Below are 910,932 nucleotides of genomic sequence, written 5' to 3'. Positions count from 1 at the left end.
CAAGGCGGACGTGCTGCTGCGGGTATGGCGCCGTCGCCAGCTGGAGCTGAGCTGGCTGCCGCTCCGGGCCGGCGTGTCGGCCGATTTCTGGCGGGTGACCGACGAAGCCCTGGATTTCGCCATGGAAACCTTGAAGCTGGAGGATAACGGCCTGCGGCACCGGCTGATGGAAGGATGGCTGAAGCCGGACCTTTATCCCGAGGTGGTCGAATCCCTGGCCCGCCTGCGGGAAATGGGCTACCGCTCGGCCATTCTGTCCAACGGGACGGTTCGCATGCTCGAGGCGGGGACGGCCGGGTTGAGGACTCATCTCGACGCGGTGCTGTCGGCCCAGTCGGTCCAGCGCTTCAAACCGGATCCGCTGGTCTATCAACTGGCGGCGACCCATTTCGGCGTGACGCCGGAAAGCGTATGCTTCGTATCGGCCAATGCCTGGGACGTCAGCGGCGCCGCCGCTTTCGGCTTTCAGGTGGTGTGGATCAACCGCGACAACGTTCCGCCGGAGAAATTGCCGTTGGGAACCAAGGCGACGGTGGCCGATCTGACCGAGCTGCCGGCAATTCTGGGAGACTGAGCCATGGACGAACTGGAAGAGCTGCGGGCCGAGAACGAGGCCCTGCGCGCCGAGCTCGAGGAATTGCGCGCCGAAATCGAGGAACTGAACGGCGACGCGGACATCGATTCCTGCCACATCGCCGGGCTGACCGCCCAGATCAAGGCGCTGATCGCCGAGGGCGATGCCTGCCCCAACAAGGACGCGCATCCGCTGCTGGTGCGCGAGACCTTTACCCATGCGCGGACCGGCGAGGCGGTGACCAAGACCCGGGCCTTCCCGCTGTACCGCGAAGCTTTCGATGCCGAGGCCGAGCGCCTGGGCATCAGCAACCCCGAGAAGATCCGGGGCTGACACCATCTTAGCGTTTCCGTCATACGAAGGTTGACACCCATGCCCGCTTATCGCTCCCGTACCTCCACCCACGGCCGCAACATGTCCGGTGCCCGCGGCCTTTGGCGCGCCACCGGCATGACCGACGCCGATTTCGGCAAGCCGATCATCGCCATCGCCAATTCCTTCACCCAGTTCGTGCCCGGCCACGTGCATCTCAAGGATCTGGGGCAGATGGTGGCCCGCGAGATCGAGAAGGCGGGGGGCGTCGCCAAGGAATTCGACACCATCGCCATCGACGACGGCATCGCCATGGGCCATGCCGGCATGCTGTATTCGCTCCCGTCGCGCGAGCTGATCGCCGATTCGGTGGAGTACATGGTCAACGCCCATTGCGCCGACGCCATGGTCTGCATCTCCAATTGCGACAAGATCACGCCCGGCATGCTGATGGCGTCGTTGCGCCTCAACATTCCCACCATCTTCATCTCGGGCGGCCCCATGGAGGCCGGCAAGGTCACCTACAAGGGCGAGACCCACGCCGTCGATCTGATCGACGCCATGATCAAGGGCGCCGACCAGAACGTCTCCGACGAGGAGGCGCTGGCCTTCGAAAAGGAAAGCTGCCCCACCTGCGGCTCGTGCTCGGGCATGTTCACCGCCAATTCCATGAACTGCCTGATCGAGGCCCTGGGCCTCGGCCTGCCGGGCAACGGCACGGTGGTGGCTACCCATTCCGACCGCAAGGAGCTGTTCCTCGAGGCCGGGCGGCGCATCGTGGAACTGGCCAAGCGGGCCTACGAGGGCGACGATTCTTCCGTGCTGCCGCGCTCCATCGCCACCTTCAAGGCCTTCGAGAACGCCATGACGCTGGACATCGCCATGGGCGGCTCCACCAATACCGTGCTGCATCTGCTGGCGGCGGCGCAGGAGGCGGGCGTCGCCTTCGGCATGAGCGACATCGACCGGCTGTCGCGCCGAGTGCCCTGCCTGTGCAAGGTGGCCCCCAATGTCCCCGACGTCCATATCGAGGATGTCCACCGGGCCGGCGGCATCATGGGCATCCTAGGGCAACTGGACCGGGGCGGGCTGATCAACCGCGACTGCGGCACCGTCCATTCCCGCACCCTGGCCGAGGCCCTGGACAAGTGGGACATCTCGCGTTCCGACGATCCCAAGGTGCATGAATTCTACAAGGCGGCGCCCGGCGGCGTGCGCACCACCCAGGCCTTCGGACAGTCCAAGCGCTGGGCCGAGGTGGACAAGGACCGTGCCGAGGGCGTCACCCGTTCGGTGGACAACGCCTTTTCCAAGGATGGCGGCCTGGCGGTGCTGTTCGGCAACCTGGCTCTCGACGGCTGCATCGTCAAGACCGCCGGCGTGGACGACAAGAACCTGACCTTCTCGGGCCCGGCGGTGATCTGTGAAAGCCAGGACGAGGCGGTGGCCAAGATCCTGGGCGGGCAGGTCAAGGCCGGCGACGTGGTGGTCGTGCGCTACGAAGGTCCGCGCGGCGGGCCGGGCATGCAGGAGATGCTCTATCCCACCAGCTACCTGAAGAGCATGGGCCTGGGCAAGGAATGCGCCCTGATCACCGACGGCCGCTTCTCGGGCGGCACCTCGGGCCTGTCCATCGGCCACGTCTCGCCCGAAGCCGCCGAAGGCGGCGCCATCGGCCTGATCGAAGCCGGGGACATCATTGATATAGATATTCCAAATCGCGGTATTGCAATCCGGGTATCCGATGCCGAACTGGAAAAGCGTCGCCAGGCCATGCTGGCCAAGGGGCCCAAGGCCTGGAAGCCGGTGGACCGCGACCGTCAGGTGTCGGCGGCCCTGAAGGCCTATGCCGCCATGACCACCAGCGCAGCGCGCGGCGCGGTGCGCGACGTTTCGCAGTTGGACCGTTAGGAAAGAGGAAACAGCCGATGGGGGTGACGTGGAGCGAGAGGATGAGCGTCGGCGTGCCGTTGCTCGATTCCGACCACAAGACCCTCATCGGCCTGATCAATCACCTGCAGCGCTCCATCGGCGACGACGAGGAATACGCGTCGGTGGGCAGCGTGCTGCAGGCGCTTGACGAATACGCCGCCCATCACTTCGCCCGCGAGGAAAAGATGATGGAGGCCTGCCGCTATCCGCTGCTGTCCCAGCATCACGGCACCCACGACAATTTCACCGCCAAGGTCGCCGGCTTCAAGGCGCGCTACACCGAGGACAAGACCTCGGTCAGGGCCCGCGACTGCCTGACATTCCTGAATTCCTGGCTGATCGACCACATCTGCACCACCGACATGAACTACCGCTCGTGGATGATCGGCCATCCGGGCGCCGAGGCGGCCGCCCAGCGGGTGACGCTGACCGGCGGCGGAACGGCCAGGGCCGCCCAGGTGGATTGGTCGAAGCTGCGCGTGCTGCTGGTGGACGACAACGTCAATTTCTGCGAGATCCTGCGCACCATCCTGGGCAGCGTCGGGGTGGCCACCATCTCCGCCGTCCATGACCTGGCCTCCGCCAAGGCGGTGATCGGCCAGGAGCGCCTGGACATCGTGGTGTCCGACTGGCATGTGGGCGAGGAGAGCGGACTGGATCTGGTCAAATGGGTGCGGCGCGGCCCGCCCGATCAGGCGCGGCTGCCGGTGCTGATCCTGTCGGGCCATGAACGCATGGCCAACCGGGACCTGGCCCTGCTGGCCGGGGCCGACGAATTCATGGAAAAGCCCATCTCGGCCCGCAACCTGCTGCTGGGCGTGGCCCGGCTGGTCGGCAAGGCTGCCTAAATAAACCTAATCCAGCTCGATCCACACCGGCGTGTGGTCCGAGGCCTTTTCCCTGGCCCTCGGTCCCTTGTCGATGTCACAGGCCCGCAGGCGGTCGGCGGCCTGGGGCGACAGCAGGAAATGGTCGATGCGCAAGCCTTCGTCCCGCTGCCAGGCGCCGGCCTGATAATCCCAGAAGGAATAGCGGCCCTTCTCATCGGGATGCAGGGCGCGGAACGCCTCTGTCAGCCCAAGGTTGACGATGGAGCGGAAGGCGGCGCGGCTGTCGGGGCGGCACAGCGCGTCACCCCGCCAGTTGGGCGGGTCGTAGACGTCGTCGTCATTGGGGCAGATGTTGAAGTCGCCGCCCAGGGCGAAGGGCGTTCCCGCCGCCAGCAGGGTTTCTGCATGGCGCTTCAACCGCGCCATCCACGCCAGCTTGTAGTCGAACTTGTCACCCGGAGCGGGATTGCCGTTGGGGAGATAAAGGGAGGCCAGACGCCAGCCGGCGATGGTCGCCTCGATGTAGCGGGCCTGTTCGTCGGCCTCGTCGCCGGGCAGGCGGCAGACGACGTCGCTCATGGGCAGCCGCGACAGGATGGCGACGCCGTTATAGCTCTTCTGGCCGTGAACGGCGGCGCGATAGCCGGCGGCTTCGATCTCCAGGCGGGGAAAGTCGTGGTCCTGGCACTTGATCTCTTGCAGCAGCACCACGTCGGGGGCGAAGGCGTTCAGCCATTCGAGCACGTTGCCCAGGCGGGCCCGCACTGAATTGACGTTCCAGGTGGCGATGCGCAGGCCCATGTTCGATCCGCTCCGGCGATGTGTCGCAGGCCCCAGAGGATACAGGACCCGGCGGTTTCGGCAAGGCAGGCCAGCGTTATTGAGATTGTATGTATAAATACCGAAAGCGCATACTCATACGGGCCATGCAGGTTCGGGGGAATTGGTGGCAGACGGCAAACGCGTCAACTCCAGGTTCAAGCTGCTGCGCTACTATTCCATGGCCAGCGCGGTGGCGCTGACCATCACGGCCTCGGTACTGGTCGCCCTTTACCGCAGCGATCAGGTAGACGAGTTCCTGTTGTCGACGGAAGCGGACAACACCCGCTTGACCACCTCCTTCGCCAACACGTTCTGGCGCCAGTTTCAGCCATTTTTCGTGTCTGCATCCAATATTCCGGCCGAGCCGCTGAGGCGTCGCGGCGAGCTGCGCGCGCTCGACATCGCCTTCGAAAGCCTGTCTGCCGGTCTGCCCATCCTGAAGATCCGCGTCTATGACGGCCGGGGCCGCGCCATCTATTCCTCCATCCGCGCCGAAGTGGGCGAGGATTTTTCGATCAACCCTGGGGTGCGTAAGGCGGTGGAGCAGGGCGCGTCCTGGACGGTCATGACCTTCAGGCCGCAAATGCCCGCCCTGGACGGGCAATCGGCCGACCGCTGGGTGGTGGAGACCGGCATTCCGGTGACCGGCGAACTGGGGCAGGTGGTCGGAGCGCTGGAGCTCTATTCCGACGCCACCCCGTCCATGGATCGGCTGCGGTTGAACGTCTGGCGCTTAGGGGGGCTGGTGGCGGCCATCCTGGCGGGACTCTACCTGATCCTGTTTCTCATCGTGCGGCGCGCCGACCGCATCATCCGGATGCAGCACCAGGAGGTGGAAGGAGCCCGCGAGGCGCTGCGGGCCAAGGAAGAGCGCTTCCGCGCCATCGCCGACTACACCTTCGACTGGGAATCCTGGCTGGACCAGGACGGCAGGCTGCGTTGGGTCAATCCGGCGGTGGAGCGTCTGGCCGGCTATTCCATCGAGCAATGCCTGGCCATGGAAGACTACCCGCTGCCCATGATCTACGAGGGCGACCGGGCCGAGATCCGGCGTCTGCGGCAATCGGCGCTGACCGGCAATTTCGAGAGCGGCGTGGAGTTCCGGCTGGTCTGCCGCAACGGTCTGGTCAAATGGGTGATGGCCAGCTTCCAGCCCATTTTCGACGACAGCGGGGCGATCATGGGCACCCGCTGGAGCATCCATGACATCACCGACCGCAAGCGGGCCGAGCAGCGCTTAAGGGAATCCGAGGTGCGCTTCCGTTCGGTGACCCAGACGGCCGCCGACGCCATCATCTCGGTGAACGGGCAGGGCGACATCGTGTCGTGGAACGTGGGGGCCGAGCGCATCTTCGGCTACGCCGAGGCCGAGGTGCTGGGCTCCAACGTCACCATGATCCTGCCCGAGGCCTACCGGCAGAGGCACGAGGACGGGTTGCGCCGCGCCGTTGCCACGGGCGACGCGCCGATCCTCGGCGTTCCCTCGCTGTTCGAAGGGTTGCGGCGCGACGGACAAGTGTTTCCGGTGGAGCTGACCCTGTCGCGCTGGGACATGGATAACGGCGCCTTCTTCACCGCCATCCTGCGCGACGTCACCGAGCGCAAGATGGCCGAGCAGGAACTGGCCGAGCGCACCGCCGAACTGGAACGCTCCAACGCCGAATTGCAGCAATTCGCCTATGTCGCCTCCCACGACCTGCAAGAGCCCCTGCGCACGGTGACCAGCTTCCTGCAATTGCTGCGGCGGCGCTACGACGGGGCGCTCGACGACAATGCCCGCGAATACATCCACTTCGCCGCCGACGGCGCGGCGCGCATGCACCGGCTGATCACCGATCTTCTGGTCTATTCCCGCGTCTCCACCCACGGACGAACCTTCGAGAAGGTCAAGATGGAGGCGGTGCTGGACCTGGTCCTGACCAATCTGGGCGCCGCCATCGAGGAAGCCGGCGCCGAGATCACCCGCGACCCGATGCCCGACGTGGACGCGGACCAGATCCAGATGGTCAGTCTGTTGCAGAACCTGGTGGGGAACGCCATAAAGTACAGGGCGCCCGGGACGGTTCCGCGCGTTCATGTCGGGGCGGTGCGGGATGGGGAAAACTGGACGTTTTCGGTGCAGGACAATGGAATCGGCATCGATCCCAAGTATTTCGACCGCGTCTTCGTCATCTTCCAGCGCCTGCATGCCAGGGGCGAGTACGAAGGTACCGGCATCGGCCTGGCGGTGGCCAAGAAGATCGTCGAGCGCCACGGCGGGCGGATCTGGCTGGAATCCGAGCCGGGGCGGGGAAGCACCTTCCATTTCACCCTGCCGGTTTGTCACCCGCGCAAGGGCTAGCCTGCTGGCCTGCGCGCTGTCCGCCGCGGCGTCTTCCCCGGTTTTCGCCCAGGCCTGCCCGCCGGGCGGGGCCTATGTGCCGCAGCGTACCGTGACCTTTTCCACCTGGATGGCCGAGCCGGTCTACAGCGGCGAGGAGAGCCGGGCCCGCATCACCGCCCTGTCGGGCAAGACCCGGGCCGAGTCCAACGAGTTCACCACCGGGCTGACGCGGACCACCACCAATCTGGAACTGCGGGTCCAGGGCTGGCAGATCGACCTGGGGCAGGGCAGGCGCTGCATGGGCCTCGCCCGCGTCGAGGCCGTCTGGAAGATCACCGAGATCAAGGTGGACGTCGCGCGGGAATATCCCCCCGGCGGCTGCCAGTACCGGGTGATCCGCACCCACGAGGACGAGCACGTGGCCATCAGCCGCGATACCTTCCGCCACTGGACGCCCCAGGCGGAATCGGTGCTGCGCAACGCGGCGGCGCGGATCAACCCGCGCATCAGCACCGCGTCCGCCGACGCGGTGACGGCCGAGTTCAAGGATCAGCTGACCGCCGCCATGAGGCCCACCTTCGAGGCCTTCGCCAACGAGCTGCGGGTCCGCAACGCCGCCATCGACACGCCGGGCAATTACCGCCGTGTCAACGGCCAGTGCCCCAGCTGGTAATGCCGGACGGCAATGAGAGCCCAACTCATTGCCGTTCGGCTAGGCCCAAGGGGCCGCGCGCCTTATGGCGCGGGAGCCAAGCGGGCGGAGGCCCGCGCCGGCTTGTATGGACTTTACACCGAGAACGAACTGCCGCAGCCGCAGGTCGAGGTGGCGTTGGGGTTCTTGATCTGGAAGGACGAGCCGGCCAGATCCTCGACGTAATCCACCACCGAGCCGTCCAGCATGTCCAGCGAGGTCTGGTCGATCACCACGGTGATGCCGAATTCGCTGAACAGGCGGTCTTCGTCGCCGATCTGGTCGTCGAGCGAAATGCCGTAGGAAAAGCCCGAGCAGCCGCCGCCGGAAACGCCCAGGCGCAGCATCATGTTGGGCTTGCCTTCCATCTTGATCAGGGTCTGGACGCGCTCGGCGGCACTTTCGGTGACGCTGATGCGGGCGGCGTAATTGTGTTCGACCTCGGCCATCGTGTCCTCTGCGGCAAGGATTGGAATTGTTCGAAGGGTAGCACTTCGCCCACCCCCGATGGAAGCATCGTTCCCGCAATTTAGGTATTCCGATACCGAATTCAAGTCATGGTTCGTAGGTTGCGCATATGAGCCGTGGCTTATAACCTCGTCCATTGAGGGATTCTAATCTGGCGAGGGGACCCTGTTTTGGTGCTTGATCTGCACACCATGCTGGTGGCGGTCGCGGTGGCGACCTCGTGCTGCGCCCTGGCCCGAATCGTCCTCTACTTCCTGCATCCCGGCATGGCCGGGCTGGGCCATTGGGCCTGGGCCAGCGTGATCGGAGCGCTGAGCTTCGCCGTGGCCGGGACGGGGGCGGGCATGTCCGAAGGCTGGTCCCTGACCCTGGCCCACGGGCTGGTGGTGGCGGGCTTTTGCCTGGTCTGGGACGGTTTTCGCCGTTTCCTGGGGCGAAGCGGCCTGCCGGTCCGGTTCTATCTCGGTCTCGGCGCCCTGGCCGTCGTGCTGATCGTCTCCTCCCATTCGGCCGGGTCGCTGTACCTGCGCGCCGGCTTCAATTCGGCCCTGGTGGCGGTCATCTCCCTGGCCATCGCCCGGGAATTGCTGTGGTGCGCGCCGCCCCATCGCCTCGCCATGCGCCTGGCGGGCTGGGTCTATCTGGCCAACGCCCTGTTCTTTTCGGTCCGCGGCGCCTCCATCGCCTTCGACCTGGGATTCATGGCCGGCACCATGTCCTATGGCCTGACCGTGGTCGCTTCCATGTGGTGGTTGTGCGTCACCATCTCGGTCACCCTGTGCATGGTGCTGATGGCCGGCGAGCGGCTGCAGGAAGAGCTGAACCACCAGGCCAGCCGCGACCCCTTGACCGGCGCCTTGAACCGCCGGGCCTTCGGTGCCCTGGCCGAAAGGGAGGTGGTCCGCGCGCGGCGCACCGGCGCGCCCTTGTCGCTGCTGATGATCGACATGGACCATTTCAAGCAGATCAACGACCGGCTGGGCCATGCCGGCGGCGACGAGGCCCTGATGATGTTCGTTTCCCTGGCGGGGCGCATGCTGCGGGCCGAGGACCTGCTTTGCCGCTTCGGCGGCGAGGAATTCCTGGCCCTGCTGCCGGGCAGTTCGACCACTGAGGCCATGGGGGTGGCCGAGCGTCTGCGCACCGCCTTCACCGAGCAGGCCAAGGGGCTGGACGGAGCGGGCCAGCTGCCCTTCGGGATCACCTTGAGCGCCGGCATCGCCGCCCTGGCCGGGGACGAGGGGTTGGAGGCGGCCATCCGCCGCGCCGATACCGCGCTGTACCGCGCCAAGACCGTGGGGCGCGACCGCTGCGAATTGGCCTGAGTTTCGAGCCCCCGGTGGTTGCGTTCCCCGGGCTTGGGCGGTAGTGTCCCGGTCATGACCGAGTCCCGCTTTCATACCCTGGCGTCCTACGCCTGCCGGCCCGAGGAATCGCGTGGCCGCCTGCATGCGGAGGCGGACAGCCCGACCCGCTCGCCGTTCCAGCGCGACCGCGACCGCATCATCCATTCCGCCGCCTTCCGCCGCCTGCAATACAAGACCCAGGTGTTCGTCTATCACGAGGGCGACAATTTCAGGACGCGGCTGACCCATTCGCTGGAGGTGTCGCAGATCGCGCGCTCCATCGCGCGTGTCCTGGCCCTGGACGAGGATCTGGCCGAGGCGCTGGCGCTGGCCCACGATCTGGGCCACACCCCCTTCGGCCATGCCGGCGAGGACGCGCTGCAGGAGGTGCTGGCCGAATACGGCGGCTTCGACCACAACGCCCAGTCCTTGCGCATCGTCACCAAGCTGGAACGCCGCTACGTGGAGTTCGAGGGCCTCAACCTCACCTGGGAGACCCTGGAAGGCCTGGTCAAGCACAACGGCCCGCTGACCGGCCCGCTGGCGGTCAAGCCCGGCCGGGTGCTGCCCGGGGCCATCGCCGAATACGCCCAGCTGCACGACCTGCGCCTGGACAGTTTCGCCGGCGTGGAGGCCCAGGTGGCGGCGCTGTCCGACGACATCGCCTACAACAACCACGACATCGACGACGGCCTGCGCGCCGGTCTGTTCACCATCAAGGACTTGGCCGACGTTCCGCTGGTGGGGCCGCTGTTCCATCAGGTGGCCAGGGAATATCCCGATGCCGACCCCTCGCTCCATATTCACGAGGTGGTGCGCCGGATGATCGGCATCATGATCCTCGACCTGATCGAGGAGACCCGGCGCCGCATCGCCGAGTTCAAGCCGCAAAGCGCCGACGAGGTGCGCGGCCTGGGCCGGCCGCTGGCCGCCTTTTCCGACTCGATGCGCGCCAACGACGCGGCGCTGCGCCAGTTCCTGTTCACCAACATGTACCGCCACTTCAGCGTCAACCGCATGACCAGCAAGGGACGGCGCGTGGTGAAGGACCTGTTCCGCCTGCTGTTCGCCGAACCCGAATGCCTGCCGCCCGAATGGCGGCGTCTTGCCGATGGCAAGGGCACCGCCAAGACCGCCCGCGTGGTGGCCGATTATATCGCCGGCATGACCGACCGCTTTGCGCTCGACGAGCATCGCCGGCTGTTCGACCTGCAAGAGAAGCCCTGAGAAAAATGAACCTGTTCAGATACTTCCGCGAAGAAATTATCAAGTCGGTCGAGGCTATCGTTCCCGGCCTCGACACCTCCAAGGTCACCGCCGAGCCGCCGCGCGAGACCAGCCACGGCGATGTCGCCACCAACGCCGCCATGGTGCTGACCAAGGCGGCGGGCATGAAGCCCCGCGACCTGGCGGAAAAGATCGCGGCGGCCTTGCGCGCCCATCCGGCGGTGTCCGAGGTGGAGGTGGCCGGTCCCGGCTTCATCAACCTGCGCCTGGCCGATTCCTTCTGGTTCGAGCGTCTGGCCGAGGTGCTGGCCGCCGGGGTGTCCTATGGCCAGTCGGAGATGGGCAGGCGCGCCAAGGTCAACGTGGAATACGTTTCCGCCAATCCCACCGGCCCCATGCATATCGGCCACGCCCGCGGCGCGGTGTTCGGCGACGCCCTGGCGCTGCTGCTGGCCAAGGCCGGTTACGACGTGACGCGGGAATACTACGTCAACGACGCCGGCTCCCAGGTGGACGTGCTGGCCCGTTCGGCCCATCTGCGCTACCGCGAGGCCCTGGGCGAGGTGATCGGCGAGATCCCCGAGGGCCTTTATCCCGGCGAGTATCTCAAGCCCACCGGCGCGGCGCTTGCCGCCAAGTACGGCGCGTCGCTGAAGGACAAGCCGGAGGAGGAGTGGCTGCCCCTGCTGCGCGGCTTCGCGGTGGACTCCATGCTGGACATGATCAAGGACGATCTGGCCGGCCTGGGGGTCAAGCACGACGTCTTCGTCTCCGAGCGCGGGCTGGTCGACGCCGGCAAGGTCCAGGACGCCCTGGACACCCTGTCGGCCAAGGGCCTGATCTACGAAGGCGTGCTGGAGCCCCCCAAGGGCAAGCTGCCCGACGATTGGGAGGCCCGGCCGCAAACCCTGTTCAAGGCCACCGAATTCGGCGACGACGTGGACCGTCCCTTGAAGAAGTCGGATGGCTCGTGGACCTATTTCGCCTCCGACATCGCCTATCACCTGGACAAGTACCGGCGCGGCTTCGGCTCCATGATCGACGTGTGGGGCGCCGATCACGGCGGCTACGTCAAGCGCATGCAGGCCGCCGTCAAGGCGGTGAGCGAGGGCGGCGGCGAGCTCGATGTCAAGCTGTGCCAGATGGTCAACCTGCTGAAGGGCGGCCAGCCCTACAAGATGAGCAAGCGGGCCGGCACCTTCGTCACGCTCCGCGATCTGGTCGAGGCGGTGGGCAAGGACGTGGTCCGCTTCATCATGCTGACCCGCAAGAACGACGCCCATCTGGACTTCGACCTGGACAAGGTGCTGGAGCAAAGCCGCGACAATCCGGTGTTCTACGTCCAGTACGCCCATGCCCGCTGCCACTCGGTGATGCGCCACGCGGCGCAGATGTGGCCGGAGACCGTGGGCCATACTCCGGGCGTGGACGTGCTGGCGCGCTTGACCGACCCGGCCGAGCTTGGTTTGATCAGGCTGCTGGCCGGCTGGCCGCGCCTGGTGGAAAGCGCGGCCGAGGCCCACGAACCGCATCGCGTCGCGTTCTATCTCTACGACCTGGCCGCCGCCTTCCACGGGCTGTGGAACAAGGGCAAGGACGAGACGAGGCTGCGGTTCCTGATCGAGGACGACCGCGAATTGTCGCTGGCCCGCCTGGGCCTGCTGCGCGCGGTGGTGGGGGTGATCGCCTCGGGGCTCGGCATCTTCGGTGTCACGCCCGTGGAAGAGATGCGGTAACAAGGGGAAACCTGCGACATGGCCAAACGTCCCGGCGACGATTACGAACGCGACCTGCTGGACATCATCCCGGAGCGCTATGACGCCGACGCCGATTCCCATCAGGCCCGGGCCGGTCATCGCCTGCGCAGCTGGGTGCTGATCGGCGGCGCGGTGATCGCGGTGGGAGCCATCGTCGCCGCCGGCCTGCATTTCGTGGGCGGGCGCAAGGGCGGCGGTCTGGGCGTGCCGGTGATCAAGGCCGACGACCGCCCCATCAAGACCCGTCCCGACGATCGCGGCGGCATGCAGGTGCCCAACCAGGACAAGCTGGTCTACGAGCGCATGGATTCCGCCGGCGAGAGCGAGCCCAAGGTCGAGCGCCTGTTGCCTCAGCCCGAGGCCGCCAAGGCCCCGCCCAAGACCATTTCCGTGCCGCCGCTGTCGGCCGAGCCGCCGCCCGCCAACATTCCGCCCGCCGTGGCGCAGCGTCCGGCCCCCATTCCGCCCAAGGCGGGCGAGCCGCCGGCGCCTAAGACCGCTCCGGCGGCCAAGGTGGCGGCCCAGCCCATGGAATCCTCGCCCATTCCGCCCGCCGCCGCTCCGGTGCCGCCCGCCTACCAGCCGGTGCAGGAGCGCGCCCCGGCCCCGGCCCAGCCCGAACACATGGCGCCCGCCGTGGTGGCCCAGGCGCCCCGCGCCGTGCCGCCGCCGCCCGCTCCGCCGCCCGCCGTCTCGGCCAAGGCTCCGGCCTCCGGCGAATTCGTGGTGCAGCTGGGCGCGGTGCGCGCCGCCGATCAGGCCGACAAGGAATGGCTGCGCATCCAGAAGGCCAATGCCGACCTGCTGGGCGCGCTGAAGCCCGACATCGTCCGCGTCGAGCTGGAAGGCAAGGGGACGTTCTGGCGGGTGCGCGCCGCGCCCCTGTCGGAACAGGCTGCCCGCCAGCTTTGCGCCGAACTCACCGCCAGGTCCCAGGGGTGCATCGTTGCCCGCCGTTAACGCCGCCATCTTCGGCTGTTCCGGCCTGGTCCTGACCCAGGCGGAGCGCGACTTCTTCCGGCGCGTCAACCCGCTGGGCTTCATCCTGTTCGCCCGCAACGTGGCGGATCCGGCCCAGGTCAAGGCGCTGGTGGAGTCCTTGCGCGATTGCGTGGGCCGCGCCGACGCGCCGGTGCTGATCGACCAGGAGGGGGGCAGGGTGCAGCGCCTGAAGCCGCCCCATTGGCGCAAAGCGCCGCCCGGCGAGCCCTTCGCCGCTCTGGCCGCCCGCGATCTTGCCGCCGCCCAGGAGGCTCTTCGCCTTAATTTCCGCCTGATCGGGGCGGAACTGGCCGATCTGGGCATCGACGTGGATTGCGCCCCGGTCCTCGATGTTCCCATTGCCGGCGCCCATGACGTCATCGGCGACCGCGCCTATGGCCGCACCGCCCAGTCGGTGATCGATCTGGCCGGCGCGGTGATCGACGGCTTGCTGGACGAGGGCGTGCTGCCGGTGATCAAGCACATTCCCGGCCACGGCCGCGCCATGGTGGACAGCCATCTCGACCTGCCGGTGGTCGATACTCCGCTGGCCGAGCTGGAGACCCAGGACTTTCCGCCCTTCCACGCCTATCGCCACGCGCCCTGGGCCATGACCGCCCATGTGGTCTACACCGCCCTTGACGCCGCCCATCCCGCCACCACCTCAAGAATGGTGATCGACAAGGTGATCCGTGGCGCCATCGGCTTCGACGGCCTGCTGATCTCCGACGATCTGTCCATGAAGGCGCTGGGCGGTACGTTCGAGGACCGCACCCGCGCCAGTCTGGAGGCGGGCTGCGACGTGGTGCTTCACTGCAACGGCGACATGGAAGAGATGACCGCCATCGCGTCCGAACTGCGCCCGTTGAGCGCGGCGGCCGAGGTGCGGGTGGCCCATGGCCTGGCGCAAAAGCGCAAGCGGGTTCCCTTCGACCGCAAGGCCGCCGAGGAGCGGGTCGCCTCGCTGCTTGGCCTGTCCCCATGATGGGCGATCTGGGTGGGCTGCTGTTCGGCATCACCATCTGGGCGATTCCGCTGATCTTCGCCGTGACCCTGCACGAGGCGGCGCACGGCTATGCCGCCAAGGCCTGCGGCGACGACACCGCCGACCGCCTGGGCCGCATCTCGCTCAACCCGCTGAAGCATATCGACCCGTTCGGCACCATCATCCTGCCCGGCATGCTGCTGGCCTTAGGCGGCGTGATGTTCGGCTGGGCCAAGCCGGTGCCGGTCAATTTCAACCGCCTGCGCAATCCCCGCCGCGACATGGTGATCGTCGCGGCGGCCGGACCGGCCATGAACCTGGCCCTGGCGGTGATCGCCGTGCTGGCGGTGCGTCTGGTGCCGGTGATGCCCGATCCGGTGCGCGGCTGGTACTTCCTCAATCTCGACAACGCCATCTATTTCAACCTGCTGCTGGCGGTGTTCAACATGATCCCCATTCCGCCGCTGGACGGCGGGCGGGTGGCGGTGGGTATCCTGCCGGCCCCGCTGGCCTGGCGGCTGGCGCGCCTGGAAAAGGCGGGAATGCTGATCCTGATCGCCGCCCTGTTCCTGTTCCCCATGCTGGGCAACCAGATCGGCATGGATTTGGACGTGTTCCGCTGGCTGGTCCAGGGTCCGGTGGACGCCATCGGCCGCTTCCTGGTGAGGGCCCTGGGGCCGTGAGTCGCGCGCCGAGCTTCGCCTTCGAGGAGGACCGGCCCGAGCGCGCCCCGGCCGAGCGGCTGCTGCTGGACCTCGACGGCTGGGAAGGCCCGCTGGACGTCCTGCTGCAGCTGGCCCGCGACCAGAAGGTAGACCTGGCCAAGATCTCCATCCTGAAGCTGGCCGACCAATACCTTGAATTCGTTCAGAAGGTCGGGCGCGAGCAGATCGACCTGGCCGCCGAATACCTGGTGATGGCCGCCTGGCTGGCCTATCTCAAGAGCCGCCTGCTGCTGCCCGAGCCGGAGCCCGAGCCGGGCGAGGAACTGAGCCCGGCCGAGATGGCCGCCGCGCTGGCCTTCCGCCTGCAACGCCTGGAAGCCATGCAGAAGGCGGGCGCATCGCTGTTCACCCGGCGCCTGCTGGGCCGCGACGTCTTCGCCCGCGGCGCGCCCGAGGACATCGAGGTGAAAAGCCGCTCCATCTTCGATCTCGACCTCTACGACCTGCTGAAAGCCTATGCCGACCATGTGGTGCGCAATTCGGTGCGCACCCTGACGGTGGAGGCCCCCGATCTGTGGTCGGTGGAGCACGCTTTGGCCCGCCTGGAAGCCATGCTGGGCATCGGCAGCCTGCCCGACTGGTCGGTGCTGATGGCCTATCTTCCCGCCATCGAGGGCGACGAACTGAAGATGAAGTCGGCGGTGGCCTCGACCTTCGTCGCCGCCCTGGAGCTGGCCAAGCAGGGCAAGCTGGTGCTGCGCCAGGACGGCGCCGCCTATTCGCCCATCTACATCCGCGCCGGGCAGGGCGAGGGGAGGGAGGAATGACCATCGACCCGCAACACCTGCGCATCGTCGAGGCGCTGATCTTCGCCTCGGCCGAGCCGGTCCCGGAACGGGCCATGGCCGAGCGCCTGCCGGACGGCGTCGACATTCCTCAACTACTGGCGGAGTTGGAAGCCCATTACGCCGCGCGCGGCTTCACCCTGGCGCGGCGGGGCGACGGCTGGGCCTTCCGTACCGCCGACGATCTGGCCGAATCCCTGAAGGTGGAGCGCACCCAGGAGCGCAAGCTGTCGCGCGCCGCGGTGGAAACCCTGGCGATCATCGCCTACCACCAGCCGGTGACCCGGGCCGAGATCGAGGAAATTCGCGGCGTGGCGCTATCCAAGGGCACCATCGACATCCTGTTCGCCGCCGGCTGGATCCGCCCCAAGGGCCGCCGCCGCACGCCCGGCCGCCCGCTGACCTGGGCCACCAGCGACGGCTTTCTCGACCATTTCGGCCTGGAATCGCTGTCCGACCTGCCGGGCGTCAAGGAGTTGGAGGCCGCCGGCCTGTTGGATGCCAGGGCCGCCGCCGGCGCCTATGGCAACCGGGCGGTGGAGGACTCGCGGCTGGTGGACACGGCGGAAGAGGACGAGACCCAGCTGGACCTGCTGGACGACGAGACGCTGTTGGGCATCGGAGAGTAATCCTTGGAAACGGGCCGCAAGATCGCGCTGATGATCATCGGCTGGGCCTTCGTCGGCCTAGGCATTGTCGGCGCCTTCCTGCCGGTGATGCCGACCACGCCGTTCATGCTGGTGGCGCTGTGGTGCTTCGCCAAGTCGTCGGACCGCTTCCACGCCTGGCTGTTCTATCACAAGGTGTTCGGCCCGCCCTTGCGCGACTGGGAGATCAACCGGGTGATTCCCCTTTACGCCAAGGTCATCGCGCTTTCCAGCATGGCGGTCAGCATCGTCTACGTGGTGGGGTTCACCCAGGCTCCCTGGTGGGCTATGGCGACCATGGGGGCCACCTGCACGGCGGGCGCGGTGTTCATCCTTTCCAAACCAAGCCGCAAGCCCCTTTAAGGAGCAAAGCCGCCATTGCGGTGTTGCTTTTCTTTTGCGATGATCCGCCGCCGGCCGGTTTGCACGGCAGTGACGTACGAGGAGTGTTGTGGCATGGGTAGCATGAGTATCGGTCATTGGCTCATCGTTCTGGTCATCGTGCTGCTGCTGTTCGGCGCCAACAAGATTCCGAAGCTGATGGGCGACATGGCCAAGGGCGTGAAGGCCTTCAAGCACGGCCTGAAGGACGAGGAGGAGGGCGCCGCCCAGGCCGCGCCTCAGCCGCAGCCCCAGGTGACGGAAGCCCAGGCCGCCAAGCCGGCCGCCGCCCCCGAATCCGCTCCCAAGCCCTAGTCCGGGACCCGCCGGATGTTCGACATCGGCTGGGACGAGATGGCGCTGATCGCCGTGGTCAGCCTGATCGTCATCGGACCCAAGGATCTGCCCGTGGTCCTGCGCCAGATGGGGCGCTGGACTCGCAAGGCCCGCGAGATGGCGGCCGAGTTCCACCGTGGCATGGACGACATGGTCCGCGAATCCGAACTGGACGAGCTGAAGAAGCAGGTGTCCAAGGTGTCGGATGTCAACCTGCTGCGCCAGGAAGTTGACAAGGCCATCGATCCCACCGGCGAGATGGCCAAGGCCATGGAGCTTCCCGCGCTCGACGCCAATTCCGCCGCCGAGGTGGCGCCGCCCATGCTGGCCTCGGTGACCGAGCCCGCCCCGCAAGAGATCAAGCCTGCCGAGGCGCCCGCCCGCCCGCCGGAACCCTAGAGGACGAATTTTGAGCCAGTCCCACGACGACAAGACCATGCCGTTGCTCGAGCACCTGATCGAGCTGCGCCGGCGGCTGATCTGGTCGGCCATCGCCTTCATCGTGGCGTTCGGGATCTGCTACTACTTCTCCAACGACATCTACGAGTTCCTGCTGGAGCCCTATTCCAAGGCGGCCCTGGCCAAGGGCGGCAACCGCCGCCTGATCTACACCGCGCCCACCGAGGCGTTCTTCACCTTCATGAAGGTGTCGGCCTTCGCCGGCGCCGCGCTGTGCTTTCCCGTCTGGGCGGGGCAGTTGTGGGCCTTCGTGGCGCCGGGCTTGTACAAGCACGAGAAGCAGGCCTTCCTGCCCTTCCTGGCGGCGACCCCCATCCTGTTCGCGCTGGGCGCCGCCATGGTCTATTACCTGGTGCTGCCCAACCTCTACACCTATCTGCTCGGCTTCGAGAACCTGATCGGCGGGCCCAGCACGCTGCCCATCCAGATGGAAGCCAAGGTCAACGAATCGCTGTCGTTGATCATGACCCTGATCTTCGCCTTCGGGCTGGCCTTCCAGATGCCGGTGCTGCTGACCCTGCTGGCCCGGGTCGGGCTGGTCACTGCCGAAGGACTGGCCGACAAGCGCCGCTTCGCCATCGTCGGCAATTTCGTCTTCGCCGCCGTGGTCACGCCGCCCGATGTGGTCAGCCAGCTGTCGTTGGCCATTCCCATGGTCGGCCTCTACGAGATTTCCATCATCTCCGCCCGCTGGGCCGAGAAGAAGCGGGACGAGGCCCTGGCCGACGATGGGGCCGACGACGATACGCCCCACGACGAGACCGATTTCAACGCGTAACCGGAAATTCTGCCATGCATGACCTGAAGTCCATCCGCGACAACCCCGAGGGATTCGATGCGGGCCTGAAGCGCCGGGGGCTGGAACCGCGTTCGGCCGAGCTTCTCGACCTCGATACCCGCCGACGGGCCGCCCAGACCGCCTTTCAGGAAATGCAGGCCAGGCGCAACGAGGCGTCCAAGCAGATCGGCGCCCTGAAGAAGAGCGGCGGCGACGCTCAAAGCCTGATGGACGAGGTGGCGAGCCTGAAGGAGCGCATGCCGGCCGCCGAGGAAGAGGACAAGGCGCTGGGCGCCGAGATCGAGTCCATCCTGGCCTCCATTCCCAACCTGCCGGCCGCCGACGTGCCCGACGGCCCCGACGAGGAGCACAATGTCGAGCTGCGCAAGTGGGGGACGCCCAAGAGCTTCTCCTTCACCGCCCTCGACCATGACGCCATCGGCGCCAAGCTGGGACTGATGGATTTCGACGGCGCCGCCAAGCTGTCGGGCGCCCGTTTCGTGGTGCTGAAGGGCAATCTGGCCCGGCTGCAGCGCGCCATCGGCCAGTTCATGCTCGATCTCCAGACCACCGGGCACGGCTATACCGAGATGGACCCGCCCCTGATGGTCAAGGACGGCGCGGCCTTCGGCACCGGCCAGCTCCCTAAGTTCGGCGAGGACCTGTTCAAGACCAATACCGGCCACTGGCTGATCCCCACCGCCGAGGTGCCGCTGACCAATCTGGTGGCCGACGAGATCCTCGACGACAAGGCGCTTCCCATCCGCATGACGGCGCTCACGCCCTGTTTCCGCTCAGAAGCCGGGGCGGCGGGCAAGGATACGCGCGGCATGATCCGCCAGCACCAGTTCCACAAGGTGGAAATGGTCTCCATCGCCCATCCCGACCGGTCGGACGAGGAGCACGAGCGCATGACCAAGTGCGCCGAGACCGTGCTGCAGCGTTTAGGCCTGGCCTATCGCACCATCGTGCTGTGCACCGGCGACATGGGATTCTCCGCCCAGAAGACCTACGATATCGAGGTCTGGCTGCCCGGCCAGCAGCGCTATCGCGAGATTTCGTCGTGCTCGAACTGCGGCGACTTCCAGGCACGGCGCATGAAGGCCCGCTTCCGTCCCGAGGGCGAGAAGGGCACCCGCTTCGTCCATACCCTGAACGGCTCGGGCCTCGCCGTGGGCCGTACCTTGATCGCCGTGATGGAGAACTACCAGCGCGAAGATGGCTCCATCGAGGTGCCGGAGGCGCTCCGCCCCTATATGGGCGGGCTGGAGGTCATATCTTAAGATGTTCGAGCCGGTCGCCGATCCCTCAGGCTTGCGCATCCTGATCTCCAACGATGACGGCATCAACGCGCCGGGCATCAAGGTACTGGAGCGCATCGCCCGGACCCTGTCCAAGGACGTCTGGGTGGTGGCGCCGGAAACCGAGCAGAGCGCGGCGGGCCATTCGCTGACCATCCGCCGCCCCTTGCGGGTCCGGAAGGTGTCGAGCCGCCGCTACGCCGTGGACGGCACGCCCACCGACGCGGTGCTGCTGGGCGTCAACCACGTGCTGAAGGGCAAGAAGCCCCATCTGGTGCTCTCGGGCGTCAACCGGGGCTCGAACCTGGGCGAGGACGTCACCTATTCCGGCACGGTGGCGGCGGCCATGGAAGGCACCATCTTAGGGATTCCGGCCATCGCGCTCTCCCAGTTCATCAACCATCCCCATCCGGTGAAGTGGGGGACGGCCGAGCATTGGGCGCCCCAGGTCATCCGCCGCCTGCTGGCCAAGGGGTGGAGCCGCAACGTGCTGATCAACGTCAACTTTCCCGACGTGATCGCCGCCTCGGTGACCGGCATCGAGATCACCCGCCAGGGCAAGCGCAAGATCGGCGACGAGATCATGGAGCGCAAGGACCCGCGCGGCGAGCCCTATGTCTGGATCGGCGCGCAGCGGGCCGAAGACCGCTCGACGCCGGGCACCGACATCGAGGCGGTGTGCCGGGGCGCCATCTCGATTACGCCGCTGTGCTTCGATCTGACCCACCGGGGCGACATGAAGGCGCTGGAGACGGCCTTTTGATGAAGAAGGCCGAGCCCCGCGTCATCCGCCTGCTGATGGAATTGCGGCGGATGGGGGTGACGGATACCCGCGTGCTGTCGGCCATCGAGCGCATCCCCCGCGATCTCTTCGTCGCGGAGCCCTTCCTCGACCAGGCCTACGAGAACACGGCGCTGCCCATCGCCTGCGCCCAGACCATCAGCCAGCCTTTGGTGGTCGGCCTGATGAGCCAGGCGCTGGAGGTGGGCGAGCGCATGAAGGTGCTGGAGGTCGGCACCGGGTCGGGCTATCAGGCGGCGATCCTGGCCAAGCTGTGCCGCCGGCTCTATTCGGTGGAGCGCCACAAGCCGCTGCTGGCCGAGGCGGAGGCGCGCTTCAAGCATCTTCGCCTGCACAACATCACCTGTCGGGCCGGCGACGGCTCGCGCGGCTGGCCGGAGCAGGCGCCCTTCGACCGCATCATGGTCACCGCCGCCGCTCCCGACATTCCCCCCGCTTTGGTCGACCAGCTGAAGCCCGACGGCATCATGGTGCTGCCCTTGGGCGACGTGGGCGGCATCGACCAGGAACTGGTGCGCATCACCAGGACCGATCGCGGCATCGACATCCAGCCCTTCCTGCCGGTGCGCTTCGTGCCGCTGGTCGAGGGCATGCCCGAGGAATGAGGGGGGATGCGGGCGGGACGCCCGCGCTCCGAGCCGATGCCCTTCGTGGAGCGCGGGCGTCCCGCCCGCATCCCTACGGCATGATTGCCGGTCGCGCTTGGCGTGCTTATAGTGCGGTTATGAGGCAAGCGCCACATCATCTGGTTTCGGTCATGATCCTCGCCGCCCTGTTGGCGGCGTGCTCGCCCAGCTATGATTCGAAGGTGCCGGTATCGCGCGGCCCCGATGGCCCGCTGCAGGTGCAGCGGCCGGCGGCCGTCACCGTCTATGCGGGCGACACCGTCTATTCCATCGCCCGGCGTTATTCCCTGACGGTCCGCGACCTGATCGAGGCCAACAACCTGCAGCCGCCCTACCAGTTGCAGCCCGGCACGGTGCTGCGCCTGCCCGGCGGCGGTTCCGATTACGTGGTGCAGCGGGGCGACACCCTGTCGGTGCTGGCCCGGCGCTTCAAGGTGGATTTCAATTCGCTCGCCGCCACCAACGGCAAGCGGGCTCCCTATGTCCTGCATGTGGGCGAGCGGCTGACCATCCCCGGGGCCAAGGGCAGCGCGCCCGCCGCGCCGCAGCCTCCGGCCCAGGGCGGCAACATCGTGGTGGCCTCGCCCCATGCGCCGGGGGGAGGAGGGGGCAAGCCTTCCGCCGCCACCGCCACCGCCCGGCCCGAGGACCATCCCCCCGCCTATGCCCGCGCCCCGTCCCAGCCTGCGCCGTCCGTCGCCTCGCTGCCGGCGGCGCCACCGGCCCGCGCCGGGTCCAGCTTCCTGTGGCCGGTCAAGGGCGAGGTGGTGGCCGAGTTCGGCCCGCTGCCCGGCAAGGGACAGCACAATGACGGCATCAACATCGTCGCCGCCAAGGGCACGGCGGTGCGCGCCGCCGAGAACGGCGTGGTGGCTTATGTGGGCAACGAGCTGAAGGGCTTCGGCAACCTGTTGCTGATCAAGCACGCCGACAATTGGATGACCGCCTACGCCCATAACGAAAAACTGCTGGTCAAGCGCGGCGACCAGGTCAAGCGTGGCCAGACCATCGCGACACTAGGGGCCAGCGGATCGGTCACCTCGCCGCAATTGCATTTCGAGATCCGCCGGGGAACCGAGGCGGTCAATCCCGTCGATTATCTGCAAGATAAGGTCGCATCGGCGCCAAAAGTGTATCACGTTGCTATGAATGCGTATTGACCCCGCCCCGTGAACGGACCACCCTGATTCCATAAATGAATGACCGTTCGTATAGGGCGGCGTGAGGGTGGCTTCCAAGGAGGGACGCATGGCGAGCGACAGCGATGCGGCGTCGAAGAATCGTGACCGGCTGAGGTTCCTGCGCCTGGACGACAAGGCTGTTTCGGCCATCAAGGCGGTCCGCCCCCTGGTCGAGGGCAGCCTGCCCGCCATCGCCGATTCCTTCTATTCCCATCTGATGGAATGGCCGAACCTGCAGTCGCTGTTGGGCGGCGGCGCCAGGATCGGGCATCTGAAACAGACGCAGCAGGCCCATTGGAGCGCCCTGTTTTCCGGGCGTTTCGACGAGGATTACTTCCTGCGCGCCGTGGCCATCGGCGCCACCCATGAACGCATCGGCCTGGAGATCAACTGGTACCTGGGCGGTTATTGCTTCGTGCTGGAGAAGCTGATCGCCGAACTGCACGGCAAGTGCGACAAGGCCCGCTTCCCCGAGGCGGTCGGAGCCGTGCTGCGCGCCGCCTTCCTGGACATGGACCTAGCCATCTCGACCTATATCGAGCATGGCGAGGCCGGCAAGATGAAGCGCGAGATGCTGGCGCTCTCCGATACGGTCGACCGCGAGGTGGCGCTGACCGTCGGCGACATCGAGAAGCAGGTGAAGCGGCTGATCGAAGGGGCCCGGGAACTGACCGGGGTGGCCACCGAGCTCAAATCCATGGCCGAGGCGGTGGCCGAGGCGGTCAGCGTGACCAGCGACAATGTCCAGTCGGTAGCCGGCGCCACCGAGGCGCTGGAGGAGACTTCGCGGCAGATTTCCGCCAAGGTTCACGGCACTTCGCGCCTGACCGACGCCGCCCAGCACAAGATGGAAACCGCCGCCGCCACCGTGGACGGATTAAAGGACGCCACGGGCCGCATCCGCGACGTGGTGCGCCTGATCCAGTCCATCGCCGGCCAGACCCGCATGCTGGCCTTGAACGCCACCATCGAGGCGGCCAGGGCCGGCGAGATGGGCAAGGGCTTCGCCGTGGTGGCCGACGAGGTCAAGCGGCTGGCCAAGCTGACCGAGGACGGCATCCGCGGCGTCAACGCCCAGGCTCACGCCATCGGCCAGGCCACCGACGAGACGGTGGCCATGGTCGAGGAGGTGACGGCGTCCATCCAGGACATCAACACCATCGCCCAGGAAGTGAACCACGCCAGCGAGATGCAGCTCTCAGCCACCGCCGACATCAAGGGCAATGCCGGCCAGGCCGCCGACCATACCGGCACCGTCCACGGCCATGCCCAGTCGGTGCTGATGCAGGCGGAACGTACCGGCATCACCGCCCAGCGGGTCAACGAACTGTCCATGGTGGTCAACCGCGACGTCGGCGACCTGCAGCGCCGCCTCGGCATCATCTTGCGCTCGTCGGCGGCGGGCGACCGTCGCGCCGTGCCGCGCGTCGCCCTGGGTCTGGCCTTCTCGGGGCGGATCGGGCCGCGGGAGATCAAGGGCCATACCGGCGATCTCGCCAGCAAGGGCGTGGTGCTGGCCGGACTCAACGATCCGTCATTGGTGGGCCAAGGCGGAACCCTGGACCTGGAAGGGATCGGCTCGCTCGGCTGCGACGCGGTGGGGGCCAGCGTGCTGGGCCTGCACGTGCGCTTCCGCGAGGTTCCTCCGGAAGCCCTGGCCGCCATCGCCGCCGCCCAAGCGAAGGCGCGGGCCGAGGAACGCCTCTATATCGAACTGGTCCAGGGCGTCGCCAGTGGCGTCATCGGGGCGTTCGAGGCCGCGCTGAAATCGGGCGAGATCACCGAGGCCGACATGTTCGACACCCATTACGAACCCATCCCCGACACTTCGCCGCAGCAGTTCATGGCGTGTCATACGGGGCTGACCGACCGGGTGGTCCATCAGTTCACCGAGACGGTGCTGGACAAGGACCCGCGCATCGTCATCTGCTGCGTCGCCGACCGCAACGGCTATATCGGCACCCACAACAAGAAGTACTCCCAGCCGCAAAAGCCGGGGGAAACCGTCTGGAACGCCGGCAATTCCCGCAACCGCCGCATCTTCGACGACCGCGCCGGCCTGGTGGCGGCGCGCAACGTCCAGCCCTATTTCGTCCAGACCTATCCCCGCGACATGGGCGGCGGCAATTTCGTGGTGCTGAAGGAATTCGACAGCCCCATCGCCATCCGGGGCAAGCACTGGGGCGCGGTGCGTCTCGCCATCAAGCCGTAGGCGGGATGCGGGCGTCCCGCCCGCACCTACACGCTCTTCCCCAGTCGCCCCGCCAGATCCTGGATGAACTGCCACGCCACGCGGCCCGAGCGCGAGCCGCGCGTCACCGACCATTCGTTGGCCTGGGCGTGCAGTTCCTCGGTGGAGATGGGCAGGCCGTAATGGGCGACATAGCCCTCGACGATGGCGAAGAAGGTGTCCTGGCCCACGTGGTGGAAGCCCAGCCACAGGCCGAAGCGGTCGGACAGCGACACCTTTTCTTCCACCGCCTCGCCGGGATTGATGGCCGTCGAACGCTCGTTGTCGATCATGTCGCGGGCCATCAGGTGGCGGCGGTTGGAGGTGGCGTAGAACACCACGTTGGAAGGCCGGCCCTCTATGCCGCCGTCCAGGACCGCCTTCAGCGACTTGTAGGCGTCGTCCTGCTGGTCGAAGGACAGGTCGTCGCAGAACAGCACGGCGCGCCGCCTGCTGTCCTTCAACAGGCGCAGGCAGCGGGGCAGGGACGGGATGTCCTCGCGGTGGATTTCCACCAGCAGCAGGGTGCCGGGCCTCTCGGCATTGATGGTTGCGTGCACCGCCTTGACCAGTGAGCTCTTGCCGGTGCCGCGCGCTCCCCACAGCAGGGCGTTGTTGGCCGAATACCCTTCCGCGAAGCGCCTTGTGTTGTCCATCAGCTGCTCGCGCTGGCGCTCGATGCCCTGCAACAGCTCGATGTCAACCCGATTGACATTGGGCACCGGCTCCAGCCGGTCGGGGTCGGCATGCCAGACATAGGCGTCGGCGGCCGACAGGTCCGGCGTGGCGAAAGGCGGGGGCGAGAGGCGCTCCAGGGCCTCGGCGATACGGTTCAGGGCCTTGACGGCGTCGGCGTAGGGCATGGCGGCGATCCCTTGAGGATGAAGGCGCGGATGGTAGCAGCTTCGCCCTTTGGGGCAAGCAAATCGGCTTATCGGCCACTTGGCGTTTGCATCCCGGCGATAGGCGGCTATATTCCCGCTGCATTCAACGCTGCATTGGACAATGCGCGACTTCCCGAGGAGACAGTGATGTTCGTGTCGCCCGCTTATGCCCAAGCCGCCGCCGGTGGCGGTTCCATGGGAGCCCTGGAACAGTTTCTGCCTCTGATTCTGATCTTCGTGGTGTTCTATTTCCTGCTGATCCGTCCGCAGCAGAAGAAGATGAAGCAGCACAAGGAGATGCTGGGCCAGCTTCGCCGTGGCGACCGCGTCGTCACCGCCGGCGGCATTCTCGGCACCGTCAACAAGCTGATCAACGACACCGAAGTGTCGGTGGAGATCGCCGAGGGCGTGCGGGTCCGCTGCCTGCGCTCGACCATCACCGAGGTGGTGTCCAAGACCGAGCCGGTCGCCGGCGACAAGGCCAAGGACGAGAAGCCCGAAGCCGAGCCGGCCGCCGAAAAGGCCGACAAGTAGACCTTCGTCTCCCTTCCAAGCAGCACAGGCCGGGACATGCTCCACTATCCTCGTTGGAAGCTCGCAATGGTGGCGGTGATCGCCATCCTGGGCATCGTCTTCGTCTTCCCCAACCTGCTGACGCGTGAGCAGGCCGACCGGCTGCCCCATTGGCTGCAGCCGGTCAGCCTGGGTCTCGACCTGCAGGGCGGCTCGTACCTGCTGCTGGAGGTGGACACCGGCTACGTGGTCCGCGAACAGCTGACCTCGCTGGTGGAAACCGTGCGCACCACGCTGCGCAAGGAAAAGATCAAGTACTCGGACCTGGGCGCCAAGGGCGACCTGGTCAACGTGCGGATCATCGACGCCGAGGACCGCGCCAGGGCGCGTGAACTGCTGCGCAAGCTCGACCCCGACGCCGCGCTCGACGCCAAGGACGACGGCTCCATGGTGCTGAAGTACTCGGAGCAGGCGGTCAAGGCGCGCAAGCTGTCGGCGGTGGACCAGTCGCTGGAGATCGTGCGCCGCCGCATCGACGAACTGGGCACCCGCGAGCCCTCGATCCAGCGCCAGGGCGAGGACCGCATCGTCGTCCAGCTGCCCGGCGTCAAGGATCCCGACCGCATCAAGGCCCTGCTGGGCAAGACCGCCAAGCTGACCTTCCACCTGCTCGACGATTCCACCTCCGCCGAGGAAGCGGGACGGGGCAGGGTGCCGCCCGGCTCCATGCTGCTGCCGTCCGCCGAGAAGGAGCGGGGCATGCCGGAATCCTACGTGGTCAGGAAGCGCGTCGAGGTGGGCGGCGACATGCTGACCGATTCCAAGGCCACCTACTCCGAGGGCCGCCCGGTGGTCAGCTTCCGCTTCAACGCCGCCGGCGGCAAGAAATTCGGCGACGCCACGCGTGAAAACGCCGGCAAGTTCCTGGCCATCGTCCTCGACGAGAAGGTGATCAGCGCGCCGCGCATCAACGAGCCCATCCTGGGCGGTTCGGGCATCATCTCGGGCAGCTTCACCGTGCAGCAGGCGCAGGATCTGTCGCTGCTGCTGCGTGCTGGCGCCCTGCCGGCGCCGCTGCAGGTTCTCGAGGAGCGCACCGTCGGCCCCGATCTGGGCGCCGATTCCATCCAGGCCGGCACCGTCGCCAGCGGCGTCGGCCTGCTGGCGGTGGCTTTCTTCATGGTGGTGATCTACGGCGTCCTGGGCGTGCTGGCCAACGTGGCCCTGGTGTTCAATCTGATCCTGCTGATGGCGCTGCTGTCGGCCCTGGGCGCGACGCTGACGCTTCCCGGTATCGCCGGCATCGTGCTGACCATGGGCATGGCGGTGGACGCCAACGTCCTGATCTACGAGCGCACGCGCGAGGAGCAGCGCCGCGGCCGCTCCATCCTGTCGGCGGTGCAGCACGGTTTCGACCGGGCGCATGCCACCATCTTCGACGCCAACTTCACCCACATGATCGCGGCCCTGCTGCTGTACATCTTCGGTACCGGCCCCATTCGCGGTTTCGCCGTGACGCTGGGCATCGGTATCATGACGTCGCAGTTCACCGCCGTGAACATTACCCGGTTGATGGTCGCCATCTGGATCGCCGTCCGGCGTCCCAAGGCCCTGCCGCTCTAGAGGAATCGAGGATAATCGAGCGATGAACTTCTATTCCCGCTGGGTCGCCACCAAGAAGCCGAATTACGACTTCATCCGTCTGCGCTTCTTCGCCTTCGGCATCACCGCCCTGCTGATCCTGGGCTCGTTCGCGTCCATCCTCGTCAAGGGGTTCAATTACGGCATCGACTTCGCCGGCGGCATCCTGATCGAGGCCCACACCACCGGGGGCGAGGCGGACCTGCACCACATGCGCGGCACGCTGGAAGCCCTGAGGCTGGGCGAGGTGTCGCTGCAGGGCTTCGGCAACACCGGCCGCGACGTGATGATCCGCGTGCAGAAGCAGGCGGGCGACGAGAAGGCCCAGATGGCGGCGCTCGGCAAGGTCAAGGAGGCGCTGGGCGCCGGCTACGAGTACAAGCGGGTCGAGATCGTCGGCCCCAAGGTCGGCGAGGAACTGAAGCGCGACGGCGTGCTGGCCGTGGCCCTGGCGGTGCTGGCCATCGCCGCCTATGTCTGGTTCCGCTTCGAGTGGCAGTTCGGCGTCGGTGCGCTGATCGCCATCTTCCACGACGTGATCACCACCTTCGGCCTATTCTCCATTTCGGGCCTGGAATTCAACCTGACCTCGGTGGCGGCCATCCTCACCATCGCCGGCTATTCCATCAACGAGACGGTGGTGGAATACGACCGCGTGCGCGAAAACCTGCGCAAGTACAAGACCATGCCGCTCTACGACCTGTTGAACCTGTCGGTCAACGAGACCCTGGCGCGCACCATCCTGACGGTGTCCACCGTTTCCATCAGCGTGCTGGCCCTCTTGATCCTGGGCGGCGAGGTGCTGCGCGGCTTCTCCATCGCCATGCTGTGGGGCCTGATCATCGGCACCTTCTCGTCCATCTACGTTTCCATGCCGGTGCTGGTCTACTTCAACCTGCGCACCGGCAAGGAGACCGAGGAAGCCGAGACGGCCGAGGGCGGACCGGCCGCCGCGCCGTAAGTCCCTTCCATGGACATCACGCCCCTCATTCCGTCCGGCCGGCAGATCGTCAAGGGATACGGCGATGGTGGCTTCACCATCTCCGGCATCCGCTGGGAGGGTTCGGTCCTGGTGCTGCCCGACCGCACCCAATCCTGGGGGGTGACCGAGCTGTCCCAGGTCACCGAGGAAAGCCTGTCGCCGATCTTGAACTTGGCCGAGCGGCCGAGGCTGCTGCTGCTGGGCTGCGGCCAGCGCATGGCGCTGGTTCCCGCCGCCCTGCGCATGGCCTTGCGCCAGGCGGGGATCACCCTGGAACTGATGGATACCGGCGGGGCGTGCCGCACCTACAACGTGCTGGTGTCCGAGGAACGCTCGGTGGCCGCCGCGCTGATCGCGGTCTAGCGATTACTCCCCGGGGGGAATGGTCGGCAGGGTGAAGCGGAAGGTGGCTCCTCCGCCGGGCGAGGGCTCGACCCAGATCCGGCCGCCGTGACGCTCGACGATACGCTTGCAGATGGCCAGGCCGATGCCGGTGCCTTCGTCTTCCTCCCGGCCGTGAAGCTTCTGGAAGATGGTGAAGATGCGCTCGGCGTATTGTGGCTCGATGCCGATGCCGTCATCCCTGACCCAGAAGGTCCATCCTCCCGAGACCTCGTCGATTTCGGCCCCCACGTCCACGGCGGAGGGGTGGTCGGGACGGTGATACTTCACCGCGTTGGCGATCAGGTTCTCGAACAGGGTGACCATCTGTTCCCGATCGGCGGTCAGGGTCGGCAGATCCCCCACGTGGAGGGTGGCGCCGTAGCGCCCGATTTCCCCCGCCAGCAGGTTTCCCGCCTCGGCCGCCACGGAATTCATGTCCACCGGGACGAAGATGTTGCCGCGGCTGCGGATTTGCGAATAGGCCAAGAGGTCCAGCAATTGCTGCTGCATGCGCTTGGTGCCGGCCACGGTGTAGTCGATGAACTCGTTGGCCTCGACGTCGAGCCGGTTGCGATAGCGGTGCTGAAGCAGCTGGACGAAGCTGGTGATGCTGCGCAGCGGCTCCTGCAGGTCGTGGGCGGCCACGTGGGTGAACTGTTCCAGGTCGGCGTTGGCGACGGCCAGCTGGCGCGCCTTTTCCTCGGCAGCGGCCTGGGTGATCCGCAGATGGCGGGTCCGTTCCGCCACTTGCTCCTCCAGGACATGGCTTTGCCGTTCCAGGCTGGCGGCCAGCAGCCGGCGCGAATATTCCCGCCGGTCCGATAATGTGGCCAGCCAGAACAGCGCCGCCGACAAGGTGATCACCACGGCGGCGACCCAGGCCGCCTCGCGATGGAACTCGGCAAAGGCGGTTGCCTGGGTCACGCCGATGGTGGCGACCACCGGATAGCGCTCCAGGGTTCCATAGCTGACGATCTTGGCGTTGCCGTCGGTGACCGATACGAAGCGCACGACGCCGGACGGCGCCTGTGGCAGATATTTCTGGAACAGGGGGCTCATGGCGGTGGAGCGTCCAAGGGACGTCTCCGGCTCGGGCAGCCTTGCCAGGAAGATGCCGTCCCGCCGGATGACCGAGATGCCCCCCGGTTCCTCGATCAGCAACTTTTCCAGGACCTCGACCAGAAACATGGGATCGAAGGCGGCGGACACCACGCCCTTGAACCGTCCTTCGGTATCGACGATGGCGCGCGACAGCGGGATGGTGGGGTGGTTGTCGATGCGGCTGAGGACCGGAACGCCGATATTAAGCGTGTTGCTCCGGGGATTGCCGACATGGTCCTGGAAGTGCTCGCGATCCGAGATATCCACGGGAAAGTTCAGAATTCCGTTCGCCTGGAGGATGATGCCGGAATTCTTGCCGTCCTGGCCGAAAACCACCATTTGCCGGATTTCGGGAAAGGCGCCGAGCCGGCTTTGGAACCACTGGACGAGGCTGGGGTCCGGCCACCGTGCCGGGTCGACGCGCTGGCTGGCTTCCAGCAGCAGATTGTCGATGCTGCGCAGGCTGGTGTCGACCTGATGCTCCAGGGTCCGGGTCAGGGCGGTCAGCAGGCGTTCGGCATTGCTGTTGGCCCGGTTCCAGGCGGCCTTGAGGTGGATGGCGGCGATCACCACCAGCACGGTGATCAGCGCCAGGGCCCAGCGCCGGGCAATGGTGCTCGGCCGCAACGACGGAGTTGCGGAAGCCTCGGTTCCGGTAACCATGCCAGGCCGTTCACTGCCCAAGATGAGAGATGCCCCCTGTTTCGGACCGAATGTCCGATTGCATATCCCAACCCCGAATTTCGTCTAGCACCTTTCCGGCCGGGAAAGTAGTGGGGAAATGAAAAACCCCCCTCCCGAAGGGGAGGGGGGCTTCAAAATCCAGTCTCAGCCCAGATTGGCTTCGACGAAGTCCCAGTTCACCAGATTGTCCAGGAAGCACTGGACGAAGTCGGGGCGGCGGTTCTGCCAGTCCAGGTAATAGGCGTGCTCCCACACGTCGACGGTCAGCAGCGCCTTCTGGCCGTGGGCCATGGGCAGGTCGGCGTTGGCGGTCTTGGTGATTTTCAGCTTGCCGCCATCCAGAACCAGCCAGGCCCAGCCCGAACCGAACTGGCCCACGGCGGCGGCCTTGAAGTCTTCCTTGAACTTGTCGAAGCCGCCCAGATCGGACTCGATCCTGGCCAGCAGCTTCGCACCCGGCTTGCCGCCGCCGCCCTTCTTCATGCAGTTCCAGAAGAAGGTGTGGTTCCACACCTGGGCGGCATTGTTGAAGATGCCCTGCTTGGCCGGCAGATCGGCGGCGGCCACCTTGATCACCTCTTCCAGGGACTTGGACGCCAGATCGGTGTCCTTGGTCAGGTTGTTGAGGTTGGTCACATAGGCGGCGTGATGCTTGCCGTGATGGAACTCGAAGGTGCGGGCGGAAATGTGGGGCTCCAGCGCGTCGATGGCGAAGGGGAGCGGCGGAAGCTCAAAAGCCATAATTCACCTCTATGTCGTCAAAGGGTTCCGAACCGAATTGGAAATCGTCTAAACGATGAGCCAAAGATAGGAACTCCGGGGATGATTGTGAAGCACCTTTGTCGGCTATTGCCGATTCAAAAGGTCAGGCCCGGACGCGCCAGCGCCAACCGCGCGGCGGCAAGGCCGCTGCAGATGGCGGCCTCTATGGTACAGGGCCAGGGCGAGGCAATCCAGTCGCCGGCGAGAAAAACCCGATCAAGGCCGGTGACCGGACCGGGGCGGGCGACGATGGTCAACGGGTCGTGGGCCAGGGTGGCCCGCTTTTCCTTCATGATGCGGTAGGGCGGCGGCGCGATGGGCGGCATTCCCAGCGCCCGGCGGATTTCGTCCCACAGGCGGTCGGCGATGGATTCGTTGTCGAGGTCCACCAGCGCGCCGGCCACCGACACCGTCACCGACAAGACGTCGCCACGGGCGAACAGCCAGTGGCCGGAGGCATGCACCAGGCCGAGGAAATGGCTGCCATGGGGCAGTTCCACCGGCTGGGCGCAGCGGAAATGGGCGTTGACGATGGGGCGCGTCGGCATGGCGGCGGGGGTCGAACCGGGCAGCAGGGTCTCCACCGCCCAGGGCGGCAGGGCCAGGACCACACGGTCGGCGGCGTTCAGGCGCACCTCGGCGTCGTCGAAGACCAGGGCGTCGGGCCGAAGCGCCTTTAATCGGCGGCGGAAATGGGTCTCGGCCCCGAACAGCGCCAGCGTCGCCAGGGCCGGCGCCACCAGGGCGGCGGACAGGCCGGCGGGAAAGGTCCAGGGGACCAGGGCGTCCGAGCCGCCCAGCAGCGCCTTGCGCATGGTCCAGGCGAACATGCGGGCCGACGCCTCGTCGGGCGCGGTGTTCATGATCGCCTCGCACATGGGCAGCCACAGGCGGGTAAAGGAGGGAGTCCGCCCCAGGCGGCTGGCCACCGTCTCGGCCTTGCCGGTCCAGGGCAGGCCGAGCGCCTTGAAGATCTCGCCTAGCCCGGCGGGCAGGCGCTTGGGGCTGACCGTCCACGACTTGCCGGTGAGCAGGTCGACGAAGGGAAAGGCCGGCGGCGCCGCCACCATGGCCTCGATGCCGCCGGTGGCCCGCGCATAGGCCAGCGCGGTGCGGTTGGCGCCCAGGACCAGATGGCTGCCGTTGTCGATCACCCGGCCCAGCCGCTCGTCCAGGAACGAGCGGCAGCGCCCGCCGGCATGGCCCGCCGCCTCGTGCAGCACCACGCGCGTGCCGGCCTTGGCGGCGGCTACTCCTGCGGCGAGCCCGGCGAGGCCGGCGCCCACCACATGCAGGGTGCCTTGCGACGTCACGCCGTCAACCCGCGCCAAAGCCCGACCAGGAACACCCCGGCATAGTCGAGCTTGCTGAGCTTGACCCGTTCGGCCAGGGGATCGCCCCGGCGAAGCTTGGCCGACAATTGCTCGGCCACCCGCACGGTGACGGCGCATTGCAGCCGCATGCGCAGATCCTTGACCATGCCGGGCAGCGGCCGGGCCAGTTCGATCAGCCCGTCGGTGGCGTCCAGCATGCGGTCGAGCACCTGGCGCAGCTCACGCGGGCTGAAGCCGCCTTCCAGCACCTGGATGGTCAGCCCCTGGGCCTGCAGCCAGTCGCGGGGAATGTAGACGCGGCGCAATTCGCGGTAATCCTTGCCGCAATCCTGCAGGTGGTTCAGCACCTGCAGCGCCGCGCAGAGCGCGTCGGACGGCGCGAAGGTGTCGTGGGATTCGCCGTGCAGATCCAGCAGGAAGCGACCGACCGGCGCAGCCGAATAGCGGCAATAGCTCATCAGGTCGGCCCAATCCTCGCAGTAATCGCGCACGGAATCGCGGCGGAAGGCGTGGAGGAGCTGCGAGGCGTGCTCGATCATCGCGCTCTCGCCGTTGACCGCCCGGCGGTAATCCTCGGCCAGCGCCAGGGCCGGGCCGGTCTCGGTTCCGTGCAGGCCGCGGTCGAGCGCGTCGAGCCCGGCCACCTTCTCCTCGGGCGTGAGACTGGGCGAATCCGCCACGTCGTCCGCATGCCGGGCAAAATGGTAATAGGCCATGATGGTGGCCCGCTTGTGCTTGGGCAGCAGCAGCGAGGCCACCGGGAAATTTTCCTGGCCGGCGGTCTTGCTGGCGGCGGGGAGGGGGGCGGCGGCGGCGCGGGACAAGGGAGTTCGGCCTTCCAATTGGAGCGCGGGGCGGGACGGGCTATATATGCCACGCCCCATGAGCCGGCTCCAGTTGAAACGAGGTCCCATGTCCGCCCCGATCCCTCCGTCCTCAGGCCTGTCCCATGCCGCCTCGCTCGTCTCCAGGTTCGATCGCGACCGCTTCGCCACCGCGCTGTTCGCGCCCCTGGAGCAGCGGGAAGCGCTGATGCTGCTCTACGCCTTCAACGTGGAAATCGCCCTGGTTCTGGAAAGCGTGCGCGAGCCCATGGCCGGCATGATCCGGTTGCAATGGTGGCAGGACACCCTGATCGCCGGATTGGATGGCGGAACCTGCGACAATCATCCCGTGGCCCGGCCCTTGTGCGCGCTGATCCGGGACCGGAACCTGCCGCTCGAGGCGTTCGACGATTTGATCTCGGCGCGGCGCGACGATCTGGAAGGGATGGCGCCTGCCGATCTGGCGGCGGCCGAACGTCAGGCCGAGCGCAGTTCGGCGGCGCTCACCGCTCTGGCGCTGGCGGTCCTGGGGGACAAAACCGAGGATTCCCGCCGGCTTGGGCGCCATGTGGGCATCGCCTGGGGGCTGGTCGGCAACCTGCGGGCCTTGGGTCATCATCTGTCAATCGGCAAGTTGACGCTACCCGAGGACCTGCTGTGCGCCGCCGGCACCAGCGGTGAGGCGGTGAGGGAAGGTGCGGCGTCAACCGACTCGTTGACGCAGGTCGCCCGCATCCTCGGCGGCCAGGCCCGCCATCATCTGTCCGAGGCCCGCCGTCTCCGTGCGACGCGCAGCGGCCTGCCGGCGGTTCTTCCGGCGATCCTCGCCGACGGCTATCTGCAAGTCATTGAAAAGGCAGGGTGGAATCCCTTCGACAGCCGGGTGTCCCAGTCCCGGCCGCGCCCGATCCGCCTGATGCTGGCCCATTTGACGGGGCGTATCTGAGTATTATTGCGAAATGGCAATGATAACATTGCGGAAGCGCAACTTTAAAATTGCCTTAACGCAATGAAATCCATCAGATGGCTAGGATTGGGCAAATATAGTGCGGATCGCCGGCGGTATCTACTCTATTTCGTCGTGCCCCGCTGCGGCCCGGCCATCAGGGCCGCATCGCCGCCGGCGGCGGCGGTATTGACCGACAGGCAGCGTTCCACCCCATAGCGGATCAGGGTATTGGGACCGCCGGCCTTGGACCCGGTGCCCGACAGACCCAAGCCGCCGAAGGGCTGCGAGCCCACCACCGCGCCGATCATGGTGCGGTTGACGTAGATGTTGCCGATGCGGGCGCGGGCCACCACCTGGGCGATGGTGGCGTCGATGCGCGAATGGATGCCGAGCGTCAGGCCGTAAGACGTGGCCGCCACCGCGTCGAGCACCTTGTCCAGGTGCCCGGCCTCCCAGGGGATGACGTGCAGGATGGGGCCGAACACCTCGTCCTTCAGCAGGTCCAGGGATTCCAGCTCGTAGGCCATGGGAGCGAAGAAGGTGCCGTTGTGGCAGGCGGCGGGAAGCTGCGCCGTGGCGATGGCCCGCCCCGAGTGGCGCAGGCGTCCGCCATGGGCCATCAGCCGCTGGCGGGCGGCCTCGTCGATCACCGGGCCGACATCGGTGGCGAGCAAAGCGGGATCACCCAGGGACAGCTCGGCCATGGCGCCCTTCAGCAGCGGCTCGATGCGGCTCCAGGCCTCGCGCTGGATGAAGGCGACGCGCAGCGCCGAGCAGCGCTGTCCCGCCGAGCGGAAGGCGCTTTCCAGGCAATCGGCCACTACCTGCTCGGACAGGGCCGAGGAATCGACGATCATGGCGTTGAGCCCGCCGGTCTCGGCGATCAGGGGGGCCAGCGGCCCGTCCAGGGCGGCGCGCAGGCGGTTGATGTGGCGCGCCGTGGCGGTGGACCCGGTAAAGCTGATGCCGTCCACCAGGGGGCTGGAGACCAGCGCCTCGCCGATGGCGGGGCCGCCCGGGACCAGATGCAGCGCCTGGGGCGGCACGCCGGCGGCGTGGAGCAGGCGCACCATTGCCGCCGCCATCAGCGGGGTCTGCGGCGCCGGCTTGGCCACCACGGCGTTGCCGGCGGCCAAAGCGGCCGCCACCTGTCCCGTGAAGATGGCCAGCGGGAAGTTCCAGGGCGAGACGCAGGCGAACACGCCGCGCCCGCCCAGCATCAGCTCGTTGCTTTCCCCCACCGGGCCGGGCAGCCGCAGGGGCTGGCCGAAGCGCGAACGGGCCTCGGCGGCGTAGAAGCGCAGAAAATCCACCGCCTCGCGCACCTCGGACAGGGCGTCCGGGATGGTCTTGCCCGCCTCGCGGATGGCCAGCGCCATGAAATGCGGCCTCTCCGCCTCGAGACGGTCGGCGGCGTTTTCCAGCACGGCGGCGCGGCGCTCGCCGCCCAGGTCGTCCCAGGCGGGGAAGGCGGCGCGGGCAGCGATCAGCGCCGCCTCGACCTCGGCCGGATTGGCGTCCACCACCTCGCCGACCACGCGGCGATGGTCGGAGGGGTCGAGCACCGGCCGGGCGTTGCCCGAATCCGTCTCGGTTCCGCCGATGATGGGAGAAGCCCGCTCGGTGGTCGAGGCGGCGGCCAGGGCGACGTTCAACTCGGCCAGCACCGCGGCGGACGACAGGTCCAGGCCGCCGGAATTGCGCCGCTGGGGCGCGAACAGGGCGGCGGGCTCGGCCACGTTTTGCGGATTGAGGCGCCCCAGGGCCGCCAGCGGGTCGGCGGCGACCACATGGGCGGGAATCTCCTCGTCGGCCAGACGGCTGACGAAGGAGGAATTGGCGCCGTTTTCCAAGAGGCGGCGGACCAGATAAGGCAGCAGTTCCTGGTGCGAGCCCACGGGTGCATAGGTGCGGCAGGCGAAGTCCGGGGCCAGCTGGGCGTAGAGCGCCTCGCCCATGCCGTGCAGGCGCTGGAACTCCCAGTCCCCGGCCCCGCCGGTCATCTCGACGATGGCGGCGGCGGTGTGCGCGTTGTGGGTGGCGAATTGCGGGTAGAACAGTTCGGGCCGCGCCAGCAGGTCGGCGGCGCAGGCGAGGTACGAGACGTCGGTGGCCTCCTTGGCGGTGAACACCGGAAAGCCGTCCAGGCCGCGCTCCTGGGCGCGCTTGATCTCTCCGTCCCAATAGGCGCCCTTGACCAGCCGGATCATCAGCCGCCGTCCGCGTCGCTCGGCCAGGGCGCCGGCCCAGGCGATCACCGGCCGCGCCCGCTTCTGATAGGCCTGGATCGCCATGCCGAAGCCGTTCCAGCCGTCCAGGGTGGCATCGGCCAGCACCGCCTCGATCACGTCCAGCGAGATCTCCAGCCGGTCGGCCTCCTCGGCGTCGACGGTCAGCCCGATGCCGGCGTCGCGCGCCCGGTGGCAAAGCCCGGCGAGACGGGGGACCAGTTCCTCCATCACCCGGCGGCGCTGGGCCATCTCGAAGCGGGGATGCAGCGCCGAAAGCTTGACCGAGATGCCCGGCCCGGCCAGGGGGCCGGTGCCCCTGGCGGCGCGGCCCAGGGCGTCGATGGCCTCGCCGTAGGCACGAACGTAGTTGAGCGCCGTCTCGTCGGAACGCGCCGCCTCGCCCAGCATGTCGAAGGAATGGCGGTAGCCCTTGGCCTCCCACGGGCGGGCGTGGTCCAGGGCCTCGGCGATGGTGCGCCCCATGACGAACTGGCGGCCCATCAGCCCCATGGCGCGTCGCAGCGCCTGGCGCACCACCGCTTCGCCCAGACGCCCGGCGACCCTGCCCAGGACGACCTTGCCGTCCTCCTCCAGATGCAGCAGGCGGTCGCCCAGCATCAGCGCCCAGGTCGACGCGTTGACGAACAGCGACGGCGAACGCCCGAGATGGCCGTCCCAATCGGCCGAGCCGATCTTGTCCTTGATCAGCAGATCCGCCGTCAGGTCGTCGGGAATGCGCAGCAGCGCCTCGGCCAGGCACATCAGCACCACGCCTTCGCGGGTGGACAGCCGGTATTCGTTGAGAAAGCCGTCCAGGCCCAGGGAATGCCGGGCGCCGCGCGCGCCCTCAACCAGCTTGACGGCGCGGTTGACGATACGGCGGCGCGCCTCGTCCTCCAGGGGAATGGCGGCGGCCAGTCCCGACACCAGGTCGGCCTCGCTCCGCCCGGCGGCCAGATGGATGGCCTGGCGCTGGGCATCCGGGGCGGGAAGGGGCTGGTCGAGGATCATGATGGCGGCTAGTCGTCGCGGGTCGACAGGCCGACCGCCATGTAGACCGGGCACCAGCCCAAGGCCGCCGAGACCAGCGGCACGATGCCGATCCAGCCCCACGGCCCGATCAGGTCGGCCATGGCCATCCCGATCATGGCCAGTCCGACCGCGACGCGGATCAGGCGGTCCTTGCCTCCCATGTTGGCGTCCATCACACGGCCTCGACGGCGCAGGCCAGATTCATCTCGCCGGCGGTGTTGGCGACGGTGGTGAGGCAGGCCTCGGCGCGGGTGGGAATGCAGACCGAGAAGCGGGTGACGTAGATTCCCTGTTCCGGCAGCCTTTGGGCGTCCATGCGCACGATATTGGCCTGGAACTCGCCGAACACCTCGGACAGGCGGGCCACCAGGCCGGGGCGGTCGCCGCCCGACACCACCACGCGGTGGGTGATGGTCCCGGCCGGGCCGTGGGCGGCGTCCAGCTCGAAGGAGCGGACGGAGATGCGTGCGCCGGCCAGCAGGGGCAGGCGGGAAAGGTCGCTTTCCACCTCCTCGGCCGACACCGAGGCCGGCAGGTCGCAGACCGAGGTGAACTCGGCGCCGCTGCCCAGCATGGCGAAGCTGGTGTCTCCCAGATCGGCGCCCAGGTCGAAAAGCCGCCCGGTGATGGCGGCCACCAGCCCGGTGCGGTCGGAACAGAATACGGAAACGAGCACGGTTGCCATGGGAGCCTCTCGCAAGGGTCGCAAACGCCTGAATTCCCTATCATGCGTCAGGTTCTGACATTTGTTAACCCCGAGACATGGGGTTATAATCGACGTGTAAATCGCGGGGGACGCATGCGCGGGTTGGTGTTGGCCTTGTTGGTGGGATCGGTGACCGGCGTCGCGGCCTGGGTCTGGTGGCCCCGCGGCTATGGCATCAATCCCCAGGACGCACGGCAGGTGGCTCTCGGCTACGACCTGTACAACCTGCATTGCGCCTCGTGCCACGGCCACGACCTCAAGGGCGAGGCCGAGTGGCAGACCAGGAAGCCCACCGGCGAGCTTCCCGCTCCGCCCCACGACGCTTCCGGCCATACCTGGCACCATCCCGAGGACCAGCTGTTCGCCATCATCAAGCATGGCATGGCCCGTTTCGCGCCGCCCGGCTACAAGACGGCCATGCCCAGCTTCGTCGGCACCCTGTCGGACACCGAGATCAAGGCGGTGCTGTCCTACATCGAATCCACCTGGCCCGCCGACATCCAGGAACGCCGCGCCGCCATGCTGAAGCGTTGATAGCGGCTACCGGCGGGGGCGGCTTGATGGTATCAGAAGGCGCGCTGATATCGCCGGGGAAGGGAATTTAAGTGACCGCCAAGATCAAGATCGGCAATTACGGCTATACCTGCCAGCCGCGCTGGGGCTTTGGCCGGCCGACCCATCCCCGCCTGTCCGAGATCATCGGCCGGCAAAAGGCAGAATACGTCCGGCGCATCGACCATCTGCTGGGCCTGGCCGAGCACTTCGCCGCCATTCCGCTGGAAGAGCCCGACGAGGCCCCCGGTCCCCGCTGGATGAATCCCTGGTTCAGCGCGCTGGACGGCATGATGCTGACCGGCATGCTGGCCCGGCACGATCCGCGCCTGCTGATCGAGATCGGCTCGGGCAATTCCACCAAGTTCGCCCGTCACGCCATTACGGCGCGGCGCCTGCGCACCAAGATCGTCTCCATCGATCCCGAGCCCCGTGCCGAGGTGGATTCGCTGTGCGACGAGGTGATCCGGGCGCCGGCCGAGTTCATCGACCCGTCGGTGTTCTCGCGGCTCAAGCCGGGCGACATCCTGTTCATCGATTCGTCGCACCGCTCGCTCGAGAATTCCGACGTCACCGCCCTGTTCCTGGAAGTGCTGCCCGAATTGCCGCCCGGCGTCATCGTCCATGTCCACGACGTCTACCTGCCCTACGACTACCCGCCGGCCGCCGAGGGGCTGATGTACAACGAGCAGTACATCCTGGCCGCCCTGCTGCTGGGCGAGGCCAAGTGGCTGGAGCCGGCCTTTCCCAATTACGCCGTGGTGCAGGACCCGCAATTGTCGGCCCGCCTGGGCCCGCTGTGGCAGGCCATCGGCACCAACGCCTTCCCGGCGCCCAGCACGTCATTCTGGCTGAACATCAAGAAGCGTCGTTAGTGTGTTGATTTAACACATGTGAGCGATAAGGCGCCGCAGGAAATCCTCGCACTTGGCGACCTGCTCGACGGTGATGAATTCGTCGGGGCGATGGGCCTGGGTGATGCTGCCGGGGCCGCAGACCACCGCCGGAATGCCGGCCTGCTGGAACAGCCCGGCCTCGGTGGTGAAGGCCACCTTGCTGGTCTGGTTGGAGCCCGACAGGGCGCAGACCAGACGGACGGCGGCGTCCATCTCGTCCATGCCGAGACCCGGCGTCGAATTGTGCTCGTCCAAGGTGATGCCGCTGGCTTCGCTGACACCCAGCATCTCGGGCACCAGATCCTGGGCCCAGCCGCGCACCTCGGCCATCAGTTCCTCCGGGTCGTGATCGGGCAGGTTGCGGATCTCGAACTCAAACGAGCAGGATTTGGGAACAATGTTGAGTGCCGTGCCGCCCTGCATGGTGCCGGTATGAACGGTGGTGTAGGGCGGCTGGTAGCCATGGTCGAAGGGGCCGCTTTCACGGATGCGCCGCTGCATGGCCCGCAGTTTGACCACCATTTCGGCGGCGATCTCGACGGCGTTGACGCCTTGGTGGTTCAGGGCCGAATGGCATTCGTGCCCTTCCACGTGGCAGCGCACGCTTTTCTTGCCCTTGTGGCCGATCACCGCCTTCATCTCGGTGGGCTCGCCGACGATGCACAGCCGGGGCTGGACCGGCAGGTGCGCCAGATCGTCGATCAGCCGGCGGACGCCGACGCAGCCCACCTCCTCGTCGTAGGAAAAGGCGAAATGAATCGGCATCTTCAGCGGCGCGGCGGCGAATTCGGGGGCGAGCGCCAGGCAGGCGGCGATGAAGCTTTTCATGTCGGCGGTGCCGCGGCCGTACAATTTACCGTCGGCCCGGCGCAGGCGGAACGGGTCGGCCGACCAGTTCTGGCCATCCACGGGGACCACGTCGGTATGACCCGATAGAACTATTCCAGGAATATCATCGGGGCCAATCGTGGCAAAGATATTCGCCTTGTTTCGAGACTTGTCAAAAGTCCTGCGCACAGAAGCCCTAAGACCGGAAAGGATTTCCTCCGCCAGATCGATTAACTGTAAATTAGTCTTGTAACTTGTAGTATCGATCGCGATTAATTTCTCGATCGTTTCGATGCTGGCCGGCAGGGGCGTTTCGGCATGTTCGCTCAAGGACCCGTTCTCGCTCTGGGAGGCTTTGCGCAGTGCCGCCATCATACGGCCCCTTGTAGCCGGAAGGCCAGTCCCGTACGTCGAGGTATATCCAATATCTTGTGGTTATTACGCATGCGGAGCGCTATTCTCCCGCATGCCGACGGGGCAGGGGGCGGCTGGTTTTGTTGGTGGCGAGGGAGCGCGAGCTTGCAGCCCGTGATGCTTACGCATGAGTGACCCCGTGGCCGGGCAGACCGCGGGTGCGGCCGCGCCCGATGAGGGCGCCAAGAAAGCTGAGCAGCCCGCTTTCAGCATCGCCTCGCTTTCCACCCTGAAGAGCAATCTGTTCGACCTTGCGGTGGCGTCGCTGTTTCTCAACGTCCTCGGCCTGGCGCTGCCCATGGCCCTGCTGCAGGTCTACGACCGTATCCTGCCCAACAAGTCGGTGGGCACCATGGTCTTCCTGATGGGGGCGGTGTTTGCCGCCCTGCTGCTGGAATCGTCGCTGAATTTCTGCCGTTCGTGGATCACCGGCTGGGTGGGGGCGAAGTTCGAGCACAATGCCGGCTGCACCGCGCTGACCCATCTGGTGATGGCCGGCGTGGACGAGTTCGAGAAGGACGGGTCCGGCGCCCATCTCGAGCGCATGAACTCCCTGTCCACGGTCCGCGAGTTCTATGCGGGCCAGGCCATGCTGACCTTGCTCGATCTGCCGTTCGCCGTGCTCTATCTCAGCCTGGTGGGCATGATGGGCGGCATTCTGGTCCTGGTCCCCATCACCATCCTGGTGCTGTTCTGCATCACCGCCGTCATCTTAGGCGGCAAGCTGCGCGCCGCTTTGCAAAAGCGCATGACCGCCGACGACCGCCGTTTCAACTTCATCATCGAGGTGCTGGGCGGCATTCACAGCGTCAAGGCCTTCGCCATGGAGGCCCAGATGGTGCGCCGCTACGAGCGGCTGCAGGAGACCTGCGCCGAAGGGGCCTATCAGGTGGCGCTCAATTCCTCGACCGCCATGGGCATTTCCTCGTTCTTCTCGCAGGCGACCACCGTCTGCGTCGCCATGTTCGGCGCCCTGGTGGTGCTGAACGGCGAGATGACCACCGGCGGCCTGGCCGCCTGTTCCATGCTGGCCGGCCGCGCCATGGCGCCCATCCAGAAGGCCCTGGGGGTGTGGACCCGCTTCCAGTCGTTCATGCTGGCCCGCCACCGTCTGACCGAGCTGTTCAAGCTGAAGCCGGAATCCGAGAAGAACCTGCCCAAGATGACCGCCTGCAAGGGCGGGCTGGAACTGATCGATTGCAGCTTCCGCTACGGCGAGAAGCTGCCGATCATTATCCGCGACGCTTCCATCAAGATCGCCGAGGGCGAGTGCATCGCCATCTCGGGCGGTAACGGCAGCGGCAAGACCACCCTGCTGACCCTGATGCAGGGCGCCATCAAGCCGACCACCGGGCAGGTGCTGGTGGACGGCCAGCCCATGACCATGTTCGAGCCGCAGAGCGTGCGCGACCATATCGCCTTCCTGCCGCAGATGGGCGTGCTGTTCCAGGGCACGATCTTGCAGAACATCACCATGTACCGTAAGGAGTTCGACGACGTGGCGGTCGAGACCGCCGCGCTGCTCGGCCTGGACGAGGTGGTGGCGACCATGGCCCTCGGCTACGACACGCCGGTGGGCGACGGCGCCTATGATTCCCTGCCGCGCGGCATCAAGCAGCGCATCGCCATCGCCCGCGCCCTGGTCAACAATCCCCGAGTCGTGCTGTTCGACGAGGCCAATACCGCCGTTGACACCACCGGCGACAATTTCCTGCGCGTCTGGCTGGAACGGGCCAAGGGCAAGCGCACGCTGGTTCTGGTCACGCCGCGCCCGTCGCTGGTCAAGCTGGCGGACCGGGTGTTCGACCTGAAGGACGGAACGTTGGTGGCCAAGCCGCCGCGCGAGGAGCGGCCCCCCATGCCCGAGGCTCCTCCCGGCCTGCTGCCCCAGGGAGGGCCGGCATGACCGCGGCCCACAACAGCCTTTCGGCGCGCAAGCCCAACCAGCAGGCCATCGAGCAGTACGAGCAGCAGCTGGCCCAGAACGCGCTGGGCGGTTTTTCCGCCACCTCGGATCTGGCGGCCTGCCTGTTGCCCCTGCTCAAGTCGCTGGGGTGGAAGGGCGATCCGCGCCATGTGGCGGAATCCCTGCCGCACTTCGCCAACGACCTGGACTTGACCGGCCTGCGCAACGTGATGGCGACGCTGAACTATTCCAGCCGGCCCGAGCGTCTGGACCTGGAGATCATCGACGCCCGCCTGTTGCCCTGCCTGTTCCTGCCCGACGAGAGCCACGCCCTGGTGGTGAAGAAAATCGACGACGAGGGCGAGGCCGAGGTTTTCGACAGCGCCCAGGGGCTGACCGTCAAGTTCGACACCAGGGGCGTCAAGGGCACGGCCTATTTCTTCACCAACCTGGGCGGCGATGCGGCGGCCGCCAAGCCCGCCAGCTGGTTCCAGAGCGTGCTCGAGCGGTTTCGCCCCCTGTACTGGCAGGCGTTCTTCGTCACCTTCGTGCTCAACGTCTTCTCGCTGGGCACCCCGCTGTTCACCATGTCGGTCTACGACAAGGTGATCGGCGCCGAATCCTATTCCATGCTGGTGTCGCTCTCCATCGGAGTGACCATGGCGCTGGCCGCCGACGCGGTGCTGCGCGAGGTCCGGGCCCGCATCCTGGCCTTTGTCGGCGCGCGGCTCGACAACATCATGGGCAACAACATCTTCCAGCACATCCTCGCGCTGCCGCCGGGCTTCACCGAGCGGGCCACCATCGGCGCGCAGGTGGCCCGCATCAAGGACTTCGAATCGGTGCGCGAGTTCTTCACCGGGCCACTGGCCACGGTGTTCATGGAACTGCCCTTCGCCATCTTCTATTTCACCGTGATCGCCCTGCTGGGCGGCGTGATCGCCCTGGTGCCGGTGATCGGCACCATTCTGTTCATCGTCGGCGGCTGGGCCGTCATGCCGGTGGTGCGCAAGAACGTGGGCATCGCGTCGCGCGCCGGATCGCGGCGCCAGGAATTCCTGGTGGAGGCGCTGGGCAAGATGCGCGCCGTCAAGCTGGCCGCCGCCGAGCACACCTGGGTCAAGCGCTACCGCGAAATGTCGGCCCGCGCCGCCATGGGCGGATTCAAGAACGGCATGTTCTCGGTGGCCATCAGCACCGGGTCGAACATCCTGATCATCTCGTCGGGCCTGGCCACCATCATCGTCGGCGTGCTGGGCGTCATCGACGGGGCGCTGTCCATCGGCGGCCTGATCGCCGCCATGATGCTGGTGTGGCGGGTGCTGTCGCCGCTGCAGACCGGCTTCACCATGCTGCAGCGGGTGGAGCAGGTGAGGGGATCGATCCGCCAGATCGACGGCCTGATGGGCATCAAGCCCGAGCGCGATCCCAAGGCCATCGTGGCGCCGTTGAAGAACATCAAGGGCCGCGTGGTGTTCTCGCGGGTCTCGTTGCGCTACAACAACGAATCCGACCCCGCCCTGGTCGGCGTCTCCTTCGAGGTGGAGCCGGGCGAGGTGGTGTGCGTGACGGGGCGCAACGGTTCGGGCAAGTCCACCATTCTCAAGGTCCTGCTCGGCCTTTACACGCCCCAGGCCGGCGCGGTGAAGATCGACGCCACCGACATCCGCCAGATCGATCCCATCGAGATGCGGCACATGATTTCCTATACGCCGCAGACCTGTAACCTGTTCTTCGGAACGGTGGCACAGAACCTGCGGCTGGCCCATCCCACCGCCACCGACGCCGACATTCGCTGGGCCTGCGACCAGGCGGATGTGTGGGAGGAGATCATGGCCCTGCCGCGCGGGCTGGAAACCCGCATCGGCGAGGGCGCCTCGGAGCATCTGCCGACCAGCTTCGTCCAGAAGATCTCGCTGGCGCGCGGTTATCTCAAGCGCAGCCCCATCATGCTGTTCGACGAGCCGGTCAACGGCCTTGATTTCGAGGGCGACCGCACCTTCATGCAATCCATCGAGAATTTCCGCGGCCAGTCCACCATCTTCATGGTCACCCACCGCCCCAGCCATCTGCGGGTCGCCGACCGTATCCTGGTGTTCGATGGCGGCTATCTGCGTCTCGCCGGCCCGGCCGAGGAAGTCCGGGCCAAAATTCCGCCGGATCTGATCTGACATGAGCACGAACCCGACCCCGAATCCGGGCCAGAACCTGGTCAACGTCCCCCAGCCCGACAAGGTGCCCCAGGCGGCAGCTTCGTCGAAGTCGGTGATCAAGCTGTCCAACCGGCAGTCGCGGCACCTGGCCCAGGCCCTGGTGCTGGAGGAGAGCGGCACCTCGGGCATGGTCCGCTTCACCATGATGCTGGCCAGCGCCACCACCGCCGCCTTCGTGGTGTGGGCGGCGCTGACCGACGTGCCGGAAATCGCCACCGCCGAGGGGCAGGTCATTCCCTCGGGGCAGGTTCAGGCGGTTCAGCATCTGGAAGGCGGCATCGTCCAGGATATCCTGGCCCGCGACGGCGATCTGGTGGAGGCGGGAGCCACCATCGTCCGGCTCAATCCCGCCCAGGCCATCTCCGATCTGGAGCAGACCAGGGCGCGCGAAGCCACCCTGCTGATCAAGGCCGAGCGCCTGCGCGCCTTGGCCGAGGAGCGTCAGCCCGATTTCTCCCATATGCCCCAGGGCTATGACCGCCTCATCTCGGACAATCTGGCCATCTTCAACAGCCAGTCCCAGGCCCGCGACACCTCGCGCTCGGTGATCCTGTCGCAGATGGAGCAGAAGCGCTCGGACCTGCGCCTGCTGGAATCCCAGGAGCGCTCGCTGCGCGAGCAGATCGGGCCGCTGCAGGAAGAGATGAACATGCGCCAGGAACTGGTCGCCAAGGGTCTGGTGTCCCGGGTGGTCTACCTGGACACCAAGCGCGAGCTGTCACGCGTCCAGGGCGAACTGGCCCGCCTGATCGGCCAGGAAGTGACGGCGCGCGAGGCCCTGGGCGAGGTGGAAAACCGCCTGATGGACAACAAGTCGTCGCTGCAGAAGGCGACCATGGACGATTTGGGCACCACCATCAACGAACTGGCCCAGGTGCAGGAAAGCATCGGCCGTCTCGAGGATCGGGTGAAGCGCCTGGAGATCGTCGCCCCGGTGCGCGGCCTGGTCAAGGGATTGGCGGTCAAGAACCAGGGCGCCGTCATTCAGGCCGGCGGCAATGTCTGCGAGGTGGTCCCCGTCGAAAACCAGATGAAGGTGGACGCCAAGATCAACACCAAGGATGTCGGCCATCTGAAGATCGGCCAGCCGGTGCGGGTCAAGGTCACCACCTACGACTTCGCCCGCTACGGCGCGGTGGACGGGACGCTGACCAAGATTTCCGCCTCCAGCTTCGCCGACGAGAAGGGCAACCCCTTCTTCAAGGGCGTGATCGACCTCAAGCACAATTACGTCGGCCTGACGCCCGGCCGCTACGGCATTCAGCCCGGCATGTCGGTGACGGCGGAAATCATCACCGGCGACAAGACCTTGCTGCAATACATGCTCAAGCCGATCTTCACCCAGATCCAGCAGTCGTTCCACGAGCGCTGATCGGGGGCCACGAACGCTGATCGGGCCGAAAAACGGGTGTCAGCCGGTGGGCTGACACCCGGCCTGTTCCAGCAGCTTCCGCTTGACCTCCATATCCTGTTCGGAATCGGCGAAGCGGTCGGCAATGGCCTTGAACTGGTCCTGAAGGGCCATGAAGGTGTCGACGATGTCGGGATCGAAGTGGGACCCCGAACCTTCGGCGATGATGGCCACCGCCTTTTCGTGCGGCATGCCTTCCTTGTAGACGCGGCGGCTGATCAGGGCGTCGTAGACGTCGGCTACCGCCATCAGGCGGGCCGAGACGGGAATGTCGTCGCCGCCGATGCCGAGCGGATAGCCGCTTCCGTCCCATTTCTCCTGGTGGCCGTAGGCGATTTCCTTGGCCATGGCCAGGAACTGCACCGGCGTGCCCAGCGACCGCTCGGCGTGCTCGATGGCGTCGCGGCCCAAGGTGGTGTGGGTTTTCATGATCTCGAATTCATGCGGCTCGAAGCGTCCGGGCTTCAACAAGATGCGGTCGGGAATGCCGACCTTGCCGATGTCGTGCAGCGGCGCCGACTTGAACAGCATGTCGATGGTCGTTTCGTCGAGGGTGGCGACGAAGCGGGGATGGTCCTTCAGGTTCTCCGCCAGGAGGCGGACGTAATACTGGGTGCGGCGAATGTGGTTGCCGGTGTCGGAATCCCGCGTTTCCGCCAGGGAGGCCATGGCCAGGATGGTCACGTCCTGGATGGCGGCCAGTTCGCGGGTGCGCCGCGCCACTTCCGCCTCCAGGTAATCGGCCTTGTCGCGCAGGAAGTCGGCGCTGGCCTTGAGCTTCAGCTGGGTCTCGACCCGGGCCAGCACCACGGCCGGATTGATGGGCTTGGTCACGTAGTCCACGGCGCCCAGTTTGAGGCCGGCCTCCTCGTCCTCGGCAGCGCTCATGGCGGTGAGGAAGATGACCGGAATATCGCGGGTGGCGCGGTCGGCCTTGAGACGGCGGCAGACCTCGTAGCCGTCGAGGCCCGGCATCATGATGTCCAGCAAGATGAGGTCGGGCGGCGCCTCGCCGGACGCGATGGCCAGGGCCTTCTCACCGCTGTTGGCGATCTTGACCCGGTAGAGGTCCTTGAGCAGGCCGCTCATCAGCTTCAGATTGTCGGCGGTGTCGTCGACCACCAGGATGGTCGGGCGGAGATCGTCGGTCATGGCAGGCTAACCTTGAGGGCGCGTTCGATGGACTTCTTGACGGAAGCGATGGACACCGGCTTGACCAGATAGCCCGACACGTGCAGGCCCTTGGCGGTCATCACCGCCTCTTCGCCCGAATCCGAGGTCAGCATCACCACCGGCGTGGCCGCGACTTCAGGAAGCGGGGCCTTCTGCAGGGTCGCCACATAGGCGAAGCCGTCGTCGCCCGGCATGTGGATGTCGCACAGCACCACGGAAGGGCGGATGCGCAGGGTCTCCGAAATGGCGGCCTTGACGTCGCCGGCCTCGTAGAGGTTGGACGGCGGAATGCCGATCTGTATCAGAATCTGGCGCAGCGTCAGCCGGATGAACGGCTCGTCGTCCACCAACAACACCTTGATGCGGCGAAGTTCCGTTTCATTCATGAGGCACCTTTTTCGGCGTTGCCATTTTCGGCGTTGAAGGAGGCGAGGGCGTCACGCAGTTCGTCCAGGGTCACCGGCAGCAGAGGCGCCAGCATGGCGACCCCTTCGGCATTGCCGGCCTTGGCGGCGTCCTCGATATCGGCGGCCAGGCGGCCGAGACGGACGGCCCCGGCAGTATTGGCCGTCCCTTTGAGGCCGTGGGCGGCCTCGCGCAGGGCGGCAAGGTCGCTTTCCGCCGTGATGCGCCCGACCTTGGCGGCGGCATCGTCGAGGAAGGCGGCCAGGATGGGACGAAGCCGTCCCATGTCCCATTTGTACACCGGCCCCATGCGTTCGAAGTCGAAGACGTCGGGGTCGATTTCGGGAAGGGCGGGGGGCGCGGCGGCGGGCTTGTCGTCCAGCAGGCCCAAGGCCCGGTCGAAATCGAAATCAACCACATGGCGGGCGATGGAATCGGCCCGGCTGCCCAAGGCCGAGCGCAGGAGGGGCAGGTTGTTCACCACCAGCTCTTCCGCCTCGGCGTCGCTGTCGGCCAGCAGGGCGCGCAGCCGTTGGATCAGCCCGGCGGCATCGCCCCCGGGCCCCGGAGCTTCCTCGGGCGGTGCCAGCGCCGCCGCCACCCGCCCCGTCAACTCGGACAGGACCGGCGCCAGGGCCGCCAGCGGAGCAGAGGAATCCTTGCCCGCCTTGATCGCGGCCTCCACATCGGCGGCCAGGGATTGCAGGGCGGCGGCGCCCACATTGCCGGCGATGCCTTTCAGGGTGTGGGCGATTCGCTCGGCGGTGGCTAAATCGCCGGCCGCCAGGGCTGCGCCGATGTCGCCGACCGCATTCTTCTGGCCCGTCGCGAACTTGCGCAGCATGTCGAGATAAAGCGGCCGCTTGCCCCGCACCCGCTTCAACCCGGCATTGGTGTCCAGGCCGGGAATGTCGGTCGGAATATCGCCGGCCGCCGGCTGCGACGGGGGCGCGGCCGGCGACGGAGCGGGGGAGGGCGCCGCCGCCCGACGCCATTTCAGCAAGGTGGCGAACATCTCGTCGGGATCGATGGGCTTGGCCAGATGGTCGTTCATTCCCGCTTCCAGGCAGCGGTCCCGGTCGGCCTGCATGGCGTTGGCGGTCATGGCGATGATGGGAAGATCCGCGTGGCCCATCTTGCGGATCTCGCGGGTGGCGGTGATGCCGTCCATCACCGGCATCTGCATGTCCATCAGCACCATGTCGTAGACACCGGCCCGGACCTTGTCCACGGCCACTGCGCCGTTCTCGGCAATCTCCACCACGACGCCGCCATCGGCCAGCAATTCGGTCGCCACCTGCTGGTTGAAGTCGTTGTCCTCCACCAGGAGCACCTTCAACCCCTTGAGCCCGGCCAGATCGGCAGCGGAAACGCCTGCGGCGTCGGGGACCGAATCCGGTTCGTCCTCCAGGACGGCGCCCAGACTGCGCATGGCGGAATCGAACAGCAGCGAGGGATTGACCGGCTTGATCAGCACTTCCTCAATTCCGGCGGTTTCCGCGCCCTTCATGACCTCCTCGCGGCCATGGGCGGTCACCATGATCAGGTGCGGGGTCACGGGCAGGCCCAGGCCCTTGATGGCGTAGGCCGTCTCGATGCCGTCCATTCCCGGCATCTGCCAGTCGAGGAAGACGATCTCGTAGGGCGCGCCGCCGGCGGTATTGCGGATGGCGTCCACCGCAGCAGGCCCCGAATCCACGTCGTCCACCTTGAACGACATGGAGGACAGCATGTCGACCAGCACGGCCCGGGCGTTCTCGTTGTCGTCGACCACCAGCATGCGCCGCCCGCGCAGATCGGGCTTGGGCAACAGCTTGCGCCGCGGCTTGCCCTTGCCCAGCGTGGCGGTGAACCAGAAGGTCGATCCCTTGTCGGGCACCGATTCCACTCCGACGCTGCCGCCCATCAGTTCGGCCAGCTTCTTGGAAATGGCCAGGCCCAGGCCGGTGCCGCCGTATTTGCGGGTGGTGGAGGAATCCGCCTGCTGGAAGCTCTGGAACAGCCGTCCCTTCTGCTCCTCGGTCAGGCCGATCCCGGTGTCCCTGACCTCGAAGCGCAGCACCACCTCGCCGCCCAGGTCCTGGCCCAGGCGGACCCGGATGGTGATCTCGCCCTTCTCGGTGAACTTGATGGCGTTGTTGGCGTAGTTGATGAGGATCTGGCCCAGGCGGAGCGGGTCTCCCTCCAGGTCGTTGGGCACGTCGGCGCCTACGTCGAACACCAGTTCCAGGCCCTTGGCCGTGGCCTTGTCGGTGATCAGGTTGGCGACGTTGTCCAGCACCTTGTCCAGGTGGACCTCGGTCCGCTCCACCGCCAGCTTGCCGGCCTCGATCTTCGAGAAGTCCAGGATGTCGTTGATGATGCCCAGCAGGTGTTGGCCCGATTGCTGGATCTTCCTGACATAATCCTTCTGGCGCGGATTGAGCTCGGTCTTCAGCGCCAGATGGCTCATGCCGATGATGGCGTTCATGGGCGTGCGGATTTCATGGCTCATATTGGCCAGGAAGTCGGCCTTGGCCTGGGAGGCGGCCTCGGCCTTCTCCTTGGCGATGGCCAGTTCGGCGGTCCGCTCCTCCACCAGATCCTCGAGATGCTCCTTGTACTCCACCACCTCGGCGCGGGCGTGCTCGGCATCCTCGGCCAGGCTGATGGCGGCGACGCGCTCGCGGCTGGCCTCGACGACATGGGTGCGGATGGCCGCCTCGGCCTGGCGCGCCTTCCACTGCTCGACCGCGAACGAGCCGACCAGTTTGGCGAAGCGGGCCAGAAAGCCCAGGATGAACGGCAGCCGCACCTCGTCGATGACCGGCGCCTCGCGCACTGCCGCCAGGTATTCGGCCCGGTCGAAGCCAAGCTCGTCGGCCTGGGCGGCGAAGAAGGCTTCATCCAGGGACCCTGTGTGGAACTGGCCGATGAAGACGTTGGCCACGTGGTGGCCGGCGATGACGATCGGCGAGGCGCAATCGGTCATGCCGTTCCTGCACCGGTACATGGCGTAGTCCTTGCCCTCCTGGAGGTTGAGGGCAAGCTCGGTGTCGCTTTCGATGCAGCGGGCGCAGCTCTGCGGGTTGACCCGATGGAAGTCGGTGCAGGCTCGCTGCCAGCGGGCGGCGGCCAGGATGTCGCCCTGGGGATCGATGATGGCGGCGGCGATGCCGACCGCCTCGCAGAAATCCGCGAACAGGCTCTGCAGTTCATTTTCGCGCAGCAAGGCGACAAAGGCCCCGCGAATGGCCTCGCCGTCCAGAACCTGGGGAACGACGACGTCGCTGGTCGTGTCGTCGGCCTCCTCGGCCTGCTCGGGCGACAGGAAGGCGGGCGGCAGCCCCAATCGCAAGGCCAGCTCGTTGATCCGGCGCTTGAGGTCGATGATCCTCTGTTCACGGCCAAGCGCCAGCCGGTTGAAGCGTTCGATCTCTTCCACCTTCTTGCGGTCGGAGACATCGACGAATGTCCCGACCAGACCGCCCGCCGTTCCATCGACCTTGCGGAAGCCCGAGACGTAATAGAGCGTGTCGTGAACCTTGCCGTCGGCGAAGGGGATGGGCATCTCCTTTTGAACCACCGACGCGTTGGCGATGACCGCTTCATCCTCGGCCTGATAGGTGATGCGGTCGGATTCGGGCAGATAGTCGAGATCGAGAACCCGTTTGCCGATGAGTTTTTGCCGCGCCACGCCGAACGTCTGTTCGTAGGCGCGGTTGAAGCCGAGGAAACGGCCGTCCGGCCCCTTGTAGAACAGGGGATAGGGGATGGTGTCCACCAGGGCTTCCTGGAAGGCGGCCTGATCGCGGATGGCGTTTTCCGCCGCCTTGCGCTCGGTGATGTCCATCAGCCAGGACAGAATGCCGGTCCGGCCGTTGAAAGGAATCGGCAGGTAGGTGACCAGCATGTCGAGCGGCGTCTTGTCGACGCTCCACATCTGGACTTCCCTGTTTCGGACGATGCCGTCCCTGTGCAGGCTTTCCAGCAGCGCATCCCGATCCGATTGGCGGACATAGACGTTGGGGGCGTAGTCGCCCACGCGGAAGCCGAATTTCTCCATGACGATGGGATTGGCGAACTGGATTTCGCCATCGACCGTGATGGCGATGCTGATGGGGCTCTTGTCCAGGATGTTCTGGAGCCTTTCGCGCTCGGCGATCAGGGCCTCGGCGGCTGCCTTGCGCTCGGTGATGTCGCGGAACGACACCACGGTGCCGACAACTTGACCGTCCTTCATTACCGGCGTCGTGGCGTATTCCACCGGGAAGCTGGTTCCGTCGCCGCGCCAGAGCACCTCGTCGGCCACGGTGCGCGGGGCCCCATCCACGCTGGTCAGGTGCATGGGGCAGCATTCCCTGGGAAAGGCCTTCCCGTCGGGATAGGAGTGGTGAACAAGGGCGTGCATGCCCTTGCCCACCAGGTCGGCGATCTCGTAGCCCAGCATTTGGGCGCCGGCCGGATTGATGAAGGTTATCCGGCCATCGGGAGCAAGCCCGGCGATGCCCTCGCTGACGGAACCGAGGATCAGGCGCGAACGCTCCTCCGCCTCGGCCAGCGCCAGCTCGGCGCTCTTGCGCTGGGTGATGTCGCGGGCGATGCCGATCAGGCCCAGCAAGGTGCCGTCCGGGCTGTGCAGCGGCACCTTGGTGGCTTCGAAATGGGCCACCCGGCCGTCGGGATAGGTGCCGCTCTCCTCGCAGGTCAGGGTCTTGCCCTCGGCGACCATGGTGACGTCGTTCTGGCGGTACTGGTCGGCTTTCTCGGGCGGGAAGAGGTCGAAATCGGTCTTGCCGACGATGGCGTCGAGCGGCTTGCCGATCATCTCCGCGAAGGCCTGGTTGCCGACCAGATAGACCCCCAGCATGTCCTTGACGAAGATGACGTCGGGGATGGAATCGATCAGCGAGCGCAGCAGCGAGCGTTCGCGCCCCAGTTCCCCGGCCTGTTCCTCCACCAGCCGGCCCTGTTCGGCCAGTTGGTCGTTGATGACCTCCAGCTCCTGCTTGCGGGCGGCGATCTGGCGTTCCGAGGCGGCCAGGGTCGCCGCCTGGATTTGCGTCTCGGCCAGCAATTGCTGGGTCTTGTTGGTGCGCTCGATGATCTCGAGGCTCATGGCCAGGACCGGCATGATGCCGTCCAGCAGCGCCTGATCGCGCGGGCCGAAGCCCTCGATGGTGGCGAATTCCACCACGGCCAGCAGGTTGTCGCCGCGCAGGACCGGAACAACCGCGATGGATTTCGGCGCCATGTCCCCGGTGGCGCCGCCGATGCGGATGTAATCGGCGGGCGGCTGGGTGATGACGATGGGGGAGCGTTCCAGCGCGCATTGGCCGACCAGGCCCTCGCCGACGGCGAAGCCCTGTTCCAGGCTCTTGCGCTCGCGGTGGGCGTAGCCGCCCTGCAGGCTGAGGTGCTTGCCGCTTTCATCCATGACGTAGAAGGCCGCCTGGCCCAGCTTGAGCAGCGGCGCCAGCATGGAGAACAGCTTGCGCGCCAGTTCGCCGGGATTGGCCGAGGTCTGGAGTTCGGCGGAAATGGCGGCCAGATGGGTCTTGACCCAGCGCTGCTCCTCCATCTGGCGGGAATCGGCCCTAAGCACGTCGATGGCGCGGGCCAGGGCGCCCACCTCGTTGGGCAGGTCGGTTCCCGGAACGTCCAGATCCAGCTTGCCGGTGGCCAGTTCCGTCACCACGGCGCTGAGGCGGTCGATGGGGCGGCGAACCGACAGGGTGACCGCCAGGGCGGCGAGCAGGCTGATGGCGACGGCGCCGGCCAGCAAGGACAAGGTCAGCAGGATGGCGCCCTCGGCCGCGGCCGAAGCATTGGCGACCTCGATGCGGGCCTGTTCCTCCTTGTAGTCGGATAAAAGGGCGAGGGCCGCATCCGCATTGACGCCCAGATGCTGGAACTCGGGGCTGGCGACGGCGATGGCGGCTTCCGCGCTGTTCTTGCGCAGCAGGGCCAGGGTCTGGTCGACGCTCGCCTTATAGGACCGGTATTGCTCCTCGAAGCTGGCCAGGTTCTTCTTGTTCTCGTCGCGAATGACGTGGGCTTGGGCGTCCTTGATCTCCAGGCCGAGCCTGGCCTCGGATTCGTTCAGAAGGACGATGGCCCGTTCGCGTTCTCCCGCGTCCGGGGCGAGAATGGCCTGGCGTAGTGCCCGGCCCATCTTGGCCAGTTCGACCCGGGCGTCCTTGAGGTGGGAAATACCCTTCAGGTCGATCTCGTAGAGCCGGTGGGAGCCTTTGTTGAGGACGTTCTGATTGTAAAGCCCAACCGCGCCCAGCAGGACGGTCAGGGCCAGAAGGATGGCAAAGCCCGACAACAGCTTGGTTCGCAGCGACACGCGTTCCAGGGTATTCAGCAGACGGTTCATGGGCTTGCCTCGGTCAGGACCGGCGCGGCGCTTGCCTGGCGGCGTTGGATTTCCAGATTGAGAGCCAGCAGATCCGCAAGCTCCCTGAACTGCTGGATATCGGCCGTGTTCGGCCGGTGAAGAATGGCGATTTCCACGGCGCCCAGCGGCGTGTCGTCGAGCATGAGCGGCTCCATCAGGATGCCGGCAGGCCGGGCGTTGCCGAGGCCCGAGCGGATGGACCACGCTTCCATCTCGTCGCCCGCCAGAACCCGGCCGCTCCGGTCGACGACGCACTGGCCCAGAAGCCCGGCTCCGGCGGCCATTTCGCCCGGAAGCCCGGCAGGAGCGGCGTAGGACGCGGCCAGGGTCATGGACGGCGCGCCGTCGCGCTCGTAGACGTAGACCGCCCCTTGCAGCGCTCCCAGGATGTCGTGGGCCTCGGCCAGGAAGACACGGGCCAGATCGGAAACCCCTCTGGCCCGCTGCAGCTTCATGGCCGCCTCGGCCCTGCGGTTCTTGCGCTCGGCGCTTTGGGACTGTTCGCGGGCGTATTGCTCGATGCGCCGGCTGGCCATGACCTGGGCGTGCTGGCCGCGGAGCAGCTTGAGCAGCAGGCCGACGATCACCAGCATGGCCGCCGCCACCGCCCCGCCCGTCCACAGGCCGTCGCTGGCCGCCTTGGAAACGGTCAGATCCTCGGCCAGCACCACCTGCCATGAGCCATAGGGATCGTTCCACTGAACGTCGGCGACGGCCAGGGCGTGGCTGCGCCCGCCGATGCGCACGATGCCCGGCGCGATGGAGAAGGGCAGGACCGGCGGGTCGGTCTTGTCGAACATGGCGCCGAACTGCTTGAGGGCGCGGATGGCGGTCAGGCGTTCGAAGGTGGCTTGACCCGCCAGGTGGCCGACCCATTCGGGCCTGTTGCTGGCGAACACCACGCCCTGCGGCGACAGCAGGAGGGCGATGCCGACATGGTTCTGCAAAAGGCCGTCGACCCGGTCCAGCCCGGTGCGGGCCACCACGGCGCCGATGGGGCCGCTGGAGCGCTGGACCGAAGCCAGGACCGGTGCCGTGAAGTACAGGGCCCGGTCTCCCCGCGCCAGGCTGACGGCGGCATAGACATTGTCGCGTCCGGACATGGCCATCTTGTAGTAGGGGCGGAAGGTGACGTTCAGTCCGGTGGACGGGCGTCCGCTGCTGTCCCACGAGGAATGGACGATGCCGTCTCCCCCCACCACGAACACCCCCTGGGCGTCGTGAGAGCGTCCGACATCCTCGAGCAATCCGGCGATGCGGGGAAGGTTGGGCGGAACCTCGCCCCGGGCGTCGAACTTGATGTCCTGGGCCACCGCCCCCAGCAGGGACAGCGCCCCCATCACGTTGCCGTTCAAGGTCTGGGACATGATCTCGACGCTGCGTCGCTCGGCGTCGATGACCAGGCGCGACAGATGCTCGTCATGGCGGGCGGAAACGGCCAGCAACCCGGCCAGGATGCCGCACAGCACCGCGACGAGCAGGGCCGCCAGCCATCCAAGGCCGGGGCTCCTGATCAGCAGCGCCATCCCGTACCGCATTCGCCTTATCCCAAACAGCATGCCGTCAGGATTTCCCCCCCTGACGGAAGCAGGATAGACCAGCAACCGGGAAACGAAAATTTCTTTTCGCCGGCCATCCCAAAGGATTGCTCATGAAAAAACGGCCTGAACCAAGGGTCCAGGCCGTTCATTTGCCGAAATTCGCTTCAGAAGGGGATTTCGTCGTCCAGGTCGGCCGGGGGCTCCCAGGACTGGCCGCCGCCCTGCTGGCGCGAGCCGCCGGCACCGCCGCCGCCCTGGCGCGGGCCGTCGTCGTAGCCGCCGCCACCACCACCGCCATAGCCGCCACCGCCGCCGCCGTCACGGCCGCCCAGCAGGGTCAGCTCGCCCTTGAAGCGGCCGATCACCACCTCGGTGGAGTACTTCTCCTGGCCCGACTGGTCGGTCCACTTGCGGGTCTGGAGCGCGCCCTCGACATAGACGCTGGAGCCCTTCTTCAGGTAGCGCTCGGCGATGTCGGCCAGGTTGGGATTGAAGATCACCACCCGGTGCCACTCGGTCTTTTCCTTGCGCTCGCCGGTGCCGCGATCCTTCCAGGTCTCGGAGGTGGCGATGTTCAGGTTGACGATCTTCGAGCCGTCCTGCGAGGTCCGGACCTCGGGGTCGCGGCCCAGATTGCCGACCAGAATGACCTTGTTGACGCTGCCAGCCATGGCGTTCGTGGCTCCTGTGGGGAAAGTTGGCGCGGATCATATTGCAAGGAACCGGCCTGCGGAAGGGGCAAGAGCACCGCGCCTCAAATATGAGGCGCGGTGCTCTTGCCTTATCATTATCCCTCGCCGGGCGCGGCCTTCCGGCCGCTTGGCCGCCGCCTCAATGGCGGCTGACCGCGGTATGAGTCAAATATGACGCACACCGCTAATGCTTGGCCTTGGTGGGCGGCGCCGGCAGCAGGCGGCCCAGCATGGAGGTCAGCGCCTTGGCGTAGGCGGCGACGCCGCTCCGGTGCATGCGCAGGCTCATTTCGGCGCCCTTGGCCAGCTTGAAGCCCAGCACGATGTGTTCGTCGTCGGCCTCGGGCTGGATGGTCCAGCGTTCCACCGACTGGGCGGGGATGGCGGCGGCGGGGGCGGAAGAGGTGGAGGGTGGGGAGGAGGCGTCCTCGGCCGGAATCCCGCCCGCCTGCTCCAGCCAGGCCGACAGCAGCGTCATCTGGTCCAGCGGCAGGATCACCACGTGTTCCTCGCCCGACTCGTCGGCCAGCACGACGCGGATGGCGTCGCCGGTATCCGAGGCCCGGGCCGAAACCACCTGGGCGGCTGAGATTTCGTGCTTCATGCTCCATCCCGAGGCAAGCAGCGCCGGTTCCCATTATGCCAGAGCCGGGCGGCGAGTTCACTTCAATACCCGCAGGCCATACCCTCGGGTTGTCGGGTCACACGATATCTGGTAGCGTGCGGCCGCGTGGATATGTGTCCACCCCAAGTTCTGGTTCCTTTTTTGAAACCGATGGGAAAATTTCGTTGACCACGCCTCCCGCGTCGCCGCAATTCGATATCACTCCGGTCACCATCGAAGACGAGATGAAGCGCTCTTATCTCGATTACGCCATGAGCGTGATCGTGAGCCGCGCGCTTCCCGACGTCCGCGACGGGCTGAAGCCGGTCCACCGCCGCATCCTGTTCGCCATGAACGAGGCGGGCTACCACTACAACAAGCCCTTCCGCAAATCGGCGCGCATCGTCGGCGACGTCATGGGTAAGTATCACCCCCATGGCGATTCGGCCATTTACGACGCCATGGTGCGCATGGCGCAGAACTTCTCCATGCGCCTGCCGCTGGTGGACGGGCAGGGCAATTTCGGCTCCATGGACGGCGACCCGCCGGCAGCCATGCGCTACACCGAGGCCCGCCTGGCCCGCTCGGCCCATTCCCTGCTTGAGGACATCGACAAGGAAACCGTCGACTTCCAGGCCAATTACGACGAATCCACCCACGAACCCACGGTCCTGCCGGCCCGCTATCCCAATCTGCTGGTCAACGGCGCCGGCGGCATCGCGGTGGGTATGGCCACCAACATTCCGCCCCACAACCTGGGCGAGGTGATCGACGCCTGCTGCGCCTATATCGACGACCCCGAGGTGACGGTCGAGCGGCTGATGGAGCTGGTGCCCGGCCCCGATTTCCCCACGGGCGGCACCATTCTCGGCCGTTCCGGCATCCGCGCCGCCCAGCAGACGGGCAGGGGATCTGTGGTGATGCGCGGCCGCGTCCACGTGGAGGAGATCCGCAAGGACCGCGAGGCCATCGTCGTCACCGAGATTCCCTATCAGGTGAACAAGGCCCGCATGCTCGAGCAGATCGCCGAGCTGGTGCGCGACAAGAAGCTCGAGGGCATCTCGGACCTCAGAGACGAATCCGACCGCGACGGCGTGCGGGTGGTGATCGAGATCAAGCGCGACGCCATCGCCGAGGTGGTGCTGGCCCAGCTCTACCGCTTCACGCCCTTGCAGACCAGCTTCGGCGTCAACTCGCTGGCCTTGAACGGCGGCCGGCCGCAGATGATGACGCTGAGGGACATCATCAAGGCCTTCATCGCCTTCCGCGAGGAGGTGATCACCCGGCGCACCATCTTCGAGCTGGGCAAGGCCCGTGACCGCGCCCACGTCTTGGCCGGCCTGGCCATCGCCGTGGCCAATATCGACGAGGTCATCCGCCTGATCCGCGCCGCCCCCGATCCTTCCGAGGCGCGCGAGAAGCTGATGACCCGGGCCTGGCCGGTGGGCGACGTGGCGCCGCTGATCGAGCTGATCGACGAGCCCGGCCGCACCATCGAGGACGGCTGCTACCGCCTGTCCGAGACCCAGGCCAAGGCCATCCTGGACCTGCGCCTGCACCGCCTGACGGGCCTTGAGCGCGACAAGATCGGCGACGAGCTGCGCGAGATCGGCCACCAGATCGAGGCCTACCTGCTGATCCTGTCGTCCAGGCCCCGCCTGTTCGAGGTGATGAAGGGCGAATTGCTGGAAATCCGCGAGCAGTTCGCCACGCCGCGCCGCACCACCATCGAGGAAAACGAGTTCGAGGCCGATATCGAGGACCTCATCGCCCGCGAGGACATGGTGGTGACGGTGACCAACACCGGCTACATCAAGCGGGTGCCGGTCTCGGCCTATCGCGCCCAGAAGCGCGGCGGCAAGGGCCGTTCGGGCATGAACATCAAGGACGAGGATTTCCTCTCCGAGGTGTTCGTGGCCAACACCCACACCCCGGTGCTGTTCTTCTCGTCCACCGGCATCGCCTACAAGCTGAAGGTCTACCGCCTGCCGCTGGGCAATCCCCAGGCGCGCGGCAAGGCCATGGTCAACCTGCTGCCGCTGGACGAGGGCGAGACCATCTCCACCGTCATGCCGCTGCCCGAGGACGAGACCACCTGGGGCGACCTGCACGTCATGTTCGTCACCTCCAAGGGCGACGTGCGGCGCAATCCGCTGTCCGACTTCACCGAGGTGCGCGCCAACGGCAAGATCGCCATGAAGCTGGGCGAGGGCGAGCGGCTGATCTCGGTGCAGACCTGTTCCGCCGAGACCGACGACGTGCTGCTGGCCACCCATCTGGGCAAGGCCATCCGCTTCCCGGTCCAGGACGTGCGCGAGTTCAAGAGCCGCGATTCGACCGGCGTGCGCGGCATCCGGCTGGACGGAGAGGACGAGGTCATCTCCATGTCCATCCTGCGCCACACCGACTATGATTCCGAGACCCGCGACGCCTTCCTCAAGGGCGACCTGCCGGCCGAGCAGATGGAGAAGATGGCCGCCGAGCAGCAATTCGTGCTCACCGTCACCGAAAACGGCTTCGGCAAGCGCACCTCGGCCTTCGAATACCGCATCACCGGCCGTGGCGGCTCCGGCATCGCCAACCTGGACATGACCGCCAAGACCGGCACCGTGGTGGCGTCGTTCCCCGTCAACCACGAGGATGACATCATGCTGGTGAGCGACGGCGGCAAGCTGATCCGCATGCCGGTGGACGACATCCGCATCGCCGGGCGCAAGACCCAGGGCGTCACCCTGCTACGAACGGCAGAGAACGAACGGGTGGTATCCGCCGCCAGACTGTGCGATATCGGAGGCAATGGCGAGGAGCCGGACGAATCCGACGAGGGAGCCGGGGATGCAGCCGAGGATATGGCGGGAGGCGAGGATGCCTAAGCGCGTCGGTCTCTATCCCGGGACCTTCGACCCGATCACCAACGGGCACATGGACATCGTGGCCCGCGCCACCCGCATGGTCGATCATCTGATCGTCGCCGTGGCGGTCAACGCCGGCAAGGGGCCGCTGTTCACCCTGGAGGAGCGGGTCGCCATGGCCGAGGCCGAAATGGCCGAGCTGTCCCAGTCCGTGGGCGTCAGTATCGAGGTGCGGCCCTTCGACACCCTGCTGGTGGATTTCACCGCCAAGTGCGGCGCCAACCTGATCGTGCGGGGCCTGCGCGCCGTTTCCGACTTCGAGTATGAATTCCAGATGGCCGGCATGAACGCCCGTCTGACGTCCGATATCGAGACCATCTTCCTGATGGCCTCGGAACGCTGCCAGTTCATCTCGTCGCGCTTCGTCAAGGAAATCGGCCGCCTGGGCGGCGACATTTCCCAATTCGTCAGCCCCCGCGTCAAGGCGCGGCTGGACGAAAAATTCGGCTTCTCGGCTTAAGGAAGACCAAAGTGGACCTTGAGAACACCCTGTATCTCGACCTGAAGGACGGTCGCGTCGTCATCGAACTGCGCCCCGACCTCGCCCCCAACCATGTGGCCCGCATCAAGGAACTGGCCCGCGCCAAGTTCTATGACGGCATCAAGTTCCACCGGGTGATCGACGGCTTCATGGCCCAGACCGGCTGCCCGCTGGGTACCGGCACCGGCGGTTCCGGCACCAAGCTGAAGGCGGAGTTCAACGCCGGCAAGCACGTGCGCGGCACCTGCTCCATGGCCCGTTCCCAGTCGCCCGACAGCGCTGATTCGCAGTTCTTCATCTGCTTCGACACCCAGTCCTACCTGGATCGCCAGTACACCATCTGGGGCCAGGTGGTCGAGGGCATGGAGTTCGTGGACAACATCAAGAAGGGCGCGCCGCGCACCGGGGCGGTCACCGATCCCGACTGCATCGTGTCCTTGCGCGTCGCCGCCGATTCCGAGGGTTGAGACCATGCTGAAGCGTCTGTTTTTCGCCGTCGCCGCCTTGATCCTGGCCGTGGCCCAGCCCGCCTTGGCCGCCGACCCCGAGAACACCCTGGTGATGGAGCTGGCCACCGGCAAGGTGACCATCGAGCTGCGCCCCGATCTGGCGCCCAAGCACGTGGCCCGCATCAAGGAACTGGTCCGCAAGGGCTTCTATGACGGCACGGTGTTCCATCGCGTCATCCCCGGCTTCATGGCCCAGGGCGGCGATCCCACCGGCACCGGCACCGGCGGCTCGGGCGTCAAGCTGCGCGCCGAGTTCACCGGCGAGCCCTTCGTGCGCGGCGTGGTGGGCATGGCCCGTTCGGCCAACCCGGACTCGGCCGATTCCCAGTTCTTCATCATGTTCGGCTCGTCTCCCAGCCTGGACGGCCGCTATACCGCCGTCGGCCGGGTGGTCGAGGGCATGGAGAGCGTGGACCGCATCAAGGCCGGCGATCCGGCCGATAACGGCATCGTCTCCAAGCCCGACAAGCTGGTCCGCCTGCAGGTGCTGGCCGACGTCAAGAAGTAGAGCCTTTCCAGGCGTTGACGAGCGGCGCTCATCTGCCTATGGTGAGCGCCCTTCGTTTCTGGGTCCGTAGCTCAGTCGGTAGAGCAAGCGACTTTTAATCGAGAGGTCCCGGGTTCGAGTCCCGGCGGACCCACCAAGACCTCGAAAGCCCGCCGGTTCCGCCGGCGGGCTTTTTACATGTCGGCGCGGGTCCAGTCGATGCCCTCGGCCACCTGATCGGGGGGGCCTTCTATGGCGCTGTGGCTGACGTTTCGGCGATCGATTCCGGTGCGGCGGTCAACGAAGGCGCTGTGGCCGCAGGCCTTGCAGATCAGCAAGGCGCCGTTCTCGGCGGCATGGCGCTCGACGTCCGAACCGCAGACCGGGCAGGAGGTGACAGATATCCGCCTTTCGTCCAGAACCTCGCCCAGGGAATCCGCGACAACCTCGAGTTCCGCCTCGATGCCGGCTTCGGTGCTCTCCACCTGCCGGATCTCGGCGAACAATTCACGCAGGGCGGTCAGGGCGGCGTGGGTTTCCTGATGAAGGGCGGTCATCTCGTCCCGCAGGCCGCGAAGCTCGGCCAGGATCATCTGCGCTTCGAGCGAGATGGGCTGGAGGGTGGTCACCGTATCCTCCTTTTGACGTCGGTTCCAATCATACGCCGCAGTCACGAAATTCGTCATTGGGGAGACTGCTTACAGCTGGTGGCGGTTTACCGAATATTCATGTGTCGGACACTATGATGATTGTCGGACAGTTCTTTCCGTCATCTTGACGGAGGTTGCGATGATACCTCGTGCGCTTCTTGCCGCCGTGACCGCCCGCCTTGCCGGCGAGGGGTATTCGGTGCTGACCGCGCCGCCCAGCCTGATCAAGGCGGTGGTGGCGAGGCTTTCCGCCGAGCATCCCGACAAGGTTTCCGGCAATTCCTGATCATCGCCCGTCTTGACAGGCAGCAAGGGCCGTAGCACCGTCAACCCGTGCGTTGACGAGGGGGCGATGGATCTTTTCGACTTGATGAGCCAGGGGCGCGAGGACAAGGCCCTCGACCGCCTGGAAGGCATGCTGACGCTTTACGAATCCGAGAGCGAGACCGAGCAGGACGAGGCGCTGGAGCGCGCCCGGGCGTTCTGCGACCTGGAATGGGGCAGCTATCCCGCCGGCCTGGAGGTGTTGGCCAAGCGCTGCGCCAGCCGCAAGGGCGACGGCGCCGAGGCCGCCATGCAGGCGCTTCGTCTGCATGAGGAGGGAACCAGGCCGGGCAGCATCATCCGCGCCGTGCGCCTGTCGCGGCTGCGCGAGATGAGCCGTATCGACGAGCGCGCCGCGGTGATCGAGCGCTATGGCAGCGTCGAGGCGGTCTTGGCTCCGACCGAATTGGAAGCCGCGTTCATGGCGGCCGCCTCTTCTTGCGAAAACGTCGCCGAAATGGAGGCGGCGGCGGCCGCCGCCCAGCCCATGCCGGCCGGGATCGAGGCCGCCCGCATGGAAGCCCTGCGCTGGGAGACGCGGCTTCGCCATATGGAACTGGTGGCGGAGCCCGATTCCCAGCCGCCCGTGCTGCCGCCCGCCTGCGCCGCCCGCCACCGTCTGGTGGAAGCGGCCTGGCGCCGGGACCTGCCGGTGGCCTCCATCGCCGATTTCTCGGCCCGCCTCGACTATTGGAGCGGGCGGGGGGGAGAGGACGGCAGCGGCTATGCCGTGCTCGCCGCCGATTTCGAGACCCTGGCCCAGGGGCTGACCGCCCGAGGGGCGGCGCCGTCCACCAAGGACCGGGCCCGCGCCCTCAAGGAAGCCAATCCCGAATGGTCGCTGGCCCGTATCGGCAAGGAACTGGGCATTTCGCGCCAGGCGGTGCACAAGCATCTCAAGGGGGGCACCCGTTAGCGTCGGGCGTCAAATCTGACACGCGACGCGACCAGCGGTCATTGAGGCCCCGGCCAAATAGCCGATTGGCGTCCTTGGTCTTGGCCTGTATGGTTGCTGGTCACACCATTGCCCTGGACCCTTGCCATGCGCCGTCTCGCCCTTGCCGCCATAGCAGGCCTTGCCCTGGCCGCTCCCGCCCAAGCCCAGCTGATGGACGTGCTGACCGCGCCCAAAACCCTGATCGACCGGGCCATCGAGGCGCGTTCGGCCGCCGACATCGCCAAGGACAACGTCATCGTCGCCAAGGTCAACGGCTACATGGGCAAGAACGCCACCATCAAGGCCTCGACCGAAATCTACGAGCAGCGCCTGCTGGTCACCGGCCTGTTCGACGACAAGGCCACCTATGACCAGTTCCAGAAGGACGTGAGGAGCGTCGAGGGCGTGAAAAAGCTCTACTGGCACGTGACCTACCTGGCCAAGGACGATTCCAGGCGCAAGTCGCTGCCCAGCTGGGCCGACACGGTAGAGATGGGTATCAAGGCGCAAGGGCGCCTGATCGGCACCAAGGGGGTGGCCGACGTCAACTTCCGCACCACCGTGGATTCCTACGGTAATCTCTACGTCATCGGCCGCGCCCGCTCCCAGGAGGAGGCCAACAAGGCCGTTTCCCGCCTCCGGGAAGGCGAGGGGATCAAGAAAGTGGTCAACTATATCGATGTCAGGCCCTGAGAATCATGAATGACACCCCAAGGAAGAAGGGCTTGCCGCGCCACGTGATCGGCGCCGTCTGGACCCTGTTCGGCTTCGTCGGCGGCATCACCTTGCTGCTGGTCCTGCCTAAGTATTTCGGCGTGCCGCCCAAGCTGGCCGGCTTCATCTCCATGGTGTTCTGGCTCGGCTCCACCTGGGTGTTCTGGACCGGCGGCGAGGAGCCGCCCAAGCGGACGGAACAGCCCGGCGAACTTCCCAAGGCAGAGAACTGATCGCCATGCGGGAGCACGCCTGGACCAAGGCCATGCCGGGCGTCTTCGTGCTGCTGTGGAGCACGGGCTTCATCGGCGGCAAGTACGGTCTGCCCTATGCCGAGCCCTTCACCTTCCTGGTGCTGCGCTTCGTCATCGTCATCGCACTCCTGGGCGCGGTGGTGGCGGCCAGCCGCGCCAAGTTTCCCACCGATCCCAGGCTGTGGCTGCATCTGGCGGTTTCCGGGCTGCTGGTCCACGCCATCTATCTGGGCGGCGTGTTCAGCGCCATCCATCACGGCGTGCCATCGGGCATGGTCGCCCTGGTGGCCGGGCTGCAGCCGCTGCTGACCGCCGCCGTGGTCGGTCCCTTGCTTGGCGAGACGGTGGGGCCGCGCCAATGGCTGGGCCTTGGCCTCGGTCTGGTGGGCGTCGCCATGGTGCTGTCGACCCGCCTGACGGGGGTGAATTTCGACGGCTTCGGCTGGGACGGCATGGCCTTCGCCATCGCCGCCCTGCTGGCCATCACCGGCGGCACCCTCTACCAGAAGCGCTTTTGCACCGGCATGGACCTGCGGACCGGCACCCTGATCCAGTATCTGGCCGCCCTGGCGGCGCTGGCGCCGCTGGCCGTGGGGTTCGAGACCATGGTCATCCAGTGGACGGCTCACTTCGTCCTGGCGCTGGGCTGGCTGGTGCTGGTGCTGTCGCTGGGCGCCATCAGTCTGCTGATGACCCTGATCCGCCTGGGCGAAGCGGCCAAGGTGGCCAGCTTCTTCTATCTGGTGCCGCCGGTGACCGCCCTGCTGGCCTGGCTGCTGTTCGACGAGGTGCTGACGCCGCTCGCCCTGGCCGGCATGGCCGCCACCGCCATCGGCGTGGCGTTGGTGGTGCGGAAGTAGGGTTTCAGCCGACGATGATGTCGTCCGGCTTCCTGCCCGCCGCATGACGCGCCCACGCTGAGTGATAACCGCTTTCCAGATGGCGGGCGAAGCGGGCGGGGTCGAAGGCGGGGGAATTGGGCAGCAAGTCCATCAATCGGGCGCGCAAGGCGGAGAGGCGCGGGCGGTCACGGCCCAAGGCCACGGCCAACGCCTTCATCTCCTCCGGGCTCTCGGTCGCCAGTTCCGGCAATCCCACCGCATGCAGCAGCGAGGCGGCGACCCTCGAGCCTAAGCGCGGTCCGGCCATGGTGACCAGCGGCACGCCCGAACGCAGGCAATCGGCGGCGGTGGTATGGGCGCCGCAGACCAGGGCGTCGATGAACAGATCGGCGGCGGGCAGCCGGGCCAGATGGCCGGCGCGGGGCAGGGACGGGGCCCAGATCAGCCGGGCGGGGTCGATGCCGGCCTTGGCCGTCGCCTCTTCCAACCGCCGGCGGGCGGCGTCCGGAGGGGCCAGCTGCCATAGCACCGCGTCGGGCAGCTCGGCCAGGATCTCCAGCCACAGGGAGAAGCTGGCGCGGTCCAGCTTGCGGTGACCGTTGAACGAGCACAGCACCAGCCGGTCCTCAGGCAGTCCCAATGCCGGCCGGGACGGCGGCGCGGCCGGCGGCGACCAGGTGAGGTTCGCCTGATAAGTATCTGGCAGAAAAATAAGTTTCTCGGCGAAGTGTCCGCGATGGGCGGGCGGCACCAGCACCGGATCGACGATGGCGTAATCCAGCCAGGGGGCGGCGGAACTGGCGGCCAGGCCCAGCCACACCGCCTGGACCGGGGCGGGACGCAGCGCGGCGATGCCGGGACGGGCATGGCGGGTGAACACCGACAGATCCACCAGGATGTGAACGCCGTCGGCGGCGATGCGCTCGGCGGCGGCGCGGTCGCTCAAGGCGGCGAGATCCACGAAGGAATCGCAGTCGCGCCCTATGCGGGCCCGCCAATCCGACCCGTCGTCCGGCCCCACCGAATAGGCGATGGGCCGCACCCGGTCGCGATCATGGGCGGCGAAGATGTCGCCGGCCAGATGCATGGTGGCGTGCTCGCGGTAATCGGGAGACAGGTAGCCTACCACCAAGGGCGGCTGCGATTTTGCGGCGGGGCGGACCACCGGCCGGACCTGGCCCGGCACGCGGAAGGCGGCCTCGAATCCGGCGACGCGGCGCAGTTCCTCGCCGGTGAAGGGGTAGAACAGGGCGTCCTGGGTGGACAGCGGCAACTGCCCCTTGACCTCGCCCCTGGCGATGACGGCGCGGATTTCGGCGAACAGCCGCTCCTCGTTGTCCCAGTCGGCGGTCTCGCGGTAGGCGCGCATCAGGTGGCCCTTGGCCGGGGCCAGGGCGGGATTGACCTCCAGCGCCTTGGCGAGAGCGGCGATGGCCTCGGCATGGCGGCCCAGACGCAGCAGCACCTGGCCGCGCATGGCGTGCAGTTCGGCGATGCCGGGATGCAGCCGCGTTCCCTCGTCCAGGGCGGCCAGCGCCGCGTCGTTGTCGGGCGACGACACCAGCAGGATGGCAAGATTCATATGCCCGCCGGGGAAGGCGGGGGCGACCCGGGTCAGGCGGTGGAAGGCCCCCGCAGCCTCGGCCATGCGGTTCAGCACCCGCAGCGCGTTGCCCAGCGCCAGCAGGCTTTCCGGGTCGTTGCCGGCGGCGAGGCGTTCGAGGATGGGCAGGGCCTCGGCGGCGCGGTCCAGCGCCAGCAGCCCCTTGGCCTTGCTGAACAACGAGGGCGGATGGCCGGGCTGGGCGGCCAGGATGCGGTCGAGATGGGGCAAAGCCTCGGCATGGCGTCCCGCCATCAGCAGGAACAGCGCCAGATTGTAGCGCGCCGGCACCGCCGACGGCGCCGAGCGGACCAGGCCCTCGAGGATGGCGATGGCCGGCTTCAGCTTGCCCGCCTGGGCCAGCTTAACCGCCTTCGCCATGTCTTGATCCATATTCATCACCCTTCCATGCCCGCAAATGCCGGAGGCATCAAGCCGGAAAGACGTGGTGGGGGCGGGGAACCGTGCGCCAGGTGCCCGCCCGCTTCTCGAACCAGTGATGGCGGACGGTATGGAACACGTCGCCGGTCCAGCCCCGGATCGCCACTTCCATATGGTCGGAATCGAAGCGCAGCAGGCAATAACCGTTGGAATCCTCGCGCAGCCGGGTGGAGCAGGCGGTGGTGGCCTGGACCAGCACCAGGGACCGGCCGTGCTGGCCGTTGATCAGTTCCACATGGGCGTGGTGGACATGCCCCGTGAGCACCGCGTCGATGCCGTGCTCGACCAGAACCTCGTAGGGGTGGCCGCCGGATGCGGTGGAGGGGGGATGGTGAAGGAACACCAGCCGCACCGCCCCGGGGGCCGCGCCGTCCAGGGTGGCTTCCAGGTGGTCGAGGTGGGCGCCCTTCAGCGCGCCGGACTTCCAGCGCCGCGAGCGGGTGCTGTCCAGGCCGATGGCCACCAGGGATTCGTCTTGCCAGACCGGCATGGAATCATGGCCGGGCAGGTGCTTGTGGAACTTGGCGCGCGGCCGGAAGATGCGGTTCCACGGGCGGTAGAGGGGCTCCAGATCGTGGTTGCCGGGCACCACCAAAGCGGGGGCGGGGCAGTGCGAGAGGAAGGCGCGGGCCTCGGCGAACTGGTGCGAGCGGGCCCGCTGGGTGAGGTCGCCCGACACGATGACCAGATCGGGCCGCTGGTGCTGCAGATCGTGCAGCAGGGCCGCCACCACCTTGGAATCGGTGCGGCCGAAATGCAGGTCGGAGAGGTGGGCGACGGTTTTCACGCCGGTTCCCCCCGCTCCGGCATCAGCACTTTGAGCGCCTTGGGCCGGGCGCGGAACACCAGCGGCGCGCTCATCACCGTCACCTCGCCGTCCAGCGACACCATCATGCGGCGCTTGCGGCTGGTGACGCGGACCTGCTCGGTGGTGAAGGTCTTGAGGCGTGGGCTGGCCCGCCAGTGGCCGATCACCGCCTCGGCGAACAGCCACAGCAGCGACAGGCGGCCGGAGCAGGCGGCCACGTGGATCACCAGCTTGCCGGTGTCGAGCGCCTCGCGCGACAGGGGCAGGGGCTCTTCGCGCCAGGGATTGTTGGTGATGAACAGCATGGGGGTCGAGACGGTGACGCTGCCCTCGGGCAGCGCCAGCGTCACGTCGATCAGGGGAAAGCGGCGAAAGGCCCTGAGCGCCGCCAGCAGCATGGCGCGGCCCTTGGCGATGCCGCCCCGCTGCATGTGGTCGCGGCGGCGCACCACCCAGGGATGCATGCCCATGGAGGCCCAGATGGCGAAGGGCAGGCCGTTGACCTCGGCCAGATCGATGTCGCGGGCCGTGGCCCCGGCCAGGATGGCGGCGGCCTCCACCGGATCGAGCGGCAGGCCCAGGTCGCGGGCGAACAGGTTGAGCGTGCCCAGGGGCAGGATGCCCAGCGGCTTGTCGCGGCCCAGCCCGGCGACGATCGCGGTCAGGATGGTGCCGTCGCCGCCGCCCACCACCACGCAATCCACGTCCCGGCTCTCCGCCAGGGCCGACAGGGTGCGGGCCAGTTCGCGCCGCCCGACGATCTCGGTGCGGACCACGTGCCCGGCTTGGCCCAGGGCGGCGGCGATGGCCGCCACCGTGGATTCGAGGGGCAGGCGCCGGAAGGTTCCGGCGGAGCGGTTGATGACGAGGGCCAGTCTCATGTCTTGACAGCACTCCGGACGGACGCTGCTGTCAAGGCTCGATGAGTCGAGCCTTGACTAGGCCCAAGGGGCCGCGCGGCTTATGCCGCGGAAAGCCAAGCGAAGCGCCCGGCGTCTGAGGGCTTTTAGAAGATGGGCTTGTCGCCGAACACCAGGGTCTGGCCCGCGGGCAGCACGGCGCGGTCGCGGCCCGAGCGTTTTGCTTCGTACATGCGCTGGTCGGCCAGCTCGATCAGGCGCGGCCAGTCCGCCGCGCTGTCGGCTTGGCGTTCGGCCACGCCGATGGAGGCGGTCATGGGATTGCCGTCGGGGCGCGGTCCGAAGCCGCTGGTGCGCAGGCGCTCCATCAGGATGCGCGCGCCCTCGGCATTGGTGTCGGTCAGAATGGCGACGAATTCCTCGCCGCCCCAGCGCACCAGCACGTCGCCGCGCCGCAATCCCTGGCGCAGGTTGTCGGCCAGGGTCCGCAAGGCCTTGTCGCCTTCCTCGTGGCCGTAGGTGTCGTTGATGGACTTGAACTTGTCGAGATCGAAGAAGGCGATGGACAAGGGCGTGTTGCGCATGGCCGACAGCCGGAACTGCAGGTCCAGCGCCTCGCCACCCGACCGCCGGGTGTAGGCGCCGGTCAGCGGGTCGATCATGGCGCGGTTGACCAGGGCGGTGATGTAGTGAAGCTGGCTCATGCCCGAGAACATGGCCACGCCCATCACCAGCACCATCAGCCAGAACATGGGGCCGTGCACGTCCATGGAGAGCGTCTGGCCGCCCATCAAGAGGCCGAGCACCGCGAAGACGAAGGCCGGGGCGGAGAACAGCGCCACCTCGAAGGCGGTCAGCGGAAAGATCGCCAGGCCGGCCAGGACGATGTTGGGCATCAGGGCGTAGAGCTTGGTGACCAGCAGGGCGACGCCGGTGACGGCCAAGTCCTCGGTCACCTTGATGGAGATCAAGTAGAACACCGGCGGGACCAGCAGCATGGCCATCAGCATGGAATCGGCCTGCAGCCGGGTCTTGGTGATGTCCCACGGCCAGGCCAGCAGCAGGAAGATCAGGCCCGAGCCCAGGCGCAGCGTGGTCATCATCGCCCATTGCGGCCAGGGGAAGACGAACCAGTCGATGACCGACCACAGCGGCACCATCACCGCGAAGATGGCGGCCACCAGCTGAATGCGCGAGATGATCACCGACGCGGCGTGGCGGCGGATGTGGGGAGAGTGGCGCAGCGGCACCAGCAGGTCAAAGAACTGGCCCCAGGTGATCTTGATGGGGGCGAACAGGTGGGCGGCGAAGGAGCGCCAGCCCTTTTGGCCGTCGCCGTTGGCATCGATCAGGTCGCTCTGCATCTGTCCGGATCCGTCCACCGCCCATCTCCCGCACTACGTGAGTTCCCGTCCTCACACCGGGCCGGAGGGTATTGGAAAAACCCCATTTTGACAATGGTCAAGCATGGCAAATCCCGGTTGAAAAGCATTCATTCCAGCCGCATGCTCCTGGGGCAACGATGCGCCGCAAAGGCCTGAAACGGACGACAATCGGGAGACGCAGATGTCCGCAGCCAATCCCTACAACACCCATCTCGACAAGAATCCGGCCAATTACGTGCCGCTGAGCCCGCTGGGCTTTCTCGAGCGCGCGGCCTTCGTCTATCCGAACCGCGTTTCGGTGATTCACGGTGATCTGCGCTATACCTGGAAGCAGACCTACGACCGGTGCCGGCGGCTGGGCTCGGCCCTGGCGGCGCGGGGCATCGGGGTGGGCGACACCGTGGCGGTGATGGCGGCCAACACGCCCGCCGCCTACGAGGCGGCCTTCGGCGTGCCCATGACCGGCGGCGTGATCTGCGCGCTGAACATCCGCCTGGACGCAGAAGCCATCGCCTTCATGCTTCAGCATGGCGAGGCCAAGGTGCTGCTCACCGACCGGGAATTCTCGCCGACCATCAAGAAGGCGCTGTCGCTCCTGGACAAGAAGCCCATCGTCATCGACATCGACGACGCGGCGGTGACCACCGGCGAATTGCTGGGCGAGATGGAGTACGAGGCGTTCATCGCCGGCGGCGATCCCGAATACGCCTGGGTCTGGCCGTCCGACGAATGGGACGCCATCGCTCTCAACTACACCTCGGGCACCACCGGCAATCCCAAGGGCGTGGTCTACCACCACCGTGGCGCCTACATCAACGCGCTGGGCAATGTCGTCAACTGGGGGATGACAGGGCATCCGGTCTATCTGTGGACCCTGCCCATGTTCCACTGCAACGGCTGGTGCTTCCCCTGGACCCTGGCGGCCCTGGCCGGCACCAACGTCTGCCTGCGCCGGGTGGACGGCGGCCATATGTTCGCGGCCATCGAGACGCACAAGGTCACCCACATGTGCGGCGCGCCCATCGTCATGGGCATGCTGATCAATGCGCCCGAGAAGGATCGCCGGCCGCTGCCCCATCCGGTGGAGTTCATGACCGCCGCCGCGCCGCCGCCCGCCGCGGTGATCGGCCGGCTGGAATCCCAGGGCTTCAAGATCACCCACGTCTACGGCCTGACCGAGGTCTATGGCCCGGCCACCGTCTGCGCCTGGAAGGAGGAGTGGGACGAACTGCCGCTGGACGAGCGGGCCAAGATGAAGTCGCGCCAGGGCGTGCGCTACGTCAACGAGGAGGCGATGATGGTCGCCGATCCGGTATCCCTGGTTCCGGTGCCCAAGGACGGCGCCACCATGGGCGAGGTGTTCTACCGCGGCAACGTAGTGATGAAGGGCTACCTCAAGAATCCCTCGGCCACCCAGGAGGCCTTTGCGGGCGGCTGGTTCCACACCGGCGACCTGGGCGTCTGGCACGCCGACGGCTATATCGAGCTGAAGGACCGTTCCAAGGACATCATCATCTCGGGCGGCGAGAACATCTCGACCATTGAGGTGGAAGGCGTGCTCTACCAGCATCCGGCGGTGGGCGAGGCCGCCGTGGTGGCCCGGCCCGACGAGAAGTGGGGCGAGACGCCCTGCGCCTTCATCGGCCTGAAGGAAGGGGCGACGGTCACCTCGGACGAGATCATCGCCTTCTGCCGCCAGCGTCTGGCCCACTACAAATGCCCGCGCACCGTGGTCTTCACCAATTTGCCGAAGACCTCCACCGGCAAGGTACAGAAATTCGTCCTGCGGGAAATGGCCAAGAAAATCGCCGACTGAAGCGTCGGGGCGTGTGGCCGGGCCGATAGGGTTGGGCTGCACGCCCCGGTATACGCCGGGAAACACCGATCTTCTTTCGGTGTATATGCCACTCGTTGGTTTGACTGGTCGGACCAGTCGCGGATATAGTCCATCCGTGATGAACATCAAGATCAGTGACGATCAGACAAGACCGGCGAAGACTAGCGTCCTGGCGGCGATGCCAACGACGGCGACTCATCGTGGTCTGGCCGAGCGGTTGATTTGTCTTCACGACGAGATCAAGGGCGACGATTCCCTGGGCGGCCTCAGCCGCATCGCCATCGCGCTTTACGACGAGTCGTCGGACATCCTCAAGACCTTCATCCATTCCAGCGACGGCGAGAGCCCGCTGGACCATTCCACCGCCAAGCTGTCGGAAATGCCGGGCCTGAAGCGGCTGGTCACCATGGGCGGGCGGCGGACGCTGAACGATCTGGCCAAGGTGGCCGCCGCCGGACAGGACCACGCCGCGCGTCTGGTGGCCGCCGGCTACCTGTCCAGCTACACCATGCCCATCCAGTCCAAGGGGGTGTTTTACGGCTTCCTGTTCCTCAATTCGTTCGAGGCGGGATTCTTCACCCCCCAGGTGCTCCACCGCCTGCGGCCCTATGCCGAGCTGATCGCCCAGATCATCATGCGCGAGCTCGACACCGTGCGGATGATGCAGGCGGCGGTGAAGGTGATCCGCCAGGTCTCGACCGTGCGCGACGAGGAGACCGGCGCCCATCTGGCGCGCATGGCCCGCTATACTCGGGCGATCGCCCTGAAGCTGGCGCCCGGCGTCGGCCTGACCGACGAATACGTGGAATATCTGTTCCAGTTCGCACCGCTGCATGACCTGGGCAAGATTTCGGTGCCCGACCACATCTTGCTCAAGCCGGGGCGGCTGACGCCCGAGGAATACAACGTCATGAAGGGCCACGTGGCCCGGGGCGTGGAAATCGTCGACCTGATGGTCGGCGACATGGGGCTGCAGTCCTTGCCGCATTTCCACATGCTGCGCAACGTCATCGCCTATCATCACGAGGCCATGGACGGCAGCGGCTATCCCTACGGCCTGAAGGGGACCGAGATTCCGCTCGAGGCCCGCATCGCCGCCGTGGCCGACGTGTTCGACGCGCTGACCTCGGCCAGGCCCTACAAGGAGCCGTGGACCAACGACGCCGCCTTCGACCTGCTGCAAAGCCAGGCCGGGGTGAAGTTCGATCCCGATTGCGTCGCCGCCCTTATCGACAGCGTCGCCACGATCGGCGATATTCAGGCCCGGTTCGACGAGACGGTATTCGACTGATGCATGTTCTGGCCCGCTTGCTGACGCTGTCCGCCCTGGTGCTGGGGACGGGGGCGGCGGCAGCCGAATCCGGACGCGGCGACTGGTCCAAGGTGGGGGCGCCGGCCTCGGGCCCCGCCTCGGTGATCGGCTCGCCCGCCGCCGGCTGCCTCAAGGGCGCCGTGGCCCTGGCCGAGGACGAGCATGCCTTCCAGGTACTGCGCCCGCAGCGCAACCGCAACTGGGGCCATCCCGCCACCATCCGTTTCATCAAGGAGCTGGCCCAGGTCGCCAAGGGCGACGGGATCGCCGGACCGCTGCTGATCGGCGATCTGGCGCAGCCGCGCGGCGGCCCCATGCCGGTCGGCCACGGCAGCCACCAGAACGGCCTGGACGTGGACATCTGGTTCCGCCTGCCGTCCAAGCCGCTGAGCCGTGCCGAGATCGAGGCGCCCAAGCCGGTCTCCATGGTCTACGGCACCGAGATCGACGAGGACCAGTGGACCCCGGCCCAGGCCCGGCTGCTGGAACTGGCGGCCCGGGCGCCCCAGGTGGACCGCATCTTCGTCAATCCGGCCATCAAGCAGGCCATGTGCCGCGCCGTTCCGGCCGGCGGCGACCGGGACTGGCTGCGCAAGCTGCGGCCCTGGTGGGGGCATGACGAGCACTTCCACGTGCGGCTGTCGTGTCCCGCCGACAGCCCCGATTGCGAACGCCAGAAGCCCATGCCCGAGGGCGACGGCTGCGGCGACGAACTGGCCTCGTGGTCGGCCAGGCCCACCTGGCCGGCGCCGTCGCCCAAGCCCCATCACCAGTCCCGTCCGCTCCCCGACGCCTGCGCCGGGTTGTTCCGCAAGGGGTGAGACATTACTTCTCTTGCAAATGGTTGGCGAAGGGCGTAGAACCCCGCCACCAATCCGCACGCGGGATCGCGGCGGCGGCATGTCTTTGCCGTCCGTTCGCTCCGGTGCCGGGAGTTTTCCTGGCCACACCCGCGGAGGTTCAACCGGAGAAGCAAAGGACTTATCCAATGGCTCTGCCCACGTTCACCATGCGTCAGCTCGTCGAAGCCGGCGTCCATTTCGGTCACAACACCCGTCGCTGGAACCCGAAGATGGCTTCGTACCTCTTCGGCGTGCGCAACGGCATCCACATCATCGACCTGCAGCAGTCGGTGCCCATGCTGCACCGCGCCATGCAGGCGGTGCGCGACGTGACCGCCGGCGGCGGCCGCGTCCTGTTCGTCGGCACCAAGCACCAGGCCTCCGAAGTGGTCGCCGAGTCGGCCAAGCGTTGCGGCCAGTACTTCGTGAACCACCGCTGGCTCGGCGGCATGCTGACCAACTGGAAGACCATTTCCAACTCCATCAAGCGCCTGCGCGAGCTGGACGAGCAGCTGGCCTCCGGCGCCCTGTCGGCGCTGACCAAGAAGGAACAGCTGGTCCTGTCGCGCGAGAAGGAGAAGCTGGATCGCGCGCTGGGCGGCATCAAGGATATGGGCGGCCTGCCCGACATCCTGTTCATCATCGACACCAACAAGGAAGCCCTGGCCGTTCAGGAAGCCAACAAGCTGGGCATTCCGGTGGTGGCGATCATCGATTCCAACTGCGATCCGGCCGGCATCACCTATCCGATCCCCGGCAATGACGACGCCATCCGCGCCATCCAGACCTATTGCGATCTGATGTCGGGCGCCGTGCTGGACGGCATCCAGGCCGAGATCACCCGTGGCGGCGGCGACGTCGGCGCCTCGGCCGAAGCTCCGGTCGAGCAGATTCCGGAAGTGGTCGCCGAGGCGGCCGCCGAGGAAGCTGCCGCCCAGGCCTAAGCCTGCGGGACAGAAATAAGGATGGCGGCGGTTCAAGACCGCCGCCATTCGCTTGAGAACCAAACATCACATTCGTCGAGAGGGGAATACCCATGGCCGAGATTACCGCTTCGCTGGTCAAGGAACTGCGCGAGAAGACCGGCGCCGGCATGATGGACTGCAAGAAGGCGCTGGGCGAGACCGCCGGCGACGTCGAAGCCGCCATCGACTGGCTGCGCAAGAAGGGCCTGGCCGCCGCCGCCAAGAAGGCTGGCCGCGTCGCCGCCGAGGGTCTGGTCGGCATCGCCGCCGCCGGCAACAAGGGCGTGGCCGTCGAAGTCAACGCCGAGACCGACTTCGTCGCCCGCAACGACCAGTTCCAGGGCTTCGTGTCGGCCGTCGCCGCCGTGGCGCTGGACAAGGGCGCCGACATCGAGGCCATCAAGACCGCCGCTTGCCCCGGCACCGACAAGAACGTCGCCGACCAGCTGACCCATCTGATCGCCACCATCGGCGAGAACATGTCGCTGCGCCGCGCCGTGCGTCTGGAAGTGTCGGCCGGCGTGGTCGCCTCCTATGTCCACACCTCCATCGCTCCCGGCCTGGGCAAGATCGGTTGCCTGGTGGCGCTGGAGTCCACCGGCAACGCCGACCGTCTGGCCGAGGTGGGCAAGCAGATCGCCATGCACGTGGCGGCCGCCAACCCGCAGTTCCTGGATCCGTCGGTGGTCGACACCTCGGCTCTCGACCGCGAGAAGGCCGTGCTGACCGAGCAGGCCCAGGCTTCGGGCAAGCCCGCCGCCGTCATCGAGAAGATGGTCGAAGGCCGCATCCGCAAGTACTACGAGGAAGTCTGCCTGACCGAGCAGGTCTACGTCATCGACCAGGAGAACAAGATCTCCAAGGTCGTCGAGAACCTGGCCAAGGAGCTGGGCACCCCGGTCAAGCTGACCGGCTTTGCCCGCTTCGCGCTGGGCGAGGGCATCGAGAAGGAAGTCTCCGACTTCGCCGCCGAGGTGGCCGCCCAGGCCGGCACCAAGTCGGCCGGCTGATCGGCCGGATCTCCGAAGGGCCGCTCCTTCCGAAAGGGGGGAGCGGCCTTTTTTCTCCCCACAAGGGGGGAGACAGGCGGGTGGAATGGTGTATGATCGCCGCCGCCCGCGCCAAGCAGATTGGCAAGACATTCCAGCCCGAGGATTCCATGGCCAGCGACGCCAAATTCCGCCGCGTTCTCCTCAAGATTTCGGGCGAAGGCCTGATGGGAACGCGGGAGTACGGACTTGATCCCGAGACCGTCGACCGCATCGCCCGCGAGGTGAAGTCCGTCCGGGACCTCGGCGTCGAGGTCTGCGTCGTCATCGGCGGCGGCAACATCTTCCGCGGCGTGTCGGGCGCCTCCACCGGCATGGAGCGCGCCGCGGCCGACAACATGGGCATGCTGGCCACGGTCATCAACGCGCTTTCGGTGCAGAACGCCCTGGAAAAGGTCGGCGTCGAGACCCGCGTGCAGTCGGCCATCGTCATGCCGACCGTGTGCGAGGCCTTCATCCGCCGCCGCGCCATCCGTCACCTGGAAAAGGGCAGGGTGGTGATTTTCGCCGCCGGCACCGGCAACCCGTTCTTCACCACCGACACTGCGGCCGCGCTACGCGCCGTCGAGATGGGCTGCGACGCGCTGCTGAAGGCCACCCAGGTGGACGGCGTCTATTCCGCCGATCCCAAGAAGGTCAAGGACGCTACCCGTTACGACCGTCTGACCTTCAACGAAGTCCTGGCCCGCGACCTGGCGGTCATGGACACTTCGGCCATCGCGCTGTGCCGCGAAAACAAGGTTCCCATCGTGGTGTTCGACCTGCACCGGCCCGGCGCATTCGCCGAAACGGTCTCGGGACGCGGCCTGTTCACCATCATCGCCAACGACTAGAGCCTATAAGGGGAGACAAACGTGTCCGCTCCGACCAACTGGAATGACCTCAAGAAGGACGTCACCCGGCGCATGGACAGTGCCGTCGAGGTGTTGAAGAAGGAATTCTCCGGCCTGCGTTCCGGCCGCGCCTCCACCAACCTGCTGGACCCGGTGGTGGTCGAGGCCTATGGCCAGACCATGCCGCTGTCCCAGTGCGGCACCGTCGGCGTTCCCGAGCCGCGCATGCTGACCGTGCAGGTGTGGGACAAGGGCCAGGTCAAGGCGGTCGAGAAGGCCATCCGCGACGCCGGCCTCGGCCTCAATCCCCAGACCGACGGCCAGATGATCCGCGTGCCGATTCCGCCGCTGAACGAGGAGCGCCGCAAGGAGCTGCAGAAGGTCGCCGGCAAGTATGCCGAGCAGGCCCGCGTCTCGGTGCGCAACGTGCGCCGCGATGGCATGGACAGCTTGAAGAAGATGGAAAAGGACGGCCACATCTCCGAGGACGAGATCAAGAAGCACGAAAAGGAAATCCAGACCATCACCGACAACACGGTGAAGTCCATCGACGAGCACCTGGCTCATAAGGAAAAGGAAATCATGCAGGTTTAAGGGGCGAGGACCCGGTATGGAGCCCATGCTTTCCCCTGCCGACCAGCCGCCGCCGCCGGTCCACGTCGCCATCATCATGGATGGCAACGGGCGCTGGGCGAAGGCGCGCGGCTTGCCGCGCACCGCCGGCCACAAGCGGGGCGCCGAGGCCGTGCGCCGTACGGTCGAGGCCGCGCGGGAGATGGGCGTTTCCTACCTGACGCTGTACGCCTTTTCCTCCGAGAACTGGAAGCGCCCGGCCGGCGAGATCACCGACCTGATGGGTCTGCTGCGCCTCTACCTGCGCAACGAGGTCAACAACCTCCACAAGAACGGCATCCGCCTCAAGGTGATCGGCGACCGCAATCGCCTGGGCGCCGACATCGTCCGCCTGATCGAGGATTCCGAGGCCAAGACCGCCGGCAATACGGCGCTCACCCTGCTGCTGGCCCTGTCCTACGGCGGGCGCCAAGAGATCGTCGAGGCGGCGCGCGCCCTGGCCCGCGAGGTGGCCGAGGGGCGCATCTCTCCCGATGCCGTGGACGAGGATGCCATTACCGCCCGCCTGACCACCGCCGGCGTGCCCGATCCCGACCTGATCATCCGCACCAGCGGCGAGCAGCGTATCAGCAACTTCCTGCTGTGGCAGGGCGCTTACGCCGAACTGGTGTTCCTGGACACCCTGTGGCCCGATTTCGGACGGACCGATCTGGAAGCCGCCATTCGCGACTTCCACGGCCGCGACCGCCGTTTCGGAACGGCCAGGTAACGCCTTCCGTGCTGAAGACACGCGTCCTTTCCGCCCTGGTGATGGCCCCTCCCGCCCTGCTGGCCGCCTGGGCCGGCGGATATGCCTTCGCCGCACTGATCGCCTTGGCCGCCGCGCTGATGTGCTGGGAATGGCACCGCATGCTCAACGGCGCCTACGCCCTGTCCGGGCGGGTGGCGTCCGTCGGCTGCGCCCTGGCCTCGCTGCTGGCGGTGGCGCGGCCCGACATCGGGCTGGCCATGGTGGCCCTGTCCGTGCTGGCGAGCGCCGGCCTGGCCGCCTCCGACCGCGCGGGGCGGGTCTGGGCGGCGTTCGGGGCCGTCTATGCCGGCCTGCCGTCGGTGACCCTGGTCTGGCTGCGCGACGATCCCAACGCCGGCAATGCGGTGATCTGGTGGCTGTTGCTGGTGGTGTGGTCCACCGATATCGGCGCCTATGCCTTCGGCCGGCTGATCGGCGGGCCGAAGCTGCTGCCCGCGGTCAGTCCCAAGAAGACCTGGGCCGGGCTGGTCGGCGGCATGATTTCGGCGGGATTGGCGGCCGTGCTGGTGGCCGTAATGGTCGGAGCCGCTGCGGGAGTAACGGTTTTCGCCGCCGGCGCGGCGGTGGCCGTGGTCGCCCAGGCGGGCGATCTGTTCGAGTCCTGGATCAAGCGACGTTGCAACGTCAAGGATTCAAGCAATATCATCCCAGGCCACGGCGGCGTTCTCGACCGCGTCGATGGCTTGCTGACCGCCGCCTTGGCCGTGGCGGCACTCACTCTGGCGACCGGTCGCACGGTCCTGGACTGGTAATGAAGGAAATGCGATGAGCGGGCGCAAGAGTGTCACCATTCTGGGCTCGACGGGGTCCATCGGCTGCAACACGGTGGATCTGGTCGAGCGCCGTCCCGACCTGTACCGGGTCGAGGCGCTGGTTGCCAACTCGCGGGTTGACATCCTGGCCGAGCAGGCCAGGAAGCTGAAGGCCAAGTTGGCCGTGGTCGCCGACGAGGGGGCCTATGGCGCGCTCAAGGCGGCGCTGGCCGGAACCGGCATCGAAGCCGCCGCCGGGCCAAAGGCCGTGGTCGCCGCCGCCGAGATGCCCGCCGAATGGGTGATGGCCGCCATCGTCGGCGCCGCCGGCCTGGCGCCCACCCTGGCCGCCGTCCGCCGCGGCGCGGTGGTCGGCCTGGCCAACAAGGAATGCCTCGTCTGCGCCGGCCAGCTGATGATGGCCGAGGTCTTAAAGCATGGTGCCACCCTGCTGCCGGTGGATTCCGAGCATTCGGCCATCTTCCAGGTGTTCGAGGCCGACCAGCACGACAAGATCGAGAAGATCATCCTGACCGCCTCGGGCGGGCCGTTCCGCACCAAGACCCGCGAATTCATGGCCGACGTCACGCCGGAACAGGCGGTGGCGCATCCCAACTGGTCCATGGGCGCCAAGATCTCGGTGGATTCCGCCTCCATGTTCAACAAGGGCCTCGAGCTGATCGAGGCCCACCACCTGTTCGACATGCCCGAGGAGAAGATCGACATCGTCGTCCATCCCCAGTCGGTGATCCATTCGCTGGTGGCCTATGTGGACGGCTCGGTTCTGGCCCAGCTGGGCTCGCCCGACATGCGCACCCCCATCGCCTATGCCCTGGGATGGCCCAACCGCATCGAGGCGCCGGCCCCCAAGCTCAATCTGGCCGAGATCGCCACGCTCACCTTCGAGGCTCCCGATCCGGTGCGCTTCCCGTCGCTGCGCCTGGCGCGCGAGGCTCTGCGCGCCGGAGGCTCCGCCGCCGCCGTGATGAACGCCGCCAACGAGATGGCCGTGGCCGCCTTCCTGGGGCGGCGCATCGGCTTCCTCGACATCGCCTCCATCGTCGAGCGCACCGTGGCCGGCGTGACGCATTGCGAACTGGGCAGCATCGACGACGTTCTGGCCCAGGACGCCGCGGCGCGCCGCTTCGCCTCCAACCTGATCGACGGCGGCCGCTAGGCCATGGATCTTTCCAGCCTGTTCAACAGCGTGCTCCACGGCGTCTGGTATTACGTGGTGATCTTCCTGGTCATCCTGACCGTGGTGGTGTTCGTCCACGAGTTGGGGCATTTCCTGGTGGCCCGCTGGAACGGCGTCAAGGTGGAGGTGTTCTCCATCGGCTTCGGGCCCGAGGTCTGGGGGCGCACCGCCGCCGACGGAACCCGCTGGCGCATCGGCCTGCTGCCGCTGGGCGGCTACGTCAAGATGTTCGGCGACGCCGACGCGGCCTCGGCCACCGCTTCCGACCAGCCCATGAGCGAGGAGGAGAGGGCGCAGGCCTTCTGCCACAAGCGGGTGGGCCAGCGCGCCGCCATCGTGGTGGCCGGTCCGGCCGCCAATTTCCTGTTCGCGATCCTGGGCCTGATGGGCATGTTCATGGTGCTGGGCCAGCCGGTGACCCAGCCTGTTATCGGCATGGTCCACCCCGGCACCGCCGCCGAAGCCGCCGGCTTGAAGGGCGGCGACCGCATCACCGCCATCAACGGCCGCGCCGTCGAGCGTTTCCAGGACATCCAGCGGATCGTCCGTCTGGAGGTCGAGCAGGATCTGAGCCTGTCGATCCGGCGCGGCGACAAGGAATTCGAGGTGTCGGCACGGCCGCGCGTCATTCAGCGCAAGGGCGTGTTCGGCGACATGGAAAAGGTGCCGGTTCTGGGCATTTCCGCCGATCCGGCCAGCACCGTGGTGATGCGGCACGGTCCCATCTCGGCCCTGGGCGAGGCCCTGGCCGAAACCGAGACCATGGTGCGCTCCACCTTCATCGGCATCGGCCAGATGATCAACGGCACGCGGGACACCGACGAACTGGGCGGTCCGATCCGAATCGCCAAGGGAGCAGGGGAAGCGGCGCAGCTCGGCCTGGCCAGCGTAGTCTTCTACACCATTCTCCTGTCGCTCAATCTTGGCCTGATCAATCTTTTCCCTATTCCGGTTCTCGACGGCGGCCATCTAATGTTTTACGCCTTCGAGGCCATTCTTGGCCGTCCGTTGGGAGAGAAGGCCCAAGAATATGGTTTCCGAATCGGGTTGTTTCTGGTATTGGCCTTGATGGTCTTTGCCACCCGCAACGACCTTGTGTCGCTGCCGGTCTGGGATATGGTGAAGCGGTTGTTTTCGTGAGCCGGAACCGAACCGACGGTATCGCGAAGTCAAGGGGGGCCTGGATGCGTTTCGTGCTGTGGACCGCTGTATTGCTGGGCTTTCTCGCCGGCACGATGCCGGCATACGCCCAGGACGGTGGACGAATCCGCTCCATCTCCATTCTAGGCACCCAGCGTATCGAGCTGGAGACGGTCAAGTCGTACATGACCGTCGCGGAGGGCGACCCCTATGACGCCGACCGCGTCAACCGCTCGCTGAAGGCGCTGTTCAACACCGGGCTGTTCGCCGACGTCGCCATCCGCCGCGAGGGAGACCAGCTGGTGGTCCGCGTGGTCGAGAACCCGATCATCAACCGGATCGCCTTCGAGGGAAACAACCGCATCAAGGACGAGCAGCTGAACTCGGAAGTCCAGCTGCGTCCGCGCACCGTCTACACCCGTTCCAAGGTTCAGGCCGACGTCAAGCGTCTGCTCGAGCTTTACCGCCGTTCGGGCCGCTTCGCCGCCACGGTGGAGCCCAAGATCATCCAGCTGGAACAGAACCGCGTCGACCTGGTCTACGAGATCAGCGAAGGCCAGCCCACCTATGTGCGGCGTATCGCCTTCGTGGGCAACAAGCGCTACGACCAGGACAAGCTGCGCGAGGTGCTGCAGACCAAGGAAGAGCGCTGGTACCGTTTCCTGACCTCCGACGACACCTACGATCCCGATCGCGTGACCTATGACCGCGAATTGCTGCGCCGCTTCTACCTGAAGCGCGGCTTCGCCGATTTCCGGGTCAGCTCGGCCATTGCCGAACTGACGCCGTCGCGCGAAGGATTCTTCATCACCTATACGATCGACGAGGGCGAGCGCTACAAGTTCGGAACCTCGACCATCGACGCCAATCTGCGCGATCTGAAGCCGGAAGACCTCCAGCCGCTGCTGATCAGCGAGCCGGGCGAATGGTACAACGCCGATCAGGTGGAAGACATCGTCCAGAAGCTGACCGACGCGGTGGGCACCAAGGGTTACGCCTTCGTGGACGTCAAGCCCCAGGTGCAGCGCAACCGCGAAACCCAGACCATCGACATCACCTACAACATCCAGGAAGGCCCGCGGGTCTTTGTCGAGCGCATCGACATTTCCGGCAACGTCCGGACCCTGGACCAGGTGATTCGCCGCGAGTTCCGGCTGGTCGAGGGTGACGCCTTCAACTCCGCCAAGCTGCGGCGTTCGCGTCAGCGCCTCAAGGATCTCAACTTCTTCGAGAAGGCCGAGGTCACCAATATTCCGTCGGATACGGCGCCTGACCGCACCGTCATCAAGGTGGACGTACAGGAGAAGTCGACGGGTGAACTGACCTTCGGCGTCGGCTGGGCGTCCTCGGCCGGTCCGATCGTCGAGGCGTCCTTGCGCGAACGCAATCTGCTGGGCCGGGGCCAGGACTTGCGCCTGAGCGGCGGCTTGGGCACCAAGCGCAGCAGCCTCGATCTGTCCTTCACCGAGCCTTATTTCATGGATCGTGAAGTGGCGGCCGGCTTCGACCTCTTCGTCGTCGATCGCAAGCTCCAGAAGGAAAGCTCGTACGACGCCTCGTCCATCGGCGGCGATCTCCGGGCGGGCTATCGTCTGTCCGAGGATCTGCGCCAGGACTGGTCGTACACCTTGAAGCAGGACACGGTGAAGGGCATCAACAGCACCTCTGCCTACGTTCTGGAACAGATCGGGTCGAGGGTCAGTTCAATCATCGGTCAGACGTTGCTTTACGATCGCCGCGATTCCCGTCTCGAACCCACGGAAGGTTATTTTATCCGCTTCGGAACGGAAGGGGCCGGTGCCGGGGGTGACGTTCGCTACTTGCGTGGAACACTGAGCGGTGGCCAATACTATACCATCACCGACAAGTGGGTCCTCGGTGTCACCTCGACGGTCGGCATGATTCACGGCCTTGATCAGCGGGTTCGCATCACCGATCGGTTCTATGTCGGCGGCGACAACCTGCGTGGCTTCGCCAGTGGCGGTATCAGTCCCCGCGACAGCGGCACGGGTGATGCCCTTGGTGGTCTGTGGCAGGCGGTGGGCTCGGCGCAGGTCAAGTTCCCGCTGGGTCTGCCGGAAGAGTTTGGCGTGAATGGCCAGATCTTTACCGATGCGGGTGCCATCGGTGAAACGGATACCGCCGATACGACGCATGTGAACCAGTCGTCTTCCATTCGCGTCGCCTCCGGCATGGGTCTCGGCTGGAAGTCCCCCATGGGCCCGGTTTCGGTCGATCTGGCCTATCCGATCGTGCGGGAAAAGTTCGACAAGAAGGAATACTTCCGGTTCAACTTCGGAACCAAGTTCTGACCGTGTTCGCGGATGCGTCACGGGGCCCGAGTGGAAGAGATGTCGTGAAGAACAGCGTGTCGCGCCGCCTTGTCCTGGCCGCTCGTCTGGCGTCGCTGTTGCCGATGGCGATGTTGGCGTTGTTCCTGTCCGGTATGCCCGCGCAGGCCCAGCGCGCCACGGGCCTGCCCACGGGCCTGATCATCGTCGACATTCAGCAGGCCCAGCGCGAATCCCTGCCGGGCAAGGCTCTGGCCGCCCAGCGCGACAAGTATCAGCAGAACTTCCAGACCGAGTTCAACGCGGCCCGTCAGTCCCTTCAGCGCAGCGACCAGGATCTCGCCAAGCAGAAGGGAACCATGCCGCAGGAAGTCTACGACCAGAAGGTCAAGGCGCTGGAAATGCAGGTGGTGGCCTTCCAGAACCGGACGCAGATGGCGGTTCGCGCCTTGGAGAAGTCAACGGATTCCGCCATGGCGGAGCTGATGAACGCCATTCTGACCGTCACCGGCGAGATTGCGTCCGAGATGGGGGCCAATCTGGTCCTTCCCAAGCAGCAGGTGGTCCTGCACGAGCCGCGCATGGACGTCACCGCCCAGGTAATCGAACGGCTGAACAAGCGCCTGCCGGCCGTGAACTTTCCCGTTCCCGAGGTGGATGCCCCTCCGCCGTCCGAACCTTCGCCCAACAAATCCGGTAAGAAGTGACACCATGGCCGATCCCCGTTTCTTCAGCAAAGCCGGTCCCTTCACCCTCGCCCAGTTGGCGGAGCTGTCGAGCGCCGCTCCGGCCGAGGGGTGCGACCCGAAGGCGGTCTTCGTCGACGTGGCGTCGCTGGAGCAGGCGGGGGGAGACTGCGTCTCCTTCCTCGACAACCGGAAATACGTGGCGGCGTTCCAGGCCAGCAAGGCCGGATTGTGCGTCGTGGCGCCCGAGATGGCGGAAAAGGCCCCCGCCGGCATGGCGCTGCTGCTGTCTGCCGATCCCTACCGGGCCTATGCCCGCATCGCCCAGGCCTTCTACCCCGTTCCCGCCCCGGAGCCGTGGGTGGCGCCCACCGCCTACGTCGATTCTTCCGCCAAGGTGGGGCAGGGGTGCCGCATCGAACCCGGCGCGGTGATCGGGGCCGGCGCCGAGATCGGCGCCCGCTGCCGCATCGGCGCCAACGTGGTGATCGGCCAGGGCGTGGTGCTGGGCGACGACTGCACCGTCGGCGCCAACGCCACCATTTCCCATGCCCTGGCGGGAAGTCGCGTCAACATCTATCCCGGCGCCCGCATCGGCCAGGACGGATTCGGCTTCGCCATGGGGCCGCAGGGCCATCTGAAGGTGCCGCAGCTGGGCCGCGTGGTCATCGGCAACAATGTGGAGATCGGCGCCAACACCACCATCGACCGCGGTGCCGGTCCCGATACGGTGATCGGCGACGGCTGCATGATAGACAACCTCGTCCAGATTGGGCACAACGTGCAGCTGGGACGCGGCTGCGTCATCGTGGCGCAGGTCGGCATCTCGGGCTCGACCCACATGGGCGATTTCGTCGCGGCGGGCGGCCAGGCCGGCATCACCGGCCATTTGAAGATCGGATCGGGCGCGCGCATCGCCGCCCAGGCCGGCGTGATGCGGGACATCAAGCCGGGAGAGACCGTCGGCGGCGCGCCCGCCGTGCCCATGGCGGACTGGCTGCGCCAGTCGGCCATCCTGGGCAAGATGGCGCGAAAGAAGGGTTAAGGCCAAAGGCAGGACGTGCGTTATGGATACCGCTAACAACGACCAGGCTACCGACCTGGGCAAGGTCATCGACATCAACCGGATCATCCAGATGATTCCGCATCGCTATCCGTTCCTGATGGTGGACCGGGTGGTACAGGTGGTGGCCAATGAAAGCGCCGTGGGCATCAAGAACGTCACCATCAACGAGCCGTTCTTCCAGGGCCATTTCCCGTCGCGCCCGGTGTTCCCCGGCGTCCTGATCATCGAGTCCATGGCCCAGACGGCGGCCGTGCTGGTGGTCGAGACCCTGGGCGAATCCGCCGAGGGCAAGCTGGTCTACTTCATGAGCGTCGAGAATTGCCGCTTCAGGAAGCCGGTCGGCCCCGGCGACCAGCTGATGATCCATGTCTTCAAGGAGCGTTCGCGCGGCAACGTCTGGAAGTTCCGGGGCGAAGCCAAGGTCGACGGCGTCCTTGTCGCCGAAGCCACCTATGCCGCCATGATCCTGGACGAGAAATGACCAATATTCATCCTTCGGCCGTTGTCGATTCCAAGGCGGAGATCGCCTCCTCGGCCATCATCGGCCCGTTCTGCGTGGTCGGCCCCGACGTCAAGCTGGGCGATTCGGTTGAGCTGGTGTCCCATGTGGCGGTGGCGGGGCGCACCACCATCGGCGCCGGCACCCGCATCTTTCCCTTCGCGTCCATCGGCCACCGCCCCCAGGATCTCAAGTACAAGGGCGAGCCCTCGACCCTGGAGATCGGGGCCAACAACCAGATCCGCGAGCATGTCACCATGAATCCCGGCACCGAGGGTGGCGGCATGGTGACCAAGGTCGGCGACAACTGCCTGTTCATGGCCAGCGCCCACGTGGCCCACGACTGCATCCTGGGCGACAACGTCATCATGGCCAACAACGCCACCCTGGCCGGACATGTGACGGTGGGCGAATACGCCTTCCTGGGCGGGCTGTCGGCGGTCCACCAGTTCGTGCGCATCGGCCGCCACGCCATGATCGGCGGCATGTCGGGCGTCGAGGCCGACGTGATCCCCTTCGGCATGGTGATCGGCAACCGCGCCTATCTCAATGGCCTGAACATCGTGGGGCTGAAGCGCCGCGGCTTCTCGCGCGACGACATCCATACGCTCCGGAACGCCTATCGCCTGATGTTTGCGCCGGAAGGCACGCTGGCCGAGCGACTTTCCGACGTGGAAGAGCAGTTCAAGGACCATCCGGTGGTGATGGAGATCGTCGCCTTCATCCGCTCGGATTCGTCGCGCTCGCTCAGCACGCCGAATGGCTCCTAAGCTCGGGATTATCGCTGGCGGCGGCGACCTGCCCGGGCTGGTCGCCGCCGCTTGCCGCGCCCAGGGACGCCCGTTTCATTTCCTCGCCCTTACCGGGCATGCCGATCCCAAGGTGATCGGCGACGATTCCCCCCAGGACTGGGTCCGCCTGGGCGAGGCGGGAACCGGATTTGAACGCCTGCGCCAGGCCGGGGTCGCCGAAGTGGTGATGATCGGCCCGGTTCGCCGGCCGTCCTTGCTGGAACTGGCCCCGGATTTCCGCACCGCCCGCTTTTTCGCTCGGGTCGGGCTGAAGGCCCTGGGCGATGACGGCCTGCTGCGCGCCGTCGTCGCCGAACTGGAAGGGGAGGGCTTCAAGGTGGTGGGCATCGACGAGGTGCTGTCCGACTGCCTCGCCGTTGCCGGTCCCTATGGCTCGCTTGCCCCCGACGAGCAGGCGAGCGCCGACATCACCCGCGGCATTCAGGTGGCGCGGGGCCTGGGCGCGCTGGACGTGGGGCAGGCGGCGGTGGTGCAGCAAGGCATCGTGCTGGGCGTCGAGGCCATCGAGGGCACCGACAACCTGCTGAAGCGCTGCGGCCCCCTGGCCCGCGAGGGACTGGGCGGCGTGCTGGTCAAGGTGAAGAAGCCGGGCCAGGACCGCCGTATGGATCTTCCCACCATCGGGATGACGACGTTGCGCGAAGCCGCCGCCAGCGGCCTGCGCGGCATCGCGGTGGAGGCGGGGGGCGCCCTGGTGCTGGGCCGCGAGGCCGTGGCCGCCGAGGCCGACCGCCTGGGCCTCTTCGTGGTTGGCGTCGCGCCATGAGCGCCGGATCGCTGCTGCTCTACCTCATCGCCGGCGAGCCGTCGGGCGACCTGCTGGGCGCGCGCCTGATGGCGGCCCTGAAGGAGCGCCTCGGCGATGGCGTGGTCTTCGCCGGCATCGGCGGCGAGGGCATGCGGGCAGAGGGGCTGCAATCGCTGTTTCCCATGACCGAGTTGTCGGTGATGGGCCTCGTCGAGGTTCTGCCCCGAATTCCTAAGATCCTGCGCCGGGTGGGCGAGACCCTTTCCGACATCGAAACGAAGCGGCCCGACGCCCTGATCACCATCGATTCCTGGGGATTCAACGGCCGCATTCATACGGGACTGAAGAAGCGCGGCTCGTCCGTTCCGCGCATCCACTACGTGGCGCCCATGGTCTGGGCCTGGAAGTCGGGGCGGACCAAGACCCTGGCCCGCGTTCTCGACCTGCTGTTGACCTTGCTGCCCAACGAGCCGGCCTGGTTCGAGAAGGAGGGGCTTCGCACCCTGCATGTGGGCCATCCGGTGATCGAGGGCGCGGCGGCCAAGGGCGACGGAGCCGCCTTCCGGCTGCGCCACGCCATCGCCCCTGACCGTCAGTTGCTCTGCGTTCTGCCCGGTTCTCGCCATTCCGAGACCGCCAAGCTGCTGGGACCGTTCGGCGAAACCATGGCCTTGCTCGCCAAGCGTCTGCCCAACCTTGCCGTGGTGGTGCCGACGGTGGAAACCGTGGCCGACGAAGTCACGCGTGCGGTCAAGTCCTGGCCGCTGCCCACCATCGTGGTGCGTGGACCGGAGAAATACGACGCCTTCGCCGCCTGCGACGCCGCCCTGGCGGCTTCGGGAACGGTGGCGCTGGAACTGGCCATGGCGCGGCTGCCGGCGGTGATCACCTACAAGGTTTCGCCGCTATCCGCCTTCATCGCCACGCGCTTCCTGGGGCTCAGCCTCAAATTCGTCACCCTCGTCAACATCCTGGCTGACGAGGCGGTGATGCCCGAACTGCTGCAAGACGATTGCCGCCCCGACAAGCTGGCCCAAGCGGTGGAACATCTGCTGACCGACGAGGCGGCCCGGGCCCTGCAGGCGGCGGGCGCGCGGCGCGCCCTGGAAAAGCTGGGCCTGGGGGGCGAAAGTCCGGGGCGCCGCGCCGCCGACGCGGTGATAGACTTCATCCGGCAACGCAAGGAGCAAAGTCATGGCTGACTGGCGCTTTCTCCACACCATGATCCGGGTGGGCGACCTGGACCGTTCCATCGACTTCTACACGCGGCTGCTGGGCATGACGCTGCTGCGCCGCACCGATTATCCCGAGGGACGCTTCACCCTGGCCTTCGTCGGCTATGGCGAGGAATCGTCCAATACGGTGATCGAGCTGACCCACAACTGGGACACCCCGTCCTACGAGCTGGGCGGCGGGTTCGGCCACCTGGCGCTGGGCGTGCCCGACATCTACAAGGCCTGCGCCGGATTGGAGGCGGCGGGCGCCAAGATCGTGCGCGCGCCGGGCCCCATGAAGCACGGCTCGACGGTCATCGCCTTCGTCGAGGACCCGGACGGCTACAAGATCGAGCTGATCCAGGCCCGCGCCTGATTTTCTAGCTGAACGCCGCTTCCGGCTGGCTTTCGCGCACGATGTCGATGAGGCGCAGCAGGATGTCGGGTTCCTGTGCCCCGGCCAGGGCGTAGGCCCCGTCGAGGATCAGGCAGGGTACGCCGTTGACGCCGAGGCGGTGGGCGCGGGCATTGTCGTTGAGGACGGCGATGCCGTCCGCGTCCGAAGCCAGATAGGTCAGCAGCGGGGCGCGTTCCAACCCGAACGAGGCGCCGATATCGGCCAGAACCTCGACATCGCCGATATCCATGCCCTGGCAGAAATAGGCCTTGTACAGGGCCTCGACCACCTCGGCCTCATGCCCCGACGAACCGGCGTAGCGGATCAGCCGGTGGGACCCCAGCGAATTGGGCATGCGGGTGATGGCGTCGAAGTCGAACTCGATGCCCTCGCTCTTGCCGGCGGCGGCCACGGCGCCGTGAACCCGCTGGACGCGGGCGGTGCCGCCGAACTTGCGGTCGAGATAGACCTTGCGGTCGATGCCTTCCGGCGGCAGGTCGGGATTGAGCAGGAAGGGACGCCAGATGATCCGCACACGGGTTTCGGGGCGCTGGGCCAGGGCGCGTTCCAGCCGGCGCTTGCCCACATAGCACCAGGGGCAGACCGTATCGAAGACGTACTCGATCCTCACCTTCGGTCCCTCAATCCAGCTTGGCCTGCACCCGGGCCAGCAGCGTCTCCAGCGTATCGGTGGTCTTGGCGTCGGTGCAAGCCACCTGAACCCAGACCTTGACCGGCTGATAGACCTCGCGCACCGCGAAATCCGTATAGGCCAGGACGCCGGCGATGCGATGCATCACCACCTCGGCCTCGACGGTGGGAGTGTCGGGCAGCACCACGCAGAACTGGTTCTTGGCGTAAAGCGCGGTCAGATCCTCGGCGCGGAGCAATCCGGTGATCCACTGGCCCAGCTGCTGGGCCAGATGCTCGGCGGCGTCGTCGCCGAAATGGCTGCGCACCCCTTCGATATTGGGGATGTAGAAGAACACCACGGCCAGATGGCGGTCATGGGTCTTGGCGATTTCCAGGCGTTCGCCCAGATACGAATCCAGATAGGCCCGGCTGTAGACCCCGGTCAGCGGGTCACGGGTCTTTTCCTTCAGGCTTTCGAACAGGGCGCCGCGGATGGACCAGCGCAATTGCTGGCGGCGCACCATGCTCAGCACCGAGGCCCGCAGGATTCCCGGGTCAAGCGGACGCGGCAGCACGCGGCTGGCGCCCCGGCGGTAGATTTCCGCCGCCGCCACGCCCTTGTCGGCCACCACCACCATGGGCAGGTTGAACAGCCGGGGATTGTTGCGGACCTGGGAGGCGAAGGCCAGGTAGCCTTCCAGCTCGCCGTCCGTGGTGACCACGGCGGCGTCGAAATTGCGGTGCTCCAGCAGGCTTTCCGCGTCATAGAGGTTGGCGCTGCTGATCACCTCGGCCGAAGCGCCGAGGATGGCGCCGACCCCGTCGCGGTCATGGCCGACCACCAGAATGCAGGGGCGGGTCCCCTCCTGGACGGTGGCCCTTTCGCTGGCGCTCACCCCGAACGCCTGGGCGGCGCAGGCGCGATGGCGCAGTTCGGCGTGCATGGTGGCGAGGCGGACCAGCGGACGCAGGCGCGACAGCAGCTCCACGTCGTCGTCCTGCATGGAAATGGTGTCGTCCAGGCCGGCGGCATAGGCCTTTTCCGCCGAATCGGCCGTCACCTTGTCCACCATCAGGACCATGGGGATGTCGGCCAGCAACGCTTCATGCTTGAGAAAGGCGCCGAGGCCGATGGGGTCTTCGCCCGCCTCGCCGACCAGGATCAGGTCCGGATGCTCGTAGCGGGCCAGTTGCAGCACCTGCTCGCGGCTGGTCGCGTGCATGGCGTGATAGCCGTTATGCGACAGACGCGCCAGAATGGCTTCCGCGCCCCCCATATCGGCATGGGCTACGATGACGTTGGCCAGACGGATCATGAAGCGTGAACCTTCGATTGCAGAACAAGGGATCAGCATAATACGGATCGTCGTCCGCCATAAGGGGGTATGACCTCATTGCCGCGACGGCGACGAACGGATAATCTTGCGCCCTTCGTTTTTTGCAAGGAGCAAGACATGTCCGGGCATTCCTCGCCGATGGTCAACCGCCGTGGTTTCCTCGCCGCCGGCGCCGCCGGTGCCGCCGCCCTGGGGCTGGGCGGCCGGGTCGGTCCGCTGCACGCCGCCGAGCCGCTGAAGGTCGGCCTGCTGCTGCCCATGTCCGGCGGTCTCGCCCGCGAGGGCCAGAGCTGCAAGCGCGGCGCCGACGTCACGCCGGCCCTGCTGGCCGACATGGGCATGCCGGTCCAGCTGATGATCGCCGACACCGAGACCAATATCGACACCGCCCGGACCCGCGCCGAGAAGCTGATCGCCGACGGCGCCCAGGTGCTGATCGGCGCCTTCGATTCCGCCCATACCCTGGCTGTGGCCCAGGTCTGCGAGCAGCGCGGCGTGCCGCTGGTGATCAACATCGCCGCCGCGCCCAACATCACCGAGCAGGGCTTCAAGACGGTGTTCCGCAACTTCCCCACGGCACCCAAGCTGGTGACCGAGGGCCTGGCCCTGATGAAGGACGTGTTCAAGACCACCGGCACCACGCCCACCAAGGCGGTGTTCCTGCACAACAACGACACCTTCGGCACCGCCATGGCCGGGGCGGTGAACAAGCTGTTCCCCACGCTGGACATGCCGTTCCCGCTGGTGGAAACCATCGCCTATGACGGCGCCGCCCGCGATCTGGCGGTGGAAGTGGGCAAGGCCAAGGCCACCGGCGCCGATCTGGTGCTGCTGGTGCCGCACGGCGACGACTGCATCCGCGTCATCCGCGAGATGGTCAAGCAGCGCTTCGAGCCCAAGGCGGTGGTGTCGCCCGGCAGCCCCGGCATGTACGAGGCCCAGTTCTATAAGACGCTGGGCAAGTACTCCGACTACTGCATGACCAACCTGCCGTGGATCAACCCCAAGACCGCCATGAGCCAGGCCCTGCTCAAGGCCTTCACCAAGGCTTATCCGGACGCCCTGTTCGAGATGAACATCGGCTACACCTTCGAGGCGATCCTGATCGCCGCCGACGCCGCCAAGCGGGCCGGGTCCAACGATCCCAAGGCCATCCTGGCGGCGCTGCCCGCCACCAGCATCGCCGAGCACGTGATGATCGGCGGCCCCATCGTGTTCGACGCCAAGGGCCAGAACACCAACACCCGTTCGGCCACCATCCAGAACTTCGGCGGCAAGCCGTTGGTGGTACTGCCCAGCGAAGTGGCCGAGGCAAAGCCGGTATTCCCCGCTCCGGGCTGGCAACAGCGCGGCTGATAGGGTACAAGCCGACGGCCGTCGCTCAGGACGGCCGTCGGATTTGCCTTTCTCCATGACCATCGACCTTGCCAACCAGATCGTAACGGGCCTCTTGACCGGGCTGGTCTACAGCCTGATGGCGCTGGGCCTGTCGGTCATCTTCGGCGTGGTGCGCGTCGTCAACTTCGCCCATGGCGAGATGACCGCCATCGCCATGTACGCCGCCTGGGCGCTCTTCAACTGGCTCGAACTCGACCCGCTGGTCGGCCTGCCGCTGATCGCCCTGCTGCTGTTCGCCCTGGGCTACGTCATGCAGCGCGGCCTGATCGACGCCTTCGTCGCCAAGCCCGAGCACATGCAGTTCATCCTGCTGGTGGCCGTCGCCATCATCATGGTCAACGGCTCGCTGCTGGTGTTCGGCCCCGACGCCCACGGCGTCCAGGTTCCCTACGGCTTCGACACCTACGAGGTGGGGCCGCTGCTGGTGGACAAGGTCCGCCTGCTGGCGGCGGGCGCCGCGCTTTGCATCTCGGGCCTGCTGATGCTGTTCTTCCGCCGCACCATGACCGGCAAGGCCATCCGCGCCTGCGCCGACAACCTGGTGGGCGCCAAGGTGATCGGGCTCAACGTCAAGCAGCTCTACGCCGTCACCTTCGGCATCGGCGCGGCCTGCGTCGGCGCCGCCGGAGCGCTCCTTTCCATGCTGATCGACGTGATGCCGTCCAGCGGGCCGGAACTGACCATGCTGGCCTTCATCATCGTCATCGTCGGCGGCCTGGGCAGCATGGGCGGCGCCTTGTTGGGCGGCATCCTGATCGGCGTGTCCGAGGTGCTGGCGGGCTATTTCCTCATGCCCTCCATGAAGGGCATGTTCAGCTTCGCCATCCTGATCCTGATCCTGGTTCTGAGGCCGCAAGGGCTGATGGGGGCGCGCAAATGAGCCGTCAGGCCATCCTGCTTTGCCTGCTGCTGGCCGCCTTCGCCCTGGCGCCCCTGGTGGCCGGGCCCTACCTGCTGTCGGTGCTGGTGGTGGTGATGTACTTCGCCTATGTGGGCCAGGCGTGGAACATCATGATGGGCTTCGCCGGCCAGCTGTCGCTGGGCCACACCCTCTATGTGGGCCTGGGGGCCTATACGGCGGCCGCACTGTTCGTCCATCTGGGCGTGCCCGCGGTATTCGGCCTGTTCGCCTCGGTGGCGGTGGCGGCGCTGGCGGGCGGCATCATCGGCTCGCTGGGCTTCCGCTTCGGGGTCAAGGGCGTCTACTTCGCCCTGCTGACCATCGCGTTCGCCGAGTTCACCCGCATCTCGTTCGAGCATATCCCCGGCCTGGGCGGCCCGGCCGGGCTGTTCCTGCCGGTGGGCGACCGCAGCGGAATCGACCTGATCCACCTGCGCGGCCATCCGCTGATGTTCTATTACCTGATCCTGGCCATGACCGTGGGCATCTTCCTGCTGTGCCGCCGGCTGGTGCATTCGCGCCTGGGCTATACCTGGCTGGCGGTGAGGGAGGACCAGGAGGCGGCCGCCGCCCTTGGCATCAACGTCTTTCGCGCCAAGCTCTACGCCGTGATGCTGTCGGCCGGGCTGACCGCGCTGGGCGGCGTGTTCTTCGCCTTCTACTACAACAACCTGTTCCCCAATCAGGCCTTCGGCATGAACCGGTCCATCGAGATCATCCTGGCGCCCATCGTCGGCGGGTTGGGAACCCTGTTCGGGCCGATCCTGGGGGCGCTGATCCTGACGCCTTTGGGTGAGCTGATCACCGCCGTGACCGAAGCCATGGGCTTCAAGGCGGCGGGCATCAAGCAGCTGTGCTACGGCCTTGCCTTGCTCGCCATCGTCAAGTTCCTGCCCGACGGCGTCTGGCCCTGGATCCGCGACCGGCTGGGCCTGAACCAGGACCTGGACGGGGAGGAGGGGCAATGAGCGCCGCTCCGCTGCTCCTGGTCGAAGGCATCTCCAAGAACTTCCGGGGCCTGCGCGCCGTGGACGGCGTCTCGTTCAGCGTCAATGCCGGCGAAGTGGTGGCGCTGATCGGCCCTAACGGGGCGGGAAAGACCACTGTTTTCAACATGATCGCCGGCGTCTTTGAACCCGACGGCGGGCGGATCGAGCTTGAAGGCGCCTCGCTGGTGGGCCTGCGTCCCGATCAGGTCTGCCGGGCCGGAGTGGGCCGCACCTTCCAGCTGGTCAAGCCGTTTGGCAACATCTCGGTGGAGGAGAACGTGCTGGTCGGCGCGCTGCGCTGGACCCACGACATCGCCCAGGCGCGCCGCCGCGCCCGCGAGGTCCTCGAATTGCTGGGCCTGGCCGACAAGCGCCGCCAGATGGCGCGCGGACTGACGCTGCCCGACCGCAAATGCCTGGAGGTGGCCCGCGCCTTGGCCACCGGGCCGAAGCTGCTGCTGCTCGACGAGGTGATGGCCGGCCTGCGTCCCGCCGAGACCGACCGCATGGTCGAGGTCTTCCGCAACCTCAACCGCGACACCGGCCTGACCATCGTGCTGATCGAGCACGTCATGCGCGCCGTGATGGCCCTGTCCCAGCGGGTGGTGGTGATCAACAGCGGCAAGCCGGTCTGCGAGGGCGCCCCCGACGAGGTGGTGCGCGACCCCAGGGTGCTGGAGTGCTATCTGGGGCAGGAGAAGCTCTGATGCTCGACGTGCGGGACCTCGACCTGTTCTACGGCGACGCCCAGGCCCTGGCCGGCGTCGGCTTCACCGTGCCCGACGGCTCCATCACCGCCATCGTGGGCGCCAACGGGGCGGGCAAGACCTCCTTGATCCGCGCCATCGCCGGTATGGAAAAGCCGCGTGCAGGCACCATCTCCTTCGACGGCCACGACATCACGGGCAAGGAAAGCTACGAGATCTGCGATCTCGGCCTGGGCCAGGTGGCCGAGGGCCGCCAGGTGTTTCCCACCATGAGCGTCGAGGACAACCTGGAACTGGGCGCCATGGTGCCGCGTGCCCGCAAGGACGCCGCCCAAAGCCTGGAGCGCGTGTGGGGCATGTTTCCCCGCCTGCTGGAGCGCCGCAAGCAGATGGCCGGAACGCTGTCGGGCGGCGAGCAGCAGATGCTGGCCATCGGCCGCTGCCTGATGGGCCTGCCTAAGATGATCATGTTCGACGAGCCGTCGCTGGGCCTGTCGCCCGCCATGGTCCACGAGGTCTTCGCCATCATCCGCCGCCTGCACGAGGACGGCATGACCATCGTGCTGGTCGAGCAGAACGTGGCGGTGTCGCTGCACATGGCCGACCACGCCTGCGTGCTGGAGAACGGCCACGTGGTGATGGAGGGCAGGGGGACCGACCTGCTGGGCGACGACCGGGTCCGGGCAGCCTATCTCGGCCTGTGATTGAAATTCATGGGCGAGCGGCTATTCTCGCCCCATGTCTACACAGCCATCCCCCCTTTTCCTCGACGCCGTTCGCCACCATGAGGCCGGTAACCTCGGGACAGCCGAGCGCCTTTACCGCAAGCTGGTGGAGAAGGAGCCGCGCAATCCCGACGCCTGGTATCTGGCCGGCTATCTCTTCATCCAGCGCCGCCAGATGACCCGGGCCCTGGCCCATCTCGACAAGGCGGTGCAGCTCCGCCCCGGTTATCCCGAGGCTCAGCTCAACCGGGCCAACGTCCTGATGGAACTGGGGCGGCCCGAGGACGCGGCCGCGGGCTATCGCGCCGCCGCCCAATGCCCGCAGCCCCATCCCGAAGCCTTCGCCGGATTGGGCCAGGCCCTGGCCCGCCTGGGACGCCCCGCCGAGGCGGCCGAGGCCTTCGGCGCGGCCCTGCGGCTCGCCCCCAGCCATGCCGCCGCCAATGCCGGTCTGGCCAACGCCTTGCGCCTCCTGGGCCGTGACGCCGAGGCGCTGCCCCACGTCCTGGCCTATGCCGTGGGGGCAAAGGATGTTCAGGTTCTGGTGGACCTCAGCCGTGAGGCCATGGCCCGCAACCTCTTGCCCGTCGCCCACGCCGCCCTGCAGGCCGTCACCGGGATTCGGCCCGCCGATGCGGATTCCCTGGCCTTGCTGGCCAATCTCAGCCAGATGGGCAGCCGCTACGCCGAAGCGGAGGCCACGGCCCGCCGTGCCCTGGCCCTGAAGGCCGATCTGGCCTTGGCCCATTCGGTCCTCGGCCGCGCCCTGTTCCGCCTGGAACGGACCGAAGAAGCCGCCTCCGCCCTCAAGGAGGCTTGCCGGCTCGATCCCGAGGATGCCGAGGCCCGCCACTTCCTCTCGCTCCTGACCGGCGAGGCCGATGCCTCGGCGCAGTTGAAGTACACCCGCGACCTGTTCGACGGCTGCGCCGCCACCTTCGATCAGGTTCTGGTGGACCAGTTGGAGTATTCGGCCCCCTGGGTTTTGGCCGAGGAACTGAAGGCGGCCGGCGTGCTTGACCGGCCCCAGGCCATCGTCGATCTGGGCTGCGGCACGGGATTGTGCGGCACGATCCTCAAACCCAACGCCTCCCGCCTCGACGGTATCGATCTGGCGCCCGGCATGGTCGAGGCCACCCGCAAGCGCGGCCTCTACGACGAGGTCATCGAGGGCGAGATCACCGATGTCCTGAACGGACGAAACGCCGAATACGACCTGGCCGTCGCCGCCGACGTATTGATCTATATCGGTGAATCGTCACAGGTCTTCGCCGCGACCCGAAAGGCCTTGCGCACCGGTGGTTGTTTCGCCTTTTCTGTCGAGATAGAAGACGGCTCGGGCGTCACGGGCCGCAGCAGCGGTCGGTTCGCCCATTCCGCCGCCTATATCCGGGACCTTGCCGGCCGGTTCGGCTTCGCGGTAATCGCCGAGCGGGCCTTTCCGCTGCGAAAGGAGCTTGGTCACCACATCGAGGGCCGCACCTACGTGCTGCGCGCCATCTAGCGTGGAATAGGAAATAGGAGGCGTGCCATGACCTGGGCCGTAACCTCTCGACAAGGCGTTGGAATGCCGCCGATCCTCTACGGCACCGCCTGGAAGAAGGAGCGGACCGCCGGTCTGGTGGAATTGGCCCTGGCCCAGGGATTTCGCGGTATCGACACCGCCTGCCAGCCCAAGCACTACCACGAGCCGGGGGTGGGCGAGGGACTGGCCGCCGCCCTGGCCAAGGGCTTGCGCCGCGATGAAATCTATCTGCAGACCAAGTTCACCCCCCTGGCCGGGCAGGATCCCCAGCGCGTCCCCTACGATCCCTCCGCCAGCCTCGCCCGGCAGGTGGCGCAATCCTTCGAACGCTCGCGGGCCAACCTGGGAACGGACATCCTGGACGGCCTCGTCCTCCACTCGCCCCTGGCTGATCCCGCCGATTTCCGCGAGGTCTGGACTGCCATGGAGGCCATGTTCGACGCCGGCGGGGTTCGCCAGCTGGGGATCAGCAATTGCTATGACCCCGAGGTCCTGCGCCACCTCTGCGATTCCGCCCGCATCAAGCCGGCCATCGTCCAGAACCGCTTCTACGCCGCCACCGGCCATGACCGCATCCTGCGGGAATATTGCCGCCGCGAGGGCATCCTCTACCAGAGCTTCTGGACGCTGACCGCCAATCCCGACATCCTGGCCCACGATACGGTCAAGGCATTGATGTCCAAGCACCACCGCACCGCCGCCCAGGTCTTCTTCCGCTATCTCAGCCAGATGGGAATCATCCCGCTGACCGGGACAAGCTCGGCCGAACACATGCGGGAAGACCTGCAGATCACCGATTTCGCCCTGGCGGACGAGGAATGCGGAGCGCTGGAGACGTTGCTGAGGTAAGTGGCGGAAGGGGAGGGATTGCCGCCTTCGGCGTCGTTCGGGCGCGCGCTTCGTATGAGCGCGCCCTCACCGAACCCTGGGGGGGCGTCCACCGCTCGCCATTCCCCTATGAACGCCGAAGGCCCCGGGCGGGGCCTTTGGCGTTCCTGGCGGAAGGGGAGGGATTCGAACCCCCGGACCCCTTGCGAGGCCTGCGGTTTTCAAGACCGCTGCAATAGACCACTCTGCCACCCTTCCGCGACCGGGCAGATTTAGCGCACCGGGGGCGGTGGCGCAATGGGGCAGCGGCGAGTCCCCTTAAACGAACAGATATTCGTTTCTTTGCCGGCCCCGGCTGTGTTTTGATGAAGGCAACGAGGGGCGAAGCCCCCGCCGGACTTCACAAACGGGGAACGCTCTCATGATCAGGAACGCGAGGATTCCGGCCCTGGCCGGCGCCATGGCCCTTTCTCTGGCCGCCCTGCCGGCCCTGGCCGAGCAGACGGTCAAGGTCGGCATTCTGTCGGATATGTCGGGTCCCTATTCGGACATGGGCGGCCCCGGTTCGGTGGCGGCGGCCCAATTGGCCATCGACGATTGCCTGGCCAAGGAATGCAAGGGCATGAAGATCGAGCTTCTGTCCATCGACCACCAGAACAAGGCCGACATCGGCGTGCAGAAGGCCCGCGAATGGGCCGAGGTCAACAAGGTCAACGCCATCGCCGACCTGACCAATTCGGCGGTGGCGCTGGGCGTGCAGAAGCTGACGGTGGAGCACAATTTCATCGCCATGTATTCCGGCCCGGCCACCACCAAGCTGACCAACGAGGATTGCTCGCCCAACGGCTTCCACTGGATGTTCGACACCTATGCCCTGGCGGCGGGCTCGGCCCAGGCCATCACCAAGATGGGCGGCAAGAGCTGGTATTTCCTGACCGTCGACTACGCCTTCGGCCATTCGCTCGAGGCCGATTCCATGGCCATGGTCAAGCAGCTGGGCGGCACGGTGGCGGGGGCGGTCCGCCATCCGCTCAACACCGCCGACATGTCGTCCTTCCTGCTGTCGGCGCAAAGCTCCAAGGCCCAGGTGATCGCCCTGGCCAACGGCGCCGCCGACACCATCAACGCCATCAAGACGGCGCGCGAGTTCGGTATCGTCCAGGGCGGGCAGCAGGTGGTGCCGCTGCTGATCTTCCTGACCGACATCCGCAGCCTGGGCCTCGAGATCGCCCAGGGGCTGACCTTCACCGAAGGCTTCTACTGGGACCAGGACGACCAGGCCCGCGCCTTCGCCACCCGCTTCCAGAAGGCGTTCAAGGACCGCAAGCCGACCATGGTCCAGGCCGGCACCTATTCCAGCGTGCTGCACTACCTGCGCGCCGTGGCGGCGGCCAAGACCACCGAGGCCAAGGCGGTGGCCGCCAAGATGCGTGAAATGCCCATCTCCGACGCGGTGATGCGCAACGCCGCCATCCGTCCCGACGGCCGGGTGATCCACGACATGCTGCTGGTCAAGGTCAAGACCCCCGCCGAGTCCAAGGGGGACTGGGACTTCTATTCCGTCCAGGCGACCATCCCGGCCGCCGAGGCGTTCAAGCCCCTGTCCGCCTCGGCCTGCCCGGCGGTCAAGAAATAGGCCATAGGCCGGGAGGAGGGGGCGTCTCGCCGTCTCCTCCCGCCATATGGGCCGTGACAGCCTGGGCGCGGCGTGTCATCAAGGTCCCATGTTCCTGCTGTCCAAGCTCCTCGGTTTCGTCACCGATCCGCCCACGATCTTCCTGCTGCTGCTGCTGGCCGGATGGTTGCTGAGCCTGTCGCGGCGTTGGTTGCGTCTGGGCCGCACGGTGCTTGGCGTCACGCTGCTGTCCATTCTGACCCTGTCCGTGGTGCCGGCCGAGCAGTGGGTCATGACCTGGATGGAGGACCGGTTCAGAGCGCCCGATCCCCTGCCGGACAAGGTGGACGGCATCATCGTGCTGGGCGGCGCCATCAATCCCGCCTTGAGCGCGGCGCGGGGACAGGTTTCCACCGGAAGCGCGGTCACCCGCATGACCGAACTGATTCCCCTGGCGCGGCGCTATCCCGAAGCCAGGGTGATATTCTCCGGCGGCTCGGGCAGCGCGTTCGACCAGACGCACCGCGAGGCCGATTACGCCGAGATCTTCTACCGCGACATCGGCATCGACACCGGCCGGATCGTGTTCGAGCGGGAATCGCGCAACACCCGCGAGAACGCCACCTTGTCCAAGCAGGCCATGGACCCCAAGCCGGGCCAGACCTGGCTGCTGATCACTTCGGCCGGACACATGCCGCGTGCCGTGGGCTGCTTCCGCGCCGTGGGCTGGCCAGTGGTGCCCTTTCCCGTCGATTACCATACCAGCGGCCTTTCCCAGCCCTGGTGGGCGGAGCTGAGATTCAGCCCCTATTCCGGCATCACCGGCCTGGGACCGCTGATTCACGAGGGGCTGGGGCTGGTGATGTACCGCCTGATGGGCTGGACCGACGCGTTGCTGCCCAAGCCTTGAGATTGCAGACCACGGTCAAAGTGTGGCACAACACCTGATGCTTACCAGATTTGGGGTTGGTCGCATGGCTTGGACGACGAAATCTTGGATGGCGGCTGGATTGGCCGTGGCGTCCCTGGCGTTGGGCGGCTGCGCCGCCTCGGCGGAGGAGCCGGCCGCCCAGAGCGAGACCCAGGTGGCGGTGGCCGATAGCGGTTTCTCCGGATTTCTGACCGGCGTACGGGCCGAAGCCCTGGAAAAGGGCATCAAGCCCCAGACCCTGGACCTGGCGCTCGCCAACGTCACCCATATCGACCGGGTGATCGAGCTGGACCGCAAGCAGCCGGAATTCACGCTGTCCTTCAACGAGTATCTGGGCCGCATCGTCACGCCGGCCCGGGTGGAGGAGGGGCGCAGGAAGCTGGCCGAAAACAAGGCGCTGCTCACCGAGATCGAGCGCCGCTACGGCGTGCAGCCGCGCTTCGTGGTCGCCCTGTGGGGCATCGAGACCAATTTCGGCAAGAACACCGGCGGCATGTCGGTGGTCTCGTCGCTGGCGACCCTGGCCTATGACGGGCGGCGGTCCAAGTATTTCCGCACCGAGCTGATGAACGCGCTCACCATCCTCGACCAGGGGCACATCCAGCCCGCCAACATGATCGGGTCGTGGGCCGGCGCCATGGGCCAGTGCCAGTTCATGCCGTCCACCTTCCTGAAATTCGCAGTGGACTGGGACGGCGACGGCAAGCGCAACATCTGGACCAACCGGTCGGACGCCCTGGCCTCGGCCGCCAACTACCTGTCGCAGGAAGGCTGGAAGGGCGACCAGACCTGGGGCCGGGCGGTGAAGCTGCCCGCCGACTTCCCCCGCAACCTGCTGGGCGCCGACACCCGCAAGAGCGTCAAGGACTGGGCGGCGCTGGGGGTCAAGGGGAGCGACGGCAAGGCGCTGCCCGCCCGCGACATCACGGCCTCCATCGTGCTGGCGGAAGGGACCAAGGGACCGGCCTTCCTGGTCTACGACAATTTCCGCACCATCATGAAGTGGAACCGCTCCACCTTCTTCGCCCTGGCGGCAGGGCATCTTGCGGACCGCATCGGCGGCAAGTAGACTACCACATCTTTGGCCGGACCCACGGGGAGGGGACTAGATGTCGCGAAAGACGCGCTTGGCGGCGCTGCTCCTGTCCGGAACCGTACTTTCCGGCTGCGCCGAGATGAATCTGTTCGGCCACATGGCCAAGTCGGTGGGCGGGGACAATCCGCCGCCGCCCTCGGCCTCGGCCGCCACCAACTACAAGGTGGGCAAGCCCTATCAGGTGGCGGGCGTCTGGTACTATCCCCAGGAAGACTTCGCCTATGACGAGACCGGTATCGCGTCCTGGTATGGCCCCGATTTCCACGCCAAGCTGACCGCCAACGGCGAGACCTTCGACCAGAACGCCGTCACCGCCGCCCACAAGACGCTGCAGATGCCGTCCATCGCCCGGGTCACCAACCTGGAGAACGGCCGCTCGATCATCGTCCGCATCAACGACCGCGGCCCCTTCGTCAACGGCCGCATTCTGGACCTGTCCCGGCGCTCGGCCCAGCTTCTGGGGATGGAAGGCAAGGGCACCGCCAAGGTCCGCGTCCAGATCCTGTCCGAGGAAAGCCGGGTCCTGGCCGGCAAGCTGAAGCCCGATTCCACCGGCAACGAGCCCAAGGTGGCCAGCGCCGCGCCGCGCGGCTCGGTGCAGGCCGAATCCCTGCCGCCGCCTCCCGGCGTCAGGAACGGCGACAACGGCCAGGTGGTGGTCGCCTCGTCGGCCCAGCCCCAGCAGCGCGGCATGACGCCTGAGGCGGTGGAACGCGAAGTCGCCGCCCAGGAGGTGAAATCGGTGCCGGTGCGCCCCACCTCCATCTATGTCCAGGCCGGCTCCTACAGCCGCCACGACAACGCCAACCGCATGGTGGCGCGCCTGTCCAAGGTGGGCAAGGCCCAGCTGCAGCAGGTCCATCTCCAGGGCAAGACCCTGTTCCGGGTCCGGCTGGGGCCGGTGGCCAATGTCGAGGAGGCCGACCGCATCCTCGATTCCGTGGTTGCCGCGGGGGCGCAGGACGCCCGCGTGATCGTCGATTAACATTGAAAAGGCCGATGTGATGCTCGATTTCTTCCGCCGTTCGCTGGCCGCGGCCGTCGCCGCCCTTCCCCTGGCGGCCGCCTCGTCGCTTCCGGCCCAGTCCCAGGCCATCGAGACCGCCGCCAAGCAGGCCATCGTCGTCGATTACGCCAGCGGCCAGGTGCTGATGGAGAAGAACGCCGACGAGCTGATGGTGCCCAGCTCCATGAGCAAGCTGATGACCGTCTACATGGTCTTCGACAAGCTGAAGAGCGGGGCGTGGAAGCCCTCGGACCGCCTGCCGGTCAGCGAAACCGCCTGGAAGCGGCACTACAAGTCGGAAGGCTCGCTGATGTTCCTGCCCGTCAATTCCACGGCCAGTGTCGAGGAATTGCTGAAGGGCGTGGTGATCCAGTCGGGCAACGACGCCTGTTCGGTGCTGGCCGAGGCCTATTCCGGCTCGGAGGAAGCCTTCGCCGAGGAGGAAACCCGCAAGTCCCGGCAGATCGGCCTGACCAAGAGCACCTTCAAGAACGCCAGCGGCTGGCCCGAGCCCGGCCACCTGATGACGGCCCGCGACCTGTCGGTGCTGGCCCGCCACCTGATCGGCGACTTTCCCGAATACTATCCGCTGTTCAGCCAGATGGAATTCGTCTTCAACGGCATCAAGCAGGGCAACCGCAACCCGCTGCTCTACAACACGCCCGGCGCCGACGGCCTGAAGACCGGCCATACCGAGGCCGCCGGCTACGGCCTGACCGCTTCCATCAAGCGGGGCAACCGCCGCATCATCATGGTGCTGAACGGCATGGCCTCCATGAAGGAGCGGGCCGAGGAATCGCGCCGCCTGACCGAATGGGCCTTCCGCGAATGGGAGACCTACGCCCTGTTCAAGGCCGGCGAGGAGGTGATCCCCGACGCCGAGGTCTGGCTGGGCCAGGCGGAGACCGTGCCGCTGCTGATCAAGTCCGGCGTCGAGGTCACCATGCAGCGGCGCAACCGCGCCGAGATGAAGGTCACCACGGTCTATAACGGCCCCATCGCCGCCCCCATCAAGGCCGGGCAGGAAGTGGGCAAGGTGGTGGTCACCGCCCCGGGCATGGTTCCGGTCGAGGTGCCCATGGTGGCCGGGGCCGACGTGGAAAAGCTGGGCTTTGCCGGCCGCATGTCCACCGCCTTCAAGCGCATCGTCTGGGGCAAGAAGGGATAAGCGCCATGGAGACCGCCCGCGGGCGCTTCATCACCCTCGAAGGAGGAGAGGGGGCGGGCAAGTCCACCCAGGTGCGGCTGCTGGCCGAATCCTTGCGCGACGAGGGCCTGATGGTGGTCACCACCCGCGAACCCGGCGGCTCGGCGGGCGCCGAGGCCATCCGCGCCCTGCTGGTGGAAGGCGACACCAATCGCTGGGACGGGGTGACCGAGGCGCTGCTCCATTTCGCGGCGCGGCGCGATCATCTGGTCAAGACGGTGTGGCCGGCGCTCGAGCGCGGCGCCTGGGTCATCTCGGACCGCTTCGCCGATTCGACGCTGGCCTATCAGGGCTTCGGCCACGGCCTCGATCCCGAGATCATCGCCAGCCTGTACCGCGTCGCCGTGGGCCATTTCGCCCCCGACCTTACCCTGGTCCTTGATCTGCCGGTGGAAAAGGGGCTGGAGCGGGCCGGCGCGCGGGGCGGGGCCGAGGACCGCTACGAGCGCATGGGCCTAGGCTTTCACCAGCGCCTGCGCCAGGGATTCCTAGGCATCGCCGCTTCCAATCCCATGCGCTGCGCCGTCATCGACGCCACCCACTCACCCGACGAGGTCCACGGCGACATCATGGCGACGGTGCGGGCGCGGCTGCCGGTGCCATGACCGACTCTCCCCATCCCAGGGAAACCTCCGATCTGTTCGGCCACGGGGCGGCCGAGACGGCGCTGCTGGACGCCTGGAACTCGGGACGGCTGGCCCATGCCTGGCTGCTGTGCGGCCCCAAGGGCATCGGCAAGGCGACGCTGGCCTATCGCTTCGCCCGCTTCGTGCTGGCCGGCGGCGGCGAGGGCGGCGGGCTGTTCGGCGACGCGCCCGGCGACCTGGAGATTCGTCCCGACCATCCGGTGTTCCGCCGCATCGCGTCGCAGGGCCACGCCGACCTCGAATCTGTGGAGCGCGGCTGGGCCGACGACAAGAAGAGCAAGCTCAGGTCCGAGATCGTGGTCGAGGACGTGCGCGGCATCGGCCACTTCATGTCGCTGACTCCGGCGGAGGGCGGTTGGCGGGTGGTGATCATCGATTCCGCCGACGAAATGAACCGTAACGCCGCCAACGCGGTGCTCAAGGTTCTGGAAGAGCCGCCGCGCAACGCCTTGATGTTGCTGGTGTCCCACTCTCCCGGCCGCTTGCTGCCCACCATCCGGTCGCGTTGCCGCCGCCTGATGCTCCAGCCGCTCGGCGAGGAGGTGGTGGCCGACCTGCTGACCCGCCAGCGGCCCGAACTGGGCCCCACCGAGGTGGCCGCCCTGGCCAAGCTGGGCGAGGGCAGCATCGGCAAGGCCCTGGCTCTGGCCGACGAAGGCGGCCTCGACCTTTACCGTGAGTTGCTGGAACTGCTGCACGGCCTGCCGCGCCTGGACGTGCCGGCGCTCCACGCCTTTGGCGACAAGGTGGCGCGACCCGAGAACGACGGGTCGTTCCGCACCGTCACCGAATTGCTGGGCTGGTGGCTGGCCCGCCTGATCCGCGCCGGCGGCCGCCGGGGCGCCGGCATGGCCGAGGTGGTGGCGGGCGAGGGCGCCCTGATGGAGCGCCTGCTGGCGGCGGCCAGCCTTGAACATTGGCTGGAGGTGTGGGAAAAGATCACCACCCTGTTCGCCCGCACCGAAGCGGTCCATCTCGACCGCAAGCAGGCCGTTCTCGGCGCCTTCATGGCGGTCGAGCGCCTCGCCCGCCAGGGTTCGCGATAGCTGGCAACACATTGATTTAGCGGAGCACTCCCATGACCGGGGCCGGGACCTTCTACGTCACCACGCCGATCTACTACGTCAACGACAAGCCCCATATCGGCCACGCCTACACCACGCTGGCCTGCGACGTGCTGGCGCGCTTCAAGCGCCTCGACGGCTTCGACGTCAAGTTCCTGACCGGCACCGACGAACACGGCCAGAAGGTGGAAAAGTCGGCCGAGACCTTCGGCATGAGTCCCCAAGCCCTGGCCGACCAGAATTCCGCCAATTTCCGCGAGCTGGCCAAGATTCTGGGCTGCACCAACGACGATTTCATCCGCACCACCGAGGAACGCCACAAGGCCGCCTGCCAGGCCCTGTGGGACAAGCTGGTGACCAAGGGCGACATCTATCTCGGCGCCTACGAGGGCTGGTACTCGGTGCGCGACGAGGCCTTCTACGCCGAGGACGAACTGGTCAAGGGCGAGGGCGGGGCCAAGCTGGCGCCCACCGGCGCGCCGGTGGAATGGGTGAAGGAGCCCAGCTACTTCTTCCGCCTGTCGGCCTTCCAGGACCGCCTGCTCAAGTGGTACGAGGACAACCCCGATTGCGTGGCGCCCCAGTCGCGGCGCAACGAGGTGATGAGCTTCGTGAAGGGCGGGCTGCAGGACCTTTCGGTGTCGCGCACCAGCTTCAAGTGGGGCGTCCCGGTGCCGGGCGACGATTCCCACATCATGTATGTCTGGCTGGACGCTCTCACCAACTACATCACCGCGCTGGGCTACCCCGACACCTCGGGCGATTTCGCCAAGTATTGGCCCAGCGTCATCCACATGGTGGGCAAGGACATCGTCCGCTTCCACGCCGTCTACTGGCCGGCCTTCCTGATGGCCGCCGACCTGGCTCCGCCCCGGCGCGTCTTCGCCCACGGCTGGTGGACCAACGAGGGGCAGAAGATCTCCAAGTCCCTGGGCAACGTCATCGATCCCTTGGAACTGATCGCGACCTACGGCCTGGACCAGGTGCGCTACTTCCTGCTGCGCGAGGTGCCGTTCGGCAATGACGGCGATTTCTCCAAGCGCGCCATGATGGGACGCATGAACAGCGAGCTGGCCAACGATTACGGCAATCTGGTCCAGCGCTCGCTGTCCATGATCGGCAAGAATTGCGCCGGCGTCACGCCCGCCCACACTCCCGACACCGACGACGACAAGGCCATGCTGGGCGCGGCTTACGCCATGCTGGACAAGGTCCGGGACGCCATCGACCGCCAGATGTACCACGAGGCCATCGAGGCCATCTGGGTTGTCATCCGCGCCGGCAATGGCTATGTGGACAAGCAGGCGCCCTGGGCGCTGAAGAAGACCGATCCCGCCCGCATGGGCACGGTGCTGTGGGTGTTGGCCGAGACCATCCGCTCGGTGGCCCTGTTGACCCAGCCGTTCATGCCGGCGGCGTCGGGGCGCATCCTCGACCAGCTCGCCGTGTCCGAGGATGAGCGCAGCTTCGCCTTCTTCGGCCCCGGCCATGCCCTCAAGGAAGGGATCGCCCTGCCGGCGCCCCAGGGCGTGTTCCCGCGCCATGTGGAAGAGGCTTCTGCCTGACATGCTGGTCGACAGCCATTGCCATCTGGATTTCCCCGACTTCGCCGACGATCTCGACGGCGTGGTCGGCCGCGCGAGCGCCGCCGGGGTAGGGGTGCTGCTGACTATCGGCACCCACATCACCCGGTACGAGCAGGTGGTCCGGGTGGCCGAGCGCTTCGACAACGTCTGGGCCAGCGTCGGCATCCACCCGCACGAGGCGGGCGTGGCGCCCTATGCCGACCTCGACACCTTGCTGCGCCTGGCCCAGCATCCCAAGGTGGTGGCGCTGGGCGAGACCGGCCTGGATTACTACTACGACAAAAGCCCGCGTGAACGGCAGCGGGACTCGTTCCGCATCCATATCGAGGCTGCGCGGCGCACAGGTTTGCCGGTGATCGTCCATACCCGCGACGCCGACGACGATACCGGGGCGATCCTGGCCGAGGAGATGGAGAAGGGGCCCTTCACCGGACTGGTCCATTGCTTCAGCTCCGGCCCCGACTTCGCTGAAAAGGCTGTCAAATTGGGCCTTTTCATCTCGGCGTCGGGGATCATGACCTTCAAGACCGCCGACATCTTGCGCGACACCCTGGCGGACGTGCCGCTGGACCGTTTGCTGGTGGAGACCGACGCCCCCTATCTGGCGCCGATCCCCTATCGCGGCAAGCGCAACGAACCGGCCTACGTGGCCCACACCGCCGCCAAGCTGGCCGAGGTCAAGGGCGTGACCATGGCCGAGATCGAGGCAGCCACCACCGACAATTTCCACCGCTTGTTCACCAAGGTGGCGCGGCCATGAAGGTCACCATCCTGGGCTGTGGCGGCGCCGCCGGCGTGCCGACCATCTCCGGGGGATGGGGGGCCTGCGATCCGGCCAATCCGCGCAACCGCCGCCTGCGGTCCTCCATCCTGGTGGAGGAGGGAGAAACCCGTATTCTGGTGGACACCTCGCCCGATTTGCGCCAACAGCTGCTGGCCGCAAACGTGCGCAGCGTCGACGCGCTGATCTATACCCATGACCACGCCGACCATCTGCACGGCATCGACGATCTGCGCGAGATCAACCGCGTCACCCGCAAATGGCTGCCGGTCTGGGGCGACGTCGCCACGCTGCGAACGGCGCAGGAGCGTTTTTCGTATGCCTTCGCGCCGTTGGAAAAGATGGACGATTGCATCTACCGGCCGCTGCTGGAAGCCCATGCGGTCAACGGGCCATTCACCATCGGCGGGATCGAGGTGATTCCCTTCGACCAGGATCACGGTTATTGCCGCACGCTGGGGCTGCGTTTCGGCTCGTTTGCCTACAGCACCGACGTGGTCAGCCTGCCTGAAGCCTCGTTTGCCGCGCTGAAAGGCGTCGAGAGCTGGGTCATCGGCTGTCTGGTGGATTACGATCATCCGACCCATGCCCATATCGCCAAGGCCGTCGAGTGGATCGAACGCGTTGGACCGAAGCGCGCCTTCATCACCCATATGGGGTCGCGTCTCGATTACGAGGCGGTGCGCCGCGCCGTTCCGGCCCACGTGATTCCGGCCCATGACGGGCTGGTGATCGAGGTTTCCTGACCTAGCCCATTCGTCGTCATAATATACATTATGCGACATGAGCCTACGCAACATTATTACCGTGCGCTAGATTCAATGGCTTAGCAGATGTAGCTGTTAGCCTCTGTGAAGCCCTCCCCACCAGCTTCATGTCTATCTATAGACACGACACGCCAATACCGGGAGTCAAGGCAATTGAGCGCAGCACCGAAAAAGCTTCCTGTCGAAGACACCGCGATCTACGAGATCCTGCTTGAGTGCGCGGCCAACAACAGCATATGCCCGTCTAACGCCGAATTGATGGCTGGAACCGGCCTGACCAACGACAGCGCCATCAACAGACGCCTACGCCGCCTCAAGGAGATGGGCTTAATCAAGGTCGCCAGCAAAGGCGGCTTCCCCTGTTCCACTCGTCACGCCAGAAGCGGTGGGCCAGGACATAGCCGATACCGAAGGGGCCGTATTTCAGCAGAACGTCTCGGTCGTCGGTGAACTTGCCGCCGGGATACAGGCTGACCACGAAGAACAGCAGGCAGAGGGCGGTGCTGCCAATTCCCGCAATGACGCTATAGGGCCAATATACCCCCCACGGAAGAGCAAGCCATATCGGCAGTGTCAGCGGGGCCATGAGCGCGTAGCAGATGGACCGGGGCAGGCCGGTCCAGCCGCCGAACATGCGCCTCCAGAGACCGCCGAGAACTGCCCAGAGGATGACGAGAGCAGTAGCCATCACACCAGGGTCCAGTCGTCGGCCAGCACATCGGTCTGCGAGGCCAGCCAGGGCACAATCTTGTCGTCGGCGGTCTTCATGTCGATATGGGGGCAATAGTTGATTTCGGTCCCTTCTGGATAGATGCCGAGCAACGGGGCGCGGTTGACCTTGAAGGTGCTACCGGGAACAAGAAACACGAACATACCCTTTCCGTTCCAGCCGGATCGGGCGACCTTCTTGCCGGATTTGAGGTGGTTCAGGGCGTCAGAAAACGAAAACATGGGAACCTCCTTGCTACAGCCCCGCACGGATATTGGCGATGGCCGAGTTGACGTAGGCGATGTACTGCGTGGCCGTCTTGCCAGTGCGGGGGTCGTCGGTGTCCACCACCCAATCGCCGTTCTCGTCCTGCTTCTTGATTTCCATCAGCGCAGTGGAGCCAACAGCATCCTCACGCCACATGCGGTCGGTGATGGAGCGCTCCAGCCGGTCGATCTCGGCCAGGGCGGCTGCCCTCGCATTAGCACGTTTGAGCACCAACACTTCATCCGGGCTGCGCGGGGTGCCAACCCAGCCAATCACAGGGCCATTGCGATGTTCCGTGATGAGGTATTCGGTTCCATCGAACGGGCACACCTCGAAAGTGCAGCGGGTCGTTCCATCAAGCTCTGAGCGGTCAAGGTAGTATCGGGGATACTGGATTTCGTTGAGGACAAAGCCCTCGGACGAGTCGATGTAATCAGCGGGAGTGCCATCAGGGAAGCTCGCGCCGGGAATGTAGTAGAGAGCCATTACGGGTTCCCCTGTGCATTGTTGATGGAGGTGGCGGAATAGACGAACCGCTTGCCAGCCGTAGCCGTCCAAGTGTTTGAGCCGCTCGTGTTGTAGCTGGCCGAGGACGAGCGCAGCTTGAAGCCGCCAGCCGTCTTGTCAGCATGTGTGCCGAACGTCACAGCGTTTCCGTTAATGGTCAGCGTTGCTGGGTTCCCGTTCGTCCAGACAAAGGGGCCGTCAGCCGAAGCGTTGCCGGTGAAGGTTCCGCTGGTGGTTACAGCCGCGCTGGTCATGTTGGCGGTGCAGAGGGCCAGGAAGCCGCTAGGCGGGGTGTAGGCGAAGGCAGTCGCGCCGAAGTTAAACGTAGCCCCAGCGTATGTCCCTTGCTCGTTGAACATGGGGAAATACGTAACTCCTGAGTTTATTGTTTTTGCGCCCTGGCTGACATTGTTCTTGTAAAATGTTAGTGTCGGCGGAGATGCGTCTAGGTCAAGAGCACACCCGATTGTGTGTGTATTGTCGTAAGTCGCACCATAAGCAGACGACGACCCGTTATTGTACACGACTCCGGTGTGCCCGTAGTATGAGTACCCGTTCGGAGCCGCCGTAGGGTCTGTGTCCTGCAAACGAGATGCGTCAATAACGCCACAGCATAGGTATGTCGTAGAGCCGTCCCCCTTGTACTCCCAATACCACTTGCCCACGGAAACACCGATGGTCCCGCGTGCTAATTGTGTGTACGTGCTTACGTCAGCAGCCGTATTACCCTTTGAGAGAGTGACTGACCCACTGGAAAGAGGGTTGAAGGTGCAGTAGTTGTTCGTCGGCGTATCGGTGGTCTGTACCGGCGACCCGTTGACAGTAAACGAGTTCCCATTGCCCGAGGTATCAGTGCCGAGAGCGCCGGACGAGCCGAAGGCCAGGAACGAATAACCGGCAGACGGACGACGGGGCACCCACACTCCATTCGCATCAGCCGCGCCGCCCTGGAGGCTGGCCGAGGAGCCGTTCCAGAACGCGAAGTCCGACAGATGACCCGAGAAGTAATTGGTCCCGTCATACCCTAGGCGGGGATTGGTGACGGACGCAGCGGTGTAGCTTCCGGTGCCAGTGACCAGCGTGCCGTTGACGTAGACGCCCGTGCCATTCCAGAAGATGTGCATCCACGCAGACGGGTCGCGGTAGAGAGCCGTGCTGGTCAGGCCGAAGGCGTACAGCGCGTCTCCGCTCGTGAAGTACACCTTGTTGTCGAAGATCGGCGACGTTGCGCCCAGCTTGGACCGCTTGACCCAGATTGACCCGGAGGTGGTCGCGCTGGTGGTCAGGGTCTTGCTGAGATAGTCGCTGGTGCCGTTGAACCGGGCGCTGTTGGTGATGCTGTAGCTGTCGTCACCGGCGAGGAGGAGTGCCGCGCCCAGCATCACTTAACGTCCGTCAGGAGCTTGGCGGTAATGCGGGTCGCGCTCTCCACGTAGTAGACCAGCACATCCACCGCGCTATTGGTCGCCGTGACGGACGGCACCGTGCCACCGGAGAACTTCCAGTACGAGCCATAGGCCAAGGTCTTGGGGCTGCTGGCGTGCTGGGTGAACACGATCACGCCTTCCTGACCAGCCGCCAGATTGGACGGGTTAGCCAGGGTGGTGTTCTCGGTGAATGTGTGGGTGAAGTAATTGGAGGCGGAGGCATCCGTGGCGATGGAGGCCGAGGAACTGGTCAGCGATACCGGGGTGCCGCGAAGGGCCTTGGTCATCGTCTGGACCGCGCCGGTCTTCATGGTCGTGGCGTCGTAGCCCTGGACCGTGGAGCCGATAGCAGCTGACTTGAGGGTGGTTGCATCGTAGCCCTGGACCGTGGAGCCGATGTCGGCGGAAACCAGCGCAGTAACGCCAGTCCAAGTCGTGCCGTTCGACTGAGGGACTTTGCCAGAACCGATGGCAGATGCGTTCGGCAGGGCAGCGGCGGATGCGGCGGCAGCGGACGCGCTGTTTGCAGCATTGGTCGCCTGAGTGGTCGCGAGAGCAACCTGGGCAGCAGCTAGGGTGACTTGGGCCGCGCCATTGGTCGTGGCATTCGTAGCTGACGTAGCGGCATTGGAAGCCGATGTGCTGGCCGCTGAAGCAGACGCAGACGCGGCAGAAGCCGATGCGGACGCGGCGGCGGCAGAGGCTGCGGCGGTATTAATCGCATCGTCAGGGTCAACGGCAGTCACAGTCACATTGCCAGACGAGTCGAACTTAAGCCCCTTCCCCGCTCGCCCCGCGACATTAGGCAGAACGGTCGTCGGAGCCGCAGAATAGTCATCGACAGGAATATGGATCGCATTGTCCGCAGCAGTCTTGTTCTGCTGGGCAATGGCATACGACACATTCAGGTCTTGGTTCAGTTGGTCGATGTTGAACTTGCCAGACACCGGAAGCTGGGTAACGCGCTGGATCGGAACGCTGCGGGTGATAACGACCCAAGTGTTCGACACGCCAGCAGTCAGAGTGACAGACCCGCCATCGGGATAGCCACCGCCGGTCAGAGTGCCGGACACAGTATAATCAGTGCCAATGGTCTTCGGAGTATAAGACCCGACATAGACGATAAGGTCAGAAGTCGAGAAGAAAGCAAACGGGACCGCGAAAGGTCCAGTGCTGGGAGAAGACCCGACCGAATAAGAGATGGTCGTCGGGATATTCGTGACGGGTGTGGACATGGGGCGTCCCCCTAGTGGATTCTAGGGGGAGCATGGTTGTTAGGTGCTTACACCATCAATGCACTTGATTGAATGTTGGTTGGGCATCCAGACCCATGCCGTAGGACGCCGGATTGTACATCCCATGTGATGGGCCATCGACCATCGTCGCCATCCCATTCAAGGCATGAATACCAGGCTGGAAATACCACAGGCCAGCCAGTGGAGCGAGGCGGCGGAAGTTGGAGCCAGCTTCGCCAAACTCGCCTCGACCAAGATCGCCAACCATCGCAAACGCCCTGGCAATCTGCTGGGGGGCAGGGCCGAGGGCACCCCACTTTGATACGGAACTCGTATGCTTGCGGCTGTCATCGCCAAGCAGAGCATTGAGGCTCACTTGGTTCTCACTAAGGCGCTCAACGAGGTTGTTGATGTCTCCAAAAGACCCAAGCAGACCAGAACGGTCCATGCCGTCAACAAGCTTGTCCTGCCAAGGACGATCAAACCAGTTCTCGTTGCGCTGAATGGCATCCTTGATAGCGTTGGCAAACATGCCAGCGGCAGTCATCGCAGCCATACCACCCCAGAACTTAGCGTCACGATCTTGAAGGCCAGCCATCATAATGCGCTGAGTAGACGACATGCCAAATGCCTTGAACTGCCCGAGAATGCCGCCGAGTTCAGTGGACACCCAGAGCGGGCGATCCGCAATATGAGGCGTCACAACAGCGCGATTCGTGTCTTCATACAGGGCGGACCTGAAGGCCATGCGAGCCTCGGCATCGGTCCACTTGTCAGTATTAGCCAGAAGGCTGCCGCCCTTCTCTCTCATATGCTCAACAGCGGACCAGATCGACACATGCGACCCATCAGAGAACCAGCCCTTATTGGTCAGAACGTCGGCGTGTTCCTCGGTCATCTTCGCAATGGCCTTAGCCTGCTTGACGCCAATGCCACCACGAGCCAGGTCTTCAGTAGCCTTAGCAGACAGCTTGCCTTCAGCAAGAAGCAGGCAGTCATCGAGGATGCGGTTCCCGATAACGGTGCCCGCGACTGTCTTGGCAATGTCAGTCCACTGAGACAGGCCGGACGCCATGGAAAAGACGTTGCCGATCTTCTCGATGCCCCGCTCAAGCTTGGTGCCGCCGTACCAGATTTCATTCCAGTTGGAGAAGCTTGCAGCGCGGGTGTGTGTCCAAAGCTCGTTGGCAATGCCAGCAGCATGAAGCTCGTTAGCTGAAAGCTTGTAGAGCGCCTTATCCATCATGAAAGCGTCGATGCCATAGCGCATGGTCTTAGTCAGGCCCTCCGTCATAACGGGGCGCGCAACGTCAGACAGCGACGACAGAACAACGCCGCCAAGCATGGATGCGGCATTCAGCACCTTCATGGACCGGAATGCCCTGGTGTGGAATGCGTCGGGATCAGCCGGGATATTATGCGTTCCAAAGATCATATCGCGCATGGCAAGGATGGCTTCCTTGTCCTGAACATACTCTTTGTTCAGGCGCTCAAGCGCAGACACCTCGCCGCCAGCCTCACGAAGCGCCGCGTCGTAGTCGAGCTTGACCTTATCCAGCATCGGCTTCAGATCGAGGTGCCCCTCGAACGCACGAGACACCTCAATGGCCGCGCCCATCTGAGACACATAGCGGTGGAGAATGCGTTCCACATCGGTATCGATGTAGTTCATCACCATGCTGGCAGGGATTTCCCACTCGCGAGCCTTGGCCGAGCGAGGGGAGTTAACCGGATCGTCGAAGAAATCCACATACCCAGTGCGCTTCGTTACCTTATCGAAATGAGATTTGACGGCAGCCTCAAGCTCATCGCCAACAATCCCGATGCTCTTGAAGTATGAACGGACGATACCCTTGTAATCCTCGGCGTTGCGCATGATGGTCTGACGGTCAAGCAACTTGGGGAACCAAGACTCACCCTTGACCTTAGCGTCTTCGCGCCACCCGCCTCCGTCGATATGCTCAATCTCGGCCTTAAGCGCCGCGATCTGCTCAGTGAGCTTCTGGGCATGAGGCGTCATGGTGTGGTCAGTCAGCGTAACGGTACGGTCTTCAGTAAGGCCGAATGATTCAGTCCTCTTGAGGCCAAGCTCCTTGTCGAGATCGGCGTTAAGCTCGCGCAGCAAGCGGCGCTGTTGCCATGAGAAGACGCCTTCCTTGGCAGCAGTCTCGCCAATCTCATCGAAGATTGGGCGAAGCTTGGCGGCGGCAGCCTGGACATGCGGATCGGCATGTTGATCGAAGGAGAACATGGCGCGGGCCACCTCCCCCTTGAACTCATCAAAGCTCAGCCCTGGCTTAGGTGAGCCAGTGACCTTAGCGGCGAGGTCCTTAGCCCCAAGCTTCAGCGATTCAAAGTTCGGGTTGGCAAGCCCAGCGCCACGCTGCTCAAGCCATGACTCGCGCAAAGCCTGGAGGCCATTGGAAAGCTTCGGCCTCCAATTCACGTTGATGGAAGTTTCAACCGAACGAACCATGGGCTGCGGAGCCTGAACATTGCCATGCGCATCCAAGCTCATGTTCTTCGTGAGCTTCAGGCCGGGAGTAGCTACAAGCCGTTCCGCGATATTCCGAACATTCTCAGACACCGATCCCATAGCCCAATGCCAGGGCGACCAGTTCCACTTTTCAAGCCCGATGCCAGTCGGAGCGATTGAAGTCTCTTTTCTAATAAGCTTATCTGAGTCGAGGAAGTTGTCGGCGGATTGAACGATGGATGAAACCCGCATTTCGGGTTCCGCTCCAAGCTGTCTGGTGGCCTGAATGTAGGCTTCGGCAGACAAGCCCTGTAGAGCGCCACTTGCATCCAGCAGCAGATTGATCGCCATCTCGCGGCCATGCGCTTCAAAAGCACCGTAGATTGCCTCTCTCATGTCAGCATTCGGCAGCATAGCGCCATCTTGGCGAATGCGCTGCATGAATTGATCCATGAACCTGTTGGCAACCGCGCGCTGGCTCTCTTTTGGGGCAAGGCCAATAACCTGCTTTGCCCTCCTGAACATATCGTCGAGATAACCGTAGACACCAGTCTTCGCGGACCCAGGCTGGTATCGCCCGGTAACGACATCATCAAGAAAGCGCATCCCTGAATTGGCAAACGCCTCATTCGGGCTCAAGCGGTAACTGAGATCGTCGAACATCTTCACGGCTGAGATGGCGGGATTAGCGACCATCTCGGAAGCCATATCCATAGCTGAGCGACCGATCCCCGTAGGGTCAGCCCTCCAAATCGAAAGCCACTTGGACCGCTCCACATCAAGCGTGAAGTTCAGGGCCCTGTGAAAGACCTCATGCGTAAACGCCTTGGCAAATCCATCAGGGCTTCCATCGCTTCCAAGGCGAGCATTCTCAATAGAGACATTGATCCAGTCATTGGCGATGCTGTAACGCCCCTGCGATCCAGCCGCCGAGTCCATATCCTTATCGAAAATTCGGAGGATAGACCCTTCGGTAATCTCAGGCGGTAAATGCTGGAGGCGCTCGGACACCGCAGCATATTCAGCCTCGGAGATGTGGCCCTGAAGTAGACCGTATCCGCAACAACCGCAACAGACTGGATCAAGCCGTTCGGCGTATCCCACGGAACCCATCCCGCAAGCTTCTCTGACCTGACAGAGTGATAAACCGCCACGGAGCCATCCTGCTGGACGATGAAGGCATACTGCTCCGGCCTGTCTGTCGTGCCATACAGCACATCCAAATCTACAGGTGCGGTTAGAAGATGCGTGGACATCAGGCTAACGGCATGGCTGTCGTAGTTCTGCTGGAAGTAGTCATACAGGAACTCACGGCAAACACGGCCAGTGCGCTGGATGAAGATCGTCGCGCCATCCAGCACAGCAGGGTGAATGCTGCTGGCACCATACGGCGTCTGCTTCTTGATGTTCACGTTCTTCGGCGTGGTCGGAGAGCTATCCAACGGCACGGGAATGAAGAACTCGCCACGATCCGTATAAATCTGGAGATGACGGAAGCTCACCAAGTGGCTGATGGTGACTAACTCATTGGAGAACAAGGACAGCGCAATCGCCTCGGAGTCGAGAGCGGTGCCGGTGTCCATGTTGTAGAAGTCGCCAGATTTACTACCCCACAGGCCATTCGGGATGCTGGTAGACCCGCCAAGCCAAAGCCGCTGCTCATGGAAGCAGACAGCCTGGGGGTAGCCGCGAGCGGACGAGAACGCAGGCTCATCCCAATTCGCGGAAGTGGATAGATCGGGCAAGGCATACTGGGCAGTCGCGGTAACGACGGTGCCGCTGGTGTAGCCCGTGATAAGGCACTGCACGCCCTTGAAGCGGACAGTCTTGCCAACATCGCCAGCGACCCAATACGACGACGACAGGGTGAGCGTGATCGAGCCGGACAGGGCGCTCGGCGTCATGGTGATGTTGCCGTCTCGCAGCCACCTTGATAGCTCTTCACATCGGTACGAGCGACCATCAGCGGGTCGATCTCACCGAAGCTGAAGCTCGTCTGAACCTGCCGGGTGCGTGCCATTACAGCGAACTCGATCCAAAGCGGTTCTGGATAATCATGCTGGTCGGGATGTCGGTATTGGCCTGGCTCTGGCTTTCCTGGCTGCGAGCCACCGCATAAGCCTTCTGAGCGCGGGCCATAATCGACTGCGACAAATCCTGCCTGCCAGCAACAGCCTCGGCAAACAAGCTGGCGAGATCGAACAGAACGCCCTGCTTGAAGTGAGGCAGCCACTGGTCTTCAGACACGCGGCGGATATAGGTTAGCACAACATCGGTGCCGCCAGAATTATCGGAGTTGCAGACAATGGTCTGACCAACCCGGTCATAGGTGACGAGGTTGCCGCCCCAGGTGCAGCGCACCGGCAGGACAAGATCGCTGGGCTGCTGGTAGGCGTAGCTGTAGCTCACGTCAACAGGAGCCGCAGACAGCTTCATCAGAGCGACCTGGGTGGTGGCAAACCGCCAGGGATAAGACGCCAAAGCCGCCTCTACGGTCGTGTCGTAGATCGCGGCAGCAACAAGCGCCTCAGTCGTACCTTCGGTGAAGGACGTGATGGGATTGCAGCCAACCAGAATCGAAGCCTGATTGCAGATGTCAATCGCCAGAGGACCGGGATTGGAGGACATGGCCCCCTCCCTTATTCAGAGATGCGGTAATTGATCGTGCCGCTGGTGTAGGCCGAGCAACGAACGCGAACCAGCACGCCAAGTTCATGCTCATGAACCTCGACGCTGGCCGGAGCGGTGAAGCTGATGGCCGTGCCCGAGTAGTCGTAGCTGCGCTGAATCCAAGTGGTGCCGCTGTCGAAGCTGCGCTCCAGAACCACGGTCCCAACAAAGGTGCCCCAGATGGAGACATTGTAGTGACCCGGCTGAACCTGGGCCGAACTGCCATTGCCGGTCGCGGTAAACGTGCCGGTAAGGTTCATGTTGGAAGCAATGATACCGGCCATGTCGTCTACGAGAACGGCGCGATGATGGAACTGGAGATCATGCTGACCGACCGTCAGTTTGATGTCGGCACTACCCCAGGCTACAGCCCCAATCAGCCTGCCTACTACAACACCAGCGCTCGCGTGGGCGATACCGTGGCTCAGGTGCTGCGGTTCCGTAACAGCTACAACGGTGCCTGGAGCTTCGAAACCTCGTTCGGCGGCAAGCGCCTGCGTTGCCTGAACGGTGTTTGGGTGCTGGACTCCATCGCCAGCCATCGCCGCAAGCACACAATCAATCTGTCGGTCACGGCCAGCGTCGAGAAGATCGTCTCGGGCATCACCATGTTCGACACCATGCGCGATGAACTGATGCAGATGACCTACACCAGGGTCACGAGCAGCCAGGTCGAGAAGATGTTCCGCAACACTCTGGCCTATCTGCCGCGTACCGGCCAGGACATGCCGCCCTATTCCGACCGCACCCTGACGCACCTGATGAACCTCTGGAGCTACAACGCCGATGAGGTAGGTGCCAACAAGTGGGCGGCCTACAACGCCGCTACGGAATGGGCCACACACGTCGAAGACACCATGCGCAAGACCAGCCAGCCGCATCGTGTCCGCAGCCAGCGCGAGGCTAAGATCGCCTCCATGCTGAAGTCCAATGAGTGGAAGCATTTGGAACAGCTTCCCATCGCAGCTTAGGGCGGGGACTTCTGAACTGGCGGTGACGCGCCAGCGAAGCTCGCCCTCCCTAACCTGAACGCGGCCCGTAGGTTGAGTATGCGCGGCAGGCATGGGCAAACCCTGTCCCCTTAATGTTTATTGGGGTAAGGGCGGGAATAGTCGAACTCGGGGGAGGTGTTGCAGCGCCTCCCCCACCCTTCGATTGGAGATCACAGTGGTTCAGTTACCGGCACATCTGGAGGAAGCGATCATGGGCAAGAAGGCCAAGATCGAGGAGAAGCCGCTATCACAATCCCATAGAGACGTTATCGGCTGCCCGGTACGGATCGAGATACCGCTGACCAGCTTGGTCGAGGCCAGAAACCATATCAGAACCATCATGCAGGCGTTGCAGGAAGCAGACTTCATCCTAACGCATCAGATTCAGAACCCGCCTGCCCCTCCCCTGCGCGGCAAACTACTGGATCACCACGCCCTAATGGGGGTAAAGTCTATCATTCGCTCGGCACAGATGACACTGCCGACACGCAAGCGTAGAGTTAAAGACGACTGACATTTTGATTGACACTGTATCTTGGGTTTTTCTGTGAGGCTAACCGAAATATACATTATGCGACAAATGGGTATGGGGATATGGAGGATGTCATGGCCGACACCGACCGCCTGACCCGTACGTTGAGCCTCTCCCTCTCCGGCCGCGCCGATCCTTCCGCCATTGCCGCCCTGTCGCGTCCCGAGGGGCTTCTCGACCTTCATGCCACCGACGACGGTCGGGCAGTCCGCGTCAGCTATGATCTGCGCCACGTCACGCTGGCCGCCCTCGAACAATGGATGGCCGCCAACGGCCTGGTCCTGTCGGATGGCCTGTGGGCCCGCCTCCGCCGCCGCTGGCTGGCGTTCAAGGACGATAATCGCCGCGATCAGGCGGCCATCGTTCATCAATGCTGCAGCGTTCCTCCCGACAACCGCTGAAACCTTTACTAGCATTTTAATCTATACACCAATACCATTGGCGTCAGATTGAAGCCGGGACAAGGCTCGAGGGGGACTGCCAATGACATCACTGCAATCCATCACCATCGCCATCGCCCCCAACGCCCGGGCCGAATGCAAGACGGCCTTCGCCGACAAGGACGGCGCATTGGCCCGGTATGGCGTCACCACCCGGCTGCGCCTCTGCCATTTCATCGCCCAGATCATGCACGAGACCAATGGCGGCACCCTGCTGGTGGAGAATCTGACCTACACCACCCAAGATCAGCTCCTGAAGATATACGGCGTGGGCAGGCATTCCGCCAAGATTACGCCCGACGAGGCGCCTAGCCTGCTGCGCAACGCCAAGGCCCTGGCCGAGAGGGTCTATGGCCAGGGCAACCCGGCCAAAGCGGCCGAGCTGGGCAACACGCAGGCGGGCGACGGCTATCTGTTCCGTGGCCGCGGCGTGCTCCAGACCACCGGCCGCTCCAACTACGCCAAGGTGGCCAGGGAGACCGGTCTCGATTGCGTCGCCGATCCCGACCTGATCATTCAGGCGGAGAATCTGCTTTCGCCCGCCCTTTGCCATTGGCAGGCCGCCAACATCAACCCACAGGCCGACGCCGACGACATCGTGGCGGTCACCAAGGCGGTCAATGGCGGAACCAACGGCCTCGACGACCGTAAGCTCTGGTACGCCAAGGCGTGGGCCGCCTCCGCCGAGGGGCCGGGGCCGACCGCCAACAACGCCGCCCTGCCCGACCTCGCCCGCCTCCAGACCGCCCTCAACAAGGCCGGGGCAGATCCCAGGCTGGTGGTGGACGGCGCCGACGGCCCCCGTACAAGGCGCGCCGTCAAGGCGTTCCAGGCGGCGCACGGGCTGGCCGCGGACGGTGTCGTCGGCCCCAAGACCAGGGCCGCGCTGGAGACTTTCATGGATTAGGCGTCGGCAGGGTTTGCCCGACGGCCCCGCTTCCGCCTATGCTGGCGGCGAAAGCCAATCCGAGGTCAGCCCCCATGAGCATCGATCCCCGCGCCCTTCAGCCCGGCCGGTTCATCCAAAGTGACAATCCCGCCATCGTCGCCTTCGCCCAAAAGGCCGCCCAGGGCGCTTCCAACCGGCTGGACGCCGCCATCCGCCTCTATTACGCGGTGCGCGATTCCGTCCTTTACGATCCCTATGTCCGCTTCAACGCGCCGGAGACCTATTCGGCCGCCGACGTGCTGGCCAAGGGCAGCGGCTTTTGCATTCCCAAGGCCGCCCTGCTGACCGCCTGCGCCCGCGCAGTGGGCATTCCCGCCCGCATCGGCTTCGCCGACGTCCGCAACCACCTGGCCACGCCCAAGCTGCTGGACAAGAACGGCAGCGACGTCTTCCGCTGGCACGCCTTCGCCGAGATCATGGCGGAAGACCGGTGGGTCAAGGCCACGCCCGCCTTCAATCTGGCTCTGTGCGAGAAGTTCGGCGTCCATCCCCTTGAATGGGATGGGAAAACCGATTCGGTGTTCCATCCTTTCGACAAGCAGGATCGCCGCCACATGGAATATGTGGACCAGCACGGCAGCTTCTGGGACGTGCCCTTCGAGGAGATCACCGCGACCTATCGCCAGTACTGTCCGCTGATGATGGTGGACGATCCCTGGGGGACGGGCTCCGACTTCGCCGCCGAGGCCAAGGCCCAGTGATGACGGAAAAGGCGATGACGGAAAAGCCCATCGACCGCCTGCTGGCGATCATGGCCCGGCTGCGCTCGCCCGACGGCGGCTGTCCCTGGGACCTGGAGCAAAGCTTCGCCACCATCGCGCCCTACACCATCGAGGAAGCCTACGAGGTGGCCGAGGCCATCGAGCACGGCGACATGGCCCAGTTGAAGGACGAGTTGGGCGACCTGCTGTTCCAGGTGGTGTTCTACGCCCAGATGGCCAGGGAGAACGGCGACTTCGACTTCGACGCCATCGCCGCCGCCATCGCCGACAAGATGGTCCGCCGCCATCCCCACGTCTTCGTCGAGAACGACGGCCGGGATTCCGCCGGACAGGTGGAAGCCTGGGAGGAAACCAAGGCGCGTGAACGCGCCGCCAAGGCCGACGGCGCGGCCGAGCCCGGCATCCTGGACGGGGTGGCCCGCACCCTGCCCCCCATGACCCGCGCGCTCAAGCTGCAAAGGCGCGCCGCCCGGGTGGGCTTCGACTGGGACCGGCCCGAGACCATCCTCGACAAGCTGGCCGAAGAGGCCCAGGAGATCGCCGAGGAAATCCGCTCCGACGCCCCCTTCGACCGGCTGGAGGACGAGATGGGCGACGTGCTGTTCGTCTGCGTCAACCTGGCGCGCAAGCTGAACGTCGACCCCGAGCGCGCCCTGAAGCGGGCCAACACCAAGTTCGAGCGCCGTTTCCGCCACATCGAGACGGAATTGAAGGCTTCCGGGCGCACGGCCGAGGCCGCCACCCTCGACGAGATGGAGGCGCTGTGGCAGGCTGCCAAGACCTTGGAAAAGTCCGGAGGGCACGGTGGCGGGTGACTGGCTGAAGCGGATCGGCGTCCTGGCGGCTGTGCTGCTGCTGTCGTCGTGCTACATCCCCGACAAGTTCAGGAGCGAACTGCGCCTGTCCAAGTACGGCGATTATTCGCTGACCTACAAGGGCGACCTGATGTTCGCCCCCATCCTGGACGATTACCGCAAGAATAAGATCAAGCCCGAGGACGAGGCCGAGCGGCAGGAGAATATCCGCCGCGACCTCGCCCGCGACATCGCCTTCCGCAAGATCGAGGCCAAGGGCAAGGGCCGCTTCGCCGTGGAATACGAGCGGGTCGGCCGCCTGGGCAAGGTGCAGCTGACCTCGCTGATCCGCCGCGACGCCCGCCTGATCTCGCTGCGCTCCATGGAGAACGGCGCCATCGTCATCCGGGCCAACGCCATGAAGCCCTCGGACGCCCAGATCCTGGCCGAGCTGGGCCTCAACATGGAGGGCGAGTTCCGCATCACCACCGACGGCAACGTGGTCAAGCACAACGCCACCCAGGTCAAGCCCTTCGGCACCTCCAAGGTCTATATCTGGAAGATCGAGAATCCCCTGGCCGTGATGCCGGAACTGGTGATGATCCGTGACGTGGACCCCGCCCGTCCCCTCGCCCCCCGCCCCTCGGAGATCAACGAATAGCATGTGGAAGAACCGCACCGTCCTGGTCACCGGCGCCACCGCCGGTTTCGGCGCCGCCATCGCCCGGCGCTTCGCCGCCAATGGCGCCAATCTGGTGATCTGCGGCCGGCGGACCGAGCGGCTGGACGCATTGAAGGCCGAACTGGGCGCCGCCGCGCCGGTGCATGCGGCCGCCCTGGACGTGCGTGATGGCGCCGCCGTGGCCGCCTTCGCCGCCGCCGTGGCCTGGCCGGTGGATGTCCTGGTCAACAATGCCGGTCTGGCCCTGGGGCTGGAGCCCGCCCAGGCCGCTGACCTGGACGACTGGGAGACCATGATCGACACCAATCTCAAGGGCCTGATGTACATGACGCGGGCCATCCTGCCCGGCATGGTCGAGCGCGACCGCGGCCATGTGATCAACATCAGCTCGGTGGCCGGCACCTATCCCTATCCCGGCGGCAACATGTACGGAGCCACCAAGGCGGCGGTAACCCAGTTCTCGCTGAACCTCATCGCCGATCTGGTCAAGACCAGGGTGCGGGTCAGCAATATCGAGCCGGGACTGTGCGGCGGCAGCGAGTTCTCCCAGGTGCGCTTCCACGGCGACGCGGACAAGGCGGCCAAGGTCTATGAGGGCACCACGCCGCTCACCTCCGAGGACATCGCCGAGGCGGTGTTCTGGGCGGCGTCGCTTCCCGCCCACGTCAACATCAACCGCATCGAGATGATGCCGGTCTGCCAGGCCTCGGCGCCGTTTGCCATTCACCGGTCGTAGGGCGAGCTACCCCATCACCGCCTTGCCCAGATCGGTCAGCGCCAGCACGCCCAAAATGGCGAACAGGGCGGCGGCGACCATGCGCACCAGCTTCAGGGGCAGCTTCTCGGCCATGGCGTTGCCCACGAACACGGCGGGCACGTCGGCGATCAGCATGCCCAGCGTGGTGCCGGTGGTCACCATCAGCAGATCGCCGAACCGCGCCCCCAGGGCCACTGTGGCGATTTGCGTCTTGTCGCCGATCTCCACCAGGAAGAAGGCGATGGTGGTGGCGACGAAGGCGCCGGCCTTCTCCCACGTCTTGGGCTGGTCGTCCTCGTCCATCTTGTCGGGAACCAGGGTCCAGGCGGCCATGGCGATAAAAGAAAGGCCAACGATCCAGCGCATCGTTTCGGGACCGATCCAGCGCGCCACCTCGACGCCCGCCCACGCCGCCAGTCCATGATTGGCGATGGTGGCGACGAAAATGCCGGCCACCACCGCCCAGGGCTTCCTGAACTTGGCGGCGAGCAAAAGGGCCAGAAGCTGGGTCTTGTCGCCGATCTCGGCGGCGGTGACCACGGCGAGCGATACGAGCAGGGAATCCATCGAGGCACCATACGGGGGATTGGGCGAAACATGACCGATGGCCCGGAATCCCGCCCAATCCCTGGACGCAAGAATTCCGAAGCCAAAGGTCTCGCCAAGCTTTTGGGCCGGACGCGCCAAGGGCCGAAAGGCCCTAGTCTGTTGACGCGCCCCCTTCTGATGACCGAAGGCGGCTACTCCCCAATGACGGGGCGGACCATACCCATGCCAGCCATGCCGGGCAAGCCCTTTATCCGCCGCTCGAATCTCTCTAACATCCCGCCCCTGTTTTGGTGGAAGCGGATCGACCTCACATGAGCGGCTTCATCCGGGTGCGCGGCGCCCGCGAGCATAATCTGAAGAACATCGACGTGGACCTGCCCCGCGACAAGCTGGTGGTGATCACCGGGCTGTCGGGCTCGGGCAAGTCGTCGCTGGCTTTCGACACCATCTACGCCGAGGGGCAGCGCCGCTACGTGGAATCGCTGTCGGCCTATGCGCGGCAGTTCCTGGAACTGATGCAAAAGCCCGACGTGGAGAGCATCGAGGGCTTGAGCCCCGCCATTTCCATCGAGCAGAAGACCACCTCGAAGAACCCCCGCTCCACCGTGGGCACGGTGACCGAGATCTACGACTACATGCGCCTGCTGTGGGCCCGCGTCGGCGTCCCCCACTCGCCCGCCACCGGGCTTCCCATCGAAAGCCAGACGGTCAGCCAGATGGTCGACCGGGTCGAGATGATGGCGGAGGGCACGCGGCTCTACCTGCTGGCGCCTTATGTGCGCGGCCGCAAGGGCGAGTACCGCAAGGACCTGCAGGAACTACAGAAGAAGGGCTTCCAGCGGGTCAAGGTGGACGGCACGCTCTACGAGATCGACGACGTCCCCCAACTCGACAAGAAGAAGAAGCACGACATCGAGGTGGTGGTCGACCGCCTGGTAGTAAGGCCGGGCTTAGGCAACCGGCTGGCCGATTCCATCGAGACGGCGCTGTCCCTGGCCGATGGCCTGGCCATCGCCGAGAACGCCGAATCGGGCGAGCGCACCACCTTTTCCGCCAAGTTCGCCTGTCCGGTGTCGGGCTTCACCATTGAGGAGATCGAGCCCCGCCTGTTCTCCTTCAACAACCCCTTCGGCGCCTGCCCGTCCTGCGACGGCTTGGGGGTGAAGCTTTATTTCGATCCCGAACTGGTCGTTCCAAATCCTGGGGTTTCCTTGCGCGACGGCGCCCTCGCGCCCTGGGCGAACTCCACCTCGCAATACTACCTCCAGACCCTGCAGGGACTGGCCGAGCATTACCGCTTCAGCCTGGAAACGCCCTGGGAGAAGCTGCCCGAACGGATCCGCGAGGTTATCCTCCACGGCTCGGGTAACGAGGAAATCCGCATCGCCTACGAGGACGGATTCCGCGGCTATCACACCGAGAAATCGTTCGAGGGCGTCATCCCCAACATGGCGCGCCGCTACCGGGAGACGGATTCGTCCTATGTGCGCGAGGAATTGTCGCGCTTCCAGGGCACCGCACCGTGCGAAGCCTGCGGCGGGGCACGCCTCAAGCCGGAAGCCCTGGCGGTCAAGGTCAACAGCCTGCACATCTCCGAGGCCACCGAGTTCTCCATCCTGGCGGCGCGCGACTGGTTCGCCGACCTACACAACCACCTGCGGCCCAAGGACCAGGAGATCGCCCGGCGCATCCTGCGCGAGATCAACGACCGCCTGGGCTTCCTGGTGGACGTGGGGCTGGAATACCTGACGCTGGGGCGTGGCTCGGGCTCGCTGTCGGGCGGCGAAAGCCAGCGCATCCGTCTGGCCAGCCAGATCGGCTCGGGACTGACCGGCGTGCTCTACGTGCTGGACGAGCCCTCCATCGGCCTGCACCAGCGGGACAACGACCGTCTGCTGGCGACGCTGAAGCGCCTTCGGGACATCGGCAACACCGTCATCGTGGTCGAGCATGACGAGGACGCCATCCGCGCCGCCGATTATCTGGTCGACATGGGCCCCGGCGCCGGCATCCACGGCGGCCAGGTGGTGTCGGAAGGCACCCCCGAACAGGTGATGGCCGATTCCAACTCCATGACCGGGCGCTACCTCACCGGCCTTGACCACATTCCGCTGCCCCTCAACCGGCGCAAGGGCAACGGCAAGACGCTGTCGCTGATCGGCGCGCGCGGCAACAACCTCAAGGATGTGGACGTCCATGTCCCGCTGGGAACGCTTACCTGCATCACCGGCGTGTCGGGCGGCGGCAAGTCCACCCTGGTGATCGAGACCCTGTACAAGGCCCTGGCCCGCCGTCTGATGGGCGCGCGCGAGCAGCCCTCGCCCTTCGACCGCATCGACGGCATCGAGCATCTGGACAAGATCATCGACATCGACCAGAGCCCCATCGGCCGCACGCCGCGGTCCAACCCGGCCACCTATACCGGCGCCTTCTCGCCCATCCGCGACTGGTTCACCGAACTGCCCGATTCCAAGGTGCGCGGCTACAAGCCGGGGCGCTTCTCGTTCAACGTCAAGGGCGGCCGCTGCGAGGCCTGCCAGGGCGACGGCGTGATCAAGATCGAGATGCACTTCCTGCCCGACGTCTACGTCCAGTGCGACGTCTGCAAGGGCAAGCGCTACAACCGCGAAACCCTGGAAATTACCTTCCGGGGAAAAAGCATCGCCGACGTGCTGGACATGACCGTCGAGGAGGCCGCCGACTTCTTCAAGGCGGTGCCCGCCATCCGCGACAAGATGGTGACCTTGCAGCGGGTGGGCCTGGACTACATCCATCTTGGCCAGCAGGCCACCACGCTCTCGGGCGGCGAGGCCCAGCGGGTGAAACTGGCCAAGGAACTGTCCAAGCGCTCCACCGGCCGCACGCTCTACATCCTGGACGAGCCCACCACCGGCCTGCATTTCGAGGACGTGCGCAAGCTGCTGGAAGTGATCCAGGCCCTGGTGGACGCCGGCAACACGGTTCTGGTCATCGAACATAACCTGGAAGTCATCAAGACCGCCGACTGGATCGTCGATCTGGGGCCGGAAGGCGGCGACGGCGGCGGCCGTATCGTGGCCGCCGGGACTCCCGAAGACGTGGCGGCCTGCGCCCAAAGTTACACCGGCCAATACCTTGGTCCGATTCTGGGCCGGAAACCGAGAAAGGCGTCATAACCCATTGGTGTGGGCCGATTTTTCGCCCTCACTGAATCCTGCGTCGTAAAGACGTTACTTTAAGAAAAAACGCCCTTTCTCAGTTCAGTTCAGTGATGCAACGATTTCTGGACTGGAGTCCTCTCCGCCCATTACTTAGAAAGCGCTGGACAGCCGATTCTTTTCTTGCAACATTGGATTCCTGGATCGCAAGAAGAGTCCGTCCCATGAGGTTCATCCGCATCATCACAGCCCTTTCCGCCCTGGCGGCGGTGTCGGCCTGTGCCATGCCCGAACCCGTGGCCCCGACCACGACTGCGAATCCGGCCACTGCCTCAACCCCGACGGTAACAGCGCCTCCTCCGCCCGCCGCCTCCATGGTGACGGACGACGTGGCTCTGCCGCCCTCGCCGGTGGTGGTTCATTTCAATCATGGCAAGGCCGATATCACCGGCTCGACCATGCAGGTGCTGTGGGGCTTGGCGCCGTCGCTGAAAGCGGCGCCCCCCACGGTGATCCGGGTCCAGGGCTTCACCGATGCCTCGGGCAAGGCCGCCTACAACAAGATCCTGTCCGAGAAGCGGGCCCAGGCCGTGGCCGACCAGCTGCGCAAGCTGGGCATCGCCGCGCGGGTCGAAGTCGTCGGCCAGGGTGTGGTCAAGGGTGGCAAGAAGGGGTCCAAGGACGCCGCCGCCCGTCGTGTGGAGATCAGCTGGGAGCCGGCTTCTCCGGCCAAGACCTCCGCCGCCTCCCCCGTCCCGTCCGACACCGTCAAGAGCCAGGCTGACCGCCAGGATCTGGGCGCCACCGGCATCGCCGGCGCCGCTCCGGCCACGGGTGCGGCCGAAGCGGTATCCTACGCCGGATTTGCGCCGGCGGCCTCTGGGTCGCCCCTGATCGCGGATTGGGCCGCGACCAATGAGGCGACCGGGCCTCCGGCCACTCTTTCCTAGATATACGCGGCGATCTGAGCCCGCCGGCGGCGAAGCGCCTCCGCGTCCTCTGCCTTGGCCTTGGCCTGAGTGGAAGCGGGTTGCGTCTCGGCGGTCTTGCTGCTTTTCATGATGGTTCCGTCCTTGGGGTGGAAGGCCGATCGCCTTCGAGTCCGGATACTGAGCGTCGATCGTGGCGGCAAACGGGACGGAATCTGGGCATTTTCAAGGCAGCCTTTCCAAAGCGGCCCGATCCCCCTCACATGATTCAATACAGAACCGCGATGATATCTCATCGTGGTTCTGCTAGGCCCAAGGGGCCGCGCGCCTTTTGGCGCGGGAGCCAAGCCGCCACGGGCGGCGCCCGGCGCCTGAGGGCGATGCGGTGAGCGGTATCGATCATCGCATCTTGGCAAGAGAGAGCCAGGAGGGCGTCATGAATCGTCGCTGCACGATCATCGCCGTCGGAATTGGAGAAGGCGCCCGCGACCCGGGATGCGCCAAGGGGCCGGAAATACTGAAAAAATCTGGCGTCTTCGACCGTCTGGCAGCCCGCTCGCCGGGGCTTTGCTGGCAGGAGGTGCCAGTTTCGGCCTCGGCCGCCGCCTCGCCCGCCACGGTGGTTGCCCGGGCCTGCGACGCCCTGGCCCAAGCCGTGGCCGCAGTCAGGAGCGAGGGCCGCTTCCCCATCGTCATCGGCGGCGACCATTCCATCGCCATGGGCACCTGGAGCGGGCTCAGCCGGGCGCTTGCCCCGCCGGGCCGCTTCGATCTCCTGTGGATCGACGCCCACATGGATTGCCACGATCCCTCCACCAGCCCGTCGGGAGCGCTGCACGGCATGCCGTTGGCCTGCCTGTTGGGGCGCTGCCACCCGCAACTGGCCGGCGTGGCCTGCCCCGCCCCGCCGCTCAAGCCCGGCGACGTCACCCTGGTGGGCGTGCGCAGCTTCGAGCGGGAAGAGGATTCCTTCGCCCACCAATCGGGCCTGCGGGTGATCCGCATGGAGGAGGTCACGGCCAAGGGCCTTGCCGCAATCCTGCCCCGGCCCACTGGGCCGTTCGGCATCACGCTCGACCTGGACGCCATCGATCCTGGGGACGCCCCGGCGGTGGGCTCGCCCGTGCCGGGCGGCATTGCGGCCTCCGAACTGCTGGAATCCTTGCGGCCGCTGCTGGCCTCGCCCCATTGCCTCGCGCTGGAAATCGCCGAATACAGCCCGCCCCACGACGTGGCGGACAAGACCGCCATCCTGATGGAAACCATTCTGGCCATGGCGGCGCAACCGGGAGAACCGCCATGACCGCCACCATCGCCCTCGAGGATACATGGTGCGCCCACAACTACCATCCGCTGCCGGTGGTGCTGGTCCGGGGCGAAGGCGCCCTGGTCTGGGACGAGAACGGGCAACGCTACATCGACATGATGGGAGCCTATTCCGCCGTCAGCCATGGCCATAGCCATCCCCGGCTGGTCCGGGCGCTGACCGAGCAGGCGGGCAAGCTGGCGGTGATTTCGCGGGCCTTCCACACCGCGCCGCTGGGCCCCTTCGCCGAGTTGGCCTGCACGTTGACCGGCATGGACCGGGCGCTGCCCATGAACACCGGGGCCGAGGCGGTGGAGACGGCGCTGAAAGCGGCGCGCAAATGGGCCTATACGGTGAAGGGCGTGCCGGAAGGCCAAGCCCGCATCATCGCGGCGAAGGGCAATTTCCACGGCCGGACCATCGCCATCATCGGCATGTCCACGGTGGAGCAGTACCGCGACAGCTTCGGCCCCTTCCCCGGCGGCTTCGACCTGATCCCCTTCGGCGACGCCGACGCCCTGGAAAAGGCCATAACGCGGGACACCGCCGCCTTCCTGGTGGAGCCCATCCAGGGCGAAGGCGGCATCATCGTGCCGCCCGAGGGCTATCTCGCCCGCTGCCGCCAGATCTGCGACCGCCGCCGGGTGCTGCTGATCGCCGACGAGATCCAGACCGGGCTGGGCCGCACCGGCCGCCTGCTGGCCTGCGAGCATGAAGGCGTCAAACCCGACGCGGTGACGCTCGGCAAGGCGCTGGGCGGCGGCATGCTGCCGGTGTCGCTGCTGCTGGGCAAGGCGGAACTGATGGACGTGTTCCGGCCCGGTGACCACGGTTCCACGTTCGGCGGCAATCCCCTAGCCGCGGCGGTGGGGCGGGAAGCCTTGCAGGTGCTGCTGGACGAAGGACTGATCGAGCGCGCCGCCGAGCTTGGGCCCTGGCTGATGGAGCGCCTGCGCGCCCTGGACAGCCCGCTGATCAAGGACATCCGGGGGCGCGGCCTGTTCATCGGCATCGAGTTCGACGCCGACCGCATCCAGGCCCGCGAGGTCTGCGACCGGCTGGCGGCCAGGGGCATCCTCACCAAGGACACCCACCGCAACACCATCCGCTTCGCGCCGCCCCTGGTGATCAGCCGCGAGCTTTTGGACGAGGCCGTGTGGAGCCTGGGCGCGGTGCTGGCGGAGGCTTGATTTCGCGCCATTCCCCTGGCGCCAGCCCATCCAGCGTCCACTCGCCCACCGCCCAGCGGATCAGGCGCAGGGTGGGAAAGCCGATGGCAGCGGTCATGCGGCGGACTTGGCGGTTGCGCCCCTCGCGGATGGTCAGCTCGATCCACGCGGTGGGAATGGCGGCGCGGTAGCGGATGGGCGGATCGCGCGGCCACAGGTTGTCCGGCTCGACCATGGCCCGCGCCTCGGCCGGCAGGGTCGGCCCGTCGTTGAGCACCACGCCCCGGCGCAGCTTGTCCAGATCGGCCTCGGAGGGAATGCCCTCCACCTGCGCCCAGTAGGTCTTGGCCAGCTTGTGCTTGGGCTCGCTGATGCGCGCCGCCAGCGTCCCGGAATCGGTCAGCACCAGCAATCCTTCCGAATCCCGGTCAAGGCGTCCGGCGGCATAGACGCCCGGCACGTCGATGTAATCCTTGAGCGTCGCCCTCCCCCCCTCCCGGTCGGTGAACTGGGTCAGCACGTCATAAGGCTTGTTGAAGACGATCAGCCGAGTCACAACACCCGTTCCACTCTTCCCGAAAGGCCCAGCAATGGCACGAGCGCCGTTTCCGCACAAGAAGCAGCCGCCGAGGCGTCCCGATCCCATCAGCCCGGAAGCCGAGAAGGTGGCGGGGCTGCCGGCGGTCAAAGCGCTGTTCGCCCATGATCCGGGCCGGGTCGAACGGCTGTTCTATGACGAGCGCATGAAGGACGCGGCGGCCGAGATGTGCAAGGCCATGGCGGCGGCGCGCAAGCCCTACCGCCTGGCGCCCACCGAGGAACTGACCAAGATCCTCGGCTCGCCGCTGCACGGCGGCATCATCGCGGTGACCCGGCCGAAGGCCCTCCGCCTCTTCGACCCCGCCGAGGCACATGTGTGGGCCAAGGAGGGCAAGCCGCTGCTGGTTCTGGACGGCGTCGGCAATCCCCACAACCTGGGGGCCATCGCCCGGACCATGGCCTTCTTCGGCCTGGAGCGCCTGGTGATCTCCGACCATCCCGGCCAGGCCGGACCGTCCGAGGCGGCGCTGCGCGTCTCCGAGGGCGGGCTGGAATGGGTGGAGGTGATTCGCACCCGGAATTTCGTTGCGGCCCTGAAACGGCTTAGAGATTCCCACCGCATCGTCGGCACCGCCCTCGGCTCGGGCAAGCCGGTGGCCGAGGTGCTGAACCGTCCGGGCAAGCCGGTGGCGCTGATCCTCGGCAATGAGGAGGACGGCCTTCCTCCCGCCACGCTGGCGGCCTGCGACGACATCGTCACCCTGCCCGGCTCGGGCCGTATCCAGTCGCTCAACGTGGCCGCCACCGCCGCCATCCTGATCCATGAACTGGCGAAGCCGCGCCGTTGATACTACATTACCGTCTTCCCTATATCGGAGAGTTCAATGTCTTCCACCGTCCGCGCCTCCCACATCCTGCTGATGTACAAGGGCTCGTCCCGTTCCCAGGCCACCCGCTCCAAGGACGAGGCCCTGGCCGAGATCAACAACATCAAGGACGAGATCGCCCAGGGCGCTGATTTCGGCCAGATGGCGCGGCAGTATTCCGACTGTCCCTCGGGCGAGGACGGCGGCGATCTGGGCGAGTTCCCCAAGGGCGCCATGGTGCCGGAATTCGAGGTGGCCGCTTTCGCGCTGAAGTCGGGCGAGGTGTCCGATGTGGTGGAGACCCCGTTCGGCTTCCACCTGATCCAGCGTACCGACTGATCCCGTTCATTGCGGTCCCGCGTCGGCCATGGCCCGCGCCCCTAAGACCGCCCCTTCGGGAAAACCGTGGCCTGACAACCGTAAAGGGCTTAGGATTTTCCGAGGATGGGCTATTTCACGGGGAGAAGACATGGCCGACGATGGGAACGATATCAAAGCCGAGAGCGTAACGGTCGCGGTCGCCGCCACGGAGCCCGCCGCACACCCGGCCCGCCCGGCCCGCAAGAAGCCGGCGGCGGCCAAGCCGCTCAGCCCGGCCGCCCAGGCCAGGCATGATCTGGCGGAAATGCGCCACGATCCCGAAGCGGTACGCCACGCCTTCGAGACCGGCGAATATCCCTACAAGAGCCGCCTGGGCCGCGCCGAATACGAGACCAAGAAGGCTGCGCTCCAGGCCGAACTGCTGAAGGTCCAGCTTTGGGCCCGCGACACCGGGCAGAAATTCGTTCTGCTGTTCGAAGGCCGCGACGCCGCCGGCAAGGGCGGCACCATCAAGCGCTTCATGGAGCACCTGAACCCGCGCGCCGCCCGGGTGGTCGCGCTGGAAAAGCCCAGCGAGGTCGAGCGCGGCCAGTGGTTCTTCCAGCGCTATATCCAGCACCTGCCCACCTCGGGCGAAATGGTGTTCTTCGACCGCTCCTGGTACAACCGGGCCGGCGTCGAGCGGGTGATGGGCTTTTGCACCCCGGCCGAATACCTGGAATTCATGCGCCAGACGCCCGAGGTGGAGCGCATGCTGGTCCGTTCCGGCATCAAGCTCTACAAGTACTGGTTCTCGGTGACCCAGGACGAGCAGCTGCGCCGCTTCAAGTCCCGCGAACGCGACCCCTTGAAGCAGTGGAAGCTGTCGCCCATCGACAAGGCGTCGCTGGGCAAGTGGGCGGACTACACCGAGGCCAAGGAGGCGATGTTCTTCTACACCGACACCGCCGACGCGCCGTGGACCATCGTCAAGTCCGACGACAAGAAGCGGGCGCGGCTCAACTGCATGCTCCACTTCCTGAATTCGCTCGACTATCCCGGCAAGGACCACAGCCTGGTCCACCTGCCCGACCCGCTGATCGTCGGCAAGGGTGCCCACGTGGTCCACAAGAGCGAGCATATCCTGGGAGCGTCGCTCGCCCCGTGACGGATTTGACAGGAGGCGCCGGCGCAACCATCTAGAGCCGGCGCCCCTGTCCCCTATCGAGGCCCCCATTCCATGGAACATTTTCTCGAGAAGCTGATCTTCCGCAGCCGCTGGATCATGGCCCCGTTCTATCTGGGCCTCGTGGTCTCTCTGGTGATGCTGTTGGTCAAATTCTGCCAGGAACTGATCCATCTGGTGCCCCATGTGCTGGAGATGAACGAGAATCAGACCATCCTGATGGTGCTGTCGCTGATCGACATGTCCCTGGCGGGCAACCTGCTGCTGATGGTGATCTTCGCCGGTTACGAAAACTTCGTCTCCAAGATCGATACCGGCGACCACGAGGACCGGCCCGACTGGATGGGCAAGGTGGATTTCGGCGGATTGAAGCTGAAGCTGATCGCCTCCATCGTCGCCATCTCGGGCATCCATCTGCTCAAAGCCTTCATGAACGTCGAGAGCCAGAACAAGGAGAACCTGGCCTGGATGGTCGGCATCCACATGGCCTTCGTGGTCTCGGGCGTCTTGCTGGCCCTCATGGACCGCATCGTTGAAGGCCCCGGGCACGGAAAACATTAAGACCATGCCCCGCGACGCGCCCTCTTATGACATTCGGGCCGCGTCCTGGGAGAAGGACATCGAGTATTTCTGCGCCCGCTGCGGCGCGCCGGTGACCAAGGGTCGCTGGGAAATGGCCATGAACGGCGGGTTCGAGCACGTCTTCTTCAATCCCGCCGGCATGGTGTTCCGGGTTCTGTGCTTCAAGGAGGCGCCGGGCGCCATCGCCCTGGGGGCCGCCAGCGGCCAGTTCACCTGGTTCCGGGGCTATCTCTGGCGTTTGAGCGCCTGCCGCGCCTGCGACCTGCACCTGGGCTGGCGCTACGAAGGCTCGGACGAGCCCCGCATCTTCTTCGGCCTGATCAAGGACAGCCTTACGACCCAAGCACCTGGGCGATCTCGCCCGGAGTAAGCAACCGCCACTGCCCCTCGGGCAGGTCGCCCAGGGCGAGGCCGCCGATGGCGGCGCGGTGCAGGCGCTCCACATGGTTGCCGACTGCCGCGAACATACGCTTGACCTGATGGTAGCGGCCCTCGGTGATGGTGATGCGGGCCGTCTGGGGGCCGGTCGCCACCAGTTCGGCCGGGGCCAGCGGCGTGGTCTCGGAGCGCAGCATCAAGGTGCCGGAGGCGAACACGTCGCCCTCCTCGCCCGACAGCGGTCGGGCCAGGGTGACCTCGTAGGTCTTGGGCACGTGGCGCTTGGGCGAACTGATACGGTGCGCCAGCGGGCCGTCGTCGGTCAGCAGCAGCAGGCCGGTGCTGTCGCGGTCGAGGCGTCCCACCGGCGCGACGATGGGGTTGCGATGCATGAAGCGCTCGGGCAGCAATTCATAGACGATGCGCCCGGGATCCGAGGTCGAGCAGGTGTAATCCTCGGGCTTGTTGAGCATCAGGACGATCCCGGCCGGCGGGTCCAGGGGCTCGCCGTCCACCCGGATATCCTCGTGCGCGACCTTGGCGCCCTCGTCCAGGGGGGTGCCGTCGGCCAGGGTGATACGCCCGGCCTTGATCATAGCCTTGACGTCGCGCTGACTGCCGTAGCCGAGATTGGCGATCAACCGTATCAGTCTCATGCCGGTTCCCTCATGGTCCCGTCACCCCCGGGCATGACGGTATGGGGATGGCTCTACTTGTCATGGCGGTTGCTGGCCAGATAGACCTTGAAGCCGTCGGCTTCCCGCAGCAGGGTCACCTCGCGGAAGCGGCGGCGCAGTTCCGCCTCGTAGGGCAGGTTGCGGTTGGCCACCAGCACGAACTTGCCGCGCCGCCGGATGGCCTTCCAGGCCGCCGTGATGAAGCCCTGGCCGATGGCGGGATCGGCCTTGCGCCCCTCGTGGAAGGGCGGATTGCTGACGATCCAGTCGTAGGGCTCGCATTTGGGCAGTCCGGCGCCCACGTCCAGCCAGTGGAACGCCGCCCGCTCGTCCCCGGCCAGATTGGTGCGTGCGTCCTCCAGCGCCAGGGCTTCCGCCTCGAACAGGTCGATGGCGGTGATGTCGGGGAAGCGGCGCAGGATCTCGGCGGACAGGTATCCCCACCCCGCCCCCAGATCGGCCCCCCTTCCGGCCAAGCCTTCGGGCAGGCAATGGAGCAGCAGGGCCGAACCCTTGTCCACATGCTCTGCGCTGAAGCAGCCGGCGCGGGCGACGAGGTCGCAGCCCTCCACCGGCTTCGGCGCGGCCGCCTCCAACCATTCGGCCGGCGCATCCTGGTTGCCGCGCACCATCCAGAAGGTGCGGGCCTGATGCTTGGACAGCGATCCGGCCAGACCGAACACCTTTTCCGCCTCGCGCTCGTGGCTGGCCGCGCCCAGGGCGTTGGCGCCGCAGCAGACCAGCACGCCGCCGGGCTCGAGCAAGTCCCAGGCCCGCGCAATGTTGGCCCGGTTCTCGGCCTTGTGCTTGGTCAGCAGCACCAGCCCGGCGGGAAACCGGCCTTCCAGCCGCGCCACGGTCTGGAATCCGGCCTGGACCAGACGATCAAAGGCGGGCTTGAAGCCCTGCTCGCAGACCAGACGCCGCCGCCACTCGCCGGCCAAGGCCTCGTGCGGCTCGGCGCGCATCAGGAAGGCGCGCTCCGGCAGGTCCAGCAGGTCACGCTCGAAGGGCAGCACTAAGGCGTCGATGATCTTGGAATCGGTCATGCCGGGCGGTTTAGCATGCCGGACATGTGGCCGTCGAGGCATGCCGAGCGTTGACTCGAGGTCAGAGGCGGCCCAAGGTGCGCCCCATGGCCCGCCAAGACACCATCGACGACGAGGACAAGGTCCGCCTGCTGCGCGCCCTGGCCTTCCAGATTCACCGCAAGACCCCCGCCGACGAGGCGCTGGGCGAATTGCTGGAGCACGAATCCAAGGGCGGACGCCGCCGCGCCTTCCGCGCCGGGGTGGACGCCCTGGCCGCCGACGGCTTCACCGCCGCCATGGCCGCGCTGGGCCTGTTCAGCGACGATGCCATGGTGCTGCTGGGCTTGCTGGCCGATTCGGGCGATCACCGCCTGCTGTCCAGCGGGCTGGGCAAGATCGCCGACCTCATCGAAGAAAAAAACCCCTGACCTTTCGGATCAGGGGTTTTTGCCAAGCCTTTGAAACCGCCTACGCTTTCGACGGCGTGACGATCAGGCGCTCGACCGGCTTGTCGTTGGCGAAATGCGACGAGACGATCTCGTCGATGTCTTCCACCGTCTCGGCCTTGTACCAGATGCCCTGGGGGTAGACCACCATCAGGGGGCCGAACTTGCAAAAGCCCAGGCAGCTGGACGAGGCGACGCTGACGCCCTTTTCCCACAGGTTCATCTCGGTCACCTTCTCCGCCAGGCGCTGGAAAAGGGGCTGACCGCCGCCCTTGCTGGTGCAGCAGCCGCGCGGATGCCCGTCGGGGCGGCGCTGGGTGCAGATGAAGGCGTGGTACTTGTTGGGGTAATGGGACACGTGCGACCTCCCTCTCATTCTTGAATTCGGTAATGAGATACCGCTTTCTCAGGTTTATGACCAGAGGCTAATCCGCGTCAGACCTTGACGTTGCGGCGCTTCAGTTCTTCGCCGGTGAACAGGTCATAGCGGGTGAGGCAGGAATCCACCGACTTGCCGGTCAGCTCGCGCCACTTGTCCAGCGCTTCCTTGCGCGTGAACGGACCGTGGACCTCAAGGGTGCGGCCTTCGGTCACCTCCTGGAAGGTGGTGTCGGCGTATTCGCCGCCCAGCACGTACCACTGGTCGGCGGCGCTGTCCTCGGTGCTGCGGATGAAGTAGCGGACCATGGCGTTGTCCACCGACTTGCCGGTCAGCGCCCGCCAGCAGATATGGGCCTCCTGCTCCTCGAAGGGGCCGAAGCGCTCCTCGGTGTGGCCGGGGGCGATGACGGTAAAGGAAGTGTCGGCATATTCGCCGCCGACGACGTAATAGGTCTTGGCCATGGGTATCTCTTTCCCACTCGAAGGGGTGGCTTCGGGCACGCTTATACCCCATCCCCGGCTGGGAAGGAATGTCCTTTCGCCGCATGCGTTCCGGCAGATTTTGCCGACCCTATTTTTGAGAAATGGCGGAAAAGCTTGGGTTTGCTGTTGGCACGCGGGGTGCAAAGGAAGTAGCGAACACTCTCCTCGGAGAACGAACATGATCAGCCTGAACTCTGCCGCCTCCCATATCCTGCTCAACAAGAAGGAAGGGGCCGGCAGCCATTCCATCGAGAAATCGGGCTCGTCCTCGGCCCTGTCCACCTACGGCTACGGCCCGCTGGACCTGCCCGACGCCGAAAAGGAAGCCACCGCCGACGGCAGCGGCGCCAAGCCGGTGTCCGGCACCTCGTCCATCTCGGCCATTTCCGGGGCCGGCGGCGCCCAGTTCCTGGCCCACATGGTGGCGTCCATGAATCCCATCCGGTAAAGCATCTGGACAAGAGACGTCTTAGTCTCTATCTCCGTCGGCATGACCCGCACCGTTCACGTGATCGGCGGCGGGCTTGCCGGGTCGGAAGCCGCCTGGCAGCTCGCTCAGGCCGACATCCCCGTCATCCTCCACGAAATGCGCCCGGTGCGCACCACGCCTGCCCATCAGACCGATGGCCTGGCCGAGCTGGTGTGCTCCAACTCGTTGCGCTCGGACGATGCCGATTACAACGCCGTCGGCCTGCTGCACGAAGAGATGCGCCGGGCCGGCTCGCTGATCCTGCGCGAAGCCGACGCCCACAAGGTGCCGGCGGGCGGAGCCCTGGCGGTGGACCGCGACGGCTTTTCCCAGGGCGTCCAGGCGGCGCTGTCCTCCCATCCCCGCATCACCATTGTCCGCGAGGAAGTGGCCGGCTTGCCGCCCGAGGAATGGGAACAGGTGGTCGTCGCCACCGGCCCGCTGACCTCGCCCGCCATGGCCGAGGCGCTCCGGGGCGTGACGGGAGAGGACTCGCTGGCCTTCTTCGACGCCATCGCCCCCATCGTCACCAAGGACAGCATCGATTTCACCAAGGCATGGTTCCAGTCGCGCTACGACAAGGGCACCGGCTCGGACTACATCAACTGCCCGCTGGACAAGGAGCAGTACTACGCCTTCATCGACGCCCTGATCACCGGCGAGAAGGTGGCGTTCCACGAGTGGGAGAAGGACACGCCTTATTTCGAGGGCTGCCTGCCCATCGAGGTGATGGCCGAGCGGGGCAAGGACACCCTGGCCTACGGCCCCATGAAACCGGTGGGCCTGACCAATCCCAATGGGCCGAAGCCCTTCGCCGTGGTGCAGCTGCGCCAGGACAACGCGCTCGGCACGCTCTACAATCTGGTGGGCTTCCAGACCAAACTGCGCCATGGCGAGCAGGCCCGCATCTTCCGCGCCATTCCCGGCCTGGAGAATGCCGAGTTCGCCCGCCTGGGCGGCCTGCACCGCAACACCTTCGTCAACGGCCCCAGGGTTCTGGACAAGACACTGCGGCTGAAGGCCCAGCCCCGGCTGCGTCTGGCCGGACAGGTCACCGGGTGCGAGGGCTATGTGGAAAGCTCGGCCATCGGCTTGCTCGCCGGCCTGTTCGCGGCGGCTGAAGCCCAAGGCCGCGAGATGCTCCGCCCGCCGGCCACCACCGCGCTGGGCGCCCTGCTCGCCCACGTCACCGGCGGCGCCGACGCCGAGACCTACCAGCCCATGAACATCAATTTCGGCCTGTTCCCCCCGCCGCCCGAGCGCGACGAGAAGGGCCGCCGGGTCAAGGGCCGCGACCGCAAGAAGCTCTACGCCGAGCGGGCGCGACAGGCGCTGACGCCCTGGTTGGGGGCGTTGGGGAAGTAACCCCCTCAACGTCACCCCCGGACTTGTTCCGGGGGTCCATGGACACGGATGGACACGGATGCCGCTTCGCGGCCACGGATAAGTAACCCGCCCGCTCGCCCCCGGGCCAATGGAGGGCAGAACAGTGCCCAGTGGATACGGTTTTCCCTTGGAACGTGGGGATGAACCACAGAGGCACAGAGACACAGAGAAGGCACAGAGAAAAAGAGCTGTCATGGCTTGACCGGATCGAAGCATCTTTCATGCCTGAGGCGGCCGCCGCGGATGCCTGAAAGACCCTTCGCTACGCTCAGGGTGACAGATTTCTTGTTTTATTCCTCTGTGCCTTCTCTGTGTCTCTGTGCCTCTGTGGTTCTCTCACCGCCCGCCGAATTCCCGACCGGCACCGATAAGCGCTCCCACGCCGATCTTCCAGGTATCAGAGAACATCTGGATCAGAGTGGCGGCATGGGGCGACAGGCCCAGGTCCGGGATCAGGGCAAGGGTTACCGACGCCGCGCCCGAAGCGAGCGTGATCACCCCCACCAGAACCATGAAACCAAGTTTGGGCATGGACGGAGTCCCCAACAAAAAATCCCTTCAGCGGCGAACCACTGAAGGGATTTTATACTGAACTCAGGGTGCTTTAATGGCTTATCCACCTGAAATTCAGGTGGATAAAGAGGATATCGGGGAAAACCTACGCCCTCACCTCGGACGCCAGGCTGCGCTCCAGTTCGGCCATGCCGCCGGGCATGTCGACCTTGCCGCCGGCGGCGCGCATGGCCGAGCCCAGCGCGTGCAGGGTGCGGAACAGGTTGGGGGCGCGGGACTGCTCGCCCATCTGGCCGATGCGGACGATGGGCAGGCCGAAGGCGCCGGAGATTTCCACCTTGTGGACCTGGCTCATGATGTGGCGGACCTGATCGGCCGACACATGGGCAGGCAGTTCGATGCCGACCACCGAGTTGAGGCGCGAGCCCTCCTCGATCAGCAGTTTGAGGCCCATGGCCTCGACACCGTTCTGCAGCGCCTTGGAGCACTGGGAATGGCGGCGGAAGCGGCCCGGCAGGGTCTCGTCGCCGATCAGGCGCAGCGCCTCGTGCAGCGCCAGGATGCCCGACACCGGAGCGGTGTAGTGGTAGGAGTGGTTGTGCCAGAACTGATGCGCCAGACGGGCGTCCAGGCACCAATGGGCCATGGGGCTGTTGCGCTTCTCGATGCGGGCAAAGGCCTCTTCCGAGAAGGCGATCAGCGACACGCCGGGGATGGAGGACAGGCCCTTCTGGCCGCCGGTGATAATGGCGTCCACCCGCCACTCATCCATTTCCATGGGCATGGTGGACAGCGTGCAGACGGCGTCAACGATGTTGAGGCAGCCATACTGCTTGCCCAGGCGGCAGATCTCGATGAGGTCACGGTTCCACACCGTGTTGGAGGTCTCGCCCTGCACCACGGTCAGAATCTGGAACTTGCCGGTCTTCAGGGCCTTTTCCACATCCTCGGCGGCGATGGCGCGCTTGTCGGGGGCGTCAAGACGGGTGACGTCGCCCCCCACCCGCTCGGCCATCTCGGCCAGACGGCGGGAAAACAGGCCGTTGCAGATGGACAGGACCTTGGTGCCCGGCTCCACCAGATTGGCGATGGCCATCTCCATGGCGGCCGAGGCCGGACCGGCCACGCCCATCACATGGGGCGAATCGGTCTGGAAGACGTAGCGGCCCATGGTCTTCACCTGTTCGATCACCGCGTTCATGGTGTCGCCCAGGTGGTTGATGATCAGTGAGTTGGCCATGGCCACCTTGGGCGGAATCGGCACGGGGCCGGCGCCCATCATCAGCAGGGGCTCGTCGGGGAGGATGTTGTCCAGGGGAATGACGGTGGGGGGCGTAGGGTATTTCATGTCGGTTCCTAAAGGCGGGATTCGCCTATACTCCATTTTCAGGCGGAAGCCAATTCCGCCAATTTGCCGATCACCTTGCGCAGGCCGACAATCCGGTCCTTGGGATCCTCCCAGGCGCGCAGGAAGACGATCTTGTGGTCGGGACGGATCTTGCAGGTTCCCGCCGAGCGCGAGATGAACTGCACCAGGGCGCCCGGATTGGCGAAGACGTTGCCGCGCAAGGAAACCACGGCGCCCTTGGGCCCGGAATCCACCTTGTCGATGCCGGCCAGCTTGCACAAGGCCTTGATGGCGACCACTTCCAGCAGGTTCTCCACTTCCGGAGGCAGCTTACCGAAGCGGTCGATCAGCTCGGCGGCCAGGGCCTCGATCTCCGCCTGGTCGGCAAGCGAGCCGATGCGGCGATACAGCGACAGGCGCACCGACAGATCGGCCACATAGGTCTCGGGGATCAGCACCGGGGTGCCGACGGCGATCTGCGGCGACCATTCCTCGGCCGCCTCGCCGCCCTGCCCGCCCTTGGCGGCGGCCACGGCCTCTTCCAGCAATTGCTGGTAAAGCTCGATGCCCACCTCGCGGATATGGCCCGATTGCTCCTCGCCCAGCAGGTTGCCGGCGCCCCTTATGTCGAGGTCATGGCTGGCCAATTGGAAGCCGGCCCCCAATGTGTCGAGCGCCTGCATGACCTGCAGGCGCTTTTCCGCCGCCTTGGACAGCACCTTGTCGTTGGGGAGCGTAAAGTAGGCGTAGCCGCGGGTCTTGGAGCGGCCCACCCGGCCGCGCAGCTGGTAAAGCTGGCCCAGGCCGAACATGTCGGCCCGGTGGATGATCAGCGTATTCACGCTTGGCATGTCGATGCCGGATTCGATGATGTTGGTGGACAGCAGCACGTCGTACTGCTTGTCGCCGAAGGCCACCATCACCTCTTCCAGGTCGGCGGGGGCCAGCCGGCCATGGGCCACGGCGGTCTTGACCTCGGGCACCAGTTTGGCCAGGCGTTCGGCCACCCGGTCGATATCGGCTAGGCGCGGGCAGACATAGAACACCTGCCCGCCCCGGTACCGCTCGCGCAGGATGGCTTCGCGCAGCACGACGGGATCGTAGGGCAGCACGAAGGTGCGCACCGCCAGGCGATCCACCGGCGGGGTGGCGATGACGCTCATCTCCTTCACCCCCGACAGCGCCATCTGCAGCGTGCGGGGAATGGGCGTGGCGGTGAGCGTCAGCACATGGACGTCGGATTTCAGCTGCTTCAGCCGCTCCTTGTGGGCGACGCCGAAATGCTGCTCCTCGTCGATGATGAGAAGCCCCAGGCGCTTGAAGCCGATGCCCTTGGCCAGCAGCGCATGGGTGCCGACCACGATGTCCACCGAGCCGTCGGTCACGCCGGCCTTGACCTCGGACGCCTTCTTGGCGGTCACCAGCCGGGACAGATGCTCGACGCGCACCGGCAGGCCGGCGAAGCGCTCCTTGAAGGTGCGGTAATGCTGGCGGGCCAGCAGCGTGGTGGGCACCACCACGGCAACCTGCAACCCCTGCAACGCCGCCACGAAGGCGACGCGCAAGGCCACCTCGGTCTTGCCGAAGCCCACGTCGCCGCAGATCAGGCGGTCCATGGGCTTTCCGCTCGCCAGATCAGCGATGGAATCCTCGATGGCGCGCAGCTGGTCGTCGGTCTCGGCGAAGGGGAAGCGGGCGCAGAACTCGTCGTACAGCCCCTCGGCCGGGGTCAGCGCCTCGCCCTGGCGCATCTTGCGCTGGGCGGCGATGCCGATCAGCTGGTCGGCGATGTCGCGGATGCGCTTCTTGAGCTTGGCCTTCCTGGCCTGCCACGCCGTGCCACCCAGCTTGTCCAGCGACACGCCCGCCTGCTCCGAGCCGAAGCGGGTCAGGACGTCGATGTTTTCCACCGGCACGAACAGCTTGTCGCCGCCGTCGTAGATCACCCGCAGGCAATCGTGGGGGGCACCCGACACCTCGACGGCCACCAGCCCATCATAGCGGCCGATGCCGTGCTCCACATGCACCACCAGATCGCCTTCGGCCAGGGCCGAGGCCTCGGCGATGAACTGGGCGCCCTTCTTCTTCTTGCGGGCGGGCCGGGCCAGACGGTCGCCCAGGATGTCCTGCTCGGTGACCACGGCAAGGGTCGCAGTGGTAAAGCCGTGGTCGAGGCCGAGAACGGCCGCCGCCACCTTCCCCTTGTCCAGCCCTTGAGCCTCGGCCCAGCTGTCCACCGCCTCGATGCCCTTGATGCCGTGGTCCTTCAGAACCCCGGCGAGGCGATCGCGCGAGCCCTGGGTCCAGGCGGCGATCACCAGCCGGCGGCCGGCCTTGGCCTGCTCCTCGGCGTGTTCGCGCACGCAGTCGTAGACGTTGATTCCCGGCCGGGCCCGCTGATCTGCGAAGTCGCGGCCCAGCCGCCCGCCGGCATCGGCCTCGGCCTCGGCCTCGTCCACCGGGTCGAAGGGCGACAGGTGGAGAACGGGACGCATGCCCAACAGCCGGTCCCATTCGGCGCGCTCGAGATAAAGCCGCTCGGGCGGGATGGGGTGATAGACCATGCCCGATTCGCTCAGGCCCGATCCCGCCAGCCCGGCGCGGGCGTCGAAATATTCCAGCACCAGGGCGTGACGGGCGGAAAGCGCCTCGTCCGACTGGTGGTCGAGAACCACCGCCGCATCCGGCACATAGGCGAACAGCGTATCGAGTCCGTCATGGAACAGCGGCAGCCAATGCTCCATGCCGTTGAACTTGATGCCCTCGGAAATGGCCTCGTACAGCGGGTCGGCGCCTTGCACCACCCCGAACATCTCGCGGTAGGCGGCGCGGAAGCGGGCGATGGAGGCCTCGTCCAGGCCCAATTCGGCCACCGGGCGGCAGACGAAGCCCTCCACGGTTCCGGTGGTGCGCTGGCTCATGGGATCGAAAGCGCGCACCGAATCGATCTCGTCGCCGAAGAAGTCGAGGCGCAAGGGCTCGGCCGAACCCGGCGGGAACAGGTCGATGATGCCGCCCCGCACCGCGTATTCGCCGGGCTCCATCACCGTGTCGGCGCGCACATAGCCGTTCTTCGACAGAAAGGCCGTCAGCCTGTCCATGGACAGCCGCGAGCCCTTGCGGGCGTCGAGCGTCGCCTGGGCCAGGGCTTCCCGGGGCGGCACCCTTTGGGCCAGGGCGGGAACGGTGGTCAGCACCACGAAGGCGCCCTGCACCCCGTCGGCGAGCCGGGCCAGGGTGTCGATGCGCCGCGCCACCACGTCCACGTTGGGCGAGACCCGGTCATAGGGCACGCAATCCCAGGCGGGAAATTCCAGGACGCAAAGATCGGGGGCGAAGAAGGACAACGCCTCGGCCACCCGGGCCATGCGGCCTTCGTCGCGGGCCACGTGCAGGATTCCGCCGGTCGCCTCAGGCGACGCCGCCAATTCGGCCAGCAGCAGGGCGTCGCGCCCTTCCGGCGCGCCGGCGACCTTGCGGCGGCCGGGCCCGGCGATAAGTTTATCCAGGTTTTTCAAATCGGTGCGGCTTCGCTCTTAACGAACTTCTTCATCATCGCCATGACGTCGTGGTCGAGATGGGCGGGCACCTCTTCCTTGCCGGTGACCCAGTTGAACAGGTCGGAATCGTTCTCGGCGATCAGGGATTCGAAACGCTCGGCCTGTTCGGAGGTCAGCGTTTCCAGATACTTGACGGCGAAACCGCCGAACAGGATGTCGTTCTCGTTGGAGCCCATGTGGTGGGCACGGAACATCTGGCGCTTCAGTCGATCTTGATCCATTGCATCCGGCATTGCGTCGGTTTCGGAGCCGACTAGGATATAGCCCCTCGAGACCGGAATGTCAGCCCGCCATGCGCCCCCAGGTTCTGTTTCCCCTCTTCGCCCCGGTGACCAGCCTGCCCGGCATCGGTCCGCGCCTGGCGCCGCTCTATCAGCGGCTGGTGGGCGACAAGGTGCTGGACCTGCTGTGGCACCTGCCCACCGGGGTGATCGACCGCCGCTTCGCCCCCAAGGTGATGGACGCCCCCCACGGCAAGGTCGCCACCCTGACGCTCAGGGTGGACGCCCACTTCCCCTCCTCGTCCCCGAAGCGCCCCTACCGGGTGCGCATGAGCGACGAGACGGGTTTCCTGCATCTGGTGTTCTTCCACGGGCGCGAGGACTGGCTGCGCAAGCAATTGCCCGAGGGCGAGATCCGCGTGGTCAGCGGTCAGGTCGAGCATTTCAACAACGAGATCCAGATCAGCCACCCGGACCACATCGTGCCGCTGGACCAGATCGCCCAGGTGATGGCGGTCGAGCCGGTCTATGGGCTGACCGCCGGATTGACGGGCCGTGCCGTGGCCAAGACGGTGGCGGCGGCCGTCGCCAAGGCCCCGGATTTGCCCGAATGGCAGGAGCCCCACTGGCTGGCCCGCCAGGGATGGCCGGACTGGCGCACGGCGCTTGACCGGCTCCACCATCCTGAAGACGAGCAGAGCGCCACCGGCAATACTCCGGCGCGCCAGCGTCTGGCCTTCGACGAATTGCTGGCCAACCAGCTGGCGCTGGCCATGGTCCGCGCCCAGATGCGCAAGCTCAAGGGCCGCGCCCTGGTGGGCGGCGGGTCCTTGCGGGCCAAGGTGATGGCGGCGCTGCCCTATACCCTGACCGGCGCGCAAAGCCGCTCGCTGGCCGAGATCGATGCCGACATGGCCGAACCGCTGCGCATGCTCCGCCTGCTTCAGGGCGATGTCGGCAGCGGCAAGACGGTGGTGGCCCTGCTCGCCATGCTCACCGCCGTCGAGGCCGGGGCTCAGGCCGCCATGATGGCGCCCACCGAGATCCTGGCCCGCCAGCATTACGCCGGCATCGCGCCCCTGGCCGAGGCGGCGGGCCTCAAGGTCGCTTTGCTCACCGGGCGCGACAAGGGCAAGGCGCGCCAGGGGGTTCTGGATGGCCTCGCCTCGGGCGAGATCCACATCCTGCTCGGCACCCACGCCTTGTTCCAGGAGGACGTCGCCTTCAAGGACCTCGCCCTGGCGGTGATCGACGAGCAGCACCGCTTCGGGGTGCATCAGCGCCTGGAACTGGCGGCCAAGGGGCTGGCGGTAGACATGCTGGTGATGACCGCCACCCCCATTCCCCGCACCCTGCTGCTCACCGCCTATGGCGACATGGACGCCTCGCGCCTGGACGAGAAGCCGCCGGGCCGCAAACCCATCGACACCCGCGTGGTGCCGCTTTCCCGAATGGACGAGATGGTGGCGGGGATCGGCCGGGCGGTGGCCTCGGGTGCAAGGGCCTATTGGGTCTGCCCGCTGGTGGAGGAATCCGAGACCAGCGACCTTGCGGCGGCAGAGGACCGCCACCGGCACCTCACCCATGTGTTCGGCGACCGCGTCGGCCTTGTCCACGGCCGCATGAAGGGCCCGGCCAAGGACAAGGTGATGGCCGAATTCGCCGCAGGCCACCTGGACATCCTGGTGGCCACCACGGTGATCGAGGTGGGCGTCGACGTGCCCGACGCCAACATCATGGTCATCGAGCATGCCGAGCGCTTCGGCCTTGCCCAGCTGCACCAGCTGCGCGGCCGGGTGGGACGCGGCACCAAGGAATCCCGCTGCCTGCTGCTCTACGGCCATCCCTTGGGCGAGATCGCCAAGGCGCGGCTGGAAATCATGCGCGCCACCGAGGACGGCTTCAGGATCGCCGAGGAAGACCTGCGCCTGCGTGGCGGCGGCGAGATGCTGGGCACCCGGCAAAGCGGCCTGCCCGAATTCCGCCTGGCCGATCTGGCCATCCACGGCGACTTGCTGGCCGCCGCCCGCGACGATGCGCGGCTTATCCTCGAGCGCGACCCGGACCTGTCCAGCCCGCGCGGCGAGGCGCTGCGCGTCCTGCTCTACCTGTTCGAACGCGACGCGGCGGTGCGGACCCTTCGGTCGGGGTAGGAGCAGACTCACTCCAATGACCGTCATGGCCGGGCTTGACCCGGCCATCCATGGACCCTCGGGTCAAGCCCGAGGGTGACGAAATGGAAAAGCGATCACACCAAGCTCAGACAGCCCCTACTCGATCACCGCCTGCAGCGAGGTCCAGGTGCCGGCGGTGGGGGCCAGCAGCAGGCAGCCCTCTTGCGCCCTGGGGCGATAAGGCATCCCGCTGGTCAGCGCCGCATGCCCGCCGGATTCGGCGTGGATCAGCACCCCGGCGGCGTGGTCCCAGGGCATCAGGCGGTTGTAATGGGCGAAGTGCAGCTTGCCCGTTACCAGATCGATATAATCGTGGGCGGCGCTGCCCTTGCGGGTGCATTTGGCCACCATTGAGGCGAGCCGCCCCGAACGCTTCACCGATCCGGTGAGATCGGCCAGCGGCGCGGTGGGCAGCACGGCCAAACGCTCCGTTCCCAGCCAGGCCCCGGCCCCAAGCTCGGCGGTGATCATGCGCTGGCCCAGGGGATCGAGAATCCAGCCGGCCACGGTCACGCCGTCGCGCACCAGGGCGACGATGACGGCGAAACGGGGATTGCCCTTGGCGAAATTGGCGGTGCCGTCCACCGGATCGATGATCCAGACGGCTCCCTCGCCTTCCAGCAGCCGCAGCAGGGCGGGGTCGGCGGCCACCGCCTCCTCGCCCACCACGCCCGCACCGGGAATCAGCTCGCGCAGCCGGCGGGTCATCACCCGCTCGGCCTCGGTATCGGCCTCGGTGACCAGCTCGCCCGGCCGCTTCTCGCGAATCTGGCCGGCCGACAGGTGGTTGAAGCGGGGCAGGATCTCCTCGGCCGCCGTTTCGGTGATGATGGAGGCCACCTTGTCGAAATCCATCATGCCCCCCTGCCCCCGGCCTTGCGCTGGTGAAAGCGCTTGACGTCGGCGGGGTCGAGCCTGACCCGCATGAAGGCCTGCGCCTCGTCGTCGCGCCGGGCCACCACCTCGCCATGGCTGTAGAGCCAGGCGATGGAAGCGCCGTCGGACAGCGGCAGTGCCACGTCCAGGGTTTCGCGCGCCGCGCCCAGGCGGCGGTCCAGCTCGGCCAGCAGGTCGTCGACGCCCTCGCCGGTCACCGCCGACAGCGCCATGGCGCCGTCGCGGCGCTTGGCCTGGTTCAGCACTTCCTCGCGGCCCTGCTCGTCCAGCAGATCGATCTTGTTCAGCGCCTCGACCAGCCCGCGGTCCACCACCTCGGACAGCCCCAGCTCGCGGAGCACGGTATCCACGTCGGCGGCCTGGGCCTCGGTGTCGGGGTGGGAGACGTCGCGCACATGCACCACCACGTCGGCCTCCAGCACCTCCTCCAGGGTGGCGCGGAAGGCGGCGACCAGTTCGTGCGGCAGGTCGGAGATGAAGCCCACCGTGTCCGACAGGATGATCTTGCGCCCCGACGGCAGCACCAGGGTGCGCATGGTGGGGTCCAGCGTGGCGAACAGCATATCCTTGGCCATCACCTCGGCCCGGGTCAGCTGGTTGAACAGCGTCGACTTGCCGGCATTGGTGTAGCCCACCAGGGCGACGATGGGATAGGGCACCTTGCGCCGCGCCTTGCGGTGCAGCTCGCGGGTGCGCTTGACGTCTTCCAGCTCGCGCTCCAGCTTGACGATGCGCTCGCCGATCATGCGGCGGTCAGCCTCGATCTGGGTCTCGCCGGGGCCGCCCAGAAAGCCGAAGCCGCCCCGCTGGCGTTCCAGGTGGGTCCAGGACCGCACCAGCCGCGAGCGCTGGTACGAAAGTGCCGCCAGTTCCACCTGCAGCGTGCCCTCGCGGGTCCGCGCCCTTGCGCCGAAAATTTCGAGAATCAGGCCGGTGCGGTCGATGACCTTGCAGCCCCAGGCCTTTTCCAGATTGCGCTGCTGCACCGGCGACAGATGGCCGTCCACCACCGCCAGATCGACCTCGCATTCCTTGACCAGTTCGGCCAGACGCTCCACCGCGCCCTTGCCCATCAGGGTGGCCGGGCGGACCTTGGCGACGTTGACCGCCTCGGCGGCGACGATGTCGAGATCGATGGCTCCGGCCAGCCCGACCGCCTCGGCGAGGCGGGCTTCAGGCAGACGGGAACCATCCCCGCCCTTGAAGGCGGGGTGGATCACCATGGCGCGGCTGGGCGCCGCCTGTGTGGAACCGGTTTCTCCCACCTATTCTTCGCCGTTTTCCTTGATCGGAGGCTCGAACAGAGAGATGGGGGTCGACGGCATCACCGTCGAGATGGCGTGCTTGTACACCAGTTGGGTATGACCGTCGCGGCGCAGCAGCACCGAGAAGTTGTCGAACCAGGTGACGATACCCTGAAGCTTCACGCCGTTGACCAGGAAGATGGTGACGGGCGTCTTGTTCTTGCGGATGTAGTTGAGGAACACATCCTGCACATTTTGCGATTTTTCGGCGGACATGATTGGAATCCGTTCTTATTGGCCGATCTTGATTATTGGAGTGCGGCTGGGCACCTACCCCGTTGAACCCTTGTCGTTACCACCATTTCCAACAGATGGGAACCTATAGTTCTCGGACAAGATGGACGAGGTCCATGCAGGCCCGCAGGAAGCGGGCGGGCGGATGGGCGAACTCGCCTTCGGCCGGGGATTGGGGCCGCATCAGGATGGGGGTGCAACCGGCGTTGACGGCGCAGTGGGTGTCGATGGGCGAATCGCCCACGAACCACACATGGCGTCCGGCCTCGATGCCGGTTCCGGACAGGGCGAGATGGACGGGTGCTGCGGCCGGCTTGTCGGCCTCGGCGTCGTCGGCGCCCACCAGACGGACGAAATGGCCGCTCCAGCCCATGATCTCGGCTTCCTTGCGCAAAAAGCCGCCGCGCTTGTTGCTGACCACCGCCAGCACCACTCCCTCGGCCCGAAGCGCGCCCAGCATCTCGGACGCGCCGGGCAGCGGGTTGAGATAGTCGAGGTGAATGGACTCGAAGCTTTTGGTGAAGACGTCGCGGGCCTCGGGCCAGCGCTCGCCGAACATGGCGGGGAAGGAATCGCGCATGGAGGCGGCGACCCTTTCGCGGGTCTCGTCCAGACTCCATTCCGGCATGCCGAAATGGCGGAAGGTCATGTTGTAGGATTCCTGGATGCACACCCAGGAATCCACCAGGGTGTTGTCCCAGTCGAAAATCACCGCCGAGGGGCGGGGCAGCGGCAATCCGGGCATCAGAAATATTCCAGCCGGACCGAGAACATCTTTTCCACCTTCTTCACCGCGTCGGCGGTGGCGAACAGGATGACGCGGTCGCCGGGATGGATCACCGTGCTGCCGCGCGGGCTGACCACCTTGCCGTCATGGACCACCGCGCCCAGCAGCACGCCCGACGGCAGCTTGACGTCCCTGAGCGGCTTGCCCACCAGGGACGAGGTTTCCAGCGCGTCGGCCTCGATCAGCTCGCCGAAGCCCTCGTGCAGGGAGTGGACGGCGTGGATGCGGCCCCGGCGCACATGCTGGAGGATGTTGGATACGGTGATGGCGCGGGGATTGACCGCGACGTCGATGCCCAGCGGCGCCACCAGCGAGTTGTAGGTGGTCTTGTTGATCAGCGCCATGGTGCGGCGACAGCCGTAGCGCTTGGCCAACAGGCCCGACAGGATGTTGGTCTCGTCGTCGTTGGTGACGGCCACCACCGCCTCGGCGGCGCCCACCGAGGCTTCCTCAAGGATTTCCGGGTCGAGCGCGTCGCCGTGGATCACCACGGTGTGGCCCACCGCCTTGGCGACGAACTCGGCGCGCTCCTTGTTGGACTCGATGATCTTGATGGAGGTGCCGGGCCGGGCCGCTTCCAGCTGCTGGGCCAGGAACAGGCCGATATTGCCGCCGCCGAAGATGACGATGCGCCGCGCTTCCTGGTCCTCGCGGCCGAAAGCGGTCAGCGCCCGGTCCACATGGGCCGTATCGACGACGAAATAGACCTCGTCGCCCTCCAGCATCTGGTCCTCGGAGGTGGGCACGATGGCCTTGCCGTCGCGCACGATGCCGATGATGACGATGGCGAGGTCCGGGAACAGCACGGTGAGCTGGCGCAAAGGCGTGTTGATCAGCGGGCAGTTCTCGGTGCAGCGCACCCCGATCAGGCGGACCTTGTCGCCCACCAGCGGAATGACGTCGATGGCGCCCGGCACCTGCAGCCGCTTGGTGATGGCGCGGGCCACCTCGATCTCGGGGCTGATGATGACGTCGATGGGCAGATGCTCGCGCGAGAACAGGTTGGCCCAGATGGGGGCCAGATAGCTCTGGCTGCGCACGCGGGCGATCTTGGTCGGCACGTTGAACAGCGAGTGCGCCACCTGGCAGGCGACCATGTTGACCTCGTCGGCGGCGGTCACCGCGATGATCATGTCGGCGTCGCCGGCGCCCGCCTGTTCCAGCACCGCCGGATGGGAGGCGAAGCCCAGCACCACCTGGACGTCGAGCGTGTCGCTGACCTTGCGGATCAGCTCGGGCCGCTGGTCGATGATGGTGACGTCGTTGTTCTCGCCCGCCAGATAGTGGGCGATGTTGAAGCCGACCTGACCGGCGCCGCAGACTATGACCTTCATTTCTTTTCGTCCGTGTTGACGCCAAGCAGCTTGAGCTTGCGGTGAAGGGCGGAACGTTCCATGCCGACGAAGGCCGAGGTGCGCGAGATGTTGCCGGCGAACCGGTTGACCTGGGCCAGCAGGTATTCCCGCTCGAACAGCTCGCGCGCCTCGCGCAGCGGCAGGGTCATGATCTCGCTCGATTTGTCCCAGCGCAGAACCGCCGGCGTGATGGCGCCGATCTCGCCGGGCAGCATGTCGGCGCGGATGGGCTCACGCGCGTCGCCCGGCGCCATGATCAGCAGCCAGTCCATGACGTTTCTGAGCTGGCGCACGTTGCCCGGCCAGTCATAGGCCTGCAGCGCCGCCAGGGCGTCCTCGCCCACCACCCGGGGCTGCACGCCGGCGGCGGCTGCGGCAAGCGCCATGAAGTGGCGCGCCAGGGCGGGAATGTCCTCGCGCCGGTCGCGAAGGGCCGGCATCTTCACCGGCACCACGTTGAGGCGGTAGTACAGATCCTCGCGGAAATGCCCGGCATTCATCTCGGCTTGCAGGTCGCGGTTGGTGGACGCGATGACGCGCACGTCCACCTCGACCCTCTTGCCGCCCCCTACCCGCTCGAACATCTGGTCTTGGAGGACGCGGACGATCTTGCCCTGGGTTTCCAGCGGCATGTCGGCCACTTCGTCCAGCAGCAGGGTGCCGCCATGGGCCTGTTCGAAGGTGCCGATCTTGCGCGGGGAATCGGGACCGTCCAGCCCGTGCTCGGTGCCGAACAGCTCCATCTCCATGCGGTCGGGGTGCATGGCGGCGCAGTTCAGGACCACGAACGGCCCCTCGGCCCGGCGCGAGCGGGCGTGAATTTGCCGCGCCACGATTTCCTTGCCCGAACCGGCCGGACCGGTGATCAGCACGCGGGAATTGGTGGGCGCCACCTTCTCGATGGCCTGGCGCACCTGCATGACGCCGAGCGCGCCACCGACCAGTTCGCCGGCGGAACCGGAACGGAGCTTCAGCTCCTCGTTCTCGCGCCGCAGCCGGGCGGCCTCGATGGCGCGCTCCACCACCAGGAGCAGGCGGTCGGCCTTGAACGGCTTCTCGATGAAGTCGTAGGCGCCCTGCTTGATGGCCTGCACGGCGGTCTCGATGTTGCCGTGCCCCGAGATCATCACCACCGGCACTTCCGGATGGTCGTGCTTGACGGCGTCCAGCACCTCCAGGCCGTCCAGGCGCGAGCCCTGCAGCCAGATGTCCTGGATCACCAGATTGGGCCGCCGGGCGCGTATCCCCTCCAGGGCCTCGTCCGAATTGGCGGCCTCGCGGGTGTTGTGCCCCTCGTCCTCGAGGATGCCGGCGATCAAGGCGCGGATATCGGCCTCGTCGTCGACGATCAGGATGTCATGCGCCATGGGTTACCGTGGTGTCGCCGTTTGCCTGAAACTGTTGCGGCTGTTCGGAGAGCGGGAAGACCAGCCCGATCCGCGCGCCTCCCCCTGGCGCATCCTCAAGATACAGATCACCGCCGTGGTCTTCCATGATCTTCTTGACGATGGCCAGCCCCAGGCCGGTGCCTTTGCTGCGCGTGGTGACGTAGGGTTCGGTCAGCCGCTCCCGGTTCTCGGTGGGCAGGCCCTTGCCGTTGTCCTCCACCGTCACCACCAGCCGTTCGTCCTGGGCGACGAGGCTGAGCGCCACCCGGCCGCGGGGCGCCTCGGGGTCGTCGCGGCCGTGGATGGCCTCCACCGCGTTCTTCAACAGGTTGGTCAGCGCCTGGCCGATCAGGCGGCCGTCGCACATCAACGGCACCTTGCCCTCGGGCAATTGGTGGACGAACTCCACGTCGGGATTGCCGGTCTTTTGCAGGAACACCGCCTGGCGGCAGATGTCGTTCAGGTCGTCCGGCTTGATCTGCGGCGCCGGCATGCGGGCGAAGGACGAGAACTCGTCCACCATGCGGCCGATGTCGCCCACCTGGCGGACGATGGTTTCCACCAGATTGACGTAGGTCTCAGGATCGTTCTGTATCTCTTTGAGATACTTGCGTTTCAGCCGCTCGGCCGAGAGCAGGATCGGGGTCAGTGGGTTCTTGATCTCGTGGGCGATGCGCCGCGCCACGTCGGACCAGGCCGCCTTGCGCTGGGCCGAGACCAGCTCGGTGATGTCGTCGAAGGTCACCACATAGCCGATGATTTCGGCTTCGAGCCGCTCGGCGGCGACGCGCACCAGCAGCATGCGGGCGCGGCCTCCCGGCGTGGACAGCCGCACCTCGCGCTGGATCAGCTTGTCGGGACGGCGGACCGCCTCGTCCAAAGGCTCGGCCAGATCGGGAATGACGTCCCGGATATCCCGGCCGACCTGTTCCTCGAGATTGATGCCGATCAGTTCGCCGGCCGAACGGTTGGGAAGATGGATGCGCCCGTCGGAATCCAGGCCGATGACCCCCGAGGTCACGCCGGCCAGCACCGTTTCGGTGAAGCGGCGACGCTCGTCCAGCTCGCGGTTGGCGTCCACCAGATCCTGGCGCTGGCTGGACAGCTGATGGGTCATGCGGTTGAAGGCGCGGGAGAGTACGCCGATCTCGTCGGCGGCATCCTCGGCGACGCGGGCGTCGAGATCGCCCGAGCGCACCTTCTCGGCGGCGTCGATCAGCCGGCCGATGGGAGTGGCGAGCTTCACCGCCATGGACAATCCGACCCAGATGGCGGTCAGCACGAGGAGCAGCGCCACCAGGGCGAAAATCAGCGAGAAGGCCTGTTCCAGGCCCGACAGGCGGCCTTCCAGGCGTTCGTACTGGGCCACCGCCTCGGAGGTCTTGGCCATGTGGCCGATCACCTTGGGATCGACGAAGCGGCCCACATAGAGGAAGGTGTCGCCGAACAGGCCCTGCAACTGCACCAGCGCCTTGACCCGGTCCTCACCCGACCCCGACAGCACCACCACGTCGCCGCCGCGCGCCTTGTCCAGCGCCCAGGCGGGAATCTGGTCGATGCTGGCTTCCACCGCGAAGATCAGGCCCGAGCGCGCCAGGATATTGCCGCGGGTGTCGAACACGATGGCCTCGGTCAGGCCGCGAATGGCCGCCTGGGTGCCGACGAACTGGCTGAAATGCTGAGGCGAACGCGACAGCAGCGGGCCTTCGCGGTTGATGTCGTTGGCCATGGCCAGGGCGTCGCCGCCGATGATGCGCTTGTGTTCCTCGAGATAGGCGTGTGCCACCTCCAGCGAGGCATGCAGCGCCGTGCGCACCCGGTCCGAGAACCAGCTTTCCACCCCGTACTTGAAGAAGGCGGTGGACCCCACGCTCATCAGCACCGAGGGCGTCACCGCCACCAGGGCGAACAGCATGATGAAGCGCAGATGCAGGCGCGAGCCGGAAGCGCCCCGCCGGCGGGCCTTCAGCACGTCCAGCACGCGGTAGCCCACCACGCCGCCCAGGGCGGCCAGCAGCACCCCGTCGGTAGCCAGCAGCGTCAGCACGATGCGGGGATCGGGACCGGTGGGACCGGCGCCGCCGCCGCCCATCACCCAGACGGTGGCGACGATGGCGGGAATCGAGGCGAAAGTCAGCCCATAGGCCAGGCGGCGGGCCAGATCGACCCGGCGCGCCCAGTGACGTATGCGGCGACCGAAGGCCATCTATTTCAGGCCGCGGCTGATCTGGATGTCCAGGTCCTTGATCTTCTTGCGGAGCGTATTGCGGTTGACGCCCAGCAGATGGGCGGCCTTGATCTGGTTGCCCCGCGTCGCTTCCAGCGCGATGGTCACCAGCGGGCGCTCCACCTCGCGGAGCACCCGGTCATAGACCCCGGCGGGCGGCAGGTTGTCGCCGTGATTGCCGAAATACTCGCGCAGATGCCGTTCCACCGTGGCCGACAGCCCCTCGCCCTCCACGCCGCCACTGATGGCATCGGCGTGGGGCGTGCCGCCCACCAGTTCCTGCTCGATGACCTCGATGCCGATCACTTCCTGGGAATAAAGCGCGGCCAGGCGGCGAACCAGATTCTCCAGCTCGCGTACGTTGCCGGGCCAGCGGTGCTTGCGCAGCCGGTCCATGGCCTGGCCATCGATGGTCTTGGCCGGCAGGCCTTCCGAGCCAGCCTGGGCCAGGAAGTGGCGGATCAGCTCGGGGATGTCCTCGGAGCGCTCGCGCAGCGGCGGCAGGCGGATGGGCACCACGTTCAGGCGGTAGAACAGATCCTCGCGGAACAGGCCCTGGCGGATCAGCTGGGTCAGGTCGCGATGGGTGGCGGCGACGATGCGCACATTGGCGCGGATGGGGGTGCGGCCGCCCACCGTGGTGTACTCGCCCTCCTGCAGCACGCGCAGCAGCCGGGTTTGGGCCTCGGGCGGCATGTCGCCGATCTCGTCCAGGAACAAGGTGCCGCCCTCGGCCTGTTCGAAGCGGCCGGCGGCCCGCTGGGTAGCGCCGGTGAAGGCGCCCTTCTCGTGGCCGAACAGCTCGCTCTCGATCAGCTCGCGCGGGATGGCCGCCATGTTGATGGCGACGAAGGGACCGTTGCGGCGCTTGCCGTAATCGTGCAGCGCGCGGGCCACCAGTTCCTTGCCGGTGCCCGATTCGCCGGTGATCATCACCGAGAGGTCCGTGCTCATCAGCCGGGCCAGGGTGCGGTAGATCTCCTGCATGGCCGGCGAGCGGCCGATGAGGGGCAGCTTCTCCTCGTCCTCGGCCCCCGCCGCCTCGGTCGGCGCGGCGCGCGGCGTCGAAAGCGCCCGGCCCACCACGTTGACCAGCTCCTTCAGGTCGAAGGGCTTGGGCAGGTATTCGAAGGCGCCGCGCTGGGTGGCCTTGACGGCGGTCAGCAGGGTGTTCTGGGCGCTCATGACGATGATGCGCAGCTCGGGCCGGATCTTCTTGATGCGCGGCAGCAGGTCCAGACCGCTTTCGTCGGGCATCACCACGTCGGTGATCACCAGATCGCCCTCGCCTTCCGACACCCAGCGCCACAGGGTCGAGGCATTGCCGGTGGTGCGCACCTCGTAGCCGGCGCGGCCCAGGGCCTGGGACAGCACCGTGCGGATGCCCCGGTCGTCGTCGGCCACCAGAATGGTGGCGGTGGTGGTGGTGGTCATGGTGTTCACTTGCCGTCCCCATCCTGGACCATGGGCAGCATCACCCGGAAGATGGTCCGCCTTGGCACGCTGTCGAATTCGATCACGCCGCCGTGGTCGCCGATGATCTTGGCCACCAGGGCGAGGCCCAGGCCGCTGCCCGACGTCTTGGTGGTGACGAAGGCGTCGAACAGGTTGGGCTTCAGGTCCTCGGCGATGCCGGAACCGTTGTCCTGGATGCTGACCACCAGCGGCAGGTGGCGCCGGGTCTCGCTGCCCGGCAGGGCCAGACGCACGCCGTGCTGGTAGCCGGTGGAGACGATGATCTCGCCCCCTTCCTCCGGCACCGCCTCGGCGGCGTTCTTCACCAGATTGAGGAACACCTGCACCAGCTGGTCGCGGTCGCCCAGCACCGGCGGCAGCGACGGGTCGTAATTCTCGATGACCCGCACATTGCGGGCGAATCCGGCCTCGGCGATGCGCCGCACGTGTTCCAGCACCCGGTGGATGTTGACGGCGCCGCGCTCCACGGTGGGATTGTCGGAGAAGGCCTCCATGCGGTCCACCAGGGCGACGATGCGGTCGGCCTCGTCGCAGATCAGCCGGGTCAGCACCCGGTCCTCTTCCCCGGCGTTCTGCTCCAGCAGCTGGGCGGCGCCGCGGATGCCCGACAACGGGTTCTTGACCTCGTGGGCCAGGATGGCCGCCATGGCGGACACCGAGCGCGCCGCGTTGCGGCTGGTCAGCTGCGCCCCGATCTTCAGCGCGATGGATTGCTCGTGCAGGCTGATCACCACGGCGCCGGCGGTCTCGATGATGGGCGAGACCTGCACGGTGACGGTGCGATGCCCGGTGCGCGGCGTGTCCAGGGTCACGCCATGCTCGGCCACCGAGATGTTGCCGTCGCGGGCCTGGGTCACCAGGGACAGGATGGGCGAATCGGGCGGCAGGAAATCGGTGGCCGGGTGACCGATCAGGTAGGCGGCGCCACAGGCGAACAGCTGCTCGGCCGAGCCGTTGGCGTAATGGATGCGGTTCTCGGAATCCAGCGCCAGCACGGCGGCGCCCAGCGCGCTCAGCACGGTGGCCGGGTCGAAGGTGGAACTGGACAGGCCGCGCTTCAGGGCCGCAACGATGGGGATCGGCATCAGGCGGCGGCCTTTTCCAGCAGGGGAGCGTAGAAGTCGGCGATGACCCGGCGCATGACCTCCGGGTCGTTGGTGCGGTTGATTTCGGCGCGGAACTCGGCCGAGCCCGGCAAGCCCTTGGAATACCAGCCCATATGCTTGCGCGCGATGCGCACGCCCGGTTCGGTGCCGTAATGGACCAGCATGGCATCCAGATGGCCCAGGATGATCTCCATCTGCTCGGGCAGCGTCGGGTCGGGGCGCCGCTCGCCGGTGGCCAAGTAATGGGCCACCTGCCCCGGCAGCCAGGGACGGCCATAAGTGCCGCGTCCGATCATCACGCCGTCGGCGCCCGACATTTCCAGCATGCGCACGGCGTCGTCGATGCTTTCCACGTCGCCGTTGCCGATCACCGGAATGGAGACGGTGCGCTTGACCTCGCCGATGAAGGCCCAGTCGGCCTGGCCGGTATACATCTGGTTGCGGGTGCGGCCGTGCACCGTGACCATGCGGATGCCGCATTCCTCGGCCACCCGGGCCAGGCTGGGAGCGTTGCGGCTGTTCATGTCCCAGCCGGTGCGCATCTTCAAGGTGACGGGAATGTCCACCGCCTTGACCACGGCGCTCATGATGCGGGCCGCCAGATTCTCGTTGCGCATCAGGGCCGAGCCGGCCTCGCCCTTCAGGGCCACCTTCTTCACCGGGCAGCCCATGTTGATGTCGATGATGGCGGCGCCCAGATCCTGGTTCAGCTTGGCGGCCTCGGCCATCACCTTGGGCTCGCAGCCGGCCAGTTGCACCGACATGGGGAATTCTTCCGCCGTGTGTTGGGCCATCTGCATGGTCTGGCGGTTCTGGCGGATCATGGCCTGGCTGGCGATCATCTCGGAGACGACCAGACCGGCCCCCAGGCGCTTGACCAGCCTGCGGTTGGGCATGTCGGTGACGCCGGCCATGGGCGCCAGGATGACCGGATTGTCCAGGGTCACCGAACCGATGGAGATAGACTTGCGCGTGATCTGTGCCATGGCTGCGTATTTATTATGCAGACGCGGCACAATGCAACGGCAAAAGCTGCCTGGAAAAAAAGCAGTTCAGTGCGTGACGAGGACCTGTGTCACGAACTTGACCCCGGGATAGGCCAGGGTGAGCAGCAGATAGGCCAGCAGCACCACGCGGGCGGCCACCCTGCCCCGCACGCCGCATACCCGGTGGCCGACCAGCAGCAGGCCGATCAGGGCGAAGGCCAGCAGCGACAACAGAGTCTTGTGCGACAGGACCAGCACCGCCCCGGTCTCGAAATACTGGGTGGCCATGCCGGTGGCGAGGCCCAGGCCCAGCACCGCTTCCGAGGCCAGCAGCAGGCGCCCGGCCAGGGTCTCGCCATCGGCGACGCTGGGCAGCATGCGGGTGAGCGTGGTGGGCGCCTTGTGCTTCAGGGCGCGTTCCTGCAGGAAGGTGGCGAGCGAGGCCACCGCCGCCAGGGTCAGCAGGGCATAGGTCAGAACCGAAACGACGATGTGCAGGTCCAGCCAGGCGGCGGGCACCTGCCCGCTGAGTGGCGGAGCGGCCTCCACCCACTGCACCAGCGAGGCCAGCAGGCCCAGCGCCGCCAGGAACGGCATCAGCAGCGGCGCCAGCCGCCAGCCTTGGGCGGTGGCGTGGGCCAGCACGGCGAACAGCGCGGCGGTGGCGGCGATGGACACCCACAGCGCCGCCGACAGGCTGGTCAGCCACTGGGCGCTCATCTGGGAATAGCCCCACAGCGCCGGCCCGGCGACCGCCAGGGCCAGGCACAGGCGGAACTGGGCGCTCCGCCCCTCGCCGGCGCGAAGGGCCACCAGCGCGGCGGGCAGCAGCGCCAACAGGGCGACGATGTTGAGGACCAGGGACGACATGGGCGGACTATATCATCCTTTGCGGCGGTGCAAAGGGGTGACAGCGAGCATCCTCGATCATGAAAAGCCCTCAATCGCCGGGCGCCGCCGGTGGCGGCTTGGCTCCCGCGCCATAAGGCGCGCGGCCCCTTGGGCCTAGCCGGCGCACAATGCGTGCGCCGGTATCAAGCCTTGGCAAGGAGGCATCCTCTCGCATAGTCTGTCGCCCCTATTTCCCAGGAGAGCGACGATGGCCAAGACGGTTGTGCTGGTGGTGGCGGCGGGGCGCGGGCGGCGGTTCGGCGGCGACCTGCCCAAGCAATACCACGACCTGGCCGGGCGCATGGTGCTGCGCCACACCCTGGCGGCCTTCGCCACCAATCCCGAAATCGGCGCGGTGCGTGCCGTCATCCATCCCGACGACCGCCAGCTCTACGACATGGCCGCCGCCGGCCTCAACCTGCTGGAACCCGTGCATGGCGGCGAGACCCGCCAGGACAGCGTGCGCCTCGGCCTGGACAGCCTGAAGGACCTCAACCCGGCCAAGGTGCTGATCCATGACGGCGCGCGCCCCTTCGTCGATCACGGTACCATCGGCCGGGTGATCCGGGCGCTGGACCGCCATCCCGGCGCCCTGCCGGTGATGCCGGTGGTCGATACCCTGAAGAAGGGCCTGGACGGCTTCGTCGCCGACACCGTCGACCGCTCGGCCCTGTTCCGCGCCCAGACCCCCCAGGGCTTCCGCTATGCCGAGATCCTTGCCGCCCATCACGCGGTCATCGGCAATGAGCTCACCGACGACGCCGCCGTGGCGGAAATGGCTGGGCTGGCGGTGGAACTGGTGGCGGGTTCGGAGGACAACGTCAAGATCACCTCGGCCGCCGACCTGGAGCGGGCGCGGCGCCTGTTCGACGGCGCCGGCGAGGTGCGCTCGGCCTCGGGCTACGACGTCCACCGTTTCGACCCGGCCAAGAAGTCCGTCTGGCTGTGCGGCATCGAGGTGCCCCACGAAGCCGGCCTGGAAGGCCATTCCGACGCCGACGTGGCGCTGCACGCGCTCACCGACGCGGTGCTGGGCGCCATCGCCGCCGGCGACATCGGCCACCACTTCCCGCCCACCGATCCCAAGTGGAAGGGCGCCGCCTCGGACCAGTTCCTGGCCCATGCCGGCTCGCTGGTCACCGCCAAGGGCGGGCGCATCGTCAACGTGGACATCACCATCATCTGCGAGCGCCCCAAGGTGGGGCCGCATCGGGCCGCCATGGTAGCGAAAGTGGCGGAAATTCTGGGCATCTCCCAGGACCGGGTCAGCGTCAAGGCCACCACCACCGAAGGCCTGGGCTTCACCGGCCGCAAGGAGGGAATCGCCGCCCAGGCCATGGCCTCGGTCTGGCTGCCACGCTAGCTCAGCCGCCCGTCTCGGTCCGGATCCAGTCCAGGTAGGCGGGATTGCCCGCCTCGATGGGCAGGGCCACCACGCAGGGACAGGCGTAGGAGTGCAATTCCCGCACCCGGGCGATGAGTGTGTCCACCAGTTCGCCGCGGGTCTTGCAGACCAGCACCGCTTCGGCCTCCTCGCAGACCTTGCCCTCCCACCAATAGACCGAGGTGGCGCCATCCAGCACGTTGGCGCAGGCGACCAGCCGCTCGCCCACCAGGGCGCGGGCCAGGGCGACAGCCGCCTCCCGGTCGGGGGCGGTGATGTAAATCATCTTTGTGGTCAAGGACTTGTCCCCCAAATGCCAGAAAAGCGGGGCGCGCCCTTTGGCCGGACGGGCGCGCCCCACGAGTCTGTGCAGGTCATCCCGGAAGAGGAGATCGAACCGGGAGCCCTCACCGGTCCGGTACCACGGCACCGCCAACCGATGTCACGCATATGTGAATTGGGTAAACGGATTTCGATACCCCCACGTGACAAATCTGCCCCCATTCAACTTCTTTCGCAGATGCCGGTCCCGGCAGATAGCATGCTTTCGATGAATTCGGCGGCCTGCTCGTTGCCCTCGGCCACACCAACCCGCTGTTCTGGAAGAGAAAACAACCTTTGAAGTTGCGTTTCCAGGTCGCTGAGCAAGTCCTCCAACGATACCGCCAGCGCCTTGGTGTGCGCCATCAGCCAGTCGTCCATGGCCGGAGATTCCGGCCAGTCGGGACGGGCCACGTACAGCACGGGCGTTCCCGACAGCCCGGCCTCGGAAAAGGTGCCGTAGCCCGGCTTGGTGACGATGACGTCGACCGAAGCCGCCAGATCGGAAAACGGCAGCCCCGCGACCGCCAGGGGCCGGATGTCGTCCCGGCCGGGCGGGCAATCCTGGGCGCTGATCCAGACCCAGCCCTCCAGCCGCGGCCATTTCGCCATGTCCAAATCGTGGTCGATGCCGCCGAAGGCCACCAGCCCGACCCTGCCCTGCCCCGCCATTTTCGCCAATTCCTCCCGGCGATTGCGGCCCCGCCGCGCCACCGTGCCGATGTCGACCACGTTGTCCAGGCTGGGCATGTCCATGGCCGGCGTGACCCGCAGGAAGGCTTGGGCCGAATTGTAGGACTCCCGCATCATGGACCACACGGAATCCGCTTCCGGCCGGTCGCCCAGGTAACGGCGGTAGATGTCGGCCCAGTTGAGCGAACTGAGCGCTACGGCCGGAATGCCGGCGCGGGCGGCGGCGGCCAGGGTGACGAAGGGCACGTTGGCCAGCACCGCGTCGGGCCGGGCATGGCGCAGCCGCTCCGCCTCGGCCTCGACCATCCGGTCGAAATCCGCAAGTACGTCACGATAGGCCGCCGCCGAGGCGTCGAGGTCCACCCTGGTGGCCGACAGCATCTTCAGCCCGAAATCGGGAATTTCGGCCACATAGTCGAAATCGGGGCCGTAGCGTTCCTCCAGGAACGTCCTCGGGACGGCGGTCTGGATGGTCAGGCGCAGATCGGGCCGCCGGCGGCGAAGGGCCGCGATCACCGGCGCGGTCATGGCGGCGTGGCCGTAGCCGTGAGGCGACAGGGCCAGCCAAAGATGTTTGGATGCGGATGGATGCGGCATGACCTGGAATGATCTGGAAGAGCGTTATGGCCACGCACCATATCCGTTTCCGTCTTGCCGCGCGAGCCCGGCCGGGTCTACCCTTTCACTCGCGCAACATTCGCTCCGACGTAAGGACAGCCGCCATGAATCTCGCCACCCGCTATCTCGGCCTCGACCTGAAGAATCCCCTGGTGGTGTCGGCATCGCCGTTGGCTCTGGACATCGGCAACTCACGCCGGCTCGAGGATTGCGGCGCGGCGGCCATCGTGCTGCCCTCCATCTTCCAAGAAGACATGGAGAACGAGATCGACGAGATCGAGCGCTTGGTCTGCGAGGGCAATTCCGAGGCGTTCTCGTACTTCCCCGCCAATATCAGCGCCAATGTGGGCCCTAAGAACTATCTCGACCTGATCCGCCGCACCAAGGAGGCGGTGGACATTCCGGTGATCGCCAGCCTGAACGGCACCACGCGGACCGGCTGGACCGATTACGCCACCCAGATTCAGCAGGCGGGCGCCAGCGCCATCGAGCTGAACGTCTACATGCTGCCCACCGACATGGACATGAGCGGCACCGAGGTGGAATCCCGCTACCTGGAAATTCTGGAAGACGTGAAGGCGGCGGTGTCGCTGCCCGTCTCCATGAAGCTCAGCCCCTATTTCAGCTCGGTGGGCAACATGGTGAAGGTGCTGGACCAGCACGGCGTCGACGGCGTGGTGCTGTTCAACCGCTTCTACCAGCCCGACATCGACTTGGAAGAGCTGAAGCTGGTTCGCGACCTCAAGCTCAGCCACAAGGGCGAGATCCGCCTGCCGCTGCTGTGGATCGCCACCCTGGCCGGCAAGATCAAGGCCTCCATCGCCGCCAGCTCCGGCGTGCAGACCGCCGCCGAGGTGGTGAAGTACCTGTTCGTCGGCGCCGACGTGGTGATGACCACCTCGGCCCTGATGCGCCACGGCGTCGATTACATGAAGACCCTGCACGACGGTCTGGTCGCCGAGCTTAAGGAGCGTGAAGCCGAATCCGTCGCCGACATCCGCGGCCGCATGAGCCGCGGCGCCACCAAGGATCTGGCCGCCTTCGACCGCGTCAACTATATCCGCATCCTCAGGGGCGGCGCCTACAACGCTTGATTTTATTGGATTACCGACGAAAAAGGCCCGGTCGTTTCGACCGGGCCTTTTGCATGGCGGCTATTCGGAATCAGATAAATTCAAAATATTGAATGTGACATTGGTCAATTATATAACGATGAGCACATGACCAATGACAGAGGATCCCCATGGCCGCCAATCTGACCTGCAAGACCGAATGCCGTATTCCCCGCATGGTCGGCTATGCCGCCATCGTGGTGGCCGGCGCGGTAATCGGCTCGACCGTTTTCGGCTGGGCGATCATCGCGCTCACCACCATTCTGCGCGACTGAGCGGTCACACCGAGAAGGCTTCGGGCGGCAATCCCGCCCGCGCCCGCTCGATCATGCGCTCGTAAGCCCGCTCCAGATCGCGGGTAAAGCTTTCATTGTCGAACAGGGGGAGCCGCCCACGCCCCTCCTCCAGGTGCCGGCGCAAATCGGCCAGACGTCCCGGATCATTGGCCAACGCCACCGCCATCTCGACGAAGGACGCCGGAGAACGGGTCACCAGATCCGGCAACCCGGCGGCCTGCAGCACGCTCGACGCCACCCGGCCGGGAAAGCTGCTTCCCTCGCAGGTCAGCAACGGCAATCCCATCCACAACGCATCCACGGCCGAGCCATGGGCGTTATAGGGCAGCGCGTCGAGGAACAGGTCAGCCAGACGATGACGGGCCAGATGGGCCTCGAACTCGACCCGGGGGGCAAAGACCAGACGGTCGGGATCGATCCCCGCCTTCCCCGCATGGCCGCGCAGCCGGTCACGGGTCGAATCGGCGCCATCGAGAAGCCACAGAACGCTCCCCGGAACCTTGGCCAGCACCTCCATCCACAGGGCGAAGGTGGACGGGGTGATCTTTTGATGGCCATGGAAGGCGCAGAACACCATGCCGTCTTCGGGCAGCCCCGCTTCGCTGCGGCCAGGGGCGGCCGGCGGCAGGGCGCGCGAGGAATCCGAGGGCAGATAGCAATGCGGCATCGAGACGATCCGCTCGGCGTAATATGGCTGCTCGGACGGCGGCAACACCACCGGATCGGCCACCAGGTAATCGGCGAAATCCGCCCCCAGGGTGCCGACATAGCCCAGGTAGCTGACCTGAACCGGCGCGGGACGCAGGGCCAGAAGGCCGGTGCGGTTGTACTGGGTATAGCCCGACAGGTTGATCAGGATGTCGATGCCGTCGGCCCGGATGCGGGAGGCCGCCTCGGCCAGGTCAAGCTCGGCGATGTCGGTGAAATGATCGACGGCGGCCATGGCCCGCCGGCGTTCGTCGCTGTCGTCGTCGGGACCGCAGGAATAGGCGTGCACGCTAAAGCGGCCGCGATCGTGACGCTCCAGCAGGTCGGTGACGATCTGGGCGCCCGGATGGCGACGGAAATCCGCTGACAGGTACCCCAGGCGGATCGGCCCGGCGGCGGCCGGAGCCGCCGGAGCCAGCCGCTCCGCCTTGGACAGCGTCTCGCGTTCCATTTCCGCCGCCCACAGCCGGGCGCAGGCCAGCTGTTCGGCCGGCGGCGTATCGAGCGACATGAAGACAAACGGGTCGACGCCTTCGACTCCGGCCTGGACCAGAGCACGCAGTTCCGCCTCATCCGCCGCCAGGTCGTCCCAATCGCACATCTGCCGGCGCAGATGCACCAATTCGCAGCGGGAATCGCCATCGTTCGGCAGCAACGCCACCGCCCGGCGGTAATCAGGCAGCGCGTCATCGAAACGACTGGCCGCAGTCAGCAGCTTGCCGCGATTGAGATGGGCCGCACCGTTGTCGGGCTGCAGTTCGATGGCCCGGGCGTACTTCTCCAGGGCCAGATCCACGTTGCCCATCCGCCGCAGGACGACGCCCATGTTGAGATAGGCCGAAACGTATTCGGGGTCGCGGGCAGTGGCCCGGTCATAGGCCTCGGCGGCTTCGGGAAGGCAGCCCAGGTCCTGCAGCGCCCGGCCGAGATTATAGGGGTAGAGCGCGTTATTGGCGTCCAGGTCCTCGGCCCGGCGGAAACAGTCCGCCGCGTCTTGGGTCCGGCCGAGCTGGGCCAGGGCCACGCCCTTGTCGGCATACACATCGGCGATGGCGGGTTCCAGGGCGATCAGCCGGTCCCAGGCCTCCAGTGCCTCCTCCCAGCGGCCGAGAGCCATGAGCAAGGCCCCCCGGTTGCCGTGGGCCTTGACCATGGCGGGAGAAACGGCCACCGCCCTGGCAAAGGCCTCCAGGGCGTCCTGGTCCTCACCGGCAGCCCGGTGGGCCAGGCCGAGATTGCACCATGCATCGGCATTGTCGGGCGCCAGGGCCAGCCCCTTGCGGAACTGTTCGATGGACTCCTGGTGGCGCCCCTGGGCGGAGTACAGCAATGCGAGACCGAAACGATGGTCGCCCACCGCCGGCTCCATCTCGCACAGCCGAACGAATTCGGCCTCGGCCTCCTTGGGACGCCCGGCGGCCTGCAGCACCAGGGCCAGGTTGCGGGCGATGCGGGTATCTTCCGGCACCAGACAGGAAGCCCGCTTCAGCAGATCCATGGATTCGCTGACGCGCCGGCTCTGGGCCATCAGCACGCCCAGCGCGTACATGGCTTCGGTGTGGTCGGGCCGGGCCGCCAGGACGCGACGATAGGAGGATTCCGCGTCGGCGAGCTTCCCCGCCCGGTGAGCCGCCTGGCCTTGGGCCAGAATATCCTCGATCATCGTATTTCCTCCCCTGGCGGAAAAACGGCCCGGCTCATCATCGTGAGCCGGGCCGTCGAACTTTGGTCGGAGCGACAGGATTCGAACCTGCGACCCCCAGTCCCCCAGACTGATGCGCTACCGGGCTGCGCTACGCTCCGACCACGGCGGCCGAGGCCACCGAAACCTGTGATCCCAGGCGGAAAACCGCCCCGGGAGGGGGAAGAACCGGCGGGGTGTGCCGGGAGAGGGGCGCACTATAGTCAGGCCGCCCGGCCAACGCAACCCAGTTCTTCAAGGATTTTAACGCGCCCGCAACAAGGCCCGCAATTGCTCCAGCTCGGCCAGGATATCCTCCAATTCGTGGCGCAGGCTGGAGCCGAGAGCCCCCTGCGCCACCGGAAGATTCCCGTCGCCGCCGACGATGGCGCGGATGACGTCATGGCGGACCTCGTCCTCCTCGACATGCATGTCGTCGATCTCGTCGTCCTCGTCATGCTCCTCGGGATGGTCGAGGCCGAGCGACAGCTCGGGCTCGGCGGCGCGGGCCGGCGCCGGGGCGTGGGCTTCCTTGGCCCCGCCCTCCTTCAACAGCTTCTGCACGCCCTTGATGGTGTAGCCTTCGCTGTAGAGCAGGTCGCGGATGCGGCGCAGCAGCGCCACGTCGTCGGGACGGTAATAGCGCCGCCCGCCGCCGCGCTTCAACGGCTTGACCTGGGGAAACTTGCCTTCCCAGAAGCGGAGGACGTGCTGGGGAACGTCGAGGTCGTCGGCGACCTCGCTGATGGTACGGAACGCCGCCTCGGACTTGCCGTTGCGCCGGGCCGCATTCTCTTCCCCGTCGTCGCCGGTCATTTGGTCCCGCTACGCTTGGCGGACATGCCGTCGTTGATCTTCTTCTTCAAAAGCTGCGAAGGCCGGAACACCAGCACGCGGCGCGGCGTGATGGGCACTTCCTCGCCGGTCTTGGGATTGCGGCCGATACGCTGGCCCTTGGAACGGACAGAGAAGCTGCCGAACGACGAAATCTTCACCGCGTCGCCCTTGGCCAGCGCGCCGGCGATCTCGTCCAGCACCGCTTCCAGCAGATCGGCGGATTCATTGCGCGACAGTCCCACCTCCTGGTAGACGGCCTCGCTCAGTTGCGCCCGCGTAATGGTCTTGTCTGTCATGACGCCCCAGCCGATGTAGGAATCCGAAAAGCTGGTGCGACCCTAGCCCCTTACGAGAAATCAGTCAATATCAGAGGGATGCGCGATGGCGTTGCAGCGGCCATGCAAGAGTATAGCAGGGCTTTATCGACAGAGCCTGGTCCCGATTCCGGGACTAGGCGGCTAGATGCGCACCAGGGCGGAACCCCAGGTGAATCCGCCGCCCATGGCTTCCAGCAGGACCAGCTGGCCGGGCTTGATCCGCCCGTCGCCCACCGCCTCGGTGAGGGCCAGGGGAATGGAGGCCGCCGAGGTGTTGGCGTGCTTTTCCACGGTCATCACCATCTTGTCGAGCGGGAAGCCCAGCTTCTTGGCGGTGCCTTCGATGATCCGGCGGTTGGCCTGGTGCGGCACCACCCAGTCGATGTCCGAGGCCTTGAGGTCGTTGGCGGACAGGGCTTCTCCCACCACCGAGGCGAGGTTGATCACCGCGTGGCGGAAGACCTCCTTGCCCTCCATGTGGACATGGCCCACGGTCTGGGTGCTGGACGGGCCGCCATCGACGTAGAGCAGGTCGTAATGGCTGCCGTCGGAATGGAGGTGGGTGGACAGGATGCCGCGATCGGCACTGCTGCCCTTGCCGCGATTGGCACGCAGCACCACGGCGCCGGCGCCGTCGCCGAACAGCACGCAGGTGGTGCGGTCGTTCCAGTCGAGAATGCGCGAGAAGGTTTCCGCCCCGATCACCAGGGCGGTCTGCACCTGGCCGGACTTGATGAAGTTGTCGGCCACCGACAAGGCGTAGACGAAGCCCGAGCACACCGCCTGGATGTCGAAGGCGGCGCCATGCTTCATGCCGATGCGCTGCTGAACCTTGGTGGCGGTGGCGGGAAAGGTGTTGTCGGGGGTGGCGGTGGCCAGCACGATCAGGTCCACGGCCGAGCCGGAAATGCCGGCGGCCTCAAGGGCGCGGATGGCGGCGTTGGTGGCCAGGTCCGAGGTGGTCTCGCCTTCGGCGGCGATGTGGCGCTGGCGGATGCCAGAACGCTCGACGATCCATTCGTCCGAGGTGTCCACCTGGGCGGCCAATTCGGCGTTGGTGACGCAACGGGCCGGCAGGTAGGAACCGCAGCCGACGATCTGGGAACGCACGATCATGATAAATCAGTTCCTCGTCACCGGGAGCCGGCGGCCAGTTGCGACAACGACGCCTCGGTCGGCTTCAGGCGGTCGAATTCCTTACGGATACGGTCATTGAAGCCATGGGTCACCAGTTCCACCGCCACGCCCACCGCATTGGCGAAGCCGAAGGCATCGGTGCCGCCGTGGCTCTTCACGGCGATGCCGTTCAGGCCCAGGAACATGGCGCCGTTGTAGCGGCGGGGATCGGTGCGGACCTTGACCTTGTTGATGGCGTGTCCGGCCAGGAGATAGCCGATCTTGGCCAGCAGCGAGCTCTTGAACGCTTCCTTGAGGAAGGTGGAATAGAGCTTCACCGTGCCTTCGGCGGTCTTGAGTGCGATGTTGCCGGTGAATCCGTCGGTCACCACCACGTCCACCGCGCCGCCGCAGATGTCGTTGCCCTCGACGAAGCCCCGGAAATCGATGGGAAGGTGATATTCCCGCAAGGTGGCGGCGGCGGCCTTGACCGCGTCGTTGCCCTTCATGTCCTCGGCGCCGACGTTCAGCAGGCCGATGGAGGGCTTCTCCAGCCCCAGCACATGGCGGGCGTAGACCTCGCCCATCACGGCGAACTCCACCAGATTGTTGGAGTTGCAGTCCACGTTGGCGCCCAGGTCGAGCATCAGGGTCTCGCCGCGGATGGTCGGGAACATGCCGGCGATGGCAGGGCGGTCGATACCCGGCAGTGTCCGCAGCACGAACTTGGACACCGCCATCAACGCGCCGGTATTGCCGGCCGAGACGATTCCCGCCGCCTCGCCCTTCTGCACGGCATCCACGGCCAGCCACATGCTGGACTTGCGCCCGGTGCGCAGCACCTGACTGGGCTTGGCCTCCATGGAGACCGCCTCGTCGGTGTGGTGGATGGTGCAGACGCCCCTGATCTCGGGGAAACGCGCCAGCAACGGCTCGAGCCGCGCCGAATCCCCGAACATCAGATAGCGAACATGGGGGAGGCGCTCGTGAGCCATGCGCACCCCTTCCACGACCATGTCGGGGGCGGCATCGCCCCCCATGGCGTCAATGGAAATGGTGACAGCAGCGCTCACCGACCCGCACTCCCCTGCCTGGCCAATAGAGGGTCGGCTTAGGCTTCCGCCTGGGCGACAACCTCACGGCCGTCATAGTGGCCGCACGAACCACAGACGTGGTGGGGCAGCTTCACTTCGCCGCAGTTCGGGCACTCGGCGCCGGTCACGTTGACCAGGGCGTGGTGAGCGCGACGCATGTCGCGGCGGGACTTGGAGGTCTTCTTCTTCGGAACGGCCATAATATCTACTCGCTTCAACCCGGAATGGGAAAGGGTGGTTTATTAGCCAAAAAGGCGACGGGTAGCAAGGGGATGCTGAACCCCCTCACCTTTTTTGTTTGAGCGAGGCCAGAACGGCGAAGGGATTCGCCTTGGGTTCCGGGGCCTCAGCCTTGTCCTCAGGCGCCTCGAACTCTGCCCCCGCCGCCCGCGGGAACGGATCGACGCCCAGCGAAAGATGCTCGACCATCACGGCCCCCAGGTCAATGGCGCCGTCGATGATGGGGTCGGGCGGATCGGCCTCGTGGAAGTCGATCTCGATCTCGTCGCCCTCCTCCTCGTCCTCGTCGCCGGGCGGGCCGAAGGTCATGGAGATCTCCTCGTCCACCAGGGTCTCCACCGGAGCCAGAGTAACACCGCAGGACTGCGTCACCTTGGCCGTCAACCGGCCGTTGACACGCACCATCCCCGTCTTTCCCAAGGGGGTGAGCTGAAATTCAGCGGACATTTCAGACACTTCGCGCAGATCGAGCCAGCGGGCGACCGCCTCTCTCTCGGCGGGGCCGGGCTCCACATGCAGGCGGCTGCCCCGGGCGGGAATCTTGTCCACCGCCACCGTGTGGCTGAACGGCATGCTTTCGTCGCTGGTCATGAGCCGCCCTCCGGGGCCTGAAACGCCACCTGCCCGGCCATCAGCGCGGCCGCCGTCTGTCCGGCCAGGAATTTGGACTGGGCGAGCAGATAGCCCGCCACACCTTCGACCGCCTCGGCGGCCACCTCGCCCTCCACGGTGCCATAGAGATTGCGGCGCAGGGCCTCGGCCAACCCGGCGCCGCCGGAATCCAGGGCGTCGTCATAGGCGGCGGCGCGGCCGTAGAAGGCGCGGGCCATCTGCTTGACCCTTTTGCCCACCGACATGTCGCTGACCCCCAGTTCGCGCAGATTCTGGTCCATATCGGCGAACATCAGGTCGAACAGCGTCTGGGCCACCTCGCGGGCCTCTTCTCCGCCCTCCTCGGCGGCCACCTGACGCAGGCGGCGCATGACCAGAAAGGCATGCAGCACGATCAGGTCGAACCGCCCGTCCAGGGTGTCGGGCACGGCGAAACGCAGGTAGAAATCGGCCAGGCGCGCCTGGTTGATCACAGCCACGTAAAGGTCGTGGGCGATCTGTTCGCGGCGCCGGCGCTCTTTGAATTTGCGAAAAGGCATTTCTGGGTTCCGAAGCCTCGCCCCGAATGGGGAGACGGCGTTGACAAGGCGGCGATGGGGGGTGCAATGTGCCCCCACATTGGCCAATCGGGCCGCCTGTCGTCAATGCCTCGGCGTCGTAGAGAATGAAAAAGACATCGTCTCCCCATCGTTCCCTCCTTGCCGCTTGCCTGATCGTGACGGCGACAGCCTGCTCGCCCATCATCGAGGTGCGCGGCAACAACCCTCAGCCCGAGCAACTGGCCCAGATCAAGGTCGGCACCAGCACGCGCGAGGATGTCCAGGCCCTGCTGGGAACACCGTCCAACATCACCCCGTTCGGCGAGGAAAGCTGGCACTACATCTCCGCCATCACCGAGCGCGAGGCGTTTTTCGAGCCTGAGGTCAAGGAACGCAAGGTGGTTACCGTGGTGTTCGACCGCGCCGGAACCGTGCGGGCCATCGACAATCGCGGCCTGGAGGACGGCAAGGACGTCGTCCCCGCCACCCGGGAAACCCCCACCGCCGGCAAGGAGCTGACCATCCTGCAGCAGCTGATGGGCAATGTGGGCCGCTTCTCCAAGTCGCCCGGCGACAAGAAGTAGCCTGAACCTTTCCAATCCATTGGATCTGTTGGGCTATCGCCCAAACCCATCCGGGGCCAATGCCCCGGACCCCGGGTCGCGCCAAGCGCTGTCCGGTTTAAATTTCCATGAGAGCGCCGAATGGCGGAGCCAATGCGGGTTTCATCTGGTCATGGAACACGGATGGACACGGATGCCGCTTCGCGGCCACGGATTATGGAAATTCCATATGGTCATTCTGGGGCAGGGTTGGGGAGGTAGCCGGAAACGAGAGCATTTCCGTGTTTATCCGTGAGCGGTGCGAAGCACCGCATCCGTGACATCCGTGTCTCATGACTCCACGTCTGCCGCCTTGAATCACAAAAAACCCCGGTCGTTTCCGACCGGGGTTTTCCGTTTGTCAGCCTGTTGCCGGCTGGTTGTCGGTCTTAGTGACCGGCGACCATGGCCAGCAGCAGGATGGCGACGATGTTGATGATCTTGATCATCGGGTTGACGGCGGGGCCGGCGGTGTCCTTGTAGGGATCGCCGACGGTGTCGCCGGTCACCGCCGCCTTGTGGGCGTCGGAACCCTTGCCACCATGATGGCCGTCTTCGATGTACTTCTTGGCGTTATCCCAAGCGCCGCCGCCCGAGGTCATCGAGATGGCGACGAACAGGCCGGTCACGATGGTGCCCAGCAGCATGGCGCCCATGGCGGTGAAGGCGGACTTCTGGTCGGCCACGGCCATGATCACGAAGTACAGGACAACCGGCGACAGTACGGGCAGCATCGAGGGGATGATCATCTCCTTGATGGCGGCCTTGGTCAGCATGTCCACGGCGCGACCGTAGTCGGGCTTGGCCTTGCCTTCCATGATGCCGGGGATTTCCTTGAACTGGCGACGGACTTCCACCACCACCGAACCGGCGGCGCGACCCACCGCCTGCATGCCCATGGCACCGAACAGGTAGGGCAGCAGACCGCCGAGGAACAGGCCGACGACCACGAAGGGATCTTCCAGGCTGAACGTGATGTTCAGCTTGGGGAAGTAGTGCTTCAGGTCCTCGGTGTAGGCGGCGAACAGCACCAGCGAGGCCAGACCGGCCGAGCCGATGGCGTAGCCCTTGGTGACGGCCTTGGTGGTGTTGCCGACGGCGTCGAGAGCGTCGGTGGTCTTGCGGACCTCCTTGGGCAGCTCGGCCATTTCGGCGATGCCGCCGGCGTTGTCGGTCACCGGACCATAGGCGTCCAGCGCGACGATCATGCCGGCCAGGGCCAGCATGGTGGTGGCGGCGATCGAGATGCCGAACAGGCCGGCGATCTTGTAGGTCACGATGATGGCGATGGAGATCACGATCACCGGCAGGGCGCAGGCTTCCATGGAAACCGCCAGACCCTGGATGACGTTGGTGCCGTGGCCGGTGGTCGAGGCCTGGGCCACCGACTTGACCGGACGGTAATCGGTACCGGTGTAGTACTCGGTGATCCACACCAGCAGGCCGGTGACGACCAGACCGATCATGGCGCAGATGAACAGGCCCATGCCGGTGATGGTCAGGCTGCCCGCCTGGAACTTGGCATCGAAGCCGCCCAGGGTGGTGTTGATGATCACGGCGATCAGCACGGCGGACAGGATGCCGGTGACGATCAGGCCCTTGTACAGAGCCTTCATGATGTTCATGCCGGCGTCCAGCTTCACGAAGAAGGTGCCGACGATGGAGGCGAAGATGCACACGCCGCAGATGACCAGCGGCAGCAGCATCATCTGCTCCTGGGCGACGCCCGTGAAGAAGATGGAGCCCAGCAGCATGGTGCCGACGACGGTCACGGCGTAGGTCTCGAACAGGTCGGCGGCCATGCCGGCGCAGTCGCCGACGTTGTCGCCCACGTTGTCGGCGATCACGGCCGGGTTGCGGGGGTCATCCTCGGGGATACCCGCTTCGACCTTGCCCACCAGATCGGCGCCCACGTCGGCGCCCTTGGTGAAGATGCCGCCGCCCAGACGGGCGAAGATGGAGATCAGCGAGGCGCCGAACGACAGGGCCACCAGGGCCTCGAGCAGGCCGCGCGGATCGATGCCGACGCTCTTCAGGATCATGTAGTAGCCGGCGACGCCGATCAGGCCGAGACCGACCACCAGCAGACCGGTGATGGCGCCCGACTTGAAGGCCACGTCCAGGGCCTGCTGCATGCCACCCGAACGGGCGGCCTCGGCGGTGCGGACGTTGGCGCGAACGGAAACGTTCATGCCCACGTAGCCGGCGACGCCCGAGAGCACCGAGCCGATGACGAAGCCGACGGCCTGATAGATGCCCAGGCGGGCGGCCAGGATGATGGCGACGACGACGCCGACCATGGCGATGGTGGTGTACTGCCGGTTCAGGTAGGCGGCGGCGCCTTCCTGCACGGCAGCGGCAATTTCCTGCATCCGGGCGGTGCCGGCCGAGGTCGCCATCACCGACTTGATGGCGTAGACCCCGTACAGCAGCGCCAGGACGCCGCATGCGATCACGAAGAGAGTGGTCATTGTGGTTCGAGTCCCCTGATGAATCTTCTTAACGCCGCGAGACCGCTTGAAGCCCAGCCACGGGGGCCAGGTCGAGAGGGGGCGACGGAAGCGTGGAGAAACTGCCAGAAGAACCTTGCGGATGCAATAAAATGCTCGCATCACGGTGATATTCTGGAATTATTGCGATGAAATTTCATCGTCCGGGGCAATTTCGGCACCGGCCATCCATCTTTACCCGGGTTCTCCCGCACCAATGGGCAGGGGCCGTTCGCCCTTGGGACTAGCCGAAGGGGTGGAAATTATTTCAGGTTGGGATTCTCGATGGCCACGTCCTTGACGTAGACTCCGCCCAGCGTCTTTTCCGCCGTCATGGTCAGCCGGCGGCGGATGGCGGGAACGTCCAGCGGCTGGCCTTCCTTCACCGTCAGCCCCAGATAGGTGATCATCTCGGCGAGATAGGCGTTCTGCAGGCGCGGCAAATTCTTGGCGACGATTTCCTTGTCCTTGGGATCGACCTGGAGGCGGACGATCATTTCGGCCTGCTTCTTGACCTCGCGATCCTGGATCACCGGCACGATCAGCAGGCCGAAATCCACGAAAACCGGCGGCGGCGGCGGCGGCGCGGCCGGCTCCTTGTTCATCATGGGTGCGGTGATGCCCAGCTTGGCCAACGGATCGATGCCCCAGAAGTACAGGCCGCCGATGACCGCGCCGATCAGCATCAGCAAGCCCACCACCATGAAGATCAACCGGACCAAAGACTATTCCCCCGCATGGAAGTGGCGCCAGCCACCCCGGCCAACGGCGATTTCCCCGCCATTCGCACCGATTACAGCGACCTTGCCCGCCTCGCCCTGGACCATGGTGCCGATGGGCGCGAGCGCGATGCCCAATTCGGCCGACAGACCGGCGACGGCCTGTTCCGCCCCGGACGGCGCGGTGAACAGCACCTCGTAATCATCGCCTCCCGCCAGCACCGAGGCAAGCAGGGACTCGTCGCGCGCCAAGACCCCGGCGGCGGCGGCCGACAGCGGCACCCTCGACGCCTCAATCCGCGCCGCCAGGCCCGACGCCCGGCACAGATGGCCTAAGTCCTGAACCAGGCCGTCGGACACGTCCATGGCGCCACGGGCCAGCCCCACCAGCCTGGGCCCGAGAGCGACCCGGGGCTGGGGCAGGCGATAGCGCCCGGCGAGAAACTCCAGATGGGGCACCGAAAGGCCGGGCAGTTCCCCGCGGATGGCCTTCAGCCCCAGGGCGCCGTCGCCGATGGAGCCCGAGACCCAGATGGTGTCGCCCTCCCCGGCCCCTGACCGTTTCAGCCCCCGCCCCGCCTCCACCCGCCCCAGGGCGGTGAGCGTCAGCGTCAGCGGCCCCGGCGTGGACACGGTGTCGCCCCCGATCAGGTGGACGCCGAACGCCCGGACGTCTTCGGCCAGCCCGGCGCCGAACCGGCGCAGCCAGTCCTGCTCCACGGTGCGGGGAAAGGCGGCGGACAGCATCAACAGCCGGGGCTCGGCGCCCTTGGCGGCCAAGTCGGACAGGTTCACCCGGATCAGCTTGCGCGCGACCAGATCGGGCGGGTCGTCGGGCAGGAAATGCACGCCCGCCACCATGGAATCCATGGTGGCGACGGTGTCGTAGCCGGGCTCGGCGGCAATGAAGGCGGCGTCGTCCTTGAGCCCCAGGGCTCCGGGATAACCGGCGGCCAGCGGAGCGAACAACTCGGCGATCAGGCCGAACTCGTCGGGCGCCCCGCCGCTCACCGTAGACCTCGGTCTCGGTGGGGGCGTTCCGCCCCGCGACGGATGAAGCCCGCTGGCTTCATCCTAGGCGCCCTTGTTCATCTCGCCGCCCCGAAGCGTCTGGGCGAGACGGTCGAGAACCGCGTTGACCAGTCCCGGTTCGGGACCGGAATAAAAGGCGTGGGCCACGTCCACCCATTCCGAGATGCAGACACGGGCCGGGGTCTGGGGCCGGGCCGACAATTCCCAGGCGCCGGCGCGGATGATGGCGCGCAGCACGGCTTCCAGCCGGTCGACGGTCCAGTCGGAAGACAGCGCCCGGCCCACATGGCCGTCGATGTCCTCCATCTGGGCGGACACGCCGCGCACCACCTGATTGAGCAGCGAGGAATCGGGATCGGCCATGCGGCCCTTGGGCTCGTTGGCGCGGCGGTCCTTGGCGTCCTGCAGGGCGCGCTCGGTATCGGTCCCGGTCATCTCCATCTGGTAGAGGACCTGGACGGCGGCCAGCCGGGCGGCGCTGCGCTTGGCAACCGAGGGGTTATTCGGCGCGGTATTCAAAGGCCCAGCTCCTTCTTGACCGCCATCATGCGCAGGCAGGCCCGGGCCGCCTGGCCGCCCAGGTTCTTGCGCGCCGGATCGGACCGCGCCAGGGCCTGGGCCTCGTTGTGGACGGTCAGCACGCCGTTGCCCAGGGCCAGGTCGTAGGCCATGGACAGATCGGCGATACCGCGCATGCACTCGGTGCCCACGTGGTGGTAATGGTCGGACTCGCCCCGGATGGCGCAGCCCAGGGTGACGAAACCGTCGTAGCGGGCGCCTTCGTTGCCCTGCTCGGCGGCGGTCAGCACCAGCTTCAGCGCGGCAGGCAACTCGAAGATGCCCGGCACCACCAGCAGGTCGTGCTCGATTCCGGCCTTGTCGAACTCGGCGCGCGCCCCGGCCAGCAGGCCGTCGGCGATATGATCGTAGAAGCGGGCCTCGATGATGAGAACCTTCGCCATTTTGGGACTCTCCTTACATAGCCCTCAGGCGCCGGGCGCTTCGCTTGGCTTTCGCGGCATAAGCCGCGGCGCCCCTTGGGCTTGCCTCCTCACTCTGTCCCCGCTTCGCGGAGCCAGCCTTCGTCGGGTACTGTTCAGCCGACCGGAATCGACCGCTGCTCCACCACCTTCATGCCATAGCCTTCCAGGCCGACGATGGAGCGCTTGGTATTGGACAGCAGAATCATTTCATGCACGCCGAGATCCAGCAGGATCTGGGCGCCGACGCCGTAATCGCGCAGCGCCGGAGCCGGCGGGCGGCGCTCGAGATGGGCGCGCACCATGTCGGACAGGCTGGTGGGGCGCGGCTCGCGGATCAGCACGATGACGCCGGAACCGTGGGCGGCGATCATTTCCATGGCGGAATGGAGCTCGCCGGCCTTGCCCGAACCCTGGTCGCCCAGCACGTCGTCCAGCACGTTGACGGCATGGACGCGGACCATCACCGGCCCCTCGGCGTTGAGGTCGCCCTTCACCAGGGCGATGTGCTCGGCATAGGCCACCGTGTTGGTGTAGACCATCATCTTCCAGTCGCCGCCCCACTTGGAATGGAACGGCGCCTCGACCTCGCGCGCCACGATCTTGTCGTTGCGGCGGCGATAGGCGATCAGGTCGGCGATGGTGGCGATCTTCAGGCCGTGATGCTGGGCGAACTTCACCAGATCGGGCATGCGGGCCATGGTGCCGTCGTCGTTCATGATCTCGCAGATCACGCCCGAGGGATTGAGACCGGCCAGACGCGAGATGTCCACGGCGGCCTCGGTATGGCCGGCGCGCACCAGCACGCCGCCGTCGCGGGCCATCAGCGGAAAGACGTGACCCGGCGTGACGATGTCGTAGCGGTTCTTCTCGGTGTCGATGGCCACCGCCACGGTGCGCGCCCGGTCGGCCGCCGAAATGCCGGTGGTGACGCCTTCGCGGGCCTCGATGGAGACGGTGAACGCGGTCTCCATGCGGGTGCCGTTGTCGGCGCTCATGGGCTTCAGGCCCAGATGCTCGCAGCGGCCCCGCGTCAGCGACAGGCAGATCAGGCCGCGCCCGAAGCGGGCCATGAAATTGATGGCGTCGGCGTTGGCCATCTCGGCCGGGATGACCAGATCGCCCTCGTTCTCGCGGTCCTCGTCGTCCACCAGGATGAACATGCGGCCCTGACGGGCCTCTTCGATGATGTCCTCGATGGACGAAAGGTAGGCGTGATATTCGGAAACCAAGGCGCTAGTCCTTTTGCAGAAGGCGCGCAACATAGCGCGCCAGCATGTCGATTTCCATATTCACCTCGTCGCCGGGACGATAGGTGCCAAAGGTGGTCACCGCCTGAGTATGGGGAATGACGTTGATGCCGAACCGGCGGCCGTCAACCTCGTTGACGGTGAGCGACACGCCGTCCAGCGCCACCGAGCCCTTGGGAGCGACGAAACAGGCCAGATCGGCCGGACTCTCGAAGACATAACGCTTGGATTCGTTCTCGGGGGTGATGCTCACCACCTTGGCGACGCCGTCCACGTGGCCCGATACGATGTGGCCGCCCAGTTCGTCGCCCACCTTCAACGCCCGCTCCAGATTGACCTTGGAGCCTTCGCGCCACGAGCCGAGCGTGGTCTTGGACAGGGTCTCGGCCGAGGCCTCCACCGCATGCCAGTCCGGCCCCACCTCGATGATGGTGAGACACACGCCGTTATGGGCGATGCTGGCGCCGATGGCGATGGTGCTGGTGTCGTAGCCGCTGGCGATCTCGAAGCGGGCCTCCCGCCCCTCGCCGCGAACGACACGGCGCACCACGCCGAGATCGGTGACGATGCCGGTGAACATGGATGACCTCTCTAGAGTCGAATATAGGTTTCCATCACGTCGTCGCCCATGGTGCGGACCTCGACGCGTTCGAAATGCGGGGTCTGGGCCAGGTGGTCGACGCCGAACGACACGGCGGCCGGCAGACCGTCGCCGCCCATCAGGCGGGGAGCGCGGAACCACACCAGGCGGTCCACCAGCCCGGCGCGCAGCAGGGCGGCCGAAAGATGGGCGCCGCCCTCCACCAGAACGCGGGTGACGCCGCTTTCGCCCAGCGCCTGCAGCGCCAGTTCCAGGTCGATGGCGCCGTCGGGACCGGACGAGACCTCGACCACGTCCACCCCGGCATCCTCAAAGGCCTCGCGGCGGTCGCTGTCGCAATCCTCGAGCGTCAGCAGCCAGGTGGGAACGTCGTTGGCGGTGGAGACCAGCCGGCTGGTCAGCGGCAGGCGCAGGCGCCCGTCCACCACCACGCGGACCGGCGAACGCTCCACCAGTCCGGGCAGGCGGCAGGTCAGGTCGGGATCGTCATGCAGCGCGGTGCCGCTGCCTACCATGATGGCGTCGGTCTCGGCGCGCAGCAGATGGGCCGCGGCCCGGGCCTGCTCGCCGGTGATCCAGCGGCTTTCGCCGCTGTGGGTGGCGATGCGGCCGTCAAGGGTCGTGGCCAGCTTCAGGGTGACCAGCGGCCGCCCGGTATTGATGCGCAGAAAGAAGCCGGCGTTCAGCTCGGCGGCCTCGGCGTGCAGCACGCCCTCGGTCACCGGTATGCCGGCGACCCGCAGGCGGTCGACGCCCTTGCCCGCCACCCGCGAATCGGGGTCCTGGACCGCCACCACCACCCTCGACACCCCGGCGGCGACCAGGGCGTCGGCGCAAGGAGCGGTCTTGCCGTGATGGGCGCAGGGTTCCAGGGTGACGTAGACCGTGGCGCCCTGGGCCGCCTTTCCGGCCATGGCCAGGGCCTCGGTCTCGGCATGGGGGCGTCCGCCGGGCTGGGTCCAGCCCCGGCCGACCACCCGGCCATCCTTCACGATGACGCAGCCCACCGCCGGATTGGGCCATACGGTGCCCAGGCCACGGCGGGCCAGCGCCAGGGCGGCCCGCATGTGCCCCAGGTCGATCTCTGCTTGAGTGCGATCAATCGTGGCGGCTGACAACCATCTTCCCCAGGAAATCCTCGAAGTCCTTGGCTTCGCGGAAGTTGCGGTACACCGAGGCGTAGCGGACATAGGCGACCTTGTCGAGGTCCATCAGCACCTCCATCACCAGTTCGCCGATGAACTTGGACGGAACCTCGTTCTCACCCATGCTTTCCAGGCGGCGATGGATGCCGTTGACGATGCGCTCGATCTGCTCGTCGTCCACCGGGCGCTTCCTGAGCGCGATGCGCAGCGACTTCAGCACCTTGTCGCGATCGAAGGGCGAGCGACCGCCGTCCTTCTTGATGACCACCAGGTCACGGATCTGCACCCGCTCGAAGGTGGTAAAGCGCGAACCGCATTCCGGGCACGAGCGCCGCCGCCGGATGGCCGAGTTATCCTCGGTCGGCCGCGAATCCTTCACCTGGGTATCGTCGTGACCGCAAAAGGGACACCGCATGATCTTTCCCCCCGGAATACGGCGGAGGCGGTCCTTGCCGCCTCCGTCCCTTGCTTGATTACTGGTAGATCGGGAAGCGCTTGCACAGCTCCGCCACCTCGGCCCGCGCCCGGGCCTCGGCCGCCGAGTTGTCCTCGGGGTTGGCGGCCAAACCGTCGAGGACGTCGCCGATCAGCTCGCCCACCTTCTTGAACTCCTCGACGCCGAAGCCGCGGGTCGTCGCCGCCGGAGTGCCCAGGCGCACGCCCGAGGTGATGGTCGGCTTCTCGGGATCGAAGGGAATGCCGTTCTTGTTGCAGGTCATGCCGGCATGCTCAAGGCTGGCCTCGGCGGCCTTGCCGGTCAGCTTCTTGGGCCGCAGGTCCACCAGCATCAGATGCGAATCGGTGCCGCCCGACACGATGTCCAGGCCGCGACGCACCAGGGTGTCGGCCAGGGCGCGGGCGTTGTCGACCACCTGCTTGGCGTAGAGCTTGAACTCGGGCTTCAGCGCCTCGCCGAAGGCCACCGCCTTGCCGGCGATGACATGCATCAGCGGACCGCCCTGGATGCCCGGGAAGATGGCCGAGTTGATCTTCTTGCCGATCTCGGCATCGTTGGACAGGATCATGCCGCCACGGGGCCCGCGCAGGGTCTTGTGGGTGGTGGTGGTCACCACATGGGCATGGGGCAGCGGATTGGGATACACGCCGCCCGCCACCAGGCCGGCGAAGTGCGCCATGTCCACCATGAAAAAGGCCCCGACCTCGTCGGCGATCTTGCGGAAGCGGGCGAAGTCGATGGTGCGCGGATAGGCCGAGCCGCCGGCGATGATCAGCTTCGGCTTGTGGGTGCGGGCCAGTTCCTCCACCTCGGCGAAGTCGATCTGGGCATCCTGCTTGCGCACGCCGTACTGCACGGCCTTGAACCACTTGCCCGACTGGTTGGGAGCGGCGCCGTGGGTCAGATGGCCGCCGGCGGCGAGGCTCATGCCCATGATGGTGTCGCCGGGCTGCAACAGCGCCATGAACACGCCCTGATTGGCCTGCGAGCCCGAGCTGGGCTGGACGTTGGCGTAGGTGCAGCCGAAGATCTGGCAGGCGCGCGAGATGGCCAGGCTTTCGGCGATGTCCACGAACTCGCAGCCGCCGTAATAGCGCTTGCCGGGATAGCCCTCGGCATACTTGTTGGTCATCACCGAGCCCTGGGCCTCGAGGACAGCGCGCGAGACGATGTTCTCGGAGGCGATCAGCTCGATCTGGTCCTGCTGGCGCTTCAGTTCCTTGGTGATGGCCGCGAAGACTTCGGGGTCACGCTCGGAAAGCGGGGTGCGGAAAAAGGCATCGGTGGGGGCGCTGGACATCGGGTCTCTTTCAGATGGCAACGGGTTGGTCAGGACATCTTGGCGACGCGCTTGGCGTGGCGGCCGCCCTCGAATTCGGTTTCGAGGAAAATCTTCAGGCAGTCGCGGGCCACCTCGGGGCCGGTGGTGCGCCCGCCCATCACCAGGACGTTGGCGTCATTGTGCTGGCGGCACATGCGCGCCCCGAAGGCGTCGTGGACCAGGGCGGCGCGGACATGGACGAAGCGGTTGGCGGCGATGGAAATGCCGATGCCGGTGCCGCACAGCAGCACGCCGCGCTCAACCCGGCCATCCTTCAGCGCCTCGGCCATCTTCACCGCGAAATCGGGATAGTCCACCGAATCGGGCCCGTCGGTTCCGAGATCAAGCACCGTCCACCCAGCCGAGGACAAGTCCTTGACCAGCAATTCCTTCATCTCGATGGCACCGTGATCACAGGCAACGGCAATGGTTTTCGCGCTCATCAACACCCTACCTCGGCGATCCTGGTTCGAAAGGGCTAGATACCATATGTCGGACCGTCTTGCCAATGCGCCACAAGCTTATGGGGCACGCCCGATAGCGACACAGCGCGGTGGCGAGGATTATCCCAATCGGATCATGTTTGGGCATAGCGGCAATAGAAACCCTGCCCTCTATACAGACTATGGGCGTAAACCCCCGTCCATCGGGATGATGATTATTGAAACTCATACCAACTCCAAGAACTCATTATTCACGAGATTCAATTTCCAATTGACAGTGAAATGCAGCCATGCGTTCATTGATTCAATTATGCCAACAAACTACGGTCGGACAGACAGATGAGCGACATCAACTCGGACAAGGCCAATCGTGACGACCTGCTGCGCATGGCCGTCGATGTAGTCGCCGCCTATGTGGGAAAGAATCCGGTGCCGGCTGGACAATTGCCGGAACTGATCAATACGGTCTACGGCTCGCTTTCATCCCTTGAAGGCGGCCAGCCGGAAGCAAAGTCCGAGGCGCCGAAGCCCGCCATCGCCGTCAAGAAGTCGGTCACCCCCGACTACATCATCTGTCTCGAGGACGGCAAGAAGTTGAAGATGCTGAAGCGGCATCTGCGCACCACCTACAACATGACCCCGGACGAGTACCGGATGAAGTGGGGCCTGCCGCCCGACTACCCCATGGTCGCCCCCAACTACGCCGCCCAGCGTTCGGACTTCGCCAAGAAGATCGGCCTGGGCCGCAAGGCCGGCGAAACCACCGACAAGCCGACCCGGCGCGGCCGCCGCTAGGCGTCATTGCCGCAGACATGCAAACGGCGCGGGCCCCAGGGCACCGCGCCGTTTTTGTTTCCACGCCCGCCGGCGATGGATGGTACGGGGCTCAGGCCTCGCCGATGGCGGCGAGGTAGAGGTCGAGGATCTGCTGCTCCTCTTCCCGCTCCTGGCGGTCGCGCTTCCGGAGCGCCACGATCTTGCGGATGATCTTGGTGTCGAAGCCCTGGCTCTTGCACTGGGCGTAGACATCCTTGATGTCGGCGGCCAGCGCCTTCTTTTCCTCTTCCAGCCGCTCGATGCGGTCGATGAACTGCCGCAGCGCCTCGGCCGCGATGCCGCCGATCTGGCTGGTGTTCTGGTCGTCGCTCATGGACAGGCTCCCTGCTGGAAATCGGCCCGAACCATAGCCAAGCGCGGATGCCGGTTCAAGCGGGGTGTTGCGACATGCTAATCTCAAACCGCGATGAGCCAGACTCATTGCGGTTTGAATAGGCCCAAGGGGTCGCGCCGCTTATGCGGCGGGAGCCAAGCCGCCACCGGCGGCGCCCGGCGATTGAGGGCGAAGATGCGCGGATCGATTTCGATCAGCGCATCTTGGTAAAAGGTAGGGCCATGCGATATCTGATGACCGCCATGCTTTTGTGCCTGTCGCTGGCCGCCTGCGGCAATTGCGAAATCAAGGGCAACAACGACCGCACCCGGGGCGGCTGTTCCGTCTTCAATACCGGATTCTAATAGATTTCGGCGCGGTACAGTCCGTCGTCGGCCAGGACGCCGCCCAGCACCCCGGCCAGGATGGCGGCCCAGCGGATGCAGCCGGCTTCGTCGGCCACCAGATCCTGGCGGATTTCGAACGAGACGTTGGGCAGTCCCGCCGCGCCGGCATGGGTATCGAGCGTGTAGTTGATCTCGCGGCCCGAATAGGGCTGGTTGTCGCCCACCACCAGATCGCCGCGCGCCCTCAAGGCCGCCAGCACCGGCGCCGCCATGCGCGGATCGCGGTTCCACAGCACGCCCACATGCCAACGGCGCGGCATCTGGCCCTTGATGCAAGGCGTGAAGCTGTGAATCGCCACCACCGCCGGCGGGCGGCCATGGCGCCACAGATGGGCGATGCGGTCGCCGATCTCGGTATGATAGGGCCAGAACCACGACCGGGCGCGATTGTCGGCCTCGGCTTCGTCCACGGCCTCGTTGCCCGGCACCCTCACCCCGCAGGTCCGGGCGGGAATGGAGGACGGGTCGCCGGGCTGCCGGTTGCAGTCGATGACCAGACGGCTGATTCCGGCCAGCACCGCCGGACAGCCCAGGGCCTCGGCCACCAGGGCGGCGACGCGGGCGGCGCCGATGTCCCAGGCCACATGGCTGATCCGTTCGGCCTTGCCCACGCCCAGATCGCCGAGACTGGCGGGAATGGCCGCCGAGGCATGGTCGCAGACCACCAGCGCCCGAGCGTCGGCGCGCCCATCGACGGTATGGAAGGCGACAGGGGTTCCGTGGGGGTCGGGAATGAACTTCAGCATGGCCAGGAGTATAACTTCAGAAATTCGAAAAAAAACGTTTCACGAGCTGTTGACAGCCCGCCCTGGTTTCCGTATTTTCCCGGCCTCGCGCTTGCGAACCCAAGTGACGTCGTTTCGGCGACAATTACGCTTTAGGAAGTCGGACCATGAAGATTCGTAACTCGCTGAAGTCGGCCAAGCTGCGCGACAAGAATTGCCGCATCGTTCGCCGCAAGGGCCGGGTCTACGTCATCAACAAGACGAACCCCCGCTTCAAGGCTCGCCAGGGCTAACGTCCGGCAGCCGGTCGGCGCCCTTACAGGCTCGGATCGAAGCAAACCGCGCTCCCCCACCGGGAGCGCGGTTTTCTTTTTACCATGTCGGCAGAACCTGTTGGCGGTCCTGCACCGTCTGGCCTTCGTCATGGCCGGGCTTGACCCGGCCATCCACGTCTTTCCGGCGGCATAGTGCCGGACGGCCCCGCGTGGATGCGCGGATGAAGTCCGCGCATGACGTCCATACCAGACGGCAAAACCTTGTAATCCTCCGCTGTTGGCGAGCCATATGGACCACCAACAGCCGGCGCAGACATGACCTTTTTTATTCTTCCTTCGTCATCCCGGCCTTGAGCCGGGACCCAGGGGGGAACGGCTCCCGCATCCCGAATAGCGCCTCGCACTTCCGGGATGACGACAAAGGAAAACGGCTATACCGCGGCCACCGCCTCGGCGGCTTCGTCGAAGGCGGCTTCCAGGGCGGGAAACACGGCCATCGCCCGGCCGAGGTCGGCGGCGGCGGCGGCGGCTTCGGCCTCGGCGCACAGCTTGGCGAAACGGAAAGCGCCGGCGCTGTTGCCCGCCCCCTTGGCCGAATGGGCCGCCTCGCGCGCCGCCAGGCAATCGCCGGCCTCGAGGGCGTCGCCCAGATCGGCCACCAGCGGCCGGGTGGTGTCCACGAACAGGGCCAGCAGATCGCGCACCTCGTCACCGATATCGCCGAAGATCTGGCGCATGGGTGTGAGGTCGAGGACCGGCGGCAGGTTCGGATCGTCGGCGATGACCAGCGGGGCGATCCCGCCGGAGAGCGAGGCGGGCCGCGGCCCCTCCGAACGCCGCTGGCGCAATCCGACCGCCACGGGCAGCAGGCGGCGGATGGTGGCGTCCAGCTGGGCCAGGTCGATGGGCTTGGCCAGGAAGGCGTTCATGCCGCAATCCAGGCAACGCCGCGCCGTGCCGGCCAGGGCGTCAGCGGTCAGCGCCACGATGGGCAATTGGTGTCCGGTCTCCATCTCCCATTCGCGGATACGCTGGGTCAGCTCGTAGCCGTCCATCTCGGGCATGTGGCAATCGGTCAGCAGCAGGCCGTAATCGCGGATCTGCATGCGCTCCCACGCCTCGGCGCCATTGCCCACCACCTCGATGGCATAGCCCAGACGCTCCATCAGGTGGCGGATCACCACCTTGTTGGTGGGGTTGTCCTCGGCGACCAGGATCAGGGCGCCGGCGCTCGCGGCCTCCTCCATGGACGGCGGCAGCCATCCCTCCTCGATCCCCTCGCTTTCCGCGGAATCGTCCTCGGCCGAGGCGCGGCCCACCGCCGCCGCGACGCTCCGCCACAACTGGCGGCGACGCACCGGCTTGGGCAGGGCGGCGAACAGGCCGGCGGCCTTGACCTCGGCGGCGACGCTGGCAAAGGTGTCCTGGGCCACCAGCATGATCACCTTCAGATCCAGGTCCGACCCGGCGGCGGTCATCAGGGCGCCGGCCACGCCCATGCGCAGGCGGAAGTCCTGGCCGCCGTCCAGAACGGCGACGTCGTAGGTCCAGCCGGCCAGGGCGGCGGCGCGCACGGCGGCCACCGCGCTCTCGACCCCGACCACGACCGCCACCTGGGCGCCGAGATGGCCGAGATACTGGCGCAGGCATTCCGCCGCCACCGGTCCTTCGGCCATGACCAGGACGGCGATGCCCGACAGGTCCGGCCCGATCTCCATGGCGGCTTCGGCCAGGGCGGGCTGCAGCGGCACCTGGAACCAGAAGGTGGAGCCCTGGCCGATATTGCTGCGCACCCCGATGTCGCCCTCCATCATGGCCACCAGACGGCGGCAGATGGACAGGCCCAGCCCGGTGCCGCCATAGCGCCGGGAAATGGTGATGTCGGCCTGCATGAAAGGTTCGAACAGACGGGCCTGCTGCTCGGAATCCAGGCCGATGCCGGTGTCGGCGATGGAGAATTCCAGGCGCAGCGGGCGTTCGCGCGGATCGACCGCCCGCACCGAGATGCGCACATACCCCTTGTCGGTGAACTTGATGGCGTTGCCGGCCAGATTGGTGATGATCTGGCGCAAACGCACCGGGTCGCCCACCATCCGGTCGGTGAGGGTGGGATCGACGAAGGTGATCAGGCTGATGCCCTTTTCCTGGGCGCGGATGGTCAGCAGGTCGGCCACCCCTTCCACCAGATCGGCCACCGACAGCTCCACCAGCTCCAACTGCAGCTTGCCGGCCTCGATCTTGGAGAAGTCCAGGATGTCGTTGATGATGGTGAGCAGCGCGGTGGCGGAATCGCGGATGACCCGGGCCATTTCCCGCTGTTCGGCGGGCAGCGGCATGTCTTCCAGCAGATGGGCCATGGTCAGCACCCCGTTCATGGGGGTACGGATTTCATGGCTCATGGTGGCGAGGAACAGGGACTTGGCCTGACTGGCCTCCTCGGCCACCTTCTTGGCCTCGGCCAGGGCGGCTTCCTCCTCCTTGTGCCGGGTGATGTCGGTGGACGAGGCGATCACCGCTGGCTCGCCGTCCATCTCGATCTCGGCGGCCGACAGCATGGCCCAGAACTCGTGGCCGTCGCTGGCCCGCATGCGGCATTCGAAACCGCCGACGAAGCCGCGCTTCCTCACCAGTTCCACCAGCCGGTTCCGGTTTTCCGGATCGGCGTAGCACGACGTCACCGTGGTGCCCAGGGCGCGGGACTTGGGCACCCGGTACAGCTCGGACCAGCGAGGATTGACCAGCAAGATGGCGTTGTCCGACACCCGCGAGATGGCGAGAGCCAGCGGCGAGGTGTCGAGGATGCGGCGCAGGCGGCGCTCGCTTTCGATCAGCGCCTCGGACGATTCCTGCAGCTTGGCCATGGCGTCGCGGAACACCGCCAGTTCGGCGGCCATGTCGGTGATCTCGTCGTTGCCCTCGCCGGGAATGGGGGCCTGGAAATCCCCCTCTGCGATAGCGTGCATGGAGGACGCCAGACCGGCCAGACGCGCCACCACGCTGCGCCCCAGATAGAGCCAGATGAACAGCAGCGGCCCGAAGAAGGTCAGCATGGCCACCACCAGCATGGTGGTCCGGCCGCTGGACACCGCGGCTTCGGTGCGGCGCTCGTTCTCGGCGGCCTCGGCCTCGGCCGCCGAGACGAGGCGGCCCACCGAGGACGAGGTGCGGGCCACCAGATCCCTGCCCTCGTCGTTGGCGGCGGCAAGACGCACGATGGTCAGCATCTGAAGCGTGCGCAGCTCGAAGACGTTTTCCGGCCCCGTCCCCAAAGCGAGGACGCGCCGCGTCAACTCGCGGGTCCGCTGGGCCCTGGCGCCCGAGCCGTCCACCAACTCGGCCAGGGAGCGCACCTGCTCCTCATAGGCGCCGCGCAGGTCGCCGACCTTTTCCAGGGTGCCGGCCACCACCGCCTCGCGCAGGAAGTTGGAGGCCAGCACCACGGTGGCCAGGGCCGGGTCGCCGGCCAGACCGCCCATGGCGCGGTGAACCTCCACGTCGAGCTGGCTGATGATCTCGGCCTGGGCCCGGCTGCGCTCGGCCAGCTGCAGCCGCTTATCCACTAAGATGTTGCGGTCCACCACGTTGTCGGCGAAGGCGGCGATCATGGAGCGCAGTTCCTCGACCCGGCCGGTGTCGCCGATGGAGCCCGCCAGATGATCGACCAGGGCCAGCAGACGCTCGGTCTGCTGCTGCAGGGCGACGAAATTGCTCTGGCGCTGGAACTGGGATTGCGAGCCGTCCAACGCCGGAGCCGCCGCCGCCAGCCGCGCCGTGGCCTCGGACAGCTTCAGCGCGTTGGACAGCGACGGCAGGTTGGTGCGCGTCACCGCCGCCAGCAGGCGCTCGATCTCGGAATAGCTGAACCAGGTGAGCAGGCTGGCGACCATGATCATGCCGGCCACGGTGCCGACGGCCACCACCAGCTTAGCCCGGATGCCGAATCGCCAGCGGCCGCCGGACCACTTGTCCTGCGCCGTGTCCCTGTCGTCGGCTGACACCCCCGGCACGCGCCGCTCTCCCCCTTGAAACCCGGCGAACATCATGCCCCAGACAACACCGGCATGGAAAGCCGCTAGGCGGCAATGCTAGTCTGCCGCGTCATGAAAGCGCCGAAGAAGAAGACCAAGCCCGCCGATCCCGCCCTCCTCCTGGCCGAGGCCCTGCGTCTGGCCCAAGGCCAATTGCTGGAAGAGGCCACCGCAATCCTGGAACAGGCCGACGGCCATCCCGAATGCGACTACCGCCGCGCCGGGTTGCTGCTGGCCCGTGGGCGCGCCGCCGAGGCCGAGGCGCTGTTCCGCCGGGTGCTGACGGCGGTGCCCGGCCATCTCGACACCATGGTGGGGCTGGCCGGCGCCCTGGTCGAACAGGGCCGCGCCGCCGAGGCCGTGCCGCTGCTGGAACCCGCCGCCGCCATCCAGCCGCAATCGGGCCGCATCCAATACCTGATGGGCATCGCACTGGACGAGGCCGGACGGGCCGAGGCCGCCCTCCCCCATCTGGCCAAGGCCCGCGCCCTGGTCATCGCCCCGGCCGAGCGGCGCCAGCTGGTGCCCTACGAGCTGTACGTCCAGCTAAGCCGCCGCTGCAACCTGCGCTGCACCATGTGCGGCTGGGAGATCTGGAAGGACAATTCCGGCTTCATGGAGGACGAGGTCTTCGAGCGGGTCATCGCCGAAGGCAAGGCGTGCGGCATCACCACCATGCACATCCTGGCCGGCCAGGGCGAGCCGTTCCTTCATCCCCGGGTGTTCGAGATGCTGGAACGCGCCGTGGCCGAGGGGTTCCAGGTGGGCATCGTCACCAACGGCACGCCCTTCACCCCCGACAAGATCGCCCGGCTGGCCAAGGTTGGACTGGCCTATCTGCAATTCTCGTTCGCCGGCTGGGACGCCGAAAGCTACGAGGGCGTCTATGTGGGCTCGAAGTTCGAACGCACGCTCGCCAATCTCAAGGCCATCCACAAGGCGCTGAAGGGCACGCCCACCCGCTTCGCCGTCAAGGCGGTGGCGCTGGGCGAGTGGGAAGAGAACCTGCGCAAGACCAAGGCCTTCCTCGCCTCGCACGGCATCACCGACGTGTGGACGGTGCCGGCCAACAATTTCGGCGGCACGGTCCAGTGCGGCACCTTCAACGAGCGCCACGGCATCTGGTCGCTCAAGGAGATCGGGCACCACCGGCTGATGCCGTGTCGCCTGTTCCTCAAGGCGGTGGGCGTGTTCTGCGACGGCACCGTCACCGCCTGCGGCTGCTATGATTCCAACGCCCAGCTGAAGATCGGCAACATCATGGAGCAGGGCCTGGGCGCCATCCGCCGGGGCCCGGCCTATGGCGCCATCCTGAACGCCTTCCGCAAAGGCGACGTCAGCCAGATTCCCATGTGCGGCAAGTGCGACGATCCCTTCGGCTGATCTGGCCGAAGGGCAGACCCCCGTGCGGACTCAGACCACGCCGCTGGGCGGCATGGGCAGGGTGAAGCAGAAGGTCGAGCCGCTGGTGCCGTCGGATTCCACCCAGATGCGCCCGCCCGCCGCCTCGACGATCTTGCGGGCGATGGCCAGCCCGATGCCGGTACCGGCGTAGGACGTGCCGGAATGCAGGCGCTCCAGCGCCACGAACACCCGCTCGTGATAGCTGGAATCGATGCCGATGCCGTTGTCCTCGACCCGGAACAGCCATCCATCCACATGAGATTGGGCGCCGACCGACAGGCGCAGCGGCCGCTCGCCATGACGGAAGCGAACCGCGTTCTCGATCAGGATCTCGAACAGGTCGTCGAGGTATTTCTGGGGAACGCCGACCCGGGGCAGCATGCCCCTCGCCACCTCCACCGGACCGACCACCTCAACGTTGACGAAGCGGTTGACCGCCGCGGCCAGGGCCGATTCCGAAGACGCCGTGCCGCCGGCCACCGGCTGGCGCTCGATGGCGAGATAGGCCTGGACGTCGCGCAGCATCTCCACCAGCCGCTTGGCGGCGTTGATGATGAGTTCGGCCGGCTGCTGGGCGCCGGATTCGGGGATGTCCTCGATCCTTTGCAGCAGCACCTGGGCCTGCAGCCGCATCTGGCGGGCCGGCTCCTGCAGATGGTGGGCCAGGACGAAGGAGAACCGCTCCAGGTCCTCGCTGTAATGGGCCACGTCGTCATAGGCCTTGGCGAGCGCGGCGCGCGCCTCCTCCTGCTGGGTGATGTCGCGCTGCACGCCCACCCAATGGGTCACCACGCCTTGGGCGCCCCGCACCGGCGACAGCGACAGCTGATTCCAGAAGAAAGTCCCATCCGCCCGCTGGTTGCGCAGGACCACCGACACCGGTTCGCCCTCGGCCAGGGCGGCGCGGATGTCGTCCAGTCCCTCCTGGGTCGGGTCGAATTCATGCAGGAAGCGGGCGTTCTGGCCTAGCGCGGTCTGGGCGGAATAGCCGGTAATCCGCTCGAAGGCGGGATTGACGTAGATGAGCGGCAAGTCCCTGGCGCCGGCATCAGCGATGGTCACCCCGTTGGACACGTTGGACAGCACCATGTCCGACAGCCGCAGCCGGGCCTCGTCGCGGCCACGGTTGCGCAGCACGATGGCCATGGCCGCCGTCAGCCCCAGGACGATCAGCGTGACGGTCGCCACCGGCCAGGCGATGGTCTCGACGCTGTGCCTCCAGCTCTGCAGGGCGGTATCCAGGGAAATCCCCACGCTGATCACCAGCGGCCAGGACAAGGTGGTGCGGTAGCTGGTGATCCAGGTGACGCCGTCACCGCCCGGCCCCGTGAAGGTCCCCATCTCCGAGTCCTTGAGGTGACGGGTGAACAGTGGATTGTCCCGGCCGATCTCCTGGTGAACGTCGTTGCCCCCCCCTGCTCCGGCCAGCATCAGGCCGTCGAAGCGCCACAGATGGGTATGGGCCCCCGATTCGGCCTCGATCCCCTGAAAGCTGGCGATGAAATACTCGGGATTAAGCGCGCCGATCACCAACCCCAACACCGAGCCGTCCGCCGCCCGGATGGCGCGGCTGACCGGTATGCTCTTGAGCCCCGACGCCCGGCCGCCTCCACCGATGAAGCGTCCGTCGATGGGCACGCCGACCACCAGGGGACGCGGCAGGCGGGCATGCTCGGCCAGCAGGGCGGCCACGTCGAGCGTGCGGCCGTCGGCCTGGCCGGCCGAATCAAACAGAACGGCGCCATCCACCCGCACCACCAGAATCTGGCGCAGATAAGGAATGAAGGTCAGGCGCTGGACGACCGCCGCCCCCAGATCGGGACGAGGCCCCGCCAACCCTTGCTCGGAGGCCAGTTCGGCGACCGAAGCCAAAGTGACGTCCACCGAATTGATGGAACGCTCCACCGATTCCGTCAGGCTGCGCGCCAGATTGCGCGTCACCGCCTCGGCACCGCTGATGGCCTCCTGCCGCCCGGCCCAGAGGCCGAGCGTGGTGGCGACGGCCACCAGAAGCGCCATGCCGATGCCGAAAATCACCACGGCGGCGATCAGCCGGCGCGAGAACACCGGCTGTACCTGCACGCTGCCCAGCACCACCGGAGCACGCTGGGATGGGGACAAAACCTCGGATTCTTTCGGGCTGGCTTGCATGACTTAGGTGAAATAGCATAATACGTCCGTATCTGGAGGACAAAAATGCATAGCCTGATCCGTCTTTTCGCCATTCTTTCCGCGTTCTTCCTGGCAAGTCAGGTCATCGCGGCTCCGGCCGGCGGCAGGCTTGCAAAGATCCGTCAGAGCGGCGAGGTCAGGGTCTGCATCTGGCCCGACTACTATTCCATCTCGTACCGCAACACCCGCACCGGCAAGCTGGAGGGCATCGACATCGACATGGCCGGGGAACTGGCGAAGGACCTGGGGGTACAGGTGCGCTTCGTGGATTCCTCGTTCAAGACCCTGATCGACGACCTGCTGTCGGACAAGTGCGACATTTCCATGCATGCGGTGGCCATCACTCCGCCGCGCCAGGAGAAGCTGGCCTTCACCCGCCCCCATCTGCGCAGCGGCATCGTCGCCATCACCACCAAGACCCATCCGGTGATCAAGGAATGGAGCGACATCGACCGCGACGGCATCGTCGTGGCGGCGGCCACCGGTACCTTCATGGTGGACGTGATGAAGTCCGAGTTGAAGCAGGCCCGCCTGCTCGAGGTCGCCACCCCCGAAGCCCGCGAGCAGGAAGTGATGAGCGGCCGCGCCGACCTGTTCGTCACCGACTACCCCTTCAGCCGCAAGATGCTGGCCCGCCACGACTGGGCCAAGCTGCTGACGCCGCCCAAGCCGCTGGCACCCAGCCCCTACGCCTACGCCATGGCGCCGGGCGACGCCGAATGGCTGGACACGGTGGATTCCTTCGTGGCCCGCACCAAGGCCGACGGCCGCCTGATGGCCGCCGCCCGCGCCAACGGCCTGGAAGCCATTGTCGAACTCAAATAGCGACAGCGCCTAAAGAACGATATTGGCCTTCCCCAGGCGCTCGACCAGCTCGATCTCGGCCTCGGGCGGCAAGGCCGTCAGCGGCGGGCGCGTCCGCCGCCAGCCGTAATCGCCGGTCCGCCGCGCCGTCAGCGCTTTCAGCGCGGCGATCAGCGGCATTCCCTCCATGATGGCGCGGAAGTTGTCCATGTCCTTCTGCAGCGCCTCGGCCTCGGGCTCGCGCCAGCGCCGCCACAGATCCAGCATGGCCGGGCCGTGGATATTGGCGTTGGCGCTGATGCAGCCCGCGCCGCCGGCCCGCATCACGGGCAAGATCAGCCGTTCGGTTCCGGCGAACACCTTGAAGCCCGGATACGCCCGGCACATGCTCTCCATATTGGCGAAATCGCCGGATGAATCCTTGATGCCCGCCACGATGCCGGGATAGGCGGCCAGCAGCCGCTCGATCAGGGCATGGGTGATGGGGACCTGGCTCTGCTGGGGAAAATGGTAGAGATAGACCTTAAGACGCGGGTCGCCCACCCGCTGGATCACCTCGGAGAAGGCCGCGAACAGCCCATCCTCGCTGGGGTTCTTGTAGTAGAAGGGCGGCAGCATCAGCACCCCGCCGCAACCGGCCTCGACGGCATAGCGGGTCAGCGCGACCGAGTCCGACAGGGCGCAGCACCCGGTTCCCGGCATCATGCGCCCCATCTCCAGCCCGGCGGCGCCCAGGGCGTCCAGCAGTTCGGCCTTTTCCGGCACGCTGAGCGAGTTGCCTTCGCTGGTGGTGCCGAACGGCGCCAATCCCAGACCTTGCTCCATCAGGTGCCCGGCCAGTTGGACGAAGCGCTCGGAATCGGGCACCAGTTCGGCGTCGTAGGGCGTCAGAATGGGGGCGAGAACGCCGCCAAGCGCGTCGGGATTGCTCATGGTCGCCTTCCGCTGTCTACTGGTGTGACCATTGAGCCCGGAAAGGGAAAGAGAGTCCAGTGAGCAGCATCCTGCGACGCATGTTCGAAGCGGCGGTCGAAGCGGCCCGGCCCTCGGTCTGCCTGCCGCCCTTCCTGCCCGCCCCGCCCGCCGGAAGAACCCTGGTGATCGGCGCCGGCAAGGCCGCCGCCGCCATGGCGCGTACCGTCGAGGACCATTGGCCGGGCCCGCTGTCCGGGCTGGTGGTCACCCGCTACGGCCATCTGGTGCCCACCCGGCGCATCGAGGTGGCCGAGGCCGCCCACCCGGTGCCCGACGCGGCCGGCGAGAACGCGGCGGGACGCATGATCAAACTGCTGAAGGGTCTCGGCCCCGACGATCTGGTGCTGTGCCTGATCTCGGGCGGCGGTTCGGCCCTGCTGGCCCGCCCGGCCCCGGGAATCCCCCTGGCGGAGAAGCAGGCCCTGACCGGCGCTCTGTTGCGCTCGGGCGCCGCCATCGGCGAGATCAACTGCGTGCGCAAGCATCTCTCGGCGGTCAAGGGTGGGCGCCTCGCCGCCCTGGCCGCCCCGGCCCGGCTGGTGACGCTGGCCATTTCCGACGTGCCCGGCGACGATCCTTCGGTGATCGCGTCGGGCCCTACCGTGGCCGATCCCACCACCCTGGCCGAGGCGCGCTCCGTGCTCGCCAAGTACGGCATCACCCCCTCGCCCGCCATCGCGGCGCGGCTGAACGATCCGGCCGCCGAGACACCCAAGGAGTTGCCGGGCAGTGAATACCGCCTGGTCGCCACGCCGCAGCGATCGCTGGAGGCCGCCGCCCTGGTGGCGGCGCGCGCCGGCCTTTATCCGCTGCTGCTGGGCGATTGCCTGGAGGGCGAGGCCCGCGAGATGGCCAAGGTGATGGCCGGCATGGTCAAATCCATCCGCGCCCACCAGCAGCCGGCCCCCGGCCCGGCGGTGATCCTGTCAGGCGGCGAGGCCACCGTCACCCTGCGCGGCCCAGGCAAGGGCGGCCCCAACGCCGAATTCGCCCTGGCCCTGGCTTTGGCGCTCAAGGATTGCCCCGGCGTGGACGCCATCGCCTGCGACACCGACGGCATTGACGGCTCCGAGGACAATGCCGGCGCCACCATCGCCCCCGATACGCTAGAGCGCGCCAGAGCCTTGGGAATCAACCCGGAAGCATATCTGACCAACAACGATTCATACGGATTTTTCAAGGCGTTGGGAGATCTTGTTGAGATCGGCCCGACGCTCACCAACGTCAACGATTTTCGGGCGATTTTGGTGCGATGACCCTGCCCTTCGACACCTCCCTGGCCATGAAGCTGGTACCGCTATACCTGCTGGTGGGGATCGGCTTCGCGCTGGGCCGCTTCGGCGGGGTCAAGGGCCAGGATCTGGGCCGCCTCGCCTTGTTCGTGCTGTCGCCCGCCGTGGTGTTCAAGGGCTTCGTCACCGCCGATTTGAAGGGTGCCCTGCTGGTGCTGCCCTTCGCGGTGTTCGGCCTGTGCTCGACCGTGGCGCTTTTCACCGCGCCGGTGGCGGGGCGTTTCTGGCGCGACGGGCGCGAGCGCATGGCCGCCTTCACGGGGGGCACCGGCAATACCGGCTTCTTCGGCATTCCCGCCTGCCTGGCCCTGGTAGGGCCTGATTCCCTGCCCTATGTGGTCATGGTGTCGTTCGGCGCCACCGCCTACGAGAACTCGGTGGGGTTCTACACCGTGGCCAGGGCCGAGGCCTCGGTGGGCGGCGCCATCCTCAGGGTGCTGAAATATCCCGGCCTGCACGCCTGCTGGCTGGGGGCCGCGCTCAATCTCAGCGGCACCAAGGTACCGGTTGCGGCGATGCAGGCGGTGGACCTGCTGTCGGGCGGCTTCGTGCCGGTGGGCATGATGATCGTCGGGCTGGGGCTGGCCCAGGTCAGAAGCCTGCGCCTCGACCTGGGCTTCACCGCCTTCACCTTCGCGGTCAAGTTCGCCGTGTGGCCAGCCCTGGCCCTGGCCTTCATCTGGGCCGACCGGGCCTGGCTGCACGTTTTCGGCCGGGTCGGGCATCAGGTGCTGCTGATCGAATCCCTGGTGCCGCTGGCCGCCGTCACCGTGGTGCACGCCACCCTTCGCAACATCCATCCCGACCGCGCCGCCATCGCCGTGGCGGCCAGCACCCTGTTCGCCCTGGTCTGGCTGCCGGTGGTCTTTTCCCGGGTGTTCTAAAGCTTCTGGACGATCACCCCGTACCAGCCCAATCCGTCATAGGTCTCGTAGCCGGGCGTGCGGGCGTAGCCGACCATCACGCCGGTGGGATCGACATAGTGCCCCCGCTCGCCCCGTTCGGTGCGCAGGGGAAAGACCTCGCACAGCACGCCGGTACGGTCCGAAGACGCGATCACCCGGTGCTGCGAATCGAGCAGCAGGCAGCGCGAGCGGGCCTTGTCCTCGGGGGCGAGGCGCACCCCGTCGACGATGCCCTGGGCCTGGGCCTCCCAGTCGAAGAAGATGCCCAGCGCCCCGATGGGCTTGCCGTCGGCCTCGCCGCCGTCGCGGATGGCGGTGGCGTAGGTGGCGGTCATGGCGTTGCCCAGGCCGGGATTGCGCGCCACGTCCGCCACCGCGAAGGCCCCGCCGTCATTGGTGGCCATGGCGTCCCGGAACCAGGCCTCGCCCGAGACGTCGGTTCCCACTGCACCCGCATAGCGTCCGCGCCGCCCGTTGGCCACCACCCGCCCCTGGGCGTCGGCCACCCACAGGTCGAGATAGACGGTGTAGGAATCCAGAATGACGCCCAGGCGGCGGCAGGTGTGCTCGGTCACCGCCGGCTCGTCGGCGCGCCCGGCGCAGGCCACTATCGCCGCGTCGGTGGCCCACCAGCGCACGTCGCACGAGCGCTCGTAAAGATTGCGATCCATCACCTCGATGGTGTTGTGGGCGAGGTCGGCAAGGCGCTCGCCCCGCACCTGGCGCACCTGCGAGGCCAGGCTTTCGCCGAATTGCGACAGTTCGCTGAGGCGCCCGCGCAATTCGCCCTGCAACGAATCGGTCAGCAGGGCGATCTCGTTGGAGATGGCCTTGACCTCGTCGGCCACCACCGCGAAGCCCCGCCCGGCCGAGCCCACCCGGTGGGCCTCGATGGTGGCGTTGAGCGCCAGCATCTTCGAACGCCGGGTGATGCCGTTGATCCGCATGATCTTGTCGTCGGCCACCGAGGCCACGCCGCCCGTCAACTGAAGCAATTGCTCGATCATCAATGTCTCCCGGATTTACACCTTCCGGGACAGATCATCGCAACCCCCATGCCAGTCGCAGGGCACCGCCAAACCTTGATATTCATCAAAGTTGCTCAGGAAATTTGCACCAAACTGGTCCGACCACCGCCTAAGATTCGGGCAAATAGGGGAAGTTACCGAGGCTCGATCACCATCTTGCGGCCATGGTCCGGCCGGCGATAGACGCCCCGCACCTCCTTGACCTTCAGCGAGGCTTCGAACATGCGGGGATCGCAGGAATTGTCGGCGAACATGTCCCAGTGGCAGGGAATGGCCTGGGCCGGTCCCACCCGGCGCACCAGTTCCGCCGCCTCCCAATGGGACAGGTTGGCGTAGCCGCCGTTGATGGGTAGGCAAACGGCGTCGGGCTTGTGCTTGGAACCGGCCTCGGCCAGCAGGTCGCACCAGGCGGTGTCGCCGGTAATCCACAGGCTCGGCCCACCGTCACCCCGGATGACAAAGCCCATATGGGTCAAGTCGCCGGCATCGGTGGGCAGGGCGAAGGTGCCGGTCACCCGCAGATCGCCCAGGCCGATCTCGTCATTGGGCCAGGTCAGGCGCCGCTGGCTTTCCGCCACCTGGGCGGCGGCGAACACCGCCTGGGTGTCGCCCGGCCCGGCGAAGGCCTTGACCCGGCCGCTGGCGGCGCAGGAACACAGGGTCTCGGGGTCGGCATGGTCCCGGTGCGAATGGGTGCAAAGCAGCAGGTCGGCCTGCAAATCATCGGGCGTCACCAGGATCGGAACCCGGCGGTCGACGTCGAGGCCGCGCCGCGACGGATGGCAGGAATTGGAGAGATAGGGATCGACGGCCAGCACGTGGCCGGCCGGCGACTTGACCATCCAGCCATTCTGGCCGAGGAACCACAGGGCGAGCGTACCCTTGTCCACCTTGGCCGCCGCGACTTCCGCCATCAAACCGGTCATCATCCATCCATTCTGGTAATTGGTTGACCACTGGTGGTCCCAGGCTCAAGAATACCGCTCCGTCCCGTCGAAGGCCACAGGAGCAAGCCCGGACATGACCACCTTGCCGATCATCCTGGTGGTGGACGACGAGAAGCAGTCCCAGGAAGCGCTGCGGCGCGTCCTGTCCGACGAATTCCGGGTGCTGACCGCGTCCACCGCCGAGGAGGCGGAGGACCTGCTGGAGCAGGAGATGGTCCACGCCATCTTGTGCGACCAGCGCATGCCGGGCATCCAGGGGGTGGAATTCCTGAAGACGGTGCGCGAGCGCTGGCCCGATCCGGTGCGCATGATCATCTCGGGCTATTCCGAGGCCGAGGACATCATCGCCGGCGTCAACGAGGCGGGCATCTACCAGTACATCACCAAGCCGTGGGAGCCGGACGAGTTGGTCCAGACCCTGCACGGCGCGCTGAAACTCTACGACCTGCAGCTGGAAAGCGCCCAGGCCAGCCTCGACCTCAAGGTGCCCCAGGCGGCCTTGCAGAAATCCATCGCCAGCAAGACCGGCACGCTCAAGCGCCAGCACCATTTCGACGGCATCATCCACGCTCCCGATTCGCCGCTGGCCCAGGTGATCGAGATGGCGCGCAAGGTGTCGTCCTTCGACATCTCGGTGCTGATCACCGGCGAATCCGGCACCGGCAAGGAATTGCTGGCCCGCGCCATCCACTACAACAGCCCCCGCGGCAACAAGCCCTTCGTGGTGGAGAATTGCGGCGCCCTGCCTGACCAGTTGCTGGAATCCGAGCTTTTCGGCTGCAAGAAGGGCGCCTTCACCGGCGCCTACGAGGACCGCATCGGCCTGTTCGAGCAGGCGTCGGGCGGCACCATCTTCCTCGACGAGATCGGCGAGACCTCGCCCGCCTTCCAGGTCAAGCTGCTGCGCGTGCTCCAGGAAGGCGAGATCCGGCCGCTGGGCGCGCGCCTCACCCGCAAGGTGGACGTCCGCGTCATCGCCGCCACCAACCGCAACCTGGAGGAGGAAGTGCGGGGCGGTCACTTCCGCCGCGACCTGTTCTACCGCCTGGCCGCCTTCCCCATCCACCTGCCGCCCTTGCGCGAACGGCCCATGGACGTGCCCATGCTGGCCGAACGGCTGCTGGGCGACACCGCCAAGGGCTTCGGACGGCCCAACCTGCGCTTCGGCCCCGATTCCATGGCCCAGATGCAAGGCTACGACTGGCCGGGCAACGTGCGTGAACTGCAAAACGAGATTCAGCGCATGGTGGCCCTGGCCGAAGGCGGCGTGATGGGGCCCGACCTGCTGAGCCCGCGCCTCAAGGCCCGCGCCTGCCCCGCCGGCCGCGCCCTGGCCGATCACGGCGAACCCGGCACGCTGAAAGAGCAGGTGGAGGCGCTGGAAGCCCGCCTGCTGGCAGAATCCCTGACCCGGCACCGCTGGAACATCACCCGGGTGGCCGAGGAGACCGGGCTGTCCCGCGTCGGCCTGCGCGCCAAGCTGCGCCGCTACGGCCTGGAGCGCGACGGCTGATGGCCAATTACAGCGACCCCCGCCCCTCCTCGGCCTACGATTTCGCCGGCGGCTACGACCCCGACATGGCGGCCGCCCAGGAAACCGCCTGGATCGAGGTCATCCGCAAGATGGAGGAGGTCTATTCCGACCTCATCTCCTACGAGGTGGAGCTGGAGGAGAAGAACACCGCTCTGGAAGAAGCCCAGCGCTTCATCAATTCCGTACTGTCGGCGGTATCCGATATCCTGATCGTCTGCGACCAGTCGGGACGTATCCAGCAGGTCAACTTGGCCTTCCTCCAGCTGACCGGCATCGCCGAGATGGATCTGTACGAGCGCCCCCTGGACGAATTGCTGGCCGAGGGCACCGGCAACCTGCGCCTGTTCAGCTGGATCGATTCGGTGGAAAGCCGCGACCGCGAAGTGCGCTTCCGCTCGTCGGACGGCGGCCTCACCGAGCCGGTGGCCCTTTCCTGCGCCACCCGCCTCGACCATCGCGGCCTGCCGGCCGGCATCGTGCTGACGGGCCGCCCGGTGGGCGAGCTGCGCCGCGCCTACGAGGCGCTGAAGACCGCCCAGGCCCAGCTGATCCAACAGGAGAAGATGGCCTCGCTGGGCCGCCTGATCGCCGGCGTGGCGCACGAGCTGAACAATCCCATCAGCTTCGTCTACGGCAATGTCCACGCGCTGTCCAAATACTCGACCCGCATCTCCTCCTACCTGGACGCCATCCATGGCGGCTGCGGCGAGGCCGAGCGGGAGGCATTGCGCCAGACCTTGCGCATCGACGCCACCCTGGCCGACCTGCCGGGCCTGATGGAAGGCACCGCCGAGGGCGCCCAGCGGGTGGCCGACATCGTGCGCAGCCTGAAGCGCCTGTCGTTCTCGGCCGGGGGCAAGGCGGAAGTCTTCGATCTGGCCGAGATCGTCGCCAAGGCGGTGCAGTGGTCGGCCTCGGGCAAGAAGGGATTGGCCGCCATCGATCTCGACCTGCCGGAAAGCCTGAACGTGCGCGGCAATCCCGGCCAGTTGCATCAGGTCATCGTCAACCTGATCGAGAACGCCCAGGATGCGGTCGCTCCCCGCGCCGACGGACGCATCCGGGTGACGGCCAAGGCCGAAGCCGGCGGCGTCACCCTGGTCATCGAGGACAACGGCCCCGGCATTTCCCCCGACATCGCCTCCAAGGTGTTCGACCCGTTCTTCACCACCAAGCCGGTGGGCAAGGGAACGGGCTTGGGTTTATGGATTTCCTACGGCATCATCCGCGACCACGGCGGAACGCTGGATGCGGGCACCTCACCCCTGGGCGGCGCCCAATTCATCATCGGCCTGCCTTCAGCCGTTTGAACAGGAGATCGGGCTTGCCCACACGGCGACGTACCAAGAGCGGCGGCATTCTTGCCAATACCCTACTCACCCTCGTTTCGGTCGCGCTCTTCCTGGCCCTGGCCGAAGGCGTGGCCTGGATCGTCAGCCCACCGCCGAAGCCGGGCCTTCCCAAGGGCATGTTCGACGTGGGCCCCGACGGCTATTGGCGGATGACGCCCGATTTCCGTGGGACCATGGACAACCGCGTCGATTTCACCAATGCCGTCGCCACCGCCGATTCCGAGGGAAAGCGAATCGTGCCCGCCGCCCCGAAGACGGCGGAACGGCGCCTTCTGGTCATGGGCGACAGCCAGGCCTTCGGCCATGGCCTGTCCGACGAGGATTCCTGGCCCAATCGCCTGCAGGAAGAACTGAACCGCCGGGGGATCGACGTGGCGGTGAACAATCTGGCCATTCCGGCCATCAACATCGATCAGTATCTCGCCCGCCTGCGGGTCATCGCCCCCACGCTGGGGCCGAGCGACACCCTGTTGGTGGCGCTCAGCTGGAATGACGTGATCACCCCGCCCTCGGACCAGGACTCCAACCGCATCGTCGAGGGATACCTGGTCAGCAATTCGGGAGGAGCCGATGATTCGAGCGCCAAGGCGCGGGTCAGGCTTTACGATTTTACCGGCGTCCTGGTTCCCCAGTTCCAGGATATCAAGACCTTTCTCGACACGCTGAGCCAGTCCTCGGCCCTGACCGGGCTGCTGTATCCCCGGGCCAAGGCGATCTATTACCGCCTGCGCTCCCACTCCCCGGTCGCCAATCTGGTCACCGCCGGAGTGCCCGAGGCCAATTTCCTGATGGTCCGCCAGATGTCGGAGATCGCGGCCTCACGCGGGAGCCGCATGGTGGTGGTCCTGCTGCCCGAACGGATGTTCTTCGAGGACGAGGCCTTCGCCACCTATTCCGTGAATGGCCGCGACTTCCCCACCGCCGACTACCAGGACGCGCTGGTCCGCCCCCATTGCCAGGCGCATGCCATCCAATGCCTCAACGCCTTTTCCCTGTTGCATGACCATTACCGCGAAGGCCTGGTCTTCCCGGTGGACGGTCATTACAACCCGAGGGGCGCGGGGCTGATCGGCACATGGCTGGCCGGCGAGCTGTACTGATTGCGCGTCGACGCCGGCCTCTCTATCCTGCCGCCATGCCACGCGACAAAGCCGCCATCACCCTTTGCGCCGACGATTACGGGCTGGCCCCGGGCCTGGGGCTCGCCATCCGCGCCCTGATCGGCCAAGGCCGCCTGCAGGCCACCGGCTGCATGACCGGCTCGGCCTTCTGGCCGGACGAAGCCGTTCTGCTGAAGTCCCTGGAAGGACGGGCGGAGTTCGGCGTCCACCTGACGCTGACCGATCACCGGCCGCTGGGGGCCATGCCCTCCCTGGCGCCCGAAGGCCGGCTGCCTCCCATCGGCGCCATGGTCAAGCGCGCCGTCCTGCACCGCCTGGACAAGGCCGAGATCGCCGCCGAGCTGGAGCGCCAGGTCGATTCCTTCGAGGCCCATATGGGCCGCCCGCCCGACTTCCTCGACGGCCATCACCATGTCCACCAATTGCCCATCGTCCGCGACGTGGTGGTGGATTTGTGGCGCCGCCGCCTGAAGCCCACCGGCGGCTGGGTGCGGTCGTGCTGGGAGAACCCGCTGGCCATCGCCCGGCGCCGAATCGATCCCGTCCGCGCCACCATCATCGCCTTGCTGGGCATCGGCCTGAGGATGCGCATGCGGGCCGAGGGCATTCCGCACAACCGCAGCTTCCGGGGGGTCTACGACTTTTCCGGCAAGGTTCCCTATGCCCGGCTGTTTGGCATCTTCACCGAGTCCCCCGGACCGGGAACCCTGGTGATGTGCCATCCCGGCCAGGTGGACGAGCCTTTGCGCGCCTGCGAGTGGCTGACCGACCAGCGCGAGGTGGAGTGGCGGTTCCTCGAATCCGACGCCTGCGCCCTGTCGCTCGCCGATCGCGGCATCACCCTGGCGGCCCGGCCGGACCGTCAATGATGCCGGTGGCGGGAATGCGGCCGGGACGGCCGCGCTCCAGGAAACATCTCCCTCTTCGGAGCGCGGGCATCTTGCCCGCCCGGCCGGGCGGAACCACGGCATGAGCCCCTCCTCCGCCAGCTTCAGGCTGGGCGCCTATTACGCCGCCCTGTTCGTGGCGGTCGGCATTCATCTCCCCTTCTGGCCGCTGTGGCTGCAGGATCGGGGCCTGTCGGCTTCGGATATCGGCTGGGTGGCCGCCGCCGGCTATCTCACCCGCATCCTGGCCAGCCCGGTGATCGGCCACCTGGCCGACCATGGCGGCGAGCGTCGGCGGCTGATGATCCGTCTGGCAATGAGCGCCGGGCTGGTCTGGCTGCTGTTCCCCCTGGCCGACGGCTTCTGGCCCGTCCTAGCCTTAAGCGTGATCGCCACCTTTCCCTTCGCCGGCCTGCTGCCGCTGGGCGACACCCTGGCCATGGCGGTGGTGGGACGCCACGGCCTGGATTACGGCCGTGCACGGCTTTGGGGATCACTGGCCTTCATCGCCGCCGCCACCCTGTTGGGCAAGGCCCTGGGGTCCTGGCCGATAACGGCGCTGCCCTGGCTGATGAGCGCGGCGCTGCTGCTGACCACCGCCTCGTGCCTCGGCCTGCCCGACCTCAAGGTACCCCGCCACGAGGGCAGGCCGCCATCGCTGCGCCCGGTGCTGCTGAACCGGCTGTTCCTGCTTTTCGTGGGAAGCGCGGCGCTCAACCAGATGGCCCACACCGTCTATTACGCCTTCGCCAGCATCCACTGGAAGGCGGCCGGTCTCTCGGACATGACCATCGGCCTGTTGTGGTCGGAAGGCGTGGTGGCCGAGATCGTCCTGTTCGCCGTCAGCAACCGGGTGGTGGCCCGTTTCGGCCCGGCCGCCTTGCTTGTGCTGGCCGCCGTGGGCGGCGTGGCGCGCTGGCTGGTTCTGGGCTCGACCGTCTCCCTGCCCCTGGTGGCCCTGGCCCAATTGCTGCACGCGGCGACCTTCGGCTGCGCCCATCTGGGTGCCATCCACTTCATCTCCCGCGCCGTGCCCCAAGGCCTGTCGGCCCGCACCCAGGGCATCTTCGCCGCCATCGCCGTGGGATTGGCCCCGGGCCTGATCACGCCGTTCAGCGGCCGGCTTTACGAAATCCTGGGCGGCGGCTCCTTCCTGGCCATGGCCGGGCTGTCGGCCTTGTCCGCCGTTCTGGCCTGGCTCCTGATGCGCCGCTGGAAGCCGGCGGAACAAATCGTCACCTGAAACGCTTTCCTCGCGGCGAACCCCTGCGGTAGGATCGGTACGGGGAAGTATCAGTGGCGAGTCATTGGGGATGAGCGGAAAAGATAAGACCGTCGCGCAGATGTCGCGATCGGAACTCATGGACCTGTTGAAGCGTTTCGCCGGCCTGCCGCCGCCTTCGGGCTACGACCAGGACGACTGGGACGACTGGCTTGTCGCGTCGGTGCTGCAGCGCTGCCGCCGCGACGCCGGCGACGAAAGCGTCGACGGGGCCGGTACCGCCAACGCCATCAAGCTGCTGGCGCCGCTCAAGTTCTTTCCGCAGCTCCTGCCCCATCTGGAAGACCAGCTGGGACGCGGCCTGACCGCCGAGGAACTGGAACCGGCCGTCGCCCTACGGAAAAAGAAGTAGCTTCCACGCGATGCCGGACAATCCGGCCGCCAGCAGGGTCGGCATCATGCCGATGCCGAGGCGGAGCATGGCGATGGCGGCGGCCAGGGCCAGGCCCAGCGCCGCCGGGTCCAGGCTGTTGGGATCAGGGGCGAACAGGCGCAGCGGCCCCACATGCCGTTCCTCGACGGTGGCGAACAGCACGTGCAGGGCGAACCACAGGCCGAGATTGAAGATCACCCCCACCACGGCGGCGGTGATGGCCGCCAGGGCGCCGGACAACGCCTGATAGCCGCGCAGAACCTCCACATAGGGGGCGCCGCCCAGAATCCACAGGAAACAGGGCATGAAGGTGACCCAGACGGTCAAGCTCGCCCCCAGAACTCCCCCCAGCCAGGGATCGAGACCGCCGGGATTACGGTAACCGGCCAGGAAGCCGACGAACTGGTTGACCAGGATCAGCGGCCCCGGCGTGGTCTCGGCCAGCCCCAGCCCGTCCAGCATCTCGGGCGCCGCCAGCCAGCCATGCACCTCGACGGCCTGCTGCGCCACATAGGCCAGCACGGCATAGGCGCCGCCGAAGGTCACCACCGCCATCTTGGAGAAGAACAGGCCGACGGCTCCGAACGCGCCGCCGCCCCAGGCCATGGCCGCCGCCACCGGGGCCAGCCACAGGACCAGGCAGACGGCCGCCGTCAGGATGGCGCGGCGGCGGTCGGGCCGGGTGTGCAGAGCCCCCTGGTCGAGAATCCGGTCGGCGACCCCCTTGGACTCTGCCTGGGCCGCGGCCCCGCCGGGCAGGAAAGCCGCCCGCCCCGTCCGCGCCGCAAAAAAGCCCCAGAGCCCGGCCGCCAGCACGATCAGCGGAAACGGCAGGTCACCGAAGAAAATGCCGGCAAAAGCCGCCGCCGCGATGACGATTTTCTCGACCGAGCGCAGCGCCCGGCGGCCGATGCGCAGCACCGCCTCGATCACCACGGCCAGCACCGCCGGCTTGATGCCGTAGAACAGGCCCTCCACCAGCGGAACCTGATGGAAGCCGGCATACAGAGCCGCCAGCCCCATCATCACCAGGAAACCGGGCAGCACGAACAGGGTTCCGGCCACCACGCCGCCCCAGGTCCGGTGCAGCAGCCAGCCGATATATGTGGCGAGTTGCTGCGCCTCGGGCCCCGGCAACAGCATGCAGAAGTTCAGCGCGTGGAGGAAGCGGGCCTCTCCCACCCACTTCTTCTCCTCCACCAGGATGCGGTGCATGGTGGCGATCTGCCCGGCCGGGCCGCCGAAGCTGAGCAGGCCGACGCGCAGCCAGACCCGCAGGGCCTCGTCGAACCGGGGATGGGCGGGATCAGCCGGAGATGACGGCATGGCTGGCGGGTGCTCCGGTCATGAAGATGCCCGCCAGTTCGGCGCTCATGGGCTTGGCGATGAAATATCCCTGAATCTCGTCGCATTCCTGGGTTTCGAGGATGCTCATCTGCTCCGAGTCCTCGATGCCCTCGGCCACCACCTTCAGGCCCAGGGAATGGGCGATGCCGATGATGGAGGACACCAGCATCATGTCGCGCGAATCCCGCGCGATGTCGCGCACGAACGAGCGGTCGATCTTCAAGGTGTTGACCGGCAGGCGCTTCAGGTAGCTGAGAGAGGAATAGCCGGTGCCGAAATCGTCGATGGCCAGCATCACGCCCAAGGCGCGCAGCCGCTGCATCACCTCGCGCTGGTCCACCTCCAGGTCGATGACGAAGCTTTCGGTGATCTCCAGCTCCAGGTGGTCGGCGGGAAATCCGGTCTCGTCCAGGACCCGGCGAACCTGATCCGGGAGGTCGTCAACCGAGAAGTTGACGCCGGAAAGGTTGACGGCCATGGTCACGTCGTGCCCCTGGTCCAGCCAGATCCGCCCTTGCCGGCAGGCCTGGCGCATCACCAGCAGGTCGATCCGGTCGACCAGATGCATTTCCTCGGCCAAGGGGATGAAATCGAGGGGCGCAATCATGCCCAGGCTGGGATGCTGCCAGCGGACCAGAGCCTCGAAACCGGACACCCGGCCGGCGGCGAGGTTCTTCTTCGGCTGGTAATGGACGTGGAACTGCTCCTCGTCCACTGCCTGGCGGAGCGCCATCTCCAGTTCGAGGCGATGCTCCTCGCGCTTGGTCATTTCGGCGGAGTAGAAGTTGAAGCGTCCCTTGCCCGCCGCCTTGGCCTGATACATGGCGGTATCGGCCTGCTTCAGCAATTCGTCGCCGCTCTGCCCGTCGGCGGGGAACAGGCTGATGCCGATGCTGGTGCCGATGAACACCTCGCGCCCGTCGATGGCGATGGGAGCGCGCAAAGCCGCCAGAATCTTCTCGGCGACCACGGCGGCGTCCCCGGCCGAGGAAATCTCGTCCAGGATGACCGTGAATTCGTCGCCGCCCAGCCGGGCGATGGTGTCGGTCATGCGCACGCAGCCGCGCAGGCGAACGGCCACTTCCTTGAGCAGCTCGTTACCGGCCCGATGGCCCATGGTGTCGTTGACCTTCTTGAAGCCGTCCAGATCAAGGAACAGCAGCGCGGCCAGCCGGTCATGGCGCAGCGCGTGGACCACGGCGCGCTCCAGACGATCCTGGAACAGCACCCGGTTGGGCAAATCGGTCAGCACGTCGTAATGGGCAAGACGCAGGATATGGCGCTGCGCCTCCACCTGCTCGGTGATGTCGCTGAAGCTGCCGATGAAGTAACGGATGGCGCCGGCCGCGTCATAGACGGCGACGATGCTTTCCCAGGCGACGAAGACCCGGCCGTCCTTGCGGCGGTTCCAGATTTCACCCTGCCAGCGGCCGTCGCGGTAGATGGCCTGCCACATCTCCTTGTAGAAATCGGCATCGTGATGGTCGGAGCGGATGATGCGGGGATTGCCGCCGACCACCTCCGCCTCGCCATAGCCCGTCAACTCGGTGAACATAGGATTGATCCGCAGAATCCGCCCGCGGGGATCGGTAATGATGGTGGCTTCCAGGGCGTTGCGGAACACATGGGCCGCCAGACGGGTCTCCTCGTCGGCCAGGGCCTTCTCCTTCAGCCGCCGGGCGCTCCGCCGGCCGATCAGGCCGATGCCGAGCACGCCCACCAGCCAAAAGCCGCCATGGGACACCGCCAGGGCGCGGATGGCCTGACTTTCCACCTCGAGATAGGGTTCCATGGGGACGGAAACGCCGACGGCGCCCCGGACCGAGCCGTTGGGAAAGCCTAGGTGGCCATGGCACTTCTGGCAGCTCTCCTCCATCATGAACGGCTTGATCAGGCGCAGGTAAGGCTTGCCCTCCAGCGCCGAGATCTCCAGCTTCTCGGTGATGGTGCCGGCCGAGAACTGCCGGATGGCCTCGGCCTCCCAGGAATCGGCCTCGTTGTTGGGATTGAGATAGACGATGCCGACGATCCGGCCCTTGATGCCGTAATCGTCGCCGTAATCGGCCATCATCTCGCGCAGCATGTAGGCCGGGTTCATCAGGGTCAGCAGCCGCCCGTCATTGGCGATGATGTCGCGGTCAGGCAGATGGGACATCCAAGGACTGGGCGGCGTCTTCTCGGACGGCTCCACGTACACGCCGCCATGCCCCGAGGCCCAGCGCCGGTAGGCGAGATCCTTGTTGAAGGCGGATCGGGCGGTATTCAGGGCGAGTTCGAAGGTGGTGTCCTTCTGGTGGCCGATGGTCCACCACAAGGACAGGCCCAGCAGAACGGTCCAAAGCAGCACCGCGCCGGCGCCATAGCGAATTACCAGATCGAAAATCCGCCGTCCTTCGGTCGCCGGAAGCGCGCCGATGCTATCGTCCGAGCTTTTGGCATCGGAGCGCGCTGGACGCATTCAGCCGCCCCCTCCGCGTCCCTCAAGCCCCTTCGGCAACGACAGCATGCTCACCCTCATCGTCTTCCCGTCCCGCATCATTGTTCAATGACGCCCAGGCAATCACAAGGCCGAAGGCTGCATAACGACTGAATATTCTTATTTTCGGCCTATCCAGCAAGGCTGGTGTCGCGATCCCTTACAATATGATACATCTGATAAGGGAAAAGATCGGGAGTCCGGGAATCCTCATGGCCGAAGACCCTATCGAAATTCCGCCGAAAGTCGGCGTGATCGTCCGATCGCCGGAGGCCGGATCTCCGGATTCCATGGAAGGATTCGCCCGCATCCTCCAGGGCCAGGGGTATCACGTCCGTGGACTGATCCAGCGCAATTCCCCGTCGCCGGCGTCGTGCGCCTGCACCATGACCCTGGTGGACCTGGAGAACGGCGAGGAATTCCGCATCAGCCAGGATTTGGGTACCGGCTCCACCTGCTGCCGGGTCGACACCCAGGCGGTGGCCGAGGCCACTTCGGTCCTTCGCCGGGCCATGGCGGGCGAAACCGACCTGCTGATCGTCAACAAGTTCGGCAAGCTGGAATCCCAGGGCCGGGGCATGATCGACGAGATGCTGGCCGCCGTCAGCTGCGGCATCCCACTGCTGACCTCGGTGGAATCGCCGCTGCTGGCGCACTGGCGGGAACTGACCGGCGGCTTGGCCGAGGAACTGAGTCCGGGCTGCGGCGCGCTGATGCGCTGGTGGGACACGGTCCGGCCACGCGGCGTGCCGCGCTCGTCACGGATGCTGCGCTCCGCCCAGACGGCCGACGCCTAGTGTCCTGCCCCCGAAATTCATATCATGATTTTCGGGGATAAGCAGGCCACTAGCCAATTGAATTGTGTGGTGATTCTGAAACTCGCAGAATGCTGCGAATTTCAGAATCACCACACTAGCCGTTCCAGCGAATGGCGCCGATTCCCGAAATATCGTAGCCCCCCAGGGTTTCCGCCCGACGGGCGAATTCCACGGTGCGGGTGAAGGCCAGCAACGTCTGGATGGGCGGCTCGAAATAGGCGCGGCGATCCACCGCCAGGTCGAAACGCTCGCGGTGCAACGGCACGAAGTCCAGTTTCAGGCTCTTGGCCACCGAGGCGACGGCCAAGCCGGCATCGGCGGCGCCTTCCAGAATGGCCAGGCCGACATCGGTCTCGCTGCGCACCGGAACCTTGGCGGTAACCAGGGCGTCCGGAGCGATTCCGGCCTCGGCCAGCAGGCGATCCAGCAACAGCCTGCTGCCCGCCCCCTCCTGGCGCAGCACCACGCGGGCCTTGGCCGTCGCCAGATCGGCCAGCGAGGCGATGCCCAGCGGATTGCCCGACGCCACCACCAGTCCTTGCTGGCGCCAGGCCCATTCGATCAGCACCACGTTGCGCTCGGCCAGCACGTCCTGAACCTGGGGCAGATTGTAGGCGCCGCTCTCCGGATCAAGGAGATGGATGCCGGCCACCGCCGCCTCGCCGGCGGCCAGCTGGCGCAAGCCATCCATGGACGATCCCGGCAGGACGGCCAGTCCCCCGCCCATTTCCCGCAGGCACCATTCCAGCAAGGGATCGTGGCTGCCGGCCACCACCATGGGCGCCGGTCCCTGGCGGGGAGCGTCCGACGGCGAGGCGCTGTTGCGCTTCAGCCAGGCGTCGATCTCACCCTTGGGAAACAGCCACTTGCCGGTCACCCTGGTACAGGGAATCCGCCGCTCCTTCAGCAGCTCGTAGACCTTGCGCTCCTTGATGCGCAGGTAGCGGGCCACCTGATGGGTGTCCATCATCTCGGGAAAATCTTGGACTTCATCCATGGGGCGGAGGCTTGCACTGCGGGAAGGGAACGGCGCGATCCGTCGAGAATGGCTCGGGCGGCGGCAATTGACAAGAACCCACTCGGCCGGTTCCTCGCCGACGCTCCCAAACGAATACGGCCGGGGCATGCCCCGGCCGCATTTCTCACTCGTACCGACGGACTCTATTCGGTGCCGGCAACGGCAGCCAGAGCCTTGGCCAATTCGTAGACCCGCTTGCGGACCTGAGGATCGGTGATGTTGTAGTAGGCGCGGACCAGTTCCAGCGTCTCGCGCTTGGTCATGGGGTCGGCCTCGAAGGTGGCAGGCTCTTCCGACAGCCCGACCGAACCCTTGATGATGTTCACGGGGCTCTGCGCCTGGACCTGATCGGCCATGTCGTCGAAGAAGTAGGACACCGGCACGTCGAGAACGCGCGACAGGTCGAAAAGGCGCGAAGCGCCGATACGGTTGGCGCCGCGCTCGTACTTCTGAACCTGCTGGAAGGTCAGGCCGATGGCCTCGCCCAGCTTTTCCTGGCTCATGCCCAACAGCGTGCGGCGCAGACGCATGCGGCCACCGACGTGAACGTCCACCGGATTGGGAGCTCCGCTCTCCAGCCGCCCCCTGGTCGATACATTTCGCTTCGCCAAAACAATACCCCTAATTGAGTGAGAAACATGGTTGCATTCTAACCGACACGGGGGCAAACGCAACCGTTTTTAGTATGCAGCTGAATACCTGGGTATGCATTTACCGCATTGCAGCAAATCCGGATTCACTTTTCCCGGTACCACGCCGATGTGGTGAACATGCCGGCCAGCAGGTCGTACAGATCGCGAACCGACGGCTCGCGCAGGGTATCTTCGTGCGAGACCAGCCACAGCGACACCGCCAGAGACGGGGTTTTGACGTCGACGGCTTCCAACTGATGCTCGTAGAGCGTCGAATAGTCCGGAAGAAGCGAGATGCCTTCGCCTCCCAGCAAGGGGCGCTGGACCTTGGGCGTATTGGCGGCCACGCTGACCCCCTCCCCCTGCTTGCTGGCCACCAGGCCGTTCCAGGCGTCCAGGCCGCGAATGGCGCGGTAGATTCCGATGTCGAGCAGCGGCAGCTGCGCCAGATCATCGAAGCTGGAGACTCCCCGCAATTCGTGCAGGAAACCCCGACTGGCCACGGGGACGAAATTCATGGTTCCGACCCGCCGCACATGGACGGAGCCGCCGACCTTGGGCAGATCTCCCGGCGAGGTCGCCATGACGGAGATGTCGGCCTTGGCCGGCGCGGTGGTGAACGCCAGCTTGGGCAGTTCGTTTCTCACCAGGCTGCGGTCGAGCGGCAGCTCATGCTTGTCCTGGCCCATCAGGGCGGGAATCAGGGTGTAGGTCAGCAATCCCTCGCTGGCTGCCACCGTCACCTTGGGGCTTTGAAAGCTGGTCAGGCCCTGCATGGCGCCTTCGAAGTCGTCGGCCAGCGCCGCCATGGCCCGCGCCCGCTCCAGCAGGGCCTCGCCCGCCGGCGTCGGTGCCGCCCCCGACTTGCGCCGGGTGAACAGCGGCCGCCCTATGGCGGCCTCCATGTTGCCGATCCGGCGGCTGACCGTGGTCTGATCCACGCCCATGGCCGCGGCGGCCGCGGCGAAGCTCTTATGCTCGGCGCAGGCGATGATCAGCCGGACGTCGTTCCAGTCGTGCAGGCGAAACTGACCCATGCCCTCTTGCGACACCCCTCGGTATTCACATTTCACGGCATACCGTAACACCGCGCATCCCTGCAAGATAGCCCCCAACGAGTTTCTTGCATGGAGGCGCACCGATGACGACAGAGATCCGCAACGGTAGCAAGGTCCCCAGCGCGTCTGTTACCGTGAAGATCGCCCGCACTCCGGACGAATTCGCCATGGCCATGGCCATTCGCGCTGCGGTTTTCCTCGCTGAAGAGGACAACATCACCTATTTCGACGAGTTCAACGGCAACGATTACGTGGCCACCCACCTGATCGCCTTCGTGGATGGAGATCCGGCCGGGGTCATCCGGGTGCGCTGGTTCGCCGATTTCGCCCTTCTCGAGCGGGTCGGCATCCGCAAGCGCTACCGTTCCTATCAGGTCCTGGCCTCGCTGGCCCGGGCCGCCCTGGATCTGGCCCGCCAGAAGGGATACCGCATCGCCGCCGGGCGCGCCCGGCTGGAGACGGTGAATTTCTGGAAGCGCTTCGGCGGCCGTCAGTCGGGCGAGGCCATCACCATGTACCGCGGCACCCTGGTTCCCATCGTCCACGACATTCCGCGCCGCCCCGACCTGGGCAGCATTCAGGCCGGCCCGTTCGGCGACCCGGAGTTCGAATCCCTGATCGTCCAGCAGGAAGGCAACTGGGATTTCAGCAAGCTCAAGGCTCCCGTCCACCTTTCGGCCGCGGAGTAGCCCGCCATGAATTGGCAAGACCGTCAGGGCATGATCGCCGACCTCAACCTGCGCATCGAGTTGAAGCGTCTGGCCGACAAGGCGTTCGACCGTGACGACGGCCCGCTGATGGCGATCCTCGAGGTCGCCATCAACACCCTGGACGAGCGCCTGGCCGACCCGGAAGCCTATGCGCGGGAAGAAATCCCGCGCAAGCGGCCGGTGACGCTGATCTGCCGCAACGTCCGGATCAAGGGCAAGCGCACCAGCGTCAAGCTGGAGAACGAGTTCTGGCAGGCCCTGGAAGTGATGGCCGGCGAGGCGCACTGCACCATCGACGATCTGTGCGAGGCCGCGCGGCGCAGGTTCGAAGCCAGCAGCCTGACCTCGGCGATCCGCGTCTTCGTGCTGAACAGCAATATGGCCAGCCAGCCCAACCAGCCGGTTCCGGCCTGATCCGACAAAGGGAGACCCGTCCCATGATCATCACCGGCAAAGGTCCCTCGGACCAGCCCACCGCCGCCGCCGCCCTCCACATTGCCCGGCTGCTGGAAGATCTCGCCCAGGAAGCACGCCTGATGGGCTTTGGCGGACTGGCGGAATCCATCGCCTCGGTCGGCATCGAAGCCAGCGAGGAAGCCCGCCACGCCAGCCGCCTGAAAATGTGATTCGCCGCCGTTTGCATCGAAGATTGCGGACGGCTATCCTCTGGCTCCCGGTGGCAAGCCGGGAACCAGAGGATGAAAAGCATGAGACTCGTCGCGGTTGTGTCGTTGCTGCTGTTCCTGGGCGCCTGCGCCGAGGTCACAACCTTCCGCCGCCCCGACGGCTCCACTTACCATCACGTCAATTGCGGCAGCACCCTGAAGCTGGAATCCTGCCACGCCGCCGCCGCGCGGACCTGCCCCAAAGGCTATGCCCGCATGAATATCGGCACCTCCGGCGACATTTCCCCCGCGCAACGCTGCGCAGCGGACAACGAGGAACGCCGCAACGACGGCGAGCCGCAACAGCCCTGCCCGGCAGAGATCCAGACCAACAACTTCTTCGTCTGCCGCTAAGGTCAGATCACCCGGACGTTCTTGAACTGCCAGGGATCGGAAGTGTCCAGATCCTCGGCGAACAATGCGCCGCGGCCGTCCAGCGGCGTCCAGTCGGTGTAGACCCCGACCACCGGGCCGAGATAAGGCCGGGCGATTTCCAGGATGCGCTGGAAATCGATCTCGTCGGGTTCGACGATGCCCCGCATGGGGTTTTCCAGCGCCCAGACCATGCCGGCCAGCACCGTGGCGGTGACCTGCAGGCTGGTGGCGCTGTTGTGCGGCGCCAGTTCGCGGGCCTCGGCGATGGACAGCTGCGAGCCGTACCAATAGGCGCCCTTGGCGTGGCCGGCGATCAGCACGCCCAGTTCGTCGATGCCGCTGACCAGTTCCTTGACCATCAGACGCTGCTTGGACGGCATCGCCCAGTTCTTGCCCGCCAGTTCGTGCAGCGACAGCACGGCGGCGTCGCAAGGGTGATAGGCGTAATGCACGGTGGGGCGATAGGCGATCCGCTCCCCATCCCTCACCGTGAAGTAATCGGCGATGGAGATGGATTCGTTGTGGGTGATGAGGAAACCATGGAAGGCCCCTTCCACCGGCGTCCAGGTCCGCACCTTCTGGCTGGCGCCCGGCTTCAGCAGGTAGATGGCCGCGTCGCCGCCGAATTCGTGCCGGCGGCCATCGGCGGGCATCTCCTTCTCGTGGGTGCCCCAGCCCAGTTCGGCCGGCTGGCATCCCTCGCCGACGAAACCGTCGATGGACCAGGTGTTGACGAATTCGTCCGGTCCCTTGGGGACGGTGCCCTGCTGGGTATCGCGCTCGGCGATGTGGATGACCTTGACGCCCAGGCGTGACGCCAGTTCGCCCCAGCCCTGCCGGTCCTTGGGAACGTCGCTCCCCAGGCCGGTATCGGCGGCGATGTCGAGCAGCGCCTGCTTGACGAAGTGGGAGACCAGACCGGGATTGGCGCCGTGGGTGACCAGCGCCGTGGGCGCCGGGCCCTTGACCCGAAGGCGCAGCATCTCCTCGCGCAGCGCGTAATTGGTGCGCAAGCTGGGCGACAGGCTGGGATCGGTATAGCCGCCGGCCCAGGGTTCGATGCAGGTGTCCTGATAAAGCACGCCGAGATCGCGGCACAGCTCGACCAGCGCGGTCGACGACACATCCACCGAAAGATTCAGCAGGAAGTCGCCCTTGCGCAGCATGGGAGTCAGACGGTCGCGGAAATCATCCTTGGTCAGCGGCTTGTTGATGAATTGGATGCCGTATTCGGCGGCGACCTCGCGGCCGCGTTCGCAAGCGGTGATGATGGTGATTTGGGCCGGTTCGATCTCGATATGGCGCAGGATGAGGGGCAGAATGCCCTGGCCGATGCTGCCGCAGCCGATGATGACCAAACGGCCCCTGAAGACAATGGTGCGCATAGCGGTACTCCCCTTACCTCGGCTTGGCCCGGCTTCGCCCCCGGGACCTGATTACATCAACAACGCTCCTGCCCACGGGCTCCGCTAAGGAGTCCGCGTTCGAAAGCAACGGCGGCAAGCGACCTCAACGGGCCACGGCCGCCGTCACATACTGTGAGGAATTTCCAGGGTAACGCCCATCTTGTGGGTCACGAACATGTCCACCTCCCTTTCGGGCGCCGCCAAAGAACCCGGCGGCTCTTCCAAAAAGGACGCGTCCGTCGTTGCATAACCGACGAGGGCCATAGGCACGTACGTGTGCGTCACTGTGGGGCTATATACCCCCCCTGTTACCGCGATGCAATACCCGTTGGATCAAGGAGGTAACGGATAATCCCTACTCGGCGGCCTGCGCCTGGGCCAGCCCATGGCGGACATGGTCGAGAAAAGCCGACTGGGCGCTGGATACGAAGGAATCCCGGCGCCGGACGAACACCGTGTCCACCATGGCCTCGTCGGGCGGTAGGGTATGGACGCCCACCTTCCGACCGCGCCACACCCGCTCCACCATGCGCCGGGGCAGCAAGGTGATCCCCATGCCGGCGGCGACGCAGCCGAAAATGGCCTCCAGCGTGCCGAATTCCAGCAGCCGCAAGCCCACCACGCCGCGCCGGGCCAGGATGTCCTCGAGCCGCTGGCGGTAGGAACAGCCCGAGCGCAGAACCACGATGCGCAAGCCGGCCAGCCCCGCCGACCAGTCCAGACGCCCGATGGACGGCGCGGTCAGCACCACCAGTTCCTCGCGGAACACCGTTTCCTCCACCAGATCGGGATGGTTGACCGGACCGGCGACGAAGGCGCCCTCCAGCCGGCGTTCCAGCACCTGCTCGACGGTTTCGCGGGTGGTGCCGCCGCGGATGGACAGGTCCACCCCGGGCCAGCGCTCGACGAAGGTGGTGAGCAAGGGCGCCAGATGCATGGAAAGGGTGGTTTCCAGCGAACCGATCACCAGGTCGCCCGACGGCTCGCCCATGTCGCCCACCGCCCGGCGGGCGTCTTTCAGCAGGCTGATCACCTGAAGCGCATAGGGCATCAGGCGGCGCCCGGCGGCGGTCGGGATCACGCCGCGCGAATGGCGCTCGAACAATTCCGCGCCCAGCTCCTCCTCCAGCAAGCGGATGCGGGCGGTGACGTTGGACTGCACGGTGTTCAGTTCGGCCGCCGCCCGGCTCATGCCGCCCAGACGGGCCACTGCCTCGAATACCCGAAGATCGCCGGCATCCATGACGCCCCCAAAGCCATCTTGATGAAAGATGGATCGTATCACATCAAATCGTTTCCAATGAATACGGCGGAGGCATAGGGTTGTCTCGGTTTCAAAGGAGCGCACCATGCCCCGTCCCGGTCCCTGGCGATCCACCGTCTCGGCCCTGCTCGCCAATCTGGTGGGAATCGGCCTGGCCCGCTTCGCCTATTCGCCGCTGATCCCCGCTTTGGTGGCGGAGGGCTGGTTTTCCGCCTCGGCCGCCGCCTATCTGGGGGCCGCCAATCTGGCCGGCTATCTGGCCGGGGCGCTTTCGGCCCGCGCGCTGGGCCGCCGCCTGGGCCCCGCCGGGGCTCTCAAGGCCATGATGGCCGTCATCGCGCTCTCCTTCCTGCTGTGCGCCCAGCCCTTGCCCTTCGCCTGGTTCTTCGTCTGGCGCTTCGCCTCAGGGCTGGCTGGCGGCGTGATCATGGTGCTGGCCGCCACCCTGGCGCTGCCCCATGTGCCGGAATCGCGGCGCGGACTGGCCGGCGGGCTGATCTTCGCCGGCGTCGGCCTGGGCGCCGTCGCCTCGTCGATCCTGCTGCCGCCCCTGCTGGCCCAGGGCATGGCCGCCACCTGGATCGTGCTTGGCCTGCTGTGTCTGGTCTTTACCCTGGCGGCGTGGCGCGGCTGGCCCGAGGATTCCGTGCCGCCCGCCGGCAATCAGGTTCCCCTGCCCCGCGATCCCCGCCTGCGCGCCCTGATGGGCGTCTACGCGCTGAACGCCTTCGGGCTGGTGCCGCACATGGTGTTCCTGGTGGATCTGGTGGCGCGCGGCCTGGGCCAGGGAATCGAGCGCGGCGCGGCCATCTGGCTGCTGTTCGGACTGGGGGCCTCGGTGGGGCCGGTGGTCCTGGGCCGCCTCGGCGACCGTTTCGGCTTCGGCGTGGTGCTGCGGGCGGCGCTGGTCACCCAGGCCCTGGTGGTCGCGGCGACCGCGACGACCCGCGAAATCGGCTGGCTGGGCGTTTCCGGCTTCATCATGGGCGGCTTCACCCCCGGCGTGGTGCCGGTCGTCCTCGGCCGGGTGCGGGAATTGCTGCCCGGAGATTTCGGCGCGCAACGCGCCGCCTGGAGCCGCACCACCGCCGCCTTCGCCCTGGGGCAGGCGGCGGGCGCCTACGGCCTGGCCTGGGTCTTCACCACCAGCGGCGGCGCTTATGGAATGCTGTTCGCCCTGGGAGGAGCCGCCCTGGTCCTGGCCCTGGGGCTCGAACTGGCGGTCAGGCCCCGGCGGATTTCAGTGCCCGCTTGAAGGCCTGGTCGCGCTTGATCTCCGCCTCGCGCCGGAGCGCGTCGCCATGGGGCAGCGGACCTTCCACATGGATCAGCCGCCAGGGGCCGCGCCCCCGGGTGAACTTGGCCCCCTCGCCGGCGTTGTGGCGGGCCAGACGGTCGTCCACGTCCAGCGCGATGCCGGTATAGGCGATATCGGCCCCGTTCAGCAGGACGTAGACGAACCAGTCCTTCATCGGTCGAGGATCAGCTTGGCCCCCAGGGCCACGAACACGCCGCCGGCCAGCCGGTCGAGCCACAGCCCGGCGCTGCCGTGGCGGCCCAGCCAGCCGCCCAGCGAGCCGGCGAACCAGCCGATCAGGCCGAACAGCACGCAGGCCTGGAATGTGAACAGCACGCCCAGCTGCGCCGTCTGCCATCCCGCGCCCCCCTTGTCGGCATCGACGAACTGGGGCAGGAAGGCCAGGAAAAACAGGATCACCTTGGGATTGATGGCGTTGGCCAGCAGACCGCGCCGAAACAGCAGGCCCAGGGATTCGTCGCCCCCCACCTTGCCGTCGATGCGCATGGCGCCAGAGGAGCGCAGCGCCCCGATGCCCAGCCACACCAGATAGGCCCCGCCCGCCAGCTTCAGTCCGGTGAACAGCATGGGCGAGGCGGCGATGGCGGCGCTGATGCCCAACGCCGCCAGGGCGGTGTGGCTGAGACAGCCCAGCGCGCAGCCCAGGCCGAAGGCCATGCCGGAGCGCCGGCCCCGCGACAGGCCGAGCGACAGGATCATCAGATTGTCGGGCCCCGGCGACAGCGTGACCAGCATGGCCGCCGCCAGGAAGCCCAGTATCTGGATGGAATCGATCATGGCGCCAAGACTGCCCTACAAATCCCTAAGGCGGAAGCGTTGGATCTTGCCGGTCTGGGTCTTGGGCAGGAACTCCACGAACTTGACGTCGCGGGGATACTTGTAGGGCGCGATGGAGGCCTTGACGAAGTTCTGGATCTCCTCGGCCAGCATCTCGCTGGCCTGGGAGGGGTTGTCCAGCACGATGCAGGCCCTGACGATGGTGCCGCGCGTCTCGTCGGGCACACCGACCACGGCGCATTCCGACACCTTGGGATGTTCGAGAATGGCGCGCTCCACCTCCTGGGCCGAGATGTTGTAACCCGACGACACGATCATGTCGTCCGAGCGGTCCACGTACCAGAACCAGCCGTCCTCGTCCTGCTCCATGATGTCGCCGGTGACGTTCCAGCCGTTCCGCACGAAGGCCGCCTGGCGCGCCTGGTCGTCGAGATAGCGGCAGCCGGTGGGGCCGCGCACCGCCAGGCGGCCCTTGGAGCCCGCCGGCAGCGGATTGAAGTCGTCGTCCAGGATGCAGGCGCTGTAGCCGTCGGCGGGAAAGCCGGTGGCGCCCGGCTTGGCCACATCCGCCGACTGACAGATGAAATGGGTCAGCATCTCGGTCATGCCAATGCCGTTGACCAGCTTGACCCCGGTGCGGTCCAGCCAGTCGTCGTACAGCTTCTGGCGCAGGTGCTCGCCCGCCGAGGAGGCCTTTCTCAGCGACGAGATGTCGTACTTGTCCACCATCCCCAGCATGGCGTGGAAGGCGGTGGGCACGGCGTAGAGACTGGTGGCGCGATGGCGCTGGATGCCTTCGAGGATCAGCTCGGGCAAGGGCTTGGGCACCAGCACGGCGGTGGCGCGATAGCGCAGCGGGTACATCATGAACGCCGCCTTGCCGTAGGTGAAGGCGATGGAGGGCGAGCCGATGACGATCTCGTCCGCGTCCACGGAGTGACGGCGCGGCCAGCAATCGCACGACGCCAGGATGTCGCGGTGGAAGTGCATGGCGCCCTTGGGATTGCCGGTGGTTCCCGAGGTGAAGGTGATCAGCGCCACGTCGTCGGCCGCCGTGTCCACGTTGGCGAAACCGGCGGGCTTTGCCCCCGCCCGGCGGTCGAGATCGGCGTCGGAAACCTTCCCCTCCCCCAGCGGCGTGAAATAGGAGACGTGGCGAAGCTCAGGCACCTTGGCCCTCGTCAGCTCCATCTCCTCGGCCAAATCCAGCTCACACAGCGCGATGTTGATGCGGGCCTTTTCGACGATGAAACTCAGCTCCTTGGCGCGCAGCAGCGGCATGGTGGTGACGCAGATGCCCCCCGCCTTCAGCACCGCCAGCCAGCAGGCCACCAGCATGGGCGTGTTGGCCGAACGCAGCAGCACCCTATTGCCCGGCACCAGCCCGAAATCCTCGGTCAACACGCGGGCGATGCGCTCGGCCCGGTCCTTGAGGTGGGCGTAGCTCCACGTGCCCTCGGCGTAATGGAACACCGGCTTAGGGCCGAACCCGGCGGCTACGGCGGTGTCGATCAGCGCGGCCGCCGCGTTGATGCGATCGGGATAATGCGACAGATGCGCCGCAGAGTAGTCGAACACCGGCCACAGGTCAGGGGGCGGCAGCAACTCGCGGGCAAAGCGGTCCACATGGGCACTGGGCACGCCCCCGGGAGCACCATTGGACAAGCTCATTCGATCCTCCGCTGACTGAACACTCATTCAGATGAATGATTATTCATTCATCACAGCAAGGTCAAGGGGGATGCGACATCCGCATGACGATGCGGCCGGGACGGCCGCGCTCCGACAGCCCCTTGGAGCGCGGGCATCCTGCCCGCATCTATTCCAGCTTGCTGATCATCCTCCCTCGCGCCGCCGGCAATTCGGCGTGGCGCGGCGCCAGGACGTGGCGCTGCAGGAAGAAGCCGGTCATCTCCAGCCCTTGGCGGATGGCGGTGGAATCCCCTTCCCCGCCGTCGATCAGAAAGGCGGGCAGAGCGAACAGCTTGTCGCGATAGGGCTCGCCCGCCGCCCGCGACACGGCGCGCCCGGTCTTAGGGCTGACCCAGGCCAGATCGTCGGTCTGGCCCGTGGCGGCGCAGGCGGTGAGGTCGAGGCCGAAGCCCAGGTCGCGCAGCAGCGCCAGCTCGAAATGGACATAGACGCTGGGCCAGGATTCGGCTTCCAGGGCATGCAGCAGCGCCGCCAGGGCGGCGTGGCAGGCGGGATGGGGCTGGCGCTCGGGCAAGGCCGCCTCCACCAGGGCGCAGGCCGAGCCGAGGGCGGCGAGACGGGCCGCGTCGTCAAGGAAGGCGGCGGCATAAGCGTGCAGCAATTCAAGTTTGAAATTGCCCAATTGCTCGGGCAGGCGGGCATTCCATTTGGCCCGCACCGCGTTGCCGGGCTGGAGGATGGGGCGGTTGGCCTTGCCCTGTCCGCCATGGACCAGCCCGGCATGGCGGCCGTGGGCGCGGGTCAGCAGGGAGGCGACGGCGCCCGTCTCGCCATGGCGGCGCACCGCCAGGACGATGGAATCGTCATCCCATTCCATTCCAGCTCCACACGAACAGCGCCACCCCGGCGGCGGTGAGGCCGAGCGCCAGGGCGGCCAGCAGCTTCTGGCCGGTCGAGATGACGGGGATGTCGTCGTCCTCGAGGCTCCAGGCGCCCCGGGTGAAGCGGTGAACCATCAGCCCCAGCAGCGCCACGACCCCCACCCACATCAGGGCAATGGCGATGGCGCGGAGGCTCATGGTTCAGTCCTCACGAATCGAAGTCCAGGCCAAGCTCGGAGTAATGGCCGCGCTTTTCCGACCAGTCCTCGCGCACCTTGATGTGGATGAACAGGTGGACGCGGCGCTCCAGCAGCTCTTCCAGTTCCTGGCGGGCGGAAGCGCCGATGGCCTTGATCTGGCGGCCGCCCTTGCCCAGCACGATGGGCTTCTGGCTTTCGCGCTCCACATAGATCACCTGATCGATGCGGGCCGAGCCGTCCTCCTTCTCCTCCCACTTCTCCGTCTCGACATAGAGGGAGTACGGCAGTTCCTGGTAGAGGGCCAGGAAGGCCTTCTCGCGGGTGATCTCGGCGGCCAGCAGGCGCTGCGGCAGGTCGGAGACCTGATCCTCGGGGAACATCCACGGCCCCGGCGCCACCATCTTGCCCAGATGGGCCAGCAGGTCGCCGATGCCGTCGCCCTTCAAGGCGCTGATCATGAAGACGTTGGTGAAGATGCCCTCGGCATCCAGCTGGGCGGTGAGGCCCAGCAGCTTCTCGCGCTTGACCAGATCCACCTTGTTCAGCACCAGGATGGCCTGGCGGTTGGCCTCCTTCAGCTTCTCGACGATGGCCCTGGTCTCGTCGTCATAGCCGCGTGAGGCGTCCACCAGCAGGCAGACGTGGTCGGCATCGGCGGCGCCGTTCCAGGCGGCGGCCACCATGGCGCGCTCCAGGCGCTTCTTCGGGCTGAAGATGCCGGGGGTGTCCACCAGCACCACCTGGGCGTCGTCGACCATGGCGATGCCCATCACCCGGAAGCGGGTGGTCTGCACCTTGGGCGAGACGATGGACACCTTGGTGCCCACCAGGGCGTTGACCAGGGTGGACTTGCCGGCATTGGGAGCGCCCACCACCGCCACGAAGCCGCAGCGCTGATCGGTTTCAGGAACTTCGTTCATTTCATCACCTGTTGCAGCAGCAGGCCGGCTGCCGCCTGCTCCGCCACCCGTTTCGAGGCACCGCGGCCCACGGCCGAGCCTACACCCTCGACACTGACCTCCATCAGGAAAATCGGCTCATGCGGCGGACCTTCCTGACCCAAAATCTTGTAAAGCGGCAGCGGCAATCCCCGCCCCTGGGCCCATTCCTGCAGCCCGGTCTTGGCATCCTTGGGCGGCGCCAGGGCTTCCTCCATCAGGGGCTCCCAGCGATTGCGCACGAAGGACGCGGCCACCGCGAAGCCGGCATCGGCATAGAGCGCCCCGATCACCGCCTCGCAGGCGTCGGCCAGGATGCCGGGATTGGTCCGCCCGCCGGCCTCGTCCTCGCCCCTGGCCAGCACCAGATGGCGGCCCAGATTGATCTGGTTGGCGATGCGCGCCACCGCTTCGCGCCGCACCAGGGCGGCATGACGGCGCGCCAGGGCGCCCTCGGCCTCGTTGGGAAAGCGGTCGAACAGCATCTCGGCCACCACCAGGCCCAGGACGCGGTCGCCCAGGAATTCCAGGCGCTCGTACGGGTCCGAGGTCTTGGTGCGCCGCCCCTGCTGCATGCTGGGATGGGTCAGCGCCTGGGAAAGCAATTCGGGCCGCGTGAAGGCGTGGCCCAGCACCGCATGAAGGTCGGCGGCGGCGGCGGAGCCGGCCATCGCCTACTCGATCCCCTGCAGCAGGCGGGAATAGCGGATGGCCCAGGGCCAACGCCAGACTTCCCACAACGCCGCGCTGCCGTCGCCCGAGAAGAACAGGATTTCCGCCCGGCCGACGAAATTCTCGGCCGGAACGTAGCCCACCTCGGACAGGAAGCGGGAATCCGCCGAATTGTCGCGGTTGTCGCCCATCATGAAGTAATGGCCGGGCGGCACCACGTATTCCATGGTGTTGTCGGCGGGGCCGTTGTCGCCCAGGAATTCGATGATCTTGTGCTTGCGCCCGTTGGGAAGCGTCTCGACGTATTGCGGCGCGCGCAGGATGTTGCCGTCCTTGTCCCGCTCGACGAAATCCTCGATCCGCTTCCTCTCCACGGCGGTGCCGTTGATGAAGAGGATACCACCCTTCACCTGGATGCGGTCGCCGGGCAGGCCCACCACCCGCTTGATGTAGTCGATCTTGTTCTCGGGCGGCTTCTTGAAGACGATCACGTCGCCGCGCTCGGGCGCCCGGTCCATGATCCGGCCGCCGCCCGGCCCGATGCCGAACGGCATGGAATAGCGGGAATAGCCGTAGGCGTATTTGGAGACGAACAGGTAGTCGCCGATCAGCAGGCTGGGGATCATGGATCCCGATGGAATGTTGAAGGGCTCGAAGGCCAGGGTGCGAACACCTCCGGCGATCAGCATGGCGTAGACGATGGTGCGGATCGTCTCGCCCATTCCGCCCGACTTGCCTTTAGACATGAATTGAGCCGCTTATCCCATTGAAATTCATGGCACCCGCCTTCGACAAGGCCGAGGGCGCCGCCGAGATCAAGCCAGCCAATGGCCCGGCTGTCAAGCCGGCACGGCTTCGATGATCACCACGGCCTGGGCCAGGGGATATTCGTCGGTGAGCGTAAGGTGCAGCCGGGCCTGCATCCCTTCGGGAATCCGCCGGGCCAGAAGCGCCGCGGCGCCACCGCTCAAGCGAAGGCAGGGACGCCCCTCGCCGTCGTTTCTCACCTCGATGTCGCGCCAGCCGACGCCTTGCTTTCCCAGCGCCTTGACCAGCGCCTCCTTGGCGGCGAAACGCTTGGCGTAGGCCCCGGAACGCGCCGCCCCCACCCGCCGTTCGGCGGTGGCCTTTTCTTCTTCAGTGAAGACCTTGGCGACGAAGCGCTCGCCGAACCGCTCGAGGCTGTCTTCGATGCGGCGGATGTCCACCAGGTCGTTGCCCAGGCCGATGATCATTGGCGCTTCACTCCCGTGGCGGCGATCCTAGAATCCGGCTACCCTGCCCGCAACAACACAAATCACCGCAGGGAAAACGGACATGGACATCAACGGCTTCATGCAAGGATACAAGACGGCCTGGGAAGGCCGCGACCCGGCCAGGTTCGCCGCGCTTTTCCACGCCGACGGGCGCTACCACAACACCCCGTTCCAGGTTCAGACCGGCACCGCCGAACTGGCCGAGTACTGGAAGCGGGTGCAGCTCCAGGAAGACGTCCATGTCGCCTACCAGATCCTGGCCAGCCAGGACGGCGGCGGCATCGCCCATTGGCACGTCACCTATCAGGTGGCTTCCGAGGAACTGTTCCAGATCTGGGCCAAGTCCACGGGAACCGGCCTGCCCAACCGCAAGCCCGGCGATCCGCTGCCCCGCATGGTGCTGGACGGCATGCTGCAGGCCAGCTTCGCCGGCGGCCTGTGCCGCGAGGCGCGCATCTGGTGGCACAGCATGCCGCAGCCTTAGAGAGGACGAAATGGTCGACATCAACTGGCAGCGCAAATACGAGATCGGTCACCCGAGGATCGACTTCGAGCACCGCATCTTCCTCGATCTCATCGAGCAGTTCGCCCGGCAGGCGGAATCCGGGGCGACGGCCAAGCGGCTGCTCAGGACCTGCGCCGAGCTCTACAAATACGCCGATTTCCACTTCTTCAGCGAGGAAGGGCTGATGGAGGAGATCGAGTGGCCGGAGACCGCCGCCCACAAGGCGCTTCACCGCGACCTGCTGAAGCAGCTCCACGATTACATCGATTCCGTCTCGGTGGATCAGATCCGCACCAGCGAGATGGTCGCCTTCCTGATGCAGTGGTTCGTCAGCCACACCGGAAGCGAGGACCGCAAGCTGGCCCACCTTCTGCCGTCCGCCTCGCCGTACAAGGCGACGGGCTGAGAAACGAAAGGGGGGCCTTAAGCCCCCCTCGCCTCGTCCATCAGGCGGCGCATGTGGCGGATGGAGGCGTCGAGGCCGACGAAGATGGCCTCCCCCACCAGGAAGTGGCCGATATTCAGCTCCATGATGGAGGCAATGGCCGCCACCGGCTTGACCGTGTCGTAGCTGAGGCCGTGGCCGGCATGGCATTCCAGGCCGATGGAAGCGGCATGGGCGGCCGCCGCCTTGATGCGGGCGAATTCGCGGTCGCGCTCGGCCCCCTCGGCGTCGCAATAGGCGCCGGTATGCAGCTCGATCACCGGCGCGCCCAGGGCCTTGGAGGCGTCCAGCTGCGCCGGATTCGCCTCGATGAACATGGAGACGCGGATACCGGCGTCCACCAGGCGGCCGACCAGCGGCTTCAAGGACTCGAACTGTCCCACCACGTCGAGGCCGCCCTCGGTGGTGCGCTCCTCGCGCCGCTCGGGCACGATGCAGGCGGCGTGCGGACGGTGCCGCAGCGCGATGGCCACCATCTCCTCGGTGGCCGCCATCTCGAAATTGAGCGGCAGCGTGATCTCGTTGGCCAGACGCTCCATGTCGCGGTCGGAGATGTGGCGCCGGTCCTCGCGCAGATGGGCCGTGATGCCGTCGGCACCGGCCGCCGCCGCCATGTGGGCGGCCCGGACCGGATCGGGATGACGCCCGCCGCGGGCGTTCCGGATGGTGGCGACGTGGTCGATGTTGACGCCGAGGCGCAGGCGGCCGGTCATATCCTCATAACTCCATTGAATTGGGCTATCGCCCGAACCCATCCGGGGCCGATGCCCCGGACCCCATTTTATTTCATGAATGGGGTTTGGGGCCCTTGGCCCCAAGCAGGTATGGGCGGCAGCCCATGAATGACTTCAGTTACGCGCCCGGTCCACCGAGTTGATGGCGGGCGTGGCGCGAAGCGCGGCGATGACGTTGGTCAGGTGCTTCACGTCCCTCACCTCGATATCGATGATCATCTCGAAGAAGTCGGTGGTGCGGTTGGTGATCTTGAGATTGGTGATGTTGCCCATGTTCTTGGCGATCACCGTGGAAATGGCCCCGAAAGCGCCGGGCTCGTTGGTCACCACCAGGTCGATGCGGCCCACATGGGCATTGCTGTCGGCCTCGTCCCAGGCGAGGTCCAGCCAGCGCTCGGGCTGGTCGGCGAACTGCTCCAGGTTCTCGCAGTCGATGGTGTGGATGGTGACGCCCTTGCCGGTGCTGACGATGCCGACGATGCGATCGCCGGGCAGCGGGTGGCAGCAGCCGGCGAAATGCATGGCCATGCCGGGGATCAGCCCCTTGATGGGCACCGCGCCGGCCTTGTCCTTCTTGTTGGTGGTCGGCTTGTCGCCGCCGCGCGCCTTCAGCGCCACCACGTTGTCGTTGCGGTTGGCCTGGGCCTTCAGCTCGGGGAAGACGGTGGAGACCACCTCGCGGGCGGTCAGCGTGCCTTCGCCCACCAGGGCCAGCAGATCCTCGGACGACGGCGCCTTGAAGATGCGCAGCACGCCGTCCAGGGCTTTTTCCGTGAATTCGTAGCCTTCCTGGCGGAAGCTGCGCACCAGGATGGCGCGGCCCAGCTCGGTGTACTGGGCGCGCTGCTGGGTGCGGATGAAGCGGCGGATCCGCGCCCTGGCCTTGCCGGTGACGACGAAGCGTTCCCAGGTGGGGTTCGGCGTCTGGGCCTTGGACGTGATGATGTCGACCTGATCGCCGTTGTTCAGCTGGGTCCTGAGCGGCATGATCCGGCCGTTGACCTTGGCGCCGACGCAGGTGTCGCCCACCTGGGAGTGGACGGCATAGGCGAAGTCCACCGGGCAGGCGCCCCGGGGCAGATTGATCAGGTCGCCCTTGGGCGTGAAGCAGAACACCTGGTCGGAGAACATCTCCAGCTTGGTGTGCTCCAGGAATTCCTCGGGGTTGGAGGCGTGCTCCAGGATGTCGAGCAGTTCGCGCAGCCAGCGGTACTGGCGGCCGTCGGTCATATTGCCGCCGTCGCCGCCGCCGCCCTTGTACTTCCAATGGGCAGCGACGCCCAATTCGGCCACCTCGTGCATCTCGCTGGTGCGGATCTGCACCTCGATGCGGTGACGCTCGGGCCCGAACACGCCGGTATGCAGCGAGCGGTAGCCGTTGGGCTTGGGCGTCGAGATGTAGTCCTTGAAGCGGTTGGGAACCATCGGATACTTGGAGTGGATCACACCCAGCGCCCGGTAGCAGTCCTCGATGTTTCCCACGGCGACGCGGAAGGCCATGATGTCGGACAGTTGCTCGAAGCCGACATTCTTCCTCTGCATCTTCTGCCAGATGGAATAGGGCGTCTTCTCGCGGCCCGAGACCACGGCCTTGATCCCCGCCTCGTCCAGGATGGCGCGAAGCTCGTCCAGGATGCGGCCGATCAGGTCGCCGCCCTGCTCGCGCAGGAAGGACAGGCGCGCCACGATGGAGCCCCGCGCATCCGGATGCAACTCGGCGAAGGCCAGGTCCTCCAGTTCCATCTTGATGCCCTGCATGCCGATGCGTTCGGCCAGCGGCGCGTAGATCTCCATGGTCTCCATGGCGATGCGGCGGCGCTTGTCGGGATTCTTGATGTAGTGAAGGGTGCGCATGTTGTGCATGCGGTCGGCCAATTTCACCAGCAGGACGCGGATGTCCTCACTCATGGCCAGCACCAGCTTGCGCAGGTTCTCGGCCTGCTTGGCGTGGTCCGACTGCAGTTCGATGCGGTTCAGCTTGGTGACGCCGTCCACCAGACGGCCGATCTCGCGGCCGAACAGCTTCTCGATGTCGTCGAGCGTGGCCGGCGTGTCCTCGATGGTGTCGTGCAGCAGCGCGGTGATGATCGACGAGGAATCCAGCCGGTACTTGGTCAGGATGCCCGCCACCTCGATAGGGTGGGAGAAATAGGGATCGCCCGAGGCCCGAAGCTGCGAGCCGTGCATCTTCATGGCGAAGACGTAGGCGCGGTTGATGGCGTCCTCGTCCGCGCCGGGATCGTAGGATTTGACGCGCTCCACCAACTCGAACTGACGCATCATCGCCTTAGGTCACCTCAACCTTTCTGCCCAAGTGTGTACCGACCAAAGGCCGGCGGCAAAGAGGAAAAAGAATAAAAAAGCCGCCCGCCCCCACCAAAGATGGGAACGGGCGGCCTTTTGGGAAAGACTTACTCGTCGCCGGAATCCACGTCGAAATCGGCGCCGGTGTCGTTGATGGACATGCCGTCCTCGATCATCTCGTCCTCGTTGGCGACGGTCTCGAAGGCCATGTCGCGGTCGGGGATGAAGCCCTCCATCTCGTCCTCTTCCGGCTCGTCCACTTCGACGTGCTTCTGGAGGCCCAGGATCAGGGCGTTCTGCAGGCCGTCCAGCCCGACAGTCTCGTCGGCGATCTCGCGCAGCGCCACAACCGGGTTCTTGTCGTTGTCGCGCTCCACCGTCAGCTTGGCACCGGCGGAAATGTCCCGGGCCCGCTGGCCGGCCATCAGCACCAGCTCGAAGCGGTTCGGAACCTTCAGTACACAGTCTTCAACCGTAACGCGCGCCATCGAAGATCCTTGCTTTAGGCAATCTCGGAAAGAGACAGCTTATATCGTCGCTTGGGCCCCGAAAGCAAGCCCCCATCCCTTCGCCCCCTTGCGGCAGGCCCCGCGGCCCCCTACGTTGAGGTCATTCTTCCCCGCTTTGGCGGGCCAAGCCATTTCGACCAAGCGAGTTCACCATGCAGTTTTATTCCGCCGAGCGACTCGGCCTGTTCATCGACGGTTCCAACCTTTATTCGGCGGCCCGCGCGCTGGGCTTCGACATCGACTACAAGAAGCTGCTGAACCTGTTCGCCGGCAAGGGGCGGCTGATCCGCGCCTTCTATTACACCGCCCTGATGGAGGATCAGGAATACTCCCCCATCCGCCCGCTGGTGGATTGGCTGGACTACAACGGCTACACCATGGTCACCAAGCCGACCAAGGAATTCACCGACGCCATGGGCCGGCGCAAGATCAAGGGCAACATGGACATCGAGCTGGCCATCGACGTGATGGAGATGTGCCAGTACCTGGACCATGTGGTGCTGTTCTCCGGCGACGGCGATTTCCGCCGGCTGGTGGAAGCGGTCCAAAGAAAGGGCGTGCGCGTCTCGGTGGTCAGCACCATCCGCTCGCAGCCGCCCATGGTGGCCGACGAACTGCGCCGCCAGGCCGACGTCTTCATCGAGTTGCAGGACCTGGAAAGCCAGATCGCCCGCGCCCAGCAATCGCACCGCGACGACCGCGCCTATCCGGCGGATTGATCATCGTCTCATGCGGGCGGGACGCCCGCGCTCCAAGAAGAGGCGCGCCACCCCGGAGCGCGGGCGTCCCGCCCGCATCCTCGCACAAGGGTATGACATGACCTTCTCCCCGCCTGCGGCCGATTGCGGCCTGTGCCCGCGTCTGGCCGAGTTCCGCCACGCCAACCGCGCCCAGTACCCCGGCTGGCATCACGATCCGGTGCCGTCCTTCGGCGACCTGGACGCCCGCCTGCTGGTGGTGGGCCTCGCCCCCGGCCTCAAGGGCGCCAACCGCACGGGCCGCCCGTTCACCGGCGATTACGCCGGCGACCTGCTCTACGCCACCTTGATCAAGTACGGGCTGGCGCGGGGCGAATACCGGCAATCGGCCGATGACGGGCTGGAACTGGTGGATTGCCGCATCACCAACGCGGCGCGCTGCGTGCCGCCCGCCAACAAGCCCCTGCCCGCCGAGTTCGCCGCCTGCCGCCCCTTCTTGGCCGCCGAGATCAAGGCCATGCCCAACCTCAAGGGCATCTTCTGCCTGGGCCGGGAATCGCACCAGCAGGTGCTGTCCACCCTGTCCTTGCGCCAGGCCGCCCATCCCTTCGGCCATGCCCGCCTCCACGCCCTGCCCGGCGGGCTGGTGCTGGGCGACAGCTACCACTGCTCGCGCTACAACACCAATACCGGTCGCCTGACCGAGGCCATGTTCCACCAGGCGCTGGAAACCCTGCTGGCGGCGCTGGGTTAATATCGTATCCCGATGATCGCAGCCGATCACCGGGATCGCCCTCAATCGGCGGGCGCCGCCGGTGGCGGCTTGGCTCCCGCGCCATAAGGCGTGCGGCGCCTCGCGCCTAACCAAACCGCGATGAGCTGGGCTCGTCGCGGTTTGGCATTAATACTCCATTGAATTGGGAGTGCTATACTTCCGGCTGTATATGCGGCGGGAGCATGCGGCATGACCGTCATCGAGTGGACCAACGAGCTGAAGCTGGGCGTGCCGGCCATGGATGCCGAGCACCACCAGCTCCTGCGCCTGACCAACGACTTCCTGGCCGCCGCCAAGGAACACGCGCCGTTTTCCCGGCTGACCCGGATCATGGGTGAACTGATCGCCCGCACCCGCATCCATTTCCAGGCGGAGGAAACCCTGCTGGACCATGCCGGTTATCCCGGCCTGGCGGGGCACAGGTCCGCGCATGCCCGCCTGCTGGTGGACGCCCAGCGGCTTTACGAGCGCTTCACCACCCTGGAAGCCGACGCCGGAGCGGACGAAGGCGCATCCCGCGACCTCACCTTGGAGGCGGCCCGGTTCCTGCAGCGCTGGCTGGTGGACCACATCATCGCCGAGGACCGTCCCTACCGTCCCTACGTCATGAAGCTGACCTGAGGCTCCAGAAGGTTAAAGCTCTTTGCCTCGTCGTCCCGGACTTGATCCGGGACCCAGGAGTCGCAGACGATGGCATTTAGGCTTTCCCCCCTGGCCCCCGGCTCAAGGCCACGGCTGTCCGGTTTGATTCGAGCCGGCAGGCGTGGAGTCATGAGACACGGATGTCACGGATGCGGCGCTTCGCACCGCTCACGGATAAACACGGAAATGCTCTGGTTTCCGGCTACCTCCCCGACCCAGCCCCAGAATGACCATATGGGATTTCCATAATCCGTGATCATCCGTGACCGCGAAGCGGCATCCGTGTCCATCCGTGTTCCATGACCAGATGAAACCCGCATTGGCTCCGCCATTCGGCGCTCTCATGGAAATTTAAACCGGACAGCAGTGGCTCAAGGCCGGGGTGACGGGCGAGGAGGCGGCATCGATTCAACTAAGCTCGGACAAACTCTAATCCCCGGACGGCAGGTCGGCGGAGAACAGGAAGTTGTTCTTCCCCATCCGCTTGACGGCATACATGGCGGCATCGGCGCGACGGATCAGGCTTGCCCCGTCCTCGGCGTCATCGGGATAAAGCGCCACGCCAATGGAGCCCCGCACATGGGCGGTCCCGGCCTCCAGCGCATAGGGCTCGGCCAGGAGCCTCAGAATCTTGCCTGCCACCAGGGCGGGATCGTCGCGGCCGTGGACTCCGTCCAGAATCAGCACGAACTCGTCGCCGGCCAGCCGGGCCAGGGTGTCGGCGGCCCGCACGCATTCCGACATGCGCGACGCGGTCTGCTGCAGCAAGACGTCGCCGGCGGCATGGCCCAGCGTGTCGTTGACCGCCTTGAAGCCGTCCAGGTCGAGAAACAACAGGGCGAAGCGCTTCTTTTCCCGCTTGGACTGGCGCACGGTCTGATTGAGGCGATCGAGGAACAGCGAGCGGTTGGGCAGGCCGGTCAGCGCATCGTAATTGGCCTGGCGCCAGATGCGCTCCTCGTCCTCCTTGCGGTGGGTAATGTCCGAGAACACCGCCACGAAATGGGTGATGGCCCCGCCGACATCGCGAAGCGCATTGATGGACAGCCACTCGGCATAGAAGGCGCCCGACTTGCGCCGGTTCCAGATCTCGCCCTCCCAATGGCCGGTTTCCGAGAGCCTCCGCCACAGCTCGGCATAGAATTCCGGTTCATGCCGGCCCGAACGCAGGAAGCTGGGATTTTGTCCCCGCACCTCGTCCTTGGAATATTCGGTGATGGTGGTGAAGGCGGGATTGACGAAGATGATGCGGTTGTCGGCATCGGTGATGACCACCGCCTCGGTCACCGTCTCCAGCACCTTGGAGGCCAGCATGATCTGCTGTTCCGCCGCCTTGCGCTCGGTGATGTCGTAGATCCAGGCCAGATTGACCGGCTCGTCCGCGAAACCCAGGGAACGGATGGTCAGCAGGCTCCAGAACGGGGCGCCGTTCTTGCGGCGGAACTCCACCTCGACGTCGTCGAGGTGTCCGTCGCGGCGCAGAAGGGCCAGCACCACCTGCCGCTGGGCGTCGTCCACATAGTGATCGCGGGCCTTCGAGCCCAGGAATTCCTCCTTGCTCATACCGATGATGTCGGTGAAGCGGGAATTGGCGAACACCACCCGGCCGTCGCGGCGCCGCGACACCGAAACGCCCACCGGGCTTTCCTCCAGGATGCGCCACAGCCGCTCCTCGCTTTCCTTGAGCCGCGCCGCATTGGCCGAGCGCTCGGCGATGTCGGCCTGCAGCCGCTCGACCATGGGGCGGAAGACCCCCAACGCCGACAGCACCAGCAGGCCGACGGCCACCGCCACCGTCACCGCCTGCAGCTTCATCAGCTCTTCCATCTGGGATTCGCTGTCCCGCTGGAAGCGGATGGTCAGTTCGTCGAGCGAGCGCAGCAACGACCCCACCGCCCCCGCCGAAATGGCGGCCAGATCGGGATTGGTGGCGGATGGCCGGCCTTCCTCGGCCAGAATGGCGCGGCCACGGGCGATGAACCCCTGAAGATCACGGTCGAGATTCCAGGGGGGACCGGAGAACACCTCCATCACCGAAGCCGGCGGCGGAGACTTGTCGCCGCGCATCAGCCGGTCATGCCGTTCCTCGATCTGGTCCAGGGTCTCGCCCAGCAGACGCGCCGTGGCCGCGCGCTCCGCGTCGTCGACGATGACCAGACGGTTGGCGGCGAAGGCCACCCGCTGCACCAGCATGCGCTGGCGTCCCGCCAGATTGACCAACTCGGCGCTGCCTTCGGCATCGACGATCATGCGGGTCAGGGCGACGAACGACATCAGGGCAAGCGCGCCGAGCACCACCAGAACGGCGACATACCGTGTGGTCAGTTCCCGCGTGATCCGCTCACCCAGATCAGACATCCCCAGACTTCCCGCATAACCCGCCATTGATCATAGCGGCAAAGCGAAGGCCTGTCTCGGCGAGCGGCGCGCGCCGAGACAGGCCTCTATTCAAGGGACGGCAAAAAGCCGCTTCAGGCCCCCGAGAGGCGTTCCAGGGCTTCGCGCAGCTTGGCCACCGCCTGCGCCCAGTCGTTGCGGCGCTCGCGCTGCTCGGCCACCACCTCTTCCGGCGCCCGCGCCATGAAGTCGGCGTTGGAGAGCTTCTTGTCCACCTTGGCGACCTCGCCCTCCAGGCGGGCGATCTCCTTGTCCAGGCGGGCGCGCTCCTTGTCCACGTCGATGACGCCCGACAGCGGCATCACCAGGGTGGCTTCGTCCACCACCATCTGGGCGGCGCCGTGGGACGAGGCCTGGGCCACCCGCTCGGCCGAGGCCTGGGCCTCGAAGGCGGTCAGGCGCGCCAAACGGGTGATCAGGTCGGCGTGGGTCTTGGCCCAGCCGCGCTTGGCATCGGCCAGACCGGACACCAGCAGGTCCACCTGGGCCGAGGGCGGCACGTTCATCTCGGAGCGCACGCCGCGCACCGTCGAGATCATGCGCACCACCCAATCCATCTCCTCTTCCGCCGCGGGCGCGGCCAGGCCGTCCAGGGCGGGCCAGGAGCGCAGCATCAGATCGCCGTCGCGCGTCGCGATCTGGCTCCACAGCTCCTCGGTGATGAACGGCATCAGGGGGTGCAGTACGTGCAGGATCTGGTCCAGCACCCAGGCGGCGGTGGCGCGGGTCTCGGCCTTGGCCGCCTCGTCTCCACCGTTGAAGATGGGCTTGGCGAATTCCAGGTACCAGTCGCAGAAGGTGCCCCAGACGAACTGGTAGCAGCCGCCGGCCGCCGCGTCGTAGCGGTAGTTCTCGATGGCGCTGCCCACCTTGGCGGCCAGTTCGGCGGTCTTGGCGGCGATCCAGCGGTTGACGGTCTCCTTGACCGCCTTGGGATCGAAGCCTTCCACCGGACGGCACTCGTTCATCTGGCAGAAGCGCGCCGCGTTCCACAGCTTGGTGGCGAAGTTGCGGTAGCCTTCCACCCGGCTCTCGGCCAGCTTGACGTCGCGTCCCTGCGCCGCCAGCGCCGACAGCGTGAAGCGCAGCGCGTCGCAGCCGTATTTGTCGATCAGGTCCAGGGGATCGATGATGTTGCCCTTGGACTTGGACATCTTCTGGCCCTTCTCGTCGCGGACCAGGGCGTGGATGTAGATGTCCTTGAAGGGCACGTCGCCCATGAAGTGGATACCCATCATCATCATGCGGGCGACCCAGAAGAAGATGATGTCGAAGCCGGTGACCAGCACGTCGCCGGGATAGTAGCGGGCCAGTTCCGGAGTCTGCTCCGGCCAGCCCAAGGTCGAGAACGGCCACAGCGCCGAGCTGAACCAGGTGTCCAGCACGTCGGAATCGCGGGTCAGTTCCACCGCCTTGCCATAGTGCTTGGCGGCGGCGGCCTGAGCCTCGCCTTCCGTCTCCTCGACGAAGAACGCCCCGTCGGGGCCGTACCACGCCGGCACCTGATGGCCCCACCAGATCTGGCGCGAGATGCACCACGGCTGGATGTTGCGCATCCATTCGTAATAGGTGTTCTCCCAGTGCTTCGGGACGAAGCGGGTCTTGCCGGTCTCCACCGCCTCGATGGCGGGCTTGGCCAGCGTCGCGGCGTCCACGAACCACTGGTCGGTCAGCCACGGCTCGATCACCACGCCCGAGCGGTCGCCATAGGGGACCATGTGGGTGTGGGGCTCGATCTTGTCCAGCAGGCCCAGGGCCTCGAACTCGGCGACCACCTTCTTGCGGGCGTCGTAGCGGTCCAGGCCGCGATAGCCCTCGGGCACCTCGTCGTTGGTGCGCGCATCGCGGTCGAAGATGTTGATTTGCGGAAGATTATTCCGCACGCCCACCTGGAAGTCGTTGAAATCGTGGGCCGGGGTGATCTTCACCGCGCCGGTGCCCTTGGTGGGGTCGGAATACTCGTCGGCGACGATGGGAATCAAGCGATTACAAATGGGTAGCCGCACCATCTTACCCACCAGGGCGGTAAAGCGCTCATCTTCAGGATGAACGGCAACCGCCGCATCGCCCAGCATGGTCTCGGGGCGGGTGGTGGCCACGGTAATGTAAGTATTTTCAATACCATCCACGGGATACCTGAGGTGCCACATGTGGCCCTTCACTTCCCGCTGCTCAACCTCCAGATCAGAAATGGCGGTGTGCAGCTTGGGGTCCCAGTTGACCAGACGCTTGGCGCGGTAGATCAGGCCCTGGCGATGCAGGGTGACGAAGACCTTGCGGACGGCGGCCGACAGGCCCTCGTCCATGGTGAAGCGTTCCTTGGCCCAGTCGGGCGAGGCGCCCAGCCGGCGCAGCTGGCGCGTGATGGTGCCGCCCGATTCCGCCTTCCACTCCCAGACCCGCTTGATGAAGTCGTCGCGGCCCAAATCGTGGCGGGTGATCTTCTGCGCTTCCAGCTGGCGCTCCACCACCATCTGGGTGGCGATGCCGGCATGGTCGGTACCGGGCTGCCACAGGGCGTCCTTGCCGGTCATGCGGCGATAGCGGATCAGTACGTCCTGGAGCGTGAAGGTCAGCGCGTGGCCCATGTGCAGGCTGCCCGTCACGTTGGGCGGCGGCATCATGATGGTGTAGGGCTGGGCGTTGGACTCGGTATGGGCGGCAAAGGCGCCCTGGGCCTCCCAGCGCTCGTAATGCTTCGGCTCCACCTGGGCGGGGCTATACGTCTTATCCAGCATGGCCATCGGACTGTCACTTCACCTAAAGGGGGGACAAACAAGAAGGGCGGCCCGATCGCGCCGGGCCGCCCCATGGCTTCGAACCGGCGGAGATTAGTACTCTCCGGTGCGGTTTACCATCCTCTCGATCTCTTTCTTGACGATGCGCTCGATCATGTAGGGCAGGTTCTGGTCCAGCCATTCCGACAGGATCGGCTTCAACAGCTCGCGCACCAGATCTTCCAGGGTGACGGCGCTGTTGCCCAGGCCGAAAGACTTCTGCCGCACGATCTCGCGCGCCAGATTGGTCAGCAGCGAGGCGCCATGGTCAATGCTGGGCGGGCTCATCAGCCCTTCATCGTCGGGCGGCGGAGCGCGGCGCGGCGGCGGCTCATAATCGTCCATGACCCGGCTGGCGGCGGCCATCACGGGGGCCGGCTCGAAATCGCCGAGATCGGCCTTGAAATCGTTGATGTCGAAAGCGGGCTCCGGCTCCTCGGGCGCTTCCTCCATCACCATGTCGTCGGTCAGTTCAAGGACGTCGTCCTCGATCTCCGGCTCGGGCTCGGGGATGGGCAGCGGCTCGGGTTCGGGCTCGGGCTCCGGCTCGGGGGCCGGCGCCGGCGTATCGAACAAGGAGTCGATATCGTCCTGGGCGAAGGTGGGGGTCGGTTCGGGCTCGGGCTCAGGCTCGGGCTCGGGTTCCGGCGGAGGCATGGGCTCCGGCTCCGGCTCGGGAGCGACCGGTTCGGGGGCCTTGGGCTTATCCTCGGCTTCATCTTCCGACAGGATGCGTCGGATAGAGGCGAGGATATCCTCCATTGATGGTTCTTGCTGGGCCTTGTCGTCGCTCATGTCACGGCTATTCTGTCTGCCTGCGCCCAAGAAAGGGACCTGCCGTAATAGTGACTTACGGCTGGTAACAAATGGTTAAAATTCCACGAGTCCCCAAGAGAAACCCGGATCAGCCACTCGACGCCGATCCGAGCCCCACTATTTCTACTCGTATCCTTTGTCCTTGTCGATGCCATTGCCGAACCATTGGCCACGGACATCGTCATAGTGCTTGGTCGGATCATAGACCTCGACGGGAAGATTGAGCCCCTGGGCGGTCATTTGCCCCAGGGCCGACTTGACCTGATAGGAGGCCGCCAGCACGTCGCGGCTGGCCTTGACCAGGTTGACGCGGGCGTCGAACAGCTCCTGCTCGGCGTTCAGCACGTCCAGGATGGTGCGCGAGCCCACCTTGGATTCCTCGCGCACGCCGGCCAGGGCCAGCTCCGAGGCCTTGATCTGCGCCTGATAGGAATTGGCCTGGGCGCGGGCAGCCTGCAGGCTTTCCCACGCCTTGGTGCCGGTCTCGATGGCGTCGCGCCGCGCCTGATCGGCCTCGATGCGGCGCTGGCCGGCAGTGTGCTTGGAGGCGCGCACCCGGGAATAGACGCTGCCCGATTCGTACAGCGGCACGCTGAGGTTCAGCAGGACCTGCCGGTTGGTGTACGAGGAATCCATGGTCGAGTTCTGCAGCCCGCGGGTGATGTCGGCGGACAGCGACACGGTGGGCATCAGCTCGCCCCAGATCAGGTCGGTGTTGTCCTTGGCGGCGGCATGGGTGAAATCGGCGGAGACCACGTTGGGATTGGCGGCCAGCGCCTGATTGGTGACCTCGTCCAGGCTGGCGGGCAGAGCCGGCGGCGTAGCGGGAGCGGCCAGCGCCTCGGGCGGGCGACCGACATTATTCACGTAATTGGCCCGCGAGCTCTGCAGGTTGCCTTCGGCGGCGACGCGGTCGGCGGTGGCCTTGGCCAGACGCGCCTCGGACTGGCTGACGTCGGTGCGGGTCAGCTCGCCGACCTTGAAGCGCTCCTGGGTCGCCTCGTACTGCTTGCGCAGCACCTGCTCGTTGTTGATGGACAGCTTCAGCACCGCCTCGTCGCGGACCACGTTGAGATAGGCGGTGGCGGCGGCCAGCAGGATGGTCTGCTCGGTGGAGGCCAGCAGGGCCCGCTCGCTCAGCACGGTGTTCTCGGCCTGGGCGGTGGCGGCCAGGGTGCGGCCGCCGCGGAACAGCGGCTGGCTGAGGGTCAGCGCCTCGGTCCGCGGCGTGCGGGTCATGGAATACTTGGCAAGGGTGTTGTTGTCATAACTGCCCCGGCCGACGGAACCGGTCAGCGATACCGTGGGCCGCCAGTTGGACAGCGCCTGGGGCACGCCCTCGTCGGTGGAGCGCAGCTTGGCGCGGCGCGCCAGCAGCGTCGGATTGGACGAATAGGTGGAGGCCAGCACCTCCTCCAGCGTCTCGGCGGCAACGGGAGTGGAAGCGGCCACGACGATGCACGCTGCGCCGATCAGCCCACAGCTTACCTTCCTCATTCAACACCTGTATTCAGCAATGCGGGTCCCCATCCCCGGAACGACCTAATATCGCCCGAGAACATTAGACCTTGGACGGGGAAGATCAAGGACAAATCCAGCCCCCTACCCTTGTCCGGGTGAGCGGATCCACCGTCACCCGGAACGAGATAGGCCAGAACGAGATAGGCCGGAACGAGATAGGGCGGAGTCTCAGAATACGAAGCCGGGCTTCGGCGCCATGCCGGGCAGATAGGGGGTGGAGCCGTCGAACAGCGCGCGGCGGCCGAAGGTGTCGCCGACGCGCACCACCTGCACTACCTTGCCGGCGCCCCTGGTCCCGGAATCGACCACGGCCACCAGACGGCCGCCGTCGCTCAGCTGGCGGCACAACGCGGCGGGAATATCCGCCACCGCGCCCACATAGACGATGACGTCGTAAGGCGCCTGGGCGGAATAGCCGGCGGCCGGATCGCCGTTCACATAGGCCACGTTGTCGATGCCCTGATCGGACAGGGCCTGGGTGGCGCGGGCGGTGAGATCAGCGTCGCCTTCCAGCGCCACGACGGTGCTGGACAGCTTGGCGAGCACGGCCGAGGCCCAGCCGGTGGCGTCGCCGATGGCCAGCACCACGTCGGTGGGCTGCACGGCGGCGGCCTGGAGCAGACGGGCCAGCACCAGCGGCTCGATCAGATAGCGTCCGCCGCCGATGGACACGTCCTCGTCAACATAGGCGAAGCCGCGCATGGATTTGGGCAGAAACGCCTCGCGCGGTGTGGAGGAAATGGCCCCCGCCACCAGCAGATCATGCACCTTGTTGGTGCGGATCTGGTTCTCGACCATATTGAATCTGGCGCCGGCGTAATCCATGGCCCTCGGGCTCCCATTTTGATCGTCGAAGTCTTTGACGGGCCCGCCCCCCTGTTTTGCACGGGCAGAGCCACGGGTGGAATTTATAGGCCCGACCGCCCGCGAAAACAATGCTGCGAAAAGGCTGAAACAGCCGCTTGACCCGGTATCGAACAGCGCGTATAAGCAGCGTCCTCACGTCGGCACCCGCCGGCTGGGCCGGTTGGCCGGGTGGCAGAGTGGCTATGCAGCGGACTGCAAATCCGCGTACGTCGGTTCAATTCCGGCCTCGGCCTCCACCGTCCCCAGGTCCGGGTACGAACGTGAGAAACAGAATTCCTCGGCTTGCCGCTACCGCTTTGGCAGGCCGTTGATCCGGAGTAGCTCAGCGGTAGAGCAGCCGGCTGTTAACCGGCTGGTCGGGGGTTCGAATCCCTCCTCCGGAGCCAATGAAGGGCCTGGAAAACGCGGCAAGCCGCTGTTTTCCAGGCCTTTTGCTTTCCAGCTTTTCCTTGATGCCCCTTGCGCTTGGGGGCATACAAATCCGGAAGAACTGGAAAACGGGATTCTCCATGACACGCACAGGCAACCGGGTCTTAAGCGTCCTCGCTCCGCGGCAGCTGTATGACTTCATCATGGAGACCGGATTCATCCGCGACGTCCTGCTGAGCAAGGTCGATGTTCCCGTCCGCATGGTGCTGGGCGAGCAGGACCGGCAGATGCAGGCCATGGACGACGTTCTGGTCATCGATTTCGAGAACAGGCTGAGCCCGGTGGTCAACGCCTTCGCCGCAGCGCCGTTCCGCAACGTGGGCGTCCTGCACATGGCCGACGAGACGCTGTCGGCCGATTGCTCGTACTACCCCAAGGTCGATTACGTGCTCCGCAATTACTGGCGCCCCGACGTGCTGGAGATTCCGGCGGGCAGCCGCTGCAAAGGCGCCATCTGGGTGCCCAACGGCTATCGCACCGGCGTCGGCCCCTGCCCCGCCCCGGGTCTACTGCCCTACGAACTGCGCACCACCCCCATGACCTTCATCGGCCGCACCCCGCCCGAACTGGCCGAACGCCACCGCATGATGGAGGTGATCCGGGCCAACGACCTGCCGGCCCGGCTGGAGACCACCTTGGTCTTCGGCGGCGAGTTCAGCGCCCACAGCTATCGGGCGGTGATGGAAGACACCCGCTTCGCCCTGGTGCCCGGCGGCAACTCGGTCGAGACCATCCGCCTCTACGACGCCCTGGAGACGGGGGCCATCCCGGTCTGCCTGGACGCCCCCTTCCTTAAGGACGAGCGGACCGCCGGCGGCATTCCCGCCGTGATCCTGTCGTCGTGGGACGAATTGCCCGGGTGGTGGCAAAGCGTGGAGGCCGATCCCGGACGCTATGCCGACCTTCAGCGCCAGGTCATCGCCTGGTGGGGCGCCTTCAAGGAGCGTCAGGCCGGCCGGGTGGCGGAGCTGATCAACAACGCCTTCGCCCGAAGCGCGGGATAGTCACTCCCCCGTGAAGCAGGGCGGGCGCTTTTCGCGAAAGGCCCTGACCCCTTCCTGGTAGTCGTGGCTGTCGTAGACCTGGCGGCGCAGGCCCTGTACCCGCTCGAAGCTGCGCGGCGAGATGGAATGGGCCGAGGCCAGCACCCGCATCTCCTCCTTCATCACCGCGATGGCCAAGGGCGCCAGCTTGGCGATGTCGCCCGCCATGTCGGTGCAAAATCCGGTGATGGCATCGGGCTCGACCAGATGGTTGACGATGCCCAGCGCCTGGGCGCGGGCCGCGCCCACCGGCCGGGCGGTGAACGCCATCTCGCGCACCACGTGGATGCCGGTGACGTTCATGAAGGTCAGCAGGCCCGACACGTTGTAGGGGATGCCCAGCTTGGCCGGGGTCAGCGCGAAGGTGGAATCGGGCGTCGCCACCACCATGTCGCAGGCCAGGGCCATCTCACAGGCTCCGCCCCACACGCCGCCCTCGATCAGGGCGATGACCGGAGCCGGGAACTCCTCGATGGCGCGGATCACCACGCGGAGCGGATCGCTCCAGCCCAGGGGATCGCGGTGAGTGCTGGGCAGTTCCGACACGTCATGGCCCGCCGACCACACCTTGCAGCCCGGCTCGGCCCGCAGGATCACCGTCCGCGCCTTGGCCCGCGACGCCTGGGCCAGCCCGTCGATGATGCCGTCGATCATGGCTTCGGACAGCACGTTGCGCTTGGCCTGGTTGGTCATGGTGATGACGGCCAGATGGCCGTCCAGCTCGATCAGCGTACCCGTCATGATTGCCCTTCTTTCACACCCCAGCCGTCGGCACAATGGCACGAAAGCGGCGACCTCCCAAGTCATGAACGATTTCGCAAGCGGGCGATTGCCCCCCGGCCGGTCCGCCCGTACACTGCGTCAAACACTCTTGCGGGAAGCGACATCATGTCTGATCAGGAACGCATCATCGAATTGACCGCCACCCTCGCCGACGTGGTCTCCCGCAAGGTGGAAGAGATCAAGAAGGTGACCGGCACGACCCGCATCCTGGCGCTCAACGCCCTGATCGAGGCGGCCCGCGCCGGCGAGGCCGGCAAGGGCTTCGCCGTGGTGGCCGGCGAGGTGAAGAACGTGTCGGAAAGCATCGACGGCATCACCCAGTCGCTGGAAGCCGAAATGGGCGCCGCCGTGGACGAACTGGGCAAGCTTGCCAGCCGCCTGCGGGCCGACGCCGCCGAATAGCCCGATGTTCCCGCCCCCCAGGATCAGCCGCCCCCTCGCCTCTTTCGGCCTCGCCCTGTTGCTGGGCCTGGGGTCCGGTCCGGCCATGGCCGGCTACGACGAGGGGCTGGCCGCCTATCAGAAGCGGGACTGGCCCACCGCCTTGCGGGAATTCAAGCCGCTGGCCGCCCAGGGCAACGCCGCCGCCCAGGCCCGGCTCGGCCACATGCTGTTCGAGGGACTGGGCGGGACCAAGGACGACGTCGAGGCGCTGCGCCTGCTCAACGCCGCCGCCGCGTCCGGCGATTCCCTGGCGCAGCACTTGCTGGGCAACGCCTATTTCAACGGCCGTGCTGTCCCTAAGGACATTTCCCAGGCCCTGGTGTGGTTCGGCCGCGCCGCCGACAAGGGCCAGCCGGAATCCCTCCACGCCATGGGCGAGATCCATTTCAACGGCTTAGGGATCAACAAGGACGAAGGCAAGGGCGTCGAATACTTCAAGCGCGCCGCCGAGAAGGGCTGGGCCGCGTCGCACGAGCGCCTCGCCACCCTCAGCTGGGATGGCCGCGCCATGCCCACCGACAAGGTCAAGGCCCTGGAGCATGCCCGCATCGCCGCCGATGCCGGTCGCCCCATCGCCCAGTTCGTCCTGGGACTGGGCTATCTGCTCGGCCAGGGCGGCGTCGAGAAGGACATGGCCAAGGCCGCCCAGTGGTTCCGCAAGGCCGCCGACCAGGGCCACCCCCAGTCCCAGCACAATCTCGGCGTCATGTACGCCAACGGCCATGGCGTCCAGAAATCGCCGGCCGACGCCTATTTCTGGATGGCGCTCGGCGCCCAGCGGGCGCCGGCCAACCTGAAGGCCAATTACGAAAAGGAACGTGATGCCGCCGCCGGCCGCCTGGCCCCGGCGGAATTGGAGGCCGCCCGCGGCCGGGTCGCCCAGTGGAAGCCCGGCAACGCCGTCGGCCCCCAGGTGGCCAGCGCCGCCCCGCCCCCTGCCGCCGCCACCCCGGCGGCGCCCTCGGCCCAGCAACCGGCCACCGCCCCGCCGCGCCCCACCGGCGGCAAGATGACCACCGGCTCGGGCTTCGTGGTGTCCACCGACGGCGTGATCATGACCAACGCCCATGTGGTGGAGCAGTGCCGCACCATCACCGTCAAGCCGCAGGAAGGCCCCGCCGAGATTGCCTCGCTGAAGGCCAAGGACGGCGCCAACGACCTGGCCCTGCTGAAAACCTCGCTACGGCTGCCGGAAATCGCCCGCTTCCGCCAGGACCGGCCGCTGCGCTCGGGCGACGAGGTGGTGGTGGTCGGCTATCCCCTGTCCTCGCTGCTGTCGCGCGAACCCAACGTCACAGCCGGCGTGGTCAGCGCGCTCAACGGCATGCGCGGCGACCCGCGCCACTACCAGATCACTGCCCCGGTGCAGAAGGGCAATTCCGGCGGGCCGCTGATCGACATGGGCGGCAACATCGTCGGCGTCGTCACCTCCAAGCTGAACGCCATGAAGATCGCCGACAAAACCGGCGACCTGCCCCAGAACATCAATTTCGCCATCAAGGCCGATCTGGCGCGCAGCTATCTCGACAGCAACGGCGTCAACTACCAGACGGCGGCGTCCTCGGCCCAATTGTCGGTGGCCGACGTGGGCGAGCGTATCAAGCGCGTCACCGTCTTCATCGAGTGCCGGGTCGAATAGGGTTCGACCAAGGAGCCCCTCGCCACCCTTCGTCATGCCTGGACCTGTTCCGGGCATCCACGCCCCACCGCCAACCTGGTGATTCCACACAGGATTCCAGCGCAACAGCATGGATGGCCGGGACGAGCCCGGCCATGACGATAAAGAGAGGAAAAGGCGGCGCCCTACGCCCGTTTGCGCACCCAGGGCAGGATGCGGCCGCGCATCTTGCGGTCGGTCTTCATGATGTGCTCCTGCAGCCAGATGGCCAGGAAGCTGCGCATGTTCTCGGTGGCCACCTTGAGGTCGCCCCAATCCCCCGCCCGGTGCTTGACCAGGAACTTCTCCAGCGTGGCGCGCAATTCGTCGTGCTGGCGCTTGTTCTCGGCGTAGCCCTCGTAGCCGGCCTCCTGCTGGGCCGTCTCTTCCCGCTCGAAATGGTCGTGAACATAGGCCTGGAGACGTTCGAGGATGTGGCCGATCTCGGCCGGGTCGACCTGCCCTGACGCGGTCTTGCTGGCCTCCTCGAACTGACGGACCAGAGCGAACAGTTCCTGATGGTCGTCATCGACCACGTCGATTCCGACCCGCATGTGCTCCTGCCAGGTTGCCATGCGTACCTCCTTGCCTTCCCTACCCACCGAAAGGATGCTCCCAACGGTATTGGCTGGCAAGGAACGGATTATGGCGTCCTGAGATCGAGAGATGGCCCGCCGTTGCGTTGTGTGGCGCGCAGCCGCCGCGCCGCCTCGACGTCCAGGTCCATGTTGAAGTCCTTGCGGTAGCTGGTGGTGGCGCCCACCGCCTCGTCGACCACCAGTCCCAGGACGGCGGCGCCGCCGGTGAAGACGATGAAGGCGGTATTGCCCCACAGCCAGCCGTTGGCTCCGGAATTCAAGGTGTTGACGGTGCGCCGGTAGCCCGGAGCCTCGCAGGTGACGGTGATGGGGGCCGCCTTGTGCGGCAATTGCACCGTCGCCGGGGTGACCAATTCGGCGGAAAAGCCGTCGCCGCCGCCCAGATGACAGCGGGCCCCGGCGGGCTGGGTGGCGATGTTGACCTCCGACGACGGGCCGTTGACCATGGAGGCGCATCCGGCCGCTAACAGGGCGGCCGACACCACGAGCGCATGTCTCACGACGGGACTCCCGCGTCCTGCCGCAGGGACGAGAAGATGCGCTGGCGGCGTTGGTAGAGTTCCAGCAGCTTCCACCGCGCCACCGGGATGTCGCGCACCATGGAGCCCGGAACCAGCAGCAATTCGCTGCGCATGGCCGCCATCAGACGCCCCTGCCCGGCCTGGGAGAACAGGACCTCGGACTCGTTCAAGGGCTCGCCGATGCCGCAATATTCCACCACGGTGCCGTCGAAATAGCGGTCGAGGCGGCCGTCCCTGACCATGAAGACGAAGTCCTGGCCGGTCATGTCGATCTCCTCGCCGGTGGCGAGGTAATAGGGCTGACAGGCCTCGGCGATGCGCACCTCGGTCAGGTTGGACAGGCTTTCGCCGAACAGCCAGGTGTGATTGAAGAAATTCCTGAGATCCGCCAGCCGCGAGATGCGCTCGCTCATCTCGTTGCGCTCGACGAAGCTGCGGTACAGCCCCGACGGAATCTTGAGCGCGCGCACGAAGCTGAGCGCCCGGTAGGTCTCGAACGACGGCTCGCCCGACAGGGCATAGGACTCGCCGATCATGGCGCCGGCCGAAAGCATGGCGGTCTGGTCGGAATCCGGCTCGATGGTCTCCACCAGTCCCGTCAGGATCAGATGGACGTCGTCGCAGTAGCTGCCTTCGCGCAGCAGGATGGTTTCCGGGTTGAAGGTCACCACCGGGTGGTTGAGCAGGATGCGGATCTGGTGCTCGGGCACGCCCAGGAAGTACTCGGCCAGATAGCCGTGGGCGGCGCGCAGCCGGTATTCCTGGTAGGACGGGATCAGGGCGTCCACGGTGCCGAACGGCGCGCCCGAGCCGATGCTCTTCTGCGCCTTGGTAAGCTGAAGGGCGGTGTGGGAGAGGATGATCTTCTCGGATTTGTCCTCGCGGAAATCCTCGGCGCAGCCGTGGATCAGACCGCCGCCGATATCCAGCTTCTTGACGTTGGCAGGGACCAGATAGTCGTCGCGCACCTGGACCATCAACTCGCTGCTGATGCCGTGGCGGGTCTCGTCGTCGTCCACCATCTGCCCCAGCACGTCCAGCGACACGATGTCGGCCATGTGGGCGTAGGAGCGGAACCCGTCCTCCCACGGCGTGCGGAAATGAAAGACAGTGGTCTCCACCGGATGGGGCGAGAAGATGGGCCGCACCTCCAGCCCGTCGATGTCGTTCCACACGCCGAGCTGCAGGTCGCAAATCTCGAAATACTCGCCGAAGGAATCCTCGCCGATATTGGTGAGCGCCGCCAGCTTCTTGGCCACCGACGAGCGCACCGCCGGCAGGGCGTAGTACTTGATCCGGTGGTCGGCGCGGAACAAGGTGGTCAGGCCGCAGAAATGGTCGTCGTGGCAATGGGTGTGGAAGATGCCCTCCACCTCCTGCACGCCGATGCCCAGCGCCTGCAGCGCCGAATGGATGTTGGGGCCGGCGTCGATCAGATAGATCTTGCCCTGGAACATCAGGATCGAGGACATGGCGGCCCGTTCCGGGTCCCAGCCGTCGCCCTCGCCCGAATGGACCACCGAGAAGTACTCGCGCTCCAGATCGTGATAGCCCAGGTGATAGGGCGTCTCGTAGGTGTGGCCGGCCGGCAGGTTGAGGTCCACCAGGGCCGTCTCGCCTGCGTATGCAAATTCGAAGACGTTGACCTCGAGGCGGCGCACCGTCACGCCGCCGGGCAGGATGGCCGAGCCGTCGCCGATGAAGCAGGTGTCGAGCAGGTCGCCCGGCGGGCGGATGGCGCCGAAGGCGAAGCGCAGCTTCATGCGCATCCACTCGGCCGCCATGTCGGCGGGAACGCCGGCGGCCAGCATCTCCTCTTCCGACAGCAGGCCGTAATTGCCGCGCATGACGTATTCCATCTGCGCCTCGACCTGCTGGGCGAGGCCCATCAGCAGCGGCTTGCGCCCCGAGCAGTTGGGATGGCCGGGAATGATCATCCCCTGGCGGTAGAGCATCTGCAGGATGGGAAATTCCGACAGATTGGAGAAGGCGCCGTTCTGCAGCGGCACGTCGGACAGCAGAATGGCGTTGGGGCCGGTCTCGAACGTCACCCCCGCCCGCTCGGTGGGAACGATCAGGCCGCGTTTGATCAGGTGCTTGACGCTGTCGGCGGGACAGCCGCACAGGACGCGCAGGTCCGCTTCCGGGACCTCGACCCAGCTGATTCCAGACGATACAGCAACAACCCGCATGCGGCTTCCCCCCACAGGACCGCGTTCCGGTTTCGGCTGAGAATGGCGCCCGACTTTCGCCATCAACCACCAACCATGAAGAATGCCGACCAGATATACGGCATGCTCCACTGGCTGTTGCGCAACATTTCCAGCTGAGCCTCCCGCAGGGCATCGTGGGGAGTCTTGCCCGCCAGAAGCCTTTTGTAAAGGGCCGCCATCAAAGTCTGGGTTCCGGCGTCGCTGACCTCCCACAGGGAGGAGACCACGGATTGGGCCCCGGCCTCCTGGAACGAGCGCCTCAGGCCATAGACGCCCTCGCCCTCGTGGACCTCGCCCAGGCCGGTTTCGCAGGCCGAAAGGATGGCCAGCCTGGTGCCGGTCAGATCGAGGCCCAGCACCTCCAGCGCGGTCAGCACGCCGTCGTTGTCGGTATCGATGTCGCCCAGCACCTGGGCGTTGGAGTTGATTCCGGCAAAGGCCAGACCGGCGCGCAGCAGCGGATTGTCGCCGGGCGGCGGGAACTGGAAGTCGCTGGAGCGCTGCAGCTTCAACAGGCGCTTTCTCAGCGTGTCGTCGGCCTTGAGGAAGAAGCCGTGGGTGGCGATGTGCAGCACCTCGGGCGGCTCGTTCATCTCGCGCAGCACCTTCTCCTGGGCGGCGGCCTTGGAGTAGATGTTGGTGGGCTTGCCCTGGCTTTCCACCGTCTTGACGATCAGCTGGCCTTCCTTCTCGGCGCCGGGCAGCGGGTCGAATTTCAGGCCGCGCATGCCGCTCATGCCGCGCACCGCCGACTGGACGTCGTTGCCGGCCGAGCGCGAGCGGGCCTTTTCCAGGGTCGCCTTGCCGGTCACTTCCTCGGTGTTGTAGTCGGGACCGGCATTGATCAGATAGCCGCCCTTGGCCGCCGGGATGGATGACGGCAGCAGGTCGCGGCTGGAATTCAGGACATGCAGGTCGATGCGCTCGATCAGGTACTTGCGGTTGGGCTCCACCAAGGCGCTGATGGGAGCGATGTTCAGCATGCCGTCGGGAATGACGTAGACCTTCTTGCGTCCGCCCAGCGCCCGCTCCAAGGGCTGCCAGACCAGCTTATGCACCTGCTGGCCCACATCCAGCAGGTCGTCCATCTCGATCTCTTCGTTCTGGATGTCAGTGCGGTACTTGACGATGGCGTCGTCGATGGTCTTGAGCGAATCGTACTTCACCAGACCATAGACCGGATTGTCGCCCTCCTTGCGCAGCGTGGCGGCCACCAGCTTCTGGCTTCCGTCCTCGCCGTAGATGAAGAAGTCGACCACCACCGATTCGGCCGGCAGCGCCTTGACCAGGTCGTCGAGCGCGATGGCCGCCACCGAGTGCTGGAAGCGGGTGGAGGAGCGGCCCAGCGCCCCTTGCAGGTCGTTGATCTTCTCTTCCAGGCCGTTGATGACCTCGACGTGGTTGTCCTTGGTCTCCTCGGTGGGACCCGACAGCGTCAGCGCCGCCAGGCGCTTTCTGACCTCGGCCAGTTCCTCGGTCAGCTTGCTCAGCTCGGGATCGCGCGACAGCCGCGTCACCTGCTGGATTTCCGACGCCACCTTGAGCAGCAGCCCCTTGCGGTTGAGGCTGATCTCCATCAGCGCCTTGCCGGCGGTGGGCTCGTCCAGCTTGGCGAGCAGCGCCACGTAGGCGGCCAGTTCGGGGGCGTGCAGGCGCACATAGCCTTCGCGGGCGTTGTCGCCGGTGACGTAGAGCACCCGGTTCAAGAATTCGGTGCGGCGCTTGAAGGTGGTCTGGCGGGTGGCGAAGGCCGACTTCAGGTCGCCCATGTCCTCTTGCACCGCCGCCAGGGTGTTCAGCGTCTCGAAGGTATAGGGATGGCTCGGCCCCAGCGACGCCTCGTCGCCGGCCAGGGTCTTGGTCAGGAGAGCCGCCGCCTCCTTCAACTTCTTCTGGGTGCGGTACAGCGCCGCCAGATCGTGCATGGAGCGCAGAGTGTCCAGATGCTTCTCGCCCAGCACCGAGCGGCGCCCGGCCAGGGCGGTGTCGAAGGCCTTCTCCGCCTCGCCCAGCTTGCCCTGGCGGTGAAGCGCCCGGGCCAGATTGTTCAGCGCCTTCAGGGTATTCTGGTGCTTCGGCCCATAGGCCTTGACCCACGCCTCGTGCACCGTCTTGAACATGGGCGCCGCGCGGTCGTACTCGCCCTTCAGCATGTAGAGATAGGCGAGGTTGTTGGTGGCGGCGATGGTGTCGGGATGCTTCGGCCCGATGGTCTTGCCGAACACGGTGATGACGCTCTGGTACAGCGGTTCGGCCTTGTCGAACACGCCCTGGCTTTCATAGAGCAGCGCCAGGTTGTTCATGGTGGTCAGCGTGGCCGGGTGGGTCTCGCCGAAGGCCTTGCGGCCGCCGTCCAGCGCGCCGCGCAGGAAGGGTTCGGCCCGCTCGTAGATGCCCTCCTTCTCGAGGATCTCGCCCACGTTGTTGGCGGCGATCACCGTCGAGCGGTGCTCGGTCCCCAGCACCTTGCGGTAGCGTTCCCACGCCTCCATGAAGGTCTTTTCCGCCTCCAGCAGGCGGCCCTGCTTGCGGTAGATGGAGGCCAGCGAGGAGAGCGCCGCCACGGTGTTGGGATGGGCGGCGCCCAGCGCCTGGGTCTGGGCGTCCAGCACCTCCTTGGCCATCTTCTCGGCGGCGTCGTACTCGCCGCGATCGTCCAGCACGTCGGCCAGATCGCCCTTGGCCGACAGCAGGTTCTGCTGGTCGCCCGCCGCCTGGGCGTCGCGCACGGCGGATTCGAGGAGCGCCTGCGATTCCGGCAGGCGTCCCTGGCGATGATAGAGCCCGCCCGCCTCGATGCGGGTGGTCAGGCTTAAGGGATCGGCGGGCGCCAGGGCCAGCTTCTGGATGGCGACCGCCTGATCCAGCAGGGTGGCGGCGGCGTTGTAGTCGCCCTGGACGCGCTTGAAGGCGCCCTGTTGCGCCAGACAGCGCGAGAATTCGCCGTGGGCCTCGCCATAGACCTTGCGGCTGGCCGAACAGGTGGAATCCAGCAGCTTGTCGGCGTCCTTGGTCTTCGACGCGTTGACCTGGGCGCGGGCCAGGGCCAGCTGCAGGCTGATGGTCTGGGGATGGGCGGCGCCCAATCCGGTGGCCGACGCCTTGGCCGCGGCCTCATAGACCTTGGCCGCCTCGGCGAACTTGGCCTGGGAGGAATAGAGCCCGGCCAGGGCCTGTTGCACCTTGACCGTCTCGGGATGGGCATCACCCAGGGACGCCTGCGACAGCTTCACCGCCAGCTGGTAACTGGCCTCGGAGTCCTCGATTTTGCCGGCCAGTTGCTGCAGGGCGGCCAGGTCGGTGGCGCTGATGATGGTGGCCAGATGGCCCTCGCCCAGATTGTCCTTGGCGATGGACAGCGCCTGGGCCGCCTCCTCTATGGCCTTGGGCAGGTCGCCGCCCCCGGCCGAGGCGATGGCGGCCTGATGGGCGCGGTTCCACAGCATGGCGGCGCGCTGCTTCGGCTGGGGCACGCCCGAGGCGGCCTGCTGCTTCTCGGCCACCCAGGCGGGCAGCGTCGAGCGGGCCTTGGTGATCTCGTCATCCAGCCGGCGCACGTCCTCGGCCTTGCCGGCGGCCATGGCCTGTCTGGCCTGTCCGATCAGGTCGTCGGCGGATTGGGCCAAAGCCGGAGAGGCGGCGATCAGCACCGCCAGGGCGGCGCCACTCAGCAACGTCAAGGCACGCGAAGCCATCATCGAACCCTCTCCCATGTGCCGCCGGTCATTCCCCAATGTTCAACGGCGGAATCTAGCTCTTTTCCTTGTGCGTATAGACGCCATCCCAATCGGAACCCGGCGGCTCCTCGATGAAATGCTCGATGCGGGCGAGATAGATCTTGTAGATCACCCGCTCGGGATCGGCATTGTGCAATTCCTGGAAGGCCATGCGGGCGGCGTCCCACTTCTGCTCGCGGAACATGACCAGCGCGGCCAGGTGCTTGGACAGGGCCGCAACGGCCTCGGCGTCCACCTCGCCCTCGAAGCCCAGGGGCTCGTACAGACGGACCGGGGTGTCCTTGCCCTTCACCCGCACCAGATCGATCTCGCGGCTGATCAGGCCGGGAACCGCCGCCTGGGTGTATTCGGTGACCATCATGTTGACGCCGTACTGCTTGGTCAGGCTTTCGACGCGCGACCCCAGGTTGACGGCGTCGCCCAGCACCGTATAGGCCATGCGGAAGTCGGACCCCATGTTGCCGACGTTCATGACGCCGGTGTTGAGCCCGATGCCCACCTTGATGGGCTTCCAGCCCCGCGCGATGAAGTCGTCCTTCAGCTCGTCCATCTTCTTGACCATGCCCAGCGCCGCCTGGACGGCGTGCCGCGCGTGGTCGGTATCGTGGAGCGGCGCACCCCAGAAGGCCATGATGGCGTCGCCCATGTACTTGTCGATGGTGCCGCGGTGATCGTGGATCACATGGGTCATGGGGCTGAGGAAGGCGTTCATCAGCACGGTCAGTTCCTGCGGCGCCAGGCCTTCGGAAATGGTGGTGAAGCCGCGCACGTCCGAGAACAGCACCGTCATCTCGCGGGATTCGCCGCCCACCGTCACCTGCTGGCCGGTCTTGTTCATCTCGGCCACCAGTTCCGGCGGAATGTACTGGCCGAAGGTCTTGGCGATCTGCTGCTTCTGATTGCGCTCGATCATGTACTGGCGGAACTCCACCAGCAGATAGGACAGGACCAGCGCCAGGACGGCGTAGGACATGGAGACCACCACGCCCAGGTTCACGTAGAGCGCGCTGCCCGCCAGGATGAAGCCCAGGCCCAGGGCCACCACGAACATGCCGCGCAGCAGCGGACGGGTGAGATAGAGCGACAGCAGGATCATGGCCAGCATCAACGCCAGGGGCGGCACGGCGTCCATTACCGGGCTGGCGGCGCGCAGCGGCGCGCCCTTGAGGATGGAGCTGATGGAATCGGCGATGATCTCCACCCCGTAGACCATGCCCACGGGGGTGTCGAACCAGTCGTGCGACACTTCCGAGGTGTCGCCGAGAACGACGATCTTGTCCTTGACCCAGAATTCCAGCTCGGCCAGCTCGCGCTCGTCCAGCCCGGAGATATCCAGGAACTCCAGCGCCGAAAGGCCCGCCGACTGGCTGAGGAACCGCGTGCCGGTCGGCAGCGGCGGGAAGTCGATGTAAAGCTTGTTCTCGTGGTCCAGCGGCACCTTCAGATCGCCCAGGACCAGCGTGTTGCCGTCCAGCTTGGGCTCGACGCCCAGGAACATGGCGGCCGCCTTGACCGCGAAGGGCCAGCCGCCCTTCTCGCCCACCGTCTCGGGGAAGACCTTGAGACGCGACAGGGTGGTGACGATCTTGGAATTGGACTGGATGTTCGTGTAGGCGCTGGCCGAGGCCTGGTCCAGCAGCGTGGTCGGATAGTTGATCTTGACGAACTTGCCGTCCCGGAACTCGCCCTGGGCCACCAGCAGGGTGTTGCCGGAATCGCCCAGCGCCTTGGCCAGGGCCGGGTCCTCGTTGTACGAGGAGGGGAAGTCCATCAGCATGTCGACGGCGATGACCTTGGCGCCCAGTGTCTTCAGATTGGTCACCATGGCGCCGATGTCGGTGCGCCTGAGCGGAAAGCTCTTATAGGCCTTGAAGAACGCCTCGTCGGTGTTGACCACCACCACTTCGGGCGAGACGGCCAGCTTCTTGGCATCGCCATAGGCCAGCCGCAACTGGTGCCGGAAGGACAGTGTCTGGTCCTCCAACAGGGCGAACCATTCGAAATGCTGCGCGGGGATGGCGACCAGGAACAGGATGAGGGTGAAGAGAATGTCGTATCGCTTGGTCATTCCGCTCATGGCGCTCCCCGGAATCAAGAAGGGCGCCCTCCTCGCGGAAGAGGGCGCCCTGTAAAGGTCAGTTGGCGTTGAGCTTGTCGTTGTAGACCAGCGCTTCCTTCTGCTTCAGCTCGACCAGCTTCAGCTCGTTGTAGGCGCGGATCAGCAACGGACGCATCTCGTTGTCGTCCTTGTTCTCGTCGAAATACTTGCGATACAGGTCCATGGCCGCCACGGTGGCGCCCTTCTCGTCCAGCAGGTTGGCCACCGAGAAGTCGTCCTTGGGGTTGATGGCGCGGATCTTGGCGATGTTGTCGGCCAGCGCCTTATCCTCGGCCGCCGACAGCCACATGATGGCGCCTTCCTTGTCGGCCTCGGCCACCTTCTGGCCGTTCTCCAACACCGCCACGGTGAAGCTGTGCTTGCCGGGCGAGAGTTCCGGCACCTTGAAGCGGACCAGATCGCCGTCGGCGCCCGGCACCTGATGGGCGGTGCCGTCGATGGTCAGCACAAAGGAGTGCTGCTTGCCGAAGCTCTGCCAGGCCAGCTCGGGATAGGTGGCCGACAGGGTGACCTGCTGCACCACGCGCAGCTTGATGGCGGTGTCCTTGGCGACGCCGCGGCGCACGGTGGTATAGCGCTGGGCCTCGGCGAAGCGGTTGCCCAGGCCGGCCACCAGGTCGCCGGACGCGGCTTCGGGGGCGGACAGCTTGCCGCTCACCACCTTCAGCGCGTTGCCGGCCACTTCGATCTGGCTGCCCGACGCGATGGTCTGGGCCATGTTGGTAGCCTGATCGACCAGCTTGCCGGAGCCGTCGGCGCCGGTGCGGATCATGTCGCCGGCGAACAGGTACTTGTTGCGGTTGACGGGCTTCCAGGCGGTGCCGTCCCGGCTATGCTCGACAGTGCCGCTGACCTGCATCAGCAGCGAAACCGGCGGATCGGCGGCCAAAGCCCCGCCAGGGACCTGCGAAACCAGCAGCCCAACCGCGAAAATCAAGGCAGCGAACAGTTTGCTCTTCATCTTGGCCTCCTTAGCCGATTCTTCGGAGTCTAGCATAGAAGCGGTCCCTCCATAATCGGGCGGGCACACTACTCCGTCAAACTTCGTTACGAACATTCGCTCCGGCTCAAACCGACCACCCCCCTCCCGGAACCGACCGCCCTTTTTCCCCAGGGGTCGATGACTTCCCGAATTGCTTATACCTAGAGTATACGATGTTTGCCTCAATGAGCCGAGATCATTTTGAACCGCCGCTCGTCCTCCACGGCGCCCGCCAGCATGGTCGGCGTCATCACCAGACAGCGCTCCTCGCCCACCCGCGCCCGCTCGGCCAGGCAGGTATCGACGGCCCGGCGCTCGGCCAGCCCGACGATCAGCCCGCGATAGCGCAGCATTCCGTCCCGGGGCCGGATCACCACCATGGCGGAACCGCCGCCCAGCCGCCCGCGCAATTCGCGATGCGCCTTGTCCAGGTCGCGGCGGACCTTGCCCAGGTCGCGGCCGAAAGCCACCTCCAGCCCCCAGCCGGCCGGGGCGACGCGGCGCTGGCCCAGGGCGCTTTCCGGCCCGCCGCTTTTTCCACCCCGGGCGATGCCGCAGGATTCCAGCGACCGGTCCGGCGGCGCTCCCCCGCCATTGGCCAATCCGGACAGGGGACGGCCGGCGGCGGGTTGCGCGCCAAGCGCCTGGTCCATCAGGCGGCGGATGGCGCCCAGGCGCTCCGCCGAGGACCCCGCCCCCATCACCACCGCCAGGGCGCGCCGGCCGCCCCGGTGGGCGATGGCCACCAGATTGTAGCCGGCCGAGCAGGTGAAGCCGGTCTTCATGCCCTCGGCCCCGGCATAGGCGCCGAGGAAGCCGTTGACGGTGGGCAGCACGCGGCCTTTCCAGGTGGTGTCGCGGCTGGAGAACAGCGGCCGGAAGGCGGGAAAGTCCCGCTCGATGGCCATGGCCAGCATCGCCATGTCGCGCGGCGAACTGAGATGTCCGGCGGCGGTCATGCCGGTGGCGTTACGAAAGGACGACGAGGTCATGCCCAGCCTTGCCGCCTCCTCGGTCATGCGGGCGGCGAAGGCGGATTCGCTGCCTGCCACGTGCTCGGCCACCGCCACCGCCGCGTCGTTGGCCGAACGCACGATCATCGCCTTCAACGCCGCGCCCAGGGTGATGCGTTCGCCCTTGCGCAGATCGAGCGTCGCCCCGCCCTGGGACGCCGCCCGGTCGGACACGGTGATCACGTCGTCGACCGAGACCTTGCCGGCCTTGATGGCGGCGAAGGCCACATAGGCGGTCATCATCTTGGTCAGCGAGGCCGGATGATGGGCGGCGCCGCCCCGGCTTTCGGCGATCACCGCGCCGCTGCCCAGATCGACCGCCAGAAAGGCCGAGGGCTCGGCCCACGCCGCCGCGGTGGGCAGCACAAGGCCCAGGATCGCTCCCGCCAGGTATCGCACGTATCGGCCCTGTCCCTTCGCCATGCCCCAAACATCGCGCCCCGCCGCCCAACTTGCAAGAGTGCGGGAATTAACCGCTGCGAAACGTTGAAATGTCAGTATGAATGCGGTGCGGGCTTCACTCGGCCGGCATTTCCGGGTTAAGTGATACCGGGGGAGCAAAAGGCTCCGCCGCGCAAGCGGGATGGGAAGCGACGTGAACAACAGGGCCGCAATAGGCGACGGCCAGGATTTCGATCGGCAGTCGCCCGGTTTCATCAGGCAGTTCATCCGCCTGGCCGGTCCCTATTGGCAATCGGGCGAGAAGTGGAAGGTGCGCGGCCTGGTCGCCCTGCTGCTGGGCCTGACCGTGGCCCAGGTGGTCATTCCCATCATGATCAACCTGTGGAGCGCCGAGCTGTTCGACGCGCTCGAACAGAAATCCATGGAGAAGTTCTTCGGCCAGATCGTCGAGATCGGCCTGATTCTGCTGGCCTCCATGACGGTCACCGCCACCCACCTCAAGGTCAAGCGCGCCATCCAGCTGGGCTGGCGCCGCTGGCTGACCCGGCGGCTGCAGGACAATTGGATGGCCATGGGCCACCATTACCAGCTGATGCATATGCCGGGCGACCACGACAACCCGGACGGGCGCATCGCCGAGGACATCCGGCTGACCACCGAAACGGCCATCGACCTCATCCACTCGCTGTTCTACTGCGTCCTGCTGCTGGCCAGCTTCGTGCAGATCCTGTGGTCCCTGTCGGGGGACCTAGTCCTTACCATCGGCGAGTTCGACATTCCCGTCCCCGGCCACATGGTCTGGGTGGCGCTGATCTACGCCTCGGCGGCATCGTCGCTGGCCCTGTGGGTGGGACGTCCGCTGATCGGCGCCACCGACCGCCGCCAGACGGCCGAGGCCAATTTCCGCTTCGGCCTGGTGCGTGCGCGCGAGAATTCCGAGGCCATCGCCCTGCTCCATGGCGAGGTCGGCGAGCGCCGCCGCTTCTCCGAGCTGTTCCGCGGCATCGAGGGCGCCTGGAACCGCCAGACCGCCGGCCTGACCCGGCTGTTCCTGTTCACCTCGGCCTATTCGGTGTTCTCCACCGCCTTCCCCATCCTGATCGCGGCGCCCCGCTACATCGCCGGCATCATCTCGCTGGGCCATCTGATGCAGACCGCCCAGGCCTTCCAGCAGCTGTCCCAGGCCCTGTCCTGGCCGGTGGACAACCTGCAGAAGGTGGCCGAGTGGCGCGCCTCGGTGGAACGCGTGCTGTCGCTCCACGACGCCCTGCAGGCGCTGAGGGACGATTCCTCGCGGCCCGACGCCCACACGGTCATCGTCCAGAAGGCCGCCATTCCCACGCTGTGCTTCCACGACCTGACCATCGCCAACGCCGATGGCGGCGTGGTGATCGAAGGCTTCAGCGCCGAGATCATCGGCGGCGAGCACGTGCTGATCGGCGGCGACCCCGGCGCGGCGGTCAAGCTGTTCAAGGTGGTGGCCGGCCTGTGGCCGTGGGGACGCGGCACCGTCGACCTGCCCTGCGACGCCCACATCTTCTTCATGCCGCAACGGCCCTACATGCCCATCGGCACGCTGCGCGGCGTGCTGACCTACCCTTCCGCCATGGAATGCTTCCCCGAGGATCAGCTGGAGGGCGCGCTGGACCGGGTCGGGCTCGGCCACCTGATGCCCCGCATCGACGACACCGCCATCTGGGAGCAGAGCCTCACCGCCGGCGAACAGCAGCGCCTGGGCTTTGCCCGCCTCCTGCTGCATCGGCCCAAATGGGTGTTCCTGCAGGAAGCCACCGACGCGCTGGACCCCGATGGCGAGCGCAAGCTGATGCAGCTGCTGATCGACGAGTTCCCCGCCGCCACCATCCTCACCGTCGGCTTCCACGCCGAGCTGGAGCAGTACCACCAGCGCAAGCTGACCCTGACCCCCTCGCCCGACGGCACCATCCTGGTGCGCGAAAGCCGCAAGGACTGGGACCAGCCCAAGCGCGGCATGAACTGGGGCGGACGGCTGTTCGGCAACCTGCTGCGCCGCGGCGAGCGCCGGGCGCTGTCCGACGGCTTGACCAAGCGCGGCGACAAGCGGCGCTGAGGCAAGCGAGGGCTCCCGCCCACACCCCATTCATGAAATCAAAGGGGGTCCGGGGCCTTGCCCCGGATGGGCCTGGGCGATAGCCCAGTCTTACCCCTTGCGCCAGCCCTTGATCATGTCCCGGTACCACTTGCCGGAATTCTTGATGGTGCGCTTCTGGCTGTCGAAATCCACGTGGTAGAGGCCGAAGCGCGGGCCGTAGCCCGAGCCCCACTCGAAATTGTCCAAGAGCGCCCAGACAAAATAGCCGCGCACGTCGGCGCCCTCGGCCACCGCGTCCAGCATGGCCTGCTGGTACTCGCGGAAATAAGCCAGGCGATGGGTGTCGTTGACCACGCCGTTCTCGTCGGGGGTATCGCTGCCCGCGCCGCCGCCGCAGCCGTTCTCGGTGACGTAGACCGGCAGCTTGTACCGCCGGGTCAGGGTCAGCAGCTCATCCTTGAACACCTCGGGAAAGATGGGCCAGCCCACTTCCGGATGGTTGGCCGATTCCGGCGGCGCGCCCCAGCCGTAGCCCCAGGTGGTGGCGGGGTCCGCCTTGGCGTAGATGGGACCGTAATGATTGAGACCCATCCAGTCGGTGGGGCGGCAGATGCGCGCCAGATCGCCGGCCTGGACATAGGGCTCCACGTCGCGGGCCATGATCTCGGGGTAGTGCCCCAGATGCTGCGGATCGCAGAACACGCCGTTCCAGTGGGCGTCCAGCAGGTCGGCCGCCGCCTGGTTCTCGGCCAGCCCGCCCTCGGGCCGCACGATCTGGCGGTTATGGATGGCGCCGATGGAAACGCCCGGAACATGATCGCGCAGCACGTCGACGCCCATGCCGTGGGCCAGATTGACGTGGTGGATGGCCTTCATGTGGGCGGCGCGGTCGGTCACGCCCGGCGCCGCCCAGTCGATGGCGTAGCCGAACATGGTGAAGACCGAGAACTCGTTGAAGGTGGCGAAGTGCTTGACCCGGTCGCCGTACCGCTTGGCCGCCAGCACGGCGTAATCGGCGAACCAGCCGGCGCAGTCGCGGTTGGTCCAGCCGCCCAGATCGTCCAGCGCCTGGGGCAAATCCCAGTGGTAGAGGCAGACCCAGGGCGTGATTCCGGCTTCCAGCACGCCATCGATCAGGCGGTCGTAGAAATCGAGGCCCTTCCGGTTGACCTGTCCCTTGCCCTTGGGCAGCAGGCGCGGCCAGGCGATGGAGAAGCGATAGGCGTCAACGCCCAAATCCTTGATCAGCCCCACATCCTCGGGCCAGCGGTGGTAATGGTCGCAGGCCACGTCGGCGTTGGCGCCGGTCCACACGCCGCCCTGCAGCCGGCAGCGGGTGTCCCAGATGCTGGGGCCGCGCCCGTCCTCCTTGGTGGCGCCCTCCACCTGGAAGGCCGAGGTGGAAACCCCCCAGACGAAGTCGGGCCGCAGGCTGGTCTGCTTCTTTTTACCGGCGCCCATGATCCCCTCCCGGATGGCTGATTTCCGGAAAATCTTCCCACCCTAGCGGAACGGCGTCAAGGAAGCGTCCCGCCCCGCCGTCACGGCGACGCCCCCCACCACGGCCAATTGCAGCAGCAGGACCAGGAGGCCGGCATCCACCGGATGGGCAAAACTGAGCGCGGCGTTGGACAGCGCCGCCGCCGCCAGCCCGCCCAGCAGCAGTTCCATCCGCCGCCGCAGGCCGGCGCCCCGCAGCACCATCACCACCATGGCGATGGTCGGCAGCCCCATCATCAGGGCGATGTCGGGCAGGCAATGCAGATGGGGGGCGGCCAGCAGCTCGGTCTGGACGTGCCCCCCCCATTCCAGCAGGCATTGCCGCCCCAGGCTGGCCAGCCACAGGCCGAGGGGAACAAGGGGCGCCAGCCCCCAGGCCCGCGAGCGGCCGGGAACGCCCAGCGCCAGACCGGCCAAAGCGGCGGCGGCGGCGGTGGCCAGACTGGCGGAAATGCGCAGCAGGAACACCGGCTCGGCCAGACGCTGGGAAAGATCGTCGCGCAGCCCCATGGACAGCGCGACCAGCACCACCGCCGGCAAAGCCAGGGCGAACCACGTCGCCAGCCGCCGGACGGGGGCCTTCAGGGGGTGCACCGGGGCGGCCTGGGCGGCAAGGCGGGCGATCAGCTCCTCGGTCTTCATGCCTCCCCCCTCCCGGTCAGCTTGGCCCGCAGCGCCTTGATGCCGCGATGGACCGCCACCTTCAGCGCGCCCACCGACATGCCGGTGGCCTCGGCCGCTTCCTTGAGCGAACGCTCCTCCAGCTTGAGCAGACGGACGGCGCGCCGCTGACCTTCGGGCAGGTCCGCCAGGGCGCGGGCCAGCAGATGCGGGTCGCCCGGCCCCTCCTCCGCCGCCGGGGCCGCCACGTCGGGCAAGCCGCGCTCGAAGCCGCATTCGGGGGCCTCGCGCGCCGCCCGGCGGGCGTGGCGCCGTGCCGCGTCGGCGACCCGGTATTGCACGATGGCCAGCAGCCAGGGCAGGAAGGGACGGCCGGGATCGTAGGTATGGCGCACCGCATGCAGCGACAGCAGCGCCTCCTGCACGATGTCCTCGGCATCGGGGCCACGCCAGCGCTTGCCCACCACGCGGCGGATGATGGGAGCCACCTGGGCCAGCAGGGCGCCGTAGGCCCGCCCGTCGCCGGCCTGGGCCGCCCGCATCAGCTCTTGCAGATGGGTATCGTCGTCGGTCCGCACGCGCCGCTCCCGTGTCTCGGCGCAGGATGCGCCCGACGGACGGGATGGGCAACAGGCGGTGAGCGTGGCGGCGTTCATGACGGGAACTTCGCCGCCACAGGCGGAAAGGTTACGGAGCCTTGGCCACCACCTCGATGGAGCCGATCATCTTGGTATGGCTGAGACCGCAATACTCGGCGCATTGCAGGCGCACCCGGCCCGACGCTGGCGCGGTCAGGCTGACCACCCGGGCCTGGCCGGGGGTCAGCAGCACCTCGGCCTCGCCGATGGCCGCCGAGTGGACGGTGTCTTCGGCCAGCAGATGCAGGCGGTAGGTCTTGCCCGGCTCCAGCTCCAAGGCGGGGCTGAACTCCCAGCGCTTGGCCAGCATGGGAATGTCGGACCCGGCGGGCGGGCGCACCACCGGAATGCCGTCCACGCTCTGGCCGGTGCCATGGGCGGCCAGCAGGGCCAGATGGCGGCCGTGGAACTCGGCCAGATCGGCCTTGTAGCTTTCCGACGGCAGCACGTCGAGGCCGCCGGTGCGGCCCATCAGCCAGCCCAGAGCCAGGATCAGCGTGGCGGCCAGCAGAGCGAGCGGCGCAAAACCCTTAAGCATTGCCGTCCTCCTCGCCCCGCTTGAGCAGACGGGAAAGCGCCATCCACACGAAAATGACGCCGCCCAGCACCGCCAGGCCGGTTCCCATGCCCACCACGCCCATGGAAACCTTCTTCCACAGGGTGTTGAGGCCCTGGTCCACGCCGGTGGTCTTGCGCGGCACGCCGGCGGCCCCGGCCAGGAAGAATCCCAGCGCATGGACCAGCTGGCCCCAGCCGTAGAGGTGGAACTGCAGGCGCACGCCCCTGCCCGTGCCGATATTGCGGCCCAGAGCGGGCAGCAGATGGACCAGCACCACGCCCATCAACCCCAGTTGCACGCCGCCGATCACCGCATGGTAATGGGACGGCGTCCGGGTATCGGCCACGCCGAGGAAGAAACCGGCGAAACCGCCGATGGCGAAGACGAACAGCGACAGCGCCAGGGACAGGAAGGCGGGCGATCGCCAGTCGCGCGGTCCCTGGACGATCCTCCAGGCCAGCCCCATGCCCATCACCAGGGGCGGCAGCGGCAGCCCCACCCACAGCAGCCGGGTGAAGACCTGCCGGTGCTCGAGCCCCAGCACGTCGCCGCCCACGGCGTAGATCAGCGGCGAGACCACCGCGAACAGGGCAAGCGCCGCGAAGGAGGCGCGGCCCAGCCCGGCGGGAACCGGGCCGGCGCCGAAATGCTTTTCCGACAGCGCCTGCCAGGCGATCATCAGGATCATGGTGTTGACCAGCTGCAGCACGTGGCCGCCGCCCCAGAACACCCGCTCGTTGAACAGGTCGGCGTCGGTGCCGGCCGGAATCAGCGCCCAGGCGATCAGGAAGCAGGCCAGGGCGGCCAGATAGGCCAGACCGGCGCAAGCGATGCCGAACGGCACCACCCTATGATTGCGCAGCACCGGCAACAGCCGCAGGCAGGCCAGCGCCACGCCGGCGGCATGCACCCCGAGGCCGATATAGAACAGCTTGTGCCCGACCACCGGGACATAATTGTTGAGCGAAGGCTCGCCCTGGTCCGCCAGGGCGGGAATCAGCAGCAGCGCCACGCCCAGCGAACCGAGGATCAGCGCGACGCGGCCCAGGGCGTCACCCTTGGGACAAGGCGGCGCGGCCATGGCCGACAGTGCCCCCAGGGCGGCCAGGAACCAGACCTCGAAGGACAGCACCACATGGGTGACCAGGGCGCGGTAGAAGAAATGCGGCCCCCAGGGCAGGAGCTCCTGCACCTTGGGCGTGCGCGACAGCCCCAGCGCCAGGGCCAGCAGCCCGGCGATGGCCAGCGAACCGATGGCCAGCAGCGCCCAGCCGCGCAACTCGGCCCGGCGCGCCGCCGACAAGCCGTCCATTCTCCAGGAATGATCCATACCGCCCCTATCCGTCTCAAGCCGCGCCACCCCGGCCGAAGCCGGGGTGGCGGTTCTTGTCACTTGAACTCGAACTTGCCGTTCTCTTCGTCGAAATCGACCACGAAAACCTGCCGGGGCGCAAGCTCGACGGTGACCTCGGCCACCTGGTCGAAGACGTTGGGGTCGTTGCCGTCGCGCATGCGCGCCGTGATGACGTGCTTGCCCGCACTGATCTCACGCGAATCGTAGAACCGGGAACGACCGTCGCCCGACAGACCGGCCGGCTTGGCGGTCTGGGCGAACACCTTCACGCCGTCGATATCCATCTCGAGCGTCACGGCATTGCGTTCGCGGCCGCACGAGGTCTTGGCCCGCATGTTGGGAGGCAGCTTGGCCAGTTCCTCGGCCGAGCGCTCCTTGCATTCGCCCACCTTCTGACCGGCATGGGTCAGCGACAGCTTCAGCAGGGCCTTGGCCGGATCGTGATTCCGGTAAACCGGATTGGACGCGAAATAGGCGATCATGAGGGCGAAGGCGGTATAGGCCACGGCTTGGCCCGCGATGTAACGGGGCTTGATCATTCCGCCACCCTCCTTTTGGTGGATTCGGGACGTTCAACGGGCGGCAATTCCTCCAGCGCCACCCGGAAGGCCGCCAATTCAGCCATCAGGGCCTTGGTTTCGGTGCTGGCGGCCCAGAACAGGCGGACCCGGTCACGCGACACGGCGCCGCGCAGCTTGGGCACACGCTGGCCGTTCATGCGCAGCTCGGTCCATTCCGGACCCAGGCGGTAGAAACACTCGCCGGGGCGGCAGGCGGTGACCAGCACGCCGTCGGCCAGGTCCTTGTTCAGCACGTAGTCGATCAGCGACGGCGGCATCATGCCGGTGCAATGCAGCGGCAGCACGCCCACCGACGGGCCCTTGAGATGGTCCAAGACCGCCCCGTGCTCGCAGCCGATGATCAGGACGCGGTTCTTGCCCACCAGGCCATGGGTGCGGGCCGACACCCGCTTGACCATCACGTCGAAGGTGAAGTCGGGAATGTCGATGGCGGTCGGCCGGGCCTCGCCCTTATGGGGCAGGAAGGGGTTGGTCTTGTTGCACGACGCCATGCACATGCCGCAGCTGGTGCACAGGTCGGGCTGGACCACCGCCACCTTGGCCTGGCCGGTGGCGTCGGGGGCACGCGGACGCAGCACCACGGCACCGAACGGGCAGTCGGCGGCGCAATTGCCGCAGGCGTTGCAGATGTCGGGAGTGACCACGGCGGCGGCGCGGCGCTTGCGGCGGAAGGCCATCCACGGCATCAGCGACAGGAACATGGAGGCGCCGATGGACACCGCCCAGGTCACCAGCGGCCCCTTGGCGTCGTACAGCGGGTACAGCGCCATGAAGTACCAGTCGGGATTGAGATCGCCGATGGCCTTGCCCAGGTCGGCGGCCGGATGGCTCTGGGCGGGATGAAGCAGCGACAGCGCCACCAGCATGATCGACGAGCCGATGACCAGCGGCTTGGGCGGATTGGTGTTGGCGTGGTTGATGCGCAGGATATGCACCCACATGGCCATCAGCAGGAACAGCGGCACGGCGATGTGGATGAAGATCAGCAGGGTGAAGAAGCGGTCGGTCAGCGCGCCGGGATTGAGGAAGTTGCGCGCGATGCTCTGGCCGAAGATGCCCAGGAAGTCCATCCACTCGGCGGTGCCGATGGCCAGGTACTGGGCCAGTTCGTCCCACACCAGCCAATAGCCGGTGACGCCCGAGCTGAACACCATCCAAATCAGCGGCACGCCGGTGAACCAGGCGAACCAGCGGGCGCCGTGATAACGGTCCAGGCACCATTCGCGCAGCAGATGCAGCATCATGGTGAGCACCATGGCGTCCGAGCCGTAGCGGTGCAGCGAGCGGATCAGACCGCCCCAGTACCATTGCTCGCGCGAGATGTACTCGATGGAGCTCCAGGCGCGCACCGCGCTGGTGTCGTAGGGCACGAACAGGTACAGCCCCGACGCGCCGACGATCCAGAAGAAGTACCACGACATGGCGCCCAGGCAGTACATGGGGTTGGACTCGCGCCCAACCAGCATGTCCCAGCCGCTTTCAAGGCGGAAGAGGCCCGCTCTGACGGCGGATTTGATTGGATTAGACAAGGCGAAATTTCCTTTTCGTTTCCATTTTCTTGCCCCCTCGACGGGCGCGGGCGGGATTCATCAAGATGTCCGGCGCGAGTCGCGCCACATGCGGATGGTCATCCAGATGATGGTCAGCACGGCCAGGAACCCCGAGCCGATGCTGAAAAAAATACCGTAATCAAAGCGGTAGGCGTCCGAGTGCGGATCATAGACGGTGCAGAAGAACCGGACCCGGTCGCTGATGGATTGCAGCGAGGTCAGCGCCGCCGTGCGGCCCAGCACCAGATCCTTCAGCGGCTCGACCAGCAGCGGCAGCTCGAAATTCTCGCCGTAGACCTGGCGGTAGATGCGGCCGTCCTTGTCCAGAACGGTGGTCTGGGCGATGTGGTCGAACCCGCGCGAGGTCACGTACCAGGTAAAGCCGAGATCGGCCGACAGGGCCTCCATGGTGGCCTGGTTGCCCGCCAGGAAGGTCCAGTTCTTGAGGTCGATGCCCTGCTGGCGGGCATAGGTCTTCAGAGCGGCCGGCGTGTCGCGCACCGTGTCGAAGCCGATGGACAGAACCTGGAAGCTGTCGTCGCCCAGCGCCTTGCGGGTGCCGGAAACCGCCCTGGCCACGTTCTGGGTGGTCACCGGACAGGTGTGGTCGCAGGCGGTGTAGATCATGCTGATCACCACCGGCTTGCCGCGAAACTGGGTGAGGTCGACCGGCTGGCCGTCCTGATCGGTCAGCTGGTGGGAGCCCACCACATTGCCCTCGGCGGCGCGCGAACGCTTCAGCGCCTCCTCCGCGGTGGCGGAAACGGTTGGCGCCGCTTGGGCCTGGAGGCTGGCTGAAACCAAAGCCCCCAAAATTATTAGGACTTTTGCATGTATCATGCGCAGTTCTACCCCGCCAGCAGCGGCTCAACCATGACGGCGGTCAAGAGTAGGACCAGCTGGATCAGCGAAGCGAAGAAATTGCCCATGGCGGCCTTGCGCCCCGGGCGCATGACCAGCAGGACGCTCTTGTAGATGAACCACACGCCGCCCAGGATCGCCGCGCCCATGTAGAGCGGTCCGGCGCCGAAGAAGAAGGGCAGCAGCGACGACGCCACCAGGGCGATGGTATTGGCCAGGATGATCCAGTTGGTCTCGGATTCCGGCTTGACCACCGGCAGCATGGGAATGCCGGCGGCGGCGTAGTCGTCCTTGAGTGCGGTCGCCAGGCTCCAGAAATGGGGCGGCGTCCACAGGAACAGGATCAGGGCCAGGACCAGCGATTGGGGGCTCAAGGTCGGCACCGCCACGGCGGCACCGGCCAGCACGGCGAAGCTGCCGGACAGACCGCCGATGACGATGTTCCAGGCGGTGCGGCGCTTCAGCCAGACGGTGTAGACGATGCCATAGACGAAGGCACCGAGGAATACGTGCAGCGCCGCCCAGGCATTGGCGGCGAAGGCGGCCAGGGCCACCGCGGCGACGGTCAACGCCAGCAGCCCCAGGGGCCACAGCGGACCGGCGGCGAACTGGCCGGAGGCGAAAGGACGGTTGCGGGTGCGGTTCATCATCGGATCGATGTCGCGCTCCCAGTAATGATTGAAGGCCCCGGCGGCGGCGGCCGACAGCAGCACGGCCATGGCCACGGCCACGACCTGGGAGGTCTGGGGAACGGCACTCGGGGTGACCAGGGCTCCAGCAATGGCCGCCAGGGCGCAGAACACGCCGATGCGCAGCTTGAACACCGATGCCAGGACTTTGAGGTTCGCCGTCATCACCCTCTCCCACCCTTTCGAAAACATACCCTTGGAGGAGAACGGGCGGGACCCGAGGGTCCCGCCCGCCTTTAACCCTAGACTGGATCAGCTCATGATCCAGGTGCTGGCCAGATACTTCCAGTTGACGAAGTAGTAGAGCACAAACATCGTCAGGAAGAGCAGCGCCAGGGCGAAGGTGCCCGGAACGGCCACGTGCTCGGCATTGCCGTACGAAGCCACCGGCGAAGGAGCCGGAGCGGCCGCGGCCGGAGCATGCACCACCGGCTTGCCGAACAGCACCGAGCCCACGATGATCAGGACGAACAGAGCGCCGCCGATCACCGCGATCACGCCAGCCACGCCAACGATGCCCATCATGAGGAAGGCAGCGGGAGCGTGAGCGAAAGCGTGCGGAGCGTCCGAGAAGGCCATGTCCCAGTGACGACGGGACACGCCCAGCGTACCGGCACCCATCATGAACAGGGAGAACACGCCCATGCCCAGGCCGAACAGGTACGGCTGGAGCTTGGCCAGGCCCGGCATGACCAGTTCGCGACCGAACAGGACCGGGACCAGGAAGTACGTGATCGCCATGAACGCCAGCGTCGTACCGGCCGCCACAGTCGCGTGGAAGTGGCCGGGCACGTAGATGGTGTTGTGGATCATGATGTTGATCTGTTCCACGCCCATGGTGACACCGGAGATGCCGCCGAGGAAGCCGAACAGGATCAGGGACAGGAACATGCCCGAGAACACCGGATTGCCCCAGGGGGCCTTACGGAGCCATTCGAACATGCCGTTGTTGAAGCCCTTGCGACGCTGAGCCGCCTCGATGCAACCCGGGACGGTCAGACCGTGGATCATCGAACCCAGCACGGCGAGGTACATGCCGTACGAGGTGTTGAAGATCTTATAGGCGGACGACAGGCCGGGCTCCACCAGCAGGTGGTGGGCCGAAGCGATCTGCAGGAAGAAGATGTAGGTCAGGTAAGCGCAGCGGCTGACCTTCTCGGACAGCGGCTTGGCGCCGAACAGGATCGCGGCGATGGCGTACCACACGGCGATGTGGGCGGCCACGTTGATCTGCTGCGACGAGTGACCCATGCCCCACCACACGACCTTGTACATCAGCGGGTCGATGTGGCTGATCAGCCCGATCGACCACAGGAAGGTCGGGATCAGGATGATGGCGCCGGACGCGATGGTGTAGATGGCGATGATGCAAGCCACCAGCGCACCGAAGGTGACCAGCGGAATGGAACCCTCGTAGGTCTTCTCCGCCTTGGCGACCACCAGGGTGCCCAGGAAGATGAAGCAGGCGATCAGGGCACCCACGGCGAACAGGATCAGGCCCACGTAGAACAGCGGGTCAGCCTGCATCGGCACGTAGGAGGTCATCATCACGCTGGAATTGCCCTCGAGGACCTTCCAGTTGGTGATGGCGGCGCCCAGGACCATCAGGGCATACGCAACCCAGCCCATCTTGGGCGTGGCGATGCGGGTCTGCAGCAGGATGGACGAAGCGAAGTACATCAGGGCAACTTCGAAGAAGATGCACCAGACGATCAGGATGTCGATACCGTGCGCGGTCAGCGCCAGGTAGAACAGGTCGGCCGGCAGCAGGTGCACGGTCGGCCAACGGGTCAGGACGACGAGAAGGCCGAACAGACCACCGAGGGCCAGCACCACGATGGCGGTGACCGCGTTGATCTTGATCAGCTTCTCTGCGTCATCATGGATCTTCAGACCCGTGAAGCCGCAGGTTCGAAATACGGGCTTGGCAACCATTTGCGCTCCCCCTCGATTACTTGCCAGCCACGACTCGGATTTTTCCGAGCATGGTGTGGTGGCCGATACCGCAGTATTCGTTGCAGATGATGCCGAAATCGCCGGAATCGGTCGGGGTGATGGTCACCACCTCGTCGATGCCAGGATGGACCTGCAGATTGATGTTGGCGGGCTGCACGGAGAAACCATGCTGCCAATCCAACGACGAGAGGTGCAGGCGGTAGGACTTGCCCTTCTCGAGTTCGAGAACCGGGTACCACTCCCACAGGCGGGCCATCATGTACACGTCAGAACCGGCCGGGGGACGAACCACCGGGGTCTTGGCGTGGCCTTCTTCGCCCACCTTGTACTTCTCGACGAAAGCGTCCACGCGGGCCTGATACACATCCGGCTGGATGCGATAGGCTTCGTTGGACATGTTCTGGGTGCCCTTGAGGTGCCACAGCGGCATCATGGCGAACATGATCAGCGCCCAGGTCAGGGCAATGATCACCCAGATGACCTCGGTCTTCTCAACGGGCTCGTTGAACCAGACTTTTTGCTCCGGAGGAGTAATAGACATTTATTATCCCTCCCTTACTTGGCGATCGGCAGCTGGGCGACTTCCATGATCCCCCAGATCGTGTAGGAAACCGTCGGCACTACCACACCGATAAAAAGCAGCAGGAACGGATTGTCCAGGATGCGCTGCATCGCCGGAATCCGCTCCTCCTCCTTGCTTTCGATTGAATTGGACATCGATCGAACTCCCTTGGCATTTCCGAAAAAAACTCCGGACGACCGGACCATGAACCTCTCATTACGGAAAGTTCATCTCCTTGACTTTGGTAAAGTCCCTCCCAAGCAATTCACTCGGGCATATACATTTTTTACGAGATTTTAACGACCCAGGCGCCGACTTCAGATGCGGCGGCGCAGGTCGTGGATGGCCCACAGGCATAGGGTGAGCAGGGCCATCGCCCCCATCTGATGAGCCGAAGCCAGCGAGATGGGCACCACCAGGACCAGGGTCCCGATTCCCAGCCCGACCTGGACCAGGGCCATGATCGCGACCGCATGGATGGCGGCGGGAACCTGGGCGCCGAGGCGGGCGCGGGCGCGATACCAGCCGACCAGGGCCACCGCGATGGTGATCTCGGCCAGGGTGCGGTGGCCGAACTGGACGGTCTTGATGTCCTCGAACAGGGAATGGAAACCGTCGGGGAACAGATCCTTGGGGATGATCGCGCCATCCATCAGCGGCCAGGTATTGTAGATCAGCCCGGCCTTCAGGCCGGCCACCAGGCCGCCGAACAGCAAGGTGACCACCACCAGGACGGTCAGCCAGCGCAGCCAGGACAAGATCCCGCCGGCCTCGCCATGCAGGCGGCGCGGCGCCGGCCGGTGGTCGGCCAGGATGTCCAGCGCCAGCCAGAACATCCAGGCGTGAATCAGGAAGGCCAGGGCCAGATGGGCGGTCAGCCGGTAATGGGAGACGTGCGGATTGTCCACCAGGCCGCTCTTGACCATGAACCAGCCCATGCCGCCCTGGGCGGCGCCCAGCAGGAACACGCCGATCAGACGGGGAACCATCGCCTTGCCGATGCGGCCCGAGAAGACCAGCCACAGCAGGGGCAGGCCGAAGACCATGCCGATCAGGCGGCCCCACACGCGGTGGATGTACTCAAGCCAGAAAATTCCCTTGAAGTCCGCCAGACTCATGCCGGCGTTGACCTTGATGTATTCGGGGGTCTGCTTGTACTTCGCGAAGAACAGCTGCCAATCGGCCTCGTTGAGGGGGGGGATGATGCCGACGATGGGCTCCCACTCGACCATGGACAGGCCGGAATGGGTAAGCCGGGTCAAACCGCCCAGCAGCACCATCACCGCCACCATGAAGCAACAGGCCAGCAGCCAGATCGCCACGTCGCGATGAGCGCCGTTGGTGAGATCGGAGCGGCCGAAGGATCGCGACATGGTGGTCATCTTCTCCCCCATTCTTTAGATGCTACTTGGCCAACACGGGATGGGACGGCAGGGCCAGCAGCTCGCGGACCACATCGATGACGCCCTGCCCCGCCCAGTCGGCCTCGCCTTCCATGCGGGCGGTTTCCTCGCCCTTGGCGTTGACCAGCAGGGCGGTGGGCATGCCGCGCACCTTCAGCGCCTTTGACACCGAACCGTCGGGATCGAGAATCACCGGCATGTCGGTGATGCCGTGCTCCTCCAGGAACTTCTTGGCGACCGGGGCGCCTTCCTTGTCGACGTTGACGGTCAGCACCTGGATGCCCGCCGCCTCGGCAACGGGCTTGAACTTGGCGAACAGCGGCAGCTCACGCACGCAGGGAATGCACCAGGTGGCCCAGAAGTTCACCACGGTGGGCTTGTTGACGCGCTCGTGGAAGGGCTTGGTCACGCCGGCCATGTCGGTGGTCATGGGGTTTTCCAGGGCGATGGCGTAGTCCGGCCGCCGCATGGATTCCTTGACCAGGATGGGCGTGGGCTGCGGCTTGCGGATCTGGATCGCCGTGCCGGCCACCATGGCGAGGATCAGTGACAGGGCCACCAGGATGAGAATGCGGTCGGACATGCTTTACCTTCCAAAATACGGCCCGGAGTAGACCATGGAGACGGTGAGGAGGAACTTGCTTTTGGTCAAGCCTCCCCGCCCTATGGGTCAATCCGCCAGGATGGGATCGGGAATGGTGCCGACCATGGAGCGGCGATAGGCCATCTGGGCCGGCGCAGCCAGGGCGGACAGCGGGTTGTCCTCGTCGGTCAGCACGGGGGCGCCGGCCAGCAGCGGCGAGGCCCGATCGACGAAGCGCAGCGAAGCCAGCGACGCGGTCATCTGCTCGGCCATGCGGGGCGACACCGATCCGGACTCGATCCGCAGATCAGCCAGACGGTCGAGGCGGTCGGGCTGGCGCGCCGCGAACAAAAAGCCGTTGGTGACCGGACGCGACGGCGGGCGGTCCTGTTCCACCATGGCGACGCGCCCGAACACCCGGGTCAGGGTGGCCAGGACGGCGGCGATGGGCTCCATATGGCGCGAATCGAGGAAGCTGTTGATGGCCACCACGCCCCCCTCGCCCAAACAGCGCCGGATGTCGGCGAAGAACTCGCTGGTCAGCAGATGCTCGGGGATGCCGTCGCCCGAGAACAGGTCGATGAAGACGATGTCGTGGTCGGGGGCGCAGCCGCGCACCTGGGTGCGGGCGTCGGCGAACACCAGCCGGGTGGCCGGGCCGGGCCGATAGCCGAAATGGTCGCCGGCCGCGTCATAGGCGCGGCGGTTGATCTCCACCACCTCGACGGCGGCCCCCCTTGCCTCGAAGGCGGCCGGAATCACCCCGGCCCCCAGGCCGAGAACCAGAACCTTGCGGGCCCCGGGCGCCAGATGGGCGGCGCCGGCCTCGAGGAAATGGGTGAATTGCAGCGCCGGGCGGCCCTCGGCGTCGAAACCGTTCTGGGCCAGGCCGTCGTTGAACAGGATGCGAAGCATCCCCGGCCCCTCGCCCAGTTCCACCACCTTCAGCACCCCGAAGGCGGAAGGATAGGCGGCGATGGTGCGCCAGGGCCTGTCCTCGCCGTCGCGGGCGTCGCGCCCCTTTCGCCCGGCGGGATCGAGGATGGCCAGGGCCAGGGCGGCGGCCAGACCGGCCAGGGCCAGCCCCCGGCCCCGCTTGCCGCCCACGCCTCCCAGCAGGCACAGGGCGGCGGCGATGGCGAGAATGGAATGACGGCCGGACAGATGGGGGATCAGCCCGAAAGCGGCCACCAGAACGCCCCCCACCGAGCCGATGGTGCTGATGAAGAACACCCAGCCGGCCCCGGAATCCGCCTCGCCGTGCAAGGGCCGCTCCAGGGCCACCAGCAGGGGATTGAGCGCCGACAGCAGGACCAGCGGCACGGCCAGCAGCAGGACCGAGGCCAGGAAGGCTCCGCCCACCAGGCTCAGCTGGGCCAGCGGCCCGAGGCAGACCGGATAGAGCAGGACGGCGGCCACCAGCCAGCCCCCCGACAGGGTGGGCGCCAGGTAATAGGCGGCCCGGATCTGGTCGGAAGAACGCTCACGGCAGAAAACGCCGCCATAATAATAGCCAAGCGCCAGACACAGCAGGGTGACCGACAGGATGCCGGTCCAGATCAGCAGGCTGACGCCGAAGAACGGCGTCATCACCCGGGACGCGATCAGCTGCAGGCACAGGATCGCCGCCCCCGTGATCACGATGGTCGCCCGCGCCATTTTCCCTCCCTCTCGCCCCGCCCGAACCGGCGGCGACTATGGCAAATCGCCGGTGAACAAACCACCCTTGCAGACCCGCAAAGCCATCCTAAATCATTTTCGCCGGATGCCTATGAAGGGTCCGGTCGGGTCCAACGGGACGGACCAAAGCGTGACATTGCTTCGCAAAGGAGAATGTAACCATGTTGAGCTACGATTTTTCCCCCCTGCTCCGCACCGCCATCGGCTTCGAGCGCCTGGCCCGCCAGGCGGAGGCGGCCGCCCGCTCCGACGCCGACGCCGCCTACCCTCCTTACAATATCGAGACCGCCGGCGAGGACCATTACCGCATCACCCTGGCCGTGGCCGGCTTCTCGTCCAAGGAACTGGACATCGAGACCCAGGACAACGTCCTTGCGGTCACCGGCAAGAAATCGGAGGAGGAAGGAAGCTCCAACTATCTGCACAAGGGCATCGCGTCGCGCGGGTTCACCCGCCGCTTCTCCCTGGCCGACCATGTCCGGGTGACGGGAGCCAATCTGGCCGACGGCCTGCTGACCATCGACCTGGTGCGCGAGATCCCCGAGGCCATGAAGCCCCGCCGGATCGAAATCGCCGGCGAAGCGCCCACCAGCCTGTTGGCCAAGGCCAAGAAGCTGATCGAGGGCCCCGGCAAGAAGGAAGCGGCCTGAGCTTGTCTGTGGAATCGGATCGGGCGCTCCGGCGCCCGGTCTACCAGTTGATGTCCTTGTCCCCCGCCAGGGCCCCGATGGCCGGGCGGGCGAACAGGAAGCCCTGGAACAGGCGAATCCCCAGGGCGCGCAGATAGTCCACCTCCTCGCGCCGCTCCACCCCCTCGGCCACCACGGACAGGCCCAGCATTTCCGCCGTCTTCACCAGGCCGCAGACGATGGCTTGGCGCGGAAGGTCGCCGTCGATGCCCGTCACCAGACAGCGGTCGATCTTGATGCAATCGGGCTGGAAATCGGCAAGCAGCGCCAATCCGGCAAATCCCGCGCCGAAATCGTCGAGCGCCGTCATGAAGCCATGGCGGCGATAGGTCTCGATGATGGATTTAAGGTGGTCGCGGTCGATGATCCGCTCGTCCTCGGTGAACTCGAAGGTGATCAGATGGTGGGGAAAGCCATGCTGGTCCGCCGCCGCCAGGGTCAGGCGCAGGCAAGCTTCGGGATGGTAGACGGCGTTGGGCAGAAAGTTGATGTTGAGCCGCCGATCCAGACCCAGGCGGGCAGCGGTCTCGATGGCCCTGACCCGACAGGCCTGGTCGAAGGCGTACCGGTTGTCCTCGTTGATTCCGGCCAGGACGGAGGCCGCCCCTTCGCCGTTCGGGCCGCGCACCAGGGCTTCGTAGCCGTAGATATTCCTGGCCTCCACGTCCACAACCGGCTGAAATGCCATGACGAATGAGAACTGCGAGCCATCGCCGCAGGCGCCACCACATCCGCCGTCTCTGTCCGATCGCGCCATGCCTCAACCTCCTGATACACTCAAGGCCATTACATCTTCGAACATGCCAAGACGCCACAGACTTATGATATAGTCCAAGGAATCTGAGAGGGGGACGTGTTGACACGTTTTACCGAAGGCATTGGGCGAGCCGCAATGGCGGTCTTGATCGCGACGGGGCTGGCGCTTGCCCCATCGGCGCGGGCCGACGACGCCTTGCGCTTCTCCACCGGCATGATCGCGCCCTGGACCAACGCGGCCGGCACGGGTTTCCACCAGCGCCTCATCCGCGATGTGGCCGGTGAGTTGGGCCGCTCGGCCGAACTAGAGGTCATCGCGGCCTCGTCGCGGGCGCTCAAGCTGGCCGATGACGGGATCATCGACGGGCTGGCGGGACGGGTGGCGGGACTGGACAAGGAATATTCCAACCTGGTCGCCGTTCCCGAACGGATGTTCGTCAACGATTTCGTGGCCTGCACGTCGCCCGGCGGCAGGCCTCCCGCCGATTGGGCCGCCGTGGCGCCGTTTTCCGTCGCCTATGTCATCGGCTGGCAGATTTTCGAACACAACCTGCCGCGGGTGCGCGAACTGACCACCGTCAAGGATTCCGCCCAGTTGCTCGGCCTGCTCAAGGCCGGACGGGTGGAGTTGATCCTGCACGAACGCTGGCAGATCCTGTGGCTGGCCCGCGAGGCCGGCATCCCGCTGGTCTGCGCCGAGCCGCCGCTGGCCAGGGTGCCCATGTTCATCTACCTGCACCGGCGCCATGCCGGCTTGGCCCCGGCCGTCGCCGATATTCTGCGCCGGATGAAGAAGGACGGATCATACGACGCCATCGCGCGCCAGGCTTTCGGCGGCCTGGGCCCCTCGGTGACGGAGGTCAAATGACCTTCATATCCTCCCTCGCCAGGAAAAACAGCGTCGCCCACCGGCTGATCATCCGCCTGGGCGGCGTGGGATTGGCCCTGGCCATCGCCATGGCCACGGGCCTGGTCGCCGCCGACTACCACATCACCACCCACCGGACGGAAGAGCGCTTCCAGCAGATCGAGGCGGGCTATCTGGCCAGCGTGGCGGAGAACGTCTGGCTGCAGGACGGCGAACGGCTGGCGCAGCTGGTGGCCGGCATCGGCCAGTTTCCCTATGTCCAGCAGGTCCGTGTCACCGACGAGGCCGGAATCGTCCTGGCACAGAGCGGCAGCCGCGAGGATGCCGACGAAATCGTGAAATCCTTTCCCCTCGCCCGTTTCTATTCGGGGCGCGAACTGAATATCGGCCGCCTGGACGTCTCGGTGAGCAAGCCCAGGATGCTCACCCCGGTGTATCACCGGGCCGGATTGCTGTTTCTGGCCAACCTCGCCCTGATGGCCGGCATCCTGGCCACCCTGTACTGGCAGGTCTACCGGCTGATCGCCCAGCCCCTGGCCCATATGGTCGCCCATGTGCGCCACACCAATCTCGACGAGACCGACTGGGAGGCGCCCCCGGACAATCTCCATGACGAGCTGAACGACCTGGCGACAGCCTATGCCGAGATGCGCCGCGCCCTCGAGCGGGGCTACCACACGCTTCAGGCGCGCGAGGAGCATCTGCGGCTCCTGTTCGACAATTCCCCGGTCTCGCTGTGGGAAGAGGACTTCTCCGAGGTGAAGAAGGCGATCGAGTCCCTCCACGGCGTGATCGGCGGCGGGCTGGACGGCCATCTCGCGCACCATCCGGATTTCGTCGACCGCTGCGCCGCCCTGGTCAAGGTGATCAACGTCAACGCCGCCACCCTGGCCCTGCACAACGCGCCAAGCACGGCCGCCCTGCTCGGCAATCTGGAGAAGACCTTCACCCTGGCGTCGCGCCAGGCCTTCGCCCGCCAGCTCGTGGCGATCTGGAACGGCGAGACGCAGCTCTCGGTGGAAGGCGAGGTCAAGACCCTGGACGGCAAGCCAAGGGTGGTGGTGGTCCATTGGCGCGTCACCCCCGGTCACGAAGAGCGCCTGGACCGGGTCCTGGTGGCCCTGGAGAACGTCACCGAACGCAAGGCGGCCGAGCAGGCCCTGGCGGCCTCCCTGGAAAAGCTGATCAGCACCAATCACGATCTGGAACGGATGACCGAGATCGCCGCCCACGACCTGCAGGAACCGGTGCGCGGCATCGTCAGCTTCAGCCAGTTGCTGGAGCGCCGCATCGGCTCCACCCTGGACGGAGAAACCCGCGACCTGCTCGCCTATCTCAGGGCGGCGGGGCACAGGATGCAGGATCAGGTCCGCGGCCTGCTGGCCTACGCCCAGACGGCCCCGCTGGGCATGACCGTCGAGCCGGTCGGCCTGGAGGACGGCCTGTGCCGGGCGCTGGAGGAATTGCAGGGCGAGATCGGACGCCGTTCCGCCTCGGTCAAGGCCGGACCGCTGCCCCGGGTCTTGGCGAACACCCACCTGCTGGGCGATCTGTTCACCCGGCTGATCGACAACGGCCTGAAATTCACCCGCAGCGAATCCAACCCCAGGATCGAAATCGCCGCCAGCGTCGATGGCGACATGGTCACCGTGGCGGTGGCCGACCACGGCATCGGCATCCTGCCGTCCTATGCCGACGACGTGTTCCAGGTGTTCCGCCGTCTCCACGGCCCGGAGCAATATCCCGGCATCGGCATCGGACTGGCCATCTGCCGCAAGATCGTCGAGCGCCTGGGCGGACGCATCTGGATCGACACCACGGTCACCGAGGGCTGCACCATCCGCTTCACCCTGCCGAAGGCGCCATAGGAAAAGGGCGCCGCCCTTAAAGGCGACGCCCTTTGTCCGTTCCCGGAAAGAAAGGCTTACAGCCCCCAGCCGTTGGCCTGTTCGCGGGCCGAGAGCGAGAAGGCGTTCTCGATGTAGCGCAGCAGGTCGGCCACGCTTTCGTCCACGCTCTTGCCCTCGGTGGCAAGGGTCAGCTCCGGCAGGGCCGGCGCCTCGTAGGCCGAGCCGATGCCGGTGAAGTAGCTGATCTCGCCGGCGCGGGCCTTCTTGTACAGGCCCTTGGGATCGCGGCGCTCGCACTCGTCGAGGCCGGTGGCGACATGGATCTCGTGGAAGGCGTCGGGATTGATGGCGCGCACCTTCTCGCGGTCGGCGCGGAAGGGCGAGATGAACGAGGTCACCACCACCATGCCGGCCTCGGCGAACAGGTTGGCGGTCTCGCCCACCCGGCGGATGTTCTCGGCGCGGTCGGCGTCCGAAAAGCCCAGATCGCCGCACAGCCCGGTGCGGACGTTGTCGCCGTCCAGCACGGTGACCTGCCAGCCCTTGAGGAACAGCTGGCGCTCCACCTCCATGGCGATGGTCGACTTGCCGGCACCCGACAGGCCGGTCAGCCAAACCACGCCGCCGCGATGGCCGTTGGCGATGGCGCGGGTCTCGGCATCCACCTTGTGGGGCACCTCGGTGACGTGGGTCGAGCGCGACCGCGCCTCGCCCGCCGGGGTCTCGGCGATGACGCCGCCGCCGACGATGTCGTAGCCCTCGACCAGCACGAAGCGGCCCAGGCGGGGATTGTCGATGAACGAGTCATGGGCGATGGGCGACTTGGCGCGGAACACCACCTCGGCGACGGCGTTGCGCGCCACCTCGGTGCCCTGGTGGTTGGCCAGGTCTTCCACGTCGATGACCCGCTCGATGGCCACCACGTCCACCACGTGCTCGGCGGTGGCCAGCTTCAGCTTGTAGCGCGATCCCACCTTGAGCGGTCCTTTGCCCAGCCAGAAGACGCGGGCCTTGAGATCGTGGGACTGGTAGGGGGTGTGATGCTCCAGGCTGGCGACGTTGCCGCGCTCGACGAAGATCTGCTCGTCCAGGGTGATGCCCACCGACTGGCCGGCCCCGGCGGACACCGCCGCCAGGGTATTGCCCCAGGTCTCGATGGTGGCGATCTTGGCCATCTTGCCCGAGGGCGAGAACACCAGGGTGTCGCCCACCTTGAGACGGCCAGATTCGATGCGCCCGGCGATGATGCGGCGCTCGTCGAACTTGTAGACGTCCTGCACCGGCAGGCGCAGCGGCAGATCGGTCAGCGGCTTGGCCGGCTCGAACAGGTCGAGCGCGCCCAGCACGCTGGGGCCGGTGTACCAAGGAGTCTCGGCGGCCGTCTCGGCGATGTTGGCGCCCGAGCGGGCCGCCACCGGGACGACGTAGGTGGGTTCGACGCCGATGGAGTTGAGATAGGCGACGATCTCGGCCTTGACCTCCTCGAAGCGGCTTTCCGAGAAATCCACCAGATCCATCTTGTTGACCGCCACGGCGATCTGGCGCAGGCCCAAGAGGTGCAGCAGGTAGCCGTGGCGGCGCGACTGCTCCTGCACGCCCTCGTGGGCGTCGATGACCAGCACGGCGGCCTCGGCCGAGGCCGCGCCCGACACCATGTTCTTCAGGAATTCCTTGTGGCCGGGGGCGTCGATGATGACGTAGGGCCGGTGCGCGGTCTTGAAGCGGATCTGGGCGGTGTCGATGGTGATACCCTGGTCGCGCTCGGCCTGCAGCGCGTCCATGACGAAGGCCCATTCGAAGGGCATGCCGCGCTTGTCGCAGACTTCGCGGAGATACTCGACCTTGCCCTCGGGGAGCGCGCCGGTCTCGTTGAGGATACGGCCCACCAGGGTGGACTTGCCGTGGTCCACGTGGCCGACCACGACGATCTTCATGGGGGAAGCGCTGTGGGACACGGAGACCTCGGGGCTGACCTTAAGGGCGGTTGCGGTGTTGCTCATGATTATGCTGTCCCCTCGCTCACATATAGCCGCCGGCGCGCAGACGCTCGAAGGCGTCCTCGGATTCCTTGTCCTGGGCGCGGCCCGAACGCTCGGAAATCTTGGTGGTCTCCAGTTCCTCGATGATCTCGGCCACGGTGGTGGCGGTGGACGCCACCGAACCGGTGCAGGGCGCGCAGCCCAAGGACCGGTAACGTCGCCCGCCCTTGGCGAAGTAGAGATCGACCATGGGGATGTCCTCGCGCTCGATATAGCGCCACACGTCCAGCTCGGACCACGCCAGCAGCGGATGGATGCGCAGATGGGTGCCCGGCGCGAAATCGGTCTTGAACTGGTCCCAGAACTCGGGCGGCTGGTCCTTGAAGTCCCACTCGGCCGACTGGTTGCGCGGAGAGAAGACGCGTTCCTTGGCCCGGGTGCCTTCCTCGTCGCGGCGGATGCCGGCGATGACGCCGGTGAAGCCGTGCTTGGCCAGCAGGGCCTTCAGCCCCTCGGTCTTCAAGGCGGTGCAACACTCGACGCGGCCCTTGTGGGGGCCCATGCCGGCGGCGAGAGCCTCGGTGTTCTCGCCGACGATCAGCGGCAGGTTCCATTCCTTGGCCACCCGGTCGCGGAACTCGATCATCTCGGGGATCTTGTTGTGGGTGTCCACGTGCAGCACGGGAAACGGCACGTGGCCGAAGAAGGCCTTGCGGGCCAGCCACAGCATGACGTTGGAATCCTTGCCGATCGACCACAGCATGGCGATCTTGTCGAGGCGGTTGAAGGCCTCGCGCAGGATGTAGATGGATTGGCTCTCCAAGGCGTCGAGATCGTTCATGATCATCTCTTGTTTGTCTTTCCGCGTTCAGGTCACCGGGCCCTAACGGCCCAATGGCTTGGTATGAATGCCGCACTCGCTCTTGCCCTTGCCGGCCCAGCGCCCGGCGCGGGGCGACTGGCCGGGCTCCACCGGTCGGGTGCAGGGCCAGCAGCCGATGGAGCGGTAGTTCTGCGCCACCAGGGGATGGCGCGGCAGGTTATGCGTGATGAAATGAGCCTCGATGGCCTCGGCGCTCCAGGTGGCCAGCGGGCTGACTTTCAGCACGCCGCCGCCGTCCGACAGGGTGGCGAGGTTTTCCCGCTCTGCGCCGTGGGCCCTTTTGCGGCCGTCCACCAGGGCGTCGTAGCCGGTCACGGCGCGGGCCAGGGGCCGCACCTTGCGCAGTTCGCAGCAGCGGTCCTCGTCGGTCCGCCACAGATCGGCCGCTTCCTTCAGTTCTTCGTCGCGGGGACGCACCACCACCACATTGGAAAGGCCCAGGCGGCGCTCCAGCTGATAGCGGTACTCGATGGTCTCGTCGAACAGCTCGTCGGTATCGAGGAAGATCACCGGGGTCGCGGGGTCCACCCCTGCCACCAGATCGAGCAGCACCGCCGATTCCGCCCCGAAGGACGAGGTCACGGCGACGCGCCCGGCCAGTTCGCCCCCGATCAGGGCGGCAAGCAGATCCTTGCCGTCCAGATGGCCGTACGTGGCGATCAGATGGGCGACGTCCAGCGACATCAGGCGACCACCGCCAGGATCGAGGCCAGGTCGCCCACCTCGGCCACCACCGGCGCCTTGGGCTTGGTGATCAGCACGCCGACGGTGTCGATGAAGTAGGCCACCGCCTCGCGATAGGTGTCGGCCTCGCCGGTGACCAGGGCGGAAGTACGCTCGGCCAGCACCGATTCGAAGGCGTTGACGGCTTCGATGGTCGCCGCCGGCGACGAGCGGAACAGGGCGAACACGCCTTCCGCGTCCTGGTCGTCCTCGGTGGTCACGCCGTGGCCGGCCAGCAGCAGGCGCAGCGCGTAGACGGTGGCTTCCTCGCCCGCCTTCAGGGCCTCGGGCCAGCGGCCGGTGGCCAAGAAGCGGTCCAGGTTGATCAGCCCGTCATCGGCCAAGTCGGTGTAGTAGGTGGTGCTGACCTGGGGCGCGGCGCACTCGCCCTTGGCCTTGGGCGGGCCGACGAAGACGTCGGCATCGCCCCAATCGGTGAACAGGTCGTCGCCCTCGCCCGCCGCCAGCGGGGCCAGGATGGCGTTGATTCCGTCCTTGCCCAGGCGCTCGGCCCAGGCCCGCACAGTCTCGCCCCTGGCGCGGGCGGCCCTGATCTCCGGACGCAGCAGGGCCACCGCCTGGTTGGCGAGGCGGGCCGGAACGATGGGGCCTTCCAGACCCACTTGGCCGGCATAGGCGTCGCCGCCGAAATGCAGCTGATAATGGGGAGCGGGCTTGCCGTCGATCTTCTTGCCCATGCCGTGCAGGCCGATATCGGCCACGTGGTGCAGGCCGCAGGAATTCTGGCAGCCCGACACATGCACCGAAACGCCCTTGGCATCGGCGACGCCCGAGTTCAGGGAAAGCTGCGCTTCCTTCTCCACCTGGATGCCGAAGCTCTGGGAATTGGTGATGCCGATGCGGCAGGTGGTGGTGCCGGGGCACGACACCACGTCGGGCACGTCCTCGGCCGCCTCGGGGATGTCGAAGCCGAGCGCGCGGACCCGGGCGGTCACCTCGGCGACCTTGTCGGGGGCCACGTCGATGAAGGCCAGCTTCTGGTCGCGGGTGGTGGACAGGCGGCTGATTCCGGCCGAGACGGCGATGTCGTAAAGGGCGTCCAGCTGGTCCGAGTCGACGATGCCGAGCGGAATGTAGACCACCAGCGCCACCTTGCCGTCATGGCCGGGCACCACGCCGGCCGGCGTGCGGGCCACCGGGGCCTCGACCGGCTTGCGCCAGGCCAGCGGCTGCCAGGGGCGCTGCGGCAGGTTCTTCAGACGCTCGAACTCTTCCCTAAACAGGGTGGTGAACTTCTCGGCCCCGAAGCGCTTCAGCACGAATTTGAGGCGGGCCATGGCGCGGTCGCGGCGGTTGGAATAGCGCTGGTGCAGGCGGGCGGTGGCTTCGATGACCGTGGGCAGGTCCTCCTCGGACACGAAGGACAGGACCTCGACCGCCATGATCGGCTGGCCGCCCAGGCCGCCGCCGGCCAGGACCTTGAAGCCCTTCTTGCCCCCCTGCTCCACCGCGATGAAGCCCAGGTCGTGGATGGGCGAAGCGCCGCAATCGGTGGCGCAGCCCGACACGGTGAACTTCATCTTGCGCGGCATGTGCTGGACCAGGGGGTGGCGCAGCCAGGTGCGCGCCAGCTGGTCGGCCACCTTGCCGGCGTCCACCAGTTCGCGGCCGCAGGCGCCGGCCAGGGCGCACGAGGTCATGTTGCGCAGCGTGTTGCCGCAGGCCTCGCGGGTGGTGATGCCGCCGGCGTTGAGCACGTCCAGCATGTCGGCGGTGCGCTCCAGCGGCACGTAGTACAGCTGGAAGTCCTGCCGGGTGGTGATGTGGGCCGGGCCCTTGGCGAAGCGGCGATTGACGTCGGCCAGGGTCTTCAGCCAGGGCGTCGGCACCACGCCGCCGGGGATCTTGATGCGGACCATCTGGACGCCGGCCTGCTTCTGGCCATAGACGCCGTAGCGCAGACGGAAGGCGGTGAAGCGCTCCGCATCCCACTCGCCGCTCTGGTGGCGCTGCAGGGCCTGCCGGTATTCCGCCAGATCCGAGGAGCGAACCAGCGGCTCGATGGCGGAAAGATCGGCGTGGGTAGCGTCCTTCATGACAGGCCCTCTTGCTATTTAACACTAAACATGATGTTCATCGCTCACAAACTACGATGTACCCCACATTTCACACCGTGGTCAACATTTTTCTGTGTACATTAGCTCTATTATGCACTAGCTTTTATGTAGTTTTGTTTCTGGAGCCCGCCATGACCACGTCCCCCACCCTCGGCTACGCCGGGGAAATCACCCCCTCCGACGCCTGGGAACGCCTTGCTTCCGACCCCTCGGCCAAGATCATCGACGTCCGCACCCAGGCGGAATGGTCCTTCGTCGGCGTCCCCGATCTGTCGCCCGTGGGCAAGCAGGTCCTGCTGGTCTCGTGGCAGGTCTTCCCCACCATGGTCCGCAACGACGCCTTCGCCGCCCAGATCGAAGCCCATGGGGTGAAGAAGGACGACACCTTGCTGCTGCTGTGCCGCTCGGGCGTGCGCTCGCGCGCGGCGGCCGAATTGCTGACCCAGTTGGGCTACAGCGCCGCCTGGAACATCACCGACGGTTTCGAGGGGCCGCACGATTCCGCCAAGCACCGCGGCCTGACCGCGGGCTGGAAGGCGTCCGGCCTGCCCTGGGCCCAGGGCTGACGAGTTGTGACAAATCCGGGCGCCGCCGCTGTTGCCCGTTGACACCCGGACGGATTGGATCGATATCGAGTCATGTGGGAGGGCTTTCGTCCCTCCCCTAACGATGTAGTCCGCCCGCAATCCGGGCTAGAGGTCATAAGTGCTGTCGTCGCGCCCGCTGCTTTTCTCCTTGACCATGGGTCTGGCCATCCTCGGCTGGGAAACGGGCGCGCAGGCCCAATCCTCGGCCGAAACCCAGCGGCGCATCGAAGCGGCCATCGCGTCCGCCCCGCTGGCCGAACCCGCCCCGGAAGGCAAGGCGTTGCGCGACTTCTATCGCGGACGGCAGGGGCAGCCCGCCTGGACCGCCGCGACCGCCGAATCCCTGCTGCGCGAAGCCCGCGCCCTGGCCGCCGCCCAGGGGCTCGACCCCACCACCTACGCCATGCCGACGCCCCCGCCGGGTGACCAGGACGGCGACGTCCTGGTCAGCGCCACGCTGCTGCGTTTCGGGCGCGATCTGGCCATCGGCAGCGTGCTGCCCGCCCGCAACGTGGGCGGCTTCGGCGCCGAGACGCGGGGCGAATTCGACGGCGTGCGTTTCCTCAAGGCGCTGGCCGACGGCAAGCCCCTGGCCGAGCAGATCGAGGCGGCCTCGCCCCACTACGTCGGCTATGCCCGCCTGCGCGAAGGGCTGGAAAAGGCCCGCGCCATGGCGGCAGCCGGCGGCTGGCCCGCCCTGCCGGCCGGCGACAAGCTGGTCCCCGGCGAAACCGACGAGCGCGTTCCGGTGCTGCGCCGCCGCCTGATCGCCTCGGGCGATTTGGCCGAGGGCTTCGCCGAGGGTAAGACCTACGACGGCCCGCTGGTCGAAGCGGTGAAGCGCTTCCAGGCCCGCCATGGCCTCGACCCCGACGGCACCATCGGCGGCAAGACCCTGGCCCATCTCAACGTGCCCGCCGACGCCCGCGCCCGGCAGATCGCCGCCAATCTGGAACGCTGGCGCTGGATGCCCCGCTCGTTCGGGCGTCACCACATCGCCGTCAACATCGCCGCCCAGCAGATGGAAGTGGTGGACGACGGCAATGTCGTCATGTCCATGCGGGTGGTGGTCGGCGACGTCAAGCACCCCACCCCCAGCATGAACACCACCGTAAGCTCGGTGGTGCTCAACCCCGCCTGGCGGGTGCCCAGTTCCATCGCCAACAAGGAAATCCTGCCCAAGCTGCGCAAGGATCCCAATTATCTGGCCACCAGCAACCTGCAGATCGTCGATTTCCCCGAGGACGCCACCGGCACGGCGGGCGACGGCATCGACTGGAACGCCATCGGCAAGAAGTTCCCCTATCGCCTGCGCCAGCCGCCCGGCCCCGACAACGCGCTGGGCCAGTTGAAGTTCAACCTGACCGATTCCGACGACATCTACATGCACGACACCAACAACCGGAGGGTCTTCGGGCGCTCGTACCGGGCCCTGTCGCATGGCTGCGTACGTCTGGAGCGCCCCGTCGACCTGGGCGAATTGCTGTTGGGCTCGCGCTGGCAGGGCAAGTTGTCCGAGAACCTCGCCGCCAACAAGTCCACCCGCACCCTGATGCTGGAACGGACGACGCCGGTCTACATGATGTACTGGACCGCCTGGGCCGACGAGAGCGGCAATCTTCACTTCCGCGACGATCTCTACGGCCACGACCGCCGCCTGATGACCGCGCTGGACCGCGCCCGCGCCCCGGTGCCGCGCTCCGTGACCGGACGCACCGCCGGCGCCTCCTGACCGCCCCATACCGACCGCACCTACCCGCGGGTGGGGCCAAGGGGTAGTTGACTCCTGCCCGCCCGGAAATGGTAATAAGGTCCCCGCCCGAGGGGGAGAGCCTCGGGAAAAAGAGGACGGAGGGGGAATGTTCGATAAGGCGAAGAGCCGACGTGGCTTCCTTGGGCTCGGTCTGAGCGCGGCAGCCACCCTGGTGGTCAGCAACCCGGTCGAGGCCGCTGTCCGCCGCATGCCCGAACGCCATATCCACCTCTACAACACCCATACCGGCGAAACCTTGAAGTCCGTGTACTGGGCCGAAGGCCACTACCAGACCAAGTCCATCGCCCAGATCAGCCGCTTCCTGCGCGATCACCGCAACAACCAGGTCCACCCCATGGACCCCAAGCTGCTGGACATGATGAATTCGGTCCAGCGCAAGATGGGGGCCAAGGGCCCGATCCACATCATCTGCGGCTACCGTTCGCCGGCCACCAACGCCATCATGGCCTCGCTCAGCGACGGCGTCGCCACCCAGTCCCTGCACACCCAGGGCAAGGCCGTCGACATCCGCCTGCCCGGCCACGCCACCCGCCACGTGGGCAAGGCCGCCCTGTCGCTGAAGGCCGGCGGCGTCGGCATCTACCCGGCCTCGGATTTCGTCCACATCGACACCGGCCGCGTGCGGACCTGGTAGGACGGGGATGCGGCCGAGGCGGCCGCGCTCCTGGACGTTACGGAGCGCGTGTAGGCTGCACCATAAGCTGAAACCATTGTAGCCATAAGGTGTTACTAGCGCCTTCCCGCCCCCTATTTCCCCCTCCCATCCCAGTTCCAGTAACACCTTATGCTTCAAAATGGCCGCTTTGGGGCCCGGAATCCGGTGCAGAATCCGCTTTTTGAACCATAAGCTGTTACTAGCCGACACGCCCTAAGGCTGTTATCGTCGACCGCAGTGAAACCTGTTGTCGAAACACCATGCTGCGAAAGCCGTTTGTTCCTGGGCGCCCTGTCCGCAATGTGGTGACACGTTGCAGTGTGCGGGTAACTGGTCGCTTTGCGAGCCGGAAAATGGGGTGGATGATCCCCTGGGAAAGCCAGATCGAGCGGGATTTCATCCTGCTGGCTGAGGTCGATCCTACCGTCATCGCCATCCATGCTCAGCCTTTCCAGGTCGAATACGGCTTCGCTGGCGGGCTCCATCACTACACGCCAGACTTTCTGCTGGAGACCATCGATGGCACCGAGGTACACGAGGTGAAACCCGATGAGGACCTAGCCGATGAGGAGTTGCAGAAGCGGCTTCGCAAAGTCGGAGCGGTCATTGAGCAGATGGGACACAATTTCCTCATCGACGCCGAGAGCTTCATCCGGACTGAGCCCCGTCTGTCCAATGCCGCAGTGATCAACCGAGCAGCCAAGTTCGAATTGCCAGCACCAGCGCTGCCGAACATTCGGGAGATTCTGGAAAGCGTCCATACCATCAGCATTGGCGACTTAGCCGCCGGCCGAGTCGGCCGGCCGATCCCGGAGGCGACGGTCTTCGGCTTGGTCGGCCAGGGAAAGCTGCTCGCCGATCTCAACGAGCCGTTGGGCCCATCCACCATGGTCTACGTCTCAAACAATCCACCCGGCATCGTTACCGTAAAGGCACGCCAATGACCGCCATACGCCTGGCTCGTGGCGACACCCTGTTTCTGCAGGACCATCAGTACCGTGTGCTGGAGCGGCTGGCTGACGGTGCCATTCTGCTCGAGGCCATCGCCACCGGCGAGAAGCGGACGACGACTGACAACCAGTTGGCCGAAGCCCTGGTTGAGGGCGAGCTCCGTATCATTCCGACCGTTCCCAGCAAGGCATCACTGGAAGCCCTCCAGGAGGATTTCCATTCGCATCCCGATGATCTGAAGGAAGCGGCGCGGCGCCGGCGCCGCTATCTCGATGGCCTATTGAAGATGGGCATCGTCAAACTCAGCCACGGCCCCACTGAGGAGGCCATTCGGCGGCTGGCCGAGCAGTTCAACGATCCTAACCCACCAAGCTACCTGACCATTTGCCGCTGGAGGCGTCGTGCCGGTGAGAAGGCGGACCTCCGCCTACTCGTCGATAGAACCAAGGCCAAAGGGAACCGGTCGGACCGTCTTGGCAGCGACGTCCGAGCCATCATTGATGAATTACTTGCCGAACAGTATATGACGCCAGAGCGCCGGACGGTTGGCGAGATCCACTACCACCTGCGGGGAAGAATCAATCGCGAGAATCGGCTGCGCTCAGATACGGACCAGATGGCCTGCCCCTCGGTCAGGACCCTTTACAATCTGGTCAAAGACCTCGACCTGCGCGATGTCACTGAAGCCCGGCAAGGAAAGCGGGCGGCCAAGCTCGCCTTCGACGCCGTGCAGCCGCAGGCCAATGCGACGCACCCGTTGGCCGTGGTCGAAATGGACCACACCCACGTCGACCTCTTCTGCGTTGACGACGACACCTATCTGCCGCTGGGACGCCCCTACTTCACCGTCTGCGTTGATAAGTTCTCGCGCATGGTGACCGGCTTCTACCTCGGTTTTGAGCCGCCCTCGGTGCATTCGGTGATGCAGGCATTGCGCAACGCGATGCGGCCTAAGAGCTGGCTGAACGAGAAGTTCCCCGAGATCGAGAACGAGTGGCCGTGCCACGGCGTGCCGGACATGCTGTCGCTCGACCGCGGTATGGAATTCCTCGGCACCGACCTCGAGGATTTTTGTGCCTGCATGCACATCGATATCCGTCATTCTCCGGCCAAGCAGCCCTGGTACAAGGGCTCGGTCGAGCGGTTCTTCAAGACGCTCAACAAGACCTTCCTGCAACAGCAGCCAGGCACCACCTTCTCTAACATCCTCGAGCGAGACGACTACGACCCGGTCAAGAACGCGATCATCCCGTTCAGCACCCTGCAGGCGATCGTCCACAAGTGGGTCGTTGACGTTTTCAGCCGCAACAAGCACCGCGGGATCAACGACATCCCGGTGAACGCCTGGCTGCGCGGCTGTCAGGCATCACCGGTCCGCCAGGTCAGCCACATCTCGGAGCTCGACGCTCTGCTGGGGCGGGTGGATACCCGCAAGCTCCGGCGCACAGGAATCGAATTCGAGCACCTTCACTACGTCAGCGACGAGATCGTCGGCTGGCTGCAGGACCCGGCCTTCCACGAGGCAGCGCCGGACAAGATGGTCAAGATTAAATACGATCCATCCGACCTGGCGACCATCCGGGTGCGCGACCCACGGATCAACCGGTACGTTGTCATGCCAGTGGCTAAGGCAGAGACCAACTACGCCACGCATCTCACCATGTGGCAGCACAAGACGATCAGCACCTACGTCCGCAAGGTGCTCAATTCTGAGATCGATCTCGATGCCCTGGCACGGGCCCGGGAGGACATCTCAGCGATGGTGGCCGAGGCCATGGGTAAGAAGCGCAGCAAGATGCGGACGCGCAAGACGGCCGCTCGCTGGGTCGGTATCGGCCGCCATGAAGCGGGCAAGGAAGCTGAGATTGAGGCCGCCGTAGCGGAGAAGCCCAAGAGAGCGGTGGCGACGGCCAAGCCCAAGGCTCTACAGCCGCCAGCCAAACTGACGGTGCTGACTCGAGCGAAGCCCAGTGCGGCGTCGCCAGTACATGACGACGAGATCGATGACATTTACGCCGAAATGGGCATCAGCAAGCCTCATGGGCCTGCTCCGAGGGGGAAGAGGTGATGAGGCAGACGGATATCGCAACTACGGACTGGAGTAAGGTGCCTGCGAGGGATCGAAAGATGATCGTTGGTTCAGTCTATGTGCACCGGGATCTTGGAAACGCAATCCGTGCCCAGATTGATGAGAATCGAGAATCTGCCCCCCTGTTTCCCGAACCACACTGCATACTGCTGACTGGCGAATCGGGCTCCGGCAAGTCGTCCCTACTCAAGAGCTATCTGGCCGCGAATCCTCCGAGTCGAATAGATGGCGTGCTACGTCAGCCTGTGTTGCTGCTTGAACTGCCAGTGAAGGCCAACATGCTGGGCGCCGCAACAGTCATGCTAAGGGCGTTGAATGACCCAGGCTCCGAGATCGGTACTCTGGAGAAAAAAAGCGAGCGTGTGCGCATCCAACTGAAGTTGCAGAAGGTCGAGGTGGTGTTCGTCGATGAATTTCAGCACATCGTCGAGTCGTCCGGTGAGCGCACCTTGAACAAGGTTGGTGACTGGCTAAAGCAGCAGGCTAAGATGACAGGAATACCTTTCGTACTGTCCGGCCTTCCCAATTCAAGCGTAATCGTGGACGTTAATGCCCAGTTCGCCCGAATTTGTCCGTATCGTTATCACTTAGGGCCATTCAAATGGGACGATCAAGCCAATCGTAAGGCATTCAGACTATTTCTTGCCGAGGTGGACAAGCAATTGCCGTTCGACATGCTTACACGCTTGGCTGATGTGGACTTGGCCCAAAAGCTCCATTTAGCTAGCGAAGGTAGTGTCGGAAGACTGATGCTGCTGATTAGGAAGGCGGCTATGTGTGCTATTGATCGGGGTGCCGCATGTGTGGAGATGGAAGATTTGGCATTCGCCTTCGATAGGATTCTTGCTCCATTGTCGCCGCTGGATGAAAATCCTTTTTGGACGGAAGCAAGCTAAAGAACCTCCCCATGATCCTCCCCGGCACGCCCCCGCCCATTAAGGGAGAGAGTCTCAACGGCTATCTTCTCCGCCTCTCTGAATTGAATGGCTACGCCAACCTTCCCCAGCTTCTCAAAATCGCGGGCTACAAGGGCGCTCCATATTGGTACAAGCCAGGTATCGGAGATCGCATTGCAAGCCTAATTGGCATGTCGTCAGATGAATTCAAGGCAATGTCTTACGATCGCGGATCGAAGGCTTCCTCCCGTACAAAGGCGCAAATCTTTGGTCACGACGTTAGCTATACAATGCTCGATGTTACAAATCCAAAAATATGCCCCGCATGCGTAGTCGATAACGGGTATATTAAATCTGAATGGGACCTAACATCATTTATCGCATGCCCAGATCACCGAACAATACTTCTTTCAAGATGTCCACATTGCGAACGAAAACTATCTTGGCGGCGCCCAGGTCTCTTAACCTGCGCATGTCAGAGGCCGTCCGGAAGGTTCTTGAATCAGGTGAATCGGTTATGATTCCATGGGTCTCCAGAGAAATGCTGGGGGCGCCATGTGGACCAAGGACAACCGACGGCTCTATGAGCGGAGCGGACTTCGCTATCCAAGTGATCTGACGGATGAGGAATGGTCGCTGGTGGCGCCGCTGATCCCACCGGCAAAGCGCGGCGGGCGCCAGCGAACGGTGGATCTTCGTGAAGTGGTGAATGGGATCTTCTACGTGTTGATGACCGGTTGCCAGTGGCGAGCATTGCCCACGGACCTGCCGCCCAAAAGCACGGTGCATGAATATCTTGGGCTGTGGGAATGGGATGGCACGCTGGCACGCCTCCATCACGCCCTGTTCATCGAGGTGCGGGAACTCTCCGGCAAAGAAGCCAGCCCGACGGCGGCGATCATAGACAGCCAGAGCGTCAAGGGCGCGGAAAAAGGGGGGCGCGGATTGATCCATCGGGCTACGACGCTGGGAAGAAGGTCAAAGGCAAGAAGCGGCACATCGTCGTCGATACGCTTGGCTTGATCCTCGCGGCTCATGTCCAACCGGCCGATGTCCAGGATCGTGATGGCGGATTGCCGGTCCTCAAGGAGGTCCGGCGCCTCTTCCCCTTCATCGTTCGGGTGTTCGCTGATGGCGGCTACCAGGGGGCCGCCACCGCGGCAGCCGTCCGCGCACTCGGGGCGTGGCACCTGGAAATCGTCAAACGCTCCGACACCGCCAAGGGGTTCGAAGTTCTGCCAAAGCGGTGGATCGTTGAGCGCACCTTCGGGTGGCTGGGGCGTTGTCGCCGTCTCGCCAAGGACTTCGAGAATCTCGCCAGGATGGCGCTGGCGTTTCTTCGCCTCGCCATGATCCGCCTCATGCTGCGAAGGATAGCAAGACACCGGAAATCATAGGAAACTTCACGGACGGACTCTCAGGGCAGATGGGAGTCTGCGACAAGGCCAGAGGCTGATAGCGCAGTAGTTTCAATGATGGAACTAATAATATATAAGGCTGATATAAATAAATTACGCGCCCATAATACAGTTAAATTCTCACCACAGCTAGATGACGTCTCTTTTTCTAATATAATTGCGATGCTTGCATCATCAGGGCTTTGTTCATCAGGACTGACAGACGCAGGACTGAACGAATTTCACGCGATGCCCCACGAAAGACGATTTGAAATAATTTCATCTGGAATTAATATATTTATGGACTGGCCTGACAATTTATTTGACCTTCTCGATCGCATCCAAGGAATAAAACATGGCGCAGATATTGACTCTAAACCATGTGAAATTAGGAGAGAAATACTTTCATTTCGAGGAATGTTAGTTCACAGCGTTCGCAAGCCATCTGGACAACATATTCAGAGGGCAATAATTAGATGGAGAGATCGGCATTGGCCCGAAATTTCGGATATCACCAAGCGCCGAAGGGCGGAAATGCCTCGTGACAGGCGTGAACAGCTAGAATTGAAGGACGCAGGGGAGAAAGTTGGAATAGGCCCATCAGCAGCACGAAAAATTGGCCTGCAAGTCGGCCTGACCGACGAGGAGGCCACCTCCGTCAGATCAACACTAACCGAGCGTATTGGCCCCAAAGAAGCGGCAAGAAAACTTGGCGTATCAGTAAAGACCATCAGAAATCTTGCAAAGTCAGGGATAATTCAATTCGACGAAACCATGATCAATGACGGACGCCAGAATCGTACATGCTCTACATATGAAATTGATTTATTTGCAAAAAAACTATGCTCTCTCTCAATATCAGCAGATAGTCACACCAGTACGAATAACCTGCACAAGATATCAGATGCACTTCGCCTATTTAGCTGCGATGAATGGCCTGCCAATGAAATTATCAGGTCAATTTATGAAGGACAGATAACACTATACAGTAACTGCAAGACACGACCAGCGTCACTTGATCATCTTTATGTTGACCTTAGCGATGCAAGAGCGGCACTTTATAACTGGATTGAGAAAAACAATCCTGGATTTATTTCAATAAAAAATGCAGCTAGACTAGTGAACGAAAGCAGGGACAAGGTGCTAACCCAAGAATTAAATAGTAGCATTATCAGTATGATTGTGAGAATAGGCCCACGCAGATACAAATTGATTTCAATATAACCACAGTTAATAATTAAGTATTTAATTATTGCCGTTCACTGTGGCGGAAACCATTTCAGAATCTCACTTCGCAATTTGCCCAACGACGCAGATATCTGGCATAGAGACCGCCAACTTCATTCAGAGCTAACGCGCCACTATCATAACGACCTTCTCCCACCACCCCATTTCCGGCACCACCATCACTACCGCGACAATCGATATGGCGATCGCCAACATCGGCATGGTCCGCTCCATGGTCGACAGGCTGACGTGCTTCTTCCACCACCCTTTCCGATCACGGTTCTTGAAGAACTGCCACTCGCGGTCAAAGGCGTCCATGGGCAAGGCAGCCTCCATCTCATGGATCACCTTGAACTTGGCCTCGTTGAGATCCCTGTAATAGGCCAACGATCTGTGCCAGAGGACCCCAATGAAGAGGGCCGCCATGGCCAACACCAATTGCAGCGGCTTTGCCTTGTCCGAGAGTTTATCCGGAACCAACGCGAAGGCCGTGGCCGCCGCGGAGAGCACCAGCATGTACATATTGCTGGCCTGCATCCTGCGGGCGCTGACCCGATCCGCCATCTCGACATAGAGCTTGTACTGGTCGAGTAGGTGAACCTCGAATTTGTCCTCGGGATACCCTTCACGCTTGGCTTGCAGCGCAGATATCGGCTTGTCGGCGATCTCGGACATCAGATCGAATGCCTACGCACGGCATCGACTATGCTGGCGGTATTCCATCCAACGATTTCGCGGGCGGCCTGAGTAACAGCCTGTGGCATCATCTGGGATCCCCAGGGTCGAATGCCCACGATCGGCTTGTTATAGGATCTGGCTATGTCGATCTCCTTCTGGATCCAATCCCGGTAGGAGACATACATGCCGCCGATAATCAGCACGCAGTTGACCGGGCGAATCTGGCGATCGAGTTCACTCGTCAGCTTGGCCGCACTCCCACCCGTCAACGGATCGGTCTTTGGGACCGAATAGTTGCGCCAGGCAAAAAACGGTGCTGCGTTCAGGAAATCGACGAGCTTGGCGTACACCTCGGTGTAAGTCCAAGCATGCGAAATGAACAGATCGTATGTCTTCAGCGCGGGCATTGGACCCACTCCCCAACCACCAATTGGCGCAATATATCTTCACGTGCCGATGAACGCAAGATGTTGTCATGTGGCGACGCGATAACGCTAGATGGAGTATCAAGCGCCTCTGGCTAAATTCCCCTCCCAATGAGCGCAGGGAGACAGACTTAGGAATCCGGGGGCGTCAAGACTGATTTTCAGATGATTCAGCGATCACTGAATATTGACTTATTAGTGCCATGCTTATAATAGATTTATTGATCTCAGATTGAGATGATCCGGGCATCAAATTTCCACGGATCAAGGAGATCAATCATGAGCACCGCCCCTGTCGTTGATTTTGCTGTTCGCCCCTTGCCCAGCAAGCGGCACCTTCGCAACGCCACCAAGCTGCTGCTGGAGGTCCATGCCTTGAGCAAGGTCTCCCGTCAGGAGCTTTGCGATCACCTGGGCATTCAACCCACCAATCTTTCGAACTGGAACAGCTTCGTCGAATGCAAGATTGATGGCGGGGCTCCGTCGGTGGAAACAGCCCGGCGGCTGCTTGACTTCTGCGCCCCGTATCTGCTGGCTAAGAATTCGGTTTTGCTGACCGATGTCCTGAAGGACGCCATCCTCATTTCCATGATCCTTGATCGGGACGATACGCCGACCGAACAGATCCTGCGGGGATTGACCTATAACGTCGACCGCGAGTTGAACAAGTTTCGGAAGTTGATCGTTCGCCATTCAGCCAAGTTGCCGAACCGTCTGAAGAAGCGGTATGGCCCCGTGGGGTTGGCCATGCATAAGGCCCAGGATCAAAGTGCGCTGCACCGTGATCGTCTCATCAAGGAAGTTACCGACGGCATGATTCGCAGCGGCGAGATTGACAACGAAATCGACGCCATTCTCAAGCGTAGCGAGATCGAGGGCAAGGCTGAGCAGCTTGAAATGGAGCGCGATGCCCTGGCCGAAGAGAATGAGCGCCAGTGGGAAACCCAGCAGATCGTTGAGGCGGTTCTGGATGAAATCAAGGACACGTATGGCCTCGATGATGATCAGCGTGCCAAGCTGCGGCCGATTATCCGAGATCGGGTCGAGAAGGAAAACTTGGCTGTCGAATAAACGCCATCGCTGCCTGTTGCCCTTACAGTGGCTGCGTTCATGCCAAAATCTGGCATGAACGTGCCATGTTCTGGCTTATGTCGATGTAAAATCTGACGGTCGCGCAGATCCAGCCATCACCACCGCCGACGACGCCTCCGCCTTACACCACCATGGCCAGCGCGACTGGTCTTGTCGGCCAGCTTGCAGTGGGCACAAACCCGTCCATGCCCACCGGCGCCCTTCTTCAGGGACTGATCCCAGAAGTCCTTAAGGTCGCGGATCTGGTTGCAGCGCTGGCACATCTTCTTGTCGCCGTTCTGCAGATCCTCGACATCGCTCCGGATCGCCTTTACCCGCTCATGGTCATCATCATCCTCGGCGGCCTTGATCAGTTCGGCCAGGCGACGTGACAGCGTCTGTGCCGGGTCCGTACCAAGGTTGAACCGATTGATGCGCAGGAACTTGTAGCCATACGACTCGATGATCATCTGCCGCTCGATGTCGTCCGGCTTGTAATACTCCGCCCAATTCCCGACATGGACGTTCTTACGGTCGGTGAAGTGTTCCTGGAAGCCGTCGTACTCGATGATGATGTTGATGGGCTTGCCGTCCCCATTGCTGTAGGTCAGCAGAAAATCGGCCCGATATGAGGGGTGCTTGTAGAACGGATCCAGCTGGCGCAGATAGTCGCCGATGGGAAACTGTGCCTGAACCTCGATTTCATCCCGATGGTTCTGAACGAAAGTCGCGGCATTCAGCCATTGGAGAACCTTCCCCTCCATGGGCGAGGCCGGATCGACCTCATGCTGCTCCGGCATGGATCGATCATTCAAAATCCGCTCGTAATGCTGCAGCACCGCCCGCGCCGAGCCGACATATTGGTCAATCGGCTTCGACAGCACGAAGTGGATGCATTCCTGGGCGCGCGAGAATCCCACATTCAGGCGCTGGACCTTCAATGCCTCCTCGACCCGGTCGAAGGCGTTCGTCAGATCGACCGGGAAGATGTAATTCAGCGAATCCTGGGTCGCGGTGGCGACCATGGAATAGAAGATGATCTCGCGTTCCTCGCCCTGGCAGGTGTCGAAGGTCATGACCTTGAGCTTCAACTTCTCTTCGTACAGCTTGCCATTCGGGGAGTTGAAAAGCTCCTTGGCCAGCAAGGTCACCTGCTCACGGAACGGCGTGATGACGCCAACCGTCGGATATTCCGCGTCATCCTCATCTGATTCTTCGAGAATCGCATCCAATTCCTCGCGGATGAATTCCGCTTCCATGGAATTGGTGTTCCGATAGCGCTCCTTGCGGCCGTCATGATCCAGAACGGTGAATTGGATGACATCTTCAACCGGGCATCCACGCACCTTGATGGCCTGCAGGGCGCCGCCATAGAAGGTCTGGGAGCTGAAGCTGATGAGTTCCTGGTAGCCGCGGAAATGCTTCTTCAACATCGTGGTGTAGTTTGCGATCAGATCGAAGAAATCCAGGATCGACCGCTTCACGTCGAACATGCTGGCCCTGACCATCTTATCGGCGGCATCGGAGACGTTTTGGCGGAAGAAGGACTGAAGTTCCGCCGTATAAGAGGCGTTGATCTCGGTGCTGGCCTGGGCTGACTTGATGTTGCTGAACTGACGGTTGTCACCCATCACCAGAACCTTCTTGGCGCGCAGCAGCGCCGGGAAAGCCTGGGCAACGGACACTTGCGACGCTTCGTCGATAATCACCAGGTCGAACATGTCCCGCTCGAGTGGGATGTATTCGGCGAATTCGCGGATGCCGGCAATGATGCAGGGAAAGGCGTCCCGCAGCTTGGCGAAAGCCTCGGTTGGGAATTTCTGACGGGTCCGGATGACTGTCGCCAATGTCTTGGCCGTAGCCGCGGAATTTTCGGCGAAGGATAGAAACCGGCTATCCATCTCATGGGTCATCTGAGTGGCATAGAGCTGCTCAAGCCTCGAGCGCTCAGCTACGAAGTCGAATTGAGGAACCTGTCGCTCATGGTGGCCGATCATGGCCCACAGCAGGCTCATCTCCGCGGCGTCAAGGCACAAGGAGATAAATCTCTCAATGCCGCTCTCATCGGCCCATGTCACCGAACGAAGCTCCGGAAACGCGGCCAGCGTGCTGGCGATGAACCCGGTCAGGTCCGTACAATTCGGGAAAGCGGAGCGGCCCTTGTGAACTGACTGGGCAAAGATCCAGTCGAAATCTTCCTGTGGAAGAGCCCAAGCCTCAATAACCTCTGTGATGGCGGGCAGCAATCTGGCGACGGTCCGGATGTCACCGAGGCGCTTATGGACCTCGAGGATGCTCGACAGCGGAACAGCCTGATTGAATGCCGCATGAGTCTCCCGCAGGGCTGCGCCGCGGAACAGATATCCCAGAATTGGGAGCTTCAGACTGTCATAGCGAACGATGAAGCTCTCGATGACAGAGTGGTGGCTTTGGGGATCGAGTGACTTGAACACGCTGAACGCGTGCCGCTCCTGGTGGAGAGCACTCATCTGCGACGCCAGCGCCAGCTTCTTCATGGTGCCAACGACATCCTTGGGAGATGTAGGGCTGAAGCTGATGATTTCGCCGATAGCCTCTGCACCAGAAGGGCTGACCAGCCAGTCCCTCACAGACTGGATCGATTCGAGGGTTACCTTCGCTGGCCTGGCACTGCTTTCACCGATTACCTTGCCAGAGTTAGGCAGCCACTTTTCGATGGCGGCCTCGAGCTCATGGAGGCGATGAATTTGCTGGATTGAAACAGCCGACAGGTGTTCCACCGATGCTGCGATATTGGCGCGCATCTTTTCCCTGGCCGCCTTGATGTCGGCCTTCAGCTGGCTTCGCTGCCCCTTGGCGGCGTTATGATAGGTCTTGATCTTGCCAATGGATGATTGGGTCAGCAGCTTGGTATAGGTGCCGCCCTGGCGGCCAAGGCGCAGAATAGGATTCTGGAAGCTATCATGGACCCGGACCCCATTGATCGCCTTGGTCAGTTTATCCTCGACCACGTCCAACGCTTCTCCCTTGTCGGACAGAATCAGGACGGTCTTGCCGTTCAGGATGTGGTCAAAGGCGATGGCGGTGATGGTATGCGACTTACCGGTTCCTGGTGGTCCCTGGATCACCAGATAGCGCACATCGCTCCGGCCTAACGCCTCCAGCACCTTGCGCTGCTCTTCGTTCAACGGGATGGGAGTCTCGGCGACCAGTCGATCCGGAACGCTGACGTTTTCCCAATGTTCATCTACCGCAGAATCGAACCGGGCGGGATCCTTGTCGATAAATCCGGTCACGACATTGGTGAACAGCTCGGCGACGGCGCCGCCTTGTCCCTTCAGCTCGGTGAGAAGGGTCTCGTAGTCATTCAGCAGGGCCTCATCTGACTTGTCGAACACGGCGAAATGCAGATTCGCTGTGATACGGATATCCAGTGACCGCCCCTGCCGGGGGCCATCGGTGGCGATGGTCACCTGCTGATCCAAGTCGAAGATGCTTTGGATGCGACGGATCACCCGATCGATCTCAGTGGCCTGCGAAACGTCGGGCTTGAGATAAATGATCCGATCCTCGACCGGGTTCATAGCCAAGCGCAGACCGGAAATCTGGGCCTCTTGGGAAACCCAATCCACGGCCGCCTTGTTGACGAAGACGCGGGTATCGAGTTCCAGGACGAAAGAGGCGCCATCCTCGCCCTGTTGGATGCCGGCGGCGATGTAGAACAGCGGGAACGATGCGGTCTTGAAGTGCAGATCAGCGACATAGAGATAGAGCTGGAAATTGTCTCCGGCGAGCTTGGCGTTGCTGTGGAGCTCGCGAATCTCGTTGTAGGCGTCCGAAGCAGCAAAGGTGTCGAAGTAGTCCGACATGTGCCGCTTGGCCTGGGTGGTATCGAAGAAGTTGGTGAAAACCGCCTCGATCTTGTCGGCCTTCCCCGAGACGATCAGCGAGTTGAGCGCCGACGGCAGATGCTCCCCCAGATCCCGGGTCAGCGCCTCGACGATCTCGTTCTGGATCTCAAAGATGGATTCCTCGGCATCCCATGACGCAGCCTTGAGATGCACTTCCAACTGGGTCAGCAGCGGCAGCACGATGTTGGCGGCCACGGCATCCTCTACCGAGGCGATGATGCCTTCAATCCAGCGCTCGGGATCTTCGACTGATTTGCTGAGCGAAGCCTTGGCGTCATCGACGGTTCTGGCAGCGATCTGGGCGAATTCCCGATCGGGAATGGCTTCAATCTGCTGAGTGATCAGATTACGCAGCGTAGCGCTGATGCGGGAAACGTATTTGCCACGGGTGATCTTGATGGAAGCGCCCTTTTCAGTGGCGGGCTCCCGGATCAGATCGAGGATGTCGCGGTTTAGCCGGTCGTACTTCCTCAGGGAGAAGGACATGAGCTGGCCGGCGGCATTCTTCACCACGATCCGGCGACGCGGGGCTTTCTGACGCTTGAAGTCTGTTTCCAGGAAATCGAGGAAATACCGGCTTACGCGCGTTCCGAAATCGAGCAGCTTGTTGCTGCCGGTCACGCCGGACAATTGGTTCATACGCCCCACCCCAACTCTGTGACGCCCTGGATTTCACGGCTGAAATACCCTCGGCTACGCACACGCGATCAGAGTATAGGGGATCAGGAGATAATTCCAACCGCGCCCTGCCGTCGGACACGCGACAACACGGACCGCCTCACATATATTCACCCTTCAGAAGAGGGGGTGGACATGAAGGATGACCAGCAGGAGGCATACGAGAAACTGCTGTCCGCCAGCCTGGCGCGGACGGTGGATTGGCTGAAGTTTGCAGAGGCCAAGAACGCAGCTCTGCTCACGTTCTGTTCGGCCTGGGTGCTGGGCAGCATTGGCGTGCTGGCTAGGTTCAAGGACCTGCCGCCGCAGTTAGCCGCCGCCCTGAAACTGGACGCCATCCTGTTCGGAATCGCCGCGATCATTGCGGTCTTGGCCATTCTTCCCAAGCTGAAGCTCTCCGATTTCGTCGGCACCACGGCGCCTTCAGGAAAGAATCTGCTCTATTTCGGAGATGTCGCCTCCCTCGACTCCGAGGTGTTCAAAGAGCGGGTTCGGAAGGCATACATGCCGGCGGCGGACACCTCGACGACGGACGCTTATCTTGACGACATGGCGGCGCAGGTGGCCATCAACAGCCAGATTGCCACCCGCAAGTTCAAGCTGTTCGAGCGCGGCGCGAAGCTGACGCTGGTGGGAATGCTGGTGATGCTGTGGCCCCTCAGCGCCATGGTGTGCGAGTGGATCAGGAGCTTGTTCTGATGGCCGGACCGACGAATGAATTCAAGAATGATATCGCCGACGAGGTGGCTACCATTCTATCCGCTGATTTTGCCATCAACGTCACCGATACTCAGTCAGTCCCCCACTTCGGTAATCCTGCCATCACCTTTCCGAACCTGGACGCCAAAACCCAGGGCTGCAAGCTCATCGACACCTGCGTGCTCTACATCGACATTCGACGGTCCACGGATCTTAATTTAAGGCATCAAGCTTCAACCCTCGCCAAACTTTATTCGGCTTTTGTTCGAGCGATGACCCGCTGCGCCAGGCAGCATGAAGGACATGTCCGCGGTATCATCGGTGATCGGGTTATGGTGCTGTTCGACACACCAGGCGCCGTCGTAAACGCGGTGGATACAGCGATTTCGATGAACTCGACGGCCCAATACGTGATCAACAAGAACTTCCTGGCCAACGATGTGACGTGCGGTATCGGCATTGACATGGGGAAAATGCTCGCAACCAAGACCGGTATTATCAAACGCGGCCACGAAAATCAGAATTACAAGAATCTGGTTTGGCTTGGTCGACCAGCCAATGTTGCGTCAAAGCTCACGGACGCGGCAAACAAGCCCGAGGAATCGGTGATTATTCCAGCTGCGGAGATCCTGCGGCAGACGAGCTTATTAGGCATCCCGACATGGCAAGACGCTTGGTGGCCAACCGTCATGAACGGTTTTTTCCATGCGGGCGGTTGGGGCCATACCGATATTTTGCTCTCTGGCGTAAGGGTCGTTGACCAAAAGGTCATCCTCAAGCCAGCTACCCCGCCAATTTTGATGACAGAAGAGGTCTATGCGGCAATTAAAGTGGCTCAACCACAGCGGTTGAGTATCGTCAATAATTGGTTCGACAAGGTATCCATTACCGTCCCCGGCTACGACCAGGTGGTCTATGGCGGCGATGTCTTCTGGAAGAACTTCCGCTGAGAATAGTTATGGGCGTTGATTACTGGAATGATGAGCCTCAGAGGCGTTCTGGCGTGCCAGCCTGGCCAGGCGTGCGGCCGCATTTGGCATCACGCGCGCCGGTTCTTCGAATGTCTTGACCCAGCCATCGAAGACGTCGTCCGGCAGGACTATCGCGAGTCGGGTCTGGGAGGTGTTGGATCCGTCGGACATGTTGTCACCTTCGGGTTCACCGACCTATCTGAGGCAATTACCAAACGCTAATCCGCTTCAGTACGCGCATCAAGGCAACATTGAAGATATAGCACTAACTACTATATCATGAGGCTACACCCCCGCCGGAGGGCAGAATGGCCAGCAAGAATCTTGACGTAGGCGAAGTCGTGAAAACGGCCTTCCTGGAGGCAGGACGCGACGAGACCGTGGCGGTCGAGGAGGCCATCAAGGCCGAAGCAATCATGTGGCTGTCTGAGCAGATCAAGGATTCCGGCCTGACCCAGTCGCAGTTCGGCGACAAGATCGGCTGGTCACAATCCACCGTTTCCGCTCTCCTGCGAGGCAACCTGGAGGACTACAGCGTTGCCCGGGTCAACAAGGCGCTGGCCGTATTTGGTGCGAAGATCGAGATGAATCCCAAGCTGGTCAAACCTAAGAAGGCACGGACCAATATTCTTGGCGCCATGCGCGGACAGATTCGAATAGCGCCTGATTTCGACGACCCAGGGTGAATGAAGGAGCAAGCCAAGCAGCAGCCTAGGAGTTAGATCATGTCTTCTGATGGTGATCTCTATTCAGGTAAAGATGTCCGCCAGGGTGTGCTGGAAGCTCGACGCAACACCCCCGTCGCTCGAAATGACTGGAGCGACTTGTTCGCTGAAATTAATCAGGCCAAGTTTGATATCTCCAGCCCATCTGACGATGATGGTCTTGGCCTGACCGACGAAAATATGTTTGGCGGATAAGCGAACAGAATCCGGCAAAATTGTCGGCTAGTGTCGCCTTATGCTTCAAATAGTTTCATCTTATGATTCAATCACAGGCATGAACGCCGCTGAAATCCTAGGGACACGGTTTCAGCTTATGGTTCACCGGACAGCGCGGGCATCCTGCCCGCAGAAAACCGTTACTTCCCCTTGCGCCCCTCGAGCAGCGGCTTGAGGCTTTCCACCGCCTGGACCACCTTGTCCGGCGGCACCTGACGCAGGTCGAAGCCGAACCAGCCCTTGGGCACTTCGAACACCTGGCGGTCCACCGCCCCCACCCGCATGTCCGACAAAATCATCTCCACCGGGGAATCGTCGCCGTCGGCGCTGCTCAGCACGCCTGTCGCCTTGACCACGATTCCTTCGCGGCTGGTCCAGATATCGCCGGAGAAACCGCCCTTGGGCCCTTCGGCCCGGGTCTTCCAGCGGGTGGCCTTGATGCCGGCGACGGTCTCGTCGCGCAGGCGGGTTCGGCTGGCGGTCCAAGAATCCAGCCCGCCCACCATGCCAGCGGCGGCGCGAAGCGACAGGCCCACATGCCATTTCCCCGACATGCTCAGCAGGGTGGCGGAATCGGCCTTGCGGTCGATCAGGATGCCCTGGCCGCCGCCGGCGGTGGCCACCTCGCGCCGCTCCAGCCCCGGCATGTGCCAGACCCGGCCGTGATAGGTGCCCCGTGACGACGTGACCGAGAAGGCGGCGGTATAGGAGACCGGCGCGTCCAGCAGGTCGAGGGCGGGTTCGGCGGCCAGGGCGGCACCGCCCCAGGCAAGCGTCAGCAGAAAAACGATGAGATGGCGCACGAGATCCTCACTGATGGCCGGCCGCGCAGCAAAGCACGAGCCGCCTTCATGCTCAAGAGGCACCACAATCCGGTTGCGCCGCCCCTCCCGCACCGTATCATCGTCGGGGAAAGCAGGGAGAGGGCGGGAATGTCCCAGGGCAGCGACACGAATACCGGTCGGCGCAGGATGGATCAGGCGGCCAATCTGCTGGTCCGGGCCACCGAAGCCCTGCTGCAGGCCTCGGACGAACTGGAACTGCTGGAGCAGATCTGCCTGATCGGCGCCGAGGCCGGCCACCGCCTCACCTGGATCGGCTACGCCGGACAGCCGCCGGACCGCAAGGTGACGGTGATGGCCCGCGCCGGCTATGCCGTCGATTACCTGAACGATCTCACGGTCAGTTGGAACGACGACCAGTACGGCCAGGGCCCCACCGGCATCGCCATCCGCAGCGGCCAGCCCTATGTGGTCGCCGACACCCGCACCGACCCGATCTTCGCGCCCTGGAGCGCCAAGGCCGAACTCTACGGCTTCCGCTCCAGCGTCGCCCTGCCGGTGGGCGAAGGCGACAGCCGCATCGGCGCCATGATGTTCTATGCCGCCCAGCCCGGCATGTTCGACGCCCAGGTGGTCGGCATGCTGATGGGAGTGGCGCGCAATCTGTCCCACGGCATCGCCACGCTGCGCATGCGGGCCCGCCACCAGCAGGTCGCCAGGGAACTGGCCGAGAGCGAGCAGCGCTACCGTTCCCTGGTGGAACTGGCCCCCGACGCCATCGTCGTCCATGGCCACGGTTCGATCCTGTTCGCCAACCAGGCGGCCATCCATGCCTTCGGCGCCAGTTCCTGGGCCCCTCTCACCGGACGGTCGGTGCTGGATCTGGTTCATCCCGAAAGCCGCGGCGACGCGCTGGAGCGGCTCGACTCGCCGCCGCCCGGCCACATCCTCAACCATTACCGCCTGCTGCGCCTGGACGGCACCCCCTTCGAGGCGGAAGTCCTGGCCTGCTCGATCTCGTTCCGGGGCTTGCCGGCCCGCCTGCTGGTGGTCCGCGACATCAGCGAGCGCACCCGGGTGCAGGAGACCCTGCTGCAGACCGCCAAGCTGGCCACCCTGGGCGAGATGGCCGCCGGGCTGGTCCACGAATTGTCCCAGCCGCTCAACATCATCCGCCTCACCGCCGAGGGCGCCCTGATGCTGATCGAGCGCAACAAGGCCAGCCAGGATTTCCAGACCCAGCAATTCACCATGATCGCCGAGCAATGCGAACGCACCGCCGAGATCATCGACGACATCCGCATCTTCTCGCGCCGAGACACCACCCCCATCCAGGTGTTCGACGCCGCCTTGGCGGTGCGCTCAGCCATCGAGGTGCTGGACGGCCAGTTTCGGCCCGATGGCATATGCGTCCGCCATGAACTGCCCTCCGCCCCGCTGCCGGTGCGCGGGCGACGTATCCAATTGGAGCAGGTGATGATGAATCTGCTCAACAACGCCCATCACGCGCTGCGCGATTCCAAGGAAAGAATGCCTGCCGACTGGAACGGCGAGATTACCGTCAGCGCCGTCCGCCGGGACGATCATGTGGAAATCGTCATCGCCGACAACGGCCCCGGTATCTCCGAATCCATGAAGACCCATCTGTTCGAGCCGTTCTTCACCACCAAGGAGGCGGGGCGCGGCACCGGACTCGGCCTGTCGGTCAGCCACGGGCTGATCACCGCCATGAAGGGTTCGCTGGTCCTGCAAGACAGTCCGGTGGGCGCCTGCTTCGCCATTTCCCTGCCGCTGGACATGGATGCCGCCGGCCCGATCCCCCTGCCCTCGCTGTCGCCGGCCCCCCTGCAGGCCGGATCCGGCGACGCCCATATCCTGGTGGTGGACGACGAAGCCACCGCCGCCCAAACCCTGGCCCGCTACCTGCGGGAACTGGGCTACCGGGTCAGCGTGGCGGGCACCGGCATCGAGGCCTGGAAGCTGTTCTCCGAGGACCCCGCCGACGTGGTCATCACCGATTTGCGCATGCCGGCCGGCAATGGCGAGCAACTGGTGGAGAAGCTGCGCGACTACGATCCGCTGCTGCCCATCGTCATCGTCACCGGCCACCTGGGCGCCACGGAACGGGTCGCCGCCAATCTGGAGGACGACCGCTGCGCCGTCCTGAAGAAACCGGTGGCCCTGGGACAATTGGGCGAACTGGTCACGGTTTTTCTCCAACCGCCGACCTAGTAATTTTTTCAGCGGCGCCTTGCTACTCCATTGTTTGTTCCAAAAAGCTTGTTTATACTTTCGAGTAGGTTGGGGCCCCTCGCCGGGGCAGGGGTGACTGATTTTGGGAGCGGGACTCATGCAAATCCTGGTGGCTGACGACCACAAGCTGGTCCGCGATGGCTTGAGGCCATTTCTGCAGGAACTCGATCCGAGCGTGGAAATTCTGGACGCCGCCACCCTGGGCGAAGCGATCAAGGTCATCGAGGAGAAGCCCGGAATCGGGCTGGTGCTGCTCGACCTGATGATGCCGGGCATGGACGGCCTCTCCGGCCTGCAGCAGATCAAGGCCCGGGTTCCCGAAACCCCGGTGGTGATCGTGTCGGGCTATTCCACCCGCGATCACGTGGTGTCGGCCGTGCAGGCCGGAGCCGCCGGCTTCATCCCCAAGACGGTCAGCGGCACCGCCATGGTCAACGCGTTGCGCCTGGTGCTGTCGGGGGAAAAGTACCTGCCGTCCAGCACCTTCTTCGAGGACCCCGGCAACCAGTCCATCACCCCGGTGGCCGCCAAGCCGGCCGGCGCCCCCCCGCCCTTCGACCGCCTGTCCCGGCGCGAGGGCGAGATTCTCGCCCAGCTGGTCGAGGGGCGCACCAACAAGGAAATCGCCATCGCGCTGTCCTTGCAGGAAATCACCATCAAGGTCCACCTGCGCAACGTCTACCGCAAGATCGGCGCCGCCAACCGCGCCCAGGCGGTCCGCATCGCCCTGCAATCGGGCTGGGTGATGCCCGAAGTCATCAACTGAGATTTGCCCGGATAAGGGGCCGCGCCCCGTAAATCCGCACCACCTTCGCTCTCGTCATGCCCGGACTTGTTTCGGCCATCCACGTGGATGGCCGGGTCAAGCCCGGCCATGACGGACAGAGGGACTCTAAAATCCATGCCCATCCGTGTCTTATGAGACTGGCCTAGCCCGGCAGGCCGCGCCGCGCCCGGTCGGCGGCGGCGACGGCGGATTCGGCGTTCTCGCCCGGCTGCAGCACGTGGTAGCCGGAAAACAGCGCGAAGCTGTGGACGTCGCCCTGCCAGTAGAAGGGCTGCAGGTTGATGCGCTCCATGATGTCGCGCACCTTGTCGCGGGCGGCGGCCAGTTCGGTCCCCGACAGCAGCAGCGCGAAATCGCTGCCCCCCATCAGCCCCACCGGGTCGGAGGTGCGCAGCGAGCCCACCAGATGGGCGGTGACGTGGCGCAATGCCCCGTCGCCGGCCGCCAGCCCGTGGGCCTGGCGCAAATGCTCGATTCCCGCCACATGCAGCAGCACCAGGGTGCCCGAACCGTGGCCGGTGCTGAGCAGCGCCTCCAGCTCGCGGATGAAGCCGCGGCGGTTCAAGGCCGGCACCACCGGATCGCGCTCGGCCAGGCCTTCCAGGAAGGCCTGACGGCGCCGCGACTGGGAGTCCATCCAGCGCAGGCGGTCGGCCTCGCCCAGCAGGCCGGTCACCGCCTTCAGCACCGCCGGCGTGATGGCGGCGTCGGGCAGCCCCAGGATCGAGGCCACGTCGGCGATGCTGTGCTGGATATGGGGCGGCTCGTTGGGCGGATAGGGCGAATGGGGATGATGGCCCGGCGGGTGCGAATCCCTGTCGAGGGCGTATTCGTTGACGTGCCCGACGGAATAGACCGGTTCGCTGCGAAACTGGTTGGCCATGCTTCCCCCCACGGGAAGTACGATTTCAGGGCATGGTAGCACAGGGACAACAAGCCTGTCCGAATTTTCAGCATTCCGTTCTTGCGTCCGGGGCGCGTCTGCATATAATTCCGCCCTTTCTCTTCCCGAGGCAGGGCAGGAACACAGCATGGGCAAAGCAGCCCCCCCCCAGGTCGGCATCATCATGGGCAGCCAGTCGGACTGGGAGACCATGCGCCACGCCGCCCAGGTGCTTTCCGACCTCGGCATCGCCTTCGAGACCCGGGTGGTCTCGGCCCACCGCACGCCCAAGCGCCTCTACGACTACGCCACTTCGGCCAAGGGCCGCGGGCTGAAGGTGATCATCGCCGGCGCCGGCGGCGCCGCCCATCTGCCCGGCATGGCCGCCGCCATGACCACGCTGCCGGTGTTCGGCGTGCCGGTGGAGAGCAAGGCGCTGAAGGGCATGGACTCGCTGCTCTCCATCGTCCAGATGCCCGGCGGCATTCCGGTGGGCACCCTGGCCATCGGCAAGGCCGGGGCGACCAATGCCGCCCTGCTGGCCGGCGCGGTGATCGCCCTGATGAATCCCGAGGTGGACGCCGCCCTGGAGGCCTGGCGCGCCCGCCAGACCGATTCCGTGGCCGAGGCCCCGGTGGACCCCGATTCTTCCGACCTGATCCGCCCGTGAGCAAGGATCCCGCGTCGTCGCCGCTGCCTCCCGGCAGCACCATCGGCATCATCGGCGGCGGCCAGCTGGGCCGCATGGCCGCCCTGGCGGCGGCGCGCCTGGGCTATCGCGTCCACATCTTCACGCCCGAGACCGGGTCGCCCGCCGCCCAGGTCAGCGACGCCGCCACCATCGCCGGCTATGACGACCAGGACGCCATCGAGCGCTTCGTCCGTTCGGTGGACGTGGTGACCTTCGAATTCGAGAACATTCCGGCCGAAAGCGTGCGGCACATGGCCGAGCACGTGCCGGTGCGCCCGTGCTGGAGCGTGCTGGAAACCGCCCAGGACCGCATCAACGAGAAGCGCTTCTTCAACTCCATCGGCATCGAGACGGCGCCCTGGCGCGCGGTGGGCAGCCTGGACGAGCTGCGCCAGGCCATCGACGAGATCGGGCGGCCCGCCGTGCTGAAGACCGCCCGGCTGGGCTATGACGGCAAGGGCCAGGTCAGAATAGGCCCCGACACCGACCCGGCGGAAGCCTGGGCGGCACTGGGCAAGGGCCTGGACCAGGCCGGCCAGGGCGTGCTGGAAGGCTTCATCGACTTCCTGGGCGAGATCTCGGTGATCGTGGCGCGCGGCGCCGACGGCGAGTGGGCCGCCTTCGATCCCGTGTGGAACGTCCACCGCGACCACATCCTCGACACCACCACCGTGCCCGCCCCCATCGCGCCGTCGCTGATCGGCCAGGCCATGGACATCGCGCACCGCGCCGCCGAGGCGCTGGGCGTGGTCGGCCTGCTGGCGGTGGAGATGTTCGTCACGCCCAACGGCCTGCTGGCCAACGAAATGGCGCCCCGGCCGCATAATTCCGGCCACTGGACCATGGACGCCTGCGTCACCGACCAGTTCGAGCAGTTCGTCCGCGCCGTCTGCGGCCTGCCCCTGGGTTCGCCCGAACGGCATTCCGACGCCGAGATGAAGAACCTGATCGGCGCAGATGCCGACCAGTGGCTGGACATCCTGAAGGACCCCACGGCGCGGCTGCATCTCTACGGCAAGGCCGAGGCCCGGCCCGGCCGCAAGATGGGCCACGTCAACCGGATCGCGCCCCGCTCCGACCGTTGAAGCTTGGACTTGCCCTTGGCCTTAGCGCGTGCCTCCGCACGCTTGGCTGCGGCCTCAATGGCCGCAGGTCGCGGCCAAGCGCCGCTCCAAGCCCCGGTTTTGGCCGCCAGCGATGACGATTTCGTAACCAAGCGATTTCGCCGTTGACCCCTGCCCTATATTGCCGGATTTTTACTGCCGGTTATTACCCCTAGAACTATGGGATTGCCTTGGAAGAGCTGGTTGTCCACGTCCTGACCGAATACGGATACCTGCTCTATCCGCTCATCACCGCCTGGACCTTCATCGAGGGCGAGACGGTGGTGATCGTCACCGGCGTCCTGGCCTCGGAAGGCCGCTTCCGCATCAACGTGGAACTGCTGGCCCTGGCGGCGCTGACGGGCAGCTTTTTCGGCGACCAGCTCTACTACTACATCGGCCGCAAGTACGGCGCTCCGCTGCTCAAGCGCTGGCCCAGCCTGACGGGCCGCATCGACTGGGCCTTCGAGACCGTCAACCGCAGCCCGGCGATCTTCATCCTGTCGTTCCGCTGGATCTACGGGGTGCGCAACGTCGCCCCCTTCATCGTCGGCATCGCCGGCGTGCCGCGCGTCAAGTATCTGGTGCTGAACTTCATCGCCGCCGCCATCTGGGCCCATTCCTTCGCCTGGGGCGGCTATCTCATGGGCCGCAAGCTCGAGGAATGGCTGGGCGACAGCAAGTGGTTCGTGCTGGGCGGCTTTATCCTCTTCATGATCGGCTTCGGCGTGTTCGGCGCCATGCGCGGCCGTTCCCAATGCGCCCCCAAGCAGGCCGGGGAACCGTCCGACCCCGCTCAGTAACGGGTGGCGGTGTTCAGCGAATTGCGCGCTTCCTGGAAGCGGACCCGGCGCATCTGGTATTCGGCGACCCGGGCCTTGCGGTACGCGTCGGCGATGCGGCCGGCCTCGTCACGGGCGGCCTGGGCGCTTTCCCGCCAGGCCTTGCGCATCTCCTCCACCTGGGCGTTGCCCGGCACCTGACGCAGCGGCGGAGCCGACGGCACCGGCTTGACGCGGGCCGAGGCCACCTGGGTGCCGCCGGCGGCATTCGGCGGAGCGTTCCACACCTTCATCAGTCGCTCGCGATAGGCGGCGGCCAGATGGGGGGTCTGGGAATGGTAGTAGGACGCCGCCGTCGGCCAGTGATTGGTGGCGCCGAACAGACCTTTGAGGAAGCGGGCGGCATAGGCCACGTTGGCCGCCGGATCGAACGCCTCGTCCAGATTGGCGAAGGCGGTGGGATGGTGGCGCAGGTTGACCTGCATGCAGCCCACGTCGATATTCTGCACGCCCCGGGCCTTGAGGCGCTTCACCTCGGCGATGGCTTCGGCCTTGCTGGGCAAATATCGCCCCTGCCCCTCGGCCATCACCGTCCACGGCCAGGCAATTACTGCCTTGTGCTGGGAATCGTAGCGCCCCGATTCGACGATGGAGATGGAATGGAGCAGCGCGGTGGGAATGCCGTAGAGGCGCTCCTGGGTGGCGGCCTCGGCGGCGCACAAACCCTCGTTCGCCACCGTGGGAACGGCGCGGGCGGGAAACGCCGCGACGGCCAGCGCCGCGCCCAATCCCACCATCCATGCCATCCGTCGAACCGACATCACGCGCTCCGAGAGCCCAAGAATTGCCGGCATTCTTGCATACCTCATGCCAGGATTTCCATGATTCCCGCCACGAAGTGGTCATACCTGTATTGCGTCCACCAATGGGGGAAAAGCCGGGATTCCGCAGGTTTCTGCGGATTTTCACCCAAATTTTGGCTTGCCTCGCCCTGGCTCCATCGATATATATTGCAGTGCAGCAAAGGACGGTCCTCGGACCCCTTTCCTGCTTTCTTGGACGTTTCCTCCCTAAACTCAAGCCGCTGGGGCAACCCAGCGGTTTTTTTTGATTTTTCAAGGGGTTCGCATATATCGAAAAATGCTAATCCCCCACCCTTTCCCCCACATTCTCCCCCACAAATCTGCCCCGTTTCCTGGGAGAAATCACGAATACCCGAGCAAGTAGCCCATCAACTACGTATGATGCCACCCCGCACTAGCGTTAGATGACATCATCGACCTTCAAAAACTCTTCGCATTCAAAGCACTTTAGGCGATTTGAGAGAGTGATAACAAATGTAATGCCGCCACAATGCGAGCATGGGCGGGCGTAATCATCTGGGTCTCGTTCAATTTCTTTTTGGTGATTAGCAATTTGTGATTCTTGAATGGTGCTCATGATGTATCCTTGAGAAAAAGTTTGCCGCGAACTATTTATCAAATATGCATGATTTCGCTACAAATGCAGGATGGCTGTCTATGTCAGTGTAAATTAGATGCTCGCGTTGCTGCATTTGCAGCATCACATGATGCCTGGACTGAAAAATAATCTGATTTGTTACTGAACCATGCGGTGACCTGGGTGACCACATGGGCAAAGGCCACTTCAAGGTGCTTCTGGGATAACGGGCCACCACCTGGGTCGGTCAGCCGCGTATGGCCTGCACACGCCAGCAAGGATTTTTGCAGGATGGCAAAGCCTTCAGCATCGACCTCGTAGGTTCGTCTCCAGGGGAAAATCTCACCTATCGTTTCAAGGCGGCGGTCGATGTCGCATTGTGGGTCGTAAATTCTGGTGTTCATGATGGTTACCTTTCATTCGAGAGGTATTTATCCTGCGGGTGCAGTCTGATGGCCGGGCATTGTGGCCGTGCGACGACTAAACGGATAAGTCCCGAATTCACACATTGATCACAAACGAAGAATCCCCCCCCCTGATTTTGGCGGAGGTTGGTTTGCCTCATGCCATCGCGATGAGCCGAGCCCAAGCTGGCGGCAGAGGCGTATCGGGCCACGCTGGCTCACCTGTTGGATCCGACATCAGTTATCCCTTCCCTATTCCATAATTCCTTCGGCATGCCCCCACGTGTGAGCAGCAAACGGTGAAAGAAGGGGATTTCGAAATATCATTATCACCACACTCATAGGTAATAAATCGCAGTACCCCGATATCGAAATGCAGGTGCTGTATATGAAAGTTTAAATCCATCCACCTTTTGAATACATCTTAAACCAGCCAAACATTCCTCCCGTTATGAGTGCAAATTCCAAAATTACATACTCACAATGTGAATGCGATATGAACCCCTATACGAATAAAAAATACATAGTATTTGGTGAAATATAGTAACTACTCTGGATTTGATAAACATCAACTGTCGTTGGCGAAATAATGTGAAACTCTGTAACAATATGATTCTTTTCTAAGCTGCCAAACATATAGGAGAATACTAGAGCAACATGGCAGTTGATGCAAATTAGAGCCGATATAATTTAATTTGAGGCTGGGATATCATGAGAATGGAATGGCACGCCACGTACGAGACGGGTGTAGACTTCATTGATGCAGACCACCGTGGCCTCATGGAATTTATAAACCAGCTTATCGGCTGCATAAATTCTGATGAAAATAGAATACTCAGCATACTGAATGAGTTTTTAATTCAATTCAGAAGGCATGCGTCCAGAGAAGAAGCTATTCTGAAAAAGTTCTCATTTGATCAGCTAGATGAGCACGCAAAAGAACACAGCGAGGCTATTGGGCAGATTGAAAAGTTCATAGGTTTGCTCTCTAACGATAATTCTGGACCTGCGGTTGAGGCGGTTGTTTCGTATCTTACCAATTGGTTTTTTGATCATGTTGTTGGCAAAGACCTTCAGCTTTCCACCCTTTACCGTCAGCATGGTGCTGCAAAGCAGCGTCGCACGACAGGTATCTTAGATGCTGTTGATGTCTTTCTGTGTAGGTTCAAGGTTAAAAACCGCATCTTAATGGCCGCATTGATTCCAAGCATTTTGGCGTTTGCCGTAACATTTTTTCTTATATCCGGTAAGCTGGATGTTGTTAGTGAAATGAAGCGTGTTGAGGCTCTCGCTGATTACGCCGTTAATGTTGGGAATCTTGTTCACGAGTTACAGGGAGAGAGAGGTGTAACTGCCCTTGTTATTGGCGGAAACAATGCTCAGCGTTCAAACCTAAATTCTCGCCGTATCGAGGTTGATAGGTTGAGAAAAATTGTCTCAACCAACCAAATTGGCAACAGCACTAACGCACTTGATAAGCTTGATGAAATTCGCACCAGCGTAGATAGTGCCACCAAAAAACAGGCGGATATCGTTGACGAATATTCGTCCTTGATAGTTCGGCTCCTTAACAATTTGTCGGACGTTGCCCAAAGTCTTGAGAGTGCAAAAGTTTCAAACCAACTGAATGCTTATCTTTCCCTCACGCAAGGCAAAGAACGTGCGGGACAGGAACGTGCAATTGGTGCCGTTGGATTCTCCGAGGCATTCCCATCGTGGAGATACAAACGATTTATTGATAGGTCTGCTCAGCAAGCTGCATATTTTAACACCTATAAAAATCTTGTTTCTCAGGCAAAAAAACAAGAATTTATGGACATGATAAGCGGTCAAATCGCAAGCGATTATGAAAAAATTCGAGATTCTGCCGCTATTAATATGAATCAAGGTAGCATTGACCCGCAAAGTTGGTTTTCTGCTGCCACAGCCAGAATTGAAGTTCTTAAAAAGGCGGAAAATACCGCTGCCAATGACCTAATGTTTATGGCCTCATCAATCCGGTTAAAAGCTCAGAGTGATTTGTATCTAATTTCAGCGGCAATGGTTCTGTTGATGGTTGGGGGAATTATTGCAACTTCTCTAATTATTCGTAGCGTGGTCACACCGTTTACTGCATTGACTGCCACAATTTCAAAAATTGCGTCAGGAGAAAAAAATACAGCGGTTCCCTGCCTCGAACGTGAGGATGAAATTGGGGAGATGGCTCGGGTCATCATGGTGTTTCGCGGAGCTTTGCTATCCAATGACACAATGCAAGCAAGGCAAATTGCAGAGGGTGCCTTTAGAGAAACAAGGATTTTACGGCGTGAGCAGCTAACCACTGAATTTGACGAGAGGATATCTCAGTTTGTAGGGGTACTTGCGTCATCTTCAACGGAGTTGGTTGCCACAGCTAACGAAATGGCTCGTGTAGCAGGTGATACGACTAGCCGATCAACTGCGGTTGCAGCGGCATCGGAAGAGACCAGCGTTAACATCCAAACTGTTGCATCGGCCGTAGAGGAACTTGCTGCTTCGGTGTCCGAAATCACACGGCAAGTAAGTCAGTCTGCGACCATATCCGCAAATGCGGTCCAGGAGGCTGAGCGGACCGATGGAATTGTCATGGGGTTGTCAGATGCAGCAAACAAAATTGGAACTGTAGCCGCTCTGATTGAAAACATAGCAAGCCAGACCAATCTGCTGGCACTCAACGCCACTATCGAGGCGGCCAGGGCTGGAGAGGCAGGTAAGGGCTTTACAGTGGTTGCTAACGAGGTGAAAAACCTCGCATACCAAACCGTTAAAGCAACCGCTGATATCGGTGAACAAATTCGTTCAATACAAGAGGCAACAAGTGCTTCCGTCGAGGCAATCAGAACAATTGGAGGCACTATTCGTGAGATAAATGGCATTTCAACCGCCATTGCATCTGCTGTTGAAGAGCAAAGTGCGGCCACAAGTGAGATTAGCCGCAATGTCCATGAGGCGTCTAAAGCGGTAAACGATGTTAACAAAAATATTGCAGATGTGTCCTCGGGGGCAAGTCAAACTGGGGCAGCAGCCTCCCAGGTGCTTCAGGCTGCGGGGGACGTTTCGAAGCAGTCCGAACTAATTCGAAAAGATGTTGTTCAGTTTTTGAGCGGCATTAAATCGATCCAGCAAAATGCTGGTTAGTGCTATGAGTGATGAATTAATAAGTGTCTGCAAAATTAGCCACGACAAGACATCCAGCACAATTGATTCCATCTCCAGGGTTTTGATTTGTGCTGCAAATCATGGTTGCATTATGTCCGTCTGCTGTAGCGATCAATCGCTTGAAAAATTACATTCGTTGCTCGCTGTTTCTTCTGGCAACGTCAAATCCATAAAGGCCGACGACACCTGAGGTGTTTAAAATGGTTAGACGCTTGAGAGATATAGAAGCCGTAATTAACGATTTTTTGTCAGGGAATATACTTGTTCGCTGCGAATCGTCTTCTGATGAAGTGATCGGCCCTGTATCGCTAGCAATCAATCGCCTTCTTGAAGAAACCGCTCATCGCCAGTCCAGTCTGCTGCGGCTATCTGCGGCAGTTGAACAGGCTCCAGTTTCTGTTGTCATAACTGATTGCGGCGGCCTAATCCAGTATGTCAATCCGTGCTTTACAAAGAATACTGGGTATACATATGAAGAAGCTGTAGGATTAAACCCAAGAATATTAAAGTCTGGATATACCACTGATGAGGTATACCATGAGTTATGGGGTGCTATCTCCGATGGAAAGGTATGGCACGGCGAACTACACAACAAAAAGAAAAATGGAGAGTTATTTTGGGAGTATGCCGTAATCGCTCCCGTGATTGACGATTGTGCACAGATTGTTAATTTTATCGCCATAAAGGAAGACATTTCTATAAGAAAGGAATTTGAGAAGAGACTCATTCATACACAGAACTTTGATGAACTTACCGGGCTGCCCAACAGGGCGGTTGCACTTGATCGCCTTGGCCAAGCTATTTCTGCAAATTCCAGTTTCGGAAGGATTGTTTCTGCTCTTATTGTAAAGGTTGATGGGCTGTCTCGGGCAAACCACATTCACGGCCACAAAGGTGGCGATTTAATTTTAAAGCAAGCTGCTGAACGAATTTCAGAAATAGTTTTAAACGATCTGAATACGGTTTCACGAATTGGCGGAACTGAATTCCTTGTAATTTTACAAGGAATCTCGACTCCATCCATTGCTGAGTCTGTTGCAAAAAGATTAATAGAGGTATTATCGCAGCCGTTTAATGTTTGCGGTGAACAAATTTTTTTATCATCATCAATTGGGATGTCATTTTCACCAATCGACGGAACTGACCATTTTGAGTTGCTGAGAAACGCACACTCAGCACTGATGAACGCAAGAAATAAGTCATGTAGCGGATATCGGCTGTTTATGCCTGAAATGGACAGGGAGGCTCGCGAGCGACAGTCTTTAGATAGCGAGCTTCATTCTGCGGTAACGGAAGACTTAATTAAAGTGTTTTATCAGCCTCTTATAGATGCAAAATCAGGCCGCATTGTTGGTGCTGAGGCACTTGCTCGTTGGCAAACACATGGTGGCCGCTACATTTCTCCGGATAAATTTATTCCATTGGCGGAGGAAAATGGTCTGATTAAGCAAATCGGAAGTTCTATATTGTTTTCAGCATGCAAGGATGCGGCGTTTTGGCGTTCAAATTATGGTGCTGCCTTTAGGGTTGCTGTAAACATATCGGCTTTGCAGTGTAATGATATGGGATTCATCGAAACCATTGAAAAAATTCTTGAGGAGACGGGGTTCCCTCCTGAGTTGCTTGAGATCGAGCTAACTGAACGAACTCTTGTCGCGGATAGTCATGCCGCGATTGCGTTCATGGAAGTGGCGAGAGGAATGGGTATCCGCCTTTCAATTGATGACTTTGGAACTGGGTATTCTGCACTTGGATATCTTCGCAAATTTCCGTTTACTACACTTAAGATCGATAAGTCGTTTACGTCTGAAATATCTGATAAAGGCAAGGGTAATGCGTTAATTTCATCTATCATTCAAATGGCTCATGCTCTCGATCTCGAGGTAATAGCAGAGGGTGTTGAAAATGGGTTTCAGCGTGAGTTTCTGATAGATTGTGGGTGTGAAATATTACAAGGATTTCTGCTTGGTCATCCGGTGCCTGCCGATCAATTCTTATTAGATATGGAGTTGATATAGATGGTTGTGCATTTTGATGGTCTTACTTCTTTTTGGGCAAATTCCCGGCCCTCATTGTTTTGGTTGTATATGCTGAGAGTTTAAATGAGTCTTGGTGGTTGCTTGATTTGTTTATCGGTTAATCATAAATAATAGGCTGTGCTCATAGCCCATTCAATCTGGGAGAGGTGTCGGAGATGGCGGGTGACCGTAAAACTCCATCAGGTCGCGAGCGAACTTTTGCTCATGACGAATTGATCGTCAGCAAGACCGATCCCAAAGGACGGCTGACCTACGTCAACGATGTGTTTTTGACAGTCAGCGGCTATGCCGAATTCGAGGTGATGGGAAAGCCACATTCGGTCATTCGGCACCCCGAAATGCCACGATGCGTCTTCAAACTGCTTTGGGACACCATTGCCGATGGTCGGGAGATATTCGCCTATGTGAACAACATGGCAAAGAATGGTGACAACTACTGGGTATTCGCCCATGTCACCCCGAACTTCGACGCGGCCGGTCAGATCATCGGATATCACTCCAATCGACGGGTGCCCGAGAAGGCCGCATTGGAGACGATCAAGCCGCTTTACTGTTCGCTGATGGAAGAAGAACGCCGCCATCCAGATTCAAAGGTTGGGCTTGAGCGATCATGGAAAATGTTGAACGACGCCGTAGCAACGGCGGGATTTGATAGCTATGACCGATTCATCTTCACCATCACGCCAGAAAATTGATCAGAGGCAGGCACATGGAATCGACTCTCGGCTCATATGCCCGAACCTTATCCCTTGGGATGCTGGTTCCTTCGGCGATCTGCTTACTGGCGGGAACATTCGGGCTGCTTGGTGGTTCGAGCATCGCCCTTTGGGTCGTGATCACGGTATCCCTGATTGGCGTTGTCGGAGGCGTCAAGATCGGTGGTTCTGCTCGACGAATGGCAGGTGATCTGTCCACTGCGATCCACGTGCTCAGCCGGTCCGCCAGTGGTGATCTCAACGCTCGGATTCTGGACGTTCGAGGCAGCGATGGCATTGGAGCCTTGCAACGCAGCATCAACCGTTTGCTGGACCTCGCTGAAGCCTTTGGAAAAGAGGCGTTTGCCGCCGTCGAGTCCGCCAATCATGGTCGGTATTACCGCCGAATCATCACGACGGGTTTGCGTGGCGATTTCGTTCTGTACGCCAAGACCATCAATCAAGCTTTGAAGCGAATGGAAGCCAGAGACGCAGAGTTCATCGCCTTTGCCAACAATCAGGTAAAGCCGGTCGTGAACGCCGTGGCTGCCGCAGCGACAGAATTGGAAGCATCTTCGGGGGCCATGTCGGCACAGTCTACCGACACCAGCCACCAAGCCATGACGGTTGCCGCAGCGGCGGAACAAGCCTCGGTCAACGTCCAGGCCGTGGCCTCTGCTGTGGAGGAGTTCTCTGCCTCCATTAAGGAGATCAGTGCCCAGGTCCACCGTGCTGCCGCCGTAGCCTCCGAAGCAGCCGGTGTCGCGTCTCGTACCGATACGACGGTCCATGGCCTCAATGAGGCCGCCGAACGAATTGGTGCCATTGTCAGCTTGATCAATGACATTGCCGCCCAAACCAATCTTCTGGCTCTCAATGCCACAATCGAAGCGGCTCGTGCCGGGGATGCCGGGAAGGGCTTTGCCGTGGTGGCGAATGAGGTCAAAAACTTGGCGAACCAAACGGCCAGAGCAACCGAAGACATCACCTCCCAGGTGGCCCATATCCAGGAGGTCGCCGCCGAAGCTATCAAGGCGATTGATGAAATCACTCGAACCGTATCCCAGATCGAGGAAACATCCTCCGCCGTGGCCGGTGCCGTGGAAGAGCAAAATGCGGTCACCGTGGAAATCGCACGTAATGTCGCGGAAGCTGCAACCGGAACGTCCTCGGTTTCCTCAGCGATCATCACGGTTCAAGCGACTGCCGCTGAAGCTACAGAATCCGCTGGTCAGGTAGCTGATGCTGCATCGGAATTGTCTCGGCAGTCTGAAAATCTTAGCCGCGAGGTTGATGGCTTTATCGCCCGAATTGGCGGGCGGTAATCGGCAGAGTTCATGGAGATTTTGCTGAATGACAGAAGAATGCCAGATCGCTGGATGGTCAGACGCTTTCTCTGTCGGGAATGCAGCGATTGACAGCGATCACAAAGCATTCTTTGAAATTGCCAATTTACTCAAGGGCGTCGTTTTCGAGGCAGCGAGCAGCAAGCTCGTAATCGATAGTGCTTTGGCGATGCTCGAAGAATATGTTGCAGGGCACTTTCTCCGTGAAGAAAAGGCCATGGATAAAATTGGCTTTCAACACTTTGACGATCATCGTGCAAAGCACTTTGCCTTCAATCGAAAAATTAATGAGGTGATCAGGCTATATCGTGGTGGAAGTTTGTCAGTTGCGGATAAACTGCACGATCTTGTCCTTAAGTGGCTTGCAAGTCACATTATGAATGAGGACATGAAGTTCAAGTCATTTTTGACTGATGACGACGTTGATCAGAGGCCGCTTGCGTATCTTGCTCTCGACGCTCTTGAGAATGAAGAGCCTGAAAAAGTGGCCGTTCCTACTGTCATCGTGCCGGGCAAGGTAAAATTAGATTACTCTAAAATAACGGCATTAATTTGCGAGCCAAGCAGCACAATTCGATCTGGCATACGGTTTACACTAAATGAAATTGGAATCACAAATATAGAGGAGTCGAATAATTTTATTGCCATTGATGAATCATGCAAAAATGGCGGCTTCCAGATTTTGGTAATGCATGCCGTGGTTGATGGAAATGATTCGACGTATTTCATTCGTAAAATTCGCTCTATACAAACAAATAGCGATCCATTCGTATTGACTGTACTGCTGCTTTCATCCAGAGATGAATCGGCGGTACGTAGTGCCATGTCTTCAGGAACAGATTCCGTGCTTCTTATTCCATTCTCATCCGGCCAATTGCGAGATCAGATTATTGGGCATGTAGAAAGGCGGAAGCCATTTATCGTCACCCAAGATTATATTGGTCCAGAACGCCGAAATGAAAGCCGTCCTGGTTGTGCCTCGGCCCCACAAATCATAGTCCCTAATCCGGTCGAGGCGTTAGGGCGAGGCATTCCGATGGAGCAGTATGAATCCAAAAAAAATGAAGCCATTCAAGTTATAGTAAATTATCGTCTGAAAAGTCTTGCTGGAGCCATAATTTTTGAATGTAACGCTTTGGCGGCTGGCATGCGTGACGGATTAGCTACAAATGAAAGCACTTTTCGAAGCTTAACAAAGCTTGAAAATATTGCTGATGAGTTGGCGGAGAAAATTCGAAAATTTTCTGGAGCAAAATCCTACTCAGTTGAAACCTTCCGAGATAGATGTCGGGAATTAAAGGGTGGGGTGGACAAAATCACCTACGCTGATGTTGAGGAACTTTCAGCATCTGGCAAGAAGGTGTCAGAAAGCTATGTGTCACGCTGAATTATTAAAATACGACCGGAATAAATACGAATGACAATCGTAGCATCGTCGTCACTTGATGTTAATGCACTCGTCGCCATCGAAAATGCAGCGACAAGAAAGCTTATTGTTTCTGTGATGCGTGAGTGCGGCTTTGCAGTTCAAGAAGAAACAAAAGACATCAGTCATACGATGCTACACCTTGAGCACGGAAACGCATCAAACATAAATATCATCCTGTGCGATAAGCTTGGTGGAACTGGGCATTTAAAGATTCTGAAGCACGTACGTTGGGGAGAAGGGCAGCCCCCTCAATCCCTTCCCGTCATCGCCCTGGATAACCAGTGGACCGCCGATGAGCTAATCGCGGCAAGAGACGCGGGCATATCCGCTTCGCTCACCCTGCCCATAACCCGCCATTCACTGCAAATGGCGATCACGGCTGCGATGACCACGCAGAAGGCTTTTATTTCTTCTCCGGCCTTCCATGGGCCGGACAGACGCTCGGCGATTATGAAGGGCTACAAAGGGCCGTTTAGACGGGCGGATGATACCCTGACCCGCCGTCAAGAAGGCTCCCCTGTGATTGCTCCTTCCGCAGATCAGCGGCAGGTCAAGCCGCGAGGTAAGCCCCCAGAGGCAATAGCCCCTTCATCTTCGGTCGATATGAAGGCTGAAATTGGATGGTCTACGGCGATTGCAACTGGCCGGGATGACATCGATGATCAACACCGAAAAATCATCGATTTTCTGAAAATACTCGGGGCAACTTCAAGTGCGGAATATGAAAATAAGGCCGTTGATGACGTCATCGATGGGCTTTCAGATTATGTGAAGATGCATTTTAAGCACGAAGAGTCTCTCATGGACTCCTTTGATTATGACGAGAGAGATAAGCACAAGCGGATTCATTCTGGCTTCGTTGAAAAGCTTGACAGAATAAATCGTGATGATTTCCATAATGGTGGCGGAAGCGAGAAACTGTTCTATATAATATACAATTGGCTTGTTACGCATATTGTTAGCATTGACCGCGTCATGATCGCCAAGATGAATGGTGAATATGATGCTAATGGTGGTGGCGACCCCGTTCTTAAACAAACTGGCCTCGTAATTGAAAATGCCTACGAGTTGGCCGCAAAAATTATGAACGTGAACTTGCAAACAAGTGCAGTGGCCGATAAAAAACGGAAGACTGCATTGCTTCGTGATATTTCGAAATCTACAGAGAGGCTGATTAACCTTATGGAACTTGCTGATTCCAGGGTGCAGGTAAGTGGATGCTCTAGTTTTCAGCTTAAACGGTTGGGCGAGATACGGCATGCACTGACGAAAAGTGCGGATTCTCTGGCCGTGACGGCTGCAAAAAAAATCATACGGCTTTGCGGTGATATTTTGTCCGGCAAGCAGGGCATCCCCCTTGGAATCGGGGATATCTTGCGGCGACAAATGGGCCGGGTGGCAAGCTTGACTGCGGTAATCGGTGGATTGGACGCTATGAGTTCAACCGCAAAATCAGCAGCCATCGAGGCAAATGAGTTGGCCGGGAAAATCTTGGAAATGGAACTCGGATCAGCCGCGTCTTTGCAGGACTTTGATATTGTCGAAAAATAGCGAAACAGCAACGCCAGCCTTCGAGACGCCCTAATTACCCTTTGGGCATACCCAGTCTCTGTAATTCATGTCAAACTTCATGATGTGATTAAAAAGCCACATCCGTAAAAACTCACTCATTTCGTTAAGTGATTGACGGTTGACCTTCCTCGACTTCGTGATGAAATAGGCTGATGCCATTTCCTCAAGCTGAGTCTTCAAAACGCGATGTTCTCTGGCGTGCATGTCGAAATATGGATACATGCACTCTCTTTGTATTTTTTCTTCTCTCTCAAAGTGTTCGTGTGTGTAGGCAATTAGCTGCTTCAGCGTCACATGCATCGCAGCTTCATTCTGCCCATCAACTTCCCCCTCTAATGTTTCACATATTTTCGCAGTTACCAAGAATTGATTTATTATGCTAATGAGCTTCTTATGATCGGCGTCAATAATCGGGTGTCCGATCATCATATCTTGCGTGAGCTTGAGCATATCGTCCTCGCTGCCGATCAAGCCGACATTCGCTGCGGTATTCTATGCCCTACAGTCTTTTCGATCACTTCCCTTTTTTAAGGGGAAGCTACGCCAGCACCTTCTGAGGTGTTTTGGTCAGGGCTTCAGCAATTCCGGCGGAAAGTGAGCGAAGTGTAAGCGGTGTTCTCAGGCCACGGCCTTGAGGGTGGCATCCACCTGGTAGGCCCAGGGGAGGAGTTGGTCGAGGCGTCTCTGGGGGTGGCCGGCAACGATGCGGGTGATGACGTCGGTGATATAGGCGTGCGGCTCGACGCCGATGAGTTTGCAGGTTTCGATCAGCGAGGCGATCACCGCCCAGTGTTCGGCACCTTCACGTCCCAGTTTTGTAATTTTCGGCGGCATTGGGTCGGTGACCAGTTCGGAAAGCGGTTGGTGGCCGCAGTGTAGTTCCGCTGGTCGCCGGGGGAAACGCCGATGTCGTGATGAATTCAATCGGGGTGCTATGGTTGGCCCCGCATCATGAACGTTGACCAGGAAATTTCGGAAGGGCCTCCCCGTGAGCATGAAGTTCAGAAAGACCAATCCCCGGTTTGGCTATCTGGTCGTTTTGATCGTGTTGTGCCTGGGCGTTGCGGGCATCTCCAGCATGGTCACCATTCCCGCTGTCCATGGGGGGTACAAGGATTTGGATCATCCTTCTTTCACCCCACCGGATGCGATATTTGGCCCGGTCTGGACGACTCTCTACATCATGATGGCAGTGGCAGCGTGGCGGGCATGGGGACGAGATCAGTACCAGTGGGATAGCTCATGCATACGGCTGTTCCTGATCCAGTTGGCGTTGAATTTCGCCTGGAGCTTCCTGTTCTTCAAGTTCCACCTGACGGTGTGGCGGCGGTCGAGATTGTGGTTTTGGAGATCGCCATCATCGTGACCACGGTGGCATTTTTGATGCGAGACAAGATCGCCGGAATGCTCATGGTTCCATATCTGCTTTGGGTCGGCTTTGCATCGGCTTTAAATATTGGGTTCTGGAGCCTAAATTAATAACCTTTTGCAAATGAAAGTTCTTGTTATGAACTCATCAGCCATTGCTCCAATAGGTTTGTTGATAATATCCAATGTTTTTATGACTTTTGCGTGGTATGGGCATTTGAAATTTACAGATAGAGCCATGTGGATCGCTATTGTAGTTAGCTGGCTTATCGCATTTGTGGAGTATTGCTTTGCAGTTCCTGCGAACAGAATCGGCCATGGAACCTATTCGACCGCAGAGCTAAAAACGATGCAGGAGGTTATTACCCTCACCGTGTTTGCCGGATTCTCCGTCTTGTACCTGGGGGAGCGACTGACCATAAATCATGCCATCGGCTTTGCCCTGATCTGTGCAGGTGCGTTCTTTGTATTCAAGAGTCCGATCCAGGTGTAATTCGGAGGTATAAAATAAAGTAGCATTACGATATCGAGTGTTTAATTTTTTCTCAATCTATGTAAAAATTATGTTGTGTTTAAGCTTGGCGTATCGTGAAGAGTGCCGTGAAATTATGTATTTTTTTATGATTATCCTGTGTGTATTTGCAGAAATAGCACAGCAATGGGTGCATTCCACTGGGAACTCCAGCGTCTCCCCAGTGCCACCGCCTTCTAACTGAGGGGGAAATCATCGATGCAGAGTTCTGGCGGAGGCAAAAGGATGCGATTCAGAATCGAGACGCCAGCGGGATGAACCTTTGGGAGCGTGGCCGCTATTGCGAATCGCGTAAATCCGAAGTCAACCGACTTGCTGAGATCGCGATGCAGTGGGTCTATGACCATGATCGACGGGTTTCACAATCCAAGGGATTCACTGCCCACGGGATCGGAATTTCAGATCAGCAAACGATCAGAATGTATGCCGAGGTGGAGTTCAGGGACTTGCGGTACGTGAAGGGCGATGGGGCGGACATCGGCAAATGCGATGAGATGACCTTGTTGGCAGTTCGAAGAAATCTCGGCCATATTGAACGCTATCCCGCCGACGATGAATGACCCATTGTCGCATTCTGCGACATTCAGAATCTTCGAATTGATTCGTCATCCAGCTTCCGCGTGAAAGCTGTCAAAGCTTCAAGAACGGTGCAAAATCCACCGCCGCTCATGCTTACAATTGATTCCAAGGACGATATGGCTAACTTTGAATTTCCATTAAAATATTCAGTCATAATATTCGCCGTGTTTTTATGAAATTCTGCATGAACTTCGTATATTTTTAAATAGTATTCTGTGCCTCCATAGGTGCCCTTTAGTCCGTCGAGCCACACGCCAATCCGGCATGCATCATATTGTGCGGCCTTTGTCGCATCTTCTGGGCTAATGGTACCGGCAGACATTTTATCAATAACTTTATACAGGTAGTCAGCATGGGACTGAAGAACATCTTCCAATAGGTGAATCATGGATTTGACCGTTCGATTGCCATGAATTTTAAATTTAGTCATTCATGACGTGCGAAACAACCGGTTCATATTCCGGTCCAAGTCATTAAAATCGACATCTCCAGATCGCGGATCAACCCGAGTGATCCGATTGACACGCACTGTCGAGTTCTCGATCACCCCGTCAATTTGACCACTTTGAATCCAGATCGTGGCAACGAGAAATTGGTCGATTGCGGTGTCCTGGCCGACGATGCCGCCACGGCCCCATGGCGGTTCCCGTGACCACCACGGCGGCATCATACCGCTGATCTTGGGGTTCACCCATAGAGTCATCCGCGACGGTGACCACGGCATCCTCAACCTTGCGGCTCAATGCCACAACCCGAGACGGCGTGTTTGGTCCATTCGCGTGGTGGTTGAAGATGGGTCGAATTGGTCGGTCATAACCCGATGTTATTTTAGAGGCCGTCCGGAAGGTTCTTGAATCAGGTGAATCGGTTATGATTCCATGGGTCTCCAGAGAAATGCTGGGGGCGCCATGTGGACCAAGGACAACCGACGGCTCTATGAGCGGAGCGGACTTCGCTATCCAAGTGATCTGACGGATGAGGAATGGTCGCTGGTGGCGCCGCTGATCCCACCGGCAAAGCGCGGCGGGCGCCAGCGAACGGTGGATCTTCGTGAAGTGGTGAATGGGATCTTCTACGTGTTGATGACCGGTTGCCAGTGGCGAGCATTGCCCACGGACCTGCCGCCCAAAAGCACGGTGCATGAATATCTTGGGCTGTGGGAATGGGATGGCACGCTGGCACGCCTCCATCACGCCCTGTTCATCGAGGTGCGGGAACTCTCCGGCAAAGAAGCCAGCCCGACGGCGGCGATCATAGACAGCCAGAGCGTCAAGGGCGCGGAAAAAGGGGGGCGCGGATTGATCCATCGGGCTACGACGCTGGGAAGAAGGTCAAAGGCAAGAAGCGGCACATCGTCGTCGATACGCTTGGCTTGATCCTCGCGGCTCATGTCCAACCGGCCGATGTCCAGGATCGTGATGGCGGATTGCCGGTCCTCAAGGAGGTCCGGCGCCTCTTCCCCTTCATCGTTCGGGTGTTCGCTGATGGCGGCTACCAGGGGGCCGCCACCGCGGCAGCCGTCCGCGCACTCGGGGCGTGGCACCTGGAAATCGTCAAACGCTCCGACACCGCCAAGGGGTTCGAAGTTCTGCCAAAGCGGTGGATCGTTGAGCGCACCTTCGGGTGGCTGGGGCGTTGTCGCCGTCTCGCCAAGGACTTCGAGAATCTCGCCAGGATGGCGCTGGCGTTTCTTCGCCTCGCCATGATCCGCCTCATGCTGCGAAGGATAGCAAGACACCGGAAATCATAGGAAACTTCACGGACGGACTCTTAGTCACCGACAAATGCATGATGACCAAAAATATACATATCAGATGTCTTTGGATGAAATCTTTTTTCTGTGTTCGGAATTCCTTCGTGGCATCCCTTGATCGAGGATGGACCGGATTCTTTTGCTAACACCATCGCCGAAATGAAAATCCAGACGGATCCGCTGATTCTCATCATTAAGACCATCACCTAACTCTGAAAATAACGAGTTGAACAATATAGTAAAGTGCTCATCCGTAAATGTGAATTTTGATTTTGCAATTGTTACGTCGTTTATGATAATCATAAACGTTCGCTTGCCAACTTGAAACTGCTCAAATCTAAGCAGAATGCGTATTAATATAGTTTCTGCAAGTCGTTTCCATCGTGGATTTTTGTTAATTTCCAGCCACATAAACTCATCGCCATTATCTTCGATGGACAATAGTATGTGTTCCGCCTCAATATTTAATTCTTCATAAACAATATGGCCAAATGCCTTTTTCATATATGTATCAATTGCATCAAAAATTGATTTTGGAAAAATAGATGGATTATTGCAAAGGTGAGATATTTTTGAGCCAACCAAACGCAACAGAAATTTTTTTCTAATACCAATAGATTCCGTCTTTTTTGCAACACTAGAGCGGATGTTTTTTGCACAATCTTCACAGTTTCGCTCAATAACAGATAGCAATTGAACCGACACTTGCGATAACTTATGTCTCTGCGTCTCACTTAAAAAATCAGCCAGATGCTGTGTGAGCTCAAAAAAATTCTTTTTTGTCAACTCAGCATGTTTAGAAATTGGTGTTCGAAACTTATTCATGGAGAGTGGCATCCAGTTATCATTACACGATTGCGTCCGCCATCTTTTGCTTGATATAAAGCAACGTCTGCTCGACGCATTATCTCACTTATAGTGTCATTAACTGGAAGTGCTACGGTTGCTCCGAAGCTAGACGTTATCTGAAGTCTCAGGCCGTCTTGAATTTCTATCAATGCATTTTCAATTTTCTGCCTTAGAAGTTCTGCAACCACTATTGCGTTTTCTAAAGTCGTCTCAGGCAGAATGATGGCAAATTCCTCTCCACCAATCCGACCGAATGAGTCGTTTTTACGCAATGCAGATTTGATAGTTCTGCAAAATTCGATTAAAACGGCATCGCCAGCGTTGTGTCCGTATTGGTCGTTCACGTGTTTGAAATGATCAATATCAACCATCAGCAATGATAGTGGTCTATTGTATCTTTCAGCCCTATGCAGTTCTTCATCTAGCTTATCGATAAGCGAACGACGGTTGTTAATGCCCGTCAATGAGTCTGTATTAGCGAGTTTCTCTAATTCTGACGAATGTTTTAAGATAGTTTCTTCCATAATGCGACGCTTATGGATGTCAGTATGCGTGCCAATGATTCTTAGTTTAGAGTTTATTGAATCATATGAGGCAAACCCTCTGGCTAAAAACCATTTATAGCGTCCATCCGATGTCCGCAGACGATGCTCGCAATGAAGCTTCGTCTCATTTCCATTGAGCAATTTAGTGATTTGATCGCTCAACATCTGAATATCGCCTGGATGGACTCGGTCCATCCACTCATGAATCATGCATTCATTCGGCTTTTCCATTTCATTCAGCATACCCCACCAGCCTTTAGTGAAAGCAACCGAATCCGTCCCTGGAAACCAATCCCACACCCCATCACCAACAGCTTCAAGTGCAAGCCGTAATCGTTCTTCACTTTTTTCCAAATAACGTGATGACTTAAGAAGTTCATGTTGTTGAACGGCGGAATTTAAAGCCATAAACAAAAGTTGTTGATCTGCTGGCTTCTCAAGAAATCTAAAAATGAAGCCATTGTTCACGGCATCTTTAACAACTCGCATATCTGCAAAGCCAGTTAGCATAATTGCCACCGTCATGGGCGATAATTCAAGAATCTTTTTGATAGTAGTAAATCCATCGATGTCTGGCATTCTGTAATCTGAGATAACGACCGCAATTTCATTTCCTTGATTTGTGGCATCATTTATAAGCTGAATTCCGCGTAGCCCCGATGTTGATGTTATAACTTCATATTTATGCTGTAGTAGCCTACCAAGGCTTCTAAGCACATTGATGTCATCGTCAATTATGGCAACTTTGTGCACAACGCATGTCATAATTTAATACCGCCATTTTCATAAAAATGATATCCACGGTGGCGGAGTTCATCTTTTAGTACAGAGCAATTGTTTTTATGGTTAAGGATGCATGAGCAAGTATCGTCAACGAGTATTTGAAGCAAATACTCATCGCTCTTTCGGTGAAAATCCATTTGGCAGCGGAACTGCTTCTCCCGCATTCGTCGAGACAGTAAATTTTTCAACCGCTCAATGATTTTCATTTGCATCTCTTGCGTAGCGAGGGTGCATTAGATTTTCAACCTATAAAATCAAATTTCTAAAATTAGGTTTAGTCCTAAATGGGATCAGGAGATTCTACGCATACTAGGCATGAGGACAAATTACTTAGTAAATTCAAACGCCTAAAAACGATCCCATCCTTGACGGATTTTGTAACATATTGTGATTATGGCTGAATACGGTCGAGGGGCACCCCGTAGACCTGTCCCAAGCAATTTTTGGTCCTGGTATGGCTGTCTTTTCAAAATATAAGGCTGTGCTTGAGGTTGACGGCAGCCCCATGTCCGTTCTTACGGCGATGACGCTTCCAAAGTACCGGGCACCAGACGGGACGCGGATGACTGCCGTTACGCTGCCGGACGAACTCAAAGGCCCCATGGGCGACGTGGTGATGGCTGCGGCCATCGAAGCTGGAATTTTGGTGGAGAAGCAGCAATGAGTTACGGTCGTCTTTCGATCATCGTGGCAACGGTGACCCTGTTGATGACTGCTCATGCCGGGATGGCCGCTGACCGTCAGATCGATGTCTGCTTCACCCCTGGAATGGACTGCACTGGGAAGGTCGTAGAGGCCATCGGAACCGCTCGACGCACCATCCTGATCCAAGCCTATTCGTTCACCTCACCGCCTATCGCACAGGCTTTGGTGCAGGCCAAAAAACGTGGTGTCGATGTGCGGGCAGTCTTGGACAGGAGCCAGCGAATGGAAAAATACAGCGGTGCCGATTTCCTGGCGAACGGCGGGGTGCCGGTTCAGATCGACGCGGCCCACTCCATTGCCCACAACAAGGTAATGGTGCTGGACGGCTCGACGGTTATCACCGGATCGTTCAATTTTACCAAGGCCGCCCAGGATCGAAACGCTGAGAACCTACTGGTGATCAGCGATCCTGAATTGGCTGCCAAGTACGAGGCGAACTGGAAGAAGCACGCAGGGCATTCGGAAGTGTATGGCGGTCGGGGTAGGTAAGTCCGGTTTCTTCAGTAAGGTTGTTCTGTTGGTGCCCGATAGTCAGTTAGTTTCGAACCCGCTCCACCCAGCCAGGGTCTTCCGGGTATTTTTCCAATATTTTTTGCATTCGCATGATCGCAAACGCAGCAACGTCATCGCAGTGCTGAATTTGTGCACCATTGTGTTTGATGTATCGGATGTCGCGTAATGCGACTTGTGCATAGGTCAAAATGTCTCGCGATTCAGACATCACGATTCCATGGGGAATAAAGCCAGCCGACGGGGCAAACCACAAATCGTGATCGCTTAACCACTGCGAGGAAATTTCGGCATAGCGGCTCACCTTACGTTCCTGGGACGAGCAGTACACCCCACGATCATGCAGGTTCATGCCATTCGCATCCCTGCCCAGGACGGCCACTTGCTCACGGTGCCAGTATCTTGGGGTGTTGATCTCGTCATATGTGAGTGGCGGCGGCGAGGGCTTCGAGCCGAGGGAATAATAATTGGGCAGGTTGGGATCGCGTGGATATACGGGCGGGGGAGCGGCCTTCATCACACCGTCCTTACCCTTGTCCGTGGTAAAGAAGATGCCTTCCTGGGCGTTTGCGGCAAATGTCGCAGTGAACAGCAAGCAGACTGATAGCAGTATGACTTGCGAACGCATAATGCCCCCCAATCAATCTGATGTTTGTGCTTGTTACAATATAACCACATAAATACATAATATCAATATATGCGGGGTAAACTATGCGATTAAATGACTTTACGATTTCTCCACAAGATGCCGTTTCTGTTGCTCCGGGACGATTGCCGCCGATTTACGATGAAAATAAAATCAGATTTGAAATTATGGCAGTTTTAGACATTTTGAAGTGTGCATTAAAAGATGCTCAACGCCTGATCGACTTGATCGACCTTGAACCGACATCGCGTTTATGACCGTCAACCGCAGCAACCATTCGGCCTTCAGCACGAAGAAGTCGGTCTGCGAATTTTACGATGAGCCTGTTTGGCATCGCTCCGGGCCTAAGTTCCATGATCAGTTCCATGGCTTCATCTGCCGTCATGTGCAGGCAGGCCAGTACGAACGCTGCTGCGGTTGAGCGGGATATTCCGGCCCAGCAATGGCACAATACCCGGCCACCGCTGGGTATCTCACGACCAAAATCGATGATGGCCTGGGCATGGTCAATGCTCGGGAATTCAGACCGGTCCTGGGCCGACAACATCATTCCGACTGATCCGGTTGTGGCGTGCAGGTCAAAAAATCGCAGGCTCAGAACCTTTATCGATTCGGGGAAGACCAGTGGATCGTCGTGGTCCTCATTAGGGTCGAGAATCGAGAGAATGTGCGACGGGCGAAACGATTCCAACTCGTCACCAAGCTCGTCCAGGCCGCAGATCAACATCGTGAATGGCAATTTTTTCTTGGTCATGATGCTCCCCCTGTTCATGGCCGTGAACAATATCAGGTTTGAACCTGTCGGCCAATTTGGGCGATCAAAATAAGTTCACATCCATGAAGGTATTCGCTGCTGGGATAAATACACCTGCAACAGCAGGAGTCGTTCATGCGAAAATTAGAAGAGATATATAAAGAGTTTCATTCGTTAGGAATCATCGGTTCGGGTCGCGAATTTGGTGAATGGTTAAACAGAAGCCAGAGCTACCTGAGCAGTTCAAAATAGAGAAACCGGCGAATATCGACCGAAGCACTTTTGGCATTGGTTTCGAATGTGACTGAGGTAATTGATTCGACCAATGAAGCTGCGGTTCTTTGTTCCGATGAAATTCAGATCAAGGAACTGCAAGAGGGTGTCAAGGCACTTAAAATTCTTGAGAATGAAGCTTGGACTGAAATATGGCGTCGGGTGAGGTGATGGGGGATGTGGCAGGAAGCACCTCCTCCTGCCACATTACATTCATGATCACGCAGCTTCCGGCGTAGTAGCTGGGATCGGCTTGTGTGTCGGACGACGCCAAACCCATCGCATGTATTTGCCCGGCACCACGATGATCTCACCCCTTTGGGTCGTCAGGGTTTGAATGTGCTCGATGGTACCAAGACGTGGGTCTTCATCGGATGGCTTGCTGATATTGATTGCTTTCAAGTCGATCTCGATCATCAACCCGTTTCGGGATAGGACGAAGTACGGCAGCAATGTGTCCTCATTGCCAATTGCCGCTGGTTCGCCGATCCGTCCGTTCGTTTTGGCTATCACAGGGCTGAAATAGGTTCGTTCCTGGGCCTGATGGGCTTCGTGATAGACACGGTATAGCTCGACATGGCTGGCCCGGCTCTTATGGACGCCAGTGAGTAGCTTAGTCACGTCCTTGTGTTCCACAAATTGAACGCGATATGTGGTCCCGTCGATAATTACGTTTCCGGTGAATACATAGCGATCCGAAAATGAGACGGATTTCCGTCCCCGCTTCGGTTCTGTTTTGGGCGTTTCCGCCCATATGCAGATATACTCAAGTTCAAGTGATTGGTTCATTTCCTTTTTCCTGTTTCTGGAGTTAGTCCGTATTGTAGGCTAAATCATTGAGTTAGTCCGTATTGCAGGACAAGTTGGAAAGTTAGTCCGTATTGCTCTTCAATACGGACTAAGTCCAACATGGCTATTTATGAATCAGATATATACAACACCGACAACTCATTCCTTTCGTTTGTCTCAACACCATGACGCCTTCGGCGTCGAGATTAAGTCCGTTCATGATTTCGTAGTTACAACACCGACAACTCATCGCTTCGTTCTGTCTCAACACCGGAACGCCTTCGGCGTCGAGATGAATTCAGTTCATAAGTTCATGGCTACAACACCGACAACTCATCACTTCGTTCTGTCTCAAAACCACCCTGCCTCTGGCAGGAAATCAGATCGGTTACGCCTGTGGCGGCTCATGCCGGCTCACATGAAGTAGCCGAAGGCGTATCATGGCCTCGCCGAGCTATTTTCTGTCGGGCTAACATGAACCGGCAATTTGTTTGTTATTTGTTGATGGCTAATATATGCGGAAATATTCAGCCATATCGAATCAGGTCGCAGGCCGGTATGACCTTGCTAACTTCCATCCATGGAGAAATCAGACCATTTTGTGAAGTGAATTGCGATCACTTATCAGGCTTAACGACTGATGACTAAATCCATCACTACATTGATGTCGAGATGCCATGTGGCCGTGCGGCCATATCATGAAATATATTCATGTGGCTATCTTGGCCTTTAGTAAATACGGCTATATCATTCATGCAATGTTGATGCATGGAGGCCATTATGTTGCAGCTTAAGTTTTCCGACGAAAAGAAGATTCTGGTTTCCGAAGCCCGGAAAAAGACCCCCCGGCAGGTTGTGCTGGATGGCATCCAGAATCAGGTCGAACTGCTGAAGAATCCCGGCTTCACCGTCGAACGGGTTCGCTATTCCAAGGGTGCCGAAAACGGCAACACGCGGCAGAGCATCAGTCGTCCGCCCCAGCCCTGGTTTTGGAAGTCGGTCAAAGACGGTAACCTGCTGCTGGAAATTCGTTACGGCAGGACGCCTGTCGAACTTCAGGGACAGGGGATGCCCAATACGATTGTCGCCGGTAAAGCCAATGCCGATGCCATCAAGGTGTTGGAACAGATCGCCACTGCCGTGAAGGCCGGTGAACTCGATGAACCTCTGGAGGCTGCCAAGATCAAGGCGAGGCACCGTCGCAACAAGGTCGAGTAGCAGATCATCATCGGATTGCGTTACCGGGGCAGGTTGGTGATCAATTAGGGGGATGTCATCGGCAAAATGCGATGACCAGCAAATCGCTTAACCCTCCGCAATGATTCATCGGCCTGCCCAATTTTCTGCTCACGTTGGGATTCACTCAGAACACGATGGGTGCCAGAGGAGCCAAGGCTTTCTTTTGACAGCATCAAAATCGCTAAATCTTACGCATTTGGTCAATGCAGTTAGTGTTTATATAATTTGCCTTAAATTTATGATCAAGCTTTAAGCGTCACAATCTATCTCGTGCCTTTGTGGCTCGAATATGACATGACATAATTTTATTGGCTGGCATCTTGAGCCCACTCTGCTCACCCGTGCATTCACGCATGCTTGTCTTGTTAATTTTTTCAACAAGTTATGCAAATGTTAAATAATTTAGCTAATCAAATTTCATATAATTAGCGATTGTGCCGTCATCAATCCCCATCTCATAAATGTATTTTTTTAGTTTTTGATCTTCTTCTTTGATGTGCGAATTCATCCAGTCATTAATTGTATTGGCAAGAAAATAAATAGCCTTCCGATCATCGGCGTAAATGCTTAGTGCTTGTTCATTAATAATTGCAAGAAACTGTTCATGTCTTTCAATATGGTTATCTATCCATTGAGCGTATCCAATCCGCCTCATGAATAGCTCTTCACGATCAAAGTGTGCTCTGGCGTAATTTTTTAGAAGCTTTACGGAGTCTCTGAAGGATCGTGCATCTGCTTCGCCGGAGTTGGCCAAATCTACAATGAGATTGGCTATGTCGAAAAATACCTTATGGTCGTTATCAATTGTTTCGTTCCCAATTAGCAAGCTGTCTGTCCACACGAAGTATTCGTATTTCATTGCCAAATCTCCAGCGGCAGTACCAAACGGCTGTTTTTGTTCTGTATTAAAAACTGACTGTTCGTAGGGCTGAAAATAACGTAGCTGGGTCGCAAAGTTTGAGCGATGGTGATGGTCAGTGATATTTATATTTGGAGTGTTTAAGGCGAACAGGACACCCTATGCGTGAAAAGTTTCGCATCGCAATCCACTGCCTTGGTAGGCCCATATGGGATTAGTCGTTGGGAAAACTAAATTTTGTCGCATTGAGTTTATCTCGCCAACACGCCAAATTTTTCCTGCACCAAAGCAATATCACTCTGTTGCGTCAGGTTTTTGGAGGGGGACACGCCCAAATCGGGTTCTGTCTCGTGGCTCAGCAGGCTGATTGGAGATCAACCTTTCCTGCACACTTCCGTGGTGCCGACAAAGGCTGTCAGATCATGTTGACCAGACGCCGCTGTGAATCGGAATCGGATTCGATGTATCGGGCGGTCATAGTCAGGCTGCGATGCCCGGCAAGCTGCTGGACATCACGGAGAGAGCCACCGGCCTGTCCGACCTTCCTCGCAGCGTTGGTGACGAACGTCCTTCTTCCCGAATGCGATGAGCAGCCCTGGAACCCAAGTCGGCTATAGAGACGAGCGAACCACGCGACGACGGTGTTCGCCGTCATCCCCACACCGCGTTCGGAAAAGATTACGGGATGGTCTGGACTGCGAATTCCACTGCCATGGAGTTCGACCAGGGCAGCACGCAGTTCACGGTTCAAAGGAATCGACCGGCCGGACAAACGCTTGGTGGCTTTGTCCTCCAGGTGGATGACATCCCCGACCTCACCGGTAGCGGTCAGTACCATCGACCATGTGATCATGGCGATTTCTTTGGCCCGAAAACCGGCCTTCGCGGACAGCAGGAACATCACACGATCTCGTGCTGCATGTCGGGTCGATCCAAGATGAAGCAAAACTGTCGAGATTTGGGTCGCCGTGAGAACCTTTGCCTGTTTGCCTGCCATAGTCGCCAACTCGCCATAAAGTTAAAGCAGAAGATAACTTTAAAACGAGTATAGCAGGATAGAATAAATCGGCCAAGGCCACCCCATTGAAAAATATGGTGTAAACTGCAACTCGTTATGAAATACCTATTTCATGATGAGTTTGCATTCTGTCGATATCGCGATGCATTGGAACATGCGGTCATCATCATTAACCGCCAACTCGATGGTCCCGTGGGGCATGTAATGTATATCTGCTATCGTTCTATTATGGTCCGATCATGGGTGGGGGCTGCTACGCTCATGCCGCGACGAAGAAGTTGTCCATCCGTCTTTTGGGTGGAGCAAAATTTTGATACCGTGGTGTTGGTCAAGGGCGGATAGACCACCCAAATGGGAAGTGCGGGTTCAATTTGTCATCCATCACAATGCCGCCTCAAAATTTCCTTGAGACCGCACCATTATGGAGTGGTGAGATGTCGCATCCCAGAAACCAGCCGTATCCGGCTCACCTTCTCGACTTTTCAATATTAGTTGTTGAGGATTGTGCCACAACTAATAAAATTATTCACAAGCTTTTATTGGCGGATTCATTTAGCAATATATCATCCGTAAGTAGCGGGGAAGAAGCTATTGAGCTTTTAAATGGCATGGAGATATTGCCAGATATAATTCTTTCTGACTGGTCAATGGGAAATGTTGATGGTTTGCAGTTGCTCGAGTTTGTTAGAAACATGACGCCGCATTGTATTTTTATAATGGTAACAGTCCAGGACTGCCCAGAGGCAATTATGCTCGCAAAAGCCCATCATGTTGATGGATACATTGTGAAACCTGTGACGAGGCGAAAGTTGATTGATGAAATAGAGTTGACCGTTTCAAGGCTATCAATCGAACATGACTAAATGACCTGTGGCTGATGTTTCCCATCCGGCGTCATGCTCCATCTCGACGTGACTGATCAATCAGGCGATCTGGATCATCTGGTCATCGTCGCGATGCCATGAACAACTGAATCGACGACCCAATGGGGTCATGCCTACTGCGTCGGCCAGGTTATGGGAAAACACCAATAGCTCGGCCCCTACCTTGCCGGTTCCATAGGTCCAACTGGTGGCGACCATCGGATACCCTGCATAGAGCCGTCGCACCGATTCGTCGTTGTTGTAAGAAAGCAACCAGCATCCTGGTCGCGACCGAAGAACATCAGCGAGTCGAACGTGATCGAAGTTCCGGTGGGCATCACCTTTGATTCCATAGAGGTTGGATTTTTCGGGGGTCAGGAGGTATGGCGGATCAAGGTAGGCAAAGGCATCAGGGTGCCCCGATAGGCTGGTTGCGAATTCGGCCTGCTCGACGCTGAGGTTGGGGATCGTGGTTCGTGCCAATTTGTTGATACAGGATGTGGTGAATCTTTCCCCAGAGTAGCCCCCTGAAAATGTCAGACCAGAATATGAAGCCCGATTGAGTGCGAAGAATGCTGCGGCCTGCATCACCGGGTCGGGGATGGAGAAGTACGTTTTCTGAAGCTGGTAGAACCCATCCCGGTCCATCGGGTGGAACTGGCGGGCAGCGTCGGCGACAGCACCTGCATCGAGCTTGATCTGCTGCCAGCAGTTCGTGAGTGGGGCGAACACATCGAATCCATGCACCTGGATGCCGCGTTGACTCAGGTCCAGTTCTACAGCACCGCCTCCGAGGAAGGGGGAGATCACTTCATCCACGTCATCAGGGATGAAGGAATCAATTGTATTTTTGCCTCTCTCTTTACCCCCCGGGTATCTAAATATCGCCATCAATTTCCACCATCAAACTGGTATTTATCAGTTCGATGATGTGAGTTTGTTACTATTCCGCCTGAATGTTACGCATGAAAAAGCCCCGGCGAATTTCTAAGCCGGGGCTAATTTGTGAATTATCTAATTACTTCTTTTTACGGCCGATGCCTTTTTTTTCGGCGGCCACTTTATCAAGTTCGGAACGTTCGTAGATTAACTTGACCAACTTTTCGTCGCCACCATTGGCCGCATCGATCAGCCCCTGATAAAGTGACTTCAAGTCGCTGAGGCTCGAAGACTCAAACCATTCGGTTCCATCGACCGACAACGGTGACCGCAAAATCTTGAACTTGTAGCCTTCGCCAGACCTCACGAACCAAGCCGTGCGGGTATTGATCTCGCCGCCATCGATGGCAGCCTGAACCATTTCCTGCTGCTCACGCACCTTCTTTACGAACCGAGAGATGGGAGTGCTTTTTGACGCCACAGGCACGCGGGTCGGGGCCGGTGCTGCTTTCAGTTTGTCGAGAAACGACATGTATCAAGCTCCATTAAGTTACCCTTGTGGCTCATGTAGCCACAGTTAGTTTGCTGCTGGCAGCATATCGCGGCGGGTTCAAGCGGGCAATCTTTGCATGCTCAAAAATCATACGGGACATGGGTGTAGTGCTTGTTCAGCCACTTTTGATGGTCTGAGTAGATGTCAAAAGTCCCAAAATCGTTCGCCTTCTTGAAAATGGTGATGGGGGTTTCACTGCCAAAAATTATTGCATCCCTCTTGGATTTGAACCCCCTGAAGTATGTTGCCCCGATGTCGCGTATATGTGCCATTGCAATCCACGCCGGATTGTTACCAATCCAATCTTTGACCGGTTCACCATGGTCATAATCAACATGTAGATCATCATTGAAGTAGATGCCTTTTTCATCCGCAAGCAGCCTCACAGTGCGATTTACAATTTCATTGAACTGGTAATCAAGCGGGCCATATCTCCGGTCGATATCGGTGTTAAGCGTGCGTGCGTTGACCGCCAGACCATAAATTAGTTTCTGGTCAGCGTGGTCATTGAGCCAAGCACCAAATATCTTCACTTCTCCAGGGTCCATTCGATTGAGTGGCATTGTCGCGACCAAGCGTTTGGCTTCGGCCTCGATGGCTTCGGCCGCATTCTGATGTGCAACGACCTTGTCAGTCCGTTGACCAAGGGCACCAGTGTCCGTATTTGCACCCTGTTCATCGGTAGGGAGAGGTTCACCACCAGACGGCGGCGGATCGTCCTTAGGATCAGTTTCACCGTCCTGGTTCGCTTTGGGTTTCGGTCTTGCTGACGCATGTTCAGCATGGAACACCAGCACCGCCTTAATCGTCTTTAGCCGTGCCCCCTTTTCCGTCTTAACCATGGCTTTGAGCAATTCCACCAGGGAATCAGGCAGAGCTTTACCTTCCGCATAGGCGGGGATGGCTTGTGACCTGAAATGACGAATTCCCGCAGATATCACCGTCTCAATCAATTCTGCATCCGATTTTTTTACCTGGGTGGATGGTAGTGCCACTTCGGCTTCGGACTCGCAGTCCTTGTGGTCCGAACGGCCATCAGCAGGGACAGACTCGCCACCAGACGGAGGAGGATCATCTTCGGGTTCGCCATCATCGTCGGCATGCTGCTCATCAGCAGACAGATGTTCATCATGATCAGTGGCATCCACGGTTTCGTCGTTTGCCGCCGTAAGGGCATCGTTACCATCATCAACAGCATCGACTTTCTCGCTGTCGTCAGCATCGGGTTCGTCGATGCTATGGATCGCATCCTCGACCAAGACGCGGGCTTTGGCCTTTTCATCCTCTGACGCCAAACCAACCACGGCACGCTGGATGATCCGCCACTGCCGCTTGCTCAAGCTGATCACGGATTTCGACTTGGGTCGGGCAACCGACTTGACCTTGAACCGGTCAAGAATGTCGTTCACCCCCTTGTACTGGTCCCACCACGCCCCGAACCCATCTGGCTCGATTCCAGCCTTGGCCGCGATGCGAACAAGGTCAACGGCCTTGGCCAGCGTTGATGATGGGTATTCGGCCTTGGCCTCGGGCGAACCGTGCTTTTCGCAATAAAGTCGCTTGGTCATCTCAAGCAGGTACTTAACCGGTAGCCGCCACGGATCGTCGGCACAACGCTTATCAACCTTCACTTTGTTGATGTTCTTAAATGCGGCTGGGTCGATGTTTATCGCGGACCATGCAAACCGGAATATGCCTTCATACTTTGCCCTGGCATGTTCATTCCGAGTTTGAGCGACAGCCAAATCAGTTTCAAGCCACAGCTTAATAGCATCATCAGCTAATTTGAATAAGCTCGGCTTGTTTATGCGTGGAGCATCTTCCTCAAACTCGCAACTGGTCACTGAGTGATCAGTTTCGCAGGTTGCATTCAAATCATTTGTCATGGCACGCTACCTTCAGTTGGCACGACAACCATTATCAGGCAAAAATAATGTTTTCAACCTTGTTTCATGAGTGGCGTTTATGGCAAACATTTATATAGTTCAAGAAATACAGACTTAATACACGCAAGAAAACATCCTAATTCATGTTTTTATAGGCGTCATCGCCGCCATGCCATCTGCGTAACGCATGTCAAAGAAGTTTTCGGTGCCTGAAAATATTTTTTCAAGCCACAACTACTTCCTCACTACACGCCGGACATATCGTTCAGGTTGCAAACCAAAAAGCCGACTACGATAGGTATAAAATTATTTTCGTCGCCAACAGGCTGTTTTTGTATCAATTGATTTAATTATAACAATGTTTTTACATTGTCGCATTTTGTTTGACGGACGTTTGAATGGCCACTTACCATGTGCTGACCGGCACATTTCCAAAATATGTTTGCCTGCAAAAAGTGTGCGGCTAACTTGCGTAGATGGTGCCAATCAAATGTACCGGAGATTAGGATGTGCGAATTTGATCTGCACGAAACGTTGATGCACACAATGATTGAGGTCGGCGAAACCCCAATTCGAGTGAGAGCAGAAGATGGTGACATTGAGTTCAAGTGGTCTGGTGATCGGTTTGAAGTCATCAACCACCCATGGTCATCTGATGGCGATCAGCCTCCGGAACTGATCATTGCTCTCAAATGTTTGCTCATGAGCGAAGAGGAAAAGGCGATATGGGTCCAGATGGACCCTGATGGTGCTGCCGATTTCCAAGGGGACGTATGTGGTGGCATCGAGGTCTTAGAGGCTGGGGGCATCCTTTCCATGCCGATATCCGAAAGCTTCTGGGGGACCGTCCACTATCAGTGCCATACCTTAATGGATTGCTCATAACGCTAAACTGTCGCATCAGTTCTGGAGTAATATGTAATGATTGAAAATGCAGTTGGAATGATCATACCGATTAGCAACCTAATCGATGATGACGACGAATGCCGTGACGACATAATTAGCAAAGATTGTCGAATTTTATTCGTGGTCAACAACGGTAAATGTTCATCGTTTGTTGGCAGAATCATCAGAGAAAGTGAAATGTCTGTGGAAACCGTGTTTCCTGCGGTTGACGCTGACGTCAAGGTTATGTTCGGGGGATTCCAGCTTGAGGAGCGGCAGGCGAAAATCGATGGGGCAATGTGGCTGGCTGGGCCTGGATGGCTGTCACAAAACCCAGCCAGCCTAGGCATCGACACCGCAACAACGTCGTGCCCATAACCCTTCATAACAACGAGAAAAAATCGATGGGTCAATGTTCAGTTTCAGCGTGCTTGCAATTAGCGTCTATTTCGTCGTTGTTTGAGGATGGGTATTGACGCAATGCAGTGCGAACAAAACTTGATTCGAGCCGCTCAATCCGGAGAAAAAGTTTGTGAGCCAGAATCCAGCCTGGAAATACGCACACCAAAATCATGCGGCAAGAATTTCTTCGATCGACCGGCTGTCGACCATCTCGAATCCGACCTGACTCTTTAATTGTGCGTCGTAGCCAATAATATGGCTCCAAAACCAATGGGTGCAAACTTTAGACAGAAGGGCGATTGACTCTCTCTTTCCCGTCAATGCGGTTCTCGACACATTGTGAACAATTCTTCGAAAGAAATCATGTTTTTCGATGTGATCCCTCACCCAATCAGTGTAACCAAAGCTCACCATGAGAATCTCTTCTCTCTTGAAGTGCCCTTCAACATATTCATTCAGTGATTTAACCAAAAACTGAACGTAGTCAAAATTAATTGTTTCGTGCTCAAGTGAGCAATCGAGCATCAGGGCTATTTCAAAGAACGCCTTGTGGTCGGCATCAATTTCTTTGTTGCCAAGAAGCAGTTCATCGCTCCAAATTACGCGATTAGACATAAGCATCATTGCCTCCATCGTGACCCTATGACAGCGGGCCAAAGATATTTTCTAATTTTTGCTCAAGAACACGACGAGTAAACGGCTTAACAATATAATCGCTAATGCCGCACGCGATTGCAGTGATGATTCTATTCTTTTCAGACTCAGCGGATACCATCAGAACTGGCATCGATGCTATTTTCTCGGTTCCTCTGATTGCTCGAACTAGGTCCAATCCAGTTATTGGCTCCATTTTCCAGTCCGAGATCACGAGGCCATATTCTTCTGAATTCAGTAGGGCGATGGCTTGGCCGCCGCCAGTAGCACTGGTTACGCTGGTGAATCCAATTTGTGCAAGCACATTGCACAATATTCTTCTCATCGTCGCACTGTCGTCAACGACAAGAATTCTTTTACTTAATACTGACATCGTGATGATATTCTTTAATTATAAATTGACTTTATATTGCCATACAATTTAAACGCATCATCCATTAGCGTCCGATCGCATGCACATCGATTCGTCTCTGAACATTCGAGAATGTCCAGAACGGTCTCTCTTGCTTTGATTAAATTGTGATCTGTCGGGCTGATGGCGATGTCAGCAATCGCACATACAAGCTTTGTCTCGTGCTGGCACTTATGATCCATGATCGGCTGCCTCAGCGTAGATGCAAATTCACCCTGCCGATCATTCAACGCTCTTATGCTGAACTCCCCATACTCCCAAATGGGAGGGGTGCTCAAAAGTTTCTGAAGATATTTGCCCCTCCGGCCAAAATCATGATGCCCTATGCGGGGCTAAACCTCCGATTTTTCGACATCTCTCGGCTGTAGGATGCCAGCCTCAATCCCAGCGGCAATTATAATGTCAGCCATCGGATATCGAACCTCTTCAGGTAGCGTGATGGCTGGCTTCCATTCGCCGCTGCTCGCTCGGAATTTCGGGAGTGAAATTCTGGTGTTGCGAAAGTCCGCTCGAACCTGAACCCCATGGATGATGATCTCAACGCCATCCAGCATGAGTGCGACATCGGCTAAAGCCAACAAGCTTCCCGCATTCTTCATGGGCGTGAAGTCGAGAAGTTCAATGTTGACCTGGGAAACTTCTGTGGTTTCCTCGGAGGGGGTATCCATGATCGGGATCATAGCAAATTTGCATTCGGCAGGAAGGCTTCTTCCCCTGCTCTTTTTAAAATGATCGTACTGAGGTTCAATTCCCTGGTGGCTCCCTCCCAAGACGAACAGCCACCACCGGGTTGGATGCTTTCCTCCGCATTTATCCGGTATTTGAACGGTTCGGCGGTGGATTTCTCGCCAGTTCGACGCCGCCGAACCTTTTAAACCCTCTGCCTTCTCACGGTTCAACCGTTGGCTCTGCCGCAGGTATGAAGAATTCAGGATCGTTCAGCACCGAGATAGAGACGAGCCGCGATTCGCTCTGCTGGATGCAGTTTTCCAATCGGGCATGGGGAATGCCGTCCACTGTTTCCCAGACCCGCGTCACAACCCAAGCCTTGCGGGGTGGATCACCGGCCTTCACAAACCTGCATCCCGGCTGAATCGCAGGAAGTTTCCGTTTAAACAGTCCCATTCAGCTTGACCTTCAATATGCCGCTTCAGTTATCACCGCTACTGCGTCCCATCTTTCCCAGGAAATCCCCGAAATCCTTGGCTTCGCGGAAGTTCCGGTAGACCGAGGCGTACCGCAAATAGGCGACCTGATCGAGTTCCATCAGCACGTCCATGACCAGTTCGCCGATGAGCTTGGACGGAACCTCGTTCTCCCCCAGGCTCTCAAGGCGGCGGTAGATGCCATTGGCAATCCGTTCGATCTGATCATCTTCGACAGGGCGTTTACGCAGGGCGATCTGGAGAGACTTGACCACTTTCTCCCGGTCGAAGGTCGAGCGTGATCCGTCCTTTTTGACCACGACCAGATCACGGATTTGAACCCGTTCGAAGGTGGTGAACCGTGATCCACACCCTGGACAAGCTCTGCGGCGACGGATGGCCGCATTATCATCGGTCGGGCGTGAATCCTTCACCTGAGTATCGTCCTGGCCGCAAAACGGGCATCGCATTGGATCGCCTCCCCCCTATCAATATCCAGGGCAATCATTCAGGAAATGGCGACCGCCAGCAAGAATGGTGGCATGGGCAGTCGTGCATATCGGCATTGGATTTGCGACGACTTGTAACAACACGGGAACCCGGTGGCACTTAGGATTGACCCCACGGACATAGCTCAACCATACTTTTGATAGAACTTTTGATGGCGGAAATTGGAACCGGCCGATATCCGAAATGTCTGAAAATTGGGCCAGCCAGCAAGTTGAACATAGCGGCATCAGCGGCTTGCTGATGCTCGCCAGTTCTCCAGAATGCCGCCACATCATCCAGTCGATCATCGATCACCTTCCGTGCGGCGTAACGCTGTTCGATCAGAATCTGGAAATGATTGCCTGCAACGGCCTGTTCAGACGGCTGCTGGATTTCCCTGACCAATTGTTTGAAGGCAGCCTGCCCTCCATGAAATCCCTGGCCATGTTCAACGCACGACGTGGTGAATACGGTCCAGGTGACCCAGGGGAACTCGCTGGGCAGGTTGTCCAGAGAGCAATGGCGATGAAGCCACACCAATTCGAGCGTGTTCGGCCTGATGGAACCATTCTGGAAATTTCAGGCCAGCCACTTCCGAGCGGTGGATTCATAACCCTGTACACGGACATCACTGAACGACGTGAAGCCGAGGAAACCCTTCGTGACAAGGAGGGGCTGCTGCGGCTGATTTTCGACAATTCCAGTGTGGCCATTTTCACCATCGATTCCAGTGGCCGGATTGGTGCGGCCAACCAACGGATGGCGGAAATGTTTATGATCCAATCGGAGTCGCTGATTGGTATGGAATACGTCGATCTGGTCGATCCCGTAGAGCAGGAAGCAGCCCGAAAGAATATGGCGGATCATCTGCTCCAGGACAGGCCCAACGTCAACTTGGAGCGGCATTATTGGCGGTCGAATGGTACCGCATTTTGGGGGCAACTGACGGCCCGTCATATGCCTGCTTATAGGGATGGTCGTGCCGGTCTGGTGTGCGTTGTTTCTGACATCACCGAACGCAAGATCGCGGAACAGCATCTGGCCGAACGTAGCCACGAACTCGAAGTTTTAAACCAGGAACTCTCCAAAACCGTTGCGGCCCTTGCTGCATCGAATGCCGAACTTGTTGCCGCCCGAGAAGAACTGGAGCACTTGGCCCGGCATGACACTCTGACCGGGGCTTGGAGCCGCATCAGAATCGAAGAATCTGCCCAACAGGAAATGCTCCGAAATTCGCGATATGGTCACCCTGTTTCATTGATCTTTATCGATCTGGACCACTTCAAGAGGGTCAATGACGGCTATGGCCATGCTGTAGGCGATGAAGTTCTGAAGACATTTTGTGACATCGCCCAAAAGTGCATGCGTTCCACCGATCTGCTCGGACGTTGGGGCGGTGAAGAGTTTGTGATCGTTACCCCCAACAGTGGGCTGATGATAGCAATCCTGCTTGCAGAACGAATCCGCAAGGCGGTTATGGCCTACGATTTTCCTGGTGTTGGCCGTGTTACCGCCAGCTTCGGCGTCGCCGAATACCGTGAAGATGAAACATGGGAATCTTGGCTATGCCGTTCTGATGCAGCCCTTTACGCGGCAAAGGAAGGTGGGAGGAACCGAGTCGTAACCGATGCCTGCGAGGCTGATGAAGCCGATGAGGCAGAGCTTCTCGATCTCTCGTTTCTACGTCTGGTCTGGAGGAGCACCTACGAGTCCGGCCATGCTTTGCTCGATACGCAGCACCGAAATCTATTCGAACACGCAAATAATTTGCTGATAGCAGTCATCGGAGAGCGACCAACCGATGAGGTGGCACCTCAGATCGAAGCACTTGTTTCGGACCTTCTGGATCATTTCCGGGATGAAGAAGCAGTTTTCCGCTCGATAGGATATTCCGGTGCTGATGAACATGCCCAAACCCACCAGGGTCTAATCGACCGTGCCGGGGAATTGGTGGCGATTTTCACATCCGGCGAACTGGCCTTGGGCGACCTGTTCAATTTTCTGGCCTATGACGTGGTGGCAAAGCACATGCTGTCCGAAGATCGAAAGTTCTTTGGGCACATCCAGGCAGTTCGCGACACGGCGGTATAATTTCGGGCAGGCAGGTTGGGCGAACATGGCAATATTCGGACGAAAAACTCCCCCCATCCAAGTCGGTGACTTGTTCATGAAAGCCAACGATCCGACCAGAAAGGTGTGGGAGGTGTCACGGCTTTGGACGGCCGTTGATGGGGTTCCGCATGCCCGGCTGGTGAACAGGCACGAGACACTAATGGTGTCGATTCGCACCCTGGAAGACCCGGAGTACTTTGTGGCTGTGCCTGTGATTCGGAACGAGCCGTAAAACAGGTCGGCGGTGGAGAACTGGTAAGAACTCCACCGCCGGATCGTGCTGGATGGATCAAGTTTACGGGGGTGATCTATCCAGATGTGGCCGCATCGGGGGGATGCCACCAGAAAAGGTTATCGTATTCGGCTTATGCCATCAAGGCGGAGATGATGAAGGTAAATCCGACCATGGACACTGCATCGATTACTGTATCGGCAATCGGCATCACCGAAGTGAAGAATGCCGGTAAGCTACGTGCCTTGGCTGATGTTGAGGTCGTCTTTGATGGCATCGAGATGATCATCCAAGGAGTCAAGGTGAGGGCTGATGACAAAAGTACCGAGGTTTCCTTGCCAACATATCGGGCACCAGATGGCTCATGGAAAGCCGCAATTATTCTGCCTGATGAGATCAAGGATGCCATTTCGGACACGGTGATTGCTGCGGGATTGGAGGCAGGAATCCTCCGGGTGAAGGAGGAGTCCGTTGGGGATCGGTGCACAATGGAAGGTGCTAAATCTCCGGACCATTTTGCTTGAGGTTGATGAAAGATATAAATCTTTGGTAGCATTTGATCGGCGTGAAGGCGGAGGACGGCCATGATTGTTGCAAACACAGGCTGGCCTGATCTCGAACTCCTAAAAGCTGCCCCGATTCTGATCTGGCGTGCAGGTCTCGATGCCAAATGCAATTGGTTCAACCCCGCATGGCTCGCCTATACCGGCAGGACAATGGAGCAAGAGATGGGGAACGGATGGGCGGAAGGTGTCCATCCTGATGATTTTGATCGCTGCTTGAAAATCTATCTAGATGCCTTCGCACTTCGTCATCCGTTCGACATGGAATACCGCATCAAGCGTGCCTGTGGCGAATACGGTTGGATCATAGATTACGGAATCCCTATTCAAAACCAGTCCGGCGAATTTCTCGGGTATGTCGGCTATTGTTTTGATGTCTCTGTCAGACGGGAGAGCGAAGAAAAACTGGGAATTGCCTGTAAGGATTTGGCGGCATCCAACGCTGAACTTGAGCAATTTGCCTACGTCGCATCCCATGATCTTCGTGAGCCACTCCGTATGATCAGCAGCTATGTTGACCTGATTGAACGCCGCTACGGACATCACTTTGACGCAGATGGGCATGAATTTATTGGCTTCGTCCGCGACGGTGCCCGGCGAATGGATGCGATGGTTCTGGACCTGCTTGCATTCTCCAGAATTGATAGACAGGGAGAACCACTGGTTCCGATGCGGATCGGTGATGCCATTTCCCGTGCCGTGAGAAATCTTGGGACAGCCATTTCCGAGTGTGATGCACACGTGGTCGTCGATGTGGATGCTTCGCTCATGGTGGTTGGGGATGGCCACCAATTAGATCGGCTTTTCCAAAACCTAATTGGGAATGCCATCAAATATCGAAAAAAGGGGATAAGACCCCACATCGCCGTCGCTGCTCGTCTCGATGATGGGAAGGCGGTCTTCTCTGTTCAAGATAATGGTATCGGGATCGCACCAGAATACTTCGACCGAATTTTTCTGCTTTTCAAGCGACTTCATACCCGAGAGGTATACGAGGGAACAGGGATCGGTCTTTCTGTCTGCAAGAAGATTGTCGAGCGGCACGGGGGCGAGATTTGGGTCGAGCAATCACCTTCAGGCGGCTCGACTTTCCTGTTTACCTTGCCGACGCCTGAGTGAATCCGTTTGATAAATGATGGCTGTTAGTCATTCCGTTTTTGTTTGGTAGGGAGGGGCACATGAACAAGTCCGAATTGATCGCCGCCGTCGCCGATGGTGCCAACATGACCAAGGCCGACGCGGCAAGTGCCATTGATGCCGTTTTCGCAGCCGTCACCGCCGCCATGAAATCGGGTGATGATGTACGTCTGGTTGGCTTTGGAACCTTCTCGGTTTCTGCCCGTCCTGCCCGTCAAGGCAGGAATCCGCAAACTGGCAAGCCCCTCACCATCGCGGCCAGCAAGTCTGCCAAATTCACCGCCGGAAAGAGCCTCAAGGACACCATCAATGGCCGATGACATCAAGGCTCTGACCACCAAGATTGTTGCCGCCTACTTGGGCAGCAACACCTTGGCGGTCACAGAAATTCCGAACCTGATCAAGTCCGTTTATTCGACTTTAGCCGCTACGGACAACCCTGCTTCAGCACCGGCTGAACGGCAGCAACCTGCCGTTTCGGTGAGGCGGTCGGTGACCCCAGATTACATTGTCTGTTTGGAATGCGGTGATCGGCAGAAGATGCTCAAGCGACACCTCACGACTGGGCACGGGCTGACCGCCGACGAGTACCGGACCAAGTGGGCTTTGCCCAAGGATTATCCCCTCGTCGCTCCCGAATACGCCGCACGCAGATCAGAGTTTGCGAAGGCTGTTGGGCTGGGCTATTCCCGGACGAACCGGAAGCCAAAATCAGCCACCTGATGAACGGGGAAGGGATCACCATGCCGCCACGTAAGAGTGCCAAGCCCGCAACCGCACCCAAGCCTGCCAAGGTCGCCAAGAAGGCTGGCCGGTCCACCCGTGGCCGATTGGACGACGGCAGTGCCAATCCCATTGATGTTCATGTTGGTGCCCGCATACGGCTTCGTCGGACCCTTCTGGGCATGAGCCAGGAGAAGTTGGGTGAATGCCTGGGGCTGACCTTCCAGCAGGTCCAAAAATACGAGCGTGGAGCCAATCGGGTGGGGGCTTCGAGGCTGTTCGATCTGTCCCGTGTTCTGGATGTCCGGGTTGGCTACTTTTTTGAGGAAATCTCTGATATTGCCCAGGCAGCATCGCCGGTCGAGGTGATCCGGGGCAATGTCACCAAGGCAATCGATGTCGCTGACGACAATCCCATGACAAAGCGGGAAACCCTCGAATTGGTACGGGCCTATTTCAGCATCAGTGACCCCAAGGTCCGGGATCAGGTTCTGTCGATGGCGAAGGCTTTGGGTGGTGCCAATTAGTATGGTTAGATTATTACACGGGAAAAACTATTTTTTCGATCTCTTGCTTTAAATGGCTTACGGGTATCCCCTTCTTATAGCGTTCATCCGCCGACTTAGACATAGACCAACCTCCCAAGGTCTTTAACATTGAGTCTTCCATGACTTGTTCAGCCCGCTGGGCGAAATTATGCCGAAATGAATGCAATGTATGCTGTGGCGATTTGACCGGGGCCAAGATTTCATCAATCTGACTTGCCAGAGATGTTAGATAGTTTCCGCTCTTAATTTTTGTCGCATCAAATATCTTCGACTTCCCCCCTGCCCTTCTGGACTCCACGTAATCAAGAAACCCACGCTCAATTGCCCGAGAGTGTATCGGGACAAATCGCGGCTTCTTATTTTTCACAGTCTTTGACAAGGCTATAAGATGCGACACCCGAATGCTTGGAGACACATTGAAGCACCACACCCCATCCTCTTGAACAACATCAGTTACATCAAGTTGTGCCAGTTCGTTTCCACGCATCCCATGATACAATGCGAGATACGGCAACCAGCCAATCCCATCAAAGTTATATTTACAGTTAAATAGCTTGACCAACATTTCGTCTGGAAAAGCCTCCCGGATTGATTGATACCCACTGTCATTCAACTTAATTCTTTCAGCAGGATTCAACGGAACCCAACCATTCACCCTAAAAAACTCAAAAACCGTCCCCATGTTTGTTAGATATTTGTTTATTGTTGAAATTTTCAAAACACCAAGGCCCTGAATAGCATCAAGCAAGTCATCCTCACCGATTTCATCTTTCTCAGATTCGGACCTTATCTCATCAACCTCCCTCCTAATAATTTTTGAAATATCTTCATATGTCATCCCAAAAAATGCTGGATTCTCTTTTGCATTTGCTGGCAAATAACGGATTATCTCACGGACTCTAATGATATCATCGCGGTTGATGTAGGCGACATTTGTATTGCCCCCGAGAGTCTCCAAAATAACGTCGCATATTGTGCTATAATTTGTGATATTCGACGTTGCCAATTCTTGCCGCTCAGGATTGCTTTTAAATTTTTCAATTGCGTCTTTAAGAGAGACGATTTTGGCAAGTGGGGCAGCCCTATCGGGGTTTGAATCAATAAAATTGCCAGCCGCAATGATGGCGGGATTAAAGTTTAAACTAACCATCATCTCCCGCACCGCCGAACGGGCCGCAGCAATGGCAAGATCGTGGAACTTATTACGTAGCTGAGGAGAAAGTTCAACGTATTGGGTTGCTTCGAAATTAGCGATCAAGTCATCAACCGTGCCGCCAATTTTAACGGTTTTAAATTGTATCGAAAGCCCACCCAAGATGTCGTCAACCCCCATCTCGGAAACTCGACGCCTTGGTGGCTTGGTTCTTTTCCATGCCTCCTCAATGGCCTTTTCGATGGTTAGATGAATGCCCGTATAACCGAGCAATGCACGAGATTGTTCGCTGGTACTAAATGACTTTCGAACCCGTCGACCGAGGAGCCTCCCCTCAAACTCCACCAGCCCGCGTATCTTTTGGTCAAAATCTCTCTCGTAATGATATACGCCTCGAATTTTGACCAGATAAGGTATTTTTCCTTGGCGGATTCCAGAGGCCACAGCACTTTCCCCCACGTTTCCCCCCACACTATCCCCCAATAATTGGCGTATATCAAGGAATTCAATGGGTTGGTTTAGCCGCAGCTTTCCTCCCTAAACTCAAGCCGCTGGGGCAACCCAGCGGCTTTTTTTCGGTTATGACGGGTGGGCAGACCACCACTCCTTCTGATATATATCTTTGAGTGCGACACCCTTTCTGTCGAGAACCGCGCTTGAAGATCCCGCCCCTGATCACCATCAAGCCGAAACCCGACCGGCCCCTGGGGCAGCGCATCATCTTGCACACCATCGTCTTCAGCTCGTTGATCACCCTGATCATCAGCATCGTGCAACTAAGCAACGAGTTCAGTGACCGGCAGTCGGCGGTCAAGCAGGAGCTGGACGGCGTCCACGTCCTGCTGCCATCCATCGCCGAGAGCGTGTGGACCTTCAACGACGCCCAGATCGCCCTGGCCCTGCGAGCCCTGACCAGCATGCCGCATTTCGAGGAAGCAACCATCTTGACGCCCGAGGGCGGGCGCTGGACGAGCGGGCGACAACAATCCACCCGCTTCATGCAACGCACCTACCTCCTCGAACGTCACGGCCGCACAGGCCCGCAGGCCCTCGGCACCCTGGAGATCACCGCCGGCATCGACGCCGTCTACGTGGCGGTCTTCACCATGACCGCCGGGATTTTGTTCGGCAACGCGATCAAGACCTTCCTGGTGGCCGGGTTCATGGGCTGGCTGATCCATGTGCTGGTGACCAGCCGCCTGGCCCCGCTCAAGCGCGAAATCGAGGCCGTTCTCGACGATTCCGGACAGCCCTCCGTTCCGGACGCGGCCGGCGACGAGCTGGAGGCCCTCAAGGAGAGCTTCACCCGGATGGCAACCCGCCTGAACGAGGCCGTCGGCAGCATGCGGACCGCCAAGGCGGCGCTCCACTCCGCCAACGCCGATCTGGATGCACGGGTCAAAGAAAAGACCGCCGAACTGGAAAGAAGCAAGGAAAACGCCGAGGAAGCCACTGCCGCGGTCCTGCGCTCCATGGGCGAGCAGCGGAACTTCCTGTCCATGGTCTCCCACGAATTCCGCGGGCCGCTGTCCGCCATCGGCGGAGCGGCCCAGATCATCGCCATCTACGGGCAAGGCAACGGCGAACTGGCGGAGGAAGTGGCCAAGATCAACCGCGCCGTCGCCCGCATGGTCGGCCTGATCGACGAATATCTCAACGAGGAGCGCCTCGACTCCACGACCAGCCCGCCGGAGGTCAGACGCTTCGACCTGGGCGAACTGGTGCATGAGGCCTGCTCGTCCGGCATGTTCTCGACCGGCTTGCGGCCGATCAACGTCTTGGCGGAAAGCGAGCTGTTCGTCTCGGGCGACAGCAACCTGATCGCCATCGCCGTGGCCAACATCGTCGACAACGCCATGAAATACTCCCCCGCCGGCAGCCCCGTCACCGTGACGGCGCGCCGCCAGCCGCAAGGAGCAGAGGTCGCCGTCCGCGATTGGGGGCCGGGAATACCGGCCAGCGAGCGCGACAAGATCTTCGAGAAGTACTACCGCTCCGTCAGGACCGACCGGGTCTGCGGCGTGGGGCTCGGCCTGTATCTGGTCAAGCGCATCGTCGACATGCATGGCGGGGCCATTACCGTCGAAAGTTGTCCGGCCGACGGCACGGTCTTCACCGTGCAACTGCCTTTGGTGGCGGAAGGCTAGGGAAGCTCGGGATCCGAGGCGGACAGCAGCGGCGGCGCCTTGGCACCGTCGGGCAGCGGCCGGTCGTCGCCGCCCAGCGTCCGGTGCATGATCACCACGTCCACCCAGCGGCCGAACTTCAGCCCCACGCCGCGCAGCACGCCCTCCTGGCCGAAGCCCAGCGCCCGGTGGACGGCGATGGAGCCCTGGTTGGCGGAATCGCCGATCACCGCGATCATCTGACGATAGCCGAGCGCCATGCAGCGCTCGATCAGGGCGCCCAGCAGCACCCGGCCGATGCCCCGGCGCACCACGAAGGGCGCCACATAGATGGAATCCTCCACCGTATAGCGATAGGCCGAGCGCTGGCGGAACGGCCCGGCATAGGTGTAGCCCAGGACCTCGCCCTCCTCCACCGCCACCAGGAACGGCAGGCCGCGCGCCACCACGGCGGCACGGCGCGCCTTCATCTCCTCGACGGACGGCACCTCCTCCTCGAACGAGGCGGCGGTGCGCGATACGTAAAAAGCATAGATCGACTGCACCGCCGCCATGTCGTCGTCGGTGGCGTCGCGGATCTCGACGGAAAGCGGCGTATTGAGCCCCCTCATGCGCGGCCGAACTCCCGGGCCGCCGCCGCCAGGGCCGCGGCCACCTTCTGAAGGTCTTCCTTCACCGCCTCGAAATCAGGCCCGTGGCAATGCCGCCCCTCGTCCATGTAAAGCCCCCGGTTGATCTCGATCTGCAGCGCGTGGCTGCCCTGGCGTGGCTGGCCGTAATGCCGCGTGGTGAAGCCGCCGGCATAGGGCGCGTTGCGCACCACACGGTAGCCCAGTTGGCTGAAGGAATCCTCGGCCACCTGGGTGAACAGCGGCGAACAGGCGGCGGCGAAGCAATCGCCCAGCACCACGTCCACCCGGCTAAGCCCCGAATCGCGGTCCATGGGCCCGCCCACCGAGGGCATGGAATGGCAATCCACCAGAAGCGACCAGCCGAAGGCGGCGCGGGTGGCGTCCACCAATCCCCGCAGCCGGCGATGATAGGGATGGTAGCAGCGGGCGATGCGGTTTTCGGCCTCGGCCACCGGCAGGCGTCCGGCATAGATCTCGGCGCCGCTGGCCACCACCCGGGCGATGGTCCCCAGCCCGGCCAGGACACGGGGAGAGCGGGTATTGGCGTGCTCGGGCAAAGCGCCCGAGAACATGGCCGGGTCCAACTCGTAAGGCTCGCGGTTGGGATCGCAATAGGCCCGGGGAAACAGGGCGGTGATCAGCGGCGCGCCCAGATCCACCACGCCGGCGTAAAGCTCGTCGACGAAACTGTCCTCGGACCGGCGCAGCATGCGGGCGTCGAGCCGCGACTGCGCCACGAACTCGGCCGGGTAGTCGCGGCCGGAATGGGGCGAGGCGAACACCAGCGGCGCCGTTTGCCGGGCAGGCAGGAACACCCTCAGCACGGCATCGTCGTCGTTGGTCTTCTCGATGGGCATGGTCTCGGCGGGCATGTCATCCACGGCTTGCCCGTCCTTCTTAGCAAATCGCCCGGCCCGTGTCATACCCCGCTCCAGGAAATCGGCGAGATTCCGCCTCGTTCATTTTCCATTGTGCAGACATTCCGGAAGGGCTTGCAATGCCCGAAAAACGACGCTAAAAGAACGTCCCTCGGCCGGACCCAACCAACGGGACAGACCAAGACAAGGGCGGTTAGCTCAGCGGGAGAGCACTACGTTGACATCGTAGGGGTCACTGGTTCAATCCCAGTACCGCCCACCATCGAAGGCCTCAGGGAAACCTGGGGCCTTCGTCCGTTTTGGCGCCGATATCAACCTCGCCTTAAGCAATCCCTGGCATGATGTAATTCTCATTATCGCCGCAGAAAGCGGGGAATCATCATGGCCACCACATCGGCAACCCACTCCAAGCCCTTCATCCATCCCCCCGCCCCGCGCAAGCCGGCGGGAAAGTCGGGCGGCATCTGGACCAGGCCGCTGGCCCTGGCCGGCATCGTCGTGCTGGCGGCCGCACTGGGAGCCGGGGCGCTGTTGCTTCAGCCCAGGCTCAAGGGCGGCGGCGCGGCGGCCACGCCGGAAGCCTTCGCCGAGCAGATGGAGGCGGCCGCCCGCGCCGGCGGCGGAACCATTCCCCATGTCTTCGGCGGCACCATCCGCACCGAGCGCAACGGCAGCATGCTGGCCCTGGTGGCCGACAACGTGCCGCCCTCGGCCTGCGTCTCGGTGGGCTGGAAACTGGTGCGCAAGGGTCTGCTGTCCATCAACGGCACCATGCCGCTGCGCGTCTCGGCGGCCAAGTTGTCCGACCTGTGCTACCAGGAAGAGGGCGGCGCCGTGCTGACCTGGATTCCCAAGGCGGTCGAATAGGCATCCATCATAGATATTGATTCACCCCTGCCCTCCTGCCACTATATGGCGGGTTGGGCAACTCTTATGGAGTGTGGGGAATGGATGATATCGATCTGGCGGCAGAGCGTACCGACATGCTGAACGCCGCCGCCATTCAGGCGGTTCTCGGACGGACGGAATCGGTGCTGTCCACCGGCATCTGCCGCGCTTGCAACGAAGAGATCGAGCCCGAGCGCCTTACCGCCAATCCCTACGCCAAGCATTGCCGCGACTGCGCCGACGAAGCCGAGTCCCGCGCCCGCATGGCCCGGCGCTGCGGTCCGCGCTGATCCGGCTCTCGTGAATTGGCCCGCCCCCGTGTCGGGGGCGGGCCGGTAACATTCACAGGACCAGCAGGGCGGCGCCGCCGTCCTTCTCGATCTCCCACAGATAGCCGAGGGAATCGAGCGCCCGCTCCCGCGACATCAGGGAGTGGGCTTCGGGTGCGGCGATGATCGCCCAGACCCGGTCCCGGATTGCCGCTAGTTTCTCGCGGCGCGCAGCCTTCTGGCCCATGGTCGATCCTCCTTCAATGGAAGCGACTACATGGACAGAATATCCAGCTTATCCTTAACGGAAGGTATCAAGCCCCCCAGGCATCGGCGCAAATGCCGGCGTACCAGCCGGCGGCATACTCCGCCTCGGCCTTGCGGGTATGGGCGTCGGCGCCCAGCGGACTGACGCCGCCCGCCCCCGCCACACCCACCCGGCTGCCGTCCGCCACCTCGTAGACCCCCGCCACCGAGATGGCGTAATCGGGAGACAGCAGCGAGTAGCAGACATTGATGGCCTTGGGCGCGGCAAAGCCTTGCCCGGACAGCGAGGCGGCCACCGCCGCTGCCGCGATCTTGGCCTGGTTGTTGGCCGAGGAGGCGGATTTGGGCATCTCGCCGGCGACGCAGGCATCGCCGATCACGTGGATGCCGGGTATGCGCCGGGATTCGAAGGTGGCCGGGTCCACAAGACAGAAGCCGCCTTCATCGGCCAGTCCGGCGGCAATGGCGATGGCCCCGGCCTCCTGGGGCGGAATGACGTTGGCCAGCGCCGGGGTGAAGCGGTCGAAATCGGTCTCCACCCAGCCCTCGGCGGCGTTGACCCGCACCACGCGGCCGTTGGCGGCGCCCGACACCCATTCGACCATGTCGCCGTACAGGGCCTTCCAGCCCTCCTGGAACAGCGCCTGCTTGGAGAACGAATCCTTGGCATCGAGGATCAGCACCTTGCAGCCCTTGCGGTGCCGCGACAGATGCCAGGCGATCAGCCCGGCCCGCTCGTAGGGACCGGGCGGGCAGCGGAAGGGATTGCCCGGGGCGGCGATGACCACCACGCCGCCATCCTCCACCGCCTCGAGCCGGCGGCGGAGCAAGGCGGTCTGCGGACCGGCCTTCCAGGCATGGGGCATGGCCTGGGCGGCCGCCTCGCCGTAGCCTTCGATCTCGTTCCAGCGCAAGCCGATGCCGGGCGAGACGATCAGCCGGTCATAGGCCACCCGCCCGCCGCCCGCCAGACGCAGCACCCGCCGGTCGGCCTCGATGGCCGTGACGGCGTCGCGGACCACCCGAATGCCGAACCGCGAACGTAGTTGGTCATAGCCGTGCTCCAGGCGCGACAGCGGCGCCAGCCCGCCGATCACCCCGTTGGAGCCGGGACAGGTGACATGGACGGAATCGGGCTCGACCAGGGTGACCGCCACCTCCGGCATGGTCCGGCGCAGGGCGCGGGCCGCCGTCGCTCCGCCGAATCCGCCGCCGATAATGGCCACCGAGGCCGCCGCCTCCCCCCTCGCCAAGGCAGGCGACGCCAGCAGCGCCGCCCCGCCACCGGCCAGCAAGGCCCGCCGGGAGAGCGGCGCGGTCATGGCGCGCCCCTAGCCGACAATTCGCCGGCGATGGCGCCCAACTGCTCGCGCGAATACCCCTTGGCGATGCGGTCCATGATGGTGGCGACCCGCCCGCCGTCACGAAAGGCCAGCAGCATGCGCAGCAATTCCCCGGCCGGACGCCCGGCCAGGGTGGGAATGAATGAATGGATTTCGGTGGAATGACAGGCCGTGCAGGTGTCGGCCATCACCCGCGCAACGCCATCGGCCCGCACGGCCGGCGCGGCGGCGATCATCATCAGGGTCGTGAAGACGGCAACGCGGCGCACGGCAATCCCCCTTTGCGGGGGACAGTCTATCGCGGCTTCCCGCCCCTGTCAGCGTCCCGGTACGGTGGGACCGCCGGAAGCCTTCCAGCCGAGAATGCCGCCCTGCATGCGGTTGATCTCGCCGTCCCAGCCGGCGGCCAGCAGCTTCTCGGTGGCAGTGCCGCACCGCACACCGCTGCGGCAGTGGATCACCAGGCGCTTGCCCTCCTCCGGCTTGGGCATGCGGGCCGGATCGAAGGTTGACAGCGGCAGGTTGACGGAGCCGGCGATGGCCTCGGCGGCGTATTCGTCAGGCTCGCGCACGTCCACCAGAAGGATGGAGCCCGCCTCCCACCACTGGCGGATCTGCGAGGGGTCCACCACATGGACCTTGTCGCTGGCGGGCGAGGAGGAAAGACCGAAAAGCCGCGAAAGCATGCCGCACATCCCACTTTTATCAGATGACGCGAATGTAAGTTTTTCCCGGCCGGATTCAAGCCCAATCCACCTTTTTTGCCCGAGGGTCTTGGAAAGAGGGATTGGCAGCCCCACTAATTAGAATGACTTTCAGGCGCAGTATTTCATCCGCGAGTGGGAATCGTTGCTGCGGATGAAACGACGGCAGGGAGGGACATTCGACATGAACAGGTCCATTCTGGCCCTAATAGCGGCGGCTGTTTTCATCGGTTCCATGCCGATGGCCATGGCCGGGGAGCCGCAACCCTGGGCCCTCTCGTTCCAGCAGGCGGTCACGCCCACCATGGAACGCATCGCCTCGCTGGCGACCTTCATCAACGGCGTGATCGTCGGCATCACCATCTTAGTATCGGGGCTGCTGCTCTATGCCTGCACCCGGTTCAGGGCCGACCGCAACCCCAAGCCGGCCACCTGGTCGCACAACACGCCGCTGGAGGTCGTCTGGACGGCCATTCCGGCGGTGATCTTGCTGTTGATCGCCATTCCGTCGTTCCGGCTGCTCTATTTCATGGACAAGGTCCAGGACGCCGACATGACGCTGAAGATCGTCGGCCACCAGTGGTACTGGAGCTACGAATATCCCGACCACGACTTCAAGTTCGACAGCAACATGGTGCAGACCGAGGACTTGAAGCCCGGCCAGCCCCGCCTGCTTACCGCCGACAACACCATGGTGGTGCCGGTGGGCGTGCCCATCCGCCTGCAGATGACCGCCGACGACGTCATCCATTCGTGGTCGGTGCCCGCCTTCGGGGTCAAGACCGATACGGTGCCCGGCCGCCTCAACGAGACCTGGGTGCAGGTGGACAAGGCCGGCGAGTATCACGGCCAGTGTTCCCAGCTGTGCGGCGTCAACCACGGCTTCATGCCCATTCACGTGAAGGCCGTGCCCAAGGAGGAATTCCTCGCCTGGGTCGCCCAGGCCAAGAAGACCTACGCCCGCATCGACGGCACCCGTCCCGAGACCGCCGTCGCACTTGCCACCCGAGGGGAGGACCGGCCATGAGCACCGCCGCGATGCACCAGGATCACGGCCACGCCCAGCCCCATGGCTGGCGCCGCTGGCTCTATTCCACCAACCACAAGGACATCGGCACGCTGTACCTGATCTTCTCGGTGATCGCCGGGTTGCTGGGCGGCGCCATGAGCGTGGTCATCCGCATGCAGCTGGCCCATCCCAGCGGCACCATCTTCGGCGGCGACTGGCACATGTACAACGTGTTCGTCACCGCCCACGCGCTGACCATGGTGTTCTTCACCGTGATGCCCGCCCTGATCGGCGGCTTCGGCAACTGGTTCGTGCCCCTGATGATCGGCGCGCCGGACATGGCCTTTCCCAGGCTCAACAACATCAGCTTCTGGCTGCTGCCGCCCGCCTTCCTGATGATGCTGCTGTCCATGTACGAGGGCGCGGGCGCCGGCACCGGCTGGACGCTGTACCCGCCGCTTTCGACCACCTACCACCCCGACGCCTCGGTGGACTTCGCCATCCTGGGCCTGCATCTGGCGGGCATCAGCTCGGTGCTGGGCGCCATCAACTTCATCTGCACCATCCTCAACATGCGCGCGCCGGGCATGACCATGCACCGCATGCCGCTGTTCGTCTGGGCCATGCTGGTCACCGCCTTCCTGCTGCTGCTGTCCATTCCGGTGCTGGCCGGCGCGCTGACCATGCTGCTCACCGACCGCAATTTCGGCACGACCTTTTTCGCGCCGGCCGGCGGCGGCGACCCGCTGCTTTACCAGCATCTGTTCTGGTTCTTCGGCCACCCCGAAGTCTACATCATGATCCTGCCGGCCTTCGGCATCATCAGCCACATCATCTCCACCTTCTCGAAGAAGCCGGTGTTCGGCTATCTCGGCATGGCCTACGCCATGGTGGCCATCGGCTTCGTCGGCTTCGTCGTGTGGGCGCACCACATGTTCACCACCGGGCTGAACGTCGACACGCGGGCCTATTTCACCGCCGCCACCCTGGTCATCGCGGTGCCCACCGGCATCAAGGTGTTCAGCTGGATCGCCACCATGTGGGGCGGCTCCATCACCTTCCGCGTGCCCATGATGTGGGCGGTGGGCTTCGTCTTCCTGTTCACCATGGGCGGCGTCACCGGCGTGGTGCTGGCCAACAATCCCGTCGACGTGACCCTGCACGACACCTACTACGTGGTGGCCCATTTCCACTACGTACTGAGCCTGGGCGCGGTGTTCGCCATCTTCGCCGGCTTCTACTACTGGATCGGCAAGATGAGCGGCCACGAATACCCCGAGACGCTGGGCAAGATCCATTTCTGGCTGACCTTCATCGGCGTCAACATCGCCTTCTTCCCGCAGCATTTCCTGGGCGCCCAGGGCATGCCGCGCCGCGTTCCCGACTATCCCGACGCCTTCGCCGGGTGGAATTACGTGTCGTCCATCGGCGCCTACATCGCCTTTGCCGGCACGCTGTTCTTCCTGGTGGTGGTGTGGCGCACCTTCGCCGCCGGCAAGGCGGTGGCCGCCAATCCCTGGGGATCGGGCGCCACCACCCTGGAATGGTCGGTCAGCTCGCCGCCGCCGCTGCACAGCTTCGACGAACTGCCCCATATCGGCACTCCGGCGGAGTAAGGGCCATGAGCCCCCGGCGCCGGACCCAAGCGACCCTGGCGGGACTGGTGGTGATCATCGTCGCCATGGTCGGGCTGGTGATCGGCAGCGTGCCGCTGTACCGGGCCTTCTGCCAGTTCGCCGGCATCGGCGGCCCGCCCCGGCAGGTGGCGGCGGAGTCCGCCGCGCCTGCCGCCAAGACGGTTACGGTGCGGTTCGACGCATCGGTGGCCAAGGGCCTGCAATGGCGCTTCGCCCCCCAGGTGCGCGAGATGAAGGTGCGGCTCGGCGAGGACACCCTGGCGGTGTTCACCGCCACCAACCTGTCGGACCGCCCCATCACCGGCAACGCGGTGTTCAACGCCACGCCCGACAAGATCGGCAAGTACGTGGCCAAGATCCAGTGCTTCTGCTTCACCGAGCAGATTCTGCAACCGGGCCAGAGCGTCGACATGGTGGTCAGCTTCGTGCTCGACCCCGCCATGGGAGCCGATGTCCATACCAGCGAAGTCGGCACCGTCACCCTGTCCTATACCTTCTTCAACGCCAACGTTTCTGACGAGAGAGGACGGTCATGAGCCACGCCCACGCCACGCCCCGCGCTTCGTCGCCCCCCCACCCCTTCCATCTGGTCGATCCCAGCCCCTGGCCCCTGGTCGGAGCCTTTTCCGCCCTGGTGCTGGTCTACGGCGCGGTGGACTGGTTCCGCAACCACGCCCATACCACGGTGATGCTGATCGGGCTGGGCCTGGTGGCCTTCACCATGTTCGGCTGGTGGCGCGACATCTTCCGCGAGGCCCGCTCGGGCCACGCCCATTCCGAGGAGGTCTGCCACGGCCTTCGGATGGGCATGAGCCTGTTCATCGCCTCGGAAGTGATGTTCTTCGTCGCCTTCTTCTGGGCCTACTTCCACTCGGCCCTGGGGGTGGCTCCCATGGTGCCCCAATGGCCGCCGGCCGGCATCCAGACGCTGGAGACCTGGCACATCCCCTTCGTCAACACCCTGATCCTGATGAGCTCGGGCGTGACGCTGACCAAGGCCCACCACGCCCTGATGCACGACAACCGCGGCGCCACCAAGGCGTGGCTGCTGGTGACCATCGCGCTGGGCGTGCTGTTCCTCAGCTTGCAGATCCACGAATACGGCCAGGCCATGTTCGCCTTCACCGACGGCATCTATCCGTCGGTGTTCTACATGGCCACCGGATTCCACGGTTTCCACGTCTTCGTCGGCGTGTGCTTCCTCACCGTCTGCCTGCACCGGGTGCGGGTCGGCGACTTCACGCCGGCCAGGCATGTGGGCTTCGAAGCCGCCGCCTGGTACTGGCACTTCGTGGACGTGGTCTGGGTGTTCCTGTTCATCTGGGTCTACTGGTGGGGCAACGGCTGAGGGTCTATATGCCCCTCAATCGCCGGGCGGGTTTCTCCGAAACCCTTGGCTCCCGCGGCATAAGCCGCGCGGCCCCTTGGGCCTAACCATTGCCCGATGAGTCCGCTCATCGGGCAATGGCGTCAGTTGTTCGGCCAGTTGAACGATGCGGCGGCGCAGGGCCGTCCCAGCAGATAGCCCTGCACCTCGTCGCATCCGAGCCGGCTGACCATGTCCATCTGCTCTTCGGTCTCGATGCCCTCGGCCACCACCTTGAGGCCGAGGCGATGCCCCAGCTGGATGGAGCTTTCGACGATGGCCAGGGCCCCTTCCTCGGTCAGGGCCTTGGCGATGAAGGACTGGTCCACCTTCAATTCGGTGAAGGGTCCCTGCTGCAATTGCTTCAAGGACGAGTAGCCGGTGCCGAAATCGTCGATGGACAGGCCGAAGCGGCGCATGCGCAGCCGGGTCAGGATGTCCAGCTGGGCGGTGAAGTCCCCGGCCAGCGCGGTCTCGGTGATCTCGATGGTGATCTTTTCGGGCGGAATGTCGTAATCGCGGGCGATGTCCACCAGGGCGTCGGGCAGATCGAGATTGTGCAGCATGTGGGGCGACAGGTTGAGCGCCACCCGGGGCGAGAACCCGGCCTTGCGCCAGATGCGGCAATGGGCCAGGGCCTGGCGGATCACCGAATCGGTCAGGCGGTCGATCATTCCTTCACGCTCGGCCAGCCCGATGAAGCGGTCCGGCCCCACCATGCCGTGGTCGGGGTGGATCCAGCGGGCCAGCACTTCCGCCCCCAGGATTCGCCGGCTCTTGGTGCAGAACTTGGCCTGGAACCAGGGCACCACGTGGCCGTCGTCAAGGGCAGAGCCCAGGGCCTCGGTATCGGGATGGTAGCGGTCCGGCGCCCGCGCCACCACGCTGGGACGGATGGGAGCCCGGGCGGCGGCCAGGACGTCGTAGACCGCCGACAATTCGCCCACGCCGAAGGGCTTGTGCAGGGCGCCGGCGACCTTCAGCCCACGGGATTCCGCCAGACGCTTGGCGGCCTCGATCACGTCGGAATCATAGCCGCTCATCAGGACCAGATGGGCGCCGGAATTGTTGTCGGCGAGAAAGCGGATGATCTCGACGCCGTCCATTCCCGGCATGGCGAGATCGAGGAAGATGCCGCGCAGGTCGACGGAATAGCGACAGGCAAAATCCTCGAAATTGTCGCACCAGGTGGTCTTGAAGCCCATGTCGGCCCCGACGTCGGCGACGAATTCGCACATGTCGCGCTCGTCGTCGAGGATGAGCACCGGCGGCGGTGGGTCGAGGGCGGGATCAACGGTCATGTCTTCCTCTCTCGCTCGTCCAGGGCCTTTCTCACGGCTCTGGCCAGATCCGTCTTGCCATAGGGTTTGGACAGAATTTCGCCGTGCCTGTCCTTATGCTCCACGGCATAGCCGGTGAAACCCGAGGTGAGCAGCACGGCGCAGCCGTGCCCCATCTCGCGGGCGCTCCGTTCCAGGCCATAGCCGTCCAGGCCGTCCGGCATCACCACGTCGGTAAACAGCAATTGGATATCGGGATCGTCGCGCAACAGGGCCAGCGCCTCGGCGGCATGGGTCCGGATGGTCACCCGGTACCCCAGTTCGGTGAGGAACTCACCGGCGATCTCGGCCAGATGGGGCTCGTCGTCGACGATCAGGATATGCTCGGAGCCGGTGGGCGGCGCCTCGGCGGGAAGGTCCGCCGAGGTCCCGATTGCCGCGCCGGTGGACGCCTTGGGCAGATACAGGCGGAAGGTGGTGCCGATTCCGGGCTCGGAATAGACCCGGATATGGCCGCCCGACCGCTTGGCGAAACCATAGGCCATGGACAGCCCCAGCCCGGTCCCCTTGCCGCGTTCCTTGGTGGTGAAGAACGGCTCGAAGATGCGGTCGAGGATGTCCTTGGGAATCCCCGTGCCGGTATCGCTGATCGACACCAGCACGTAGCGCCCCGGCGTCATGTTGGGGTCGGCGCGGCGGAATTCCGCGTCGATCTCCATATTGGCGGTCTCGATGGTCAGCAATCCGCCCTTGGGCATGGCATCGCGGGCGTTGAGGCAGAGATTGAGCAGGCAGTCCTCGAACTCGCTGCGATTGATGTCGGCCGGCCAGGCGTCGGGGGTCAGGCGGGTGCGGACCTCGACCATCCTGGTCAGCGAGCGCTGAATCATCTCCTGCATGCCGGAAACCGCCTCGTTGAGGTCGGTGAGGCTCTTGCCCTGGGCCTTGGGGTCCTGCCTGGAAAACGACAGCAGGCGACGGGTCAGGTCGGCGCCGCGCCGGGCGCTGCGCAGCGCGGTGTCAACCCGCCGTTGACCAGCCTCGTTGCCCTGGACGGCCCGCTCCAGCAGTTCCAGATTTCCGGTAATAATGCCAAGCAAGTTATTGAAATCATGGGCTATGCCGCCTGTCAGCTGCCCCACGGCCTCCATCTTCTGGGACCGGCGAAGCGCCGCCTCGGTCTGCTTCTGCTCGGAGATGTCGCGAATGAAGGCGGTGAACAACCCGTGGTCGGAAAGATGGGTGATGGTCAATTCCAGCGGAATTTCGTGGCCGTCGGCATGCAGGCCGCTCATTTCCAGCCGCTTGCCCAGGACCGTCGACCCGTGCCCCGCCGCCACCCGCGCCAGACCGCGCCGGTGGGCCTCGCGATGGGCCTCGGGAATGATCAGGTCGGAGACCTCCATGCCCAGGGCGTCGGTGGCCCGGCGGCCGAAGATCCGCTCGGCGGCGGGGTTGAACTCCACCACCATGCCCGACCGGTCGATGGTGACGATGGCGTCCAGCGCCGCGTCCAGGATGCTGCTCTTGATCTGCTCGCTGGCTTCCAGGGCGCGGCGGGTGGCGGTGACGTCGCTCAGGTCGCGGAAGGTGACGACGGCGCCGATCAGCGCGCCTTCCTTGACGATGGCGGTCGAGCCGTAATGCACCGGAAAGCTGGAGCCGTCCCGGCGCCAGAACCATTCGCCCTCGACCGAGCAATCCTCGCCGGTGGCCAGGGTGCGGGCCAGGGGGCATTCCCGGCTGGGATACTCGCTGCCGTCCGGGCGGGTGTGGTGAATCAGCTGATGCAGGCTTCTGCCCAGCATCTCCCAGGGAGCGAAGCCCAGCATGCTCGACGCCGCCGGATTGGCGAAGGTGACCGCCCCGTTCCGGTCCAGGCCGATGATGCCCTCGCCCATGGATTCCAGGATCAGGTGGTTGTGTTCCACCGCCGCCTGATGGGCGGCGAATTCCTCGCGCAGGCGCCGGGCCATGGGGCGGAACACCCCGAACCACGACAGGCCCAGCACCGCGATGACCAGGTAGAGCCCGAGGGTGAAGCCCTGGCGCAGCCGGGCGACGTTCTGGCGGCTCTCGTCCTGGTAGCGCACCACCAGACGCTCGAGCCCCGGCAGCAGGGTAAGACGCGATTTGTCGGCCAGCGCCCGCAACCTGGGCGAAGATTGCCCGATTCCCAACCCGTCGGACGCCGCCAGACGCCGAACGTCGGCGACGAAATCCGTCACCTCGGCATCAAGCGACGGGGCACCGCCGAAATAAAGCTGCTCCATCTCGGCGCTCATGCCGCGCGCCCGGCTTTCGCCGATCAGGCGGGCATGTCCCGCCCCCATTTCCGATCCCGCCTGGGCCAGCAGGTCGGCGAACATGGTGCGCTCGTCGGGGCTGGAGGCCGCCGCCATCTGATGGGCGATCGCCACGGAGCGCTGGGACAGCATGCGCTGGCGCCCGGCAACGTTGATCAGCGCGCCGTCGTCGGACATATGGGAGATGAGCCAGTCCTGGGACTGGTAGCCCGCCAGGGTCAACAGCAGCAGCGCACCGATCACCGCAGCCTGGCGACGGTAGAGGCCTACCAGCAGATCCTGTGCGCGATACCGTGTTTCCGGCACCGGATTTTCTCCCCCGTGCGACCCCACCGGCCCGCCAGAACGACGGGCGGCGCGGTCGCACCGATCCAAAAGGCATATTGAAGATGCCAGATTATATTTCAATAAGGATTAGTACGGGCAGTCGGCCCTGCCGCATGACCGGGCAGTCCGCCCCGGCTGCCAGGTTCCGCAGATGCGGCATTCCACCATGGTTTCGGCTTCGGCGGCGCCCCCCGGCGGGTGTGGCGGCGCGACCGTGTCGGGCTGGTCGCGACGGCGCAGCTCGGCCAGCCGGCTCAGATACCGGAAGCCGAACCAGATGACGGCGATGACCGCGACGGTCAGCAGGAACTTTCCGAACATCAGGTCTTCTCCTCCCCCACACCCAGGGTCTCGATGGCCGCACCGCCGCGCAGAATGGCCTGGGCCGGCGGCGTGAAGGCCCCGTCGTCGCCGTGCAGCACGATTCCCGGCAGCAGCCGCAAGGGCGAGCGCACCCCCTTGCGCGCGCCGACGATCACCCGTCCGGCCGCCCGGTCCGCCTTGGGCCACAGGGGCAGGATCGAGATATCGCCCACGCCCCTGCCCCGCAGCGCCACCAGGATATCCCCCAGACGCTCGGCCCGGTGGATGAGGGTAAGGCGGCCCTTGGGGCGCAGCAGCTTCACCGCCGCCTTGATCCAGCCGGCCAGGTCCAGCCCCCCTTCCTGGTGGGCGGCGGCGCGAGACGCATTGGCCGCCGGCGTGCCGCTGCCGTCCGCGAAGAACGGCGGGTTGGTCAGCACATGGTCGAACCCGCTAAGACCGGGGGGCGGAGCCGCCGCATCGCCCTCCAAGGGAATGAACCGCCCCTCCATGGCGTTGAGAGCGGCGTTGCGCCGCGCCAGTTCGGCCAGGCCCTCCTGCAGTTCCAGCCCGGTCACCGTGACCTCGGGACACCGGGCCAGAAGACACAGCGCCGCCGCGCCGACCCCGCATCCCAGGTCGAGCACGCTGTCTGCCGGCCGGGCCGGAACCGCCGCCGCCAGAAGAACGGGGTCGATGGCGGCGCGGTAGCCGTCACGGGGCTGAATCAGGCGCAACCTGCCGTCCAGCAGGCGGTCCTCGGTCAGCGGCTCGGTCGATTCCATGAGGTCGAAGCTCTTGATCGGGGTGAAAGACATACGCAAAAGGCGATGTAAGCTTGACCGGCTTTCCCAGGCAACACTATGTTCGTCGCGCGGGTAGGCATGCCCCGCACGGGAGGAGTTTCAGCATCGTGGCGATCGTGGTCAATTTCGAGGACGAACGCGGTAGGAAGGCGAAGAGCTTCGATGCCCTTGTCGCCCTGGTCAAGGACGACCTGGAGAAGGTCAACCGCGCCATCGTCGACCGCATGCACAGCCCGGTGGAACTGATTCCCCAACTGGCCGGGCACATCATCGCGGCCGGGGGCAAGCGCCTGCGCCCGGTCCTGACGCTGGCCTCGGCCAAGCTGGCCGGCCATACCGGCGACCGCCACATCAAGCTGGCCGCCTGCGTCGAGTTCATTCACACCGCCACCCTGCTGCACGACGACGTGGTCGACGAGTCCGACCTGCGCCGCGGGCAGGCCTCGGCCAACGCCCTGTTCGGCAACAAGCCCAGCGTGCTGGTGGGCGATTTCCTGTTCTCCCGCTCGTTCGAGCTGATGGTCGAGGACGGGTCGCTGTCGGTACTGGCCATTCTGTCGCGCGCCTCCTCGGTCATCGCCGAGGGCGAGGTGCTGCAGCTGATCACCGCCAACGACACCGAAACCAGCGAGGATTCGTATCTCGAGGTCATCCGCTCCAAGACCGCCGCCCTGTTCGCCGCCGCCTGCCGCATCGGCGCGGTGGTGGCCGACCGCCCCAAGGTCGAGGAAGAGGCGCTGGAATCCTATGGCCTGAACTTAGGCATCGCCTTCCAGCTGATCGACGACGTGCTGGACTACTCCGCCAAGCAGGCGGTGCTGGGCAAGACGGTGGGCGACGATTTCCGCGAGGGCAAGATCACCCTGCCGGTCATCCTGGCCTTCCGCCGGGGCGACGAAGAAGAGCGCGCCTTCTGGCGCCGCTGCCTCGAGGACCTGGAACAGACCGACGAGGATCTGGGCCGGGCCATCAAGCTGATGGAAAAGCACGGCAGCTTGGCCGCCACCATCGCCAGGGCCCGGCATTACGGCGAGATCGCCCGCGACGCGCTGGGCATCTTCCCGGACTCACCCGTGAAGCAGGCGATGATCGACGTCATCGACTTCTGCATCGACCGGGCTTACTAGGGCTCTCCTATTCGGCGGCCGCAAATCTGGTCTTGGGTGCCGGCAGCACGATGGCCGGACGGGGGATGTCCTTCATCAGGCCGGGGCCGTTGACCATGTCGAAGCCGCCCTGCACCACGCTGCCGACCACCCGCTTGCGCCGGGCGCTCCACAGGTAGCAGCCGATGCCGTCGCGCGTCGTCTCTTCCTGGATGCGGGCCAGCACGGCCAGCAATTGCTCGTCGTCCATCTTCTCCTCGGGACGCAGCTCGGACAGGTCGAGGCCGATCTTGGATACCCCGATCTCGGCGGCCACCGAGGTGCGGTGGGACGACAGCCGGGTCCGGACCAGAACCTCGCGGCACAGCCCGCCGACGAAAGACACCACCGATTCCAGCTCGGGCGTGGTGGTGCCGTCGGGAATGTGGAAGATCTCGATCACCAGCCGGGTATTGCGTGTGTCCTGGGTCAGGTCCGAGAGGGCGAAGACCACTCCCTGGCGCTGGTCCGAGGCCAAGGATTGCCACGACAGCGGCAGGATCACCGAAGGCTGCGGCACGCCCTCCTGGGCATTGCGCGCCGCGTTGCGGATGTCGCGCACCGCCGAATTCACCACGAAGCGGTCGAGCGTGATGGCGGTCGCCACGTCGCCCTCGGGATAGGCCCAACACCCCTCGACGGGATCGGCCTTGTCGTGGTCGCGGCGGACCACCCGGGCGCTATAGGCCGAAATGGCCTCGCCCACCGCCACCCAGGTCGGGCGCCAGACCAGCGCCAGGGCCGCGCCGGGCGGAATGGGGCCGACGATGCTGGGATCGAGATAGGCGGCCGGCTTCTTCACCCCGGTCCCCTCGATGGTCTCCCACTGCATGTCCTCCTTGCGCAGGTCGGGACCGCGATCGAGCGCCGCCCAGCCCTGGAGCGGGTCGTTGGCAGCCGGGCCGGTCTTCACCACCTGGGTGGGCAGATAGGGCAGTCCGGTGGTGGAGACGTTGGCCCTCACCTCGGCCACCGCCGAATGGATGCATCCGTGGTTCAGCTCCCCGTCGGGGCCAACCGCCTCGGAAACGGCGACTTCCGCCGCCAGGGCCACCGGACGCTCCTGCCCGCTCGCCTGCTGCTGGCCATAGAGGAAGCGGCCCAGCTCCTCGACCACGGTGATGGTGCGCCGCCTTGCGTCGTCGGGGCTCAGTTCGGGAAAGGCCATGATCCAGCAATCCTCGCCGTCGCGGCAGAAGGTGCTGCCTCGCCCGATGTTGCGCCGGACCACCTGCTCGACGATGATCGCCACCTTGTCGGCCAGGCGCGGCCACTTCTCGCCCACCGACTCGCGGTATTCGAGCAGTGAAATCACATGCAGCTTGGCCTTGATGCTGGGATCGCGGGCGAGCATCTGCTCGAGCCATTCCGCGGCCGATTCCACGGACGAACGGGCGGTCGGGCGGGGAACCTTGCCGGCGGCGGCATTGGCCGGAGCCGGCTTGTCTTCATCCCAAAGGGTCTTCAGCGATTGCGCCAGACGAAGCCAGACGCTCCCCATGGTGGCCGACATTCTGCCCTCCCGCCCATAGTCACTTCCCGCATCGAATATACCTAAAATTACCTACGCCTCCAAGAAACAAACTTTGCCGATTATTGTCGCCATATTTGCGGATCTCATTTTAGGGCACGGAATCAACAGGCATGGTCGCCGGCGAATACCTGCCGCCGGCGAAATGCATGTCAACTTGCATATAGATTGGAATGAAAGGGGCTTTTGACCAGCCCCACCCCTCAGAAAGGGCTACAGCCCGTGGTACTGCTTGTACCAGGCGATGAAGTTGGGAACGCCGACGCTGATGGGCGTGGTGGGCGCGAAGCCCACATCGCGCTGAATGGCCGAGATGTCGGCGTAAGTCTCCTTGACGTCCCCCGGCTGCATGGGGTGGAAATCATAGGTCGCCTTCCTGCCCAGCGAGCTTTCCACCAGGCCGATGAAATCCATCAGCCGTTCGGAATTGTTGTTGCCGATGTTGTACAGGCGGCAGGGCGGAGTCTTGCCGTCGTCGGCCGGCGGATTGTCCAGCACGCCGACCACGCCAGAGACGATGTCGTCGATATAGGTGAAGTCACGGCGCATGTCGCCGTTGTTGAAGACCTTGATGGGCTGGCCGGCGACGATGGCGTCGGCGAACAGATAGGCGGCCATGTCGGGGCGGCCCCAGGGGCCGTAGACGGTGAAGAAGCGCAGTCCGGTGGTGGGGATGCGGAACAGATGGCTATAGGAATGGCTCATCAGCTCGCCCGACCGCTTGGAGGCGGCATAGAGCGAGATGGGGGCATCCACCCGGTCCTCGACCGAGAACGGCAGCTTGGTGTTGGCGCCGTAGACCGAGGACGAACTGGCGTAGACGAAGTGGCGGCACTTCGGATTGGCGCGCGCCATCTCCAGCATCACCAGATGCCCTTCGATGTTGGAATGGGTGTAGTCGAAGGGGGCGGTCAGCGAATGACGCACGCCGGCCTGGGCGGCCAGATTGATGTAGGCGGTCACCTCGGAATGGGTCCGCGCCACCTCTTCCATGGCGGCCCGGTCGGCGATGTCGGCCTGCACGAACGAGAAGCCCTCGTGCCGGCGCAGATGGTCCAGGCGGGTATGCTTCAGCCTGACGTCGTAATAGGGGCTGATGCAATCGACGCCGAGCACCCGCTCGCCACGGGCCAGCAGGCGCAGAGAGGTGTGATAACCGATAAATCCGGCAGCGCCGGTAACAAGGATCGTCATCCCGGGAACCCTTCAAGCACAAGCGCTTCCATATAGCTTGATCGGGGGCGGAAATCATCCCCCGTATTTCGTCATGGAACCGCAATTTCCTTGCCGCCCAGGCCCGGCCGCATTGCGTTCATTGCTATTTTCGCCCCGGCTCTTTCCACCGCAAGGCTCGGTCATTACCTTCAAGCCATAGGGTCGCTTCGAGGCCACCGCCATGACCGTCGCCACCGCCGTCACCTTGGACGACAAGTACCTGCAGCAGCAGGGCCGCGTTTACCTGTCGGGCATCCAGGCGCTGGTCAAGCTGCCCATGCTGCAGCATCTGCGCGACCGGGCCGCCGGGCTCAATACCGGCGGCTTCGTGTCCGGCTACCGTGGATCGCCGCTCGGCGGCCTCGACAAGGAATTGTGGCGGGCGGCGGCCCATCTGGAGCGCCACGCCGTGCGCTTCCAGCCCGGCCTCAACGAGGATCTGGCCGCCACCGCCATCTGGGGCACCCAGCAGATCGGCCTGTTCAAGGGCCCCACCCATGACGGCGTCTTCGCCATGTGGTACGGCAAGGGCCCCGGGCTGGACCGCAGCGTCGACGTCTTCAAGCACGCCAATTCCGCCGGCGCCGCCCTCCATGGCGGCGTATTGGTGCTGGCCGGCGACGACCACGGCGCCAAGTCCTCGACGCTGGCCCATCAAAGCGAGCACGTCTTCATGGCCGCCCAGATGCCGGTACTCAATCCGGCGGGCGTGCAGGAGGTGGTGGATTTCGGCCTGTTCGGCTGGGCGCTGTCGCGCTTTTCCGGTCTGTGGGTGGGCATGAAGGCCATTTCCGAGACGGTGGAAAGCTCGGCCTCGGTGACCATCGATCCCTGGCGCCAGGTGTTCGTCACGCCCGACGATTTCAAGATGCCGCAGGGCGGCCTCAACATCCGCTGGCCCGACAAGTTCCTGGAACAGGAACACCGGCTGATGGCGCAGCGCATTCCGGCGGCCCTGGCCTTCGCCAAGGCCAACCGCATCGACCGCACGATCATCGATTCGCCTTCGCCCCGCTTCGGCATCGTCACCACCGGCAAGTCGTATTTGGACGTCATGCAAGCCCTGGCGGATCTTGGCATCGACGAGCGCCACGCCGCCGAGATCGGCATCCGCCTCTACAAGGTGGGCATGAGCTGGCCCTTGGAGCCCAGCGGCATCCGCGCCTTCGCCGAGGGGCTGGACGAGATCCTGGTGGTGGAGGAAAAGCGCGCAATCATCGAGGAGCAGCTCAAGGCCCAGCTCTACAACTGGCGCGAAGACGTCCGCCCCCGCGTGGTGGGCGAACACGACGAGAGCGGCGCCTGGGCCCTGCCGCCCTATGGCGAGCTGACCCCGGCCATGATCGCCCGGGTCATCGCGGGCCGCATCGGCCGCTTCTACACCTCGCTCCGGGTCAAGGAGCGCCTGGACTTCCTGGCCGACAAGGAGCGGCGCCTGGCCGCCATCCCCCAGGGCTTCACCCGCATTCCCTATTTCTGCGCCGGCTGCCCCCACAACACGTCCACCAACATCCCCGAGGGCAGCCAGGCCATGGCCGGCATCGGCTGCCATTTCATGGCCACCTGGATGGACCGCGAGACCCTGACCTACACCCATATGGGCGGCGAGGGCGCCACCTGGATCGGCCAGGCCCCCTTCACGTCGCGCACCCACATGTTCCAGAACTTAGGCGACGGCACCTACACCCATTCCGGCTCGCTGGCCATCCGCGCCGCGCTGGCCGCCAAGGTCAACATCACCTACAAGATCCTCTACAACGACGCCGTGGCCATGACCGGCGGCCAACCGGCCGAATCCGCCTTCTCGGTGGCCGCCATGGCCGCCCAGGTCCGCGCCGAGGGCGTCAAGCGCATCGCCGTGGTCTCCGACGATCCCGACAAATACCCGGCCGGCAGCTTCCCCTCGGGTACCACCATCCACCACCGCGACACCCTGGATGCCTTGCAGCGGAGCTTGCGCGAGGAACAGGGCGTCAGCGTGCTGATCTACGACCAGACCTGCGCCGCCGAGAAGCGCCGCCGTCGTAAGCGCGGCCTGATGCCCGACCCCGACGAGCGCATCTTCATCAACGAGAAGGTCTGCGAGGGCTGCGGCGATTGCGGCGTGCAAAGCAATTGCGTCGCCGTGATCCCGGTCGAGACCGAATGGGGCAGAAAGCGCGCCATCGACCAGTCGTCGTGCAACAAGGACTTTTCCTGCGTCAAGGGCTTCTGCCCCAGCTTCGTCTCGGTCAAGGGCGCCCATATCCGCCGGCTGACCGGCCGGGGCGAGGCCGACCTCACCTCCCTGCCCGCCCCCGCTCTACCCGGCGCCGCCGAACCCTACGGCATCATCGTCACCGGCATCGGCGGCACCGGCGTGGTGACGGTGGCCGAGGTCCTGGGCATGGCCGCCCATCTGGAAGGCAAGGGCGTCACCTCGCTGGACCAGACCGGACTGGCCCAGAAGAACGGCGCGGTGATGAGCCATGTGCGCATCTGCGACGATCCCGCCCGCCTGCACGCCGTGCGCATCGCCGCCGGCCAGGCCCGCCTGCTGCTCGCCTGCGACATGGTGGTGGCGGCCGGCTTCGACACCCTGGCCAAGCTGAAGCCCGGCAAATCCTTCGCCGTGGTCAACCGCCACGAATCCATGCCCGCCACCTTCACCCACGCCCCCGATCTGGACTTCCCGGCGCGGAGCATGGAGGACACCATCAGGGATCAGGTGGGCGGCGAATCCGAATTCGTCGAGGCGACCCGGCTGGCCACCACCCTGCTGGGCGACGCGCTGGCCACCAACATGTTCCTGGTGGGCTATGCCTGGCAGAAGGGCCGCATCCCCCTGTCCGAGGATTCCATCCTGCGCGCCGTCGAGCTGAACGGCGCCATGGTGGACTTCAACGTCCAGGCCTTCCGCTGGGGCCGCCTCGCCGCCCATGACTTGGGCGCGGTGGAGCGCATGGCCGCGCCGCCGGTAGGCGGCAACGACCATCGCCGCCTGTCCGAGACCCTGGACGAACTCATCGAACGCCGGGTGGCCCATCTTACCGGCTACCAGAACGCCGCCTGGGCGTCCCGCTACCGCGCCCTGGTGGACCGGGTCAGGGCGGCGGAAAACGCCGTCCTGCCCGGCATGGAGAGCCTGACCGAGGCGGTGGCCCGCTCGGCAGCCAAGCTGATGAGCTACAAGGACGAGTACGAGGTGGCCCGGCTCTATTCCGACCCGGCCTTCACCACCTCGCTCAAGGAGCAGTTCGAGGATTGGAAGCGTCTGGAAATCCATCTGGCCCCGCCCTTCATGGGAGCTGAAAAGCGCCGCTTCGGCCCCTGGGTGCTGCGCCTGATGCCGCTGCTCGCCCGCCTCAAGGGATTGCGTGGCACGGCGCTGGACCCGTTCGGCGGCAGCGCGGAGCGCAAGCTGGAACGCCACCTGATCGCCGAGTTCGAGAGCGCGGTCGAGACCATCCTGGCCCATCTGGCCGCCGACACCCATGATCTGGCGGTGGAGATCGCCTCGGCACCGCGACGCATCCGTGGGTTCGGCCCCATCAAGCTGAAGGCCGCCGCCGAAGTCCGGGCCGAGATGGCCGAGATGCTGCAACGCCTCGCATCACCAAAAGACGGCAGGCGGGCGGCGGAATAGCCCTTGATTCGCGCTCCTGGCCGGGTTTGACTTGGCCCATGAGCGAAATCGAAGACCTCGATCTGGAATTCGCCGACCTCTCCGAGCACTCGGCGGTCATCGATACGCTATGGCAGGAAGCCAGTGTCGCCAGGCGCTACGGCGACATGGACCCGGCGCTGGAAGCCTATCGCCGCATCATCGAACTCGACCCCAGCCATTCCGAGGCGCGCCTTGCCGCCGCCGAAACCTCCAGGCTGGCCGGACGGCCGCGCGACGCGCTGCGCTTCTGCCTGGAACTGCTGGAGATGGACCGCCAACACCTGGGCTGCCGCCTGGAACTGGCCGAAGCGTTGCGCCAGCTCAACCAGCCCGACGAATCCCACGCCATCATCGATATCCTGCTGATGGAACGCCCCGATTCCGTCGCCGTGTGGTGCGGCCTGGCCCGCCTGCTGGCCGACGAGGGGCGCCTGGCCGGGGCCGAGGCCACCTTGCGCCGCGCCCTTCGCCTCAATCGGGGGCACGGTCCGGCCTGGGCGGCGCTGGGCCGGGTGCTGGCCCGCCGGGGCGAGGGCGAGGCGGCGCTCGACGCCTTCCACGCCGCCATCATCTTAGAGCCCGAACAACCGGGGCACCGGGTGGGACTGGCCGAGACCCTGATGGATCTGGGGCGGGTCGACGAGGCCGCCGCCCCCATCGCCCACGCCCTGGTCCTGGACGACGAGGATGCGCCGGCCCGCCTCGCCCAGGCCCGGCTGCTGATGCTGAATTTCCGCCTGACGCAATCGTGGGAAAACGCCCAGTGGCGCCACCGGCTGCCCGGCGCCCCCCGTCCGCCCCTGCCCGCCCATCCATGGGAAGGCCAGGACCTGGAGGGAGCCAGCCTGCTGCTGTATGCGGAATCGGGGCTGTCCGATACCTTGATGATGGCCCGCTTCATTCCCGTCCTGGCCGGACGGGGCGCAAGCATCACCTTGCTGGTCCAGCCCGAACTGGCCCCGCTTCTGGAGACCATGGGCGGCGTGGCGCGGACCCTGCGGCTCGGGCCTCCCCTGCCCGAAGACGTCACCGCCGATTATGTCGCCTCCCTGGAGGACCTGCCCTGGCTGCTGCGGGTCGGGCCGGATTCCATTCCCGCCGCCCCCTATCTGACCGCCCCGCCGGGCCGCATCCGCCGCATCCGTGTCCCGGCCTCCACCCTGGTCAAGGTCGGCATCGCCTGGGCCGCAGAGCGCCCGGCCGATGACCTGGATTTCGGACGCGTGCTCGATCTGGCTACCGTGCCGGGGACATTGCTGTTCTCGCTCGAGACCGGGCCACGGGCGGCCGAGGCACGCGAACGGGCCGACCCCGGCCTGATCACCGACCTGTCCCCGACCGTCACCGATTTCGCCGATCTGGCCGGGCGCATCGCCGAGATGGATCTGGTGATCGCCACCGACGGCCCCGCCGCCCATCTGGCCGCCGCCATGGGCAAGCCGGTCCTGCTGCTGCTGCCCCATGCCGCCCATCAACGCTGGCTGCAGGGCCGCGACGATTCCCCCTGGTATCCCGGCCTATGCCTGCTGCGCCAGCCCATGCCGGGCCGGTGGGACGCCCCCTTGGCCGAGGCCCGGCGGCGCATGGAGATGCTGGCCCAGCTCGCCGCCGAGCGGCATGAGCAGCAGCGCCGCCGCGCCATGGGAACCGGCGCCGCCATGGAGGCGTTCCTGGCCGCCCACCTCGCCCCCGGCGATCTGCTGCTGGAGGTGGGAGCCGGCAGCGGTGATCACGTCTTCGGGGCCCTGGACCATTGCCCGGACCTGCTGGTGATCGCCCTGGAGCCGTCGCGGGCCGATGCCGATATCCTGCGCGACAGCCTCGCCGTCGCCGGGCTGGAGGATCAGGTGGAGGTGATCGCCGCCGCCGCCGGCGCCGGGGAGGGCCGGGTCCTGGCGTCGCGTGAGCCGAAGGGCGGCGCGCGGGTCTTCGCCCTGCCCGACTGGGTTCCGGCCGCCACGCCGGTGCGTCCGCTGGCCGCCCTGCTGGACGAACGGCCGCATCTGGCCCGGTGCCGGGTCATCGTGCGGCTGGGACAGGCCGGCTGGGAAGAGTCCGTGGTCAGCGGCCTCGCCGGCCGCGCCGCTATCGTCGTCTTCAAGCATCGGAACGGATCGGCCGCCGCCGACGGCCTCGCCCAGGCGGGATACGGGCTGTGGCGCTTTGCCGAGGAGGTGGCGTGCGGCTCCCCGATCCCCTTCGACGGCAGCCCCGGGCCGGTCCTGGCCCTGGCCGCCGGCATCGCCCCCCATGCCCATTACGGACCGCCCGCCTTGCCGCCCTCGCCCACGCTGGTCGGGGCCGAGGCGGAGCGGGCGACGCAAACCGCCGCCCCCGGCCCCGCCCTGCAGGCGGCGGGACGGGTGAATGAAGCCGCCCGCCTGTACGGCGAGGCCCTGGCCATCGATCCCTTCTGCGCCATGGCCAACGCCAATCTGGCGGTCATGCAGCACATGGCGGGCAAGGGCGACGCCGCCGTCGCCAGCCTGACCCGCGCCCTGGGCCGGACCGGCCATCCGGCGATCATAAGCAACTTGGCCGGCGTCCTGAGGCAGGCCGGACGGCTTGGCGAAACCGATGCGCTGCTGGGTGAAGCCCTCGCCGTCGACCGGGAGAACGCGGACCTGCTCTACAACCTCGCCAAGCTGCGCCGCGACCAGGGACGCCTGGACGAGGCGGAAGCCCTGATCCGGCGGGTGCTGTCGCTGGAGTCGCGCCCTCCTGGCCTGGAGTGGATGCTTGGCCAGATTCTGCTGGGCGCCGGCAAGCTGGACAAGGGTCTGGCCCTGCTGGCCCACCGGCCCGCGCCGCCCAGCCGGGCGCCGGACCTGCCGCAATGGGACGGAGGCGAGATCATCGCCACCCCCCTGCTGGTGGAGGCGGCGGGCGACCTCTCCGATTCCCTGCTGCTGGCCCGCTACCTTCCCCTTCTGGCGGCCAGGGGGGCGCTGGTCACCATCGCCTGTCCCGACGAGCTTGCCCCTCTGCTGGCCGAGTTGCCCGGCATCGAGCAGACGGTGGGCGAGGACGAGCCACTACCATCGTGTTCGCTGCGCACCAGCCTGACGGCCCTTCCCGGCCTGCTGGCGGCAAGCGATGCGCCCTCCCCCTCTGGCTCGGCCGGCTATCTGGTGGCCGGTCGCGGCCGGCGCGCGCTGCGCGACAACCGCTTGCGGGTGGGGCTGACCTGGGGCGGCCGCAAGGCGGGGCGGAGTTGCCCGTTGGGCGAGATGCTGAACCTGGGAGCTGATCCGGCCATCGCCTTGGTCGCCCTGGCCGATGACGACGATCTGGGCCGCATCGCAGTGGACGGGGCCGACGCCCTGGTGGAATGCCCTATTCCGCAGCCGGCCGATCTGGCGGAAATGGCGGCGTTGATCGCAGGGCTCGACGTGGTGGTGGGCAACGACACCGTCCAGCTTCATCTGGCCGCTTCCTTGGGCAAGCCGGTCATCGCCCTGGCCCCCCAAGGCTTCGACTGGCACTGGCCGATGGAGCGGGAAGACAGCCCCTGGTATCCATCGGTGCGGGTGCTGCGTGCCGATGGATCAGGGTCCTGGCGGCCCGCGCTGCGCCGGGTCGCCGATATCCTGGCGGTGATGGCGGAGAGGAAGGCGCGCCTATAGCTCGGCCACCGGCGCCACGTCCTCGTAGGTCTTCAACACCACGTCAGTGCCGGATTCGATCTCCAGCAGCCGCACCTCGTAGCCCCACAGATTGGCGATGTGGCGCAACACCCGGATGGTCTCGGTCTCGTCGAGCATCAGCCCGTTCTCGACGAAGTGATGCAGGATCAGACGGCGGTCGCCGGCCAGGTCCACGTCGACGATCTGGATATCGGGCTCCAGATGGGCGATGTCGTAATTGCGCGCCAGCGCCTTCCTCACCTCGCGGTAGCCGCGCTCGTTGTGGATGGCCGCCACCTCCATGTGGGGGCTATCGGATTCGTCGTGGATCTTGAACAACCGCAACTTGCGGATCAGGGCCGGCGACAGGTATTGCAGGATGAAGCTTTCATCGCGGTAATCGGCCCAGGCTTGGCGCAGCGTGCCGTAGGCATCGCCGTTGCCGGCGAATTCGGGGAACCAGACGCGATCCTCCTCGGTGGGCTCCTCGCACATGCGCTTGATGTCGTTCATCATGGCGAAGCCCAGCGCATAAGGGTTGATGCCGGAATAGCGCCGGTCGTCGAAATCGGGCTGGAACACCACCGATGTGTGGGAATGCAGGATTTCCAGCATGGCCCCGTCGGACAGCATGCCCATCTCGTGCAGCCGGTTGACGATGGTGTAGTGGGTGAAGGTGGCGCAGCCCTCGTTCATCATCTTGGTCTGCTTCTGGGGATAGAAGTACTGGCTGATCTTGCGCACGATGCGGATGATCTCGCGCTGCCAGTCGGCCAGCCTGGGCGCCAGCTTCTCCAGGAAATAGAGGATGTTCTCCTCGGGCAACCCTAAGCGCCGCTTGCGCTCGGCCAGTTCCTGCGAGCCCATCTTGGCCGCCGCCTTCTTAGGGACCGTCCGCCACAGGTCGTTGAACATCTGCTCCTGATAGGCGCGGCGCTCGGCGGCCCGCTTTTCCTCGTCGCGCAGGTCGGGGGTGCGCTTCCTGGGGTATTTATGCACCCCGTGGCTCATCAGGGCGTGGGCGGCGTCCAGCACGCGCTCCACCGCCGCATGGCCGTGGCGCTCCTCGCACTTGGCGATGTAGCTCTTGGCGAATTCCATGTAGTCGAGGATGCCGCGCGCGTCGGTCCACTGCTTGAACAAGGTGTTGTTGGCGAAGAAGTGGTTGTGGCCGAAGGCGGCGTGGGCGATGACCAGGGTCTGCATGGCCATGGAATTCTCTTCCATGATGTAGCTGATGCAGGGGCTGGAATTGATGACGATCTCGTAGGCTAGGCCGCGCATGCCCTTGCGGTAGAGGGTCTCGTCGCGGGCGAAATGCTTGCCGAACGACCAGTGCTTGTACATCAGGGGCATGCCGATGGAGGAATAGGCGTCGAGCATCTGCTCGGCGGTGATCACCTCGATCTGGTTGGGATAGGTGACCAGACCCATCTCGCCCTTGGCGATCTTTTCGATGGCGTCGTAGGCCCGGCTGACCTTCTCGAAATCCCAATCGGCGCCGGTGAACAGAAGCTGGGAGGAATCGCTCATGATTCGGCCTCCTCCCCGCCCGACCAGGCGGCGTTGTCGCCCCGTTCCTTGGAAAACAGGTCACGGAACACCGGGAAGATCTGGCTCCTCACCCGCACCCGGCGCATGGCGAAGTTGTCGGCGGTCTTGGCCACCTCCTTGTAGGTGCGCCACAGGTCGGAATCGCGCCCCAGCCAGTCCTTGTACTCGGCGCCCACCTCGATATAGGCGAAGTACTGGGTGGCGGGCAGGATGGCTTCTTCCAGCAACCCGGCGGTCTTGGCGTTGTCCGACGAGGTGTTGTCGCCGTCGGAGGCCTGGGCGCAATAGATGTTCCAGTCGGCCGGCGAATAGCGGTCGGCGATCACCTTGTGCATTTCCTCCAGCGCGGTGGACACCACGGTGCCGCCGGTCTCGGTGGAATAGAAGAAGGTGTCCTCGTCCACCTCCTCGGCCTCGTGGGTGTGGCGGATGAAGACCACGTCCACGTTGCGGTAGCGCCGGGTCAGGAACAGGTAGAGCAGCATGAAGAAGCGCTTGGCCAGGTCCTTCATGTGCTCGGTCATGGAGCCCGACACGTCCATCAGGCAGAACATCACCGCCTGGGTCACCGGCTTAGGGACATGCTCGAAGCGGGAATAGCGCACGTCCAGGGGGTCGATGTAGGGAATGCGCCGGGACTTGGCCACCAGCCGGTCGAATTCGACCCGCAGTTGGGACAGGCGTTCGGGGTCGGCGCCCGATTCCTCCAGCGCCTTGATCTCGTCCTCCAGTTCCTTCAGCTCGGCGGGCTTTGGCCGGTTCAGCGCGATGCGGCGCGACAGCGAGTTGCGCATGGTGCGCACCACGTTGAGATTGGCCGGCGAGCCGGTGACCGAATAGCCCGCCCGGGTGGGCGTGGTGGATTCGGTCTGCTTCAGCTTCTTCTTGACCAGATCGGGCAGTTCCAGATCGTCGAGGAAGATGTCGAGGAACTCGTCGCGGGAGAGCACGAAGGCGAAATCGTCCTGACCCTCGCCATCGGGGCTGCCCTCCGAGCCGCCGCCCTCGCCGCCTTCGGAGTCCGGCTTCTTGATGCGGTCGCCCTCGACGAAGTCCTTGTTGCCCGGCACCACGTAATCGCGCACCCCGCCGTCGTCGGCGCGGCGAAAGCTGGGTTCGCGCAGGCCGTCGGCGGGAATGGAGATCTTCTCGCCGTTGGCGATGTCCTGGATGGAGCGCGAGCCGGACGCGTCGCGCACCGCCTTGACGATCTGGGCGCGGGCGCGGCGCAGGAACCTCTGCCGGTTGGCGAGGCTTTTACCCTTGGGATTGAGGCGCCGGTCAATGATGTTCATCATTCTAGTCCCTCGATCGCCCAGGCATTGCCCCCTCCCCCCCGCTTCGCGGGTCCCTCCCTCCCCCGGCTATGCCGGGAGAGGGTTGGGGTGGGGGCTCCCTTGCCTCATCCCGCCTGCTTCACCCGCATGTACCATTCCACCAGCCGGCGGACCTGGCGTTCGGTGTAGCCGCGGCTCATCATGCGCTCGACGAATTCCGAGTGCTTCTTCTCGGAATCGGAGTCCTTCTTGGACCCGAAGCTGATCACCGGCAGCAGTTCCTCCACCTGGCTGAACATGCGGCGCTCGATCACTTCGCGGATCTTCTCGTAGGAGGTCCAGGACGGCGACTTGCCGCCGTTGGCGGCGCGGGAGCGCAGCGCAAACTTGACCACCTCGTTGCGGAAGTCCTTGGGGTTGGCGATGCCAGCGGGCTTCTCGATCTTGGACAGCTCCTGGTTCAGCAGGTCGCGGTTGAGCAACTGGCCGGTGTCGGGGTCCTTGAAGTCCTGGTCCTCGATCCAGGCGTCGGCGTAGTCCACATAGCGGTCGAACAGGTTCTGGCCGTAATCGTGGTAGCTCTCCAGATAGGCCTTCTGGATCTCGTTGCCGATGAACTCGGCATAGCGCGGCGCCAGTTCGCCCTTGATGAACTCCAGGTATTTCTTCTCGACCTCCTCGGGGAATTGCTCGCGCCGGATGGATTGTTCCAGCACGTACATCAGATGCACCGGATCGGCCGAGACCTCGTGGGTGTCGTAGTTGTAGGTGGACGACAGGACCTTGAAGGCGAAGCGGGTCGAGATGCCGTCCATGCCCTCGTCCACGCCCGCCGCGTCCTTGTATTCCTGCATGGGCTTGGCCTTGGGATCGGTCTCCTTGACGTTCTCGCCGTCATAGACCCGCATCTTGGAGTAGAGGTTGGAATTCTCGTGCTCGCGCAGGCGCGACAGCACCGAGAAGCGCGACAGCATCTCCAGCGTGCCGGGCGCGCAAGGGGCGTCCACCAGTTCCGAGGTGTCGATCAGCTTGTCGTAGATCTTCAGTTCCTCGGTGACCCTGAGGCAATACGGCACCTTGATGACGCAGATGCGGTCGATGAAGGCCTCGTTGTTGCGGTTGTTCTTGAAGGTCTGCCACTCCGCCTCGTTGGAGTGGGCCAGCACGGTGCCCAGGAAGGGCATGGCGCCGATGTTCTCGGAGCCGATATAGTTGCTCTCCTGCGTCGCGGTAAGCAGGGGGTGCAGCATCTTGATGGGGGCCTTGAACATCTCGACGAATTCGAGGAGGCCCTGGGTGCAGCGGTTGAGCCCGCCCGAGAAGGAATAGGCGTCGGGGTCGTTCTGGCTGAACATTTCCAGCTTGCGGATGTCCACCTTGCCCACCAGGGTCGAGATGTCCTGGTTGTTCTCGTCGCCCGGCTCGGCCTTGGAGACGGCGATCTGCTTTAAGCGCGAGGGATAGATCTTGGCGACCTTGAACTTGGAGATGTCGCCGCCGAATTCCTCCAGCCTTTTGACCGCCCAGGGGCTCATCAGCCCGGGCAGCCGGCGGCGGGGAATGCCGTACTTGTCCAGCAGGACCGTCCCCATGCCTTCGGGGTCGAACAGCCCCAGCGGGCTTTCGAACAGGGGGCTGACCTCCTTGCCAGCCTTCAGCACGTAGATGGGATAGACCTCCATCAGCGCCTTCAGCTTCTCGGCCAGCGACGACTTGCCGCCGCCCACCGGGCCCAGCAGGTAGAGGATCTGCTTACGCTCCTCCAGCCCCTGCGCCGCATGGCGGAAGTAGCCGACGATGCGCTCGATGGTCTCCTCCATCCCGTAGAATTCCGAGAAGGCGGGGTAGACCTTGATGGTGCGGTTCATGAAGACGCGGGACAGCCGGGCGTCCTTGGCGGTGTCGATCACCTCGGGCTCGCCGATGGCGGCAATCATCCGCTCGGCCGCCGAGGCGTACATCATGGGGTCGTCGCGGCAGCCCTCGAGATACTCCAGAAGGCTGAGTTCCACGTCCTTGCGACCCTCGTAGGCTCGCGAGTACCGGGTGAAGATATCGTCATTGCTGGGCATATCGTCACTCCATCGAAGAGGGTCTAACGGATCAATTCCTTATGTTTGGATCGCTTCGGCGGAATTCATCAGGCGAGCGCGAGAATTTCCGCAAACCAGTCATGCACGCCTCAGAAATCGGCATGCGCTTCGGGGGCTTTCGGCCCGACAAGGTTGTAGCGGAGACGGAAGACCACATGGCGTCATCCTTTCGCCTGCTTCCTATCAACACCACTCTAGCGAATGGTTCTTAACAAAATCCTTTGCCTACCCTTACCCGCAAAAGCATAGGGGTATATTCGGACATGGTCAGGGTGGCCCTGCTTTGTGGCGAAAGCATGGTTGCCCCACGGAAAGAATCGGTCATCATTCCCCCATGCGCCTCATCTTCGAAATCACCGTGATCATCGCCCTGGTCTGCCTCAACGGCTGGTTCGCCATGTCCGAGCTGGCCATCGTCTCGGCCCGACGCGCCCGGCTGGCGGCACGCGCCGCCGAGGGCAGCAAGGGAGCCGAGGCCGCCCTGCGCCTGGCCGACAATCCCACCCGCTTCCTGTCCTCGGTACAGATCGGCATCACCCTGGTGGGCGTGCTGGCCGGCGCCTATTCCGGGGCCACCCTGGCCGAGCAGCTGGGAAGCGCCATCGCCGCCCACTTCCCCGTAGCGGCGGCGTTCGCGCCGGGCATCGCCATCGCCCTGGTGGTAGGCGCCATCACCTACGCCTCGCTGATCGTCGGCGAACTGGTGCCCAAGCACATCGCCCTGGCCGATCCCGAGGGCATCGCGGAGAAGGTGGCGCGCCCCATGGCCACAGTGGCACGCCTGACCTCGCCGCTGGTCTGGCTGCTGGAGGGTTCCAGCCACGCCCTGATCCGCATCCTGGGCATCCGCAGGTCCGACGACCAGACGGTCACCGAGGAGGAGGTCCGCGCCATGATCGCCGAAGGCACCGAAAGCGGCGTCTTCGAGCCCGAGGAAGAGGAGATGATGGCCGGCGTCATGCGCTTCGGCGACCGCCGGGTGCGCGCCATCATGACGCCCAGAGCCGACATGGTGTGGATCGACCTCGACTGGGAAGCCGACGAGATCATGAGGACGCTGCGCCATTGCCGCCATTCGCGCCTGCCGGTCTGTCGCGGCGGCATCGACGAGACCCAGGGCGTGGTCCAGGCCAAGGACCTGCTGGATGCCGCGCTGGACGGCGGCCCCCTCGACGTGGCGGCGGCGGTCAGGCCGCTGGCCGTGGTCCACGACAACGCCCCGGCGCTCCACGTTCTCGACGTGCTGAAGCAATCGGACATCCACATGGCCCTGGTGGTGGACGAGTACGGCGGCGTCGAAGGCATCGTCACCGCCGCCGACATCCTGGGCTCCATCCTCGGCACCCTGTCCGAGCACGGCGAGGAGTACCAGGGCGTCATCACCGAGCGCGAGGACGGATCATGGCTGGTGGACGGCGACATGGCCGTGGACCTGGCCGCCGAGAAGCTGGGCTGCCGGGCGATGATGGAAGGCGGCAGCGACTACACCACTGCCGCCGGCTTCATACTGTCCCAGTTCCGCGCCATCCCCGAGGCCGGCGACCACTTCGTCCGCGACGGCTGGCGGTTCGAGGTGGTGGACATGGATGGGCGGCGCATCGACAAGATCCTGGTGTCGCGCGACACCGAAACCCTGGGGATGTAGCGGCCATTCAGCCGTCATGGCCGGGCTTGACCCGGCCATCCATTGACCCTCGGGTCAAGCCCGAGGGTGACGGCGGAAAATTTGGCCTGACTGCAACGAAGCCGGGCCTAAATATACTGCCCCGAATCCACCTTGATCACCTCGCCGGTGATGCAGCGCGCCGCGTCCGACAGCAGGAACAGCACGGCGTTGGCGATGTCCGAGGTGTCGGGCAGGATGGAGAGCGCCGCTTCCGACAGCGCCTTGTCGCGGAACTGCTGGTCCAGCTTCAGCGTCATCTCGGTCAGCACCATGCCCGGCGCCACGGCGTTGCAGGTCACGCCCTTGGGGCCCAACTCCTTGGCCGCCGTCTTGGTCAGGCCCACCATGCCCGCCTTGGAGGCGGCGTAGTTGCCCTGGCCCATCTTACCCCGCAGGCCGTTGATGGAGATCATGTTGACGATGCGCCCCACGCCCGCCTGCACCATGCCCGGCCCGGCGGCGCGGATGGTGTTGAAGGCGCTGGTCAGGTTGACGGTCAGCACCGAGGCCCATTCCTCGTCGCTCATCTTCAAGAGCGTGCGGTCGCGCGTGATGCCGGCGTTGTTGACCAGCAGGTGAACCGGCTTGCCGATGGCGGCAAAGGCGGCGTTCACCGATTCCGAGTTGGACACGTCGACCGCGTGCGCCGTCATGCCCTTGGGCAGATCCCCGGTCTCGCGGTCGAAGACATGCACCTCGGCCCCTCCGGCCAGCAGATTGTCGGCGATGGTGCGCCCGATTCCGCGCATTCCGCCGGTGACCACCGCCACCCGTCCAGGAAACTCCCACTTCATGACACGCTCCTCTTGACCGCCGATTTGATTTCGGTATTATAGTACCGAATTATTCATTTAACAGGGTACCGCCCGCCAAGGGAAGCCGTCAAGTGCCGGCTCCCGACCAAACCAGACCGGTGGACCCACGAGAGGGGAGGTTCGCGAGTTCATGAGCACCACCATCCGCGACATCGCTGCCGCCGACCTGGAGCGCGTTATCGAGCTGGATCGCCGTCTGACCGGCAAGCCGCGCCGCAACTACCATGAAAAGCGCATGGCGGCCGTCACCGCCGACCCGGCCAGCTTCGTTACCCTGGCCGCCGCCGACGGCCCGGTCCTCAAGGGCTATGCCTACGCCCACATCCTGGATGGCGAATTCGGCGGCTCCGGCCCCGTGGGCGTGGTCGACACCATCGGCGTCGATCCCGACCAGCGCAACCAAGGCCTGGGCCGCAAGCTGATGGCCGCCGTCGAGGAAACGCTGAAGAAGCGCGGCATCAAGGAAGTGGTCAGCCAGGCCGACTGGACCGAGCACGGCATCACCCGCTTCTTCCAGTCCGCCGGCTTCGAGCTGGCCCCTCGCCTGGTCCTCGAGCGTTCCACCGACAACGTCTCCGATTTCGAGGCCCCCCTGGCCACCCAGGTTCGTGACAGCGACGAAGTCGACCTGTCCGATCCCTCCGGCGACGACTATGCCGCCCTGTCGCGCGACCGCATCCCCGTGCGCTCGCTGACCGAGGCCGATTACCCCTTCATCGTCTCGGTGGACCGCAAGGTGACCCGCCGTGACCGCTCGGCCTACTACAAGCGCAAGATCGCCGAGGTGACCAAGGAATCCGGCGTCCGCGTCTCGCTGGTCGCCGAGATCGACGGCCTGTTCGCCGGCTTCGTCATGGCGCGGACCGAGTTCGGCGAGTTCGGCCGCGCCCAGTCCACCGCCGTGCTCGACACCATCGGCGTCGATCCCGCCTACGCCCGCCACAGCGTCGGCCGCGCCCTGATGAGCCAGCTGCTCACCAACCTGGCCTCGCTCGGCGTCGAGAAGGTCCAGACCCAGCTGGCCTGGGACAGCTTCAGCCTGCTGGGCTTCCTCGCCCGCTGCGGCTTCAAGCCCTCCCAGCGTCTCATCTTCCAGCGTCGGCTCGGGTAACCCTCCCCTGCCGCACTCGGCGGGTCGCCCTTCCCGTTCCCGACCCGCCCGAAAGGGGCCGGCAGTTGCCCGACTGCCGGCCCCGCTTCCGTTTGGGGCAAGCCAAAAGAGGAGGCGAAGGGATTCATCCCTTCGCGCATCCCGGTCCTTTTGAATTATCCGGGGACGCGATATCCTTTCGCCATGAAGGATATCTCCGACGCCGCCATCATCGAGGCCGTTCAAGCCGCCCTGCCCGACGCCCAGGCCCTGTTCCTGTTCGGCAGCCGCGCCGACGGCAGCCATGGCGGGGACAGCGACCTCGACCTCGCCGTGCTGCTCCCCACCCGCCCCGATCCGGTGCGCCTGTGGGAAGCGGGCGAAGCCGTCGCACGGCGCCTGAACACCCATGTGGACCTCGTCGACCTGCGCGCCGCCAGCACCGTGATGCAACACCAGATCATCACCACCGGACGCCGCCTGTTCGCCCTGAACGGCGATGCCGAGCGCTACGAGTTGTTCATCCTGTCTGAAATGATCGACTTCGACCACGCCCGCGCCCCCCTCATCGCCGACATCCAACGGGAAGGCCGCGTCCATGGCCGATGACGTGCTCCTCAACAAAGCCGCCACCATCGAACGCTGCGCCGCCCGCGCCGCCGAGGAATTCGCCAAGGACCCGGCCACCTTCGCCACCGACTTCACCCTGCTGGCCAAGGCCGGATGGATCAACGACGATTTAGCCGAAAAGCTCCAGCGCATGGTCGGCTTCCGCAACATCGCCGTCCACGACTACCAAGCCCTGTCGCTCCCCATCACCATCGCGGTGATCGAACGCCACCTGGGCGATTTCACGACGTTCAGCAAGGCCGTGCTGGGGCGGATGGGCGGAGCCGGGAAGGAAAGGTAGGGTAAGGGTGCGAAGGGACGAGTCCCTTCGCATTCTTCCTGCGGGCGGGACGCCCGCGCTCCATGAGGGGCGGTGATGGGGAGAGAGGCGAACAGGTCCGCTCCATCCTCTTGGTGTCCTTGGTGTCTTGGTGGTGAATAACGCCCCGCTCCCCCAACGAGAAACGCCCCGCTCAGTCCGAGCGGGGCGTTTCCATGAATCAGGGGATCAGTCCCCGGCTTCCCAGTTGGGGTCGTCGTCGTCGTCGTCCCAGTCGTCGGGGGGCACGGGGAGTTCGTCACGGCGGGTTTGCATGGTGACGATGTGGCCTTTTTCGCGCTCCACCAGACGCAGCGCCTCGGCGCGAACCTCGGCGTGGGGGGAGTGTTCCGCCAGGGCGGAGAACAGGGCCAGGGTTTCCTGTTCGTGGCGCAGCGCCAGGTCGAAGGCGTGCCACGGATACATCAGGTAGTGGACCGCGTCGGGGTCGGCGATCTCGGGATCGTCTTCTCCCCACGGCACGGTCTCGGGTCGCGGGCCGGTGGATGCGGGGAAGTCGGCGGCGTGCCGTTCCTCGATGTCGGCCAGTTCCGCGAAGGCTTCGGCGGTGTCGGGGTTGTTGCACGACGCCTCGAACGCTTCGGCCAGTTCGCGGTAGCGCTCCGCCGAGCGCTCTTCCATCGCACGCGCGACGGAGAGCAACTCGGCGGAGGTCTTCACCGCCCCATAATCAGGGGCACGGCTCAAAGGGTGAATTCCCGATCGAGATCGGACACCGAATTGGTCGCCTTCTTCTCCTTGCCATAGGCCGGACGGTTGCCGCGGTAGAGGATACCGCAGTTGTAGCCGTCGTCGGTCATCAGGCGGCGGGCCGCCTGGGCCGGATCGGTGGTCGGCTCGATGTTGACGTTGCGCATGGTGTTCTTCCACTCGCGCTGCTCTTCACGGAAGGTGATGCAGGGCGACATGATGGCAACGAACGAGAAGCCGGGATGGCGGATGGCTTCGGCGATGACCTGGGCGGTGCCGTTCGGATCGCCCGAGAAGCCCCGCGCGATGAAGTTGGCGCCAGACGCCAGCGCGATGGCCAGCGGGTGGAACGGGGTCATGCCGGTGCCGCCGGGCGGGGCCATGGCCGAGGCGTCCCAATCCGACTCGGTGGTCGGCGAGGGCTGACCCTTGGTCATGCCGTACACGCGGTTGTCCATGACGATGTAGGTCAGGTCCACGTTGCGGCGGCAGGCGTGCAGGAAGTGGTTGCCGCCGATGGAGAAGCCGTCGCCGTCACCGCCGGCCACCAGCACGGTCAGATCGGGGCGGGCCAGCTTGAGGCCCTGGCCGACCGCGAGAGCGCGACCGTGGATGGAGTGGATGCCGTAGGTGTTGGTGTAGGCCGGGATACGCGACGAGCAGCCGATGCCCGAGACCACCGAGGTCTCGTGCGGCTTCAGGCCCAGATCGGCGAACGCCTTGGTGATGGAGGACAGCACGGCATAGTCGCCGCAGCCAGGGCACCAGACCGGCTTGACCTCGGACTTGAAGTCCTTGGCGGTGTAGGTAGCGGTAGAATCGCAGCTGGTCATGACTTACTTCCCCATCGACAGGAGGCGGGCGTGGATTTCACCGGGACGCATGGGCAGCGGGCCGGAACGCGACAACGATTCCGGCTTCACCGGCAGATCGTATTCGCCACGCAGGTAACGGGTGAACTGGCCCTGATGGCTCTGCTCGACCACCAGGATCTTCTTGGTGCCCTTCAGCGCCTCGGCCAGGTGCTGCGGCCGGATCGGGGAGATCAGACGCAGCGAGATCAGCTTGGCGTTGACGCCGTCGGCCTTGGCCCGCGCGATGGCCTCGCGGGCGGCGCCGGTGCACGCACCCCAGGTGATGACAGCGATGTCGCCCTCACCCTCGATGGTGGCCCAATGGTTGCCGTAGTCGAACTGGTCCAGCTTCCGCTGGCGCTTGTCCAGCTGCATGGTGTGGTCCGAGGACTGCGACGACGGCGTGCCGGTCTCGGTGTGCTCGAGGCCGTCCGAGGTGTACTGGCAGCCCGGCTGGCCGGGAACCGGCATGGGCGAAATGCCGTTGGCGGTGTTGGCGTAGCGCTTGAACACCTCGCCCTCGGCCGGGGCGACGGCCGCGAGGCGCTTGCCCACGAAGGCCACGTCGGCGGGCACGTCGATGATGGCGCGGCTCTGGCCCAGGGCCTGGTCGCTCATCACCAGACAGGCGGTCTGCAGGCTTTCGGCCAGATAGACGCCCCACTGGGTGGTGAAGATGCAGTCGCCGACCGAATTGGCGGCCACCACCAGATGGGGGGCGTCGCCGTGCAGGCCGTAGACCGCGATGTTGAGGTCCGACTGCTCGCACTTGGTGGCGATGCCGGTGGAGGGACCGACGCGCTGCACGTCGACCACCACCACGGGGGTCTCGGAGGCGACGGCCAGGCCCAGGCCCTCGGTCATCAGCGACAGGCCGGGACCGGCGGTGGCGGTGATGGAGGCTTCGCCGCCATAGGAGGCGCCCAGGCACATGTTGATGGAGGCCAGCTCGTCCTCGGCCTGCACGAACACGCCGCCCACCTTGGGCAGGGCGGACGACAGGTATTCCAGCACCTCGGTGGCCGGGGTGATGGGATAGGCGGCGCAGAAGCGCACGCCGCCGCGGATGGCGCCCAGGCCGGCGCCGTAATTGCCGGTGACGGTCCAGCGCTTGACGTCCTTGGCCTTGGCCGGAGCCAGGCGCTTGGCGCCGCCCAGGGTGGCGGCGGCAGCGGCGCCGGCCTTGACGCCGGCCACCGAAGCCTCGTAGGCGTCGGCGCGCTTCTTCTTCAGCGACTTGCCCAGCACCTCGGTCAGCGGGCCGACCGGAATGCCGATCAGCTCGGCGACGGCGCCGAGAGCGATCATGTTGGGACGGCCGCCGGGAATCTCCTTGGCCAGATCCTTCATGTGCAGGTGGACGATCTTGGCCCCGGTCTTGACGTAGACCTCGGGCACATCGCCGGCGGAGGGATCGCAGATCACCAGGGAGTTCTTCGACAGCGGCACCTCAGCGGCGAAGCGCTGAACGCCCTGCCAGTCGATGGCCAGCATGATGTCGAAGGTGTCGTCCACCGAAGTGATGGGATCAACCCCCAGGCGCACCAGGGCCGCGGCCTCGCCGCCGCGGATCTGCGGGCCGGAGGAGCGGCCGAAAAGCGCGTAGTAACCAGCCTCGGCGGCGGCGTCGAGGAACATGTTGGCGGCCGTCATCACGCCGGCGCCACCACTGCCGCACATCGCGATCGAGACAGACCCGAATCCGGAACTCGTCGTCATATTCTGTTTCCCCAGATGAGGCCCCCGAATTCCTTCGCAGTGGGCCTGGCCAGTGTTTAAGCCGCCCCCGCTCCCAAGCCTTAAGACGGCTCGACATAAGGGGGATTACACACCGCTCGGGGAAAAGGGGCAGACCGTTTCCCCCACGCGGCTGAGACTAGGTGCATACCACCCATTTGGGTCGGACCACAAGCCCACATGCTGCGCTTGACGGCTAATTCGGTATTGTGGTACGTATTTACGGAATAATACAAGGGCGGTCCGTTAAGCCTTAGGCGGCGGGCCGGTGATAACGGGAAGAGAGAGGGAAAACGGAATGAGCAAGTCCGCTTATCGTTGGATGATGACCGGCGTTGGCCAGCCCATGGTCAAGGAGGCGATGGAACTCGCCGCTCCGGGCGCCGGCGAGGTTCTGGTGGAGATCGCCGGCTGCGGCGTCTGCCACACCGACATGGACTATTATTATAACGGTGTGCGCACCAACCACGCCCTGCCGCTGGCGCTGGGCCACGAGATTTCGGGCCGCGTGATCAAGACCGGCGCCGGTGCCGAAGGCTGGGCTGGCAAGGCCGTGATCATCTCCGCCGTCATCCCCTGCGGCGAGTGCGACCTGTGCAAGCGCGGCAAGGGCACCATCTGCCGTTCGCAGAAGATGCCGGGCAACGACCTGCAGGGCGGCTTCGCCACCCACATCACCGTTCCCGCCAACGGCCTGTGCGAGGTCGACGAGGCCCGCCTGAAGGCCGCCGGCCTCGAGCTGTCGGAAGTCTCGGTGGTCGCCGACGCGCTGACCACCCCCTACCAGGCCGCCGTGCAGGCCGGCATCGGCGAGGGCGACCTGGTGATCGTCATCGGCTGCGGCGGCGTGGGCGGCTATTCCGTCCAGGTGGCCTCGGCCCTGGGCGCCAAGGTGGTGGCCCTCGACATCGACCCGGCCAAGCTGGAAGCGGTCAAGGCGGCCGGCGCGACCCTGGGGCTCAACCCCAAGGACTTCGCCAGCACCCGCGATCTCAAGAAGGAGATCGGCGCCTTCGCCAAGGCCCAGGGCCTGCGCTCCACCGAGTGGATCATCATGGAATGCTCGGGCTCCGTGCCAGGCCAGCAGACCGCCTTCGACCTGATGGTCCACGGCTGCACCATCTGCGTGGTGGGCTACACCATGAACAAGGCGGAGTTCCGCCTGTCCAACCTGATGGCTTTCCACGCCCGCGCCCTGGGCAACTGGGGCTGCGGCCCCGACCTGTATCCGGGCGCGCTGGAGCTGGTGCTGTCGGGCAAGGTCAACATCAAGAACTTCGTCGAGCGCCGCCCGCTCGACAGCATCAACGACACGTTCGCCGCCGTGCACGACCACAAGCTGTCGCGCCGCGCCGTCCTGTGCCCCAACGCCTAAAGAAACCCACGCCTAAGAAATCCTAGAGAGGGAGAATTCGGGTCATGAAGAAGGAAACCGCGGCCATCGTCGACCGGACGGCGCCCGCCCACCTCAACGATCACAACCTGGTGCCCACCACCATCGTTCCCGGCGTGCTGTACGAGAAGCGCCCGGCCAAGCGGGCCGACGGCTCGGTGGCCGAGGGCCTGTACAACGTCTGGATCACCCTGGACAACCAGAAGCAGTACAACTCCTACACCACCGACATGGTGAAGGGCGTGATCATGGGCTTCCGCGAGGCGTCCAATGCCCGCGACGTGTCCTCGGTGGTGTTCACCGGCGCTGGCGACAAGGCGTTCTGCACCGGCGGCAACACCAAGGAATACGCCGAGTACTATGCCGGCAATCCGCAGGAATACCGCCAGTACATGCGGCTGTTCAACGACATGGTCTCGTCCATCCTGGGCTGCGACAAGCCGGTGATCTGCCGCGTCAACGGCATGCGCATCGGCGGCGGCCAGGAAATCGGCATGGCCGCCGACTTCTCGGTCGCCCAGGATCTGGCCAAGTTCGGTCAGGCCGGCCCCAAGCACGGCTCGGCCCCCATCGGCGGCGCCACCGACTTCCTGCCCGTCATGGTCGGCTGTGAGCAGGCCATGGTGTCCGGTTCGCTGTGCGAGCCCTGGTCGGCCCACAAGGCCTACCGCACCGGCATCATCATGGATCTGGTCCCCGCCCTGAAGGTGGACGGCAAGTTCGTTCCCAATCCCCTGGTGGTCACCGACCGCTATCTGGACGAGTTCGGCAAGATCATCCACGGCGAGTCCAAGACCGGTGCCGAACTGGCCGCCGGCAAGGAGCTGCTGAAGAAGGGCACCATCGACCTGTCGCTGCTCGACGCCAAGGTCGAGGAGATCTGCGCCAAGATCCTGCACACCTTCCCGGATTGCTTCACCAAGACCATCCAGGAGCTGCGCAAGCCCAAGCTGAACGCCTGGAACGCCAACAAGGAAAACAGCCGCGACTGGCTGGGCCTCAACATGATGACCGAGGCCCGCACCGGCTTCCGCGCCTTCAACGAGGGCCCGAAGGACGACCGCGAGATCGACTTCGTGGCGCTGCGTCAGGCCCTGGCCAAGGGCGCTCCGTGGACCGCCGAGCTGATCGAATCCCTGATCCCCAAGGCGGGCCACTAATATGGCCGAGGCGACCTCCAACTGCCTGAAGGTCTGGAAGGACCGCGACGGGAAGCTGCTTCGGCTGCGCCTGTCGCGTCCCAAGGCCAACATCGTCGACGCCGAGATGATCGCGGCGCTGACGGCGGCGCTGGCAGACGCCCATGAGGACTCGAAGCTGCGCGGCGTGCTCATCGACCACGAGGGGCCGCACTTCAGCTTCGGCGCCTCGGTGGCCGAGCACATGCCCGACCAGTGCGCCGACATGCTGGCCAGCCTGCACAAGCTGGTCATCGCCATGGTCGACTTCCCGCTGCCCATCCTGGTCGCCGTGCGCGGCCAGTGCCTGGGCGGCGGACTTGAGGTCGCCCTGGCCGGCCACATGATGTTCGTCTCGCCCGATGCCAAGTTGGGCCAGCCGGAGATCGTGCTGGGCGTGTTCGCTCCGGCGGCGTCCTGCCTGCTGCCCGAGCGCATGCCCCGCGTTGCCGCCGAGGACCTGCTCTATTCGGGCCGGTCCATCGACGGCGCCGAGGCGGCCCGGCTGGGCATCGCCAACGCGGTGGTGGACGACCCGGAGGGCGCCGCCCTCGCCTGGTTCGACAACGGCCCGGCCAAGCACTCGGCCGCAAGCCTGCGTTTTGCGGTCAAGGCCGCCCGTCTCGGCATGAACGAGCGGGTCAAGGCCAAGATCGCCGAAGTTGAAGCCCTTTATCTCAACGGCCTGATGGCCACCCACGACGCAGTCGAGGGTTTGAACGCCTTTCTCGAAAAGAGGCCGGCACTTTGGGAGGACCGATAGGATGTCTGGAAAGAATAAAAGCGTCGCCGACATCATGGCCGTGTGCCAGGAGATGTTCGAAGACCTGAACTTCACGTATGCCCGCAAGTGGAAGGACGCCAAGCCCGGCCGCAAGGTCGTCGGTTTCCTGCCCGTCTACTCGCCCATCGAGATGATCCATGCCGCCGGCTGCCTGCCGCTCGGCATCTTCGGCGGCGGCGACCAGATGGAAGTCATCCACGGCGACGCCTACTATCAGAGCTACATCTGCCGCATTCCGCGCTCGACCATCGAGCTGGGCGTGACCAGCCGTCTCGACTTCGTCGACGGCATGATCTTCCCGTTCGTCTGCGACGTGATCCGCAACCTGTCGGGCATCTGGAAGCTGATGTTCCCGAACGTGTGGTCCAAGTTCTTCGACACGCCCCAGAACTACGACAAGTCCATCGGCGGCACCTACTACGTGCAGGAGCTGAAGGAGCTGAAGGAAGGCCTGGAGCACATGACCGGCCGTAAGATCAGCGACGACGACATCCGTCGTTCCATCGGCCTGTACAACGAGAACCGCCGCCTGATCCGCGAGGTCTATGCCTTCCGCGCCAAGCAGCCCTGGCTGGCCCCCACCTCCGAGGTCTACGTGCTGATGCGCGCCGGCCTGATGATGGACGTGGAAGAGCACAACCAGATGCTCAAGGACTACATGGCCGCCGCCGCCAAGGAAGACCGTCCGAAGCGCGACAACGTCCGCATCTCCATCTACGGCTCGTTCTGTGAGCAGCCCCCGCTGAACCTGATCAAGTCGATCGAGATGGCCGGCTGCTACGTGGTCGACGACGACTACTCGCTGAACAACCGCTTCCTGATGGTGGACGTCCCCACCAGCGGCGACCCGCTGGAGGCCCTGGCCACCACCTATATCGAGAACTCGGTGGAGACCTCGTGCAAGTACGTCCCCGACGGCAAGGTCAAGGGCCAGTTCCATGTGGACGCGGTCAAGGCCTGCGGCGCCGAGGGCGTGATCTACGCGACCCCCAGCTTCTGCGATCCGGCCCTGCTGGACCGCCCGATGGTCTGCAACAAGCTGTCGGAAGCCGGCATCCCCTACATCGCCTTCAAGTACGCCGAAAATTCGGGCCAGATGCAGCCGATCCGCGAGCAGGCTGGCACCTTCGCCGATTCCATCAAGCTGTGGAGCTGACATCATGAGCAAGCCTGAAGCCGTCAAAGAGCCGTCGATGGAAATGCAGAAGGCGATGATCGCTCGTAACTACGACGCGATCACGTCCAAGCACGAGACCGGCCGCAAAGTGTCCTCCACCTTCGTTCCGGGCAACCTGAACGAACTGCTGATGTGTTTCGACATCGTCAACAACCTTCCCGAGATCAACGCCATCCAGGCCGGCATGCGCAAGGCCTCGGGCGGCTACATCATGGAAGCCGAGAAGTCGGGCCATTCCGAAGACGTCTGCACCTACGTGAAGGCGGATATCGGCCAGATGTCCAAGGGCAACATCGCCCCCAACGGCAAGCCCTATCCGAACCCGGACGTGCTGATGCTCAGCTACACCGGCTGCTACACCTTCATGAAGTGGTTCGAGCTGCTGCGTGAAGAGTACAAGTGCCCGACCCTGATGCTGCACGTCCCCTACGAGGGCGACGGCCACTCCACCAAGAACATGCGCGACTACATCGTCAAGCAGCTCAAGGAAGTGGTCATTCCGGGCCTGGAGCAGGTCTCGGGCGTCAAGTTCGACATCGACCGCCTGCGCCAGTACCTGCGCAACTCGGCCAAGGCCGAGGACAACCTGGTGTGGTGCCTGGAGCAGGGCAAGAAGAAGCCCTCGCCCATCGACGCCTATTTCGGCGGCGTGTACTACATCGGCCCGATCTTCACCGCCTTCCGCGGCACCGAGGACGCTGTCACCTATTACGAGATGCTGCGCAAGGAAGTGCAGAATCGCGTCGACAACGCCCAGGGCCCGCTGACCCCCGAGGGCACCTACTTCAACGACCAGAAGTATCGTCTGATCGTCGAGGGCCCGCCCAACTGGACCAACTTCCGTGAGTTCTGGAAGATGTTCTACGACGAGGGCGCGATCGTGGTCGCCTCCTCCTACACCAAGGTGGGCGGTCTGTACGACCAGGGCTTCCGTCACGATCCCGACAACCCCCTGGAATCGCTGGCCGATTACTGCCTGGGTTGCTACACCAACCTCAACCTGCCGACCCGCGTCGACCTGCTGGCCAAGTATGTCGAGGAATACGAGGCCGACGGCCTGCTGATCAACTCGATCAAGAGCTGCAACAGCTTCTCGGCCGGCCAGCTGATGATCATGAAGGAAGTCGAGCGCCGCACCGGTCGCCCGGGCGCCTTCATCGAAACCGACCTGGTCGATCCGCGCTACTTCTCGGCGGCCAACGTCAAGAACCGCCTGGAAAGCTACTTCCAGATGATCGAGCAGAAGCGCCGCGGCGGCGGCTCCAAGACCGTGGCCGCGTAAGGGAGGAATGAACAATGCGTTGTTTCATCGGCATTGACCTGGGTTCCACCACCACCAAGGCGGTGGTCATGGACGAAAACCTGCAGGTCATGGGACGCGGCATCACCAATTCGCGTTCCAACTACGACACCGCGGCCGCCGTTTCCAAGCAGGAAGCGCTGATCGACACCCGTCTCACCCTGTTCCGCCGCGCTCTGTCGAACGTGTCGGAAGTGTCGGGCAAGGTCGACGACATCCTGACGGATCTGGAGCGCAACTTCCGTCACGTCCAGTTCCTCGAGCAGCTCGATGACCTGGAGCAGACCTGCGTCGCCAACATCAAGGGCCCGCGCTTCGCCGGCCGCGAGAAGGTGGTGATCGAGGCCCTGGAAGGCACCTTCTCGCGCCTGCGGACCAGCTCGGCCGCCCAGTACGCCCCCGGCGTCAAGCGCAAGTCGGACTTCTTCCGCGATCTGGCCGGCGCCGAGTTCATGAGCCACGGCGAAGCGGTGTGCAAGGAGGCCGGTCTCGGCTTCGACCTGATCCTCAACGTCTATGACAAGTCGATCATCGAAGTGGAAAACCGTCCGCCGGCCGGCGACATGGAAGGCAAGTTCATCCGCGCCCTGGAGAAGGGCTCGATCACCGGCAACCACATCATCAAGCCGGTGCAGGACGTGCTCGCCATTCCGCTGGAGGAGACCTACGTGGTCGGCACCGGCTACGGCCGCGTCCGCCTGCCCTTCCCCAAGGAGCACATCCGCTCCGAGATCCTGTGCCACGGCCTGGGCGCCCACATGATGTACCCCGACACCCGCACGGTGCTCGACATCGGCGGCCAGGACACCAAGGGCATCCAGGTGGATCCCGTCGGCATCGTCGAGAACTTCCAGATGAACGACCGTTGCGCCGCGGGCTGCGGCCGTTATCTGGGCTACATCGCCGACGAAATGAACATGGGCCTGCACGAACTCGGGCCGCTGGCCATGAAGTCGAACAAGCAGGTGCGCATCAACTCCACCTGCACCGTGTTCGCGGGTGCCGAGCTGCGTGACCGTCTGGCTCTGGGCGAAAAGCGCGAGGACATCCTGGCCGGTCTGCACCGCGCCATCATCCTGCGCGCCATGTCGATCCTGTCGCGCGCCGGCGGCGTCAAGGACCAGTTCACCTTCACCGGTGGCGTCGCCAAGAACGAGGCGGCGGTGCGCGAGCTGCGCAAGCTGATCAAGGAAAACTACGGCGACGTGACCATCAACATCGACCCGGACTCGATCTACACCGGCGCTCTCGGCGGAGCCACCTTCGCCGTCCGCGCGGTCGTCAACTAATCGGGAAGGGAGGAGACACCAATGTCTGAACTTATCACTACCGGTGTTGACATCGGTTCGGGCTGCATCAAGACCGTCGTCTTCAAGGTCAATGGCGACAAGGTGGAGTGGCTGGGCAAGGAAACCGCGCGTATCCGTAACCGCGACCCCTTCCAGCTGACCAACGAGGCCTATGACCACATGCTGAAGACGGCCGGCCTCGGCCGTAAGGACGTCTCCTATGTGGCCTCCACCGGCGACGCCGAGAATCTCAGCTTCGCCACCGGCCACTTCTACTCCATGACCACCCACGGTCGTGGCGGCCTGTACCTCAACCCGGAAGCCCGCGCGGTGCTCGACATCGGTGCGCTGAACGGCCGAGCCATCCGCATGGACGGCGTGGGCAAGGTGCTGTCCTACAAGATGACCAGCCAGTGCGCTTCCGGGTCGGGCCAGTTCCTCGAGAACATCGCCCGCTACCTCGGCATCGCCCAGGACGAGATCGGCTCGCTGTCGCAGAAGGCCGACGACCCCGAGAAGGTGTCGTCCATCTGCGCCGTGCTGGCTGAAACCGACGTCATCAACATGGTGTCGCGCGGCATCTCGGCCTCGAACATCCTCAAGGGCATTCACGTGTCCATGGCGGTGCGTCTGGCCAAGCTGCTGAAGTCCATCGGCGCCGTGGACGGCATCGTCCAGGTTACCGGCGGTCTGGCGCTCGACACCGGCCTGGTCGCCGCCCTGAACGAGGCGGCCGAGCAGGAGAAGGTCAACCTCAAGGCCGTGTCCCATCCGGACTCGATCTATGCCGGCGCCATTGGCGCCGCGCTGTGGGGCGCCTTCCGTCACGAAAAGCTGGCCCGCCTGGGTCAAGCGGCGTAATATCCACCCGTTCCCCGGTCACCCGCGATCAACGCGGGGACCGGGGGCGGCCAAAAGTGGGGTTGCGAGGAGAGAGGAAAAACTCATGTCCCTTAAGATTACCGACGACTGCACCAGCTGCGACGCCTGTGTTTCGGCTTGCCCGAACGAGGCCATTTCCGCCGGCGACGTGATCTACGTGATCGACGCGTCCCGCTGCTCCGAGTGCGTCGGCGCCGAAGACAGCCCGCAGTGCCAGATGGTCTGCCCGGCCGATTGCATCGTTCAGCACGAAGTCGAGAGCAAGGACGCCCTGCTGGCCAAGTACAAGGCCATCCACGGCTGACCTTGAGGCCTCGGCCACAGGTTCGGAAAACCCCCGCCGGTTCGCCCGGCGGGGGTTTTTTCATTTGAAGCGGGACAACTCTGCGGCCACCCGCGCCGCCAGCCCGTCCCAGTCTCCCGCCGCCTCCTGGTGGAACAGGCGCATGTTGGAATACCAGGGGCAATCGGCCCGGCCGTCCAGCCAGCGCCAGTCGGGAACCGCCTGAAGCAGGACCCAGACCGGGCGGCCCAGCGCGCCGGCCAGATGGGCGATGGCCGTATCCGAGGTGACGACCAGATCCAGGTTCATCATCACCGCGGCGCTGTCGAGAAAGGCTCCGGGACCGGCGTCGAAATCCGCCCCCAGGGTCTCGACCGTCATGCCGGCCGGCAGGCAGTCCAACTGCTCCACCCCCTCGTTCTTCTGCAGGCTGATCAGCCGAACGCCGGGAATCGCGGCCAACGGAGCCAGGCAAGCCAGAGGGATCGAACGGCCCTTGTCCACCTTGGCGGTGGGATTGCCCTGCCAGACGAGGCCGACCCGCATTCCCTCCCGTGAGCCGAGGCGCTCGGCCCAAAGGGCGATCCTGGCGGAATCGGCCGCCAAGTAGGGTGCCGGGGCCGGAACGGCATCGGCGGTGACGCCCAGCAGGCGCGGCAGGCTCAGCATCGGGGCATGGACGTCGAAGTGCGGGAGGGCTTCGCCCCGCGCCACGATCTCGACGCCGGGTAGGCCGTCCAGCAGCCGCTTCAGCGGCTTTTGCACCACCACGACCACCTTCCACCCCTGCTTCGCCAGCAGCGGCGCGAAGCGGATGAACTGGATGGTGTCGCCCAGGCCCTGCTCCTCCCAGATCAGGAGGGTCCGTCCCGCCGCCGCGTCTCCGGTCCAGGCGGGCTGGGAATAGGTGTCGGCGGTCTGGACCGTCTGCCAGCGCCATTCATATTCGCGCCAGCCCTCGGCGAACTCCCCGGCCCGCAGCAGCGAGTGGGACAGGTTCCAATGGGCGGCGGCGTAATCGGGGCGAAGCGCGATGGCCTGGCGATGGGCCGCGATCGCCGGCAGGGTCTGCCCATCATCCTGGAGAGAACAACCCAGGTTGTAGTGCAGTTCCGGGTCTTGGGGATTCATGGCTATGGCCTTCTCCAGCATGGAGATGGCCTCGGCGATCCGGCCCAGGGCATTCAGGGTGAGGCCCAGGTTGTTCTGCGCCATGGAAAAATTCGGCGAGATCCTCAGCGCCTGCTCGAAGCAGGCCCGCGCCTCGTCCAGCCGCCCCTGGGCGCGGTAGACGTCCCCCAGGGCGTTCCACGGCGCCGGCGCGGTTGCCTCCGCTTCGGCCATGTCCCGGCATTTCTCGAACACCGTCGCGGCTTCGTCCAGTTGTCCGAGCCCCCTGAGCGCCAGGCCGAGATTATAGTGCTGGCCCCAGTCATCGGGCCGGGCCGCCACCGCCTTCCTGAAATTGATGGCGGCCAGGGAGAAGCGCGACAGCGCCAGCTGCGCCTCGCCCAAGGTGATCACCGCCTGGATGCGTCCGGGGTCCTGCTTGACCACCTTGCCCAGCAATTCCACGGCCCGCTCATGGTCACCCTGGCGAAAGGCCACCGATCCCAGGATATGCATGGCCGCCGTGTTGCGGCGGTCGATGGAGAGCATGCGCTGGCACTCGGCGGCGGACAGATCCATGTTGCCGTTCTGAAAGGCTTGGACCGCCCGCTGAAACATGGACTGAAGCAAAGCCGGGTTGTTCATCCCTCGGGTCCTATTCCTTGCGCAGCAGGTTGACGCGCATGGGCTGTTCGAAGGCGAAGCCGCCGTCCTCGGCCGGCTTGGCCAGGCGGGCGAAGCGTTCGCGCATCTCGGCGTCCAGTTCGACGAACTTGGCCTCGCGCTCGGTGTTGGCCGAGACGATCTTGTCGCGGAAGGCGTCGTAATCCTTGAGCACCATGGGATGCAGGTAGGTGAACTCGCTCTCCTCCTCCAGCCCATGGACCCAGGCGCCCTTGACCGAGGCCAGCGCCGCCCCCCTCACCCAGGTCTCGTCGTCGATGGGCTGCACCGCCTCGAAGAAGGCGCCCCAGGGCAGCGGTTCCGAGACATAGACCTCGCCGCCGGGCTTGAGCACCCGGGCCGCCTCGGCCAGGGCCTTGGCCTGGAAGGCGATGGGAATGTGATGCAGCGAGTTGAAGAACACCACGGCGTCGGCGCTTTCGTCGTCGGCGGGCAGCGCCTGGCCCACGCCCTCGACGATCTCCTCGTCGGCCACTTTGGCGGCGGCGCGGGCCTTGGCCAACTGGCGCGGGCTGCACTCCACCCCCAGCACATGGGCGCCAAACCGGGCCATCAGGCGCGCCAGCGCCCCATCGCCGCAGCCCACGTCGATGACCCGCTTGCCTTCCAGCCCCAGGGTCTCCACGATGACGTCGGTGTTGCGGCGCTTGTCCATGGCACTCTCCTTGTAATCCGTTGCCCACAGTTAAGAGATGTCCGCCACTCCTGTCGATAGCCCTTTCGACGCCGCCATCGTCCTGGGCGCCATGGTGCGGCCCGACGGCAGCCCCAGCCCGGCCATGGCGCGGCGGGTGGCGCGGGGCGTCCGGCTGATCGAGGAGGGCCGGGCCGTCCATCTCCTGATGAGCGGCGGCGCGGTTCGCCACCCGGTGCCCGAGGCCCATGTGATGCGCGACCTCGCCCTTCGGGCCGGCATCCCGGCCGAGCGGCTGCATGTGGAGGACGTTTCCGTCAACACCATCGGCAACGCCCTGCTGTCGCGCGCCCTGGTGGAGACGCGGGGCTGGAGGCGTCTGGCCGTGGTGACCGACGCCTGCCACATGGCCCGCTCGCTCTACGTCTTCCATCGCCTCGGCCTGCCGGTCAGCCCCGCTCCCGCCTGGCCCGAGACCAGGCCGGGACGGGAGTGGTACGCGGCCTGGCTGCGCGAGGCTTTCGCCATGCCCTGGACAATCGCCAGGGTTGAGAAACTACTTTTTTCCCGTTGCATACCAAAGCCACTTGTATAGGACCGGGCGCTCCCAAAATACATAGCCGGACGGCTCAACCCCTGTTGCCACAGCACTGCGGGGTTCCCATGAACAGACTGACCATCCGCGCCCGCATCGCCATCCTGACCGGTGCGTCCATCACGGCGATGATCGCCCTGGCGGCCGTGATGTTCTGGGCCGTCGCCACTCTTGACGAGCTGGATCGCCACGCCAAGGCCTTCGGGGCGGTCGCCAACCTCGGCAAGGAACTGCGCATCGCCAGCCTTGAAGCCAGGAGGAACGAGAAGGACCTTCTGCTGCGCCGTGACGCCAAATACGCGGAGCAGGCGGCCAAGGCCTCCGACGCGGTCGTCGCCTTGGCCGCCGACCTTGAAAAGCGCCAGGAAGCCGCCCCGGTGGCCGGTCTGGCCCAGGCCGTCCGGACCGGCATGGCCGCCTATCGCAAGCAGTTGGACGAACTGGCCGCCAACCTGACCATCGCCGGCATGAACGAGCGATCCGGGCTGCAGGGCCAACTGCGCCAGGCGGTCCACAAGGTGGAAAGCGCCCTCGAAGCCCAGGGGCAATCCGAGCTCATGCGGCACATGCTGATGCTGCGCCGGCACGAGAAGGACTACCTGCTGCGCGGCCAACCCGAGCTGCAGGCGAAGCTTGAAGCGGAACACAAGGTCTTCCTGGACGTCCTTCAGCGCTCCGGCGTGCCCGCCGCCCAGAAAGCCGAACTGAAGGACCTGATCGACGCCTATCTCGCCGACGCGGTCAAATTGATCGGGGCGGACCAGATCGTGCGCAAGGACATCGCCGAACTCAGCGCCATCTATTCCGCCTTTTCCCCCAACTTCGACAAGATCGTCGAGTTCGCCGACCGCGAGGGAGTCCGCGTCGCAGAGGAAGATGACGCCATCCACCGCCGGGTGATCGGCGTGGCCATGGGACTGAGCCTGACGGCGGGAATGGTGTTCGTCGTCCTGGCCTTCTTCGTAGGCCGTTCCATCGTCCGGCCGGTTCGCGGCATCACGGGGGTCATGAGCTCGCTGTCTGGCGGCGACCGGACGGTCAGCGTCCCCTATACCGATGGCGCCGACGAGATCGCCGACATGGCCCGTTCGGTGCAGGTGTTCAAGGATGGGCTGATTCGCGCGGAACAGCTGGAAGCCCAGTCCAAGGCCGAGCAGGAGCGCGAAGTGGCCCGCGGCCGCAAGCGCGAGCTGCTCACCAATGATTTCGACGTGATGATCCGCCGGGTGATGTCCAAGGTGGACAGTGCGGTGCAGAGCGTCCACTCCACCTCCACCAGCCTGCACGCCGCCGCCGAGCAGACCTCGCGCCAGAGCGCCGCCGTCGCGGCGGCCGCCGAGGAGGCCACCGCCAACATCCAGACCGTGGCCTCGGCGGCCGAGGAACTGGGCGCCTCCACCCACGAGATCAGCCGCCGGGTCCAGGACACCACCCGCATCACCCAGGAAGCCGTGGACGGGGTGCAGACCGCCGACGCCACCGTGGAGGGCCTGTCCACCGCCGCCCAGAAGATCGGCGAGATCGTCAGCCTGATCAACGACATCGCGGCCCAGACCAACCTGCTGGCCTTGAACGCCACCATCGAGGCGGCGCGCGCCGGCGAGGCGGGCAAGGGCTTCGCCGTCGTCGCCAACGAAGTGAAGCACCTGGCCACCCAGACCGCCAAGGCCACCAGCGAGATCGCCGAGCAGATCGGCGGCATTCAGTCTTCCACCCAGAACGCCGTCAGCGCCATCAAGACGGTGGGCGCCGCCATCGCCCGGGTGGACGAGGTGGTGTCCTCCATCGCCGCTGCGGTGGAAGAGCAGAACGCCGCCACCCAGGAGATCGTGCGCAACGTCCAGGAAGCCGCCAACGGCAACCAGGAGGTCACCAGCAACATCGCCGAGGTCTCCTCGGCCGCCCAGATGACCGGCGAGATGGCGTCGAACATGTACAAGGTGGCCGAAGCCCTGGAGGAATCCGGCGACAGCCTGGGCCGGCACGTGGAAACCTTCCTGGGCAACGTCAAGACCGTCTAGATCGGCCAAGATCGGCCATGGTATCAAATCGGCTCCATTGCCAGCGAGACACCATGGCCCAGCCCAAGCGCCCCCTGGACGGCATCCGCGTCCTCGACGTCGCCACCTTCATCGCCGCGCCCTACGCCGCCGCCATCCTGGGCGAGTTCGGCGCCGAGGTGATCAAGGTCGAGCAGCCCCAGGGCGGCGACACCTTCCGCCGCTTCGGCTCCATCACGGAACGCGACGGCGATTCGCTGATGTGGCTGTCCGAAGCGCGCAACAAGGATTCCGTCACCCTGGACCTGCGCAAGCCCGAGGGCCGCGAGTTGTTCCTCAAGCTGGTCGCCAAGACCGACGTCATCGCCGAGAACTTCCGCCCCGGCACACTGGAGAAATGGGGCCTGGGCTGGGATGAGCTGCGTCGCGTCAATCCCGGCCTGATCCTGCTGCGCATCTCGGGCTACGGCCAGACGGGTCCCTACAAGGACCGGCCCGGATTCGCCCGCATCGCCCATGCCTTCGGCGGCCTGTCCTATCTGGCGGGCATGCCGGGCGACGTGCCGGTGACGCCGGGCTCCACCTCGCTGGCCGATTACATGAGCGGCCTTTACGGCGCCATCGGCGTGCTGCTGGCGCTGCGTCACAAGGACGCCACCGGCGAGGGCCAGGTCATCGACCTCGCCCTCTACGAATCCGTCTTCCGGGCGCTGGACGAGATCGCCCCGGCCTACGCCATGTTCGGCAAGGTGCGCGAGCGTGAAGGCGCCGGCACGGTCAACGCCTGCCCCCACGGCCACTTCCGCTGCGGCGACGGCAAGTGGGTGGCGCTGGCCTGCACCACCGACCGCATGTTCGCCCGCCTGTGCGAGGCCATGGAACGGCCCGAACTGGCCGATGCCGCCAAATGGGGATTGCTGCGCCACCGCCTGGCCGAACGCACCGACGTGGACGCCCTGGTCGGCCACTGGACCGCCACCCGCCCGCGCGAAACGGTGATGGAGCTGTGCCTGGAGTTCGAGGTGCCGGCGGCTCCCCTGAACACCATCGCCGACATCTTCGAGGACCCGCAATTCCAGGCGCGCGGCAACCTGCAGAATGTGGCCGATTCCGTCCTGGGCAGCGTGGTGGTGCCCGGCGTGGTGCCCAAGCTGTCGGCCACGCCCGGCCGGGTCGAAACCCTCGGCCCCCGCCTGGGCGAGGGCAACGGCCGGGTCTATGGCGGCTTGCTGGGCCTGAGCGAGACGGAAATCGCCGCGCTGAAGGGCAAGGGCGTTATCTGAACGCCGCATGAACCGGCGGTTCAGCTCCGGTTGGGGTGGGTTGAGGCACACTGTCCTCAGTTGAATGCCTCACCAATCGGAGACACCGCCATGTTGACCAAGACCTCCCTGATCGCCGCCGCCATCGCCACCCTCGCCCTGGGCTCGGTCGCCCAGGCCAAGGACAAGCCGGCCGGCGATGCCCTGCCCCCCGCCGTGATCCTCAACCAGATGGTGGCCGACGGCCATGACCTGCGGGCCCTCGACCGCGAGAACGGCCGCTATCTCGCCACCGTGCGGGCGCCGTCGGGCCAGTTGGCCACCTTCTCGGTGAACGCCCGGACCGGCGAACTGCTGCCCGAACCCGCCCGCCTCGACAGCGCCACCACGCCGGAAGTCGGCGCCAACGCGGTCAAGGCCATGCTGGCCGCCGCCGAGCAGGGCCACTGGAACCTGTCGGAACTGGAATGGAAGAAGGACAGCTACGTGGTCGAGGCCCGCGACGACGGCGGCGCCAAGGCCCACTTCCAGGTCGATCCGGCCACCGGAACGGTGACCAAGGCCATCCACCGCTAAGCCGGAACGAAAAAGCCGGGGCCGGCGCGGCCCCGGCGCTCTTTCGTTATTCCGTCCGCCCGACCACCTGCATCCTGACCGGCACGGCGCCCTGGTGGCTCATGTGAAGCCGCCGGGCCGCCGCCCGCGACAGGTCGATGGAACGACCGGCCACGAAGGGGCCACGATCGGTGACCATGACGATCACCGACTTTTTCTTCTTGTCCTGCCGGGACACCTCGACCAGCGTGCCGAAGGGCAGCGTCGGATGGGCGGCGGTCAGAGCCTTGGGGTCGAACTTTTCACCACTGGCGGTGCGGTTGCCCTTGAAGCCAGGGCCGTACCAGGACGCGATGCCGTAGCTTTCGCCTCCCAGACCCGCGGATCCAGCCATCTCAGCCGAGGCTGGAAGAGACGCGGCCGACACCACAATAGCGGCCAACGCCGCGATCTTGAGCGTCTTCATCGTTTCAATCCTGCATCCTGCCTGCATTGAAGTGCGGGGCATTCTGCCCAGGCTTTCCTAACGACCGGTGAACAGGTAGCAGATTAAGAATGAATTGTAAATATATATTGAATATTTGTTAACACTCTACTCGGCGAAGCCGATCACCCGCAGCGAGACAAGGCCGGTTCCCTCGTTCACCAACCCCAATCTCCTGGCCGCGGCCTCGGAAAGATCGACGATCCGTCCGCCGCCCGGCCCCCGGTCGTTGACGCGGACCACCACGGCCCCCCGGCGCTCGGGGCGGGAAACCTCCACCAGAGTGCCCATGGGCAGAACGGGATGGGCCGCCGTCAGATCAGAGGGATCGAAGCGCTCGCCGCTGGCAGTCTTGCGGCCGCGATATTTGGCTCCATACCAAGACGCCATTCCGATTTCTGCAGAATCGCCTTGTATACTTGCAATGTCTTGCCCCATGCATTCGAATATAGGTGACATTGACAAGCTAATTGCTATCGCGGACATCAACGTACGCACTGGCGACACCATTGTGATTTCCTTCACAATTCGACATGAGTTAATGACCATTCATAATTCATTCTCAACTTATCCTCCGTGAGACTCATCACAGTTCGGAACAGGAAAAAAGCGGTAAGCCCTTGCCCAATACCCCCCGGATGGGGCATGTTTCCTCTCTTTCCCACTGTTTTTTCGGGCGGATCGAGATCGTCATGGCCGAGCGCGTTTACCTCTACGACACCACGCTGCGCGATGGGGCGCAGACCCAGGGAGTGGATTTCTCCGCAGCCGACAAGGTGCGGATCGCGCGCGAGCTTGACCGAATCGGCATCGACTACGTGGAAGGCGGCTGGCCGGGGGCCAACCCCACCGACGACGCCTTCTTCGCCGACCCGCCCGCCTTCAAGCGCTCGCGGCTGACCGCCTTCGGCATGACGCGCCGCGCCGGCCGTTCGGCCGACAACGATCCGGGGCTGAACGCCCTGCTGGTCACCCCGGCCCGCGTCACCACCATGGTGGGCAAGAGCTGGGACTTCCAGGTCACCGTGGCGCTCGGCATCGAGCTGGACGAGAACCTGCGCATGATCTCGGATTCGGTGAAGCACGCGCTGACCAAGGTCGACGAGGTGATGTTCGATTCCGAGCACTTCTTCGACGGCTACAAGGCCAATCCGGCCTATGCCCTGTCGGCGGCCAAGGCCGCCTATGATGCCGGCGCCCGCTGGGTGGTGCTGTGCGACACCAACGGCGGCACCCTGCCCCACGAGATGCGCCGCATCGTCGGCGAGGTCATCGCCGGCGGCATCCCGGGCAGTCATCTCGGCGTCCACTGCCACAACGATTCCGACACCGCCGTCGCCAATTCCCTGGCCGCCGTCGAGGCCGGGGTGCGCCAGATCCAGGGCACGCTGAACGGGCTGGGCGAGCGCTGCGGCAACGCCAACCTGATCTCCATCATCCCGGCCCTGATGCTGAAGATGGGCTTCGACACCGGCATCGCGCCGGAAGACCTGAAGAATCTGGTCTCGGTGTCGCGCGCCCTGGACGAGGTGCTGGACCGTACCCCCAATCGCGGCCAGCCCTATGTGGGCAAGTCGGCCTTCGCCCACAAGGGCGGCCTGCACGTCTCCGCCGTGGCCAAGGACCCCAAGTGCTACGAGCACGTGGACCCGTCGGCGGTGGGCAACATGCGCCACATCGTCATGTCCGACCAGGCGGGCCGCTCCAATCTGGTGGCGCGCCTGACCGAGATCGGCGTCGACCTCGATCAGGTCAAGCGCGAAAGCCTGGTCCGCGTGGTCGAGCAGATGCAGGTCACCTTCGACGCCCGCGAGGCCACCGACCTGGTGGATCTGGTCAAGCGCCTGGAGCACGAGGGCTACGCCTACGACCAGGCCGCCGCCAGCTTCGAGCTGCTGGTGCGCCGCGCCTTGGGCGAGGTGCCGGAATACTTCCAGCTGGAACGCTACCGCGTCATCGACGAGCGCCGCCGCAACGCGGTGGGCGAGTGGATCACCCTGTCGGAAGCCACCGTCAAGGTCGAGGTTGGCGGCACGGAATACATGGAAGTGGGCGAAGGCACCGGCCCCGTCCATGCCTTCGACGTGGCGCTCCGCAAGGTGCTGACCCGGGTCTATCCGGCGCTCACCGCGCTGGAGCTCAAGGACTATCGCGTGCGCATCACCGAAAGCACCGTGGGCACCGCCGCCAAGACCCGCGTCACCATCGAAAGCGAGGACGACAAGGGCCATCGCTGGACCACGGTCGGCGTGCACACCAACGTGCTGGAAGCCTCGCTGGAAGCCTTGCAGGATTCCATCACCTTCATGCTGTTCCGCTTCAAAGACGAATAGTATCGGCGAGCCTTCGGGCTCGCCGTATGCGCCCCTTAGCCTAAGCGCTCGCCTCCGCTCGCCTGGCCGCCGCCTCAATGGCGGGGAGATGCCCGCGAACGGATTACCTAAAGGTTTCGCAGGCATCATGACCGACTCGACCACCCCCCCCCGCGGCCCGGCCATCATTCTCGTCCGGCCGCAGCTGTCCGAGAACATCGGCACCGCCGCGCGGGCCATGCTCAATTGCGGGCTGACCGACCTGCGCATCGTCGCACCCCGCGCCAACCCCCTGGACGAACGCGCCATCGCCGCCGCCTCGGGCGCCGACAAGGTGCTGCTGGGCGCCAGGATCGTCGAGCACACCAAGGACGCGGTGGCGGACCTCAACCGGGTCTGGGCCACCACGGGCCGCGACCGCTACATGACCAAGCCGGTGGACACCCCGCGCGAGGCCGCCGGCCATATGCGCAATCTGGATTCGGAAGGGTTGCGCACCGGCGTGATGTTCGGGCCCGAGCGGACCGGCCTGGAGAACGACGACGTCGCCCTGGCCGACACGGTGCTGACCGTACCGCTCAATCCCGATTACTGCTCGCTCAACCTGGCCCAGGCCGTGCTGCTGATCGGCTACGAATGGTTCCAGGCGGGCGTTTCCGGATCGCTGCCCGCCATGACCAAGGGATGGCGCGATTCCGGCCCGGCGCCCAAGGAAAAGCTGGTCCACTTCTTCGAGCACCTGGAACGCGAACTGGACGAATGCGGCTTCCTGCGCATTGCCGACAAGCGGCCGGTGATGGTGCGCAACATCCGCAACATGTTCCAGCGCGCCAACCTCACCGGCCAGGAGATTCAGACCCTGCATGGTATCGTCCATGAACTGGTGACCTACCGCCACAAGAAGGGCAAAACAGAATCATCCTAAATTTCGGTTTTCCACATCAGACAAAATCCATATGTGGATCACCGCAATTGTCCAGCATCTGTGCTTTTGACTATTAGTCCCCTTAATAACGAAAAATATTCGTCAATCAGGGGGCACTAATGCTGCAACGCATCAGGTTCGGCGCTCGTCTATCCATACTTTTGATTATCGCCACATCATTACTATTGGTGATCGGCGGCACCGGCATGCTGGGCGGCAAGCGCGTCGCCGGCGGCCTGGAGGCCGTCTATGGCGAGCGGGTGGTGCCCATGGGCCAGCTGGCCCGCGTGCTGGATTCCGTCCACCGCATCCAGGGCGCCGTCGCCACGGTGATGCAGAGCGAAAGCCGCCTGACGCTCGAGCGCATGGCCAAGGACATCGAGGCCATGGATGCCGAGGTGGATGCGCTGTGGAAGTCCTACGCCTCCGACAGCCGCAGCGCCGAGGAGAAGGCCGCCTTCCAGTCGGCGCTCGACGCCTACCGCGCCTCCTACCGGCTGACGCTCAAGCAATTCGGCGACGGTGACGCCTTCGGCGCCCGCGAGACCATGACCGAGGAGACCACCGGCCGCTACAACGGGGCCACCGCCGCCGTGCGCGCCCTGATGGACAAGGAGATCGGCCTGGCCAAGGACGAATTCCTCTCGGCCATGGACACCTATCAATCCACCAGCACCGCCTCGGCCTGGGTCATCGTGCTGGGCGTCCTGGCCCTGGGCGGCCTCACCCTGGCGGTGACCCGCTCCATCACCGTGCCGGTGAAGGACGCCATCGCCATCATGGGGCGGCTGGCCGGGGGCGATACGGGGGTGGAGGTGACCGGCACCCACCGTCGCGACGAGATCGGCGACATCGCCCGCGCCGTCCAGACCTTCAAGGACCACGCCGTCGAGGTGGAGAGCTTGCGCCGCGCCCAATTGGAGGCCGAGCGCAATTCCAGCGAGGAGCGCCGCCTCGCCCGGGTGCGCATGGCCGACGAGTTCGACGCCAGCGTGCGCGGCATGGTGGACTTCGTCACCACCGCCTCGGCCCGCATGGAAGAATCGGCCCGCACGCTGCAGGGCATGACCCAATCGGCGGGAAACGACGCCGCCTCGGTGGGCCGGGCGGCCCGAACCGCCTCGTCCAACGTGGATCAGGTGGCCGCCGCCGCCGAGGAACTGACCGCCTCCATCGCCGAGATCAGCCGCCAGGTGGCGGAATCCACCTCCATCTCGCGCGAAGCCGTGGCGGAATCCGAGCGCAGCAACCGCATCATGTCCGGCCTGTCCCACGCCGCCGGCCGCATCGGCGACGTGGTGCGCATGATCAACGCCATCGCCGCCCAGACCAACCTGCTGGCGCTTAACGCCACCATCGAGGCGGCAAGGGCCGGCGAGGCGGGCAAGGGCTTCGCCGTGGTGGCCGGCGAGGTCAAGGGACTGGCCAACCAGACCGCCCGGGCCACCGAGGAGATCTCCGAGCAGATCGCCGCCATCCAGGCCGAGACCTCCAAGGCGGCGGACGCCATCGCCCATGTCAGCGTGGTCATCGAGCGCATGAGCCATATCGGCGTCGCCATCGCCCAGGCGGTGGAGCAGCAGGCCGCAGCCGGCGGCGAAATCGCCCAGAGCGCCGAACAGGCGGCACGCGGCACCACCGACGTCACCCGCAGCCTGGGCGACGCCGTGACGGCGGTGTCGGCGGCGGGGACGTCGTCGTCCGACGTGCTGGAGACGGCGCGGCAGCTATCTTCCGGCGCCGCCGGCCTCAGCCGGGCGGTGGAAGGCTTCCTCGCCAAGATTCGGGCTTGAAAAAGCGCTGCCGATCCGTATAGTGCGCCCCTTCTCCTCCCGAGAAAGCGGGTGGCCGGCCGTTTGGCGCGCCCACCCCTCCCCGCCTCCCCAGGCGGACCAGGACTATCGGGACAACCCAATAGGCTGATCAATTCGGCCAGAAGGAAGACCATGAGCAAGCGTATTGAAGCCAAGTACAAGATTAATCGCCGCCTGGGCGCCAATCTCTGGGGCCGCTCCAAGTCCCCGCTGAACCGCGGCAAGGAGAACCCTCCCGGCCAGCACGGCCAGCGCCGCAAGAAGCCGTCCGATTTCGGCACCCAGCTGATGGCCAAGCAGAAGCTCAAGGGCTACTACGGCAACATCAGCGAGAAGCAGTTCCGCCGTCTGTATGACGAGGCCGTGCGCCGCCGTGGCGACACCTCCGAGAACCTGATCGGCCTGCTGGAGTGCCGCCTGGACGCGGTGGTCTACCGCCTCAAGTTCGCCCCCACCCCGTTCGCCGCCCGCCAGCTGGTCAACCACTGCCACATCCTGGTCAACGGCAAGCGCGTCAACATTCCGTCGTACCGCGTCAACGAAGGCGACGTCATCTCGGTGAAGACCAAGTCCAAGGACATGGCCCTGATCCTCGAGGCCGCCCAGTCCGGCGAGCGCGACGTCCCCGACTACATGGAAGTCGACCACAAGGAGATGAAGGGCAAGTTCGTCCGCATCCCCAAGCTGGGCGATGTCCCCTATGCCGTGCAGATGGAACCGAACCTCGTCGTCGAATTCTATTCGCGCTAAGGTTCGCCCACCGGCGACAAGACACGGCCCGGAAGCAGTTCCGGGCCGTTGTTTTTTGCGCGGAAAGCGAACGACTTTCCCGCAGAAGTAGTTTCAGCTATACTGAGTCCCGATTGGACTTTCGGCGAAGGCAAACGTGCGACACCTCAAGGTGCTGATCGTCGAAGACAATGTGGCCGATGCGCGGTTGCAGCAATTCGCCCTGGGCGCACAGGTGTTCGACTGCGCCGTGACCTGGGTCGATTCCATCGATGGGGCGGTGGAGCATTTCAATCGGAGAATCGAGGAGACCGGCGGCGCGGACACCGACGTGGTCCTGCTGGACGGCATGGTGGGAAGCGAGGACGCCTCGGAACTGCTGATCTACATGAAGCTCGATCCGCTGCTGAAGGACGTTCCGGTCGTCGTCACCACCGGTTCCCGGGACCCCCGCCGGCATGAAGCCTGGATCACCCAGGGGGCCGAATCCGTCATGCAGAAATGCTTCGAGATCGAAGACCTGGAAAGCGGCCTGTCGGCGCTGGAGGCCTACGCCAGGGACGTTGCCTAGGGATCTAATTCCCCCCCTCCCCCAGCCCAAGGCTGGAGGAGGGAGAAAAAGCAAAACGGCCCGGAAGTCGCCTTCCGGGCCGCTTATCCTGAATAGGAAGGCGCCTAGGCGCTGGCGACGCCCTTGTCGGCCATCAGCTGCTTCAGCTCGCCCGATTCGGCCATCTCGCGCACGATGTCGCAGCCGCCGACGAACTCGCCCTTGACGTAGAGCTGCGGCAGGGTCGGCCAGTTGGTGAACTGCTTGATGCCTTCGCGCAAGGAAGGATCGACCAGGATGTCGATGCCCTTGAACTTGACGCCCAGATTGGTCAGCACCTGCACCACGGCGGCGGAAAAGCCGCACTGCGGGAACATGGGCGTGCCCTTCATGTAGAGGACCACATCATTCTCGGAAAGGTCCTGGCGGATGCGGTCGAAAACGGGATTGCTCATCGGTCGAATTTCCTCGGAATATGGATCGTGACGGATCGTGGTTGAGATGTAGGCAGCACAGCGCCGGGGCGCAAGCGCGCCAGCCTAATCCTTGGCGAAATCGGGGGCGTTGTCGGGGGTCGCGGTCTGCAGCGCCATGGCGTGCAGCTGGCCGCCCATCTTCCCCTGCATGGCGGCGAAGACCATCTGATGCTGGGCGACGCGGCTCTTGCCGCGGAAGGCCTCGGAAATCACCAGGGCCGAGTAGTGATCGCCGTCGCCGCGCAGATCCTCGATGATCACCTTGGCATCGGGAATCCCCTCGCGAATCAGGGCTTCGATCTCATTGGCTTCCATGGGCATGGCGTATCTTTCCTAATGCTCCCCTTCCGCGATCACAATACGGGGCCGCACCAGCGCCCGCAACAGCGCTATGGCCCCATGGAACGAAGGGCTTCCCGCCAAAGGAAAAGCCCTCTCACCCGCAAGGGATGAGAGGGCTTTGGTTCCGCGCGAGACGAGGATGCCGTGGCCTCAGTGGCCCGACATTTCCTCGCCCATATAGGCGGGCAGCCAGCCTTCGTTGGCCTCGGCCAGTTCATAGACCGGCACGGCGCGGCCGCCGACGCTGATCACCGAACCGCCGGTCTTGCCGATGACGCGCGCCGTGGTGTCGTGCTCCGCCGCCTCTTCCAGCACGCTGGCCAGATCGTTGTCGGAGACTTCCAGCACGTAGCGGCCCTGGTCCTCGCCGAAGCACCAGGCGTGCAGCGGCAGATTGTGGGGCGCGTCCAGCTTGGCGCCGATCTTGTCCGCCGACGCCATGGCCATCTCGGCCACCGCCACCAGCAGGCCGCCATCGGAGACGTCGTGGCAGGCCTGCACCAGGCCGTCGCCGATCAGCTGGCGGACCAGCTCGCCGGCGCGGCGTTCGCGATGCAGCGCCACGGGCGGCGGGGCGCCGTCCTCACGCTTGGCGATCTCGCGCAGGTAAAGCGACGAGCCCAGCCAGCCCTTGGTCTCGCCGATCAGCACGATGGACGAGCCGGCGCGCTTGAAGGCCACGGTGGCGGACTTGTTGACGTCCTCCAACAGGCCGACGCCGCCCACCGCCGGGGTGGGCAGGATGGCGTTGCCTTGGGTCTCGTTGTAGAGCGAGACGTTGCCCGACACCACGGGGAAGTCCAGCTCCACGCAGGCCTGGCCCATGCCGCGGATGGCCTCGACGATCTGGCCCATGATCTCGGGCTTTTCCGGATTGCCGAAGTTCAGGTTGTCGGTGACGGCCATGGGCAGGGCGCCCACCGCCGACAGGTTGCGATAGGCCTCGGCCACCGCCTGGCGACCGCCCTCGTAGGGGTCGGCCAGCACGTAGCGGGGCGTCACGTCGGTGGTGATGCCCACCGCCTTGTCCGTGCCGTGGATGCGCACCACGGCGGCGTCGCCGCCGGGGCGGCCCACCGTGTCGCCCATCACCATGTGGTCGTACTGGGAGTAGATCCAGCGCTTGGACGCCAGATCGGGGCAGGCCACCAGAATCTTCAGCGCCTCGGCGACGCAGATCTGGGGCACGTCCTTGGCATCAACCACCGGACGCTTGGCCGGGGCGGTCCAGGGACGGTCATACTCGGGCGAAGCCAGGGCCAGCGGATCGATGGGGAGATCGGCCACCACCTCGCCATGGCGCTTGAGCACCATGCGACCAGTGTCGGTCAGCACGCCGACCACGGCGAAGTCCAGCTCCCACTTGTCCATGATGGCCTTGGCCAGGGCCTCGCGGCCGGGCTTCAACACCATCAGCATGCGTTCCTGGGATTCGGACAGCATGATCTCGTAAGGAGTCATGCCCTCTTCGCGCATGGGCACGGCGTCGAGATCCATCTCGATGCCCAGGCCGCCCTTGGACGCCATCTCGAAGGAGGACGAGGTCAGGCCGGCGGCGCCCATGTCCTGAATGGCGACGATGGCGTCGGTGGACATCAGCTCCAGGCAGGCCTCGATCAGCAGCTTCTCGGTGAAGGGGTCGCCCACCTGCACGGTGGGGCGCTTTTCCTCGGACTTCTCGTCGAACTCGGCCGAGGCCATAGTGGCGCCGTGAATGCCGTCACGCCCCGTCTTCGAGCCGAAATAGACCACGGGATTGCCGATGCCGGCGGCGGCCGAATAGAAGATCTTGTCCTTGTCGGCCAGACCCACGGTCATGGCGTTGACCAAGATGTTGCCGTTGTAGCTGGGGTGGAAATTGGTCTCGCCGCCCACGGTGGGCACGCCGACGCAATTGCCGTAGCCGCCGATGCCGGCCACCACGCCCGCCACCAGATGGCGGGTCTTGGGGTGCGAGGGATCGCCGAAGCGCAGCGCGTTCATGTTGGCGATGGGACGCGCGCCCATGGTGAACACGTCCCTGAGAATGCCGCCCACGCCGGTGGCCGCGCCCTGGTAGGGCTCGATGAAGCTGGGGTGGTTGTGGCTTTCCATCTTGAAGACGATGGCCTGGCCGTCGCCGATGTCGATGATGCCGGCGTTCTCGCCGGGGCCGCAGATCACCCAGGGGGCCTTGGTCGGCAGGGTCTTCAGCCACTTCTTCGACGACTTGTACGAGCAATGCTCGGACCACATCACCGAGAAGATGCCGAGCTCGGTCAGATTGGGCTCGCGGCCCATGATCTCGAGGATCTTCTTGTACTCGTCCGGCTTGATGCCGTGCTGCGCGATGACTTCGGCAGTGATCTTGCTCATCGCAGCGCCTCCACCAGGGAATCGAACATCTTCTTGCCGTCGGACCCGCCCAGCAGGTCCTCGGCCAGACGCTCGGGGTGGGGCATCAGGCCCAGCACCGTCTTGGTCTCGTTATAGATACCGGCCACGTTGGACAAGGCGCCGTTGGGATTGGTGGCATCGGACACCTCGCCAGTCTTCGAGCAGTAGCGGAACGCCACCTGGCCATTGCCCTCCATGGCGCGGAAGGCCTCGGGCTCGACGAAGTAGTTGCCCTCGGCGTGCGCGATGGGATAGCGCACCACGTCGCCCAGCTTGTGCTTGCGCGCGAAATCGGTCTCGGCGTTCTCGACGCGCAGGTACACGTCCTGGCAGATGAACTTGAGATTGCGGTTGCGCATGAGCACGCCCGGCAGCAGGCCGGTTTCGGTCAGGATCTGGAAGCCGTTGCAGATGCCCAGCACCCTTGTGCCCTTCTCCGCCTGGCGCTTGACCTCCCGCATGATCGGCGAATGGGCCGCCATGGCGCCGCAGCGCAGGTAATCGCCATAGGAGAAGCCGCCGGGGACCACGATCAGGTCCAGGTCGGGCAGTTGGGTGTCGCGGTGCCACACCATGAGGGGCTTGGAGCCCATGCTTGCTTCCAGCGCCACGGCGACGTCACGGTCGCAGTTGGAGCCGGGGAAAACGATGACGGCGGCTTTCAAGGGCGTTGCCTTCACGCAAGGGAGACGGAGGCTGATGTGTACCCCGGAACCGATTCGGATTCCAGTCCCGATGGCGCTTGTTCAGGCCGCCTGGGTGAGCGTCGGCTCGATGCGGTTGGGCGACGAGCCCGCCACCCGGTCCAGGGTCTCGCGGATATATCCCGAATCACGGTCGTCGCCGCTGACGGCGAAGCGGGCACCGAGGCGACGCGCCAGCCAGCGGCCGACGGTGCTCGAGCGGCCGCGGCCGTTGCGGCAGACCACCAGCACCTCCCTGATGCCCTTGTCCGCCAGCCCGTCGGCGAAGGCGGCAATGGCGGCGGCGTCGGCGGCGATGAAGGGCCGCCAGGGAATGTCGGAGCCGAACAGCCGGCCGGCCAAAGCCTCGAACACGGCGCGGTTGCGGCCCCACAGCCGGGTGATCAGGCGGCCTTTCACCCCCAGAGCCGAAGCATCCATGTCCCAGAAGGCGAGCGTCAGGGCCGCGCCCCAACCGGAATCGGCCAGCCCCCGTCCCTCGGCCTTCCAGTCATCGGTCGGATCGCAGATGCGCAGCACCGCCGCGTCCTCGCGGGGCGCCATGCCGTCGAACTCGCCGACCTTGAACGGGGAAACCAACATGGGAGGGCTCGTGAACATGCCTCGATAATTCAGATATCGTGCATGTTGCGCCGCAATGCAAGCGCGGCGACGGAATGGGCCTATGCGGAATTCTCGGAGCCCACCAAAGCCGCCAATCCCACGAAGGCCGGCAGCGGGTGGGTGATCAGCCAGACGGGGATCTGGGCCAGATAGGGCTGGAACCGCCCATGGGCCTCGAAGCGCGTCCTGAACGACGACAGGCGGAAGGCGTCGGCCATGCGCGGCAGGATGCCGCCGGCGATGAACAGGCCGCCCTTGGCCCCCAGCGACAGGGCCAGATTGCCCGCCACGGTGCCCATCATGGCGAAGAAGGTCTCCACCGCCTCGCGGCTGACCGGGCACGAACCGTCCAGGCCCCGCTTGCTGATCACGTCGGGGGTGGAGAACACCGCCTGATGCCCGGACAGGGCGGCGATGGCCTGGTAGAGGTTGACCAGCCCCTGCCCCGACAGCACCCGCTCGGCCGAGACATGGTCGAACTGGGTGCGCAGGCGGTCGAGGATGCGGGCCTCGCGCTCGGTGGCGGCGGCCATGGTGACGTGGCCCCCCTCGGTATCGAGGGCCGTCCACTCGCCCGAGGCGGCGGGAACCAGGGCCGACACGCCGAGCCCGGTGCCCGGCCCCAGCACGGCGATGGGGCGCCCGGCCAGGGCCGCTCCGCCGCCCATGGCGACCAGATGCTCGGGCTTCAAATGACGGACCGAGAGCGCCACGGCGGTGAAGTCGTTGACCACCTCCAGCCGCTCGAGCCCCACGGCCTGGCGGGTCGCCTCGATGGAGAAGCGCCAGGGGGAATTGGTCAGCTCGATGCGGTCGCCGTCGATCACCGAGGCCACGGCGAAGGCCCCGCGCCGGGGTGCGGCCCCGCCCCCCTGGTCGGCGAGATAGGCCTTGATGGCGGGCGCCGGACCATCGTAATCGGCGCAGCGCAGCACCACCGGGTTGGCCGCCTCGCCATCGGCGCCCACCAGGGCGAAGCGGGCATGGGTGCCGCCGATGTCGGCGACCAGAACCGGAACGGCTTCGGACGTCATGCCTTCTTCTTTCCCTTGCCGTTGCCGGCGAACGACTTGTAGAGGTCACCGTACAGCGCCGCCGAACGCCCCCAAGAGAAGTCCTGGGCGACGCAGGCCTTGACGATCTTCGTCCACTGGTCCTTGCGGGTGTAAAGCCCCACGGCCCGCTCGACCGCCCACTGGAAGGCGCCGACATTGCAATGCTCGAACACGAAGCCGTTGGCCTTGCCGGTCATCAGGGTGTCGTAGCCGCTGTCCACCAGGGTGTCGGCCAGCCCGCCGGTGGCGTGGGCTATCGGCACGGTGCCGTAGCGGAAGGCGTAGAACTGGGTCAGGCCGCACGGCTCGAACCTGGATGGCATCAGCAGCATGTCGCCGCCGGCCATCATGCGATGCGCCAGGGGCTCGGAATAGCCGATGCGCGCCGCCACCTGGGTGGGATGGGCGGCGGCCGCGGCGCGGAAACCGTCCTCCAGGTGCCGGTCGCCGGTTCCCACCACCGCCACCTGGGCGCCCATCTTCAGGATGTTGGGCAGGGCCGCCAGGACCAGGTCCATGCCCTTGTGGTCGTTGAGGCGGCTGACGATCACCATCAGCGGCGCATCCGGGTCCTGGGCCAGGCCCAGTTCCGCCTGCAGCGCCGCCTTGTTGCGCGCCTTGCCGGCCGAATCGCCGGGGGCATAGGGATGGGCGAGATGGGAATCGGTGGCCGGATTCCACACCCCGTAATCGGCGCCGTTGAGGATACCGACAAGGTCCGTGGCGCGATGGGACAAAAGGCCGTCCATGCCGCAGCCGAAGGCCGGGGTCTGGATCTCCTTGGCATAGCGCGGGCTGACCGTGGTGATGCGGTCGGAATAGAACAGCCCAGCCTTGAGGTAGGACAGGGTGTCGTAATACTCGAACCCTTCCATGGCGTACATGTCGGGCGGGAAGCCCAGGCGCGCCACCATGTCCGGCGGGAACTGGCCCTGATAGGCGATGTTGTGGATGGTGAAGACCGTCGCCGGGCGCTGGGTCACGTTCCAGGCGTGGAGATAAGCCGCCGCCAGGCCGGTCTGCCAGTCGTTGGCGTGCAGCACCTGGGGCCGCCACTTGACCGGGCTGCCCTCGGTGCAAAGATGGGCGGCCGTCCACGACAGCAGGGCGAAGCGCAGCGCGTTGTCGGGCCAGTCGCGGCCCTGGGAATCCTGATAGGGACCGCCGACGCGCTCGAACAGGGCGGGACAGTCCACCAGCCAGACAGGAACACCGCTGTCGGGCAGCTTGCCGGATAGCAGCATCGCCTCGGCCCCCAGGCCGAAGGGGTCGCCCAGCGCGCCGGCCACCTTCTTGGCCCCGGCGGCGGCGATGGCGTCGGGATAACCGGGCAGCAGGATGCGGACATCCACGCCGGCTTGGGCCAGGGCGGCGGGCAGCGCCCCCGACACGTCGGCCAGCCCGCCGGTCTTGACCAGCGGAAACACTTCTGAGGAAGCGAACAGCACGCGCATCTCGGACCCCGTCTCGGAGGTTGAAGCACTCCTACCTTCAGCCTATCCCGGATTACCGCCGCCGTCGAGAGAGGCCGTGGCCCCACATGGCCGCGTCCCGCCCCCTGCGATTGTACCCATGCGGGGATTGTGGCACCGTCATAAGGCAACGAAAAAACGTCCAAGGGGTGATGAATGTACGATCCCACCGATCGGAGCGCCGCCATCGACATCGAGGTCAACGACCGCCTGCGCAAGACCCTGGCGCTGATCCTGGCGGGCGGGCGCGGCTCGCGCCTGATGGACCTCACCGACTGGCACGCCAAGCCGGCCATTCCCTTCGCCGGCAAGTTCCGCATCGTCGACTTCACGCTCTCCAACTGCATCAATTCCGGCATCCGCCGCATCGGCGTGCTGACCCAGTACAAGGCCCATTCCCTGCTGCAGCACATCCAGCGCGGTTGGGGTTTCCTCAGGGGCGAGTTCAACGAGTTCATCGAGCTGCTGCCCGCCCAGCAGCGCACCCAGGGCGAGAACTGGTACAAGGGCACCGCCGACGCGGTGTTCCAGAACCTGGACATCGTCCGGGCGCATAGGCCCGAGCATGTGCTGATCCTGGCCGGCGACCATGTCTACAAGATGCATTACGGCCGCATGCTGGCCCACCACCTGGCGGCCGGGGCCGACGTCACCGTCGCCTGCATCGAGGTGCCGCTGGAGGCCGCCAAGGGCTTCGGCGTCATGGCGGTGGACGACGACGACCGCATCATCCGCTTCGACGAGAAGCCCGCCAACCCGCAGCCCATGCCCGGACATCCCGACAAGGCCATGGCCAGCATGGGCATCTACATCTTCAACGCCCAGCTGCTGTTCGACATGCTGCAGAAGGACTCCACAGCCGCAGGGACCAGCCACGATTTCGGCAAGGACCTGATCCCCGCCCTGGTCGGCACCCACCGGGTGATCGCCCACCACTTCCAGGATTCCTGCGTCATGCACGAAGGGGCGCGGGAGCATTACTGGCGCGACGTCGGCACCATCGACGCCTATTGGGAGGCCAATATCGACCTCACCACGGTGACGCCGGCGCTGAACCTCTATGACGAGAGCTGGCCCATCTGGACCGACCAGCCGCAATCGCCGCCCGCCAAGTTCGTGTTCGATTCCGATCACAGGCGCGGCATGGCGGTGGATTCCCTGGTGGCGGGAGGCTGCATCGTCTCGGGCGCCGTGGTGCGGCGCTCCATGCTGTTCTCCAACGTCCGGGTCAATTCCTATTGCGTGGTCGAGGACGCCGTCATCCTGCCCAACGTCGACATCGGCCGCCATGCGCGCCTGAAACGCTGCATCGTCGACCAGGGCGTGGTGGTGCCGCCGGGTCTGGTGGTGGGCGAGGACGCCGCCCTGGACGCCGCCCGCTTCCACCGCACGGAAAAGGGCATCACCCTGGTGACGGCGGAGAAGCTGAAATTGCTGGGAGCATAGGAGAGGGCCCGCGTGAGCGGCAAGGCTACCAGTTGTAATGATACCCCTGATGACACTCGACGCCATCGACCACCCAACCGCGCGCCTCTTTACTCATCCGGTATCGGGCTATCCAGGGGCCGGAGCGTTCCCAGGCGGCAACGATGATGACTGAGTTACCCGTGCTGCGTTCAGTACGATACCAGTAACCATAGGGTGCGTCGTCCTGGGCGCAGTTCAGCGGGCTCGATTCCAGCCCGCACATATCGCCCTCGACATATTCGCCACCACAATTCTGGACGACCAGTTCACGCTCATAGGCCGCGACGGCATCGAGATACGCCGAACTGAAGTAGCGACCGAACATTTTCTCGTAAGTCCGCCGAGCCCCTTTGTAATCGGTGAGGAAGTCAAAGAGGTGCACATTTCCAGGCCGTTCCGAGGCTTGAACCTTCAAAATGACGTTCAATGCGCGCTCGGGCGCTGATGCCGCACGGTGAAGTTGCCCTGCCATCGACTCCCCATCCGCCCCAAACGTCGGAATGGGGGAGACGAGAGCGACGACAAGGCTAAGGGCTGCGACGATAGACCTGATGGGCCGGTTTGTGCGTGCGGTATCCATCGCCACCCCACATATCCCTTTGCTTGTAGTCCGATATCCAAGTCTTGCCGTCATACATTGCCGTATGGCCTTCAATGCTCCCGCCTGGATAGGGCTGGATAACGACGACATCGCCTTTTCGAGGTTTATACGCCTCTTCGGCAACCGGTTCAAATCCGGCCTTCTCCAGGGCTGGTCCCATATCCTTGGCATCACGGACGCCAACACCCACCTGGAGGCCGCCACTGCTAAGGGCCGCCTTGACGTAATTGGCACAACGCCCTTTTGATTTGGCCTCGGCGCGCGCTCTCAACGTCTCTGCCGACTTGTCCGCATCGAACGGTGCCTTGGCTCCGCTGCCGCCGGTCCGCTCGTGGGCCGCCACCTCGACCACGTGGCCGTTGACGGTGCGGGTATAGCTGCGGATACGGATGCTCCCGCTGGCCACCTTGGTTCCGTCCGAGGCGTAGATATTGCCGTCTGCGCCCTGGCGGCGCTCCATCTGGTCGGTGTGGTCACCGCGCAGGGTCTGGTCGGGATAGAGGGTGGCGAAGCCCTGGGACACCATATCGCGCCATGACTGGGAATCCGGGTGGCGGGAGTTGGTGTAGCGGGGATCGGTCATGGCCTTCTTCAGATTGGCCTCGGTCAGCGGAAAAGGATACATGGCAGGCTCCGGGCAAAAGAAAACGCCCGGAGCCAATGCCTGGCTCCGGGCGTATTTCGGGTGTTGGTGGACTATTCCTACCACAAACCCGACAACGGAAAAAGGAATTTATTCTTCTAACGGTTCCCAAAGGGCCGCGCCCTTTGGCGGGTGCGGGCGGAGCCCGCGTGAGCGGCGAAGCCGAATGGTGCGGCCCCTCACCCCACCCCTCTCCCGGAGGGAGAGGGAGTCTAAGGACCGCCCCCTACTTCCCCGCCTTCTCCAACTGCCGCCACTTCGCCACGTTTGAATTGTGCTCGTCCAGCGTCCGGGCGAAGGCGTGGCCGCCGGTGCCGTCGGCGACGAAGTACAGCGCGTCGGTCTTGGCCGGGTGGAGCACGGCTTCCAGCGAGGCGCGGCCGGGATTGGCGATGGGGGTCTTTGGCAATCCGTCGATGGTGTAGGTGTTCCAGGGGTGATTGGTCTGGAGCTCGGCCCGGGTGAGCGGATGGTCGAGCTCACCCAGTCCGTCGGACACGCCATAGATCACCGTGGGGTCGGATTGCAGCCGCATACCCTTGGCGAGGCGGTTGTAGAACACGGCGGCGACCTTGGCGCGTTCGGAATCCACGGCCGTCTCGCGCTCGACCATGGAGGCGAGGATCAGGGCGTCGTCCTTGGATTTAAGCGGCAGGCCGGGGGCGCGGGCCACCCACAGCACGTCCAGGGTCTGGGCCATGGCCTTTTCCATGCGGGCGACGACGTCGTCGCGGGCTTCGTCTCTGACCATGTGCCAGGTCTCGGGCAGCAGGCGGCCTTCGGCCGGCTTGCGGGTGACGGAGCCGGACAGGAAGTCGGCCTCCTTCACCAGATCGAGGACCTGGCGCACGGTCAGCCCCTCGGCCACCGTCAGCTTGTGGATCACCACCTTGCCCTCGGCGATGATGCGCATGGCCTCTTCCGGCGACACATGGGCGGGAAAGGCGTATTCGCCGGCCTTCAGCGTGGCACGGCGCAGCTTGACGCCGGCGGCGAAGACATAGCGGGACGAGACCACGCCGGCACCTTCCAGCGACTGGGCGATCAGCTCGGTGCCCGACCCCTTGGGAATGATCACGGTAACCGGCCTGGGCGACGGCCCCGGCCCGGTGAAGCGGCGGTGGCCTTCCCAGGCGATCCAGGCGGCCGCCAGGACGAGCACAGCCATCAGGGCGGCGGCGATCTTCATCCAGGGTTTCATTTCCGCGCATTCCTCCGGACAGGACAAAGGCCCCCGATTGCGCGGGGGCCTTGCCTTGAAAAACGGCTCTGCGTCGCCGGTTACAGGCCGCGCAGCACCAGCGAGGCGTTGGTGCCGCCGAACCCGAACGAGTTGGACAGCGCCACCTTGATCTTACGCTCCTTGGCCTTCAACGGCACCAGGTCGAGGTCGCAGCCCTCGTCCGGATTGTGCAGGTTGAGGGTGGGCGGCGCGACCTGATCGCGGATGGCCAGCAGCGAGTAGATGGCTTCCACCGCGCCCGCCGCGCCCAGCAGGTGGCCGATGGCCGACTTGGTGGACGACATGGAGAGCTTGTAGGCGTGGCTGCCGAACACCTGCTTGACCGCGCCCAGCTCGATGGTGTCGCCCATGGTGGCGGTACCGTGGGCGTTGACGTAGTCGATGTCCTCGACATTGACGCCGGCCCGCTTGATGGCGGCCTTCATGGCGCGCACGGCGCCGTTGCCGTCTTCGGCGGGAGCGGTGATGTGATGGGCGTCGCCGGACATGCCGTAGCCGATCACCTCGCCATAGATCTTGGCGCCGCGCTTCTTGGCGTGCTCGAGTTCCTCCAGCACCACGACGCCGGCGCCCTCGCCCATGACGAAGCCGTCACGGTCGCGGTCCCAGGGGCGCGAGGCCTCGGTCGGGCGGTCGTTGTAGCTGGTGCACAGCGCCTTGGCGGCGGCGAAACCCGCGATGCCCAGGCGGTGAATGGCGGCCTCGGCGCCGCCGGCCACCATGACGTCGGCATCATCGAACTGGATGATGCGGGCGGCGTCGCCGATGGCGTGCGCGCCGGTGGCGCAGGCGGTGACCACGGCGTGGTTCGGTCCCTTGAAGCCGTACTTGATCGACAGATGGCCAGAGACCAGGTTGATCAGCGCGGCGGGGATGAAAAAGGGGCTGATGCGGCGCGGACCGGATTTCTCCAGGGTCAGGGCGCCGTCGGCGATGTTGGGCAGACCGCCGATGCCCGAACCGATCATCACGCCGGTACGTTCCAGCGATTCCGCGTCGGAAGGCTTCCAGCCGGAATCCTCGACGGCCTCGGCGGCGGCGGCCAGGCCATAGACGATGAAATCGTCCATGCGGCGCCGGTCCTTGGCGGGAACGACGGCATCGAGATCAAGCTCGCCCGGATTGGTACCGCGCGGAATGACACCGGCGATCTGGGCGGCGAGATCGGAAACATCGAAGGCATCGATGCGGCGGATGCCGGACTGGGCGGCGATCAGACGCTCCCAGTTGACCTTGACACCATTGCCGAGCGGAGTGGTCAGGCCGAGGCCGGTGACGACAACACGTCTCATGGAACCCTGGCTTTCGGAAAGTGTATGGGACAGATGACTGGACGCCGGACCGCGCCATGCGGCCCGGCGTCCTTATATCACTTAGGAATTCGCCGTGATGAAATCGATGGCGTCCTTCACCGTGAGAATCTTCTCGGCGGCGTCATCGGGGATCTCGACGGAGAATTCTTCTTCGAAGGCCATCACCAGCTCGACGGTGTCGAGGCTGTCGGCGCCCAGGTCATCGATGAAGGAGGCGTTCTCGGTCACCTTGGCCTCTTCGACGCCCAGATGCTCGACGACGATCTTCTTAACCCGTTCAGCCACGTCACTCATTTGCGAATCCTCGAAAAGTCTCGTCTATGGGAAAACTGTTTAACGCGCCTCGGCGCTCAGGCCCCGACAGGCGGAAAGTGCCCGTCTGTACCATACTTTTTTTGCCATTGCCAGCATCGGCGGCCCTAATTCCGACACCTTTGTCGGAATGCCTAGATCATCGCCATGCCGCCGTTGACGTGCAGGGTCTGGCCCGTCACGTAGGCGGCCTCGGCGGAAGCCAGATAGACCACGGCCGCCGCGATCTCTTCCGAGGTGCCCATGCGTCCGGCGGGAATGCCGGCGTTAAGCTTGGCCTTCTGCTCGTCCGACAGCACGTCGGTCATGGCGGAGGAGATGAAGCCCGGCGCCACGCAGTTCACGGTGATGTTGCGGCTGGCCACTTCCTGGGCCAGCGCCTTGCTCATGCCGATCATGCCGGCCTTGGAGGCGGCGTAGTTGACCTGCCCCGGATTGCCGGTGACGCCGACGATGGAGGTGATGTTGACGATGCGGCCCCAGCGGCGCTTCATCTGGCCCTTGACGGCGGCGCGGCTCAGGCGGAAGGCGGCGGTGAGATTGACGTCGATCACCGTCTGCCAGTCCTCGTCCTTCATGCGCAGCACCAGGCCGTCCTTGGTCAGGCCGGCGTTGTTGACCAGGATGTCGATGGAGCCCATGGCCGCCTCGGCGTCCTTGGCCAGCTGCTCGACGGCCGCCGCGTCCGACAGGTTGGCGGGCAGGACGTGGACGCGCTCGCCCAGTTCGGCGGCCAGGGCGTCGAGCGCCTCGCGCCTTGTGCCGTGCAGGCCGACGACGGCGCCACGGGCATGCAGGGCACGAGCGATGGCGCCGCCGATGCCGCCCGAGGCGCCGGTCACCAGGGCGGTCTTGCCGCTAAGATCGAACATCAAGCTCTCTCCCTATTTCGACGACCCAACGTCTTCGTTGGGTCGGAGTTGCGGGCAAGGCCCGGCACGCCTTATGGCGCGGGAGCCAAGCGCGCGGAGGCGCGCGCCCGGCGATTGAGGGACAATGATCAAAGGCTCTTCAGGAAGGCTTCGATGTCGGCGGGCGTGCCCACCGAGGAGCCGGACAGTTCCTTGTCGATGCGCTTGGCCAGGCCGCCCAGCACCTTGCCGGAGCCCAGCTCCACCAGCGAGGTCACGCCCTCGGCCTTCATGAACAGCACGCTTTCGCGCCAGCGCACCGTGCCGGTCACCTGGCGGACCAGCAGGTCGCGGATGGCGGCCGGGTCGGTGACCTTCGACGCGGTGACGTTGGCCACCAGGGCGACCTTGGGGGCCTGCATGCCGACCTTGGCCAGGGCCTCGGCCATGGCGTCGGCGGCGGGCTGCATCAGGGCGCAATGGAAGGGGGCGGACACGGGCAGCGGAATGGCGCGCTTGATGCCCTTCTCGGCGGCGATCTTGATGGCGCGGTCCACGGCGCCCTTGTGCCCGGACAGCACCACCTGCGAGCCGCCGTTGTCGTTGGCGGCCTCGCAGACTTCGCCTTCGGCGGCCAGGGCGGCGATCTCACGCGCCTGCTCCAGCTCGGAGCCCAGCAGGGCGGCCATGGCGCCCACGCCCACCGGCACGGCCTTCTGCATGGCCTGGCCGCGGACCTTCAAGAGCCGCGCGGTGTCGGCCACCGTAAAGGTGCCGGCGGCGGCCAGGGCGGAATACTCGCCCAGGCTATGACCGGCCACGAAGGTGGCGGCCTTGGCGAGGTCGAGCTTGCCCTCGGATTCCAGCACCCGGACCACGGCCATGGACACCGCCATCAGGGCGGGCTGGGCGTTCTCGGTCAGCGTCAGCTGATCCTCGGGCCCCTCGAACATCAGAGTGGTGAGCTTCTGCGACAGGGCGTCGTCCACTTCCTGGAACAGCTGGCGGGCCACCGGAAAGGCTTCGGCCAGTTCGCGGCCCATGCCGACAGCCTGGGATCCCTGGCCGGGAAAGACGAACGCGCGGGTCATGGAGACACTCCCTCGAGGCGAATTGGTGGGCGAGAAGAAAGGCGAGACGCCGCCGCCTGTCAAGCGATCCGTGGAAAAGGACGAGGCCAGGGCGGGCTCGGCGGCGGATTGATGCAAGGCAAGCCCCCCATAAACAAAGGGGATATTTCCATACCCCTATTGGCGGTGATATTCTCCGCCCCGCTCCCCATCATGTGGGTTTCTCGCCCATTACGGGGGTGCGCGGACGGATCTTGCGACGGCCGACGGGCGGCAGGGAGGCTTGCCCGAAAGGCTCAATCCAGCGGGGGGAGACGCCATGATCGCGGCAATGATGTCCAATCTGAAGATCGGCCAACGCGTGTGGCTGGCCATCCTGCTTCCGGCCCTGGCGGCGGTGATTTCCGCCACGGTCATCGACATGGCCAAGTTCCGCGAAATGGAAAAGGCCGAGCGCACCGGGCGTCTGGCGGGACTGACCATGGAAATCGGCGCGGCGGTCCATGAACTGCAGAAGGAACGCGGCCTGTCCTCCGCCTTCGCCGCGTCCAAGGGCGCCCGCATGGGGGCCGAACGGACCAAGCAGCTTGAAGGCACCAATCCCCGCCTCAAGACCCTGTCCGCCGCCATGGCCGGATTGGGCGGCGGCATCGGCGAGGAACTGGCCTGGAGCATCGACAAGGCCGGGCGCGAGCTGGCCGGGCTGACCGCGCTGCGCACCGGGGTGGAGCGCCTGGAGGTCACCGGCCCCCAGACCGTTTCCCGTTATTCGGTGCTGATCGAATCCCTGCTGGGCGTGGCGGAAAAGCTGACCGCCACCGAAACCGACCAGGAAACCGGCAACCTGATCGCCGCCTACCTGGAACTGATGCGCGCCAAGGAAAGCGCCGGCATCGAACGCGCCACCGGGGCCAGCGGCCTTGCCGTGGGGATGGACGAGGCCGTGCGCCAGCGCATCGCCGCCCTGGCCGCCGTACAGGACACCCATGTGCGGGCCTACGCGGTCCGCGCCACGCCGTCGCAGCGCCGCGCCCTGCAGACGGTGCTGGAGACTCCGGCCTCCGCCGAATTCGCCGCCTTCCGCAAGCAGCTTCTGGACGCCAATGCCGGCGAATTGAGCTCCGAGCGCTGGTTCGCCGCCGCCACCCGGCGCATCGACCTGATGAAGGGGGTGGAGGATTCCCTGGCCGCCGACCTCAGTTCGGGCATCAAAGCCATCCGCTCGGAAGCGGCCCGCTCCGCTTCCGCCATCACCGCCGCCCTGGTCCTCGCCCTGGTGGCCGGCGCCCTGGTGGTGGTGACGCTGACCCGCTCCATCACCCGTCCGGTGGCGAACCTGACCGGCGCTATGCTGCGCCTGGCCGATCGCGACCTCGGCGTCGAGGTGGAGGGCGGCGAACGCCGGGACGAGATCGGCGCCATGGCCCGCGCCGTCGTGGTGTTCAAGGACAACGCCATCGCCGTGGCCCGCATGGAGGCCGAACAGGAACGCCTGCGCGACCAGGCCGAGGCCGAACGCCGCGCCGCGCTGCAGGCCATGGCCGAAACCATCGAGACCGAGACGGGACAGGTGGTCGCCAAGGTCGAGGACGGCAGCCGGCAGGCGGTCGGGGCCGCCGAGGAAATGGCCGCGTCGGCGCTGAGGGTGGAAGACAACTCCCAACGCGTGGCCGCCGCCGCCGAGCAAAGCCTGTCCAACGCCCAGACCGTGGCCGGCGCCGCCGAGGAGCTGACCTCCTCCATCCGCGAGATATCGGCCCAGGTGTCATCGTCGTCCACCCTGGTGGGCGAGGCGGTGGTGGCGGCCGGCGACGCCGACCAGACGGTGGGCACCCTGCTCGCCTCCGTCGCCCGCATCGACGAGGTGGTGGCGATGATCGCCGCCATCGCCGGCCAGACCCGGCTGCTGGCGCTCAACGCCACCATCGAATCGGCCCGGGCCGGCGAGGCGGGCAAGGGCTTCGCCGTGGTGGCGTCCGAGGTCAAGCGCCTGGCCGACCAGACCGGCGGCCAGACCGAGGAGATCGCCACCCGTATCGAGGAGCTGAAGACCATGGCCGCCCATGTGGGCGAGGCCATCGCCGCCACGGTGGCGGTGATCCGCAAGGTGGAATCCATCGCCGGCTCGGTGGCCGCCGCCGTCGAGGAACAGGACGCCGCCACCAAGGAGATCGCCCGCAACGTCACCCAGTCGGCCGAAGCGGCGCGCGAAGTCACCGAGCGCATCATCCTGGTGGCCGACGAGGCGCGGCGCAGCGGCGCGGAAGCCAGCGCCGTCACCTCGCTGCTGGCCGGCATGGCGACCCAGGTGGGCGAACTGGGCCAGGTGCTGAACCGGGTGGTGCGCACCGCCGCCCCCGAGGTGGACCGCCGCCACGAGCCCCGCCTGGGGCCGCAGGCCCGCGCCGCCTCCGCCCCCTCGGCGCCGCCCCGGCAAGCCGAGGCCGAACAGGCGCCGTCGGGCGTGGCGCTGCAGCCGGCCTGAGCCGCAGCCCTTCGCGCGCTTGCATCCGGATTCGATTTGTGTATAGTGCGCCCCTTCCAACCCTTGCCGGCATCCCGAAAGGGGCTGTCGGCTATGCCTGTTCGTCCATTGGGGACGATATGGGAAGAGAAAAGCCGTAAGGGGTTTTTACAATGTCGTTGTACGAATGCGTGTTCATCGCGCGTCAGGATATTTCCACCCCGCAGGTGGAAACCCTGACCGAGGAACTCTCCAACATCATCACCCAGGGCGGCGGCTCGGTCTCCAAGAAGGAGTACTGGGGCCTGCGCAACATCGCCTACCGGGTGAAGAAGAATCGCAAGGGCCACTACGTCCTGCTGAACATCGATGCGCCGTCGGCCGCCGTCAAGGAGATGGAGCGCCAGATGTCGATCAATGAGGACGTGCTGCGCACTCTGACCATCCGCGTCGAGGAACTCGAAGAGGGTCCGTCGGCCATGATGCAGTCCAAGTCCCGCGACGACCGTCCGCGTCGTGGCGAGGGCGACGACCGCCCCCGCCGTGACGACCGCGAGGATCGTCCGCGCCGCGACCGTGAACCCCGCCGTATGGAAGGAGGCGAATAATGACCGAGGTCAAGACCGAGCGTCCCCGCCCCGCCGCTGGCGGCGCCCCCCGTCGTCCGTTCTTCCGCCGCCGCAAGACCTGCCCGTTCTCGGGCGAGGGCGCGCCGAAGATCGATTACAAGGACATCAAGCTGCTCTCTCGGTTCATCTCCGAGCGCGGCAAGATCGTCCCCTCTCGCATCACCGCGGTGTCTGCCAAGAAGCAGCGTGAGCTGGCCCAGGCCATCAAGCGCGCCCGCTTCCTGGGCCTGCTGCCCTACGTGGTGAAGTGAGTTTAGGTTCGGCCAGGTCGCCGTGACCGGGTCGTTTGGCGTTCCGCTGGCGGCAGGATTGGTGTCTTCACTCCTGTTCCTGTCGCTGGCAAAAGGCTTTGCCGCCGGGATGCTGCTCTCCTATCTGGCTCCCCTGCCTCTGATGATGGTGGGGTTGTTCTTAGGAAACAGAGCGGCCTTGGTGGCGGGTCTGGCCGCGATGGCCGCCGTGGCGTTGACGGCGGGTGGGTTCGCCCCCCTGCCCTTCGCCGTGGTGGTCTTGCTGCCGAGCCTGGTGGTGGTCCATCGGGCGCTGTTGTGGCGGAGCAACGCCGACAACAGCGTCGAATGGTATCCGCCGGGCCTGGTGCTGGGCTGGCTGACCGGAATCGGGTTGGCGCTGATCGTGATCGGCGCGTTTCTGGTTCCGGACCGACCGGACGGCGTGGAGAGCGGCGGGCTGCAATTCTGGGTGACCGACACCATCGGCCGCACCCTGGAAATGGTGGCTCCCAACCTCACCAGCGAACAGCGCAAGGCTGTCGCCGACTGGTGGGTGCCGTTCTTCCCGGCCATGGTCGCCAGTTCGTGGTTGGTGATGGCGGTGGTGAACGCCGTGGCGGCCCAGGGGTTCCTGGTCCGGCTCGGCAGGAACCGGCGGCCCACCCCGTCCTATCGGGAGCTCGAGCTTCCGACGTGGCTGGGAGTGGTGCTGGCGACCGCGGCGGCAACCGGGGGGCTGGCCGAGGGCGACCTTGGCTATGTGGCCCGCAGCGCGGTGGTGGTGACGCTGATACCGTTCGCCCTTCTGGGGCTTGCGACGGTTCACGGATGGGCCGCTGGCCGGCCTAACGCGAGGATGTATCTCGCGGCGATGTACGGAGGCCTGTTCCTGGCCTCGGCTTGGGCGTTCATACCCGTGGCCGGCCTGGGACTGGTGAGGTTCATGACGAGATTCCGCCGCGCCGAGTCAAGCGGCGGCGGCAAGGAGGAATAAGATGGAAGTCATTCTGCTCGAGCGAATCGAGAAGCTGGGCCAGATGGGCGACGTGGTCAACGTCAAGCCCGGCTTCGCCCGCAATTTTCTGCTGCCCCAGAAGAAGGCGCTGCGCGCCTCCAAGGACAATCTGGCCTTCTTCGAGAAGCAGCGCGTCCAGCTCGAGGCCCTGAACCTCAAGCGTCGTGACGAGGCCCAGGCCGTGGCCGACAAGATGGCCGGCCTGTCGGTGCTGATGGTCCGTCAGGCGGGCGAGAGCGGCATGCTCTACGGCTCGGTGTCTGGCAAGGACGTGGCCGACGCGGTGAAGGCCGCCGGCTTCACCATCGAGCGCCGCATGGTCAACCTGGACCAGCCGATCAAGACCCTGGGCTCCTACGGCGTGCGTATCTCGCTGCATCCGGAAGTGTCGGTGACGGTGACCATCAACGTCGCCCGCTCCGCCGAGGAGGCCGAGCGCGCCGCCGCTGCCGCCGCCGCCGCCGAGGCTGAGGAAGCCGAGGCTCCGGCCGAGGAAGAGGCCGTCGCCGAGGTCGCCGAGGAAGCCACCGAGGCCTAATCGCCCCGGCATCCTTCGAAAAGACGGCGGTCGGACGTTTCGGTCCGGCCGCCGTTTTCTTTTCCCCGTTATCCACCTTATCCACAGGCGGATAAGCCCGCGCGGGCCGAGCGCATCTGCTAACATGGCCGGGTCATGAACTCCTTTCCCCCCGACCATCCCGCCGCCCCCGCCGAGGGAATCGGCTTTCGCGTTCCGCCCCACAATTACGAGGCGGAGCAGGCCCTGCTGGGCGCCATCCTGCTGTCCAACCGCGCCTATGAGCGGGTCTCGGAATTCCTCAAGCCCGAGCACTTCGCCGACCCGGTGCATGGGCGCATCTTCGCCACCTGCGGCAAGCTGATCGAGCGCGGCCAGATGGCCAACCCGGTGACGCTGAAGACCTATTTCGAGAACGACGGCGGCCTGGCCGAGATCGGCGGCACCAATTACCTGGCCCAGCTGGCCAACGCCGTGGTCTCGGTGATCAACGCCGAGGATTACGGCAAGCTGATCTTCGACCTGCACCTGCGCCGCTCGCTGATCGGCATGGGCGAGGACATGGTCAACGACGCCTTTTCCGCCGACCTAGACACCCCCGCCATGGATCAGATCGGCAAGGCCGAGGCCAAGCTGTACGACCTGGCCACCACCGGCCAGACCGAGGGCGGATTCGAGGATTTCAAGACCGTCCTGGTGGGCGCCATCGCCAACGCCGAGGCCGCCCACAAGCGCCAGGGCAAGCTGTCGGGCGTGCCCACCGGCCTGATCGACATGGACGGCAAGCTGGGCGGCCTGCATGATTCCGACCTGATCATCCTGGCCGGGCGCCCCTCCATGGGCAAGACCGCACTGGCCACCAACATCGCCTTCAACGCCGCCTACGCCTACAAGGAAGAGGTGGACGCGCTGGGGCGCAAGAAGGGCGTGGACGGCGCCATCACCGCCTTCTTCTCGCTGGAAATGTCGTCGGAGCAGCTGGCGGCCCGTATCCTGGCCGAGCAGGCGGAGATCAACAGCCACAAGATCCGCCAGGGCGAGATGTCCAACGAGGAGTTCGAGCGCCTGGTGGTGGCCGCCCAGAACCTGCACCGCCTGCCGCTGTTCATCGACGACACCCCGGCGCTGTCCATCTCGGCGGTGCGCACAAGGGCGCGGCGGCTGCAGCGCCAGCACGGCCTGGGCCTGATCGTCATCGACTACCTGCAACTGCTGCGCGGCTCGTCCTCGTCGTCCGAGAACCGCGTGCAGGAAGTCTCGGAGATCACCCGCGGCCTGAAGGCGCTGGCCAAGGAGCTGTCGGTGCCGGTGATCGCACTGTCCCAGCTGTCGCGCGCCGTCGAGCAGCGCGAGGACAAGCGGCCCCAGCTGGCCGACCTGCGCGAATCCGGCTCCATCGAACAGGACGCCGACGTGGTGATGTTCGTGTTCCGCGAACAGTACTACCTGGAACGCGCCGAACCCGGCCAGCGGCCCGAGGAATCCCAGGAAAAGTTCAACGAGCGCCACGCCAAGTGGATGCAGCGCTGCGAAGAGGTCTACAACACCGCCGAGGTGATCATCGCCAAGCAGCGTCACGGCCCCGTCGGCACCGTGCGCCTCGCCTTCCACGGCGAGTTCACCAAATTCGGCAATCTGGCCGCCTCCGACCATTACGAAGAGCCGGGCTTCTGATCGGCGGCCGGGGCAAAACCGCCCCAAAGCCCTTCACAAAGTGCAGCCGGGACCATACTCTGGCGCCCGATACCGGTCGCTGACCAGACCATGGAAAGACCCCACCCCCCGATGACCGACCTTTCCCGCGCCACCGCCCTGCTGACCATCGACGTGGCGGCCATCGTCGCCAACTGGAAGCGGCTCTCCGCCCTGGTGGCGCCGGCCGAGGCGTCCGCCGTGGTCAAGGCCGATTGCTATGGCTTGGGGATGGAGCATATCGCCCCCGCTTTGTTCGCCGCCGGATGCCGGTCGTTCTTCGTCGCCTGCGTCGACGAGGGCATCGCGCTGCGCCGCATCGTGCCGGGCGCGGTGATCCACATACTGAGCGGCCCCACCGGCGGTGACGAGGGCGAGTTCGCCACCCACAACCTGATCCCGGTGCTGAATTCACTGGCCCAGATCACCGGCTGGGCCAGCTTCGCCAAGAAGGGCAGCGGCGCGCCGGCCGTGGCGATCCACATCGACACCGGCATGAACCGCCTGGGCCTGTCCGAGCCCGAGCTGGAACGCCTGGCCGCCAAGCCGGAAATCCTGGCCGCCATGCGCCCCATCCTGGTGATGAGCCATCTGGCCTGCGCCGACGACAGCGATTCGCCCATGAACGCCAGGCAGCTGACCACGCTGCGCCGCCTGGCCTCGCATCTGCCGGCCCTGCCCCAATCCATGGCGGCCTCGTCGGGCATCTTCCTGGGCCGCGGCTTCCACCTCGCCATGGTCCGCCCGGGCGCCGCGCTCTATGGGCTGAATCCCATGCCCGGCCGCCCCAATCCCATGAGCCAAGTGATTAAACTGCAAGGGAAAATCCTTCAGGTTCGTGACGTTGACAGCCCTATGACCGTTGGCTATGGTGCCACCCACCGCGTCGAGGGGAAGCGCAGGCTGGCGGTTGTGGCGGTGGGCTATGCCGACGGCTGGTTCCGGTCCCTCTCCAACCGCGGGCATGGCATGATCGGGGGGATGAAGGTGCCGGTGGTCGGACGGGTTTCCATGGATTTGACCACTTTCGACGTCACCGACGTCCCGGTGGAGCACGCCCATCCCGGCGGGCTGATCGAGCTGATCGGCCCCGGCCACGGCGCCGACCACGTGGCGGCCGAGGCCGACACCATCGGCTACGAAATTCTCACCTCCCTGGGGCGCCGCCATCACCGCCGCTGGACCGGCGCCGAGGGGGCTTGCGCGTCATGACCGCTTTCCTGGCGACCATCGGCCGGGTGTTCCTGGCCTTCCTGGCCCATGTGGGCCGGCTGTCGGCCTTTACCGCCATGGCGGTGTCGCACACCGTCCGCCCGCCCTTCTATCCCCGCCTGATCCTGCGCGAATTCATCGAGATCGGCTATTTCTCGCTGCCCGTGGTCGGCCTGACCGCCGTGTTCACCGGCATGGTGCTGGCTCTGCAATCCTATTCCGGCTTCTCGCGCTTTGCCGCCGAGGGCGCCGTGGCCACCGTGGTGGTCCTCTCGGTGACCCGCGAACTGGCCCCGGTGCTGGCCGGGCTGATGGTGGCGGGCCGCATCGGCGCCTCCATGGCCGCCGAGATCGGCACCATGCGCGTCACCGAGCAGATCGACGCGCTGACCACGCTGTCGACCAATCCCTTCAAGTATCTGGTGGCGCCGCGCATCCTGGCCGGCACCCTGATGCTGCCCTTCCTGGTGCTGATCGCCGACATCATCGGCGTGTTCGGCGGCTATATCGTCGGCGTCTACAAGCTGGGCTTCAACTCGGCCACCTACATCTCGCGCACCTGGGAGTTCCTCGAGCCGCTGGACGTCATCTCGGGCCTGACCAAGGCCGCCGTGTTCGGCTTCCTGATCACCCTGATGGGCTGCTACAACGGCTACTACTCCAGGGGCGGCGCCCAGGGCGTCGGCGCGGCCACCACCAACGCGGTGGTGTCGGCGGCCATCATGATCCTGGTGTTCAACTACCTCATCACCGCCATGTTCTTCGGGAAGTGACCATGAGCAGCGTGCCGAAGATCCAACTGACGGACGTTCACAAGGGCTTCGGCCCCAAGGTGGTGCTGGACGGCATCGACCTGTCGGTGGCCAAGGGCGAATCCGTGGTGGTCATCGGCGGATCGGGCACCGGCAAGTCGGTGATGCTGAAATGCATCCTGGGCCTGTTGCGCCCCGAAACCGGCTCCATCAAGATCGACGGCGAGGAAGTGGTCGGCATGGGTCCCAAGGACCGCGACCGCATCATGACCAAGTTCGGCATGCTGTTCCAGGGCGGCGCCCTGTTCGACTCGCTGAAGGTCTGGGAGAACGTCGCCTTCGGCCTGATCCAGGGCCGCAAGATGGAACGCGCCAAGGCCCGCGACATCGCCATCGAGAAACTGGCCCAGGTGGGCCTTGCCGCCTCCACCGGCGACCTGTCGCCCTCCGAGCTGTCGGGCGGCATGCAAAAGCGCGTGTCGCTGGCCCGCGCCATCGCCACCAATCCGGAAATCATCTTCTTCGACGAGCCCACCACCGGCCTCGACCCCATCATGGCCGACGTGATCAACGACCTGATCGTCAAGTGCTGCAAGGAAGTGGGCGCCACCGCGCTGTCCATCACCCACGACATGGCCTCGGCCCGCAAGATCTCGGACCGCATCGCCATGCTCTACAAGGGCCGCCTGATCTGGGTCGGCCCGGCGCGCGACATCGACCATTCCGGCAACGAATACGTGGACCAGTTCATCCACGGCCGCGCCGTGGGGCCGATCACTATGGAACTCAGGGCATAGCACCTTAGACGATTGTCATATACGGTGAATTTGCTAGGATTGCTCCCCTACGTATTGGGAAGGGGGACAATCATGATGCGATATGTACGCTCGGGCCTGTGCGCCGCCTTGTCGCTGGCCGGGCTGCTGCCGGTTATGGCGGCGACGGCCGCTCCGGCCACGGAAGCCATGCAGGTGGTCACGCCGGTATTCAGCCAGCTGGTGGGATATTCCGTTCCGGGCAATTTCGTCCCGGCGGCCGAGAACTCCACGGCGGAGCAATACATCCAGGAATTAGTTCTCAGCGGCCAGACCGTCGAGTCCTGGACCCAGATGATCACCCTGACCGGCATCAAGGGACTGGCGGCCAATCCCAACGCCACGCCGGAAGCCCTGGCGCTGCGTATCGGCGGCGGCTTCCAGCAGGCCTGCCCCGCCAGTTTCCAGGGCACCAGCTTCGGCGAGATCAAGCTGAGCGGCCACGACGCCTTCGCCCTGGTGGTCAGCTGCGGAACAGCCAACGTCGCCGGCAAACCCCACAGCGAATCGGCCCTGGTGATCGTGATCAAGGGCCAAGCCGATTACTACACCCTGCAATGGGCCGAGCGCGGCGCCGCCTCCAAGACTCCGCTGGCTTTCGACGAGGCCAAATGGACCGGCCGCTTCAAGAACCTCTCTCCCATCAAGCTCTGCCCCAAGGTGGCGGGCGAAAAGCCCCCCTTCCCCAGTTGCGCCAACCGTAAATAGCCGTTCCGGCGCACACGCTCTTGGTTGCCTCAATGTTCTCGTGCTAAGGTGCCTTGGCGCGCTGAATTTCCCGTGCCCGATCGAGTATTCATCTTGGCCAAATCCCCCTCGTCCCAGTTCGTCTGCCAGGAATGCGGCGCCGTCACCCGCAAATGGGCGGGCAAGTGCGAATCCTGCGGCGCCTGGAACTCCATCACCGAGGAGGCGGCGCGCGAAGAGGTGCCCAAGGGCCTGTCGGGGGGCAAGGGCAAGCGCATCGAATTCGTCGGCCTGGAGGGCAACGCCGAACCGCTGTCGCGCTGGCTGACCGGCATCGGCGAGTTGGACCGGGTGTGCGGCGGCGGACTGGTGCCGGGTTCCTGCCTGCTGGTGGGCGGCGATCCCGGCATCGGCAAGTCCACCTTGCTGCTCCAGGCCACGGCGCGGCTGTCGGCCCAGGTCTCGGTGGCCTACATCTCGGGCGAGGAGGCGGTGGATCAGGTGCGCATGCGCGCCGCGCGCTTGGGCTATGCCAAGGCCAAGGTGGCGCTGGCCTCGGCCGGATCCTTGCGCGACATCCTCGCCTCCCTCGACGGCCCCGACGCGCCCCAGGTGGTGGTGATCGATTCCATCCAGACCGTCTATGCCGACAACATCGAATCGGCGCCCGGCACCGTCAGCCAGGTGCGCGCCTGCGCCGCCGAGCTGATCCGCCTCGCCAAGCGCCGCGGCTTCGTGCTGTTCCTGGTGGGCCACGTCACCAAGGAAGGCACCATCGCCGGCCCCCGGGTGCTGGAGCACATGGTCGACACCGTCCTGTATTTCGAGGGCGACCGGGGCCACCAGTTCCGAATCTTACGCGCCGTGAAGAACCGCTTCGGCGCCACCGACGAGATCGGGGTGTTCGAGATGACCGAGGGCGGGCTGTCCGAGGTGGCCAACCCGTCCGCCCTGTTCCTGGCCGAGCGGCGCGGCAACGTGTCGGGGTCCTGCGTCTTCGCCGGCATGGAGGGCACGCGCCCCATGCTGGTGGAAATCCAGGCCCTGGTGGCGCCCAGCTCGCTGTCTTCGCCCCGGCGCGCCGTGGTCGGCTGGGACACCAACCGCCTATCCATGGTGCTTGCGGTGCTTGATGCCCGCTGTGGGCTTGCTTTGTCGGGCAATGACGTTTATTTGAACGTCGCCGGAGGATTGCGGATCGCCGAGCCGGCCGCCGACCTTGCCGTCGCTGCGGCCCTGGTGTCGTCCGCGTCCGACGTGCCCGTTCCCGCCGACATGGTCGTGTTCGGCGAGATCGGGCTGTCCGGCGAGGTCCGGGCGGTGGCCCAGGCCGATACCCGCCTGAAGGAAGCCGCCAAGCTGGGCTTCGATCAGGCGCTGGTGCCGGCCCGGCCGCGCAAGGACAAGGGCGGTGGAGCAGCCGGCGCGGGGCCGTCGCTCACCATCCGCTCCATCGGGCATTTGCAGGACGTGCTTGGGCTGTTCCGGCACGATTGACACCCTAACTGGACGAGGCAATGGGGAACCTCAACATCACCGCCGTTGACGTTGTGGTCGCCGTGGTGCTGCTCGGCTCGGCGGGGTTCGCCTTCCTGCGCGGCTTCGTGCAGGAGGTGCTGTCCATCACCTCGTGGGTGGGCGCGGTGTTCGCCGCCCTCTACGGCTTCCCCCATGCCCAGCCGTTCTTCCGCTCCCAGATCGGCAGCGCCCTGGTGGCCGACATCGCCGCCGGCGCCGCCCTGTTCCTGGTCACCCTGCTGGTGCTTTCGCTGCTGACCAAGCGGGTGTCGGACACGGTGAGGAAGAGCGCGCTCAACTCGGTGGATTCGTCGCTGGGCTTCGTGTTCGGGCTGGCGCGCGGCGCCGTTCTGGTGTCGCTGGCCTACATGTCGGCCGCCTGGCTGTTCGACAGCCCCGAGCAGCAGCCCGACTGGCTGGCCCAGAGCCGCTCGCGCCCCTGGCTGATGCGCGGCGCCGACATGCTGCAGGGTCTGGCCCCCGCCGGGTTGGGCAAGGCGGAAGGCAAGACGCGCGAAGCCTCGGCCGAGGCCCGCCAGCTGATGGAAGCCGAAAAGACCTTCCAGAAATTCGTTTCCCCCCAGCCGGCCGCGCCGTCGGCCCGCCCGGCCTCCGACGGCAAGGGCAAGACCGATGCCAAGGCCGCGAGCAAAACCGAGCAGAGCTACGACACAGAAAGCCGTACCCAGATGGAACGGTTGATCCGCAGCAACCAGTAGCGCCATCCTTACCAGCACCGAACCGCCAGGACGTAATCCCATGCTGACCACCGACCCCTTCGACGACGACCATCTCCGCGAGGAATGCGGTGTGTTCGGCATCTTCGGCCATCCCGAGGCCGCCGCCCACGTGGCGCTGGGCCTGCACGCCCTGCAGCATCGCGGCCAGGAAGCGGCGGGCATCGTCTCCTTCGACGGGGCCCACTTCCACAACCACCGCGGCCTCGGCCATGTGGAGGACAATTTCGGCAACGCCTCGGTGATCGGCAAGCTGAAGGGCTCTCATGCGGTGGGGCATGTGCGCTACTCCACCACCGGCGAGACCCTGCTCAGAAACGTCCAGCCGCTGTTCGCCGAGATGGAGTTCGGCGGCCTGGCGCTGGGCCATAACGGCAATCTGACCAACGCCATGGCGCTGCGCCGCCAGCTGGTGCGGCGCGGCTGCCTGTTCCAGTCGACCACCGACACCGAGGTGATCATTCATCTGATCGCCATCAGCCTGTATTCCACCGTCGAGGACCGGCTGATCGACGCGCTGCGCCAGATCGAGGGCGCCTATTCCCTGGTGGCCGCCACCAAGGACACCGTCTTCGGCGTGCGCGATCCGCTGGGCATCCGCCCGCTGTGCCTGGGCCGTCTGGACAAGGCGTGGATTCTGGCCTCCGAATCCTGCGCGCTCGACATCATCGGTGCCGAGTTCGTCCGCGACGTGGAGCCGGGCGAGATCGTGGTGCTGTCGGCCGACGGCATCCGCTCGGTCAAGCCCTTCGTCAAGCGCCCGAGCCGCTTCTGCATCTTCGAGTACATCTACTTCGCCCGCCCCGATTCGGTGGTGGAAGGCACCAGCGTCTACGAGGCCAGGAAGCGCATCGGCAGCGAACTGGCCCGCGAAAGCCTGGTGAAGGCCGACGTGGTGGTGCCGGTGCCCGATTCAGGCGTTCCCGCCGCCATCGGCTTCGCCGCCGAGGCCGGCATTCCCTTCGAGCTCGGCATCATCCGCAACCATTATGTGGGCCGCACCTTCATCCAGCCGACGGACAACATCCGCCACACCGGCGTCAAGATGAAGCACAACGCCAACCGCCCCATGTTGGCGGGCAAGCGCGTCATTCTGGTCGACGATTCCATCGTGCGCGGCACCACCAGCCGCAAGATCGTCGAGATGGTGCGCCAGGCCGGCGCCACCGAGGTCCACATGCGGATCTCCAGCCCGCCGACCACCCATTCCTGCTATTTCGGCATCGACACGCCCGAGCGCGAGAAGCTGCTGGCGGCGCGCTACGACGTGGAAGGCATGGCCAAGCTGATCGGCGTGGATTCGCTGGCCTTCATCTCCATCGACGGCCTGTACCGGGCGGTGGGCGAACCGGGCCGCAACGGCGCCGAACCGCAATTCTGCGACGCCTGCTTCACCGGCGACTATCCCGTCGATCCCACCGACTACAACAACGCCCAGTCGGACACCAAGCAGCTCTCCCTGCTGACCGAGGACACGCACTGATGGCCGGATTGCTCGACGGACGCGTGGCGCTGGTCACCGGCGCCTCGCGCGGGATCGGCGCGGCCGTGGTCCGCCGCTTCGCCGCCGAAGGAGCCGAGATCGTCGCCATCGCCCGCACCCAAGGCGCGCTGGAGGAACTGGACGACGAGATCCGGGCCAAGGGCGGCAAGCCGCTGGTGCTGGTGCCGGAAGACCTTTGCAAGCCCGGCCTGATCGAGCAGGTGGCGGCGGCCGTCTTCCAGCGCTTCGGCCGCCTCGACATCCTGGTGGGCAATGCCGGGGCCATCGGCGGCGGCCTGACCCCCGTCGCCCACCACGCCCCCGACGACTGGGACGAGGCCTTCGCGGTCAACGTCACCGCCAACTGGCGGCTGATCCGCGCCTGCGACCCGCTGCTGCGCATGGCGCCGGCGGGGCGCGCCGTCTTCACCACCTCCGCCCAGGCCGGCGGGGCCGAACCGTTCTGGGGCGCCTACGCCGCCTCCAAGGCGGCGCTGGAGACCATGGTCCGCACCTGGGCCGCCGAGATCGCCAACGTCACGGCGGTGAAGGCCAATCTGCTGGACCCCGGCGTGGTCGCCACCCGCCTGCGCACCATCGCCTTCCCCGGCGAGGATCAGTCCAGGCTGGCGCAACCGGACGAGGTGTCCGGGGCTTTTCTCGACCTTTGCCTGCCCGGCTCGGCCCGCCACGGCGAGGTGGTGCGGATTAATCCCTAAGGTCTAGTCCGTACGACCTTCCCATCCGCCGTCACATTCAGTCACGCCACCGACGGAACGGACTTGCGCGTGTGCCCGGTCATGAGCTATCCCCATGGGGTTGGGGTCTGATTGAGGCTGCCCAGGGGGGCGGTCTCGCTTACGACGTTTGGGAAGGGACGGCCGCCAAGGCCGGCGACAGGCGCATGACGGGTCCAGATCCGCGAGAGGGGGCAAAGACCTTCGAAACGAAGGTCGCCAGTCTCATTGCGGCCACGCGCCACCTGGAAATCCCCCAGATCCTCATGCTGCGCCGCATGACCATGAAGGACCCCGAAGCGCGCAAGTGGGCCAACGAGAAGCAGCTCAACGTGGTGTTCTCGGTGATCCTCACCAAGTCCATCGAGCGCTACGGCATGCCCAAGCTGAAGGAGGCGCGCGAGCGCAACTTCCAGTCCCTGCTGCCCCCCGGCGACGGCAAGGAGGAAGACATCCGGGTCCTGGCCGACATCGCCATGCAGATGCTGGGCCCGCCCCAGATGACGGAAGCCGAAAGCGCCCAGGCCGGCTTCCAGGCCCTGCTGGCCCGCGGGGCCATCGCCGCCCCCACCCGCACCGTCCGCGCCCAGGCCCCGGTCCGCGAACCGCCGCCGCTGTTCGCCGCCCAGCTGGGCTCGGCCGGCGACCGCATGGGCAAGATGATGCCCAAGTTCCAGGCCCCCCTGCCCGGCGCCCCCACCAGCGGCGGCAACGAGCCGGACAAGCCCTTCACCGATTTCCCGACGCTGTTCGACGACACCATCTTCGCCTACACCGAGAAGGTCCTCAGCATCTTCCGCATCACCCAGCCGTCCAGGGGCATCCGCCTGCCGTTCCTGCTGGCGCCCGAGTTCGGCGTGGTCTACCGCGAGGTGCTGAGCAAGTTCATCCTGCCGCAGATGCGTTCGACCCGGCACATGCAGACCCTGGCCCACAGCTACAACTGGGCCGAGGTGGGCGGCGAGAAGCTGATCGAGATCATGCAGGGCAGCGAGGTCAACAACCCCATCCTGCACAATTGGGACGCCCGCTGGGCCTCGTTCCGCACGGGCAAGGCGGCCAAGGGCAAGAAGCCCCCGCCGCAAAAGCCCGAGGATAACCCCTGGCCCCTGCTGCGCGAGGATGCGACGCGGGCCAATTACGAGCCGCCCAATGAAGAGAACCTGATCCTGCTTCAGGATCTGATCCGCTTCGAGGCCGACGTCATGGCCAAGTGCTGGCGCGAGCTGACCCAGCTCTACACCCAGGAATTCTCCCCCTCGGGCCGCATGGACCAGGCGCGCGAGGGCGCCTTCCGCGACGGCCTGATGAAGTGGACCGCCAAGCTGCCCGATTACGTCGGCGAGCATCTGGCCATGAAGGCCCATTTCGAATTCGACCGCCTGGACGCCACCTGGATGCGCAAGCTGGTGGCCAATTTCGGCCGCACCGATTCCGAGCGGCGGCGCAACGCTCCCTTCCTCACCGAATTCGTGCTGCAGCTGGGCGGCTGATGGCTCTGCCGGGTCACGACCACGTCAACGTGGTGGTCACCGACATGGAGCGGTCCATCCGCTTCTACGCCACCCTGCTCGGCCTTCGCACCGTCATGGACCGTCCCTTGGACGGCGACTGGTTCGAACGGGTGACCGGCCTGGCAGGTGCCCGGGCGCGCTGCGTCATCCTGGCCGCCCCGGACGGAAGCTGCCGCATCGAGCTGCTGCAATTCGAGTCTTCGGCCACGGCCCAGCCCGCCCTGCCCTCCACCCCCGGCCTGCGCCACGTGGCCTTGCGGGTCGGCGACCTGGACCAGTGCCTCGCCATCCTGGCGGAGCAGTTCGGCCAGAAGGCAAGCCCCGTCGAGGTGCCCAAGGACATCGTCCGCGGCGGCAAGCGCATGTGCTATATTCGCGACCCCGACGGCGCCATCATCGAATTGTGCCAGTACGGACTGGAGCAGCCGGAGTTCCGCTGATGCCGGACACCAGAATGCGGATCGTCGAAGCCGACATCACCCGCCTGGAGGTGGATGCCATCGTCAACGCCGCCAATTCGTCCCTACTGGGCGGCGGCGGGGTGGACGGGGCCATTCACCGGGCGGCCGGACCGCAATTGCTGGGGGCCTGCCGGGTTTTGGGCGGCTGCGCCACCGGCGACGCCAAGATCACTCCGGGGTTCCGCCTGCCCGCCCGCTGGGTGATCCATACGGTGGGACCGGTGTGGAAGGGCGGCGGCCAGGGCGAACCCGCCCTGCTGGAATCGTGCTACCGCCGCTCGCTGGCGCTGGCGGTGGAAGCCGGGGCGCGCAGCCTGGCGTTTCCGGCCATCTCCACCGGAATCTACGGCTATCCCAAGGACGACGCGGCCCGCATCGCGGTGGCCACCGTCCGGGCCTTCCTGTCGGCGAGTGACGCCCTGGATCAGGTGGTGTTCTGCTGCTTCGGCCCCGACAGCGTCGAGGCCCACCGCAACGCCCTTCACCTCAACGACTGACCCAGATCCACACTGGCGGGCTTGGACACCGCGCCCGCCCGGGTGGCCTTTCCCGCTCCCAGGCGCTCCGCCAGCGGCCGCAGGGCTTCGATACCCGCCGCCACCCCGGCCTCGCCTTGCGAGGGGATCACCGCCACGTTGACCGCCACCAGACGCAACCCGCCCTCGCTCCAGCCGAAGACCGGGCCGCCCGATTCCCCCTGCACCGCGTCGCAATCATGGATGAACACACCGGGCAGGGCCTGACGGGTCAGGCGGCATCCCACATGGGCCAGCGGCACCTGGGCCTTGTCGCGGCCATATCCGGCCACGGCGACCTTCATGCCCACCTGGGAGGCTCCCAGCGCGACCCAGCCGATCTCGTCGCCCAGCGGCTCCTCCAATTCCATCAGCGCCCAGTCGTCGGCACGGCTGGCCAGTCCCCGCTCCTGCCCGTCCAGGACCCACTTGGGCGCGGCATGCACCATGGTCACCTTGGAGGCGCGCAGATACTCGCCCCGGTCCCAGCCCGCCACGAAGGTGAAGGACGAGGCGGGAAAGGGCTTCTGGGTGCGGCGGTTCCACAGGCAATGGGCGGCGGTGGCGATCAGCCTCGGCCCGATCAGGGTGGCGCTGCAATGGCCGCTGAAGAAGTTGAGCCGCCCCATGGCGCTCCACGGGAATTCCTGCGCCTCCATGCGCAGCCGCTGGTCCTCGCCCTTGATGCCGTGCAACTGGCGCGGCTCGGCGCTGGCGGGCGCGGCAAGCAGCATCAGCAGGAGGGCCGCCCACCTCATGGCAGCAGGCGCTCGGCGATGATGCGGGCCACCTCCTGGGCGGCGTTGAGGCGGGGACGCTCCCAGCCCGCCAGCCCGGCGGCGCCGTCCAGCGGCCGGGCCAGCCCGGCCCGATAGAGCTGGGCGTGCAGGCGGGCGTGCTTGGGCGCCGCCCAGCCCTCCGGCGCCCAGATGAACACCGGGGCGGCCGAGGCGCAGGCCTCGCAGCACATGGAGACCGAATCGCCGGTGACGACGACGGAATCGGCCAGGGCCAGGAAACCGAAATAGGGATTGTCGCCGCCTTGGGAGAACAGGTGCAGCCACCGGGGCTCGGGCAGTCCGGCGGCCAGGGCGGCCTCCTGCTCCGCGCCGGTGCGGCGGCTGGTGGTCAGCAGCAGCGAACCGCCCTGGCCCGCCGCCAGCCGGGCGACGCTTTCGCCCAGGGTCCGGGCCATCTCCACCGGAAAGGGACGGTTCTTGGTGGCGCCGCCGACGATCACCGCCACCCAGGGGCGCGGCAGATGGGCGAAGGCCGGACGCCATTTCTCGGCCTCGGCGGCCAGACGTTCGGGCGTCACCCGGTGCGGCGCGCCCAGCACCTCCAGCACGTTGCCGCCGGGCTTGGGGCAATCGTGGGCCGGCGAGACGATCAGGTCGAAATCGCCCCGGCCAGGAAAGCCGGGATCCATGATCTGCACCAGCCGGGCCCCGCTCCGGCGCTTGATCCAGCGGGCGACGGGGGCGGTGCGCCGCCCGGCGGCAATCACCAGGCGCGGCCAGGGCGCGCACAACGCCGCCCGGCTCTCTGGCGTGATTCCGGTCAGCCCGGCGCCCCGCAAGGCGTTGGGCAGGCGGGCCAGACGGTCGTAGGCGATGGTCTTGACGGTGAACGGCCGGCCCAGCGCCTCGGCGACCCCCAGACATTGGGCGACATTGCCGGCCCGGTCGTCGGCCAGCACCCAGATTTCGCCCGCTTCGCTTATCCTTGCGCTCATGGCGACAAGCTCCGCCAATACGAAAGCGTTTGCAAGACCTCCCGTCGTATTTGTGGACTGTTAACCCGTTACCCCCTATATTTGGCCTAATCCTTCGTGATCGGGATAGGCTGCCCATGTTCGCCGACAATACGTTGACCCCTAAGGAAGCTGTGCGGCTTTGCGCGCTGGGAACCATCGCGTCCCGGCCCATGCGCTACAGCGAACTGGCCGGGTCGGTGCGGCATTTCACCAGCCGGATCATGGGCCCCAGCCTCGAGCTGATGGGCATCTCCATCGAGCTGCTGCGCTATGAAGGCCTCGTCGAGGCCACCGACGGCCAGGGCATGGAAGACGATTCCATGTTGACCATCTCGGCGGCGGGACAGCGCGAACTGCAGACCCTGCTGACCGCAAGGCTGCGCCCCGGTTCGGACCTCTCCAAGCTGGTGGTGGCGCTGAAGATGCGCTTCCTCGACCTGCTGGAGGCCGACGAGCGCGCCCACCAGATCGACCTGCTGATCGAAGGCGCCGACAGCGAGTTGGCCCGCCTGTCCGACCTGCGCGGCAGCGATGGCGAGGGCGGCAGCGCGCTCGCGGCGTGGCTGGACCACGACATCGCCCTGCTGGAAAGCCGACTGGCCTGGCTGGAAGACTTCCGCGCCCGTCTCTAGGCTCTGAACCGGCCCTCCAGCAACACCCGAACCTTACCGGTCCGAGCCTCGGTGATTCGAGCCAGCAACGCCGCGAACGCCAGGCAGAACATGACCGTCCCCAGCCACAGGACATAGGATTCCCAGCGTTCGGGATTCAGTGGGTAGGAAACATGACCGCTGCGCCTGATCCAGCCGATAATAAGCAGCAGCAACGGCCAATGGGTCAGGTAAAGGGTAAAGGAAAACCCCGCCAGCCTCCGCCCCAATCCCGCCAGCCCAACGGCAACCGAAGCCGATGACGCCGCCGCCAGGAAGCCGGTAAGGCCAAGAGCGATCAGGGCATCGCGCAACCAGAAAACCCCATCCAGGGCATGACTGCGCGAGACCGCCAAAGCGGCCATGAACAGTCCGAAGGTCGGCCACGGCCCCAGCCCCGGCCACCGCCTCCAGGACACTGCCATCCCCAAGAGCCAGAAGGGCAGATAGAGCAGCACGTTCTGGCTGGTCCAAGGATCGGCGGCCAGCAGCAAAGCCACCATGACGGCCAACGCCCCAAGGGCCAGGCGGCTTCCTCGCCAAGACAGCACGGCGGTCATGCCAAGGGCATAATACCAGAACTCGTTGGCCAGACTCCAAATCGGGGTGTTGCAGGCGGTGACCGGCACAAGGACGTGCTGGAGATACAAGGCCGCGCCAAGCCACTCGGCGCTTCCACGCACTTCGCAAAATCCGAAGGCGGCCGGGATTGCGCTCAATACCAGCGCGGGCAACAGCACCAGATAAAGCCTGGAGAGCCGATCAATGACGTAGCGGCGGACGGGAAAGGCCGGTTGCTCCGCATAATCCAGCAACTTGCCGCCGATCAGCAGGCCGCTGATGACGAAGAAACAGACCACGGCCTCGTTCTGCATGTTGGTCAGGGCATAGAACAGCCATTCCAACGGTCCGGGAGCCAGATTTTCGCCATAGGGCAGGAACAGCGCGTTGCGTGCATGACCACACAAGACGGTAAGAGCCGACAACCAACGCACATGATCGAGCAGCGCCGAAAATCCAGGCTTTTCCACGAAAGCGACGCAGGACACCAAAGCCATCCCCGACACACTCAGGTTTCGCGCGACAACACACCAGTTCGACGGGGGAGCCGTCAACACTCAATTCCCGGCGGGGACGGCTTGTGCATCCTTCGCTTTATGGATATTCGTTGAGAATATCCGCCGGTTGGGAGAAAGCAGCATGACTAAACTCGCCGGGGCAGCTCCCTCGACGGGTCAACCGAACGGGGAACACAAGGGCCATCGGGAACGATTGCGCAACCGCTTCCTCGATGCGCCCGAGGCCCTGCCCGACTATGAATTGCTGGAATTGCTGCTGGGCGCGGCCATTCCGCAAAAGGACACCAAGCCGCTGGCCAAGGCGCTGATCAAGCGATTCGGCAGCTTCGCCGACGTGATTACCGCCGATGTGGAAGAGCTGAAGAGCGTGGACGGCATCAAGGACGTGGCCGCCGCCACGCTGAAGGTGGTGCGCGAGGCCGCCATCCGACTGGCCCGCGCCCCGGTGATCAACGCCTCGGTGATTTCAAGCTGGGACGTGCTGCTGGATTACTGCCGCACCGCCATGAGCACCCTGCCCACCGAGCAGTTCCGCCTGCTGTTCCTCGACCGCAAGAACACCCTGATCGCCGACGAGGTGCAGCAGACCGGCACCGTCGACCACACGCCGCTCTACCCCCGCGAGGTGGTCAAGCGCGCCCTGGCGCTGCACGCCTCCGCCATCATCATGGTCCACAACCGTACTTGCCGCCGACCTATTTCACATGCAATTCAGTAGGTTATAAAGACGCAATGGTGAGTGTGTCGCATTTGTGTCGCAAGTAATCCCCCTCCCCGTCCCTATTTGGCACCACCCAATGCCTTTGCCATTGCAAGCACCTGATCCCGGACCTTGGGGTCATTGATGCTGAAATAGGCCCGTACCAATTCGAGGGTTTCCCGCTTTGTCATGGGATTGTCGTCAGCGACATCGATTGCCTTGGTGACATTGCCACGGATCACCTCGACCGGCGATGCTGCCTGGGCAGTATCAGAGATTTCCTCAAAAAAGTAGCCAACCCGGACATCCAGAACACGGGATAGATCGAACAGCCTGGAGGCTCCGACCCGATTGGCTCCACGTTCGTATTTTTGCACCTGCTGGAAGGTCAGCCCAAGGCATTCGCCCAGCTTTTCCTGGCTCATACCAAGCAGGGTCCGGCGAAGCCGAATGCGGGCACCAACATGGACATCGATGGGATTGGCACTGCCGTCGTCCAATCGGCCACGGGTGGACCGACCAACCTTCCTGACTTCCTTGGCAGGCTTGGTGGCGGTTACGGGCTTGGCACTCTTACGTGGCGGCATGGTGCCCCTCTCCATTTATTCGTCAGGTGGCTGATTTGGGCTTCCGGTTTGTCCGTGAATGCCCCAGTCCAATAGCCTTGGCAAACTCAGATCTACGAGCAGCATACTCCGGGGCGACCATGGGATAGTCAGTGGGCAAGTTCCAGTTGACCCGGTACTCGTCCGGCGTCAGCCCATGGCTGGTCAAGAGGTGTCTCTTCAGCATTTTTTGGCGACTGCCGCATTCAAGACAGACGATATGTCCGGGGGTCACAGACTTCTTTACTGAAACGGCAGGTTGTTGCTGTTCAGACGGTGCTGAAGCAGGGGTATCCGCACTGGCCAAAGTCGAAAAAACGGACTTGATTAGGTTCGGAATTTCCGTGGCCGTCAAGGTGTTGCTGCCCAGGTAGGCGGCTACAATCTTGGTGGTCAGAGCCTTGATGTCATCGGCCATTGATGGTGTCCTTGAGGCTCTTTCCGGCGGTGAATTTGGCAGACTTGCTGGCCGCGATGGTGAGGGTCTTGCCAGTTTGCGGATTCCTGCCTTCACGTGCAGGACGGGCAGAAACCGAGAAAGTTCCAAAGCCGACCAAACGCACATCATCGCCGGACTTCATGGCGGTAGTGATGGCGGCAAAAACAGCGTCAATGGCATTGCCCGCGTCGGCCTTGGTCATGTTGGCACCATCGGCAACGGCATTAATCAATTCGGACTTGTTCATTTGCCCCTCCCTACAAAAGGTATGGTTATAAGGAATGACATTGGCATTTCAGGCCGTCAATCCGCTTACAACCCGCAATCATTCCTGGTCTGCTTTGGCTTCTGTCGCATCCCGACAGCGATCCCCAACGGACTCCTTCTTCACCCGGAGGATTCCTGCCTCCAATCCCGCAGCAATCACCGTGTCCGAAATGGCATCCTTGATCTCATCAGGCAGAATAATTGCGGCCCTCCATGAGCCATCTGGTGCCCGATATGTTGGCAAGGAAACCTCGGTACTTTTGTCATCAGCCCTCACCTTGACTCCTTGGATGATCATCTCGATGCCATCAAAGACGACACGTTCATCATCTCCGCCTTGATGGCATAAGCCGAATACGATAACCTTTTCTGGTGGCATCCCCCCGATGCGGCCACATCTGGATAGATCACCCCCGTAAACCTGATCCATCCAGCACGATCCGGCGGTGGAGTTCTCACCAGTTCTCCACCGCCGACCTGCTTTACGGCTCGTTCCGAATCACAGGCACAGCCACAAAGTACTCCGGGTCTTCCAGGGTGCGAATCGACACCATTAGTGTCTCGTGCCGGTTCACCATCCGGGCATGCGGAACCCCATCAACGGCCGTCCAAAGCCGTGACACCTCCCACACCTTTCTGGTCGGATCGTTGGCTTTCATGAACAAGTCACCGACTTGGATGGGGGGAGGTTTTCGTCCGAATATTGCCATGTTCGCCCAACCTGCCTGCCCGAAATTATACCGCCGTGTCGCGAACTGCCTGGATGTGCCCAAAGAACTTTCGATCTTCGGACAGCATGTGCTTTGCCACCACGTCATAGGCCAGAAAATTGAACAGGTCGCCCAAGGCCAGTTCGCCGGATGTGAAAATCGCCACCAATTCCCCGGCACGGTCGATTAGACCCTGGTGGGTTTGGGCATGTTCATCAGCACCGGAATATCCTATCGAGCGGAAAACTGCTTCTTCATCCCGGAAATGATCCAGAAGGTCCGCAACAAGTGCTTCGATCTGAGGTGCCACCTCATCGGTTGGTCGCTCTCCGATGACCGCTGTCAGCAAATTATTTGCGTGTTCGAATAGATTTCGGTGCTGCGTATCGAGCAAAGCATGGCCGGACTCGTAGGTGCTCCTCCAGACCAGACGTAGAAACGAGAGATCGAGAAGCTCTGCCTCATCGGCTTCGTCAGCCTCGCAGGCATCGGTTACGACTCGGTTCCTCCCACCTTCCTTTGCCGCGTAAAGGGCTGCATCAGACCGGCATAGCCAAGATTCCCATGTTTCATCTTCACGGTATTCGGCGACACCAAAGCTGGCGGTAACATGCCCAACACCAGGAAAATCGAAGGCCATAACCGCCTTACGGATTCGTTCGGCAAGCAGGATTGCGATCATTAGTCCACTGTTCGGGGTGACGATCACGAATTCCTCACCGCCCCAACGACCGAGCAGATCGGTGGAACGCATGCACTTTTGGGCGATGTCACAAAATGTCTTCAGAACTTCATCGCCTACAGCATGGCCATAGCCGTCATTGACCCTCTTGAAGTGGTCCAGATCGATAAAGATCAATGAAACAGGGTGACCATATCGCGAATTTCGGAGCATTTCCTGTTGGGCAGATTCTTCGATTCTGATGCGGCTCCAAGCCCCGGTCAGAGTGTCATGTCGGGCCAAGTGCTCCAGTTCTTCTCGGGCGGCAACAAGTTCGGCATTCGATGCAGCAAGGGCCGCAACGGTTTTGGAGAGTTCCTGGTTTAGAACTTCGAGTTCGTGGCTACGTTCGGCCAGATGCTGTTCCGCGATCTTGCGTTCTGTGATGTCAGAAACAACGCACACCAGACCGGCACGACCATCCCTATAAGCAGGCATATGACGGGCCGTCAGTTGCCCCCAAAATGCGGTACCATTCGACCGCCAATAATGCCGCTCCAAGTTGACGTTGGCCCGATCCTGGACCAGATGATCCGCCATGTTCTTTCGGGCTGTTTCCTGCTCTACGGGATCGACCAGATCGACGTATTCCATGCTAATCAGCGATTCCAATGGCATCATGAACATTTCCGCCATCCGTTGGTTGGCCGCACCAATCCGGCCACTGGAATCGATGGTGAAAATGGCCACACTGGAATTGTCGAAAATCAGCCGCAGCAGCCCCTCCTTGTCACGAAGGGTTTCCTCGGCTTCACGTCGTTCAGTGATGTCCGTGTACAGCGTGATGAATCCGCCGCTCGGCAGTGGCTGGCCTGAAATCTCCAGAATGGTTCCATCAGGCCGAACACGCTCGAATTGGTGTGGCTTCATCGCCATTGCTCTCTGGACAACCTGCCCAGCGAGTTCCTCTGGGTCACCTGGACCGTATTCACCACGTCGTGCGTTGAACATGGCCAGGGATTTCATGGAGGGCAGGCTGCCTTCAAACAGCGTGGCTGGAAAATCCAGAAGCCGTCTGAACAGGCAATTGCAGGCAACCATCTCCAGGTTCTGATCGAACAGTGTCACGCCGCACGGAAGGTGCTCGATAATCGACTGGATGATGTGGCGGCATTCTGGAGAACTGGCGAGCATCAGCAAGCCGCTGATGCCGCTATGTTCAACTTGCTGGCTGGCCCAATTTTCAGACATTTCGGATATCAGCCGGTTCCAATTTCCGCCATCAAAAGTTCTATCAAAAGTATGGTTGAGCTATGTCCGTGGGGTCAATCCTAAGTGCCACCGGGTTCCCATGTTGTTACAAGTCGTCGCAAATCCAATGCCGATATGCACGACTGCCCATGCCACCATTCTTGCTGGCGGTCGCCATTTCCTGAATGATTGCCCTGGATATTGATAGGGGGGAGGCGATCCAATGCGATGCCCATTTTGCGGCCAGGACGATACCCAGGTGAAGGATTCACGCCCGACCGACGACAATGCGGCCATCCGTCGCCGCAGAGCTTGTCCAGGGTGTGGATCACGGTTCACCACCTTCGAACGGGTTCAAATCCGTGATCTGGTCGTGGTCAAAAAGGACGGATCACGCTCGACCTTCGACCGGGAAAAAGTGGTCAAGTCGCTTCAGATCGCCCTGAGGAAACGCCCTGTCGAAGATGACCAGATCGAACGGATTGCCAATGGCATCTACCGCCGCCTTGAGAGCTTGGGGGAAAACGAGGTTCCGTCCAAGCTCATCGGTGAACTGGTGATGGACGTGCTGATGGAACTCGATCAGGTGGCCTATTTGCGGTACGCCTCGGTCTACCGGAACTTCCGAGAAGCCAAGGATTTCGGGGATTTTCTGGGAAAGATGGGACGCAGTAGCGGGGATTGATACCTCCTGACGATCCCGCCACAAGGCATTGCCCATCCACACACGACCGGTGTATGTTCTCGCCATGTTCTCGCAGAATCAAAATACGCCGCTACCTCCAGGCACATGTCAGCCATCGTCCCGTGGCTTCGCACCATCGGATGCCACGGCCCCCATTTATTCCGCCCTGGTGGCCGCTGGGTTTCCGTCCCCCGCCGACGACCACCTGGAGGGCAAGCTCGATCTTCACGAGTTGATGGTGAAGCGACCGGCGGCGACATTCTTTTGCAAAGCCGATGGCGACAGCATGACCGGTGCAGGCATCCACAGTGGCGACCTGCTGGTGGTGGATCGGTCAGTGCAACCCCATGACGGGGATATTGTCGTCGCCACCCTGGACGGCGGCTTGACCGTCAAAACCCTGCGGAAGACCGAGGCCGGTTGGGAATTGGCATCGGCCAACCCGGACTATCCCAGTTTCCCGGTTAACGATGAAGAAGGTGTTCAGATATGGGGGGTCGTCACCTTCTCTGTGTCGGCCTTAGCCAAACGGTGATCGGTCATGGCGGTCTACGCCCTGGTGGACTGCAACAATTTTTACGTCTCGTGCGAGCGGGCATTCAACCCTGCCCTTGAAGGCAAGCCGGTCATCGTCATGTCGAACAACGATGGTTGTGCCGTGGCCCGTTCCGCCGAAGCCAAGGCCATTGGAGTCGGTATGGGCGAACCCGCATTCAAACTCAGGCATCTGGTCGATAGCCATGGCTTGATCATGCTGTCCTCGAACTACGCCCTGTACGGGGATATATCGGAGCGGGTCATGTCGGTGCTGGCAACCTTTTCGCCCGGTGCTGAGGTCTATTCCATCGACGAGTGCTTCCTCGACCTGGATGGTATGCCCGTGGACAACCTAACTGCGTGGTCCCAGCAGGTACGGGCCACGGTGAGACGCTGGACCGGCATTCCCGTGTCGGTCGGGATTGGCACCACCAAGACCCTGGCGAAACTGGCCAACCGGCTGGCAAAGAAATCACCGCGAACCAATGGCGTCCTTGATCTGGCAGGTCACCCTGAATGGATCGTACAGGCACTGAAGCAAACCCCGGTCGGTGATGTTTGGGGCATTGGCCGCCAGTATGCAGCCCACTGTGGCGTCAATGGCATCCGTACCGCCCATGATCTGACCTTGCAGTCAGACGGATGGATCAAGAAGACCATGGGGGCGGTCGGCCTTCGCACCACGATGGAACTAAGAGGAACGCCGGTCCACACCCTGGACACGGCCCCATCGGACAAACACACCACCTGCTGCTCCAGGTCATTCGGTGAAACCGTCACCGATTTCCAGCAGGTCCATGATGCGGTAATGACTTTTGCCAGCAGGGCTTCGGAGAAAATTCGTTCTCAAGGACTGGTGGCCGGTGCGGTGCAGGTGTTCGCCTATACCGACCGTTTCCGCCCCGACCAGCCGCAGTTTTCGCTGAACTCAGTGATCCGCCTTTCGCCACCGACATCATCAACGCCGCACATCATTGGTGCCGCCCTGAAGGGACTGAGATCAGTGTGGCGTGACGGCTACGAGTACAAGAAGGCAGGCGTGATCATGCTGGATTTGGTTCGACCCGAAGACATCCCGCGTGACCTGTTTTCACCACCACCAGAGACAGGGGTGCGGCCAAAGGCGTTGATGGCGGCGGTGGACGGGATTAACAGCAAATTGGGCAAAGGGGCTGTCGGATTCGGGCTGGTTCCCGACGATGCACCGTGGAAGATGCGGTGCGGCAACCGGTCGCCGAGCTACACCACTAACTGGGATGACCTGCCGGTGGTCAGGGCTTGATCTCCGAGCCGGGCGATCATCGAGCATCAAAGTTCCACAGGACCAACTCTTCCGCCGCCCTGTGAACCAAGCGATGCCGGACTGGCAGCTTATACATGCGGATCGAGTTGCTGCCGGATCGCAGGATGTCGATGAACATGCCTTCGGTCGGCGGCGACATAATCAAGGTGGTCACCCACCTGACCCTGCGGTGATCCAGGTCGAGCAGATGATCTGCAAGTTCCAGGATGTCGGCACGCTGCCACGGTTCTGACCAATAGAGGTCCACATTCGGACCACCCACATAGTGTTCATACGGACTATCGATGAACACCGCGTGGTCGCTGGTGATCTGATCGACCACCACTCGATAATCGAGGTTGGTGATCTCGACGCCGTTCAGAACGGAAGACCAATAGGGCAGTGTGTCGATTAAGCCCTCGTTCAGCCTCGAATCAAGGTCGGCGGTCGTACCAGCTACGCGGCAGGTGATGCCGCTATATCCGATGCGATTGCAAATATAGAAGGCAACAGCACGATCCAATTTATCAAGCCTCGACGTTCGTAGAATCGGACGGATGGCTTGGTAAAACTCAATGAGGTCCTGGACGCCGGAGAAATCACGCCACACTGACTTGACCTTGCGATACAGGTCACCGGGATAATCCCGCAGAACGGTATGGAAGCCCGCAACTGCCGGATCGGAATCATTGAACCGGCAACGTGTCCACGGCCAACGGCGACTGATGGTCAGGCCGACTGATGCCCCGCCTGCGAACACCTCGCAGTAGGATTCGGTGAAGCCCAGCAGTCGCATGATTAGGGAAGCCATCCCAGATTTGCCGCCGGGGTATTTGATCGGTGACAATGAGTTCCAAGTCGGCTCCCTGGCCGGAAGCCAACTTGGCCCTATGATCGATTGGGCGTCACACGGCCAAGCCATCTGATCACCTCATCCCGACGAGGCGGCCAATCTCGCGGCGAAGCCGAGCCAACCTGATGATCGACCGCTGGAACGCCGGACCATCCATTGTCAGTCCGTCAATCACCTCGATCTGCCTGGGATTGCCTGCCATTGGCCGGACAAGAGCGACGGCAAGATTGTCTCGAATTACGTCAAACGGCCTGATGGCGATGAACGACGCCATCGGCTTGGCGGCGGCGATCTCTGAAACCGCGTCGATGTAGGTATGGTTGGGGGCTTGGCTGGCCGAAGAATATTTCGCCTCGGCCACCACGGTGCTCCAAAAATCGTTGTTCATGATCTTTCTCCCGAATCAGTTCGGTGGGAGCTTCGGCTCCCACCGATTGCTGACCTACCCACGCTTGACGTCCAACATCTCCGCCACGTTCATGAACTGAGCGAGGTTGGGGGTTACGTTTGCGATCACCTCGATGAAACCCTCGCCGTTGTCGTGGACCAGCAGCACGGAGAAGTGGAGGTGATGGATGGGTGCGTCGGGGAACACCGACCGGTCAGGCAGGGTGCCTTCCGAGATGGTGGCCGCCGCCCAAATCGGAAGACGCTCCATCTTGGTCAGAAGTTTCACCTTCTGCTGGGCCGGTTGAGCCGATTCAGCCGCCTTCTTCGCGTCCGCCGTTGCCGCAGCAATTTCGGCCTGCAACCGAGTGTGGTTCTTGGTTCGCTCCACCTCGGTTTGGGCTTCCGCCTGCTGCTCGACCTGCTGCAAGGTGCTGTTCGCACGGTTGCCGACAGCTTCCAACTCCGCGAACTCCCGCTTGGCGGCGTCAAGTTCCGCCGTCAGAGAGAGCGTCCGAGAGGGTTTTCCGGTTGCCACGCCGTCACCCTCGACCTTCTCCACAACAACGGCATCGCACGCGATTGCACGTTGAGTGGTGCCCGAGGCTGGCCGTTCGCCATTTCCCGCGTTCTCGCAGACCTCCTTGTCCTTGGGCTTGCGGTGGCCTTCCTCATCAAAGTCCGAGCAGACACCTTTGACGCCATGGTTTCTGTCCAGGAAGTCGGTGACCGCTTCGACCGTGAGATGGCCCAGCTTGCAGCAGATGGTGACCACTTTGGACCACTCACTGATTCGGTTCTGGACCTCCGTGGGGTCCTCGCCCTCAAACATCATGGCCTGGACCAGCGGACGGGTGGTCGAGAACTTGGCATTGTTCTCCGGCCATTTCAGACCCGCTGCTTCGACCATCGCACGAATGATCGCAATGTCGCCGCCGGTCGCCGTGATGAACGACGCCAAGTCGGCTGCCATCTGGCGGACTGCCTTTTTCAAGGCCTTCCGCTTGCCCTTGATGATGTTGCGGTCATGCAGCATCTTCTTGAGCAGAGCCATAGGGTCAATGTTCTCCCCATTGTCCGGCATTCCTGTGGCCAACGCCGAGGTCGAGGTATCCGTGGCCAGATGATCACCAGTCTGGTCGGTGGTGGTATCCCAGGACTGATTGAGTGAGCCATCGGCCATGTTGAACCTGAGGGCCGTTGTGCGAGCCAGTTCGGCTTCCATCGCCGCTGTGTCGCCATCTTCCAGGTGGGGGCGGTTCCGGTCGTCACTGACGATTCCGCCGTTGATTTCTTCGCGGGTAACGGGAAGATTGGTCGAGGTTTCGTCGTGTTCCAGGGTGATGGTGGTGGTGCCGACCTCGCCCTGGACTTCAGTGTTCTGTTTCGGATTCATTTTTTTCTCCATGCATTCAGCGTTTTGATTGACGCTAATATGGAGATTATGACGGCCTATATTGTCATTGTCCTTGAACTATACTGTGCATTTGCAGTGATTGCATAGTCCATGCCGCACTCGCTGCGAATGCAGACTCGGAGATAATGCGATGATCCCGCCAGATTTTGTTGCCTACATTCGCCCGCTTTCTACGACCGAGGACGAGCCGCGATGGGGGCATCGCAACGGCTTCACGCCGGAATTCGCGTGCCGCTCTGTTGCAAAAAATGCGGGAATTAACATCGCTGGGTTCATTGAAGAAAATCAAGACGGAAACAAAACACTCGTCGAGCTTATTAATAATATTACATTTGGCCGCATGTATGATGAAATCGTATTCCCGTATGGACTACTAATTTTAGAGTGGTCTATGTTGTCGCCGCAGATTAAGCAGATTCTATTTAAGTGCGTTGTGCCGATTGTCATCGTCGATGAGGTTCTTGATAAGCTCATCAATCTTGACGAAGCTTGCGAAATGATCTGCCCGACACTCCGCGAAGGCAAACTCAGACTGATGGGGGCACTCGCTGACGCCGCCGACCGACCGGAAAGATGCCCTATTTTCCAGAAAGTGAAAGCCGGGGGCGAGCATGAAGTAACAGGCAAGATCGATTGCGTCGTCCGTTGGGAAGGCGGCGTGTGCCCAGATAATCCAGGCTTCGAAGATTACCTGAAGCGGGTTGAGGATGAGGAGGGGGCGTTCAAGCTGCAAAACCGCCACTATCTCGCGGTGAACTTTATCAAGACCGTGAGGCGGCTTGAAAAATCGGCGGGAACCAATCGCGATGCACACACAGAGCGGGTTTTGAGCCATCGCCGCTTGGCATATGAACATGCCATCTCTATTATAAAAGAAGGCAATGTATCCATGCTGAAGGAGGTCTTTCGAATTTTAGAAAGGAAGTTTGGTATTTTCTCAACGCCACCAACCGATGAACGTAAATTACGCAAGCCATTCGACCACGGTGAATGGAAGAGACTTCTTGAATCGCTCGAAAAAGAAGAAGAGTTCGACAGCATCTGGAACAAGGCGAAGGCGGATCGGACATAGGTTTTCCGCAGCGGAAAACCTCCAGCAGATCACCGGCCATCTCCAGGATCGCAACTCGTCATAAAATACTCATTTCATGATGAGTTGCCAGAAACGCCATGTTTTTCAATGGGGTGGGATTGTTTTGATTCGAAACTCCGGCTATACTCATCATAATATAATTGTTTTTCTTACTTTTATGGTGAGTTGAAGCCATGGCCGGTAAGCAAGCGAAGACCCTCTCGACCGCCCAGATCGGTACCGTGCTGATGCATCTTTCTGGGTCGCGTTACGCCGCCAGAGATCGGGCGATGTTCCTGCTGTCGATCAAGGCCGGATTGCGGGCGAAGGAGATCGCCATGCTCGAATGGGTCATGGTGCTGACCGCTGATGGTCAGGTCGGGGATGCCCTGCATCTTGAGGACCGGGCCAGCAAGGGAACGTCGGGACGAACCATCCCCCTGAACCGGGAGCTTCGAGCAGCCCTGATCGAACTGCATGGCATGGGCATTCGCGGCTCCAGTTCCCCGGTGATCTTTTCCGAGCGTGGGATCGGCATGTCGGCCAACACGGTGGTTGCGTGGTTTGGTCGGCTCTATGACCGGATGGGCTTCCTTGGGTGTAGCAGCCACAGCGGTCGCCGCACCTTTGTCACCACCGCCGCCAAAAAAGTCGGCATGGCCGGTGGTTCTTTGAGGGATGTCCAGCAACTGGCCGGTCACAGCAGTTTGCAGATGACGGCGAGGTACATTGAGGGCGACACCGATGCCAAACGCAAATTGGTGAACCTGATCTGATCAGGCCGGAATGGGGTGGATGAAACCCACCCCCATCCCGCCATCGAACCCTATTCCCCCTTGCGGTTCATTTTGGCCTTCGCCTTGGCAGCCTCGATCTGCGGGTCGAGCTTGCCGGATTTAACCGCTTCGACCACCTGGGCCAGTACCGACACCGCATCCTTCTCCGATTTTCCGGCGATGATGGTCGGCTTCCCCGGTTCGATTTCCACGACGACAGCGTGACCGTACTTGACCTGCACCATGATGGTGCCATCCGTCGCCCGCCAAAACCAGGGCTTCGGAGGAGCGGCAACCACCTTGCGGCAGGAAGTGCCATCGGCGTTCTTGGAATACCGGGTGCGTTCCACCGTATAGGCTTTGTCGGTGAGCAGACCGATCTGGTGACCGATGCCATCCAGCACGACTTCACGGGCAGACTTCTTGCGGGTTTCGGCAATCAAGGGCCGCGATGCATCGGACAGCTTCAGGTTAAGCATAGTAACCTCCATGCGTTGATACCTGCACATAGGTTACGGATTCAATTTGGTATTTGCAATATAGGGGGTCAAATATTTTATATGAATACCCTACCCAACACGCTTCCATATTTCTGACCATGCTTCAGATTCTAATTTTTTAAGTGCTTCGACACCTTCTTTGTATTCCATGATTTCAGAAGATTCTGTGCAAACTACTAATTCCTCGTTGGTCGCATCAATGGCATCGCTGACATTGGACACCAGGGCCAACAGGGCTTCGGTTGATGGGCGGCGGTTTCTCGACAAGGAAGAGCTAAGGTAAGATTCCCCCCTGTTCATCCACTCCCCAAATTGTCGGCCATTTCGTACAATGCCAAGGGAAAATAATTCGCTATAAATATCACGTAACCCCCTCATATATGACCTCCATGAATCCTTCAGTTGCAGTATTATTTATCAAAATGGGGCAGTTGCGTTCTAATCGAAAAGGGCACCATTCCATTCAGATCGCCAACCCCTTCGGAATAAAACTGTGTGTTTTCAATATGTTGGCGTGGTTCCGAAGGGGTGAAGGGGTTTAACCCCAGCAATTTCCCTTTTATTGAATTCATATTTTCTCAGACAGTATATTTTTACGAATCAACTCCTTCACCCCTTCGAAACTATAAATATATCAATAAATACAATGCATTGGAGCCGAAGGGGTTTGAAGTGACCACTTTCAAACCCCTTCGGTAGACATGTTACTACGCTGTTTTTGCTATGTTTTCTTGGTTATAACCCCTTCGGGCATCCGCCCGTGACTTGCTGATGGCTACGACAACTGCGTTCTTGCGGTTTACGTAGTCGGGGTTGTTGGTTTCCAGATGAACTCCTAACCGATAAGTGGCTCGACGAGACGAAGGGTCGAGCCGCTTTTCGTGGTCATAATCGCCATCCCGCAGGATGCGACCAAGTTGGGTGGAGAAGCTGCTGAGGTTGGTTTTATCGTGCGGGTAGAGCTTTTCCTTCCACTCGGAAAAGTTCAGAAACATGTCCTGGATTCCTAAAAAATCCGGCCAGCCACCGCCATCGATCTCGCACTTTATCCATTCTTCGACCGGTGTCATCAGCCGCTTCGTGGTTTCAACTCGCATCAGTAGATCGATAATTTCCTTCGTTTCAGTCGGGCACGCTTCGTTTTCATTGACCGACTTCCAGAGGTCGAGGGGATCGACTTGTTCGAATAATTCGTCCAAACGAGTGTAAAGGTCTTTGCGACATTCAACCTGGAAAAATCGGCGTAGCCCGGTCGGGTCATGGAACACTTCGGTGAGGTCGAGGTTACCCGCACCAAAGAAGGTCGAGATCATTCGGCCCTTACTGGCTTCGCCGTACAATTTGCGGAACATGCCGGTATCGGAGGTCATCATGTTTTTGACCTTGGCAGCGTCGGCCTTGTCGGCACGAGCCACTTCATCAAAAAATATAACCGGTGTGTTCTTCATGATGATCTGTTTTTCGTCGTGGTCGAACATCCCGAAGTCGGTCTGGATCATGCCGTCCACCACCGGGCCAAGAAACCAACGCATGAAGCTGGTCTTGCCGCATCCCTGCTTGCCCCGCAGATAGAGCATGATGTGCTGGATGGTGGGGAGGTTGAGTTGTTTGCGTTTTACCCGCCATACCGAGCCGAGGAACACCGCCTTCACCAGTTTGAGATATTCCGCCTTGGTCAGACCGAGTGGTGCGTCACCAAGATCAGCACACAGGGCATCAACCACCAGATTCCATCCATCCGATGGTACATCGGGATCGAATGCGATGCGTTCGCTGAACTCCTTGGCGTTCAAACGTTCCTGTTCAGCTTTCCATTTCTGCCATGCTGATGTCAGGTAGTCCCGCCCGGTGAACACGCCAAATTCTCCGGTCCATAAAAATAGTTCATTGAAAACATCGCGGTCGGCTGCTTCCGAACCACCCATGGTGATCTGGCGATCAAGGGTGTATTTCACAGAATGCTTTTTGCAATATGCACGAACAAACTCGATGTGATTTTTGGGAATTACGCCAAGGCCGATTTTGACCTTCATGTTCTGGCAAAGTTGTTCAATGGTTGGCCGACGCAGTTTGGTATGGGCGGTTAGAACCATCGCCATGTGATCCACGAGGTCCAATTCGGTTCCGTCCCACTGCTTGGCCGCCGCGATGAATGAATCGATGCGTGCGGAATCGGTGATGGTGGTTCCAGACTGCAAATCCAGCCATTCTCCTAAAAGTTTTATGAAATCAGACATGTGCAAGTTCCTTTCTTTTTGCTCCCGCCTTCATGCGAATAGCGGATATGTTGCTTATTTGTTCCTTTAATTGTCGTGGTTGAGCGGTCGCCCAGGCGTATCGAACGATGTCCTCAACCTCCTGCCTGCTTCCGTGGCCGACCGATGCGACCCCATGTTCCATGATGATGGCTGCCGCCACCGACCAGTCCAAAACATCAGCCTTGGACAGTTCGGCCAATCGGATGGCCGCCGACAGGATGGTGTTGTGACGCTGGCCAGAAACCGCCGATGCGATTCGGCTGATCTCCCCCTTCACCGCAGCCTCGACATATCCGCTTGGAATATTGCTGATAGTCAGGGGAACGGTCGGCATGGCCGGTTTTGCTGGTGCAGGCGGGCAGACCGATATCCAGTCTTCCGCAGTAAGAATGGTGCCAGGAAGATGGACGAACACATTCTTCGTGGCCGAGGAATATCGGGCCGGTTGATACAGCAGTGCGTACATGGTGAGTTTGCTGCGATCTATCGCCACTCCCAGGCTGGCCTGCAATTGCAGGCAAACCCGTCGATAATCTGTGTGGCTGCTGATCGGTGACGCCAGCGGCAGGATGATGCGGAATCGGTCTGCCGGTGGGGCATGACCGGCAGAGCTATAGACCACCGCCTCCAACCCAATGGTACGGAGACCATCAATCGCCTTGGCAAGTTCGTTCGGCTTTCCTACTTCGCAATCCAGCCACACGAACTCGGTTTCTGTGGCATTGGCCTTCAACCGGCGGCCATCACCAGTGAAGGTGCAGGCGGTCAATCCGTATGCCTGATCCTTGCACTCATCCTTGTTCGCCCCTTGGATGTCCGCCTGGGACATATCCTGGAGCGAGGAGACAAATCCGGCCCAATCATCCTCAATGACGCTCGGGTAGTTTTGCTCCTTGTTTCTTCCAATAGTATATTTCATTCGTTACCTCACAAAAAAGCCCCCAGCGGGTTCCAGTCGCTGGGGGCGGTGCCGAGAGGTAATGTGGCACGAAAATGCTAAATCGGATTACTCCAACAAACTATTACGCAACAAAACCTCTCACGCCTATTTTGGAACCAGCGTTATAATTATTTATACTATACAATACTTGACTATTCAATATTTATTTTGTATAATTTAATATATCTATTTATATTCTTCGCATCTACGTCGCTTTGTTTGGTCTGTATTTGCCTTTTGGCGGCTACGTTTTCCGCAGCGGAAAACCTCTCTCGGTCGGTTGGCCGTATTTGAGGCACCTGTTATGGTCCCCACCGTTATAGGGAGGGAGAGTCATGGGAAAGTCGGGATTGCCCTTCGAACTAACGATCTGCGGCCTGGACGAACTGGCTGACGAGTTGGAATCGCTTCGCCCGTCACACGTCATCTCGATACTCGACCCTGGCGATGACCAAGACGATCCATTGGTGTTCGATGAAACGATCAGGGTTCTGAGTCTGCGATTCTTCGATCTGCACGCCATGGGTGGGGTGGTCGGCACGATGTTGTCGGCGAGGGATCGGGCTGAATACCCCTGTGCCGAACACGCACACGCCATCCTGGAATTCGGGCGGAACATCCCAAGCGGCAGCAAGGTACTCATTCATTGTTGGGCAGGGGTCAGTAGGTCAACCGCAGCAGCGTTCGTACTGGCCTGTCTTCACCTGTCCCCAGATCAAGCCATGGACCTGATCCTCGGTCTTCGTCCAGGTGCCATGCCCAATCGCCTGATTGTCCGATTCGCGGACAAGATTCTTGGCTTCGAAGGACGGATGGTTGCTGCGATTGACGGTCATAAGCAGGGGGTTGATCGCCGGTCAATCAGATCGAGCAGACGCTGAGCATCATGTAGAGCACCTCGGAGCAGGTCAAGGACGGCCATCACCTCAAATCTAATAAGGTTCTCATTATTAACCGGCGGCAATCGTCTCGGAGCAACAGAAACGGCATCTTGTGGAGAAATCGTAAAGTCATTTAATCGCATATTTTACCCCGCATATATTGATAATATGTATTTATGTTGTTATATTGTAACAAGCACATATGGCAGGTTGATTGGAGGGCATTATGCGTTCGCAAGTCATGCTGCTATCAGTCTGCTTGCTGTTAACTGCGACATTTGCCACGAACGCTCAGGAAGGCGTCTTCTATTCGACGGACAAGGGGGCCGCCGGTGTGGTTAAGGCCGCTCCCCCGCCGATCTATCCACGCGATCCGGGCCTGCCCAATTATTACTCCCTCGGCTCGAAGCCATCGCCGCCGCCCATCACATACGACGAGATCAACACCCCAGGATACTGGCATCAGGAAAGGGCAGCAGTACTTGGCAAGGACAAGAACGGCATGACCTTGCATGATCGCGGCGAATACTGCTCAGCCCAAGAGGCCAAGATCAGCCGTTTTGCCGAGATTTCCATGCAATGGTTAAGCGATCACGATTTGTGGCTCGCACCATCGGTCGGCTTCATCCCGCACGGTATTGCGATGTCGGAGTCGCGTGATATCTTAACCTATGCACAAGTCGCATTTCGTGACCTTAGGTATATCAAGCACGATGGTGCGATAATTCAGCACTGCGATGAAGTTGCTGCGTTTGCGATCATGCGAATGCAAAAATTATTGGCAAAATTCCCGGAAGACCCTGGCTGGATCGAACGGAGCAGGGAGTGAAGAGCATGTGCGTTATTAATTGCGAAAATTATTACTACAACTATACATTAAGTGAGATTTTGTTATCATAACTGTAGAAATCAGGCACAATGCGTCAGCATGGTATATTGCAATTACATCGCCATGTTGAGGCCCGGCGGCACATCTCGATGAGTTTGTCATTTGACAAACCGCTCCTTTTACAGCGAGGCATTGGCATGCCAGTCAGAAAATATGAAGACAAAATTGTCGGATTTATTGATGTTGTTGGGTTCAAAAATATTATAGATAAGTCGTGTTCTGAAGGTGATCCTGATTTAATTGTGAGGTTGATATCGCAACTTGGGTCGGCCAAAGATGAATCTATGTTTAGCAGGGATGGCGGAGGCGTTTGTCCACAAAGCAATCGTATTGCTTTTGATTTAAATTTTAAAATAACGCAGCTATCCGATTCTGTTGTTATTTCATGCGAAATTTCGCCGGCCGGTGTAGTCAATATGCTGCACTTTTGCCGGATGGTATTTGGGCGATTGCTGCTTAGAGAAAGAGTGCTATGTCGAGGATTCATCACGATGGGAAAGGTATATCATCATGGTAATTATATTTTTGGGCCTGCATATCAGGACGCGGTGACTGGAGAAAAGCACTCTGCCGCCATCAACATCAATGGTGAACAAATTGGAATGCCATATATCCAGATTGATCAAGTTGTGATCGATGAAATATCTCGGTACGACGACTCTTGCGTAAAGAGAATGGTAGGCGACTGGATAGACACGCTGAATTGCTCGTCAATCATTTCTCCGGTTGATTTTTTTAAAAAATTAGTTGATTGCTCTTTTTCGGCCGACGATATAAATGAGGCGAAAAAGCAGATTAATTCAATAAAAGATATAGTTCTTAATTTATGCGATTATCATAAGTCTAGAATGCCGACGAATGATAAAGAGGCGTTAAAGGTTTTGTCCATTATGGAATCACTAAGCAATGCACTTCTGCACATCGATAGTGCTGAGAAGTCAATTTACCGATCAAACGGAATTTTTCCTTGCTATCGAAACTAGCCTGCTGATTGTTTTATTTGAACTCAGGCAGATTTTCGTTTCTTTCGAGCCAGAGCATTCGCTCCTTCCAATCCTGGATGATGCAGCCGACCATTTGCCAGAACTCAGCGTCGAGGCTGCGGTGGCGGATATGGTAAAGCTCGTGAACAATCGCTTATCCAGCACCGAGGAAGAAGCCTTGGCGGCGGCAATGGCCTCCACGGCCCTCCCGGTGCAGTCCATGTCGGGGGTAAAGCAGGAAGACTATTGGTGTCGCTCATCCGCATGCGATGGGACATTAAGCGTCAGAGCAAGTGCCCCCCCCCCAACCGTCCGAACTTCCCGAGGGCGGAATTCATCTAATGACGGCTCCTTGGGTGAATTTGGCCGCCAACCCCTCCACGGTCGCACTGCCGATGACCTGATCGTCAGCGATCAGCACATACGACCATGGTTTCCCGCAACTTTCCTTGGCGTGCTGGCTGGCTGCCTTGCACCACTTCACCGCCGCCTGTGCCTTGGCTTGGACGATGGGATCAGAAAGTTCGTTCTTTGCCTTGATTTCACAGATCAGCATCTGCTTCGCGGTTTCCACCACATAGTCCGGCTCATAGGATTCACCCGAGCGATACTCGATCTGAAATTGAGCACGCCCCGGTTTCAACCATTTTTCGACCGAGGCATCGGAATCCACAAGGACTGCAAACCGGCGTTCGGGATCAGAATCGAACTTCTGTACCGGATAGCAGCATTTTTTGAACCCGCCGAACACCTGACGCTTGGTGTCGGACAACGGCATCACCTGCTGTTTGAAATCCTTCACCTGTTGGCCGGGCGTGACATTGAGTAGCTGAGGTTGGAGCAAAACAAATCCACGGGTTACGCGGACCTCGTAATCGTCTTCCCCCAATGGCGTTTCCGAGTAGTGCTGCTTCATCTGGGCAAAAATGAAATCTGCCAATTGGCGGCCATTGCGGAGCAGGACGTTCTCTACCTCGGCGTCGGTGGTCAGGTACGACCGAACCCGATGAACTAACTGACCGGCAAGTTTGTAGAGCAAATCAGCGTGGCTGTCGTAATCCACCTCGTTCCGGTCAATCAGGTGGCGGACGAGATAGTCCTCCATCCGCTCTTCGCGTGGATCATCCACGGTTTTCGCGAGGTAGGTCTTCACTTCAGTCCGCAAGGTTTGGATCACCAAGCCATCGTCCAATGGCCGGTGATTGATGCTCCCCAGTTCGTTGAGGTCAAAGTCTCTGAAATGGAAGGTGACTTGACGCTTCGGGATCACCACGATCTGCGGAATGGACATGGTGCGTTCGGTCACCGTCTCGGTGATAACTGCGACGATCTCTTCCACACGAGGAGCCAAAACAACGCCGTCGAGGGTGCCCTGCATAGGGCGAATCAATTCCCTCACTTCCGCAACGATTTTGGCACGAACCTCTGGCTGGCATAACTCCTCGACGCTGCCAAGCTTCCGTTCAAAACGGCGGATCACCTGGAAGGTCACATCGACGGCACGATGCTCCTCTGCGGATGCCAGAGTGATCTTTGGCTTTGGGACATCGGGTATGCCGGGCAGCAACAAGGCTGTACCGGTAATCATCATCTCGGCCACTGAAGGCGATTCCACCAGCTTAGCCCCCGCAGGTGAGATGTCCCCACCTTCACCAATTTGAAGGACTTTCATTTGGACGATGGAACCGGGTTCCCTGGCCTTCTGGATAATTTCATCAAACCGATCATGGGCGATGACCGTGAGTCGGTCCACGGCGGCGAATTCATCATCACTACCGCGTGAAACACGTTCGCCGTAGGGCAGCCGAAGGCCACGTCCAAGGGTCTGTTCGGTCAGAATATCCGAGGCAGAAGCCCTCAACGGGACGATGGTATAGAGGTTGGTCACATCCCAACCTTCTTTGAGCTTGTTGACATGGATCACGATCTCCGTGCGGCCATCGTGTTCAAGAGCAACAAGACGTTGAACGGCCTCCTCGCTTTCTTCACCGCGTGTGTTGGAATGTACCAGGGCGATGCGATCCTTGAACCGGCCTTTGAAGAACTCCTCCGATTCCACGAATGCCTTGATGTGATTAGCGTGGTCGGTGTCTTGAGCAACCACCAGGATGAAGGGATGGACCTTGCTTCGCCCGCTCACCCGATGATAGCGGTCCAGTTCCACAGCAACATGGTCGTGATGGTGAACAGCATCTTCCAGCTTGATCTTTTCCAGACGGTCCTGCGGAATTCCATTGATGCTGAAATCCTTGCGGGTGGCGACGGCAGGTTCCTTGACGAAACCATCGGCCATCGCCCGTCCAAGGTCGTAATCGTAGATCACATTGCGGAACGGCACAGGATTGGTGCCGACCGTCTTGGGGGTTGCCGTCAATTCCAATCCAAGAATAGGCTTCAGCCCTTCGATGGCTTTGGCACCCGCACTAGCCCGATAACGATGGGCTTCATCCATCACCAGAACCAAGTCCGTCAGCTTTGAAAGGTAATCATAGTAGCTTTCGCCAATGGTTTCCTGAAGCTTCTTCATCTTGGGCCGACCACGTGGCCCTTCTTCCTTGTTGATCTTGTCGATGTTGAAGATGTTGATGTGGACATCCGAACCGAACAAATCGGAGGAACGTCCACCATCCAGTCGGACACCACGACCGCTATCATAATTATCACCAGTGATAATCAGCGGTGGGTTCTGGGCAAACTCGGCTATGCCCTTAAAGACGTACTTCGGGCTTTCAGGGGAAAAGTCACCGATCAGCTTGTTGTAGATGGTGGTGTTCGGTGCCAGCACAAAAAAATGCCGACTTTTCCCAGTGAGATACAGATAGGAAATGAAGGCACCCATCAGGCGGGTTTTGCCGACGCCTGTGGCGATAGCGAAACACAAAGACGGGAACTCCCGCTCAAAATCCTCTACCTGCGGCCATGTTTCTCGAATGACTGCCAAAGTACGATATGGATCCGCACCTTTCTCGATGATCACCTGTTCGAGGATTTGGGCCAGGATGCCCAAGGAATCCGACTGGGGGGCACGGAGCGAAAGCCGCTGGGTAATGGTGCGGAAGATGCGGTTCGTCATGGCCTCACTCCTCCCCGCCGCTAAAGAGGGTGCCCTGAGCCGGTCGTGCTGGCGATTCCTCGGTTGGCGGTGCCGCTATAGGGAGATTGGCGACATTCAGACTGTAATCATCCTTCCCCCATTCGCACTTTCGTAGAACCGTCTGGGGAATCTTATTTACCGTCAGATTAGCGAAGGCTTCCGGCTTGGCATTGAACGCCTTGCAGCAGACCAACAGGCTGCGTTCTTCGCCCACTTCCTCGGAAATCGCTCGAAGCTGATCGTGGGTCAGGCTTTGGGTGGTGACGTAGATGAAGGAACGTTCGGATGACCGGCCATGCATCCAATAAAGCTTTTCACTTGGATCGTAGGTAAACCCCATGAGTTTGCAGACGGCCTCGGCCAACATGGCGGAGTTATAGTCCCGGCTGATGACCCAATTGTCCCAACGATCTTTTTCAAGCAGCGAGGGGGCGAGTCGATAGTAGCGAAATCCGCCGCCACCGCTCCAGCCAACCGCTTCTGTTATGCCACCCCGGTCATTGCCATCGATAATCTTTTTCATGCGTGGGACAATGAGACTTCGGCAATGTTCGCCAAGCTCTACCATGAACCATTGCCGCCCCATTTTATGAGCCACGGCCCCGGTAGTGCCTGATCCTGCGAAGGAATCAAGAACAATATCACCCTTGTTCGTCGCAATTGACAATACCCGCGAAATTAGCCTTTCTGGTTTTGGCGTGTCAAAGGCGTCGCCTCCAAAAAGCATGATGGATTCCTGCTTTGCTTCTTGTGTATGACCAACTTCTTCGTGAGACCAGAACGTCTGAGGAACAACGCCATCTTTAACCTCAGACAAAAATCGTTTTATCTGAGGTATTGAGTTGCCATCTTTTCCCCACCAGATGCGTTTATCTCGATCAAGTTCCCAAAATTTTTCTTCTTCCACTCTCCAATAATTTTTATTTGGCGGCCCGGGTATTAACCGCCCTCCTGGCGTAGTTATTTTGTAAGTCCCCTTGCTGTAATAATTTCTTGCCGATAAGTCTCCAGGTTTCCACCGCCCTCTTGGGTCATTGTCAGGATTCTTATATGCGGCATCCTGTTTTTCAGATCGCGGCATTGGATTTGGCTTCCAAATCTCTGCGTTCTTAGCAAAGATCAATATATAATCATGGTCACCAGAAAAGTGACGAGCGGTCGATTTTGGTGAATAATTTTTTCTCCAAATGACCGAGGCAATAAAGTTGTTTCTGCCGAATATTTCATCACCCAATACCTTTAGGTAGTGAGCTTCATTGTCATCAATCGCAATCCATATTGTTCCGTCAGGAGAAAGAAGGTTTCGCAGTATCTCAAGCCGATCTCTCATCAACGAAAGCCACAGCGAGTGTTCAACTCCATCGTCATAATGCTCAAATGCGGATCCAGTATTATAAGGTGGGTCTATAAATACGCATTTCACTTTGCCGCATAAGTCACCCTCCAGGGCCTTTAAGGCGAGTAGATTGTCACCATGAATTAGTTTATTTTCAAAAACATCATTCGCGGATGATTTTGTGCTTGAGCAATACGATACGTCCGCATCCTCAATTAGTATACGAGGCTCAGGGCGTGGTCGAAGTTCTTTTCCAATCCACAATAGCTCAAGCCGCTGCCTGCTCATCTCAAGTCCTTTTTACAGAAGCTGCTAATTATAATTCCCATCTGATCGTGAAGATAGATGTCATCGACGGCACCAAGTTCAGATTCTCCTGAACTTGATCCAGCATCACTTCAATTTCCGCACGGATTTGGGCACGACGGTCGAAAAACTCGGCCTTCATCTTGTCCCGCCGCCCTTCCAACCCGCTGATCCGACGCTTCTCGGCCAACTTCTCAGCCAAGGGCAGCACAGATGTCCGAAGTGCCTTCTTGGCTTCCCTGATCTCGGATTCGACCGCCTTCACCTCGGCTTCGAACCCACGTTCCAAGTCTTCCGCGAAGGCGTCCAGCTTCTCGGATTCCTCATCCAGCCATTTGGCGTTCTGCTCCTCGGCCTGAGTGATGAGCAACCCGCGTTGATCCGCCTCGCGTTTCGCCAGTGCCTTTTCCGGGACGGCTATCTGCACCGAACCAAGGTTACGAGCGGGAACGCCCATCAGGCGTTCCATGGTTTCAGGGTGAATGTCGCGGCCATCATCAGCGACGACCGACAGAACAAGGTGTTCACGGGTTGCCGCTGGCGTGGTGATACGCAGCTTTGCTACACGCAGCCACCCTGACGATCCCCGCAATGGCTCAACATCAATCAGGCGGCCATTATAGGCGGACAGGTCGAACCGAAGCTGTACTGGTGACCCGTAGGGGCGGCCTTTTGCCCGAGAGACCAATTCAGCGGCGAGGTTGCCTTCGGTCAGCCGGAAAAACTGCCACCCTTGGCGATCCGCGACCGGCCATTCCGTCGTATATGTGAGATCGCTGTGATCAAACCGCCGCCCATCATCTTCGTGGAAATGTGCTTCGGGGAGTTCGCCTCGGGCCACCATCAGCAATGAGCGGTCAAAATCTGAAAGGTGCTGCCTGATCTCACCATCGCGGCTCTTCAACTGCCGAACTACGGCCTCATCCATATTTTCCAGTAGCCGCTTGCGGGTATCCAGCACCTGCTCGCTGATCTGGGCTTGCAGATCGTCTTGGAGTTGGTCGAAGGCGGCGTCAATCTGAGCTTCGGTGCGACCCTTTTGAACGATTTCTAGAATTCGACGCTCAATATCAACGCCGCGTTCAATGGCACCCAGCACCTCGTCGCTGGCACCGAACACACCAGCGAAAAGATTGAACTTTTCACCCAGAAGCTGGAACACTCGCTGTTCCGCCCGGTTCTTGAGGTTCAAAAAGTTGACGACCGTGACATCGATCCGCTGGCCGTACCGATGGCACCTCCCAATTCTTTGCTCTACCCGTTGGGGGTTCCATGGGAGATCAAAATTCACGAGCAAAGAGCAGAATTGCAGGTTGATACCTTCCGCACCCGACTCCGTGGCGATCAGAATCGATTTGCGTTCGCGAAATGCCTCCACCACCGCCGCCTTCATATCAGCGGACTTCGACCCCGATATCGCGTCGGTTCCTTTGTGGCGGGCGATCCAGTCGCGATAGAGGGCTTGGCTGGCCGGGTCGTTGTTCTGACCATTCATCAGAACGATGTCGTCGGCATAGCCGTTGGCCGTGAGAAGGTCGGCCAGATACCGCTGGGTGCGAACGGATTCGGTGAAGATCACAGCCTTCCGTTGCCCACCTTTGAGGACGATCTCATCTAGAACTTTGGGCAGGACATTGACCAGCTTGTCGCCCTTGCTGTTAGCCCCAATCGTCAATGCAAGTTGTCGAAACCCTTCCAACTCAGCGATTTCAGCCATCAACACCTTCGGATCAATAGCGTCGCTATCATCGTCGGCCTGATGGTCGTCATCACTCTGGCCATCCTCGTCAAACTCCTCAGCATCTTCATCCGCGATTTCGTAATCGGAAAGGCATTCGGTGTCAGGACGCTGCTGGCTTTTCAGGCGTGTAATGATTTTCGCCAATGTCTCGGCCACTGCAAAGGTCGATGAACCTAGAATCTTGCGGACAACGAGGGTGACCAGTGCGTTTGTACGACTGCCAAAGGCAATGGTTCCTGTGCGTTGCAGATAAGCAGAAACCTCGTTGTAGAGCCGTACTTCCTGGTCAGCAGGCTCGAACTGAATGGTGAGGGGACACCGCTCTGTATATTTGATGAGACCGGCCTGTTGCACCTGACGGCGAAGCGTCCGTTTGCAGATGCTTTCCAACCGCTTTCGCAGAAACATAAGCCCTGTCTTGTTCGAGCCATTGGCCACATAGGCGGAGCGGAAGGATTTCTCGTCACCGAAGAAATGTTCGTCAATGACGGAAACCAGCCCATAAAGCTCCATCAGAGAGTTCTGCAACGGGGTGGCTGTCAGTAAAACCTTGAAGTAGGGCTTGGTTGCTTCACGGAGCGTCCTCGCACGGATTGACGCTCCCTTCTTGTATACGTTTCGAAGCCGGTGAGCTTCGTCGTAGACCACCAAGTCCCAACGGTTTCGCTTGATCTCATCTGATTTCCGTGCGGCAAACTCATACGAGGTGATAATGATTTTGTTCGATTGATCGAATGGCCGGGTATTTCCTGCCTTCTTTTCGGCGTTATAGCCCTTGGCCTCCAGGATAATCGAGGGCATCGAGAATTTTTCAAGAAGCTCTTGGCTCCACTGTTTCCGCAGTGATGCCGGTACGATCAATATGATCCGCCGTTTCCTTTCTGCCCATCGCTGGGCAATCACCAGTGCGGCTTCAATGGTTTTGCCCAAACCAACTTCGTCGGCAAGCACCACGCCCTTGGACAATGGAGATGCCAATGCGAACAATGCGGCATCAACCTGATGGGGGTTCATATCCACCCTGGCGGTGGACAGCGATTGAGCAAGGGCGTCTTCGCCCAAGCCCTCAAGTGTAACCTTGTGGGCGAAGTATGTGCTTTGCTGGGGTGTTATTGCGTTCAAAACGGCGTCCATGAAAGCATTTAACAGGACTTTTTCCAACCATCTCGAATGAGTTCAGCGAGAATTGCATAGGAAACGAGCTTCGTCCCATAGAAATTGATCGACCACGCACCTACGTCATCTACAAGTTTGTCGAACTCAACACGCTGTTCATTTGAAAGCGATTCCCTTGCTGATTCTCGTGTTATCTTTATTTTGCGAGCCATTGCATTCTCCCCATTACCAAGAAAATTCCAGCCCTCTTTCCAGATTCAGGCTTCGCCACCAGACAAGTCGATGCCGACTGACATTGCAGCGTACCCACTGACGCTTCGGGGAGCAACCGTGAGTCCGTAGTGAAGCCCAAGCCTTCGACGAACGGACTGATGGTGCAGGCACCAGAACTCCTGGTTCCTGCACCACTTCCGGTGCCTGGGACACAGGACTGCACCCGCAGCATAAATAGATATGAAAGCGAGGTGAATTATGGACAAACAATTAAATAACGTAATTTTGTTTCCGGAAACTCAGGAAAATGACCCTGACCACTACGCCAAACCATGTCCAAAATGTGGGGGAGTATTTTACTTCATATCATTAACGAACAAGATCATATGCGAAAATTGCTTTGTAGCTGCTGAGTTTCATGATGATGAGGTCTGAAGCAGAAATCACCCTGGTTGCCGCAATCCAACGTCGGTTGGCGGAACTGTCATCCCGATACCCATCATCGATCATGCTGGCAGTCGATGACGAGGGCCGTGCCTACCTGGACGCTGCCCTGGAGAATCGCCTGGGGGAGGTGCTGTTCACCGATAACGGCGGCGGGGAATTGACTGAGATTCATTGGCAAACGGTCCTGAACCACCTTGGGTTCGTCGCCGTGATCGTATGGTTGAGCGATCCCCGTGACTTGGCATTGGTCAGGAAGGCATGTCGTGAGGTGGAGCATCAACATCAACCATGCACCTGATCGTCGCAATAAAAGCCTTCAACTCAACGCCGTTATAAACATACTCCCCATGAAAATTCCGAATTTCGTTACCAACCCAATCATCATCCATAGCACGCCAGTTTTCACCCACCTCTTCCCATATACGAATCATTTCACGAGCATCAGAAATGAATGGATTTATAGCTTCTCTATTTTCTTTCCGCTTAGCGTTCTTAAAAACGTCGGCCAAACCAACATCAATAGTCCCCGCAAGGGCCTCCAAATTTTCTCGCAGATTAATATCAGATGCATAATGCTTTCTGATCTGAATCTCTGATGTACCCATGTTTGCAGCAAGTTTATACAAATTAAATGGATTCATGTTGTGGATCATCCATTGGCAATATGAATGCCTCATGCTGCCAAGAGTGCGATACCCTCCCCTTCCATCACTCCATAACCCAGCCTTTTGCAGCAGAACCTGAACACCATCATTAATATGGCACGGCTTTAATGGATTAAATTCATTAGAAAAAACATACTCAAGCGGATCATCCGTCTTTCTATGCTCATTCATTTCATTATATGTATGCATTATTTCAGACCGGCAAACTACGGATCGCACCGGCTTTAATTTTGATCTTACATTGCTAATGTGCAATGTTTTCCCCAACTGAACTGGAATAACCGCAAGATCACCCCACTTAAGACTGTGAATTTCTGCAACACGCAACCCGGAATATAGAACGAATTCAAATGCACAAATAACCCTTCGCAATCGCCATTTGTGATATTCGCGTTTCTCAGCATTAATTCTTTTCTGCTGCAAATCGCATATAGCTTTAAATTGTTCCGCTGTGATGGAGGATCGTGGCGAATCCAGACGATCCGTGTAGACAGTTTTTGTCAGACGGTGCTCTGTGCCAAAATGTGTTTTCGAAAATCGCAAAACTTCATTAATGGTCATAGCGTATTGATTAATCGTGTTTCTGTTAGAAACACCGAGCTTTCTTCTCGTCGTTTCCTGAATACGCCCATTTTTTACAAAACTTAGCTTACTAATATTTTTTCCAGGCCCCTCAGTCCAGTATGTTGCAAAATGAGTTTTTGCCTTTCTAATGTCATCATCACTTATATCCTTAATTGCCTTGTCAGCGAATAAAGGGATCAAATACGACCGTATGTGATTAATTTTCTTTCCAAGAGTTTGTGGGTGCCGCAGACGATCACCGTTTGGGGCACGCTCTCCATATTTTTTACGTGCCTTCAATTCCGCCTCAAGCTCTTCAGCTAATTTATTGGCGACAATACGGAAGGTCACATCCTTCCGGGGTTTTCCGCTGCTGATTCTCGTCTGTAACTTAATAAATTCAGCTTGGGCCTTTCTTCGAGCCTCTGCCTCATCAGCGGTACCTGTGGTCAGCCGAACCGGGACTCGCTCCCCTGGCCTCCTGAAAAGGCAGTACCAGCGATCCCCACGCCAATATAATTGCTGAGTTCCCTCTGACACGGGCGTAAAATTGAGCGGGATCGGGTCCCTGTGCTGCACTGTGTCCGTTGATTTTTCAGCGTTTTTCGTGTGTCGCATTTGTGTTTTTGCCACCCAATGGATGACGAATCATACAGGGTGGACTGGCAGGTTTCAACGGCATCACGTCTCAACATTTTGGGTGTTTGACGAATAAATACCGTAAATATGGTAAGAATTGGTTTTTTTGATCTGAACGCTGAAATATTAGGTCACCGGCAAACGACACAACCACCCCAGCGGCGATCCCAAGCCCTCCAGGGCCGACATCGACATGACCCGCGCGGTCAAGGACGCCCTGAACGCCGTGGGGATTCAGCTCCACGACCACGTGGTGGTGGGCCGCAAGGGCCACGCCAGCTTCAAGGCCATGGGGCTGCTGTAAAGACAAAGCCCGGCGAGACGGGCTCGCCGGGCTTTGACGTCAAGCGCCCGAGGATCAGGCCTCCCGCAGCTTGTGCCACAGGCCGTAGGCCCAGCAGGCGGCGCAGAAGCCGGTGGCCAGATCGACGAAGGCGAAGATCAGGATGGCGGTGGCCGGAATGGCGCCGACCTCGGAGCCCATCAGCCACGACACCGCCATGACGGTACCGGCGACGGCGGCGATCTTGTCGGCGAACATCTTGGAGCCGGCATTGACCGGATGCTTCCAGCCCAGCCGGTCGGTGATCGCCGCGAACAGGCGATAGGACAGGCATTTGTGCGGCGAGACGAAGCCCCGCAGCACCCCGCCGAACGCCAGCAGGAACGCCACCCACTGGTACGGCGTGAACAGGTAGAGGACCGCGATGGAAAAGCTCATGGCCGCCTGGAAGCGATAGGCGTTGGAGCAGACCGGAGCGATGTCGAAGCGGAGCATGGGAGCACCCAGGAATAATTCATATTTCACTTATATTAGTGATAACTAATTATATGTCAAGGGGCCCGCTCCCGAACGCCCTCGCCCGTCGCCGCCCTTCCTCCTCCGAGGCACCCTCCGGCACCTGGGCCAGTTCCGCGAAAAGCCTGCGCGTACACTTGCGCGCCCCCCATCGCAGCGGCAGGCGGGGCGGCTTCAGCGGCGAGACCAGCGCCTCGGCCCAGCGCTCGAACAGGCGCAGGCAGGCGGCATAGGCCAGGCTCTCCAGCCCTTGCAGGGCGCAATCGGCCGGAACGTCAAACCCCTCCACGTCGCAGATGGTCCCGGAATCCACCCAGGACGTCATTTCATGCAAGGTGGCGCCGAACCGGGCCGCGCCGTCGTACAGCGCGAAGGCGGCCGGTATCCAGCCGGGATATTCGGGCGGGCCGGGATGGAAATTATAGGCGCCGTATCCCAGACGCTGCAAAACCCCGGCGGGGACGATCTCGGGGAAGACGAAAGCGATCAGCCGCGCCGTTTCCAAGGTATCGGGCAGGTCCCGGACCGTACCGGCGGCCACCACGCGGATGCCCGGCTCGGCGCGGCGCAGCGCCTCGGCCAGGACCGGGCGTTCGGCGTCTCCCGCCAGCAAAAGAATGGTGTCGAGCATGGCCTCGGGGTCCCTGGGTTTCGCCGCCATGCTAACCTGCCTGTGGAATCCGTCAAACAGCGTGTGCCAAGCTTGACGCGCCAAGGCCGCCTCTGCATTCTTCCGCCTTCGGAATTCCTTAAGGCGCGACGCCGATGTTCCTCCTGATCGATAATTACGACAGCTTCACCTACAACCTCTGGCACTATCTCGGCGAGTTGGGAGCCGAGGTGGTGGTGAAGCGCAACGACGCCGTCACCGTCGATCAGGTGCTGGCCATGGCGCCCCAGGGCATCGTCATCTCGCCCGGCCCCTGCGATCCCGACAAGGCGGGCATCTGCCTGGAGCTGATCGAGCGCGCCGCCGGCAAGATTCCGCTGTTCGGCGTCTGCCTGGGCCATCAGGCCATCGGCCAGGCCTTCGGCGGCAAGGTGGTGCGCGCGCCCAAGCCCATGCACGGCAAGGTCGACAGCATCGAGCACGACGGCACCGGCGTGTTCAAGGGCCTGCCCAGCCCATTCCGCGCCACCCGCTACCACTCGCTGGTGGTGGACAAGGAAAGCTTCCCCGATTGCCTGCACGCCTCGGCCTGGACCGCCGACGGGCTGGTGATGGGCCTCGTCCACAAGCAGCTGCCCATCTGGGGCGTCCAGTTCCACCCCGAAAGCATCGAGACCGAGCACGGCCACGCCATGCTGCGCAACTTCATCGACTTCACCAAGACCCGCACCGGACAGGCCGCCTGATGAACACCACCCTCGCCCTGATGAAGGAAATCCTCGGCCGCGTCGCCGCCGGCGCCACCCTGTCCGAGGCTCAGGCCGAGGAGGTGTTCGAGATCATCATGTCGGGCGACGCCACCCCGGCCCAGATCGGCGGATTGCTGATGGGCCTTCGGGTCCGGGGCGAGACGGTCGAGGAGATCACCGGCGCGGCGCGCATCATGCGGGCCAAGGCACTGAAGATCGAGGCCCCGGCCGGCGCCGTGGACATCGTCGGCACCGGCGGCGACGAGGCCGGCACCTACAACATCTCCACCGCCGCCTCCTTCGTGGTGGCCGCCTGCGGCGTGCCGGTGGCCAAGCACGGCAACCGGGCGGTGTCGTCCAAATCGGGCGCGTCCGACGTGCTGACCGCCTTGGGCGTCAACATCGACGCCGATTTCGCCCTGGTGCGCGAAACCCTGTGGGACAACAAGGTCGGCTTCCTGATGGCGCCGCGCCACCACAACGCCATGCGCCACGTGGCCGGCCCGCGCGGCGAGCTGGGCACCCGGACCATCTTCAACCTGCTGGGGCCGCTGGCCAATCCGGCCGGGGCCACGCGCCAGGTGGTGGGCGTGTTCGCCGAACGCTGGGTCGAGCCGCTGGCCCGCGTGCTGGGCCGCCTGGGGGCCGAGCACGCCTGGGTGGTCCACGGCACCGACGGGCTGGACGAGATGACCACCACGGGCCCTACCAAGGTGGCCGAGTACAAGGGCGGCGACGTCCGCCTGTTCACCGTCAAGCCGGAGGAGGTGGGCCTGAAGCGCGCCGCCCCCGCCGATCTGAAGGGCGGCGATGCCGCCGCCAACGCCGCCGCGCTTAAGGCCCTGCTCAAGGGGGAGCAGGGCGCCTACCGCGACATCGTCGTCCTCAACTCGGCCGCCGCCCTGGTGGTGGCCGGCAAGGTCGATTCTCTCAACGACGGCGCCCGCGCCGCGGAACAGGCCATCGATCGGGGCGAGGCCGAAGCCGTACTGGACCGCATGATCGCCATCACCAACCGGACTCCCTGATATCATGAACGCCACCCCCACCGTCCTCGACCGCATCTGCGACGAAAAGCGCCGCCAGGTCGCCGAGCAGAAAAGCCGCCGCCCCATCCAGGAACTGCTGAAGCGCGCCCAGGACCAGGCGCCGCCGCGCGGTTTCGCCGCGTCGCTGGACCGCAAGGTCAAGGAAATGGGCTGGGGCATCATTTCCGAGATCAAGAAGGCCTCGCCCTCGGCAGGCGTGATCCGTCCCGACTTCAAGCCGGAACTGCTGGCCAGGGCCTATCAGCGCGGCGGCGCCGCCTGCCTGTCGGTACTGACCGACCAGAAGTTCTTCCAGGGGTCCGACGCCGACCTGGGCGCGGCGCGCTCGGCCTGCGAGATCCCGGTGCTGCGCAAGGATTTCATGGTCGACCCCTACCAGATCGTCGAGGCCCGGGCGCTGGGCGCCGACTGCATCTTGCTGATCGTCGCCTCGCTGACCGATGCCGAGCTGAGCCAGATGGAGGACATCGCGCTGGGCTACGGCATGGACGTGCTGATCGAGGTTCATAACGAGGCGGAGCTTGAGCGCGCGCTCAAGCTGAAATCGCCGCTGATCGGCATCAACAACCGCGACCTCAAGATCATGAAGACCGACCTCGCCACCACCGAGCGCCTGGTCCCCCTGATCCCCGAGGGCAAGGTGGTCGTCTCGGAAAGCGGCCTGGACGGTCCGGGCGACCTCAAGCGCATGGCCGCCGTGGGGGTCAAGCGCTTCCTGATCGGCGAGGCGCTGATGCGCCGCCCCGACGTGGAGCAGGCGCTGAAGGTGCTGCTGGCCGGCGCGGGCGCGGCGGCCTGATGAGCGGGGACGGGCTCACCCATTTCGACCCGGACGGCAACGCCGTCATGGTCGACGTTTCGGCCAAGGGGCAAACCGCCCGCAAGGCGGTGGCGCGCGGCTCGGTGGTGATGAAGCCCGAGACCCTGGCCCTGATCGCCGGGCGCGGCATGAAGAAGGGCGACGTGCTCTCCGTCGCCCAGCTGGCCGGCATCATGGGGGCCAAGCGCACCCCCGACCTGATCCCGCTCTGCCATCCCCTGGCCCTGTCCTCGGTGGCGGTCGAGCTCAGCCTTGATCCGGAAGGCTCGGCCGTCCATATCGAAGCCACCTGCAAGCTGACCGGCCAGACCGGGGTCGAGATGGAGGCGCTGACCGCCGTCTCGGTGGCGGCGCTGACCGTCTATGACATGTGCAAGGCGGTGGACAAGTCCATGCGCATCGACAACATCCGTCTGATCCACAAGTCGGGCGGCAAGTCCGGCATCTACGAGGCCAAGGAATGATCTCCGTCGAGGTGGCGCGCGAAAATCTGCTGACCGGCATCAAGCCGGTGGGCACCGAGGTGATCTCCCTGGCCCAGGCCACGGGGCGCATCCTGGCCGAGGATCTGGCGGCCCGCGTCTCGCATCCGCCGGTGGCGGTGTCGGCCATGGACGGCTATGCCGTCCGCGCCGCCGATATCGCCCAGGTCCCGCGCAGCCTCGAAATCATCGGCCTGTCGGCCGCCGGGTCGGCCTTCGCCGGGACGGTGGGGGAAGGACAGTGCATCCGCATCTTCACCGGCGCGCCCATGCCCGAGGGCGCCGACGCGGTGGTCATGCAGGAGAACACCCGCAAGGGCGCAAACCGGGTGGAGATCCTCACCTCCGCCCCCGCCGGCCGCCATATCCGCCCGGCGGGACTGGATTTCAAGGCCGGCGACGTGCTGATCCCGGCGGGAACCATCATGGGCGGCCGCACCATCGGCCTGGCGGCAGCCATGAACGTTCCCAACCTGCTGGTGCGCAGGAAGCCCCGCATCGCCATCCTGTCCACCGGCGACGAGATCGTCCTGCCCGGCGACCAGCCGGGCCCCGCCCAGATCGTCGGCTCCAACGGCCCCGGCCTCGCCGCCATGGTCGCGGCGCTGGGGGCCGAGGCCATCCATCTCGGCATCGCCAAGGATACCAGGGAATCCCTCGATTCCATGATCGCGGCGGCGGCCGGCGCCGACATGCTGGTCACCACCGGCGGCGCGTCGGTGGGCGATTACGATCTGGTGCAGGACGCGTTGAAGGACGCCGGGATGAATCTCGGCTTCTACAAGGTGGCCATGCGGCCAGGCAAGCCGCTGATGTTCGGCGACATGAAGGGCGTTCCCGTGCTCGGCCTGCCGGGCAATCCGGTGTCGGCCATGGTCTGCGCCATCATCTTCCTGGAACCGGCCATCCGGGCGCTCACCGGGCGGTCCACCGTCACCCAGGCCATCAACGCCATCCTGGGCCGTGACCTGCCCCCCAACGACGAGCGCATGGAGTTCATGCGCGCCAGCCTGGAACGCACCGACAACGGCCTGGTGATCGCCCTGCCCTTCGAACAGCAGGACAGCGCCGTGATGTCGGGCCTGGCGCGGGCCACCTGCCTCTTGGTGCGCCCTCCCCACGCCCCCACCGCCCAGGTGGGCGAGATGGTCCAGGTCATCCCCCTGCCCCCCACCCTGTAAGGGGGGCGGAGGGAAACAAAACGGAATCATCCGCACAGATTCCCCTTGACCGACCCCAGGAACGCGAATAGAACAAAACCAGATGGTTTGTTCTTTGTTCCCTGAACAGACTCATATTGGGGGAGGTTTCGCGATGCTGACGCGCAAGCAATACGAATTGTTGATGTTCATCGACGAACGGCTTCGCGCCACCGGCATTTCCCCCTCGTTCGACGAAATGAAGGACGCCCTGGACCTGAAGTCCAAGTCGGGCATCCACCGCCTGATCACGGGGCTGGAGGAACGGGGCTTCATCCGTCGCCTCGCCCACCGCGCCCGCGCCCTGGAAGTGGTCCGCCTGCCGGAGAACCGGGCGGACACCGCCCTGCCGCCGCAGGCCAAGGCCTTCGCTCCCAACGTCATCAAGGGCGGCTTCACCGGGCAGCAACTGGCCGGCGCGCCGGTGGCCGGACCGTCGGATTCCGTAAACCTGCCGCTTTACGGCAAGATCGCCGCCGGCACGCCCATCGAGGCGCTGCGCGATCATTCCAACAGCGTCGATATTCCCGCCTCCATGCTGGGCAGCGGCAATCACTACGCGCTGACCGTGGACGGCGATTCCATGATCGAGGCCGGCATCAACGACGGCGACACCGTGGTGATCCGCTCCTGCGACAGCGCCGAGACCGGAACCATCGTCGTCGCCCTGGTGGACGACACCGAGGTGACGCTGAAGCGCCTGCGCCGCAAGGGCAATTCCGTCGCGCTGGAACCCGCCAACCAGGCCTACGAGACCCGCATCCTTCCCCCTGACCGGGTGAAGGTGCAGGGCCGTCTGGTCGGTCTGCTCCGGAGGTACTGAAATGGGAAGCTTCCGTCCGCTTCGCTTCGGCTTCACCGCCGACGGCCACCCCGCCGACGAGACCTGCGCCGAGATGCGCGTCACCTATCTGGGCCGCGTCTCGCGCCGCCAGGCCGAGGCCGACGCCCGGCGCCGCTTCGAGGAATGGTCCCGCCTGGGCACCCTGTCGCGCCTGCGCGGCGCCGATCAGGTGGTGCTGGGATAACGCAGAGCTCTGCCCTGCACCCGCCAGGGACCTGGGTCCCTGGACCCTATTGTCAGAAATCCAAGAGGATCAAAGGGCCGAGGCCCTTTGGGGCGTGGGCAGAGCCCACAAAGTTTCAACCTCACCCCCATCAAAGCAAAGCCCCCCGGACCGCATGATCCGGGGGGCTTCGTCCTGGTGGGGATTACTTGCCCAGCAGCCCCTTGATGGCGCCGCCGGCATCGCCGGGCACCAGGGCCTTGGCCTTGTCGCCGACGCCGCCCAGCAGGTTGCCGAAGCTGGAGGCCGATTTCAGCGCACCGCTGACCAGGGAATCCATCACCTTCTGTGCCACCTGGGCCGAGGAGGCGCCGCCGCCGTCCTTGCCGATGTTGGTCAGCACGATGTCGGCCAGCTTGGCGGTGCCGTCGGCGCCGGGAATGCCGCCCGCCGCCAGCTTGACCTGGCCGCCGGTGATGGCGAGGCGCTCGATGACCAGCTTCTTCTCCTCGTCCTTTCCGGCGGGCTTGGCCGGCTCGGCCTTGGCCCCGCCGCCCTGCTTGGCGGAGAACGCCTTCACGTTCTTCTGAATGGCGTCGATATTGCTGCCGCCGGCGGCCATCTCATAGGCCACGAAGGGCGAGGCCACGGTGATGTCCTTGACCACGACGGGATTCTTGTTGAGCGAGCCGGTGTCGAGCGCCAGCGTGATCTCGCCCAGCTTGATGGCGGGATCGGACGAGAAGCCGGGCGGATTGGCGACGGAAAGCCCCGAGATGGAGCCCTTGCCCTCGGACAGCGAAATCTTGACCGCGCCCACCGACACCTTCACGCCGGTCACCTGGGTGCCGACGTCCTCGATGACCTTCTTGACGATGGTGTCCAGCGACGACAACAGGAACACCGCGGCGCCGACGACCAGCGTCACCAGGATGCCGGCCCCGATCAGAATCTTGCGCATGGATTGCCCCCGAGCTGTGATTGAACAGCGGCCAGTGTGGGCCTGAGCGAAGGGATTGTCGAGGGAGCGCGTTGTCTAATTCGAAGGGATGCGCGAAGGGACCTCGTCCCTTCGCACACCTTTTCCTTCGGCCGTTACATCTGCGCCAGCGTTCCGCGCAGCTTGAAGCGCTGGATCTTGCCGGTGGCGGTCTTGGGCAGCGCCTCGACGAATTCGATCCAGCGGGGGTACTTGTAGGGCGCCAGCTTGGACTTGACGTAGGCCTGGAGCTCCTCCTTGAGGACCTCCGAGCCGGTCTCGCCGGGAGAGAGCACCACGAAGGCCTTGGGCTTGACCAGGCCTTCGTGGTCGGCCTCGCCCACCACGGCGGCTTCCAGCACACGCTCGTGGGAGATCAGGGCGGCTTCGACCTCGAAGGGCGACACCCAGATGCCGCCGACCTTCAGCATGTCGTCGCCGCGCCCGGCGTAGCGGTAATAGCCGTCGTCGTCGACATAGTACTTGTCGCCGGTATGGGTCCATTCGCCACGGAAGGTCTTGAGCGACTTCTCGCGCTGATTCCAGTAGGCGGTGGCCGAGCTGGGACCGCGCACGATCAGCTCGCCCATCTCGCCCTGGGGCACCTCGTGGCCGTCGTCGCCGACGATCTTGAGGTCATAGCCGGGAACCGGCTTGCCCGAGGTGCCGTAACGGACCTCGCCGTGACGGTTGGACAGGAAGATGTGCAGCATCTCGGTGGAGCCCAGGCCGTCCAGGATGGCGGCGCCGAAACGCTCCTCCCAGCGGCGGCCCACATCCTCGGGCAGTGCCTCGCCGGCCGAGACGCAGGCGCGCAGCCGGGTCGAGCCGGTTTCCCGCTTGTACTGCGGGTCGGCCAGGATGGTGCCGTACAAGGTGGGCACGCCGTAGAAGATGGTCGGCTGGTGATCTTTCAGCACCTTCATCACCGATTCGGGCGTGGGACGGTCCTTGAGCAGCACCGAGGTGGCGCCCACGTGCAGCGAGAAGGTCATGCCGTTGCCCAGGCCATAGGCGAAGAACAGCTTGGCCGCCGAATAGGTGACGTCGGCCTCGGTGATGCCCAGAACCTGCTGGCCGTAATGCACGGCGGTGGCCGGCAGGTCGCGCTGCAGGTGGACGGCGCCCTTGGGCGCGCCGGTGGAGCCCGAGGAATAGAGCCAGAAGGCCACGTCGTCGCGGGTGGTCTCGGCGGTCTTCAGCTTGGGCTCGGCCTTGGCCAGAAGGTCGGAGAGCAGCACGTGGCCGTGGGCGTTCTTGCCCGAGATCACCACGTGCTCCAGCATGGGCAGGTCGGGCAGGATGGGCTCGACCTTGTCGAACAGCTCCTCGCTGATCACCAGCACGCGGGCGCGCGAGTCGGATAGCATGTAGCCGTAATCGCCGGTGGTCAGCAGGGTGTTGAGCGGAATGGGCACGATGCCGGCCTTGATCGCGCCCCAGAACACCGCCGGAAAATCGACGGTGTCGAGCATGATCATGGCGATCCGGTTCTCCATGTGGAGCCCCAGGCCCTTCAGCGCATTGCCCGCCCGGTTGACCTTTTCCGCCAGCTGGCCGTAGCTGTGGCTGCCATCGGCATCGATGAAGGCCACCTTGTCGGTACGGCCTTCCTTCAGGTGACGGTCGATGAACCAGGTGGCGGCGTTGTAGTCGCGCGGGATGTCGAGCGCGTGCTCGGACGAGGCGATGGGGGACGTCATGGGGTGTTCTCCTTCCTCCTTAAGCGGGTTGGCGACTGCTTTGCCGGTCAGAGCCCGATATGTCGTTCGAGTATGCTCGAATCGCTTTTCAGTTCATGGGAGCCGCCGTCATAGACCACCTCGCCCTTGACGAGGATGACGTGACGGTCGGCGAGGTCCAAGAGGACCCCCACATTCTTGTCCACCACGATTGTGGCGATGCCCGTTTCCTTGACGGCGCGCACCACCCGCCAGATCTCGCGGCGGATCAGCGGCGCCAGGCCCTCGGTGGCCTCGTCCAGGATCAACAAATCGGGATTGGTCATGAGCGCCCGGCCGATGGACAGCATCTGCTGCTCGCCGCCCGACAGGTGGGTGCCCATGTTGTCCAGGCGCTCGGCCAGACGGGGAAAGGTTTCCAGCACCCGCTCATAGGTCCAGTCGGCACGGCCGCCCAGGCCCTTGCGCGCCGCCATCAGCAGATGCTCGCGCACGGAGAGGTTATGGAACATGCCGCGCCCCTCGGGGACATAGGCGATGCCGTGGCGGATCACCGCCGAAGTCTCCATGCCGGTGACGTCCTTGGCCCGCACCGTCACCTTGCCCTGGCGGGGGGCGACGACGCCCAGCAGGCTTTTCAGCAAGGTGGACTTGCCCATGCCGTTGCGGCCCATCAGCGCCACCGTCTCGCCCACGCCCACGCGGAAATCCACGCCGTGCAGGATATGGCTGGCGCCGTAATAGGTGTGCAGGCCGGTGGCTTCGAGGAAGGTTTCCATCAATACGCCTCCGCCCCATCGCCGAGATAGGCGTCCTGCACCGCCTTGCTGGCGCGGATCTGCTCCAACGGACCGCTTTCCAGCAGGGTACCGTTGACCATCACCGACAGCACCTTGGCGATGGCGAAGACCGCGTCCATGTCGTGCTCGATCAGGATCAGGGTGTAGGTGCGGGCCAGATCCTGCAGCAGATGGACCATGCCCTCGGATTCCTCCTTGCCCATGCCGGCCAGCGGCTCGTCGAGAACCAGGACCTGGGGTGCGGTGGCCAGCACCATGGCGATCTCCAGCTGGCGCTGCTCGCCATAGGACATGGTGCCGGCGATGCGCCCGGCCCGGGACGCCAGCCCGGCCCGTTCCAGCGCCGCGGAGGCTTTTTCCGAAATCTCGCGGTACGAGGCGGCGGGCCGCAAGAAGCGCATGGAGGTGGACAGATGGGACTGCGCCGCCAGACGACAATTCTCGAAGCAGGTGAAGGTGGGGAAGATGTTGGTCTTCTGGTACGACCGCCCGATGCCCAGCCGCGTCACCTTGTGGGCCGGCAGCCGGGTGATGTCCGAGCCCCGGAACATCACGTGGCCGCCCGAGGCCGGCAGATGCCCCGTCAACAGGTTGACGAAGGTGCTCTTGCCCGCCCCGTTGGGGCCGATGATGGCGTGGGCCTCGCGCTCCTTGAAGCCGATGGACACCGAGTTGACGGCAATCAGGCCGCCGAACGCCTTGGTCAGCCCGCGGGTCTCGAACAGGAAGGGAGAGACGCTCATGGCTTGTCCCCCCTGTCCTTGGGCTGACACCATTGCAGCAGCAGCCCGGCCACGCCCTTGGGCAAGGCCAGGACGATGGCGATCACCAGCACGCCCATGGGCAGCAGCCAGTGCTCGGTCATGGCTTCCAGGCCGAAATGGGCCAGTTCCAGGATGAAGGCCCCCAGGATGGGACCGAACAGAGTGCCCATGCCGCCCAGGATGACCATCACCAGCACGTGGCCCGACTGGTGCCAGCCCAGCATGGCGGGATTGACGAAGCCATACTGGGTGGCGGCCAGGAAGCCGGCCAGCCCGGCCAGGGCGCCGGCGATGGCGAAGGCCACCAGCTTGTAGAGCATGGGGTCATAGCCCAGGCCGCGCACCCGTCCCTCGTTGACGCCGATGGCGGCCAGCACCCGCCCGAAGGGCGACGCCAGGACCACCCGCAGCAGCAGGTAGACGGCCACCAGACAGCCCAGCACGACGAAGAAGAAGGCCGGCTTGCTGTCCAGGTTGACCAGGGTGGTGCCAAAGGCCTCGACCGCCGGCTTGACGTAGATGTAGGCCCCGTCCGAGCCGCCGGCCAGCTTCGAATCGTTGAAGAAGTAGTAGCCCATCTGGCCGAAGGCCAGGGTCACCATGATGAAGTAGATGCCCGCCGTGCGGATGGCGAGGAAGCCGATGACCAGCGCGGCCAGCGCCACCGCGCCCATGGCGGCGGGCAGCACCACCCACAGATTGGCGGCCTCGTATTGCGGGCTCATCAGGGCCAGCATGTAGCCGCCCAGGCCGAAGAAGGCGGCATGGCCCAGGCTGACCAGCCCGGCGACGCCCACCAGCAGGTCCAGGCTCATGGCCAGGATGGCCAGGATCATGATGCCGGTCAGCTTCTGCAGCAGGAAATTGTACTTGGGCCCGAAGGCCAGCGGCCCCCAGGCGGGAAACAGCGCCAGGACGGCCAGCAGCACCAGCAGGATCAGGGTGAGACGCTTGGGGGGATTGATCATGAGAACAATCCCCTGGGCTTCCACAGCAGCACCGCCGCCATGACGCCATAGACGGTGAAGCTGGCGAAATCAGGCACGAAGACCTTGCCGAAGGTGTCGGCCAGGCCGATCAGCATGGCGCCGAGAAAGGCGCCCTTGATGGAGCCGACGCCGCCGATCACCACCACCACGAAGCACAGGATCAGCACCGAATCGCCCATGCCCGGCGCCACCGAGGTGATGGGCGTCGAGATGGCCCCGGCCAGCCCGGCCAGGGCGGCGCCGATGGCGAACACCACGCCGAACAGCAGCTTCACGTTGATGCCCAGCGCCGCCACCATGTCGCGGTTGGAGGCCCCGGCCCGCACCCACATGCCGAATCGGGTGCGGGTGATGACCAGATACATGCCCACCGCCAGCACGGCGCATATGCCGGACAGCATCAGACGGTAGACGGGATAGGACAGGGTGTCGGTAAGCTTGATGGACCAGTTGAGAGCGGCGGGCACCGGCACGCCGTGGACGTCGGCGCCCCAGGTCATGCGGGTCGCCTCGTTGAAGATGAGGATCAGGCCATAGGTCAGCAGCACCTGGTCCAGATGGTCGCGGCGGTAAAGCGTCCTGACCAGCAAGGCCTCGATCACATAGCCGATGGCGCCGGCCAGCGGCAGCGACAGCAGCACGGCCGCGGTCAGGCTGCCGGTCACGCCCGCCAGCCAGTAGGCCAGATAGGCGCCCAGCATGTAGAAGGCGCCGTGGGCCAGATTGATGATGCCCATGATCCCGAAGATCAGGGTCAGGCCGCTGGCCACCAGGAACAGCAGCAGCCCGTACTGGACGCCGTTCAGCGCCTGAATCAGGAAAAACCAGAAATCCATCGTGGCTCCAGACCGCACACGTCGAAAGGCGGGGATGCCGCGCCGCCCGCTCTCCACGAAGCCCTCGTCCGCCAGGAGCGAACGAAGCCTCCACCTTCATGGAAAGCCGGCGACGCGCCCCGACGGATCAGCCCATCTTGCAACCGGTGGCGGGATCGGCCAGCGCCTTGTCCGCCACGCCGAGAACCACTTCCTGTCCACCCTTGACCTGGCGCAGGTAGATGTCCTGGACCGGATTGTGGGCCTTGGACAGGGTGAAGGTGCCGCGCGGACTCTTGATCACCGCCTTTTCCATGGCGGCGATCAGGTCCGCCTTGGCCCCGGTGTCGCCCTTGACCGCAGCCATGCCCTGGAACAGCAGTTGGGCGGAATCATAACCCTGCACGGCGTAGACGTCGGCGTCCTTGGAGAACCCCTTGCGGTAGGCGGCGCGGAAGGCGTTGTTCTCGGCGGTGTCCAGCGCGTCGGCGTAGTGCAGCGTGGTCAGCACGCCTTCGGCCGCCGCGCCCTGCTCCTTCAGCACGCCGTCGGTGAGGAAGCCCGGCGCCATCAGCGGAATGGACTTCAAGCCCGCCGCCGCATAATCCTTGACGAACTTCAGAGCCCCGGCCCCGGCGAAGAAGACGAACACGCCGTCGGGCTTCAACGCGGCGATCTCGGTCAGGTTGGCCTGGAACTCGTCTTGCGGGAAGGGAACCAGGATCTGCTTGGCGATCTTGCCGCCGGCCTTGGTGAAGCCCTGCTCGAAGCCGCTCAGGGCTTCCTCGCCCGCCGCGTACTTCCACGACATGGTCACCACATTCTTCATACCCCGCTCCATGGCCACCTTGCCCATGGGATAGGCGGTCTGCCAGTTGGTGAACGAGGTGCGGAAGATGTTGGGTGCGCACAAGGGGCCGGTGGCCGCGCCGGCCCCGGCATTGGCGATCACCGTGATGGTGCCGGTCTCGCGCACCACCTTGACCATGCCCATGGCCACGCCGGAATGGACCGGGCCGACCACGAAGTCGACGTTCTCGCCGGTCACCAGCTTGTTGGTGTTCTCGGGCCCCTTGGCGGGGTTGGACTCGTCGTCGACGGCGATGAACTGGACGTCGCGTCCGCCCAGCTTGCCGCCCCGTTCCTCGAGCGCCATCTTGAAGGCATTGGTGATGGCCTCGCCCAGCCCCGCATAGGTGCCGGAATAGGGCAGCAGGAAGCCGACCTTGACCTTGGCGGTGTTGCCGATGGCGAACCGGGTCGGCACGAAGCCGCTGGCGCCCACGGCGGCCACGGCGCCCGCCTGCAATACCGCGCGACGGGAAATACCCTTCACATCTTCCATGACAGTCCTCCCAGACTTTCAGGCCTGTGGCCCGTTCCGTTGTCTCGTTACGAGGGCCCGGCAGTCCCCGGCCAGCCCCTCCACCACCGCCCCGTTCCTTCCACTGGAACAGACGGTCATCGCATCGGATACGGATCCACTTAAATCGGCATCCTAATGCGCATTTACTTGGAATGCAATCACGCCCCCGGAGCGGAGTTGATCTTGTCTTGCGACCGGTTCACCATTCGCCTGACATCTGGTCAGACCAAGGAGCCCGCTGCCGTGACCGCCCACCTTTTCGAGCTTGCCCTTCCTGCCGTCGCCGTCAAGGGGGAAGCGGCCCTTTATCCGGTACGGCGCGTATTTTGCGTCGGGCGCAACTATGCCGGCCATGCCCGCGAGATGGGCAGCGACCCCAACCGCGAGCCGCCGTTCTATTTCACCAAGCCGGCCGACGCGCTGGTTCCCGGCGGCGGAGCGATCCCCTACCCGCCCGGCACCGCCAACCTTCACCACGAGGTGGAGCTGGTGGTGGCGCTGTCCGCCCCCGTCTACAAATGCACGCCCGACGAGGCCCGCTCGGCGGTGTTCGGCCACGCGGTCGGCCTGGACATGACCCGGCGCGACCTGCAATTCGCCGCCCGCGACAAGGGGCGCCCGTGGTGCCTGGGCAAGGCGTTCGAGTTCTCGGCCCCCATCTCGGCGCTGGTCCGCGCCGACCAGCCCAAACTGGCGGGGCGCATCACCCTGGAAGTCAACGGCCAGCTCCGCCAGAGCGGCGACATCAACGAAATGATCTGGTCGGTGCCCGAGGTGATCGCCCATCTGTCGCAATACTACCATCTGGGGCCGGGGGACCTGATCTTCACCGGAACGCCGGAAGGCGTCGGCCCGGTGGTGCCCGGCGACGTCCTGCGCGGGGTCATCGACGGAGTCGGGGAGCTGGAGGTGACCATCAGCGCCGAGAGCTGACGCTCGGGCACCGCTGAGAGCTGAGGCTCAGGCCTCCGCCGACGGCCGCATGGTGAAGTTGAAGGTGGTGCCCTTCTTGGGTTCGGATTCGACCCAGATGGTGCCGCCGAAGCGATGGACAATGCGCCGGCACAGGGCCAGGCCGATGCCGGTTCCCCCGGGGAAGCGCGTCGGCTCCAGCCGCTGGAAGATGATGAAGATCTTCTCGAAATAGGCGGGTTCGATGCCGATGCCGTTGTCGCGGACCGAGATGCGCCACAGGCCCTTGGGCTCCTGCGTGGCGGTGATCTCGATCTGCGGCGGGGCGTCGGGCTGGCGATAGGTGAGCGCGTTTTCCAGCAGGTTCTGGAACAGGCTTTCCGCCTGCCGCGCCTCGGCCAGCACCACCGGCAGCGTGTCCATCTTGATGGTGGCGCCCGATTCCTGCAGGTCCGGACCGAGATTGGTCATAACCGATTTCACCACCGCGTTCAGATCGACCGGCATCAGTTCCGGCGGCGAGCGCGAGACCCGGGCATAGTCGAGCAGATCGGGAATCATCGACGACATGTGCTTGGCGCCGCCGACGATATAGCCGATGAACTCGTCGGCATCCTTGTCCAGGCGCCCCTCGTAGCGCCGCGCCAGCAATTGCGCGTAACTGGCGATATTGCGCAGCGGAGTCTGCAGGTCGTGGGACGCCACGTAGGCGAACTGTTCCAGATCGGCGTTGGAGCGGGCCAGTTCCTCGGTGCGGCGTTCCAGCGCCCGCCAGGTGCGCAGCATGCCGATGCCGCCCAGCGTGGTGACGATGATGAAGGCCCCGGCCAGGACGATGACCTTGACGCCTTCCTTGCGCCATTCGCCCAGATAATCCTCGGTCGCCATGCCGACCAGGGTGATCAGCGGGTAATTGGCGATGGGCTGGTACGAGAAGGTGCGCCGGATGTTGTCGGCGCCCGCCACCGCCTCGTAGGTTCCGCCCTGGGGATTGGCGGTGATACGGGCGCGGAACGTCTGCGACACCGTCGTCTGCCCCACGTAGCCGGCATGGGGGAAACGGGCGAGCAGGTCGAAATTGCGGGAGGCGTCGCCGCGCATCACCACGGTGCCCTGCGGACCGACTTCCAGGTCGTTGAACTTCTGCTCGAACCACGCGATGGTCACCGGCGCGAAGACGATTCCGCCGAAGCTGCCGTCGGCCAGGGTCAGCCGGCGGGCGAAGATCAGCACCCATTTGTTGCTGATCCGCCCCAGAATTGGCGGCGAGATGGCCAGCCCGGCCTCGGGATTGTCGCGATGCACGGTGAAGTATTGGCGGTCGGACGTATTGATTCCGGACTGTGCCCCATCCGAGCTGGCGATGACGTCGCCGGCCTTGTCGGCAAGACGCAGGCTGTCGGTCATCTTCAGGCGGCCCTGGATACGCCCGAGAAACGCCTTCATCTCCGGCCCGCGAATCGAGCCGCCGGCGGCGTGAAGCCGCGAGACCTCGTCGCTGATGGCGCGCAGGCCCAGGTCGATCTGATCGATTTCGCCGGCGATGCTTTGCGCCACCAGCCGGTTCGTGTTGCGGGTGGTGACGGCCGCCCTGTCCTGGTACTGGCGGTAGCTGGCATCCAGCGACATCCAGGCCAGGCCGAGCACGGATGCATTGACGAACAACAGCAACGCGACTAACCGCCAGCGCGATGCCTTGAATTTGTTGAAGTCCGCCTTCACCCCACCACCCTCCGTCCCTCTCCCCAGAGAGACAACAGCGTACGGAGATTACCTTACTCCATGCCACGGGCGCTTGCCCAGATGTTCCAATATCTTTTTAGCGAGAATTATTCCCTTGACGCCGCTTGTGGTCTCTACACAGCCCTCCGGACTACCTGCCATCTAAGTAATCATCCGATCCCATCCTGGCTCGATTGCAAAAATCATTTGATGCCATGGGACCCCGACGATAATGATGGCGAGGGTGAGGGACCAGTAAACGGGCAGCGGACTAACCTTCGATGGCAATACCAACCAAAGACGATCTGGATGCGGCGCCGGAGGCCCTGCTCGAAGGTGCCTATTGCGCCAAGGTCGAGGACTTCTTCTCGCCCGGATCGCGCGATCTCATCGGGCGTTTTCTGACCAATTTCACCGAATCCCTGGTCATCACGCCGACCGAGCTGGTGTTTTCGGCCAAGTACCAGAAGCGCCTGAACGATGCCGGCCGCACCATGATGAACGCGGTCGACAAGATCGCCACCCTGCAGGCCAAGTTGAAGGGCGAAAGCGCGGCGGCGCGCCTTCGCGACCTCAACACCCTGATCAGCGCCGGCATGAAGAAGGTGTGGGATGACGAAAAGGACAAGCCGCCGCCCGCCATCACCCCGGAAAGCTTCTCCAGTTATTGCGCCGGACTGAAGGGCACCCCCGCCGAAAAGGATTACGCGGCCAACCGCGCCCTGACCGAGTTCTTATTCTCGCACAAGGTGTGGAAGGACAAGGTCACGGTCCTGGTGAAGATGCTGGAGCTCACCGCGGGCAAGGATGAAAGCCGCTACGTCGAGCAGATCCTGTCCGAATGCCTGAAGAGCGACCCGGCGCTGGACCAGATGCTGGGCCTGTGCGAAACCCTGGAAGAACGCTGCAACGACCTGGCCGATCTGTGGAAGGGCGAGTGGAAGCAGCGCGATACCGCGCACGCCGCCATGCCCGCCATCGCCCGCATGATCACCGAAGGTTCGGCGCCCAATTGCAAGGCGTCGGTAGAATACTCCCTGCTGCGCACCCTGGCCAACAAGATGCCGCTGCGCTCGGCCGAGCCGGAAATCGAGATTTCCGCCCTGTTCGACCTGTTCAAGCGCATGTGGACCGGCAGCACCCTGATCGGTGGGGCCAAGGCGCTGACCTCGCTGGAGCGGCGCCAGGCCCGCCACCTCAACAAGGAAGGCGTCACCGACCTGCTGCGCGAACGCAAGGTGGTGGCCGACCGCTACGCCTTCCTGATGCAGCTGACCGCCGTGGCGGTGGGCCAGGGCAACCGGGCCACGCTCAAGACCTTCATCGAGCACTATTTCGGCGACAAGGACTTCGTGCCGCGCGTGGTTTCAGGCCAGGAACCCCCGGTCCCCAAGCTGCAGACCCTGGCCGGCATCCATCGCGCCATCAAGGCGTCGTGGCTGCCCGAAGGCGACAAGCAGGCCTTCATGGCCCAGGTCGAGGCGGCGCAGGCCCAGTTGCTGAAGAACGCGCGGCTGTTCGAGCAGATCGACAAGAAGGGGGGCGGACCGGCCCAGAAGGTGCTGACCCTTCTAGACCTCTGCCGCAAGGGAACCTTCATCGACGGCGTCAACATGGACGCCGTGCGCCAGACCCTGAACACCTATCTCCGCGACGCCGGCTTCCTCACCGACTACCTGGGCACCGCCAGCGGCGAGGAGAAGGAACGCAAGATGATGCTGCTCAGCAAGACCCTGGCCAGCATCGGCATCACCATCTGATCCTAAGGTCAGGCTCCCCTGACCGCCTTGGCCAGGGCCTTGAACGGCAGCAGAACGCAGTCGTGGCGGCTTTTGTGCGGACGCACCGGCAGAAAGGCCGCCAGGGCGGGAAAGGCGGGCTCGGCCCCCTTCTTCAGCATGCCCGCCACCTGATCGGCCAGCCTTGCGGCGGCTTGCGCGTCCAGGCCCACCGCCTGCTCCGCCGCCAACGTCGAGGCGGCCCGGCACAGCACGCAGCCCTTGACCCTGTGGCCGAAGGCCGTGACGCGGCCCTCCTCCAGCCTGATGTCCAGGCTGACCCGGTCGCCGCACAGGGGATTGTCCTGGGTGGCGCTGGCGTCGGGATGGTCCAGCGCGACCGGCTCCCTGGCGGCCAGATCCTTGATGGCGGCGCCGTAAAGTTCGTCGTTCATCGCAGCACCTTCACCGCTTCGCCCAAGGCCTTCAGCAGGGCATCCACGTCCGCCCGGTCGGAATAGGCGGCCAGCGAGGCGCGCAGCGTCCCCTCCTCCAGCCCCAGGGCGCTCATCAGCGGCCGGGCGCAATGGGCGCCGCCGCGCACCGCCACGCCGCGCTCGGCCAGCAGATGGGCAAGGTCGTGGGGATGGCAGCCCGCCACCGTGAACGACACCACCGGCACCCGGGCCTCCAGGCCCGTCGGCCCGACGATGCGCACGCCCTCCATGCCGCGCAGGCCGTCGAGCAGATGCCAGGTCAGCGACGCTTCCTGCTGGCGCACCGCCTGCCAGTCCAGCCCGCCCATCCAGTCGAGCGCGGCGGCCAGCCCCACCGCCTGGGCCACCGGCGGCGTGCCCGCCTCGAAGCGGTGCGGCGGATCGGCCAGGGTGAAGCCGTCGTCCTCCACCGTGCCGACCATGCCGCCGCCGACCACCAGGGGCGTCATGCCGGCCAGAACCTCGGCGCGGCCCCACAGCACCCCGATGCCGGTGGGGCCATAGGCCTTGTGCCCGGCGAAGGCGTAGAGGTCGGCGCCCAGCGCGCGCGGATCGACCGGGCCGTGCGGCACCATCTGGGCGCCGTCCACCACCAGCAGGGCGCCGACCGCGTGGGCCGCCTCGGCCAGACGGGGAAGGTCGCTGACCGCCCCGGTGACGTTGGAGGCGTGGGTTGCCACCACCACCTTGCAGCGGGGCGTCATCACCGCCCCCAGGCCGTCCAGGTCCAGCCGCCCCTCGGGCGTCACCCCCAGCCAGCGCAGCGCGAATCCCCGCTCCTTGGCCAGTGCCATCCAGGGCAGGCAGGCGGAATGATGCTCGAGACGGCTGACCACCACCTCGTCGCCCGGCCCCAGATTCCGCCCCAGCCCCCAGGCGGCCATGTTCAGCGCCAGGGTGCAGCCGCCGGTGAACACCACCTCCTCAGGCGGCGCGTTGAGGAAGCGCCCCACCGAATCCCGCGCCCCGTCATAGGCCTCGTCGGCGCGGCGCGCCATCTCGTGCAGGCCGCGGCGCACGTTGGAGCGCGCCGTGCGGTTCAGGTGGGCGATGGTCTCCGACACCATGCCGGGAATCTGCGCCATGGCGGCGCTGTCCAGGTAATGAAATCCCGGCCGCCCCAAAGCGGGAAACGCCTCGCGAATGGACTTGATCATTCCTCTCCTCCCAAGGCCCGCAATGATTCGGGCGTGTCCACGTCGATCAGGATTCCGTCGTCTTCCATGGCGATCTCGGCCACCGCCTGGGCATGCTGGGCGATCAGCCCCCTGGCGCCCTTGTCGCCGGTCAATTCCCCCATGGCGGCGAAGAAGCGCCGCGCCAGCAGCACCGGGTTGCCCCGCTGCCCCGCGAACACCGGCACGCAGATGCCTTCGGGACGGAAGGCGGCGGCCAGGGCCCGCACATGGGCCCCCGTCACCCTCGGCATGTCGGCCAGCAGCACCATGACGCCCGCCACGTTCCCGGGCAGCGCCGCGACGCCTTCGGCCAGGGACGACGCCATGCCCCTGGACGGGTCGGCGTTGACCACCCGGATGACGCCTTCGGGCAGGTCGGGCTGGGGCTCCGGCCCGGTGACCACCAGAACCGGCGACAGGCCGCCTTCCAAAGCCGCCGCGACGGCGCGCTCCAGCATGGAACGGCCTTCGACGCGCAGCAGGCGCTTGTCGCGGCCCATGCGGCTGGCCCTTCCCGCCGCCAGCACCAGCCCGGCCAGCACCGGCGGCGTCACGAACCACATCCGTGGTTGAGCGCGCGCCGCGCCAGGACGGGAATCAGCGCCGCCCGGTACTCGGCGCTGGCATGCAGGTCGCGGTTCAACTCGTCGGGCGGAACGCTCAACCCCTCCAGGGCGGCGGCGGAAAAGTCCCCGGCCAGGGCCATCTCGAATTCCTCGAGGCGGAACGGACAGGACGCCGCCCCGGTCACCGCCACCCGCACGCCCGCCTCGGTCTCGGCGACGAAGACGCCCACCACCGGATAGCCCGAGGCCGGATTGCGCACCTTGGCATAGCCGGCGCGGCGCGGCAGAAGATAGCGCACGGCGACGATCAGTTCTCCCGGCTCCAGGGCCGTCTCGAACATGCCGAGGAAGAAATCGTCGGCATTGATGACCCGGCGGTCGGTCAGGATCTCGGCCCCCAGGCCCAGAACGCCCGCCGCGTGGTCGCTGGCCGGATCGGCATTGGCCAGCGCGCCGCCCAACGTGCCCATGTTGCGGACCTGCAGGTCGCCGATGGAGCCGGCCAGTTCGGCCAGGGCGGGAATGGCCGACAGCGCCGCCATCCCGGCATGGGTCACCGCCGCCCCCACCACCAGCCGCCCGTCCTCGATCCGCGTGCCGCTCAACTCCCCGAGGCGGACGACGTCGATCAGGGCCGAGGGCTGGGCCAGACGCAGCTTCAAGGCCGCCAGCAGGCTCTGCCCCCCGGCGAGATAGCGCCGCTCCTCGCCGTCATGGGCCGCCACCGCCTCGGCGACGCTTTGAGGGCGGAGATAGTCGAAGGGAAACATCAGCCCTTCTCCCGCAATGTCTGGGCGATGGCCTCGACGATGGGACGATAGCCGGTGCAGCGGCACAGATTGCCGTCGAGGCCATGGCGGATAGCGGCCTCGTCGGGGCCATCCAGATGGGCGACGAGGTCCAGGCCGCTCATCACCATGCCCGGCGTGCAGAAGCCGCATTGCAGCGCGTGGCGGTCGCGGAAAGCGGCCTGCAGCGGATGCAGGCTTTCGCCATCCGCCACGCCTTCGATGGTCAGCACGCTGCGTCCGTCGGCCTGGGCGGCCAGCACCAGACAGGATTTGACGGCGCGGCCGTCCAGATGGACGGTGCAGGCGCCGCACTGGCCGGTGTCGCAGCCCACATGGGTGCCGGTCAGCCCGAACGTCTCGCGCAGCAGGGTGACCAGCAGGGTGCGGGGCTCGACCTCGGCCTCCACCATTTCGCCGTTCAGTGAGAACGCCACGCGCATGGCCCGGCTCCTTTGATTTGCGCTCACGACGACGCTATCATCGGCATCGCTTCAAGGAAACCGGTCCCGATGCCCATAGCCGTTAAATCATGCCTCGACGTGGTGTTCTGGATCTCCGACCAGGCGCTGAACGATCGCGAATACATCCAGCCGCAAAAGCTGCACCGCCTGCTCTACCTGTCCCAGGCCTATTTCGCCGTGGCCTATCACGGCCGCAAGCTGATGCCCGCCACCTTCGTCACCGACGCCTTCGGCCCCATCGAGCCCACGGTGTTCCACGCCTTCGCCTTCGGGCGGCCGACCATGATCGAGGGCAACATGCTGTCCGAGCAGGTCAGCCATTTCCTCGACGGCATCTGGCGCCGCTACGGCCCCTACACCGCCGACCAGCTGACCAAGAAGATCGTCGAGCATGCCCCCGTCGCCCTGGCCATGGCCAAGGGCATCAACGAGGAAATCCCCTTCGCCGACATGGTGAAGTACTATTCCGAGGAGGCGGCCGCCCGCAACAAGCCGGCCTCTTCCGTCGATCCCATCGACCAGGTGCTCAAACCGCGCATGATGCGCTCGCAATCGGGCAAGCCGGTCACCGTCGCCGCCTGGAAGCCCAAGGCCATCGTTCCGAAGAAGGACGAATGATGCGCCGCCGCGACGTTCTGGCCGGCGGTCTGGCCCTGGGGCTGGCCGCCTGCGCCTCGGAACCCTCACGCGTCGCCCGACCGCCACGGCCCAAGGCCACGCCCGGTCTGGTGGACGAGCCCGCCTTGGCGGGCTTAAACGCCGTCATCGACCTGCATCACGCCAACACCGTCAAAAGCTTCGCCGCCGCCCGCGATGGCAGCGGCGTGCTGGCGGTGATCCACAAGGCCAGCGAGGGCGACTGGCAGGACCCCCGCTACGAGGAGCGCCGGGCCGCCGCCCTGGCCGCCGACCTGCTGTGGGGCGCCTATCATTTCGGCACAAGGCAGCATTCGGGCCGCGTCCAGGCCCGCATGTTCCTGGCCGCCGCCCGCCCAGATCCCTCCACGCTTCTGGTGCTCGACCTGGAGGCCAACCTGCGGGCGCCGGGCAATGCCATGCGCCTCGACGCCGCCGAGGACTTCGTGCGCGAGATCGCCGAGACCACCGGGCGGCTGCCCCTGCTCTACACCCATCCCGCCTGGGCCGACGGCGAAATCATGTCGGGCCAGAGCTTAGGCGGCGCCGTCGAGCCGGGCTCGATCCTGGCCGCCTGCGACCTGTGGCTGGCCGATTACCGCTACGAGCCGGAACTGCCCCGCGCCTGGGGGGCCAAGGGTTGGCGGCTGTGGCAATACGCCGGCGACGACGCCGTCACCGGCGGGCCGTTCCGCGACCGCAGCCGTTCGGTCCGCGGCGTGGAGCGCTGCGACCGCTCGGTGTTCGCCGGCGGCCGCGACGATCTGGCCGCCTATTGGACCGGACTGCCCGTCCGGGCCGGCACCACCAGCTGAGTCTCCAGGGTCTGCACCGGCTGACCGTCCGCGTCCAGGGTCTCGACCCGCAGACGGGCCAGCCCCATTCCGGGCTTGGAGCGCATCTCGCGGGTCTCCACCACCTCGATGCGCAAACGCAGCACGTCGCCGGGCCGGACGGGGCGGTGCCACTTCAGGTACTCCAGCCCGCTGCCGATGATGCCGAGCGGCAGGTCCAGCTCGCTGGTCACCATCAGGCGCATGGTGGCCGCCGCCGTGTGCCAGCCCGACGCCGCCAGCCCGGCGAAGAACGAATCCTTGGCCGTCTCCTCGTCCAGGTGGAAATGCTGCGGGTCCCAGGCGGCGGCGAAGCCCTTGATGTCGGCCGCCGTCACCTCGTAGGACGGCGACGAGAACACCCGGCCGGGCGTGAGGTCCTCGAGATAATGGGTCATGCCGCCGCTCCTTCCGCCACCGGCCGCGGTCCCACCTTGCGGCCGATCATCAGCGACATGGCCGCCGCCACCAGGCAGGCCAGTCCCGACAACACGAAGGCCAGCCAGTAATCGCCCAGGTCGGTGCGGATCACGCCGGCGGCGAAGGCGGCGGTGGCCGCGCCCAACTGGTGGGCGGCGAAGATCCAGCCGAACATCACGCCGGCCTTTTCCCGGCCGAAGGCCTGGGTGGTCAGCTTGACGGTGGGCGGAACCGTGGCGATCCAGTCCAGGCCGTAGAACACCGCGAACAGCCACAGGCCGAACACGTCGGGGCCGAAGGCGAGGTCGAGGAAGATCAGCGACAATCCGCGCAGCCCGTAATACCAGAACAGCAGCTTGCGCGAATCCCAGCGGTCGGACAGCCAGCCCGACGCGGTGGTGCCGAGGATGTCGAAGATTCCCATGGCGGCCAGCAGGCCGGCGGCCTTGACCTCGGGGATGCCGTGGTCGAAGCAGGCCGAGATCAGGTGGGTGCCGATCAGACCGTTGGTGGACAGGCCGCAGACGAAGAAGGTACCGGCCAGCAGCCAGAAATCGCGCGACTTCATGCCGTCTTTCAGCGCCATCACTGCCGCCACTGCCGGATTTCCGGCGCGGACCACAGGCGGCGGCGCCTCGGTGGCGCCCACCGGCCACAATCCCAGATCGGCCGGGCGGTCGCGCATGAACAGCCAGATGACGGGGGTGAAGACGGCCGCGGCCGCCGCGATCAGCAGCACCGCCTCGCGCCAGCCCCAATGCTCGACCAGCATGGCCATCTGGGGCAGGAAGATCAGCTGGCCGGTGGCGGTGGCCGCCGACAGCAGGCCCATCACCGTGCCGCGATGGGCGTCGAACCAGCGGGTGACCACCGTGGCGCCCAGCACCAGGGCGATGGTGCCCGAGCCGCCGCCCACCACGATGCCCCACAGCAGCACCATGTGCCACGGCGTGCGCATCAAGGTGGTGGCCGCCACCCCCAGCGCCAGGACGGCCAGCGCCAGGGCCATGGTGCGGCGCACGCCGATACGGTCCATCACGGCGGCCGCGAAGGGCGCCATCAGGCCGTAGAGCACCAGGTTGACCGACACCGCGAAGGAGATGGTGGCGCGGCTCCAGCCGAATTCGGCCTCGACCGGCACCATCATCACGCCGGGCGCCGAGCGGATGCCCGCCGCCACCAGCAGGGTGACGAAGGTCAGCCCGGCGGCGATCCAGCCATAGTGCAGACGGGGGGAGCGGACCGGCTGGGACATGGTGGGCACTCCGAAAATAAAGGAGGTGGGCCGAAAAAATGAGGTAGACAGGTCTGTATCATTTGACTTGTACAGACAGGTCTGTATCATGTCAACCACAGACAACAGGAACCCCAGCCGACCGATGCCCGAACCCGCCGAAAAGCTTTCCGCCCGCGACCGCATTCTGGCCGCCGCCAACGACCTATTCTACCGCGAAGGCATCCGCGCCATCGGCATCGACACGGTGATCGAGCGGGCCGGCGTCGCCAAGATGAGCCTCTATCGCGCCTTCCCCTCCAAGGACGATCTGGTCGCCGCCTTTCTGGACATGCGCGACCGCATGTACTGGGATTGGTGGGACATGGTACTGGCGCGGACCCCCGACGACCCGCGCCGCCAGTTGCGCGGCCTGTTCGAGGCGGTGGCGCGGCGCACCTCGGACCCGCAATACCGGGGCTGCCCCTTCGTCAACACCTCGGTGGAATTTCCCGATCCCCGCCACCCGGCCCGCGAGGTGCTGGCACGTCATTTCACCGAGCTGCGCCGCCGCCTGACCCTGTTGGCCGAAGGCATCGGCCTGGCCGAGCCCGCCCCCCTGGTCGACCAGCTGATGGTCCTGCTGGAAGGCGCCTATTCCATCTGCGCCACCATGGGCGCCGCCGCTCCGTCCGCCTCGGTGGCCCAGGCCGCCGACATCCTCATCCAAGCCCACCTCTCCCCCAACCTGTCGAGGCCCGCATGAGCACCCAGCCTTTGCTGTTCCAGCCCTTCACCGCCCGAGGGCTTACCGTCCCCAACCGCGTCGCCGTCGCCCCCATGTGCCAGTACTCGGCCGTGGATGGCGTCGCCCAGGACTGGCACCTGATGCATTACGGCGCCCTGGCGGCGTCGGGCCCCGGCATGGTGGTGATCGAGGCCACCGGCGTGACGCCGGAAGGCCGCATCTCGCCCAAATGCCTGGGTCTGTACGACGACGCCACCGAGGCGGCCTTCACCCGGCTGGTGACGGCGATCAAGGGCTTCGGCGGCGGCGGCGCCATCGGCGTGCAGCTGGCCCATGCCGGGCGCAAGGGTGGCTCCGCCCCGCCGTGGGAGGGCGGCAAGTTCTCGCCCGACGGCTGGCAGACCATTTCCGCCTCGGCCATTGCCTTCGACGAGGGCTGGCCGGCGCCCAAGGCGGCGACCAGGGACGATCTCGCCCGGCTGAAGCAGGCCTTCGTGGACGCGGCGAAGCGCGCGTTCAGGGTCGGCTTCGACTTCATCGAGGTCCATTCGGCCCATGGCTACCTGCTGCACCAGTTCCTGTCGCCGCTGTCCAACCAGCGCGACGACGAATACGGCGGTTCCCTGGAAAACCGCATGCGCTTTCCGCTGGAGGTCATCCGGGCGGTGCGCGAGGTCTGGCCCGCCGACAAAGCCCTGGGCCTGCGCATCAGCGCCACCGACTGGGTGGACGGCGGCTGGGACGCCGATCAGGCGGTGATCTACGCCAGGGAATTCAAGGCGGCCGGCATCGACTTCGTCTGCGTCTCGTCGGGCGGGCTGGTGTCCTATGCCAAGATCCCCCTGGGCCCCGGCTACCAGATCGACCTGGCGGCGCGCATCCGCCGCGAGGCGGGAATTCCCACCCGCGCCGTCGGACTGATCGCCACGCCCGAACAGGCCGAAGCCGCCCTGAGGGACGGCACCGCCGACCTGATCGCCATCGGACGCGGTTTCCTCGACAATCCCCGCTGGGTCTGGCACGCCGCCCAGGTGCTGGGGGCCGAGATGAGCTATCCGCCGCAATACCGGGCCGCCGGGGCGCGGGCCTGGCCGGGCATCGCCCTGGCACGCCCCCGTATGGCGGCGGAATAGCCGCTCCACTCCTAAAGGCGTATCGGACATCCGCATATTGTGCCTGAAGATTGGACGGCGATATCCTCGCCGTCCAATTGTTGCAGGACACACCTTTCCTTGGAATGGAATCCCCTCTACGAAGTCGGACACTCCGAACTGGACGCCGAACACCGGAGCCTGTTCGAGGTGCTTGCCACCCTGTCCCAGGGCCCGTGCGAGGTCGAGCTGATCGACGCCCAGATTCAGGCCCTGGAGCATTACGTGCTTGCCCATTTCGACCGCGAGGAACGCCTCATGATCGAAGTCGGCTACCCGTTCCTGACCGAGCACCTCCAGCAGCACGAGGATTTCCGCGCCACGGTGGCCGGTCTGCGGGCCCGCTGGGGACAGGGCGACCCGGCCGCCATCCGCCAGGAGATCATCAAGGAACTGTCCACCTGGCTGTCCTACCACATCATCGACGCCGACCACGGCTACAAGGGCTGGATCACCATGAAAATGGGCCCGTCCAGCGTCGGCTGAACGGGCCCAGTTTGGTCCTGGGGTGGGGGGACAGCCTAGCCCAGAACCTCCTTCATCTTGTCGTGGTCCAGTTCCTTCTCCCACTTGGAGACCACCACCGCGGCCACGCCGTTGCCGACGAAATTGGTCAGCGCGCGGGCCTCGGACATGAAGCGGTCGATGCCCAGGATCAGGGCCAGGCCGGCCACCGGAACCGAGGGAACCACCGCCAGGGTGGCGGCGAGCGTGATGAAGCCGGCGCCGGTGACGCCCGAGGCGCCCTTCGAGGTCAGCATCGCCACGCCGAGCAGGGTGATCTGCTGGGTGAAGGTCAGCTCGATGTCCAGCGCCTGGGCGACGAACAGGGCCGCCATGGTCAGGTAGATGTTGGTGCCGTCCAGGTTGAAGGAATAGCCCGAGGGAACCACCAGGCCGACCACCGACTTGGAGCAGCCCATGGCTTCCAGCTTGTTCATCAGCGGCACCAGGGCCGATTCCGAGGACGAGGTGCCCAGCACGGTCAGCAGCTCTTCCTTGATGTAGGCGATGAACTTGAAGATGTTGAAACCAACCACCAGGGCGATGGCGCCCAGCACGACCACCACGAACAGGAAGCAGGTGAGGTAGAAGCTGCCCATCAGCGCGGCCAACGGCTTCAGCGCGGCCACGCCGTACTTGCCGATGGTGAAGGCCATGGCGCCACCGGCACCCAGGGGGGCGACCTTCATGATGGTGTTCATCATGGCGAAGAAGATGTGCGAGCATTCCTCGATGAACATATGCACGCCCTGGCCGGCCCGGCCCATATGGGTCATGGCGTAGCCGAACAGGATGGCCACCAGCAGCACCTGCAGCAGGTCGCCCGAACCGGTGAAGGCGTCCACCAGGGTCTTGGGGATGATGTGCAGGATGAAGTCGACGGTGCTCTGCTCGGTGGCGGCCTTGGCGTACTTGGCCACCGCCTTGGCGTCCAGCTGGGCGGGGTCGGCGTGGAAGCCGTCGCCGGGCTTGAGCACGGTCATCACCACCAGACCGATGACCAGGGCGAAGGTGGACACCACCTCGAAGTACAGCAGCGCCTTGCCGCCGACGCGGCCGACCTTCTTCATGTCGCCGGCGCCCGCGATGCCCAGCACCACGGTGCAGAAGATCACCGGGCTGATCAGCATCTTGACCAACGAGATGAAGCCATCGCCCAGGGGCTTCAGGCTGACGCCGACATCGGGATAGAAGTAGCCGAGGGTGCCGCCGGCGAAAATGGCGAGCAGAACCCAGAAATAGAGATGACTGGTCAGGCGCTTCATCGGCGTATTCCTCGATGGGATGCGGATATTTCGCGCTTCCTACCCGTTCGGGCGTGTTCCTGTCGATTGCGGTTATCCGAATTGCGGAAAACCGACGGTGCCCTTCCAAGGCGCATGGCCCGTTGAGAATTTTTCAGTTGCTCGCGGCCGCGGCCCCTGTCTTCCATGGGGATATTCGCTTGCCAAGGATCCCATCGGTGCCGTCTTCCGCCCAGCCTACCGTGTCCGCCATGTTGGGGCGTGTGGTCCTGCCCTTCGCGGCCGGCTATTTCCTGTCCTATCTCTACCGGACGGTGAACGCGGTGCTGGCCCCCGAGATCGGCCGCGCCATCCACCTGGACGGCGGCGACATCGGCCTGATGACCGGCATCTACTTCATGACCTTCGCCGCCGCCCAGCTGCCGCTGGGCATCCTGCTCGACCGTTTCGGGCCCCGCCGGGTGGAAAGCATCCTGCTGTGCTTCGCCGCCGCGGGGGCCTTCGCCTTCTCCCTGGCCGAATCGGTCCCCGCCCTGGTGGTCGGGCGCGCCCTGGTGGGATTCGGCGTGTCGTCCTGCCTGATGGCGGCGCTGAAGGCCAACGTCCAGTTCTTCCCTCCCCCCCGCATCCCGCTGATGAACGGCATCATCCTGGGCGCCGGCGGACTGGGAGCCATCGCCGCCACCGCCCCGGTCCAGGCCGCCCTGCACATGACCGACTGGCGCGGCGTCTATGCCGGCGTCGCCATCCTGACGCTGGGCGCCAGCACGTTCCTGTGGGCGGCCGTCCCCGACCGCCACCCGCCGCCGGGAGCCGGCGGCCTGCGCGCCCAGATCGCCGAGGTGGCCGAGATCTACCGTGACGCCGGCTTCTGGCGGGTCGCTCCGGCCACCATGCTGTCCATGGGCAGCTTCATGTCCATCCAGGGCCTGTGGGCGGGCCCCTGGCTGCGCGACGCGGCCGGCTTCACCCCCGACCAGTCGGCCACCGGCCTGACCGTGATGGCGGCGGCCATGGCACTGGGCTATCTGTCGGTGGGCGCCATGGCGGAAAAGCTGGAGAAGCTGGGCATTCCGCCCATCACCCAGGGCGCGGTCGGCATGGGCCTGCACGTTCTGGCGCTGGGCGCCATGGCCGCCGGTTGGAGCGCCGCGCCCTTGGCCCTGGCCGCCTTTTACGGGCTCACCGGCACCGCCTGCTCGATCAATTACGCGGTGCTGACCCGGCGCTTTCCGCTGCGCCTGGCCGGTCGCGTCAACACCAGCCTGAACCTCACCATCTTCGTCGCCGCCTTCATCATCCAGTGGGGATTGGGTGCGTTGATCGGCCTGTGGGACAAGGTGGACGGCCATTGGCCGCCGGTGGCCTGGGCGGTGGGCCTGGGCGTGCCCGCCGTGCTGACCCTGCTGGCCCTGATCTGGCAGATTCCGGCCTGCCGGGCGGAATCCCATTGATGCATGCGGAAATGGCGGACCGGCGGCTGGTGGCCGCCCTCTTCCTGTCGGCGGCGCTGCATGTGCTGATCGCCCTGCTGCTGCAGGTCGAGGTCCTGCCCGATCTGTTTCCCAAGGAGCGGTCCGAGCGGAGCATGGAGGTCGAGGTGGTTTCCGAACCGCCCAGGCCGGTGAAGCCACAGCCACCACCCGAACCACCGGCCCAGCCCGAGCCGCCGCCCAAGACTGAAACGCCCCCCCAGCCATCGCCCCCGCCGTTGCAGCGTCCGCAGCTGCAATCCGCGCCACTGGCGGAGAAGTCATCGACGCCACGCCCGGCCCAACGCCCGGACCCCGCCCCCCACGCGGCCCAGTCCGGCCCCGGCCTGTCGGCCGACACCGGGGCATTGTCGCGCCCGGCCCAGGCCGCCGGCAACCTGGCCCAAAGCGCCCAGGACAAGGTCCTGGCCCAGGTCATCGCCATGTGGCACTTCAATTCCGGCGCCTTGCGGGGCAGCGACATGGTGTTGAGCGCCAGCCTGCTGATCAACCGCGACGGCACCCTGTCGGGTCCCATGCACAAGGACGCGCCGTGGAATCCGGATGCGGCGATCAAGGGCTATTCAAAGCTGCCGGACGGCACCACCAAGCGCATGCTGGAAACCTTCCTGCTGGCGCTGCGCATGGCCCAGCCGCTGCAATTGCCGCCCGACGACGGCAAGGGCTGGCCGCGTCAGATGATCCTGCGCTTCAAGCCGGGAGATCTTTCACGGTGAATTCCATCCGCACCGCCAGTCCCGGCTGATTGTCGCCCAGCGACAGCTTGGCGCCGTGCAGCCGGGCCACCGCCTGGACCAGCGACAGGCCAAGTCCGTTGCCCGGCGTCGAGCGGGTGGCGTCCAGGCGGACGAAGCGCTCCAGCACGCTTTCACGCGAATCCTCGGGAATGCCGGGGCCGCTGTCGACCACGGATATGGCCACCGAGCCGGAACCTCCCTCGACGGCAACCGTGACCTCGCCGCCCGATGGGGTGTACTTGACGGCGTTGTCCACCAGATTGGCCAGCGCCTGGAACAGCAGGTGGCGGTCGACCTTGAGCGCGAGGCCGCCTTCGTCGGCCCGGCATTGGAGGCGGATGCCCTTCTCCTCGGCCAGGGGCTCGTACAGCTCGACCACGTCGGCGGCCAGGGTGGCGGGATCGATGACCTCGAACCGGTCGAGGCGCGCCGCTGATTCAGCGTGGCTGATGGTCAGGATGGCGTTGAAGGTGGCCAGCAGATGGTCGGCCTCGGCCAGGGTTTCCTCCAGCGTGCGGCGATAGGCGTCGCAATCGCCTTCGCCCAGCAGCACCAGGTCGATGCGCGAGCGCAGGCGGTTCAAGGGCGTGCGCAAATCGTGGGCGATGTTGTCCGAGACGGTGCGGATGCCCTCCAGCAGGCGCTCCAGCTCGTCCATCATCTCGTTGAAGCTTTCGGCGAGCGAATCGAACTCGTCCTCGATGCCGGAGACCTGCATGCGCTGGCTCATGTCGCCGCCGAAGATGCGCCGGGCCGTGCGGCTCATCTCCTCGACGCGCTGCAGCAGGTGGCGGCTGGTGAAGTAGCCGCCCACCACGCCCAGCAGGATGGTCAGCGCCAGACCCCAGCCCAGCGCCCGGTTGATGGCCGACTTCACCCGCTTGGCGTCGGCCAGCGAACGCCCGACCAGCAGGCGGTAGCCGTCGGCCAGTTCGTAGACGTGGGCCAGCACCTCGTTCCCGGGGCCGACGGTGCCCAGTTGCAGCACCCGGAAGCGCACCCAGCCCAGCTGGCTGGAAACCTCGGCGGGCCACGATTTGATGTTGCCGGCCAGGATATGGCCGGAATGGCCCATCAGCAGATAGGTGTTGCGGCTTTCGATGTCCTGGCGCATGCGGCTGCCGATGATCTCGGCCAGGCCGCCCAGATCGCGCGAGTGATAGACCTCGGACAGGCCGGTGGCCTCGGCCTCCACCGTTTCCTGAACCTGCCATTCGATGAACATGGTGGTGCTCCACGACACCAGCGCCAGCAGCGCGATGGCGGAGACCGTGAAGATGCCGAGATAGCTCAGCGCCAGCCGGAAGGTGGTGGTGCGAAGGAGGCTAGCGGGCCGCACGAAGGGTGTATCCGGCGCCGCGAACCGTATGGATCAGCGGCAGTTCGAAATCCTTGTCCACCTTCTGGCGCAACCGGCTGATATGCACGTCGATCAGGTTGGTCTGGGGGTCGAAATGGTATTCCCAGACGTTCTCCAGCAGCATGGTGCGCGTCACCACCTGGCCGGCGTGGCGCATGAGGTATTCCAGCAGGCGGAATTCCCGCGGCTGCAGGTCGATCTCCTGGCCGCCCCGCGTCACCGCGCGGGCCAGCAGGTCCATCTCCAGGTCCTCGACCTTGAGGCGGGTCTCGGGCTGGGAGGTGGACACGCGGCGCGACAGCGCCTCGATACGGGCCAGCAATTCGGCGAAGGCGTAGGGCTTGACCAGATAATCGTCGCCGCCCGCCTTCAGGCCGCGCACCCGGTCGTCCACCTTGCCCAGCGCCGAGAGCACCAGGACCGGCGTGGTGTTGCCGGCGGCGCGCAGGGCCTGGATGATGGCCAGCCCGTCCAGGCCGGGCAGCATGCGGTCGATGATCATGGCGTCCCAGCGCTCGGACGTCGCCAGGAACAGCCCGTCGGTGCCGGTGGCGGCATGGTCGACCACGTGGCCGGCCTCTTTCAGGCCCTTGGCCATGTAAGCCGCCGCTTCGCTGTCGTCCTCGATCAGAAGGATGCGCATCTGCCCATGTATCCTGTTGTGCCGGGGACCATACAATCAACCACCCCCAACGAAAAGCCCCCGCGCCAGGGGGGAGAGCGCGGGGGCCTTTTTCCGGTGTCCGGCAACGGGGGGACGCTGCCGGTCGTTCGACGTCGCCGCTCGGGGGGAAGAAGCGGCTAGCCTTGCGGCGGGGAGTTCAATTCCGCCGGGTTCGAGAGGCTTTGGCGTGGAGCGCAAACTTGCCGCCGACCGCCGTCTCCAACCTGATGAAGCGGATCATGGCAGGCGAGACGTTACCGCAGCATTTCACCGCGATTAACCTTTGGTAATGATCGCGAAAGCCATTCGGCAGCCTCATGCCCGGCATGCGCAACAGGCTGATTTCAATGACGAAACCGGCCCTTGACGGCGCGCAGTATCACCCTACATCGAACAGAGGGCAAGGTGTTCGAGCGAAGCCTTGCCAAACGCGTGCCGCCGCGTGCGGGCGCGGGTGAGCGCCGGGGCTTTCCAAGACCCAGGCGTCGAGCCGGCCATCGGCAACGTTCCACCCGTCCCGGGCAGCGCGGCATGCGGACGAGCAACATCTCCGATGGAGGACAATCATGAACCGCACCATGATTCCCAAGGGCCACACGCCTCTGGCCTCCCGCGAGGGGCGCCTTGACCCGTTCTTCGCGCTGCAGCGCGGCATCAACCGCATGTTCGACGACCTTTGGCACGGCTTCGACGTGCCGACCGTCTTCGCCGGCCACCGCTTCCCCACCCTGGAGGTGCGCGACGAGGACAAGACGGTGTCCGTCGTCGCCGAGCTGCCCGGCCTGGGGCCGGACGACGTCGAACTCAGCCTGCATGACGGCATCCTTACCCTGAAGGGCGAGAAGAAGACCGAATCCGAGGAAAAGACCGAGCGGGGCGTGATGTCCGAACGCTGGTTCGGCCATTTCGAACGTTCGGTTGCCGTGGGCGACGTGGACGAGAACGCCACCCTGGCCAAGGTCGAGAACGGCGTTCTGACCGTCACCCTGCCCAAGGTCGAGCGGCCGAAGGAAACGGGACGCAAGATTCCCATCGCCGCCAAATAGCGTGAACCTCCCGGGCGCCGCGCATCCGGGCGGCGCCCGGTCTTCGCGGGAAACGTCCCATGCTGGACTATCTGTCGCTTAAGGATCAGGCCCGGCGCAACCGCCGCGACACCGTCCTGGTCCTGGCCGCCATCGCCTCGCTGATGTCCCTGGCCGGCTGGCTGCTGGCGGGCGGGCTGGGGGTTGTGGCTGCCCTGGCCGGGACGGCGCTGGCGCTGGCGATCAGTCCCGGCAATTCCGTCGCCTTGCTGCGCACCCTCTACCGTGCCCGTCCGCTGCCGTTCCAGGCGGCGCCGGGGCTGTGGCGCATCCACATGGAGCTGTGCCGCCGCGCCGAGCTCGAGACGGTTCCTCCCCTGCTGATCATTCCCTCGGCCTCCGTCATCGCCCTGTCCACCGGCTGGGGGCGCCATTGCGCCATCGCCCTGTCGGAAGGCGCGCTCGGGCGCTTTTCGCCGGAGGAGATCGCCGCGATCCTTGCCCACGAGATCGCCCATATCCGGGCCGGCGACCTCAAGCTGCTGCGCCTGGCCGACACCGCCGGCCACCTCACCCATGCCCTGGCGGCCGCCACCTTGATCCTGCTGGCCGTCCTCCTGCCCGACATGCTGGCGGGCGAGGCGGCGCCGAACCTTCCGGCCATCGTCCTTCTGGCCCTGTCGCCCATCGGCTGCGACCTGCTGCGCCTGCGGCTGTCGCGCACCCGGGAATTCGCCGCCGATTCCGAGGCGGCGCGGTTGTGCGGCTCGCCCCTGGGGCTCATCTCGGCGCTGGGCCGCCTGGAACGCCGCCACGGCTCCTTCGCGCCCACCGGCTGGTGGCAGCTGATCCGCACCCATCCCAGCACCAGCGAGCGCATCGCCCGCCTGCAAGATCTGGCCCCTCCCCTCCCCCACGCTCCCCAACGGCTGGTATTCGGCCCCGGCTTACGGTACGCACCTACTCCCTCCGCGCAGGCCCGATACGCTTGGGCAGCGCACCCCCGGCGCAGGCATATGTGGTAAGCTGTTTACCTTAGTCGTTTCCGGAAAAAAGCGTGGGGAGATCAGCCATGTTGAGCCTGGAAGACTGTATCGCCTTCAGCGGCTTGACGGCCGAGCAACTGGAAGCCGTCGCCTGCCACGAACATCTGCCTCTGATCATCGTCGCCGAATGGGCGGAAACCGTCCTGGCGGCCGAGGACGGCTGCGCCAAGGTCGCCGCCATCCTGTGCGAGGAGGTGGAAGCCGCCGCAATCCACCACAGGGACCGCCTGTGCGACTGGGCGCGCGGCCTGGAGCAGTTCCGGCGCGAGCACGCCGTCAACTAGCCGAACAGGTCGCCCTGGGCGGCCTCCGACGTGACGGAGAACGGCCCGGAATGGGGATGCAGGGCTGGCGCGACCTGATCGAACGGCACCGAGCCGTCCAGCCACGCCGCCTCGTCGGCGGGCGCCAGCACCGCCGGCATGGGGTCGTGGATGGAAGCAAGTTCGGCGCCGGGCGTACAGGTGACGATCACCACCCGTTGCCCGTCGGTCAGCCCGGCGAAGGCGAAGACCTCTCCACCCGCCGGAGCGATTCGGGTCCTGGCCCGCCGGGGCCATTCCCACCACGCGGTGGCCGGCACCAGCACTCTTCCGCCCGATAGCAGCGACCGGAAGGTCGGCTTGGCCGCCAGGGTCTCGGCCCTGGCGTTGATCAGCGGCGCCGCCTGCCACTCCACCACCAGCCCCCAGGGCATCAACCGGGCACCCGCGCCGCCGATCGCCAGGACGGCATCGGTGGGGCGCAGTTCCCGGGAAAAAGGCAGAGGCGGCGGTACGCTCAGGCGGAAGCGCCGCGCCAGATCAGCGGAATTGGCCTTCAGCTCGAAGCGGGAGCACACGGCGCACCCTCGAACCGCCCGACGATGAGGAATTCCTTGTTGCCCTCCGGCCCCAGGATGGGGCTTTCGGTGATGCCCTCCACCCGCCAACCGGCCAAGCCGTCCAGCCAGGCGCGGATCCGCTCGCACACCTCTTCGTGCAGTTCGGGTTCGCGCACCACGCCGCCCTTGCCCACCCGTCCCTTGCCCACCTCGAATTGCGGCTTGATCAGCGCCGCCAGCCAGGCCCCGGGCCGGGCCAGCGCTAGTGCGGCGGGCAGCACCGTCTCCAGCCCGATGAAGCTGGCGTCGCACACCACCATGTCCACGGGCTCCGGGATCTGCTGTTCCGTCAGGTGGCGGGCGTTGGTGCGTTCCAGCACCACCACGCGGGCGTCGCTTCGAAGCTTCCAGGCCAGTTGCCCGTGCCCCACGTCCACGGCGTAGACCCGCGCCGCACCGTGCGCCAGCAAAACGTCGGTGAAGCCGCCGGTGGAGGCGCCCACGTCGATTCCCACCTTGCCTGCGGGGTCCAGGCCGAACGCCTCGATGGCCTTGGCCAGCTTGAGGCCGCCCCGCGACACCCAGGGATGGTCCTGGCCCTTGAGCTCGAGCGCGCACTCCTCGGGCAGCGCGGTGCCCGGCTTGTCCACCCGTCTGTCGCCGCTATAGACCAGCCCCGCCATGATCAGGGCCTGGGCCTTGGAGCGGCTTTCCACCAATCCCCGGTCGACCAGTAATTGATCGGCCCGCTTTTTTGCGCTCATACGCTGCCGTCCCATGCAAAAAACAGGGATGGAAATTGCCCTTCCTTTCCCCGAGAATACAGAAAATTCATATAAACGCGGGACGTCCAAGCCAGAATGACAACGTTGCTGTTCACGCACCCAGTCTGTCTGCAGCATGACACGGGCGATTATCACCCGGAATGCGCCGACCGTATCAAGGCCGTCCTCGCCGCGCTCGAGAGCGAAGAGTTCATGATGCTGCTGCGCGACGAAGCGCCGCACGCCACCATGGAGCAGCTGATGCGGGCCCACCCGCTCAGCCATATCGACTATGTGCTGGATTCGGTGCCCAACAGCGACGGCCACCATCACCTGGATCCCGACACCATCCTGTCGCGCTATTCGGGCGAGGCGGCGCTGCGCTCGGCAGGCGCCGGCATCGCGGCGGTAGACGCCGTGGCCAAGGGCGAGGTGCGCAACTGCTTCTGCGCCACCCGGCCGCCCGGCCACCATGCCGAGCGCGACAACGCCATGGGCTTCTGCTTCTTCAACAATGCCGCCATCGCCGCGCTGCACGCCCGCGACGCCCACGGCTACAAGCGGGTGGCCATCGTCGACATCGACGTCCACCACGGCAACGGCACCCAGCACATCCTGTGGGACGAGCCGGGCATGCTCTATGCCTCCACCCACCAGGAACACGCCTACCCCAACACCGGCCTGGCCGACGAGACGGGCGGCGAAGGCATCATGGTCAACGTGCCGCTGCCGGCGGGCACCGGGTCCGACGACTACCGCATGGCCTTCACCGACATCCTGCTGCCCCGGCTGCGGGAATTCGCCCCCGATTTCCTGATCATCTCGGCCGGCTTCGACGCCCATGCCGCCGACCCCCTGGCCCATCTGCGGCTGACCACCGCCGATTTCGGCTGGGTCACGCGGCAATTGCTGCAGGTGGCGGAGGAGACGGCGGGCAACCGGGTGGTCTCGCTGCTGGAGGGCGGCTACGACCTGCGCGCCCTGGCGGCCAGCGCCCGCGAGCATGTGCGGGCGCTGATGGGGCTCTAAGCATCCATGGCGAACATCCGCTATGTCACCGGCGTCAACGCCGAATACTTCTTCATCCTTTTCCCGCTGTTCGCCTCGTTGCGGCGCTTCGCCCCCGATATTCGCATCGAGGTCTGCGATTTCGGCCTGACCGAGCAGCAACGGACGTTCCTTGACCGCAAGGGCCTGCTGATCAAGGCGCCGGCCGATCTGGCGGGAGCGCATCCCTGGCGTTGCAAGGCGGCGCTGGGGCGTTATCTCGAGGACCGGCCGTGGGACGTGGCGTTCTGGCTGGACGCCGACATGATGGCGGTGGCCCCGTGCGGTTCCCAATTGACCGCCATCGCCGAGCGCCTGCTGGCGGAAGGCCGGCCCTTGGCGGTGTGTAGCGATCCGACGACATACGCGGACCTGCTGCGGGTCGTCCCCGCCCCCCATTTCGAGACGCTGGCGAAGGCGCGCGGCATCGACGCCGGCACGCCCTACCTCAATTCGGGCTTCTTCGCCTGCGCCTCGCGGGAGTATTTCACCGCCTGGGACCGGCAGTGCCGGGACATGCCGGACGAGAATCTGTTCGAGCAGAACGCCTTTAACCTAGTGGCGCACCCTGCCGGCTATTTGGCGCTCCATATGTGGGAATGGAACCTGTGCGCCTCATTCCTGTCGTCGGCCCGTGTCGGCCAGACGGACGAGGGAATGCCGCTCATAACCCATCCCGAAGGCGGCGTTCGCATCCTGCACGCCACGTCCCACCGTCCCGAGGACGTCGTCAAGCAGGTCGTGACCCTTTCGGCCGGCGGCTTCGTCTTCGAAGCGACCATCAAGCTGCTTCGCCACCCCTCGTTATTGCAGTGGCAGATGTCCCTGCTGCGCGATGGGCTGGAGACGGATGCGGCCCTGCTGGGCGAGGTCGGATTGGGACGCCCCGACGATGGCGGCAACGCCGACGATGCCGAGGCCAAGGCGCGTTTCCAGCAGGGCGGCGAAATGTTCCTGCTGAACCGCTTCGCCGAGGCGGCCGACGCGTTCCGCGACGTGCTGCGCCTCAAGCCCGGCCACCCCCGCAGCCTGTTCAACCTGGCCATGGCGGAGGCTGAACTGGGACGGCTGGCCGAAGCCCCGCCCTTGCTGCGCCAGGCCATCCAGTCCGATCCGCAATACCGCGAGGCCTACATCTACCTGGGGATGATGCTGCGGCGTCTGGGTGAGCAGGCCGCGGCAGACGAGATATTGGCCCAGGCGCTGGCCAAATGGCCCGAAGACCCCGCCTTGCGGCAAGCCATCGGACATTAGGGCAAGACCAAAAATTTCGTCGGATGGTCGCAGGTTTTTTCAAATGGTGCGCAGTGGCGCTTGCCTTCGGGGACCTCCGCCCGTAAACTTCCGCGCTTCGTTGGAAGACCCGATACCGGTTGCTTAAGTCAAGAGTTCCCATGGCAGACATCCCCACCGACATCGCCGCCATGAGTTTCGAGGAGGCCCTGGCCGAATTGGACCTCATCGTGCGCCGGCTGGAGGAAGGCAAGGGCCGCCTTGATGATTCAATCGTCGCCTACGAGCGCGGCGCGCTGCTGAAGAAGCATTGCGAAGCCAAGCTGGAAGAGGCGCGAACCAAGGTCGAGCGGATCGTATCGGGTCCCGATGGCAGCCTGGTCCTTGAGGCCGGAAATAACGTGTGATCCTTGAAAGTCGAGTGAACCATTGACTGATTCTCCCATGTCTCCGCGCCTCACCGAGGCTCTGACCGTCGTCAGCCAGGCCGTCAATTCCGAGTTGGACCGCCTGTTGCCGGTTTCCGATGCCCCTGATTCCCGGGTTCACGAGGCCATGCGCTACGCCACCCTGGACGGCGGCAAGCGGTTGCGCCCCTTCCTGGTGATGCAGTCGGCCAGCCTGTTCAACGTGGCCGAAAGCTCGGCCATCCGCGTCGCCTCGGCCATCGAGATGATCCACTGCTATTCGCTGGTCCATGACGACCTGCCCTGCATGGACGACGACGACCTGCGCCGCGGGCGCCCCACCTGCCACAAGGCGTTCGACGAGGCCACCGCGCTCTTGGCCGGCGACGCCCTGCTGACCAAGGCGTTCGAGGTGCTGGTCAATCCCGCCACCCACGCCGACCCGTCGGTGCGTTGCGAGCTGGTGGCCGATCTGGCCCACGCCTCGGGCGGCCAGGGCATGGTCGGCGGCCAGATGATCGACCTGCAGGCCCATACGCTCGACCTGGACGTGGCGGGCATCACCCGCCTGCAGCAGTTGAAGACCGGCCGCCTGTTCTCGTTCTCGTGCGAGGCCGGCGCCGTGCTGGGCAAGGCCCATGGCGAGCTGCGCCTGGCGTTGCGCAACTACGCCCACGACCTGGGACTCGCGTTCCAGATCGCCGACGACATCCTGGATGTGGAAGGCGACGTGGCCGAGGTGGGCAAGCGCCTCAACAAGGACGCCGATGCCGGCAAGGCGACCTTCGTGTCGCTCTTGGGCCTCGAGCGCGCCAAATCCCAGGCGGACATGCTGGCCGAGCAGGCCTGCCGCCATCTCGATCCCTTCGGCGAGAAGGCCGATCTGATGCGGGACGTTGCCCGCTTCGTCGTTCGCCGCCGTTCGTGAGGTCCTAAGGTCATGACGCCTCCCCCCGTCCCCGGAAAGCCCAAGTCGTCCCTGCTCGACCGCGTGTCGAGCCCGGCCGACATCCGCGACTTCTCCATCGAGGAGCTGGAGCAGCTGACCCATGAGGTCCGCCAGGAAATGATTCAATCGGTATCGTTCACCGGCGGCCATCTCGGCGCCGGCCTGGGCGTCGCCGAATTGACCGTGGCGCTGCACCACATCTTCGACACGCCGCGCGACCGGCTGATCTGGGACGTGGGCCATCAGGCCTATCCCCACAAGATCCTGACGGGGCGCCGCGACCGCATGCGCACCATGCGCCAGGGCGGCGGACTGTCCGGCTTCACCCGCCGGTCGGAAAGCGAATACGACCCCTTCGGCGCCGGCCATTCCTCGACCTCCATCTCGGCGGCGCTGGGCATGGCGGTGGCGCGCGACCTCAAGGGCGGCAACAACAACGTCATCGCGGTGATCGGCGACGGCGCCATGAGCGCCGGTCAAGCCTACGAGGCCATGAACAACGCCGGCGCCGCCGGCTCGCGCCTGATCGTCATCCTCAACGACAACGACATGTCCATCGCCCCGCCGGTGGGCGCGCTGTCGGCCCATCTGTCGCGGCTTTTGTCGTCGCCCTCCTACCACTCGCTGCGTCATCTGGTGAAGGATCTGGCCCACCTGCTGCCGCCTCCGCTGGAACGCGCCATGGGCCGCGCCGAGGAATACGCCCGCGGCATGGTCTCGGGCGGCGGCACCCTGTTCGAGGAGCTGGGCTTCTATTACGTCGGCCCCATCGACGGCCACAATTTCGAGCACCTGTTGCCGGTGCTGAAGAACGTCCGCGATTCCGACGAGACCCGCCCCGTCCTGCTGCACGTGGTGACCAAGAAGGGCCGCGGCTATCCGCCGGCCGAGGCCGCCGCCGACAAGTATCACGGCGTGGGCCGCTTCGACGTGCTGACCGGCCAGCTGGAAAAGCCCAAGGCCAACGCGCCGTCCTACACCTCGGTGTTCTCCAAGGCGCTGATCGCCGAGGCCGAGGTGGACGACCGCGTCGTCGCCATCACCGCCGCCATGCCGGCCGGCACCGGCCTGGACAAGTTCGGCGACCGCTTCCCGGCGCGCACCTTCGACGTGGGCATCGCCGAGCAGCACGCCGTGACCTTCGCCGGCGGCCTGGCCACCGAGGGCTTCAAGCCGTTCTGCGCCATCTACTCCTCGTTCCTGCAGCGCGCCTACGACCAGGTGCAGCATGACGTGGTGCTGCAGAAGCTGCCCGTGCGCTTCGCCATCGACCGCGCCGGTCTGGTGGGCGCCGACGGCGCCACCCATGCCGGTTCCTACGACATGGCCTTCCTGGGCTGCCTGCCCGACATCGTCATCATGTGCCCGTCCGACGAGGCCGAGCTGATGCACGCCGTCGCCACCGCCGTGGCCATCGACGACCGCCCCTCCGCCTTCCGCTATCCGCGCGGCGAGGGTGTGGGCATCGAGCTGCCCGAGCGCGGCTCGGTGATGCCCATCGGCAAGGGCCGCGTGGTGCGCGAAGGCAACCGCGCCGTCATCCTGTCGCTGGGCACCCGCCTGGCCGAGGTGCTGAAGGCCGCCGACGATCTGGCCGCCCGCGGCCTGGCCCCCACCGTGGTGGACGCCCGCTTCATGAAGCCGCTGGACGAGGAACTGATCCTGCGCATGGCGCGCGAGCATGAAGTGCTGATCACCGTCGAGGAAGGCTCGGTCGGCGGCTTCGCCAGCCATGTGCTGCACCTGCTGGCGGCCAAGGGCGCCCTGGACCGCGGTCTCAAGGTTCGTCCCCTGGCCCTGCCCGACGCCTTCGTCGAGCACGACACCCCGACCATCCAGTACGAGAAGATCGGCCTCAACGCCTCGGGCATCGTGGCCACCGTGCTGGCGACCCTGGGGGAGACTCGCGAGGCTGTCAGCGCCTGACAATATACACACGTATCTACGTAGTATAACGGCGTCGCCCGACATCGGGCGGCGCCGTTTTGTATATGGATTGAATTAGCGTGAATCAGTGATATTATATATGTGACATCCGAGATTTGAGGAACGTGGTCATGGAATTGGAAAAACTTCAGGAAAGCGCCCGCCGGGCCAGCGCCTTGCTGAAGGCCATGAGCAACGAACACCGCCTGATGATCCTGTGCCAGCTGCTTCCCGGCGAAAAGTCGGTGGGCGAACTGGAACGCATCATCGGCCTGTCCCAATCGGCGCTGTCGCAGCATCTGGCCCGCCTTCGCCGCGATTCCCTGGTCACCACCCGGCGCCAGGCCCAGACCATCTTCTATTCCCTGGCGGGAATCGAGGCGCGCGCCGTGATCGACACCCTGTACGGGCTGTACTGCAAGCCGGAAGGCGCCGCCTGCGCCGGTTGACGCGGCGGGCTCAAGCCCGCCGGTAGCGCCACACCCCGTCCGTTTCCAAATTCCGCACCACCTTCCCCAGCTTCATCAGATGATGGAGATGCGCCAGGGTTTCGCCGGTGGCGAAGCCCAGCTGATGGGCGTCCAGCGGACGGGTGAACAGCGCCCGAAGCACCTGCACCGCGGTGGCCGGCTCGACGCAGGCGGACAGGGTCTTGTCCAGCCGCTCGGCATGGTGGGCCTTGAGGTCGTCGACCCGGGTGTGCAGCCCCTGGAACGGCAGCCCATGGGAGGGCAGCACCAGGGTCTCGGCCGGCAGCTGGCGCAGCCGGTCCAGGGCGTCGAGGAACAGGGACAGTGGTTCGGATTCCGGCTGCTGCGGCCAGACGCCGACGATGGGCGAGATGCGCGGCAGGACCTGATCGCCGGAAATCAGCAGACCGGCCTCCTCGCAATACAGGCAGGCATGCTCGGGCGAATGGCCGCCGCCCTCGATCACCCGCCAAATCCGGCCGCCGATGGTCATCTCGTCGCCGTGGCGGATGCCGATGACGCGGACCGGCATGATGTCGATGCGCGAGCGATAGGTGTTGCGCCGCTCCTTCACCCCTTCCAGCTGCTCGGCGTCCAGGCCGATGCGGGTATAATAGTGCAGCTGGTTGGCGACGAATTCGGGCGTGTCCTCCAGCCACAGCATGCGGCCGAACAGCCATTCGCGCATCATGGCGGTAAGGTCCACGTCCAGCCTGTCGCACAGCCAGCCGGCCAGCCCCATGTGGTCGGGATGGAAATGGGTGGCGACCAGCCGGTTGACCGTCTTGCCCGCCAGCGGACCGGCGAGGATCTCCTCCCACAAGGCCTTGGTGGCGTCGTTGCCCAGGCCGGTATCGACCAGCACCACGCCCTCGCCATCGTCCAGAACCCACAGGTTGATGTGGTCGAGCGCAAAGGGCAGCGGCATGCGGATCCACCGCACCCCCGGCGCCACCTCCAGCAATTGCGCGGGATTTGGGGGCTCGCTAAAGGGATGGATCAGGGTCGAACGGCTCACGGCAAGGCTCTCCGGGTTAATTCGGTAAGTCTTTGCATATTTGATGCGGTGCGACAAGATTCAAGCAGACAGAAGCGCCGCCTTATCCATTATCGCGATTTGTGGACTGTCCCATTCAGGTTATCCTGCATCCACGTCCGATGAATAAGGGGAGGAACGCTGATGCTCGTTTCCGAAATCCTGAACAAGAAGGGCAACAAGATCTTCAAGATCCTGCCGTCCAAGGCCATGATCGAGGCGGTCCAGGGCATGGCCGCCTTCAAGGTGGGGGCGGTCCTGGTGGTGGACGACAAGGACAGGACGCTGGGCATCTTCACCGAGCGCGACGTCACCCGCTGCCTGGCGGCCCACGGGGCGGGCGTCCTGGAATCCCCGGTGGGTGACCACATGACCCGCGATCCGCTGACCTGCCAGGTCGGCGACACCGTCGCCTCGGTGATGAGCACCATGTCCACCCACCACTTCCGCCACATGCCGGTCATGGACCATGGGCAGTTGAAGGGCATCGTCTCCATCCGTGATCTGGTCTCCAACAGCCTGGAGCGGGCCGAGTTCGAGGCCGAGGCGTTGCGGACCTACGTCACCGCCGGCTGATGGCCGGAGCCGTGCGCGGGGGGCTTATCAGCCCTCCGCGTGCAGGACCACCCGGTTCTTGCCGCCGCGCTTGGCGGCGTACAGCGCCTCGTCGGCCAGACGGGTGACGTCGCCGATATCGTCGCCATGCAAGGGCCACAGCGCCGCGCCGACGCTGCAGCCGATCTTCACCGGATTGCCGTCGAGCACGAAGGGCTCGCCCAGGGAATGGACGATGCGCTCTCCCACCACCATCGCGTCGGCGGCGGCCGCATGGGACGGGGCGGACAGCACCATCATGAACTCGTCGCCGCCCAGGCGCGCCGTGATGTCGCCCTGGCGGGCGCAGGCCCGCAGCCTTACCGCCACCTCCTGCAGCAGCAGGTCGCCAATTCCGTGGCCCAGGGTGTCGTTGACCCCCTTGAAGCCGTCGAGGTCCAGGCACAGAACCACCAGACTGCTCTGGCTTCGCCGCGCCGAGGCCAGCATCCGCCCCAGAAGATCCTCGAGCCCCAGGCGGTTGGTCAGCCCGGTGAGACGGTCGTGGCTGGCTTGCACCTCGGCATGGCTGCGGGCCGCCTCGCTGCGGGTCAGGCTGTCGATCAGGGCGCGCAGCGACGTGCTGAGGGACTGGATTTCCAAAACGCCCTTCTCGGCGGGAATATCCACCGGTTCGCCGCCGCGCAGGCGGTCGGCGGCCAGGGCGATGCGGCGCAGCGGGGCCGAGACCCGGCTGGCCACCAGCCATCCGAAAGCGGCACAGGCCAGCGCCACCCCGGCGCCCCACCAGATGACGTGGCGCTGCAACGCCGATACGGCGGCGAACGCGGTCTCGGTGGGCTGGCGGGCGACGATGGTCCAACCCAGCCCGCCATAATCCTTGTATCCCCGGGCCAGGGCATAGCCGGTAAGGTATTCCCGGCCGTCAGGCCAGGTCTCCACCTGCCAATTCCCGTCGCCCTGGCGCGCCCTGGCGATGGAACGAAGCTTGAGGGGGTGCCCGATCTGGGATGACGGCCCCAGCAGCACCGTGTCGTCGGTGGCGACCACGAAGACCTCGACTTCCTGGCTGGCGTCGAAGGGGGTCAGCACCGATTGCTCGATCTCGCGCGCCCATTCCCAGCTGAGATGCGACGCGACGACGCCGAGCATGGTGCCGTCCCGGCCATACACCGCCCGGCTGATGTCGACGAACTTCATGGGCTCGCCCGATGGGTTGGGCAGCAGCTTGGCCAGCACCACCGCTTCATGGACGTCACCGACGAACACGCCCTTCACCCCTTCGGCGAAGACCGGACGCTTGGAAATATCCACCCCGTCGAGGATGCCGCCGGTGGCCGCCAGCACCCGCCCCTGGGGATCGGTAAAGCCGATCCAGGCGAAATAGGGAATGGAGTGCTTCAAGCGATCGAGCGAAACCCGCACCGCTTTGGGATCGAGGGTCGTCTGGGTCTCGACCAGGGTGGACAGCAGCGCCACCTCGCCCGAACGCGCCCACATGCCGCGATCGAGCTTGTCGGCGATCTGGTGGGTCACCTCGCTGAGGTTGCGGCCGATCTCGGCCCTGACGCCCTCGGAGGAACGGCTGCCGATGGCATAGGACAGCAGCCCCGAACCGACCATGATGGACAGGGCGAAGGTCAGGGAAAAGCGGACCCGCAGGCTGGTGGAGATCATGCCCGTCTTCCGAGACGTCTTAAGCGAAGTAACCTGTCAGATTGCGGCGGATGCGCTCCTTGACGGATTCGGACGCCGAGGGGGCCTCGAAGGCCTGGCCGGTCACCGCCTCGAACAGCGCGATGTACTTGGCCGAGAACTCCACCAGGGTGTCGTCGGGAATGGCCGGGATGGGATCCTTGTAGGGATCGCAGCGCCCGGCGATCCAGATGCGCAGGAACTCCTTGTCCAGGCTTTCCGGCTCCTCGCCCTTGGCGTGGCGGGCCGCATAGCTGTCGGCCTTCCAGTAGCGGCTGGAATCGGGGGTGAGGATCTCGTCGGCGAGCGTGATGCGCCCTTGCGCATCCACCCCGAACTCGAACTTGGTGTCCACCAGGATCAGGCCGTTTTTCGCCGCGATCTCACGCCCGCGGGCGAAGATGGCCAGGGACAGACGCGCCAGTTCGTCCCACTGAGCTTGAGTGAGCAGGCCGCGCGCCACCACCTCGGCCGGCGAGACCGGGGCGTCGTGGCCGCCCACCTCGGCCTTGGTGGTCGGGGTCAGGATGGTGGCGGGCAGCTTGTCGTTCTTGACCATGCCGTCGGCAAAGTCGAGGCCGTACATATTGCGCCGTCCGGCCTTGTACATGGACCAGATGGAGGTGTCGGTGGACCCGGTGAGGTAGTCGCGCACCACCATCTCGATGGGCAGCATGTCGAGACGACGTCCCACCACCACGTTGGGATCGGGATATTCGATCACGTGGTTGGGGCAGATGTCCTTGGTGGCCTCGAACCAGAAGCGCGCCGTCTGGGTCAGCACCTGGCCCTTGAACGGCACCGCCGCCAGCACCTGGTCGAAGGCGCTCTGGCGGTCGGTGGAGATCAGGATGCGCCGCCCGTCGGGCAGGTCGTAGTTCTCGCGCACCTTGCCGCGATAGTAATTGGGCAGTTCGGAAAACTCGGCTTCGGTAAGCACGCCGGGAATGGCGGCGCGGATCGCGGCGGCGGAGAGCATGTCCAGACATCCAAGAAAAAGGGAACGCCTTTATCGCATTCCCCGGCCCGGCGGGCAAGGGAACCGCCCGTATCTAAACCGGACTCGATTTTATTGTTGTGCAGCACAACAGTTTTTATGCCCAACAATACCCTTGACGAACGCCGAGGACTGCCTCACAGTCGTATCCATCAAAGTCGCCAAAGAGCGACCCAGGAGGCTTTCGAACGCGAAAGGGACGTCCCAATGTCTGACAACACCACGAGTCTGTCCGCGTCACGGACCATTACCCGCCGTCAGTTCACCACGGCCGCGGCGGCCGGCGCCTTGGTCACTTCCACCGGGTTGCCCCTGCGCTCGGCGCGGGCGGCGACTCCGCTCAAGCTGGGCGTGCTGCTGCCGCGCTCCGGCCACCTGGCCCTGATCGGCCAGGCCTGCCAGCGCGGCGCCGAGATCGGTCTGCCCATGCTGAAGGACATGGGCTATTCGGTCGAGCTGATGAACGCCGACACCGAATCCAACCCCGACGTGGGGCGCACCCAGGCGGAAAAGCTGATCCGCGAAGGCGCCAACATGCTGATGGGCTGCTTCGATTCCGCCACCACTCTCGCCGTGGCCGGCGTGGCCGAGGCGAAGGGCGTGCCCTTCGTGGTCAACATCGCCTCCGAGCCCAAGCTGACCGAGCAGGGATTCAAGTACGTGTTCCGCAACTTCCCCTCCGCCGGCATGCTGGGCAAGGGCGGGCTGCTGCTCTACAAGGACATCTTCGCAGCCACCGGCGTGACGCCGAAGACCGCCGTGCTGCTGCACATCAACGACAGCTTCGGCATGGCCATGCTGGGCGGCATCAACGCCCTGATGCCCAAGCTGGACATGCCGTTCCAGATCGTCGAGACCATCGCCTACGACCCCAAGGCCCGCGACCTCTCCATCGAGGTGTCCAAGGCCAAGGCGGCCAAGGCCGACTTCATCATGACGGTGACCCGTCTCAACGACGCCATCCTGCTGGTGCGCGAAATGGTCAAGCAGCAGGTGGAGACCATGGGCATCATCAGCCCCGGCGCTCCGGGCATGTACGACAAGCAGTTCTTCAAGGCGCTCGGCAAGTACGCCGAATACTGCACCACCAACGTGCCGTGGTTCGATCCCAAGCAGGAAATGGCCAAGCAGCTGGAAAAGACCTTCGAGAAGGCCTTCCCCGACGAAAGCTGCGACCTGAACGTCGGCTTCACCTTCGAGGCCGTGCTGATCGCCGCCGACGCCCACAAGCGGGCCGGCAGCAATGATCCGCAGGCCCTGACCGAGGCCCTGCGCGCCACCAACCTGTCCAAGCGCGTCATGCTGGGCGGGGCGATCAAGTTCGAGGCCAACGGCCAGAACATGAACCTGATCTCGGCGGCGGTGCAGAACCTGGGCGGCAAGCCGACGGTGACGTTGCCGGCGGCCTCGGCCGAAGCCAAGCCCATCTTCCCCATGCCGCCCTTCAAGGGCCGCACTTAAAGAAAAGCCGCAACATCGGCAAAGCTTGGGCGGGGAGCCGGGATGGACGCCACCTTCTTCATGAACGTGATCAGCGCCGGTCTTTTGACCGGCCTGGTCTACGGCCTGATGGCCCTTGGGCTGTCGGTCATCTTCGGCGTCATGCGCGTGGTCAATTTTGCCCATGGCGACATGATGGTGGTGGCGATGTATGCCGCCTTCCTGCTCTTCACCAAGCTGGGGATCGCACCGGTCCCCGCCCTGCCGCTGGTGGCCGGCGGCCTGTTCGTCGTCGGCTACCTGCTGCAGCGTTTCCTGATCAACCACTTTCTTGAAGTCACCGAGCACATCCAGTTCCTGCTGCTGCTCTCGGTGGCCATGATCATCACCAACGTGGTGCTGATGGTGTTCGGGCCCGACGCGCGCAACATCCAACTCGACGCCAGCTTCGAGAGCTATTCGCTCGGAAGCCTGGTGCTGGACAAGGTCCGCGTCATCGCCGCCTTCACCGCCGGCGGCGTGGCCTTTCTGCTGTGGGCCTTCTTTAAGTACACCACCACGGGAACCGCCATCCGCGCCTGCGCCGACAATCCGGTGGGAGCGCGCGTGGTGGGCCTGGACGTGGAAAAGCTCTACGCCATCACGTTCGGCATCGGCACGGCCTGCGTGGGCGCCGCCGGCTGCCTGCTGCTGCTGCTGGTCGACGTGCATCCGCACCTGTCATCTGACTACACCCTGCTGGGCTTCATCATCGTCATCCTGGGCGGCCTGGGCAGCCTGGGCGGCGCGCTGCTGGGCGGCATCCTGGTGGGCCTGTCCGAGGCGCTGTCGGGCGTGCTGATCGCGCCCAGCCTCAAAAGCATGTTCAGCTTCGGCCTGCTGATCCTCGTCCTGCTGCTGCGCCCGCAAGGCATCCTGGGGAAGAAGCCATGAGCGCCCTGTTCCGTGACCGCCGCGCGGTCCTGCTTCTCGGCCTGCTGGCGATTCTCGCCGTGGCTCCCCTGGCGGCGGGCGACTACCTGCTCTCCATCCTGATCACCGTGCTGCTCCAGGCCTATCTGGGCATGAGCTGGAACGTGATGATGGGCTTCGCCGGCCAGTTCTCGCTGGGCCACGCCCTTTATGTGGGCCTGGGGGCCTATGCCGGCGGCGCGTTGTTCGTCCATTACGGCACCCCGCCGTGGATCGGCGCCCTGGCCGGCATGGCGGTCTCGGCCGCCGCCGGCGCGGTGATCGGCACGCTGGGCTTCCGCTTCAAGGTGATGGGCGTCTATTTCGCCCTGCTGACCATCGCGTTCGCCGAGTTCACCCGCGTGTTGTTCGACCATTGGGGCTGGGTGGGCGCCTCGTCGGGCCTGTTCCTGCCCCCCGCCCCCAACAACAGCCCCAACAATCTGTGGCTGCTGCGCGGCTCGACCACCATGTTCTATTACGTGGCGCTGGGCATGACGGCGGCCGCCTTCTGGTTCAGCCGCGCCCTGCTGACGCGGCGCATCGGCTATTACTGGCAGGCCATCCGCGAGGATCAGGACGCCGCCGACGCGCTGGGCATCGACGTGTTCAAGAACAAGATGATCGCCGTGCTGATCTCGGCGGCCATGACCAGCCTGGGCGGCGTGTTCCTGGCCTTCTTCAACAACAATCTTTATCCGGAAAGCATCTTCTCCATGCATCGCTCCATCGAGCTGATGCTGGGCACCATCATCGGCGGCATCGGCACCCTGTTCGGGCCGATCCTCGGCGCCGTGGTGCTGACCGCGCTGGGCGAGCTGCTGACCGAGTTGGGCGCCCATATCGGCATCGACGGCGTCAAGCAGATCGCCTACGGCGTCTGTCTGATGCTGATCCTGGTCTTGAAGCCGAACGGGCTGTGGCCGTGGCTGCGCAAGGCGCTTCGCCTGGAGGGAGACGGACGATGAACGCCCCTGCTCCCATGCTTTCCGTCGAGAACCTGGGCAAGAGCTTCCGCGGCCTGCGCGCCGTCAACGCCGTAACCTTCGACGTGCCCCGGGGCGACATCGTCGCCCTGATCGGCCCCAACGGGGCGGGCAAGACCACCACCTTCAACCTGATCGCCGGCGCGCTTCCGCCCAGCGACGGTCGTGTGGTGCTGGACGGGGAAGACGTCACCGGCCTGGGCCAGGCGGCCATCTGCCGCGCGGGCGTCGGCCGCACCTTCCAGATCGTCAAGCCCTTCGCCGGCCTGTCGGTGGAAGAGAACGTCATGGTGGGCGCGCTCCGCCACGACAACGGCGACGTGGAGAAGGCCAGGGCGGCGTCCCGGGCCATCCTCGACCTGCTGGAACTGGGCGACCGTGCCAAGGACCCGGCCCAGACCCTGACCCTGCCCGACCGCAAGCGTCTGGAAGTGGCCAAGGCCCTGGCGACGCGGCCCAAGTTGCTGCTGCTCGACGAGGTGATGGCGGGTTTGCGCCCGGTGGAATGCGACCGCATGGTCGCCATCCTCACCGGCCTCAACAAGGAGACCGGGCTGACCATCCTGCTCATCGAGCACGTCATGCGCGCCGTGATGGCGCTGTCCGATCACGTGGTCGTGCTGCACCACGGCGAGAAGATCGCCGAGGGCACGCCGGCCGAGGTCACCAGCCATCCCAAGGTGCTGGAATGCTATCTGGGAGAGGATCACGGATGATGCTGGAAGTTCGCGATCTCGACCTGTTCTACGGCGATGCCCAGGCGCTGGACGGCGTGTCCCTCGACGTGGCCGAGGGCGAGGTGGTGGCGATCATCGGCGCCAACGGCGCCGGCAAGACCTCGCTTATCCGCGCCATCGCCGGCATGAAGAAGCCCGGCCGGGGCACGATTCGTTTCGACGGCCACGACATCACCGGGCGCTTGAGTTCGGTGATCTGCGATCTGGGCGTGGCCCAGGTGGCCGAGGGAAGGCAGATCTTCCCCTCCATGAGCGTGCGCGAGAACCTGGAGATGGGCGCCGTTCTGCCCCGGGCGCGATCCAAGCGCAAGGAGACGCTGGAACGCTGCTACGAGATGTTCCCCAAGCTCAAGGTCCGCTTCGACCAGGCGGCGGGGACGCTGTCGGGCGGCGAGCAGCAGATGCTGGCCATCGGCCGCTGCCTGATGGGCCAGCCGCGCCTGATGATGTTCGATGAGCCGTCGCTGGGGCTGGCGCCCGCCGTGGTCGGCGAGATGTTCAAGATCATCAAGACCCTGCATGACGAAGGCATGACGGTGATCCTGGTGGAGCAGAACGTGTCGGCCTCGCTGAAGCTGGCCGACCGGGGCTATGTGCTGGAAAACGGCCGGGTGGTGCTGTCGGGCACCGGAACCGGCCTCTTGAACGACGATGGCGTCCGTCAGGCCTATCTCGGCCTCTAAAGGACGACAAGAAAAAGCGGTCCGCTGAAGGCGGCGAGGGAGGTCACTATGAATTCGGTTGCCTGGGCACCCATCAATTTCGCGCCCGCGCGGGTGGAAGTGGAAAAGCTGGAGGACGGCGCCTTCATCATCCGCTCGCCCGACAGCCTGAAGCCCTATTCGCGCTGCCTCGGCGACCTTCTGGTCCATTGGGCCGAACGCATCCCCGACCGCACATTCCTGGCCCAGCGGGCCGGCGAAGGCTGGCGCAAGGTGAGCTGGGGCCAGGCGCTGAAGATGGTCGAAGCCATCGCCCAGTCGCTGCTGGACCGCGGCCTGAACAAGAACCGGCCGGTGATGATCCTGTCGGACAATTCCATCGACCACGCCCTGCTGGCCCTGGCCGCCATGCATGTGGGCATACCGGTCGCCCCCATCTCGCCGGCCTATTCGCTGATCTCCCAGGACCATTCCAAGCTGCGCTACATCGCCGATTTGTTGAAGCCGGGCCTGGTCTACGCCGCCGACGGCGCCAAGTTTGCCGACGCTCTGGTGATCCCCGAACTGGCCCGCGTCGAGGTGGTGACCAGCGTCAATCCCATCGCCTGCGGCGTCACCTTCGACGCCCTGCTGGGCGCGACACCCGGCCCCGACGTGGAGAACGCCTTCGCCAGCGTCCGCCCCGCCACGGTGGCCAAGATCCTGTTCACCTCGGGCTCCACCGACATGCCCAAGGGCGTGATCAACACCCAGAAGATGCTGTGCTCCAACCAGCAGGCCATCCGCCAGGCCTGGCCCTTCCTGCTGGAAAGCCATCCGGTGCTGGTGGACTGGCTGCCGTGGAACCACACCTTCGGCGGCAACCACAACTTCAACATGGTGCTGCGCCACGGCGGAACCCTTTACATCGACGAGGGCAAGCCCATGCCGGGGCTGGTGGAGAAGACCGCCGCCAACCTGAAGGAAATCTCGCCGACCTTGTACTTCAACGTGCCGCGCGGCTTCGACATGCTGATCCCGCTGCTGGAGAAGGACGAGGAACTGCGGGCCAATTTCTTCAAGGACCTGAAGATCATCTTCTACGCCGGCGCGGCGCTGCCCCAGAACCTGTGGGACAAGATGGAGCAGCTGTCCATCCGTACCCTGGGCCACAAGGTGCGCATGGTGTCGTCGTGGGGCGCCACCGAGACCTCGCCCATGATCACCACCGTGCATTTCGACATTCCGCGCGCCGGCATCATCGGCCTGCCCGCCCCGGGCTGCGAGGTCAAGATGATCCCCAACGGCGGCAAGCTGGAGATGCGGATCAAGGGCCCCAACGTCACGCCCGGCTATTTCAAGCGCGACGACCTGACCCGCAAGGCCTTCGACGAGGACGGCTGGTACGTCATCGGCGACGCCGGCAAGCTGGCCGACCCCGATGATCCGTCCAAGGGCATCGTCTTCGACGGCCGCGTCGCCGAGGATTTCAAGCTGATGTCGGGCACCTGGGTGCATGTGGGAGCGCTGCGCCTGGCGGTGATCGACGCCGCCGCGCCGGTGCTCCAGGACGCGGTGGTCACCGGCCACGACCGCGAGGAGGTGGGCCTGCTGGGCTTCGCCAGCCTGCCCGGCTGTCTGCGCCTGTGCCCCGACGCCGCCCCCGACACGCCCTTGAAGGATCTGATCAAGCGTCCCGAGGTCAGGGAGAAGATGCGCGCCGCCATGATCGCCCTGGCCGCCGAGGGCAAGGGCAGCTCGCACCGCATCGCCCGCGCCATCCTGATGGACGCCCCGCCTTCCATCGACGCCAACGAGATCACCGACAAGGGCTACATCAACCAGCGGGCCGTGCTGACCAGCCGCGCCCATCTGGTGGAAAAGCTCTACACCCCCGGCGACGATCCCGACGTCATCCGGATGGGATAAGCTGTTAAGCCCCTCACCCGGCTTGCTCATGCTCGCCACCCTCTCCCCCACGCGGGAGAGGGAAAGCTTGGCACAGTCAAAAGCCCAGGGACACGACCATGATCGATTACCGCACTCCCCTTAGCGACCTGATGTTCGCGCTGCGCCATGGCGCCGAGGCCGCCCGCCTGCCCCATTGGGACGACGAGACCGCCGAGACCGTGCTGACCCACGCCGGCGCCATGGTGGACGGGATCATCGCGCCGCTCGACCCGCTGGGCGACACCGAGGGCACCCGGCTGGTGGACGGCCGCGTGGTGATGCCGCAGCCCTTCGTCGACGCCTATCGCCAGTTCGCCGGCGACGGCTGGCAGGGCCTCGCCGTGCCCGAGGAGGACGGCGGCCAGGGCCTGCCTCACATTCTCGCCTCGGCGCTGTCCGAGATGCTGTCGGGGGCCTGCATCACCTACCAGATGGTGCTGTCCCTGGCCCACGGCGCCATGCGGACGCTGGCGGCCAGCGGCTCGGCCGAACAGCGCGCCACCTGGATTCCCCGCCTCGCCGCCGGCGAGTATCTGGCCACCATGTGCCTGACCGAAGCCCAGGCGGGTTCGGATCTGGGGCTGGTGCGCACCATGGCGACGCCCCAGCCCGACGGCTCGTGGAGCATTTCGGGCGGCAAGATATTCATCTCGGGCGGCGACCAGAACCTCACCGAGGGCCGCATCATGCATCTGGTGCTGGCCCGCACCCCCGACGCGCCGCCCGGCGTCAAGGGGCTGTCCCTGTTCCTCGCCTCCTCCCTGCTGGAGGACGGCACGCGCAACGCCATTTCGGTGGTGCGCCTGGAGGAGAAGATGGGCATGCACGCCTCGCCCACCTGCCAGGTGGCCTTCGACGGCGCCCGGGCCGAGATCATCGGCGCGCCGGGCGAAGGCTTGGCCCGCATGTTCACCATGATGAACGCCGAGCGCCTGGACGTGGCGGTGCAGGGCGTCGGTCTGGCCGAGGTGGCGCTGCAGCGCTCGCTGGCCTACGCCAACGAACGCAAGCAGGGCCGTGCCGGAAAGGATTCCGGCCCCGACATCATCGCCAAGCACGGCGACGTGCGACGCATGCTGCTGGCCCAGATGGCCCTGGCCATGGGCTGCCGCGCCATGGTGATGCGTACCCTGGTGGACCTGGAACTGGGCGACAAGCCGGCCCTGATGGAGCTGATGACCCCGGTTGCCAAGGCCTTCGCCACCGAGGCCGCCATGGAGGCCGCCGACCACGCCATCCAGGTGCATGGCGGTTATGGCTTCCTCAAGGAATACCGGGTGGAGCAGATCCTGCGCGACGGCCGCATCACCCGCATCTACGAAGGCACCAACGGCATCCAGGCCGCCACCGTGGCCGGCCGGGTGATCCGTCTGGACCAGGGGAGGGCGCTGGCCGAGTTCAAGACCGAGGTGGAGGCCGCCATGGGGGGCGCCTCCCCCGCCTTCGCCACCGCCCTGGGCCAGGCCCTGGCCGCCTGGGACGAGGCCGGTTCCGCCATGGCGGCCCGCAAGGATATCGGGCTCACCGCCACCTCCTATCTGCGCCTGACCGGTCTGGTCGCCTTCGGCGCCGCCTGGGCGCGGCTGGAAGCGGCCGCCGAGCATGCCGCCAACCCGGCCCGCATCCGTGCCGTGGCCGAACACGTGCGCGACTGGATGCTGCCCGAAACCCGGCATCTGGCGAACTTATGCAAAAATTCCGCGGAACTCGGGTCTTTACCCGATGAGGTATTCATCGCTTGATGATTCCTGGGGAAAACCCCCAGCGATTCGGGACAGGACCGTTGTATTGTTGCGGAAAACCCGACACATTGCTTAACTCCCCGCTGGCCGGAAGCCCACCTGTGACAAGGCTTCCAGCCTGGGGTTCGGGTTCAAGGCCGGGTGGCGTCGCCACAACAGAGTTGTTGACGTCCGCAACGGTCGTGTCATTTTCAACCGGTCACGACAATTCCATTGGGGGTCTCATGAACAAGCAGGATCTGGTGAACAAGGTTGCCGAGCTCAGCGGTCTGTCCAAGGCTGCCGCCGACAACGTGATCGACGCCACCTTCGCCGCCATCACCTCGGCGCTCAAGGCTGGCGACGATGTCCGCCTGGTCGGTTTCGGTTCCTTCTCGGTGACTCAGCGCGCCGCCAAGGAAGGCCGCAATCCCCGCACCGGCGCCACCATCAAGATCGCGGCCTCCAAGGCCCCGAAGTTCACCGCCGGCAAGGGTCTGAAGGACGCCGTCAACGGCTAAATCCTTCGCCTTCAAGGGTGAAAATGCCAAGGCCCCCGGAGAAATCCGGGGGCCTTCTGGTTTCTGGGGCTATGGAAGGAATGCGGGCGGGACGCCCGCGCTCCGAAATGCTCGTTGGAGCGCGGGCGTCCCGCCCGCATTCCTTATCTTACCCTGAGCGGCTTGCCCCGCCGCGCCGCGATCAGCTCGGCCAGGACGGAGACGGCGATCTCGGCCGGGGTGCGGGCGCCGATGTCGAAGCCCACCGGGGCGGCCATGCGCTTGAGCTTGTCGCCCAGGTCTTCCAGGCGCTGGCAGCGCTTGGCATGGGTGCGCGTGCTGCCCAGCGCGCCGATATAGAAGGCCTCCGAGCCCAGCGCCGCCCTGAGCGCCGCGTCGTCCAGGCGCGGCACGTGGGTCAGGCTGACCACGGCGGTGCGGCGGTCCATGCTGATATCGGCCAGCACCTCGTCGGGCTCGCCGCAGATCAGCGTGGTCCCGGGAAAGCGCGCCTCGTCGGCGAAGGCGCGGCGGGGATCGACCACGGTGACGGCAAAACCCGCCTGGCGCGCCATGCCGGCCAGCACCTGGCTGATATGGACGGCGCCGCCGATGATCAGGGTCCAGGGAGCCTCGTGGCTGCGCACGAAGATCTCGTCCGCCACCACGCCGCAGGTCCCCTGGCCCAGATGCATCTGGGCGGCCACCAGGCGGGTCTCGTCCAGGGCGAGCGAGCCGCTCACCCCATCGTCGCCGACCAGCGCCTGGGCGCCGGTGGCCAGATCGAGGACCAGGGCGGTGGGCTGGCGCAAGGCCTGTTGCCGCACCGCCTTTTCCAGAAGGTCACGTTCGGGGTTGAACACCGCCACCCGGATATTGCCGCCGCAGGGCAGGCCCACGGCCCAGGCCATCTCGTCCTCGACCCCGAAGGCCAGCTGCCGGGGGGCCTCGCCGGCCTCCAGCTCGCGCGCCTCGGAGATGACGGCGGATTCGACGCAGCCGCCCGACACCGAACCGGCGAAGGTGCCATCGGCGTCCACCGCCATGTAGGAGCCGATGGAGCGAGGAGCCGAGCCCCAGGTGGCCATGACCACGGCCATGACCACCCTTTTGCCCTCGTCCATCCATTTCAGCGCGGTGGCGAGCACCTCGCAGTCGTCCGCCGCCATGTCGGCGGGATCGCACTTGATGGCGTCGAGGCACATGGGGCTACTTCCCGTTCCAGAGGTCGTCCACCTGCTTGCGAGCCACCGCCAGCAGGACGCGGCGGCGGTACTTGACCCCGGCCACCGTGGTTTTCAGGACGTTGGAGACCTTGCGCACCGCCTGGGTCAGGGCCTCGGCGGTCTCGTCGTTCCACGGGCGGCCCCACAGGGCGTCGGTGGGGATGGTCAGCGGCGCGGAATTGGTGCCGGTGATGGCGACCCGCAATCCGGCGATGACGTTGCCGTCCCGTTTCAAGGCCACCGCCACCCCGGCCAGGGGAAAGTCGATGGCGTCACGCACGCGGACCTTGGAATAGGCGGCGGTCCAGCCGGTGGCCGGCGGCACCAGCACGGCGGCCAGAACCTCGCCCGCTTCCAGGGCCAGATGCTCGGCCCCGCTTTCCTTGAACAAATCGGCCAGCGCGATCTGGCGCAGGCCCTTGGGCCCGACGATCTCGGCCGAGGCGTTCAGCACCATCAGGGCCGGAGCCACGTCGCCGTGATAGGTGGCGTAGCAGCGGTCGGACTTGACCACCACGTGGCACTTGTCGCCCTCGTATTTGAGGCAGAAGCCGTTGCCGGACCGCCACCACTCGGACTGGTTATAGAACACGCAGCGGGTGTCCTGGCACAGGTTGCCGCCGAGCGTCGCGGCGGCGCGGTGGCTGGGCCCCGCCACCAGCGAGGCGGCATGGGCCACCGCCGGCCAGGAGGCCAGGATACGGCTATCCTCGGCGATGGCTTCCAGCGTGGCGCCGGCGCCGATGCGCAAGGCCCCGTCGGCGCCCACCGAAATGGTGCCGAAGCCGTTAATGCCGGTGAGGTCCACCAGGGTCTCGGGCTTACCTAAGCCCCGACGCAGGTTGGGCAGCAGGTCGGTGCCGCCGGCCAGGGGCTCGGCCCCCGGAGCGGCCAGGGCGGCGACGGCGTCGGACAGCGAGGCGGGCCTGAGCGTGCGGAAATCGGGAAGGATGTTCATTCTGCGGCCTCCTTGGCGTCGAGGAGTTCGGTGATGGTCTCAGGGCTTAAGGGGAATTTGGTGGAGCGCACCCCCACCGCCTCGTAGACCGCCTCGTGCACCGCCGGCAGGAAGCCGGCCAGCATGCCCTCGGACGCCTCCTTGGCGCCGAACGGGCCGTTGGGATCGATGCTTTCGACGATCATCACCTCGATATCGGGGCTTTCCGCCATGGTCGGCACCCGGTAGTCGAGGATGTTGCCGTGCATCATCTTGCCGTCTTCCCAGCGGGTCTCCTCGGAAAGCGCCTGGCCCATGCCCATCCACACACCGCCCTGGGTCTGGCCCTCGACGGCAAGCGGGTTGAGCGCCTTGCCCACGTCCACGGCCACCCACACCTTGTGGGCGGTGACGCGGCCGGTGATCTCGTCGACCGAGGCCTCGACCACTTGCGCCGCGTAGCAAAAGCCCATGGTGGCGCCGATGGCGCTGCCCCGGATCTTCTTGTCGCCCTGGAACTCGGTCGGGCAGGTGAAGGTGCCCTTCACCGTGATGGTGCCGGTGTCGATCAGGGCGGCCTTGACCACCTCCTGGAAGGTGAGGCCCGGGTCCTGGCTGCCGGCCACCATGAAGACTTCATCGATGACCTCGATGTCTTCTTCGCGGGCGTCCAGCTTCTTGGCCGCCGCCTTGATCAGCACGGCCTTCATCTCCTCGGCCGCCGCGATGGAGGCGTTGCCCACCATGAAGGTGACGCGTGACGAGTACGAGCCGTTGTCCTTGGGCGTCAGCGCCGAATCGGCCGAGATCACCCGGATACGGGAAAGCCGCACGCCCAGCACCTCGGCCGCCACTTGGGACGCCATGGTGTTGGAGCCCTGGCCGATATCGGCGGCGCCGGTGAGCAGCGTAATGCCGCCGTCAAAGTCCAGCTTGAGGTTGACGGTGGCGTGGGGCTCGCCGGTCCAATGCTTCGGGGTAGAAGTGCCCGAGACGAAGTGGGACAGCGCGATGCCTAAGCCCCTGCCCTTGGGCATCTTGCCCTTGCGCTCGGCCCAGCCCGAGGCCGCTTTGACCTTCTCCAGGCATTCCGGCACGCCGTAGCTCATCACCCGCTGGGCGTAGAGCGTGACATAGGGAATCTGCGGCAGCATGTTGCGCTGGCGGATATCGAGCGAATCGATGCCCAGTTCCTCGCCCATCTCGGTCAGCAGGGCCTCGAAGGCGGCCCGCGTGTCCACCGTGCCGTGGCCGCGCATGGCGCCGCAGGGGGGCGTGTTGGTGTAGACGCGCCAGGCGTCGTGCTTGATGGCCGGGATGTGATAGAGCCCGTGCATCAGGGCGCCGGTGTAAAGGATGGTGATGATGCCATAGCCGGCATAGGCGCCGCCCGCCTGGGTGGCCTCCAGGGCCAAAGCGGTGATCTTGCCGTCCCGCTTCAGGCCGATCTTCATCTTCACTTCCGTCCACGGACGACCGCGATGGGCGATGAAGGTCTCCTCGCGGGTCTGGACCAGCTTGACCGTGCCCTTGGCCTTGCGTGCCAGCAGGCCAGCGATGATCTCGAAGTGCAGCGCCTCGGTGCGCGCCCCGAAACCGCCGCCCAGGAAGGGCTTGATCACCCGGATGCGGGCCGAATCCATCTGCAGGCAGGCCGCCACCTTCAGGTGCACGTAGTACGGCACCTGGGTGGTGGTGTTGAGCGTCAGCATGTCGCGCACCGGGTCGTACTCGGCGAGCGTGGCGTTCAGCTCCATGTGGACGTGGTTGACCTCGGCGAAGGTGTAGACCTTCTCGCGGATCAGCTCGGCCTCGGCGAAGGCCGCCTCCACATCGCCGAACTCGGCGTGGACCTCGCGCAGCACGTTGTTGGGCTTGTCGTCGTGGATGGCGACGGCGCCTTCCTTCATGGCCGCCTTGGGCGTCATGTAGGCGGGCAGCACCTCGTACTCGACCTTGATCAGGTTGATGGCCTTCTCGGCGGTCAGTTCATCGACGGCCGCGACGGCGGCAACGGGGTCGCCGCGATAGCGGACCTTGTCGCGGGCCAGCGGATATTCGTTCTCGGCGATGGGCAGCACGCCGTAGGGGACCGGCGTTTCGGCGCCCGTGCAGACGGCGAACACGCCGTCGAGCGCCTCGGCCGCCGAGGTGTCGATGGATTTGATGCGGGCATGGGCGACGGGGCTCCTTAAGATTCGCCCCACCAGGGCGCCGGGGGCGGCGATGTCGGCGGTGTACTTGGCCTTGCCGGTGACCTTCTCGACGCCGTCAACCAGGGGCGTGCGGGCGCCGACCGTGCCGTTCTTGGGGAATTTCGGGCTCATTGGGCCGCCTCCTGGCAACCGCAGCGGGCCTGGGCGGCCACTTCCACCGATTCGATGATCTTCACGTAGCCGGTGCAGCGGCACAGATTGCCGGCCAGCGCGTCCTTGATCTGGTCGCGGTTGGGATTGGGGTTCTTGCGCAGCAGCGCCTCGGAGGCCATCAGCATGCCCGGCGTACAGAAGCCGCACTGCGTGCCCAGCTTCTCGTGGAAGGCGGCCTGCAGCTTGGAGATGGTGCCCTGGGTCGCCAGGCTTTCCACCGTCTCGACCCTCTTGCCCGCCACCTGATGGGCCAGCGTCGAGCAGGCCAGCCGGGGCCGGTCGTCCACCAGTACGGTGCAGGCGCCGCACTCGCCGCCGTCGCAGCCCTGCTTGGTCCCGGTGAGGTTGGTCACCTCGCGCAGGTAGTCGAGCAGCAACATGTTGTCGGGCACCAGATCCTCGCGGGCGCGGCCGTTGAGGGTCAATCGCAGGATGCTTTTCAAGGTCTTCCTCCCTCGGAAGCTTTGGGTCTTTTTGGTGTTAGTAGAGACGCTTGAGCAAAGAGATCAAAAGGCGCCGGGCGTCGTCGGACAGACCGGCGGAAAAATCATGGTCCTGGCGGGCCACCGCAGCCTGGATGCGGGCCAGGGCCAGCTTGCCCTCGTCCGTCATGCGCAGATGATAGGAACGGCGGTCGTTGGGCGCCGCGTCGCGGCGGATCAGCCCCTTGTCCTCCAGCGCGTTGACCACCTTGACGATGGAGGAGCGGTCGACCTCCATCACCTCGGCCAGGGCGCTCTGGGTCAGGCCGGAATTGCTGGCGATCACCTGCAGCATGCCGTAAAGGCCGGGCGTGATGCCCTCGGCAGCCGTGACGGTCTGGGCGAAATGCTTGAAGGCCGCCACCTGGGCGCGGCGCAGATGGAACCCCAGCTCGTCGGTCATGGGACCGAACGAGGTTCCGGCTCCGTCCTCGGTGTCGGCGATCTTGGCCTGGCTGCCCGGCATAACAATACCCTCATTCCATTTCCGGGCATTGTTGACCAGGTCAACGACTTTGGCAACAAGATTGTTTACCTAGCAAACAATATGTTTCCATTCCGGCGAGCCAATTCATTGGCTCGCCTCATTGCCCTCAAACGCCGGGCGCTTCGCTTGGCTTTCCGCGCCATAAGGCGCGACGGGCCTTGCCCTTGCCGCCGCTCCCCAAGGGAGCGGCGGTATCAGTTGACCCAGGAGCCCAGCTCCCCGATCCGGCGGCGGTGGCTGTAGACGGTGCAGCGGTCGCCGCGCAGGAATCCGCACAGCGTGATGTTGCGCCGCTCGGCCACCTCCACCGCCAGCGAGGTGGGCGCCGACACCGCCGCCACCAGTTGGAAGCGGGCGCGCGCCGCCTTGGTGACCATCTCGAGGCTGAGGCGCGACGACAGCAGCACGCCGCAGGACGACGTATCGACGCCGTCCAGCAGGCAGCGGCCGATGACCTTGTCCAGCGCGTTGTGGCGGCCCAGATCCTCGGCGATGGCGACAATGCGCCCCGAGGCGTCGAACACCGCCGCCGCATGGGCGCCGCCGGTGGCGGCGAACACCGTCTGGCCGGTGCCCATCTCGGCCATCAGGCGATGCAGGGTGGCGGCGTCGACCACCAGACCGTCGGCGGCCTGGGGCAGGCCGGAAATCACCTCCTCGATCCGCCCGCCCTCGCCGCAGACGCCGCACGAGCTGTTCATCACCACGTCGCGGCGCCGGGCCTGGGGGCGGGCCGTATCGGCCAGATAGGCGGTCACCACCTTGGAATCGTCGGGGCAGAAGGCCACGGCGCGCAGATCGGCGACGGTCTCGATGATGCCTTCGGTGAACAGGAAGCCCACCGCCATGGCCAGGGGCTCGGCCACCCCCGCCTCGCCCAGGATGCCGTCGGCGGGGGTATAGGCCATGGCGCAAGCGCCGCCGCCGGTGGGTGTCCACATCAGGGTGTAGGTGCCCACGCCCTCGACGCTGATGGTGAGCGTGTCCTCGGTGATCACCGAGCACAGCTCCTCGTCCACCACGTAGCGGTCCAGGCGCACCGCCGCCACGGGGGAGGTCCCGTCCACGCGCTTGCTCATATCCGCCCCCCCAGCGCCATGGGCAGGCCGCGCCCGCGCACCGGGGCATGGGGCACCGAGGCACCCCGGGTGAACGCCGCCCGGGTGATCAGCAGCGCCTTGAGAGCCCAGCCCGAGAGCGCCGCCAGCAGACCGGCCAGGGGGGCGACGGGCAGACCGGCCAGGGCCAGCGCCCACAGGGCCAGCGCCGCCACCTGGGCGAGACGCGCCGCCCGCGCCGGCGGCGAGGCGAAGATGCCGAGCGCCCGCCCGGCATTGCCCGAGGCGGCCAATCCCCGCAGGTAGAAGGCCCAGGCCGCTTCACGCAGCAGCCCGGCGGCCAGGGCCCAGGCCAGAACCGCCGGAGTGGGCTCGGCCAGCAGGGCCAGCAGCCCCGCCCCTTCCGCCAGGCCCGACGCGATGATCAGCGGCACGATCTCCGCCTGCTTCCAGGCGGGAATGCCGCGCGACGCTTTCAGGATGCGCGACTGGCAATACAGGAAACCGGCGGCGAGCACGGCCAGCGGCACCGCCAGGGCGGCATGGCCGAACAGCCAGAAGGCTGCGCCTGCCGCCATCAGCGGCCCGGCGACGATGCCTTCCCTGGTCATCCACGAGGTCTGGGGATGGAAGAAGACGTTGAGCGCCCGCCAGGGCTTGCCGATTTCCAGCCAGACCATGGCGAGGCCGAGGCCCACCAGGACCAGGCCGGCGGCCAGCGGCAGCCTGCCGCCGTCGAAGGCGATGGCGGCCAGCACCAGCCCCGTCCCCGCCCCGCCGCCGATGAAGTTGCCGGCGGCGCGCAGGTCCCAGCTCTTCTGCAGCCGGGCGGTGATCATCTGTCTCATGGCCGTGCTCCGTCCCACAGGTAATAGAATCCCGGTCCCGTGCCCTCGTCCTCGTGCTGGCGGAACCACTTGTTCTCATTGATCAGCTTCGACACCGCGCTGTCGGGATCGTCCTTGTCGCCGAAGCGCAGCGCGCCCGACAGGCAGGCGTTGACGCAGGCGGGAGTGGCCTCGGGGTGAACGCCCGGCACCTTGCCCGCCTTGATGCCCGCGTCGATGCGGTCGACGCAGAAGGTACATTTGGTGACGACGCCGATCTTCTGCTGGGCGAGACGGGCCTTTTCCTGCCCCATCGGACCATTGCCATAGGCGTATTGGGCCTCATCCACCTTGTAGCGGGCCTCGTAGGGACACGAGACGGCGCAGTAGGAACAGCCGATGCAGATGTCGTAGTCGATGGTGACGATGCCGTCGGCCCGCTTGCGGGTGGCGGTGGAGGGACAGACCTCCATGCAGGGCGGCTCGTCGCAATGCTGGCAGCCGGTGGGCAGGAAGATGCGCCGCACGTCGGGGTACTGCCCCGCCTCGATGTCCAGCACCTTGCGCCATTGCACGCCGGGCGGCGTGGCGTTGGTCTCCTTGCACGACGCCGTGCAGGTCTGGCAGCCGACGCAGCGCCGAAGGTCGGCGACCATGACGTAGCGGGTCATGGGGCGTCTCCTTCCGCCAGGGGGCCGTCGACGCGGCGCACCGCGACGCGCACCAGATCGGCGCCCGAGCCGGTGGCGTCGGTCAGTTCCAGCGACATCTGGGTGATGGCGTTGAGCGACGGGAAGTTGAGATCCTTGGCGTAGGGGGTCTTCCAGTGCTGGAACTGGCCGGGAATGACCAGGGTGTCGGGACGGCAGCCCTGGACCAGGGCGGCGCGCCCCCTTGTGCGGCCGACGATGGAGCTGACCTCCACCCAGTCGCCGTCCTTGATGCCCAGCGCCTTGGCCGACGACGCGTTGATGATCACCGAGCCGTGGCCGCGCAGATTGCCTGCCACCTCGTTCATCAGCGGAATGCCCGCGTTGTTGCCGGTGGTGTAGGGCATGGATTTGGTGGTGATGCCCCAGAAGGGGAAGTCCTCGGCCTTGGCCCCGGTCTGCTCCACCGCCTTCACCCAGCGGCCGGGCACGTCGTGCCAGTGGGGAATGCCCTGGTACTCTTCCAGCTGGTCGTCCCACCAGAAGATGCCCGCCTCGTGCAGGCGGCGGCCCAGTTCGACGCCGACCCGGGTCAGGCGCTCCTGGTAGGGCAGCTCGTAGCGGAGATTCTGCTCCTCCATGGTGGCGTGCAGGTACCAGTCCTCGCGGGCGAAGGGCTGCATGAAGAAGCCGTTCTCCTTCATCCAGTCCAGGCCGTGCACTTCCGCGCCCTTGGTGGCGCCGGCGGTGGCCGCCTTGCACACCCGGTCCCAGATGGTGTCCACCTCGTGGACCTGGTCGTCGGGCAGGGTGAAGTCGTAGCCCTCGCCCTTCAGCGGCACCAGGGCGAAGCCCTTGTTGATGGCGACGTTGTATTCCTTCAGCAGGCCGACGCGGCGCGACAGCTCGGTGGTGATCCAGGTGAAGTCGCGGGCCTGGCCCTGGGGCTCCACCGCCTTCTGGCGCAGCACGAAGCCCTGATGCGCCCAGTGCTGCTCGACGAACTTGGAGCCGCCGGCCCGGATCAGCTGGGTGCTTTCCAGGTCGGTGGCCTCGGGCAGCAGGACGTCGGCCATGTGGTTGGTCTCGTCCATGGTGTAGGCGAAGCACACGATGAACGGCATCTTGGCCATGTTCCCCGACATCTGGGCGGTGTCCCAGAACGAGATGGCCGGATTGGTGCGGTACGCGATCCACACGTCGGGCGGCAACGGCGGCTCGATCCCTTGCGGCGTGTCTTTGAGGAACATCCACGCCAGATGGGTGGGGCCCAGCGCCTGGGCCCAGCTGGAATCGCCGACGATGGGCACCAGGGTGGTGTGGGCGTTGCGGCCCTTGGGCTTTTCCGCCCAGCCGCCCTTCTTGGTCGAGTTCATCTGGGCGACCATGAAGCCGTCCTCGCCGGGCTTGACGCTCTTCAGGCGGTTCTCGTAGGGGCGGTTCAGGCGCACCGTGGTGCCCAGCGTGCCGCCCGGCACCTCCAGCGCGCCGACCAGGGTGGCCAGCACGGTGCGCGCCCAGCAGCACTCATAGGCGCCCCAGCCGTTGTTGACCGTCTTGCCCAGGGTCACCGCCACCGGGCGGTAGGGCAGGATCTTGCCGCCCACCTCGACGGTCTGGCCGACGCAGGCGTTGTCCAGGAACTCGTTGGCCACCCGGCGCACCGTGGCGGCGGGCACGTCGCAGACCTTTTCCGCCCATTCCGGGGTATAGCCCCGCATGCCGTCGACCAGCAGGCCGAAGCCGGTGCGGGCCCGCGCGTTCTCGCGCCGCGCCATCTCGCCGTCGGGCAGCTTGGCCACGGCCGACGACACGATGAACTCGCCCTCGATGGCCGGCACGGCGCCCGGATGGTCGTGGGGCACCGGGCCATTGGTGACGGTGTCCCACATCAGCGGCTTGCCGGTGGCCTCGTCGCGCAGGTACCAGCCCTCGTCGTCCACCAGATAGGGCGACGCCGTGCGGTCGCGCAAATAGGCGAGGTCCAGCTTGTCCCGGCCCGCCTCGTGCAGCATGACGTGCAGCATGGCGAACATGAAGGCGGGGTCGGTCTTGGGGCGGATGGGCACCCATTCGGCCGAACAGGCGCCGGTGGGCGACAGGTGCGGCTCGATCTGCACACGTTTGATGCCGCGGATGCGGGCGTCGGCGTGGCGGCGCACGGCGCAGGGGCCGCCCGACACTTCCACGTTGGTGCCGAAGGACACGATGTAATTGGCGTTGGGCGTGTCGGCCGCCACGGTGAAGGCGCGATGCCAGTACTCGCCGTAGAGATGCTCGGAATGGACGCACTTGACGCCCTGGCCCGAGCCGAAGCTGAAATCGATGGGGCCCCAGGCGGCCAGGAAGCAGGGAAGCGTTCCCATGTAATTGGCCGGGGTGCCGCCATGGCCGAAGGTGGCGGCCAGACGCGGCATGCCCTGTTCGTTCAGCAATCCCTGCTCGCGCAAGGACCGCAGCTTGCCGGCCACCAGGTCCAGCGCCTCGTCCCAGGTGATGGGGACGAAGCCGGGGTCCTGGTCGCGGCCCTTCAGCGGATTGGTCCGCTTCATGGGGGTAAGCACCCGGTGGGGATTGTAGGTCTTCTGCACCAGCCCATAGGCCTTGACGCAGGGGCGTCCGTCGGCCGGGTGTATCCCTTTGCCGGCGTGGTTGGGCTCCACCGCCACCGCCACCCCATCCTCGACCGTGACACACATCAGGTCGGGACCAGCGACGCAATTGTAGCAATAGGTTGGGACGGATTTGGTCTCGACGGACATGACATTTCTCCTGATCCGGCGCCGCTTTCGGCGGCGTTGCTCCCCGGTTGCGCCCCCTCGGCCATCGCGGCCGGCGAACTGCGTTTTTTAACGTCGTAATGCATTTTTTACGCATGAGTCAATTTTTTTGCGTAACTTTGCATATCAAGACATAGGCGACCTATGCCGTCCGGCGCGCCAATTGGCCGAGCAAAAGCGATACGCCCCGGCACGATGGCCGGGGCGCAGGACGGTCAGTGAAGGGGAAAAAGGATCAGTCGGCCGATTGCAGCCCGCCGAAGCGGGTGTAATAGGCGGGATGAGCCTCGGGCACCGGGCCCTCGGCGGTTTCCAGCATGCTCATGACATGGGTCTCGGCCGCCGCCTGGACCAGGCGGTAGAGGTTGCGGCACAGCACCCGGGCCGAAGTCCCCGGCCAATGGGCGGGCAGCAATTCGTCGGGCAGCATGGGGTCGCGCAGCAGGGCGCGGCGATAGCCGTGCATCAGCAGGGTGCGGACCACGAAGCACAGTTCGGGGTTCAGCTCGCCGTTGCCCGACAGGGCCTGCCACAGGGGCCGGAAGGTGTCGAGGAACTCGTTGTAATCGGCGGCCAGACGGTCCAGGTCCCAGCAGGTATGGATCAGGTCGCGCAACGCCTCGGGCGTCACCCAATCCTCGGCGCTGGCGCTCATCATCACGGCGCGGTCCTGCACGCCCGCCTCGGCCAGGGCCTGGCGCACCGCACTCTTGTCGGGGTCGGGATGGACCAGCACGCCGCTGGCCAGCTGGCCGAAGCCCAGCCAGCCCAGGTCGCGGCGCAGCGAATCGCGACGCTCGGAATCCATGCCCTCGATATTGGTGACCGCCAGGGTCCAGTTACCGTCCCAGGGCTTGCCGTTGTAGTGATAGATGCGGTTGTGGGCGGCTTCGAAGCGGCGGCGGCCCATCTCGGTCAGGCGGTAATAGCTGCGCCGCCCGATCTGCATGGAGGACAGCCACGCCTCCTTGGACAGGCGGAACACCGAGGTCCGCACGATGCGCTCGTTCAGGCCCAGCGGCTCGACCAGATTGATCACGCTGCCCAGCCAGGCGCTGCCGCCGTGGTGCGAGATGGCGTCGCCATAGACGGTAATGATCAGCGACTTCGCCTTGGGGCGAAGACGCGCCAGAACCTGTCCCACGATTTCACCCACCCGCCGGTTCATGCCACCCTGCCCGGATAAAGATAAAGCGCTCATCCACGCGGCACATCCTAATGAAGCGGTATTTTCGGGCAACCACGAATTTCAAGGAGCCGCCGAGATGATCAATGGACTGGAAAACGCCATACGAAAGACCTATAGTCCGTTTCCCTTGGGAGGGGATTGGGGCTCCTTCCGACATTCCGCAGGAACAGCCGGACTACAATGCCCCAGATCGCCCGCTTCGGTATCCGCGCCAAGCTCATCCTGATCTTCGTCCTGATCAAGGTCATCCCCCTGCTGGTGCTGGCGGCTTTCGCCTGGCGCGGCCAGGCCTGGCTGGCCGAGCGGGTCTCGGAAAACGTCACCGGCATGACGCGGGCCATGCGCGAGACCACCGAGCATGTGGTGGCCGGCACCACCAATTCGGCGATCAAGGCGCTGGACGACGCCGCCAGGGAAAGCCTGGAGCGGCTGACCACCGACACCGCCCGCCAGGTGGCCGACTTCCTTTACGACCGGGACGGCGACATCCGTTCGGCGGCGATGATCGAGCCCAGCGAGGACAGCTACCGCCGCTTCCTGCGCGGCCGCACCCGCCTGATCGAGCGCCACTACCCCTGGGTCCCCACCCCCGACGGCTCCAAATGGGTGCCCGGCCCCGAGGCGGTGCCCCATTACGACGCCCCGCCCGTCCAGTCGTCCATCGAGGACAACCGCCGCAACTTCAACTACCGCCCCGCCACCGAGGGCGGCCTGAAGGTCGAGCGCCCCCTGTTCCTGGAAATGACCTTCATCGGCCTGGACGGCCGCGAGAAGGTCAAGGTCACCACCTCGGACCTGACCAGCCGCGAGCTGCGCGACGTTTCCAGGCGCGAAAACACCTTCATCAAGGCCGAAACCTATTTCGACAGCCTGAAGGCGCTGGGCCCCGACAAGATCCACGTCTCGGACGTGATCGGCGCCTATGTGCGCTCGCCCATCATCGGCCCGTTCACGCCAAAGGCGGCGGCGGCCAAGGGAATCGAGTTCGCGCCGGAAAAGGCGGCCTTCGCCGGCACCGAGAACCCGGTCGGCACCCGCTTTCGCGGTCTGGTGCGCTGGGCCACTCCGGTGGTCCGCCAGGGACAGACCACCGGCTGGGTGACGCTGGCGCTCGATCACGACCACCTGATGGAATTCACCGACCACATCCTGCCGACGCCTGACCGCTATTCGCCCATCGCCGACGCGGCGTCGGGCAATTACGCCTTCATCTGGGACTACAAGGGCCGCTCGGTGGTGCATCCCCGCCACTACTTCATCACCGGCTACGACCCCGAGACCGGCGAGCCGGCGGTGCCGTGGCTTGATGCCGGGCTTTACGCCCAGTGGAAGGAAAGCGGCAAGCCCATCGGCGAGTTCCTGAAGACCGCCCCCACCTTCCTCGAGCAATCCCTGAAGAAGAAGGGCTCTCCCGAACTGGTCAAGCAGGGGCTGCTGGGCCTCGACTGCCGCTATCTCAACCACGCGCCGCAATGCACCGGCTGGATGGACCTCACCAGCCAGGGCGGCTCGGGCTCGTTCGACATCTTCTGGAGCGGGTTGTGGAAGCTGACCACGGCCGCCACCATCCCCTACTACACCGGCCCCTACGGACAGTCTCCGCGCGGCTTCGGCTTCGTCACCATCGGCGCCAACGTCGACGACTTCCACGCCGCCGCCACCAAGGAGAAGGAGAACACCGACCAGATCCTGGCGCTGCGCAACCGCGACCTGCAGGCCCAGTACGACAACGTCATGGCGCTGATCGCCGCCCAGGTGGAAAGCCTGGCGCGCCAGCTGTCGCTGTCCACCCTGGTGATGATCGCCGTGGTGATCGGCATCGCGGTGTGGATGGCCTCGTTCCTGACCCGGCGCATCACGGCGGTGGTGGGCGGCATCCATCGCTTCAGCGAGCAGGAGACCGAATACCGCCTGCCGGTCCAAGGCGACGACGAGATGGCCAGCCTGGCGCTGTCGTTCAACCAGATGGCCGATCGCGTCGGCGAATCGTTCCTCCGCCTCGAGGAAGCCCGCAAGCGGGCCGAGGAGGCCAGCCGCATGAAGAGCGAGTTCCTCGCCAACATGAGCCACGAGCTGCGCACCCCCCTGAACGGCATCATCGGCTTCTCCGAGCTGATCCGCGACGAGGCCGCCGACGACGAAACGCGCGAGAACGCCGACATCATCGAAAAGAGCAGCCGCCACCTGCTGGAACTGGTCAATTCCATCCTCGACATCGCCAAGATCGAGGCCGGCGCCATGACCCTGGCGGTTCAGCCGGTGAAGCTGGCCGCCCTGGTGACGGAAGCCGCCGCCGTCCACCAATCGGCGGCCCAGGCCAAGGGAATCGGCCTGGTCAACCGAATCGGCGACGATTGCCCGGAAACCATCCAGGCCGATCCGCTGCGGCTGCGCCAGATCCTCCACAACCTGCTGTCCAACGCCGTCAAGTTCACGGAGAAAGGCGAGGTGTCCTTGAGCGTCGAACGGACGCCCGGCCATGTGGTGTTCCGGGTGGCCGATACCGGGGCCGGCATTCCCGAAGACATGCTGCACGCCATTTTCGAGAAGTTCCGTCAGGTTGATTCCTTCCTGACCCGCTCCCATAGTGGAACCGGCCTGGGACTTACCCTGGCCCGCCATCTGGTCGAACTGATGGGCGGCACCATCGGTGTCGAATCCACGCTCGGCCAGGGAACCGTCTTCCACTTCACCCTGCCTTGCCCACAGCCCGAGAGCCCCTCATGAAGAACGCCCTGGTGGTCGATGACAACGACGTCAACCGTATCCTGGCGTCCCGCCTGCTGACCAAGGCCGGCTGGACGGTTTCCGACGTGGATTGCGGCGAGGCGGCGCTCAGTTTCCTCGCCGCCAACACCGTGTCGCTGATCCTCCTGGACGTCAGCATGCCGACCATGAGCGGCCAGGAGGTCTGCCGGCGCGTCCGCGCCGAAAGCCTGGGCGGGCCAATGGTCAAGATCGCCGCCTATACCGCCCACGCCATGCCCGAGGAGGTGCAGGAATTCCTCGACGGCGGCTTCGACACCGTGCTGCTCAAGCCCATGTCCCGCGACCGCCTGAACGCCACCTTGAGCGAATTGGGGTTCGAATGATCGGCCGTCGTCTGGTTCTCGTCGGCCTCGCCGCCGCCCTGGCCGCCACCACGGCCACCGCGGCCGAGCGCCCCACCCAGGAACAGGTCCAGGCTCTCACCCTGAAGGCCGCGGCGCTGTTGGCCGCCAACGGCGTGGAAAAGGCGCGCGAAGCCTTCCACCGCGAAGGCGAGTTCCGCTTCGGCGAGATCTACGTCAACGTCATCGACGGCAACGGCACCTGGCTGATCTATCCGCCCAACCCCAGGAACGAGGGCAAGTCGGTGCTCAACGCCAAGGACAGCGGCGGCAAGCTGCTGGTCCAGGAGATCATCTCCGTGGCCCGCGACAAGGGCGAAGGCTGGGTCGAGTACCAGTGGCTCAATCCGGCCAGCAACCGGATCGAGCCGAAGATCACCTACGTCAAAGCCGTTCCCGGCAAGGACCTCATCACCTATATCGGGCTCTACAAGTAGGCGGAGCCCCCCGCCTCATCCCCAGATGTCCTGGGTGATGTTGGCGTACCAGCTCTCGGCATAAGAGGCTTCCAGTCCCCGGAACATGGCAGACGCACCCTTGGGGCTGATGCCGCCCGAACCGGGAACGTCGGCGATCTTGCCGTTGATGACCCGGTAGACGCCGGCCACGGTGATGCCGTAATCGGGCGACAGCAGCGAGTAGCAGGTGTTCATCCAGATGGGATCGGGGGCCGGCTGGCCCCGCAGCGCCGCCACGATGGCGGCGGCGGCCACCTTGGCCTGGGAATTGGCCGAGAAGCCCGATTTCGGCTGGGGCGCGGCGTTGGTGGCGTCGCCCACCACGTAGATGTCGGGGGCCTTGGCCGACTGGAAGGTCTGCGGCACCACCGGCACCCAGCCCGAGGAATCGGCCAGCCCGGCGGCGATACTGATCCGTCCGGCGCTCTGCTGCGGAATGTGGTTCAGCACGCTGGCCTTGTGGCGGGTGCCGAACTCGGTCTCCACCGTCAGGGTCTTGGCGTCCACCTGCACCACCTTGCCGTCCTTGGACAGCGGCACCCATTCCAGCAGCCCCTTGTAGAGCTGATCCCAGCCCTCGACGAACAGCGGCTGCTTGGAGAAGGAATCCTTGGCGTCCAGCAGCAGCAGCTTGGACCGGGGCTTCCTGGTCTTGAGGTAATGGGCGATCAGGCTGGCGCGCTCGTAGGGGCCGGGCGGGCAGCGGTAGGGATTGGCGGGAATGGTCATCACCACCACACCGCCGTCCTCCATGGCTTCCAGCTGGCGGCGCAGCAGCAGGGTCTGCGGCCCGGCCTTCCAGGCGTGGGGCGCCAGTTCGGCATCGGCCTCGGAATAGCCTTGCTCGCCCCATTTGAAGTCGATGCCGGGCGACAGAACCAGCTTGTCGTAGGCGAGCTTTTCGCCGCCCTGCAGCACCACCAGCTTGGCCGCCGCGTCGATATTGGTCACCTCGGCGTGGATCACCTCCACCCCGTGGCCGCGCAGGCCGTCATAGCCGAAGGTGTTGGCCTCCAGCGAGCGGAAGCCGCCGATCACCGAATTGCTGAACGGGCAGGTGATGAACCGGGTGGAGCGCTCCACCAGGGTCACCCGCAGGGAGGGGTCCTGGCGGCGCAGGTACTTGGCGGCGGTGGCCCCGCCGAAGCCGCCGCCCACCACCACCACGCGGGGGCCGGTTCCGGACGGGCCGGTGGCGCAGGCGGAAGTGAGCGAGGACAGGCCGGCAGCGCCGGCCAGGGTCAGGAAGGAACGGCGGTCGAAGGCATTGGTCATGGCGAAGCCCCCCTTCTCAGCGCAGATTGGCGAAATACTGGGCGACCGTGTCGATCTCGGCCTCGGTGAGGCCCTTGACCAGACGCGGCATGACGGTGGCGTTGGCCACCTTGTCGGCCTTGAAGTCGCGCAGCTTGCCGGCGATCAGGAAGGCGGGCTTGCCGGCGATGGCCGGAATGGCCCCCTCGTTGCGCCCCTCGGTCCCATGGCAATTGGCGCAGACCGCCGCCGCCAGGGGGGCGGGAGCGGGCTCGGCCGCCCAAGCCGCGAGAGGGGAAGCGATAATCACAGCCGGAACGACCCAAAACGATAATGTCCGCATGATAACCCCCAACTCGGCAGGTTGAATTCAGACCATTCTACACGTTTTCACCGACGAATACCCGCGCCTTGCGCAAAAAGACCGAAACATCCTGCCCGCGCCGCAGACCAAGCTTGTCCTTCACGTCGCGCGACAGCTCGGCCTCGACGATGATTCCGTCGGCCAGTTCCAGTTCGGCGCGCACCACCGGGCCCAGCACCACCACCTGGCGCACCTTGGCCTGGGGGATATCGGGAGACAGCTCCAGGACTTCAACGTCATGGGGACGGATGAAGGCGGTGCCGGGGCCGTCGGCCCGCCCCTCGCCCACATGCAGGCCGCCCACCTGGGCCTGGCCGCCCGCCACCCGACAGGGCAGCGCGTTGACGTTGCCCAGGAAGCGATAGACGAAGGGGGTGGCCGGAGAGTCGTAAATCTCGGCCGGAGTGCCGATCTGTTCGATGCGGCCCTTGTTCATCACCACCACCTCGTCGGCCACTTCCAGGGCTTCCTCCTGGTCGTGGGTGACGAACACGCCGGTCAGGCCCATCTCGTCGTGCAGATGGCGCAGCCAGCGGCGCAAATCCTTGCGCACCTGGGCGTCCAGCGCGCCGAACGGCTCGTCCAGCAGCAAGAGGCGCGGCTCCACCGCCAGGGCGCGGGCCAGGGCGACGCGCTGGCGCTGGCCGCCCGACAGCTGGCTGGGATAGCGCCCGGCCAGGCCTTCCAGCTGCACCAGCTCCAGCAGGGTATGGACCTTCTCGTTGATGGCGGCCACGGGGGGGCGGTCGGCGCCCTTCCTGACCTTCAGGCCGAAGGCGATGTTCTCGGCCACCGTCATGTGACGGAACAGGGCGTAATGCTGGAAGACGAAGCCCACCTTGCGGTCGCGGGTTCCCAGCCCGGTGGCGTCCACTCCGCCCAAGCGGATGCGCCCGTCGTCGGGCTGCTCCAGCCCGGCCAGAATGCGCAAAAGCGTGGTCTTGCCCGAACCCGACGGCCCCAGCAGCGCCACCAGCTTGCCCTGCGCCACCTTGAGCGACACCTGGTCCAGCGCGGCAAAGCTGCCGAAGCGCTTGGAAATATTCTCGACCTCGATCATATCCGATCCTTCAATACCGGCCCCGTTAATGTCCGATCGCGGCAAGCTCGTCCCGGTGCCACCATTCGAGCGCCGATTTGACCGCCAAAGTGACAAGGGCCAGAACGGCGAGGAGAGAGGAGACCGCGAAAGCGCCGACGAAATCGTATTCATTGTAGAGGATCTCCACATGGAGGGGCATCGTATTGGTAAGCCCCCGGATATGACCTGAAACCACGGAAACGGCGCCGAACTCGCCCATGGCCCGCGCGTTGCACAGCAGAACGCCATACAGCAGCCCCCAGCGGACATTGGGAAGCGTCACCAACCGGAAGGCGGCGAAGCCCGAGGCGCCGAGCGTCAGCGCCGCCTCCTCCTCCTCGCGCCCCTGCTCCTCCATCAGCGGAATCAGCTCGCGGGCGACGAAGGGGAAGGTGACGAAGATGGTGGCCAGCACGATGCCCGGCACCGCGAAGATGACCTTGAGGTCGTGTTCGGCCAGCCAGGGGCCGAGCAGCCCCTGCAACCCGAACAGCAGCACGTAGATCAGTCCCGAAATCACCGGCGAGACCGAGAACGGCAGCTCGATCAGCGAGACCAGCAGGCTCTTGCCGGAAAAGTCGAACTTGGCGACCGCCCAGCTGGCCGCCAGCCCGAAGGCGATGTTGAGCGGCACGGCGATGGCGGCCACGATCAGGGTCAGGCGGATGGACGAGAAGGTGTCGTCGGAGGACAGCGCCCGGACATAGGCGCCCCAGCCCTTGGCGAAGGCCTCCACCAGAACGGCGGCCAGCGGGGCCACCAGAAACAGCCCCAGGAAGGCCAGGGCCAGCAGCGTCAGGCTCCAGCGCACCACGGCCGGTTCACGCGTAGCGTTGCCGTTCATTGTTTCCACCCCTCAATCGCCGGGCGCGAGCCTCCGGCTCGCTTGGCTTTCCTCCGCTTTCCCCCTGCGCTCCGCTCCGGGGTCGCTCCGGGCCGCTCGCCGCGCGCGAAGGCGCGCAATACCGAATTGTCGGCAATGCCGACAGGGGCGCCGCGCTTCGGCTTCGCCTCGCTCATGCTCCCCCCATGCGCCCGCGGCGCCACTTCTGCAACAGGTTGACCGCCAGCAGCAGGGTGAACGAGATGGCCAGCATCACCGTGGCGATGGCGGTCGCACCCACGTAGTCGTATTGCTCCAGCTTGGTGACGATCAGCAGCGGGGCGATCTCGGACACGCCGGGCAGGTTGCCGGCGATGAAGATCACCGAGCCGTACTCCCCCACCGCCCGGGCCAGGGCCAGGGAAAAACCGGTCAGCAGCGACGGCAGGATGGACGGCAGGATCACCCGCAAAAAGGTCTGCACCCGATCGGCCCCCAGCGAAGCGGCGGCCTCCTCCAGTTCCAAGTCCACGTCGTGCAGCACCGGCTCGACGGTGCGCACCACGAAGGGCAGGCCGATGAACACCATGGCCACCACCACGCCTAAGGGCGAGAAGGCCACCTTGACGCCCAAGGGCTCGAGCAACCGCCCCAGCCAACCGTTGGGAGCGTACAGCGCGGTCAGCGCGATGCCGGCCACGGCGGTGGGCAGGGCGAAGGGCAGATCGATCACCGCATCCACCAGCCGGCGCCCGGGAAAGGGATAGCGCACCAGCACCCAGGCGACCAGCAGGCCGAACACCGTGTTGATCAGCGCGGCGGCCAGGGCGCCGCCGAAGGACAGGCCAAGGGCCGACAGCACCCGAGGATCGCTGAGGATGGCCCCCCATTGCGCCAGGGTGGTCCCCGCCGCCTTGATCACCAGGGCCGCCAGGGGCAGCAGGACGATCAGCGACAGATACAGCAGGGTGAAGCCCATGGTCGGACCGAAGCCCGGAATGACGCTGGGCGCCCGGCGCGGCAGGAAAAGGGCTAAGGCGGCCATCCCCCTGGCCCCTACTTCTTGGCCGTGATGCGGTCGAACACGCCGCCGTCGGAGAAATGCTCGGTCTGGGCCTTGGTCCAGCCGCCGAACACGTCGTCGATGGTAAAAAGCTTGACCGGCGCGAAGGTGGCGGCGGTCTTCTTCACCACTTCGGGATCGCGGGGGCGGTAGAAGTTGCGCGCGATGATCTCCTGCGCCTCGGGGGTGTAGAGGAAGTCCAGGTAGGCCTGGGCCACGGCGCGGGTGCCGCGCTTGTCCACCACCTTGTCGACCACCGCCACCGGCGGCTCGGCCAGGATGGACAGCGACGGCGTGACGATCTCGAAGCCCGAGCCGAATTCCTTGAGCGCCAGATGAGCCTCGTTCTCCCAGGCCAGCAGCACGTCGCCCAGGCCGCGCTGGGCGAAGGTGACGGTGGAGCCCCGCGCGCCCGAATCCAGCACCGGGACGTTCTTGAACAGCTGGGCCACGAAGTCCTGGGCCTTGGCGGCATCGCCGTTGCTGCGGTCAAGCGCGTAGCCCCAGGCGGCAAGGTAGTTCCAGCGCGCGCCTCCCGAAGTCTTGGGGTTGGGCGTGATCACCGAGACGCCCGGCTTGACCAGATCACCCCAATCCTTGACCTGCTTGGGATTGCCCTTCCTGACCAGGAACACGATGGTCGAGGTGTAGGGGGCGGAATTGTAGGCGAGCCGCTTCTGCCAGCCGCGGTCCAGCAGCTTGGCCTTGTCGGCGATGGCGTCGATGTCGTAGGCCAGCGCCAGGGTCACCACGTCGGCCTCCAGCCCGTCGATCACCGAACGGGCCTGCTTGCCCGAACCGCCGTGGGACTGGTTGATCTTCAGATCCTCGCCGCTCTTGGCCTTCCACTGACGCACGAAGCTTTCGTTCAGCGCCTGGTACAGCTCGCGGGTGGGATCGTAGGAGACGTTGAGCAGGGTCCGGCTTTCGGCCGCCTGGGCGCCGGGCATCAGCGCCGCCATCCCCAGGGCCAGCATCACCGCGAACAGGGCCGCCAGCAGCAAGCGCCGCGCTTCATCCTCATGAAAACCGATCATCGCACCCTCCAATTCCACACACGGGCCACGTCATTCATTCTTTAGACCACTAATCTGTAGACTACTGGGGTATTGGAGTCAAGCGCCCGAACCCGCCGTCGATGCACCTCCGCTATGGCTACATTCCATGGATATAGGTGTGCGCCTATCCACAATAGGTGCTAAAGTGGCGCATCGAACCGACAGCACATAGCCCCGATACCAGCTAAACAGCCTGGCAATAATATGATATCGCTTGTTTTTCATAGGCAGGGCCACGGGGCGATCCAGTCCGCACCGGGCTCCCGCCATCGCCATCAAGCGTTCACCGGCGGGGAGAGGCGTTGATGTCGTTCGACCAGACGACCAATTCCCATCGCGAAACGGTGGCGGTGATCGACACCAGCGAAAGCCACCGCCGCCAGGTCGAACATGCCCTGACCTCGTTCTATCGCATCGCCACCTACGGCAACACCTCCGACGCGATGACGGCCATGAGCAAGTCGCCGCCCTGCGCCATCGTCGTCGACCGGGGCGCCGGACCGCAGGATTCATACGACTTCATCGCCAGCCTGCGCGGCGCCCCCGCCTTCGCCGAAACCCCGATCGTGTTCATAAGTTCCAGCGACGACCCGGCCACGCGCAAGATCGCCAAGGACAGCGGCGCGGATTCCTTCCTGGCCAAGCCCTATCGCCGCTCCATGCTGATCCGCGCCATCTCCCAGCAGATCAACCGGGCCATCGAGCGCCGGTGGGAGAAGCTGCCGACCCTGCAGCGCGACGCGCTGGTCGGCACCATGGACATCTTCAACAGCGTCAGCGACGTGATCGAAAGCGGCGAGCCCATCGCCTATTCCAAGGTCACCGACGCCTGCGGCCCCCTGGTCGAGGCGGTGGGAACCGGGGAGTTCCGGGTCATCCTGGACGAGGTGCGCGGCCACGACAACTTCTCCTACGCCCACAGCCTGGGGGTCGCCACCCTCTTGCTGCTGTTCGGCTACACCATCGGACTGAAGGGCGACGAGCTGTCGCTGCTGGGCAGCGGCGGGCTGCTGCACGACGTGGGCAAGATGTCGATCCCCTACGATGTGCTAAACAAGGTCGGAGCGCTCTCCAAGGAAGAGCACGACCTGATGAAAAGCCATGTGACGGGCACCCATGCCTATCTGGAAAAGTGCCAGGATCTGCCGCGCAACATCCCGCTGATCGGCAACCAGCATCACGAGCGCCTGGACGGATCGGGCTATCCCAAGGGGCTGAAGGGCGTCGAACTCAATGAACTGGCCCGCATGTCGGCCATCGTCGACGTGTTCTGCGCGTTGAGCGACCGCCGCCCCTACAAGCCGGCGCGGACGGCCGAACAGGCCCTTCAGGTCATGGTGGATGACATGCCGGGCAAGTTGGACATCCAGCTGCTGTCCCTGTTCCGTGAAATGCTGCTGGATTCGGGCCGGTAGGGGCGTCGATGCGTCACAGATTGCGAATCCTGCTGGTCGAGGACAATCCGGGCGACGCCCTGCTGATCAAGACCGCCCTGAAGGAGGCCCGGTCGGCCGGCTTCATCGTCATGCACGAGGAGACCCTGGCCGCCGCCATCGAACGCCTTACGGTGAGCTCCAGCTTCGACGCCGTGCTTCTCGACCTCGGCCTGCCTGATTCGCAAAGCTCGGACACCCTGCACGCGCTCTTGTCCGCCGTCCCGCCGCTGCCCGTGGTGATCATGACCGGACTGGACGACCCCCAGGTGGCCGAACAGGCCATCGAGCAGGGCGCCCAGGACTTCATGGTCAAGGGCGAGATGGATGCCCGCTCCCTGGCCAGGACCCTGCAGAACGCCATCTACCGCTTCCGCAGCGAGCGCGAAAGGCTGCATCTGGCCGACATGCTGGCCAGCGAATACGACCGCATGGCCGAGGAACTGTCGGCGGCCCGCAACATGCAGTTCGACCTGCTGCCCCGCCCTGCCCGCCTGGAGAACATCCGGACCACCCTCGGCCTGGCGGTCGAGGGCTATTTCAAGCCGTCGTCGGACATCGGCGGCGACCTGTGGGGCTGCATGGAGGGCAATGACGGCTGCCTCACCCTTTACGCCCTAGACTTCTCCGGCCACGGGGTCGGGGCGGCGCTGAACGTCTTTCGCCTGCACACCCTGATCAGCGAGTTGAAGGGCCAGGTGGTCGATCCGGCCGCCACCCTGATCCAGCTCAACGCGGCGCTGCACGGCCTGCTGCCGCGCGGCCAGTACGCCACCATGGTGCTGGCCGTCATCGACGTCGCCGCGGGAACCATCATCTGGTCGGGCGCCGGGGCGCCGCGCCCCCTGCTGTTCGACGCCGAAGGCGGGGTGGAATGGCTCGACACCATCGGCACGCCGCTGGGCCTGAGCAAGGCGGGCCGCTACTTCAACCGCTTCGCCGCCTTCCCTCCCGGCTCCAGCCTGTTCCTTTACAGCGACGCCATGACCGAGGCCATGCTGCCGGACGGCGAGATGTTCGAGAACGAGCGGCTGGAGGACCTTGTCCGCCGCCATCACACACCAGGGGGCGGCATCGCCATCCCCGCCATGGTCGAGACCTTCCTCGACACGGTGCAAACGCCACTCGACGACGACATGACGGCGGTGGCGGTCACCCGCCTGGGCAGCCGGGACTGAGCCCTATTCCGGCCGCTCGGTCCGCAGGCGCTTGACCTCTCCCCGCTTGCTCTTGCTGTCCATGCGGCGCTGCTGGCTGCCCTTGGTGGGCTTGGTGGCGCGGCGAATGGGCGGCGGCGGCTTGGCGGCCTCGCGGATCATCTCGAGAAGACGCTCCAGCGCCGCCTGACGGTTCATTTCCTGGCTTCGCGCGTCCTGGGCCACCAGCACCAGCACCCCCTCCTTGGTGAGGCGCCGCCCCGCCAGCCGCTCCAGATTGGCCTTCACCCGGTCCGGCAGATTGGGGCTGCCCCGCACATCAAAGCGTAACTGCACCGCCGTGCTGGTCTTGTTGACGTTCAATACGTCATAGCTAGACATGCGCTCTCTCAAGGTGATGCTTGATCCCATCGGCCTGGCTGACCTCGCTGGCTGCCGCCTCCAACAGCCTCATGAACGCCTGCGCTATTGCCGAGGAGTCTTCGACCAGTTCAATCGTCCTGCTCCGGTCTTCATGGACGACAACCCTCTTGACCAACATCTTCACCAACAAGACCACATCAGACCGCTGCCCTTCTGCGGCTTCAGTCGCCGCCATGCTGCGCAGGCCATCGTTGATGCGGTTGATGACACGCGATAGCGCATCCACGTCCATGGCCAGCTTTTGGTCGAGGATGGTCTTTTGATCCATCAGGGCATACAGCGCCGACGCAATACGCTCCCGGCTCTCGGTTGCCTTGGTGACATCCTCCTTCACCTCCGGCATCGTCTTCAGGTCATATCCGGCATCCAGCAGGGTCGAAACCTTCGCCCGCTTTTCCTTCCAGACCTGATCCGCCTTCGCGAGTTCGGCTTCCGCCAATCCAATGCGCAGCTCCAGTTCCCGTTGGTCGCGGAAGACCTGGCTCAAGATAAGCTCCTTCATCTTATCCGGGCCGCCCAGGCGCCGTGTCAGCAGATCATGGATGGTGGCTTTCACCTCGTTGTCGATATCGACCATCTTGATGTAGGGGGAGGTCGTGCAGGCGTCTCGGGGCTCACGGTTCTTCCTGACGTTGCAGCAGTAGTAGTGAGTCCCCTTGCTGTCGGTATGGATGTAGCGCGAGCCGCAGCAGCCGCAGAAAATTCGACCAACGAGAAGCCAAGGACGCCTTGGTCGCCGTCCGGCCACGTTACGGGCGGTCTTCCTGACCGCCGCCGCCCGTGCCGCCGTCCGGCTGGAGGTCGGCATTCTTGGCCGATCTCCCCAGGAGGTTGCCAAGGCGTATGGCGTCTCCCGCCAGCGGATCGACCGCCTGGCCGCCGGCATCCCCTCGGCCACAGAGGTCGGCATCACCGGCGTGATCGTCGGTGCCCGTGCCTGCTGGAAGCGGGAGGACGGGCGCCAGGGTACCGAAGCCGCTTGGACGCTGACCTTGCTGGACGCCTTGGCTCTCCTTGTGGGTGACGAGCGCCTGTCCAGCTCCACGCTCTTGAATAACGCGGTGCGCAGCGCCGCCCACGCAATCTCGACGGTGATGGAGACCCAGCATGCCGGTTGATACCCAGCGCCTTCAGTGGCTCCGCGACCGCCAGCGGCAGGCCATGTCCGCCGATGACAGCACCATCATGACCGATGGCGAGGTGGACGAACTGGTCACCATGGAGCGGCAGGACGCCGCCGAGAAGGAAGAAATCCGAGCCACGGCCCGGCGGGAGGCCGAACAGCGCAAGGCCGAGGCCGAGCAGCAACAGCGCCGCAACGCCAACGCCTTGCCCTATCGGCGCCCGCCGTCTCTGCCGGGCCGTGGCTTGGACCTGATCAAGTCCGGTCTGGACCATGCTTGACGTCCAGGCCACCACCTGGCCCGCGAAGCCGCCCCGCCACCACATCGGCGGGGTGTCTCTCGTTCATCCCGTGGGAGATGCGCGGTGATGACGAAGCGGCGGACATCCTCTGGGCCTGGCATGGCTGGCTTGACCGAAGATCACCTCGCTGGCCTTGCTGCCGGTACGGTGACGCAGGCCGAGCTTGCCCGAGAACTTGGGATTTCCGAGCAAGCTGTTTCCAAGGGGCTAAAACGCCGTCGAGATCAGGGGGGCGCTACTGCCCCCGCTGCCGTCCCGGCCAAGGCCCTTCCAGCCCCAGCGGATCGCCCGCCAGAACCCCAGCCGCAACAGGTGGCCACCGCCGAAACGTTACGTAACGAGGATGAGGCAGAAGCCTGGGCGCACGCCGGTGGGCAGGCATGGCGAGGGCTGGCAACCAATTACGTGGCCACAATTGGCGAGGTCAACGCCTACATGAGAGCCAATCGCGGGAAGATCGGGCCGGTCGCCATGGGCGGACTGGTCAGGGCGTTACGCGAAAGCGAAGAGGGCCTGCGGCGGCTCGGGCTTCTTCCTACCATTGCCGGAGGGAACCAGGCCAGCGACCAGCCCGCCAGTCTGACCATCACCGTCTTGACGCCGGGCGAGGAACAGGAGATCCGCGCCGAGATTGCCGAGCGGGCCGGAGATGAATTGACAGAGCGAGCTGGCGAGGAATTGGCGGAGGAAACCCCGTCGTCCCCGACCACTCCCCACCACCCCACTGCCCTAATCGACCGGCTGCCCGAGGCCAAGGATTTCGAGGCGTGGGTTGCCGCCCAGGTCTACATGAAAGGTGCCGCATGGTTGCGCCAGGTGGTCGCCGCCCTCGGCGGACAGACCGCCCACGGCAAGGATCAGCTCCAAAAGGAGCTGCTGCGAGTCACCGGGGGCGATCCCGAGCGCCTCCGGTGCCTCGTGGGAACGGGCTGAGCAACACGAGCAGATGACATCACCACGGCTTTCTCCGCCTTCCCCCCTGGCAAAGGAGCATTTCGCAGGTTACCATTCCGGCCATTTTGCGCCCGCCAGTTGAAAGCCTCACCATGTCCGCGTTGCACGATCTCCTCGACACGTTCCGCAAGGCTGCCGTCACCGAACGCGAGAAAGGCACCTATTTCGAGGAGCTGATCGTCTGCTACCTACGCAACGAGGCCAGCTATCGCGACCTCTACAGCGACGTATGGACCTATGCGGAATGGGCTGACCTGCAAGGGCTGGATAAGCGCGACACCGGCATTGACCTGGTGGCCAAGACCGAAGGCACCGCCGAGTTCCATGCCATCCAATGCAAGTTCTTTGCGCCCGATCACCGGGTGATGAAGTCCGACATCGACAGCTTCTTCACCGCCTCGGGGAAGAAGCCGTTCACCCACCGCATCATCGTCACCACGACCAACAACTGGAGCGAGCACGCAAGCGACGCGCTCCAGAACCAGCAGCCATCCGTCAGCAAGATTGATCTGTTCGACCTGGAAAACAGCCAGATCGACTGGGCGCAGTACAAGCCCCGCCAAGAGCCGGTCCTGAAGCCGAAGAAGAAGCTCCGCGACCACCAGATCGTCGCCGTGGCCAAGGTGGAGCAGGGACTGGCCACCGCCGACCGGGGCAAGCTAATCATGGCCTGTGGCACCGGCAAGACCTTCACCAGCCTGAAGGTCGCCGAGAAGCTGGCCGGGCGGGGCCGGCGCGTACTGTTCTTGGTCCCCAGCCTGTCGCTCCTCTCCCAGACCTTGACCGAATGGACCCAGGAGAGCGAGACCCCGTTGCACAGCTTTGCCGTCTGCTCCGATAGCGACGTGGGCAACAAGCGCCGCAAAGACGACGACGTGGTGCAGACCTTCGCCCACGAGCTGCGCTATCCGGCCACCACCGATGCCGGGCGCCTGGCTGCCGAGATGGGCAAGCGCCACGACGACCACCACATGACGGTGGTCTACAGCACCTACCATTCCATCGACGTCATTTCCCAGGCCCAGAAGCTGCACGGCCTGCCTGACTTCGATCTGATCGTCTGCGACGAGGCGCACCGCACCACCGGCGCCACCTTCGACGACGAGGACGAGAGCACCTTCGTCAAGGTCCACGATGCCGGCTTCATCCGTGCCGCCAAGCGGCTGTACATGACCGCCACACCGCGCATCTTTGGCGACGCTGCCAAGGCGACGGCGGAAAAGGGCAACGTCGCCCTGTGCTCCATGGATGACGAAAAGCTGTACGGCCCGCAGTTGCACGTCATTACCTTCAGCGAGGCGGTCCAGGCCGAGTTGCTGTGTGACTACAAGGTCATCGTCCTGGCCATGGACGAGGACCATATCAGCCGCACCCTCCAGAACCTGCTTAAGGACACAGAAAACAACCAGATCAGGGTGGAGGACGCGGCCAGGATCGTCGGCTGAAGACCGACACCGACGCGACCACCCACCTGGCCGGCGGGTCCACCAGCGTGTCATCGCCGGTATCGCCGCCATCAGGATCGGGGGACAGCTCGCTCGTCATGAGGCTCAAGGCGCCGGTATCTGACGATGACCCGACCTTCGTAACGCTGAAGGCGATGGTCCTGAAGGACGCATAGCCCGCTGGCTCCAATGGGCATCGAGATTACTGGCGCGGCGCGAGAACCAGGCACAGCTCTCCAGACTCCCAGGAGGGGCCTCCCAGCCCCCAAGCCGCCTGAGACGGGCCGACATGATGGCCGGCACTTCAAGGCCAGCCAGAGGCCGGAAATCGCGTCAGCAGTACCTGCCTATTCCGGTCGCTGCGACCGCAGCTTCTTGGTCTCCGACCGCTTGCCCTTGCTCTCCAGCCGCCGTTCCTGGGAGCCCTTGGTCGGCTTGGTGGGACGGCGCTTGGGCGGTGGTGGCTTGGCGGCCTCGCGGATCATCTCCACCAGCTTGGACAGCGCCTCGACCCGGTTGCGCTCCTGGCTGCGGTGGGTCTGGGCGGTGATGACGATCACGCCGTCCAGAGTCAGCTTGCTTCCGGCCAGCTTCTGAAGTCGCACGCTCACATCATCAGGTAGCGACGGTGACCGGCGAGCGTCAAAGCGTAGCTGAACCGCAGTCTCGACTTTATTTACATTCTGGCCGCCTGGACCGGACGAGCGGACGAAGCTCTCCTCAATTTCCTTCTCGTCGATGCTGATGCGGTGCGTGATCTGGATCATCCGGCTTTATATCGACGGTTCAGGTCGTCCGTCCACTGGCTGGTGAGAGGTCTAGCTATGACGTCCTGAACGCGTTGACGTTCTGCCCGCCCGGCCCGGCGGCGCGGACGAAGCTTTCCTCGATCTCGGATTCGTCGATGGAGATGCGGTGGGTCACGGGGATCATGGCGCCATATTGCGCCAGCCCCCACCCACCGTCCAGGCCATGAAACGCCGTACGGCGGCAACAGGACTGCCGGAGCGAGCCCCCCATTGCCCTCCCAAAGGCCGGCCGGGCGGACAACGTTCCGCCCGGCCCGGATGCGGCCCGAAAAGAACAATAAATAATCATTGAATTATTTATGCCCATAAAATAGGCATTAAGCAAAAATTTATCAGCAGTACCCCTGGATTTGCGCGCATGTCGCACGTGCACGCCCACACAAAACACAATCATTTAACGGAAAAATCACCGCGTACCTATTCATCACAGGAATTTCGCCTGAGGCACCCTTGTCATGTTATTCCATTACATCTTGCGTATAACGATTCAGGATAAATAAACATTCACATTCAATCACCCCATAATCAAGGCATGAGCAGCCAAGGATAGGACATCATGCCCCTGATCGAATGGAACTCCTCCCTGAGCATCGGCGTCGCCGCGCTGGATGCGGATCACCGCAAGCTGGCGGAACTGATCAACCATCTCCACGACGAGCACGAGGCAAACCGTGGCGCCCAGGTGATCCGCCGGGTGATGGAGGGTTTCCGCGAACACCTGGCCACCCATCTCGAGCGCGAAGAGGCGCTGATGGCCAAGGCCGGCGCGGCCGATCTCGCAGAGCACCGCGCAAGCCACGCCATGGCCCGCGCCCGCTTCGACGAAATGGCGGCCGCCCTGCGCGAGGACGAGGACTTCGCCGGCGAGGTTCTGGAATACATGAAGGCCTGGCTGATCAACCACATCGTCTGCCAGGACCTGAAGCTGCGCGAGGTGTTCCAGGCCAAGGGGCTGTGCGACGTCAAGCTGGAGGACATGCCCGACGCAGGCGCGTGGCAACGCCTGGCGGCCCGGCTGGACCGTTTCCGGGTCGGCACCCGCATCACCTTGCTGGCGCTGATTCCGGTGGCGCTGCTGGCCATGCAGATCATCAACCTGCTGAACACCGGCCTGGCCGACATTCGGGCCAAGGACAACCTGATCGCCACCGTCAACATCGGCGTGCGGGCCAGTTCGCTGGTGCATGAACTGCAGAAGGAACGCGGCGGCTCGGCCCTGTTCCTGGGCAGCAAGGGCACCCAGTTCTCGGCCGAGCTGGCCAGCCAGCGCACCGCCACCGACACCGCCAGCGCCGGCTTCCGCCAATCCCTGGCCGGTAATCCGTCGCCGCAGCTGCGCGAGACCTTGAAGGCGGCCGAGACCGCCCTGGCCGGACTGGCCGACCTGCGCCGCGCCGTCGACGGCCAGACCTCGCCCCCGGCCCAGATGGTGGGCAACTACACCGCGATGGTCGACACCCTGATCGGACAGATCGAGGTCGTGACCCGCGCCGCCACCGAGGCCGACGTCACCCGCGATCTCGGGGCCTATGTCAACTTCATCAAGAGCAAGGAGCGCGCCGGGCGCGAGCGTGCGGTGGGCGCCGCCGGCTTCGCCGCCGGCCAGTTCACCCCCGAGCTGTACCAGAATTTCGTCGGCCTGATCGCCGAGCAACGGGCGTTCGACGACGCCTTCGCCGCCGGAATCGATCCCGCCTTCGCCAAGACGGTCCGCGACAAGGTCCACGGCGAGGCGGTCGACAAGGTTGCCGAAATGCGCAAGGCCGCCCTGTCTAGCATCGGCACCGGCACCACCGCCGGGATCAAGGCGCCGGACTGGTTTTCCGCCCAGACCGCCCGCATCGACCTGCTGAAGAACGCCGAGGACGAGATGGCGGCCAAGATGACCCGCCAGGTGGCCGCCGAGCGCGATGCCGGAGCCAGCACCCTGGTCAACCTGGTGGTGATCTCGGTCATCGCCATCATCACCATCGCCCTGTTCGCCATCGCCCTGAAATCATCGCTGGCGCCGCCGCTGCTGCGCCTTACCCAGGTCATGCGCACCCTGGCCGAGGGCAACCGCACGATGGGCGTGCCCTCCACCGCCGCACGCGACGAGATCGGCGAGATCGCCCGCGCCGTCCAGTTCTTCAAGGAGAAGCTGATCGCCGCCGAATATCTGGGCAAGGACGGCTGGACCGAAAATAAGGCCCGCATCGCCGCCTTCGTGCGCAAGCAGCAGGCCATCGAGCAGTTCAATGGCCGCGTGCATGGCTTCCTCACCAGCCTGGCCGCCGCCTCCAATGAACTGCTGGCCTCGTCCGAGACCATGTCGGTCACCGCCACCCAGACCATCCAGCGCAGCGGCGAGGTCAATCAGGCGTCCGATCTGACCCGCGACCGGGTGCAGACCGCCGCCGCCGCCACCGAGGAGTTGTCGGCCTCCATCAACGAGATCGCCAGCCAGGTTTCCCGCACCGCCGAAGCCAGCAAGGCAGCGGCCGACGATGCCAACCGCACCAACGCGATGGTCTCCAGCCTGGCCGACGCCGCCCAGCGGATCGGCGAGGTGGTGAACCTGATCACCGACATCGCGTCACAGACCAATCTGCTGGCCTTGAACGCCACCATCGAGGCGGCCAGGGCCGGCGAGGCCGGCAAGGGCTTCGCCGTGGTGGCGGGCGAGGTCAAGAACCTCGCCAACCAGACGGCGCGGGCCACGGACGAGATCACCCGCCAGATCTCCGCCATCCAGTCCGAGGCGAACACCTCGGCCAACGCCATGTCGGCCATCGTCCAGCGCATCGGCGAGATCGACAGCATTGCCGCCATGGTGGCGGCGGCCGTGGAGGAGCAATCCGCCGCAACCGCCGAAATCAGCCGCAGCATGCAGGAGGTCTCCTCGGCCACGGTCGAGGTGGGTCAGTCCATCAACGAGGTCAGCCAGGCCGCCGGCCAGACCGGCGACGCCGCCCTGGCGGTGAAGGACGCCTCGTCCGAACTGTCCGGCCAGGCCGAAAGCCTGAAGCAGGAAGTCAGTTCGTTCCTGGACGAGATGAGCGACCGCAAGGCGGGCTGACGCCCGACCCCGGACAAGGCATCCTGGGCGACGGCCTGCCGCCCAGGATGCCGAACCACCTGACCGCGTTGACGTGCCGGCCGCCCGGCCCGGCGGCGCGGACGGCGCTTTCCCCGGCGTCGGTAAGATTTCGTCATCAGATGCAACGCTGTGATTCCCATACCTATTTGGTATAGTTCAACTCTATCTTTAAGGAATAATCGCGCTAGGTGCCAATTTGAGCGGCAGACATCCGGGTTCGGAAGCGGCCTCCCCCCTCGCCGGCGTCACGGCGGGCGTGATGCGTTATACCGCCTTGGGCTTGCTGGCCTGGACCCTGCTCCTGGGGGCCTCCCTGGCCTGGAACGTCAGCAAGCAGCGCGAAATCACCCTGGAGCTGGCGACCAACACCGCCCTGGCCAATTTCAACAAGGACGTCGCCTATCGCCTGTGGGCATCGGGCCATGGCGGCGTCTATGTGGAACCGACCGAAAAGACCCCGCCCAGCCCCTGGATGGCGCATCTGCCCGACCGCGACCTGATCGCCAATGACGGCCGCCGGCTGACCTTGATGAATCCCGCCTACATGCTGCGCGAGATGATGCAGGACCATGGCGAGTTGTACGGCATCAAGGGGCGCATCGTCGGCATCATCGCGCTGAACCCCGCCAACGTCGCCGACCCGTGGGAGGCCGAGGGCATCCGCCAGTTCTCAGCCGGCCTCAAGGATGAGGTGATGGAGGTGTCCGACATCGACGGCGCCCCCTTCCTGCGCCTGTTCAAGCCGTTCCGCATGGAGACCAGTTGCCAGAAATGCCACGGCCATCTGGGCTTCAAGGACGGCGAGGTCAGGGGTGGAATCGGCGTTTCGGTGCCGCTGGCCCCCTATCAGGCGGGCGAGGCCAGGGTGGTGCGGACCATGAGCGCCACCCACGGGATGGTCTGGCTGACCGGCGTGCTGGCCATCGGCTGGATCGCCCGGCGCAGCCATGCGCGGCTGGCCGCCAACGCCATGATGACCCAGGCCCTGAGCGACAGCGAAAGGTATTACCGCGCCATCGTCGAGACCTCTTCCGACGGCTTCTGGATGACCGATTCCGAGGGCCGCATTCTCGAAGTCAACAACGCCTATGCGCGCCGCTCCGGCTACAGCGGCGACCAGTTGCGGACCATGTCCATCTCGGACCTGGACGCCGAGGAGAGCGGCGAGCAAACCCACACCCGCATCGCCGCCGTCATCCGGGGCGAGACCAGCCGGTTCGAGACCCACCACCGGACCTCGTCCGGCGAAGTCTGGGACGTGGAAGTCAGCACCTCGTATTTTCCCGGCGGCGGTGGGCGGCTGTTCGTGTTCCTGCGCGACATCTCCGAACGCAAGCGGGCCGAGCGGATTCTGGCCGAAAGCGAGCGGCGTTTCCGCGAAATGGCGGAAACCATCGATCAGGTGTTCTTCGTCGCCGACCAGGATTACCGCCGCTTCCACTACATCAGCCCGGCCTTCAGCCGGCTGTGGGGGCACGAGCCGGCGGAGCTGATGGCCAACCCCAGCCTGTGGCCCGCCTGGATTCATCCCGATGACCGCGAGCCGGTGATTTCACTGGTGGCGTCGCGCATCGGATCGGGCGAGTACGGGTCGGAATTCCGGGTGGTCCGCCCCGACGGCTCGGTGGTCTGGCTGCACGCCAAATCCTTCGAGGTGGCCGACCCGGCGGGCGGCCCGACCTATACCCTGGGCTTCCACACCGACATCACCCAGGCCAAGGCGGTGGAGGAGGAACTGCGCGACAAGAATCAGGCGCTGCAGCGTTCCAACGCCGAGTTGGAATCCTTCGCCTATGTCGCCTCCCACGACCTGCGCGAACCGCTGCGCAACGTCACCTCCTTCTCGACCCTGCTGGCCCGCCGTCTCGAAGGAAAACTGAACGACGACGAACGCGATTACATCAAGATCGTCACCGACGCCGCCAACCGTATGGACAGCCTGGTCCGCGACCTGCTGGAGGTCAGCCGGGTGGGACGCAGCGAACGGGCCATGGTTCCGGTGTCCCTGAACGAATTGGCCAATTCCGCCCGGGACGGCCTGCGCAGCCAGATGCAGGCCGCCGACGCGCGGCTCGACATCGCCTCGCCCCTGCCCACGGTCATGGGCAACGACGACGAGCTTTACCGGGTTCTGCTCAACCTGTTGGGCAATGCCCTCAAGTATCACGGCTCCGAGCCGGTCAGGATCGTCCTGGACTGCCGGGCCGACGGGCCGGAAATGTGGCGCTTCACCGTGGCCGACAACGGCATCGGCCTCGAGACGGGCAAGGGATACGAGGAACGCATCTTCGGCCTGTTCCAGCGCCTGCACCAGCGCGACGAATACGGCGGCGGCACCGGAATCGGCCTGCCGGTCTGCCGCAAGATCGTCGAGCGCCACGGCGGACGCATCTGGGCCGAGTCCGAAGGACCGGGCAAGGGCACCCGCGTCATCTTCACCCTGCCGAAACTGCCTGACTAGCGCCCCCGGCTGAGCTCCAGCTCGGCCCGGGCCAGGGCAGCGTCAAGCTGGGCGCGCAGGCTCCCCCTCTCCGCCGCCGGCGCCTGGCGGAAACGGCGCAGCAGGTCGTCGGCCTCCATCAGGACCGGTCCGGCCCCCAAGGCCGGAGCGGAGGAGGCCCGAACCTTCAGCATCTCGATCTCGGCCGACTTGGCGGCCGCATAGGCGTTGTCGGACGACGGCGCCGGCCTGTCGGCGGCCAAGGCTCCCCCCAGCCACAGCGAAATGGCCAGGGCGGGTATCAGGCGGCGAAATGCGGTCATCATGCACCTCCGATCATCAATCTATACCCCCCATTCCCGGATCACCACCGTGGCGGCGGCGCGCAACAGACGCTCCACAACCGAACGCCCCTCGCCGTCCAGATGGACCTCGCCGCGCTGCATCACGGGCTCGGACGCCTCGCCCGCCACGGAAAGGCGGACACGGTAGAGCGCCACGTCGGGGACCAGGGCCTTGTCGACGAAGCGGGCCGGAACGGTTCCGCCGTACTGGACCGCCAGGGCGGGATCGGCCAGCCCCCGCACCGCCGTGCGGTCGATCTCGACGATGGCGGCGGGCAGCCCCGCCCGCGCCCCCTCGGCCAGGAACAGGGCCTTTGCGCCGGGCCGGATGCGCGGCAGGTCGTCCTCGGCCACATAGGCCTCGACGATGGCGCCGGGGGCGCGCACCGCCATCAGCGCCTCGCGCTGGTTCAGCCACTGGCCCTGGAACAGGTTGGGCGACGTGTCGCTGACCCAGCCGGCGATGGGCGCTTTGAGCGTCAGGCGGGCCTTGTCGCGCAGCAGGGCGGCATGTTCGGCCTGAACGGCCTCCAGCTCGCGGGCAATGGCCTGGGAGCGGTCGCGAAAGCTGTCCTCGAAGCCCACCGAGGACAATTCGTATTTCAGCACCCCCATGCGCCGCGCCGCCTGGACCAGGCGGTAATCGATCTCGGGATTGTCGAGAACGGCCAGCACGCTGCCGGCCTCCACCCAGGTTTCATCGCGCACGCCCACCGACTTCAGAATGGCGGGACCGGGCGGATAGAGCACCACATGCCCGGCGGCCTTCAGCATGGCCGGGGCAGAAACCCGGCCGTTCCAGGGCACCAGAGCCAGCAGCACGAGCAGCCCCGCCCCCCCTAGGGTCCAGCGCGACCACCGCGACGCCTTGATCGCGTCCGCACGCTCGCCCCACTCCTTGATCTCGGCGGCCATGGGCCTGATCACGAACCAGCCGATCTCCACCGCGAACAGCAAGATTCCGACCACCTTGATGAAGAAATGGTAGACCAGCACCGCGATGCCCAGAAACAGGCTGAGACGGTAGATCCACACCGCCCAGGCGAAGACGACCAGAAAGCCGCGGCGACCGGGGGCGACCTGCTCCGGCTCGGGCTCGCCCAGGCCGAACAGAATTTCGCGCAGGCGCCAGCGGGCCAGGGCGAAGGCCCGGTTGTGCAGATTGGGCATGTCCAGCGCGTCGGCCAGCAGGAAATAGCCGTCGAAGCGCATGAACGGGCTGAGATTGATCAGCAGCGAGGAAATCCACGTGGTGGCGGCCAGAGTGAAGGCCATCTGCCGCCCCGTGCCGTCGGGCAGCAGCGCCCAGGCCAGAGTCGCCCAGGCCGCCAGGGTCAGTTCCGACAGCACCCCGGCGCCCCCGATCAGCAGGCGGCGGCGGCGGTCGGGCAGCTTCCACGCCTCGTTGACGTCGGTGTAGAGCACCGGCATCAGCACCAGGAAGGCCACCCCCATGGTCGGCACCCGCAGGCCGAAGGCCTTGGCGGTGAGCGCATGGCCCAGTTCGTGGACGATCTTGGCCAGCCCCAGGGCCACGCCGAACGCTGCCAGCCCGGTGATGGAGAACTGGTCCACCAGGGTGGTGGCGAAGACGTTCCATTGCCGCCCCACCAGCAGCACGCCGGCCAGCAAGGCCGCGACGCTGGCCAGACGGAAGGCCGGTCCGCCCAGCCACGCCACCCACGGCAGCAGGAATTCCAGCATCCGGTCGGGACGCACCAGCGGCACCCGGAAGAACAGGTAGTGGTGCAGCAACCACTCGGCCCACGACGTGCGTGACGAGCGCGCGATGGCGAGCAGGCGCCGCGTATGCTCGGGCCCGGCGGGCTGCAGCAACTGGCCACGGGCCAGGAAGTCCACCATGTCGGCCACGTCCTCTGCCTCCACCTCCAGGGTGGTTTCGTGGCGGACCTGCTCCGCCACCGCCCCGGGTTCGCCCAGGTGCCAGCGCGACAGCATCTCGAAGGCCGGCCAGGACAGGCGGAAGAACTGGTTGCGCAGCGGGTCGTGCAACGTCCAGGTCGGCGCCCCGTCCGCGCCGCGCAGCCCCGGATGCACGGTCAGCTCCTCGCGCAGCGGCGGCAGGATGGCGACGGCGGCCATGGTCTAAAAACCCACGAATTGCCGTATGGCGACCAGCGGCTTTCGAAACAGCCACCAGACCAGCGGCACCGTGTCGCCGTCGATGCGGGCCGTACCCTTGAGGCCCAGGCGCGGCTTCTCCTGAGCGTCGACCAGGAAGGCGCGCACCCGATGGGCCAAGGTGGCGTCGGGCCGGGCCGAGGGCTCGTAGGCCACGCTGCGCACCACGGCGCGCACCGGCGACAGGGGGCGGGAATTGAGGAACAGGGTAAGCCTTGCGCCGGGCCGCGCCTCGCCGGCATCGGCCACCGACAGCCAGGCCTCGACCTCGGTGTCGGTCTCGTCGGCGACCAGCATCACCTTCTCACCCACCACCACCGGACGGCCGATCCAATCGGACGGATCGTCGAGAACGGCGATCCCCGGCCCCGGCGATTTTACCCGGATCCGCTCCAGCTGGCTTTCCAGCCACTTGGCCTCGGCGGCCTTCTCCTCGGCGCGGCCGGCCAGAATGGCCACCTGGACCTTGGCCTTGGAATCGAAGACCTGGGCCTGGGCCGCCTGACGGTATTCCGCCTCGGCGGTGGCCTGCTGCTGGCGGGCCACATCCAGACGCCCCGAAAGCTGGGTCGCGTCCAGGTCGAACAGCGGCTTGCCCTCGGTGACCGCCTCGTTGGGCCGCACATGGATGCGGTCCACGACGCCGTCCAGCGGCGAGCGCACCACCAGGGGATGGGCGGGCACCATGTCGGCGGGCGCCAGCACGGAACCGGTCACCGGAAACAGCGACAGGCCCAGCAGCCCCACCGCCAGAATCTGGCGCTTGCGGCTGCTTTTCAGCCGGGCCAGAGCGTTGGCCACAGGCGACGGGCGGTGGAAGCGGGCCAGCGACGCGCCCGCCGCCTGGCCCAGCCGGGCCAGCAGGGCGACGTCGCCGTCATGCCATTCCGCTTCGGCGGCGTAAATCAGCGCCGCCCCATCGCCCAACGGCAGCCACAGGAGGTGGGGCGGCAGCCATTCCCCCCACTGCCCGGCCAGATCATCGGGCAGGTCGGCGGCGGTAAGCGTCGCCGCCTCGGCCCGTGAGGAGAGATGGCGGCACACGGCCTCCATCCACAGCAGGAAGGGGGCGTTGCGGTCAGGCAGAGCCAGGCCGGAAACCGCCTGGACGCCCTTGCCCAGCCGCCACAGCACGGCCTGGCGATAGGGAACCAGGGAATGGGCGTCGTTGACCGCCACGAAGGCGATCTCGGCGGCATCCGCCGCCCGCAGGATGGAACCCTCCACGTCCAGCAGCCTGGCCAGGCGCAGGGCCGTTCCGGCCTCGATCTCCATCACGCCCCCGCCTCGCTCATGGCGGCGGCGCCAGCAGGACCTTGCCGGACATGCCCGCGGTCAGTTCGGGAAAATGGCCGCCGATGGCGCCGGCCACCCGCACGGTCTGGCTGACCGGGTCGATGCGGGCCCCCACCCGTGTCAGCTTCACCGGATAGGTCTTGCCGGTCTCGTCGATGGCCGCCTGGAAGGCGTGGCCGGGCTTCAGCCACACCAGCCATTTGCTGGGCACCAGGAAATCCAGCTCCAGCACCGAATCGTCGAGGATGTCCAGCAGCGCCTGGCCCGGCTGGACGTATTGCTGCCCCCTGACCTTCTGCTCCACCACGCGGCCGTCGAACGGCGCGGTGACGGCGCATTTGGAGACCATGGCGCTCATGGCGGCGACCTTGGCGCGGGCCTTCTCCGCCTCGGCCACCGAGACGTCGGCCTCCAGCTTGCCCACGGTCTGCAGCTCCAGCAGCCGCCTGTTGACCGCCAGGGTCTTGTCGGCGGCGGATTGGGCGGCGCGGGCCTCGTCCAGCTGGGCCCGGTTGACCGAGCAGTCGAAGGCGACCAGCACTTGGCCCTTGGCGAAACGCTCGCCCTCGCGCGCGCCGATCTTCTCCACCTTGGCGCCGATCTCGGCGGCCAAGGTGGTGAAGTCGCGAGGGGAAAGCTGGGCCCGCAATTCCTGCCCCCAGGCGGGAGCGGCGCAGGCAACCGCCGCCACCCAAACCGGGGAGAGACGCCTCATCGGCCGGAGGCCTGATACAGGCTGCGGATATGGGCGACCACGGTTCCCACCGTCTCTTCCACCAGCCCGGCCTCGGCGTCGCCCTTGATCCACTTGGTGTTCTCGCTGGTCAGCGGCTCGGGGGTCCTGTTCTCGACGGCAAAGGGAACCTCGGCCAATGCGGCGGGAACAGGCTCGGACGGCGTGCCGTCGCGGCCCCAGGCCGCCAGGCCGGCGGCCACCGCCTTGGACAGGGATTTGAGATCGCCGCCCTCGGCCTTCTCGATGGTCAGGTCATGGCCGATGGTGGCCTGGATCTTGGCGTAGGCCTGCTCCACCTGGGCATAGGACTGGAAGCGCCGCAGCTGCGACGCGATAGCCGAGGCGCGACCCGCAACCCGCTCCAGGATGCCCGTGGCGTCGTTGGCGGTCCGGGCCTCGGACAGCTCGAACAGCCGCTTGTCCACCTGCCACAGCTCGTCCGATTGCTGGTACTGGCTGATGGCGTTGTGGAACTGGCGCTCGCTCACATGCACCTGGGCCAGGACCGCCATGCGCAGCGCCACCCGCTTTGAATTGGCGACCTCCTCGTTGGTCTCGGCATAGTCCAGCTGCGACTTGCCGGAAAGCACGTTCATGACATTCCACGACAGCTTGGCGCCCGCCTCCCACCACAGGTTATTGGCCTGGAAGGAATTGCCATCCCAGTTTCGCCCGCTGGAAAAGGTGATGCCGGGCAGCAGCTTGAGCATGGTCTTCTTGGTTTCGTCGATGGCGATCCGCGACAGATAGCCCTGCTCCAGAAGGTCGGGATTGCCGGCGAAAGCCAGTTCCTCCATGCGTTCCAGCGACATGGCCCAGTCAGGAACCCTCATCTCGGCCGGAACATCGAGCACCAGCCGGGTTCCCGGCGGCACGTTGATCAGCGCCGCCAGCTCGATCTGGGCGGTGGACAGCTCCTGCTGGATGGCCGTCAGCTGGCGCAGGGTTTCGAGCAGCGACTTCTGGTAGCGCAGGGAGTCGGCCGGGGCCTTAAGGTTTTCCTTTTCCACCTGCCGGGCCTTGCCCAAGGCGTCCTTGGCTTCGGCCACCGCGCGGTTCACCTCGCCGCTCAGCACCTGATAGGCGGCGGCGCGCCAGAAGGCGAAGCGCACCTCGGTCACCAGATTATGCACCGCCTTGCGCCGGCGCTCGGTGGCCACCAGGACGCGGTCGGCATTGGCCTTGGCGGTATAGTAGGTGACGCCGAAATCCAGCAGGTTCCACGACATGGTGAGGTCGGCGGTCTTGGTCCGCTGGTCGGCCGAGTAGCTGTAGTCGCTGCCCCGCTGGCCGGTGGTGGTGTTGAGGGAATTGGTGGCGTTGGGCTCGGACCGGTAGGAATAGCCGGCATTGGCGGTCAGCTTGGGCAGCATGTCCCAGCGGTCCAGATCGGTCTGGCCGAGCGCCAGCGCCTCCTCCATCATCTTGGAGCGCTTGTCCAGGTTGTACTTCAGCGCCCGGGCAATGGCCTCGGACACCGACAGCGGACCCGAAAGCGGCTCGCCTCCCTTGAACATGACATCCCGGTCGGCCGCCGCCTGGGTCTTCAACTCGTCGGCGGTGAACGGCGCGGGCGTCACCGCGCAGGCGGCGAGCAAGGCAACCAACGAGGCGGAGGCCAACAGGCGGCCGGCACGCTTCACATCAACCATCGTCAACTTCCCCCTGTTCATCATCTCTAGGCGGCCCGGCCCTTGCCCGCCAGCAAGGCGACCAGCGCTTTGGCGTCCGATTGCTGCCCGTCGCGGTTCAGGTTTCGCAATTGCTCGGTCAAAGAGGGACGGCCCACCGCCTTGGCAAGCTTGCCCGGCAACGCCATCGCCTCGTCCGGCACCTGGGAACCGACAATTGGGCCATCGCTCCCCTCGACGGGCCCGGCCGCGGCCGGTTTCAGGAACTCCCAACCCAAGGATGCCGCCAGTTCCACGCCCCCTACATTCCATCCTCCACGGCTGAGGACGCCGGCCGCAAAAGGATTGCCGCCGCCAAGTGCCGGAATAAGACCGCCAAACTCGGTAATGGTGTTGAACGCCGTCTTCTGGCTGGCGAAAGACATGGTCGCCGACACCATGTTGGTGATCGGAGTGCCGCCGACCATGCTGATGGTTGCCGACAGGCTGGTGCCGAACGAAGCGGCGTTTCTCGCATCATTGCTGACCAGATTGCTGGCCGACTGGTTGTTCGACGCCACCAGATTGTTGATCGGGGTTCCGCCAACCGCGCTGATCCCCGCCGTGGCGATAGCGACAAAAGTCTGGTTTGCCCGCACCGTCGTAACCAGAGGCGCCGAAGGCGGTTCAGATGGCAACGGCGGAGTCGGAGGCGGAGGCGGAGACGACGCCTGCTGCTGTGGTGGCGGCGCCACCACGTCCGCCGCCTTGATCTTCAGCGTCGCGGTCTTGGTGGCCGTGGCGTTGGAGGGATCCGTCGCCGTGAAGGTCAGGGTCACCGAATCCACCGGCGTGGTTGGGTTGCCGGAGATCACCCCCGCCGTGCTCATGGAAAGGCCGGCGGGCAGGCCGCTCACCGTGTAGCTCAGCGTGTCGTTGTCGGCGTCGGTGAAGGTCCCGGCCGGCAAGCTGAAGGAATAGGCGCTGCCCACCTTTCCATCGGTCAGGGTCAGGGCCGCTCCGCCCGCCACCGGGGCGCGGTTGACGGTGATGGCGGCATTGACGGTGGAGCCCCCCAGGCCGCCGTCATTGGCCGCCTTGGAGGCCTGGGCGGTGAAACTGCCGGCGCTCGAGCCCGAGGGAGTGAACTTCAGCCCGGCATTGCCCTCGGCGAAGGTGATGAAATCGCCGTTGTTGATCTGGGTGGTGCCATCGTTCTTGTACAGCGTGCCGTTGGTGATGCCGGTGATCTTGAAATGGGTGGTCTCCGTCCCGTCGCCGGCGTTGCGGCTCAATACCAGCCCGCTGGTGGTCTGGGTGCTGGGAGCGGTCGAGGCGGCGGTGACGCTGGGCGTGTCGGCGATGGCGGTCAGCGTGATGGTGCTGGTCGCCGTGCTGCCGCCCAGGCCGGCATCCACACCCGACTTGGAGGCCTGGACGGTGAAGGCGCCGTTGCCGCCGGTGGTGGAATTTCGGTTGGCGGTGGGACGGAAATAGACGTTGGTGGTCGCGCCCCCGCTGGCGATGAAATCGCCGTTGCTGATCTGGGTGGTGTAGCCCGCGTCGGAATAGAGCGTGCCGCCGGTGATGCCGGTGATCTTGTAGTGGGACGTCTCGGCGCCGTCGCCCGCTGCCCGAGTGATGGCGATGGCGCCCGAATCCGTATCCTCGTTGACCGTCGGGCTGGCCACGCTGGGCGTGTCGGCGACGGGGGCAAGCGTGATGGTGCTGGTCGCCGTGCTGCCGCCCAGGCCGGCATCCACACCGGATTTGGAGGCCTGGACGGTGAAGGCGCCGTTGCCGCCGGTGGTGGTGTTGCGGTTGGCGGTGGGGCGGAAATAGACGTTGGTGGTCGCGCCCCCGCTGGCGATGAAGTCGCCGTTGTTGATCTGGGTGGTGTAGCTCGCGTCGGAATAGAGCGTGCCGCCGGTGATGCCGGTGATCTTGTAGTGGGTGGTCTCGGCGCCGTCGCCAGCCGCCCGGGTGATGGCGATGGCGCCCGAATCCGTATCCTCGTTGACCGTCGGGCTGGCCACGCTGGGCGTGTCGGCGACGGGGGCAAGCGTGATGGTGCTGGTCACCAGGCTGCCGCTCAGGCCGCCGTCATTGGAGGCGCTGGACGCCTGCAGCACGAAACTGCCGTTGCCGCCGGTGGTGGTGTTGCGGTTGGCGGTGGGGCGGAAATAGACGTTGGTGGTCGCCCCCGCATTGGCGATGAAGTCACCGTTGTTGATCTGGGTGGTGTAGCCCGCGTCGGAATAGAGCGTGCCGCCGGTGATGGAGGTGATCTTGTAGAAGGTCTCGCCGCTGCCCCTGGTGATGGCGATGGCGCCCGAATCCGTATCCTCGTTGACGGTGGGATTGGCCACCGCCGCGCCGACGGCGATCGCCGCGTTGATGGTCGAGCCCCCCAACCCGCCATCGGCGCCGCTGGTCGAGGCCTGGGCGGTAAACGAGCCGTCGCTGCCGCCGCTGGGCGTGAACTTCAGCCCGGCATTGCCCTCGGCGAAGGTGATGAAATCGCCGTTGTTGATCTGGGTGGTGCCGTCGTTCTTGTACAGCGTGCCGTTGGTGATGCCGGTGATCTTGAAATGGGTGACCTCGGCCCCGTCGGCGGCATTGCGCGACAACACCAGACCGCTGGTGGTCTGGGTCGAGGGCGTGGTGCTGGAACTGGTCACCGACGGCGTGTCGGCGATCCCCGTCACGTTGATGGTCACCGTGTCGGTGTCGTTCAGCGTTCCCGTATGGGCGTCGGTGGACGAGATGGTCAGGGTGGCGTAGCCGGTGCCGTACCCATCGGCGGTGGGCGTATAGCTCACCGAGCCCAGGGCGTTCTGCACCTGCGCCACGGTACCGACGATGTGCACCGAGTTGGAGCCGTTGCCGGTGATGGTGCCGCCGCCGCCGGTGGTCACCGAAATGACGCCCTTGCCCGAGGCCACCGACACCACCGTGGTCAGCGTCGTGCCCGTATCGGCGTCGGCCACCGACAGGGCATTGCCGTTGCCCGACGAGAAGACCAGGGCGGTGTCCTCGTTGGTGGTCTGGGCCGCGGGCTTGGTGTTGACCGGCGCATCGTTGATGGAGGTGGCCGTCACCTGGGTGGTGGCGTCGGCGGTGCCGTTGCCCGTGGCGTCGGCGGGCGTCAGCGTGAAGGTGGTGACCACCGTTCCGCCCGGCGCGGTCTGGTTGGCGGTGGGCGTGAACACCAGGGCTCGCAGCAAAGTCTGCAACGCCGCCGGGCTGGCCCCCGACAGGGTGTAACTGCCCACCGATCCGGTCAGGCCGCCGCCGCCGGAGGCGAAGGTGCCGTTGGCCGCCGTGTAGGTGATGGCGACGCTGACCGCGCCGGCGTCCACGTCGGTGAAGGTCACCGCCGAGAACGGCGTGGTGGTGGCGTTGTCGTTGACCGTGCCCGCCGTGGTGAAGGTGCCGCCCAGCACCGGCAGGTCGTTGGCCCCGTTGATGGTGATGGTCAGCACGGCGATGTCGGTATTGGTGCCGTCCGAGACGGTGTAGTTGTAGCTGTCGGTCAGGGTCTGGCCCGCCGCCAGGGCCTGGACGCTGGAATCGCTGTCCAGGACCACATAGGTGAAACTGCCGTCGGAGTTGAGGGTCAGGGAGCCGTAGGCACCGGCCAGCGCCTGCCCCACCGTGCCGGCCGTTCCCGCCCCTTCCGTATTGCCGCTGCGGATGGCGGTCACCGTCTTGGTGGCGCCGGCATCGGGGTCGGTGTCGTTGGTCAGCACGTTGCCGGTGGCGTTGCTGCCCCCCGTGGCGTTGGACAGCCCCCCCGCCTCGGTGGCCGAACCGGTGTCGTTGACGCCGGTGGGCGCCTCGTTGACGTTGGTCACCGTCACGGTCACCGTCTGGTCGACGGTATTGGTGCCGTCGGACACCCGCAGCGTCACCACATAGGTGTTGTTGGTGTCGGAATCCGTCGGATTTTCGTAATTGGGCGCACTCTGGAAGGTCAGCACGCCGGAACTGGAATTGATGCTGAACTTGGCCTGATCCGCCCCGCCGACGATGGAATAGCTGGCCGTCGCCCCGGAATCCGGATCGCTGGACGTCGCGGTATAGACCGTGCCGGTCCCGTTCTCGGCGAAATTCGCCGTGGTGCCCGAGGTGAAACTGGGCGCTTCGTTGACGTTGGTGACCGTCACCGCGACGGCTTTGGTCGCACTGCCGTTGCTGTCGGTGGCGGTGATGACGACGTCGTAGACGTTGTTGGCGCCGCTATCCGTGGGGCTTTCATAATTGGGCGAAGAGACGAAGGTCAGCGCACCGGAGGAGGAGTTGATGCTGAACTTGGCCTGATCCGCCCCACCGGTAATGGAATAGCTGACCGTGCCGCCGCCCGCGCTGGCGTTGGCGGCCGCCGTGTAGACCGTGCCGGAGGCATTCTCGGCGAAACTGGCGGACGCGCCCGACGTGAAGGAGGGCGCCGACATGATGTTGTCGAGGACGATATCGTCGATTTCCATGAACGCGCCGCCGGTCGGCGCGGTGATGGTGAAATAGGTGATCCCCTGGTAGTTGGACACGTCACTGTTGACGCTGATGGATTGCTTTGTGACCCCCGTACCTCCGGCACTGAAGGTGAAACTGCCGCCCTTGCTGGTCGTAATCGAGAAGGTTTCCAGGCCATTGCCATTCTGATTACTGAAAACAAAAGACGTCAGGTCGAATATTTTTCCACCACCGGCGGTGACGGTGAAGCTTCCGCCCTTTCCACTGCCATCATTGACGAAATACAGGTCCTCGGCACCGTTGTACGCCGCCCCCATGACACTGCCCAAGGCGATCTGCGCGGCATTGGTGTTGGCGTCGTCCTTGGCGGTAAACGTCAGGGTGATGTTGGCGTGGGTGTAGGTGACCGACGTCGTCCCGTCCCCGGCGATGCTGCCGTTGCTGGATTCGAAGGTAATGGTGGCGCTGGTGAGGGCGCCGCCATAATCACGCATCCCGTCGATGCCCAGCGAGGCGGCGGCGACGTCACCCACCGAACGCTCCACCACCCAGTTGCCGCCCTGGGCGGCGGCGCCGGTCGTGTCGCTTGACGCCGCCACGTCGGCGCCGGTGGCGGACGCCAGGGCGGAGATGAAGGCCTGCCCATCGAGGCCGGACGCAATGGAACAGCCATAAACCAGAATGTCGCCGTCAGCGGCCAGGGCCTGGCCAATCACCGAGAGTTCCACCTGGACGGTGGCGTCGGACAGGCCGGCGACGGTCAGCGTGGTGGCGCCCAGGCGCAGGCTGGCCTCGGAACCATGGCTCAGCACGTGGATGGCGTCATAGCCGGAATGGGTTTCGGCCCACTGGGCCATCTGGGCCAGCCCATCGGCGGCGCCGTCGATCTCGACGATGGCGACGCCATCCCTGATGCCGGCTTCCAGCGTCTTGTAATCGGCCACCCTGGTGTCGACGAACACGACTTCCTTTTTGCCGTTGTCCTTGGACGGATCGGCATCGCGGATCACCACCGGCGCGGGAGCGGCCTTGATGGCGGCTTCCGCCACCACGTGGGCGGCGTCCACGGCGGCGGCGCCATCGAACATCAGACGCGGCTCAAGCGCCATGACCAACGGCACACGACTGGAGAACCGCCCCGCCCCTCCCCCTTGGCGGCGAAGCGAAGCCGGATCAGGAAGCTTGGTCATGACATCACCCTCACCAGTCGCCCAGCACCGAAAAGGCACACACGTTACCGCGCACATCCACTTTTACGCTTACAGAGCTTATACCAACAATCAGCCGCTTTCAAACTTATGCCATCATAGATATGTGACATAGCTATGCATATGCCAATTGCTGATAAATATTACGGTGATCAGCAATTCATCGGCGCGGACACCTTTCCCGACAGCCGCACGCCATCAGCGGCGGCGGTCGTGGGCCCCTCCCCACGCCCCCATACCGAAATCAACACCTGTTGCGATAATTTTTGTCGCAACAATCCGTCACACCCCGGCCAATTACCTACGTATACAAGTTATTGCTGTATTGATATCATAACACACTGCCTTTGATTCGCAGATATGCGCAATGGCATCTTGTTACGGGTTTTATATTAGATTTATGAAGACGTTTACGCATCACAGACCATCGAAACCAGGAGTCTTTAGATGAAGAAAATGACCTTCTCCACCCTGATAACAGGCGTCTCGACCCTGGCTCTGGCCGCTATCCTTTCGGGCACCGGGGCGAAAGACGCCCAGGCCTGCAGCGGCCCGGAACCCTATATCGGCACGGTGTGCTTCACCGCCGCCCAGTGGTGCCCAAACGGCTATATCCCGGCGGACGGCCGACAGCTGACGGTCCAGAGCAATCAGGCGCTTTTCTCCCTGATCGGCTACTATTACGGGGGAAATAATACCTCGATTTTCAATGTTCCGGACCTGCGCGGGCGTTCGCCGATCGGCTACAACCCGTCAACGATCAACACCGGCGGCACCGTGATTAGCCCGAATACCTATGCCTCCCTGCGCGGTTCAGAGACCGCCACCCTGAGCACCAGCAATGTGGCGCCTCATATTCACCCCGCCACCTTCACCGGTACCGGCGGCGGCGGCAGCGGCCCCATGGCGGCATCAGGGCCCGTTACGCTGCCCGTGACGGTCAGTGTGCCGGCTCAAAACATCTCGGTCTCGGGCAGTTTGAAGATCGGCAGCTCCACCGCCGCTGGCGCGCAGGCCATCAGCAATGGCGCCGTGATGACCAAGGCGGGTGGCGGGCAAGGAGCGATCTATGCCCCCTCGACCACCACCGCCGACACGAATATCGGCCCCAGCCAAACCTTCTCCGGCAGCACCAGCGCCGCCCCGGCCACCGGCACCGTGACGGGGACCGTCACCCTGCCCGTGACGGGCGCGACCGGCATCACCGGAGGGACTGTGAGCGTGGGACCGAACTCAAACAGTGCCACGCCGTTCCACATCGTGCCGCCGCAATCCGTGCTGACGGCCTGCATCGCCAACGAGGGCCTCTACCCGCCGCGGCCCAACTGACATTCCAACGCCAACCTTCGAAGGATGCGCCGCCCCACCGGCGCATCCTTTTTTTTGCGAAACCATTCAAGGAATTATCGCCGGAGCAACCGCTCTGCTATCGTTAGGGGACTGATTGCCCGACCAAGGAGGGGATAGTGGCGTCGCTGGGGGTCGCGTGGCGCATTACCGGCATCTACACCGCCGTCGGACTGAGCTGGATCTTCCTGTCATCCATGGCCGTGTGGATCGGTGTGGGCGAGCCTCCGGGGCTGGCTTCCCTGCTGGAGATGGGCAAGGGCTGCGCCTTCATCCTGGTGACCGCCTTCATGCTGCTGGTGCTGCTGCGCCGCTGGGAAGGGGAGCTGAACCGGCGGGGAGAGGCCCTGATCGAAAGCAACCGCGAACTGACGGAGCTCAACACCCGGCTGTCCGGCATCATGCGGGGCTCCCAGGACCTGATCGCCGCCTGGGACCGCAACAAGCGGCTGACCGCCTTCAATCCCCGTTACCAGGCGGTCTGCTGGGACTTCTTCGAGCGCGACGTGAAGGTCGGCATGTCCGCCGAGGAGGTGTTCGGCCATGTCCCGGAAAAGTACCGTCTGTTTTCCGAATGCTGGGACCGCACCCTGGCGGGAGAATCCTTCGTCCAGTTGCAATCCCTGGACGTTGACGGCGACATGGCCTGGTTCGAGACCAGCTACGGCTCGCTTCCCGGCCCCGACGGCCTGCCGTCCGGGGGATTTCATATCGTGCGCGACGTCACCGACCGCGTCCGCGCCGAGGAAGACCGCCGCACCCACGCCGAGAAACTAGCCAAGACCGTGGAAACGCTGACCGAAGCCAATTCCGAGCTGGAGCGTTTCGCCTATGTCGCGTCCCATGACCTGCAGGAACCCCTGCGGACCATCGCCTGCTTCGCTCAATTGCTGGAGCGCCACTACGGCCAGACCCTGGACGACCGGGGTCGGCAATACGTCGAACTGGTCACCAGCGGCGCCATCCGCATGCACAGCCTGATCAACGATCTTCTGGCCTACTCCCGCACCACGCGAAGCGAAGGCCGGATCGAAATCGTCTCGGCGGAATCAGCCTGCCAGAGCGCCTTGAACAACCTGCGCGAAGCCATCGATTCCGGCGGGGCCGAGGTCATCGTGGAACCGCTGCCCGAGGTCAGCGCCGATTCGGTGATGCTGATCCAGATCTTCCAGAACCTGATCGGCAACGCCATCAAGTACCGCAAGACCGGGATCGCGCCGCACATCCGGGTTTCCGCCCAGCGCCAGGAGCGGCACTGGCAGTTCTCGGTCTCGGACAACGGCATCGGCTTCGACCCGTCGGAGCAGGATGTGTTCGAGCTGTTCCGACGCCTCCACCCCCATTCCAGCTACACGGGAACCGGAGTGGGCCTCGCCATCTGCAAATGGATCGTCAACCGCCTGGGCGGCCATATCTGGGTGGAATCCACCCCCGGCGCGGGCAGCACCTTCCGCTTCACCCTGCCGCTGGGCGAGGCGCAGCGGCCAGTTGCCGCGCACGCTTGAACGCCGCCTCCAGATCGGACAGCACCTCGGCGGGCTGGGCGGCGTACATCAGGTTCTCCACCAGGCCGAAATCCTCGACCACCATGCCGTGCTGGCGGCAGAACAGGCGCCCGTCCTCGTCACGGTCGTGGGGGACGCGTTCCTTGTAGGGCCGCATGTCCTCGGACCAGGCGATTACAGGCTTGCCCAGGGCCTCGGCGTAGCCCATCTCCCAGGTTGTTCCGGGACAGGCTCCGGGGCCGCGGAACGGCGAGACGCAGGCGATCACCACATCGCACTCCCGGATCCGCTCGATATTGCCGTGCCGGATCATTGCCGCCAGTTCGGCCGGAGGCAGCTTCAGGTCGTCGGCCTGGGGCTCGAACGGCGCCACGCCCTCCAGGTCATGCTGGCCGCACATCTCGACGAGATAGTCGAGCAGGGCCTTGGCGGCAGGATGGAACACCGCCGGACCGGCGAGATAGGCCTTGGGCTTGTATGTCATGGGGCGGAAATTCCTCAAGCCAGGACGTCCAGGGCGTCCTTCTCGGTCCTGGCGATGCGCGAGAAGGTTCGGGCGGCCAGGATATAGGCCTGCTTCGCCTGCCCCAGGTCAACCACCTCGCGCAGCAGGTCGACCTCGCCCTCGGGCGGCAGCGGCACATAGCGCGCCCCGGCCGGACTGGCCGAGACGACCTGGCCCCGCTGGGCAGGGTAGTCCGGGGTCGTGACGTTGGCGATATTGTCGGCCGCCTTCTGGGCGACACGCGACTGGGCGGCAAGGCCGCTGAGCAACGTCGTCGAGGCGATGGAGGAAATCATCGGAATCCACCCGATCTAATCATGCCCCATCATGCTCCCAGCCTCATGCCGGTGGCAAGCATGCGCAGTGAATCCTCGGCGCTGGGCCGCTTCTCCGGATCCGCCGCCATGGCCGCCTCCACCCAGCCCACCAATCCTGGCGGGGCCTGCGGGACCAGTTCGGACAGCGGCGGCCGCCCGTCCTCGGGGCCGGGAAGCCGCCCGGCCAGCAGGCGCCAGGCCAGAGCCCCGATGGAATAGATGTCGGCGGCGGGACCGACCCCGCCGGCGCCGGCCCGCTGCTCGGGGCTGATATAGTCCAGGGTGCCGATCCAGGCGCGCGGCGGAACGTCCGATGCCGTCCCCAGCCGGGCAAAGCCGAAATCGCACAGCTTGGCGATGCCCCCTTGGCGCGCGGTCAGCAGCACGTTGGCCGGCTTGATATCTCTGTGGACGATGCCCCTTCGGTGAAGATAGGCCAGGGCCGCCAGCACCTGCAGCAGAATGAAGCGGCTCTGGCCGACGTCAAGGGCCTGCGGCAGTTCGTCCTCGGCCATGCCGTCCTCGGCCACGTCGAAACCGATCAGGCGCGGAAGGTTGGCCCGCATGAACGGCAGGACCATGAACGGGCTGCCGTCCTCCAGCCGCCCGGTCTCGTGGACGGGCAGGATATGGGGGTGATCGAGGCCGGCCATGATCCGGCCTTCCATGATGAAACGGCGCATCCATTCGGCGCGGCTGAACGGCGGCTCGGGCTTGGCGGCGTCCATGGCGAACGCCTTGACCACCACCGGCCGCCCCAATTGCGGATCCGTACACAGGTAAAGCCGTGAAAACGCCGTGTCTATCAGGTGGCGCGCAACCTGATAGCGGCCGATGTGCTCCCCCGCCTCCATCGCCGCCCCCCTCTTCCGTCATCGCTGGAAAGAAAAGGGGCCGCCCCGGTGGGCGGCCCCCGTTATCGCCGTCAAATCCGGCTTACCAGGTGATCTTTTCCACGTTGTGGAATTCGATGGTGTCCTGGCTGCCGTCGGTGTTGGTGACGATGACCGTGCCGCTGGCATCCTTGCCCCCGGCCACAGACTGCGCCACGTGGTGACCCTCGGCGTCGACGCTGACCGCCCAGCCCGACACGCCTTCGATGTTGACCGCGGCGACATGGGTGTCGTGGGTAAGGTCCAGCGTATCCGTCCAGGACGAACCGCGGCCACCGTCCACCACGTCGTGGCCGAAGCCGAAGTCGAACAGGAAGGTGTCGTTGCCCTGGTCGCCCCACATGACGTCGTCGCCGGTGCCGCCGATGATGGTGTCGTTGCCGGCTCCGCCATGGATCTGGTCGTTGCCCGCACCGCCATCCAGCACGTCGTTGCCGGCACCGGTGACATAGACCTGGCCGCCCACCATCTTGGCGTCGCCGTAGATCACGTCGTCGCCGGCCCCTGCGCTGATCACATCGTTGGTGTCGGCCTGGACGATGCTCCAGCCGCCATGCGAGCCGCCGCCGCCATGGCTGCCGCCCGAGTAGCGATAGGTGGCGCCGCCCTTGCCGCCCAGCAGCAGGTCGTTGCCGTTGGTGCCGATGATGTCGTCGTTGCCGGAATTGCCCACCAGGGTGATGCCGGGGATGGACGACCCGCCGCCGACGGCGCCGTCGCAATGGACGGTGTCGCCGACATTGGCTTCGTCAAGGTTGCTGGCTTCGATGGAATCGGCGGTGACATGGACGTCGAAGCCCTGGGTGCCCTGGGCCACGTTCATGTTGAGCGAAACCGCGCCATCGTAGTGCGAGTTGTCGACATTGAAGTCCCAGCTGCCGTCGGTGTTGTGCACCAGGGTGCCCTCGTTGCCGGTATAGGTCAGCGAGGCGCCGGTGGGCAGGGCGTCGATGTGGTAGCTCAGCGTCTCCGACCCGTCGGTGTCATTGAGATGACCGGCCAGATCGATGTGGTAGCCGCTGGCGGTGTGGGTGACCGAGGAGTCGAAGTCGAAGGTCACCGACGAGCCCACATTGTTCAGGCGGGCGTAGGTTTCGCTGGAAACGCCGTAATAGCCGCCGGTGGTGCTGGCGCCCGACAGGATGCCGTTCTCGGCCTGGAAGGTGATGCCGTCCACCTGGATCCTGTCCACCAGGACGTCACGGGTGTTGTAGCCGTCGTTGTCGACGATCTTGATGTCGGCGCCGTTCAGCAGCTGGTCGTGCTGGGCGTCGGTCAGGGTCAGCGAGATCGCCTTGTCGGCGCTGTAGCTGCGGCTGACCGAATAGTGACCCAGATTGGTGCCGCCGAGATAGATGTCGAAGCCGGCGGTGCCGCTGCTGGTGTCGTTGACATAGAGGTTGACCTGCTTGCTGTCGTTGCCCAGATGGGCCACCGAGGCGCCGTTGGCTCCGATGGTGGCGTCGAAGGTGGCGGCGTCGGCCACCGCGTCCACATGCAGCGCGCCGCTGGTGCGGGTGGCGATGCCCGTATCGGTCACCACGTCGTAATTGACGGTGACGTCGCCGGCGAAATTGGCGTTGGGCGTGAAGGCCCAGCCGTCATTGCCGTCGGCGTCCACCGCATGCACGAAGCTGCCCACCGTGTTGCCGTGCGAGTCGACGCCCGACAGGTTGGCCACATGCAGGGTGTTGTCCACGTCGGTGGAATTGGCCAGCAGGTCGCTGGACTTGATGAACACCTGCGTGTCCTCGGTACCGGCGCCCAGGTTGGTGGGACCGGTCACCACGGTGGCGTCGTCGCCCGGGTTGAAGTCCAGGGTGACCTTCTGGGTGGTGGTGCCGCCCATGCCGTCCTTGACGGTGACGCTGAACTGGTCGGTTCCCTTGTAGTTGGAATCCGTGGCGGTGAAGTGGTACTCGCCGGTCTGCGCATTGATGCTCACCGTGCCGTGCGCGGTGCTCATCGAGGTGATGGGCGTACCGTTGGCATTGGTGCCGAACGAGTAGGACATGGTGTCGCCGTCGGAGTCGACCGCATGCACGCTGCCGTCCGCATGGCCGGCGGTGTAGTTGGTCTCGACGCTGGTGACCTGCGGCGGGTGGTTGAGGTCGACGTCGTTGCCGTCCACCGTCACCTGCAGCTGCTCGAAATTGGTCGCCTTGAGGCCGCCCAGGCTCTGGAAGGTGAAGGTCTTGCCGGCATTGGCCGCGTCGGCGGTAAACGAGGCGAAGCTCATCAGCTCGGTGCGCACCGCCTGGGTGTACTCGGCCGGCGAGAGGTCGACGTTCAGGGTGTCGGTGCCGGTGCCGCCGTCATACACGTCGCCGGCGGTGGTGCCGCCTACCGCCACCACGGTGTCGTTACCGCTGCCGGTCACTATCTTGTCGGCACCGGCCGAGCCGGTGATGACGTCGTTGCCGGCCCCGGTGTCGATCACTTCGACATTGCGGATGGTGGTGTTGGAGAAGTCGAGATAGTCGTTGCCCGAGCCGGCCAGCAGGGTATCCGTGCCGGCGCCACCGTCGATCACCTCGATGGAGCGCATGTTGCCCAGGTTGTTGGTGACGCTGATCACGTCGTTGCCCGCGCTGCCCAGAACCGTGTCGATGCCCGAACCGCCGTCATAGGTGTCGCCGGCGCCTTCGGTGGCGCCCGTCACCTTGAACACGTCGTTGCCGGCGCCGCCATACATGGTGTCGGCGCCCGCGCCGCCGGTGATGGTGTCGTTGAAGCCGCCCGCGAACGAGACGTTGAACGACGAGTTGGTCACCGCCGTGCTGGTGCCGTCCAGGGTGGTCACCGCCACGTCGACGGTGCCGCCGATGCCGTTGCTCGACGTCAGGGTCAGGCCGGTGAGGTCGGCCTGCGTCAGCGTCCAGGTGCCGTCGCCGTTGTTGACGCCGTGGTTGAGCTCGGCGCCGCCCGGCAGGTTGGACAGGGTGATGGAGGCCACCGACTCGCCCGAAACGGCCGCTGCCGTGATGTTGAGGGCCACAGTCACGCCCGTGTCGCCGGACGGATCATCGCCGTACAGGATGTCGTTGGCGGTGCTGCCGTTGATGATGTCGGAGCCCGAACCGCCCTCGGCATAGCCGCCGCTGGCGGTGAAGGTCGAGCCCGACTGGGCCGCCATGCTGACGTTCTGGGCGTTGATGGTCGCCGCGTCGGCCTGGGCGTTGACAGTGATGGCCACCGTCTGGTTGACCGTGCCGCCATGGCCGTCGGACACCTGGACCGTGAAGTTGTCGGTGCCGTGCCAGTTCTTGTCGGTGGCGGTGAAGGTGTAGGTGCCGTCGGCCGCGACCGCCAGCGTGCCGTTATGGGTACCGCCGGACACCACCGAGTAGCTCAGGCTGTCACCGGTATCCACGTCGGACGCGTTGACCTTGCCGGTCACCACGGTGGCGGCGCTGGTGACGCTCTCGTTGCCGGTTCCGCCCGTGACGCCGCTGACCACCGGCCCGTCGTTGGAGCCGGTCACCGTGACGTTGACCGTGCCCACGTTGGAGTCGGCGCCGTGGCTGTCGGTGGCCACCACCTTGAAGCTGTCGGTGACCGACTTGCCCACGCCCAGGCTGGCATTGGCCGCGTTGGGGGTGAAGGTGTAGTCGCCGGTCGAGGCGTTGATGGTGACCGTGCCGTGGTCGGTGACCAGGCTGCTCACATGGTTGCCGCTAGCATCCATCAGCGAGTAGCTGACGGTGTCGCCCGCATTGGGGTCGACCGCGCTGACATGGCCGGTGACCGCGCTGTGGTCGTTGGCGGTGGCGGCATTGGCGGCGGTCAGGGTCGGCGCGCCGTTCAGCACGCTGACGTTGACGGTCTCGGTGGTGGTGCCGCCATGGCCGTCGGACACGGTGACCTTGAAGGTGTCCGTGCCGCTGTAATTGCCGGTCGGGGTGTAGGTGAAGGTGCCGTCGGTGTTGACCACGACGGTGCCGTGCTGCGGCCCGCTGGCGCCGGTGCCCACCGCGTAGGACAGGTGGTCGCCGTCGGCGTCGGACACGCTCACCGCGCCCGTCAGGGTGGCGTTCATGGCACCAGAGACCGAGGTGGGATCGCCCGCCACCGGCCCGTGGTTGGACAGGTCGTCATGCACCGTGGCCGAGGCCGAGGACGACGCCACGCTGGTGCCGTCGGTGCTGACCGCGGTGACGTTGACGTTGAGGTCGCCGTTGAAGCCGGCCGGGGTCTTGACCGAAAGGCCAGTCATCTGGTTGGGGTTGATGGAGTACGAACCGTCGGCGCCCGCCGCCAGGGCCACGCCGTTCTGATACAGGGTCGAACCAGAAGGCAGGCCCGAGATCTTGACGGTGTGCCCTTCCGAGCCGTCCATGTCGGGGAAATTGGCCGACACGGTCAGCGGATGGGTCGCGGTGGGAGCCGCGGCATTCCACGACACCGACATGTTGACGTCGTTGTAGTCGCGGTCGCCGCCGCCGTTCAGGTCTTCCCAGTTCTGGTTGCCGGAAACGGCGCTGGTGTCCTCGGAATGGACCATACGGTCGGAATTCAGCGCGCTCTTGTCGAACAGCACCTTGGTGCCGGCGCCGTTGAGCACGTGGCCGGCGCTGTCGCTGGCCTGCCAGTTACCCGCCGAGTCCTTCGAGAAGGTCAGAGCCGCGCCGTTGGCCAGGCCGGAATTCTGGCTGCCACCGTCGGGGATCAGGAAGAAGCCGACCCGATCGGGATCGACGCCGTTGACCGTCGCCGTAGCGCCGGGCGTGGCATGCACGTTGGACCAGATCACGCCACCCGAGGTCGGGTTGCCGTTATCGTCCATGACGTAATAGCCGTAGGTGTTGTTGTAGCCGGCCGACGCCGTGCTGTCCAAGTTGGTGACGGTGAAGCTGCCGTTGGGGGTCTCGACCGGCGCACCAATGGCCACCGACACGCTGGCCTTGTCGGCCACCGCCTCGATGTTGACGCCAACCGCCTGGCTGACGCTGCCGCCATGGCCGTCGGACACCGTGACGTTGAACCGGTCGGTGCCCGCCCAGTTGGCGGTGGGAGTGAAGGTGTAGTCGCCGGTGGCGGTGTTGAGGTCCACGGTGCCGTGGGCGGTGGTCAGGGTCTCGTGGCCGTTGGCGCCCGAGACGCCGCCGTCCAGGTGATAGCCCAGGGAGTCGCCGTCCACGTCGGAGGCGCGCACCGAACCGCTGACCGAGTGATCCTCGGTCCCGACGCCGTTGGTCACCGAGGTGATCACCGGCACGTCGTTGACGTCGTCCACCTGCACGGTGACGGTCGCCGTGTCGGTGCCGCCCTTGCCGTCGCTGATGGTGTACTCGAAGGTCGCCGCGCCGTGGTAATTGGCATCCGGCGTGAAGGTGATGGTGCCGTCGCTGTTGAGGCTGACCGAACCGTGCGCGGCGTTGCCCACGCCGGTGATGGTCAGAGCGTCGCCGTTGGCGTCGCTGTCGTTGGCCAGCAGGTCAGAGGCCTTGATGGTCAGGGCCTTGTCCTCGTTGGTCTCGATGGCCTGAGCGGCCTCGTGCGTGCCGGCGTTGCTGCCGATGCCCACCACGGTGGTCACCGACACGTCGCCGCCGTTGGCCTCGGTCGAATGCACGGCGGTGGTGATGCCCGACAGGCTGCCCTCGCTGACCGGCGACGAGCTGACCAGGGTCAGGGTCATCGGCGAGCCCGAGCTCACCTGCACGGTGTAGCTGCCGTCGGCATTGGCCGCCAGGGCATGGCCGCCAAGCTCCACAGTCACGCCGGCCGGGATGTGGTCCAGGGTCACCGAGGACAGGGTCTCGCTGCCGTCGCCATCGTTCAGCGTCGCCTCGATGGTCAGCGGGGTCTTGTAGGTGGTGGTCGTGGTGGTGGTCGTGGTGGTGCCGCCGAAGGCGGAGGCATCGCCGATCACCTGGCCGTCCGAGAACTTGATGTTCTCGAAATTGGCCAGACGCTGCTGCAGTTGGCTGTCGGCCATGTACTGGGCCTTGGTGTAGCTGCCCAGCTGGATCGAGTCGGTGCCGGCGCCGCCGTCGATGGTGGCGTAGATGTTGCCGGACACATAGACCGCGTCGTTGCCGCTGCCCATGTCGACCTTGCCGCCATTGATGCCGTGGTCGATGACCACCACGTCGTCGCCGGCGCCGGTGACGATGGAACCGCCGTTGGCGATGCCGTCGATGTGAATCTTGTCGTTGCCGGTTCCGGTGGTGATGTTGCCGCCGGAATTGGCGTCGCCCTTCACCTCGATGGTGTTGTTGCCGTCGCCCAGGTTGATGCCGGCATTGGCGCTGCCGCCCACCAGGACGGTGTCGTTGCCCGACCCGGCGGTGACCGCCGAGTTGACCGCGCCGCCCACCTGCAGGGCGTTGTCGCCATCGCCCAGGCTCATGGCGGCGTTGATGTTGCCGCCCACCTTGACGGTGTCGTTGCCCGCCTCGGTGGAAACCGAGCCGGAGGCGTCGCCGCCGATCTGCACCGCGTCGTTGCCGGCGCCGGTGTTGACCGTGCCGCCCAGGCTGCCGCCGATCTTGACCGCGTCGTTGCCGGTGCCGGTATCCATGCCGGCATTCCAGAACGAGCCGTTGACCACGACGTTGTCGTCACCCGCGCCGGTGGAGACCGAAGCCCAGGTGTCGCCGCTGATCTTGACCGCGTCGTTACCCGAGCCGCCGGTCACCGCCGTGCCACCCGCCACCGTGGTGGTGGTGGCCGGGTTGATGTCGGACACTCCCGCCACCGAGAAGGTGAACGGGCTGGCCGTGGTGGTGGTGGTGGTGCTGGTATGGGTCTCGGCAACCGAGGCGCCCAGATCCACCGACAGGGCCGGCGCATCGGCCGCCACGTCGATGGTGCTGTCGTCGCCAGCCACCGGGCCCTGGTTGAACTCGCCCACATCCACGCTCGCCGAGGTCGAGGCGGTGCGCACGATGGCACCGGTATCCGCCTCGGTGGCGGTGGCGGTGGCGCCCAGGGTGAAGGCGTCGGTTCCCGAAGGCACCCGCAGGGTCAGGTGGTCGAGGCTGCCCGCCGGCAGCGACCAGGTGCCGTCACCGTTGTCGATGCCGACCGAGTGGCCAGCCGCGTCCAGGATGACCGCATCATGGGGCAGACCGGTCAGGGTGACGGTCAGGCTCTCGGAGCCATCGGTATCCTTCAGGCTCGCCGCGACATTCAGCGGATAGTCCACCACCTGCTCACCGGGCTCGACCGCCTCGAAGCTGATGGAGTTGATCAGGAAGTCGTTGTCGCCGCCGCTGGGCGCCGAGAAGACGATCTGATCGAAGCCGCCATTGTCGGTGGCGTGCAGGCTGACGGCCGGATCGACCGAGTCGGTGATGCCGGTGACCGTGCCCTCACCCACCTTCACGCCATCGCGGAACAGGTCGTAATGGGCCTTCTCGTTGGAAGCCAGCCAGGCGAACTTGACGTCGGCCGTGGAGACGTCGTTGTCGAAATTGACCACGATCTTCTCAGAGCGGCCACCGGACTGCCCCAGCTCGGTGGCATCGCCGGACGCGCCGCCCGCCACGCCGAAGCCCGCGGGGCCGGTGTGGGTGGACAGCGTGCCCGCCGAACCGTCCAGGTTCAGGGCGGAGACGGAGAAGCCGCTGCCGGTCGTATTCATGTTGGCGACGTTGATGGTCACGTCCTCGGTCTCGCCGCCCAGGGTGACGGAGGCACCGGCACCCAGGTTGAGGCTGAGCTCGGGCGCGTCGGCGACCGCGCCGACATCCAGCGAAGCGGTGCCGGTGGTGGTGCCGCCATGGCCGTCGCTGACGGTGTAGGTCAGGTCCACGTCGCCGCTGAAATTGGCGGCCGGGCTGAAGGTGAAGGTACCGTCGTGGTTGTCGACGATGGTGCCGTGGGTCGAGCTGATCGCCGTGATCGACAAGGTATCGCCGTCCACGTCATGGGCGTTGCCCAGCAGGTCCGACGCCTTGATGGTGATCGAACGATCCTCGACACCGCCGGCCAGGGTCACGTCGCCGCTCACCGTCGGGCCGTCGTTGCCGCCGGTGATGGTCACCGTCACGTTCTGGGTAGCGGTGCCGTCGGCCGAGGCCACGGCGAAAGTCTTGGTCATGGTCTCGCCGGAGGCCAGGGCCTGCACGTCGGCGTTGGCCGAGTTGACCTGGAAGGTCCACTGGCCGTTCTCGCCGATGGTGAAGGTGCCCTGATCGGTCTGGACCGTGCCGGCCTGCACATGGGCCTGGCCGTGATCGACGTCGGCGACCGACAGGGTGCCGGTGGCGCGGCCGTTGCCGTCCTCGGCCACCGTGCCGGTGGTGGTGCCGCTGATGGTGGCGGCGTCGTTGCCGCCGGTGATGGTCACCGTCACGTTCTGGGTAGCGGTGCCGTCGGCCGAGGCCACGGCGAAGGTCTTGGTCATGGTCTCGCCGGAGGCCAGGGCCTGCACGTCGGCGTTGGCCGAGTTGACCTGGAAGGTCCACTGGCCGTTCTCGCCGATGGTGAAGGTGCCCTGATCGGTCTGGACTGTGCCGGCCTGCACATGGGCCTGGCCGTGATCGACGTCGGCGACCGACAGGGTGCCGGTGGCGCGGCCGTTGCCGTCCTCGGCCACCGTGCCGGTGGTGGTGCCGCTGATGGTGGCGGCGTCGTTGCCGCCGGTGATGGTCACCGTCACGTTCTGGGTGGCGGTGCCATCGGCCGAGGCCACGGCGAAGGTCTTGGTCATGGTCTCGCCGGAGGCCAGGGCCTGCACGTCGGCGTTGGCCGAGTTGACCTGGAAGGTCCACTGGCCGTTCTCGCCGATGGTGAAGGTGCCCTGATCGGTCTGGACTGTGCCGGCCTGCACATGGGCCTGGCCGTGATCGACGTCGGCGACCGACAGGGTGCCGGTGGCGCGGCCGTTGCCGTCCTCGGCCACCGTGCCGGTGGTGGTGCCGCTGATGGTGGCGGCGTCGTTGCCGCCGGTGATGGTCACCGTCACGTTCTGGGTGGCGGTGCCATCGGCCGAGGCCACGGCGAAGGTCTTGGTCATGGTCTCGCCGGCACCCAGGGCCTGCACGTCGGCGTTGGCCGAGTTGACCTGGAAGGTCCACTGGCCGTTCTCGCCGATGGTGAAGGTGCCCTGATCGGTCTGGACCGTGCCGGCCTGCACATGGGCCTGGCCGGCATCCACGTCGGCCACATTCAGCGTACCGGTGGCGTGGCCGTTGCCGTCCTCGGCCACGGTGCCGGTGGTGGCGCCGGTGATCACCGCACCGTCATTGGAGCCGGTGATGGTCACCCCCACCGTGGAGGGCGCACTGGTCATGACGCCGTCGGTGGCGACAACCTTGAAGCTGTCGGTCTGCACGTCGCCGACCCGCAGGGACTGCGCGTCGGCATTGGGGGTAAAGGTGTATTCGCCGGTGGTGGAATTGATGGTCACCGTGCCGTGGGCGGTAGTCAGGCTGTCCACCTGGTTGCCGCTGGCGTCCATCAGGTGGTAGCGCACGCTGTCGCCCACGTCCTGATCGGTGCCGACCACACGGCCGGCGCCGGAGTGATCCTCGTCGGTGGAAACCGCCGAGGCGGTGGTCACCGTGGGAGCGTTCTCAAGCGCCACCTCGCGGCCGTCCACCGTCAGCTTCAGGCTTTCCCAATTCTTGGCGTCAACGCCAAGGGTGTTGAAGTGGAAGCTCTGGCCGGCATGGGCCGGATCGGCGATGAAGGACTGGAATTGCTGCAGTTCGGCACGCACCGCCGCGGTGTACTGCGACCCGGTGAGGTCGATGCGCAGGGTATCGGTGCCGGCGCCGCCGTCGTAATTGTCGCCCGCCGACTGGCCGCCCTTGATGATGCCAAGGTCGTTGCCGGCGCCGGCGTCGATGGTGTCGGCGCCCCAGCCGCCGTCCAGGGTATCGGCGCCGTCGCCGCCCAGCAGCGTGTCGTTGCCCGACGCCCCGTACAGCACGTCATTGCCAGTGCCGCCGATGATCATGTCGTTGCCGGCATTGCCCAGCAGCACGTCGTTGCCGGCACCACCGTCGATGGTGGTGTCGCCCACGGTGTAACGGCTGGAGGTCAGGTCGACCACATCGTTGCCGTCGCCGGCATTGATCACTTCGATGCTATCCAGGCGCGCGCCGCCGGTGGGCGAAGCGCTGTAGCCGTCATCCAGGAACACCGCGTCGTTGCCCGCACCCATCACCAGGGTGTCGGTGCCGGCTCCGCCACGGAACACGTCCTGGCTGACATTGTCGCCAGCGATGGCGTAGGTCTCGTTAGTGCCGGCATGGGTGGGATCGCCCACGTTCTGCGACACGTATCCGCCGCTCCAGGTGCCGTCGGCCGAGAAGTTCAGCACGTCGTTGCCGTCACCGCCTTCCAGCAGATCCGAGCCCGTGCCGCCCGACAGGGTGTCGTTGCCCGCACCGCCGAACAGGGTGTCGTTGCCCGCGCCGCCGTCCAGGGTGTCGTTACCCGCGGCGGTGCCGCTGAAGCTGATGTCGAAGCTGGTGGTCGTGCTGGCCGTGGAGCCGTTGGAGGCCTCGGTCGAGGTCGCCGTCACGCTGAGGTGCAGGTTGGTGCCCTCGGTGGTGGTGACGCTGAGGCCCGTCAGCTGCGCCGGAGTCAGAGTCCAGGTGCCGTCGGCGTTATGGGTGCCGGCCGACAGGGTCGCGCCCGCCGGCAGGCCGCCGATGGTGACGCTGCCGAGCGATTCCGAACCGTCCACATCGCTCAGGCGGTCGCTAATGTTCAGCGGAACCGTCACGCTGCCGGTGCCGTCGCCATACAGCGTGTCGTCGCCCGACGAGCCGTTGACCACGTCGTTGCCCGAACCGCCGCTCAGGGTATCGCTGCCGGCGGTGCCGCTCAGGGTCTGGGCCTGGCCCGCCCCAAGGTCGACAGTGATGTTCGACGCCGACAGGACAGGCGAATCCGCCACGGCCGCCACGTCGAAATGAGCCGAACCGGCCACGCTGCCGCCCTGGCCATCCGAGATGGTGTAGGACAGTTCCACATTGCCGTTGAAGTCATGGCTCGGCGTGAAGGTGTAGGTGCCGTCATGGTTGTCGGTGATGGTGCCGTTGGTGGCCGACAGGCCGCTGACCGAAAGCGTATCGCCGTCCACGTCATGGGCGTTGCCCAGCAGATCGCTGGCCTTGATGGTCACCGAGCGGTCCTCGGTGCCGGAAGCCAGGGTCACCTCCGCCGTGGTCGGGCCGTCATTGACCGAAGCCACGTCGAAGCTGGCGGTGCCCTGGGTGGCGCCGCCATTGCCATCCGAGATGGTGTAGGTCAGGTTCACATCGCCATGGAAGTCGGCGTTGGGGGTGAAGGTGTAGGTGCCGTCGTGGTTGTCGGTGATGGTGCCGTTGGTGGCGCTGAGGTTGCTCACCGACAGCGTGTCGCCGTCAACGTCATGGGCATTGGACAGCAGGTCGCTGGCCTTGATGGTCACCGAGCGGTCCTCGGTGCCGGAAGCCAGGGTCACCTCGCCGGTGGTCGGGCCGTCATTGGCGCCGTTCACCGTGATCGTCACCGTCTGGGTGGTCCCGTCCTCGGTCTGCACCGTGAAGGTCTTGGTCAGGTGATCGTCGACGCCCAGAGACTGCACCGCCTCCGAGGTATTGTTCAGCGTATAGGACCAGTTGCCCTCGGCATTGATGGTGAAGGTGCCGTGCTCGTCGGTCTGGCTCGAGACCACGAAGGCCGCTTGGTCATCGCCGCCATGGCCACCCTGGCCCTGGCCGCTGTTGCCCTGGCCGCTGTTCTCGGAATTCTCGGCGTTGTTATGGTCGCCCGAGTTTCCAGGAGCCTCCTGGTCGCCGTTGCCGTGGCCGTTGTTGGCGTGGCCCGAGCCCTTATCGGCATCCGTGGCGTCAAGGTCGCCCGAAGCCACCAGCGTGCCGTCCTCGGTCACCGAACCGGTGGTATCGCCGGTGATCACGCTGTCGTCGTCAACCGCCGTCACGTCCAGCGTCGCCGACCCCGTGGTGGTGCCGCCATGGCCGTCCGAGACGGTGTAGGTGATGTTCACGTCGCCATTGAAATCGGCATTGGGCGTGAAGGTATAGCTGCCGTCGGCATTCTGGGTGATGGTGCCGTTGGAGGCCGAAAGCCCGCTCACCGACAGCGTGTCGCCATCGATGTCAGAGGCGTTGCCCAGCAATTGCTGCGCCGTGAAGGTGATGGAGTGATCCTCGGCGGTATCGCCCAGATCCACCGCGCCGCTGACCACCGGCCCGTCATTGGAGCCGCTGATGGTCACCGTCACCTCCTGGGTGTCGGTGCCGTCGGCCGAGGTGACCGTGAAGGTCTTGGTCATGGTCTCGCCGACGCCCAGCGCCTGCACATCGGGATTGGTGTTGTTGAGCGCGAAGCTCCACTGGCCGTCCTGGCCCACATGGAACGTGCCTTCGCTGGTCTGGACGGTCGCGGCCTGGACATACGCCTGGCCGGCATCGGCATCCGAAACGTTCAGAGTGCCGCTGGTCACCAGGGTGCCGTCCTCGCCCACCGCGCCCGAGGCGTCGCCGGTGATCACCGCGGCGTCATTGGCGCCGTCGATGGTCACGGTCACCGTCTGGGTGGTGCCGTCGGCGGTCTCGACCGTAAAGGTGCGGGTCAGCTGCTCGCCCTCGGCCAGGCCCTGCACCGCGTCGGAGCCGTTGTCCAGGGTGTAGGACCACTCGCCCTTCTCGTTCACCGCGAAGGTGCCGTAGGCGTCGTTCTGCGAACCCGCCACGAAGGCGGCGGACGAATCCACGTCGGTGGCGTTGAGGTCGCCCGAGGTCACCAGGGTGCCGTCCTCGCCCACCGCGCCGGACGCGTCGCCGGTGATCACCGCGGCGTCATTGGCGCCGTCGATGGTCACGGTCACCGTCTGGGTGGTGCCGTCGGCGGTCTCGACCGTAAAGGTGCGGGTCAGATGCTCGCCCTCGGCCAGGCCCTGCACCGCGTCCGAGCTGTTGTCCAGGGTGTAGGACCACTCGCCCTTCTCGTTCACCGCGAAGGTGCCGTAGGCGTCGTTCTGCGAACCCGCCACGAAGGCGGCGGACGAATCCACGTCGGTGGCGTTGAGGTCGCCCGAGGTCACCAGGGTGCCGTCCTCGCCCACCGCGCCGGACGCGTCGCCGGTGATCACCGCGGCGTCATTGGCGCCGTCGATGGTCACGGTCACCGTCTGGGTGGTGCCGTCGGCGGTCTGCACCTCGAAGGTGCGGGTCAGATGCTCGCCCTCGGCCAGGCCCTGCACCGCGTCCGAGCTGTTGTCCAGGGTGTAGGACCACTCGCCCTTCTCGTTCACCGCGAAGGTGCCGTAGGCGTCGTTCTGCGAACCCGCCACGAAGGCGGCGGACGAATCCACGTCGGTGGCGTTGAGGTCGCCCGAGGTCACCAGGGTGCCGTCCTCGCCCACCGCGCCGGACGCGTCGCCGGTGATCACCGCGGCGTCATTGGCGCCGTCGATGGTCACGGTCACCGTCTGGGTGGTGCCGTCGGCGGTCTGCACCTCGAAGGTGCGGGTCAGATGCTCGCCCTCGGCCAGGCCCTGCACCGCGTCCGAGCTGTTGTCCAGGGTGTAGGACCACTCGCCCTTCTCGTTCACCGCGAAGGTGCCGTAGGCGTCGTTCTGCGAACCCGCCACGAAGGCGGCGGACGAATCCACGTCGGTGGCGTTGAGGTCGCCCGAGGTCACCAGGGTGCCGTCCTCGCCCACCGCGCCGGACGCGTCGCCGGTGATCACCGCGGCGTCATTGGCGCCGTCGATGGTCACGGTCACCGTCTGGGTGGTGCCGTCGGCGGTCTGCACCTCGAAGGTGCGGGTCAGATGCTCGCCCTCGGCCAGGCCCTGCACCGCGTCCGAGCTGTTGTCCAGGGTGTAGGACCACTCGCCCTTCTCGTTCACCGCGAAGGTGCCGTAGGCGTCGTTCTGCGAACCCGCCACGAAGGCGGCGGACGAATCCACGTCGGTGGCGTTGAGGTCGCCCGAGGTCACCAGGGTGCCGTCCTCGCCCACCGCGCCGGACGCGTCGCCGGTGATCACCGCGGCGTCATTGGCGCCGTCGATGGTCACGGTCACCGTCTGGGTGGTGCCGTCGGCGGTCTGCACCTCGAAGGTGCGGGTCAGATGCTCGCCCTCGGCCAGGCCCTGCACCGCGTCCGAGCTGTTGTCCAGGGTGTAGGACCACTCGCCCTTCTCGTTCACCGCGAAGGTGCCGTAGGCGTCGTTCTGCGAACCCGCCACGAAGGCGGCGGACGAATCCACGTCGGTGGCGTTGAGGTCGCCCGAGGTCACCAGGGTGCCGTCCTCGCCCACCGCGCCGGACGCGTCGCCGGTGATCACCGCGGCGTCATTGGCGCCGTCGATGGTCACGGTCACCGTCTGGGTGGTGCCGTCGGCGGTCTGCACCTCGAAGGTGCGGGTCAGATGCTCGCCCTCGGCCAGGCCCTGCACCGCGTCCGAGCTGTTGTCCAGGGTGTAGGACCACTCGCCCTTCTCGTTCACCGCGAAGGTGCCGTAGGCGTCGTTCTGCGAACCCGCCACGAAGGCGGCGGACGAATCCACGTCGGTGGCGTTGAGGTCGCCCGAGGTCACCAGGGTGCCGTCCTCGCCCACCGCGCCGGACGCGTCGCCGGTGATCACCGCGGCGTCATTGGCGCCGTCGATGGTCACGGTCACCGTCTGGGTGGTGCCGTCGGCGGTCTGCACCTCGAAGGTGCGGGTCAGATGCTCGCCCTCGGCCAGGCCCTGCACCGCGTCCGAGTTGTTGTCCAGGGTGTAGGACCACTCGCCCTTCTCGTTCACCGCGAAGGTGCCGTAGGCGTCGTTCTGCGAACCCGCCACGAAGGCGGCGGACGAATCCACGTCGGTGGCGTTGAGGTCGCCCGAGGTCACCAGGGTGCCGTCCTCGCCCACCGCGCCCGACGCGTCGCCGGTGATCACCGCGGCGTCATTGGCGCCGTCGATGGTCACGGTCACCGTCTGGGTGGTGCCGTCGGCGGTCTGCACCTCGAAGGTGCGGGTCAGATGCTCGCCCTCGGCCAGGCCCTGCACCGCGTCCGAGCTGTTGTCCAGGGTGTAGGACCACTCGCCCTTCTCGTTCACCGCGAAGGTGCCGTAGGCGTCGTTCTGCGAACCCGCCACGAAGGCGGCGGACGAATCCACGTCGGTGGCGTTGAGGTCGCCCGAGGTCACCAGGGTGCCGTCCTCGCCCACCGCGCCCGACGCGTCGCCGGTGATCACCGCGGCGTCATTGGCGCCGTCGATGGTCACGGTCACCGTCTGGGTGGTGCCGTCGGCGGTCTGCACCTCGAAGGTGCGGGTCAGATGCTCGCCCTCGGCCAGGCCCTGCACCGCGTCCGAGCTGTTGTCCAGGGTGTAGGACCACTCGCCCTTCTCGTTCACCGCGAAGGTGCCGTAGGCGTCGTTCTGCGAACCCGCCACGAAGGCGGCGGACGAATCCACGTCGGTGGCGTTGAGGTCGCCCGAGGTCACCAGGGTGCCGTCCTCGCCCACCGCGCCGGACGCGTCGCCGGTGATCACCGCGGCGTCATTGGCGCCGTCGATGGTCACGGTCACCGTCTGGGTGGTGCCGTCGGCGGTCTGCACCTCGAAGGTGCGGGTCAGATGCTCGCCCTCGGCCAGGCCCTGCACCGCGTCCGAGCTGTTGTCCAGGGTATAGGACCACTCGCCCTTCTCGTTCACCGCGAAGGTGCCGTAGGCGTCGTTCTGCGAACCCGCCACGAAGGCGGCGGACGAATCCACGTCGGTGGCGTTGAGGTCGCCCGAGGTCACCAGGGTGCCGTCCTCGCCCACCGCGCCGGACGCGTCGCCGGTGATCACCGCGGCGTCATTGACCGAAGCGACATCAAAGGTGGCCGATCCCTGGACCGTGCCGCCCGTATGACCGTCGCTGATGGTGTAGGACAGATTTACCGTACCATTGAAATCACCGTCGGGAGTGAAGGTGTAGGTACCGTCATGATTGTCAGTGATGGTGCCGTGCTCGGCGCTCAGATTGCTCACCGACAGAGAATCGCCATCCACATCCGAAGCGTTCTTCAGCAGATCCTTTGCCGTGATGGTGATCGAGTGGTCCTCGTCGCCACCGGTCAGTTCCACCAGCTTGGTCTGCGGACCATCGTTGGAGCCGGTCACGGTGACGTCCACGGTCGATACCGTGCTGTCCAACGTGCCGTCATTGGCCACGACCCGGAAGCTGTCATGCGCCGACTGGCCCTCGCCAAGGGCGTCCGCCGCATCATTCGGCGTGAAGGTGTATTCGCCGGTCTTGGCGTCGATGGTCACCGTGCCATGGTCGGTATCGATCCGGGTGACCTTGTTGCCGTCGTTATCGACAAGGGAATAGGTCAGCGTGTCGCCATCCACGTCGCTGCCGCGGGCGCTGCCGGTCACAGCGGTTTCGTCGTCGCGCGTAACCAGATTCTGCGGGTCAAGGGTCGCCTGATCGTTCACCGCATTGACATGAAGCGTCGCAGTGCCGGTGGTGGTTCCGCCATGGCCATCGGAAACGGTGTAGGTTGCCTCGATATCGCCGCTGAAATCCTTGCCGGGCGTAAAGGTGAAGGTGCCGTCCTGGTTGTCGGTGATCTTGCCGTTGGAAACTTCGAAGCCGGAGAGAGAGACCGACAGGTCGTCACCGTCGATATCGGAAGCCTTGCCCAGCAGCTTGGACTGCCACTCGGCCGCCGTCATGGTGATCGAATGATCTTCGTCGATAGCGTCGAGAGTCACCGCGCCGGACACGGCCGGACCGTCGTTGAGGCCCTCCACCGTCACGCTCAGGCTGGTGGAAACGTCGCCGCCATGGCTATCGCTGACCCGAATCTGGAACAGATCGGTCACCGATTCACGCGATCCGTCGTCCTTCAGGCCGAGGGAACGGGTCGCCTCGCTGGCCACGAAGGTGTATTCGCCAGTGGACGAGTTGATGGTGATGGTGCCGTGGTCGTTGGTGATGGTGTTGGTCGGCTGGCCATCCGCACCGATCAGCTGGAAGGTGAGCGCGTCGCCATCGTTGTCGGAGGCAACGATACGGCCGCTCACAGTCCCTTCCTGCACCGTCGAGCTCGATGCGTCACCCGCCACCGTCGGCGCGTGATTGACCGCCGCCTGGATCTCGGGAGCCTTATCTTCCTTCGCCGCCTCGGCGGCGGCCGGAGCGGCAGCACCTTCCTGAATCTGGGTATTGGCGACAAACCCGCCGGGAGGAGTCAGGGTGACCGGCTGGCCGAGGGCCGGGTCCTGAGGCTTGAACTCCGCGTCGGGCTTGGCCAGATCGGGGAGCTCCTGCACGTTCAGCGCCTTGGCGCCGCCGGAGTTCACCGCGATGGTGACCGCCTCTTCCCGCACGTCACCCGCCAGGCTTTCCAGCTCGGGCGGAGCGACGGTGTTGTCCTTGGACGTCTCGATCTCGACGTCGATGGCGATGTTCGTGCCGCCGGCGATGCCGCCCAGGTTCTGAACCTGCGGGCTGCCCGTCGAGCCCTGCTGCACATTGGCGAGATTGCCCAGCTGCGTGTCGCTGACGTCAACCGATCGCGCCACGTTCAGGCGGGCATCGCCCATGTTCTGGTTCTGGACGTTCTGCAGCACCGTCAGGTCGTCAAGCGCCTGCTGTGCGTTCTCCGCCCCATCATGCTGGTCTTCGGCATGCTGGTTGTTCGGAGGATTGGAGTTGTTGTTCTCGGCCATTGCAGAACTCCCCAGGCAAAAAAATACCCGGCCTCAAGGAGGTCCGGGTCCGCATCCGGTATTATGCGCGCCTAAGGCTCGGATGTGCAACCGAATTTCGTAGACATACCTATGGACTGGCGCCTGTCCGGCGAGCGACTGGTATGACCATTGCGCCGCCGACATGGGCCCCCTGCATTTACGGGCCTGGAATCCGGCAGGCAATCGGCGATACAGTCCATTGTGCGCTGCAGCATAAAAGGAGCCGCCGCCGTGCTTGAGGAATGGATTCGCAATGTTCCCCTGACCTTGGTCGAGCGCATCGTCGCCGACCGCAAGGCACAGGGAACCCCCATCTGGTCGCTGGCCAGCATCGAATTGATGCGCCGGACCCAGGAGACCTGCAAGGCCGCCTAGGCGGCCCTGCCTACATGTCGATCACGTGGAGCATGAACTCCATCGGGTAGAACATGCCGACCAGGCCGGCGGCCACCCCGGCCTTGTCGTGAAAGACCGACTTGAAGAACACGCCGCGCCGGGTCAGCCCGTCGCCGTACTTCACCGACGAGGCGTAGCACTGGGTGCCGCCCGTCTCCATCAGCTTGATGTCCGCCTCATGATAGACCTGGGCCAGATTGGACGGCGCGATCTCGAAGACGGTCTTGCCCACCACCTCGTCGTGGCCGTATCCCAGCATCTGGCAGAAATGGCTGTTGCAGCCGAGATAGCGCCCCTCCCGATCCTTGAAGAAGATGGGATGGGGAATGACGTCCATCAGCGCCGCCACTAGGTCGGTATCTGTCAAAATATGCCAGGGCGGCTGGGTTATCCCGGACATCGAACCCTCTGAGCAACAAATCTTTCGCTCATTTCTAGCACCGGCGGCCCGACGCCGGAAGCCCCCGGGGCAAGTCTGCATAGGAGAGCCCCCGGCCGAACAACTTTATTACTTTTTTGAGCGGCGATTCGTAAGGGACTTGCGGACCCTCGAGACCGCCGTCTATTCTTCCGAGCCTTTCGGAAACGGGGCGCGGCGGTGATTCGCGCCCGTTTTCCAAGGCCCAAAACGGGCAAATGAACTTAGAGAGTGGGAAAGACATGGCAGACAGGGCTTTGATCACGGTCGACGGCAACGAGGCGTGCGCCTCGGTGGCTTACCGGGTCAGCGAGGTGGCGGCGATCTATCCGATCACGCCGTCTTCCACCATGGGCGAGCTGGCCGACCAGTGGGCCTCGGAAGGGCGCAAGAACATCTGGGGCGTGGTCCCGGACGTGGCCGAGATGCAGCACGAGGGCGGCGCCGCCGGCGCGGTCCACGGCGCGCTGCAGGCGGGCTCGCTGGCCACCACCTTCACGGCCAGCCAGGGCCTGCTGCTGATGATCCCCAACATGTACAAGATCGCCGGCGAATTGACGAGCTTCTGCATGCATGTCACGGCCCGCACAGTGGCCACCCACGGCCTGTCCATCTTCGGCGACCATTCCGACGTCATGGCCTGCCGCCAGACCGGCTTCGGCCTGCTGGCCTCGGGCTCGGGCCAGGAAGCCCACGACATGGCGGCCATCGCCCATTCGGCGACCTTAAAGGCCCGGGTGCCGTTCCTGCACTTCTTCGACGGCTTCCGCACCTCGCACGAGGTCACCAAGATCGAGGAGCTGAACGACGAGGACCTGCTGGCCCTGCTGGATGCCGATTCCATCGCGGCGCACCGCGCCCGGGCGCTGTCCCCCGACCATCCGACCCTGCGCGGCACGGCGCAGAACCCGGACACCTTCTTCCAGATGCAGGAGGCCCGCAATCCCTGGTACGAGGCCTGCCCCGGCATCGTGCAGCAGGAGATGGACCGCTATGCCAAGCTGACGGGCCGCGCCTACAAACTGTTCGACTATTTCGGCCATCCCGAGGCCGAGCGCGTAGTCATCATCATGGGCTCGGGCGCCGAGACCGTGCATGAGACGGTCACCGCGCTCGCCGCCAAGGGCGAGAAGGTGGGCGTGCTGAAGGTCCGCCTCTATCGCCCCTTCTCCATCGACGCCTTCGTCTCCGCCCTGCCGACCAGCGTGCGCGCCATCGCCGTGCTGGACCGCTGCAAGGAGCCGGGCGCCATCGCCGAGCCGCTCTATCTCGACATCCTGGCCGCCCTGGCCGAAGCCAAGGCGACGGGCAACCGCGCCACCGCCGCCGACCCGGTGGTGATCGGCGGCCGCTATGGCCTGGCGTCGAAGGAATTCACCCCTGGCATGGCCAAGGCAGTGTTCGACGAACTGGCGCGGTCCAAGCCGAAGCGCCGCTTCACCGTGGGCATCACCGACGACGTCACCCACCTGTCGCTGGAGCCCGATTCCTCGTTCAAGCTGGTCCAGCCCAAGGTCAAGAGCGCGGTGTTCTTCGGCCTGGGCGCCGACGGCACGGTGGGCGCCAACAAGAACTCCATCAAGATCATCGCCGAGAACGCCGGCTTCCAGGGCCAGGGCTATTTCGTCTATGACTCGAAGAAGTCGGGCGCCATCACCATCTCGCACCTGCGCTTTTCCCCCGAGCCCATCCAGTCGGCCTATCTGCTGGATTCGGGCGACGCCGACTTCGTGGCCTGCCACCACTTCGTCTTCCTGGACAAGTACGAGGTGCTGCGCTACGCCGCCAAGGGCGCCACGTTCCTGCTGAACTCGCCCCACCCCGCCGACGAGGTGTGGACCCACCTGCCGCGCGAGGTGCAGCAGGAGATCATCGACAAGCAGATCAAGGTGCACGTGATCGATGCCCGCAAGGTGGCGCTGGCCACCGGCATGGGCAACCGCATCAACACCATCATGCAGACCTGCTTCTTCGCTCTCTCGGGCGTGCTGCCCAGAGATGAGGCCATCGGCCACATCAAGAAGGCCATCGAGAAGACCTACGGCCGCAAGTCGGAAAAGCTGGTCGCCAAGAACTTCGAGGCGGTGGACGAGACGCTCCACCACATGCACGAGGTCAAGATCCCGGCCGAAGCCACCTCCAACCGCTCGCTGCCGCCCATCGTGCCCGAGGATTCGCCCGACTTCGTCAAGCGCGTCTCGGCCCTGATGCTGGCCAATCACGGCGACAAGCTGCCCGTCTCCGCCTTCCCGGTGGACGGCGTGTGGCCCACCGGCACGGCGCGCTTCGAGCGCCGCAACATCGCCGCCGAAATCCCGGTGTGGGATGAGGGCCCCTGCATCCAGTGCAACAAGTGCGCCCTGGTCTGCCCGCATGCCGCCATCCGCGCCAAGGTGGCCAGCCCGGCCGACATGGAAGCCGCCCCGGCCTCGTTCAAGCGCATGGATTACCGCGGCAACGAGTTCAAGGGCGACGCCTACATCATCCAGGTGGCGCCCGAGGACTGCACCGGCTGCACGCTGTGCGTCAAGGTCTGCCCCGGCAAGGACAAGAAGGACCCCAACCGCCTGGCGCTGCGCATGGAGGCCAAGGACCCGATCCTGGAGACCGAGAAGGCCAACTGGGCGTTCTTCGTCGACCTGCCGGAAGTGAACAAGGAAAAGCTGGGCACGCCCACGGTGAAGACCGCCCAGTTGCTCCAGCCGCTGTTCGAGTTCTCCGGCGCCTGCCTGGGCTGCGGCGAGACCCCCTACATCAAGCTGATGACCCAGCTGTGGGGCGACCGTCTGATGATCGCCAACGCCACCGGCTGCTCGTCCATCTATGGCGGCAACCTGCCCACCACGCCCTACACCCAGAACGCCGACGGCCGCGGCCCCGCCTGGGCCAACTCGCTGTTCGAGGACAACGCCGAGTTCGGCTTCGGCTTCCGCCTGGCGGTGGACCAGCACAAGAACCAGGCCAAGCTGCTGCTGGCCGCGCTGACCGCCACCGGCCAGGTGCCGGAGAAGCTGGCCAACGAGATCGCCCTGGCGCCGCAAGGCTCCGAGGTGGAGATCGCCGTCCAGCGCAACCGCATCCTCGAGCTCAGGAAGGTGCTCTCCGGCCTGAAGTCGGCGGACGCCCGCCTGCTGGAGCAGGTGGCCGATTATCTGGTCGAGAAGGTGGTGTGGATCGTCGGCGGCGACGGCTGGGCCTACGACATCGGCTATGGCGGCCTGGACCACGTCTTCGCCTCGGGCAAGAACGTCAACATCCTGGTCATGGACACCGAGGTCTATTCCAACACCGGCGGCCAGCAATCCAAGGCGACCCCCATCGGCGCCTCGGCCAAGTTCGCCATCGCCGGCAAGACCCTGCCCAAGAAGGACCTGGGCATGATGGCCATGGCCTACGAGGACGTCTACGTCGCCAACGTGGCCTTCGGCTCCAAGGACGTGCAGACCATGCGCGCCTTCCAGGACGCCGTCAGCTATCCCGGCGTCTCGCTGATCGTCGCCTACTCCCACTGCATCGCCCACGGCTACGACCTGGCCCATGGCCTGGACCAGCAGAAGATGGCGGTGGAGGCCGGCTACTGGCCGCTCTACCGCTGGGACCCTCGCAAGATGGGCAGCGGCGAAAGCCCGCTGACGCTGGACAGCAAGGAGCCCAACGGCAAGCTGTACGACTTCATGAAGGGCGAGGCCCGCTTCCAGATGGTGGAACGCGCCGATCCCGAGCGGTACCGCAAGCTGGTCGACAGCGCCGAAAGCCAGCTGCGTCGCCGCTTCGCCATGCTGCGCCGCTTCGCCGGCCTGCCCGACGCGCCGCCCCCGGCCGGCGGCAAGGAGGCGGCGGAGTAGGAACGCCGACGGTCTTCCGGGTGGGAAATCGGGCTATCGCCCGACCCCATCCGGGGCATGCCCCGGCCCCCCTTTGATTTCATCGGGGGATGAGTGATGAGAGAGCCCCTCCTGGGAACGGGAGGGGCTTTTTCGTTGTTCCCGCGCGCATCGGGCGCATTCCGGCATAGAAGCTGATCCGCACGAGGCGAATTACAGGAGAAAGGTGCCAGCATCATTCCGCCTTCCGGTAGAGCGGAGATCGGACTATCCTGCCGTCAATCGAGGGGGTGTATCGGCCGTCTATCTCGGAAATATCGGGTATATTCATCCGGAGGAGGTCATCGTGAGCCAACACCAGATCGCCATCATCGTTGGCAGCCTGCGCAAGGACAGTTTCAACCGCAAGCTTGCCGATGCCATCGTGAAATTGGCGCCGCCGGAATTTTCATTCCAGCATACTCAGATCGGCGGTCTGCCGCTCTACAACCAGGATGACGACTTGACGCCAGTGCCAGCCGTCTCTCGGCTGAGGGCTGAAATTGCCGCCGCCCATGGGCTGCTGTTCGTGACGCCGGAATATAACCGCTCGATCCCCGGCGTGCTCAAAAATGCCCTCGACCATGGCTCGCGTCCCTACGGCAAAAGCGTTTGGGCGGGAAAACCTGCCGGGATCATGGGGTGTTCCCCCGGCGCCATCGGCACCTCCCTGGCACAGCAGCATTTACGCAATGTTCTCGCCTATCTGGACGTGCCGACACTCGGCCAACCCGAGGCGTTTATCCAGATAAAGGATGGGTTCTTTGACGCCGATGGCGCGATCGCCAATCCGGATACGAGAAAATTTCTGCAAGGATGGATGGACAAGTACGTGAGCTGGGTAGAAAACCTGCTGCGTGACAAGGACGGGGCGTATCTGCGGGCGCGCTTCGGCGGAAGCTGACACCCCACCCCAATGTCGGGCGAGCCGTCCGGTCGCCATGCTCTCCGGTGGTGGACATGCCTGTGCCGCAAGTTTGCAAAATGTTGGCGGCCATCCGGGTCTTCATCCGATCCGAACTGGCCCAATTGTTGACAGTCCATAAAAGCGACCGCCCGTGGCAGATGCCGTTCGCCGCGGCGATGTCGTCCGGCCTGCCAATTGCCGTCGGAGCCTATTTCGATCATATGAGCTATGGATTGATCTCGTCGCTAGGCGGGATCGTCTTCCTTTACCTGCCAGCAACGTCACTACACCATCGCATGATAACGTTGATGGCCTGCTCGTTCGGCTTGGCCGCATGCTACACCCTGGGCATGCTGAGCCAGCTCATCACGCCGCTGATGGTGCCGGTCCTGGCCTTCATCGCCGCTCTGGTCACCATGGTCTGCCGGTTCTACCAAATCGGACCGCCGGGCAGTCTTTTTTTCATCATGGCGGCAGCTATCGGAGCCTATTCACCGGTCGATCTCCTTCAGGTGCCCCAGCATGTCGGGTTGCTAACCATGGGCTGCCTGCTGGCCGGAGTGATCGCGCTGCTTTACAGCATGCACATCCTGCGCCTGCGGGCGCCGCAACCTGTCGCTCCGCCTCCCCCGGCCACCTTCGACTATGTCGTGTTCGAGCCCGTGGTCATCGGCGCCTTCGTTGGAATCTCGCTGGCCCTCGGCCAAGCGCTCAACTTGCCGCGCCCCTACTGGGTGCCGGTCAGCTGCCTGGCCGTAATCCAGGGCATGTCCCTGCGTGCGGTATGGAACAGACAGGTTCAGCGCGTCGCAGGAACCATCTTCGGCCTGCTGATATCCTGGGGATTGCTGGCCTTGCCCCTAGACCGGTGGTCGATCTTCATGATGATGACGTCGTTGGTTTTCGTTATCGAAACCATGGTCACTCGCCACTACGGCGTGGCCGTAATCTTCATCACGCCGTTGACGCTCTTCCTGGCGGAAGCCGCCAGCTTCGGTCACACCTCGTCTGCCGCTTTGATCCAGGCACGTTTCATCGACACCATTCTGGGCTGTCTAGTCGGCCTGGTGGGCGGCATCTGCCTTCATACTCCCCGCTTCCGGGATGTGGCCAGCCGCCAGATTCGCCGGCTGATACCGTCACGGATGTTGCCTTGAACGGCATTGAATCCAGGCCTTTCCCCTTGCCGCCCGCCGCCCCTCTCCATTAGCCTCGACGCCACTGGTAATACCGGAGGCGGATGATGCGGATTTTGGTTCTGGGCGCGGGGGCGACGGGGGGCTATTTCGGCGGGCGGCTGGCGGAGGCCGGGGCGGACGTGACCTTTCTGGTGCGGCCCAAGCGCGCCCGGTTGCTGGCCGAGAAGGGGCTGCGCATCCAAAGCCCGCATGGCGACGCCGCCTTCCCGGTCAAGACGGTGACCGCCGATACCCTGTCGGGCCACTGGGACATGGTGCTGCTGTCGTGCAAGGCCTATGACCTGGACGAATCCATCAAGGCCATCGCGCCGGCCGTCGGCCCCGAATCCGCCGTCCTGCCCATCCTGAACGGGCTGGCCCATTACGGCCCGCTGGACGCGGCCTTCGGGCCCGGACGGGTGATCGGCGGGCTGTGCCACATCTTCTCCACCTTGGGCGCGGATGGCGAGATCGTGCACATGAACAACATCAACCGCATCACCTTCGGCGAGCGGTCGGGCGGCACCTCGGCGCGGACCGAGGCGCTGGCCAAGGCCTTCGGCCCCGCCAAGTGCGAGACCCGCCATTCGCCCGAGATCATGCAGGAGGCCTGGGAGAAGTACGTGCTGCTCGCCCCGCTGGCCGGCATGACCTGCCTGATGCGCGCCAGCGTCGGCACCATCATGGCGACCGGAGACGGCGAGGCCATCATGCGGGAGATGTTTGAGGAATGCGCCGCCGTGGCGTCCCATGCCGGTCATGCCCCGCGCCCCGAGGCCCGCGATCTGGCGCTGGGCTTCCTGACCCAGAAGGGCTCGGCCATGACGGCGTCCATGATGCGCGACCTGGAGGCCGGCGGCCCCACCGAGGGCGAGCACATCGTCGGCGACATGCTCCGCCGGGCCCGCGCCGCCGGGCTAGCCGCCCCGCTGCTGCGCACCGCGCTCACCCATCTGCAGGCCTACGAGATCAGGCGGAAGGGATAGGGGGAGCTATTTCCCCGCCGGAGCGGCGGCCTTGAGGAACTCGCCCATCAGGGCGCGGCCCTCCTCGTCCAGGTCCGCCTGAACCTCGGCGATGATTACGGGCTGCACCACGCGGCGGAAGGCGTCCCTCTCCTCGGCGGACAGGCGGGTGACCGTCATGCGGCGGTAAAGGGCCGAGATTCCCCGCTCCGAGCCCTCGATCTCGGCCGCCAGCTTCCGGCCCGCCGCCAGGGCGGCATCGGCGGCCTGGCGCACCGCCTGCTGCTCGTCGGGCGCCAGGGCGTCGAAGGCCTTGCGATTGAACAGCCAGAGCGGCGGCGCGTACAGATGCTCGGTCAGGGTGACGTATTTCTGCACTTCGTCGAAACGCCCGGCCAGGATGGCCAGGGGCGTGTTCATCTGGCCGTCGGCCACCCCCGCCGACAGGGCCGGCAGCTCCTCGCGCGATGAAATGGGCACGGGCACGGCGCCCAGGCTGCGGATCATGGTCTCCTGGGACTTGAAGCCGGGAATGACGCGGAATTTCAGGCCGCGCATGTCCTCGGGCCGGTGGATCGGCCGCCGGGCATTGGTCAGCGCCGTCATGCCGCCGCTGTCGCCATAGCCCAGCACCATCATGCCGGTCCGCCGCTCGATCTCCTCGCCCAGCAGGCGGCCGAACGGGCCGTCGAAGGCCGCCTGGGCCGCTTCCTGCGAGGAAAACACGAAGGGAATCTGGGTCACGGCCAGGGGGGGATAGGCGGGAACCACTCCGCCGATTGTGACAAAGCCGGTCTGCACCACGTTGTCGGCGATCACGCGGGCGATCTCGCGGTTGCCGCCCAACTGCCCGGCGGGAAAGATGCCGACCTTGACGCGGCCCTCGGTCAGGCGCTCCACCTGCCGCTTGAACTCGGCGGCCATGGCGGCGGTGGGATTGGCCGAGGATTTCTGCGCCTGGGTATGGGCCAGGAAGATCTCGCGCGGCGGAGCGGGCTTGTCCCCCTCCCCGGCCCGGGCCGGCAGGGCCGCCAGCAGGACAAGGGCGACGATGGCGCTGAGCGGCCGCATGCTTATTTCCCCTCGAAATGCAGCACGCCGTCCCAGGCCTCGTCGGGCGGATCGGCGGCGTAGCGCTCGGCGAGGTCCAGGAAGAAGCGGGCGGGACCGTCCTCGCCCCGGGCGGCCAGATAGTCGCGGAACGCCGGGCACGCGGCGGACCAGTCGCGGGCGAAGAACAGCTTCATGGCCCGGTTCCAGTCGGCGCAGGCGGCCATCTGCTCCTCGGTGGCGGCGAGGGTGGAGCCCTCTTCCAGCGAGGCGACCAGTTCGAACACGGGCACCGGCAGGGTGACGCCGGCGGGGGCCACCACGCCCAGCGGCCGGAACACGAAGCGGTCGCGAACCTGCTTTTCCACCGCGCCGGTGACCAGCATGGACGTGCCGAACATCTTGTTGAGGCCTTCGATACGCGACGCCAGGTTCACCTCGGCGCCCAGGACGGTGTACTGCATGCGGTCGTTGCTGCCCACGTTGCCCACCACCGCCACGCCGGAATGCAGGCCGAAGCGGGTCGGCATGGGCGGAAAGCGGTTGGCGACCAGATCGCGGTTCAGCTCCTCGGACAGGACGCGGCAGGCGAGCACGGCGCGGCAGGCGTTGGCCACGTGGTCCTCGTCCAGGCTGGGCGCGTTCCAGAACGCCATGATGGCGTCGCCGATGAATTTGTCGATGGTCCCCCGGCTGCCGATGATCGCCGCCGACATCATCTCGAAATAGATGGACAGGCGATGGGCCACGTCCTCGGGCGCCATGAATTCCGAGGTCTGCGTGAAGCCCTGGAGATCGGTGAACAGGATGGTCAGCGGCCGGCGCTCGCCGTCAATGGTGGGAATTCCGGACGAGGCCATGATGGTCCGCACCAGATCCTTGGGCACATAGGCGGCGAAGCTGCGCATGGCGGTCTTCATCCGCTCGATGGCCGCCGCCAGGGCGTGGACCTCGATCACCGACGAGCGGACCACCGCAGTGCTGGAGAAATCCAGGGCCTCGATATGGCGGACCTCGCCGATCAGCGTCTCGATGGGCCGGGTCAGCAGGCGCGACGCCCAGGCGACCCCCGCCCCAGCCAGCACCAGGAAGGCCGTGCCGATAATCAGAATGATGATGCTGGCGCGGCGCAAGGGGGCGATGAACTCGCCCTCCTCGGCCACCACGCCGATGGTCCAATGCTTGCCGAATTCGTCGGGAAACGGACTGAACGACACCAGATAGGTATCGCGCTCGGGCCCCAGTTCCGCCTTGAACCGGCTGCCCAGATCCTTGCGCAGCCGGGCGGCGTCGGCCACCACCCGGTCGGCGATCTGGTCGATCCTGGCGATTTCCAGCCCCTTGTCGCCCCGGACCAGGGATTGCTCGGCATCGGGATAGCCCAGCAGGCGGTCGTCCTCGTCCAGGATGAAGATACGCCCCTTGGTTCCCACCGCCCGCTCGGCCAGGAAGCGCGACAAGGTGTCGGTCAGCAGATCGGCGGCGAACACGCCGATCAGCGCCCCGTCATCGGTCATCAGCCGCTGGGACAGGGTCAGCCCCGGCTTGCCGATGCTGCTGAACACGTGGATGCCGGACGTGGCGACGCCCTGCGTCCCGGCCGCCGATTTGTACCAGGGCCGGGTCCGGGGATCGTAGGCGACCTTGGGCGCCCGCTCGACACCGACCACGTTGCCCCAGCGGGTGATGTAGATCCAACTGTCGGTGGCCTCGCCCTCCACCGTGTCGATGATGCGCAGCGCGAACTTCGCCTCCGGCGGCGGCTTGCGGTCCAGCAGCCCCTTGCCGCCCGGCGGCGGCAGGCGGATCACCTCGTAGAAGGCGCCGTCCTTGGCGAAACCGAAGAACAGGGCGTAGAGGTCGGGAAAGGCCTCCAGCGTGTCGATCAGCGGACGCAGCGTCTCGACCCGGCGCAGCTTCTCGCCCTCCGCCTTGCCGAAGGCGGTGGACAGATCGACGACGCGGGCCATGGGAACCAGGAGGTTGCGCACCCCGGAGACCACGTCGCGGGTCGCCCCGTCCATGGCGTTCTGGGCAAGATCGGCGGCCAGATGCGAATTCTGGCGATAAAGCACCGTGGTCATCAGCGCCGTCAACGGCAGCATGATGCCGAGAAACATGGCGGCGATACCGACACGCAGCCGTATCCTGGGTCGCTTGGACCGCGTGCTCACACCATCCCCCGACAAATCCCTAAATTCCGCATGGACTATATCCAAGCCTATCCTTTTGGAATAGTTACGGATTGTGTCGGAGATGCGTCAATTCAGTGAACAGGTGAGCCCGACATTCAACAATCGGCATACCAGCGCGTGAAGAAGGTGTCGTCGCCTTCCTCGCGCACCCCCATGGTGGGAGCGCCGGTATCGTCGATCAGCCCCATTTCGTGCAGCCAGCGCACCACCTTGCGGAAATGGCCGACATTCTGGAGGTTGGAGCCGCCCTCCATCCAGTTCTGCTCGAGGAAGGCCAGCACCGCCGGCTGGCCCAGTTCGGCCTCCCACAGGATGCCGAGCAGCGAGCACAGCCCTTCCTCCACGTCGCGCTCGGGCAGGAACAGCGACTGCACCGCGTCGGCTTCAGCCTTGCGCCCGGTCTCGGGCCCGGCGCCCAGGCCGAAATCCAGCACCTTGCGGCGCTCGGGCGAGGACAGCTGGTAATGCCCCACCTCGTGGATCAGCACGCTGGGCTCCAGGTGAACCGCCACGCCTTCGCCATCCCAGGTGAAATGCTCCTGGGGACTCATCTCCAGGATCTTGAAGCCGAAGCGGCGGCACAGCTCCACCGCCCCCTTCCGGTGCTCGGGCTCGGTGGACAGCGTCAGAAGATCGCCGTCGGGCACCAAAGCGGTGACGCGGCGGAACACGGCAAGCGCCAGCGGGTCCTCGGCCAGGGCCGCCTCGAACTCGCTCTTCAGCCCGGCCAGGCCGGTATGGTCGATGGGTGTCAGAATCATGGGAGCGGTTTTAGTCGCGGACCTTGACCTTGGCAAGGGGGGGCGCTAAAGGGGGCCTTCAGATTCCCTCGCGCTCTCAAGGACCAAGCATGGACAGGATCCGCATCATCGGCGGGACGCCGCTCAAGGGCACCATCACCATCGGTGGCGCCAAGAACGCCGCGCTGGCGCTGATGCCCGCCTGCCTGCTGACCGAGGAAACCCTGGCGCTGTCCAACCTGCCCCATCTGGTGGACATCACCACCATGGCCAATTTGCTGGCCCAGCACGGGGTGATGATGGCGCTGAACGGCAACGCCTCCAACGGCGGCCATACCGGACGCGTCCTCGAGCTGACCGCGGCGACCATCGGCAACACCACCGCGCCCTACGATCTGGTGCGCAAGATGCGCGCCAGCGTGCTGGTGCTGGGCCCGCTGCTGGCCCGCTGCGGCGAGGCCCGCGTCAGCTTGCCCGGCGGCTGCGCCATCGGCACCCGGCCGGTGGACCTGCACCTGAAGGCCCTGGAGCAGATGGGCGCCAAGATCGAGCTGGACGGCGGCTACATCGTCGCGTCGGTGGAGGGCCGCCTCAAGGGCGCCCACATCATCTTCCCGCAGGTCACCGTGGGCGGCACCGAGAACATCCTGATGGCCGCCACCCTGGCCGAGGGCGAGACGGTGATCGCCAACGCGGCGCGCGAGCCCGAGATCACCGACCTGGCCGAATGCCTGGTGGCCATGGGCGCCAAGATCGACGGCATCGGCACCGGCACTCTCAAGGTCCAGGGCGTCGAGCGCCTGCACGGCGCGGAGTATTCAGTGGTTCCCGACCGCATCGAGACCGGCACCTACGCCGTGGCCGCCGCCATCACAAGGGGCGACATCGAGCTGGTGGGCGCCCGCTTCGACCTGATGGAATCGGTCAACAAGGTGCTGACCGAATGCGGCGTCCACGTGGAGGAGACGCCGCGCGGCATGCGGGTGCGCGCCGACCAGGGCGAGATCACCGGCGTCGACATCATGACCGAGCCCTATCCCGGCTTCCCCACCGACATGCAGGCCCAGCTGATGGCGCTGATGTCCACCGCCAAGGGCGCCTCGATGATCACCGAGACCATCTTCGAGAACCGCTTCATGCACGTTCCCGAGATGACCCGCATGGGCGCGCGCATCAACGTCCACGGCTCGTCTGCCATCGTGCGCGGCGCGCCCAAGCTGTCGGGCGCCCAGGTGATGGCCACCGATTTGCGCGCCTCGGTATCGCTGGTCCTGGCCGCGCTGGCCGCCGAGGGCGAGACCATCGTCAACCGCGTCTACCACCTGGATCGCGGCTACGAGCGGGTCGAGGAAAAGCTGGCCGCCTGCGGCGCCAAGATCGAGCGCCTCAAGGACGGCGTGGCGGAGTAATTCGGAGCGCGGGCGTCCCGCCCGCTTTCTTGGGGTGCGGGCGGGACGCCCGCGCTCCCCGCCCTATTTATGCGCCATCGCCACCAGCTTGGCGATCCAGCCCAGCTTCCAGGCCAGGGCCAGCGCCGCCAGCACCACGCCCACGAAGACCACCGAACGCCACGGCGGCTCCTTCTGGGCGTAGGGATCCTTCATGGAGCGCTGGGCGCCCTCGGGCAGACGGGCCAGATGGGTCAGCGCCGTGCCGAAGGGGATGTTGATGCGGGCATGGGTGTTCACCGCCCAGCCGTTGGCGTCGAGGATCGGCCCCAGGTGCCGCTGGTGCAGCTTGAACGAGGCAATGATCATGCTGGGCCCCGACACGGCCAACACCGCGCCCAGCAGGGCGAGCGGAATTTGCCACCACGGTAGCGCCAGGAAGCCGGTCACCACCGAGGCGAGCGCCGTGCCGATGGCGCCCACCGCCAGCCCCAGGGCGGCGAAGATGCCGGCGAAGCGCCCCGCGTCGAAGGGCGCCGGCGGCGCGGCGGGCGCGGCGGCGGCCGGAGCTGCCGCCGGAGCCGCCGGAGCGGCGGCGGCGGCCGGCTTGGCGCCCGGCAGGGGGATCTTGGGCGACACCGCCAGGGCGGCGGCCTGATCGTCGGCGGCCTTGGCCCGGGCGGCGGCCATCTTCTCCACCGTCTGGGCGATGATCTTGCCCACCTTCTTGTAGGGCGCCCAGAACGACTGGCGGATGGAAATGGGGTGGTCGACGATATGGACGATGGTGGCGTCCCAATCGCCGCCCTTGCGGTCATAGAACACGCCGTTGCGCCCGACCATCAGTTGGTCGGAATCGCCGTCGGTGACGGCGGCGGCGATGTACATCTTCTCGCCGTCCTCGACGCCCCTGCGCCGGCATTCGCAATAGACCAGATAGATGCGGCTGAGCGTGGCGATCACCGCATGCTTGCCGGGCTCCTCGACCCGGACGCACAAATCGCAGGACCGGCCGTCGATGAACAGGGTGCCGGCCTGGAACACCGCCTTGTGCTTGCGGGTATAGAAATCGCGGAAGGCGACGAAGTTGTTCAGCAGCACCGCCAGATCGCGGCAGCAGCGCAGCAGCTTGTCGACCGAATCGATGGCCTGGGCCTCGGCCTCCAGCGCCAGGTCCTGGGCGATCAGGGATTCGATGGCGGCCTGGGCGTCCATGGACAGAATGGCCCTGATCCGCGCGGTGCCAAGCGCACCCACCGGACCTTGCGGCATCTCACCCGCCCAGGCGGCCCGCGCCGCGAACCGCGCCTTGATCGCGGCCCAATCCTCGGCCGACAGGCTGTCGCGTTCGCCCAGCAGCGGCACCACCGCCTCGGCCTTGAAGCGGGCAATGGCCGCGCCCCAAGCGGGATTGAGCCCGGCTCCCAGCGGCAGATCGGCGCCGGCGGCCACGCCCGCCAGGGGGAATTCGGCCAGCGCCGCCGAATCCGGCGACAGCAATTGTCCGGCCAGCCCCGCCCAATCCTCCTCGGAGCGGTTGAGCGGCCCGGCGGCGCGGGTATCGAAGGCGGCCAGGGCGCAACGGGTGAACCAGTCGTCCAGCTTGGCCGCCACCGCCGCCACCGCCTCGGCGGCATGCTCGGATTCGCCCGCCACCGGGTTGAGGGCCGGGTCCTCATCGGCCTTGGCCGCCCAGGCGGCGTGGGCCTGGGCCGCCTCGAAGAAGGCCTTCACCTTGTCCAGATTGACGCCGGGCAGGCCGCCGCGATCGGTCTCGCCGCCCAGGCAGGCGATGATGTCCTCGATCACCGAACGAAGCGCCGGATCGTCGACGATTTCCGCCGGAACGATGCCGTCACCGTTGAAGTCGTTGGCGGCGAACACCTCCTGCACCCCGGACACCTCGGCCAGGGTGATGGTGTCGGAATCGGCCTTGCCGCTTTTGGCCAGGATGCGCTTGGCCGCCGCCAGCACGGCGCGGCCCTCGGGCTTGGCATCGTCGATCTCGGCCAGGGGCAGCGCATCCTCGCGCTTCAACAGCAGGTCGGGCTGCTTCAGCAGGTTGCCGGCCCATTCCACGGCGGCGATGACCTCGCCGGCGCGGATGCGGCCGTCATTGTCGCTGTCGATGATGTCGAGCGTGCGCTGGTCCAGCTCGATGCCCCGGGTCGGGCAGGACAGCGCCGCCCACAGCTTCTGGTCCAGCGAGCCCAGGCTCATCAGCGCCCGGCCGGTGTCGAGCCGCACCTGGTCGAAGCCGCCCGCCCGGAAGAACTTCCACTGCATCGGGCCCTGGTGATTGCCGGTTTCGTCGCTCATGTCCGCCCCCTGGAATTGAACATTTCCATCATGCCCGAAGCAGGCGCCGAGGCAAGCGTTACACTCTGTTACCCCTGCCGGCCCGCCCGACATCGCCTCGTTACCTTCATATGCTCTAATACAACCATGAGCGGGAACGAGCGATTGGAGGCTATCATGAAGACCATCCTCAAGACCCTCGCGGCATTCGCCCTCGTCGGCTTCGTCGCGTCCTGCGCCGCCAGTGCCGCCGACCAGTCCCCCACCCCGCAGACCTGGGGCCCCGGCTGGCGTCATGAGCAGATGCTCAAGGCCCAGAAGGACGGCAGCTTCGTCCCCGGCCGCGGCCCGGGCTACGGCATGTGGGGCGGTGGCCCCGGCTATGGCCGTGGCATGATGGCGTCGGCCATCGGCCCGGACGGCAAGATCGACGTGAACAAACTGCCCGCCGATTGCCCGATGCGCCAAAGCCTGACCCAGAGCCCGACCAAGTAGCGATCATTTGCGCAAAGCCCCGCCCCCGGCTTGACAGCCGGGGGCGGGGCTTTGATTCTAGGGAGATGTTCAAGCGCCTCGCCCCCCTGCTCGTCTCGACCCTGCTCGCCGTCCCGGCGCTTGCCAAGGACGAGCTCGCCATCGGCATCACCCAGTTTCCCGCCACGCTGAACCCGTCCATCGAATCCATGCTGGCCAAGACCTATGTCCTGGCCTTCGCCCACCGGCCGATCACCGCCTATGACGCCGCATGGCAGTTGACCTGCCTTTTGTGCGAACAGCTCCCGACCATCGAGAACGGGCTGGCCAAGGTGGAAACGCTCGACGGCGGCAAGAAGGGCATCGCCGCCACCTATACGCTGCGCGCCGACGCCCGGTGGGCCGACGGCACGCCGGTGACCACCGACGACGTGGTGTTCAGCTGGCAGGTGGGACGCCATCCCCAGTCCGGCGTGGCGGCAGCCGAGCTGTTCCGCCGCATCACCCGCGTCGAGGCCAAGGACAAGCGGACCTTCACGCTGCACGTGGACAAGCTGACCTTCGACTACAACGCCATCAACGACCTGCGCCTGCTGCCCGCCCATATCGAGAAGAAGCGGTTCGAGGCGGCGCCGGCCGAGTACCGCAACCGCACCGCCTACGACCAGGATTCCACCAATCCCGGCCTCTATAACGGTCCCTACCGGATCAGCGCGGTGGTCCAGGGCAGCCATGTGGTGCTGGAGCCCAACGCCCATTGGGGCGGCACCAAGCCGGCCTTCAAGCGCATCGTCGTCAAGGCTATCGAGAACACCGCCTCGCTGGAGGCCAACCTGCTGTCGGGCGGCATCGACATGATCGCCGGCGAGCTGGGCCTGCCGCTGGAGCAGGCCCTGGCCTTCGAGAAGCGCCACGGCGCCCGTTTCGACGTGATCACCAAGCCCAGCCTGAGCTACGAGCACCTGGACCTCAACCTGTCCTCGCCCCAGCTGTCGGAGCGGAAGGTCCGCCGCGCCCTGCTGCTCGGCCTCGACCGCGAGACCATCTCGCGCCAGTTGTTCGAGGGCCGCCAGATCGTCGCCCAATCCCTGGTGCCGCCGCTCGATTGGGTCTACGCCGCCGATCTGCCCAAGGCCGCCTTCGATCCGGCGCGGGCCAACCTGCTGCTGGACGAGGCCGGCTGGATGGTCGGGCCGGGCGGCATCCGGGTCAACCACCGGGGCGAGCGCCTGTCGCTGGAACTGGTCACTACCGCCGGCAACCGTTCGCGCGAGCTGGTGGCCCAGGTGATGCAAGCCCAGTGGAAGAAGATCGGCGTGGAGCTCAAGCTCAAGACCGAGCCGCCGCGCGTGCTGTTCGGCGAGACGGTGACCAAGCGCAAGTTCGCCCATATGGCGCTGTTCGCCTGGTACTCGGCGCCCGAGAACGTGCCGCGCTCGACGCTGCACTCTTCCATGGTGCCCAACGGGGGCAACAACTGGTCGGGCCAGAACTATACCGGCTATGCCAGCCCGGCCATGGACAGGCTGATCGACGCGGTCGAGGTGGAACTGGACAAGGACAAGCGCAAGGTCATCTGGCGCGACATCCAGGCGCTCTACGCCGCCGACCTGCCGGCGCTGCCGCTGTTCTTCAAGTCGGATTCCTTCATCCTGCCCAAGGCCTTGAAGGGCGTGCAGCCCACCGGCCACCAGGACCCCTCCCCCTATTGGGCGGAGCAGTGGCGGTGGGAGTGACGGCAAGGCTGATCCAGTCCCTCCTCGTCCTGCTGGTCATGTCCTTCGTGGTCTACGGACTGATGGGCCTGATGCCCGGCGACCCCATCGACCTGATGATCGCCGGCGATCCGCGCATGAGTTCCGAGGATGCGCTCAGGCTGAAGGCGCTCTACGGCCTCGACCGGCCGTGGACCGAGCGCTGGCTGCGCTGGCTGGGGCAGTTGCTCCAGGGCGAGTTGGGCTATTCCCGCCTTTACGCCCGCCCGGTGGCCGAATCCATGGCTCCGGCGCTGGGCAACAGCGCGCTTCTGATGCTGTCGGCCATGACGCTGTCGCTGTCGGTGGCGATCCCCTTGGGCATCCTCGCCTCGCTCCGCCCGGGAAGCCTGCCCGACCGGCTGGTCAACCTGCTGGCCTTCGCCTCGGTGTCGGTGCCGGTGTTCTGGCTGGGCCTGATGCTGATCGTGGTCTTCGCCGTGTCGTTGGGCTGGCTGCCGGCCGGGGGCGTCGAGACGGTGGGCGGCGGCGATCTGCCCGACCGCCTGCGCCACATGATCCTGCCCGTCTCCGCCCTGGCTCTGGCCGGCATCGGCCAAGCGGCGCGGCACATGCGGGCCGCCATGATCTCGGAAGCCGGCGCCGACTATATCCGCACGGCCAGGGCCAAGGGCTGCGGCCCGGCCCGGGTGGTGCTGGGCCACCAGCTGCGCAACGCCCTGCTGCCCATCACCACCATCGTGGCGCTGGAGTTCGGCGGGTTGTTCTCGGGCGCGCTGATCACCGAGACGGTGTTCGCCTGGCCCGGCATGGGCCGCCTGATCTACGAGGCGGTGATGGGCAACGACTTCAACCTGGCCCTGTCAGGGCTGTTGCTGGCCACCGCCATGACGCTCGCCGGCTCGGTGCTGGCCGACATCGCCTATCAGCGCCTCGATCCCCGGATCGGCCGGCGATGAGGGCGGGCGCCGCCATCTTAGTGCTGTTGCTGGCCGCCGTGCTGGCCGCGCCCTGGGCCCTGCCCTCCCCCGAGGCCATGGACCTCGCCATCCGTTTCGACCCGCCGACCCCGACCCATCTGCTGGGTACCGACGACCTGGGCCGCGACATCGCGGCGCGTCTGGCCCAGGGCGGTCTGGTCTCGCTCGGCGTCGCCGTGATCACCGCCCTGATGGCGGCGCTGATCGGCACCACCATCGGGCTGCTGGCCGGCTATCACGGGGGCTGGGCCGATTCTGCGCTGATGCGCCTGACCGACGGTGTGATGTCGCTGCCGCTGCTGCCCTTGCTGATCGTCATGGCCGCCGCCGATCCCGCCAAGCTGGGCGTGCCGCCCGGCATGACCGAGTCGGAAGTGTTCGCCGTGCTGCGCCCGGCTTTGATCATCGCCTGCGTCGCCTGGACCGGGGTGGCCCGGCTGGTGCGGGCCGCCACCCTTTCGGTGCGCACCCGCGACTATGTGCGCGCCGCCGAGGCCTTAGGCGCGCGGCCCATCCGCATCATGCTCCGCCATATCCTGCCCAACGTCGCCTCGCCCATCGTGGTGGCCACCACGCTGTCGGTGGGCAACATCATCCTGATCGAAAGCGCGCTGTCGTTCCTGGGGCTCGGCATCCGCCCGCCCCTGGCGTCGTGGGGCAACATGCTGACCGGGGCCATGGACGTGGTGTGGAGCGCCCCGCTGCTGGCCTTCTGGCCGGGCGCCGCCATCTTCGCCACCGTGCTGGGCTTCAACCTGCTGGGCGACGGGTTGCAACGGGCGCTGAACCCCAAGGGGTAGACTATGGGCTGCCGCCCATGCCCGCTCGGGGCCAGAGGCCCCAAACCCCATTCCATTATTTCATGAAACAAAGGGAGGGTTCGGGAGGCATGCCTCCCGATGGGGGCCGGGGCAAAGCCCCGCATGTTGCCCCCCTCAGTGGCTGAACAGCACCGGCACGGTCATGGAATCCAGCATGTGGCGGGTGGCGCCGCCCAGCACCATCTCGCGCAGGCGCGAACGGCCGTAGCCGCCCATGACCAGCAGGTCCACGTCCTCGTCGGCGGCGCGCGACAGCAGCATCTCGCCCACGTTGAGGTCGTCGGAGGCCACGTGCTCGCACACCGCGTTGACCCCGTGGCGCGACAGGTGCAGGCAGATGTCGGCGCCGGGAATGTCGCCGTGTCCGGCCATGCCATGGCCGGGATTGATGGCGATGACGTGGACCGTCTGGGCGCCCGCCAGCAGGGGCATGGCATCGTGGACGGCGCGGGTCGCCTCGCGCCCGCCGTTCCAGGCCACCATCACCCGGCGTCCCAGGGTGGGAAAGCGGCCGGCGAAGGGCACGACCAGCACCGGGCGGCCCACCGCCATGATCAACTCGTCGGCCAGACGCGGCGCATTGGACTGGGGCTCGGCCTGGCCGATGACCGCCAGGTCGGCGTAGCGGGCGTGCAGCGCCAGGGTCTCGGTCCGGGGCCCGCTGACGTCGCGCCATTCCCGCGTCACCCCCGGCCCGGTATGGCAGGCCGCCACCATCGCCTCGACGCGCTTGGCCTCCTCGGCGTCGCGGACCGCGCCGATCTGGTTGAGGTCGCCGCCGAACTGGGCGGTGACATGGGACGGCAACAGAGCTTGGTCACGGATGTTGAGAGCGATCAGATGAGCCTGGAAGCGGGCGGCGATGCCGGCCGCCAGATCCAGTCGCACATGGGCCCGCGGATTGTCGTCAACGTGAACCAGGATGTCCTTGTAGGTCATGACCGCCCCCTGAATTCTTCACGGCGGAATCATCTTAGCCCCAACCATGCGCCGGGGCCAAATCACTCCGCGAAGTGCAGCCCCCTGCTAATAGCTGGTCGCCTCGCAGGACTGGCGGTGCAGTTTGAGCACCTTGCACAGCTTGGTGGCCTCGGCGCGGCTCTTCATGGGGCCGGCGACGATGCGCCAGCGGGTGCCCCGCTCGCCCTGGTCGATCTTGGGGAAGGTGGCGCTGATATTGGCCAGTTCCTCGGGGAACTTGGCCTTGATCTTCTCCCAGGTGTCGCGCGCCGCGTCCTCGGTCTTGGCGGTGCCCAGGCTGACGCCCGGCGTGCCGCCGCCCGACGACGACTTGGCGCCCGATCCATTGGAGCCGCCCTGACGCAGACCGCTGGCGGTGCCCGACACCGGCTGCTTGGCCAGTTGGCTGTCCAGAACCTTCTCGACGGCGGCCTTCTCGCGCTTGGCCTCGTCGGCGGTGACGAGATTGGCGGCGCGCAGCCGCTCGACCCGGCCGACGGCGGTGGCGGCCTCCATCACGTCCTTGGGCGGCAGCACCGGCAGGTCCACCTTGCGCGGCTCGGCCGGCAGCAGGGCGTCAAGAATGGCCAGACGCTCGGCGCCGTGCTCGGCCGGCGACAGGGCGCGGCTTTCCAGCGCCACGGCCAGCGCGCGCAGGCGGTCCACCACCTGCTCCTCGGTGGGGCCGGGACGCTCCAGCCCCTGGGCCGGGGGCAGCTTGGCGGAATAGGGCAGCAAGGCCCCGAGATTGGTGTTGCGGCGCCGGGAATGCTCTTCCGGGGTGATCAGCCCCTCGTCCAGCAGGCGGCGCAGGACGCGGAAACGGGTGGCGACGTTGGTTTCCGCCTGGGTGGCGCCCCGGGGCGACATGGCGGAAGACGGCATGCTTCCCGGCTCGCCCAGCATCTCGGCGGCGACCGAGCCGCGGGCGGCGCCCTGGGGGCTCATGGGTTCGAAATTCTGGGGCGTCAGGTCAGGCTGGCGACCCGAACGCAGAGCCGAACCGGCGACATTGCGGCCCAGCATCTTGTCCACCACCAGCAGGTTGGCCTGGGCCACGTCCATCAGCGAGCGCACCTGCGGCCCGCCCTGGGACGGCGTGGTCAGCGTCACCTGCGGCCGGTTGGCGATGATCACCTCGTAATACTGGCGCGCCAGGTCGTAGCGACCGGTCGCCTGATAGACCATGCCGGCGGTGTAAAGCGCGTAAGGATCCTTGGGGTTGCGCCGAAGCGCCCCGATGGCCAGGCGCTCGGCGGTGCCGTATTCGCCCCGGGTCAGCGCGGTCATGGCCCTTTCGCTGGAATCGTCGTCGAGCAGGGGAGACTTCATCACGGCGTCGGTGAAGCCGCGCGGGTCGTTGAGCACGCCGCACCCCGCCAGCGCCGCCACCAGCGACACGGCCAGGATGCCCCTGCGCAATCCTTTCATGCTCATAGACCTCGTCCCCCAACATGGCACGATCATCCGCCCCTCCCGGACTCTCACATCGGGCTGGACGGGACAAGACCTTTTCAGTCTTCTCGTCATATTGCTTCAATGAAAGTTCATATTTTGCTAATGGCCCGACGCCTGCCGGCTGGTATAATTGCGCCATCATCCGGGGGAGTGCATGGCCGACGTGACCGGGGACAACCGCGAGATCGAGTTGAAGCTGGCGCTGACGCCCGAGGACATGGCCCGCATCCTGGCGCGTCCCTGCCTCACCACTGGGCGGCTGGCCGAACCGGTCTCCAAGCACCTCGCCTCGGTCTACTACGACACGCCCGACTTCATCCTGGCGGCCCAGGGCGTCGCGCTGCGGGTCCGCCGCACCGGCTCGGGCTTCGTCCAGACGGTGAAAAGCGCCGGCACGGCAATCGGCGGCCTGTTCGACCGCGACGAATGGGAAGTGCCGCTCTCCTCGCCCGAGCCTGACATGGAGCAGTTGCGCCTTACCGGCCTCGCCGTCTTCGCCGAGGAGAATCTGGGCGAGCGCCTGTCGCCGGTTTTCTCCACCGAGGTGGAACGCACCCTCGTGCGCCTGGGCGGCGACGGCTGGGAGGTCGAGGCGGCCCTGGACCGGGGCGCGGTGCTGGCCGGCGACCGGCGGGAAGACATCGGCGAGCTGGAACTGGAACTGGTCAGCGGCAGCCCCGCCCACCTGTTCCATCTGGCCGCCCGCATCCTCGAGGAGAGCGCGGCCCGCCCGCTTTGCCTCTCCAAATCGGACCGGGGCTACCGGCTGGCGGCGGGCAAGGCCTCGGCCATCGTCAAGGCCAAGGCGCCGGTTCTGGCCCCCGACCAAAGCGTGGCGACCTCCTTCCAGGCCATCGCCCGGGCCTGCCTGGAACATCTGATGCTCAACGAGCGCTGCCTGGTGGCGACGGGCGCGGGCGAGGCGGTCCACCAGATGCGGGTGGCCATGCGCCGCCTGCGCTCGGCCATCAAGGTCTTCAAGGCGGTGACGGACGGCCCGGAACTGGAGCGGGTGAAGGACGACCTGCGCTGGCTGCTGGCCCATCTGGGGCCCGCCCGCGACGCCGAGGTCTTCTTGCTGGAAATCGTCGAGCCCGTCCTGGCCGCCCATCCCGACGATTCCGGCCTGGCCCAGCTGCGCGCCCATTGGCAGAAGGACCGCGAGGCCAAGCTGGCCGCCGCCCTGGCCGCCGTGCGCTCGCGGCGTTACGCCGCCATGATCCTCAATCTCGGCCGCTGGACGGAAACCGGCGACTGGCTGGCCCCGCGCAAGCGCCTGGGCGAACCGGTCGGCGCCTTCGCCACCCGCCGAATCGACAAGGCCATCCGCAGCCTGCTGAAGGAGGGTGGGGAAAGCCTGTCGCGGCTGTCGCCCGAGGATCGGCACGCGGTGCGCATCCGCTGCAAGCAGGTGCGCTACGCCGGCGAGTTCTTCGCCTCGCTGGTGCCGCGCAAGACCACCAAGGTCTTCCTGGCCGAGCTGTCCGAGCTGCAGGATATCCTGGGCCAGTTGAACGACATCGCGGTGGCCGGGCCCAAGCTGTCGGGCCGCGCCGCCGAGGCGGGCTCGTCACGGGCCGCCGGCCTGGTGGCCGGCTGGCACCAAAGCCGCCGCACCACCCTGCTGGCCAATGCCGACAAGGCCTGGAAGCGCTGGCGCGCCATGCCCGTTCCCTGGAACGAGAAGTAATTAAAGGAGGGGTGCGGGCGGGACGCCCGCGCTCCGACAACGGGCCGGCGCGTTTGGAGCGCAGGCGTCCCGCCCGCACCCCCTACCGGAATTCCCGGCCGAGCAGGGACGGGATTTCCGCCGCCGGAACCGGACGGCTGAACAGGTAGCCCTGGGCCATGTCGCAGCCGATGGCGGCCAGATGGGCCAGTTGCTCGGGCGTCTCCACCCCCTCGGCGATGACCTTGAGCCCCAGGCCCGACGCCATGGCGACGATGGTTTCCACCAGCACCTTGCGCTCCTGGCGCTCCAGCATGCCGATCATGAAGGAGCGGTCGACCTTCAGCGTGTCGAAGGGGAAGCGCTCGAGATAACTCAGCGACGAATAGCCGGTGCCGAAATCGTCGATGGACAGCAAGATGCCCATGTCGGTCAGGGTGCGCAGCAGGATGTCGATGTCGCCCCGTTCGGTGAGCAGCAGGCCCTCGGTGATCTCCAGCTCCAGATTGCGCGGCTCCAACCCCGATTCGGCCAAGGCGGCGCGCACGTCGTCGAGGAAGCCGGCATCCTGGAACTGGCGCGGCGAGACGTTGATGCACAGCCTGAGATCGGCATGCCCCGCATCCACCCAGCGCCGGGCGTCGCGGCAGGCGGCCCGCAGCACCATGCGCCCGATGGCGACAATCACCCCGCTGGTCTCCGCCTGGGGAATGAAACGCTCGGGCGGCACGTTGCCCAGTTCGGGATTGCTCCAGCGCAGCAGCACCTCGACGCCCACGGCGCGGCCGGTCTTGACCGCCACCAGGGGCTGGTAGGCCAGGTGGAACTGGTCGGTGCCGACCGCCCGGCGCAATTCGCCCTCCATGCGCAGCCGGGCCTCGGCCTCCTCGTTCATGCGGCTGGTGAAGAAGCAGAACCGGTTCCGCCCGGCCAGCTTGGCCTGGTACATGGCGATGTCGGCGTTGCGCAGCAGGGTCTGCTGGGTGCGGCCGTCGACGGGATAGATCGCCAGCCCGATGCTGGCGGTGGCGACCAGTTCGCGGCGGCTGATGGTGAAGGGATGGGAGAAGCGCTCGATGATGCCCGACGCCACGCCGCGCGCCGCCTCGTCATCCTGAAGGTCGCCGATGATCACCAGGAATTCGTCGCCGCCGAAACGGGCGACGACGCCCAACGAACCGGCCGCCTGCCGCAGCCGCTCCGAGGCCAGCACCAGCAGTTCGTCGCCGTATTCGTGGCCCAGCGAATCGTTGATGGCCTTGAATTCGTCCAGATCGACGAACAGCAGGGCCACCTTGCGCCCGCGGTCGCGGGCCTGGTCGATCTCGTGGCCGAGCCGGTCGAGCGCCTGCACCCGGTTGGGCAAATCGGTCAGGCCGTCGAACAGCGCCTGGTGCTGCAGCTTGCGCTCCTGCTCCTTGCGGATGGTGATGTCCTCGATCTGCAGCAGGTAGTGGGGGGCGTCCTCGCCGGGGGTGGCCACCTTCGAGGCGTAGACGTCCTGCCACTGATACTTTCCGTCCAGCCGCCGGACCCGGATCTCGCCCCGCCACTCGCCGCCGGCGAGCAGGCTTTGCCAAAGGTCCGCCTGCACGGCCCGCGCCTCTCCGGGATAAAGCGCCGCCAGCGTCATGCCGGGCACCTCGGCCCCCGGATAGCCGGTGATGGCGGCATGGGCGGAATTGACGTATTGGACGATGCCGTCGCCGCCGACCACCGTCACCGCCACGGGGCTTTGCTCCACCGCCTGGGACAGCAGGCTGACGCGGGCTTCCACCCGCTTGCTCTGGGTCAGGTCGCGGATGGAGGTGACGCGCACCGACTTCTCGCCCATCCAGCTATGCTTGGAATGGATCTCCATGGGAAAGACCGAGCCGTCCTTGCGCACGCCGCGCACCTCGTAGGGGACCTCGTATTGCTGGGCCACCATGCTCTTGGCGAGCGGGATATCGCGCGGATCGATCACGTCCCACGCCCACATGGTCAGCAATTCCTCGCGCGGGTAGGCGAACAAGGTCTCGAAGGCCTTGTTCATGTCGATGATCTTGCCCTGGAAATGAATGCAGATGGCCTCGGTCGCCACGTCGGACAGGCGGCGGAAGCGGTCCTCGCTGTCCTCCAGGGTCTTGCGGGTCTGCCAGATGTCGGTGATGTCGCGGATCGCCCCGATCACCCCATCGAAGCGGCCGTCCGCATTGGCTTGAGAGCAGGCGTAGATGGCCGCCCAGATGGAGATCCCATCCTTGCGCCGCATCTCCACCTCGGCCCGCACCGCGCGCCCCCGCGCCTGGCGGATGCGCTCGACGACCTGGACGCGGTCCTCGGGACGGACATAGAGCCGGACGGCCTCGGTGCCGACAAGCTCCTGGGCGTCGTAGCCGAACACGCTGCGGGCATTGGGCGAGACCCAGATGAAACGTCCCCGGGCGTCGATGCTGTAAAGCACGTCGGGCAGATCTTGCAGCAGCGCCGCGCGCAACGCCGCAGGAATCCGCGCTTCGTCGGATTCTGGTTCCCGAGCCATTCAACCTCCCGCTTGCCGGCACATCTGCGTGCGCCTCGTCCTTATTGAATTCTCTCTTTATTGGAGAATTTCAGGCAATTCCGAGTAGAGGCATCATACTCCAAAAGATGCCTTTTCAGAACATCTATCACCCAGGACCGGCCGTCACTCATCCAGCTTCTTGCCGTCGAGGTCCCGGGACAGCTTTTCCTCCTGCTGCCGGGCGGCCTCCTTTTCCTGGCGGGTCCGGCCGAAGCGGACACGATTGGCCTTGGCCGTCTCCTCCGCCTCGGCCTTGGCGCGGGCCTTGCGCACCTTGTTCAGATTGACGATCTCCGCCACGGCCACCTCCCATCAACGACGTCCCAACACATTAATAAGTCGCCCACCGGGCTGTCGAATCGCATCAGCGAAAAAACAGGCTTGCGCCCCCCGGATTCGACTGCTATATCACCGGCCCTCGCGCGGGTGTAGCTCAGTTGGTCAGAGCGCCGGCCTGTCACGCCGGAGGTCGCGGGTTCGAGCCCCGTCACTCGCGCCATTCCTCTCTTCGAGGAATAGCATCGCAAACGCCGGTCCCCCTGGGACCGGCGTTTTGCGTTGGCGCCCGCGCCATTCATGCACAAACATTCATCAATAAAATTTTATGCCTATGAATAGGGCTGCGCCTGCGAGTACACCCCTTTGCCCCTGAATGATTGCCCCATATTCAGGCATATGCCTCCACCTCATGCCTACTTTGCGCGCACGCCATCGGAGGCCATTTGGTCATCAGATGCCATAGCATTGATATTACGCGCGTTTTCGGCATCAGGGCATTTGGCATGCATCTTGAAGCCGCGCCGCCATCCCGCGGCGGCGGCAGCATTTTTAGGCAGAGGAAGCAAATGGAGACCACGAAGACAGGCGCCGATGTATTGTTCATCCTCCTGGGGGCGGTCATGGTTCTTGCCATGCATTCCGGCTTTGCTTTCCTCGAGGTGGGCACGGTCAGGAAAAAGAATCAGGTCAACGCCCTGGTCAAGATTCTCTCGGATTTCGCGGTCTCGACCATCGTCTACTTCTTCGTGGGCTACTCGGTGGCCTACGGCACCAGCTTCCTGGTAGGCGCCGACGTCCTGATCGGCAAGACCGGCACCGCTTTCGCGGCCTCGGGCTACGATCTGGTGAAGTTCTTCTTCCTGGCGACCTTCGCGGCGGCCATTCCGGCCATCGTGTCGGGCGGCATCGCCGAGCGCGCCAAGTTCACCACCCAGCTGATGGCCACCGCCCTGCTGGTCGGCCTGGTCTACCCCCTGTTCGAGGGCATGGTGTGGGGCACCCGCTTCGGCTTCCAGGACATGATGAAGGACTTGTTCGGCGTGGCCTTCCACGACTTCGCCGGTTCGGTGGTGGTGCATGCGGTGGGCGGCTGGATCGGCCTGGCCGCCGTGCTGATGCTGGGCACCCGGCTGGGGCGCTATCGCAAGGACGGCCGTCTGGTGGCCTTCCCGCCGTCGAACATTCCCTTCCTGGCGCTGGGCGCCTGGGTGCTGTCGGTGGGCTGGTTCGGCTTCAACGTGATGAGCGCCCAGGTCATCGCCGACATTTCCGGTCTGGTGGCCATGAACTCGCTGATGGCCATGGTGGGCGGCATCGTCACCAGCCTGGTGGTGGGCCGTAACGACCCCGGCTTCATCCATAACGGCGCCCTGGCCGGTCTGGTGGCCGTGTGCGCCGGCTCCGACGTGATGCACCCCGTCGGCGCCCTGGCCACCGGCGGCATCGCCGGGGCCATGTTCGTCTGGCTGTTCAACCTGTGCCAGATCAAGTGGAAGATCGACGACGTGCTGGGCGTCTGGGCGCTGCACGGCATGTGCGGCTTCATGGGCGGCATCGCCTGCGGCATCTTCGGCCAGGAGGCCCTGGGCGGCCTGGGCGGCGTCAGCTTCGGCGGGCAGGTGGTCGGCACGGTGATCGGCGCGGCCTTCGGCCTGGGCGGCGGTCTGGCGGTGTATGGCGGCCTCAAGGCGACGCTGGGCATCCGCCTGTCCGACGAGGAGGAATTCGCCGGAGCCGACCTTTCCATCCACCAGATCGGCGCCTATCCCGAGGACGCCACCACCGTCCACGACGACGGTCTGGCCATGTCGGTCCACTCGGCCAACAAGCGCAAGGCGGCGGGCTGAATTCATTGACCCTGAAACTCGAGGGCCGCTCCAGTAGAGCGGCCCTTTTTCTTTTCAGGCGACGATGCAGGAGGCGGGGAAGGTCAGCACCACGCGGGTCCCCTCGCCCACCCGGCTTTCCAGGCTGAGGTTGCCGCCGTGCAGTTCCATGAAGCCCTTGGCCAGCGGCAGGCCGAGGCCGGTGCCCTCGTGCTTGGGGCTGATGGCGTTTTCCGCCTGGCCGAAGGGCTGCAGCACCATGGGAATGTCCTCGGCGGCGATGCCGACGCCATCGTCTTCCACCGCCACCGTGACGCAGCCGTCGGCCACGCAGGCCTCCACCCGGATATTGCCGGATTCGGGCGTGAACTTGGCGGCGTTGGACAGAAGGTTCAGGACGATCTGCTTCATCAGCCGCTCGTCGGCGCGAATCCGGGGCAATTCGCCCTTAGGCGTGAAGGTCAGGGACTGGCGCTTGGCGGAGACCACATGGCTGACCAGACGCATGGCGGCGCGCACCGCCTCGGCCACGTCCACCTCGCTTTCGCGCAAGACCACCTTGCCCACCTCGACGCGCGACACGTCCAGGATGTCGCTGATCACCCGCAGCAGGTGGTGGGCGGATTCCGAGATGTTGTCGAGGAAGCCGCCGTAACGCTCCACATCCGTCTCGCCCATGATGGAGTGGGCCAGTTCGGAAAAGCCGATGATGGCGTTCAAGGGCGTGCGCAGCTCGTGGCTCATATTGGCCAAAAAGATGGTCTTGGCCCGCGACGCCGCCTCGGCGGCCTCGCGCGCCGCCTGGGCCTGCTCCTCGGCCTTGGCGCGGCGTCCGATCTCCTGCTGCAGCCAGCGGGTCCGCTCCTCGACGGCCTGCTGCAACTCGTCATGGGCGCGGCGCAGATAATCCTCGGCCTGCTTGCGCGCCGTGATGTCGCGGGCGATGCCGGCCAGGCCCACCACCTCGCCGCCCAGGCGGATCGGCACCTTGCTCACCGAGAACCATTGGGCGTTGCCGCTCTCGTCGGTCACCGCCTCGACCTTGTCCAGCTGCGAGGCGCCCTGTTCGAGGATGGCCTGCTCCTCGACCTCGACGGCCTTGGCCTGCTCCGAGCCCAGCAGCTCTGACAGGCGCTGGCCCACCAGATCGCTGGTCTCGCTCAGGCCCAGCAGCCGGGCCTGGGGCTGGTTGACGCGCGAGAACTTGAGCTGCAGGTCCTTGATGAAGATGGCGTCTGGGATGTTGCCCATCAGGGCGAGCAGCAGGGTGCGTTCCTGCTGCAGCGTGCGGTCCAGGCGCCAGCGGTCGGCGGCGGTGCGCACCACCACCTTCAGCTCCAGGGGGTTCCAGGGCTTGGACAGATAGGCGTGGATCTGGCCCAGGTTGACGGCGCTGACCAGGGCGTCCAGGTCGGAATAGCCGGTGACCAGCACCCTGGTGGCGTCGGACAGCACGCGAGCCTGGCCCAGGAACTCGGCGCCGCTCATGCCGGGCATGCGCTGATCCGACAGGATCACCGCCATCTCGTGCTCTTTCAGGATATCCAGCGCCGAGGGGCCGTCATGGGCGGTCCAGACCTGGAACTCGTCTTCCAGCAGATCGGTGATGGCCGTCAGGATTTGCGGTTCGTCGTCGACGACCAGCACATGTTCCTTGGGTCCGGTCCCGGATACGCTCATCGGCCTCAGGCCCCTTGAAGGTTGACGGGGATCAGGATGCGGATTTCGGTCCCCTGCCCCGGATCGCTGGATACTTCGATGCGGCCGTCATGGCTCTTGATGATGCCGTAGGAGATGGACAGCCCCAACCCGGTCCCCTGCCCCACCGGCTTGGTGGTGAAGAAGGGATCGAAGATGCGTTCCTGGATTTCCGGCGGAATGCCGCTGCCGGTATCGGCCACCGCGATGGCGAACATGCCGTCGCGGCGATAGGTGCGCACCGTGATGGCGCCCTTGCCCTCGATGGCGTCCACCGCGTTGGCCACCACGTTCATGATCACCTGGTTCAGCTGGCCGGCATAGCAGGCCAGCATGTTGTCCTCGGTGTAGTTGCGCCGCACCTCGATGCGGTCGCTCATCTTGTGGCGCAGGAACAGGAGGACGGATTCCACCGCCTCCTTGATGTCGACGGTCTTGAACTCGCCTTCGTCCAGGCGCGAGAAGGTCCTGAGCTTGACCACCAGTTCGCGCACCCGCTCCAGCCCCTGGCCGGTGTCGGCGATGCGCTTCCTGGCCTTGTCCAGCTTGGCCACGTGGTCGGCGGCCAGGCAGGGCGCCGCCTCGGCCATCACGGTGGCCAGCCAGTTCTCGATGGAAAAGACGTTGGACAGCGCGAAGGACAGGGGATTGTTGATCTCGTGGGCGATGCCCGCCACCAGCTGGCCCAGCGAGGCCATCTTTTCCGACTGGATCAGATGGACCTGGGTCTCGCGCAGCTTGGCGTTGGCCTCCTCCAGCTCGGCATTGGCCTTGGCCAACCCCTCGGCCAGGGCGGCGCGGGCCTCGGCCGCCTCCTTCTCGGCCTTGGCGCGCAGCGTCTCCATCTCGCGCAGGCGGATTTCCTCGACGATGCGCTGGTTCTGCTCCAGCAGGAACTTGCGGCGCAGCAGGGCGCGGAGCCGCGCGCGCAGCAGGCTCATCTCGGTGGACTTGCCGACGAAGTCGTCCGCCCCGGCCTCCAGGGCGCGGGCGACGTTCTCCTTGTGCTCGTAGGCCGACAGCATCAGGACCACCAGGGGCGCGTCGTCGTCGGCGCGCAGCCGGGACAGCTCCTTGCACACGGCGATGCCGTCCATCTCGGGCATCACCATGTCGACCATGACGCAGTCGAAATCGCTTTCCGACAGCAGGCGCAGGCCTTCCGCGCCGTTGGTCACCTGGGTGACGTCGCAGCCTTCGTCGGTGAGTTCCTGGGCCAGGCTTTCCCGGTAGGTGGTGCTGTCGTCGATGACCAGCACCCGGGCGCGGCGGAACAGCGAGCGCCCCACCTCGACATTGACCGCCTGGCGCCTAGCCTTGCGCAGCAGGTTGTGGACCCGCAGCAGCAGGATCTCGGGATCCTCGGACTTGGCGACGAAATCGTCGGCGCCGCTTTCCAGGCCATGCAGCTCGGCCGCCGAGGTTTCGTCGGCGGTCAGCATCATCAGCGGAATGCTGCGCGTGGTGATGTCCATGTGGATCTGGCGGCACAGCTCGTCGCCCTGGATGCCGGGCAGATGGTAGTCGACGATGATCAGGCTGGGACGCTGGCGGTTGATCTCCTCCAGGGCGGCCTCGCCGGAATGGGCGCAGACGGTTTTGAAGCCTTCCTGCTCCATGACCAGCTGGAGCTTGAGCGCCTGGGTCACCGAATCCTCGACGATGAGGATGAGATGGTCGTCGGTCAACGTGTCCCTCCCAGGGCAAGGTCGCGTAAGCGGGAAGCGATGGTGGGCAGCGGCAGGGTCTCACGGGCTCCGCCCAGCTTGGCGGCGGCGGCGGGCATGCCGTTGACCACGCAGGTGGAGGCGTCCTCGACGATGGTGTAGGCCCCCTTGTCGGCCATCTGGCGCAAGCCGTCGGCCCCGTCGGAGCCCATGCCGGTCAGCACCACGCCGATGCCATGCTTGCCCAGATCGCGGGCCATGGCCGAGAACAGCACGGTGCCCGACGGTTTCTGGTTGCACACCGCGGGCGAATCGAGAATGGCGAGACGGCCATGGATCAGCCCCAGATGACGGTCGGCCGGCGCCACGTAGACGCGCCCGGCTTCCGGCTTCTCGTCCTCCTCGGCGATGCGCACCTCGAACGGCGTCGCGCCCGACAGCCAGGTGACGAAGCCTTCGAGGAAGCTGGACGTGATGTGCTGGACCAGCAGGATGGGCAGGGGAAAGTCGCCGCCCAGCCCGCCCAGCAATTGCACCAGCGCCTGCGGCCCGCCGGTGGAGGCGACGATGCCGACCATGGAAAAGGTGCCGGCGCGGCTGGGCGCCGGCCGGGCGGGCGTGTCGTCGCTGCCGAAGGAAAGCCCCCGGTCGATGCCCTGGCGGACCACCTGGACCTGGCTCATGATGGCCAGCTGGGTGCAGATCTTGGCCGCCATGGTCTCGTAGCCGGCATTGGTGACGCCCACCGGCTTTTCCACCACCGAAAGCGCTCCGGCACGCAGCGCGTTCATGGCGATGTTGAGCTCGTTGTCGTCCACCTGGGCGGCGATCACCACGATGGGAGTGGGACGCCGCGCCATGATCTTCAGCGTGGCGTCCAGGCCGTTCATGCCGGGCAGGCGGATATCCAGCGAGATGACGTCGGGGCGCAGCGTGTCCAGCTGTTCCAGGCATTCCTCGGCGCTGGCCACCGCCGCGATGACGTCGAACCGCTCGTCCGAGCCGATGATGTGCTTCAGCAGCTCGCGCACCACCAGGGAATCCTCGACGATCAGGACCTTGATCTTCTTTCTCATAGGAACTGCCCTATGGTCTCGAGGAGTTCCTTCTGGTCGAACTTGCGCTTGACCACATAGGCGTCGGCGCCCAGTTCCAGGCCGCGCTCCTTGTCCTCGCGGGCTTCCAGCGAGCTGACCAGGATCAGCGGAATGGATTTCAGCGCCGGGTCGGACTTCACCGCCTGCAGCAGGCCGAAGCCGTCCAGACGCGGCATCTGGATGTCCGAGATGATCAGGTCGATCTGCTCGGCCCGAAGCCGGCCCAACCCTTCCAACCCGTCATGGGCGAGGCGGACCTGGTAGCCGTGAGCCTCGAGGATGGACTTTTCCAGGGTCCGCGTGGTGAGCGAATCGTCCACCACCAGGATGACCGGCACCTTCTTCTCGGCCGGCTTCTCCACCGTGGTTAGCACCCGGATGCTGCCCGACTTCCTGAAGGTCTCGACGATCTCGAAGGGATTGAGGACCAGGGCGATGTCGCCGTCCTCGAGCAGCACGCCGCCCGCCACCATGGTGCCGCGCGCGCCGGGCACGCCGATATCCTTGACCAGACCCTCGCGGATGGACAGGAAGCCGTCGATGGCCACCGCCACCCGGCGCTCGCCGTTCTTCAGGACCACCAGCGGCACCACGTTGCGGGTCACCTTGACCGAGCTTTCGCCCAAGGCCAGCAGATGGGCCAGCGACAGCAGGGGAATCTGCCGGTCGCCCAGGAACACCACCGACTTGCCCTCGACCGTGCTCACATCCTCGGCCCGCACGCGGTAGAGACGGTCGACGCCCTCGGTGGGCAGTCCGTAGACATGGCCCTGGCATTCCACCAGGAACAGACGCTGGGTCGAGACGGTCAGCGGCAGCGACAGGCGGAAGCAGGTGCCCACCGGCTGGCGGTCCTGGACCTCCACCGTGCCGTTCATCATGGCCATGGCTTCGCGCACCACCGACAGGCCCATGCCGCGCCCGGACAGGTCGTCCACCACCCGGGCGGTGGAAAAGCCGGGGTCGAAGATCACGTCGATCAGCGACTGGCGGTCCACCTGGAAGGATTCGGCGTCGGAGAACAGGCCGCGCTCCACCGCCTTGCGGCGGATAGCCTCGAAATTGACGCCGCGGCCGTCGTCTTCGATCAGCACCACCAGACGGCCCTCGGACACGTCGAAGGACAGGCCCACATGGGCGCTGGCGGACTTGCCCGACGCCTTGCGCTCCTCGGGCGGCTCGACGCCGTGCGACAGGGCGTTGCGCAGCAGGTGCATCACCGGGTCCTTCAGGCCCTGCAGCACCATGCGGTCAGCCTCGACGTCCAGGCCCGAGACCTGGACCGAAACCTGCTTGCCCGCCGCCTTGGCCAGGTCGCGGACCATCTTGCGGAAGCCGCCGAAGATGGAATCGGCCGGCACCATGCGGACCTGGCGGACCTCCTGCTGCATGTCGTTGCCCAGCTGGCGCAACGCCCAGCCGGTGCGCTGCTGCCGGCGGCGCACGGCGCGCAGGTCGCGGCCGATGCCGTTCAGGGTCTGCTCCAGGGCCTCGTACTGGCGCTCCAGCGCGATGGCGCGGTCGTAATCGCCGAGATCGCGCAGCGCGGCGGCGGCGGTCTTGCGCGCCCGGCGCCACGACCGGTCGAAATCGGCGAGCGTGCGATCCAGCCCCAGCAGCGACTGGGTCACCTGCCGCTGGTTCATGGTCTCGGTCAGCAATTCGTTGGACGAGCGCAGCAGCCGGTCCAGATGGAGCGCGCGGACGCGGACCGTCTCCTCGGGGCGCAGCGGGGCGGCGCCGCTCCGCTCGGCGGAAGCGGGCTCGTCCTCGTCGGATTCGGCGGCAGGTGGAGGCGGCGCGGCCACGGGCTCCGCCGCCGCTGGCGCGGGGGCCGGAGCCGGAGCAACCGCTCTCGGCGGCGGGGCCGGTTCGGCAGGGATCGCATGCCCATCGATCATGGCGTCGAGGGCGGCGATGGTGGACGCGGTGTCGGGCAGCGGCTCGTTGGCGAGATTGGCGGCGACCCAATCCTCGATGACGTCGAGCACATGCCCCAGCCCGATCGCGGTGTCGCGGTCCAGCTTCGCCTGGCCCGAACGGACCTTGGCGAACAGCGTCTCCATGCGGTGGGAGATTTCCTCGATGGCCGGCAGGTCCACCGCCCTGGACGCGCCCTTCAGCGAGTGGGCGCGGCGGAATATCTCGTCCAGCTGCGCGAGTCCGCTTCCTTCCGCCTTGTGCCCGAGGTCCTCGAGCAGAGTGCGGATGGCGTCAACATGTTCCCGGTATTCGATCTGAAAGGCCTGGAGCAGCCTTTCGCGGATGCTGATCAAAGCCGGTATTTCTCCAAGGTGCGCGACAGCTTCTGGCCCAGCTGGCTGAGGTCGAGGGACGCCTTTTCCAACTGGGCGGTGGTCTGGGCCGTCTGCTGGCTGGCCTGACGGATCTCATGCAGCGCCTGGGTCACCTGTTCCAGGCCGATCTGCTGCTGGTTGGTGGCGCCGACGATCTGCTGGAAGGCGTGGACGCTTTCCTGGATGTTGTCGGCCATCTGGCGGATGACGTGTTCGCTCATGGTCGACTTCTCGCGGCCCAGCTCGACGCGCTTCAACGCCTCCTCGGTCAGCATCACCGAGGTGTTGATGCCCTTCTGGGTCTGTTCCAGGATGCCGCGCACCTGGGAAGTGGCCTCCTTGGCCTGATCGGCGAGATTCTTGATCTCGCCGGCCACCACCGAGAAGCGGCGTCCCTGCTCGCGGGCATCGGCCGCCTCGATGGCGGCGTTCAAGGCCACCAGATTGGACTGCTCGGCGATCTCGTTGACGGTGGCGATGATCTCGCCCACCGCCTGGGTGCGTTCCGACAGGGTGATGATGTTCTCGGCCACCGTCTCGGTCTGCTCGCGGATGGCCTCCATGCCCTGGGAGGCGTCGCGCACCGCGTGCAGGCCGGCGTTGCCCGAGGTGGCCACCGCCTCGGCGGTGCCGGCCACCTGGCGCGAACGCTCGGCCACCTGCTTGCCCGACAGGCTGATTTCCTCGACCGTGGTGGTGATCTCCTGCACTGCCGCCGCCTGCTGCTTGGTGCCGGCCGCCTGTTCCTGGGCCGAGGAGAGTATGGCGGCGGCGGCGGCCGTCAACGCGTCGCAGGCCGAACGGGTCTGCAGCGCGATGTCGCGCTGGCTCTTCAGCATCTCGTCGAAGGCTTCCTGCAGCACGCCGATCTCGTCGGACGAGCTGACCACCAGCGGCTCGATGCGCAGGTCGCCCTCGGCGATCTTGCGGGCGGCCTCGGCACAGGCGGCCAGGGGATCGGCAATCTGGCGGCCAATCATGGAGCTGACCACCAGACCCGACAGGGCGCAGATCAGGCCGACGATGATCTCGAGGCCGATCATGCCGCGGATGGAGCCTTCGGCCTGGAAGCTCAGCAGCTTGACCGCGGCCTCGGCGGAATCGCTCAGCTGGGCCTGCAGGGCCAGCATTTCCTTCAGCTTGTCGGCGCGGCGCGCATCGCCCGATCCCAGCGCCAGCAATCCGGCGGCCGAGGATTCGTACTGGCGCAGCAGCGTCGCCTGCTCGGCCAGCTTGGCCCGGATCTCGAGCGAAGGCGGCGGCGGCAGGTCGGCCTTGGCGCCGGTATCGAGGTTGATGACCGCCTCGCCGCCCTCCATCAGGGCCGCCAGGGAATCACGCATCAGGCGCAGCGTCACCTGATGGTCCACCGCCACCCCGTTGCCGGCCAGCAGCACCTCCTTGGCGAATTTCTGCGACAGCATGCGCTGGCGCCCCGCCATGTCGGTGACCAGCGAATTCTGGCTCTGGCTGCGCAGCACCATGACGTTGAAGGCGATCAGGCCGGCCAGGACCAGGGTGAAGCCCAGGGACACCGTGGAGAACTTGCGGCGAAGCTTCAGATCTTTCCACCAGGAGCGTTGCGCGGTGTTGGTCATCGAGATTTCCTTCATGACTCATCGGAACCACCGACGCGCGTATCCTTCAGCGCATCGAGGGCCAGAAGCTGTGCTGTATCGAGAAGTATCAGGGCATCGGGGGTGATGCCGGAAATGAAACGCTGCGGCAGGCCGTTGCCGCTTTCATGCGGGCGGGTCAGCGTGGCCGGATCAAGGGACACCACCCGGTCCAGGGCTTCGACCCGGACGCCCACCTCGACGCCGCCGGCCTTGAGAAAGATCACCCAGGACCGCGATTCGGGCGGCGGCGGGGTCAGCCCCAGCAGGGAATGCAGGTCGAGCACCGGGCGGATTTCGCCCCGCAGATTGGTGACGCCCAGAAGGTATTGCGGCTGCCCCGGCACCGGCGTCCAGCGGGCCAGCACCATCACTTCCGACAAGGAGTCCAGCGGCAGGGCGTAGCGTTCGCTGGCGATGCGCGCCCCCAGCGCCGGAATGCCGGCGGCTGCATCGGCCACATCGCCGCGCGGAGCCGCCAGGCGGCGGGCCCGGGCGCGCAGCAGCGCCTCGGAATACTCCGCCTCGCTCCAGCCGTCATGCCCGTCGCCAAGGGCATGCAGGCGGTCAAGAATGCTCGTGGCCTGACGGGACATCAGGTCCCTCCGACCAGTTTGAGATGCATCGCCACCGCCTCACGCATCTGTCCCACGGTAATCTTCTCGCCGGGATCGACCGGATGTTCATCTCCCAGCCCGGCCAGCAACGCCTGCGCGTTGCGGAACGAACGCTCCGCACCGGCGGCATCCTCTTTCCGCGCCAGGAACAACCCCAGGTGATAATGGGGCAGAACCAGACGGCGGTCGAGATAAATGGCGCGGCGCAAGGCCTTTTCGCACGGGGCGTCCTCGCCCAGTTGTTCGTGGACCATGGCGCGGTAGAAATGAGCCCAGGCGTCGAGGGGAACGGCGGCGATAATGGCGTCGCAGGCGGCGGCGGCCTTTTCCCACTGGCCGCTGTCGGCCAGTTCACGCGCCACCTTGAGCCGGCAATCGGACTGGGACGGGTCACCGGCCACGCCGGCAGGAGACGGCGGGGGAACCGGCGTCGATTTGGGCCGCATCGGCTTGGCCGGCATGGTGGCGCGCCCGCGCGACATGGAAGCCGGAGCCGGCAGCGGCCCCCGTCCCGCCGGAAGCGGCGGCGCCTTGAGCGGAGAGAACGGCAATTGCGGCGGCGCGGCCACGGGACCGGGGGCCTCCTGCGGCCGGTCCACCCGCTGATAAAGCACCGCGCCCGGCGTGTTGACGGTGCGGAAGCTGCTGAACAGCCGCTGGTTGGGCTCGGCATGCCCCATGATCAGCCAGCCGCCGTCGTTCAGGGTCTCGCGGAAGCAGGGCACCAGGGCCTCCACCGTGGGCTGGCTGAAATAGATGATGACGTTGCGGCAGATGATGATGTCGAAGCCGGCGATGTTGTCGGCCAGCGATGGAAACGGGCTCTTGATCAGGTTGTGGTACTGGAAGCTGACGTGGCGCTTGAACTCGGAGCGGATCTGCCACTGGGCGCCCACCCGCTCGAAGCAGGCGGCGCGCAGGGAATCAGACATGGTCCGGAACGCCCATTCGTCGTAGCGCCCCTCCCGCGCCCGGGTCAGGAACTTCTGATTGATGTCGGTGCCCAGCACGGTGACGTGCCAGCCGGCGATGCGCTCGCCGAACTCGCGCTCCAGCATGATGGCCACCGAATAGGGCTCGGGGCCGGTGGCGCAGCCGGCGCTCCAGATGCGCAGGCGGCGGACCGTCTTGTTGCGCTCGATCACCTCGGGCAGGATCAGCTCGCGCAGGGCGTCGAACTGCTCCTTGTGGCGGAAAAAATAGGTCTCGCCGATGGTTAGCTCGGCGATCAGGGCGTCCATCTCCGCCTTGCCCTGGGTCAGGCACTGCAACAGGTCGAGATAGCCGCCGCAATCGGCCACGCCGATCTCGGCCATGCGCTCGGCCAGGATGCGGGCGAGGTCGGAATCCTTGTCGCGATAGAATTCCATCCCGGTGGTGTCGATCACCAGCACCTTCAGCCGGGGAAAGGCTAGGTCCTCCAGGATGGCGGTTACCGCCGGAGAGGGATTGGCGGTGAAGAGACTCACGGCGCCGCGTCCGTCATGGCCCGAATTCCGTCAGGGCGTCGAGCCGTTGCTGGGTCCGGGCCTGGAACTCGGCCAGCGCCGCCTGCTCTTGGCTCAGCAGGATGCGGTCCCAGGCCAAAAGGTTCATGGAACGCCCGTCCCGCTCCACCACCTCGGCCAGGCAATCGTTGAAGGACTGGCCGGGGGGAAGATCCATGGCGGTGAAGTCGCCGAACTCGCGCACGCCGTCCACGTGCTCGACCAGCAATCCCAGCACGCCGCCCCCCGGACGGGGCCGCATGATCAGGATGGAGGCGTCCATGCCGTAATGGCTGCCCTCCACCCCCAGCAGCCGATCGAGGCGCAGAACCGGAACGGCCTGACCGCCGAGGTTCAAGATGCCCTCGATCATGGCCGGCAGATGCGGCGGCCGGTCGAGCCAGGCCAGCGGCACCACTTCGCGCACGTCGTCCACCGGCAGGCCGAATCCTTGCCCGGCCAGGCGGAACATCACGATACCGGAAACGTCGGCGGGTCTTGGCGCCATGATCATACCCGTCAGACGAAACCGAGCAGCCCGGCCAGCCGGCGGGCGCCCTCGATTCCCACACCCAGGAGGGCCAGCCCCCCCAGCAGCATCACGATCAGGAAGGCCGCCAGCGACAGGCGGTTCTCGATGAAGAAATGCACCACTTCCAGATGCCAGCGCTCCATGCGGGTCCGATCGCCGTACAGCATGCGGTCCAATTGGTCCGTCTTCTGGCGCAGGCGGGCGTCGTCGGCGGGAATGGCGCTCTCGGCGCAGACTCCCTGCCAGCGGGTCAGGCGTCCGATGGCCTCGTCGCGCGGGGAATGGGGGCTCACCGTCTCGTTGTTCTTGGCGGCGATGGCCACGTGGCGGCCGATGAATTCCTCGGTGAAGTCCAGATGGGCCTGGGCCGCCGGCGACTTGGGCGCGAAGACGCAGACCGGCAGCCGCGAGGTGGCCGCCTCGATCACCGTGTTGTCGCGCGGGATCTCGGTCCGGTAGACCGTGCCGCCCAGGCGCGAACGGATCAGTTCGTTGATCTTGCGGGTGGTCTTGTTCTTGTCGTTGATGGTGAACAGCACGCCTTGCAGCAGCAGGTTCTTGTTCAGCCCCTCCTGCACGTACTTGATGGAGGGCAGCGTGCGCAGCAGCCCGTCATTGGCGTAAGGGGTGGCGGTGACGGGAATGATCACCGCATGGGCCGAGGCCAGCGCGTTGATGGGCAGGATGCCCAGGGCCGGCGGGCAGTCGATCACCACGTAATCGCAATCCAGCGCCGTATGCGCCAGGATGTTGGAGAGCGTGCGCTGGGAATTCTGCATCTCCGACAGCTTGATCTCGATGCCGGCCAGGCTGTAGGTGGAGGGCAGCACCCTGACGCCGTCAAACATGGTTTCCACCATGACGTCCTCGACCGCGGCGCCGTTGGTGAAAAGATCATAGATGCCTTGCTTGGTCTTGGGATCAATCCCCAGGCTCTTGGTGGAATCGCCTTGCGAGTCCAGATCGATGACCACCACCGATTTTCCAAATGCGGCCAAGCAAACCGCCAGATTGGTGCTGGTGGTGGTCTTGGAGATCCCACCCTTCTGATTGAAGATGGCGACGATATACGGTCTCATGGGAACTCAATACCCATGCAGGTCAACCGATCAACACTCAGACAATTCAGGGTGATTTCCAAAACTCTCCCCCTCGCCGACATAATTCGGAGCGCATCACCCAAATCTGCGCACGACCAAGCCCCGATTCCCCATCGCCGGTCGCGTATAGCTTAAGCATAGCGGCAAGGACGTTGCAACGAAAGACACCAGGGAATTCTTATGCCAACGGGTAAAAAATCCCTACTTACGGGGATTCCATTGAGTCGAGTCGAAGGGGGATGGGGACTCGACAGTCTCACGGGCGAAAAAGTCGCCTTAATTCGCTACAAGTGAATGGGAGAGGTTGGTCAGTAACAGCGCGACCTCGGAAACAAGCAAGGCCCCCGGCGCGGCGGCGGTTTGCCACGGACGGCAGTCGACGCCGACACGGACGCGAGGAGAGAAGCAAGAGGGAGGGGCGGCGTCCGCCCCGTCCCCTTGCCGGCGACATTCAGCGCAGGATTTCAAACGTCTTGTTCGCCTCGGTCAATTCCAGCATGCGATAGACGTTGTCGTGGGGATTGGCGAGGGTGATCTCCGTGCGGCGTTCGGCCAGGTCCTCGCGGGCGATGTACAGCAGCCCGAGCCCAACCGAATCGATATGGGTGAGCCCGGCCATGTCGAGCACCACCTTCTTGCCTCCCGCCTCGCTCAACTGGTTGAGCAGTTTCTGGAAATCCTCGTTGGCGGCGAAATTCAGCTGGCCTTCCAGGGCGACCGTCACCGTGGCGCCATCCGTCTTTATTCTGAACTGCATATTTCCTCCCTACCCCCGTACTTTCTGCAAGAATCTCTCGACCTCTTCATCGAGAGCCCGAACCACCTGCGACAGGTTCTTGGCGCTCCAGATCACCCGCACCGTACCGGCGCAGGCCCGCGTCGACGACTGGGCCAGAGTGGACACGTTGGCCGACACGGCGCTGGCCTCGTGAGCGACGGCGTCGATGTTGGTGGCGATTTCCTGGGTCGCCGCCTCCTGCTCCTGAACGGCTCCGGCAATGGCCGACGACGCATGGTCCAGGGATCGGATGGTATCGGCCACCCCCTGGATGCTGGCGATCATCTCGCGGGTCGAGTTCTGCACCGCGCTCACCTGCTGGGCGATCTCGTCGGTGGCGCGCGCCGTCTGGTTGGCGAGGTTCTTCACCTCGCCGGCCACCACGGCAAACCCCTTGCCGGCCTCGCCGGCGCGGGCCGCCTCGATGGTGGCGTTCAGCGCCAGCAAATTCGTCTGCGACGCAATGTCGTTGATCAGCTTGACGATCTCGCCGATGGACTGCACCGCCACCGACAGCTCATCCATATGGGACGTCGTGGCGGCGACGTCGTCCACCGCCTTGCGGGCAACACCGCTGGACTGGCCGACCTGTTGGGCGATCTCGTTGACCGACATCGCCAGTTGCCGGGTCGCCGCCGCCACGATGGCGGCGCGCTCGTTGGTGGTGCGGGCGGAATCACCCACCTGCAGCGACTGGCCGCCGCTATGCTCCGAATGCTCGGCCATCACGCGGGCGGTGCGGCCGATGGCCGAGGTCGAGACCGACACTTCGGCCACCTTGGCCTTGACGGTGGCCTCGAAGTGATCGGCCATGGCATTGAGAGCGACGATCTTGCCCTGTTCGGCGCGGGCCTGCTCCGCCTCCCGAGCCTGGCGCAGCGCTTCATTCTCCTGGCCGTTGCGCTTGAAGACCTCCACCGCTCCGGCCATGGTCCCGATCTCGTCGCGGGCCGAGGTGAACGGCACGGCGACGGAAAAGTCCCCGGTGGCCAGGGTCTTCATCACGGCGGTGATGCGGCGCAGGGGGCTGACGATCTTGGCCTGCACCACGTAGCCCGCGGTGGCGACGCCCAGAACGAGCCCCGCCACCAGAACCATGATCAGACGCATCTGGTTGGACGCGAATTCCGACGCCACCATGTCGTGCAATCGGGCGACTTCGCTTTCATTGTCGGCCGCCAGGGCCTTGATCCGGTCGTTCAGGGCGGACCGCACCTTGCGGTTGGCGTCGTTGTCGCCGAAGGCCCGCGCCTCCGGCAGGCTCGCCTCCCGCGACAGGCGGACCAGCTCCATGCGAAAGCGGATGAAGTCTTCCGTGGCCTTTTCCGCCTCGGCGAAGCTGCCTCGGCGGGCCGCCGGCATCTGGTCGCGCCACTCGCCGAGGACGGCTCGCAGCCTTTCGAGGTTTTTCAGCAGAGGGAGCGCGTATTTCTCGGATTCGGCGCCGCTCTGGGCCATGTAGATACCGCGGGAATCCATGACGACCGCGAGGATCAGGCCGTTGACCCGCTCGCCCAGAACGGCGCTGCGCGACACGTCGCCCATCTCGTCGACGACGCCCTTGTATGACCGCAGCGTCGACAGGCCAATGGCTCCAACCACCATCACGGCCAGACTCAATATGGCTACGGCAAGATAGACCCTGCCGGCAATACGTAGCTGAAACATCGTCCTACTCCGCCAAACCGGCCCCTCCCCTTCCCCCAAAGAGCTCGCCAGATTGATCACGACGGCATCACGTGCATCCGATGCCGCATTTTCAAGCACTATAGGGGATACTTTCGTCTTACACCATCCCGATAGGAGCACTCATATCCTATTGCGAGCGCCGCCCTGGCCAAGCCACGACGGAAATAGGATTTCGAGTGGACGAATCCGCATTTCCCCGGCCCGCCAGCCAATGGCAGCCGTCACGAAATGGATCGTGCGATGGGGGGACGCGAAAACAAAACCGCCCGCCGAATCGGCGGGCGGTATGCACAATTGACCGAACCGTCCTCAGGCCGGCGGGTAGCAGCCGGCCATGAACAGCAGGTCGCCGTTGGCCTTCACCCAGGTCTGCTTGGGCGCCAGCTTCTTGGTCTCGGGATGGGTCCAGGTGTACTTGGCCCAGGCGCCGGCCGGGCCGGACTTGCCGGCCTTGATCATCTCCTGGATGATCATCACGCCGTTGACGTCCTTGAGACCGGGCAGGTCCTTGTTGTCGATCAGTTTGGGATTGATGGCGTGGGCCTTGAAGATGCCGTCCATGGTGGCGACGATGACGTAGAGTTCGCCATTGACCCAGTCCTTGTTGCCCTTGTCCATGAAGTCGGCATAGGACTTTTCCTGGCCCGCCGCCTTGTAATGGGCGATGGCCTTGTCCACCAGCCCCTGGGCGGCGGCGCACTCGTCGGCAGCCCGCGCGGCCCCCGACAGGCCGAATACGGCACAGGCGGCCAGGACCGACATCTTCATGAAATTCTTCACGGCTTCCCTCCTGATTGTGATTAAGCGGATTTGAGACGGGCCACCAGCCCGTCCACCTGGGATTGCAGACGGTCGAACTCGCTCACCAGGGTTTCGGTGGTGACCTGGACGGTGGCGGCGGCGTTGCCGACCTGATCGGCGACGCGCCGGACCTCGCCGATGCCCGACGACACGGTGCGGGTCCCGTCGGCGGCCTGACTGACCGAATCCGAGATCTCGCCGGTGGCACGCCCCTGCTCGGCCACGGCACCGGTGATGGCGGCCAGCGCCTCGTTCACCCGGCCAATGGTGGCGACGATGCCGTCGATGGCGCGGACCGCCTCCTCCGTCGCCGCCTTCATGGCGGTGATCTCGCCGGTGATCTCCTCGGTGGCGCGCGCCGTCTGGTTGGCGAGGTTCTTCACCTCGTTGGCCACGACCGCGAAGCCCTTGCCGGCATCGCCGGCCCTGGCCGCCTCGATGGTGGCGTTCAGCGCCAGGAGGTTGGTCTGCGACGCGATGTCGTTGATGAGGTTGACCACCTCGCCGATCTTGCCCGAGGCCACGGTCAGGGTCTTGACGGTCTCGTCGGTGCGGGCGGCTTCCGCCACCGCCTCGGAGGCGACGCGGGAAGACTCTTCCACCTGGCGGTTGATCTCGCTGATGGAGCCCACCAGACGCTCGGCCGCCTGGGCGACGGTCTCCACGTTGCCGTTGGCCAGTTCCGAGGATTCGGCCACCTGGGCGGTCTGACTGATGGCCGTCTCGGCGTTGGCGGCCAGAATCTCCGCCTCGCCCCGGATGGAATCGGCGGCGCGCGACGCATTCTCGACGGCGCCCCTGACCGTGGTCTCGATCTCGCCGGCCAGCTCGGCCATGGCCTGGCGCTTGGCGGCCTCGGCCTGGCGCTGCAGCGCGTCCTGCTCGTCGGTCAGCGCCTTGACCCGCTGGGCGTTGTCCTTGAACACCTGGACGGTGGCGGCCATGGCACCGATCTCGTCCTTGCGCCCGATGGCGGGCACCGCGACGGAGAGATCGCCCTGGGCGAGGCGCTCCATGGCGCCGGTCATGCCGCCCACCGCGCTGGCAATGGCACGGACCAGCAGGAAGGAGATCAGCGCCAGAAGGCCCAGCACGCCCAACGTGATGCCGATGAACAGCCCACGGGTGGTGGCGGCGTCCTTGCCGGCCGACTGGCGGGCCGCGTCGACCAGACGGGCCTCCAGGGCGACCATGGCCTGGGTCTCGGCCATCAGGGCCTGATAGCTGTCCTGGGCGGTCCACATGAAAGACACCGCCGCGGTGAAGTCCATCTTCTGCATGGAGACCACCTGGTCGGTGGCGTTCTTGTAGGCGGCCAGGCCGGCCTCGATCTTCTTGAGAAGGGCGTCCTCCTCGCCGGTGACCGGGAAAGCGGTGCGATAATCGCCCAACTGCTTTCCGGCCTTCTTCAGACCCGCGGCGAACGCGGCCTCGATCTTCTCCACCTTGGCCGCCTCGACGCCGGCGGAATTCCAGGTCAGCAACCGATAGAGGTCGGAATGGGCGTCCTGCAGGACATCGGTGAAATCGCCGATCTTCACCGATTTGGCGAACGAGACCTCGGCGATCTCGTCCAGCGTCCGGCTTTGCCCGGCCAGTCCCTGCATGCCCACCCAGGCGATGATCACCAGCCCGACGGTGGCCACCACCGGAACGATGGCGATCTTCGCCCAAATCCTCATATCGTCGAGAAAGCTCATCTCACCCCTCCGCGGCCGGCGTCAGGCTGAAGGCAACGTTGCCACCATGTTGCCGAAGCCAGATGCCTCAGCCATCCAAGACTACGTCGTAACGGATGACATGACTATTAAACAGCCACACCACCGTCAATCAAACAGACAATTGTGATGAATTTATGCTTTATGACCTATGTTTGGTCAGGCATTCACCGTAGATTTATTTCTCTTTGATGCATGAATAGCTTTCGAATCCGCCTCCCCGCCACGATAAGCCCGCAGCACCGCGTCGGCGGCGAGGCGGCCGTCGGCGATGGAGCGGTCGAGATTCGACCAGCTCCAATCGTAATTGATGTGGTGGGCGACCGGGATCTCGATGACCCTGACCTTGGAGCCGGTCTCCAGAAGGTGGTACTTGAACAGCTTGACGTCGTCCTCGCTGGTGGTGGCGGCGAACAGCATCACCAGGTTGTTGAGAGCGTCGTAGAGGTTCTCGGGCCGGCGGATCTGCTTGCGGTCGAGGATGCGGCTGACCCACACCTCGTCCAGGTCGGGATGGTTGGTCAGCAGGTCCTCGAAATTGACGGTGTCGATGGTGGCCCCCTCGCAATAGACCTTGCCGTTCATGGTGACCGGCTCTTCGATGTAGGGCAGGGCCGAGCAGGCGCACAGGGTCTCGGCCGAGATGCGCTGGTACTTGGAATCCTTGTTGCTGAACAGCTCCAGGCGCTGGTCGGTCAGGTTGTAGGAATTGTGGTAGAGCACCGGGCGGCCGGGCTGGTACAGCGCCTTGAAGTCGATCTGCTGCAAAAAGGCGCTGTCGGGATAGAACACCCGGGACAGGCCCTTGGTGGCGCTCTTGTACATCAGGCTGGTCATGAAGCGCGACACCGGGTTGACCGCCAGCACCTGATTGAGGATCAGGGCGTTGAGATTGGCCTGGGACCACTTGCCGGGGTCCTTGGCGAAGGCGACGATTTCCTCCGACGCCTCCTTGATGGCCTCGGGGATCACCAGGTTGCGGTAACTGGAAGAATCCAGCACGAAGTTCAGCGCGTTCTCGCTCGCCGCCTCGAAATCGGGGGCGAAGGCCGCCGCCACCGGAAACTTCTCGTAGACGTCGTCGGGGCGGAAGATACCGCGGAAGAAGTCCACCGACGTCTCCACCTCCTTGCCCGGAGCGGCCTGGTTCCAGACGATGCCGGCCCAGGCGCCGATGCACGCCAGGCTCCAAACGTCGAAGCGGATGTCCGGCTCCCGGTGGATGCGCTCCAGCGCGCCGATGGAAAGGCCGACCGCCGGGCCGCCACCCGCAAGACAGATTGCCCGCTTGATCGCCATACCCGCCTCCATTCATCCATTCGCCAGATTGGCACGGGAAGAACGGTATCTTGCGTCGCATCATCTCGCAATAGTTACAAGGTATGGCGTTAATTCGGCTTGACGCATGCAGCTTTCGCCTTGGGGTAATTTCGCCTATGCTGCCATTGCGTGAACAAGGAAGCTGGGCATGCATCACGGAGCGGGGTCGGCTGAGTTCAAGTGGCGCCACCTGATCGAGGCGGTGGAGGAATTCGGCCAGGGCTTCACGGTGTTCGACCGTGAGCTCAACCTGATCCTGTGCAACAACCGCTTCCTCGAGATGCTGGACTTCCCGCCCAGCCTGGTCCATCCCGGCACGGTGTTCGCCGATTTCATGCGCTACAACGCGCTGCGCGGCGAGTACGGCCCCGGCGAGGTCGAGGATCTGGTGGCCGAGCGGGTGGAAAAGGCCCGCAACTTCACCGCCCATTGCTTCGAGCGCGAACGCCCCGACGGCACGGTGATCGAGGTGCGCGGCACGCCGCTGCCGGGCGGCGGCTTCGTCACCACCTATACCGAGATCACCGACCGCAAGCGCGCCGAGCGCATGCTGATCCACGCCAAGGACAAGGCGGAGGAGATGGCCCGGGTCAAGGCCAACTTCCTCGCCACCATGAGCCACGAGATCCGCACCCCCATGAACGGGGTGCTGGGCATGCTGCACCTGCTCACCGGCTCGCCGCTGACGCCTGAGCAGAAGGATCATCTGGAGACCGCCCAGTCCTCGGCCCGCGCCCTGCTGGCGATCATCAACGACATCCTGGACTTCTCCAAGCTGGAAGCCGGGCAGATGAAGCTGGAGGCGGCCCATTTCGACCTCGGCCGCCTGATGGACGAAATGATGGCGCTGATGCGGGGCGCCGCCCAGGACAAGCAGCTCGCGCTGCAATCGCGCATCGGCGAGGGCGTGCCCCGCCATATCGTCGGCGACCCCACCCGGCTGCGCCAGGTGCTGACCAACCTGCTGGGCAACGCCATCAAGTTCACGGAGAACGGCGGCGTGGTGGCCTCGGTCGAGGCCGAGCCCGAGGACGCCCCCACCCGCCTGCGCTTCGAGGTCGCCGATACCGGCATCGGCATCGAACCGGCCGCCGCCCCGGCCCTGTTCGCCGAATTCGTCCAGGCGGATTCCTCCATCACCCGGCGGTTCGGCGGCACCGGCCTCGGGCTTTCCATCTGCAAGAAGCTGGTGGAAATGATGGGCGGTGAGATCGGCTTTACCAGCATTCCGGGCGAGGGCACCACCTTCCACTTCACCCTGCCGCTGGCCGCCGCCACGGGGCAGTCCGCCTCGGCGGCGGATTCCGACGATCCTCACCTGCCCAGCCTGGCGGTGCTGGTGGCCGAGGACAATCCGGTCAACCAGAAGCTGACCACCACCTTGCTGAAGCGCTGGGGCCAGCGGGTGACCCTGGCCCATAACGGGGCGGAGGCCATCGCCGCCCTGGCGCGCCAGCCCTTCGACGTGGTGCTGATGGACGTCCACATGCCGGGCATCGACGGGCTGGAGGCGACGCGCCGCATCCGCGCCATGAGCGGCCCGGTGGCCACCATCCCCATCATCGCCATGACCGCCGACGTGCTGGATGGCGACGCCTCGCTGTGCCTGGAGGCCGGCATGGACGATTACGTGTCCAAGCCGGTGGAGCCCGCCCGCCTGCTGGCCGCGCTCAAATCCGCCATCAAGCGCTGAAACGCTTCACATAGCGCCCGGCGATGTCGGCGGCGTTGACCACCACCAGCACGTCGGTGGTGTTGAACGGCCGGTCGATCACCGCGCCGTCGCCGATCACGCCGCCTAAGCGCAGATAGCCCTTGAGCAGCGGCGGCAGCGAGGCCAGCACCCGGCGCGCCTCCCAGGCCGCGTCGATGGTGGCGAAGTCCACCGTCTCGGCGCCGTCCAGCGCCCGGCCACGCAAGGATGGCGGCGCCAGGTGGTTGTCGCGCAGGTAAGCCAATTGGGGCGCCAGCACCTCGGGGTCGGTGCCGGGCAGGCTGCCGCAGCCGAACAGCAGGCGGATGTCGTTCTCCACCATGTAGGCGGCCAGTCCCTGCCACAGGGCCTGCAGCGTGCCCCGGTGGCGCCAGCGGGCGTCGACGCAGGAGCGGCCCAGTTCCAGAATTTCGCCCTCGATGGCCAGGAAGGGGCTGATGTCGAACTCGCCCGCCGAATAGAAGCGCCCCACCGCCTCGGCCGCCCGGCGGCGGATCAGGCGGTAGGTGCCCACCACCTCGCCCTCGGCCAGGACCAGCAGGTGGTCGCAATGACGGTCGTAATCGTCGAAATCCTGCTCTAAGGCCTGCATGGCGGCGGTGGGGCGCGCGCCCATCTCCTCGTAGAACACCCGGTAGCGGATGCGCTGGGCGGCGGCCACCTCGGCGCTCGTCTCGGCGAGGCGCACCTCCAGCCCGTCGGAGGCGGCCGGATTCAGGGCATGGACGGTCGTCATCTGGTGGGTCATGACTCACCTCGTCTGATTTCGGACAATGGAATTGAGATGCAGGACGGATCGAAAGCGCCCCTTTCGGGCTGCTTCGGCACAACATGCCGACCTTCGACTGCTGAGGTTTCGTAGCCGTCCATGGCTATCCTATAACGCAAGGGCTTGTGCCGCCGGGGTGAAACAATTATTACATCCGGTAGTTCTGTGGTTATTTTCACCACCCGCCCGTTTCATTGAGGAGTCGCCATGGCCGAGTCCCGTATCGCCTCCGTCGAGGGCTTCCAGTTCTCGTTCCACACCCAGGAGGCCGAGCGCCCCATCCGCAAGGTGCTGGACCGCTGGGTACTGCAGGACTGGATCTGCCAGGTGGAATACGAGGGCGAGTGGTGCCTGTTCACCATCCATGAATTCAACGACGGGATGTTCGAGCCCTCGGCGGTTCAGGGCGTGTTCAGCGACTTCGCCGGGGCGGCCGCCGTCGAGGTCACCACCCGCTGGCTGCAGCGCCGCCTGGAGGAAAAGGACCACGCTAAGCGCCGCCAGCGCGACATCTTCCTGGGCGTGCTGGCCATCGTCGCCGCCCTGGCGCTGGCCGCCATCTCGCTGCGCTGATCCCGGCTCCCCATATGATGGGGGAAACAATGCAACCGGAGTCGCATCCATGTCCCTTTGGGGCCCCAGCAAGACGGTGATGGTCACGGCCGACCAGGCCCTGCCCGGCCGTGCCAGCGAAATTCACGTGCCTGAGCGCCATTACGTGCTCGACACCCATCTGAAGCCCCCCTTCCCGGTGGGCATGGAGGTGGCGGTCTTCGCCATGGGCTGCTTCTGGGGCGCCGAACGGCTGTTCTGGAAGAGTGCGGGCGTCTATTCCACCTCGGTGGGCTATACCGGCGGCTTCACCGAGAATCCGTCCTATGAAGAGGTCTGCACCGCCCGCACCGGCCATGCCGAGGCGGTGATGGTGGCGTTCGACCCGGCCGAACTGCCCTATTCGACCCTGTTGCGGCTGTTCTGGGAGGGCCACAACCCCACCCAGGGCATGCGCCAGGGCAACGACATCGGCACCCAATACCGCTCGGCCATCTATTGGACCACCCCCCAACAGGGCGAGGCGGCGGAATCGTCGCGCCAAGCCTATGGCGAGTCGCTGCGCCGCGCCGGCTTCGGCGCCGTCACCACCGAAATCGCCCCGGCCGGCACCTTCTACTGGGCGGAAGGCTACCACCAGCAATACCTGGCCAAGAATCCCGGCGGCTATTGCGGCCTGGGCGGCACCGGCGTGCGCTGCGGCTGATTTTTACCCTGGAATTATTCCAGCCACCTCCCCACCTCAAATCCCAGGTGGAGGGAAAGGGGGCTGGCATGGCGACATGGCTTGAGGAGCAGTGGAAAAGCGGTGACCCGGTGATCGATTCCGAGCACCAGAAACTTCATCAGATGATCGCGTCCATGGCGGCGGTGGTTCGCAACGATCCCGGCCTGGGGTTGGCCGACGAGGCGATCGAGGTGCTGCATGACCGCATGCGCATCCATTTCCGCATGGAGGAGCAGCTGGCGGCGCGTCTTGGCCCCGATACCGTGGCCCAGCTCAAGGAAGACCATCTCCGCCTGATGGCCCTGCTGGTTCCGGTCCGCGAGGCCATCCGCAACAGGGACCCCAACCTGGCCCGCGAAAGCATCGAGCATTTCCACCGGGAACTGGACCGGCACGACCGCGAGATGGACATTCCCCTGTTCCGGACCATGGTCGCCGGCGCCCGCCCCTGAAGGCTAGCCCTCGACCTCTACGTCAGCCACCGGGGCGCCGACCGGGACCACGTCGCCCTCGGCCACCCACCAGCGCACCAGCCGGGCCGCGAACGGCGCTTCCACCTCCTGGGCGACCTTCTCGGTCTCCAGCTCGTAGAGGGGCTCGTCCAGGGCGAAGTCCTCGCCCGGCTCCTTCAGCAGGCGGGTGATGTTGACCTTCTCGACATTGTAGCCGTAGGACGGAACGGCCAGCACCTTGATCATCACGGGGCTCCTGTCATGTCGCGGATCCGTTCCGCGACGGCTTGCGGTTGGGGCAGATAGGCGTCGCCATAGGCCCCGCTGAAGCCGATATGCACGTCCGGGCGGCCCAGGATCAAGGGCGGCGTCTTCAGGCTGGCCCAGGTTCGGGCATCGGCACAGATCTCGGCGACGATCATCTGGCCCACGCCGCCGCTGACATTGTCCTCCTGGACCACCAGCAGCCGCCCGGTCCTGGCCACCGAGTCCATGACTGCCACGCGATCCCAGGGAACCAGGCTGCGCAGGTCGAACACCTCCGCCGAGACCGACGCCGCCTGGGGCAGGCGCAGCGCGTCGCCGACCACCCGCACGGTGTTGCCCCAGCAGATGACGGTGATGTCGTCGCCCTGGCGCAGGCGCGCAGCTTTGCCGAAGGCGATGGCGGGAATTTCGGCGGGCACCGGCTCGGATACCTGGAACAGCCGCTTGGGCAGCAAGATGACGGTGGGATCGTCGGCATGGGCCGCCGCCCAGAACAGGCCGACGGCGTCGGCGGGCGAACTGGGCACCGCCACCCTGAGGCCGGGAATCTGGCAGAACGCGGCCTCGCACGCCTGGCTGTGCCACATGCCGGCCCCGGCCACATAGCCGCCATAGGGGGCGTAGATCACCGCCGGACAGGTCCAGGCCCCGGCCGAGCGCCAGCGCAGCGTCGCCAGATCGTTGACGATCTGGCTCATGGCCGGGCCGCAGAAATCGGCGAACTGCATCTCGAGGATGGGGCGGATGCCGCCGCCGGCCAGTCCCGGCGCCACGCCCGCGATGGTGGCCTCGGCCAGGGGCGAATTGTGGACGCGGCCGGGAAAGCGGGTGGACAGGCCCCGGGTCAGGCCGAACACGCCCCCCTTGGGATCGTCCACGTCCTCGCCGAACAGCACGGTCTTTGGGTCATGCTCGAAGATGGCGCCAAGCGCCACCCCCACCGCACGGGCCAGACTCCACCTCTTCTCGGCGTAATCCTCGGGAAAGCGGAAGGGCGGAGGCTCGCCGGCCGGGGCCAGCCGGCCGTCCAGCGCGGCCTTTGGCGACGGGTCCGGCTCGTCCAGCACCTCCTGAAAGGTGGCGTAGACCTCGTCGGCGAAGCGCTGGCGCAGGGTCTCCACCTCGGATTGGGGCCCCAGCCGCGCGGCGAAGGCGGCCACCGGATCGCGCTCCCATTTGGCGCGGATGACCTCTTCCGGCAGATAGCCGCGCTGGTCGTCGAAGCTGGAATGGCCCTCCAGCCGGTCCAACTCGCACCACAGGATGGCCGGTCCCGCCCCGCCGCGCACCCCATGCATCACCCGCCGGGCGACGGCGAACAGGGCTTCGGGATCACGCCCGTCGGCCCGGGTGACCTTCACGCCGTCCAGCATGCCCAGCGCCAGGGGATTGAGATGGGCGGTGGGCGTGCTGATGCCCAGGCCGTTGTCCTCGACCACGAACAGCACCGGCAGCCGGCGCTCGACCGCGAAGGCCACCGCCTCGAAGAACTCGCCCTGGCGGCACGACGCTTCCCCGGTCAGCGCCACCGCCACGTGGGGCAGTCCCTGGCGCTGCATGGCCCAGGCGAAGCCGCAGGCCGGCAGCAGGTGGTGGGCGACGGGGGAAAGCGCACTCCACACCCCCCGGCTGCGGTCGCCGAAATGCCCCGGCATCTGCCGGCCGTTGGCCAGCGACGCGGCCTTGCCGAGCAGCAGGCGCGCCAGTTCGCGCACCGGCGTGCCCAAGGCCAGCATCAGCGCCTTGTCGCGGTAATGGGGAAAGACCTGGTCGCCCGGCCCGATCAGCTGGGCCAGGACCGCCAGGGCTTCGTGCCCCACCGACGACACGTGGAACGGCGCCTTTCCCTGGCGGACGAGGATGGCCTCGCGCCGGTCGCATTCGCGACTGAGCACCATGGCCTCGAGCGCCAGCCGTGGCTCGAACGCCACCTCGGACCCATCCATGCGGCGTGCTCCCCTTTAAGTGATGGTCCGGCCGAGATCGACGCCGTATTCGGCGATGTGCTTCCTGGCGGTCTCGTAGCCCAGCTCGAACATGCGCTCCATGTTGGAGGTCGACCAGTCCAGCGCGGCCGGCAGCCAGTCGGGGGGAATGTCGAACTTGATCTTCACCAGTTCCACTTCCTTCTTGGGATGGGCGGCGTTCCATTCCTTCAGGTAGTAGTGCTCGAACAACATCAGGTCCTTCCGGCAGACCTCGACCAGCGGCAGGATCATGGACTGGGAATAGGCCTGGAACAGGTTCTTGGGCCGCTGGATGTATTGCTGGTTGCCGAAGGCGTCCAGCACCACCAGGGTGCGGATGTCCTCGTCGGTGCGCAGCAGGCCGCTGAAATTGTAGGTGTCGACCGCGCCGCCTTCCATGAAGTAGATGCCGTCCACCGTGGTGGCCTCGTAGATGAAGGGATAGCCCAGCGAGGCGGCGAAGGTCTCGAAATTGATCTCCTTCTTGCCGTAGGTCACCACCTTCTCGTCGGCGACGGAGTAGGCGTTGATGTACACCTCCTCCTCGTAATCCTTGATCTTGGAGAAATCGATGAACTGCTCCAGCAGCGGCGCGTGCGAGCAGCAGCCGCTGGAGAAAAAGGTGGTGGTGCTGGGCGTGGTGATGGCCCAGATTAGCTGGATCAGGTCGCTGATCAGCTTCTTGCCCTTGGTCATGCCCAACTGGTTCACGACCTTCTCGTAATAGGGAAGCTTGGTCAGCAGGTTGCGGTAGCCCTCGGCAAGGCGGCTGCCCTTGACGAATACTTTGTAGTTCAGGGGCAGGTATTTGAAGATGGAATCCGAGACGCTGAGGTTGATGGAGTTGCGCAAGGATTCCTGGCGCGTCATGCCGTTGGCCGGCGAGGCGTAGAGCAGCGCCATGCAGCCGCCGCCGCCCGCCCCGGAAATCACGTCGAACTTCACGCCGGCTTCCTCGAACGCCAGCATGGCCCCCGTCATCAATGTGCAGTTGGGCGCACCGCCGCCCAAGACCAACGCCATTTTCGCCATCGGTTCCTCCCTGAGTTCACATCTTCCGGTCAAGATGCCGGCCGGGACAATTCCCGCGAAATAACCCTCTGAATGAACGCCTCATCCTCAATAATAGAATAGTGAGTACCCTCACGCATGAGAATCCGCAACTGCCTGTTGGTAAATCGTCCCCAGCCGAGGATATCCTCGCGCGAGACGAAGATGTCGCCGATGGCAACGAAGCAGGTGATGGGCACGTCCAGCGGACGTCTGCGCCGGAAACGATAGGTGCTGGCCATCTCGAAATCGGCGCGGACCGCCGGCAGCATCAGGCGGCGCAGATCCGGGTCCACCAGCAGATGCTCGCTGGCGGCGATGTCGAAGTGGCGCACGATCTCGGCGAAGATGGGCCCCGGCTGGCGATAGGGGGGCAAATCGGCGCGGTAGCCGGGCATGCGCGCCAGACGGCGTATCAGGCTGGTCTCGAACGAGCCGATGGATTTGAGCCGGTCCGGCGGCCGCGCGCCGGAACAGAACAGATGGGTGGGCCTGATCCCCGCCCGGTCCATCAGCCGGCAGGTGGTTTCGTACAGCGTCAGGCTGCCCAGGCAATGGCCGAAGAAGGCGAAGGGCAGGTCCAGCTTGCCCGCCATCTCCTCCATCAGCCGGTCGACCCAGCGCCCCAGATCGTGCTCGGGCTCCTCGCCGATGCGGGTCAGCCGCCCGGGCGGCTCGACGGCGATCACCTCCACGCCTGAGTCCATGGCCGCCCCCCAGCCACGGAAGGTGGCCGAGCCTCCACCGGCAAAGGGGAAGCAGAACAGGCGGCTTAACGGCCTTGGCGGCGCAACGATGCTCACCAGCCAAGACCCGGCGGCAACCGTCTCCTCCACCGCGTTCGGGACAGGCGCACCGGCGGTGTCGGGCCAGACGTCGTCGATCAGCTGGTCGATGCTGGGGCCGCGGATCAGGTTGAAGGCGGGAATCCGCAGCCCGACGGCCGCTTCAACCCGGTTGATCAGGGTGACCGCCATCAGCGAATCCAGCCCCACCTCGCGCAGGGGCCGGCTGGCCTCGATGGTCTCGGCGAGCCCCAGGGTGGAGGTTACCAGACGGCGCAGGAACGCCGTCAGCGCGCCCCGCCTGCGCCCCGGCGAGTCCGAGGCCAGGCTGGCGCGCAATTCCACGATCTCCGCCGCCGGGCCGGGCCCGAGGCTCCCCTGGAAATGGGCGTAAAGAGCCGGCGGCCGGGCGAAGTGGCCCAGGAAGGACGGCCAGTGGATGGGCGCCACCGCCGCCTGGACCAGCCCGCCGTCGAACAGCGTGTCGAACGCCCGCCCGCCCAGGTCCGAATCGATGAAGCGCATGCCGCGCGCCTGCCACGCCGCCTGGACCCGTTCGTCCAATCCGCTGGCCATGCCGGATTCGGCCCAGGGGCCCCAATTGACCACCAGGGCCGAAAGGCCCAGGCGACGGCGATGGACGGCCAGGGCGTCGAGGCAGGCGTTGGCGGCGGTGTAATTGGCCTGACCGGCCGAACCCAGCTGGCTGAGCACCGAGGAGAACAGCACGAAATCGCGAGGCGCCGCGTCCCGGCTGAATTCGTGCAGCCACCAAGCCCCGTCCAGCTTGGGCGCCAGGACGCGGCGGAATTGCGCCCAGTCCATGGCCTCGACCATGGAATCGTCCACCACGCCCGCGCCGTGATAGATGCCGTTGAGCGGCAAATCCAGCTCGGCCACGCGCCGCATCAGGCGCCGCACGTCGGCCTTGACGCCCATGTCGGCCTTGACCACCAGCACCTTGGGGCCGATGGCCTCGATGGCGCGGACGATGGCGTCGCAATCGGGCGTATTGCGGCCCTGGCGGCCCACCAGCACCAGCATCTCGGCCTTGCGGCGGCGCGCCAGCCATTCCGCCACCTTGCGCCCGATGGCCCCCAGGCCGCCGGTGACGACGTAGACGCCCCCGTCGGGCGGCGCGGCGGGTTGGGCGGCGGCAGTGGCCTCGGCCAGCCGCGCCACCATGCGCGCGGCCCGGCGGAAGGCGAACTGGGTCTCGCCGTCGGGCCGCCGCAGCCGGGCGGCCACCAGCCGGGCCTCGGCCGAACGCTCGCCCGCCGCCTCCAGGTCGATCAGCCCACCCCACAGGGTCGGCATCTCCACGGCGAGCGAGCGGCCGAATCCCCACAGCCCGGCCTGCAGCACATCCGCCGCCGGATCGTCGTCGGTCACGGCCGCCGCGTTGCGGGTGACCAGCCACAGCCTTGCGCCGCCGGCAAAGCGCTCGCGCTCGGCGGCCAGTCCCTGGGCCACCATCAGGGCGGAACCGAGCACCCGGGCCTGCGCCGCCTGGTCGGTGGGATCGGCCCCGGCGGCATCCAGCCCGCCGAGATGGAGAACGCCGACCATGCCCCCTTTCGCCCCGGCGGCGACCGAGCGCAACAAGACGGCCATGGAGTCCAGGGTTTCGGGCATGTCCTCCTGCCGGACGGTGGCCCCCTCGGCCTCCAGGGCGGCGGCCAGGGTCCGGTCCCCGTGGCCGCCCAGCAGCAGCCAGACGGAAGGACCGTTTTCAGTCGCCGCCGACACTCCGGCGCTTTCCCAGCGCAACTGGTAAAGCCAGCGTTCGTCCTGCTTTTTGGCGGCGGGACGGAACTGGGCGGGCGGCAGCGGCTTCACCGCGACGCCGTCGAAGCCCATCACCAGCTTGCCGTCCAGGTCGCGGGCCTCGATGTCGACGATGGTCAGCCCGGCATGGCCGTTGGCGGGGCGCCGCTTCACATGGCACCACAGCTCGCGCGGCGGCGAGGCGGCCATGCGGAAGCGCTCGATGGAGACCGGGAGCGGCATGGCGGCGTCGGCGGGCGGCGGGCGGCTGAAATCGCCCAGCGCGTCGATCACCGCCGGATAGAGATGCAGGCAGGAATCGAGCAGGGCGGGCGGCGGGCCGTCCCCTCCCCCGGACAAGGCCACGTCGTCGGGCAGGCGCACGCGGGCCAGGGCCTCGCCCTCGCCGCGCCACAGGCTTTCGATGCCCCTGAACGCCGCCCCATGGCCCAGGCCCAGGCTCTTCATGCCGGCGTAATAGGCCGAGGCCTTGAGCGAGATGGCGCAGCGCCGCTGAATGCGCTTGGCGTCGAAGCCGTTGCGCCGGGGCTGATCGGGGGCGGCGCGGCGGACGATGCCCTCCATATGGGTGCGCCACGCGCCGTTCCCCTCGCCCTGGCTGGCCAGGGAGAAGCGGGCCTGCGCGCCGTTTTCCGGCTCCAGCAGCAGGCAGGTGGGGCGCTCCTCGTCGTCGGCCAGCACCAGGGCATCGCGCTGGGCGAAATCCACCACCTCGAGATCGTCGTCCCCCAGGCTCTGGCGCGCCGCCCCCAAGGCGGCGGCCAGACCGGCGGCGGCGGGCAGCACGATGGCATCGTGAACCCGGTGGTCGGCCAGCCAGGCAAGCCGGGCGCGGCCATAGACCGCGTCGAATTGCTGCGCCGCCAGCGGCGACGGCCGGCGCTGCCCCACCAGTCCCGTGCCGGAGGTGCGGGTCGGGGGGCGCTCCGCCGCCGCCTGCCAGAACCGCTCGTGCTGGAAGGGATAGGTGGGCAAGGACAGCCGGCGCGGCTGGAAGGGCGCGTTGAACCGCGCCCAGTTCACCATTACGCCGCGACGGTGAAGCCCCGCCACGCAGCCCAGCAGCGCCCGGCCCTCGCCGTCCCCCTTGCCCAGGCTGGGCAGCCAGGATTCGTCGCCGTCGGGCACGCCATCGCGGGCGAGCGCGAGCAGGCCGCCGCCCGGTCCGATCTCCACGTATTCGGTAATACCCATGGCGGCCAGGGTGCGGACGGCATCGGCGAAGCGCACCGCCTCGCGGGCCTGCCGGCACCAGTACTCGCCGCTGGGCGGCCCGCTCATGGCCAGCCCGGTCAGGGTCGAGACCCAGGACACGCTTCCCGGCCGTCCCCCCGTCCCTTCGGCGGCCCGGGCCAGCCCGTCCAGGGCCGGCGCCATCAGGGCGGAATGGAAGGCGTGGGACACCGTCAGCCGCCGGGCGGCGATGCCGTCCCGCTCAAGAGCGGCCAGCACGCTTTCCACGCCGTCCACGGGGCCCGAGATCACCGTGTTGCGCAGCCCGTTGACCGCCGCCACGCCGACGCCCGCGCCATCCAGGGCGGCGCGCACCGTGGCTTCGTCGGCGAACACCGCCGCCATGGCTCCGCCCTCGGGCAGCGCCCCCATCAGGCGGCCGCGCTCGGCGACCAGACGCGCCGCCTGATCCAGCGACAGCGCCCCGGCCAGATGGGCGGCGGCGAACTCACCGATGGAGTGCCCGGCCACCGCCATGGGCCGGACGCCCCAGGCGCCCAGGCAATCGGCCAGGGCCACCTGCACGGCGAACAGGGCCGGCTGGGTGTTCTCGGTGCGGTGGATGGCCTCGCCGTCGGCGAACAGGATGTCGAGGACCGAGCGCTCGAGATGGGGCGCCAGCGCCGCCGCCACCCGGTCGAGGGCCTGGCGGAAATCCGGCTCGGTCTCGTACAGCGCCCGGCCCATGCCGGCGAACTGCGAGCCCTGGCCGCTGTAGAGGAAGGCGATCCGCCGGGGCGTTTCCCGCACCCGCTCGGCCGTCTCGGAATTGCAGGCCGCCAGCCTTCCCCGCAGATCGGCCACCGAGTCCACGGCCAGAGCGAGGCGGTGGGCGTGGTGCACCCGGCCCGCCGCCAGGGTATGGCACCAATCCCCCAGGTCCGGCGGAGTATCGCCGTCCAGCACCATTCGGTGGCGGGCGATCAGGGCGTCCAGCGCCGGTGCGGTACGGGCCGACAGCAAGAAGAGATGCTGGGACCGCAGGCGGCGGTCGGGCCGCTCCTGAACGGCGGGGGCCTCCTCCACGGCGAGGGCGGCGTTGGTGCCGCCCATGCCCAGCGCGTTGACCAGGGCCCGGCGCGGCTGGTCCCCGGCCCGCCACGACAGCTTTTCCGTATTGACGAAAAACGGCGTGGTTTCCAGCTTCAGCAGGGGATTGGGCGTTTTGAAATTGACGTTGGGCGGCACCACGCCGTCCCGAAGCATCAGCGCCGTCTTGACCAGCGACACCAGCCCCGAGGCGTTTTCCGCGTGCCCCACATTGGGCTTGGCCGAGCCGATGGGGCAGCTTCCCTTTTCCGCGCCGGGGAAAGCGCGCTTCAAGGCCGACACTTCCTTGGGATCGCCCACCGAGGTGCCGGTGCCGTGGCATTCCACATAGCCGACCGAGGACGGCGCGAAGCCCGCCTGGGCCAGGGCCTTGGCCATCACCTCGCTCTGGGCCTCGACGCTGGTCACGGTGTAGCTGGTCTTGCGGGCGGCGTCGTTGTTGACGCCCGAGCCCCGGATGACGGCGTAGATGTTGTCGCCGTCCTCGATGGCCCGGCCCAAACCCTTCATCAGCACCGCCACCACGCCGGAGCTGAACGCCGTCCCCCCGGCCTCGGCATCGAAGGTGCGGATATGGCCGTCGGGCGAGAAGATGGAGCCCTTGACCGCCAGATAGCCGGCGCGGTTGGGCGCCCGGATGGTGGCCGCCGCCGCCAGGGCCATGGTGCAGTCGCCGTCGCGGATGGCCTTGGCCGCGAGGTCGACCATCACCAGCGAGGTGGAGCAGGCGGCCTGCACGTTGAGGCTGGGCCCGCTCAGGTCGAGCTTGAAGGAAATGCGGGTGGACGCGTAATCCTTGTCGTTGCCGAAATGCAGCATGCTGGCCGTCCCGCCGTAACGGGCGTCGGGATAATCGGCCAGGACGTTCATCATGTAGTTGGTCACCACCGTGCCGGTGGTGGCGTAGACCGCGACGGGGCCATGCCCCCGGCCCGGCGGATAGCCGGCATCCTCGAAGGCTTCCCAGGACACCTCCAGCAGATGGCGCTGCTGCGGGTCGATCAGGCGGGCCTCGACGGGCGCGTAGCCGAAGAATCCGGCGTCGAAGCCGTCATGGCCGTCCAGGACATAGCCGGCCTTGACGTATTGGGGATCGCGGATCTGTTCGGGCGGGACGCCTTCGGCCAGCAGCTCGGCATCGGAAAAGCGGGTCAGCGATTCCTTGCCGTCGCAGAGATTCGTCCAGAATTGCCGCCAGTCGGACGCGCCCGGCAGCCGGCACGCAATTCCGATGATGGCGATCCCCCCCGGTTGCGCCACGGTCCCGCTCCTCCCCCCTGTCCGCTATCCGAGCGCTACCAATCGTCCCCGTCATCGGCGTCGTCGCCGTGGGAATCACCGTCGCTGAATTCCATCAGACGCTCCAGGGTGCGCTCCATGAAATCCTGCATGGAGGCCAGATAATCGATCCAGATCTCGATCATCATCATGACGATCTTCAGCTGGAAGCCCACCATCCGGCCACCCGGATTGCCGCCGCCCATGGCCATCAGCAAGGGCAGCATCTGCATGAACGACCCCATCTGGAACGGCATTTCGCGGCCCGCGCCGCCCCCGCTCCGCCGCTCCCGCCGCGCCCCGCGATCCTTACTTTTACGAGATTTATTTACACCGTCATCACGCCCAAGGCATGCATCGTCGTGCCGATCATCATCTCGCATATTTCCCACCCGCCATCTTACATTCGATTAAGAAGCTAATGGCACCGATTACGCCTTATTACGAGCTTAGGCAAACAATTTTCCATGACGCCCCACCGTAATTTTGAGGAACCGCCCCCACCCGGCAAACATGATTCGCGTGCACCGATTTTCGGCATGATACAAATTATGGAAATAGGCGGTTGAAAGCGTAATCGAGCTCAGTAAGATTGCAGGCGGGCGGTTTCCTGACTGTCGGAGCGACTGAACCACTAGCAAGGCGTCTTTTGGGTTGAGCACAACTAATGCGAAACCACTATTAGCCACGATGGAACGGTCGGAGGTGCTCAGCCGCGACCGCGACCGCGTGCTTTGGCGCGCCCACAGCGAATCATTGGGTTCGGCCCTGGTTCTGGTTCCCGCCGAGGACGAGCCTTCGTCGCGGGTCCTGTCGCGCTTTCGCCATGAATACGCCCTGAAGGACCGTCTCGAGGCCGATTGGGCGGTGCGCCCCACCATCCTGGTCGAGCGCGGCGGCACCGTCGAAATGCTCCTCGAGGATCCGGGCGGAATGCCCCTGGACGCCATCATGGGCGGCCCGGCGGCGGGCGAACGGCTGGACATCGGGGAGTTCCTGTCCCTGGCGCCGCGGATCGCCGACTCGCTCGCCCAGCTGCACAACCGCAGCATCGTTCACAAGGACCTGAGGCCGGCGAACATCTTCGTCCCGGCCGAAGGGCAGCCGGTCCGCTTCACCGGCTTCGGCATCGCCTCGCTGCTGCCACGCCATCACATCGCGCTGGACCCCATCGACACCATCGAGGGCAATCTGGTCTACATGGCGCCGGAACAGACCGGCCGGATGAACCGGTCGGTGGATTGCCGCAGCGACCTGTACTCGCTCGGCATCGTCTTCTTCGAGATGCTGGCCGGCAGGCCCCCCTTCGCCTCGGAAGACCCCGTCGAGCTGGTGCATTTCCACGTGGCGCGCCGTCCGCCGCCGCTGTCGGGCATCCGCGACGACATTCCGGGTCCGGTCTCGGAAATCATCATGAAGCTGCTGGCCAAGCCGGCGGAGGAACGCTACCAGACGGCCAGCGGCCTTGTCGCCGACCTCCGGCATTGCCTGGATTTATGGCGGCGGAACAAGGCGGTGGCGCCGTTCCGCCTGGCCGCCAACGACACGCCGGACCGCCTCGTCGTCCCGGAAAAACTCTACGGCCGCGGCGCCGAATTGCGCCGGCTGCAATTGGCCGCCGAGCGGGTGACGGCCCAGGGCAGCCTGAACATCGTCCTGGTCACCGGCTATTCGGGCATCGGCAAGTCGGCCCTGGTGGGAGAACTGCACAAGGCCCTGATCCAGCCGCGGGCGCTGTTCGCCTCGGGCAAGTTCGACCAGTACAGGCGCCATATCCCCTACGCCACCTGGGCCCAGGCCTTCCAGGGGACCATCCGCCAGGTTCTCGGCCAGGGCGACGCGCAGTTGGAAGAGTGGCGCCAGGCCATCCAGGACGCCCTTGGCCAGAACGGCCGCCTGATCACCGACCTGATCCCCGAGCTCACCCTGCTGATCGGCGAGCAGCCTCCGGTTTCCGACCTGCCCCCCAACGAGGCGCAGGTCCGCTTCTTCGCCACCTTCCGCCGGTTCCTCAGCACCTGGGCGACGGCCGAGCATCCGCTCGTCCTGTTCCTCGACGATCTCCAATGGATCGATCCCGGCAGCCTGAAGCTGTTCGAATACCTGGCGACCCACAGCGAACTCCGCCACCTTCTGCTGATCTGCTCGTACCGCGACAACGAGGTGGGGCCGGCCCACCCGCTGGCCCTGGCGCTGGACTCCATCCGGTCGCGCATCAGCCTCGACGAGATCCTGCTTCAGCCGCTGTCCATCGACCACCTGAACCAGATGGTGGCCGAAACGCTGTTCTGCCCGCGGAGCAAGGCGCTGCCGCTGGCGGAAGTCATCGGCGCCAAGACGGCGGGCAATCCGTTCTTCACCATCCAGTTCATGCAGGGGCTGTTCGAGGACGGCCTGCTCGCCCCCAGCCCGGCCGGCTGGCAATGGGACATGGAGAAGATCGCCGGCAAGACCTTCACGGACAACGTGGTCGACCTGATGGTCGGCAAGCTGCTCCGCCTGCCCGAAGGGGCCCAGGGCGTGATGCGGACCCTGGCCTGCCTGGGCAACACGGTGTCGCACAAGACGCTGCAGATTCTGTACGGCGGTTCGGCCTCGCCCCTCGACGACGCCCTGGACGAGGCGTTGCGCGCCTCGTATCTGGTGCGGCGCAAGGACAGCATCCGCTTCACCCACGACCGTATCCAGGAAGCCGCGTATTTCCTGCTTCCGCCCGAGTCCCGTCCGGCCGAGCACCTGCGCATCGGCCGCATGCTGCTCGCCGGGCTCGATGAAGGCGCGCTCGAGGATCAGATTTTCGACGTGGTGAACCATTTCAACATCGGCGCGGAACTGGTCACCGATCCCGAGGAACGGCGGCGGGTCCGCCTGATGAACGTTCGTGCCGGCGAGAAGGCGAAAGCTTCCGCCGCCTACGCCACGGCCCGCACCTTCTTCGTCGAAGCCATGGAGATGCTGCCGCCCTCGGCCTGGGAGGACGATTACCAGGGAACCTTCCGGCTGTGCCTGGAACGGGCCACCTGCGAACTCCTGCTCGGCAACTTCCAGCAGGTGGACCAGCTTTTCCCCCTGATCCTCGACAATGCCCGCAGCAACGCCGACCGGGCGCGGGCCTATCGGCTGCTCATCTTGCGCAATCAGGTTGCCGGCCAGTACGGCGAGGCGGTCGAGGTCGCCCTGACGGCGCTGCGCATGTTCGGGCTGACCTGCCCCACCACCCCGGACGACATCGAAGCGGCGGTGGAACGCGCCCGCCAGGATTCCACGGCCAATCTCAGGGGCCGGGAGATCAGCGAGCTGATCGACGCCCCGGTGATGACCGACCCCGATGCGCTGGGCATGCTGGGCATCCTGGCCGACGCCATGCCCTGCGCCTGGATCGCCAGGCCCGACCTTTACGCCTGGCTGTCCCTGAACGCGCTCAACGTCACCCTGCTGCTGGGCAATGACGGCGATTCCTGCGCCGTCTACATGGGCTACGCCATCGTCCTGGTCAGCAAGTACGACGCCATCGACGAATCCATCCAGTACGCCAATGTCGCGCTGAAGCTGCAGGAGGCCCTGTCGCGGCCCGACCTCAGGGGCCGCATCCTGGTCCGGGCCGGCGTGTTCATCAACAGCCGCCGCAACCCCATGCGGTCCAGCATCGACATCCTGCGGGAAGGCTTCGTGGAGTGCCAGGCGGCCGGCGACTATTCCTATGCCGTCTACGGCGCCCTGGAAATCTCGTGGCTGACCTTCGAATGCGGCGCCCCCCTGCAAGACATCGCGGCGGCGGCCATGACCTATTCCGCCTTCGCGCAGCAAAGTCGCAACAACGGCCTGCTCCACACCCTGCGCGCCCAGGAGGCGTTCGTTTCCTGCCTGACGGGCGAAGCCGAGCTGCCCGCCTTCATGGAGCGCGGCGCCACGTCCCTGGCGGCGCTGACCGCCGCCAAATTCGGAACCGGCATCGCCTATTTCCACCTGATGGTCCAGACGGCCGCCCTTCTCCATGGCGACTACCAGCTGGCCCTCGAGCAAAGCCGCCACATCCAGCCCTATCTGAAGAGCATCACCGGATGGGTCGCCGAGACCAGCTACCACCTGCTGGCGGTTCTCACCCTGACCGCGCTCGACGCGCCGCAGGACCCGGCCGAGGCGGCGGAGCGACGGGCCGAACTGGCGGGCCATGTCGACCTGCTGGCCCGGCGCACGGCCAATTGCCCCGAGAATTACGGTTGCCGCCACGCCCTGGCCCTGGCCGAGATCGCCCGCACGCAAGGCGACCTGCTGGAGGCCGAGCGGCTCTACGAGAACGCCATCAGCCTGGCCCAGGACAACGACACTCTCCATATCGAGGCCATCGCCTATGAACTGGCGTCGCGGTTCTATCGCGGGCGCGACCGGCAGCTGATCGCCGACACCTATCTGCGCAAGGCCCGCGACGGTTATGCCCGGTGGGGCGCCATGGGGAAGGTGAGGCAGCTGGAGGCCGCCTATCCCCAGCTGGCGGACAAGTCCGCCCGGCCAAGCGCCGGCAGCACGCCCCACAGCCAGTTCCAGAACCTGGACGCCATCAGCGTCGTCAAGGCGTCCCAGGCGGTTTCGGGGGAAATCGCCCTCAACCGTCTGGTCGAGACGCTGCTGCGGATCGCGGTGGAAAACGCCGGAGCGGGACGGGGCGTGCTGGTGGTCGATCTCGGCGGCACCGCCACCGTGGTGGCGGACGCCCGCATCGACGACGGCGCGGTGGTGGTGGTTTCGCTGCGCAGCGAGCCGACGCCCAAGGTCCTTCCCATGAAGGTCCTGAATTATGTCCAGCGGGCGTGGAAGGGCGTGCTGCTGGACGACGCCCCCCTGGACAGCGATTTCGGCGCCGACGAATACATCCAGCGGAACAACGTCCGTTCCGTCATGTGCCTGCCCATGGTCAAGCAGTCCAAGCTGATCGGCCTGCTCTACCTGGAGAACAGCCAGGTTTCCCACGTTTTCACCGCGGCCCGCGTCGCGGTTCTCGAACTGCTGGCCTCGCAGGCGGCCATCTCGCTGGAAAACTCGCTGCTGTACGAGGATCTCGAACGGCACAGGGACGACCTGGAGCGGACCGTCACCCTGCGCACCGCCGAGCTGTTCGAGAAGAAGGAGCAGCTGGACAAGATCCTGGCCGAGCAGGACATCATCTTGGAGAACGCCTCGCTCGGCATCGTGGTCGTCCAGCCCGCCCCCGACGGGCGCCGGCTGATCCGGCGCGCCAACCGGGCCATCGAACGCCTGTTCGGCTACAGCCCGGACGAATTGCTGGGAATGGACACCCGCGAAGTCTGGGGCAACGACGACGAATTCAAGAATGTGGGCGACGCCTACAAGATGCTCGCTGCCGGCCAGACCTACAGCGGCGAGCACGTCATCTCGCGGCGGAACGGCCAGAAAGGGTTCTGCAAGCTGGTCGGCACGGCCATCGATCCGGCCGACCTCGCCAAGGGAACCGTCTGGCTGATCGAGGACATCACCGATCGCCACGCCGCCGAAGTCGCCCTCAAGGCCGCCAAGCAGATGGCCGAGGAAATGGCCGAGGCCTTCCGTTACAAGAGCGATCAGGTCTCGGCGCTGCTGGACAATTCCGGCCAGGGGTTCCTGTCGTTCCAGGGCGACCTGCTGGTCAAGCCGGAATTCAGCCATCCCTGCCTGGCGTTCTTCGGCGGCTCGCCGGCGGGCAAGCCCATCGACGACCTGCTGTTCTCGGGCGACGACCATGCGAAGGACACGCTCCGGGCCTGCATCGAGGAAGCCCTGGCCGAGAAGGACCCGTCCCGCGCCGAGCTTTACCTGTCGCTGCTGCCCGAAGAGATCTCCATCGGTAGCCGCATCCTCAAGGCCGAGTTCAAGCCGCTGGATCAGGCGATCATGGTGGTGCTCACCGACATCACCAGCGAAAAGGCGCTGGCGGCCCAGGTGGCGCGCGAACGCACCCATCTCGAGATGATCGTGTCGGCCGTCACCTATGGCAACGACTTCTTCGACGCCGTGGCCGAGTTCACCAGCTTCGTCCAGGACGGTCCGGGCATGTGGCGCGGCCGCGACCGGACGGTTCTTTACCGGATGATCCACACCTTCAAGGGAACCTTCAACCAGCTGGGCTTCCACCATCTGCCCGCCGCGCTGCATGAGGTCGAATCCTCGCTGCAGCGCCTGGGCGCCTGGGCCGACGGCGCCGCCGCCGCCGCCATGGTGTTCGCCCGCGATTGGCAGGCCATCCTGGCCACCGATCTGGAGACCGTGCGTTCCGCCCTGGGCGACGACTTCATGGCGCGGCGCGGCGTGGTCACCGTCACGCCGGAACAGGCCAAGCGCTTCGAGCGCTTCGCACGCGGCCTGCTCGACGAGGCCGAGGTGCCCGACGTCCTCGAGGAAATCGCCGCCATCCGCACCGTCTCGCTGCGTCAGGCCATCGCCGATTTCGACAAGATGATCCATCAGATCTCGGCCCGCCTGGAAAAGGAGGTGGCGCCGCTGGTGGTGGAAGGCGACGACGTCCGCATCGATCCCGAGGTGTTCGGTCCCTTCCTGCGCTCGCTCGGCCACGTCTTCCGCAATGCCGTCGACCACGGCATCGAGGACCCGGATTCCCGGCTGTCCACCGGCAAGAGCGAGGTGGGCACCATCACCTGCGCCATCCACCGGGCCGATGGCGCGCTCAGCATCGACATCGCCGACGATGGCAGCGGCATCGATGTGGATACCCTGCGCCGCCGCGCCGCCGAGCTGACGTCGGCCGACGTCAGCGGCTGGGGCCTGGCCGATCTGGTCTTCGCCGACGGCGTCAGCGTGCGGACCGAAGCCACCGAACTTTCCGGACGCGGCGTCGGCATGACCGCCGTGAAGGCCAGCGTCGAGGAATTGGGCGGCAGCGTCAGCATCAATTCCCGGCCCGGCCAAGGCACCTTGTTCCAGTTCCATATCCCCTTCCCGCCGCAGGTGGAGGGGCGTGCCCAATGACCTTCTGCAAACTGAAGTTTCCGCCCACGATGGCGGCGGTGCTGTCGCGCAGCCGGGACTACCTCCAAGACGAGATCGGCCTCAAGGTCTCCAGAGCTAAGCCGCGCATCGGCAATATCGATGCGTTGCAATTACGCGATATGACGGCCGTCGTCTGCACCGGAGGGCCGGTCAAGCTGATCATCGCCTTCAGCTTCCAGCGCCCCCTGCTCGAACACATCCGGGGAGTTCTCACCGCTTCGATGGACGTGCCGGAAGAGGAGCTCGAGCTCTACCTGCGCGAGACGGCGGCAGAGATCGTGAACGTCATTCTCGGCCACGCCACCGCCGACCTGGCTGAGGAGGGCAACGACATGGAGTTGTCCCCGCCCAAGGTCCTCGACGAGGAAAAGAACATTCTTCGCCCCAAAAAGGCGACTTTCACCTCGATCGAGATGGCAACCAACTATGGTACCCTCGACATCAACTTCGTCGGACCATCCGAACTTTTCGATCAAGAGTTGAATATAATCGACGAGAAAAAAGCTCAAGGGGGGGACATGCACCCATTGAAGGTCCTGATTGTCGATGACTCGCTGCTGACCGTCCGGACACTGACCGGAATGCTGAGCGAGCTTGGACATCTGGTCGTCCAGACGGCGGGGAGCGGAGCCCTGGCCCTGGAAGCCTATCGCCAGGCCAAGCCCGATCTGGTCACCATGGACATCACCATGCCCGACATGGATGGAATCGAGGCCACCGGCGGCATTCTCAAGGAATTTCCCGATGCCAACATCATCATGGTGACCTCCCATGGCCAGCAGGGTATGGTCATGAGGGCGGTGAAGGCGGGAGCCAAGGGCTACGTCCTGAAGCCCATCAAGGCTGACAAGCTGCGCGAGATGATCTCGCGGGTGTTCAAGACCTGACCGATCAGGGGAACCGGATGGCCACGGCGTCACGGCGTGAACATACAACAAAAAATACCCGCAATGATGGTGCGTTCGACGTCATTCCGTTTCCCATCTACGTGGTCGACGCCCTGACCCTGGAACTGGTCAGCGTCAATCAGGCCATGCGGCGAAAGACCGGAGCCGAGGCGGGACAGACCTGCCACAAGGCCATCTACGACCAGCCGTCGCCTTGCCATTTCTGCAAGATCGGGCCGTTGTCCGAGGCCGCCGCCCATGGGCCAGCCGCCATGGTATTCGAGCATTTCAACGACCGCGACGATTGCTGGTATCAGTTGAACGAGACACTGATGGAGTGGTTCGACGGGCGACGGGTCAAGCACTCCATCGCCGTGGACATCGGCGCCCTCAAGGACGCCCAGAACGAGCTGTCGGAAGCCTATGCCCTTCTCGCCCTGAAAAGCGTGGAGCTGGAGAAGGCCTCCATCACCGACACCCTGACCGGCCTGTTCAACCGCCGCCGCCTCGACGAGGCCTATGCCCACGAACTGGACCGCGCCCAGCGCTACGCCAAGCCGGTGTCGCTGATCATCGGCGACGTGGACCATTTCAAGGCCATCAACGACACCCACGGCCACCAGACCGGCGACGACGTGCTCAAATCCATCGCCGAGTTGCTGCGCAGCGGCGTGCGCGCGGTGGATATCGTCGGGCGCTGGGGCGGCGAGGAATTCCTGGTCATCTGCCCGGACACCGACCTGGACGGCGCCCAGGCCCTGGCGGAGAAGCTGCGGAGCTCCATCGCGGCCGAGCCGTTCCCCGCCATCGGGCCCACCACGTCGTCGTTCGGCGTCGCCCAGTACCGGGCCGGAGAATCCTTCAAGGATACCGTGGCCCGCGCCGACACGGCGCTTTACAAGGCCAAGATCAACGGCCGCAATCGCGTCGAATCCTGAGGTCCCATGTCATGCTGATCGGCCAGTTCACCCTGCCGCTCGCCTTCGATCTGGCCGCCACCTTCCTGTTCGCGGTCACCGGGGCCATGGCCGCCATGCGCAAGGGCTACGACTTCGTCGGCGTGTTCTTCCTGGCCCTGGTCACCGGCCTCGGCGGCGGCCTGCTGCGCGACGGCCTCTTCCTGCAGCAGGTTCCGGCGGTCCTGGGCTCCCATTACCTGCTGTCGGTGGTGGTGGCCACCGTCATCGGCCTGGTGTTCGGGCAAAGTCTCAACCGCCTGGCCCTGGTCATCTTGCTGGTCGATGCCCTGGGCCTGGGGCTCTATGCCGTCTTCGGCGCCCAGAAGGCGCTGAACGCCGGACTGGGCTGGATTCCGGCCTTGCTGATCGGCGTGATCAACGCGGTGGGCGGCGGCGTGCTGCGCGACGTCTTGACCCGGGAGGACCCGATGATCTTCCGCCCGGGAGAGTTCTACGCCGCCGCCGCCCTGGCCGGGGGAGCAACCTTCGCCGTCCTGGCCCTGGGCGTGGGCATGGCCGCCCAGCCCGCCGCCCTGGCGGGAATCGCCGTCACCGTGCTGGTGCGGGTGGCCTCGGTGCGCTTCGGCTGGCACACCCCGGCGGCCCGCGCCCTGATCGGCCGCGACGATCCGCCGGGAGAGGCTTGAACCTGCCTCCCCCTAGCCACTAATGTGGCGACATGGTCGCGCCGTCCCCTCCTCCCGACACCTTCAACGTCCTGTGGCTGCAGGCCGCCAGTTGCGGCGGCTGCACCATGTCGGCCCTGGCGGCCGACGATTCCGGCATGCTGCGCGCCCTGGAGCGGTTCGGCATCCGCCTGCTGTGGCACCCTTCGCTCTCCGAGGAATGCGGCGCCGAGGCGCTGGCCATCCTCGAGGATTGCGCCGCCGGGCGGGTGCGGCTGGACTGTCTGTGCGTCGAGGGCTCGGTGCTGCTGGGCCCCGGCGGCTCGGGTCGCTTCCAGATGCTGTCGGGCAGCGGCAAGCCCATGAAGGACTGGATCTCCCGGCTGGCCGCCAAGGCCAACCACGTGGTGGCGGTGGGCAGCTGCGCGGCGTTCGGCGGCGTGCCGGCCGCCGGCAACAATCCCACCGACGCGCGCGGCCTGCATTATTCCGGCTGGGACATCGGCGGCGCGCTGGGCAAGGGCTTTCGCTCGGCCTCAAACCTGCCGGTGGTCAACATCGCCGGCTGTGCCCCCCATCCGGGATGGATCGTCGAGACCCTGGCGGCCCTGGCGCTGGGCGACATGACGCCCGAACATCTGGACGCCCTGGGGCGGCCGCGCGCCTATGCCGACCATCTGGCCCATCACGGCTGCGGCCGCAACGAGTTCTACGAGTTCAAAGCCAGCGCGGCGCGGCCCTCCGATCGCGGCTGCCTGATGGAGAATCTCGGCTGCCGCGCCACCCAGGCGCCCGGCGACTGCAACATCCGCCGCTGGAACGGCTTTGGCTCGTGTACCGACGGCGGCTACGCCTGCATCAACTGCACCTCGCCGGCCTTCGAGACGCCTTCGGGTCCGTTCCAGGAAACCGCCAAGGTGGCCGGCATTCCCGTCGGCCTGCCGGTGGACATGCCCAAGGCGTGGTTCGTGGCCCTGGCGGCGCTGTCCAAATCAGCGACGCCCCAGCGGGTTCGCACCAACGCCCACGCCGACCACGTCATCGTTCCCCCCGCCCGCCGGTCTCCGAAGACACCATGACCAACGCTCCCACCCGCCTTATCGTCGGCCCCTTCAACCGGGTGGAAGGCGACCTTGAAGTCACGCTGGACGTCCATGACGGCGTGGTGGCCGAGGCCCGCGTCAACGCCCCCCTCTACCGTGGCTTCGAGCAGATCCTGCAAGGCCGCCCAGCCGCCGATTCCCTGGTGATCGCGCCGCGCATCTGCGGCATCTGCTCGGTGTCGCAATCGGTGGCCGCCGCCCGCGCCCTGGCCGGGCTGGAACGCCCCGATGTTCCGGCCAACGGCACGCTGGCCGCCAACCTGATCCTGGCGGCCGAGAACGCCGCCGACCATCTGACCCATTTCATGCTGTTCTTCGCCCCCGATCTGGCGCGGGAATGCTATGGCGAGCGCCCATGGTACGCGGCTGCGCGGCGGCGCTTCACGGCGGGAAAAGGCGAATGCGCCCGCGCCCTGCTTCCCGCCCGCGCCCGCTTCCTGCATCTGATGGGCCTGCTGGCCGGCAAGTGGCCCCATTCCCTGGCCCTGCAGCCGGGCGGCGTCACCAAGTCCATCGATCCGGGCGAGAAGATCCGCCTCCTGTCCATCGTCGCCGAGTTCCGCGAAGCGCTGGAAACCCACCTGTTCGCTGCCCCCTTGGAGGCTATCGCCGCCCTGGACGGCATCGGCGCGCTGGAGGCCTGGGCCGACGCCGCCCCGCCCGAGCAGGGCGACTTCCGCCTGTTCCTGCACATCGCCTGCGACCTGGACTTCACCGGGCTGGGCCATGGACCGGGGCGCTTCGTCTCGTCCGGCAGTTTCGGGTTGTTCGCGCCAGGCGTCTGGACCGGCGCGGCCCTGACGCCGTTCGACCCCGCCCAGGTGAGCGAGGATCACGCCCACAGTTGGATGGAAGGTGGAATCCTCTCTCCCTTCGCCGGCCTGACCGTTCCCGCCCCCGACAAGCCGGCGGCCTACACCTGGTGCAAGGCGCCGCGCCTGGACGGCCAGGTGGCCGAAGTGGGCGCCCTGGCCCGCCAGGTGGTGGACGGCCATCCCCTGGCCCGCGCCCTGACCGCCGCCCGCCCCGGCGGCTCGGTTCACGACCGGGTAGTAGCGAGATTGCTGGAACTGGCCCGACTGATCCCCGCCATGGAAAGCTGGATTCGCGCCATCCGCCCGGGCGAGCCGTTTTGCGCGCCCCCCTCTCAACCGGCGGACGGCCTCTCGGTGGGAATGGTCGAGGCGGCCCGCGGAACGCTGGGCCATTGGCTGGGCCTGCAAGGCGGCAAGATCGCCAGCTACCAGATCGTCGCCCCCACCACCTGGAACTTCTCGCCCCGCGACGCCCAGGGCAACCCCGGCGCCCTGGAAACAGCCCTGGCCGGCACCCCGGTCCTGCCCGGCGAAACCACCCCGGTGGCCGTCCAGCACGTGGTCCGTTCCTTCGATCCCTGCATGGTCTGCACGGTGCATTGAAAATTTATCTTTACATTTCAATGAATTAACACCATGCGTCACGAATTTGTCCCTCTGGCGTCACTAATTGAATGGGGTTGGCGGAATCGTTAGGGTTGTTTGGTTGGAATGCTGCGATGCCGAGAGTCATGTTTACAAATCTCTTGACATCTGCCTACATAGAGAAAGATTCCCTCCCTTCCATGCTCCTGCGCTTCTGTTTCTATGTTCGGGCGCGCAGAGATCCGTGTTTTGCCGAATGCTCCTGACCTCGGGAGCCAATTTAATAATAGAAGGGGATTGACCTATGGGAACCAATCTAGAGATCGCCAAGAACCGTTTGTTCGGGGATGGCGGGCTGCAAGTCAGCAATGTCAAGTTATTCCCTGGGAGCAACCGCGATGTTACCCAGGAGCAGATTGCCGAGCAGGTTAACAAGATTATCGGCCAACTTGATGCTGGCGATTATGACGTGATTGAGGACTGAATCTCTGATCATGCCGTATCGCGACCTTTATGAAATTTGCCAAAAGCAAAGCCTCCACATCCCTAGAAACTTCATAAAATCCGAGGTTCTTCGGCTCACCGGAAAAGAGAAGATCAGAGTTGTATGCACCGACTCTGATCCATCTCTTTGTCGAGGGATGTTCATATCTTTTGGGAATAACGAAAGCAACATTGCCCGCCAATGCGGCTGCGATGTGATAGTTCTTGCTAGGGGCATGAATAGATGCTGGCAAAGAATCGTTTACATCAAAGAGCTAATGCATTTATTTGACGCACATGCCGAATCTACTTTCGGCGGCCACGAATTTGATACGCTACTCAGTGAAATGTCTGGAGCAGAAACTCCAACCCGATCTCCTCAGTGGAGGTCTGAAATAAAGGCATTTTGGATGGCACTAGCCTGCCTGTGTCCAGAAGACAAGCGCATTAATTTTATGGAATTAAGAAAAAGCGGGAAGATCGATGACTACTCAATTGCCCTGCAACTCCGTATTCCGCAACAATATGTTCCAAGGCTTTTCCAGCAAAACTACGGACTTATAATTCAAGAAATACTTAATAACGGATCATAGGCCCTTCGTTCTTATTGCTGTGTCGGAACGCTGATCCAGTCATCTCCACGTTTGTCGCGGTAAAGGGCGGCCATCTCGGCAGACTTATGGCCGAGGAGCGCCTTAGCGAAAGCTTCACCGCGCTCGTCCGTCCACAGCCTGGCGGCCAGTGATCGGATCTCATGGAAGGTCGGCGGGGTCTTGCCATCGGAGCCGGTGACCCCGGCCTTATCGCGGGCCTCGGCGAATTCCCCCGAGATCGTCTGGACCCGGATCGGGTCGCCCGGCTTGGCCCTGCCTGCTATGGCGCTGTGGTGAAGGAAGTACCGCGAGAGCACGTTGTCGCGGCAGCGGCCAATCACATCGGACAGAGACCAATTCACCGCCTGCAGGCGGATGTCGAGCGGTATGGACACCCGATTCCCGCCCTTGCCCTGGATGACCCACAGCCGGCCGTCATGGACATCGCGCGGCCCCAGTCCACGCAAGTCCTCGCGCCGCTGGCCGCTGATCAGCGCCAACTCCATCGAGCGCGCCACCCGAGCCGGCATGTGCTCCAGGGCATAGGCGTGGATCTTGAGGAAGTCTTCGAGGGTCAGGCGCGAGCGTTCCACCTCGACCGTGACCGCCTTGGTCACGGCGACGGGGTTGGTGCTGATCCAGCCAGCGGCGATGGCTTCGTTGAACACCGACAGCAGGAACGAGCGCATGGCCTGGGCCATCCGTTCCTTGCCGGCATCCTCATAGCTGCGGATGAAATCGGCGACATCCTTGGTGGTGATGTGCTCGACCTTCTTGTCCGACCATTGCCCCTCAATTGTGCGGAGGCGCTGGCGGAAGGAATCGGCCGAGGACTTGGCGATCTTCTTGCGCTCCAGCCGCTTGTCGATATCGGCGCGCACCAGATCGGCCAACTTGGTGAAGGTGGTGTCGCCGGCCCCGGTAATGCGGTCGATCAAGCTGCGCTTCTCGCGCAGGCCGAGGACGTGGAGATTGGCCTGGACGGCCTGGGCGAAGGCTGCGCGCTTGTCCCGCCCGATGCCGTATTCCTTGCCGGTGGTCGGGTCCACCCATGAATAATAACCGCCCCGCCGACACTTCACGTTGGCGGGCCAATCGCGCCGGGCCATGCTACGACGCCTTCCGGGCGGCATTGATCCTCTCGACCAGGGATGGCGTGGGTCGCCCACACGGGCTGTACACCGCGTCCGCCCTGACGAAGTAGGTTCGGCCGTGCTTCTCGGGCGGCGGAAAGATTTTTCCATCGCGCACCCAGGAATACAAGGTGTTGGCGTGGGGGCGGGCCTCGCCGTACTCGCGTTCCGCCCATGATGAGAGCGGTATCAGCCGAGGGTCAGTCATGCTTCCCTCCGTTCCGCATGGCCTTGTTGCGGACCTTGCGCTCGCGCTCGTCGCGGAGCCATTCGTCGATCATCTGGCACAGCCTGGTGAAGCCGCCCTTGAGGCGCTTGCCGCGCCATTCCATGGCGAAGTCGTAGAGGGCGGCCCCGCGCTCGTACCGGCGCTTGTGCCAGTCCTGGCGGCATTTCGGCCGGCAGAATTCCTGGTCCTTGCGGGCGGCATAGAACGGGTGGCCGCATTCCCGGCAGTGCTGCAGTTGCGGCTGGTTCCGGGGAGCGGGAGAAGCGTTTGACGGGGTGTCTGACGCGGCGGCGAGCATGGCCTATCTCCCCTTGGCGTTGATCAGCCGGTCGAGGTGATCGTCGGCGGTGGCGAACGGGATCTCGTCGTCGAGGTCCGGCGGATTCCAGCCGCTGCCGGTGCCGCCGCCGCCACCATTGCCGTAGCCGGTGCGGGTGCTGGTGCGGCCGTAATCGTCCTCGCTCGGCGGCTGGCCACCGCCCGCCGATCCGAGCAGGGTCAACTCGCCCTTGAAGCGGCCCAGCACCACCTCGGTCGAGTAGCGTTCGACACCCTGCTGGTCGGTCCACTTGCGGGTCTGCAGCGCGCCCTCGACGTAGACGCTGCTGCCCTTGCGCAAGAACCGCTCTGCCACTTCGGCGTGGTGGGGATTGAAGATCACCACCCGGTGCCATTCGGTCTTTTCGCGGCGCTCGCCCGAGGCCCGGTCCTTCCAGGTCTCCGAGGTCGCCAGCGAGAGGTTCACGATCTTGCTGCCGTCCTGGCTGGTGCGGACCTCGGGGTCGCGCCCGAGGTTGCCGACCAGGATCACCTTGTTCACGCTTCCGGCCATGGCTTATGCGCTCCGCTCTTCGGGCTGATGCTGGATGGCCCAGCCATAGATTTCCTGGGCCGCATTCTGGTAGGCGGCGGCCATGCCCTTCATGTGCGCGAAATTCGCGCCCGGATATGCTTCGGCCTTCGCCTGCTTGTCGGAAAGCCAGTCGCCAGCGCGATCAAACGCAAGGCGCGTTGCGGCATCGGCAATCATGGCTTCGCGTTCGGTAAGGGGACCGTTCAGCAGATCGCGGTCCAATTCTGCGTGGTTACGCTTCTTCATGGACACGCGCTCCTCCGGTTGGCGTTCGGGCACCAGCGGCCGAGGCGGTCAAGCCATGCCTCCATCGCCTTGGTCCAGGGCCATGGCTTGATGGTGGTCGGAAGGGGCGCGGGCAACTGCCCGCCCCACTCGGGGCCGGTGCGCAGCAGGTCGCGCCGCTCGGTGGACAGGGCGGTGAGGTCGGCCAGCTTGACCTGGGCGCGGATGTAGGTGGGCTGCGGGTATTCGAGGCCGGCGGCGGCGTGGATGGCGGTATCCACCGCCATCTCCAGCGCGTCCATGGCATCGCCCGCGCCCAGGGTCTTGAGCGCGCTCTTCAAGGGCGTGGTGTGGTCGCCGATATACGCCTCGTGGGCATCATGGAGCAGGCCGTGCAGGCGCAGGTCCGGCTCCAGCATGTCGGCCACCAGCACGCAATGCTGGGCCACGCTGTAGAAGTGGGTCGTGTGGCCGTTGAACCGGCAAATCTTGGCCAGGGACTCGGCCACGTCGAGCCAGTCCACGTCGGAGGCCGTGGCCCCCAACAGCGGGAACGCGCGGCCCTGGGCGGTCTGAATCCAGGGATGTGAAGTCATGGCAGGCTCGCTATCAGGGTGGCGGCGGTGATGGCCATTCCGCTGGCCCAGGCCAGCACGGTCCATCCGAACGGGGTCAGCAGGCGGAGCGGGTTGCGGCGACGCATCGTGCCCTCCTTGGGAAGTACCGGGCCGCCGCGTGGCGGCCCGGCATGTCGTCACTGCTCGGGGCTGCCGACGAACAGGGGGAGGTCCGTCTCCTCCCGCGCCTTGTTACACGCCTCGGTGAAGGCGTGGTCGAAGACGAGGTCGGTGCGGTGCAGTTCGTAGAACCACGAAATCGCCCCGGCCCGGAGCCGGTAGCGGAGCCGCACGGCCACCCGGTAGAGCGCGCCCGAAAGGAACACGGGGATGGCGATCAGGAAGAGGTTGGGAACCTTCAACGGCTGTCCGGCCTCGTCCTGGTGCTCGCTGGTGAACTGCAGCGAGACCTCGCCCGAGGAAAGATTGGTGGCCTGGCGGACCTGCTCGTTGGCGCGCACCGAGAGTCCACGCGAGAGTTCCATCAGCTTCGTCGGGCTGGCGAACGACCCGCCAAGCATGGAGGCGAGGTGGACCATGGGGTCGTCGCGGTCCAGCGGCGCACCGACCATGTCGGGCGGGGCGATGACGTCGGTGATCCGGTCCTCCAGGAACTCGGCGAATTCCTGCTGGCTCATGGCCGTGCAGTTCTTGTCCTTCCAGGCCCGCCATTCGTTGGAGAGGGGGAAGTTATAGACCGCCCGGTGCTTGCCGAAGCGGGGCTGCCCTTCCGCGCCCTGCCGGTGATAGTCCAGCACGCCCTGCAGGCTGGGGCGCTCCATGTCGTTCATGGCATACAGGACCGAATCCGCATCCTTGAAGCGGTTGACGTGGCCGATGAGGCTTTGCAGGTCGCGCAGAGTGGCGGTTCCCTGGCGGCGCTCGGGGGAGGTGCGGAACTCGTCGAGGAACGGCTTGGTGCTGTGGGCCTGCAGGCCCTTCGGCAGCACCAGAACCTGGGTTTCGACCTGGCCGTCCTGCCCCTTGATGGTGACGATCTCGGGCTTGATGTGGTCGTGGACGATCCGCGCGATGGACGCGGGGTCGGTGGTGACCACGGCGATATCCTGATTCATGTGCGATTCCTTGTGGTTGGGGTCAGACAGACCGCACTTCGCGGTCGCCGGTCACGTCACGGACGCGGCCGAACAACTGCATCTGGCGGGGATTTTCGGGGCTGAAGTTGTTGCCCGGCGTCGACCACGCGATGGAGCGGTCGCGCTTGACCTTCGGTTCGGCGACCTTGAAATCGGCCACGATGTCGAAAACGCCCTTTTCCAAGGTGAAATCGATGCTGATGACCATCTTCCCCTTCGGCTTCCCGCCGAAGGCGATGACGTGGTCATTCATCGCGGCATTGAGGTCGCGGAGTGCTTCGGAGAGATCGGCGTTGAGCTTGCCGTCCTCCAGCATGGCAATGAAGGTGCTGAAACTCCGGGGCTCTTCCGGCCCGGCATCCGGCTGGTAATCGGTGTCGTTGGGCACTGCACTCTCCTGTGGTTAAGCGTCCGCGAGGGCGCTCCGATCCGCATGGGTGGTGCCGTTGCGCGGCAGCCAGCGGGGAGCATGGTCGTGGGCGTTGGGGACCGCCTGCAGGCGGTTGCGCGGCAGCACGGTAGTGCTGCGTCCTCCGTCGCGGCCCTCAGCGAAGGCGGCGGCGAGGTGGCCTTCGTCCTTGCGGTCGAAGGGGTTCGGATCATCGGTGGTCCAGCCGGATTCCTTGGCGAGCACCCCGGTCCACCGCGCCGCGATGATGGACGCGGCGGGCGGAAGCTGGCGGGCAAAGTCGGCGTGGTCGAGGATGGCGCGGGTATCCATCAGCCGCGCTCCCCATCGGCCCGCTCAAGCTGGCACTGGAGGTTCCACGCCTCGGCCAGTTGGGCGCGGGCGGCGTCCACCGCGCGCTGCACGTCGCGGTACATGCGCGGGTCATCGCTTTCGGCGATGGCCTGCAGGGCGTCGTACAGCTTGCTGTAGGTGTCCCAGTGGAAGGGGTGCTTGCGGCGGGCCATATCAGTTACCCTCCCCGCGAGCCTTTGCGATGAGGGTGGCCAGTTTTTCGTGTTCGTCGGCGGTAAATTTCGGGCTTCCGCTCGCCTTATCGATCTTCCTGGCAACGCGCTCCAGAGCGGCCAGCAAATCAGGTGCGGCGGCTATCAGGCGGGCGTCGGCAATGTCGATTTCCTCGGCCAACGTGATGGTGCCGTAAGGGCCAATTGCGGTGACGTTGGCGATCTCGTCGTCGGTGTTGTCGTAAATGCCGTTGTCCGGCTCGGTGATTTTCCAGGGTCCGGGGGTGGTGGTGCGGGGCATTGGGGCCTCCATCGCTGTGGATGCCCAACATATACCGTCGCGCAAATTTGCGTTCCACTCAAATTTTGCGGATAACGCAAATTTATGTCTAAGCGTGGCCCGTCTGGTTTATTCGGGGGTCATGTCGCGCCGCATCATCGTCGGTTGTATTTCCCGACGATGAGATAGATACCGAATACTTCGGCGCGGGGAATGTCGAATTCCTCGGCCGGATTGTACTGCTTGAGCTTCACCCGCTCGGAGTCGGCGGTGATCAAGGTCTTCACCAGGGCGTCGTGCTTGCCATTGCCGTCCGCCTTAACCACCAGCACGTCGTCGCCTCGGTTAGCCGGGCGGCTGGGATGAACCAGGATCATGTCGCCCTGGCGATAGGCCGGCTCCATGGACTCTCCAATCACGTACATGCCGAATCCCCCCTTCACACCGAACAGCGGCTCGGGGCGCTTCACCCACTCCATAGGATGCTCGAAGTCGATGGTCATTCCGGTCGATCCGCCCTGGGCGGCGGCATAGATCGGGAGGTCGCGCTGCTCGCCGACCAAACCATCCGTCACCAAGCCCTCTGCGCGGGTCCGGCGTAACGCGTCCATCAGGAACGCTCCCGATCCGGCGGCCGGGTCGATGATCTGCACCCCCGGCTTCGGCTTGCGGATGGAGACCCGCCCGACCTGCCCCAATTCGTCCTGGCGTAGCGGCCTGGTGCCTTCCGGCGGCGGCGCGTAAAGCGCACCTGGATCGATTCCGAAGGCGCGCGAAATAGCCTCGGTAGTGTCCTGGGTGAGGCCGATATGCCCGCCCTCGATTCGGGACACGGTGGCAACGGCCCGGTCGATGGCGTCGGCCAGATCTTCCTGGGTCATCCCCCGCGCCTTGCGCCACTGTTTCACATAATGCTTGGTCATGCCGGGTATCCTTGCACAGGGCGCGGGGTCACGCCATCGCACCAGAGTAAATATTCCGCGCCTTTCCTATTGCGCAAATTTGAGCCTCACGTAATATATGGCGTCATGAAACTCGCCACATACCTTCGTGAGACGCATACGTCGCAACGCCAATTCGCCACGCTGATCGGGCGGAGTGAGGCGTCCGTAAGCCGCATTGTCCGAGGGCTGGATCGTCCAGACTGGACCACCATGATCCGCATCCACCGGGAGACCGGAGGGCAGGTTACGCCCAGCGACTTTCTCCCCGACGCGGAGGTGGCGTGATGGTCGGCCGGCTCCTCCTTGATCCGCCGGCCCTCCTCCAGCGCCCTGTCGTACCGCTCAAGCTGTCGCCGGATGATGGCCGCGTTCGGACCGTCCGGCATGCGGCGGAGCGTGGCCCGCAGGGCTTCCGCCAGTTCCTCCATCGTTTTCCCGCTCTTAGCCATGGGTTGCGTCCCTACGAAAGTTGTCGCGCGACGATGGCCGAGGTTGCGCGGGACAGCGACTACAATCACAAGGGGAAAGCGTCGTGACCAAGCCGCGCTCGCCGGAAAGTTTCGAGGATGCCGCCATGGAAGTGGCGGTCGGATTGGGTGTGCCCGAGTGCGCCCGCCTTATGGACCGATCCGAGGGGGCGGTGCGGGCCTGGACCGATCCCGATAAGGAGGGGCGGCCCACCCTGCACCAAGCGGTGCAGATGGATGCCGAGTTCGCCCGCCGATTCAAGGGCCGCGCGCCGTTCCTGGCCGCCTACCTGCATGCCCTGAAACGGTTGTGCGGCGAAGGCCCCACGGAATTCGGCGATGTGCTGGATGAAACGCTCGACGTGCCCGAGGCGGTCGGCCGCCTGGTGGCCACCATCCGGCGGGTGACGGCGGCCCACTCGGAAGGTGGCCGTTCGATCACCGCCAACGAATACCGCGACGTGCGCGCCGCCATGCGCGACCTGCGCCGTGAGATCGACGAGCTGGAAGCGGCCATTGATGCCGATGCCATGGGGAGCGGCCGATGATCGCCCCCGGCTACGAATCCCTGCAGGAGGTACTGGCCCAAGCCTATGCCCAGGCCGCCCACGGCAAGGGCAAGGAGCGGCACGCCAGCGGCGAGCCGTTCGAGGCCCAGCCCATGATGGCGATCACCAACATGGTGGGCATCGGGTTCCCCCTGGGCCAAGCCTGCAAGAAGGCGCAGGAGGCCGCCCGCATGGTGGCCGAGGGCCAGCCGCACCGCGCCCGCGCCGAGTTGCTGGGGGCCATCGTCTACCTTGCCGGGGCGGTGCTCGCCCTGCCCATGCCGCCCTGCGCCGAGGCGGCCCCCGCTGGGGACAATATCGGTGCTGCGCCCACGGGCGTTTCCTCCCTCACCTCGCCGGGCCGGGGCGAACACCCTGCGCCCGGCACTTCTTTGGGTGGGAATCAATGACGCGCCCGCGCGCCATAGACCTGTGCTGCTGCGCGGGCGGTGCCAGCATGGGGCTGCATCGGGCTGGGTTCGATGTGGTGGGCGTCGATATTCGGCCGCAGCCCCGTTACCCCTTCACCTTCATCCTTGGTGACGCCCAAGAAGCGGACCTTGCCGGGTTCGACTTTGCCTGGGCCTCTCCTCCGTGCCAGCGGTGGACACCCCATGCCCAGCAGCATGGGACGTGCGATGACCACCCCGACCTTGTGACGCCCATGCGGGACAAATTGCGCGCCTGGGGGGGGGCATACTGCATAGAGAATGTGCCTCGTTCTCCCGTGCGCCCCACGCTGATCCTCACCGGCGATCTGTTCGGCCTCAACACGTACAGGAAGCGGCACTTCGAGACCAACTTCCTGGTGCTCGCCCCGAAGCCGGGAAAGGCGTTTGGTCCGAAGACTCGGCCCGGTTCGGTGACCGTTGCAGGAAGCAGCGGGGGCCGCTCCATGCGTGACGGTTGGCAGAACGGCGATAAGGCTGCATGGCAGGCAGCCATGGGTATCGACTGGATGACCAACGCCGAGATGGCCGAGGCCATCCCGCCGGCTTATGGGGAATTCATCGGCCGGGCGGCCCTCGCCTATCTTGGGAGGGCGGCGGCATGACCCACGTCCGCACCTCCCTCGACCGTGTCCTCACCGCCCGCCGCGATCCCGATAAGGTGAAGCGCGACGGATGGCATGAGGTCGGCGTGCTGGCCGTGTCGGTCGACGACGGCCGCCTGGATGCCTTCGAGCGGCAGTTTCTGATCAACCTGGGAAACAGGCTCTACGGCCCCCGAAATGGCGGGGATGGTGCCGTGGTAACGGGCACCTCCGCCGATACGCCTCCCGCCACGTTTGACGCGAAGCGTTTGAACGCTTCCGGGGGTGGCCTGTGAGCGGCCCGTTCGTCCACCTCTGCTGCCATCCCGGATGCCGGGACTGGGGATCGTTCGGCGAGGGCGTGAGCCTGCGCCAGGGCCGCGAGGGGAAATGGTGGTGCCGCGCGCACCTCCCCGAATCCTACGGCAAACACCAACACCCGGCGGCGGCTCGGCCGCTTTCCGGTGACCCGGCGGCCACGTCCGCGCCGCCCCCTCCACCCAAACCGAAGAAGCCCACACAGGGGACTCTGCTATGACGACGACGCCCGAATCAGATATCCGCACCGCGCGGGACAAGCGCACCTTGGCCCGGCAACTCCGCCATCTGCGGCCGGGGGAGATGGTGGTCTATCACATGGGCCACCTCGCCCGTGACCGCGAGATCAACGGCCCTCTGGCCGAGTCCATCGGCGAGTTGGCCGATACCGCCTGGTCGCTGGCCCGCAGCGGGGCCGGGGTGCTGTACCAGCAGCGCCTGCCCGATGGCGGGTTCGCCTACTTCTATGAGGCGAGGCGGCAATGACCCATCAGGCGTCGTGGTCGCCGGCCGACACCGCACTGCGGACACCGCCCCATAATTATGAGGCGGAGCAGGCCCTGCTCGGCGCGCTGCTGCTGAATTCGGCCGTGCTGGACAAGGTGGCGGAGATCGTCGCGCCCGAGCACTTCGCCGACCCCGCCCACGGCCGCATCTATGCCGCCATCCGCGACCTGTCCGATCAGGGCCAGAAGCCGAACCCGGTCACGCTCAAGTCCTACTTCGAGCGTGATTCGGGGTTGGCCGACATCGGCGGCACCGTCTACCTCGCCCAGTTGGCCAATAGCGTGATCAGCACCATCAATGCCGACGATTACGCCAAGCTGGTGCGCGACATGGCCGACCGCCGCGCCATCATCGAGGCGTGCATGTCCGCCATGGGAGAAGCCTACGACCCGCGCTGGGAAGTTCCGGCCAAGGCCATCGTCGAGCAGTTGGAGGGCAGCCTCACCGATCTGGCAGCCGACGCCTCGCTCGGCGGCAAGCCCGAGTCGGTGTCCACCATCCTGCCGCGCGTGGTGAGCACGGTGGAGGCCGTTTACAAGGGCGAGCGGTCGCTGCTCGGCCTGCCTTCCGGGTTCGACCGCCTGGACAAGCTGATCTCGGGCCTGCAGCCCGGCTGCCTGTACCTGCTGGGAGGACGCCCGAGCATGGGCAAGAGCGTGCTGGGCGAGAACATCGCCCGCAACGCCTCGGCGCTCGCCACCGAGGCCGGCGGCGGCATGGTGATGATCTTCTCCCTGGAAATGACCAAGGAGGAACTCGGCCAGCGCGCCATGGCCGCCGCCACCGAGATTCCATTCCACGCCATCCGCAACGGCCGCGTCACCGCCCAGCAGATGGAGGCCCTGTGCCTGGCGGGCCAGGATCTCGGCCGGCTGCCCGTGATCATCGACGACACGCCCGGCCTCACCGTCGCGGCGATCCGCGCCCGCGCGCGGCGGGTCAAGCGCAAGAACGGCCTCAAGCTGGTGGTGGTCGACCACCTACACCTCGTGTCCGGCAACGGCGGCGAGAACCGCAATGTCGAACTGGCCACCATCTCGAAGGCACTCAAGGGTCTGGCAAAGGAGTTGGAGGTGCCGGTCCTGCTGCTGGCCCAGTTGAACCGCAGCGTCGAGCAGCGCGAGGACAAGCGCCCGCAGTTGGCCGACCTGCGCGAATCGGGGGCCATCGAGCAGGATGCCGACGTGGTGATGTTCGTGTTCCGCGAGCAGTACTACCTGGAGCGCGCCGAGCCGCACCGACGCGCCGACGAATCCGACGACAAGTTCAATGACCGTTTCAGCCGCTGGCAGCACCGCTGCGAGGAGGTCTGGAACACGGGCGAGGTGATCGTCGCCAAGCAGCGCAATGGTCCCGTGGGGACCGTCCGGCTGGCCTTCCATGGCCAGTATTGCCGCTTCGCAAACCTCGACCATGACACAGGGGAGGATGGCAATGGATGATAAACGGCTACGATTTGCGGCCGATGTCGCTGAGAAGGCTGGGGTTTCTAGATCCCTGATTTTAGCCGTGATGTGGTGCATCGAAGATTTCTACAAGCGCGACAAGCCGATCGACTACCAGGAAATCGCGGTGGTGATCGACGCGGACGAAGTCGACGTGGCTGCTGCCATTGCAGCCATTCGCTTGGTCGCAAAAGAATGGGAGATCTTGTGATGGCGCGCATCAGAACGATTAAGCCTGAATTCTGGACGAGTGAGCAGATCGTTGAATGCTCCAGAGATGCGCGGCTGCTGTTCATCGGCATCTGGAATATCTGCGATGACGCGGGCATTCACCCGGCCGCGCCCAAGGTGATCAAGATGCGGGTGTTTCCGGCCGATGATGACATCACGTCGGACAGCATTCGGGGAATGCTCGACGATTTGGTGCGCCACCGGCTGATCGCGTTCTTCGACTCGGACGGTACGGAATACCTGCGGGTCACCGGCTGGAGTAAGCACCAGAAGGTGGAGCGCCCAAACTATAAGTACCCGAATCCAGACGCTATATCGCCGAATAACGGGGGAAAAGAGCGGGTTAATGCGGAGAGTTCACGTCGATCTTTCGACGATAGCTCTCCGAACGATCACCGATCAATCGGGGACCGTTCGACCCCGGAAGGGAAGGGAAAGGAAGGGAAAGGAAGGGAATCCCCCCCATCTCCCCCCCGGCAAGTCCCATCGGCGGCACCAAGCGATGCTGTGGATCGGGTTCGGAAGTTGGTCTGGACGCTGATCGGCAAGGATCAGGGTTGGATCGGGACCAAGCTGGTTTCCACCGACGTGGAGGGGGTGAGGCAGGTCCGTGGGTGGTTCGACCTGGGGCTGTCCGAGGATCGGGTGTTGGCCGAGGTGGAGCGGGTGTTCACCGCCGCCAAGGAATCCGGCACCAGCATCGGGCGGCCGTGGGCCTACCTCGACCGGGTGATGCGCTCGCTGGCGGAGGAAGGCTCGGCAACGGCCGAGGCAGGCGGCAACGGCATCCTGGACGCGACCCCATGGGTGCAGCGGGTGGAGTCCTTCCGATCCAAGGGCTTCTGGGTGGACGGCTGGGGTCCGCGCCCCGGTGAGGATGGTTGCCTCGTGCCCGCCGACGTGCTGGCCAGCCATGGCTATGGAGCGCGGGCATGAAAACCGTGATCGACATCGAACGGCTGCTGCACTGGACATATCAAGCCCAGGCGGCGGATGCGGTGACCAAGCGCGTGGTGCGCGGCCTGTGGCCCTCGGGCTATGGCAGCATGCTCAACGCCGTGGTGCAGCAGGGGTTGCTGGGCGTGCGGATCGACTGCTCCGGTCCCGGCCTGTGCCCCGACGATCTCCACCCCGATGCCGAGGCGGTCCACGACGCGGTGCGGTCGCTGCCCGCCCTGCAGGTCGGGCTGGTGATCGAGTACGCCAAGTCCGGCCTGCGGCCCGACTGGATGGAGGGCGAGGAGCCAGCCTACCGCCCCATCCTGCGCAGCAACGGCAAGCCCAAGATGGAGTACTGGGATCGGGAGCAGAAGCGCCCGGCATATTGCTGCGTCGAACTGGTGCCCGACCCGGAGAGCATCGCCTTCGCCCGCGCCATGTACGAGGAGTGGTGGGACGCCCTCGCCACCCTCGCTGCCAAGCTGGACGATCTGGAGGACCATATGGTCACTGGACCGGGCTTCGACCGCAACCCTTGGATGGCCCCTTGACTTCCGGGGTAAAAGTTGACAACACTCTCCCAGCCTATCGAAGAACAGCCCGCCACCCAGCAATGGGTCGGCGGGCTTCGTCGTCTCTGGGCATCCCCTTCCCGCCCCGCATGGGCATCGGGCCGGTGTGTCAATCCTGCCACTCGGCGGGGGTCTGTGGCATCGACGCCACACCCCACCCCCACCCCCGAAGGTACTTCCCGGCCCCCGAAGAGTGCGGGTGGCAAGGGCGCGGGAGTTCGCTAGTGCATTGATTTTCAAACGAGGTTTACCGGGTTGACCCGGTTTACCCGGAGGGTTTACCCGTGGCCGAAGTGAAGAGTGCAGACCGGGTTGAGCAATGGCCGGTGGCCCGGCTCATGCCCTACGCGCGCAACGCTCGCACCCACTCCGAATCCCAGGTCTCCGAGATCGCCGCATCCATCGGCAGGTTCGGGTTCAACAACCCGGTGCTGGTGGACGAGCAGGGCATGATCATTGCCGGCCACGGCCGCGTTCTGGCGGCCAAGCGGCTCGGCCTGGAGGTCGTTCCCGTCGTGCCGCTGCCCCACCTCACCGAGGCGGAGAAGCGGGCGTACATCCTGGCCGACAACAAGTTGGCTGAGAAGGCGGGATGGGATGAGGACTTGCTCCGCCTCGAACTGGCGGACCTGCAAGACCTCGACATCGACCTCGGGGTCATTGGCTTCGAGGATAAGGAGATTGACCGCCTGCTGGCGGAAGACGATCCCGATGATGATGCCGATGATGATGACGGCGAGGACGCCCCGGAGGTCGAGGCCGAGCCGGTCTCGCTGCTGGGCGATCTATGGGTTCTCGGTCGGCACCGCCTGCTGTGCGGTGATTCGACGCTGCAGGCGTCCGTCGAAGCGGTGATGGACGGCGACCTTGCCGACATGGTGTGGACCGATCCGCCCTACGGCATGAGCTACGGCGGTGGGCGCAAGGGCAACGACGGCACTGTCCGCGATTTCGGCATGATCATGAACGACGACAAGACCGGCGACGACCTGATCGCCCTGGTGCGCGATTCGGTGGGCAGCGCGGTCGCTGTCGCTCACCCCAAGGCGGCGGTGTACGTCTGCTTCCCATGGCGCACCTATGCCGAGTTCGAGGCGGCACTGGCCGAGATCGGCTTGGACGTATCGGCCTGCATCGTCTGGGACAAGAAATCCATCGGCCTGGGCAATGCCCATTACCGGCCGCAGCACGAGTTCATCTTCTACTGCAATCGCGGCAACTGGTTCGGCGATAAGGCCCAGTCCGACGTTTGGAGTTTTAGCCGGGGGGCGACCGCCGAATACGTCCACCCCACCCAGAAGCCCCTCAAGCTGATCGAGCGCGCCCTGCGCAACAGCAGCAAGAAGGGCGGGGTCGTGGTGGATGTGTTCGGCGGTTCCGGCTCCACCCTGATCGCCTGCGAAAAGCGTGGCCGCTCCGCCCGTCTGGTGGAGTTGGACCCGAAGTATGTCGATGTGATCGTCCGCCGCTGGGAATCCTTCACCGGCCAGCGGGCGGTCCTTGAATCCACCGGGCAGACCTTCGCCGAGGTGGCCGCTCACCGGAGGGCCGCCGCGTAGGCTGCCGCATGCCCAGGGTGATCCCGCATGATGATGAGCCAAGTCGAATACGCGGCCCACATCGGCAAGACCAAGCAGTACGTCAACAAGCTGGTGCGCCTGGGCAAGATCCCGGTGCAGCCGGACGGAAAGATCGACGCTGCCGAGGCTGATTTCGCGCTCAAGCGCGCCGCTGATCCGGCCCGGTCCATTGGCCGCGCTGATGATGGTGATGGCGACGATGATCCATCTGACGCTGCCCAGCCGGCATCTTCGGGCGGCGGCGATGGCCTGTCCTTCACCAAGGCCCGCACCGCCCGCGAGGCGTATCAGGCCAAGATGGCAAAGCTCGAATACGAGCGCCAGATCGGCCTGTGGCTGCCCAAGCAAGAGGTGCTCGACGCCATGGTGGCGTCGGGGCGTAAGATTCGGCAGGGCCTGGACGCGGTGCCGAGCTGGGCGGATGACCTGGCGGCGCTCATGCCGGGGGTGGACCAAAACGAAATCCGCAAGTTGCTCCGCGCCAAGGTGCGCGTGCTGGAGCAGATGATCGCGGACAGCCTAACTCTCTCGGGCCAGGACGACGATGGCGAGGAAGACGACTCTTAGTCTGATCGCCGGGGCGCTGGCCATGGGCATTGCCCCCGATCCGGTGGTTTCCCCGGTGGCGTGGGCAAAGACCAACCTGATCGTGGCCGATGGTCCCCATGCCGGGCACAAGTGGGATGACGCCCTCACCCCATACCTGCCCGACATCCTGGATTGCCTCGCCCCCGATCACCCATGCACGCGGGTGTCGGTGCGGAAGTCGGCGCAGACTGGCCTGTCGCAGTTGGGCATCGTGTGGACCATGTTTATCGTGGCCTGCGCCCCGGCCAAGGCCATGGTGGTGTTTCCGACCATCTCGTCGGTGCAGGATTTCAACCGCGAGAAGCTGACGCCCACCATCGAATCGACCCGGTGCCTGCGCAACAAGGTCCGGGAGCAGCGGTCGCGCTCGGCCCAGGGGTCCACCGCCTTGAACAAGCGGTTCCCCGGTGGGTCGCTGATCCTGACCGGGGCAAATTCGAGCGCCGATCTCCGCTCGAAAACGGTGAAGTTCCTGTTCTGCGACGAGATCGACGAATGGCCCTTCGACCTGGATGGCCAGGGCGACCCGATGGAAATGGCGGATGCGCGTCAAATCGCGTTTCACACCACCGGGGAATACAAGAAATTCGAGTGCTCGACGCCCACCATCAAGGGGGTGTCGCGCATCGACGCCTCGTTCGAGGCTGGTGACCAGCGGTACTTCCAGGTGCCGTGCCCGCATTGCGGCGAGTACCAGCGCCTGGTGTTCAAGAACCTGATGTTCGACAAGGTATGGCCGTTCAACGCCCGCTATGCCTGCGCCCATTGCGGGTCGCTGATCGAACACCACCACAAGCGCGCCATGGTGCAGGCCGGCAAGTGGGTGGCGGCATGCCCTGGGCCTGGGAGGCATCCCAGCTTCCATATCGACGCCCTCACGTCGTTGCTCACCACCTGGGACAAACTGGCGGAGAAGTTCCTCTCGTCGAAGGACGATCCGCAGAAGCTGAAAGCCTTCGTCAACCTGTGGCTGGGCGAGGCATGGGAGGAACGGGGCGAGGCCCCGGAATGGCAGCGCCTGTTCGCGCGGCGCGAGGATTACCGCCCGCGCTCCATCCCCATGGGCGGTCTGATCCTGACCTGCTTCACCGACGTGCAGGCCAATGGCCTGTTTTACGAGACGGTCGCCTGGGGAAAGGGCAAGGCCAGTTGGTCCATCGACATCGGGTTTCTGCCGGGCGAGACCGCCGACCCGGCCGGGCCGGTATGGAGGGCACTGGAAGAGGTTTACGAGCGCCGCTACGTGGACGCCTACGGGGTTGGCTGGACTATTGACCTGATGGCGGTGGACTCTGGCTTTAACACCGGGGCGGTGTACGAGTGGGTGCGCCGCCGCCCGAAGGCCATGGCCACCAAGGGCATGCCGGGGTGGTATCACCCACCGCTGGGCACGCCGTCCAAGCAGGATGTCACCTTCGGCGGCCGGAAGTTGCGGCGCGGCCTTCTGTTGTGGCCCATCGGCACTTGGCCATTGAAGGCCGAGCTATACGCGGCGCTGCGCAAGGATGGGCGGCGTGACGGTGCGGAGGAAGATCCGCCTGGGTACTGCCACTTCACCGAGGCGCTCCACGACGATGGGTACTTCAAGCAACTCACCGCCGAGCACCTGAAGGACCGCGAGGTCAAGGGCAGGACGGTGCGGGAGTGGGTCGCCAGCGGCGACAACCACTACCACGACTGCCGAATCGGAAACATGGCACTGGCCGAGCACCTCGGCGTGGGGCGGATGACCGATGACGATTGGGCGCGGCTGGCGGCCCAGCGCAACGTGCCGCCACGGGCGAGCCAGGGCGACCTGCTGGCCATGATGACGCCCGCCGTTCCGGCCCAGGCCGAGGATAGGGCGGAACCGGAAAACAAGACCATGCCGCAGCCTGCGGCGGCCCGCCAGCCGGTGGCAGGGCCGCCACGGCGGCGCGGATTCGTGAATGGCTGGAGGGGCTGATGGCAACGATCCCGACTCGGGAACCGGACAAGCTGGTTGCGGGTGATACCTGGCGGTGGCGGCGCGATGACCTGGCCGACTATCCGGCCGGCGGCGGGTGGACCCTGTCCTACGTGCTGATCAACGCCTCGGGCAAGATCACCTTTTCGGCGGGTGCCGATGGCGATGCCTTCCTGGTCGATGTGGCTGCGGCCACCACCGCCAACAAGACGGCCGGCACCTATGGCTGGGAGGCGTTCGTCACCAAGGGCTCCGACCGCTTCCGCGTAGGCACCGGCCGCGTTGAGGTGCTCCCCAATTTCGAGACCACCGCCACGGCGGACACTCGCAGTCATGCCCGGCGGACGCTGGAGGCCATTGACGCGGTCATCGAGAAGCGCGCCAGCAAGGATCAGATGTCCTATCAGATCGACGGGCGGAGGCTGGACCGTACCCCGCTGCCCGACCTGATCCGCCTGCGCTCCTATTACGTCTCCCAGGTCCGCCGGGAGGATGATGCCGCCGCCGTTGCCGCTGGCCGTGGCGGGCGGATGGTGCTGACCAGATTCGGAGGGCGTGGCTGATGGGCTGGATTGATCGCCTGCTTGGCCGCGATAGGGCGTCCGCCAAACCCGCCAAGCGCCCCATGGGCCGTAACTTCGCCGCTGCCCAGAACAGCCGCCTCACCAACGACTGGCCCACGTCCGGTCTTGCCCTGGATGTCTATCTGCGCCAGGGCCTCAAGGCCATGCGCTCCAGGTCGCGCCAGCTTGCCCGCGACAACGACTACATGCGCCAGTTCCTGCGCATGGTCCGTCGGAACGTCGTCGGCCCGTCCGGCATCGGCCTGCAGGTGCGGGCCAAGGAGCCGAACGGCACCCTGGACGTCGCCGCGAATGCCGCCATTGAGGCGGAATTCGCCAAGTGGGCCAAGAAGGGCAATTGCACGGTGTGCGGTCGCTTCTCATGGCTGGCGGTGCAGCAGTTGGTGGCCACGGCCGTCGCCCGCGATGGGGAAATCCTGGTGCGCAAGGTGCGGGGCTTCCCGAACCGCTGGGGATTCGCGCTGCAACTGATCGAGGCGGACCACCTGGACGAGCAGTTGAACCGCGAGTTCGACGATGGCAGCGCCATCCGCATGGGTGTCGAGGTGGACAAGTGGGCGCGGCCCGTCGCCTATCACATCCGCAAGCGGCATCCGGGGCGCTCGGGTGACGCTGGCTACGTCCCCGGCCAGACCCACGAGCGGGTTCCGGCGGCCGAAATCCTGCACCTCTACGTCCCCGAATATCCCGGTTCCGGCCAGACCAGGGCCGCTCCCTGGGGCCATTCGGCCATGATGCGCCTGCAGATGCTGGGCGGGTACGAGGAGGCGGCGCTGGTGGCCGCCCGCGTCGGCGCGGCCAAGATGGGGTTCTTCGTCGAGCAGGAGGGTGCGGCCTACGGCCCCGGTGAAACCGATTCGCTGGGCAACATGATCTCGGACGCGGAGGCCGGTCACTTCGAGCGCCTTCCGGCCGGCGTCGATTTCCGGGAGTTCAACCCGAACTATCCCAGCGGCGAGATGCCGTACTTCCTCAAGGCAATGCTGCGCGGGGCCTGTTCCGGCCTCGGCGTGTCGTACAACGGCCTGGCCAACGACCTGGAGAATGTCAACTTCTCCTCCCTTCGGGCTGGAACCCTGGAGGAGCGCGACGAGTGGATGACCCTCCAAGAATGGCTGATCGAGGATCTGCATGACGGCGTGTTCGCGGCGTGGCTGGAAATGTCGCTGCTGGGCGGCGCGCTGACCCTGCCCTTCGCAAAATTCGACAAGTTCAACGCTCCGGTCTGGAACCCGCGCCGCTGGGCCTGGGTGGACCCGGAGAAGGAAATCAACGCCTACGCCAAGGGCGTGGGCCTACGGGTCATCAGCCGCCGCGAGATCGCCGCCGCCCAGGGCCGCGACCTAGACGAGGTATTCGACGCCCTGGCGGCCGAGGAAAAGCTGGCCAAGGAAAAGGGGATCGTGCTGGGCGACCCGGCGGCCATTGCTGGCCAGCAATCCCAGCAACAGCCGCAACAGACTTCGTCCTAGCCCGAGGAATCCAACATGCCCGAGACCATCAAGCTCGGCCCGCAATACCGGGCCGCGACGATCACGCGCGCCGACATCAACGAGGAGGACCGCACCGTCAAGCTGGCCTTCTCGTCCGAAGCCCCCTACGAGCGATATTGGGGCGTCGAAGTTCTGGGCCACAGCCGTGGCGAGGTCGACCTGTCCTGGCTGGAAACCGGGCAGGCTCCGCTGCTGATGGACCATAACCCCCGCGATCAGGTGGGGATCATCGAAGAAGTTTCCATCGGAGCCGACCGCAAGGGGCGGGCGGTGGTGCGCTTTGGCAAGGGCACCCGTGCCGATGAAATCTTCCGCGATGTGCTGGACGGTATCCGGCTGAACGTCTCGGTCGGGTACGAAATCAACAAGCTGCAGTTGGTCGAAGAAAACAAGGACGCGCCTTCGATCTACCGCGTCACCGACTGGCGGCCCCTGGAAATCAGCATCGTCTCCATCCCCGCCGACCCCACCGTTGGCGTCGGGCGTGAGGCCGATACTGTCAATGTTCAATCCGTTACCATCGAAAGGAAAGCTCCGATGAGCGAAGTCACTACCGCTACCGCCCCGGCGGCTACCGCCCAGGCGACCGTCACCGTCGACGTGGAGGCCATCCGCGCCGAGGCCCGCAAGAACGAGGAATCCCGCGTCCGCGAGATCATTTCCGTGGGCGAGCGTTTCAACTGCCGCGACAAGGCCAACGAGGCGATCAAGTCCGGCAAGTCCGCCGACCTGTTCAAGGGCGAGGTGCTGATGAGCCTGGGCGATCAGGCCAACGCCATCCTGCTCAAGCAGCACGAGATCGGCCTGTCCGAGAAGGAGGCCAAGCGGTACTCGCTGACCCGCGCCATCGCCTCCATGATGGACCCCAAGTCGGCTGGCCGTGGTGCCGAGTTCGAAATGGAATGCTCGGCCGCTGTCGCCAAGCGTACCGGGGCCGCCCCGAAGGGCTTCTTCGTGCCGGTGGACTATCAGGCCCGCGCCGACATCCAGCGCCGCGACTTGCTGGTGGGCACCGCCACGGCCGGCGGCAATGCCGTCGCCACCGACCTGGATTCGTCCTCGTTCATCGACCTGCTGCGCAACCGCATGATGGTCCGCGCCATGGGTGCCCGCGTGCTGTCCGGCCTGCAGGGCAATCTGGCGATCCCGAAGCTGACCGGCTCGTCCACCGCCTACTGGGTGGCGGAGAACAATGCGCCGACCGAGGGGCAGCAGACCATCGGTCAGGTCACCATGTCGCCCAAGACCATCGCCGCGTTCACCGACTTCTCCCGGCAGTTGATGCTGCAGTCGTCGCTGGACGTGGAATCGCTGGTGCGCTCGGACCTGTCGCAGATCCTGGCCCTGGGCATCGACCTGGCCGCCCTGCATGGCACCGGCTCGAACAACCAGCCCAAGGGCGTGGCCAACATCACCGGCATCGGCTCGGTGGTCGGCGGCGACAACGGTGCGGCCCCCACCTGGGGCAATATCGTGGACCTGGAAACCGAGGTCGCGGTGGACAACGCCGATCTGGGCAGCCTGGGCTACCTGACCAACGCCAAGATGCGCGGCAAGCTCAAGCAGACCCAGAAGGCGGCCAACACCGGCATGTTCGTCTGGGAAAACAACCCGGCCGACCAGGGCTTCGGCATGATGAACGGCTACCGTGCCGGTGCCTCCAATCAGGTGAGCAGCGCGCTCACCAAGGGCACCGCCAACGGCGTCTGCTCGGCGATTTTCTTCGGCAACTGGGCCGACCTGATCATCGGCGAGTGGGGCATGCTCGACATCCTGGTCGATCCCTACACCGGCTCGTCCGCCGGCACCGTGCGCGTCACCGCCTTCCAGTCGGTGGACGTGGCCGTGCGCCGCGCCGAGTCCTTCGCCGCCATGCTGGACGCCCTGTCCTCGTAACCGGGCATCCATCAAGCGTTGAACGCGGAACGGGGCGGCCTTCGGGTCGCCCCGTTCGCTATGGGGAGTAAGGAACATGAAGGTCAAGGTTCTGCGCGACACCTTCGCCAGCGGCGAACTGCTGCGGGCCGGAAAGGTCCACGATGTGGCCGACGACGACGCCAGGGTGCTGATCGCCATGCGCAAGGCGGAGGCGTTCCAGGGCAAGGAAAAGCCCGAGAAGCCTGCCAAGGGCGATTCCAGCGGTGGCGCTGCCGATGGCGGCCCGCAGCAGGGCGGCGATGGCACCCTGCCCCTCGGCCAGGGCTGATCGCCATGGCGGTGGAAGATGCCGACGATCTGGCGGCCTTCTTCGACACCGACGACTTCGCCTTGAGCGCGGTCTACCGGGTCGGCGGCACGGGTGCGGGGGTGGCTATTGCCGTTCTCCCGGCCCGAGCCGACCGCTCGGTGTCGCTGTTCGGGCAGGATTCGGTGACGGACGCGGCCGTTTTCAAGGTCCGCGTGGCCGAGGTCCAGGCCCCGGCCGAAGGCGACACGATCACCGTGGATGGCACGCTCTACACCGTCCAGGGTGTCCCCAAGCGTGACGATTCCCGCGCCATCTGGACCGTCGAGGCGCGCGAGGAATGAGGCTTGGCGCTGCCATTCTCGGTTCACTACCGGCCATCGTCCGCGAGGAAATGAACGCGGCCGAGCGTGCCGCGCAGGCTGCTTTGCGCGAAGCCGGCACGGGCCTGCGCGACGATCTGCGCCAGCATGTGGCCGATGCTGGACTGGGCAAGTTGTCCCGCGCCTGGGCGGTGCGGGTCTATCGCGGTTCGTCTCCCCTGTCGGGGGCGGCCTTCGTCTATGTGAAGGGCCGTTCGGCGGCCAAGGCCATGTGGGCGTTCGAGAACGGCGCGATCATCCGCGCCACCCATGGCCGATACCTCGCCATCCCCACGGGGTTCAACATGCGCGGCGGCCGGCGCGGCGGAAAGATGATCTATCGGCCGCAGGATTTGCGCGACACCTTCGTCCAGCGGTCCAAGAAGGGGAACCTTCTGCTGTTCGCCCGCGTGGCCCACGCCCAGCGGCAGGTCAAGGGCCGGGTCCGCGATCTGGCCTTCGTCGAAAAGCAGATGCTCGGCAGCGGCCGGGTGCGCCGCACCGAGGCCATCCTGCAGGCCGGTGCGGTGCCGATGTTCCTGCTGGTGCCGCAGATCACCATCAAGAAGCGGCTCAATGTCGGCCGCGTCGTTCCGTTCTGGGAGGACCGCCTGCCGGAACTCCTTGTCCAGCATTGGGAGGCCGCCAATGGCCGATAGTCCCCGCGAGGCGGCGCTCAAGGCGCTGTTCTCGGCCCTGCAGGGCGTTCCCGGCCCCACGGTGAAGCGCAATGAGCGCGAAGACGCCAAGATCCCCAGCGGCGGGCTGATCAGCCTGCGCGATGGCGATCCCGGCGACCCCGAGGTGCTGCTGTCGCCCCTGCAGTACGCCTACACCCATCGCGCCGAGTTGGTGGTGCAGGTCCAGGCTTCCGCCAGTGCGAGCCGGGATTCGGCGCTGGATACCATCCTGCGCGCCATCGGGGCCAAGCTCTCCGCCGACCCCACCCTCGGCGGCGTGGTCGATTGGGCAACGCCTGGCGCGCCCGAGATCGAGGATGAAGCGGTGGAGGGTGCGGCCGGCGTCAAGGCGGCCATGGTGCCCGTGTTCCTTGAGTACGTGAGTCCAACGCCGCTCGGCTGACGCGGCAAGAGCCAAAGGAGAGTTTGATGGGAAAGTCCCGCGCTTACGGCTCCGACGTTGCCCTGCTGGGCGCGTTCGAGTCCACTTACGGCACCATCCCCACGGACGGCTATGCCCGTCTGGCCTTCAAGGACAGCAGCCTGGGGGCCGAGCGCCCGCTGGGCTATGACCCGCTGCTGGGCCAGGGCCGTGATGCCCAAGACCCCTTCTATGAGGCGGTCAAGGATGAGGGTGATTTCGGTATCCCCCTGGACCTGCGCGGCGTGGGCTTCTGGCTCAAGGGCCTGATGGGCGCTCCGGTCACCACCGACAACGGGGACGGCACCTACAGCCACGTCTTCACCTCGGGCGGCGACCTGCCCAGCCTCGCTTTCGAGATCGGCCACACCAAGCTGACCACCCCGAAGTATTTCCGCCACGGCGGTGCCAAGCTGGACAAGGTGTCCTTCGACATGGCCCGTTCCGGCCCGGCCAATGCCACCATCAGCGTGGTCGCCCAGGGCGAAACCGAGGCCGGCGCGTCCATCTACGCCACCCCCACCTCCTACGCCTTGAAGCGGTTCAACCAGGGCAGCGGCACCATCAAGGTCGGTGGCTCGCAGTTGGCCAACGTGGTCGGCGGCAAGGCCAGCTTCTCCAACAACCTGGAGCGCGTCGAGACCATCCGCTCGGACGGCCTGATCGACGGCGTGGACGAAACCGAGGCCACCTCCGATGGTTCTGTGGACGTGCGCTTCGGCACCGACACCACCCTCACCACCGCCATCTCGGCCGAGACCCCGGTGGACCTGGAATACGCCTTTTCCATCCCCGGTGCGTCCGGCTATTCCCTCAAGTTCCACTGGCCCCGTGTGTTCCTGCCGAAGAAGAAGCAGGAGGTGAAGGGGCCGGGTGGCATCCAGGCCAGCTACGACTGGCGCGCCGCGAAGGATTCGGTGTCCGGCTATCTGCTGCGGGTCACCCTCAAGAACGACGTGGCCACCTACTAGCGTGATGGTCTGAGGCGGACGCCTGGAGCGCCGTGATTGAGGAATTCAATCCCGGCCGCTTCCAGCGCCTGCTGGACCTTCATCACCGTTTCATGCTGGCCCCGGATGGGGCCTTCAATGCTTTCCATGCGCCGGATAGTGCCAACAGCGACCCCGGCGGCGGCGGCGAGGTCACTTTGCTCCCACCCGACGAGGGCGCGGGCTGCCTTGAGTTGTCGATTGATGGAAAGCGACACGTTCTTGTCCCTTGGCGCTATCTGCTTGACGGTGAGCGCCAAAAATACTGGCGCGGCAGGATCGCGCGCAAGGCGTGTAAGAAAGTTAACAATCTAGCTTTAATAGCTAAGTTTTTGGCTCTGAGCGCCAAGTCCGCCAGGATTTGCGCCCCTTTGGCGATTCCTTGAAGGGGGTTCCATGATTCGTCTGTCCATTCCCAAGGAGCCTTACTGGCTCGACCTTCCCCATGGCGTGCGCGTGTTCGTTCGCCCGCTGACCACGGCCGTTTACGAGGCGGCCCGCTCGCGCTCGTGGCGCATGGCCCGCGAGATCGCCGAGGAGCACGCCGACATCCGCTCGGCCGGCGGCGACGTGACCGGCCTGCCCGACTTGTCGGACAACGACGCGGTGACCGGCCTGTCGCAGTTGCTGTTCGCCCAGGCGCTGGCCCGCTCTGCCATCACCCGCTGGGAAGGCGTGCTGGGCGCGGATGACCTGCCGGCCGATGTGACCGAGCAGGCGGTGGCCGACCTGATGCTGATCCCGCGCATGGCCGAGGCGTTCGTCGTCTCCTACACCGACACCCACGAGGCCGTGCTCGCCGAGGGAAACGCATCCAGGCCCGCGCCGAATGGCACTTCGGGGGCGGGCCGGAATACTGCCGAGGGTGCCGGGAAAACGACTTCGCCTGCGCCTGCGGTGGCCGATCAGACGACGGCGAGCGATGCCCATACGACGAGCACGCCCCGGAAACGGAAGAGGGCTGGCAAGCCTGGGATCTCCTCCTCTCCTCCGCAGGGGCAAGCCGCGTAGGTCCGCAAGGTCAGGTGCTCGGCCTCGACCTTCCCGCCCTCCTCACCCAGGCCCGCGCGCTTGGGTACGACGAAACCGCCATGGCCCTGCTGCTGCCCCACGGCGAGCACGGCTTGGTGAAAGCCCTCAAAGAGCGACGGAACTCCAATGGCGACTAGGTCCATTGCCATCCGCCTGTCCCTCCAGGATGGAGAGACGGTAAGGCGCGCCCTGCTCCAACTGGGCGAGGATGGCCAGAAGGCGCTTTCCCGTATCGAAGCCGCCGCCCAACCTGCGTCCAAGGGTCTGCTGGCCGTGAACGCGGCCAGCGGTGGCGTCCGTGGTGAACTCTCCGCCGTGGCCAGCCGTCTCGGCCCACTCGGTTCGGCCATGACGGCGCTCGGCCCCATCGGCATTGCCGCTGGGGCCGCCATCGCGGTGTTCGGCAAAGCCATGGTGGATTCCACCATCAAGGTGGAGACGCTGGAGGCGCGGCTGAAAGGTCTGGTCGGTCAGTCCGCTCTCGCCGAGACCACCCGCTACCTGTACGCCCAGGCGCAAAAGACTGGCACCGCGCTCGATTCCACTATCGAGTCGTATTCGCGCCTGATGGTGCTGCAGAAGTCCGGCATCATCACCACGGGCGAAGCGCGGGCGCTGCTTGCTGGGTTCCAGTCCACGGCCATGGCCCTGGGCGTCAACAGCGAACAATTGGGGCAGTCGCTGTTCGGCCTGGCGCAGGGCCTGTCGTCGGGCACGCTGCGCGCCGAGGAACTGAATCAGGTGGTCGAGCCTATGCCCGGCCTGCTGCAGGCCCTCGACCGCGCTGCCGGCCTCCCTGCCGGTGGTTTCCGCCAGTTGGTCAATCAGGGCAAGGTCACGGCCGATTTCTTCCGCGACACCCTGATCACCGCTCTTAAAAGCTTCGACGCGGCGGCGGCGGAGAGCGCCAACACCACCGAGCGCGCCGTCACCCGGATGTCCAATGCCTGGACGAATTTCACCAATGCCCCCTGGCTGCGTGGTGTTCTGTCCGGCAGCGCCAATTTCGCCGCGCGCGTGCTGGAGGAATCCACTCCCAGCGACGGAAGTCTCGCGGCCCAACTCAAGGACGTTGAGGACCGTATCGCGCGGGCGTCGAGCGGTAGCTCGATGGGGCGGCCGTTGGCGACTGGGTTTCGCGGCTTCACCTCGTCCCTGCAGGCGGACAATGAGGAGCTTCGCAAGCTCCAGTCCGAGCGCCAGCGCATCCTGGATGATATCGCTGCTGCGGAAAAGAAGGCTGCCGAGGAAGAGGCCAAGGCCAAGGCGGAACGCGACCGGGTGCGCTCCCAGCAGCGTGAGCCTCTCTTCACCGAGAAGTTGACCGACCTGCAATTCGAGGTGGAGTGGCAGGAGAAGCTCAATGCCGCCCGCGCCAAGGGCAATGCGGAATTCACCCGCACCAAGGCGCTCTATGATGCGGCCAAGGGCTATAAGCAGTTGGAGAAGGAACTGTTCCAGCAGGGTGGCGTCTATCGCACCCCGGCCAAGGAACGGGAAATCAAGGACGCGCTGGCCCGCGATGCCAAGCTCAAGGGCGAAGGGGAACTGTCCGCCCAGGCCCAGGCAGAGGTGGTCGCGCTCGACCTGCAGGCGCGCGGCCAGCAGCGTCTCGCCCAGGCGGCCCGTGAGGGCGGCCGGGCGCAGATGGACGCGGCCCGCGCGGTCAAGGTGCTGGAATTCGCCCTCAAGAACGGCGGCGCGGCGGTTGGGTCCTATGATGACGCCCTGCGCCGCATCGACGACGGCCGGCTGGCGGAGCAGAAGAACACCCTGCTGCGCTCTCTCGACCAAGAGGTGGCGTCCAACCAGCGGGTGGCCGATTCGGCGCGCGGATCGGTGTCCGAGGTGCAGGCGGCCGAGCGCGCCAACTGGCTGGCTGATCAGGCTGCCAAGGGCCTCACCGATGCCAACGGCGAACTGGCGGCATCCTATGAGCGCCTGCAGCAATCGCGCACCCGCTCTGGCGCGGCCCAGTCCATCGCCGACCTGGAGCGCGAGATCAAGGCGGCCCAGGCTCTGGCCGAGGCCATGCGCAGCGGTGATCGCGCTCGGGTGCGCGATGTCACCATCGACAACGACACCGCCAAGTTCGCCCGCTCCCGTGGGCTGCAGGATGGCGATCCGAAGATCGCCGAGTACCGTGATGCCCGTGCCCGGCAGTATGCCGAGGCGGTGAAGGACGAGGCCCACCAGACCAATCTGGCCTATGATGCCTCGGTGCGCTTTCGGGACGAACTGGCCAAACTGGACGAGCAGCGGGCCTCCGGGGCGCTGACCGAGGAAGCCTATACCCGCCGGTACAAGGAACTGGAGCGGGACAAGCTGGAGGCCAGCCGCGAGTGGAAGGACGGTGCCATGCGCGCCCTCCAGGACTACGCGGACGAGGCGACCAATGCCGCGTTGAACGCCGAGCGGGCGATGACCGGCGCATTGCGGGCCAGCGAGGATGCCTTCGTGCAGTGGGCGACCACCGGCAAGATGTCGGGACGCGACCTGTTCAACAGTCTGGCCGAGGAGGCGTTGCGCGCGGCCTGGAGGATGTCGGTGGTTGCCCCGTTCTTTGGCGGGGCCAGTGGCGGATTTGGCTTCCTGGGCAGCATGTTCAGCGGCATCGGCAGCATGTTCTCGGGCGGGTCCGGCGCGGGCGCGTCCGCTTCCTCGGGCGGTTCCGCTCCCGTGCCCGATACCGGGAATTTTGCCATCGCCCATACCGGCGGCATCCTGGGCGCGGATCGCCTCGACCACCGCAGCGACAGACCGGCGGCCTGGGCCAGTGCGCCGCGCTACCACACTGGTGGCTTGATCGCGGGCGAGCGGCGGATCATCGCCAAGGACGGCGAAGGGGTGTTCACGCCGCGTCAAATGGACAATGCCGACCGTCTGCTGTCGGCGGCCATGTCCCAGCCGCCCGTGGGGATCACCGTCAACGTCAACAATTCCGCGCCCAACGCCCAGGCCCGCGCCCAGTGGTCGCAGGGCGGCGGCGGTCGCATGCAGTTGGACATCTTCGTCGAGGAAATCGAGACCCGGATGGGCCGCAACATCGCCCGCGGTGAAGGCATCGCCCCCACCATGGAGCGCCGTTACGGCCTTAACCCGGCTGCAGGAGCGTATCGCTGATGGCCACCACCGTTTCCTGGCCCGACAAGCTGCCGCTGCCCACGTTCGAGAACTACGGCATCGAACCGCAGGACGGCGTGCTGCGCACCGAGATGGAGGCTGGCCCCGCCCGCCAGCGACGCCGCTACACCCAGACCCCGACCCGCATTCCCGTCCGCTGGCGCTTCACTCAGTGGGAGTTCGGCATTTTCGAGGCTTGGTACAAGTGGAAGGGCAAAGAGGGTGCCACTTGGTTCTCCATGGACCTCCTTGGTGGCCTTGGCATTGTCGCCCACGAGGCGCGGTTCGTCGGCAGCGGAAATTCCCCGTACAAGGCCAATCCGCAGCGGGGCGGCCCCGGTCAGGGGTCCCGCTGGATCGTCACCACCACGCTGGAAATCCGCGAGCGCCCGGTGCTGACCGAGCCGGCCTTGAACATCGTGCTGGCCGAGGACGTGACCGGACTGTTCGCGGCCATAACCTCGCTGCACGCCACCGTCCACACCACCATGCCCGGCTCCGCCTGGTAGTAATCCCCGAGGGAAAGCATGACGCTGCAGACCGATCTTGAATCAGCCGTCGCCAAGGTGACGGCGGACAGCAACACCCTGCACTCCATCGTCCACGGCCCGGACTCGGGCACCGGCAGCACCGTCACCACCGAGGGCGGCTCGGTGAAGACGGTGGCCAAGGCGGTGGCCGACATCGAAGCGGAGATCGTTTCCGAGATCGGCTCCATCGCTGCGGCTGTGGCCAGCACCGCTTCCGATGCCACGGCGACCGCCGCTGATCGGTCGGCGGTGGCGGCCGACAAGGCGACCGTGGCTGCAGATAAGGCCGCCGTAGCGGGCGACAAGGCGACGGTCGCTGCCGACAAGGCGTCGACCCATTCTGACCGTCTGGCGGCGGATGCCGACGCTGTGGCGACCGCTGCGGATCGCTCCGCTGTTGCCGCCGACAAGGCGACCGTGGCGGCGGACAAGGCGACGGTTGCATCCGATAAGGCCGCCACTCAGGGGTATCGTGATCAGGCCGCTACCAGCGCCGCCAATGCGGCTCAGTCGGAAACTAACGCCGCTGCATCCGCTGCGCTGGCCCAATCTGCGACTCCGGGTGCGGTGAAGATCACCAACAGCGACACGACCCAGGACAAACTCAACACCAAGCTCACCGTTGGAGCGGGGATCGCCAAAGCTGTCATATCCCCAGGCGGAGACGAGCGCCTCAATCTGGCCGTGGACATCGCCGGCCTCACCAACGAGCCTGACGTGGACGTTTCGGCAGATTACGGCATGTTCTTCGACGCGAGCGCGGGCCTGATCCGCAAGGCGCTCCTGTCGAAGATGAGCGGCGGGAAGAACTATTTTGGCAGTGGTGCAGACGGCGCTCTCAATACTGCTGGAAACGTGTCGTGGAACACGTCGAGCGGTGTCGATGACACTGGCATCGTTGTGAAGCAGTTCACCAGCATCACGGTCAACAGCGGCCATACCGTCACGACTGGGCAGCGCGCCAAGTGCATGGTGCTGTATTGCACCGGGAACGTGACAATCAATGGCATCCTGCACATGGACAGCAATGGGGCCTCGGGTCAGCCCTCCGATGACGTTTATGTGGACCGCTTTGGCTCGTCCGCTGTCAACGCCCTCTTGTCAACTTACGAGGCCAACCAGTCGTCTGGCTCATCGTTTACCCGGTACAAATCCCCCGCCTCTGGCGCGGCTGGAGGTGGCGGTGGCGTTTCCGTTCTTTCCGCAGGAGCGGCCGGGAGTGCTGGCTCCGCTGGCGTTGCTGGCCAGACCGGAGGCGGCGGGGGCGGCGGCTCTGGCGGGTACGGTCAGAACACCAGCGGAGGCGCGAAGGGCGGAGCAGGAAGTGCTGGCACCGCGTTCTGCGGCGGCTCTGGCGGCGGCGGAGGCGGCGGTGGGCACGGAACCCCGAACAATGCTGCCACCTATGGCGGTGCTGGTGGATCTGGCACCCCTGGCTGGTACTCCAGCAATACCGCTGCTGGTGGTGGTGGTGGTGCTGGAAACCCCGGAGGCGGCGGTGGGACTGGGTGGGGTGGGTCGCAAAACGGCTCTGCCGGCGGGGCCGGCGGCGGTGGCACCATAATCATCATTGCCAAGGGAGCCGTCACCATCGGGGCCACCGGGGTTGTGCGCGCCAACGGCGGGGCCGGCGGTGCTGGCGGCAACGAGCCCAGTGCTGGCGGGTTTGGCGCTGGTGGCGGGGGCGGTGGCGCTGGCGGAGGGTCCATCATCATCCTGCATGGCGGCGCCTATACCAACAGCGGGACGGTTCAGGCGAACGGCGGAGCGGGCGGTTCCGGCGGAACTGCCGGCTCTCCGACCTGCGCGGGCGGCGCTGGTGGTGCTGGCGGTGCCGGGTCAATCCAGGAAGTAACAATCGGAGCGTAACATGCATACCATCTTGCATAACGGAGATGACAAGTATTCGCGCCTGTTCGTCAACACGTTCGGAGCGGGCAATACTGTTATTGATTGGTATAAGGACGAAGATGCGCGTGAAAAATTTCGCGTAGCATATCCTGATGTCGAGCCGAGCGCGTTCCCGAGCGTGTTGATTCACGAGCCTGCATATTCCGCCCCCTTACATGACCGGGAAACGGGAGAAGAAACTGGGCGCGTGAACATTGACGCGCGTCATGTGCTTCTTCCCATGCCGGAAAGCATGGTCGAGGTGGGCGAATATGAGGCTGCAGTTACTCTGCGCGCGGCCGAGAACCCCCCGGTCTGACCATGCCCGATCCGCTGCTCTCCCAGGCGATCAAGGAAGCCTATGCCTCCGCCCCGGCGGACGTGGTCATCCTGCACACGCTGGAGATTTGGCACCCCACCTTCCTGGATGCGGACGGCAACCCCGCCCCCATCCGGGTGGTGCGGGACCATGCCGATCTCACCGCGCGGCTGGAGGCCGGTGCCCCGCGCAACGGTGGGCAGATAGTGACCTTCACCGCCCTGGCCTTCGACCTGGAGCTTCCCCCGGTGGACACCGGCCCGGTGCCCGAGATCACCGTGGCCATGGACAACGTCGGGCGCGAGATCACCGACGCGCTCGATGGGGCGGCCATCAGCCAGGACAAGATCGAGGTGACGTATCGGCCCTACCTCTCCACCGACCTGGAGGGGCCGCATATGGACCCGCCGATCACCCTGATCATGACCGAGGTGGAGGCCGACCCGCTGCGGGTCACCGGCCGCGCTCGCATGCTGGACGTGGGCAACAAGGCTTTCCCCAGCGCCACCTACACCGCCAAGACCTTCCCCGGCTTGGCCCGGTAAGCATTTAACGCAAGACGCGGGGCACTCGAAGCCCCGCCCTCGGAGACCTCCATGCATTGGGCTTCCCAATACATCGGCCTCCCGTGGTCCGCCACGGGAGAAGGGCCGGACGTGTTTCATTGCTGGACGTTCTTCTGCCATGTGCAGGCGAAGCACTTCGGCCGCCCCACGCTTCCCGCGATCCCCTATGCGGACGATTTGCTGGAACTCGCCAGGGAATTCCGTGACCACCCCGAGCGCAGGCATTGGCTGGAGGTCGATCTTTCCGATGCGGTGCCCGGTGATGGCGTTCTGATGCGGCAGGCCCGGTTCCCGATTCATATCGGTGTGTGGCTGGATGTCGATGGTGGTGGCGTGCTGCACTGCTCGCGCGATTCCGGCGTCGTGTATCAGCGCCCCAGCGCCCTGCTGGTCAATGGGTGGAAGATTCACGGCGTCTATCGCTATGTCGGCCCGGTAGGTGCGGCATGACCGCCGAGGTGCTGAGGCCCATCCGCCTGCCGCTGTCCACGGGCGTGGTGGTGATGGTGGCCAACGCTTTCCAGCCCGAGCGCGGCCGTGCCGTACTGCCGGTGGCCGAGCCGATCACCGTGCGCGGCTTCCTGGCCGAGCGCGGGATCGACGAGTTCCCGCTTCCCACCATCTGCCTGTTCAACGGCGAGCCGCTGCTGCGCGCCGACTGGGAGAGCCGGGAAATCCGCCAAGGCGACCTCTGTGCCTTCGTGGCCCTTCCCCATGGCGGCGGCGGTGGTGGCGGTGGCGGCAAGAATCCCATGCGCACCGTGCTGATGATCGCGGTGATGGTGGCCGCCATCTATACCGGCGGCCTACTGGCCCCGTACATCGGATCGGCCTTCGCCGAGATGGGGGTGGGCCTCACCTGGGAAATGGCGGCCGGAATCGGCACGGCGGTGGTCGGCATGGCCGGAACCGCTCTGGTGAGCGCCCTGGTTCCCGCGCCGCGCCCATCCACCCCCGACATGAACTGGGGCGGCTTCGGCAGCACCCCGGCCCCCAGCCCCACCTATTCGCTGCAGTCGCAGGGCAACTCGGCGCGCCTGGGGCAGCCGATCCCGGTCATCTACGGCCGGCATCTGGTCTATCCCGACATCGCCACCGCTCCCTTCGACGAGTTCGTGGACAACGAGCAGTACCTGCACCAGCTTCACCTCATTGGTCAGGGTGAGTACGTGATCGAGAAGATCCGTATCGAGGACACCCCCCTCTCGTCGTTCGAGGAGGTGCAGTACGAGGTTGTGCCGCCCGGCGGCACCGTCACGCTGTTCGAGGCCGATGTGGTGTCGGCCCCCGAGGTGGCTGGCCAGGAACTGCAGGCCCCGAACACCTTGTCCACCGGAGAGGACGGCTATGTCGGGCCGTTCGCGGCCAACCCGGTGGATACCGAGGCGGGGCACCTGGGAATCGACGTGATCTTCGGGCGCGGCCTCTACTACGCCAACAACAGCGGCGGGCTGGATTCCAAGACCATCCAGTGGCAGGTCGAGTATCGCCCCATCGACAGCGACGGAACCGCCACCGGATCGTGGACGGTTCTCGCCACCGAATCGGTCACTGCCGCCACCAACACCGTGCTGCGCAAGTCGTACAAGTATGCAGTGACGCCCGGTCGCTACGAGGTGCAGGCCAAGCGGCTGGACAACAAGGACACTGATTCGCGCGCTGGCCACGAAATCCGCTGGAACGCCCTGCGCTCCTATCTGGTGGGCACGCCCGACTTCGGCGACGTGACGCTGCTGGCGGTCAAGATGCGGGCCACCGACAACCTGTCCCAGCGTTCGTCTCGTCTGATCAACTGCCTGGTCACCCGCAAGATTCCGGTGTGGTCGCCCACCACCGGCTGGAGCGCGCCCCAGGCGACCCGCTCCATCGCCTGGGCCTTCGCCGACGTGTGCCGGGCCAGCTATGGGGCCAAGTTGCCGGACAGCCGCATCGACCTGGCGGCCCTGCATGCGCTCGACGCGGTATGGGAGGCCCGTGGCGACAGGTTCGACGCGGTGTTCGATTCCTCGCTCACCGTGTGGGAGGCGCTGACCCGCATTGCCCGCTGCGGTCGCGCCGCCCCGATCCTGCAGGGTGGGGCGATCCGCGTGGTGCGCGACGAGCCGCAGACTATTCCGGTGGCCATGTTCGGGCCGCGCAACATCGTCAAGAACTCGCTCAAGATCCAGTACATCATGCCGAGCGACGACACCGCCGACGCGGTGACGGTGTCGTATTTCAGCGACCGCACCTGGAAGCCCGACGAGGTCACCGCCAAGCTGCCGGACAGCGCGGCCGAGAATCCGGCCAAGGTGTCGCTGTTCGGATGCACCGCCAAGGAGCATGCGCTGCGCGAGGGCGACTTCATCGCGGCCGACAATCGCTATCGCCGCAAGATGGTGTCCTTCCGCACTGAACTGGACGGCATGATCCCGACCTTCGGCGACCTGATCGCCATCACCCACGACATGCCGCGCTGGGGCCATGGCGGCGAGGTGGTGGATTGGGATACGTCCGGCAATGCCGGAACCGGAGGCAGCCCGTCGTGGCAGGACGTGGTGATGACCCTATCCGAGCCGATGGAGTGGACGGAAGGATCGACCCACTACATCGCCCTGCGCCGCCGTGACGGCCGCCTGGCCGGGCCGTTCGAGGTCGAGGCCGTGACGGGCGAGGACTTCCAGGTGCGGTTCCTGGAGCCGATGACGGTGACGCCCTACACCGGGAGCGACGAGGAGCGGACCTATTTCAGCTTCGGCCCCGGTGAAAAATGGACCCAGCTTGCTCGGGTCCGATCCATTAAGCCGCGCGCTGACCAAGTGGAAGTGAGCGCCGTGGCCGAGGATAGCAGGGTCCACGTCAACTAGGCCCAGCGTCCCGTTCAACGCAAAGAGTTCAACGCTTCATCAATCAACCGCCGTCCGGCCGTGGCTGGGCGGCTTTTCGTGCTGGGGGAATGACCGAATGACCGATGCTGCGCCGCCTGTAAGCCAATCTCTCGCCGACAGTGCCGTGCAGGCCGCCACGGGGGTGGCGTCCCAGGCTGCCAATGGCAACGCCTGGGCCTTCGGCGTCTTCGTGGTCCTGGTGATGGCGGTGTTGGCCTCCTTGTGGATCTGGCGCAACAGCGCCCCGAAGTCGGGCCAGGACAATGACGACGATCCTGACCCTGGATCGTGCAAGCCGTCCACCCCCGATGGGTGCCCCGCAATCCAGTTGCTGGTGGTGCGGATGGACGCACTCACCCGGCAGGTCGAGGCCGACAGGGAGGAGCGGCGCGAGCACCGGGCGGAGATCAAGCAGACCGTCAACCGCCTGCACGAGCGCATCGACGAGCAATATGGGCGGGTCGTTCTGCGACCCGAGTTGGAGCACATCACCGACCTGCTCCAGCACTTCCAGGAGGAAGCCAGCCGCACCTTTTCCGCCGTGAGCGAATTGGTGGCGTCGGTACATCCGCAGCGGAGATCGAACAGGAGGACTTCCGCATGACCACCGCGACCATGCCGTGCTGCAACGCGCTCGGCCGAGAAATTATTCGCGCGGCTGAAGGGCTGCGTCTCGACGCCTATCTCTGCCCGGCCGGCATCCCGACCATCGGCTATGGCCACACTGGTGGCGTGAAGATGGGCGACACCATCACCAGGGAGCAGGCCGATTTCCTGCTGTCCATGGACCTGGCCGATGTCGAGCGGCAAGTCGCATCGGCGGTCAAGGTTCCGCTGTCGAGCAACGAGTTCGCCGCTCTCTGCAGTTTCGTGTTCAACCTCGGCATCGGCCGCCTGCGCGGGTCCACCCTGCTGGCCCGGCTCAATGCCGGTGACAAGGTATCGGCCGCCGAGCAGTTTCTGGTTTGGAACAAGTCGGGCGGAAAGGTTCTCCCCGGCCTGGCCAAGCGGCGCGAGGCCGAGCGGGCGCTGTTCCTCACCCCGGATCAGGTGGCGGCCTGACCATGGACACCGCCGATCCGCGCTTCGGCCCTGGCCAGCCTCCTTGCTGGCTTCCTCCGGTCGTGACCCCGGAGAACCTCTGGAACAACTGCACTTCCACCGCCTTCGACCGCGCGGCCTGTGATGGCTGCGGCCGAGACCCGAGCCAACCGCGCCGCCTTCATCCCAATGCCGTGGCGGCCCTGACGCAGGAGATCACCTGATGAGCCTTCTTAACGACGCCCTGGGCGTCCTGGGCAAGGTCGCCCCGACCATCGCCACTATGCTGGGCGGCCCCCTGGCCGGAACCGCCGTTTCGGCCATCGAATCGGCCCTGGGCCTCGATCCGTCCGGCGACAAGGATGCGGCGCTCAAGGCGGTGGCGGCGGCCACCCCCGAGCAGTTGCTGGCCCTGAAAGCCGAGGACAACCGCCACGCGGAGGCCATGGAAAAGCTGGGCCTGGACCGCGATGCTCTGGCAGCCCAGGACCGCGACAGTGCTCGCAAACGCGAGATGGAGGTGAAGGACCGGGTGCCCGGCATCCTGGCCATCTCGCTCACCCTCGGATTCTTCGGACTGCTGGGGTGGCTGGTGGCGCACGAGCCGCCGCAGGGAAGCCGCGACATCCTCAACATCATGCTGGGAAGCCTGGGCACCGGCTGGATCACCATGCTGGCCTATTATTTCGGCAGCAGCGCCGACACCAAGCGGTTCCAATTGCAGGCGGCCAAATAGTCGGTCGATCATATGAGCCACCGGGCCTCCCCACGGGGAGGCCCTTTTTTTGTGCCTACTCGACGGCGCTGTCCCCGTAGATCCGGCGCTGCCGTTCCTTCTCGGCCGCCACGCATGGGCGGTAATCGCTGCCGCCCATGGCGTCTTCCAGAATCAGCATGGTGCAGTGGCGCTCGGGGGTGAGCCATACGTCCCTGGCGTTGAGCAGCCGGTGTCCGCGATTTTCCAGGCAGCGGCCGACCATCCAGCTTTTCTCGCGCTCGGTGCGCAAGGGCGCGGCGATCTGCGCGCCGATGAAACCGCCAATGAAGCCTGCGGTCATGTCCCCGCCGATGGTTCCCGTCGTAGGCCCCAGAACGGCCGCGCTTGCGCCCGATGCCGCCGCCCCTCCGAACGATCCGAACAGGGATGCGCGGGACTGCTGCAGGTTGGCCTGGACGCCCATGTCCGCCAGGACGCTGCACTCGATCAGGTCGCGTTGATAGTCGTTGGGGTTGCTCGTGGTCTTGAGGTCCACCAGCGGCTTTGCCGGGGCACATGCCGCCACGGATGCGGCCAGCAGCCCCGCGAACAGGACGCGGCGCATTACCGCTTGACCACGCCGATCACGCTGTGCCCGCGCCCTTCCAGGCACTTGGTGGTGGCCGCATCGTTGAGGCCGTACTTGTTGACCAGCCATTCGCAGCCCATCCAATCCATCTGGGCTTCGGCCGGGTTCTTCGACGCCTTGAGGTCGATCACGGGTTCGTAGGTGGACGAGCAGGCAGAGAGGCCGGCAATGGCGGCCAGGATGATGGCGGTGCGGAGCATGGACGGCCTCCCCTCGTGGTTGGGCGAGTCCGACAATACACCATCTTTGCGCAGCGGAGTCACCCGGTCGATTGGCTGCAGCCTCTACGGATGCCGTCCCGAATGGGCCTGTAAGTGTTTGATAATGCTAGGTGGTAACTGTGGGTTTTTGGTGGAGATTATTCGCGCCAGGATCACGCCCATCGCGTTGATAACACTTATGATTTTACGAAATCCCCGGCTGCGCATGGTCTGCACCGTGCATTGACGGCAACATACTGATTTAATTGCGTTAAATTGTAAACGTCCAAAACTTATCCAAAACTCGTCCAATAAGCAGGCGTTAGCCCAGACGAATCTCGATCCATTCGGACCCGCGAACATCGCGGTAAAGCGCCGTCATATCGGGGGATTTGTGCCCCAGCAGCGCCTGCGCATCGATGCCCTGCTCGGCATAGAGCCGGGCGGCCAACGAGCGGATTTCGTGGAAGGTGGGCGGCGTCTTGCCCTCCGGCCAGGTCAGGCCGGTCTTGTCGCGGGCCTCGGCAAAGGCGGCGGTGATGGTATGCAGCCGCAGCTTGTCGCCCGGCTTGGCCCGTCCGGCAAAGGCGGAGTGATGCACCAGATGGCGGGACAGCACCACGTCGCGGCAACGCTGCACCACCTCCCCCACCGACCAGTTGACGGCCTGGAGGCGCAGATCGAGGGGGATGCAGACCCGGTTCCCCGTCTTGCCCTGTTCCACCCACAGCTTGCCGTCGTGGATGCTGCGCGGCCCCATGGTGGCGATATCCTCCCGCCGTTGCGCCGTCACCAGGGCCAGTTCCATGGCCCGCGCCAGCCATGCGGGGAAGTCCCGCAGCGCAATGGCGTGAATGGCCTGGTACGCCTCCAACGTCAGCCGTGCCCGTGTCACCTGAACCCGGGGCGCCCGCGTGGGTTCGACCGGGTTGCGGTCGATCCACCCGGCGGCAACTGCCTCGCGGAACAGATCCAGCAGCAGGGAGCGCATGGCCTGGGCCATCCGCTTCTTGCCCGCCGCATCCCATTTGAGCAGGAAATCGGCGACGTCACGCGTCGAAATCTGGATGATGCAGGCTTCGCCCCATTCCTTACGCACGACGCCGAGGCGCTGCCCAATGCCGTCGCGGGTGGCTTTGGAGACGTCCCGTTCATCGATAATTTTGGCGTAGCGGTCGAGCCAATCGCCGACGCTTTGCCGATCAGGTTGTCGTCGACGAAAAACACGCTGCGGGCGCCGAAGCTGCGCAACTGATCCAGTTCCTTCTCGATCTGATCCAGGCCCTTGACCCGCGGACGGCGACCGAACATCACGATGATGTCGCAGAACTCGCAGCGGAACGGGCAGCCGCGCGAGAACTGGAGGGTGACGTTGGAATACCGCATACACCGACGATGTCTGCGTCGGTGGTCGGGGGAATCGGTTCGATGTTTTCGTCGATGATCTCGACCCGCCAAAGGGCGGGGCACAGCGCCGCCAGCGTTGCCAGACCGAGGGGGGGATTCACCGCCTTCTTGCCCGGCAACACATGATCAATGGCCCATCTGAAGCTCCAGAAGCTTTCGGGGAACCTCGGATTGATCAGCAGCAGACTGGGCATCCGCGTCTCCTGTTCCCTTACTCCGGCGACGCGCTGCTGAAGAAGGGGAGGATTACTTCAAGGGTGTCGCTGCGCATCCGCTCGCGCCCGCCCACCTTGACGAAGAAGCAATGGTCGCGGTGACAGTAGGCCAGTTCCTTGACGGCGCCTGACGCCGCTTTACAGGCCATGATCGGTGTGTCCCCGCTCCCGTTGGACCGAGACACCACATCGGCAACAGTCTGTCGGTCGATCATATCCGTCTCCGGAGCAGGAATGGGGATGGATTGGGCCATCCCCATCGCCTGTCAGCCTACTTGCCGTCCAGCGATCCAAGAATGCATGACGGCAGGGCGGACAAAGCCGTGAACGCTTCGCAAGCGGCATTGATCTGACGCTCTGCCAATTGGGCATTGGCGTCCATCAGACGCTGGACCTGCTTCATCATGTCCGAGGCGCTCTCCTCGACTTTGGCCGACACGGACCTTTCGTCGGTCAGGCCGGATATCATCGCTTTGGCGCAGGTCGAACCGATGTCGCGGACCTCGTTGCCGTAATCGGCATATCCTCCGATCACGGTTTGGCCGGCGACCCGGGAGATTTCCGTCAAATCCCTGGCGCATTTGAACATGCCGTCACGGGCGATGGCCGAGGTCTCGGCCCATTGAACCACGGAAATCACGTTGTCGATGGAGGTGGTCTCTGTGGTGGCTTTGGCGGAATTGGTCTTGACTGTCGTCATCGCGGCTTTTCCTTTGTGAAATTTCAGTGGATGGCGATAGTCACGAAATTCGTGCCCCCTGCATGCCAAGGAACGGTGTGCCCGGCCTGGAAAGCATTTAGTCCGTCAGGGCCCCGGTTGTTCGGCCTCACGGATAAAGCTCACGGCGGCGGCGCGGATGATAGGGCGGAGCCTCCCGTGCTCCGAAGTCGGATCGAAAGCCGATCTGAGACAACCCTTTTCGTATATTTGCCCCACCATCCAGGGGGCGAATCCCCCGCCGCCGCCGCCCTCGCGGTAGGCCAACACGGCCCTGGTACGGATGCGCGCGATGTCGCCGCCTGCCGCCAAGCCATGAGCCACCCGCCTGTTGATCGCAATGATGGCGCCGATATCGTCATCGTTGACGCCGCGACCTTGGCCCGACGAGCCCTGAATAACGAATTCGGCCTCGCGGGACGTCGGAACAGCCCAACCATTGCCGACGCCGCATTCACGGACCACAAGCCACACACGGAAATTGGCGTTCAACGCGTCCTTGAAGGCGGCCGTGTCGTTGGCTGCCTCGATGCCGTCGGCGGCCTCCATCAGGGCGGCGATGCAGAATTCCGACAGGCTCGGGCGGGTCTGCATGAGTGCTGGAGCCATCGTCCTGCCTCCCGGGTGCGGCTCGCCGGCATTTTCCGGTCATTACCGGTCAAAGGTAGAGCAACATTGCAGACAGAACAATTCCCGGTTATACGCACGGCAACTACCTTAAAACCGGTAGGCTTCCGGGACACCGATGACCCAATCAGGAGGAAATCAGCCCCTCGTGAACGGCATAGCGGATCAAGTCGGCGGTACGATTCATCCCGAGCTTCTGCTTGATATTGCGACGATGGACCTCCACCGTTGCCACGGCAATGCCGAGGCTGGCGGCAATCTCGGCGGAGCGCAGGCCGCCTGCCAGCAGAACCAACACCTCCCGTTCCCGCTTGCCCAGCACGCTGGGCGGCGGCGCGACGGTGTCTGCATCCGGCTGGATATGGCGGAGCATGACCTGGGTCGCTTCCGGGGAGAGGAAGCTGCGGCCCCCCGCCACGGCGCGGATGGCGGAAACCAACTCATCGGCTCCGGCCGACTTGACCACGTAACCATGGGCGCCCGCCTTCAGCATCTCCTCGATATAGATGCGGTCGGCAAAGCCCGACAGGGCGACGACACGCAAGTCGGGATGCCGCCTGATCGCCGTACGAGCCACCTCGATACCGTTGAGGTCCGGCAGGCCGATATCGAGAACCAGAACGTCAGGACACGTCAAATCAAGGGAAGCCAAGGTATCGGCACCGGAATTAGCCTCGGCGACAATCTCTATGTCCGGCTCGGCTTCCAGCGGCACCCGAAGCGCCTCTCGGAACATGCGGTGGTCGTCCACCAACATGACGCGGATGGTCATGGCTGCATCTCCGTGGGCATGGAGTCCAACGGCATCTCCAGCACGACGGTGGTTCCCTCGCCCGTGCGAGTTTGGATGTCCATGGCTCCCTTGAGGAAGGTGATGCGCTCTCGCACGCTGGACAGTCCGAAACCACGCCGGGCTTCAAGGGTTGCTCGCCAGTCGGTAAATCCGACGCCCTTGTCCGCGACCGTTATGATGAGGCGGCTATTGCAAACACGAAGTCCAATCCGGGCGGCGCCCACGCCCGCGTGTTTGGCGATGTTGATGACAAGTTCGCGCACAGCCCGGAACAGAAGGGTTGACTGTCCTTCGGTGAGGGGCTTCGGGACGCCGTCGTCTTCCACAACGACCTGCAACTCGTGGCGCCGCCCCATTTCGTCCGCCAGCCACGATATGGCCGGCACCAATCCCAAGTCCTTGAGCGCCGGGGGACTGAGTTTGGATGTCAGCGAGCGCACCTCACCGCTAGCCTCGGAGAGAAGGCCGATCAGCTCATGCACCAAGGTAGCGGCGGGGAGCTCCTGCGGCAGAGCCTTCACCAGCCGGTCCAGTTTGAACCGGGCCAGATGCAGAGTCTGTCCCAGGCCGTCGTGAAGGTCCTTGGCGATGGAATGGCGTTCCCGCTCTTCGGAAAGCGTGGCCTCGATCGCCAGATTGCGGAGATGTTCCATATGCAGGGCAATACGAGCCGCAGCTTCGTCCTCCCTCCGTGCCGTGATGTCGCGCAGCGCCGTGAGACGAAAAGCCCGACCATTGTCGCTGAATGGCTGGCCATGGGCCTCGACCTCGATCCGGGAACTATCCTTGCGGACCATGCCGTGCTCGATATGGCTTTCATCTCCACGATGGATATTGTCCATGACACGGTCATAATCCTCGTCCGAGATCAACTCCGCCACCGGTCGGCCGATCAACTCTGCTCGTGGAAAGCCGATCATTTCGACCAACCGCTCGTTCACATCGACGATGCGCCCCTTGGCGGAGATGACAATACCTTCGAAAGTTGACGCGGCGAGCAGGCTATAACGCTTCTCGCTGGCTTGCAGCGCGATTTCGGCCTGCTTGACCTGGGTGATATCGGTTATGGCGACCCGAACCATCGCACCATGGACGACATTCGGGACGCGTCGGCAATCCAGACGTGCCTCGATTGTGCCCTCGTCCCGGCGCCGAAGCCGAATGTCGGTTGTTCGATGGCGATCCTCCTGGTCGTTCAGAATGGCCACCATGAAACGATGCCAATCATCGCCGCTTGCTTCCAGCACCAGGGCGCTGAACCGTAATTTCAGCAAGCCGGCGCGCTCGAAGCCCAGCATTGAAGAGAGGGTCAGGTTGGCTGATTCGATATGGCCGGACGAACTCAGCGTCACGTAACCGACCGGAGCGAATTCGTAGAGATCGATATATCGGTCCCGTGATTCCTCCAGTTCCAATTGAACCCGACGCAGTTCCTCGTTCTGCATCTCCAACTCGATCTGGTGGACGCGGAGTTCGTGGAGAAGATCGCTCTCCCCCTGATTCCGACGAGCCTGCACCTCGGCCTTCGCACGACGCGCGTCGTGAGATTGATCTTCTTTGGAAGAGCCGGGCCTCATGGTCATGATATGAACCTCTGCTCCGTGCCCGATCCAAACTAGGCTATTGCCATTCTTACCGGGTAGCAATGAATCGCAGGAAGGGAGCCATGGTTGTCCGACCAAAGGGCGCATGGGCATCGGCGATGCCTAGAATACCATGCCGACGTTGTCGGCTTTACCTAGTCTGGACCCGATAGCCGCCCTTCCGCAATCGGCCCATAAGGGCCTTTCGGGCTGTCACTTTTTCAAACCATGAGATCCGATCTGTTGAGGGGGGCTCGGCAAGCTTATTTATAAGTGTTCTATGAACCGTCAACCCTTGTTGGTTTCAGAAAACATATATAATTCAGAAAGTTATTGATCTGTGAGATATTCGAGTTGACGGTTTCGCCAAGTTCATAATGGGAACATTCTTGGGAAATTGACGGTTCCGTCAAGTCTAGGCGTGGTGCCAAAAATGCAGACCCCACCCCACGGGCACTATGTATACTGCCCGTGGGGTGGGGTCTGCGTCGTAATGGGTGATGTTCTTGAACTTGACAGTGCTCACAAACCGTCAAGTTGCCCTCTCCATGCTGCGCCGTCTGACCCACGGGCACTATGAATCATTATATTTATTATAGTGCCCGTGGGGTGGGGTCTGACCTTTCCAAGGGCTCATAAACTCTCCTAGTGCCCGTGGGGTCACGGGCGCTACAAGACAAGGATAGTGCCCGAGGGGGTGAAAACGTCGCCGTTGCGAATCGCGCCTGTCCGCGACGGATCTCGGTTGCAGGGGGGCGTCACCTGCAAGTGGCCGGGGACTGGGGAGGTGTGTCGATACTGGCCGGGGAATGAGGGGAGGCGGTCGCGGCGGTAGGGCGGTTCAAAACTGGCAGGGGAACTGGCCGGGACACTGGCTGGGGATGCTGGGCCTTATGGGAGCGGTGGCCGCCCCCTGTGCTCTGTACCAACGATCGCCGCTCTTCGCTGGAAGAGGTGGGCAGGAGGGCTCATGGAGCCACTCCCCACATGGTCCCATATCGCGCCTCGGATGCAACGGCACCCGATGGGCCGGCGCCGACGTGCATCGAAGACGACCGGCGTTAAGCTTCTAATCGTCCGTTTAGGAGTTTAACGCCATGAAGTTCGTTGCGTATTTCCGTGTGTCCACTGACCGCCAGGGGCGCTCTGGGCTGGGCTTAGACGCCCAGCGTTCCACCGTAACCCGGTTCGTTACGGGGCGCGGTGAGATCGTGGGCGAATTCACCGAAATCGAGTCCGGGAGCAAGGCGGATCGCCCCCAATTGCGGGCGGCTCTGGACGTGGCTGCAAGGCATCGCGCCACATTGGTCATTGCCCGCCTTGATCGCTTGGCGCGTAACGTCGCTTTTATCGCCAACCTGATGGACAGCCGGGTGGACTTCATCGCATGCGACATGCCAGAAGCCAATCGCCTGACGCTCCACATCCTGGCGGCGGTGGCGGAACACGAGAGGGACATGATCTCTCAGCGGACAAAAGCCGCTCTGGCGGCCGCCAAGGCTCGGGGAACTCGTTTGGGCAATCCTGATGGCAAAACGGCCCGAAAGGCCGCTACGGCGCGTCTAATCGCGAAAGCGGACCAGTTTGCCGCAACGGTGTTGCCGATGGTTACTGGGCTGGCGTCGCAGGGACTGGGGCTGCGGGAGATTGCCCGCCGCCTGAACGAGCGAGGCATCAAGACATCCCATGGCCGGGAGTGGCAGGCGACGACTGTGCGGAACCTGCTGGCGCGGGCCTAAGCTGCGGTTTGTCTGTTCAGGCAGAACAGGCAGAGGGCTCCGCCCTGGAAAGCTGCCACGGTCAGAAGACCCGCGACCAGTTCCAACCAACTGGGAGCCAGGACGGCATGGGCCAGAAGCGGGAAGCCGATACCCCACCCCAGCAGGCTTACCAGGTAGGCGACCAATTGCTGTCGTATGGACATGATCCGGATCGCCTCGTTGTCTGTCGGCCTTGCTGCGCCTGTAGTGGCCTTGGCCAGCCAATCCATCAGGGCTGCTGACCTGTCTGGTTTCTGCGGCAAAAGTCGTCGATGGCGCCTCGGGCGCGATCCCGCATTTTCGCAAGCACGCGGACGACGGCAAATACAATGAGAGTCCACGCAACGGTGAACAGGGAAAAGCCAATTCCGTTCCAATATGGCGTTGTGTCTCGGGCGAAAAATAGTGCGACTACACAGTACGGAAAGACCGTCGCCATCAGGATGATGCTCAGAACGAGATTTCCACCAACAAAAACATTAAACAAAAATCTAGATGCTCCTCGCAGAATCACCCTGGGGAAATAGGTCGTCACCCAAAACCAGGGAGCGATGTATTTAACAATTATCTGCATAATGGAACGCATTGCACTCCCCCAGCTTCTTTCTTTCGGGCGCCCCATTCATCCAGCGGCGAAATCCATGAGCGTTCGAGCGCGGTTGTGGAGCGCGTTCCGGAAAGACCTTCGGTGCTGCCCCACGATGAGCCATCCGGCGAGCCATGGGCCGAATACGATGCCCTCCACCACCATCCAGTGGGATCCAGTAAGGAACATCAGGGCGAGGAACAGGCCGGTAACCACCGCGATGGCCCGTTCGCCGTCAATCCAGGGAATGAACCGTGGTACCGGCGCGAAAAGCGCGAGGGCATTCGGGTTGGAGTGATGGGTGCTGGCCGTATGGTTGCAGATGCCTGCCAGGCACCACCGGTGCTTTCGCCGTGCGCATAGGACCGAGACGGTTTGGTCCGGGCGCAGGGGAACGGACCAGTCCCCCAGTTCGAAATGAACTTCCCGACCGGATTCATCCCGCAGCCAGAACTCCTGGGAACGGTTGATGGTCGTGTTGATTTCCACCGGATCGACGGAGCCATAGACGCAGCCGTTGGCGTCCGTCCCGATCCCGCCGCCGCCGCCAAATCCGTGGACGTGGGATTCGGAGCACTTCTCGCTGGAGAGCACGACACCACGGATTTCCCAGAATTCCACGCCCTTCAGAAACCACAGGGCAGGGTCCTGGGGGACGGCTGGTGTTTCTTTCGGGGTGGACAGGCTCATGGCAGGCGTCTCGATGATTACGATTGTTCAGTATATCGAGGTGTAATTTTCGAGCAAGCTGGCTTGCTTCCCGCATGGATCTTCGGGAGCTGTTCGCCACCAACTTGCGTCGATTACGGCACGCCAAGGGCCTGTCGCAGGATGAACTCGCCTATGACGCGGGGGTGAGCCGCAGCTATCTGAGCCAGCTTGAGAAGGGGAAGTACTACGCCAGCCTCAAGATAATCGGCCGGTTGGCCGAGGTTCTGGAGGCGGATCCGGGCGAGTTCCTGAAGAGGCCGGATCGGGGATGACAACTGCTCCGAATTGGGAGGTTGTCGGCGCCAGAAAAATTTCGACTTGACCGCCAGCCGGTCGGCAAGAGAGTATTTTTCGAGAGGTTGAGCTTTGCGCCTCGGCTGTTACAGCCAAACGCAGCCCCTACCGGGTGATCCCCGAAGGTCTGTGGCAATAATGCCGTAGACGACAAGCAAAGCCTTTGCGGGAGGCCTATCCCGCCACGGCCCCCGGACTCCGTCCAAATCCCTGCTCTGTCCCATGAGGCGGTTTCGTACCGATTCCTCGGGTCCGGAGTGCTCCCTGACCCCAGGGTGACCACCGATCCTCGGCCGCAGCAGGCAGGGGCGGCTCGCCCAATCCTACCGTTGATCGTCAACGTGTCCGCCCGAAGCCCAAGCAATGGGGCTCCGGGTAAGAAGGCTATTGCCTTGTCGTCAAGTCGATCCGGGTGGATGCCCGCCAAAGGGCGTCCCCTTGCGTCGACGGGAGCATGAGAGACCATGAACATTATTCGGCAGGTGAACGATGAAGACCTGGGACCATCACAATTCAGAACCCCGCCAGGGTGCGGGCTCGCCCCGCCTGGGGCGGATGACCACGCTTGAGCAGTGGGCCGCCGTGACCTATGGCGACATGGCGCCGAGCATCACGACGCTGCGGAGCTGGGCGCGGGATGGCCGTATCTACCCCATCCCCGAGAAACACGGGCGGAGCTACTTCGTTGACCGCGAGGCGGTCTACGTGTCGCCGAGAACCCAAATTCGGCCCGATGCCAGCCCCCAAAGCATCCGGACTGGTCTTGTTTCGAGGCTGATCAGTGAACGGGCGAAGGCGTAGCATCCGCAAGCGCGGACTACCCGTAAACCTGTATGAACGGCGGGGTTACTTCTGGTGGCGTAACCCCGTCGACGGCAAGACCCATGGCCTTGGCCGCGACAAGGCCATGGCGGTGCAGGAAGCCATTGAGGCGAACCTCTACATAGCCGGCCTTGAGACATCTCCTCGTCTGATCGACCGCGTCAAAGGAAACGGTCGGCAATCCGAAGGAGGCCAAGGACCTGCTGCGCTTCCTGGCCGAGTACCAGCAGCGTCACGGCTACATGTTCAGCTTCGGCACCGAGGCGTCGCTCAACATGGCCCAGGACGACGAATTGCTGGAGTTGTTCAGCGCCGCCAATTTCGGCTGGGTGTTCATCGGTATCGAGACCACCGATCCGGTGGGCCTCAAGGAGACCGGCAAGACCCAGAACCTGCGGGAAGACACCCTGACGGCGGTCCGGCGCATCTACGCCCATGGCATCGACGTGCTGGGCGGCTTCATCATCGGCTTCGACCACGACACCCTGGATACCTTCGAGCATCAGTATCGCTTCATCACCGAGGCGGGAATCCAGTCGGCCATGATCGGCCTGCTCATGGCCCTGCCACGGACTCCCCTGCACCTGCGAATGGAGCGCGAAGGCCGCCTGCTGCCCGTCGCAAGACATTCGGACAACACCAGCCTGACCACCAATATCGTGCCGAAATGCATGAGCGCCGAAGCCATGGCGGCGGGCTATCAGATGCTTTACGGCCGCCTGCTCACCGGCCCGGAAATCGGGCGGCGTATCCGCAACAAGGCGGCGTATCTGCGTGTCCCGGTCTATGGCAGCGGCTATCCCATGGGCCAGCGGGTCGGTATCGTCGTCCGCCTGCTGGTCAGGGGCATCCTGTCGGGGGGGCTTTCTACCCTGGTGCCGTTCGTGCGCAGCTTCCCCTTCCTCACGCCGTCACGCATTCCCATGGTCATTTCCGACTGGATCATCGGCCTGTCCATGAAAGCATTCGCCGAGCGGCACCTGACTGGCGCCACCCGGCGGCGGGAGGCGGACTGAATCCGGGCTTATTCCGGCTTTGGCGGCGGCGGGCCGGTGACGCGGGGCGGCTTCTTACCCATACGGCTGTCGTCGGTAAAGAGCGATGCCGCTTGCGAAGCCTTTTTTACTGCGGTCTTTGGCTTTTTGGGCTCGCGACCGCTACGTTTCTGACTTTTTGCCATCTTTATTCTCCTACAAGCCGGTCAAGGGATTTCACCCGGATACCCTGGATGCGCAATACCGCATCCTTGAATCCCCGGTTCCAACGCTGACGTTCGGCGGGCGCTTGGTATGGATTGAGGCGATCCGCCACGGAATCCATGTCGGCCGGATCGGTGTCGGGGCATTTTCGTCCCGCCAGCCAACCGCCGGCATAGATGCGGCTGAGTTGGAAGAGCGTGCTCTCGGACATGGGCGTTCCCTTCCGCTGATCCCGGTTCATGGAGCCCGGGTGCTGCAATAGCTCCGCCACGCAGGGGCCAAGTCGGCGGGATCGTCGAAGTCGATGTCCACCATGGCCTGGTCGAAGCGGGTACCGCGGCCGAAATGCCATCCCCCCGCGGGATGCGAGGCGTTGAGGAACACGGCCAGCGTATTCATCCCCTCGATTCCGGGGGAGACAGGAAAGGCCATCGTATTGACGGTCATGCTTGGCACTCCGGTTGCGGCTCAGCCCAGATGGGGGCGCACGGCGACCCAGATCGCGATCATGAGAATCAGGGCCAGTGGGATCAGTAGTGGCGGAACCATCCATTCGCTTATGAAATGGCAGGCTTTTGATTGTGAGCAATTCATGCTGTCATCCTCCGCCGGCGCTTGCGGCGTCGGTGTAATATATATAATGGCAAATAATAATATCACAATTGATATGCGCCGAATTAATCGTCAATAAAGACAGGTTATTTTAGGTACCTATTTATGGGTATTTGTGATAACGCGCAGCGCGTATTGTATTTTATTTATTATGCAATACCATCCCAGTAGGCGTGTTCCCTGGTGGGAGGTGCGGCGATGAATCCGGGATGCATTCCGATCAGCCTGAGTCTGAGGGGGGCATTCCGCAATCGCCATCAACCGGAAGATCGCCCAGGACTAGATTTGCCGGTGGGACATCACCCGCATCTGCGCCAGGGGCCGGCCGACATCCTGAAGTAAGGCAGGAGTACCAGATGCCCAATTCCCCTCCGGACCTCAAGCCGATTGCCGGGAACGCGCAGGGTCGCATCGCCATGGCTCATCTGCTGGCCTCAGACTTTAACGATGATGTGGATGCCACCGTCGAGCGTATCGGGGCCCTCTGCTCCATGGCCTGCACGCATCTGTCGGCCGGGACGCAGGCCATTAAGGAGAGGTTGTGGACCATTGCCGCCACAGCCGCGCCTCCCCTTGATCAGATTCTTCGCCTTGAAGCGGATGCGGGAGCCGACAAATTGGAGGCCGCCGGCAATGCCACCTTGGAGCAAATCCATATCCTGGCAGTTGGAGTGTCCTTGAAGACCCAGAATGATGCAGGACTCGCCTTAGACGCCCTGAGAGGAGGCGTCGAAGCTTGCCGCCCCGAATCCAGTTTGGCCGCCAGCGTGGTGTTGGATGCCGCGGACGATGCCGCCATGACCTTGCGGCGGGGGGACATGGCCGCAAGGCGGAAGATTCAAGCGGCCCGGAAGCTGGCAAACGCCCGAATTGATAAACTTCTGGCGGATATTTCGCCTTAACGGCTAGACTCTTTAATCCATTGGCACGAAGTCGTGTAGACTATGTCTTTGGGTGGAAAGGGGCTTTGATGAACCAGAACCCTGGCGACGAAACGCCGCCGTCACCAGAACACCTGCTCCACGAACTCCGCGTCCACCAGATCGAACTGGAGATGCAGAACGACGAATTGCGGCGGGCCCAACTGGCCCTGGAAGAATCCCGCGACCGCTATGTCGATCTCTTTGAATTCGCTCCGGTCGGCTATCTGATCCTGTCCCGTGTCGGCGTAATTACCCAGATCAATCTGACCGGCGCGGCCTTGCTGGGAGTGGAGCGCGCCGGGGTGATTGCCCAGCGCTTCGACGCCTTCGTCGCTGGCGCCGACCATGACCGCTGGCATCGGCATCTGGCGCATGCCCTCAACCATTCAGGCCGGCACGAATGCGAGCTTGCCCTTCTGCGGGCGGACGGCAGCAACTTCAGCGTCCATCTCGATTGCCAGTTGCAGGAACAGGATGCTGCCCCGGTCCTGCGCGTCGCTCTGACCGATATCACCGCGCGCAAGCGTGCCGAGACGGAACTGGCCGATACCCGCGAGGCGCTGCTGCGGGCTAACGAGAGACTGCGAGCCTCGAACCGGGACCTCGAGCAATTCGCCTACGTGGCCTCCCACGACTTGCAGGAACCGCTGCGCATGGTGGTCAGCTATGGCCAACTGCTGGAAAAGAAGTACCAGGACCGACTGGACGACGACGCCCATACCTTCATCGGTTTTATGGTCGATGCCGGCGCCAGGATGCAGGCCATGATCACCGACCTGCTGGAATTCTCGCGGGTCGACCGCATGGGAGGAGAGCGGGAGCCGTTCGACAGCGGCAAGGCGGTGGAGGACGCCAAGTTCAGCCTATCCCAGGCCATCGCGGAATCCGCCGCCGAGATCGGTCATGCCGGTCTGCCGGAGATCGTCTACGATCGCCACCAGTTCGTCCGGCTGATGCAAAACCTGATCGGTAACGCCCTTAAGTATCACGACCCGGGCCGACCGCCCAAGGTCACCGTCACCGCCCGCCGCGACGGGCATCAATGGGAGTTTTCCGTCAGCGACAACGGCATCGGAATCGACCCGGCCTATTTCGAGCAGATATTCGCCGTTTTTCGCCGCCTCCATACCCGCGACCGGTACGGAGGCACCGGTATCGGCCTTGCCGTCTGCAAGAAGATCGTCGAACATCATGGCGGTCGCATCTGGGTGGAATCGACCCCCGGGGCGGGCAGCACGTTTTTCTTCACGGCACCGGACCCCTGACGCACCTGCGCCAAGGGCACGCAATCCCGCCAGGGCTCAGGAGTATTTCCGGTGACGAGCAAGACCTTGCCTCAGCCCCCCGCGGCCGAACTGTCCATTGTCGGTCTGGGGGGGTCGGCCGGCGGCCTGGAGGCGTTCGAGGCCTTCTTTCGCAATTTGCCGGCCGATACCGGCATGGGCTTCGTTCTGGTCTCCCATCTCGACCCCAGCCACACCAGCATCCTGACCGAGATTCTGCAGCGGACCACCGCCATGCCGGTGGTCGAGGCCGCCGACCAGATGAAGGTGGAGGCCAACCGGGTCCACGTCATCCCGCCCAATCGCGACATGACCCTGTTGCAGGGGCGCCTGCAACTGAGCCTGCCGGAACAGCCGCGCGGCCAGCGCATGCCCATCGACGCCTTCCTGCGTTCGCTGGCCGAGGATCGGGGCGAACACGCCATCGGCATCGTCCTGTCGGGCACCGGCTCGGACGGCACCCTGGGCCTGCGCTCCATTCTGGGGGCCGGCGGCATCAGCCTGGTGCAGGACCCGGCCACCGCCCAATACGACGGCATGCCGCTCAGCGCCATTCAGGCCGGCTTCGCCACCCATGTGCTGGCGCCCGAGCGGATGCCCGCCATCTTGCAGGCCAATCGTCGCCACCATGCCGAGATTTCGTCTGCCCCGGCGACCATCGGCGGCATGAACAGGATCATGATGCTGCTGCGCTCGGGTACCGGGCACGACTTTTCCGGCTACAAGAAAAGCACCATCGGCCGGCGCATCGAGCGGCGCATGGCCCAGCACGATATCGAGGACATTGAGGTTTATGCCCGTTATCTCAAGGCGCATCCCGCCGAGATCCAGACCCTGTTCAAGGAGTTGCTGATCAACGTCACCAGCTTCTTCCGCGACCCCGAAGCCTTCGCCATCCTGAAAAAGGACATCCTGCCGCAGATCCTGGCCGGCAAGCCCGACGATTACGTGGCCCGGCTATGGGTCGCCGGCTGTGCCACCGGCGAGGAGGCCTATTCCATCGCCATGGTCCTGCGCGAGGTCATGGAGGAATCCGGTCGTGAACTGAAGGCTCAGATCTACAGCACCGATCTCGACGACGACGCCATCGCCACGGCGCGCACGGGCTTTTACCCCGTCAACATTACCCAGGACGTCTCGCCCGAACGGCTGCGCCGCTTCTTCGTCAAGGAGGAGAACGGCTACCGGGTGAGGAAGGACATCCGCGAGATGGTGGTGTTCGCCATCCAGAACGTCATCAAGGACCCGCCTTTCACCCGGATGGATCTGGTCAGTTGCCGTAACCTGATGATCTATCTGGAAGCCGACCTGCAAGGCCGCCTGATCCCCGCCTTTCACTACGCGCTCAGGCCCGGCGGCGTGCTGTTCCTGTCGCCGTCCGAGAGCATAGGCGGCCATACCGAGCTGTTTTCGCCCTTGAACCGAAAGTGGAAGTTCTACCGGACAGCTCCATCCCTCGTCTCGACCCGGGCGATGATGGCCAGCGGTCTCGCCTGGACCACCGACGCCACCCGCAGCCCCCCCGTGGAAGTGATGACCAAGACCAAGGACAGCAACATCGCCGAAATGACCCGCCGGGCGCTGGTCCAGTCCTTCGCCCCGGTCTCGGTGATGACCGACAGCAAGGGTGACATTCTCTATGTCCATGGCGACACCAGCCGCTATCTGCGCCCCCCGCCCGGACAGGCGACGCTGAACGCCGTGGAGATGGCCCATGAAGGCTTGCAGCTCGAACTGCGGAGCGCACTGGGCCAGGCGGTCAGCCACGGCACGCCGACCCTGGAGCGGGAGGTGTCGTTCCTGGTCGGCGAGGAGGTCCGCCGCGTCCGGCTGGGCGTCAGGCCGCTGCCGGATCCCGAGCCCGGTCTGGGGCTGGTGCTGATCAGCTTCCAGGATCTGCCGGTCTCTGATCCCGGAAAGCCGGCGCGCCGTCGCCGCGCCCCCGGCTCCGCCGACCGCGAGCGCATCGAGGAACTGGAGCGCGATCTGGCCTACACCAGGGAAAACCTCCAGGCCACTATCGAGGAACAGCAATCCTCCAACGAGGAGCTGAAATCCGCCAACGAGGAGCTGCAATCCACCAACGAGGAACTGCAATCCACCAACGAGGAATTGGAAACCTCCAAGGAGGAGCTGCAGTCGGTCAACGAAGAGCTGATCACCGTCAACGCCGAGCTGCAGGCCAAGATCGAGCAACTGGCCGGCATGCAAAACGACATGAAGAACCTGCTCGACAACATCAATGTCGGCACCATCTTCCTCGACGACCGCCTGGCCATCCGCCGCTTCACGCGCGAGGCGGCCAAGGTTTACCGTCTGGTCACCACCGACGTGGGGCGCCCCTTGGGCGACATCAAATCCGACCTGGACGGCGACGATTTGCTGGCCCAGGCGCAGAAGGTGATCGACTCCCTGATCCCCTTTGAACGGGAGGTGCGCACCATCGGCGGCGACTGGTATCTCACCCGTATCCAGCCCTACCGCACCCTGGACAACGTCATCGACGGCGTGGTGATCACCTTTTCCAATGTCAGCGCCCGGGTCGCCGCCGAACAGGCCGAGCAGGAGGGCCGCGACATCGCCGATAGCATCGTCGATGCGGTGGACAAGCCCCTGCTGGTGTTGGACGGCGCCTTCACCGTCATCTTCGCCAGCAATTCGTTCTATCGCGGATTCAACGTCTCGCCGGCGGAGACGCGGGGGCGGTCGGTCTACGCCCTGGGGCACAACACCTGGGACACCCCGGCCCTGCGGGACCAGCTCGAAACCATCCTGCCCAACCGGCAGAGCTTCGACGGCTTCTTGCTGGATCACTACAAGATGCGGCTGAGCGGCCGGCAGATCGTCTGCAAGACCAGCGGCAAGCCGCTGATCCTGCTGACGTTCGAGGAGAACGCCGCCGGATAACCGCCTGCGGAAAGGATAGGCCATGCGCATCCAGGACCTGCCGGCCGAAGCGGTTTACGAGGCCCTGGGCACCTCGTCGGAGGGCCTTTCCGCCGCAGAGGTCGCGCGGCGTCTGGCGGAGTTCGGCGTCAACCAGGTGGAGCGGATCGTTTCGGACCCCCTGCCGTTGCGCTTCGCCCGCCAGTTCACCCATCTGTTCGCGGTGGTACTGTGGCTGGCGGCGGGCATGGCCCTGTTCGCCGAGACCCGGCAGCCCGGCCAGGGCATGGGAACCCTGGCCATCGCCATCGTGCTGGTGATCGTCATCAACGGCGGCTTTTCCTTCTGGCAGGAATACCGCAGCGAGCGCGCCCTGGAATCCCTGATCCTGCTGCTGCCGCTCAAGGTCAAGGTCCGGCGCGGCGGTGAACTGGTCGAGGTCGCGGTCACCGAACTGGTGCCGGGCGACGTGGTGGTGTTGGAGGAGGGCAACGCGGTTCCGGCCGATTGCCGCGTGGTCCGCTCCATGGGCGTTCAGGTCAACCTGGCCTCCATCACCGGGGAATCCGTGCCGGTGGTCCGCGATTCCGAACCTGATTCTTCGGCGGAGCCGGGCGAGGCCCGCAACGTTCTGCCGACCGGAGCCGATATCGCTTCCGGTGAGGCCGAGGCGGTGGTCTTCGCTACCGGCATGCGCACCATGCTTGGCGCCATCGCCCACCTGACCCAGACCGCGGGCCAACAGGCGTCGCCGCTGCAAAAGGAGGTCATCCGGCTGTCGCGGATCATCACCCTGATGGCGGCGGGCAGCGGCGTGGCGTTCTTCGCCATCGGCATGGCCGGCGGCATGGAGATCTGGCACGCCTCCATCTTCGCCATCGGGCTGATGGTCGCCAACGTGCCCGAGGGGCTGCTGCCCACCGTCACCCTGGCCCTGGCCATGGCCAGCCGGCGGCTCGCCCGCAAGAACGTGCTGGTCCGCAAGCTGACCGGGGTGGAGACCCTGGGCTCGACCACCGTCATCTGCACCGACAAGACCGGTACCTTGACCGAAAACCGCATGCAGGCCCGGCGGGCCTTCATGGCCGGCCGTCTGATGGAGGCCGATTCCATCGCCGCGGGCGGTCTGGCCGGAAGGCTGGCCCTGGAAACCGCCGGCCTGTGCCAGACCCTGGACGTGGTGGACCAGAAGCTGGTGGGCGACCCGACCGAGATCGCCCTGGTGAACCTGGCAGGTGGTATGCCCGCCGTCGAACCGCTCGACGGGATTTCCTTCGATTCCTCCCGCCGCCGCATGGCGCTGCTTTATTCCGGGGAAAGCGGTCCGGTGCTGCATGTGAAGGGGGCGCTGGAATCGCTGCTGCCGCTTTGCGACCGGATCGCCGGCTCCGACGGCGTCCGGACGATCGCCGAAGCCGACCGCAAGGCCCTCGCCCAGGCCGAGATCGATATGGCGGAGGCGGGCATGCGGGTGCTGGCCCTGGCTCGCCGGGAGATGGAACCCGGTACCGCCAAGGAGGAATGGGAGAACGAGTTGGTGCTGTTGGGCCTGGTCGGCTTGCAGGATCCGCCGCGTCCCGAGGTTCCCGACGCGGTGGCGCGCTGCCGCGTGGCCGGCATCAAGGTGGTGATGGTCACCGGCGATCATCCCCGCACCGCCGAGGCGGTGGCCCGCCAGGTGGGGCTGGTCACCCGGCACCGTCCGCGCATCATCGTCGGCGATCACCTGCAACGCATTTCCAAAACCCAACTTCAGTTGGCGCTGGACGCCCCGGAGATCATCTTCGCCCGCACCCGGGCCGACCAGAAATGGCGCATCGTCGAAGCGTTGCAGGCCAAGGGCGAGGTGGTGGCCGTCACAGGCGACGGCGTCAATGACGCCCCGGCCCTCAAGCAGGCCGATATCGGCATCGCCATGGGAGCGTCGGGCACCGACATGGCGCGGCAGGCCGCCGACATGGTGCTGCTGGACGACAATTTCGCAAGCATCGTCGCCGCCATCGAGGAGGGGCGCGCCGTCTTCGACAACATCCGCAAGTTCTTGACCTACATCCTGACCTCCAACATTCCCGAGATGGTGCCCTACCTGCTGTTCGCGGTGTTCAGCGTGCCGCTGGGCTTGACGGTGGCGCAGATCCTGGCCATCGACTTGGGCACCGACATGGTGCCGGCCCTGGCCCTGGCGGTGGAGCAGCCCCGGGCCGACGTTATGAATCGCCCGCCTCGCGCCCGCCGCGAACGCTTGATCGATACCGCCCTGCTGGTCCGCGCCTACGGTTTCCTCGGCCCCTTGCAGGCGGCGGGCGCCATGGCGGCATTCTTCGCGGTCCTCCATGCCGGAGGCTGGTTCTGGGGCAAGGAACTTCCAACGGATTCGGTGCTGTACCTGCATGCCACCACCGCCTGCCTTGCCACCGTGGTGATCATGCAGATGGCCAATCTATTCGTCTGCCGCAGCCATGACCGGTCGGCGTTCTGGCTGGGTCCCCGGACCAACCGCCTGATCCCCGCCGGGCTGGCCTTCGAGGGGGTTCTGATCACCGCCCTGGTCTATTCGCCGCTGGGCAATATCTTATTCGCAACGGCCCCCCTGATGTGGGGCGATTGGCTGCGGGCATGCCTGTTCGCCGCGCTGCTGCTGGCGGAAGAGGTGAGGAAATTGTTCGTCCGCCATGGAGTTTTGCAAAATAAATAATATTAAATCGCGAAAATAGATAATATCGTGTACTGTATTTATTGGATTTTATTCATTTTTCATACCTTGTGTCGGGTTGTGTAGGCGTGGCTGGGATTAATGGAAGTTGCCTCAACTACTGGTGTCAATTATGTCTCATCCGTGGAACAAGTTCATGCGGCCCAGGCCATTGCCAGGGAGTCTGCCGACTTTCGGCGACCATGAGCCGCTGTTGGAGGATGTGCTGCGCGACCCCATCATCCATTGCCTGATGGCGTGCGATGGCATCGAGATGGGCGCCATGGAGGCTCTCATCCTCACGACGCAAAGGCGGCTCCAATGACAGCCCGATTCCGTGGGGTGACGATCGGCCAGCCTCTGGCCCCAATGGTGCTGGAGGCTGGCCATGCGGGACCGGCCGTCAAGGCGGGACGTGCCCTGTTCAAGTTCCTGCGGCTGGGGCGGCCGGTCTCCCCCCTGCGGCTCGGCGACCGTTTCAGAAAGGCCATGGACCAGTTTGACAAGGTCTGGGAAGTCGTCCGGATATGGACCGCCGTCGACGGCCTTCTCCATGTCCGCCTCAGATGTCTGGATGGACAGGGGGAAACGCGGATCATCTCGGCCATCACCCTGACGGATTCCAATTTTTTCTTGCCGGTCCCGACACTGCCGAGCCCGGACTAACCCGCCGCCAGCAAGTCACGAAGCACATAAGGCAGGATTCCGCCATGGCTGAGATAGTCCAGCTCGATGGCGGTATCGACCCTCAATTGCAGGCTGATCGCACGGCTACGGCCTTGGCGGTTGACGATCTCCAAGACGACTTCCTGCCTGGGCCGCAAGACCCCGCTCAGGCCGCGGACATGGAATTCCTCATCCCCCGCGATCCCCAGAGACGCCGCGGACTCGCCGTCCCGGAACTGCAGCGGAAGCACCCCCATCCCCACCAGATTGGAGCGATGGATACGCTCGAAGCTTTGCGCTACCACCGCCCGGACGCCCAACAGCTTCGGCCCTTTTGCCGCCCAGTCGCGGCTGGACCCGGTGCCGTACTCGGTCCCGGCGAAGACGATGGAGGGAATGCCCGCCTCCTGATACCGGCTTGCCGCATCGAAGATCGGCATCTCCGAGCCTTCGGGCTGATGGAGGGTGAGGCCGCCTTCGACCCGCGATCCGTCGACCTTGGCGGGGAGCATCAGGTTGCGGATGCGGACGTTGGCGAAAGTGCCGCGCATCATCACCTCGTGGTTCCCCCTCCGGGCACCATAGCTGTTGAAATCGCCGGCGGCGACGCCGTGGGCCAGCAGGTATTGCCCAGCGGGTGAAGAGACGGCGATGGAGCCGGCCGGGCTGATATGGTCGGTGGTGACCGAATCCCCGAAAATCGCCAGGGCACGGGCGCCGACGATGTCGCCGACGCCGGCGGGCTGCGGGGAAAAGCGTTCGAAGAACGGTGGTTCGGCGATATAGGTTGACGTCTCCCAGGCATAAGCTGGCCCGGTTTGGGTCGGGATGTCGTTCCACAGCGGATTGCCGTGGACGAAATCGCTGTAGAGACGGCGATAGAGCTCGGGATCGGTGGCGACGAGCAGGGCGTCGGCCACCTCACGGCCGCTCGGCCAGATGTCCTTGAGCATCACCGGTTTGCCGTCTTTGCCGGTCCCCAACGGCTCTTGAGTCATGTCGATGGCGATGCGGCCGGCGATGGCGAAGGCCACCACCAGCGGCGGGCTCATGAGGAAATTGGCCTTGATCGCCGGGTGGATGCGGGCCTCAAAATTACGGTTGCCCGACAGCACCGCGGCGCAGACCAGATCGTCGGCAGCGATGGCCTGCTCCAGATCGGGCATCAGCGGGCCCGAATTGCCGATGCAGGTCGTGCAGCCATAGGCGACCACGCCGAAGCCCAGCGATTCCAGATCTCCCAGCAGCCCGGCCTTGGCCAGGTATTCGGTGACCACCCGCGAACCCGGAGCCAGGGAGGTCTTGACCCGTGGCCCCACTTTCAGCCCCAGCGCCACCGCCTTGCGGGCCAGCAGGCCGGCGGCCAGCATGACGCCGGGATTGGAGGTGTTGGTGCACGACGTGATGGCGGCGATCAGGACATCGCCATGGCCGATATCGGCGGCGGCCGTTGTCTCCACCCGATGGCGCCGGCCCAACGCCTCGGCCGGTCGGCCATAACCATCGTCTTTTGCGGGGGCGGAGAACAGGGAGGTGAAGGCGCGGCGCATGTCGGAAAGGTTCAGGCGGTCCTGTGGCCGTTTGGGGCCGGCGATGGAGGGCTGAACCGAGCCCAGGTCGAACTCGATCACCTCGCTGTAATCGATGTCACCCGGCATGGGCATGCCGAACAGGCCTTGGGCAGAATAATAGGCGCGGAAGACCTCGATTTCGCTGTCCGTGCGGCCGGTGGCCTCCAGATACCTGACGGTTTCCTCATCCACCGGGAAGAAGCCCATGGTGGCGCCGTATTCCGGCGCCATGTTGGCGATGGTGGCGCGGTCCGGCACCGCCAGCGAGCGGGTGCCTTCGCCGAAGAACTCGACGAACTTGCCCACCACCTTGGCGCGGCGCAGACGTTCGGTAAGAATCAGCACCAGATCGGTGGCGGTGGCGCCTTCGGGCAGGCGTCCGTGCAGATGCACACCGACCACGTCGGGGGTGAGGAACACCAGGGGCTGGCCCAGCATGCCGGCCTCCGCCTCGATGCCGCCGACGCCCCAGCCGACCACGCCCAGGGCGTTGATCATGGTGGTGTGGGAATCTGTGCCGACCAGGGTATCGGGATAGGTGATGCCGTCCTTCTCGAGCACGCCGCGCGCCAGGAATTCCAGATTGACCTGATGGACAATGCCGATGCCCGGCGGCACCACCCGGAAGGTGTCGAAGGCCTGCATACCCCATTTGATGAAGCGGTAGCGTTCGGCGTTGCGCTGGAACTCCCGGCGCATGTTGAGGTCCAGTGAATCCGCCTCGCCGTAATGGTCCACCTGGACGGAATGGTCGACCACCAGATCGACCGGAACAAGCGGCTCGATGATCTTCGGGTTCTTGCCGAAGGCCTGGGCCACGCCACGCATGGCCGCCAGATCGCACAGCAGCGGCACGCCGGTGAAGTCCTGCAGCACGATGCGGGCGACGACGAAGGGAATTTCCTGGGTGCGCGGCGCGTCGGGGCGCCAATTGGCCAACTGACGGACGTGCTCCTCGGTGATTCGCTTGCCGTCGCAATTGCGCAGCACGGATTCCAGCACGATGCGGATGGATACCGGCAGGCGCGACACCGGACCATCGGTCACGGCATCCAGGGCGGCCAAGGCGTAATAGCGGGAAAGCCTTTCATGGCCGAGCGAAAGATTGCGCAACGCGCCGAACGGATCTGGGAGCATGATGATCTCCAACGAGGTCAGCCTGGAGAGGAGCCGCGCATGAACGCCACTCGGCCGGAAAAGGATTCCTTCGGCATCATCCCGGTGCCCGAGCCTCATATATGGGGAGCCCAGACCCAACGGTCGCTGGAATATTTTGCCATATCCGGCGAACGCATGCCGATGGAACTGATATCCGCCCTGGCGCGGGTGAAGGGGGGCTGCGCCCGGGCCAATGCCGAGCTCGGCCTGCTGGCCGCCGGCAAGGCCGATGCCATCATCGCTGCGGCGCAGGAGGTGCTGTCCGGCCAGCATGGAGAGGAATTTCCCCTGTCGGTCTGGCAGACCGGCTCGGGGACCCAGACCAACATGAACATGAACGAGGTTCTGGCCAACCGCGCCTCCGAAATCCTGGGGGGTGAGCGCGGACTGAACCGCTGTGTCCACGCCAATGACGACGTCAATCTGGGGCAGTCTTCCAACGACGTCTTTCCCACCGCCATGCATGTGGCGGCAGCCGTCGCGGTGGTGACAAGCCTGCTGCCGTCACTCACCCGCCTGCGAAAGAGTCTGGTAGGGCTGACGGAAGAGTTCGCCGCTATCGTCAAGATCGGCCGCACCCATCTTCAGGACGCCACGCCGCTCACCTTAGGACAGGAATTCTCCGGCTACGCGGCGCAGTTGGATCATGCCGAGGCGGTGCTGCTCGCCACGCTGCCGTCCTTGTATCCCCTGGCCATCGGCGGCACCGCAGTGGGGACCGGCCTGAATACCCACCCGGAATTCGGCGCCCGTGTGGCGGCGCAATTGGCTGCGGATGTTGGCCTGCCGTTCGTTTCCGCCGCCAATAAATTCGCCGCCTTGGCGGCCCATGACGGGATGGTTGCCATGCACGGCGCCGTCAAGACCCTGGCGGCTGCACTGATGAAGATCGCCAACGACATCCGCTGGCTGGCTTCGGGGCCGCGCTGCGGATTGGGCGAGATCAGCCTGCCGGAAAACGAACCGGGCAGTTCGATCATGCCGGGCAAGGTCAACCCAACCCAGTGCGAGGCTCTGACCATGGCCTGCTGCCAGGTGATGGGCAACGATGTGGCCATCACAATGGGCGGCGCCTCGGGAAATTTCGAGCTGAACGTCTTCAAGCCGTTGATAGCCCACAATTTCCTTCAGAGTGTCCGCCTCATGGCCGACGGAATGGCGAGCTTCGAACGCCATTGCGTGCGCGGCATTAGCGCCAACCGGCAGCGCATCGGCCAATTGCTGGAGCAGTCGCTGATGCTGGTGACGGCGCTGGCGCCCCATATCGGCTATGACCGCGCCGCCGAGATCGCCAAGCGCGCTCACGCCGAGGGTTCGACCCTGCGCCAAGCCGCCCTGGCGACAGGCTACGTGACGGCGGAGCAATTCGACGTCTGGGTGGACCCGACGATCATGGTCTGACGCGGCTCGCAGCCTGCCGTCAACGTCATCAGGATTTCGGTCTACCGCCCCCCTAATTTGCCGTGATACCGACCGAGTTGGGTTTGGCTCAGGTCATGCGGATAGCAGGCAGAACTCCTCGGCATTGAAGCCGAGGAGTTCTCTCCAGCCTTATATTTCGGTGCTTTCTGCAAGATGCAGTGCGTCCTCTATGTCGACGCCAAGGTAGCGGAGCGTGCTCTCGATTTTGGTGTGGCCAAGCAGGATCTGCACGGCGCGCAGGTTGCCCGTCTGCTTGTAGATGATGGACGCCTTGGTGCGGCGCAGAGAATGCGTTCCGTAGTCCTCCGGACGCAGACCGATCCCAGTAACCCATTCATCGACGAGACGCGCATACTGACGAGTGCTGATGTGCTTGGTATGATCGACCCTGCTGGGAAACACGAAATCGTCAAGCGTGCCTCCTCGACGATCGAGCCAGGCAAGAATGCTGTTGCGAGCGGGTTCAAGGAGCTCGAACTGAACCGGCCGGCCGGTTTTCTGCTGAACGACGATCGCCCTTGGGCGAACTTGCCCGCCTCTGACGACATCTCCAATTCTGATCTTGACGATGTCGCACCCTTGAAGCTTGCTGTCGGTCGCCAGGTCGAACATCGCGCGGTCGCGCAACCTCTGCTCTCGATCCAACCAGAACCGGATAGCCCAAACTTGCTGCGGCTTCAGCGCACGCTTGGCGCCAACCTTCCGTCCAGCGTTCCACGGTCGCTGATCTTTCGCACATGGATCAAATTCGGAGCGTCCCATAGCCGTTCTCCTCTTGGCCAATTGTGACTGAGGAGAGGATGGTAGCCGCTGCGACAGTTCTTCAACGCAATGGCCGCTAACGGGGGACGGTACTGATCCGCAGGATGACCGCTATGGGCGCATAGCGGCCTGTGCCGCTGGCCCGCCACTCTTCGACATGGCAGCTTTCAGCCGTCCAAAACCATCCCCTAACCGTCTGATTTCATTGAAGCGAAAAACACCGTTTCCCGACGTTTCCGGCCGCCCCCAATTTCCACCACCTCATTGAATTCACATCAGAATCCCCCGCCTTCCCACGCATCCATGGTCTGCACGGTGCATTGACGGCAGCATGCCGACACATTGCGTCCCCAAAGACCCCGACATTTCCAGGAAAGCCCCTGTTGATGAACGTCATGGATACGTTCCTCGACCCGATTAAACATGCTTGGCGCTGAAGCCGCATTGAGGCGGCGCAGCATCGGCGCCGGGTGATGGTGCATGGGGACCGGAGCGGTAGACCAGGATGAAACAACAATGAAGCTGATCGATGCCCTCCAAGACGAACACGTGCTGATCGAACAGGTGCTGGGATCCCTTCGCGTATATGTGGACAGGCTCGTTGACGGGGCTGCGGACCCGGTTGACGGCAGACGCTTCGCTGCGTTCTTCACTGAGTTCGCAGGCCATTTCCATCATGATCGCGAGGAGGGCGTGTTCTTCGAGGCGCTCGTGACGGAGGCGGAACTGCCGGGCGACCGCGGGCCATTGTATGCCGTGGCGCACGAGCACGCCGAGATGGGGGGCTGGCTGCGCGAGATGACGCCGTTGCTCGAACAAAGGCCGCAATCCGAGGACGATCGTGTTCGGCTTCAGGCTCTGGCAACCCGTTACTCACACGCGCTCTGGCGTCATATCGACGCGGAAAATTCCGTCTTGTACCCGGAAGGGGCCGAGCGGCTTTACCGATGCGGCGTTCGCGAGTTGTCGGATCGACCGATGAACGACGCTGAGGCGGCCGCGCGAGAGGACGGCGCGGCCCTGCTGCTCGTTTATCCGCCGGTCGAAGACTCGACGCTCACGCGCGGTGACGGTTGTTTCATGTGCCGGGCCTACGGCGAGACCTGCGACGGATTCGAGGCCGAGTGGTGGACCGAGCACGAGTGGGAAGATGAGGGTGACTTAAGCGACTGACACCCCCGGTACGCCACGACGTCCAAACGAAATTACCCGCTCGGGGCCTGCCGCGACTGGGGCGAGAAAGCACCGCAGGTCGAACCGCTACGGGAGCGGGTGACCTGTTCCCCTGATTGCTTCCGGTCAAAGGCAGGAGCCGGTCTCAGGTTCGGGTCAGCGATCAGTGAGTTCGGGACGGCCCTGCCCTATTTCGCCGGGCCGCAACACGCCTTCATTCGATCAACAAGCCCCTTCTGCGCATCAGGATCGATACCACGAACTCGCACGCCCGCTCCTGGTGCTGTCGCCACATCATCCGATGAGCCATCGGGAACGTCCGCAGGGGCTGGAGATGGCGTCTGAGGCTGAACTGAAACGGTAGAGCCAGGGCCGGCTTCGGTCTTAGCCGTAGCGCATCCCGCAAGCGTTCCGACGACAACCAACACAAGAGCAACTCGTTTCACGTCCTGTCCCCTACCAAATCCCGATCACTTGCATCACCTGGTTGAGATGGCGTTGACCACCTGGCGCAGGTGACTGCGAAAATACCCCTCGATAACCCCGTTAGAGGCAACGATCACCTGTCCTATATTCCGCCGATCCAACAAACCGCCATCCGCCAGAGCAACCAGCGTCTTCCGACAGGTCTCGGGCGAGATCAGCGGCGCCAGGAACCGTCCGATGTCGGACTGATCAAGGCGTAACCTGCCGGCACCGGCATTCTCAAGCACTTTCGCCCTCTGCTCTGGGGAAAAGACGGCTTCCTCGATACGCTGGCGCGCCACTCCTTGCTGCTTGAGGATGTCCGGGGCGTCAAGCATGGCCACCATATCCCGGTTATGGTGATCGATGAAGGCCCCGATCCTTTCCGGATCGTTCAGGCGAAACTCCTCGATCAGGAAGTAGAACTCGGCGATCTGATAGGCATTGTCACTTCTCAGTATGGCAACGGGCAGTTCCTTGCCACCCTTTCCAGGGGAAGGTTGGTTGGCATGATGCTGTCGGGCGAAGGTCACAAGGTCGTCAAAGAATTTTGATCGCGCCGTGCGCATGGCGTCCAGGCAACGAAATTCCAGCCCACCGAGACAAGACTCACTCATTCTTCCCAATTCCTTACATTGCAGGAAGATCTGGATGCGATCCTAGTGCGCGCCCCGACCCGCCACGGCAAAGTCGGTCCCGCGGGAGTATCCCGTGGGGTATTGCGGATATTCGGGGTATTTGCTCACCAGGGCGGGGACTTCCTCTTGGACATATTGGATTAGCCCCTTTGCCGTGACCAGGCCGTCGGGCCGGGCCGCCTTGCCTCCGAGCGCCGCCAGAAGCGCGTAGGTAAACACGCCGTGGCGCAGTTCGGGAATCTCGAGCGCGTATTGGTTCCGATCCGTCGCCGCCAGCACATGGGTCCCGACCGTCCGCGCCATCAGGCGCAGCGACTTCAGGCCGCGATAATCATTGAGCGGCGACACCGCGGCTCCGGAATTGCAGGTATCGATCAGAACCAAGGTCCGCTCGGCGGCCATCGCCTCCATCGCCGCCTTGATATCCTGGGCTGATAGCGCCACCCCCGCCAATTGCGTCTCATCGGCGGGAATGTGGATCTCCTGGGATATGAAATACCATTCGTCACCGACGCTGACACCGTGACCGGCCATGTACAGCACCACGACGTCTTCCGGAGGAACGGAGCGCAACTTCCCCAATGTTTCGAGGATGTGCGCCTTGGTTGCCCCCTCGTCGATGAGCGGGATGACCTCGGCAATGGGAAGCGGGACATGGTTCGGCGCCGTCAGGAAGCGGGAAATAGACTCGGCATCCCGGCGGGCAAACCACAGTTGTAGCGATTTCTGGTCATAGCGGTTGATGCCGACCACCACCAGATGCAGCTTTCCTGTCAACTGAATCGCGGCGCCGGCATCGACGACGACCCGCTTGGGCCGGCTCTCCAGCCGTTCGGCGTTGACCGCCGTGGCGCTAAGCGTATTGCGCCCCGGACCGAGTTCGACATCATATCGGCCGACCAGTTCATCCTTGCCGCCAATGGATCTCTTCACGACCTCGCCGGCATTGCCGGGGATCAGCTTCCCATTCCGGTACAGGCGAATTTCCGCCACCCCGCCGCCGTCATCGGCAGCCACCACCTCGACCGTGACCCGCCTTTGACGGGTCGGTTCGTTTTCAGCCTTGATCTCCACCTTGGCCGGAAAGGGCACGCCGTCCGGGATGCTGCTGACATCGGCGATGTTGGCGCCCCCCGCCACGGTTCGTGGCAACAGCGCCGCCTCATAGTGGGTTTCGGCGAAATCCTCCACCTTGGCGACGTTGTCGTCGGCCTGCCATTCGATGCCGTCCAAGGCATCCTGATTTCCGTCATATCGGCCTTTGGCGTCGATCACCGCCCAACCGGCCTGCGTGGAAATCAAGCGGAGCAGAGTTGATCCGCTGTTCAAATTCCATAGGCGCGTCGTGCCATCCTCCGAGGCGGAAAGCGCCATCTCGCCGACCCGGCTGGCGATGACCTGGGTTACCGCCTTGTCATGCTTGCCCAATTCACGGGTGTCGCCGCCACGAAGATAGGGCCAGAAACGGATTGCCCCGTCATCGTCGCCGATCAACAGTCCCGCCACCTTCGGAGAAAAGGCGATGCTGGTGATCTTGGTGGAATCACCGCTGAAAGACGCCACGTCTCCGCCGTCGGGGCGCCAGATATGGATCTTGCCGCGACGTGTCCCCGCCGCCACCATGTTTCCGTCGGCATTGACCGCCAGGGCGGTTATGGCGGCTCCGCCGTCAAGATCCGCCACCTTTTGACCAGTGGAGAGATCCCATATCCTGAGATGCCCATCGGCTCCGGCCGTCACCAGCGTCGTACCTCCGGGCAGGAAGCGGGCATGCGTCGCCCCGGAGTCATGGGCCGCGAACTCCCGTTCGATACGCCCATCCGGCAGGGACCACAGCCGGACATGTCCGTCATCGGCGGCGGTGACCAGCCGAGCGCCGCTGGCGGCGATGGCGACGTCCGTAACGGTGGTCGGGTGTTGGCCGAGATTGGTGACCTCACCCAGGTTTCTCAGGTTCCAGACCTTGACCAGCCTGTCCTCGCCGACGGTTACCGCGCGGCTCCCATCGGATGCCACCGCCACGGCGGCGATCCGGGCCTGATGCCCCTTCAAACGGGCGACTTCCTGGCCGACCCATAGATCCCATACTCTGACGGTATTGTTGCCGACAGCAGACACCAGGGTGTGCTCGTCCCCGGTAAGGGCCAGCGCGCTGACCCCTCCGGTGGCTCCTTCCGCCACCACCAGTTTGGGCCGGAATATGCGTTCAACGTTGCGCTGGACAGCCTGTCCGATCGACTGCGTCTGCCGCTGAATGACTGAAAACTTCCCCTGGGCCTGAACTGCAGGATTGTGGGCGGTCAACACCAACGCCCCAACCAACGCCCCCACAAGTCGACGCATCAACCAGCCCCCCTCCGCAATAGGCGTACCAGTATAGCCAAGCCGAGCCGATTGTCATCGCGCTGCCGTCAGGCGCCTTCTAGCTTCCGCATCGCGGCGGCTCGCGCAACAGGTCGGCCCAACGTTCCCGCCAGCCGGTCTCATGGGTCGCTCCCGGTACCGTCCTTACGCTCACGCAAGGCGATGCCGAGGCCTGACGGAATCGATCGGCGATAACCGGAGGAACAACGGAATCAGCGCTGCCGCTGAAGTGAATCTGAGGCGTTTTGGCCAATTGCCCCGCCGCGTCGATGGCGTTCAACGAACCCGACAGGGGGGAAACCTTGGCGAGGCGATTGACCTCGGCATGATCGAGATTGCCGGCCACGGTGCGGATGCTCGCCACATCCTGGCGCCTGGCCGCCACCAGGACCGCCACGGCCCCGCCCCCGGAATAGCCGATCAGGTTGATCTTCTGGCCCGGGGCATGGGCGGCCACTTGGTCGACCGCCTGATTCATGGCGGCGATGATCTCGGGCGCGAATCGCTTGCCTGTCCAATAGGGAATGCCGCAGGCGGGATTCTTCGCCCTGGCAGTGAACTGGCAGGGCCGCGCCAGATAGACCACGTTGGGGGCGCGGTCCTGGGCCGCCAACTGCAGCCCCATGGCTTCACGAGGTGTCGGGTCAAGCGACACCTCGGATCGCGACACCCAGGCGAGGCCATCTCCCTCGATGTAGATGTCGATGGGGGCATTGAGGTCGGTGATCCGGGCAAAGGTGGTCAGCACGAACGGATCGGTCTTGATCAGCATCCGCGTCAGCCCCGCCGGCCCGGCGATGGCATCGGCGTTGGCGTCCCGGTCCAGGGTGGCGCAGCCGCCCAGAAACGGGATGACCAGCGCCAGAAGGCAGACGGCCCGCTTCATCCTCAGAACTCCATCCTGGCCTGGAGCGAACCGGTATGGCTGACATAGCGGTCGGAAAGGCCGGCGTCGTACTTGGCCGACAGGGTGGTGTTGCGCACCGAGGCCAGGTCGAGGCCGATGCCCAGGGTGAAGGACTCGCTGGCGGCGTCCGTGCCGGTGTTGGTGAAGGAGGAACCGCCGTCCACATAGGCCGAGGTCTGGTCGTGGGCCTTGGTGTTGAACTCGTGGCTCCACACCGCCCGGGCATTGGGCCTGACGTTCCATTCGCGCCACTGGGCGACGGTGGCGGCGGCCTTGACGCCCAGGCTGGACTTGATGGAATCGGTGTTGGACGAGCCGACGGTCAGCGCGGCGGCGGCGTCCTTCTCGGTGTAGCCGTCCTGGCGCAGGTGGTTATAGGCGATGCCGGCCAGCGGGGTCAGGGTGATGCCCGCCCCGACGGCGAAGGGCACGCCCAGCTCGGCCTTGGCGCCGTACTGGTTGCCGCCATAGGACGACTTGGCGGTCTGGCGGGCGGCGCCGGTAACATTAATGACGCGGATACCGTCATAGGTGTGATGGCCGTAGGTGAGCGCCCCGTCTACGTACCAACGGTTGGCGGTATAGGTGCCATAGAGGCTGCCGATATAGGAGTTGATGGTCTGACCCGAGCCCTCGCGCGAGCCGGCATCGTCGACGCCGGTGCGGGCATAGGCGAAGGACAGGCCGAGACGCAGAGGCTCGGCCACCTTGGCGTCGGCGCCGAAGGCCACGCCGTAGGTGTCGGCGGTATAGCCGTCGCCCCCCAAGCGGCGATCCTGGTTGGCGACCGAGCCGAAGGCCTGTGTCCAGACGCCGAGGCCGCGCAGCATTTCACCCGAGGAAACGCCCGTGCCGCCGCCGGTCTCCGCCGAGGCGGCGCGCACGCTGTCGGTGCGCACCGAGATGGTGTTGACCGCCTGGCCCACCGCCCCCAGCGCCGCCTGGGTGGTGGCGCCGTTGGCCGAGGGGCGCAGTTGGGCGCCGGCCTTCTCGATCTCGGCCGCCGAAGTCAGGTTGTTGACCGCATTGGACAGCGCCGTCATGGCCGAGTTGCTGCCGGAATAGGACGCAATGGCTTTGACGCCCGCGCCGTTGGTGCCGCTGGCCGAACCGGCCGCGTTGGAACCGGAATTGGTGATGATGATGTTGCTGTACCCGGTGCCGTAGGACACGCCATCGGTGTCGGTCTGGCCGGCCCCGGTCACGGTGCTGACCGTCCAGCGGTAGCTGCCCGAATTGATCACGGAGGGGAGATTGACCACGGTGCGGCCATCGGTGTCCTGGATGACGATATACTTTGAGCCGGTTGCAACCGTGCCGACCACCGTGGGGACAATGGTGGGAACGCCATTGCTGAACATGGTGGTGTCAACCGGACCGCTCGCCTTGGTGAAAATCCAATAGCCGTGCTTGCCGGTATTGGCGTTGATGGTCGTCTTCATATAGAGCGTGCCGCTGAAGCTCTCGGAAACGTTCATCGCGTCATAATGGTTATAGGTGACCTTGTAGGTGCCAAGATCAAAGGTGCCGCCGTTGATGATACTGCTGGCGCCGGCATGAATCTCGGTATCCTGGCCAAACGCCAGCGTAGCCCCATCGGACAGCGTCACCGAGTTGACCGGCCCCACATAGGCAGTCTGTCCCTGGGACGTAAAGGTGGTTCCAAACGCCTTGCCGATGTCGCCGTTGACGGTGGTTGTGCCGGAACGGAAATAGATGTCGGCACCAGTACCGTTCATGGCGCCGCCGGAGGTCGCCATCCCGTAGATGCTGCCGTTCAGGGTGCCGCCGTAGAAATTGATCTGGTCACCATGGGTAGAGAGCCCGATCCCACCATTCAAGGTGCCGCCGTAATTGTTGAATGTCGCGGCCGCACCGGCCAGATCAAATGTGAGGGCAATTCTGGGATTGCCAAAACTTCCGGCCGCACCGGCGCTCAGGGTCCCATAGTTATTCACGGTAATCGAGCCGGACGAGCCAACATCGACGGCGGTGCCAGCGGAATAGTTCGTTCCCTCCGCGCCACCGACAATTGTGCCCCGATTGGTGATGGTGACAGCCCCCGTCACGTCCGTATCAACCATGACACCTGAGCCGGAGCTGGTTTCGGTTGGAGTCTTCTGCCCACTTCCCCCCGTTACCGCTCCCTCGTTGACGATGGTGGTCGTGCCGCTGCCCCCGGTGACATAAATGGCGCGGTGGCCGTTCGACGACGAGATCGATCCATAATTGGTGATCGTACTGTTGCTGGTCAGCCCATTCAGTTCCACCGCAGGACCGCCTCCGGTGTTGCTGATCGTGCCGGCGCTCTGGTTGGTCAGACTGTTGAGCGTCGATCCGGACTGAACGAAAACGGTAGGGGCCGTGCCGGAACTGGTGATGGTGCCATAGTTCGAAAGGGCGGAAACATTACCGCCCGACCCGATCGAAATGCCGTTGCTGCCACTGCCGGTACCGCCCCGGATGGTCCCATAATTGGTGAACGAGGACAGGGCTGATTCAATATAGACCGCGTCGCCGACGCTGCCATTGGAGGCGTAGATATTGCCGCCAGATAAGACGGTCACGGCGAGGGTAGGACCGGTCGCCGTTAGACTGAGGCCCGTATTGTCGCTGGGGTTGGCGGCTCCGGCCCCCATGAGCGTCGATCCGATATTGACGGACAGGGATGTGACACCCGACCCGTCGCCAGAAATCGCTGCGCCGGCACCGCTCTCGGCGAGAGTGCCCGTCTGAGAGCCGCCAATGGTCAGCGTACCGGACGAGTAACTGGTTCCTGTGTTCTGGTTGGAGATAGAGCCGTCGGTCGTGCTGAAGATCAACCCATCCCCGGCCCCGGCCATTGCCGCCCCGGAACACGTCAGCAGCGCCAACACAGAGACACCCGCCAGCAAGGTATGTTGCAACGACCGGTTCATAAGCCCCCCCTAGGTCAAGTGCCGCTTGGCACGATCATGAATTCCGCCCGCCCCGATAACCGGTCAGGCGCTGTTCCGTACGAATGGCAAAGCCGTCAAAAGGATAAAAATCCGCTGAAGGCACTTAGCATGCAATGTTGCCAACCTCAATAGGTGCAAATATGTATGGAAAACTCTATGATAAATTAAGAATTATTCTCGTTTTGAGGGATTTAAATAAGATGTCAGTCGATCAAAACAGACACATTTCGTCATATTAAAATTTATGAGGGCCTTAACCGGCGATATCTGCATCCATGCCGCCCCCGCCGACAAGTTGTCATTTTTTCCTAGTTGTCTGCCGGGTGCCTCCAGTGATCAGCCCCTGGTCCAGGGCGCTGGCGATGGCCTGCGCGCGACCGCGAGCCCCCAGACGCTTGGTGGCTTCCGTGAAGTGATGCTCGACGGTGCGTTGGGACAGGCCCAGTTGCTCGGCGATCTCCTTGGAGCGCAGCCCCTTGGCGCCGAGGGCCAGGACCTCGCGCTGGCGGGGGGGCAAGGCGAGTTTCGACACCTTTGCGGCAAAGATTTTGTGCAGGCGGAAGGCCCGCGCCATCAGCGGCACCAGAAGGGCGAACAATTCGGCCTCCTCGCAAGCGAAGGGCGGATCGTCGGAGTGCTTGACCAGACCGATGATGGTGAGGACGCCATCCGTTCCCCCCAGTGGGGCGGCAAGGCGGCGGTCCTGCTGGATGACGCCCAGGGGGACGGGCCCTCTCGCCACCAGATCAGTGATCCACGCGGTGAGATCCTCGGCGGAAGCCACGTGGCGATCGAGATTGTCGAGGCACAGACGCGTCCCCTCGGGGCCGACTTGCGACAAGCAGAAGGCGCGTGCCCCCAAAACCTCGGACAACCCGGACAGGACCCCGTCCCATAAGGCCGGCGTCTCGGGAGCCTCGTATAAGGTGTCGATCAACTCGATGACCCGTCGCAGATTGATCTGCCCGCCCAACTTCGCCTCCCCTGTATGCAACCTGAAGCCAATGCCGGTTATCCTGGGACAACCATCCACTTGCCCCAGTACAATCGGATGGGTAGGCTCCCAAAAGTTGGGAGGAATACGCCCTCGGATTCGGTGGATGGTCTGATAGACTGCCCTCGTAACGCGGCGGAAATCAGGAGGTGGGGAAGATGAGGCGTAATATTCGATACGGTGTTTTCGTCGCGTGCCTGGCCGCCGGTATCTGCGGTGGCGAGGCACACGCCGCTACGCTCATCTCGGACAACGAGGCGAACAAGCCCGATGCGCCCTCAGAGTTGCGGGTGCGCGGAATCAGCCGGGGCCCGGGGATCGAGTATCAGGAACCGCGCGAGGGTGTGGTCGCGTACAGTCCCTTTGAATTCAAGGTCAGACTGTCCCCCCACGGCGGGGCAACCATCGACCCCGCCAAGGTGCGGATAACCTACCTAAAGGTTCCCGCCATCGATCTGACCGAGCGGGTGCGTCCCTTCGTCACGACCAAGGGCATCGACATGCCCTCCGCCGAAGTTCCTGCCGGCGTGCATCTGTTACGCATCGAGGTCGAAGACAGCAAAGGGCATTCGGCCCAGTCCCTGATCACCCTCGAGGCCGTGCGCCGCTCGACATCGGAACAGCCCTCGGTCAAGAGTGCAGCCAAAAGCGACCAAGCGCAGTAAGCACCGCGGCACCAGTGGTCAGAATGACCATGACCGCATTGATCCACCCGGCGATGGTGGCGATGCGCTCGTGCATTTTGGCGGGCTTTTCATTGCCGCTGGCAAGGCTTCGGGCCAGGACGGCGGCAATTTCGCCGGTCAGGCCCTTCGAGACCGAGGATCTCGACTTTCTCGCCTGCCACCACCAGGCGATCAGATTTCCGACGATATAGGAAAGCCCGATGCTGGAAACGTATTGCAGCGTTTCTGTCCACTCGGAGGCCCCCTGGGGTAGAATCGGCACATGATCCATGAGGCTGGTGGAAACCAGCATGCCCGCAACACTGAGGATCGAGATCAGCAAGGCTGCCCAAAGTGTGGCGCTCACCGATTCGAGGCGCCGGAACCCGAACGGCAGGGGAATCAGAATGGATACCAGCCGTAAGACCCAGGTGTTGAGGTCGAGAACGCTGATCAGCGTCCAGTGAGCGATCATCAGGAGAGCGATGGGCAACGCGATCCAGGCCAGCGCACTGACCAGGTTTCGGCCATCCAGCATCGGGTGATGGACGTGCTTCGCCCTGCCGTCCAAATGCTCCACATGCAAGCCAAGCTTCTGAATTGCGGTTTCAAGCGCTTCGATGCGTTCTCTGGCATCCCCCAGTTGTTCGCGCATGTCGCGAAAGACCATGGCGGAAATGTCCTTTCCGCATTTCCCGCAGGAGAGGGCATGGTCGCTGATTTCCTCGATACAGAACGGGCACTGCAAAGGCGTCTCTCCGAAAAATCTATTAAAAGATGCCATTGCCTTTTGATGCACGCTCATCAGGATGCGGGCGTAATGGAGCAATGCGCAACTTGTCGAAATGTAACGGTTTATATTTTTCCTAGATGCCGAAAACGGAGACACCTCCGAATACGATCATATGATTGACACCTGTCACTTTTTCCCAGTTTGACCACCGGATTCTCGCGAAATACGTCCGCGAGTACAAGTCACATTGACTCGACCATTCTCCCTCGATAGTGTCCATAAAAATTATGCTGTCTTAGACCAAGGGGGAAGAGATGAGAGCCGGGTATTCGTTCATTGATTGCGCTTCTTTCGGCAAGGTTACCGACAATCAAAGCATTTGTCGCCAGCCGATATCGTGGCTCGGCCGCACAACACAGACAATCGTGGCAATCGCCATTGCCTCCGCGGTTGTCGGCGGGACCTCCGAAGCCTTCGCCCAATCGGCCAGCAATACCACCCCGGTCGCCAATCAGACGACGGTTACTGTCAACCAGGCATCGACTCAGTCGGTGATCAGCACGGTGTCGACCAGTGTCCAGGCCAGTCTGGCCCAGGCCACCATGGCCGGCATCCGCTCCAACCCGTCAAACGCAATACAGCCCTCGGGCATCAATTCCGGAGATGCCGCGGGGAGGGCCGCCTCGGCCTGGACCACGGGCGATTATGTGCGCTTGCGCGTCGCTCCCGATGGCAATGAGGAGCAGCGTCGACTGACCAACATCTATTCCATGGTGGCTGGCGGCGACGTCAAGGTGTTCGACAAGGTCGCCGTCGGCTTGGCCGGAGCCTACACCTACGCCGGAACCGATGGGCGCAACGTCAACCTGACACGCCTTGACCAGCGGATGCGGACCTACACCGTGACCCCTTATATCGGTTGGTCCGTCACGGATCGCCTGCTGATCGACGGCCTGGTCGGATACAGCTATTCGGACATCGCCAACAAGGACTTCAAGACCCGGTCGCTGGTCTCGAGCAACACCTCGGCCCACACCATGTTCGCGGCCATCAACGCCGCCTATTTCATTCCCCTCGACGCCGATTTTACCCTGAAGCCCTTTGCCGGGATCAGCGGCCAAATGGCCCGGACGGCGGCATACACCGACAGCGGCGGAACCCGGGTGATCGGCGACCACTCCAACCTGATGATGGGCAAGGTCGGATCCCAGCTTTCCTACAACGTCAACGAGGCCGTGATGACCTACGTCTCCGCGGCGTGGGAGCGGACCAGCGCCCAGAAGGGTATCGGCGAGAATTCGGCGCGCCTCAGCGGCGGTCTGGAGAGTGCGCTGACCAAGGATCTCGCCCTGGTCGTCGAGGCTACGGCCAATGTTGGCCGAGAATCGCAGAGTGACGTCGGCGGCTCGGCAAATTTGCGCCTGGCCTTCTGATCTCAGGCAACCGAATCAGGAAGGAGGACAGAAATGGCCCGGATTTCCTCCTTCCTGACAGCGGCGGCCTTGGCATTGGCCGTCACCGCCTGCGCCGAAATACCGAGCGATCCTGAGGAGCGGGCGGAAGCGGAGGCTATCAACGATCCGTTGGAGCCCGCCAATCGGGCCATTTTCAGCATGAACATGTATCTGGATCAGAATCTCCTGGAGCCGATCGCCCAGGCCTATCGGGACGATATGCCCGAGTGGCTTCGAAACGGTGTCCATAATTTTCTGGTCAATCTCCAAGAACCCTACGTTGCCGGCAATGACCTGCTGCAAGGAAACCCACAGGGCGCAGCGGATTCATTGGGGCGATTCATGGTTAATTCCACATTCGGGCTACTGGGAACCAACGACGCCGTCGCGGAAACCGGCGGTGCCAAACCCCACAGCACTGATCTCGGGGTGACGTTGGGAGTCTGGGGTGTCGAGGAGGGGCCCTATTTGATGGTTCCGCTGTTCGGCCCCTCCAATCTCCGTGACGGAAGTGCCAGGGTTGCCGAATTCTGGCTTGAACCGACGGGAGCGGTGCTTGGCGCGCAAGGGCTCGGTGCCGTCAGTGCGGCACGATTGGGCACAGGTGCGCTTGACACACGCGCCAACCGTATCGACGCCATGAACGATATCCGCCGCAACTCAATCGACCAATACGCCACCCTCAGAAGCTTGTTTCAGCAGACGCGCAAGGCTTCGGTCCTGAAGGCGCGTGGGGTTCAGGAAAGCGATGGGCCGCTGCCGCAGGAAACATCAGGCACCCCCATGCCAGCTACCGGCCCGATGTCTTCCGAGGCAAAAAACACTGAAGATAAGGGCCGCCCCCAAGCCGTCGAATTCGTTGAGCCGAAATGACGCTCTTTGGCCACTGACCCTGGCCTGAATTGTCCAGTCGAAGCAGCGGCCGTTGGCCCCTCCCCCACCAGCCCTCATGGCGGGCGGGAGGAAGGCTCCGGGCGGCCGTGCCCGAAGCCTTCCGGTCCGCTCTACTCCGCCGCCACCTTGGGCAGTTCGGCCAGGGCCTTGTCCAGGTCGGCCTGTTGGTAGGTGTTGTCCTTGAGCTTGCCGGCGAAGAAGTCGGTATAGGCCTGCATGTCGAAATGGCCGTGGCCCGACAGGTTGAACAGGATGGTCTCGGCCTTGCCCTCGGCCTTGCAGCGCAGGGCCTCGTCGATGGCGCCCTTGACGGCGTGCGACGATTCAGGTGCGGGCACGATGCCTTCCGAGCGGGCGAACTGCACGGCGGCCGCGAAGCACTCGGTCTGGTGATAGGCGCGCGCCTCCATCAGGCCCAGTTCCTTCACATGGCTGACCATGGGGGCCATGCCGTGATAGCGCAGGCCGCCGGCATGCGAGCCCGGCGGCATGAAGGTGGCGCCCAGCGTGTGCATCTTGACCAGCGGGGTCAGCTTGCCGGTATCGCCGAAATCGTAGGCGTAGAGGCCCTTGGTCAGCGTCGGGCACGAGGCGGGCTCGACGCCGATGACGCGGGTCTTGGCCCCCTTCAGGTTCTCGCGGATGTAGGGGAAGGCCAGGCCGGCGAAGTTGGAGCCGCCGCCGGTGCAGGCGATGACGATGTCCGGAGAATCGTCGGCCATCTCCATCTGCATCATGGCTTCCTCGCCGATGATGGTCTGGTGCAGGCAGACGTGGTTCAAGACGCTGCCCAGCGCGTACTTGGTGTCGTCGCGCGAGGCGGCGACCTCGACTGCTTCCGAGATGGCGATACCCAGCGAGCCGTTGGAATTGGGATCCTTCTCCAGGATGGCGCGGCCGGCATGGGTCAGGTTGGACGGGCTGGGAATGCACTTGGCGCCGTAGGTCTCCATCAGCGCCCGGCGATAGGGCTTCTGATCAAAGGAGACCTTGACCATGAACACCTCGACATCCAGGCCGAACAGCGAGCCGGCGAAGGCCATGGACGACCCCCACTGCCCGGCGCCGGTCTCGGTGGCGATGCGCTTGACGCCTTCCTGCTTGTTGTAGAAGGCCTGGGGCACCGAAGTGTTGGGCTTGTGGCTGCCGGCCGGGCTGACGCCCTCGTACTTGAAATAGATCTTGGCAGGCGTGCCCAGCGCCTTCTCCAGGCGCCGGGCCCGGACCAGCGGGCTGGGCCGCCACAGGCGATAGACGTCCCGCACCGGCTCGGGGATCTCGACCCAGCGTTCCTGCGTCACTTCCTGGGCGATCACCGCCATGGGGAAAATGGGAGCCAGATCGTCGGGGCCGATGGGCTGGCCGGTGCCGGGATGCAGCGGCGGCGGCGCGGGGACGGCCAGATCGGCATTGAGGTTGTACCAGGCCTTGGGCAGGCGATCCTCGGACAGCAGGTACTTCGTGCTTTCGCTCATGTTCATCTCCTCCCTCGTTCGGCCGGTTCCCGGCCTATTGATTTCATACCGACCGGCATATCAAAGGTCGTCCGGTATCATTCGGCGGCCAGCGACCGCTCGTTTTCGCCCCGCAGCTGCTGGCGCAGTTCCATGCGGCGCGTCCTCGCGGCGTCGACCGAGCGGCGCCGGATCGGACCATAGCCCCTGATCCGCCGGGGCAGGGCGGCCAGTTCGACCAGCGCGTCATAGCCGCCGGGGCCGGAAGCGGCGCAGATCAGGTCGATGTCTGCCTCGTATTCGGCGATCAGGCCGCGCGCCAGTTGGCGGTCGGCGTTGAAGCGGAACGGATCGAGCAGCGAGCCACGCCAGCGCCGGATTCGGGCCAGCAGGCGCAGCGGCGCCAGCAGCCACGGCCCGAACGCCCGCTTGCGCGGCCGGCCGCCCCGATCCGCATTACCAGCCCCGCCGTCGCCGAAGCCGAGCATGAAGGTCGGCCGCACCGGCCCCTCGAAGCCTTCGGCCAGCCGGGCCAGGAAGCCGGGATCGGTCAGCTGCCGCGCCACCTCGAACTCGTCCTTGACCGCGAGCAGCCGGGCATAGGCCACCGCCACAATCCGCGACAGGCGCAGCCCACCGCCGGCCAGGGCGCGGTCCTGCCGCTCCACCCTGGCCACCAGCGCCCGGTAGCGTTCGGCCAGGGCCGCGTCGTGGTAGTCGGTCAGCCGGGCGGCATTGGCCTCGACCAGTTCGGCCAGTTCGGGCTCGGCGGCGGCGGCCGGGGCGTCCAGGCCAAGACCGGCGGTGGCGGCCGGGGCGTCGTGGGCCAGCCAGCGCCCCCAGGCGAAGGCCGCCAGGTTGTCGTCCACGTCAACGCCGTTGAGGCGGATGGCATGAACCATGGCCGCCTCGGACAGTGGAATCAGGCCGCTCTGCCAGGCATGGCCCAGCAAGACGATGTTGGTGAAGATGGCATCGCCCGACAGCCGCCGCGCCGCTTCGCCGGCGGAAACGAAGCGGGCCGCTCCCGGCCCCAGCCGGGCGGCCAGCGCCCGGTGCAGCCCGGCCTCGTCCGGCAGCGCGTCGGGGTCGAGGACGCTGGCGGCGGTGGGGGCCACGTCGAGATTGATCACCGCCCTGGTCCGCTCGGAATCCAGCCGGGACAGCGCCGCCCAGCCGGTCGCCACCACCATGTCGCAGGCCAGCAGCGAATCGGCGCCGCCCAGTCCGATCCGAGGCGCGTGCAGCATCTCGGCGGTGGCGGCCAGACGGACATAGCCGAGCACGCCGCCGCCCTTCTGGGCCAGGCCGTTGAAGTCGAGCGTGGTCGCCGCCAGACCGTCGGCGAAGGCGGCATGGCCGATGATCTGGGTGATGGTCACCACACCTGTGCCGCCGATTCCGGCCACCAGGATCGATCGGCCGCGTTCCTGGGCGGCGGCGGGCGGCGGCAATTCGACCGGGGGCGGCATGATCGGCGGCCGGGCGGCGCGGTGGCCCTCCACCGTGACGAAACTGGGGCAAAAGCCGTCGGCGCACGAGAAGTCCTGGTTGCAAGCCGACTGGTCGACCCGGCGCTTGACCCCGTCGGGGCTGGCCACCGGCAGCAGCGAGACGCAGTTGGACGCCGTCAGGCAATCGCCGCAGCCGTCGCAGACCTCCTCGTTGATCACCACCCGGCGGGTGGGCGCCGCCAGTTCGTGCCGGCGACGACGGCGGCGCTTCTCGGCGGCGCAGCCCTGGTCGTAGATCAGGACCGACACGCCCGGCGACCGGCGCAGTTCGCGCTGGACCCGATCGAGTTCGGCGCGGGGATGCAAGGTGACGCCGTCGGCCAGCCCGCTCCGGCGGTGGCGGCCGGGATCGTCCGACACCACCGCGATCCGGCCGACGCCCTCGTGGTGGACCTGATGGGTGATGCGGGCGATGTCGGGCTGGCCGTCCAGCGGCTGGCCGCCGGTCATGGCGACGGCGTCGTTGTAGAGAATCTTGTAGGTGATGGTGATGCCGGCGGCCACCGCCTGACGGATGGCGGTGCTGCCGGAATGGACATAGGTGCCGTCGCCCAGGTTCTGGAAGACGTGCCCGATGTCGCTGAACGGCTGCACTCCCACCCAGTTGGCGCCCTCGGCCCCCATGTGCAGCACGCTGGCGGTCTGTCTCGGCATCCAGGCGGCCATGACGTGGCAGCCGGTTCCGGCCAGGGCGCGGCTGCCCTCGGGCACGCGGGTCGAGCAGTTGTGCGGGCAGCCCGAGCAGAAGAAGGGCGGACGCGGAGCCAGCGGAGCGCTTTCCGCCGCCCGGCGGGCGGCCTCGGCGCGGTCGAGCCGGGCACGGATGGCGGGATCGGCGCCCAGGCCCAGCCGCTCGACCAGGACGCGGGCGATCAGTTCGGGCGACAGCTCGCCGGTCGAGGGCAGCAGCGGCCGGCCGGCCGCATCGGTCTTGCCCAGCACCTGCGGCCGCTGGTCGGCCGGCAGGTGATAGAACAGCTCCTTGAGGGCCGGCTCGATGATTCCGCGCTTTTCCTCGACCACCAGCACCGTGCGCAGGCCCCGCGCGAAGGCCAGTGCGCCGTCCTGCTCCAGCGGCCAGCTCATGCCCACCTTGTAGAGCCGCAGGCCCAGCTCGGCCGCCCGTGCGGCATCGATGCCGAGATCGTCCAGCGCCTGGCGGAGGTCGAGCCACGCCTTGCCCGCCGCCGCGATGCCGAAGCGGGGCGCCGGGCTGTCCCACACCACCCGGTCGATGCGGTTGGCGCGGGCGAAGGCCCTGACGGCGCCGAGCTTGTGCTCCCACAGCCTTGATTCCTGGGCGAGCTGGGGATCGCGCAGGCGGATGTGCAACCCGCCGGGCGGGGCGTCGAACACCGGGCGGACGATCTCCGGCCCGGCGGCGGTCTCCACCACCGCGCCGCTCTCCACCACCTCGCTCACCGTGATCAGGCCGCTCCAGCAGCCCGAGAACCGCGACATCGCCAGGCCCAGCAGCCCGAAATCGAGGTAATCCTGCAATCCCGCCGGCACCAGCACCGGCATCATCCAGGCCATCATCAGCTGTTCGCTCTGGTGCGCCATGGACGACGACATGGCGCCGTGATCGTCACCGACCACCGCCAGCACTCCGCCCAGCGGCGACGAACCCAGCGAATTGGCATGCTTGAAGGCGTCGCCGGCACGGTCGAGGCCAGGGCCCTTGCCGTACCAGATGGCGAAGACACCGTCGCGGCGCGAGCCGGGAAACAGCCCAACCTGCTGGCTGCCGATGATGGCGGTGGTGGCCATCTCCTCGTTGATGGCCGGGCGAAAGACGATGCCGGCCGCCTCCAGTTCGGCCGAGGCTCGCCACAGCGCCTTGTCGTAGCCGCCTAGCGGCGAACCGCGATAGCCCGAGATGAAGCCGCCGGTGCCGAGCCCTGCCGCCCGGTCGCGCCGCGCCTGTTCCAGCGGCAGCCGCACCAGCACCTGCGTTCCGGTCAGGAACGCCCGTTCAGGCCAAACACCGCCATTGACCGCGGATGCCTCCATCCGGCCCCTCCCTTTCGCGATGCTTTACTTATCCGCCTAATTCTTTGTCAGGCTTGACATTCGTCATAGTCTTGCTGCATTGCAGCAAATATTCATCATACTTCGGTAGTAGAAATACTTTATGGCAGGAAGTATAATCCAATATCCACGGCATTTCTTTGCTTTAATAGCCGCGTGACGCTAGGTTTGAAGATGATTTTTCCGACCAATACCATGATTGCAGACGATTCATGCTGACCGACCCGGACACTTTCGACCGACGCATCATCGCCGAATTGCAGCGGGACGGACGGATGTCCATCGCCGAGTTGTCGACCCGGGTCGGGCTGTCCACCTCGCCTTGCTGGCGGCGGGTGCGGCTATTGGAGGAATCCGGGGTGATCCGGGGCTATACCGCCCTGGTCGATCCGGCGGCGCTGGGCCTTGGCCTCGACGTCTTCGTCGCCGCCTCGCTCGACCTGCATCGCGCCGCCGCCTTCGAGGACGCGGTGCGGCAATGCCCCGAGGTGCTGGAATGCTACGCCATGACCGGCGAGCAGGACTATCTGATGCACATCGCCGCCGCCGACATCGCCGCCTTCGACCGCTTCCTGCGCGAAACCTTGATTCACCTGCCGGGAGTGCAGAACATCAAGTCGAGCTTCGCACTGAAGGCGGTCAAGGGCAACGGGGCCGCCCCGCCGGCCTAAAACCCCGAAAGCGCGCCCCGCCGGCATGGACCTGGCTATGCGGCACGAAAGACCCGGCCGTTCTCCGGCGGGTTTTTCACCGCCAGCACCGTCAGCCGCCGCATCCGGCCGTTGGCCAGCTTGAAGTTGATGGACTGTCCGGGACGCAGGCCCAGCAACGCGGCCCCCACCGGCGACAGAACCGAGACCAGATGCCGGTCGGCATCCTCCTGGCCAGGATAAACCAGCGTCGCCTGTGCCGGGATGCCGGTCGCCTCGTCACGGAAGCGGACGCTGGACCCCATGCGGACGATGTCGGCGGCCAGGTCGGCGCACGCCACCGTGTCGGCGCGATCCAGTTCCTCCTCCAGGAAGGCAGCGATCTTGGGCACGGTTTCCCACAATAGCCCGCACAGCGCCCAAAGGCGCTCCGCATCCTCGCGGCTGACGATGATCGGAGGAAGAGAAGCGTCGGACCGCATGGCTGCACTCCTTAGTAAAAATCCGCATTACCACGTACGGCACATGGTCATTGATCAGCATAACGATGGCAAAGCGACCAAGCGGGTCCAAGGAATATTTCTCCGTATTTTCCGGTGATTGAATCGCAACCCATTGGCTTGATATCATACCGTGGTGCTGCATCAATCATATGTCTGGATAAACAAGCCCTGATGCCCCTTGCAAACGCGATTTTCCCTACGGACAGACCCTCTAACGACGAAATTGCCCAGGCGGCACACAAGATCTTCGACCGGCACGGCACCGCCGCCCGCCTGTTGGCGGAAGAATGGGCCGCTTCCCTCGAACGCTCGGCCAGCTGGAGCGAACACGCCACCGCGCTGAGAATATTGTCGCTGATCGAGCGGATGGCCCGTGACGAAGGCGTATAGAGCCCTTGCATCTTTTGGGCGTTATTTGACCGCGGCAAAGCCGCGACAACAGACCGCAAGATCGCGACGACAGCGCAAAGTCAAGCGCTAAAATTCAGCAGAATCACGGTCTCTGCATGTTCCGCCGAACACCGTACATTTACGGTCATCTTTCGGTGGGACGATATGGTCCGACGCCTCGGACGGATGTTTGGGGGGCGGGGCGAGACGGTCACCGGAATCATATCATTGGAGAGACCCGTATGACCGACATGGCAATGCTTTCCCACGCCCTCACCCGACTTGACGAGGCGGCGCGCCACGTGCAGGTGGACCCCGAGGTGCTGGAGAAGCTCCGTCACCCCAAGGAGACGCTGACCACCCGCCTGACCATCCGCATGGACGACGGCTCGCGGCGGTCGTTCACCGCCTGGCGCTGCCGCTACGACGACACCCGCGGCCCGACCAAGGGCGGGATTCGCTTCCATCCCGCCTCGACGGTGGGCGAGGTCTCGACCCTGGCCTTCTGGATGACCTTCAAGTGCGCGGTGATGAACCTGCCCTATGGCGGCGGCAAGGGCGCGGTGCAGGTGGACCCGCGCGGCCTGTCGCGCGCCGAGCTCGAGCGCCTGTCGCGCGCCTATGTCCAGGCCTTCGCCAGCATGATCGGCCCCGACCGCGACATCCCGGCGCCCGACGTCTACACCAATTCCATGATCATGGGCTGGATGGCCGACGAGTACAGCTCCATGGTCCGCCAGCCCAGCCCGGCGGTGATCACCGGCAAGCCGATCCCCCTGGGCGGCTCGCTGGGCCGCGACGACGCCACGGCGCGCGGCGGCTATTATCTGGTCAAGCACCTGGAGACCGAGCTGGGCCTGGACAAGTCGGCCAAGCGCGTCGTCGTCCTGGGCTATGGCAACGCCGGCATCCACATCGCCAGGCTGCTGCATGCCGACGGCTACAAGATCATCGGCATCTCGGATTCGCGGGGCGCCATCGTGTCGGGTGACGGGCTGGACCCCGACGCCGTGCTGGAGGCCAAGGACGCCGCCGGCTCGGTCTCGGCCTACGCCAAGAGCGGCCGCGCCCGCGTGGTGGCCGCCGACGAACTGCTGGCGGTGGAAAGCGACCTGCTGGTTCCGGCGGCGCTGGAAGACCAGATCCACATCGACAACGCCGACACCATCCGCACCAAGGTCATCCTGGAGCTGGCCAACGGCCCCGTCACCAAGGAGGCCGACGGCCTGCTGGAGGCCAAGGGCATCACCGTGCTGCCCGACATCCTGGCCAATGCCGGCGGCGTGACCGTGTCCTACTTCGAGTGGGTGCAGAACCGCCAGGGCTATTACTGGCAGCTGGAGGAGGTTCACCAGCGCCTCAAGGCCATCATGGAGGCCGAGGGACGCCACGTGTGGAACATCCACCAGGACAAGAAGGCCTCCATGCGCACGGCCGCCTATGTCCATGCGCTGCAGCGCCTGTCCGACGCCATTGCGGCCCACGGCACCCAGGCCTACTTTACCAACTGAGCAATCGGGGCGGCCCCAGGCGGGGCCGCCCCTCCATTCCGGAATGGAGGAGACGGGACGTGCGGCGCTTCGCTATGGGCGGAAAGCTGTTCCCCCTCGTCTTTCTCGCCGTCTATGTCGTGGTGGACTGGGGCACCTTCATCCACGACCCGCCCGCCATCAACATCACCCCCTGGAACCCGCCGGCCGGCCTTTACGTCGCCCTGCTGCTGCTGGAGCGGCGGGGATACGGCGCGGCGCTGACCTTCGCCGCCCTCATGCTGGGGGACCTCTTGGTGCGCGGCAGCCCGGCCCCCATTCCCGTACTGGCGTTGAGCAACCTGCTGATCGTCGCCGCCTATGGCGCCGGAGTATGGCTGCTGTCGGGCCGCCTGGCCTTCGACGCCACCCTGGGGCGCATGTACGACACCGTCTGGCTGGTGATCATGGTGCCGGTGGCCGCCGTGGCGGCCGCGCTGGGTTTCGCCCTGCCCTACATGGCGGCCGGATTGCTGCCGTGGAGCGAGCTGCCGGCCGTCACCGCCCAGTACTGGGTGGGCGACGTCATCGCCATCCTGACCGTGACGCCGTTCCTGCTGCTGCTCCGGCGCCGTACGCCGGGCAACGGTCCGCGACGCTCGCGGTTCGAGACCGCCTCGCACGCCCTGGCGGTGGCCTGCGCCCTGGCCGTCACCTTCAATCCGCTGGTCCCCGACCCGTCGAAGATTCTCTATGTCCTGTTCCTGCCGGTGATCTGGGTTGCCATGCGCCGGGGCCTGGCCGGCACGACGGTGGCGGTTCTGGGAGTCCAGATGGGCGTCATCGCCGGCCTGTCCGTGTTGCCCGGGCACTGGCAGGACCTGACCTACTACCAGACGGTGATGGTGGCGCTGGCCGCCACCGGCCTGCTGGTCGGCGCGGTGGTCAGCGAGCGCTGGCGCCTGGAGGCCAGCCTGGGCCAGCGCCGGGCCGAACTGGCGCGGGTGGCCCGCCTCAGCCTGATCGGCGAGATGGCGTCGAGTCTGGCGCACGAATTGAACCAGCCGCTGTTCACCACCATGGGCTACACCCGCGCCTCGCGCCAGTTGCTGGCCCGGGGCGGCGACCAGGCCGAGGTGCTGGACCTGATGAACCGGGCGGTGGCCGAGGCCGAGCGCGCCGCCGAGGTGCTGCGGTCCATCCGCGGCTTCCTGCGCCAGGACGGCCAGCCCGCCCAGGTGGAGCTGAAGGCCGCCCTGGACGGCATCCTGGGCTTCGTGATGCCGGAAATCCGCCGGCACGGCATCACCTTGACCGTGGACCTGCCTCCCGACCTGCAGCCGGTCTGGATCGACCCGGTGCAGTTGGACCAGGTACTGCTCAACCTGCTGCGCAACAGCATCGACGCCCTGGCCAACCGCGAGCGGCCCGACGGAAGCGGGCGCATCGCCATCGCCGCCACCCGCCGCGAGCGGACGGTCGAGGTGTCGGTGGCCGACACCGGCCCCGGCGTCCCCGAGGACAAGGTGGGGCCGCTGTTCGACCTGTTCTTCACCACCAAGCCTTCGGGAATGGGGCTCGGCCTGCCCATCTGCCGCTCCATCGTCGAATCCCACGGCGGACGCCTGTGGCTGGCCCGCAACGGCCCCGACGGCGCCTGCTTTTCCTTCACCCTTCCCCTGGTGAGCCATGCCTGAACCGACAGTCTTCGTCGTCGATGACGATTCCGCCGTCCGCCACTGCATCTCGGTGATGTGCGCCCTTGCCGACCTGCCCTGCGAGACCTTTGCCGATGGCGAGAGCTTCATATCCGCCTATCAGCCGGCCCGGCCGGGCTGCCTGGTGGTGGACCAGCGCATGCCGGGGATGAGCGGGCTTGAACTGCTGCAATGGATGGAGGCCCAGCCCCAGCCGCTGCCGGTCATCATCATCACCGGCCACGGCGACGTGCCGGTGGCGGTCAACGCCTTCCGGAACGGCGCCATCGACTTCCTGGAAAAGCCCTTCGCCGACGAATACTTTCTGAATCGGGTGCGCCAGGCCTTCGTGCGCGACGCCCAATCCCGCCAGCGGGCCGGCGAGAAATCCAACGCCTTCACCCGCTATCGCCGCCTCAGCCGGCGCGAGAAGTCGGTGATGGAGCTGATGGTGCGCGGCCTGGCCAACAAGCTGATCGCCGCCGAGCTGAAAATCGGAATCCGTACGGTGGAAAGCCACCGCGCCAACGTCCTGAAGAAGATGGGAACCGCCAGCCTGTCCGAACTGACCCGGCTGCACCTGCGGCTGCTGGGCAAGGACGCCTGATCAGACCGCCAGCAGCGAGCGCCCCGCCGCCTGCGCCGCGCCGATGAAGCGCAGCGCCCCGGCGGTGGCCTCGGCCCGGCCGGTGGGCCCCTCGTCCCCTTCCGCCATGGCGTGCATCCGCTGCAGCAGCCTGTCCTTCATCTCGCCATCGGTCCAGTCGCGGCGCCAGCGCCGCCGCAGCCACCCGAGATGGGTCAGCAGCGACTGGCCCGAGGTCGCGACGATCTCGGGGAGCACGACGATTCCACGGGCGGCAAGCTCGGCTTCCGTCCGGCGGCTGATGCCACCAGGAACCAGTTCCACCACCATGCGGCACCCCGTGCCCCCCAGGGCGGCGGCGTCCGGACCCTCCCGACCGGCCACCACCACCAGTTCCACTCCCCCGTCCAGGGGGGTGTCCGCCGAAACGCTTCCCCGCTCTCCGGCCATGGACACCACACCATCCACATTGGCCATGCCGCAGGCCAATTCCGACGGGGTCAGCCCCCACGCGTTGACCACGGCGCCCCGCCGGTCGGAAACGCCCGTCAGTTCCCACCCGAGGGCACACAACCGGCGCGCCAGCAGCAGCGAGGACTGGTCGCAACCCCACAGCGCCCAGCGTCCCTCCTTGCCTGCGAAACGGCGAATCTGGGTGAAGGCGCCCAGGGCGATGGCCTCCTCCCGACCGAGCCTGGAGGGAGTTCCCCCCTCGATACCCAGCCACAGCGACCGCCCCCCGCCATCAACCCAGCCAGACAGCAGCGTCCCGGCCAGCCCGCCGGAAAAGGCCGACCGGCCCGTCGCCGCCATGTCGGGAAAGGACTGGACGAAACAGCGGGCCAGACGTCCCAGCTCGGCCGTGGACAACCGCCGGAGATCAGCATCGATGCCGCCGCATGCCCCACCATAGGGCAGCCTCAGGGAGCCGGCCTGCATCAGGGCGGCGAACGCCTCACGGTCGGTGTCGGCAGGGGTCAGCCCGGGCTCGATCCTGACGGTGCCGATGGAACGCTCGAAGCCCAGGTCGTGCCGGCAGCGCCACGCGCTGAAACAGCGAACCGAACCGTCATCCATCGGGATATCCAGTTCGACCATACCGGCAAGCCCGCTTCCGGCCGGAACGGTCGCAAGCCGTGCAGCATCTTCCTGCCTCAAATTCCGCCCCCCCGATTTCCTGCGGGCTCGGCAAAAGCCCGGCAAGTACGGGAAAACTGTATCGAGGCGCCTGGGCGACGATAATCCCCGGGAACTACGGAAAAATCGGCGGCCGGATCAGGCGGCTCCGGACGGGGCGTCGTGTGCCGGGTCCGCGTCGACCAGCCGCGGAAGCTCGCGCATCTGATGCGCCATCATGACCGCCTGGGCCCGGCTGCTGGCGCCGAGTTTGCGCAGAATGGCCGAGATATGGATCTTGACCGTTTCCTGGCTGATATTGAGCTCGTAGGCGATCTGCTTGTTGGACTTCGCCTCCCCCAGAAGCCGCAGGACGGTCATCTGCCGCGGCGTCAGCATCTCCAATTCGGCCGGGCGGAGAAGACCGGGGGCGATGCCGTCTCCCGTCTCCTGGGGGAAATGGGTGCCGCCGGCCAGGATCTTGGCCAGCGCCGCATGCATGACGCTGCCTTGAGAGCTTTTCAGGATATAGCCGCTGACCCCGAAGCAGGCGGCGCGGCGAATGGTGTCGGCATCCTCGACGGCCGACACCACGACCACCGGAGTCGACGGGGCCAGGCCGCGAATGCTGAGGATGCCAGCCAGCCCGCTTGCCCCGGGCAAGCCCAGGTCGAGCATGATGACGTCAAACGGCGAACCGCCGGTCAGCAGGCTGGTGGCCTGCTCCATGGATTCGGCCTCGACGCAGACGTAATCGTCGGTGATACGGGAAATGACAAAGGCCAGGGCTTCGCGGAACAGCGGGTGATCATCCACGATCAAGGCACGAAGCATCCGTCAGCAACCTCAGCCGAAGTGAGGTGGCCCGCACGGTACGCAGCCGCACCGAATGGGCTACCAGATGACCTAACCTAACATGCACTCCTCCCCCTCCGAATAACCACATTTGGTTATTTCACGGAATGGACAGCCTTGGTATCACAGTAATGCCTGCAGAAAAGGTTGAATAATTATAATCAACCGTCGGCGGGCTCAACGGATACATCGTCCGTTGATGAGGCTGTACGTAGAAAAAAGAGACAGAAGACTCTAACAAGAGTCCAACAATGACATACCAAAGCCATGCCTGCTGATGAAACGCAGCCCGGCAACGCTGAATTATTGCCTATATCAGGCAGTTTATCTGCGTTTACGAGTATGCGTATCGACCTAAATTCCAGCCGAAAGGCAGGGGCAGCCATGACCATAGCTAGGGAGGTTCCATGCGATTTGCTCATTCACTCGCTCTCGGCGCTGCTGCTTCCGTGCTGCTCAGCTTCGGGACCATGGCTGGCCCGACATCGGACGAGATCGGACGCCTCGGCAAGGATCTGACCCCGGTGGGGGCGGAGAAGGCCGGCAACAAGGACGGCACCATCCCCGCCTGGGAGGGAGGCAACCCCACGCCGCCGGCGGGCTGGAAGGTGGGCGACCCGCGCCCCAATCCCTATCAGGGCGAGAAGAAGCTGTTCTCGATCGATGCCCAGAACGTCGACCAGTACAAGGACAAGCTGCCCGAGGGCCAGATCCAGCTGATCAAGACCAAGCCCGGCTATCGCCTGGACATCTATCCCACCCACCGCTCCTGTGCCTATCCCAAGTGGTATTATGAGCGGACGGCGGCCAACGCCTCCAAGCCGACCATCGACGGCGTCTACGCCAAGGGCATCGTGGGCGGCGCCGTGCCGTTCCCCATTCCCAAGACCGGCACCGAGGCCTTGTGGAACTTCAAGCTGCGCTATGCCGGTGAAGGCAAGATCGAGCACTACACCACGGTGTTCTCGAGCAAGAACGGCAATTTCGGCAGCCTGAAGCAGAGCCAGAGCGTCCTGCATCCGCTGTCCGATCCCAAGGTGGAGTCGGCCGATCAGGTGGACCACCTGGAATGGATGATCCTCAACACCGTGGTGGCGCCGCCGGCCCGCAACGGCGAGATGATCCTGGTCCTGAACTATATCGACCGGCCGAGCGGCGACGCCTGGCTGTACTTCCCCGGCCAGCGCCGGGTGCGTCGCGCCCCGACCTTCGCCTACGACAATCCGGTCCCGGGTTACGAGAACCTGGAGATGGTCGACCAGTACCCCATGTATGCCGGCTCGCCGGATCGCTACGAGTGGAAGCTGGCGGGCAAGATGGAGATGTACGTCCCCTACAACAGCTATGAGCTGCGCGCCCGCCGCCCCGACCTGCACGAGATCTATCAGGGCGAATACGTCAACCGGGACCTTTCCCGCTACGAGCTCCACCGGGTCTGGAAGGTCGAGGGAACCATCAGGGACGGCATGCGTCACAACGCCGCCAAGCGCGTCTTCTACCTGGACGAGGACAGCTGGCAGATGCTGCACGCCGACCTCTACGACGCCCAGGGCAAGCTGTGGCGCGTCCAGGAAGGCTCGCTGTGGATGGCCTGGGAACTGCCGGCCTGCGTCCAGCAGGAATTCGTCGGCTACGACCTCAGCGCCGACCGCTACATCGGCGAGAACGCCACCCAGGATGGTCCGGAAACCGATTGGCTGGCCGCCCGCGAGGGCCGGGTCAGGAAGAATCTGTTCGATCCGGGCGAGCTGCGCCGCCAAGGCGACCGCTGAACAAGGGGGAACCTGAAATGAGCTATTCAAACAAGGCGTTCCTGCGGGCCAGCGTTGCCGCGGGCGCCATCCTGGCCGGACTGTCCTGGGGCACCCAGGCCCATGCCGCCGATTTCACCTATGGCGGGATCTCCGGCAGCTTCGACACCACCTTGTCCATCGGCTTCCAGCAGCGGCTGGAGAACGCCAGCTGCAAATCCATCAGCCGCGACAACGGCGGCTGTTCGCGCATCGTCGGCGAGGTTCCCGGGTCCAATCCCGACATCAACAACCTCAACGCCGACAGCGGCAACCTGAACTACAAGAAGGGTGACATCGTCTCGCTGGTCTACAAGGGCACCCACGACCTGTCCCTCAAGGGACCGGACGGATGGAGCGCCCTGGTGCGCGGCACCTGGTCGGGCGACGCCATGGCGGGCGACACCCGGCGCACCGCGCTGGAGCACGAGGCCAAGCTGCTGATGAACCCCCATGCCGAACTGCTCGACGCCTATGTGTCGAAGTCGTTCACCTGGGCCGGCAACAACGCCAAGATCAAGGTGGGCAACCAGGTGGTGAGCTGGGGCGAGGACATCTTCATCCCCGGCGGCATCAACGTCATCAACGCCATCGACTTCCGCAAGCTCCACGTCCCCGGCACCCAGTTGAAGGAAGTCTTCAAGCCGGCGCCCATGATCTACGCCAGCACGGGGCTCACCGACAACCTGAGCGCCGAAGCCTATTACCAGGTGATGTGGAACTCCTACACCTTCGATCCGGTGGGCACCTTCTTCTCGACCAGCGACGTGGTCGGACCGGGCCGCCGCCACTTCTTCCTGCCGGCCTCGGCCGGCGGCAACGGCGGCGACGAAGGGACGCCCGGCGCCACCAACCAAACCTTTGTTCCGGGCGTTTCACCCCACAATCCCAGGAACAGCGGACAGTTCGGCGCCGCCTTGCGCTATCGCCTGGGCATCACCGAAGTCGGCGCCTATTACCTGCACTACCACGACAAGCTGCCGCAGGTGAGCTTCACCGGCACCACGGCGCAGACCCCGACCACCTTCTTCAACGATTACGGCGAGGACCGCGACCTGTTCGGCGTCTCGGCCAATTCCCGCCTCGGTCCGGTGGCGGTGGGCGCCGAGCTTTCCTACCGTCCCCGCGATTCCGTGGCCATCGACCCGACCGTTCCGGCCTCGGGCCGCTACTCCATCGGCACCTACAACCGCGGCTTCGTCGAAGAGAAGAAATGGCAGGGACACGTTACCGCCAATTATCTGTTCGAGCCCAACACCGTCCTGGGCAACCTCCAGGACAGGATCGGCGCCACCGACGGCTATTTCCTGGTGGAGGCGGCGGCCGCCTACTACCCCAACCTGGCCCGCGACCGCAGCGTCCCCTACCTGCTGCCCAACTACAGCATCCCCGACCGCTTCTCGTGGGGCTACATCGCCGAGATCGGCGTGGTCTACCCGGAAGTGTTCGGAAGCTCCGTCAACATGACGCCGGTCATCGACTTCTCGCATGACGTGCAGGGAACGACGCCCAACGCCCTGCCCTTCATTCAGGACCGCATGTCCTTGGCCCTCGGCCTGAACTTCAACTACCAGGACCGGGCGAAGTTGGCCCTGACCTACGTCAACTATTGGGGCGGTGGCGACAACAACCTGATGCGTGATCGGGATTTCTGGGGAGCCAGCGTCTCCACCTCGTTCTGATCCGCACCGGCCGCTCCGGCACCCTTCCCCTTGCCGGGGCGGCCATTCCCCTTAGAACCGTCAGTCCAGGAGTTTTCCATGCTCAAGAGGGTGGTCGATCACCTCGGGGCCGTATTTTTCGAAAACAGGGCCATCGTCTTGTGCTCATTGGCGGTTCTGACCATCGTCATGGGCTATTTCGGCGCTCAATTGAAGATGTCCGCCGGATTCGACAAGCAGCTTCCGTCCGGGCACGAATACATCGAAACCTTCGAGCGCTATCGCGGCGACCTGTTCGGCGCCAACCGCGTCATCGTCGTGCTGCGCCCCGAAAAGGGCGACATCTGGAACGCCGAGGCGCTGAAGCGGCTTCACGAGGTCACCCAGGCGACCATGTTCCTGCCCGGCGTCGACCGCCGCACGGTCCAGTCGCTGTGGACCCCCAACACCCGTTCGCTGGAAATCACCGAGGAAGGGTTGAAGGCCGAGGACGTGATCGGCGGCGACGTCACCCCCGACCGGCTGACGCCGGAACGCATCGTGCGCATCCGCGACAACACGGTGATCGGCGGCTACATGGGCAACCTGGTGGCCCGTGACGGCAGCGCCGCCATGGTGGTGGCCGACCTGCTGGAAACCGATCCCGCCACCCGCAAGCCGCTCGACTATCTGGAGCTCAACCACCGCATCGAGGCGGAAATCCGCGAGCGCTTCGAGGACGACCGCTACCAGATCCAGATCATCGGCTTCGTCAAGCAGATCGGCGACATCGCCGACAGCGCCACCAGCGTGCTGGAATTCTTCGCCCTGGCCTTCGTGCTGACCGTCGCCGCCGTCTACTGGTACACCCGCTCCAAGCGCATGACCTTCCTGCCGCTGGTCTGCTCGCTGGTGTCCCTGGTGTGGCAGTTCGGGACCCTGACCCTGCTGGGCTTCGGACTGGACCCGCTGGCCATCCTGGTCCCCTTCCTGGTGTTCGCCATCGGCGTTTCCCACGGCGTGCAGCAGGTCAACGCCATTTCCAAGGAGGTGGCGCTGGGGGTCGACGGCTACACGGCGGCCCGGACCAGCTTCACCAGCCTGCTGATTCCCGGCACCCTGGCCCTGGTCACCGCCTTCGTCGGCTTCGCCACCCTGATGCTCATTCCCATCCCGATGATCCGCGAGCTGGGCATCACCGCCTCCATCGGCGTGGCCTACAAGATCGTCACCAACCTGATCATGCTGCCGGTGGTGGCCAGTTATTTCTCGTTCCCGCCGGAATACACCGAGAAGGTCGAACGCCTGCGCCGCGACCGCGACCGCTGGATGTCGGTCCTGGCCCGGGTGGCCGAGCCCCACTACGCCTATCCCATCGCCCTGACCGGCCTGGTGCTGATGGTGGTGGCGGCATGGCAGAGCCAGGACCGCCAGCTGGGCCACGTCAACGCCGGCGTGCCCGAGCTGCGGGCGGACTCCCGCTACAATCTCGACGCCGCGTCCATCGCCGCCAATTTCGACATCGGCCTCGACGTGCTGACGGTGGTGTTCGAGACCCCGGCGGAATCCTGCGGCAGCTACGCGGTGATGAGCCTGATCGACCGCTTCGGCTGGGAAATGGCCAATCAGCCGGGCGTGATCTCGGTGCTGGCCCTGCCCAACGTGGTCAAGACCGCCAATTCCGGCCTGAACGAGGGGCACCCCAAGCGGGCCGCCCTGCCCTTCGAGCAGCAGGCGCTGACCAGCACCATGGGCTTCGCCCCCGACAATGCCGGGCTGTTCAACCAGAACTGCACGGTGCTGGCCTCCAACATCTATCTGTCCGACCACAAGGCGGAAACCATCAAGCAGGTGGTGGCGGCGGTGAAGTCGTTCCGCGCCGCCTATCCCATGGAGGGCGTCCATATCCGCCTGGCCAGCGGCAACGCCGGCATCCAGGCCGCCATCAACGAGGTTCTGGAAACCACCGAGCTGCCCATGATGGCCTGGGTCTACGCCACCATCGTCGCCCTGGTCTTCATCACCTATCGCGACTGGCGCGCCACCATCGCCTGCTGCGTGCCGCTGACGCTTTCCAGCTTCCTCGGCTACTGGTTCATGAAGGAGCTGTCCATCGGCCTGACCGTCGCCACCCTGCCGGTGATGGTGCTGGCGGTGGGCATCGGCGTCGATTACGCCTTCTACATCTACAACCGCCTGCAGTTCCACCTGGCCCACGGCGAGGAAATCGTCACCGCCTTCAAGCGATCGCTGATCGAGGTGGGGGTGGCGACCATCTTCACCGCCCTGACGCTCTCCATCGGCATCGCCACCTGGTCGTTCTCGGCGCTGAAATTCCAGGCCGACATGGGGCTGCTGCTGACCTTCATGTTCATGATCAACATGCTGATGGCCATAACCCTGCTGCCGGCCCTGGCAGTGATCATCGACAAGGCGGTGCCGCGCACCGGCCCGGTCCGCGCACCGCTGGTCGCCCATTGACGGAGATGAACATGAGAACCCGGACTCTTCTTGCGTTCGTCTTCGCGGGCCTGATCTCCCTCCCCGCTCCCCCCTCCCAAGCCGAGGGGATCAGGCCCCCTCCTCCACGCGCCGCCTTCCGCGGCCCCATGGCGCAGCACGCCCCCATGGTCGAGCTTGCCTATGCCGGCAAGCGGCTGGTCGCCGTCGGGGATTACGGCACCATCCTGCTGTCCGACGACGGGGGCCGCACATGGCGGCAGGCGCGCAGCGTCGCCACCGACACCATGCTCACCGCCGTCGCCTTCACCGGGCCGGAAACCGGCTGGGCGGCGGGCCATGGCGGGGTGATCCTCAAGACGGTCAACGGCGGGGAAACCTGGACGCTGGCCCATCAGGCCGCCCCGGACATGGTGCTGATGTCGCTGGCCTTCGAGACCCCGGAGCGGGGCATCGCCGTCGGGGCTTACGGCGCCGCGCTGGTCACCGAGGATGGAGGCGCCAGTTGGGCCCCGGCCACGCTGGGAACCGGCGAGGATTCCGACCGCCACCTCAATCATGTGGCCGTCTCGGCGGCGGGAAGCCTCCTGGTGGCGGCCGAGGTGGGAACCATCTTCCGCTCCGCCGATGGCGGCCGCTCCTGGTCCACCGTCACCCTGCCCATCAAGGGCTCGGTCTGGAGAATCCTCGGCCTCGGCGACCGCTCGCTGCTGGCCACCGCCATGGGGGGGCGGCTGTTCCGCTCCAGAGACGACGGACTGACCTGGACGGCGCTGCCATCCCCGACCACCCAAAGCCTGAGCGGCGCGGTCCAGCTGGCCGATGGCCGGCTGGTGGTGGTCGGACTGGCGGGAACGGTCCTGACCGGCCGGAGCGACGGCAGCGGCTTTTCCGCCTTCACCCAGCCGGACCGCATCAATCTTGCCTCCACCCTGGCGGTGGGGGAGTCCGATGTCGTCCTGGCGGGGCTTGGCGGCGTCACCAGGCTGGAGCTGAAGAACAAGAGCCCATAACCAAAAGTGGTTATCGCCTTGGCGATAGGTTCTTGGCCTAATGTTGACAAGATTTCATACCAACGAAGCGGCTTAATAAAGGATGACAATCATGAATCCAGATGAACTGGCCGGTAAAATTCGTCAGGACACCAAGGATTTTCTTGCGAGAAAGCATAAACTGCTGATCGGCGGTCAGTGGCAGGATGCCGCATCCGGTAAGACGTTCCCCGTCTACGACCCGGGAACCGGCCGCCAGATCGCCGCCGTCGCCGAGGCCGATTCCGCCGACGTGGACCGGGCGGTGAGCGCCGCCCGCGCCGCCTTCGAGAGCAAGGCCTGGCGCGACATGAAGGCCAGCGACCGCGAGCGCTTGCTCCATCGCCTGGCCGACCTGATCGAGGCCAACGCCGACCAGCTGGCCGAGCTGGAATCGCTCGACAACGGCAAGTCGGTGATGATGGCCCGCCACCTGGACGTGGTGGCGGCGGTGGATTTCTGCCGCTACATGGCCGGCTGGCCGACCAAGAACGAGGGGGCGACCATCCCGGTGTCGTTCCCCTATGTCCCCGAGGGCAAGTTCTTCGCCTATACCCAGCGCGAGCCGGTGGGCGTGGTCGGCCAGATCATCCCGTGGAACTTCCCGCTGCTGATGGCCGCGTGGAAGCTGGCTCCCGCCCTGGCCTCGGGCTGCACCTCCATCCTCAAGCCGGCCGAGCAGACACCGCTGACCGCGCTGCGCCTGGGCGAGCTGATCATGGAAGCGGGCTATCCCGCCGGCGTGGTCAACATCCTGCCCGGCTACGGCCACACCGCCGGCGCGGCCATCAGCGCCCATCCCGGCGTCGACAAGGTGGCGTTCACCGGCTCCACCGAGGTGGGCAAGCTGATCACCCAGGCGGCCATGGGCAACCTGAAGAAGGTCTCCCTGGAACTGGGCGGCAAGTCCCCGGCCATCGTGCTGGACGACGCCGACCTGGACATCGCCATCCCCGGCGCCGCCATGGCCATCTTCTTCAACCACGGTCAGGTCTGCGCCGCCGGTTCGCGCCTCTATGTCCACAAGTCGGTGTTCGACAAGGTTGTGGACGGCGTGGCCGGAGCCGCCAAGCAATTCTCGCTGGGCCACGGCATGTCGCCCGCCACCCAGATGGGCCCGCTGGTCTCGGAAGAGCAGGCCCGGCGGGTCTGCGGCTACATCGACAGCGGCCTGGCCGAGGGCGCCCAGGCCGTGGCCGGTGGCCGCCGCCTCGACCAGCCCGGCTATTTCGTCGAGCCGACCGTGCTGGTCAACACCAAGCCGAGCATGAAGGTGGTGCGCGAGGAGATCTTCGGCCCGGTGGTGGTCGCCATGCCCTACACCGAGCTGGACGAGGTCATCGCGGCGGCCAACGACAGCATCTACGGCCTGGGGGCCAGCATCTGGACCAGGGATCTGGCCAAGATGCATCGCATCACCCCGGCGCTGAAGGCCGGCACCGTCTGGGTCAACTGCCACGGCCTGGTGGACGCCGCCCTGCCGTTCGGCGGCTACAAGCAATCCGGCTGGGGACGGGAATTGGGCAAGACGGCCATCGACGCCTACACCGAAACCAAGTCCGTCTGCCTGGCCTATTAGGAAAAAGGGAGCGGGGGCGGTTCCGCCGCCCCCGCGGATGATTTGCCGGAGATCGAGAATGAAGCATAAGTCCTGGCGTTTCGTGCCGCTGGCGGTCCTCGCCCTGGCTTTCGCGGGATTGGCGGCGGCCCCCTCCGTCCAGGCCAAGGAGCCGTCGGCCGAGGCGGTGCTCAACACCAAGTGCTCGACCTGCCATCCCCGCACGGCCACGGGCGGGCTGTTCCGCATCGACGAGCAGCGCAAGTCGCCCGAGGGCTGGGCCATGACCGTGCGGCGCATGCGCCAGTGGCACGGGGTGATCCTCAGCGACGCCGAGGCGCAGAACGTGGTGAAGCATCTCGCCGACCGCCAGGGTCTCGCCCCCGAGGAGACCAAACCCTTCCGCTATGCCCTGGAACGGCGCACGCTGGTGGAAAGCCCCGACGATTCCGACGTGGCGGTACTGTGTGCCCGCTGCCATTCCTATGCCCGCGTCGGCCTGCAGCGCCGCACCGCCGCCGAATGGCGCCGCCTCGCCCACATGCATCTCGGCCAATGGCCGACCGCCGAATACCAGGCCCTGGCCCGCGACCGCAAATGGTGGGAGATCGTCTCCGGCCCGCTGCCGGAAAAGCTGGCGGCCAAATGGCCCCTGGATTCGGCCGCCTGGAAGACCTGGAAGGCCCACCCCTCGCCCAATCTGGCGGGAGACTGGGCCGTCGCCGGCCACCGGCCGGGCAAGGGCGATTACTGGGGCCGGATGGAGGTCAAGCGCAGCGCCGCGGATTCCTACCGCCTGAGCTACCGGCTGACCTGGGCCGACGGCGGCATCGAGACCGGCGAGGGTCGCTCGGTGGTCTATACCGGCTTCGAGTGGCGTGGCAGCACCAGGCTGGGCCGCGAACAGGTCAGCGAGGTCCTGCAGGCCTCGGCCGACGGCAACCGCCTGGAGGGACGCTGGTACCTGGACGATCAGGACGCCATCGGCGCCACCATGGTCGCGGTGCGCGGCAAGGGGGCCATCGCCAACCTGTCGCCCTCCGCCGTCAAGGCGGGCGAGACCACCCGTCTGGTGATCAGCGGCAACGCCCTGGACAAGGAGGTGTCCCTCGGCAATGGCCTCAAGGTGGAAAAGGTGGTCTCGGCCACGCCCGAGGCCCTCACCCTTCTGGTTTCGGCCTCGGCCGCGACCGCCACCGGCCCGCGCGAGATTTCCGTGGGCAAGGCCAAGGCGGCGCTGCTGGTCTATGACCGGATCGCCAGCCTCAAGGTCGAGCCGGAAACCATGGTGGCGCGCCTCGGCGGCAACGGCGGCCCGGTGCCGCCCGCCCCCGCCCAGTTCGACGCCGTGGCCTTCACCGCCGACAACCTCCGCATCGGCCCGGTCACAGCCAAGTGGTCGGTGGGTAATTTCGACGAGACCGCCGAACACGACCAGGATGCCAGATTCGGCGGCCAGCTGCGCCCCGACGGCTTGTTCATGCCCGCCGGCGCGGGGCCCAATCCGGCCCGGAAGAACCTGAACAACGTCGCCAACCTGCTGATCAAGGCCGAAGTGGCCGAGGGCGGCGCCACGGTCGCGGGAAGCGCCCACCTCGTGGTCGCCCCCCAGCGCTGGAATGACGCCGAGATCCGGTAAGGAAATGAACGTGGTGAAAGCAACCTGGCGCAAGGCCGATGCCGATCTGCGCGACCTCGCGGTCGACGGGCGCCGCATCCTGTTCCACGTCCCCACCACCAGCCTGTTCGAGCTGGACCCGGTGGCGGGCGCCGTGCTCGACCGGCTGGACGCGGAGGACGAAACCTCCGCCCTCGACGGCCGGTTCGGCGCCGAGGCGGTGGAGGAGGCACTGCAGGACCTCGCCGCCCTGGAAGTGATCCGGCGGCGGGAGGCGGCGCCCCGCCCCGCCGCCCGGCCGCCTTTGCCCGGCCATTCCCTCACCACCCTGGTGCTCACCCTGACCACCGGCTGCAACCTGGCCTGCACCTATTGCTACAAGGAAGACTTGAGCCGCCCGGCCGGGGCCGCCCGGCTGTCGCCGGCCCATGCCGAGCAGGCGGTGGAGCTGCTGATCTCCGAATCCGGCCCGCGCCGGCGGCTCAACCTCACCTTCTTCGGCGGCGAGCCGCTGACCGCCCTGCCGCTGATCCGCCATACGGTGGCCTATGCCGAGCGCCGCGGCATGGAGACCGGCAAGGAATTCGACTATTCCCTGACCACCAACGCCACCCTGCTGGACGACGCGACGGTGGATTTCCTGGCCGCCCACCGCTTCGCCATCACCGTCAGCATGGACGGCCCCCCGGCGGTTCACGACCGCAACCGCCGCACCATCGGCGGTGCCGGCACCTATGCGGTGGTGGCCGAGAATGCCCGCCGCCTGCTGCAGCGCTACCGCCTGCGGCCGGTAGGCGCGCGGGTCACCCTGGCCGCCGGCATGACCGACGTGGCCGGCATCCACCACCACCTGAAGAACGAGATCGGCTTCGCCGAGGTGGGCTTCGCGCCGGTCACCGCCGGCCTGCCCGCCGGATTCGGACTGGGCGACGACGGCACCCGGGTGGTGTTCGACAACCTCAAGGCCCTGGCCCTGAAATGGCGCGACGCGGCCATCGAGGGGCATGACATCGGGTTTTCCAATATCAGCCAGATGATGACCGCCCTGCACGAGGGCAGCACCAAGCTGATCCCCTGCGGCGCGGCGGTGGCCCTGCTGGCGGTGGACACCACCGGCGCCCTGGCGCTGTGCCATCGCTTCGCCGGCAGCGGCCAGGACGGCTTCGGCCATGTGGAGACCGGCCTCGACCATGGGGCGGTGGCGGCCTTCGTCGACCGCGCCCTGGACCGCAGCGAGGGCTTCTGCGGCGATTGCCACGCCCGCCACCTGTGCGCCGGCGGCTGTTATCACGAATCCTACGCCCGCCACGGCGACATGTTCCGCCCCACCGACCATTACTGCGAGATGATGCGGGAATGGGTGGACCTCGGCATCACCATCTATGCCGGGATCATGGCGGCCAATCCTACGTTCATGGCCCGCAGGGCGGGACCTCGAGGGAGCGACTCATGAAGCATCTGAAACCCGTCAACCGCAAGGCCGAGCAGGTGCGGCGCGCCGCCGAGGAGGGCAAGGCCCCGGAAGCCCGCGTCATGCAGGTGGTCAACGGCTGCACCTCGACCCTGGACCCCGGCTGGGAGGTCGATCCCTTCGGCGGCATCGCCGCCCTGTGCCAGCCGGTGGAGGCCGATCTCTACGGCTGTTCCGACCCGTGCTGGTGGCCGGTCCAGGTGCCCGACACCATCAACACCCACCCGGACTGGAGCACCGAGGTTCCCTCGGCCATGCGCGACTGGCGCAAGCTTCAGTCGGTGTTCAACAAGAAGTGATTCAGGGGAGCCCACCCATGACGTCCAAGGTCTTCGCCGCCGCGCTGCTGGCGCTTGGCACATTGTCGTTCGATCCGGCGGCCGCGGGAGCCAAGGAATACATCCTGACCTCGACCAAGCCGAACACCCTGGTGCTGGTAGACCCCGCCGCGCGCAAGGTGGAGCGCACCTACCAGATCCCCGGACCGGGCGCGCCCTTGGGCATCGTGCCCTCGCCCGACGGCAAGGTGGCCTATGTCGTCACCAACCACTGGGGCAGCCTGGTGGGCATCGACCTGGACAGCGGCAAGGAGGTGTTCCGCGCCGATTTGAGCGACGGCAACGTCCGGGCCCGCAACATGTTCGGGCTGGAGATCAGCCCCGACGGCAAGGAAGTGTTCGTCATGCGCTCGCCGGTCCGCCTCGGCCAGGGCGAGTACGAGGTGCAGGACGTGGGCATCGCCGTCTACCGCACCGATGCCGGGCTGAACGCCAGGCCCGACCGCATCCTGCCGGTGCCGCGCCGCACCACCGGGCTGTTCATGGCCCCCGACGGAAGCAAGCTGTATGCGGTCAACTGGGACATCCACACCCTGGACCCCAAGGACGGCAAGGTCCTCAAGGTGGACAAGGTGGCCAATTGGGAGCGTCCCAATTGGGGCGTTCCCGACGTCTTCGGGGTGTGGAACCACTACGAGCAGGCCAAGGTCTTCGCCAATCCCTACTTCGCCACCCGCACCGATCTCGACCCCAAGGACCCGGCGGCGGCCCGCACCGGCATGCTGACGCTCGACTTCGCCACCGGCAAGCTCACCATGGGCGAGTTCGAGGACACCAGCGCGGTGATCTTCTCGTCGGTGGTCAACCCGGTGCGCCGCAACGAGGTGTTCTCGGTCTACAACACGCTGTCGAAGACCGACACCGCCAGCAATCAGCTGGTCAAGCGGGTGACCCTGCCCCACACCTATTACTGCCTGAACATTTCCGGCGACGGCAAGGAGGTCTACGTGGCGGGAACCATCAGCGACATCGGAATCTACTCCACCGAGACCCTGGAGCGCATCGGCGAGATCAACCTGCCCGACGGCCATGACATGGGAGGGACCTGGATCAGAATGGTCCAGCGTTAGCCCGCCATGGCCCATGGTTTCCGCCCTCTGTTCCATCTTCTGCGGCCGCATCTGGGATCGGTCGCCCTGGTGCTGGGCGCGTCGGCGGCCGCCTCGGCCCTGGCCCTGGCCCAGCCCTGGCTGGCCAAGCGGCTGATCGACGACGGGCTGATCGCCCGGCAGATGCCGGTGGTCGCCGCGACCTGCGCCCTGATCCTGGGGGCGGCCCTGCTGGCGCTCGGGGTGGGGGCCTTCAACCGCTGGCACTACCTGACCCTGTCGGGAAAGGTGCTGTTCGCCCTGAGGGAGCGGGTGTTCGGCCATCTCCAGCGCCTACCGCCCACCTATTTCGCCCGCCGGAGCACCGGCGAGATCCTGTCGCGCATCGACGGCGACGTGGCCGAAGTCCAGCGCTTCGTCGTCGACACGGTGCTGGCGACGGTCAACGCCGTGCTGGTGCTGGCCGGGACCTTGGCGGTGATGGCGGCGCTGGCTCCCCAATTGCTGGCCCCGGCCTTCGTGCTGCTGCCGCTGCAGATCGTGGTGGCGCGGCGCCTGCGCCCCCGCATGGAGCGTTTGGTCCGCCGCCTGCGCGAACGCAACGGCGAGATGTCCGGCTTCCTGGTCCACGGCCTGCAATCCATGAAGCTGATCCAGGCCATGGGGGGCGAGGCCCGCGACGCCGCCCGCTTTAGCGCCCTCAACCGCCATTACCTCGACGACCTGCGCCGCGCCGAACTGTTCTCGGCGGTGGCCGGCGGCATCCCCGGCCTGCTGAACGGGCTGGCGGCGGCGGCGGTGTTCCTGGCCGGCGGCCTGCTGGTGATGGAAGGCACGGTGACGGTGGGCGCCCTGGTGGCCTTCACCTTGTATCTCGGGCGCGCCGTGGGGCCGGTGAACACCCTGCTGGGGCTGATCCTGGCCCAGCGCCGCGCCCGCGTCAGCCTCGACCGGGTCATGGAGATTCTCGACGAGCCGGTGGCGGTGGAAAATCCGCCCGTCCCCCTCGCCCTGCCAGCCACGGCCGCCGGGGCCATCCGCCTCGACGCCGTCACCTTCTCCTATGGGGGCGGCGGGCCGGTGTTCAGCGGGCTGGACGCCGTCATTCCCGCCGGCGCCAAGGTCGGGCTGGTCGGCGCCTCGGGCATCGGCAAGAGCACCCTGGTCGACCTGCTGCACCGCCATTACGACCCGGATCGCGGCCGCATCCTGCTGGACGGCGTGGACCTGCGCCATCTGGACCTGGCCGAATTGCGCCGCCGCATCGCGGTGGTGGCGCAGGACAGCCCGGTGGTGGCCGGAACCATCGCCGACAACATCCGCCTGGCCGCCCCCGACGCCGACGACCGGACGGTAGAGCGGGCGGCCGCGCTGGCCGAGATCGGCCATCTGGGCCTCGACACCCTGGTGGGGGAACGCGGCGCCACCTTGTCGGGCGGCGAGCGCCAGCGTCTGGCCATCGCCCGGGCATTGCTCCTCGATCCCCTGGTGCTGGTCCTCGACGAGGCGGTTTCGGCGGTGGACCTCGAGTCCGGCCGCCGCATCGCCCGCACCATCGACACCCTGTTCCACCACCGCACCAGGATCGTCATCTCGCATCATCCCGACGCGCTGGCCGGAGCCGGACTGATCCTGGAGCTCACCCCCGCCGGGCTGCGGCCGCACGCCGCCGAGGCGGTGGCATGATCGGCCTGCTCGACACCGGCCTGTCCGGGCCTCTGGCGGGCAGCACCCGGCTGTCCCACCGTTTCTGGCTGGATGGGGACGGTCGTGTCGCCGACGGCCCCGCCCGCCCCGACCTGATGGGCCACGGCACCGCCCTGGCCGGGCTGATCCAGGCGGGCTGCCCCTCGGCCCCCATCGTCAACGCCCAGGTGTTCGGCGCCGACGGCGCGGCGCCCCCCGTCGCCATCGCCGCCGGCCTGGACTGGCTGGTGGCCAAGGGCGTCCGCATCGTCAACATGAGTTTCGGCCTCGCCGAGGACCGCCGCATCCTGGCCGAGGCCTGCTCCGCCGCCGTGCGGGCCGGAATTCTGCTGGTGGCCGCCGTCCCGGCCATGGGCGCCATGGTCTTTCCCGCCGCCTATCCAGGAACGGTGCGGGTGACCGGCGACGGGCGCTGCCGGCCCGGCGAGGTCTCGCGGATCGACGACGACCGCGTCCATTTCGGCGCCAGCCCCCATCTCGCCCTCAAGCCGGAAACGCCCTGGCGGCGGAGCGCCGTGGCCGGCGCCAGCGTGGCCACCGCCCGCGTCACCGCCCGGCTGGCCGGCCTGCTGCTCCGCTTTCCCGGCGACGACAACGCGCGATTGCTGGCCCGGCTGGAGGAAGCCGCCCTGCCGCTCGGCCCCCAGCGGGAGCATCTCCATGTCGGCTGAGGCCGTCCTGCCCCCGCTGGCGATCGCGGCCCTGGCCATGGCGGTGGCGCGCCATTCCCGCCCGGCCGGATACGGCGCGGTGGTCCTGCTGCTCCTGGCCGTCCTGGGGCTGGCGGCCCGTTTTCTGGCCGACGATGGCGGCAACGCCCTGGTGTTCCGCCATGCCGGCGGCGACCAGCCGTGGCCGCTGCGGCTGGCCGGCCTGTGGGCCAGCGACCAGGGAACCCTGCTGCTGATGGCCCTGATGCTGGCCGGGATGGGGGCGCGGTGGAGCGGCGGTGACGGCTGGGCCGCTCGCGGCGCCCAGGCGCTGGCCCTGGCCTTCACCATCGGCACGGTGCTGTGGAATCCCTTCGACGCCACCTCCCCCGAGGCGCTGGCCGGGCCGCCGCCCCGCCACAACTCCCACCTCGCCACCCCGTGGATGGTGATCCATCCCCCGCTGCTGCTGGCCGCCCTGGCCCTGGTCATCGCCCCGGCCGGCGCCGCCTGCCAGGCCCTGGCCCGGCCCGGCCAGACTCAATGGAGCGAACTGGCCGGCGGCTGCGTCAGGGCGGCCTGGATCATCCTGGGCGCCGGCCTCGCCGCCGGGATGTGGTGGGCCTACCAGGATTTCACCTTCGGGCAGTTCTGGCACTGGGACCCGGCCCAGACCGCCATCTTCGCGGTGTGGATGGCGCTGACCGCCCAGATCCATACCCACGAGGCCCACCGCCGCAGCAATGGGCGGCGCTTCGCCGTCCTGCACCCCCTGCTGGGGCTGGTCGCCGCCGTCCTGGCCCTGGCCGCCATGGCGGTCATCCGCCTACCCATGCTGGCCTCCTCGCACCGCTATGTGGGCGACACCTCGGCGCCGCTGCTGGCCGGTCTGGCCGTCCTCCTGGCAATGGCGACGGCGCTGGCCGTCTGGCGGCGCCCCGCCGGCCGGGCGACGGCGCCCCGCGACGCCCTTGATGTGGCGGTGGCGCTGATGATGGTCGCAGCGGCCGTGGCGGTGCTGCATCTGGGTCATTCCCTGGCCGCCGCACTGCTGCACCTGCCCCGCCCGGACGGCCTGAAGCCGTTCCTCGACATGCTGCTGCGCTGGGCTACCCCCACGGAGGCCGAAGCCCTGCGGCAGGCCTTCGCCCAATGGGAGCCCGATCCGGTGGCCGTCAACCTCTGGCTGCTGCCCCCGGCCACCGCCCTGGGGCTGGCCGGGGGCCATGCCCTGCTGCCCCGCTTCCGCCGTCCGGCGACAGTGGCGGCGGTCCTGGCGGTGGTCCTGGCCATCGTCGTCGATCCGGTGACCGCCCGCTTCGACGGCTCCGGCATCACCGCCGCCGGCACCGTCGCCCATCTGGACTTGATCGGCGGCCTGTGGGCGGCGATGGCCTATCTCGGGCTGGCGGCGCTGGCGCGGCTGGGGACGGCGCTGCGCCAACGGCAGGCGAGGCCCGCCCTGGCGGCCGGGCTGCACCTGGGCATCGCCGTGGCGCTGGCCGCGCTGCTGGCCGCCACGGTCTTCGACGGAATCGCCCAGCGGATCATCCGCTGGCCGGACCAGGCGGGCGCCCTGGTCGCCCTGCCCGACGGCCAGAGCGTCGGGATCTTTCCCCCCGCCGCCGGAGCGCCCGCGACCGCCCGCGCCGTCTGGCGGCTGGAACGCGACGGCGTCGAGACGGAACGGGCCGAGGGGCTGGTCCATGTCCGCGACGACACGCCGTTTCCCGCCGGGCAGCGGGGATCGCAGCGGATGGTCTGCGAGATCCTCGACTACCGCTATGCCCGGCAGATCTCGGGACGCGGCCACATGATCGATCCCTTCATCCATCGCGGCCTGTGGCGGGACGTCCAGGTCTGGCTCCCGGCCCTGGACTCCGGCGCGTCCCATGACCTGCCGGTGGTGGTGAAGACCTTTCCCCTGGTATCGTGGCTGTGGGGCGGCCTTGCGCTCACCCTGCTGTCGGCCCTGGCCATGGGATTCCATGCGAGGAGGCAAAGATGAGCGGCATCGCCCTGGCCTTGACCCAGGCGAAGGAGTTGGAGCGGCTGCCGGCCAATGGGCCGCTCCGGGTGGCCGATTGCGCCGGGGCGCTGGGTTGGTCGGCGCCGCCGCTCCCCCATGGCGTCGAGGACGAGGCGGTGACCCGCCTCCATCTGGGCTCGGAATTCTGCGAGACCCTGCTGCCGACCGAGACCCAACTCGCCCAGGCGGCGGGATGGGCCGCGGCGGCGGGGCTGGGTTTCGCCCTGCTGACCCCCTCCCTGTCCGATGGCGGACTGGCGGCGCTGGCCGCCCTGCTGCCCCATCTGCCCGCCGGGACCGAGGTGGTGGCCAACGACTGGGGGACGCTGCGCCTGCTCCGCGACCATCGCCCCGACCTGACGCCCGTCGCCGGGCGCCTGCTGTGCAAGATGGTCAAGGATCCCAGGCTGCCCTCGGCCGAATGGGCCCGCCTGTACCCCCACGGCGTCCATTCCGGCCCGTTCGGCGCCATCCTGGAGCGCATGGGCGTCCAGCGCATCGAGATGGACGTCCCGCCCTTCGCCGAGGCCGAGGACTTCCGCTCGAGCACCGCAAGGGTGGCGGTCCACGCCCCTTACGGTTTCTCGGTCAAGGGCCGCGCCTGCCGCATCGGCTCGCTGGCCCAGCCGCCCGAGGGCAAGTTCACCGCGGAACAGAAGTGCCGGCGGGAATGCCTGGTCTATGTGGGCGGGCTGTCGCGAGGCGATGCGGGAACGGGCGACCTGCCCACCTTCCAGCGGGGCAACACGGTGTTCTACCGCCATTCGCCCGCCATGATCGCGGCGCTATCCCTGGCCCTGGCCGAGGGCTGGATCGACCGGCTGGTCCTCAACGGAGACTGGAATGAAAATCGTCGCCCCCATTAGCCGCGTCGACGAGGTGGCCGCAATGGCGGCGGCCGGCGCCGGCGAGATCTATTGCGGCATCGTGCCAACCGACTGGACCGAGCGCTTCCGCAGCGCCGGGGTCAATCGCCGGGCGTTCGGCAACCTCACCCGCTACGAGGAGCTTGCCGAGGCCGTCGCCATCGCCGCCGGGCACGGCTCCACCGTCTCGCTGGTGATGAACGCCCAGCATTATGCCGACGCGCAGGTCGAGGCGCTGCTGGAACTGGCGGAACGCTTCGCCGGAATGGGCGGCCACGCCCTGATCGTCGGCGATATCGGCCTGCTGGCCCGGCTAGGGCGCCAGGACCTGGGCATCCGCCTGCACGCCAGCTCGCTGCTGGCCTGCCGCAACGCCGGAACGGCGGCCCTGCTGGGAGAATTGGGAGCCTGCCGCGTGGTGCTGCCGCGCGACCTCGGATTGGGCGAGATCACCGCCATGGCCGCGGCCTTGCCCCAGCTGGAATTCGAGGCCTTCGTCCTCAACGACGGCTGCGTCTTCGAGGAGGGCAACTGCCACACCATCCACCTGCCCGGCCGGCTGGGCGGCCCCATCTGCCTCGACCGCTACGCCACCGAATACACCCGGGTGGACGGACGGACGCTGAGCGCTTCCGAGGCCGAGGCGCTGGCCGCCAACGACGCCCGCCACGAGGAATGGCTGTGGTACCGCTTCGGCTGCGGCTTTTCGGTCACCGCCAACGGCCTGCCGTTCGGCCCCTGCGGCCTGTGCGCCGTTCCCGCCCTGGCCGAGGCGGGACTGGCGGCGGTCAAGATCGCCGGCCGCGAGGGGCCGCTCGACCGCAAGCTGAAGAGCGTCGAGATGGTCCGCGCCACCCTCGACCGGCTGGGCGCAAGGCAAGGCGGCGCCCAGGTGGCGGCCTTCGCCCAGGGGCTGCGGGCGCGACAGGATCTCTGCGCCACCGGCTACATGTGCTATTACCGGGAGGTCATCGAACGCTACCGCCCCGATCCCCTCCTCGCGCAGGCGGGATGAGCCGGGAAGGGGCGGCCGGAAGGTTCGCACGAAGGAGAGACCACGGTTTGGGAGCGCTCAATTCGATGATCCGCCAGGCGACTTCGACGAAATCGGACCCTTTCGAGGCCGTCCGCGAGATTCACGACGCCCTGGCCCGTCCGCGCGCCGAGTTCACCGCGGTGTTCTGCTCCAAGCGCTACTACCAGCCCCTGCTGGAACAGGCCTTCCGGGAATTCTTCGGCGGCACGGCGCTGGTGGGCTGCACCACCGCCGGCGAGATTTCCACCGCCGGCTACACCGATGGCGGCATGACCGGCCTCAGCATCGCCGAGGAGGCTTGCGTCGCCGTCTCGGACATCATCCTCGACGTCTCCCATTTCAAGCCGGCCCAGATCCGGGTGGTGGTCGAGGACCTGCAGAACCAGCTGCGCCAGCGCGGCATCGAACCCGCCTCGCACAACACCTTCGCCCTGATGCTGATCGACGGCATGTGCTGCGCCGAGGAGCAGGTGATCAGCACGCTGAACACCGCCCTGGGCGGCCTGCCGCTGTTCGGCGGCTCGGCCGGCGACGACATGCGGATCGCCGCCACCCAGGTCCTGTACCGGGGCCGCTTCTATTCCAACGCCGCGACCCTTACCCTGGTCCACACCGTGCTGCCGTTCCGGGTGTTCTCATCCCAGCATTTCGTCGGCAACGGCGAGCAGGCCATCGTCACCGGCGCCGACCCCGACCGCCGGATCATCACCGAGCTGAACGGCGACAGCGCCGGGCTGGAATACGCCCGCATGGTGGAATGCGACATCGAGGAATTGCGGGCCAAGAAGATGCTGCTGCCGCCCCTGGTGGTGCGCATCGGCGGCTCGTGGTACGCCCGCAGCCCCAGCGGCATCATGGACGACAACAGCCTGAAGATGGCCTGCGCCATCGACGAGGGCGTGCCGCTGAGCATCGGACGCAACACCGGCATGATCCCCAACCTCAAGCGATCCTTCGAGGCGGTCCAGGCGGCCATCGGATCGCCGGTGGCGGTGCTGGGCATCGACTGCGTCATGCGCCGCGTCGAGGCGACGTCGCTCGACCTGGGACCCGACATCGCCAGGCTGTTCGAGGAAAACCGGGTGATCGGCTTTTCCGCCTATGGCGAACAGATCAACGGCATGCACCTCAACAACACCTTCACCGGCATAGCCTTCGGACAATCGGTGGGGATCGAGCGGCCCGAGGCGGGCTCCATCCAGGCCGCCTCCCCCGACACGCAGACCGAATGCGGGCGGCTGGAGCAGGAAAACGCCAAGCTGCGCAAGACCATCCAGGTTCTGCTGCGCCGCATCGAGCGCAGCATGACCATCCCCAGCGACACGTTCTCGCTGTTCCAGAACAACGTGCTGCTGGAAAAGACCGTCCAGTTGCGGACCGAGGACATCGTCGAGCTGAACCGCAAGCTCAGCCAGGAACTGATCGCGCGACGCGAGGTCGAGGTCGCCCTGACGGCGGCCAAGGCCGAAGCCGAGCGGGCCAATCTCAGCAAGACCAACTTTCTCGCCTCGGTCAGCCACGACCTGCAGCAGCCGCTGAACGCCGCCCGGCTGCTGCTGGGGGCGCTGATGGACGAGGACCTCTCGTCGTCCGGCATGTCGCTGCTGGGCCGCATCGAAGGGGCGCTGGAAGCCGCCGAGGAGATGCTGGCCGATTTCCTGGACGTGTCGAAGCTGGAGGCCGGGGGATTCGCCACCCACCTCTCCCACTTCGCCATCGGCCCCCAACTGGCCCAGCTCGAGGCCGAATACGCGCCGCAGGCCCGCCGCAAGGGCCTGTCGCTGCGCATCGTCCCAAGCGAGGCGGTGCTGCACACCGACAAGGGCTTGCTGCAACGCATCTTGCGCAATTTCCTCGCCAACGCCATCCGCTACACCCGCTCCGGCCGGATTCTGGTCGGATGCCGGCGGGTCGACGGCGAGATCATGGTCGAGGTCCACGATACCGGCATCGGCATTCCGCAAGACCGGCTGCAGGACATCTTCGAACCCTACCGCAGTCTGGCCATCGGCGGCCCCAACGACACCCACGGCTCGGGACTGGGCCTGACCATCGCCAAGAACTTCGCCGACATCCTCGGCCTGAAGCTGGTGGTCCGCTCCACCGAAGGCCGCGGCTCGTGCTTCGCCGTGCGCGTCCCCTCCGGCCACCTGCGGCGGGCGGCGGGCGGCGCCTCCCTTCCCCAGGGCGCGGCGGCGACCCTGGTCGGACAGCGTGTGCTGGTTCTCGACGACGATGCCGCGTCCCGGGAAGCCCTCGCCACCATTCTGGGCGGATGGGGCTGCGAGACACTGGCCGCCGCCACCGTGGACGAGGCCCTCTCCCTGTCCAGGAAGCGCCCCGACCTGCTGATCATCGATTATCATCTGGATGAAGGGCTGACCGCGCTCGACGTTCTCGACACGCTCAGAAAGCATGCCGGACAGGAAAAGCCGGCCCTGGTCATTTCGGCGGACCTGTCGAAAGAGATTCCCGAACAGCTGCAGCGGCGCGGCCTGGAATTCCTGCCCAAGCCGATCAATCCGGCCCGCCTGCGCTCTCTCGTCACCTATGTCCTGTACTGCCAGGCCGGACATTGAGCCCAGGGCGCTGGGCGTGCATGCCCTAGCGTTCGCGGAACGCCTGGGAGGCGGCCAGCTGGATCGGTTTCAGCAGGTATTGCAGAATGGTCTTTTCCCCCGTGACCACGTCGGCCTGGACGGTCATGCCGGGCAGGATGCGGTTGCGGTCGGGATCGTCACCCACATAGCCCTTGGCCAAGGTCACCACCCCCTTGTAGTAGGGCAGCTTGTCCTCGTCGAGGAAGGTCGAGGGTGAGATCTGGGTCAACATGCCGTCCACCGCGCCGAAACGGGCGAAATCGTAGCTCGATACCTTGATCCGCACGGCCTGGCCCGGCTGCACATGGCCCACGTCGCGGGGCTGGATCTGGTTCTCCACCAGCAAGGTGTCGTCCACCGGGACGATCTTGGTGATCAATCCGCCTTGGGGAATCACGGCGCCGGGGCTGGCGACGTTGAGTTCCTGCACGATGCCGCGGGCCGGCGCGACCACGGCCAGCCGTTGGACCCGGTCTTCCAGCTTGGCCCGCGTCTCGCGCAATTGGGCCAGTTCGGCACCGGCCGTGCCCATTTCGGTGAAGGCCTCCTGGGCCAGCTTGCTGCGCTGGTCCTGCAAACGCGATTCGGCCTCGGCCAGCGCCTCGCGCGAGGTCCTGATCTGGGCCTGCAGGCGGGCGCGCTCGCCCTTCAGGCGCTCGGATTCGCGCTTGATGACCAGGAACGACACCTGGGAATTCAGCCCCTTGGCCAGCAGATCCTCGCGGATGCCCACTTCACGTTCCACCAGCTTGAGCTGTTCGCCCAGGGCGGCGTATTGGCCTTCGTACTGGCTGATGTCGGAGCGGCGCTGGGCGATCAGGCTTTCCAGCACGGTGACGGCGGACAGTCGCGAGGCTTCCTGCGCCTTGAAGATGATGTTCTGGTCGCTGACCTGGGAATCCTCCCCCCCGCCGCCGGCGCGGGAAAAGTCCGGGCCACGCCCCTCGGCGAAGGCACGAAGACGCTCGGAACGCAATTCCAGACCGGCCTCGCGGACCTTGATCTGCTCAAGCTCTGCCACGGCCTGGGCGGGATCGAGGCGCAGCAGCACCTCCCCCTTCTGCACCAATTGCCCCTCGCGCACCAAAACCTCGGCGACGATGCCGCCTTCCAGATGCTGGATGGGTCGGATCTGACTGGACGGCACCACCTGGCCGCTGGTGGCGGCCACTTCCTTGACCGGCGTGACCGCGCTCCAGCCCAGCAGCGCCAGGACGGTAAGAATGGTCGTCAGCACAGAAGCCCGCGCCAGCGGATCGACGCCGCCCTCCTCGAAGACCACCGCATGGGCCAGATGGCGGCGGAAACGGTCGATATTCTCGTGGTTATTGAGTTCAAGGGCGGATTCCGCCGTCTCGGGATAGATGCGGGTCAGAGCGACCATCAGCAGGCTGAGGCAGACGAAACAGCCCAGCGCCCCCCAGCGGGCGGCCTCCGCCGCCATGCCGGGGCTGCCGAGATAGGCCAGTTCCACCAGTCCGCGCACCCCGAGGATGGCTGCCAGGGCGCCGGCGGCGAACAGGCGCGTGCCGCCCAGGGAACGGTTCAGCAGCATCACCGAAACCGATTCCATGCGCCGCCCGATCAGCCAAAGGCCGCCGAAAGCCATGGTCATGACCCAGGCCGACTGGACCACCCACAGCCAGCCGCATTGCGCGTCTGCCGGACAGCCGTCGATACCGAAGACGGCGACGGCCAGAACCATGGCCGGTCCAAGGGCCAGCCAGCCGATGAAGCGGGCCCAGCGATCGTGGCGAAGCCCCAGGAGCTCATAGGCGAACAGCAATGCCGCCGGGACGGCGATCACCCAGGACAGACCGCCCCACGCCCCCAATCCCAGGCGATTGATGCCGCCGGGAACGGCGAATTGGCCCAGCGCGACACCGACCAGCAGGGCGAGTTCCAGCGCGGTACGGCCGAAATCCACCCGTCGGCGCAGCAACAGATAGCCCAGCAGGATGGCCGCCTGAAGGGCGCCGAGCAGGGGAAGGCTGTCCAGAAGGGTCATGGCTGTTTTCTCCACTCTCCTCTACCCCGCCAACTTGGCCCGGACCTCGGAGGCCGGACCGGAAATGCGGAGCGCCCCCTTGTCCAGGACCAGGATCTGGTCGGCCAGCGACAGATGGCTGGGACGGTGGGTCACCAGGAAGATGGTGGCCAACCCCCGGGTCCATTCGATGAATTCGCGGAACCTGCGGTCACCCTCGGAATCCAGGCCGGTCACCGGCTCGTCCAGAAGGATGATGGGGCTGCGCTTCAGATAGGCCCGGGCCAGGGAAAGCCCCTGGGCCAGGGCGCCGGGAATGAGGTTGTTGCGGGCGTCGCCCACCCTTGTGTCCAGGCCGGCGGGAAGGTGCTCCACCTCGTCGCGAACCCCGGCCATGTCCAGGGCGTGCCACAGGTCGGCCTCGCTGGCATTGGGATGGGCGAGCCGCAAATTCTGGGCAATGGAACCGAACAGCAGTTCCGGCACCTGGGGGGCATAGGCGATGGCCTTGCGCAGGGCCACGGGGTCGATCTGGCGGATATCCATGTCGTCGATGACCACATTGCCGGCCTGGGCCTGATAAAGCCCGGCGATGAGCTTCAGCAAGGTGGATTTGCCCGAGCCGTCGGGCCCCACCACCGCGATCACCTCGCCCGGATTGGCCTGGAACGAAACGCCCAGAAGGGCGGGATCGGCGTCGTTGGAATAGCGGATGGAGACCCGCGAGAAGCTCACCGCCCCTTTCAGCCGCAGGGCGGCGTTGCCCATGGGGCGGTCGTCGGCTTCGACCTTCAACCCCATCAGCCCTTCCACCTGGCGGATGGTGGCGCGCGCCTGCTCCAGGCGCTGCAGCAGCCAGAATCCGGCCTGCATGGGCGCCAGCACCCGCCAGACCACCATCATGGAGGCGATGAGGGCACCCGCGCTCATGCGCCCGCCCAGGACCTGGGTGACCCCCACGGTCATGGTGGCGATGCCGGCGGCGATGACCATGGCCTGGGACAGGGCGGTCAGCGCCCCCGACAGCGAGGCGGCATAACGTCCCGCCATGGCGGCATCGGCGGAATAGGCGCGAAAGCGTTGCTCCCAGATATCCAGCAGGCCATCGGAATGCAGCGACCGCATCTTGGTCAGGGTCTCGACCACGAATTCCTGGCGCTGATTGCTCATGCGGGCCATGGCGGCAACCCGCGACCGCACCAGCGGCATCAGGGCGGTCAGCACCAGCAGGAACGCGCCCAGGGCCAGAACCGGGACCAGGGCCACCGGCCCGCCAAGCATGAACAGCACCACCACATAGACAAAGACGAAGGGCAGATCCAGCAGGGCCACCGCCAGTCCATCCGTGAACAGGGTCCGAAAGCTCTCCAGTTCGCGGAAGCGGGCCAACTGGCTGGCGATGCCGACCCGCTCGGTCACCTGGAGCGGCAGCGCCAGGGTCCGCTCGAACACCATGGCCGAGACGATATAGCTGAGGCGGACGCCCATATAGGCATTGGCCCGGCTGCGCAATTCCTGCAGCACGTGCTCGGCGACCACGACGATGCCGACACCGCCCAGGATGCCGACCAGCATGCGGGCGTCGCCGCTGCCGATCACCTTGTCGTAGACCGACATGGTGAACAGCGGCACGCCCAACGACAGGATGTTGATCAGGAAGCTCTGCGCCAGGATAGCCCAGATCAGCCCACGGAAACGGTCCATGAGGGACTGAAACCATTGTCCCGGCCGCGCGGCGGCCGTATCGACGGGGTTGAAGAAATAGGCGGTTCCCCACAGACGGCCATGGGATATGGTTCTGGTGCTTCCATCGGTACCGTCATAGGCGGTGACGTGGCCATGGTCCGCGTCCAGCAGCACCATGGGCGTTCCATCCGCCGCCATGAACAGGCAGGGCAGCAGCCGGGGCTCGACCGGCTCGCCGCGCATGGCGATGGAGGAACTGCCGAACCCCAGATTGGCCATCACGTTGCGGAACGAGACGATGTCCAGCTTGGACTGGATATGGGGCATGGCCTCGGCCAGCCGGCGCGGATCGTTGCACCACCGCATGGCTTCCAGCATGGGGACCAGACAGCGTCCCAGGGGCGACGCCTGACGCAGGACGCGCAGGAAGTCCGCATCGGCCAGCGAGGAGGATTCGCTCTCCTCCTCGGCCGCCAGCGAGGCCAGGATCATGGGTCCCGCCATGGCGGCGGCGGCGGCGGACGTCTCGGGCGCCGGACGCAGCGACGCCAGCCCGGCGGGGCACAGCCGCCCATCCACCAGTTCGAAGCTGCGATCCGCCAGATTGAGGAGCGACGGGCGCGACGACACCAAGATGATGGTCACCTTGCCCTTCAGCCGTTCCAGCACGTCGCGAAGCGCCTGATTGCCGGCGCCGTCGACGGCGGTATTGGCCTCGTCGAACAAGATGATGTCGGGCCGGTTCGCCAGAATGCGGCCGATGGCGATCAACTGGCGAATGCCACGCGGCAGGGAATCCTGCGGGCCGCTGGCCACCGGGGTGGAATAGCCGAGCGGCAGGCGCGACACAAAGCGTTCGATCCCCAGCTCCCTGGCCACCTCGCGCGCGGCCTCGACCCTGGCGCTGTCGAAGCTGGACAGGTTCTCGATGATGGTGCCGCGATAAAGCTCGGAACGCTGCGCGATATAGCCGATGCGGGTGTGGTAGCTGTCCCGGGCGAAGTCGCTCAGGTCATTTCCGTCAACCTCGACCGTACCCCGGGTGGGGACCACCAGCCCCCCCATCAAGGCCAACAGGCTGCTCTTGCCCGTCCCGCTGTCGCCGGTGATGCCGATCATTTCCCCGGGGGCGATGGTGAGATCGGCATCGACGATCACCTCGCCGCCATGCCCGTAGCACAGATGCACTCCGGCCAAGGTCATCTGGCCGCTGATCTGCGGCAAGTCCGGCTTGGCTTCCCCGTCGTCTTCCCCGCTCCCCAGAAGCCCCTCCAGCCGTTCCTCGGCCAGACGGGCGGCCTGGAACCGGGTCCAGCGGTCCAGCGCCAGCTGGATGGGCTGGGCGGCACGGCCCGCCAGCAGCGAACAGGCCGCCAGCACGCCGGTGGACATGTCGCCCTCGATGACCATCAGGCTGCCCAGGGCCACCACCAGGATGGTGTTGAGGCTGGTGAACAGCCGCCCCAATGCCGCGGTGCCATGAGACAGGTCGGCGGAGTGGAACTCGGCCAGGGCGCTGTTTTCCTGCAGCCGGTCGTGGCGGCGCTGCAACTGCGCCTCCATGGCCAGCGACTTGACGGTCTGGATGGACGACAGAACTTCCAGGATGAAATTGCTGCGGCTCTGGTCGAACAGCATGCGGCGCTTCAGCAGCATGCGCAGGCGATAGCCCGCCACCACGCCAACCACGCCCATGCCCACCAGCAGGACCACCGGGACCAGGGCCAGCCATCCGCCGAACAAGGCCAGCAACCCGATGAACACCAGGGCGAAGGGAATGTCGAAGACGGTCAGAAAGGCCTGGCCTGCGTAAAAATCCTTGAGCCGCCCGATGGCGTTGAGCGTCTCGAGATGAGCTCCCACCCCGCTCTGTTCGAAGACACCGAGCGGAGCGTGCAGCAACGAGCGGAAGACCCGGCTGGCGGCCATGTGCTCGAAGCGGCCGCTGGTCCAGGCCGTGACCGCCGAGCGGGCGATTCGCAGCACCATCTCCAGGCTGACCGCCACCACGATACCCGCCACCAGGGCTCCCAGGGTATCCATGGCCGCGTTGGGCAAGATGCGGTCGTAGACCTGCAGCAGGATCAACGGCAGCGCCAGCCCCAGCAGGTTCAGCACCACCGTTGCCGCGATCAGGTCAGCAAGACAACGGCGGAGCCCCGAAACCTCCAGAATGGCCTCGGGCGGCTTGACCAGGGCGCGCCAGAACCCTTTCAGCTCGCTGCGGAACCAGCGGGGCGGCAAACTGCGCAGATACAGCGAGCGGGCCAGACGGAGCCACAGCGGCCTTCTGCGTCGGGACCGACGCATCCCCTCGTCCTCTGCCATCCTATGTCGAGCTCTATCCAAGACGCCCCGTCAGTAGATGATCTTCTCGATGCCATCCAGGTGGATGACCGAGTTGTCGCCAAACCGGATATCGCCCTGAATACCCTGGGTATCCACATATTCATGTGATCCGGCCGGCAAAGGCTGTTCCACCCCGTTGATCAGCAACTGGAAGCTCTGGCCCACGGCCGAAATGTCCACCGTGTCGACGCCTCCGCCGCCATAGACGAAATCCGCCAGGGTGCCACCAGATCCGGCCGGGAAATCCGAGGCCCGGAACACCAGGAGGTCGTCGCCCGCCGCGCCGGTCAGAGTGTCGGAGCCACCGCCGCCGATCAGGATGTTGGCGCCGGAATCACCGGTCAGCACGTCGTTGCCGCCACCGCCCGTCAGATTCTCGATGCCCGCCAGGATATCGCCCGCGGCGTCGCCGCCGCTCTGGGCGGTGGCACGGGTCAGATCGACATTCACCGCCAGGGTGGACGCCGAATAGTCCGCGGTATCGCTGCCGGTCCCGCCGATCAGGCTGTCCGCGCCGGCCCCGCCGATCAAGGTGTCGGCTCCGGCGCCGCCCGACAGGGTGTCGTTGCCCGCCGCACCGTTCAGGACGTTGGCCCCGCCGTCACCGGTCAGGATATCGGCCGCATTGCCGCCCAGCAGGTTCTCGATGCCGGACAGCACGTCGCCCGCCGCGTCGCCGCCCGATCCGGTGCCGGTGGCCAGGTTGACGTTGACCGCCACGGTGGCCGCCGCATAGCTGGCGGTGTCGATGCCATCGCCGCCCACCAGGGTGTCGGCCCCGGCCAGACCGCGCAGCACGTCGTCGCCGTCGCCGCCGGTCAGGACGTTGACGCCGGTGGTGCCGGTCAGGGTGTCGCCGAAGGCGCTGCCGACCGCGTTCTCGATGGTCGCCAGCACATCGCCCGAGGCGTCGCCGCCACTCACCTGCGCCGTGGTCAGCGACAGGTTGACGGTGACGCCCGCCGCCGAAGTCTCGTAGCCCACCGTGTCGGTGCCAGTGCCGCCGATCAGCGAATCCGCCCCGGCCCCGCCGCGCAAGGAATCATCACCCGCCCCGCCATCCAGGCGGTTGGCGTTGCCGTCACCGGCCAGCAGGTCGTTGAAATTGGTGCCGGTGATGCTTTCGATGCCGCTCAGCACGTCGCCGTCGGCATCGCCGCCCGACAGGGTGCCCGCCGCCAGATCCGCGCTCAGCGCCGCGCCCGAGCCCGCATAGCTGGCGGTATCCGTACCAGCGCCACCGATCAGGGTGTCGCCCCCGGCTCCGCCGCTCAGGGTGTCGTTGCCCGCGCCGCCGTCAATGACGGTGACGCCCGCCGCCGAAGTCTCGTAGCCCACCGTGTCGGTGCCAGTGCCGCCGATCAGCGAATCCGCCCCGGCCCCGCCGCGCAAGGAATCATCACCCGCCCCGCCATCCAGGCGGTTGGCGTTGCCGTCACCGGCCAGCAGGTCGTTGAAATTGGTGCCGGTGATGCTTTCGATGCCGCTCAGCACGTCGCCGTCGGCATCGCCGCCCGATACGGTGCCCGCCGCCAGATCCACGCTCAGCGCCGCGCCCGAGGCGGCATAGCTGGCGGTATCCGTACCAGCGCCACCGATCAGGGTGTCGCCCCCGGCCCCGCCGCTCAAGGTGTCGTTGCCCGCGCCGCCGTCAATGACGTTGACGCCCGCATCGCCGCTCAGGATGTCCGCTCCCGCGCCGCCGGTCAGGTTCTCGATACCGGACAGCACGTCGCCCGAGGCATCGCCCACCGTGCCGGTGCCGGTGGTCAGGTTGACCGTCACGGCAGCCGTGGACGGGGCGTAGCTGGCGGTATCGATGCCGGCGCCGCCCACCAGGGTGTCGGCCCCGGCCAGACCGATCAGCACGTCGTCGCCGTCGCCGCCGGTCAGGATGTTGACGCCGGTGGTGCCGGTCAGGGTGTCGCCGAAGGCGCTGCCCACCGCGTTCTCGATGGTCGCCAGCACGTCGCCCGAGGCGTCGCCGCCGCTCACCTGCGCCGTGGTCAGCGACAGGTTGACGGTGACGCCCGCCGCCGAAGTCTCGTAGCCCACCGTGTCGGTGCCAGTGCCGCCAATCAGCGAATCCGCCCCGGCGCTGCCGCGCAAGGAATCGTCGCCCGCGCCGCCGTCCAGGCGGTTGGCGTTGCCGTCACCGGCCAGCAGGTCGTTGAAATTGGTGCCGGTGATGCTTTCGATGCCGCTCAGCACGTCGCCGTCGGCATCGCCGCCCGACAGGGTGCCCGCCGCCAGATCCGCGCTCAGCGCCGCGCCCGAGCCCGCATAGCTGGCGGTATCCGTACCAGCGCCACCGATCAGGGTGTCGCCCCCGGCTCCGCCGCTCAGGGTGTCGTTGCCCGCGCCGCCGTCAATGACGTTGACGCCCGCGTCGCCGCTCAGGATGTCCGCTCCCGCGCCGCCGGTCAGGTTCTCGATACCGGACAGCACGTCGCCCGAGGCGTCGCCCACCGTGCCGGTGCCGGTGGTCAGGTTGACCGTCACGGCAGCCGTGGAGGCGGAATAGTCCGCCGTATCGGTTCCCGTGCCCCCGGTCAGCTTGTCGGCGCCCGCCCCGCCGGCCAGCAGATCGTTGCCGTTTCCGCCGTCCAGGGTGTCGTTGCCGGTACCGCCGGTCAGGATATTGGCGCCGCCGTCACCGGTCAGGATGTCGGCCCCGCTGCCGCCGGTCAGGTTCTCGATGCCGCTCAGCACATCGCCCAGGGCATCGCCCAGGGTGCCGGTGCCGGCACTCAGATTGGCGCTCACCGCGGCGGTGGAACTGGACCAGCTGGCCGTGTCGTTGCCATCGCCGCCGGCAAGAACATCGGCTCCGGCACCGCCGCGCAGCAGGTCGTCCCCCGCTCCGCCGGTCAGGGTATCGTTGCCGGCGCCGCCATCGAGCACATTGGCCGCGCCGTCGCCGGTCAGCACGTCAGCCAGATTGCCGCCGATGATGTTCTCGATGCCAGACAGCACGTCGCCGGCCGCATCGCCGCCGCTGCCCGTGCCGGTCTCCAGATCGACCGAGAGAGCCGCCGTCGCGCCGGCATAGGACGCGGTGTCATTGCCCGTCCCACCCGTCAGCGTATCGGCCCCGGCGCCGCCGGTCAGGGTGTCGTTGTCGGCCCCGCCGTCCAGCACGTCGTTGCCCGCACCGCCCACCAGAGTGTCGGCCCCGGCCCCGCCCGACAGAGTGTCGTTGCCCGTGCCGCCATCGAGCACATTGGCCGCGCCATCGCCCGTCAGCACATCGCCGCCGGTGCCGCCGGTCAGATTCTCGATGCCGGAAAGCACGTCGCCCTGGGCGTCGCCGCCCGTTCCCGCCCCGGTGGAAAGGTCAACCGTCACCGCAATAGTGGCCGAGGAATAATTGGCCAGATCGATTCCCACGCCGCCCATCAAGGTGTCGGCCCCGGCGCCGCCCACCAATTGGTCGTTGCCGGCGCCGCCATCGATCACGTCGTTGCCGGCGCCGCCGTCCAGCAGATTGGCATTGGCGTCGCCCGTCAAAGTGTCGGCGAGCGCGCTGCCGGTCAGGTATTCGATGCCGGACAGTACGTCACCCTCGGCATCGCCACCGCTCTGCGCCGTGGACAGCGAGAGGCTGACGGCGACACCCGCCGAAGAATCCGAATAGGTCACGCTGTCGGTGCCCGCGCCGCCGATCAGGGTATCGGCCCCCGCTCCGCCGCGCAGCACATCGTTGCCCGCCGCGCCGTCCAAGGTGTCGGCACCCGCCCCGCCCTGCAGCAGGTTGGCATTGGCATCGCCGGTCAGGACGTCGGCCTGGGCGCTGCCGGTGAGGTTCTCGATGCCGGACAGCATGTCGCCACCCGCGTCACCGCCGCTCACCTGGGCCGTGGCCAGCGCAAGGTTCACCGTCACGCCTGCGCCGGACGCGGAATAATCGACGGTATCGCTTCCGGTGCCACCCGCCAGGGTATCGGCCCCGGCGCCACCGGTCAGCACGTTGTTGCCGGTATTGCCGGTCAAGGTATCGTCGAAGGCGCTGCCCACCACATTCTCGATGGTGTTGAGCACGTCACCCGAGGCATCGCCGCCGCTGACCTGCGCCGTGGCAAGGGCCAGATTGACGGTCACGCCCGCCGAGGAGGAAGCATAGGAGGCCGTGTCGGTCCCCGCGCCGCCCACCAGGGAATCGGCGCCACCACCGCCCACCAGCAAGTCGTCGCCGGAACCGCCGTCGAGACGGTTGGCGCCGGCGTCACCGGTCAGCACATCGTTGCCGGCCCCGCCGGTGACATTCTCGATGCCGGACAGGACGTCACCCTCGGCGTCGCCGCCGCTGCCGGTCCCCGTCGCCAGATTGACCGTCACCGCGCCGCTCGACGCGGCGTAGGAGGCCGTATCCGCCCCCGCCCCGCCGATCAGGGTATCGGCGCCGGCCAACCCGGCCAGCACGTCATTGCCCGCCAGGCCGTCGATGACGTTGGCCGAGGCGTTGCCGGTCAGAGTGTCGTTGAGTGCGCTGCCCGTGACATTCTCGATACCCGACAGGATATCGCCCGAGGCGTCGCCGGTGCTGGTCTGCGCGGTGGCAAGGGAGAGGTTGACCGTCACCCCGGCGGCGGAATCGGCATAGGTCGCCGTGTCGGTGCCGGTGTTGCCGTTCAGTTTGTCGCCCCCCGCGCCACCCGACAGCAGGTCGTCGCCCGCTCCGGCATCGATGGTGTCGTTACCGACACCGCCGAGGACGGTATCGGCGCCCCCCACGCCGTTAAGGATGTCGTTGCCCGCCCCGCCGTCGATCAGGTCGTTGCCGGCCGTACCGGTCAGGGTGTCGTTGCCCGCTCCGCCGGTGATCTGAACCGAAACGGGGATGACGGTGATCGATGCGCTGCCGGCGGCCGTTCCGCCGTGACCGTCATCCACCGTATAGGACAAAGTGATGTCGGCGGGCTGGTTGGCAACCGTGGTCAGGCTCCAGGTCCCATCGGCATTGGCGGTCAAGGTGCCGGCGCTGGCGGAAAGGCCGGTCACCGACAGGGTATCGCCATCCACGTCGCCGGCATTGGCCAGCAATTGGGCCTTGGTGAGAATCAGGGTCTGGTCGCCCTGCTTGGTCCCCAGATTGAGGGCGGCATTGGTGGGAGCGTCGTTGACGGCGGCGAAGGTCACCGCCGTGGAGGTGGCGACGCTACCGCCATTGCCGTCCACCACGTCATAGGAAAGCGTCACGGCGCCGTTGGCATTGGCCGCCGGCGTCAGGCTCCAGGTGCCGTCGCCGTTATTGACCAAAGTTCCGCTGCTGGCCGCCAGATTGGCCACCGACATTGTGTCGCCGTCCACGTCCGACGCCTTGGACAGCAGGTCGGCGGCGCGGATCACGTAGGAGGTATCCTCGGTCCCACCCGGCAGGCTCGCCGTCCCACTCTGCGCCGGCGCGTCGTTGACGGCGGCGAAGGTCACGGACGTGGAGGTGGCGACGCTACCGCCATTGCCGTCCACCACGTCGTAGGAAAGCGTCACGGCGCCGTTGGCATTGGCCGCCGGCGTCAGGCTCCAGGTGCCGTCGCCGTTATTGACCAGAGTCCCGCTGCTGACCGCCAGATTGGCCACCGACATTGTGTCGCCGTCCACGTCCGACGCCTTGGACAGCAGGTCGGCGGCGCGGATCACGTAGGAGGTGTCCTCGGTCCCGCCCGGCAGGCTCGCCGTCCCACTCAGCGCCGGCGCGTCGTTGACGGCGGCGAAGGTCACGGACGTGGAGGTGGCGACGCTACCGCCATTGCCGTCCACCACGTCGTAGGAAAGCGTCACGGCGCCGTTGGCATTGGCCGCCGGCGTCAGGCTCCAGGTGCCGTCGCCGTTATTGACCAAAGTTCCGCTGCTGGCCGCCAGATTGGCCACCGACATTGTGTCGCCGTCCACGTCCGACGCCTTGGACAGCAGGTCGGCGGCGCGGATCACGTAGGAGGTATCCTCGGTCCCGCCCGGCAGGCTCGCCGTCCCGCTGAGGGCCGGCGCGTCGTTGGCGGCATCCACGGTCACATGAAGGGTGGCCGATGCGATACCCGACTGGACTCCGCCTTCCGTCGAATAGCTCTCGATGGTCAGATCAAAGCTGCCATGGGCATCGGCGGCCGGGCGCAAGCTCAGCCCGCCCAGATCGGAGGCGGACAACACCCAGGAACCATCTGCCTGAACCACGCCGGCGGACAAGGTGGCGCCATCGGGGACGCCCCGGATGGTCACGGAGCCCATCGTGTCGGCGCTGTCGATCAACGCGGCGGAAATGGACAGGGCGATGGCATGATCTTCGTCACCCTGGGCAGGGGACACGGTCAGAACCACTCCGTCGCCCACGGCCGGAAGTGCCTCCGGTATGATCTGCACGTCTGGCTCGGGCTCGGGCTCGGCCTTGGTCTCGGCGGCAAGCGGCTTATCCGCGGTGCTGGGCTCCGAGGCCGTGGCGGGCGGAGACACCGCCGCGTTGTCCTGGCCGACCAGCGTAATCGGCGCCCCGTCGCTACGCGCCTGTGGCACCGAACCATCATCGGATATGCTGGAGCGACTAAGCTCTGCGGCGGGCGCTTCCGTCGGCGCACGCGGCTTGTCGACGGTCAGTGTCGTCGTGGCTGAGGTCTCGGCCCTGGAGGTTCTATCCTCGGCGGTGGACAAAACCTGCCCCTCGCCATTCCTGTCCCGCCCCTGGGCCTGCTGCCCACTGGAACGAGACGCCGGATCGATGGAAGCGACCTCCACCGTCTCGATCACCGTCTGCGGCGTGCCAACCTGGGTCGGCGGCGGCGAGCCGGCATGCACGGTGGAGAGGGAGGCCAAGCTGTTGGCCAGCGAATCGTCATTGTGGCTTGCGCCATCATTGGGGGCTTGCGAGGCACCGGCAGAAGCACTGCCGACCGGCCCCGATTGCGCCAAAACCGTCAGATCATCGAACAGCGTGCGCTCGGCACCCATATCGCCATTCAGGCCATTCGCCCCGACAGCCATTTCATCCGGCCTTCCCAACCTTCCGCCGCGAGAGAGGCGCAGCAGATATGCCTATGCACAGATTATAACATAAGTAGCCTTACTGATGGTTAATCACATTTCTCGTCATTCCGGCTGACGAACTCTGGATGATCTTGGGGAGGAGGCCGATTCAACGCGGCATATGGACCATTATTTAAACAACCACACTCACCAACCCTCAAAATACCCATTAACTCCTTGATTCCATTTGACGCATTTCGATATTTCCGGTGGCAGGCGCTATTGGCCCGCCCCGCAAGGGTAAGCCTGGCGGATATAGATGATGAAGGCCCGGGGCGCGGCCAGGCGGAAGATGTCGTCGCCCCCCTGGCGGTCCCGCTCCTCCAGCCATTGCAGCATGCCTTCCAGCAGGTCCTGGTCCCTGACCCCCGACGGGATGCAGACCACCCGCTCGCCATAGAGGGGCTCCATGGCGCGGATGGTCTCGAAGATGGCTGCGGTGGCGGCCAGGCACTTGGTGGCGTTGCTGACCACCTGGATGTCGTCCCGAGTCGGCGGGCGCGTCCCCAGTTCCCGCTCCAGGGCGAACATCCGCTTCACCTCGCCGCACAGCCCCAAAAGGCGCGACAGCGGCAGGGCGCGGGTGTTGGCCAGATGCTCGCGGCCCGCCGGGGCGGGGGGCGCCGCCCCGGCGGGACCGGCCACCTGCTGCCGCGCCGCGACCGGCGACGACAGCAGGACGGCGCAAAGGAGGCAGGCGGCGAGTGTCCGCATCATCTCCGCCTCCTCAGGCCATGTCGGTGACACGGCGACGGACGGTATCGTGCCGTTCCAGCTCGCGGCGGACGGCGCCGAAGCGAAGATAGAGCGCCGGCACCACCACCATGTTGAGGATGGTGGACGACACCAGCCCGCACAGGATCACCACCGCCATGGGCGCCTGGACCTCGCTGCCCGGCTGGCCGCCCGAAGCCGCCAGCGGGATCAGGGCGAGACCGGCGGCCAGCGCGGTCATCAGGATGGGCACCAGCCGTTCGCGCGCCCCCCGCCGCACCGCCTCGGCCGGGTCGGCGACGCCTTCGCGCTCGGCCAGATGATGGATATGGGCGATCATCATCACGCCGTTGCGGGTCGCGATGCCGAACAGGGTGATCAGGCCGATCAGCCCGGCGATGGTCATCACGCCCCCGGTGAGGTAGATTCCCGCCACGCCGCCGATCAGGGCCAGCGGCAGGTTGAGCATGACCAGCAGGGCGTCCTTGACCGAACGGAAGGCGAGGAACAGCAGCAGGAAGATGCCCGCCACCACCACCAGAGAGAGCAGGCCCAGCGTGCGGGTGGCCTCGGCGGCGCTTTCGAACTGGCCGCCGAATTCGATGTGATAGCCGGCGGGGAGCTTCACCTCGGCCTCCACCTTGGCCCGCATTTCCTCGACCACACTGCCCAGATCACGACCCGCCACATTGGCGGTGACCACGATCTTGCGCTGGACGTTCTCGCGGCTGACGCTGTTGGGGCCGCGGTCCTTGGTGACGCTGGCCAGGGCCAGCAGCGGCAGCCGGGCGCCGGACGACGTGGTGATCAGGGTCTCGCGGATCGCCTCCAGGCTGTCCCGGACCTTGGGGTCGTAGCGCACCACCAGGTCATAGGTGGCCTGGCCCTCCATGATCTTGGAGACGGTGACGCCGGCGAAGGCCGCCTCGATGGCATCGGCCACCTGCCGGAGCGTCAGGCCGTGCCGCGCGATGGCCCCACGGTCGAACTTGACGGTCAGGAAGGGAATGTCGGTCTGCTGCTCGGCGGCCACGTCCACCGCGCCGGGGACCTTGGCCGCCACCGCCTTGATTTCGGCCGCCACCCGGCGCAGGTCGTAGAGGTCGGTGCCGAAGATCTTGATGGCGATATTGGCCCGGCTGCCCGACAGCATGTGGTCGATGCGGTGCGAGATGGGCTGGCCGACGATGATGTTCATGCCGGGAATGGCCGCGAAATCCCGGCGCAGCGCGTCGAGGAACTCCTCCTTGCTGCGCTCCTTCATGGCCAGGCTGACCTCGATCTCGGATTCGTGGATGCCGAGCGCATGGGGGTCCAAGGGCGAACGCCCGGTGCGCCGCGCCGTGGCCGCCACCTCGGGCTGGCGCAGCAGGGCGTCCTCCACCATCTGGCCGAGCACGGCCGATTCCTCCAGCGAGGTGCCGGGCAGGGTCGAGGCCGAGATGGTCAGGGTGCCTTCGTTGAAGTCGGGCAGGAAGGCCTTGCCCGCCAGACCCAGCGCCGCCATGGCCAGCGCCAGGGCGATGCCCGACGCCCAGGCCACCGCCTTCCAGCGGGTCAGCGTGGCGGCCAGCACCCGGTCGTAGCGCGACACCAGCCAGCGGATCAGGGCGGGCTCGCGGTGCTCCCCCTTCCTCTCCCGCACCAGCAGCAGCGAGGCCATCACCGGCGTCACCGTGATGGCGACGAACAGCGAGGCGGCCAGCGAGATGACATAGGCGAGGCCCAAGGGCACCATCAGGCGGCCCTCGACCCCGGTCAGGAAGAACAGGGGCAGGAAGACCAGCATGATGATCAGGGTGGCGAAGACGATGGAGCCCTGGATCTCGCGGGTCGCCTCGAACACCACATGGATGGCGGCCTGGCGCTGATCGGGGGCCAAGCGGCGGTTACCGTCCAGACGGCGCACGATGTTCTCCACCACGATGATGGCGTCGTCCACCAGGGCGCCCAGCGCGATGGCGAGACCGCCCAGGGTCATGGTGTTGATGGAGGCCCCCATGGCCTTCATGGCGACGATGGCGGCGACCAGCGACAGCGGCAGGGCGGTGAGCGTGATCAGGGTGGCCCGGCCGTTCATCAGGAAGGCGAAGACGATGGCCACCACCAGGATGGCACCGTCCCTGAGCGCATCCACCAGATTCTTGACCGAGACCTTGATGAAATCGGCCTGGCGGAAGATGTCGGTGGCAAGCTCCATGCCCGGCGGCAGGGTCTTGCCGAGATCGGCGAACACCGCGTCCAGGCGCCTGGTCAGTTCCAGGGTGTTGACCCCGGGCTGCTTCTGGATGCCCATCACCACGGCGGGCCGTCCGTTGTTGGAGCCGATTCCGCGCCGGATGCCCGGCCCCACCGCCACTTCGGCCACGTCGCGCACCAGTACCGGGATTCCGCCGCGGCGCGCCACGGCGGTGGCGCCCACATCCTCGGCACTCAGCATGCGGCCGATACCCTGGATCAGGTATTCCTGCCCGCCTTCGGCATAGAAGCCGGCCGGAGCGTTCTGGTTGCCGTCTTTGAGCGCCGCCAGCACCTCGTCCACGGTAATTCCATAGGCCGCAAGGCGATCGAGGCGCAGCGTCACCTGATACTGGCGCTCGTCGCCGCCGATGGGCAGCACCTCGGCCACGCCGGGCACCGCCAGGATGCGCTTGCGCACCGTCCAGTCGGCGACCGCCTTCAATGCCATGCCGTCGTGACGGTCGGAGCCGAGCGCGATGAACATGATCTCGCCCATCACCGAGGCGGCGGGCGCCATCACCGGGGCCGCCGCTTCCGGCGGCAGCGAGGCCCGGGCCAGCTGCAGCTTTTCCGCCACGATCTGGCGCGCCGTCAGCACGTCGGTGCTCCAGTCGAATTCGACGATGACGGTGGACAGGCCGATGCCGGTGGTGGACCGCACGCGGCGCACTCCCGGCGCGCCGTTGAGCGCCGTCTCGACGGGAAAGGTGACCAGACGCTCCACCTCGGTGGGCGCCATGCCGTGGGCCTCGGTGACCACGGTGACGGCGGGCGCGGTCAAGTCGGGGAAAACGTCGACCGGCATGCGCAGCGTCTCGACGGTTCCCCAGCCCAGCAGCAGGGCGGCGGCGGCCAGCACGAACAGGCGCGAGCGCAGCGACCACTGGATGATATAGGCGATCATGGAGTGATGCTCCTTCAGTGCGCGTGGCCGTGGGACAGCTGGGCCGGGCTCGATGCCGCCAGCTTCACCTGATAGACGCCCTTCGACACCACCCGTTCGCCCGGCCGGACGCCGTCCCGGATGGCGACCAGATCGCCGTCGCGCATGCCGGGAATCACCGGCCGGCGCTCGAAGGATTCGCCCGTATTCTGGACGAACACCACCGGCTGGCCGTTGTCGTCGACAAGGGCGGACGCGGGCACGGCGGGCAATTCCTCGCCCGCCCCGGTGAAGACGCGGGTCTGGGCATACATGCCGATGCGGAAGCGTTGGTCGGGATTGTCGAACTCGAACAATGCGGGGACGGTGCGGCTTTCCTTGTCCACCACGCCGCCCAGCGCGATCAGGCGGCCGTTCTTGCCCTGCTCGATCACATGGGCGCCGTCGAAGCCGTCGGCGGTGAACCAGGCCCCCGATGGGTCGCGCACCCGTCCCACCTGGGATTCGGGGATCTGCGCCTCCAGCCACAGCGTGGCGAGGCCGGCCACATGGAACAGCACCTGCCCCTGGCCGACGGCTCCGCCCGGCTGGGTGTTGACGGCGGCGACGCGGCCCGACACCGGCGAACGCAGGGCGATGCCGCCCTTGGCCCCCTGATAGGGGGCGGACCGCCTGGTGGCGGCGTCCAGTTCGGCGCGCGCCGTGGCCTCCTGGTTGCGGGCCTCGATCAGCCGGCGTTCGGGCACGGCTTCCAGGGCCAGCAGCCCTTCCAGGCGCCGGCGCTCCTGGGAGGCCAGATCGAGGGCGAGGCGGGCCTTGCGGGTTCCCAGTTCCAGGGTGGCGGAATCGGTCTCGCCGCCCAGTTGCGGCACCAGCCAGGCCAGCACCTGCCCCTTCTCCACGCTCTGGCCGATGCGGGGGAAGTCGGGCGACGGGGCCAGCACGCCCACCCCCGGCGCCGCGATGATCGCCTCGTCCGAGGCCCGCGCCCGGATGGTGCCGGTAGCGGCCACGGATTCGCGCATCAGCCGGGATCGCACCTCGGCGGTGGCGAAGCCGATCTTCCACTGCACCGCCTTGGCAAGGCCGATCCTGCCGGGGGCCTCGGAATGTCCGGCCTCCTCCACGGCCGCCTTGGCGGCGGCGTCATCGGCATGGATTGGGAATTGCCCGATCTCGTGACGGTCCTCGATCCCGTCGCCCCGCAGGGTGACGGTCAGCCTGCGCTCGCCCGAGGCCTTGGGAATCACCAGGGCGCGGTAGATGCCGGGCTGGTCCGCCATGGCTGGAAAGCTCTCGTCGGGCTGGCCGCCGCCCGACAGGGCCAGAATCACCTCCGCGCCGTTCACCGGCTTGAAATCGGCCAGGCGGGTGAGGTGCAGGACGAAGTCGCCGGCTTCGCCCGCCACCGGCACCGGGTGTTCCATGAACAGCTCGGTCGCGGCGGCAAACGTGGTCGAGGATTGGCGTTCGTCGGCATGGGCATGCTCGCCCGCATGGGCATGGCCGGTGTCGGGGACGACGGCGCGCGACAGGGTGGCGTAGATCGCGCCGCCACCCAGGGCGGCGCCCACGGCCAGCGCGGTGAACAGCTTCTTCATGGCGTCGGCTCCCCGGCGGCGAGAATAAGGTCGGAATGGGCCTCGCGGGCGCCAAATTCCAGTTCGAGGGCGGTGGTTTCGGCCTCCCACAGGGCCTTGTGGGCGTCGAGCAGTTCCAGCACGTTCATCTCGCCCGCCCGGTAGGCGGCCTGGGCGATGCGCGCCAGATCCCTGGACGGCGCCACGGCGCTTTCACGGAATTTCAGCGCGGTGTCGCGCAATTCGATGGTCCGGCGCCATAAGCCGCGCACCTCGCCCTCCGCCTTGATCCGGGCCAGGGCCAGATCGGCGCTGGTGGCCCGCGTCTGGGCCTCGGCCTTGCGGGCGGAGGCCTGTCCCCGGTCGAACAGGGGCAGGGGCGCGGATACGGTGAGCAGGACGCCCTGGTCGCGGCTTTCGGGCCGGTCCACCTGCTTGAGGCCGGCGCCCACCGTCAGTTCGGGAATCCAGCCCCGGTCGGCGGCGCGGCGCTCCAGCTCGGACGCCGCGATCCTGGAGCGCAGGCCCTGGAGGTCCGGGCGGCTTTCCAGGCGGCCCATCAGGTCGTCCAGACCGAGGGGCGGCGGCGGCAGAAGCTTGCCGTCCAGGCGGAGCATGGGGCTGCCGGCGGGCAGGCCCATCACCGCCCGCAGGCGTTCCCACGATTCGGCCAGATCGGCCCCCATGGCCCGAACCTTGGCGTCGGCGGCCAGCTTTTCACGCGACAGCCGGCGGGCGTCGTAGCCCGAGACCTCGCGCCCCTGGCGCAGTTTGGTCAGCACCGTTTCCGCCTCGCCCAGGCGGGCGGCCCAGCCTTGCGCCGCGTCCAGGGCCTGGGTGCGCATCAGTACGGCATGGAACAGCCGGCGGGCTTCGGCCCCGGCGTCGGCCATGCGCTGGCGCCCCTCGGCCTGGGCGGAATCGGCGCGGCGCAGCGCCGCATCCTGGCGCAGGAAACGGCGTCCGGAGATGTCCACCGGCTGGGACAGGCGGTAGGTGTCCTGAAGGACGGCGCCTCCCACCTCCTTGGTGCGGTCGCGTTCGTATTCGAAGGTGGGGTTGGGCCACAACCCGGCCTCGTCGGCTTCGGCGCGGGCGGCGTCCAGTGCCCCTTCGGTGGCGTCGCGCAGCTCACCACGTCCCCGGGCGGCCTCGACGGCCGCCTGTTCGTCGAGGCGGGCGGGCTCGGCCCAGGCCGGGACGGCGAAGGCCAGGGCCACCGCCAGCAGCGATGGCCCGGCCCAGCGGATGGTCGCGGGCCTCAATGCTTGTGATCCTTGAGCAGCAGGCCGTGGGCCAGGTCGATATAGGTCTTGGCCTCGGCCTCCTTGCCGTCCTTGCACAGCTTCTCGGCGCTCTCGACCTGCCACTTGGCGCGATCGCGATCGGCGGGCTTGCCGTGGAACTGCCTCAGGGCCTGACGCAGCTCGGGCAGCTGGTCGCAGGACGAACCGGCCCAGGCGGGGGTGGCCAGCAGCAGCGAAGCCAGGGCGGCAATGGCGATGGAACGGGACATGCGAGATCTCCTCATTAAGGTGTGGTGATGGGGCGGCTGGCCGGCCGGCACGCGAATGCCGGCCGGAAGGCTTCAGTTCGCCTGAGTGGGAAGGTCGAACCCGGTCATGGCCTCGCAGATCTCCTGCACCCGGGCCATGTGGGCGGCGCTTTCCTTGGTGCGCAGGTCGAGGTGGTCGTCGGTTTCCCGGCGGCACTTCTCGGCCAGGTCGGCCCTGCGCTTGGTCTCCAGTGGAGAACGCCCGACGATGGCGGGCAGGTCGGCCATCTCGCGGCACAGCGCCTTCAGGTGGCTGGTCTCGCGGGTGGAATTGGAGTCGCGGTAGCGGTGCTGCATGTTGGCCGGCATGCGCGCCGCCGTCTGGTCGAGGTTCCAGTTGGCCTCGGCGAGGCAGGCGCGGCGGAGCGTTTCCTGGCGCTCGTCCGGTGTCTTGCCCTCCAGGCGCTGGGCCAGGGGGACGCTGGGGGTGGAGGCGCAGGCCGACAGGCCCACCGCCATCAGGGCGATGATCAGGATATGGGGACGCATGGAAATGTTCTCCCGCAAACAGCATTCGGGTTCCCTCCGCCACCGGATTAAGGTGGCGGACAGGCGCGAAAAGGATCTGTCGGAAGAAACGGCTAGTTCAGAAGAACGACCGTGCGATGGCTGACCAGACGCGGGTCAAGCGAAGGCTCCGCCGCCGGAACGACGGTGAGAGCGGCTTCGGCCGTGAAAGGCGCGCTCCAGGCCGCAGACGCCGCCGGCAGGGCGATGTCGAGACCGGCCAGCAGCTGCTTCTTGGCGATCGCCGGGCTGGCCTGGACCAGCGGAATATCGACGCAATCGGCCGATATGGCCGAGTGGTCGGCCGCGACGCCGGGTACCGCCCCATGGTCGTGGGCGGCCTGAACGGCCTCGATGGCGATATGCCCGTCACCGCCCAGGCACAGGGCGAAGGCGCCACCCGTCGGACCACCGAGCAGGATCATCAGCAGGCTGAGCAGTGCAGCCAGCTTCCGAGCCGGACGGGTGGAGATCAGACGGGTCACTTCAAGCTACCTTGGGCCATAATCAGGAAGTGCGGATAGCATGGCATGGCCCCTGGGGCAAATGAAGGGTTCTTCATGTTGGTTTCGGCCCCCTTCCCTAACTCGCCTCCAGATCCTCCCCGATCAGCCGGGACCGCGCCCCATCATCCGTCGCCGCGGAGACCCGGTTCCGGCCGTCGCGCTTGGCCGCGTAAAGCGCCCCGTCGGCCCGGGCCAGGACGGTGTCCAGGGTGTCTTGTCCATGCACGAGGGACGCGGCACCGATACTGACCGTAACGCGAAATGGCGTCCCGTCCGGCCCCTTGAAGGCGATCGTCTCGACCAGCTGGCGGATTCGTTCGGCGATTTCCGTCGCCTTGCCGATATCGGCCTTGGGCAGCAGGAGAGCGAACTCCTCCCCTCCCAAACGAGCCAGGGTATCGACGTCACGCACGACGGACAGGCAGGTGCCGGCAAACCGCTTCAGGACCTCGTCGCCGACGGCATGGCCGAAGCGGTCATTGACCACCTTGAAATGGTCGATGTCCATCATCAGAACGGAAAAGCCGTCGTCGAAACGGTCGAGCAGGCTGGCTTCCTGTTCGCCGACGTCGAAGAATTTTCGCCGGTTGTAAAGGCCGGTCAAAGGGTCGGTGGTGGCCAAGGCCCTCAACTCGCCCTCGAGCTGGGTCCGCCTGGCGATTTCGTGCCTCAGGCTGTCGTTCAGCCGCTTGAAGCGCATCACGACGAGAGCGGCGGACAGCAGCAGCACCCCCGCCCCCGCCAGGGTCTGGAAGACCAGGGTCAGATCCTGCTTCGCGGCCGGCTGGTATAGGAAGCCCTTGAGCGGATAGTTCCTCGGCATCAGGCCGGCCGCGGCGAAGCTCTCGGCGATGTGCCGCCATCGGCCCTCGTACATGTAGCCGAGGCCGACCAGGTCGGGGGCGAGAAGCTTGCGCGTTTCCACGGCCTCGAATGCGAGAACTCCCGGATCCAGCTTGGGCGCGTACTTGACCCGGATCAGCTCGGCGATCTCTTCCGGGTGGCTTATGGCGTACCGCCAGCCCTGAAGGGACGCCTCGCGGAAGGAGGCGACCAAGGCGGTATCCTTCTCGAGCATCGCTTCGCTCGTGAACAGAAGGTCACCGTAGAAGTCGATTCCGGCCGATCGCGGATTGAACAGGCTGTAGCCCACGCCCTCGCGCTGCATCAGGTAGGGCTCGAGGGTGCTGTAGGCGCTCAGCGCGTCGACCCTTCCCCCGGTCAGCGCCTCGACGCCCCCTTCGTGGGGGACGATCCTCAGGTTCTTGAGCGGCACCTGCTCGTAGTGCAGATAGGCCAGCAATTCGTCGGCATGCTCCTCCACCATCAGGGTCTTGCCGGACAGATCGTGGACGCTTTGCAGATCGGCGCCCTTGCGCGACAAAAGCACGTAGGGCGAGTGCTGGAAGATCGCCGCCAAGGCGACCAGGGGCTTTCCCTGGCTGCGCTCGATGACCAGCGAGGAGTTGCTGATGCCGAATTCGGCCTGCCCGTTCAGAACCGAAATGGTCGGGTTGACGTTGGGCTGGCCCTCGATGAACTCGACGTCAAGGCCGGCATCGCGATAGTAGCCAAGCTCCTTGGCGGCATAATAGCCGGCGAACTGGAACTGATGCGTCCACTTCAACTGCAAGCGCACGGGCCGCATTTCCCCGCCATCATTGGCCATCCCATGGCCGGGGAGGAATGCGACGAATACCAGTAGCACGATGACGACACTCAGACCGGTCATCATCACGGAGGCTTTGCTGAGCATTTATGGGTTGCCCGCCAATTTCTGCCGGCACCTTATCTGGACCACCCCTTGAGATTAGGCTGAAAGTATGGTGTGTGGAAGTGAGGGATTGTGACTTTTAGGCGCGCCGAGCGATGACGCGGCCCCGCCGGCAAAGGCCGGCAGCGGCAACGAGCGCGCTCATCAGGCCGGGGAGAACTTTGCCCCTGATGTGCTGCCGTTCGGCAGCAGCCACTGGCTGATCTGGTCCGGAGGCGTGGGGCGGCCGAACAGGTAGCCTTGGCCCACGTCGATGCCCAGTTTCCTCAGCGCCTGCAAATGCTCGTCATCCTCGATTCCCTCGGCGACGACCGACATCCCCAGGTGCTTGGCCAGCGCGGCGGCGAGGCGGACCAGTTCGGCCTGGCGGCCACCGGGGCCGAGCCGCTGGATCAGGCTTTTGTCGATCTTCATGAAATCCAGTCCGAACAGGTCCAGCTGTCCCAGGGACGAATAGCCGGAACCGAAATCGTCCACCCCCACCGACACGCCGATCCGCCGAAGGCGGCTCAATTTCTCCGCCATGACCGGCGGGTCGGTGCCCAGGGCCGTCTCGGTCAGTTCCAGTTTGAGAAAGGTCGGGTCGATTCCGGTCTCGGCCACCACTTCGGTGATGGATTCCTCGATGCCGGCCGACATCAGCTGGACGGGGGAAAGGTTGACGCTCATGGTGACCGGCCGGCCCTTGGCGGCCCACTCCACCTGCTGGCGGCAGGCGGTCCACAACACGTAATGCCCAAGCCCGATGACCAGGCCGCAGGTTTCCGCCACCGGGATGAAGCGGTCCGGCGGAATCGGCCCCAGGTCCGGGCGGGTCCAGCGCAACAGCGCCTCGAATCCGATCAGGCGGTTGGTGTCGGGCGACGTCAGATCGACCAGGGGCTGGTAGACCACATGGAACTGGTCGGTCTCGAAGGCGGCGCGCATGTTGTTTTCGATGTGGAAATCACGGTCCATTTGAGAGGCCAGGGCCGGATCGTAGAGACGGGTGCAGCCGAGGTGGGAGCGGCGGGCCTCGTCCATGGCGGCCAGGGCGTCCTTCAGCAATTCCGTGCCGTTTTCCTGGTCGGACCGCGCCATGGCCACGCCGATGAACGGCGGGCTGAACACATCGCGGCCGTTGAAGCAGTGGGGCGAGGAGCAAAGGGCGACCAGCCGGTGGGCCAGGTTCATGACCTCGGGGGCGTCGCGGCAAGGCACCACGATGCCGTAGCGGGCGTCGCGCAGCCGATGGATCGAAATGCCGGAAAGCTGGTTCCGCAGCAAGGCCTGCACGGCTTGCAGCACGGCGTCGCCACCCCCGAGCCCAAGGTTGCGGTCGATGAAATCCAGGCGTCCCAGCCCCACCAACAGCAATGCGCTGCCCTTCCCGCCGGTGCGGGCCAACTCCACCGCCGCATCCAATTCGGCAAAGAACTCTGCATGGATGTCCATGGGGACCTCTCCCTAGAGGAAACAATCGTCCAGATCGGCGGCGGCATCGGCGGGCGATCCCGTCTTCTCCACCGGTTCGGTGCCGATTTCGTCGGCAAACAGGTCATGGACCATCCGTTCGCTGTCCATGGTGTAATGCGCCCGCAGCAGGCGCTCCATCTCGTCACGCACATGGCTCGGATCGCTGCGGCCGGGATCGACCTCGTCCGCCAAGGCCTCGACCTCCGCCGACACCCGCTCCAGGGTCTTGCCGACAAGATGGCCGACCTCCATGGACTGCCCGATATCGGCCAGTTCCCCCGCCACCATGTCGATCTCGCTCCGAAGCCGCGAGAACGATCCGTCCACCGCGTCCCCCAGGCCGGTCAGCGCCGTCAGGGACGCCTCCATGGCCTCCATGGCCGCCCGGCTTAAGGATTCGACGTCGGTATCCGACGATTGCGCCAGCGCTTCGGCGGTCTTCATGGCTTCGGCCAGGGGGCCGGCGAGGCGGCGGGCCTGCTCCTCCGTCCGCCGGCTGCATCCGCGCAATTCGTGGGCGACGACCCCCAGGGCCAGGCCCCGCGGGCCCAGGCGGCCGCATTTCAGCGTCGCGTTCAGCCCCATCACCCGCATGTCCGCGTCGATGGACTGGATGGCCTGCAGATCGGCGGCCATGGACGAGAACTCCGCCGCCATGCCCTCCACCAGCCGCTTCAAGGTCCGGCGCGCCTCGTCGGTCTGCGTCAGCAGGGCCTTGGCCGCCGCCATGTCGCGGCCCAGGTCGCCGACGAACGAGGCGTTGCCCGACGTCTGGCCGCCGGCGAAGGTTTCCACCGCCAGGGACGAAACCTGGCGGGCATCGTCGGCCAGCCCGCGCATGAGAGCGGCCAAGCTGTCCACCCGGCCGCAGAACTCGTCGCGCGTACGCTGCAGTTGCGCCGCCTGCAGCCTCAGCACCGTACCGGCCAGGGCCACCATGCGGCTTTCGTCTTCGGCCGGGTCCGACATGGACAGATCCGGGGCGGCGTCTCCTTCCGCCGGAGGCAGCATTCCGGCAAGAGTGGTCAGGGCCGACGACACATGGGCGATGCGCTGCGAGGCGATGTCGTTGATCTGCATCTCGCCGATGGCGGCGGCGATCCGTCTCGCCACCTCGGCCGAGCGCAGCGTCACATCGGCGACGGTTCGGCCGGCGTCGTCGCGATGCCTGGCCATATTGCCCAGCCCGTCCTGCAGCCGGGCCTGGATCGAGTCCAGTTCACGGGCATTGCGCCGCTCCAGTTCGATGGTCTCATTGCGCGTCTCGTCGATGGTTTGCCGCAATTGGACCAGACGCGACGCGGTCTGGTCGATGGAGGCCAGGGCCAGTTCGCCGAGCTTGGCGATCTCCACCGTGAAGACGCTGAAATCCTGGCCGGATTCGGCGAGATAGGCGGCTTGAACCTTGCCGTTCATGGACAAAAGCCCCACCTCGCCCACGATCTTGCGCAGGATTTCGACCTGGATGGCCACCATCCGCGTCTGCTCGGCCAGGCTTTCGATGCGGACGCTGCCGTCCCCACCCCGGGCGGCGAGGACGACAATCTGCTGAACCGCGTCGGTGATCTGCCGGGTGGCCTCCACCGACTGGGTCGCCGACAGCTGGTCGCGCAGCCCCTCCAAGTCTTCCTCCACCGTCCGCAGGACGGTTACCGCGCGTGACAGCACCGTGCCATAGGCGATGAAGGCCCGTTCGGCGGGAGCATGGAGCTCGTCCAGCGCTCCGGCCAACCGGCGCAGCCGTTCCGGCAGGCGGCCGGTAAGGAGATCGGGTGCGTTCATGCCGATGCCTCCCGTCCCCAATTGCGTGCCGCGCGCATGATTTCACCGGCGATGGCCGACAACGGCACCACCCGTTGCGCCGCCCCCAGGGCGATGGCTTCCCGGGGCATGCCGAAAACCACGCAGCTGGCTTCATCCTGGGCCAGCGTGACGGCGCCAGCCTGACGCATCTCATGCAACCCCCGCGCGCCATCGTCGCCCATCCCGGTCATCAGGATGCCCATGGCATTGCCTCCCACATACTGGGCGGCCGACCGGAACAGGACATCGACGGAAGGACGGTGGCGCGACACCAGGGGCCCGTCCTTGACGGCGACGTGGTAGCGGGCGCCGCTTCGCTGCACCAGGGTGTGGTGGTTGCCCGGAGCGATCAGCACGCGGCCGCGCAGGATGGCGTCCCCGTTTTCCGCCTCCTTGACCGTGACCGTGCACAGGGTGTCCAGGCGCCGCGCGAAGGCGGCGGTGAACTTCTCGGGCATGTGCTGGACGATGACGATGCCCGGCGCGTCGGCGGGAAGCGCCTCGAGCACTTCGCGTAAGGATTCGGTGCCGCCGGTCGAGGCCCCCATGCATACGACCATCTCGGTGGTCCGCGCCATGGCCCCCAACGGCCGGGGGGGCGGCATCACGGCGTCGGCGGTGAGCTTGCGCTCCGGCAGGCTGCGCATGGCGGCCGGGCGGTGCCGGGGGCGGGACTGCGCGGCGGCCTTGATGACGTCGCGGATACGCATCGTCGCCTCGATGAGCTGCTGGCGGGTATCGAGGCGCGGCTTCACGATGACGTCGACGGCTCCGGCCTCCAGGGCCTGGAGCAGGGTCTCGGACCCCTCCTCGGTCAAGGACGAGCACATCACCACGGGAATGGGATGCTGGGTCATCAGCTTCCTCAGGAAGGTGATGCCGTCCATGCGCGGCATCTCGACGTCGAGCGTGATGACGTCCGGGGTCTCCTCCTGAAGCCGGCGGGCGGCGGCGAACGGGTCCGAGGCGACGGCCATCACCTCGATTTCGGGATCGCCTTCGAGGATGTCGGCCAGCGTCTGCCGGACCGAGGCGGAGTCGTCGACGATAAGCACCTTGATCCTGCGCGCCATGATTGCCTCACAGACGAAGGAAGACGGTCGGAGCGACCTGCCGCAGCGGCAGCGCGAAGCCGGCAATGGTTTCCGAATGGCCGAGAAACAGGTAGCCGCCGGGCGCCAGGCAGTCGCAGATCCGCGACACCACCGCCTGCTGCATCTGTTTCTCGAAATAGATCAGGACGTTGCGGCAGAAAGCCACATGCACCGGCCGCGGTATGGCGTAGACGGGGTCGTTGAGATTCTGCCGGGCGAAACTCACTTGGCGGCGCAGTTCGGGGACGATCCGCGTCTCGGCCAGCGAACGGTCGCGTGAACGCATCATGTAGCGTTGGCGCAGCGCCAGTGGGACGGCCTCGGCCATGCCGGCGGGAAAAATGGCGGTTGCCGCCTTGGTCAGGACCTCGGTGCTGACGTCGGTGGCCAGTATGGAATACCGAAATCCCCGGTGGTGCTGGGCGAACTCGGCCGCCACCATGGCCAGCGAATAGGCTTCGGCGCCGATCGACGCCGCCGCGCTCCACATCAGGAAGGGTTCGGTGAAGCCGATTCGCCCTTCCGACGCCAATTGGGGCAAGATCATCTGTTCGAGAAAGCGGAAATGATCCGGTTCACGGAAGAAATCCGTCTTGTTGGTGGTGATGGCGTCGATGATGAACTCGCCTTCCTGCGCCAGGCCGTTCTCCTTGAAGACGTAAGCGCAATAGGCGCCGAAATCCGCGAAGCCCAGGGCGCGGACACGGCGGCGCAGGCGCCCCTCCACCATTGCCCGCTTGACCGGCGGCAGACGGATGCCGGTGTGCCCGCTGACGAAATGCGCCAACCGCTCGAAATCCCGCTGCGACAGCAGGAACTCGTGATCGCTGTCATCGGCTGCCCCGGCTTTGGTCACCCTTCCGCCCCTTCCGCCAGCAAGGCGATATCCTCGGAGGAAAACAGACGGGCGAGGTCGAAGACGATGACGAACTGTCCGGTCCGCCGGCCGATGGCGCGAATGTAGTCGGAGCGCCAGCGGACGCCGATATCCGGCGGCGTGTCGATGCAGCTTTCGTCGAGGGCGGTGACCTCGAACACCCGGTCGGCCATCAATCCCAGCAACAGCACATGGCCCTCGATGGAAATCTCGGTGACGAGGATGCGGGTGTGTTCGCCGGGAACGTCGGGCGACAGTCCCAGCTTGCACCGCAGGCTGATGATCGGCACCACCTCGCCGCGCACGTCGATGATCCCCATCAGGAACGGCGGCGCGTTGGGCAAGGCGGCCATGGGCTGCAGGTCGAGGATCTCGCGGACGGCATCGACACCGACGGCGAAGACCTCCCGGCCAACGCCGAGTGTGACGAATTTGTCCGCCGAGAGGGTCGCGGCGCGGGCCGGCATGGGAACCTCCGTGATCAAGGCCAAGGGAGCCGGACTCTAGTAGCGTTCAAACTCGGCGTCGGTCCTGTCCGGCGCTCCTCCGACCAGGTCGAGATGGATGCCGGCCTTGCGTCCGCGTCCGTTGCCGCCACCGCCGAGCTTCGCCGGTCCCATGGGCGTCGGCGGCTTTTTCTTCATGGCGGGCGTCGCCGCCTTGCCGAGGGCGGCGGGGGCCTGGGCAGAACGCGCCGGAGGCGCCTTCGGCCGTGCCGCCATCGCCGCGGCCGCCGGCGCCTCCGCGCCGCCGAGATGGAAGAAGGCGATGCTCTTCAGCAATTGCTCGGCCTGGGCGGCCAGTTCCTCGGATGTGGCGGCCATCTGCTCGGATGCCCCGGCATTCTGCTGGGTGACGGTGTCGAGTTGCTGAATGGCCTGGTTGATCTGCTCGGACCCGATGTCCTGCTCGCGGCAGGCGGCGGAGATTTCCTCGATCAGATCGGCGGTCTTCTTGATGTCGGGCACCAGCCGGGCCAGCATCTGGCCGGCATCCTGGGCGCTCTTCACCGTATCGGAGGACAGCGAGCTGATCTCGGTGGCCGCCGCCTGGCTGCGTTCGGCCAGTTTGCGCACCTCCGAGGCGACCACGGCGAAGCCCTTGCCGTGTTCGCCGGCCCGGGCCGCCTCGACCGCGGCGTTCAACGCCAGCAGATCGGTCTGGCGGGCGATTTCCTGGACGATGACGATCTTCTCGGCGATGGTCTGCATGGCCAGCACCGCCTTCTCCACCGCGAGGCCGCTGTTCTGGGCGTCGGCGGCGGACTGGCGGGCGATCTTCTCGGTCTGGCCGGCATTGTCGGCGTTCTGCTTGATGTTGGCGGCCATCTCCTCCATGGCCGACGAGGCCTCCTCGGTGGACGACGCCTGCTCGGTGGCGCCCTGCGACAGTTCCTCGGCGCTGGACGACAGTTCCTCGCTGCCGGCCGAGACGTTGCCGACGGCATTGGACACCTCGCCGACCACCGTGCGCAGCCGATCGACCATTTCATTGAGATGGCCGAGCAGATCGCCGATCTCGTCGCGGGAGACGACCTCGGCGGTTTCGGTCAGGTCGCCGCCCGCCACCGCCTGCGCCAGCGCGCCCGCCCGGGCCAGGCCCCGGCTGATGGAGGAGATGATCCAAATTCCGGCTCCGATCGCGGTGACCAGCGACGCCAGCAGCACGCCGATCAGCACGGTGCGGCCGGTTTCATAGGCGCGGTCGCTTTCGGCCTTGTCCGCCTTCATGCCCTGTTCGGCCCTGGCGACCACCTCCTCGATGAACTTCTCGGCCTGCAGCCGGATCGGCCGAACCTCCTTGCGCAAAAGAGCGTAGGCGCGGGCATTGGAATTGTCGGCGCCGAGGATGCGGATCTGCTCGTCGATCTTAAGCGCGCGCGCCAGCCGTTCGCCCAGCGCCTCGAACCGCCGACGGTCCTCCTCGCCGGTCAGCGCCTTGTCCAATTGGCCGCGCAGACCGGAAATCTCCAGAAGCGTCGCCTGCACCGTCTTGTCCAGGCGGGCGACGGCGGCGTCGTCGGCCTCGAGCAAGATGTCGCGTTCAAGCATTTGCAGGCGATCCAGCTGGGAGAGCATGCGGTTCGCCACGGGCGCCGCCTGCGGCAGGTCGGTGCGCCCGGCCAGGGCCAGAAGGGGCTCCCGGACGGCGTCGAAGGCGCGGTTGCCATCGCCGTCCAGCAACTTGCGCCCCTGCACCGCCGAGTTGCGCACGGCGATGTCGCGGACCTTGGACACGCCGCCGAAATAGGCGTCCAGCAGCCGAAGGAACTCATCCAGCTTGGCCTTCTCTTCGGGGGAGGAAATGTTCCGCAGCTGTACCTCGAACTGGCGGATCTCCTTGGCCTGCGCGTCGATGCTGTTGATCTCGCGCTGCATGCCCTCGTCGGTTTCCTCGATGATGAGCTGGGCCTGATTGCGCGCCACGGTGCCGAGGTTGTCGCGCATCTCCATGGCGAGGCGCACCTTTTCCGCCGAGGAATCGACAATGAGGCCCAGACGGTCTCGAATGGCCGATGACGCCTGGATGGCCACCATGCCGGAAATCGCCATCAGCAGGATGATTGCGCCAAAGGCGGCCACCAACTTCAATTTGATCGTCACGCGCATATCGAGATCTCCTTTTCCCGCCGCCGTCTATTGCGCCGCTGCCGACCCGACGGCCAAGACCTGTTCCATGTCGAGGATGATGATGAAATCGCCCCCCAGCTTGCCGATGCCGCTGATGTATTCGGGCCGCCAGCGCAGGCCGATGCGAGGCGTCTCCTCGATGGCGGCGGGGGCGATTTCGGTGACTTCGTAGACACGGTCGGCCAGAATTCCCACCGCCGTCGGTTCGCCGTCGACCATGGCGTCGATGACGATGACGCGGGTGTCGACGGTCGGCGGCGATTGCGGCATGCCGAAGCGCAGACGCAGGTCGGCCAGCGGCACCACCTTTCCGCGCACGTTGATCAATCCGCTGACGAACGGCCGAGCGTTGGGCACTTCGGTGACCGGCACCATGTCGAGGATCTCGCGGACCCAATGGGCATCGATGGCGAAGACTTCGCCCTGCATTTCCAGGGTCACCACTTCCCGTGCCGATTCGGACGCCGCCATGGCCCTCTCCTTCTAGGACGCCTTCAACCGCATCTCCTGAATGCGGCCGGCCGCGATCAGGTTGACCACGTCCAGGATCAGGGCCACCGTGCCGTCGCCCAGAATGGTGGCGCCGGAAAAGGCGGCAACGTCCGCATGCAGCTTGGACAAGGATTTGATGACCGTCTGGTGGTCGCCGATGATCTGGTCGACCACCAGCCCGACCCGCTGGTCGCCGGCCGTGACGATCACCACCTTGGGGTATGGGTCGGCGGGTCCCTGGACCTTGAACAGGTCGCGCAGGCGCAAAAAGGGAACCAGCTCGTCCCGGATGTTGAGGAAGGAGCGGCCGGTCGAGCGCTGATTGTCGGCCTCGGACAGCTCGACGCATTCCTCCACCGTCGACAGGGGAAGGACGTAGCGGCCGCCGCCGACGCGCACCAGCAGCCCATCGATGATGGCCAGGGTCAGGGGCAGCCTCAGGGTGACCTGGGCTCCCCGGCCGGGCGGGCTGGAGACGTCGATGAAGCCGTGCAGGGCGTCGATGGTGCGCTTGACCACGTCCATGCCGACGCCGCGCCCGGAAACGTTGGTCACCGTCGCGGCGGTCGAGAAGCCCGGCCGGAAGATCATCTGGAACAGCTCGGCGTCGGGAACGTCGCCCATATCCGACAGCCACCCCGCCTCCACCGCCTTGGCGCGGATGCGCTGGCGGTTCATCCCCCGGCCGTCGTCACGAATAGTGATCAGCACCTGCGCTCCGGCGTGGCGCGCTTCAAGCGACAGGGTTCCGGCCCGCGGCTTGCCGGCCGCCTCACGCTCGGCCGCAGTCTCCAGGCCATGGTCGATGGCGTTGCGGATCAGGTGGACCAGGGGATCGTTCAGGCTTTCGATGACGGTCTTGTCCAGCTCGGTCTCCTCGCCCGACGTCTCCAGCTGCACGTCCTTGCCGAGTTCGCGCGACAGGTCGTGGACGACGCGGCGGAAGCGGGCGAACAGCTGCCCGATGGGGACCATACGGATGCCCATGGTGGTGACGCGCAGTTCCGACGACAGGCGCTCGATATCCTCCGACACCGAGCGCAGCGTCGAATCGAGGCTGCCCTGGGCCAGCTGGCGCAGCCGGGACTGCGCGATGACCAGTTCGCCGACCCGGTCCATGAGATTGTCGATTCGCTCGGCGGGAATGCGGATGCCGTTCCCCGCCGGGTCCCGCTTCGCCATGCCCCGGTTCGAGACCGGCTCGCCGGCGGGATGCGCCTCCGCCGCCGGGTGGGGCTCGGGGGGTGAGGCCGCCGCCTCGGGCGCCATGGTCGTCACCGACAGTTCCATGTCGTCGAGCACGAACATGAAAACCTCGTCGATGGCCGAGCGCGGCTGGGAGGTGGCGAGGCGCACCCGCCACTTCAGGTAGCTGCGCTCGGGATCGAGGTCGTCGATGGCCGGAACCGGCCCAAGGTCGGCGGCGACCGTGCATTCGCCCATGTCGCGCAATTCGTCCAGCAGCCGCAGCGGGTTGGTGCCGCGCAGCAGAGCGTCCGGAGGCAGCGCGAAGACGATGTCGTAGAGGACGGGAGCCGCCTTGGGCTCCGCCGGCCGCGGCGCCGCGGCGCACGGACCGGTCGTCTCGGGCAACGAGGCGGGCGGCCCGTGGCGCAGCAGGTCCTGGACCAGCCCGTCTCCGATCGCGGCTTCCGCCTCGCCGGGGGATTGAATCAGCTGGCGCATGAAATCCTTGGCGGACAGGGCGACGGCGATCAGTTCGCGGCTGGGCTCGGCGCCGGTCCGGCGCAGGCGGTCGAAGGTGTTCTCGACCGTATGGGCGAACCGGGCGAGGTCGTCGAAGCCAAACATCGCCCCCGATCCCTTGAGCGTGTGCAGCGCGCGAAAGGCGGTGTCGATCAACTCGCGGTCGCCGGGATTGCCGTCCAGGTCGAGCAGCACGTCCTCGAGCTGAATCAGCAGGTCTTGGGCCTCCTGCCGGAACGTCTCGGCGGGATCGGGAGCCCCGGGGGTCATCCCAGGACCTTCTTGACGATGGCCAGCAGGCGCTCGGGCTGGAACGGCTTGGTGATCCAGGCGGTCGCGCCGGCGCTTTTGGCCTCGCCCTTCTTGTCGTCGTCCGATTCGGTGGTCAGGAAGATGATGGGGACGCCCTTGTAAGCGCTGACGCCCCGCAACTCCCGGATGAACGACAGACCGTCCATGTTCGGCATATTGAGATCGGTGATCACCAGGTCGGCGACCATCCCCCGAGCCTTGCCGAGGGCATCGCGCCCGTCAACCGCCTCGACCACCGCGTAGCCATCGCTGGTAAGGGCGAGGCGCACCATCTGGCGCATGCTGGCCGAATCATCGACACACAACACTGTTTTGGGCATGGTTCACCCTTCCTGCTGGCAATGAATGAAGCCCTCGACGCCGCAGCGATCGAACAAAGCCGCCAGATCCGGGCCGGCATTGACGATCTTGAAAGAAATTCCCCGCTCCGCCGCCGCCTTTCCGGCCGCCGCCAGAACCTGGATCAGGGTCACGTCGCCGGTCTCGAAGGCTTGCGCATCCACATTCACGGCCGTCGCCCCGGCGAGGCATGCTTTGATCCGATCGGCCAGTTCGCCGATATTTCGTATGTCAATGGCAGCGGCCAGGGAAACAACCATGGGCGCCACCTCCGCTGAAGATGTCTTCATGATTACTCCCAATTAACATTGGATGAGATTTTGTAATTTATGGTTTTAAGATGTTCACAAAAAATCTATATCAGTATTCAAACCTACAGAAGGCACAATCCCCTACGCAGCGCCCTTGACATGGGCGCTACTATTATTGTCATGCGCGATAGCAAGAGTTTCAACCTCTGCTTTGTAGCCATCTCACCATTCCTTTACATGCAGAGATCGGCGCGCCGCCTCCCTACTCTTTGGCATACATGCATTTTGTGAGGACCGCCCCGAGGCAGCACCACATGGTGATAGGGCGCCGAAGGCAAAAGTCTGAAAAACGTAAGGAATGCGTAAATTTCCTTACATTTCGCCATGCCTGCATGGGGATTCGTGAGGAAAATCAAGATGTATACGAAACAGATTGCAGATGCATACGTACAATTACTTGTGCATATTGACACGGCAATTACATCTCAATAGGATTTTCACTGACAATGAAGAGGTCGGCAGTTGAATCTTGTCGATAAGATATTCATCTAAGGCTTGGTCCCGTGACGGGAGCTACGATGCACCATACAATCGTCTTCGCCGACAATGACCGCATGACGGCGCAAACCATGGCGGGATACCTGGCCGACGAAATGTTCGAGGCGATTTTTCTCGACGACGCCGCGACGGCGCAGCGGGAAATTGGCCGGTGCAATCCCAGCCTGGTGGTGCTGGGAACCAATTTCGGCGACATTTCAGGATTGGACATCGCGCGTTGGCTGATGTCCCGGCCGTCCCGTCCCGGCCTCATCCTCCTCAGTTCCCGATCGGATCCCATCGACCGGACCATCTATCTGGAGATGGGGGCGGACGACTGCCTGTCGAAGCCGTTTTTCGCACGCGAATTGCTGGCCCGCATCCACAGCGTGCTGCGGCGCATACACCCCCCCTCGCTGGGCGAGGAGCCGGGGGCGGAGCCACGGACCGAGACCATCACGGCGTCCGGCTTCCGGTTCAATCCGCGTTCGCGGCAGGTCAGCCTGCCCCACGGCGCCCTGGTGACGCTGTCGCGGACCGAGGCCAAGGTCCTGTCGGCCCTGCTGGACAATCGCGGTGCGCCCATGACCCGTGACATGCTGTCCTTGCGGGCGCTGGGACGAAGCTGGAATCCGGACGACCGGGCCCTCGACCAGCACATCGCCGCCCTGCGGCGCAAGCTGGAGACGCCCCATCCCGGAAAAGCGCTGATCGCCACCGTCCGCCATGTGGGCTACATGGTCGAATGACGGGCACCGCTTGTCATGCCGGGACGTGCTGGTTGCCCCCGTCATTGGATCGCCGGGATTTCGGCTCTATGGCGTCCGCCGGAAGATCAGGGACGCGTTGACGCCCCCGAAGGCGAAATTGTTGCTCATGAAGTATTCGGCCTCGGTGCGGCGGGGCCGCCCCATGATGTAGTCCAGCTCGGCGCAACGCGGATCCACATTGTCCAGATTGGCGGTGTGGCAGCACCAGCCTTCCCGCATCATCTCGATGCCCAGCCAGGCCTCGATAGCGCCGCAAGCGCCCAGGGAATGGCCGAAATAGCTCTTGAGCGAGTGAAGCGCCACCCGTCGGCCGAACACCGCCGCGGTGGCCGCCGCCTCGGCGATGTCGCCGCCCTCGGTGGCGGTACCGTGGCCGTTGACCACTCCAATGGCATCGGCGGACAGGCCGGCATCCTCGAGGGCGAGGCGCAGGGCGATCTCCATGGTCTCGGCCTGCGGCTGGGTGACGTGATTGCCGTCGGCGTTGGTGCCAAACCCCACCACCTCGGCATGGATTGTGGCGCCGCGCGCCCGGGCCCGCTCGTATTCCTCGAGGATCAGGGCGCCGGCGCCTTCGCCGATCACCAGCCCGTCGCGGTCACGGTCGAAGGGGCGCGGGCTGAGATGGGGGGCGTCGTTGCGGATCGAGGTGGCGAACAAGGTATCGAACACGGCGGAATCGGTGATGTCCAATTCCTCGGCCCCGCCGGCGATCATGACGTCGGCCTTGCCCCATTTGATGGCCTCGGCGGCAAAGCCGATGGCCTGGCTGGCCGAGGCGCAGGCGTTGGACGTGGGAATCATCCGCCCCTTCAGCCCGAAGAACAGGCCGACATTCACCAAAGCGGTATGGCTCATCATCTGGATATAGGTGGTGGCGTTGAGATTCTTGGACTTGCCGCTCATCTTCAACTCGTAGAAGCCCAGCACCGAATCCGGGCTGCCGAACGACGAGCCGAAGGCCGCTCCCGCCCGCCCGCCGGTCAGCACCGGATCATTGAGCAATCCGGCATCGGCCAGCGCCTTTTCCGTGGCGGCCACCGCCAGTTTCGCCACCCGGCCCATGGTGCGGGTCTTCTTGCGCGACCAGTGCTCCGGCACGGTAAAATCGAGAACCGGCGCCGCCAGCCGGGTATTGACGCCCTCGAAGCGGTCCCATTCCGGGCTCATGGCGCGGATGGCGGTACGCCCGTCGCGAAGCGCGGCGCTGATGGCCGGCCAATCCTGTCCGAGCGCCGTGATGCCGCCCATGCCGGTAACCACCACCCTGCGCATCAGACCATGCCTCCGTTGACCGAAATCACCTGCCGGGTGATGTAGGACGCCGCGTCGGAACACAGGAAGCCGACCAGCGCCGCCACCTCCTCGGGCCGTCCCACCCGGCGCATGGGAATCAGCTTCATGGCCTCGTCCAGGGGTACCTCGGCGATCATCTGGGTCTCGATCAGGCCGGGGGCCACGCAATTGACGGTGATGGAGCGCTTGGCCAGTTCCAGGGCCAGGGCTTTGGTGGCGCCGATGATGCCGGCCTTGGCCGCCGAGTAATTGACCTGCCCCCGGTTGCCCGCCAGCCCCGAGACCGAGGACAAGGTCACGATGCGCCCGCCCCGGCGGGCCGAGACCATGGGCATGACCAGCGGCCGCAAGACGTTGTAGAAGCCGTCCAGATTGGTCCCCAGCACCTGATCCCAATCCTCGTCCTCCATGGCGGGAAAGGCGGTGTCGCGGGCGATGCCGGCATTGAGAACCGCCCCCCAATAGGGACCAAAGGCCGCCAGATCGGCCTCGAGCGCGGCGCGGCAGCCCTCGCGGTCGGCGGTGTCGAAGCGGATCAGCCGCCCGTTGCCCCCCATGGACTCCAGCGTGGCCTGCGCCGCCGCCTGGTCGGAATGGTAATGCGCCACCACCGTGAAGCCGCCCTCGGCCAGGTTCAAAGCGATGGCGCGCCCGATGCCGCGCCCCGCCCCGGTGACGAGAATGGTCCTGGCGGTCATGTCTGTTCCCCTTCCTCGCCGGGCTGGTAGACGCTGAGTTGCGCCTCGGCCAGAACCTCTCCCCCGGCGCCGCTGATCCGGCAGTCGAACACCCCCATGCCCTGGTCGCGAAAGACCAGCCGGGCGGTGATTTCCAGGCGTTCGCCAAAATGAAAATACGGCCGCGCCGCCTTGTAGCGCCGGGTCCCCAGAAGGAATCCCAGCCGCACCGCGCCGCCTTCGCGCTTGGCCTCGCCTCCGGCCCAGATACCGCAGGTCTGGGCCATGAATTCGATGCCCACATGGGCGGGCACGCCTTCGGCGCGGGCGAAAAGGTGGTCGGGACGGATGCTCACCGCCGCGCAGGCCCCATCCCCGTCCGAGCTCAAGGCCTCGTCCAGCAACAGCATGGGCCGGGCGTGGGGCAGCAAATCCTCGATGGGCCAGGGACAGGCGCTCATACTTTCGCCCTCCGCAACGCCAGGCAGCAATTGCTGCCGCCGAAGGCGAAGGAATTGGACAGGGCCGCCTTGGGCCCCAGCCGGTGCCCGGCCGTGGCGAACTCCAGACGCGGCAAGGACGGATCGGCCACACCGTCCCAGACATGGGGCGGCAGGCGGCCATCGGGATTCCAGCCGGACGACAGGGCGAGCCACAGGAATGCGGCCTCCACCGCTCCGGCCGCGCCCAGGGTATGGCCGGTCAGCGCCTTGGTCGAGGAGCAGGCGATTCCGTCGGGAAACAGGGCCGCCACCGCCGTGGCCTCCATGGAATCGTTGAGCGAGGTGGCCGTGCCGTGCAGGTTGAGATAGCCCACCCGATCCGGCGACAGGCCGGCGTCGTCCAGGGCCGCCCGCATGGCCGCCAAAGCTCCGGCCCCTTGCGGGTCGGGGGCGCTGACATGGTGGGCGTCGGAGCTCTCGCCCAGGCCCGCCAGTTCGATCTCGGCCGGGTCGGGGGCGAGCAGGAACAGCCCGCCGCCCTCGCCGATGGAGATGCCCCGGCGGTTGGCGCTGAAGGGATTGCAGGGCTCGGGCGACAGCGCCTCCAGCGCGCCGAAGCCGGTCAGCGTCAGCCGGCACAAGGTATCGGCACCGCCCGCGATGGCGGCATCGGCCAGCCCAGCCCGGATCAGCCGGCGCGGGGATCGGCATGGCGTCCGGCGCCGCCCTGGGCACCCTGGCCGGCTATTTCACCACCGACAGCATCTACGTGGTGATCACCGAGGCCATCTTCGCCGTGCGCCGCAACGCCTCCAAGGCGCGGCGGGTCGTCACCTTCGACGGCAGCCCCAGGGTCGAGGAATGGGAGGAAAGCAGCTACGGCTCGTTCCACCGCGTCCACCGGGTGCTGATCGCCAATTACGGCGGCGGGCGCGGCGTGACGCAGACCGACATCGCCGCCGACATCCGCGAGCGCCAGATCAGGTCCCTCATCAGCTTGATCTAGGCGGGCCGCGAGGACGGCCAGGTCTGCTGCTCGCCATTTTTTCCGAAATCGGCCTTCATTTTGTCCCCGCCCATGGGCATTCCGGCGCGGCGCGGCTTGACGCCGCGATAGGACAGGAAGTATCGACAGACGGCATGATCAGGTCCGGACATCCCGCCATTCTTCCGCAATGCCGGCGCTCATCAAGGCGTGACGGCCCATGACCGCCGTGGTGATCGGAGCCGGACCCGCCGGACTGATGGCCGCCGAGGTCATGGCGCGGCACGGCCTTGCCGTCCAGGTCTACGACGCCATGCCGTCGCCGGGGCGCAAGTTCCTGCTGGCCGGCAAGGGGGGGCTGAACCTCACCCATTCCGAACCGATGGAGCGCTTCGTCACCCGCTATGGCGCCGCCGCCGGCTTCATGGCTCCGTTGCTGGCCGAATTCGGGCCGACGCATCTGCGAGCCTGGGCCGAGGGGCTGGGGATCGAGACCTTCGTCGGTTCGTCGGGCCGGGTGTTTCCGGCCCAGATGAAAGCCGCGCCGCTGCTGCGCGCCTGGGTGCGCCGCCTGCGGGGGCTGGGCGTCATCCTTCACCCCCGCCGCCGCTGGCTGGGCTGGGACGCCGAGCACCGTCTTCGGCTCGCTGGGCCCGAGGGCGAGGAAACGCTGGACGCCAGGGCCTGCGTCCTGGCCCTGGGCGGCGCCTCCTGGCCGCATCTGGGCTCGGACGGCGGCTGGGCCGCGCCGCTGGCCTCAAAGGGGGTGGAGGTCGCCCCGCTGAAGCCCGCCAATTGCGGCTTCGACCTGGACTGGAGCCCCTCCTTCGCCGAACGCTTCGCCGGCGGCCGCACCGGCACGGTGGAACTGTCCTTCGCCGGACAAAGGCGGCGGGGGGAAATCACGCTCACCGCCACCGGGATCGAGGGGGGCGTCGTCTACGGGCTGGCCGCCCAATTGCGCAACAGCCTGGAGGCCTTGGGCGAGGCGGTGCCCCATGTGGATCTGATGCCCGACTGGAGCGCCGAGCGGGTGGCGGCGGCCCTGGCCCGTCCGCGCGGTTCGAAGTCGCTGTCCACCTTCCTGAAGAAGGCCCTGCCCCTGTCGCCCGCCGCCCTGGCCCTGCTGCGCGAGGCCGCCCCGGCAGCCGCGTCTCCCGCCGCCCTGGCCGAAGCGATCAAGGCCCTGCCCCTGCGGCTGCGCCGCCCCCGCCCCCTGGCCGAGGCCGTCTCCACCGCCGGGGGAATCGCGCTGGCGGAGATGGACGATTCCCTGATGCTCAAGCGCCTGCCGGGAATCTTCGCGGCCGGGGAAATGCTGGACTGGGAAGCCCCCACCGGCGGCTATCTGCTCACCGGCTGCTTCGCCACCGGCCACCGGGCCGGATTAGGGGCGGTCAGGCACTGTAACGCAGTGTAACAGTTTCGCCGATTTTGCTTCTGCCTCGTATCAGGACTGAGGTAGGGTGGGGCCAATCCTGTAGGGGCATCCTTAATCATAATTCGTCAGCAGCGCAATTAATGGGTCTGTCGCTCGACATCGCCAGATCGGAACGTAAGCTTGTCATCGGGGTGAAGGCCCTGCTGGCCTTGTCGTTCTGCCTCTACGCCCTCACGTGGGTTGGCCTGCCGCTAGCCGTCAACACCACTCTTAATCGCGATACCATCCAGATTGTCTACTGGGGAATGGAGTGGCAGGCCGGCTACTTCAAGCATCCGCCGCTGATCAGCTGGATGACCGAGATCGCCTTCAGGCTGTTCCGGGCGTCGGACGGCGTGGTCTACGGCCTGGGCGTCGCGGTGATGGTGGCCTCCTTCGCCTGCGTCCACCGGCTGGCGCGCCGCTACCTGGACTCCACCAGCGCCGCCCTGGCGGTGGTGACGTTGCCGGTGCTGGGCTATTACAGCTACGTCGTCCCACATTTCAACCATAACATTCTACTCAACCTGCCCTGGTGCGCCGGCATCTGGCTGGCCTACCTCGCCATCGAGGAGCGGCGGAACTGGGCGTGGCCGCTGCTGGGGCTGACGCTCGGCCTGGGCATCCTGACCAAGTACACCATCCTGATCCTGCCGCTGCTGCTGCTGGTCCACGTCCTGGCGACACCGGAACATCGCTGGGTGCTGCGCTCGCCACGCGCCTGGGCGGCGGCCGGCCTGTGCCTGGCGGTGGCTGCGCCCCATGCCCAGTGGGTGCTGACCCACGATCTGGGGCCGCTGCGCTATCTGTCCAGCGGCGCCGGCCTCAGCGATGAAAGCTTCATCGAGCGCCATCTGATCAATCCTCTCGTGGCGCTGCTGATCATGGCCGGCATGTGCGCCTCGCTGTTGCTCGCCCTGGTGGGCGGCCTGGGGCTGCCCCGGCTGCAACGGCGCCAGCTGTGCCGCCGGGACCGCTTCCTGCTGATGATGAGCCTCGGCCCCGTCGCCCTGGTCATCCTGCTGTCGGCCATCACCGGCGGCGCCATGCGGGTGGAGTGGGCCTCGTCCTTCTTCCTGCCCCTTCCGCTGCTGCTCCTGCATCTGTTCTATCCCTCGCCCACGCCGTGGCGGGTCAACCGCCTGCTGGCCTGGACCAGCGGCCTGATGGTCGCCATGGCGGCCACCTATGTGCTGATCTTCACCGGCGTCATCGCCGACATGGACGAAGGCAAGTGGTCGCGTTTCCCGGCCAATCAGCTGGGCGCCGCCGCCGCTGACGGCTGGGAGCAGGTCTGTCACAGCCCGGTGCCGGTGATCATCGGCGACGCCTGGCTGGGCGGCACCGCGTCGCTGAAATTACCCGAGCGTCCCCGGGTCTACAGCGAAGCCGATTCCAAGATGGCTCCCTGGCTGTCGGACGAGGACATCCGCCGCACCGGCGCCCTGATCCTGTGGGATCAGGCCCTGGACGGACGCTATCGCGACATCGACCACCAGGATGCGCCCCGGCCGGGCGAACCGCTCGACTGGTTCCCGGGCATTGCCGCCCTGGAAGCGCGCTTCGGCCCCATCACCACCCTGCCCGACGTGACGCTGCATTATCCCGGCCCCGTCCAGGAAGCCCCGATCCGGCTCGGACGGGCCGTCATCCCGCCGGCCGCCCCCTGCCGCTAGAGCAAGCCACCGGTGCGAAGCCGTCTCCATCGATGGCCATCGCACTCCAGGGGCATAGCCCCGGGCCGCCAGAAGCAGTTTATAACTAAAATAATATGCCGAATCTCAGGGAGGCGTGATGGCGGATATATGCCGTCGACGCCTCAGCCCTTGGGAGCGGCCTTGCGCGACCGGCCGGGCTTCTTCGCCGCCGTCGGGGGTTTGGTCGCGGCGGCGGGGTCGACGATGCCGTGCGCCACCATGGTGAAGAAGATCTCCAGGATCTTCTCGATGGGGATGGATTTGCCGGGGTCGTACCAGCGCGACATCCAATTGCACATGCCGAGCACGCCGTTGGCCACCATGCGGGCGTCGAGGCCCGGCTTGAAGATTCCCTTTTCCTGCCCCTCCTCGATCAGGCGGGTCCACAGGTGGGTGTATTCGTTCCACACGCCCCGCAGTTCCGCCGCCTTGCTCTCGTCCTCGAGGAAATGGTCCTCGCGGAGCGCCACGGTCATTTCCAGGTAGTTGGGATTGAAGCGGTCGAGATGGTTGCGGATGGCCGCTTCCAGCTTCTCCTCGGCCGGCAGGTTGGAATTGATGATCGCGCCCAGCCCCATGACCAGCGAGGTGCTCTGCGGCAGGATGATCTTCAGCAAGATGTCGGCGCGGCTCTTGAAATAATAATAGATGGCCTCGCGCTTGATGCCGACCGCGTTGGCGATGTCCTCGATGGACGTGCGGTTGACCCCCTGGCGTTCGAACACCTCGGTGGCCCGCCTCAATATCTGAATCCGTCGGCTCATCCCGGCCCATTCCTAACGTATTGCCCTAAGTCAGACCCTAGCCGGAAGCATCGCAACGCACAATGGAATTTTTTACGCCACCGTAAAAAAGCTGTTTACGGGTCCGTAAAATTATTTTAGCGTTCAAACAACGGCAGCACGTTGACCGGACCCAAGTCCGGCAATGATCAATCGGAGGAACATCCGTGGCGGCCGGGCCCAACGAGAGGGAGGAACCGCCGTGAAAGCCGAAGAGCTTGTAGGCAAAGTCTATGCCCCGTTCACCGTGGATGTGGAGAAGGGCCGGTTGCGGCTTTTCGCCAAGGCCATCGGTGAATCCAACCCCGTCTACACCGACGAGAGCGCGGCGCGAAAGGCAGGCTACACCTCGCTTCCGGCGCCTCCCACCTTCGCCTTCTCCATCGCCATGGACGCCGAGCAGCCCTTCAAGGTGCTGGAAGACCTGGGCGTGGACAAGACCCGCTCCATGCATGGCGAGCAGATCTTCGACTACATCGAGCCCATCTGCGCCGGCGACACCATCACCGGCGTGCAAAGGGTGGTCGAGACCTTCGAGAAGAAGGGCGGCGCCATGCGCTTCATCGTCACCGAAACGCTGCTGAAAAATCAGCACACCCGGCCGGTGGCGAATTTACGGACCGTAATAATCGTCCGTCAGGGGTAGGAGGCAGACATGACCATCCGTTTCGCCGAGGTCAAGGTGGGAGACCGCATTCCCGACCTGGCCAAGCCGGCCATCGACCGGACCCAGCTGGCCCTGTTCGCCGGGGCGTCCGGCGACCACAACCCCATCCACCTGGACGACGAGCAGGCCCGCTCGGGTGGGCTGCCCGGCGTCATCGCCCACGGCATGCTGTCCATGGCCTTCCTGGGCCAGGTGCTGACCGGCTGGGTGCCGCAATCGGCCATCCGCTCGTTCTCGGCCCGCTTCACCGCCATGGCCTTCCCCGGCGACACCATCACCTGCCAGGGCGTGGTCACCGCCAAGTCCGAGGAGAACGGCGAAAACGTGGTCGATCTCGAGCTGGCCGCCGTCAACCAGGACGGCAAGCAGACCCTGGCCGGCTCGGCCCGCATCGCCCTGCCCGCCTAGGAGCGCGTCCCATGGCCTATCTCGCCGAGATTCCCTATGGCTGCTACTGGTCGACGCCCTTCGCCCGATGGATGGGCAGCCTGGCGCGGCTTCACTCCATGGAATTCGCCGCCCATGTGGCCAAGGCCGAGCTGGCCCGGCGCGACATCCCGGCCGGGGCGTTCGATTTCGGCGTGCTGGGCACCTCAGTGCCGCAAAAGCACTGCTTCTACGGCGCGCCCTGGCTGATGGGCATGATCGGCGCGGCCCAGGCGGGCGGCCCCAGCATCTCGCAGGCCTGCGCCACCGGCGTGCGCTGCCTGCTGACGGCGGCCACCGAGATTCAGGCCGGGCTGGCCACAATGGCGCTGTCGGCCACCTGCGACCGCACCTCCAACGGACCGCATCTCTATTACCCCGATCCCGGCGGAGCCGGCGGCACCGGCAGCGCCGAGGACTGGGTGATGCAGAACTTTTCCTACGATCCGTTCACCGCCAAGTCCATGCTGGCCACCGCCGAGAACGTCGCCGCCCGCTACAAGATCGGCACGGAGCGCCAGCACGAGGTGGTGCTGCGCCGCGAGGAGCAGTATGCCGCTGCCCTGGCCGACGATCGCGCCTTCCTCAAGCGCTTCATGACCCTGCCTTTCTCGGTCCCCAGCCCCAATTTCAAGAAGACCGCCGGGGAAATGGCCGCCGACGAGGGCGTCAGCCGATCGACGCCCGAGGGACTGGCCGCCTTGAAGCCGGTGATGGAGGGCGGCAGCGTGACCTTCGGCGCCCAGACCCATCCCGCCGACGGCAACGCCTGCCTGATCGTCGCCACGCCGGGCAAGGCCCGCGAACTGTCCCGCGACCCGCTGATCCGGGTGCGGCTGATGGGCTTCGGCTTGGAAAGGGTCGAGCCCGCCTTCATGCCCCGCGCCACTGTACCGGCCGCCAAGCGCGCCCTGGAGCAGGCCGGCATCGGCATGGACAAGGTCAAGGCGGTGAAGCTGCACAATCCCTTCACGGTCAACGACATCGTCTTCGCCGAGGAGACCGGGGCCAAGCTGGCCGAGATCAACAATTACGGCTCGTCCCTGGTCTGGGGCCATCCCCAGGCGCCCATGGGCACAAGGAGCGTGATCGAGCTGATCGAGGAACTGGTGATCCGGGGCGGCGGCTACGGCCTGTTCTCCGGCTGCGCCGCCGGCGACACCGCCATGGCGGTGGTGATCCTGGTCGATGAACGCCCGGTCTGAGCGCAACGGAGAAGCATGACCATGAACCTCTCCGACTGGATCGAACGCTGGGCCGGATTTGCCGCCGACAAGCCGGCCATCCGCTACGAGGGCGCCGAGATCAGCTATGGCGGCCTCGCCCGCCACATCGCCCGCATCAGCGGCGCCCTGTCCGGCACGCTCGGCATCCGCAAGGGCGAGCGGGTGGCGTGGCTGGGCCTCAACAACGCCGAGAGCATCGCCCTGCTGTTCGCCTGCGCGCGCATCGGCGCCATCTTCACGCCGCTGAACTGGCGGCTCACTCCCGTAGAGCATCTGGCGCTGATGGCCGATTCCGAGCCCTCGCTGCTGGTGGTCGAGCCGGAGTTCGCCGACGCCATCGCTGCCAAGAAGGTGGTGGTCACCGGCCCCCGCCTGGCCTGCACCGGCGGCCCGCGCGCCGGCTGGCTGGACTGGGATTCCATGGTCGAGGCCGCGCCGCTGCTGGGCGGCGGCGAGGGCCGCGCCGAGGACCCGCTGCTGCTGTGCTACACCTCGGGCACCACCGGCCTGCCCAAGGGCGCCATCCATACCCAGGACGGCATGCTGTGGAACGCCGTCAACAGCACCCAGATGCACGACCTGACCAGCCAGGACCGGGTGCTGACCACGCTGCCCATCTTCCATGTGGGCGGACTGAACATCCAGACCATGCCGGCGCTGCATGCGGGCGCCACCGTCACCCTGCACCGCCGCTTCGACGCCGCCACCACCTTGAACACCCTGGTGGGCGAGCGCATCACCCTGGCGGTGCTGGTCCCCACCCAGTTGGACCTGCTGCTGAGCGAACCGGGCTGGGCGGGGGCCGACCTGTCGGCCTTGCGCTGCATCACCACCGGCTCGACCATCATTCCCGCCGGGCTGGTGCGCACCATCCAGGCGCGCGGCATTCCGGTGATCCAGATCTTCGGCTCCACCGAGACCGGCCCCGTGGCGGTGTTCCAGCGGGTGGCCGACAGCGCCAGGGTGGGCGTCGCCGGCCATTGCGCCGTCCATTGCGAGATGCGCCTGGTGGACGGCGAGGGCAACGACGTGCCCGCCGGCCAGTCGGGCGAGGTGCTGATCAAGGGCCGCAACATCATGACCGGCTACTGGCGCGACGAGGCCGCCACCCGGGCGGCGCTGAAAGACGGCTGGTTCGCCACCGGCGACATCGGCCATCTGGACGCCGACGGCTATCTGGTCATCGACGACCGCAAGAAGGAAATGATCATCTCGGGCGGCGAGAACATCTTCCCCGCCGCCCTGGAAGCCATCCTGGGCGAGTGCCCCGACATCGAGGAAGCCGCCGTGGTCGGCCGCCCCGACGACCGCTGGGGCGAGATCCCGGTGGCGGTGGTGGTGCCCCGCCCCGGCGCCCGCCTGACCGAGGAGGGGGTGCTGGCCCTCTTCAAGGACAAGGTGGCCCGCTACAAGCACCCGCGCGCCGTGATCTTCGCCGAGCAATTGCCGCGCACCAGCATCGGCAAGCTGATCAAGGCCGACATCCGCAAGCTGGCGCGCCAGGCGCCGCAATCCTCCTCCTCTTAAGCCCGGAGACCCGTCCCCATGAGCACAAAGATCGGTATCGACGTCGGCGGCACCTTCACCGACTTCTTCGTCGCCGAGGCCGGGTGCGAGCCCAGGATCCACAAGGTCCTGTCCACCCCGCACGACCCGTCCATCGCGGTGATCCAGGGGCTGGAGGAGATCGCCGCCAGCCGCAAGCCGGCCATGGACTTCGCCGGTTTCGTCAAGACCATCGACACCATCGTCCACGGCACCACGGTGACCACCAACGCCACGCTGACCCATACCGGGGCCAAGTGCGGACTGATCACCACCCAGGGCGTGCGCGACGCGCTGGAAATGCGGCGCGGCATCCGCGAGGAGCAGTACAACAACCGCTACACCAACGTGCCGCCCCTGGTGGAGCGCTATCTGCGCGTGGGCGTCGGCGGACGCATGGACCGCATGGGCCGCGAGATCGAGCCGCTGTCGCTCGCCGACATCGAGGCGTCCATCGCCCTGTTCAAGGCCGAGAAGGTCGAGGCGGTGGCCATCTGCTTCATGAACGCCTTCGCCAACCCCGAGCACGAGCGCAAGGCGGCCGAACTGGTGCGCAAGCACCTGCCCGGCGCCTATCTCACCGTGTCCACCGACCTGCTTCCCTCCATCCGCTTCTACGACCGCATCAGCACCACGGCGCTGAATTCCTATGTGGGGCCCAAGCTCAGCCATTATCTCGACCAGTTAACCGGACGACTGAAGGGCATCGGCTTCGACGGGCTGCTGCTGATCACCCAGTCCAACGGCGGCGTCATGGCGCCCGAGGTGGCGCGTGAGAAGTCGGCGCTCACCCTGCTGTCGGGACCTGCGGGCGGCCCCGGCGCGGGCCTCGCCTACGCCAACGTCCACGGCCAGAACCGCTGCATCACCACCGACATGGGCGGCACCAGCTTCGAGGCCTCCATGGCGGTCGACGCCCCCGTCATGGTCAATGACGGCGAGATCGCGCGCCACCGCATCGCGCTGCCCATGCTGGGCATCCACACCATCGGCGCCGGCGGCGGCTCCATCGGCTGGATCGACGAGGGCGGCATGCTGCGCATGGGGCCGCAATCGGCGGGCGCCGATCCCGGCCCGGCCTGCTACGGCAAGGGCGGCACCCGTCCCACCTCCACTGACGCCAACCTGGTGCTGGGCTACCTCAATCCCGGCTTCTTCGCCGGCGGCCGCATGAGCCTGGACCTGGCCGCCGCCGAGCAGGCCATCGCCGAGCACGTGGCCAAGCCGCTGGGCCTCTCCGTGGTCGAGGCGGCGGCGGGCATGTACCGCATCATCTGCAACAACATGGCCCAGGGCGTGCGCGAGGTGACCATCAAGCGCGGCTTCGACCCGCGCGAGTTCCCCATGATCGTGGCCGGCGGCGCCGGGCCCATCCATTCCTGCCTGATCGCCGACGAGCTGGAGATGCCCTTCCAGATCGTGCCGCGCGAATCCTCGGTGCTGTGCGCCTACGGCATGCTGATGGGCGACATCAAGCACGACTTCGTGCGCACTTTCGTCTCGCGCCTGGACGGACTGGACTGGTCGCGGCTGAAGGCGGTGATCGCCGAGATGGCCAAGGAGGGCGACGAGTTGCTGAATTCCGAGCGGATCGCCGCCGATCGCCGCAGCATCGCCGTCAAGCTGGACTGCCGCTACCTCAAGCAATACCACGAGGTGTCGTTCGAGGTGCCCATGGCCGCCGTCGAGGCGGGCGACACCGCAGCCGTCACCCGGCTGTTCCATGCCGAGCACAACCGCCTCTACGGCTATTCGCTGGAAGAGCAGAAGGTCCCGGCCGAGATCATCAACGTCCGCGTCCAGGCCTCGGGCGTCACCGACAAGCCCGCCGGGCGGAGCGAGCCCTATGCCGGCCCCGACGGCTCGGCGGCCATCAAGGGCGAGCGCATGGTCTACGTCCCCGAGGACAAGGCCTTCCGCTCCGTCCCCGTCTATGACGGCCACAAGCTCAAGCACGGCAACCGGGTCGCCGGCCCGGCGATGATCGAGGAAATCACCACCGCCATCTTCGTCTCGGCCTCGTTCGACGGGGTCTGCGACCGCACCGGTTCGTTCGCGCTGTACCGCAAGGGCCGCGAAGACCTGGTGGCCAACATCCTGAAGGGGGCCTGAACGCCATGACCGCCATCGATCCCATCCTGCTGTCGGTTTACGCCCGCACCTTCAAGTCCATCACCGACGAGATGAGCATCTCGGTGCAGAAGACCACCCGCTCGCCCATCCTGTGCGAGGCCAAGGACTTCGTCACCGGGCTGTACGACGCCGAGGGCAACATGCTGGAGCAGACCGAGAATCTGCCCATCCTGGCCTTCTCGCTGGCGCCGGTCTGCAAGTACATCCTGAAATACTTCGAGGGCGACATTCACCCGGGCGACGTCATCTTCCACAACGACGTCTTCTCCATGGGCAACCAGAACAACGACGTCGCCGTCTATAAGCCCATCTTCCAGGGCGACACCCTGGTGGGCTGGACCGCGGTGAAGGGCCATCAGGCCGATATCGGCGGCAACGTGCCCGGCGGCTACAACCCCAACGCCAAGGAAGTGTGGCAGGAGGCGCTGCGCATTCCGCCGGTGAAGATCTATGACCGGGGCGTGTTCCGCAAGGACGTCTGGGACCTGATCTTCGCCAATATCCGCCTCGACATCGTCCAGCACGACATGCGCGCCCAGATGGGCGCCTGCACCGTGGGCGAGCGGCGTTTCCTGGAACTGCTCTCCAAGTACGGGCTGGAAAGCTTCAAGGCCCACAAGACGGCCCTGTTCGACGCCACACGCCGGATGATGGAGGCCGAGATCGCCAAGATCCCCAACGGCCGTTATTCCGGCGAGGGCATGGTCTATTACGACGGCCACCACGTGGGCAGCGAGTTCACCATCCGGGTCGACATCACCGTCGAGGACCGCAAGGTGCGCTTCGACTACACCCGCACCGACCCGCAGACCGACGGTTTCGTCAACGGCACCTTCACCTCGTCGGCCTCGGCCACGGTGCTGACCCTGCTGCAGATGGTCAACCCCGACATCCCCCACAACGAGGGCATGATCCAGCCCATCGAGATCATCATCCCCGAGGGCACCATCCTCAACGCCAGCTATCCCAAGGCCACCACCTTCGGAAACCACCTGTGCCCGCCCAACGCCGACGCCATCATCCGGGCGCTGGCCCCGGTGATCCCCGACCGGGTCACCGCCGGCTGGAACAACCTGCTGTGCTCGCTCACCACCGGCATCGACCCGGAAAAGGGCGAGAAATACGTGGATATCGGCTTCATGGGCCTGAAGGGCGGCTCGGGCGCCATGAACGGCACCGACGGCTATGACCATATCGGCATGATCGACGCCTCGGGCGGCCTGCTCGACCAGGATTACGAGATGTTCGAGCAGACCACGCCGCATCTGCTGCTCAAGCACGAATACTGGGCCGACTCGGCCGGTCCCGGCCAGTGGCGGGGCGGCTTGGGGGTCGAGACGGTGTTCACCATCGGCTCGGACGACACCCAGCTGGTGACCTTCGGCGACGGCGATTTCGAACCGGCCTTCGGCCTGTTCGGCGGCGGCGACAGCACGCTCAACCTGATCGAGCTGACCTATCCCGACGGCACCCGCGTGGTGCCGCGCAACAAGGACCTGATCACCGGCGTGCCCAAGGGCACCACCTACCGCCAGCTGGCGGGCGGCGGCGGCGGCTATGGCCCGGCATCGAAGCGTGACCGCGCCCTGCTGGCCCGCGAGGTCAGAGACGGCATCATCTCGGCCCAGGCGGCGCGCGCCGATTACGGCTGGGAAGGCTGACCGGCATGGATTTCGATTTGACCGAAGACCAGCGCGCCATCCAGGACACCTTCGCCCGCTTCGTCGATCGCGAGGTGGTCCCGGTGGCGGCCGAGCTGGACGAAGCCCACCAGTTCCCCCGTGCGCTGTTCTCCCAACTGGGCGGCCTTGGCTTCTTCGCCATGCGTTACCCCGAGGAGGTGGGCGGCGCCGGGGTGGACCTCTCCACCTTCTGCCTGGCCCTGGCCGAGATCGCCCGAGGCTCTTTGTCACTGGCAGGCGCGGCGGCCATGCAGGCGCTGATGGGCACCAACTTCCTGTGGCTGCTGGGCAATGACGACATCCGCCGACGCCTGCTGGAGCCGGCGTTGAAGGGCGAGAAGATCGGCGCCATCTGCATGACCGAGCCCAATGCCGGGTCCGACCTGGGCGGCATCGCCACCAGCGCGGTCAAGGTGGACGGCGGCTGGAAGATCAGCGGCCAGAAGACCTGGATCACCTCGGCGCCGCTGGCCGATTTCTTCACGGTGTTCGCCCGCGCCGGCGCCGAGAAGAAGCTGACCATCTTCCTGGTGGAGAAGGGCTTTGCGGGCCTTACCGTCGGCCGCTCCATCGAGAAGATGGGGGTGTGGGCCCTGCCCACCTCGGAAGTGGCCTTCGACGAATGCTTCGTCCCCGACAGCCACATGCTGAGCAAGGAGGTGGGCGACGGCGAGGGTCACTTGCGCAAGATCCTCTCCGAGATCCGCATCATCACCGGGGCCATGGCCAACGGCGTCGCCCGCGCCGCCCTGGCCGAGGCGGTGCGCTATGCAGGCGAGCGCAAACAGTTCGGCAAGCCCATCGCCGCCTTCCAGGCGGTGTCGTTCAAGCTGGCCGAGATGGCCACCGACCTGGAAGCCGCCGAACAGCTGGTCCGGTACGCCGCCTGGCTGAAGGACGCGGGCCGTCCCCACGCCCAGCAGGCGGCCATGGCCAAGCTGTTCGCCACCGAAGCCGCCGCCCGGACCTGCGACCAGGCGGCCCGGGTGCTGGCCTCCTACGGCTTCGCCATGGAGTACCCGGTGCAGCGTTTCTTACGCGACATCCGCTTCACCCTGATCGGGGGAGGCACCAGCGAAATCCTCAAGCTCATCATCGGCAAGGAGCTGACGTCATGAGTGACCGCCGTATCCGCGTCCTGCTGGCCAAGCCCGGCCTGGACGGCCACGACCAGGGCGCCAAGATCGTGGTGCGCGGCCTGATCGACGCAGGCTTCGAGGTGATCTACACCGGCCTGCGCCAGACCCCCATCGCCGTGGCCAACGCCGCCCTGGAAGAGGGCGTCGACGTCATCGGCCTGTCCAGCATGGCCGGGTCCCACCTGCCCTTCTGCCGCAAGCTGCGCCCCCTGCTCGACGAGCGGGGATTGGGCGACAAGCTCTGCCTGATCGGCGGCAACATCCCGGCCCCCGATTTCGACGAGCTGCGCGCGCTCGGCTTCACCGGGATCTTCCCCACCAGTTCGAAGATCGCCGCCATCGTCGATTTCATCAAGGAGGGGGTGCAATGAGCGAGCGACAGACGAAGCCGCGCCGCGTGGTCAACGAGTCGGGCGTCGAGATCAAGACGGTCTATACGGCCGCCGACGTGGAGGCGACGGGGGGCTTCGGCCATATCGGCGAGCCGGGCAAGTATCCCTTCACCCGGGGCATCCACGCCGAGATGTACCGCAAGCGCCCCTGGACCATGCGCCAGTATGCCGGCTTCGGCAACGCGGCCGACACCAACCGGCGCTTCAAGTTCCTGATCGCCAACGGCCAGACGGGGCTCAACGTCGCCTTCGACCTGCCCACCCAGATCGGCTTCGACTCCGATTCGCCCATGGCCGAGGGCGAGGTGGGACGCGTCGGCATGGCGGTGGACACATTGCGGGATTTCGAGGTCGCCTTCGACGGCATCGATCTGGAACAGATCACCGTATCGCTGACCGTCAACGGCTCGGCCGCCATCCTGATCGCCATGTATCTGGTGATGGCCGAAAAGCGCGGGTATGACGTGGCCAAGCTGCGCGGTACCGCCCAGAACGACATCCTGAAGGAGTTCATCGGGCGCGGCACCTGGATCTTCCCGGTGGAACCGTCCATGAAGCTGGTGGGCGACACCATCGAGTACTGCGCCCAGCATGCCCCCAAATACAGCCCGGTCAGCGTCTGCGGCTATCACATCCGCGAATCGGGCGCCAACCCGGCCCAGGAGATGGCCTACGCCTTCTGCATCGCCAAGGCCTATGCCGACGAGACCTTGAAGCGCGGGCTGGCCATCGACGAGTTCGCCGGGCGGCTGTCCTTCAACTTCAACATCTTCGGCAACATCTTCGAGCAGGTGGCCAAGTTCCGCGCGGCCCGCGGCCTGTGGGCCAAGATCATGAAGGAGGAATACGGCGCCCAGGACCCCGGCTCCATGTGGATGCGCATGATCGCCGCCGGCGGCGGCGGCGGCCTGACCAAGGAGCAGCCCGAGAACAACATCGTGCGCGGCGCCTATTACGCCCTGATCAGCGCCCTGTCGGGCACCCAGACCATGGCGCTGTGCTCGTTCGACGAGGCCTACACCATCCCCACCGAGCATTCGGCCCGCATCTCGCTTCGCACCATGCAGCTCCTGATCGAGGAAATGGGCCTGACCGAGACGGTCGATCCCCTGGGCGGCTCCTGGTACGTCGAGACGCTGACCAACCAGATGCGCGACAAGATGGTCGAGACCATGGCCGACATCGACCGCAGGGGCGGCATCGTCTCGCTGGTGGCGCAAGGCCTGGCCCAGGCCGCCGTCTCGGCCCAGGCCTACGAGATGCAAAAGCGCATCGAATCGGGCGACTTCCCCAAGGTCGGCGTCAATTGCTACCGCGAGGAGGAGGAAGAGGCCAAGGTCGAGTTCCACCCCTATGACGAGGACGACGCCAAGGCCCAGATCATGGCGCTCGACGCCATCCGGGCCGAGCGCGATGGCCGCAAGGTCCAGGCCGCACTCGACCGGGTCGAGGCCGAGGCCCGGGCCGGAACCAACGTCATGCCCGCCCTGATCGAGGCGGTGAAGGCCTATGCCAGCGTCGGCGAGATCACCGACCGGCTGGTCACCGTCTACGGCCGCTACCGCGAACCCGTCGTGTTCTAACCCCGAGGAAACGCATGACCGCCATCGAACGCTACCTCGCCCCCGCCAGCCTGGACGACGCGCTTGCCGCGTTGGCGGGCGGCAACGCCACCATCTTAGCCGGCGGCACCGACCTGATGCCGCAAAGCAATGCCGGCAAGGTGAGTTTCCGCCCCATCCTGCTCAACATCCGCCGCATCCCTGAATTGCGGGCGGTGGACATCGCCCAGGGCCGCATCACCATCGGCGCGCTCACCACCATCAACGATCTGAAGGACAATCCGGTCATCGCCAAGGCGGTGCCGCTGCTGGCCGAGGCCGCCGACCATTTCGCCTCGGATCAGGTGCGCAACATGGGCACCATCGGCGGCAACGTGGCCAACGCCTCGCCGGCCGGCGACACCCTGGTGCCGCTCTTGGTGCTGGACGCCGAGGTGGAGCTGGCGTCGGCCTCGGGGCGCCGCTCGGTGCCCATGGCCGAGTTCTTCACCGGACCCGGACGGACAGTGCGCCGCCCCGACGAGCTGATCACCGGCTTTTCCATTCCGCTGCCCCGGCTGCGCACCGTGTCGCGCTTCGTCAAGTTCGGCACGCGGCCGGCGCTCGACATCTCGGCGGTGTCCATCGGCTTTGCCGCCACCTTGGAAAGCGGACGCCTCTCGGACGTCAGGGTGGCGTTCGGCGCGGTGGGGCCGACGCCGCTGCGCGGGCGGGCCACCGAAGCCGTGCTGGAGGGCGCGTCCCTGGACGCCCAGACCATCGCCAAGGCGGCCATCACCGCCCGCGATGAAATCAAGCCCATCGACGACCTGCGGGCCAGCGCCTGGTACCGCCGCGAGCTGGTCCACAACCTCCTGGGAAAGGTGCTGAGCGATGTCGTCTCTCGTTGAGATTTCCTGTGTCGTCAACGGCACCCCCACCCGGCTGGCGGTGCCGGCCGAAACCAGCGCGCTTGCCCTGCTGCGCGAGCATCTGGGCCTGACCGGCACCAAATACGGCTGCGGCGAAGGCGAATGCGGCGCCTGCACCATCCTGGTGGACGGCGTGTCGGTCAATTCCTGCCTGATGTTCGCCGTGGATTTCGATGGCCGCGCCATCACCACCATCGAGGGGCTGGCGGTGGACCACGCCTCGGACCCGCTGCGCCAGGCCTTCGTCGAGAAGGGCGGCGTCCAGTGCGGCTTCTGCACGCCGGGCATGGTGGTGCAATCCCGCCACGTGCTGGACAAGCACCCCCATGCCGGCCCGGACGAGGTCAAGCGCGGCCTCGAGGGCAATCTGTGCCGCTGCACCGGCTACAAGAAGATCGTCGAGGCGGTGGTCACCGCCGCCGCCGCCCAGTCAGCCGCCGAGTAAGGACGCCGCCATGAACGCCGCCCAATCCACCAGCCTGATCGGCCAGCGCATCCCCAAGATGGACGCGCCGGAAAAGGTCGCGGGCAAGACCCGCTACATCCAGGACCTCAACCTGCCGGGCCAGCTTTACGGCCTGATTCTCCGCACCGAGCGGGTCCATGCCCGCATCGTCTCCATCGACACCTCGGCGGCCAAGGCGCTGCCCGGCGTACGCGCCGTGCTGACCGCCGCCGACGTTCCCAACCACCCCATCGGCGTCAACAAGGACAACCCGCCCTTGAAGGGCGACAAGGTGCGCTGCGAGCGCGACGAGATCGCCGCCGTGGCCGCCGACAGCCTCGAGATCGCCCAGGCGGCCATCAAGCTGATCAAGGTGGAATACGAGGATCTCCCCCCCCTGTTCGACCCCAGGGATTCCATCAAGGAAGGCGCCCCGGTCCTCCACGCGGGCAAGCCCGACAACGTCGCCATGGCCTTCGACTATGCCCATGGCGACGTTGAACGGGGCGAGGCGGAATCCGACGTGGTGGTCGAGGACGAGTTCACGCTCCACCGCGTCACCCATTGCTGCATGGGCGTGTCGGGCGTCATCGCCGATTTCGAGCCCCAGTCGGGCAATCTGACGCTGTACTCCAACACCCAGGTGCCGTTCCTGCACAAGCGCGAGTTCGCCGAGGTGCTGGGCATGGACCCGTCGCGCATCCGCATCATCCAGCCGCCCATCGGCGGCGGCTTCGGCTCCAAGCTCGACATCTATCCCTTCGAGCCCATCGCCGTCTATCTGGCCCGCGCGACGCGCCGCCCGGTGAAGCTGATCTTCACCCGGGAAGAGGAGTTCATCGCGTCGCCCACCCGCCAGCCGGCCATCATCCGCCTGCGCTCGGGTGCGAAGAAGGACGGCACGCTGACCTTCCGCACCGTGGACGTTCTCTTGGACAACGGCGGCTACACCTCGTGGGGGGCGACCATCCCCTTCGTGATGATGCAGACCTTCAGTTCGCTCTACCGGGTGCCCCACTGCCGCTACCACACCAAGGCGGTCTACACCAACAACCCCTTCGCCGGGTCGTTCAGGGGCTACGGCAACCTGCAGGCCACCTTCGCCATCGAGCAGCAGATGGACAAGCTGGCCGACGCGCTGGGCATCGACGCCTATGAATTCCGCCTGAAGAACGCGCAAGTCGCGGGCGAGATCACCGGCCAGGGCATGCACTTCAAGACCTGCGGCTTCAAGGATTGCCTGGAGACCGCCGCCGGGCGCTCTGGCTATGCCGAGAAGCGCAAGGCGCTGGGCGCCGCCAAGGGGCTGTCCGGCATTCGCCGGGGCGTCGGCATGGCCTCCATGCTGCACGTGGGCGGCGGCGCCAAGATCTACCCTTCAGACGGCTGCGGCACCATCCTGAAGCTCGACGATTTCGGCCACGTCACCATCATGACCGGCGCGTCCGAGATCGGCCAGGGCTCGGAGACCGTGCTGGCCCAGCTGGTATGCGAGGAGCTGGGCGTGCCCATGAGCGCGGTGACGGTGGTCAACAACGACACCGACATCACGCCGTGGGACGTGGGCGTGCATGCCAGCCGCACCACCTTCATCGCCGGCAACTCGGCCATCGGCGCGGCGCGCAAGGCCAAGGACAAGATCCTGGCCGCCGCCGCCACCGTGTCCAACATGGCGGCCGAGGAGATGGACCTCAAGGGCGGCAACATCGTGCGCGCCAGCGACGGCGAGAAGATCATGCCGCTGGGCAAGATGCTGCGCCAGTTGCACTTCTCGGACAAGGCCGAACTGGTGATGACCACCAACTACTATGAGCCGCCCTCGGTCCACCAGGACAAGGGCTTCAAGGGCGACGTCTCGGCCGCCTACGCCTGGGCCACCCAGGTGGTGGAGGTGGAGGTGGACACCGACACCGGCATCGTCAAGCTGCTCAAGGTCTGGGCCGCCCACGACGTGGGCCGCGTCTTGAACGAGATGGGCATCGAGGGCCAGATCGAGGGCGGCATCATCATGGGCCAGGGCTATGCGCTGTGCGAGGACATGCCGGTGGTCGAAGGCCATCTGGTCAACCCCGCCTTCCGCGATTACAAGCTGATCACCGCGCCGGAAATCCCCGAGATGGACATTCAGTTCATCGAGACCATGGACGGCGAGGGCCCCCAGGGCGCCAAGGGCGTGGGCGAGGCCCCGTCCATCTGCATGGCGGCGGCCGTGGCCAATGCCATCGAGAACGCCACCGGCGTGCGCATCTCCAGCCTGCCCTTCACGCCCGAGCGGGTCTATTCGGCGCTGAAAGGACGGCCGCTATGAAGCCGCGCGTCGTCCTCTCCATGGAACAGGCGCTGTCGCTGCCCTATGCGACGCTGCGCTTCGTCCACCTGGGCTGGCGGGTGATCCGCATCGAATCCTTCGGTGCGGGCCCCGGCCTGCCGGGCGATCCCAACCGCTATATCGGCTCGGTGGTGGCCGACGACGACCGCCGCTCCTACTTCGTCGCCCCCAACGTGGGCAAGGAGGCGGTGGCCATCAACCTCAAGGAGGACAAGGGCCAGGAGGTCTTGCGCCATCTGGTCCGCTCGCTTAATGCCGACGTGTTCTGCTCCAACACCCTGCCGTCGCGCTATAAGCCGCTGGGCATCGACTACGAGACCCTGTCCAAGGTGAAGCCCGACCTGATCTGGGCCGGCATCTCGGCCATGGGGCCGGACTATCCCGACGTGCCCGGCTACGACCCGGCGCTGCAGGCCATGGCCGGCTACATGGAGCTGACCGGCGAGGCGGGCGGCCCGCCCACCCTGGCCGGCGTGCCGATCATCGATCTCAAGGCCGGCGACGAGGTCTATGCCGGGGTCTGTCTGGCGCTGGCCGAGCGGGCCGAGACGGGCAAGGGCTCGCGCATCGACGTCTCCATGCTGCAGGCGGCAGCGTCCTGGCTGATCACCACCCTGCCGCTGGTGGATTTCGGCTGCGATCCCATCGAGATCACGCGCTGCGGCAACGAGCACCGCAAGTTCATCCCCACCAACGCCTATCCCACGGCGGACGGCTACATCTTCGTCGCCATCGGCTCGGACGTGCAGTGGCGGCGGCTGACCGAGCTGCCCCGCTTCGCCCCCGTCGCCAAGGCGGGGCGCGAGACCAACCAGGGCCGCCACGCCGACCGCGAGGCCATCCAGGTGGACATGAAGGCGGTGACAAGCCGCCACACCACCGCCGAACTGGCTGGCGACTTCCGCAAGGCCACCATCCCCAACGCCCCCATCAACGACATCCGACAGGTGCGCAAGCTCGACGCGCTGGAGTCCAAGCTGACCTCCACCCGCCTGCCCGACGGGCGCAAGGTGCGCATGCAGCCCATGGCGGTGGATCTGGCCGGGCGGGACACCTCGTTCCCCTTCCCGCCCCATTACGGCGAACACACCCGCGCCGTGCTGGCCCAGGCCGGCATCCGGGGCGGCGATTACGACGACCTCGCCCGGTCGGGCATCGTGCCGCAATCGGCTTAATCAACAAGAACCCGGGAGGACACATCTCATGAGCAAGCTGAACGGCAAGGTGGCGCTGGTCACCGGATCGGGACGCGGCATCGGCCAGGCCATCGCGCTGAAGCTGGCCAAGGAAGGCGCCAAGGTGGTGATCAACGACCTGGACGAAGGCCCGGCGGCCGAGACGGTGGCCATGATCAAGGCGCTGGGCTCCGACGCCCTGGCCGTGGTGGGCGACGTCACCGCCAAGGATTTCGGCGACCGCATCGTCAAGGCGGCGCTGGAAGGCTTCGGACGGCTCGACATCATCGTCAACAACGCCGGCTATCCCTGGGACGGGGTGATCCAGAAGGTCACCGACGAGCAGTGGTACGCCATGCTCGACGTCCACGCCACCGCCCCTTTTAGGGTGCTGCGCGCCGCCTCGGACTACATCCGCTCGGCCACCAAGGCGGAGAAGGAGAAGGGCGAGGTGGTGACCCGCAAGGTGGTCAACGTCTCGTCCATGGGCGGCATCTGCGGCAATCCCGGCCAGATCGCCTACGGCGCCGGCAAGTCGGCCCTGGTGGGCGTCACCAAGACCATGGCCAAGGAATGGGGGCGCTACGGCGTCAACGTCAACTGCGTCGCCTTCGGTTGGATCAAGACCCGCATGACCAAGCCTGCCGGGTCGGGCCAGGAGGAAAGCCACAAGACCCACGGCATCGAGATCAAGATGGGGGTCAACCCCGACCTGCTCGACACCATGAGCAAGATGATCCCGCTGGGCCGCGGCGGCACCCCCGAGGAAGCCGCCGGCGCCGTCTATCTGCTGTGTTTGCCCGAAGCCGACTACATCACCGGTGAAGTGGTGATGTGTACCGGCGGCTTCATCATGTAACGCCAAATCCCGATGAGCAGAACTCATCGGGATTTGGCTAGGCCCAAGGGGCCGCGCGCCTTATGGCGGGGGAGGCAAGGGTCGCGGAGGCGACCCGCCCGCCGCTTGAGGGCGATCCCGAGGATCGGTCACGATCTCCGGGATAGGTGTAATGGCCAAAGACCCAAAAACAGGCATGGCCGGAAACGAGGACCCAAAAATGAAATAGCCACTTACTGGGAGGGAGAAATGTCGCATACGTCTAGGAGGCGAATATTGTTAGCGTCGGCCGCCATTGCCGTGATGGCGGCCTGGACGGGGTCGGCCCAGGCCATCGAGCCGATCAAGATCGGCGCGGTGCTGAGCGTCACCGGCCCGGCGTCGCTGCTGGGCGACCCCGAAGCCAAGGTCCTGAAGATGTACTCGGACCAGCTCAACAAGGACGGGGGCGTGCTCGGGCGCAAGATCGAGCTGATCGTCTACGACGACGAGGGCAAGGCCGACAAGACCACCACCCTGGTCAAGCGCCTGATCGAATCCGACAACGTCGACCTGATCATCGGCCCGACGCTGACCGGCAACACCATGGCGGCCATTCCGCTGGCCGAGCGGGCGGAAATTCCGCTGATCTCCATCGCCGGCGGCGGCGTCATCGTCGAACCGGTCAAGAAGTGGATCTTCAAGACGCCCCACACCGACAAGATGGCCACCGAAAAGGTGTTCCTCGACATGAAGAAGCGGGGCATCACCAACATCGCCCTGATCTACGGCAACGACGGCTACGGCAAGTCGGCCAGCACCGCCACCAAGGAGCTGGCCCCGTTGCACGGCATGACCATCCTGGCCGACGAGACATATTTCGCGTCCGACGCCGACATGACGCCGCAGCTCACCAAGATCAAGAACACGCCGGGCGTCCAGGCCATCTTCAACCTGGGCTTCGGCCAGTCGGCGGCGGTGGTGACCAAGAACGCCAAGCAGCTCAACATGGGCCTGCCCTATTACGAGTCCCACGGAGTCAATTCCAAGAACTTCATCCAGCTGGCCGGAATCGACGCCACCGAAGGGGTCCGCCTGCCGGCCTCCGCCGTGCTGGTGGCCGAGGCGTTGCCCGCCGACGATCCGCAGAAGACGGTGACCATGAAGTTCAAGACCGAGACCGAGGCCGCCTTCAAGACCGAGGTCTCCACCTATGGCGGCCACGCCTATGACGCCTTGCAGATCGCGCTGACCGCCATCTCGCGGGCCGGTTCGGTCGACAAGCACAAGGTCAGGGACGAGATCGAGCGGACCTCGGGCTATGTGGGAACCAGCGGCATCGTCAGCATGTCGCCCGGCAATCATCTGGGCCTGAACCTCAACTCGTTGAAACTGCTCGAGATCAAGAACGGCCAGTGGAGCCTGGTTCAGTAAGGTCCTGCATGGGGCGGCAAGCCGTTGGAGGAAATCCCGCCGACGGCTTGTTGACCTGTTCCTGAACTTGTTACCGCTCAGAGATAGAGTCCCGTCTGGTTTTGATGCCTGAAAAGGGCGGTGATGGCAACCAGGGCCGGGGCATGCCCCGGCCCTGGTTGCGTTCGGGATCGAGCGGCCATCTCCGCCGGCGTGGCGCCGCCGAGGCTGGTATGGGGCCGCACATGGTTGTAATCCTCCTTCCAGGCCGCCAGGACCGCCCTGGCGTGATTCAATGAGGTGAACAGCGTCTCGTTGAGGCATTCGTCGCGCAGCTTGCCGTTGAAGCTTTCGATGAAAGCGTTCTGGGTCGGCTTGCCCGGCGCGATGTAATGCCATTCGACCCGGCGTTCCTGGCACCAGCGCAGGATGGCCATGCTGGTCAGCTCGGTGCCATTGTCGGACACCACCATCACCGGTCTGCCTTGCCGAGCCATCAGGGTGTCCAATTCCCGAGCAACTCGAGCACCAGAAAGTGACGTGTCCGCCACCAGCGCTAGGTGTGGAGTCGCAAGACGTTGTCACCGGTCAGACCGAGTCGGCTGATAGGTGTCTGCGCCTTCAAGCTACCATGGGGCCGATGCCAGTTGTAGCGGTGCAGCCAGTGGGGCAACTCCTCGGCCCGGCGGGCTGAGTTTTCATAAGCCTGGGCATAGGCCCATTCGCGGAGAGCCGTCTGGATGAAGCGCTCGGCCTTGCCGTTGGTCTTGGGCGTGTAGGGCTTGGTGCGGACATGCTTGAGCCCATGATCGGTGCAGGCTTTGCGGAACGGCTTGGAGCGGTAGCATGAGCCATTGTCGGTCATCACCCGCTGGACGGTGATGCCGAGGCCGGCGTAGTAGGCCAGCGCCGCGTCCAGGAAGGCGACGGCACTTTCCTTCTTTTCGTCGGGCATGATCCTGGAGAAGGCAACCCGTGAAGCGTCGTCGATGCAGACATGGACGAACTCCCAGCCGACGCCCCGACTGTTGCTTTGGCCGATTCGGTCGCCGGTGATGCGGTGGCCGATCTTATTGAAACGGCCCAGCTGGACGCCTCCAAAAACCTCGGCGCTGGCCTGATTTTGGCCTGATCGGATCGGCCGTGGTGCTGGTCAGGCCCTATCGGCGCCGATTTCCGCAGGACATTGGTGGTTTCAGGCAATATTCCCCTGGTTTTGCCCTCAAGCGGGCGCACGTTTCCTCTCAAGCCACATGAGACGCCGCATGTTGTAGGCGAGGTTGATCATGCCGATCTTGGTTTCCGCCCTGGCCTTGCCGATGGTGCGGACGATGGCGGCCATCGGCCCCTTCTGGTGAGCGAAGATATGCTCGATCTTGGAGCGCACCATGGATTTGAGGGCATTGGCCTTGCGGGTTCTGTCTGGCATCGGCTTGCCCTTGGGCTTCTTGCGATGGACCTGCGAGACGAAGCCGTTCTTCGCCATAAACGTCTCGTTGTTTTCCGAGCGATAGGCCGTGTCGGCCCAGACGCCGCTCGCCGTATTGGTCTTGTCGAGTAGATCGTGCAACCGGGCGCCATCATGGGCTGCTGCATCCGTCACCAGCCATTTGCGGATCAGCCCATGCGCCCGATCCGCCGAAACGTGGTTCTTGTAGCCGAAGGATGGGACGGCCAGATCCACTTGCGGCTGGCCATCCTCACGGGGCTTGGCCTTGGAATACTTCACCGTCCACCGCGCATCGCGGTCCTTTTGCCGCAATTTCGCTGGCTTGTCCTTCCAGGCGTCAGGAATGGTTCCGGCCTTGATCGCGGCCTTCTCACCATCGGTATTGCGCTGTTTGGGGGCGGCGACAATGGTGGCATCCAGCAATTGCCCCGACATCGCCAGATAGCCTGCATCGCGCAGAGCCGCATCGAAGCGCTCGAACAGCGCCTTGATGGCGTTGGCCTTGGTCAGGTGCTCGCGGAAGGTCCAGATCGTGTTGGCATCGGGAACCGGATCGGAGATCCCAAGCCCAAGGAACCGCTTCCAGGTCAGGCGGTCACGCATGAAATATTCCGTGGCCTCGTCGCCCAGGCCATTCATCGCCTGCAGGATCAGCACCTTGAACATCAGCACATGATCGAACGGCGGACGACCACCTTTGGCGCCATTCGAGCGCGGAACCGCACGCTCCAGGTCAGGACGGAACAGCGCGAAATCGATCGTCCGGTTCAAGTGCTCCAGCACGTCGCCCTTCTTCGAAAGACCCGCCAGACATTCTTCAACGTCGAAAAACCCCGGCGCCTTCATTGCCCAACCTCACCGCCACGATCCCGTCATTGAATCAAAGCCCCGCCCTCATCACCAGGGTTTTTGGAGGCGTCCAGCTTCTTGATGTCGATGTGGATCATCTCGCCCGGCTCGGCGCGTTCATAGCGACGCACCGGTTCGGCAGGCTCCAGCGACTTCAGCCGGTTCATGCCGAGGCGGCCCAGGATGCGGAATACCGTCGCCCTGGACACGCCCATGGTGGCGGCGATCTCGCCTCCCGTCCGGCGTTGGCGCCGCAGAACCGCTATTTGCTCGGCAAGGGCAGCAGGCGTTTGCGCCGGTGACCGATGCGGACGCGATGAGCGGTTGTAAAGGCCAGGCACGCCCTCGGAGCGGAAACGGGACACCCATTTACGGGCGGTCCTGAGGCTCACGCCCATGGCGGTGGCCACCGACATGGGTCTTTGCCCCTCTTCGACAACCCGCCGAACCAGAATCTCTCGACCGGTCGGCGTCAGAACGGCATTCTTGTGGATGCCCATTCGATCTCTCCCTGGATAGCCAAAGTGTCGCAACTTCAGCTTCCTCGGTTCGGATCGAGTGGGCAACCTCCTGAGACTTCACAGCTAGGCACTCGCGGGTATGGTCATCGACCACCGCCAGGATGCGGAACCGCCGCCCGTCGATGAAGGCGTCGGAGACAAAATCCAACGACCAGCGTTGGTTCGGCCCCATGGGGGCCGACATCGGCGCCCGCGTGCCCAGAGCCCGCTTGCGTCCGGTGCGGCGGCGCACCGCCAACTTTTCCTCCCGGTACAGCCGCAGCATCTGGACGCCTCCAAAAACCCTGGTGATGAGGGCGGGGCTTTGATTCAATGACGGGATCGTGGCGGTGAGGTTGGGCAATGAAGGCGCCGGGGTTTTTCGACGTTGAAGAATGTCTGGCGGGTCTTTCGAAGAAGGGCGACGTGCTGGAGCACTTGAACCGGACGATCGATTTCGCGCTGTTCCGTCCTGACCTGGAGCGTGCGGTTCCGCGCTCGAATGGCGCCAAAGGTGGTCGTCCGCCGTTCGATCATGTGCTGATGTTCAAGGTGCTGATCCTGCAGGCGATGAATGGCCTGGGCGACGAGGCCACGGAATATTTCATGCGTGACCGCCTGACCTGGAAGCGGTTCCTTGGGCTTGGGATCTCCGATCCGGTTCCCGATGCCAACACGATCTGGACCTTCCGCGAGCACCTGACCAAGGCCAACGCCATCAAGGCGCTGTTCGAGCGCTTCGATGCGGCTCTGCGCGATGCAGGCTATCTGGCGATGTCGGGGCAATTGCTGGATGCCACCATTGTCGCCGCCCCCAAACAGCGCAATACCGATGGTGAGAAGGCCGCGATCAAGGCCGGAACCATTCCTGACGCCTGGAAGGACAAGCCAGCGAAATTGCGGCAAAAGGACCGCGATGCGCGGTGGACGGTGAAGTATTCCAAGGCCAAGCCCCGTGAGGATGGCCAGCCGCAAGTGGATCTGGCCGTCCCATCCTTCGGCTACAAGAACCACGTTTCGGCGGATCGGGCGCATGGGCTGATCCGCAAATGGCTGGTGACGGATGCAGCAGCCCATGATGGCGCCCGGTTGCACGATCTACTCGACAAGACCAATACGGCGAGCGGCGTCTGGGCCGACACGGCCTATCGCTCGGAAAACAACGAGACGTTTATGGCGAAGAACGGCTTCGTCTCGCAGGTCCATCGCAAGAAGCCCAAGGGCAAGCCGATGCCAGACAGAACCCGCAAGGCCAATGCCCTCAAATCCATGGTGCGCTCCAAGATCGAGCATATCTTCGCTCACCAGAAGGGGCCGATGGCCGCCATCGTCCGCACCATCGGCAAGGCCAGGGCGGAAACCAAGATCGGCATGATCAACCTCGCCTACAACATGCGGCGTCTCATGTGGCTTGAGAGGAAACGTGCGCCCGCTTGAGGGCAAAACCAGGGGAATATTGCCTGAAACCACCAATGTCCTGCGGAAATCGGCGCCGATAGGGCCTGACCAGCACCACGGCCGATCCGATCAGGCCAAAATCAGGCCAGCGCCGAGGTTTTTGGAGGCGTCCACCTTCCTACGTCTTGCAGATCGCTTCCCGGATTGCCGTGCTCTCCGGCCCGCCCGCGATATAGCCGATGAATGGAAGATCGAGGAAATGGGAGGGCCAAATCCGTTGATTTGGTCCTTTCGCTCATCCGTTTGCCAGTCGGCGCGACAGCGCATTAGTCTTTATTGGTCGGAATTTAGTGGGACAAGATGGCGCGTTAACGCCGCCGGATCCTCCTTACGTTACTGGGACTATTTCTGCGGCCCGTTGTGAACAACGCGTGCTCGCCGAATCGCGTTACAACGCCATTATACACGACACGATATCAAATGCTCAGCATCCGTCGGTGAATAGTCAGAGTGTGATGAAGCGCATGGAGTGACGGCCCGTTTTCTATGTCCCATTTTATGTTGATATGCTTGCGGCTTTTAGTTTGTGTGCGTCATGTGTATTTACGTTTCTTGCAACGGTAAGCTTTCGGCTTATGTTACTATAAACGTATCTAGTAACGGATCCATGCGGCATGGCAAAGAGTAATCGCGAGCGGGTTGAATCGTACCGGGCTAGGGCCTGTTGACAAAGGGGATTGAACGAAACCGCTGGCGCGGTATTGGAGCCTGAGGGGACGGCGAAGGCTCCTGTCTGAGAAGGTTGGTTTTCCACGCCCCCCCCTACAGACAGGAGGCCCCCGATGGCCGAATTGAGCCCTTTGCGTCGCCGCATGATCGAGGACATGACGGTCCGCAATCTTTCGCCGGCGACGCAACGATCCTACCTTCATGCGGTTTCGAAGTTCAGCCGCTTCTTCAATCGATCGCCGGATCGGCTCGACCTTGAAGACGTGCGCACGTGGCAGGTCCACTTGGTGTCGCAGGGGATTTCGTGGGCCAGCCTCAACCAGTTTGTGGCGGCGCTGCGGTTCTTCTACGGGGTGACGCTGCGGTGCCCCGAGACCCCGGAGCGGATCACCTATGCCCGCCAGCCGCGGCGGTTGCCAGTAGTATTGAGCGCCGACGAGGTGGTGCGCTTCCTGGAGGCGGTGCCCAGCCTGAAGAACCGCACGGCGCTGACCACGGCCTATGCCGCCGGGCTGCGAGTATCAGAGGTGGTGGCGCTCAAGCTGGCCGACATCGACAGCGGCCGGATGGTGATCCGGGTCGAGCAGGGCAAGGGGCGCAAGGACCGCTACGTCATGTTGTCGGCGCAGTTGCTCGGCATCCTGCGCACCTATTGGCGGCTGGCGCGGCCCGGGCATTGGCTGTTTCCCGGCCGCGAGGACAAGCCGATCGAGCCGAATGTGCTGAATTGCGCGTGCCGCTCGGCCTGTGCCGCCGCCGGGATCGACAAGTGCGTCACCGTTCATACCCTGCGCCACAGCTTTGCCACCCATCTGCTGGAAGCGGGCACCGACATCCGCATCATTCAGGTGCTGCTCGGCCACAACAATCTGTCGACCACGGCCCGCTACACCCAGGTCTCCAACGCAATGATCGCCAAGACGACCAGCCCACTCGACGGCCTCGACCTGATGGTGGTGCCGCCGTCCTGAGATGGCAGCCATGGCCGGGGGACTGGAGGTGGCGGACGTGTTCCGCCGCTTCGGCAGTGCATGGCGGGCTGCCCAGGATGGACATCTCGACCGCGGCCGCCGCCGGGTGATGGCCGCCATCGAGGCTTGCCGAACGGCGCAATTGGGCGGCCATAGCGAGTCCTGTGGTGCGTGCGGGCTGGTGCGCATCGCCTACAATTCCTGCCGCAACCGGCATTGTCCCAAATGCCAGGGGCTGGCACGCGCCCAGTGGCTGGCCGACCGCCAAGCCGAGTTGCTGCCGGTGCCATACTTCCACGTCGTCTTCACCGTGCCGGCCGAGATCGCCGCCATTGCCTTCCACAACAAGGCGGTGGTCTACGACATCCTGTTCAAGGCGACAGCCGAGACACTGCGCACCATCGCCGCCGATCCCAGGCATCTCGGCGCCGAACCCGGTTTCGTCGCCGTGCTGCACACCTGGGGACAGGCGCTCCAGCACCATCCCCATCTCCATTGCGTGGTGCCGGCCGGCGGCCTGTCGCCGGACGGAAGCCGCTGGGTCGCCTGCCGTCCGGGCTTCTTCCTGCCGGTGCGTGTGCTGTCCCGGTTGTTCCGCCGCTTGTTTCTGGCCCAAATGACGGCGGCGTTCCTGGCGGGCAAGCTCGCCTTCTTCTCCGACCTCGCAGCCCTCGCCGAGCCGGCCGCCTTTGCCCGCCATCTGGCGCCGCTGCGCAAAACCGACTGGGTGGTCTACGCCAAACGCCCATTCGGCGGCCCCGAGCAGGTGCTGGCCTATCTCGGCCGCTACACCCACCGCGTTGCCATCGCCAACAGCCGCCTGGTCGAGATCGCGGACGGCTCGGTCCGTTTCCGCTGGAAAGACTATCGTCATCACGACAAGCAGAAGGTGATGACGCTGCAGCCCGGCGAATTCATCCGCCGCTTCCTGCTCCACGTCTTGCCCGACGGCTTCCACCGCATCCGTCATTACGGATTCCTCGCCAACGGCCAGCGGGCGGCCAAGCTGGAAAACTGCCGTCGCCTGCTGGCCGTGCCGGCGCCGGCAACGGTCACGGCGGGGACGCCCGACGACTACCGCGACCGCCATCACCGCCTCACCGGCCACGACCTCCGCCGCTGCCCATGCTGCGGCGGCACTATGGCGCCGCTCGGCGCCATCCCTCGATCACCGGCCGGCCATGCCGCCTACCGGATCGACACGTCATGACCGCCGTACCGTGCCTGCTCTTGGGAACCGTGCTCGCACCGACGCTGGCCGTCGGCATCGCGCTCGGTCGCCCACATCGTGTCCTGGCGCCCATCATGGTCAGCGCGATTGCCGCCGATCGGCACCTCACGGCAACCGCCGCCGCAATTTTGGTCCTGGCCGCCGCGCCCGTGAACGCCCCCTCGGCCGTCATCTCACCGCCCCAGCCGCCCGGCGCACCCACCGCCACGGCCAAATCCCCATAGACCTCGTCTGCGTCCCGCGGTTTCGTTCAATCCGGCTTCTCAGAGGTCCGGCTCCTTTGAGGCTGCCGTCGTACCGGCCGGACCTCAGAGAACCCTCCAGATTCCCAAAACGGCGCGGGCGTGATTCAACACTGGTCTTTGCGGAGACCAGTGGCATGCGCGGCGACCTGAGGGATGAGGAGTGGGCGATCATCGGTGAACTGCTGCCCTCCGAGCGAGGACGCGGCTGCCGCCCTTCCCATGACAACCGCCGCTTCATCAACGGCATGCTTTACGTACTGCGGGTCGGCTGCCCCTGGCGCGACATGCACGAACGTTATGGCAAATGGAACTCCGTCTACGTCCGCTTCCGACGCTGGGCCGAACAGGGCGTCTGGGACGCCTTGTTGGAAACACTGGTCGATCTCGGCCTGACCGACGACTGGCAGCACATGGTCGACAGCACCATTGTCCGAGGGCACAGCCAAGCCGCCGGCGCAAAAGGGGGACTCATAAGGAAGGCTTTGGTCGAAGCCGCGGCGGCTTTACGAGCAAAATCCACGCCCGCGCGGACGGTCAGGGACGCCCTCTTGGCTTCAAGCTGACTGGCGGTGAAGTCTCGGATTATCAGGCGGTCGAATACCTGATGGCGCTTCCGGTCGCTACACCGCGCATGCTGCTGGGGGACAAAGGCTATGATGGTGACGCCGTCCGCGAGAACCTGCTTTTCCACGGCATCCTGCCGGTCATCCCGCCTCGGGCCAATCGCTCCCAGCCCATTGCATGCAACTTCCTGCGATACAAGGATCGTAACCGCATCGAGCGCATGTTCAATCGCCTCAAGCAGTTCCGCCGCATCGCCACCCGTTACGACAAAACCGCCAAATCTTTCCTGGGTTTCCTCCATCTGGCCGCTGCAAAGCTTTGGCTACCGGCCTTTGTCAACAGGACCTAATCGGCCCTCCGACCAGCGAACAGAAAACCTCAGAGCGGCGGCAGCCCTTGTTCTCGCCGCCGCCCTGTCCCTGTCCTCCTGCGGAGGGGTCAGCAAGTCGCAGTATGTGGAGCGGCGCAACGTCCAGGTGGTGGAATTGGTGCCCGAGGCCAAGGCCCGCTCGACGCGGGCCTTGCTGGGCGGGCGCTATGAGTCGCCGCGCGGCGTTCTGACCCTGGCGGTGGCCAAGGAGCTGGACGGTGAGCTGCATCAGTTCGAAAGCTATGACGAGGCCACCGTTCAGGTGAAGTCCAAGGCCCCCGATCCGGTCAAATTCCTGCTTACCGGGCCGTTCGCCGCCTTGTCGGCGGTGCTGGCTCCCCAGGACACCGGCCAGATTCTGCAAGGCAGCAAGGAGGCCCTGGTGGGTTCCGAATTGGCCCGCAGGGAGAATGTGGTGGCCCGCACCGGCGGCGAGGGCAAGCCGCTGGGCCGCCAGGGAACCAGCCGCATCCCCTGGGGCGGCGCCCGTGTCCAGCTGGGATTGGAGGACGCGCCGCCGCGCGACGTCACCGCCGATGCCGACGGCAATCTGAATGTCGCCCTCTATGAACTGGTCGCCGATCCCGGAACCTTGCAAAACAGGGACAGCATCCTGGTCCGCGCGGCGGTCAGTCTGAACGGCGCACGGACCGAGACCAGCATCACCCTGGCGCAAGCGGATGTCGTCAAGCTGCGCCAGTTGACCGCCGCCTATGCCGCCGAACAGGGGCGCGGCTCTGCCCGCACCTCCGACTTCACCGCCGCCGCCCGGCATTTCCGCCTGGGGGCGGAACTGGGCGATGCCGACGCCCAGATGCTGCTGGCCAATCTCTATCGCGACGGCCGGGGGCTGCCGCAGAACCATGCGGAATCCCTGCGCTGGATGACCCGCGCCGCCCAGCAGGGCGAGGCCGAGGCGCAATTAGCCTTGGCCGAGCTGTTGTCGTCGGGTGGTGGGGGACAGCGGGACGAGGTTCAGGCCTATGTCTGGGCCTCGCTGGCCGCCGCCCGGCTGGGCGACAAGCAACGCGGCCGGGCTGTCTCAAAGCGTGACAGCATCGCCCGCCATCTGGGCGCCCGTGATCTGGCCGAGGCTCAATCCTTGGCAGCCGCCTTCACGCCCACATCCGAGAACACCGTCACCCTGGCTGCCGGGCCGCCGGGCGGCGCCGAGGTCCAGGCCGATCCGGTTCCGCCCCTGGACCCGTCGCGCATCAAGGGAACCCGCAAGCCCAACGCCGTCGCCCTGATCATCGGGGTGGAGGAGTATCAGCGCCTGCCCGCCGCCCAGTTCGCCGCCCGTGATGCCCGTGTCTTCCGCGACTTCGCGGTCAACGGAATCGGCATCGCCCCCGATCGGGTCAAGCTGCTGGTTGGCGCCGATGCCCGTCTGCTGGACATCCAGAAGGCGCTGGACACCTGGCTGGCGCCGGAGATCAAGGACGGCGCCACCGACGTCTATGTCTTCTTCTCCGGCCATGGGCTGGCCTCGGAGAACGGCCGCAACCTCTACCTCTTTCCCTATGACGGCGACCGGGCCTTGCTGGAGAAAAGCGCCATCGACCGCGCCGCCACCATCGACACCATCCTGAAAGCCGGGGCCAGGTCGCTGACCCTGTTCCTCGACACCTGCTATTCCGGCGGCACGCGCGGCAACGACACCCAGATCGCCGATATCCGCCCCGTCATCATCCGCACCCGGGATGGCGAGGTCCCCAGCCCTGCCGCCGTGCTGGCCGCGTCGCGCAACGACCAGTGGTCATCCTCCTTCGCCGCCGCCCGCCACGGCCTGTTCAGCTATTACCTGATGCGCGGCCTGATGGGCGAGGCCGATGCCGATGGCGACCACCGCATCACCCTGGGCGAGCTTCACGCCTATGCCGAACGCCACGTCCGCCGCGAAGCCAGCCGCAAGGGCCGCGAGCAGACCCCGGTGCTGGTGGGAGGTGGGGATAAGTTGCTGGTGGCGTGGTGAGGGGCCGCTTGGGTGCTATGCAGTTGGCCCTCCCATCAAGCGAGAGTTTTCTCCTCGGCCAGGCATTCATAACTGGGCCAGCACGTCCCGGTGTCCTGGTTGACGCGATTCAGCAAAAACCAGCCGATTCGCCGTGCTGCATCGTTCAAACGCTTGTCCCAGGCCATCTCGCCCTGCAATAGCCAGCGATCCAGCAGGGTTTCCTTCTTTACAACCTGCATGGTGATTTTCCTTCCTTCCGTCTGCGGGGGTTTTGGAGCAAATTCGCGAGAGGAAGGCGGGCGAAATCGAAGTGCAAGTAACGCTGGTTGCACGCCCCCGCAACCAAATACAAAACGCCGCCAACTCAATACGTTGGCGGCGTTTCGCTTTTCCGGCGCCGGATCGTCATGCCAAGGCCGGTAAGCATGGGGTAAGCAGTTCACAACAATTCAACACGCCCCTCATTAACTCGCAGCGTAACTACCTCGCAATACCCGGGATCGATCACTACCGTCCTCAGATCTTCCATAGCCGCGCCCACTAGGGCATTGATAGTGAGATAGTGGGTAAACAGCACCGTCGGTGCCGATAGTCTACTCACAAAGCCTAATAACGAGGAGCGCCACGACTCGATTGTCGGATCCAAAGCGCCGTAGCTCTCGGTCAGCATTACGTCCAACCAAGGACGTCGTTGGGGTAGATTAACCCCAGTCATCCAAGTAGGAGCGGGAATCTCATCGATTTCCGGCGAGATGATCACAGATCGCTCCCATAACGCAGCCAGTGGCTTTGCAGTGCTCTGGGCGCGCAGGAACCTAGATGCTAAAACAGCGCAAGGCTGAATATGGATGTTAAGTTGCCTAGCCACTGCCTCGGCCTGGGTGTGCCCTAACTCAGAAAGGTCGGGATCCTCGGCCTGATCGAACCCCCGCGCAGACTTTCCATGGCGGACCAACCAAATTAGCGTTTCCATAAGCCCTCTGTGTCACCGCATGATCGAGGACATGAGTGTCCGGAATCTGTCGCCAGGACCCAACGATCCTACCTTCATGAGGTTTCAAAGTTCAGTCGATTCTGACCAGCCTTGGGAAAATCCCCCATTTTGGGGTTAGAGTCCGGACCATCAGAGGACGGACGGCATGAAGCGCAGCAGGGTCAGCCCTCCGCCGCCGAGAGCGCCTGATCCAGGTGACCGGCCCCCAATGGCGGCTCCAGATCGAATGTTAGTGAAGCACGGTTGATGTCGCCTGGCCAGGGGCGACGGAGCGGAGCGAAGGAGGCCTTGGCCAGGCGATGGCCTCCGGCGCTGGTGGCCGCCATCCCAAGCTGGAATGGGGACGAACGGTGTTGTAGTGCCGTCGCCAGTGTTCGATGATAATCCTGGCCTCGGTCATGGTGTTGAAGATTTCGCCATTGAGCAACTCGTCACGGAGCTTGCCGAGCCATTCCCGTACGGCGATAGCCGTCATCTCGGGGCCGTTATCGCTGTGAATGTACGTGGGCACCCCACGGCTGACGAATAGCTCGGCCATGGTGTCGAGCACATCCTGGGCGGTAAAGTTCCGGGCCACCACGATAGTCAGGCATTCACGATGGCTCATCCAGCCGGCCACCGTGACAGAACGCCGGAAACTCCAGCCTCCGGCGATCCAAAATCTGGGGGCACATCATCGATAGGCCGGACTCTACTTCAAACTGGAGGAGATTTCCCAAGGCAGGTCACAGGTCAGGGTTTGCATTCCGTCACTTATTGGGGGAGTATGCGTGGGATTCGATAGGAATTGACGGCGACATCTGAATCACAACGCACAACAAATAATCTGTACGCAAGTTAATACAACTAAACCCCGATTGCACGGGTTTTGATGAGGAGGGGTGAATGCAGGAGTTGTTTCTAATTCCAACATTAGGACGAAACGCAGCCATGTGGCTCGGCAGGGCACTTAATTCACATGATGATATAAAGTGCACGACCGGACAGGTGTTTGGCCATGACTTTCCGTATTCAGTTTTCAATGAATACTCATCTAATAAGATGACTTTTGATTTCACTCAGAAGCTTCAGAGATTATATATAGATCATTTTGGCCCTGGTAAAATGCTTGAAAATTCAGCTGGAATGACTGATAAAAAATTTGTTGGGGACATTCATGGATATGATGTCGGGAGCCTTATTAAATCAATTGATCTCCATGGCCCGCTGAGAAGTGATATTCGCCTGATAGGTCTGGTTCGTCACCCGGTAACATGGCTTAATGCATGGTACTCTTTGTACAAAAATCCCCAAAAAACATCGCAAAATTTAGCTCATTTTCAAGGGTATTATATTGAAACTGGCGCGCGCGCCATCTCAAGATTTCCGGAGCTAAATTTAAATCAAGATAGTGAGGAGGTTGTTGTTTGGGTTGGCGTCGCGCTTATTTTTTTCAAAATAATTATATTTGAAATGTTCTGGTATAGAGCTATGAGGCTGCCGTCATTCACGATCGAGGGCTTATTCTTGGACAAGGCGGAGATGGTACGCCTTTTCAAGGAAATTAGCGGAGGAAAGATTGCTGAATCAAGCATAGATTTTGCGCAAATTTATGGGGATGAAAGCAAGTCATATGGTATGTTCTCCGGAGGAAAAACCTCCATTTCAACAGAGAATGCAGAGTCCGTATTCGCCAGTTGGCCAGAGGGCGTTGGCAAAGTATTCTCCATAATGTGTGACGTGATGGGGGGGCGACATATCTGTGATAAATTTGGCTACGATATGTCATTCATTGATAGATCTCCGCAGGGAATTTATGGCAATTTTATCGAGTCACTCAGGGATATACTCCCGCCGCTGGTCAGGTCTGAACTTGACTCAGAAAGCAATGGGGATACAAATATTTACGTAATTGCCGTTGACAGGGCAAAATCTGGCACGCTCAACTTCAACGACCTTAGTGTCATTGTGGAGAGGGTGATGGAGCTTGGCGTTCCGGCCAAGGCTCTTGAATTATGTATGCTCTGGATATGGAATTGCTCATCCCGGGAAAACAAACATCTAGGCCTTCATCTATCTGCCCAATGTCAAATAGCATTGCATGACTTGAGTGCGGCTGAAGGAAGTTTGCGTGAGGCAATAGCGCTATGTCCCGATTTCGCATCAGCCCGTTTGCTGCTGGAGGAGTGCCGAGAAAAGTCCGCCCCCCTCTGAGGGGTTGGTATCTAAGCGTGCGGGTGGCAATTGTCTGGCAGGGGGGGGCCTCATTAGCGGTGGAGTTGTCGAGACGACATTGATTTGCATGGCGATAATGCCTATGATCGGAGGTAATTCCTGAGCTGGTAAGGGGCGCCGCTTCGGAACAGACGTAGCCAGAGGAATGGGGTGTCCGACGGTTCATGCTACCGTGCCAACACTATTTCGCCTGGCCTCAACTATTTGCATGATGAAGTTGTCGGAGAATGATGTGGATCATGGCATGGGGGTAGTTGTGTGGATAACGGGCCTGTCGGGCTCTGGTAAAAGTACGCTAGGACACGGGGTCTGCCGGGCCTTGCGCGCGGAAGGGGCGGCAGTCGTCTATCTGGACGGGGATGTTCTGCGCGAGATTCTGGGAGCGGTTGATGCTTATTCACTAGAAGAACGCCGCGCCCTAGCTAGTACCTATGCCCGGATGTGTAAGGTGCTGGCCGAGCAGGGGCTTAACGTGGTCTGCGCGACCATCTCCATGTACCACTCTGTGCGTGAATGGAACCGGGAGCATATCCCTGGCTATGTGGAGGTTTATCTGCGGGTGCCTATGGCCGAATTAAGGCGCCGGGATCCCAAGGGACTCTATGCTCGTGGGGTCAACATGGCTGGGCTTGATATGCCGTTTGAGGAGCCTGAAGCCCCAGACTTGGTTATTGATAATTTTGGCATTACAGATGTTGTGCGGGCTGAACGCTTAATTCTTGATCTGCTTGGGAAGGGGCAAACATGACCACGACTATCGCATCGGGCGACTTCAGTCGGCTGGCAGAGAATTATTCTCGATATCGGCCCGGGTACAGCCCATCAGTGCTGGCAGCGCTGATGGGGCTGTTCTCCGACCGTTCGACTATAGCCTGTGCCGATATAGGGGCGGGGACCGGTATCTGGACCCGCATGATCGCGAATGCGGGTGTGGCGTCCGTGGTCGCGGTGGAGCCCGACGATGCCATGCGCATGAATGGCGAGCGCGACAGCCAAGGGATAGACATCGTCTGGCGGAAAGGTACGGGGGCCGAGACCGGGTTGGCAGATGGATCCGTGGATTGGGTCAGCATGGCGTCGTCCTTCCACTGGGTCGATACCTCGGTCGGGCTGGCCGAATTCGCCCGCGTGCTGCGTCCGGGAGGCCGCTTTATTGCGCTGTGGAATCCGCGCTATATTGAAGTCAGCCCTCTGCTTACCGAGATCGAATCCTATCTGTTCCAACTATGCCCCGATCTGAAGCGTATATCTTCGGGCCGTTCAGGAGTCACCGAATTACTGTTCGACACTCTCCGTGCTCATCCTTCTTATGATGATGTGCTCTATCTGGAAGGTGAGCATGTGGCTCGTCAGACGCCTGAGGCGTATCTAGGTGCTTGGCAATCTGTGAATGACATCCAGGCGCAATTAGGGCCAGATCGGTTTACCATTTTTCTCGAGCGGGTTAAATCGCGCATCCAGGGGCTAAACGTCATCGAGACTGTGTATAAGACGCGGGCCTGGACGGCGCGGCGGAGGTCGTAAGCATTGGGCTTCACGTTCCGCAGTAAAGCCGAGACCCTCGAGATCTTAGCGCCGCAGCTGAGATGCGCTCAGGTGCTGCCGCTATACTATGTTTCGGTCGCCCGTTGGAGGGCGGAACAACAATCCGTGCTGGGAGATATCTACGCGCAGTCCTGGTCTGCGTCGCCGCTAATCGTGCGCTCCAGCGCCAGCGACGAGGATGGAGTGAAATCCTCTCAGGCTGGCCGGTTTCTTTCGGTGCCGGACGTGACGCAAAGCTCCCTGGTAGAAGCTATCGACCGGGTTATCGCGTCTTATGGTGACAATGGTTCTCGTGTCGATCAGGCCGACTTGGTTCTGATCCAGCCCATGCTGAAGGACGTGGTCACCAGCGGAGTTGTTTTCACCCGCGATCCCTCGACCGGATCGCCCTACCTGGTGGCGGAAGGAGCGGACGGCGAAGATACCGGTTCGGTAACCGGAGGCAGGAAAACTAAGCGCTGGACCCACACTCTTTGGCTGGCTGGGTCGCCTCCCCTGGGGGATAGGCTGAAGGCTTTGCGCAGTCTGGCCTTGGAACTGATCGACATCACTCATCATGATTCGTTAGACTTTGAGTTTGCCTTTGACGCAAACGGAGCCCTTTGGCTGTTTCAGGTCCGGCCGTTGAAAGTGCGAGCTAATCCGCTGGATGGTAAGACGTTGGATGGTCATATCCAGGGTATTATACGCAAAGTCGCAACCGCTATGTGCCCGCATCCTCTGCTACACGGGGCCCGGACTGTTTTTGGGGTAATGCCCGATTGGAACCCGGCCGAGATCATCGGCACCCGACCCCGACCTCTGGCGCTTTCCCTCTATCGCGATTTGGTGACCGACAGCATCTGGGCATATCAGCGCCATAATTATGGCTATCGAAATTTACGTAGTTTCCCGCTGATGATCCATTTCGGCGGCCTGCCCTATATCGATGTGCGGGTCAGTTTTAATTCGTTCCTACCCAAGGATATAGACGGTGACTTGGCTGAGAAGCTGGTGGATTATTATATTGAACGCCTTTTGGTCTCTCCCGCCTTGCATGACAAGGTGGAGTTTGAGATTGTACTTTCGGCTTACACGTTCGATCTGCCGAAACGGCTAGAGGCGCTGCGCGGAAACGGCTTCTCAGCTTCGGACCTAAGTACGTTATCAGAGGCGCTGCGACGTCTGACCAATCGCATCATTAACCGCAAGACCGGACTTTGGCAGTCCGATGCCGAGAAACTGTTTATTCTGGAACAGCGTCGCGACCGCATTTTGGCCAGCAGACTGGCGCCGACCGAGAAAATATATTGGTTGCTAGAAGACTGTAAACGCTATGGTACCTTGCCTTTCGCCGGTTTGGCTCGGGCCGGTTTTATAGCGGTGCAGATGCTGCGTTCTTTGGTTTTGGAGTCCATCCTGACCGAGCAGGATCGGGACGCCTTTATGGGGTGTCTGGCGACTGTTGGAAGCAAATTGGCCCACGACACAAGTGTCCTTGATCGAGATGCCTTCCTTAAACGATACGGTCACCTTCGACCCGGCACCTACGATATTCGCTCTCCCCGTTATGACAAAGCTCCAGAGCTTTACGGCATAGGTGAAGGCCTCAGTCGGCACGCTCAGGAGCGCGCGAAATTTGGCCTCTCGCTCACGCAAATGCGCTCTATTGAGGAGCTTTTGTCTGAGCACGGCTTAGAGAACGACGTGGTCGGACTGTTCGATTTTTTCCAGGCCGCTATCGAGGGGCGTGAACATGCCAAATTTGTCTTCACCCGAAATTTATCTGACGCACTGGAGTTGCTGGCAGAGATCGGGGAGCCGCTTGGATTTACCCGAGAAGATCTCAGCTTCGCCGATGTTGGTGTCATCCATGAACTGCAGGCCTCCAATGCCAGTCCCTCGCGACTACTGGCCGAGAGCATACATCAGGGACGCAAGCGCTTCGAGGTAACCCAATCCTTATTATTGCCCCCGGTGATAGCGACGCCTGGTGATGTGTGGTCCTTCACCGGCCTTGAGGCCCAACCTAATTTCATTACCTTGGGACAAGTGACTGCGCCAGTAAAGGCCTCTACCAATCCGGATATCAAAGGCGCGGTGATCTGTATCGAAGGTGCCGATCCAGGATATGATTGGATTTTCGGCCACCAAATCGCCGGCCTTATAACTGCTTTTGGCGGCGCCAATTCACACATGGCCATCCGCGCTGCTGAACTAGGCATTCCTGCGGCAATCGGTGTGGGTGAAGCCAATTACGCATGCTGGTCGCGGGCTCAGATGCTGTATTTGGACTGCGCGGCTCGTAAAGTCGAGGTCCTGCGATGACCGTGCTTGTCGGAATCACGCAGAGAGTAATAACTGACCCACGTGGTGAACGGCGCGACGCGCTGGACCAGCGTTGGTCCCCGTTTCTAGCTGCATGCGGCCTTACCCCCCTGATCCTGCCCAATCATACCGACTCCGCTCTAACTTTAGCCTCGTCTGTGCCTTTGGCCGGTATTATCCTCACTGGCGGTAACGACATAGCTGACTTTGGTGGCGATGCAAAGGAACGTGACGAGGCAGAGCGTGCCTCGGTAGCTTGGGCCGGTAAACGAGGTCTATCTGTCTTGGGTATCTGTCGTGGTGCCCAGCACTTGGCCTATCTGGGGGGCGGCAGATTGGAACGCGCCACCGGACATGCGGGGACACGCCATCCTGTCGTCCCATCTGGTCGGGAGGTCAATTCCTATCACGACTGGGCAATTGTCGCGGCTCCCTCTGGAGCAAAATGCTTTGCCACAGCAGCGGATGGAAGCATTGAAGGCTTCCGGCTGGACCGCTGGGCTGCCATCATGTGGCATCCTGAACGTGAGGCCTCCCCTCATCCCGACGATCTGGCCCTATTCCGATCCTTGTTTGGAGACATGGCGTGAAAGCTTTGATACTGGCCGCTGGGCGTGGCAGCCGCATGCGGTCCTATACTGAGGATCGCCCCAAGGGGTTGGTGGAGGTGGCTGGCAAGCCTTTGCTGCACCGCCAAATTGATGCCCTAAAGGCTGCCGGCATTACCGAGGTCGGAGTGGTTTCCGGCTATAAGGCTGAGATGCTGAAAGATCGTGGCCTCACTCTGTTCCATAATCCTCGTTGGGCAGAAACAAACATGGTAACATCGCTGTCTTGCGCGGAGAAATGGCTGAAATTTGAGCCGGTGCTGGTCTCTTATTCTGATATTTTCTACAAGGCCGAAGCGGTTAGTGCTCTGATGAAGACCCCGTCCGACATTGCCATCACCTACGATCCACACTGGCAGGATCTGTGGTCCAGGCGGTTCTCTGATCCATTGTCAGATGCTGAGACTTTCCGCTTCGCTCCCAACGGTCAACTGTGCGAAATTGGCACTCGCCCCACGTCACTGGATCACGTTCAGGGGCAGTATATGGGGCTCCTGCGCTTTACTCCTGCTGGATGGGAACGGGCGATGGCTGTGAGGGCCTCACTCAAGCAGGAAAGCTGCGATCATCTCGACATGACGAGTCTACTACGCATTCTTTTGGAACGCGGCGACGTTATTGATGCGATACCATCTCCCTGGCCATGGGGGGAGGTGGACTCTGAAATGGACCTGACGCTCTACGAGTCAGATCCAAAATCATTTGGATTGAGTAGCTGACTTGATTTGCGGTCCCTCGTCGACTTCTAGCGGCAGCACAATGTAAGCTGAGCTACTCCCCGCTGGTCGGACACATTTGGGGGACTGACCTGTTCCCTACAAATGTATCCAGTCTGAGGTAGAGTCCGTCCCAGCGAGGAGACGGACTTATGAAGCGCAGTCGTTTCACGGAAGAGCAAATCATCGGCATCCTCAAGGAGCAGGAGGCCGGGGCGAAGACGGTCGATGTGTGCCGCAAGCACGGCATCTCGGACGCCACCTTCTACAAGTGGAAGGCCAAGTTTGGCGGCATGGAGGTGTTGGAAGCCAAGCGGCTGAAGGCGCTGGAGGACGAGAACGCCCGGCTGAAGAAGCTGGACGCCTCCAAAAACCTCGGCGCTGGCCTGATTTTGGCCTGATCGGATCGGCCGTGGTGCTGGTCAGGCCCTATCGGCGCCGATTTCCGCAGGACATTGGTGGTTTCAGGCAATATTCCCCTGGTTTTGCCCTCAAGCGGGCGCACGTTTCCTCTCAAGCCACATGAGACGCCGCATGTTGTAGGCGAGGTTGATCATGCCGATCTTGGTTTCCGCCCTGGCCTTGCCGATGGTGCGGACGATGGCGGCCATCGGCCCCTTCTGGTGAGCGAAGATATGCTCGATCTTGGAGCGCACCATGGATTTGAGGGCATTGGCCTTGCGGGTTCTGTCTGGCATCGGCTTGCCCTTGGGCTTCTTGCGATGGACCTGCGAGACGAAGCCGTTCTTCGCCATAAACGTCTCGTTCTTTTCCGAGCGATAGGCCGTGTCGGCCCAGACGCCGCTCGCCGTATTGGTCTTGTCGAGTAGATCGTGCAACCGGGCGCCATCATGGGCTGCTGCATCCGTCACCAGCCATTTGCGGATCAGCCCATGCGCCCGATCCGCCGAAACGTGGTTCTTGTAGCCGAAGGATGGGACGGCCAGATCCACTTGCGGCTGGCCACCGTAGTGGTCAATCTGACGCCTGGTGGGCGGAAGGTGACGAAAACCCTGATTCCCTGGGCTCTGAAGTTCGAGCGGACAGCGTTCAAGGATTTTTCCCAAGAAGAGATCGACACCCTCTATTCCATGTTGACCAGGATCTTCGAGAACTCGGCCGAACTTCTCCCCTGATCTGACCGCTCCACCGGGCCTGGATATGGATATGCGCCGCGTGAATGTCGCCCGAGGAGAGGGCCTGTAGCAGATGCTTGCCGTCCTGATTATCAATAAACTTCGCCAAGAGCCTGAGATAAAGGTCAAAGCGCCCATTGGCCGCCTTGAGGCCTGCAACCACGTCAAGACCGTCGATTAGACCCAGCTTGTCGCGAGCAAGGCTGTAATCCACCTCGTCGGCATTTTTCGGGCTGGACCTCAGCGGGTTAGATCGTTCACCACGGCCATCGGTTGCCGGAAGCCATTTCAGCAAGGTCTGGTAAAGCGCCTCAGGGTCCACCGGCTTGGCGATGTGATCGTTCATGCCCGCGTCGAGACAGGCATTGCGATCTTCATCGAACGCATTAGCCGTCATAGCCAGGATGGGGGTTTTCACGTGATTCGGAAGCTTTCGAATCGAGCGTGTCGAGGCCAATCCATCCATGTTCGGCATCTGCATATCCATCAAGATGACGTCATATTGGCCTTGGGCTGCCTTATCCAATGCGACTTGGCCATCTTCCGCAACATCGACATCAAGGCCGACGGCACAAAGAAGTTCGACTGCGACCTCCTGGTTCACCAGATTGTCCTCGGCGAGCAGAATACGGCCGCCGCCTCGATGCAGAAGGACGGACTCGGCTTCTCCCGCGGCAAGCCCGCCCATGATCGTATGCTTGCCGGAAAGCGCGTCCTGCAAGCCATCGAACAGCCGGGACGGCGTCAATGGCTTGAGCAACATATTGTGAAACCCGGTCTCGGCCAGCACATCGGCGGAGACGCTATCGCCATAGGCCGTGACCAGCATCCTTGCTGGCTGACGCGAGATCGGCAGCAAGAACAATCGCCGCCCCAATTCAAGCCCATCCATCCCAGGCATCTGCCAATCGATCAGAAGAATGTCGAATGGTTTTTTGGAGGCGTCGGCTTCTTCCACAGCGGCGAGAGCGGAAACGCCATCAGCAACAGCCGAAACCTGCAGACCAAGCATTTCCAGCATGCCCACATGGGCCTCTAGGGCATCACTGAGATCATCAACCACAAGAGCACGCAGGCCGCTGGCCTCGACCCGCTTGGACGGAAAATTCCCACCACCCAGGGGAAATGATAAGGGAACTTCGATCCAGAAGGAGCTTCCTTGGCCAAATTCGCTGTCTACGCCGATTCGCCCCCCCATCATCTCGGTCAAACGCTTGGAGATCGCAAGACCGAGACCAGTACCCCCATACTTCCGGGACGTCGATGAATCAGCTTGCTCAAATGCCTGAAACAAACGCGATTGCTGCTCGGTCGTAAGGCCGATACCGGTATCGGACACCTCAAATCTGGCCACGAGGCCATTGTCATCGCGGCTTACTACAGAGCCTCGAAGCGCAATGCTTCCCGATTCGGTGAACTTAACGGCGTTGCTGGCAAAATTGAGTAGAATCTGTCCAATCCGCAGGCCGTCGCCATGAAGATTTTCCGGAAGGGCATGCATGGCGACCACGAGTTCCAGCCCTTTGGCTTCTGCCTTATCATGGACAAGAGTGCATACGGTCTCGATCATATGCTCGATCTCGAAATCGGTATTTTCGAGTTGGAGCTTCCCGGCTTCGATTTTAGAGAGGTCAAGAATATCGTTGATGATATTGAGCAGATGGCGAGCCGCCGTGGATACCTTATCCAGCCTTGTTCTTTGCGTTTTGTCAGCAATATCGCGTTGCAGCAGATGGGTGAGCCCAATGATCGCGTTCATGGGCGTGCGTATTTCATGACTCATGTTTGCAAGGAAGTCTGATTTGGCCCGAGCCGCATCCTCGGCCAGCATGCGCGCTCTCTGCATTTCCTCCATAAGGGCATGTTCTTGAGTAATGTCGTCGATGACCCAGACAGATCCCTGGGTCGGGTCTCGGGCATCAACGGCATGGGCTGTCAAGCGCGCCCAAAATAGGCTGCCGTCCTTGCGCAGCAATTGCTGCTCGCGGCGATGGGTCTGGCCCTGCCAAATTTCCTCGTAGGCCTCGCCGCCGCCGCCGATCCAACTGTCCTCGTCGGCGTACCAGATCCGCTTGGGCTTCCCGACCATCTCGCCATCGGGCCAGCCGAAGATCTCGTGCAGCTTGCGATTGCAGCGCTCCAGGATCCGATTTTTAATCAGGACGATGCCGGAGGTCGCCGAGTCCAGGATTGCCTGCTGTTCGGCAAAGGCCAACCGCAACGCTTCGGCGGATTTGCGCTCATCGGTTATGTCCTCGAAAATGGCGACAATGCCTTCGTTGGGCGCGGCGGCATTGAGGGCCTGCACCGCAAGTCGGGTCCAGAACGGCGAGCCGTCCTTCTTGCGAAACTGCTGATCGCATTCGTAGGTTTCGCCTTGCCCAACCTGCTCGTAGATCTCATGCCCAAGCCGCTCCCAGTCGTCATCATCCAGATACCAAACACGGGTCTGTTGCCCCTCCAACTCCCCGAGGCCGTAGCCGAACATTTTGTCGAGACTTCGATTGCAACGAATAACGACCCGGTCCCGGATGAGAGCAATGCCGACCCCGGATGCGTCAAAGATCGCCTTCTGTTCCTGATTGGCAATGGAGAGAGCGTTGGTCCGCTCCGCGACCATCAGCTCAAGGTGATCCTTGTGAAGCTCCAACTCCCGCATCATCTGCTTTTTGTCGGTGACGTCTTCCTTGATTGCAAGGTAATGGGTGATTTCGCCATCCGCCTGACGGACCGGGGCGATATGGGCGAATTCGACATATTCGCTGCCGTCCTTGCGGCGATTGACAAGTTCGCCGTGCCAAGACTCTCCTTGGCTCAACTTCGCCCACATATCCTTGAATGTTTCTGGAGGAGTTAGGCCAGACTGAAGAACACGCGGGTTGCTGCCGATCACCTCATCGCGGCTGAAACCTGTGTTGCGGACAAAGGCGCCATTAACATACTCAATCTTTGGCTCAAGATCCGTAATAACAATGCTTTCAGGACTTTGCTCAACCGCCAGAAAAAGCTTTCTTAAAGTATCCTCTTGTTTTTTCTTCTCAGTTACGTCCTCCTTGATTCCGACATAGTGACTGACGCGCCCATCGGACTGGCGAAGGGGAACGATGGTTGCCATCTCGATCCGTTCCCGCCCGTCCCGGGTAAGATTGGTAAATTCCCCTGACCAAGTTTCCCCTCTCGTCAATGCATCCCACATGGCTCTGTAGGTCGAATTTGGCGTCCTCTTTGATTTGAGGATGCGGGGATTGCGGCCAATCACTTCTTCCCGGCTGTAACCCGAGTTTCGGATGAAGGCGTCGTTCACGTATTCGATCTTGGCATTGAGGTCGGCGATCACGACTGGATTCGGGCTTTGCTCGACAACCAGGGAAAGCTTGCGGAGTTCGGCCTGCGACTTTTCCCGCGACACCAGAGCATCCCGAAACGCAAGGATGGCTTGGGCCATGTCCCGCAATATGTTGTGGCGGTTCGCGCTGATCCGTTGGACTTCGGGCAAAGAGGCCGAGGCGACATCGCCTTGCGCCAGATCGTGAAGCGCCGAACTCAGGCTGGATACACGCCGCGCCACCCAGCTTCCTACCAGAACCCAAAGAATCAGCAGCGCCCCAATCAGGATTCCCCCATTCGCCATGATGCGCTCCGCCTGCCCCTCAAAGCTGGCTGACTGCACCTCTCCCTGACGAGCCGCCTCCTCGGCGACGGCCCGCGCGATGGCATGGGTGTGTTCGGACAGCGCGAGATAGCTGTTGGCCGCCTGATAGGCGAACTTCATTGCCCCCGGAGGATCGACGGCGGCGAGGTCTGTCGCCTGGATGATGAACTTTCGGTAGGCGTCAAAATCGATCCTGGCGTCTTCGACTTCATTCAGCGATCCGGCGTCAAGCCGCAGATTTGGAAGTAATTTCTCCAGTTCGGCCAAGCGATTGACCACCTCGCTATGGACGCGATAAGTCGCAGCCTCGTCGAGCTTGCCGTCACTCGCCATTTCCAGCGTCGATCCGACCATGCGCTGGATGCTGGCGACCTCTTCATTGATATGCGTGGCCGAAGAAACCCGCTCCAATTCCCGGCCCTGCAGGATGCTAACTTCCCTCTGGCTTTCTCTAAGGCTATGAAAGGAGCTGAGATTCAGGGCTCCAGCCAATACCGCAACCACAATAACTGGGGCAAGAAAGATCACCAGATAGGGGGACATCCGGGTTGGACGGAAAGTCATGCTGTCACCGAAAAGGCTATTGTTGCAGGCTAGGCCACAGAGACGGCGGAATGCTGGCGATGTAATCGAATTCGCCATTTCCCTTGGGACGGAACACCACCAGGGTTCCTTCCTTGGGGAAATAACCGATCAGGTCCATCAGGTTCGGCGCATGGGCGATCAGGAGCCGATTCACTCCATTGGCGACCGGCGCCGAAAGAAGGCGGCGGGTATTGGCGATGTTTGGCTGCTTTTCGGCATCCGTCAAATTCGCCGTGTAAAGTAGCTCATTGTCGAGCGTAAACGTGTGGTTTGGGAAAGCCGCCGCCACTGTGTCCTTGACCCGGCATAGCGGGCTGATGCGGATTTCGCCAATGGGAATGCGGGCCTTTCGAACTTCCTCGCCGACCTGGGCCGCCATTTTGAGCCCATCCTCGGTCAGCGGCCGTTGCGTGGAGCAGTCGTTGAGATCGACGGAGGGATATCGATCCGGCTTGGTGTTGTCGGTGCGGCCATGGCGCATGTAAAGCGCCCAGCCTCCCCGGCGCAACTGCTCCAAGGTTTCCTTGGTGGCGGTGATCTCCTTAAACTTAGCCGCCTCGGCCGGTGCGGCGCCGGTAGCGTCGGCATGGGCGGCGACTGGGCCGAGGACGGCTGTCGCCACAAACAGGGCAATGGCCATGTGGACAGTGATCTTCATCGCTATTACTCCCCCTGCTCGGGATCCGCGTGGCGGCGAGCGATTTCAACAAAGTCATCGCGGCGCGACAGGAAAGCGTCGACCACATCGGGGTCGAAATGTCGGCCGCGTCCCTCGGCTATGATCGCGGTGGCGTCCTCGATGCTCATTGCCGCCTTATAGACCCGTCTGCAAATCAGGGCGTCGAAGACGTCGGCCAGAGCCATAAGTCGGGCCGAAACTGGGATGGCCTCGCCGCTCAGGCCCGTTGGATAGCCGCTGCCATCCCATTTCTCATGATGGCCGATGGAAATCTCATGCGCGACTTTGAGGAATGAGAATGCCTCGCCGGCTTGGGCTGCCATCTTGTTGTCGGCCTGCGCCAATGCCTGATCCATGGCACGGCTAATAGCTTCAGCGCCGATAGCCGGATGCGTCTTCATCACCTCGAATTCGTCAGGCGTTAACCGCCCAGGCTTGAGCAGAATTGCATCAGGAATACCAACCTTGCCAATGTCGTGCAGCGGTGCAGCCTTAACCACCATACCGAGCCGGGGGCCGACCAAGGCTTGTTGGAAGCGCTCATGATTGGCAAGGCGGCGGGCCAGGAGATCGACATAGGCCTGCGTCCGAATGATATGGTGGCCGGTCTCGTTATCTCGGGCTTCTGCAAGACAAGCCAGGGCGCGGACACTGAGATCCTGGATGAGCAGATTTTCGCTCATGCGCCGGGCGACCTCTTGCTCCAGCCAGTCATTCTGGCTGGCCAGACGGTCTCGCGCGCGCTTGAGCTCGAGATGGGTGCGGACCCGCGCCAGCACGATCGCGGGGACGATCGGCTTGGTGATGTAATCGACCGCCCCCAAAGCTAAGCCACGCTCCTCATCCTCTGTGGCATTCATGGCGGTGATGAAGATCACAGGAATGTCATGTGTCTCGGGATCCGAGCGGAGGCGCTCAAGGACGGCGTATCCGTCCATGCCGGGCATCATGACATCCAATAAAATGATGTCTGGGCGAGGAGTTGAGCCGACTATCCTTAAAGCACGCTCGCCCGAATTGGCGACACGGACTTGGTACAACAGCTGGAGAAGCTCCCCCAAGATGGTCAGATTCTGTGGGGTGTCGTCAACGATCAGGACGCTTGTCAGCGGATGCGGGCCCGAGTCCTGGTCCATAGGTGGATCCTTGTCATAGCCATCCCCATGGCAAGTCGCCTAACCATAAACTTTCGAGATAGTCTATTCGGTTCGGCGAGGCAGTGAAAAGCATATTTTCACCCCCCCCTCATCACCATCTTCAATCCAGACTCGGCCCCTTGCGGCTTCGACAATTTTCTTTACTAGGGCAAGGCCGATGCCCGTTCCGGGCCTGTTAAAATCAGCATGAAGCCGTTCAAACAACCAGAATACTCGATCGCGGAATTCACATGGTATTCCTATGCCGTTGTCGGCAACCGAAAAGACAACATCGGATCCATCGAGATTTGCAATGATGGCAATGTGGAGGTCGCGCTCCGGATCTCGGTAATCGATGGCATTGGTGATAAGCGCCCTGAAAATCGCAGTCAGTTGGTCAGAGTTCAGCCAAACGGACGGCATTTCAGCTCGAGTGATCTTGCCCCCGGCATCTTCTAGCCGGTGGCCAACCTGTCTGATGGCGATATTGAGTGCATTTTCCGCATCACAGAGCGCGGAAGGATCTGGAGCCTGGCAGGCCGCGAGATACAGCACGACGTCATGAAGCATGGTCCGCAGCCGTACAGCCCCGTCCATTATCTGTGCCAGGGACATTTCAGCGGCTTCATTCAATGGCTTCGGCAGTGAGCGCTGCAGCAATTGGGCGAAGGTGAACTGGCGCCGAACCGGCTCCTGCAAGTGGTGCGCAAGGATTTCCAGGAGGCGGCTTAATTCCGCCTCAAGAACGATATTTTGGTCATACAGCCAATCGCGCGTTGCCTTCATATCCAAATGATTACGGACCCGCGCTTCGACGATGGCCGGACGGATCGGCTTCGTGATGTAGTCCACCGCGCCCAAGTCCAGCCCTTTACGCTCATCCTCCGTGCTATCTAGCGCGGTCACGAAAATCACTGGGATCTTTCGCGTCTCAGAATTTTCCCTGAGCCGCCGAAGGCACTCATAGCCATCCATAACCGGCATCATCACATCGAGCAGAATGAGGTCGGGTTGTGGATAGGTAGAGGCGATTTTCAACGCACGATCGCCCGATGTCGCCACCTTGACCAAATATGATGGCTGCAATAACTCGCCAAGAACTTGGAGGTTCTCGGCAACGTCGTCGACGATAAGAACGACAGGACGCTCGCTTCTCATAACCATTTTAAGCTCAAAGAACCTGAAGTAGCTCACATGGTAATACTAAAGTAATTTTGCGACAACAATGGTCTCGCGCGTTTGCGCTGTGGTTGTCTGGACGTCCGGATTGGGTCAACCTGAGCCGGTCGGCCCCGGCGCGGCAGGCGACCGCAGTGCCCCGGCAACCGCCAGTCAGCGGGAACGCCCGCTATGCCGGGTCAGTGTCGCTATCGGACCCAGACTGCTACCACCCCCGCAATAGCAGCCATCACAGCCAGCCACGCAAACCATGGCTTGGAGCGGCGGCGAATTGGCGGAGGCGCAGATAGACCAAAGTGACGCATGAGTGTTCCAAAATGCAGATGGCCGACCGGGTGGCTGTCGAAGGCGGCCCGGTCGGCCTCGCGGGGGGCCGAATTGGCGAAACTGCTCCCCTGAAGGAATTGTGCTCTATCTCCAAGAGCAGTCAAGCAATTGATACCGGCAGACAAGACGCGCGGTGAGCCCGTTGGCAGCCGCGCAGCAAGTGACCGCTATGCCCCCAGGTTGGGCTGATCCCATAATCTTGGTTTCAATCTGTCACTTGATCAGACCGTCGTCAGTATGCAATGAAACGCTCCCAAGGGGAGTGGATCATGAAAGCTGTTGCCCTTGGCGATCTTTATCAGAGTGACGGTCGGAGCCGGACGGTTTGGTCGGTGGACAGCATCATCGACGTCCCGAAGTCGGGAACCATGGTGCGGCTGGCGAAGATTGATGGTTATGGCTCGGTAACCGTCCATCTGTCTCAACTGGGAGTCGGCAGCGGCTTCACCAAGATCGATGAGGTCCTTATCCAGACCCGTTGACACGCCAAATGATGGAACTGCGTGTTTATAGTGTGTGCCCGAATTTCAAGTGGATCTGCATTATCGGGTGCATTCCAGACGGAATCGAAGCACACTTTGGGCGTGGCTCTCATATAGCCAACGGCGTGAAAAGTGGGCTTGGCATTTCCGATGAAGATCCTTATTGCCGATGATCACCAGTTGTTTCGCGAGGGTCTGCGTCACATCCTCACCCTGTACGTGGAAGCTTCGCAAATTGTGGAAGCGAGCAGTTTCGCAGAAGTCGTTGAGGCGGGAGAGCGTGAATCGGGCATCGACTTGGCTCTGCTCGATCTAACAATGTCCGGTGGGCCTTGGCCTGAATGTCTAAGAGTCCGTCCGTGAAGTTTCCTATGATTTCCGGTGTCTTGCTATCCTTCGCAGCATGAGGCGGATCATGGCGAGGCGAAGAAACGCCAGCGCCATCCTGGCGAGATTCTCGAAGTCCTTGGCGAGACGGCGACAACGCCCCAGCCACCCGAAGGTGCGCTCAACGATCCACCGCTTTGGCAGAACTTCGAACCCCTTGGCGGTGTCGGAGCGTTTGACGATTTCCAGGTGCCACGCCCCGAGTGCGCGGACGGCTGCCGCGGTGGCGGCCCCCTGGTAGCCGCCATCAGCGAACACCCGAACGATGAAGGGGAAGAGGCGCCGGACCTCCTTGAGGACCGGCAATCCGCCATCACGATCCTGGACATCGGCCGGTTGGACATGAGCCGCGAGGATCAAGCCAAGCGTATCGACGACGATGTGCCGCTTCTTGCCTTTGACCTTCTTCCCAGCGTCGTAGCCCGATGGATCAATCCGCGCCCCCCTTTTTCCGCGCCCTTGACGCTCTGGCTGTCTATGATCGCCGCCGTCGGGCTGGCTTCTTTGCCGGAGAGTTCCCGCACCTCGATGAACAGGGCGTGATGGAGGCGTGCCAGCGTGCCATCCCATTCCCACAGCCCAAGATATTCATGCACCGTGCTTTTGGGCGGCAGGTCCGTGGGCAATGCTCGCCACTGGCAACCGGTCATCAACACGTAGAAGATCCCATTCACCACTTCACGAAGATCCACCGTTCGCTGGCGCCCGCCGCGCTTTGCCGGTGGGATCAGCGGCGCCACCAGCGACCATTCCTCATCCGTCAGATCACTTGGATAGCGAAGTCCGCTCCGCTCATAGAGCCGTCGGTTGTCCTTGGTCCACATGGCGCCCCCAGCATTTCTCTGGAGACCCATGGAATCATAACCGATTCACCTGATTCAAGAACCTTCCGGACGGCCTCTTAGCCTTGCCGGTCAGACGCATGATTTCGACGGTCCCAATGCCGTCGGCGGTCAGCAACACGATCCGCGCTCGCCAGACGTGCTTCTGTGGGCTGTTGCGGTCCGCGACCACCGCCTCAAGGCGGATCCGGTCGGCGGCGCTAACTTCGACGATGATCCCTTCGCGCATCCCCCAGACTCGCACATCCGGCCAGCCGGGGGAATCCACCACAGGACTCTTCCGTCATGTGTGGACAGCCCCTGCGTTGCAAGGAGATTTTTTCGCGCTGACGCCCCGGTCGGGTGCAGTCATGTGTCCGGCCTGTTTGCGCGGCACTCTGACCGCTGGCCATGATGTGATCCGTGAAACGGCTCCCGATCAGATTTACGACCTTGGCGGCCATGACGTACGCTGGGTTTTGCCGTTCCTTGGATTGACCGGTCGCCATCACGCTTTCATCGCCCTCGCAACTGGTTGTTCCTCGCGCTCTTTCTCAGGCGGCCTGTGCTGCCGCGTCGTGATAGAGGCCACCCTTGGCGAGGATGGCCCAGGCGGTGCGCGCCATCTTGTTGGCCAGGGCGACGGAGATCTGCCGTGCCGTCTTACCCCGCGCCATCATGCCCGCCAGCCATGTGCCTTGCTCTTTGCGCCGCCGCCATAAAGTGCCGGTGGCGCCGACCACCAGGAGCGACCGCAGATAGCGGTCCCCAGCCTTGGTGATCGGCCCCAGCACGGTTTTGCCACCGGTGGAATTCTGCGATGGCACCAGCCCCAGCCAGGCGGCGAAGTCTCGCCCCGTCTTGAAGCGCTTGGGATCGCCCATGGCGGCAACGATGGCGCTGGCGATCAGCGGGCCGATGCCGGGAATGGAGGCGACCCTCTGGCTGTCGGCGTCGTTACGGTGCCATCTCAGGATTTCGTGATCCAGCGCATCGATCTTGGAGTCGGTCTCACGCACATGCGCGGCCAGCATCGCCATGGCTTCACGAGCCGCCTGAGGCAATGCCGCATCCGGTGCGTCCAGCGCACAGACGACCAGCCTTGCCAGCCCACCTTGCCCCTCCGGTTCGATGATGCCGTATTCGGCAAAATGCGACCGCAGCGCATTGCCGAGCATGGTGCGCTGGGTCACCAACAGGCGGCGGGTGCGATGGAGCATCAGCACCGCTTGCGCCTCCTCGCTCTTGACCGGCACGAACTCCATGTGCGGCCGTGTCACCGCCTCGGCGATCGCCGCAGCGTCGGCTGCGTCGTTCTTCCGTCCTCGCTTGACATAGGGCTTGACCCGCGAGGGCGGGATCAGGCGCACCTCATGCCCCAGTTTGGCCAGCGTCCGCGCCCAATAATGGGCTGAGGCGCACGCCTCCATCCCCACCACGCAGGGCGACAGCTTGGCGAAGAACGTCACGACCTCGGAGCGGCGCAACTGCCGCCGGATCGTCACGGCACCGTCGCCATCGACCCCGTGGACCTGGAAAACCCGCTTCGCCAGATCAAAACCAATCGTGCTAACCTCGGTCATGGACGGCCCCCTTCAAATGGTGTGTCTCGACAACCACCATCTTGGCGCATTGCGACGCCGGTGAGCAGGGGCCGTCCACCCCATCAGATTTTGACCACTAGTCGATCCCGAGCTGATGGAGACGATGCGCCAGTCCTGACGTTGCTAGATACGTTAATAGCAACAGAAGCCGACGCCGGATCGTTACAATACACGAGAATATATACGACAAACACAAAACGATAACGGCCGATGTCGTGAAGCGAAATGGGACAACAAAAACGGGGAGTAACTCCGGTCTCGTTAAAGAAGTTGGATTCGTCAATGAAGGAGCTTGGACGGCGGACATAATGTCGTGCGACAATGATGTCGCCGTGTGGTTTTTGACAAGTCGCTCGTTAGTAACGGGGCGGAACTTTAGTCCCGGTAACAAAGGGAAGACAAGGCGGAGTTTAGCTGACCCTATGTCCCATAAATTTCAGCCCAAAAACGATTCTGGCCGACACGGCCACCACACGATGATCTTGGTCATTTTACCAATTTCAATTCATCAAATGAAAATATTTTTGCGAAAGCATACCAGCCGACAGGCCTATCACCAGGCTTTGTAATGCGACCACGCCCACGATCACCCAGTTGACCTCGCCCGGCCCCGGAACCTCGACGCGCTCGACCCGGACTGGTCCCGGCACCTCAACGTGCTTGATCTTGACCGGCCCCGGAACCTCGACGCGCAGAATCTGGACGGGCGGCTGATCTTGCGGCCAAGGCGCACCGGCCCGCAACTTAGTCGCTAGATCAAGCACGCACTCACGCATCGAGAATGGAACGCGAACATTCATCTCGATGACCCCTGCCGCCCGTTGCTTAGCCCGGTACGTCTCAACCCGCTCGCTGTTACTCTTAGCCATGTTGCCGACTCCGTTACAACATACGTTGACAGAAACATAAGCCGAAGTCGCATTGTTACAAGATACGAAAATAAACATGACGCTTAAAAATTAACGGCTCCCGGCAAGGCGAAATAAAATGGGACATTAATAACGGGTTGCTTATCCAGGTACTTTAGAGAGTCCTTGGTGGCCACAGAAGGATCTTGACTGCTGGAAATCTGATCGTGTGTAACCATCAAGGAATGCGATTTGGCGCGACGTCGCCGTTAGTAACGGGCTGGTGCTCTAGTCCCAGTAACATAGGGCATCAGTTGCGACGTTTAGTCGACCTTCTGTCCCACAAATTTCGGCCTGAAAATGATTCTGGCCACCAGCTTGCGCTGATGCGCGGACTGGGAAACAGGTGAGCGGGTGGGCCAAATCCGCGGATTTGGCCCACCGATCTGAACGGCAATTGTGGCGCCTTGCGCCAAGCTGAAAATCAGCGGCCAGAGCCCGGAATTGAAGAACAGGATTGAGGCGGGTGATGCCCCATACATTCGCGGATCAGCGCTCTCTGGGCTTGCGCTCCAACCTAATGCGCAGAAGGATCTACAGCTGTATTTTCCTCCACCCAACGACTGCTGATGGGGGCGGTGCGGCCATCCATCCCACCGCGGCCAACCGGCCCTTCGTGACCCGACTCGGCCGTTCGAGGTGCCTGCGCACCGCCACAGCCGTACATGCATGAAATATGCTTTACCTAATATACCTCTTTTGTTAATTTCATATAACCTTGGGATGGGCGGGCGTGACCTTAGGTGGCTGAGCATCCATCATATGGGCCTCTGTGCTCGAAGCTTTCAGCACTGCGTAACAACGTCGACATGACGAAGGCAGAGATCGAGCTGCGCCGGAGCGAAGGTCTAGATTGTCAGAAGCAAGAGCATCGGCTCTCGGTGTTGCTTGAGCGGCTGGTCCGATGTGAAGCGAGTATGACGGGGCTCTCCCACGGGATGAGGCTCTGTTGTGATGAGCAGCAAAGAGAGAATGCATAAATCGGATCATAACCGATAGCGTTTGGGGGGGGGATTGCGGGAAAAGGGGACAACCCCCGTCGCGCAAGGTGGAACGCGGTCTTCAACGACGACACCAGTGACGACGACAATTCATGGTTCCGGCATGACCAAGGTGCTGGTTCCGGAAGGGGGATTCCTTCTCAGTTCAGAATTCTTCCGCAAGGGGGCCGACCTCATCCTGGTTCGCCCAGATGGCAGTACCGTTGTCATCCTGGACTATTTTGCCAACGACGCTCCACCGCCATTGGTCAGCGATGCCGGCGCCCTGATCGAGGGGGCTCTGGTTACTAGGCTGGCTGGACCGCTGGCTCCCGGCCAGTATGCCCAGGCGGATGGAACGCCATCCAGCGGCAGCCCACAGATTGGCATGGTGGACAAGGTGGCTGGCTCGGTTACCGCCCGGCATGCCGATGGCACCAGCACCACCCTCCAAAAAGGCGACGTGGTGTTCCAGGGCGACGTGATCCACACCTCGGGCGACGGATCCGTCGGTCTGGTTTTCGCCGACCGCTCCACCTTCTCGCTGGGCAACGCCGGCAAGATGGTACTTGACCAGTTGGTCTATGATCCGGACACCCATCAGGGGAAGGCTGAGATCTCGGTGGCCCATGGCGCGTTCGGCCTGGTGTCCGGCCAGATTGCCCATTCCAGCCCCGATGCCATGATCATCAAGACCCCGGCGGCTTCGCTCGGCATCCGGGGCACGACCGTGGCCGGTCGGGTGGACGAGCAGGGTCAGACCCAGGTGGCTCTGCTGGGTGATCCAGGCGGTGGTACCGGCGAGGTGGTTCTGCGTAATTCCAGCGGCAGCCAGATCCTGGGGTCGGCCAACACTCTGATCCAGATCGTCTCAGCCTCAGCCCCGCCCTCGCTTCCGGTGCCGGTGGCGCCGACGGTGATCGCCCAGAGTTTCGGCTCGGCGGTCAGCAGCCTGCCGCCTCCGCCTCCTCCTGGTCGGGCCATGGAATGGTCAACGGCACCGGGAAAGGATCAGGTGCCACCGATAAAGGTCATTCAGGAGCGCCCCAACGCAGGAGCCGTGTTGGATATTTCCCACCCCGAGGGCACCAAGGTGGTGGATCCTTCCAAGCTGCCGCCAGAGGCCAAAGCGCCCCAGCCCGACAAGGCGATCACCCCTGACAAAACCCTGGCTCCGGAGAAAGCCACCGAGGCATTCAAGGCCGCGGCGCCGACGGTACAGAAGGACGCGGCTCAGGCTCCAATACCGCGCCAGCGGTTTCGTTCAATCCAAAATCCGATTCCGCTTAGATCAGACAGATAAACAACGCTATGTCCCGTTGCCAACGGGAAGTGGAAGGTTCGTAAGTCCAATGACTGCCCGTACTTCACGCAACAGCTGGTTATGGTTCCGGCAGATAAGCCTTGATCCTCACTTTAGGCCGAGTCGGCATTGAGCATGACCAGCGTAATTGCTCACGGGGTTGACGCTGGGGTTCAGGCGATAGCGAAATTGCCGTCGATGAGTTCCCGGACGGCGTCGAATGCGGCCTGACCTTTCAGGCGGGCTGTGCCGGTGACGGATCGATATCCGGCATGGATCTGGGCACCCCAGTCGGAGCGAAATCCGTTGGTGACCTTGCGGAAAACTACAGATGGCCTGATTTCCCGCTCGGAGATGTTGTTGGTGGGCGGCACTTCCCGATCGGCGAGGAAGACGAAGAACTTGGTGCGCCACGCTTTGATCTGGCGTTGGAGGATCTGTCCGGCGGGATGGGCGGCGGGGGTGGCAACCATTGCATCAAGGCGACGTTCGGCCTTGGCTGCGTAGGCGGCCAGCTTCATACATAGCTTTGACTCATATTCCGAGTCGCGACGCAAGCCTTTCGCCACCCCCGTGAGCAATTACTGAACAGCCTCTCGCTCATTGGGCATCCATATTCATTCTTGATGTCGAGAAAGGAGATGGCGCTCCACTTTTGAGTGTTGCCAACAGTTTTGGTCGGCGAACTTCACGCCTTCTCTCTTTTGCAGAAAATTGGCATCATCACCGCCATGTCGAAAAGCCAGCTCCATCTCTTTGAACAGCGAGCCCCATCGGCGAAGCCTTCATCGCGGGCCGATGGCCGCGCGCCTGCCGATCTCAGCTCGTTACCAGATCAAGAATTGGTGGCAGGAATCGCAACCGCTGGGATTGCGGAAATCTTCGCCCGGATGACCGAATGTGGGCGGCGTAAATTGACCGCGGCTGTGCCAGCCCTTGAGGGTATCTGCAAGAGGTTCTCTGGCTTTGGCCTCAGTGCCTTGATCCGCGAGCAAGCCGTGGCACTTGAAGTCTTGGTTGAAATCGGCGGCCCAGAGGCGGCGACTGCGGTGGAGCGGATCATCACACGAGATATGGTTCAGGGGCCTGGGTTGGTACTGGCTGTTGCCGCAGCAGCTCGAACCGGCGTCACCCTGCCTGCCGCCGTGACGATGCGGTTGCTGCGCCATGACGAACCCGATGTCCGTGCCGATGCCTGTCGCAGCGCACGCTTAGATCCTGATGTTGTCGCTATCTTGTTGGATCTTCAAGATGATCTGCACCCCAGCGTTCGCATTGCCGCGGCCTGCGCCCTTGGGCGATTTGGGAAGGTTGATGCCCTAGAGGCGCTGAGCGAAGCGTTAGAATCGGCGCCCAACCACGAAGTAATCGATGCCTTAGCCGACATTGCCGACGACGACGCCGTCGTGCTGCTTGGTCGGGTGGCACAAGATCGGCCCGACTTGGCCGAAGCAGTGTTATCGGCTCTTGATGAGTGTGGCTCAGCGTTGTCCGCAAAGGTGTCCGATCGGGTTCGGAGATTGTCGAGAGCTACAACCGCCATGATTGGCCCGCACGATATTGTCGTTGAGATCGATGAAATCCCCTATATCGGCAGATGCGAGTTGAAAGGGGAGACGGTGGTGGTTACCTCCGAGTTTGGCTCCAAGGCGCTGGAGGTTGGCGAATTACCGCCTGACGTCGTGGCCAAGCGCCTGCTGGCTGCACTCGTTCGTGAGGCCGAGGGCCATGTCTGACCTCCGGCCCCGTCCCTCCCGTGTTCTTCAGCGGCGCGCCCGCCGTGCGCGGCTGATCCTGATGGCGATCCTCGTCATTGGGCTCGGCGTGGCCTACTATGTTGGAGCGGTCGTGCTCGGTTAATGTCGTCGTCGTCACTCGGTTCCCTTCAATCGAAACCAGCAGTGCTGGGGATAGGTCACAACCTTCCGCGGCACGAAAGGCGAGCGGGACAGACAGTGGAAAGATTGCCCCATGTGCGCCGATTACACTCCGCCTACACACTCAAGCAGCCGACGAAGCTGGGAGGATCTCCGCACACTCGAGCGTGACTATTTTCTGCTGGCGGCATTCGGCGGCCCGTCCGAATGGCAGCCCGTCATGGAAAACCTTGGTCTTGACCGGGTAGAGGCTGCTCGCATCGCCAATGCCATGTCTCCCCTAGCCCTGCCACCGAAGTCAATTGAGGAGCGCAGTCAGCGAGAGCAAGACGCGTTGACATTCCTAGCCAATCGCCCTTTGGGCTCTGCATTGAAGGAGGCCATTGGGCGGCGTGACGGAAGTCTGGATATGCCCATAGAAGAGCCTGCGGCACAGTTCCGGGCGAGAGATGGGGCGCCACCTGATGTTCGAACAGGTGTTTTCTATCACCCCACCAATGAGATGCGGCCTCGATACGGACATGAAGGCCAGAGTCCGCGCGGCGGCGTCATGGCGACCTTGGGAGCGGTACTTAAATCCGCACGAAATACCAGCTATCACATGTTACGCGCCCTTTCCGGGATTTCGAAAAGACATCTCCTGCCTCGCATCAAAGCTATTGGCGGTGCCATTCGGACGGGCGCTGGGGAAACGTTCAGCGCCGTAGCGACCCGCATGGGAATCACGAGGTCGATCCCGCTCACGAGTATGGCTGCCGAGAACAGCGACGGCATTACGCCCACTTCAGATCAAGATCTACGGGAAGCATCGGTCGAACGCTGGCGCCAAATGGGAGAAACCATTAAGGCCATGACCGTTGCTTCTGCTCTACGCGGCTACCCACCCGCTCTCGAATTCATCCGGATCATCGCACCGGACATAGGGCCTTTCGATGATTCGAAGATACGGGTTTCTCCGAGACGCTATCGCCATATCCAAGGGGCACTTAAGCGCGGCGATTCTCTATTCTACAGGGCCTATCGATGGGCTTTTCCGCCCGAAGGCTAGAGCAAGTTGCCTGAAACCTGAATCGTGAGGATTGAACGAAACCGCTGGCGCGGTATTGGAGCCTGAGGGGACGGCGAAGGCTCCTGTCTGAGAAGGTTGGTTTTCCACGCCCCCCCCTACAGACAGGAGGCCCCCGATGGCCGAATTGAGCCCTTTGCGTCGCCGCATGATCGAGGACATGACGGTCCGCAATCTTTCGCCGGCGACGCAACGATCCTACCTTCATGCGGTTTCGAAGTTCAGCCGCTTCTTCAATCGATCGCCGGATCGGCTCGACCTTGAAGACGTGCGCACGTGGCAGGTCCACTTGGTGTCGCAGGGGATTTCGTGGGCCAGCCTCAACCAGTTTGTGGCGGCGCTGCGGTTCTTCTACGGGGTGACGCTGCGGTGCCCCGAGACCCCGGAGCGGATCACCTATGCCCGCCAGCCGCGGCGGTTGCCAGTAGTATTGAGCGCCGACGAGGTGGTGCGCTTCCTGGAGGCGGTGCCCAGCCTGAAGAACCGCACGGCGCTGACCACGGCCTATGCCGCCGGGCTGCGAGTATCAGAGGTGGTGGCGCTCAAGCTGGCCGACATCGACAGCGGCCGGATGGTGATCCGGGTCGAGCAGGGCAAGGGGCGCAAGGACCGCTACGTCATGTTGTCGGCGCAGTTGCTCGGCATCCTGCGCACCTATTGGCGGCTGGCGCGGCCCGGGCATTGGCTGTTTCCCGGCCGCGAGGACAAGCCGATCGAGCCGAATGTGCTGAATTGCGCGTGCCGCTCGGCCTGTGCCGCCGCCGGGATCGACAAGTGCGTCACCGTTCATACCCTGCGCCACAGCTTTGCCACCCATCTGCTGGAAGCGGGCACCGACATCCGCATCATTCAGGTGCTGCTCGGCCACAACAATCTGTCGACCACGGCCCGCTACACCCAGGTCTCCAACGCAATGATCGCCAAGACGACCAGCCCACTCGACGGCCTCGACCTGATGGTGGTGCCGCCGTCCTGAGATGGCAGCCATGGCCGGGGGACTGGAGGTGGCGGACGTGTTCCGCCGCTTCGGCAGTGCATGGCGGGCTGCCCAGGATGGACATCTCGACCGCGGCCGCCGCCGGGTGATGGCCGCCATCGAGGCTTGCCGAACGGCGCAATTGGGCGGCCATAGCGAGTCCTGTGGTGCGTGCGGGCTGGTGCGCATCGCCTACAATTCCTGCCGCAACCGGCATTGTCCCAAATGCCAGGGGCTGGCACGCGCCCAGTGGCTGGCCGACCGCCAAGCCGAGTTGCTGCCGGTGCCATACTTCCACGTCGTCTTCACCGTGCCGGCCGAGATCGCCGCCATTGCCTTCCACAACAAGGCGGTGGTCTACGACATCCTGTTCAAGGCGACAGCCGAGACACTGCGCACCATCGCCGCCGATCCCAGGCATCTCGGCGCCGAACCCGGTTTCGTCGCCGTGCTGCACACCTGGGGACAGGCGCTCCAGCACCATCCCCATCTCCATTGCGTGGTGCCGGCCGGCGGCCTGTCGCCGGACGGAAGCCGCTGGGTCGCCTGCCGTCCGGGCTTCTTCCTGCCGGTGCGTGTGCTGTCCCGGTTGTTCCGCCGCTTGTTTCTGGCCCAAATGACGGCGGCGTTCCTGGCGGGCAAGCTCGCCTTCTTCTCCGACCTCGCAGCCCTCGCCGAGCCGGCCGCCTTTGCCCGCCATCTGGCGCCGCTGCGCAAAACCGACTGGGTGGTCTACGCCAAACGCCCATTCGGCGGCCCCGAGCAGGTGCTGGCCTATCTCGGCCGCTACACCCACCGCGTTGCCATCGCCAACAGCCGCCTGGTCGAGATCGCGGACGGCTCGGTCCGTTTCCGCTGGAAAGACTATCGTCATCACGACAAGCAGAAGGTGATGACGCTGCAGCCCGGCGAATTCATCCGCCGCTTCCTGCTCCACGTCTTGCCCGACGGCTTCCACCGCATCCGTCATTACGGATTCCTCGCCAACGGCCAGCGGGCGGCCAAGCTGGAAAACTGCCGTCGCCTGCTGGCCGTGCCGGCGCCGGCAACGGTCACGGCGGGGACGCCCGACGACTACCGCGACCGCCATCACCGCCTCACCGGCCACGACCTCCGCCGCTGCCCATGCTGCGGCGGCACTATGGCGCCGCTCGGCGCCATCCCTCGATCACCGGCCGGCCATGCCGCCTACCGGATCGACACGTCATGACCGCCGTACCGTGCCTGCTCTTGGGAACCGTGCTCGCACCGACGCTGGCCGTCGGCATCGCGCTCGGTCGCCCACATCGTGTCCTGGCGCCCATCATGGTCAGCGCGATTGCCGCCGATCGGCACCTCACGGCAACCGCCGCCGCAATTTTGGTCCTGGCCGCCGCGCCCGTGAACGCCCCCTCGGCCGTCATCTCACCGCCCCAGCCGCCCGGCGCACCCACCGCCACGGCCAAATCCCCATAGACCTCGTCTGCGTCCCGCGGTTTCGTTCAATCCGGCTTCTCAGAGGTCCGGCTCCTTTGAGGCTGCCGTCGTACCGGCCGGACCTCAGAGAACCCTCCAGATTCCCAAGCGGCGCGAGATGTGATTCACCTTTATGTGGAGGTGGATCATGGGCAAAGGGTTGTCATCAGACCTTCGGGTCCGGGTTTACGGTGAGATTGAGCAGGGCCAATCGCGTCGAGCGGCGGCCCGGCGTTTTGGGGTGAGCGCGGCGACCAGCGTCCGCCTTGCGCAACGGATGGCGGCGACGGGTTCTCTGGAGCCTTCGCGGCAGGGGCGTCCGCCGGGCGGCGGCAAGCTGGCGGCCTTTGCCGATCTTCTGGTCGGCTGGGTCGAGGCGCAAGGCGACATCACGATGGTGGAACTGGCGGCCAAGCTGAAGGCCGAATACGGCGTGGTGGCTCATCCTGCTTCATTGTCGAAGTTTCTGGTCAAGCAAGGCTTCAGCGTCAAAAAAAACGCTGCTGGCCACCGAATCCGGTCGCGATGATGTGGTGGCGGAGCGCCGGACCTGGCGGAGCCACCGCCAGGTCCGGATGCGCCAGGAGCCTCATCGGCTGGCCTTCATTGACGAGACCGCCACCACGACCAAGATGACCCGCCTGCGTGGACGGGCTCGGCGAGGGCAGCGGTTCAAGGCCCGCGCGCCATTCGGCCATTGGGGAACGCAGACCTTCGTCGCCGCGTTGCGCTGTGACGGCCTGACCGCTCCCTGGATCATCAACGGCCCCATGAACCGGAAAACCTTCGAGGTCTACGTCGAGACCCAGCTGGCGCCGACGCTCCAGCCGGGCGATGTCGTCATCCTCGACAACCTCTCCAGCCATAAAAGCGAGAAGGCCAAGGCCATCCTCAAGGAACGCGGGGCTTGGTTCCTCTTCCTGCCGCCCTACAGTCCCGACCTCAACCCGATCGAGATGGCTTTCGCCAAGCTCAAGGCCCATCTGCGACGTATCGGCGCCCGCACCATCGACGCCCTTTGGAAGGCCGTTGGCAATATCTGCGACCTCTACACTTCCGACGAATGCTGGAACTATCTCAAGGAGGCTGGGTATGTTTCAGATTAAAGGCTCGGTGCTCTAGTGATGGAACCAATACGGAAAGTCGCCCCGGTGCCGGGGGCAGATGCCGACTGACTATCGTTTGCGCAAGACGTGCCTGCGGAGACGCGCATAGGTCATCCAATGGCAGAAGTTGCGAATCTCGCTCGCGAGCATGCGAAGAAAGTCATCTTTCAGACACAGAGGCATGGAACTCCCTCCCCGAGATATGCATTCAGCCATAGGTTTCATTGCCACAATAATATCAGACGATACCGCAAGTGAAGAGCCAGTTCCTCCCCCGTCATTCTGACGGACCGGAGTGGCAGGATAGTTGGATCACTCAGAAATTTTCCATGATCTTGGCCTTCTGTCCGTCGTAGTCGGCCTGGCTGATCAGGCCCTCGTCGAGAGCGGTCTTCAGCTTTCTCAGGCGATTGATCGGATCGTCGCCTCGGCTGGCAACCACCGGCTTGGAGCGATCAGAAGGAATGGGAACGGCAGGCTTCGGCCGGGCATTGGGAGTGATATTTGGCGCTCCACTGGACACCCGATAGAGAAGCCACCTCAGACCTCCGGTTACCGGACTCATGTCCAGCCCTGCGGCCGCGGACAGGATCGCCTTGATCGACGGTATGCGGATGGAATTCGATCCACAGGCCAGCGCAAGCCGTGCCGCCCAATCGCGAACGTAAAGGTCATCGAAGGCTGAAAGCCGCTGGAACAGTTCCGAGCCATGCGGATTGAGGAAATCCGATCGGGTGAAGATGAGGTTCTCGCCACTGTGGCAGTGCTTGAGCAATCCGGGTTCGAACACCAAGGCCCGCAACGACAGTTGCATCACCAGCATGGAGAAGTGATCCAGCGTCGCATCGAAATGCGTCTCGTTGCGTTCGGGGTGCTGGAAATTGATGCTGCCGAGCAAGGTGCAGGGCAGCCCGCTCAGTTCAGGAAGATACATTGAATCGTAATCGATCAGCTTCAGCCGACCATCAGGTCCGATCAGAATGTTGTCGTGTTTAAGGTCGCCATGGGCGACGCCACGGTTCAGCAGATCCAGGCAAAGCCGCGCCCAGGCACGGCTCAGGCCTGCGATGCCGCCGCGCTTGTCGCTATCGCACAGGGTCTGGACCAAGGCGCCGATGGTGCGGCCAGGGACCCAAGGCATGCTGATGACCGGATATTCACCGTGCTTGGCGATGGACGACGTCACGTAGAGTTCGTCGCGGTAAAACCGAAGCGGAACCATATAGGGCGAGCCGCTGGCGGCGACGAAGGCGGAGATTGCTTTGTAGCGGCGCTCCAGATCGGGAAGATCACGGATGAAGCACTTGATCGCCAAGAGCGATCCCTCGGAATCGGTGACCCGGAATACCCCGGCGAAGTTTCCGGCGAGAAACTGCGGGTGGCCTCGGGCATCCTTGAACGGTGTCACCTGTAGAGTGGCGAACCGGGCCTTGGCGTTGGAGAGTGCCGCCTTGTAGTCCGCCAATACCGGGAACGTCACTGTTCGAACTCCGTTGCCCGATCCCGCGAAGAAGCCTCGGCGGCTTGGTTAAAAACGATGGCTGGCCGGGTGCCGATATCGAGCAGTTTGACCAGTGCGATGGCATCGGCATTGAACGCCATGCCGCGCAGGGTCGGCGTAGTTTTCAGGTCGCGCTCGAACAGTTCGCAGATGATGGCACGATGGCGGCCCGACAACTCGCTCGACATCTCGAACAGCAGGCGGGCATAGGTGTCGTCGGGCAACTGGCCGGCGCTGGACGGGAACACCACCGGCGCGTCGTCGCCGCCGGAAATATGGCAGTTCATCAGCAGGACGTGGCCGTCATTGGTCTTCAGCCCGGTCAGCCGCCGGGCGGTCGCCAGAAGTTCTTCGTCACTGTCAACATCGTTGGCCATGCCGTCAGTAATGTTGATGACGGCCGGGGGGAATGACCCTGGATTCGCGGAAATCCAGGGTTCCAGGATCGATTGCGCCAAGCGCAGCGCTCCGTTCATCGGGGTGCTTTCCACCGCCACCGGCGCCACCCAACGCGAAACGGCGACCCGTTCGACCACCGGCTGGCCGCGAACCATGATGGTGGTTTCTTCCTCGATGGTATCGGCGTTTTCAGCCACCTCGGAGATGGGCACCAAGCTGCGCCCGGCAAGGTTCCCTAGCCAGCAGAACTCGGCGCGGTTAGTGCGCCCATAGCCGATGACGCCGATGTCGAAATAGTCCCGGACACCTTCATCACGCATACAGCGGTTGATCAACTCGTCGAGGGTTCGGTTGAGCGCATCCGCCACCACCTGGGCCCGGCTGATCGTCTGGCCGTTATCATCGACACCGAAGGTGGTGTTCATGGATTTGGATTGATCCACCAGAAAGATAAAGGCGCCGCGCTGGTCGCGGCTGATTTCCTGTGAATAGGCCACGGATCACGTCTCCTGTGGTTGAACAACGGTAGGATTTACGCTGGAGGGGATCTCTGCCGACGAAATCAGTTCATATCCGGAGCCTTGATCATGGAACAACCGGAGGCCCTGAATCTCACGCGCCATCACTTTAGCAAAGACTATGGCTCCATCAAATTTTTGGGCAAAACAGCAGGAAGTGCTGACGGCAAAAGCGCGAAGATGAGAGTGATTATTAAGATCTTTTGTTGGCAAGATATTGTTATGCTCTTGCCGACTATTGTCGAGCAGGCGAATTTGTGCAACAAGACATGTATGTATTTTTCTCTTTCCCAGAGGAGTTAGGTTATGGCTGCACAGATGGCAACAGGTATGGCTGGTGGCGCCGCCGCGAACGCAGCCGCTCCCGCAGCTGGCGGCGCGGCCATGGCTGCAGCGGCGGCTCCGGAAATCGAACGTGAGGGCGCCGCCCAGGCTGCCGGCATGAAGGCCGGTGGGGCCAAGGCCGGCGCCGCCAATGGCGCCGCGGCCAAGACCGGGGCGGCTAAGGCTGCCGCGGCAGAGGTTGAGCGCGAGGCGGTGACCGCCAAGGCCGCGGGCATGAAGGCCGCCGGGGCCAAGACGGCTGCTGGTGGCGCTAATCAGGCGGCCATGGCCGCCAAGGGAACTGGCGCAGCCACCAAGGTCGCCGCGACCGGCGTCAAGGGCAAGGCCATGGTTGCCGCCGGTGGAGCCGGTGCCGCAGCGGGTGCCGCCACGGGTGCTTCGGTCACTGCCAGCCCCATCGCCGCCGCAACCAGCAGCAGCGCCATGCTGTCCGCCAAGGGCGTCAGCTTGGGTCTGGGTCTGGGTCTCGGCGCCTGGGGGCCGGTGCTGCTGGGCGTGGTCGGAGTGGCGGGCGCCATCGCCCTCTATGGATATTACAAGAACCGCAATGCCGAGCCGGCTGCGGCCGAAGCCGTCTGAAGGAGGACGAAATGACCGCACAGACTATCGGGTTGTCGCAAGAAACCGGAACCAGTTACAAGCCGCTGGTGATGGCTGCCCTCAGCTATCTCGGCATTCTTTGTTTTGTGCCTTTGATGCGCAACAAGGATGACGAATACGTTCAGTTCCATGCCAAGCAAGGGCTGGTGCTGTGGATGGTCGCGGTCCTTTCCATGTTCGTCCTGGAAATTCCCGGCATCGGAAAGTGGTTCTTCGGCTTCTCGTCCATGCTGGTTCTCGTGCTGTCGGTGGCCGGGCTGGCCTCGGTGGCGTTCCGCCGCGCCTGGAAGCTGCCGCTGGTCGGATATATCGCCGACCGTATCTGAGACTGCTGAACGGATCCGCCGCGCCGAGATGACTCCATGGTGTCATCTCGGCGTTGGCGTTTTTGTGGGGCGTTTCTGGTCACATCCGGCGCCACCAATCGAGGGTGCCGCGCAGCAAGGCGGGGCCGTTATCGACAATTTCGATAATGCCCATGGCCACGGCAGCCAACCCCAGCAGAATGCCTATCTTCAGCCTGCCGTTCCGAGGCAGTTGATCGCGAGAGATCATTGCCGCATCCCCATGGCGGGGGTCAGCCACAATCGGTGCGGTCGCCGTTTCGCTTGGCGCCGCAACTGCATCCACCGCCACACGACGCTCCGTCGGACGGCCGCCACATCCGCCACAGATGACGGATGACCACGAAGGCCGCCCCCGCTCCCACGACGGTAATGGCGCCTATATCCCAGAGTGATCCCCAAGCCATGGCGCAACGCTTCTTTCATCAGGAGGTGGCGGAGCAACTCCGCCACCCGAACAAGCCTACAAGAATGTCCCGCCGATCCGGCTGGCGGCCAGGGCCAGCAGCCAGGCGAAGGTCAGGGAATAGGCCACCGAGAACCCGGCCCACCGCCAGCTCTGCGCCTCCTTGCCGATGATGGCGATGGTCGACAGGCAAGGCGCGTAGAGCAAGGTGAAGATCATGAAGGCGATGGCCGTGGCGGGCGGCATGGCGCCCCTCAAGGTCTCGGTCAGCTGGTCAGACCCCTTCTCCTGGGCATAGATGACGGCATAGGTCGCCACCACCACTTCCTTGGCGACAAAGCCGGTCATGATGGCCGCAGAATCCCGCCAGGAAAAGCCCAGCGGCTGGAACAGCGGCGTCACCGCGATGGCCGAACGCCCCAGATAGCTCTTTTCCAGTTTCTCCTGCGCCTGGGCACTTTTCAGCGTCTTCAGCGCTGTTTCCTTTTCCGGGCTGTCGGGAAGCGCGGTCTGTTCGGCGATGACGGTCTCGAAATCCTGGGAATAGGTGATGTCGCGGGGGAATTCCTGGAGGAACCAGATCACGATGGAGCCCACCAGGATAACGCCGGTGACCTTGGCGACGAAGCCCTGAGCGCTGTCCCACATATGGTGCAGCACCGAATGCAGGGTCGGCAGACGATAGGGCGGCAGTTCCATCACGAAGGCGTCGCCACCGCTGCCGGGGATGATGCGGTTCAGCAACACCGCCGAGACCATGGCGGCGACCAGGGACAGCATATACATGGCGAAGACCACGGTCCCGGCGATATCGGCGAAGAAAGCTCCGGCAAACAGGATGAAGACCGGCAGTCGGGCCGAGCAGTTCATGAACGGCGCGATCAGCATGGCGATCAGACGCGCCCGCTTATTGGTGATGACGCGGGTGGCCATGACGGCGGGGACATTGCAGCCGAACCCGGCCACCATGGGGATCAGGGTAGTGCCGTGCAGGCCGAAATGGTGCATCACCCGGTCCATCAGGAAGCTGGCGCGGGCCAGATAGCCGGTGCCGCTGAGAATGGCCATGAAGAAGAACAAGATTACGATATTGGGCAGGAATACGATGGTTCCGCCGACGCCGGCCATGACGCCGTTGACCACCAGATCATGGAACATGCCCTCGGGCAGGGTCTTGTCCACCAGATCGGTGGCCAGTTGCACCCCGGCCTTGATCCAGTCGGTGGGAATGGCGCCCAGGCTGAATGTAGCCTCGAACATCACCCACAAGATGCCCAGCAGCAAAGGCAGGCCCAGGGTGCGGTTCAGGAAGAAATCGTCGAGGATACGGGTCAGCTTGAACCCGGCGGTGGGATCGCCCTCCTGCTGGCGGACTTCGCGCAGCAGGCCGTTGGAAAAGGCGAAGCGGGCCGAGGCCAACAGGCTGGCGGTATCTTCATCATGCTCGTGGGCCAGGGCCGATTGCTCGCCCTTGATCTCCTCGACCAGTTCGACATGGTTGCTTTCGTGGCGCAGAACCTCGTCATCGCCTTCCAGCATCTTGATGGCCAGCCAGCGCGAGCGCACCGGGCTCAGCTCCTGGGGGTGCAGCTTGGACAGATGCTGCTGGACGCGCTCGATGGCCGCCTCCAGATGGCTGTCATAGTGCAGCCGCAACGGGGCGGCGGCGGGGGTTGCCGAGGCCATGGCCGCCACCGCGTCCAGCAGGGCGTCGATGCCCTCCTTCTTCAGGGCGCAGGTCTCCACCACCGGCGACCCGAGGGCCGAGGCCAATAGGGCGGTGTCGATGCGAATACCGGCCCGCCGGACCTCATCCATCATGTTCAGCACGGTGATGCGGGGCAGCCCAGTCTCGATCAGCTGGGTGGTCAGGAACAGGCTGCGGTCCAGATGACCGGAATCCAGCACATTGACGATGATGTCGGGTTCCTCGCCGTGAATATAGTCGCAGCCGACCTTCTCCTCCGGCGATTGCGACGAGGTCGAGAAAATGCCCGGCACATCGACGATGCGTAACTTGACCCCGCCATGGGTGATCTCGCGCACATTCAAAGAGGTGGTCACCCGTTGATAATTGGCGACGGCGGATTGGGCGCCCGTCAGGGCATTGAACAAGCTGGTGGAACCGGCATTGGGGTTACCCACCAGTGCCACGGTGACGGGGGATTTCATGTGCGGCTACCCTTGGATCGAGGTCGGTGGGGTGATTATTTGACGCGGATGCGGATCTGCTGGGCCTCGGCATTGCGCAGGCCCAGGCTGTAGCCCATCAGGCTGTAGATGCGCGGATCACCTAACGGGGCCGAACGATCCAAGGTGACGGGAGTACCGGCCACTACGCCAAGAGACTGCATGCGACGCTTGAAAACGCCGTCCTCGGTTTCGATCTTGACGATCTCACCCTGCTGCTCGGGGCGAAGGTCGGCAAGGGTGAGAGTGTCGGAATTCATCTGCTGCGCCACGGGACGACTCCTCTGAAACATGGTATCGCGGCCCTGGATGATTTTCTGGCTGTCCAGGGCCGGCACGAAAACGGCTAAAGCTTGAAAGAGGTCCTGAGGCCCAGCACGCTGGCATCGGGAATGGTCTTGGAGGTGTTCTCGGGCAAGGTGGTGGTGCCGCCCGGATGGAACAGGTACTGGCCAAAACCGGTAACGGACCACCAAGGGGTGACGGCGTAGCTGTACATGATCTCGACCACGGATTCGAAGTCGTGATCCGGCGCGGTGGCGGTGCCAAAGCGGCGAGCATCGGCATCGCGCGACGCCAGTTCGTCACTCATCTTGCCATAGGCGAACGAGATGCCGGTGATGTCGTCATCACGCCCCTCGAAGGTCCCCTTCAGGGTCAGGCCGGTATCAAGCCAATAGGACATCTGATTGCGGTCGTCAGGCATGTATGTCGTGCGGAAGAAGGCGCCGACCCCGCTGTCCACCGTGCCTTCGCGCTTCCACAGCATGTGATCGACGATGCCGTAAACGGCCCAGTTGCCATGCAGATTCCGGGCGACGCCCGAGCTTGCGCCGCTGCCCAGGGACAGGCCGGTATTGTCGAAATGCTGATCGGCAGTCCGGCCGTTGTAATACCAGCCACCAAGCTTGAAAGTCGCTGGCAGTCCTAGCGAGTCCTTGTCCTGGTTGATGGAATAGGCAGCCTCACCGAACCATACCGGGGGAGAATCGAAGGAGAAATCCGTGCCGCTGCGATTGCGCTTCTGGGCATCGTTGCCCACATTGGTGCCAGGCGCCACGTTGCCGGAGAATACAGCGGCCATCAGGCTGATCTCTTCGGTGGGCTTGACCTTCAGGCGGGTGCCCATGTTAGCCAGGGGATAGCCGCCACCGCCCGATGGCATGTTGGCGGCATAGATGGCTGGCCAGCCGAAAGCGCTGTTCACCATATAGGCCGCGTAGGTGCTGGTGAAGAACTCCTCCTGCATGGGGATCTGACCGAAGCGCAGGGAAGCCCTGTCATCGAGCACGCTTTGCTCGAACCACAGCGAGAACAGACGGGTGGAAGGCGCAGCCTCTACACTGGAGACCGGGATCAGGCCGCCGATAAAGTTGGAGGTCAGCTGACGGCCCTGGATATGGAACGCTGTAGCGTGGATTTTGCCGCCCTGCCACCCAACCAGCTTATCCAGATTGACGTCCAGATCACCTTGCAGAAGGGCCGCGCCAACAGCGCGCCGCTTGATGCCGCCCGAGGGATTGCCAAGGGTTTCCGCGGTGTAGGTCGCGGTCAACTCGACGCCCCTGTCGGCCAGATCCGTGCGAATCCCCCCCCAATCGCCGGTCAGCTTCTCACGATCCCAGAACCCCTTTTCTACCTCAGGAGCGACTTCATCTGCAACGGCAGGTAATACGGCAAGGACGAGGGAGGGAAGGACAAGGGCTCCAGCCAAAACGTTCGACAAACTGGCAATCTTCTTCATTGGAATACCCAGCGCAATTAAGTAGTGCGATTAGCTCGCATCTTCAATAGCGCAGATCCCCCCCTCCTGACAAGACTCTATATGGGAGGTCGTGCCCCGCCCAACAGCATGCCGCTGGGGGTAAAAAGGGGGCGCGGATATCGCCATCAGCCGTTCTCGTGGAGGACTGAGTACCAAAATCCATACCATCGTGGACGTGCGTGGATTGCCGGTGAAATTGCTGCTAACGCCTAGCAAAACCTCCGACAAGGCGGCGGCCCCGACCATGCTTGAGGGCTTACCGACGGCTCATACCGGCGAGCCTACGAGATGACCTTTCTGATCCAGGGCTGGAAACAGAGGCTCTTGATCCGGCCGGTTTCGGCGACGAGAGCGTTCCAAGCCTCGCAACAGGCCCGGACGATGGCGGGTTGGTCCGGCCAGACGCAGAGCGAGAGGAAGCGTTCCCGCAGGAACAACCATATGCGTTCGACCGGGTTGAGTTCCGGCGAGTATGGCGGCAGGCGCACGAGTGTGATGTTGTCGGGGATGGCCAGGGTCTTGCTGGTGTGCCATCCCGCACCATCGACGACCATCAGGGCGTGCTCGTCGGGGGGAAGAGTTTTGGAGAATTCGGCCATGAACAGATCCATGGCCTCGGTGGAAACTTCGGGCAGGACGAGGGCGAAGGCGTCGCCTGTCGCAGGTTGGGCGGCGGCGAAGATATAGGTCCAGTCGAAGCGATGGTCGCAGAGGCCGGGTGGGCGCTGGCCCTTGAGCCACCAGCGATGGCACAGCCGCCCTTTCTGCCCGAAACGGGCCTCGTCCTGGAACCACAGGGTGACCCGCTTGGCGGGGTAGGCCATTTGCGTCGCCGTTACGGCGTCGCGAAGGCCTTTTTTTGAAAACGCTCCTGCGCCTTGGCATCGGTTTTGGGATGGACCGGCCGAGCCTTCTGGCGTGACATCCCCATGCGCCGCAGGATGCGCGATAGGCTGGAGGGATGCACTGTCTTGCCGAACTTGACCGAAATCCAGATCGCCAGTGCCTCGCGGGTCCAGGTGCAGACCCCATCCACCTCGGGCTTCGGCCCCTTGAAGATTGCGGCGGCGAGTGTCGCCTGTTCGCTCTCGGTCAGCCATTCCGGACGGCGGCCGCGTGGACGGTTGAACAGGCCGGACACGCCCTCGGCATTGTAGCGGATCACCGCGTCACGCAACGCTTGGCGTTCCAGTCCGGCCAGCCGGGCAGCCTCGGCGCGGTCCATTCCTTCCAGCGCATTGGCAATGGCGTAGGCCCGAGTGGATGCCCGGCTGTCGCCACAGCGCCGTGCCCAGGACCGCAGATCTGCCGCAGTCATCGCTTCCGAAACCTTCAGCGTCATCACATTACCCCTGCGCAACTCGTCAATGCCGTAGGGAATCATGGCCGCCTTCAGTGGGAAAGCCCTTTCGAGTCAGGCCGGGCGCTCGTCGGTATCAGGCATTTGTCGGCGACCGAGGTTATGACTGGCAGGCCCTCGTCGATCCGGTCAAATCCAATGGCTGCCGCGCCCTCAGGAAAAAAATGAGAGGAGTCGTTTGGTGGGTGGCTTGGCCGGAACGGCCTCGACTTTTGCCGCCGCCTTCAATAGGGCTTCCATGGCGGCGATCCCGATCATAGGAGCCTTGGCAGCCTTGATCAGATGTTCCGTCCAGTCGCGGACATGGAAGTCCGGGCTGAGCGCCCATTGCCGCAACAGATCCGAACTGTCCGGCCGGGTGAAATCGCTTTTGGTCAGGACGAGATTCTCGCCGTTGTGATGACGCTTCAGCAAATCGGGCTGGAAGGTCAAGGCCCGCAGGGACAGCAAAATCACCAGCATGGAAAAATGGTCGATGGTCCCGTCGAAATGCCGGACCTCACGCCGGGGGTGCTGGAAATTGACGCCCCCCAGCATGGTCGAGGCCAGCCCCTTCAACTCCGGCAGATACATGGAATCATAGTCGATCAGCTTCAGGGCGCCATCCTGTCCGACCAGGACGTTGTCGTGCTTCAGATCGCCATGGGCGACGCCCCGTTGCAGCAAATCCAGGCACAGACGACTCCACGCCCGGGTCAATCCGGCCAGGGCGGGAGCGTTTTCCCGCTGACACAGGATCTGGACGACGGCCCCCAGGCCCCGACCCTCGACCCAGGGCATGGTCACCACAGCGTAATCGGCATGGGGGGCGACGCTGGAGGTCACGAAGACCTCCGCCGGAAGAAACCGCAGGGGCACCACATAGGGGCATTGGGCGGTCCGGCAGAACTTAGCCACGGCGGCATAGCGGCGCGGCAGATCCGAGACTTCGCGGGTGAAGCATTTGACCGCCACATGCTCCCCCTCCGGGGTCACCATCTTGAACACCCCGGCGAAGTTTCCCGCCAGGAAGACCGGACTGCAGCGGGCATCCAGATGCGGCCGGACGTCCAGGGTCGCGAAACGCCCTTTGGCGTTGGCGATGGCTGCCTTGTAATCGTTGATCAGGGGAAGCGGCATGGCGAATTACCGGGGCCGGGCAAGATCGACGTCGATCATGATCAACGTGCAATCGTCATTGGCCAGCAGCCCCTTGCCGCACAGGGCGCGGACCCGATCGGCGAAGGCTTGATCGGATTTGAGGCAATCGCGCAGGTCCGTCAGCTCGGCGGACAGGCCGGGCCCCGGCGTGGCGCGATGGGCACGGGCGGCCGTGGCAAGCTTGCTATCGCCGGTGCCGGACAGCCGCTGGAATTCTCCCGCCAGCCCCGCCGCCGCCGCGGGGCGGGGCTGACCGGCCAGGGTCCGCAGCAGCAGATACTGGCCGATCCCGTCCGACGCCAGCACCACCGTCGCCCGATCCGGCAATACCATTTCCCCGGCATGGAATCCGGAATCGTGTGGCAGATCCTTCCAGTTGAGCAAGAAGGGCGCTCGATCCAGCGCCGATAAACTGGCGGGATAACAGGTCGCCAGGACAGGCTGGCGCCCGGTGCGGTCGAACACCATCATCTGGCTGTCGCCATAGCCCATCCATCGCAGCCGGACCCGGCCCTGACGATGGACGAGCCAGCCGGCCGCCAGCGTGGCGAACGAGCCTTCCCGGATGAACTTGCTGTACCGGGCGGGAGTGGCCTTGGACAAGGCGGCGTATTCCGAGCGAAAGCCCAGGCAGAACCCGTCCATCCACTGGTTCAGCGCATTCACCCCGGCGATGGGGGTCTTGGGCAGGCGGCTCACCAGCGTTTCGGCCCAGGGGCCGCAGAACAGCCCCGCCCCTCCGGCTCCGTCGGAGACGGCGGCCAGCAGGCCGTTGGGAATCCGGGCCAGCCGCAGCCGGTCTTCGTTTTGCCGCCACCGCAGCCTGTCGCCATCGGCGTAGCTGTCGTTGCGGGGCTTGACGATCGAGCGGCCCTGGGCCGTCCAAGTGAGCATGGGGGTAGCGCGCCGGATCAAGGGCGGATCAGCCTTGATCGCCATATTCTATCCGCACGGACGGTTCTTCCAGCACGAAGGAATCCTCGATCAGGGATTCGGCCTCGATTCCCGGCGGCGTGAAGGGCTCCATGGCCACCGACAGGCCGATGGCCTGACGGGTGCCGATATCCAGCAGCTTGAGCAACGCCACGGCATCGGCGTTGAAAGCCATGCCCTTGATGGAAGGGGTGCGGCCGGGGTCACGGTCGAAGATTTCGCAGATGACGGCGCGATGGCGATTGGACAATTCGCTCGACATCTCGAACAGCAGCTTGGCATAGGGGGCGCGGGGCAGTTCCGCCGCCGAAGCGGGGAACACCACCGATGCATCGCTGCCGCCCGCGATATGGCAGTTGATGAGCAAGACATTGCCGTCGCCGGTCGTCAGCCCGGTCAGCTTGCGCGCCGTGGCCAGAAGCTCGGCATCGGAATTGACGTCGTTGGCCATGCCGTCGGTAATGTTGATGACCACCGGCGGGAACGAATCCGGATTGTTGCGCACCCATTCCGCCAAGGTGGCATGGGCCAGACCGAACGCGGCGTTCATGGGGGTGCTGTCCACTCCCACCGGATCGATCCAGCGCGACAAGGTGATGCGCTCGATCAGCACCTGCCCGCGCATCTCAGTTTCGATCTCCACTTCCTCGATCTCGGCCTTGGCCGCCACTTCCGGAATGGGAACCAGCCGACGACCCGCCAAGCCGCCGCGCCAGCAGAATTCCGGGCGATTGGTGCGGCCGTAGCCGATGATCCCGATGTCGAAATAATCGCGCACGCCTTCATCGCGCATGCAGCGGTTGACCAGTTCCTCCAAGGTGCCGTTCAAGGCATTGGCCACCACCTCGGCGCGGCTGACCATCTTTCCCGACCGATCGGGACCGAAGGGCTTGTTCATGGATCGGGACTGATCGACCATGAACAAGAAGACTCCCTTGCACTCCCTGCTGATTTCCTGGGAATAGCTCATGCTTGCCTCCTGCCCGCCGATCACCGTCGCCGGCCCATCAAGGACCGGACAAACCCTGATTTCGGGCGATAGCATAATGCCGCCGCCATGTACACCGCCATGTTCAACAATGCAGCATCGTGTTGACGAAGCATAGGATTGTGATAATCATACGCAATTTCAGTCATTGACGCATCGACGCCCAACCCATATCAATGGATTGTTTCGAAGGTATCCCGCCGTTCGCCTTGCTGTTACTATAAGGGGAACGCCTGCGGGGCGGCGCATTGGGATGGCGATTGCGGCCATCATGGGAGATGTCCTTATGTTGATGGGGTTTAACAAGGCAGCCTTCGGCAAGTTGAATTCCGCCTCCCGCGCGGCCTTGATCGGCGCGGTCATTTGGGCTGTCCTGTCCATCGTCTATCTGACCATTTTCAATGGTTGGAAAAATCTCTTCACCATGCTTCCCCATGAATTCTTCATCGTGCTGCTGTCCATCGCCTTGCCGATCGGACTGACCGTCCTGATTATCATGCTCTCGCGGATCGTGAAAAGCGTGGACACCTTGAAATCCGAGGTGACAACCCTGTCCCGGAACGATGTGTCGTCGGAGGGCTCCGTGGCCATGCTGGCCGACCTGTTCCGCGAGCATCGCGCCGCCATCGCCGCCCAGGTGGAGGCCCAGGTGGAAGCGACCACCCAGCTGATCCGGCTGAACCAGGAGGGCCGCGCCCTTGCCGCGCCCGCGCAGGCATCCGGCACCGACGAGGCCATGACCTTGCTGGCCCAGCTGTTCCGCGAGCATCGCGAGGCGGTGGCCGCCCAGTTGGAGGCCCAGGCATCTGCCACCGCCCAGCTGGTCCAGGTGACCCGCGACAGCCGCGACGGCATCGTCGATGAGCTGCGCTCCCAGCGGGTGCTGTCGCAAGAGATCACCCAGGAATTGTCCCAGATCGCCCAAAGCCGCACCGTCGCGCCGGCGCCCCCCGGCCTCGACCCGTCGCAGCGGATCGACCGCATGCGGGCCTTGGCCGAGGTTCTGGGGCTGGCCCTCAACGATCTGTCCATGACCGCCACCCAGGTGCTGACCGAACATCTGAACGCCGCCCATGGCGACCGGGACGGAACGCGGAAATTCATCTCGACCCTGACCACCGCCTATTTCGCCGGCGACAAGAACGTCTTTTTCCGCAGCTTGGTCCAAGAAGCAGTCAACCGCTCGGAACAGCTGCGCCGTTGCGCTGAGGACACCGAAAGCGTCCGCCAGCAGATTTCCAAAATCTTGCGCGAAGCCCGCGAGATCCGCTCCCTGGTGGCCGCCTGCGATCCCAACGACCTCGTCCGTATCGTCTTCGAGGACGGCGAGTTGTGGGCCTTGGAAAAAGCCCTAGCCGAACACTTCCTGATCGACGGAAGCCCCGTCTGGACGGAAACCGCGCCCGATTTCGGCATGGACTGATGGGCTATGGTCATTCCATTCCGAACCGGGATATGAGAAACTTCCGCCTCGACAGTTTGGAGCCGTTCTTATAAGCGGCCACCCCCGACGCCAAAGCACAAACCGGTTAAACACTTTGCCATCGATCGAGTCCCCGTGAGCAGTAAGGCCGTTGCACATCCCAATATCGCGGTTTGGATCATGGCGCTGGGCATTGCCTTCAGCATGGCCCTGGTCCTGACCGCCGTGTTCAACGCCAATCCCTGGGAGGACCACACCTACGATCTGGCCCCGCCCATCGTCGCCGGAATGCCCGCCCCCCATCGCGACGGCCGCGAGAAGATGGTCTGCTCCAGCTGCCACATCGTCACCCCCCCGGCCATCGGCACCGGACCGGGATCGGGAACCCTGCCCATCGTCCAGGGAACCCCGGCGCCCCATGTGGACGGCCGCGAAAAAATGCCCTGCGCCAGCTGCCACACCATCGTGAAGAAAGGCAGCGTCGCCAAGGGCGCCAAGGCGGCGCCGCTTCCGGCGGCGGTCACACCGGGCATGCCCCTGCCCGAGGCGGTGAGCGTGGCCCTGGCGGTGGCTCCGGCCCCCGCCGCCGTCCCCCTGGGCAACGAAGCCCACGAACGGATGGTGCCCTTCCGCTATCAGGGCAAGGTCGTGAGCATCGCCGGAGCCGGAGCCCGCTCGGTCTGGGGCGACATCTACATCCAGATCAACGACGGCATCAATCCGCCCATCTGGATCGACCTGGCCCCGCGCTGGTATCTGCAGGCCGAGGGCTGCGTGGTTCGTCCCGGCATGTTCGTCAAGGGCACCGCCTTCCGCGATCCGACCCAAGCCGCCGCAGGACTGGATTACGCCATGAGCGTCATGGCCAACGGCGAAATCTGCGCCTTGCGCGACAATCACCTCAACGGCCTTTGGGCGAATGCGGGAGGCATGGATGCCGAGGAACGCTGAGGCTCCGGCCAAGGGGACGACGGCGGATGACTTCGCCCCCACCCAATGGAACATCATCTATCTGCTGATGACCGTGGGCGCCCTGATGGCGGCGCTGTCCATTTCCATCCAGCCCCTGCTGCTGGACAAGATCTTCGGCATCGCCTTCGAAAAGGAAGGCGCCGTCAACGCCGATATCCAGGTGGTGGCGGAAATCGTCTCCATCGTCTGTGTGGGCTGGTTCGGCCTGCTGTCCGATCGCATCGGCCGGGTGCGGATCATCGCCCTGGGCTTCCTGATCGCCGTGGTCGGCGCGGCGGTATCGCTGCTCAGCCTTCAGGTAGGACTGGCCTTCGGCGCCGCCGGTCTGGTGCTGTTCTATCTGACCCGGGTACTGCTGACCGTGGGCGCCGATACCGTCCAGTTGCAGCTGTCCACCCTGGTGGGCGATGTGTCGTCGCGCGCCAACCGGCCGCGCCTCATGGGGAATCTGGTCTTCATGATGGTGTTCGGCGGCACCATGCTGGCCGCCATCGTCATGCAGATGGCCGATTATCCCGGCGGCGTCTTCCTCATCATGTGCCTGCCGCTGCTGGCCGGAATCGCCGGTTTCCAGCTGACGCGGCGCAATCTGCGGGACGTGGCCCCGCCCCAGCCGGCCTCGGAAGACGACGAACATCCGCTGCGGCAGGTCTGGACGGTGATCACCAGCGATCCGCGCATGCAGCTGGCCTTCGCCGCCGCCTTCTACACCCGCGCCGACGTGATCATCCTCAGCCTGTTCTTCTCGCTGTGGTGCATTTCCGTTTCCGATCTGGTGGGGGTGACCCGCACCTTCGCCACCGCCCATGCCGCCGTGATGATCGGCCTGCTGGGGCTGGCGGTGCTGGCGGCGGTGCCGCTATGGCGCAGCTTCATCGAACGGCACAGCCGCATTTCCGCCATCGGCGCCAGCCTGTCCCTGGCGGCGCTGGGCTATATCTGGCTGGGCATGTTCGCCAATCCCTTCAACTGGCTGGTGGCGCTGCCGCTGCTGATGGTGGGAATCGGCCATGCGGGATGTTTCGTGACCCTTCAGGTTCTGACCGTGGACGCCTCGCCCAAGCCGATCCTGGGGGCCATGGTGGGAGCCGGTTATCTGGTCGGCGGCCTGGGAACCGTCATGCTGGTCCAAAGCGGCGGCTATTATTTCGACGCCCTCGGCCCCCGCGCCCCGTTCATCTTGATGGGAACGGGCAAGATGCTGGTGACCCTTTACGCCGCCTGGCTGCTGGCCAACGGCATCGACGAAACCTGCGACCATCATCTGAAATCGGCCCGCACGGTGGATTGGAAGCCGCTGGTGTTCCTGACCGCCGCGCTGCCCTTCGTCTGGCTGGTGGGACGCAGCGTCATCGAGGGCTATATCTCCAACGGGTCCCTGGGCGAGGCCCCCGTCGGCTTCGTCAACCGCTATCTCGGCGATTGGGCCTTCACCTTCTTGATTATTTCCCTGGCCATGCGTCCGGTCCAGGAAATCACCGGCATCAAGACCCTGGCCAAATACCGGCGCATGATCGGGCTGTTCGCCTTTTTCTACGCGGTGATGCACGTCTTGGCCTATGTCGCCTTGGAATGGGCGCTCAATCTGGGCGACATGATGGGCGACATCTACAAGCGGCCGTTCATCTTGCTCGGTCTGGTGGCGTTCGCGCTGCTGATTCCACTGGCCTTCACCTCGGCCAATAGCCAGATCAAGCGGATCGGCGGCAAGCGCTGGAAGAAACTGCACAGTGCTACTTATGTGATCAACGCCCTGGTGGCGCTCCACTTCATCCTTGCCGCCAATCACGAAAACGGCGAACCCTATGTCTATGCGGCGGCCGTCATCGTTTTGCTGTGGTATCGCTTTCACCAGTGGCGGGGCGGGAACGTGCTGCGCGCCCTGCGGATCGGCTGATGAGGCTGGACACGCGGCGCATGTCTTATCGGCGGTGATGGTGCGATGACGATAGTCCGTCCGAGAATAGTGGTGATCGGCGTCGGCGGAGCCGGCGGCAACGCCGTCAACAACATGATCCAGTCCAAGATCGAGGGCGTGGAATTCATCGTCGCCAATACGGACGCCCAGGCGCTGGGACTGAGCCTGACCGAGCGGCGCGTCCAACTAGGCGGCCGGGTTACCCAGGGGTTGGGCGCCGGTTCGCACCCGGACGTGGGCCGCGCCGCCGCGGAAGAAAGTCTCGAAGACATCCAAGACCTGATCGGCGACGCCCATATGGTGTTCATCACCGCCGGCATGGGCGGCGGCACCGGGTCGGGCGCGGCACCGGTCATCGCCAGGGCCGCCCGCGAACAGGGGATCCTTACCATCGGCGTGGTGACCAAGCCGTTCCACTTCGAAGGCAAGCACCGCATGCACACCGCCGATCTCGGCATTGAAGCCCTGCAAGAAGAGCTCGATACCCTGATCATCATCCCCAATCAGAACCTGTTCCGCGTCGCCACCGAGCGCACCACCTTCGCCGACGCCTTCAAGATGGCCGACGGCGTGCTCAATTCCGGGGTGCGCAGCGTCACCGATCTGGTGGTGATGCCCGGCCTGATCAACCTGGATTTCGCCGATATCCGCATCGTCATGAGCGAAATGGGCAAGGCCATCATGGGCACCGGCGAGGCCGCCGGCGAAAAGCGCGCGATCGACGCCGCCGAGGCCGCCATCTCCAACCCGCTGCTGGGCGACACCTCCATAAAGGGGGCCAAGGGCGTCCTGATCAACATCACCGGCGGCATGGACATGACCTTGTTCGAGGTGGACTCGGCCGCTAACCGCATCCGCGAGGAAGTGGCCGCCGAGGCCAACATCATTTTCGGATCCACCTTCGACGACGCCCTGGCCGGCAAGATGCGGGTTTCGGTGGTAGCCACCGGAATCGCCTGACGAAACGCCCCGCCGCCCTGCGGCCGATTACGGCATCACTCGCCGCGGGGGGCGAAAATGATCACCAGGGCGCCCGCCAGGCAGAAGGCGGCGCCCAGAACGTCCCACCGGTCCGGCGGGCTCTCTTCCACCGCCCACATCCACACCAACGACGACAAAATGTAGATGCCGCCATAGGCCGCATAGGCGCGACCGGCGAAATCGGCATCGACCCGGGTCAAGGCCCAGGCGAACAGGGCCAGACTGGCCATCCCCGGAGCCAGCCAGAAGGGCGATTTGCCCAGCCGGAGCCGGGCCCAGAACGCGAAGCAACCGCCGATCTCGGCGAAAGCGGCCAGAAGGTATGTCGGAATGGCCCACATCCTGATTTCATCCCCTTTTTCCCGGAAATTATAGCCGGACCACAGCACCGCCCGCCCCCGCGGCAAGCCGGATCAAGGCCGATTGCCATGAGCCGATCGGGAAGCCCCCCTAAAGCCTTTTGCGTCGAATGTAACGCAAAAGGCTATAATCTTATGTATGCCCTCGCCGGGCGCAAACCTACGGTTTGCTTGGCCGCTCGCTCAATGCTCGCCAAAGCGGTTTGCGCCAGATAAAGCGCAAACCGCTTTAGCCGCAAGACGCCCCGTCGCAGGGATGGACCTCCACCGTGACATGGCTGAGTTCGTGAACCTCGGCCAGCAGCGTCTTGTAATGGCCCGGCTCGCGCGGGGTGTGGGTCACCAGCGAGACGATGGCCCCCCAATGGCCCGGCCCGATCTGCCAGAGATGAAGATCGGACAGCCGGTTGTCGGCATCGCCCTCGATGGCGGCGCGGACTTCTTCCGGCAGCTCCCGGTCGTCGCTGTGATCCAGCAAGACCGAACCGGTCTTGCGCATCAAGCCCCAGGCCCATTTGCCGATGACGGCGGCCCCGACCAATCCCATCATGGGATCCATCCACCACCACCCCAGATATTTCCCCAGCAGCAGGGCGGCGATGGCCAACACCGAGGTGAGGACGTCTGCCAGGACATGGATATAGGCGGCCTGGAGATTGTGGTCGTGATGGTCGCGATGATGGTCGTGATCGTGGTGGTGGCCGCAGTGATCATGGTCGTCGCCGAGGCCGTGTCCGCCCAAAATCCCGGCGCTGACCACGTTGACGACCAACCCGATGACGGCGACCATCAGGGCCTCGTCGAAGGCGATGGCTTGGACCGTCATCAGGCGGTTTGCCGATTCCCACACCATCAGCAGCGCCACCATGCAAAGGATAATGGCGCTGGTAAAGCCGCCCAGCGTCCCGACCTTGCCGGTGCCGAAGGTAAAGCGCTGGTCGTCGGCGTGACTGCGGGCGAAGGTATAGGCGAAGGCGGCGATTCCCAAGGCCCCGGCATGGGTGGACATATGCCAGCCGTCGGCCAGCAGTGCCATGGAGTTGAAGATCGTGCCCGCCGCGATCTCGGCCACCATCATGACGATGGTCAGAGCCACCACGATCTTGGTCCGGCGTTCGGCGGATGCTTCCAGGCCCGATTGGAAATGGTGGCTGTGTTGCCATGACGACAGATTGTGTACATGCATGATCGCCCCTCCATCCCTAGGCAAGCCTCTGTTTCAAGGTATTCGACGACGAGGATAAGCCCATGCCGTCCTCGGACCTCTGAGTAACGCCGGCCTTCAGCAAGCGCAATCCATTGAAGGCCACCAGAAGGGCCGCTCCCATATCCGCCGCGATGGCTCCCCACAGGGTCGCGATGTCCAAAATCGCCAGCACCATGAACACCGCCTTCAGGGTGATGGCGAAACCGATATTCTGGCGGATGACCGTCATCATCCGGCGGGAATGGCCGATCAGCCAGGCCAACCTGGTCAGATCGTCGGACATCAGGGCCAGATCCGAGGTTTCGATGGCGGTATCGGTTCCGGCGGCCCCCATGGCGATACCCAGGGACGACCGGGCCATGGCGGGGGCGTCGTTGACTCCGTCTCCCACCATGGCGACGGTTCCGAATTGCCGGGCGAGATCGTCCATGGCCTCGCTTTTGTCCTCGGGCAGCAGTTCCGCCAGGACGAGATCGAAGCCCAGGGCAGCGGCTACCCGCTCGCCGGTGGCGGCGTTGTCTCCGGTCAGCATGATCAGTTTGCCCACCCCGGCCCGGCGCAGGCCCGCCAGCGCCGTCGCAGCTTCCGGACGAATGGAATCGGACAGGGCGATCAGCCCGCGTACCCCGGCGGCATCCCCCACCGCCACCACCGACCGCCCCCCTTCCGCCAAGGCCAGGGCCGCCTCGCGCACGGCAGGCGTCTCGGCACCCCGCTCCATCGCGTAACGATGGGAGCCCAGCCACACCGCCTCGCCATCGACGACCCCGCACATCCCCTTGCCGGGCAGGGACTGGACGGATTCGGCCGGAGTCGGAGCAATGCCCCCGGCGGCGGCGTGATCGAGGATGGCCCGGCCCAGCGGGTGGGTGCTGCGCGCCTCCAGCGCCGCCGCAAGCCGCAAGATGCGGCCCTCGTCGCCGCCGTCCAGCGCCATCACCCGTTCGACACCGGGGCGGCCCGAAGTCACGGTTCCCGTCTTGTCGAAGGCGATGGCGGACAGCCGCGACGCCGTTTCAAGATATTCCCCGCCCTTGACCAGCACACCGGCCCGCGCCGCCGAGGCCATGGCGGCCACCACCGTCAGCGGCGTCGAGATCACCAGGGCGCAGGGGCATGAAATGACCAGCAACACCAACGAGCGGTAGATCCATTCGGACCAGTCCAGGCCGAGCGCCAGCGGCGGCAGCACCGCCACCGCCACGGCACCGGCCAGGACGACGGGGGTATAGATCGCGGCGAAGCGATCGACCCAGCGCTCCACCTTGGATCGCTTGCCCTGGGCCTCCTCCACCAGCCGGGCCACCTTGGCCAGGGTAGTTTCACCGGCCGGTTTAAGGTTTTGCACCTCCAAGACGCCGTCGGCATTGATGGTGCCCGCGAAAACCTCCGTGCCCACGCTTTTCAGCACCGGCACGCTTTCCCCGGTGATCGGCGCCTGATCCACCATGCTTTCGCCCACCAGGACGCGGCCGTCCAGGGGAATGCGTTCACCCGGCAGCACGACGAAGACGGCCCCCACGGGTACATCCTCTGGCGCCGCCAGGGATTCGGCTCCGTCGGTTCCCTTTACCCGCGCCATGGGCGGGGTGAGGTCCATCAGCGAGGCGATAGCCCGGCGGGCGCGCTCGGCGCTCCAGCTCTCCAGCGCCAGGGACAGCGCGAACAGCGCCGAAACGGTAGCCGCCTCCATCCAGTCCCCCAGTGCCATGGCACCGAAGACCGCGACGCTCATCAACAAATTCATGTCCGGCCGCAGCGAGCGAACGGCATGCAGTGCCTTGGGCAGCACCATCCACAAGCCCACCGCCACGGCCACGGCCTCGGCGATCTGGGCGGGGAGCGGCACTTTGACCGCCTGGTCGAGAATCAGCCCCAGCAGCGCGGCGCCGCCGCTGAGCCCCGCCAGAACCGCCTGAAGCAACCGGCGCGAGGAATTGGCCTTGTCGCGCTCGGCCACGCTGGTGCGTTCCCACGGCTCCGCCCCCATTCCCGTGCGCGAAACGCCGGCGATCACCGCGTCGGCGTCGATATCGGCCCGGACGATCATCTTGCCGTTGAGCAGATCGAAGCTCAGGCGCTCGTCCCCCCCGGCCAGCGGGCCGACGGCCGCCTTCAGCGTCCGCACCTCCTCGACGCAGCACATGCCGGTGATGCGGAAGGCCCGGGACTTACCCGGCCGAGGCGGCTGGAACGCCGCAGTGGGAAGAACCGCTGACGCGCCCCCGCCGCAACATTTGCTGGTGCAGCACGATTTGGCTTCCGACATGACCCGAACTCCTTCGACGCGGTCCGTGATCGCGCTGGACAATCACCCGATTCAAGTGGAGCATGGACCCTGGAGCCACTACAGAGTCAACGGAAAATCATGACGCTTCAGCCCTTCAATATCGGCGGCCTCAGCCGGCAGACCGGCGTCAACATCGAAACCATCCGCTATTACGAGAAGATCGGGCTACTGCCGCCGCCGGCACGGAGCCAGGGCGGCTTTCGTCAATATGAGGACCACCATCTTCAGCGGCTCCGCTTCATTCGCCGGGGCCGCGATCTGGGCTTTTCCATCGATTCCATCCGTGCCCTGCTGACTCTGGCCGAACGACCCGATTCCCCGTGCGAAGGTGCCGATCAGATGGTTCTCCTCCATCTTGACGAGGTGGAACGCAAAATTGCCGACCTCACCCTTTTGCGCGACGAATTGCGGAAGATGAAGAATTGCTGCGGACAGGTGGTCGCCCAATGCCAGATCATCGGCTCACTGACCGCCCCCGGCTCCGCACAGCAGGACGCTATATGACCGCGACGGCAGCGAAACGCGCGGTTGCGCTCTCGCGCTTTGCCAACCTCTCCCTTGATGGTACCGTTCCCCCTGAACCGGCAGGAAAAATCGGATGAGACGGCCATGATTTCTCGAATCGAACAACGTTGCATCGACAAGAACATGAAGATGACCGGCCAGCGCCGGGTCATCGCCCGCGTCCTGTCCGAGTCCTCCGACCATCCGGATGTGGAGGAAGTCTACCGCCGGGCGGCCGAGATCGATCCCCATATCAGCATCGCCACGGTCTATCGCACCGTGCGGCTGTTCGAGGAAACGGCCATCTTGAAGCGGCACGATTTCGGCGACGGCCGCGCCCGCTACGAAGAAGCTGGCGGTGATCACCACGATCACCTGATCGACCTGAAAACCGGCAAGGTCATCGAATTCTCCAGCGAGGAGATCGAATCCCTGCAAAAGGAAATCGCCACGCGCTACGGCTACCGGGTCGTGGGCCACCGCCTGGAGCTGTTCGGAGTTCCGCTGGCCGCCGACGAAACCGCCGACTGAGGCGGGCGCCCCCCCCCTCAAGCGGCACGGCAATCCGCGCGGCTCATCGGGGGCGATGCGAATACCCATTGACAATGAGTGGCAATTGCGGCTTTCTGTAGATGCGATTTGTTCGCAATCACAGCCGAGGAGATGCCCCATGAGCCGTCAAGCCGCCACCTTCTCTCCTTCCGCCGGGTCCCGCGCGGTCGTTCGTTCCACCGTCGCCGGTGCCGGTGGCGCCGTGGCGGCTGGAACCGCCAAGGCCGCGGGCTTCCTGACCATGGGCAAGATGGCCGGTGTCGGCTTGGGCGCCCTAGCCGGCGGTCCGCTGGGCGCCGCCGTCGCCGTCGGCTTGATGGCCGGTCTGATCTACGGATCCGCCGCCGCCCGTCACCGTCGGGTCTGAACCCCTTCCGATGGAACTAAACTGCCCGCCGCCCATGGCGCGGGCGGCCCCTCTCTCGCTCAGGCCCGTGCCGCGGCGGCGGGTGCCGGGCTGACGAACAGGCGGATGTCGCGGGCGTGGGGGATTTCCTCCTGGATGCGCCAGCGTACCGCCTCGGCCACCATGGAACTGTCCTTGATGCGCAGATTGGGATCGACCCGCAGGCGGATGTCGAACTGCACGTCCTCGCCCACATGGCGACCGCGCAGGAAATAGATGCTGTGGACCATGGGCGTGTCCATGGCCACCTGCCAGGCGGTCTGCAGCAATTCCGTATCCACCGAGCTGTCCATCAGGCCGTGGATCGAGGTTCCGATCAGTTCCAGGCCGATGCGTCCCACCAGGGCCGAGACGCCGATGGCCGCGATGGTGTCGGCGATGGGAAAGCCGATCACCGAGGCGATCACGCCGACCATCACCGCCGCCGACGAGATGGCGTCGGACCGGTTGTCCCAGGCATTGGCGATGATGGCCGGGCTGTTGTTTTCGTTGCCCACGCAGATCTGGTAGCGATACATCAGCTCGTTGACGATCACCGTCACCGACGCCCCAACCGCCGCGAAGATGCTCGGCGCCTCGTAGGTCCCCGAGATCAGCTTCATCACCGAGCCGTACATCAAGAAGCTGGCCCCGATCAGCAGCAAGGAGCCCACGATGGACGACGAGATGTATTGGATGTTGCCGTAGCCGAACGGATAGCGCTCATCCGCTGGCTTGTTCGAAATCTTCAAGCTGAGCTGGGTCACCCCGCTGGCCACCACGTCCGCCCCCGAATGCAACGAATCCGCCACCAGCGCCACGCTGCCGCTCATCAGCCCGAGGACCCCCTTGAACAGGGTCATGCAGATGTCGGCGGTAAAGGCCCACCACACCACTTCCTCGCGGCAATCCCTGCAATTTTCGAACTTCATCGGTTCATGTAATCCACAAGATTGGAGCCCAGGATACGATAATTATCGCCCACCTTCTTCGCCTTGATCGTCCCCGAACGAATCAGGCCCAGCACCTCGAGACGGTCCATCCCCAGCAATTGCGAGGCTTCCGCGCTGCTGTAGATCCGGTGCGGCAAGATCTCCTCGCCGAAGATCTTGTCCACCAGCACCATGGCGCCCTGCACGAAGGTCACCAGCGCGCTCCCCTTGATCACCGCCGTCCAGATCATTTCTTGATGTCCTGCGCATGGTTGAGAGGCAACAGTTCCTGGAACAGCTGCGGCGTGATGATCGGCGTGTCGCCCGCCGGCTTTTCCTGGAAATACTCCGCCCGCTTGAACCCGGTGATGAACGCCAGATAGTTCCACGGCCACTTGGTGATCTCGATGTTGTAGGTCGAGGCGGCGGCGTTGTAATCCTCCCGACGCGTCGCGATGCGGTCTTCCATCTCCACCAGCGACGTCATCATATGCTTGTAGGTGTCCACCGACTGGATGGTCGGATACTGCTCCACCACCGCCATCAAACGGCCCAGCGCATTGCCGAAGCCTCCGTCGGCCCCCAGCAGCGCCTTGCCGCCCCCAATATCACCCAGAAGCTTGCCGATCCCGCCCTGCTTCATCAGCTGTTCCAGCGCCGAGCCGATAGGGCCGCCCTTGCCAGCCTCAACGCCCTCGGTCCGCTTGTCCGAGGTATGCGAGAAGATCGAGTGCTCCAATGCAGCATGGTTCAGCGTCAGCTTCACAAGATTGCCGAACAGATTGTCCCGGCGCTGGATCATCACCTCGTAATTGGACCGCTTCGCCTGCGTGTCTTCCGACATGGTCACGAAGGTGTTGTAGCGCATCAGCAACGTCGCGATGAACGCAACAACCGACAAAACCGATATGACCATAAGAGCGTGCACCGGCCCACGCCCCAAACGACGCGGCGTCTCCTCCACCACGTACAACTGGGCAAGCAGCTCCTCCGACTGCTTCACCCGTTGCAGCGCACTGAAGTCGACCCCAGGGGCCGAACCAACATTCGCGTCGCCTAATGCCATATCCGCCTCTCTAAGCTCGTCGTATGAAGGAAACGCCCCTCATACGTCTAAGGACCGGCGGGAACGCCCGACTTTCCGGCCGGAGCGCCCTTCTTGAAGCGAACCACGTCCTGAAGATGGGACACGATCACCTGGGCCGGCACCGTGAAGCCTTCCACCTTGCCGGCGGGGCCGGTAGCGGCGATGTTGATGCCCACCAGATCACCCTGGGCGTTGACCAGCGGGCCGCCGGTCTGTTCCCAGCTGTAGACCGCGTCCGAACGCAGCAGATGGGTGATCTGGGTCGCCCCCACCGCCAGCGGCGCATCCGCCGATTGCACCAGGCCCTGGCGCACCAGCGGCGCCCCCGCCATGTTGCGGCCGAAGGCGAAGACCTGCTGACCCGGCACCACCGTCTGGACGTCGGCCATGCGGAAATGCAGGAACTTCTCGGTGGTCTGCATCTTCAGCAGCGCCAGATCATGCCCCGGAATGGTCTTCACCACCTGGGCCGGAAAGCGCCGGATCCCACCCGTCGTCGCCACCTGGACCGAAATCTCCGGCAGATTGGACACCGAATGCAAGGTGGTGATCACATAGCCGTTGGCCCCCACGATGGCCCCCGAGGCCACCGGACCGGCATTGACCCCGCCGCCGCCGACCCCGACCACAGCAGGGGGAACCGTGTGATACAGCCGCTGCACATGCGGCATGGCGATGTTGCGCACCAGGAACTGACCCACCGACAGATCGTCGGCCCCATGGAAATTGTCGTCCTCGTCGTAATGGTCCAGGAGATAGATCCCCCAAGCGAAGGTCACGAAGATCAAGAAGGCCAGGATCGAGACAGGCGTCTTCCATGACCGTTCGCAAAACACGATCTTGTTGGTGGGCAATTCGCCCATGGTCTCGCCGACTTCAATCATGGCTGAGTTCCAAGCTCATTCGGATTCCTGTCCTCTATCGCCCATCCCGCGAGAACCACTAGAATTCATCACCGTTGCTTTTGGCGCCGTGGCGCGGAGCCAGCAAAGCATTGAAGCGTCCCTTGATGGAATGGACCAGACTCTGCCCCGCGACGGAAAGCTTACCGCCCAGGGACTTGGGATCCCTCAGCAGATCGGTGGAGGCGCCGATGGCGCCGCGCACGGCCGAATCCGCCACATTGAAGATCCCGGTGAACAGGTCCTCCACGGGAACCTCCTTGACCGGATTTTCGGCAGGGCCGGCAGGGGCGGCCTCTGCCGCCGTCTCCACCGCCGGGGCCGGTTCCGCCGGATAGGCATAGGCCGTCGAGTGGGAAAATGCCTGCGGCCGGGGAGACGGCTCGATCACGGCGGGGGCCTCGACGACCTCCACATCCGAAGCAATCTCAATCTCAATCTCAAGCTCAACATCACTCGTCATCATTTCGGTAACTCCCTCGGTCTCGGTCGCGGCATGATCGTGAGCCGCTTCCGGCTCGGGTTCAGGTTCGGGTTCGGGGACCGGCTCGGGCTCGGGCTCGGGCGCCGCGGCCGTCACCGGGATTGCCGCCTCGGCGGGATTGATCTCTTCATACTCCCGATCCGGCTGCCGCCGGAAAGGCGGCGACCAGTGGGAGACAAGCTCGGTGAACGGGGCGGCTTCAGGCGGCGCATTGGCAACCGCCGCCGCCAATGCGCTCGGCATAACCGGCTTGAGCGCCGCCTCCGTCGGGCTTGCCGCTCCGGGGGAAGACCAGGGCGAACCGCTCAGCAGCGACGCCCAGGCATCCCCTCCCACCGGCTTGATCACCGGAGCCGGAGGCGCAGATATGGGGGCGGCGGGCTCCGGCACGGAAGATGCCGGAATCTCGGCGTCGGCAGCCGGGGCGAGCGCGGCATCGCCGCCTCCCTTCCCGAGCTTGTCGCCGGGGGTCCCCTTGGCGCGGGGCCGTCGGTTCGTCGCCATCTCGTGCTCCATCATCACAGAACAACCCGGAATTCTTTACCTTTCACCACGGCCCGTTGCCGGGCGGCGGCGTTCCCGCGGCGGCCCCGGCAATCAAAGTCATGTTGCGGACGCCTCCATCGCGCAAGACTCCCAGACGGACGGACCCGCCGACCGACATTTCCCCCATGATGGCGACCGCCTCATGGGGGAGGGCGACGGGGCGGCCGTCGATCTTGAGCAGAACATCGCCCGGCCGCAATCCGGCGTTTGCCGCCGCCGTGTTGGGGGAAACGCCGGTGATCAGCACGCCGCGCCCGACCGGCAGACCGGTCTGCAGGCTCATCTGCGGAGACAGGGGCGCCAAGGCGGCGCCGTGCAGGCTGTGACCGGCCATTCTGGACCCGATTCCGCCGCGCGCGCCTTGGACATTGACCGCCAGACCGCCGGGCTGCTGGGCGAACTGATATCCGCCCGCCCCCGGCTGAGCGAAGGCGACCGGCCCGGCACCGGCACCGATGATCTGATGGCAACCGGCGCAATTCATGTTCCGGCGGTTGTCGGCATGGGGATTGGCGGCATTGGCCTGGATGGGCGGCGCGGCGGGCGGCGGCGCGGCGACGGGCATCATGGGCTGAGCGAAGGCGATGGGCCCCGCCGCGGCACCGATGATCTGATGGCAGTTGTCGCAAGCCATGGCCTGTCGACCATCGGTATGGGGCGAAGGCACCCCCGCCGCGATGGCCGGACCGGCCGCCCCCACGCCGCCCGACCCCGGAGCCCGAAACGCGACGGCTCCCATGGCGGGGCCCGCGGCGGCGGCGGCGGGCAGGCCATTCACTTCATCTTCCACGAACCGGCGGACCTGATTGCTGGGCACGGCGAAACCGATTCCGGCGAAAGCACCGCTGGGGGTGTAGATGGCGGTATTGATGCCGATCACCGTGCCGTCGGCAATCACCAGCGGCCCGCCGGAATTGCCCTGATTGATGGCGGCATCGGTCTGCAGCAGCTTGGAATGGGTGACGCCCTCGATCACCATGGACTTGCCCTTGGCGGAAATGATGCCGCGGCTGACGGACATGTCCAGACCGAAGGGAGTCCCGATGGCGATCACTTCGTCGGCGACCAGCACCGCGCTGCTGTCGCCCAAGACCGCCGAGGTCAGCGGCGCCCTGGGAGCAATCTTCAGCAAGGCGAGGTCGAGCGCCTCGTCCATCTTGACGATCTCAGCCGAATAGCGGGTCGCCCCCCCGTTGTCCGACACCGAGACGAGAACCGAATTGGCGCCACGCACCACATGAAAATTGGTGACGATCAAACCGTCGTCGCGAACGATCACCCCGGTGCCGATATTTTCCACCGTGGTGGTGGTCGGATTGGCGAAACGCGGCAAGACGTCGGGACCGGGCGGCATCAGGGTCTTGGGTGCGGCGGCGCGGCCCGACGACGATGCGGTCACGCTCACGACGCTATGACGCAAAAGGGAGACGACGCGGGAAAATCCCCCGCCGCCGCCGCCCACCTGGGCAGCCCCGGCCTCCATGACCGGCGGCAGGGCCGAAACTCCCGTCGCCGCCGGAGCCCCCGCAAGTGCGTTCGCAGGAAGGGGAAGCACCGGAGCGGTGACGGCGCCGTGACCCAATTGCCGGATCAGGGTTCCAAGGCGGTTGCCGCCCGCCTGCTGGCGAAAAATGAAGGCGCCGAACAGCACGATCAAGGCCACCACGCCCATCAGCATGAGGTAGCGCTTCAAATCCTTGCTGCGAGGGGCTTTGGGGCGTCCCCCGGTGTTCGCGTCGCCATCAAGCATCGTCATCCAGCACCACTCAACAAAATCACGCGGCAGACGCGACCAAGGTCCACGGCATTCGTCGCCGCTGTCGGCCCGCGCTTTTTAGCACAATTACTCCAGCCAGATATAGGCGAGAGCACGCCACGCAGACGATAAAGCAGAATAAATCGCCTCGCCTGGCCGCCAATACAAGCGGTTGAGACGCAACCGCATAAAAAGCCCCCCGCCCTCCCCGCAGGCGGATCACGCGAAAAATCGGAGAGCCCCATGGGACGAGGGATGGCCTTTCCCCCCAAAATCTTGATGCTTTAGGCTGCACCTATGCTAATCTGGAGGGACTCAGATCCGTCGATCCACACAGCCCTGCATGGAAGATTTTATGTTTGACACCCCCCTGGCCGGACTGAAATTAGCGGCACCGAAACTGCTCTCCGGAGCACTCCTGGGACTGCCGATCACATTAACGATCGCGCCGGGCCTGGGATTGGTCGTGGTCGGCGTGCTCGGCGCCGCCTGCGTCGGAGGATACATATCCGCCGTAAACTCGCTGACCCATTCCAAACCCGCCTTTTCCGTTGCCACTCCACCGATCTGAAGCGTGGGACTTCCGCCCCGGACGGACCTAGGAAAGATTAGCCAACCGCCGCAACCGGACGGCCGTTTTTGTCGGAGCTGGGGAAAATGAGCGACAGCGTCAATAAGGAAGAAGCCCTGGCGATCATCAGGGGCATCGTCGGCGCCGCAACCGATATCGCCAAGATGGCGAGCGAGATGGGGCAAGAAGACGACGAGATCACCGCCCCCCCACCGCCCGTCGCATCTCCCCCTTCCCCTCCCGCATCCGCCCATTCTCCCGCCCCTGCCGAGAATGCCGCGGCGACCGAACCCGCCGAAAAAGCCGCCATCGCCCCCAAGGCTGAGGTTCGGGCAAGCTCTCAGGCCGACGTCTTGAACCAACTGCTCAATCGTAAATCAGGTAAGGCATAGGCGCAAATCAGGCAAGGCATCGGTCGGGCCGCATGGGAGCCGATGCTTTAGAGCGCCGTGCATCAAATGTGAGGCGCGACGCTCGGGTGAGCATTGAGCGAGCGGCCAAGCGGCCGGAGGGCCGCGCCCCACGCCGAGCCCGCCCCACGTCATCGGAGACGACATGGCCCTGACACCGGCGGAAAAGCAAAGACGCTATCGGCAGCGGCATAAAGACCGCCCGACCCAGGCCCAGAAGATCGCCATGCTGGAAGCGCGCATCGCCGAGTTGGAAGCGCAATTGAGAACGGCCACCGGCGCGGATACGGGCCAGGAACACTCGCCCCAGACAATTGACGAAAGCGTGATCGCGGAATGGGAACGGGCACTGGGGAAAGGCCGCAGCCGGTAGCAACCGTACAGCTCCCTCACGGGCCACGCACCGGAATAGAGGCAATCCACCACAACCTGGTTCCTCGTCAATGACCGGAAAAAGAAGACAAGAACTTGGCAATTATTAAAGCAAAGTTAACCGTTATTGCAGCAGACCCATCCCGCTCATTTCATCACACCGCCTGACCGGAGATAAGTTTTGAAAAATCCATGGTCTGGTGTATGATTTGAGTGTTTGAAAAGACAGATCGATTGCTTGTGATGGGAAACGTACACCAC

The 910,932-nt window shown here is 64.7% G+C and carries 824 protein-coding genes, 7 tRNA genes, 16 pseudogenes and 1 riboswitch (2 of these 848 only partly in view); of the genes and pseudogenes, 436 read left to right on the top strand and 411 right to left on the bottom strand.

The genetic code is table 11. From position 1 onward, the window contains the following. The 4 genes in view from XM1_RS15205 to XM1_RS15190 are tightly spaced (at most 39 nt apart) and all read left to right on the top strand, a layout consistent with a single transcriptional unit that may run on beyond the window. A protein-coding gene (locus XM1_RS15205; protein WP_068434913.1) for a haloacid dehalogenase type II crosses the window boundary here: on the top strand, positions 1-574 show its 3' portion. Its footprint begins 98 nt before the window's first position; the window shows 574 of its 672 coding nt (coding positions 99-672); the start codon falls outside the window, past its left edge; its stop codon occupies positions 572-574. Between the two features lie 3 nt (positions 575-577). After that, positions 578-907 carry a hypothetical protein gene (locus XM1_RS15200; RefSeq protein WP_068434911.1) on the top strand — a complete coding sequence of 110 codons (330 nt, stop codon included), beginning with the start codon at positions 578-580 and terminating at the stop codon, positions 905-907. 39 nt (positions 908-946) lie between these two features. Further along, positions 947-2,797, top strand: coding sequence for a dihydroxy-acid dehydratase (gene ilvD, locus XM1_RS15195; RefSeq protein ID WP_068434909.1), 1,851 nt, complete (start codon positions 947-949; stop codon positions 2,795-2,797). A gap of 17 nt (positions 2,798-2,814) precedes the next feature. Further along, positions 2,815-3,666 (top strand): bacteriohemerythrin, encoded by an 852-nt coding sequence (locus XM1_RS15190; RefSeq protein WP_156428752.1) that lies wholly within the window; start codon positions 2,815-2,817, stop codon positions 3,664-3,666. A gap of 6 nt (positions 3,667-3,672) precedes the next feature. On the opposite strand, the gene XM1_RS15185 is transcribed toward XM1_RS15190, so the two are convergent. After that, positions 3,673-4,449 (bottom strand): exodeoxyribonuclease III, encoded by a 777-nt coding sequence (locus XM1_RS15185; RefSeq protein WP_082700545.1) that lies wholly within the window; start codon positions 4,447-4,449, stop codon positions 3,673-3,675. A 145-nt stretch (positions 4,450-4,594) separates the two neighbouring features. On the opposite strand from XM1_RS15185, the gene XM1_RS15180 reads away from it, so the two are divergent. Both XM1_RS15180 and XM1_RS15175 read left to right on the top strand, forming a co-directional pair. Beyond that, entirely contained in the window at positions 4,595-6,811 is a 2,217-nt protein-coding gene (locus XM1_RS15180) for a PAS domain S-box protein (protein WP_156428751.1), read from the top strand. A 91-nt stretch (positions 6,812-6,902) separates the two neighbouring features. Next, entirely contained in the window at positions 6,903-7,466 is a 564-nt protein-coding gene (locus XM1_RS15175; RefSeq protein ID WP_172821931.1) for a hypothetical protein, read from the top strand. 113 nt (positions 7,467-7,579) lie between these two features. Here the strand turns inward: XM1_RS15175 and erpA are convergent, their stop codons facing one another. Next, the gene (gene erpA, locus XM1_RS15170) at positions 7,580-7,933 is read right to left on the bottom strand and encodes an iron-sulfur cluster insertion protein ErpA (RefSeq protein WP_068434901.1); all 354 of its coding nucleotides are present in this window, start codon (positions 7,931-7,933) and stop codon (positions 7,580-7,582) included. 192 nt (positions 7,934-8,125) lie between these two features. Between erpA and XM1_RS15165 the strand changes: the two genes are divergently transcribed. From XM1_RS15165 to XM1_RS15085, 17 genes are all read left to right on the top strand, one after another. After that, on the top strand, positions 8,126-9,277 hold the full coding sequence (locus XM1_RS15165; protein ID WP_156428750.1) for a GGDEF domain-containing protein: 1,152 nt from the start codon (positions 8,126-8,128) through the stop codon (positions 9,275-9,277). 54 nt (positions 9,278-9,331) lie between these two features. Beyond that, entirely contained in the window at positions 9,332-10,525 is a 1,194-nt protein-coding gene (locus XM1_RS15160; RefSeq protein WP_068434897.1) for a deoxyguanosinetriphosphate triphosphohydrolase, read from the top strand. 5 nt (positions 10,526-10,530) lie between these two features. After that, positions 10,531-12,261, top strand: coding sequence for an arginine--tRNA ligase (gene argS, locus XM1_RS15155; protein ID WP_068434895.1), 1,731 nt, complete (start codon positions 10,531-10,533; stop codon positions 12,259-12,261). A gap of 18 nt (positions 12,262-12,279) precedes the next feature. After that, the gene (locus XM1_RS15150; protein WP_068434894.1) at positions 12,280-13,242 is read left to right on the top strand and encodes an SPOR domain-containing protein; all 963 of its coding nucleotides are present in this window, start codon (positions 12,280-12,282) and stop codon (positions 13,240-13,242) included. Next, complete coding sequence (gene nagZ / locus XM1_RS15145) at positions 13,229-14,248, top strand: beta-N-acetylhexosaminidase (protein WP_068434890.1); 1,020 nt, start codon at positions 13,229-13,231, stop codon at positions 14,246-14,248. Before XM1_RS15150 ends, nagZ begins: the two co-directional genes overlap by 14 nt. After that, a complete protein-coding gene (locus XM1_RS15140) occupies positions 14,245-14,931 on the top strand; it encodes a site-2 protease family protein (RefSeq protein WP_068434888.1) in 687 nt (228 codons plus the stop codon). Before nagZ ends, XM1_RS15140 begins: the two co-directional genes overlap by 4 nt. After that, positions 14,928-15,740 carry a ScpA family protein gene (locus XM1_RS15135; RefSeq protein WP_068434886.1) on the top strand — a complete coding sequence of 271 codons (813 nt, stop codon included), beginning with the start codon at positions 14,928-14,930 and terminating at the stop codon, positions 15,738-15,740. The genes XM1_RS15140 and XM1_RS15135 overlap by 4 nt, the downstream gene beginning before the upstream one ends. Next, on the top strand, positions 15,737-16,387 hold the full coding sequence (gene scpB, locus XM1_RS15130; RefSeq protein ID WP_068434885.1) for an SMC-Scp complex subunit ScpB: 651 nt from the start codon (positions 15,737-15,739) through the stop codon (positions 16,385-16,387). The genes XM1_RS15135 and scpB (XM1_RS15130) overlap by 4 nt, the downstream gene beginning before the upstream one ends. A 3-nt stretch (positions 16,388-16,390) precedes the next feature. Continuing rightward, a complete protein-coding gene (locus XM1_RS15125) occupies positions 16,391-16,768 on the top strand; it encodes a YbaN family protein (protein ID WP_231920535.1) in 378 nt (125 codons plus the stop codon). Between the two features lie 93 nt (positions 16,769-16,861). Further along, positions 16,862-17,101 carry a twin-arginine translocase TatA/TatE family subunit gene (locus XM1_RS15120; RefSeq protein WP_068434884.1) on the top strand — a complete coding sequence of 80 codons (240 nt, stop codon included), beginning with the start codon at positions 16,862-16,864 and terminating at the stop codon, positions 17,099-17,101. Between the two features lie 15 nt (positions 17,102-17,116). Next, positions 17,117-17,521: a Sec-independent protein translocase protein TatB gene (gene tatB, locus XM1_RS15115; RefSeq protein ID WP_068434882.1), complete on the top strand. Its 405-nt coding sequence runs from the start codon at positions 17,117-17,119 to the stop codon at positions 17,519-17,521. Positions 17,522-17,531: 10 nt separating this feature from the next. Continuing rightward, complete coding sequence (gene tatC, locus XM1_RS15110) at positions 17,532-18,359, top strand: twin-arginine translocase subunit TatC (protein WP_082700544.1); 828 nt, start codon at positions 17,532-17,534, stop codon at positions 18,357-18,359. Between the two features lie 14 nt (positions 18,360-18,373). Continuing rightward, a complete protein-coding gene (gene serS, locus XM1_RS15105; protein WP_068434881.1) occupies positions 18,374-19,642 on the top strand; it encodes a serine--tRNA ligase in 1,269 nt (422 codons plus the stop codon). 1 nt (position 19,643) lies between these two features. Further along, the gene (gene surE, locus XM1_RS15100; protein WP_068434877.1) at positions 19,644-20,423 is read left to right on the top strand and encodes a 5'/3'-nucleotidase SurE; all 780 of its coding nucleotides are present in this window, start codon (positions 19,644-19,646) and stop codon (positions 20,421-20,423) included. Next, positions 20,423-21,067, top strand: a complete 645-nt coding sequence (locus XM1_RS15095; protein WP_068434875.1) for a protein-L-isoaspartate(D-aspartate) O-methyltransferase — start codon at positions 20,423-20,425, stop codon at positions 21,065-21,067. The genes surE and XM1_RS15095 overlap by 1 nt, the downstream gene beginning before the upstream one ends. Before the next feature lie 152 nt (positions 21,068-21,219). Continuing rightward, positions 21,220-22,248, top strand: coding sequence for a peptidoglycan DD-metalloendopeptidase family protein (locus XM1_RS25235; protein ID WP_304439405.1), 1,029 nt, complete (start codon positions 21,220-21,222; stop codon positions 22,246-22,248). 88 nt (positions 22,249-22,336) lie between these two features. After that, on the top strand, positions 22,337-24,481 hold the full coding sequence (locus XM1_RS15085; protein WP_068434873.1) for a globin-coupled sensor protein: 2,145 nt from the start codon (positions 22,337-22,339) through the stop codon (positions 24,479-24,481). A gap of 26 nt (positions 24,482-24,507) precedes the next feature. On the opposite strand, the gene XM1_RS15080 is transcribed toward XM1_RS15085, so the two are convergent. Beyond that, positions 24,508-25,362 carry an ATP-binding protein gene (locus XM1_RS15080; protein ID WP_068434872.1) on the bottom strand — a complete coding sequence of 285 codons (855 nt, stop codon included), beginning with the start codon at positions 25,360-25,362 and terminating at the stop codon, positions 24,508-24,510. Positions 25,363-25,530: 168 nt separating this feature from the next. Here XM1_RS15080 and yajC point away from each other — a divergent pair, with 168 nt between their 5' ends. The 4 genes from yajC to XM1_RS15060 are packed head-to-tail and all read left to right on the top strand — an operon-like array spanning position 25,531 to position 28,882. Further along, positions 25,531-25,917, top strand: coding sequence for a preprotein translocase subunit YajC (gene yajC, locus XM1_RS15075; protein WP_068434870.1), 387 nt, complete (start codon positions 25,531-25,533; stop codon positions 25,915-25,917). A 36-nt stretch (positions 25,918-25,953) separates the two neighbouring features. Next, positions 25,954-27,519, top strand: coding sequence for a protein translocase subunit SecD (secD, locus tag XM1_RS15070; protein WP_068434868.1), 1,566 nt, complete (start codon positions 25,954-25,956; stop codon positions 27,517-27,519). 22 nt (positions 27,520-27,541) lie between these two features. Beyond that, positions 27,542-28,498, top strand: coding sequence for a protein translocase subunit SecF (secF, locus tag XM1_RS15065; RefSeq protein WP_068434866.1), 957 nt, complete (start codon positions 27,542-27,544; stop codon positions 28,496-28,498). A gap of 9 nt (positions 28,499-28,507) precedes the next feature. Next, positions 28,508-28,882 (top strand): Mth938-like domain-containing protein, encoded by a 375-nt coding sequence (locus XM1_RS15060; RefSeq protein ID WP_068434864.1) that lies wholly within the window; start codon positions 28,508-28,510, stop codon positions 28,880-28,882. A gap of 3 nt (positions 28,883-28,885) precedes the next feature. Here XM1_RS15060 and XM1_RS15055 read toward each other — a convergent pair whose 3' ends face one another. The 4 genes from XM1_RS15055 to hpnC all read right to left on the bottom strand — a co-directional run bounded on the left by XM1_RS15055 (position 28,886) and on the right by hpnC (position 33,608). Then, positions 28,886-30,667, bottom strand: a complete 1,782-nt coding sequence (locus XM1_RS15055) for a sensor histidine kinase (RefSeq protein WP_082700543.1) — start codon at positions 30,665-30,667, stop codon at positions 28,886-28,888. A gap of 165 nt (positions 30,668-30,832) precedes the next feature. Then, positions 30,833-31,429, bottom strand: coding sequence for a superoxide dismutase (locus XM1_RS15050; protein ID WP_068434860.1), 597 nt, complete (start codon positions 31,427-31,429; stop codon positions 30,833-30,835). A 116-nt stretch (positions 31,430-31,545) separates the two neighbouring features. Then, entirely contained in the window at positions 31,546-32,763 is a 1,218-nt protein-coding gene (locus tag XM1_RS15045; RefSeq protein WP_068434858.1) for an FAD-dependent oxidoreductase, read from the bottom strand. Further along, a complete protein-coding gene (gene hpnC, locus XM1_RS15040) occupies positions 32,760-33,608 on the bottom strand; it encodes a squalene synthase HpnC (protein ID WP_068434856.1) in 849 nt (282 codons plus the stop codon). Before hpnC ends, XM1_RS15045 begins: the two co-directional genes overlap by 4 nt. An 88-nt stretch (positions 33,609-33,696) precedes the next feature. Between hpnC and XM1_RS15035 the strand changes: the two genes are divergently transcribed. Next, positions 33,697-34,554 (top strand): squalene/phytoene synthase family protein, encoded by an 858-nt coding sequence (locus XM1_RS15035; protein WP_068434854.1) that lies wholly within the window; start codon positions 33,697-33,699, stop codon positions 34,552-34,554. A 125-nt stretch (positions 34,555-34,679) separates the two neighbouring features. Here XM1_RS15035 and putA read toward each other — a convergent pair whose 3' ends face one another. From putA to XM1_RS15020, 3 genes are read right to left on the bottom strand one after another with little or no spacing between them, the layout of a single operon-like run. Next, positions 34,680-37,799 carry a bifunctional proline dehydrogenase/L-glutamate gamma-semialdehyde dehydrogenase PutA gene (gene putA / locus XM1_RS15030; protein WP_068434853.1) on the bottom strand — a complete coding sequence of 1,040 codons (3,120 nt, stop codon included), beginning with the start codon at positions 37,797-37,799 and terminating at the stop codon, positions 34,680-34,682. 8 nt (positions 37,800-37,807) lie between these two features. Continuing rightward, positions 37,808-37,993 (bottom strand): DUF2892 domain-containing protein, encoded by a 186-nt coding sequence (locus XM1_RS15025; protein ID WP_068434852.1) that lies wholly within the window; start codon positions 37,991-37,993, stop codon positions 37,808-37,810. Beyond that, positions 37,993-38,505 carry a glycine cleavage system protein R gene (locus tag XM1_RS15020; protein WP_068434850.1) on the bottom strand — a complete coding sequence of 171 codons (513 nt, stop codon included), beginning with the start codon at positions 38,503-38,505 and terminating at the stop codon, positions 37,993-37,995. The genes XM1_RS15025 and XM1_RS15020 overlap by 1 nt, the downstream gene beginning before the upstream one ends. Positions 38,506-38,619: 114 nt before the next feature. Between XM1_RS15020 and XM1_RS15015 the strand changes: the two genes are divergently transcribed. Then, positions 38,620-39,060 (top strand): cytochrome c, encoded by a 441-nt coding sequence (locus XM1_RS15015; protein WP_068434848.1) that lies wholly within the window; start codon positions 38,620-38,622, stop codon positions 39,058-39,060. Between the two features lie 71 nt (positions 39,061-39,131). After that, on the top strand, positions 39,132-39,953 hold the full coding sequence (locus XM1_RS15010; protein WP_068434846.1) for a class I SAM-dependent methyltransferase: 822 nt from the start codon (positions 39,132-39,134) through the stop codon (positions 39,951-39,953). A 9-nt stretch (positions 39,954-39,962) separates the two neighbouring features. Here the strand turns inward: XM1_RS15010 and argE are convergent, their stop codons facing one another. Then, complete coding sequence (gene argE / locus XM1_RS15005) at positions 39,963-41,132, bottom strand: acetylornithine deacetylase (RefSeq protein ID WP_369816051.1); 1,170 nt, start codon at positions 41,130-41,132, stop codon at positions 39,963-39,965. 211 nt (positions 41,133-41,343) lie between these two features. Here argE and XM1_RS15000 point away from each other — a divergent pair, with 211 nt between their 5' ends. Genes XM1_RS15000 through XM1_RS14990 form a run of 3 tightly spaced genes read left to right on the top strand, consistent with a single transcriptional unit; the run spans position 41,344 to position 46,707 of the window. Further along, complete coding sequence (locus tag XM1_RS15000) at positions 41,344-43,122, top strand: peptidase domain-containing ABC transporter (RefSeq protein ID WP_156428749.1); 1,779 nt, start codon at positions 41,344-41,346, stop codon at positions 43,120-43,122. Continuing rightward, a complete protein-coding gene (locus tag XM1_RS14995; protein ID WP_068434838.1) occupies positions 43,119-45,293 on the top strand; it encodes a peptidase domain-containing ABC transporter in 2,175 nt (724 codons plus the stop codon). Before XM1_RS15000 ends, XM1_RS14995 begins: the two co-directional genes overlap by 4 nt. Before the next feature lies 1 nt (position 45,294). Continuing rightward, positions 45,295-46,707, top strand: coding sequence for an HlyD family type I secretion periplasmic adaptor subunit (locus XM1_RS14990; RefSeq protein ID WP_068434836.1), 1,413 nt, complete (start codon positions 45,295-45,297; stop codon positions 46,705-46,707). A 39-nt stretch (positions 46,708-46,746) separates the two neighbouring features. Here XM1_RS14990 and XM1_RS14985 read toward each other — a convergent pair whose 3' ends face one another. The 6 genes from XM1_RS14985 to XM1_RS14960 all read right to left on the bottom strand — a co-directional run bounded on the left by XM1_RS14985 (position 46,747) and on the right by XM1_RS14960 (position 57,543). Then, positions 46,747-47,898 carry a two-component system response regulator gene (locus tag XM1_RS14985; RefSeq protein WP_068434834.1) on the bottom strand — a complete coding sequence of 384 codons (1,152 nt, stop codon included), beginning with the start codon at positions 47,896-47,898 and terminating at the stop codon, positions 46,747-46,749. Then, a complete protein-coding gene (locus XM1_RS14980; protein WP_068434829.1) occupies positions 47,895-48,305 on the bottom strand; it encodes a response regulator in 411 nt (136 codons plus the stop codon). The genes XM1_RS14985 and XM1_RS14980 overlap by 4 nt, the downstream gene beginning before the upstream one ends. Then, positions 48,302-54,685, bottom strand: a complete 6,384-nt coding sequence (locus XM1_RS25015; RefSeq protein ID WP_231920532.1) for a PAS domain S-box protein — start codon at positions 54,683-54,685, stop codon at positions 48,302-48,304. Before XM1_RS25015 ends, XM1_RS14980 begins: the two co-directional genes overlap by 4 nt. Beyond that, positions 54,682-56,244 carry a GAF domain-containing protein gene (locus XM1_RS14970; protein ID WP_231920531.1) on the bottom strand — a complete coding sequence of 521 codons (1,563 nt, stop codon included), beginning with the start codon at positions 56,242-56,244 and terminating at the stop codon, positions 54,682-54,684. The genes XM1_RS25015 and XM1_RS14970 overlap by 4 nt, the downstream gene beginning before the upstream one ends. Positions 56,245-56,411: 167 nt before the next feature. Next, entirely contained in the window at positions 56,412-56,918 is a 507-nt protein-coding gene (ssb, locus tag XM1_RS14965) for a single-stranded DNA-binding protein (protein ID WP_068434826.1), read from the bottom strand. A gap of 205 nt (positions 56,919-57,123) precedes the next feature. Beyond that, a complete protein-coding gene (locus tag XM1_RS14960) occupies positions 57,124-57,543 on the bottom strand; it encodes a hypothetical protein (protein WP_068434824.1) in 420 nt (139 codons plus the stop codon). 185 nt (positions 57,544-57,728) lie between these two features. Here XM1_RS14960 and gyrA point away from each other — a divergent pair, with 185 nt between their 5' ends. The 5 genes from gyrA (at position 57,729) to XM1_RS14935 (ending at position 62,089) form a co-directional block, all read left to right on the top strand. Continuing rightward, positions 57,729-60,416, top strand: coding sequence for a DNA gyrase subunit A (gene gyrA, locus XM1_RS14955; RefSeq protein WP_068434822.1), 2,688 nt, complete (start codon positions 57,729-57,731; stop codon positions 60,414-60,416). Further along, the gene (gene coaD / locus XM1_RS14950) at positions 60,409-60,915 is read left to right on the top strand and encodes a pantetheine-phosphate adenylyltransferase (RefSeq protein WP_068434820.1); all 507 of its coding nucleotides are present in this window, start codon (positions 60,409-60,411) and stop codon (positions 60,913-60,915) included. Before gyrA ends, coaD begins: the two co-directional genes overlap by 8 nt. Positions 60,916-60,926: 11 nt before the next feature. After that, positions 60,927-61,403, top strand: a complete 477-nt coding sequence (locus tag XM1_RS14945) for a peptidylprolyl isomerase (protein WP_156428748.1) — start codon at positions 60,927-60,929, stop codon at positions 61,401-61,403. Between the two features lie 4 nt (positions 61,404-61,407). Beyond that, positions 61,408-61,953, top strand: a complete 546-nt coding sequence (locus XM1_RS14940; protein WP_068434816.1) for a peptidylprolyl isomerase — start codon at positions 61,408-61,410, stop codon at positions 61,951-61,953. A 60-nt stretch (positions 61,954-62,013) separates the two neighbouring features. Beyond that, a tRNA-Lys gene (locus XM1_RS14935) sits at positions 62,014-62,089 on the top strand. Between the two features lie 37 nt (positions 62,090-62,126). On the opposite strand, the gene XM1_RS14930 is transcribed toward XM1_RS14935, so the two are convergent. Then, positions 62,127-62,561, bottom strand: coding sequence for a hypothetical protein (locus XM1_RS14930; RefSeq protein ID WP_082700540.1), 435 nt, complete (start codon positions 62,559-62,561; stop codon positions 62,127-62,129). Positions 62,562-62,721: 160 nt separating this feature from the next. Here XM1_RS14930 and XM1_RS24175 point away from each other — a divergent pair, with 160 nt between their 5' ends. From XM1_RS24175 to XM1_RS14910, 5 genes are all read left to right on the top strand, one after another. Then, positions 62,722-62,868: a hypothetical protein gene (locus XM1_RS24175; RefSeq protein ID WP_156428747.1), complete on the top strand. Its 147-nt coding sequence runs from the start codon at positions 62,722-62,724 to the stop codon at positions 62,866-62,868. Positions 62,869-62,934: 66 nt separating this feature from the next. Then, entirely contained in the window at positions 62,935-63,822 is an 888-nt protein-coding gene (locus XM1_RS14925; RefSeq protein ID WP_068434815.1) for an HTH domain-containing protein, read from the top strand. A gap of 126 nt (positions 63,823-63,948) precedes the next feature. Then, entirely contained in the window at positions 63,949-64,536 is a 588-nt protein-coding gene (locus tag XM1_RS14920; protein ID WP_068434813.1) for a BON domain-containing protein, read from the top strand. A gap of 5 nt (positions 64,537-64,541) precedes the next feature. Further along, the gene (locus XM1_RS14915) at positions 64,542-64,790 is read left to right on the top strand and encodes a hypothetical protein (protein ID WP_068434811.1); all 249 of its coding nucleotides are present in this window, start codon (positions 64,542-64,544) and stop codon (positions 64,788-64,790) included. Between the two features lie 5 nt (positions 64,791-64,795). Beyond that, the gene (locus XM1_RS14910) at positions 64,796-65,671 is read left to right on the top strand and encodes a DMT family transporter (protein ID WP_068434809.1); all 876 of its coding nucleotides are present in this window, start codon (positions 64,796-64,798) and stop codon (positions 65,669-65,671) included. A gap of 4 nt (positions 65,672-65,675) precedes the next feature. Here XM1_RS14910 and XM1_RS14905 read toward each other — a convergent pair whose 3' ends face one another. From XM1_RS14905 to XM1_RS14890, 4 genes are all read right to left on the bottom strand, one after another. Next, a complete protein-coding gene (locus tag XM1_RS14905; RefSeq protein WP_231920527.1) occupies positions 65,676-67,637 on the bottom strand; it encodes a tetratricopeptide repeat protein in 1,962 nt (653 codons plus the stop codon). Between the two features lie 49 nt (positions 67,638-67,686). Then, entirely contained in the window at positions 67,687-68,484 is a 798-nt protein-coding gene (locus tag XM1_RS14900) for a metallophosphoesterase (protein WP_068434805.1), read from the bottom strand. Then, positions 68,481-69,386, bottom strand: coding sequence for a lipid kinase MamU (gene mamU / locus XM1_RS14895; protein ID WP_068434803.1), 906 nt, complete (start codon positions 69,384-69,386; stop codon positions 68,481-68,483). Before mamU ends, XM1_RS14900 begins: the two co-directional genes overlap by 4 nt. A 125-nt stretch (positions 69,387-69,511) precedes the next feature. Beyond that, a complete protein-coding gene (locus XM1_RS14890) occupies positions 69,512-70,747 on the bottom strand; it encodes a diguanylate cyclase (protein ID WP_156428746.1) in 1,236 nt (411 codons plus the stop codon). Between the two features lie 184 nt (positions 70,748-70,931). Between XM1_RS14890 and XM1_RS14885 the strand changes: the two genes are divergently transcribed. The 19 genes from XM1_RS14885 (at position 70,932) to gloA (ending at position 89,754) form a co-directional block, all read left to right on the top strand. After that, complete coding sequence (locus XM1_RS14885; RefSeq protein ID WP_068434799.1) at positions 70,932-72,566, top strand: acyl-CoA synthetase; 1,635 nt, start codon at positions 70,932-70,934, stop codon at positions 72,564-72,566. 238 nt (positions 72,567-72,804) lie between these two features. Next, positions 72,805-73,878 carry an HD-GYP domain-containing protein gene (locus tag XM1_RS14880; RefSeq protein ID WP_231920526.1) on the top strand — a complete coding sequence of 358 codons (1,074 nt, stop codon included), beginning with the start codon at positions 72,805-72,807 and terminating at the stop codon, positions 73,876-73,878. Then, positions 73,878-74,720, top strand: a complete 843-nt coding sequence (mepA, locus tag XM1_RS14875) for a penicillin-insensitive murein endopeptidase (protein WP_068434798.1) — start codon at positions 73,878-73,880, stop codon at positions 74,718-74,720. Before XM1_RS14880 ends, mepA begins: the two co-directional genes overlap by 1 nt. A gap of 167 nt (positions 74,721-74,887) precedes the next feature. Further along, entirely contained in the window at positions 74,888-75,685 is a 798-nt protein-coding gene (rpsB, locus tag XM1_RS14870) for a 30S ribosomal protein S2 (protein ID WP_068434796.1), read from the top strand. Positions 75,686-75,777: 92 nt separating this feature from the next. After that, a complete protein-coding gene (tsf, locus tag XM1_RS14865; protein ID WP_068434795.1) occupies positions 75,778-76,716 on the top strand; it encodes a translation elongation factor Ts in 939 nt (312 codons plus the stop codon). A 149-nt stretch (positions 76,717-76,865) separates the two neighbouring features. After that, complete coding sequence (pyrH, locus tag XM1_RS14860; protein WP_068437874.1) at positions 76,866-77,588, top strand: UMP kinase; 723 nt, start codon at positions 76,866-76,868, stop codon at positions 77,586-77,588. Between the two features lie 21 nt (positions 77,589-77,609). Continuing rightward, positions 77,610-78,182, top strand: a complete 573-nt coding sequence (gene frr, locus XM1_RS14855) for a ribosome recycling factor (RefSeq protein ID WP_068434794.1) — start codon at positions 77,610-77,612, stop codon at positions 78,180-78,182. A 16-nt stretch (positions 78,183-78,198) separates the two neighbouring features. After that, complete coding sequence (locus XM1_RS14850; RefSeq protein WP_068434793.1) at positions 78,199-78,930, top strand: isoprenyl transferase; 732 nt, start codon at positions 78,199-78,201, stop codon at positions 78,928-78,930. An 8-nt stretch (positions 78,931-78,938) separates the two neighbouring features. Next, positions 78,939-79,724, top strand: coding sequence for a phosphatidate cytidylyltransferase (locus XM1_RS14845; protein WP_068434792.1), 786 nt, complete (start codon positions 78,939-78,941; stop codon positions 79,722-79,724). A gap of 13 nt (positions 79,725-79,737) precedes the next feature. After that, positions 79,738-80,901 (top strand): 1-deoxy-D-xylulose-5-phosphate reductoisomerase, encoded by a 1,164-nt coding sequence (locus XM1_RS14840; RefSeq protein WP_068434791.1) that lies wholly within the window; start codon positions 79,738-79,740, stop codon positions 80,899-80,901. A 3-nt stretch (positions 80,902-80,904) separates the two neighbouring features. Beyond that, positions 80,905-82,062 (top strand): RIP metalloprotease RseP, encoded by a 1,158-nt coding sequence (gene rseP, locus XM1_RS14835; RefSeq protein ID WP_068434786.1) that lies wholly within the window; start codon positions 80,905-80,907, stop codon positions 82,060-82,062. Between the two features lie 44 nt (positions 82,063-82,106). Next, the gene (bamA, locus tag XM1_RS14830; protein WP_068434784.1) at positions 82,107-84,374 is read left to right on the top strand and encodes an outer membrane protein assembly factor BamA; all 2,268 of its coding nucleotides are present in this window, start codon (positions 82,107-82,109) and stop codon (positions 84,372-84,374) included. A 44-nt stretch (positions 84,375-84,418) separates the two neighbouring features. Then, positions 84,419-85,060 carry an OmpH family outer membrane protein gene (locus XM1_RS14825; RefSeq protein ID WP_068434783.1) on the top strand — a complete coding sequence of 214 codons (642 nt, stop codon included), beginning with the start codon at positions 84,419-84,421 and terminating at the stop codon, positions 85,058-85,060. Between the two features lie 4 nt (positions 85,061-85,064). Next, the gene (lpxD, locus tag XM1_RS14820) at positions 85,065-86,084 is read left to right on the top strand and encodes a UDP-3-O-(3-hydroxymyristoyl)glucosamine N-acyltransferase (RefSeq protein ID WP_068434781.1); all 1,020 of its coding nucleotides are present in this window, start codon (positions 85,065-85,067) and stop codon (positions 86,082-86,084) included. Between the two features lie 22 nt (positions 86,085-86,106). Then, on the top strand, positions 86,107-86,586 hold the full coding sequence (gene fabZ / locus XM1_RS14815; RefSeq protein ID WP_068434780.1) for a 3-hydroxyacyl-ACP dehydratase FabZ: 480 nt from the start codon (positions 86,107-86,109) through the stop codon (positions 86,584-86,586). Then, positions 86,583-87,374: an acyl-ACP--UDP-N-acetylglucosamine O-acyltransferase gene (gene lpxA, locus XM1_RS14810; protein ID WP_068434778.1), complete on the top strand. Its 792-nt coding sequence runs from the start codon at positions 86,583-86,585 to the stop codon at positions 87,372-87,374. Before fabZ ends, lpxA begins: the two co-directional genes overlap by 4 nt. Then, the gene (locus XM1_RS14805) at positions 87,364-88,182 is read left to right on the top strand and encodes an LpxI family protein (RefSeq protein ID WP_068434777.1); all 819 of its coding nucleotides are present in this window, start codon (positions 87,364-87,366) and stop codon (positions 88,180-88,182) included. The genes lpxA and XM1_RS14805 overlap by 11 nt, the downstream gene beginning before the upstream one ends. Next, on the top strand, positions 88,179-89,366 hold the full coding sequence (lpxB, locus tag XM1_RS14800) for a lipid-A-disaccharide synthase (RefSeq protein WP_068434776.1): 1,188 nt from the start codon (positions 88,179-88,181) through the stop codon (positions 89,364-89,366). Before XM1_RS14805 ends, lpxB begins: the two co-directional genes overlap by 4 nt. After that, the gene (gene gloA, locus XM1_RS14795) at positions 89,359-89,754 is read left to right on the top strand and encodes a lactoylglutathione lyase (RefSeq protein WP_068434775.1); all 396 of its coding nucleotides are present in this window, start codon (positions 89,359-89,361) and stop codon (positions 89,752-89,754) included. Before lpxB ends, gloA begins: the two co-directional genes overlap by 8 nt. A gap of 4 nt (positions 89,755-89,758) precedes the next feature. Here the strand turns inward: gloA and XM1_RS14790 are convergent, their stop codons facing one another. Together XM1_RS14790 and XM1_RS14785 are read right to left on the bottom strand one after the other, a co-directional pair. Beyond that, positions 89,759-90,406, bottom strand: a complete 648-nt coding sequence (locus XM1_RS14790; RefSeq protein ID WP_068434774.1) for a DsbA family oxidoreductase — start codon at positions 90,404-90,406, stop codon at positions 89,759-89,761. Positions 90,407-90,416: 10 nt separating this feature from the next. Further along, positions 90,417-91,724 (bottom strand): diguanylate cyclase domain-containing protein, encoded by a 1,308-nt coding sequence (locus tag XM1_RS14785; RefSeq protein ID WP_068434773.1) that lies wholly within the window; start codon positions 91,722-91,724, stop codon positions 90,417-90,419. 138 nt (positions 91,725-91,862) lie between these two features. Here XM1_RS14785 and XM1_RS14780 point away from each other — a divergent pair, with 138 nt between their 5' ends. The 7 genes from XM1_RS14780 to XM1_RS14750 all read left to right on the top strand — a co-directional run bounded on the left by XM1_RS14780 (position 91,863) and on the right by XM1_RS14750 (position 98,839). After that, a complete protein-coding gene (locus tag XM1_RS14780) occupies positions 91,863-93,101 on the top strand; it encodes an ABC transporter substrate-binding protein (RefSeq protein WP_068434767.1) in 1,239 nt (412 codons plus the stop codon). 55 nt (positions 93,102-93,156) lie between these two features. Continuing rightward, positions 93,157-94,023, top strand: a complete 867-nt coding sequence (locus XM1_RS14775) for a branched-chain amino acid ABC transporter permease (protein WP_068434766.1) — start codon at positions 93,157-93,159, stop codon at positions 94,021-94,023. Further along, a complete protein-coding gene (locus XM1_RS14770; protein WP_068434765.1) occupies positions 94,020-95,012 on the top strand; it encodes a branched-chain amino acid ABC transporter permease in 993 nt (330 codons plus the stop codon). Before XM1_RS14775 ends, XM1_RS14770 begins: the two co-directional genes overlap by 4 nt. After that, a complete protein-coding gene (locus XM1_RS14765; protein ID WP_068434764.1) occupies positions 95,009-95,740 on the top strand; it encodes an ABC transporter ATP-binding protein in 732 nt (243 codons plus the stop codon). Before XM1_RS14770 ends, XM1_RS14765 begins: the two co-directional genes overlap by 4 nt. After that, positions 95,740-96,444 (top strand): ABC transporter ATP-binding protein, encoded by a 705-nt coding sequence (locus tag XM1_RS14760; protein WP_068434763.1) that lies wholly within the window; start codon positions 95,740-95,742, stop codon positions 96,442-96,444. The genes XM1_RS14765 and XM1_RS14760 overlap by 1 nt, the downstream gene beginning before the upstream one ends. A gap of 34 nt (positions 96,445-96,478) precedes the next feature. After that, positions 96,479-97,969: a tetratricopeptide repeat protein gene (locus tag XM1_RS14755; protein WP_082700539.1), complete on the top strand. Its 1,491-nt coding sequence runs from the start codon at positions 96,479-96,481 to the stop codon at positions 97,967-97,969. Between the two features lie 63 nt (positions 97,970-98,032). Beyond that, positions 98,033-98,839 carry an aldo/keto reductase gene (locus tag XM1_RS14750; RefSeq protein ID WP_231920525.1) on the top strand — a complete coding sequence of 269 codons (807 nt, stop codon included), beginning with the start codon at positions 98,033-98,035 and terminating at the stop codon, positions 98,837-98,839. Between the two features lie 147 nt (positions 98,840-98,986). Here XM1_RS14750 and XM1_RS14745 read toward each other — a convergent pair. Beyond that, a tRNA-Ser gene (locus XM1_RS14745) sits at positions 98,987-99,076 on the bottom strand. Positions 99,077-99,239: 163 nt separating this feature from the next. On the opposite strand from XM1_RS14745, the gene XM1_RS14740 reads away from it, so the two are divergent. The 10 genes from XM1_RS14740 to XM1_RS14695 all read left to right on the top strand — a co-directional run bounded on the left by XM1_RS14740 (position 99,240) and on the right by XM1_RS14695 (position 109,497). Continuing rightward, positions 99,240-100,454, top strand: coding sequence for an ABC transporter substrate-binding protein (locus XM1_RS14740; protein ID WP_068434759.1), 1,215 nt, complete (start codon positions 99,240-99,242; stop codon positions 100,452-100,454). Between the two features lie 88 nt (positions 100,455-100,542). After that, positions 100,543-101,343 carry a YdcF family protein gene (locus tag XM1_RS14735; protein ID WP_068437872.1) on the top strand — a complete coding sequence of 267 codons (801 nt, stop codon included), beginning with the start codon at positions 100,543-100,545 and terminating at the stop codon, positions 101,341-101,343. An 88-nt stretch (positions 101,344-101,431) separates the two neighbouring features. Next, positions 101,432-102,433, top strand: a complete 1,002-nt coding sequence (locus tag XM1_RS14730) for a lytic transglycosylase domain-containing protein (protein WP_068434757.1) — start codon at positions 101,432-101,434, stop codon at positions 102,431-102,433. A 40-nt stretch (positions 102,434-102,473) separates the two neighbouring features. Then, positions 102,474-103,445, top strand: coding sequence for a septal ring lytic transglycosylase RlpA family protein (locus XM1_RS14725; protein ID WP_068434756.1), 972 nt, complete (start codon positions 102,474-102,476; stop codon positions 103,443-103,445). Between the two features lie 19 nt (positions 103,446-103,464). Beyond that, complete coding sequence (locus XM1_RS14720; protein ID WP_068434754.1) at positions 103,465-104,634, top strand: D-alanyl-D-alanine carboxypeptidase family protein; 1,170 nt, start codon at positions 103,465-103,467, stop codon at positions 104,632-104,634. A 5-nt stretch (positions 104,635-104,639) separates the two neighbouring features. After that, on the top strand, positions 104,640-105,278 hold the full coding sequence (gene tmk, locus XM1_RS14715; RefSeq protein WP_068434752.1) for a dTMP kinase: 639 nt from the start codon (positions 104,640-104,642) through the stop codon (positions 105,276-105,278). Then, entirely contained in the window at positions 105,275-106,366 is a 1,092-nt protein-coding gene (locus XM1_RS14710; protein ID WP_068434750.1) for a DNA polymerase III subunit delta', read from the top strand. Before tmk ends, XM1_RS14710 begins: the two co-directional genes overlap by 4 nt. Positions 106,367-106,398: 32 nt before the next feature. Beyond that, a complete protein-coding gene (gene metG / locus XM1_RS14705; RefSeq protein WP_068434749.1) occupies positions 106,399-107,949 on the top strand; it encodes a methionine--tRNA ligase in 1,551 nt (516 codons plus the stop codon). Between the two features lies 1 nt (position 107,950). Then, positions 107,951-108,730, top strand: a complete 780-nt coding sequence (locus XM1_RS14700) for a TatD family hydrolase (protein ID WP_068434748.1) — start codon at positions 107,951-107,953, stop codon at positions 108,728-108,730. Continuing rightward, positions 108,727-109,497 (top strand): MBL fold metallo-hydrolase, encoded by a 771-nt coding sequence (locus XM1_RS14695; RefSeq protein ID WP_068434747.1) that lies wholly within the window; start codon positions 108,727-108,729, stop codon positions 109,495-109,497. The genes XM1_RS14700 and XM1_RS14695 overlap by 4 nt, the downstream gene beginning before the upstream one ends. A gap of 352 nt (positions 109,498-109,849) precedes the next feature. Here the strand turns inward: XM1_RS14695 and XM1_RS14690 are convergent, their stop codons facing one another. The 8 genes from XM1_RS14690 to XM1_RS14650 form a co-directional block, all read right to left on the bottom strand. Continuing rightward, positions 109,850-110,206, bottom strand: coding sequence for a hypothetical protein (locus XM1_RS14690; RefSeq protein ID WP_068434745.1), 357 nt, complete (start codon positions 110,204-110,206; stop codon positions 109,850-109,852). After that, positions 110,206-110,469, bottom strand: coding sequence for a DUF2829 domain-containing protein (locus tag XM1_RS14685; RefSeq protein ID WP_068434742.1), 264 nt, complete (start codon positions 110,467-110,469; stop codon positions 110,206-110,208). The genes XM1_RS14690 and XM1_RS14685 overlap by 1 nt, the downstream gene beginning before the upstream one ends. 13 nt (positions 110,470-110,482) lie before the next feature. Next, complete coding sequence (locus tag XM1_RS14680; protein WP_068434740.1) at positions 110,483-110,980, bottom strand: hypothetical protein; 498 nt, start codon at positions 110,978-110,980, stop codon at positions 110,483-110,485. Then, on the bottom strand, positions 110,980-112,383 hold the full coding sequence (locus XM1_RS14675; protein ID WP_068434738.1) for an SPRY domain-containing protein: 1,404 nt from the start codon (positions 112,381-112,383) through the stop codon (positions 110,980-110,982). Before XM1_RS14675 ends, XM1_RS14680 begins: the two co-directional genes overlap by 1 nt. Next, complete coding sequence (locus tag XM1_RS14670; RefSeq protein ID WP_068434736.1) at positions 112,383-113,663, bottom strand: hypothetical protein; 1,281 nt, start codon at positions 113,661-113,663, stop codon at positions 112,383-112,385. Before XM1_RS14670 ends, XM1_RS14675 begins: the two co-directional genes overlap by 1 nt. Before the next feature lie 55 nt (positions 113,664-113,718). Beyond that, positions 113,719-117,078, bottom strand: a complete 3,360-nt coding sequence (locus XM1_RS14665) for a hypothetical protein (protein WP_156428745.1) — start codon at positions 117,076-117,078, stop codon at positions 113,719-113,721. A gap of 1,080 nt (positions 117,079-118,158) precedes the next feature. Beyond that, positions 118,159-118,767 (bottom strand): hypothetical protein, encoded by a 609-nt coding sequence (locus tag XM1_RS14655; RefSeq protein WP_068434730.1) that lies wholly within the window; start codon positions 118,765-118,767, stop codon positions 118,159-118,161. Positions 118,768-118,778: 11 nt separating this feature from the next. Then, positions 118,779-119,093 carry a hypothetical protein gene (locus tag XM1_RS14650; RefSeq protein ID WP_068434728.1) on the bottom strand — a complete coding sequence of 105 codons (315 nt, stop codon included), beginning with the start codon at positions 119,091-119,093 and terminating at the stop codon, positions 118,779-118,781. 21 nt (positions 119,094-119,114) lie between these two features. Between XM1_RS14650 and XM1_RS14645 the strand changes: the two genes are divergently transcribed. From XM1_RS14645 to XM1_RS14610, 8 genes are all read left to right on the top strand, one after another. After that, positions 119,115-119,780: a DUF932 domain-containing protein gene (locus tag XM1_RS14645; RefSeq protein ID WP_068434727.1), complete on the top strand. Its 666-nt coding sequence runs from the start codon at positions 119,115-119,117 to the stop codon at positions 119,778-119,780. Between the two features lie 232 nt (positions 119,781-120,012). Beyond that, on the top strand, positions 120,013-120,315 hold the full coding sequence (locus XM1_RS14640; RefSeq protein ID WP_068434725.1) for a hypothetical protein: 303 nt from the start codon (positions 120,013-120,015) through the stop codon (positions 120,313-120,315). Between the two features lie 92 nt (positions 120,316-120,407). Next, a complete protein-coding gene (locus XM1_RS14635; protein ID WP_068437868.1) occupies positions 120,408-120,734 on the top strand; it encodes a hypothetical protein in 327 nt (108 codons plus the stop codon). A gap of 82 nt (positions 120,735-120,816) precedes the next feature. Continuing rightward, the gene (locus XM1_RS14630) at positions 120,817-121,680 is read left to right on the top strand and encodes a peptidoglycan-binding protein (RefSeq protein WP_068434721.1); all 864 of its coding nucleotides are present in this window, start codon (positions 120,817-120,819) and stop codon (positions 121,678-121,680) included. 74 nt (positions 121,681-121,754) lie between these two features. Further along, the gene (locus tag XM1_RS14625; RefSeq protein WP_068434719.1) at positions 121,755-122,423 is read left to right on the top strand and encodes a transglutaminase family protein; all 669 of its coding nucleotides are present in this window, start codon (positions 121,755-121,757) and stop codon (positions 122,421-122,423) included. A 14-nt stretch (positions 122,424-122,437) separates the two neighbouring features. After that, positions 122,438-123,259 (top strand): nucleoside triphosphate pyrophosphohydrolase, encoded by an 822-nt coding sequence (mazG, locus tag XM1_RS14620; protein ID WP_068434717.1) that lies wholly within the window; start codon positions 122,438-122,440, stop codon positions 123,257-123,259. Continuing rightward, on the top strand, positions 123,249-123,899 hold the full coding sequence (locus XM1_RS14615) for a hypothetical protein (RefSeq protein ID WP_068434715.1): 651 nt from the start codon (positions 123,249-123,251) through the stop codon (positions 123,897-123,899). The genes mazG and XM1_RS14615 overlap by 11 nt, the downstream gene beginning before the upstream one ends. A gap of 1 nt (position 123,900) precedes the next feature. Continuing rightward, positions 123,901-124,656: an SDR family NAD(P)-dependent oxidoreductase gene (locus tag XM1_RS14610; RefSeq protein ID WP_068434713.1), complete on the top strand. Its 756-nt coding sequence runs from the start codon at positions 123,901-123,903 to the stop codon at positions 124,654-124,656. 6 nt (positions 124,657-124,662) lie between these two features. On the opposite strand, the gene XM1_RS14605 is transcribed toward XM1_RS14610, so the two are convergent. Beyond that, positions 124,663-125,244 carry a TMEM165/GDT1 family protein gene (locus XM1_RS14605; protein ID WP_068434709.1) on the bottom strand — a complete coding sequence of 194 codons (582 nt, stop codon included), beginning with the start codon at positions 125,242-125,244 and terminating at the stop codon, positions 124,663-124,665. 18 nt (positions 125,245-125,262) lie between these two features. Further along, a riboswitch (yybP-ykoY riboswitch) is annotated at positions 125,263-125,438 on the bottom strand. 99 nt (positions 125,439-125,537) lie between these two features. Here XM1_RS14605 and uvrA point away from each other — a divergent pair. The 4 genes from uvrA (at position 125,538) to rocD (ending at position 131,788) form a co-directional block, all read left to right on the top strand. Beyond that, positions 125,538-128,381, top strand: a complete 2,844-nt coding sequence (uvrA, locus tag XM1_RS14600; protein ID WP_068434707.1) for an excinuclease ABC subunit UvrA — start codon at positions 125,538-125,540, stop codon at positions 128,379-128,381. Positions 128,382-128,587: 206 nt separating this feature from the next. Further along, positions 128,588-129,313, top strand: coding sequence for an OmpA family protein (locus XM1_RS14595; RefSeq protein ID WP_068434704.1), 726 nt, complete (start codon positions 128,588-128,590; stop codon positions 129,311-129,313). A 415-nt stretch (positions 129,314-129,728) separates the two neighbouring features. Then, positions 129,729-130,595 (top strand): arginase, encoded by an 867-nt coding sequence (locus XM1_RS14590; RefSeq protein ID WP_068434702.1) that lies wholly within the window; start codon positions 129,729-129,731, stop codon positions 130,593-130,595. Continuing rightward, positions 130,592-131,788, top strand: a complete 1,197-nt coding sequence (gene rocD, locus XM1_RS14585; protein WP_068434700.1) for an ornithine--oxo-acid transaminase — start codon at positions 130,592-130,594, stop codon at positions 131,786-131,788. The genes XM1_RS14590 and rocD overlap by 4 nt, the downstream gene beginning before the upstream one ends. Here rocD and XM1_RS14580 read toward each other — a convergent pair. Continuing rightward, positions 131,727-132,323 (bottom strand): pseudouridine synthase, encoded by a 597-nt coding sequence (locus XM1_RS14580; RefSeq protein WP_068434698.1) that lies wholly within the window; start codon positions 132,321-132,323, stop codon positions 131,727-131,729. The two genes, rocD and XM1_RS14580, sit on opposite strands and share 62 nt — an antisense overlap. A gap of 34 nt (positions 132,324-132,357) precedes the next feature. Here XM1_RS14580 and XM1_RS14575 point away from each other — a divergent pair, with 34 nt between their 5' ends. The 5 genes from XM1_RS14575 to XM1_RS14555 all read left to right on the top strand — a co-directional run bounded on the left by XM1_RS14575 (position 132,358) and on the right by XM1_RS14555 (position 135,611). Beyond that, the gene (locus XM1_RS14575) at positions 132,358-133,155 is read left to right on the top strand and encodes an RNA methyltransferase (protein WP_068434696.1); all 798 of its coding nucleotides are present in this window, start codon (positions 132,358-132,360) and stop codon (positions 133,153-133,155) included. 36 nt (positions 133,156-133,191) lie between these two features. Continuing rightward, complete coding sequence (locus tag XM1_RS14570; protein ID WP_068434694.1) at positions 133,192-133,512, top strand: peptidylprolyl isomerase; 321 nt, start codon at positions 133,192-133,194, stop codon at positions 133,510-133,512. 130 nt (positions 133,513-133,642) lie between these two features. Beyond that, a complete protein-coding gene (ppk2, locus tag XM1_RS14565; protein WP_068434692.1) occupies positions 133,643-134,641 on the top strand; it encodes a polyphosphate kinase 2 in 999 nt (332 codons plus the stop codon). A gap of 72 nt (positions 134,642-134,713) precedes the next feature. Continuing rightward, the gene (locus XM1_RS14560; RefSeq protein WP_068434689.1) at positions 134,714-135,220 is read left to right on the top strand and encodes a TIGR00645 family protein; all 507 of its coding nucleotides are present in this window, start codon (positions 134,714-134,716) and stop codon (positions 135,218-135,220) included. Between the two features lie 4 nt (positions 135,221-135,224). Next, the gene (locus XM1_RS14555) at positions 135,225-135,611 is read left to right on the top strand and encodes a cereblon family protein (RefSeq protein ID WP_068434687.1); all 387 of its coding nucleotides are present in this window, start codon (positions 135,225-135,227) and stop codon (positions 135,609-135,611) included. Here XM1_RS14555 and XM1_RS14550 read toward each other — a convergent pair. Both XM1_RS14550 and XM1_RS14545 read right to left on the bottom strand, forming a co-directional pair. Continuing rightward, complete coding sequence (locus XM1_RS14550) at positions 135,574-136,275, bottom strand: pseudouridine synthase (RefSeq protein ID WP_068434685.1); 702 nt, start codon at positions 136,273-136,275, stop codon at positions 135,574-135,576. The genes XM1_RS14555 and XM1_RS14550 overlap by 38 nt on opposite strands. A gap of 53 nt (positions 136,276-136,328) precedes the next feature. After that, entirely contained in the window at positions 136,329-137,345 is a 1,017-nt protein-coding gene (locus XM1_RS14545) for a class I SAM-dependent methyltransferase (RefSeq protein WP_082700538.1), read from the bottom strand. Between the two features lie 86 nt (positions 137,346-137,431). Between XM1_RS14545 and XM1_RS14540 the strand changes: the two genes are divergently transcribed. Beyond that, entirely contained in the window at positions 137,432-137,755 is a 324-nt protein-coding gene (locus XM1_RS14540; RefSeq protein ID WP_068434682.1) for a hypothetical protein, read from the top strand. A 40-nt stretch (positions 137,756-137,795) separates the two neighbouring features. On the opposite strand, the gene XM1_RS14535 is transcribed toward XM1_RS14540, so the two are convergent. After that, positions 137,796-138,131 (bottom strand): ferredoxin, encoded by a 336-nt coding sequence (locus tag XM1_RS14535; RefSeq protein ID WP_197603079.1) that lies wholly within the window; start codon positions 138,129-138,131, stop codon positions 137,796-137,798. 77 nt (positions 138,132-138,208) lie between these two features. Further along, positions 138,209-138,616 (bottom strand): DUF4170 domain-containing protein, encoded by a 408-nt coding sequence (locus XM1_RS14530; protein WP_068434678.1) that lies wholly within the window; start codon positions 138,614-138,616, stop codon positions 138,209-138,211. Positions 138,617-138,815: 199 nt separating this feature from the next. Here XM1_RS14530 and XM1_RS14525 point away from each other — a divergent pair, with 199 nt between their 5' ends. Continuing rightward, positions 138,816-139,085 carry a hypothetical protein gene (locus XM1_RS14525; RefSeq protein ID WP_068434676.1) on the top strand — a complete coding sequence of 90 codons (270 nt, stop codon included), beginning with the start codon at positions 138,816-138,818 and terminating at the stop codon, positions 139,083-139,085. A gap of 42 nt (positions 139,086-139,127) precedes the next feature. After that, the gene (gene trmFO, locus XM1_RS14520) at positions 139,128-140,471 is read left to right on the top strand and encodes a methylenetetrahydrofolate--tRNA-(uracil(54)-C(5))-methyltransferase (FADH(2)-oxidizing) TrmFO (RefSeq protein ID WP_068434674.1); all 1,344 of its coding nucleotides are present in this window, start codon (positions 139,128-139,130) and stop codon (positions 140,469-140,471) included. A 357-nt stretch (positions 140,472-140,828) separates the two neighbouring features. On the opposite strand, the gene XM1_RS14515 is transcribed toward trmFO, so the two are convergent. From XM1_RS14515 to XM1_RS14500, 4 genes are all read right to left on the bottom strand, one after another. After that, positions 140,829-141,023, bottom strand: a complete 195-nt coding sequence (locus XM1_RS14515; protein ID WP_068434671.1) for a hypothetical protein — start codon at positions 141,021-141,023, stop codon at positions 140,829-140,831. 127 nt (positions 141,024-141,150) lie between these two features. Beyond that, positions 141,151-142,353 carry an alanine--glyoxylate aminotransferase family protein gene (locus XM1_RS14510; protein ID WP_068434670.1) on the bottom strand — a complete coding sequence of 401 codons (1,203 nt, stop codon included), beginning with the start codon at positions 142,351-142,353 and terminating at the stop codon, positions 141,151-141,153. A gap of 38 nt (positions 142,354-142,391) precedes the next feature. Then, entirely contained in the window at positions 142,392-145,871 is a 3,480-nt protein-coding gene (gene mfd / locus XM1_RS14505; RefSeq protein ID WP_068434668.1) for a transcription-repair coupling factor, read from the bottom strand. Further along, the gene (locus tag XM1_RS14500; protein ID WP_231920524.1) at positions 145,868-146,134 is read right to left on the bottom strand and encodes a succinate dehydrogenase assembly factor 2; all 267 of its coding nucleotides are present in this window, start codon (positions 146,132-146,134) and stop codon (positions 145,868-145,870) included. Before XM1_RS14500 ends, mfd begins: the two co-directional genes overlap by 4 nt. A gap of 71 nt (positions 146,135-146,205) precedes the next feature. Here XM1_RS14500 and recG point away from each other — a divergent pair, with 71 nt between their 5' ends. Then, the gene (gene recG / locus XM1_RS14495; RefSeq protein WP_068434664.1) at positions 146,206-148,287 is read left to right on the top strand and encodes an ATP-dependent DNA helicase RecG; all 2,082 of its coding nucleotides are present in this window, start codon (positions 146,206-146,208) and stop codon (positions 148,285-148,287) included. Positions 148,288-148,404: 117 nt separating this feature from the next. On the opposite strand, the gene XM1_RS14490 is transcribed toward recG, so the two are convergent. The 11 genes from XM1_RS14490 to XM1_RS14440 form a co-directional block, all read right to left on the bottom strand. Next, entirely contained in the window at positions 148,405-149,166 is a 762-nt protein-coding gene (locus XM1_RS14490) for an inositol monophosphatase (protein ID WP_231920523.1), read from the bottom strand. Then, positions 149,163-150,470 (bottom strand): GTPase HflX, encoded by a 1,308-nt coding sequence (gene hflX, locus XM1_RS14485; protein ID WP_068434661.1) that lies wholly within the window; start codon positions 150,468-150,470, stop codon positions 149,163-149,165. The genes XM1_RS14490 and hflX overlap by 4 nt, the downstream gene beginning before the upstream one ends. After that, positions 150,471-150,725 carry an RNA chaperone Hfq gene (gene hfq, locus XM1_RS14480; RefSeq protein ID WP_008617630.1) on the bottom strand — a complete coding sequence of 85 codons (255 nt, stop codon included), beginning with the start codon at positions 150,723-150,725 and terminating at the stop codon, positions 150,471-150,473. Between the two features lie 103 nt (positions 150,726-150,828). Beyond that, entirely contained in the window at positions 150,829-151,488 is a 660-nt protein-coding gene (locus tag XM1_RS14475; protein ID WP_068434659.1) for an HAD family hydrolase, read from the bottom strand. After that, positions 151,488-152,864 carry a Trk system potassium transporter TrkA gene (gene trkA / locus XM1_RS14470; protein ID WP_068434657.1) on the bottom strand — a complete coding sequence of 459 codons (1,377 nt, stop codon included), beginning with the start codon at positions 152,862-152,864 and terminating at the stop codon, positions 151,488-151,490. The genes XM1_RS14475 and trkA overlap by 1 nt, the downstream gene beginning before the upstream one ends. Continuing rightward, complete coding sequence (locus XM1_RS14465) at positions 152,861-154,252, bottom strand: sigma-54 dependent transcriptional regulator (RefSeq protein ID WP_068434655.1); 1,392 nt, start codon at positions 154,250-154,252, stop codon at positions 152,861-152,863. Before XM1_RS14465 ends, trkA begins: the two co-directional genes overlap by 4 nt. After that, entirely contained in the window at positions 154,242-156,479 is a 2,238-nt protein-coding gene (locus tag XM1_RS14460) for a PAS domain-containing sensor histidine kinase (protein ID WP_068434653.1), read from the bottom strand. Before XM1_RS14460 ends, XM1_RS14465 begins: the two co-directional genes overlap by 11 nt. Beyond that, the gene (ntrC, locus tag XM1_RS14455) at positions 156,480-157,934 is read right to left on the bottom strand and encodes a nitrogen regulation protein NR(I) (RefSeq protein WP_068437861.1); all 1,455 of its coding nucleotides are present in this window, start codon (positions 157,932-157,934) and stop codon (positions 156,480-156,482) included. A gap of 5 nt (positions 157,935-157,939) precedes the next feature. Further along, entirely contained in the window at positions 157,940-159,061 is a 1,122-nt protein-coding gene (locus tag XM1_RS14450; protein WP_068434650.1) for a nitrogen regulation protein NR(II), read from the bottom strand. Then, the gene (gene dusB / locus XM1_RS14445) at positions 159,061-160,068 is read right to left on the bottom strand and encodes a tRNA dihydrouridine synthase DusB (protein WP_068434647.1); all 1,008 of its coding nucleotides are present in this window, start codon (positions 160,066-160,068) and stop codon (positions 159,061-159,063) included. The genes XM1_RS14450 and dusB overlap by 1 nt, the downstream gene beginning before the upstream one ends. A gap of 66 nt (positions 160,069-160,134) precedes the next feature. Beyond that, on the bottom strand, positions 160,135-160,938 hold the full coding sequence (locus XM1_RS14440) for an inner membrane protein YpjD (protein WP_068434644.1): 804 nt from the start codon (positions 160,936-160,938) through the stop codon (positions 160,135-160,137). A 229-nt stretch (positions 160,939-161,167) separates the two neighbouring features. On the opposite strand from XM1_RS14440, the gene XM1_RS14435 reads away from it, so the two are divergent. Further along, positions 161,168-162,322 carry a bifunctional 2-C-methyl-D-erythritol 4-phosphate cytidylyltransferase/2-C-methyl-D-erythritol 2,4-cyclodiphosphate synthase gene (locus XM1_RS14435; RefSeq protein WP_068434641.1) on the top strand — a complete coding sequence of 385 codons (1,155 nt, stop codon included), beginning with the start codon at positions 161,168-161,170 and terminating at the stop codon, positions 162,320-162,322. A gap of 1 nt (position 162,323) precedes the next feature. On the opposite strand, the gene cutA is transcribed toward XM1_RS14435, so the two are convergent. Both cutA and XM1_RS14425 read right to left on the bottom strand, forming a co-directional pair. After that, positions 162,324-162,641, bottom strand: a complete 318-nt coding sequence (cutA, locus tag XM1_RS14430; protein WP_369816003.1) for a divalent-cation tolerance protein CutA — start codon at positions 162,639-162,641, stop codon at positions 162,324-162,326. Between the two features lie 206 nt (positions 162,642-162,847). Beyond that, complete coding sequence (locus XM1_RS14425) at positions 162,848-163,954, bottom strand: hypothetical protein (RefSeq protein WP_068434638.1); 1,107 nt, start codon at positions 163,952-163,954, stop codon at positions 162,848-162,850. Positions 163,955-164,079: 125 nt separating this feature from the next. Between XM1_RS14425 and XM1_RS14420 the strand changes: the two genes are divergently transcribed. After that, a complete protein-coding gene (locus tag XM1_RS14420) occupies positions 164,080-165,069 on the top strand; it encodes a dihydroorotate dehydrogenase-like protein (protein ID WP_068434635.1) in 990 nt (329 codons plus the stop codon). Positions 165,070-165,218: 149 nt separating this feature from the next. Beyond that, positions 165,219-165,362 carry a hypothetical protein gene (locus XM1_RS24575; protein WP_172821930.1) on the top strand — a complete coding sequence of 48 codons (144 nt, stop codon included), beginning with the start codon at positions 165,219-165,221 and terminating at the stop codon, positions 165,360-165,362. Between the two features lie 4 nt (positions 165,363-165,366). On the opposite strand, the gene XM1_RS14415 is transcribed toward XM1_RS24575, so the two are convergent. The 9 genes from XM1_RS14415 to XM1_RS14375 form a co-directional block, all read right to left on the bottom strand. Continuing rightward, positions 165,367-167,754 carry a tetratricopeptide repeat protein gene (locus XM1_RS14415; RefSeq protein ID WP_068434632.1) on the bottom strand — a complete coding sequence of 796 codons (2,388 nt, stop codon included), beginning with the start codon at positions 167,752-167,754 and terminating at the stop codon, positions 165,367-165,369. Between the two features lie 63 nt (positions 167,755-167,817). Continuing rightward, positions 167,818-167,894: transfer RNA gene (locus tag XM1_RS14410), tRNA-Pro, on the bottom strand. 142 nt (positions 167,895-168,036) lie between these two features. Continuing rightward, on the bottom strand, positions 168,037-168,588 hold the full coding sequence (locus XM1_RS14405; protein WP_068434629.1) for a MerR family transcriptional regulator: 552 nt from the start codon (positions 168,586-168,588) through the stop codon (positions 168,037-168,039). After that, the gene (locus XM1_RS14400) at positions 168,585-168,905 is read right to left on the bottom strand and encodes an integration host factor subunit alpha (RefSeq protein WP_068434627.1); all 321 of its coding nucleotides are present in this window, start codon (positions 168,903-168,905) and stop codon (positions 168,585-168,587) included. Before XM1_RS14400 ends, XM1_RS14405 begins: the two co-directional genes overlap by 4 nt. Positions 168,906-169,067: 162 nt before the next feature. After that, on the bottom strand, positions 169,068-170,042 hold the full coding sequence (locus XM1_RS14395) for a beta-ketoacyl-ACP synthase III (RefSeq protein ID WP_068434624.1): 975 nt from the start codon (positions 170,040-170,042) through the stop codon (positions 169,068-169,070). A 17-nt stretch (positions 170,043-170,059) separates the two neighbouring features. Next, positions 170,060-171,115, bottom strand: a complete 1,056-nt coding sequence (gene plsX / locus XM1_RS14390) for a phosphate acyltransferase PlsX (protein WP_068434621.1) — start codon at positions 171,113-171,115, stop codon at positions 170,060-170,062. Positions 171,116-171,153: 38 nt separating this feature from the next. Then, positions 171,154-171,336 carry a 50S ribosomal protein L32 gene (rpmF, locus tag XM1_RS14385; protein ID WP_009869122.1) on the bottom strand — a complete coding sequence of 61 codons (183 nt, stop codon included), beginning with the start codon at positions 171,334-171,336 and terminating at the stop codon, positions 171,154-171,156. A gap of 85 nt (positions 171,337-171,421) precedes the next feature. Then, a complete protein-coding gene (locus XM1_RS14380; protein ID WP_068434618.1) occupies positions 171,422-171,967 on the bottom strand; it encodes a DUF177 domain-containing protein in 546 nt (181 codons plus the stop codon). Beyond that, on the bottom strand, positions 171,964-172,527 hold the full coding sequence (locus tag XM1_RS14375) for a ubiquinol-cytochrome C chaperone family protein (protein ID WP_068434616.1): 564 nt from the start codon (positions 172,525-172,527) through the stop codon (positions 171,964-171,966). Before XM1_RS14375 ends, XM1_RS14380 begins: the two co-directional genes overlap by 4 nt. Positions 172,528-172,652: 125 nt before the next feature. On the opposite strand from XM1_RS14375, the gene XM1_RS14370 reads away from it, so the two are divergent. Then, positions 172,653-173,111 (top strand): outer membrane protein assembly factor BamE, encoded by a 459-nt coding sequence (locus XM1_RS14370; protein ID WP_068434614.1) that lies wholly within the window; start codon positions 172,653-172,655, stop codon positions 173,109-173,111. A gap of 407 nt (positions 173,112-173,518) precedes the next feature. Here the strand turns inward: XM1_RS14370 and XM1_RS14365 are convergent, their stop codons facing one another. The 11 genes from XM1_RS14365 to rpiB all read right to left on the bottom strand — a co-directional run bounded on the left by XM1_RS14365 (position 173,519) and on the right by rpiB (position 183,566). Continuing rightward, the gene (locus tag XM1_RS14365) at positions 173,519-175,600 is read right to left on the bottom strand and encodes a sodium-translocating pyrophosphatase (RefSeq protein WP_068434611.1); all 2,082 of its coding nucleotides are present in this window, start codon (positions 175,598-175,600) and stop codon (positions 173,519-173,521) included. A gap of 281 nt (positions 175,601-175,881) precedes the next feature. After that, positions 175,882-176,340, bottom strand: coding sequence for a flagellar basal body-associated protein FliL (locus XM1_RS14360; RefSeq protein ID WP_231920522.1), 459 nt, complete (start codon positions 176,338-176,340; stop codon positions 175,882-175,884). A 3-nt stretch (positions 176,341-176,343) separates the two neighbouring features. Further along, positions 176,344-177,348, bottom strand: coding sequence for a thiamine-phosphate kinase (gene thiL, locus XM1_RS14355; RefSeq protein ID WP_068434605.1), 1,005 nt, complete (start codon positions 177,346-177,348; stop codon positions 176,344-176,346). 63 nt (positions 177,349-177,411) lie between these two features. Continuing rightward, positions 177,412-177,888 carry a transcription antitermination factor NusB gene (nusB, locus tag XM1_RS14350; RefSeq protein WP_082700537.1) on the bottom strand — a complete coding sequence of 159 codons (477 nt, stop codon included), beginning with the start codon at positions 177,886-177,888 and terminating at the stop codon, positions 177,412-177,414. Continuing rightward, complete coding sequence (gene ribH, locus XM1_RS14345) at positions 177,885-178,331, bottom strand: 6,7-dimethyl-8-ribityllumazine synthase (RefSeq protein ID WP_068434601.1); 447 nt, start codon at positions 178,329-178,331, stop codon at positions 177,885-177,887. Before ribH ends, nusB begins: the two co-directional genes overlap by 4 nt. A gap of 134 nt (positions 178,332-178,465) precedes the next feature. Continuing rightward, positions 178,466-179,614, bottom strand: coding sequence for a 3,4-dihydroxy-2-butanone-4-phosphate synthase (ribB, locus tag XM1_RS14340; RefSeq protein WP_068434599.1), 1,149 nt, complete (start codon positions 179,612-179,614; stop codon positions 178,466-178,468). Further along, the gene (locus XM1_RS14335) at positions 179,586-180,179 is read right to left on the bottom strand and encodes a riboflavin synthase (protein ID WP_068434596.1); all 594 of its coding nucleotides are present in this window, start codon (positions 180,177-180,179) and stop codon (positions 179,586-179,588) included. The genes ribB and XM1_RS14335 overlap by 29 nt, the downstream gene beginning before the upstream one ends. 11 nt (positions 180,180-180,190) lie before the next feature. Further along, entirely contained in the window at positions 180,191-181,267 is a 1,077-nt protein-coding gene (gene ribD / locus XM1_RS14330; RefSeq protein WP_068434593.1) for a bifunctional diaminohydroxyphosphoribosylaminopyrimidine deaminase/5-amino-6-(5-phosphoribosylamino)uracil reductase RibD, read from the bottom strand. A 31-nt stretch (positions 181,268-181,298) separates the two neighbouring features. After that, on the bottom strand, positions 181,299-181,760 hold the full coding sequence (gene nrdR, locus XM1_RS14325) for a transcriptional regulator NrdR (protein WP_068434590.1): 462 nt from the start codon (positions 181,758-181,760) through the stop codon (positions 181,299-181,301). A gap of 58 nt (positions 181,761-181,818) precedes the next feature. Further along, positions 181,819-183,102, bottom strand: coding sequence for a serine hydroxymethyltransferase (gene glyA, locus XM1_RS14320; RefSeq protein ID WP_068434587.1), 1,284 nt, complete (start codon positions 183,100-183,102; stop codon positions 181,819-181,821). Between the two features lie 29 nt (positions 183,103-183,131). Beyond that, positions 183,132-183,566 carry a ribose 5-phosphate isomerase B gene (rpiB, locus tag XM1_RS14315; protein WP_068434584.1) on the bottom strand — a complete coding sequence of 145 codons (435 nt, stop codon included), beginning with the start codon at positions 183,564-183,566 and terminating at the stop codon, positions 183,132-183,134. Between the two features lie 339 nt (positions 183,567-183,905). Here rpiB and XM1_RS14310 point away from each other — a divergent pair, with 339 nt between their 5' ends. Beyond that, positions 183,906-184,361 carry a MucR family transcriptional regulator gene (locus XM1_RS14310; protein ID WP_068434581.1) on the top strand — a complete coding sequence of 152 codons (456 nt, stop codon included), beginning with the start codon at positions 183,906-183,908 and terminating at the stop codon, positions 184,359-184,361. A 91-nt stretch (positions 184,362-184,452) separates the two neighbouring features. On the opposite strand, the gene XM1_RS14305 is transcribed toward XM1_RS14310, so the two are convergent. Next, positions 184,453-184,716 carry a DUF2312 domain-containing protein gene (locus tag XM1_RS14305; protein ID WP_068434578.1) on the bottom strand — a complete coding sequence of 88 codons (264 nt, stop codon included), beginning with the start codon at positions 184,714-184,716 and terminating at the stop codon, positions 184,453-184,455. 242 nt (positions 184,717-184,958) lie between these two features. Between XM1_RS14305 and XM1_RS25155 the strand changes: the two genes are divergently transcribed. Next, positions 184,959-185,081, top strand: a complete 123-nt coding sequence (locus XM1_RS25155) for a hypothetical protein (RefSeq protein WP_255360598.1) — start codon at positions 184,959-184,961, stop codon at positions 185,079-185,081. On the opposite strand, the gene XM1_RS14300 is transcribed toward XM1_RS25155, so the two are convergent. Next, on the bottom strand, positions 185,078-185,869 hold the full coding sequence (locus tag XM1_RS14300) for an N-formylglutamate amidohydrolase (RefSeq protein WP_231920521.1): 792 nt from the start codon (positions 185,867-185,869) through the stop codon (positions 185,078-185,080). The two genes, XM1_RS25155 and XM1_RS14300, sit on opposite strands and share 4 nt — an antisense overlap. Positions 185,870-186,015: 146 nt before the next feature. Between XM1_RS14300 and ykgO the strand changes: the two genes are divergently transcribed. Continuing rightward, positions 186,016-186,141: a type B 50S ribosomal protein L36 gene (gene ykgO / locus XM1_RS14295; RefSeq protein WP_008614494.1), complete on the top strand. Its 126-nt coding sequence runs from the start codon at positions 186,016-186,018 to the stop codon at positions 186,139-186,141. Between the two features lie 413 nt (positions 186,142-186,554). On the opposite strand, the gene XM1_RS14290 is transcribed toward ykgO, so the two are convergent. Further along, positions 186,555-190,130: a response regulator gene (locus XM1_RS14290; protein ID WP_068434575.1), complete on the bottom strand. Its 3,576-nt coding sequence runs from the start codon at positions 190,128-190,130 to the stop codon at positions 186,555-186,557. A 93-nt stretch (positions 190,131-190,223) separates the two neighbouring features. Here XM1_RS14290 and XM1_RS14285 point away from each other — a divergent pair, with 93 nt between their 5' ends. Beyond that, positions 190,224-191,534, top strand: coding sequence for a radical SAM protein (locus tag XM1_RS14285; RefSeq protein ID WP_082700536.1), 1,311 nt, complete (start codon positions 190,224-190,226; stop codon positions 191,532-191,534). A 30-nt stretch (positions 191,535-191,564) separates the two neighbouring features. On the opposite strand, the gene XM1_RS14280 is transcribed toward XM1_RS14285, so the two are convergent. Then, positions 191,565-193,676 (bottom strand): ATP-binding protein, encoded by a 2,112-nt coding sequence (locus tag XM1_RS14280; RefSeq protein ID WP_231920520.1) that lies wholly within the window; start codon positions 193,674-193,676, stop codon positions 191,565-191,567. 75 nt (positions 193,677-193,751) lie between these two features. Between XM1_RS14280 and XM1_RS14275 the strand changes: the two genes are divergently transcribed. Continuing rightward, the gene (locus XM1_RS14275; protein WP_068434566.1) at positions 193,752-194,552 is read left to right on the top strand and encodes an ABC transporter substrate-binding protein; all 801 of its coding nucleotides are present in this window, start codon (positions 193,752-193,754) and stop codon (positions 194,550-194,552) included. Between the two features lie 9 nt (positions 194,553-194,561). Here XM1_RS14275 and XM1_RS14270 read toward each other — a convergent pair whose 3' ends face one another. Then, a complete protein-coding gene (locus tag XM1_RS14270) occupies positions 194,562-195,464 on the bottom strand; it encodes a dihydrodipicolinate synthase family protein (RefSeq protein ID WP_068434562.1) in 903 nt (300 codons plus the stop codon). An 80-nt stretch (positions 195,465-195,544) separates the two neighbouring features. On the opposite strand from XM1_RS14270, the gene XM1_RS14265 reads away from it, so the two are divergent. Continuing rightward, the gene (locus tag XM1_RS14265) at positions 195,545-196,762 is read left to right on the top strand and encodes a glycerate kinase (protein ID WP_068434559.1); all 1,218 of its coding nucleotides are present in this window, start codon (positions 195,545-195,547) and stop codon (positions 196,760-196,762) included. Beyond that, positions 196,759-197,682: an AEC family transporter gene (locus tag XM1_RS14260; protein ID WP_068434557.1), complete on the top strand. Its 924-nt coding sequence runs from the start codon at positions 196,759-196,761 to the stop codon at positions 197,680-197,682. The genes XM1_RS14265 and XM1_RS14260 overlap by 4 nt, the downstream gene beginning before the upstream one ends. Here the strand turns inward: XM1_RS14260 and XM1_RS14255 are convergent. Next, positions 197,679-198,710 (bottom strand): methyl-accepting chemotaxis protein, encoded by a 1,032-nt coding sequence (locus XM1_RS14255; protein ID WP_068434555.1) that lies wholly within the window; start codon positions 198,708-198,710, stop codon positions 197,679-197,681. The genes XM1_RS14260 and XM1_RS14255 overlap by 4 nt on opposite strands. Before the next feature lie 155 nt (positions 198,711-198,865). Next, on the bottom strand, positions 198,866-199,660 hold the full coding sequence (locus XM1_RS14250) for an MBL fold metallo-hydrolase (RefSeq protein WP_231920519.1): 795 nt from the start codon (positions 199,658-199,660) through the stop codon (positions 198,866-198,868). Between the two features lie 91 nt (positions 199,661-199,751). Between XM1_RS14250 and XM1_RS14245 the strand changes: the two genes are divergently transcribed. From XM1_RS14245 to XM1_RS14220, 6 genes are all read left to right on the top strand, one after another. Further along, complete coding sequence (locus tag XM1_RS14245) at positions 199,752-201,191, top strand: sigma-54 dependent transcriptional regulator (RefSeq protein ID WP_068434551.1); 1,440 nt, start codon at positions 199,752-199,754, stop codon at positions 201,189-201,191. Beyond that, the gene (locus XM1_RS14240; RefSeq protein WP_068434548.1) at positions 201,191-202,522 is read left to right on the top strand and encodes a sensor histidine kinase; all 1,332 of its coding nucleotides are present in this window, start codon (positions 201,191-201,193) and stop codon (positions 202,520-202,522) included. Before XM1_RS14245 ends, XM1_RS14240 begins: the two co-directional genes overlap by 1 nt. 14 nt (positions 202,523-202,536) lie before the next feature. Further along, the gene (locus XM1_RS14235) at positions 202,537-203,664 is read left to right on the top strand and encodes a GDSL-type esterase/lipase family protein (protein WP_068434545.1); all 1,128 of its coding nucleotides are present in this window, start codon (positions 202,537-202,539) and stop codon (positions 203,662-203,664) included. Positions 203,665-203,699: 35 nt separating this feature from the next. Further along, complete coding sequence (locus XM1_RS14230; protein ID WP_082700535.1) at positions 203,700-204,554, top strand: ChbG/HpnK family deacetylase; 855 nt, start codon at positions 203,700-203,702, stop codon at positions 204,552-204,554. 100 nt (positions 204,555-204,654) lie between these two features. Then, positions 204,655-205,815: an MFS transporter gene (locus tag XM1_RS14225; RefSeq protein ID WP_068434541.1), complete on the top strand. Its 1,161-nt coding sequence runs from the start codon at positions 204,655-204,657 to the stop codon at positions 205,813-205,815. Positions 205,816-205,885: 70 nt separating this feature from the next. Beyond that, on the top strand, positions 205,886-206,206 hold the full coding sequence (locus XM1_RS14220; RefSeq protein WP_231920518.1) for an acyltransferase: 321 nt from the start codon (positions 205,886-205,888) through the stop codon (positions 206,204-206,206). On the opposite strand, the gene chrA is transcribed toward XM1_RS14220, so the two are convergent. Further along, on the bottom strand, positions 206,189-207,553 hold the full coding sequence (gene chrA, locus XM1_RS14215) for a chromate efflux transporter (RefSeq protein ID WP_068434538.1): 1,365 nt from the start codon (positions 207,551-207,553) through the stop codon (positions 206,189-206,191). The genes XM1_RS14220 and chrA overlap by 18 nt on opposite strands. Next, positions 207,534-210,032, bottom strand: a complete 2,499-nt coding sequence (locus tag XM1_RS14210) for an EAL domain-containing protein (protein WP_068434536.1) — start codon at positions 210,030-210,032, stop codon at positions 207,534-207,536. The genes chrA and XM1_RS14210 overlap by 20 nt, the downstream gene beginning before the upstream one ends. Positions 210,033-210,262: 230 nt before the next feature. Here XM1_RS14210 and XM1_RS14205 point away from each other — a divergent pair, with 230 nt between their 5' ends. Beyond that, positions 210,263-210,847: a DUF2478 domain-containing protein gene (locus tag XM1_RS14205; RefSeq protein ID WP_068434533.1), complete on the top strand. Its 585-nt coding sequence runs from the start codon at positions 210,263-210,265 to the stop codon at positions 210,845-210,847. 115 nt (positions 210,848-210,962) lie between these two features. Here XM1_RS14205 and XM1_RS14200 read toward each other — a convergent pair whose 3' ends face one another. The 3 genes from XM1_RS14200 to XM1_RS14190 form a co-directional block, all read right to left on the bottom strand. Continuing rightward, positions 210,963-211,865 carry a helix-turn-helix transcriptional regulator gene (locus XM1_RS14200; protein WP_068434530.1) on the bottom strand — a complete coding sequence of 301 codons (903 nt, stop codon included), beginning with the start codon at positions 211,863-211,865 and terminating at the stop codon, positions 210,963-210,965. Between the two features lie 164 nt (positions 211,866-212,029). Then, positions 212,030-212,497, bottom strand: a complete 468-nt coding sequence (locus tag XM1_RS14195) for a helix-turn-helix domain-containing protein (protein ID WP_068434527.1) — start codon at positions 212,495-212,497, stop codon at positions 212,030-212,032. Between the two features lie 125 nt (positions 212,498-212,622). Next, on the bottom strand, positions 212,623-213,555 hold the full coding sequence (locus tag XM1_RS14190) for a LysR family transcriptional regulator (protein WP_068434526.1): 933 nt from the start codon (positions 213,553-213,555) through the stop codon (positions 212,623-212,625). Between the two features lie 104 nt (positions 213,556-213,659). Between XM1_RS14190 and XM1_RS14185 the strand changes: the two genes are divergently transcribed. The 4 genes from XM1_RS14185 to XM1_RS14170 all read left to right on the top strand — a co-directional run bounded on the left by XM1_RS14185 (position 213,660) and on the right by XM1_RS14170 (position 215,305). Continuing rightward, complete coding sequence (locus XM1_RS14185) at positions 213,660-214,265, top strand: GNAT family N-acetyltransferase (RefSeq protein WP_068434523.1); 606 nt, start codon at positions 213,660-213,662, stop codon at positions 214,263-214,265. Between the two features lie 6 nt (positions 214,266-214,271). Then, on the top strand, positions 214,272-214,700 hold the full coding sequence (locus tag XM1_RS14180; RefSeq protein WP_068434520.1) for a ribbon-helix-helix domain-containing protein: 429 nt from the start codon (positions 214,272-214,274) through the stop codon (positions 214,698-214,700). A gap of 23 nt (positions 214,701-214,723) precedes the next feature. After that, positions 214,724-214,912 carry a hypothetical protein gene (locus XM1_RS14175; protein ID WP_068434517.1) on the top strand — a complete coding sequence of 63 codons (189 nt, stop codon included), beginning with the start codon at positions 214,724-214,726 and terminating at the stop codon, positions 214,910-214,912. 81 nt (positions 214,913-214,993) lie between these two features. Further along, a complete protein-coding gene (locus XM1_RS14170; RefSeq protein WP_068437844.1) occupies positions 214,994-215,305 on the top strand; it encodes a hypothetical protein in 312 nt (103 codons plus the stop codon). Between the two features lie 2 nt (positions 215,306-215,307). Here XM1_RS14170 and XM1_RS14165 read toward each other — a convergent pair whose 3' ends face one another. Together XM1_RS14165 and XM1_RS14160 are read right to left on the bottom strand one after the other, a co-directional pair. Beyond that, entirely contained in the window at positions 215,308-216,711 is a 1,404-nt protein-coding gene (locus XM1_RS14165) for a homospermidine synthase (protein ID WP_068434514.1), read from the bottom strand. A gap of 376 nt (positions 216,712-217,087) precedes the next feature. Continuing rightward, the gene (locus XM1_RS14160) at positions 217,088-217,975 is read right to left on the bottom strand and encodes a LysR family transcriptional regulator (protein WP_068434511.1); all 888 of its coding nucleotides are present in this window, start codon (positions 217,973-217,975) and stop codon (positions 217,088-217,090) included. 106 nt (positions 217,976-218,081) lie between these two features. Here XM1_RS14160 and XM1_RS14155 point away from each other — a divergent pair, with 106 nt between their 5' ends. Continuing rightward, positions 218,082-219,251, top strand: a complete 1,170-nt coding sequence (locus tag XM1_RS14155; protein WP_068434508.1) for a YbfB/YjiJ family MFS transporter — start codon at positions 218,082-218,084, stop codon at positions 219,249-219,251. Here XM1_RS14155 and XM1_RS14150 read toward each other — a convergent pair. From XM1_RS14150 to acpS, 9 genes are all read right to left on the bottom strand, one after another. Continuing rightward, positions 219,220-219,468 carry a GIY-YIG nuclease family protein gene (locus XM1_RS14150; protein ID WP_068434506.1) on the bottom strand — a complete coding sequence of 83 codons (249 nt, stop codon included), beginning with the start codon at positions 219,466-219,468 and terminating at the stop codon, positions 219,220-219,222. The two genes, XM1_RS14155 and XM1_RS14150, sit on opposite strands and share 32 nt — an antisense overlap. Continuing rightward, positions 219,465-220,091, bottom strand: a complete 627-nt coding sequence (locus XM1_RS14145; protein ID WP_068434503.1) for a LysE family translocator — start codon at positions 220,089-220,091, stop codon at positions 219,465-219,467. The genes XM1_RS14150 and XM1_RS14145 overlap by 4 nt, the downstream gene beginning before the upstream one ends. A gap of 15 nt (positions 220,092-220,106) precedes the next feature. Continuing rightward, positions 220,107-221,762: an AMP-binding protein gene (locus XM1_RS14140; protein WP_068434500.1), complete on the bottom strand. Its 1,656-nt coding sequence runs from the start codon at positions 221,760-221,762 to the stop codon at positions 220,107-220,109. A 148-nt stretch (positions 221,763-221,910) separates the two neighbouring features. Continuing rightward, complete coding sequence (gene recO, locus XM1_RS14135) at positions 221,911-222,621, bottom strand: DNA repair protein RecO (RefSeq protein ID WP_068434496.1); 711 nt, start codon at positions 222,619-222,621, stop codon at positions 221,911-221,913. Further along, positions 222,608-222,823, bottom strand: a complete 216-nt coding sequence (locus tag XM1_RS14130; protein ID WP_068434494.1) for a hypothetical protein — start codon at positions 222,821-222,823, stop codon at positions 222,608-222,610. Before XM1_RS14130 ends, recO begins: the two co-directional genes overlap by 14 nt. Before the next feature lie 10 nt (positions 222,824-222,833). Continuing rightward, the gene (gene era, locus XM1_RS14125; protein ID WP_068434491.1) at positions 222,834-223,745 is read right to left on the bottom strand and encodes a GTPase Era; all 912 of its coding nucleotides are present in this window, start codon (positions 223,743-223,745) and stop codon (positions 222,834-222,836) included. Then, a complete protein-coding gene (gene rnc / locus XM1_RS14120; RefSeq protein WP_068434488.1) occupies positions 223,742-224,434 on the bottom strand; it encodes a ribonuclease III in 693 nt (230 codons plus the stop codon). Before rnc ends, era begins: the two co-directional genes overlap by 4 nt. 3 nt (positions 224,435-224,437) lie before the next feature. After that, positions 224,438-225,181: a signal peptidase I gene (gene lepB / locus XM1_RS14115; RefSeq protein ID WP_068434485.1), complete on the bottom strand. Its 744-nt coding sequence runs from the start codon at positions 225,179-225,181 to the stop codon at positions 224,438-224,440. Positions 225,182-225,274: 93 nt separating this feature from the next. Then, a complete protein-coding gene (gene acpS, locus XM1_RS14110; RefSeq protein ID WP_068434482.1) occupies positions 225,275-225,670 on the bottom strand; it encodes a holo-ACP synthase in 396 nt (131 codons plus the stop codon). Between the two features lie 82 nt (positions 225,671-225,752). On the opposite strand from acpS, the gene XM1_RS14105 reads away from it, so the two are divergent. After that, positions 225,753-226,175 (top strand): nuclear transport factor 2 family protein, encoded by a 423-nt coding sequence (locus tag XM1_RS14105; protein ID WP_068434479.1) that lies wholly within the window; start codon positions 225,753-225,755, stop codon positions 226,173-226,175. Between the two features lie 10 nt (positions 226,176-226,185). Further along, on the top strand, positions 226,186-226,602 hold the full coding sequence (locus XM1_RS14100) for a bacteriohemerythrin (protein WP_068434476.1): 417 nt from the start codon (positions 226,186-226,188) through the stop codon (positions 226,600-226,602). 17 nt (positions 226,603-226,619) lie between these two features. On the opposite strand, the gene XM1_RS14095 is transcribed toward XM1_RS14100, so the two are convergent. From XM1_RS14095 to rpoZ, 3 genes are all read right to left on the bottom strand, one after another. Then, on the bottom strand, positions 226,620-227,354 hold the full coding sequence (locus XM1_RS14095; RefSeq protein ID WP_068434473.1) for a pyridoxine 5'-phosphate synthase: 735 nt from the start codon (positions 227,352-227,354) through the stop codon (positions 226,620-226,622). Positions 227,355-227,489: 135 nt separating this feature from the next. Then, positions 227,490-229,658, bottom strand: coding sequence for a bifunctional (p)ppGpp synthetase/guanosine-3',5'-bis(diphosphate) 3'-pyrophosphohydrolase (locus tag XM1_RS14090; protein WP_068434471.1), 2,169 nt, complete (start codon positions 229,656-229,658; stop codon positions 227,490-227,492). Between the two features lie 128 nt (positions 229,659-229,786). Continuing rightward, positions 229,787-230,167 (bottom strand): DNA-directed RNA polymerase subunit omega, encoded by a 381-nt coding sequence (rpoZ, locus tag XM1_RS14085; protein WP_068434468.1) that lies wholly within the window; start codon positions 230,165-230,167, stop codon positions 229,787-229,789. 173 nt (positions 230,168-230,340) lie between these two features. On the opposite strand from rpoZ, the gene XM1_RS14080 reads away from it, so the two are divergent. The 3 genes from XM1_RS14080 to XM1_RS14070 all read left to right on the top strand — a co-directional run bounded on the left by XM1_RS14080 (position 230,341) and on the right by XM1_RS14070 (position 232,282). Further along, positions 230,341-230,907: an NYN domain-containing protein gene (locus tag XM1_RS14080; protein ID WP_068434465.1), complete on the top strand. Its 567-nt coding sequence runs from the start codon at positions 230,341-230,343 to the stop codon at positions 230,905-230,907. Positions 230,908-231,004: 97 nt separating this feature from the next. Further along, complete coding sequence (locus XM1_RS14075) at positions 231,005-231,640, top strand: uracil-DNA glycosylase (protein ID WP_068434464.1); 636 nt, start codon at positions 231,005-231,007, stop codon at positions 231,638-231,640. 210 nt (positions 231,641-231,850) lie between these two features. After that, positions 231,851-232,282 (top strand): bacteriohemerythrin, encoded by a 432-nt coding sequence (locus XM1_RS14070; protein WP_068434459.1) that lies wholly within the window; start codon positions 231,851-231,853, stop codon positions 232,280-232,282. A 450-nt stretch (positions 232,283-232,732) separates the two neighbouring features. On the opposite strand, the gene XM1_RS14065 is transcribed toward XM1_RS14070, so the two are convergent. From XM1_RS14065 to XM1_RS14045, 5 genes are all read right to left on the bottom strand, one after another. Then, positions 232,733-234,661 (bottom strand): diguanylate cyclase domain-containing protein, encoded by a 1,929-nt coding sequence (locus XM1_RS14065; protein WP_068434456.1) that lies wholly within the window; start codon positions 234,659-234,661, stop codon positions 232,733-232,735. 113 nt (positions 234,662-234,774) lie between these two features. Next, the gene (locus XM1_RS14060) at positions 234,775-237,438 is read right to left on the bottom strand and encodes a valine--tRNA ligase (RefSeq protein ID WP_172821968.1); all 2,664 of its coding nucleotides are present in this window, start codon (positions 237,436-237,438) and stop codon (positions 234,775-234,777) included. A 93-nt stretch (positions 237,439-237,531) separates the two neighbouring features. Then, positions 237,532-238,272, bottom strand: a complete 741-nt coding sequence (locus XM1_RS14055) for a DUF2497 domain-containing protein (RefSeq protein WP_068434450.1) — start codon at positions 238,270-238,272, stop codon at positions 237,532-237,534. Between the two features lie 144 nt (positions 238,273-238,416). Continuing rightward, the gene (locus XM1_RS14050) at positions 238,417-239,790 is read right to left on the bottom strand and encodes a TolC family outer membrane protein (protein WP_068434448.1); all 1,374 of its coding nucleotides are present in this window, start codon (positions 239,788-239,790) and stop codon (positions 238,417-238,419) included. Positions 239,791-239,982: 192 nt separating this feature from the next. Then, positions 239,983-240,639, bottom strand: coding sequence for a protein-L-isoaspartate O-methyltransferase (locus tag XM1_RS14045; RefSeq protein WP_068434445.1), 657 nt, complete (start codon positions 240,637-240,639; stop codon positions 239,983-239,985). Positions 240,640-240,843: 204 nt separating this feature from the next. Here XM1_RS14045 and XM1_RS14040 point away from each other — a divergent pair. From XM1_RS14040 to XM1_RS14030, 3 genes are all read left to right on the top strand, one after another. Next, a tRNA-Cys gene (locus XM1_RS14040) sits at positions 240,844-240,917 on the top strand. A 75-nt stretch (positions 240,918-240,992) separates the two neighbouring features. Further along, positions 240,993-241,067, top strand: a tRNA-Asn gene (locus XM1_RS14035). Between the two features lie 186 nt (positions 241,068-241,253). Next, positions 241,254-242,114, top strand: a complete 861-nt coding sequence (locus XM1_RS14030) for a hypothetical protein (RefSeq protein WP_172821929.1) — start codon at positions 241,254-241,256, stop codon at positions 242,112-242,114. Here XM1_RS14030 and scpB (XM1_RS14025) read toward each other — a convergent pair whose 3' ends face one another. Beyond that, positions 242,115-242,894, bottom strand: coding sequence for a methylmalonyl-CoA decarboxylase (gene scpB, locus XM1_RS14025; RefSeq protein ID WP_068434439.1), 780 nt, complete (start codon positions 242,892-242,894; stop codon positions 242,115-242,117). It lies immediately after the preceding gene. Positions 242,895-243,041: 147 nt separating this feature from the next. Here scpB (XM1_RS14025) and XM1_RS14020 point away from each other — a divergent pair, with 147 nt between their 5' ends. Together XM1_RS14020 and XM1_RS14015 are read left to right on the top strand one after the other, a co-directional pair. Then, a complete protein-coding gene (locus XM1_RS14020) occupies positions 243,042-243,338 on the top strand; it encodes a methyl-accepting chemotaxis protein (protein ID WP_068434436.1) in 297 nt (98 codons plus the stop codon). Positions 243,339-243,342: 4 nt separating this feature from the next. Continuing rightward, a complete protein-coding gene (locus XM1_RS14015) occupies positions 243,343-245,019 on the top strand; it encodes a trypsin-like peptidase domain-containing protein (protein ID WP_068434433.1) in 1,677 nt (558 codons plus the stop codon). Positions 245,020-245,183: 164 nt separating this feature from the next. On the opposite strand, the gene XM1_RS14010 is transcribed toward XM1_RS14015, so the two are convergent. From XM1_RS14010 to XM1_RS13980, 7 genes are all read right to left on the bottom strand, one after another. After that, positions 245,184-245,612, bottom strand: coding sequence for a bacteriohemerythrin (locus XM1_RS14010; protein WP_068434430.1), 429 nt, complete (start codon positions 245,610-245,612; stop codon positions 245,184-245,186). Between the two features lie 68 nt (positions 245,613-245,680). Beyond that, on the bottom strand, positions 245,681-246,136 hold the full coding sequence (locus tag XM1_RS14005) for a hypothetical protein (protein ID WP_231920517.1): 456 nt from the start codon (positions 246,134-246,136) through the stop codon (positions 245,681-245,683). Then, the gene (locus XM1_RS14000) at positions 246,133-248,349 is read right to left on the bottom strand and encodes a cyclic nucleotide-binding domain-containing protein (RefSeq protein WP_068434423.1); all 2,217 of its coding nucleotides are present in this window, start codon (positions 248,347-248,349) and stop codon (positions 246,133-246,135) included. The genes XM1_RS14005 and XM1_RS14000 overlap by 4 nt, the downstream gene beginning before the upstream one ends. A 62-nt stretch (positions 248,350-248,411) precedes the next feature. Then, complete coding sequence (locus tag XM1_RS13995; RefSeq protein ID WP_068434420.1) at positions 248,412-252,068, bottom strand: CHAT domain-containing protein; 3,657 nt, start codon at positions 252,066-252,068, stop codon at positions 248,412-248,414. 52 nt (positions 252,069-252,120) lie between these two features. Further along, the gene (locus XM1_RS13990; RefSeq protein WP_068434419.1) at positions 252,121-254,184 is read right to left on the bottom strand and encodes an adenylate/guanylate cyclase domain-containing protein; all 2,064 of its coding nucleotides are present in this window, start codon (positions 254,182-254,184) and stop codon (positions 252,121-252,123) included. Between the two features lie 58 nt (positions 254,185-254,242). Continuing rightward, complete coding sequence (locus tag XM1_RS13985) at positions 254,243-255,187, bottom strand: hypothetical protein (protein WP_068437841.1); 945 nt, start codon at positions 255,185-255,187, stop codon at positions 254,243-254,245. Between the two features lie 203 nt (positions 255,188-255,390). Beyond that, positions 255,391-256,644 (bottom strand): D-alanyl-D-alanine carboxypeptidase family protein, encoded by a 1,254-nt coding sequence (locus XM1_RS13980; RefSeq protein ID WP_082700532.1) that lies wholly within the window; start codon positions 256,642-256,644, stop codon positions 255,391-255,393. A gap of 172 nt (positions 256,645-256,816) precedes the next feature. Between XM1_RS13980 and XM1_RS13975 the strand changes: the two genes are divergently transcribed. Then, positions 256,817-258,712, top strand: a complete 1,896-nt coding sequence (locus tag XM1_RS13975; RefSeq protein ID WP_156428743.1) for an ABC transporter ATP-binding protein/permease — start codon at positions 256,817-256,819, stop codon at positions 258,710-258,712. Between the two features lie 90 nt (positions 258,713-258,802). On the opposite strand, the gene XM1_RS13970 is transcribed toward XM1_RS13975, so the two are convergent. The 15 genes from XM1_RS13970 to XM1_RS13905 form a co-directional block, all read right to left on the bottom strand. Next, entirely contained in the window at positions 258,803-260,155 is a 1,353-nt protein-coding gene (locus XM1_RS13970; protein WP_068434413.1) for a GH1 family beta-glucosidase, read from the bottom strand. 42 nt (positions 260,156-260,197) lie between these two features. Further along, a complete protein-coding gene (locus XM1_RS13965; RefSeq protein ID WP_068434411.1) occupies positions 260,198-260,836 on the bottom strand; it encodes an NrsF family protein in 639 nt (212 codons plus the stop codon). Then, positions 260,833-261,471, bottom strand: coding sequence for a sigma-70 family RNA polymerase sigma factor (locus XM1_RS13960; protein WP_197603078.1), 639 nt, complete (start codon positions 261,469-261,471; stop codon positions 260,833-260,835). The genes XM1_RS13965 and XM1_RS13960 overlap by 4 nt, the downstream gene beginning before the upstream one ends. 31 nt (positions 261,472-261,502) lie before the next feature. Then, positions 261,503-261,991 (bottom strand): quinol oxidase, encoded by a 489-nt coding sequence (locus XM1_RS13955; protein WP_068434409.1) that lies wholly within the window; start codon positions 261,989-261,991, stop codon positions 261,503-261,505. Beyond that, entirely contained in the window at positions 261,984-263,324 is a 1,341-nt protein-coding gene (locus tag XM1_RS13950) for a cbb3-type cytochrome c oxidase subunit I (RefSeq protein ID WP_068434406.1), read from the bottom strand. The genes XM1_RS13955 and XM1_RS13950 overlap by 8 nt, the downstream gene beginning before the upstream one ends. 77 nt (positions 263,325-263,401) lie before the next feature. Next, positions 263,402-263,905: a hypothetical protein gene (locus XM1_RS13945; protein WP_068434403.1), complete on the bottom strand. Its 504-nt coding sequence runs from the start codon at positions 263,903-263,905 to the stop codon at positions 263,402-263,404. Beyond that, entirely contained in the window at positions 263,902-265,413 is a 1,512-nt protein-coding gene (locus tag XM1_RS13940; RefSeq protein ID WP_231920516.1) for a hydrogenase iron-sulfur subunit, read from the bottom strand. The genes XM1_RS13945 and XM1_RS13940 overlap by 4 nt, the downstream gene beginning before the upstream one ends. Before the next feature lie 123 nt (positions 265,414-265,536). Further along, positions 265,537-266,301 (bottom strand): SCO family protein, encoded by a 765-nt coding sequence (locus tag XM1_RS13935; RefSeq protein WP_231920515.1) that lies wholly within the window; start codon positions 266,299-266,301, stop codon positions 265,537-265,539. Between the two features lie 44 nt (positions 266,302-266,345). Further along, positions 266,346-267,212, bottom strand: a complete 867-nt coding sequence (cyoE, locus tag XM1_RS13930) for a heme o synthase (protein WP_068434394.1) — start codon at positions 267,210-267,212, stop codon at positions 266,346-266,348. A gap of 87 nt (positions 267,213-267,299) precedes the next feature. Continuing rightward, positions 267,300-268,982, bottom strand: coding sequence for a cbb3-type cytochrome c oxidase subunit I (locus XM1_RS13925; RefSeq protein ID WP_068434393.1), 1,683 nt, complete (start codon positions 268,980-268,982; stop codon positions 267,300-267,302). Between the two features lie 16 nt (positions 268,983-268,998). Then, positions 268,999-269,544: a cytochrome C oxidase subunit II gene (locus XM1_RS13920; protein WP_068434391.1), complete on the bottom strand. Its 546-nt coding sequence runs from the start codon at positions 269,542-269,544 to the stop codon at positions 268,999-269,001. 14 nt (positions 269,545-269,558) lie between these two features. Continuing rightward, the gene (locus XM1_RS24570) at positions 269,559-269,720 is read right to left on the bottom strand and encodes a hypothetical protein (RefSeq protein ID WP_172821928.1); all 162 of its coding nucleotides are present in this window, start codon (positions 269,718-269,720) and stop codon (positions 269,559-269,561) included. A 162-nt stretch (positions 269,721-269,882) separates the two neighbouring features. Then, positions 269,883-270,947: a COX15/CtaA family protein gene (locus XM1_RS13915; RefSeq protein WP_068434388.1), complete on the bottom strand. Its 1,065-nt coding sequence runs from the start codon at positions 270,945-270,947 to the stop codon at positions 269,883-269,885. Between the two features lie 22 nt (positions 270,948-270,969). After that, positions 270,970-271,551: a TlpA disulfide reductase family protein gene (locus XM1_RS13910; protein WP_068434386.1), complete on the bottom strand. Its 582-nt coding sequence runs from the start codon at positions 271,549-271,551 to the stop codon at positions 270,970-270,972. 87 nt (positions 271,552-271,638) lie between these two features. After that, entirely contained in the window at positions 271,639-273,210 is a 1,572-nt protein-coding gene (locus XM1_RS13905) for a fused MFS/spermidine synthase (RefSeq protein ID WP_068434384.1), read from the bottom strand. Between the two features lie 182 nt (positions 273,211-273,392). Between XM1_RS13905 and XM1_RS13900 the strand changes: the two genes are divergently transcribed. Beyond that, on the top strand, positions 273,393-273,881 hold the full coding sequence (locus XM1_RS13900; protein ID WP_068434381.1) for an Hsp20 family protein: 489 nt from the start codon (positions 273,393-273,395) through the stop codon (positions 273,879-273,881). Between the two features lie 40 nt (positions 273,882-273,921). Here XM1_RS13900 and XM1_RS13895 read toward each other — a convergent pair whose 3' ends face one another. Further along, positions 273,922-274,677 carry an EAL domain-containing protein gene (locus XM1_RS13895; RefSeq protein WP_068434379.1) on the bottom strand — a complete coding sequence of 252 codons (756 nt, stop codon included), beginning with the start codon at positions 274,675-274,677 and terminating at the stop codon, positions 273,922-273,924. A gap of 135 nt (positions 274,678-274,812) precedes the next feature. Between XM1_RS13895 and XM1_RS13890 the strand changes: the two genes are divergently transcribed. Together XM1_RS13890 and XM1_RS13885 are read left to right on the top strand one after the other, a co-directional pair. Continuing rightward, the gene (locus tag XM1_RS13890; protein WP_082700530.1) at positions 274,813-275,544 is read left to right on the top strand and encodes an ABC transporter substrate-binding protein; all 732 of its coding nucleotides are present in this window, start codon (positions 274,813-274,815) and stop codon (positions 275,542-275,544) included. Next, positions 275,541-277,412: an ATP-binding protein gene (locus XM1_RS13885; protein ID WP_068434375.1), complete on the top strand. Its 1,872-nt coding sequence runs from the start codon at positions 275,541-275,543 to the stop codon at positions 277,410-277,412. The genes XM1_RS13890 and XM1_RS13885 overlap by 4 nt, the downstream gene beginning before the upstream one ends. A gap of 56 nt (positions 277,413-277,468) precedes the next feature. Here XM1_RS13885 and cysC read toward each other — a convergent pair whose 3' ends face one another. From cysC to XM1_RS13865, 4 genes are read right to left on the bottom strand one after another with little or no spacing between them, the layout of a single operon-like run. Continuing rightward, positions 277,469-279,394 (bottom strand): adenylyl-sulfate kinase, encoded by a 1,926-nt coding sequence (gene cysC / locus XM1_RS13880; protein ID WP_068434373.1) that lies wholly within the window; start codon positions 279,392-279,394, stop codon positions 277,469-277,471. 19 nt (positions 279,395-279,413) lie between these two features. Then, entirely contained in the window at positions 279,414-280,214 is an 801-nt protein-coding gene (gene cysD, locus XM1_RS13875; protein WP_068437830.1) for a sulfate adenylyltransferase subunit CysD, read from the bottom strand. Positions 280,215-280,256: 42 nt separating this feature from the next. Then, a complete protein-coding gene (locus XM1_RS13870; protein WP_068434371.1) occupies positions 280,257-280,940 on the bottom strand; it encodes a phosphoadenylyl-sulfate reductase in 684 nt (227 codons plus the stop codon). After that, complete coding sequence (locus tag XM1_RS13865) at positions 280,940-283,036, bottom strand: nitrite/sulfite reductase (protein ID WP_068434368.1); 2,097 nt, start codon at positions 283,034-283,036, stop codon at positions 280,940-280,942. Before XM1_RS13865 ends, XM1_RS13870 begins: the two co-directional genes overlap by 1 nt. Before the next feature lie 152 nt (positions 283,037-283,188). On the opposite strand from XM1_RS13865, the gene XM1_RS13860 reads away from it, so the two are divergent. The 9 genes and pseudogenes from XM1_RS13860 (at position 283,189) to XM1_RS24165 (ending at position 292,630) form a co-directional block, all read left to right on the top strand. Continuing rightward, positions 283,189-283,623: a rhodanese-like domain-containing protein gene (locus tag XM1_RS13860; RefSeq protein WP_068434366.1), complete on the top strand. Its 435-nt coding sequence runs from the start codon at positions 283,189-283,191 to the stop codon at positions 283,621-283,623. Between the two features lie 139 nt (positions 283,624-283,762). Then, a complete protein-coding gene (locus XM1_RS13855) occupies positions 283,763-285,376 on the top strand; it encodes a murein L,D-transpeptidase (protein ID WP_172821927.1) in 1,614 nt (537 codons plus the stop codon). A 127-nt stretch (positions 285,377-285,503) separates the two neighbouring features. Further along, positions 285,504-286,052, top strand: coding sequence for a DUF882 domain-containing protein (locus XM1_RS13850; RefSeq protein ID WP_068434364.1), 549 nt, complete (start codon positions 285,504-285,506; stop codon positions 286,050-286,052). A gap of 383 nt (positions 286,053-286,435) precedes the next feature. Further along, positions 286,436-287,017 carry a TnsA endonuclease N-terminal domain-containing protein gene (locus tag XM1_RS13845; RefSeq protein WP_068434362.1) on the top strand — a complete coding sequence of 194 codons (582 nt, stop codon included), beginning with the start codon at positions 286,436-286,438 and terminating at the stop codon, positions 287,015-287,017. Further along, a complete protein-coding gene (locus tag XM1_RS13840) occupies positions 287,014-289,092 on the top strand; it encodes a Mu transposase C-terminal domain-containing protein (RefSeq protein ID WP_068434358.1) in 2,079 nt (692 codons plus the stop codon). Before XM1_RS13845 ends, XM1_RS13840 begins: the two co-directional genes overlap by 4 nt. Next, entirely contained in the window at positions 289,092-290,009 is a 918-nt protein-coding gene (locus tag XM1_RS13835) for a TniB family NTP-binding protein (protein ID WP_068434357.1), read from the top strand. Before XM1_RS13840 ends, XM1_RS13835 begins: the two co-directional genes overlap by 1 nt. An 11-nt stretch (positions 290,010-290,020) precedes the next feature. Continuing rightward, complete coding sequence (locus XM1_RS25310; protein ID WP_082700528.1) at positions 290,021-290,530, top strand: TniQ family protein; 510 nt, start codon at positions 290,021-290,023, stop codon at positions 290,528-290,530. A 4-nt stretch (positions 290,531-290,534) separates the two neighbouring features. Beyond that, a pseudogene (locus tag XM1_RS23495) lies at positions 290,535-291,406 on the top strand (IS5 family transposase). A 75-nt stretch (positions 291,407-291,481) separates the two neighbouring features. Next, the gene (locus XM1_RS24165; protein WP_156428740.1) at positions 291,482-292,630 is read left to right on the top strand and encodes a helix-turn-helix domain-containing protein; all 1,149 of its coding nucleotides are present in this window, start codon (positions 291,482-291,484) and stop codon (positions 292,628-292,630) included. A 126-nt stretch (positions 292,631-292,756) separates the two neighbouring features. Here XM1_RS24165 and XM1_RS13820 read toward each other — a convergent pair whose 3' ends face one another. Next, complete coding sequence (locus XM1_RS13820; RefSeq protein ID WP_068434355.1) at positions 292,757-293,308, bottom strand: hypothetical protein; 552 nt, start codon at positions 293,306-293,308, stop codon at positions 292,757-292,759. Further along, the gene (locus tag XM1_RS13815; protein ID WP_068434352.1) at positions 293,308-293,718 is read right to left on the bottom strand and encodes a TIR domain-containing protein; all 411 of its coding nucleotides are present in this window, start codon (positions 293,716-293,718) and stop codon (positions 293,308-293,310) included. The genes XM1_RS13820 and XM1_RS13815 overlap by 1 nt, the downstream gene beginning before the upstream one ends. A 297-nt stretch (positions 293,719-294,015) precedes the next feature. Here XM1_RS13815 and XM1_RS13810 point away from each other — a divergent pair, with 297 nt between their 5' ends. Continuing rightward, a complete protein-coding gene (locus XM1_RS13810) occupies positions 294,016-294,807 on the top strand; it encodes a hypothetical protein (RefSeq protein WP_068434350.1) in 792 nt (263 codons plus the stop codon). A 116-nt stretch (positions 294,808-294,923) separates the two neighbouring features. Here the strand turns inward: XM1_RS13810 and XM1_RS13805 are convergent, their stop codons facing one another. After that, positions 294,924-299,336, bottom strand: coding sequence for an AAA domain-containing protein (locus tag XM1_RS13805; protein ID WP_068434348.1), 4,413 nt, complete (start codon positions 299,334-299,336; stop codon positions 294,924-294,926). A 174-nt stretch (positions 299,337-299,510) separates the two neighbouring features. On the opposite strand from XM1_RS13805, the gene XM1_RS13800 reads away from it, so the two are divergent. Together XM1_RS13800 and XM1_RS13795 are read left to right on the top strand one after the other, a co-directional pair. Beyond that, complete coding sequence (locus XM1_RS13800) at positions 299,511-300,074, top strand: Pycsar system effector family protein (protein WP_068434347.1); 564 nt, start codon at positions 299,511-299,513, stop codon at positions 300,072-300,074. Further along, on the top strand, positions 300,074-301,024 hold the full coding sequence (locus XM1_RS13795; protein WP_068434345.1) for an adenylate/guanylate cyclase domain-containing protein: 951 nt from the start codon (positions 300,074-300,076) through the stop codon (positions 301,022-301,024). The genes XM1_RS13800 and XM1_RS13795 overlap by 1 nt, the downstream gene beginning before the upstream one ends. Positions 301,025-301,030: 6 nt before the next feature. On the opposite strand, the gene XM1_RS24160 is transcribed toward XM1_RS13795, so the two are convergent. Then, on the bottom strand, positions 301,031-301,216 hold the full coding sequence (locus XM1_RS24160; RefSeq protein ID WP_156428739.1) for a hypothetical protein: 186 nt from the start codon (positions 301,214-301,216) through the stop codon (positions 301,031-301,033). 137 nt (positions 301,217-301,353) lie between these two features. Between XM1_RS24160 and XM1_RS13785 the strand changes: the two genes are divergently transcribed. After that, positions 301,354-301,731, top strand: a complete 378-nt coding sequence (locus XM1_RS13785; protein ID WP_068434341.1) for an XRE family transcriptional regulator — start codon at positions 301,354-301,356, stop codon at positions 301,729-301,731. A 39-nt stretch (positions 301,732-301,770) separates the two neighbouring features. Beyond that, a complete protein-coding gene (locus XM1_RS24155) occupies positions 301,771-301,965 on the top strand; it encodes a hypothetical protein (protein ID WP_156428738.1) in 195 nt (64 codons plus the stop codon). 161 nt (positions 301,966-302,126) lie between these two features. On the opposite strand, the gene XM1_RS13780 is transcribed toward XM1_RS24155, so the two are convergent. Continuing rightward, positions 302,127-302,789 (bottom strand): hypothetical protein, encoded by a 663-nt coding sequence (locus XM1_RS13780; RefSeq protein ID WP_068434339.1) that lies wholly within the window; start codon positions 302,787-302,789, stop codon positions 302,127-302,129. 129 nt (positions 302,790-302,918) lie between these two features. On the opposite strand from XM1_RS13780, the gene XM1_RS13775 reads away from it, so the two are divergent. Together XM1_RS13775 and XM1_RS13770 are read left to right on the top strand one after the other, a co-directional pair. Next, on the top strand, positions 302,919-305,000 hold the full coding sequence (locus XM1_RS13775) for an ATP-binding protein (protein WP_156428737.1): 2,082 nt from the start codon (positions 302,919-302,921) through the stop codon (positions 304,998-305,000). A gap of 118 nt (positions 305,001-305,118) precedes the next feature. Continuing rightward, a complete protein-coding gene (locus XM1_RS13770; RefSeq protein WP_068434335.1) occupies positions 305,119-305,787 on the top strand; it encodes a response regulator transcription factor in 669 nt (222 codons plus the stop codon). Positions 305,788-305,950: 163 nt separating this feature from the next. On the opposite strand, the gene XM1_RS13765 is transcribed toward XM1_RS13770, so the two are convergent. Next, a complete protein-coding gene (locus XM1_RS13765; protein WP_068434332.1) occupies positions 305,951-306,691 on the bottom strand; it encodes a GGDEF domain-containing protein in 741 nt (246 codons plus the stop codon). A gap of 148 nt (positions 306,692-306,839) precedes the next feature. On the opposite strand from XM1_RS13765, the gene purE reads away from it, so the two are divergent. The 3 genes from purE to XM1_RS13750 all read left to right on the top strand — a co-directional run bounded on the left by purE (position 306,840) and on the right by XM1_RS13750 (position 309,288). Next, complete coding sequence (purE, locus tag XM1_RS13760) at positions 306,840-307,361, top strand: 5-(carboxyamino)imidazole ribonucleotide mutase (protein ID WP_068434330.1); 522 nt, start codon at positions 306,840-306,842, stop codon at positions 307,359-307,361. Then, positions 307,358-308,467: a 5-(carboxyamino)imidazole ribonucleotide synthase gene (locus XM1_RS13755; protein ID WP_068434328.1), complete on the top strand. Its 1,110-nt coding sequence runs from the start codon at positions 307,358-307,360 to the stop codon at positions 308,465-308,467. The genes purE and XM1_RS13755 overlap by 4 nt, the downstream gene beginning before the upstream one ends. Before the next feature lie 209 nt (positions 308,468-308,676). Next, complete coding sequence (locus tag XM1_RS13750) at positions 308,677-309,288, top strand: DedA family protein (RefSeq protein ID WP_068434326.1); 612 nt, start codon at positions 308,677-308,679, stop codon at positions 309,286-309,288. Here the strand turns inward: XM1_RS13750 and XM1_RS13745 are convergent. The 3 genes from XM1_RS13745 to XM1_RS24145 all read right to left on the bottom strand — a co-directional run bounded on the left by XM1_RS13745 (position 309,282) and on the right by XM1_RS24145 (position 311,111). Beyond that, positions 309,282-310,088 carry a transglycosylase SLT domain-containing protein gene (locus tag XM1_RS13745; protein ID WP_068434324.1) on the bottom strand — a complete coding sequence of 269 codons (807 nt, stop codon included), beginning with the start codon at positions 310,086-310,088 and terminating at the stop codon, positions 309,282-309,284. The genes XM1_RS13750 and XM1_RS13745 overlap by 7 nt on opposite strands. 442 nt (positions 310,089-310,530) lie before the next feature. Next, positions 310,531-310,707: a hypothetical protein gene (locus tag XM1_RS24150; protein WP_156428736.1), complete on the bottom strand. Its 177-nt coding sequence runs from the start codon at positions 310,705-310,707 to the stop codon at positions 310,531-310,533. Between the two features lie 83 nt (positions 310,708-310,790). Then, positions 310,791-311,111 carry a hypothetical protein gene (locus XM1_RS24145; protein WP_156428735.1) on the bottom strand — a complete coding sequence of 107 codons (321 nt, stop codon included), beginning with the start codon at positions 311,109-311,111 and terminating at the stop codon, positions 310,791-310,793. Between the two features lie 717 nt (positions 311,112-311,828). Here XM1_RS24145 and XM1_RS23490 point away from each other — a divergent pair. The 6 genes from XM1_RS23490 (at position 311,829) to XM1_RS25010 (ending at position 321,348) form a co-directional block, all read left to right on the top strand. Continuing rightward, the gene (locus tag XM1_RS23490) at positions 311,829-314,267 is read left to right on the top strand and encodes a nitrate- and nitrite sensing domain-containing protein (protein ID WP_172821926.1); all 2,439 of its coding nucleotides are present in this window, start codon (positions 311,829-311,831) and stop codon (positions 314,265-314,267) included. Between the two features lie 221 nt (positions 314,268-314,488). Then, positions 314,489-316,306, top strand: coding sequence for a bifunctional diguanylate cyclase/phosphodiesterase (locus XM1_RS23485; protein WP_082700525.1), 1,818 nt, complete (start codon positions 314,489-314,491; stop codon positions 316,304-316,306). A gap of 176 nt (positions 316,307-316,482) precedes the next feature. Continuing rightward, entirely contained in the window at positions 316,483-317,022 is a 540-nt protein-coding gene (locus XM1_RS13740; RefSeq protein WP_068434322.1) for a PAS domain-containing protein, read from the top strand. A gap of 14 nt (positions 317,023-317,036) precedes the next feature. Beyond that, the gene (locus XM1_RS13735) at positions 317,037-318,347 is read left to right on the top strand and encodes a methyl-accepting chemotaxis protein (protein ID WP_068434320.1); all 1,311 of its coding nucleotides are present in this window, start codon (positions 317,037-317,039) and stop codon (positions 318,345-318,347) included. A gap of 28 nt (positions 318,348-318,375) precedes the next feature. After that, a complete protein-coding gene (locus tag XM1_RS23480; protein WP_082700524.1) occupies positions 318,376-319,755 on the top strand; it encodes a bacteriohemerythrin in 1,380 nt (459 codons plus the stop codon). Between the two features lie 30 nt (positions 319,756-319,785). Beyond that, on the top strand, positions 319,786-321,348 hold the full coding sequence (locus XM1_RS25010) for a bacteriohemerythrin (RefSeq protein WP_231920514.1): 1,563 nt from the start codon (positions 319,786-319,788) through the stop codon (positions 321,346-321,348). Between the two features lie 30 nt (positions 321,349-321,378). On the opposite strand, the gene XM1_RS13725 is transcribed toward XM1_RS25010, so the two are convergent. Then, positions 321,379-321,840, bottom strand: a complete 462-nt coding sequence (locus XM1_RS13725) for a bacteriohemerythrin (RefSeq protein WP_068434316.1) — start codon at positions 321,838-321,840, stop codon at positions 321,379-321,381. Between the two features lie 147 nt (positions 321,841-321,987). Continuing rightward, positions 321,988-322,170 (bottom strand): annotated as a pseudogene (locus XM1_RS13720) (transposase domain-containing protein); the annotation flags it as partial. A 193-nt stretch (positions 322,171-322,363) separates the two neighbouring features. Here XM1_RS13720 and XM1_RS13715 point away from each other — a divergent pair. The 3 genes and pseudogenes from XM1_RS13715 to XM1_RS13705 all read left to right on the top strand — a co-directional run bounded on the left by XM1_RS13715 (position 322,364) and on the right by XM1_RS13705 (position 323,829). After that, positions 322,364-322,848: pseudogene (locus XM1_RS13715) on the top strand (TspO/MBR family protein). A 13-nt stretch (positions 322,849-322,861) separates the two neighbouring features. Continuing rightward, positions 322,862-323,230, top strand: a complete 369-nt coding sequence (locus XM1_RS13710) for a DMT family protein (protein ID WP_231920512.1) — start codon at positions 322,862-322,864, stop codon at positions 323,228-323,230. Between the two features lie 293 nt (positions 323,231-323,523). Continuing rightward, the gene (locus XM1_RS13705; RefSeq protein WP_068434310.1) at positions 323,524-323,829 is read left to right on the top strand and encodes a hypothetical protein; all 306 of its coding nucleotides are present in this window, start codon (positions 323,524-323,526) and stop codon (positions 323,827-323,829) included. 23 nt (positions 323,830-323,852) lie between these two features. Here the strand turns inward: XM1_RS13705 and XM1_RS23475 are convergent, their stop codons facing one another. Further along, the gene (locus tag XM1_RS23475; protein ID WP_082700523.1) at positions 323,853-324,278 is read right to left on the bottom strand and encodes a CZB domain-containing protein; all 426 of its coding nucleotides are present in this window, start codon (positions 324,276-324,278) and stop codon (positions 323,853-323,855) included. Continuing rightward, positions 324,279-324,539, bottom strand: coding sequence for a hypothetical protein (locus XM1_RS23470; RefSeq protein ID WP_156428734.1), 261 nt, complete (start codon positions 324,537-324,539; stop codon positions 324,279-324,281). Between the two features lie 187 nt (positions 324,540-324,726). Between XM1_RS23470 and XM1_RS23465 the strand changes: the two are divergent. Beyond that, positions 324,727-325,598: pseudogene (locus XM1_RS23465) on the top strand (IS5 family transposase). Positions 325,599-325,658: 60 nt separating this feature from the next. On the opposite strand, the gene XM1_RS24140 reads toward XM1_RS23465, so the two are convergent. Both XM1_RS24140 and XM1_RS23460 read right to left on the bottom strand, forming a co-directional pair. After that, positions 325,659-326,426 (bottom strand): hypothetical protein, encoded by a 768-nt coding sequence (locus tag XM1_RS24140; protein WP_156428733.1) that lies wholly within the window; start codon positions 326,424-326,426, stop codon positions 325,659-325,661. Beyond that, positions 326,423-327,748 carry a diguanylate cyclase gene (locus tag XM1_RS23460; protein ID WP_168186021.1) on the bottom strand — a complete coding sequence of 442 codons (1,326 nt, stop codon included), beginning with the start codon at positions 327,746-327,748 and terminating at the stop codon, positions 326,423-326,425. Before XM1_RS23460 ends, XM1_RS24140 begins: the two co-directional genes overlap by 4 nt. A gap of 690 nt (positions 327,749-328,438) precedes the next feature. Here XM1_RS23460 and XM1_RS13685 point away from each other — a divergent pair. Continuing rightward, positions 328,439-328,972, top strand: coding sequence for a phospholipase D family protein (locus XM1_RS13685; protein ID WP_068434305.1), 534 nt, complete (start codon positions 328,439-328,441; stop codon positions 328,970-328,972). A 46-nt stretch (positions 328,973-329,018) separates the two neighbouring features. Here XM1_RS13685 and XM1_RS13680 read toward each other — a convergent pair whose 3' ends face one another. The 3 genes from XM1_RS13680 to XM1_RS13670 all read right to left on the bottom strand — a co-directional run bounded on the left by XM1_RS13680 (position 329,019) and on the right by XM1_RS13670 (position 331,455). Continuing rightward, a complete protein-coding gene (locus XM1_RS13680) occupies positions 329,019-329,621 on the bottom strand; it encodes a hypothetical protein (RefSeq protein WP_068434303.1) in 603 nt (200 codons plus the stop codon). Positions 329,622-329,847: 226 nt separating this feature from the next. Then, a complete protein-coding gene (locus XM1_RS13675) occupies positions 329,848-330,393 on the bottom strand; it encodes a tyrosine phosphatase family protein (protein WP_082700731.1) in 546 nt (181 codons plus the stop codon). 492 nt (positions 330,394-330,885) lie between these two features. Next, positions 330,886-331,455: a hypothetical protein gene (locus XM1_RS13670; RefSeq protein WP_068434299.1), complete on the bottom strand. Its 570-nt coding sequence runs from the start codon at positions 331,453-331,455 to the stop codon at positions 330,886-330,888. A 780-nt stretch (positions 331,456-332,235) separates the two neighbouring features. Here XM1_RS13670 and XM1_RS13665 point away from each other — a divergent pair. After that, positions 332,236-332,673 (top strand): hypothetical protein, encoded by a 438-nt coding sequence (locus tag XM1_RS13665; RefSeq protein WP_231920511.1) that lies wholly within the window; start codon positions 332,236-332,238, stop codon positions 332,671-332,673. Between the two features lie 427 nt (positions 332,674-333,100). On the opposite strand, the gene XM1_RS13660 is transcribed toward XM1_RS13665, so the two are convergent. Together XM1_RS13660 and XM1_RS13655 are read right to left on the bottom strand one after the other, a co-directional pair. Continuing rightward, positions 333,101-333,553: a bacteriohemerythrin gene (locus XM1_RS13660; protein ID WP_068434295.1), complete on the bottom strand. Its 453-nt coding sequence runs from the start codon at positions 333,551-333,553 to the stop codon at positions 333,101-333,103. A 415-nt stretch (positions 333,554-333,968) separates the two neighbouring features. Beyond that, entirely contained in the window at positions 333,969-334,550 is a 582-nt protein-coding gene (locus tag XM1_RS13655) for a site-specific integrase (RefSeq protein WP_068434293.1), read from the bottom strand. A 455-nt stretch (positions 334,551-335,005) separates the two neighbouring features. Here XM1_RS13655 and XM1_RS23455 point away from each other — a divergent pair, with 455 nt between their 5' ends. Further along, on the top strand, positions 335,006-335,434 hold the full coding sequence (locus XM1_RS23455) for a response regulator transcription factor (protein ID WP_172821925.1): 429 nt from the start codon (positions 335,006-335,008) through the stop codon (positions 335,432-335,434). A 60-nt stretch (positions 335,435-335,494) separates the two neighbouring features. Here XM1_RS23455 and XM1_RS13650 read toward each other — a convergent pair whose 3' ends face one another. From XM1_RS13650 to XM1_RS24135, 3 genes are all read right to left on the bottom strand, one after another. Continuing rightward, positions 335,495-336,325, bottom strand: coding sequence for a DNA adenine methylase (locus XM1_RS13650; RefSeq protein WP_082700519.1), 831 nt, complete (start codon positions 336,323-336,325; stop codon positions 335,495-335,497). Positions 336,326-336,452: 127 nt separating this feature from the next. Continuing rightward, the gene (locus XM1_RS13645) at positions 336,453-336,845 is read right to left on the bottom strand and encodes a hypothetical protein (protein ID WP_068434291.1); all 393 of its coding nucleotides are present in this window, start codon (positions 336,843-336,845) and stop codon (positions 336,453-336,455) included. Positions 336,846-336,946: 101 nt separating this feature from the next. Beyond that, complete coding sequence (locus XM1_RS24135; RefSeq protein ID WP_156428731.1) at positions 336,947-338,752, bottom strand: hypothetical protein; 1,806 nt, start codon at positions 338,750-338,752, stop codon at positions 336,947-336,949. Between the two features lie 507 nt (positions 338,753-339,259). On the opposite strand from XM1_RS24135, the gene XM1_RS13630 reads away from it, so the two are divergent. After that, a complete protein-coding gene (locus XM1_RS13630) occupies positions 339,260-339,637 on the top strand; it encodes a hypothetical protein (RefSeq protein WP_068434285.1) in 378 nt (125 codons plus the stop codon). A gap of 36 nt (positions 339,638-339,673) precedes the next feature. Beyond that, entirely contained in the window at positions 339,674-340,015 is a 342-nt protein-coding gene (locus tag XM1_RS24710; RefSeq protein ID WP_197603077.1) for a hypothetical protein, read from the top strand. Positions 340,016-340,207: 192 nt separating this feature from the next. On the opposite strand, the gene XM1_RS13620 is transcribed toward XM1_RS24710, so the two are convergent. The 5 genes from XM1_RS13620 to nrdR (XM1_RS13610) all read right to left on the bottom strand — a co-directional run bounded on the left by XM1_RS13620 (position 340,208) and on the right by nrdR (XM1_RS13610) (position 342,720). Continuing rightward, on the bottom strand, positions 340,208-340,660 hold the full coding sequence (locus XM1_RS13620; RefSeq protein WP_172821924.1) for a bacteriohemerythrin: 453 nt from the start codon (positions 340,658-340,660) through the stop codon (positions 340,208-340,210). A gap of 19 nt (positions 340,661-340,679) precedes the next feature. Then, a complete protein-coding gene (locus XM1_RS23450) occupies positions 340,680-341,066 on the bottom strand; it encodes a response regulator (protein ID WP_082700517.1) in 387 nt (128 codons plus the stop codon). A 371-nt stretch (positions 341,067-341,437) separates the two neighbouring features. Then, positions 341,438-342,004: a hypothetical protein gene (locus tag XM1_RS25000; protein WP_231920510.1), complete on the bottom strand. Its 567-nt coding sequence runs from the start codon at positions 342,002-342,004 to the stop codon at positions 341,438-341,440. Beyond that, a complete protein-coding gene (locus XM1_RS23445) occupies positions 341,994-342,230 on the bottom strand; it encodes a hypothetical protein (RefSeq protein ID WP_082700516.1) in 237 nt (78 codons plus the stop codon). Before XM1_RS23445 ends, XM1_RS25000 begins: the two co-directional genes overlap by 11 nt. Positions 342,231-342,255: 25 nt before the next feature. Next, a complete protein-coding gene (gene nrdR, locus XM1_RS13610; protein ID WP_068434278.1) occupies positions 342,256-342,720 on the bottom strand; it encodes a transcriptional regulator NrdR in 465 nt (154 codons plus the stop codon). Positions 342,721-342,943: 223 nt separating this feature from the next. Between nrdR (XM1_RS13610) and XM1_RS13605 the strand changes: the two genes are divergently transcribed. From XM1_RS13605 to XM1_RS13570, 6 genes are all read left to right on the top strand, one after another. Further along, positions 342,944-344,830: a diguanylate cyclase gene (locus tag XM1_RS13605; protein ID WP_068434276.1), complete on the top strand. Its 1,887-nt coding sequence runs from the start codon at positions 342,944-342,946 to the stop codon at positions 344,828-344,830. Positions 344,831-345,235: 405 nt separating this feature from the next. Then, a complete protein-coding gene (locus tag XM1_RS13595) occupies positions 345,236-345,607 on the top strand; it encodes a hypothetical protein (protein WP_231920509.1) in 372 nt (123 codons plus the stop codon). A gap of 60 nt (positions 345,608-345,667) precedes the next feature. After that, entirely contained in the window at positions 345,668-346,765 is a 1,098-nt protein-coding gene (locus XM1_RS23440) for an ATP-binding protein (RefSeq protein WP_082700515.1), read from the top strand. 59 nt (positions 346,766-346,824) lie between these two features. Then, on the top strand, positions 346,825-347,103 hold the full coding sequence (locus tag XM1_RS13580; protein WP_068434268.1) for an HU family DNA-binding protein: 279 nt from the start codon (positions 346,825-346,827) through the stop codon (positions 347,101-347,103). Then, complete coding sequence (locus tag XM1_RS13575; RefSeq protein ID WP_068434266.1) at positions 347,093-347,506, top strand: MucR family transcriptional regulator; 414 nt, start codon at positions 347,093-347,095, stop codon at positions 347,504-347,506. Before XM1_RS13580 ends, XM1_RS13575 begins: the two co-directional genes overlap by 11 nt. Before the next feature lie 20 nt (positions 347,507-347,526). After that, complete coding sequence (locus XM1_RS13570; protein WP_231920508.1) at positions 347,527-348,033, top strand: helix-turn-helix domain-containing protein; 507 nt, start codon at positions 347,527-347,529, stop codon at positions 348,031-348,033. A gap of 13 nt (positions 348,034-348,046) precedes the next feature. Here XM1_RS13570 and XM1_RS23435 read toward each other — a convergent pair whose 3' ends face one another. After that, positions 348,047-349,651, bottom strand: a complete 1,605-nt coding sequence (locus XM1_RS23435; protein WP_156428730.1) for a tyrosine-type recombinase/integrase — start codon at positions 349,649-349,651, stop codon at positions 348,047-348,049. 212 nt (positions 349,652-349,863) lie between these two features. Between XM1_RS23435 and XM1_RS13565 the strand changes: the two genes are divergently transcribed. Next, a complete protein-coding gene (locus XM1_RS13565; RefSeq protein WP_231920507.1) occupies positions 349,864-351,354 on the top strand; it encodes an ATP-binding protein in 1,491 nt (496 codons plus the stop codon). Here the strand turns inward: XM1_RS13565 and XM1_RS13560 are convergent. Together XM1_RS13560 and XM1_RS13555 are read right to left on the bottom strand one after the other, a co-directional pair. Beyond that, complete coding sequence (locus tag XM1_RS13560; RefSeq protein ID WP_068434265.1) at positions 351,351-351,944, bottom strand: GNAT family N-acetyltransferase; 594 nt, start codon at positions 351,942-351,944, stop codon at positions 351,351-351,353. The genes XM1_RS13565 and XM1_RS13560 overlap by 4 nt on opposite strands. Continuing rightward, positions 351,941-352,837 (bottom strand): N-formylglutamate amidohydrolase, encoded by an 897-nt coding sequence (locus tag XM1_RS13555; RefSeq protein WP_068434263.1) that lies wholly within the window; start codon positions 352,835-352,837, stop codon positions 351,941-351,943. Before XM1_RS13555 ends, XM1_RS13560 begins: the two co-directional genes overlap by 4 nt. Before the next feature lie 193 nt (positions 352,838-353,030). On the opposite strand from XM1_RS13555, the gene XM1_RS13550 reads away from it, so the two are divergent. From XM1_RS13550 to XM1_RS13540, 3 genes are all read left to right on the top strand, one after another. Then, positions 353,031-353,105 (top strand) — tRNA-Val (locus XM1_RS13550). 119 nt (positions 353,106-353,224) lie between these two features. Further along, positions 353,225-353,710 carry a hypothetical protein gene (locus XM1_RS13545; RefSeq protein ID WP_068434261.1) on the top strand — a complete coding sequence of 162 codons (486 nt, stop codon included), beginning with the start codon at positions 353,225-353,227 and terminating at the stop codon, positions 353,708-353,710. Between the two features lie 80 nt (positions 353,711-353,790). Continuing rightward, positions 353,791-354,021 carry a TraR/DksA C4-type zinc finger protein gene (locus XM1_RS13540; RefSeq protein WP_068434259.1) on the top strand — a complete coding sequence of 77 codons (231 nt, stop codon included), beginning with the start codon at positions 353,791-353,793 and terminating at the stop codon, positions 354,019-354,021. Between the two features lie 52 nt (positions 354,022-354,073). Here the strand turns inward: XM1_RS13540 and XM1_RS24565 are convergent, their stop codons facing one another. The 4 genes from XM1_RS24565 to XM1_RS13525 form a co-directional block, all read right to left on the bottom strand. Further along, entirely contained in the window at positions 354,074-354,247 is a 174-nt protein-coding gene (locus XM1_RS24565; protein ID WP_168185884.1) for a hypothetical protein, read from the bottom strand. Between the two features lie 67 nt (positions 354,248-354,314). Further along, entirely contained in the window at positions 354,315-355,589 is a 1,275-nt protein-coding gene (locus XM1_RS13535) for an NAD(P)/FAD-dependent oxidoreductase (RefSeq protein ID WP_068434257.1), read from the bottom strand. Further along, a complete protein-coding gene (locus XM1_RS13530) occupies positions 355,586-355,879 on the bottom strand; it encodes a sulfide dehydrogenase (protein ID WP_068434255.1) in 294 nt (97 codons plus the stop codon). Before XM1_RS13530 ends, XM1_RS13535 begins: the two co-directional genes overlap by 4 nt. Before the next feature lie 48 nt (positions 355,880-355,927). Further along, complete coding sequence (locus tag XM1_RS13525) at positions 355,928-356,296, bottom strand: rhodanese-like domain-containing protein (protein ID WP_068437808.1); 369 nt, start codon at positions 356,294-356,296, stop codon at positions 355,928-355,930. 202 nt (positions 356,297-356,498) lie between these two features. Here XM1_RS13525 and coxB point away from each other — a divergent pair, with 202 nt between their 5' ends. From coxB to XM1_RS13505, 4 genes are read left to right on the top strand one after another with little or no spacing between them, the layout of a single operon-like run. Further along, positions 356,499-357,341: a cytochrome c oxidase subunit II gene (gene coxB / locus XM1_RS13520; RefSeq protein WP_068434253.1), complete on the top strand. Its 843-nt coding sequence runs from the start codon at positions 356,499-356,501 to the stop codon at positions 357,339-357,341. Continuing rightward, entirely contained in the window at positions 357,338-358,939 is a 1,602-nt protein-coding gene (gene ctaD, locus XM1_RS13515) for a cytochrome c oxidase subunit I (protein ID WP_068434251.1), read from the top strand. The genes coxB and ctaD overlap by 4 nt, the downstream gene beginning before the upstream one ends. 5 nt (positions 358,940-358,944) lie before the next feature. Next, on the top strand, positions 358,945-359,496 hold the full coding sequence (locus XM1_RS13510) for a cytochrome c oxidase assembly protein (protein ID WP_068434249.1): 552 nt from the start codon (positions 358,945-358,947) through the stop codon (positions 359,494-359,496). Next, positions 359,493-360,308 (top strand): cytochrome c oxidase subunit 3, encoded by an 816-nt coding sequence (locus XM1_RS13505; protein WP_068434247.1) that lies wholly within the window; start codon positions 359,493-359,495, stop codon positions 360,306-360,308. Before XM1_RS13510 ends, XM1_RS13505 begins: the two co-directional genes overlap by 4 nt. A gap of 122 nt (positions 360,309-360,430) precedes the next feature. Here XM1_RS13505 and XM1_RS13500 read toward each other — a convergent pair whose 3' ends face one another. From XM1_RS13500 to XM1_RS13485, 4 genes are all read right to left on the bottom strand, one after another. Continuing rightward, entirely contained in the window at positions 360,431-361,627 is a 1,197-nt protein-coding gene (locus XM1_RS13500) for an EAL domain-containing protein (protein WP_068434245.1), read from the bottom strand. After that, positions 361,624-364,218, bottom strand: a complete 2,595-nt coding sequence (locus tag XM1_RS13495; protein WP_068434243.1) for a PAS domain S-box protein — start codon at positions 364,216-364,218, stop codon at positions 361,624-361,626. The genes XM1_RS13500 and XM1_RS13495 overlap by 4 nt, the downstream gene beginning before the upstream one ends. A 108-nt stretch (positions 364,219-364,326) precedes the next feature. After that, entirely contained in the window at positions 364,327-364,560 is a 234-nt protein-coding gene (locus XM1_RS13490; protein ID WP_068434241.1) for a hypothetical protein, read from the bottom strand. Beyond that, positions 364,560-365,327 (bottom strand): tRNA1(Val) (adenine(37)-N6)-methyltransferase, encoded by a 768-nt coding sequence (locus XM1_RS13485; protein WP_068437805.1) that lies wholly within the window; start codon positions 365,325-365,327, stop codon positions 364,560-364,562. Before XM1_RS13485 ends, XM1_RS13490 begins: the two co-directional genes overlap by 1 nt. Before the next feature lie 128 nt (positions 365,328-365,455). Here XM1_RS13485 and XM1_RS13480 point away from each other — a divergent pair, with 128 nt between their 5' ends. Next, positions 365,456-366,475 carry a polyprenyl synthetase family protein gene (locus tag XM1_RS13480; RefSeq protein WP_068434238.1) on the top strand — a complete coding sequence of 340 codons (1,020 nt, stop codon included), beginning with the start codon at positions 365,456-365,458 and terminating at the stop codon, positions 366,473-366,475. 7 nt (positions 366,476-366,482) lie between these two features. On the opposite strand, the gene XM1_RS13475 is transcribed toward XM1_RS13480, so the two are convergent. Both XM1_RS13475 and XM1_RS13470 read right to left on the bottom strand, forming a co-directional pair. Further along, positions 366,483-368,006: a hypothetical protein gene (locus tag XM1_RS13475; protein ID WP_068434236.1), complete on the bottom strand. Its 1,524-nt coding sequence runs from the start codon at positions 368,004-368,006 to the stop codon at positions 366,483-366,485. A gap of 231 nt (positions 368,007-368,237) precedes the next feature. Next, on the bottom strand, positions 368,238-369,218 hold the full coding sequence (locus tag XM1_RS13470; RefSeq protein ID WP_068434234.1) for an NAD-dependent epimerase/dehydratase family protein: 981 nt from the start codon (positions 369,216-369,218) through the stop codon (positions 368,238-368,240). 202 nt (positions 369,219-369,420) lie between these two features. On the opposite strand from XM1_RS13470, the gene XM1_RS13465 reads away from it, so the two are divergent. Beyond that, complete coding sequence (locus tag XM1_RS13465; RefSeq protein ID WP_068434233.1) at positions 369,421-372,864, top strand: indolepyruvate ferredoxin oxidoreductase family protein; 3,444 nt, start codon at positions 369,421-369,423, stop codon at positions 372,862-372,864. A 38-nt stretch (positions 372,865-372,902) separates the two neighbouring features. Then, complete coding sequence (locus XM1_RS13460) at positions 372,903-376,511, top strand: tetratricopeptide repeat protein (RefSeq protein ID WP_068434230.1); 3,609 nt, start codon at positions 372,903-372,905, stop codon at positions 376,509-376,511. Here the strand turns inward: XM1_RS13460 and XM1_RS13455 are convergent. From XM1_RS13455 to XM1_RS13445, 3 genes are all read right to left on the bottom strand, one after another. After that, positions 376,506-378,044 carry a SpoVR family protein gene (locus tag XM1_RS13455; RefSeq protein WP_068434228.1) on the bottom strand — a complete coding sequence of 513 codons (1,539 nt, stop codon included), beginning with the start codon at positions 378,042-378,044 and terminating at the stop codon, positions 376,506-376,508. The two genes, XM1_RS13460 and XM1_RS13455, sit on opposite strands and share 6 nt — an antisense overlap. Continuing rightward, entirely contained in the window at positions 378,041-379,360 is a 1,320-nt protein-coding gene (locus XM1_RS13450; RefSeq protein WP_197603129.1) for a YeaH/YhbH family protein, read from the bottom strand. Before XM1_RS13450 ends, XM1_RS13455 begins: the two co-directional genes overlap by 4 nt. A gap of 107 nt (positions 379,361-379,467) precedes the next feature. After that, positions 379,468-381,414, bottom strand: coding sequence for a PrkA family serine protein kinase (locus tag XM1_RS13445; RefSeq protein ID WP_068434225.1), 1,947 nt, complete (start codon positions 381,412-381,414; stop codon positions 379,468-379,470). Between the two features lie 355 nt (positions 381,415-381,769). On the opposite strand from XM1_RS13445, the gene XM1_RS13440 reads away from it, so the two are divergent. Further along, positions 381,770-383,080 (top strand): hemolysin family protein, encoded by a 1,311-nt coding sequence (locus XM1_RS13440; protein WP_068434224.1) that lies wholly within the window; start codon positions 381,770-381,772, stop codon positions 383,078-383,080. Between the two features lie 107 nt (positions 383,081-383,187). Here the strand turns inward: XM1_RS13440 and XM1_RS13435 are convergent, their stop codons facing one another. Beyond that, positions 383,188-383,895 (bottom strand): SDR family oxidoreductase, encoded by a 708-nt coding sequence (locus XM1_RS13435; protein WP_068434223.1) that lies wholly within the window; start codon positions 383,893-383,895, stop codon positions 383,188-383,190. Between the two features lie 151 nt (positions 383,896-384,046). Here XM1_RS13435 and XM1_RS23430 point away from each other — a divergent pair, with 151 nt between their 5' ends. The 3 genes from XM1_RS23430 (at position 384,047) to XM1_RS13420 (ending at position 385,916) form a co-directional block, all read left to right on the top strand. Then, the gene (locus tag XM1_RS23430; protein WP_082700512.1) at positions 384,047-385,027 is read left to right on the top strand and encodes a GNAT family N-acetyltransferase; all 981 of its coding nucleotides are present in this window, start codon (positions 384,047-384,049) and stop codon (positions 385,025-385,027) included. A 183-nt stretch (positions 385,028-385,210) separates the two neighbouring features. Next, positions 385,211-385,615 (top strand): nucleotidyltransferase domain-containing protein, encoded by a 405-nt coding sequence (locus XM1_RS13425; RefSeq protein ID WP_068434221.1) that lies wholly within the window; start codon positions 385,211-385,213, stop codon positions 385,613-385,615. Then, positions 385,605-385,916: a DUF86 domain-containing protein gene (locus XM1_RS13420; protein ID WP_068434220.1), complete on the top strand. Its 312-nt coding sequence runs from the start codon at positions 385,605-385,607 to the stop codon at positions 385,914-385,916. The genes XM1_RS13425 and XM1_RS13420 overlap by 11 nt, the downstream gene beginning before the upstream one ends. Before the next feature lie 207 nt (positions 385,917-386,123). Here XM1_RS13420 and XM1_RS13415 read toward each other — a convergent pair whose 3' ends face one another. Genes XM1_RS13415 through XM1_RS13405 form a run of 3 tightly spaced genes read right to left on the bottom strand, consistent with a single transcriptional unit; the run spans position 386,124 to position 389,218 of the window. Next, entirely contained in the window at positions 386,124-386,642 is a 519-nt protein-coding gene (locus tag XM1_RS13415) for a ferritin family protein (RefSeq protein ID WP_231920506.1), read from the bottom strand. Then, positions 386,639-387,478, bottom strand: a complete 840-nt coding sequence (locus XM1_RS13410) for a 2-oxoacid:ferredoxin oxidoreductase subunit beta (RefSeq protein WP_068434218.1) — start codon at positions 387,476-387,478, stop codon at positions 386,639-386,641. Before XM1_RS13410 ends, XM1_RS13415 begins: the two co-directional genes overlap by 4 nt. A gap of 3 nt (positions 387,479-387,481) precedes the next feature. Further along, positions 387,482-389,218, bottom strand: coding sequence for a 2-oxoacid:acceptor oxidoreductase subunit alpha (locus tag XM1_RS13405; RefSeq protein ID WP_156428729.1), 1,737 nt, complete (start codon positions 389,216-389,218; stop codon positions 387,482-387,484). A 316-nt stretch (positions 389,219-389,534) separates the two neighbouring features. Between XM1_RS13405 and had the strand changes: the two genes are divergently transcribed. The 8 genes from had to XM1_RS13365 all read left to right on the top strand — a co-directional run bounded on the left by had (position 389,535) and on the right by XM1_RS13365 (position 397,543). Beyond that, entirely contained in the window at positions 389,535-390,611 is a 1,077-nt protein-coding gene (had, locus tag XM1_RS13400) for a 6-hydroxycyclohex-1-ene-1-carbonyl-CoA dehydrogenase (RefSeq protein ID WP_068434214.1), read from the top strand. 44 nt (positions 390,612-390,655) lie between these two features. Continuing rightward, entirely contained in the window at positions 390,656-391,789 is a 1,134-nt protein-coding gene (gene oah, locus XM1_RS13395; protein ID WP_068434212.1) for a 6-oxocyclohex-1-ene-1-carbonyl-CoA hydratase, read from the top strand. A gap of 1 nt (position 391,790) precedes the next feature. Continuing rightward, positions 391,791-392,570: a cyclohexa-1,5-dienecarbonyl-CoA hydratase gene (locus XM1_RS13390; RefSeq protein ID WP_068434210.1), complete on the top strand. Its 780-nt coding sequence runs from the start codon at positions 391,791-391,793 to the stop codon at positions 392,568-392,570. Between the two features lies 1 nt (position 392,571). Further along, positions 392,572-393,747 carry a benzoyl-CoA reductase subunit C gene (gene bcrC / locus XM1_RS13385; RefSeq protein WP_068434208.1) on the top strand — a complete coding sequence of 392 codons (1,176 nt, stop codon included), beginning with the start codon at positions 392,572-392,574 and terminating at the stop codon, positions 393,745-393,747. A gap of 4 nt (positions 393,748-393,751) precedes the next feature. Continuing rightward, positions 393,752-395,050: a benzoyl-CoA reductase subunit B gene (gene bcrB / locus XM1_RS13380; RefSeq protein WP_068434206.1), complete on the top strand. Its 1,299-nt coding sequence runs from the start codon at positions 393,752-393,754 to the stop codon at positions 395,048-395,050. Between the two features lie 14 nt (positions 395,051-395,064). Continuing rightward, positions 395,065-396,357, top strand: a complete 1,293-nt coding sequence (gene bcrA, locus XM1_RS13375; RefSeq protein WP_068434204.1) for a benzoyl-CoA reductase subunit A — start codon at positions 395,065-395,067, stop codon at positions 396,355-396,357. Positions 396,358-396,378: 21 nt separating this feature from the next. Then, the gene (bcrD, locus tag XM1_RS13370; RefSeq protein ID WP_068434202.1) at positions 396,379-397,218 is read left to right on the top strand and encodes a benzoyl-CoA reductase subunit D; all 840 of its coding nucleotides are present in this window, start codon (positions 396,379-396,381) and stop codon (positions 397,216-397,218) included. 85 nt (positions 397,219-397,303) lie between these two features. Further along, positions 397,304-397,543 (top strand): YfhL family 4Fe-4S dicluster ferredoxin, encoded by a 240-nt coding sequence (locus tag XM1_RS13365; protein WP_068434200.1) that lies wholly within the window; start codon positions 397,304-397,306, stop codon positions 397,541-397,543. A gap of 60 nt (positions 397,544-397,603) precedes the next feature. Here XM1_RS13365 and XM1_RS13360 read toward each other — a convergent pair whose 3' ends face one another. Further along, positions 397,604-399,250, bottom strand: a complete 1,647-nt coding sequence (locus XM1_RS13360; RefSeq protein WP_255360618.1) for a tetratricopeptide repeat protein — start codon at positions 399,248-399,250, stop codon at positions 397,604-397,606. 37 nt (positions 399,251-399,287) lie between these two features. Next, positions 399,288-399,971 carry a bifunctional 2-polyprenyl-6-hydroxyphenol methylase/3-demethylubiquinol 3-O-methyltransferase UbiG gene (locus XM1_RS13355; RefSeq protein ID WP_068434196.1) on the bottom strand — a complete coding sequence of 228 codons (684 nt, stop codon included), beginning with the start codon at positions 399,969-399,971 and terminating at the stop codon, positions 399,288-399,290. Between the two features lie 37 nt (positions 399,972-400,008). On the opposite strand from XM1_RS13355, the gene XM1_RS13350 reads away from it, so the two are divergent. The 4 genes from XM1_RS13350 to XM1_RS13335 all read left to right on the top strand — a co-directional run bounded on the left by XM1_RS13350 (position 400,009) and on the right by XM1_RS13335 (position 404,383). Continuing rightward, positions 400,009-400,545: a YdcF family protein gene (locus XM1_RS13350; RefSeq protein ID WP_068434194.1), complete on the top strand. Its 537-nt coding sequence runs from the start codon at positions 400,009-400,011 to the stop codon at positions 400,543-400,545. Positions 400,546-400,613: 68 nt separating this feature from the next. Next, entirely contained in the window at positions 400,614-402,566 is a 1,953-nt protein-coding gene (locus tag XM1_RS25230; protein WP_068434192.1) for a methyl-accepting chemotaxis protein, read from the top strand. A gap of 53 nt (positions 402,567-402,619) precedes the next feature. Continuing rightward, entirely contained in the window at positions 402,620-403,828 is a 1,209-nt protein-coding gene (locus XM1_RS13340) for a CaiB/BaiF CoA-transferase family protein (protein WP_068434190.1), read from the top strand. 90 nt (positions 403,829-403,918) lie between these two features. Continuing rightward, the gene (locus XM1_RS13335) at positions 403,919-404,383 is read left to right on the top strand and encodes a PepSY domain-containing protein (RefSeq protein WP_068434188.1); all 465 of its coding nucleotides are present in this window, start codon (positions 403,919-403,921) and stop codon (positions 404,381-404,383) included. A gap of 46 nt (positions 404,384-404,429) precedes the next feature. On the opposite strand, the gene XM1_RS13330 is transcribed toward XM1_RS13335, so the two are convergent. Continuing rightward, positions 404,430-404,828 (bottom strand): septal ring lytic transglycosylase RlpA family protein, encoded by a 399-nt coding sequence (locus XM1_RS13330; RefSeq protein WP_068434186.1) that lies wholly within the window; start codon positions 404,826-404,828, stop codon positions 404,430-404,432. A gap of 126 nt (positions 404,829-404,954) precedes the next feature. Further along, positions 404,955-405,236 carry a septal ring lytic transglycosylase RlpA family protein gene (locus tag XM1_RS13325; RefSeq protein WP_231920505.1) on the bottom strand — a complete coding sequence of 94 codons (282 nt, stop codon included), beginning with the start codon at positions 405,234-405,236 and terminating at the stop codon, positions 404,955-404,957. Positions 405,237-405,538: 302 nt separating this feature from the next. On the opposite strand from XM1_RS13325, the gene cimA reads away from it, so the two are divergent. The 5 genes from cimA (at position 405,539) to XM1_RS13300 (ending at position 411,197) form a co-directional block, all read left to right on the top strand. After that, positions 405,539-407,179 carry a citramalate synthase gene (cimA, locus tag XM1_RS13320; protein WP_068437796.1) on the top strand — a complete coding sequence of 547 codons (1,641 nt, stop codon included), beginning with the start codon at positions 405,539-405,541 and terminating at the stop codon, positions 407,177-407,179. Positions 407,180-407,306: 127 nt separating this feature from the next. Beyond that, entirely contained in the window at positions 407,307-408,083 is a 777-nt protein-coding gene (locus tag XM1_RS13315) for an RNA methyltransferase (RefSeq protein WP_068434184.1), read from the top strand. Between the two features lie 119 nt (positions 408,084-408,202). After that, positions 408,203-409,876, top strand: coding sequence for a methyl-accepting chemotaxis protein (locus XM1_RS13310; RefSeq protein WP_082700510.1), 1,674 nt, complete (start codon positions 408,203-408,205; stop codon positions 409,874-409,876). 153 nt (positions 409,877-410,029) lie between these two features. Further along, entirely contained in the window at positions 410,030-410,647 is a 618-nt protein-coding gene (rpsD, locus tag XM1_RS13305; RefSeq protein ID WP_011384527.1) for a 30S ribosomal protein S4, read from the top strand. 136 nt (positions 410,648-410,783) lie between these two features. Further along, on the top strand, positions 410,784-411,197 hold the full coding sequence (locus XM1_RS13300; protein ID WP_172821922.1) for a response regulator: 414 nt from the start codon (positions 410,784-410,786) through the stop codon (positions 411,195-411,197). A gap of 104 nt (positions 411,198-411,301) precedes the next feature. On the opposite strand, the gene grxD is transcribed toward XM1_RS13300, so the two are convergent. The 7 genes from grxD to glgA form a co-directional block, all read right to left on the bottom strand. After that, complete coding sequence (grxD, locus tag XM1_RS13295) at positions 411,302-411,631, bottom strand: Grx4 family monothiol glutaredoxin (protein WP_068434178.1); 330 nt, start codon at positions 411,629-411,631, stop codon at positions 411,302-411,304. Between the two features lie 84 nt (positions 411,632-411,715). Further along, positions 411,716-411,973: a BolA family protein gene (locus tag XM1_RS13290; protein WP_068434176.1), complete on the bottom strand. Its 258-nt coding sequence runs from the start codon at positions 411,971-411,973 to the stop codon at positions 411,716-411,718. Positions 411,974-412,144: 171 nt separating this feature from the next. Continuing rightward, complete coding sequence (purL, locus tag XM1_RS13285) at positions 412,145-414,349, bottom strand: phosphoribosylformylglycinamidine synthase subunit PurL (RefSeq protein WP_068434174.1); 2,205 nt, start codon at positions 414,347-414,349, stop codon at positions 412,145-412,147. Continuing rightward, positions 414,346-415,035 carry a phosphoribosylformylglycinamidine synthase subunit PurQ gene (gene purQ, locus XM1_RS13280; RefSeq protein ID WP_068434172.1) on the bottom strand — a complete coding sequence of 230 codons (690 nt, stop codon included), beginning with the start codon at positions 415,033-415,035 and terminating at the stop codon, positions 414,346-414,348. Before purQ ends, purL begins: the two co-directional genes overlap by 4 nt. A gap of 81 nt (positions 415,036-415,116) precedes the next feature. Beyond that, a complete protein-coding gene (locus tag XM1_RS13275; protein WP_068434169.1) occupies positions 415,117-415,656 on the bottom strand; it encodes a hypothetical protein in 540 nt (179 codons plus the stop codon). A gap of 80 nt (positions 415,657-415,736) precedes the next feature. Further along, on the bottom strand, positions 415,737-416,711 hold the full coding sequence (gene glk / locus XM1_RS13270) for a glucokinase (RefSeq protein WP_068434167.1): 975 nt from the start codon (positions 416,709-416,711) through the stop codon (positions 415,737-415,739). After that, on the bottom strand, positions 416,708-418,186 hold the full coding sequence (glgA, locus tag XM1_RS13265; protein WP_068434165.1) for a glycogen synthase GlgA: 1,479 nt from the start codon (positions 418,184-418,186) through the stop codon (positions 416,708-416,710). The genes glk and glgA overlap by 4 nt, the downstream gene beginning before the upstream one ends. 174 nt (positions 418,187-418,360) lie before the next feature. On the opposite strand from glgA, the gene glgC reads away from it, so the two are divergent. After that, complete coding sequence (gene glgC, locus XM1_RS13260) at positions 418,361-419,650, top strand: glucose-1-phosphate adenylyltransferase (protein WP_068434163.1); 1,290 nt, start codon at positions 418,361-418,363, stop codon at positions 419,648-419,650. Positions 419,651-419,675: 25 nt separating this feature from the next. Here glgC and XM1_RS13255 read toward each other — a convergent pair whose 3' ends face one another. From XM1_RS13255 to fabD, 7 genes are all read right to left on the bottom strand, one after another. Beyond that, positions 419,676-420,143 carry a hypothetical protein gene (locus tag XM1_RS13255; RefSeq protein ID WP_156428728.1) on the bottom strand — a complete coding sequence of 156 codons (468 nt, stop codon included), beginning with the start codon at positions 420,141-420,143 and terminating at the stop codon, positions 419,676-419,678. A gap of 55 nt (positions 420,144-420,198) precedes the next feature. Next, positions 420,199-420,897 (bottom strand): hypothetical protein, encoded by a 699-nt coding sequence (locus tag XM1_RS24705; RefSeq protein ID WP_197603076.1) that lies wholly within the window; start codon positions 420,895-420,897, stop codon positions 420,199-420,201. A gap of 244 nt (positions 420,898-421,141) precedes the next feature. Further along, entirely contained in the window at positions 421,142-422,116 is a 975-nt protein-coding gene (gene mltG, locus XM1_RS13245; RefSeq protein ID WP_068434159.1) for an endolytic transglycosylase MltG, read from the bottom strand. Between the two features lie 80 nt (positions 422,117-422,196). Continuing rightward, positions 422,197-423,450: a beta-ketoacyl-ACP synthase II gene (gene fabF / locus XM1_RS13240; RefSeq protein WP_068434157.1), complete on the bottom strand. Its 1,254-nt coding sequence runs from the start codon at positions 423,448-423,450 to the stop codon at positions 422,197-422,199. 81 nt (positions 423,451-423,531) lie between these two features. Next, complete coding sequence (locus XM1_RS13235) at positions 423,532-423,765, bottom strand: acyl carrier protein (RefSeq protein ID WP_008615764.1); 234 nt, start codon at positions 423,763-423,765, stop codon at positions 423,532-423,534. Between the two features lie 152 nt (positions 423,766-423,917). Then, a complete protein-coding gene (fabG, locus tag XM1_RS13230) occupies positions 423,918-424,655 on the bottom strand; it encodes a 3-oxoacyl-[acyl-carrier-protein] reductase (protein WP_068434155.1) in 738 nt (245 codons plus the stop codon). Positions 424,656-424,783: 128 nt separating this feature from the next. Then, positions 424,784-425,725 carry an ACP S-malonyltransferase gene (fabD, locus tag XM1_RS13225; protein ID WP_068434153.1) on the bottom strand — a complete coding sequence of 314 codons (942 nt, stop codon included), beginning with the start codon at positions 425,723-425,725 and terminating at the stop codon, positions 424,784-424,786. A gap of 298 nt (positions 425,726-426,023) precedes the next feature. On the opposite strand from fabD, the gene XM1_RS13220 reads away from it, so the two are divergent. The 17 genes from XM1_RS13220 (at position 426,024) to XM1_RS13140 (ending at position 442,667) form a co-directional block, all read left to right on the top strand. After that, complete coding sequence (locus XM1_RS13220) at positions 426,024-428,189, top strand: methyl-accepting chemotaxis protein (RefSeq protein ID WP_082700508.1); 2,166 nt, start codon at positions 426,024-426,026, stop codon at positions 428,187-428,189. 152 nt (positions 428,190-428,341) lie between these two features. Then, complete coding sequence (rpsF, locus tag XM1_RS13215; RefSeq protein ID WP_011384503.1) at positions 428,342-428,776, top strand: 30S ribosomal protein S6; 435 nt, start codon at positions 428,342-428,344, stop codon at positions 428,774-428,776. Continuing rightward, on the top strand, positions 428,776-429,048 hold the full coding sequence (rpsR, locus tag XM1_RS13210; protein WP_068434148.1) for a 30S ribosomal protein S18: 273 nt from the start codon (positions 428,776-428,778) through the stop codon (positions 429,046-429,048). Before rpsF ends, rpsR begins: the two co-directional genes overlap by 1 nt. 22 nt (positions 429,049-429,070) lie before the next feature. Then, on the top strand, positions 429,071-430,024 hold the full coding sequence (locus XM1_RS13205) for a DUF2232 domain-containing protein (protein WP_231920504.1): 954 nt from the start codon (positions 429,071-429,073) through the stop codon (positions 430,022-430,024). Between the two features lies 1 nt (position 430,025). Continuing rightward, positions 430,026-430,583 (top strand): 50S ribosomal protein L9, encoded by a 558-nt coding sequence (gene rplI / locus XM1_RS13200; protein WP_068434144.1) that lies wholly within the window; start codon positions 430,026-430,028, stop codon positions 430,581-430,583. 135 nt (positions 430,584-430,718) lie between these two features. Continuing rightward, positions 430,719-432,236 (top strand): replicative DNA helicase, encoded by a 1,518-nt coding sequence (locus XM1_RS13195; protein ID WP_068434142.1) that lies wholly within the window; start codon positions 430,719-430,721, stop codon positions 432,234-432,236. Between the two features lie 111 nt (positions 432,237-432,347). Beyond that, the gene (gene alr / locus XM1_RS13190) at positions 432,348-433,466 is read left to right on the top strand and encodes an alanine racemase (RefSeq protein WP_068434140.1); all 1,119 of its coding nucleotides are present in this window, start codon (positions 432,348-432,350) and stop codon (positions 433,464-433,466) included. After that, positions 433,463-434,239, top strand: a complete 777-nt coding sequence (locus XM1_RS13185) for an ABC transporter permease (RefSeq protein WP_068434138.1) — start codon at positions 433,463-433,465, stop codon at positions 434,237-434,239. The genes alr and XM1_RS13185 overlap by 4 nt, the downstream gene beginning before the upstream one ends. 2 nt (positions 434,240-434,241) lie before the next feature. Then, positions 434,242-435,015 carry an ABC transporter ATP-binding protein gene (locus XM1_RS13180; protein ID WP_068434136.1) on the top strand — a complete coding sequence of 258 codons (774 nt, stop codon included), beginning with the start codon at positions 434,242-434,244 and terminating at the stop codon, positions 435,013-435,015. 72 nt (positions 435,016-435,087) lie between these two features. Further along, positions 435,088-435,741: a hypothetical protein gene (locus tag XM1_RS13175; RefSeq protein WP_068434134.1), complete on the top strand. Its 654-nt coding sequence runs from the start codon at positions 435,088-435,090 to the stop codon at positions 435,739-435,741. A 93-nt stretch (positions 435,742-435,834) separates the two neighbouring features. After that, on the top strand, positions 435,835-437,217 hold the full coding sequence (gene radA, locus XM1_RS13170) for a DNA repair protein RadA (protein WP_068434132.1): 1,383 nt from the start codon (positions 435,835-435,837) through the stop codon (positions 437,215-437,217). A 20-nt stretch (positions 437,218-437,237) separates the two neighbouring features. After that, complete coding sequence (locus XM1_RS13165; protein WP_068434130.1) at positions 437,238-437,957, top strand: CvpA family protein; 720 nt, start codon at positions 437,238-437,240, stop codon at positions 437,955-437,957. 40 nt (positions 437,958-437,997) lie between these two features. After that, entirely contained in the window at positions 437,998-439,458 is a 1,461-nt protein-coding gene (purF, locus tag XM1_RS13160; RefSeq protein ID WP_068434128.1) for an amidophosphoribosyltransferase, read from the top strand. Continuing rightward, positions 439,458-440,177, top strand: coding sequence for an SDR family NAD(P)-dependent oxidoreductase (locus XM1_RS13155; protein ID WP_068434126.1), 720 nt, complete (start codon positions 439,458-439,460; stop codon positions 440,175-440,177). Before purF ends, XM1_RS13155 begins: the two co-directional genes overlap by 1 nt. 284 nt (positions 440,178-440,461) lie before the next feature. Next, the gene (locus XM1_RS13150) at positions 440,462-441,688 is read left to right on the top strand and encodes a hypothetical protein (RefSeq protein WP_231920503.1); all 1,227 of its coding nucleotides are present in this window, start codon (positions 440,462-440,464) and stop codon (positions 441,686-441,688) included. After that, positions 441,688-442,149, top strand: a complete 462-nt coding sequence (locus XM1_RS13145; RefSeq protein ID WP_068434122.1) for a VOC family protein — start codon at positions 441,688-441,690, stop codon at positions 442,147-442,149. The genes XM1_RS13150 and XM1_RS13145 overlap by 1 nt, the downstream gene beginning before the upstream one ends. Beyond that, complete coding sequence (locus XM1_RS13140) at positions 442,149-442,667, top strand: O-acetyl-ADP-ribose deacetylase (RefSeq protein ID WP_068434120.1); 519 nt, start codon at positions 442,149-442,151, stop codon at positions 442,665-442,667. The genes XM1_RS13145 and XM1_RS13140 overlap by 1 nt, the downstream gene beginning before the upstream one ends. On the opposite strand, the gene XM1_RS13135 is transcribed toward XM1_RS13140, so the two are convergent. Continuing rightward, positions 442,652-443,443 (bottom strand): serine protease, encoded by a 792-nt coding sequence (locus tag XM1_RS13135; protein WP_068434118.1) that lies wholly within the window; start codon positions 443,441-443,443, stop codon positions 442,652-442,654. The two genes, XM1_RS13140 and XM1_RS13135, sit on opposite strands and share 16 nt — an antisense overlap. Next, positions 443,440-444,420 (bottom strand): mitochondrial fission ELM1 family protein, encoded by a 981-nt coding sequence (locus tag XM1_RS13130; RefSeq protein ID WP_068434115.1) that lies wholly within the window; start codon positions 444,418-444,420, stop codon positions 443,440-443,442. The genes XM1_RS13135 and XM1_RS13130 overlap by 4 nt, the downstream gene beginning before the upstream one ends. A gap of 116 nt (positions 444,421-444,536) precedes the next feature. Here XM1_RS13130 and XM1_RS13125 point away from each other — a divergent pair, with 116 nt between their 5' ends. Further along, on the top strand, positions 444,537-445,073 hold the full coding sequence (locus XM1_RS13125; RefSeq protein ID WP_068434113.1) for a hypothetical protein: 537 nt from the start codon (positions 444,537-444,539) through the stop codon (positions 445,071-445,073). Here XM1_RS13125 and XM1_RS13120 read toward each other — a convergent pair. Beyond that, positions 445,070-446,149, bottom strand: a complete 1,080-nt coding sequence (locus tag XM1_RS13120; RefSeq protein WP_068434111.1) for an acyltransferase — start codon at positions 446,147-446,149, stop codon at positions 445,070-445,072. The genes XM1_RS13125 and XM1_RS13120 overlap by 4 nt on opposite strands. Positions 446,150-446,291: 142 nt before the next feature. Between XM1_RS13120 and XM1_RS13115 the strand changes: the two genes are divergently transcribed. Further along, positions 446,292-446,888, top strand: a complete 597-nt coding sequence (locus XM1_RS13115) for a RadC family protein (RefSeq protein ID WP_068434109.1) — start codon at positions 446,292-446,294, stop codon at positions 446,886-446,888. Positions 446,889-446,950: 62 nt separating this feature from the next. Here the strand turns inward: XM1_RS13115 and XM1_RS13110 are convergent, their stop codons facing one another. The 5 genes from XM1_RS13110 to XM1_RS13095 all read right to left on the bottom strand — a co-directional run bounded on the left by XM1_RS13110 (position 446,951) and on the right by XM1_RS13095 (position 450,803). Further along, entirely contained in the window at positions 446,951-447,457 is a 507-nt protein-coding gene (locus XM1_RS13110; RefSeq protein ID WP_231920502.1) for a helix-turn-helix domain-containing protein, read from the bottom strand. Between the two features lie 22 nt (positions 447,458-447,479). Further along, positions 447,480-447,893, bottom strand: a complete 414-nt coding sequence (locus XM1_RS23425) for a MucR family transcriptional regulator (RefSeq protein ID WP_082700507.1) — start codon at positions 447,891-447,893, stop codon at positions 447,480-447,482. Next, the gene (locus XM1_RS13105; protein WP_068434105.1) at positions 447,883-448,161 is read right to left on the bottom strand and encodes an HU family DNA-binding protein; all 279 of its coding nucleotides are present in this window, start codon (positions 448,159-448,161) and stop codon (positions 447,883-447,885) included. The genes XM1_RS23425 and XM1_RS13105 overlap by 11 nt, the downstream gene beginning before the upstream one ends. Positions 448,162-448,239: 78 nt before the next feature. Next, a complete protein-coding gene (locus tag XM1_RS24985; protein WP_231920501.1) occupies positions 448,240-448,611 on the bottom strand; it encodes a hypothetical protein in 372 nt (123 codons plus the stop codon). Between the two features lie 305 nt (positions 448,612-448,916). Continuing rightward, positions 448,917-450,803, bottom strand: coding sequence for a diguanylate cyclase (locus XM1_RS13095; protein WP_068434103.1), 1,887 nt, complete (start codon positions 450,801-450,803; stop codon positions 448,917-448,919). Positions 450,804-451,026: 223 nt separating this feature from the next. Between XM1_RS13095 and nrdR (XM1_RS13090) the strand changes: the two genes are divergently transcribed. The 3 genes from nrdR (XM1_RS13090) to XM1_RS13080 all read left to right on the top strand — a co-directional run bounded on the left by nrdR (XM1_RS13090) (position 451,027) and on the right by XM1_RS13080 (position 453,307). Next, complete coding sequence (gene nrdR, locus XM1_RS13090) at positions 451,027-451,488, top strand: transcriptional regulator NrdR (protein WP_068434101.1); 462 nt, start codon at positions 451,027-451,029, stop codon at positions 451,486-451,488. Positions 451,489-451,552: 64 nt separating this feature from the next. Next, positions 451,553-452,023 carry a LexA family transcriptional regulator gene (locus tag XM1_RS13085; RefSeq protein ID WP_082700721.1) on the top strand — a complete coding sequence of 157 codons (471 nt, stop codon included), beginning with the start codon at positions 451,553-451,555 and terminating at the stop codon, positions 452,021-452,023. 6 nt (positions 452,024-452,029) lie between these two features. Continuing rightward, complete coding sequence (locus tag XM1_RS13080) at positions 452,030-453,307, top strand: Y-family DNA polymerase (RefSeq protein ID WP_068434097.1); 1,278 nt, start codon at positions 452,030-452,032, stop codon at positions 453,305-453,307. A 16-nt stretch (positions 453,308-453,323) separates the two neighbouring features. Here XM1_RS13080 and XM1_RS13075 read toward each other — a convergent pair whose 3' ends face one another. The 3 genes from XM1_RS13075 to XM1_RS13065 are packed head-to-tail and all read right to left on the bottom strand — an operon-like array spanning position 453,324 to position 455,943. Continuing rightward, entirely contained in the window at positions 453,324-454,229 is a 906-nt protein-coding gene (locus XM1_RS13075; RefSeq protein WP_082700506.1) for a DNA adenine methylase, read from the bottom strand. A 4-nt stretch (positions 454,230-454,233) separates the two neighbouring features. Further along, positions 454,234-454,548: a hypothetical protein gene (locus tag XM1_RS13070; RefSeq protein ID WP_068434093.1), complete on the bottom strand. Its 315-nt coding sequence runs from the start codon at positions 454,546-454,548 to the stop codon at positions 454,234-454,236. Positions 454,549-454,602: 54 nt separating this feature from the next. Then, entirely contained in the window at positions 454,603-455,943 is a 1,341-nt protein-coding gene (locus tag XM1_RS13065; RefSeq protein WP_068434091.1) for a hypothetical protein, read from the bottom strand. A gap of 151 nt (positions 455,944-456,094) precedes the next feature. Here XM1_RS13065 and XM1_RS24130 point away from each other — a divergent pair, with 151 nt between their 5' ends. Continuing rightward, on the top strand, positions 456,095-457,036 hold the full coding sequence (locus XM1_RS24130) for a hypothetical protein (protein WP_156428727.1): 942 nt from the start codon (positions 456,095-456,097) through the stop codon (positions 457,034-457,036). A 194-nt stretch (positions 457,037-457,230) separates the two neighbouring features. Next, positions 457,231-457,812, top strand: coding sequence for a site-specific integrase (locus XM1_RS13055; protein WP_068434087.1), 582 nt, complete (start codon positions 457,231-457,233; stop codon positions 457,810-457,812). A gap of 50 nt (positions 457,813-457,862) precedes the next feature. Here XM1_RS13055 and XM1_RS13050 read toward each other — a convergent pair whose 3' ends face one another. The 4 genes from XM1_RS13050 to XM1_RS13040 all read right to left on the bottom strand — a co-directional run bounded on the left by XM1_RS13050 (position 457,863) and on the right by XM1_RS13040 (position 461,489). After that, on the bottom strand, positions 457,863-458,291 hold the full coding sequence (locus tag XM1_RS13050) for a DUF6641 family protein (RefSeq protein ID WP_231920500.1): 429 nt from the start codon (positions 458,289-458,291) through the stop codon (positions 457,863-457,865). A gap of 90 nt (positions 458,292-458,381) precedes the next feature. Then, complete coding sequence (locus XM1_RS24125; RefSeq protein WP_156428726.1) at positions 458,382-458,690, bottom strand: DUF6626 family protein; 309 nt, start codon at positions 458,688-458,690, stop codon at positions 458,382-458,384. Positions 458,691-459,019: 329 nt separating this feature from the next. After that, a complete protein-coding gene (locus tag XM1_RS13045; RefSeq protein WP_068434080.1) occupies positions 459,020-460,549 on the bottom strand; it encodes a VapE domain-containing protein in 1,530 nt (509 codons plus the stop codon). Then, a complete protein-coding gene (locus tag XM1_RS13040) occupies positions 460,542-461,489 on the bottom strand; it encodes a hypothetical protein (protein WP_068434078.1) in 948 nt (315 codons plus the stop codon). The genes XM1_RS13045 and XM1_RS13040 overlap by 8 nt, the downstream gene beginning before the upstream one ends. Before the next feature lie 356 nt (positions 461,490-461,845). On the opposite strand from XM1_RS13040, the gene XM1_RS13035 reads away from it, so the two are divergent. From XM1_RS13035 to XM1_RS24120, 3 genes are all read left to right on the top strand, one after another. Then, positions 461,846-462,391 (top strand): tyrosine phosphatase family protein, encoded by a 546-nt coding sequence (locus XM1_RS13035; protein WP_068434076.1) that lies wholly within the window; start codon positions 461,846-461,848, stop codon positions 462,389-462,391. 226 nt (positions 462,392-462,617) lie between these two features. Further along, positions 462,618-463,220 (top strand): hypothetical protein, encoded by a 603-nt coding sequence (locus XM1_RS13030; RefSeq protein WP_068434074.1) that lies wholly within the window; start codon positions 462,618-462,620, stop codon positions 463,218-463,220. Between the two features lie 89 nt (positions 463,221-463,309). Beyond that, on the top strand, positions 463,310-464,263 hold the full coding sequence (locus XM1_RS24120) for a hypothetical protein (RefSeq protein ID WP_156428725.1): 954 nt from the start codon (positions 463,310-463,312) through the stop codon (positions 464,261-464,263). A gap of 13 nt (positions 464,264-464,276) precedes the next feature. Here XM1_RS24120 and XM1_RS25305 read toward each other — a convergent pair whose 3' ends face one another. From XM1_RS25305 to XM1_RS23410, 5 genes are all read right to left on the bottom strand, one after another. Further along, positions 464,277-464,414: a YgjP-like metallopeptidase domain-containing protein gene (locus tag XM1_RS25305; protein ID WP_082700505.1), complete on the bottom strand. Its 138-nt coding sequence runs from the start codon at positions 464,412-464,414 to the stop codon at positions 464,277-464,279. Between the two features lie 183 nt (positions 464,415-464,597). After that, positions 464,598-467,336 carry a DEAD/DEAH box helicase family protein gene (locus XM1_RS13025; RefSeq protein WP_068434072.1) on the bottom strand — a complete coding sequence of 913 codons (2,739 nt, stop codon included), beginning with the start codon at positions 467,334-467,336 and terminating at the stop codon, positions 464,598-464,600. Positions 467,337-467,340: 4 nt separating this feature from the next. Next, a complete protein-coding gene (locus XM1_RS13020) occupies positions 467,341-468,981 on the bottom strand; it encodes a site-specific DNA-methyltransferase (protein ID WP_068434069.1) in 1,641 nt (546 codons plus the stop codon). 28 nt (positions 468,982-469,009) lie between these two features. Further along, complete coding sequence (locus XM1_RS13015; RefSeq protein WP_068434067.1) at positions 469,010-471,874, bottom strand: SNF2-related protein; 2,865 nt, start codon at positions 471,872-471,874, stop codon at positions 469,010-469,012. Positions 471,875-472,764: 890 nt separating this feature from the next. Beyond that, positions 472,765-474,363 (bottom strand): tyrosine-type recombinase/integrase, encoded by a 1,599-nt coding sequence (locus XM1_RS23410; RefSeq protein ID WP_082700504.1) that lies wholly within the window; start codon positions 474,361-474,363, stop codon positions 472,765-472,767. Between the two features lie 178 nt (positions 474,364-474,541). Between XM1_RS23410 and XM1_RS23405 the strand changes: the two are divergent. Continuing rightward, a pseudogene (locus XM1_RS23405) lies at positions 474,542-474,688 on the top strand (JAB domain-containing protein); the annotation flags it as partial. A gap of 54 nt (positions 474,689-474,742) precedes the next feature. Here XM1_RS23405 and XM1_RS13005 read toward each other — a convergent pair. Both XM1_RS13005 and XM1_RS13000 read right to left on the bottom strand, forming a co-directional pair. Then, positions 474,743-475,162, bottom strand: coding sequence for a DUF4395 family protein (locus tag XM1_RS13005; RefSeq protein WP_068434065.1), 420 nt, complete (start codon positions 475,160-475,162; stop codon positions 474,743-474,745). 49 nt (positions 475,163-475,211) lie between these two features. Further along, positions 475,212-475,844: a hypothetical protein gene (locus tag XM1_RS13000; protein ID WP_068434063.1), complete on the bottom strand. Its 633-nt coding sequence runs from the start codon at positions 475,842-475,844 to the stop codon at positions 475,212-475,214. A 104-nt stretch (positions 475,845-475,948) separates the two neighbouring features. Here XM1_RS13000 and XM1_RS12995 point away from each other — a divergent pair, with 104 nt between their 5' ends. The 7 genes from XM1_RS12995 (at position 475,949) to XM1_RS12965 (ending at position 481,120) form a co-directional block, all read left to right on the top strand. After that, entirely contained in the window at positions 475,949-476,539 is a 591-nt protein-coding gene (locus XM1_RS12995) for an aminodeoxychorismate/anthranilate synthase component II (protein WP_068434061.1), read from the top strand. Further along, positions 476,539-477,570, top strand: coding sequence for an anthranilate phosphoribosyltransferase (trpD, locus tag XM1_RS12990; protein WP_068434059.1), 1,032 nt, complete (start codon positions 476,539-476,541; stop codon positions 477,568-477,570). Before XM1_RS12995 ends, trpD begins: the two co-directional genes overlap by 1 nt. A 4-nt stretch (positions 477,571-477,574) precedes the next feature. Beyond that, entirely contained in the window at positions 477,575-478,390 is an 816-nt protein-coding gene (gene trpC / locus XM1_RS12985; protein ID WP_068434057.1) for an indole-3-glycerol phosphate synthase TrpC, read from the top strand. Continuing rightward, entirely contained in the window at positions 478,390-478,875 is a 486-nt protein-coding gene (gene moaC, locus XM1_RS12980) for a cyclic pyranopterin monophosphate synthase MoaC (RefSeq protein ID WP_068434055.1), read from the top strand. The genes trpC and moaC overlap by 1 nt, the downstream gene beginning before the upstream one ends. Next, positions 478,872-480,074, top strand: coding sequence for a gephyrin-like molybdotransferase Glp (gene glp / locus XM1_RS12975; RefSeq protein ID WP_068434053.1), 1,203 nt, complete (start codon positions 478,872-478,874; stop codon positions 480,072-480,074). The genes moaC and glp overlap by 4 nt, the downstream gene beginning before the upstream one ends. Positions 480,075-480,207: 133 nt before the next feature. Next, the gene (lexA, locus tag XM1_RS12970) at positions 480,208-480,915 is read left to right on the top strand and encodes a transcriptional repressor LexA (protein ID WP_068434051.1); all 708 of its coding nucleotides are present in this window, start codon (positions 480,208-480,210) and stop codon (positions 480,913-480,915) included. 1 nt (position 480,916) lies between these two features. Further along, on the top strand, positions 480,917-481,120 hold the full coding sequence (locus tag XM1_RS12965; RefSeq protein WP_068434049.1) for a hypothetical protein: 204 nt from the start codon (positions 480,917-480,919) through the stop codon (positions 481,118-481,120). Between the two features lie 184 nt (positions 481,121-481,304). Here the strand turns inward: XM1_RS12965 and XM1_RS12960 are convergent, their stop codons facing one another. The 7 genes from XM1_RS12960 to XM1_RS12930 all read right to left on the bottom strand — a co-directional run bounded on the left by XM1_RS12960 (position 481,305) and on the right by XM1_RS12930 (position 488,473). Further along, positions 481,305-482,060 carry a hypothetical protein gene (locus XM1_RS12960; protein ID WP_068434047.1) on the bottom strand — a complete coding sequence of 252 codons (756 nt, stop codon included), beginning with the start codon at positions 482,058-482,060 and terminating at the stop codon, positions 481,305-481,307. Positions 482,061-482,194: 134 nt separating this feature from the next. Continuing rightward, the gene (locus XM1_RS12955; protein WP_068434045.1) at positions 482,195-483,781 is read right to left on the bottom strand and encodes a benzoate-CoA ligase family protein; all 1,587 of its coding nucleotides are present in this window, start codon (positions 483,779-483,781) and stop codon (positions 482,195-482,197) included. A 47-nt stretch (positions 483,782-483,828) separates the two neighbouring features. Continuing rightward, a complete protein-coding gene (locus XM1_RS12950; RefSeq protein ID WP_068434043.1) occupies positions 483,829-484,539 on the bottom strand; it encodes an ABC transporter ATP-binding protein in 711 nt (236 codons plus the stop codon). Further along, complete coding sequence (locus tag XM1_RS12945) at positions 484,539-485,303, bottom strand: ABC transporter ATP-binding protein (RefSeq protein ID WP_068434041.1); 765 nt, start codon at positions 485,301-485,303, stop codon at positions 484,539-484,541. Before XM1_RS12945 ends, XM1_RS12950 begins: the two co-directional genes overlap by 1 nt. Continuing rightward, positions 485,300-486,292, bottom strand: coding sequence for a branched-chain amino acid ABC transporter permease (locus XM1_RS12940; RefSeq protein ID WP_068434039.1), 993 nt, complete (start codon positions 486,290-486,292; stop codon positions 485,300-485,302). The genes XM1_RS12945 and XM1_RS12940 overlap by 4 nt, the downstream gene beginning before the upstream one ends. Then, a complete protein-coding gene (locus XM1_RS12935) occupies positions 486,289-487,149 on the bottom strand; it encodes a branched-chain amino acid ABC transporter permease (RefSeq protein ID WP_068434037.1) in 861 nt (286 codons plus the stop codon). The genes XM1_RS12940 and XM1_RS12935 overlap by 4 nt, the downstream gene beginning before the upstream one ends. A gap of 127 nt (positions 487,150-487,276) precedes the next feature. After that, positions 487,277-488,473: an ABC transporter substrate-binding protein gene (locus XM1_RS12930; protein ID WP_082700502.1), complete on the bottom strand. Its 1,197-nt coding sequence runs from the start codon at positions 488,471-488,473 to the stop codon at positions 487,277-487,279. A gap of 264 nt (positions 488,474-488,737) precedes the next feature. Here XM1_RS12930 and XM1_RS12925 point away from each other — a divergent pair, with 264 nt between their 5' ends. Continuing rightward, on the top strand, positions 488,738-489,427 hold the full coding sequence (locus tag XM1_RS12925; RefSeq protein ID WP_068434035.1) for a fumarylacetoacetate hydrolase family protein: 690 nt from the start codon (positions 488,738-488,740) through the stop codon (positions 489,425-489,427). A gap of 27 nt (positions 489,428-489,454) precedes the next feature. Here the strand turns inward: XM1_RS12925 and XM1_RS12920 are convergent, their stop codons facing one another. After that, positions 489,455-491,128 (bottom strand): ATP-binding protein, encoded by a 1,674-nt coding sequence (locus tag XM1_RS12920; RefSeq protein WP_231920498.1) that lies wholly within the window; start codon positions 491,126-491,128, stop codon positions 489,455-489,457. A gap of 281 nt (positions 491,129-491,409) precedes the next feature. On the opposite strand from XM1_RS12920, the gene XM1_RS12915 reads away from it, so the two are divergent. After that, positions 491,410-492,888: a hypothetical protein gene (locus XM1_RS12915; RefSeq protein WP_068434031.1), complete on the top strand. Its 1,479-nt coding sequence runs from the start codon at positions 491,410-491,412 to the stop codon at positions 492,886-492,888. Positions 492,889-492,896: 8 nt separating this feature from the next. Here the strand turns inward: XM1_RS12915 and XM1_RS12910 are convergent, their stop codons facing one another. The 5 genes from XM1_RS12910 to XM1_RS12890 are packed head-to-tail and all read right to left on the bottom strand — an operon-like array spanning position 492,897 to position 496,318. Next, the gene (locus XM1_RS12910) at positions 492,897-493,301 is read right to left on the bottom strand and encodes an iron-sulfur cluster assembly scaffold protein (RefSeq protein WP_068434029.1); all 405 of its coding nucleotides are present in this window, start codon (positions 493,299-493,301) and stop codon (positions 492,897-492,899) included. Beyond that, positions 493,298-494,500, bottom strand: coding sequence for an aminotransferase class V-fold PLP-dependent enzyme (locus XM1_RS12905; protein ID WP_068434027.1), 1,203 nt, complete (start codon positions 494,498-494,500; stop codon positions 493,298-493,300). Before XM1_RS12905 ends, XM1_RS12910 begins: the two co-directional genes overlap by 4 nt. Further along, a complete protein-coding gene (locus tag XM1_RS12900; RefSeq protein ID WP_231920497.1) occupies positions 494,497-495,075 on the bottom strand; it encodes an NTP transferase domain-containing protein in 579 nt (192 codons plus the stop codon). The genes XM1_RS12905 and XM1_RS12900 overlap by 4 nt, the downstream gene beginning before the upstream one ends. Beyond that, a complete protein-coding gene (locus XM1_RS12895; protein WP_068434023.1) occupies positions 495,072-495,857 on the bottom strand; it encodes a xanthine dehydrogenase family protein subunit M in 786 nt (261 codons plus the stop codon). Before XM1_RS12895 ends, XM1_RS12900 begins: the two co-directional genes overlap by 4 nt. Continuing rightward, on the bottom strand, positions 495,857-496,318 hold the full coding sequence (locus XM1_RS12890; protein WP_068434021.1) for a (2Fe-2S)-binding protein: 462 nt from the start codon (positions 496,316-496,318) through the stop codon (positions 495,857-495,859). Before XM1_RS12890 ends, XM1_RS12895 begins: the two co-directional genes overlap by 1 nt. Positions 496,319-496,387: 69 nt before the next feature. Between XM1_RS12890 and XM1_RS12885 the strand changes: the two genes are divergently transcribed. Further along, positions 496,388-496,957, top strand: a complete 570-nt coding sequence (locus XM1_RS12885; RefSeq protein ID WP_068434019.1) for a Panacea domain-containing protein — start codon at positions 496,388-496,390, stop codon at positions 496,955-496,957. Further along, positions 496,954-497,790, top strand: coding sequence for a glycoside hydrolase family 25 protein (locus XM1_RS12880; protein WP_231920496.1), 837 nt, complete (start codon positions 496,954-496,956; stop codon positions 497,788-497,790). The genes XM1_RS12885 and XM1_RS12880 overlap by 4 nt, the downstream gene beginning before the upstream one ends. On the opposite strand, the gene XM1_RS12875 is transcribed toward XM1_RS12880, so the two are convergent. Continuing rightward, the gene (locus XM1_RS12875) at positions 497,748-498,206 is read right to left on the bottom strand and encodes a MaoC family dehydratase (RefSeq protein ID WP_068434016.1); all 459 of its coding nucleotides are present in this window, start codon (positions 498,204-498,206) and stop codon (positions 497,748-497,750) included. The genes XM1_RS12880 and XM1_RS12875 overlap by 43 nt on opposite strands. Next, complete coding sequence (locus XM1_RS12870; RefSeq protein WP_068434014.1) at positions 498,203-499,483, bottom strand: MFS transporter; 1,281 nt, start codon at positions 499,481-499,483, stop codon at positions 498,203-498,205. Before XM1_RS12870 ends, XM1_RS12875 begins: the two co-directional genes overlap by 4 nt. A gap of 124 nt (positions 499,484-499,607) precedes the next feature. Here XM1_RS12870 and XM1_RS12865 point away from each other — a divergent pair, with 124 nt between their 5' ends. The 3 genes from XM1_RS12865 (at position 499,608) to XM1_RS12855 (ending at position 501,826) form a co-directional block, all read left to right on the top strand. Continuing rightward, complete coding sequence (locus XM1_RS12865; protein WP_082700501.1) at positions 499,608-500,207, top strand: TetR/AcrR family transcriptional regulator; 600 nt, start codon at positions 499,608-499,610, stop codon at positions 500,205-500,207. Further along, positions 500,204-501,322, top strand: coding sequence for an NADH:flavin oxidoreductase/NADH oxidase (locus XM1_RS12860; RefSeq protein ID WP_068434011.1), 1,119 nt, complete (start codon positions 500,204-500,206; stop codon positions 501,320-501,322). The genes XM1_RS12865 and XM1_RS12860 overlap by 4 nt, the downstream gene beginning before the upstream one ends. A 99-nt stretch (positions 501,323-501,421) precedes the next feature. After that, positions 501,422-501,826 (top strand): bacteriohemerythrin, encoded by a 405-nt coding sequence (locus XM1_RS12855; protein WP_068434009.1) that lies wholly within the window; start codon positions 501,422-501,424, stop codon positions 501,824-501,826. Positions 501,827-501,861: 35 nt separating this feature from the next. On the opposite strand, the gene XM1_RS12850 is transcribed toward XM1_RS12855, so the two are convergent. After that, positions 501,862-503,109: a dicarboxylate/amino acid:cation symporter gene (locus tag XM1_RS12850; RefSeq protein ID WP_068434004.1), complete on the bottom strand. Its 1,248-nt coding sequence runs from the start codon at positions 503,107-503,109 to the stop codon at positions 501,862-501,864. A gap of 197 nt (positions 503,110-503,306) precedes the next feature. On the opposite strand from XM1_RS12850, the gene XM1_RS12845 reads away from it, so the two are divergent. Both XM1_RS12845 and XM1_RS12840 read left to right on the top strand, forming a co-directional pair. Continuing rightward, positions 503,307-504,542, top strand: a complete 1,236-nt coding sequence (locus XM1_RS12845) for an MFS transporter (protein ID WP_068434003.1) — start codon at positions 503,307-503,309, stop codon at positions 504,540-504,542. After that, on the top strand, positions 504,542-505,297 hold the full coding sequence (locus XM1_RS12840) for an energy transducer TonB (RefSeq protein ID WP_068434002.1): 756 nt from the start codon (positions 504,542-504,544) through the stop codon (positions 505,295-505,297). The genes XM1_RS12845 and XM1_RS12840 overlap by 1 nt, the downstream gene beginning before the upstream one ends. Here XM1_RS12840 and XM1_RS12835 read toward each other — a convergent pair. After that, entirely contained in the window at positions 505,272-506,657 is a 1,386-nt protein-coding gene (locus tag XM1_RS12835; RefSeq protein WP_068434001.1) for a HAMP domain-containing sensor histidine kinase, read from the bottom strand. The genes XM1_RS12840 and XM1_RS12835 overlap by 26 nt on opposite strands. Next, the gene (locus XM1_RS12830) at positions 506,644-507,321 is read right to left on the bottom strand and encodes a response regulator transcription factor (protein WP_068434000.1); all 678 of its coding nucleotides are present in this window, start codon (positions 507,319-507,321) and stop codon (positions 506,644-506,646) included. The genes XM1_RS12835 and XM1_RS12830 overlap by 14 nt, the downstream gene beginning before the upstream one ends. A 587-nt stretch (positions 507,322-507,908) precedes the next feature. Here XM1_RS12830 and XM1_RS12825 point away from each other — a divergent pair. Genes XM1_RS12825 through XM1_RS12815 form a run of 3 tightly spaced genes read left to right on the top strand, consistent with a single transcriptional unit; the run spans position 507,909 to position 509,697 of the window. After that, positions 507,909-508,388 (top strand): Hsp20/alpha crystallin family protein, encoded by a 480-nt coding sequence (locus XM1_RS12825; protein ID WP_068433998.1) that lies wholly within the window; start codon positions 507,909-507,911, stop codon positions 508,386-508,388. A gap of 59 nt (positions 508,389-508,447) precedes the next feature. Next, complete coding sequence (locus XM1_RS12820; RefSeq protein ID WP_068433996.1) at positions 508,448-509,392, top strand: M48 family metalloprotease; 945 nt, start codon at positions 508,448-508,450, stop codon at positions 509,390-509,392. Between the two features lie 47 nt (positions 509,393-509,439). Next, on the top strand, positions 509,440-509,697 hold the full coding sequence (locus tag XM1_RS12815) for a hypothetical protein (RefSeq protein WP_068433994.1): 258 nt from the start codon (positions 509,440-509,442) through the stop codon (positions 509,695-509,697). On the opposite strand, the gene XM1_RS12810 is transcribed toward XM1_RS12815, so the two are convergent. Together XM1_RS12810 and XM1_RS12805 are read right to left on the bottom strand one after the other, a co-directional pair. After that, entirely contained in the window at positions 509,694-510,254 is a 561-nt protein-coding gene (locus tag XM1_RS12810; protein WP_068433992.1) for an SOS response-associated peptidase, read from the bottom strand. The two genes, XM1_RS12815 and XM1_RS12810, sit on opposite strands and share 4 nt — an antisense overlap. Continuing rightward, complete coding sequence (locus XM1_RS12805) at positions 510,233-511,000, bottom strand: TlyA family RNA methyltransferase (RefSeq protein ID WP_068433989.1); 768 nt, start codon at positions 510,998-511,000, stop codon at positions 510,233-510,235. Before XM1_RS12805 ends, XM1_RS12810 begins: the two co-directional genes overlap by 22 nt. A gap of 96 nt (positions 511,001-511,096) precedes the next feature. Here XM1_RS12805 and XM1_RS12800 point away from each other — a divergent pair, with 96 nt between their 5' ends. The 6 genes from XM1_RS12800 (at position 511,097) to XM1_RS12775 (ending at position 517,011) form a co-directional block, all read left to right on the top strand. After that, a complete protein-coding gene (locus XM1_RS12800) occupies positions 511,097-512,029 on the top strand; it encodes a histone deacetylase family protein (protein WP_068433987.1) in 933 nt (310 codons plus the stop codon). A gap of 6 nt (positions 512,030-512,035) precedes the next feature. After that, positions 512,036-513,301 (top strand): tetratricopeptide repeat protein, encoded by a 1,266-nt coding sequence (locus tag XM1_RS12795; RefSeq protein WP_068433985.1) that lies wholly within the window; start codon positions 512,036-512,038, stop codon positions 513,299-513,301. A 140-nt stretch (positions 513,302-513,441) separates the two neighbouring features. Beyond that, a complete protein-coding gene (locus tag XM1_RS12790; RefSeq protein WP_068433983.1) occupies positions 513,442-513,687 on the top strand; it encodes an exodeoxyribonuclease VII small subunit in 246 nt (81 codons plus the stop codon). A 37-nt stretch (positions 513,688-513,724) separates the two neighbouring features. Then, positions 513,725-514,615 (top strand): polyprenyl synthetase family protein, encoded by an 891-nt coding sequence (locus XM1_RS12785; protein WP_068433981.1) that lies wholly within the window; start codon positions 513,725-513,727, stop codon positions 514,613-514,615. A gap of 12 nt (positions 514,616-514,627) precedes the next feature. Then, positions 514,628-516,562, top strand: a complete 1,935-nt coding sequence (gene dxs / locus XM1_RS12780) for a 1-deoxy-D-xylulose-5-phosphate synthase (RefSeq protein ID WP_068433979.1) — start codon at positions 514,628-514,630, stop codon at positions 516,560-516,562. Between the two features lie 131 nt (positions 516,563-516,693). Further along, positions 516,694-517,011 (top strand): helix-turn-helix transcriptional regulator, encoded by a 318-nt coding sequence (locus tag XM1_RS12775; protein WP_068433977.1) that lies wholly within the window; start codon positions 516,694-516,696, stop codon positions 517,009-517,011. Between the two features lie 10 nt (positions 517,012-517,021). On the opposite strand, the gene XM1_RS12770 is transcribed toward XM1_RS12775, so the two are convergent. Continuing rightward, entirely contained in the window at positions 517,022-518,050 is a 1,029-nt protein-coding gene (locus XM1_RS12770) for an MBL fold metallo-hydrolase (protein ID WP_068433973.1), read from the bottom strand. 162 nt (positions 518,051-518,212) lie between these two features. Here XM1_RS12770 and XM1_RS12765 point away from each other — a divergent pair, with 162 nt between their 5' ends. Next, the gene (locus XM1_RS12765; protein ID WP_068433971.1) at positions 518,213-518,644 is read left to right on the top strand and encodes a CBS domain-containing protein; all 432 of its coding nucleotides are present in this window, start codon (positions 518,213-518,215) and stop codon (positions 518,642-518,644) included. Positions 518,645-518,671: 27 nt separating this feature from the next. Here XM1_RS12765 and XM1_RS12760 read toward each other — a convergent pair whose 3' ends face one another. Together XM1_RS12760 and XM1_RS12755 are read right to left on the bottom strand one after the other, a co-directional pair. Continuing rightward, positions 518,672-520,300 carry a GGDEF domain-containing protein gene (locus tag XM1_RS12760; protein ID WP_068433969.1) on the bottom strand — a complete coding sequence of 543 codons (1,629 nt, stop codon included), beginning with the start codon at positions 520,298-520,300 and terminating at the stop codon, positions 518,672-518,674. A 19-nt stretch (positions 520,301-520,319) separates the two neighbouring features. Continuing rightward, positions 520,320-521,297 (bottom strand): phosphoribosylaminoimidazolesuccinocarboxamide synthase, encoded by a 978-nt coding sequence (locus XM1_RS12755; protein WP_068433967.1) that lies wholly within the window; start codon positions 521,295-521,297, stop codon positions 520,320-520,322. A 225-nt stretch (positions 521,298-521,522) separates the two neighbouring features. Here XM1_RS12755 and XM1_RS12750 point away from each other — a divergent pair, with 225 nt between their 5' ends. The 8 genes from XM1_RS12750 (at position 521,523) to XM1_RS12715 (ending at position 530,262) form a co-directional block, all read left to right on the top strand. Then, positions 521,523-522,776 carry an ABC transporter substrate-binding protein gene (locus XM1_RS12750; protein ID WP_068433965.1) on the top strand — a complete coding sequence of 418 codons (1,254 nt, stop codon included), beginning with the start codon at positions 521,523-521,525 and terminating at the stop codon, positions 522,774-522,776. 42 nt (positions 522,777-522,818) lie between these two features. After that, positions 522,819-523,688: a branched-chain amino acid ABC transporter permease gene (locus XM1_RS12745; RefSeq protein WP_068433963.1), complete on the top strand. Its 870-nt coding sequence runs from the start codon at positions 522,819-522,821 to the stop codon at positions 523,686-523,688. Then, the gene (locus tag XM1_RS12740; RefSeq protein WP_068433961.1) at positions 523,685-524,674 is read left to right on the top strand and encodes a branched-chain amino acid ABC transporter permease; all 990 of its coding nucleotides are present in this window, start codon (positions 523,685-523,687) and stop codon (positions 524,672-524,674) included. Before XM1_RS12745 ends, XM1_RS12740 begins: the two co-directional genes overlap by 4 nt. Beyond that, the gene (locus tag XM1_RS12735; protein WP_068433959.1) at positions 524,671-525,408 is read left to right on the top strand and encodes an ABC transporter ATP-binding protein; all 738 of its coding nucleotides are present in this window, start codon (positions 524,671-524,673) and stop codon (positions 525,406-525,408) included. Before XM1_RS12740 ends, XM1_RS12735 begins: the two co-directional genes overlap by 4 nt. Next, positions 525,408-526,112: an ABC transporter ATP-binding protein gene (locus XM1_RS12730; protein ID WP_068433957.1), complete on the top strand. Its 705-nt coding sequence runs from the start codon at positions 525,408-525,410 to the stop codon at positions 526,110-526,112. The genes XM1_RS12735 and XM1_RS12730 overlap by 1 nt, the downstream gene beginning before the upstream one ends. 48 nt (positions 526,113-526,160) lie before the next feature. After that, complete coding sequence (locus XM1_RS12725) at positions 526,161-527,999, top strand: feruloyl-CoA synthase (protein ID WP_068433955.1); 1,839 nt, start codon at positions 526,161-526,163, stop codon at positions 527,997-527,999. 98 nt (positions 528,000-528,097) lie between these two features. Next, a complete protein-coding gene (locus XM1_RS12720; protein WP_068433953.1) occupies positions 528,098-529,762 on the top strand; it encodes an acyl-CoA dehydrogenase family protein in 1,665 nt (554 codons plus the stop codon). 224 nt (positions 529,763-529,986) lie between these two features. Next, positions 529,987-530,262 (top strand): HU family DNA-binding protein, encoded by a 276-nt coding sequence (locus XM1_RS12715; RefSeq protein ID WP_008614941.1) that lies wholly within the window; start codon positions 529,987-529,989, stop codon positions 530,260-530,262. A gap of 143 nt (positions 530,263-530,405) precedes the next feature. On the opposite strand, the gene XM1_RS12710 is transcribed toward XM1_RS12715, so the two are convergent. The 10 genes from XM1_RS12710 to paaX all read right to left on the bottom strand — a co-directional run bounded on the left by XM1_RS12710 (position 530,406) and on the right by paaX (position 542,225). After that, the gene (locus XM1_RS12710) at positions 530,406-531,446 is read right to left on the bottom strand and encodes an XdhC family protein (RefSeq protein ID WP_068433951.1); all 1,041 of its coding nucleotides are present in this window, start codon (positions 531,444-531,446) and stop codon (positions 530,406-530,408) included. A 4-nt stretch (positions 531,447-531,450) separates the two neighbouring features. Further along, positions 531,451-532,425: a 4-hydroxybenzoyl-CoA reductase subunit beta gene (hcrB, locus tag XM1_RS12705; RefSeq protein WP_068433949.1), complete on the bottom strand. Its 975-nt coding sequence runs from the start codon at positions 532,423-532,425 to the stop codon at positions 531,451-531,453. After that, a complete protein-coding gene (gene hcrA / locus XM1_RS12700) occupies positions 532,422-534,731 on the bottom strand; it encodes a 4-hydroxybenzoyl-CoA reductase subunit alpha (RefSeq protein ID WP_068433947.1) in 2,310 nt (769 codons plus the stop codon). Before hcrA ends, hcrB begins: the two co-directional genes overlap by 4 nt. After that, positions 534,728-535,216 carry a 4-hydroxybenzoyl-CoA reductase subunit gamma gene (gene hcrC, locus XM1_RS12695; RefSeq protein ID WP_068433945.1) on the bottom strand — a complete coding sequence of 163 codons (489 nt, stop codon included), beginning with the start codon at positions 535,214-535,216 and terminating at the stop codon, positions 534,728-534,730. Before hcrC ends, hcrA begins: the two co-directional genes overlap by 4 nt. Before the next feature lie 37 nt (positions 535,217-535,253). Next, a complete protein-coding gene (locus XM1_RS12690) occupies positions 535,254-535,721 on the bottom strand; it encodes a MarR family winged helix-turn-helix transcriptional regulator (protein WP_068433943.1) in 468 nt (155 codons plus the stop codon). A 215-nt stretch (positions 535,722-535,936) separates the two neighbouring features. Beyond that, positions 535,937-536,821, bottom strand: a complete 885-nt coding sequence (gene fdhD, locus XM1_RS12685) for a formate dehydrogenase accessory sulfurtransferase FdhD (RefSeq protein WP_068433940.1) — start codon at positions 536,819-536,821, stop codon at positions 535,937-535,939. Further along, positions 536,818-537,648: a hypothetical protein gene (locus XM1_RS12680; protein WP_068433938.1), complete on the bottom strand. Its 831-nt coding sequence runs from the start codon at positions 537,646-537,648 to the stop codon at positions 536,818-536,820. The genes fdhD and XM1_RS12680 overlap by 4 nt, the downstream gene beginning before the upstream one ends. Then, positions 537,645-538,298, bottom strand: coding sequence for a 4Fe-4S dicluster domain-containing protein (locus tag XM1_RS12675; protein ID WP_068433936.1), 654 nt, complete (start codon positions 538,296-538,298; stop codon positions 537,645-537,647). The genes XM1_RS12680 and XM1_RS12675 overlap by 4 nt, the downstream gene beginning before the upstream one ends. Continuing rightward, positions 538,295-541,039 carry a molybdopterin-dependent oxidoreductase gene (locus tag XM1_RS12670; RefSeq protein WP_068433934.1) on the bottom strand — a complete coding sequence of 915 codons (2,745 nt, stop codon included), beginning with the start codon at positions 541,037-541,039 and terminating at the stop codon, positions 538,295-538,297. The genes XM1_RS12675 and XM1_RS12670 overlap by 4 nt, the downstream gene beginning before the upstream one ends. Positions 541,040-541,292: 253 nt before the next feature. Next, entirely contained in the window at positions 541,293-542,225 is a 933-nt protein-coding gene (paaX, locus tag XM1_RS12665; RefSeq protein ID WP_068433932.1) for a phenylacetic acid degradation operon negative regulatory protein PaaX, read from the bottom strand. A 201-nt stretch (positions 542,226-542,426) separates the two neighbouring features. Between paaX and XM1_RS12660 the strand changes: the two genes are divergently transcribed. Genes XM1_RS12660 through XM1_RS12650 form a run of 3 tightly spaced genes read left to right on the top strand, consistent with a single transcriptional unit; the run spans position 542,427 to position 545,793 of the window. After that, the gene (locus tag XM1_RS12660; RefSeq protein WP_068433930.1) at positions 542,427-544,973 is read left to right on the top strand and encodes a HAMP domain-containing sensor histidine kinase; all 2,547 of its coding nucleotides are present in this window, start codon (positions 542,427-542,429) and stop codon (positions 544,971-544,973) included. After that, positions 544,970-545,338 carry a response regulator gene (locus XM1_RS12655; protein WP_068433928.1) on the top strand — a complete coding sequence of 123 codons (369 nt, stop codon included), beginning with the start codon at positions 544,970-544,972 and terminating at the stop codon, positions 545,336-545,338. The genes XM1_RS12660 and XM1_RS12655 overlap by 4 nt, the downstream gene beginning before the upstream one ends. Further along, complete coding sequence (locus tag XM1_RS12650) at positions 545,335-545,793, top strand: cache domain-containing protein (RefSeq protein WP_068433927.1); 459 nt, start codon at positions 545,335-545,337, stop codon at positions 545,791-545,793. Before XM1_RS12655 ends, XM1_RS12650 begins: the two co-directional genes overlap by 4 nt. A gap of 15 nt (positions 545,794-545,808) precedes the next feature. Here XM1_RS12650 and XM1_RS12645 read toward each other — a convergent pair whose 3' ends face one another. From XM1_RS12645 to XM1_RS12620, 6 genes are all read right to left on the bottom strand, one after another. Next, on the bottom strand, positions 545,809-547,089 hold the full coding sequence (locus XM1_RS12645) for an NAD(P)/FAD-dependent oxidoreductase (RefSeq protein ID WP_068433925.1): 1,281 nt from the start codon (positions 547,087-547,089) through the stop codon (positions 545,809-545,811). A 16-nt stretch (positions 547,090-547,105) separates the two neighbouring features. Then, positions 547,106-547,378 carry a c-type cytochrome gene (locus XM1_RS12640; protein ID WP_082700499.1) on the bottom strand — a complete coding sequence of 91 codons (273 nt, stop codon included), beginning with the start codon at positions 547,376-547,378 and terminating at the stop codon, positions 547,106-547,108. 70 nt (positions 547,379-547,448) lie between these two features. After that, positions 547,449-548,492, bottom strand: coding sequence for a sulfate/molybdate ABC transporter ATP-binding protein (locus tag XM1_RS12635; RefSeq protein ID WP_068433922.1), 1,044 nt, complete (start codon positions 548,490-548,492; stop codon positions 547,449-547,451). A 25-nt stretch (positions 548,493-548,517) separates the two neighbouring features. Continuing rightward, positions 548,518-549,357, bottom strand: a complete 840-nt coding sequence (cysW, locus tag XM1_RS12630; protein ID WP_068433920.1) for a sulfate ABC transporter permease subunit CysW — start codon at positions 549,355-549,357, stop codon at positions 548,518-548,520. Positions 549,358-549,529: 172 nt separating this feature from the next. Then, positions 549,530-550,381, bottom strand: coding sequence for a sulfate ABC transporter permease subunit CysT (gene cysT / locus XM1_RS12625; protein WP_068433918.1), 852 nt, complete (start codon positions 550,379-550,381; stop codon positions 549,530-549,532). An 11-nt stretch (positions 550,382-550,392) separates the two neighbouring features. Continuing rightward, positions 550,393-551,436 carry a sulfate ABC transporter substrate-binding protein gene (locus XM1_RS12620; RefSeq protein WP_304439404.1) on the bottom strand — a complete coding sequence of 348 codons (1,044 nt, stop codon included), beginning with the start codon at positions 551,434-551,436 and terminating at the stop codon, positions 550,393-550,395. A gap of 326 nt (positions 551,437-551,762) precedes the next feature. On the opposite strand from XM1_RS12620, the gene XM1_RS12615 reads away from it, so the two are divergent. After that, positions 551,763-552,872, top strand: coding sequence for an HD domain-containing phosphohydrolase (locus tag XM1_RS12615; RefSeq protein ID WP_068433916.1), 1,110 nt, complete (start codon positions 551,763-551,765; stop codon positions 552,870-552,872). A gap of 8 nt (positions 552,873-552,880) precedes the next feature. After that, positions 552,881-554,068 carry a PP2C family protein-serine/threonine phosphatase gene (locus XM1_RS12610; RefSeq protein ID WP_082700498.1) on the top strand — a complete coding sequence of 396 codons (1,188 nt, stop codon included), beginning with the start codon at positions 552,881-552,883 and terminating at the stop codon, positions 554,066-554,068. Positions 554,069-554,071: 3 nt separating this feature from the next. On the opposite strand, the gene arfB (XM1_RS12605) is transcribed toward XM1_RS12610, so the two are convergent. Together arfB (XM1_RS12605) and XM1_RS12600 are read right to left on the bottom strand one after the other, a co-directional pair. Continuing rightward, positions 554,072-554,428 carry an alternative ribosome rescue aminoacyl-tRNA hydrolase ArfB gene (gene arfB / locus XM1_RS12605; protein ID WP_231920495.1) on the bottom strand — a complete coding sequence of 119 codons (357 nt, stop codon included), beginning with the start codon at positions 554,426-554,428 and terminating at the stop codon, positions 554,072-554,074. Further along, entirely contained in the window at positions 554,421-555,278 is an 858-nt protein-coding gene (locus XM1_RS12600; RefSeq protein ID WP_172821921.1) for a zinc ribbon domain-containing protein, read from the bottom strand. The genes arfB (XM1_RS12605) and XM1_RS12600 overlap by 8 nt, the downstream gene beginning before the upstream one ends. Positions 555,279-555,387: 109 nt before the next feature. Here XM1_RS12600 and XM1_RS12595 point away from each other — a divergent pair, with 109 nt between their 5' ends. The 4 genes from XM1_RS12595 (at position 555,388) to XM1_RS12580 (ending at position 558,294) form a co-directional block, all read left to right on the top strand. After that, the gene (locus XM1_RS12595; protein ID WP_068433907.1) at positions 555,388-555,588 is read left to right on the top strand and encodes a hypothetical protein; all 201 of its coding nucleotides are present in this window, start codon (positions 555,388-555,390) and stop codon (positions 555,586-555,588) included. After that, positions 555,578-555,874, top strand: a complete 297-nt coding sequence (locus tag XM1_RS12590) for a hypothetical protein (RefSeq protein WP_068433905.1) — start codon at positions 555,578-555,580, stop codon at positions 555,872-555,874. The genes XM1_RS12595 and XM1_RS12590 overlap by 11 nt, the downstream gene beginning before the upstream one ends. 129 nt (positions 555,875-556,003) lie before the next feature. Continuing rightward, positions 556,004-556,828, top strand: a complete 825-nt coding sequence (locus XM1_RS12585; protein ID WP_156428723.1) for a hypothetical protein — start codon at positions 556,004-556,006, stop codon at positions 556,826-556,828. Positions 556,829-556,941: 113 nt separating this feature from the next. After that, positions 556,942-558,294: a DEAD/DEAH box helicase family protein gene (locus XM1_RS12580; RefSeq protein ID WP_068433902.1), complete on the top strand. Its 1,353-nt coding sequence runs from the start codon at positions 556,942-556,944 to the stop codon at positions 558,292-558,294. Between the two features lie 347 nt (positions 558,295-558,641). Here XM1_RS12580 and arfB (XM1_RS12575) read toward each other — a convergent pair whose 3' ends face one another. Beyond that, complete coding sequence (arfB, locus tag XM1_RS12575; RefSeq protein ID WP_068433901.1) at positions 558,642-559,061, bottom strand: alternative ribosome rescue aminoacyl-tRNA hydrolase ArfB; 420 nt, start codon at positions 559,059-559,061, stop codon at positions 558,642-558,644. A 598-nt stretch (positions 559,062-559,659) separates the two neighbouring features. Between arfB (XM1_RS12575) and XM1_RS12570 the strand changes: the two genes are divergently transcribed. Next, a complete protein-coding gene (locus XM1_RS12570; protein WP_068433900.1) occupies positions 559,660-562,161 on the top strand; it encodes a bacteriohemerythrin in 2,502 nt (833 codons plus the stop codon). 280 nt (positions 562,162-562,441) lie between these two features. Further along, positions 562,442-564,643: a PAS domain S-box protein gene (locus tag XM1_RS12565; RefSeq protein WP_156428722.1), complete on the top strand. Its 2,202-nt coding sequence runs from the start codon at positions 562,442-562,444 to the stop codon at positions 564,641-564,643. Here XM1_RS12565 and XM1_RS12560 read toward each other — a convergent pair. Genes XM1_RS12560 through XM1_RS12535 form a run of 6 tightly spaced genes read right to left on the bottom strand, consistent with a single transcriptional unit; the run spans position 564,640 to position 576,416 of the window. Further along, on the bottom strand, positions 564,640-564,945 hold the full coding sequence (locus XM1_RS12560; RefSeq protein WP_156428721.1) for a hypothetical protein: 306 nt from the start codon (positions 564,943-564,945) through the stop codon (positions 564,640-564,642). The genes XM1_RS12565 and XM1_RS12560 overlap by 4 nt on opposite strands. Positions 564,946-564,966: 21 nt before the next feature. Then, complete coding sequence (locus XM1_RS12555; RefSeq protein ID WP_068433896.1) at positions 564,967-567,069, bottom strand: HlyD family efflux transporter periplasmic adaptor subunit; 2,103 nt, start codon at positions 567,067-567,069, stop codon at positions 564,967-564,969. Between the two features lie 3 nt (positions 567,070-567,072). After that, positions 567,073-568,383, bottom strand: a complete 1,311-nt coding sequence (locus tag XM1_RS12550) for an efflux RND transporter periplasmic adaptor subunit (protein ID WP_068433894.1) — start codon at positions 568,381-568,383, stop codon at positions 567,073-567,075. 16 nt (positions 568,384-568,399) lie between these two features. Then, positions 568,400-569,119 carry an efflux RND transporter periplasmic adaptor subunit gene (locus XM1_RS12545; RefSeq protein ID WP_068433893.1) on the bottom strand — a complete coding sequence of 240 codons (720 nt, stop codon included), beginning with the start codon at positions 569,117-569,119 and terminating at the stop codon, positions 568,400-568,402. Beyond that, on the bottom strand, positions 569,116-570,792 hold the full coding sequence (locus XM1_RS12540; protein WP_231920494.1) for a TolC family protein: 1,677 nt from the start codon (positions 570,790-570,792) through the stop codon (positions 569,116-569,118). The genes XM1_RS12545 and XM1_RS12540 overlap by 4 nt, the downstream gene beginning before the upstream one ends. 26 nt (positions 570,793-570,818) lie before the next feature. Continuing rightward, complete coding sequence (locus tag XM1_RS12535) at positions 570,819-576,416, bottom strand: DUF4347 domain-containing protein (RefSeq protein ID WP_172821920.1); 5,598 nt, start codon at positions 576,414-576,416, stop codon at positions 570,819-570,821. Between the two features lie 465 nt (positions 576,417-576,881). Here XM1_RS12535 and XM1_RS12530 point away from each other — a divergent pair, with 465 nt between their 5' ends. Both XM1_RS12530 and XM1_RS12525 read left to right on the top strand, forming a co-directional pair. Further along, positions 576,882-577,763 (top strand): phage tail protein, encoded by an 882-nt coding sequence (locus XM1_RS12530; RefSeq protein WP_068433889.1) that lies wholly within the window; start codon positions 576,882-576,884, stop codon positions 577,761-577,763. A 137-nt stretch (positions 577,764-577,900) separates the two neighbouring features. After that, entirely contained in the window at positions 577,901-579,286 is a 1,386-nt protein-coding gene (locus XM1_RS12525; RefSeq protein WP_231920493.1) for an ATP-binding protein, read from the top strand. Here XM1_RS12525 and XM1_RS12520 read toward each other — a convergent pair. The 4 genes from XM1_RS12520 to XM1_RS24115 all read right to left on the bottom strand — a co-directional run bounded on the left by XM1_RS12520 (position 579,237) and on the right by XM1_RS24115 (position 598,636). Beyond that, positions 579,237-579,770, bottom strand: a complete 534-nt coding sequence (locus XM1_RS12520) for a nucleoside 2-deoxyribosyltransferase (RefSeq protein WP_068433887.1) — start codon at positions 579,768-579,770, stop codon at positions 579,237-579,239. The genes XM1_RS12525 and XM1_RS12520 overlap by 50 nt on opposite strands. 14 nt (positions 579,771-579,784) lie before the next feature. Then, entirely contained in the window at positions 579,785-580,087 is a 303-nt protein-coding gene (locus XM1_RS12515) for a hypothetical protein (RefSeq protein WP_068433885.1), read from the bottom strand. A gap of 29 nt (positions 580,088-580,116) precedes the next feature. Continuing rightward, entirely contained in the window at positions 580,117-580,962 is an 846-nt protein-coding gene (locus XM1_RS12510; RefSeq protein WP_082700492.1) for a serine/threonine-protein kinase, read from the bottom strand. Between the two features lie 82 nt (positions 580,963-581,044). Further along, on the bottom strand, positions 581,045-598,636 hold the full coding sequence (locus tag XM1_RS24115; RefSeq protein WP_068433881.1) for a VCBS domain-containing protein: 17,592 nt from the start codon (positions 598,634-598,636) through the stop codon (positions 581,045-581,047). 252 nt (positions 598,637-598,888) lie between these two features. Between XM1_RS24115 and XM1_RS24110 the strand changes: the two genes are divergently transcribed. Next, on the top strand, positions 598,889-599,032 hold the full coding sequence (locus tag XM1_RS24110) for a hypothetical protein (RefSeq protein ID WP_156428720.1): 144 nt from the start codon (positions 598,889-598,891) through the stop codon (positions 599,030-599,032). Positions 599,033-599,042: 10 nt separating this feature from the next. Here XM1_RS24110 and XM1_RS12500 read toward each other — a convergent pair whose 3' ends face one another. Then, entirely contained in the window at positions 599,043-599,453 is a 411-nt protein-coding gene (locus XM1_RS12500) for a PAS domain-containing protein (RefSeq protein WP_068433879.1), read from the bottom strand. Positions 599,454-599,713: 260 nt separating this feature from the next. On the opposite strand from XM1_RS12500, the gene nifJ reads away from it, so the two are divergent. The 4 genes from nifJ (at position 599,714) to panE (ending at position 606,405) form a co-directional block, all read left to right on the top strand. Further along, positions 599,714-603,316 (top strand): pyruvate:ferredoxin (flavodoxin) oxidoreductase, encoded by a 3,603-nt coding sequence (gene nifJ / locus XM1_RS12495; RefSeq protein WP_156428719.1) that lies wholly within the window; start codon positions 599,714-599,716, stop codon positions 603,314-603,316. A gap of 325 nt (positions 603,317-603,641) precedes the next feature. After that, entirely contained in the window at positions 603,642-604,238 is a 597-nt protein-coding gene (locus tag XM1_RS12490; RefSeq protein ID WP_068433874.1) for an NADPH-dependent FMN reductase, read from the top strand. Between the two features lie 56 nt (positions 604,239-604,294). Continuing rightward, on the top strand, positions 604,295-605,398 hold the full coding sequence (locus tag XM1_RS12485; protein WP_068437768.1) for an FUSC family protein: 1,104 nt from the start codon (positions 604,295-604,297) through the stop codon (positions 605,396-605,398). Between the two features lie 86 nt (positions 605,399-605,484). Beyond that, positions 605,485-606,405 (top strand): 2-dehydropantoate 2-reductase, encoded by a 921-nt coding sequence (gene panE, locus XM1_RS12480; protein ID WP_068433872.1) that lies wholly within the window; start codon positions 605,485-605,487, stop codon positions 606,403-606,405. A gap of 6 nt (positions 606,406-606,411) precedes the next feature. Here panE and dctP read toward each other — a convergent pair whose 3' ends face one another. From dctP to XM1_RS12465, 3 genes are all read right to left on the bottom strand, one after another. Beyond that, positions 606,412-607,455, bottom strand: a complete 1,044-nt coding sequence (gene dctP, locus XM1_RS12475; protein ID WP_068433870.1) for a TRAP transporter substrate-binding protein DctP — start codon at positions 607,453-607,455, stop codon at positions 606,412-606,414. A 2-nt stretch (positions 607,456-607,457) separates the two neighbouring features. Beyond that, the gene (locus XM1_RS12470; RefSeq protein ID WP_156428718.1) at positions 607,458-609,608 is read right to left on the bottom strand and encodes an adenylate/guanylate cyclase domain-containing protein; all 2,151 of its coding nucleotides are present in this window, start codon (positions 609,606-609,608) and stop codon (positions 607,458-607,460) included. A gap of 116 nt (positions 609,609-609,724) precedes the next feature. Further along, positions 609,725-610,390: a hypothetical protein gene (locus XM1_RS12465; RefSeq protein WP_068433866.1), complete on the bottom strand. Its 666-nt coding sequence runs from the start codon at positions 610,388-610,390 to the stop codon at positions 609,725-609,727. An 89-nt stretch (positions 610,391-610,479) separates the two neighbouring features. Here XM1_RS12465 and murA point away from each other — a divergent pair, with 89 nt between their 5' ends. Then, the gene (gene murA, locus XM1_RS12460) at positions 610,480-611,778 is read left to right on the top strand and encodes a UDP-N-acetylglucosamine 1-carboxyvinyltransferase (RefSeq protein WP_068433864.1); all 1,299 of its coding nucleotides are present in this window, start codon (positions 610,480-610,482) and stop codon (positions 611,776-611,778) included. Positions 611,779-611,841: 63 nt separating this feature from the next. Here the strand turns inward: murA and XM1_RS12455 are convergent, their stop codons facing one another. Continuing rightward, positions 611,842-614,076 carry a hypothetical protein gene (locus XM1_RS12455; RefSeq protein WP_068433862.1) on the bottom strand — a complete coding sequence of 745 codons (2,235 nt, stop codon included), beginning with the start codon at positions 614,074-614,076 and terminating at the stop codon, positions 611,842-611,844. 156 nt (positions 614,077-614,232) lie between these two features. Between XM1_RS12455 and XM1_RS12450 the strand changes: the two genes are divergently transcribed. The 4 genes from XM1_RS12450 to XM1_RS12435 all read left to right on the top strand — a co-directional run bounded on the left by XM1_RS12450 (position 614,233) and on the right by XM1_RS12435 (position 618,024). Then, complete coding sequence (locus XM1_RS12450) at positions 614,233-614,550, top strand: hypothetical protein (RefSeq protein WP_068433860.1); 318 nt, start codon at positions 614,233-614,235, stop codon at positions 614,548-614,550. 65 nt (positions 614,551-614,615) lie between these two features. Further along, positions 614,616-616,265, top strand: a complete 1,650-nt coding sequence (locus XM1_RS12445; RefSeq protein WP_068433858.1) for a peptide ABC transporter substrate-binding protein — start codon at positions 614,616-614,618, stop codon at positions 616,263-616,265. Continuing rightward, positions 616,262-617,203, top strand: coding sequence for an ABC transporter permease (locus XM1_RS12440; RefSeq protein WP_197603075.1), 942 nt, complete (start codon positions 616,262-616,264; stop codon positions 617,201-617,203). Before XM1_RS12445 ends, XM1_RS12440 begins: the two co-directional genes overlap by 4 nt. Next, entirely contained in the window at positions 617,200-618,024 is an 825-nt protein-coding gene (locus tag XM1_RS12435) for an ABC transporter permease (RefSeq protein WP_068433856.1), read from the top strand. Before XM1_RS12440 ends, XM1_RS12435 begins: the two co-directional genes overlap by 4 nt. A gap of 135 nt (positions 618,025-618,159) precedes the next feature. On the opposite strand, the gene XM1_RS12430 is transcribed toward XM1_RS12435, so the two are convergent. Beyond that, positions 618,160-618,984, bottom strand: a complete 825-nt coding sequence (locus XM1_RS12430; protein WP_068433854.1) for a universal stress protein — start codon at positions 618,982-618,984, stop codon at positions 618,160-618,162. 87 nt (positions 618,985-619,071) lie between these two features. Continuing rightward, the gene (locus XM1_RS12425; protein ID WP_068437763.1) at positions 619,072-620,436 is read right to left on the bottom strand and encodes an SPOR domain-containing protein; all 1,365 of its coding nucleotides are present in this window, start codon (positions 620,434-620,436) and stop codon (positions 619,072-619,074) included. Positions 620,437-620,617: 181 nt separating this feature from the next. On the opposite strand from XM1_RS12425, the gene XM1_RS12420 reads away from it, so the two are divergent. After that, complete coding sequence (locus tag XM1_RS12420; protein WP_068433852.1) at positions 620,618-622,153, top strand: CYTH and CHAD domain-containing protein; 1,536 nt, start codon at positions 620,618-620,620, stop codon at positions 622,151-622,153. Between the two features lie 82 nt (positions 622,154-622,235). On the opposite strand, the gene XM1_RS12415 is transcribed toward XM1_RS12420, so the two are convergent. Next, a complete protein-coding gene (locus tag XM1_RS12415) occupies positions 622,236-624,656 on the bottom strand; it encodes an EAL domain-containing protein (RefSeq protein WP_231920492.1) in 2,421 nt (806 codons plus the stop codon). Between the two features lie 144 nt (positions 624,657-624,800). After that, positions 624,801-624,977 carry a DUF4169 family protein gene (locus tag XM1_RS12410; RefSeq protein ID WP_082700716.1) on the bottom strand — a complete coding sequence of 59 codons (177 nt, stop codon included), beginning with the start codon at positions 624,975-624,977 and terminating at the stop codon, positions 624,801-624,803. A gap of 122 nt (positions 624,978-625,099) precedes the next feature. On the opposite strand from XM1_RS12410, the gene XM1_RS12405 reads away from it, so the two are divergent. After that, a tRNA-Asp gene (locus XM1_RS12405) sits at positions 625,100-625,176 on the top strand. Between the two features lie 193 nt (positions 625,177-625,369). Here XM1_RS12405 and XM1_RS24560 read toward each other — a convergent pair. After that, complete coding sequence (locus XM1_RS24560; protein ID WP_172821872.1) at positions 625,370-625,594, bottom strand: hypothetical protein; 225 nt, start codon at positions 625,592-625,594, stop codon at positions 625,370-625,372. Between XM1_RS24560 and XM1_RS12400 the strand changes: the two genes are divergently transcribed. Next, positions 625,523-626,803 (top strand): ammonium transporter, encoded by a 1,281-nt coding sequence (locus XM1_RS12400; protein ID WP_068433846.1) that lies wholly within the window; start codon positions 625,523-625,525, stop codon positions 626,801-626,803. The two genes, XM1_RS24560 and XM1_RS12400, sit on opposite strands and share 72 nt — an antisense overlap. Before the next feature lie 54 nt (positions 626,804-626,857). Here XM1_RS12400 and XM1_RS12395 read toward each other — a convergent pair whose 3' ends face one another. The 14 genes from XM1_RS12395 to XM1_RS12330 all read right to left on the bottom strand — a co-directional run bounded on the left by XM1_RS12395 (position 626,858) and on the right by XM1_RS12330 (position 645,178). After that, positions 626,858-628,462, bottom strand: a complete 1,605-nt coding sequence (locus tag XM1_RS12395; protein WP_068433844.1) for an ATP-binding protein — start codon at positions 628,460-628,462, stop codon at positions 626,858-626,860. Between the two features lie 5 nt (positions 628,463-628,467). Next, complete coding sequence (locus tag XM1_RS12390; RefSeq protein WP_068433842.1) at positions 628,468-630,168, bottom strand: response regulator; 1,701 nt, start codon at positions 630,166-630,168, stop codon at positions 628,468-628,470. After that, complete coding sequence (locus XM1_RS12385) at positions 630,165-631,223, bottom strand: chemotaxis protein CheB (protein ID WP_082700490.1); 1,059 nt, start codon at positions 631,221-631,223, stop codon at positions 630,165-630,167. Before XM1_RS12385 ends, XM1_RS12390 begins: the two co-directional genes overlap by 4 nt. Continuing rightward, positions 631,220-633,520 carry a response regulator gene (locus XM1_RS12380; protein WP_068433840.1) on the bottom strand — a complete coding sequence of 767 codons (2,301 nt, stop codon included), beginning with the start codon at positions 633,518-633,520 and terminating at the stop codon, positions 631,220-631,222. Before XM1_RS12380 ends, XM1_RS12385 begins: the two co-directional genes overlap by 4 nt. Then, positions 633,517-635,139, bottom strand: a complete 1,623-nt coding sequence (locus tag XM1_RS12375) for a methyl-accepting chemotaxis protein (protein WP_231920491.1) — start codon at positions 635,137-635,139, stop codon at positions 633,517-633,519. Before XM1_RS12375 ends, XM1_RS12380 begins: the two co-directional genes overlap by 4 nt. Positions 635,140-635,150: 11 nt before the next feature. Then, on the bottom strand, positions 635,151-635,753 hold the full coding sequence (locus XM1_RS12370; RefSeq protein ID WP_068433836.1) for a chemotaxis protein CheW: 603 nt from the start codon (positions 635,751-635,753) through the stop codon (positions 635,151-635,153). Beyond that, complete coding sequence (locus XM1_RS12365; RefSeq protein WP_068433834.1) at positions 635,753-637,243, bottom strand: protein-glutamate O-methyltransferase CheR; 1,491 nt, start codon at positions 637,241-637,243, stop codon at positions 635,753-635,755. The genes XM1_RS12370 and XM1_RS12365 overlap by 1 nt, the downstream gene beginning before the upstream one ends. Before the next feature lie 13 nt (positions 637,244-637,256). Next, positions 637,257-637,769 (bottom strand): chemotaxis protein CheW, encoded by a 513-nt coding sequence (locus XM1_RS12360; RefSeq protein WP_068437756.1) that lies wholly within the window; start codon positions 637,767-637,769, stop codon positions 637,257-637,259. An 11-nt stretch (positions 637,770-637,780) separates the two neighbouring features. Continuing rightward, complete coding sequence (locus XM1_RS12355; RefSeq protein WP_068433832.1) at positions 637,781-638,872, bottom strand: ParA family protein; 1,092 nt, start codon at positions 638,870-638,872, stop codon at positions 637,781-637,783. Positions 638,873-639,344: 472 nt separating this feature from the next. Further along, positions 639,345-639,650, bottom strand: coding sequence for an STAS domain-containing protein (locus tag XM1_RS12350; RefSeq protein WP_068433830.1), 306 nt, complete (start codon positions 639,648-639,650; stop codon positions 639,345-639,347). Between the two features lie 9 nt (positions 639,651-639,659). Beyond that, on the bottom strand, positions 639,660-641,276 hold the full coding sequence (locus XM1_RS12345; protein ID WP_068433828.1) for a methyl-accepting chemotaxis protein: 1,617 nt from the start codon (positions 641,274-641,276) through the stop codon (positions 639,660-639,662). A gap of 393 nt (positions 641,277-641,669) precedes the next feature. Next, positions 641,670-642,140, bottom strand: coding sequence for a cache domain-containing protein (locus tag XM1_RS12340; RefSeq protein ID WP_068433826.1), 471 nt, complete (start codon positions 642,138-642,140; stop codon positions 641,670-641,672). Between the two features lie 20 nt (positions 642,141-642,160). Further along, positions 642,161-643,861 carry a methyl-accepting chemotaxis protein gene (locus XM1_RS12335; protein ID WP_231920490.1) on the bottom strand — a complete coding sequence of 567 codons (1,701 nt, stop codon included), beginning with the start codon at positions 643,859-643,861 and terminating at the stop codon, positions 642,161-642,163. Positions 643,862-644,038: 177 nt separating this feature from the next. Beyond that, entirely contained in the window at positions 644,039-645,178 is a 1,140-nt protein-coding gene (locus XM1_RS12330; RefSeq protein WP_068433824.1) for a patatin-like phospholipase family protein, read from the bottom strand. A gap of 169 nt (positions 645,179-645,347) precedes the next feature. Here XM1_RS12330 and XM1_RS12325 point away from each other — a divergent pair, with 169 nt between their 5' ends. Further along, a complete protein-coding gene (locus tag XM1_RS12325) occupies positions 645,348-646,892 on the top strand; it encodes a PAS-domain containing protein (protein ID WP_068433822.1) in 1,545 nt (514 codons plus the stop codon). Here the strand turns inward: XM1_RS12325 and XM1_RS12320 are convergent. Continuing rightward, on the bottom strand, positions 646,882-647,661 hold the full coding sequence (locus XM1_RS12320) for a GNAT family N-acetyltransferase (RefSeq protein ID WP_068433818.1): 780 nt from the start codon (positions 647,659-647,661) through the stop codon (positions 646,882-646,884). The two genes, XM1_RS12325 and XM1_RS12320, sit on opposite strands and share 11 nt — an antisense overlap. A gap of 228 nt (positions 647,662-647,889) precedes the next feature. Between XM1_RS12320 and XM1_RS12315 the strand changes: the two genes are divergently transcribed. The 3 genes from XM1_RS12315 (at position 647,890) to XM1_RS12305 (ending at position 649,413) form a co-directional block, all read left to right on the top strand. Further along, positions 647,890-648,255, top strand: a complete 366-nt coding sequence (locus tag XM1_RS12315) for a hypothetical protein (protein ID WP_068433816.1) — start codon at positions 647,890-647,892, stop codon at positions 648,253-648,255. A gap of 49 nt (positions 648,256-648,304) precedes the next feature. Then, positions 648,305-648,940 (top strand): peptide-methionine (S)-S-oxide reductase MsrA, encoded by a 636-nt coding sequence (gene msrA / locus XM1_RS12310; protein WP_068433813.1) that lies wholly within the window; start codon positions 648,305-648,307, stop codon positions 648,938-648,940. A 68-nt stretch (positions 648,941-649,008) separates the two neighbouring features. Further along, a complete protein-coding gene (locus tag XM1_RS12305; protein ID WP_068433811.1) occupies positions 649,009-649,413 on the top strand; it encodes a hemerythrin family protein in 405 nt (134 codons plus the stop codon). A gap of 3 nt (positions 649,414-649,416) precedes the next feature. Here XM1_RS12305 and XM1_RS12300 read toward each other — a convergent pair whose 3' ends face one another. From XM1_RS12300 to XM1_RS12280, 5 genes are read right to left on the bottom strand one after another with little or no spacing between them, the layout of a single operon-like run. Continuing rightward, positions 649,417-649,659: a lipoyl domain-containing protein gene (locus XM1_RS12300; RefSeq protein ID WP_068433809.1), complete on the bottom strand. Its 243-nt coding sequence runs from the start codon at positions 649,657-649,659 to the stop codon at positions 649,417-649,419. Continuing rightward, complete coding sequence (locus tag XM1_RS12295; protein WP_068433807.1) at positions 649,659-651,626, bottom strand: thiamine pyrophosphate-dependent enzyme; 1,968 nt, start codon at positions 651,624-651,626, stop codon at positions 649,659-649,661. The genes XM1_RS12300 and XM1_RS12295 overlap by 1 nt, the downstream gene beginning before the upstream one ends. 15 nt (positions 651,627-651,641) lie before the next feature. After that, positions 651,642-652,670, bottom strand: a complete 1,029-nt coding sequence (locus XM1_RS12290) for a patatin-like phospholipase family protein (protein ID WP_068433806.1) — start codon at positions 652,668-652,670, stop codon at positions 651,642-651,644. Between the two features lie 38 nt (positions 652,671-652,708). Further along, on the bottom strand, positions 652,709-658,813 hold the full coding sequence (locus tag XM1_RS12285; protein WP_068433804.1) for a type I polyketide synthase: 6,105 nt from the start codon (positions 658,811-658,813) through the stop codon (positions 652,709-652,711). A 35-nt stretch (positions 658,814-658,848) separates the two neighbouring features. Next, positions 658,849-659,088 (bottom strand): hypothetical protein, encoded by a 240-nt coding sequence (locus tag XM1_RS12280; RefSeq protein WP_068433802.1) that lies wholly within the window; start codon positions 659,086-659,088, stop codon positions 658,849-658,851. Positions 659,089-659,536: 448 nt separating this feature from the next. Between XM1_RS12280 and XM1_RS12275 the strand changes: the two genes are divergently transcribed. From XM1_RS12275 to XM1_RS24105, 8 genes are all read left to right on the top strand, one after another. After that, positions 659,537-665,809, top strand: coding sequence for an AAA family ATPase (locus tag XM1_RS12275; RefSeq protein ID WP_172821918.1), 6,273 nt, complete (start codon positions 659,537-659,539; stop codon positions 665,807-665,809). After that, positions 665,806-666,717, top strand: a complete 912-nt coding sequence (locus XM1_RS23305; protein WP_082700488.1) for a response regulator — start codon at positions 665,806-665,808, stop codon at positions 666,715-666,717. Before XM1_RS12275 ends, XM1_RS23305 begins: the two co-directional genes overlap by 4 nt. Before the next feature lie 17 nt (positions 666,718-666,734). Beyond that, positions 666,735-667,655 (top strand): GGDEF domain-containing protein, encoded by a 921-nt coding sequence (locus XM1_RS12265; RefSeq protein WP_231920489.1) that lies wholly within the window; start codon positions 666,735-666,737, stop codon positions 667,653-667,655. 11 nt (positions 667,656-667,666) lie between these two features. After that, a complete protein-coding gene (locus XM1_RS12260; RefSeq protein WP_068433795.1) occupies positions 667,667-668,323 on the top strand; it encodes a trimeric intracellular cation channel family protein in 657 nt (218 codons plus the stop codon). 32 nt (positions 668,324-668,355) lie between these two features. Further along, on the top strand, positions 668,356-669,381 hold the full coding sequence (locus tag XM1_RS12255) for a HupU protein (protein WP_068433793.1): 1,026 nt from the start codon (positions 668,356-668,358) through the stop codon (positions 669,379-669,381). After that, positions 669,378-670,823 (top strand): nickel-dependent hydrogenase large subunit, encoded by a 1,446-nt coding sequence (locus tag XM1_RS12250; protein ID WP_068433791.1) that lies wholly within the window; start codon positions 669,378-669,380, stop codon positions 670,821-670,823. The genes XM1_RS12255 and XM1_RS12250 overlap by 4 nt, the downstream gene beginning before the upstream one ends. 286 nt (positions 670,824-671,109) lie before the next feature. Then, positions 671,110-671,289 carry a hypothetical protein gene (locus XM1_RS12245; protein ID WP_068433789.1) on the top strand — a complete coding sequence of 60 codons (180 nt, stop codon included), beginning with the start codon at positions 671,110-671,112 and terminating at the stop codon, positions 671,287-671,289. A gap of 10 nt (positions 671,290-671,299) precedes the next feature. Next, positions 671,300-671,881 carry a hypothetical protein gene (locus XM1_RS24105; protein ID WP_156428716.1) on the top strand — a complete coding sequence of 194 codons (582 nt, stop codon included), beginning with the start codon at positions 671,300-671,302 and terminating at the stop codon, positions 671,879-671,881. 11 nt (positions 671,882-671,892) lie between these two features. Here XM1_RS24105 and XM1_RS12240 read toward each other — a convergent pair whose 3' ends face one another. The 12 genes from XM1_RS12240 to XM1_RS12185 all read right to left on the bottom strand — a co-directional run bounded on the left by XM1_RS12240 (position 671,893) and on the right by XM1_RS12185 (position 678,153). Next, on the bottom strand, positions 671,893-672,990 hold the full coding sequence (locus XM1_RS12240; RefSeq protein ID WP_068433787.1) for a tyrosine-type recombinase/integrase: 1,098 nt from the start codon (positions 672,988-672,990) through the stop codon (positions 671,893-671,895). A 1-nt stretch (position 672,991) separates the two neighbouring features. Continuing rightward, a complete protein-coding gene (locus XM1_RS12235; RefSeq protein WP_082700486.1) occupies positions 672,992-673,222 on the bottom strand; it encodes an excisionase in 231 nt (76 codons plus the stop codon). After that, entirely contained in the window at positions 673,215-673,541 is a 327-nt protein-coding gene (locus XM1_RS12230) for a hypothetical protein (protein WP_068433785.1), read from the bottom strand. Before XM1_RS12230 ends, XM1_RS12235 begins: the two co-directional genes overlap by 8 nt. 3 nt (positions 673,542-673,544) lie before the next feature. Then, a complete protein-coding gene (ssb, locus tag XM1_RS12225; protein WP_068433783.1) occupies positions 673,545-674,075 on the bottom strand; it encodes a single-stranded DNA-binding protein in 531 nt (176 codons plus the stop codon). 3 nt (positions 674,076-674,078) lie between these two features. Then, complete coding sequence (locus XM1_RS12220; protein ID WP_068433782.1) at positions 674,079-674,342, bottom strand: hypothetical protein; 264 nt, start codon at positions 674,340-674,342, stop codon at positions 674,079-674,081. Continuing rightward, positions 674,339-674,917, bottom strand: a complete 579-nt coding sequence (locus XM1_RS12215) for a hypothetical protein (protein WP_068433781.1) — start codon at positions 674,915-674,917, stop codon at positions 674,339-674,341. The genes XM1_RS12220 and XM1_RS12215 overlap by 4 nt, the downstream gene beginning before the upstream one ends. Positions 674,918-675,075: 158 nt before the next feature. Continuing rightward, positions 675,076-676,014: a DUF2303 family protein gene (locus XM1_RS12210; RefSeq protein ID WP_068433780.1), complete on the bottom strand. Its 939-nt coding sequence runs from the start codon at positions 676,012-676,014 to the stop codon at positions 675,076-675,078. A 22-nt stretch (positions 676,015-676,036) separates the two neighbouring features. Next, complete coding sequence (locus XM1_RS12205; RefSeq protein WP_068433779.1) at positions 676,037-676,423, bottom strand: hypothetical protein; 387 nt, start codon at positions 676,421-676,423, stop codon at positions 676,037-676,039. A 15-nt stretch (positions 676,424-676,438) separates the two neighbouring features. Beyond that, positions 676,439-676,756, bottom strand: coding sequence for a hypothetical protein (locus XM1_RS12200; RefSeq protein WP_068433777.1), 318 nt, complete (start codon positions 676,754-676,756; stop codon positions 676,439-676,441). Beyond that, positions 676,756-676,950, bottom strand: a complete 195-nt coding sequence (locus XM1_RS12195) for a hypothetical protein (protein WP_068433775.1) — start codon at positions 676,948-676,950, stop codon at positions 676,756-676,758. Before XM1_RS12195 ends, XM1_RS12200 begins: the two co-directional genes overlap by 1 nt. A gap of 1 nt (position 676,951) precedes the next feature. Then, a complete protein-coding gene (locus XM1_RS12190; RefSeq protein WP_068433773.1) occupies positions 676,952-677,251 on the bottom strand; it encodes a hypothetical protein in 300 nt (99 codons plus the stop codon). 134 nt (positions 677,252-677,385) lie between these two features. Continuing rightward, complete coding sequence (locus tag XM1_RS12185; RefSeq protein WP_068433771.1) at positions 677,386-678,153, bottom strand: XRE family transcriptional regulator; 768 nt, start codon at positions 678,151-678,153, stop codon at positions 677,386-677,388. Between the two features lie 553 nt (positions 678,154-678,706). Between XM1_RS12185 and XM1_RS12175 the strand changes: the two genes are divergently transcribed. The 34 genes from XM1_RS12175 (at position 678,707) to XM1_RS12015 (ending at position 707,165) form a co-directional block, all read left to right on the top strand. Continuing rightward, positions 678,707-679,189, top strand: coding sequence for a hypothetical protein (locus XM1_RS12175; RefSeq protein ID WP_068433767.1), 483 nt, complete (start codon positions 678,707-678,709; stop codon positions 679,187-679,189). After that, entirely contained in the window at positions 679,186-679,599 is a 414-nt protein-coding gene (locus XM1_RS12170; RefSeq protein WP_068433765.1) for a hypothetical protein, read from the top strand. The genes XM1_RS12175 and XM1_RS12170 overlap by 4 nt, the downstream gene beginning before the upstream one ends. Next, positions 679,596-680,243 carry a DNA cytosine methyltransferase gene (locus XM1_RS12165; RefSeq protein WP_068433763.1) on the top strand — a complete coding sequence of 216 codons (648 nt, stop codon included), beginning with the start codon at positions 679,596-679,598 and terminating at the stop codon, positions 680,241-680,243. Before XM1_RS12170 ends, XM1_RS12165 begins: the two co-directional genes overlap by 4 nt. Further along, complete coding sequence (locus XM1_RS25300; protein ID WP_369815999.1) at positions 680,240-680,518, top strand: hypothetical protein; 279 nt, start codon at positions 680,240-680,242, stop codon at positions 680,516-680,518. The genes XM1_RS12165 and XM1_RS25300 overlap by 4 nt, the downstream gene beginning before the upstream one ends. 238 nt (positions 680,519-680,756) lie before the next feature. Next, positions 680,757-681,026, top strand: a complete 270-nt coding sequence (locus XM1_RS12155; protein ID WP_068433761.1) for a hypothetical protein — start codon at positions 680,757-680,759, stop codon at positions 681,024-681,026. Further along, a complete protein-coding gene (dnaB, locus tag XM1_RS12150) occupies positions 681,023-682,489 on the top strand; it encodes a replicative DNA helicase (RefSeq protein ID WP_068433760.1) in 1,467 nt (488 codons plus the stop codon). Before XM1_RS12155 ends, dnaB begins: the two co-directional genes overlap by 4 nt. Next, complete coding sequence (locus XM1_RS12145; protein WP_068433759.1) at positions 682,482-682,703, top strand: hypothetical protein; 222 nt, start codon at positions 682,482-682,484, stop codon at positions 682,701-682,703. Before dnaB ends, XM1_RS12145 begins: the two co-directional genes overlap by 8 nt. Next, positions 682,703-683,659 carry a hypothetical protein gene (locus tag XM1_RS12140; protein WP_068433757.1) on the top strand — a complete coding sequence of 319 codons (957 nt, stop codon included), beginning with the start codon at positions 682,703-682,705 and terminating at the stop codon, positions 683,657-683,659. The genes XM1_RS12145 and XM1_RS12140 overlap by 1 nt, the downstream gene beginning before the upstream one ends. Beyond that, positions 683,656-684,213: a hypothetical protein gene (locus XM1_RS12135; protein ID WP_068433755.1), complete on the top strand. Its 558-nt coding sequence runs from the start codon at positions 683,656-683,658 to the stop codon at positions 684,211-684,213. The genes XM1_RS12140 and XM1_RS12135 overlap by 4 nt, the downstream gene beginning before the upstream one ends. A 305-nt stretch (positions 684,214-684,518) precedes the next feature. Further along, positions 684,519-685,793, top strand: coding sequence for a site-specific DNA-methyltransferase (locus XM1_RS12130; RefSeq protein ID WP_197603074.1), 1,275 nt, complete (start codon positions 684,519-684,521; stop codon positions 685,791-685,793). 27 nt (positions 685,794-685,820) lie between these two features. After that, positions 685,821-686,381, top strand: coding sequence for a hypothetical protein (locus XM1_RS12125; RefSeq protein ID WP_068433753.1), 561 nt, complete (start codon positions 685,821-685,823; stop codon positions 686,379-686,381). After that, positions 686,359-688,347 (top strand): phage terminase large subunit family protein, encoded by a 1,989-nt coding sequence (locus XM1_RS12120; protein WP_082700484.1) that lies wholly within the window; start codon positions 686,359-686,361, stop codon positions 688,345-688,347. The genes XM1_RS12125 and XM1_RS12120 overlap by 23 nt, the downstream gene beginning before the upstream one ends. After that, positions 688,347-688,910, top strand: a complete 564-nt coding sequence (locus XM1_RS12115) for a hypothetical protein (protein ID WP_068433751.1) — start codon at positions 688,347-688,349, stop codon at positions 688,908-688,910. The genes XM1_RS12120 and XM1_RS12115 overlap by 1 nt, the downstream gene beginning before the upstream one ends. Next, positions 688,910-690,403 (top strand): phage portal protein, encoded by a 1,494-nt coding sequence (locus tag XM1_RS12110; protein WP_068433750.1) that lies wholly within the window; start codon positions 688,910-688,912, stop codon positions 690,401-690,403. Before XM1_RS12115 ends, XM1_RS12110 begins: the two co-directional genes overlap by 1 nt. A gap of 15 nt (positions 690,404-690,418) precedes the next feature. Beyond that, entirely contained in the window at positions 690,419-692,320 is a 1,902-nt protein-coding gene (locus XM1_RS12105) for a phage major capsid protein (RefSeq protein ID WP_068433749.1), read from the top strand. Positions 692,321-692,396: 76 nt separating this feature from the next. After that, positions 692,397-692,630 carry a hypothetical protein gene (locus XM1_RS12100; protein ID WP_068433747.1) on the top strand — a complete coding sequence of 78 codons (234 nt, stop codon included), beginning with the start codon at positions 692,397-692,399 and terminating at the stop codon, positions 692,628-692,630. Positions 692,631-692,635: 5 nt separating this feature from the next. Next, positions 692,636-692,953 (top strand): hypothetical protein, encoded by a 318-nt coding sequence (locus XM1_RS12095; protein WP_068433745.1) that lies wholly within the window; start codon positions 692,636-692,638, stop codon positions 692,951-692,953. After that, positions 692,950-693,630, top strand: a complete 681-nt coding sequence (locus XM1_RS12090) for a DUF6441 family protein (RefSeq protein WP_156428715.1) — start codon at positions 692,950-692,952, stop codon at positions 693,628-693,630. Before XM1_RS12095 ends, XM1_RS12090 begins: the two co-directional genes overlap by 4 nt. Continuing rightward, entirely contained in the window at positions 693,620-694,054 is a 435-nt protein-coding gene (locus tag XM1_RS12085) for a hypothetical protein (protein WP_068433741.1), read from the top strand. Before XM1_RS12090 ends, XM1_RS12085 begins: the two co-directional genes overlap by 11 nt. 26 nt (positions 694,055-694,080) lie before the next feature. Further along, a complete protein-coding gene (locus tag XM1_RS12080; protein WP_068433739.1) occupies positions 694,081-695,043 on the top strand; it encodes a phage tail tube protein in 963 nt (320 codons plus the stop codon). Positions 695,044-695,075: 32 nt separating this feature from the next. Beyond that, positions 695,076-695,447 carry a hypothetical protein gene (locus XM1_RS24100; RefSeq protein WP_156428714.1) on the top strand — a complete coding sequence of 124 codons (372 nt, stop codon included), beginning with the start codon at positions 695,076-695,078 and terminating at the stop codon, positions 695,445-695,447. A 10-nt stretch (positions 695,448-695,457) separates the two neighbouring features. After that, positions 695,458-696,072 carry a hypothetical protein gene (locus XM1_RS12070; protein WP_231920488.1) on the top strand — a complete coding sequence of 205 codons (615 nt, stop codon included), beginning with the start codon at positions 695,458-695,460 and terminating at the stop codon, positions 696,070-696,072. A 14-nt stretch (positions 696,073-696,086) separates the two neighbouring features. Beyond that, entirely contained in the window at positions 696,087-696,230 is a 144-nt protein-coding gene (locus XM1_RS24555; protein WP_172821917.1) for a hypothetical protein, read from the top strand. Beyond that, complete coding sequence (locus XM1_RS12065) at positions 696,220-699,216, top strand: tape measure protein (protein ID WP_068433735.1); 2,997 nt, start codon at positions 696,220-696,222, stop codon at positions 699,214-699,216. Before XM1_RS24555 ends, XM1_RS12065 begins: the two co-directional genes overlap by 11 nt. Further along, a complete protein-coding gene (locus XM1_RS12060; RefSeq protein WP_068433733.1) occupies positions 699,216-699,725 on the top strand; it encodes a hypothetical protein in 510 nt (169 codons plus the stop codon). Before XM1_RS12065 ends, XM1_RS12060 begins: the two co-directional genes overlap by 1 nt. Before the next feature lie 18 nt (positions 699,726-699,743). Then, on the top strand, positions 699,744-701,615 hold the full coding sequence (locus XM1_RS25225; RefSeq protein WP_068433731.1) for a hypothetical protein: 1,872 nt from the start codon (positions 699,744-699,746) through the stop codon (positions 701,613-701,615). Between the two features lies 1 nt (position 701,616). Further along, positions 701,617-701,955, top strand: coding sequence for a hypothetical protein (locus XM1_RS12050; protein WP_068433729.1), 339 nt, complete (start codon positions 701,617-701,619; stop codon positions 701,953-701,955). Between the two features lie 2 nt (positions 701,956-701,957). Then, positions 701,958-702,500 (top strand): DUF1833 family protein, encoded by a 543-nt coding sequence (locus XM1_RS12045; RefSeq protein WP_068433727.1) that lies wholly within the window; start codon positions 701,958-701,960, stop codon positions 702,498-702,500. Positions 702,501-702,551: 51 nt separating this feature from the next. Further along, entirely contained in the window at positions 702,552-702,971 is a 420-nt protein-coding gene (locus XM1_RS12040) for a hypothetical protein (protein WP_068433725.1), read from the top strand. After that, on the top strand, positions 702,968-705,367 hold the full coding sequence (locus tag XM1_RS12035) for a host specificity factor TipJ family phage tail protein (RefSeq protein WP_068433723.1): 2,400 nt from the start codon (positions 702,968-702,970) through the stop codon (positions 705,365-705,367). Before XM1_RS12040 ends, XM1_RS12035 begins: the two co-directional genes overlap by 4 nt. A gap of 97 nt (positions 705,368-705,464) precedes the next feature. Further along, positions 705,465-705,992 carry a hypothetical protein gene (locus XM1_RS12030; protein WP_068433720.1) on the top strand — a complete coding sequence of 176 codons (528 nt, stop codon included), beginning with the start codon at positions 705,465-705,467 and terminating at the stop codon, positions 705,990-705,992. Beyond that, entirely contained in the window at positions 705,989-706,450 is a 462-nt protein-coding gene (locus XM1_RS12025) for a lysozyme (RefSeq protein WP_068433718.1), read from the top strand. Before XM1_RS12030 ends, XM1_RS12025 begins: the two co-directional genes overlap by 4 nt. 2 nt (positions 706,451-706,452) lie before the next feature. Next, on the top strand, positions 706,453-706,653 hold the full coding sequence (locus XM1_RS12020; protein ID WP_068433716.1) for a hypothetical protein: 201 nt from the start codon (positions 706,453-706,455) through the stop codon (positions 706,651-706,653). Continuing rightward, positions 706,653-707,165, top strand: a complete 513-nt coding sequence (locus XM1_RS12015) for a hypothetical protein (RefSeq protein WP_068433714.1) — start codon at positions 706,653-706,655, stop codon at positions 707,163-707,165. Before XM1_RS12020 ends, XM1_RS12015 begins: the two co-directional genes overlap by 1 nt. 55 nt (positions 707,166-707,220) lie before the next feature. On the opposite strand, the gene XM1_RS12010 is transcribed toward XM1_RS12015, so the two are convergent. The 9 genes from XM1_RS12010 to XM1_RS11975 all read right to left on the bottom strand — a co-directional run bounded on the left by XM1_RS12010 (position 707,221) and on the right by XM1_RS11975 (position 713,318). Then, positions 707,221-707,751: a hypothetical protein gene (locus XM1_RS12010; RefSeq protein WP_068433712.1), complete on the bottom strand. Its 531-nt coding sequence runs from the start codon at positions 707,749-707,751 to the stop codon at positions 707,221-707,223. Further along, positions 707,751-707,975, bottom strand: a complete 225-nt coding sequence (locus XM1_RS12005) for a hypothetical protein (RefSeq protein WP_068433710.1) — start codon at positions 707,973-707,975, stop codon at positions 707,751-707,753. The genes XM1_RS12010 and XM1_RS12005 overlap by 1 nt, the downstream gene beginning before the upstream one ends. 322 nt (positions 707,976-708,297) lie before the next feature. Continuing rightward, entirely contained in the window at positions 708,298-709,074 is a 777-nt protein-coding gene (locus XM1_RS12000) for a tyrosine-type recombinase/integrase (RefSeq protein WP_068433708.1), read from the bottom strand. A 211-nt stretch (positions 709,075-709,285) separates the two neighbouring features. Next, on the bottom strand, positions 709,286-709,576 hold the full coding sequence (locus XM1_RS23295) for a hypothetical protein (RefSeq protein WP_231920485.1): 291 nt from the start codon (positions 709,574-709,576) through the stop codon (positions 709,286-709,288). Positions 709,577-709,593: 17 nt separating this feature from the next. Continuing rightward, complete coding sequence (locus XM1_RS11995) at positions 709,594-709,812, bottom strand: hypothetical protein (RefSeq protein WP_145980738.1); 219 nt, start codon at positions 709,810-709,812, stop codon at positions 709,594-709,596. Positions 709,813-709,868: 56 nt separating this feature from the next. After that, positions 709,869-710,297, bottom strand: coding sequence for a hypothetical protein (locus XM1_RS11990; protein ID WP_068433702.1), 429 nt, complete (start codon positions 710,295-710,297; stop codon positions 709,869-709,871). A gap of 105 nt (positions 710,298-710,402) precedes the next feature. Further along, a complete protein-coding gene (locus XM1_RS11985; RefSeq protein WP_068433700.1) occupies positions 710,403-710,924 on the bottom strand; it encodes a hypothetical protein in 522 nt (173 codons plus the stop codon). 145 nt (positions 710,925-711,069) lie between these two features. Further along, entirely contained in the window at positions 711,070-711,714 is a 645-nt protein-coding gene (locus XM1_RS11980) for a response regulator transcription factor (RefSeq protein ID WP_068433698.1), read from the bottom strand. Then, positions 711,711-713,318 (bottom strand): PAS domain S-box protein, encoded by a 1,608-nt coding sequence (locus XM1_RS11975; protein ID WP_068433696.1) that lies wholly within the window; start codon positions 713,316-713,318, stop codon positions 711,711-711,713. The genes XM1_RS11980 and XM1_RS11975 overlap by 4 nt, the downstream gene beginning before the upstream one ends. Before the next feature lie 1,097 nt (positions 713,319-714,415). Between XM1_RS11975 and XM1_RS11970 the strand changes: the two genes are divergently transcribed. Then, on the top strand, positions 714,416-715,057 hold the full coding sequence (locus XM1_RS11970; RefSeq protein ID WP_068433693.1) for a recombinase family protein: 642 nt from the start codon (positions 714,416-714,418) through the stop codon (positions 715,055-715,057). Here XM1_RS11970 and XM1_RS11965 read toward each other — a convergent pair. From XM1_RS11965 to XM1_RS11955, 3 genes are read right to left on the bottom strand one after another with little or no spacing between them, the layout of a single operon-like run. Beyond that, a complete protein-coding gene (locus XM1_RS11965; protein ID WP_068433691.1) occupies positions 715,054-715,308 on the bottom strand; it encodes a hypothetical protein in 255 nt (84 codons plus the stop codon). The genes XM1_RS11970 and XM1_RS11965 overlap by 4 nt on opposite strands. Continuing rightward, positions 715,308-715,664 carry a hypothetical protein gene (locus XM1_RS11960; protein ID WP_068433689.1) on the bottom strand — a complete coding sequence of 119 codons (357 nt, stop codon included), beginning with the start codon at positions 715,662-715,664 and terminating at the stop codon, positions 715,308-715,310. Before XM1_RS11960 ends, XM1_RS11965 begins: the two co-directional genes overlap by 1 nt. Before the next feature lie 36 nt (positions 715,665-715,700). Then, positions 715,701-716,354, bottom strand: coding sequence for a hypothetical protein (locus XM1_RS11955; protein WP_068433687.1), 654 nt, complete (start codon positions 716,352-716,354; stop codon positions 715,701-715,703). A 74-nt stretch (positions 716,355-716,428) separates the two neighbouring features. On the opposite strand from XM1_RS11955, the gene XM1_RS11950 reads away from it, so the two are divergent. The 5 genes and pseudogenes from XM1_RS11950 (at position 716,429) to XM1_RS25285 (ending at position 718,507) form a co-directional block, all read left to right on the top strand. Further along, positions 716,429-716,647, top strand: a complete 219-nt coding sequence (locus XM1_RS11950; RefSeq protein ID WP_068433685.1) for a helix-turn-helix domain-containing protein — start codon at positions 716,429-716,431, stop codon at positions 716,645-716,647. A gap of 511 nt (positions 716,648-717,158) precedes the next feature. After that, a complete protein-coding gene (locus XM1_RS11945; RefSeq protein WP_197603073.1) occupies positions 717,159-717,470 on the top strand; it encodes an excisionase in 312 nt (103 codons plus the stop codon). Beyond that, positions 717,451-717,564 (top strand): annotated as a pseudogene (locus XM1_RS25295) (phage integrase Arm DNA-binding domain-containing protein); the annotation flags it as partial. The gene XM1_RS11945 and the pseudogene XM1_RS25295, both read left to right, overlap by 20 nt. A gap of 115 nt (positions 717,565-717,679) precedes the next feature. Further along, a pseudogene (locus tag XM1_RS25290) lies at positions 717,680-717,994 on the top strand (radical SAM protein); the annotation flags it as partial. A gap of 39 nt (positions 717,995-718,033) precedes the next feature. After that, a complete protein-coding gene (locus XM1_RS25285) occupies positions 718,034-718,507 on the top strand; it encodes a DUF4070 domain-containing protein (RefSeq protein WP_369816050.1) in 474 nt (157 codons plus the stop codon). Positions 718,508-718,515: 8 nt separating this feature from the next. On the opposite strand, the gene XM1_RS24550 is transcribed toward XM1_RS25285, so the two are convergent. The 3 genes from XM1_RS24550 to XM1_RS11930 are packed head-to-tail and all read right to left on the bottom strand — an operon-like array spanning position 718,516 to position 719,137. Continuing rightward, entirely contained in the window at positions 718,516-718,671 is a 156-nt protein-coding gene (locus tag XM1_RS24550) for a hypothetical protein (protein WP_172821916.1), read from the bottom strand. Between the two features lie 2 nt (positions 718,672-718,673). Continuing rightward, on the bottom strand, positions 718,674-718,901 hold the full coding sequence (locus XM1_RS11935; RefSeq protein WP_068433682.1) for a hypothetical protein: 228 nt from the start codon (positions 718,899-718,901) through the stop codon (positions 718,674-718,676). A gap of 26 nt (positions 718,902-718,927) precedes the next feature. Continuing rightward, positions 718,928-719,137, bottom strand: a complete 210-nt coding sequence (locus tag XM1_RS11930; protein ID WP_043745183.1) for a hypothetical protein — start codon at positions 719,135-719,137, stop codon at positions 718,928-718,930. A gap of 521 nt (positions 719,138-719,658) precedes the next feature. Here XM1_RS11930 and XM1_RS11925 point away from each other — a divergent pair. The 6 genes from XM1_RS11925 (at position 719,659) to XM1_RS11900 (ending at position 727,752) form a co-directional block, all read left to right on the top strand. Beyond that, positions 719,659-720,204 carry a hypothetical protein gene (locus XM1_RS11925; RefSeq protein WP_068433680.1) on the top strand — a complete coding sequence of 182 codons (546 nt, stop codon included), beginning with the start codon at positions 719,659-719,661 and terminating at the stop codon, positions 720,202-720,204. 68 nt (positions 720,205-720,272) lie between these two features. Then, a complete protein-coding gene (locus tag XM1_RS11920) occupies positions 720,273-721,490 on the top strand; it encodes an ATP-binding protein (protein WP_231920483.1) in 1,218 nt (405 codons plus the stop codon). 51 nt (positions 721,491-721,541) lie between these two features. Continuing rightward, a complete protein-coding gene (locus tag XM1_RS11915) occupies positions 721,542-724,415 on the top strand; it encodes a chemotaxis protein CheB (protein WP_068433678.1) in 2,874 nt (957 codons plus the stop codon). 22 nt (positions 724,416-724,437) lie between these two features. Beyond that, complete coding sequence (locus tag XM1_RS11910) at positions 724,438-727,089, top strand: cation-transporting P-type ATPase (RefSeq protein ID WP_068433677.1); 2,652 nt, start codon at positions 724,438-724,440, stop codon at positions 727,087-727,089. A 154-nt stretch (positions 727,090-727,243) separates the two neighbouring features. Then, a complete protein-coding gene (locus tag XM1_RS11905; RefSeq protein ID WP_156428713.1) occupies positions 727,244-727,411 on the top strand; it encodes a hypothetical protein in 168 nt (55 codons plus the stop codon). Next, positions 727,408-727,752: a hypothetical protein gene (locus XM1_RS11900; protein WP_068433675.1), complete on the top strand. Its 345-nt coding sequence runs from the start codon at positions 727,408-727,410 to the stop codon at positions 727,750-727,752. The genes XM1_RS11905 and XM1_RS11900 overlap by 4 nt, the downstream gene beginning before the upstream one ends. Here the strand turns inward: XM1_RS11900 and acnA are convergent. Then, positions 727,749-730,460 (bottom strand): aconitate hydratase AcnA, encoded by a 2,712-nt coding sequence (acnA, locus tag XM1_RS11895; RefSeq protein ID WP_068437734.1) that lies wholly within the window; start codon positions 730,458-730,460, stop codon positions 727,749-727,751. The two genes, XM1_RS11900 and acnA, sit on opposite strands and share 4 nt — an antisense overlap. 39 nt (positions 730,461-730,499) lie before the next feature. Between acnA and fumC the strand changes: the two genes are divergently transcribed. Continuing rightward, positions 730,500-731,882, top strand: a complete 1,383-nt coding sequence (gene fumC, locus XM1_RS11890; protein ID WP_068433673.1) for a class II fumarate hydratase — start codon at positions 730,500-730,502, stop codon at positions 731,880-731,882. A gap of 150 nt (positions 731,883-732,032) precedes the next feature. Here the strand turns inward: fumC and XM1_RS11885 are convergent, their stop codons facing one another. Beyond that, positions 732,033-732,665 carry a tyrosine-type recombinase/integrase gene (locus XM1_RS11885; protein ID WP_068433668.1) on the bottom strand — a complete coding sequence of 211 codons (633 nt, stop codon included), beginning with the start codon at positions 732,663-732,665 and terminating at the stop codon, positions 732,033-732,035. Positions 732,666-733,181: 516 nt separating this feature from the next. Between XM1_RS11885 and XM1_RS11880 the strand changes: the two genes are divergently transcribed. Next, entirely contained in the window at positions 733,182-733,838 is a 657-nt protein-coding gene (locus XM1_RS11880; protein ID WP_068433667.1) for a hemerythrin domain-containing protein, read from the top strand. A gap of 479 nt (positions 733,839-734,317) precedes the next feature. Here the strand turns inward: XM1_RS11880 and XM1_RS11870 are convergent, their stop codons facing one another. The 5 genes from XM1_RS11870 to XM1_RS24700 form a co-directional block, all read right to left on the bottom strand. Next, the gene (locus tag XM1_RS11870; RefSeq protein WP_068433662.1) at positions 734,318-734,920 is read right to left on the bottom strand and encodes a hypothetical protein; all 603 of its coding nucleotides are present in this window, start codon (positions 734,918-734,920) and stop codon (positions 734,318-734,320) included. 42 nt (positions 734,921-734,962) lie between these two features. Beyond that, positions 734,963-737,284 (bottom strand): caspase family protein, encoded by a 2,322-nt coding sequence (locus XM1_RS11865; RefSeq protein ID WP_082700480.1) that lies wholly within the window; start codon positions 737,282-737,284, stop codon positions 734,963-734,965. Positions 737,285-737,363: 79 nt separating this feature from the next. Next, positions 737,364-738,191 carry an alpha/beta hydrolase gene (locus XM1_RS11860; RefSeq protein ID WP_068433657.1) on the bottom strand — a complete coding sequence of 276 codons (828 nt, stop codon included), beginning with the start codon at positions 738,189-738,191 and terminating at the stop codon, positions 737,364-737,366. A 2-nt stretch (positions 738,192-738,193) separates the two neighbouring features. Next, positions 738,194-740,779 carry an autotransporter domain-containing protein gene (locus XM1_RS11855; RefSeq protein ID WP_068433655.1) on the bottom strand — a complete coding sequence of 862 codons (2,586 nt, stop codon included), beginning with the start codon at positions 740,777-740,779 and terminating at the stop codon, positions 738,194-738,196. A gap of 670 nt (positions 740,780-741,449) precedes the next feature. Beyond that, positions 741,450-742,124, bottom strand: coding sequence for a helix-turn-helix transcriptional regulator (locus XM1_RS24700; RefSeq protein ID WP_156428712.1), 675 nt, complete (start codon positions 742,122-742,124; stop codon positions 741,450-741,452). Between the two features lie 179 nt (positions 742,125-742,303). On the opposite strand from XM1_RS24700, the gene XM1_RS11845 reads away from it, so the two are divergent. Continuing rightward, positions 742,304-742,810 (top strand): hypothetical protein, encoded by a 507-nt coding sequence (locus XM1_RS11845; RefSeq protein WP_068433652.1) that lies wholly within the window; start codon positions 742,304-742,306, stop codon positions 742,808-742,810. On the opposite strand, the gene XM1_RS11840 is transcribed toward XM1_RS11845, so the two are convergent. Next, on the bottom strand, positions 742,776-743,639 hold the full coding sequence (locus XM1_RS11840) for a hypothetical protein (RefSeq protein WP_068433650.1): 864 nt from the start codon (positions 743,637-743,639) through the stop codon (positions 742,776-742,778). The genes XM1_RS11845 and XM1_RS11840 overlap by 35 nt on opposite strands. Positions 743,640-743,857: 218 nt before the next feature. Here XM1_RS11840 and XM1_RS11835 point away from each other — a divergent pair, with 218 nt between their 5' ends. Further along, a complete protein-coding gene (locus XM1_RS11835; protein WP_082700478.1) occupies positions 743,858-744,976 on the top strand; it encodes an autotransporter outer membrane beta-barrel domain-containing protein in 1,119 nt (372 codons plus the stop codon). A gap of 33 nt (positions 744,977-745,009) precedes the next feature. Then, positions 745,010-745,870 carry a VacJ family lipoprotein gene (locus XM1_RS11830; RefSeq protein ID WP_068433648.1) on the top strand — a complete coding sequence of 287 codons (861 nt, stop codon included), beginning with the start codon at positions 745,010-745,012 and terminating at the stop codon, positions 745,868-745,870. A 131-nt stretch (positions 745,871-746,001) separates the two neighbouring features. Here XM1_RS11830 and XM1_RS11825 read toward each other — a convergent pair whose 3' ends face one another. Next, complete coding sequence (locus XM1_RS11825) at positions 746,002-747,366, bottom strand: TrpB-like pyridoxal phosphate-dependent enzyme (RefSeq protein ID WP_068437732.1); 1,365 nt, start codon at positions 747,364-747,366, stop codon at positions 746,002-746,004. 77 nt (positions 747,367-747,443) lie between these two features. Beyond that, positions 747,444-750,872 (bottom strand): indolepyruvate ferredoxin oxidoreductase family protein, encoded by a 3,429-nt coding sequence (locus tag XM1_RS11820; RefSeq protein WP_068433647.1) that lies wholly within the window; start codon positions 750,870-750,872, stop codon positions 747,444-747,446. A gap of 230 nt (positions 750,873-751,102) precedes the next feature. Here XM1_RS11820 and XM1_RS11815 point away from each other — a divergent pair, with 230 nt between their 5' ends. After that, entirely contained in the window at positions 751,103-751,561 is a 459-nt protein-coding gene (locus tag XM1_RS11815) for an Lrp/AsnC family transcriptional regulator (RefSeq protein ID WP_068433643.1), read from the top strand. Between the two features lie 35 nt (positions 751,562-751,596). Here XM1_RS11815 and rnk read toward each other — a convergent pair whose 3' ends face one another. Further along, complete coding sequence (rnk, locus tag XM1_RS11810) at positions 751,597-752,022, bottom strand: nucleoside diphosphate kinase regulator (protein WP_068433640.1); 426 nt, start codon at positions 752,020-752,022, stop codon at positions 751,597-751,599. 192 nt (positions 752,023-752,214) lie between these two features. Here rnk and XM1_RS11805 point away from each other — a divergent pair, with 192 nt between their 5' ends. The 4 genes from XM1_RS11805 (at position 752,215) to XM1_RS11790 (ending at position 756,206) form a co-directional block, all read left to right on the top strand. After that, on the top strand, positions 752,215-752,433 hold the full coding sequence (locus tag XM1_RS11805; protein WP_068433638.1) for a hypothetical protein: 219 nt from the start codon (positions 752,215-752,217) through the stop codon (positions 752,431-752,433). Between the two features lie 242 nt (positions 752,434-752,675). Continuing rightward, positions 752,676-753,944, top strand: coding sequence for a Glu/Leu/Phe/Val dehydrogenase (locus tag XM1_RS11800; protein WP_068433636.1), 1,269 nt, complete (start codon positions 752,676-752,678; stop codon positions 753,942-753,944). A 59-nt stretch (positions 753,945-754,003) separates the two neighbouring features. Then, complete coding sequence (locus tag XM1_RS11795) at positions 754,004-755,599, top strand: ATP-binding protein (protein WP_156428711.1); 1,596 nt, start codon at positions 754,004-754,006, stop codon at positions 755,597-755,599. Further along, on the top strand, positions 755,592-756,206 hold the full coding sequence (locus tag XM1_RS11790) for a response regulator transcription factor (protein ID WP_068433632.1): 615 nt from the start codon (positions 755,592-755,594) through the stop codon (positions 756,204-756,206). Before XM1_RS11795 ends, XM1_RS11790 begins: the two co-directional genes overlap by 8 nt. Here XM1_RS11790 and XM1_RS11785 read toward each other — a convergent pair whose 3' ends face one another. Next, entirely contained in the window at positions 756,207-757,283 is a 1,077-nt protein-coding gene (locus tag XM1_RS11785) for a Glu/Leu/Phe/Val dehydrogenase dimerization domain-containing protein (RefSeq protein WP_068433630.1), read from the bottom strand. A 177-nt stretch (positions 757,284-757,460) separates the two neighbouring features. Continuing rightward, complete coding sequence (locus tag XM1_RS11780; protein WP_082700477.1) at positions 757,461-758,135, bottom strand: response regulator transcription factor; 675 nt, start codon at positions 758,133-758,135, stop codon at positions 757,461-757,463. A gap of 428 nt (positions 758,136-758,563) precedes the next feature. Here XM1_RS11780 and XM1_RS11775 point away from each other — a divergent pair, with 428 nt between their 5' ends. The 15 genes from XM1_RS11775 to XM1_RS11705 all read left to right on the top strand — a co-directional run bounded on the left by XM1_RS11775 (position 758,564) and on the right by XM1_RS11705 (position 779,978). After that, a complete protein-coding gene (locus tag XM1_RS11775; RefSeq protein WP_068433624.1) occupies positions 758,564-759,928 on the top strand; it encodes a DUF1329 domain-containing protein in 1,365 nt (454 codons plus the stop codon). A 17-nt stretch (positions 759,929-759,945) separates the two neighbouring features. Continuing rightward, on the top strand, positions 759,946-761,628 hold the full coding sequence (locus XM1_RS11770) for a DUF1302 domain-containing protein (protein WP_068433622.1): 1,683 nt from the start codon (positions 759,946-759,948) through the stop codon (positions 761,626-761,628). A 78-nt stretch (positions 761,629-761,706) separates the two neighbouring features. Then, the gene (locus XM1_RS11765; RefSeq protein WP_068433620.1) at positions 761,707-764,067 is read left to right on the top strand and encodes an RND family transporter; all 2,361 of its coding nucleotides are present in this window, start codon (positions 761,707-761,709) and stop codon (positions 764,065-764,067) included. Positions 764,068-764,195: 128 nt separating this feature from the next. Beyond that, the gene (locus XM1_RS11760; protein ID WP_172821914.1) at positions 764,196-765,059 is read left to right on the top strand and encodes a YCF48-related protein; all 864 of its coding nucleotides are present in this window, start codon (positions 764,196-764,198) and stop codon (positions 765,057-765,059) included. Between the two features lie 91 nt (positions 765,060-765,150). Next, a complete protein-coding gene (locus XM1_RS11755) occupies positions 765,151-766,656 on the top strand; it encodes an aldehyde dehydrogenase family protein (protein WP_068433616.1) in 1,506 nt (501 codons plus the stop codon). A gap of 58 nt (positions 766,657-766,714) precedes the next feature. Continuing rightward, the gene (gene peaA, locus XM1_RS11750) at positions 766,715-768,274 is read left to right on the top strand and encodes a quinohemoprotein amine dehydrogenase subunit alpha (RefSeq protein WP_068433613.1); all 1,560 of its coding nucleotides are present in this window, start codon (positions 766,715-766,717) and stop codon (positions 768,272-768,274) included. A gap of 4 nt (positions 768,275-768,278) precedes the next feature. Beyond that, positions 768,279-769,706, top strand: a complete 1,428-nt coding sequence (gene peaB, locus XM1_RS11745; protein WP_068433611.1) for a quinohemoprotein amine dehydrogenase maturation protein — start codon at positions 768,279-768,281, stop codon at positions 769,704-769,706. Continuing rightward, positions 769,703-770,023: a quinohemoprotein amine dehydrogenase subunit gamma gene (gene qhpC, locus XM1_RS11740; protein ID WP_068433609.1), complete on the top strand. Its 321-nt coding sequence runs from the start codon at positions 769,703-769,705 to the stop codon at positions 770,021-770,023. The genes peaB and qhpC overlap by 4 nt, the downstream gene beginning before the upstream one ends. 17 nt (positions 770,024-770,040) lie before the next feature. Then, positions 770,041-771,132, top strand: coding sequence for a quinohemoprotein amine dehydrogenase subunit beta (gene peaD, locus XM1_RS11735; RefSeq protein WP_068433607.1), 1,092 nt, complete (start codon positions 770,041-770,043; stop codon positions 771,130-771,132). Between the two features lie 6 nt (positions 771,133-771,138). Then, a complete protein-coding gene (locus XM1_RS11730; RefSeq protein WP_068433604.1) occupies positions 771,139-772,797 on the top strand; it encodes an ABC transporter ATP-binding protein in 1,659 nt (552 codons plus the stop codon). Beyond that, entirely contained in the window at positions 772,794-773,489 is a 696-nt protein-coding gene (locus XM1_RS11725; RefSeq protein ID WP_068433602.1) for a S8 family serine peptidase, read from the top strand. The genes XM1_RS11730 and XM1_RS11725 overlap by 4 nt, the downstream gene beginning before the upstream one ends. After that, the gene (ccsA, locus tag XM1_RS11720; RefSeq protein ID WP_068433600.1) at positions 773,479-775,476 is read left to right on the top strand and encodes a cytochrome c biogenesis protein CcsA; all 1,998 of its coding nucleotides are present in this window, start codon (positions 773,479-773,481) and stop codon (positions 775,474-775,476) included. The genes XM1_RS11725 and ccsA overlap by 11 nt, the downstream gene beginning before the upstream one ends. Continuing rightward, positions 775,473-776,363, top strand: coding sequence for a hypothetical protein (locus XM1_RS11715; RefSeq protein ID WP_068433599.1), 891 nt, complete (start codon positions 775,473-775,475; stop codon positions 776,361-776,363). The genes ccsA and XM1_RS11715 overlap by 4 nt, the downstream gene beginning before the upstream one ends. Further along, the gene (locus XM1_RS11710) at positions 776,341-777,378 is read left to right on the top strand and encodes a U32 family peptidase (RefSeq protein ID WP_068433598.1); all 1,038 of its coding nucleotides are present in this window, start codon (positions 776,341-776,343) and stop codon (positions 777,376-777,378) included. The genes XM1_RS11715 and XM1_RS11710 overlap by 23 nt, the downstream gene beginning before the upstream one ends. A gap of 65 nt (positions 777,379-777,443) precedes the next feature. After that, on the top strand, positions 777,444-779,978 hold the full coding sequence (locus XM1_RS11705) for an FIST N-terminal domain-containing protein (RefSeq protein ID WP_068433596.1): 2,535 nt from the start codon (positions 777,444-777,446) through the stop codon (positions 779,976-779,978). Between the two features lie 25 nt (positions 779,979-780,003). Here XM1_RS11705 and XM1_RS11700 read toward each other — a convergent pair whose 3' ends face one another. The 21 genes from XM1_RS11700 to XM1_RS11600 all read right to left on the bottom strand — a co-directional run bounded on the left by XM1_RS11700 (position 780,004) and on the right by XM1_RS11600 (position 813,764). Continuing rightward, the gene (locus XM1_RS11700) at positions 780,004-782,007 is read right to left on the bottom strand and encodes an HlyD family type I secretion periplasmic adaptor subunit (RefSeq protein WP_068433594.1); all 2,004 of its coding nucleotides are present in this window, start codon (positions 782,005-782,007) and stop codon (positions 780,004-780,006) included. 21 nt (positions 782,008-782,028) lie between these two features. Continuing rightward, the gene (locus tag XM1_RS11695) at positions 782,029-785,982 is read right to left on the bottom strand and encodes a peptidase domain-containing ABC transporter (RefSeq protein WP_068433592.1); all 3,954 of its coding nucleotides are present in this window, start codon (positions 785,980-785,982) and stop codon (positions 782,029-782,031) included. Positions 785,983-786,030: 48 nt separating this feature from the next. Then, complete coding sequence (locus XM1_RS24695) at positions 786,031-792,993, bottom strand: cadherin-like domain-containing protein (RefSeq protein ID WP_082700471.1); 6,963 nt, start codon at positions 792,991-792,993, stop codon at positions 786,031-786,033. Positions 792,994-793,254: 261 nt separating this feature from the next. Continuing rightward, positions 793,255-793,752 (bottom strand): hypothetical protein, encoded by a 498-nt coding sequence (locus XM1_RS11685; protein WP_068433588.1) that lies wholly within the window; start codon positions 793,750-793,752, stop codon positions 793,255-793,257. A 10-nt stretch (positions 793,753-793,762) separates the two neighbouring features. Next, positions 793,763-796,894: an efflux RND transporter permease subunit gene (locus tag XM1_RS11680; RefSeq protein WP_068433584.1), complete on the bottom strand. Its 3,132-nt coding sequence runs from the start codon at positions 796,892-796,894 to the stop codon at positions 793,763-793,765. 14 nt (positions 796,895-796,908) lie between these two features. Then, complete coding sequence (locus XM1_RS11675) at positions 796,909-798,474, bottom strand: efflux RND transporter periplasmic adaptor subunit (RefSeq protein ID WP_068433583.1); 1,566 nt, start codon at positions 798,472-798,474, stop codon at positions 796,909-796,911. Further along, entirely contained in the window at positions 798,471-799,718 is a 1,248-nt protein-coding gene (locus XM1_RS11670; RefSeq protein WP_068433582.1) for a TolC family protein, read from the bottom strand. Before XM1_RS11670 ends, XM1_RS11675 begins: the two co-directional genes overlap by 4 nt. After that, positions 799,715-799,969: a hypothetical protein gene (locus XM1_RS11665; protein WP_068433581.1), complete on the bottom strand. Its 255-nt coding sequence runs from the start codon at positions 799,967-799,969 to the stop codon at positions 799,715-799,717. Before XM1_RS11665 ends, XM1_RS11670 begins: the two co-directional genes overlap by 4 nt. Before the next feature lie 72 nt (positions 799,970-800,041). Beyond that, a complete protein-coding gene (locus tag XM1_RS11660) occupies positions 800,042-800,497 on the bottom strand; it encodes a hypothetical protein (protein ID WP_156428710.1) in 456 nt (151 codons plus the stop codon). A 92-nt stretch (positions 800,498-800,589) separates the two neighbouring features. Further along, positions 800,590-801,000, bottom strand: coding sequence for a hypothetical protein (locus XM1_RS11655; RefSeq protein WP_068433577.1), 411 nt, complete (start codon positions 800,998-801,000; stop codon positions 800,590-800,592). A 97-nt stretch (positions 801,001-801,097) separates the two neighbouring features. Beyond that, complete coding sequence (locus tag XM1_RS11650) at positions 801,098-802,669, bottom strand: GGDEF domain-containing protein (protein WP_068433576.1); 1,572 nt, start codon at positions 802,667-802,669, stop codon at positions 801,098-801,100. Positions 802,670-802,939: 270 nt separating this feature from the next. Then, positions 802,940-804,229 (bottom strand): bifunctional diguanylate cyclase/phosphodiesterase, encoded by a 1,290-nt coding sequence (locus XM1_RS11645; protein ID WP_068433575.1) that lies wholly within the window; start codon positions 804,227-804,229, stop codon positions 802,940-802,942. 12 nt (positions 804,230-804,241) lie between these two features. Then, positions 804,242-806,032, bottom strand: a complete 1,791-nt coding sequence (locus XM1_RS11640; RefSeq protein WP_068433573.1) for a hypothetical protein — start codon at positions 806,030-806,032, stop codon at positions 804,242-804,244. After that, positions 806,029-807,126, bottom strand: a complete 1,098-nt coding sequence (locus tag XM1_RS11635) for a chemotaxis response regulator protein-glutamate methylesterase (protein WP_068433571.1) — start codon at positions 807,124-807,126, stop codon at positions 806,029-806,031. Before XM1_RS11635 ends, XM1_RS11640 begins: the two co-directional genes overlap by 4 nt. A gap of 7 nt (positions 807,127-807,133) precedes the next feature. Next, positions 807,134-808,003 (bottom strand): protein-glutamate O-methyltransferase CheR, encoded by an 870-nt coding sequence (locus XM1_RS11630; RefSeq protein ID WP_068433569.1) that lies wholly within the window; start codon positions 808,001-808,003, stop codon positions 807,134-807,136. Next, on the bottom strand, positions 808,000-808,491 hold the full coding sequence (locus tag XM1_RS11625; RefSeq protein ID WP_068433567.1) for a chemotaxis protein CheW: 492 nt from the start codon (positions 808,489-808,491) through the stop codon (positions 808,000-808,002). The genes XM1_RS11630 and XM1_RS11625 overlap by 4 nt, the downstream gene beginning before the upstream one ends. Positions 808,492-808,527: 36 nt before the next feature. Next, positions 808,528-810,633 (bottom strand): methyl-accepting chemotaxis protein, encoded by a 2,106-nt coding sequence (locus XM1_RS11620; RefSeq protein ID WP_068433566.1) that lies wholly within the window; start codon positions 810,631-810,633, stop codon positions 808,528-808,530. Positions 810,634-810,660: 27 nt separating this feature from the next. Further along, entirely contained in the window at positions 810,661-811,125 is a 465-nt protein-coding gene (locus XM1_RS11615) for a chemotaxis protein CheW (RefSeq protein WP_068433565.1), read from the bottom strand. A 12-nt stretch (positions 811,126-811,137) separates the two neighbouring features. Continuing rightward, the gene (locus tag XM1_RS11610; protein WP_068433564.1) at positions 811,138-813,123 is read right to left on the bottom strand and encodes a chemotaxis protein CheA; all 1,986 of its coding nucleotides are present in this window, start codon (positions 813,121-813,123) and stop codon (positions 811,138-811,140) included. Further along, positions 813,120-813,485 carry a response regulator gene (locus XM1_RS11605; RefSeq protein WP_068433563.1) on the bottom strand — a complete coding sequence of 122 codons (366 nt, stop codon included), beginning with the start codon at positions 813,483-813,485 and terminating at the stop codon, positions 813,120-813,122. The genes XM1_RS11610 and XM1_RS11605 overlap by 4 nt, the downstream gene beginning before the upstream one ends. 3 nt (positions 813,486-813,488) lie before the next feature. Next, positions 813,489-813,764 (bottom strand): STAS domain-containing protein, encoded by a 276-nt coding sequence (locus tag XM1_RS11600; RefSeq protein ID WP_068433562.1) that lies wholly within the window; start codon positions 813,762-813,764, stop codon positions 813,489-813,491. Between the two features lie 569 nt (positions 813,765-814,333). On the opposite strand from XM1_RS11600, the gene XM1_RS11595 reads away from it, so the two are divergent. Beyond that, positions 814,334-815,041: a response regulator transcription factor gene (locus tag XM1_RS11595; RefSeq protein WP_068433560.1), complete on the top strand. Its 708-nt coding sequence runs from the start codon at positions 814,334-814,336 to the stop codon at positions 815,039-815,041. A 66-nt stretch (positions 815,042-815,107) separates the two neighbouring features. Here XM1_RS11595 and XM1_RS11590 read toward each other — a convergent pair whose 3' ends face one another. The 4 genes from XM1_RS11590 to XM1_RS11575 are packed head-to-tail and all read right to left on the bottom strand — an operon-like array spanning position 815,108 to position 818,167. Next, positions 815,108-816,337 carry a beta-ketoacyl-ACP synthase gene (locus XM1_RS11590; RefSeq protein WP_068433558.1) on the bottom strand — a complete coding sequence of 410 codons (1,230 nt, stop codon included), beginning with the start codon at positions 816,335-816,337 and terminating at the stop codon, positions 815,108-815,110. Continuing rightward, positions 816,337-817,056, bottom strand: coding sequence for a 3-ketoacyl-ACP reductase FabG2 (locus XM1_RS11585; RefSeq protein ID WP_068433556.1), 720 nt, complete (start codon positions 817,054-817,056; stop codon positions 816,337-816,339). The genes XM1_RS11590 and XM1_RS11585 overlap by 1 nt, the downstream gene beginning before the upstream one ends. Beyond that, positions 817,053-817,496, bottom strand: coding sequence for a hypothetical protein (locus XM1_RS11580; protein ID WP_068433554.1), 444 nt, complete (start codon positions 817,494-817,496; stop codon positions 817,053-817,055). The genes XM1_RS11585 and XM1_RS11580 overlap by 4 nt, the downstream gene beginning before the upstream one ends. Continuing rightward, entirely contained in the window at positions 817,493-818,167 is a 675-nt protein-coding gene (locus XM1_RS11575; RefSeq protein WP_255360617.1) for a beta-ketoacyl synthase N-terminal-like domain-containing protein, read from the bottom strand. Before XM1_RS11575 ends, XM1_RS11580 begins: the two co-directional genes overlap by 4 nt. A 20-nt stretch (positions 818,168-818,187) precedes the next feature. Between XM1_RS11575 and XM1_RS11570 the strand changes: the two genes are divergently transcribed. After that, entirely contained in the window at positions 818,188-818,484 is a 297-nt protein-coding gene (locus XM1_RS11570; RefSeq protein ID WP_068433550.1) for a hypothetical protein, read from the top strand. Here XM1_RS11570 and XM1_RS24030 read toward each other — a convergent pair. Continuing rightward, the gene (locus XM1_RS24030) at positions 818,481-818,636 is read right to left on the bottom strand and encodes a hypothetical protein (RefSeq protein ID WP_156428709.1); all 156 of its coding nucleotides are present in this window, start codon (positions 818,634-818,636) and stop codon (positions 818,481-818,483) included. The two genes, XM1_RS11570 and XM1_RS24030, sit on opposite strands and share 4 nt — an antisense overlap. Positions 818,637-818,683: 47 nt before the next feature. Between XM1_RS24030 and XM1_RS11565 the strand changes: the two genes are divergently transcribed. Together XM1_RS11565 and XM1_RS11560 are read left to right on the top strand one after the other, a co-directional pair. After that, a complete protein-coding gene (locus XM1_RS11565) occupies positions 818,684-819,883 on the top strand; it encodes a TIGR03862 family flavoprotein (RefSeq protein WP_068433548.1) in 1,200 nt (399 codons plus the stop codon). A gap of 101 nt (positions 819,884-819,984) precedes the next feature. After that, positions 819,985-821,559: a glycosyltransferase family 39 protein gene (locus XM1_RS11560; protein ID WP_068433546.1), complete on the top strand. Its 1,575-nt coding sequence runs from the start codon at positions 819,985-819,987 to the stop codon at positions 821,557-821,559. 143 nt (positions 821,560-821,702) lie between these two features. Here the strand turns inward: XM1_RS11560 and XM1_RS11555 are convergent, their stop codons facing one another. Then, complete coding sequence (locus tag XM1_RS11555; RefSeq protein ID WP_082700467.1) at positions 821,703-822,344, bottom strand: TetR family transcriptional regulator; 642 nt, start codon at positions 822,342-822,344, stop codon at positions 821,703-821,705. 220 nt (positions 822,345-822,564) lie between these two features. Here XM1_RS11555 and XM1_RS11550 point away from each other — a divergent pair, with 220 nt between their 5' ends. From XM1_RS11550 to XM1_RS11480, 15 genes are all read left to right on the top strand, one after another. Further along, the gene (locus tag XM1_RS11550; protein ID WP_068433542.1) at positions 822,565-823,008 is read left to right on the top strand and encodes a MaoC family dehydratase N-terminal domain-containing protein; all 444 of its coding nucleotides are present in this window, start codon (positions 822,565-822,567) and stop codon (positions 823,006-823,008) included. A gap of 9 nt (positions 823,009-823,017) precedes the next feature. Continuing rightward, a complete protein-coding gene (locus tag XM1_RS11545) occupies positions 823,018-823,437 on the top strand; it encodes a MaoC family dehydratase (RefSeq protein ID WP_068433540.1) in 420 nt (139 codons plus the stop codon). Between the two features lie 11 nt (positions 823,438-823,448). Then, positions 823,449-824,660 (top strand): thiolase family protein, encoded by a 1,212-nt coding sequence (locus tag XM1_RS11540; RefSeq protein WP_068433538.1) that lies wholly within the window; start codon positions 823,449-823,451, stop codon positions 824,658-824,660. 21 nt (positions 824,661-824,681) lie between these two features. Then, on the top strand, positions 824,682-826,208 hold the full coding sequence (locus XM1_RS11535; RefSeq protein ID WP_068437728.1) for a class I adenylate-forming enzyme family protein: 1,527 nt from the start codon (positions 824,682-824,684) through the stop codon (positions 826,206-826,208). An 18-nt stretch (positions 826,209-826,226) separates the two neighbouring features. Further along, a complete protein-coding gene (locus XM1_RS11530) occupies positions 826,227-828,338 on the top strand; it encodes a hydantoinase/oxoprolinase family protein (RefSeq protein WP_068433536.1) in 2,112 nt (703 codons plus the stop codon). 5 nt (positions 828,339-828,343) lie between these two features. Next, the gene (locus XM1_RS11525; RefSeq protein WP_068433535.1) at positions 828,344-830,020 is read left to right on the top strand and encodes a hydantoinase B/oxoprolinase family protein; all 1,677 of its coding nucleotides are present in this window, start codon (positions 828,344-828,346) and stop codon (positions 830,018-830,020) included. Positions 830,021-830,025: 5 nt separating this feature from the next. After that, complete coding sequence (locus XM1_RS11520) at positions 830,026-831,159, top strand: acyl-CoA dehydrogenase family protein (protein WP_068433534.1); 1,134 nt, start codon at positions 830,026-830,028, stop codon at positions 831,157-831,159. After that, on the top strand, positions 831,156-831,551 hold the full coding sequence (locus XM1_RS11515) for a cobalamin B12-binding domain-containing protein (RefSeq protein ID WP_068433532.1): 396 nt from the start codon (positions 831,156-831,158) through the stop codon (positions 831,549-831,551). Before XM1_RS11520 ends, XM1_RS11515 begins: the two co-directional genes overlap by 4 nt. Continuing rightward, positions 831,548-833,155: a methylmalonyl-CoA mutase gene (locus XM1_RS11510; RefSeq protein ID WP_068433530.1), complete on the top strand. Its 1,608-nt coding sequence runs from the start codon at positions 831,548-831,550 to the stop codon at positions 833,153-833,155. The genes XM1_RS11515 and XM1_RS11510 overlap by 4 nt, the downstream gene beginning before the upstream one ends. A 14-nt stretch (positions 833,156-833,169) precedes the next feature. Continuing rightward, on the top strand, positions 833,170-834,024 hold the full coding sequence (locus XM1_RS11505; protein WP_068433528.1) for a xanthine dehydrogenase family protein subunit M: 855 nt from the start codon (positions 833,170-833,172) through the stop codon (positions 834,022-834,024). Beyond that, positions 834,008-834,490 carry a (2Fe-2S)-binding protein gene (locus XM1_RS11500; RefSeq protein ID WP_068433527.1) on the top strand — a complete coding sequence of 161 codons (483 nt, stop codon included), beginning with the start codon at positions 834,008-834,010 and terminating at the stop codon, positions 834,488-834,490. The genes XM1_RS11505 and XM1_RS11500 overlap by 17 nt, the downstream gene beginning before the upstream one ends. 10 nt (positions 834,491-834,500) lie before the next feature. Then, positions 834,501-836,798 (top strand): xanthine dehydrogenase family protein molybdopterin-binding subunit, encoded by a 2,298-nt coding sequence (locus XM1_RS11495; RefSeq protein ID WP_068433525.1) that lies wholly within the window; start codon positions 834,501-834,503, stop codon positions 836,796-836,798. Further along, the gene (locus XM1_RS11490; RefSeq protein ID WP_068433522.1) at positions 836,795-837,994 is read left to right on the top strand and encodes a CaiB/BaiF CoA-transferase family protein; all 1,200 of its coding nucleotides are present in this window, start codon (positions 836,795-836,797) and stop codon (positions 837,992-837,994) included. Before XM1_RS11495 ends, XM1_RS11490 begins: the two co-directional genes overlap by 4 nt. 28 nt (positions 837,995-838,022) lie before the next feature. Further along, positions 838,023-838,853, top strand: a complete 831-nt coding sequence (locus tag XM1_RS11485; protein WP_068433518.1) for an SDR family NAD(P)-dependent oxidoreductase — start codon at positions 838,023-838,025, stop codon at positions 838,851-838,853. Positions 838,854-839,135: 282 nt separating this feature from the next. Continuing rightward, positions 839,136-840,245, top strand: a complete 1,110-nt coding sequence (locus XM1_RS11480) for an ABC transporter substrate-binding protein (protein ID WP_082700714.1) — start codon at positions 839,136-839,138, stop codon at positions 840,243-840,245. Between the two features lie 77 nt (positions 840,246-840,322). Here the strand turns inward: XM1_RS11480 and XM1_RS11475 are convergent. The 5 genes and pseudogenes from XM1_RS11475 to XM1_RS23285 form a co-directional block, all read right to left on the bottom strand. After that, positions 840,323-840,784 (bottom strand): annotated as a pseudogene (locus tag XM1_RS11475) (integrase core domain-containing protein); the annotation flags it as partial. After that, positions 840,781-841,314, bottom strand: a pseudogene (locus tag XM1_RS11470) (integrase core domain-containing protein); the annotation flags it as partial. The pseudogenes XM1_RS11470 and XM1_RS11475, both read right to left, overlap by 4 nt. 132 nt (positions 841,315-841,446) lie before the next feature. After that, entirely contained in the window at positions 841,447-842,520 is a 1,074-nt protein-coding gene (locus tag XM1_RS11465) for an IS5 family transposase (protein ID WP_068433508.1), read from the bottom strand. Between the two features lie 26 nt (positions 842,521-842,546). Beyond that, complete coding sequence (locus tag XM1_RS11460) at positions 842,547-843,023, bottom strand: leucine zipper domain-containing protein (protein ID WP_068433512.1); 477 nt, start codon at positions 843,021-843,023, stop codon at positions 842,547-842,549. A gap of 79 nt (positions 843,024-843,102) precedes the next feature. Next, a pseudogene (locus XM1_RS23285) lies at positions 843,103-843,312 on the bottom strand (IS3 family transposase); the annotation flags it as partial. A 74-nt stretch (positions 843,313-843,386) separates the two neighbouring features. Here XM1_RS23285 and XM1_RS11450 point away from each other — a divergent pair. The 6 genes and pseudogenes from XM1_RS11450 to XM1_RS11420 all read left to right on the top strand — a co-directional run bounded on the left by XM1_RS11450 (position 843,387) and on the right by XM1_RS11420 (position 850,506). Further along, positions 843,387-844,460, top strand: coding sequence for an IS5 family transposase (locus XM1_RS11450; protein WP_068433508.1), 1,074 nt, complete (start codon positions 843,387-843,389; stop codon positions 844,458-844,460). Positions 844,461-845,263: 803 nt separating this feature from the next. Next, positions 845,264-846,121 (top strand): tyrosine-type recombinase/integrase, encoded by an 858-nt coding sequence (locus XM1_RS11445; protein ID WP_068428055.1) that lies wholly within the window; start codon positions 845,264-845,266, stop codon positions 846,119-846,121. A 1-nt stretch (position 846,122) separates the two neighbouring features. Continuing rightward, complete coding sequence (locus tag XM1_RS11440; protein ID WP_369815998.1) at positions 846,123-847,331, top strand: IS91 family transposase; 1,209 nt, start codon at positions 846,123-846,125, stop codon at positions 847,329-847,331. Then, positions 847,328-847,576, top strand: coding sequence for a hypothetical protein (locus tag XM1_RS11435; RefSeq protein WP_068428062.1), 249 nt, complete (start codon positions 847,328-847,330; stop codon positions 847,574-847,576). The genes XM1_RS11440 and XM1_RS11435 overlap by 4 nt, the downstream gene beginning before the upstream one ends. A 179-nt stretch (positions 847,577-847,755) precedes the next feature. Further along, a pseudogene (locus tag XM1_RS24945) lies at positions 847,756-848,510 on the top strand (IS5 family transposase); the annotation flags it as partial. A 106-nt stretch (positions 848,511-848,616) separates the two neighbouring features. Continuing rightward, positions 848,617-850,506, top strand: coding sequence for a caspase family protein (locus XM1_RS11420; RefSeq protein WP_068433497.1), 1,890 nt, complete (start codon positions 848,617-848,619; stop codon positions 850,504-850,506). Between the two features lie 35 nt (positions 850,507-850,541). On the opposite strand, the gene XM1_RS11415 is transcribed toward XM1_RS11420, so the two are convergent. The 3 genes and pseudogenes from XM1_RS11415 to XM1_RS11410 form a co-directional block, all read right to left on the bottom strand. Further along, positions 850,542-850,727, bottom strand: coding sequence for a helix-turn-helix domain-containing protein (locus XM1_RS11415; protein WP_068433495.1), 186 nt, complete (start codon positions 850,725-850,727; stop codon positions 850,542-850,544). A 200-nt stretch (positions 850,728-850,927) separates the two neighbouring features. Further along, positions 850,928-851,461, bottom strand: coding sequence for a histidine phosphatase family protein (locus XM1_RS23280; protein ID WP_082700466.1), 534 nt, complete (start codon positions 851,459-851,461; stop codon positions 850,928-850,930). Positions 851,462-851,711: 250 nt separating this feature from the next. Beyond that, positions 851,712-852,080 (bottom strand): annotated as a pseudogene (locus tag XM1_RS11410) (integrase core domain-containing protein); the annotation flags it as partial. Between the two features lie 287 nt (positions 852,081-852,367). Between XM1_RS11410 and XM1_RS24020 the strand changes: the two are divergent. From XM1_RS24020 to XM1_RS11385, 7 genes and pseudogenes are all read left to right on the top strand, one after another. Next, on the top strand, positions 852,368-853,675 hold the full coding sequence (locus XM1_RS24020) for a hypothetical protein (protein ID WP_156428707.1): 1,308 nt from the start codon (positions 852,368-852,370) through the stop codon (positions 853,673-853,675). A 229-nt stretch (positions 853,676-853,904) separates the two neighbouring features. Continuing rightward, positions 853,905-854,444, top strand: coding sequence for an adenylyl-sulfate kinase (locus tag XM1_RS11405; RefSeq protein ID WP_197603072.1), 540 nt, complete (start codon positions 853,905-853,907; stop codon positions 854,442-854,444). Next, positions 854,441-855,220 (top strand): class I SAM-dependent methyltransferase, encoded by a 780-nt coding sequence (locus tag XM1_RS11400; protein WP_068433493.1) that lies wholly within the window; start codon positions 854,441-854,443, stop codon positions 855,218-855,220. Before XM1_RS11405 ends, XM1_RS11400 begins: the two co-directional genes overlap by 4 nt. A gap of 3 nt (positions 855,221-855,223) precedes the next feature. Continuing rightward, positions 855,224-857,548 (top strand): PEP/pyruvate-binding domain-containing protein, encoded by a 2,325-nt coding sequence (locus XM1_RS11395; protein WP_068433492.1) that lies wholly within the window; start codon positions 855,224-855,226, stop codon positions 857,546-857,548. After that, on the top strand, positions 857,545-858,138 hold the full coding sequence (locus XM1_RS25280) for a gamma-glutamyl-gamma-aminobutyrate hydrolase family protein (protein ID WP_082700465.1): 594 nt from the start codon (positions 857,545-857,547) through the stop codon (positions 858,136-858,138). Before XM1_RS11395 ends, XM1_RS25280 begins: the two co-directional genes overlap by 4 nt. Then, positions 858,135-858,875: a phosphocholine cytidylyltransferase family protein gene (locus tag XM1_RS11390; protein ID WP_068433490.1), complete on the top strand. Its 741-nt coding sequence runs from the start codon at positions 858,135-858,137 to the stop codon at positions 858,873-858,875. Before XM1_RS25280 ends, XM1_RS11390 begins: the two co-directional genes overlap by 4 nt. Positions 858,876-859,024: 149 nt before the next feature. Further along, positions 859,025-859,249 (top strand): annotated as a pseudogene (locus tag XM1_RS11385) (transposase); the annotation flags it as partial. Positions 859,250-859,363: 114 nt separating this feature from the next. Here XM1_RS11385 and XM1_RS24015 read toward each other — a convergent pair. The 5 genes and pseudogenes from XM1_RS24015 to XM1_RS11360 form a co-directional block, all read right to left on the bottom strand. Continuing rightward, positions 859,364-859,837, bottom strand: a pseudogene (locus XM1_RS24015) (transposase); the annotation flags it as partial. Positions 859,838-859,922: 85 nt separating this feature from the next. After that, entirely contained in the window at positions 859,923-864,224 is a 4,302-nt protein-coding gene (locus XM1_RS11375; protein ID WP_172821913.1) for a PAS domain S-box protein, read from the bottom strand. A 16-nt stretch (positions 864,225-864,240) separates the two neighbouring features. Continuing rightward, positions 864,241-864,903, bottom strand: coding sequence for a histidine phosphatase family protein (locus tag XM1_RS11370; protein WP_068433482.1), 663 nt, complete (start codon positions 864,901-864,903; stop codon positions 864,241-864,243). A gap of 5 nt (positions 864,904-864,908) precedes the next feature. Then, on the bottom strand, positions 864,909-866,060 hold the full coding sequence (locus XM1_RS11365) for a two-component system response regulator (protein ID WP_068433481.1): 1,152 nt from the start codon (positions 866,058-866,060) through the stop codon (positions 864,909-864,911). Between the two features lie 63 nt (positions 866,061-866,123). After that, positions 866,124-867,224, bottom strand: coding sequence for a response regulator (locus tag XM1_RS11360; RefSeq protein ID WP_068433480.1), 1,101 nt, complete (start codon positions 867,222-867,224; stop codon positions 866,124-866,126). Positions 867,225-867,835: 611 nt separating this feature from the next. Between XM1_RS11360 and XM1_RS11355 the strand changes: the two genes are divergently transcribed. Both XM1_RS11355 and XM1_RS23265 read left to right on the top strand, forming a co-directional pair. Further along, on the top strand, positions 867,836-868,048 hold the full coding sequence (locus tag XM1_RS11355) for a hypothetical protein (protein ID WP_231920480.1): 213 nt from the start codon (positions 867,836-867,838) through the stop codon (positions 868,046-868,048). 150 nt (positions 868,049-868,198) lie between these two features. Next, the gene (locus XM1_RS23265; RefSeq protein ID WP_082700462.1) at positions 868,199-868,411 is read left to right on the top strand and encodes a response regulator transcription factor; all 213 of its coding nucleotides are present in this window, start codon (positions 868,199-868,201) and stop codon (positions 868,409-868,411) included. Positions 868,412-868,417: 6 nt separating this feature from the next. Here XM1_RS23265 and XM1_RS23260 read toward each other — a convergent pair. From XM1_RS23260 to XM1_RS11330, 4 genes and pseudogenes are all read right to left on the bottom strand, one after another. After that, positions 868,418-869,259, bottom strand: a protein-coding gene (locus XM1_RS23260) for an IS5 family transposase (protein ID WP_148207253.1) whose coding sequence is annotated in 2 segments (ribosomal slippage) — positions 868,418-868,887 and positions 868,887-869,259 — 843 coding nt in all. Because the reading frame shifts where the segments join, the coding sequence is not laid out codon by codon here. Between the two features lie 76 nt (positions 869,260-869,335). Next, a pseudogene (locus tag XM1_RS11340) lies at positions 869,336-869,506 on the bottom strand (IS630 family transposase); the annotation flags it as partial. A gap of 304 nt (positions 869,507-869,810) precedes the next feature. After that, positions 869,811-870,839 carry an IS110 family transposase gene (locus tag XM1_RS11335; protein WP_068430816.1) on the bottom strand — a complete coding sequence of 343 codons (1,029 nt, stop codon included), beginning with the start codon at positions 870,837-870,839 and terminating at the stop codon, positions 869,811-869,813. A gap of 521 nt (positions 870,840-871,360) precedes the next feature. After that, positions 871,361-871,729 carry a hypothetical protein gene (locus XM1_RS11330; protein ID WP_068433479.1) on the bottom strand — a complete coding sequence of 123 codons (369 nt, stop codon included), beginning with the start codon at positions 871,727-871,729 and terminating at the stop codon, positions 871,361-871,363. A 1,143-nt stretch (positions 871,730-872,872) separates the two neighbouring features. On the opposite strand from XM1_RS11330, the gene XM1_RS11325 reads away from it, so the two are divergent. Then, the gene (locus tag XM1_RS11325; RefSeq protein ID WP_082700461.1) at positions 872,873-874,051 is read left to right on the top strand and encodes a FecR domain-containing protein; all 1,179 of its coding nucleotides are present in this window, start codon (positions 872,873-872,875) and stop codon (positions 874,049-874,051) included. A 173-nt stretch (positions 874,052-874,224) separates the two neighbouring features. On the opposite strand, the pseudogene XM1_RS11320 reads toward XM1_RS11325, so the two are convergent. Continuing rightward, positions 874,225-874,566 (bottom strand): annotated as a pseudogene (locus XM1_RS11320) (transposase); the annotation flags it as partial. A gap of 159 nt (positions 874,567-874,725) precedes the next feature. On the opposite strand from XM1_RS11320, the gene XM1_RS11315 reads away from it, so the two are divergent. The 6 genes from XM1_RS11315 (at position 874,726) to XM1_RS23255 (ending at position 880,531) form a co-directional block, all read left to right on the top strand. Beyond that, positions 874,726-875,787: a HEAT repeat domain-containing protein gene (locus XM1_RS11315; RefSeq protein WP_068433474.1), complete on the top strand. Its 1,062-nt coding sequence runs from the start codon at positions 874,726-874,728 to the stop codon at positions 875,785-875,787. 235 nt (positions 875,788-876,022) lie between these two features. Further along, complete coding sequence (locus XM1_RS24010) at positions 876,023-876,976, top strand: hypothetical protein (protein WP_148207301.1); 954 nt, start codon at positions 876,023-876,025, stop codon at positions 876,974-876,976. A 136-nt stretch (positions 876,977-877,112) separates the two neighbouring features. Continuing rightward, positions 877,113-877,970: a tyrosine-type recombinase/integrase gene (locus XM1_RS11310; RefSeq protein WP_068428055.1), complete on the top strand. Its 858-nt coding sequence runs from the start codon at positions 877,113-877,115 to the stop codon at positions 877,968-877,970. Between the two features lies 1 nt (position 877,971). Beyond that, positions 877,972-879,180 carry an IS91 family transposase gene (locus XM1_RS11305; RefSeq protein WP_369815998.1) on the top strand — a complete coding sequence of 403 codons (1,209 nt, stop codon included), beginning with the start codon at positions 877,972-877,974 and terminating at the stop codon, positions 879,178-879,180. Further along, complete coding sequence (locus XM1_RS11300; protein ID WP_068428062.1) at positions 879,177-879,425, top strand: hypothetical protein; 249 nt, start codon at positions 879,177-879,179, stop codon at positions 879,423-879,425. The genes XM1_RS11305 and XM1_RS11300 overlap by 4 nt, the downstream gene beginning before the upstream one ends. Positions 879,426-879,573: 148 nt before the next feature. Continuing rightward, positions 879,574-880,531, top strand: a protein-coding gene (locus tag XM1_RS23255) for an IS630 family transposase (protein WP_156428706.1) whose coding sequence is annotated in 2 segments (ribosomal slippage) — positions 879,574-879,905 and positions 879,904-880,531 — 960 coding nt in all. Because the reading frame shifts where the segments join, the coding sequence is not laid out codon by codon here. Positions 880,532-880,847: 316 nt separating this feature from the next. On the opposite strand, the gene XM1_RS11285 is transcribed toward XM1_RS23255, so the two are convergent. After that, complete coding sequence (locus tag XM1_RS11285; RefSeq protein WP_068433469.1) at positions 880,848-882,011, bottom strand: serine/threonine protein kinase; 1,164 nt, start codon at positions 882,009-882,011, stop codon at positions 880,848-880,850. Then, positions 882,008-882,928 carry a hypothetical protein gene (locus XM1_RS11280; RefSeq protein ID WP_068433467.1) on the bottom strand — a complete coding sequence of 307 codons (921 nt, stop codon included), beginning with the start codon at positions 882,926-882,928 and terminating at the stop codon, positions 882,008-882,010. The genes XM1_RS11285 and XM1_RS11280 overlap by 4 nt, the downstream gene beginning before the upstream one ends. Positions 882,929-883,018: 90 nt before the next feature. Here XM1_RS11280 and XM1_RS11275 point away from each other — a divergent pair, with 90 nt between their 5' ends. The 3 genes from XM1_RS11275 (at position 883,019) to XM1_RS11265 (ending at position 884,220) form a co-directional block, all read left to right on the top strand. Continuing rightward, positions 883,019-883,252 (top strand): hypothetical protein, encoded by a 234-nt coding sequence (locus tag XM1_RS11275; protein ID WP_068433464.1) that lies wholly within the window; start codon positions 883,019-883,021, stop codon positions 883,250-883,252. Positions 883,253-883,333: 81 nt separating this feature from the next. After that, positions 883,334-883,873, top strand: a complete 540-nt coding sequence (gene mamG, locus XM1_RS24005; protein ID WP_231920781.1) for a magnetosome protein MamG — start codon at positions 883,334-883,336, stop codon at positions 883,871-883,873. Positions 883,874-883,884: 11 nt separating this feature from the next. Continuing rightward, entirely contained in the window at positions 883,885-884,220 is a 336-nt protein-coding gene (locus tag XM1_RS11265; protein ID WP_011383445.1) for a hypothetical protein, read from the top strand. A gap of 79 nt (positions 884,221-884,299) precedes the next feature. Here the strand turns inward: XM1_RS11265 and XM1_RS24000 are convergent, their stop codons facing one another. The 10 genes from XM1_RS24000 to XM1_RS24940 all read right to left on the bottom strand — a co-directional run bounded on the left by XM1_RS24000 (position 884,300) and on the right by XM1_RS24940 (position 893,456). Then, complete coding sequence (locus tag XM1_RS24000) at positions 884,300-884,449, bottom strand: hypothetical protein (RefSeq protein ID WP_156428705.1); 150 nt, start codon at positions 884,447-884,449, stop codon at positions 884,300-884,302. A gap of 252 nt (positions 884,450-884,701) precedes the next feature. Continuing rightward, the gene (gene feoB, locus XM1_RS11260; protein ID WP_068433463.1) at positions 884,702-886,816 is read right to left on the bottom strand and encodes a ferrous iron transport protein B; all 2,115 of its coding nucleotides are present in this window, start codon (positions 886,814-886,816) and stop codon (positions 884,702-884,704) included. Positions 886,817-886,851: 35 nt separating this feature from the next. Then, positions 886,852-887,106 (bottom strand): FeoA family protein, encoded by a 255-nt coding sequence (locus tag XM1_RS11255; protein WP_231920569.1) that lies wholly within the window; start codon positions 887,104-887,106, stop codon positions 886,852-886,854. 74 nt (positions 887,107-887,180) lie between these two features. Then, entirely contained in the window at positions 887,181-888,578 is a 1,398-nt protein-coding gene (locus XM1_RS11250; RefSeq protein WP_231920780.1) for a carbohydrate porin, read from the bottom strand. Between the two features lie 302 nt (positions 888,579-888,880). Then, positions 888,881-889,423: an IS630 family transposase gene (locus XM1_RS11245; protein WP_068433459.1), complete on the bottom strand. Its 543-nt coding sequence runs from the start codon at positions 889,421-889,423 to the stop codon at positions 888,881-888,883. An 11-nt stretch (positions 889,424-889,434) separates the two neighbouring features. Then, complete coding sequence (locus XM1_RS11240; RefSeq protein ID WP_068433457.1) at positions 889,435-889,983, bottom strand: winged helix-turn-helix domain-containing protein; 549 nt, start codon at positions 889,981-889,983, stop codon at positions 889,435-889,437. A gap of 129 nt (positions 889,984-890,112) precedes the next feature. Next, positions 890,113-891,078, bottom strand: a complete 966-nt coding sequence (locus XM1_RS11235) for a protein kinase family protein (protein ID WP_011383440.1) — start codon at positions 891,076-891,078, stop codon at positions 890,113-890,115. A gap of 6 nt (positions 891,079-891,084) precedes the next feature. Further along, entirely contained in the window at positions 891,085-892,038 is a 954-nt protein-coding gene (locus tag XM1_RS11230) for a hypothetical protein (protein ID WP_068433456.1), read from the bottom strand. After that, entirely contained in the window at positions 892,022-893,002 is a 981-nt protein-coding gene (locus XM1_RS11225; protein ID WP_068433454.1) for a hypothetical protein, read from the bottom strand. Before XM1_RS11225 ends, XM1_RS11230 begins: the two co-directional genes overlap by 17 nt. Before the next feature lie 163 nt (positions 893,003-893,165). Further along, a complete protein-coding gene (locus tag XM1_RS24940; RefSeq protein ID WP_231848986.1) occupies positions 893,166-893,456 on the bottom strand; it encodes a hypothetical protein in 291 nt (96 codons plus the stop codon). Here XM1_RS24940 and mamY point away from each other — a divergent pair. The 4 genes from mamY to ftsZ all read left to right on the top strand — a co-directional run bounded on the left by mamY (position 893,445) and on the right by ftsZ (position 898,293). Further along, entirely contained in the window at positions 893,445-894,443 is a 999-nt protein-coding gene (mamY, locus tag XM1_RS11220; protein ID WP_231920779.1) for a liposome tubulation protein MamY, read from the top strand. The genes XM1_RS24940 and mamY overlap by 12 nt on opposite strands. Positions 894,444-894,623: 180 nt before the next feature. After that, entirely contained in the window at positions 894,624-895,394 is a 771-nt protein-coding gene (mamX, locus tag XM1_RS11215) for a magnetosome protein MamX (protein ID WP_008615076.1), read from the top strand. Then, the gene (mamZ, locus tag XM1_RS11210; RefSeq protein ID WP_008615077.1) at positions 895,378-897,312 is read left to right on the top strand and encodes a magnetosome biogenesis transporter MamZ; all 1,935 of its coding nucleotides are present in this window, start codon (positions 895,378-895,380) and stop codon (positions 897,310-897,312) included. The genes mamX and mamZ overlap by 17 nt, the downstream gene beginning before the upstream one ends. 45 nt (positions 897,313-897,357) lie before the next feature. Beyond that, positions 897,358-898,293, top strand: a complete 936-nt coding sequence (gene ftsZ / locus XM1_RS11205) for a cell division protein FtsZ (RefSeq protein WP_082700460.1) — start codon at positions 897,358-897,360, stop codon at positions 898,291-898,293. Positions 898,294-898,328: 35 nt separating this feature from the next. On the opposite strand, the gene XM1_RS11200 is transcribed toward ftsZ, so the two are convergent. The 3 genes from XM1_RS11200 to XM1_RS11190 form a co-directional block, all read right to left on the bottom strand. Then, positions 898,329-898,655, bottom strand: a complete 327-nt coding sequence (locus tag XM1_RS11200) for a YnfA family protein (protein ID WP_068433451.1) — start codon at positions 898,653-898,655, stop codon at positions 898,329-898,331. Positions 898,656-898,902: 247 nt separating this feature from the next. Next, entirely contained in the window at positions 898,903-899,859 is a 957-nt protein-coding gene (dmeF, locus tag XM1_RS11195) for a CDF family Co(II)/Ni(II) efflux transporter DmeF (RefSeq protein ID WP_008615089.1), read from the bottom strand. A 16-nt stretch (positions 899,860-899,875) separates the two neighbouring features. Next, positions 899,876-902,149 (bottom strand): cation-translocating P-type ATPase, encoded by a 2,274-nt coding sequence (locus XM1_RS11190; protein ID WP_231920778.1) that lies wholly within the window; start codon positions 902,147-902,149, stop codon positions 899,876-899,878. A gap of 99 nt (positions 902,150-902,248) precedes the next feature. Between XM1_RS11190 and XM1_RS11185 the strand changes: the two genes are divergently transcribed. The 3 genes from XM1_RS11185 (at position 902,249) to XM1_RS11175 (ending at position 903,593) form a co-directional block, all read left to right on the top strand. Further along, complete coding sequence (locus tag XM1_RS11185) at positions 902,249-902,674, top strand: helix-turn-helix domain-containing protein (RefSeq protein WP_008615101.1); 426 nt, start codon at positions 902,249-902,251, stop codon at positions 902,672-902,674. A gap of 105 nt (positions 902,675-902,779) precedes the next feature. After that, positions 902,780-903,205, top strand: a complete 426-nt coding sequence (locus tag XM1_RS11180) for a Fur family transcriptional regulator (RefSeq protein WP_068433450.1) — start codon at positions 902,780-902,782, stop codon at positions 903,203-903,205. A gap of 139 nt (positions 903,206-903,344) precedes the next feature. After that, a complete protein-coding gene (locus XM1_RS11175) occupies positions 903,345-903,593 on the top strand; it encodes a hypothetical protein (RefSeq protein ID WP_008615104.1) in 249 nt (82 codons plus the stop codon). A 59-nt stretch (positions 903,594-903,652) separates the two neighbouring features. Here the strand turns inward: XM1_RS11175 and mamB are convergent, their stop codons facing one another. The 6 genes from mamB to mamE are packed head-to-tail and all read right to left on the bottom strand — an operon-like array spanning position 903,653 to position 909,318. Further along, positions 903,653-904,543 (bottom strand): magnetosome biogenesis CDF transporter MamB, encoded by an 891-nt coding sequence (mamB, locus tag XM1_RS11170; RefSeq protein ID WP_068433448.1) that lies wholly within the window; start codon positions 904,541-904,543, stop codon positions 903,653-903,655. Beyond that, on the bottom strand, positions 904,540-904,794 hold the full coding sequence (gene mamR / locus XM1_RS11165; RefSeq protein WP_008622632.1) for a magnetosome protein MamR: 255 nt from the start codon (positions 904,792-904,794) through the stop codon (positions 904,540-904,542). The genes mamB and mamR overlap by 4 nt, the downstream gene beginning before the upstream one ends. Then, on the bottom strand, positions 904,791-905,609 hold the full coding sequence (mamQ, locus tag XM1_RS11160; RefSeq protein ID WP_011383430.1) for a magnetosome protein MamQ: 819 nt from the start codon (positions 905,607-905,609) through the stop codon (positions 904,791-904,793). Before mamQ ends, mamR begins: the two co-directional genes overlap by 4 nt. A 47-nt stretch (positions 905,610-905,656) precedes the next feature. Then, on the bottom strand, positions 905,657-906,514 hold the full coding sequence (locus XM1_RS11155) for a trypsin-like peptidase domain-containing protein (protein ID WP_008622189.1): 858 nt from the start codon (positions 906,512-906,514) through the stop codon (positions 905,657-905,659). Positions 906,515-906,572: 58 nt separating this feature from the next. Further along, positions 906,573-907,535, bottom strand: coding sequence for a FraH protein (locus XM1_RS11150; protein WP_068433446.1), 963 nt, complete (start codon positions 907,533-907,535; stop codon positions 906,573-906,575). A 28-nt stretch (positions 907,536-907,563) separates the two neighbouring features. Next, positions 907,564-909,318: a magnetosome formation protease MamE gene (gene mamE, locus XM1_RS11145; protein WP_231920777.1), complete on the bottom strand. Its 1,755-nt coding sequence runs from the start codon at positions 909,316-909,318 to the stop codon at positions 907,564-907,566. 355 nt (positions 909,319-909,673) lie between these two features. On the opposite strand from mamE, the gene XM1_RS23985 reads away from it, so the two are divergent. From XM1_RS23985 to XM1_RS11130, 4 genes are all read left to right on the top strand, one after another. Beyond that, positions 909,674-909,889 carry a hypothetical protein gene (locus tag XM1_RS23985; protein WP_011383427.1) on the top strand — a complete coding sequence of 72 codons (216 nt, stop codon included), beginning with the start codon at positions 909,674-909,676 and terminating at the stop codon, positions 909,887-909,889. A gap of 86 nt (positions 909,890-909,975) precedes the next feature. Then, on the top strand, positions 909,976-910,281 hold the full coding sequence (locus XM1_RS11140; RefSeq protein ID WP_043746027.1) for a hypothetical protein: 306 nt from the start codon (positions 909,976-909,978) through the stop codon (positions 910,279-910,281). Positions 910,282-910,444: 163 nt separating this feature from the next. Beyond that, positions 910,445-910,672 (top strand): hypothetical protein, encoded by a 228-nt coding sequence (locus XM1_RS11135; RefSeq protein WP_068433444.1) that lies wholly within the window; start codon positions 910,445-910,447, stop codon positions 910,670-910,672. 242 nt (positions 910,673-910,914) lie between these two features. After that, a protein-coding gene (locus tag XM1_RS11130; RefSeq protein ID WP_011383424.1) for a pentapeptide repeat-containing protein crosses the window boundary here: on the top strand, positions 910,915-910,932 show its start. The gene runs 1,611 nt beyond the window's last position; only the first 18 of its 1,629 coding nucleotides appear in the window; the start codon lies at positions 910,915-910,917; its stop codon lies off the right edge, out of view.

Source organism: Magnetospirillum sp. XM-1 (assembly GCF_001511835.1).
Taxonomy (GTDB): domain Bacteria; phylum Pseudomonadota; class Alphaproteobacteria; order Rhodospirillales; family Magnetospirillaceae; genus Phaeospirillum.
Note: the sequence above shows the minus strand (reverse complement) of the source record. Positions and strands in the feature narration are given on the sequence as shown.

Excerpts from the sequence above, each read along its gene's own strand:
- XM1_RS11730 (WP_068433604.1), top strand. The coding sequence starts at position 771,139 with ATGGCCCATGGTTTCCGCCCTCTGTTCCATCTTCTGCGGCCGCATCTG.
- XM1_RS13940 (WP_231920516.1), bottom strand. The coding sequence starts at position 265,413 with ATGCTGGTTGGGCGCGAGTCCAACCCCATGTACTGCCTGGGCGCCATG.
- arfB (WP_068433901.1), bottom strand. The coding sequence starts at position 559,061 with ATGATCCAGATCACGCACCGCATCAGCATCGACGAGAAGGAAATTGAG.
- mamX (WP_008615076.1), top strand. The coding sequence starts at position 894,624 with ATGGCGCTGGGCATTGCCTTCAGCATGGCCCTGGTCCTGACCGCCGTG.
- XM1_RS12500 (WP_068433879.1), bottom strand. The coding sequence starts at position 599,453 with ATGTCCGGGATAACCCAGCCGCCCTGGCATATTTTGACAGATACCGAC.
- XM1_RS13180 (WP_068434136.1), top strand. The coding sequence starts at position 434,242 with ATGAGCAGCGTGCCGAAGATCCAACTGACGGACGTTCACAAGGGCTTC.
- XM1_RS12540 (WP_231920494.1), bottom strand. The coding sequence starts at position 570,792 with ATGGTTGATGTGAAGCGTGCCGGCCGCCTGTTGGCCTCCGCCTCGTTG.
- XM1_RS11135 (WP_068433444.1), top strand. The coding sequence starts at position 910,445 with ATGGCCCTGACACCGGCGGAAAAGCAAAGACGCTATCGGCAGCGGCAT.
- XM1_RS13980 (WP_082700532.1), bottom strand. The coding sequence starts at position 256,644 with ATGGCGAAGGGACAGGGCCGATACGTGCGATACCTGGCGGGAGCGATC.
- XM1_RS24145 (WP_156428735.1), bottom strand. The coding sequence starts at position 311,111 with ATGAACACCAGAATTTACGACCCACAATGCGACATCGACCGCCGCCTT.
- nrdR (WP_068434590.1), bottom strand. The coding sequence starts at position 181,760 with ATGCGGTGTCCCTTTTGCGGTCACGACGATACCCAGGTGAAGGATTCG.
- XM1_RS14995 (WP_068434838.1), top strand. The coding sequence starts at position 43,119 with ATGACCGCGGCCCACAACAGCCTTTCGGCGCGCAAGCCCAACCAGCAG.
- XM1_RS11755 (WP_068433616.1), top strand. The coding sequence starts at position 765,151 with ATGAATCCAGATGAACTGGCCGGTAAAATTCGTCAGGACACCAAGGAT.
- XM1_RS14450 (WP_068434650.1), bottom strand. The coding sequence starts at position 159,061 with ATGCCGATCCCCATCGTTGCGGCCCTGAAGCGCGGCCTGTCCAGTTCC.
- rpmF (WP_009869122.1), bottom strand. The coding sequence starts at position 171,336 with ATGGCCGTTCCGAAGAAGAAGACCTCCAAGTCCCGCCGCGACATGCGT.
- XM1_RS25155 (WP_255360598.1), top strand. The coding sequence starts at position 184,959 with ATGCGATATCTGATGACCGCCATGCTTTTGTGCCTGTCGCTGGCCGCC.
- XM1_RS12905 (WP_068434027.1), bottom strand. The coding sequence starts at position 494,500 with ATGATCAAGTCCATTCGCGAGGCGTTTCCCGCTTTGGGGCGGCCGGGA.
- XM1_RS14725 (WP_068434756.1), top strand. The coding sequence starts at position 102,474 with ATGTCGCGAAAGACGCGCTTGGCGGCGCTGCTCCTGTCCGGAACCGTA.
- XM1_RS13580 (WP_068434268.1), top strand. The coding sequence starts at position 346,825 with ATGAACAAGTCCGAATTGATCGCCGCCGTCGCCGATGGTGCCAACATG.
- XM1_RS13460 (WP_068434230.1), top strand. The coding sequence starts at position 372,903 with ATGAGCGAAATCGAAGACCTCGATCTGGAATTCGCCGACCTCTCCGAG.
- XM1_RS14885 (WP_068434799.1), top strand. The coding sequence starts at position 70,932 with ATGTCCGCAGCCAATCCCTACAACACCCATCTCGACAAGAATCCGGCC.
- XM1_RS14205 (WP_068434533.1), top strand. The coding sequence starts at position 210,263 with ATGGCCGAAGACCCTATCGAAATTCCGCCGAAAGTCGGCGTGATCGTC.
- gloA (WP_068434775.1), top strand. The coding sequence starts at position 89,359 with ATGGCTGACTGGCGCTTTCTCCACACCATGATCCGGGTGGGCGACCTG.
- XM1_RS23440 (WP_082700515.1), top strand. The coding sequence starts at position 345,668 with ATGATTGTTGCAAACACAGGCTGGCCTGATCTCGAACTCCTAAAAGCT.
- XM1_RS14255 (WP_068434555.1), bottom strand. The coding sequence starts at position 198,710 with ATGATCGAGCAATTGCTTCAGTTGACGGGCGGCGTGGCCTCGGTGGCC.
- XM1_RS12590 (WP_068433905.1), top strand. The coding sequence starts at position 555,578 with ATGCCGGTTGATACCCAGCGCCTTCAGTGGCTCCGCGACCGCCAGCGG.
- XM1_RS11715 (WP_068433599.1), top strand. The coding sequence starts at position 775,473 with ATGAGCGGCATCGCCCTGGCCTTGACCCAGGCGAAGGAGTTGGAGCGG.
- XM1_RS14460 (WP_068434653.1), bottom strand. The coding sequence starts at position 156,479 with ATGGCCTTCGGTCGCCGCATACGTCACTGGGCGCGCCGGGTCGATCTG.
- ssb (WP_068434826.1), bottom strand. The coding sequence starts at position 56,918 with ATGGCTGGCAGCGTCAACAAGGTCATTCTGGTCGGCAATCTGGGCCGC.
- XM1_RS11645 (WP_068433575.1), bottom strand. The coding sequence starts at position 804,229 with ATGGACATCCATGCAGAGTTCTTTGCCGAATTGGATGCGGCGGTGGAG.
- XM1_RS14775 (WP_068434766.1), top strand. The coding sequence starts at position 93,157 with ATGACCATCGACCTTGCCAACCAGATCGTAACGGGCCTCTTGACCGGG.
- XM1_RS14735 (WP_068437872.1), top strand. The coding sequence starts at position 100,543 with ATGTTCCTGCTGTCCAAGCTCCTCGGTTTCGTCACCGATCCGCCCACG.
- XM1_RS15015 (WP_068434848.1), top strand. The coding sequence starts at position 38,620 with ATGCGCGGGTTGGTGTTGGCCTTGTTGGTGGGATCGGTGACCGGCGTC.
- XM1_RS11950 (WP_068433685.1), top strand. The coding sequence starts at position 716,429 with ATGGATCTTCGGGAGCTGTTCGCCACCAACTTGCGTCGATTACGGCAC.
- XM1_RS24010 (WP_148207301.1), top strand. The coding sequence starts at position 876,023 with ATGTGCGCCGATTACACTCCGCCTACACACTCAAGCAGCCGACGAAGC.
- XM1_RS11570 (WP_068433550.1), top strand. The coding sequence starts at position 818,188 with ATGGCGTCCGGCGCCGCCCTGGGCACCCTGGCCGGCTATTTCACCACC.
- XM1_RS11935 (WP_068433682.1), bottom strand. The coding sequence starts at position 718,901 with ATGTCCGAGAGCACGCTCTTCCAACTCAGCCGCATCTATGCCGGCGGT.
- XM1_RS13665 (WP_231920511.1), top strand. The coding sequence starts at position 332,236 with ATGTTGCAGCTTAAGTTTTCCGACGAAAAGAAGATTCTGGTTTCCGAA.
- purL (WP_068434174.1), bottom strand. The coding sequence starts at position 414,349 with ATGAGCAAGATCACTGCCGAAGTCATCGCGCAGCACGGCATCAAGCCG.
- XM1_RS11845 (WP_068433652.1), top strand. The coding sequence starts at position 742,304 with ATGAGGCGTAATATTCGATACGGTGTTTTCGTCGCGTGCCTGGCCGCC.
- XM1_RS13685 (WP_068434305.1), top strand. The coding sequence starts at position 328,439 with ATGAGTTACGGTCGTCTTTCGATCATCGTGGCAACGGTGACCCTGTTG.
- XM1_RS12080 (WP_068433739.1), top strand. The coding sequence starts at position 694,081 with ATGGGAAAGTCCCGCGCTTACGGCTCCGACGTTGCCCTGCTGGGCGCG.
- XM1_RS14265 (WP_068434559.1), top strand. The coding sequence starts at position 195,545 with ATGTTCGAAGCGGCGGTCGAAGCGGCCCGGCCCTCGGTCTGCCTGCCG.
- XM1_RS13890 (WP_082700530.1), top strand. The coding sequence starts at position 274,813 with ATGGCGGTCTTGATCGCGACGGGGCTGGCGCTTGCCCCATCGGCGCGG.
- XM1_RS25230 (WP_068434192.1), top strand. The coding sequence starts at position 400,614 with ATGAACAGACTGACCATCCGCGCCCGCATCGCCATCCTGACCGGTGCG.
- XM1_RS23425 (WP_082700507.1), bottom strand. The coding sequence starts at position 447,893 with ATGGCCGATGACATCAAGGCTCTGACCACCAAGATTGTAGCCGCCTAC.
- XM1_RS24570 (WP_172821928.1), bottom strand. The coding sequence starts at position 269,720 with ATGTCCAATTCAATCGAAAGCAAGGAGGAGGAGCGGATTCCGGCGATG.
- XM1_RS12015 (WP_068433714.1), top strand. The coding sequence starts at position 706,653 with ATGAGCCTTCTTAACGACGCCCTGGGCGTCCTGGGCAAGGTCGCCCCG.
- XM1_RS14335 (WP_068434596.1), bottom strand. The coding sequence starts at position 180,179 with ATGTTCACCGGCATCGTCACCGATCTCGGCGTGGTGCGCCGTGTCGTT.
- XM1_RS11510 (WP_068433530.1), top strand. The coding sequence starts at position 831,548 with ATGAGCGAGCGACAGACGAAGCCGCGCCGCGTGGTCAACGAGTCGGGC.
- XM1_RS13045 (WP_068434080.1), bottom strand. The coding sequence starts at position 460,549 with ATGTCTGATTTCATAAAACTTTTAGGAGAATGGCTGGATTTGCAGTCT.
- XM1_RS12545 (WP_068433893.1), bottom strand. The coding sequence starts at position 569,119 with ATGAGGCGTCTCTCCCCGGTTTGGGTGGCGGCGGTTGCCTGCGCCGCT.
- XM1_RS13915 (WP_068434388.1), bottom strand. The coding sequence starts at position 270,947 with ATGACCACCATGTCGCGATCCTTCGGCCGCTCCGATCTCACCAACGGC.
- XM1_RS12720 (WP_068433953.1), top strand. The coding sequence starts at position 528,098 with ATGATCGATTACCGCACTCCCCTTAGCGACCTGATGTTCGCGCTGCGC.
- XM1_RS14175 (WP_068434517.1), top strand. The coding sequence starts at position 214,724 with ATGATCATCACCGGCAAAGGTCCCTCGGACCAGCCCACCGCCGCCGCC.
- XM1_RS12465 (WP_068433866.1), bottom strand. The coding sequence starts at position 610,390 with ATGATTCTGACACCCATCGACCATACCGGCCTGGCCGGGCTGAAGAGC.
- XM1_RS13030 (WP_068434074.1), top strand. The coding sequence starts at position 462,618 with ATGCGTTCGCAAGTCATGCTGCTATCAGTCTGCTTGCTGTTAACTGCG.
- glyA (WP_068434587.1), bottom strand. The coding sequence starts at position 183,102 with ATGTCCAGCGCCCCCACCGATGCCTTTTTCCGCACCCCGCTTTCCGAG.
- XM1_RS11305 (WP_369815998.1), top strand. The coding sequence starts at position 877,972 with ATGGCAGCCATGGCCGGGGGACTGGAGGTGGCGGACGTGTTCCGCCGC.
- XM1_RS12355 (WP_068433832.1), bottom strand. The coding sequence starts at position 638,872 with ATGAGACCGTATATCGTCGCCATCTTCAATCAGAAGGGTGGGATCTCC.
- XM1_RS13445 (WP_068434225.1), bottom strand. The coding sequence starts at position 381,414 with ATGCCCAGCAATGACGATATCTTCACCCGGTACTCGCGAGCCTACGAG.
- XM1_RS13440 (WP_068434224.1), top strand. The coding sequence starts at position 381,770 with ATGCGCCTCATCTTCGAAATCACCGTGATCATCGCCCTGGTCTGCCTC.
- XM1_RS11140 (WP_043746027.1), top strand. The coding sequence starts at position 909,976 with ATGAGCGACAGCGTCAATAAGGAAGAAGCCCTGGCGATCATCAGGGGC.
- lepB (WP_068434485.1), bottom strand. The coding sequence starts at position 225,181 with ATGTCTAAAGGCAAGTCGGGCGGAATGGGCGAGACGATCCGCACCATC.
- XM1_RS14400 (WP_068434627.1), bottom strand. The coding sequence starts at position 168,905 with ATGACAGACAAGACCATTACGCGGGCGCAACTGAGCGAGGCCGTCTAC.
- XM1_RS11370 (WP_068433482.1), bottom strand. The coding sequence starts at position 864,903 with ATGAAGATCACTGTCCACATGGCCATTGCCCTGTTTGTGGCGACAGCC.
- XM1_RS11235 (WP_011383440.1), bottom strand. The coding sequence starts at position 891,078 with ATGCCGCTTCCCCTGATCAACGATTACAAGGCAGCCATCGCCAACGCC.
- XM1_RS14180 (WP_068434520.1), top strand. The coding sequence starts at position 214,272 with ATGAATTGGCAAGACCGTCAGGGCATGATCGCCGACCTCAACCTGCGC.
- XM1_RS13995 (WP_068434420.1), bottom strand. The coding sequence starts at position 252,068 with ATGATGGCTTCGCGTGCCTTGACGTTGCTGAGTGGCGCCGCCCTGGCG.
- XM1_RS14020 (WP_068434436.1), top strand. The coding sequence starts at position 243,042 with ATGTCTGATCAGGAACGCATCATCGAATTGACCGCCACCCTCGCCGAC.
- XM1_RS23410 (WP_082700504.1), bottom strand. The coding sequence starts at position 474,363 with ATGCGACACACGAAAAACGCTGAAAAATCAACGGACACAGTGCAGCAC.
- XM1_RS14055 (WP_068434450.1), bottom strand. The coding sequence starts at position 238,272 with ATGAGCGACGACAAGGCCCAGCAAGAACCATCAATGGAGGATATCCTC.
- XM1_RS14555 (WP_068434687.1), top strand. The coding sequence starts at position 135,225 with ATGCCCCGCGACGCGCCCTCTTATGACATTCGGGCCGCGTCCTGGGAG.
- bcrA (WP_068434204.1), top strand. The coding sequence starts at position 395,065 with ATGCGTTGTTTCATCGGCATTGACCTGGGTTCCACCACCACCAAGGCG.
- secF (WP_068434866.1), top strand. The coding sequence starts at position 27,542 with ATGAACTTCTATTCCCGCTGGGTCGCCACCAAGAAGCCGAATTACGAC.
- XM1_RS12635 (WP_068433922.1), bottom strand. The coding sequence starts at position 548,492 with ATGATCGAGGTCGAGAATATTTCCAAGCGCTTCGGCAGCTTTGCCGCG.
- XM1_RS13390 (WP_068434210.1), top strand. The coding sequence starts at position 391,791 with ATGGCCGAGGCGACCTCCAACTGCCTGAAGGTCTGGAAGGACCGCGAC.
- XM1_RS12095 (WP_068433745.1), top strand. The coding sequence starts at position 692,636 with ATGGCGGTGGAAGATGCCGACGATCTGGCGGCCTTCTTCGACACCGAC.
- XM1_RS14840 (WP_068434791.1), top strand. The coding sequence starts at position 79,738 with ATGAGCGGGCGCAAGAGTGTCACCATTCTGGGCTCGACGGGGTCCATC.
- XM1_RS11615 (WP_068433565.1), bottom strand. The coding sequence starts at position 811,125 with ATGGCGGCGTCCGAATCGGCACGGGAAGTGGTGACCCTGGAAATGCAG.
- XM1_RS13560 (WP_068434265.1), bottom strand. The coding sequence starts at position 351,944 with ATGAGGGGGCTCAATACGCCGCTTTCCGTCGAGATCCGCGACGCCACC.
- XM1_RS13485 (WP_068437805.1), bottom strand. The coding sequence starts at position 365,327 with ATGGAATCGACCGAGCCGCTGACCGAGGACCGCCTGCTGGACGGCAGG.
- coxB (WP_068434253.1), top strand. The coding sequence starts at position 356,499 with ATGAACAGGTCCATTCTGGCCCTAATAGCGGCGGCTGTTTTCATCGGT.
- XM1_RS14190 (WP_068434526.1), bottom strand. The coding sequence starts at position 213,555 with ATGGGTCAGTTTCGCCTGCACGACTGGAACGACGTCCGGCTGATCATC.
- XM1_RS13895 (WP_068434379.1), bottom strand. The coding sequence starts at position 274,677 with ATGGCGCGATCGGACAGAGACGGCGGATGTGGTGGCGCCTGCGGCGAT.
- XM1_RS14370 (WP_068434614.1), top strand. The coding sequence starts at position 172,653 with ATGAAAAAGACATCGTCTCCCCATCGTTCCCTCCTTGCCGCTTGCCTG.
- XM1_RS11190 (WP_231920778.1), bottom strand. The coding sequence starts at position 902,149 with ATGTCGGAAGCCAAATCGTGCTGCACCAGCAAATGTTGCGGCGGGGGC.
- XM1_RS12940 (WP_068434039.1), bottom strand. The coding sequence starts at position 486,292 with ATGATCAATCCCCCCAAGCGTCTCACCCTGATCCTGCTGGTGCTGCTG.
- XM1_RS14515 (WP_068434671.1), bottom strand. The coding sequence starts at position 141,023 with ATGCCCAAACTTGGTTTCATGGTTCTGGTGGGGGTGATCACGCTCGCT.
- XM1_RS12060 (WP_068433733.1), top strand. The coding sequence starts at position 699,216 with ATGGCCACCACCGTTTCCTGGCCCGACAAGCTGCCGCTGCCCACGTTC.
- XM1_RS15080 (WP_068434872.1), bottom strand. The coding sequence starts at position 25,362 with ATGCCCTACGCCGACGCCGTCAAGGCCCTGAACCGTATCGCCGAGGCC.
- XM1_RS14675 (WP_068434738.1), bottom strand. The coding sequence starts at position 112,383 with ATGCTGGGCGCGGCACTCCTCCTCGCCGGTGACGACAGCTACAGCATC.
- XM1_RS12025 (WP_068433718.1), top strand. The coding sequence starts at position 705,989 with ATGACCACCGCGACCATGCCGTGCTGCAACGCGCTCGGCCGAGAAATT.
- XM1_RS13195 (WP_068434142.1), top strand. The coding sequence starts at position 430,719 with ATGAACTCCTTTCCCCCCGACCATCCCGCCGCCCCCGCCGAGGGAATC.
- XM1_RS11660 (WP_156428710.1), bottom strand. The coding sequence starts at position 800,497 with ATGCGTCCCCATATCCTGATCATCGCCCTGATGGCGGTGGGCCTGTCG.
- rpsR (WP_068434148.1), top strand. The coding sequence starts at position 428,776 with ATGACCGAGGTCAAGACCGAGCGTCCCCGCCCCGCCGCTGGCGGCGCC.
- XM1_RS11985 (WP_068433700.1), bottom strand. The coding sequence starts at position 710,924 with ATGGCTCCAGCACTCATGCAGACCCGCCCGAGCCTGTCGGAATTCTGC.
- panE (WP_068433872.1), top strand. The coding sequence starts at position 605,485 with ATGCGGATTTTGGTTCTGGGCGCGGGGGCGACGGGGGGCTATTTCGGC.
- msrA (WP_068433813.1), top strand. The coding sequence starts at position 648,305 with ATGTCCCTTTGGGGCCCCAGCAAGACGGTGATGGTCACGGCCGACCAG.
- XM1_RS24120 (WP_156428725.1), top strand. The coding sequence starts at position 463,310 with ATGCGTCAGCATGGTATATTGCAATTACATCGCCATGTTGAGGCCCGG.
- XM1_RS12170 (WP_068433765.1), top strand. The coding sequence starts at position 679,186 with ATGATCGCCCCCGGCTACGAATCCCTGCAGGAGGTACTGGCCCAAGCC.
- XM1_RS12210 (WP_068433780.1), bottom strand. The coding sequence starts at position 676,014 with ATGAATCAGGATATCGCCGTGGTCACCACCGACCCCGCGTCCATCGCG.
- XM1_RS13870 (WP_068434371.1), bottom strand. The coding sequence starts at position 280,940 with ATGTCGCTGGACGTCGCCCATCTGATCGCCACGTACGGCCATCTGGAC.
- XM1_RS13290 (WP_068434176.1), bottom strand. The coding sequence starts at position 411,973 with ATGCCCATGGAAGCCAATGAGATCGAAGCCCTGATTCGCGAGGGGATT.
- XM1_RS12620 (WP_304439404.1), bottom strand. The coding sequence starts at position 551,436 with ATGATCGGTTTTCATGAGGATGAAGCGCGGCGCTTGCTGCTGGCGGCC.
- rocD (WP_068434700.1), top strand. The coding sequence starts at position 130,592 with ATGACCGCCACCATCGCCCTCGAGGATACATGGTGCGCCCACAACTAC.
- XM1_RS14760 (WP_068434763.1), top strand. The coding sequence starts at position 95,740 with ATGCTCGACGTGCGGGACCTCGACCTGTTCTACGGCGACGCCCAGGCC.
- bcrB (WP_068434206.1), top strand. The coding sequence starts at position 393,752 with ATGAGCAAGCCTGAAGCCGTCAAAGAGCCGTCGATGGAAATGCAGAAG.
- XM1_RS14640 (WP_068434725.1), top strand. The coding sequence starts at position 120,013 with ATGGGCAAGAAGGCCAAGATCGAGGAGAAGCCGCTATCACAATCCCAT.
- XM1_RS23295 (WP_231920485.1), bottom strand. The coding sequence starts at position 709,576 with ATGCCCAGTCTGCTGCTGATCAATCCGAGGTTCCCCGAAAGCTTCTGG.
- XM1_RS12615 (WP_068433916.1), top strand. The coding sequence starts at position 551,763 with ATGTCGTTCGACCAGACGACCAATTCCCATCGCGAAACGGTGGCGGTG.
- XM1_RS11275 (WP_068433464.1), top strand. The coding sequence starts at position 883,019 with ATGGAACAACCGGAGGCCCTGAATCTCACGCGCCATCACTTTAGCAAA.
- tatB (WP_068434882.1), top strand. The coding sequence starts at position 17,117 with ATGTTCGACATCGGCTGGGACGAGATGGCGCTGATCGCCGTGGTCAGC.
- lpxB (WP_068434776.1), top strand. The coding sequence starts at position 88,179 with ATGAGCGCCGGATCGCTGCTGCTCTACCTCATCGCCGGCGAGCCGTCG.
- XM1_RS13805 (WP_068434348.1), bottom strand. The coding sequence starts at position 299,336 with ATGAACCAATTGTCCGGCGTGACCGGCAGCAACAAGCTGCTCGATTTC.
- XM1_RS12890 (WP_068434021.1), bottom strand. The coding sequence starts at position 496,318 with ATGCGCGTGGCGTTCTCACTGAACGGCGAAATGGTGGAGGCCGAGGTC.
- XM1_RS12110 (WP_068433750.1), top strand. The coding sequence starts at position 688,910 with ATGGGCTGGATTGATCGCCTGCTTGGCCGCGATAGGGCGTCCGCCAAA.
- XM1_RS14780 (WP_068434767.1), top strand. The coding sequence starts at position 91,863 with ATGTCCGGGCATTCCTCGCCGATGGTCAACCGCCGTGGTTTCCTCGCC.
- XM1_RS12425 (WP_068437763.1), bottom strand. The coding sequence starts at position 620,436 with ATGAAAGGATTGCGCAGGGGCATCCTGGCCGTGTCGCTGGTGGCGGCG.
- XM1_RS13810 (WP_068434350.1), top strand. The coding sequence starts at position 294,016 with ATGAGCACCGCCCCTGTCGTTGATTTTGCTGTTCGCCCCTTGCCCAGC.
- XM1_RS14365 (WP_068434611.1), bottom strand. The coding sequence starts at position 175,600 with ATGACCACTCTCTTCGTGATCGCATGCGGCGTCCTGGCGCTGCTGTAC.
- XM1_RS13110 (WP_231920502.1), bottom strand. The coding sequence starts at position 447,457 with ATGCCGCCACGTAAGAGTGCCAAGCCCGTAACCGCCACCAAGCCTGCC.
- XM1_RS14655 (WP_068434730.1), bottom strand. The coding sequence starts at position 118,767 with ATGTCCTCCAATCCCGGTCCTCTGGCGATTGACATCTGCAATCAGGCT.
- XM1_RS11975 (WP_068433696.1), bottom strand. The coding sequence starts at position 713,318 with ATGACCATGAGGCCCGGCTCTTCCAAAGAAGATCAATCTCACGACGCG.
- XM1_RS14645 (WP_068434727.1), top strand. The coding sequence starts at position 119,115 with ATGATGGAACTGGAGATCATGCTGACCGACCGTCAGTTTGATGTCGGC.
- XM1_RS12260 (WP_068433795.1), top strand. The coding sequence starts at position 667,667 with ATGCTGATCGGCCAGTTCACCCTGCCGCTCGCCTTCGATCTGGCCGCC.
- XM1_RS24160 (WP_156428739.1), bottom strand. The coding sequence starts at position 301,216 with ATGTCCGACGGATCCAACACCTCCCAGACCCGACTCGCGATAGTCCTG.
- XM1_RS11400 (WP_068433493.1), top strand. The coding sequence starts at position 854,441 with ATGACCACGACTATCGCATCGGGCGACTTCAGTCGGCTGGCAGAGAAT.
- XM1_RS12560 (WP_156428721.1), bottom strand. The coding sequence starts at position 564,945 with ATGACCGCATTTCGCCGCCTGATACCCGCCCTGGCCATTTCGCTGTGG.
- XM1_RS12400 (WP_068433846.1), top strand. The coding sequence starts at position 625,523 with ATGGAGACCACGAAGACAGGCGCCGATGTATTGTTCATCCTCCTGGGG.
- XM1_RS12815 (WP_068433994.1), top strand. The coding sequence starts at position 509,440 with ATGTTGAGCCTGGAAGACTGTATCGCCTTCAGCGGCTTGACGGCCGAG.
- XM1_RS14940 (WP_068434816.1), top strand. The coding sequence starts at position 61,408 with ATGCTGAAGCGTCTGTTTTTCGCCGTCGCCGCCTTGATCCTGGCCGTG.
- nrdR (WP_068434101.1), top strand. The coding sequence starts at position 451,027 with ATGCGATGCCCATTTTGCGGCCAGGACGATACCCAGGTGAAGGATTCA.
- XM1_RS13950 (WP_068434406.1), bottom strand. The coding sequence starts at position 263,324 with ATGGACGGCTTGTCGGCGGCGCGCCGGGCCGAGTTGCGCGGCTGGGCG.
- XM1_RS12090 (WP_156428715.1), top strand. The coding sequence starts at position 692,950 with ATGAGGCTTGGCGCTGCCATTCTCGGTTCACTACCGGCCATCGTCCGC.
- XM1_RS12950 (WP_068434043.1), bottom strand. The coding sequence starts at position 484,539 with ATGGAAACCTTCCTCGAAGCCACCGGCCTGCACACCTATTACGGCGCC.
- XM1_RS23480 (WP_082700524.1), top strand. The coding sequence starts at position 318,376 with ATGACAGAAGAATGCCAGATCGCTGGATGGTCAGACGCTTTCTCTGTC.
- XM1_RS14730 (WP_068434757.1), top strand. The coding sequence starts at position 101,432 with ATGGCGGCTGGATTGGCCGTGGCGTCCCTGGCGTTGGGCGGCTGCGCC.
- ppk2 (WP_068434692.1), top strand. The coding sequence starts at position 133,643 with ATGGCCGACGATGGGAACGATATCAAAGCCGAGAGCGTAACGGTCGCG.
- XM1_RS13670 (WP_068434299.1), bottom strand. The coding sequence starts at position 331,455 with ATGAACCAATCACTTGAACTTGAGTATATCTGCATATGGGCGGAAACG.
- XM1_RS13680 (WP_068434303.1), bottom strand. The coding sequence starts at position 329,621 with ATGCGTTCGCAAGTCATACTGCTATCAGTCTGCTTGCTGTTCACTGCG.
- XM1_RS25285 (WP_369816050.1), top strand. The coding sequence starts at position 718,034 with ATGATCGGCCTGCTCATGGCCCTGCCACGGACTCCCCTGCACCTGCGA.
- XM1_RS14275 (WP_068434566.1), top strand. The coding sequence starts at position 193,752 with ATGCATAGCCTGATCCGTCTTTTCGCCATTCTTTCCGCGTTCTTCCTG.
- dusB (WP_068434647.1), bottom strand. The coding sequence starts at position 160,068 with ATGGCACAGATCACGCGCAAGTCTATCTCCATCGGTTCGGTGACCCTG.
- XM1_RS12040 (WP_068433725.1), top strand. The coding sequence starts at position 702,552 with ATGCATTGGGCTTCCCAATACATCGGCCTCCCGTGGTCCGCCACGGGA.
- XM1_RS12305 (WP_068433811.1), top strand. The coding sequence starts at position 649,009 with ATGGCGACATGGCTTGAGGAGCAGTGGAAAAGCGGTGACCCGGTGATC.
- XM1_RS14850 (WP_068434793.1), top strand. The coding sequence starts at position 78,199 with ATGGAGCCCATGCTTTCCCCTGCCGACCAGCCGCCGCCGCCGGTCCAC.
- XM1_RS13335 (WP_068434188.1), top strand. The coding sequence starts at position 403,919 with ATGTTGACCAAGACCTCCCTGATCGCCGCCGCCATCGCCACCCTCGCC.
- XM1_RS11515 (WP_068433532.1), top strand. The coding sequence starts at position 831,156 with ATGAGTGACCGCCGTATCCGCGTCCTGCTGGCCAAGCCCGGCCTGGAC.
- XM1_RS13835 (WP_068434357.1), top strand. The coding sequence starts at position 289,092 with ATGAGGCAGACGGATATCGCAACTACGGACTGGAGTAAGGTGCCTGCG.
- XM1_RS13545 (WP_068434261.1), top strand. The coding sequence starts at position 353,225 with ATGGCCACCACATCGGCAACCCACTCCAAGCCCTTCATCCATCCCCCC.
- XM1_RS15060 (WP_068434864.1), top strand. The coding sequence starts at position 28,508 with ATGGACATCACGCCCCTCATTCCGTCCGGCCGGCAGATCGTCAAGGGA.
- XM1_RS12190 (WP_068433773.1), bottom strand. The coding sequence starts at position 677,251 with ATGCCCCGCACCACCACCCCCGGACCCTGGAAAATCACCGAGCCGGAC.
- XM1_RS23450 (WP_082700517.1), bottom strand. The coding sequence starts at position 341,066 with ATGTCAGTATTAAGTAAAAGAATTCTTGTCGTTGACGACAGTGCGACG.
- XM1_RS13840 (WP_068434358.1), top strand. The coding sequence starts at position 287,014 with ATGACCGCCATACGCCTGGCTCGTGGCGACACCCTGTTTCTGCAGGAC.
- XM1_RS12745 (WP_068433963.1), top strand. The coding sequence starts at position 522,819 with ATGGACGCCACCTTCTTCATGAACGTGATCAGCGCCGGTCTTTTGACC.
- cysC (WP_068434373.1), bottom strand. The coding sequence starts at position 279,394 with ATGAGCAACACCGCAACCGCCCTTAAGGTCAGCCCCGAGGTCTCCGTG.
- XM1_RS11820 (WP_068433647.1), bottom strand. The coding sequence starts at position 750,872 with ATGGAGGCATCCGCGGTCAATGGCGGTGTTTGGCCTGAACGGGCGTTC.
- XM1_RS24705 (WP_197603076.1), bottom strand. The coding sequence starts at position 420,897 with ATGTATCCTTTTCCGCTGACCGAGGCCAATCTGAAGAAGGCCATGACC.
- XM1_RS13900 (WP_068434381.1), top strand. The coding sequence starts at position 273,393 with ATGTTGAGCTACGATTTTTCCCCCCTGCTCCGCACCGCCATCGGCTTC.
- XM1_RS13040 (WP_068434078.1), bottom strand. The coding sequence starts at position 461,489 with ATGAAATATACTATTGGAAGAAACAAGGAGCAAAACTACCCGAGCGTC.
- surE (WP_068434877.1), top strand. The coding sequence starts at position 19,644 with ATGTTCGAGCCGGTCGCCGATCCCTCAGGCTTGCGCATCCTGATCTCC.
- XM1_RS14570 (WP_068434694.1), top strand. The coding sequence starts at position 133,192 with ATGTCTTCCACCGTCCGCGCCTCCCACATCCTGCTGATGTACAAGGGC.
- lexA (WP_068434051.1), top strand. The coding sequence starts at position 480,208 with ATGCTGACGCGCAAGCAATACGAATTGTTGATGTTCATCGACGAACGG.
- XM1_RS12995 (WP_068434061.1), top strand. The coding sequence starts at position 475,949 with ATGTTCCTCCTGATCGATAATTACGACAGCTTCACCTACAACCTCTGG.
- XM1_RS12735 (WP_068433959.1), top strand. The coding sequence starts at position 524,671 with ATGAACGCCCCTGCTCCCATGCTTTCCGTCGAGAACCTGGGCAAGAGC.
- oah (WP_068434212.1), top strand. The coding sequence starts at position 390,656 with ATGAAGAAGGAAACCGCGGCCATCGTCGACCGGACGGCGCCCGCCCAC.
- ribD (WP_068434593.1), bottom strand. The coding sequence starts at position 181,267 with ATGCGGGCCGCCCTGGCGCTGGCCCGCCGTGGCCTGGGCACCGTATGG.
- chrA (WP_068434538.1), bottom strand. The coding sequence starts at position 207,553 with ATGCCGTCATCTCCGGCTGATCCCGCCCATCCCCGGTTCGACGAGGCC.
- peaA (WP_068433613.1), top strand. The coding sequence starts at position 766,715 with ATGAAGCATAAGTCCTGGCGTTTCGTGCCGCTGGCGGTCCTCGCCCTG.
- XM1_RS11955 (WP_068433687.1), bottom strand. The coding sequence starts at position 716,354 with ATGAGCCTGTCCACCCCGAAAGAAACACCAGCCGTCCCCCAGGACCCT.
- dmeF (WP_008615089.1), bottom strand. The coding sequence starts at position 899,859 with ATGCATGTACACAATCTGTCGTCATGGCAACACAGCCACCATTTCCAA.
- XM1_RS11580 (WP_068433554.1), bottom strand. The coding sequence starts at position 817,496 with ATGAGCGCCTGTCCCTGGCCCATCGAGGATTTGCTGCCCCACGCCCGG.
- XM1_RS14670 (WP_068434736.1), bottom strand. The coding sequence starts at position 113,663 with ATGTCCACACCCGTCACGAATATCCCGACGACCATCTCTTATTCGGTC.
- XM1_RS13605 (WP_068434276.1), top strand. The coding sequence starts at position 342,944 with ATGTCTGAAAATTGGGCCAGCCAGCAAGTTGAACATAGCGGCATCAGC.
- XM1_RS24020 (WP_156428707.1), top strand. The coding sequence starts at position 852,368 with ATGCAGGAGTTGTTTCTAATTCCAACATTAGGACGAAACGCAGCCATG.
- XM1_RS13925 (WP_068434393.1), bottom strand. The coding sequence starts at position 268,982 with ATGGTTGCCAAGCCCGTATTTCGAACCTGCGGCTTCACGGGTCTGAAG.
- XM1_RS12140 (WP_068433757.1), top strand. The coding sequence starts at position 682,703 with ATGGCGCGCATCAGAACGATTAAGCCTGAATTCTGGACGAGTGAGCAG.
- XM1_RS14500 (WP_231920524.1), bottom strand. The coding sequence starts at position 146,134 with ATGGATCAAGATCGACTGAAGCGCCAGATGTTCCGTGCCCACCACATG.
- XM1_RS12195 (WP_068433775.1), bottom strand. The coding sequence starts at position 676,950 with ATGGCCCGCCGCAAGCACCCCTTCCACTGGGACACCTACAGCAAGCTG.
- had (WP_068434214.1), top strand. The coding sequence starts at position 389,535 with ATGAGCAAGTCCGCTTATCGTTGGATGATGACCGGCGTTGGCCAGCCC.
- XM1_RS15025 (WP_068434852.1), bottom strand. The coding sequence starts at position 37,993 with ATGGACGCCAACATGGGAGGCAAGGACCGCCTGATCCGCGTCGCGGTC.
- XM1_RS14770 (WP_068434765.1), top strand. The coding sequence starts at position 94,020 with ATGAGCCGTCAGGCCATCCTGCTTTGCCTGCTGCTGGCCGCCTTCGCC.
- XM1_RS23265 (WP_082700462.1), top strand. The coding sequence starts at position 868,199 with ATGAAGATCCTTATTGCCGATGATCACCAGTTGTTTCGCGAGGGTCTG.
- XM1_RS12880 (WP_231920496.1), top strand. The coding sequence starts at position 496,954 with ATGATGCGCCGCCGCGACGTTCTGGCCGGCGGTCTGGCCCTGGGGCTG.
- XM1_RS13570 (WP_231920508.1), top strand. The coding sequence starts at position 347,527 with ATGCCGCCACGTAAGAGTGCCAAGCCCGCAACCGCACCCAAGCCTGCC.
- lpxA (WP_068434778.1), top strand. The coding sequence starts at position 86,583 with ATGACCAATATTCATCCTTCGGCCGTTGTCGATTCCAAGGCGGAGATC.
- alr (WP_068434140.1), top strand. The coding sequence starts at position 432,348 with ATGACCGACCTTTCCCGCGCCACCGCCCTGCTGACCATCGACGTGGCG.
- era (WP_068434491.1), bottom strand. The coding sequence starts at position 223,745 with ATGAACGAAGTTCCTGAAACCGATCAGCGCTGCGGCTTCGTGGCGGTG.
- XM1_RS15120 (WP_068434884.1), top strand. The coding sequence starts at position 16,862 with ATGGGTAGCATGAGTATCGGTCATTGGCTCATCGTTCTGGTCATCGTG.
- cysW (WP_068433920.1), bottom strand. The coding sequence starts at position 549,357 with ATGAACGGCAACGCTACGCGTGAACCGGCCGTGGTGCGCTGGAGCCTG.
- XM1_RS14420 (WP_068434635.1), top strand. The coding sequence starts at position 164,080 with ATGAATCTCGCCACCCGCTATCTCGGCCTCGACCTGAAGAATCCCCTG.
- XM1_RS14405 (WP_068434629.1), bottom strand. The coding sequence starts at position 168,588 with ATGACCGGCGACGACGGGGAAGAGAATGCGGCCCGGCGCAACGGCAAG.
- ftsZ (WP_082700460.1), top strand. The coding sequence starts at position 897,358 with ATGACGATAGTCCGTCCGAGAATAGTGGTGATCGGCGTCGGCGGAGCC.
- XM1_RS14200 (WP_068434530.1), bottom strand. The coding sequence starts at position 211,865 with ATGGATGAAGTCCAAGATTTTCCCGAGATGATGGACACCCATCAGGTG.
- XM1_RS14230 (WP_082700535.1), top strand. The coding sequence starts at position 203,700 with ATGCCACGCGACAAAGCCGCCATCACCCTTTGCGCCGACGATTACGGG.
- XM1_RS11250 (WP_231920780.1), bottom strand. The coding sequence starts at position 888,578 with ATGAAGAAGATTGCCAGTTTGTCGAACGTTTTGGCTGGAGCCCTTGTC.
- XM1_RS12550 (WP_068433894.1), bottom strand. The coding sequence starts at position 568,383 with ATGGAGATCGAGGCCGGAACGGCCCTGCGCCTGGCCAGGCTGCTGGAC.
- XM1_RS14075 (WP_068434464.1), top strand. The coding sequence starts at position 231,005 with ATGACCTTCTCCCCGCCTGCGGCCGATTGCGGCCTGTGCCCGCGTCTG.
- mamG (WP_231920781.1), top strand. The coding sequence starts at position 883,334 with ATGGCTGCAGCGGCGGCTCCGGAAATCGAACGTGAGGGCGCCGCCCAG.
- XM1_RS11700 (WP_068433594.1), bottom strand. The coding sequence starts at position 782,007 with ATGACCCTTCTGGACAGCCTTCCCCTGCTCGGCGCCCTTCAGGCGGCC.
- glp (WP_068434053.1), top strand. The coding sequence starts at position 478,872 with ATGATCTCCGTCGAGGTGGCGCGCGAAAATCTGCTGACCGGCATCAAG.
- XM1_RS13740 (WP_068434322.1), top strand. The coding sequence starts at position 316,483 with ATGGCGGGTGACCGTAAAACTCCATCAGGTCGCGAGCGAACTTTTGCT.
- XM1_RS23455 (WP_172821925.1), top strand. The coding sequence starts at position 335,006 with ATGTCGCATCCCAGAAACCAGCCGTATCCGGCTCACCTTCTCGACTTT.
- XM1_RS14305 (WP_068434578.1), bottom strand. The coding sequence starts at position 184,716 with ATGAGCGACGACCAGAACACCAGCCAGATCGGCGGCATCGCGGCCGAG.
- XM1_RS14665 (WP_156428745.1), bottom strand. The coding sequence starts at position 117,078 with ATGGACTCGGCGGCTGGATCGCAGGGGCGTTACAGCATCGCCAATGAC.
- XM1_RS13155 (WP_068434126.1), top strand. The coding sequence starts at position 439,458 with ATGGCCGGATTGCTCGACGGACGCGTGGCGCTGGTCACCGGCGCCTCG.
- XM1_RS12535 (WP_172821920.1), bottom strand. The coding sequence starts at position 576,416 with ATGACCAAGCTTCCTGATCCGGCTTCGCTTCGCCGCCAAGGGGGAGGG.
- XM1_RS11665 (WP_068433581.1), bottom strand. The coding sequence starts at position 799,969 with ATGTCCCGTTCCATCGCCATTGCCGCCCTGGCTTCGCTGCTGCTGGCC.
- XM1_RS24000 (WP_156428705.1), bottom strand. The coding sequence starts at position 884,449 with ATGATCTCTCGCGATCAACTGCCTCGGAACGGCAGGCTGAAGATAGGC.
- XM1_RS12715 (WP_008614941.1), top strand. The coding sequence starts at position 529,987 with ATGAACAAGCAGGATCTGGTGAACAAGGTTGCCGAGCTCAGCGGTCTG.
- XM1_RS13905 (WP_068434384.1), bottom strand. The coding sequence starts at position 273,210 with ATGGCGCGGGCGACCATCGTGATCACGGGGGCGGCGATCCTGTGCCTG.
- XM1_RS15085 (WP_068434873.1), top strand. The coding sequence starts at position 22,337 with ATGGCGAGCGACAGCGATGCGGCGTCGAAGAATCGTGACCGGCTGAGG.
- XM1_RS12960 (WP_068434047.1), bottom strand. The coding sequence starts at position 482,060 with ATGCGCAAGATTCTGATCGGGGCCGGCATCCTGGTGACGCTGGTCGTC.
- lpxD (WP_068434781.1), top strand. The coding sequence starts at position 85,065 with ATGGCCGATCCCCGTTTCTTCAGCAAAGCCGGTCCCTTCACCCTCGCC.
- XM1_RS13650 (WP_082700519.1), bottom strand. The coding sequence starts at position 336,325 with ATGGCGATATTTAGATACCCGGGGGGTAAAGAGAGAGGCAAAAATACA.
- XM1_RS13990 (WP_068434419.1), bottom strand. The coding sequence starts at position 254,184 with ATGAGCGGAATGACCAAGCGATACGACATTCTCTTCACCCTCATCCTG.
- XM1_RS14435 (WP_068434641.1), top strand. The coding sequence starts at position 161,168 with ATGGCCAAGACGGTTGTGCTGGTGGTGGCGGCGGGGCGCGGGCGGCGG.
- XM1_RS11605 (WP_068433563.1), bottom strand. The coding sequence starts at position 813,485 with ATGCCCAAAACAGTGTTGTGTGTCGATGATTCGGCCAGCATGCGCCAG.
- cyoE (WP_068434394.1), bottom strand. The coding sequence starts at position 267,212 with ATGACGGCGAACCTCAAAGTCCTGGCATCGGTGTTCAAGCTGCGCATC.
- XM1_RS14680 (WP_068434740.1), bottom strand. The coding sequence starts at position 110,980 with ATGGCTCTCTACTACATTCCCGGCGCGAGCTTCCCTGATGGCACTCCC.
- XM1_RS13510 (WP_068434249.1), top strand. The coding sequence starts at position 358,945 with ATGAGCCCCCGGCGCCGGACCCAAGCGACCCTGGCGGGACTGGTGGTG.
- XM1_RS14380 (WP_068434618.1), bottom strand. The coding sequence starts at position 171,967 with ATGACCAGCGACGAAAGCATGCCGTTCAGCCACACGGTGGCGGTGGAC.
- XM1_RS11925 (WP_068433680.1), top strand. The coding sequence starts at position 719,659 with ATGCCCAATTCCCCTCCGGACCTCAAGCCGATTGCCGGGAACGCGCAG.
- XM1_RS12565 (WP_156428722.1), top strand. The coding sequence starts at position 562,442 with ATGCGTTATACCGCCTTGGGCTTGCTGGCCTGGACCCTGCTCCTGGGG.
- XM1_RS11325 (WP_082700461.1), top strand. The coding sequence starts at position 872,873 with ATGACCAAGGTGCTGGTTCCGGAAGGGGGATTCCTTCTCAGTTCAGAA.
- XM1_RS12135 (WP_068433755.1), top strand. The coding sequence starts at position 683,656 with ATGAAAACCGTGATCGACATCGAACGGCTGCTGCACTGGACATATCAA.
- XM1_RS14985 (WP_068434834.1), bottom strand. The coding sequence starts at position 47,898 with ATGACCGACGATCTCCGCCCGACCATCCTGGTGGTCGACGACACCGCC.
- XM1_RS13535 (WP_068434257.1), bottom strand. The coding sequence starts at position 355,589 with ATGACCGCGCCGCTCTCCCGGCGGGCCTTGCTGGCCGGTGGCGGGGCG.
- XM1_RS11535 (WP_068437728.1), top strand. The coding sequence starts at position 824,682 with ATGAACCTCTCCGACTGGATCGAACGCTGGGCCGGATTTGCCGCCGAC.
- nrdR (WP_068434278.1), bottom strand. The coding sequence starts at position 342,720 with ATGCGATGCCCGTTTTGCGGCCAGGACGATACTCAGGTGAAGGATTCA.
- XM1_RS12650 (WP_068433927.1), top strand. The coding sequence starts at position 545,335 with ATGATCGGCCGTCGTCTGGTTCTCGTCGGCCTCGCCGCCGCCCTGGCC.
- XM1_RS15020 (WP_068434850.1), bottom strand. The coding sequence starts at position 38,505 with ATGGCAACCGTGCTCGTTTCCGTATTCTGTTCCGACCGCACCGGGCTG.
- ctaD (WP_068434251.1), top strand. The coding sequence starts at position 357,338 with ATGAGCACCGCCGCGATGCACCAGGATCACGGCCACGCCCAGCCCCAT.
- XM1_RS13800 (WP_068434347.1), top strand. The coding sequence starts at position 299,511 with ATGAAGGATGACCAGCAGGAGGCATACGAGAAACTGCTGTCCGCCAGC.
- XM1_RS13000 (WP_068434063.1), bottom strand. The coding sequence starts at position 475,844 with ATGGCGGCGAAACCCAGGGACCCCGAGGCCATGCTCGACACCATTCTT.
- mamB (WP_068433448.1), bottom strand. The coding sequence starts at position 904,543 with ATGAAGTTCGAAAATTGCAGGGATTGCCGCGAGGAAGTGGTGTGGTGG.
- XM1_RS14310 (WP_068434581.1), top strand. The coding sequence starts at position 183,906 with ATGAGCGACATCAACTCGGACAAGGCCAATCGTGACGACCTGCTGCGC.
- XM1_RS24175 (WP_156428747.1), top strand. The coding sequence starts at position 62,722 with ATGATACCTCGTGCGCTTCTTGCCGCCGTGACCGCCCGCCTTGCCGGC.
- XM1_RS23280 (WP_082700466.1), bottom strand. The coding sequence starts at position 851,461 with ATGGAAACGCTAATTTGGTTGGTCCGCCATGGAAAGTCTGCGCGGGGG.
- XM1_RS14550 (WP_068434685.1), bottom strand. The coding sequence starts at position 136,275 with ATGAGACTGATACGGTTGATCGCCAATCTCGGCTACGGCAGTCAGCGC.
- XM1_RS12115 (WP_068433751.1), top strand. The coding sequence starts at position 688,347 with ATGGCAACGATCCCGACTCGGGAACCGGACAAGCTGGTTGCGGGTGAT.
- XM1_RS13220 (WP_082700508.1), top strand. The coding sequence starts at position 426,024 with ATGATCGCGGCAATGATGTCCAATCTGAAGATCGGCCAACGCGTGTGG.
- XM1_RS13710 (WP_231920512.1), top strand. The coding sequence starts at position 322,862 with ATGAAAGTTCTTGTTATGAACTCATCAGCCATTGCTCCAATAGGTTTG.
- XM1_RS15035 (WP_068434854.1), top strand. The coding sequence starts at position 33,697 with ATGTCCGCCCCGATCCCTCCGTCCTCAGGCCTGTCCCATGCCGCCTCG.
- XM1_RS13910 (WP_068434386.1), bottom strand. The coding sequence starts at position 271,551 with ATGTCCGACCGCATTCTCATCCTGGTGGCCCTGTCACTGATCCTCGCC.
- XM1_RS11360 (WP_068433480.1), bottom strand. The coding sequence starts at position 867,224 with ATGGTTATGAGAAGCGAGCGTCCTGTCGTTCTTATCGTCGACGACGTT.
- XM1_RS11590 (WP_068433558.1), bottom strand. The coding sequence starts at position 816,337 with ATGCGCAGGGTGGTGGTTACCGGCATGGGCGGCATCACGGCGCTCGGA.
- metG (WP_068434749.1), top strand. The coding sequence starts at position 106,399 with ATGACCGGGGCCGGGACCTTCTACGTCACCACGCCGATCTACTACGTC.
- XM1_RS14140 (WP_068434500.1), bottom strand. The coding sequence starts at position 221,762 with ATGAGCTTGTCCAATGGTGCTCCCGGGGGCGTGCCCAGTGCCCATGTG.
- peaD (WP_068433607.1), top strand. The coding sequence starts at position 770,041 with ATGACGTCCAAGGTCTTCGCCGCCGCGCTGCTGGCGCTTGGCACATTG.
- XM1_RS14145 (WP_068434503.1), bottom strand. The coding sequence starts at position 220,091 with ATGATCGATTCCATCCAGATACTGGGCTTCCTGGCGGCGGCCATGCTG.
- XM1_RS13860 (WP_068434366.1), top strand. The coding sequence starts at position 283,189 with ATGACCACGTCCCCCACCCTCGGCTACGCCGGGGAAATCACCCCCTCC.
- XM1_RS12145 (WP_068433759.1), top strand. The coding sequence starts at position 682,482 with ATGGATGATAAACGGCTACGATTTGCGGCCGATGTCGCTGAGAAGGCT.
- XM1_RS13340 (WP_068434190.1), top strand. The coding sequence starts at position 402,620 with ATGGCCCAGCCCAAGCGCCCCCTGGACGGCATCCGCGTCCTCGACGTC.
- XM1_RS11610 (WP_068433564.1), bottom strand. The coding sequence starts at position 813,123 with ATGACCCCCGGGGCTCCCGATCCCGCCGAGACGTTCCGGCAGGAGGCC.
- XM1_RS12235 (WP_082700486.1), bottom strand. The coding sequence starts at position 673,222 with ATGACTGACCCTCGGCTGATACCGCTCTCATCATGGGCGGAACGCGAG.
- XM1_RS11770 (WP_068433622.1), top strand. The coding sequence starts at position 759,946 with ATGAGCTATTCAAACAAGGCGTTCCTGCGGGCCAGCGTTGCCGCGGGC.
- XM1_RS14970 (WP_231920531.1), bottom strand. The coding sequence starts at position 56,244 with ATGCGGTACGGGATGGCGCTGCTGATCAGGAGCCCCGGCCTTGGATGG.
- XM1_RS13355 (WP_068434196.1), bottom strand. The coding sequence starts at position 399,971 with ATGGACAAGCGCCGCAACACCGACGTCATCGTGGAGACCCTGGGGCTG.
- XM1_RS23305 (WP_082700488.1), top strand. The coding sequence starts at position 665,806 with ATGACCTTCTGCAAACTGAAGTTTCCGCCCACGATGGCGGCGGTGCTG.
- fdhD (WP_068433940.1), bottom strand. The coding sequence starts at position 536,821 with ATGAGCAAGCGCGTGGACGGGACCTCCCCCGTGGCGGCGGTGCGCCTG.
- XM1_RS11405 (WP_197603072.1), top strand. The coding sequence starts at position 853,905 with ATGATGAAGTTGTCGGAGAATGATGTGGATCATGGCATGGGGGTAGTT.
- XM1_RS24575 (WP_172821930.1), top strand. The coding sequence starts at position 165,219 with ATGGCCGCCAATCTGACCTGCAAGACCGAATGCCGTATTCCCCGCATG.
- XM1_RS13235 (WP_008615764.1), bottom strand. The coding sequence starts at position 423,765 with ATGAGTGACGTGGCTGAACGGGTTAAGAAGATCGTCGTCGAGCATCTG.
- XM1_RS14015 (WP_068434433.1), top strand. The coding sequence starts at position 243,343 with ATGTTCCCGCCCCCCAGGATCAGCCGCCCCCTCGCCTCTTTCGGCCTC.
- XM1_RS11995 (WP_145980738.1), bottom strand. The coding sequence starts at position 709,812 with ATGATCGACCGACAGACTGTTGCCGATGTGGTGTCTCGGTCCAACGGG.
- XM1_RS11965 (WP_068433691.1), bottom strand. The coding sequence starts at position 715,308 with ATGGATTGGCTGGCCAAGGCCACTACAGGCGCAGCAAGGCCGACAGAC.
- XM1_RS14100 (WP_068434476.1), top strand. The coding sequence starts at position 226,186 with ATGGTCGACATCAACTGGCAGCGCAAATACGAGATCGGTCACCCGAGG.
- XM1_RS23985 (WP_011383427.1), top strand. The coding sequence starts at position 909,674 with ATGTTTGACACCCCCCTGGCCGGACTGAAATTAGCGGCACCGAAACTG.
- XM1_RS12330 (WP_068433824.1), bottom strand. The coding sequence starts at position 645,178 with ATGGCGATCAAGCGGGCAATCTGTCTTGCGGGTGGCGGCCCGGCGGTC.
- XM1_RS25310 (WP_082700528.1), top strand. The coding sequence starts at position 290,021 with ATGATCCTCCCCGGCACGCCCCCGCCCATTAAGGGAGAGAGTCTCAAC.
- XM1_RS14690 (WP_068434745.1), bottom strand. The coding sequence starts at position 110,206 with ATGGCTACTGCTCTCGTCATCCTCTGGGCAGTTCTCGGCGGTCTCTGG.
- XM1_RS15050 (WP_068434860.1), bottom strand. The coding sequence starts at position 31,429 with ATGGCTTTTGAGCTTCCGCCGCTCCCCTTCGCCATCGACGCGCTGGAG.
- tsf (WP_068434795.1), top strand. The coding sequence starts at position 75,778 with ATGGCCGAGATTACCGCTTCGCTGGTCAAGGAACTGCGCGAGAAGACC.
- XM1_RS13365 (WP_068434200.1), top strand. The coding sequence starts at position 397,304 with ATGTCCCTTAAGATTACCGACGACTGCACCAGCTGCGACGCCTGTGTT.
- XM1_RS13145 (WP_068434122.1), top strand. The coding sequence starts at position 441,688 with ATGGCTCTGCCGGGTCACGACCACGTCAACGTGGTGGTCACCGACATG.
- XM1_RS14990 (WP_068434836.1), top strand. The coding sequence starts at position 45,295 with ATGAGCACGAACCCGACCCCGAATCCGGGCCAGAACCTGGTCAACGTC.
- rpiB (WP_068434584.1), bottom strand. The coding sequence starts at position 183,566 with ATGAGCGCGAAAACCATTGCCGTTGCCTGTGATCACGGTGCCATCGAG.
- XM1_RS24150 (WP_156428736.1), bottom strand. The coding sequence starts at position 310,707 with ATGAGCACCATTCAAGAATCACAAATTGCTAATCACCAAAAAGAAATT.
- XM1_RS24130 (WP_156428727.1), top strand. The coding sequence starts at position 456,095 with ATGATCCCGCCAGATTTTGTTGCCTACATTCGCCCGCTTTCTACGACC.
- XM1_RS13775 (WP_156428737.1), top strand. The coding sequence starts at position 302,919 with ATGTCCCAGGGCAGCGACACGAATACCGGTCGGCGCAGGATGGATCAG.
- XM1_RS11805 (WP_068433638.1), top strand. The coding sequence starts at position 752,215 with ATGCCCCTTGCAAACGCGATTTTCCCTACGGACAGACCCTCTAACGAC.
- rpoZ (WP_068434468.1), bottom strand. The coding sequence starts at position 230,167 with ATGGCGCGCGTTACGGTTGAAGACTGTGTACTGAAGGTTCCGAACCGC.
- XM1_RS14700 (WP_068434748.1), top strand. The coding sequence starts at position 107,951 with ATGCTGGTCGACAGCCATTGCCATCTGGATTTCCCCGACTTCGCCGAC.
- rnc (WP_068434488.1), bottom strand. The coding sequence starts at position 224,434 with ATGGCCGGCTCCGCCGCCGCCGCCGACCTTCATGCGGTGCTGGGCCAC.
- XM1_RS13315 (WP_068434184.1), top strand. The coding sequence starts at position 407,307 with ATGACCGACTCGACCACCCCCCCCCGCGGCCCGGCCATCATTCTCGTC.
- XM1_RS14080 (WP_068434465.1), top strand. The coding sequence starts at position 230,341 with ATGCAGTTTTATTCCGCCGAGCGACTCGGCCTGTTCATCGACGGTTCC.
- XM1_RS11830 (WP_068433648.1), top strand. The coding sequence starts at position 745,010 with ATGGCCCGGATTTCCTCCTTCCTGACAGCGGCGGCCTTGGCATTGGCC.
- XM1_RS14595 (WP_068434704.1), top strand. The coding sequence starts at position 128,588 with ATGAGGTTCATCCGCATCATCACAGCCCTTTCCGCCCTGGCGGCGGTG.
- XM1_RS13015 (WP_068434067.1), bottom strand. The coding sequence starts at position 471,874 with ATGGACGCCGTTTTGAACGCAATAACACCCCAGCAAAGCACATACTTC.
- XM1_RS11375 (WP_172821913.1), bottom strand. The coding sequence starts at position 864,224 with ATGACTTTCCGTCCAACCCGGATGTCCCCCTATCTGGTGATCTTTCTT.
- XM1_RS12870 (WP_068434014.1), bottom strand. The coding sequence starts at position 499,483 with ATGTCCCAGCCGGTCCGCTCCCCCCGTCTGCACTATGGCTGGATCGCC.
- XM1_RS14030 (WP_172821929.1), top strand. The coding sequence starts at position 241,254 with ATGGAGACCGGATTCATCCGCGACGTCCTGCTGAGCAAGGTCGATGTT.
- XM1_RS13115 (WP_068434109.1), top strand. The coding sequence starts at position 446,292 with ATGACTAAACTCGCCGGGGCAGCTCCCTCGACGGGTCAACCGAACGGG.
- XM1_RS11880 (WP_068433667.1), top strand. The coding sequence starts at position 733,182 with ATGAAGCTGATCGATGCCCTCCAAGACGAACACGTGCTGATCGAACAG.
- putA (WP_068434853.1), bottom strand. The coding sequence starts at position 37,799 with ATGATCCTCGACCAGCCCCTTCCCGCCCCGGATGCCCAGCGCCAGGCC.
- XM1_RS14920 (WP_068434813.1), top strand. The coding sequence starts at position 63,949 with ATGCGCCGTCTCGCCCTTGCCGCCATAGCAGGCCTTGCCCTGGCCGCT.
- XM1_RS11465 (WP_068433508.1), bottom strand. The coding sequence starts at position 842,520 with ATGAAGGCGCCGGGGTTTTTCGACGTTGAAGAATGTCTGGCGGGTCTT.
- XM1_RS12755 (WP_068433967.1), bottom strand. The coding sequence starts at position 521,297 with ATGCTCTCCGCCGCCGCGATCCGCGCCGCCATTCCCGGCGTGCTTACC.
- XM1_RS11825 (WP_068437732.1), bottom strand. The coding sequence starts at position 747,366 with ATGAGCGAAAGCACGAAGTACCTGCTGTCCGAGGATCGCCTGCCCAAG.
- XM1_RS13815 (WP_068434352.1), bottom strand. The coding sequence starts at position 293,718 with ATGCCCGCGCTGAAGACATACGATCTGTTCATTTCGCATGCTTGGACT.
- XM1_RS12570 (WP_068433900.1), top strand. The coding sequence starts at position 559,660 with ATGCCCCTGATCGAATGGAACTCCTCCCTGAGCATCGGCGTCGCCGCG.
- ntrC (WP_068437861.1), bottom strand. The coding sequence starts at position 157,934 with ATGACCACCACCACCACCGCCACCATTCTGGTGGCCGACGACGACCGG.
- XM1_RS12320 (WP_068433818.1), bottom strand. The coding sequence starts at position 647,661 with ATGACCCACCAGATGACGACCGTCCATGCCCTGAATCCGGCCGCCTCC.
- XM1_RS11355 (WP_231920480.1), top strand. The coding sequence starts at position 867,836 with ATGAAAGCTGTTGCCCTTGGCGATCTTTATCAGAGTGACGGTCGGAGC.
- XM1_RS14635 (WP_068437868.1), top strand. The coding sequence starts at position 120,408 with ATGGCCGACACCGACCGCCTGACCCGTACGTTGAGCCTCTCCCTCTCC.
- XM1_RS12935 (WP_068434037.1), bottom strand. The coding sequence starts at position 487,149 with ATGGATTTCTGGTTTTTCCTGATTCAGGCGCTGAACGGCGTCCAGTAC.
- XM1_RS12050 (WP_068433729.1), top strand. The coding sequence starts at position 701,617 with ATGCATACCATCTTGCATAACGGAGATGACAAGTATTCGCGCCTGTTC.
- XM1_RS13845 (WP_068434362.1), top strand. The coding sequence starts at position 286,436 with ATGATCCCCTGGGAAAGCCAGATCGAGCGGGATTTCATCCTGCTGGCT.
- fabD (WP_068434153.1), bottom strand. The coding sequence starts at position 425,725 with ATGACCCGCGCGTTCGTCTTTCCCGGCCAGGGATCCCAGGCTGTCGGC.
- XM1_RS13175 (WP_068434134.1), top strand. The coding sequence starts at position 435,088 with ATGATGCGATATGTACGCTCGGGCCTGTGCGCCGCCTTGTCGCTGGCC.
- XM1_RS24985 (WP_231920501.1), bottom strand. The coding sequence starts at position 448,611 with ATGGATCAGGTTTACGGGGGTGATCTATCCAGATGTGGCCGCATCGGG.
- ribH (WP_068434601.1), bottom strand. The coding sequence starts at position 178,331 with ATGGCGAAGGTTCTCATCATCGAGGCCCGCTTCTACGATCATATCGCC.
- XM1_RS12065 (WP_068433735.1), top strand. The coding sequence starts at position 696,220 with ATGGCGACTAGGTCCATTGCCATCCGCCTGTCCCTCCAGGATGGAGAG.
- XM1_RS11175 (WP_008615104.1), top strand. The coding sequence starts at position 903,345 with ATGAGCCGTCAAGCCGCCACCTTCTCTCCTTCCGCCGGGTCCCGCGCG.
- XM1_RS12730 (WP_068433957.1), top strand. The coding sequence starts at position 525,408 with ATGCTGGAAGTTCGCGATCTCGACCTGTTCTACGGCGATGCCCAGGCG.
- ribB (WP_068434599.1), bottom strand. The coding sequence starts at position 179,614 with ATGTTGCGCGCCTTCTGCAAAAGGACTAGCGCCTTGGTTTCCGAATAT.
- XM1_RS14980 (WP_068434829.1), bottom strand. The coding sequence starts at position 48,305 with ATGAATGAAACGGAACTTCGCCGCATCAAGGTGTTGTTGGTGGACGAC.
- XM1_RS11500 (WP_068433527.1), top strand. The coding sequence starts at position 834,008 with ATGTCGTCTCTCGTTGAGATTTCCTGTGTCGTCAACGGCACCCCCACC.
- XM1_RS11870 (WP_068433662.1), bottom strand. The coding sequence starts at position 734,920 with ATGAGTGAGTCTTGTCTCGGTGGGCTGGAATTTCGTTGCCTGGACGCC.
- yajC (WP_068434870.1), top strand. The coding sequence starts at position 25,531 with ATGTTCGTGTCGCCCGCTTATGCCCAAGCCGCCGCCGGTGGCGGTTCC.
- XM1_RS11680 (WP_068433584.1), bottom strand. The coding sequence starts at position 796,894 with ATGATCGCCTATATCATCCAGTGGTCGCTGCGCTCGCGCCTGTTCGTG.
- XM1_RS14250 (WP_231920519.1), bottom strand. The coding sequence starts at position 199,660 with ATGATGACCGGTTTGATGGCGGAAGTCGCGGCGGCCAAGGTGGACAAG.
- XM1_RS14710 (WP_068434750.1), top strand. The coding sequence starts at position 105,275 with ATGACCGACTCTCCCCATCCCAGGGAAACCTCCGATCTGTTCGGCCAC.
- pyrH (WP_068437874.1), top strand. The coding sequence starts at position 76,866 with ATGGCCAGCGACGCCAAATTCCGCCGCGTTCTCCTCAAGATTTCGGGC.
- XM1_RS11790 (WP_068433632.1), top strand. The coding sequence starts at position 755,592 with ATGCCTGAACCGACAGTCTTCGTCGTCGATGACGATTCCGCCGTCCGC.
- XM1_RS13620 (WP_172821924.1), bottom strand. The coding sequence starts at position 340,660 with ATGCTTATGTCTAATCGCGTAATTTGGAGCGATGAACTGCTTCTTGGC.
- XM1_RS11635 (WP_068433571.1), bottom strand. The coding sequence starts at position 807,126 with ATGGCGCGCAGGATCAAGGTGCTTATCGTCGACGACTCCGCCTCGGTC.
- XM1_RS13920 (WP_068434391.1), bottom strand. The coding sequence starts at position 269,544 with ATGTCTATTACTCCTCCGGAGCAAAAAGTCTGGTTCAACGAGCCCGTT.
- XM1_RS13595 (WP_231920509.1), top strand. The coding sequence starts at position 345,236 with ATGATGAAGGTAAATCCGACCATGGACACTGCATCGATTACTGTATCG.
- XM1_RS13785 (WP_068434341.1), top strand. The coding sequence starts at position 301,354 with ATGGCCAGCAAGAATCTTGACGTAGGCGAAGTCGTGAAAACGGCCTTC.
- XM1_RS13645 (WP_068434291.1), bottom strand. The coding sequence starts at position 336,845 with ATGTCGTTTCTCGACAAACTGAAAGCAGCACCGGCCCCGACCCGCGTG.
- erpA (WP_068434901.1), bottom strand. The coding sequence starts at position 7,933 with ATGGCCGAGGTCGAACACAATTACGCCGCCCGCATCAGCGTCACCGAA.
- XM1_RS11335 (WP_068430816.1), bottom strand. The coding sequence starts at position 870,839 with ATGACCGAGGTTAGCACGATTGGTTTTGATCTGGCGAAGCGGGTTTTC.
- XM1_RS12375 (WP_231920491.1), bottom strand. The coding sequence starts at position 635,139 with ATGACCAACACCGCGCAACGCTCCTGGTGGAAAGATCTGAAGCTTCGC.
- XM1_RS14650 (WP_068434728.1), bottom strand. The coding sequence starts at position 119,093 with ATGGCCGGTATCATTGCTTCCAACATGAACCTTACCGGCACGTTTACC.
- XM1_RS14165 (WP_068434514.1), bottom strand. The coding sequence starts at position 216,711 with ATGCGCACCATTGTCTTCAGGGGCCGTTTGGTCATCATCGGCTGCGGC.
- hcrA (WP_068433947.1), bottom strand. The coding sequence starts at position 534,731 with ATGAGCCCGAAATTCCCCAAGAACGGCACGGTCGGCGCCCGCACGCCC.
- XM1_RS12200 (WP_068433777.1), bottom strand. The coding sequence starts at position 676,756 with ATGGATACCCGCGCCATCCTCGACCACGCCGACTTTGCCCGCCAGCTT.
- fabF (WP_068434157.1), bottom strand. The coding sequence starts at position 423,450 with ATGAGACGTGTTGTCGTCACCGGCCTCGGCCTGACCACTCCGCTCGGC.
- XM1_RS24135 (WP_156428731.1), bottom strand. The coding sequence starts at position 338,752 with ATGACAAATGATTTGAATGCAACCTGCGAAACTGATCACTCAGTGACC.
- XM1_RS12555 (WP_068433896.1), bottom strand. The coding sequence starts at position 567,069 with ATGGCCGCCGTCGCCATCCTGCCGCCGCTGCGCGAGGAGCTGACCGTG.
- XM1_RS14785 (WP_068434773.1), bottom strand. The coding sequence starts at position 91,724 with ATGATCCGTCTGGCCAACGTCATCGTAGCCCATGCCGATATGGGGGGC.
- XM1_RS12520 (WP_068433887.1), bottom strand. The coding sequence starts at position 579,770 with ATGACATACAAGCCCAAGGCCTATCTCGCCGGTCCGGCGGTGTTCCAT.
- nifJ (WP_156428719.1), top strand. The coding sequence starts at position 599,714 with ATGGCAGACAGGGCTTTGATCACGGTCGACGGCAACGAGGCGTGCGCC.
- XM1_RS13360 (WP_255360618.1), bottom strand. The coding sequence starts at position 399,250 with ATGTTTCAGCGGGCGGTCCAAGCCTTTCAGAACGGCAACATGGATCTG.
- scpB (WP_068434885.1), top strand. The coding sequence starts at position 15,737 with ATGACCATCGACCCGCAACACCTGCGCATCGTCGAGGCGCTGATCTTC.
- XM1_RS14245 (WP_068434551.1), top strand. The coding sequence starts at position 199,752 with ATGACCACCTTGCCGATCATCCTGGTGGTGGACGACGAGAAGCAGTCC.
- XM1_RS13435 (WP_068434223.1), bottom strand. The coding sequence starts at position 383,895 with ATGAAGTGGGAGTTTCCTGGACGGGTGGCGGTGGTCACCGGCGGAATG.
- XM1_RS15055 (WP_082700543.1), bottom strand. The coding sequence starts at position 30,667 with ATGGTTACCGGAACCGAGGCTTCCGCAACTCCGTCGTTGCGGCCGAGC.
- XM1_RS11245 (WP_068433459.1), bottom strand. The coding sequence starts at position 889,423 with ATGGCCTACCCCGCCAAGCGGGTCACCCTGTGGTTCCAGGACGAGGCC.
- XM1_RS15200 (WP_068434911.1), top strand. The coding sequence starts at position 578 with ATGGACGAACTGGAAGAGCTGCGGGCCGAGAACGAGGCCCTGCGCGCC.
- XM1_RS12670 (WP_068433934.1), bottom strand. The coding sequence starts at position 541,039 with ATGTCCGTCGAGACCAAATCCGTCCCAACCTATTGCTACAATTGCGTC.
- XM1_RS14270 (WP_068434562.1), bottom strand. The coding sequence starts at position 195,464 with ATGAGCAATCCCGACGCGCTTGGCGGCGTTCTCGCCCCCATTCTGACG.
- XM1_RS11525 (WP_068433535.1), top strand. The coding sequence starts at position 828,344 with ATGACCGCCATCGATCCCATCCTGCTGTCGGTTTACGCCCGCACCTTC.
- glgA (WP_068434165.1), bottom strand. The coding sequence starts at position 418,186 with ATGCGCGTGCTGTTCGCTTCCTCAGAAGTGTTTCCGCTGGTCAAGACC.
- XM1_RS24105 (WP_156428716.1), top strand. The coding sequence starts at position 671,300 with ATGCCGTATCGCGACCTTTATGAAATTTGCCAAAAGCAAAGCCTCCAC.
- XM1_RS15150 (WP_068434894.1), top strand. The coding sequence starts at position 12,280 with ATGGCCAAACGTCCCGGCGACGATTACGAACGCGACCTGCTGGACATC.
- XM1_RS15160 (WP_068434897.1), top strand. The coding sequence starts at position 9,332 with ATGACCGAGTCCCGCTTTCATACCCTGGCGTCCTACGCCTGCCGGCCC.
- XM1_RS11230 (WP_068433456.1), bottom strand. The coding sequence starts at position 892,038 with ATGGCGATCAAGGCTGATCCGCCCTTGATCCGGCGCGCTACCCCCATG.
- XM1_RS13325 (WP_231920505.1), bottom strand. The coding sequence starts at position 405,236 with ATGGCGTCTTGGTATGGAGCCAAATATCGCGGCCGCAAGACTGCCAGC.
- XM1_RS14765 (WP_068434764.1), top strand. The coding sequence starts at position 95,009 with ATGAGCGCCGCTCCGCTGCTCCTGGTCGAAGGCATCTCCAAGAACTTC.
- XM1_RS11760 (WP_172821914.1), top strand. The coding sequence starts at position 764,196 with ATGGCGCAGCACGCCCCCATGGTCGAGCTTGCCTATGCCGGCAAGCGG.
- XM1_RS12045 (WP_068433727.1), top strand. The coding sequence starts at position 701,958 with ATGCCCGATCCGCTGCTCTCCCAGGCGATCAAGGAAGCCTATGCCTCC.
- cysD (WP_068437830.1), bottom strand. The coding sequence starts at position 280,214 with ATGAACGATCTCGACGCCTTGGAGAGCCAATCCATCTACATCCTGCGC.
- XM1_RS13735 (WP_068434320.1), top strand. The coding sequence starts at position 317,037 with ATGGAATCGACTCTCGGCTCATATGCCCGAACCTTATCCCTTGGGATG.
- XM1_RS12965 (WP_068434049.1), top strand. The coding sequence starts at position 480,917 with ATGGGAAGCTTCCGTCCGCTTCGCTTCGGCTTCACCGCCGACGGCCAC.
- XM1_RS11265 (WP_011383445.1), top strand. The coding sequence starts at position 883,885 with ATGACCGCACAGACTATCGGGTTGTCGCAAGAAACCGGAACCAGTTAC.
- XM1_RS12155 (WP_068433761.1), top strand. The coding sequence starts at position 680,757 with ATGACGACGACGCCCGAATCAGATATCCGCACCGCGCGGGACAAGCGC.
- XM1_RS12290 (WP_068433806.1), bottom strand. The coding sequence starts at position 652,670 with ATGGCGTTGGTCTTGGGCGGCGGTGCGCCCAACTGCACATTGATGACG.
- XM1_RS25010 (WP_231920514.1), top strand. The coding sequence starts at position 319,786 with ATGACAATCGTAGCATCGTCGTCACTTGATGTTAATGCACTCGTCGCC.
- XM1_RS11520 (WP_068433534.1), top strand. The coding sequence starts at position 830,026 with ATGGATTTCGATTTGACCGAAGACCAGCGCGCCATCCAGGACACCTTC.
- XM1_RS24560 (WP_172821872.1), bottom strand. The coding sequence starts at position 625,594 with ATGCATGGCAAGAACCATGACCGCCCCCAGGAGGATGAACAATACATC.
- XM1_RS11705 (WP_068433596.1), top strand. The coding sequence starts at position 777,444 with ATGATCCGCCAGGCGACTTCGACGAAATCGGACCCTTTCGAGGCCGTC.
- XM1_RS13080 (WP_068434097.1), top strand. The coding sequence starts at position 452,030 with ATGGCGGTCTACGCCCTGGTGGACTGCAACAATTTTTACGTCTCGTGC.
- XM1_RS12885 (WP_068434019.1), top strand. The coding sequence starts at position 496,388 with ATGCCCATAGCCGTTAAATCATGCCTCGACGTGGTGTTCTGGATCTCC.
- XM1_RS24030 (WP_156428709.1), bottom strand. The coding sequence starts at position 818,636 with ATGTCCGGACCTGATCATGCCGTCTGTCGATACTTCCTGTCCTATCGC.
- XM1_RS12750 (WP_068433965.1), top strand. The coding sequence starts at position 521,523 with ATGTCTGACAACACCACGAGTCTGTCCGCGTCACGGACCATTACCCGC.
- XM1_RS14695 (WP_068434747.1), top strand. The coding sequence starts at position 108,727 with ATGAAGGTCACCATCCTGGGCTGTGGCGGCGCCGCCGGCGTGCCGACC.
- XM1_RS11560 (WP_068433546.1), top strand. The coding sequence starts at position 819,985 with ATGGGTCTGTCGCTCGACATCGCCAGATCGGAACGTAAGCTTGTCATC.
- rpsB (WP_068434796.1), top strand. The coding sequence starts at position 74,888 with ATGGCTCTGCCCACGTTCACCATGCGTCAGCTCGTCGAAGCCGGCGTC.
- trkA (WP_068434657.1), bottom strand. The coding sequence starts at position 152,864 with ATGAAGGTCATAGTCTGCGGCGCCGGTCAGGTCGGCTTCAACATCGCC.
- XM1_RS12680 (WP_068433938.1), bottom strand. The coding sequence starts at position 537,648 with ATGAGACAGATGATCACCGCCCGGCTGCAGAAGAGCTGGGACCTGCGC.
- XM1_RS12850 (WP_068434004.1), bottom strand. The coding sequence starts at position 503,109 with ATGAAGCGCCTGACCAGTCATCTCTATTTCTGGGTTCTGCTCGCCATT.
- XM1_RS12800 (WP_068433987.1), top strand. The coding sequence starts at position 511,097 with ATGACAACGTTGCTGTTCACGCACCCAGTCTGTCTGCAGCATGACACG.
- XM1_RS12010 (WP_068433712.1), bottom strand. The coding sequence starts at position 707,751 with ATGCGCCGCGTCCTGTTCGCGGGGCTGCTGGCCGCATCCGTGGCGGCA.
- XM1_RS11150 (WP_068433446.1), bottom strand. The coding sequence starts at position 907,535 with ATGATGGAGCACGAGATGGCGACGAACCGACGGCCCCGCGCCAAGGGG.
- XM1_RS12840 (WP_068434002.1), top strand. The coding sequence starts at position 504,542 with ATGCATGCGGAAATGGCGGACCGGCGGCTGGTGGCCGCCCTCTTCCTG.
- XM1_RS12020 (WP_068433716.1), top strand. The coding sequence starts at position 706,453 with ATGGACACCGCCGATCCGCGCTTCGGCCCTGGCCAGCCTCCTTGCTGG.
- XM1_RS14095 (WP_068434473.1), bottom strand. The coding sequence starts at position 227,354 with ATGACCGGCCGCCTGCGCCTCGGCGTCAACATCGACCACGTCGCCACC.
- XM1_RS11815 (WP_068433643.1), top strand. The coding sequence starts at position 751,103 with ATGCTGACCGACCCGGACACTTTCGACCGACGCATCATCGCCGAATTG.
- mamZ (WP_008615077.1), top strand. The coding sequence starts at position 895,378 with ATGCCGAGGAACGCTGAGGCTCCGGCCAAGGGGACGACGGCGGATGAC.
- XM1_RS12955 (WP_068434045.1), bottom strand. The coding sequence starts at position 483,781 with ATGACGTCCCCCATCGCCTCGTCCGAGCACGCGCTCGACATCCCGCGC.
- XM1_RS23490 (WP_172821926.1), top strand. The coding sequence starts at position 311,829 with ATGGAATGGCACGCCACGTACGAGACGGGTGTAGACTTCATTGATGCA.
- XM1_RS13865 (WP_068434368.1), bottom strand. The coding sequence starts at position 283,036 with ATGAAGGACGCTACCCACGCCGATCTTTCCGCCATCGAGCCGCTGGTT.
- XM1_RS15190 (WP_156428752.1), top strand. The coding sequence starts at position 2,815 with ATGGGGGTGACGTGGAGCGAGAGGATGAGCGTCGGCGTGCCGTTGCTC.
- XM1_RS12315 (WP_068433816.1), top strand. The coding sequence starts at position 647,890 with ATGGCCGAGTCCCGTATCGCCTCCGTCGAGGGCTTCCAGTTCTCGTTC.
- XM1_RS12860 (WP_068434011.1), top strand. The coding sequence starts at position 500,204 with ATGAGCACCCAGCCTTTGCTGTTCCAGCCCTTCACCGCCCGAGGGCTT.
- XM1_RS11640 (WP_068433573.1), bottom strand. The coding sequence starts at position 806,032 with ATGAACGCACCCGATCTCCTTACCGGCCGCCTGCCGGAACGGCTGCGC.
- XM1_RS11905 (WP_156428713.1), top strand. The coding sequence starts at position 727,244 with ATGCGGCCCAGGCCATTGCCAGGGAGTCTGCCGACTTTCGGCGACCAT.
- XM1_RS14225 (WP_068434541.1), top strand. The coding sequence starts at position 204,655 with ATGAGCCCCTCCTCCGCCAGCTTCAGGCTGGGCGCCTATTACGCCGCC.
- glk (WP_068434167.1), bottom strand. The coding sequence starts at position 416,711 with ATGACGTCCGAAGCCGTTCCGGTTCTGGTCGCCGACATCGGCGGCACC.
- glgC (WP_068434163.1), top strand. The coding sequence starts at position 418,361 with ATGTACGATCCCACCGATCGGAGCGCCGCCATCGACATCGAGGTCAAC.
- XM1_RS15185 (WP_082700545.1), bottom strand. The coding sequence starts at position 4,449 with ATGGGCCTGCGCATCGCCACCTGGAACGTCAATTCAGTGCGGGCCCGC.
- XM1_RS13130 (WP_068434115.1), bottom strand. The coding sequence starts at position 444,420 with ATGAGCGCAAGGATAAGCGAAGCGGGCGAAATCTGGGTGCTGGCCGAC.
- XM1_RS13055 (WP_068434087.1), top strand. The coding sequence starts at position 457,231 with ATGGCCGGTAAGCAAGCGAAGACCCTCTCGACCGCCCAGATCGGTACC.
- XM1_RS14510 (WP_068434670.1), bottom strand. The coding sequence starts at position 142,353 with ATGAAATACCCTACGCCCCCCACCGTCATTCCCCTGGACAACATCCTC.
- XM1_RS14000 (WP_068434423.1), bottom strand. The coding sequence starts at position 248,349 with ATGCGGGTTGTTGCTGTATCGTCTGGAATCAGCTGGGTCGAGGTCCCG.
- rpsF (WP_011384503.1), top strand. The coding sequence starts at position 428,342 with ATGTCGTTGTACGAATGCGTGTTCATCGCGCGTCAGGATATTTCCACC.
- XM1_RS11595 (WP_068433560.1), top strand. The coding sequence starts at position 814,334 with ATGCACCATACAATCGTCTTCGCCGACAATGACCGCATGACGGCGCAA.
- XM1_RS12760 (WP_068433969.1), bottom strand. The coding sequence starts at position 520,300 with ATGATCTCCACCAGCCTGCGGGTCCGCTTTTCCCTGACCTTCGCCCTG.
- trpD (WP_068434059.1), top strand. The coding sequence starts at position 476,539 with ATGAACACCACCCTCGCCCTGATGAAGGAAATCCTCGGCCGCGTCGCC.
- fabZ (WP_068434780.1), top strand. The coding sequence starts at position 86,107 with ATGGATACCGCTAACAACGACCAGGCTACCGACCTGGGCAAGGTCATC.
- XM1_RS12370 (WP_068433836.1), bottom strand. The coding sequence starts at position 635,753 with ATGTCCCGTCAGGCCACGAGCATTCTTGACCGCCTGCATGCCCTTGGC.
- qhpC (WP_068433609.1), top strand. The coding sequence starts at position 769,703 with ATGAAGCATCTGAAACCCGTCAACCGCAAGGCCGAGCAGGTGCGGCGC.
- XM1_RS25300 (WP_369815999.1), top strand. The coding sequence starts at position 680,240 with ATGACCCACGTCCGCACCTCCCTCGACCGTGTCCTCACCGCCCGCCGC.
- XM1_RS11545 (WP_068433540.1), top strand. The coding sequence starts at position 823,018 with ATGACCATCCGTTTCGCCGAGGTCAAGGTGGGAGACCGCATTCCCGAC.
- XM1_RS11865 (WP_082700480.1), bottom strand. The coding sequence starts at position 737,284 with ATGCGTCGACTTGTGGGGGCGTTGGTTGGGGCGTTGGTGTTGACCGCC.
- XM1_RS12610 (WP_082700498.1), top strand. The coding sequence starts at position 552,881 with ATGCGTCACAGATTGCGAATCCTGCTGGTCGAGGACAATCCGGGCGAC.
- XM1_RS13095 (WP_068434103.1), bottom strand. The coding sequence starts at position 450,803 with ATGTCTGAAAATTGGGCCAGCCAGCAAGTTGAACATAGCGGCATCAGC.
- XM1_RS14155 (WP_068434508.1), top strand. The coding sequence starts at position 218,082 with ATGCCCCGTCCCGGTCCCTGGCGATCCACCGTCTCGGCCCTGCTCGCC.
- XM1_RS25280 (WP_082700465.1), top strand. The coding sequence starts at position 857,545 with ATGACCGTGCTTGTCGGAATCACGCAGAGAGTAATAACTGACCCACGT.
- XM1_RS12185 (WP_068433771.1), bottom strand. The coding sequence starts at position 678,153 with ATGACCAAGCATTATGTGAAACAGTGGCGCAAGGCGCGGGGGATGACC.
- XM1_RS11675 (WP_068433583.1), bottom strand. The coding sequence starts at position 798,474 with ATGAAGAAGCTGTTCACCGCGCTGGCCGTGGGCGCCGCCCTGGGTGGC.
- XM1_RS12915 (WP_068434031.1), top strand. The coding sequence starts at position 491,410 with ATGGCAATACCAACCAAAGACGATCTGGATGCGGCGCCGGAGGCCCTG.
- XM1_RS13770 (WP_068434335.1), top strand. The coding sequence starts at position 305,119 with ATGCAAATCCTGGTGGCTGACGACCACAAGCTGGTCCGCGATGGCTTG.
- XM1_RS12420 (WP_068433852.1), top strand. The coding sequence starts at position 620,618 with ATGGCCGACGTGACCGGGGACAACCGCGAGATCGAGTTGAAGCTGGCG.
- XM1_RS13135 (WP_068434118.1), bottom strand. The coding sequence starts at position 443,443 with ATGAGGTGGGCGGCCCTCCTGCTGATGCTGCTTGCCGCGCCCGCCAGC.
- XM1_RS12335 (WP_231920490.1), bottom strand. The coding sequence starts at position 643,861 with ATGAGCTTTCTCGACGATATGAGGATTTGGGCGAAGATCGCCATCGTT.
- XM1_RS14240 (WP_068434548.1), top strand. The coding sequence starts at position 201,191 with ATGGCCAATTACAGCGACCCCCGCCCCTCCTCGGCCTACGATTTCGCC.
- XM1_RS12895 (WP_068434023.1), bottom strand. The coding sequence starts at position 495,857 with ATGTTTCCCTTCGACTATCTCCGCCCTCAAAGCGTCGCCGAGGCGGTG.
- XM1_RS14560 (WP_068434689.1), top strand. The coding sequence starts at position 134,714 with ATGGAACATTTTCTCGAGAAGCTGATCTTCCGCAGCCGCTGGATCATG.
- XM1_RS13885 (WP_068434375.1), top strand. The coding sequence starts at position 275,541 with ATGACCTTCATATCCTCCCTCGCCAGGAAAAACAGCGTCGCCCACCGG.
- mazG (WP_068434717.1), top strand. The coding sequence starts at position 122,438 with ATGACGGAAAAGCCCATCGACCGCCTGCTGGCGATCATGGCCCGGCTG.
- XM1_RS13960 (WP_197603078.1), bottom strand. The coding sequence starts at position 261,471 with ATGAACGCCGCCACGCTCACCGCCTGTTGCCCATCCCGTCCGTCGGGC.
- XM1_RS13425 (WP_068434221.1), top strand. The coding sequence starts at position 385,211 with ATGAAGGATATCTCCGACGCCGCCATCATCGAGGCCGTTCAAGCCGCC.
- XM1_RS14915 (WP_068434811.1), top strand. The coding sequence starts at position 64,542 with ATGAATGACACCCCAAGGAAGAAGGGCTTGCCGCGCCACGTGATCGGC.
- XM1_RS12765 (WP_068433971.1), top strand. The coding sequence starts at position 518,213 with ATGCTCGTTTCCGAAATCCTGAACAAGAAGGGCAACAAGATCTTCAAG.
- rseP (WP_068434786.1), top strand. The coding sequence starts at position 80,905 with ATGGATCTTTCCAGCCTGTTCAACAGCGTGCTCCACGGCGTCTGGTAT.
- XM1_RS14575 (WP_068434696.1), top strand. The coding sequence starts at position 132,358 with ATGGCACGAGCGCCGTTTCCGCACAAGAAGCAGCCGCCGAGGCGTCCC.
- XM1_RS14630 (WP_068434721.1), top strand. The coding sequence starts at position 120,817 with ATGACATCACTGCAATCCATCACCATCGCCATCGCCCCCAACGCCCGG.
- XM1_RS12655 (WP_068433928.1), top strand. The coding sequence starts at position 544,970 with ATGAAGAACGCCCTGGTGGTCGATGACAACGACGTCAACCGTATCCTG.
- trpC (WP_068434057.1), top strand. The coding sequence starts at position 477,575 with ATGAACGCCACCCCCACCGTCCTCGACCGCATCTGCGACGAAAAGCGC.
- XM1_RS12325 (WP_068433822.1), top strand. The coding sequence starts at position 645,348 with ATGCATCACGGAGCGGGGTCGGCTGAGTTCAAGTGGCGCCACCTGATC.
- XM1_RS12345 (WP_068433828.1), bottom strand. The coding sequence starts at position 641,276 with ATGGTGGTTGGAGCCATTGGCCTGTCGACGCTGCGGTCATACAAGGGC.
- fabG (WP_068434155.1), bottom strand. The coding sequence starts at position 424,655 with ATGTTCGATCTTAGCGGCAAGACCGCCCTGGTGACCGGCGCCTCGGGC.
- XM1_RS11990 (WP_068433702.1), bottom strand. The coding sequence starts at position 710,297 with ATGACGACAGTCAAGACCAATTCCGCCAAAGCCACCACAGAGACCACC.
- XM1_RS14605 (WP_068434709.1), bottom strand. The coding sequence starts at position 125,244 with ATGGATTCCCTGCTCGTATCGCTCGCCGTGGTCACCGCCGCCGAGATC.
- XM1_RS12005 (WP_068433710.1), bottom strand. The coding sequence starts at position 707,975 with ATGCTCCGCACCGCCATCATCCTGGCCGCCATTGCCGGCCTCTCTGCC.
- XM1_RS13350 (WP_068434194.1), top strand. The coding sequence starts at position 400,009 with ATGTCCGCCACTCCTGTCGATAGCCCTTTCGACGCCGCCATCGTCCTG.
- XM1_RS11225 (WP_068433454.1), bottom strand. The coding sequence starts at position 893,002 with ATGAGCTATTCCCAGGAAATCAGCAGGGAGTGCAAGGGAGTCTTCTTG.
- XM1_RS13450 (WP_197603129.1), bottom strand. The coding sequence starts at position 379,360 with ATGAACATCATTGACCGGCGCCTCAATCCCAAGGGTAAAAGCCTCGCC.
- bcrC (WP_068434208.1), top strand. The coding sequence starts at position 392,572 with ATGTCTGGAAAGAATAAAAGCGTCGCCGACATCATGGCCGTGTGCCAG.
- XM1_RS12455 (WP_068433862.1), bottom strand. The coding sequence starts at position 614,076 with ATGAGCGACGAAACCGGCAATCACCAGGGCCCGATGCAGTGGAAGTTC.
- XM1_RS13675 (WP_082700731.1), bottom strand. The coding sequence starts at position 330,393 with ATGACCAAGAAAAAATTGCCATTCACGATGTTGATCTGCGGCCTGGAC.
- XM1_RS11900 (WP_068433675.1), top strand. The coding sequence starts at position 727,408 with ATGACAGCCCGATTCCGTGGGGTGACGATCGGCCAGCCTCTGGCCCCA.
- XM1_RS11785 (WP_068433630.1), bottom strand. The coding sequence starts at position 757,283 with ATGGTCGAACTGGATATCCCGATGGATGACGGTTCGGTTCGCTGTTTC.
- XM1_RS11330 (WP_068433479.1), bottom strand. The coding sequence starts at position 871,729 with ATGGCTAAGAGTAACAGCGAGCGGGTTGAGACGTACCGGGCTAAGCAA.
- XM1_RS12395 (WP_068433844.1), bottom strand. The coding sequence starts at position 628,462 with ATGAGCGTATCCGGGACCGGACCCAAGGAACATGTGCTGGTCGTCGAC.
- fumC (WP_068433673.1), top strand. The coding sequence starts at position 730,500 with ATGAACGCCACTCGGCCGGAAAAGGATTCCTTCGGCATCATCCCGGTG.
- XM1_RS12255 (WP_068433793.1), top strand. The coding sequence starts at position 668,356 with ATGGTCGCGCCGTCCCCTCCTCCCGACACCTTCAACGTCCTGTGGCTG.
- XM1_RS13165 (WP_068434130.1), top strand. The coding sequence starts at position 437,238 with ATGGGGAACCTCAACATCACCGCCGTTGACGTTGTGGTCGCCGTGGTG.
- bamA (WP_068434784.1), top strand. The coding sequence starts at position 82,107 with ATGCGTTTCGTGCTGTGGACCGCTGTATTGCTGGGCTTTCTCGCCGGC.
- XM1_RS13470 (WP_068434234.1), bottom strand. The coding sequence starts at position 369,218 with ATGACGATCCTTGTTACCGGCGCTGCCGGATTTATCGGTTATCACACC.
- XM1_RS23475 (WP_082700523.1), bottom strand. The coding sequence starts at position 324,278 with ATGACTAAATTTAAAATTCATGGCAATCGAACGGTCAAATCCATGATT.
- XM1_RS23430 (WP_082700512.1), top strand. The coding sequence starts at position 384,047 with ATGAGCACCACCATCCGCGACATCGCTGCCGCCGACCTGGAGCGCGTT.
- bcrD (WP_068434202.1), top strand. The coding sequence starts at position 396,379 with ATGTCTGAACTTATCACTACCGGTGTTGACATCGGTTCGGGCTGCATC.
- murA (WP_068433864.1), top strand. The coding sequence starts at position 610,480 with ATGGACAGGATCCGCATCATCGGCGGGACGCCGCTCAAGGGCACCATC.
- XM1_RS24710 (WP_197603077.1), top strand. The coding sequence starts at position 339,674 with ATGATTGAAAATGCAGTTGGAATGATCATACCGATTAGCAACCTAATC.
- XM1_RS14685 (WP_068434742.1), bottom strand. The coding sequence starts at position 110,469 with ATGTTTTCGTTTTCTGACGCCCTGAACCACCTCAAATCCGGCAAGAAG.
- XM1_RS14525 (WP_068434676.1), top strand. The coding sequence starts at position 138,816 with ATGATCAGCCTGAACTCTGCCGCCTCCCATATCCTGCTCAACAAGAAG.
- XM1_RS24125 (WP_156428726.1), bottom strand. The coding sequence starts at position 458,690 with ATGAGGGGGTTACGTGATATTTATAGCGAATTATTTTCCCTTGGCATT.
- XM1_RS12690 (WP_068433943.1), bottom strand. The coding sequence starts at position 535,721 with ATGCCGGGCAGCCAGGCCAAGATCGCCGACACCGAGGACGGAGCCGGA.
- XM1_RS14425 (WP_068434638.1), bottom strand. The coding sequence starts at position 163,954 with ATGCCGCATCCATCCGCATCCAAACATCTTTGGCTGGCCCTGTCGCCT.
- XM1_RS11415 (WP_068433495.1), bottom strand. The coding sequence starts at position 850,727 with ATGCAGGTTGTAAAGAAGGAAACCCTGCTGGATCGCTGGCTATTGCAG.
- XM1_RS13455 (WP_068434228.1), bottom strand. The coding sequence starts at position 378,044 with ATGAGCGATTCCTCCCAGCTTCTGTTCACCGGCGCCGATTGGGATTTC.
- XM1_RS13020 (WP_068434069.1), bottom strand. The coding sequence starts at position 468,981 with ATGAGCAGGCAGCGGCTTGAGCTATTGTGGATTGGAAAAGAACTTCGA.
- XM1_RS24695 (WP_082700471.1), bottom strand. The coding sequence starts at position 792,993 with ATGGCTGTCGGGGCGAATGGCCTGAATGGCGATATGGGTGCCGAGCGC.
- XM1_RS13310 (WP_082700510.1), top strand. The coding sequence starts at position 408,203 with ATGCTGCAACGCATCAGGTTCGGCGCTCGTCTATCCATACTTTTGATT.
- XM1_RS14925 (WP_068434815.1), top strand. The coding sequence starts at position 62,935 with ATGGATCTTTTCGACTTGATGAGCCAGGGGCGCGAGGACAAGGCCCTC.
- XM1_RS12930 (WP_082700502.1), bottom strand. The coding sequence starts at position 488,473 with ATGGAAGATGTGAAGGGTATTTCCCGTCGCGCGGTATTGCAGGCGGGC.
- XM1_RS11765 (WP_068433620.1), top strand. The coding sequence starts at position 761,707 with ATGCTCAAGAGGGTGGTCGATCACCTCGGGGCCGTATTTTTCGAAAAC.
- XM1_RS12105 (WP_068433749.1), top strand. The coding sequence starts at position 690,419 with ATGCCCGAGACCATCAAGCTCGGCCCGCAATACCGGGCCGCGACGATC.
- XM1_RS12030 (WP_068433720.1), top strand. The coding sequence starts at position 705,465 with ATGACCGATGCTGCGCCGCCTGTAAGCCAATCTCTCGCCGACAGTGCC.
- XM1_RS12430 (WP_068433854.1), bottom strand. The coding sequence starts at position 618,984 with ATGACCTACAAGGACATCCTGGTTCACGTTGACGACAATCCGCGGGCC.
- XM1_RS12435 (WP_068433856.1), top strand. The coding sequence starts at position 617,200 with ATGAGGGCGGGCGCCGCCATCTTAGTGCTGTTGCTGGCCGCCGTGCTG.
- XM1_RS11800 (WP_068433636.1), top strand. The coding sequence starts at position 752,676 with ATGACCGACATGGCAATGCTTTCCCACGCCCTCACCCGACTTGACGAG.
- XM1_RS14220 (WP_231920518.1), top strand. The coding sequence starts at position 205,886 with ATGAGCGGAAAAGATAAGACCGTCGCGCAGATGTCGCGATCGGAACTC.
- XM1_RS14465 (WP_068434655.1), bottom strand. The coding sequence starts at position 154,252 with ATGGCGCATGACATCCTGATCGTCGACGACGAGGCCGATATCCGCGCC.
- XM1_RS11450 (WP_068433508.1), top strand. The coding sequence starts at position 843,387 with ATGAAGGCGCCGGGGTTTTTCGACGTTGAAGAATGTCTGGCGGGTCTT.
- XM1_RS12790 (WP_068433983.1), top strand. The coding sequence starts at position 513,442 with ATGGCAGACATCCCCACCGACATCGCCGCCATGAGTTTCGAGGAGGCC.
- serS (WP_068434881.1), top strand. The coding sequence starts at position 18,374 with ATGCATGACCTGAAGTCCATCCGCGACAACCCCGAGGGATTCGATGCG.
- XM1_RS14395 (WP_068434624.1), bottom strand. The coding sequence starts at position 170,042 with ATGATCGTGCGTTCCCAGATCGTCGGCTGCGGTTCCTACCTGCCGGCC.
- XM1_RS13185 (WP_068434138.1), top strand. The coding sequence starts at position 433,463 with ATGACCGCTTTCCTGGCGACCATCGGCCGGGTGTTCCTGGCCTTCCTG.
- XM1_RS13970 (WP_068434413.1), bottom strand. The coding sequence starts at position 260,155 with ATGGGCGCCGGTAAAAAGAAGCAGACCAGCCTGCGGCCCGACTTCGTC.
- XM1_RS13555 (WP_068434263.1), bottom strand. The coding sequence starts at position 352,837 with ATGCCCGCCGAGACCATGCCCATCGAGAAGACCAACGACGACGATGCC.
- XM1_RS12875 (WP_068434016.1), bottom strand. The coding sequence starts at position 498,206 with ATGACCCATTATCTCGAGGACCTCACGCCCGGCCGGGTGTTCTCGTCG.
- XM1_RS13150 (WP_231920503.1), top strand. The coding sequence starts at position 440,462 with ATGCTGCGCCGCATGACCATGAAGGACCCCGAAGCGCGCAAGTGGGCC.
- XM1_RS13955 (WP_068434409.1), bottom strand. The coding sequence starts at position 261,991 with ATGCTTAAGGGTTTTGCGCCGCTCGCTCTGCTGGCCGCCACGCTGATC.
- XM1_RS13465 (WP_068434233.1), top strand. The coding sequence starts at position 369,421 with ATGACCGTCGCCACCGCCGTCACCTTGGACGACAAGTACCTGCAGCAG.
- XM1_RS12265 (WP_231920489.1), top strand. The coding sequence starts at position 666,735 with ATGGCCACGGCGTCACGGCGTGAACATACAACAAAAAATACCCGCAAT.
- XM1_RS12485 (WP_068437768.1), top strand. The coding sequence starts at position 604,295 with ATGCCTGTGCCGCAAGTTTGCAAAATGTTGGCGGCCATCCGGGTCTTC.
- XM1_RS13035 (WP_068434076.1), top strand. The coding sequence starts at position 461,846 with ATGGGAAAGTCGGGATTGCCCTTCGAACTAACGATCTGCGGCCTGGAC.
- XM1_RS13795 (WP_068434345.1), top strand. The coding sequence starts at position 300,074 with ATGGCCGGACCGACGAATGAATTCAAGAATGATATCGCCGACGAGGTG.
- XM1_RS11485 (WP_068433518.1), top strand. The coding sequence starts at position 838,023 with ATGAGCAAGCTGAACGGCAAGGTGGCGCTGGTCACCGGATCGGGACGC.
- XM1_RS25225 (WP_068433731.1), top strand. The coding sequence starts at position 699,744 with ATGACGCTGCAGACCGATCTTGAATCAGCCGTCGCCAAGGTGACGGCG.
- XM1_RS11185 (WP_008615101.1), top strand. The coding sequence starts at position 902,249 with ATGACGCTTCAGCCCTTCAATATCGGCGGCCTCAGCCGGCAGACCGGC.
- mamE (WP_231920777.1), bottom strand. The coding sequence starts at position 909,318 with ATGACGATGCTTGATGGCGACGCGAACACCGGGGGACGCCCCAAAGCC.
- XM1_RS12805 (WP_068433989.1), bottom strand. The coding sequence starts at position 511,000 with ATGAGCGCAAAAAAGCGGGCCGATCAATTACTGGTCGACCGGGGATTG.
- XM1_RS24940 (WP_231848986.1), bottom strand. The coding sequence starts at position 893,456 with ATGGGGAAGCATGGTGAAGAGATTTTTCCAACCATTGAAAATGGTCAG.
- XM1_RS14060 (WP_172821968.1), bottom strand. The coding sequence starts at position 237,438 with ATGCTGGATAAGACGTATAGCCCCGCCCAGGTGGAGCCGAAGCATTAC.
- XM1_RS14625 (WP_068434719.1), top strand. The coding sequence starts at position 121,755 with ATGAGCATCGATCCCCGCGCCCTTCAGCCCGGCCGGTTCATCCAAAGT.
- mamY (WP_231920779.1), top strand. The coding sequence starts at position 893,445 with ATGCTTCCCCATGAATTCTTCATCGTGCTGCTGTCCATCGCCTTGCCG.
- hfq (WP_008617630.1), bottom strand. The coding sequence starts at position 150,725 with ATGTCCGCCGAAAAATCGCAAAATGTGCAGGATGTGTTCCTCAACTAC.
- XM1_RS14590 (WP_068434702.1), top strand. The coding sequence starts at position 129,729 with ATGAATCGTCGCTGCACGATCATCGCCGTCGGAATTGGAGAAGGCGCC.
- XM1_RS14300 (WP_231920521.1), bottom strand. The coding sequence starts at position 185,869 with ATGCTGAAGTTCATTCCCGACCCCCACGGAACCCCTGTCGCCTTCCAT.
- XM1_RS12710 (WP_068433951.1), bottom strand. The coding sequence starts at position 531,446 with ATGTGCCTCGACGCCATCAAGTGCGATCCCGCCGACATGGCGGCGGAC.
- XM1_RS14090 (WP_068434471.1), bottom strand. The coding sequence starts at position 229,658 with ATGATGCGTCAGTTCGAGTTGGTGGAGCGCGTCAAATCCTACGATCCC.
- XM1_RS15095 (WP_068434875.1), top strand. The coding sequence starts at position 20,423 with ATGAAGAAGGCCGAGCCCCGCGTCATCCGCCTGCTGATGGAATTGCGG.
- XM1_RS14285 (WP_082700536.1), top strand. The coding sequence starts at position 190,224 with ATGAAAGCGCCGAAGAAGAAGACCAAGCCCGCCGATCCCGCCCTCCTC.
- peaB (WP_068433611.1), top strand. The coding sequence starts at position 768,279 with ATGAACGTGGTGAAAGCAACCTGGCGCAAGGCCGATGCCGATCTGCGC.
- XM1_RS11620 (WP_068433566.1), bottom strand. The coding sequence starts at position 810,633 with ATGCGCGTGACGATCAAATTGAAGTTGGTGGCCGCCTTTGGCGCAATC.
- XM1_RS14415 (WP_068434632.1), bottom strand. The coding sequence starts at position 167,754 with ATGATCGAGGATATTCTGGCCCAAGGCCAGGCGGCTCACCGGGCGGGG.
- XM1_RS11540 (WP_068433538.1), top strand. The coding sequence starts at position 823,449 with ATGGCCTATCTCGCCGAGATTCCCTATGGCTGCTACTGGTCGACGCCC.
- XM1_RS11495 (WP_068433525.1), top strand. The coding sequence starts at position 834,501 with ATGAACGCCGCCCAATCCACCAGCCTGATCGGCCAGCGCATCCCCAAG.
- mamQ (WP_011383430.1), bottom strand. The coding sequence starts at position 905,609 with ATGGCATTAGGCGACGCGAATGTTGGTTCGGCCCCTGGGGTCGACTTC.
- XM1_RS11650 (WP_068433576.1), bottom strand. The coding sequence starts at position 802,669 with ATGCGGCCCGTGCGCTTGCAGTTGAAGTGGACGCATCAGTTCCAGTTC.
- XM1_RS14050 (WP_068434448.1), bottom strand. The coding sequence starts at position 239,790 with ATGAGGAAGGTAAGCTGTGGGCTGATCGGCGCAGCGTGCATCGTCGTG.
- ssb (WP_068433783.1), bottom strand. The coding sequence starts at position 674,075 with ATGGCCGGAAGCGTGAACAAGGTGATCCTGGTCGGCAACCTCGGGCGC.
- XM1_RS11585 (WP_068433556.1), bottom strand. The coding sequence starts at position 817,056 with ATGACCGCCAGGACCATTCTCGTCACCGGGGCGGGGCGCGGCATCGGG.
- XM1_RS11200 (WP_068433451.1), bottom strand. The coding sequence starts at position 898,655 with ATGTGGGCCATTCCGACATACCTTCTGGCCGCTTTCGCCGAGATCGGC.
- XM1_RS12360 (WP_068437756.1), bottom strand. The coding sequence starts at position 637,769 with ATGGCGCCAAGACCCGCCGACGTTTCCGGTATCGTGATGTTCCGCCTG.
- XM1_RS13420 (WP_068434220.1), top strand. The coding sequence starts at position 385,605 with ATGGCCGATGACGTGCTCCTCAACAAAGCCGCCACCATCGAACGCTGC.
- XM1_RS12070 (WP_231920488.1), top strand. The coding sequence starts at position 695,458 with ATGATTCGTCTGTCCATTCCCAAGGAGCCTTACTGGCTCGACCTTCCC.
- XM1_RS11490 (WP_068433522.1), top strand. The coding sequence starts at position 836,795 with ATGAAGCCGCGCGTCGTCCTCTCCATGGAACAGGCGCTGTCGCTGCCC.
- XM1_RS13655 (WP_068434293.1), bottom strand. The coding sequence starts at position 334,550 with ATGGCAGGCAAACAGGCAAAGGTTCTCACGGCGACCCAAATCTCGACA.
- XM1_RS13850 (WP_068434364.1), top strand. The coding sequence starts at position 285,504 with ATGTTCGATAAGGCGAAGAGCCGACGTGGCTTCCTTGGGCTCGGTCTG.
- XM1_RS11980 (WP_068433698.1), bottom strand. The coding sequence starts at position 711,714 with ATGACCATCCGCGTCATGTTGGTGGACGACCACCGCATGTTCCGAGAG.
- XM1_RS13820 (WP_068434355.1), bottom strand. The coding sequence starts at position 293,308 with ATGTCCGAGATCGCCGACAAGCCGATATCTGCGCTGCAAGCCAAGCGT.
- XM1_RS13065 (WP_068434091.1), bottom strand. The coding sequence starts at position 455,943 with ATGAATCCGAAACAGAACACTGAAGTCCAGGGCGAGGTCGGCACCACC.
- XM1_RS13005 (WP_068434065.1), bottom strand. The coding sequence starts at position 475,162 with ATGCTCCGCTTCGACATCGCTCCGGTCTGCTCCAACGCCTATCGCTTC.
- XM1_RS12775 (WP_068433977.1), top strand. The coding sequence starts at position 516,694 with ATGGAATTGGAAAAACTTCAGGAAAGCGCCCGCCGGGCCAGCGCCTTG.
- acpS (WP_068434482.1), bottom strand. The coding sequence starts at position 225,670 with ATGATCATCGGCCTGGGCAACGACCTGGTGGACATCCGCCGCATCGAA.
- XM1_RS11310 (WP_068428055.1), top strand. The coding sequence starts at position 877,113 with ATGGCCGAATTGAGCCCTTTGCGTCGCCGCATGATCGAGGACATGACG.
- XM1_RS12825 (WP_068433998.1), top strand. The coding sequence starts at position 507,909 with ATGAACCGCACCATGATTCCCAAGGGCCACACGCCTCTGGCCTCCCGC.
- XM1_RS14805 (WP_068434777.1), top strand. The coding sequence starts at position 87,364 with ATGGCTCCTAAGCTCGGGATTATCGCTGGCGGCGGCGACCTGCCCGGG.
- tmk (WP_068434752.1), top strand. The coding sequence starts at position 104,640 with ATGGAGACCGCCCGCGGGCGCTTCATCACCCTCGAAGGAGGAGAGGGG.
- recG (WP_068434664.1), top strand. The coding sequence starts at position 146,206 with ATGCGCCCCCAGGTTCTGTTTCCCCTCTTCGCCCCGGTGACCAGCCTG.
- XM1_RS11600 (WP_068433562.1), bottom strand. The coding sequence starts at position 813,764 with ATGGTTGTTTCCCTGGCCGCTGCCATTGACATACGAAATATCGGCGAA.
- XM1_RS13630 (WP_068434285.1), top strand. The coding sequence starts at position 339,260 with ATGTGCGAATTTGATCTGCACGAAACGTTGATGCACACAATGATTGAG.
- XM1_RS14010 (WP_068434430.1), bottom strand. The coding sequence starts at position 245,612 with ATGGCAACCTGGCAGGAGCACATGCGGGTCGGAATCGACGTGGTCGAT.
- XM1_RS13705 (WP_068434310.1), top strand. The coding sequence starts at position 323,524 with ATGAACCTTTGGGAGCGTGGCCGCTATTGCGAATCGCGTAAATCCGAA.
- XM1_RS11970 (WP_068433693.1), top strand. The coding sequence starts at position 714,416 with ATGAAGTTCGTTGCGTATTTCCGTGTGTCCACTGACCGCCAGGGGCGC.
- XM1_RS11300 (WP_068428062.1), top strand. The coding sequence starts at position 879,177 with ATGACCGCCGTACCGTGCCTGCTCTTGGGAACCGTGCTCGCACCGACG.
- XM1_RS13070 (WP_068434093.1), bottom strand. The coding sequence starts at position 454,548 with ATGAACAACGATTTTTGGAGCACCGTGGTGGCCGAGGCGAAATATTCT.
- XM1_RS14105 (WP_068434479.1), top strand. The coding sequence starts at position 225,753 with ATGGACATCAACGGCTTCATGCAAGGATACAAGACGGCCTGGGAAGGC.
- mepA (WP_068434798.1), top strand. The coding sequence starts at position 73,878 with ATGCATGTTCTGGCCCGCTTGCTGACGCTGTCCGCCCTGGTGCTGGGG.
- rnk (WP_068433640.1), bottom strand. The coding sequence starts at position 752,022 with ATGCGGTCCGACGCTTCTCTTCCTCCGATCATCGTCAGCCGCGAGGAT.
- XM1_RS11435 (WP_068428062.1), top strand. The coding sequence starts at position 847,328 with ATGACCGCCGTACCGTGCCTGCTCTTGGGAACCGTGCTCGCACCGACG.
- XM1_RS12445 (WP_068433858.1), top strand. The coding sequence starts at position 614,616 with ATGTTCAAGCGCCTCGCCCCCCTGCTCGTCTCGACCCTGCTCGCCGTC.
- dxs (WP_068433979.1), top strand. The coding sequence starts at position 514,628 with ATGACGCCTCCCCCCGTCCCCGGAAAGCCCAAGTCGTCCCTGCTCGAC.
- XM1_RS13275 (WP_068434169.1), bottom strand. The coding sequence starts at position 415,656 with ATGTTGGTTTCCCCGTTCAAGGTCGGCGAGTTCGACGGCATGGCGCCC.
- XM1_RS13125 (WP_068434113.1), top strand. The coding sequence starts at position 444,537 with ATGTTCGCCGACAATACGTTGACCCCTAAGGAAGCTGTGCGGCTTTGC.
- XM1_RS15000 (WP_156428749.1), top strand. The coding sequence starts at position 41,344 with ATGAGTGACCCCGTGGCCGGGCAGACCGCGGGTGCGGCCGCGCCCGAT.
- XM1_RS15140 (WP_068434888.1), top strand. The coding sequence starts at position 14,245 with ATGATGGGCGATCTGGGTGGGCTGCTGTTCGGCATCACCATCTGGGCG.
- XM1_RS11835 (WP_082700478.1), top strand. The coding sequence starts at position 743,858 with ATGAGAGCCGGGTATTCGTTCATTGATTGCGCTTCTTTCGGCAAGGTT.
- trmFO (WP_068434674.1), top strand. The coding sequence starts at position 139,128 with ATGACCCGCACCGTTCACGTGATCGGCGGCGGGCTTGCCGGGTCGGAA.
- XM1_RS14490 (WP_231920523.1), bottom strand. The coding sequence starts at position 149,166 with ATGATGGATTTCGACAAGGTGGCCTCCATCATCACCGAAACGGCGGCC.
- XM1_RS13945 (WP_068434403.1), bottom strand. The coding sequence starts at position 263,905 with ATGATCAAGCCCCGTTACATCGCGGGCCAAGCCGTGGCCTATACCGCC.
- XM1_RS11445 (WP_068428055.1), top strand. The coding sequence starts at position 845,264 with ATGGCCGAATTGAGCCCTTTGCGTCGCCGCATGATCGAGGACATGACG.
- XM1_RS11565 (WP_068433548.1), top strand. The coding sequence starts at position 818,684 with ATGACCGCCGTGGTGATCGGAGCCGGACCCGCCGGACTGATGGCCGCC.
- XM1_RS12245 (WP_068433789.1), top strand. The coding sequence starts at position 671,110 with ATGGGAACCAATCTAGAGATCGCCAAGAACCGTTTGTTCGGGGATGGC.
- XM1_RS13745 (WP_068434324.1), bottom strand. The coding sequence starts at position 310,088 with ATGTCGGTTCGACGGATGGCATGGATGGTGGGATTGGGCGCGGCGCTG.
- XM1_RS14545 (WP_082700538.1), bottom strand. The coding sequence starts at position 137,345 with ATGACCGATTCCAAGATCATCGACGCCTTAGTGCTGCCCTTCGAGCGT.
- XM1_RS12415 (WP_231920492.1), bottom strand. The coding sequence starts at position 624,656 with ATGGCTCGGGAACCAGAATCCGACGAAGCGCGGATTCCTGCGGCGTTG.
- XM1_RS13025 (WP_068434072.1), bottom strand. The coding sequence starts at position 467,336 with ATGACGAACCGCATCTTCCGCACCATTACCCAGCGGCTTTCGCTCCGT.
- feoB (WP_068433463.1), bottom strand. The coding sequence starts at position 886,816 with ATGAAATCCCCCGTCACCGTGGCACTGGTGGGTAACCCCAATGCCGGT.
- XM1_RS14440 (WP_068434644.1), bottom strand. The coding sequence starts at position 160,938 with ATGTCGTCCCTGGTCCTCAACATCGTCGCCCTGTTGGCGCTGCTGCCC.
- XM1_RS14185 (WP_068434523.1), top strand. The coding sequence starts at position 213,660 with ATGACGACAGAGATCCGCAACGGTAGCAAGGTCCCCAGCGCGTCTGTT.
- XM1_RS13075 (WP_082700506.1), bottom strand. The coding sequence starts at position 454,229 with ATGGCTTGGCCGTGTGACGCCCAATCGATCATAGGGCCAAGTTGGCTT.
- XM1_RS12280 (WP_068433802.1), bottom strand. The coding sequence starts at position 659,088 with ATGCCGTTCCAGATGGGGTCGTTCATGCAGATGCTGCCCTTGCTGATG.
- XM1_RS13525 (WP_068437808.1), bottom strand. The coding sequence starts at position 356,296 with ATGCTTTCGCGGCTTTTCGGTCTTTCCTCCTCGCCCGCCAGCGACAAG.
- coaD (WP_068434820.1), top strand. The coding sequence starts at position 60,409 with ATGCCTAAGCGCGTCGGTCTCTATCCCGGGACCTTCGACCCGATCACC.
- XM1_RS14610 (WP_068434713.1), top strand. The coding sequence starts at position 123,901 with ATGTGGAAGAACCGCACCGTCCTGGTCACCGGCGCCACCGCCGGTTTC.
- XM1_RS14150 (WP_068434506.1), bottom strand. The coding sequence starts at position 219,468 with ATGAAGGACTGGTTCGTCTACGTCCTGCTGAACGGGGCCGATATCGCC.
- XM1_RS11860 (WP_068433657.1), bottom strand. The coding sequence starts at position 738,191 with ATGAAGCGGGCCGTCTGCCTTCTGGCGCTGGTCATCCCGTTTCTGGGC.
- paaX (WP_068433932.1), bottom strand. The coding sequence starts at position 542,225 with ATGAACCGGCGGGTGGGTGAAATCGTGGGACAGGTTCTGGCGCGTCTT.
- acnA (WP_068437734.1), bottom strand. The coding sequence starts at position 730,460 with ATGCTCCCAGATCCGTTCGGCGCGTTGCGCAATCTTTCGCTCGGCCAT.
- XM1_RS12085 (WP_068433741.1), top strand. The coding sequence starts at position 693,620 with ATGGCCGATAGTCCCCGCGAGGCGGCGCTCAAGGCGCTGTTCTCGGCC.
- XM1_RS14070 (WP_068434459.1), top strand. The coding sequence starts at position 231,851 with ATGACCGTCATCGAGTGGACCAACGAGCTGAAGCTGGGCGTGCCGGCC.
- XM1_RS13105 (WP_068434105.1), bottom strand. The coding sequence starts at position 448,161 with ATGAACAAGTCCGAATTGATTAATGCCGTTGCCGATGGTGCCAACATG.
- scpB (WP_068434439.1), bottom strand. The coding sequence starts at position 242,894 with ATGACGGGTACGCTGATCGAGCTGGACGGCCATCTGGCCGTCATCACC.
- XM1_RS14160 (WP_068434511.1), bottom strand. The coding sequence starts at position 217,975 with ATGGATGCCGGCGATCTTCGGGTATTCGAGGCAGTGGCCCGTCTGGGC.
- XM1_RS14210 (WP_068434536.1), bottom strand. The coding sequence starts at position 210,032 with ATGCGTCCAGCGCGCTCCGATGCCAAAAGCTCGGACGATAGCATCGGC.
- XM1_RS12820 (WP_068433996.1), top strand. The coding sequence starts at position 508,448 with ATGCTGGACTATCTGTCGCTTAAGGATCAGGCCCGGCGCAACCGCCGC.
- ykgO (WP_008614494.1), top strand. The coding sequence starts at position 186,016 with ATGAAGATTCGTAACTCGCTGAAGTCGGCCAAGCTGCGCGACAAGAAT.
- XM1_RS12300 (WP_068433809.1), bottom strand. The coding sequence starts at position 649,659 with ATGATCAAGGTGCTGGCCGTTCCGTCCTACGGCTACAATGTCGAGAAG.
- XM1_RS25015 (WP_231920532.1), bottom strand. The coding sequence starts at position 54,685 with ATGAACCGTCTGCTGAATACCCTGGAACGCGTGTCGCTGCGAACCAAG.
- XM1_RS14960 (WP_068434824.1), bottom strand. The coding sequence starts at position 57,543 with ATGAAGCACGAAATCTCAGCCGCCCAGGTGGTTTCGGCCCGGGCCTCG.
- argS (WP_068434895.1), top strand. The coding sequence starts at position 10,531 with ATGAACCTGTTCAGATACTTCCGCGAAGAAATTATCAAGTCGGTCGAG.
- XM1_RS13330 (WP_068434186.1), bottom strand. The coding sequence starts at position 404,828 with ATGAAGACGCTCAAGATCGCGGCGTTGGCCGCTATTGTGGTGTCGGCC.
- XM1_RS11180 (WP_068433450.1), top strand. The coding sequence starts at position 902,780 with ATGATTTCTCGAATCGAACAACGTTGCATCGACAAGAACATGAAGATG.
- XM1_RS14170 (WP_068437844.1), top strand. The coding sequence starts at position 214,994 with ATGAGACTCGTCGCGGTTGTGTCGTTGCTGCTGTTCCTGGGCGCCTGC.
- XM1_RS23445 (WP_082700516.1), bottom strand. The coding sequence starts at position 342,230 with ATGGGACTGTTTAAACGGAAACTTCCTGCGATTCAGCCGGGATGCAGG.
- XM1_RS12250 (WP_068433791.1), top strand. The coding sequence starts at position 669,378 with ATGACCAACGCTCCCACCCGCCTTATCGTCGGCCCCTTCAACCGGGTG.
- XM1_RS14905 (WP_231920527.1), bottom strand. The coding sequence starts at position 67,637 with ATGGCGAAGGCGGTTAAGCTGGCCCAGGCGGGCAAGCTGAAGCCGGCC.
- XM1_RS13050 (WP_231920500.1), bottom strand. The coding sequence starts at position 458,291 with ATGCTTAACCTGAAGCTGTCCGATGCATCGCGGCCCTTGATTGCCGAA.
- XM1_RS14750 (WP_231920525.1), top strand. The coding sequence starts at position 98,033 with ATGCCGCCGATCCTCTACGGCACCGCCTGGAAGAAGGAGCGGACCGCC.
- mltG (WP_068434159.1), bottom strand. The coding sequence starts at position 422,116 with ATGAAACCCTGGATGAAGATCGCCGCCGCCCTGATGGCTGTGCTCGTC.
- XM1_RS24115 (WP_068433881.1), bottom strand. The coding sequence starts at position 598,636 with ATGGCCGAGAACAACAACTCCAATCCTCCGAACAACCAGCATGCCGAA.
- XM1_RS11910 (WP_068433677.1), top strand. The coding sequence starts at position 724,438 with ATGCGCATCCAGGACCTGCCGGCCGAAGCGGTTTACGAGGCCCTGGGC.
- XM1_RS11555 (WP_082700467.1), bottom strand. The coding sequence starts at position 822,344 with ATGAGCCGACGGATTCAGATATTGAGGCGGGCCACCGAGGTGTTCGAA.
- XM1_RS24140 (WP_156428733.1), bottom strand. The coding sequence starts at position 326,426 with ATGAATAAGTTTCGAACACCAATTTCTAAACATGCTGAGTTGACAAAA.
- XM1_RS11505 (WP_068433528.1), top strand. The coding sequence starts at position 833,170 with ATGACCGCCATCGAACGCTACCTCGCCCCCGCCAGCCTGGACGACGCG.
- dnaB (WP_068433760.1), top strand. The coding sequence starts at position 681,023 with ATGACCCATCAGGCGTCGTGGTCGCCGGCCGACACCGCACTGCGGACA.
- XM1_RS12125 (WP_068433753.1), top strand. The coding sequence starts at position 685,821 with ATGATGATGAGCCAAGTCGAATACGCGGCCCACATCGGCAAGACCAAG.
- rpsD (WP_011384527.1), top strand. The coding sequence starts at position 410,030 with ATGAGCAAGCGTATTGAAGCCAAGTACAAGATTAATCGCCGCCTGGGC.
- XM1_RS11960 (WP_068433689.1), bottom strand. The coding sequence starts at position 715,664 with ATGCGTTCCATTATGCAGATAATTGTTAAATACATCGCTCCCTGGTTT.
- XM1_RS24565 (WP_168185884.1), bottom strand. The coding sequence starts at position 354,247 with ATGGGCCAGAAGGCTGCGCGCCGCGAGAAACTAGCGGCAATCCGGGAC.
- XM1_RS12830 (WP_068434000.1), bottom strand. The coding sequence starts at position 507,321 with ATGCGCATCCTTCTGATCGAGGACGACAGCGAAGCGGCGGCTTACATG.
- XM1_RS12675 (WP_068433936.1), bottom strand. The coding sequence starts at position 538,298 with ATGACCCGCTACGTCATGGTCGCCGACCTTCGGCGCTGCGTCGGCTGC.
- XM1_RS13405 (WP_156428729.1), bottom strand. The coding sequence starts at position 389,218 with ATGACGACGAGTTCCGGATTCGGGTCTGTCTCGATCGCGATGTGCGGC.
- mamR (WP_008622632.1), bottom strand. The coding sequence starts at position 904,794 with ATGATCTGGACGGCGGTGATCAAGGGGAGCGCGCTGGTGACCTTCGTG.
- XM1_RS13500 (WP_068434245.1), bottom strand. The coding sequence starts at position 361,627 with ATGACCGTTGATCCCGCCCTCGACCCACCGCCGCCGGTGCTCATCCTC.
- XM1_RS13540 (WP_068434259.1), top strand. The coding sequence starts at position 353,791 with ATGGATGATATCGATCTGGCGGCAGAGCGTACCGACATGCTGAACGCC.
- XM1_RS12295 (WP_068433807.1), bottom strand. The coding sequence starts at position 651,626 with ATGGATGGGTCCGAGGTGGCGTTCGAGCCACGGCTGGCGCTCGAGGCC.
- cysT (WP_068433918.1), bottom strand. The coding sequence starts at position 550,381 with ATGGCCGCCTTAGCCCTTTTCCTGCCGCGCCGGGCGCCCAGCGTCATT.
- XM1_RS13660 (WP_068434295.1), bottom strand. The coding sequence starts at position 333,553 with ATGAAATACGAATACTTCGTGTGGACAGACAGCTTGCTAATTGGGAAC.
- XM1_RS11625 (WP_068433567.1), bottom strand. The coding sequence starts at position 808,491 with ATGCCGGCCCGCGCCGCGACCCTCTCGGCGGACAAATTCGTCACACTC.
- XM1_RS24155 (WP_156428738.1), top strand. The coding sequence starts at position 301,771 with ATGTCTTCTGATGGTGATCTCTATTCAGGTAAAGATGTCCGCCAGGGT.
- XM1_RS14475 (WP_068434659.1), bottom strand. The coding sequence starts at position 151,488 with ATGCCCGGATTGCCGCTGCCCCGCCCCTCGGCGGTGATTTTCGACTGG.
- XM1_RS12600 (WP_172821921.1), bottom strand. The coding sequence starts at position 555,278 with ATGCCGACCTCCAGCCGGACGGCGGCACGGGCGGCGGCGGTCAGGAAG.
- XM1_RS13765 (WP_068434332.1), bottom strand. The coding sequence starts at position 306,691 with ATGGCCAACCAGTTTCGCAGCGAACCGGTCTATTCCGTCGGGCACGTC.
- XM1_RS11725 (WP_068433602.1), top strand. The coding sequence starts at position 772,794 with ATGATCGGCCTGCTCGACACCGGCCTGTCCGGGCCTCTGGCGGGCAGC.
- XM1_RS13985 (WP_068437841.1), bottom strand. The coding sequence starts at position 255,187 with ATGAAGAGCAAACTGTTCGCTGCCTTGATTTTCGCGGTTGGGCTGCTG.
- XM1_RS12725 (WP_068433955.1), top strand. The coding sequence starts at position 526,161 with ATGAATTCGGTTGCCTGGGCACCCATCAATTTCGCGCCCGCGCGGGTG.
- XM1_RS14540 (WP_068434682.1), top strand. The coding sequence starts at position 137,432 with ATGGCCCGCCAAGACACCATCGACGACGAGGACAAGGTCCGCCTGCTG.
- mamU (WP_068434803.1), bottom strand. The coding sequence starts at position 69,386 with ATGAGACTGGCCCTCGTCATCAACCGCTCCGCCGGAACCTTCCGGCGC.
- XM1_RS12740 (WP_068433961.1), top strand. The coding sequence starts at position 523,685 with ATGAGCGCCCTGTTCCGTGACCGCCGCGCGGTCCTGCTTCTCGGCCTG.
- XM1_RS14910 (WP_068434809.1), top strand. The coding sequence starts at position 64,796 with ATGCGGGAGCACGCCTGGACCAAGGCCATGCCGGGCGTCTTCGTGCTG.
- XM1_RS12100 (WP_068433747.1), top strand. The coding sequence starts at position 692,397 with ATGAAGGTCAAGGTTCTGCGCGACACCTTCGCCAGCGGCGAACTGCTG.
- XM1_RS11440 (WP_369815998.1), top strand. The coding sequence starts at position 846,123 with ATGGCAGCCATGGCCGGGGGACTGGAGGTGGCGGACGTGTTCCGCCGC.
- grxD (WP_068434178.1), bottom strand. The coding sequence starts at position 411,631 with ATGAGCAATCCCGTTTTCGACCGCATCCGCCAGGACCTTTCCGAGAAT.
- rplI (WP_068434144.1), top strand. The coding sequence starts at position 430,026 with ATGGAAGTCATTCTGCTCGAGCGAATCGAGAAGCTGGGCCAGATGGGC.
- XM1_RS13965 (WP_068434411.1), bottom strand. The coding sequence starts at position 260,836 with ATGAAGACCGAGGAGCTGATCGCCCGCCTTGCCGCCCAGGCCGCCCCG.
- XM1_RS14720 (WP_068434754.1), top strand. The coding sequence starts at position 103,465 with ATGCTCGATTTCTTCCGCCGTTCGCTGGCCGCGGCCGTCGCCGCCCTT.
- XM1_RS11930 (WP_043745183.1), bottom strand. The coding sequence starts at position 719,137 with ATGACCGTCAATACGATGGCCTTTCCTGTCTCCCCCGGAATCGAGGGG.
- XM1_RS12510 (WP_082700492.1), bottom strand. The coding sequence starts at position 580,962 with ATGGAGGCGGGGGAGCACATCGGCCGCTATCAGGTTGCGCGCCACCTG.
- XM1_RS23485 (WP_082700525.1), top strand. The coding sequence starts at position 314,489 with ATGGTTAGACGCTTGAGAGATATAGAAGCCGTAATTAACGATTTTTTG.
- uvrA (WP_068434707.1), top strand. The coding sequence starts at position 125,538 with ATGAGCGGCTTCATCCGGGTGCGCGGCGCCCGCGAGCATAATCTGAAG.
- XM1_RS13575 (WP_068434266.1), top strand. The coding sequence starts at position 347,093 with ATGGCCGATGACATCAAGGCTCTGACCACCAAGATTGTTGCCGCCTAC.
- XM1_RS13490 (WP_068434241.1), bottom strand. The coding sequence starts at position 364,560 with ATGTTCGGAAAGTTCCTGCTGACCGTCGCGGTCATCGCCGTCATCTGG.
- purF (WP_068434128.1), top strand. The coding sequence starts at position 437,998 with ATGCTGACCACCGACCCCTTCGACGACGACCATCTCCGCGAGGAATGC.
- XM1_RS12450 (WP_068433860.1), top strand. The coding sequence starts at position 614,233 with ATGAAGACCATCCTCAAGACCCTCGCGGCATTCGCCCTCGTCGGCTTC.
- XM1_RS13085 (WP_082700721.1), top strand. The coding sequence starts at position 451,553 with ATGTTCTCGCAGAATCAAAATACGCCGCTACCTCCAGGCACATGTCAG.
- XM1_RS12645 (WP_068433925.1), bottom strand. The coding sequence starts at position 547,089 with ATGACCAATGCCTTCGACCGCCGTTCCTTCCTGACCCTGGCCGGCGCT.
- XM1_RS14530 (WP_068434678.1), bottom strand. The coding sequence starts at position 138,616 with ATGGCCAAGACCTATTACGTCGTCGGCGGCGAATATGCCGACACTTCC.
- XM1_RS13255 (WP_156428728.1), bottom strand. The coding sequence starts at position 420,143 with ATGGCAGGGCAACTTCACCGTGCGGCATCAGCGCCCGAGCGCGCATTG.
- XM1_RS11480 (WP_082700714.1), top strand. The coding sequence starts at position 839,136 with ATGGCGGCCTGGACGGGGTCGGCCCAGGCCATCGAGCCGATCAAGATC.
- XM1_RS14130 (WP_068434494.1), bottom strand. The coding sequence starts at position 222,823 with ATGAGCCTCCGCGCCATCGCCATTGCCCTGATGTGGGTGGGGGTCGTG.
- XM1_RS11460 (WP_068433512.1), bottom strand. The coding sequence starts at position 843,023 with ATGGGCATCCACAAGAATGCCGTTCTGACGCCGACCGGTCGAGAGATT.
- XM1_RS11885 (WP_068433668.1), bottom strand. The coding sequence starts at position 732,665 with ATGGGACGCTCCGAATTTGATCCATGTGCGAAAGATCAGCGACCGTGG.
- XM1_RS14065 (WP_068434456.1), bottom strand. The coding sequence starts at position 234,661 with ATGTCTGATCTGGGTGAGCGGATCACGCGGGAACTGACCACACGGTAT.
- XM1_RS12910 (WP_068434029.1), bottom strand. The coding sequence starts at position 493,301 with ATGAACGACGAACTTTACGGCGCCGCCATCAAGGATCTGGCCGCCAGG.
- XM1_RS24165 (WP_156428740.1), top strand. The coding sequence starts at position 291,482 with ATGATGGAACTAATAATATATAAGGCTGATATAAATAAATTACGCGCC.
- XM1_RS11155 (WP_008622189.1), bottom strand. The coding sequence starts at position 906,514 with ATGATTGAAGTCGGCGAGACCATGGGCGAATTGCCCACCAACAAGATC.
- XM1_RS14755 (WP_082700539.1), top strand. The coding sequence starts at position 96,479 with ATGTCTACACAGCCATCCCCCCTTTTCCTCGACGCCGTTCGCCACCAT.
- XM1_RS24550 (WP_172821916.1), bottom strand. The coding sequence starts at position 718,671 with ATGGCAAAAAGTCAGAAACGTAGCGGTCGCGAGCCCAAAAAGCCAAAG.
- XM1_RS12035 (WP_068433723.1), top strand. The coding sequence starts at position 702,968 with ATGACCGCCGAGGTGCTGAGGCCCATCCGCCTGCCGCTGTCCACGGGC.
- XM1_RS14740 (WP_068434759.1), top strand. The coding sequence starts at position 99,240 with ATGATCAGGAACGCGAGGATTCCGGCCCTGGCCGGCGCCATGGCCCTT.
- XM1_RS11240 (WP_068433457.1), bottom strand. The coding sequence starts at position 889,983 with ATGATTCCCTACGGCATTGACGAGTTGCGCAGGGGTAATGTGATGACG.
- XM1_RS13475 (WP_068434236.1), bottom strand. The coding sequence starts at position 368,006 with ATGTCGGCCACCATGGGGAGCGTCTGGCTTCGTCTGGCGCAATCGCTG.
- XM1_RS12945 (WP_068434041.1), bottom strand. The coding sequence starts at position 485,303 with ATGAGCGTCTCTCCCTTCCTGTTCGAGACCCGCGGGCTGACCAAGGCG.
- XM1_RS11530 (WP_068433536.1), top strand. The coding sequence starts at position 826,227 with ATGAGCACAAAGATCGGTATCGACGTCGGCGGCACCTTCACCGACTTC.
- XM1_RS12385 (WP_082700490.1), bottom strand. The coding sequence starts at position 631,223 with ATGAGAAAGAAGATCAAGGTCCTGATCGTCGAGGATTCCCTGGTGGTG.
- XM1_RS11695 (WP_068433592.1), bottom strand. The coding sequence starts at position 785,982 with ATGCGTCGGTCCCGACGCAGAAGGCCGCTGTGGCTCCGTCTGGCCCGC.
- XM1_RS12220 (WP_068433782.1), bottom strand. The coding sequence starts at position 674,342 with ATGAAGAAGCGTAACCACGCAGAATTGGACCGCGATCTGCTGAACGGT.
- secD (WP_068434868.1), top strand. The coding sequence starts at position 25,954 with ATGCTCCACTATCCTCGTTGGAAGCTCGCAATGGTGGCGGTGATCGCC.
- XM1_RS12580 (WP_068433902.1), top strand. The coding sequence starts at position 556,942 with ATGTCCGCGTTGCACGATCTCCTCGACACGTTCCGCAAGGCTGCCGTC.
- XM1_RS12530 (WP_068433889.1), top strand. The coding sequence starts at position 576,882 with ATGAAGAAAATGACCTTCTCCACCCTGATAACAGGCGTCTCGACCCTG.
- XM1_RS11945 (WP_197603073.1), top strand. The coding sequence starts at position 717,159 with ATGAAGACCTGGGACCATCACAATTCAGAACCCCGCCAGGGTGCGGGC.
- cimA (WP_068437796.1), top strand. The coding sequence starts at position 405,539 with ATGGCCGAGCGCGTTTACCTCTACGACACCACGCTGCGCGATGGGGCG.
- XM1_RS12515 (WP_068433885.1), bottom strand. The coding sequence starts at position 580,087 with ATGATTTCCTCCATCGCCTCGACGACGTTGCTCAGCGGCCTTGCCGCC.
- ilvD (WP_068434909.1), top strand. The coding sequence starts at position 947 with ATGCCCGCTTATCGCTCCCGTACCTCCACCCACGGCCGCAACATGTCC.
- XM1_RS12865 (WP_082700501.1), top strand. The coding sequence starts at position 499,608 with ATGCCCGAACCCGCCGAAAAGCTTTCCGCCCGCGACCGCATTCTGGCC.
- XM1_RS11920 (WP_231920483.1), top strand. The coding sequence starts at position 720,273 with ATGAACCAGAACCCTGGCGACGAAACGCCGCCGTCACCAGAACACCTG.
- XM1_RS14375 (WP_068434616.1), bottom strand. The coding sequence starts at position 172,527 with ATGCCTTTTCGCAAATTCAAAGAGCGCCGGCGCCGCGAACAGATCGCC.
- XM1_RS12785 (WP_068433981.1), top strand. The coding sequence starts at position 513,725 with ATGTCTCCGCGCCTCACCGAGGCTCTGACCGTCGTCAGCCAGGCCGTC.
- XM1_RS12120 (WP_082700484.1), top strand. The coding sequence starts at position 686,359 with ATGGCGAGGAAGACGACTCTTAGTCTGATCGCCGGGGCGCTGGCCATG.
- purE (WP_068434330.1), top strand. The coding sequence starts at position 306,840 with ATGGGCAAAGCAGCCCCCCCCCAGGTCGGCATCATCATGGGCAGCCAG.
- XM1_RS11775 (WP_068433624.1), top strand. The coding sequence starts at position 758,564 with ATGCGATTTGCTCATTCACTCGCTCTCGGCGCTGCTGCTTCCGTGCTG.
- XM1_RS25235 (WP_304439405.1), top strand. The coding sequence starts at position 21,220 with ATGATCCTCGCCGCCCTGTTGGCGGCGTGCTCGCCCAGCTATGATTCG.
- XM1_RS12240 (WP_068433787.1), bottom strand. The coding sequence starts at position 672,990 with ATGGCCCGGCGCGATTGGCCCGCCAACGTGAAGTGTCGGCGGGGCGGT.
- XM1_RS13505 (WP_068434247.1), top strand. The coding sequence starts at position 359,493 with ATGAGCCACGCCCACGCCACGCCCCGCGCTTCGTCGCCCCCCCACCCC.
- XM1_RS12350 (WP_068433830.1), bottom strand. The coding sequence starts at position 639,650 with ATGCAGTTCAGAATAAAGACGGATGGCGCCACGGTGACGGTCGCCCTG.
- XM1_RS14260 (WP_068434557.1), top strand. The coding sequence starts at position 196,759 with ATGACCCTGCCCTTCGACACCTCCCTGGCCATGAAGCTGGTACCGCTA.
- hcrB (WP_068433949.1), bottom strand. The coding sequence starts at position 532,425 with ATGAACATCCTTCCCGATTTCCGCACGCTCAGGCCCGCCTCGCTGTCC.
- XM1_RS14045 (WP_068434445.1), bottom strand. The coding sequence starts at position 240,639 with ATGGATTACGCCGGCGCCAGATTCAATATGGTCGAGAACCAGATCCGC.
- ccsA (WP_068433600.1), top strand. The coding sequence starts at position 773,479 with ATGTCGGCTGAGGCCGTCCTGCCCCCGCTGGCGATCGCGGCCCTGGCC.
- arfB (WP_231920495.1), bottom strand. The coding sequence starts at position 554,428 with ATGTCTAGCTATGACGTATTGAACGTCAACAAGACCAGCACGGCGGTG.
- XM1_RS13120 (WP_068434111.1), bottom strand. The coding sequence starts at position 446,149 with ATGGCTTTGGTGTCCTGCGTCGCTTTCGTGGAAAAGCCTGGATTTTCG.
- dctP (WP_068433870.1), bottom strand. The coding sequence starts at position 607,455 with ATGCGGCCGCTCAGCGCCATCGTCGCCCTTGTCCTGCTGGCGGCCCTG.
- XM1_RS13140 (WP_068434120.1), top strand. The coding sequence starts at position 442,149 with ATGCCGGACACCAGAATGCGGATCGTCGAAGCCGACATCACCCGCCTG.
- XM1_RS12230 (WP_068433785.1), bottom strand. The coding sequence starts at position 673,541 with ATGCTCGCCGCCGCGTCAGACACCCCGTCAAACGCTTCTCCCGCTCCC.
- XM1_RS12215 (WP_068433781.1), bottom strand. The coding sequence starts at position 674,917 with ATGACTTCACATCCCTGGATTCAGACCGCCCAGGGCCGCGCGTTCCCG.
- XM1_RS11710 (WP_068433598.1), top strand. The coding sequence starts at position 776,341 with ATGAAAATCGTCGCCCCCATTAGCCGCGTCGACGAGGTGGCCGCAATG.
- XM1_RS11780 (WP_082700477.1), bottom strand. The coding sequence starts at position 758,135 with ATGCTTCGTGCCTTGATCGTGGATGATCACCCGCTGTTCCGCGAAGCC.
- XM1_RS12165 (WP_068433763.1), top strand. The coding sequence starts at position 679,596 with ATGACGCGCCCGCGCGCCATAGACCTGTGCTGCTGCGCGGGCGGTGCC.
- XM1_RS12660 (WP_068433930.1), top strand. The coding sequence starts at position 542,427 with ATGCCCCAGATCGCCCGCTTCGGTATCCGCGCCAAGCTCATCCTGATC.
- XM1_RS11365 (WP_068433481.1), bottom strand. The coding sequence starts at position 866,060 with ATGGACCAGGACTCGGGCCCGCATCCGCTGACAAGCGTCCTGATCGTT.
- XM1_RS11685 (WP_068433588.1), bottom strand. The coding sequence starts at position 793,752 with ATGATGCGGACACTCGCCGCCTGCCTCCTTTGCGCCGTCCTGCTGTCG.
- XM1_RS13410 (WP_068434218.1), bottom strand. The coding sequence starts at position 387,478 with ATGACCAGCTGCGATTCTACCGCTACCTACACCGCCAAGGACTTCAAG.
- recO (WP_068434496.1), bottom strand. The coding sequence starts at position 222,621 with ATGGAATGGGATGACGATTCCATCGTCCTGGCGGTGCGCCGCCATGGC.
- moaC (WP_068434055.1), top strand. The coding sequence starts at position 478,390 with ATGAGCGGGGACGGGCTCACCCATTTCGACCCGGACGGCAACGCCGTC.
- XM1_RS12795 (WP_068433985.1), top strand. The coding sequence starts at position 512,036 with ATGGCGAACATCCGCTATGTCACCGGCGTCAACGCCGAATACTTCTTC.